Source organism: Pseudomonas sp. GZJR-8, from assembly GCF_002916705.1.
GTDB lineage: Bacteria > Pseudomonadota > Gammaproteobacteria > Pseudomonadales > Pseudomonadaceae > Aquipseudomonas > Aquipseudomonas synxantha_A.
The window spans coordinates 1-726,597 of the sequence record NZ_JXSI01000001.1 but is presented as its reverse complement, the minus strand read 5'-3'; the positions used below and the strand labels follow the sequence as shown (position 1 = coordinate 726,597).

The following is a 726,597-nucleotide window of genomic DNA, read 5'->3' as shown; positions in this document are numbered from 1 at the left end:
CAGCCACTATCACTACGACGAGCAAAACCGCCTACACGCCCACGCCGTTACGCAGCAGGAAAACTACCTTTACCAGCGCCAGTACGACTACGACAAATCCGGCAACCTCACCCGCCTGCTCGATACCCGCAAAGGCCAGCACGACTATCGCTACGACCCGCTTAACCGGCTAACCCGCGCCGATCATTCCCAAGACGTCCAGGAGCGCTTCGCCCACGACCCGGCGGGCAACCTGCTGATGCAAGACCGTCCCGGCCCGGACATCGTTGCCGGCAATCGCCTGATGATCCAGGGCGACCGCCATTACGACTACGACGCCTTCGGCAACCTGATCCGCGAACGGCGCGGCAAGGGCCATCAACTCGTTACTGAGTACCGCTACGACTGCCAGCATCGGTTAATAAGCATCACAAAACCGAACGGCGAAACCGCTAGTTATCGCTATGACCCGTTTGGGCGACGTGTCAGCAAAACCGTGGATGGCGAGACCACCGAGTTTTTCTGGCAAGGCGACAAGCTGATTGCCGAGCACCACGCAGAACGCCATCGCAGCTACATCTATGAGCCCGACAGCTTCCGCCCATTAACACTGCTGGAAGGTTTCGGCCCAAAAGAGACCAAGCCCTACCACTACCAACTCGACCACCTCGGCACACCGCAAGAACTCACCACGCCTGAAGGCGAAATCGTCTGGTCCGCCCACTACCGCGCCTACGGCCAGATCGCCCGGCTCGACGTAGGCAAAATCGACAATCCGCTGCGTTTCCAGGGGCAGTATTTTGACCAGGAAAGCGGGCTGCACTACAACCGCCATCGTTACTACAATCCGGATATTGGTCGTTACCTGACACCGGATCCGGTGAAGTTGGCGGGTGGGATCAACGCGTACCAGTACGTGCCCAATCCTACGGGTTGGGTGGATCCCCTTGGACTAAATGCTAGCTGCACTGGCTCAGTAAAGAAAAACCCAACCTGCGCTATACCTGTTGAACCTGAAGTACCTAATATATCTCGTAAAGGAGCGTTCCGCGAAGCAAAAAGAGACGCCAATATACCGATGGCACAACAACCTGATGTAATTACCGCCCCGAGGTCTGGCATAAAGAAACAATACAGCATTGTGAAAATGTCAGATATAAACGAAAAAGCAATTTTAGATAGCTCGGGAAAACCTATTCACACGAGGGTCTACCAATATACGAGGGCTGATGGATCCAAGGTGTTAATACAAGACCATTCAGCCGGGCATAAATTCGGCGCTCCAAACGGAGTGGGCAATCAAGGCGCTCACTTCAATCTGCGTCCATTTGATACACCGCGAACCGGCAGCGTTCCGGGAACAAAAGACCATTACGTATTCAAGGATAAAAAATGAAACACTGGAACGATCTTGACGGGACTATATTTTTTAACAAAGTGTTTAGCCAACCAATTGAAATCGGCAAAGCTTACATTCATTCACTGGGCATAGAAAATGACCAACCCTCTTTTGGAATAGGTTTTGACATACCAGACTTCCCTGATGTGTTGCCTGAAAAATGGAAGAACAAAGGATATAACACGTGCAGAATTGCACTGAGCTGTTCCGAAATCAGCAACTTAAAAATAGTAAATCTCCCGCGCAGGGAGATTTTCAGAATAAATATAAAGCGAGAAAACGGGTACTTTTTTCTCACCGCAAACTCAAAAAACGCTTCTATTGAACTCAAAGCCAAGTGGCTCTCCATGGAAGGGCCGACAGTTTATATAAATAGCCCCGAACCAGGAGACTATGACTGGGCAGACAATACTCTATAAAAATCAAAAACGTGATTTACGCAACCGTTCCTATGAATGCTATAGCGAACGTCAATTCGCCGACCCGGCCCACCCCACCTAAACTCTGTCCAAGTTGTTCCAACGGACAAAGGACTCACGATCATGGGCAAACGTCACCCCAATCTCCCCGCCTGGCAATGGCGTCATTACCCACAAAACCATCAGCACCCGACCAACCTGGCGTTGCACCTGATTGCCGTGCCGCTGTTTATCGTCGGTTTCCTGCTGATCGTTTCAGGGGTGTTCAGCCTGAGCCTGGCCAGCTTGGCTATCGGTGTGGTCGGCATCGTGGCGGGCCTGGCGTTGCAGCGTCACGGCCACAGCCTGGAAGCCCAGGCCAGTGAGCCGTTCAGCGACCGTAAAGATGCGGTGCAACGCCTTGTTGTCGAGCAGTTCGTGACCTTCCCGCGCTTTGTGTTGAGCGGTGGCTGGTGGCGTGCCTGGCGGCAACGTCACCACCACTGAAGGGGCTTAGGCGAACACCACCACGGTCTGGCGGCTGAGGGCGATCAACTCGCCGGTCGGGCTCCACAGCGCAGCGGCCGCATGGCCGTAGCCGTCGCGGGCATGTTCGATGTTGACGTGGTATTGGCACCAATCGAGGGTGGTCAGGTCTTGCAGCGGCTGGATGAACTCGATGGTCCAGGTCAGGGTGCTGCCTGGCGCAGGCTTTTTCAGGTGTGGCAGCAGGGCCGGCGGCCAGGCGTCGACCAGGGCGAGGATATGCGCCTCGGTCAGTGGCTCTTCTTTCACATCCCCGCGCAACCGTACCCAACCGCCCATGTCGCGGGATTTGTTACCGGTGAACGGCAGGCCGCCGACACTCCAGCGCATCGCCAGATGGCGCATGAATTCAGGGGTGACGCCCTTGATGTAGGGCAACTCCTGACATTCATCCCAATGTTTGAATACCGGCGGAGCTTCGCTCGCCACGTCAATTTCCGATGCTCGAGACGCGCCAAAACTGGCCTGGACCAGGGTCGCCACTTCGCCGTTCTGCAACACGCGGCCGAGCAACTGGCTGACGGCCTTGCCTTCGCGCAACACTTCGACTTGATAACTGGCGGGCACATCCGGCGCGACCGGGCCGACAAAGGTGATGGCCAGGGAGCGCAAGGGGCGATCCGCCGGCACCTGCGCGCGCAGGGCCTCATATTGCAGGGCGGCGACCAGGCCGCCAAAGGTGGCACGGCCCTGAGCCCATTCGGCAGGAATGGTGACGTCCAACGGGTTGCTTCGGGCAGCGTCGAGCAAATCACTAAAGCGCATGGCGACCTCACATCAAGAAAATCGATGGGGAATCTTAACCATCGAGACGGACCGGCACACCGCCCATTCCGGCCAAAAGCCGGACCGCGTTAAAAACAATCGGCGCTGAGTTTGTCCAGCACACGGTCAGCCTGCCCTTGAGCCTTGAGCATGGTGCGCTGCCAGATGGCAACGCAGGGTTGCAGATCCGCCTGCTGCCCGGCCTGGGCCAGCCACTGCCAGCAGTCATGCCAGTCGCCCAGGGCGCTTTGGGCTTTCTTCAATCGCGACATGGCGTTGGGGGATAGCTTGTCCAGTTCGGGGTAAGCCTCGGCGGCGTAACGCACGCGCTTGATCAGCAACCGCAGGCGGTGGCGATCATGCTCGGGATCCTTCAGGGCTTCATCGAGTTTCTGCCATTGCTTGGCCAGGCGTTTCTCGATGCGCGGGCGCAGGCCTTTGAGCAGTTTCTGGTGCTGGGAGGCGCGAATAAAGCGTGGGAATGCATCCAGAATCAGTAACAGGTGCGCCAGTTCCGGGCTTTGCGCCACATGGCGATAGGCCTCGGGTTGCAGGCGCAGGCGCCGATCAGCCGCCTCGTGATAACCGTGCTGATGCAGATACGCCGCCAGGACCTCGCGGTCACGCAGCGGCGTGGTCAATTGGCCAACCGTACTGGCGGCCAATTCAAGCTGTTCCACACCGGGCAGCCCGCGTAAAGGCCGCAACAAGCTGCGCAAGCGCCGCACGGTGGTGCGCAAATCATGCAGGGCTTCATCGTCAGTGACGGCGGCGAGGCGAGCCTGGCAGCTCAGTAACCCTACTTCCAGGCCTATGACCTGGGCGACTAACTGATTGACCAGCGCTGACATCCTGCCCTCACTTTCCAATGAATAATCCTACTCGCCGCTACAGGTCAACGCCCGGCGCGAGACTCACGAATATAGAACCGCGCCTTCTGGGCTTTGTTGGAGCACCCTTCAAACGCTTCAAACTGCTGCTGGGTCTTGGCGCCAGTCAATAGCGACAGAGCCTTGGAGTAGCTCACGGTGCCAGCAAAACCTTCAGCCTTGGCCAGATCGAGTTCTTTCCAGGCGGCATCCAATTGGGAACCGCAGCTGTCGCGGTAGGCCGTCTTGCCGGCACAGCCGACCAAGGCCAGCACGATCACAGGCACACACATCCAGGCTTTCATTGATGACACCTCAAAATAAGCAAAATCATTCGTAGCCTGTAGACGTTGCCCACAGGGAAAAGTGCCTTGTCCCTAGCCTGAAATCGGTCGTACCTATTGCCAGAGCATACCCGAGCGCAAAGGTTATCCTCTAAAAATAACCGAAGATTGAAGCCGCCCCCCGGATGGGTGCATTGTGGGCACCTGTTTTGCGAAGGACTGGGACATGAAAAAACGTGTTGCCTTAGTGCTGGGCTCCGGGGGAGCCAGGGGCTACGCCCATATCGGGGTGATCGAAGAAATCGAACGACGCGGCTATGACATCGCCTGTATCGCCGGCTGTTCGATGGGCGCGGTGGTCGGCGGTATCTATGCCGCAGGCAAGCTGGACGAATATCGAAACTGGATCGAAAGCCTGGACTACCTCGACGTATTGCGCCTGGTAGATGTGAGCTTTCGGCTGGGTGCGATTCGTGGCGAAAAAGTTTTCGGGCAGATTCGCAAAATCGTCGGCGAGATCAATATCGAAGAGCTGCGCATCCCCTACACCGCCGTGGCCACCGACCTTACCAACCAACAGGAAATCTGGTTTCAGGAAGGCTGCCTGCACCAGGCCATGCGCGCATCGGCGGCGATCCCAAGCCTGTTCACCCCGGTGATGCAAGGCAATCGGATGCTGGTGGACGGCGGTCTGCTCAACCCCCTGCCTATCGTGCCGGTGGTGTCGAGCCACTGTGACTTGATCATCGCGGTCAACCTCAACGCCACCAACCAGAAGCACTATCGGCTGCCGGTGATCCAGCGCCCGCCGGCGTTCAAGAGCCGCTTCAACAGCCTGGCCAAATCACTCGGATCGCACCTGCCATTTCGCCGTAAACAGGCCGAGCAGTTGATGAAGCTCGAACAGGAAGCCTTGCAGGCCCAGGCAGCAGAGATCAACCCGTGGCTGGAGTCGGCTGAACCCGAATCCCAGCAACCCGCTGCCGCGCCGGAAAAAGCCGGCGCACCGAAGTCGGCGACCGGCTCGTTCATCATCGATAACGTCGGGCCTGCGTCGCTGCTGGACCTGATCAACCAGAGTTTCGAGGTGATGCAAACCTCATTGGCGCAGTACAAGATCGCAGGCTACCCGCCAGATGTGCTGATCAACGTGCCGAAGCGAGTGTGCCGGTTCTTCGAGTTCTACAAGGCGCCGGAGCTGATCGCCTTGGGGCGGGAGATCGCCAGTGATACGTTGGATCGGTATGAGAGTGAGCAGAGTTGAGCGCGTGGGTGTTGCTGATGGCCTCATCGCGGGCAAGCCCCACATTTTAATCTGTGAATACACTCAAAATGTGGGAGGGGGCTTGCTCCCTCCCACAAAAACTCAAGCATTCAGCAACCGATACCCCACCCCCGCCTCGGTCACGATAAACCGTGGCTGCGTCGGGTCATCCGCCAGTTTCTGGCGCAGGTGCCCCACCACGATACGCAGGTAATGGCTGTCTTCGGTGTGGGTCGGGCCCCAGATGTCCTTGAGCAATTGCTGCTGGGTAATCACCCGCCCCGGATGCCGGGCCAGTTGCGCCAGCACTGCATACTCCTTGCGGGTCAGCGCCACTTCGGCACCGTCCAGCAGCACGCGGCGATAAGCCAGGTCCACCGTCAGCGGGCCGAAATTCAAGGCGGCTTCCTGGGCCTCTCCCGCCGGTGCCTGACGCAACAACGCACGCACCCGAGCGAGGAATTCCTGGATGCCGAAGGGCTTGGTCACGTAGTCATTGGCGCCACCGTCAAGAGCCTCGACTTTCTGGCCTTCACTGGCCCGCACCGACAGCACCAGCACCGGTACCGTCGACCACTCGCGAAACTCGCGCAGCACCTGCTGGCCGTCCATGTCGGGCAGCCCCAGGTCGAGCACCAGCAGGTCCGGTTTGTTCAGGGCCGCTTGCGCCAGGCCTTCGTTGCCGGTGCCGGCCTCGATCACCTTATAGCCCTGGGAGGCCAGGCTGATGCGCAGGAATTTGCGGATCTGCGGTTCGTCATCTATGACGAGAATCGTCGCGGTCTGGCTCATGGTGTCCGTCAAAATTCGTTAAAGAATCACCCCATTCAGGAGCCATTCAAAGGTCAGTGTCCAAGCCAGGTTGAGATTGTAGCGGCAGAAACAACGTGATGCAGGTACCCCGCCCATCAATGCCATCGGCCACGCTGATATGCCCACCATGCGCACCGACCATGCCCTGACAGATCGCCAGGCCAAGGCCGGTGCCCTGCCCGCCCCGATCACCGCGGGCAGCGGTATAGAACATGTCGAAAATCTTCGCACGCTCCTCCTCGGGAATCCCCGGCCCTTCATCCGCCACGGCAAAAAACAACTGCTCATCCTGCACGCCAGCGCGCAACTGCAAGCGACCCTGGGGCGGCGAAAATCGGGCGGCGTTTTCCAGCACATTGACCAACGCCTGTTCGATCAACGCCGCATGCACATACAACAAGGGCAGTTCCGACGGCACCTCGGTGCTCACTTGCAATGGCGCCAGCACCGCGCGCAAACGCCCGAGGGCACTGCCGACGATATCACCGGGCGACACCCAATCGCGCGCCAGTTTCAGCGCGCCGTGGCCCAGCCGCGTCATGTCCAGCAGGTTCTGGATATAGCGGTCCAGGCGCTCGGCCTCATCACGGGTGCCTTCAAGCAATTCGCGACGATCCTCCATGGGAATGGCTTCGCCGAGGGCCAGCAGGCTATCGATACTGCCGCGCATGGAGGTCAACGGCGTGCGCAAATCGTGGGACACCGACGCCAGCAAGGCGCTGCGCAGTTGTTCGGTTTCACCGTGCAGACGCGCCGACTCCAACTCTTGCCCCAACTGCGCCCGCGCCAGCGCCTGGGCCAGTGGCTGGCTCAAGGCAGTGAGCAAACGTCGGCGTTGCCCGCTCAACTCCAGGCCCGGTTTGGCGCTGACACCGAGCAAGCCCAGCGGCCCCTCTTCACCCGACAACGGCCACCACCACCAACGTCCGAACGGCAAGGTGCCGGTGCCCATACCGGCAGGCTGATCATGCTGCCAGGCCCAATCGGCGGCAGCGCGTTCGGCTTCGGTGAGGGTCAGCGGGCCACCGGTCTCGACCGTCCAGCCGCCCTGACCGTCGCGATTGACCAGACACAAGTCAAGATCGCGCCAGCCTTGCAGATGGTGGGCGGCGGCGCTGATCACGGCTTGGCGATCGGTGGCCGCCGTGAGCTTGCGCGACAGGTCGAGCAGCTCGCTGGTTTCTTCCTGGGTATCGCGCAACGCCTGCAGCTGGCGGCGCTGGCGCGCGGCGAGGTTGCCGGTCAGGGCTGCCATCAGCAGGAAGAACAGCAGGGTCAGCACATCCTCTTCGCGCTGAATGGCGAAAGAAAAGTTCGGCGGGATAAACAGAAAATCGTAGGTCATGAACGACAGCGCCGCGCATACCAGCGACGGCCCCAGGCTGCTGCGCACCGCCACCAGCAATACGGCAGCGAGAAACACCAGCGAGATATTCGGCAGCGGCAACACACTGGACACGGCCCAAGCCACGGCCGCAGCAACCACCGTGGCAACCACCGCCAAAGCGTAATCGAACCACACCAACCCGCGCACATCCGGCAAGCGTGGCGGCGCCGGTATGTCATCGCTGTCGAGGACATTGATTTCCAGGCCACGGGCATTGCGCAACAGCCGCGCCGCCAAGCCACCACCGAACAAGCGCCGGCGCCAGCGCATCCGCGACTGCCCCACCAGCAACAAGCTGGCACGGCGTTCGGCGGCGTGCTGGATCAGGGTCTTGGCGACCTCCCCGGCCCGCAGTAACACCACTTCGCCGCCCAACCGCTCCGCCAGTTGCTGGGCGTTCTGCAGACGCAGGCGCGATTGCTCATCCCGCGCTCGGCCGTTGTCGACGTGCACCAGGCTCCAAGGCAAATGCCGACGCTGGGCCACGCGACTGGCATGACGCACCAGGCGTTCGGCTTGCGCATCGCCATCCACGCCCACCAGCAAACGCCCACGTACCGCCGGCGCGGCCTGTCCGAGTTGGCGATAGCCCTGGGCCAGATCATCGTCGACGTGGGCGGCGGCGGTTTGCATCGCCAGTTCGCGCAGGGCCATGAGGTTGGTCTGGGTGAAAAACGCATCGATAGCCGCACGCGCCTGTTCGGGCACATACACCTTGCCGTCACGCAGGCGTTCGAGCAGTTCGCGCGATGGCAGGTCGATCAGCAACAGTTCGTCGGCCTCTTGCAGCACCCAGTCCGGCAGGGTTTCGCGCACTTGCACGCCGGTGATGCCACGCACCTGATCATTGAGGCTTTCCAGGTGCTGGACGTTGACCGTGGTGAACACATTGATACCGGCCGCGAGCAATTCCTGAATATCTTGCCAGCGCTTTTCATGACGGCTGCCGGGAGCGTTGCTGTGGGCCAGTTCGTCTACCAGCACCAGCTTGGGCTTGGCGGCGAGCAGGCCGTCGAGGTCCATTTCTTCGAGCATCACGCCGCGGTATTCGCTGCGCAACAGCGGTTGTTGCGGCAGGCCGCTGAGCAAGGCTTCGGTCTCGGCGCGGCCGTGGGTTTCGACCACCCCGGCAATCAGCCGTACGCCCTGACGCAGTTGGGTGTGGGCCGCCTGGAGCATGGCGTAGGTCTTGCCCACGCCAGGCGCGGCGCCGAGGAAGACCTTGAGCCGGCCACGGCCAGCCCGGGGCAGATCGGCTAACAGGGCATCGGCGCGGCCGGAGTCGCTCATACGGGTTCCTTCAGACAGGTATTTTCAGGTCAATGAAGATCAACTGTGGGAGGGAGCAAGCCCCCTCCCACAGGGGTTCAGAGTTTTTCCAGGGCCATGTTGAGGGCCAGGACGTTTACCACCGGCGGCCCTACCAACGGGCTTTCGATGTGCTCATCCATCAACCGCTGCAAGGTCGCCACCGGCACATTGCGCGCTGCCGCCACTCGCGCCAGTTGATAGGCAATCGCCTGCGGTGGCAAGTGTGGATCAAGGCCGCTGCCGGAGGTCGTCAGCGAGGCCAGTGGCACCGGGCCCTGGCCAGGCACTGATTGTTTGCCGGCATCCTCGACTACGCGGGTCGCCAAGGCCGGATTGCTGGGGCCCAGGTTGCTGGCACTGCTGGACACCGTCGCAAAGGCTCCTGCTGACGGGCGTGGATGAAACCAGCGGTCGCCGGTAAAGTCCTGGGCGATCAGGCTGGAGCCGCGCACCTTGCCGCTGGCGTCGTGCACCAGGCTGCCATTGGCCTGATCGGGGAAGGCCACTTGCGCCACGCCCGTGACCACCAGCGGGTAGGCGACGCCGGTGATCAGGGTCATGAGTACCAGCAGACTCAGGGCGGGGCGGATGATGTTTGTCATAGTCAAATCCTCAATAAATCAGACAGGTCAAACCAGGTGCAGCGCCGTCAGCAGCATGTCGATGGCTTTGATACCCACGAACGGCACCAAGAGCCCGCCCAGGCCGTAAATCAGCAGGTTGCGTCGCAGCAAGGCCGCCGCACTCGCCGCTTGCACCCGTACACCGCGCAGCGCCAGGGGAATCAGCACCACGATAATCAAGGCGTTAAACACAATGGCCGAGAGGATCGCGCTCTGCGGGCTCTGCAAGTGCATGATGTTGAGCACGCCCAGTTGCGGGTAGATCGAGGCAAACAGCGCCGGCAGGATTGCGAAGTACTTGGCCACGTCGTTGGCGATGGAAAAGGTCGTCAACGCGCCACGGGTTACCAGCAATTCCTTGCCGATCTGCACCACGTCCAGCAGCTTGGTCGGGTCGCTGTCGAGGTCGACCATGTTGGCCGCTTCGCGCGCGGCCTGGGTGCCGTCGTTCATGGCCATACCGACGTCAGCCTGAGCCAGCGCCGGGGCGTCGTTGGCGCCGTCGCCGCACATGGCAACCAGGCGACCATCGTTTTGTTCATGGCGAATACGCGCGAGTTTCTTCTCTGGCGTGGCTTCGGCCAGCACGTCATCCACCCCGGCTTCAGCGGCAATCGCGGCGGCGGTCAGAGGGTTGTCGCCAGTGACCATCACGGTGCGAATCCCCAACTTGCGCAACTCGGCAAACCGCTCGCGGATGCCGGGCTTGACCACGTCCTTGAGATGGATCGCACCGAGCAATTTGCCATCGGCGCAGACCAGCAATGGGGTGCCGCCGCTTTGGGCGATCTTGTCGATTTCCCGCGACAGCGCAGGTAAAAGCTCGCTGCGTTGCTGGCCGATAAACGCCAGCAGCGAATCCACGGCGCCTTTGCGGAACACGCGGCCCTGATAGTCGACACCCGACAATCGGGTCTCGGCGCTGAAGGGTACGGCGGTCAATTCATCCAGGCTTGGCTCGGCCTGCGGGTGCAAGGCACGCAGGTATTCAACGATGGATTTGCCTTCCGCCGTGTCATCGGCCAGGGATGCCAGCAGCGCGCCTTCAGCCAATTCCCGACCACTGACGCCAGGCGCCGCGACCACGGCCGAGCAACGACGGTTACCAAAAGTAATGGTGCCGGTCTTGTCCAGCAGCAACACATGCACGTCCCCCGCCGCTTCCACGGCGCGACCGGACTTGGCAATCACATTGAGACGCACCAGGCGATCCATGCCGGCAATCCCGATGGCGGACAACAAGCCGCCAATGGTGGTGGGAATCAGCGTCACCAGCAGTGCGACCAGGAACACCAGAGGCAGGCTGCCATTGGCAAAATGCGCGAACGGCTGCAAGGTCACCACTACCAGCAGGAAGATCAGGGTCAGGCCGATCAGCAGGATATCCAGCGCGACTTCGTTGGGGGTTTTCTGGCGTTTGGCGCCTTCCACCAACGCAATCATGCGATCCAGTGTGGACTCACCCGGGTTGGCGGTGATGCGAATCAGCAGCCAGTCCGACACCAGCCGTGTGTTGCCGGTAACGGCCGAGCGGTCACCGCCGGACTCGCGGATGACCGGGGCGGATTCGCCGGTGATCGCCGCTTCGTTGACCGCCGCAATACCTTCGACGACCTCGCCGTCACCGGGGATCATTTCCCCCGCGGCAACACGTACCACATCGCCCTTGCGCAGGCTGGTGGCCGGCACCACCTTGAAGCTGCCATCGGCCTCCTGGCGCCGGGCGCTCAAACCTTCGCTGCCGGCCTTGAGGCTGTCTGCGCGGGCCTTGCCGCGGCCTTCGGCAAGGGCTTCGGCGAAGTTGGCGAACAGCACGGTGAACCACAGCCACACGGCGATTTGCACCGCAACAAAGGTGGGCACGGTGGTATCGGGCACAAAGCACAATACGGTGGTGAGGATGGCGGTCAGTTCGACCACCAGCATCACCGGCGAGCGTTGCAGTTGGCGTGGGTCGAGCTTGACGAAAGCCTGGACCAGCGCCGGGCGCCAGAGCGCCGAGATGGCGGTTTTGGCAGGCTCCTGGGTTTTGACCGGGGCCGCGTTTTTTGCAGGCATATTCATTTTCATGTCCCTTTAGAAGCCCATGCTCAGATGTTCAGCGATAGGCCCAAGCGCCAGCGTCGGCAGGAAAGTCAGGCCGCCCACCAGCAAAATGGTCACGGTCAACAAGGTCACGAACAGCGGGCCATGGGTGGGGAAGCTGTTCTGGCCAATCGGTGCGGCCTTCTTCATCGCCAGGCTGCCGGCCAGAGCCAGCACCGGGAGGATGTAGCCAAAGCGGCCGATCAACATGCCCAGGCCGAGCATCAGGTTATGGAACGCGGTGTTGGCACCGAGGCCGGCAAACGCCGAACCGTTGTTGGCACTGGCCGAGGTGTAGGCGTAAAGCAACTGACTGAAGCCGTGGGGGCCAGGGTTACTGATCGCGCCCGCCGGGCCCGGCAGGCTGGCGGCGATGGCACTCAACACCAGCACGCCGACCGGCATGACCAGCAGGGTCACCACCAGCAATTGCACTTCCTTGGCCTGGAGTTTCTTGCCCAGATATTCCGGCGTGCGGCCGATCATCAGGCCGGCGAGGAACACCGCGATCAGTACGTTAAGCAGCATGCCGTACATGCCAGCACCGACGCCGCCAAAGATCACTTCGCCAACCATCATGTTGACCAATGCCACCATCCCACTCAGCGGGCTGAGGCTGTCCTGCATACCGTTGACCGAGCCGTTGGATGCCGCGGTAGTGGTCACCGACCACAGCACGGTGCCGGTGGTACCGAAGCGTGTTTCCTTGCCCTCCAGCGGTGCGGTTTGCTCCACGGCCGGGTTGTTCAAGGTCGGATTGGGCTGGTATTCGGACCACAGCGACGTCGCGCCGCCGATCAGGAACAGCGCCAGCATACACGCGAGGATCGCCCGGCTCTGACGCAGGTCTTTGACGTAGTGGCCGAAAGTAAATACCAACGCCACCGGGATCAGAATGATCGAGGCCACTTCGAACAGGTTGGCCCAGGCTGTCGGGTCTTCGAACGGATGCGCCGAGTTCACCCCGAAGAAGCCGCCGCCATTGGTGCCCAGTTGCTTGATCGCAATCTGGCTGGCCGCCGGGCCCAAGGGAATCACTTGGTCCACGCCCTGCAGCGTGACGGCGTCAACATAGTGGGCGAAGGTTTGTGGCACGCCCTGCCACACCAGGAACAGTGCGAGCACCAGGCACAACGGCAGCAGGCCGTAGAGGGTGGCGCGCGTCATGTCGACCCAGAAGTTGCCCAAGGTCTGGGCAGATTTGCGCCCGATCCCACGGCACAAGGCGACCAGGACGGCGAGACCGGTCGCCGCACTGACGAAGTTCTGCACAGTGAGGCCGGCCATCTGGCTGAGATAACTTAGGGACGTCTCACCGCTGTAGTTCTGCCAGTTGGTATTGGTCATGAAACTGACGGCGGTGTTGAACGCCAGGGTCCATTCCTGGCCCGGCAACTTCTGCGGGTTCAGTGGGAGGGAGCCCTGGAATAACAGGATCGAGAACAACAACAAGAAGCCCGCCAGGTTGAACGCGAGCAAGGCCAGCATGTATTTCTGCCAGCTCTGTTCCTGCTGCGCGTCCACGCCCGAAAGGCGATAACAGACCTTTTCGACAGGCCCCAACACCGGCGTCAACCACGTGCGCTGGCCTTCCATCACCTTGTAGTAGAACCGCCCCAAAAACGGCGCCGGCACCAGTACCACGGCAAAGAAGGCGATGATCAGCCAATAGTCATAACTGTGCATAGCCGCTCCTAGTTCCGATCCGCGCGTAACAGCGCAACCAGCAGATAAATGAACAGCGCCACGGCCAATAGCAGTGACACTCCGTCCAGAACGCTCATGGAAATTTCCCCGTCTTGCGGCGATTGCCGCGTGTGGGGGCATTGTCCCTAGGAGGGGTGTAAAGGAACGAGAGCAAGGCGTTGGGTGAGGCGTAAAGATGGCGTAAAGAGTGGGTTTATCCGGGGTTTACAGGGGGCCTTATGGGGTAACCATCCAAAGGTGCCAGGTTAATGATCGCGAGCAAATCGCGCCTTGCACTGCCACCTTTTGACCCACTGAGTGATTACAGAGGCGTGAACAAGTCGGAAACTCCTCCTAGCACCGCGGCCACGTTGGGATTTACCTGCGACTCTTTAAGCACTGACACTTGATACTCAGGTAAGCCCGATTCACCGTCGAAGTGCGACAGCATTGCCTTGCTCTGGCCTTTTCTCAAGGTCATTTCCAGGGCCGCTTTCATTTGCGTCTCGTCGGTGAATATCGCAAGACCATAGTTAGGGTCAAAATAGAACCATGTCTTGTTCCCATTGAGATCAACCACAACACGGGCCATCAAGCCATGGTCTGGGGTGCTGATTAACAAAGTTTTCGTTTCGCGGCTACTGGCCAAATCGGAAATGATACCGGTGGAGGGAACCTGTTTAAGTTCACCGGGTTGAAGGTATTTAGTTTCGATTTTTTCCTGAAGCCGGCTCAGCTTACTACGGAAGGTAGCGACTTGAGTGGCGCGCAGTTGTTCGGCATCGGCTTTCGCCGGGTCCAGTTTTCGCAACTCTGCAATGTCCTCGCCCGGAGGCACGGGGCGCATCGCCTGACTTAGATTTTCAAGAAAAATTTCGTGTTTGCCCTGCTTGAGGGCTTCCGCCATCAGCGTAGACAGCGCCGCGCACTCCCCCTCCGACAACAAGTCAACTCGACTGAGGTACAACCCTTGAGGAATACCCTTGATCACTATAGGCGGGCGGGCGTCTGTTAATCCAATGTCTTCGCTGAAACGTTTGAAGTTTCTCTTGCTCGCCTGTTCTCTTATCTTTTCCATATGCCTGACCAAGTAACCAATTTGTTCAGGTGTGCGTTCGGGTGCGATAGCCAGCTCTGCCACCTGATCGAGAGTCAATTTTTCCGTCAACTTGTCTAGCCCTGCCGGCTGCCCTGCGCGATACCCTCTCGCATAGCCGTCTTTGTCAGTGAGGGCCGCTTTAAGATGGGCCATCTTGAACCTGTCGGGCAGTTCTTGGAGATCTGCAATTCGTTTTGCCAGACTACCGAGTTGGCCCGGCGTACGGCGCTGGGCTACCGCAAGGCGTTTTAACTGATCGATGGTCATCGCTGGAGAGTAGCCATAGACGGCTTCTGGGTTTAACTCTCTCCACCCCTTTGAGTACGTGGCGAGGTCTTTACTCTTTGCATCGGCTATAACGTTATTGTAGTCAGTGCGAAAGTTTTTGTTGGGCGGCACAGGAGGTGCCAATGTGTTTGTTATTCTTTCCCACGACAGGTAATCAGAGAATCCTTTGATTTCCCCTTTGATTGCACCTTGTTCGGGCTTGAAACCCTTCGCGGTACCATATGGGCGACCGCTGATGGGGTCATAGAGACCCCACTTACCATTCTGGAAGACCGCAGATCCATGTAGGGTCTGCTCGCCAACCTTGAATGTACCGTTGGCTACCGCGTCATAACGCTTACTGAGGTTGATGAGTTCCGGCCGGCCTAATGTGCTCTTGACGAACCGGAAGTTGTTAATGACGTGGCCAGCGCCCTGGGTGACCACTTTCGCCCCCCCCACAATCAAGTCACCAACACCGGCTAGCGGATTGAGCTCGGATAGAAGGCTTGTGCCCATTATTTTGGTGACCTTGAGCACCTTTTTCAGTGCGCTCCCCCCTTTAGCCAGCACTTTCGCTGCTTTGGCAGCAGCACCGACACCAGCGGTGATAAAACCAAAAATATCAAATGCAACATCGGTGATTCCTTCACTGTAGTTACCGTCTATAAAGTTGACAATTGCCGATCGAAAGGGAATAAAGTCGAGAAGAAAATTCCCTATCACTTTCTCCTGTTCCGCCCCCTGTTCGGACCGCGTCGCCCCCATAGCGGCTTTCCGAATGGCAGGGTTATCGAAGTCCAGTGCCTTAACAATCGAGTCAGCAATATGGTTGGCTCGTTCGTCGGTGAACAGGTACGGTGCAGACGGTGCGGAGGCTCTTGGCTGATCAAGAATGTGTCGTTTGATATCATCAGCATGTCTCACGCCAAACGGTAATATAGCCGCTAGCGTATTACTGCCATCGACCCATTTACTTAAATCTTGATCGGGGAAAAACTCCTCGGTTTTAGTAACCTCGTTCTGAATGTACTCAGGATCACGCGGCACCTCAATATTGCCAAGGTTTTTGATCAGACCTTTTTCCGTATCGAACTCATAGTTACTGGTGGTGCCGTTGCGTTTAGCGGTTACTATTACCTTGGAACTGGTATGAAACAACGTATTACCCAACGTTCCGATTTTATAGCTTTTCTCTTGATAATATTGGATTTCGCCAAAGCTGAGATTTTTTTTATCTTCCGGTGGCAAGTTGGTAAGGGCGTTCATAATAGACAGCTTTTTGACTGCCTTATGGTTGGCTGTTACCGTTGAAAATGCCTCATCAAAATCTTTTTGAATACTAAATTCCGGACTCTTAGTAAAAGCAGTAAACCTCGCAAGATCAATGCCATCGCCTTCTTTAATAATTTTCCAGCGTTCATCCATTGCATTCCCTTCCATGACGATATCCAGCATGGAATAAGAAATGCCAGGAGCGTAGGACGCGTAGGGCGAAGTTTTGGCGAATTTAGGCTCCTCGAACGCTACGTTTTCCCCAAACGTCTTCTTGAGTAACGCCAGGGCGATCTCTCGACGGCTTGGCAGGGGCGTATCCAGTAAAGCCGAAGCTTTTTCGAGTTCTGTTTGCTGATGGTTGAAAGCCGCTTGCGCTTTGTTGATGTCGTCCTGGGTGTAAAGCGCATCCTGTTTTCCGTTGAGAATGTTATTGGCCACAGCCCAATTGAGCAGTATCGCCGTTTGCGCAGGCTTGGGAGCCGCGTCTCGGGCGTCGGCGGCGATCATCACTTCAGCGTAGGTCATATGGGCGACGCTGCCGGGTGACTGGGCTTCGATGGCGGCGACCGCAATGCACAGAGTCGCCCACGCCACACTGCCGTAGACCACACTGTCGGGGACATCTTTGACCAGTAATTGCGGCGCTGCCCGCATCAGCAACAGGTACGCCCCCGCCTTGGCCATCGCCGATGATGCACGGCCGGTTTCAATCAGGTGCCGGCTCAGGCCTTCGATGATGGCTGAGAGGGGCTGGCCCCAATATTTTTTATCGGTCAGGTCGAAACCGGCTACCCAATTTCGATGCGCCCTGGTGAGAGACTCCGGGTCCAGCGCCAGATTCATGAGTGCCAGCGTATAGTCATTGACGCTGATGTCCGTGGAGACGCCACCCAAATTGGTTTGCATCTCTAGTCCCAGCGCATGCCCTTGCGGGGAGCCCACGAGGGCCTCCAGCATCGTCACTGGATCCTGCAATACGTCCTGAGAGTGCGGTTGACGCGTGTTCAAGTAGTCCAGCAGCCCCATCTGCGTGCTGACCTTATAGTCACTGGCGACGGCCCGCACCGTCTGCTGCTCGCGGGCAGTCATAGGAATCGGCCAGGACAGGCCGCCCCCGAAATTGCCTAACGGGTGCTGCTGGGCCCTTGCAATTGCCGTTTGTGCCAGGGAAAGCAGCTCGTCCAGGGTCTTGGGCAGGGGCAAGTCATTTTCGTTGATGAATGCCTCCAGACTGATCGATTTACCGGGTTCGCGGACAGATGACTGGTAATGAGCAGAGTCCGGGGCAATTCTCATCGGCGTACTTTTCAAGAGGGCCGATATGTCCTGCGCCGTGGCATTTTCCGGTAGCGCCTGGCCGGCCTGATTAAGCTGTTGTGCCAAATACTGCCAGTTGCTGCGATTCGCTGTCCGTTGCCGCATCACCTGGAGATTGTCCTGCTCGCTCAAACGCTCCAGCAGCCACTCATTGCGTGCCCGCAGAACGTTATCGGCGCTGAAATGTGGCGCCAGAGCAGACGCCTGATCCAAGTCCCTGAGCGTTTGCGATCGTTGCCAAGGGTCCGTGCTCGCTACACCGCTATCGTCGTCGAATAGCGCTTGCAGCTCGGTGTTTACCTGCTGCTGGCGTTCGAGCAGCTGCGGTACGCCTGCGGCAATGACGTCGGTGGTGAGTGGAATAAGGGTTTGGCTCAGCTCGTTTTCCCAACCAGGCTTGAGGCTTTGCTCGACCGAAATCGGCAAACTCTGCTTGGCCTGTTGCGCGGCATAAGCGTTGTTGCTGAGGCGCTGGCGCCAGGCTTGCAGGGCTTTGGCCGGGCTGTCGAACACCTCGTAGCCATCGCGGGGGGTATAAAGCACCGTGAGGCCGCGTTGCTCGCTGGGCGATAGTGCCCTGTTGGTGTCCGAGTTATTGAACGGGCGCTGTGTCGACGAACCGTCACTACTCGTGATCAGGAAGGCGCCTGCCATCAACGTACCGTCGGGCTTTGGCGTATCGAGCTTGAGCGGATACACCCCAGGCCGCTCTCCATCCTGCATGGCACTTTCCCGCGCCTCCAGAGTGGGGTATTCAATCGCTTTGTCGATCAGCGCCTTGGCGGCCGGGAGCATTGTGCCTTCTTCTACCTGAAGCGCTGCAAGGGTAGACAACATCTGCCGTTGAATACGCAGTAACTCGCCTTGCCGTGCCTCAGGGTTCGCTTCGCCAGAGCGTGGCTCCGTCCAGAATCGGGCAAGGCTCGAGGGCAGCTCTTTTTCGATGGTTTGGGCAATCGACAACAGGCTACCGGCAGCGTCCAGTTGTTTATCGCGTTCGGCCGGCGCGTCCCCCAGATAAAAACCGCAGTCTGTGGTGGCGGGGCTTGTGGAGGCGTCCGAGCCACCGAGCCCCTTGGAGGTCTTGAGCGCGTTAAAGAGTGCCGCAGTGGCAGGCTCTACAGAGAGCAATGTGCGCTGCCCCTGCTCATCAGTGTGATAGCGATGAAAATAGAGTTTAGTGGCGTCCAGCGGCGTCTGTTTGTAGAGCGCCTCAGCGAGTTGCTGTTCGATGACGCTCGAAAGGGTTGGCTGCTGGCCCGTCAGTGCGTGGATTTGCTGATTCAGCGCCCGAAATTGGTGAAGCAACTGCAGGTGTTTTTCGCTGATTTGCCGGCCGTTTTTCAAGCCTGCCGGGGTCACGCTGATGGGGGCAATGCCCTTCACATGAGGAATCGTTGATGGCTCATTTGCCGGCGATAGGGCATTGGCCTCGGGCAATAGAACGCTGTGCGAGGGGGGCAGATCCCGGCGCGCATGAAGACCAGTCACAGCTGAAGTCATTTCGGCTTTCTCGGATGTATTAACCCATGCGTCCCTGACGATTATTCATGTAACACTCTTCCTGAATGGGCACCGCATAGTGAAAACTGAGCAGGGAACAGTTCCGACAAGGTCGATCAGTAATAGTAAGTAAGCGTAAATGGACCGCCTCCAACAGCCCGTTGATTGCAACCATGTCATGGGCCAAGACATGCACCACCGTCAGGTCATGGCGGATAAACCGACCGGGCTGGCGCACATATCTGGTGCGCACCGGAAAACTTCAAACACAAAACCATCCTCCAAGCGACACTGGCGCCGCTTTACGACGTATCCCCATGGCATGGCACGCCTGCTGCAACACGCTGAACCATTTCCAACGGTTCAGGGAGCGCAGCACAATGAACACACAACTCAAACCCACCTTAGGCACCCTGCATCTCTGGGGCATCGCCGTGGGGCTGGTGATTTCCGGCGAGTACTTTGGCTGGAGCTACGGCTGGGGCGTGGCCGGCACCTTAGGCTTTCTGGTCACTTCGTTGATGGTCGCCGCGATGTACACCTGCTTCATCTTCAGTTTTACCGAGCTGACTACCGCCATTCCCCATGCCGGAGGCCCCTTTGCCTACAGCCGTCGCGCCTTTGGTGAAAAAGGCGGCTTGATTGCCGGGCTGGCTACCTTGATCGAATTCGTCTTCGCCCCGCCCGCAATTGCCCTGGCCATCGGCGCCTACCTGAACGTGCAATTCCCGGCACTTGATCCCAAGCACGCCGCCGTCGGCGCTTATATCGTGTTCATGGGCCTGAACATCCTCGGGGTCAAACTTGCCGCGACCTTTGAGCTGGTGGTGTGCGTACTCGCCGTCGCCGAACTGCTGGTGTTCATGGGCGTGGTCGCCCCGGCGTTCAGCTTCAGCAACTTCGCCCTCAACGGCTGGGCCGGTTCCGACACCTTCGGCGCGCTGGCGATTGCCGGGATGTTTGCCGCTATTCCCTTCGCCATCTGGTTCTTCCTCGCCATCGAAGGTGCCGCCATGGCCGCCGAAGAAGCCAAGGACCCCAAACGCACGATTCCAAAAGCCTACATCAGCGGCATCCTCACCCTGGTGTTCCTGGCCATGGGCGTAATGTTCTTCGCCGGTGGCGTAGGCGACTGGCGCACCTTGTCGAACATCAACGACCCACTGCCCCAGGCGATGAAAACCGTAGTCGGCGAAAGCTCCGGCTGGTTGCACATGCTGGTGTGGATTGGCCTGTTTGGGTTGGTGGCGAGCTTCCACGGCATCATCCTCGGCTACTCGCGCCAGTTCTTCGCCCTGGCCCGCGCCGGTTACCTGCCGCCCTTCCTGGCCAAACTGTCGCGTTTTCAGACACCCCATCGAGCAATTATTGCCGGCGGCCTGGTCGGCATCGCGGCCATCTACAGCGACGGCCTGATCAACCTGGGCGGCATGACCCTGACCGCCGCCATGATCACCATGGCGGTGTTCGGTGCCATCGTCATGTACATCATGAGCATGCTCAGCCTGTTCAAACTGCGTAAGACCGAGCCCCTGCTGGAACGCACCTTTCGCGCACCGGGCTACCCCATCGTGCCGGGTATTGCACTGGTACTGGCAGTGGTGTGCCTGGTGGCGATGGCCTGGTTCAACGCCCTGATCGGGCTGATCTTCCTGGGCTTTATGCTGGCAGGCTTCATCTATTTCCAACTGACCGCGCAAGACCGCGCCGACGCCCCGACAGATGCGATGTTGACGGGACTATAGCGCCCGCGAGGCAGAACGGGCCTACACTGAACTACTCAGAAAGCCCGTGACTCAAAGCAGTCATTACCGTGGGAAACTTTCCCACGGACATCTGCCTCAAGGAGAGCCTTATGCCGTGGTATGCGTGGTTGATTATGGTAGTCGCAATCGGGTCGATCGTCGGAGGGCTGATGATGCTGCGCGACAGCGCCAACAAAGTCGAACTCACCGACGAACAACGTAAACGCGTGGCCGAGCGCAATGCGCAGGCGGATGCCAAGGATGCGCAGGATCGCTGAACCTTGAGTTACTCCCAATCCGCCTTGGCGATATGCAAACCGTGCTGCCCCTTGTAGGCAGCACGTTCCGGCTGGCTCCAGCCATTGAGCAACTCATCCTCCAACCGGTAGATCTCCACCCCCAACGGACGACACACCGTCAGCGGATCCTGCGCATCCGGCCCCCACATCGGTAGCGATAAATCCCCGCCAGGGCACGTCGACAACGCACACAGCAAATCAATCTCGGCAAAAAACTCCAGGTAATCACCCTTCTGCGCCGGACAGGCTTTCATAAAGTACATGTCATCGTGATTGAGGCCCGTGCACTGGAAAATATTCAACACGTCATGCACGTCGAATTCCGTCAGCCCATGGGGCAATACCGCACGGGTCAGGTTCGAGTGGCAATGGTGATGAAAGTCCTCCCCAGTCAGCATCCGGTTCACATAGGGATCGCAGCGCGTACCGAGCAAATCGTGCAAGCGTCCGCCGTATTCATCGATGCCGTAACTGGCGAGGCTGTCGTCGGTGATGGTCACCAGTGGCCGTAGAAAAGGCAGGTTCGACCACAAGCGATCATGGGTGCTGACATGGGCACCCTGAAGCTGCCGAGTGCGCGCAGCCCACAAACGCTCGCGCGGGTCATTGGCGTTCCATACGTTGAAGTCCCCCACCTGCGGGCCCACCGGCGTGGTCACACGGAACACATGCCCGGCCGGCACTTTCCATGCCCTGCCCGTACGGATAGGTACCTCGAACTGTTCGATCAACGTGCGCTGGGTTTTCTGATCACGAATGCGCTCATAGAACGCCGTATCCACCTGCAATGCTGAGCCTTTGCTGACTTGGTACGCGGCCGGATAGTCTTTATACATGGGGCAATCCTCCATCAAGGGTGATCAAACAAGGCCAGGGAAAGATGTTCCGAATCATCCAGGTACAGGCTCATCGCCTCGCTGGCGGCCTGGGTTTGGTTGCGGGTTAACAGCGTGTATATCTCATGGTCGCGCTCCAGCCAGGGTAACTGGAAACTCTGCTCATCCGGCGCGGCGCAAAACACCAGGCGCAGCTGGGCGATCACCTGGGCAAAAAACTCGTCGAACAGTGGGCTGTCCATCAACGCGACGATCTGTTGGTGGAAAACAAGACTGTGGGTAGCCACCGCTCGCCAATCTTCGCGCTCCCGGGCCAGGGTGGTGGCGTCGATAGCGTTTTGCATGCGGCCTGATTGAGTGTCCGTCAGCGGGCCGCTTTGGGCTATGGCCTGCAATTGCAGGGTGCGGCGGACTACGAAGAGGTCACGTACTTCTGCCCGCTGCAGGCGCCGAACCATTACGCCCTTATTGCGGACATAGCGGGTAAGCCCTTCTTGGCCCAAGCGATGCAGCGCCTCACGGATAGTATTGCGCGAGGCGTTGTAGCCCTTGACTAAGTCGGCCTCGACGAGCGACACACCCGGCAGCAGCCGCCCGCCGATAATGTCGGCGCGTAATTCCAGGGCGATTTGGTCGGCTAAAGACAAGCTGGACGTCATGTACACCTCAAGATTGTTGAACAATCGTTGAGTTGAATGTAATCACGTTTCATGCCAACGCGGCCTGAGAGTAAATAGACGCAGCTTTGATAAAGGAAAGGCCGGTCAATGACCGGCCTTCTGGGGCTATCTTCGCATCTTCAATTAATAACCAATCTGTCGCGATTCTTCTCCAGCAGTGCTTTACCGATGCCTTTTACTTCCAGTAACTCATCCACCGCCGTGAACGGACCGTTGCTTTCGCGATACGCAACGATTGCCTTCGCCTTGGAAGCGCCGATACCGAACAGGTCGCGGCGCAGGGTTTCGGCATCGGCGGCGTTGAGGTTGACCTTGGTGGATTGCTCGATCTTGGTCATTTGGGTGGAGATTGGGCTTGAAGCTTCCGGCTTGATGGAGGGCGCAGCAGTAGTGGCGACGGAGAGGCTAGTGAGGAAGGCGAAGATGAGGGATGAAATGTAGAGATTTTGCATTGGTGACGCTCCATGACATCGGTAAGAGAAAAGCAGCTTTCCGAAGCTGCATTTCTACATTAGGCGATAGATGGAGGGTGTCAAAAATGGGGGTATTGCAAGGTATGAAAGAGTTCGGCTTTTTGTGTACAGGCCAGTAAACGCTTGCCGTCAAGCAACGGTGGATGCCGACGATCGCTCGATAAATCTTCGCACAGAATCGCAAATTGAAGTCGCGAGCGGTGCCTGGAATATCCAACCACTTTCCTAATGACCATCGATAATATCAAGGTCCGCAGCAAACTCGGCGGCCCCGGCATTACCGATGGACAGTAGGCGGAACAAAGAGGCCGATGCAGTAGCACCGCACACTTCATATCACAGCGTTTGTTTTTTCCGAGTAGGCAACCGTGGGGGCGTTGGTCTGCTCCACTCGTTTCTTGCGCATAAACCTTTTCTCTACATGAACAAAAGTAATGGTCGACAAGGCGACGATGATTGGAATGGTCACGAAATTTGCCACCCAAAAAGTTACTTTATCAAGAGCAGCAAGATCAAAAAATACAGACAGGAGCTTGAAGGATAAAAACAGTACCGGCAAGTGGAGCAGGTAAACACTGTAGCTGATATCACTGAGCCTGTTCAGGAACTGGTAATGCAAGAAGTACGGATTTGAAATTGTAATACATATGAAGAATATTGTTGCCAGAGCGAATCTCAACGCTCCGTAGCCGGGGACATCAACCAGCCCGCACACCCAAACAAATATACCCACTGCAATTAACATGGAAAAGAATTTAACCAGTTTATTCGTGATATTTTTTTTATGAACAACCGCTGCCATCATGCCTGACAGAAAGTAGGCCCAACACACCACGGCAGAGGTGCCCAGGTCAATGGCAGCAATCAGTATCGCCACCGTCAGGATAATGGACCTATAGCGCGACCTGTAAAAAATTGCCACCATTGGCAGCACTGCATAAAAACGCCATTCATGAACCAACGTCCATGTCACGGAACTCAGAGGCACAAGCGATACGCCGCCAATTTTCATTGGGTTATCTATGAAATTAAACGTTACCAGACCAGCGATAGTGGTAATAGACTCTTTATCCAGGAAATCAAACCCTGCAAAAGAAATCGCAATAATAAATACCAAGAACGATGCCAGATAGTAAAGCGGAGCCACTCTCCTGATTCTGGCTACGAAAAAATCACCCCAATCTATATGCTTGCTCTTCATGACTTTGTCAAAGAAAAGAAAACCCGTTATGCAGAAAAAAATCTGCACACCAAAAGATCCAAGGTTCGGGTAAATTTGTCCCCACGCAGAAAAAACTGTATTTTTCACACCCAAATTTATTAGTACAAACGGCGCATGATTAATAAAAACAAATATAGCCGCAAGACCACGCAGGCCATTGATGAATTTATATTCATGCTGAACTTCTGCACTTTCTATTTTCGACCTGAATATCGACGAAAAAGTAATGAACATCAATATTATCAATAGCGTAAGTGCAATTACTTCAAGTGAATATTCGGTTTTCATTTAGAAAAATTACTCATGCAATGCCTTCCTGCTTTGGGCTATGTTGAAAAAGCTCCATGGATGATCAAGCCGCGGGCTCTGCCCGGCCGCTTATCACGAGGCAGCGCTCAATGAAAATGCCATCGTGCAGCGCCCCAAGCGGATTGTATTCCGTAAGCGGTGTGCAGGGGAAGAAAATGTAGAGCGCGAACGCTCCGTAAAAAGGGCGAGGTTATGCCAAAAAACGCTCTAAATGCACCTCGTGACAGACAATGAAGCTGATAGCTGAGTATTTCAACGTGTCGGCAAAAAAAGCCTTCTGATCAATAGATGTTGATTGACGTGAGTGCGCTGTAATTAATTAAATTATTTAACAGACCGAATGTTTTTAAAGCATAGATAACAGCACCGGTGTACTGTTATCTTCCTCCAAGACCTTACATTATGGCTCCAGCCGCCTTTGTTGATAAGACCAGTCTACAATTTCACCATCGGGGGCATAGCCGCTAACAGTTTCGCGCAATAATTGACGCACTTTACTGTAGTCATGGCTTTCAATAGCACATAACAACTCGGACAACCTCGGTTTCAATACGCTCCACGATAAATAATCTTCGTTTGCACTCATGATCATTGGATGTTGTGTGGCATCGACATTATCACCGATGAGTAATTCCTCGTAGAGTTTTTCTCCGGGCCGAAGCCCTGTAAACTCGATGGCGATATCGCCCAGCGGTTTTTTATCTGAGCGAACACTCAGGCCAGACAGATGAATCATTTTCTCTGCCAATTCCGTGATTTTAACTGGCTCCCCCATATCCAATACAAAAACATCTCCTCCCTGGCCCATTGAGCCTGCCTGGATAACAAGTTGAGCCGCCTCAGGGATGGTCATGAAATATCGAGTGATTTTCGGGTGGGTCACTGTTATCGGCCCACCTGATTTGATCTGCTTGTGAAATAGAGGAATGACGGAACCAGAAGAACCCAGAACATTTCCAAACCGAACCATTGTGAAGCGTGTACGATTTTGAGGGGTAGCAGCACCGTTGAAGAGAGCTGGTTGTAGCTCACGGCTGAGCGCCTGCAACGTCATCTCAGCGAGCCGCTTGGTGCTTCCCATTACATTGGTAGGGCGAACCGCCTTATCAGTCGAAATAAGTACGAAATTAGCAACATTCGAAATAATGGCCGCTTGAGCGGTATTTAACGTACCAATAACATTATTCAGAAAACCTTCCGCAATATTATGCTCTACCATCGGCACATGCTTATAAGCGGCCGCATGATAGACGGTATTTACATGCCAGGTTTTCATCACATCAACCAATTTATCCTGGTGACGTATTGAGCCCAGGATCGGCAGCAATTTTACCGCCAATGAATCCCTGAGTATGCGTGCCTCCAGTTCAGACATAATGCTGTATAAATTGTACTCACTGTGCTCAAAGAGAATCAGGGTGGTAGGTTGCAGTTCAAGGATCTGGCGACACAGTTCAGATCCAATCGACCCACCAGCGCCGGTAACCAGCACCACATGGCCCTGTATGCAATGCTCCAACAGATCTTCTTGGGCGGGTACAGGATCGCGCCCCAACAGGTCGGCAATATCCACTTCTTGAATATCATCAACTTTGACACGACCGCTGGCCAAGTCCATGAAGCCCGGGACACTACGCACATGTAAAGGAAAACCTTCCAGAAATCCGAGGATTTCCCGACGACGCCCGCGCGTCGATGAAGGTATCGCCAATAAAATTTCTTGAGCCCCTGTGGCATCGATCATACGCTGGATATGTTTGGGCTTATAAACCTGCAGCCCCGAGATTACCCGATCCGAAATAGTGGAATCATCGTCAATGAACGCAACGGGTCTCATCAAGCGGCCCATGCGTAATGCCGCGACGAGCTGATTTCCAGCAGATCCGGCACCGTAGATAGCTACACGCGGCAAACCATCGTCACGGTTGGTGAAAGGCACATGTTGAGCAGCGGTAAACCAATCTCCCAGGAAGAATTGGCGCAGCGCTAATCTCAAGCCCCCAATCATGATCAGGCTGAGCCACCAATAGTTGAAGATGATCGAACGCGGAATTACATTCTGGTGATTACTATACCAATAAACGACCACACCAATAATTAGCGAAGACAGGCTGACGGCTTTGACGATAGCAATTAACGCATCATTTCCGAAATAGCGCAAAACCGCCCGATACATACCAAAATGTATAAACAGCGGGATAGTCACGATCGGCGCGGTCAAAAAAAGCCAGGTGTGCAGCATAAACGGATTGATCATTTCATCGAGACCTATCCGCACGACAAAAGCCAACCAAAGCGCAAACCAAACTAAGAAGACGTCAGTAATCACCTGCAAAATACGTTTATACCTGCGCGGGAGGCTTAATAAGCGCGATCTCAGTGAGTTCATATATTTCTAAACCTCTCGCAGTTCTAACAATCTAAAATCTAAATAGACGCACATCACGATTACGCTCTCGCCACTCCGAACCCTAACAACATTACTCTTTAACCCCGGCCTTGAATTTCAGAGCCAGAACAACGAGTGGAACATAGGCGATCGACATACCGACAGCACCATCAATTCTGTCAAATGCAACAAGCCATGCAATCGGTGCGAGCCAAACCAGGTTTATCAAGATTACGCACAGTGTGACAGGGACGTGGGCATTAAAGCGCCGTGAGGCGTATTGATAAGCGTGACTGCGATGTGCCTCATACACTTTTTCGCCGCGTAGTAGCCTGCGCATCAAGGTAAATGTCGCGTCAACGATAAATACTCCTAATAAGATCAGCCAGACCCATAGCAGCGTAGAGGAAAAAGAAGCCGCTTTAAGAGAAATAATGGCCAGCGTGATTCCCAGGAAGCCGCTGCCCGCGTCGCCCATGAAAATTCGTGCTTTTGGAAAATTCCAGTAGAAAAAGCCTGCCGTTGCCAACGCTAAATAAATAGGCGGCCATAACAACTCCTCATACCCCAACATCCAATAGATGAGAGCGGCAGAAGAGCACGCACAGATGGCTTCAGCACTTGCCAAGCCGTCAATACCATCCATGAAGTTGTAAAGATTCAACATCCACACTGCATACAAAACGGCTAACGCCCCGCCAATCCAGCCTAGGTTGACGTGTAATCCGAAAATCGTGACAGACGGTAGCCCGCCGATCCAATACACCGCCCATATCGCAGAGAGAAAATGTCCTAACAGGCGCCAGCGTGCAGGAATATGCCCGTGGTCATCCAGGAAACCTAACGCGGCTACCGTTATACCCGCCAGGAACGATGCAAGGAAAAAGGCGTTATCGATCAAATCAAAGGAACGCATCAACCCCAGGGATATCAGAAATCCCAGCACAATTGCCAGTCCACCACCACGAGGGGTCGGTACAGAGTGTGAACTTCTGCTGTTAGGAATATCCAATACATTGCGCTGGAGCGCATACCGACGCAATAATCCTGTGAAAAAAATGGAACTCGCTATTGAAATAATCGCTATCCAGAACGCCATCTGCCTATCCCTACCTGCAATAATTTCGAAGTGAATCAATTTAATAAACGGAACTTTCGGCCTGTTTCGACCAAAGCATTACTGGCTTCTTTTGCAGGAACCCAATTCAATAATGTTTGAGCTTTGGCAGCATCCACAACCAATGACCTACACAACTGCGTATATAACGATCGCTTCCCGAGTGCGCTGGCGACCAAACGTATTACAGTGTCAGGAAGGCTGAACAATTTTTCTTTTCGCTCCATGCCCGAGGCGAGAAGTTTGATAATTTCACCAATGGAAAAATCATCTCCGTCAGAAATTAAAAATAGTTCGTTTGCAGCCAAAGGGTGCTCAATACACAGCTCAACGAAATCCACCAGATTATCCAGCGCTATCATGCTGCGCTTGTTTTTCACGGCGGCGAAGGGTAACGGCAATCCAGACGCTATCAGCTTCAGGAGACGATTAAAATTACCTGGCGCTTCAGCGGCATACACTAAAGGAGGCCGGATAACTGTCAACTCCATCGCCTCTGCAGCAAGTAACTCTGCTAGCTTTTGCTCTGCTTTTAATTTCGAGCGGGCATATTCTGCATGCGGCCGGGGCTCATCGCTCTCAGTAAAACCACACTTATCCGTCTCCGCACCATTTACGCCAATAGAGCTAATGAATATAAACCGACGGACACCTGCTTTTATCGATTGCTTTGCTAAATTAACGGCACCTTCGACATTTATTCGTTCAAACTCCGTAACTGGATCTTCGCTCCCCGCATTCAACACATGCGCGCGCGCGGCCAGATGGATAACGGTATCAACGCCTTGCAGGGCACGATCCCAGTCAGTATTACCGTCTACCTCACCGGTCGAAAACATCTGGATATCAGATGGCACATCAGTAGAGGGCCTGCGGGAAGAGCCGACAACTGAGTATTTGGCTAAACTGATGAGGTGCCCGGATAACGCCCGCCCAATAAAGCCATTCGCACCAGTAATAAGGATTTTCATTTAGTCCTGTCTAACACTTTCTGGTAAATTTTCAGAATTTTATCCAACATAATATCGAAAGTAAAATTTGTGCGATATCTGTATTGACCTGAAATGCCTTGTTTTTTTCGAAGCTCAGCGGATTTAATCAATTGCGTCAATGCGTCGATCAGCCCTTGCTGATCCCCACGCTCTACCACGAAACCGTTATCACCATTCGCAACCAGCTCGGACACCCCTCCGACGTTAGAGGCGATGACTGCAAGCCCACTGCGCATAGCTTCCAATATAGTCAGCGGCAGTCCTTCCCAGTCAGAAATCAAGACGAAAATGTCAGATCGTGAAAGCCTGATCGGAACGTCATCACAAGCCCCGGAAAACACCACCTTCTCGCCAATTCCCAGCTGTGCTGCCAATTTCCGGGCGTTCGCAAGTGAAGGGCCGTCGCCCACCAATTCAAGCTCCCAGTTTTTGGCTTCCACTTTTGCAAGCGCTTCCAATAGGAATTTTTGGTTTTTGGGTACTTCGAACCTTGCAACCATGATCAAGCGTATTTGATCAGACTCGGTAAAGCCGACGCGATTGGAACAGACCTCGGGCATACCATTGTGGATGGTCAGAACAGTATCTTCATCGCCCACTTTGGCCTTCAAGGCAAGTTGCCTGTCAAACTCGGAAACCGTAAGGATCTGGTCTGAGAAACGAGCCATTACCCTCTCAATATTACGGTACACGAAACGACGCTTCTCAGACACGCCCTCCGTAAAAGCCCAACCATGTGCCGTAAAGATCGCTGGTAAACCAAGACTCTTAGCGGCCAGCCTGCCGAGGATGCCAGCCTTGGAGGAGTGCAAGTGGACGAGATCGGGTTTTAGCTTGGAAAGCATCGCTCTCAATTCAAAGAAGGCGCGAATATCCTTTCCAGGACTGATTTCACGAACGAGATATTTCAATGAATAGCACGACAGCCCCAGATCCCGCGCTCGAGAGTTAAAGACGCCCTCGCCACCCACGAGGATATCAACGCTATGACCTGCTTTAGATGAGCCCAAAGCCAAATCAAGGAGATGCACGCTGGCGCCACCTATAACATCCGAACGAGTTATGACATAAACAATTTTCACACTACGCACCTTTTCAAATAACTTGCCAAAGCCCAACTTACCGGGTCCAGAGATTGGCTATTTCTCATCGAGATGATCACACTAAAAACCGCTCGAGGATTGCTGATAACCAAGATCCTCAGGCCTTGGGCTGGGCATATAACTCCTCCCACCTACCAATCACAGACTCCATGGAAAAGTTATCAAGTACTCTTGATCTTGCCGAAGTGACGAGTGACTTTTTTTGCTCTGGAAGTAGATCAAGTGCCGAGTTGATAGCTTGACGTAGCGCCTCAGGATTGAATGGTTCAACAAGATAGCCGCTATCCCCCAGCACCTCCTTCACCCCTCCGCAGTCTGTGGCAACCACTAACGTTTCGCACGACATCGCTTCAGCGACAACTAGCCCAAAGCCTTCCCATGCAGAAGACAAAATATAGATATCCGCAGCACTGTAGAATGACGGAACGTCGTCGCGCCGCCCGAAAAAACTTATCTTTTCGCTCAGGTTGGCTTTGTTAGCATATAGCGCAAGATCAGCAGCCAAGGGGCCGTCGCCTACTATCCACAGACGTACATTGTCGTGGTCTTGTGAAACCAGCGTGAATGCATCTAATAGACAGGGATAGTTTTTGGCTTCAACCAGACGGCCGACTGCCAAGAGAACTTTAATAGAAGGATCCACAGACTCTCTGGCACGAACTTGATTTCGCACCGACTCATCAAATACAAAACGCTCCGTATCTATACCGTTGGGTACAAATACCATACGCCCGACAGGCGAAGCGCCTTTCGCAATAAGTATATCAACCGCTTCCTGACTTACATTCGTTGTGAGATCCGCCAAAAAATCAGTCAGACGGTAAGCCAGCATTTTCAGCTTACCTCCTTCATTTGAACTATGTGCCGTACAAATCAGCTTGGGAATTCTTACAACTGAACGAACCATTCTGGCTATTAAATTCGCATGTACCATGTGGCTGTGCAATACATCCGGCTCAAATCGCTTGATTAATTTGACCAGATTACTAATTGCACGCACCATCGCGAAGATGGTTTTATTGCCGTTTAGAGCCACCACCGTTACATCGGGCTCCTCTGGAAGCACATCCGCGTCGCCCGTCAAATAAGCAATCACGACGTTATGTCCTCGTGCGCTCATCCGGTCAGCCAGATTTACGACTTGCTTCTCGGCCCCACCCATACCCAACCCAGTGATAAAATATAATATATTCATCGAGGCCGCCCTAGAAGCATATACAAAATGCACTGCACGGACCTGATTAAATTCTTCAACTTATAATATACTGTTTTTTCACGCAAAAATTGCGACCAGTAATAAGTAAAGAACCCTTTGGGATTAGCTCTTAAATGGCGTGAAAAGTTACGACTGTATCCATCTTCCAGGTAATCGCAGAGGTAAATTATTTTTCGTGTAAAAAAGATGATATCGCCCGCATCCCCCAATTTATTCCAGATATATAATTCCGGAACAAATTTTTCGTTCTTGAATATGGGAAACGGAAAAGCTGACATCACGTCAGTTCTAAATATGTAAGCCAAGTCACCCTTGAATAACTTGCCTGCTTCCGTCGGCGTCGAGATAAAGCTCTGCTCGACCGTGCTTAAGTCATTACCAAGCAGCTCACCGCTGAAATACGCCTTTCGATAGCACAAGCCCACTGTCTTATCAGTCGCCGTGGCGATTGAGGTAGTTATCGTTTCAACGGCGTCAGGCACCAGTGCATCATCGCTGTCGACTATAAAGATCCAGTTTGTTTTCGCAGCTGCTACCCCGCTATTGATAGCTGCGTGCTTTCCAGCATTACTTTGTCGCACCGCTGTCAGCGTGAAGCCTAGGTCTTTCTTTTTTAACTCTTCAATGAAATTCTGAGTTTCATCTGAGCTGCCGTCGTCTATCAGCACCCACTCAAACTCTTTTGAGCTTTGTTCAAGCAAGCTCTTGAGTAGCCTAGGGAGAGTACTGTAACGATTATATGTCGCTGTTAAAATTGTTATCACTCAGTGCGCCCCTCAAGATAAGTGACCGGCTTATATCGGTAAGACAATACAAGAAACGTCACGCACAACATGACTTCCGCCAAAATAAACCCAAGCACGATACCATTGACGTAATAGTTAATCGACAACAGACTTGCCAGAAGTATCGACACTACCGAGAACAAAAGCATTGCAGAGCTCGCAACTTTGTCCATACCGCGAGGTATAAGCATGCACAAACCCAATGCTTGATTAGTCATTCTAAAGGGGATTATCCATACAAAAATCTGCAAGGTCGTCGTCGCCTGCTCGAAATCAGCCCCCAATAGTTTGTTTATCAGGAACCCACCAGCTACGGAAATGGAAAATGCACTTACGCACCCCAGTAAGAACATCAACCCGACAATGATCCAGGAGAGCCTTGATGCTGATTTTGCAGAGGAAAGATACTGTCTATTCAAATACGGAAAAAACCCAATGAGGACTGGATTTATAAAACCCACAAATCCTCTTATGATTTTTTCAGCTGGGACATATCCTGAAACGGCGATTTTTCCGCAGAGCAGTCCTACAAGAGCAGGCCCAGCGCTAAGCAGAATATTGTTTGAGCTCTTATAGATGAAAACGTGAAACCCTTTGCAAATCTGAAGCCATCCACCTGACAAGCTGAACCGAACGCGGCATCCATTTCGGTAGCACAAATAATTTCCTAGCAATGTATTTGCCAATGCAAATGTGGCTAAAATCGATAACGCCACCAATGCGTCACTTGGGTCGTGAACAAAAACAAATAAGCATACAAGGCTTGCGACCCGCAGACCTACTTCTAAAAAGACCACAAGCGCAATTTTCTCAAGCCCTTGAAAAAACCAAAACGGGCTAAACCCAAAAGCTATAAAGTACAGAAAACCCAAGCCTATTACTTCAAGCTCGAAGGTCTGTGAATTGATAAACATATAAAAACACAGTACCGCGATGCTTATAACCGATGAAATTATCAGCTTCGCGGACAGCACCTCACCAAAGACCCTAGACAGTACCGTCACATCAGTCTTCGCCAAAGAGACTTGTCTGGCAGCACTCAACGAAAAGCCGTATTCAACAACGAGTGAAGACAGTAAAGCAATTGATTGGACCAGTACGACCTTGCCGTATTCCTGTACACCCAATGAGCGCGCCAGTACCGGAATCTCCAGAATAGGCACCAAATAACCAAAGAGCTGTACAACAAAAAGCAGGCTCATATTTTTAAATACGGTAAACACGTTATCGCCCTATCTGCTTGTCATACATAACATTCACCACTCCGGCATTGTCATACTTGTAAATACGAGACAGCCAGGACACCATCAGAATCCAATAGCCCCACTCTGACATCTCAGTACTTAGCGGGTGAAAGAGCATAATAAAAATATAACAAAGAACGCCCAACACTGCGGCAAACTTAAAGAATATATTGTTATTTAAATCAGAACCGTCCACCAGCGACAACAAGAAAAACACAAACGGCATTAGCATTAAAAATAAAAGTGCCAACTCACCCAGTACACCCACATCACCCAGCATGCCCAAATACACATTATGGATAACAATATTTTCCCCATCCACCACGCTAAATGAACTGCCGAATCCGCACCCGAATGGAAAGCACTTTTGGACGTTTGATATTCCATCCTGTATCATCGCCGATCTAACTGGATCACCCTCAAACAAACGATTCAAGACCAACAATGAATCATGATTCGTCAGGTCAATACTTGAAGAGAGCAGCACACAAACCCCCGCGATCAAGCAAAGTATTGCGACCAGCAGCGTTCTGACAGGGAAAATCAAAAAGCGCAAAAGAAAAAAGGAACATACAACGATCGCAAACCATAGAAAACCGGTGCGACTGGAGTCCGCCAACAATATATACACCGACGCCATTAAAATAAGGCCAGCAAAAAGTGCATTTTTAATACGCGTCGTGAGTAACATTGCAATAATGTAGGGCGCAAAGAAAGCACACACTTTCCACATCACCCCTGGGTAGGCAAATTCACTGCCTTGCCGACCGTCACCCAATTGAATATAGAGGTCGGTAAAAAAGAATTTCGACAGCATAAATACAACAAGACTCACCACAATCGAAATCGAAGCAATCTTATAAAAGTCGTTCAACTCCAGCAAACCCGAACAGCTATATATCACGAGAAACAATATATAAATAGCTATGAATTTGACACCTTGATAAGCGGTATAGATATCCGAATTAATTACTCCGGAGATCATAAAAGCTAGTGTCATCAACGTAAAACCGAGGGTAATAGAGCTTACTTCTGGCGACAACTTCACTCTGCCGCCGCTACCATAAATCCCAAATACTAGTACTCCACCCCACAGCAACCAGTAGTTAAGCGAACCAATAATATTCCTAGTGTCACCCAAGGTCACGAGTACGCTGGCTGCCAGCACGGCCAGGAAGGCGTAACGCTTATTAGTTTTCATATCGACCTCAGAATACGCTCAGTTGAAGCATGCGCCGGTTGCCAATCGAGCCATTCTCAGGTACCGATTAGATGAAGGGGACCACTAGAGCAAGCCATAGGCCCGACAGCGAGTAAAAACAATTTTACACTGCAATCGAGGCTTCTATCTAGGATCTTCTGCTGGGTCAAGGCTAAGAAAACCAACACTACAACAGATGGCAATTTGCCTCTAGGATAAAGGGTCGCGATTTTTACGCTTGCCCCCGCGATCGAAACCCATCCTATATTGTATAATTGAAGAACTTGCTAAAGATCCGGCTCGCGCAATGCGTGCTTTATTATCCGGAAGAAAGCGATTGCAAACCCAACAACAAGACCAAGCAGTAATCCACCGATTATCAGCAAGGGACGATTCGGGCTTATCGGGGAAGTTGGCTCTAGTGCTTCTTTATCAATGGCCACCAGCTTAAGATTACTCATATCCTTATTCACACTCAGCAATCGTGCTTTCTCTGCGCGTAATGGCTGCACATCTGTCAGAAACAATTCATCCTTCACGCGACTCTTCAACACCTCAATCTCTCTATTGGACTCCAACAACTTTAATTCTTTGGCAATTTGAGAGATCCGTCGCTCAGTGAAGTCATTAGACTTTCGCTGTAGCAAGACTGCGCGCTCAGCTTCAAGCGCATTGACACCCATGAAATACAATGGAATCTGCTGATTGTTAATTTCCGTTCTCATGCTGACAGAACCGGAATGTGCATCATCACCCACGGAGGTAGGTGAAGCAGGCATCATAATATTCAGTTTCTTGGCAATTGTTATGGCCTCATTAAGCTCGGCAATTCGATTCGAATTTAAGCTATGAAGCTGCGTCCGCAGCCCTTGAAGCTCGTCTTGTAGCTGAGCTCGGCGAATTCTATCTGACTCGGAAAGGGATGCAATTCGTGCTTCTTTCCACGTGTCATAGTTTGAGCGGGCTGCGGCCAACCTGCCGTCGATCTCCTTTAAACGGTTATTGATAATAACCGTCAAGTCGGCCGATATATGATCACGCTCATTCGCTATTGCATACTCTACAAAACCATTGAGTATTGAAACACCATCAATTCCCTTTGGGTAGGTCAACTCAAGTTTCAAATAAGAACTAAGCGAATCAGCTTTATCTTTATCGGACAACATCAAACTTATAGATTTTTTATTGAACTCTTCGAACGTCTGCTGAAGATTACGTCCAGGGCGCACAAACCCCTCAAAGAGCTTTTGATTGGATCTAAAAAAACCCATGCGAATCTCGTATGACTCTAAGGCCATACCTACCCTTACCAATGCTTCACCAGGAGGTAAAACGTAAACTTCCGAGCGGTTAAGCGCATCCAATTCATTAATCGCAGCAGGCCTAAGCACACTGCTCACCTTGTATTCTGGCGTGACCGAAAATGCATAAATCGCAAAAACTGAAGAAATCAGTGCGCCCACTGAAAAAATAATGATTTTTTGACGCCAGAGGCTTGTTACAAGCGCTAACGAGTCAAATTTTTTATGCTGGGGGATGAGAACGGAGCGTAAGCTACTACTCACAACAAAAACCTGCCTTCAAAGAGAAACTGCGGGCTCGTTATGCAAAACAGATTGTGTATTTTCTTATTTTAATTGGATTATCGTCAAAACCCTGCGTCTCTGCCGAATTTCGAGCGCACAAAATGCCTGTTATCGAGAACAGATTCCATTTTGCCATCTCTCAGACATTTTACAAGTCTTGACATGTATGTAGGGCGATTCTGAGTTTTCCAAGGAACTATCGCAATCTACGGGCTGCGCCAATAGGCACCCGCAGCGATTCATAATCCTTGAAGGGCATGAGATTTCTGACAAGCGGTCACGATCACCGCTTATCCAATCCCTGCCTAAGACAATCAAGCAATCGACTTATTCTGACGCCTACGCAGAAACACTCCCAACACTGGACCAATCAACATCCCAACAATCAAAGCCACCACCACAAACACCGCCACCGGCATCTGCGCAGTACTCCACCCCAGGAACGACAGCGCCACACCCTGCTGGTTCTCCAGCACAAATGCCAAGACCACCAACGCCGCAAGCACTGCAATCAATACCGCAACAACGCGCTTAACCCCACGCATACCCTTCTCCTTCCCCAAAAACACTCAGACGCCTTCTTCCTCTTCTTCGTTCACCCGATCACGCAATTCCTTGCCCGGTTTGAAGTGGGGTACGAATTTGCCATCGAGGCTGACGGATTGGCCGGTTTTTGGGTTGCGGCCTACGCGCGGTGCGCGGTAGTGCAGTGAGAAACTGCCGAAGCCACGGATTTCGATGCGGTCTCCGGTGGCGAGGCATTGGGACATTTGCTCAAGCATGGTCTTGATAGCCAGCTCCACATCCTTGGATGAGAGCAGCCCTTGATGGGTGACAATTCGTTCGATCAACTCCGACTTCGTCATATTTTTCCCTTCTTTTTCAAGCAGCTAGGAAAAGCGCTTCGAAGGTTTTAGCATGACTTGATGAATTTGAACAGCCCATGTGTAAACTTATCTGCCGACCGCATAAACGCCTTCAGCCACCCTACTGTTACTCATTTACAGATAACCAACATCGTCCGCGTCACTGCGCCGGCCGGGTTCCAGCCGAACAGGTAGTCACCCTCTTTATCCTCTGCATCACTGGAGCGAGTGATGACTTTGTAGCCCTGCATCTTGCACTCACGGGCAGCACGCTTCTCGCACTTCTCCCATTTATTACCCAAGCCGGAACAGTCGATCTCGATGCCACTGACACCTCGCTTGGCGTGCGTCTTGGCGCTGGTGGAGGAGCAGCCGGCAAGCACTGCCAATGCAAGTATTACGATAATCCTGTTCATTCAAACCCTTATTGAGTCAGCAACGCGAAATAGCCGTTTCAAAGACTATAGTCAGTTCTGACATTGGGCTGAACGCCTTCGTTCGATGCAGTTGCTTCATCAAATTTCAGGCGCAAAAAAGGGCGACCGAAGTCGCCCTTTTTCAACAGCTTTACAGAACTTAGTTCTGCTTGGCCATTGCCTGGCGCAGCAGTGCCGCCATGGTGGTGTCAGCAGCAGCTTCCGGAGCAGCTTCTTTCAAGCTCTGGATAGCTTCTTTCTCTTCCACTTCGTCTTTCGACTTGATGGAGAGTTGGATCACGCGGCTCTTGCGATCAACGCTGATGATCTTGGCTTCTACTTCCTGGCCTTCTTTCAGAACGTTGCGCGCGTCTTCAACGCGGTCACGGCTGATTTCGGAGGCTTTCAGAGTCGCTTCGATATCGTCGGCCAGAGTGATGATGGCGCCTTTAGCGTCAACTTCTTTCACAGTGCCTTTAACGATGGCGCCTTTGTCGTTCTCTTGAACGTACTCGGAGAACGGATCGCTTTCCAGTTGTTTGATACCCAGGGAGATGCGCTCGCGCTCTGGGTCAACCGACAGGATAACGGTGTCCAGCTCGTCGCCCTTCTTGAAACGACGAACAGCTTCTTCGCCAACTTCGTTCCAGGAGATGTCGGACAGGTGAACCAGGCCGTCGATGCCGCCGTCCAGACCAATGAAGATACCGAAATCGGTGATCGACTTGATGGTGCCGGAGATTTTATCGCCCTTGTTGAACTGGCCAGAGAAATCTTCCCATGGGTTAGATTTGCACTGCTTGATGCCCAGGGAGATACGACGACGCTCTTCGTCGATGTCCAGAACCATGACTTCCACTTCGTCGCCGACTTGTACGACTTTCGAAGGGTGGATGTTCTTGTTGGTCCAGTCCATCTCGGAAACGTGTACCAGGCCTTCCACGCCTTCTTCCAGCTCTGCGAAGCAGCCGTAGTCGGTCAGGTTGGTAACACGCGCGGTTACGCGAGTGCTTTCTGGGTAACGAGCCTTGATAGCAACCCATGGATCTTCGCCCAGCTGCTTCAAGCCCAGGGAAACGCGGTTACGCTCACGATCGTATTTCAGAACCTTGACATCGATCTCGTCGCCAACGTTGACGATTTCGGAAGGATGCTTGATACGCTTCCAAGCCATGTCGGTAATGTGCAGCAGGCCATCGACGCCACCCAGATCGACGAATGCGCCGTAATCGGTGAGGTTCTTGACGATACCTTTGACTTGTTGGCCTTCCTGCAGGGATTCCAGCAGAGCTTCACGCTCGGCGGAGTTCTCTGCTTCCAGCACGCTGCGACGGGAAACGACAACGTTGTTGCGCTTCTGGTCGAGCTTGATGACTTTGAATTCGAGTTCTTTGCCTTCCAGGTGCGTGGTGTCGCGCACAGGACGAACGTCGACCAAAGAACCTGGCAGGAACGCACGGATGCCGTTAACGTCGACAGTGAAGCCGCCTTTAACCTTACCGTTGATAACGCCCTTGACCACTTCTTCAGCTGCGAAGGCTGCTTCGAGAACAATCCAGCATTCAGCGCGCTTGGCTTTTTCACGGGACAGCTTGGTTTCACCGAAACCGTCTTCAACCGAGTCCAGAGCAACGTGAACTTCGTCACCGACATTGATAGTCAGGTCACCAGCATCGTTGTAGAACTGTTCCAGCGGGATCAGAGCTTCAGACTTCAGACCAGCGTGAACGGTTACCCAGCGAGCTTGGTAATCGATATCAACGATAACACCGGTGATGATGGAGCCTGCCTGAAGGTTCAGGGTTTTTAGGCTTTCTTCAAAGAGTTCCGCAAAGCTTTCGCTCATTTTAATTCCTGTTGATAAGGGCGAAGAATACGCCCATCTCCACACCCCAGACGGTGTGGGTCAGTTTCAGTTAAAAGAAGCCACCGCAGGACTATGACTGGTCCCCTGCGGCCTTCTTGATCACCCGGCGATATCGCGAATGGCGATTTCACTCATGATGCGTTCCAGCACCTGCTCGATGGACAACTCCGTGGAATCCAGCTGTATGGCGTCAGCCGCCGGCTTGAGCGGGGCTACCGCACGCTGGGTATCACGCTCATCGCGTGCACGGATCTCATCTAGCAGACTCGACAGACTAACACCTTCGACTTTGCCCTTCAACTGCAAGTAGCGGCGGCGCGCTCGCTCCTCGGCGCTGGCCGTGAGGAATATCTTCAACGGCGCCTCGGGAAACACCACCGTGCCCATGTCGCGGCCGTCAGCCACCAGGCCCGGCGGCTCCTGGAACGCACGCTGGCGCTGCAGCAAAGCCTCACGAACCGCCGGCAAAGCAGCCACTTGGGAGGCGCCGGCACCGATGCTCTCGGTACGAATCACATCACTGACTTCGTCGCCTTCCAGAATGATGCGCTGCAGTTGACCGTCGGTCGCCGCGATGAACTGCACGTCCAGATGGGCGGCAATTTTCGTCAGTAACTCTTCGTTGGTCAGGTCGACGCCATGGTTGCGCGCAGCGAATGCCAGCAGGCGGTACAGCGCGCCGGAATCGAGCAGGCACCAGCCCAGGCGCTTGGCCAGGATGCCGGCGATGGTGCCTTTGCCCGAGCCGCTTGGCCCGTCGATGGTAATCACCGGTGCTTTGATATTCACAATTGAGCCTCTTGGGCAACACGAATGCCGACGTGGGCACACAGTGTAAGAAAGTTCGGAAAAGACGTAGCAACATTGGCGCAGTCACGAATACGAATCGGCGCCGCTGCCTGCAGGGAGGCCACGCTGAACGCCATGGCAATGCGGTGATCGCCATGGGCATGCACTTCGCCACCGCCTATCGGGCCACCGTCAATGATAATCCCATCAGGCGTGGGTTGGCACTTCACACCCAGGGCCAGCAGACCGTCGGCCATAACCTGGATACGGTCCGATTCCTTGAGCCGCAGCTCCTCGGCACCGCGTAATACGGTGCGCCCCTCGGCGCAGGCAGCGGCGACAAACAATACGGGAAACTCATCGATCGCCAACGGCACCAACGCCGCTGGAATCTCGATACCCTTCAAGACAGCTGCCCGGACACGCAAGTCCGCAACAGGCTCGCCACCTACCTCACGCGGATTTTCAAGGCTGATATCAGCCCCCATCAGCCGCAGGATATCGATCACGCCGGTGCGGGTAGGATTGACGCCGACATGCTCAAGCAGCAACTCCGAACCCTGGGCAATCGAGGCCGCCACCAGAAAAAACGCCGCAGACGAAATATCCCCAGGCACTTCAATGTGGGCAGCCGTCAACCGATGACCTGACTCCACCGACGCCGTCGCGCCCTCCACCGCCACCGGATAACCAAAGCCACGCAACATGCGCTCGGTATGATCGCGGGTCGGCGCAGGCTCGGTGACTGCGGTTTTACCTTGTGCATACAGACCAGCCAGCAACAGGCAGGATTTAACCTGCGCACTGGCCATCGGCAACGCGTAAGTCAGGCCCTTGAGCGTCTGCCCACCACGAATGGTCAGCGGCGGACGCCCTTCAGGACCGGTCTCGATCACCGCGCCCATTTCCCGCAGCGGCTTGGCCACGCGACTCATCGGGCGCCTGGACAGCGATGCATCACCGGTCAGGACGCTATCGAAGCTTTGCGCCGCAAGCAGACCCGCCAACAGGCGCATTGATGTACCGGAGTTACCGAGGTAGATCGGTCCTGGCGCTGCCTTCAAGCCGTGCAGGCCAACCCCATGAATAGTCACTCGCCCATGGTGCGGGCCCTCGATCACCACGCCCATGTCGCGAAACGCCTGCAAGGTCGCCAGGGCATCTTCGCCTTCAAGGAAACCGTCGACCTCCGTTACGCCGTCAGCCAATGAACCCAGCATGATCGATCGATGGGAGATCGACTTGTCACCTGGCACCCGAATGCATCCGCTCAAGCGGCCACCCGGATTGGCGATAAAAGTCAGCTCATCGGCGTTCACTGCAGTTTCCATATAGGCCCGGCGCGCCAGGATCTTGCTGAAATGCTCTCGCGCCATCCGCGCCCGGGTGAACACACCCAGTAACTGATGGCCATCACCCGCATCCACCGCATCGCGCAAGGCGTCGAGGTCACTGCGGAACGTGTCCAGGGTGCGCAACACCGCTTCGCGATTGGCGAGAAAGATGTCATGCCACATCACCGGGTCACTGCCGGCAATCCGCGTGAAATCGCGAAAACCACCGGCGGCGTAACGGAAAATCTCGAGGTTTTCGTTGCGCTTGGCCAACGAATCCACCAAGCCGAATGCCAGCAGATGGGGAAGATGGCTGGTCGCGGCCAACACTTCATCGTGGCGCTCGACCTGCATATGCTCCACATCCGCGCCCAGCTCGCGCCAGAGCCGATCCACCACGGCCAACGCCGCCGGATCAGTCTGCGCCAGCGGCGTCAGGATCACCTTATGCCGACGGAACAACTGCGCATTGGACGCTTCCACCCCGCTCTGCTCGGAACCGGCAATCGGATGGCCCGGCACAAAGCGCGGCGGCATAGCGCCAAACGCCAATTGTGCCGCGCGCACCACATTGCCTTTGGCGCTGCCGACGTCCGTGAGGATCGCCTGCCCCAGGTCCATGCCAGCCAATACGGCGAGCAATTTCTCCATGGCCAGGATCGGCACCGCAAGCTGGATCACGTCCGCGCCCTGGCAAGCGATTGCCAGGTCCGCTTCACAGCGATCCACGACACCCAACTCCACCGCCAGCTTGCGCGATTGCGGGTCAAGGTCCACGCCGACTACTTCGCCACACAGCCCGCTGTCCCGCAGGCCCTTGGCGAACGAACCACCGATCAACCCCAGGCCGACCACCACCAGGCGACCGATCATAGGCACAGCAGGTTGCAATGCAGTGACATCAACCACGGGCCAGAACCTTGGCCAACGCCTCCAGGAAGCGGCTGTTCTCGGCCGGCAAACCAATGGTGATACGCAGGTGGTTCGGCATACCGTAGTTGGCCACCGGACGCACGATCACGCCTTCGCGCAACAAGCCCTGAAATACCGGTGCAGCCTCTTGGCCGAGGTCGACGCAGATGAAGTTGCCCTTGGACGGAATCCAGCCCAGGCCCAACTCGCGAAAGCCGTCCTGCAACTGCAACATGCCGCTTTCGTTAAGGCGGCGCCCTTCTTCCAGGTATTGGGCATCCTTCACCGCCGCACACGCAGCCGCCAGGGCCAGGCTGTTGACGTTGAACGGTTGGCGTACGCGGTTCAGCACATCGGCCACTACCGCTGTGGACAGGCCGTAGCCAACCCGCAACGACGCCAGGCCATAAGCCTTGGAGAAGGTGCGCGACACCAGCAGGTTCGGGTAGGCCGCGAGGAAATCCAGGCCATCGGGCAGGTCGCCGCCTTCGGCGTACTCGATGTAGGCTTCGTCCAGCACAACCAGCACATGCTCCGGCACGTTCTGCAGGAACTCGTTCAGGGCCTGCGCATCGAACCAGGTGCCGGTCGGGTTGTTCGGGTTAGCGATAAACACCACGCGGGTTTGCGCATCGATCGCTGCCAGCATCGCCGGCAGGTCGTGGCCCCAGTTCTTGGCAGGAATGACGCGCGCATCAGCCCCTACGGCCTGGGTCACGATCGGGTAGACCGCGAATGCATGCTCACTGAACACCGCATTCAAACCGGGCGCCAGGTAGGCACGCCCGACCAGTTCAAGAATGTCGTTGGATCCATTGCCCAGGGTCACCTGATTGAGCTCGACCCGGCATTTTTCTGCCAGCAGGGACTTGAGGGCAAAGCCATTGCCGTCGGGATAACGGGTCAGCTCGGCAAGCTCCTCCCGAATCGCCGCCAATACTTTGGGGCTCGGACCCAGCGGGTTTTCGTTACTCGCCAGCTTGACGATCCTGGACGGGTCCAGATTCAACTCACGGGCCAGTTCGTCCACAGGCTTGCCTGGAACGTAAGGCGAGAGTTGTTGCACGCCCGGCTGAGCCAGGGCGAGGAAGTTGCCACTCATGTCAAAGCCTCACAAAACCGCTTTCGGGTAGGAGCCCAGCACTTTGAGTGCCACGGCTTCCTGACTGATCTTCTCCAGCACGCCCTTGACCAGCGGGTCGCGGTGGTGGCCGATGAAGTCGATAAAGAACACGTAGGTCCATTTACCGCTGCGCGAAGGACGAGTCTCGATGCGCGTCAGGTCAATCCCGTTGTCGTGGAATGGCACGAGCAGCTCATGCAACGCGCCGGGCTTGTTGCTCATGGAAACGATGATCGAAGTCTTGTCGTCGCCGGTTGGCGGCACTTCCTGGCTGCCGATCATCAAGAAGCGCGTGGAGTTGTCCGGGCGGTCCTCGATTTTCTCGGCCAAGCGTGTCAGCCCGTAGAGGCCCGCAGCCATATCGCCGGCAATCGCCGCCGAGTTCCACTCACCCTTGACCCGCTTGGCCGCTTCGGCGTTGCTGGACACCGCCACGCGCTCGACATTCGGGTAATGGGCGTCCAGCCACTTGCGGCACTGGGCCAGGGACTGAGCGTGAGAGTAGATACGGCTGATGCTGTCGGTCTTGGTGTTCTCGCCCACCAGCAGGTGGTGGTGAATACGCAACTCGACTTCGCCACAGATCACCATGTCGTGCTCGAGGAAGCTGTCCAGCGTGTGGTTGACCGCGCCTTCAGTGGAGTTTTCCACCGGCACCACGCCAAAATTCACCGCGCCGGCCGCCACTTCGCGGAACACTTCGTCGATGGCCGCCATCGGCTTGCTGATCACCGCGTGGCCGAAGTGCTTCATGGCCGCCGCCTGGGTGAAAGTGCCTTCGGGGCCCAGGTAGGCCACTTTCAGCGGCTGCTCAAGGGCAAGGCACGAAGACATGATTTCACGGAACAACCGCGCCATCTCCTCATTGCCCAGCGGCCCCTTGTTGCGCTCCATCACGCGCTTTAGCACCTGGGCTTCGCGCTCAGGCCGGTAGAACACCGGCACTTCGCCTTCCGCCAGGGACGCCATTTTCACCCGAGCCACTTCCTGGGCGCAGCGCGCGCGCTCACTGATCAGCTCCAGGACTTTCTCGTCCAGGCTGTCAATGCGTACGCGCAGGGCTTTGAGTTCTTGCTCAGACATTAGCCGTGTTCCTTTTCGAACTCTGCCATGTAGGCAACCAGCGCGTTGATGGCGTGGATGTCGACAGCGTTATAAATGGAGGCGCGCATACCACCGACCGAGCGGTGGCCCTTGAGGTTCAGCAAGCCACGCTCGTCGGCGCCGGCCAGAAACGGCTTGTCCAGACGATCATCGGCCAGGCGGAACGGCACGTTCATCCACGAGCGGTCGGTAAGGTTGATCGGGTTGCTGTACAGGCCGCTGGCGTCGATGAAGTCGTACAGGGTGCGCTTCTTCTCTTCGTTGCGCTTGCCCATCGCAGCCACACCGCCCTGCTCCTTGAGCCATTCGAAGACCAGGCCGGACAGGTACCAGGCAAACGCCGGCGGGGTGTTGTACATCGAGCCGTTATCGGCCGCGACCTTGTAGTTGAGCATGGTCGGGCACAGCGAACGGGCGCGGCCGAGCAGGTCTTCGCGGATGATATTGACCAGGATGCCGCTCGGGCCGATGTTCTTTTGCGCACCGGCGTAGATCATGCCGTACCGGGACACGTCGATCGGGCGCGAGAGGATGTCCGAGGACATGTCGCACACCAGCGGAACGTCACCGACTTCAGGCACCCAATCAAATTCCAGGCCACCGATGGTTTCGTTCGCGACGTAGTGAACGTAGGCCGCGTCCTTCGTCAGCTTCCACTCGTTCTGACCTGGAATGGCGAAGTAGTCGTAGGGCTTGGCGGTACCGGCCACATTGACGTGACCGTAGCGCGAGGCTTCTTCAATGGCTTTCTGCCCCCAGATACCGGTGTCGATATAGTCGGCAGTGCCCTCTTCGGGCAACAGGTTCAGTGGGATCTGAGCGAACTGCTGGCTCGCGCCGCCTTGCAGGAACAACACTTTGTAGTCGGAGGGGATGTCCAGCAAGTCGCGCAAGTCCTGCTCGGCCTTGGTGGCGATGGACACGAACTCATCGCTGCGATGGCTCATTTCCATCACGGAGAGGCCTTTTCCATGCCAGTCGAGGAGTTCACCCTGCGCACGCTGCAGGACTGCTTCAGGAAGCGCCGCGGGACCGGCACAGAAGTTATAGGCTCTCTTGCTCACATCCAATCTCACTCTGATCTGGTGGGGCTGCAATCATGTTCGGCAACACCCTTTTTCTGAAGCCAACCCATGTGGGAGCTGGCTTGCCTGCGATACAGGCACCTCGGTAGTTCCAGTGATACCGCGGTGATGCTATCGCAGGCAAGCCAGCTCCCACATGGACCGCGTCCAGGCAAAGGACGTGTATTTTTCAAAGGGGACAAACAACAAGGGGGCGAATCTTCATCCGCCCCCTGTGTGTCCGCTTATTCCTGCGGTTCTTCTTCGTCTGCGGCAGCATCGAGGGTTGGCTCGTCGACGTTGTCATCGCCGGCTGCGATCACCTCGCCGTCGAACTCCTCGCCTTCCAGCTCTTCACCTTCAACTTCCGAAGGCTCCTGCACACGCTCCAGGCCGACCAGTTTTTCATCCTTGGCCAGCTTGATCAGGGTCACGCCCTGGGTATTACGGCCCAGGCTCGACACTTCAGCCACACGGGTACGCACCAGGGTGCCCTGGTCGGAAATCAGCATGATCTCCTCGCCATCAAGCACCTGTACCGCGCCAACCAGGCGGCCGTTGCGGTCGTTGCTGACCATGGCGATCACGCCCTGGCCGCCACGCTTGTACTCCGGGAACTCGCTGATGGCAGTGCGCTTGCCATAGCCACGCTCGGAAGCGGTGAGGATCTGGCTGCCTTCTTCCGGGATCAGCATCGAAATCAGCTTCTGCCCTTCCGGCAGGCGCATACCACGTACACCGCGGGCGGTACGGCCCATCGCGCGCACGTCGGATTCCTTGAAGCGCGTAACCTTGCCGCCATCGGAGAACAGCATGACTTCGCGCTCACCATCGGTAATGGCGGCGGAAATCAGTACGTCACCTTCATCCAGCTCCAGGGCGATCAGGCCCACGCTGCGTTGACGGCTGAAGGATTCCAGCGGGGTCTTCTTCACGGTGCCCTTGGCGGTAGCCATGAAGATGAAGTGACCTTCGGTGTATTCCTCGACCGGCAGCATGGTGGTGATGTATTCATCACTGTCCAGCGGCAGCAGGTTGACCAATGGGCGACCACGGGCAGCACGGGAAGCTTCCGGGATTTCGTAGGTTTTGAGCCAGTACACCTTGCCCTTGCTGGAGAACAGCAGCAGCGTGGTGTGGCTGTTGGCGACCAGCAGGTGAGCGATGTAGTCCTCATCCTTGACGCCGGTAGCCGATTTACCTTTACCGCCACGACGCTGGGCCTGATACGCAGCCAACGGCTGGGTCTTGGCATAGCCACCGTGGGAGATGGTCACGACGCGCTCTTCTTCCGGGATCATGTCACCCAGGGTCAGGTCCAGGCGCGCATCGAGGATTTCGGTGCGGCGCACGTCGCCGTACTCGGCGCGGATCACTTCCAGTTCTTCGCGGATCACTTCCATCAGGCGCACGGCGCTGCTGAGGATGCGGATCAACTCGCCGATCTGGTTGAGGATCTCCTGGTACTCGGCCAACAGCTTCTCGTGCTCAAGACCGGTCAGGCGGTGCAGGCGCAGTTCCAGGATGGCCTGGGCCTGCTCCGGCGACAGGAAGTACTTGCCTTCGCGCAGGCCGTATTGCGGGTCCAGGGTTTCCGGACGGCAAGAATCGGCGCCTGCGCGCTCAACCATGGCCACCACGGCACTGGATTCCCAAGGCGTGCTGATCAACGCTTCCTTGGCTTCCGACGGGGTTGGCGAGGCCTTGATCAGGGCGATCACCGGGTCGATGTTCGACAACGCAACGGCCTGGCCTTCCAGGATGTGGCCGCGCTCGCGAGCCTTGCGCAGTTCGAACACGGTACGGCGGGTGACCACTTCGCGACGGTGACGTACGAAGGCTTCCAGCAGGTCCTTGAGGTTCAGGATGCGTGGGCGGCCGTCGATCAGTGCAACCACGTTGATACCAAACACGCTTTGCAGCTGGGTCTGGGCGTAGAGGTTATTGAGGATCACCTCAGGCACTTCGCCACGACGCAGCTCGATCACCACACGCATACCGTCTTTGTCGGACTCGTCGCGCAGCTCGGTGATGCCTTCGAGCTTCTTCTCTTTAACCAGCTCGGCGATCTTCTCGATCAGACGCGCCTTGTTCAACTGGTAAGGAAGTTCGGTGATGACGATCTGCTGGCGGCCACCGACCTTGTCGATGTCTTCGATCATCGAGCGGGCACGCATGTAAATGCGCCCGCGACCGGTGCGGTAGGCTTCGATGATGCCGGCGCGACCGTTGATGATCGCAGCGGTCGGGAAGTCCGGGCCCGGGATGTATTGCATCAGCTCATCGACAGTCAGCTCTGGGTTGTCGATAAGGGCCAGGCAACCGTCGATGACTTCACCGAGGTTGTGCGGCGGGATATTGGTGGCCATGCCCACGGCGATACCGCTGGAACCGTTGACCAGCAGGTTGGGGATCTTGGTGGGCATGACAGCCGGGATCATTTCGGTGCCGTCGTAGTTCGGCACCCAGTCCACGGTTTCTTTGTGCAGGTCAGCCAGCAGCTCGTGCGCCAGCTTGGTCATGCGCACTTCGGTGTATCGCATGGCCGCAGCGTTGTCGCCGTCGACCGAACCGAAGTTGCCCTGGCCGTCTACCAGCAGGTAGCGCAGGGAAAACGGCTGGGCCATCCGAACGATGGTGTCGTACACCGCAGTGTCGCCGTGAGGGTGATACTTACCGATCACGTCACCGACAACACGGGCAGATTTCTTGTACGGCTTGTTCCAGTCGTTACCCAGCTCGCTCATCGCGAACAGCACACGCCGGTGCACGGGCTTCAAGCCATCGCGCGCATCAGGCAGTGCCCGACCGACAATTACGCTCATCGCGTAGTCGAGGTAGGACTGTTTCAGCTCGTCTTCGATATTGACCGGGAGGATTTCTTTGGCCAGTTCGCCCATGAGAAGCCTGATTCCTTTTTCGGGTGAAACCTCGTCACATCCATTCGGGACGAACGAAGCTCGCCGCTGCCGGCACGGTGCCTGACAACGACTTACGACAAATCAACGAGTTATGACACGGATCTGCGCGTTATGAGCAACCCCTCGGGGCAGCCCTGGAAACCGCCGGATGTTATCACAATCGCCGCCACGCACCTATCCCCCTGATGCGCATGGAGGCTAGTAATTTGACGGATGACAGGCTTGAAGGGGACGAGAGGGGCTCAGAGGTGGGGTGATGCTGTTTTTTGAGGATGGATCCGAGGGTTTTATTGACTTTCGGGCCCAATCGGGGGCAAGCCCCCTCCCACACTTGAATTGTGAACACAGTCAAAATGTGGGAGGGGGCTTGCCCCCGATTGCTATTTCACAGACACCACTGTCCTCAATGCAGCCGCTTACGGCACATCAACCTGGCCAATTTGGCAGTATCCGGCCGCTCGACCACGCCTTTCTCAGTCACGATCACATCAATCAGGTCGGCCGGGGTCACATCAAATACCGGATTAAACGCATCCACCTCCAGGCGCTGCCCCATGACGTCCAGCAGCTCAGCGGGATCGCGCGCCTCCAGTGCAACATCATCGCCAGTAGCCATCATCAAATCGAGCGTCGAACTCGACGCCACCACCATAAAGCGCACGCCATGGTGCATGGCACAGACGGCCAGCTGATAAGTGCCGATCTTGCTGATCACGTCGCCATTGGCGGCAATACAGTCAGCACCGACCACCACCCAGGTCACGCCTTTGGTCTTGAGGATATGCGCCCCGGCGGAGTCGGCATTCACCGTCACCGGGATGCCCTCGCCCGCCAACTCCCACGCCGTCAGGCGCGAGCCTTGCAGCCATGGACGGGTTTCGTTGACATAGACCTGCTCGACCAGCCCCTCCAGGAACGCCGCGCGAATCACGCCGTGGGCCGTGCCGACACCGCCCGTGGCCAATGCACCGGCGTTGCCATGGGTGAGGATCGCCTGGGCGTTGCCCTGGTGCTTGCGAATCCGCTCCATACCCAACTGGGCCATGACCACATTGGCCTCCCGGTCGCTTTCATGGATCACAATGGCCTGGGCTTCCAGCACGGCAACCGGGTCGGCGTGCTGCTTGAGGCGGTCCAGGCAGTCGCGCATATTCTTGAGTGCCCAGAACAGATTCGACCCGGTCGGGCGGCTATCGGCCAGCAGCGCGTAGTCTTCTTCCCACGCTGCCTGCCAGTCGCCACCCCCGGCAATGCGCTCACGGGCAGCCAGCACCAGGCCATAGGCGGCACTGATGCCGATGGCTACTGAGCCCCGCACCACCATCGAACGAATGGCCTCGGCCACCGCCGCGACGGTATGGCAGGCCACCCAGCTCTCCCGGGACGGCAACACGCGCTGATCGAGCAGGTACAGCGCGCCGTCACGCCAATCGATGGCCTTCACTTTCTCTGCAGCCAACAGTCGGTCGCGCATCCCTTACCCCGCACTCATGAACAAAAGCCGCGGATTATAGCGATCCGCCAGCCAGGACGCTCGGGTATACTTCGCCCTTCTTTTATAGCTGCCTGGGAAGAAGCCTGCGATGACCTCCACTGCCGCCCCGCTCGACGTGTTGCTCTTGCCGACCTGGCTGGTACCGGTCGAACCTGCCGGCGTGGTGCTCAAAGAGCATGGTCTGGGCATCCGCGATGGGCGCATTGCCTTTATCGGCCCACGGGCCGCCGCATTGAAGCTGGCGGCCAATGAGGTGCGCGAACTGCCCGGCATGTTGCTCAGCCCCGGCTTGATCAACGCCCACGGCCATGCGGCAATGAGCCTGTTCCGTGGCTTGGCCGATGACCTGCCGTTGATGACCTGGCTGGAAAAACACATCTGGCCGGCCGAAGCCAAATGGGTCGATGAAGCCTTTGTGCGCGACGGCACCAACCTGGCCATCGCCGAACAGATCAAGGGCGGCATCACCTGCTTCTCCGACATGTACTTCTTCCCCAAGGTCGCCAGCGATTGCGTGCACAATAGCGGTATGCGCGCGCAGATCGCCATGCCGATCCTCGACTTCCCGATTCCCGGCGCCAGCACTGCCGACGAGGCGCTTCGCCAGGGCATCGAGCTGTTCGGCGACCTCAAGCACCACCCGCGCATCAAGATCACCTTCGGCCCTCACGCGCCCTACACCGTGTGCGACGCCAACCTGGAAAAGATCCGGGTGATCGCTGAAGAGCTGGACGCCGCGATCCATATGCATGTGCATGAAACCGCCTTTGAAGTACAACAAGCCGTGGAGCAGACCGGAGAGCGGCCATTGGCGCGCCTGGGTCGCCTCGGCTTGCTCGGGCCGCGCTTCCAGGCCGTTCACATGACCCAAATCAGCGAAGAAGACTTGGCTTTGCTGGTAGAAAGCAACACCAGCGTCATCCATTGCCCGGAATCGAACCTGAAACTGGCCAGCGGCTTTTGCCCGGTTGAGCGCTTGTGGCAGGCTGGGGTCAATGTGGCCATCGGCACCGACGGCGCCGCCAGCAACAATGACCTGGACCTGCTGGGCGAAACCCGTACCGCCGCGATGCTGGCCAAGGCCGTCGCCGGCTCGGCCACCGCCCTGGACGCCCACCGTGCCCTGCGCATGGCAACGCTCAACGGTGCACGGGCCATGGGCCTGGAAAGCGAGATTGGCTCGCTGGAAGTCGGCAAGGCCGCAGATATAGTCGCCTTCGATCTGTCGGGGCTGGCGCAACAACCGATCTACGATCCGGTCTCACAGCTTATATATGCCACCGGACGCGATTGCGTGAAACACCTTTGGGTCGCCGGCAAGCTATTGCTCGACGACCGGCAATTGACCCGCATGGATGAACAACAGTTGACCGCCACGGCCATTGCCTGGGGCCAACGCATCAGCGGGCACAGCGAATAACGAAGGCGCTGAGCCCATGCGCTCGGCACCCACTCACCGATTTTTCAGATTTAGAGGATTCATCATGAGCAACGTCGACCACGCAGAAATCGCCAAATTCGAAGCCCTCGCCCACCGCTGGTGGGACCGCGAGAGCGAGTTCAAACCCCTGCACGACATCAACCCGCTGCGGGTCAACTGGATTGACGAGCGCGTCAACCTGGCCGGCAAGAAGGTGCTGGACGTGGGTTGCGGCGGCGGCATCCTCAGCGAAGCCATGGCTCAACGCGGCGCGACCGTGATGGGTATCGACATGGGCGAAGCGCCATTGGCCGTGGCGCAGTTGCACCAGCTCGAATCCGGCGTGAGCGTGGAATACCGCCAGATCACCGCCGAAGCCCTGGCCGAGGAAATGCCCGAGCAGTTCGACGTGGTGACCTGCCTTGAGATGCTGGAACACGTGCCGGACCCATCCTCGGTCATCCGTGCGTGCTTCCGTATGGTCAAGCCGGGCGGCCAGGTGTTCTTCTCCACCATCAACCGCAACCCCAAGGCTTACCTGTTCGCGATCATTGGCGCCGAATACATCATGAAGCTGCTGCCGCGTGGCACCCATGACTTCAAGAAATTCATCCGCCCCTCCGAGCTGGGTGCGTGGAGCCGTCAGGCCGGGCTGACCGTCAAGGACATCATCGGCCTGACCTACAACCCGCTGACCAAGCACTACAAGCTGGCCAGCGATGTTGACGTCAACTACATGATCCAGACCCTGCGCGAGGAGTAAGCCTGTGAAGTTGCGAGCGGTTCTCTTCGACATGGACGGTACCCTGCTGGATACCGCGCCGGACTTTATCGCCATCTGCCAGGCCATGCGCGCCGACCGCGGCCTGAAACCGATCAACCCGCAGCACATCCGCGATGAAATCTCCGGCGGTGCGCGGGCGATGGTTGCCGTGACCTTTTCGATGGATCCTGAATCGCCAGGCTTTGAAAAGCTGCGCCAGGAATTCCTCGATCGCTACCTCAAGGGCTGCGCGGTGCACAGCAAACTGTTCGACGGCATGGCCGAGTTGCTGGAAGACATCGAGAAGGCCAAGCTGATCTGGGGTGTGGTCACCAACAAGCCCGTGCGCTTTGCCGAACCGATCATGCAGCAACTGGGCCTGGCCGAGCGCTCGGCCGTGCTGATCTGCCCGGACCACGTGAAGAACAGCAAGCCGGACCCGGAGCCCATGATCCTGGCGTGCAAGCTGCTCGACCTGGACCCGGCCAGTGTGCTGTTCGTGGGCGATGACCTGCGTGATATCGAGTCCGGCCGCGACGCCGGTACGCGCACGGCGGCGGTCACCTATGGCTATATCCACCCGGATGACAACCCGCGTCACTGGGGCGCGGATGTGGTGGTGGATCACCCGCTGGAATTGCGCAAGGTGCTGGATAACGCGCTGTGCAGTTGCTGATGGCTCCCACACTCTAATGACCCATGAAGATTAAAAAATGTGGGAGGGGGCTTGCTCCCGATAGCTGTGGGTCAGTCAGTAAATGCAGTGACTGACACACTGCTATCGGGAGCAAGCCCCCTCCCACATTGGATTTTCAATGCACTCAAAATTGGTATTACCTACTGAATTTTGTCGAGGCTATTTATGTTTGATTATTCTGCCCCTCCAGAACTGCTCAAAGGCCGGGTCATCCTGGTCACCGGCGCCGGCCGCGGGATTGGCGCAGCAGCGGCAAAGACCTATGCCGCCCATGGCGCCACCGTGCTGTTGCTGGGCAAGACCGAAGCCAACCTGGCCCAGGTATATGACGAGATCGAAGCGGCCGGCCAGCCGCAACCGGTGGTGATCCCGTTCAACCTGGAGACCGCCCTGCCCCATCAATACGATGAGCTGGCAGCGATGATCGAAAAAGAATTCGGCCGCCTCGACGGCCTGTTGCACAACGCCTCGATCATCGGCCCACGCACGCCCATCGAGCAGTTGTCCGGCGAGAATTTCATGCGCGTGATGCATGTAAACGTCAACGCGATGTTCATGCTGACCAGCACCTTGCTGCCGCTGCTCAAGCTGTCCCAGGATGCATCGGTGGTGTTCACCTCCAGCAGCGTCGGGCGCAAGGGGCGGGCGTACTGGGGGGCTTATGGTGTATCGAAGTTTGCTACCGAAGGCTTGATGCAAACCCTGGCCGATGAGCTGGAAGATGTAGCGGCAGTGCGCGCCAACAGCATCAACCCGGGCGGTACACGCACGAGTATGCGGGCCCAGGCGTATCCCGGTGAGAATCCGATGGAAAGGCCGGCGCCGGAAGACATCATGCCGGTGTACCTGTACCTGATGGGGCCGGACAGTGCTGGCATCAATGGGCAGGCGTTTGATGCGCAGTAAGCCCTGACACCCCGCAAAAAAATGTGGGAGCTGGCTTGCCTGCGATAGCATCACTGCGGTGTAACTGAAGCACCAAGGTGTCTGCATCGCAGGCAAGCCAGCTCCCACACTGCTTTGTGGTGTAGTCAAAAACTCAGTTTTTGACTACTTCTTCAAGGGTGAAACGGCCCAGCGGGTTCTGCAGGAAGTTGCTCACATTCTTGCGTGAAATATTGATGTACGGGCTGTAGTACAGGTCAATCCAGTTCACATCCTGTTTCGCCAGTTTCTGCAACTCGACATACATCTGCTCACGCTTGGTCGGGTCTGCCTCGACTCGCGCCGCAGCTACCAGCGCCTTGACCTTGTCGTTCTTGTAGCGGGTCATGTAGTTCTGGTTGGTGTCGTGGCCCAGCACGAAGGTGGTCTTCTGGTCCGGGTCGAGGATATCGTTGGTCCAGTACATCACCGAAATATCGTACTCACCGTCCACCAGCATCTGCCAGCTTTGGGTCGGGTCAACCTTTTGCAGGTTGGCGGTCACACCGACCTTGGCCAACTGGTCCTTGATGATCACCGCAATCTGCTCGTCGGCCTCGTTGCCGGCGTTGACCACGTAGTTGAGCTTCAAGTCCTTGGCACCAGCCTCCTCCAGCAGTTTCCTGGCCTCAGTCGGGTCATAAGGACGTTGCAGGTTGTTGGCGTAGTGGTACAGCGAGCCTTTGGGAATGTAGGAATACGCCACGGTGCCTTGACCGTAAGTAGCGGTTTTCACCAGCGATTGTTTGTCGATGGCCATGTCCAATGCCTGGCGCACCTGCGGCTTGGCGAGCAAGCCGTGCTCGTGGTTGATCAACAAGTGATCTTCACGGGTAGACGGGTCGGCGTGGATCACCACGTTCTTGTCTTTCTTCAGCTCTTCGACCCGCGAGAACGGTACGAAGATCGCCGTGTCGAGTTCGTTGTTCTGCACCATGCGCATACGGGTGTTGTCGTCGGTCACCGACACCCACTCCACGCCGTCGAGGCTGACGTTATTGGCCTGCCAGAAATTCGGGTTCTTCTTCAGGATCACCCGGTCGCCCTTGCGCCACTCTTCCACGGTAAACGCGCCGGACGTCACCGGGTTTTCCGAGTAGGCGTCTTCGCCCATCGTGGTCATGGCTTTTTCCGACAGGATCGACACCGTCGGCGACGCCAATTGCGAGAGGAAGGCCACCGCCGGGGTTTTCAGAGTGACCACCAGGGTCTTCGCATCGCTGGCCTTGGCGGTGTTGATCAGGCTGAACGGATCGCTCCACAACGACGCCTTGTTGTCGCGGATGCGCAACAGGCTGAACGCCGCGTCGGCCGCGGTGATCTTTGATCCGTCGGAGAACTTCGCTTCACGCAGTTTGAAGGTGTAGGTCAAGCCATCCTCGGATATCTCCCAGCTCTCGGCCAGGCCCGGTTCCATCTTGGTGCCCAGGTTATCCACGCGCACCAGGGTGTCGTAGACGTTGGCAAATACCCAGGTGTCGCGGTTTTGTGCGCTTTTGATCGGGTCGAAGGTGGTGCTGTCTTCACGGCAGCCGATGGTGAGGACACCAGCGGCCTGGGCCAGTCCTGCGGTCAGCGACCAGGCGGTCAGCGTAGCGGCGGCGAGCAACTTCAAGTGGCGCGATTGCATATCACAACTCCTTGTTAATGAATGGCAGAGGTCAAGGCAAAGGTTCTTCAAGCACGCAACTGTACCGATGCTCGTGCAGGAAATGGGTCGGCGGCAACACCGCGGAACACACGGCTCGCGCATACCGGCAACGCGGGTGAAACGCACAGCCTGTAGGCAGATTCAGTGGGCTTGGTGGCTCACCCGGCAAGGGGTGCGCGGGCAATGGCCGATGCGGGTCAATCTCGGGAATCGCCTCGATCAACGCCGCCGTATACGGATGACGCGGCGTGGTGAACACCGCCTCCACCGGCCCTTCTTCGACGATCTTGCCCAGGTACATCACCGCCACGCGGTCGCACAGGCGCCGCACGATGGCCAGGTCATGGGCGATAAACAGGATCGCCAGGTTCATGCGTTGTTGCAGTTCCAGCAGCAAGTTGATGATCTGGCCCTGGATCGACACATCCAGCGCGGCCACGCATTCATCGGCAATGATCAGGCGCGGCTCCACCGCCAGTGCCCGGGCGATACCCACGCGCTGGCATTGGCCGCCGCTGAGGGAGCCCGGTTTGCGCCCGGCCAACTCGGGGCGCAGGCCCACCAACTCCAGCAGCTCATTGACGCGTGCCGGGATCTGCTCCACAGCCACCTTGCGCTGCACGCGCAACACCTCGGCGAGGGTTTCGCCAATACTGTGCCGGGGGTTCAGCGCGGCGTACGGGTCCTGGAAAATCATCGCGGTTTCATGGCGCAGGCGGGCGATGTCGATGGCGCTGCCGTGCGCCATATCGATACCGTCAAACAGCACCTGGCCGGCGCTGATCGGGTTGAGGTGCAAAATCGCCCGGCCCAGGGTGCTCTTGCCGCTGCCGGACTCGCCCACCAAGCCGAGGGTTTCACCGGCGGCAAGGTTCAGCGACACCCCGTTCACCGCCCTCACCCACTGCTTGTTCAGGCCGAGCAGGCCACTGCCGGACGCGGCAAAGCGCACCTCCAGGTCCTTGATCTGCAACAGGCTCATGGGCGACCTCCCAGTGGATAGTGACAGGCCACGCGTGCGCCTTGGGGCAACAGCTCGGTGCATAAGGCCCCGGCCTGCGGGCAACGCGGATTAAAGCGGCAACCGTCAGGCAAGGCATCGAGCAACGGCGGCTGGCCAGGGATGGTGCGCAACAAGGCATGACCGCTGCTGTGGGCCGGCTGGCAGTCGATCAGCCCAGCGGTATAGGGATGTTGCGGCCGCGCCAGCAGTTCGTATTTGCTGCCGTGCTCGCACAGGCGCCCGGCGTACATCACCGCGATGGAATCGCAGGTTTGCGCGACCACGCCCAGGTCATGGGTGATCATGATGATCGACAGGCCACGCTGGTCGCGCAGGTCGAGCAACAGGCGCAGGATTTGCGCCTGCACCGTCACATCCAGGGCCGTGGTCGGCTCGTCGGCAATCAGCACTTTCGGGTTGCAGCCCAGTGCCACGGCGATCATCGCGCGCTGGCGCATACCGCCGGAAAACTCATGGGGATAGTTGTCGACCCGCGCCTGCGGGTCAGGAATCCCGACCTGGCGCAGCACCTCGATAGCCTGCAAGCGGGCGTCCTTTTTCGACGCACCTTGATGCAGGCGGATGCCCTCGGCGATCTGCTCGCCGATGCGCATCAGCGGATCCAGGTGGCTGCTGGGGTTCTGGAAGATCATGCCCAGTTGCCCGCCACGCACGGCGCGCATACCGGCGTCATCCAGTTGCAGCAGGTCCTGGCCGGCCAGGCGTACGGCGCCGCCTTGCACACGCAGGCTGGGCGATGGCAGCAGGCGCATCAAGCCGCGGCAGGCCATGGTCTTGCCCGACCCGCTCTCACCCACCAGGCCGAGAATCTCACCTTCGGCCAGGTCGAAGGACACGCGATCCACCAAGGTGACATCACGCCCGCTGTTGTTGGCGATCACGCTGAGGTCGCGCACGTGCAGCAGGCTCACGAGCGGTCCCCCAACACTTGCGCGACACCGTCGGCCAACAGGCTGAAGCCCATGGCCAGGGTCACAACGGCCAACCCCGGGAAGGTGCAGATCCACCAGGCCGTGGTGATAAAGGCTTGCCCCTCGGCCACCATCGTCCCCCATTCCGCGGTAGGCGGTTGCACGCCCAGGCCCAGGTAACTCACGGCGGCGCCGTTGAGCAGCACCAGCACCGCGTCGGACATGGAAAACACGATGGAGCCAAACAGGGCATTGGGCAGCAAATGCCGGAACAGAATGCGCCCATGGCCAAACCCCAGGCTCTTGGCGGCCAGGGCAAACTCGCTTTCCTTGAGCACCAGGATCTGCGAGCGAATCAACCGCGCATACGACACCCAGCCCACCAGTGCCATGGCGATATAAAAGCTCTGCAAGCCAGGCCCCAGAATGGCCATGATCGCCAGCATCAGCACCAGGAACGGGAACGCCAGCACCACATCGATCACGCGCATACAGAAACTGTCGAAACGCCCACCCACATAACCGGACACCGCGCCGACGAAAGTGCCGATGATGAACGGGAAAATCACCCCGACAATCGCCAGTTGCAGGTCGATGCGCGCGCCCCAGATCACCCGCGATAACACATCCCGGCCGTAATTGTCGGTACCCAGCGGATGGGCAAGGCTGGGCGCCAGCAAACTCATGTCGGTGTTTTGCGCGATGGGGTCAAACGGTGCGATCCACGGCGCAAACAGCGCCAGGGCCAGCCACGTCAACAGGATCAGCAGGCCCCAGGCGGCGGTCAGGCGGCCATTGCGAAAGCCAAAGCGCAGGCGCAAGCGCCAGGGTGCAATCAGTGGGCGGCTGCTCATTGCATCTTCACCCGAGGGTCGAGCGCTACCGTCACTACGTCGGCGACGAAGTTGACCACCACCGTGGCGCAGGCCAGCACCATCGCCACGCCCTGCACCACCATGTAGTCACGGGTGAAAATACCGCGCACCAGCAATTGGCCGATGCCCGGAATCGCAAACAGGCTTTCGATGACCACCGTACCGCTGATCAGCCAGCCGATGTTGACCGCCAGCAGGTTGACGGCCGGCACCAGCGAGTTGGGCAGTACATGCCGACGAAACACCGCAGCCTCGGACAAGCCTCGGGCCCGGGCGGCGGTGACATGATCGGCCTGCAGCTCCATCAACATACTCGCCCGCAGGTTGCGCACCAGCACCGCCGACAGCGCCAGGGCGATGGTCAGGCACGGCAACACCATATGGTGGGCCTTGTCCAGCCAGGTCCGCCCATAGCCAGACACCGGGAACAGGCCCCATTGCACGCTCAGCAGCAGGATCAGCATCAAGCCCAGCCAGAATGCCGGCATCCCCAGGCCGACCGTGGTGAAAACGCGGATCAGGTTGTCCGCCCAACCGCCTTTGTGGCGCGCCGCTACTGTCGCCAGCGGCACCGCGATCAGCAACGCCAGGGCCACGCTGCCCAGCACCAGCACCAGCGTCGGCTCGATGCGGGTAACGATCAGTTTCAGCGCGTCGACCTTGTACAGCAGCGATTGGCCGAGGTCGCCCTTGAGCAGGTTTTTCAGGAAGTAGAAATATTGCAGCCACAAGGGCTGGTCGAGGCCGAACTGGGCACGGATTTTCAGCAGCGCATCCGGCGTACTGCGCGAGCCAAGCAAAGCCCGCGCTGGGTCGCCGGGGATCGAGCGCACCAACACAAAAGTGATCAGGCTGATGCCAAACAGCACCGGCAGCAGTTGCAACGGCCGGGACAGGACAAAACGGTAACGCGTCAGGTTCATCCGTCAGCCTCGGTTGCGAGCGAGAAAGTCCAGCAGCACCGGGAAGTACGCTTGAGGTTCCTCATAAAACGGCATATGGCTGCTATTGGGGAATACGTGCAGTTCGGCGTGTGTGGCGGCCAGCTTCATGCGCATGGCGCAGGCGGGGGTCAGTTCGTCGTGCTGGCCGGTAGTGATCAGGATCGGCATCCTGAATTCAGCCATCTCCTTGAGGCGGTTCCAGTCCTTGAGATTGCCGATATAAAGGAACTCGTTGGGGCCCTGCATGGTTGCGTAGGGCCCCATGTTCCAGTCGCCCAGGGAGCGTTTGAGCGGCTCCGGCCACTCGTCGAGGCGGCACACATGGCGGTAGTTGAGCAAGGTGATGGCGGCCTGGTATTGCGGGTGGTCGAGGGTGCCCATGGCTTCGTGGCGTTGCATCATGGCCACGGTTTCGCTGCCCAGGGCGCCTCGCAGGCGTTCGAGTTCCTGGGACAGATGGGGAATGTCGCCGACGGTATTTTCCAGGATCAGGCTTTTCAGCGCATCGGGATAATGGATGGCGTATTCGATACCGAGCCAACCGCCCCAGGAATGCCCGAGCAAATGCACGCGGCCCAGGCCCAGGGCTTGGCGCACGGTCTCGACTTCTTCGACATAACGGCGGATTTCCCACAGCGCAACATCGGTCGGTCTGGCTGATGCGCCCGTGCCAAGCTGGTCGAATGCAACCACTCGCAGGTTATGCGCTTTGAGCCAGCCATGAGCGTCACGCAGATAGTCACACGGCAGGCCTGGGCCGCCGTTGAGACACAGCAGCACTTCATCGCCTTCGCCAAAGCTGTAGACCACGAGGTTATGGCCGTCGACTTGTACGTTGTACTGCTGGTCGGGGGCAATTTCACGCCACATGCATACATTCCTTGTGTTGTATCGGCCTGGCGGGTAGCGGCCGTTTATCAGGTCAACACTACCGAGGATACCGTGCGTCCATAACCTAGTATTTCCTATAGGTTTGGCCTGGCTGTCCTTCGCCGGGGCGTGGCATTCTACTTGCAGCAAGTCGAGATTCAAATGAATTCGGGAGCAGAACGGATGCTGGCCAAGCTGACCGCCTTCAATAATCGCCTCATGCCGGGCAGGAGCCTGGATGAACAGATGGACAATACGTTTATTCTCGCCCAACAACTGGGCTTCGATGCGCTGGTGTACGACTACACGCCGGTGCCCATCGACCTCAATGGCACGCTGATTACCCCCTCGGTGTTGCAACTGCGCAACACACCGCCCGACTGGCACGCCTTATGGTGCAGCGAAGGGTTTTACCAGATCGACCCGGTGCAGCACCTGGCGTTGAGCACGGTATCGCCGTTTGTCTGGTCCTATGAAGCGAAAACCGAGACCGCCCTGCAAAAAATCATCGACCCGTGCCACGCCCCCGTTTCCTCGTACCTGCACGAACGTGAACTGACCTGCGGCGTCAGCGTGCCCATTCACTTGCCCCGTGGTGGCTTCGCATCGCTGACCGGCCTGCGCACCGGCAAGGCGCGCACGGTGTTGAAGGACGCACAGCACACATTGGCCGACTTCAGCCTGATCACCCATGCCCTGCAGGAAGCGGCTTACCCGTTGTTCAGCAAGGAACTGCGCGCCTACCCGCACATCCACCTGACCAAGCGCGAACGCGAATGCCTGAAATGGGCCGCCGATGGGCTGACCGCCGCCGAAATCGCCACCAAACTGAGCCGCTCCCTGGCAGTTGTCACCCTGCACCTAGCCTCGGCCATGCACAAACTGGGGGCCAAGAACCGCGTCCAAGCGGTGGTGCGGGCCACGCATTACCGCTTGCTGGAAGGTTGAGTTTTCGCAAAAACCTAGCTGTTTTGCTAGTTACCTAAACTTTTTGTTCAGATTATCGTAACCCTGATCATTTTTTTCAGAGGGTACGAAATGGAATTCATCGAAAAAGTTCGCGAAGGCTTCGCACCCTTTGGCGCCTACCAGACCTGGTATCGCGTCACCGGTGACCTGGGCACGGGCCGCACGCCGCTGGTGATCATCCATGGCGGCCCGGGCTGCACCCACGATTACGTCGATGCCTTCAAGGATGTCGCCGCCAGCGGCCACGCGGTGATCCACTATGACCAACTGGGCAACGGTCGCTCCACGCACCTGCCCCACAAAGATCCTTCGTTCTGGACCATCGGTCTGTTCCTCGACGAGTTGAACAACCTGCTGGACCACCTGCAGATCAGCGAGAACTACGCGATCCTCGGTCAATCCTGGGGCGGTATGCTGGGCAGCGAACACGCGATCTTGCAGCCCAAGGGCCTGCGCGCGTTTATCCCCGCCAACTCACCGACCTGTATGCGCACCTGGGTCAGCGAAGCCAATCGCCTGCGTAAACTGCTGCCCGAAGGTGTGCACGAAACCCTGCTCAAACATGAACAGGCCGGCACTTATCAAGACCCGGAATACCTGGCGGCCTCGCGGATTTTCTATGACCAGCACGTGTGCCGGGTCAACCCATGGCCCGAGGAAGTGGCGCGCACCTTCGCCCAGGTCGACGCAGACCCGACGGTGTACCACGCCATGAGCGGCCCGACTGAATTCCACGTGATCGGCAGCTTGAAGGACTGGAACGTGATTGGCCGCCTGGACGCGATCAAGGTGCCGACCCTGGTGATTTCCGGTAGGCATGACGAAGCCACACCGCTGGTGGTCAAGCCGTTTCTGGATGAGATAGCAGACGTGCGCTGGGCACTGTTTGAAGACTCCAGCCACATGCCCCATGTGGAAGAACGCCAGGCGTGCATGGGGACCGTGGTGAAGTTTTTGGATGAGGTGTGTTCAATGCCGCACAAAGCCCGCAAGGCTGGCTAGATTCCAATGTGGGAGGGGGCTTGCTCCCGATGACGGTGTATCAGTCAATATCTTCAGTGGCTGACACACTGCTATCGGGAGCAAGCCCCCTCCCACATTTTTAGACCTCTGTGGTTTCGGGTTTTGCGGCTTTCTTCGAGGTATCCGCTACCAGAGGAATCTCCTTACCCTCTGCATCAAACAACTTCCCGCCCCGGTAATAATCCCCATCACGCAGCGCGGCCACGTCGCGAAAGCACAGGCTGCGCTCAGTCCCCGCCACAAACACTGACTGCTGGTCCGAGTTACCCGCGGTGAAGTGGTTGAACGCCAGGTTCAGCAAGATCGCCATGATTGCCGACGAACTGATGCCCGAGTGGAAGATGGTCGCGAACCAGCTCGGGAACTGATCGTAAAAGCTCGGCGCGGCGATGGGGATCATGCCAAAGCCGATGGACGTGGCAACGATGATCAGGTTCATGTTGTTGCGGTAATCCACCTTGGACAGCGTACGAATGCCACTGGCCGCGACCGTGCCGAACAACACGATCCCCGCGCCACCCAGCACCGAGGTGGGCACCGCCGCGATCACCCGCCCCATAAAGGGCAACAGGCCCAGCACCACCAGGAACACCCCGCCGGTGGCCACCACAAAGCGGCTCTTCACACCGGTCACCGCCACAAGGCCGACATTCTGGGCGAACGCGCTTTGGGTGAACGAACCAAAGATCGGCGCGAACATACTCGACAGCATGTCGGCGCGCAGGCCATTGCCCAGGCGCTTGGAGTCAACCTTGGTGTCGATGATCTCGCCCACTGCGAGGATGTCCGCCGAAGTTTCCACCAGCGTCACCATCACCACGATGCACATGGAAATGATCGCGGCCACATGAAAGGTCGGCATACCAAAGTGGAAAGGTGTAGGAAAGCCAAACATCGGCCCTTGCGTGACGCTGGAGAAGTCAGCCATGCCAAGCAGTACGGCGATTACTGTGCCGATCACCATTGCCAGCAGGATCGACAAACGCGAGATCGTGGCGCTACCGATTTTGCTCAATAGCAGCACCAGCACCAGAGTCAGGGCCGCGAGGCCGACATTCGACATGCTGCCGAAATCCGCCGCACGGCTGTTGCCGCCCATGGCCCAGCGCGCAGCCACTGGCATCAGCGTCAGACCGATAGTAGTGATCACGATGCCGGTCACCAGTGGCGGAAAAAATTTGGTAATGCGTGAAAACACCGGGGTGATCAACAGGCCGATCAACGACGCGGCCATCACCGCACCGAGAATTGCCGGAATACCTCCCGCACCGTCGCTGCCGACAATCGCCACCATGGTCGCCACACCCGCGAACGACACGCCCTGCACCAGTGGCAACTGACAGCCGAAGAACGGCAGGCCAAGGGTTTGCAGCAACGTGGCCAAGCCACCGGCAAATAACGACGCGGCAATCAACAGACCAATATCCGCCGGCGACAACCCGGCGGCCTGGCCGACGATCAACGGCACGGCGACGATGCCGCCGTACATGGTGAGTACATGCTGCAGGCCGTAAGCCATGTTGGCGGCAACGCCCAGATTTTCATCTTCGGGCCGCTGCGGTGACGCCTTCGGGATAGTCATGGTGAGGGGTTCTCTGTTTTTGTTGTGCGCTCACTGTATGCAATATTCAGACTGTATGTCCATAGAGTTGTATACAATCAATCGAACAAGATACCCTCCCGCGGCGTTACAAAAATAATCCGGCCGTCATGAGCCAGAACGCCAAAGGACAAAAATAATGAAAAAGGCACTACAGGGCGCAACCGTTGCATTGACCCTTCTGGGCGGTGGTGAGGCTGTCGCGGTGGAATGGATGAACAACAGCGTAGGATTTCGCTACGGCCAGCACTTCACCAATCCGAACAACCCCGACGATTTCAGCAAGCGCATCTACAGCTTCACCCACGCCAGCGGCTACCGCTACGGCAGCAACTTCCTCAACCTCGATGTGTTTCTGTCCGATAGCCGTGACCCACGCAAGGGTACCGACCATGGCGGCAGCGAGGTGTATGCCGTGTACCGGCACCAGCTGTATGCCTCGCGCGTGTTCGATCTGCCGCCGGGCACCGGGTTGATCAAGGATTACGCCCTGACCCTGGGTTTCGACGCCAACCGCAACAACAACTTCGCCTCAGCCAAAAAGCGCGCGCTGGTGATCGGCCCGACCTTGAAGTTCAACACCGTCGGCGTGCTGGACCTGAGCCTGATGTACTACAAGGAAAAGAACCACACCGGCATTCCCGGCGCGCAAGAGTCGAATCACACCTTCGACGACACCTACATGCTTAACCTGACGTGGATGCGCCCGTTCGAGGTCGGCAACCACGCGGCGAAATTCCAGGGGTTTATCAATTACGTCGGGGAGAAAGGCGAGGACTATCATGGCCGCGATACCGCGCCGGAAGGGCTGATGCGTACTGCGCTGATGGTGGCGCTGCGGCCGGGTAAAAGCGTCAAGCCGAACCTGTACCTGGGGGTGGGCTATGAATACTGGCATAACAAGTTCGGCGTGGATGGTGGCCGTGGCAGCCGCACCTCAACGCCGACGCTGAACATGGAAGTCACGTTCTAACTGAAGAAACGCAAAAAAATGTGGGAGCTGGCTTGCCTGCGATAGCGGTGTATCAGTGCCAGATGGGCTAACTGACAGACCGCTATCGCAGGCAAGCCAGCTCCCACAGTTTGATCGTATTGTCAGCTCAGGCGCTGGCCAGTTCGGAAGTATTGCGCTTCGGCCGCGCCAGCCAATACCCCAACACCGCCAACGGCGCCGTCGCCAACATCACAATCACTGTGATCATCAGCGGTTGCTCGATCATCGACGACACCAACAAGCTGGCCAGGAAGCACAGGCCCAGTTGCAGGGTGTTTTGCAGGGCCGCGGCCTTGCCGGAGTTTTCGGCAAATGGCATCAGCGCATTCGCCACCACGATCGGGTAGCTGGCGCCGTTGCACAGCGCCATCAGGCAGAACGGAATCAGCAAGGTGGTCAGGGTCGGCACGCTCAAGGTGGCCACCAGGTACAACGCCACCATACTCAGGCAATAGGCGCCCAGCAACCACGGCAACAGGGTTTTGCCCGCCAGGTGCTGCAAGGCGCTGCGGCAACTGTAGCCGCCAACGAGAAACGCCAGGGTCGGCAGTACGTAGCTCAGGCCGATGTCATTCGGGCTGTAACCCATGCCGCCGAGGATGAACGGCGAGGCCGTGAGCCATGCGAAGAAGCTGGCCGAACAGGCGGCGAAAATCATCACGTTGCCGGTAAACACCCGCGAGGTGAGCAACTGTCCATACCCCAGACGCGTGGGTCCGCCCTTGTGCTCCACACGCTTGGGCAGGCTACGCAGGAACAAGGTCGGCAACAGCAGCAATAGTGACACCACCAGCAACACGCCGAAGATCGCCTGCCAGCCAAAGTGATTCAACACCATGGCACCCAACAACGGTGCAAGGGCCGGCGACAGCGACATCAACGGCATGATGCTGGCGAAGACGCGATGGGCCTTGTCGGCCGGGTAGCGATCAATCACCAATGCCTGCCAGCTCACGGCCGCGGCACACACACCAATCGCCTGTATAAAGCGCAGCGCCAGCAGTTGCGGGGTGGTCTCGACCCAGAACATGCCCAGGCAACCGAGCACAAACAGACTCAAGCCCGCGAGCAGAATGGGCTTGCGCCCCAGGCGGTCCGAGAGCGGCCCCCACACCAACTGCCCCACCGCAAAGCCGGCGAGAAAAATGCTCAAGCTGGCGCCCACCGCGCCAGCACCAATATTCAACTGCTCGCCCATGGCGCCAAACGCCGGCAAGTACATGTCCATGGCGAGATAGCCGAGCATACTCAGCCCCGCCAGATACCAGGTAAAACCAAAAGAATTTTTCATCGAAGCCTTGTAAAAACTGCCATCAAACTATTTGCTGACTGGCACCCATTATGAAGCTGACAAAATCTGTGTGAAGCGATAATAATTGGACACTCTCATCAATAAATTTGAAGGCAGCCCACATGTGGTCGGAATATTCTCTGGATGTGGTCGACGCCGTCGCCCGTCACGGCAGCTTCAGCGCCGCCGCCCAGGAACTGCACCGCGTACCGTCGGCCATCAGTTACACCGTACGCCAACTTGAAGAATGGCTGGCCGTGCCCTTGTTTGTGCGCCGGCATCGCGACGTGGAACTGACCCCCGCAGGCCGCCTGTTTATCGACGAAGCCCGCAGCGTGATGAAGAAAATGCTCGGCACCCGACGCTTGTGCCAGCAGGTGGCCAATGGCTGGAGCGGCCAGTTGAAGGTGGCGGTGGACTCCATCGTCAAACCCCAGCGCTGCCGCCAATTGGTGCTGGACTTCTATCGGCAGTTTCCCGAGGTGGAACTGCTGCTCGAATACGAGGTGTACAACGGTGTATGGGATGCGCTGGCCGATGAGCGCACCGACATCGTGATCGGCGCCACCAGCGCAGTGCCGGTGGCCAGTCACTTCAGCTTCCGTGACATGGGCCTGTTGAACTGGCTGTGTGTGGTCAGTGCCCGGCACCCCTTGGCGGCGGTGGAAGGCTTGCTCAGTGATGACCAATTGCGCCCTTTCGCCTCACTGTGCATGACTGACACCTCGCGCAATCTGCCCAAGCGTGACACCTGGACCCTGGATAACCAGCGCCGCCTGGTGGTGCCCAACTGGGCTTCGGCCCTGGATTGCCTACGCGATGGGCTGTGTGTAGGGATGGCGCCGGCCCATCAGGTATTGCCATGGATCGAGCGCGGCGAGTTGGTGGCGCTGCAATTGAGCCGGCCCTTTCCAGCCAGCCCATCATGCGTGGCGTGGGCGCAGAGCAAGCTTTCGCCGGCCATGGCGTGGTTGCTGGAATACCTGGGAGATACCGAAACCATGAACCAGGAATGGCTGAATGGCCCCTCCCTCTGAACCCCACACAGAACCACTGTGGGAGGGGGCTTGCTCCCGATAGCGGTGTATCAGTCAATATTTCCAGTGGCTGACACACTGCTATCGGGAGCAAGCCCCCCCTCCCACACTTTGATTGCGTTTTCAATCCAGCAATCGGGTGATGGTCCGTACGATCATCTCGGCTTCCTTGGCATCCAACGTCAGCGGCGGCAACAGGCGAATGATCTTGCCCCGTGTGACGTTGATCAGCAGCCCGTGCTCCTGGGCGGCACGTTGGGCCAGGTCGCGATAAGGGCTGGCCAGCTCAATCCCGATCATCAAGCCTTTGCCACGAATTGCCCGGACGTGCGGGTGCCCATCCAGCTCCATGCGCAAGCGCGCCAGCAAGTGTTCGCCCTGGTGTGCGGCGTTTTGCAACAAGCCTTGCTCATGAATGATATCCAGCACGGTGCAACCGACACGGCACGCCAGCGGGTTGCCACCAAAGGTGCTGCCATGACTGCCTGGGGTGAACAGCTCGGCGACGGCGGCGCGGGCCAGGCAGGCGCCGATGGGCACGCCATTGCCCAGGCCTTTGGCCAGCGTCATCACGTCTGGCACGATGCCTTCGTGCTGGAAGGCAAACCAGGTGCCGGTGCGCCCGATGCCGGTCTGGATTTCGTCGAGCATCATCAGCCAGCCGTGGCGCGTGCAGTGGTCGCGCAAGGCTTTGAGATAACCCACTGGCGCCACCACCACACCACTTTCACCCTGGATCGGCTCAAGCAGCACAGCTGCGATGCGCGTGCCGAACTGCGCAGTGATCACCTCCAAAGCCTGCATATCGCCAAAGCCTACCTTGATGAAATCCCCCGGCAGGCGCTGAAAGCCCAGGCGCACCGACGGCCCGTCGCTGGCGGCCATGGTGCCCAGCGTGCGGCCGTGAAAGGCGTTCTCCATCACCACCACCAACGGTTGTTCAATGCCTTTTTTCCAGCCATGCAAGCGCGCCAGTTTCAGCGCTGTCTCGTTGGCCTCGGCGCCGGAGTTGTTGAAGAACGCGCGATCGAGCCCGGACAGCTGCGCCAGGCGTTGGGCCAGACGTTGTTGCCAGTCGATGCTGTAGAGGTTGGACGTGTGCAGCAGCAAACCGGCTTGTTCGCTGATAGCTGCCACCAGCCTGGGGTGGGAATGGCCGACATTGGTCACCGCCACGCCGGCGACAGCGTCCAGGTATTCGCGGCCCTGCTGGTCCCAGAGGCGCGTGCCCAGGCCACGGGTGAAGCTCAGGGCCAAGGGTTGGTAGGTGCTCATCAGGCAGGCGGCGGTCATGGTTGCGGCTCCAGTGCATCGTTGCGGTGATGGAAGTATCGTTAACCACCTGCGCTGGATAAACTGCGAATATCTGCAATGACTTTAAACCAGGGCTTGATAATGGATCTGTTCCAGGCAATGTCGGTGTACGTGAAAGTGGTCGAAACCGGCAGCATGACTGCCGCCGCGCAAGAATGCGGGATGTCGACCACCATGGTGGGCAACCATCTGCGGGCGCTGGAGCAACGGCTGGGCGTGAGCTTGCTCAAACGCACCACGCGTAAGCAGAACCTGACCGAATTTGGCGGCCAATATTATCAGCGCTGCCTGGAAGTGCTGGGGCTGGTGGCGGACTCCGAACTGCTGGCCGAGCAAATCCACAGCGAAGCTCCTAAGGGCAGCCTGCGCATCACAGCGCCTCCCGTGTTCGGCACCGAACGCCTGGTGCCGGCCTTGAGCGAATTTTCCCAGCGCTACCCGCTTATCGACCTGTACGTGGTGCTGGGCAATGAACGCATGGACCTGGTCGACAGTGGCTTCGACGTAGCGATCCGTCTCGGTGAACTGGGGACCTCCAGCCTGATCGCCCGGCCTATGCAGCCCTATACGCTCACCCTCTGCGCATCGCCTGCCTACCTGGCGCGACGCGGCACGCCGCAGACCCCGCAGGACCTGCAACAACATGACTGCCTGGCATTCGCCTACCCTGCGAACGACAACTGGCGTGACACCGACAAACTGTGGCGCATGAGCGAGGATGGCAGCGAGGTGGAGGTTCCGGTGGCGGGGTCATTGACCATCAACAGCTCGCAAGGCTTGCGCCAGGCGGCCGTCAACGGCATGGGCATCACGATGCTGGCCGACGCCTTGGTGCAACCGGACCTGGAGAGCGGCAAGCTGGTGGCCCTGTTAACCACGTATAAATTGCCCAGCCGCCCGATGCACCTGCTGTATCGCCATGACCGTTACCGCCTGCCCAAGCTGCGGGCATTCGTCGATTTCGTCATGGAAAAGTGGGCACATTAAAGGCCACGCCCAACGCCCGCAAACGCGCGGCGGTACGCTCGGCCGATACATGATGAATGCCCTGCCAACCCAAGGCGATAGCGGCCTCGGTGTTGCCGGCGACATCGTCAATAAACACCACTTCATTCGGTTTTATGTCCGGCAGGTGAGCGCGGATCTGATCAAGGCTGGCGTGGTAGATAGCAGGATCAGGCTTGATCAATTCCAACTCGCCGGACACGACGATGTTTCGAAAGAGTTGCAGGAACGGATAGTGGGCCCGGGCGTAGGGGAAGGTCTCCGCCGACCAGTTAGTAAGCCCGAACAACGGCATATCGGCCTCGTGCAACGCCTTGAGAATCGCCACGCCGTCGGCTAACTCACCGCGCAGCATCTCGTGCCAGCGCTCGTAGTAAGCCTGGATCAAGGGTTCGTGATCGGGATGCAGGTCAATCAGGGTGCGGGTGGCTTCGGCCAGGGTACGACCGGCATCTTGCTCGGTGTTCCAGGCCTGGGTGCAGATGTTGTCGAGGAACCACTGCCGCTCCGCCTCATCGGCGATCAGCTTGCGGTACAGGTGCTGCGGGCTCCAGTCGAACAGGACACCGCCGAAATCAAAAACTACTGCACGAATCGTCATCAGATCCTCCGTTGGCGTGGCTTGATAGCAGCTGGAGTCTGGCAGATCTGGAAGAGAGAGGCGCGCGTCGGGGCGTAAGAAGTGTCTGAAAAGACTCGGATCAAATGTGGGAGGGGGCTTGCTCCCGATAGCAGGGTGTCAGCCACTGAAGATAGTGACTGATACACCGCCATCAAGCCCCCTCCCACATTTTGGTCTGGATCAGACCTTAAGCTTGGATCAGGCCGTTGATTTTGACGGTCGGGTTCACATCCGCGTCGTAATCCACGCCGTCAACTTCAAAGCCGAACAAGCGCAGGAACTCGGCCTTGTAGCCGGCAAAGTCGCTGATCTCATTGACGTTGTCGTCGGTAACCTGGTTCCACAACGCAGCCACGGCGTCCTGGACCTTCGGTTCCAGCTCGGCCAGGTCGGCGCGCAGGCGGCCATCGGCGTCGAGCTTAGGTTCTTTACCGTACAGGCTGTCCTTGAACAGGCCGTAGACTTGCTCGATGCAGCCTTCGTGGGTGCCCTGCTCTTTCATCACCTTGAACAGCAACGACAGGTACAGCGGCATGATCGGGATCGCCGAGCTGGCCTGGGTCACCACGGCCTTGAGCACAGACACGCGGGCGTCGCCCTTGAGCGCCGCCAGGTTTTCGCGCAGGGTCAGGACTTTCTTGTCCAGGTCTTTCTTGGCTTCGCCGATGGAGCCGTTCCAGTAGATGTCCTGGGTCAGCTTCTCACCGAGGTAGGTGAAGGCGGTGGTCTTGGCGCCTTCGGCCAACACATCGGCGTCACGCAGGGCATCGATCCACAGCTGCCAGTCTTCGCCGCCCATGACCTTCACGGTGCCGTCGATTTCTTCCTGGGTTGCAGGCTCAAGAGTGGTGTCTACCACTACGCCCTTGTCGGTGTTGATACCGCGCAGGGTCACGGCCTTGCCGATTGGCTTGAGGGTGGAGTTGTGCACCACGCCTTGCGGGTCGGTACGGCGCGGCGCGGCCAGGCTGTAGACCACCAGGTCGATCTTGCCCAGGTCTTTCTTGATGGTGTCGATGGTCAGGCGCTTGATCTCGTCGGAAAACGCGTCGCCGTTGATGCTCTTGGCGTACAGGCCTTTTTCCACGGCAAACTTCTCGAATGCCGCGCTGTTGTACCAGCCGGCGGAGCTCAGCTTGCCTTCTTCGCCTTCTTTCTCAAAAAACACGCCCAGGGTGTCGGCGCCACAGCCAAACGCAGCACTGATGCGCGCGGCCAGGCCGTAACCGGTGGAGGCGCCGAGGACCAGCACCTTCTTGGGGCCGCCTTCGATGACGCCATTCTTGGTTACGTAGTCGATCTGCTCTTTGACGTTCGCTTCACAGCCAACAGGGTGGGCGGTCACACAGATAAAGCCACGAACCCGCGGTTTGATGATCATAAAAATTTCTGCCTCTTCCAAGGTGCCGAAGGCCAATGGTGGCCATTCAACTTCAATCGTACCGGTCTATGACGTCCAAAAAACCGAAGCGTCACGATAGTCGCAAATCTTCTGTTCTCAAAATTCAATCCACAAAACGTCGAAGCCTGCACGGCAACGGTTACAAATTGTGCAGCGGCTTCACAATTTCACCCTATTTAAAAACGCCTGCCGGCGCCAGAAACCCCTATGATGACGATATTGTTTCAATATGTTTCGGCCTTGGAGCCTCGTTTCATGAGCAAAAATGCTGTCGGCAAAAAGCTGGTGTCCCTGGCGTGGGTTCTCGGCGTTCTGCTGTTGATCTATTGTTTCCCGCGCAGTTGCCTGGTGTTTCTGCTGTTGGTGGTGTGCTGCGGCGTTTATGACTTCCTGCGCAACGGCCTCTACGACCGCGACACCATCAAGAAATACTTCATCGGCAACGGTCGCAATACCTGGGTGCTGGCACCGTTCAACACCCTGCTCGATCTGCTGAGCAGCCGCAACCGCCATGTCTATACGATGCAAGACCTGCCACCGGCCTGGCGCGAAGACCTGCAACAGGTGATCGACGACGCCATGGCCCGCAAGGATGAAATCATCGGTTACCTGGACGAACGCATGGCCGAGAAGAAACGCGGCATGTTGTTTTTCCAGTGGTACGGCCGCCCCATCGAGACCACGCTGGATATCCCGCAACTGCGCAAGAAATTGCCATTCGTGAAGACCATCGGTGTCTCGGTATTCAACGAGAACCGTTCCACGTCCTTTCACTTCGGCCCCCTGCGCATGATGTTCCGCGTGCTCTACAACATGGCCCCGGCGCCCCACCACGAAGGCGTGTATATCCAGGTAGGCAAGCACAAGCACTACTGGCACGACGACCCGCTGTTTATCTTCGATGACACGCTGATGCATGCGTCCTTCAACAAAAACGACGCCAAGCGCTACTGCCTGTTCATCGACATCGTGCGCCCGACCTTGCTGCCGTCAGTGCTCAACGCCGTGATCGCAGGCTTTGCCGGGCTGGTCTTTACCCTGCGTCGGGTTTTCTACAAAAACTGGAAGCTGATTCAGTAAGTTCTGCGGCATGATGGTGCTGGACGGTATTTGCGCTGGGCCTTGCGCCTGAGGTAAATAACCGTCTCGTGCGACCTTAATTGGCGCTCACCATTCTCAAGCCATCGCCCCGAAACGGGCGCGGTGGCTGTGCTTTCAAGGAATCAGAATGCTCCAACGTCAAGTCATCAATGCCTCCGTCAGCCCCAAGGGCAGCCTCGAAACCCTGTCCCAACGTGAAGTGCAGCAACTGAGTGAAGCCGGCACCGGCAGCATCTACACCCTGTTCCGCCAATGCGCCTTGGCCATCCTCAACACCGGCGCGCATATCGACAACGCCAAGACCATCCTCGACGCCTACAAAGACTTTGAAGTGCGTATTCACCAGCAGGACCGCGGCGTACGCCTGGAACTGCTCAACGCCCCGGCCGATGCCTTTGTCGATGGCGAGATGATCGCCAGCACCCGCGAGATGCTGTTCAGCGCCTTGCGTGACATCGTCTACACCGAGAACGAGCTGGACAGCCAGCGCATCGACCTGAGCAACTCCCAAGGCATCACCGACTACGTGTTCCACCTGCTGCGCAACGCCCGCACGCTGCGCCCGGGTGTGGAGCCCAAGATCGTGGTGTGTTGGGGCGGCCACTCGATCAACACCGAAGAATACAAATACACCAAGAAAGTCGGGCACGAACTGGGCCTGCGCAGCCTCGATGTGTGCACCGGCTGCGGCCCCGGCGTAATGAAAGGCCCGATGAAGGGCGCGACCATTTCCCACGCCAAGCAACGCATCACCGGCGGGCGTTACCTGGGCCTGACCGAGCCTGGGATCATCGCCGCCGAAGCACCGAACCCCATCGTCAATGAGCTGGTGATTTTGCCGGACATCGAAAAACGCCTGGAAGCCTTCGTGCGCGTCGGCCACGGCATCATCATCTTCCCCGGCGGTGCCGGCACGGCAGAAGAGTTTTTGTACCTGCTGGGCATCCTGATGCACCCCGACAACCGCGACGTGCCGTTCCCGGTGGTGTTGACCGGGCCCAAACACGCCGCGCCTTACCTGGAACAGCTGCACGCGTTCGTCGGCGCCACCCTCGGCGAAGCGGCGCAGCAGCATTACCAGATCATCATCGACGACCCCGCCGAAGTGGCGCGCCAGATGACGGCCGGCCTCAAGGCAGTGAAGCAGTTCCGCCGCGAGCGTAACGACGCGTTTCACTTCAACTGGCTGCTGAAGATCGACGAAGGCTTCCAGCGCCCGTTCGATCCTACCCACGAAAACATGGCCAGCCTGCAACTGAGCCACGCGCTGCCGCCCCATGAACTGGCAGCCAACCTGCGCCGGGCGTTCTCGGGGATTGTGGCGGGTAACGTCAAGGACAAGGGCATCCGCCTGATCGAAGAGAACGGCCCGTATGAGATCCACGGCGACCCGGCGATCATGAAACCGCTGGATGAATTATTGAAGGCGTTCGTGGCCCAGCACCGCATGAAACTGCCGGGCGGCGCGGCGTATGTGCCGTGCTATCGCGTGGTGCAGTGAGGTAGCGGCGGTAGGTCATAGTTTGTATCTGTTTGGGGCGTAGCCAACGGTGTGAGGATCGAGCATTCGGACTAGGGTTTTACTACCGACTGACTCACACCTGCGAGCGACCTATGGACCAACGGATATTGTCCTCTGTCATTCCTTACCCTAAGGTAAGGAATATCACGATGGAGATCTTCACTATGGCTACCGCCACGCTCACTTCAAAAGGGCAAATCACCATCCCTGTCCAGGTCAGGACAGCCCTGGGCCTGGAAACAGGCGACCGGGTGGAATTCGTCGAATTGGAAGACGGCAAGTTTTCCATGATCGCCGCCAGCAAAACCGTCAAGGACCTCAAGGGATTGATCCGCAAACCCGCTCACACCGTGTCTATCGAAGACATGAACCGAGCCATCGCGGCCCAGGGAGCAACCGCTGGATGATCGGCCTGGATACCAACGTGCTGGTGCGTTATGTGACCCAGGACGACCCGGTTCAATCAGCTAAAGCATCCCAACTGATCGAATCGCTCACCGCCGCCTCACCCGGTTTTGTCAGCCTGGTGACGCTTACGGAGCTGGTGTGGGTGTTGCAGTCCTGCTACCAGTCGACCAAAAGCGACGTGGTGACGGTGCTGGAAACCTTGCTGTACACACGGGAACTGACCGTCGAGCACGCCGATATCATCTGGCAGGCCCTGCGCAGGTTCACCGCAAGCAAAGCGGACTTTGCCGACTGCCTGATCGAACGCTGTGGCCACGCGGCCGGTTGCGAGTACACCGCAACGTTTGATCTGAACGCGGCCAAGGCAGCGGGGATGAAACGGATCGGCTAGGCCGGCTTTTTTGTAGGAGCGAGCAAGCTCGCTCCAATGGGAGAAAGCGTTGGGTTAGCGAACCCAGCCGCCGATCTGCCAGTGGTAGCCATCATTACGCTGCACCCAGTGCGGGTGTACATAACGATAGCCCTGACGCACTGGTTCCCAATGGCCATGCACTGCCACATAACGCCCGCCTTCCCAACGCCAATAACCGCGTGACCAGATATAACCTTCGCGCACCGCAGGCTCCACTTCGATCACCTGCACCGGCGGCGGTTGCGGCGCCACCACATCAACGTACTCGTGTTGTACCGGCCTGCGCTCATGCACAACACGCTCCTGCACACACCCGGAAGCGGCGACCACCATGGCGGCCAATGCTGCATAACGTAGCAACATACAAAACCCTCGGGCGCGAACGCCCAACACCTGCACTGGTAAAAATCCCCCCTTGTTTCAGCCACGCTCCTGCTTGGCCCTGGGTACTTTTTAACAGGCGGTGTCTGTCGGGTTGCTGAACCTGCCAGCCTCAGTAAGTACAGGCGACAGTCGGTCGCTTCAGGCGCACCAGCACCAACCCCGCCACGACCACGGCAATACCCGCGTAGGTCGATGCGTGGATCACATCGCCAAACATCAACGCCGCCCACACCAACGTCACCGGCGGCTCCAGGTACACCAGCGCCGCCACATGGGTGGCCGTCATCACCCGTAGCAGCATCCACAGGCTCAAATAGGCGAGGAAGGTGGAGAACACCGTCAGCCACACAATCGAAATCAGTACGTTGGTGTCATGGGGAATACTCAGGGTGTCGGTGTAGATCACGGCCGCGGTAAAACCTATCAAGGTCAACAGCGACTGGATAAACAGCGGCAATACCAACCCGCTGTCCTGGGTCTGCACCGAACGACGCTCGTACAAGGTCGCCAGTGTCAGCCCAAGTGCCGACACCAGAGGCAAGAGATACATGACCAACCCGACACCCTGCCCGCCACCACCATACTGCCCGGCAATCACAATCGACACACCGACAAAGCCGATCATCAACCCCAACCACTGCCAGCCGCCACTGCGCTCGGACGCCATGCCTGTCGACAATGCCGCTGTCATCAACGGCTGTAACGCCGCAATGATCGCCGCGATCCCGGGCGGTAGACCGTTCTGGATCGCCACGTAGAGGCAACTCAAATATAGGAACTGCGACAGGAACCCGACAACTGCGTGATGACGAATCTGCTGCCAGGAAACCCTCAGCAACCGTCTGTTCAAAAACACTGCCAGGCATAACGAAACCAACAAAAAACGCCAGAACAAAAGGTTGAAGGCTCCAGCACTCTGCGCGCCTAACTTGGCACCTATAAAGCCGGAACTCCAGGATAGGACAAAGACGACCTGAAGCAGTAACAACCGCGTGTAGCCGATACGAGCCGTCATCGTGCCCCCTGCAACTGCAACGGCACGAGTTCGCCAAACGTGATGGGGTCAATCCCCAAACGCCGATATTGCTCGCTGGCGGATCGCACCAGGTCACGCTTGAGCTGGAACCACGGCTTGATGGTACGCAGCACGCCATCGTCGGATGCCAAGTGCCAGAACTTATTGACATCCGCCTGACTGTAAGGACAGTGAAACGACAACACCAACGACATGCGCCGGCCTTGAGTGAGTGGGCGCACGCCATGAAACACTCGACTGCCGTAGATATACACCGCATCGCCACTGGCTTTCACACCACAGCTTCGCACGTTGTCATTGAGGCTTGCGACATCAAAGCGCTCCACAGGGCCCTCAAAATAAACGAACTCTCCACCTTCATACTCGCTGGGCTCAGACAGCACTATGTTCAGCACAAAGCTGGTTCCATCGGTATGCCACATACCGATCTGTGCCCTATCGTGCTGAGCCTGGGGCGGGTAGAAGTAATTGACCTGGGAACGGGCGCGCAAGAAAGGGTGCGGAACCAGCGGCACACCTGCAATTTTTGACACCGCCAGCAGGAACGCCCGACTGTCCATCATCTCCCGGATAAGTGTCGATGACCGCGTTGCCGCACGGGTACGGTTAGAGATAATCCAGTCGCTGGTGCTGGACCCCGCCTCCAACTGATAACACGCTCGCCTCAACTCGGCGATGCCCTGCTCATTGAACAGCCCCGAGACCTGAGCCACTGCCGTCAACTGCTCGGGCTGGGCAATTACTAGTGGCGACCTCATGTACCCCAGGTTCGCTAAGCTGCGATGACCTGTGAGGCATGGGCCATCACTGCACAAATAACTGTCACTCCAGTGTTGCAACGTGTCGAGCAGGGCCCCGGGATGCTTACATCGGGATGCGGGAACCAGTGATGCTTGCAGGGCTGACTTCAGGCGTGCAGCCCCTTGTGCGAATACGGGTAGCTCACTTTGCTGTTTCATCGTGACTTCCTCTCTCAATTGGCTATACCGTGATCCATTCGGTACTCCGATAACTGGTAGAGAACGCTGCCGTCACCGCTGCAATACTCACCAATGACGCGACATCCACCGTAATCCTGACGCACGCGGCTAAATTGCTCGCGGGTGTACTTCAAGCACACATTGGTCAACAAATAACCTTCATCTTTACCGCTGAGAACAGGAAGCAAGGTTGCCGCCACGCGATACCGATCATCATCGACTTCAATGTCTGAAACGATGACTTCATGATTGCTGCCGACCTTGTCAAAACCGAGCTTCAAACCCACCAGCTCAGAAAAGCGAGTCATGCAGTGATGCCGATAAAAGCGATGAATATGCGCATCATCATCCGGGATGGACAGCTGCATTTCTGACAAGACATAGGTCCGTGTCCCACCTATTTTGCGAATGATTTGGCCGATCGTTTCAGGCAGTTCATTTCCCTCCTGAAACCCCAGCATCGTGACTAATGTCACGTCCTGCCCACATTCAATATCGTCCCGGCACAACGCGCGGAAATCAGTGGCCAAATAACGAAAGTTCTCAGGCGCTGCCAGCAGTGGTTCCACCGCTCGACGCATTACGTCATGTGAGGCCCGGTTGATATCAACCGCCGTGTAATGTACAGCTCCCACCCCGTTCTCAAGCAGATGATGAAGCAGCACGGACGTCTTGATCGGCTCTGGTCCCAATTCGACGTAATGCAAACGGTCTTGACCTACCAGACCGACCAAATCATCCGCCACGGCGCGTAAAATCTCACTTAATGCTCCATTGCCGCAGGGTGCCGCACAGAGGTCAACTCGGTTCACACCCTCCAAATTCAACGAGGTCATCAAACCAAGGATTTCTTCACTGACCTGTCGATCTCGATCCTTGAGATCGGTAGATGTCGATGCGTACTTTTCGGCATTTTCAATCGTCCAGATCTGGACGTCATAACCGTGGTTGTTTTTCAGCGATGACGCTACCAACTCATTGATATCCATATATGGGCTCCTTTTTCTTATTGTCAGGCGCGAAAGCACATACGAACCTGTTTGACCCAAAGCCTAATCAGCATGCATGATTTTGTATATTTGAATAACCTGCACCACTAATCCTCAAAAGAAGAATCATGAGCAAGCAACTCAATATCGATCTGCTGCGAACCTTCCATGCGGTCGCCCGCTTCCGTCGCTTCAATGAAGCAGCGAGCCATGTGCATCGGAGCGCTTCGACCGTTACGACGCAGATTCAAAAGCTGGAAGACTTAGTCGGCCAACGCCTGTTCAGCCGGAGTAACCAAGGTGTTGAGCTGACGATGTATGGCAAGAAACTACTCAGCGAAACCACCGACTTTCTCAAGAGCCACGACCGCTTACTGGCCTCCTTAACCCCCCAGCGCATGCAAGGAAGGATTCGCCTGGGGCTTCCCGATTCTTATGCGCCGGCTTTCATGCGCGATTTCCTGCCGCAGCTTATCGCTGACAATCCCTTGCTTGAGTTGGAAATAGAAGCCAGATCCAGTGGCGAACTGTTCACCATGTTCAGCCGGGAACAGATTGATTTGGCATTGGTCGTCAGTGCTCAGCCCTTGGAGCAGGGAGAACAGTTGGGTTCGATACAGCCTGTATGGGTTGTTTCCGACCAATTCAAAACACCGGAACAGGCGCCGCTACCTATCGCCGTGCAATTAACCGGATGCCCCTATCGAGCCTCGGCGATACGGGCGTTGAAAGAGCATGGCGCCTACTATCGAGTCCTGCTGGAAAGTGCCAGTTCTACTGCGGTAGAAACCGCCGTGATCTGCGGATTGGCCGTTGGCCTGATTGAAGAAAGCCGAATAACCGCTGGGCTGACCCAAAATATCCCCGGCGTTCAACTGCCTGAATTGCCGCGCCACCACATCTACTTGTTGTCCGATAGCGCAAACCATCTGGCGCTTCATCTGCATGAGCAACTCAAGAAGGGATTCACCCTCTGAATGCCCACAAAAAAGCCCGCTGACCGTCACCGGTTCAGCGGGCTTTTTCGTGGGTGTTGCTTACAGCGCCAGGTCAGACGCCGGCTTGCTTGGCTCAGCCGCAGGCTTGGCAGCCTCGGTAGCCTGTGGAGCAGCCAGTTGCGGGATAGCTGGCGGTGGTGTCAGTTGCAGCACACCGGCAGTGTAGGCCCATTCCTTGGCAACAGCTTCAGGGCTGTCGTTCAGCTTGGTGCCGTAGCTTGGCACGATCTGGTGCAGTTTCTCCTGCCAGGCCGGGCTTGCTACCTTGTCCTTGAAGACTTTTTGCAGCACGGTCAGCATGATCGGAGCCGCGGTGGACGCGCCTGGCGATGCACCCAACAGGCCGGCAATGCTGTTGTCGGCAGAGCTGACTACTTCGGTGCCCAGCTTCAGCACGCCGCCCAGCTCTTCGTCACGCTTGATGATCTGCACGCGCTGGCCGGCTTGCCACAGGCGCCAGTCGGACTGCTTGGCGTTCGGGAAGTACTCTTGCAGCGCCTTGAAGCGGTCGTCATCGGACAGCATCAGTTGGCCGGCGAGGTACTCGACCAGTGGGTATTCACGAATACCGACTTTGGTCATGGGCCAGATGTTGTGGGTGGTGGTGCTGGTCAGCAGGTCCAGGTACGAGCCTTCTTTCAGGAACTTGGTCGAGAAGGTCGCGAATGGGCCGAACAGAATCACACGCTTGCCATCCAGCACGCGGGTGTCCAGGTGCGGAACCGACATCGGTGGCGAACCTACCGAAGCCTTGCCGTAGGCCTTGGCCAGGTGCTGTTCGGCAACGGTTGGGTTCTCGGTGACCAGGAACGAACCACCGACCGGGAAGCCAGCGTATTCCTTGGCTTCCGGAATGCCCGACTTCTGCAGCAGGTGCAAGGCACCGCCGCCGGCGCCGATGAACACGAACTTGGCGTCGGTTTCAGTTTTGGTGCCGTCTTTGAGGTTTTTGTAGCTCACACGCCACGAACCGTCGTCGTTGCGAGTGATGTCCTGCACTTCGCTCGACAGCTTCAAGTCAAACTTCGGCGTGGTTTGCAGGTGAGCGACGAACTGGCGGGTGATCTCGCCGAAGTTCACGTCGGTACCGATCGGGCTCCAGGTGGCCGCGATTTTCTGGCTCGGGTCACGCCCTTCCATCATCAGCGGAACCCACTTGGCGATCTGCGCCGGGTCTTCGGAGTACTGCATGCCGGCGAACAGCGGGCTGGCCTTCAGGGCTTCGTAGCGCTTTTTCAGGAACTTGATGTTGTCATCGCCCCACACAAAGCTCATGTGCGGTGTGGAGTTGATGAACGAACGCGGGTTCTTCAACACGCCCTGCTGAACCTGCCAGGACCAGAACTGACGGGAAATCTGGAACGCTTCGTTGATCTCGACAGCTTTCGGGATCTCAACGTTGCCGTTCTTGTCTTCCGGGGTGTAGTTCAGCTCAGCCAGGGCCGAGTGACCGGTACCGGCGTTGTTCCAGCCGTTGGAGCTTTCTTCGGCTACGCCATCGAGGCGCTCGACCATCTCCATCGACCAGTCTGGTTCCAGCTCATTGAGCCAGACACCCAGGGTCGCACTCATGATGCCGCCGCCGATCAGCAGCACATCGACTTTCTTTGCCTCTTCCGCGTGAACGGACGTGATCCCCATCGACAAAGCCAGCCCCAGCAGGGCAGTGTTTACTTTTTTAAACATCAGTAGCACCTATGATAAAACGCCATCCGCCCTACCGCCCCCGATCATGAGTAACCCTCGTTCACGCTACGTCAGGCAACGTACCGCGGGGTCTGCACATTCACATGAAGGCTGCAGGGTGGGCACACAAGGCCGATGGATCGACCTCACTGTTATGTCCCTTCTGCGCTGACTTCTTATCGTTATTGGCTTCAGCTACCTGGGCGACAGCCAACCGCTGGGACGTATACGGGTGTACGCACCAGGGAAAGACTAGACCAAGACGGCGCGCAGAATATCACGCTAAACAGCGTTTATGCGCCGTTTGGCCAATTGACAGGCCTAAATCGCGGGTTTTAATGCGCCGGTGTCAAGCCTGACAGCCGCGACCTGCGGTCACAGGCCCGGAACTCTCACGCAAATGGCGGTTCTAGACACCTTCGCCGTTGCCTGCGTAGCATCGGCAGCTGTCCTTCGTGCACACCTTTCACACAGAGTTACCCATGACTACCCAGCAAACACCCGGGCACGTACTGCCCGCGCGCAGCGCCGCGAAAATGGAAGCGGCCATGGCCGTAGGCGCCTTCGCGATCGGCACCGGCGAATTCGCCATCATGGGCCTGATGCCCGACATCGCCCAGAACCTGGGCCTGAGCGAACCGCAAGTCGGCCACGCCATCAGCGCCTACGCCCTGGGCGTGATGGTCGGCGCCCCACTGCTGGCCATCCTCGGCGCCAAGCTGCTGCGCAAACACATGCTGCTGTTGCTGATGGGCCTGTACGCCCTGGGCAACTTCGCCACCGCCTTCACCCCCACCTTCGGCTCGCTGGTGGCCTTCCGCTTTATCAGCGGCCTGCCCCACGGCGCCTACTTCGGCATCGCCGCCGTGGTCGCCTCCAGCATGGTGCCCACCGACAAACGTGCCGGCGCCGTAGCCCGCGTGATGATGGGCCTGACCCTGGCCATGCTGCTCGGCAACCCCATCGCCACCTTCCTCGGCCAACACCTGGGCTGGCGCTCGGCGTTCGCCCTGGTCAGCGTGATCGCCCTGCTCACCATCGCCCTGGTCTGGCAATTCGTGCCCCACCGCCACGACGAACAACGCAGCGACCCGCGCAAGGAACTGCGCGCCTTCACCAAACCCCAGGTCTGGATGGCCCTGTCCATCGGTGCAATTGGCTTTGCCGGGATGTTCTGCGTATTCAGCTACCTGGCGCCGACCATGCTCGAAGTGACCAAAGTCTCGCCACAGTGGATTCCGTTTGGCCTCGCCGCCTTTGGCGTCGGCGGGATTATCGGCAACATTGCCGGTGGCAAGCTGTTTGATCGCATGCAGTTTCGAGCCGTAGGCTTGATATTGGTGTGGTCGATGGCCGTGCTGCTGTTCTTCCCCTTAGCCGCCTCGTCGCTATGGGGCGTGCTGCTGAGCATGGGGTTGGTTGGCACTATGGTTGCGCTGGCAGCACCGTTGCAGATTCGCCTGATGGACATTGCCCACGAAGCGCCAAGCCTGGCGGCAGCGTCCAACCATGCCGCGTTCAACCTGGCTAATGCGCTGGGCCCGTGGTTTGGCGGTATGGCCATCACTGCCGGCCTCGGCTGGACCAGCACCGGCTACATCGGCGCCGCGACAGCCCTGGTAGGCCTGGGCCTCTACCTGATAGCTCGGCGTATGAAAGGCGGCCACTAACGCCACAAGTTTTGCGCCGATCATAGATCCAATGTGGGAGGGGGCTTGCCCCCGATAGCAATGGGCCAGTCAACACACCACTGACTGACCCCCTCCTTCAATCATCATGCAACAACCCCGAACCATACTCCCCATAACTACTCCCCAGCCCACTGCCGCCAAAATTCATCTTGGCGGCTTTGCCGGGGCTGTGGTCCCCAAACGCCTGGCATCCACCAGAAAAGCACGGGTCACTATTCACAGCTGGTGAAGATGAACAAGCACTCAACATCAACGTGCCGGTGATCATCACGACTTTGACGAGATTCGAGATCATGATTTTTCAACTCCCTGTGGGCTGGAGGCGCTGGGGTCCTCTCTTGCAGGCAATCGTAGGCCTCAAAGGCGCAGGGAATTATGAAACTTTGCTGGGGGACAGCATGAGTTCAAGTTGCCGCCCTGGTTAAGGCGGCAGGGATGGTTGTCAGGCTTTGACTGAGGCAGTCACAGGCGCAACTTGCTCCTGGGCTCGATCAACCAGCAGCGAGCTCAACTCGATTAACTGCTGAATGCCTAGGGCGATGGCGCGCTGGGAATCGTCGAGGTTGAACGCCAAAGTGGCGGCCATTTCGTTGGCGGCTGCGAGGTTTTCGGCGGCGTTAGCCAGGAGGGTTTCAGGGTCGAGGATTGGGTTTACGAGGAATAGGTTGTTGCTTGGGTGTTCTGCGGGCGCAGCGTCGTCGGATGGGGGCAAGTGATGATGGATTGCTCGGTGGGCTGCGGCTAGAAGCTTGGGATCGGCGGACGATACGGTTTGATCAAGAGAGAAACTGCGTGTGTTGTTGTGCATGGGCGAAGCTCCAAATGTTCACGGGAGTTAAAAACGCCTTAGCAATACGGACTTCCACCTCCGGCCACTGGGTTTGAAGTGACGTGAGGAGGTTAGCTATGGGTGGCCTGAGGGGCAAGCCGAGAAAGGTGTGGGAAATCTCCTAGAAAAGTGGGCCTGCGCTAAAAAATTTCTGGGCTTTATTTATAGATATCAAATTGATATCATTAGATCTATGTACCCTCAATGGATTTGATGTATGTCGATCGACATGGAACCCAAAATAAAAATAAGCCCTCTGCTAACCCCTATGGATATTGAAGCAGATAAAAACATAGAGAAATGGCTTGTACATATAAACAGACTCCTAAACAGATCAAAACACAAAATAGGAACAGCGATAAGCAACAAGATTTTGCAAATAAGCAAATACAATCTTATACCAACCATTTTAAGCTCAGTTATATTTAGCTATCTAGCACTAAACGACGACTTAAAAGCATCTGTACGTCGACTAACACCAGCACCAGCAAGAGCAGCAATCATCGAAAACTTTAGCGTAGCTAGCATCACGCTCGTTCTAGCTGTGTCTGCGATAGTTATGGCAACGTGGATTCTTTGCTCAAACAGCATGAGTGACATAATCTTAAAGCGACAAAATAAAAGATTAACACAAGAAATAGAAAACCTTCGACGCCAGCACGACAGCAAAATAATTGATTGCACCGATTTGTTTAGCAAGTTTATCTACTCAACCTATAGAAAACTAAAATATGGCGTAACAGAGCGAATCAGCTTATACGTATTAGAACTTGACCACTTCCGGTGCGTTGGTAGACACTCCGATAACGAGAAGCACACGGAGTTCCCCAAAAAAATGTATGCTAAGGAGTCAGGTTTAATTGGACATGCTTGGACACTAGGGAAAGCCACTGTAACTGGCCTTCCAGATCCACTCATCAATATAGAAAACTGGGTAGCGGCAAACGCAAAAGCCGGAAAAATCTCAGATACTACCCTGCGCGCTATAGGCATGAAAAGCCGTTCATTACATTGCGTTCGAGTTAAGAACAGCAAAAGCGCCTCAGTAGCGATCATAGTTTTTGAGTCTACCAATACCGACCTACCGAATATAGCAACCATTGATGCAGATTTTGGAAAAAATGAATCAAGGACAATCGCCAATCTTTTAGACGCACTTAGACCGCACATGGTTAGTCTCGAGATCGCCAAGAAGGCAGGGTTCTAATATGAAAAACACTCTAATTGAAATAATTAATTACATAATAGCAAAACACCAACCATCCAAAAAAATATCACTCTCAAGACTAATAAAAACAATCTATCTCGCCGACTGGAAGGAATCAATAACAAATAAAAAACAAATTACCAACATAGAGTGGTTCTTTAACCTTAACGGCCCTTACAACTCGTTAATACTGAAAGAGTCAGAAAAAGAAAAGAGCATAAAGATAACCACCACACTAACTGAACGCGGAAAAAAACTAACAACCTTAGAAACAACTGAAGAAAAGAAAAATCATCTAGACGCCGAAACCATAAAAATACTCGACTTTGTAATAGAAGCCACAAAAAACAAAAAACACAATGACCTAGTAAAACTAGTAGCTTCAACGTACCCCGTAATTTCAAGTGAAAAATTTCATACACTCAACCTTATAAAGAAAGCCGAGGAGTACAAAGAGTACTTGGACAATACAGAAGCCCCTTAACAAACAACAACATTGACGTTAGAGATATAGCAAACGGGGACGGCAAACGGGGACAGGTTTATTTATCCGCCGCTGAAAAAAGCCAATCACCAGTCAACAAAAAGCCGTCTCAATCGGCGGCTTATTCTTAAGAATGATTTTTAACGACTAATCCGTCAGTTCATCTGGTATATGCGTATTGAGCCAATCGGCCAAAGCGGCGTTCATCCACGTTTCCCAGCCCGTCCAGAAGCCTTGAATCGCTCCAGCATGTCAGCATCAAAACGAAAATGACGTGCTCTTTAGTGGCTACTGACTTTGGCCGGGGGGGATCGACTGCAGATCCTTGGCGTATCCCACACACGGCAACGCCCTCGTTCGAAGTGGTAATGCGCGCAAAACTTGCCTCTCCGACACCCAAGATCCGTTCCTGATAAACTGCGCCCCCTCCGCCTCGCTGACTCAGATCCCCCATGCCCCTACAAACCGCCCCACTCTCCCGCCGCTTCTCCGTCGCCCCCATGATGGACTGGACCGACCGCCACTGCCGGTTCTTCCTGCGCCTGCTCTCCAAACACGCCCTGCTCTACACCGAGATGGTTACCACCGGCGCTATCCTCCACGGCGATCACGACCGTTTCCTGCGCCACAACGAAGCCGAGCACCCGCTGGCGCTGCAATTGGGCGGCAGTGTCCCAGCCGATCTGGCCGCCTGCGCCCGCATGGCCGAGGCCGCCGGTTACGATGAAGTGAACCTGAACGTCGGTTGCCCCAGCGACCGGGTGCAGAACAACATGATCGGCGCGATCCTCATGGCGCACCCTGCCCTGGTGGCGGACTGTGTAAAGGCGATGCGCGATGCGGTGTCGATCCCCGTGACGGTGAAGCATCGTATCGGCATCAATGGCCGGGACAGTTATGCCGAGCTGTGTGATTTCGTCGGGACGGTGAAAGACGCGGGTTGCACCAGTTTTACCGTGCATGCGCGGATTGCGATTCTGGAGGGGTTGTCGCCCAAGGAGAACCGTGACATTCCACCCTTGCGTTATGACGTGGCGGCGCAGTTGAAGCGGGATTTTCCGGAGTTGGAGATTAATCTCAACGGTGGGATCAAGACGTTGGAGCAGTGCCAGGAGCATTTGCAGACGTTTGATGGGGTGATGTTGGGGCGGGAGGCTTATCACAATCCGTATTTGCTGGCCGAGGTGGATCAACAGCTGTTTGGCAGCACTGCGCCTGTCATCACCCGCGCCGAGGCGCTGGCACAGTTGCGCCCGTATATAGCCGAGCACTTGGCAACAGGTGGCTCGATGCATCACATCACGCGCCATGTTCTGGGGCTGGGAACCGGTTTCCCGGGGGCGCGTAAGTTTCGGCAATTGTTGTCGGTGGATATTCATAAGGCGGTGGATCCGTTGGCGTTGCTGGATCAGGCGGGGGAGTTGTTGGAGGGGCGGTGACGGGTTGGGTGTCAGTGGGGGTATTTGGGGCTGACAGGCTGCTTTCGCGAGCAAGCCCGCTCCCACAGTTTTGAGCGATGCGTGTCAGGTGAATATCAGTGGCTGCACTGGCGTCATCGCAGGCAAGCCAGCTCCCACAGTTTTGAGCGATGTGTGTCAGGTGAATGTCAGTGGCTGGACTGGCGTCATCGCAGGCAAGCCAGCTCCCACAGTTTGACTGATGGGGGTCAGGTGAATGTCAGTGGCTGGGCTGGCGTCATGCAGGCAAGCCGGCTCTCACAGTTTGATTGGGGTGGTTATCGGGCAGTTGGGTTGAACCTGCCAACGATTTTGCCCTCCTATTAAGCACCACGGCCGGTAATTCAAACGGCCGTTTCCAGGTTATTGCCCTCGCAAACGACCTAACGCATTTGCGCCCTTGAGCGCTTGCCAGCGCTCGGGTAATGTCATCAGACCCACAGGACAGAGCACGCCCATGACTTCCAAGCTGGAACAACTCAAGCAATTCACCACTGTCGTAGCCGATACCGGCGATTTTTCCACCCTCGCCAAGCTCAAGCCACAAGACGCGACCACCAACCCTTCCCTGCTGCTCAAGGCTGCGTCGATCCCGGGCTATGCCAAGCTGCTGGATGAGTGTGTGCAAGACTGCAACGGCGACGTGGGCCTGGCCAGTGACCGCTTTGCGGTGGCGGTGGGTCAAGAAATTCTCAAAGTAGTGCCGGGCCGTATTTCCACTGAGGTGGATGCGCGCCTGTCGTTCGACGAGGCCGCGATTCTCAAGCGTGCGCACCGTCTGATCGACCTGTACGACAAAGCCGGCGTTGGTCGTGACCGCGTGCTGATCAAGATCGCTTCTACCTGGGAAGGCATCCGTGCCGCCGAGAAGCTGGAAAAAGAAGGCATCCAGACCAACCTGACGCTGCTGTTCTCCTTCGCGCAGGCCGTGGCTTGTGCCGAAGCGGGTGTGTTTCTGATTTCGCCGTTCGTGGGCCGTATCTACGATTGGTACAAGAAGGCCAATGGCAACGATTACACCGGTTCCGATGATCCGGGCGTGCAGTCGGTGACGCGCATCTACAACTACTACAAGGCCAACGGCTACAAGACGGTGGTGATGGGTGCGAGCTTCCGTAACCTCAGCCAGATCGAAGAGCTGGCCGGGTGTGACCGCCTGACCATCAGCCCGGACCTGTTGGAGAAGCTGGCAGCCGATGAAGGCAAGCTGGAGCGCAAGTTGGCGCCAGGCCATGCCGGTGAGGCCAGTGTGCATATGACTGAAGCGCAGTTCCGTTGGGAGTCCAACGAGGATGCGATGGCGACTGAGAAGCTGGCAGAGGGTATTCGCCAGTTTGCTCGGGATCAGGAGAAGCTGGAGGCGTTGTTGTCGGCCAAGCTGTAAGGGCAGATAGCAGCAGAAAGGGCGGCACCTGTGAGGGTGCCGCCCTTTTTTGTGTACCAGTTTCAAGTCGATCGCAGGTCAATTGTGGGAGGGGGCTTGCTCCCGATAGCGGAGTGCCAGTCACTGGATTTGTTGACTGATCCACCGCTATCGGGAGCAAGCCCCCTCCCACATGGGCATGTGTTTCGACAGGGAAGCCGTCAGTGGCGCTCTAGGGCGTTGACCAGGTCGTGGAAGGCTTCGCGGTTGGACTCGTTGAGGCCCATGAGGATCTTGTGCGCTTCCAGCACCTTGACCCGCACGATTTCTTCGGACTGGTCTTGCGACGGCAGGTCGGTGAGGCATTCCGGGCAGGGAATTGGGCGGTCAACGATGTTGAACACCTGGTCAAAGCCCATCGACTGCAATAGACGGGTGATGTCTTCGTGGGTGGTGACCACAGTCGGCAACAGGCCGACCTTCTGCCGCGACAGAATGGACAGCTTGGCCAACAGCCCCAGGGTGGTGCTGTCGATGCTGCGGGTTTCGGTCAGGTCGATCACGATCGCCGAGAAGTTCAGCGCTGTGAAGATCCGCTCAATCGTCGCATCCAGGGCCGAACACAAGGTCAGGCGCACTTCACCGACAAACTTCAGGACGAAGGTCCCGTCTTGCTCGGCGAATTGGATTCTTCCGGTACTCATCAAAGATTCCTGCTCAACACCAATAGGGCGATATCATCCGGCATCTCCCCTAGCGTGGCCAATCCAAAAACCTGCCGCAGGCCATCCAGGCTGCCGCCCGCCGACTTGACCTTTTGGGGCAAGGCGGCTTCTTTCTCTTTGAGTGTAGGCTCTGGAAGAAGGTCCAGGATGCCATCGGACATCAGCGTCAGGCTGAAGATCGGCGGCAGTTCCAGGATGTGGTCTTCGTAGGTGGCTTCATTGAACAAGCCCACCGGCAGGCCACGCCCTTCCAGGTAGCGCACACTGTCAGGAGTGTACAAAACAGGCATCGGCAGGTGACCGCCAATGCTGTAGGTCAAAAGACCGGTTTCTTCGTCGATCACGCCGCCGACCATCGTCACGTGCTTGCCCAGCTTGCAGCTGATCAGGCCCCGGTTGATGTGGCCCAGCACCTCGGAAGGGGTGAACTCCGGCAAGGTGCCATTGCGCTTGGACTCGAACAACAGCCGCGTGGTCATGAACTTCAACAACACGGTCACAAAGGCAGAAGAAGCGCCGTGGCCGGAAACGTCGGCCAGGTAGAACGCCACGCGTCGCTCATCCACACGGAAATAATCGACAAAATCACCCGACAGGTACAACGACGGGATGATCTGGTGGGCAAACTTGAACTCGTCGATGCTCCAGGGGCTCACCGGCAGCATGTTCATCTGCACCTGGCGACCGGCGTTCTGGTCTTCCTGGAGCAGATTCAGGCTGGCTTCGAGCTCGCGGTTGGCGGTCTCGAGCTTTTCGCGGTAGCGCTGGTTTTCCAGGAGCAGGCGGGCACGGTCCAGGGCGCGGCGCACCGAGTGCTCCAGCACGGCCAGGTCTTCCAGGGGCTTGATCAGGTAATCGGCAGCGCCCAGGCGCAGGGCTTCGACAGCGTCGTTCATGACACCGGCACCGGACACGACAATCACCGGCGTTTGCGGGGCAAGCTCGGTCACCTGGCGAATCAGCTCCAGGCCGCCCATCTGGGGCATGCGCAGGTCGCAGATCACAAGGTCGGGCTTGTCGCGCTCGAATACCTGGAGACCCTGTTGGCCATTACTGGCCTGCAGGACGCTGAAGCCACTGTCTTCCAAGTAGGCCGCGAGGCTCGCGCGCACTACTTCGTCGTCATCGATTATCAGCAGCGTGGCACTGGTTTTTTGCATGTGGGCAAACGGCGCCAGAATTAGGTTGGCGTAGGCGGCTCGGCAATGGCCGGGCTCACGTACTGGATTCGCTTTCTAGCCTCTCTGTCCTACAAAGCATTGGGATTTCGCCCATGCACAACGGTAAAGCAGAGGTGCCCTTCTAAGGCGCAGACGGTACTCCCATCCGTGAGGGGTTTCAAGCTCATGGCGATGGTCGCCGGGCGTCTTTACCCTGCAAATCACCGGGAGTTATAAGAACCGCTTGGACCACAACACAAAGTAAGGTTGGAGCACACATAAAAAAGGCGACCTTCAGAAGGTCGCCTTGGTTTATTTCAGGAAGTTACAGCTTAAAAGTCGTCGACTACCTTGCCATCCTTGACCTTGAACTCACGGTTCTGCAGGTAGGCGTTACGGATAAAGGTGTACTTGTCGCCGCTGATCAGCTTCTCGCTGTCGAGCAGGCTGGCGCGCACGTCAACGACGTTGAGGCCGAAGGTGCTGTTACGCCAGCCGATGTCGTTCATGTAGCGGTACGGCTGGGTGTAGCTGTCGACGTACTTGGACGGCGCATCACGCAAGGTGCTTGGGCCCAGCAATGGGATCATCACGTAGGGGCCGCTGCCGACGCCCCAGTAGCCGAGGGTCTGGCCGAAGTCTTCGTCGCTGCGCTGCAGCCCCATTTTGGTGCCGACATCGATAAAGCCCAGCACGCCAAAGGTGGTGTTGACCAACAGGCGAGCGGTGTCGACGCCTGCATTGTGCGGCTTGAGTTGCAGCACGTTGTTGGCCAGGTTGCCGACATCGCCGATGTTACGGAAGAAGTTGTGAACGCCGTCCTGCACAAACTGCGGGGTGACGAACTGATAGCCCTGGGCGATCGGCTTGAGGGCGTAGGTATCAACGGTGTCGTTGAAGGTGAAGATCGGGCGGTTGACGCTTTCCCATGGATCATCTTCCGACGCGGCTTGAGCGGCAAACGGTGCCAATAGGATGGTGGCACACACCGATAGCTGAGCGAAGTAGTGGCTCCAGCGCATAGCTTTTGCTCCTTGAATGGTCTGTCATGGGCGCTATGCCCTGAATAAGGCCGTCAGTATATGACGGAAGTGTGTGTTTAGGCAGCTACCAGGATCCTGTCTCACGAAAAATGCACAAAATTCCTACAAACACTGTCAGTGTCATGGCCTTGTCATGCCACCCCGATAGTGTTGCTGCTATTTCAGGGACGTTCAGATGCCACACGCCGAGATTGCCATCGCCACAGCCTCCTCGTTGACCGCCGTGCTATTTGGCCTGAGTGGCTGCCTGGTGGATTTCGGTTCCCTGGCGCGTACCGACTCGCCCTGCCCCGGCTGCGTGGCTACACCCGGCGCCTTGAAAAGCCTGCGTAGCCTGAAAGAACAAGGCGTGCCCTGCGCCTGGCTGGATGAACTGCCCCCATCGGTGACCGCGCCCCTTTCCGACAGCCTGCCGAGCTGGATCAAGGCCGCCTCGCCCTCCTCCATCCGCTGGCCCGCGCCCCACGCCTGCTGGCAAGCCTTGATGGAGTTGAACATTGAGCGCCTGGAAGGCTGCGTGCTGGTCAGCGGCGAGCCGCGCCTGCTGCAATCGGGCTTGAATGCCGGGTTGTGGACTATCGGCCTGGCCTCCTGTGGCTCGCTCTGCGGCCTGTCACCCGAGCAATGGCAGGCACTGACCGCGCAACAACGCGAATACAAGCGCGGCAAGGCGACGGTAGCGCTCTATGGCCTGGGCGTGCACTCGGTGATCGACCACCTGGGCGAGTTGGGCAGTTGCCTGGCGGACATCAGCCTGCGCCGGCTCAAAGGCGAGAAGCCCTGATCAAGATCATGCACAGTTGGCCGCAGTGGATTAATCTAGAGGCCAGCCCGTAGACCTTTCCCGGCGCGCCGCGGTCTATGCCAGTGACTATCGATAAAAGGAAAGAACGTCATGCCTGATCGCAAAAAGCTGGAAGAACAGGTCGAGATTCTGCGTGGGCAGTTGGAACAGGACCCGCCGCTGTCGGAAGAAAAACGTGAAGCGCTGGAAGCCCTGATTGCCAAGTTTGAATTACAACTCGAACTTGAACCGGCGACTCAGACGCCCAGTATTTCCGACGATGTGAATCAAGCGGCCATAGAGTTCGACGCTGAACACCCGGTCATTTCCGGGACATTGCGCAATATCATGATCACCCTGGGCAATATCGGCATCTAACCCGAACACAGGCCCAGCAAAAAACCAAAATGTGGGAGGGGGCTTGCTCCCGATAGCAGAAGTTCAGACACAGATGCTGTGACTGACACGCCGCTATCGGGAGCAAGCCCCCTCCCACATTTAGTTTTGTGTGCAGGCTTACTGGCGCGCCAGGCGCACGTTCAGGAACTGGGTATTTTCAGTACTGCGATACGGGTTGATATCCAACCCACCCCGGCGCACATAGCGCGCATACACGGTCAACTTCTCCGGCTTGAGCAAGCGCTGCAAGTCCAGGAAGATCCGCTCCACGCACTGCTCATGGAAGTCCGAGTGCTGGCGAAAGCTGACGATATATTCCAGCAGGCTGGCGTGATCCAGCGCCGCGCCACGGTACTCCACCACCACACTGCCCCAATCCGGCTGGCTGGTCACCGGGCAGTTGGATTTGAGCAAGTGGCTGTGCACGCTCTCCTCCACCACACGCGAGTCATCGCAACGCAGCAGCTCCGGGCGCGGGTGCTCGTAGCTGCTGACATTGATATCCAGGCCGTCAATGCACGCACCCGGCAACGCCATCACACCTTCGGCCTCGATGTCGGCCAGGCTGCGGATGCGCACGGTCACCGGCTTGCCGGCAGCGGCGCTGAGGTCAGTGCGCAAGGTAGCTTCAAGGCTTTGCGTATCGGCAAACGCAGTCTGGTTCAGCGAGTTGAGGTACAACTTGAACGACTTGGACTCGATGATGTTCGGCGAGTCCGCCGGAATGCTGAACTCACCGATGGCCACCACCGGCTTGCCCGATGGCAGCAACCAGGACAATTCAAAGCAGTTCCAGAAATCCACGCCCTTGTACGGCAGGGTGTCGGCGCTCAGGCCCAGTTCGGCCCACTTGGCGGCACGCGGAATCGGGAACAGCAACGAAGGCGTATAGGTAGAGATGTATTCACTGGACTTGCCCAGCGGCGAATGTTCGGCTGCGGGATGCATGGCGGAAACCTGGCTAAATAAACCGCGCCAGTCTACCAGCCTTTGCCCCCTGCCTTAACAAACGCCTCACTCAACGGTCAGCTTGCCGACCATGCCCGCCTGATAATGGCCGGGAAGGTTGCAAGCGAACTCCAGGCCAGTGGCCTTGGTGAAGGTCCACGTCAGTTCGGCCGTCTTGCCCGGCTCCACCAACACACTGTTGGGATCGTCATGCTTCATGCCGCCCATATCGCCGTGGCCCATGGCGCTGTGGTCCATCTTGCCCATACCGGTGGCGGTGAGCATGCCGCTGGCTTGCATCTGCAGCATCTCTTTCTGGTGAGCGGCATGCATCGCCGCGTCGCCCAGGTTGAATTCGTGGAGCAACCGGCCTTTGTTGACCAGTACAAACCGCACGGTTTCACCGGCTTTTACGTCCAGGCTCTTGGGCTCGAAGGCAATGTCCCGCAGGGTGACTTCCACGGTACGCGTGGCCTTGGCTGCCGGAGCCGGCTGGCCGAACGCGTAACCATGAGCCGCATCCGCCAGCGCATTGAAGCTAAGCGCCAATAAGCAGCCCGCCATTAACAGGGATGTACGCAACGCCATTTCTCACGCTCCAAAAATAGGTGACCAGCTTGGGCCGCACTTTAAGATAGCCTCGCTGCCAGCCAGCTGACTGCTAGATTACAACTTTGTCAGCTTGCGCCCATACCCTTGCGCCCACGGTATAAAGGCCCGCGCTTACCCCTTGCCAAGAGCCCAACATGAAACTGCTGATCGTCGAAGACCAACCCAAAACCGGCCACTATCTGCGTCAAGGCTTGGCCGAGGCTGGCTTTACCACCGAACTGGTGGCCGACGGCACGACCGGCCAGCACCTGGCGCTGAGCGGGGATTATGACTTGTTGATCCTCGATGTGATGCTTCCGGGCCGCGACGGCTGGCAGATCCTGCAGGCGGTGCGCAGTGCCGGCCTGGACATGCCGGTGCTGTTCCTCACCGCTCGCGATGCGGTGGAGGACCGCGTACATGGCCTGGAACTGGGCGCCGACGACTACCTGGTCAAGCCCTTCGCCTTTTCCGAACTGCTGGCCCGGGTGCGCACTTTGTTACGCCGTGGCAGCAGCACACCGCAGGAAACCACCCTGCAACTGGCCGACCTGCGCCTGGACCTGATCCGTCGCCGCGTCGAGCGCGACGGCCAGCGCATCGACCTCACCGCCAAGGAGTTTGCCCTGCTGGAAATGCTGCTGCGTCGCCAGGGCGAGGTGCTGCCCAAGACGCTGATCGCGTCCCAGGTGTGGGACATGAATTTCGACAGCGACACCAACATTATCGAAGTGGCGATCCGCCGCCTGCGCCTGAAAGTCGACGATAACTTCCCCAACAAACTGATCCACACCGTGCGCGGCATGGGTTACGTGCTGGAGGAGCGCTTCACGTGATCAAGCGCCTGTCCCTGACCAGCCGCCTGGCGCTGCTGTTTGCCGCCTGCACCGCGGTGGTCTCGTTGATCGCCGGCGTACTGTTCAATCGCGCCAGCGAAGCGCACTTCGTCGAGCTGGACCAGCAACTGCTCGACAGCAAGCTGGTGGCCCTGCGCAGTGCCTTGCAGGGTGTCGACTCACGTGAAGCCTTCGCCCTGCGCGGCCCGCAATTGCGCGCCGAGCTGGATCACCAGCCCGACTTCACCGTGCGCATCACGGCGGCCGGCCAGCGCTGGGTGGACGGTGCGCCGAACCTCAATGTGCCCGCCGCCCCGGGCCTGCACAGCCTGCAAAACGCAGGCACCGACTACCGTGTGTACAACGCGCCGTTGACGCCCGGCCAACCCGGTTCGCCACAGCTGAGCCTGATACTCGACATCACCCACCACCAGCACTTCCTGGAGCATATGCAACGCTTGATCTGGCTGACCGTCGGCCTCTCCGCGCTGGCTACCGCCCTGCTCGGCGCATGGGCCGCACGCAGTGGGTTGCGACCGTTGCGGCGCATGGGCGAGGTGGCCGCCAGCGTATCCGCCCACTCCCTGACCCAACGCCTGCCCCAGGCGCAAATGCCGGTGGAGCTGGCGGAACTGGCTCAGGCCTTCAATGCCATGCTGGGGCGCCTGGACGACGCGTTCCAGCGCCTGTCGGCGTTCTCCGCCGATATCGCCCACGAGCTGCGCACGCCGCTCTCCAACCTGCTGACCCAGACCCAGGTCATCCTCACTCAACCGCGCCCGCTGGAGGACTACCGCGAGGCACTGCACAGCAACCTCGAAGAGTTGCAATGGATGGCGCAACTGGTCAACGACATGCTGTACCTGGCCAAGGCCGACCACGGCTTGCTGATGCCCAACCGTGAAGCCCTGAATCTGGGCGATGAGGTCGACGCACTGTTGGAGTTTTTTACCCTGCTGGCAGAGGATGCGCAGGTCACGCTGGTACGCGAAGGCAGCGCCCATACGCTGGGCGATCGCGGCATGTTGCGCCGGGCCCTGTCGAACTTGCTGGATAACGCGCTGCGGTTTACTCCACCAGGCGGTGAAGTGCGGGTGCGGATAGAGAGTGGCGTGACACTGACAGTTGAGAACACCGGGGAAGGTATTCCTGCGCAGCTGTTGCCGCGGCTGTTTGACCGGTTCTACCGAGCCGACCCGTCAAGGCGGCCAGGCAGCAGTGAACATGCGGGGCTGGGGTTGGCGATTACCCAGTCGATTGTGCGGGCGCATGGGGGGAGGATTTATTGTGAGTCGCAGGCGGGCTGGACCAGGTTTGTGATTGAGTTGCCCAAGGGAGATTGATGCAAGCTGGGCCGGCCCTATCGGGAGCAAGCCCCCTCCCACATTTTGACCTCATTGTTCCTGTATAAACGCGGTCCAGTGTGGAAGGGGGCTTGCCCCCGATAGCGGTCTAAGACCTTACGAATATCTCAAGGCATGCGCCGGCTCAATCTTCGCCGCCCGGTACGCCGGGTAAATCGTCGCCAAAAAGCTCAACACAAACCCCGCCGAGCAAATCAGCAACACATCCCCACCTTGCAGCTCCGAAGGCAGGTTGCTGACAAAATACACATCCGAACTAAAGATATGCTGCCCGCTCACCCGCTCCAGCCAACCTACCAGTTCGCTCACGTTCAGCGCTGCAATTACCCCCAGCACGCCGCCGATCAAGGTGCCGACCACGCCGATCACCGTGCCCTGCACCATGAAGATCGCCATGATCTGCCGAGGCGTGGCGCCGATGGTGCGCAGGATCGCGATGTCCGCGCCCTTGTCGTTCACCACCATGATCAACGTGGCGATGATGTTGAACGCAGCGACTGCGACGATCATCAGCAACAACAGACCGATCATGGTCTTTTCCATCTTCATCGCGCTGAACAGGCTGCCCTGGGTGTGGGTCCAGTCATCCGGCTTGTAAGCCGCGCCGAGGCTGGCAGCGATATCCGCCGAGACTTTGGGCGCTGCGTACAAGTCCTTCACCGCCAGGCGCACGCTTTGCACCTGGTTGGGCTGCCAATGCTGGATTTCTGCCGCGTCGGCCATGTGGATCAGGGCCATGGAGCCATCCAGCTCGGCGCCGACCTTGAAGATGCCCACCACGTTCAACCGCTGCATACGCGGGGTGATGCCACCCGGGGCGCTGCTGAGTTCCGGGACGATCAGGGTCAGCTTGTCGCCCACGTTCAGGCGAAAGCGCCGCGCGGTGATATCACCGACCACCACGCCGAACTCACCGGGTTTGAGGTCGTCCAGTTTGCCGCGCACGATGTGCTGGGTCACGATCGACACCTTGCCTTCCTGGGCCGGGTCGACGCCGCTGATCTCGATCGGCTGCATGGCGCCCTTGTAGGAGAACATGCCGTCCATCTGTGTGAACGGTACCGCAGCTGTAACTTGCGGATTCTTCATCGCGGCAGCCGCCACCGGTTGCCAGTCATCAATCGGCTTTACGCCGACGATGGTGGCGTGGGGCACCATGCCGAGGATGCGCGAGCTCATTTCGCGCTGGAAGCCGTTCATCACAGACAGCACCACGATCATGGCCAATACGCCCAGGGCGAGGCCGATCATCGAGGTCATCGAGATAAACGAGACAAAACGGTTACGGCGCTTGGCGCGGGTATAGCGCGTGCCGATGAAAATGGATAACGGTCTGAACATTCGCGTACACCGCCTGAAAAAATGAAAAAGCCCGACGCCAGGCGCCAGGCTTGAAACAGGTCAGATGGCGACCAGGTGACCTTCCTGCAGGTGCAACACGCGGTCCATCTGCCGGGCCATGCTCATGTCATGGGTCACCACCAGGAACGCGGTGCGCATCTGGGTGCTCAGTTCCAGCATCAAGTCCTTGATGCCCTGGGCGGTGTGGGAGTCGAGGTTGCCGGTCGGCTCGTCGAGCATCACCAGGCCCGGGTTGTTCACCAGGGCGCGGGCAATCGCCACACGCTGGCGCTCACCGCCGGAGAGTTCGGCCGGCTTGTGCTCCAGGCGATGGCCGAGGCCGACGCGTTCCAGCAAGGCGGTGGCACGTTGGCGCGCCTCCGGGATCGCGGTCTTGCCGATCAACAGCGGCATGCACACGTTTTCCAGGGCGGTGAATTCCGGCAGCAGGTGGTGGAACTGGTACACAAAGCCCAGCGAGCGGTTACGCAGTTGGCCTCGAGCCTTTTCATTCAACGCCGACAGTTCTTCGCCGGCCAGCCATACGCTGCCCTGGGACGGCGTATCGAGGCCGCCCAACAGGTTCAGCAAGGTGCTTTTGCCGGAGCCGGAACTGCCGACGATCGCCACGCGTTCGCCCGGATGCAGCTCCAGTTGCAGGTTCGACAGCACGACCACCGATTCCGGGCCTTCCTCGTAGGATTTGCCCAGGTTGCGGCAGCTCAGGATTGCTTTTTCACTCATGCCCGATTCACTCATAACGTAATGCCTGTGCTGGCTGGGTACGTGCCGCGCGCCAGGCTGGATACAGGGTGGCAAGGAAGCTCAGGACCAACGCGGCGCCGCCCACCATCAGCACGTCCTGGGTTTGCACCTGGGACGGCAAGTAGTCGATGAAGTAGACGTCAGCGTTGAGAAACTTGTGGCCGATCACTTTTTCAAGCAAGGCGATGGCGGCGCTGACGTTCAGCGCGGCCAGAATGCCCACCGCGGTACCGATCAGGGTGCCGACCACGCCAATCACGGTGCCCTGCACCATGAAGATCGCCATGATCTGCCCCGGCGTGGCGCCCAGGGTACGCAGGATGGCGATATCGCCCTTCTTGTCGTTCACTACCATCACCAGCGTGGAAATGATGTTGAACGCAGCCACGGCGACGATCAGCAGCAACAGCAGGCCGATCATGGCTTTCTCCATGCGGATGGCCTGGTAGAGGTTGCCGTGGGTACGGGTCCAGTCGCGGGCGTAATACTCGGATTCACCCAAGTGCTGGGCAATTTCCCAGGCGCCGCGCGGGGCGTCGAACAGGTCGTTGAACTTCAGCCGCAGGCCCTGCACCTGGTCCGGCTGCCAGCGATGCAGGCGGGCCAGGTCGGTAAGGTTGGTCAGGCCGATGTAACCGTCGATCTCGCCGGCGCCGACGTGGAAGGTACCCACCACGGTAAAGCGCTTCATGCGCGGGAACATGCCCGCCGGGGTCACGGTGACTTCCGGAGCGACGAAGGTCAGCTTGTCGCCAACGCCCACACCGAGCTTGGCCGCGGCCTTGTCACCGATAACGATGCCGAAACTGCCAGGGGCCAGGTCGTCGAGCTTACCTTGCTGCATGAACTTGTCGATGATCGAGACGTTGCGTTCCTGGGCCGGGTCGATGGCATTGAGCAGGATCTTCTGCACCTTGCCGTCGTTGGTCAGCAACCCCTGCATCTGGGTAAACGGCGCGACCGCCACCACCTTGGGGTTCTGCTTGACCTTGGCGGCCAGGCTTTGCCAGTCGTTGATGGGCGCATCGCCCTCGATGGTCGCGTGGGGCACCATGCCCAGCACGCGGGTACGCATCTCATGATCGAAGCCGTTCATCACCGACAGCACCACGATCATCACGACCACGCCCAGGGCGAGACCGATCATCGAGGTCAAGGAAATGAACGACACAAAATGATTGCGACGCTTTGCACGGGTATAACGCGTGCCGATAAATACGAAGAGAGGTCTGAACATGTCGGGGCTTGTTCGGAGGAAAAGAAGACGTCCCGGTGGCGGGGTCTGGTAAGCAGCTTTACACTCAGACCATTACCGTTACCTGGGGTTCGCCATGTCGACATTAGATGAAGAAGAGCGCCGCGAATACTACCGTATCGACGACATGATCGCACTTCAAATCAGCACATTGTCTGGCCCCGACGCGGCGAGCAAGGAAGTGTTGCTGGATGATTCGCCGCTGTTCAATCTGCTCAGCGAACTGCACCTGAGCGAATTCGAAGCCCAGCACCTGCTGCGTCAGATCAGCGAGAAAGATCGCAGCCTGGCGGCCTTCCTCAAAGTACAAAACAAGCGCCTGGATCTGCTCAGCCAAGTCATGGCCCGCGGCCTGCTGGCTGAAGTGGGCGCGCCGCAACCGGTGATTCTTTCCGAAGGCGGCATCGACTTCCGGCACCCTACCCCGCTGGCCCCCGATACCCATCTGGCAGTCAAGCTGGTGCTGATGCCCCAAGCGCTCGGCCTGTTACTGCGCGCACGGGTAACCCATTGCGATCCCCAGGGCGAGGGCTTTGATGTGGGCACGGAATTCGAATCCATGACCGATGCCCAACGCCAACTGCTGGCGCGCTACATCCTGCAAAAGCAGGCGCAGGAACGCCGTCTGGCGCGAGAGCAAAGCGACGACCTCTGAATACCTATTCATTCCGCCAGCGATCCTGGCGCAAAGGAGCAACTGTGACCCTGATCTACGGCCATCGCGGTGCCAAAGGCGAAGCACCGGAAAATACCCTGACCAGTTTTCAGGAATGCCTCAAGCACGGCGTACGTCGTTGCGAACTGGACCTGCACCTGTCCATGGACGGCGAGCTGATGGTCATCCATGACCCGACCCTCAAGCGCACCGCCGACCGGCGCGGCAAGGTGGTCGAGTACTCGGCGGCTGATCTGGTGAAGATGGACGCGCGCAAAGGCGGCCCGGGTTGGGTCAGCCCGTGCCCGATCCCACGCCTGGAGGAGCTGTTCGAAAAGTGCGACTTCGATCACTGGCAACTGGAAGTCAAAAGCGCTTCACGCACTCGCGCTGCAACCACCGTGCTGGCAATTCGTGAGATGGCCGTACGCTTTGGCCTGATGGACAAGGTTACGGTGACCTCAAGCTCTCGGGAGGTGTTGAAAGCCGCGGTAGAACTCACTCCGGACCTGTCACGCGGCCTGGTGGCCGAATACGCCTGGCTCGACCCGTTGAAAGTCGCGCAGAACTACGGCTGTGAGTACCTGGCATTGAACTGGACGTTATGCACCCCTGAGCGCCTGGAGAAAGCCCAGCGCCAGGGTTTGCATGTATCCGTGTGGACGGTCAACGAACCTGCGCTGATGCGCAGGCTCGCCGACTTCGGCGTAGATAGCCTGATTACAGACTTTCCCGGTTTGGCCACTGCCACTCTCGGGAATTACTGAAATCGGTCTCCCCGGCCGGCTCAGGCCACCGGCCGGAGCCGCTCAAAAAAGCCGGTTGAGGCCGTCGTAGGCAGCTACCCGATAGGCTTCGGCCATGGTCGGGTAGTTGAAGGTGGTGTTGACGAAATACTTGAGGGTGTTGAGATCACCCGGCTGGTTCATGATCGCCTGGCCAATGTGCACGATCTCCGACGCCTGGTAGCCAAAGCAATGCACGCCGAGTACTTCCAGGGTCTCGCGGTGGAACAGGATTTTCAGCATGCCTTGCGGCTCACCGGCAATCTGCGCACGCGCCATGCTCTTGAAGAACGCCTTGCCCACTTCGTAAGGCACCTTGGCCTTGGTCAGTTCGTGCTCGTTCTTGCCGATGGAGCTGATCTCGGGAATCGTGTAGATCCCGGTCGGCACATCATTCACGTAGCGCCAGCTGCCATTGTCGACGATGCTGCCGGCGGCCGAACGGCCCTGGTCATGGGCGGCACTGGCCAGGCTTGGCCAGCCGATCACGTCACCGGCACCGTAGATATTGGTTACGCAGGTGCGGTAGTTCTCGTCCACCTCGATCTGGCCACGGCTGTTGACCTTGACCCCAATATTTTCCATACCCAGCTTGTCGGTGTTGCCGGTACGGCCATTGCACCACAGCAAGGCGTCGGCCTTGATCTTCTTGCCGGACTTGAGGTGCAGGATCACGCCGTTGTCCAGGCCTTCGACCCGTTCGTACTCTTCGTTGTGGCGCACGGTGATGTTGTTGTTGCTGAAGTGGTAGCTCAACGCCTGGGAAATTTCCGAGTCGAGGAAGCTGAGCAACTGGTCGCGGTTATCCACCAGTTCCACCAATACACCCAGGCCGCTGAAGATCGAGGCGTATTCACAGCCGATTACGCCAGCGCCGTAGATGATCAGCTTGCGCGGGGTGTGGCCCAGGCTGAGGATGGTGTCGCTATCGTAGATACGCGGGTGGTGGAAATCGATGTCCGCCGGGCGATACGGGCGCGAACCGGTGGCGATGATGATGTGCTTGGCCACCAGCTTCTCGACCACGCCATTGGCGCAGACCACTTCGACGGTTTGCTCGTCGGCGAAGCTGCCGGTGCCGAAGAACAGGTCGACGCGGTTACGGGCGTAGTAGCCGGTACGCGAAGCGACTTGCTTGGAGATGACTTTTTCGGCGCTTTTCAACACGTCCGGGAACGAGAACCAGCGCGGCTCGCCAATGGCCCGGAACATCGGGTTGGTGTTGAACTGCATGATCTGGCGCACGGAGTGACGCAACGCCTTGGACGGGATGGTACCCAGGTGAGTGCAGTTACCGCCGACCTGACGACGGCTATCGACCATCGCCACCTTGCGCCCTGCTTTGGCAGCGTTCATCGCCGCACCTTCTCCAGCCGGGCCGGAACCCAGTACCACCACGTCGTAGTTGTAGACAGCCATGCGTACTCCTCAGAACAGGCCAGGCGTACGGTTGGACGCCGGGCTAAATCATGCCGCGGCCAGCGGTCATGAAGGACAATTTGGCTCAAGTGTGTGAACCGGGGCACAGTCTATAGAAGGCCGAGCGCCGCGAACATTAACCCTTGGTCGCGTCGTAGGCCAGTGTTGCCATACTACAGGACGCAAATCAGCGCCGAATTGAGGGTGAGCCTTATGCGACAACTATTTTTTTGTTTAATGCTGATAGTGTCGCTCACGACGCACGCGAACGATGCGAAGCGGCTCAAGCAGGCAAGCTTCCCCGCACAGGTCGAGGGGCTGGCCCTGAAAAACCAGGCGGTGTTCAACTATCTTTGGGCGGATGTGTATGCGGCGGCGCTGTATGCACCGGCTGACCTCGCTGCAAAGCAAGCCTGGGAGCAACAGAAGGCTGTGCGCCTGGCGTTGTATTACTTTCGCGACATTGACCGCGATGATGTAATCAAGGCGGCCACGGTAACCCTGGAACGCCAGCAAGCCAATGCTCGATTAAAGCCGCAGTTGGATCAGTTGCACGCCAGCTTTCGCAACGTCCGCAGCGGTGATCGTTATGCCCTGGATTTTCGTCCGGGCCGTGGGTTGAAGCTGGAGATCAATGAGCAGGTGGTGTTCAGCAGTCGTGATGAGGAACTGGCGCGGGCCTACCTGGGCATCTGGCTGGCGCCCAAAGGGCTGTCTGATGAGTTGCGCGACAAGTTGCTGAATTGATGTGTCGGCTGTAGCACCGCCATCGGGGGCAAGCCCCCTCCCACAGTTGACCGAGGCCACCCTGAAGGAATACGACCCAATGTGGGAGGGGGCTTGCCCCCGATGAGGCCCTCCAGGCGACACAAAATCCACAGCCATAAAAAAGCCCCGAACCAGTCGGGGCTTTCTCATTCAGCCCAAAGGCTTAGCGCGGGAACGCAGGCGGGTTGACCCCAGCCATGTCTTCCATCACGCGAACCACTTGGCAGCTGTAGCCAAACTCGTTGTCGTACCACACGTACAGCACAACACGGTTGTCCTGGGTGATGGTCGCTTCAGCGTCCACCACACCGGCGTGGCGCGAGCCAACGAAGTCGGTGGAGACCACTTCCTGCGAGTTGACGAAGTCGATCTGCTTGTGCAGGTCGGAGTGCAGCGCCATGTAGCGCAGGTACTCGTTCATCTCTTCGCGGGTGGCGGCTTTCTCAAGGTTGAGGTTGAGAATGGCCATCGACACGTTCGGCGTCGGTACACGGATCGCGTTACCGGTCAGCTTGCCGGCCAGCTCAGGCAGGGCCTTGGCAGCAGCGGTGGCAGCACCGGTCTCGGTGATCACCATGTTCAACGCGGCGCTACGACCACGGCGATCGCCCTTGTGGAAGTTGTCGATCAGGTTCTGGTCGTTGGTGTACGAGTGAACGGTTTCAACGTGGCCGTTGACGATACCGAACTTGTCATTCACAGCTTTGAGCACCGGCACGATGGCGTTGGTGGTGCAGGAAGCGGCGGACACGATCTTGTCGTCAGCGGTGATTTCAGCGTGGTTGATGCCGTGCACGATGTTCTTGAGCTTGCCTTTGCCAGGCGCGGTCAACACGACACGGTCGATACCCGGGCAAGCCAGGTGCTGGCCCAGGCCCTCGGCATCACGCCATACGCCGGTGTTGTCCACCAGCAGGGCGTCCTGGATGCCGTACTGGGTGTAATCCACCTCGGTCGGGTTCTTCGCGTAGATCACCTGGATCAGGTTACCGTTGGCGGTGATGGTGTTGTTTTCTTCGTCAATGGTGATGGTGCCATTGAACGAGCCGTGTACCGAGTCGCGACGCAGCAGGCTGGCGCGTTTGGTCAGGTCGTTCTCGGCGCCTTTGCGCACCACGATGGCACGCAGGCGAAGGCCGTCGCCGCCACCGGTTTTCTCGATCAGGATGCGCGCCAGCAGGCGGCCGATACGGCCGAAGCCGTACAGCACCACGTCGGTGCCCTTGCGGGCCGCGGCGTTTTGCTGGCCAACCACATCGGCCATTTCTTCACGCACGAACTGCTCGGCACTGCGGCCGGCGCCTTCCTTGCGGAATTTGTAGGCCAACTTGCCCAGGTCTACCGAGGCCGCGCCGAGCTTGAGCTCGCTCATGGCTTTAAGCAGTGGGAATGTTTCGTGGACGGAGAGTTCGCTGTCGTCGGCGGAGCGATGGCGCGCAAAGCGGTGAGCTTTGAGAATCGCGATGACAGACTGGTTGATCAGGCTGCGGCCATAGATCGAGCTCACCACATTGTTATTGCGGTACAGCTGGCCGATAAGCGGAATCATCGCTTCTGCGAGTGCTTCACGGTCGATCCATTCACCAAGACACTGGTCGGGCTTCTGAGTCACGGGAACCTTCCACATGTAGGGGCAGAAAAAAGGGGCTACATTATGTCGCCCGACTGGCCGTTGAGCAATGCGCGAGGGGCAACAAAAAGCCCTTGCAAGAAAATACCTCCGCGCTACAGCCCAGTAAATACGGGGGTTCCAGAAGGCCACTAGTCCAGCACCATCGCCGACTTGTCCGTAACACTCCTAAACATTCGCGCATTTTGGCACTACATATTGAGTCAAAACCGGTCATTGTTTGTCTTAGCCACTACATTTCCTACAAACCGTAATAGGCACAGTCAGCAACTGACAGGCGGCACCTGGGGCCGTTACAATTACCGACTTTGTCGCAACGCTTGGAGCTCAACCTTCCGTGCCCGTTCTGCGTCTACCGCTTCTCCCTGCCGCGGCAGGTAAACAGCACTGGGGCAACCTGCCCGGTGCCGCCCTGAGCCTGGCCATTGCCGAGGCTGCCAGCGCAGCCAAGCGCTTTACCCTGCTGCTTACCGCCGACAGCCAAAGTGCCGAACGGCTGGAGCAGGAGCTGAGCTTCTTCGCCCCGGATTTGCCGGTGCTGCATTTTCCCGACTGGGAAACCCTGCCTTACGACCTGTTCTCGCCGCACCAGGACATCATCTCCCAGCGCATCGCCAGCCTGTACCGCTTGCCGGAACTGGCCCACGGCGTGCTGGTGGTGCCGATCACCACGGCGCTGCACCGCCTGGCGCCGACCAAGTTCCTGCTCGGCAGCAGCCTGGTGCTGGATATCGGCCAGAAGCTCGACGTAGAACAGATGCGCACGCGCCTGGAAGCCAGCGGCTACCGCTGCGTCGACACGGTGTACGAGCACGGTGAGTTCGCAGTGCGCGGCGCCCTGATCGACCTGTTCCCGATGGGCAGCAAGTTGCCGTATCGCATCGACCTGTTCGATGACGAAATCGAGACCTTGCGCACCTTTGATCCGGAAAACCAGCGCTCCATCGACAAGGTCGACTCGATCAAGCTGCTGCCGGCGCGGGAGTTCCCGCTGCAAAAAGACGCGGTCACCCGCTTCAAGGCGCGCTTTCGTGAGCGCTTTGACGTGGATTTCCGTCGCTGCCCAATCTTCCAGGACTTAAGCAGCGGGATTACCCCAGCGGGTATCGAGTACTACCTGCCATTGTTCTTCGACGAAACCTCCACCCTCTTCGACTACCTGCCCCAGGACACCCAGGTGTTCTCGCTGCCAGGCATCGAGCAGGCGGCGGAAAACTTCTGGAACGACGTGCGCAACCGCTATGAAGAGCGCCGCGTCGATCCGTCCCGGCCTTTATTGCCGCCCGCCGAACTGTTCCTGCCGGTAGAAGACTGCTTCGCCCGCTTGAAAAACTGGCCGCGCGTGGTCGCCAGCCAACAAGATGTAGACGCCGGCAGTGGTCGGGAACGCTTCCCCGCGGGAACCCTGCCCGACCTGGCGATCCAGGCCAAAGCCGCGCAACCGTTGGAAGCGCTGTCCAACTTCCTCGGTGACTTCCCTGGCCGCGTGCTGTTTACCGCCGAGTCCGCCGGGCGCCGCGAAGTGCTGCTGGAGCTGTTGGAACGCTTGAAACTGCGGCCCAAGACCGTCGACAGCTGGCCGGATTTTGTAAATAGCAAAGAGCGCCTGGCGATCACCATCGCCCCCTTGGACGAAGGCTTGTTGCTGGACGACCCGGCCCTCGCACTGATCGCCGAGAGCCCGCTTTTCGGCCAGCGCGTGATGCAACGCCGTCGCCGGGAAAAACGCGCAGACGCCAACAATGACGCAGTGATCAAGAACCTCACCGAACTGCGCGAAGGCGCCCCGGTGGTGCACATCGACCACGGTGTCGGCCGCTACCTGGGCTTGCAGACCCTGGAGATCGACAACCAGGCCGCCGAATTCCTCACCATGGAATACGCCGAGGGCGCCAAGCTCTACGTGCCGGTGGCCAGCCTGCACCTGATCGCCCGTTACACCGGTAGCGACGACGCTTTGGCACCGTTGCATCGCCTGGGCTCCGAGACCTGGCAGAAAGCCAAGCGCAAGGCCGCCGAACAGGTTCGCGACGTGGCCGCAGAATTGCTCGACATCTATGCCCGCCGTGCCGCCCGCGAAGGTTACGCGTTCGCTGACCCGAAAGCCGACTACGCCACCTTCAGTGCCGGCTTCGCCTTCGAAGAAACTCCGGACCAGCAAACCACCATCGAGGCGGTGCGCGCCGACATGCTCGCGCCCAAGCCGATGGACCGCCTGGTGTGTGGCGACGTGGGCTTCGGCAAAACTGAAGTGGCCATGCGCGCTGCCTTTATTGCAGTGCACGGCGGTCGCCAGGTGGCGATCCTGGTGCCGACTACCCTGCTCGCCCAGCAGCACTACAACAGCTTCCGCGACCGCTTTGCCGACTGGCCAGTGACCGTGGAGGTGATGAGCCGCTTCAAGTCCGCCAAGGAAGTGAATGCCGCCGTTGCCGACCTGGCCGAGGGCAAGATCGATATCGTCATCGGCACCCACAAGTTGCTGTCGGACGATGTGAAGATCAAGAACCTGGGCCTGGTGATCATCGACGAAGAGCACCGCTTTGGCGTGCGCCAGAAAGAACAGCTCAAGGCCCTGCGCAGCGAAGTCGACATCCTTACCCTCACCGCTACGCCGATTCCGCGCACGCTGAACATGGCCGTTTCAGGTATGCGCGACCTGTCGATCATCGCTACGCCACCGGCGCGCCGCCTGTCGGTGCGCACTTTCGTGATGGAGCAGAACAAGAGCACGGTCAAGGAAGCCCTGCTGCGTGAACTGCTGCGCGGCGGCCAGGTGTATTACCTGCATAACGATGTGAAGACCATCGAGAAATGCGCCGCCGACCTCGCCGAACTGGTGCCGGAAGCCCGTATCGCCATTGGCCACGGGCAGATGCGCGAGCGCGAACTCGAACAGGTAATGAGCGACTTCTACCACAAGCGCTTCAACGTGCTGATCGCCTCGACCATCATCGAGACCGGCATCGACGTGCCCAGCGCCAACACCATCATCATCGAGCGCGCCGACAAGTTCGGCCTGGCGCAGCTGCACCAACTGCGCGGCCGCGTCGGGCGCAGTCACCACCAGGCCTACGCCTATCTGCTCACGCCGCCACGCCAACAGATCACTTCCGATGCGGAAAAACGCCTGGAAGCGATCGCCAACACCCAGGACCTCGGCGCCGGTTTTGTGCTGGCCACCAACGACCTGGAAATCCGTGGCGCCGGCGAACTGCTGGGCGATGGCCAGAGCGGGCAGATCCAGGCGGTCGGCTTCACCCTGTATATGGAGATGCTCGAACGCGCAGTGAAAGCCATCCGCAAGGGCGAGCAACCGAATCTCGATCAACCCCTGGGCGGCGGCCCGGAGATCAACCTGCGCTTGCCGGCATTGATTCCCGAAGACTACCTGCCGGATGTGCATGCGCGGCTGATCCTCTACAAGCGCATCGCCTCGGCCACCGACGAAGAGGGCCTCAAGGACCTGCAAGTAGAGATGATCGACCGCTTCGGCCTGCTGCCCGAACCGACCAAGAACCTGGTGCGCCTGACCCTGCTCAAGTTGCAGGCCGAGCAGTTGGGGATCAAGAAGGTCGACGCCGGGCCGCAAGGTGGGCGTATCGAATTCGAAGCGCAGACGCCGGTCGACCCGTTGGTGCTGATCAAGCTGATCCAGGGCCAGCCCAACCGCTACAAGTTCGAAGGGGCTACGCTGTTCAAGTTCATGGTGCCGATGGAACGTGCCGAAGAACGCTTCAATACCCTGGAGGCGCTGTTTGAGCGCCTCATCCCGAAATCCGCTTGAAGGACGCCGCCATGCGCTTGTTCCGCATTCTGAGCCTGTTGTTGGTGGTACTCGCGCCTTCGGCATTTGCCGACAGCCCGTACCAGGTGGAAATGATCCTGGTGCGCCAGAATGCCGAGCCGGTGATCAACAGCCGCGCCGCGCCGGAAAACTGGGATGAAGGTGCACCGCGCCTGGGCGAGCGGCTGAGCCCGCCGCGCCTGGGCAACATCGTGGAAAAATTGCGCGCCGACTCCAACTACACCGTGCTCGCGCACAAGGCCTGGGAACAGAACCTGGGCGAGCAGCCGGTGAAGATCGCGATCACCGACGGCCAGGAGCAATTCGGCCAGTTCCCTATCGAAGGCGTGCTGAGCCTGCAACTGGGTCGTTTCACCGACATCGATGCCGACTTCTGGATCAACCAGTTCGACGGCAACGGCAGCGTGATCGCCAGTGAACACCTGGCGCAGAAAGACGTACGCACCAAGAACAACCAGCTTAATTACCTGGACGGCGGCAACCTGGCGTTGCTGATCAAGATCACCTCGCTGACCGCCAAGCCGCCCAGCGCACCGCCGCCCGACATGCAGGACTGATCCAGCGCCATGCCCCTCACTTCGCCTCTGACCAAACCCCTGGCCCCTTCGTGGGCCAATCGCTTCAAAGAGCAGAGCCTGGAGCGCGGGCGGCGTTACGCACTGGAAAATCGCGTGCGTATCGTCGAGTGCGGTGACAGCACCATTACCGCCAGTTGCGAAGGCTCCGGCGGTAACGTCTATCGGCAAACCATCTCGTTGCGTGAGTCGGCCAAGGGCCTGCTGATCCTGGTGGATAGCCGCTGTACCTGCCCGGTGCACACCAACTGCAAACACATCGCGGCGGTGCTGCTCAAGGTCCAGGAAACCCTGGCCTACCCGGCGGCGACCCAGGATGCGCAACTGCTGGAAAAACTCCAGGCCGTGCTGGATAACCGCGTGGTCCTGCCGCAGGTGGTCATGGAGGATGTGCGGCCCGTGCCACGCCTGTGGCTGGCGAGCGTCGAGTTCAGCGCGTTCGAACCGCGCAACGGCAAGATGCAGCGCTATATCCAGCACCGTGCGGCACTGTCGTTCAACTACCTGGGCAATTACGTCAGTGGGCAAAAGAACGCCGATATCATCGTGCGCCAGGACACCCAAAGCCTGCGAATCAAGCGCCACCCCGAGCTGGAACAAGCCTGTCGCGAACAGCTGCGTCTGCTGGGTTTCAAGATCGCTACGCGCCAAAGCAAGGCCTTGCCTGAAAGCGCCGGCGAGCTGTTCGAGATGGTCAATGACAGCGCCTGGCTTAACTTCACGCTCAACTCATCGCCCACGCTGCGGGCCGAGGGCTGGGAGCTGCAAATCGATGAAGACTTCGGTTTCGACCTGAGCCCGGTGGACGACTGGTACGCCAGCGTCGATGAAGCGCCGGAGCGTGACTGGTTCGACCTGGAGTTGGGCATCATCGTCAATGGCGAACGGTTGAGCCTGCTGCCGATCCTGTTGAACCTGATGCGCTCCCACACCGAGATCCTCAACCCGGAAAAACTCGCAAGGCGCCGCGATGATGAACTGATCCTGGTGAATATCCCCGGGCTGCCCAACGGCCACGGCCCGCTGCAAGTGGCGCTGCCCTACGGGCGCTTGAAGCCGGTGCTGGCGACTCTCGGCGAGTTCTACCTGCAAGAAACCGGCACCACGACGTTGCGCCTGGCCAAGGCCGACGCGATCAGGCTCAACCCGCTGGAAGACCTGCCGTTGCAATGGGAGGGTGGCGAGAAGATTCGCAACTTCGCCCAACGTCTGCGGGACATCAAGGACTTCACCTGCGTGGCGCCCGAGGGCCTGAACGCAACCTTGCGCCCCTATCAACTGGAAGGCTTGAGCTGGATGCAGTCACTGCGCCAGTTGGAAGTGGGCGGGATTCTCGCGGACGACATGGGCCTGGGCAAAACCCTGCAAACCCTGGCGCATATTCTCACCGAGAAAATCGCCGGGCGCCTTGATCGGCCCGGCATGGTCGTGATGCCCACCAGCCTGATTCCGAACTGGCTCGACGAAGCAGCGCACTTCACCCCGCAACTGCGGGTGCAGGCGCTGTACGGCGCAGGGCGCAAGAAACACTTCGCCAACCTGCACGACTACGACCTGCTGCTGACCACCTATGCCCTGCTGCCCAAGGACATCGACACGCTCGCTGCCCTGCCCTTGCATGTATTGATCCTGGATGAAGCGCAGTACATCAAGAACCCGTCCAGCAAGGCCGCCCAGGCCGCACGCGAGCTGAATGCCCGCCAGCGCCTGTGCCTGAGCGGCACGCCATTGGAAAACCACTTGGGCGAGCTGTGGTCGCTGTTCCACTTCCTGTTGCCGGGTTGGCTGGGCGATGTGAAGAGCTTCAACCGTGATTACCGCGTGCCGATTGAAAAGCGTGCCAGCGAGGTGCGATTGCAGCACCTCAACGGTCGGATCAAACCCTTCCTGCTACGCCGCACCAAGGAACAAGTGGCAACCGAACTGCCACCCAAGACCGAAATTATCCACTGGGTCGACCTCAACGAGGCCCAGCGCGACGTGTACGAAACCATGCGCCTGGCCATGGATAAAAAGGTCCGCGACGAGATCACCCGCAAGGGCGTGGCCCGCAGCCAGATCATCATCCTTGAAGCGCTGCTCAAACTGCGCCAGGTGTGCTGCGACCTGCGCCTGGTCAACGACGCCACTCTGCCCGCCCGTGGCAGCAGCTCGGGCAAGCTCGACAGCCTGATGGACATGCTCGACGAGCTGTTTGCCGAAGGTCGCAGGATTCTGCTGTTCTCGCAGTTCACTTCGATGCTGAGCCTTATCGAAATCGAACTGAAAAAACGCGGGATTGCCTACGCACTGCTGACCGGCCAGACCCGTGACCGACGTACACCGGTGAAGGATTTCCAGAGCGGCAAGTTGCAGATTTTTTTGATCAGCTTGAAGGCCGGTGGCGTGGGTTTGAACCTGACCGAAGCCGACACGGTGATTCACTACGACCCGTGGTGGAACCCGGCCACGGAAAACCAGGCCACCGACCGCGCGTATCGCATCGGGCAGGAAAAACCGGTGTTCGTGTACAAGATGATTGCCCGAGGCACGGTGGAGGAGAAAATCCAGCACCTGCAGAAGGAGAAATCCGACTTGGCGGCGGGCGTGCTGGATGGGCGGACCACGGGGGATTGGCAGTTGGGTAATGAGGATATCGAGGCGCTCTTCGCACCACTGCCTAATAAGCAAGAGAAGCGCTGACTGTTAGATCGCTATCGCAGGCAAGCCAGCTCCCACACTTGAATGTATTCACAAATCAAAATGTGGGAGCTGGCTTGCCTGCGATGGCCGCGCTTCGGTTTTCAGCCGATCAACTGCGCATCGCGCAACGCAGTAAGCGCTGTCAGCCAACGCGGGTCCTGCTTATAGTCCGTTGAGGCAACCGCCTGCCCACGCATACGCGCTATCCGCGCCGATGGCGTGACCTTCATCCGCTGTGCTGCACTCAGCGCCAACTCGGCCGCCGCACGGTCATTGCACACCAAGCCCATGTCACAACCAGCGGTCAACGCCGCTTCGATACGGCTGGCCGCATCACCGACCACGTGGGCGCCCGCCATGGACAGGTCATCGCTGAAGATCACCCCGTCGAACTGCAACTCACCGCGCAGGATGTCCTGCAACCAGCGACGCGAAAAACCAGCAGGCTGGGCATCAACCTGCGGGTAAATGACGTGCGCCGGCATCACGGCGGCCAATTGCTTACTCAAGCGTGCGAAAGGCACCAGGTCATTGGCACGAATCTGTTCCAGGCTGCGTTCGTCATTGGGAATCGCGACGTGGGAATCGGCCTCGGCCCAACCGTGCCCGGGGAAGTGCTTGCCGGTGGCGGCCATACCGGCGCTGTTCATGCCGCGAATAAAGGCACCGGCCAGTACGGCGGCGCGCTCGGGGTCGCCTTCGAAGGAGCGAGTGCCGACCACGGCGCTGCGTTGGTAATCCAGGTCCAGCACTGGGGCGAAACTCAGGTCGAGACCCACGGCCAGTACTTCGGTGGCCATGATCCAGCCGCACTGTTCTGCCAGGTATTCAGCGTTGGGGTTATCGGCCAGCGCGCGCATGGCTGGCAGGCGCACAAAGCCCTGGCGCAGGCGCTGTACGCGCCCGCCTTCCTGGTCGACCGCCAGCAGCAGGTCCGGGCGCACCGCACGGATCGCCGCACTCAGCTCGCGAACCTGGCGTGGATGCTCGATATTGCGCGCAAAAATAATCAGGCCGCCCACTTCCGGTTGGCGCAACAGGTGACGATCCTCGGCCGTCAGCCAGGTACCGGCAACGTCGACCATCAAAGAACCTTGCAGGGCAGCAGTCATAAACCTTCCTTAAATAACGCACACAACCCGTCGTGCTGACCAGGCACGGTCAGCACGACGGGTTGCGGATAAATAGCTGAAATCGGCATGGCGGCTAGCTTAGCGGATGCTAGCGGCCACGCACACCCAGGGGCGATCAAACCTTGGCAGCGACCGGTGCAGTTTTGCTGCGTGGGCGCAATTGGGCGGCAGCCATGGTCGAGTCGGTGACGCCGGTCTCGGCGCGCATACCCGCAGCGAGGAACGGCACCATCAGGCGCATCACCTGTTCGATCGAGGTGTTCACGCCGAAATCGGTCTCGGCTATCGCTCGCAACGCCTTGATCCCGGACATGCTGAACGCCGCAGCGCCGAGCATGAAATGCACGCGCCAGAACAGTTCGATAGGCGGAATACGTGGGGCCGCCTCGTTGACCAGCAACATATAGCGGCGGAATACTTTGCCGTACATGTCTTCCAGGTAACGACGCAGGTGGCCTTGGCTCTGGCTGAACGCCAGGCCCAGCAGGCGCATGAAGATCGACAGGTCATTACCACTGCGAGGTTGCACGACCAACGCCTGCTCTACAAGAATTTCCAGCAGCTCTTCCAGGCTTGGCTTGTGATCAGCCTTGGCCTGGCGGCGCTCCAACTCACGGTCGAGGCTGGCACAGAATGGCCCCAGGAAGCGGGAAAACACCGCTTGGATCAGGGCTTTTTTCGAGCCGAAATGATAGTTCACGGCAGCGAGGTTGACCCCAGCCTTGCTGGTGATCAGCCGCAATGAGGTTTCAGCAAATCCTTTTTCCGCGAACAATTGCTCGGCAGCATCGAGAATGCGTTCAACGGTTTCCGACTGGGCCATGGCTACTCCGCCTGACAAACACTTGTTTGAAACATACGTTTCAGAGTGTGTCTTGTCAAGCCTGCGGGTTCGCTTTCCGGCCGGGCAGTCACCCCTTTCATCGCTATTTAATCACATCCCTTTCGCCGTGTAGGCAACACCCTATCTACGTTGTAGGAAGGGTGACGCATGACCGTCCAGCGGAGTCGCGCAAAAGGATGATTGCCAAGCGCAGTTCACTGTATATAATCCCAGTCACTGTATAAAAAGACAGAGCGATCAACATGCTAAAACTGACGCCACGCCAAGCCGAGATTCTGGCCTTCATCAAGCGCTGCCTCGATGACAACGGTTACCCGCCTACCCGTGCGGAGATTGCCCTGGAACTGGGATTCAAGTCCCCGAATGCCGCGGAAGAACACCTCAAGGCGCTCGCTCGCAAAGGCGCGATCGAGATGACTCCAGGGGCTTCACGCGGTATCCGCATCCCTGGCTTTGAAGCCAAGGCCGACGAATCGACACTACCGATCATCGGCCGCGTCGCTGCCGGTGCGCCGATCCTGGCGCAGCAGCACGTCGAGGAATCCTGCAACATCAACCCGACCTTCTTCCATCCTCGCGCCGACTATCTGTTGCGTGTGCACGGCATGAGCATGAAGGACGTAGGCATCTTCGATGGCGACCTGCTCGCCGTGCATACCACCCGTGAAGCCCGCAATGGCCAGATCGTCGTCGCCCGTATCGGTGATGAGGTCACGGTCAAACGCTTCAAGCGTGAAGGCAGCAAGGTCTGGCTACTGGCCGAGAACCCTGAGTTCGCCCCGATTGAAGTCAACCTGAAAGATCAGGACCTGGTGATCGAAGGCTTGAGTGTCGGCGTCATTCGCCGCTAAAGGAGGCATCATGCAGCTCGTGCACACCCCACAACACACACAACTGTCGCTGTTCGAGGCCTTTATGGCCCAACCCCTTGCGCCCATCCTCAAGGAAACGGTCGAAGCCCCCTGGGGCGGTGAACCTGAGGCGTTCAGTGAATTGTCGTTGCGCGGTGCGGCCGAAAGCTGCCTGAACCTGCTGGCGCCAATTCTGCGCGAATTGAGCGAAGACCAGGACGCACGCTGGCTGACGCTGATCGCCCCGCCCGCCAGCCTGACCCAGGCCTGGCTGCGGGACGCCGGCCTCAACCGCGAGCGCATCCTGCTGTTGCAGCCACGGGGAGCGCAGAGCGCCCAGCAGTTGACCTGTGAGGCCTTGCGTCTAGGCCGCAGTCATACGGTGGTGAGCTGGTTGAATCCGTTGAATGCGAGCGCCAAGCAGCAACTCATCAGTGCCGCACGTACGGGCGACGCTCAGAGTTTGAATATTCGTTTGGGATAAAACTACAGCTTGGCTTGCAGTGATCGGGCTTGGAAGCCCTTTTAGCACAAGACTTCAGTGAAGTACGCGCGGGCCGTCGTCCTTCTCCGGTTCGCCTTCAGCCAGGCGACCTGCCATCTGCACGCCCACGCTCAACATGGCTTTAGCCACTTCCACGTGCTGGCCCTGCAGGAACACTTTGGCATCTTCGGAAAAATCCAGAATAACCAGAGAACCTTCGTCCTCAGCCCGGCGCAGTTCGATTCGGCCATCAGGCAGTTCAACAATTTCCAGAAAGGACGTTGGCATAAAAGTCTGTTCTCCACGAAAGGCCGCGATTATATCAGTCATCCACCCAGCCTCGCAGAGGAACCGGGCAGGTTTCTTTACGGCTTGATGAATGGTGCCCGGCGAGCGCCTACCTTCAGCACTCGTTCAACCCCTCACGAAAACGCAGCGCCATCTTTTTCAGCTCCTGGCGCCAGCCTTCCAACTCTTCGCGTCCCAAGGGCTTGGGCTCATCCTGTTCCAACGCCACGGCAACGATCAGCGGCTGGGTGACATCGCCCTTGGGCACATGGGGAATACGTGGTGGATGGAACATATCGGCATGGGCCTTGAGCAGCCGTGCCACCCAACTGTCAGGGCTCTGGGCCATTTCCACCAGCTCGGCCAACTCAGGGATCGCCATCGAATCGAGCACTTCACGATTCATGATCATTTCTGCACGGGGGGCACCTGCCTGGGGCAAGCGGTAGAACCCTGCAACTTCATGGCATAGCCCCAGCAACGCGCCATAGAGATGAAACAAGGCCGCTTCGCGCCCCGCCTGCACCAGCGCGATGGCATTCATCTCCTTCCCTTCCTCTGCACGGCCAAGGGCGTCCAGGGATAAACCCGCGAAGTAAATTTTCTGATTGGTACGGGTATAGAGTTCGTTGGCCATGACGGCAATCTCCACAACGAATAGGCGTGATGCTGGCTGAACAGTGTCACGGATCAGCCGAACGTACTGCAAGTGCAAATGTGGGAGGGGGCTTGCTCCCGATGGCGGTGGGTCAGTTACAGATGTATCAACTGACACTCCCTCATCGGGGGCAAGCCCCCTCCCACATTTGGATCTTCAGCGCATCCGACGGATCAAGCGCCCTGGCGCTTGTCCTCGACCTTCCACTTGCCGCCGTCGTAGAACGCTTTCCAGCCAGTAGGCTTGCCGTCCACTTCGGTCTGCACGTACTGCTCCTTGGTCTTGCGGCTGTAGCGGATTACGGCTGGGCGACCATCCGGGTCCTTCTTCGGCGCTTCACACAGGAAGTGGTACTTCGGATCGATCTCGTCCTTGTGCGGCACGATCTCCATCACCAGCGGCGCACGGGTCTCGCGGTTTTTCGGGAACTGGCTGGCAGCCAGGAACAGCCCCGAAGCACCGTCACGCAGGATGTAGGTGTCGTTGACCTTTTCGCACTTGAGCTCCGGCATCTTCACCGGATCCATCTTCGGCGGCGCCGCATCACCGCTTTTGAGCAGTTTGCGCGTGTTCTTGCAGGTAGGATTGGTGCAGCCGAAGAACTTGCCGAAACGGCCGGTCTTGAGCTGCATCTCGCTGCCGCACTTATCGCATTCCAGGCTCGGACCTTCATAGCCTTTGATGCGGTAGGTGCCCTCTTCGATCTCGTAGCCATTGCAATCGGGGTTGTTACCGCAGATGTGCAACTTGTGCTTCTCGTCCAGCAGGTAGGCGTCCATCGCCGTGCTGCAGATCGGGCAGCGGTGCTTGCCACGCAGCACCAGCGACTCGGATTCACCCTCGTCATCAGCCGCGATTTCATCGCCCGGCACCAGGTTGACGGTCGCCTTGCAGCGCTCTTTGGGCGGCAGGCTGTAGCCTGAGCAACCGAGGAACACGCCCGTGGAGGCGGTACGAATCTGCATTGGTCGACCGCAGGTGGTGCACGGAATATCCGTCATCACCGGCTGGTTGGCGCGCATACCGCTCTCAGGGTTCTCGGCTACTTCGAGTTTTTTCTTGAAGTCGCCGTAGAACTCATCCAGCACGTTTTTCCAGTCGCGTTCGCCCTGGGCCACGTCATCGAGATTCTCTTCCATGCCGGCGGTGAAGCCGTAGTCCATCAGGTTGGAGAAGCTCTCGGACAGGCGCTCGGTAACGATATCGCCCATCTTTTCCGAATAGAAACGACGGTTGTGCAGCGCGACGTAGCCACGGTCCTGGATGGTAGAAATGATCGCTGCATAGGTCGACGGGCGACCGATACCGCGCTTTTCCATCTCTTTCACCAGGCTGGCTTCGGAATAACGCGCCGGTGGCTTGGTGAAGTGCTGGGATGGGTCGAGCTTGATCAGCTTCAACGTATCGCCCTGGGCCATGTCCGGCAGCACGTCGTCATCGCCAGGCTTGGCGATTTGCGGCATGACACGGGTGTAGCCGTCGAACTTGAGGATACGGCCCTTGGCGCGCAGCTCGAAGTCGCCAGCGCCCACACTGACAGTGGTAGACAGGTATTGCGCCGGCAGCATCTGGCAGGCCAGGAACTGGCGCCAGATCAGCTCGTAGAGGCGCTCAGCGTCACGCTCCATGCCGCTCAGCTTGGCGGGCGTGGTGTTGGCGTCGGAAGGACGAATCGCTTCGTGAGCCTCTTGTGCGCCTTCCTTGCTGCTGTAGACGTTCGGCTTCTCCGGCAGATAGGTCTTGCCGAACTCGCTTTCAATATACGTGCGCGCCATCGCCACCGCGTCTTGCGACAGGTTGGTGGAGTCGGTACGCATGTAGGTGATGTAACCGGCTTCATACAGACGCTGGGCCATCATCATGGTCTTCTTCACCCCGAAGCCCAAGCGGTTGCTCGCGGCCTGTTGCAGGGTAGAAGTGATAAACGGCGCCGACGGCTTGCTGCTGGTCGGTTTGTCTTCGCGCTTGACGATGCTGTAGCTGGAGGCCTTGAGCTTCTCCAGCGCGGCCATGGCCTGGGCTTCGTTCAGCGGCTTGAAGGCCTCGCCTTTCTCGCGGGCCACTTCAAAGCGCACGTTGGCGCCCTTGGCGGTGCCCAGGTCAGCGTGGACTTCCCAATACTCTTCGGGGTTGAACGCACGAATCTCACGCTCACGCTCCACCACCAGCTTCACCGCAACCGATTGCACACGGCCGGCGGACAAACCACGGGCAATTTTCGCCCACAGCAGTGGCGAGACCATGTAGCCCACGACGCGGTCGAGGAAGCGACGGGCCTGCTGGGCGTTGACGCGGTCAATATCCAGCTCGCCCGGCTTGGAGAAGGCTTCCTGGATGGCTTTCTTGGTGATTTCGTTGAACACCACACGCTTGTAGCGGCTGTCATCACCGCCGATGGCTTCGCGCAGGTGCCAGGCAATGGCTTCTCCTTCGCGGTCCAAGTCCGTCGCGAGATAGATGGTGTCAGCATCCTTGGCGAGCCGGCGCAGCTCTTCGATGACCTTTTCCTTGCCCGGAAGGATTTCGTACTTGGCCTTCCAGCCATGGTCCGGGTCCACACCCATGCGCGAGACCAGCTGCTTGCGCGCTTTCTCTTTAGGGCTGAGCACCGGACCTTCGCCCGCAGCCGCCTTGCCGCGCTTGGCGGCAGGCTCCTTGCTGGCGCTAGCCGAACCGCTGGTGGGCAGGTCTCGGATATGGCCGATACTCGACTTCACCACGTACTCGTTGCCCAAGTACTTGTTGATGGTCTTGGCCTTAGCCGGGGATTCCACAATGACCAGCGATTTGCCCATGGATCGGAAAATTCCTGAATTCGAGAAGTGAAAGGCAGTTGGCGCCTGTCGCGGCAACGCTATATATAGTGGCAACAAGGTGAGGTCAAGCGCAGCATTCTGCGCGACCTGCCGTTATTGCCCTTTAAAAAGACTGGGTTCGGCCTGGACCAAAGCAAAGCGCGGGACCTGCTCGCCGTCAACTTCAACGGTCTCCAGGAACATGCTCAAGGGACGCACCCAAAAGCCGTATTCGCCATACAGTGCTTGGTAAAACACCACTTCTTCTTCGGTTTCGGAGTGCCGTGCCACGCTGAAAACGCGGTACTGCGGCCCCTTATAATGTTGGTAGAGCCCTGGTTCAACTTTCATGCTCTGCCCCTCGTACAAAATTTGTTGAAAAAAAATATTAAAAAGTTCCAAAAAACAAAAACCGGGGCACTTGGCCCCGGCTTCCGTCAACCGAACGTTTAGACGCGTTCGAAGACGGTGGAGATGCCTTGGCCGAGACCAATGCACATGGTAGCAACCCCGAGGTTGCCGCCATTTTGCTTCATCACGTTAAGCAAAGTGCCGGAGATACGTGCACCGGAGCAACCGAATGGGTGGCCCAGGGCAATCGCACCGCCGTGCAGGTTAACCTTCTCGTTCATCTTGTCGAGTACTTTCAAATCTTTCAGCACTGGCAGGGCCTGTGCGGCGAAAGCTTCGTTGAGCTCGAAGAAGTCGATATCGGAGATGGAAAGGCCCGCGCGCTTCAAGGCTTTTTGTGTGGCCGGTACTGGACCATAGCCCATGATCGCCGGGTCCACACCTGCTACCGCCATCGAACGGATCACGGCCAGCGGCTGGATACCCAGGTCCTGGGCACGCTGCGCCGACATCACGATCATGCACGAAGCACCGTCGGTGATCTGCGACGACGTACCGGCTGTCACGGTGCCGCCCTTTGGATTGAACGCAGGCTTCAACGCCGCGAGGCTTTCCAGGGTGGTGTCCGGACGAATGGTTTCGTCGTAGTCGAACAGTTTCAGGAAACCGTTCTCGTCGTAGCCGTTCATCGGGATGATCTCATCCTTGAACTTGCCTTCCACGGTCGCCTTGTGGGCGAGCTGGTGGGAACGCAGGCCGAACGCGTCCTGGGCTTCGCGAGTGATGCCGTGCATCTTGCCGAGCATTTCTGCGGTCAGACCCATCATGCCCGAGGCTTTCGCTGCGTACAGCGACATGTGCGGGTTGGGATCGACGCCGTGCATCATGCTGACGTGGCCCATGTGCTCCACGCCGCCGACCACGAATACATCACCGTTGCCGGTCATGATCGCTTGCGCAGCGGTGTGTAGCGCGCTCATCGACGAGCCACACAGGCGGCTGACGGTCTGGCCCGCTGCGGTGTGCGGGATCTGAGTCATCAACGACGCCATGCGCGCGATGTTCCAGCCCTGCTCCAGAGTCTGGTTAACGCAGCCCCAGATCACGTCTTCGACTTCGTTCGGGTCAACCTTGACGTTACGTTCCAGCAGCTTGCTGATCAGGTGCGCCGACATGTCTTCAGCGCGGGTGTTGCGGTGCATGCCGCCCTTGGAGCGGCCCATCGGAGTACGACCGAAGTCGACAATCACGACGTCTCTTGGATTCAAGCTCATAAATATTCTCGCTCTAGTCGATTGGGCGCTTAACCGAAGAAGCTCTGGCCATTCTTGGCCATTTCACGCAGCTTCGCGGTCGGGTGGTACAGCGGGCCCAAATCAGCGTATTTGTCAGCCAGGGCAACGAACTCGGCCACACCGATCGAATCGATGTAGCGCAGTGCACCACCACGGAATGGAGGGAAACCAATACCGTACACCAGGCCCATATCGGCTTCGGCGGCGGTTTCGACGATGCCGTCTTCCAGGCAACGCACGGTTTCCAGGCACAGGGCGATCATCATCCAGTTGATGATGTCCTCGTCCGACACCTCACGCTGTTCGTAGATGACCGGAGCGAGCACTTCGTGCACCGACGGGTCGGCGACTTTCTTCTGCTTGCCCTTCTTGTCGGCCTCGTAGGCGTAGAAGCCCTTGCCGTTCTTCTGGCCCAGGCGCTTGGCCTCGTACAGCGCGTCGATCGCCGAGCGGCGGTCGTCTTTCATGCGGTCCGGGAAGCCCTCAGCCATAACGTCGCGGCCGTGGTGGCCGGTGTCGATGCCGACCACGTCCATCAGGTACGCCGGGCCCATGGGCCAGCCGAATTTCTCCATGACCTTGTCGATGCGCACGAAGTCCACACCGGCACTGACCAACTTGGCGAAACCGCCGAAGTAGGGGAACAGCACGCGGTTGACCAAAAAGCCCGGGCAGTCGTTGACCACGATCGGGTTCTTGCCCATTTTCTTGGCGTAGGCAACGGTGGTGGCAACGGCCAGCTCGCTGGACTTCTCGCCACGGATCACTTCCACCAGCGGCATCATGTGCACCGGGTTGAAGAAGTGCATGCCGACGAAGTTTTCCGGACGCTTGAGGGCCTTGGCCAGCAGCGAAATGGAAATTGTCGAGGTGTTGGAGGCCAGGATGGTGTCATCTTTGACCTGAGCTTCCACTTCAGCCAATACCGCCTGCTTGACCTTCGGGTTCTCGACAACCGCTTCGACCACCAGGTCGACGTGGCCGAAATCGCCGTAGGACAGCGTAGGACGAATGCCGTTAAGCACTTCAGCCATTTTTGCAGCGGTCATGCGACCTTTATCAACGCGGCCCACCAGCAGCTTGGCGGCTTCGGCCAGGCCCTGCTCGATACCGTGTTCGTTGATGTCTTTCATCAGGATCGGCGTGCCTTTGGACGCCGACTGATAGGCGATACCGCCGCCCATGATACCGGCGCCGAGTACGGCAGCCTGTTTCACGTCCTTGGCAATTTCGTCGTAGGCCTTGGCCTTTTTCTTCAGTTCCTGATCGTTCAGGAACAGGCCGATCAGGCTCTGGGCCGCCGAGGTTTTCGCCAGTTTGACGAAGCCTGCCGCTTCCACTTCCAGGGCTTTGTCACGACCGAAGTTCGCGGCCTTCTGGATGGTCTTGATCGCTTCAACCGGGGCCGGGTAGTTCGGACCGGCCTGGCCTGCCACGAAACCTTTGGCGGTTTCGAACGACATCATCTGTTCGATAGCGTTGAGCTTGAGTTTTTCCAGCTTCGGCTGACGCTTGGCCTTGTAGTCAAATTCGCCGCTGATGGCGCCCTTGATCAGGTTCAGCGCGGCTTCGGCCAGTTTGTCCGGAGCCACCACTGCGTCGACGGCACCGACCTTCAGTGCGTCCTCGGCCTTGTTTTCCTTACCGGCGGCGATCCATTCGATCGCATTGTCGGCACCGATCAGGCGCGGCAGGCGCACGGTACCGCCGAAGCCCGGGTAGATGCCCAGTTTGACTTCCGGCAGGCCGATCTTGGCGGTCGCGGACATGACACGGAAATCCGCTGCCAGGCACATTTCCAGGCCGCCACCCAACGCAATGCCATTGATCGCGGCAACGGTCGGCACGTTGAGGTCTTCGAAATCGCTGAAGATCTTGTTGGCTTCGAGGTTGCCAGCCACCAGCTCGGCATCGGGCAGCTTGAAGTTGTCGACGAATTCGGTGATGTCAGCGCCGACGATAAACACGTCCTTGCCGCTGGAGACGATCACGCCCTTGACCGAAGCATCTGCTTTGATGGTGTCTACGGCCTGACGCAGTTCGTTCAGGGTTAGACGGTTGAACTTGTTGACGGACTCACCCTTGAGGTCGAATTTCAATTCGACGATGCCACTTTCAAGAGCCTTAACCGTGATGGCTTTACCTTCGTAAATCATCAACTGATCTCCACGATATGGAAGCTGAACAGTACACACCGGACGCTGGTCGCTGGTTTGACATTGACAGTTGCATCAATGCTCACGCCAATCAGCCAGGCACACCCGCCAGTGCGATAGTCGGGGTTATGTATGAGCTGCCTGTAGGACAAACGCTCAATTCATACGCCCGTTTGATTTGGGTACGCCACCTTCATCCAATTCCGAGCAATTGTCAATCGCTCCAAAGGCTAGGAAAAACGCGACTTTCCAGTCATTTCAGAACCCGGACCACAGGCAGGCAACCCGTCAATATTCAAATATTCACAAGATCAATAATAGAAAAGATGTGGGAAGCGGCTGTACAGAAAGGGATATACGGCTAGGCTAGCGGGAACTTGCAGATTTACCGGCCTGCCTGGCCACCTCCAGCCCGATGATGAAGTCGGGCTTTTTATTGCCCGGCCTCTGTAGGAGTGTCAGGCCAAGGCCCTGAGCAACGCATCAATATCCTTCAACACACTCATGTCGCCCTTCTCGCCCCAGTACAAGGCGATCATCTGCTTGTCGGCCTCGACCTTGTAGACGTTCGCCGGTAGCGTTGCAAAATACGGCAACAACTTTTCATCCACACACCCTTCGCGCCATTGATTGACCCACACACCCGGCTCCAGCTGCCAGTAACTCCAGATAGCCCGCGTGCTCCCACGCCGCGGTCGACAGTACTGCGCACAAGGGCTCGGCGGCTCTTGCTTGAGCCAGTGCGGCCATTCCTGGGGCGCCAACTGCATGGCCAGGCCGATGCGGCGTGCCTCCATGCGCAGGGCCATGCGCCCGCTCTGCCCACGCGACGGGCGCAGCCAGGCCAGGGGGCTTAAAACCACCGCAAGGATTGACACCACTATCCACACCGTCATATGTGTACTCCCGAATTTCTAGATGAGCGGATTTGACCTGACGCAACCCCATCCGCTTGAAAGCAGCCATACTGAACTTATTGCAGTCCCTTGGAGGAACGCCTCATGCCCTACAAACATATTCTGGTCGCTGTCGATCTGACCGAAGAGTGCGATCCGGTGATCAAGCGCGCGCAGGAATCCGCATTGGCCAATGGCGCCATACTGTCGCTGGTGCATATCGTCGAGCCCATGGCCATGGCCTTTGGCGGTGACGTACCGATGGACCTTTCCCAGTTGCAGCAACAACAATTCGACCAGGCCAAGGAGCGCCTGGACCGTTTGATTCTCAAATACCCGCACCTGAAAAAGGAAGACTGCCACCTGACATACGGCCAACCGCGTCAGGAAATCCACCACTTGGCCAAGGAAAAGGCCTGTGACCTGATCGTGGTCGGCAGCCACGGCCGTCATGGCCTGGCACTGTTGCTGGGCTCCACCGCCAATGATGTATTGCACGGCGCGCCTTGCGATGTACTGGCCGTCAAACTGGCAAAGAGCTCGTAAGACCGATGAAGGTCTAATATGGGAGCTGACTTGCCTGCGATAGCAGCCTGTCAGTTGATGCATCAGGTGGCTGTTACACCGCTATCGCAGGCAAGCCAGCTCCCACAGTTGAATCGCATTTCATATTAAAAAGCCCGGCGCTCATAGAAGAGTGCCGGGCTTTTTTATTGCGGTGCAATCACTCAGGCATCCAGCTCGGCCCAACGCTCAACCAACGCTTCCAGCTCCTGGTTCAACGTCTCCAGGGAAGCGATGACCGCAGCGGTTTCTGCCGCCGGGCGCAGGTAGAAACCGGCGTCAGCCATTTGCGCTTCTACCGCGGCAATCTGCTGTTCCTTGGCGTCGATCTCACCCGGCAAGGCTTCCAGCTCACGCTGCAGCTTGTAGCTGAGTTTCTTCTTGGCCGCGGGTGCAGCTTCCTGGGCCGGTGCAGCCTCTTGCACAGGAGTCACCACCGCCGAGGTCAGGTCGGCCTTGCCGGACTTGCTCTCGGTCACGCCCAGCAGACGTGGCGAACCACCCTGACGCAACCAGTCCTGGTAACCACCGACGTATTCGCGCACCTTGCCTTCACCTTCAAAGACCAGGGTGCTGGTGACCACGTTGTCGAGGAATTCCCGGTCGTGGCTGACCATCAGCACAGTGCCGTTGAACGTCAGCAGCACTTCTTCGAGCAACTCGAGGGTTTCCACATCGAGGTCGTTGGTCGGTTCGTCGAGCACCAGCAGATTGGCCGGTTTGCTGAACAGCTTGGCCAGCAGCAAACGCGCGCGCTCACCACCAGACAGGGCCTTGACCGGCGTACGCGCACGTTGCGGGCTGAACAGGAAGTCGCCCAGGTAGCTGAGTACGTGGCGGCTCTGGCCGTCGATGTCGATAAAGTCGCGACCTTCGGCGACGTTGTCGATCACGGTCTTTTCCAGGTCCAACTGGTGGCGCAACTGGTCAAAGTAGGCCACGTCGATGCGTGTGCCCTCTTCCACCTTGCCGCTGGTCGGCTGCAGACCGCTGAGCATCAGCTTGAGCAAGGTGGTCTTGCCGGTGCCGTTGGCGCCCAGCAGGCCGATACGGTCGCCGCGTTGCAGGACCATGGAGAAGTCCTTGATCAGGAACGGGCCGTCCGGGTGATGGAAGCTGACATTCTCCAGCACCATTACCTGCTTGCCCGACTTGTCGGCGGTGTCCAGCTGGATATTGGCCTTGCCGGTACGCTCGCGGCGCTCACTGCGCTCCACGCGCAAGGCTTTCAAGGCACGTACGCGGCCTTCGTTACGGGTGCGACGGGCCTTGATGCCCTGGCGGATCCAGACTTCTTCCTGGGCCAGCTTTTTGTCAAACAGCGCGTTGGCGGTTTCTTCGGCAGCCAAGGCGGCTTCCTTGTGCACCAGGAAGCTGGCGTAGTCGCCGTTCCAGTCGATCAGGCCGCCACGGTCCAGCTCGAGGATGCGCGTGGCCAGGCTCTGCAGGAAAGCACGGTCGTGCGTGATAAACAGCACGGCGCCCTGGAAGTCCTTGATGGCTTCTTCAAGCCAGGCGATGGCGCCGATGTCCAGGTGGTTGGTCGGTTCGTCGAGCAGCAGCAGGTCCGGCTCGGACACCAGGGCCTGGGCCAGCAGCACACGGCGACGCCAGCCCCCGGACAATTCGGCGAGGGTCTTGTCGGCCGGCAGTTGCAGGCGGCTCAGGGTGCTGTCCACCAGTTGCTGCAAGCGCCAGCCGTCACGGGCTTCGAGGTCTTGCTGGACGTGCATCAGCTTGTCCAAGTCTTCCTCGGTGACGCAGTTCTGCGCCAGGTGATGGTATTGCGCGAGCAACTCGCCGACGCCGTCCAGGCCTTCGGCAACCACGTCGAACACTGTCCGTCCGTCGGCCACCGGCAATTCTTGCGGCAATTCGCCGATCTTGAGGCCCGGGGCACGCCAGACAGAGCCGTCATCAGGCTTCTGGTCGCCTTTTACCAGCTTCATCATGCTGGACTTGCCGGTGCCGTTGCGGCCGATGATGCACACCCGCTCACCACGGGCGATCTGCCAGGACACCTTGTCCAACAACGGCATGGCGCCGAAAGCAAGGGACACATCGCTGAATTTGAGCAGGGTCATACGCTTCTCCAAAAACTGGGCGCGCATTCTACCTGACTTGAGGGTGGGATGCGGTCGGCATTTTCTCTATTGACACGTTCTGTAGGACATTTCCAGCGAACTTGAACGAACCAGACGGCAAAGCTTTCGCGGGCCGCTGGCAAAAGGCTAAGCTAGAGGCAATCAGTGTCGGCAGTGCCGGTGCTAGTCGTGATTTCTCTGCACGGACGTCTCATGCGCAGTCGCCTTTTCAACTTTTTATCTTGTCTGCTTCTTTCCGCCACTGCCGTTCAAACCGCCCAGGCGGTGGACCTCACCACCCAACGTCAGTATTACGATCAAGCCAAACGCGCCCTGGCCAAGGGCGACAGCGGCCCGTACATGCAATACAGCCAGGCCCTGGCCGACTACCCGCTCACGCCGTACCTGGCGTATGACGAGCTGACTGCACGCCTGAAAACCGCGAGCAACGAGGAAATCGAACAGTTCCTCGCCAAACACGGCGACCTGCCCCAGGCCAACTGGATGAAACTGCGTTGGCTGCGCTGGCTGGCCGAGCGTGGCGATTGGCAGACCTTTGAAAAGTACTACGACACCAAGCTCAATTTCGTCGAGCTGGACTGCCTGCATGGCCAGTACCAGCTCAGCCACAATCTGAAGGCTGAAGGCTACAAGACCGCCGAAAAGTTGTGGATGACCGGCAAATCCCAGCCCGCCGCCTGTGACGCCACCTTCGGCCAATGGGCCGCTGCCGGCCAACTGACCGAACAGAAGATTTGGGACCGCACCAAGCTCGCCGCCGAAGCCCGCAATTACGCGCTGGCCAACAGCCTGGTGAAGACCCTGCCAACCCTCGGCGTCCAAGGCCGCCTGATGGTGGATGTGGCGCAAAAGCCTGACATGCTCAGCGATCCGTCACGCTTCCTGCCGGCCACCGAGGCGATGTCTGACGCCGTCGGCCTGGGCCTGCGCCGCCTGGCCCGCCAGGATCCGGACAAGGCCATGGCCCTGCTCGACGGCTACGCCAGCAGCATGCACTTCTCCCGTGACGAAAAGGTGTCGATTGCCCGCGAGATTGGCCTGACCCTGGCCAAGCGCTTCGACCCACGTGCGCTGGACGTGATGACCAAGTACGACCCGGAACTGCGCGACAACACCGTGTCCGAATGGCGCCTGCGCCTCCTGTTGCGCCTGGCACGCTGGGAAGATGCCTACCAGTTGACCCGCAAACTCCCGCAAGACCTGGCCACCACCAACCGCTGGCGCTACTGGCAGGCCCGCAGCCTGGAACTGGCCGAGCCGAAAAACCCGCAGGCCCTGGTGCTGTACAAAAACGTGGCCAAGGAACGGGACTTCTACGGCTTCCTCGCCGCTGACCGTTCCAAATCCCCTTACCAGTTGAACAACAAACCGCTGGTGATGAGCCAGGCGTTGGTCAACAAGGTGCGCAATACTCCTGGGGTGCGCCGTGCGCTGGAGTTCTACGCCCGTGGCCAGATCGTGGACGGTCGCCGCGAGTGGTACCACGTCAGCCGGCACTTCAACCGTGACGAAATGGTCGCCCAGGCCAAGTTGGCCTACGACATGAAGTGGTACTTCCCGGCGATCCGTACCATCAGCCAGGCGCAGTACTGGGACGACCTGGACATCCGCTTCCCGATGGCGCACCGCGATACCCTGGTGCGCGAAGCCAAGGTGCGCGGCCTGCATTCAAGCTGGATATTTGCCATCACGCGTCAGGAAAGCGCGTTTATGGACGACGCCCGCTCCGGCGTGGGCGCCAGCGGCTTGATGCAACTGATGCCCGGCACCGCCAAGGAAACCGCACGCAAATTCAGCATCCCCCTGGCCTCCCCGGCCCAGGTGCTGGACCCGGATAAAAATATCCAGCTCGGCGCCGCCTACCTGAGCCAGGTGCACAGCCAGTTCAACGGCAACCGTGTGCTCGCTTCCGCCGCCTACAACGCCGGCCCCGGCCGCGTGCGCCAATGGCTGCGCGGTGCAGACCACCTGAGCTTCGATGTGTGGGTTGAAAGCATCCCGTTCGACGAAACCCGCCAGTATGTGCAGAACGTGCTGTCTTATTCGGTGATCTACGGGCAGAAGCTCAATTCGCCGCAGCCGCTGGTGGATTGGCATGAGCGATACTTCGACGACCAGTAAGGCACTGAACCTGCTTCCAATGTGGGAGGGGGCTTGCTCCCGATAGCGGTGGGTCAGCAACAAAACTGCTGATTGACACTCTGCTATCGGGAGCAAGCCCCCTCTCACATTGGCATTTCTGCAATGCTTATGGCGCTAGTGATCTGCGCTGAACTGCAGCGCCGCCAACCGCGCATACAGTGGATTGCTCGCAATCAACTCCTGGTGCGTGCCCACCGCCACCAGTTTGCCCTGATCCATCACCGCTATTCGATCGGCATTCTTGACGGTCGCCAGACGGTGAGCGATCACCAGCGTGGTTCTTCCTTGCATCAATTGCGGCAGCGCTTGCTGGATCAGGTGCTCACTCTGCGCGTCGAGGGCGCTGGTGGCTTCGTCCAGCAGCAGGATCGGCGCGTCGACCAACAAGGCGCGGGCGATGGCCAGGCGTTGGCGCTGGCCGCCAGAGAGGCCCATGCCACCGTCGCCGAGGTGGGTCTGGTAGCCGTCGGGCATCTGCAGGATGAAATCGTGGGCGTGGGCGATACGCGCAGCGGCTTCGACCTGGGCCATGGTGGCGGACGGGTTGCCGTAGCGAATGTTGTCCTCGACGCTGCCGAAAAACAGCGCCGGGCTCTGGGACACCAGTGCAAAGTGGCGACGCAGGTCCAGGGGGTCCAGCTCGGTCAGCGGGCGGCCTTCGAGCAGGATGCGCCCTTGCTGGGGATCGTAGAAGCGCAGCAGCAGGTCGAAGATTGTCGATTTACCCGCGCCTGATGGGCCTACCAGCGCCAGGGTTTCGCCGGGATTGATGGTCAGGTTCAAGCCATCAATGGCGTAACTGTCCGGCCGTGAGGGGTAGCAAAAGCGCAGATCTTGCAGCTCCATGCGGCCACTGACCCGCTGCGGCAAGCGTTCGCTGCCATCGGCCGGCGCCTGGATGTCGTTGCTCGACTGCAACAGCTCACCGATACGCTCGGCCGCACCGGCAGCGCGCTGCAACTCGCCGAGCACTTCGCTCAGAGTGCCAACCGCACTGCCGACTATCAGGCTATAGAACACAAACGCCGCCAGCTCACCGCCGGAAATGCGCCCGCTGATCACGTCCATGCCACCTACCCATAGCATCACGCCCACGGCGCCGAGCACCAGCATGATCACCAGGGTTATCAGCCAGGAGCGTTGCAGGATGCGTTTACGTGCGGTGGTGAACGCGTCCTCCACGGTAACAGCGAAACGCTGTTCGTCCTGCACCTGGTGGTTGTAGGCCTGCACCGTTTTGATCTGGCCCAAGGTCTCGGCGACATAGCTACCGACGTCGGCAATACGATCCTGGCTCAGACGCGACAGGCTGCGCACCCGGCGCCCGAAGATCAGGATCGGCGCCAGTACCAGCGGCAGCGCCACCACCACGATGCTGGTGAGCTTGGGGTTGGTGATGAACAGCAACACGATGCCGCCGATGACCATCAGGGCGTTGCGCAGGAACAGCGACAGCGATGAGCCGATCACCGATTGCAGCAACGTGGTATCGGTGGTCAGCCGCGACTGGATCTCCGAGCTGCGGTTGTTCTCATAGAAGCCTGGGTGCAGGTAGATCAAGTGATTGAACACTTGCCGGCGAATATCGGCCACCACGCGCTCGCCAATCCACGACACCAGGTAAAACCGCGTGAACGTACCCACAGCCAGGCCCAGTACCAGCACCATGAACAAGCCGATGGACTGGTTGAGCAAGTGCGGTGACTGGGTCATGAAACCCTGGTCGACCAGAAGGCGAATGCCCTGCCCCATGGACAAGGTGATGCCGGCGGTGACGATCAGCGCCAGCAAGGCGCCCAGGGCCTGCCAGCGGTAGGGCGCAATAAAGCGGCTGGCCAGGCGGATCGCACGGCGTTGACGGGTTGAGAGCATGGAAGGCACCACCAATGAGGAATCTGTACTTCAACATTGGGGGAACTTGCGCAAATAACAATGAGTCAGGTTAATTATGCCCGCCGATACAGGCCGCTAGAGGCTATCGGTCTAAGACTCATCTGGAAATATGTACCGGTTTCTGGTGGACTGGGTGTTCGAACCGATGAGCGTGCAAGGAGTTGTAACAGCGCGTTCATGCGGGGGATTTAAGATAGGTACACAACCTGATGAGGAGACAGGCCATGACCTTGCAAGATAGCAGCAACGCCAAGATTGAAGTGATCCGCCAGCAGCAGGTGTTGCCTTGCTCGTATATCGATGCCAAGGGCCACGAAGTGCAGATTACCGAAGAGATGATCCAGCAAGCCTGCAGCGAGCTGGAACAGCGACTGGTCAAACCTGCCCAGCAAGGCTGAAGTGCCCACGCTCTTTCAAACCCGGCCCAGGTGGCCGGGTTTTTTATGGGTGTTTACAGCGTTTCAGCGCCCAGAGCCGAAACGATAGCCGACAGCGCCGTCGACTCGCCCTTGATGCGCACTTTCAGGCCATCTATCTCACGGCGCTGCGGGTAGTGCTTGCGCAGCAAATCGAAGGACTGGCGCTGCTCCTGCACGGTCCCCACCAGGCTGCGACGAAAATCTGCATCATCACGGCGCGGGTCGTACACGCTGCGGCACAGGGCCGCCAGTGCCCAGGCCGGATCGGTCGAAGCGTTCAGGTGGACTTCGTCCAGCCACGGTGCCGGCAATAAATCACTGAGCTGAACAGTCGGCTCCTGGCCCAGGTGCGCGCAGAACGCCTGGTAGATCTGCGCGGTGCCGCGCTGCTTGCCATCGAGGCTGTAGCCGGCGATATGCGGCGTGGCCAGCACGCACAGGTCAGCCAGGTCGACGTCCACTTGCGGCTCGCCTTCCCACACATCCAGCACCGCTTGCAGGTCTTCACGGGCCTGCAGCACCTCGCGCAGCGCGGCGTTGTCCACCACCGCGCCACGGCTGGCGTTGATCAGCCAGGTGCCGGGCTTGAGTTGCCCCAGGCGCTGGCGGTCGAATAAATGCCAGGTGGCGCCATTGCCGGACTTGATCAGCGGCGTGTGCAAGCTGATCACATCGCACTGCTCGATGATCTGTTGCAGGCTGACGTAGTCGCTGTCCTCGGCGATCTGGCGCGGCGGGTCGCACACCAGCACGTTCCAACCCAGGCCCTTGAGGACCTTGACCAGCCGCCCGCCCACCTCACCGGCACCGACGACACCGTAGGTGCGCGAGCCCAACTCGACGCCTTCGATTTCGGCCAGGGTGTGCAAGCTGCCGAGTACGTAATCCACAACCCCCCGCGCATTGCAGCCAGGCGCGCTGGCCCACTGGATCCCTGCCCGCTTGAAAAAGTCCAGGTCCAGATGGTCGGTGCCGATGGTGCAGGTGCCGACAAAGCGTACGTTGCTGCCTTCGAGCAGGGCACGGTTGACGTTGGTCACCGAGCGCACCAGCAGCACGTCGGCCTGCTCGACGGTAGCGCGGTCGATGGACCGCCCAGGCACGCGGCGAATCTCGCCAAACCCCTGGAAAAAGTCATCAAGCAGCGGAATATTTTCGTCGGCAACAATCAGCATGGCAGGCTCCTTTGGCGGATCAGCAGTGTACAGGCATGGGATTCAACTAACACAACAGATCCCTGTGGGGCTGCATTACAAATCAGCAACACAGGTTTTTTCCTGACCACTGCGTCAAAGCGTAGAATCCGCCGTCCTTGCGACTGCTTTTTTATTGGACACCTGTACGTGAACACTGCCACCGCTACCCTTTCCCGCCCAGCCCGCATCAGCCGGGAAGTGCGCGGCCTGCTGACGCTGGCCTTGCCGATCATGATCGGCCAATTGGCAACTACTGCGATGAGTTTTGTCGATGCGGTGATGGCCGGGCGTGTCAGCCCCCAGGACCTTGCGGCGGTCGGCCTGGGTAACTCGATCTGGATCCCGGTGTACCTGCTGATGACCGGCACCTTGCTGGCCACCACGCCGAAAGTGGCCGAGCGCTATGGCGCGGGCAAACTCACCGAGATCGGGCCGTTGGTGCGCCAATCGTTGTGGTTGGCCGTGGTGGTCGGCCTCTGCGGTGCGGTGCTGTTGCTGTGTGCCGAGCCCATCCTGCATGCGATGAAGGTCGAGCCAGACCTGATCGAGCCGTCCATGGGTTACCTGCATGGCATCGCCGCGGGGATGCCGGCAATTGCGCTGTATTACGTGCTGCGCTGCTTCAGTGATGGCCTGGGCCGTACGCGGCCGAGCATGGTCATGGGCCTGTGCGGTCTGGCGCTGAATATTCCGCTGAACTACATCTTCATCTACGGCCACTTCGGCGTACCGGCCATGGGCGGCGTGGGTTGCGGCTGGGCCACGGCCATTGCGATGTGGGTGATGATGCTCGGCCTGGCTGGCTGGACGCGCTGGGGCCCGGTGTACCAGAGCAGCGAACTGTTCAAGCGCTTTGACTGGCCGAAATGGGCGGTGATCAAGCGCATCCTGGGCATCGGCCTGCCGATTGGCGTAGCGATCTTCGCCGAGTCGAGCATATTCGCGATGATTGCCCTGTTGCTTGGCAGCCTGGGCGCCACCGTGGTTTCCGGCCATCAGATCGCGTTGAATGTCAGTTCTTTGGTATTCATGATCCCCTACTCCCTGAGTATGGCCGTGACCGTGCGCGTCGGCCAGGCCCTGGGGCGTGGCGAACCGCGTGAAGCGCGCTTCGCCGCCGGGGTCGGCATGGGCACTGCACTGGCCTATGCGTGCCTGTCGTGCAGCCTGATGCTGGTGTTTCGTGAGCAGATCGCGGCGATCTACACGCCCGACCCGGTGGTCATCCACCTGGCGTCGATGCTGATTGTGTTCTCGGCGCTGTTCCAGTTCTCCGACTCGATTCAGGTCACTGCCGCCGGTGCTTTGCGCGGCTACCAGGACACCCGGGTGACCATGGTGCTGACCTTGTTCGCCTATTGGGGCGTGGGGCTGCCGGTGGGTTATGCCCTAGGGCTGACCGACTGGCTCGGCGAACCCAGCGGCCCAAGCGGTTTATGGCAAGGGCTGATCGTGGGTTTGAGCTGTGCGGCGGGGATGTTGCTGGTGCGCCTGGCGCGCAGTGCACGCCGGCGCATTCGTGCCGAAAAGGCGCTGGCTTAATCGGCTTTCTTGCGGATCCAGTACAGGTAGGTGCCAGCATCTTCCTGTTGATCCACCAGTTCGTGGTCAAGAAACACGCAGAATTTGGGAATATCACGACGGGTCGACGGGTCGGTGGCGATCACCTTGAGCAAGCCGCCCGCCGGCAGGTCACGGATGTGCTGGTGCAGCATCATCACCGGCTCCGGGCAGTTGAGGCCGGTGGCGTCGAGGGTGCCGTCTACGGGTAAATCAACACTCATACTTCACTCCTGAAACAGGCCCGCTCTTATGTGGGAGTGGGCTTGCCCGCGATGACGTGGGCACATTCAACATAGATTTTGACTGTTATACCGCTTTCGCAGGTAAGCCAGCTCCCACAATTAATATCAGCGGCTTTTGGATTTCTTTACGTCCACCAGACGGCGCAGGTGACATGTCACTTCTTCGCGGTCGTGGTACAGCTGCTTGCAACCGATTTCCACCCGTATGCCACGCGCCTTGAAGCCCTCTTCGATGCGTTCGAGCAGGCGCTTCACTTCGGCGTAACGCTGCTTCATCGGCAACTTCAGGTTGACCACCGCCTCACGGCAATGCCCCTCGCCGATCCAGGTTTCCAGCAGCGCCGCGTTGCGCGCAGGCTTCTCGACGATATCGCAGACCATCCAGTCCACCGGCTGCTTGGGCACGAAGGTGAAGCCATCAGCCATCAAGTGTTGCACCAGGCCGGTGTCCATCAGGCTTTCGGCCATGGGGCCGTTGTCGATGGCGGTGACCAGCATGCCACGGTTGACCAGTTGCCAGGTCCAACCGCCCGGCGCTGCGCCGAGGTCGACGCCGGTCATATCACCGTGCAGGCGCTCGTCCCACTGGTCACGGGGGATAAAGTGATGCCAGGCCTCTTCCAGCTTCAAGGTCGAGCGGCTGGGCGCGTCACGCGGGAACTTGAGGCGCGGGATGCCCATCGGCCACATTGCCGAGTTGTTCGACTCGGCCAGCCCCATGAACACTTCGCGGCCGCTCTTGAAGGTCAGTAACAGGCGCGGCTTGCTCGGGTCGTCCACCAGCTTGCCGGCGCCCAGCAGGGCTTTGCGCAGGTGCACTTCGAATTTTTTGCAAAAGTTGGAGAGTTCCTTGCCGTCATTGGTGTCGACCATTTCCAACCACAGGCTGCCGCACACCGGAAAGTCGCGCAGGTGGGTAAGGATCACACTGATGCGGTCGGTTTCCGGCAGGTCGATAAACACCCCGCGCGCCCACTGCCTTGGGAAGATCAGCTCGGCGAAGCGCTGGCCGTGCATCAAGCGCTGGGCGCCGTCTTCTTCCGTGCAGACAAATTCGGCGCAGGCGCTGCCGGTCTTGGCCTTGGCGTAGCCGGACACGTTCAGGCGCGCGGCGTGTTCCGCGATCTCGGAACAGACTTCGCCTTCAAAACCCGGGCGGCAGTGCATAAAAAGGGTGTTCATCTACTCTCCTGGTGAATCAACTGACCTTGCGCTATCGCAATGCCTGTCATGAAAACGCGCGCATGATAGCCGAGTTCGGAACCTTGGGCTCGGCGATAGAGTCCAGTTATTAGCCTGCTAATGAAAACAGCGCTAACGTGTTAGCTCTGTTCGTCCCGTCAGGTCCGTGGCCGTGCGGACCATAAGGAGTCATGTAATGTCATCCCTTGATAGCCTGAGAACCCTTAAGACACTGCAAATAGACAGCAAGACCTACCACTACTTCAGCCTGCCCGAAGCCGCCAAGAGCCTGGGTGATCTGGACAAGCTGCCGATGTCGCTCAAGGTACTGCTGGAAAACCTGCTGCGCTGGGAAGATGCCAAGACCGTCACCGGCACCGACCTCAAAGCCATCGCCGCCTGGCTCAAAGAGCGCCAGTCGGACCGCGAGATCCAGTATCGCCCCGCCCGCGTGCTGATGCAGGACTTTACCGGGGTGCCCGCGGTGGTCGACCTGGCCGCCATGCGCGCCGCCGTGGCCAAGGCCGGCGGTGACCCGCAGCGCATCAACCCGCTGTCGCCGGTGGACCTGGTGATCGACCACTCGGTGATGGTCGACAAGTTTGGTACCACCAGCGCCTTTGAGCAGAACGTCGACATCGAAATGCAGCGCAACGGCGAACGCTACGCCTTCCTGCGCTGGGGCCAGAGCGCCTTTGACAACTTCAGCGTCGTGCCACCTGGCACCGGCATCTGTCACCAGGTGAACCTGGAATACCTGGGCCGCACCGTGTGGACCAAGGAAGAAGACGGCCGCACGTACGCCTTCCCCGACACCCTGGTCGGCACCGACTCCCATACCACCATGATCAACGGCCTCGGCGTACTCGGCTGGGGCGTGGGTGGGATCGAAGCCGAAGCGGCCATGCTCGGCCAGCCGGTGTCGATGCTGATTCCGGAGGTCATCGGCTTCAAGCTCACCGGCAAGCTCAAGGAAGGCATCACCGCCACCGACCTGGTGCTCACCGTTACACAAATGCTGCGCAAGAAAGGCGTAGTGGGCAAGTTCGTCGAGTTCTACGGCGACGGCCTGGCCGACCTGCCCCTGGCCGACCGCGCCACCATCGCCAACATGGCGCCGGAGTACGGCGCTACCTGTGGCTTTTTCCCAGTGGATGAGGTGACGCTGGACTACCTGCGCCTGTCCGGCCGCCCGGCTGAGACGGTCAAACTGGTGGAGGCCTACACCAAGGCCCAGGGCCTGTGGCGCAACGCCGGCCAGGAACCGGTGTTCACCGACACCCTGGCCCTGGACATGGGCAGCGTCGAAGCCAGCCTCGCCGGGCCCAAGCGCCCCCAAGACCGGGTATCCCTGCCGAATGTCGGCCAAGCGTTCAGCGACTTCCTCGACCTGCAATTCAAACCCACCAGCAAGGAAGAAGGCCGCCTGGAAAGTGAAGGCGGTGGCGGCGTGGCCGTGGGCAACGCCGATCTGGTCGGTGAGGCCGATTATGAATACGAAGGCAACACCTATCGCCTGAAAAACGGCGCGGTGGTGATCGCCGCCATCACCTCCTGCACCAACACCTCCAACCCCAGCGTAATGATGGCGGCCGGGTTGGTGGCGAAAAAGGCCGTGGAAAAGGGCCTGACCCGCAAACCTTGGGTCAAGACCTCGCTGGCCCCAGGCTCCAAGGTGGTCACCGACTATTACAAGGCCGCGGGCCTCACCCAGTACCTCGACAAGCTCGGTTTTGACCTGGTGGGCTACGGCTGCACCACCTGTATCGGTAACTCCGGGCCGTTGCCCGAGCCTATCGAAAAAGCCATCCAGAAGGCCGACCTCGCTGTGGCCTCGGTGCTGTCGGGTAACCGCAACTTCGAAGGGCGCGTGCACCCGCTGGTGAAAACCAACTGGCTGGCTTCGCCGCCCCTGGTAGTCGCCTATGCGTTGGCCGGCACTGTGCGCATCGACATCAGCAGCGAGCCGCTGGGTAACGATCAGAACGGAAACCCGGTGTACCTGAAGGACATATGGCCCAGCAGCCAGGAGATCGCCGACGCGGTGGCCCAGGTCAGCACCAGCATGTTCCACAAGGAATACGCCGAGGTGTTCGCCGGTGACGAGCAATGGCAGGCGATTGAAGTGCCGCAGGCAGCGACCTACGTGTGGCAAAAGGACTCCACCTACATCCAGCACCCACCGTTCTTCGATGACATTGCCGGCCCGCTGCCGGTGATCAAGGACGTCAAGGGCGCCAACATCCTGGCCCTGCTCGGTGATTCGGTGACCACCGACCACATCTCCCCTGCCGGCAATATCAAGACCGACAGCCCGGCCGGACGCTACCTGCGCGAGCAAGGGGTGGAACCGCGTGACTTCAACTCCTACGGCTCGCGCCGGGGCAACCATGAAGTGATGATGCGTGGCACCTTTGCCAACATCCGTATCCGCAATGAAATGCTGGGCGGCGAGGAAGGCGGCAATACGCTGTATATCCCCACCGGCGAGAAGATGGCGATCTACGATGCGTCGATGAAGTACCAGGCCTCAGGCACGCCGCTGGTGGTGATTGCCGGCCAGGAATACGGCACCGGTTCCAGCCGCGACTGGGCGGCCAAGGGTACCAACCTGCTGGGGGTCAAGGCGGTGATCGCCGAGAGTTTCGAGCGTATCCACCGCTCCAACCTGGTGGGCATGGGCGTATTGCCGTTACAGTTCAAGCTGGACCAGAACCGCAAGACGCTCAAGCTCACCGGCAAGGAGAAGATCGACATCCTCGGGCTGACCGATGCCGAGGTCGAACCGCGCATGAACCTGACGTTGGTGATCACTCGGGAAGATGGCAGCAGCGAGAAGGTTGAGGTGCTGTGCCGGATTGATACCTTGAATGAAGTGGAGTACTTCAAAGCGGGTGGGATCTTGCACTACGTATTGCGGCAGTTGATCGCGTCATAAGCAACACTGCAAACCAATGTGGGAGGGGGCTTGCTCCCGATGGCGGTGTATCAGCTAGGCATTTGCTGACTGATCCACTGCTATCGGGAGCAAGCCCCCTCCCACATTTGGCTGCATTTCAAGTCAAGAAATCACAATCAGCCGAACAACCACTTCCACAACAGCACCAACACCACCACCGCCAGCACCGGCCGCGCAATGCGGTACGCCTTGGGATGCTTGCGCTTCCACTGCTTGACCTGGCCACTGAACTTGTCGCTGAAGGTCTTGCTCCAGGCATAGGCCTGGTTGATGCCGCCCACGCGTTCGTCGTCAAGGTTCTGCGGCGCAGTAGCACGGCCCAGTTGCTTGCTGACCCAGCGGTTGACGCGGGTCATCACACGGTTGCTCAACGGCCGTTCGATGTCGCAGAACAGGATCACGCGGGTCTGCTCGGTTTCGTTCTTCACCCAGTGCACGTAGGTTTCGTCGAACATCACGTCTTCACCGTCGCGCCAGGCGTAGACCTGGCCGTCGACGAAGATGCGGCAGTCGTCAGAGTTCGGCGTGGACAGCCCCAGGTGATAACGCAACGAACCGGCGAAGGGGTCGCGGTGCGGGTTCAGGTGGCTGCCGCCCGGCAACAGCGCGAACATCGCGCCCTTGACGTTGGGGATGCTGCTGACCAGGGCCACGGTTTTGGGGCACAGGGCCTCGGCCGATGGCAGGGGTTTGTCGTACCACTTGAGGTAGAAGCGCTTCCAGCCTTTCTTGAAGAACGAACCGAAACCGGCGTCGTTGTTCTTTTCGGCGGCGCGGATGTAGCCCTCGTCGAACAGGTGCATGGCCTCTTCGCGAATCACTTCCCAGTTGTCCTTGAGCACGTCCAGTTCCGGGAACTTGCTGCGGTCCAGGTACGGCTTGGACGGCACCGCAGAAAACAGGTACATCAAGGCGTTATACGGGGCGAACAGCGCCGAATGGTTGACGAACTGGCGCAGCATCGGCAAACGGGCCTTGCCACGCAGGTGCACATACAGCGTGCTGCCGATAAACAGCAGCAACACCGACAGTTTGGCGGCCAAAGAAAAGGTCATGCAGCAACTCCTGGAAATAAGCGCCTGGCCGGCAAACTTGCGTCAACGGGAAACCAGACGTAACAGCCGGCCATGATAAACACTTGAGCCATTATGCAGAAGGCCCACGCCGACCGGATGACTTACATCAACCTTGTGAGACCGCTTTGAAGATCAGGCCTGGGTTTCCTGGTCGGTAAACACATCGCTGAACAACATGCTCGACAGGTAGCGCTCGCCGGAGTCCGGCAAAATCACCACGATGGTCTTGCCTTGCATTTCCGGCTTCTCGGCCAGGCGTACTGCCACAGCCATGGCGGCCCCGCAGGAGATACCGCACAAGATACCCTCTTCCTGCATCAGGCGCAGGGCCATGGCCTTGGACTCTTCGTCGGTCGCCAACTCCACGCGGTCGACCATCGACAGATCAAGGTTTTTTGGCACAAACCCGGCGCCGATACCCTGGATCTTGTGGGGGCTGGGCTTGATTTCTTCCCCCGCCAAGGCCTGGGTGATCACCGGGGAAACCATGGGTTCCACGGCCACCGACAGGATCGGCTTGCCCGCAGTGTTCTTGATATAGCGTGACACCCCGGTGATGGTGCCGCCGGTCCCCACGCCCGCCACCAGCACATCAACGGCGCCGTCGGTGTCGTTCCAGATTTCCGGGCCGGTGGTTTTCTCGTGGATCGCAGGGTTGGCCGGGTTTTCGAACTGGGCCGGCATAAAGTAGGTGGTCGGGTCGCCGGCGAGGATTTCACCGGCCTTTTCGATGGCGCCCTTCATGCCCTTGGCCGGCTCGGTCAGCACCAGCTCGGCGCCCAGGGCCTTGAGCACTTTGCGGCGCTCAAGGCTCATGGACGCCGGCATGGTCAGCAGCAATTTATAGCCACGGGCCGCCGCGACAAACGCCAGGCCGATACCGGTATTGCCGGAAGTCGGCTCGACAATGGTCATGCCTGGCTTGAGCTTGCCGCTGCTTTCGGCATCCCAGATCATGCTTGCGCCAATGCGGCACTTCACTGAATAACTCGGGTTACGCCCTTCGATCTTGGCCAGAATCGTCACGCCACGCGGTGCGATGCGGTTGATCTGAACCAGGGGCGTGTTACCGATGGAATGCGCGTTGTCTGCAAAGATACGGCTCATGAGGGATCCTGTTGGCGACTTTGAAGAAGGTCCCAAGGGTATGCCTCGTTCTCCAGGGCGTCCAGACGGGGGAACGTTGCGTTCATCAGAACAGTCAATCTCCTACAAGCAAGGAGAACTGCCCCATGAAACGTCGTTACAGTTGGCCGTTAGGGACAATCGCCGCTCTGGTGCTGGTCCTGATTGCCTTGAATATCGCGCTGCCCTACCTGGTGCGCAATTACCTGAACGAGAAACTCGCCAACATGGGCGATTACCGCGGCGAAATCGCCGATGTGGACCTGGCCCTGTGGCGCGGCGCCTACCGGATCAACGGCTTGCAAATCGTCAAGGTGGACGGCAAGGTCCCGGTGCCGTTCGTGAAGGCGCCGCTGATCGAGTTCGCCGTGAGCTGGCATTCACTCTGGTACGACCACGCCGTCGTGGCCGAGGGGCATTTTGTGCGTCCGCAGATCAACTTCGTCGATGGCGGTGCCAACAAGCAGGCGTCCCAGACGGGTAAAGGCACCGACTGGCAGGAACAACTGCGCAAGTTGCTGCCGATCACCCTCAATGAAGTGCGCATCGAAGACGGCGAGATTGCCTTCCATAACTTCAGCTCCAAGCCCCGGGTCAATATCAACGCCACTGGGGTCAACGCCAGCTTCTACAACCTGACCAATGTGGTGGATGTCAAAGGCAAGCGCGACGCCCGCTTCGAAGGCAAGGCACTGCTGCAAGGCCAGGCGCCGCTGGAGGCCAATGCCACCTTTGATCCGCTGAGCGATTTCGAAGAATTCGAGTTCCGCTTCCGCGCCCGCGACCTGCAACTCAAGCGCATGAACGACTTTGCATCGGCCTATGGCAAGTTCGACTTCAAGGCCGGCACGGGCGACGTGGTGATCGAAGCCCAGGCTGAAAATGGCCGACTCACCGGCTACATCAAGCCGCTGCTGCGTGACGTAGAGGTGTTTGACTGGCAACAAGATGTTGAAAACAAGGACAAGAATATCTTCCGCTCAATCTGGGAGGCCGTGGTCGGAGCCAGCGAGACGGTGCTGAAAAACCAGCGCAAAAACCAGTTCGCCACCCGTGTGGAGCTCAGCGGTAGCGTGCACCAGCAGAATGTCAGTGCGTTTTCTGCGGTGATCGCAATTCTGCGCAATGGGTTTATCCAGGCGTTCAATGCCCGGTATGAACAACCCAAGCCATCGGCGGATTGAGCCTGACCCGCCATTCAGAGACTGAATGCCCCGTCTGCGTTCACAGTCGCCGGGGCTGCGGGGTATAGTCGGGGCATTGATGAATCCGAGGAATGACCGATGAAGTTCGAAGGCACCCAGGCCTATGTGGCTACCGATGACCTGAAACTGGCCGTCAACGCCGCCATCACCCTGGAGCGGCCATTGCTGGTCAAGGGCGAACCGGGCACTGGCAAGACCATGCTTGCCGAGCAACTGGCCGAATCCTTCGGTGCCAAGTTGATCACCTGGCACATCAAGTCCACCACCAAGGCGCATCAGGGCCTCTACGAGTACGACGCAGTGAGCCGCCTGCGCGACTCGCAGCTGGGCGTGGACAAGGTCCACGATGTGCGCAATTACCTGAAAAAGGGCAAGCTCTGGGAAGCCTTCGAGTCCGAGGAGCGGGTGATCCTGCTGATCGACGAAATCGACAAGGCCGACATCGAGTTCCCCAACGACCTGTTGCAGGAACTCGACAAAATGGAGTTCTACGTCTACGAAATCGACGAGACCATCAAGGCCAAGAAGCGCCCGATCATCATCATTACCTCCAACAACGAAAAAGAGCTGCCGGATGCATTCCTGCGCCGCTGCTTCTTCCACTACATCGCCTTCCCCGACCGCACCACCCTGCAAAAAATCGTGGATGTGCACTACCCGGACATCAAGAAAGACCTGGTCAGCGAAGCGCTGGACGTGTTCTTCGATGTGCGTAAGGTTCCGGGCCTGAAGAAGAAGCCTTCCACGTCCGAACTGGTCGACTGGCTCAAGCTGCTGATGGCCGACAATATTGGCGAAGCGGTACTGCGCGAGCGTGACCCGACCAAGGCCATCCCACCGCTGGCCGGCGCTTTGGTGAAAAACGAGCAGGATGTGCAATTGCTGGAACGGCTGGCGTTCATGAGCCGCCGCGGTAATCGCTGATGCTGCTCAACCTGTTCAATGAAATGCGTGCGGCCAAGGTGCCGGTGTCGGTGCGCGAGCTGCTGGACCTGATCAACGCGCTGAAACAGCGCGTGACCTTCGCTGACATGGACGAGTTCTACTACTTGGCCCGAGCGATACTGGTCAAGGACGAGCGGCATTTCGACAAGTTCGACCGTGCCTTCGGTGCCTATTTCAATGGCCTGGAAAAACTCGATGACCATTTGCAGGCGCTGATCCCCGAAGAGTGGCTGCGCAAGGAATTCGAACGTTCCCTGAGCGAAGAAGAACGCGCGCAGATCCAGTCCCTCGGCGGCCTCGACAAGCTGATCGAGGAATTCAAGAAGCGCCTGGAAGAACAGAAAGAACGCCATGCCGGCGGCAACAAATGGATCGGCACCGGCGGCACCAGCCCGTTCGGTTCCGGTGGCTACAACCCCGAAGGCATTCGTGTCGGTGACGCCGGCAAGCGCCAGGGCAAGGCGGTGAAAGTCTGGGATCAGCGCGAGTACAAAAACCTCGACGATCAGGTGGAACTGGGCACGCGCAACATCAAGATCGCCCTGCGCCGCCTGCGCAAGTTTGCACGTCAGGGTGCGGCCGAAGAGCTGGATATCGACGGCACCATCGACCACACCGCACGCGATGCCGGGCTGCTGAATATCCAGATGCGCCCCGAGCGGCGCAACACCATCAAGCTGTTGTTGCTGTTCGACATTGGTGGTTCGATGGATGCCCACGTGAAAATCTGCGAAGAGCTGTTCTCGGCGTGCAAGACCGAGTTCAAGCACCTGGAGTACTTCTACTTCCATAACTTTGTGTACGAGTCAGTGTGGAAGAACAACCAGCGTCGCACTTCGGAGCGCACGTCCACCCAGGACCTGCTGCACAAGTACGGCGCCGACTACAAAGTGATCTTCATCGGCGATGCGGCCATGGCGCCCTATGAAATCACCCAGGCCGGCGGCAGCGTCGAGCACTGGAACGAGGAGCCGGGGTATGTGTGGATGCAGCGCTTCATGGCCAAGTACAAGAAGCTGATCTGGATTAACCCCTACCCGAAAGATACCTGGGGCTATACGGCCTCGACGGGGATTGTGCGGGAGTTGGTGGAGGACCAGATGTACCCGCTGACGCTGCGCGGGCTGGAAGAAGGTATGCGTTTTCTCTCGAAATAGGCGGTGTTTTGACCGGCCTCATCGCAGGCAAGCCAGCTCCCACATGTTGACTGCATTTCAAGGTTGGAATGCATTCCTCTGTGGGAGCTGGCTTGCCTGCGATGCTTTTAGCGATCGGCAAACCGCTGCAAAAACTTGGTGTGCTGCCGATGCGCCGCCTCCTGCACCGCCGGTGCCAACCGCACCTTCTCCCCCGGCAAACACTGCGCCAGCCGCGCCAAGGATAGAGGCGTCAACGCGCCCAACCGCGGATAACCGCCGATAGTCTGCCGGTCATTGAGCAACACAATCGGCTGCCCATCCGGGGGCACCTGGATCGCGCCCAACGGAATCCCTTCGGAAATCAACGACGGCCCTTGGTACTGCAACGGCGTGCCGAGCAAGCGCATACCCATGCGGTCGGCGCGGCTGTCCAGCGCCCATTCGGTGTTGAAGGCGTCGAATAAACTCTGCCCGCTGAACTGGCCGATCTGCGCACCGATAATCACGTCCAGTGAGGCACCGGATTGCAACTCCGGCTTGGCCAGCACCTTCATTGCACCGCCCGTTCCGGAATACGCCAAGTGCCCGCCTTCAGCCAATGCCTTGCCGAAACCGTCCACCCCGCCCAACGCTTCGCGCACGACCGTGGCACAACTGCCAAGTACAGCCGGGGCATCGAACCCACCGGGCGCCGCCAGATAAGCGCGTGCCCCATTGAACGGCTGGGTGAAGCGCAGTCGCTGGCCCTTTTGCAGGATAAAACTGCGACCGGGGCTTATGGCGCGCTCATCGATATAGGCGCCCAGGTCTGCACCGGCCAGTGCCAGCAGGCAATAATCCTCGGCCTGCACGGTGAAACCACCCAGGGTGATCTCCACCACCGGCGCATCCAGGGCATTGCCCAAGAGCCAGTTAGCCCAGGACATCGACACCCAGTCCAGTGCGCCGCCCTGGGTTACACCCAGGTGGCGCACGCCAAAACGCCCGGCGTCCTGCAACAGGCACAGCGGCGTGCTGGCCTCGATCATCAAGCGGCTCATGCCAGCGCCTCCAACGGCGTGTCATCGCCACCCAGGTTGACGAATTCGGTGTGGCTGACCGGGGCGAAGCGCACCGTGTCGCCGGGCTGCATCAGGCTGTAGCCGTCGCGCTCACGGTCGAAGAGTTTGGCCGGGGTGCGGCCGATCAGGTTCCAGCCGCCCGGGGACACCACCGGGTACGCAGCAGTTTGCCGTTCGGCAATGCCGACGCTGCCAGCGGCCACGCGTTTGCGCGGCGTGTTGAGGCGCGGTGTGGCGAGGCTTTCATCCACCAGGCCCATAAAAGCAAAACCCGGCGCGAAACCAAGGGCGAACACCTGGTATTCATGGGCGCTGTGGCGGCGGATCACGTCCTCTACCGTCAGCCCGCTGCGCTGGGACAACAGGGTCAACTCCGGGCCGACGCTCAGGTCGTACCACACCGGCAGCACGTGGCACTGGCCGCTGCCCTGGGCCTGGGGTTGCAGGTCCGTGAGCGCAAGGTCGATCAGCTCCCGAGCCTGTGTCGGGGTCAGCTCCCTGAGGTCGTAATGCACCATCAAGGTGGTGTAGGACGGCACCAGATCCACCAGCGCCGTGCCGAACTCTGCGCGCAAACGCTGCGTGGCAGCGAGCATCCACGGCATGTTGGCCTCGGCAATCACCTCAAACAGACGCACCATCAGGCAGTCGATGGCCACCACTTCAATGCGTGGCTTCATGCTGTATGCAACGCTTGGCGGATACGCTGCACCGCGGCCACCGAGCTGGCGTTGTCGCCATGCACGCACAAGGTATCGGCCTGCAAGGCCAACGGGCTGCCGTCGCTGGCGACCAATGCCGCGCCACGGGAAATGGTCAGGGCCTGCTGCACGATAGTGTCGCTGTCGTGGTGCACCGCGCCGGGCAACTGGCGGGAAACCAGATGGCCCTTGCTGTCGTAGGCGCGATCGGCAAAGGCTTCGAACCACAGGGTCACACCGTATTCGTCACCCACAGCTTGGGCGGCGCTGTTGTCACGGGTAGCCAGCAGCATCAGCGGCAGGTCGCCGTAGGCGGCCACGGCCTGGATCACCGCACGCAACTGCGCGGGGTTGGCCATCATGTCGTTGTACATCGCACCGTGGGGTTTCACGTAGCTGACGCGCCCGCCCTGGACCCGGCAGATGCCGTCCAGCGCACCGATCTGGTAATGCAACAGATCCTGGATTTCCTGCGGCGTGTAGTTCATTGACCGTCGGCCAAAGCCTTGCAGGTCTTGATAGGCCGGGTGAGCGCCCACTTGCACGCCATGCTTGAACGCCAGGCTGACGGTCTTGCGCATGATGCTCGGGTCGCCGGCATGGAAGCCGCAGGCCACGTTGGCGCAATCAATGAACGGCATGACTTCGGCGTCCAGACCCATGGTCCAGTTGCCAAAGCTTTCGCCAATGTCGCAGTTCAGTAGCAGGCGGCTCACGGTGGTCGCTCCTGTAAGTTTTGTTTTTTTGTAGTGTGGGATTTATTACACAGAACTCGCAACTTGTCCTGGCCCCCCAACGACGCTTATCGTGGAACGGCTCGATTTTTGGCGCTTGCCCGGTGCGACGTCCAACTAATAAAAACCGATCCATGCATAAGAAAAAGTTGATCCCATGAATTTGAAGTTCCTCGAAACCTTCGTCTGGGTGGCCAAGCTCAAGAGCTTTCGCCTGACTGCCGAGAAGCTGTTCACCACCCAGGCCTCTATTTCCAGCCGCATCGCCGTGCTTGAAAGCGAGCTGGGGGTGAAGCTGTTCCTGCGTGACTCCCGGGGCGTGAGCCTGACCCCGGAAGGCTTGAAGGTGCTCGATTATGCCGAGCAAATGATGGTGACCATGCAGGGTTTGAAACAGTCCCTGGAGACCACCAGCAGCAAGGTCGGACGCATTCGGATCGGCGCGATGGACACGGTGATCCACACCTGGCTCAGCCCGCTGGTGGCAGAACTGATGAAGCTGTTCCCGCTGGTGGAAATCGAGCTGGTCGCCGATACCGCGCTGAACCTCAGCGATCAGTTGCAAAAAGGTTTTCTCGACCTGATCCTGCAAACTGACCTGCTGCGCCTGGAAACCGTGCGCAGCCTGGAACTGGCCAGCCATCCCATGGCCTGGATCGTCGCCAGCCACTCGATTTACAACCGTGACTACGCCTCCCTCGCCGAACTGGCTCAGGAGCGCATCATCACCTACTCGAAAAACTCCCACCCGCATCAGGACGTGCTGAGTCTGATGCAGGCCAACGGCGTGGCCGCGCCCAGAATGAACTGTGTGAACTCGGTGTCGGCGATTACGCGATTATTGCGTGACGGCTTCGGCATCGGTGCCCTGCCGCCGGTGCTGGTCAGTGAAGAGCTGGCGCGGGGGGAATTAGTGATGCTGCCGATGGCACAGCGCCTGCCGAACTTGCAGGTGGTGGTGTCATGGCGTGTGGGGGTGGAGTTGGTGGAGGAGATTGTGGGGTTGTGCCAGAAGGTGGTGGCAAGGTATGCCGAGGAAGTCGGTGCAGAACGCATGCAACTGCATAAACCCGATTAAAACTGTGGGAGCTGGCTTGCCTGCGATAGCGGTGGGCCAACGCGCACATCTGTGACTGGACCACCGCTATCGCAGGCAAGCCAGCTCCCACATTGGACCGAGTCGGCCCTGACTTATAGGCCCTTCAAGTCCCGCTCTTCGATCGGCCGGCTCTGGCGCAAGCGCCGGCCACCCAGCACTACCCAGTCGATCAGGCGATACAGGCACTCGATGCCGAACGACAACAGCATCGCCCCGCCCAAGCCCCAGCCCATGGCTTCGGGCGTCAGCAGAATCTGGTAGCTGTAGCCATTCCAGGTTTCCAGGCGGATATCCGGGTCGGCGGCTACAGCCACTTGCAGGGCGCGGATGTACCACGGGCCTTGCATGGCCTGGAATTGCTTGTCCAACTCAAGCTGGCGATCAAGCATCGCGCCCAGGCTGCTGGCGTCGCTCTGGAAAACCGGGTCATCGCTGGCGCGGTAATGCGCCACCAGCGCTTGCATGTCCCCGTTGAAGAACTGCTGCGCGGTCGACTCAAAGCCGCGCAAGCCAGTCTGCGCCTCGATCAGGTGGGCTTCGACGCGCTTGGCGTAATCGTTGATAAACCCCGGCACTTGCACGCCGACCAACAAGCCAATGGCAAACAGCACCAACCGCAGATAGCTGAGCAACATGGTCGATTCCTTATTCGGTAACGCCCTGGCTGACGCATTCACCGCGTCGCCACAGGCTCCATTGGCCCGGTTCATAGCGGGTCCAGTTTTCGTTGTCGGTCAAAGGCTCGGTGGCGATGACGGTTACCACGTCATTGGGCGTCGTTTCGGCCTGAAAATCGACGATCACGTCGACATCTTTCAAGCGTGCGGGGCCAAACGGCGCGCGCCGGGTAATCTGCGCCAGTTTGGTCGAGCAGTAGCAAAACAGCCAGTCGCCGTCGCTGAGCAAGCAGTTGAACACGCCCTTGCTGCGGTATTCGGCGCAGGCGGCGATCAGGTCCGGCAGCACTTGCTCGATGTCCACAGGCTCAGGGAAGGCTTCGCGCACGCGGTTGAGCAGGTCACAGAAGGCCGCTTCGCTGTCGGTATCGCCGACCGGGCGGTAAAACGTGGCGCGCGGGTGGAAGTCGGCCAACTGGCCGTTATGGGCAAAACACCAGTTGCGGCCCCACAGCTCACGCACGAACGGATGGGTATTGGCCAGGCTGACCTTGCCCACATTGGCCTGGCGGATATGGCCGATCACCACTTCGCTCTTGATCGGATAGCGCTGCACCAACAGCGCCACTTCAGACTCACTGCTCGCGGCCGGGTCCTGGAACAGGCGCAGGCCACGGCCTTCATAGAAGGCGATGCCCCAACCGTCGCGGTGCGGGCCGGTACGCCCACCGCGCTGCATCAGCCCGGTAAAGCTGAACACGATATCGGTGGGGACGTTGGCACTCATGCCCAATAATTCACACATGCCAGGGCTCTCGCTGCAGGGGCAGTCTACGTTTAAAGGCGCGGCTCGACCCGCATACCACCAGCAGGCGCCGGGCGACGGAACGGTTCGTCGTCTTCCGGCTCGGCGGCCAAGGCGGCATCTGCAGCAGCCTTGCGCTCACGGCGAGCGCTGGCCGCGCGTTCGATGGGCCAGCGGATCAGCACAAACACGATGTACAGGGCAAACACGATCATCGTGTACATGAACAGATCGGAGATCGCCCGCCAGGCGTTGTTGCCGACCTTGAGCACCAGGTCCAGGGCGGTAATGGCCACGGCCGGCGCAAACTGGGTCTTGACCGGGTCGACGATGGTCGGGCTCAGTAACAGCACCGCCATCAGCAATTGCAGCGGCTCGCGCAGCCAGCGCCAGACCCAGCGGGTCATGCGCCACCACACTAACAGGCAGCCCAAAGCGGCGAAGGCGTAGAGGCCCCAAGCGGTCAGATAGTCGTTCTCGGTCATGGTGTCCATGGCAAGGCAGGCAAAGAGGCGGCTATGATAACGGCTTTTGCGTGTCGCGGCTGCAATGCCGGCCACCGTCCGCCAGATAGGGAATTATCCATGCCTATTTCCACCGCTCCGATTGCCCGCAAGGCCCCAGGCGCAGACCCCTACGCCTGGCTGCAGGAGCGCGACACCCCTGAAGTGCTCGATTACCTCAAGGCGGAAAACGCCTGGCAGGAAGCCCAACTCGCCGACCAGCAGGCTTTGCGCGAAACGCTGTTCGAAGAGATCAAGGGCCGCATCCTCGAAACCGATCTGTCCCTGCCCTCCCCCTGGGGCCCGTACCTGTACTACACCCGCACCACCGCCGGTGACGAATACGCACGCCACTATCGCTGCCGCCGCCCGGCCGATGACAGCAACCAGGTGGACGAGAGCAGCGAAGAACTGCTGCTGGACCCGAACGTCTTGGCCAATGGCGGCTTTTTCTCCCTCGGCGCGTTCAGCATCAGCCCCGACCACCAGCGCCTGGCCTACAGCCTCGACACCAGCGGTGAAGAGATCTACACCCTGTACGTGAAGGAATTGGCCACCGACAAGGTCAGCGAACTGGCGTTCGACAACTGCGACGGCAGCATGACCTGGGCCAATGACAGCTTGACGCTGTTCTTCGGCGAACTCGACGACACCCATCGCCCGCACAAGCTGTATCGCTACCGTCTGGACGGTACGGCGGCGCAGGAAGTGTTCCACGAGCCCGATGGCCGTTTCTTCCTGCACTGCTACCGTTCCAGCTCCGAGCGCCAACTGCTGCTGGCTCTGGGCAGCAAGACCACCAGTGAGATCTGGGCACTGGATGCCGATCAGCCGCACCTGGCCTTCACCTGCCTGGCGCCGCGCGTCGAGGACCACGAATACGATGTCGACCACGGCAAGCGTAACGGCGAGTGGACCTGGTTTATTCGCAGCAACCGCGACGGCATCAACTACGCGCTCTACCTCGCCGCCGATACCGGTACGCCGCCTACCGAGGCCGACTGGCAGAACCTGATCCCTCACAGCGACGAAGTCATGCTCGACGGCGTGAGCCTGAACGCCAGCGCCATGACATTGAGCCTGCGCATCGGCGGCCTGCCGGTCATCGAGGTGCACCCCGAGGGTGTACCGGCTTATCGCGTGGAATTACCCGACGCCGCCTACAGCCTCTACGTACAAAACAGCCTGGAATTTCCAAGCGACAACATCCGCCTACGCTATGAGGCCCTGAACCGTCCCGCCCAGGTGCGTCAGCTAGAGCTGGCAAGCGGCGCGCAGGTGGTGCTCAAGGAAACCCCGGTACTCGGCACATTCAACGCCGACGACTACGTCAGCCAGCGCCTGTGGGCCACCTCTGCCGACGGCACCCAAGTGCCCATCAGCCTGGTGGTCAAGCGTGATCAACTGGGTAAACCCACCCCGCTGTATCTGTACGGCTACGGTGCCTACGGCTCAAGCCTGGACCCATGGTTCTCCCACGCACGCCTGAGCTTGCTGGACCGAGGGGTCGCGTTTGCCATCGCCCATGTGCGCGGCGGCGGTGAGCTGGGTGAAGCCTGGTACCGCAACGGCAAGCAGGAACACAAACAGAATACCTTCAGCGATTTTATCGCCTGCGCCGAACACCTGATCACCGAGGGGCTGACCACTTCCAGGCAACTGGCGATCAGTGGCGGCAGTGCCGGCGGCCTGTTGATTGGCGCGGTGCTCAACCAGCGCCCGGAACTGTTCCAGGCGGCGATTGCCGAAGTGCCGTTTGTCGATGTGCTCAACACCATGCTCGATCCGGAGCTACCGCTGACCATCACCGAGTACGACGAATGGGGCAACCCCGAGGAACCCGAAGTGTATGCGCGCATCAAGGCTTACGCGCCATACGAAAACGTCAGCGCCCAGGCGTACCCGGCCATGCTGGTGATTGCCGGCTACAACGACAGCCGCGTGCAGTATTGGGAGGCCGCCAAGTGGGTGGCCAAGCTGCGCGATACCGCCACTTCAGACAACCTGTTACTGCTCAAGACCGAGCTGGGCGCCGGCCATGGCGGCATGAGCGGGCGCTACCAGGGATTGCGTGACGTAGCGCTCGAATATGCGTTTGTGTTCAAGGCGCTCGGGCTGATCTAAGCACTTGATGGAGCGGTCCTGTCTGAACGCGGGACCGCCTTGACTGTTTTAACCGCCGGGCGTCTTCGGCTTGCTGTCGTTCTGCTGCAAGCCGGGGACAGTCTGGTCCTTGGGCGGCGTGGGCAACACGATGGGCACCAACGGTGGCGTACCGTTCGTCTTGGGCGTGGCGGGCGGGCTGACTTGAGGGTACAACGTCGGGGTCGGCGTGCCCGGCGCGCCTGGGGTTGGTGCGGGCGCGACCGGTACGGTTTGCAACTCCTGAGCCTGCGCCGCAGCGGATATGAGCGCGCTCAATACAATGACCGTTAGAATGCTGCACTTCATCGATGGCTCCATGGCCTGACCGGAATGCCTTAAGGCTACTCCCAACTGCGCAAGAATGCCCTTCCCAATGAGATTTCCATGAAACGTTTCGTTCTGCTGGACACTACTCCGATCCCCGACAACGGCGGCGCCTTGTGCCTGTTCGAGTACGGCGAGGACTTCGTCATCAAGATCCAGGGCGGTGACGGCGGCCAGTTGATGAACACGCGCATGCACGGTTCCGAAGACGCCCTGGCGGAGATTCCCTGCCGCAAGGTCGCCGGTCGCCCGAACTCACGCGTGCTGATCGGCGGCTTGGGCATGGGCTTTACCTTGGCCGCAGCACTCAAGCATTTGGGCAAGACTGCCGAAGTGGTGGTGGCCGAACTGGTGCCGGGCGTCGTGGAATGGAACCGTGGGCCACTGGGAGAAAAATCCGGGTGCCCCTTGCAGGACCCGCGCACGGTGATTCGTCTGGAAGATGTGGCCAAGGTGCTACAGGCCGAGCCCCAGGGCTTCGACGCGATCATGCTTGACGTCGACAACGGTCCCGAGGGGCTTACGCAAAAGGCCAACAGCTGGCTGTATTCCGCCGGTGGCCTGGCCGCCTGCGCCAAAGCCCTGCGGCCCAAGGGCGTGCTCGCCGTGTGGTCGGCCAGTGCCGATAAGCTGTTCAGCGACAAACTGCGCAAGGCCGGCTTCAAGGCTGAAGAGGTTCAGGTGTTCGCCCATGGCAATAAAGGCACGCGGCATACCATCTGGATTGCAGAAAAGCTCAAGGGCTGAATCACCATCGGTCAAATGTGGGAGGGGGCTTGCTCCCGATAGTGGTGTGTCAGCTTGCCTATCCTTAACAGACACACTGCTATCGGGAGCAAGCCCCCTCCCACATTTGGTACTGCTTCAGTCTCTGGATTTGCGGTAATCGATCACGTACGGCACTTTCTTGTCGAAGGTCTTTTCCAACTCCTTTTGATCCAGCTGGGTCATACCACCCAACTGCCGGGCAGTGAAACCGCTGTCGCCGACCATTGCCCCCGGCGCCAGGCTGACCATGCGCTTGGCGACAGCCTCGATGGCACCCTTGTAGCCGCCCTTCTTGTTCAGGTTGTACTGGCCCAGATCAATCTGCGTGCGCAGCCAGTTGCCCCAGTAGAACTCGAGAAATTCCGGCGCAATCGCACCCTCGTTTGGCTTGCCGTACGCGGCCTTGCGGGTGAAATACACCAGGCTGCGGAACGTGTCGTCCTGCAGGTTCTTGAAGCCCAGGTGCGCCGGCAGTTGCTCCGCTGGTAACGCCTGGCCCCGGTTGTCCTTGAGCCAGACCTTGCGGGCCGCTTCCATCCGCTGCCAGAACGTGGCGAGGTTGGGGCTGGAACTGAAGTCGTCGGTGACCTTGACCCACATTTTCAAGCGCGGGCCAGCGCCGGGCGTTTCCCACAAGGTAGTGAAACTGTGATGACCATCGGTCAGGTAAAGCTGGCCGCCGGGGCCCACCACCACGGTTTTCATATCCTGCGGGTAGGTGCCGACCGGGTGCTTGCAGGTAAAGCTGTCGGGCCTTAGCAGCTCGGCGTTTTTCGGCACCTGGTCAGCCTCGCCCTGGCCGTTGGTTTCGCAGTATTCATCGAAAGCCTTGGCCGGCTTGTCGGCGAACAGCCCGAGGCTGTAGTAGATCTGGTCGAAACCCACCACGGCCTGGGTGGGGTGCAATTGCTCCAGGGCCACCTCGATCACCTGCCCGGGCTGCGGCGTAGAGAACGCCTGGGCCTGAGCGGTAACCACACAGAGCACAAGCCCGAGAGTCCATGAATACAGACGCATAAATTTCAAATCCTTATCAGTCAGTGAAGCAATCCCTAGGGGTGATTTTCAGCGTAAGCGGCTAGAATCAACCTTATCCGTGACCCACCAAATAGCCAGGAGCCATGATGAGCTCGACCAACCCGCCCTCCCACACCGCCAAGCTGGACCGCATCCTCGCCGATGCCCAGCGCGACCGCGAAATGGGCTACCGCGACAAAGCCTTGAAGATGTACCCCCACGTGTGCGGCCGCTGCGCCCGTGAATTCGCCGGCAAGCGTTTGAGTGAACTGACCGTACACCACCGCAACCATAATCATGATGACAATCCCCAGGACGGCTCCAACTGGGAATTGCTGTGCCTGTACTGCCACGACAACGAACACTCGCGCTACACCGACCAGCAGTATTTCGGCGAAGGCTCCACCAGCAGCCCGAGCATTGCCAAGGCGACGCACAATCCGTTTGCGGCGCTGGCGGGGTTGATGAAGAAAGACGACTGAAGATCGTCCTTGTCTGTACTGGCCTCATCGCAGGCAAGCCAGCTCCCACATTTGGAATGCATTCCCCTGTGGGAGCCGGGCTTGCCCGCGATGACGATCGCCCAAGCACTGCATACCCCCAGGCCGTATAATCGCCGTTTTTCTCCAAGGCACCCTTCCCCGTGGGCAATAAACGCTACAGCTGCATCGGTCTGTATAACCCAAAATCCCCCGAAAACGTCGGCTCGGTGATGCGTGCCGCCGGTTGCTACGGCGTGGCCTCGGTGTTCTACACCGGCGTGCGCTACGAGCGCGCCCGGGACTTCATCACCGACACCAAGAAGGTCCACCACGACATTCCGCTGATCGGCATCGACGACCTGAAGAAGATCCTGCCCCTGGGCTGCATCCCGGTTGCCGTGGAACTGGTGGAAGGCGCACGCCCGCTGCCTGAATACACCCACCCCGACCGCGCGCTGTATATCTTCGGCCCCGAGGACGGTTCCCTGGACAAGGAGATCCGCGACTGGTGCGAAGATGTGGTGTACATCCCCACCACGGGCTGCATGAACCTGGCGGCCACCGTCAATGTGGTGCTCTACGACCGCCTGGCCAAGGGCAACAACACCCGTTCGGGCCCCAAGTACTGATTCTGCGGGAACATCCGGCACCTGCGTGCAGTCAGCTAGTAACACTAGCCCTTGTTGGAGACAGATCATGAGCGACAGCAAAATTTTGCAACCTATCATCGAAGCCACACCGTTGAAGCCTCAGCCTACCCAGAATGTGCATGGCTGGGAGCGCATCGGCTCAGTGGCGGGCGGCGTGATGATGGTCGGCAAAGGCCTGCGCCGCGGCGGGATTTTCGGGCTGATCCAGGTGGCGATTGGCGGCGTGGCACTGGCCCGTGGCTTTACCGGGCACAGTTCGCTCAAAGACAAGCTGGAGCAGGGTCGCCAGGAAATGAACAGCGTGCGCACGAAGATCGAGCGGGCCGGGGAAGAATTGAAGAATTTGAAGACCAAGGCGGAAGTGGCGGCTGAGAAGGCTGTAAAACCCAAAGCCTGACCTAAGTCTTGGACATGCTGGAGATTCAAAATGTGGGAGGGGGCTTGCCCCCTCCCACATTTTGAATTGCACAGGGCTTGGGATCAGCGCAGCAGCTTGCTATCCAGTACCACCGACGATTCGCCGATTACGCTTTCAGCCAACTGAACGAACTCTTTGGTGTTGATGCTGTTCACCCGCATCACCGCCTGCGCCAGATCATCCAGGGAGCGCTTGTTGTGGGTTTTCACGCGGATCTCGCGGTCCAGGTCCTGCAACACCAGTACTGCCCGCGCTACACCAGCGCTGCCGATTTGCTCGCCCCTCAGCGTGGTGACCGCCTTGCTTTCTTTGGCCAGGCGCGCCTGGATCGCCGCATAACGCTCATCGGTGAGGCCCCCCGCACGTCGCACCAGTTCAATCGCGTAATACTCCCCCAGGCCCTCGCTGATCCAGTCACTGCTGTCGTGGTCGTTGAAGCGCCCGATGGCCTGCACCACCTCGCGCAGCAACGGGCTGCCGCCATTTTCGCTGACCAGTGGCGTACGGCTGTTAAGGTAGATCGAATCGTGCGACGCCCAGGCTCCGCGGCGCATCGGGTCACTCGCGCCGACGATCAACAATTTGGCGGGATGGCGTGGGAACGCAGCGTCCACCTGCGGCCAGACGAACGTCAGCAGCGTCAGCACGTCCATGCGGCGCATGCCCTGCCCCTTTGGCGAGGCCACGGTGATCTCGGTTTCACCCAGGCGCAGGCGACGGCTGCCGAGGTTACCGGCGAGCATCCAGCCGGTGGGGCGATCGAACAGGCGGGACACGTTGTCGATGCGGAATTTGTTTTTGCCAATGCGCGGCCAGGCAGTTTCGACGCTCTTCCAGCCCGCGGGCAGTTCGAACATCAGGCGCGAGACCAATTCAATGCCATCTTGCTGGTCCAGGCGCGCAGCCGGCACCAGGTCTTCACCGCGCAATAATGCCCAATTGGGCGTGGCCCGTGTGTCAAAGGTGCCCGGCTTGCGCGCGTGGGTCAGACGCACGCGGTAGGTCAGGCTGGCCTTGTCGGCGCTGGGCTGCCACACACCACGGCTGCCCGTGACTTGCCATTGGCCGTCGGCCTTGAAGTCGCTGTAATCACCACTGCGGCCCAGGTCAAAGTCCAGGCTGCGCACCGCCGAGCCTTGGGACAGGCTGACGCGCACCTCGGCCTGCTCGCTCTGGGGCAGCAGCTTGACGTGATAATCCAGGTCAACCTTCTTAGCGCACCAGCCCGGCCCGCTCAGCGCCAGCAATACCAGGGCCGCTGCCAACTTGGCTGCCACCTTCATACACACTCCTTTGTTCAGCCTGCACGGAAGATCAGGTAATCCTCCCAGTCGTCCTCGGGCACGCTGCCTTCGCTGAGCATGCGCCCGGACTGGGAAATGCGTTCATGGTGCACGGCGTCGCGATCGCCGCAGACCAGGTGGTGCCAGAGCGGCAAATCCTTGCGCTCGCTGACCAGACGATAGCCGCAGGTTGGCGGCAGCCATTTGAACTGGTCGGCCTGGCCGGGCGTGAGCTGGATACAGTCCGGCACCGAAGCGCGGCGATTGGGGTAATCGGTGCACTGGCAGGTTTTCAGGTCGAGCAGTTTGCAGGCGATACGCGTGTAATAGACGCTGTTGTCGTCTTCATCCTCAAGCTTTTGCAGACAGCACAGGCCGCAGCCGTCGCACAACGACTCCCACTCCTCCTGGTCGAGGTGCTCAAGGGTTTTGCGTATCCAGAAAGGTTCGACTTTGGCGGCCATGGCTCTACATCAGTATCAGAAGGTGAAAAGGCCGCCAGTCTAGTGCCCAAGCCCGTTACGGCCAAGCGCTTACGACTGACGGTGTTGCAAGACTTGTCAGGCCTGGGTTGGCGCAGTAGTTTTGAACCCCGGCTTTTTTCATCAGGATCTGTCCATGAGCGATAACCCACGCGTTGCCGATTACCCGATCCATACCCAATTCACCGAACGCTGGTCGCCCCGCGCCTTTACAGGCGAAAGCATCCCGCAAGAGACGTTGCTGAGTTTCTTCGAAGCCGCACGCTGGGCACCCTCGGCGTACAACTCGCAGCCGTGGCGGTTTCTCTACGCCCGCCGGGACACGCCGGACTGGGAGCGTTTCCTGGGCCTGCTGAATGAATTCAACCGCAATTGGGCGCAGCATGCGTCGGCCCTGGTCATCATCGCGTCGAAAACCGACTTCATCGCCCCCGGCGCTACAGAAGAAACCCCGGCGCTGTGGCACACCTTCGACACCGGCTCGGCCTGGGGCCACCTGGCGCTGCAAGCCAGCCTCAGCGGCTGGCACACCCACGGCATGGCCGGTTTCGATCAGGAGCTGACCCGCAAAGAGCTGAAGATTCCCCAAGGCTATGCGCTGCACGCGGCCGTAGCGGTGGGTAAGCTGGGTGACAAGTCGAACCTGCCGCAATACCTGCAAGGCCGTGAAGCGCCGAGCCCACGCAAGCCGTTGACTGAACTGGTGTCTGAGGGCGACTTCAGCCTGTAAGCCTAGTGCAACTCCAATGTGGGAGGGAGCAAGCCCCCTCCCACATTTTAGATTGATGCATGGCCAAGGATCAGTAGCCCCGGTCGAAGTCCACTTCGCCGCGCAGCGCTCGCTTGGCCTGGTAGGCGCGCACGTTTTGCACAAACAACGCCACCATCATCGACGGCGAGGTCGGTGCCGAGCTGTGCCCAGTCAACAGCAAACCCCACGCAGTCCAGAACGGGTGGCGTTGCGGCAACGGCTCCTGACGGCACACGTCGATCACCGCGCCGGCCAGATGCCCTTCTTTCAGGGCCTCGACCAGGTCGGCATCCACCACCGCCACGCCGCGCCCGACGTTGATAAACAGCGCCGTCGACTTGAATTGCTTGAACAACGCCGCGTTGTACACGTCATGGGTGTCCGGGGTATTGGGCAGCAGGTTGATCACGTAATCGACCTCGCCCACCAAGCGGCCCAACTGATCGAGCCCGGCCACTTCAATGAAGGGTGCCTGTTCCCGCGCCGTACTGGCGATGCCGTACAGCTTGACGCCAAAGGGCACCAGGAAATCAGCCACGCTTTTGCCAATATCACCCGTGCCGACAATCAGCGCCTTGCGCCCCGCCAGGCTCTGGCCCATGCGGTTGTCCCACTTGCGCTCGACCTGGCTGACCAGGCGCGCCAGCACTTCGCGCTCATGGCCCAGCATATAGGTGAGGACAAACTCGGCCATGACCTGGCCAAAGATGCCGACTGCACGGGTGAGGCGATAGTCGCGGGGCAAGCCATCGGCCAGCAGCGGCGTGATACCGGCCCAGGTCGATTGCAACCACTGCGGTTGATGGCCCTGGCGCAGCAGCGTCGCCAGCAGATCGGGCTGGCCCAGCCACACCGGGCAATCGGCGGCCAGGCGCGAGAGTTCGGCCGAGTCACCGCTGGTCAGCACGTCAAGGTCCGGGGCGGCCTCCTTGAGCAGTTGGGCGTAGAGCGGGTGATCCTGTTCAGCAATCAGAACACGCATGGTTCAAACCTTTCAAAAACAATGCAGACGGCCGCCCGCATCCTTACGGCCACCGTCGTCTAATACGATTCCATTTAAAGCCTGTGCCCTGACACGGGCACTGATCGATCACATCGGGTCGTTGCGGCGCAGCAACTCTTCGGGCAAGTGCTCGATGTACTCGTCTTCGGCCGGCGGCATTTGCAGGTGGTAGCCCTGTTTGTCGAGGTTTTCCAGCACCACGGTGATGTCTTCGCGCGACAGCTTGCGCTCCGGCGTCAGCACCATGTCAAACGCGTGATGCGCCTTGCCGAAGGCCTCCATCAACGGCTCGGGCACGCGCTCGAGGGCATCGCTTTTGAGCACGTAGAGGTACATGCCGTCTTTTTTCTTGCTGCGGTAGATGGAACAAATACGTTTCAAGGCTGTTCTCCGGCATTGGCCAGGCTGTCGAGCAGCGCCTGGCCCATCAACTCGCGGCGCCAGCCACGCAGCGAGTCTGGCAATTGGTAAGGCCCATCGGGGTAGCCACTTTTGACCAGGGCTTCGAGGGTTTTCTTGCGCAGCATCAGTTCCGGCGCCATCTCCAGGCGCTCGGCGAACGTCTGGCCCAGGGCGCGCAGTTGCTTGATCAGCGCGGCGGCATCCACCGGCAACGGTTCGGCCACGGCGGGAGGCCATTGGTCCATCGGCACGCTACCGGCGCGTTTGATCAGGTCCAGCAGGAACTGGCCGTCCTGACGCACGGTACGCGGGTGCATGTCTTCGATCTTGCCCAGCGCTGCCAGGTTATCCGGCTGGGATTTGGCCAACGGCCAGAGCGAATGCTCGCGGATGATGCGGTTGCGCGGCAGGTCCCGGGCGCGGGCCTGCTGTTCGCGCCAGGCGCACAATTCACGCAGCACGGCAAGTTGGGCACGGGACAGTTTCCACGCCAGCTTGGCATCGCGGTACACCTCGAAAGGGTCGATTTCGCGGCGCAGGTTGGCCACCAGTTCGGCACCGTCTTCCAGGACCCAGGCGTACTTGTCATCCGATAGCTGCGGGCGCAGGCGAATATAGACCTCGGCCAGGTGCACCGCGTCTTCAGCGGCGTAGCTGACCTGCGTCTCGGACAATGGCCGCTGCAGCCAGTCCGAACGGGTTTCGCCCTTGGGCAGCTCGATATCCAGCACGGCTTGCACCAGGCGCGAATAGCCCATGGAAAAGCCGAGGTTGAGGTAAGCCGCGGCCAACTGGGTGTCGAACAACGGTGCCGGCAGGCTGCCGGTCAGGCGCAACAGCACTTCCAGGTCTTCGCTGCAGGCGTGCACCACCTTGATCACCGCCGGGTTCTCCAGCAAAGCGGCCAAGGGTTGCCAGTTGTCGATGGTCAGGGGGTCGATCAGGTAAGCGCGTACGCCATCACCGATCTGGATCAGCCCGGCAATAGGGTAAAAGGTGTCGACCCGCATGAATTCGGTGTCGAGGGCGACGAATGGCAACTGCTGCCATTGGGCGCAATGCTGGCCGAGGCTATCGTTGTCGCAGATCCAGTGAATATCGATGGCCACACGGCTCTCCCTTGAAGAATGGCGCGCAGTATATATCGCGAAAGGGGCTTGCGAGCATCCGTAGTGCACACACCATCATGAAAACTCCGACAGGAGATGAAGAATAGTCCGACATATGGGAGTTATCCTCTCTTACGCAGGACGTACACACACCACAGTTTGGAGCCCGGCAGGAACTCCTGGTAATTCAGAACCTTGAAGCCCGCCTGACGAAACTCATCCTCTACCGGAGTACCCGCGCTTACGGAAACAATCACCGTGTCGCGGCTGACGCGGTGAAACTCGCGCAACAACATTAATCGCACATCGCTGCTGGGCACATGGCGAAACAACTCCAGGCAGAAAATACAGTCCACCGCGTTCGCCGAAAGGCCAATCGAAAACGCCGAGCCCTGGAAGGTTTTGACACGTTTTAGCAACGTGCCCGGGTGATGGGTGCGCGCGTGGTCGAGCATGGCCTGGGAGTTGTCAGAGGCGAGGATCACCCGGTTGACGTGCTCGGCCAGCACCGGCCAGAAGCGCCCCGAACCACAGGCCAGGTCAAGGATAAGCCCTGGCTCACCCGCGACCTTCAGCGCATGGCGTACCAGCCGCGCATCCCGCCACGCGGCCAAGCGCTGCAACAGCCTTGGCGGACGCGGATCACCGCACACCCTGGCATGCTCACGGTCACAGCGCTCGGTGAATTCAGTCTCGATGGGGGATGGAGGTTGTGGCGACATCACGGGCTCATGTGGGTAAAACGGTAGTGAACGACCTTGATTCCCAGCTTAACCACTGCAACGTGAAAAAAAGGTCGAAAGCCGCCACCGTAAACTCCGTCACGCCTGATGCAGGTACCAGCGCCAATCCTGCTCGCCGACCTCGCCCATGAACTGGCGATATTCGGCACGTTTGACTGCCAGGTAAACACCAAGGAATTCACTGCCAAACGCATCCTTTGCCCATCGTGAAGCCTCAAGCGCACGCAGGGTGGTCAGCCAGTCAGTGGGCAACAGTTCCTTGGCCTGGGCATAACCGTTTCCTTCCACCGGGGCGCCAGGGTCGCGTTGCTCGCGAATGCCGCGATGGATGCCGGCCAGGATCGCGGCGGCCGCCAGATAAGGGTTGGCATCGGCGCCGCAGATGCGGTGCTCGATATGCCGGGAACTGGCCGGGCCACCGGGCACGCGCAGGCTGACGGTGCGGTTGTCCACGCCCCAGGTGGCAGCCAGGGGTGCATAGCTGTTGGTTTGGAAACGCCGATAGGAGTTGGCGTTGGGGCAGAACATCAGCAGCGAATCGAGCAACGTACTCAGCATCCCGCCCACCGCCTGGCGCAGCAGTGGCGTGCCATCAGCCGCCTCGCTGGCGAACAGGTTATTGCCCTGGGCATCGGCCAGGCTGACGTGCATATGCATACCGGTGCCGGCCAGGTCGTCGAACGGCTTGGCCATAAAACATGCGGCCATTCCATGCTTGTGGGCCACGCCCTTGACCAGGCGTTTGTAGCGCACCGCTTCGTCCATCGCCTGTAAAGCATCAGTGCGATGTTCAAGGGTAATTTCCACCTGGCCCGGGGCGTACTCGGAGATGGCCGTTCGCGCCGGGATACCTTGCAGCTTGCAGGCGCTATAAAGGTCGGCGAGAAACGGCTCGATCTGCTCCAGTTCGCGCAGGCCGTAGACCTGGGTCGAACGCGGGCGATTGCCGTCCATATCCCGCGCCGGTTGCGGACGACCGTTGCCGTCGGGCTTCTGGTCGAGCAGGTAGAACTCCAGCTCTGCCGCCATCACTGGGTAATAGCCATCGGCTTTGAGTGCATCGATGACCTTGGCGAGCAAATGCCGAGGGTCGGCCACGGTAGCGGGCAAGCCTTGTGTGGGGTGCATGCTGACTTGCACCGCCGCGGTGGGGATCAAACGCCAGGGCATACGCTGCAAACTGCCACTGATCGGGTAGGCGCGGCAGTCGATATCGCCGACTTCCCACACCAGCCCTGAGTTTTCTACGTCATCGCCATTGATGGTCAGGCCGAGAATGGTGCTGGGCAGTGGCCGACCGGTTTCGTACACCGCCAGCAGTTCGTCGCGGTGCAGCAGCTTGCCGCGGGATACGCCGTTGTTGTCGAGGATAAACAGCTCGAACATCTCAATATCGGGGTTCTGCTCAAGGAAGGTTCGGGCTTCGTGCAGGCGGGCAAAGACACTCATGGCAATTCTCATACGTTTGGGTCGGGCAGATGCAGATGGGCACAGGTGCACGTCATCCGTGGGGGTGGATCAACGTAGAAAAGAGGTGTCTGGCGGGCGCGCGTGTCGACAATGGAACAAGGCCCAGAACGCAAGTGCAGAAGGCAGTGTCGCGGCGTGAGTGTCGGGGCAACCGTCCATGCGCGGATCACAGAAATAGAGAACCCCGAGCGTCACACGCCTGGATAGGCGGTTAAATTCAGGCTTGATGGAGTTTGGGTACAGTTTGGCTAAACATTCCCCACGCCTTGCCACCCTGCCCGGCGCTGGAAATAATGGGCGCCCCGACCGTGCCCCAAGGACTCGCCCCCATGAAAGCTCCTCTGGCCCTCTGTGTGCTGGCAAGCCTGGTAAACATCGCCCAGGCCGACACTGTCCCGTCACGTCTTGACGAGGTGATCCAGCGCGGCACCCTGACCGTTTGCACAACGGGCGACTATAAGCCCTACACCTCATTGCGCGCCGATGGCCATTATGAAGGTATCGACATTGCCATGGCCGAGTCCCTGGCCAAGAGCCTCAACACCACGATCAAGTGGGTGCCCACCACGTGGAAAACCCTGATGCCGGACTTCCTCGCCCAACGGTGCGACATCGCCGTGGGTGGGATTTCGGTGTCGTTGGAGCGGCAGAAAAAGGCGTTCTTCAGCCAATCGCTGGGGGTTGACGGCAAGATCCCACTGGTGCGCTGCGCCGATGTGCAGCGCTACCAAACGGTTGAGCAGATCAACCAGCCACAGGTGCGGGTGATCGAGCCGGCAGGTGGCACCAATGAAGTGTTTGCCCGTGCCCACCTGGGCCAGACGCAGATTCGCCTGCATGACAATGTGACGATTTTTGATGAGCTGCTGGCGGGCAAGGCCGATGTGATGATTACCGATGCCAGCGAGGCGCGGTATCAGCAGAAGCTCAAGCCGGGGTTGTGTGCGGTCAATCCTGAGCGGCCGATGCAGTACAGTGAAAAAGCCTTCCTGCTACCTCGCGATGATGTGGCCTGGAAGAGTTATGTGGATCAGTGGTTGCACTTGAGCGTGGCGACGGGTGTGTATGGGGGGGTTGTCAGCCAGTGGTTGGCTGCGCCTTGAATTTGCTGCCATGACGGCCTGTCTGGCACACCGAGATCTAAATGTGGGAGGGGGCTTGCTCTCGATATAGGTGGATCAGCCAAAAAATTGTTAACTGACACTCCGCTATCGGGAGCAAGCCCCCTCCCACATCAGCTCGACGAACGCCCTGCACGCGGCGCTGCGGTAGGCGCCCTTGCGGCTCAATAGTGCGGCAGTACGCTGCGGCAGCGGTGGGTCGATGGTCACGGCGTGCAGCCCCGTCTGCGCCTCGGCCAGTGCTTGGGGCAGGACGGTTGCCAGTGACGTGTTGCGGACTATTTCGATGATTGCGCTGATGGAGTTGGCTTCCATGGCGATAAATGGTTTCACACCTTGCCCGCGGCAGTAGTCATCTATATGGCGGCGGGTAGCGAAGCTCGTGTTCAGCAGCACCAGGGGTTGTTCCAGCCAAACGAGTCGGCTCAATTGGGGATGGCTGGCACTGACCACTACGCTCAGCTGTTCGACGAACAGCCCCTCGCACTCAATGTCCGGCCCATGTTCGCCGGTAAATCCGATACCGATATCCAGCAGGTCTTCGCCCAGTGCAGCTTCGATACGGTCCTGGGTCAACTCCTCGACGCTGAGGGTGATGCCCGGGTACAGCGTATTGAATCGCGCCAGCAACGGGCCGATCAGGTAGGCGGTGAAGGTCGGCGTCATGGCCAGGCGCAAATGCCCGCGGCTGAGGTCCTGCACATCGTGTATGGCGCGGCTGCCGGCCTGCAGGTCCTGCAAGGCCAGCCGGGCAAAGCGCACATAGGCTCGCCCCGCATCGGTCAGGCTGATACTGCGCCCGGAGCGGTCGAGCAGCGGCGCGCCGAGGCTTTCTTCCAGCTGTTTGATCTGTTGTGAGAGGGTCGGCTGCGATACATGCAGCGCTTCGGCGGCGCGGGTGAAGTTGCGATGCTCGGCAACGGCGAGCAAGTAACGGATATGACGCAGCAGCATCGACAGCGCTCCAGCTATAGGCATGACTTATAGACAGCATCATAAACCGGTCTTGGACGCTATAGCCGAAAACTTCCATCCTTGCCCCATCAGCGACGCAAGGAGAACCACCATGCAGCATCTCATCGATGGCTTCCGCAAATTTCAACGTGAAGCCTTTTCCCAACGCAGCGACGTGTTCAAGCACCTGGCGACCACACAGAACCCCGGCACCTTGTTCGTGTCCTGCTCCGACAGCCGTGTCGTGCCGGAGCTTCTGACCCAGCAGGAACCCGGCGATCTGTTCGTGATCCGCAATGCCGGCAACATCGTGCCGTCCTACGGCCCCGAGCCGGGTGGTGTGTCGGCCACGGTCGAATATGCGGTGGCGGTACTCGGGGTCAGCGACATTGTGATTTGCGGGCATTCGGACTGCGGCGCCATGACTGCCATTTCCACCTGCAAGTGCCTGGACCATCTGCCGGCCGTGGCCAACTGGTTGCGTCATGCCGAGTCGGCCAAGGTGATCAATGCATCCCGTACGCATGTCTCGGACGCTGCGCGCCTGGATTCATTGGTGCGTGAAAACGTGGTCGCCCAACTGGCTAATCTCAAGACTCACCCCAGCGTTGCGCTGGCCCTGGAACAAGGCCGGATGAACCTGCATGGCTGGGTGTATGACATCGAAACCGGTGGCATCGACGCGCTGGACGGTCGCACCGGACGCTTCGTCTCTTTGCTCGACCATCCAACCACCCGCGCCCACGCTGCCTGAACCTTAACCACCCAAGAGGACATCACCATGTTGCAATCCCAATTCGCCCAAACCCCACGCCTGGCCCTGGCCGATACCGTTATCGACCTCAAGGCACGCAAGAATCTGTCATGGCAGGACCTCACCGATGGCACCGGCCTGAGCCTGGCGTTCGTCACCGCCGCCCTGCTCGGCCAGCACCCACTGCCCAAGGAGGCGGCCGACATCGTGTGCGACAAACTCGGCCTCGACCAGGACGCCAGCCGCCTGCTGCAAAGCGTCCCACTGCGCGGCAGTTTCCCCAGCGGTGTGCCGACCGATCCGACGATGTACCGCTTCTACGAAATGCTGCAGGTCTACGGCTCTACCTTGAAGGCCTTGGTGCATGAGCAATTCGGCGACGGCATCATCAGCGCCATCAACTTCAAGCTGGATATCAAGAAAGTCGAAGACCCGGACGGCGGCTCCCGTGCGGTCATCACCCTGGACGGCAAATACCTGCCCACTAAACCCTTCTGATTTGCCGCCAACCGTCTACGCTCTTGGCACACCAACAAGAACGAGGGACGGTAAATGAAGAGACTGCTCCGATTCACCTGGCTGCTGCTGTTGTGTTGCAGCCAGGTGCATGCCGCCACGGCACAGGAAGCGGATGCCCAAGCCGCCAAGGCCCTGCTGGAAAAGGCCTTGGCGTACTACCACAAGCAAGGTGACAAGGCGTTCGCCGCCTTCAGCCGTCAGGGCGAATTCATCGACCAGGACCGTTATGTGTTTGTGGTCAATACCCAAGGCGTACTGTTGGCCAGTGGCGGGCCCTCCTCCGCGCTGATCGGTCGCGACGTGTCCGAGGTACTCGGGCCCGACCTGCAAGCCTCGTTCAAACAAGCCTTGAGCGAGCCGGAAGGCCAGGGTATCCAGCAGGCTGACTATCGCTGGCAGAACTGGAACGACGGCAAGGTCGAACATAAGCATGTGTTTTATCAGCGGGTGGGCGAACGCATCCTGGCGGTCGGTTATTACTTGCCGCGCGCCACGCCAGAACAGGCACGGGCGCTGCGCAACAAGGCGGTGGAAGCGCTGGTCAAGGATGAAACCGGCACGCTCAAGGCGATCAACTCCTTGCAGGGCGGCTTCTTGCAAGATGATCTGTACGTGTTCGTGGTAGACCTGAACACGCGACGCTACGTCGCCCACGGCACCAACCTGCGCCTGATCAACACCGACTTTGCCAAGATCAAGGACCCGGATGGCAAACCGGTGGGTGTGCCGATCCTCAAGATGATGGCCGAGCAGGACCAGGGCGAATACAAATACCGCTGGAAAAACCCGGTGACGGGTAAGGTCGAGAACAAGCACGCTTATGTGCGCAAAAGCGGGCATTTCATGGTTGCGGTGGGGTATTACAGCCCCTGATCTGACTTGAAATGCAATCAAACTGTGGGAGCAAGTCGAATCGTCGCGCCGCCCCTCCCACATTTGGTTTCCTACATTCAGTTGGACCTAGCGGGCTTTGTCTTCCCGACCACGCAGCACCCGGTTCGGCATCACGATCGCAGCCGCCAACCCCAGCAGCGACACCGCTGCACTCACCATCAGCAAATGCCGGAACGTCACCGCCAACTCCCCGCGCAACGCATCCTGCGCCGGGCCGGGTGCGGCGTTGAGGCCGTCAAGCAGCACGTTGCCAGAACTGCCTTCGGCCACCAGTGCGGCGCTCGTCAAATGGGCGAAACTGGAGTCGTGCAACAGCGCCAGCAGCAACGCCGACATGCAAGCCACCCCCACTGCCCCGCCCAGGGAGCGGAACAGGTTGGTGGTGCTGGTGGCCACACCGATATCCCGTTGCTCTACCGAGTTCTGCGTACCCACCAACGAGGTCGGGAACTGCATACCGGCGGCAATGCCGCACAACAGCATGAATACGCTGGTGAGCACCACCGCCTGGGGCGCGCTGTAGGCCATGCCGAGAATCGCCAGCGGGCTCAACACTGCGCCACTGAGGATCATCGGTTTATAGCGGCCAGTCACCGACGTCATGCGCCCGGCAAAATACGCGCCCATCGGCAAGCCCATCGCCAAGGGCAGCAAGTGCAGGGCCGCACTGTCGGCACCGGCGCCGGTCACGGTCTGGTAACGCAGGGGCATCAGCACGGTCAGGGAAATCGCCTGGAAGCTGGTGACAAAAATCGTGCACCAACACAACACCGCATTGCGGTTGGCAAACAAGTGCATGGGCAGCAGCGGTTCGCGCGCGCGGCGTTCGTGCCACACAAACACGCTCAACGCCAACAGTGCGCAGGCCAACAACCCCAGCACTTGATCGTCACGCCACGAATGGCCCTGGCCGATTTCGGTGATGCCCAGCAACAAGGCGGTGAGGCCGATGATCATCAGCACCGTGCCGAGGTAATCGATGATCGGCTTGCGCTGCGGCACCGGCAGCCCCACCAGAGTGCGATGGGCCACGTACCAGGCGCCGGCACCCAGCGGCAGGTTGATCAAAAACACCCAGCGCCACGACAGGTACTCGGTCATATAACCGCCCAGCACCGGCCCCGCCACGCTGGCCACCGCGTACATGCTGCTGAAATACCCCTGATAACGTCCCCGTTCGCGGGGAGGAATAATGTCGCCAATGATTGCCTGGCTCACTGAAATCATCCCGCCGGCACCGATGCCCTGGAGAATCCGCGCCAGCACCAATTGCTCCATGCTTTGCGCCATGCCACAAAACAGCGACGCCAGGGTAAACACGCCCATGCCGATCAGCATCATGGGCCGACGCCCATACAGATCGCCAAGCTTGCCGTAGATCGGCACCGCCACGGTCATCGCCACCATATAGCCGGAAATCACCCAGGCCAGCAGGTTGACGTCATGAAACTGCGCGGAAATGGCCGGCATGGACACCGCCACAATGGTCTGGTCCAGGGCGCCGAGGAAGATCGCCATCATCAGCGCAGCAAGAATACTGCGCACGGCGGGAACGGTTGGGGCGGGCTGATTGAGGTGAGTCACGGCAGAACCTTCGAACAAGGCCCGCAGGACAAGATCGCCCGCGGGAATGCTCAATACGATAGCAGGCTATTCGATAGGCTCGTAAGCAAGCCCGACGTAATTTTCTGCAATGGTTTTGCGCCCGGCATCCGAGTGGATGAAATAGTCCAGCTCACTCTCGGCAATGCGCTGGCTGAAGGCGTCCGCCTGGGGAAACTCATGCAGCATCGAGGTCATCCACCAGGAAAACCGCTCGGCTTTCCATACCCGGCGCAGGCAGATAGCCGAGTACTTTTGCAGCAAGTCCAGGCGTCCTTCGCGGTACACCTTGAGCAAGATCCGGAACAACGTGCTCACGTCACTGGCCGCCAGGTTCAACCCCTTGGCGCCGGTGGGCGGGACAATATGCGCGGCATCGCCAAGCAGGAACAGGCGCCCGTACTGCATGGGTTCCACCACGAAGCTGCGCAGCGGCGCGATACTTTTTTCAATCGATGGGCCGGTCACCAACTGCTGCGCCAATGAACCGGGCAAGCGGGTTTTCAGCTCATCCCAGAAACGCTCATCCGACCAATCCTCCACAGCCTCGTCCTGCGGCACTTGCAGGTAATAACGGCTGCGCGTCGGTGAGCGCATGCTGCACAGGGCAAAACCCCGTGGGTGTTTGGCATACACCAGCTCGGCGTGTACCGGCGGCGTATCGGCGAGCACCCCCAGCCAACCGAAGGGATAGACCCGCTCGAATACCTTCAACGCCTGCGCCGGAATCGACTGGCGGGCGACGCCATGGAAGCCATCGCAACCGGCGATGTAATCGCACTCCAGGCGATAGGCTTGGCCTTTGTGATTGAACGTCAGCCAGGGTCGATCACTTTTCAGATCATGGGGCTGTACGTCGCACGCCTCGTACAGCGTGGTAGCGCCGGCGGCTGCGCGGGCGGCCATCAGGTCGCGGGTGACTTCGGTCTGGCCGTAGATCATCACCGATTGGCCACCGGTCAATGCCTTGAGATCGATTGGGATAAGTTGGTCATTAAGGGCAATGTCAAAACCTGTGTGCACCAACCCTTCAACATCCATGCGTTGGCTCACCCCGGCTTCGCGCAACAGGTCGACCATGCCCTGCTCCAACACTCCGGCACGGATGCGCCCCTGCACGTAATCGGAGCTCTGGCGCTCTAGAACAAGGGTTTGAATACCAGCGTTGTGCAGCAGCTGGCCGAGCAGCAATCCAGACGGACCGGCGCCAATAATGGCGACTTGGGTTTTCAGGGTTTTCATTATTTTTATGGCCTTCACGCTTTACCCGAACGTATCGAGTGAAAGAGTTGTCAGTGGAATTGTGGCTGACATTTTTCACTTGAGCGAACCGCATAAGAAGGTGAAAACTGCGTCAAAGCCTGCGCTTTTCGCCAATCGGGGCGATTACCGAACCATTATCCTGAGTATCGGATTGAAACCATGACCAAAACCGCGATTCCGGTCTTCAAGCTTTACGGGGAAAGCCAGCAGTGGCCGACGCCCGATTTGTTGCACTGCGAAACCATTTCCCGGCGCAGTCGGGAATACCAGTGGGAAATCCAGCCCCACCGGCACGCGGATCTGTGCCAACTGCTGTATGTGCACAAAGGCCAGGCACAACTGGAAATCGAAGGCCAGCGCACCACCCTCAATGAAGCGAGCCTGCAAGTGCTGCCGCCACTGTGCGTGCATGGCTTTCGTTTTTCCGAAGATGTGCAGGGTTATGTGGTGACCCTTTCGGCGCCGCTGGTCAGCCATTTGCAGGCGCAATTGGGCGACACCGTCGATGGCCTGCAAACCCTCGGCAGTTATCCTGCGGGCAAGGACAGCGACTACTTGAACAACCTGTTCGTGCGCTTGCAGGACGAATACGCCGATGATCAACCGGCACGGGACATGATGTTGCACGCCTTGGTCAGCGTGCTGCTGGTGTGGGTCAGCCGCCAGGCGATCCAGCGCCGTCATCCACGCGCCCCACGTGGTCGTGAGTATTTTCGGCGTTTCACCCAACTGGTCGAACAGCATTACCGTGAGCACCCCAAGATTGAAGATTTGGCCCACAAGCTGGGCATCTCGGTCTCACACTTGAACGGGACTTGTCGGGAATTGGGCGGGCAACCGGCATTGCAGATCATGCATGACCGCCAATTGCTGGAAGCCAAGCGCTTGTTGACCTACACCAGCATGACCATCAATGAGATGTCCGAGGTGCTGGGCTTTTCCGACCCGACCAACTTCTCGCGACTGTTTCGCCGCAGGGTCGGGTTTTCACCCAAGGCGTTTCGCGAGCAATTGAAGGCCGAGCAGCCTACCTGAGCGCGCTGAAGCTGCCGGTGCGCGGCACGCATTGGTCCTGATGGCAACTGATGGCGAACGCCGCCGGTTGCATGCGCGTTTGTTCGACGCGATAGGCGGCTGTCCCGTACAACGCAGTCGCCAATGCACAGAGGGTGAAAATCGTCAGGTATTTTCTGGTTTTGATACTCATGGCACAGACCTCTGAACGGATCTACACGGTGCTGTTTAAAGCATAGGTCAGTCAGCGCAAGTTGCCATGATTGGCTGCCATTCAGCGCGTTTATATCGCCTCAGAGGCCGACGTCCCACGCGGGCGCCTCCGGAAACCGCAGCACCAGAAAATCCAGCAGGCTGCGCAGTGCCGAGGGCATGTGCTTGCGCGAAGCGTACACCGCATAGATGTTCATCTGACGAGGCTCTGCTGCAGGCAGCAAGCGCACCAGTTCACCACTGCGGATCAGGTCACCGGCCTGATAACTGGGGAGCATCGCCACCCCTGCCCCGGCCAGGGTTATACGCAATAACGTGCTGGCCTCGTTGGCGGTGATATTGCCGTGCACCGGCACCGACACGTGTTCGCCCTGCTCTTCGAAATGCCACAGGCTCTTGCCGAAATAGGAGTGGGTCAGGCAGTTGTGCCGGGCCAGGTCTTCGACTTTCTGCGGCGCCGGATGCTCACGCAGATAGGCCGGTGTGGCACACACCACCGAGCGGCACACAGTCAAGCGCCGGGCGATCAGGTTCGGGTCCAGGTCATTGCTGGTGCGGATCGCCAGGTCGATGCGCTCATCCACCAGGTTCACCGTGCGGTCGAGCATCTGCAAGTCCACCGTCACCAGCGGGTAGCGCTTGACGTACTCGGCAATGGCCGCGCCCAACTGCGCCTGGCCGAACGAGGTACTGACGCTCAGGCGCAACAAGCCCCGAGGCGCGTCATCGGGCTCGCTGACGGCGGCCTGCATATCGGCGCACAGCTCCAGCAATTGCCGGCAGCGCGGCAGGGTTTCGCTCCCGGCAGCAGTGAGGCTGAGCTTGCGCGTGGTGCGGTGCAGCAGGCGCGCGCCGACCCAATCCTCCAGCTCAGCCAGGTAACGCGAGACCACCGGGCGCGACAGGTCCAGATGATCGGCGGCGGCAGACTGGCTGCCCAGGTCCACCACGGTGACAAACACGCGCATTGCTTGAAGACGATCCATGATCTGCCCGATTTCAGAAACAAACTATGTCCAAGCATCGCATTTTTTGTGGTGTTTTATGCAACTAAGCTCTACCCACCCCTTACCAATGGCAGGAGCTGCCCGATGTTCTCGACCTTCAAACGCTTGACCCTGGCCACTGCCGCCCTGGCGTTCGCCGCCCACGCCGCAGCCGCTGAGCTGAAACTGGACGTGTACAACCCAGGCGAAGCGGCGATCTTTCCCGTCAGCTCGGTGCTGGTCAGCGGTGCCAAAGACGCGATCCTGGTGGACGCCCAATTCGGCAAAGGCCAGGCCGAGCAATTGGTGCAGAAGATCCGCGCCAGCGGCAAGCACCTGACCACCATCTACATCAGCCATGGCGACCCGGACTACTACTTCGGCCTCGACACCCTGACCGCCGCCTTCCCCGACGCCAAGGTGCTGGCGCCGCAACCGGTGGTCGACCATATCAACGCCACCGTCGCCGGCAAGCTGGAATATTGGGGCCCGAAAATGGGCGCCGACAAACCGACCAAGACGATTGTGCCGCAAGTGTTGCAAGGCCACAGCCTGACCCTTGAAGGGCAACAGCTTGAAGTGGTCGGCCTGGACGGTCCGCAGCCGGATCGCAGCTTTGTGTGGATCCCGTCGATCAAGGCTGTAGTCGGTGGCGTGGTTGTCGCCGAAAACATTCACCTGTGGATGGCTGACACTCAGGGCGCGCAATCTCATAAAGACTGGTTGAGCACCCTTGAGCGTATTGAAGGCTTGAAGCCAAAAACAGTGATCCCTGGTCACTACCTGGGCACCCCATCGCTGGCCTCGGTGAAATTCACCGCCGACTACATCCAGGCCTTCGACATCGAAACCGCCAAGGCCAAGGATTCCGCCGCCCTGATTGCGGCCATGAAACAGCGTTACCCCACCCTCGCCGACGAAAGCTCGCTGGAATTGAGCGCCAAAGTCGCCAAGGGCGAAATGAAGTGGTGATCGGCTTTAAACCCTAACCCTGATGGAGAACGTCATGAGCAAAATCGCAATCATTGGTGCCACCGGCCGTGCCGGTAGCCAACTGCTGGAAGAAGCCCTGCGCCGCGGGCATACCGTCACCGCCATCGCTCGCAACACCGACAAGCTGGGCGTACGCCCGGGCGTCACGGTCAAGCAGGTGGATGCCCTGGACGCCGATGCCCTGCAACACGCTATCAGCGGCAGCGACGTGGTGATCAGCGCCGCGCACTTTGCCACCTTGCCCGCCAGCGCCGTGATCGGCCCGGTGAAAAAGGCCGGGGTCAAACGCCTGCTGGTGGTGGGGGGTGCAGGTTCGTTGCTGCTACCGGACGGCAGTCGCGTCATCGATAGCCCGGGGTTCCCGGCGGAGTACAAGGCCGAAGCCAGTGCCGGGGCTGATTTTCTGGAAACGCTGCGCCAGGAAACGGAATTGGATTGGACGTTCCTCTCGCCATCGGCGCTGTTCGACGGGACCGAGCGCACCGGCAAATTCCGCCTGGGCCAGGATGACCTGTTGGTGAGCAGTGACGGTAACAGCTCGATCAGCTTTGCCGACTACGCCATCGCCATGATCGACGAGGTTGAAACACCCAAGCACTCGCGTAAGCGCTTCACCGTTGGCTACTGACACCACGCGGTAAAAATGTGGGAGGGGGCAAGCCCCTCCTACATTTGCGCCTGGCTGGTCAGCCAATCCATCAGGGCCAACAACCCGGCAGAAGGCACTGTCTGCGGCGGATACACCAGGAAGTAGCCCATGCCCGTCGGCACCCGCAGTTCAAACGGCATCACCAGGCGCCCCGCCTTCAGGTCCTCGCCAATCAGCGCACGATCACCGATCGCCACGCCCGAGCCTTGTGCCGCCACCGTCATCGCCAGGTCCAGCGTTTCGAAATGATGCCCCTGGCTCAGACTGCTCAGGCGCGTACCCGCCGCTTTTAACCACAATGCCCAATCCCGCTGATCCCGTGTGGGGTGCAGCAGCACCTGGTGTTGCAGATCCGCTGGCGTGTGCAAGTTGTCCAGCAAGGCCGGCGCACAGACCGGTGTGAGTTGTTCATCGAACAAATGCCGAGCCTCCTCGGACTGCTCGCCGATGGGCGCATAGATCACCGCCGCATCAAATGGCTCGCGACGAAAATCCACGGTGTAGGCCACGGTGGTGGTCAGTTCCACCGGTACATCCGGGCGCTCCCTTTGCCATTGCAGCACGCGTGGCAGTAGCCAGCGCATCACACAGGTGGACGCCTTGAGCTGCAAAACCTCGCGGCGACTGCCGATTTGCTCCACGGCCTCACCGATCACGCCGAACACCTGCTGCACCCGCAGCGCCCACTCGCGACCTTCCTCGGTCAGGCTCAAGCCCCGCGCCTGGCGCACAAACAACCCATAGCCCAAATGCCGTTCCAACCCCGCGATCTGGCGGCTCACCGCCCCCTGGGTGATGTGCAGTTGCTCGGCGGCGCGGGTGAAGTTGCAGCATTGGGCCGTGACCCAGAAGGTGTGCAATGCGGGCAACGGTGGAAGGCGTTTCATTAGGGCGCAGCCATGACGTGAGGACATGGCGAGTATGACTTTTTATCGATTGTTGCCGCTACCGGCCAGCCGGTCCAATAGCGCCTTCAATCCATAACAAGAGCGACCGGCATGGCAACCTGCGGCGAAGTATTGGTCCACCTCCTGAAAGGCTACGGTGTCGATCATGTGTTCGGCATCCCCGGTGTGCATACCGTGGAGCTGTACCGTGGTTTGGCGCGCTCCGGCATCCGTCACGTCACCCCGCGCCACGAACAGGGCGCCGGGTTTATGGCCGACGGCTACGCGCGCACCTGCGGCAAGCCTGGTGTGTGTTTCATCATTACCGGCCCGGGCATGACCAATATCACCACGGCCATGGGCCAGGCCTATGCCGATTCGATCCCGATGCTGGTGATTTCCAGTGTGCAGGCGCGCAGCCAGTTGGGCGGCGGGCGTGGCAAGTTGCATGAGTTGCCGAATCAGAGCGCACTGGTGGCCGGCGTGGCGGCGTTTTCCCATACCTTAATGTCGGCCCACGAGTTGCCCGGCGTGCTGGCGCGGGCGTTTGCACTGTTTCAGGCCGGGCGGCCGCGCCCGGTGCATATCGAGATTCCGTTGGATGTGCTGGTGGAGAATGCCGACGCTCTGCTGGGCAGCCAGCCGGTCAGCGTGGCCCGCGCAGGAGCGGCACCGGCGGCGATCGAGCACATGAGCCGCTTGCTCGCCACCGCCCAACGCCCGCTGATTCTGGCCGGTGGCGGCGCCATCGATGCGGCGCCCGAGTTGACACGCCTGGCCGAAACCCTCGGCGCGCCCGTGGCCCTGACCATCAATGCCAAAGGCCTGCTGCCTGCCGCACACTCGTTGTTGATCGGCTCGACCCAGACCCTGGCGGCCACCCGCGCACTGGTCGCCGAGGCCGATGTGGTACTGGCCATCGGCACGGAACTGGCGGAAACCGATTACGACGTGACCTTCGCCGGCGGCTTCAAGATTCCCGGTACGCTGCTACGCATCGATATCGACCCGGACCAGACCGTACGCAACTACCCACCCGAGGTGGCCCTGGTGGCCGACGCGAAAATCGCCGCCCGGGCGCTGCTCACCGAACTGGACCGCCAGCCACTGGCGCCGCGCAATACCGATTGGGGCGCAGTTCGCGCCGCACGTTTGTGGGCCGAGCTGGAGCCCACTTGGGACGCTGCCACCCGTGCACACACGCGGCTTCTCAACACCGTATTGGAAGAACTGCCCGGCGCCGTGCTGGTGGGCGACTCCACCCAACCGGTGTACAGCGCCAACCTGACCCTGAACCTCGACCGACCACGTCACTGGTTCAATTCATCCACCGGCTACGGCACCCTGGGCTATGCCCTACCCGCCGCCATCGGCGCCTGGCTGGCGCGTGGCGATGAGCAACCGGTGGTGTGCCTGATCGGCGACGGCGGCCTGCAGTTCACCCTGCCGGAACTGGCCAGCGCCGTGGAAGCCCGCACACCGGTGATCGTGCTGTTGTGGAATAACCAGGGCTATGAGGAGATCAAGAAATACATGCTCAATCGGGCCATCGAGCCTGTGGGTGTGGACATTTACACCCCGGACTTTATTGGCGTGGCCAAGGCCCTGGGCTGCGCGGCAGAGAGCATCGAAGGCATCGAGAATCTGCGCTCGGCACTGCGCGCCGCAGCTGATCGCCAGGGGCCGACGCTGATTGAAATCGACCAAGGGCGGTGGGAGTCGACCAAGCCTGGAACTCGCTCTATGTGACTCTGGTTTTCCCTTGTGAGAGGGGCGATCTGTCAGTTATCCGCAATTTTTAGATAGCCCCAGCGACTTTCTGATTTGCCCCACTTGCCCCTGCATGGCCTGATTCGCCCTTGTTCGATCAAGGCAGGCCCATGGAAAACGTTCACGCAAAACCCACCACCGCCGTATGGCTGATGATCAGCGTGGTGCTGGTCGCCCTTAACCTGCGACCATCGATGGCGGCTGTGGGGCCGTTGTTATCGTCGATTCGCGTGGATGTGCCGTTGAGTTTCAGCAGCGCCGCGTTACTGACCATGTTGCCGGTCATGGCCATGGGCCTGGCGATGTTTGTTGGCATGGGCCTGGCCAAGCGCCTGGGCGAACATCGCAGCATTATGCTGTCGCTGCTGGTGATTGGGCTGGCGACCTTATCGCGGCTGTTGCTGGATTCGGCGCTGGAGCTGATCGTCAGCGCGATTGCCGCAGGGGTCGGCATCGCGCTGATTCAGGCGTTGATGCCGACGCTGATCAAGTCGCGATTCAGCGCTGACGTTTCGCTGTTCATGGGCCTGTATGTGACTGCGATCATGGGCGGCGCTGCGCTGGCGGCATCACTCTCACCCTTGGTGCAAGTGCGCACCGGCAGCTGGCGCATCGGCCTGGCGATCTGGGCGGTACTGGCGCTGTTGGCGCTGGTGTTCTGGTATGCCCAGCGTTCGGCTCTGCCACCCTTGCCTCAAGCAGAATCGAGCATTCGGGAATCATTTTTCAGCAATCGCCGCGCCTGGTTGCTGGCGATCTTTTTTGGCCTGGGCACGGCGTCCTATACCTGTGTATTGGCGTGGCTGGCGCCGTACTACGTCGAACAGGGCTGGAGCGAGCAGAATGCCGGCTTGCTGCTGGGCTTGCTGACCGCCATGGAGGTGATCTCCGGCCTGGTCACTCCGGCCATCGCCAACCGACGCCAGGATAAACGCGGCGTGATCGCGGTGCTGCTGGTGCTGATCATCCTCGGGTTCTGCGGCCTGATCCTCAGCCCGCAACACTGGAGCCTGCTATGGCCTTGCCTGCTCGGCCTGGGTATCGGCGGGTTGTTTCCCATGAGCCTGATTGTGTCCCTCGACCATCTCGACAACCCACGGCGCGCCGGTAGCCTTACCGCATTTGTACAGGGCATAGGTTACCTGATTGCCGGCGTGTCGCCCTTGATTGCCGGAGTGATCCGCGATCAATTGGGCAGCTTTGAAGGGGCCTGGTGGTCGCTGACCGCGGTGACTGTGGTGATGCTGCTGATGGTCCTGCGCTTCAACCCCCGGCATTACGTACGACATATCCGCTGACGTCGTATTACAAACAGTATTTGTCCCACGCGAAACATTGAATAGTCCTACAGAGCTTTCTATTGGTACGAGCGTTCCGTTAACATTTTGCCCAGTCTTGTACTGAGTTCGGTACAAAGGGTTTACGGACGAAACCGATGCTAAACAGTAACTCGCTCAGAAAGCTCGATATGCAGGATTTGATGGTGTTTATCGCCGTCTACGACCAGAGCAGCGTTACTGATGTGTCCGAAACGCTGTTCGTCAGCCAGTCCACGGTGAGCTACAGCCTGAAGAAGTTGCGCACCAGCTTTGAGGATGAGCTGTTTATCAACACACGGGCCGGTATGCGTCCGACGTACAAGGCCACCACCATGTACGGGCATGTGCAGAAGATCCTGGAAAGCATCAACCTGTGTCACGCCGGTGGCCAGGCCTTTGACCCAACCCAACAGGCGGTGACCTTCAATGTGTGCGCCCCGGAATACTTCGAGCAACTGATCCTGCCACGGCTGTTGAAGCACTTCGACCATGCCGACCTGCCGGTGATCGTCAATGTGCAGAAGCTGGAAACCGACATTCCCGTCGATGACCTGCGTGAAGGCCGCCTCGACCTGGTGATCTGCTTCGGCCCGCACTTTCATCGCACCCATAAAGACTTCAAAACCCAGATGCTGTTGGAGGATGACCTGGTTTGCGTGTTCGACCAGCGCTCGGCACCCAGGGAGCCGGCGTTCAGCCTGCAATCTTTCGTCGAGCGGCGTCACATATTCCCCACGCCATGGTCCTCCGACACCAACATGATCGACGGCTGGCTCGCACGTCAGGCGCGCAAGCGCCAGGTGATCGCGCGGGCCAACAGCTACAGCGCAGCGTTGAAGATGATTACCGGCACCGACTTCATCGTCACCCTGCCGCGTCGCGTGCAAAAGTTGCTGGCGCCGGCACCGGGGTTCGGTGTGTGCGAAGCACCCAACGGTTTGCCGGGGTTCACCCTGGATATGCATTGGAAGGAAACCAATGGGCAAGACAGCGCCAATAGCTGGTTTCGTGAGCAAGTGGTGAGGGTGTGTGAGGAACAGCTGCAAGCGGCAAGTTGAAGGCGCCAAGCCGTCTCTACAGTTGCTTTTAGCTTGGAGCCGGGAGCTTGTCACTCATGAACGCCTCCAGCCGCGAACGCATCCAGCGCTCCGCCGGGTCGGTGTCGACGTGGCTGAGCCAGACCATCGACAAATCCAGGGTCGGGGTCTGGAAGGGAAACGGCTCGCAGTACAAATTGCCGCCGGCGGCCATGGCTTGGGCAGTGTAATCCGGCAGGCTGGCGATCATGTCGGTGCCGGCGAGCAACGCCGGCAGCGAACTGTATTGCGGCACCGACAGCACCACATGGCGCTTGCGGCCCACCTCCGCCAGCCACTCATCGGCAAACCCGGCCACGTTGGCAGTGTGGGACACCAGCACATGGGGCCGTGCGCAATATTCATCGAGGGTCAGCGGCGTGTCCGAGGCATCGGCGCGCAGCAGGCAGGGGCGGATATGCCGCAACAGCTTGCGCTTGGCATTTGCCGGCAGGCCGCGGGTCTGGGTGATGCCGACGGTGATATCACCCGACGCCAGCAAGTCGGGAATGCGCCAGTAATCCACGTGCTGCACCACGAACACCACCTGCGGCGCCTCCTGGCGCAAGGCGCGCAGCAACGGCGGCAGCAGGCCGAACTCGACGTCATCGGACAGGCCGATGCGAAAGGTCATGGTACTGATGGATGGATCAAAGTCATGGGTCAGGCTCAGGGCCGATGACAAGGAATCCAGGGCCGGCGACAGGTGCTGGATGATTTCCTCGGCACGGGCCGTGGGCTCCATGCGATGGCCGACACGAATGAACAACGGGTCGTTGAACAAGGTGCGCAGGCGGTTGAGGGCCGAACTGATGGTGGGCTGGCCGAGAAACAGCTTCTCCGCCACCCGCGTCACATTGCGCTCAAGCATCAGCGCTTCGAAGACCACCATCAGGTTGATGTCGGCCTTGCGTAGTTCATTGCGATTCATCGGCGCCCACCCCTCTCCCCAAGACAAGCCGCAGTTTAGAAAGGCCACGGGGCTGCGTCTATGTGCGCACTGCTCATCAGGCGGTTTGGGGACTATAAATCAGCGCTTGAGGGTTATGTAAGCCTCACAGAACAACTGTGGGAACGGCCTATCCCACTCCCACAGTTGGATTGTATTGGACTTGAAGTCAGGGTTTCAGCGGGCGCTCCTGGTCCCGTTCGGAAAGCTCCGTGCCGTCGTCGGGGTGCTTCCAGGTTTGCGGTTTTTCTTCCTCTGGCTGCCGCCGATGATGATCACGTTCTGGCTCATTGTGCTGCTGGTGTTCGTTGCCCATAGCCACCTCCCATCCGTAAGAATTGGACACAAGCTCAAGCATAGAACAGGTCTGAAAAATCGGATGGCCGTTTTGACTGATAACCAAAACACATCAATGCATCCATATTTGTCACTTATCATTTCTAAATGTGTCAGCCACTATCCCCAGTCTTAAGCGAAACAAGCACTTTAAAAAGAACGCTGGAGACACAAAATCATGACTAGCCCTTCCCGGCCCGCCCCTGCCAGCTCGAAAGTAGGCGCTGTACTGCGCGTTACTTCGGGCAACTTCCTTGAACAGTTCGACTTCTTTCTGTTCGGGTTCTACGCGACCTATATCGCCGCCGCGTTCTTCCCGGCCGCTAATGAGTTTGCGTCATTAATGATGACCTTCGCCGTGTTCGGCGCGGGCTTCCTGATGCGACCACTGGGTGCAATCATTCTGGGTGCCTATATCGATGACGTGGGCCGTCGCAAAGGCTTGATCGTGACCTTGTCGATCATGGCCAGCGGCACGCTGTTGATCGTGCTGGTGCCCAGTTATCACACCATTGGCCTATGGGCGCCGCTGCTGGTGCTGCTGGGCCGCCTGCTGCAAGGTTTCTCGGCCGGTGCGGAATTGGGCGGTGTCTCGGTTTACCTGTCTGAAATGGCTACGCCGGGCCGCAAAGGGTTCTACACCAGCTGGCAGTCGGGCAGCCAGCAGATCTCCATCGTGGTCGCCGCAGCGCTGGGCTATGGCTTGAACGTGTGGATGGAACCGGCAGTGGTGGCCGATTGGGGCTGGCGTATTCCATTTGCCGTAGGTTGCGTGATCATTCCGTTTATCTTTGTGCTGCGTCGCAACCTGCAGGAAACCGAAGAGTTCGCCAACCGCAAGCATCGCCCGACCATGCGTGAAGTGATGGCGACCCTGGTGAAGAACTGGACCGTAGTCATCGGCGGCATGTTGATGGTGGCCATGACCACCACCGCGTTCTACCTGATCACCGTGTACGCACCGACCTTCGGCAAGACCGTGCTGCAACTGAGCACTTCCGATGCCCTGCTGGTGACCTTGCTGGTGGCGGTGTCGAACTTTTTCTGGCTGCCGATCGGCGGCATCCTCAGTGATCGCTTCGGCCGCAAACCGGTACTGATCGCCATGACCGTGCTGACTGTTCTTACTGCTTATCCAGCGCTGTCCTACGTGGTCAACGCGCCAAGCTTTGCGCACATGCTGGAAACCCTGTTGTGGTTCTCCTTCCTCTACGGCCTGTACAACGGCGCGATGATCCCGGCGCTGACCGAAATCATGCCGGTGGAAGTGCGCGTGGCAGGCTTCTCCCTGGCTTACAGCCTGGCGACTGCGGTCTTCGGTGGCTTCACGCCGGCGATTTCCACCTGGTTCATCCACATCACTGAAGACAAGGCATCCCCCGCTTACTGGATGATGTTCGCCGCACTGTGTGCGCTGTGTTCAACCCTGGCGTTGTATCGCCACGCCAATACCCGTGGCCAGGTCATGCAGGAGGCCGTGCAATGAAGCCTTTATTCAAATCCCTCACTGCCGTCGTCCTCGGCGCCCTGGCGCTGACGGCCCAGGCCGAAGAGCTCAAGGTGATGACCTCTGGTGGTTTCACCGCCGCCTATAAACTGCTTGGCCCGCAATACGCCAAGCAAAGCGGTGACACCCTCGACACCATTCTCGGCCCGTCCATGGGCAAGGCGCCGGAAGCGATTCCCAACCGCCTGGCCCGCGGCGAGCACGCCGACGTGGTGATCATGGTCGGCTACGCCCTGGATGAGCTGATCAAGCAAGGCAAGGTCGACCCCGCGTCCCGCGTGGAACTGGCCGATTCGCGCATTGGCCTGGTGGTGAAGGAAGGCGCGCAAAAACCTGCGATCAATACCGACGCCGAACTCAAGGCCGTGCTGAGCAAAGCCAAATCCGTGGCGTACTCGGACAGCGCCAGCGGTGTGTACGTCGAGAAAGAGTTGTTCAAGAAACTCGGTATGCCGGCCAAAGGCACCATGATCGAACGCGTGCCGGTGGGCGAGCAGGTGGCCAAGGGTGACTACGAAGTGGGCTTGCAACAGGTGGCTGAATTGTTGCCGGTCAAGGGTGTGACGTTTGTCGGCAAAATCCCGGAAGACGTGCAATCGGTGACACGCTTTGCGGCGGGAATTCCGGTCAATGCCGAACACCCCGACGAGGCCAAGGCGCTGCTGCAGTTCATGGCCTCGCCGCAAGCTCAACCGGTGGTGCAATCCACCGGCCTGGACTCGGTGTCACGCTGACCGAAACGGCATCTCCCGCACCAATCGTTCCAACTCCAGCGCCGCGGGCGGCAATGTCCGCCCGCGGCGCTTGATCAAGCCCACATTGCGCATCACCTGCGGCTCTACCAGCGGCACACTCACCAGAATCGGGTGCTCGCACGCCGGCATCGCAATCGACGGCACCATCGCCACGCCCAGCCCCGCTTCCACCAGCCCGATCATCGTGGTCACGTGGTGGGTCTCGCAGATACTCGGCTTTTTCACCCGCACGCCACGCAGCGCCTGGTCGAGCAGGAAGCGGTTGCCCGAGGTTTTGTCCACGCTGATGTAGTCGTGTTCATAGGCCTCGGTCCAGGTCACGCTCTCACGCGTGGCCAACGGATGGTCACGCCGACAGGCAAGCACATAACGCTCCTGCAGCAACAGCTCGAACTCGACCTCGTCGGCCAGGCTACCGCTGAAGCTCACGCCGAAATCCGCTTCACCGCTTGCCACCGCATTGCTCACTTCACCAGCACTGGCATCGAGCACCCGCAGGCGAATCTTCGGATACAGCTTGTGGAATTCGGAGATCACGTGGGGCATGAAGTAATACGCGGTAGACGGCACACAGGCGATGGTGACGTTGCCCATGCGTGTGGACGCGACGTTGCTGATGCCCATCAAGGCGATGTCGAGATCGTCGAGCATTCGCTCCACCTGGGGCAAGAAGGCACGACCGACCATGGTCAGACTGACCCGCCGTGTGGTGCGTTCGAACAGCTTTACATCCAGGGCGGATTCAAGCTTCTCGATGCGTCGGCTGAGGGCCGGCTGCGAGATACGGATGGCCTCGGCGGCGCCACGGAAACTGCCCTTGTCTACCACGGCGCGGAAGGCTTGGAGATCGTTGAGGTCGAAATTGATGATCACGGGAGGCAGGCCAGAGTGGTCGGGGTGACGAGCATTATCGTATGGGAGCCGATGCGATGCCATGCGAGCCGGGGCGGCTATATCGAGATAATCCTGTTACAGATATCAAGTCATACATTTCAGCAGCTTATCGGCCACCTGCGGCCACGCGATCGCCAAAACGGGTCAATACTTGCGGCCTGACCCACACAACTGGAGACGCAGCAACTTATGCAAACCTACCCCTTCTGGATGGACGACGAGACGCCGGAGATCGGCATCGATCAGTTGCTTCTTGCATCGCGCCAATGGTCAAGTAGGATTGAATCCTACTCACTTCTGGCGGACATCCCAATGCGCTCAACCCAGCAAATGAGCATCACCTTGCCCCTTGAAATGGCGGCCCTGGTCAAAGCCAAGGTGGCTGCCGGCGAATATGCCAGCGAAAGCGAAGTGATTCGCGACGGATTGCGGGTGCTGCTGGCACGTGACCGTGCCATGGAAGATTGGCTGAGGGACGAAGTCATCCCGGCAGCGACCGCTCTTGAGGCACAACCTGAGCTCGGGTTATCTGCAGAACAGGTTCGCGAGCATATGGCAGCCAGGCGTCAGCGCAAAGGCATCGGGAACGCGTGAGCTACTCGGTGGTTTTTTCGCCTGAAGTCCTGACGCAACTCAATGCCCTTGAGGATTACATCTGCGATGCCGGCTCCCCCTTGGTAGCGACGCGCTTTATCGACAATCTCGTCAGCCACTGTGAAAGCCTCGCCCTGTTCCCCTTGCGTAGCACGCGCCGTGACGACCTGCTTACAGGCTTGCGCATCACGCACTATCGTCGCAGCACCATCATCGCGTTCAGGGTGAGGCCTGATTGCGAAACGGTGTCGATAGTGGGGGTATTTTATGGCGGGCAAAACTACACGGCGCTGTTCCAGGGTGAGGGGAACGACTGCTTATTGATAGATGAAAAGCCTGCTGAAAACTGATCGGCAGGCTTTTAGCACTTAATCGACTGATAGTTTCTCCCACGCCGCTGGCGCACTGAAAAACGCCTGCGCGTTACTGTCCAGCGTCTCCAGGTGATAACCCCCTTCCTGCACGATCAAGCACGGCAACCCCAGCCCTCGAATGCACTGCCCCAGCCGCGCAAAGCCTTCCCGCGTCACCGCGACCTTGCTTTGCGGGTCCAGCTCGTAAATATCGAAGCCCAGTGACAACACCAGCACATCCGCCGAGAAGTCCTTCACCGCTGCCAGGGCCAGTTCCAGCTTTTCGAAAAACAGCGCTTCGCTGGCACCGTGGGGCATGGGCAGGTTGAGGTTGAACCCTGAGCCTGGGCCATCGCCTTTTTCGTCGGCAAAGCCCGCCACCCCAGGATAGAAGTTGGTCGGATCGCCATGGATCGACGTGTAGAGCACGTCATCGCGCTGGTAGAAAATCTCCTGGATGCCTTGGCCGTGGTGCATGTCGGTATCGAGCACCGCGACGCGCTGGAAGCCTTTGCGTAACGCTTGCGCAGCCACCGCCGCATTATTGATGTAACAGAAACCACCCGCCGCATCGAAGCGGGCGTGATGACCCGGTGGTCGGCACAAGGCGTAGGCGGCAGGTGCGCCTTCGAGGATCGCCTTGGCAGCGGCAACGGCGCTTTGGGCTGACCAATACGCCGAGCGCCAGGTCAGTTCACCGATCGGGCAACTGCCATCAGCCAGGTAACGTGCCGCCTGGGCCAGAATGCCGCGCAGGGCATTGGGCTCGCGTACGAAGATGTTGGACATGACTTCGTCGCCCCAGTCTTCGGGGATTTCCTTCCAACGCTGGTGAGCTTCTTGAAGAAAATCCAGATATGCCGCGCCGTGCACGGCGAGCAGCGGTTCCATACCGTAGTCGCTTGGTTGCTGGATATCAAAGCCCAGGGTTTGCGCAGCCAGCAGCAGGTTGCGCGCACGCTCGGGGACCTCCTGTGGCGTGCGCATCTGGCCACGAGAATAGTAGCTGCGTGGGTGATGCAGCAGTTGTTCGGGATGGAAAAACGTATTCATAGGATGCTCCTGGATAAACACAGAACCTGTGGGAGCTGGCTTGCCTGCGATTGCGCACGGTCAGAGCACAATGTACTGCCTGCTTCACCGCTATCGCAGGCAAGCCAGCTCCCACATGGGCACGGCGTCAGCCTTTAGAAATGAACCTGGCCGGCGCGTTTCAACACGGCGTTGAGCAATACATCGGTGCCCTGGCGCACGTCTTCAGGCAAGACATCTTCGGCTTCGTTGTGGCTCAGGCCACCGACACAGGGGATGAAGATCATCGCAGTCGGGCAATAGCGCGCCAAGTGGATAGCATCGTGGCCGGCACCGCTGATGATGGTCTGCTGGCTGTAGCCCAGAGCGTCCACCGACGCTTGTACGCAGGCCACGCACTCAGCATCGAACGGCGTGGCCGGGCTGATCCAGTGCGGTGTGATAGTCACGCTGAGGCCACGGTTGTCGGCAATCGCCTGCAGGCGTGCGCGCACTTGCTGCTCCATGGCGTCGATATCGGCGTCGCGGTGATGGCGCAGATCGACAGTGAAGTCGAGTACACCGGGAATGGTGTTGCGCGACGACTTGGCGATGCTCAACTCACCCACCGTAGTCAGGCCATGCGGGGTAAAATCGGCAGCGAGGTTTTCCAGGGCCTGGATCATTTTTGCGGCGCCGTACAACGCATCTTTGCGCAGCGCCATCGGCGTGGTGCCCGCATGGGCAGCCATGCCTTCGACCCGCACATCGAGCCAGCGAATCGCCTGGCCGCCGGTCACCACGCCGATACTGTTGGCGTTGTCTTCCAGGATCGGGCCTTGCTCGATATGCGCTTCGAAATACGCATCCACTGCCCCACCCAATGCACGCTCGCCGTTATAACCGGTGGTGCGCAACGCCTCGGCCACGCTGACGCCATCACCGTCGGTGGTCGCCAGCGCCTTGTCCAGCGCGAGGGCGCCGGTGAAGACCGCCGAGCCCAGCATCGCCGGGGTGAAACGCGCGCCTTCTTCGTTGGTCCACACCGCAATTTCCAGGGGTTTGCGCGTCTGGATGCCGTGGTCGTCGAGGCTGCGGATCACCTCCAGGCCAGCCAATACGCCGTACACGCCATCGAAGCGCCCGCCTTCGGGCTGGGTATCGAGATGGCTGCCGATCATCACCGGCGCGGCCTCATTGTCGGTACCCGCACGACGGGCGAACAGGTTGCCGATGACATCCACGCTAAACGTCAGGCCAGCCGCTGTACACCAGTGACTGAACAGCTCGCGACCGGCCTTGTCTTCGGCGCTCAACGCCAGGCGGCAGCTGCCACCGCGTGCAGTCGCGCCGATCTCGGCCATGGCCATCAAGCTATGCCACAGGCGCTCGCCATTGATCTTCAACATTGCTGACTTCCTCAACTGTGTGCCATTTCCAGGCGGTGAGCCGTGGCGTGGCGGCGGGACAAGGCCAGGACGCACACCAACGAGACCGCCGCGATCACGCTGTAAAACACTGCCATCGGCCACCATTGGCCCAGGTATTGATGGGCCAGCCAGGTGCCGATCAATGGTGTCAGGCCACCCGCCAGCGCACCGCAGACCTGGTAAGCCAGGGAAATTGCGGTGTAGCGCACGCGGGTTTCAAACAGACCGCTGACAAAGCCTGCGATGACGGCATAGAACGACGCCATGCACACCACCGCCAGGGCAATGCCGAGGATGATCAAGGGCGCCTGGCCGCTGCTGACCAGCACAAACATGGGGTACGGCGACGCCATTGCCAGTACGCACATGGCGCACAGGAACCGTGTAGCGCCGACCTTCTCTGCCACCCAGGCGGCCAGTGGCTGAACGCAGAACTGGATAATGGCGACGAAGAACAGGCATTCCAGAATCAGCGAGCGCGGCAGGTTCAGTTGCTGAGTGCTGTAGGCAATCATGAAGGTGTTGGTGAAATACACGCCGGCAATCCCCAATGTGTTGGCGCCAATGCACAACAACAGTGGACGCCAAGCGGTCTTCAGCACTTCCAGCACGGGGGCTTGGTCCTTCTTGATCGCCCGAGCTTTTTCCGCCTGGGCCTTGTCTTCGAGGAACTCCGGCGACTCATTTACACCCAGGCGAATCGCCAGGCCGACGACCAACAGCAAGGCACTGGCCAGGAACGGCAGGCGCCAGCCCCAACTGAGCAGGTCTTCTTCCGGTAAGCGGGTCACCGCACTGAACGCCAGCAGGGAAAGAATCAAACCGGCCGGGCTGCCCAATTGCGCGAAGGATGCAAAGAAGTTACGCCGCCCCTTTGGCGCATGTTCTCCGGCCATCAACACCGCCCCGCCCCACTCACCGCCGACCGCAATGCCTTGCACCACTCGCAGCAGTATCAGCAGCACCGGTGCCGCGGCGCCGATCTGTGCATAGGTCGGCAACAGGCCGATGCACACCGTGACCACGCCCATCATGACGAGGGTAATCACCAGGGATTTCTTGCGGCCGATGCGGTCGCCGATATGGCCAAACACAATGCCGCCCAACGGCCGCGCAAAAAAGCCCACGGCGAAGGTGCCGAACGCAGCCATGGTGCTGAACAATTTATCGTCGGAGGGGAAAAACAGCTGACCGAACACCAGCGCCGCAGCGGTGGCATAGATGTAAAAGTCGTACCACTCGATCATGGTGCCGATAAAAGCGGCGGCCGCGGCACGGCGAGGCTGCGGCGAAGCGGAAGGCTTCATGGGGCTGGCTCCTTTGGTTATTTTTTTGGCAGGAGATGGTCGAACCGGTGCGCTCTGATGGCGCTTGTTGAGCCCGATTTTTCAGCCTGGGGGTATGATTAGTCAATTTTCTATTTATTATCTTGATTATAAATACTGCTTATTATCGAGCGTCACCATGCCCGAATCCCGCCGCGATATTCACCCCCTGCTCAACGACCGCCTGGACTGGAACCTGCTGCGTACCTTCCGCGTGATCGGCCAGGAGCTGAGCATCAGCCGCGCCGCCGCGCGCCTGCACCTGACGCAGCCGGCCATCAGCCAGGCGCTCAAGCGCCTGGAGGAACAGCTGGATTGCCAGCTCATCCTGCGCCGTGGCCCGCGCTTCGTGCTCACCGAGGCAGGTGAACAGATTTTCGCGATTGCCGGCGAGATGTACGGCCAGGTTTCGCAAATGAGCAACGCCCTGCAAAAGCCCGGCGATGAAGTGATCGGCAAAGTGCGCTTGCTGATGATCAGCCGGATTAATTCCGACACTTTCGATGACTTTCTCGCCAGCTTTCATCGCGAACATCCGCGGGTCGATCTGGAAGTCGAAGTGATGCGCAGCTCCGACATCGTCGCCGCCTTGCTGGAAAAAACCGCGACCCTGGGGTTGAGCCTCAATCGTCGGCCTCAGCCGCGCCTGGAACAGCACCTGTTTCTGCGTCAGCGCTACGCGTTCTTTTGCGGAAAACATCACCCATTGTTCGGGCGCACAAACCTGGCCGAGGGGGATTTGCAGTCGGAAAACTTCGTGAGTTTTACCAGCGACCAGATTGGCGGGATGCTCTCGCCGCTGACGATTTTCCGTGATCAGCAAGGCTTCGGTGGGCGGATCGTGGCGTCATCCTCCAGCCTGGAAGAAGTGCGGCGTTTGGTGATTGCCGGGTTTGGTTTGGGTTGCTTACCGACTCATGTGGTGGCGGACGATGTGAAAAACGGGCTGCTGTGGCGGTTGCCGCCGGATGAGGGGATTGCGGATGTGGATATTCACCTGTTGTGGAATCGCGAGCAGAAGATGAGTCGGGCGGAGGGGGTGTTTATTGAGTGTCTTATGGGGCGGTTGGCCGACGTATAATTGGCCACATCCTGCGTGTCAAAAAGCAGTTACAACTCACTGGATGCACGTCGAAGCACGCACGGCTAGGATTGCAGTCAACTAAGCCAATGGCGTACATTAGCGATGATTTTCATAGAGACGTCAGTCTTCACCCGTCGCGTTAAAGAATTGATCGACGAGGATGCCTACACGGCTCTTCAGAACGTGTTGGTAGTCAACCCTTCTGCTGGCGATGTAATCGAGGGTACGGGTGGAGTTCGCAAGATACGAGTAGCAGCCAAGGGCCATGGCAAACGAGGCGGGGCGCGGGTGATCTATTACCACTTCGTCTAGGCATCACAGATTGTTCTACTGATGATCTATCCCAAAAATGAACAGCAGGACTTGACTGCCGACGAGCGCAAGTCACTGAAGGCTGCGATTGAGCACTGGAGATAGCTATGAGCAGATTTTTTGATGAATTGATGGAAAGCGTTCAAGAGATGAACGAGATCCTGCGCGGAGAACGCGAACCTTCTCGTGAATTCCATGTTGATTCAATGCGAGTCAAAGAGATCCGTAAGGCGACAGGGCTGACCCAGGCTAAATTCGCAGCGCTGATTGATGTGCAACTTGGCACATTACGTAACTGGGAGCAGGGTCGTCGTGAACCTACCGGACCAGCAAAGGCATTGTTGAAAGCTATCCATAATGACCCAGTCCATGTACTGAATGCGTTGGCTAGCTAAAATAAGACTCCACTGCTGCGCCTTAAACATCGTCATAACCGGAAAAGCTCGGAGCTGACTCAGCGACGGGCTTTTTCGTTTGTACGGCAGATTTAAGGCTCTTTAAAATCTCACATCGATACCACTGATGATTACTATCGAAACGAGCGCCTGAACGATTGCCGCCACTGATTCCTATAATCGCTCCAAATTCCCTCCTCGCCTGGCTTCAGGCGACATTCCTCCCGGAACCCAATCCCATGCCAAGCGCGAGCCAGGCCCCTAGCGGGCTTCCCGAACATAATCAACAAAGCGTCAAACAGCAGTGGCTGGCGATTCTTTCGGTCGCCGTGGGTGCCTTCGCCCTGGTGACCAGTGAATTCCTGCCGGTGGGCGTACTCAACGACGTCGCCAGCGACCTGGGCATCAGTGCCGGTCACGCCGGATTGATGGTCACATTGCCCGGCATCATGGCCGCCCTCGCCGCGCCGTTTCTGTCGGTCAGCATTGGCGCCATGGACCGTCGCTATCTGCTGATTGGCCTGACACTGGTGATGATCATCGCCAACTCGGTGGTGGCCTTCGCCACCGATTTCAGCCTGCTGCTGTTCGGCCGCGTATTGCTCGGCATCAGCATCGGCGGCTTCTGGGCCACGGCCATTGCCCTCAGCGGGCGGCTGGCGCCCAAAGGCGTTGGGGTTGCGAAAGCCACCTCGATCATCATGATGGGCGTGACCCTGGCCACCGTTCTGGGCGTGCCTGTGGGTACCTGGCTCAGCGGCCTGATGGGCTGGCGCATGACCTTCCTGGTTACTGCGTTGGTGGGCATTCCGGTGCTGCTGGCGCAGATCTTCCTGCTACCGCGACTGACCCCGGAAAAGGCCATTGAGATTCGTGACTTGCCCGCGTTGTTTATCAACCCACAGGCGCGAGTCGGCTTGATCGCTGTATTGCTGATCGGCCTGGCGCACTTTGCTGCGTATACCTATGTCGCGCCCTTCTTTAAAAACAGCTCCGGCTTTGACGGCCCGACAATTGGTTCATTGCTGCTGCTCTATGGCGTAGCCGGGGTAATGGGCAATGTTTTTGCCGGTTTCGCCGCTAACCGCAGTGTGCGTCACACCCTGCTGCTGGTTGCACTGATGATTGGCACCAGCACAGCACTGTTCCCCTACTTCGCCACCGGCCTTTCCGGCGCCTCGATGCTGATCGCACTCTGGGGTTTCGCCTTCGGCGCCTTCCCAGCCTGCGCCAGTATCTGGATGTTTGTGGTGGCGCCCAAGGATGTAGAGCGCGGCATGCCACTGTTTGTGGCGCTGTTTCAGGTGATCATCGCCCTGGGTTCGTTCTTTGGCGGACGCATCGTCGACCAGCTGGGCAGCTCGGTGTTGTTGAGCCTGGCCACGGTGTTGGTAGGGTTCGGGTTTGCGACCGTGCTGGTGTTGGGGCGCAAGGTCAGTAATAACCTGGTGGCACAGCCTGCCTGACCGGGTTGTATGCGCAAAAAAGCCTGCTGAGCGTTGAGTTCAGCAGGCTTTTTTCGTTTCAGGGAGCAGGTATTTATTTGGCCGTGGGGAAATCACGCTCGAGTACGGCGTCCACCAAGGCTTGCGCGTTCTCGATCAATTGAGCCAGGGCCATGATCACGGGCGACTGCGTGCTGTGTGGATCTTCGGCGCATTGGTAGGCGGTTTGAAGGGCGGATGAGAGGATTTCGGTGGCGTTGGTGAGGGCTTCTTCGGTGCCGACATCTGCACCTACATGGAAGATTTTCCGAGGGGAAAATTCGGAGTCAGAATCGAGATTGCTCATTGTGTAGCTCCTGTATGCAATGGGAGCTGCCACATCCCGCTGTCAAACAGAATCAGGTGGCAGCTATGCGCGGGTTGACAGACCGGTATACAGGACCCGGCGCACCCGAAGATGCCCCACGCACAGCCGCCATAAAACGACGTCACAGCAGAAAAGCCTGTAATCGCATGGAGGTCGTACACCTGTAAATCAGTCTGTCAAAACCGGTCGCCATGAGGGCGACGGCGAAAGGTTAGCGCCCTGCCCCAGCCAACGCAACCCTGCTGGGAAACTGTCGACCCGGCACAACGTAAGCACCTGTTTCGGAAAAGCTTGGTAACCAGAATTCCCGCCAGGAAGCTTGTGTGCATAAGCCTGCGAGCTAGTCTCAAAAAGGTCGCCGCCGTGGCGACATACTGTCAAGGATGCTGATATGCCAACGAGATATCGCGATGCGGTCACAGGTGAATACGTAACCGAGCAAGAGGCGAAGAAAAGACCAAGGGAAACGGTGAAGGAAACCGATAAAAAGCGCCCGGCAAAGCCGACGGCCAAGAAGTAGGATCAACAGATGAGAGCGACTGCCGTATGTCCAGACAGACTTGCCAATGAAACCCGATTGCCCCAATGTAATGACCAACGTCATTACACAAGGAGCTATCCCTTGGCATCTATCAACATCCGTATCGATGACGACCTGAAAGCTCGCGCCTACCTTGAGTTGGAGAAACTCGGTGTCACCCCTTCCGAACTGATACGTCAGGCGTTGCAATATGTTGCCGAACGCGGCCAGTTGCCATTTAAGCCTGTCCTCATGACTGAAGAGGATGAAGCCTTGATGGCGACCGTACGTGAGCGCCTTGCGTCGCCTCAACGCGTGAGGGTTTCTTTGGATGACCTATAGCCTTGATTTTGATGCGCGTGCATTGAAGGAATGGCAGAAACTCGGCGACACCCTCCGTCAGCAACTCAAGAAGAAGCTGATGGAAATCCTGAACAACCCACGTATTGAGGCTAACCGCCTACATGGCCTGCCTGACTGCTACAAGATCAAACTGCGTAGTAGCCGGTACAGGCTGGTCTATCAAGTGATAGATCAGGAAGTGACCGTGTTCGTGGTCGCTATTGATAAACGTGAACGAGATCAGGCTTATCGCAAAGCGTCTGAGCGCCTTGATCAGCGCTAGGCAGGACTGGAAAAAATCACTGAAGCAGTCGTAGATAAAGGCTGGAAACGAAAAAGCCCCGCAGCTTATTCAGCTACGGGGCTTTCTCTATGTAATGGCGGAGAGATAGGGATTCGAACCCTAGGTACCGGTGAAGGTACAACGGATTTCGAATCCGTCCCATTCGGCCACTCTGGCATCTCTCCAACGGCGCGCATCATAACAGCATGATTGATGGATGCAAAGCGCCGAAGCGATTTTTTTCCGTGCTATCAGATGCTTGCGTCGATTACAGCGGTACGCCGAGACGATTGGCGACTTCTTCGTAGGCTTCGATCACGTCACCGAGGCCCTGGCGGAAGCGGTCTTTGTCCATCTTTTTCTTGGTGTCCTTGTCCCACAGGCGGCAGCCGTCCGGGCTGAATTCGTCGCCCAGGACGATGGAGCCGTCGTGGAATACGCCGAACTCCAGCTTGAAGTCCACCAGCAACAGGCCTGCGTCGTCGAACAGCTTGGTCAGCACGTCGTTGACCTTGAGGGACAACTCCTTCATGCGCGCCAGTTGTTCAGCGGTGCCCCAGCCGAACGCCACAACGTGGGATTCGTTGATGAACGGGTCGCCCTTGGCGTCGTCCTTCAGGAACAGTTCAAACGTGTAAGGGTTGAGCTTGAGGCCCTCTTCCACGCCCAGGCGCTTGACCAGGCTGCCGGCGGCGTAGTTACGCACGACGCATTCCACCGGGATCATGTCGAGCTTCTTGACCAGGCACTCGTTGTCGCCCAGCAGTTTGTCGAATTGGGTCGGGATACCGGCCGCTTCGAGCTTCTGCATGATGAAGGCGTTGAACTTGTTGTTCACCATGCCCTTGCGATCAAGCTGTTCGATGCGCTTGCCGTCGAACGCCGAGGTGTCGTTGCGAAACAGCAGGATCAGGCGGTTGGCGTCGTCGGTCTTGTACACCGACTTGGCTTTGCCGCGGTAGAGTTCTTCACGTTTTTCCATGATGGGCTCCGCTTTGAGTAAGGTGGGCTAGGCGATGTGTCGCCAATCGAGCCCTGAATCTTGATCGGCCAGTTGCAGCCAGTCCGGGTCGCACCCGAGGGTGTCGACAAAACATTGCCGGGCAAGCGTCGGCAGGTTGTTCTTGCTGCTGAGGTGAGCCAGGACCAGGTGTTGCAGGTCTTGCCAGCCCAACTCATACACCAGGTACGCCGCCTGGTGATTGTTCAAATGTCCCAGCTCGCCGCCCACCCGCTGCTTGAGAAAGTAAGGGTAGTGACCGCGCGCCAGCAGATCCCTGCAGTGGTTGGACTCGATCATCAAGGCATCGAGGTCCCGGTAACCGTCCAGCACCCTGGCGCAGTAGGAACCCAGGTCGGTCAGCACGCCAAAACGCCGCTGGCCGTCACTGAATACGTATTGCGTAGGCTCCTGGGCATCGTGGGCAACCGCGATGACATTGATGCTCAAGGCACCGATTTGCAGTTGCTCGCCACCGGCCAGAAAACCTGCCGGCTCGATGGGTTTGCGCATCCCGCGCAGCGTGCCGCGACTCAAGTACACCGGCAGATTGTAGCGCCGAGACAGTAAACCCACGCCATGCACGTGGTCGGCATGTTCGTGGGTGACCAGAATTGCGCTCAACTGCGTGGGGTGAACCCCGAGGCGCAGCAGGCGTCGCTCGGTTTCTCTTAACGAGAAACCACAATCGACCAGCACATACGTGTCATCGTGGGCGACCAGCGTACCGTTCCCTTGGCTACCGCTGCCGAGAACGGCAAAGCGCACCGAATCAGCCCAGGTTGTCTTGAATCACGCCCAACACTTTGCGCGCTGTTTCAGCTGGCGCGACGGTGTTGATGTTCTTCTCGACGGTGACTTGCACGCTTTCGCCAACCTTGCTCAAACGAACCTGATAACGCTCGGCACGGGTTTCGATCTCTTCCTTGGTCGGCGCGCTGCCGAACAGTTTGCCGAAGAAACCTGGCTCGTCGTCTTTCTTCTCGGCCTTTTCAGCCACGTTGATGTAGTACAGGCCCAGGCTGCGGTTGATGTCTTCAACGCGCCAAGGGCCTTGCTCCAACGCACGGCCAACACTGGCCCAGGCACGGTCGAGGTCTTCACCCAGGTTGAGCACCACGTTACCGCTGCCGTCTTCGGTGAGGCTGACGCGGTTAGGGGTGTCGTAGTCACGGGCGGCGAGCAGGGAAACGGAACCGCCCTTCTCGGAGATACGGCTCATGCTGGCGAGCATCTCGTCGACCAGCGCGGCATCGACGCCGGTGTTGACCGAACGCGGGGTGAAATCGACGTTGGCCGTGCTGCCGGCAGGGCGCTCGGCGCTGACCACATAGACTTCACTGGTATTGCGCTGCACGCCTGGCTCGATGCGCACACGCACACGGGCCTCGCTTTCGGCGGCTACACCGCCGGCCAGCAGGCGCTGAGCCATGTTGGCGGACAACTCGCGGCCTTGCTGCCACGCCGTGGTGAACTCACCGGTTTGCGGGCGTTGCTGGTCGAGACGGAAACCGTTGTCCTGGAAGAACTGCACTGCCACCGGCCAGACTTCGGCAGGTGGGCGCTGAGCCACGATCCAGCGGTTGTCGCCACTTTTCTGCAGGCTGTAGTCGCTGGCATCGGCCACTGCCGTGATCGGCTGCGGGCGTGGTACTACGTACTCGCCCTTGACGGTGTCGTCGGCAACGTTGCGTGGGATCGGCAACAAGGGGTCAAGACGCTTGGCGACATTGACATCAGGCGGCAATTGCATCGGTTTGGTTGCTTGCGCTTCCAGGTAATCGCTGCCGCGGTCACGGAAGTAGCCTTCCGGGCCCCATACCCAACCGCAGCCACTGGTGCTGGAGATAATCAAGGCAAGTGCGGAAAGTCCGGCCAATCGCTTCATGCGTAGTGCTTCCTCAATTAAACCAGGACGCCGGACTGGCGCAGGGCCTGTCGCAGCGGTTCGTGACAGGCTTCGCTGAGCCGGGTGAGCGGCAGACGGATACCGTCCGGCATCAGGCCCATCTCAGTCAGCGCCCATTTCACGGGAATAGGATTGGATTCGATAAACAGTGTCTTGTTGAGCGGCATCAGCTTCTCGTGGATCGCACGGGCCGTCGCGGCATCGCCGGCGATAGCGGCGGCGCACATTTGGCTCATGGCACGCGGAGCCACGTTGGCGGTCACGGAGATGTTGCCCTTGCCACCCAGCAGGATCAATTCGACAGCGGTGGCGTCGTCACCGGAATACACCAGGAAGTCACTGCTCACGCCGGCCAGGATGTCCTTGGCGCGCTGCAGGTCGCCAGTGGCTTCCTTGATACCGATGATGTTCGGCACGGTGGACAGGCGGATCACGGTCTCGGCCTTCATATCGCACGCGGTACGACCCGGTACGTTATAGAGGATCTGCGGGATCTGGACGGCTTCGGCGATGGCTTTGAAGTGCTGGTACAAGCCTTCCTGGGTCGGCTTGTTGTAGTACGGGGTCACCAGCAGGCACGCATCGGCGCCGGCTTTCTTGGCGTTGCGGGTCAGCTCGATCGCTTCGCGCGTGGAGTTGGCACCCGTTCCGGCGATCACGGCGATGCGGCCCGCAACGCGCTTGACCACGAACTCGATCACCTGGATGTGTTCTTCCACATCGAGGGTGGCCGATTCACCTGTGGTGCCGACCGCCACGATGGCGTTGGTGCCCTCTTGCAGGTGGAAGTCCACCAGTTTGCCCAGGCTGTCCCAGTCGAGACGACCTTGTGCATCCATGGGTGTGACCAGTGCCACCATACTGCCCGCAATCATGCAACCGCTCCTGCCGGAAAAAGAGAGCCGTAATGGTACTGGCGCCAAGATGCTTGTACAAGCGAAGTACCGCGTGAGGATGCGTTCTGGAGCAACTAAACGTCGGGCAATGCCATCATTGGGCCAAAGCACCGCTTCAAGCCGGCCGATCACGCAATGAAAACGCCACCTCCTAGCCCTTGGCGACGCTTTTCGCTACCCTTGATCCTTTGATCGATACGGCCCACACAGTATTGACCGCTCATCGCTTTAGGAAGGCTGCATGTCCACCCCCACAGTTCGCGAACAATTCCTTGTTATCAGTGCCCTCGGCGCCAACCCCATGGAGCTGACCAACGTCCTGTGCCGCGCCAGCCATGAGAACCGCTGCGCGGTGGTGACCTCGCGCCTGACTCGCCACGGCGAGTGCAGCGCGCTGGTCTTGCAGATTTCCGGCTCCTGGGACGCATTGGCGCGCCTGGAAACCGGCCTGCCGGGCCTGGCCAAAAAGCACGACTTCACCGTCAATGTGGTGCGCAGCGCCGCCCTGGAAAATCGCCCACAGGCCTTGCCTTATGTGGCGTACGTCAGCTCGGCCTACCGCTCGGACATCGTCAACGAGTTGTGCCAGTTCTTCATCGACCACAACGTCGAGCTGGAAAACCTGACCTGCGACACCTATCAGGCACCTCAAACCGGCGGCACCATGCTCAACGCCACGTTCACCGTTACCCTGCCGGCCGGCGTACAGATCAGCTGGTTGCGCGACCAGTTCCTGGATTTTGCCGATGCCCTGAACCTCGACGCGCTGATCGAGCCATGGCGCCCACAGAACCCAATGTAAGGAAAGACTCATGCCGGTAGCCATCGACAAACCCGTCGCAGACTTCGAAGCCCAGGCCACCAGCGGCCAGACTTTCAGCCTCGCAGCTCTCAAGGGCAAGCAAGTGGTGATCTACTTCTACCCCAAGGACAGCACCCCGGGCTGCACCACTGAAGGCCAGGGCTTTCGTGACCAGTACGCAGCTTTCCAGGCCGCCAACACTGAAGTGTTTGGTGTGTCGCGTGACAGCGTGAAGTCCCACGAGAACTTCAAGGCCAAGCAGGAGTTTCCTTTCGAGCTGATCAGCGACAAGGACGAAGCGGTCTGCCAGCTGTTTGATGTGATCAAGCTCAAGAAGCTGTACGGCAAGGAATACCTGGGCGTAGATCGCAGCACCTTTCTGATCGACAGCGAAGGCGTGCTGCGTCAGGAATGGCGTGGCGTGAAAGTGCCGGGGCATGTGGATGCCGTGTTGGCGGCAGCGCAGGCGCTGAACAAGGCCTGATTGTGCGTCGATAAGGCCGTCAGGCCTTGCGCAACCAATACCGGTACACACCCTCGGCTTCTTCTTCATGCTCCAGGGTGTGGCCGGCGAGTTTGGCAAAGGTGCGGAAGTCACGCTGGGAGCCAGCGTCGGTGGCGGTCACCTTGAGCACCGCACCGCCGGCCATTTTATTGAGTTCCAGCTTGGCCTTGAGCAAGGGCAACGGGCAGTTGAGGCCGCTGGCATCGAGTTCGGCGTCAAAGGCTAAAGCGTCGGTCATGGTGTTACTCCAGGCAAACATTCGGGCTGCTTAGAATATCTGGTCCCAAGCGCAGTGTCCGGCTACAGTAAGCTCTTTGTCGAAAGGCTTTGTGCATGACTTTTTTGCGCCCTACCCTGCTGACGCTGGCCTGCCTGCTGGCCTCCCCGGCCTTCGCTGACGAGCTGCCGTCACTTGGTGACGCCAGTTCTGCCATTGTCTCGCCCCAACAGGAATATCAACTGGGCCGCGCCTGGCTGGCCTATTTGCGCGGTCAGGTGTCGCAGCTTAACGACCCGCAACTCAAGGACTACGTAGAAACCAGCGTGTACAAGCTGGTGGAAACCAGCCAGGTCAACGATCGGCGCCTGGAATTCATCCTGATCAACAGCCCGCAGCTCAACGCCTTTGCGGCACCCGGCGGGATCATTGGGGTGAACGGCGGCTTGTTCCTCAATGCCCAGACCGAAGGTGAATACGCGTCGGTACTGGCCCACGAACTGGCGCACTTGTCCCAGCGTCACTTTGCCAGGGGCGTGGAAGCCCAGTCACGCATGCAACTGCCAATGATGGCGGCGCTGCTTGGCGGCATTATTGCCGCCGCCGCGGGTGCCGGCGATGCGGGTATCGCCGCAATTGCCGGCTCACAAGCGGCTGCGATCCAGGAGCAGCGTCGGTTCTCCCGGCAGAACGAACAAGAGGCAGACCGCATCGGCATCCTCAACCTGGAGAAAGCCGGCTACGACCCGCGGTCGATGCCCACCATGTTCGAACGCCTGATGCGTCAGTACCGCTTCGATGCCAAGCCACCGGAGTTCCTGTTGACGCACCCAGTGACCGAATCGCGTATTGCCGACACCCGCAACCGCGCCGAGCAGGCCAAACTCGGCGGCAAGGAAGACAGCCTGCGCTATCAACTGATTCGCGCACGCGTGCAGTTGAAATACGAAGACACGCCTGGCCTGGCTGCCAAGCGCTTCCAGGCGCAGTTGGACGACAACCCCAAAAACGATGTAGCGCGTTATGGCCTCGCCATTGCGCAGATCAAGGGAGTCCAACTCAAGGAAGCACGGGAAAGCCTGGCACCGCTGCTGGCCAAGGCGCCCAACGACATCACCTACAACCTGGCGCAGATCGAGTTGGACATTACCAACAACCGCATGGCGGATGCCCAGCAACGGACTGACCGTATGCTCACCCAGTACCCCAGCAACTATCCGCTGAACCAGGTGCGGGTAGACCTGCTGCTTAAGCAGAACCGCACCGCCGATGCCGAAAAGGCGCTGGATGGCTTGCTCAAGTCACGCCCCGACGATCCGGACGTGTGGTATCAGGTGGCCGAAACACGCGGCCTGTCCGGCAACATCATCGGCCTGCATCAGGCCCGCGCCGAATACTTCGCACTGGTGGGGGACTTCCAGCAGGCCATCCAGCAACTGGACTTTGCCAAGCGCCGCGCCGGCAGTAATTTCCCACTGTCCTCACGTATCGACGCACGTCAGCGTGAGCTGATCGAACAGGAACGCCTGGTGAAAGGGATGATGAGCTAAACCCGTCACCCACAAAAAAGCCCCGCTGCCGTTAACCGGCAGCGGGGCTTTTTGTTTCTATTGCAATGCAGGCTTGACGATTACTCGGCCAACTTGAAGGTAATGAAGCTGGCACGACCTTGACGCAGTACGCGCATCGACACCGAACGGTTTTTCGGCAACGCCTTGGCGATGTCGGTGAACTCCTTGGTGGTGTTGATCGCCTGATTGTTCAGGTGAGTGATCACGTCGCCCGGCTGCAGGCCGATCAGGGCGGCTGGGCCGTCCTGGACTTCCTTGATCACCACACCGCTTTGCAGGTCAAACGTCTTCTTCTGCTCGGGGGTCAGTTCAACCACGGCGATGCCCAGGCGGTTACTGCTGCGCTCTGCACCCGGCTTGGCATTACCCAGGGCATCCAGCGTCGCGCCTTCTTCCGGGATCGCACCGACGGTCAGCTCCACGTTCTGGCGCTTGCCGTCACGAATCACTTCCAGTTTGGCTTTGCCGCCGGCCTTGAGCGCGCCGACCAGATGAGGCAGGTCCGCCGACATGACGATGGGTTGGCCGTTCATGCTCAGAATCACGTCGCCGACTTTCAGGCCGCCTTTGGCCGCTGGACCATTGTCCTGGATTTGCGCAACCAGAGCACCGGCCGGCTTGTCGAGGCCGAAGGATTCAGCCAGGTCTTTGTTGACTTCCTGGATCACTACGCCCAACCAGCCACGGCTGACTTTGCCACCGCTTTTGAGCTGATTGGAGACGTCCATGGCCACGTCGATCGGGATCGCGAAAGACACGCCCATGAAACCACCGGAACGGGTGTAGATCTGTGAGTTGATGCCTACAACTTCGCCAGCCAGGTTGAACAATGGCCCCCCAGAGTTGCCCGGGTTGATCGGCACGTCGGTCTGGATAAACGGTACGTAGTTTTCATTCGGCAGGCTGCGGCCGATAGCACTGACGATACCCTGGGTGACGGTATGGTCAAAGCCGAACGGCGAACCGATCGCGACGACCCATTGGCCGGCCTTCAAGTCCTGGGATTTGCCCAGCTTGAGAACCGGCAGGTCCTTGCCATCGATTTTAAGCAAGGCTACGTCGGAACGCGGGTCGGTACCGATCAGCTTGGCCTTGAGCTCACTGCGATCAGCCAGGCGCACGAGGATTTCGTCGGCATCGGCAATCACGTGGTTGTTGGTCAGAATATAGCCGTCAGGCGAAATGATGAAGCCGGACCCCAGGGATTGGGCTTCGCGCTGACCACCGCCACCACGAGGGGTGCGCGGTTGCGGCATACCGCGCTCGAAGAACTCGCGCAGCATGGGCGGCAAGCCTTCCAGGTCGGGCATCTGCTGGTTCGAAACTTTGCGATCCGGCAGTTTCTGGGTGGTACTGATATTCACCACCGCCGGTGAGGCTTGCTCTACCAGTTGGGTGAAGTCAGGCAGCTCAACTGCTTGCGCAGGTAAGGCCTGACCCAGTACCAGCACTGTGGCGACTATGGATAGGTAAGACTTCAAACGTGGTATCGACATACAGCTCCCGTTACGACGAGCAGGGTTAAGCGACAGGGTCCAATAAACGCCGAATGCGGCAAACGACATTTTTGTTCCGCGAACAAAACAAGGCCAGAGCCAACAAACCCTGACCTATAAAAAACATGGGAAGTTTTTGCAAGTGAAAATGCTGATCCAGAAATTTCATACGATCGGCCCTCAACCTAACTTGAGCACAGATTGAAAGGTCAGGATGAACATAGAATTAACAATCTCACGGCCTGACAGCGGTATTTTCACCGCGTACCGACAGCGCGATACGCTCAGCAGTGCCGACGGGGATCTCCCCTACTACGGTGACCATCATCTCACCGTCAACCGTATTCAAACGCCGAGAAACCGCCACCGTCGGGCCGATTTGAGCGCGGGTTTCATTCATGTCGGCGCCCTTGGCGGACTCAAGAAATACAGAAAAGCGTGCGAGCCCATCATCATACATCAGGCTATCGACGGTCGATTTCGTTTGGCTGTCTTTGCGCGTGGTGCTGCTGACCTGCTGGAAACCAGGCGGCAGCCAATCCAGATGCCACGCCTGGGAGGCAGGCATGTCAGAGGCTTTGTCGGTGGAAGCAGCAACAGGCTTGCATTCGCTGCCAGGCTGTAAGTCATGCTCGGCAGGAATGACCGAGGTATCCAGGCGCGCATACTGAAAGCGCTCCAGCAACTGCCCCTGATCATTGAGCAGCAGGGATTTGAGCGGCAGAGCCGTCTCACGATCCAAGTGCAATTCAAAGCCGTAGCGGTAGTGATCTCGCGGGCTGATTGACACAATCACAGCATGACGACCGGCCACGCGGGATTTGCCAATGACGGCAAGTTCATAGAATTGAGTGAGTTTTTTTGAATCGAGAGCACGCGAAGGTGCATCAGAAGAAGTAACCAACCCAGCACTCAGAGCGCCACTGACGCAGTGCGTCCGGCCATCCAACCGTACAGTTTCCTGAGGCGAGCCGTCCAGTTGCAGCAACCGCTCACGGACATGACCGTCCTGCACACGGTGCCAGATAGCGTGGGTAGAAAAACTGCCATTACGTTCGTAAACAAACGTACCTTCAAAGCTTTGCTGCTGCTCTGCACGCCCAAGTCGAGTCAGCCAGTCTTGGGCTTCATCGGCATGGGCGGACTGTGCAATCCAACTACTGAGCAAAAGCGCAAGGAGCGGTATGGCGCGCATAGAGCTCCCTAACGGATCAGCGGTTTTCCTGACTGGCTGCGCGAGCGTATGGCAGAGCGCTTTCGGTGCCTTTAGCGGCCGATTCCTGTGCGTGCTGACGCAGGTAGCCTGGTAGACGCTGATCTTGCCAGCCGGATTGCCCTTGAAGCACACCATTGGCCATCGGACCTGTGGTATCAGAGCTTTCCTTGTAGCCTGCCAGTACAGCCGGGCCTTTGACTTGCGGACCTGCCATGACGGGCTGCTGAGTTTGCTGGGCCAGTTCGGCACCGGCAATTTCGTCCTGGTTGTACAGGCGAACACCAGCCAGTACGGCGACGGTCACCGAGGCAGCCACTGCCAGTCGACCCAGGCTACGCCACGGGCCACGAGCAGCTTTGGCCGGAACGGCTTCATCAGCCAGCGCGGCAGAAACGGCCGCAGCAATATCCAGACGAGGGATTAAAAGATCCTTGTGCATCACCGCCCGAGCGACTTGGTAACGAGACCAGGTATCACGGGTTTCGGCATCATCAAATGCGTTAAGCACTCGACGAAGTTCCAGTTCATCCGCTTCGTTATCCATCACTGCGGACAGCGATTCCTGCAGGGCATCACGACTCATGGCGGTTCCTCTCTTGGCTGTCGCCGCTGTCTTTAGTTTTCCTGCAACAATGGTTGCAAGGCTTTGTCGATGGCTTCCCGGGCCCGGAAAATCCGTGACCTTACAGTCCCCACCGGACATTGCATGACGCTCGCAATGTCTTCGTAACTCAGACCATCGAATTCACGTAAAGTTAATGCCGTACGCAAATCTTCTGGCAGTTGCTGAATTGTTCGATGGACGGTGCCTTCGATCTCGTCGCGCAGCAATGCACGCTCCGGCGACTCGAGATCTTTGAGGCCGTGATCACCATCGTAAAATTCAGCATCTTCTGAACTGACATCACTGTCTGGTGGGCGGCGGCCGCGAGACACCAGATAGTTCTTCGCCGTGTTAATGGCGATGCGATATAGCCACGTATAAAACGCACTATCACCGCGGAAATTTCCAAGTGCACGGTACGCCTTGATAAAGGCTTCCTGTGCAACGTCCTGCGCTTCATGGGTGTCGTGCACAAACCGCACGATCAACCCGAGAATTTTGTGCTGGTATTTCAGCACTAGCAGATCAAATGCTCGCTTGTCGCCGCGTTGTACGCGCTCGACCAGCTGCTGATCCTCTTCCTGGGTTAGCATGAACACTCCTCGTTGTACTTGAAGGAGGCTTGCATAACTAAACGATCAGGCTTGCAAACATAGACTCGGGCTTTTCGCAAAAGTTCTCCCCCTTCAAGCAAGTTTCCGGCATGCACTGATTTGGCACACACGAAAAACGCAGCCCGGGCGGGGCCGGCTGCGCGAATAATCTTGTCGCCGGTTTCGTGACGCGTCCAATGCTCCCGACGGGCCAATAAACTCAACGTTTTCCCAGCTTTCGGGCAACCTGCTATTGAGTCGGGGCCCATGCAAAAAGTTCCCGTCCCGCCAACCGGCTGTTTCCCAAAGCTGCGCAGCATAATCTCACAATGCCACGAATGCGTGGCTATTGTGCCGCTCCACCCCTCTATATACTAGTGGCCCGTGTGACCCTTTGATTCGCCGATCCAGGCGTCCTGTTTGCGCCGCTCCTTCGGATCGCTTTTTGCGGAATCCTTCCAATGAGCCAACAGTTTCAACACGATGTGCTGGTGATCGGCAGCGGCGCAGCCGGCTTGAGCCTTGCCCTGACCCTACCCAGCCACCTGCGCATTGCGGTTTTGAGCAAAGGCGACCTGGCCAACGGCTCGACATTCTGGGCCCAGGGCGGTGTCGCGGCGGTACTGGACGACACCGATACGGTGCAATCGCATGTCGAAGACACCCTTAACGCTGGCGGCGGCCTGTGCAATGAAGAGGCCGTGCGCTTCACCGTCGAGCACAGCCGGGAAGCCATCCAATGGCTGATCGACCAAGGTGTGCCCTTCACCCGTGATGAACATGCCGGCAGCGACGACGGCGGCTTTGAGTTCCACCTGACACGCGAAGGCGGCCACAGCCATCGCCGTATCATTCACGCCGCCGACGCCACGGGTGCCGCGATTTTCAAGACCCTGCTCGACCAGGCTCGCCAACGGCCCAACATCCAATTGCTGGAGCAACGCGTCGCCGTCGACCTGATCACCGAAAAACGCCTGGGCCTTGCGGGCGAGCGCTGCCTCGGCGCCTACGTACTCAATCGTACCAGCGGCGAAGTCGATACCTACGGGGCGCGCTTCACTATTCTTGCTTCGGGCGGGGCCGCGAAGGTCTATCTCTATACCAGCAACCCCGACGGTGCTTGTGGCGACGGCATTGCCATGGCCTGGCGATCGGGCTGCCGGGTGGCCAACCTGGAGTTCAATCAGTTCCACCCCACCTGCCTGTACCACCCGCAAGCCAAGAGCTTCCTGATCACCGAAGCCCTGCGCGGCGAAGGTGCGCACTTGAAGCTGCCCAATGGCGAGCGCTTCATGCAGCGCTTCGACCCACGCGCCGAGCTGGCACCGCGCGACATTGTCGCCCGCGCCATCGACCACGAGATGAAGCGTCTGGGTATCGATTGCGTATATCTGGACATCAGCCACAAGCCCGAAGCGTTTATCAAGACCCACTTCCCGACCGTCTATGAACGCTGCCTGACGTTCAATATCGATATCACCAAAGGCCCGATCCCGGTAGTGCCGGCTGCGCACTACACCTGCGGCGGCGTGATGGTTGACCAGCACGGGCGCACCGACGTGCCCGGCCTCTACGCCATCGGTGAAACCAGCTTTACCGGTCTGCACGGCGCCAACCGCATGGCCAGCAATTCGCTGCTCGAGTGCTTCGTGTACGCTCGCTCGGCAGCAGCGGATATCCTTGAACAACTGCCGCGCATCAAGGTTCCAGCCGCCCTGCCCCGCTGGGACGCCAGCCAGGTCACCGATTCGGACGAAGACGTGATCATCGCGCACAACTGGGACGAGTTGCGGCGTTTCATGTGGGACTACGTGGGCATTGTGCGCACCAACAAGCGCCTGCAACGGGCGCAGCACCGGGTACGTTTGCTGTTGGACGAGATCGACGAGTTCTACAGCAACTATAAAGTCAGCCGCGACCTGATCGAATTACGCAACCTGGCGCAAGTGGCCGAGTTGATGATCCGCTCAGCCATGGAGCGCAAGGAAAGCCGGGGCCTGCATTACACCCTCGATTATCCGCAGATGTTGCCCGAAGCCCGCGACACTATTCTGGTGCCAACCACCTACGGCGGCTGAACTTCAGGCGTACCCGCAGGCGCCGATGCACATCGGCGGCCTGCGCGTCCTTGGGCACACAGACCGCGCGTACTCGCCGCTCACCCTGCACGCGATAACGCAACACCACGATCAACGGTAACGCCAGGCTGTCGGGGCGAAGTTGCACGGCGTGCCAGCCGCGCGCAGAGCTCCATAACTGCCAGCCATCTTCGTCGCGGCGCAGGCCACGAATCGACGAACGGTGAGTAAGCAGAACATGGCGCGGTAGCACCCACGCACAGTGTGCCAGGCATAACAGGATGCCGAGGCTCGAATAAGGCAGGTTCAAAACCAGCAGGCTGCCCAGTGCGATCAGCAGGGCAAGCAGATACGCCGCCAGCAACCGCCGCGAGGTCTGCCAGCGGCATTCAAAACGATTACTTGGGCTGGACACGATCCAGGATCATCCGAACCATGCGCTGCAGCTCTGGATCTTCAGATTCAGCACGCTCCATGAACCAGCCGAACATGTCCTGATCTTCACAGGTCAGCAACCTGACGTAGAGGTCGCGGTCCACCTGATCGAGCGTCGCGTACACCTCTTTGGTGAAAGGCACCAGCAATACATCCAGCTCCAGCATGCCACGACGGCTGTGCCAGTAGAGGCGATTGATTTCTACATCTTCGACCATGGAGCCCTCCTCAAATAGAGCGCAAGTATACAGGCCCGGCGACACCGGAACAGTCGGCTTTGGTCGCCCGCGACGAAACTATGCATTTGCCGGACGCCCCTCTATGATGCACCCATGACTTTTTAACCTGCGATGACCCATGGCTGACTCTGCTTTCTTCTGCCCCCTGTCCCACGAAGGCGTTCTCGCCGTCCGCGGTTCTGATGCTGCCAAATTCCTGCAAGGCCAGCTGACCTGCAACCTCAATTACCTGAGTGATACCCAGGCCAGCCTGGGCGCGCGCTGTACGCAAAAAGGCCGGATGCAGTCCAGCTTCCGCATCCTGCTGCAAGGTGACGGCGTACTCCTGGCCATGGCCACGGAGCTGCTCGAACCGCAGTTGGCAGACCTGAAGAAATACGCGGTGTTCTCCAAATCCAAACTTACCGACGAAAGCGCCGCTTGGGTGCGCTTCGGATTGGCGAACGCAGACGCGTCCCTGGCCGCCCTTGGCCTGACGCTACCCGCCGAAACCGACAGCGTGGTGCGCACCGACACCTTGATCGCTATTCGCGTGTCCCCTGGCCGTGCCGAACTCTGGGTGCCCACCGAACAAGCCGACACCGTGCGCAACCAACTGGCCGCACAATTGCCACAGGCTGAGTTGAATGCCTGGCTACTTGGCCAGATTCGCGCGGGTATCGGCCAGGTAATGGCGCAGACCCGCGAACTGTTCATCCCGCAGATGCTCAACCTGCAAGCCGTGGGCGGCGTCAGTTTCAAGAAAGGCTGCTACACCGGCCAGGAAATCGTCGCGCGCATGCAATACCTGGGCAAACTCAAGCGGCGCCTGTATCGACTGAGCCTTGAAGCCACGCAATTACCCGAGCCCGGCACGCCGTTGTTTTCCCCAGACCATAACAGCGCGGTTGGCGAGGTCGTGATCGCGGCAAAAGCTGACCAGTCGATTGAACTTCTCGCTGTGCTGCAAGCCGAAGCTGCCGAGAGTGGCGACGTGCGTACAGGCAGCCTGGAAGGGCCCGGCCTGCAGCTGCTTGATCTGCCTTACCAACTGGACCGTGATCGCGAGATCCAGCGTTAATCGCCATACCTTTTGCAGCACCCTAGAGAGCATGAATGAACAAGCTGGCGGAAAAAGTCCAACAGGCGTTGGTGACGGCCATCGACAACGATGACCTGGTTCTGCCGACATTGCCGGAGGTGGCCCTGAAAATTCGCCAGGCCGCCGAAGACCCTGAGATCAGTATCAGCCACTTGAGCAAGGTGATCAGTCGCGACACCGCCCTGTCGGCGCGCCTGATCAAGGTGGTCAACAGCCCGCTGTTACGGGCGAGCCAGGAAGTCACCGACCTGCACACGGCCATCACGCGGCTGGGCACCAACTACAGCAGCAACCTGGCCATCGGCCTGGTGATGGAGCAGATTTTTCACGCCCGCTCCGAAGTGGTCGCACAGAAAATGCGCGATGTGTGGTGCCGTAGCCTGGAAGTCGCCGGCGTCAGCTATGCCTTGTGTCGCCGGCATAGTCACCTCAAGGCCGACCAGGCGGCCCTCGGCGGGTTGGTGCATCAGATCGGCGTGCTGCCGATCCTCACCTACGCCGAAGACCACTACGAGCTGCTTTCCGACCCGGTCAGCCTCAACCACGTCATCGAAAGTATTCATCCGTTACTGGGCGACAAACTGCTGAGTGGCTGGGACTTCCCCGAAATGCTGGCGAAACTGCCGGGCCAGTACCTGAACCTGGAACGCAACTCTGCCACACTCGACTATGTGGATCTGGTGCAGATCGCCGTGCTCTACTGCCATCACAACACCGATCATCCGCTGGCGAAAGTCGACATTACCAGCGTGCCTGCGATGAAAAAGCTGCGAATTGATCTCTACAGCGAGAAATCGCGCACCGAACTGGATGAAGCACGGTCGATGTTCTACTGATCAACCGGCGATAAAACTCACGCGCACTTTCAACCCAGCCAACTCGCCATCATGCAGGCTGATCTGCGCCAGGTGCGCACGGCAGATCTCCCCGACAATTGCCAGCCCCAAGCCCGACCCCATGCCCTGCTGGCTACGGCGATAAAAGCGCTCGAATACCCGGTCCCGCTCATCCAACGGGATGCCCGGGCCATCATCCTCAACCTCCAGCACCGCCGGCGCGGTCACGCGCAAAATCACATTGCCGCCAGGTGGCGTATGGGCCATAGCGTTGTCCACCAGATTGCTCAGCAGCTCATTCAACAGCGTCGGTTCACCGCGCAACCAGACCGGCTCGTCCGCCTCCAGTGCCAGGGCCACCCCGCGTGCGTGAGCCAGCGGCGCCATGGCCATGCCCAGTTCGCGCGCCAACTGGCTGAGGTCGAGCAACTGCGCGCCTCCTTCAGCAATGGCTCGGGCACCGTTTTCGATACGGGCCAGGGACAACAATTGATTAGCCAGATGGGTCAGGCGGTCGGTGCCCTGGGCAGCGCTTTCCAGGGTGCTGTGCCAGGTGGACGGCTCCTGGGCACGCAAGCCCAGTTCCAGGCGAGCCTTGAGCGCCGCCAAGGGCGTACGCAGTTCGTGGGCTGCATCGGCAATAAACTGGGCCTGGCGCTCGAACTGGCCGCGCAGACGTTCGGTGAAATGGTTGAGGGAGCGCACCAGCGGGCCGAACTCATCCTGAACTTCCACCAATGGCAGCGGCCGCAAATCATCGGGTTGGCGTTCTTCCACCGCTGTACGCAGGCGTTCGAGCGGACGCAGTGCAGCGCTCACCGCAAACCACACCAGCAGCAACGCGCCGATGGCCAGCATCCCCAGGCGCAGCAACGTGTCGGCCATCAAGCTGCGGGCCATGGCAACGCGTGCTTCGTCGGTCTCCGCGACACGAATCTCGGCCATCCCATTCATGTTCGGCTCGGAAACGGCCTTGAGCAGGCTCACCACTCGCACGTGCTGGCCCTGGTACATGGCGTTGTAGAAGCGCGCCAAGGCCGGGTAATCGTCGGTGCGGGGAGTGCCGGGCGGCGGGCCTGGGAGGTTTTCGTAACCGGAAATCAGCTTCTGATGGATATCGTTGACCTGATAATAGATGCGCCCGGCACTGTCGTAGGCGAAAGTGTCGAGGGCCACATACGGCACATTGGCGCTGAGGGTGCCGTCCACCTGGGTCAAGCCTGCGGCAATGGTGCGCGCCGAAGCCAACAGCGTGCGGTCATAGGCCGTGTCGGCGGCTTCGCGCCCGTTCCAGTAGGCGCTCATGCCGCTGGCGAGCATCAACAGCACCAGCAACAGCGCCAGGTTCCACAGCAAGCGCCAGCGCAGACTGCTGGGCTTATGCATCGCGGGCTTCCAGCAAGTAGCCCAGGCCGCGGAACGTCACGATGGCGATGGGCTGGCCGTCGAGCTTCTTGCGCAGGCGGTGCACGTAGATTTCGATGGCATCGGGGCTGGCCTCCTCGTCCAGGCCGAAAACCTGAGAGGCCAATTGCTCTTTGCTCATCACGCGGCCCGGTCGGGCGATCAAGGCTTCGAGTACGGCTTGTTCGCGGGAGGTCAACGTCATCAATTCACCGCCAACCGTGAAGCGTCGTGTGTCCAGGTCGTATACCAGCACCCCGCACGTCTGCTGGCGCTCCCCGCCCAATACACTGCGGCGCAGCAGCGCCTTGACCCGCGCTTCCAGCTCTGTCAGTTCGAACGGCTTGGCGAGGTAGTCGTCGGCGCCCAGGTTCAGGCCGTGCACGCGGTCTTTGACATCACTGCGTGCCGTCAGCATCAGCACCGGCAGGTTTTTCCCTCGGGCCCGCAAGCGCGCCAGCACCTCGAAACCATCCATGCGCGGCAGGCCCACATCGAGGATCGCCGCCGCGTATTCCTCGCTGCCCAAGGCCAGGTCCGCGGCCACACCATCGTGCAGCACGTCGACGGTCAGACCCATGCCCTTGAGCGCTTGCGCAACACTTTCGGCAAGTTGCAGATGGTCTTCAACCAGGAGGACACGCATGGATTTCTACCTCATGAGGAGTGGTCGGCGCGGCGTTTTATTGGCCCGCTGGCCGGCGAGTTTACAGGCGCAACCTGCCCTGTGAAGCCCGAAAACATTGAAAGACAATTGAAAGGTTAGTGAAAGCTTCGCCCTTTAGCATCCAGCTACGGTGGTTTCTGCCCGCCGAGCTGCCTCACCCGTAGCGCCCGAAAAACGCCTCGAAGCGTTTTCGCCAAAAATAAGAACAATAACGGAGTCCATCACGATGCTGTCGACACAGCCCCAGGCTTGCACGCCTGTTCGTTCTTGCCGTCTGAGCCACACCGCTCTCGCCAGTGCTTGCGCCCTCGCCGGCTTTTCGCCGCTAAGCCAGGCTGCCTTCTTCGAAGACAGTACCGCGACCCTGGAAACCCGCAACATGTACTTCAACCGCGACTTTCGCGACGGTACCCGTGCGCAGCAATCCAAACGCGACGAATGGGCCCAGGGTTTCATGCTCAACCTGCAATCGGGCTACACCGACGGCACTGTCGGTTTTGGCGTGGATGCGCTGGGTATGCTCGGCATCAAGCTCGACTCCAGCCCCGACCGCACCGGCACCGGCCTGCTGCCGACCCACGACGACGGCCGTGCCGCCAATGAGTACTCCAAGCTGGGCCTGACCGGCAAAGTGAAAATCTCCGCCACCGAGCTGAAGATCGGCGCGCTGATACCCGAATTGCCAATCCTCAAGCCCAACGACGGTCGCATCCTGCCGCAGACCTTCAACGGTGGCCTGCTGACGTCCAAGGAATTCAAGAACCTTGTGTTCACTGGTGGCCGCCTGGATAAGGCCAAGGACCGCGACGACACCAATTACGAAGATATTGCGCTCAATAACAAGAACAGCCGCTTCCTCAGTGGCGCCACCGGCAAGCACTTCAACTTCGGCGGCGTGGACTACAAGTTCGCCGACAAAATCACCGGCAGCTATCACTTCGCCCAACTCGATGACGTGTACCGCCAGCATTTCCTCGGCCTGGTCGCCGCGCGCCCGATGGGCCCCGGCACGTTTGCCGCCGACCTGCGCATGGCCATCAGTGACGACACCGGTAGCGCCCGCGGCGGCAATATCGACAACACATCCCTCAACGGCCTGTTCAGCTATGCCCTCAATGGCCATAAGCTCAGCGCCGGCTACCAGCACATGTCCGGCGACAGCGCCTTTCCGTATGTGGATGGCAGCGACCCGTACCTGGTCAACTTCGTACAGATCAACGACTTTGCCGGCGCCGAAGAACGCTCCTGGCAGGCACGCTACGACTACGACTTCGCCAAGCTGGGGATTCCAGGCCTGAGTTTCATGAGCCGTTACCTGTCGGGCGACAACATCAAGCTCAAGAACGGCCAAACGGGCAAAGAGTGGGAGCGCAACAGCGAGATCAAGTACGTGGTGCAAAGCGGCACGTTCAAGGATGTGGCCGTGCGCCTGCGTAACGCGACCTATCGCTCCAACTATTCAGCCCGTGATGCGGATGAAATGCGTTTGCTGGTCAGCTATAGCATTGCCCTTTGGTAAATGTGCGTTGGTACTAAAACCTTATAACAACAACGATGGAGATAACCATGAACCCTTCAGTGCGTAAATTTGCCCTCGCCGCCGGCTGCCTGCTGTTCGCCGGCCAACTGCTGGCCGCTGACGAACCCAAGCGCCCGGAATGCATCGCCCCGGCCTCACCTGGCGGCGGTTTCGACCTGACCTGCAAGCTGGCGCAAAGCGCGCTGGTCAACCAGAAGCTGCTGAGCAAGCCGATGCGCGTGACCTACATGCCCGGCGGCGTTGGCGCGGTGGCCTACAACGCAGTGGTTGCCCAGCGCCCTGCGGACGCAGGCACTTTGGTGGCCTGGTCCAGTGGTTCGCTGCTGAACCTGGCCCAGGGCAAGTTCGGTCGCTTTGATGAAAGCGCCGTGCGCTGGCTGGCGGCGGTAGGCACCAGCTACGGTGCCATCGCAGTGAAAAACGATTCGCCCTACAAGACCCTCGACGATCTCGTAAAAGCCTTGAAGAAAGATCCGGGCAGCGTAGTGATAGGTTCCGGCGGCACCGTCGGCAGCCAGGACTGGATGCAAACCGCGCTGATCGCCAAGGCTGCCGGGATCAACCCGCGTGAACTGCGTTATGTGGCCCTTGAAGGCGGCGGTGAAATCGCTACCGCCCTGCTCGGCGGTCATATCCAGGTGGGTAGTACCGACATCTCCGACTCCATGCCGCACATCCTCAGCGGTGACATGCGCCTGTTGGCGGTGTTCTCCGAGAAACGCCTGGACGAGCCGGAAATGAAAGACATCCCCACTGCCAAGGAGCAAGGCTACGACATCGTCTGGCCGGTGGTGCGCGGTTTCTACCTTGGGCCAAAAGTCAGCGATGCCGACTATGCCTGGTGGAAAGACGCGTTCGACAAACTGCTGGCATCCGAGGACTTCGCCAAGCTGCGTGACCAACGCGAGCTGTTCCCGTTCGCCATGACCGGCCAGGAGCTGGACACCTACGTGAAGAAACAGGTGGCTGACTACAAAGTGCTGGCCAAAGAGTTCGGCCTGATCCAGTAAACGCCCGTCATTTGTGTAATGCCCCCGTAGGAGCGAGCTTGCTCGCGAAGAACCCAAGGACATCCACGTGCGTCCAGACAGCACGCGTTATCGTTGAAGTTTTTCGCGAGCAAGCTCGCTTCTACAAGAGGGGCCTTGGAGTTTTCTATGCTCTTACAACGCATTTTCGCTGCAGCGCTGTTGCTGGCCTGCGCCGGCCTGGCCCTGATGGCCTGGCCGTATCAGGCGGCGTTTTCCTACGAGCCGGTCGGCCCACGTGCCTACCCGCTGCTGATGCTCGGGCTGATGAGCCTGGCGCTGATCTACATGCTGTTTCGCCCGCAACCGACCAGGCACACCGAAGAAGAACCGGCGCTGGACCGCGAAACCCTGATCAAGATCGGCCTTTGCGTCGCGCTGTTGCTCGTGTTCGCCGCCACCTTCGAATCCCTGGGGTTCATTCTCAGCAGCATGTTGATCGGCATTCCAATGGCGCGCCTGTATGGCGGCCGCTGGATGCCCAGCGTGGTGATCGTCGGCCTGATGGCTATCGGCTTGTACCTGCTGTTCGATAAAGCCATGGATGTGCCGTTGCCCCTCGGCCTGCTCGACGTTCTGGAGAACTGATATGGATACTTTTGGCTATTTGGGCCAGGGTTTCGGCGTCGCGCTGAGCCCGTACAACCTGGTGACCGCGCTGTGCGGCACTTTGATCGGCACCGTGGTGGGCCTGCTGCCGGGCCTGGGCCCGATCAACGGCGTGGCGCTGTTGATCCCCATCGCATTCGCCCTGGGCCTGCCGCCGGAGTCAGCGTTGATCCTGCTCGCAGCGGTGTACCTGGGTTGCGAATACGGCGGCCGCATCAGCTCGATCCTGCTCAACATCCCGGGCGAAGCGTCCACCGTGATGACTACCCTCGACGGTTACCCGATGGCCCGCAAAGGCCTGGCTGGCGTAGCACTGTCGTTGTCGGCATGGAGTTCGTTCATCGGTGCGTTTATCGCTACCTGCGGCATGGTGCTGTTTGCCCCGCTGCTGGCCAAATGGGCGATTGCCTTCGGCCCGGCGGAATATTTCGTACTGATGGTGTTCGCGATTGTGTGCCTGGGCGGCATGGCCGGTGACAAGCCGCTGAAGACCTTCGTGGCGGCGCTGATCGGGCTGTTCCTCTCGGCAGTGGGCATCGACGCCAACAGCGGCGTGTATCGCTTTACCGGAGATAACATCCACCTCACCGATGGCATCCAGTTTGTGGTGCTGGTGCTGGGCCTGTTCTCCATCAGCGAGATCCTGTTGCTGCTGGAAAAAACTCACCGTGGTCAGGAAGCGGTCAAGGCCACCGGACGCATGATGTTCAACCTGAAGGAAGCGGGTGCGGTGTTCGTGGTTAACATCCGCTGCGGCTTGCTCGGTTTCATCATGGGCGTGTTGCCGGGTGCCGGTGCAACACTGGCTTCGGCCGTTGCCTACATGACCGAAAAACGCATGGCCGGTGCCAGCGGCAAGTTCGGCCAGGGCGATATGCGCGGCCTGGCGGCACCGGAAACCGCCATTGGGGCGTCCGCCTGTGGCGCGTTGGTGCCGATGCTAACGCTCGGCGTGCCAGGTTCGGGCACCACTGCGGTGATGATCGGCGCCCTGTCGCTGTACAACATCACCCCAGGCCCGCTGCTGTTTCAACAGCAACCCGACATCGTCTGGGGCCTGATCGCATCGTTGTTCATTGCCAACATCATGCTGGTGATCCTCAACATCCCGATGATCCGTATCTTCACCCGTATCCTCGCCGTGCCGAACTGGGCACTGGTGCCGGTGATCGCGATCATTACCGCGATTGGTGTGTATGCGGTGCATGCCACCACCTTCGACCTGTTCCTGATGGTCGGCATCGGCATCTTCGGCTACATCCTGCGCAAGCTGGATTTCCCGCTGTCGCCGGTATTGCTCGGTTTTATCCTCGGCGGCCTGATGGAGCAGAACCTGCGCCGTGCGTTGTCGATTTCCAACGGTGCGCTGGAGATCCTGTGGTCGAGCCCGATCACCTTCGGTGTATGGGTACTGACCGCCATCATGCTGCTCGTGCCATTGCTGCGTATCTGGCGCAAGCGCTCCTTGCAGCGCCGTGCCGTAGCCGATGTCTGAAGTCACCTTCAAACATTGGTGGGGAACACCGCTGGTCGGCCTGGCCGGCGGTTACCTGGCCAGCCTCGTCGGCTGGCCTTTGCCGTATATGGTCGGCGCGTTGCTGGCGATCATCCTGGTGCGCTGCCTCACGCCGTGGCAGTTGGCAGAGATTCCCGGCGGGCGCAAATGCGGCCAATGGGTGGTGGGCATCGGCATCGGCCTGCACTTCACGCCCGTGGTGATCGAACAGGTGATGAGCCACTTCGGCCTGATCTTCTTCGGGGCGCTGGTCACCAGTTTGTCGAGCGTGGTGGGTGTGTGGCTGATGCGCCGCAGCGGTGAAGACCGCGCCACGGCGTTTTTCTCCAGTATGCCGGGCGGCTCCGGGGAGATGGTCAACCTGGGCGCCCGCAATGGTGCGGTACTCAGCCGGGTGGCGGCAGGGCAAAGCCTGCGTGTGCTGGTGGTGGTGTTGTGTGTGCCGGCGATCTTCAAGTATTTGCTGGGCGGCGGTGCACCGCAGTTTCACCCGGCGCCTGTGGACTGGGCCTGGCTGGCCCTGCTGTTCCCGGTAGGTGCGCTGGTGGCCTGGGGCTGGCAGCGTTTGCGCCAACCCAATCCCTGGCTGTTCGGGCCGTTGCTGGTGAGCGCCATCGCCAGTGTGACGTGGGACTTGCACATCGGCCTACCCGACGGCGGCAGCCAGATCGGCCAATGGTTGATCGGCAGCGGTTTGGGCTGCCACTTCAATCGGCAGTTCTTCCGTAGCGCTCCGGCGTTCATGGGCCGCACCTTGATTGGCACCGCCTTGACCATGGCGCTCGCCACGTTGGCAGCGGTAGGGTTGAGTGCGCTGACGCACCTGGACCTGCGCTCACTGACGTTGGGCATGATGCCTGGCGGCATTGCCGAGATGAGCCTGACGGCAGAGACCCTGCAATTGTCGGTGCCGTTGGTGACAGCAATGCAGGTGATGCGTCTGCTGTTTGTGCTGTTTTTGGCAGAGCCGTTGTTCAGGCACTGGAACCGCCAATCTTAACTCTGGAAGTGGCCCCTCAGGGGCCACGACCGTTTGTCTGAACTGGCACTCTTCACAGCTAGCCAAGCTCACCTTATCAGGTGTTCCATGGCGCGACTTCCCTTTGAGGAGCGCAATCGTGGTGACCCCAACCGAAACAACGCTCGAAAACGAGAATGAAGAGCCCGCCGCAATCGTCAATACGATTACCGTCCATGGTTCCCCCAATCGCCTTGTACTCAATGGGGATGGAACGCGTCTGTATGTCGCAAGCTCCACATTGCCACAAGGCATTACTGTCATCGACACAGCGAACTTTAGCGTCGTCAGGACCATCACCAATGTGGGATCCCCCATTTGGCTGTCCATGCACCCCACGGCCCCGCGCCTTTACGCCAGCGATAACAGCCAGGCCAGCAATACGCCGATCACAGTGATAGACACCTTGACCGATACCGTCAGTGACCAGATCAGGGGGTTTACTGCCATCAATGGGTTGGCCTTGAATTCTACCGGAGCACGCTTGTACGTCGCCGACCACGCCGCATCGGAAGTGGTGGTGATCGATACCGCCAATCATCAGCGAATCGCCACCACCCCAGTGCGTTACCCTCGAGAGATAGCGATAGCACCGGCAACGCCCGTTTACACCTTGCCTCGGATTTGGATGGGTGGACCAGCATCCACCTGGGGACCAACAGGGTTGTGACCCAAACCAATACCGTTGCCGGTCAACCTACCTCCATTGCTCATGCTCGCTTCAACGCACGTGTCTACATCACCTACCAGGACCGTGGTGAGGTCTATATCGGCAATACCTCCGCCGCACAGGTCAGTACCATACTGGACGGTTTGCTAGGCCCCTATCAGGTGGCATTTCATACGATGCTCGAATTCGCCTACATCACGGAAACCGATGGCGATCGCGTGAGTATCCTCCACACCCGCACACAAACCGTAACGGACACCCTCACAGGCTTCAACAAACCGCGGGGTATCGTCGTGACACCCAACGGCCGAACCGCCTACGTGGCCAATATTGGCAATAGCACAGTGTCGCAAGTCCGTCTGTAGCCATGGTCGTCCGTTTCAGAGTGGCGGCAGCCGCCACTCGATCGGGGCCTCGCCATTCTGTTCAAGAAACTTGTTAGCCCGGCTGAAATGCCCGCAGCCCAGAAACCCGCGATACGCCGACAACGGCGACGGATGCACCGACGTCAGCACCAGATGCTTGGTGGCATCGATCAGCTTCTGCTTGCTTTGAGCATGAGCGCCCCACAGCAGGAACACCAGGTGCGGCTGATGCTCGCTGACTACCTCGATAATCCGATCGGTGAAGAACTGCCAGCCCTTGCCCGCATGGGCGTTGGCGTTGGCGCGCTCCACGGTCATGGTGGTGTTGAGCATCAGCACGCCCTGATCGGCCCAGCTTTGCAGGTAGCCGTGGTTGGGGATGTCGATGTTCAGGTCGCGCTTGAGCTCTTTATAGATATTGACCAGCGACGGCGGCGCCGGCACCCCCGGTTGTACCGAAAAGCACAGGCCATGGGCCTGGCCGGGACCGTGGTAGGGGTCCTGGCCGAGGATCACGACCTTGACCTTGTCCAGGGGCGTTGAATTGAGAGCGTTGAAAATCAACGGACCGGGCGGGTAGATCTCTTTGCCGGCGGCATGTTCCTGGCGCAGGAATTCGCGCAACTGGGCCATGTAGGACTTCTCGAACTCATCGCGCAAGGCGTGTTTCCAGCTGGGTTCGAGTTTGATACGGTCGCCATCGGTCATAGTTGAATTGTCTTGTAAAAAAGAATGAGGCGAACCCTAGGAAAGCCGACCCCGCTTGTCAATTGATCTGACACACCACCGGCACTTTCCCACGAAGGGATCATACTCATCCTTCACCTTCTCGATTGAGGTCACAATGAACCTGCACTTCGAAGAACTGGCCGGCAACGGCGGTGCGCGCATAGGCATCGCCAGCCTGGACGCTCAAAAATCCCTCAACGCCCTCTCCCTGCCCATGATTCTGGCGTTGGCAGAACGCCTGGATGCCTGGGCCAACGACCCGCAAATCGCCTGTGTGTTGTTGCGCGGCAACGGGCCAAAAGCCTTTTGCGCTGGGGGTGAAGTGCGCAGCCTGGCTCAGGAGTGCCGTGAACAACCCGGCGAAGTACCGGCCCTGGCCGCGCAGTTTTTTGCTGCCGAATATCGCCTCGACTACCGCTTGCATACCTACCCCAAGCCGCTGATTTGCTGGGGCCACAGCTATGTATTGGGCGGTGGCATGGGTTTGTTGCAAAGTGCCTCGGTACGTATTGTTACGCCGAGCAGTCGCCTGGCCATGCCCGAGATCAGCATCGGGTTGTACCCGGATGTAGGTGCCAGCTGGTTTCTGTCTCGCCTGCCGGGCAAGCTCGGTTTGTTCCTGGGCCTTACCGGTGCTCATGTCAACGGCCGCGATGCCCTGGAACTGGGCCTGGCTGACCGCTTCCTGCGTGATGACCAGCAAGACGAGCTGCTTGACGGTTTGCTGCAACTGAACTGGCAGGAACAGGCCGCAATGCAGCTCAACAGTTTGCTCAAGGCCCTTGCCCAGGAAGCGGTCGGCCACCAACCCGAAGCGCAATGGTTGCCGCGCCGTGGGCTGATCGACGAATGGCTGGATGTGGGTGATATACGGTGTGCCTGGCGTGCATTGAGCCTGTTGCGTGATCACAGCGATCCGCTCTTGGCCCGCGCGGGTAAAACCCTCAGTGAAGGCTGCCCGCTGACGGCACACCTGGTGTGGGAGCAGATTCAGCGTGCCCGTCATCTATCCCTGGCACAGGTGTTTCAGATGGAGTACACCATGAGCCTCAATTGCTGCCGTCATCCAGAGTTCGCCGAAGGTGTTCGAGCACGCCTGATCGACAAGGACCAGACACCTCATTGGCATTGGCCGGATATCAATACCCTTCCGGAAGCGGTGGTGCACGCGCATTTCAGCAAGGCATGGGAAGGTAGGAATCCTCTGGCGGATTTATCTGACTACTGACAGGTCCGTTCGCTTGTCGTTGACGTTGAAAGCGCAGTTGTCCGGCTGGCTGTCCGTGCAGGTATATACCGGCAGTGTGAACGCGCCGGGCCGCAGTTCCCAATACAAGGTGCTGGTCAATGACATGTTGATAATTTTACTGTCCTTGTAGGGCCTCAGCGCTACAACCCCGTCCCAACCGGTGCGGTAGATGCACTTATCCATGTAGCCGTTTTCCCTCTGCTCGTCCTCACCCGGTATGAAGACCGCGCCGATGAATCCGTCGATAAGGCCCCGATACTTGACCTTCGGGCTTTGCCACCGCAGGCCGTTGTCCTCGGCTCGATAATGCCCGTCGACATACGAGACCTGCGCCGGGTAAGGACAGCCTTGCTCCGCTCTGGCCGATGCAACGATGCAGCTCGTCAGCAGGAGCACGCAAATAAGTTGTTTGAACATAGGGATTCCATCTGCTCAGTTTCACCACGCAAAGCGCAGGGCTTTTCGCTAGTGAAATACAGCTATCGCCTCAAAGATAGCTGTTAAATCTGACAGTACGGACATACGGTACCTATAAAAAACGGCGCTTGATGCGCCGCTTGTTTTTCAAGATATTTAACGATGACCGCCGCGGCCACCTCCGTGATCGGAACCACGCCCATGCCCGCCGTTGCCCCAGCGATTACCCCACCCTTGATTGGAGTAAGGTCGGTAACCCGCCCTTGGGTAATAACGCGGTGCCGGCTGGTAATAACGCGGCGCCGAGTAATAGCGAGGTTGTGGTGCATAGTAGCGAGGCGCTGGGGTGTAATAACTGCGCCCATAGGGAGAATAACGCGGGCCGCCGTAATAATAGGCGGGCGCCGGTGCGGTATAGACTTCGGAGCGATAGTAAGTGGCGCCTCCATCGTAGTAGGGCACACAAGCTGACAAGGTCAGGCCGAGCAAAGCGATAAGCAGCAGTCGTCTATACATGGCGGCCTCCTGGACCGCGGAAGAGCTCCTCCAGCGACGCTGGAGAGCGGCATTCAGCCTTCACTGAATGACGAAATATCTGACATCAAAAACCGAATCTGGTGCGCCTTTGACACAGTTTGAAATACCTGTTTCGGACGAACTGAACGCCTCATTGCAGTGCGACGGCGCACCAGCACAACGCACGTCAGCGCACCAGCCAACCACCACCTCGCTGCAACCCCTTGCCCTAGAGGCCCATCCATCACTTGGCACGACTCTCGCTTTAGCAAGCCTGTGCAGGATTCATCACAGGTTCGCGGCACCACAATTTGCAATGGCCGACTAGGGTTCCGGCTCGCTTGAAAAGCGAGTGGCTGGTCCGAGAGTTGGCGACCTCCAGTTGAGGTTACACGGCGGGATAAAAGCCCGGGAGACAAGCCACCGTTCACGGTGCCGCGTTGCTCCTGCTCGCCCATATTCAACTGGAGAAGCCACATGCCCACAATCCGTTTACCCACCCTGCTCACCGCCGCCTTCGCCGCCGTGCTGAGCTTTCAAACCCAAGCAGCTGCCAAAGACCACTTCAGTGTGTGCTGGACTATCTATGCCGGCTGGATGCCGTGGGAGTACGCCGGCAGCCAAGGCATCCTCGACAAGTGGGCCAATAAGTACGGCATCAAGATCGATATGGTGCAGCTCAATGACTATGTCGAGTCCATCAACCAATACACCGCCGGCCAGTTCGACGGCTGCACCATGACCAACATGGACGCCCTGACCATTCCCGCCGCAGGTGGTGTGGACAGCACAGCGCTGGTGGTCAGCGACTTTTCCAACGGCAATGATGGCGTGGTGATCAAGGGCACCGGCAAGACCGTGGCCGACCTCAAGGGCATGAACGTCAACCTGGTGGAACTCTCGGTGTCCCACTACCTGCTCGCCCGCGCCCTGGAATCCGCTGATCTGACCGAAAAAGACCTCAAAGTAGTCAACACCTCCGACGCCGACATCGCCGCGGCCTTCAACACCGACCAGGTGCAAGCCGTGACCACCTGGAACCCGATGCTCTCCGAGATCAAGGCCAAACCGGGCGTCACCCAAGTGTTCGACTCCAGCAAAGTGCCCGGCGAAATCATGGACATGATGGTGGTCAACACCCAAACCCTCAAAGACAACCCGGCCCTGGGCAGAGCGCTGACCGGCGCGTGGTTTGAAGTGGTCGCGCTGATGAACGCCAAAAACGCTGCCAGCACCGCGGCGCTTGAACATATGGCCAAGGCCTCCGGCACCGACCTCAAGGGTTTCCAGGCGCAACTGGACACCACCAAGCTGTTCGCGACGCCCAAGGAAGCCCTGGCGTTCGTCATCAGCGCGCAACTGCCCGCCACCCTGCGCAAGGTCGCCGAGTTCTCGTTTGAACACGGCCTGCTCGGCGAAGGGGCCAAGGACGCCAGCGCCGTGGGTATGAGCTTCGCCAATGGCGTAACCAGCGGCGACACCGCCAACCTCAAGCTGCATTTCGACCCCAGCTACGTGCAGATGGCCGCCGACGGCGCGCTGTAAGAGGACCCGGCCATGCGCCTGATCAACCGTCACCCGGAACGCTCCAGCCGCCTGCTGTTGGTGCTGCTGCCGTTCGCCCTGCTGCTGTTCGCCTACTTCGTGGGCTCGGCCGAGCGGCTGGCAGAAAACCCCAACGACAAGCTGCTGCCCAGCGCCGTGCAAATGGGCGACGCCATAAAACGTCTGGCGTTCAGCGCCGATACGCGTACCGGTGAATATGTGCTGTGGCAAGACAGCGCCTCCAGCCTGCGCCGCCTGGCGATCGGCTTAGGCATCAGCGCCCTCGCCGGCCTCTGCCTGGGCATCGCCGCCGGCACATTGCCGTTGTTTGGCGCGCCGTTGTCGCCACTGCTCACGGTGCTGTCGATGGTGCCGCCACTGGCGATCCTACCGATTCTGTTCATCGTGTTCGGGCTGGGGGAGTTGTCCAAAGTCATGCTGATCGTCATCGGCATCACCCCGGCACTGGCGCGTGATCTGGAACAGCGCGCGCGGGAAATCCCCGTCGAACTGCTGGTGAAAGCGCAGACTCTCGGCGCGTCCACCTGGACCTTGATGCTGCGTGTGGTGCTGCCGCAACTGCTGCCACGTCTGCTGATCTCGCTGCGGCTGATGCTCGGCTCGGCGTGGTTGTTCCTGATCGCCGCCGAAGCCATCGCCTCCACCGACGGCCTCGGCTACCGGATCTTCCTGGTGCGCCGCTACCTGGCGATGGACGTGATCTTGCCCTACGTGGTGTGGATCACCCTGCTCGCCTGGCTGATGGATTGGGGCCTCAAAACCCTCACACGGCGTGCGTTCCCCTGGTACGAAGGAGCGCGGCCATGAGTTTTATCAGCGTCAACAATGTGTGGCAGCGCTATGGCGAACAGGTGGTGCTGGAAGGGCTCAACCTGCACGTCAATGAGGGTGAATTTTGCACCCTGGTCGGCACGTCCGGCTGCGGCAAATCGACCTTCCTGCGTCTGTTGCTGGGCCAGGAAACCGCGAGCAAAGGCCAGATCCTGCTGGACGCCCAACCCCTTGCTGGCGAGCCGGATGCCAGCCGTGGCGTGGTGTTCCAGCGCTACTCGGTGTTCCCGCATTTGACTGTGCTGGACAACGTAGCGCTTGGCCTTGAGCTACCGCGCTCGCCGCTGCTGGGACGGCTGTTGGGCAAAGCCAAACAAGAAGCACGAGAACAGGCAGCCGCCCTGCTGCAAAAAGTCGGCCTCGGCCACGCACTGGACAAATACCCGGCGCAGCTCTCCGGCGGTATGCAGCAACGCCTGGCCATCGCCCAGGCCCTGATCATGAAACCCCGCGTATTGCTGCTGGACGAACCCTTCGGCGCCCTCGACCCGGGCATTCGCAAAGACATGCATCAGCTGTTGCTGGCGCTATGGCGCGAAACCCGGCTGACGGTGTTCATGGTCACCCACGACCTCAGCGAAGGTTTTAGCCTCGGCACGCGCTTGCTGGTGTTCGACAAGGTTCGTGTCGATCCCCACGCCCCCGGCGCCTATGGCGCGCGCATCACCTACGACATCCCTTTGAACAGCGAGCGCCGCAAAGCGCTGGCAGCCGAACTTGGAGCGACTTCCAAATGACCGATTACATTCAACTGTTCCCCCCCTTCGCCGAAGAAATGCTGCCCGGCGGCGGCCACCGCTCCTTTGTGCTCAAGCGCGGCCAACTGCTGCGCCTCACGGATATTCGCGGTGGCGCCAACGTCAGCCTGACCCTGCTCAATGCCAATGAAAAAACCGAGCGTCTGAACCTGCCCGACAGCCTCAAATGCCAACACACCGCCAAGCTCACCAGCGGCCACTGCCTGTACTCGGACATGGGCCGCGTACTGGCCGCCATCACCGCCGACACCTGTGGCTGGAGTGACAGCATCGGCGGCGTGCTGTGCGCCGCCGAGGTCGCTGAAAAGTACGGCCAGGGCCGTTATCAGGAGCTGCGCAACAGCTTCTTCCGCAACGGCACCGACAACCTGCTGGTGGAATTGGGCAAGTGGGGGTTGGGGCTTTCCGACCTGCTGATGACCCTCAACCTGTTCAGCCGGGTCAGCGTTGACGAAGGCGGCGGCCTGAAATTTGTGCCGGACAATTCCAGGGCGGGTGACTACATCGAACTCTACGCGCCGATGAACACACTGGTGGTGCTCACCGCGCTGCAACACCCGATGGACCCCAACCCGAACTACGCGCCGCAACCACTGAAACTTAGCTGGATGAATGCCGCCCCCAGCGTTGCCGAACACTGTCGCACTTCGCGCCCGGAAAACGAGCGCGGCTTTATCAACACCGACCGCCTGTTCGCCTGAGGAACTGCCATGTCTATCGCACTGAAACAACCCGAGGCAGCCGTGTACCGCGCCACCATCCCCGCTGGCGAGCCATGGCTGATGGAGGTCAAGGCCGGGCAGACCCTGCGCATCCTCGACCTGGAGGGCAACCAGGCCGTCGACACGCTGTTCTACAGCCGCAAAAACCCCAAGGAACGCTATGACGTGCAGCGCACCCTGCGGCGGCAAAACCGCGTGTACCTGAGCAGCGGCAGCGTGCTGTATTCCAACCTTGGCCAGCCGATGCTGACCATCGTCGATGACACCTGCGGGCGCCACGACACCCTCGGCGGTGCCTGTGCCCAAGAGAGCAACACCGTGCGCTACGCCCTGGAAAAACGCTACATGCACAGCTGCCGCGACAACTACCTGCGCGCCTGCGCCCACGACGGTCGGCTGGGTAAAGGTGACATCGGGCCGAACATCAATTTCTTCATGAATGTGCCGGTCACCGCCGACGGCGGGCTGACCTTTGAAGACGGCATTTCCGCGCCCGGCAAGTACGTCGACCTGCGTGCAGAGATGGACGTGATCGTGCTGATCTCCAACTGCCCGCAACTGAATAATCCATGCAATGGATACAACCCTACCCCTGCGGAGTTACTGGTATGGAACTGAAAATAAAACGCCTGCGTAAGTGGTTATTTGCCCTGTGCCAGTCCCGAGCCGGGCAATGCATCCGAAAACACTAGCGATCAACTGTGGGAGCTGGCTTGCCTGCGATAGCGGTCCATCAGCCAACCGATAAGCTGACTGCCCCACCGCCATCGCGGGCAAGCCCGGCTCCCACACTAACCCCATGCACTGCGGACGACCGCAGTGCTCCCTCACTTTGCGGGACGGCCCGCAGGGTTTTGCCATGTTCGAAAAACTCTTGATCGCCAACCGTGGCGCCATCGCCTGCCGCATCCTGCGCACCTTGCGCGAGCTGCAGGTCAAAGGCATCGCCGTATACGCCGAAGCCGATGCCGCCAGCCTGCATATCCAGCAAGCCGACGAAGCCTACAGCCTCGGCGAAGGCGCAGCGGCGGCCACCTACCTGGCTGTGGAAAAAATCCTCGCCACCGCCAAGGCCTGTGGCGCCAAGGCGATTCATCCTGGCTACGGTTTTCTCTCAGAGAACGCCGCCTTTGCCCAAGCCTGCGAAAATGCGGGGATAGCCTTCGTCGGTCCGACACCCGAACAGCTGCGCGTATTCGGCCTCAAGCACACCGCGCGGGCCTTGGCCAAACACCATCAAATTCCATTATTGGAAGGCACCGAGCTACTCGACAGCCTCGATACAGCGTTGCTGGCAGCCGAAACCGTGGGCTATCCGGTCATGCTCAAAAGCACCGCAGGCGGCGGTGGCATCGGCATGCGTGTGTGCCGCAATGCGACGGAGCTGAGCGAGTCCTTTGAAGCGGTCAAACGCCTGGGGCAAAACAACTTCAGCGACGCCGGTGTGTTTATCGAGAAATACATCGAGCACGCCCGCCACCTGGAAGTGCAGGTGTTCGGCGACGGTTTGGGCGAAGTCATCGCCCTTGGCGTGCGCGACTGTTCCGTGCAAAGGCGCAACCAGAAAGTCCTCGAAGAAACACCCGCGCCGAACCTGCCCGACGGCATGGCCGAAGCCTTGTGCACAGCGGCCATCACCCTGGCCAAGGCCGTCAACTACCGCAGCGCCGGCACCGTTGAATTCATCTTTGACAGCGCCGATGGCCGCTTCTACTTCCTCGAAGTGAACACGCGCCTGCAGGTAGAACACGGCGTCACAGAACAAGTCTGGGGCGTCGACCTGGTGCGCTGGATGGTGCAATTGGCGGCGGGTGAATTACCTGCGTTGAGCGAATTGAAACTGCACCCTCAGGGCCACGCGATTCAGGCGCGGCTGTATGCGGAAGATCCAGGCAAGGGTTTCCAGCCGAGCCCAGGCCTGTTAACCCGTGTGGATTTCCCGACGGCTGAAGGTTTGCGGATCGACACCTGGGTGCAAGCCGGTTGCGAAATCCCGCCCTACTTCGACCCAATGATCGCCAAGCTCATCACGTGGGCGCCGACCCGCGAACAGGCGCGTCTGGATCTACACCAGGCATTGAGCGACAGCCAGCTCTATGGCGTGGAAACCAACCGCGATTACCTGCGCCAAATCCTTTTGGCCACGCCGTTTGCCAGCGGCCGCCCGTGGACGCGTTGCCTGGAAGGCCTGGTCTACAGCGCCAGCACCTTCGAAGTACTGAGCGCCGGCACCCAAACCAGTGTGCAGGACTACCCCGGCCGCCTCGGCTACTGGGCCGTCGGCGTGCCGCCCTCAGGGCCGATGGACAGCCGCGCACTGCGCCAGGGCAATCGCCTGCTGGGCAATGACGACGATGCGGCGGCGCTGGAAATCACCATGAATGGGCCGCTGTTGCGCTTTAATTGCGCGGCGGTCGTCGCTGTTACCGGCGCAGCCATCACGCTGTTGCTGAATGACCAGCCAGTGCCGATGAACACTGCGTTGTGGGTTGAAGCAGGCTCAGTGTTGAGCCTTGGCAGCATCATAGGTGCCGGTGCGCGCAGCTATCTGTGCCTGCGCGGCGGGCTGCAAGTGCCGGATTACCTGGGCAGCAAAAGCACCTTCACCCTTGGTCAATTCGGCGGGCACGCCGGGCGCGCTTTACGCACTGGCGATGTGTTGCATTTGCTTCCACTGACAGACGCCGACGCCGGCCAGCAATTGATCTCTGAACCCCTGCCCGCGGTGCGCACGCTACGAGTGATTTATGGCCCGCACGGCGCGCCGGAATATTTTCTGCCTGAATACATCGACACCTTCTTCGCCACCCAATGGGAAGTGCACTTCAACTCCAGCCGCACCGGCGTGCGGTTGATCGGGCCGAAACCTTTGTGGGCGCGCACGGACGGTGGCGAAGCGGGGCTACATCCGTCGAATATCCATGACAACCCGTATGCCATCGGCGCGGTGGATTTCACCGGAGACATGCCGGTGATCCTGGGGCCGGATGGGCCGAGCCTGGGTGGGTTTGTGTGCCCGGTGACGGTGATCGAGGCGGACCTTTGGCAGTTGGGGCAACTCAAGGCGGGTGACAAGCTGCGGTTCGAACCGGTGAACCTCAAAACCGCCCGCGACCTCGCCTTGAAATGGGATCAATGTGGGAGCTGGCTTGCCTGCGATACAGACAAGGCGGTACCTCAGGCAGACCGCAATGATGCCATCGCGGGCAAGCCCGGCTCCCACATCGACCGTGTCCCACTTAAGATCGGGTCGCCTGTGGTGTTGGAGGTCGGTGAAGGCGACACCCGTCTCGTCGCCCGCCTCGCCGGTGACACCCATCTGCTGCTGGAAATCGGCGCCCCCGAGCTGGACCTGGTGCTGCGCTTTCGTGCCCACGCGCTGATGCAAGCCCTGGAAACTCTCGCCCTGCCAGGTGCTATCGACCTGACCCCAGGCATCCGTTCCCTGCAAATCCACTACCAACCCGAACAACTGCCGCTGGCGGACTTTCTGCCACTGATCACCACGCAATGGGCCGCCGTATGCGCCACCCCCAACCTGCAAGTGCCCTCGCGCATCGTGCACTTGCCGCTGTCGTGGGACGATCCGGCGTGCCAGTTGGCGATCGAAAAATACATGACCACCGTGCGCAAGGACGCGCCGTGGTGCCCGAGCAACCTTGAGTTCATCCGGCGCATCAACGACCTCGCCCACCTCGACGAAGTGCGCCACACGGTGTTCGATGCCAGCTACCTGGTGATGGGCCTGGGTGACGTCTACCTCGGCGCCCCGGTGGCAACGCCACTGGACCCGCGACACCGTCTGGTGACCACCAAATACAACCCGGCCCGCACCTGGACCGCCGAGAATTCGGTGGGCATTGGCGGCGCTTACTTGTGCGTGTACGGCATGGAAGGTCCAGGCGGTTATCAGTTTGTGGGGCGCACCTTGCAGATGTGGAACCGTTACCGGGAGGTCGCGGCGTTTGATGGCAAGCCGTGGCTGTTGCGGTTCTTTGACCAGATCCGTTTTTACCCGGTGACGGCTGATGAGTTGGTGCAGATCCGGCGCGATTTTCCGCTGGGGCGCTTTGAGTTGAGCATCGAGCACAGCCATTTGAATCTCGCGCAGTATCAGGATTTCCTCGCGCGCGAAGCCGCAAGCATTGGCGCGTTTCGTGAGCATCAGCAGCACGCCTTCAATGCCGAGCGTGAACGCTGGATCGCCAGCGGCCAGGCGCATTTCGACAGTGAAGAACTCGCGGCACCACAAGGTGCAGACACGCCGTTGCAGGCCAACCAAATCAGTGTCGACAGCCCTATCGCCGGCAACCTTTGGCAAGTCCAGGTGGCTGCAGGTGAGCAGGTTTCGGCTGGCGATGTGCTGGTGATTCTGGAGTCGATGAAAATGGAAATCCCGGTAGTGGCGCCGTTCGCCGGCACCGTGCGCGAGATCCCCGTACAACCCGGCAGCGGCATAGGCGCCGGGCAGCGGGTGGTGGTGCTCGAACGTGACTGACTCTTCTATTTCTACAGGCGGACAAGCCATGAACCTGCAACTGGACAACCTGCGCAATGCCTACCTGAGCGGCGACACCACGCCCCGTGAAGTGCTGCTGCACCTGCGCGAGAAAGCCGCGCACTTGAACCCCGATTATCACCTGTTTATCCACTTGCTTACGGAGGCGGAGCTGGAGCCGTACCTGGCCGCATTGGACGCGCGCGAACCGGCTGAGTTGCCGTTGTTCGGCGTGCCGTTTGCGATCAAAGACAACATTGACTTGGCTGGCATTCCTACCACCGCCGCGTGCCCGGCGTTCGCCTATGTGCCGCAGCGCAACGCGACCATTGTCGAGCAGTTGATCGCCTTGGGCGCGGTGCCAGTGGGCAAGACCAACCTCGACCAGTTCGCCACCGGGCTCAATGGCAGCCGCTCGCCGTATGGCGCGTGCCCCAACAGCGTGTTGCCGGAGTATCCGTCGGGCGGCTCCAGCGCCGGGTCGTCGCTGGCCGTAGCGTTAGGTGTCGCGAGTTTTGCCCTGGGCACCGACACTGCCGGTTCCGGACGGGTGCCGGCGGCGCTGAATAACCTCGTGGGGCTCAAGGCGAGCAAAGGCTTGATCTCCACAGCCGGCGTAGTGCCGGCGTGCCGCACGCTGGATTGCGTCACCACCTTTACCCGCACCGCGCGCGAGGCCGGCCAGTTACTGGCGCTGACCGCCAGGCTCGATCCGTTGGATGCGTACAGCCGAGCAAACCCGGCGTGGAATGATGCGTCTGCGTTTGGTGCACCCCGCGCATTTCGTTTTGGCGTGCCGCGCGAGCAGGACCTGGAGTACTTCGGTTGCGAGCAAGGCCCGCAGCTGTTTGCGCAGGCCATCGACCGCTTGACGGCGTTGGGTGGCGAGCCGGTGACGCTGGATCTGTCGCCGTTCCTTGAAGCCGCGCGCCTGCTCTACGAAGGGCCGTGGGTGGCCGAACGCTACAGCGTGGCCGGTGAACTGATGGAGCAGAACCCCGAGGCCGTGCTGCCAGTGATTCGTGCGGTTCTGGCTAAGGCGCCTGCGGTGAACGGCGTGCAGACCTTCCGTGCGCAGTACCGCCTGCAAGCCTTGAAAGCGCAGTGCGATGGCTTGCTTGAAGGCCTCGACTGCGTACTGACGCCGACCATCGGCCGCCCGGTGACGCTGGAAGAACTGCGCGCCGAACCGGTGCTGCGCAACGCCGAGCTGGGCTACTACACCAACTTCATGAACCTGCTGGATTACGCCGCCGTCGCCGTGCCCAGCGGCTTTATGCGCAACGGTTTGCCTTGGGGGGTGACGCTGTTTGGCCGAGCATTCACCGACCAATACCTGCTGGGCGTGGCGGATGCGTTGCAGCGCCAGCACGATACGTCGCTGCCTGTGCCTGTCGGCAGCGCAGGTCATGACTTCAGCCAGCTGGTGGTGTGCGGCGCGCACCTGCAGGGGCTGGCGCTTAACGGCCAATTAGTGCGGCGTGGCGCGCGCCTGCTGGAGCGCACCCACAGCTCGGCCGACTATCAGTTGTTCGCGCTGGCCGGTGGGCCGCCCTATCGCCCTGGCATGCTGCGGGTGAGTGAAGGCGGCGTGGCCATTGAGGTGGAAGTGTGGGAGCTGCCGAGCCGCGAATTGGGCTCATTTCTCACCGGTATCCCCGCACCCTTGGGCCTGGGCAAGGTGCAACTGGCCGACGGGCGTTGGGAAACCGGCTTCATCTGCGAGCCCTACGGCTTGACCGGCGCCGTGGACATCAGCCACTTCAACGGCTGGCGCGGCTACCTGCGCAGCTTGCAATAGTGGGACGGGGCTGTATCGTGCAGGGAATTGCGCGATACAGCCCGAACCGACATGACCTCACCCACCCTTTGCCCTGCCTGCGGTGCCCGCAACGACTGCACCCTGGCCGACCCACGCACCGCCGACCAAGCCTGTTGGTGCTACACCGTCACTATCGACCCGGCGGTGCTCGAAGCGCTGCCCGATGAACTGCGCAATAAGACCTGCCTGTGCCCACGCTGTGCGCAGGTAGATGCGCAATTGCGTGGGGCTGAACAGCCGTAATGCGCGTTGATCGTTTCCTCAGCAACCTGCCGCGTTTCAATCGTAAGCAAGTGCGTGTGCTGCTGGTTGAGCGACGGGTGACAGTCGATGGCGTGGCCGTCAGCGACCCCCACCATGAAGTGCGAGAATTCAGCCGCGTCTGTGTCGATGATGAGGTACTGCAAGCCGGCAAACCGGCGCGTTATTTCATGCTGCACAAACCCCAAGGTTGCGTGAGCGCTACCGCCGACCCGGTGCATCCCACCGTGCTTGATTGGCTGAGTGAACCGGACAAGCACGAGCTGCACATCGCCGGTCGTCTGGATTTCAACACCACTGGGCTGCTGCTGATCACCAACGACGGCCAATGGTCGCGGCGCCTGACCCAACCCCAGACCAAACTGCCCAAGGTTTACCTCGTTGAAACCGAGCAGGACATTGGTCCTGAGTATGCAGCCACCTTTGCCGCTGGCCTGTATTTCGCCTTTGAAGATCTCACCACTCAACCCGCCGAACTTGAGCTAATCGGCCCTAGGACCGCACGCCTGAGCATCATCGAAGGCCGCTACCACCAGGTGAAGCGCATGTTCGGGCACTTTGATAACAAAGTGATTGGCCTGCACCGTGAGCGGATGGGGCCTTTGGTGCTGGATAACGCCCTTGCACCGGGCCACTATCGGCCGCTGACTGACGACGAGATCCGACAGGTCTGACGACCGTTCAGCCGGTGATGGCAAAAAACCAGCTCGTCGCCTTGCGAGCTGGCGCCTGTGCTGCTTGAATCAAGACGTCAGCCAAATCATGACTGGCGAGTCGCCCATAACCTCCAAGAACACCTTGCCCAGCCCGCGCTTGATCTACGGGCGTCCCAGGCAAACCGCCCTTCATAACAATACCCGCCGGCCAGCCGTCATCGGACCGACATGGGCCCTCATTTCAAGGCGTATGCCTACCTGTCACAAAGCTCGTGCAGAGTGATCTGCGCGCACTACCCGCTTGCCAGGAGTCTTACGACATGAGGCCAGAAATCGCTGTGCTGGATATACAGGGTCAGTATCGGGTGTACACGGAGTTCTATCGCGCGGACGCGGCTGAAAAGACCATCGTCCTGGTCAACGGCTCCATGGCGACCACGGCGTCCTTTGCTCAAACCGTGAAAAGCCTGTACCCGCAATTCAATGTGGTTTTGTACGACCAGCCTTACGCCGGCCGTTCCAAAATCCATAACCGCCATGAGCAGATGCTGACAAAGGAAGTTGAGGGTCAGATTCTCCTGGAACTGCTCGATCACTTCGCCGCAGAGCATGTGCTGTCCTTTTCGTGGGGCGGTGCCGCCACGCTGGTCGCGCTTGCACACCGGCCTCGACGTGTGGAAAAAGCCGTGATCAGCTCATTCTCGCCAGTGATCAACGCACCGATGCGCGATTACCTTGAACGCGGTGTCGACTACCTCGGCAACCTCGACCGCGACCGCATCGGCCACCTGGTCAACAGCACCATCGGCAAGCATCTGCCGTCGCTGTTCAAGCGCTTCAACTACCGCCACGTCAGCAACCTGGCCGAGCACGAATATGGGCAGATGCACTTTCACATCAGCCACGTACTCAACAGCGACCGGCTGTGCTACCTCAGGGCGGCCAAACAGATCGACATTCCGGTGTTGTTCTTGAACGGCGAATGGGACGAATACACCAGCGCCGAGGATGCCAGGCTGTTTGGCCAGCATGTGGCCAAGAGCAGCTTCAGCACCATCCAGGCCACGGGGCACTTTCTGGATATGGAACACAAAGCGGCGTGCCGGGATAGCCGTGAGGCAGTGGTGGGCTTCTTGAAACCAGAGCGACAGGTGAGCCGGCTGCGCTATCACCAGGGGCAGACGCAGCATGCAGCTACCCTTTGAAATGGAGACTGGCGACGGCGAACAAGCGCCCTCGCCACACGCAACCCACACATTTTTCAAAGAAAAACTTCAAATTGCAGCGAACATCTGGTACAAAGTCAGCCGCTCTGAGCGGGTATAGTTTAGTGGCAAAACGAAAGCTTCCCAAGCTTTAGTTGAGGGTTCGATTCCCTCTACCCGCTCCACTTGAAAGTGGCACCTGCGTCAGGCTAAATCTGGCGAAGGATGCATAGAAACCGGTCCCTGGTGACCGGTTTTTTTATGCCTGGGATTTGAGATTCAAGAACGTTGTGCACTGACCCGTTCGGGTTTGACAGGCTTCCAGCCCACCAACGCGATCAACAGGGTCAGCAGTTGCAAACCGATGATCAGCCCCACACACCCGGCCCAGCCCCAGCGCTCCCAAATCAGCGCCGGCACGATAGCTCCGCAGCTACCGCCCAGGTAGTAACAGGTCAGGTAGACCCCCACTGCTCTTGCTTTGCTGTCGCCAGCGTTGGCGGTGATGAAGGCATTGGCAGCGGCTTGGGCGAGGAACACGCCGGTGGAGCTGAAGGCCAGGCCTACCACGATGCACCCCAGGGAAGGCACCAGGGTCAGGGCCGAACCACAAACGCCCAGCACCGCGGCGATGCTCAGCAGTTCTGCCTGTGGGCGGGCTTTGCTGAGGCGGCCGGCGATGGGTATCACGATCAGCGCCAACAGAAATACGGTGTACAGCGCTCCCAAGGCCGCAGGCCCGAGGTTGAAAGGCGGTAGGCCAAGGTACAAACCTGCGTAGGTGAAGGCGGCGACCTGTGAAAATAACACGCAAAAACCTACGGCATACGCAGCCATCAGCGGCGTGCGTAAAACACCTGACCAAGCCGCCTTGGCCAGCTTCGCCCGCGGGCGATTGGCGGGCAGCAGAAACTGGATAAAACCGCCGACCATCAAGCTCAACACGGCCAGCCACTCAAACGCTTCGCGCCAGCCCACGTACTCGGTCACCACTCCGGTGACGAACCGCCCGGCGAACCCACCCAGCACGGTACCCGCCACATACAGGCTGGTGACTTCAGTCACCGTGCCACCGCTCCAGCGATCGCCGATGTAAGCCACGCTCGTGGCAAACACTATGGGGATCAGCATGCCCTCGACAAAGCGCCAGACCAACACTCCGGCGAAGCTGTCAGCATAAGCCGTCATCAACGCCGGCCCCGCCAGCAACAGCGCCGCCAGGCTTATCACCGTGCGTTGCTCGAAGCGTCGGGTCAGGTGGCTGACAAATGGCGCAGTGATCGCCACCGCCAGCGTGGTCACGGTAATGCTCCAGCCGGCAGCCTTGGCGCTGATGTCGAACTGCGCCGCAAACACCTGCAGGATGCTCTGGGTGGCGTAGAGGTTGAGGAACGCCGCGCAGCCACACAGGAACAGGGCAAGGCGGGCACAATGCAGGCGCGGTTTCATGAAACCTCTCGTTTTATTTTGTGCGGCCTTTATAGAATGGCCGGCGTGCCTTTAACCAATACCGAATTCCGACCGATTGATACCCAAGGATCAGGATGCTCGACCTACGCAAGCTGCGTTACTTTCTGACGGTCGCTGAAGAACTGCACTTCGGCCGTGCGGCACTTCGCCTGCATCTGGCCCAACCGCCGCTGACTCGGCAGATTTCTGCGCTGGAGGCAGAGTTGGGGTTCAAGCTGTTTGACCGCACCAGCCGCACGGTCACCCTCACCGCTCAGGGACGTTCGTTCCTGCCCTATGCCCGCGGTGTGTTGGAGCAAGTAGAACTGGCGCAAGTGATCGCGCGTAAATTGGCCGCCGGCACTGCGGGCCAACTGGCACTGGGATATGCCAGTTCAATCGCGCTGTCGGACCTGTTCAGCCAGGCGATCCAGGCATTCGCCCAGCGCTTTCCCGATGTGCAGTTGACCCTGGTGGAATGCGCCTCCGGCAGCCTGGGCGCCCAGGTGGCGGACGGACGCCTGGATATCGGCTTGAGCCGCCTGATGCCGCAAAGCGCCGATGTCCAGGCGTTATCGCTGGGTGAGGAGCGGTTGGTGGCCGCCGTCTCCAGCGACAGCCCATTGGCCAGCCAAACGATGCTCGGCGTGGCGCAACTCAGCACTTATCCGCTGATTCTGTTTCCGGCCGATTACGGGTCTGGCTTGAACCAGTCCATCGAGCAACTTTACCGACACCACGGCCAGCCCCTGCGCCCTGGGCCGACCGGGCGACAGATCACTTCGATCATTGCCTTGGTGGCGGCCGGGCAAGGCGTTGCGCTGGTCCCGGAATGTACCCAGAGCTTGATGAACAAAGGCGTGACGTATCGACCGCTGCAGGAAGTGGACGCATGTGCGCAGTTATTGGTACTTACCCCGACATCAGGAAGAGGCGTATTAGTGGACGCATTTATTGGTGTACTTGAACAGGCATTACACATCCCGTAATACCGCGAAAAATCCCGCAATACGTCTCGGCGGCGCCATTCCAGCGCCGCCATACACTTCCTTCAACCGCTACCGAAATACCGGACATCGACCATCGGTAGGTAGAGTGTTGATAATTTTTTTTCAGTAGTTATAGTCACCACCAACACACACCACAAGGAGGTGATGTGGATAGCCGCTATTTGATAGGTAACATCGTTGCAGACGGTTGGTATCTGGTGCGCATCAGGGGCAGTCATCATCACTTCAAGCACCGGACAAAGCCCGGTCTGGTCACGATTCCTCATCCAAAAAAGGACCTGCTGGATAAAACCGCCAAGAGCATTTTGAAACAGGCTCTGCTGAGTTAACCGTCCCTGGAGGGCAACACACATGCTTTATCCCATCGCAATTTCAACGGGCGACGAGGACCACGCCTGGGGCGTGGAAGTCCCGGATATTCCCGGGTGCTATTCCGCCGGCGATGACCTGGACGACGCCATGGCCATGGCCCGCGAAGCCATCGAGGGGCACTTCGAGATCCTTGCAGAAGATGGCGCGCCGATTCCCAGCGCGCAGAAAGTCACCTTGCACGCCGCCAACCCACAGTACGCAGGCTGCACCTGGGCGGTGGTAGACATCGACGTCACCAAGTACCTGGGCAAGGCGCAAAAACTCAACATCACCCTGCCGGGGTATCTGTTGAATCGCATCGATGACTACGTACTGAATCACCCGGAAGAAAAAAGCCGCTCGGGGTTTCTGGCGTCCGCGGCACTCAAGGTATTGCAACAGGATCGATAATCGCGGCGAAGCAACACCGAAGGGTTTACCGCAACGTTCAACTGACAAGAATTTGACCGCAAGAAACGTAGTTTCCAGGCCCGCTGGCGGAAATAGAGTAGCGTCATCCCCATTAAACGCCTGTTCGAGGAGCACGCTCATGACTTACCAATTCAAGCTCATGCCTTCCCCTGTCGGTGAACTGACCCTGGTGGCGCGCAACGGCAAACTGAGCGCCATTTTATGGGAAGTGGAACGCGCGAACCGTGTGCGCCTGGGTGAATTGGTCGAGGCCAATGACAGCCCGGTATTGCTGGAAACCCAACGCCAGTTAACGGAATACTTTGCCGGATCGCGCAATCGGTTTGAGCTGGAGCTGGATTTCGCCGGTACCGATTTTCAGAAACAGGTTTGGCGGGCTCTGCTGACAATTCCCTTCGGCGAAACGCGCAGCTACAGCCAGATTGCCCAACAGATCGGCAACCCCAAGGCTGTACGCGCAGTCGGTGCGGCGAATGGGCGTAATCCGATCTCGATTGTCGCCCCCTGCCACCGGGTGATTGGCGCATCAGGCGGGCTGACCGGATTTGCCGGGGGGTTGCAGGCCAAGCAGTATTTGCTGGCGCTGGAAGGCGCAGGTCAGGCAGAGCTGGCGCTCTGACTTTGGCGGCGACTGAACTGCTTGCCGAGATATTTGTTAAAAGAAATTTCAGAGAACTGCCGTGGTCAATTATTCATCACCTCTTCACACAGGAAACGGTAATGAAATTCTCCACGGTCTCGCAAACCCTGTCCCGCTGGGCAGGCAGCCCCCGAACCTTCTACACAGCCGTCGCACTGATCCTGATATGGAGCCTGAGCGGACCCTATTTCCACTACAACGACACCTGGCAACTGATCATCAATACCTCGACGACCATTATCACGTTCCTGATGGTGTTCCTGATCCAGAACACGCAAAACCGCGACAACGATATCCTGCATATCAAGATTGATGAGCTGCTGCGCGTATCCAAGGATGCCCAGAATGCCGTTCTCAGCCTCGATGGCCTGGACCGCAAGGAACTGGAAAAGCTGCGCCAGGAATACCGCGACATTGGCAACACCAGCAGCCTGAGTTTGAACAACGGTTGCGCTGACAACGCTGCGCCGACCAAGACAGACCTGAACCAGGCATAAAAAAACGGCGGTTGGGTAGGCCCCAACCGCCGATTTCATTTCACGCTACGGTCTCAACCGTCGCCTTGGTGACCCTTGCCATAGGTTGACGCCAGGGCACGGGCTTTTTGCAGACGCTCTTCGAGCTTGGGCAGCGTCTCATCCACCAGCGCTTTTATCTCCGGCACATCCGACGCGGCACCTTCTTTCTTGAACAGGGCGATGGCGTCTTCGTTTTCCTTGACCTGCTGTGCGGTATAGGCAGCGTCAAAGGAGTCGCCATCCTTGAGTTCAGGCATCAGGGTTTCGGCTTTATCGACGATCTTTTCCCGTGGCGCGACCGGCAAATCGAGCTTCTTGGCAATGGCTGCCAAGTGCTGGTTGGCCAGGGTGCGCTCGTTGATGACCTCAATGGTGTAGTCCTTGATCTCTTGGGACGAGGTCTTGGCGTGGGCCATGCGACTGGTTTCGATATCGGCCATACCTTTGGCCGAAGCCTGCTCGATAAATTCAGCAGGCGACTGGGCGAAAGCATTGCTGGCGCCGAGGCCCAGCAGCATCGCGAAACTGGCGGTGCGTAACCGGATAGCCATGCGGCTCATGATGGGTTCCTCCAGAGCAAAAATAGGTACGGGGATCTACACCCGCCCTGGATTCGAATTTTCAGAGCCGCAAAGGTTTAGAAAAAACTTGTCAGTGCGACGAACGGTTGTCGTCATTTCATGCAGGCTTGCTTGCGAACAAGCCCGGCAATGCATGCGCCAGGGCATTAATGGCAAAGCCGATGAACATCACGCCGCAGAGCTTGGTGATCAGGATTTCATGGCGTTGATACACCGTACGTACTCGTTGGGCGCCGACCACGCCGATCAAAATCCCATAGGCCAACAGGCCGCCAACAAAGCTCAGGAAGATCAGCGACGGCAGCATCGACCACGTCAACAACTCGGCACGGCTGGACAGCAATGCGGTGAAAGTCGCCACGGCAACCGGATAGGCTTTGGGGTTGGTCAAGCCGAACACAATGCCATGCCAGAACGGGTGCCGCGCGGCGCCCTGGGGGGCATCGCCGTTGCGGCGCTGGGTACGGATCGCACGCCAGCCGAGCCAGAACAGATACACACCGCTGAGTACGCCCAATACATCAAACGCACTGCTGCCCACTTCTCGCGCACCGACGATGGCAATCAGCGCAGTACTGCACCACACCACATCACCGAGCAAATGCCCGCACAAAAAACCCGCTCCGGCACGTCGGCCACGCGCAGCACCGATGCCGAACACGGCCAAAACACCTGGGCCAGGTGTAATACCGTAGATAAAACCCGAAGCAAGGACGGCGAGCAGCAAGGATGGGGTCATGAATAGACGCTCTGAGGGACTCTTAAAGGTGATTGATTCTGCATGTTTCACTGCGGTGGGTAAAACTTCATTCCTGCGTAAGGCTTGGCGCGACAAGCTTGCAGGCGCGAGGCCAGATCGCCGACATGAACCTCCAGCTTGTGGCCGTCGGGATCGAGGAAATAAAACGACGCGCCTTCGCTGCGGTTGTCACGCCACTCCTGCACGCCGGCGGCCCGCAGGCGTTCGACCAATGCGGTGAAATCAGCAGCATCGACGGTGAAGGCATAGTGGGTGTAATCCATTGCCGCAGTGGTCGAGCGCACCGGATCCAGCGACAGGCACAGCCAAAGCCCGGGCAAGGAAAGGTAAGCACCATTGTCCCAAGTGGCATCGAGTTGAACACGCAGCAGATCGTGATAAAAACTGACGCTGCGCGGCACGTCGGTGACGGCCAGGGTCAGGTGGTTGAAGCCGGTTAGCATTTAGGTTTTCTCTTATTATCGGTGACCATCGGACAATACACCGCACACCCGCCCAATCAACCACTGCAACCCAGAATCACCACCCCGCCGCACATGCCAGGCGAGCTCAAAAGCAAACGAGGGAATATGAAACGGCGGTGGCACGGTCAGCAAATGTTGATGGTCGATATTCAGTAAACCCCGGGACGACACCGTCAAAATCAGATCCGTGCCCTCGATCAACTGAGGCGCCACGCCCCAGTGTGGCAGGCTGATTGCCACATGCCGCCGTTCACGTATCGCAGCCAGTGCCCGTTCGATTTCCGGCGTACCGCTGCCGCGCATCTCCAACAGTACATGTGGGCGTGACAGGTAAGTCGGCAGGTCCAGCGCACCGCTGGGTGCAAGGCTGTGGCGGTCGACCAGGCAGGTGTAATGCTCTTCGAACAATGGCGTCGTACACAGTTCGGCGGGCATGTCGGGGAATACGCCCGCCGCCAGGTCGAGATCGCCATTGAGCACGCCGTCAACCATACCTTCGCGGCTGGCCTGGATGATCTGCAGGTCGATGCCCGGCGCTTCGCTGCGCAGGACGCGGACCAATCCAGGTAGGAGGATCGCTGCGCTGTAGTCTGACATCGCCACGCGAAAGCGGCGCTTGGCCGAGGTGGGGTCAAAACGATTCGGCGCCAATAATGCCTGCACCTGGCCCAGCGCTTCGGCCAATGGCGCTGCCAACTCCAGAGCCCGAGCCGTGGGCACCAGCGCGCCGCCCTGACGCACCAACAGCGGGTCGCCAAGCATATCGCGCAGCCGGGCCAACGCGTGGCTCACCGCCGGCTGGCTCAGGTGCAGGCGCTCGGCGGCGCGGGTCACGTGTTGCTCGCTGAGCAAGGCGTCGAGGATCACCAGCAGGTTAAGGTCGATGCGGCGTAGATCATTCATCAGCTGCATGGTCTGTATAAGAACTTGGAATTTAAATCTGCGCGACGAATAGCCTAGAGTCCAGCGAAACTTCTGGGAGCATGGAGATGAGCGTGTTGCATTGGATGGGTTTGTTAGCGCTGGCGGTGATCGCCGGAGCCGTGGTGCCGTTTCAAAGTGCAATCAACGCTAATCTTGGGCGCGGCCTCGGCCATCCATTGTGGGCCACGTTGGCGTCGTTGCTGGTAAGTATCATCGTGCTGCTGCCAGTGATTATCGCTTTGCGTCTGCCCTTGCCGAGCCTGACGTTTATCACCAAGGCTCCGTTGTGGACGTGGGCCGGTGGCGCCTTCGGTGTCTGTTTTATTTCACTGGCGTTGATGCTGCTGCCCAAACTCGGTGCCTCAGGGTTTATTGCGTTGGCGATGGCCGGTCAGATTCTAGCGTCGTTGCTGCTCGACCATTTCGGCCTGTTCGGCCTGGTGCAACGCCAACTGACAACGCCGCGGGTGTTGGGCGCGTTGCTGTTGATCGGCGGCGTGGCATTGATCCAGTTCAGTGGCGCTCAGCCGCCAGGCGATTGATCTGGGCCTGCTCTACCACCGGCTGCGGCGCGCCCAGGCTCGCGGCCTGTAACATTGCCCGGCCGACGGTCTCGGTGCTCACCACCCAAGCCGGTTTTACCCGCCGCACAAACGAAAGCACCGGCCCCAGTAGGCTATAGAAAGCTTGATACAAGGGCGTCTTTGAGCGCACGCCGTGCAACGGCTGAATGATCCCCGGACGGAACAGGTACACCGCCTTGAACGGCAGGCGCAGCAAGGCGTTTTCCGTCTTGCCCTTGACCCGCGCCCACATCAATTGGCCCGTCTCGGAACTGTCCGTGCCGGCGCCGGAAACGTAGATAAAGGTCATCTGCGGATTAAGCCGCGCCAGGGTACTGGCAGCTACCAGGGTGAGGTCATAGGTGAGGTGGGTATACCGGGCTTCGTTCATGCCCGCCGACGAGACACCGAGGCAGAAGAAACACGCATCAAACCCTTGCAGCAGGTTCTCCAGGGGCTGGAAGTCGAGCATGTCGCTGTGCAGCACCTGGTGCAGCTTGCTGTGTTGCTGGGTCAGGGGCGTACGGCCGACGGCGACCACTTCCTGCACATCCGCCGCCAGCAGGCACTCGCGCAGCACGCCTTGGCCGACCATGCCGGTGGCGCCGAATAACAGAACTCTCATTAGGTAACCTCAGCGGCACGCCGCAAGCTTGCTCAAGTAGAACGCGTTGAGCGTGTAGCTTAACGCCTGCCGCCTGAGGCTGCCCTATCAAAACGCGCTACGAAATATCTCCTCAATCTGACGCTGATCCGCCCGACGTGGGTTGGTCAGCCCGCACGCGTCCTTCAGCGCGTTGGCGGCCAGCACTGGGATGTCCTGCAACTTGGCACCCAGCTCACGCAGGCCGGTGGGGATTTCCACGTCCTGGGACAACCGACGGATTGCCGCAATGGCGGCCTGGGCGCCCTCCTCCACGGTGATGCCCTTGATGTCCGCGCCGAGGGCGCGGGCCACGTCGCTCAGGCGCTTGGCACTGACGCTGGCATTGAAGCTTTGTACGTGGGGCAGGAGCACGGCGTTGCAGACGCCATGGGGCAAGTCGTACAGACCGCCCAGTTGGTGAGCCATGGCATGCACAAATCCCAGGGACGCGTTGTTGAATGCCATGCCGGCGAGGAACTGCGCGTAAGCCATATTTTCCCGTGCGGCCATGTCGTTGCCGTCGCGCACCGCAAGGCGCAGGTTGGCACTGATCAGCTCGATGGCCTTGATCGCACAGGCGTCGGTGATCGGTGTGGCGGCGGTGGACACGTAGGCTTCGATGGCGTGGGTCAGCGCATCCATCCCCGTGGCGGCGGTGAGGCCCTTGGGCATACCGACCATCAGCGCCGGGTCGTTGACCGATAGCAGCGGCGTGACGTTGCGATCGACGATGGCCATTTTCACGTGACGGGTTTCGTCGGTGATGATGCAAAACCGCGTCATCTCGCTGGCGGTGCCGGCGGTGGTGTTGATGGCGACCAGTGGCAGTTGCGGCTTGCTCGACTGGTCGACACCTTCATAGTCGCCGATGCGTCCACCGTTGGTGGCGCACAAGGCGATGCCCTTGGCGCAGTCATGGGGCGAGCCGCCGCCCAGGGACACCACGAAATCGCAGGCCGTCTGTTGCAACAGCGCCAGCCCCTTCTCGACGTTTTCCACCGTGGGGTTGGGCTTGGCGCCGTCGTAGATCACCGAGTCGATATCCTGCATCGCCAGCTTCTCGGCGATCATGCTGGCCACGCCAGCCTTGGCCAGGCCGGTGTCGGTAACGATCAAGGCTTTACGAAAGCCGTAGGCGCGAATGGCGGTCATGGCTTCGTCGAGGCAGTCGCTGCCCATGATGTTGACGGCGGGGATGAAGAATGTGCTGCTCATGGTCGATCCTCAGAGGCTTTATGCCGACAGAATCCACCGGTACCGCATGGCACATCTTGATCAGGATCAACTTCAGCTCGTGATAAAGTCACCCTCCAGCCGATTTCGAGTAGACCCGCCGCAATGAAGGATTTCCAGGATATTGACGCCCACCTTGAAGACTGGAGCGCCCTGCGCGACGCCATCGACTTCAACGGGATTCTGATCGGCAACGGCGCCAGCCGCACGATATGGGAAGACTTTGCCTACGACTCGCTGTTTGAAAACGCCCGCACCGTTGAAGAAAAACCCCTGAGCCAATCCGAACTCAGCGTGTTCGATGCCCTGCAAACCCGCAGTTTCGAGCAAGCCCTGGGCGCCTTGAAAACCACCAGCCGGGTCAACAAGGCCCTGGCGGTCAGTTCGGCGGCGCCGCGTAATCGCTATTACGCGATCAAGGAAGCGTTGATCAACACCATTCACACCGTACACATCCCCTGGCGCCTGGTGCAGCCATCGACCCTGGCAACGATCAACAATGAGTTGGCACGCTACGCCACCGTCTTCACCAGCAACTACGATTTGCTCAACTACTGGGCAATCCTGCACACGCCCGGGATCGACGACCTGTTCCGCAGCGCCGATTCAAGCTTCGACCTGTGCAATACCCACACCGACACCACGCGCATTCTCTACCTGCACGGCGGCCTGCATCTGGTGCGCAACCTTGACGGCACAGCGCGCAAACTGCCGTCCACCGACAGCACCTTGCTCAGCAGTTTCGCGATCAACAACACGATCAAGACGCTGGACGATGTGCCGCTGTTCGTCAGTGAAGGCAAGGTGGAAGAAAAGCTCAAGAGCATTCGCAGTTCGGATTATCTGTCGTTCTGTTATGAGCAGTTGCTGAGCCATGAAGGCGCGTTGTGCATTTTCGGCCATGACTTGGGGCCGCAGGATAAACACCTGGCGGATGCGATTCGCCAGGCCGGTATCACCACCCTGGCGATCTCGGTGTCGGGGCGCACTGATGGCTTTATTCGTCAGCAGAAGCAGCGGTATTCGCAGCTGTTTGAAGGGACAGGAGCGCAGCTTGAATTCTTCGCGGCGCGCACGCATCCGCTGGGTAATCCGGCGCTTTCAGTCCCGGTCGAACACTGAGCAAAATGTGGGAGCGGGCTTGCTCGCGAATGTGGTGGGTCAGTCAACATTTTCAGTGACTGACACTGCGCTTTCGCGAGCAAGCCCGCTCCCACATTTGATTGCATTTCAAATCGGGATCAGCGTCATTCCTCAGCGCTGTGCACCACCACCAGCAACTGCGCCTGCACCTCTCCCACCGAGCGAATCCGGTGGGGTTTCTGCGCATTGAAATGCAGCGCATCGCCGCGCTTCAACAGCACCCGCTCGCTCATGAAATCCACTTCCACCTGGCCTTCATGCACGAACAAAAACTCTTCCCCCAAATGCTCCTTGAAGGTCTTGTCGGTAAACTCCGCCGGCGGGTAGATGATGAACGGCAACAGGCTGCGCTCGCTCACCTGATGGGCAAGTACCGCATAACCCGGTGACGTGTCGGGCCGTTCATGGCTGCGCACCAGGCTGTAGCTGTCGAGGCTGACGTTGCCTTCGCTGAACAGCTCTTCGACTTTCACGTTCAGCGCCTTGGCCAGTTTCAGCGCAGCAGCAATGGACGGTGTGTTGAGCCCACGCTCCACTTTCGACAGGTAACTCTTGGTCATCCCGGATTTTTCGGCCAGGGCCTCCAGGGTTACGCCAAGTTTTTTTCTCAGTAATTTCAAACGGATAGACATTTGCTGCGGTTAATCCATGCAGAAAGCGATGAGCCGTGCTTGCTAATGACACAAGGTGTCATATAGCATCTTTAGTGTCATTTGCAGTCACCCAACGACCTTGCGAGCAGCGGGCGAGCAGCAAATCCGACGTCCATTGAACTACCCAAAGGACACCGATATGGCCAAGACATTAGCACTCCCAAAAGACCAACTGGTCAAGCAAGCCCTGAGCCAGATGCAAAACAGCCTGGCAGATAATACGTGGACCGAGCGCCAAAAGCTGGCGCTGACTTGCCGAATTCTGTTCGAACACGGCCACGACTCCGGCCTGGCCGGGCAAATTACCGCACGCGGGCCTGCGCCTGGCACCTACTACACTCAGCAACTGGGCCTGGGTTTTGACGAAATCACCGCCAGCAACCTGCTGCTGGTCAACGAAGACCTGGAAGTGCTCGAAGGTCATGGCATCCCCAACCCGGCCAACCGCTTTCACACCTGGGTGTACCGCGGGCGCCCGGATGTAAACTGCATCATCCATACACACCCCACGCACATTGCTGCGCTGTCGATGCTGGAAGTGCCGTTGCAGGTGTCGCATATGGACCTCTGCCCGCTGTATGAAGATTGCGCGTTCCTGGAGGCCTGGCCCGGCGTGCCGGTGGGCAATGAAGAGGGGGAAATAATCACCACGGCGCTGGGCGACAAGCGCGCCATCCTGCTCTCGCACCACGGCCAGTTGTCCACCGGGGCCAGCATCGAAGAAGCCTGTGTCATCGCGCAGTTGATCGAGCGGGCGGCCAAGTTGCAGTTGCTGGCGATGTCCGCGGGCACCGTCAAGCCGATCCTGCCAGAGCTGGGGCGCGAGGCCCACGACTGGATTTCCAAGCCCAAGCGCCACGGCGCTGCGTTCAATTACTACGCGCGGCAGAATCTGCGTAAACATGCCGATTGCCTGAACTGATCGCCCCCTTTTTCGACCGGAGTTTTCCCATGTCCAATCCAACTATTCACGGCATCATCGGCTACACCATCACCCCGTTCAGTGCTGATGGCCAGCGTGTTGACTTCGATGCACTCGGGCGTTCTATCGAGCGCTTGATCGACAGCGGCATCCACGCCATCGCGCCGCTGGGCAGCACCGGCGAAGGCGCTTACCTGAGCGATGCCGAGTGGGACGAAGTCAGTGCCTACAGCATCGAGAAAGTCGCCAAACGCGTACCGACCATTGTCAGCGTGTCCGACCTGACCACCGCCAAGGCCGTTCGCCGTGCGCGCTATGCCGAGGCGCACGGTGCCGATGTGGTCATGGTGCTGCCCGCCTCATACTGGAAACTCAGCGAAGCGCAAATCCTCGCCCACTACGCCGCAATCGGCGACAGCATCGGCGTGCCGATCATGCTCTACAACAACCCGGCCACCAGCGGTACCGACATGTCGGTGGAGTTGATCCTGCGCATCCTCAAGCAGGTCGACAACGTGACCATGGTCAAGGAGAGCACGGGCGACATCCAGCGCATGCACCAGTTAAAACTGGAGAGTGACGTGCCGTTCTACAACGGCTGCAACCCGCTGGCCCTGGAAGCTTTCGCGGCCGGTGCCAAAGGCTGGTGCACCGCGGCGCCGAACCTGATCCCCCAACTCAACCTGGACCTGTATCAGGCAGTGCTGGCCAATGACTTGAATAAAGCACGAGAGCTGTTCTACCGGCAGTTGCCGTTGCTGCAATTCATCCTCAAGGGCGGGTTGCCGACGACGATCAAGGCCGGGTTACGCCTGACCGGGCTGGAGGTGGGGGATCCAAGGTTGCCGGTGTTCCCGTTGGGTGAGGCGGGGATCGAGCAACTCAAAACACTTCTGAAATAAACTCAGGGCCTGTGTGGGAGGGGGCTTGCTCCCTCCCACAGTTGAATTGAGTACAGCCTTTAAATAGAGACAAATAGCAATAATTCTCGATATCATTCACGACCTTTCCACCTCGTGCTTCGTCAAGAAGGATATCCATGTCTCGTCCCAAGCCCGACCCGTCGTCGGCCGATGCCTGTCGCGGGTTTTATGCAGATATTCTGTATTTCCTGCGTAAACGCACGGACAACGCCAGCGACGCGGCGGACATGACTCAGGATGTCTTTACCCAGTGGCTGGGCTACCGCGACCGAGCCAAGGTCGAGCAGCCCCGGGCGTTTCTGTTTCAGATGGCGCGCAATCTGTTGCGCGATCACTGGCGCAAACAGAAGGTACGGCACACCGCCCATCCCGATCACGCCGAAATGGATACCGAGCCGGTCACCGACGAACAGCACGACCCCATGGCCGCCGCCCTGCGCCTGCAACGCCTGGAACAGTTGAAAGAAGTCCTCGCCGAACTCTCGCCCCGCCGGCGAGAAGCCCTTATGCTGCACCGCTTCGAAGGCTTGAGCCAGGCACAGATCGCCGAACGCATGGGCATTTCGACCAGCATGGTAGAAAAGCACATTGCCTTGGCCCTGCTGCATTGCAAGCGACGCCTTCAATCCGACCCCGGCACGGAGCAGCCAGAATGAACCGCCTGAGCGACATCGACGCCCTGGACAGCCAAGAGAGCGACTCCATCGACGCCCAGGCCGCCAGTTGGTTTGCACGCAACCGCAACGCTGCCAGCCGTGCCGACCACAAAGCCTTTGCCGCCTGGCAGGCGGTGCCAGCCCATGCGCGTGCCTATGCCGAATTCGAACAGCTGTGGGCCGACCTGGCCCAGTTGCAACAACTGAACAAACCGCTGCCGCTGGCCAAACGCAAACGCCCCCTCTGGCGCCCAGCCCTTGCGGTGGCCGCTGCCGTGCTGTGCGCCGTGTTGGCGACCCACATCGGCGCGCCCCGCGAGCTGTATCACACCCAGGTCGCCGCTCATGCCAAAGGTATGCGTACCTTGAACCTGCCCGATGGCAGCACCCTGTACGTGAATGCCAACACCCGCATCCGCGTGGACTTCAGCGCCCATCAACGTGTCGTGCATCTGGACAAAGGCCAGCTGTATATCGAAGTGGCGGCCGACAAGGAGCGGCCACTCTACGTGCAAGCCGGCGAGTCGATCATACGGGTGGTGGGCACTGGTTTTGACGTGCGCCGCGGCCAGCAGCAACTGGTGGTGAGCGTTGCCCATGGCCAGGTGGCGTTCGAGCCGGACAGCAAAAGCCCCACCACCCTGCTCGGCGCCCGGCAACGTGCCGCTTACAGCTACGCCAAAGGCACCCTGCAACAACAAACCCTCAGCGCTGAAGAAGTGGCCGATTGGCGCAGCGGGCATTTATCGTTTCGCAATCGCGAACTGGCCAGCCTGATCGACGAGCTGAGCCTGTACCGTCCCCAGGCGCCGTTGCAGGTCAGCAAGGCCGTGGCGCAACTCAAGGTGTCGGGCAACCTGGATGTGAATGACCCCGATGCCCTGCTCAACGCCTTGCCCGCCCTGTTGCCGGTAAAAACCGTGGTCTTGGCCGATGGCAGTGTGAAAATCGAGCCGAGCAAATAGCCTGCATACTGTCCACATGAGAATATTTTGCATTCGCATGTGTGGTTTTTTTGGTCTGCCCCGTCTTCCTCCTGTCCGTGTTTGATACGCACACCTTTTTGGCTATTTAGCCGCTCCGGGGGATTTCATGTTTCGCGCGCCTTGCCACGCTTCGCACCTGTTTCTTCGACCCACGCTCCTGGCCACGTGCCTGGCCTTCAGCCTCAACGCCCAGGCCGAGTCGTTAACCCTGCACCTGCCGGCCCAGTCACTGGCCACGTCCCTGAGCCAGGTGGCACAGCAGGCGAAAATCCAGCTGCTGTTCGATGAAAGCCTGCTCAAAAACCTGAAAGCGCCGGCGCTCGACGGTGACTACACCGCGGAAGTAGCGATTCGCTCCCTGCTGAAAAACGGCGAGTTCACCCTGATCAAGGTCGGCAGCACCTACGTAGTGCGCCCCGATGAGGGCAAGGCCACCAGCAGCGCCGCGATCCAGCTGGACACGCTGAGCGTGATCGGCACCGGCAACGAAGTGAACGCCAGCACCGTCAGCCGCTCCACCCTGACCCAGGCCGATATCGACCGCTACCAGTCCAATAACATTCACAGCCTGTTGCAGACCCTGCCCGGCGTCAGCCAGGGCGGCTCGCTCAAACCTGGCGGGCAGACCATCAACATCCGTGGTTTCGGCGATGCCGAAGACGTGCCGTTGACCGTGGACGGCGCCACCAAGACCGGCTTTGAGCGCTACCAGCAAGGCACAGTGTTTATCGAACCCGAGCTGATCAAGCGCATCGAAGTGGAAAAAGGCCCCAACTCGCCGTTCACCGGCAATGGCGGCTTCGGCGGCACCGTCAACATGATCACCAAGGACGCCCCGGACCTGCTCCAGGACGGTCGCAACAGCGGCGCGATGCTCAAATACGGCTACTCCAGCAATGACCATGAACAGGTCTACAGCGGTGCCGTGTATGGCCGCACCGACGATGGCCGTTTCGACGCCCTGGCCTACCTGACCCAACGCGACGGCGGCGATATGAAGGTGGCCGCCAAGTTGCCCAACGACAACAACGAGTACCCGATCAACCCCCAGCGCTTGCCCAACAGCGCGCAGGATGTGGACGGCAAGTTGTTCAAGGTCAACGCGTACTTCACCGATGAGCAGAGTGTCGGCCTGTCGTACTCGCGTTCTCACAGCAACCGCTGGACACCGTTTTCCGCCGCGAGCTACCCGACGCCGCCTACCCAGTTCAACATCGACCGCTACGGCTACGAAGGGGCCTTGAAGCGCTTCCTCGCGCACCGCGATACGGTCGATACCACCTGGTCGGGCAAGTATCACTACCAGCCGCTGGATAACCCGCTGGTGGACCTCACCGTCAAATATTCCCAGTCCAATACCGAACAGACCGACGAGCGTGACGCCACCGCGTTTTTCCAACTGGCTACCGGCGGGCGCAAGATGGACACCGCCTACACCGACAAAAACCTCGACATCCGCAACGTCAGCCTGTTCGACACCGGCCCCTTGCAGCATGCGGTGACCGTCGGCGGGCAGATCCGCAAGCACATCCGCGAAACCGAAATGTGGATGCCCGGCACCACCTACAACACGCCGCGCTACAACTATGGGCACTTCCAGCCGGGCTTCATGCCCCAAGGTAAGGTCGATACCAACAGCTTCTTTATCCAGGACGCGGTCACCCTGGGCGACGTGACGATCACGCCGTCGCTGCGCTATGACCACGTGCGCAATCGCGGCGAGGGCAACGATGCGCCCTACTACAACAACCCCGACCCCGCGGTTGGCCACGATTACAGCGACCGCACCTACACCGGCTGGTCGCCACGCCTGGCGCTGTTCTGGACCGTGACGCCGAATGTGGGGTTGTTCGCCAACTGGAGCCAGACCTGGCGCGCCCCGGTGATCGACGAACAATATGAAGTACAGGGCCTGGGCAGCCGCACCGCGACCAGCGTGGACCTGGACCCGGAGCGCATCACCTCGATCACCCTGGGCAACATCACCAACTTCGACAACCTGTTGGTCCAGGACGATAACCTGCAACTGCGCACTACCCTGTTCCACAACAAGATCGAAGACGAAATCTTCAAGGCCACCGGCGTGGGCTGCCAGAACCAGGCCATCAACGGCGGCAGCATCTCCTCAGCGTGCCCACCGGGGCCGATGTCCAACTATCGCAATATCGGTGGCATGACCATCAAGGGTGTCGAACTCGAATCGATCTATAACTCCACCTACCTATTTGGTTCGGTATCGTTTGCCTATGCCAAGGGCCAGCACCAGGGCGCCTACACCAACCCGTGGGGCCCGGATGTGGCGGCACGGGATATCCCACCGACCAAATGGGTGCTGGTACTGGGCACCAACATCCCGGCCTGGGATGCCCAGGTGGGCTGGATGGGTCAATTCATCGGCGCTACCGACCGCTTGCCCAGCGACAAATACTCCGGTGGCCCGGGCTCCGGCGTGGGTGATTTGTTCTTCGACCAGTACGGCAACAAGCGTTACAACACCCAAGGCCTGTTCGCCAAATGGAAACCGCAGCAGGCTTACCTCAAAGGCACCGAGGTGAACTTCACGGTGGACAACCTGTTCAACGAAAACTTCCGCCCGGCGTTGAGCGGCGACCGCGCCTATACCAAGGGGCGCGATGCGAAGATCAGCGTGACGCGGTTCTTCTGACCACACACGCATTCCAAATGTGGGAGCTGGCTTGCCTGCGATAGCCGTGGTACAGCCACCATCGTCATCGTAGGCAAGCCAGCGCCCACAGGGAACGCGCTCACTTCAGGCCAGGTAGCCATCCCCGCGCAACAGGGTTTCCAGGCAGTGCTCAGTGATGTGGTAGAACGCCTTGAGCTCCTGGATTTTCACCAGCAACTGCGCGTTGTCCAAAGGCTGCGCACGCTTGACCGCAAGAATCATCTTGTTCTTGTTGGTGTGCTCCAGCGAGATGAACTCGAACACCTTGGTCTCGTAGCCACAGGCTTCCAGGAACAACGCACGCAAGCTGTCGGTGACCATTTCTGCCTGCTGGCCCAGGTGCAGGCCGTATTGCAGCATCGGCTTGAGCAGCGCCGGGCTCTGGATCTGCAGGCGGATCTGCTTGTGGCAGCATGGCGAGCACATGATGATCGACGCGCCGGAGCGGATGCCGGTATGGATCGCGTAATCGGTGGCGATGTCGCAGGCATGCAGGGCGATCATCACGTCCAGCTCGCTCGGCGCCACACTGCGTACGTCCCCGCACTTGAACACCAGCCCCGGGTGCTCCAGGCGCGCGGCAGCACTGTTGCACAGGGTGACCATGTCTTGGCGCAATTCAACACCGGTAACCTCGCCCTCGGCCTTGAGGGTATTGCGCAGGTAATCATGGATGGCGAAGGTCAGGTAGCCCTTGCCCGAGCCAAAATCGGCAACGCGCACCGGTTGGTCGAGTTTCAACGGCGACGACGTCAGCGCATGGCTGAACACTTCGATGAACTTGTTGATCTGCTTCCACTTGCGCGACATCGATGGAATCAGTGCCTGCCTGGCATCGGTCACCCCAAGATCGGCGAGAAACGGCCGGCTCAGGTCGAGGTAGCGGTTCTTCTCACGGTTATGCTCGGCCGACGGTGCTTCGCGCAGTTGTTGCGGTTTGCTTTTGAACAGCGAGCTTTTGTTCTTCTTGCTGTATTCCAGCTGGGCTTCGTCAGTCAGCGACAGCAAGTGCGCGTTCTTGAATGACGCAGGCAACAGCTCGGCAATCACCGCCACGCCGTCGGCCGAGGGGAAATTCTTGGTGATGTCGCGGGTCTTGTAGCGGTACACGAAGGACAGGCACGGCTGGTCTTTGACGGTGACCGGCTTGATGATCAGCCGTTGCAACTCGGCTTCCTCACCGACGTACTTGGCCAGCACCAGCTTGATAAAGGCGTTTTGCGCAAGGCTTGCGCTCAGCAATTGGATGAACTGGGCGTGATGATCCGGCGCAGGGTTGGCGGGTTGAGCGGTGACGGACATGAACAAAAACGCCTCGGGCAAAGAATGCCGGGCATTTTAGGGGGGATAGGGGTTCAGGGCACGGGGTTATTTGATCAACGGTCAGTTCCAGCAGCCACAGTAGATCCAAATGTGGGAGGGGGCTTGCCCCCGATATAGGTGGATCAGCCAACAGATTCATTGACTGGTGCACCGCCATCGGGAGCAAGCCCCCTCCCACATTTGCAACTGAGTTGGCCGGGTTATTCGAGTACCACCAGGCGATTGGGTAGCTCATTGCGCGTTTGCGTCACTGGCACATGCACCTTGAGCAACTCGCCGCACGCCTCGATGCACGCAATAAACCCGGCCAGCGTCTGCCCCTGTTTCACCTGCTGGGTGAACGTCTTGACGATGGCGTCCCAACTGCTGTCATCCAGGCGTTTGGAAATGCCGTCATCGACGAGGATCTCCACGTAGCGTTCCGCCTCGCTGACAAATATCAGCACGCCAGTGCTGCCCAACGTGTGATGCAGGTTCTGCTCCAGAAACTGCCGACGCGCCAGGTTAGAGGCGCGCCAGTGGCGTACGGAGCGAGGAATCAGGCGGGTGGTGACCTTGGGCAAGCGAAACACCAGGCACAACACAATAAACGTCGCCCATTGCGCCAACAGCAAGGTGTACATGGTCAGGTAGCCCGACAAATAATGCACCACGCCCGGTACCACCAACGCGATCAGGCTGGCCCACAGCAACGGGATGTAGGCGTAGTCGTCGGCACGCGCCGCCAGCACGGTCACCAGCTCTGCGTCGGTGTTTTTTTCGACCCGGGCAATTGCTTCGGCGACTTGGCGCTGCTCATGTTCAGTCAGTAATGCCATGGTTGTAGATGCTCTTTTCTCGTTATTGTCATTACCAGCCGCCCGAAGCCCCGCCACCGCCGAAGCCACCACCGCCGCCACGGAAACCACCGCCACCGCCGCCCCCACCACCACCGCGGCCGCTGCTGCTGAGAATGGCCAGCAGGATAGCGCCTACCGGCAAGCCCATGCGATTGCACAGCCACAACACGCCGATCAGCAGAATAAACAGGCCGATGGAAAAACCGGGGTTATCCTTGGCGAAATTCGCATCCGCCACATGGGCGGGCACCGCCAGGGGCTCACCGCCCACCACCTGGATCATCGCCGCCACGCCGTCGCTGATGCCCTGGCTGAAATTGCCGGTCTTGAACTTGGGCAGGATCACCTGGTTGATGATCACCCAGGACTGCGCATCCGTCAGCACGCCTTCCAGGCCGTAACCGACTTCGATGCGCAATTGGCGCTCATCACGGGCAACGATCAACAGCGCGCCGTTGTCCTTGCCCTTCTGGCCGATGCCCCATGCGCGCCCCAATTGATAACCGTAGTCTTCAATCGGGACGCCCTGCAGGTCGGGCACGGTGACCACCACAAGCTGGTCACCGGAGGTCTGCTCCAGCGCCTGCAGCTGTTGAGTGAGCTGCTGGCGCGTTGCCGGGTCGATCATCTGGGCGTTGTCCACCACCCGCCCGGTCAGTGCCGGGAAGGTCAGGGCCGCCTGGGCCATGCCCATGCAGGCCAGTAGCCAGAATGCCAGGCCTATCCGTAATAAACGCATCGACACCTCAAGGCAGCGTTATTTGAATTTCACCTGCGGCGCCTTGTCGGCATCGGCGCTGGTGGCTTCAAACGTGGCGCGAATCGGCAAATCGCTGTACATCACGCTGTGCCACAGACGGCCCGGGAAAGTACGGATTTCGGTGTTGTACGCCTGCACAGTCTGGATGAAATCACGACGGGCCACGGCGATACGGTTCTCGGTGCCTTCAAGCTGGGATTGCAAGGCCAGGAAGTTCTGGTTGGCCTTGAGGTCCGGGTAACGCTCGGACACCACCATCAAACGGCTGAGTGCGCCGCTCAAGCCATCCTGGGCTTGCTGGAACTGCTTGAGTTTTTCCGGGTTGTCCAGGGTGCTGGCATCCACCTGGATCGAGGTGGCCTTGGCCCGCGCTTCGATCACGGCGGTGAGGGTCTCCTGTTCGTGGGCGGCATAGGCCTTCACCGTTTCCACCAGGTTGGGGATCAGGTCGGCGCGGCGTTGATACTGGTTCTGCACCTGGCCCCAGGCCGCCTTGGCCTGTTCGTCCAGGGTCGGGATGTTATTGATGCCGCAACCGCTCAGTACGGTGCTGATCAATAGCAAAGCCGCGGCCTTGAAGCCCCAACGGTAAGTCTGTGCTGCTTGCATGGTGTTTCTCCTGCCCAATCTTGATGGAATTTGACGACTAACCCTATAAACCACGCGCTTGGGGCATAATCCGCCACCACTGGAATGCATCGAGCCAATCAGCTACAAAGATGCCCAGCGCGAAAAAGAGTTCAGAGTGTGCTGCATTTATCTGAACAACACCCGAACAACAATAGACGTTCCCCACATTTTGGCCGACAGCATGCGTTTAATGCTGCGCAGTAGCCGAAAAAGGATATTCATGAAAAAGCTGTGTTTGCTCGGCCTTGTTGCCACGCTGGCCACCCACCCCGTCTGGGCAGAAACAAAGCCTGCTGCGCTTAAAGACAAGGACGCCTTCGTCAGCGACCTGCTCAAGCAAATGACCCTGGACGAAAAGATCGGCCAATTGCGCCTGATCAGCATCGGCCCGGAAATGCCCCGCGAGATGATCCGCAAGGAAATCGCCGCTGGCCGCATCGGTGGCACCTTCAACTCCATCACCCGCCCGGAAAACCGTCCGATGCAGGACGCGGCCATGCGCAGTCGCTTGAAGATCCCGATGTTCTTCGCCTATGACGTGATCCACGGCCACCGCACCATTTTCCCTATCAGCCTGGCCCTGGCCTCCAGCTGGGACATGGACGCCATCGGCCGCTCCGGGCGTATCGCCGCCCAGGAAGCCGCTGCCGACAGCCTCGACATCACCTTCGCGCCGATGGTCGATATCTCCCGCGACCCGCGCTGGGGCCGTACCTCCGAAGGTTTCGGCGAAGACACCTACCTGGTCTCGCGGATTGCCGAAGTCATGGTCAAGGCGTTCCAGGGCGCAAGCCCGGCGAATGCCGACAGCCTGATGGCCAGCGTCAAGCACTTCGCCCTGTATGGCGCGGTGGAAGGCGGGCGCGACTACAACGTGGTCGACATGAGCCCGGTCAAGATGTACCAGGACTACCTGCCGCCCTACCACGCGGCGATCAAGGCCGGTTCCGGCGGCGTGATGGTCGCGTTGAACTCGATCAACGGCGTGCCCGCCACCGCCAACACCTGGCTGATGAACGACCTGCTGCGCAAGGACTGGGGCTTCAAGGGCCTGACCGTCAGCGACCACGGCGCGATCTTCGAGCTGATCAAGCACGGCGTGGCCAAGGACGGGCGCGAAGCCGCCAAGCTGGCGATCAAGGCCGGCATCGACATGAGCATGAACGACTCGCTGTACGGCAAGGAATTGCCCGGCCTGCTCAAGTCCGGCGAGATCGAACAGAGCGACATCGACAATGCCGTGCGCGAAGTGCTCGGCGCCAAGTACGACATGGGCCTGTTCAAGGACCCGTACCTGCGCATCGGCAAGGCCGAGGATGACCCGGTCGACACCTATGCCGACAGCCGCCTGCACCGCGCCGAGGCCCGCGACATTGCGCGCCGTAGCCTGGTGTTGCTGAAAAACCACAACGACACCCTGCCGCTGAAAAAATCCGCGACCATCGCCCTGGTCGGCCCGCTGGCCAAGGCGCCGATCGACATGATGGGCAGTTGGGCGGCTGCCGGCCGACCTGCGCAATCAGTGACCCTGCTCGACGGCATGAACGCCGTGATCGGCGAAAAGGGCAAAGTGATCTATGCCCGCGGTGCCAACATCACCGGCGACAAGGCGGTGCTCGACTACCTCAACTTCCTCAACTTCGATGCTCCGGAAGTGGTGGATGACCCACGCCCTGCCCAAGTATTGATCGACGAAGCGGTGAAAGCGGCGAAGAACGCCGACGTCATCGTCGCGGCCGTGGGCGAATCCCGTGGCATGTCCCACGAGTCGTCGAGCCGTACCGACCTGAACATCCCGCAAAGCCAGCGCGACCTGATCAAGGCCCTCAAGGCGACCGGCAAGCCGTTGGTGCTGGTGCTGATGAACGGCCGCCCGCTGTCGATTCTCGAAGAGAACCAACAGGCTGACGCGATCCTGGAAACCTGGTTCGCAGGTACCGAAGGCGGCAACGCCATCGCCGACGTGCTGTTCGGGGACTACAACCCGTCGGGCAAGCTGCCGATCACCTTCCCGCGTTCGGTAGGGCAGATTCCCACCTACTACAACCACCTGACCATTGGCCGGCCGTTCACCCCAGGCAAGCCGGGCAACTACACCTCGCAGTACTTCGATGACACCACAGGTCCCCTGTTTCCCTTTGGCTATGGCCTGAGCTACACCCAGTTCAGCCTGTCGGACATGGCACTGTCGTCCACCACCCTGAACAAGACCGGCAAGCTCGACGCCAGCGTCACCGTGAAGAACACCGGCAAGGTCGATGGCGAAACCGTGGTGCAGTTGTATATCCAGGATGTGGCCGGCTCGATGATCCGCCCGATCAAGGAGCTGAAGAACTTCCAGAAGGTCATGCTCAAGGCCGGCGAAGCGCGCACGCTGCATTTCACCATCACCGAGGACGACTTGAAGTTCTACAACGCCCAGCTCAAGTTCGCGGCGGAACCGGGTGAGTTCAATGTGCAGATCGGGCTGGATTCCCAGGATGTGCAGCAGCAGACCTTTGAACTGCTCTAACGCCTGACGCGGTCAAAAATGTGGGAGGGGGCTTGCTCCCGATAGCAGTGGGTCAGTCAATGAATCTGTTAACTGAAACACCGCCATCGGGAGCAAGCCCCCTCCCACATTTGACCTCATTGTTCTTGTTAGCCGCGCCGGTCGAGCAGATTGACCACCAACCGATCAATCCACCCCCACACCCGCTGCTTCACCCGCTTCCACAACGGCCGCGCCTTCCAGGCCTCCAGGCTCACCACCTGGCTTTGGGCAAAATCCGCTTCGAAACTGCCCACCACCGCCGCCGTCAATCCCGGGTCCAACGCTTCGAGGTTGGCTTCCAGGTTGAAGCGCAAATTCCAGTGGTCGAAATTGCACGAGCCAATGCTGACCCAATCGTCCACCAGCACCATCTTCAGGTGCAAAAAGCACGGCTGGTATTCAAAAATCTGCACGCCTGCACGCAGCAGACGCGGGTAATAACGATGGCCGGCGTAGCGTACTGACGGGTGATCGGTACGGGGCCCGGTGAGCAGCAAACGCACATCCACCCCGCGCCCTGCCGCCCGGCGCAAGGCACGACGCACGCTCCAGGTCGGCAGAAAATAGGGAGTCGCCAGCCAGATACGCCCTTTGCTGCTGTTCAACGCGCGAATCAACGACTGCAGGATATCGCGGTGCTGACGAGCGTCGGCGTACGCCACGCGACCAAGCCCAGGGCCCGTCGCTGGCACTTTCGGCAAGCGCGGCAAACCGAAATGGGTCGCCGGTTTCCATTCACGGCGCGCGGCGTTAGCGTGCCATTGCCGGTCGAACAGGGCCTGCCAGTCCAGTACCAGCGGGCCGCTGATCTGCACCATCACTTCATGCCAATCGGCGCTGTCTTGCCCCGGCGTCCAGAACTCATCGGTGACGCCCGTACCACCGACCACGGCAACGCGCTGGTCGATCAGCAGCAGCTTGCGGTGGTCGCGATACAGGTTGCGCATCCAGCGCCGCCAATTCAGGCGGTTGTAAAAACGCAGCTCCACGCCGGCGTCGGTCAAACGCTTGCGCAGCCCAAGGGTAAACGCCAGGCTGCCGTAGTCATCGAACAAGCAGCGCACCTGCACCCCACGTTCGGCGGCCAGCACCAGCGCCTGCACCATCGCGTCGGCACAGGCGCCGGCTTCGACCAGATACAGCTCAAGATCCACCTGCTGCTCGGCCCGGGCGATGCCCACCAGCATCTGCGGGAAGAAACTCGGCCCGTCGATCAGCAGTTCGAATTGATTGGCGCTGCGCCACGGGAACACTGCGCCACTCATGTCAGCGCGCCGTGAAGATCAGTACCGCACCCACCGGCACCGACAAACTGATCGACTTGAGCCCCGCCGCCTTGCGCAACGCCGCCACACCCGGCGCCAGATCGAAGTCCTCGGCGTGCAACACCACAGGCTCCAGGGTCACCACCTGGAAACGTCGCTCATCCAGGCGCGTGGCAAGCAATTCGGCGCTGTAGGTCTGGGTCTTGCCGTGCAGGGTGACGCTCAGCGGCAGGCGCAACTCCAGTTGCGCGCCGGACGCCAGGTCGTTGATCGGTTGCAGATTGATCTGTGCGCTGATCAATGCGTCGGGAAAGGCCTTGATCTGGAACAGCTCTTTGCGCATGCGCTCATCGCGCAGCGGGATGCCGCTGTTGATCGACTCCATCTCCACTTGCAACTGCGCCGCGCCTTTGGCGTCGACCTTGCCATGCAGCACCAGGAAGCGGTGGACTTCTGCAATCTCGGTGTTTTTGGTGGTGACGAAAGACAGGCGCGAGGATTCGTTATCCAGGTACCAATCGGCGTGGGCAGGCACGGTGGCGCAGGTCAGCAGGGCGAAGACCAGAGGTTTGACATTGAACATAAAGACTCATGGGGCAAAAAACCTGGGCGAACATTAAGCGCAATCTCACGAACGGCGCAAATCCATTGTGGGAGCTGGCTTGCCTGCGATGGCGGTGTGCCAGGCGAGAAATGGTTGACTGATACATCGCCATCGCAGGCAAGCCAGCTCCCACAGGGTTTTGCGGTGTTTTTAATCCAGCGTTCGCTGAACTTCGCACACCGCCTGTTCAAGGCTGGCCATATGCAAATTCAACACCCGCTCCACCGGCGCCTGATGCATGGGCCAATGCAACGCCATGCTCCCCACCAACCGACCATTGGCGCGCACCGGCAACGCCACCGCCCGAATCAGGAACGGCAAACGCACCGGGTATTCCCAATAGCCCTCGGTACGCTGGCCGAACCCCTGGTGCTGGGTTTGCTCGCAAGCATGGCTTTGCTCATCGGCGGCCACACGATCGCGACACGCCAGCCGCTGCACTTCATCAAGGGGCAACTGCGTCAGGCATGCCTTGCCCATCGCCGAGTGAAACAGGCTGGCGTACTGACCGACGATCTGGCAGTTGTTCGGGTAGAGCTTGCGCAACACGCCGGGAATCGCGCTTTCCATGACTTCCAGGCGCTCGCCGTCGAAACACGACAAGTCCACCACCAACCCCGTGCGCTCGCTGAGCTCCAATAACCAGGGCGCCGCGCTTTCCACCACCTGGCGCTTGAAGCGTTGCTGGGTATCACCGAACAAACGCCGAGCGCGCAGGCGGTAACGCCGATCGCTCAGGCCGCGGTAGACCCAGCCCTGATCCTGCAAGGTCAGTAACATGCGCGACACCGTGGCCTTGGGCAGCCGCGTAAGGTAGTGCAGTTCTTCCAGCCCAAGGGCCTGGTGCTCGCCCAGCAACTCGACGATTGCCAGTGCGCGCTCAACCGAGCGTACCGTGCCTGTCTCCATGTTCGATCTCCCTGTTGCCGGTGGATGATCTGTTTTACACAGCAAGATACAGGCCCGGTCGCAGGTCAGGTGGTGGTGGCAATGCACGCCGGCGGCCGGCGCTGCACCCATTGAGTCAGCTGTTCATGGGCAAATGCCAGTTGCAGCACGGCTCGGTCGGCCTGGGCCGGGCCGATGACTTGCAGGCCCATGGGCAGCCCTTGGGGGTTGAAGCCCACCGGGATGCTCATGCTCGGCAAACCGGCGAGTGTCGGGCCGATCACCACTTCCATCCAGCGGTGATAGGTGTCCATTTCGCGCCCGCCAACGAGGCGTGGCCAAGGCTGTTGTGCATCGAAAGGGAACACTTGGGCGGTGGGCAACAGCAGAAAATCGTAACGTTCAAACAACTTGGCCAGGGCCCGATACCACTCGCTGCGATCCACCGACGCCTGGTACACCTGCTGGGCACTCAGGCCCTGGCCGCCCTCCACTTCCCATTGCGCTTCGGGCTTGAGCAATGCGCGTTTTCGCGGGTTGGCGTAGGCCGCGCCGAGGTTGCCGTGCACCAGCCAATGGCGGTGTACCAGCCAGCAACGCCACAGGCGCGCCAGGGAAAAGTCCGGCTGGCAGCTTTGCACCTCGCAGCCCAGCGTGGCGAAATCATCGAGTGCCGCCTCGCACAGGCTCAGCACGCCGTCTTGCATCGGCAGATAACCGTTGTAGTCACCCAGCCAACCCAGGCGCGTGCCTTTGAAGTCGCGCTGTAACGACTGGCCCAGCATCGCGGGATCGTCCTGGGATGACAAGGGCACACGGGGGTCGTAACCGGCCTGGATGCTCAGCAGCCGCGCTACATCCGTGACACTGCGCCCCATCGGGCCTTCGGTGCCCAGTTGCTGCACAAACAGCTCCGGCATCGGCCCGTGGGGCACGCGGCCCTGGGACGGGCGCAAGCCGAACACGTTATTGAACGCCGCCGGGTTGCGCAGCGAGCCCATCATGTCGCTGCCATCGGCCACCGGCAACATCCGCAACGCGAGGGCCACCGCTGCCCCGCCGCTGCTGCCGCCGGCCGTCAGGCGTGGGTCATAGGCATTGCCGGTGGTGCCGAACAGCGTGTTGTAGGTGTGGGACCCCAGGCCAAACTCCGGCACGTTGGTCTTGCCGATGATGATCGCGCCACTGGCGCGCACCCGCGCCACGCTGATGGCGTCTTCGCTGGGCACGTGCTCGGCAAACAACGGTGAGCCCAAGGTGGTACGCAAACCTTGGGTCGCCGCCAGATCTTTGATGGCCTGGGGCATGCCATGCATCCAACCGCGGGATTGACCCTGGTACAGCTCACGGTCGCAGGCCCTAGCCTCGGCCAGCACAACCTCGCTGTCGCGCAACGACACCAGCGCATTCACACGGGGGTTGAAACGCTGGATCTGCGCCAGGTACGCCTGCATCACCTCTTCGCACGATACCTGCCGCCCATGGATCGCCTGCGACAGTTGCGTGGCATCCCAATCGACAATACTCAAGGCTTCACCTCTCTGGAAAACGGCAGCGGTTTGCTCGCTCGTGGTGCCTCGCGCATGCAATAAGTGCCGAGCAGCGTCAGCACGCACGCGAACAATACGTAGAACGACGGCGCCACCGGCGTGCCCAGCACCTTGCTCAGCCAAGTGACGATCAACGGCGCAAAACCGCCGAACACCATCACCGCCACGTTATAGGCCACCGACACGCCGGTCGAGCGCACCTCGATGGGAAACTGTTCAGCCAACGCCGTCGGCGCCGGGCCGAAGAACCCGCCAATGGCCGTGCACAGCATTACCTGCATCACCAGCAAGCGCTCGATGGACGGCGCGGCAGCCACCCATACATACAACGGGTAGACCATCACGAAGAACGCCAGGGTGAAGGCCATCAACACCGGTCGCCGCCCCAAACGATCCGAGAGCAGGCCGGACAACGGAATCACCACGGTCATCAGCGCCACCGCAAACATCTGCACCATCAGCACCTGGTCCAACGGCAGGCCGAGATTCTTGTGGGCGAAGGTCGGCATGTTCACCAACACCACATAGAACGACACCGTCGCCCCGCACGCCAGGCCCATGGACACCAGGATGCTGCGCCGATGCTCACGCAGCACCTGCATCAGGCTCGGTGCCGGGCCGGTGGCGTTTTTACGCGCCTGGATAAACTCTTCCGGGTCCTCCATGTGCCGCCGGATCCACAACCCCACCGGGCCGATCAGCAAGCCCAGCACAAACGGCAGGCGCCAGCCCCACAGGTCGAGGGTTTCGGGGGAGAAGAAGTGCGTGACCAGCGCCACCATCGCCGCACCACCAAACACCGCCAGGCACTGTCCCACCAATTGCCAGGAACCATACAAGCCCTTGCGATGGGCCGGTGCGCTCTCCACCAGAAACGCCGTGGCACTCGCGTATTCACCGCCGGTGGCAAATCCCTGAAGCATCCGCGCCACCACAATCAGCAACGGCGCGCCCATACCGATGGCGGCGTAGTTGGGGGCGAAGCCGATCAGCGCGATGGACACGGTCATCAGCCGGATAATCAACTGCATCGCGGCTTTGCGGCCTTTGCGGTCGGCGTAGATACCCAACAGGATCCCGCCCACCGGCCGCATGAAAAAGCCCACGCCAAAGGTGGCCAGGGCCATCAGCAGCGAAGCGTATTCATCCTCCGACGGGAAAAACTGCCGGGCGATGATGCTGGCGAGAAAGCCGTAGACGATGAAGTCATACCATTCCAGTGCATTGCCGATCACGGCGGCCACCACTTGGCGGGTGCGCGAGACGCCTGGTTTTAAAGTCTGCATGAGGAGCACTCCATTCAACCGATAAGGGAAAGGGTCCAGCGGCAGAAAAAAGTGCGGTCGTCAGGCAGGCTTGAGCCAGCTCTCGGCCAACGCGCCCCAATAGGCGGCGCCGGTCAGCAGGATGTCGTCGTTGAAGTCATAGCCGGGGTTATGCACCATCGGCCGCGACACGCCGTTGCCGATAAACAGGTAACTGCCGGGGCAGCGTTGCAGCATCCAGGCGAAGTCTTCACTGCCCATCAGCGTGCGAGTGTTGCCGTCCACCGCATCGGCGCCGAGCAAGGCCACACCGACCTGGCGAGCGAATTCGGTTTCTTCGCCATGGTTGACCAGCACCGGGTAGGCCGGACGGTGCTCGATCTGCACGGTGCAGCCGAAGCTGGCGGCCTGGGTGTTGATGATCGCGTTGACCCGCTCCAGCATCTGTTCGCGCACCTTGGGGTTGAGTGCACGCAGGCTCAGGCGCAGCAAGGCTTGCTGGGGAATCACGTTGGCGGCCTGGCCGGCTTGCAGCGCACCGACCGTAACCACGGCGGCTTCCTGGGTATCGATATTGCGCGCTACTACCGTCTGCAAGGCCATGACCATACTCGCCGCCGCCACCAGTGGATCGACCGTCAGATGCGGCATGGAACCGTGGCCGCCGACGCCTTCAAGGGTGACAGTGAGCAAGTCCTGGGACGCCATCATCGGGCCAACTCTTAATCCCAAATGCCCCGCCGGCAAGCCCGGCATATTGTGCATGCCGAACAGGCCGTCACACGGGAAGCGCTCCAGCAAACCATCCGCCAACATCGCCTCGGCACCGCCCTGGCCTTCTTCGGCGGGTTGAAAAATCAGATTCAGGGTGCCGTCGAATTGCCGGGTCGCCGCCAGGTAGCGGGCAGCGCCGAGCAGCATGGTGGTGTGGCCGTCATGCCCGCAGGCGTGCATGCAACCGGCGTGCTGGCTGGTGTAGGCCGCACCGGTATTTTCGATGATGGGCAAGGCGTCCATATCGGCACGAATACCCAGCGTGCGCGAACTGCTGCCATTGCGCAGCACGCCGACCACACCGGTTTTGCCAATGCCGGTATGCACCTCATACCCCCAATCCCGCAGGGACTGCGCGACCAGCGCTGAGGTGCGGTTCTCTTCAAAGCCGAGTTCGGGATGGGCGTGGATATCGTGGCGCACAGCGTGCAAGTCGCTGGCGACATCGCTGAGCCAATCCAGAATGTGCTGGTGTGGGCGCATGGTGATTCTCCTCACAGGCGGGTGGTCCCGTTCTTGTTAGCGACACATCGACAGCTAAGCGCGATGTGGGGCTGAGGACAATCAAAGGTGGTTCCACCCTGTGGAACCTCAGGGCCGGTTCTTTTTCCGAGAACCCACGCAGATAATCTAAATGTGGGAGCTGGCTTGCCTGCGATGACGGCGGCACAGGCACCAGTGATGTTGGCTGACCTGACGCTATCGCAGGCAAGCCAGCTCCCACAGGGGAATTTGGGTGTGTCAGGGGTTGAGGCGGCAGCCTTGGCGGTTGCCCAACCACCGTGCCGTATGCGTACGCCCCAACCCACTCGCCGTCACTTCACTGCGCTCCGGCGTGTCGATCAACGCACTGGTCGGCACGTACTGCTTCACATACCCACGGCAATACTGCGCCGGGTTGTTCTCCACATACCGACACGAGCAATACTCCTTGGCCGTGTACGCCGCGATGATGTCGGGGAAGGCTTGCAGGTTGACGCGCTCGTGCCATACCCAACCCAATAGGGCCAGCAACAGCAGTAGCAGCAGGCTGGTAAATGGCCGACGACGAATCATGACCGCACCGCCGCCAGCACGCGCTTGAGCAGTTCGTTGTGGCGGTAGCTGCCATCGCGGTCATCGCCGTAGCGCACGATCACCAAGTGCTCGTCGGGCAGTACAAACAGTGCCTGGCCCCAGTGCCCCAGCGCAGCGAAGGTGTCGGTCGGCGCGTCGGGCCAGGGTTGGGGCGTACCCTTGTTGAGCCACCAGTGGCCGCCCGGTACCGCTTCATCCTGGCCGGCTTTGTATTTGTCGAAAGGCCGCCGATTGAAAGCCACCCACTCTTTGGGCAGCAACTGTTGCTCACCCCAGCGCCCATCCCGTGCCATCAGCAGCCCGACCCGCGCCAGATCGCGAGCAGTGAGGTAGGCGTAGGACGAGGCAACAAAGGTTTCGTCGGCATCGGTTTCCCACGTCGCGTTGCGAATGCCCAATGGCTTGAACAGCGCATCCCACGGATAGCTCATGTACGCCTGGTGGCCGAGCATCCCTTTAAGCGCAGCGGACAGAATATTGCTGTCGCCACTGGAATAACGGAACGCCTGGCCGGGCTCGGAGGCGGCTTCGGTATCGGCGGCAAATTGCGCCATATCGTCACGCCCACGGGTATAGAGCATCGCCACAACAGAAGACTTCAACGGGGCGTATTCATAGTCCTCCTGCCAATCCAGCCCCGAAGCCCAATGGAGCAAGTCGGCCATGCTCACCTTGGGGTGCTGCTTCATTGGCGGGTAAAAACGTGCGGCCGGGTCGGTGAGCTTGAAACGGTTTTCGCCGTAGGCCACGCCGAGCACAGTGGCCATCAGGCTTTTGCTCACCGACCAGGTCAGGTGCGGCGTGCTGGCGGTGGTTGGCGCGGCGTAGCGTTCGTAGATGATTTCGCCGTCACGAATGACCAGCAGCGCGTCGGTACGAATGCCTTTGCGGGTGGTGTCGTCACGGGTTGGGAAAGCATAGGCGTTCAGGGCATCGACAGCAGGACCTTCAAGTGACGTGCCCGTGGCCCATTCTTTTTCGGGCCAGGTTTCAGCGCGGACGGTAGCGGTGACTAAAAGCACAATAACGCACAGCAGGCCTCGGACCATGGGCACGAACTCAACGGGGCATTCAAGCCCGCGAGCCTAGCGCAGGCCAATGACAGATTTGCTACACGGGGGCTGTCACCCAACCGTCACCGTAAGTTCATGGAGATGACACCGAGGCTACATAGCCTGACTTTGGACAACAAAGTCGACTGGCCGCAACCTGGCCGGCACCCGGAGACTCGCTATGACTCAGATCGCCCGCATCAGCGACAAAGGCAATGAACGCCGTCTGCAAGCCGAACGCCTGGTGGGCGCCAAGGCCTTGCAGGAAGCCCAGGCCCTGCGGTTCAACGTGTTCAGCGGCGAGTTCAACGCCAAGCTGAAAGGCGCGGAACTGGGCCTGGACATGGATGACTATGATGTTCACTGCAGCCACATCGGCGTGCGGGACTTGAACAGCGGTCGACTCGTCGCCACCACCCGTCTGCTCGACCACCAGGCCGCCAGCACTTTGGGCCGGTTCTACAGCGAAGAAGAATTCAGCCTGCATGGCTTGCTGCACTTGCAAGGCCCGATCCTGGAAATCGGTCGCACCTGCGTCGACCCGGCTTACCGCAACGGCGGCACCATCGCGGTGCTCTGGGGCGAACTGGCCGAAGTGCTCAACCAGGGCAGCTACAGCTACCTGATGGGCTGCGCGAGCATCCCGATGCACGATGGCGGCATTCAGGCCCACGCAATCATGCAGCGCTTGCGCGAGCGCTACCTGTGCAACGAACACCTGCGCGCCGAGCCGAAAAAGCCACTGCCGGCCCTGGACTTGCCGTCCAACGTCATCGCCGAAATGCCACCGCTGCTCAAAGCTTATATGCGCCTGGGCGCGAAGATCTGCGGCGAGCCGTGCTGGGATGAAGACTTCCAGGTGGCCGATGTGTTCATCCTGCTCAAGCGCGATGAGTTGTGCCCGCGCTACGCGCGCCACTTCAAGGCGGCGATGTGATGAACCGCCTGCGCATCTACGGGCGCATCGCCCGCGTGCTGTTGGTGGTGGCGCTGGGCTTGAGCATGGCCAGTGTGTTTGGCCTGTTCGAACGTCTGGGCGTGGCCAATTCGATGGTGCGGCGCCAGCGTTGGTCGCGGTTCTTTATGGCGCGGTTGAGCAACGCCCTGCCCTTTCGCGTAACGGTGCACGGCGAGTTGCCGCAAGCGCCGATGCTGTGGGTGAGCAATCACGTGTCCTGGACCGACATTCCACTGCTGGGCATGGTCACGCCGCTGTCGTTTTTGTCCAAGGCCGAAGTCCGCACCTGGCCGGTAGCCGGCTGGCTGGCGGCCAAGGCCGGCAGTCTGTTCATTCGTCGTGGCGCGGGTGACAGCCAGTTGATCCGCAAACAGATGACCCGCCATCTGGAGCAACAGCACCCGCTGCTGATGTTCCCCGAGGGCACCACTACCGACGGGCGCAGCTTGCGTACGTTTCACGGGCGTTTGCTGGCCAGTGCAATCGATGCGGATGTGTCGCTGCAACCGGTGGCGATTCGTTATCTGCGTGACGGTGGGGTTGATCCGCTGGCGCCGTTCATTGGCGATGACGATTTGCTCTCGCACTTGATGCGCTTGTTTTCCAACGACCAGGGCGATGTGCAGATTCATCTGCTCAAGCCGATTGCCTGCGCCGGGCAGGAACGCGCGGCACTGGCGTATCAGGCGCAGCAGGCGGTGCAAAAGGCGTTGTTTGGCCCGGTGCCGGAAGCTGAGCAAGTGGCTGCTCGACCTGCGTTCGCGGCATAAAGCGGGCACAGTCATATGTGGGAGGGGGCTTGCTCCCGATAGCAGTTGTTCAGTCAACATAGACAGTGACTGACACACCGCAATCGGGAGCAAGCCCCCTCCCACATTTAGACATCGGTGGTCAGTTGGATCTGTGCAAATCTCTGCAATTGGGGATAGAACACCCGGAAATCTTCACTTAACGGCTTATAAAGCTCGCGCAACTCGTGCATCGCAAATCCGAGTGCCTGCGGGTCAGTCAGCCGCCGCGAAATTCCACGCAGCACCTGCTCCATCACCGCGAACTCGCGATACGAACCCAGCCAGTCATCCGCCGCCATATACGGCGCAATCTGCGCCAGCCGCCCCGGTAACTCAGGTTCTGCCGCCAGCACGCGATACACCTGCGAGGTAAAACGCTCCAGGGGCTGCTCGGCATACAACGCCCAATCCCGCGCCAGGCAATGGTCAAAAAATACATCGAGCACGATCCCGGCATAGCGCCTGCGGGTAAGGCTGAAGCGCGACAACGCCTCGCCCACCAACGGGTGGCTATCGGTAAACCGGTCAATCGAACGGTGCAACTGGATCGCTGCTTCGATTTGCGGGCTGAACTGGCCCTGCAGGCGGCCTTTGACGAAGTCGCCATACAGGCTGCCCAGCAGTTGCGCAGGAAGTTGGCCGCCCAGGTGCAGATGTGCGAGATAATTCATGGCGCGCAGTCTATCACTGCCGCACTCATATCGTTATAACCCGATATACCGATTCGCTTTGGCCTCAGATCAAAATCATATTGGTATATCGAGATATGACGATTTAAAGTTCGCCTCATCGCGATATAACGCTTTACGACACCGAGCACCCTGCCATGTCCATCGACCTCGACGAAATAATAAAAGCCCTGGCGCACCCAGTACGACGAGACATCCTCACCTGGCTCAAAGACCCGAAAGTGCAATTCCCCGAGCAACTGCACAACCACGAATACGGCATCTGCGCCGGGCAGATCGACCAGCGCTGCGGCCTGTCCCAGTCGACCGTGTCGGCGCACCTTGCGACCTTGCAACGGGCGGGATTGATCAGCAGCCAGAAGGCCGGGCAATGGCACTTTTTCAAACGCAATGAGGAGACGATCCAAGCCTTTCTCACGGCGCTCATAACCGAACTCAGCGCACCGCAATAACCAAGGAAACGCAAATGCCCCTCTCGCTCCTCATACTGGCCCTGAGTGCCTTCGCCATCGGCACCACCGAGTTCGTCATCATGGGGCTGCTGCCCGATGTCGCGGCGGACCTGGGTGTGTCGATTCCCGGCGCCGGCTGGCTGGTCACCGGCTACGCCTTGGGCGTGGCCATCGGCGCGCCCTTCATGGCACTGGCCACCGCCAGGCTGCCACGCAAGGCCGCTCTGGTAGCGTTGATGGGCATCTTTATTGTCGGCAACCTCCTCTGCGCCTTGGCCAGTGACTACAACGTGCTGATGTTTGCCCGCGTCGTCACGGCGCTGTGCCACGGTGCCTTCTTCGGGATCGGTTCCGTGGTGGCGGCCAACCTGGTGCCGGCCAATAAACGCGCTTCTGCGGTGGCCTTGATGTTCACCGGTTTGACCCTGGCCAACGTGCTCGGCGTGCCGTTGGGCACTGCACTGGGTCAGGAAGCTGGCTGGCGCTCGACCTTTTGGGCAGTGACCGTGATTGGCGTGATCGCCTTGATCGGCCTGATCCGCTTCCTGCCGGCCAAGCGTGACGAAGAAAAACTCGACATGCGCGCCGAACTCGCTGCCCTCAAAGGCGCGGGTATCTGGTTGTCGCTGAGCATGACGGCGCTGTTCGCCGCCTCCATGTTCACCCTCTTTACCTACGTAGCCCCGCTGCTGGGCGATGTAACCGGCGTGTCGCCCAAAGGCGTGACCTGGACCCTGCTGTTGATCGGCCTGGGCCTCACGGTGGGCAACATCATCGGCGGCAAGCTGGCGGACAAACGCCTGGCGGCCACCCTGATCGGCGTGTTCATCAGCATGGCGGTGGTTTCCACGGTGTTGAGCTGGACCAGCGTTGCACTGATACCGACCGAAATCACCCTGTTCCTATGGGCCACCGCCTCGTTTGCCGCCGTACCAGCGCTGCAGATCAACGTGGTGACCTTCGGCAAGGCCGCCCCCAACCTGGTGTCCACCCTGAACATCGGCGCCTTCAACATCGGTAACGCCCTCGGCGCCTGGGTCGGTGGCAGCGTGATTGCCCACGGCTTCGGCCTGACCAGCGTGCCCCTGGCCGCAGCAGCACTGGCGATTCTCGCGCTGCTGGTGACCCTGATTACCTTCCGCCAGAGCGGCGATGCCGACCTGGCCCCCGCGACCAACTGATCAACTTAAAGACAAAGGTGTTTTCCCATGACGACTATTTTCGATCCAATCACACTGGGCGACCTGGAACTGTCGAACCGCATCATCATGGCGCCACTGACCCGCTGCCGTGCCGATGCCGGCCGCGTGCCCAACGCGCTGATGGCCGAGTATTACGTGCAGCGCGCATCCGCCGGGCTGATCCTCAGCGAAGCCACCTCCGTGACGCCCATGGGCGTGGGCTACCCGGACACGCCGGGCATCTGGTCCAACGACCAGGTGCGCGGCTGGGCCAACATCACCAAGGCTGTGCATGGCGCGGGCGGCAAGATCTTCCTGCAACTGTGGCATGTGGGTCGCATCTCCCATGAGTCCTACCTGAACGGCGAAACCCCGGTGGCGCCAAGCGCGATCCAGCCTAAAGGCCACGTCAGCCTGGTGCGCCCACTGGCCGACTACCCTACCCCGCGCGCCCTGGAAACCGCTGAAATCGCCGACGTCGTCGACGCTTACCGCGTGGGCGCCGAAAACGCCAAGGCCGCAGGCTTTGACGGCGTGGAAATCCACGGCGCCAACGGCTACCTGCTCGACCAGTTCCTGCAAAGCAGCACCAACCAGCGCACCGACCAATACGGCGGTTCCCTGGAAAACCGTGCGCGCCTGCTGCTGGAAGTGACCGACGCCGCCATCGAAGTCTGGGGCGCCGGCCGCGTGGGCGTGCATCTGGCACCGCGTGGCGATGCGCACGACATGGGCGACGCCAATCTGGCCGAAACCTTCACCTACGTCGCCAGCGAACTGGGCAAGCGTGGCATCGCCTTCATCTGCTCCCGTGAAAAAGAAGGCGCGGACAGCCTCGGCCCACAACTGAAAAAAGCCTTCGGCGGCGTCTACATCGCCAACGAACGTTTCACCAAAGACAGCGCCAACGCCTGGCTGGCGGCGGGCAAAGCGGATGCGGTGGCCTTCGGTATTCCTTTCATCGCCAACCCGGACCTGCCGGCGCGCTTGAAGGCGGATGCAGCGCTGAATGAGCCGCACCCGGAAACCTTCTATGGCAAAGGCCCGGTGGGTTATATCGACTATCCGACGCTGCCGATCTAACCTGATCCGCAAAACCAATGTGGGAGGGGGCTTGCCCCCGATAGCAGTGCTTCAGTCAACACATCAGTGACTGATACACCGCAATCGGGGGCAAGCCCCCTCCCACATTTGCCTGTTTGTAGCGCCTGCGGAAACATTGCTTCACAGAACGGCAACAATATCGCTACAAAATACTTAGCCGGCTACCTATCAACGGCCCGCCAGCCCGTATATAACGTCACCCCACAAATCAGGCAGAAGGACGATTGACGATCCTTAGGCTTTACTGTTGACACAACTGGTCGCAATTACGCATTTTGTCTCAATTGCGCAGGCTGGGGCTCAGGCGCAGCATGTCCAGCCCTATATCAGCCCAGCGCTCGGCGTCCTGATGCAATTGAAAACTGTCAGGCACCAGCAGCCACTGGCCGATCAAGCCGTGGATAAAGGCATGAATACACACAGCGCCGCGGGTGGTATCCAGCGTGGCTGGAAGTTGCCCGCGATGGACCGCGTTACGCAACGTCAAGCCGATGCGCAGGTTGCACTCAAGGGTGTGGGTCTGGCGTTGGCGGCGCATGTCACACATTTCATCGGTGAACTCGCACTTATGAAACAGAATCTCGTTGATGCGCCGGGTTTTCGGGTCCAGGGCCACTTCATGGTAGAGATGAATCAGCAGCTTGCGCATACAGCCCAGCGGGTCGGCTTCGTCCTCGCTTTCACTGGCCCGCGCCAGTTCGTCCAGGGGCTCGTGCAACGTGTCGAGCAGTGCCTGAAGCAAGTCGGACTTGTTGCTGAAGTGCCAGTAGATAGCCCCGCGCGTCACCCCTGCCAGCGTGGCGATGTCCGCCAGGGTGGTCCGCGCGACGCCGCGCTCATAAAAGGCTTGCTCGGCGGCTTGGAGAATCTGGCTGCGCGTTTCCTGAGCTTCCTCTTTGGTGCGACGAACCATGGCAGTAAAACCTCAATCGGGACACTGTGGATGGTACTTGACCATCATCTGAATAATTATGGGACGACGCCGTCATGGGCACCGAACGTACTAGAATCGAGGCTTGCGGCAGTGCTTTGTCAACAATGCGCCAAGCCTGTCAAGAGTTTACAAACAACCATGAACGTAAGTATATTGCGTAGCAAGCTACTTATCCACTCACGGCTTGTTTTTTACCCTTCCACACTTCTTGTGCGCACTCTGCGCGCCTGACCCGAGGATCTTCATGCAACTTAAGCCAGCTGTTACCGCTCTGGTCACTGCCGTCGCCCTGGCATCGCTGCTCAGCGGATGTAAAAAGGAAGAAGCGGCACCGCCCGCTCAAACCCCTCAGGTCGGCGTGGTCACCATTCAACCGCAAGCCTATACCCTGACCACCGAGCTGCCAGGCCGCACCACGGCCTTTCGCATCGCGGAAGTGCGGCCTCAGGTCAACGGCATCATTCTCAAGCGCCTGTTCAAGGAAGGCGCCGACGTGAAGGAAGGGCAACAGCTCTACCAGATCGACCCGTCGGTGTATGAGGCCACGCTGAAAAGCGCACAAGCCAGCCTGTCCCAGACCAAGTCCATCAGCGACCGCTACAAGCAGTTGGTCGATGAACAGGCCGTCAGCCGTCAGGAATACGACACCGCCGTCGCCAACCGCATGACCGCCGAAGCAAACGTTCAAACCGCCCAGATCAACGTGCGCTACACCAAAGTGTTTGCACCGATCTCCGGGCGCATTGGTCGTTCTTCGGTGACCGAAGGCGCGCTGGTCAGCAATGGCCAGGCCGATGCCATGGCCGTGATTCAGCAACTGGACCCGATCTACGTCGACGTTACGCAGTCCTCGGCTGAAATGCTGAAACTGCGCCGCGACCTGGAAAGCGGCCAGCTGGAGAAGGCCGGCGAAAACGCCGCCAAGGTCAAGCTGACCCTGGAAGACGGCACGCCTTACGCCCAGGACGGCAAGCTGGAATTCTCCGAAGTGTCGGTCGACCAGACCACCGGTTCCGTGACCCTGCGTGCCGTGTTCCCCAACCCTGACCACGTGCTGCTGCCGGGCATGTTCGTGCACGCCCAGTTGCTGGCCGGCGTGAACAGCAAGGCCATCCTGGCTCCGCAGCAAGGCGTGACCCGTGACCTGCGCGGCATTCCGACGGCGCTGATCGTGAACAAGGACAACAAGGTCGAGCAACGCGAACTGGTTGCCAACCGTACCGCGGGTGCCTACTGGCTGGTGGAAAAAGGCCTCAATGCCGGTGACCGCGTCATCACCGAAGGCTTGCAATACGTCAAGCCGGGCGCCGAGGTGAAGGTCACGGAAGCTGCCAACGCTAAACCCGCCGGTACTGCTGCAGCACCTGCTGCCGCTGCTGGTCAAGGGGAGTAATCCATGTCGAAATTTTTTATCGACCGCCCCATTTTCGCCTGGGTAATTGCCCTGGTGATCATGCTGGTCGGGGCACTCTCGATCCTGAAGTTGCCCATCAACCAATACCCGGCCATTGCGCCAACGGCCATTGATATCCAGGTGACCTACCCAGGCGCTTCCGCACAAACCGTGCAGGACACCGTGGTGCAGGTCATCGAGCAACAGCTCAACGGTATCGACAACCTGCGTTATGTCTCCTCGGACAGTAACTCCGACGGCAGCATGACCATCACCGTGACGTTCAACCAGGGTACCAACCCGGATATCGCCCAGGTTCAGGTACAGAACAAGCTGAACCTGGCCACCCCGCTGCTGCCGCAAGAAGTGCAGCAACAGGGTATCCGCGTGACCAAGTCGGTGAAGAACTTCCTGATGGTGATCGGTCTGGTGTCGGAAGACGGCAGCATGACCAAGGACGACCTCTCCAACTACATCGTGTCCAACATCCAGGACCCGATCTCCCGTACCGCGGGGGTGGGTGACTTCCAGGTGTTCGGTTCGCAGTACGCCATGCGTATCTGGCTCGACCCGGCCAAACTGAACAATTACCAGCTCACGCCAGTGGACGTCAGCAATGCCATCAAGGCCCAGAACGTGCAGGTGGCCACCGGCCAACTGGGCGGCCTGCCTGCGCTGCCCGGCACCCAACTGAACGCCACCATCATCGGCAAGACGCGCCTGCAAAGCACAGAGGAATTCGCCAAGATCCTGATGAAGGTGAACACCGACGGCTCCCAAGTTCGCCTAGGTGACGTCGCGCGTATCGAACTGGGCGGCCAGAACTACAGCATCAGTGCGCAATTCAACGGCAAGCCGGCCTCGGGTATGGCAATCAAGCTGGCGGCCGGTGCCAACGCACTGGACACCGGCAAGGCCATCCGCGAAACAGTGAAGTCTCTGGAACCGTTCTTCCCGCCAGGCATGAAGGCGGTGGTGCCCTATGACACTACGCCGGTAGTGACCGAGTCGATCTCCGGCGTGGTTCACACCCTGGTCGAAGCGATCGTGCTGGTGTTCCTGGTGATGTTCCTGTTCCTGCAGAACTTCCGCGCCACCATCATCACCACCATGACCGTACCGGTGGTATTGCTGGGTACCTTCGGGATCCTGGCGGCGTGCGGCTTCACCATCAATACCCTGACCATGTTCGGCATGATCCTGGCCATCGGCTTGCTGGTGGACGATGCCATCGTCGTGGTGGAAAACGTCGAACGGGTCATGGCCGAGGAGCACCTGTCGCCCAAGGAAGCGACGATCAAGTCCATGGGCCAGATCCAGGGCGCCCTGGTGGGTATTGCCCTGGTACTGTCGGCGGTATTGCTGCCGATGGCGTTCTTCGGTGGCTCCACCGGTGTGATCTACCGCCAGTTCTCCATCACCATTGTTTCGGCGATGGCGTTGTCGGTACTGGTTGCCCTGATCTTCACCCCGGCCTTGTGCGCCACCATGCTCAAGCCGATCGATCCGGAAAAGCACGGCCAGCCCAAGCGCGGCTTCTTTGGCTGGTTCAACCGCACCTTCGACAGCGGCGTACTCAAGTACGAGCGCGGCGTGGGCAACATGATCAAGCACAAGATCCCGGCGTTTCTGGTGTATGTGCTGATTCTGGCCGGCATGATCTGGATGTTCACCCGTATTCCAAGCGCGTTCCTGCCAGAGGAAGACCAGGGTGTGATCTTCGCCCAGGTGCAGACACCGGTAGGCGCTTCGGCTGAGCGCACGCAAAAAGTCGTCGATGACATGCGCGCCTTCCTGCTGAACGACAAGGAAGGTGAGCCTGGCGAAGGCAAGTCGGTGAACTCGGTGTTTACCGTAAACGGCTTCAACTTCGCCGGCCGTGGCCAGAGCTCGGGCCTTGCGTTCGTGATGCTCAAGCCGTGGGACGAGCGTGACTCGACCCAATCGGTATTCGAAGTGGCCAAGCGTGCCCAGGGTTACTTCTTCGGGGCCTTCAAGGACGCCATGGTATTTGCCATCGTGCCGCCTTCGGTGCTGGAATTGGGTAACGCCACCGGTTTCGACGTGTTCCTGCAAGACCAGGGTGGCGTGGGCCACGACAAGCTGATGGCTGCCCGTAACCAGTTCCTCGGTGCGGCGGCGCAAAGCAAGGTGCTGGCGGGCGTACGTCCCAACGGCGTGAACGATGAACCGCAGTACGAGCTGACCGTCGACGACGAGAAAGCCAGTGCCCAGGGCATCAGCCTTGCCGATATCCAGCAGACCCTGGCCATTGCCTTGGGTGGCAGCTACATCAACGACTTCATCGACCGTGGTCGTGTGAAGAAGGTGTATGTGCAAGGTGACGCCGCCAGCCGCATGTCGCCGGAAGACCTGGACAAATGGTACGTACGCAGCGGCGACGGAAAAATGGTGCCGCTGTCGGCCATCTCGTCAGGCCAGTGGATCTACGGTTCGCCCAAGCTTTCGCGATACAACGGTGTAGCGGCGATGGAAATCCTCGGTACCCCGGCACCAGGCTACAGTACCGGTGATGCGATGGCCGAAGTCGAACGCATTGCCAAAGAACTGCCGGCCGGTGTCGGCTATGCCTGGACAGGCCTGTCGTACGAAGAACGCCTGTCCGGCTCCCAGGCGCCAGCCCTGTACGCATTGTCGCTGCTGGTGGTGTTCCTGTGCCTGGCGGCACTGTACGAAAGCTGGTCGATCCCGATCGCGGTGATTCTGGTTGTGCCACTGGGTGTGATCGGTGCACTGATCGCTACCAGTATGCGGGGCTTGTCCAACGACGTGTTCTTCCAGGTGGGCTTGCTGGTGACGGTGGGCCTGGCGGCGAAAAACGCCATCCTGATCGTGGAATTCGCCAAAGAGCTGCACGAGCAAGGCAAAGGCATCGTCGAGGCGGCTATCGAAGCGTCCCGGATGCGTCTGCGCCCGATCATCATGACGTCCATGGCGTTCGTGCTCGGCGTACTGCCGCTGGCGATTTCCAGCGGTGCCGGCTCAGGCAGCCAGCACGCGATCGGTACCGGCGTGATCGGCGGTATGATCACCGCCACTGTGCTTGCCATTTTCTGGGTGCCACTGTTCTACGCAACCGTGTCCTCGGCCGGCGAACGCAAAAAGAAAGACACTACTGAAACTCCTAAAGAGGCTGGCCAATGAGCAAGTCGCTACTTTCCCTAGCCGTCACGGCATTCGTGCTCAGTGGCTGCTCGCTGATACCTGACTATCAGCGCCCCGATGCGCCGGTGGCTGCACAGTTCCCGCAGGGGCCGGCGTATTCGTCGGCCCAGGCGCCGAACCAGGCCGCTGCCGAGCAGGGCTGGAAGCAGTTTTTCCATGACCCTGCCCTGCAACAGCTGATCCAGACCGCATTGGTGAACAACCGTGACCTGCGTGTCGCGGCCCTGAACATCGACGCCTATGCAGCGCAGTACCAGATCCAGCGTGCCGACCTGTTCCCGGCGGTATCGGCCACCGGTAACGGCAGCCGTTCGCGCACCCCGGCCAAGCTGTCACAGACCGGCGAATCGTCTATCGCCAGCCAGTACTCGGCGGGCCTGGGGATCAGCTCTTATGAGCTGGACCTGTTCGGTCGCGTGCGCAGCCTGAGTGAAGAAGCGCTGCAGAAGTACTTCGCCACTGAAGAAGCGCGGCGCAGTACCCAGATCAGCCTGGTGGCCAGCGTGGCCAATGCCTACCTGACCTGGCAGGCCGACAAGGAACTGCTCAAGCTGACCCAGGACACCCTGGGTGCGTTCGAGCAGAGCTTCAAGCTCACCTCGCGCAGCAACGAAGTCGGCGTGGCGTCGGCGCTGGACCTCAGCCAGGCACGCACCTCGGTGGAAAACGCCCGGGTGCAACTGGCACGTTATACGCGCCAGGTGGCTCAGGACGAAAACAGCCTGACCCTGTTGCTGGGCACCGGCCTGCCGGCGAATATCGCCAGCAAGCCGCTGTCCGATGACCTGCTCAGCGAAGTGCCTGCCGGCTTGCCGTCAGACCTGCTGCAACGTCGTCCCGACATTGTGCAGGCCGAGTACAACCTCAAGGCTGCCAATGCCAATATCGGCGCGGCCCGTGCGGCGTTCTTCCCGAGCATCAGCCTGACGGCCAGTGCCGGTACCGCCAGCCCAACACTGGGCGGCCTGTTCAAAGGCGGTTCGGGTACCTGGGCGTTTGCCCCGCAGATCAACATCCCGATCTTCAACGCCGGTAGCCTGCGCGCAAGCCTGGACTACTCGAAGATCCAGAAAGAGATCAACGTGGCCAACTACGAGAAAGCCATCCAGACCGGCTTCCAGGAAGTCTCCGACGGCCTCGCTGCGCGTCAGACCTACAAGCAGCAACTGGATGCCCAACGTGGCTTCGTCGAGGCTAACCAGGATTACTACCGCCTGGCCGAGCGTCGCTACCGCATTGGTGTCGACAGCAACCTGACTTTCCTCGACGCCCAGCGCCAACTGTTCAGTGCCCAGCAATCGCTGATCACCGACCGCCTGGCGCAGCTGACCAGCGAGGTCAACCTGTACAAGGCCCTCGGCGGTGGCTGGAATGAGCAGACCGCCAAGAACGAGCCGTTGAAAGAACAAGCACCGCCGTTGAAGTTGTTCTGATAGCGCGTGTGTAAGAAAACCGCTTCCCTTACCGGAAGCGGTTTTTTTATGCCTGGTTTTTTACCTCGCCAACTTGCGTTCGATCACCGCCCACAACCCGCCCTCCCCCACTTTCATCGCCCCCATACCGCCGCGCACCATGGCCGCCACCTGCATAAACCCAATAACAACAGGTCCAACACCATGAGCACTTTTCACCCGCGCCAGCTGTTGCTGGCTGCCGCTGTCGGCAGTCTTGCCGTTCCTGCAATCGCCGAAGAACACGGTTTTCTTGAAGATGCCAGCGCCAACCTCAACCTGCGTAACTTCTTCTTCAACCGCAATTACACCAACCCGACCAAGGCCCAGGGTGGCGCGCAGGAGTGGACGCAGAGTTTCATCCTCGACGCCAAGTCCGGCTTTACCCAAGGCACCGTGGGTTTTGGTGTGGATGTGCTGGGCCTGTACTCGCTCAAGCTTGATGGCGGGCGCGGCACGGGCGGCACCCAGTTGCTGCCGCTGGACCATGATGGCCGTCCGGCGGATGAGTTCGGGCGCCTGGGCGTGGCGTTCAAGGCGCGGTTTTCCAAGACAGAGCTGAAGGTAGGCGAATGGATGCCGGTGCTGCCGATCTTGCGTTCCGACGACGGCCGCTCCCTGCCGCAGACCCTGCGCGGCGGGCAGATCACCTCGAAGGAAATCGACGGCCTGACCCTGTATGGCGGCCAGTTCCGCGCCAACAGCCCGCGTGACGACGGCAGCATGAGCGACATGTCGATGTTCGGCAAAACCGCCTTCACTTCCGACCGTTTCAATTTCCAAGGTGCCGAGTACGCATTCAACGACAAGCGCACCCAGGTCGGCGTATGGAATGCCCAGCTCAAGGACATCTACAGCCAGCAGTATCTCAACCTGATCCACAGCCAGCCTGTCGGCGCCTGGACCCTCGGCGCCAACCTCGGGTTCTTCTACGGCAAGGACGATGGCAGCGCCCGCGCAGGTAACCTGGACAACAAAACCTGGTCCGGCTTGCTTTCTGCCAGGTACGGCGGCAATACCTTCTACGTTGGCCTGCAAAAACTCACCGGCAACAGCGCCTGGATGCGCGTCAACGGCACCAGTGGCGGCACCCTGGCCAACGACAGCTATAACTCCAGCTACGACAACGCCGAGGAAAAATCCTGGCAAGTGCGCCACGACTACAACTTTGCCGCCCTGGGCATTCCTGGCCTGACCCTGATGAACCGCTATATCAGCGGCAGCAACGTGCACACCGGCACTATCACCGACGGCAAGGAGTGGGGCCGCGAAAGTGAAGTGGGCTACACCGTGCAGAGCGGCGGCCTGAAAAACCTCACGGTGCGCTGGCGTAATTCGAGCATGCGCCGCGACTACAGCAACAACGAATTCGACGAAAACCGGTTGATCGTCAGCTACCCCATCAGTCTGCTGTAAACCGGCGCCGGACTTGCTGTATGGTGCGCGCCTGCCGCTGCTGATCCCCCCAGCAGCGGCCTTTATCGAGCCTGCGTACCTGATGAAACCCTTTGCCGCAGCGAGCGTAGTGTTTGCCTTGGCCCTGAGCCTGAGTGGCTGCATCGGCGCGCCCATTGCCCTGACACCGGCAACCCAGCAACGCTTGCAAGCCCAGGCGCCGATCCGCTTTCTGCTGACCTTCGATGACGGCCCCAGCGCCTCGGGCTACAACAACCCGAGCCGTTCGGTCGTGGCGGATCTGGCGAATAACCCGGTATTGCCGGGGATCAAGGCGGTGTTCTTCTTGCAGACCGAAGCGGCCCGCTCCGGCGGTAGCTCTCGAGGGCGCAAGACCATGGAACGTGAATTCGCCGCTGGCCATGTACTGGCCTTCCACACGGCGACGGCGTTTCATACCAATCACCGCTGGCTGAACGATGCAGAGCTGGAATACACCCTCACCGAAGGTGCGACAGACATTGCCGCCATCACCGGCACGCCGCCCGTGCTGGTACGCCCTCCGTTCTGGAACTACGACCGCCGTACCTTCGCCGCCTACCAGCGGCATGGCATGCACGTACTGCTGACGGACCTCAGTGCCAATGACGGCAAGATCTGGGGCTTCAACGCCAGCCCGCGCCGGCGGGCCAATTTGTATCGGCAGCTGTCGGTCGTGCGTGAGCGCATCGCGCTGGGTGAACTGCCGATGGTGGAAGGCGTGATACCGGTGGTAGTGACCTTCCATGACATCAACCGCTACACCGCCCGGCATATGCAGGAATACATGCAGATCCTGATGGACAGCGCGCGAATCAACGGAGTGAAGACTGCTTCCGAGCCGTTCTACACCGACACCGCCATGCTGGAACGCGCAGCACTGGCACGTACCGTGAAGGATGTGAATGAAGAGGTCCATTTGCCGGGTGTATGGAACTGGATATGGGATGCGGACTCACACTGAAAGCTACAAACAATTACAACAGTAAGATATTTAAGTCAGACAGGTAGTCCCATCCTGCCCCACCACGCCCACCTTATTAACCACCCACTGACCATAAGCCCTTTGAATACGTAGGAAAGTGAAACAAGTGGCGTTGGAACTCAGTACTCCTTCCCGCCCACTATCGGATCAGTAGTTCGCAAGACTTACCGCGCACTGCCCAACCTTCTCACACTTCCCAACCTTTAAAAGGACTTAGTCATGTTGACAACTCCCTTACAGAACAACTATTCGCACAGCCTTTACAGCCCTAACGAAAAATCCATTCACCGCGATAAAAAACACTCAGACTCCCTCCACCCGCTGCACCGTAAAGAAAATAACTTTCTACCGGCGAACACCGCCAAACCTGCGCGCTTCGCGAAGGATCAGGTTGCTACCTCGCTGGCCGGCCAGCGTGTTAACTCCGCGATGGATAAACCCGCCAATTCCGCAGCTACGGCTCCAGCACAACAGCCCATCGAATCAAGCCCCATCACCGAAGTGCCACGCGCCCTCACCAGTACCCCGACCACTCACACGTACGATAACGGTAACGTCAAGATCACCTCGGCAACGGCTCATGAAGGCAGTTTTCACGGCGTTCCCATGCTGCGCAACAAAGTCACCATCGAAACCGGTAATAGTGCAGACAACGTTCACCTCAAGAGTCTTCCGGACATTGGGGTCGTCGCAGAAATAAACGGCAGGCGATACCTGTTACCGGTTCAGAATGCTGGCGGCATGACCGAGACCGTGGAAATAAAAACCAGGGGTGGCGATGACCACGTCACGATTGCAGACGACATCTGGTTCCAAACCACTGTGAGTCTTAACGACAACCACGCGGTTTCCGGGACCAATGGGTATACCTCCGCCCCCGAGTCAGTGGGCGTGAAAACATTCTCGCAACCCGGAATCATCGCCATTGCACCTCACCTGCAAAAAGGCGCCGAGTTCAAACATGACGAGACCACATTCAAGTTCTCGCCAAACGCCAACCCAAGGCAGTTCGGCGACGGCGTCATGCAAATAACCGCCGGCAGCGGCAATGACACTATTCGTATCAGCGCAGCAGAAGACAATTCATTGTTAGCTGAAGTGAATGGGCAACAATTCCTCCTGCCTATTAAAAACGATCCAGCAGGTGGTTCCAGGCTGTTCATTCAAGCCGGAGACGGAGACGATAAAGTCACCATCGACTCTAATGTAAAGAACTATGCCTTTATCAACATGGGCGAGGGTAAAGCAGGCACTTTGTACAGTGGCGGCGGGTTCGTTTCGGGTGAAGAAGAGCCCAATTTGAGGCAGCGCTATACCACGCAAAACTACAAACCTGTCGGGACCAGTGCCTGAACCCCACGCTGGCGTAATCTCATGAATACTGCCCGCCCGATGATCACGGGCGGGTCTTCTCGCCAATTACGCGCGCGATTCAACCCCGAGCTCATCCCACACCGACTCGGCCAAGTGAAACGTCGCATTCGCCGCCGGTATTCCGCAATAGATCGCACTCTGCATCAGCACTTCCTTGATCTCGGCGCGGGTCACACCATTGCTGGCGGCCGCACGCAGGTGCAGCTTGAGCTCTTCACTGCGGTTCATGCCGATCAACATGGCGATGGTGATCAGGCTGCGGGTATGCCGAGGCAGCCCGGGGCGCGTCCAGATATCGCCCCAGGCATGGCGCGTGATCATTTCCTGGAACTCGCTGTTGAACTCGGTGAGGGCATTAAGGCTGCGGTCGACATGAGCATCGCCCAGCACTTCGCGGCGCACCTGCAGGCCATCGGCGTAACGTTGTTTCTCGTCCACAAAACGCTCCTCAGCGAGCCAGCAGAAAGTTGATCACGCGGTCGCTGAAGGCAGCGCCGGCTTGCACGTTGGACAGGTGCGCCGCATAGAACTCGGCGTATTCGGCGCGCTGCACATGGTGCTGGATAAAGTGGCTGCCAGCCGGCGGTGTCACCGCATCTTCAGTGCCGGCAATCACCAGGGTCGGCACCTTGATCAACGACAGTTGCTCACGAAAATCCGCGTCGCGCACGGCGCCGCAATTGGCGGCGTAGCCCTCGGGCGATGTGGCCGCGAGCATGTCGGTGATCTGCTTGGCCTGGTGCGGGTTGGCCGCAGCGAAATCCGCGGTAAACCAGCGCGCAATCGAAGCATCGCGTAGCGCCACCATCGCAGCGGCGCCGTCACGCAGGACCATTTCGATGCGCGGGTTCCAAACCTCAGGCGTGCCGATCTTGGCGGCGGTATTGCACACCACCAGACGCCGCAAACGCTCGCCGGCGTGGATGCCCAGCCATTGGCCGATCAATCCGCCCATGGACAGGCCGCAAAAATGCGCGCGCTGGATATCCAGCGCATCCAGCAACGCAAGCACGTCTCGCCCCAGTTGTTCGATGCTGTACGGCCCCTCGGTGACCAGGGATTTGCCGTGACCGCGGGTATCGAAACGCAACACGCGAAAATGCTCGGTGAACGCCGGAATCTGCACGTCCCACATATGCAGGTCGGTGCCCAGGGAGTTGGACAGTACCAGTACCGGTGCATCCACGGGCCCGTCCAATTGGTAATGCAATTCGCCCTCGGCGAGTTGTACAAAAGCCACAGCGGTCTCCTCAGGCAGTCAAAGCAAAGTGTTCAGTCACGGCACGCGTGACCCAGGTCTGGGCTTGGCCCAGGTAATGAGCCGGGTCGAGCAGCCGGTCCAGTTCAGCCGCTGACAACTCGGCAGTCACCTGGGACTCATCCGCCAGCACGGCGCGCAAGTGACGCTGCTCGGCCATGGCGCGTTTGCAGCATTGCTCCAGCAGGTGGTGTGCGGTATCGCGGCCCAGGCGTTGGGCAAGCACGATGCTGACTGCTTCAGCCAACACCAGGCCCTGGGTCAGGTCGAGATTCTGCGCCATGCGCGCGGTATCGACCTCCAGCCCTTCACTCACCAGCAGCGCCTGTTGCAAGGCGCCGGACACCAGGCGGCAAATCTCTGGCAAGGTTTCCCATTCGGCGTGCCACAGGCCCAGGCTGCGTTCGTGCTCCTGGGGCATGGCGCTGAACATGGTCGCCACCAGGCCCGGCAAGCGGGTGGCAGCGCTGATCAATACGGCGGCGCCTACGGGGTTGCGTTTGTGCGGCATGGTCGATGAACCGCCCTTGCCCGGCGCGGCGGGCTCAAACACCTCTGCCGCCTCGGTTTGCATCAACAGGCTGATATCGCGCCCCAGTTTGCCGAGGCTGCCGGCGATCAGACCGAGCACGCTGGCAAATTCCACCAGGCGATCGCGCTGGGTGTGCCAGGGCTGCTCCGGCAAGCCCAGTTGCAACTCGGCGGCCAAGGCTTCGGCAACAGGCATGGCGTGTTCGCCGAGCGCAGCCAAGGTGCCGGACGCACCGCCAAATTGCACGACAAACAGGCGCGGTTTCAATTCGGCAAGGCGCTGACGACTGCGTGTCACGGCGCCCAGCCAACCGGCGATTTTCATGCCCAGGGTGACCGGTGTCGCGTGCTGCAGCCAGGTGCGGCCAGCCAACGGCACGGCGGCGTGGCGCTGCGCCTGGGCAGCCAGCACGTCCCCCAGGCGCGCCAAATCCGCCTCGATCAGCACCAGCGCCTGACGCACTTGCAGCACCAGGCCGGTGTCCATCACATCTTGACTGGTCGCGCCCAGATGCACATAACGCTCGGCGTCGGCATCTTCGCTGGCGATCAACTTACCCAGCGCCTTCACCACTGGAATCGCGGAATTACCCGCCGTGGCAATGGCCGCGCCAAGCGCATCGACGTCATACAGCGAAGCCAGGCACGCCTGGGCAATCGGCGCGACGGCAGCCTGGGGAATCAACCCGACCCGAGCCTGGGCCCGGGCCAGCGCCGCCTCGAAATCCAGCATGCCCTGCAAGCGTCCCTGGTCACAGAACACTTCGGCCATGCTGGCGGCGGTGAAGTAAGCGTCGAACAGTTGATTGCTCGTGCGCAGCGTCATAACTCATCCCTTACAAATCGTGATGCAGGTACGCCGCCTGTTTAGGCAGGCGCAAGCTGAACAGGAAGGCCACCGCCATCATCGCAGTGACGTACCAATAGAAGGTGTTTTCCATGCCGATGGATTTCAGGCTCAGTGCGACCACTTCCGCCGAACCGCCAAACACCGCGTTAGCCACGGCATATGCCAGGCCCACACCCAAGGCACGCACCTGGGGCGGGAACATCTCGGCTTTGACCAGGCCGCTGATGGAGGTGTAGAAGCTGACAATCGCCAAGGCCAGGGTGATCAGTACAAACGCCAGGAACGGGCTGGTCACGGTTTTCAAGGTCAACAGGATCGGCACAGTGAACAAGGTGCCAAGGCCGGCGAACCAGAGCATGGAATTACGTCGCCCGATCTTGTCGGCCAACATGCCGAACAGCGGCTGCATGCACATGTACAGAAACAGCGCGCCGGTCATGATGTAGCTGGACGTCTTGGCGTGCATACCGACAGTGTTAACCAGGTACTTCTGCATGTAAGTGGTGAACGTGTAGAAAATCAGCGAGCCGCCAGCGGTGTAGCCCAGCACAGTGATGAAGGCTTTGCCGTGGTCACGGAACAGCGCGACGATGCTGCCGGCGTCCTTGTCCTGACGCATTTCCTTGCTGGTTGTTTCTTTCAGGGTGCGACGCAGCAGCAGGGAGATCACCGCGGCGATGGCGCCGATTACAAACGGAATGCGCCAGCCCCAGGCACGCAGTTCTTCTTCGGTGAGGATCTGTTGCAGGATCACCACCACCAGCACCGCCAGCAACTGGCCGCCGATCAGGGTCACGTACTGGAACGAAGCGAAGAAACCGCGCTGGCCCTTGAGCGCAACTTCACTCATGTAGGTCGCCGTGGTGCCGTATTCGCCACCCACCGACAAGCCCTGGAACAGCCGCGCCACCAGCAGCAGCGCCGGGGCCCAGGCACCGATGTCGTTGTAGGTGGGCAGGAAGGCGATGACCAGGGAACCGGCGCACATCATCAGCACCGAGATCATCATCGAGTTCTTGCGCCCGTGCTTGTCGGCCACCCGGCCAAACAGCCAGCCGCCGATCGGCCGCATCAGGAACCCGGCGGCGAACACACCGGCGGTGTTGAGCAGTTGCACCGTGGGGTCGTCCGAGGGGAAAAACGCCGGGGCAAAATAGATTGCGCAGAAGGCGTAGACGTAGAAGTCGAACCATTCGACCAGGTTGCCGGAGGAAGCCCCGACAATCGCAAAAATCCGTTTGCGGCGTTCTTCTCCGGTGTAGTGACTCGTTGTTGTTGTCATGGTTTTTTACTCAGTGGGAACGGTTATAGCCTAGACATACTTTGCAACAACCATGTTCCGCAAGCAGACTTTTGGGTATGTAGTGACTGGGAGGGCCTCATCGGGAGCAAGTCGAATCGTCGCACCGCCCCCGATGAGGCCCTACAGCCAACTCAGTAATCGAAGAACACCGTTTCCTTGTCTGTCCCCTGCAAAATCACATTCCACTGATACACACCCTGCGCATCCGGCTTGGCAATCAAGGTGCTACGACGCTCAGCCGGTACACACGCCAACAGCGGGTCATCGCCGTTGAGCGCCTCACCGTCAAAATAAATCCGCGTGAGCAAGTGCTTTACCAACCCCCGGGCAAACACCAGTACCACCAGATGCGGCGCCTGGGTCGTGCCTTTCAATCCCGGCACACTGCCTGGCTTGATGGTGGTAAAGCGGAACCGCCCTTCAGCATCCACCGGCACCCGGCCAAAACCTTCAAAGTGCGGATCGACCGCCTTGTCCTGTTCATCCTCAGGGTGGTCATATTTACCGGCAGCATTGGCCTGCCAGACTTCCAGCATGGCGTCGTTGACGACATCACCGTTGCCGTCCACTACCTGGCCGCTGATCGCCACGCGCTCGCCGAGTGTGGCGGCTACAGTCATGTCTTCGCGGTTCAGCCAGGTCAGGCCAATGTGGTAATACGGCCCGACGGTGTGGGACGTGGTCGCGTTGAGTGTCATCTCATTTCTCCATCGGCGTAGCGTCGCGGCCGCGCAGGACGATGTCCCAGCGGTAACCGAGGGCGTAGGAAGGGACGGTTTTTTCCAGGTCGAAACGCGCGATCAGGCGTTCCTTGGCGCGGGTATCCGGCACGCAGTTGTAGATCGGGTCGTATTCGAGCAAAGGGTCGCCAGGGAAATACATCTGCGTCACCAAGCGCGTCAGCACACTGGGGCCGAACAGCGAAAAGTGGATATGCGCCGGGCGCCATGCATTGTGATGGTTGCCCCACGGGTAGGCGCCGGGCTTGATGGTTTGGAACTGGTACCAGCCATCGGCGTCGGTAACGGTACGCCCGGTGCCGGTGAAGTTCGGGTCCAGCGGCGCGTCGTGCAGGTCACGCTTGTGGTTGTAGCGCCCGGCCGCGTTGGCCTGCCAGATCTCCACGAGAATGCCCGGCACCGGCAAGCCATTCTCGTCCAGCACACGGCCATGAATGATGATGCGCTCGCCTTGAGGCTCGCCTTTATGCTGGGCGGTCAGGTCGTTGTCCTTGTCATTGATGCGCTCGGCGCCGATCGTCGGGCCGGTGATTTCCGACAAGGAATGGGGCAGGAACACCAACGGCTGGGACGGCGAACGCAGGTTCGTCGACTGATACGCCGGGTGCAGGTAATCAGGTTGAGTGCCCGCTTGCGGGCGCCGGTAACCAGGCTTGTCACTCATGGAGCAATCCTCTTTTATTAGACGCGTTCAATCGCCAGGGCCAGGCCTTGGCCGACGCCCACGCACATGGTCGCCAGGCCTTTGCTGCCGCCGGTTTTTTCCAACTGGTGCAGGGCCGTCAACACCAGCCGTGCACCGCTCATGCCCAGGGGATGGCCCAGCGCAATGGCGCCGCCGTTCGGGTTGACCTGGGGTGCGTCGTCGGCAATACCCAGCTCGCGCAGCACCGCCAGACCCTGGCTGGCGAAGGCTTCGTTAAGCTCGATCACGTCGAAGTCGGTGACCGCCAACCCCAGGCGTTCCACCAGCTTGCGCACCGCCGGCACCGGGCCGATACCCATTACGCGCGGTGCGACACCGGCACTGGCCATGCCCAGCACCCGGGCGCGCGCGGTGAGGCCGTGTTTCTTGACGGCGTCGGCGGATGCCAGAATCAGCGCGGCGGCACCGTCATTGACCCCCGAGGCATTGCCGGCGGTGACGGTCTTGTCCGGGCCGTTGACCGGCTTGAGTTTGGCCAGGGCTTGCAGGCTGGTGTCACGCGGGTGTTCGTCGTGTTCCACCAGGGTTTCGCCTTTTTTATGGGCAACCCGTACCGGCACTATTTCCTCGGCGAAGAAACCGGCGGCTTGCGCAGCGGCGGTCCGCTGCTGGCTGCGCAAGGCGAAAGCATCCTGGTCGGCGCGGGAAACCTGGTAGTCGTCGGCGACGTTATCGGCGGTCTGCGGCATGGCATCCACGCCGTACTGGGCCTTCATCAACGGATTGATGAAACGCCAGCCGATGGTGGTGTCTTCCAGCTTCATGCTGCGCGAAAACGCAGCATCGGCCTTGCCCATCACGAACGGAGCACGGGACATCGACTCGACGCCGCCAGCAATCGCCAGCTCCATTTCGCCACTGGCAATAGCGCGAAAGGCCGTGCCGATGGCATCCATGCCCGAGGCGCACAGACGGTTGAGGGTCACGCCCGGAATGCTCTCCGGCAGCCCCGCCAGCAACAGTGCCATGCGCGCCACGTTACGATTGTCTTCGCCGGCCTGGTTGGCACAGCCCAAAAAGACTTCGTCCACCGCGTCCCAGTCCACCGACGGGTTGCGCTCGATCAGGGCCTTGATCGGCAGCGCCGCCAGGTCATCGGCACGCACCGTGGACAGCCCACCGCCGAAACGACCGATAGGTGTGCGAATGGCATCACAGATAAATACCTCGCGCATCAGGCTTCTCCCGGTGCTTGGCCATGGGCGGCGGCGGTGCGGGCTTCAAGCTCGCGCAGCGCGGTCAGTTCTGTCTCGGTCGGTTCTGCCGTGGTGCTGACCTGCTCGGCAAAGCGAATCGCCCAGCCGGTGGCAGCGACCACTTGCTCGCGGGTCACGCCGGGGTGCAGCGCGGTGACCACGAACTCATGGCTGCCCTCCTCCGGTTCCATGATGCACAGGTCGGTAATGATGCCGACGGGGCCGGCACCGGGCAGGCCAAGACGCTTGCGTGAGTCGCCACCTTCGCCGTGACCGACGGAGGTGATGAAGTCCAGTTTGTCGACAAACGAACGGGACGACTGTTTAAGGATGATCAGCACGCTCTTGGCGGAACCGGCGATCTCCGGCGCCCCACCGGCACCCGGCAAACGCACTTTGGGCTGGTGATAATCACCGACCACGGTGGTGTTGATATTGCCGAAACGGTCGACCTGGGCCGCACCGAGAAAGCCCACGTCAATGCGCCCGCCCTGCAGCCAATAGCGAAAGATCTCACCGGTGGGCACCACAGTGTCGGCGGTCTCGGCCAACTCGCCATCGCCGATTGACAGCGGCAACACGCTGGGCTTGGCGCCAATCGGGCCGGACTCGTAGATCAGCACTACATCGGGTGAGGACGTCAGCCGCGCCAGGTTGGCGGCCTTGGACGGCAGGCCGATACCGACGAAGCACACTGAACCGTTCTTCAAGCGGCGTGCAGCGGCTACGGTCATCATTTCATTGGTGGAGTAGGTCATTACTTGGCCTCCTGCGCGGTGGCCAGCCTGGCCTGGAACTCGCTGAAATCAGCAGTGCCGTGGATGAATTCATCAATCCAGGCGGTAAAGGTCCCACGGTCGCGAGCAATCGGATCCCACGCCTGGTAGAAGCGGTTATCCCGCTCGTTGTAGCCATGAGCGTAGGAAGGATGTGCGCCACCCGGCACATGGCACACCGCGGTCAGTGCCCAGGTCGGCAACACGCAACTGTTCATCGGCGCATTGAGGTCATCGACGATTTCTTCCACGGTGACAATGCAACGCTGAGCCGCCAGGGCCGCTTCCTTCTGTACCCCGAGAATGCCCCAGAGCAACACGTTGCCCTTGCGATCGGCTTTCTGCGCGTGAATCACGGTGACATCCGGACGTACCGACGGCACCGCCGCCAGCACTTCGCCGGTGAATGGGCACGTGACGGTCTTGATCAGCGGGTTGACCTTGGGCAAGTCGGAACCAGCGTAGGCACGCAGCACCGCGAACGGCAGGCCCGAGGCACCGGCGACGTAGGCATTGGCCAAGTCGGCGTGGCTGTGTTCTTCGATCTCCAGCGGTTGCGGCCATTGCTTCTCCACCGCGTCGCGCAAACGATGCAGGGAGCCCACGCCCGGGTTGCCGCCCCAGGAAAAAATCAACTTGCGCGCGCAGCCAGCACCGATCAATTGGTCGTAGATCAGGTCGGGCGTCATACGCACCAGCGTCAGGTCTTTCTTACCCTGACGAATGATTTCATGACCTGCGGCCGTTGGGATCAGGTGGGTAAAACCTTCGAGAGCGACGGTATCGCCGTCGTTCACAAAGCGCTTGACCGCATCACGCAGGGTGAGGATTTCAGCCATGGGGTTGGGCTCCCGGTGTTGATCGAAAAAGGCGCTGAGGTGGCGCCGAAGTGCTTGAAGATTAAGCCGGGGAAATGGGCCGAACAATCCGATAATCGACTCAGCGTTCGATTATCGAACAGATTGTTGTCTAGCTAATCGTCTAAGCGAACGCAATTCAAATGTGGGAGGGGGCTTGCTCCCGATAGCGGTGGATCAGCCAACAAATTTTTTGACTGACACCCCGCAATCGGGAGCAAGCCCCCTCCCACATTTGAGTCCCATCAAGGCTTAAGTGGCGTCGGCGTGGCTGACCATGCCTTTGATCAACACCGCAGCCGTCGCCAGTGCCGCCGGAATCACCAGTGCCGTGAGCACCTGCTCGAAATTCCAGCCCAGGCCCAGCAAGGTGGCGCCCATCCACGCACCCAGGATCGCGCCGAAGCGGCCAATGCCAAGCATCCACGACACACCGGTGGCACGCCCCTGGGTAGGGTAAAAACGTGCGGCCAGAGACGGCATCGCTGACTGCGCACCGTTGACGCACATCCCGGCGATCAGCACTAACGTTGCCAATAAAGTGATATTGCCAAGGCTTTGCCCTACCGCGTAGGCAAACACCCCGGCCAGCAGGTAGAAAGTCCCGATCACTTTGTGCGGGTTGAACCGATCCATTGCCCAGCCCACGCCCACTGCGCTCAACACCCCGCCTAACTGGAACAACGCGCCGATAAATGCCGCCTGCTCCATGCTGGCGCCACTGTCGCGCATCAAGGTGGGCAGCCAACTGGTCAGCAGGTAAACAATCACCAGGCCCATGAAGTAAGTGAGCCACAGCAGCAAGGTGCCGGCGCTGTAGGTGCCCGAGAAAATCACCGCGAACACGTTGCGAGCCTTGACGGTTGCTTGCTCCGGCACGCTGAAGCTGCCGGCCTGGGCCACGATATTGGGCTCAATGGGTGCCAGGGCCTTGCGTACCTTGTCGGTACCGCGATTACGCACTACCAGGTAACGCGCCGACTCCGGCAGCCACACCAACAGCACCCCCGCGAGGATCAATGGCAGGATGCCGCCGATCAGCAACAAGCTGTGCCAGCCAAACGCCGGGATCAACTTGGCCGAGATAAACCCACCACCGGCCATGCCCAGGTTGAAACCGCAAAACATGCTGGTGACCAACAACGACTTATGACGCTCGGGGGTGTATTCGGAGAGCAAGGTCGTGGCATTGGGCATACCCGCGCCCAGACCCAGCCCGGTCAGAAAGCGCAGCACCAGCAACTGGTCGACATTGGTGCTGTAGGCCGAGGCCAGGCTGAACGCGCCAAATACCAGTACCGCGCCGACCAACACGACTTTGCGGCCAAAGCGGTCGGCCAGCGGGCCGGACCCGAGTGCGCCGAACACCATGCCGATCAACGCGGCGCTCATCACCGGGCCAAGGCTGGCGCGGTCGATGCCCCAGTCCTGGGACAGGGCCGGCGCAATAAAACCCATCGCCGCCGTATCGAGGCCGTCAAGAAAGACAATCAGGAAACACAGGATCACCACGCGCCACTGGTAGCGTGACAATGGCTGGGTGTTGATGAAGGACTGCACGTCCAGGGTGGTACCGACAGAAGGCTGATTCATTATTTTTATTCCACACCGATGGCGGGCCGATGACCTCAGGTCATCATTATTGTTAGGCGGCGCTTTGAAGCGCTGCCGCACATTAATAAGCCAGGGGAAACACCGTCAATCGAGCCGACCGGGATCTGTGCGGTCACCGAACAGCTTAGGCAAACAGTTGCGCGCTCAACTCACGGCTGGCGGTGAGCATACTCGGCAGAAAACGCTGTTCCAGCTCGCTGCGGCTGACGCGCCCGGCATGGGTGCTGACGTTCAGTGCGGCCAACACCTGGCCGGATGCGTCATACACCGGCACCGCGATGGAACGCAGGCCCTGCTCCAATTCCTGATCGACGATGCACCAGCCTTGCTGACGTACCTGTTGCAAGCATTCGAACAAGGCTTGGGGAGTCGTGAGCGTGCGGCTGGTCTTGGTTTGCAGGTCTGCGTGGTCGAGGTAATCCTGCAGCGAGGCATCATCCAGGGCCGCCAGGAGGATGCGCCCCATGGACGTGCAATAGGCCGGCAGCCGACCGCCGACTGAAAGGTCCACGGAAATCAGGCGCTGAGTCGTGGCCGAACGTGCGATGTAGAGAATATCGTCGCCTTCAAGGGTGGCCATGTTGCAGGCTTCATGGAGCTGCTCGCTCATGCGGTCCAGATAAGGTTGGGCCGAGACGGCCAACGGTGTGGACGACAAATAGGCATGACCGAGCGTCAGCACTTTAGGCAATAGCGAGTAGGTACGCCCGTCCGTGGTGGCGTAGCCGAGTTTGATCAAGGTATGCAGGCAACGGCGCACAGCGGCGCGGGGGATTTCCGTGCGGTGGCTGATCTGGGCGATGGTCAGGTGACGCTTGCGCTCCTGGAACGCTTGCACCACGGCCAGGCCACGGGCCAGGGACGTCATGAAGTCCGGATCACCGGTGAACGCCTGGATGCGCTTGGCCGGTGAAGCCACGATCGGCGGCGCCACTGATGCGAAGGAGTTGCGCAATTGATCGTTCATTTCCAGGGTCCTGTCTCTTGTTCTTACCACGGGAGGGTTGGCCGCTATTACAAGCCGTGCCGATCGCGATGCACAAGCCAGCGCCAGCAACATTGGGCGATTATCGGACGATCATGCGATTATCGCAATTTGTCAGGCTAGGGCAGCCGCCGCCGCGGCCAAGTTTCAGATTTGCCTGATGACCTGGGAAGTGCGCAGATTTACGCTTTTATTTAGAACAGGTGGCGACAATATGATGACGCTGTTCACAAATAGTGATGCCCCCCCATAACACGCTCGCCTGCACCGTTGACGCTTTTTAACTTTATGATGATAGTGTTATTCAAATGCGCCGCTATAATGCAACCTGTGCAGAGGTCGGCCCGGTATCACTATCGGGATGGGAGCTCGCCAGGCGCTGGAGGACGTAAGCCGCGCCGGCCACAAGTAGCCGCTTAAAAGAACTGCCCTCAGGCCTGCTTTTCAACTTGAACGGTTTTCTACTGTTTTATTTGGAATCGCCCGAGGACGACTGTTGAAGCGCGACACTGCGCAATCAATAAACTTCACACAATTAGGTAATACTGTGACGAAAGATGAACTGCGCGCCGAACTTGAGCGCCAGGAGCAACGTTACAAGGACGTCTACGGCGGGGAAGTCACCACCTACGCCGCGCAACCTGAGCCGGAACGCAAGCCATGGCGCAAACGCGCCAGCCTGCTGGATCAGGCATTTGCCCAGGAAATCCAGAAGATCGAACAGGAACTCAAAACCGAAGAGCCATAAGCGCTTCGGTGCGAGTAGGCGGGGCCCTGCTGTCTCTGCCGGTCCACCACCGGCAGGGAGCCCCTCGCGTCAGCGCCCGTTGGTCAGTCACCTACAGCCGCGCACGAAATTTCATACAAATGTTTCAGGCATGACGTTTTCATGACAAATGCCGGCCTTTTGCGGCCTGCGCTTTATAAATCAAAGACTTGCCAAAGCCCCGAAAACCCTGGGATGCGTCCGTTTTGCCCGGGCTTGTGCGACGAAGATTGTTACCGATGAGCAGTCAATGCATCGATTACCGATGTTTTCTGGCATAATCGCGCCCCCTTACGACCGGGTCAGAAAACCTTCATGATCGATTTATTCAGCGGACTGGATGCTTGGGTTCTAGTGAGCCTGCTGCTCGCCCTGGCCTTTGTCCTCGCCTTCGAGTTCATCAATGGCTTTCATGACACCGCTAACGCGGTGGCCACAGTCATCTATACCAAAGCCATGCCGCCACACCTGGCAGTGTTCTTCTCCGGGGTCTTCAATTTCCTCGGCGTGTTGCTCGGTGGTGTCGGTGTCGCCTACGCCATCGTGCATTTGCTGCCGGTGGAGTTGCTGATCAATGTGAACACCGGCCATGGCCTGGCGATGGTCTTCTCGTTATTGGCGGCGGCGATCACCTGGAACCTGGGCACCTGGTACTTCGGTATTCCCGCCTCCAGCTCCCACACCCTGATCGGCTCGATCCTCGGTGTCGGCCTGGCTAACGCCCTGATCAACGACATCCCCCTGGCTGACGGTGTGAACTGGCAGAAGGCCGTGGATATCGGTGCGTCCCTGGTGTTCTCGCCGATGGCCGGCTTCCTGGTCGCAGCCCTGGTGCTGATCGGCCTGAAGTGGTGGCGCCCGCTGTCGAAGATGCACAAGACCCCGGATCAGCGCCGCAAGCTCGACGACAAGAAGCACCCGCCGTTCTGGAACCGCCTGGTCTTGGTGATCTCGGCCATGGCCGTGAGCTTCGTGCACGGCTCCAACGATGGCCAGAAAGGCATCGGCCTGATCATGCTGGTGCTGATCGGTATCGTGCCGGCGCAGTTCGTATTGGACCTGGGCAGCACCACCTACCAGATCGAGCGTACCCGTGACGCAACCCTGCACCTGAACCAGTTCTACCAGCGCAACCACGAGACCCTCGGCGAGTTCCTGGCCCTGGGCAAAAGCGTGAAGGATGATCTGCCGGGCAAATTCCGCTGCAACCCGCAGCAGACCGAGCCGACGATCAACGCGCTGCTGGGCACCCTCAAGGGCGTCTCGGACTACCACTCGCTGACCGCAGATCATCGCATCGAAGTGCGTCGCTACCTGCTCTGCCTGGACGACACCGCGAAGAAAGTCGGCAAACTGCCTGGGCTGGATTCCCGTGAGAAATCCGACCTCGACAAGCTGCGCAAAGACCTGACAGCCACCACCGAGTACGCCCCGTTCTGGGTGATCCTCGCGGTTGCACTGGCCCTGGGCCTGGGCACCATGGTGGGTTGGAAGCGCGTGGTACTGACCATTGGCGAGAAGATCGGCAAGCAGGGCATGACCTATGCCCAGGGCATGTCGGCGCAGATCACCACCGCAACCATGATCGGCTTTGCCAACATCTTCGCCCTGCCGGTGTCCACCACTCACGTGCTGTCTTCCGGTGTGGCGGGTACCATGGTTGCCAACAAGAGCGGCCTGCAAGGCGGTACCGTCAAGACCATCCTGATGGCCTGGGTATTGACCTTGCCGGCAACCGTCGGCCTGTCGGCCGGTTTGTTCTGGTTGGCGTCCAAGGCATTGGGTAACTGATAGCCAGCCGGCAATAGAAAAGGTGCGATCCGCGAGGGTCGCACCTTTTTTTATAGCTGGGTTTTGCACTGCCAATCAAAATAATCGGCCAAAAAAAAGGGCGACCGAAGTCGCCCAAAATGCCTTGCGTGCCCATGTAACCCGGAAAGACTTAAGGTTTTTTACGCTTGTTCGCGTCCTTCCAGATAAAAAATCCAAACCCTACAAAAAACAGCACCATGAGGCTGACAGTCAGCACTCCGGCAAAAACCACATTATCGAAAAACATGACCGGCCTCCTGCACGTGCCCTGTTGCGATAGGGCTAAGTTAATGGAGAAGACGCAGCGGGAAATTGACCGGGATCAATGTCGCCCGTAACGGGGCGTAAAGAAGGGTAATAACTGACCTGCATCAACAGATGCAGGCTGTTTCAACGCTTTTTCGGTTTGTTCTTCGACTTCTTCTTGGGTTTGCCCAAGGGCATGGCTTGTTCAAAGGCTTGGCGCACTTCATTCAAGCGTTTGTCATTGAGGTCGTGCACGCGCTTGGCGCGTTCGGCATTCAGGTCGATCAGCTTGTCGTCATCACTCATGGCTTGGCTTACGTCGTGGCGGGAATGGCGCAATAATGCGGCCTGCCCCGCCCGACGGCAAATCAGCGGGCGACAAAATGCAGGTCATCGACCAAAATCGGCACTTTCCCCCTTACCCAGGAGGCGCCATCCGGTGGCCTTGCACAACGACCTTCCACCGCTGTTGGCCCTGCGCGCCTTCGAGGCCGTGGCGCGGCACTTGAGCTTTATCAAGGCAGCGGGCGAATTGTCGGTGACCCAAAGTGCGCTGAGCCACCAGGTGCATAAGCTTGAACAGCATTTGGGCAAGCCGCTGTTTATCCGGCGTACCCGTGCGATTGATCTGACCTTGGCCGGGCAACATTACTACGACCAAATCCGCCCAGCCCTGGACGCCATCGCTACTGCGACACGCAGCCAACGGGGTGTACCCAGCACCAGCGTGTTGCGCATCGGCGTACTGGCGTCTTTCGCCACGCTATGGCTGGCACCGCGTCTGGCCGAGTTTCTGCAGCGCTACCCGCATATCCAGGTGGAGTTGCTGCCCGCGATTCAACTGGCCAATGTCGGCACGGCCGAAGTTGACCTGGCCATCCGTTACGGCAAGGGCGATTGGCCCGACGTGCAGGCCACGCGCCTGATGGCCGAAACCTTGTCACCCGTGTGCAGCCCCGCGTTCAAGGCCAGCCAGGTAACCAAAGGCCCCCTACTGATGGCGACCTCGCACCGTCCTTTCGAGTGGACGGATTGGGCCGCCCATTACCAGGTCAACCTCGATCACCACCCCAGGGTGATGCTGCATGACTACAACATCGTGGTCGAGGCTACCGTGGCCGGCCAAGGTATCGCCATGGGCCGCCATCGCCTGATCGAACGCAGGCTCCAGGACGGCAGCCTGGTGGAAGCTTTTGACTGGCCGCCCTATCACAGCGAAATCGGCTATTGGCTGATCGCTCCCCAGGGCCCACTCGGCGAACCAGCCGAATGCTTCAGCCAGTGGTTGAAGCACCTGTGTGCGGATGGGTGAGTTTTTTCGATACGTCGATTGAGATCTATCCGTTTGTCGTCCATCGCAACAGCCAACATGCTCAAACCTCCTGAACCCAGAGGTTTTCAGCATGACCGATTCCATTCGCCAACGCGTACACACACTCGGCCTGACACTGCCCACACCCAGTCAACCGGCTGCCAATTACATCAACCATCTCGTCAGCCAACACCAGCTGTTCATTTCCGGGCAAATTCCCATGCTCGATGGCAAACCTGCCTACATAGGCCGGCTGGGCGATTCCCTCAGCGATGAAGAAGGCGCCCAGGCGGCGGAACTGGCGGCGCTGGGCCTGCTGGGGCAATTGAGCGATGCGCTGGGCGATGACCTGTCGCGCGTGGTGCGCACCCTGCGTCTGGGCGTCTTCATCGCCAGCAGCGCTGATTTCCAGCGCCAGAGCGTGGTCGCCAATGGCGCCTCGAACCTGCTGGTCAACGCCCTCGGCGACAAAGGCCGGCACGTACGCACCGCCGTAGGCGTCAGCAGCTTGCCGGCTGGCGTCGCCGTGGAGGTGGATGCCATTTTCGAGCTGCAGCCATGAGCCCGCTGGACGTCCAACAACTGCGGGAGGCCACGCCCGGTTGCCAGTCGGGCCTTGTGCACTTCAACCATGCCGGGGCGTCCTTGCCCAGCCAGGCGACGCTGGACGCCATCATCGAACAGTTGCAACACGAAGCCCGCAACGGCCCGATGGAAGCCGGCGAACAGGGCGCCGTGCTGGTGGAAAACGCCCGCCGCGCCGCCGGGCAACTGCTCAATGCACCGCCCTCCTCGATTGCCTTCGCCAGCAGTGGCTCAACGGCCTGGAGCATGGCGTTCCAGGCCCTGGGGCCTTGGCGGCCGGGCGACCGCATCCTGGTGGGGCGCCATGAATGGGGCGGCAACCTGGCGAGCATGGAGTTGGCCGTGCAAGCGGGCGCGCGCGTGGAAGTTATCCCCTGTGATGCCACCGGCGCGGTTTGCCCGGTAGCACTGGAAGCGATGCTCGACGCCCACGTGAAGCTGATCGACCTTGCCTGGCTGCCGGCCAACGGCGGCCTGATCAACCCGGCCCAGGCCATCGGCGAAGTGGCTCGTCGTCACGCCATCCCCTACTTTATCGACGCAGGCCAAGCCGTCGGCCAATTACCGGTGGATGTGCAAGCGTTGCAGTGTGACGTGCTCAAATCCGCCGGCCGCAAACACCTGCGCGGCCCGCGCGGTACTGCACTGCTGTATGTCAGGCCGGATTTTCTTGGGCAACTGAACCCGGCCCAACGCGACGTGTTTTCGGCGCCCTGGACCGCCAACGGCTTTGACCTGCGCAACGACGCCCGGCGCTTCGAAACCAGCGAAGTGTCCGTCGCCCTGCTGGCGGGCTTGGGCAATGCATTGCAAGAGATCAATCGACTGGGGGTCGAGCGGGTGTGGGAAAGGATCTCGCAGACCAGCGCCCGAATCCGCGAAGCGCTGCATCAGATACCTGGGATTAGCCTGCATGACCTGGGCAGTAAACATTCGGGCTTGATCGCTTTCAACCTGGCCGGCTGGGATAGCTTTGAACTCAAGCGGCGCTTGGGGTTAAAGCGCATCAACATCGGTGCCAACGGCGTGGCCTATACGCCGCTGGATATGCAAGCACGTGGGTTGCGCAGTATTGCGCGCCTCTCCGTCAGCCCACTCAACACCGATGACGATATCGAACTGTTGATCAAGGCCCTGCATGAATTGAGCGCTTAAACCTCGATGTCCACCCACAAGCCCTGGCGCGGCGCATCTTCGATCAGCGGCGCGACGGGCACCGTGTTGTCGGCATTGAGCAAGTCACCGGGGATAGGCAAATGCTGCTCGACGTCATCGTCGGCTTCTCGCCGACGCTTGTGCTGCTCCTGCTGACGACGCTGCTCTTCGCGCAACAGAAAGGTCGATTGCTCGGCATCGCCTTTTTTCAGGTCGATCGTGCTCTCGCTGGAGCCCGGTTGAACGGGCACCACCGGCGGAATATCCGGCTTCTGGCGTGCCGGATCGAGTTGCGACGTGACCGGCACAACACTGACGGGCAGCATGGGTGGCAGCATGATAGTTATTCTCCTGATCAACAGGCTGTCGGCGGGTTGCAGGGCGACTTGAGCACAGGCTCGCCAAGCTGTGACTCAGTCGACACTCGCAAGTGCCCGCCACCCGTCGATTCAGCACTCTGCCCGCCGGCCAAACGGAGTAGTTTTTGTCAGAGTCCTTGGGCGCAAGGGCTTGTTCCGTTAAGATAGTCGGCTTTTTCACGGCGGGAGTCAGGCAGCATGGCGCAGCAGTATCAACCGGGGCAACGCTGGATTAGTGACAGCGAAGCAGAGCTGGGGTTAGGCACCGTTCTGGCACAGGACGGGCGCTTGTTGACCGTGCTCTATCCGGCCACTGGCGACACCCGCCAGTATGCGCTACGGAATGCGCCGCTCACTCGCGTGAGGTTTTCGCCGGGTGACACCATCACCCATTTCGAAGGCTGGAAAATGACCGTACAGGAAGTCGACGACGTCGACGGCCTGCTGGTCTACCACGGCCTCAATGGGCAGAACGAGCAGGTCACCCTGCCGGAAACCCAACTGTCCAACTTCATCCAGTTCCGCCTGGCCAGCGACCGTCTGTTCGCCGGGCAGATCGACCCGCTGGCGTGGTTCTCGCTGCGCTACCACACGCTGGAACACACCAGCCGCCAGTTGCAGTCCTCGTTGTGGGGCCTGGGTGGCGTGCGTGCACAACCTATTGCGCACCAACTGCACATCGCCCGTGAAGTCGCTGACCGTATCGCGCCGCGGGTCTTGCTGGCTGACGAAGTGGGCCTGGGCAAGACCATCGAAGCGGGCCTTGTGATCCATCGCCAACTGCTCTCGGGCCGCGCCAGCCGTGTGCTGATCCTGGTCCCGGAAAACCTGCAGCACCAGTGGCTGGTGGAAATGCGCCGCCGTTTCAACCTGCAGGTCGCGCTGTTCGACGAAGAACGCTTTATCGAAAGCGATGCCACCAACCCGTTCGAAGACACCCAGCTTGCACTCGTTGCGCTGGAATGGCTGGTGGACGACGAGAAAGCCCAGGACGCGCTGTTCGCCGCTGGCTGGGATTTGCTGGTGGTCGACGAAGCGCACCACCTGGTGTGGCATGAAGACAAGGCCAGCGCCGAATACTCGCTGGTCGAACAACTGGCTGAAGTGATCCCAGGCGTGCTTTTGCTCACCGCCACCCCGGAACAACTGGGCCAGGACAGTCACTTTGCGCGCCTGCGCCTGCTGGACCCGAACCGTTTCCACGACCTGCAAGCCTTCCGCGCCGAGAGCGAAAACTATCGCCCGGTGGCCGAAGCCGTGCAGGAGCTGCTCGACAAGGGCCGCCTGTCTCCGGCCGCGCACAAGACCATCCAGGGTTTCCTCGGTAACGAAGGCGAAGCCCTGCTCAGCGCCGTCAACGATGGCGACAGCGAAGCCAGTGCGCGCCTGGTGCGTGAACTGCTCGACCGCCACGGCACCGGTCGCGTGCTGTTCCGCAACACCCGCGCTGCCGTGCAAGGCTTCCCCGAGCGCAAGCTGCACGCCTACCCGCTGCCGAACCCGGATGAGTACCTCGAACTGCCGTTGGGCGAACACGCCGAGCTGTACCCGGAAGTCAGTTTCCAGGCGCAGCCGGATATCGAGGAAGAAAACCGCTGGTGGCGTTTCGACCCGCGTGTCGAGTGGCTGATCGATCAGCTGAAAATGCTCAAGCGCACCAAGGTCCTGGTGATCTGCGCCCACGCCGAAACCGCCATGGACCTGGAAGACGCCTTGCGCGTGCGCTCCGGCATCCCGGCCACGGTGTTCCACGAGGGCATGAACATCCTCGAGCGTGACCGCGCCGCCGCCTACTTTGCCGATGAAGAGTTCGGCGCCCAGGTGCTGATCTGCTCGGAAATCGGCAGTGAAGGCCGCAACTTCCAATTCTCCCACCACCTGGTGCTGTTCGACCTGCCGTCCCACCCCGACCTGCTGGAACAGCGTATCGGTCGTCTGGACCGGATCGGCCAGAAACACGTGATCGAACTGCACGTACCGTACCTGGAAACCAGCCCGCAACAGCGCTTGTTCCAGTGGTACCACGAAGCGCTCAACGCCTTCCTCAACACCTGCCCGACCGGCAACGCCTTGCAGCATCAGTTCGGCCCGCGCCTGCTGCCATTGCTCGAAGCCGCCGACGACGGCGAGTGGCAAGCCCTGATCGACGAAGCCCGTGCCGAGCGCGAGCGCCTGGAACAAGAGCTGCACACCGGTCGTGACCGCCTGCTGGAACTCAACTCCGGCGGCGCCGGTGAAGGCGATGCGCTGGTCGAGGACATCCTTGAGCAAGACGACCAGTTCGCCCTGCCGATCTATATGGAAACCCTGTTCGACGCCTTCGGCATCGACAGCGAAGACCATTCGGAAAACGCGCTGATCTTGAAACCCAGCGAAAAAATGCTCGACGCCAGCTTCCCCCTGGGTGACGACGAAGGTGTAACCATCACCTACGACCGTAACCAGGCGCTGTCGCGTGAAGACATGCAGTTCATCACCTGGGAACACCCGATGGTGCAAGGCGGCATGGACCTGGTGCTGTCCGGTTCCATGGGCAACACCGCCGTGGCGCTGATCAAGAACAAGGCGCTCAAGCCGGGCACCGTGCTGCTGGAACTGCTCTATGTCAGCGAAGTGGTTGCCCCGCGCTCGCTGCAACTGGGCCGTTACCTGCCACCAGCGGCTTTGCGTTGCCTGCTGGACGCCAATGGCAATGACCTGTCCGGTCGGGTGTCGTTCGTGACCTTGAATGACCAGCTCGAAAGCGTGCCACGGGCCAGTGCCAACAAGTTCGTGCAGGCCCAGCGCGATCAGCTCACGCCGCGCATCAATGCCGGTGAAGAGAAAATCGCCCCGCGTCACGCCGAGCGTGTGGCCGAAGCCAAGCGCCGCCTGGCCGCAGACACCGACGAAGAACTGGCGCGCCTGACCGCGTTGCAAGCGGTCAACCCCACCGTGCGTGACAGCGAGCTGGTTGCCTTGCGCAATCAACGCGAGCAAGGCCTGGCCATGCTCGACAAGGCTGCGCTGCGACTGGAAGCGATTCGGGTGTTGGTGGCGGGCTGATCATTCGCTGTCAGTAGAAGGCCCGCGCAATGCGGGCCTTTTTTATTTGCCTTCAGGGCCTCATCGGGGCATGGGTATCTACACAACTTCAGTTCGCAGCCCCTACGGTAACCACGATGCAAAGCGAGCCGCTCTTGATCTGCATTTGATCTTGATCTTAGGCGCCCCGTTAAACCACGCTGGCCGGAATTCGACAGGGATTTGGGGGGTAAACCGGCAGGGATGCCGGTTTAGCCGCCCCGCGCCATGGATGGCGCGTGGCGGCGCCCCCCCAAATCCATGGCGGATTACGGGCACACCGAGCCCAGGCGAGGTGCCGAGTGGTGGGGCAAGAGCCTTTTTGGTTACTTTTGGGGCTCTTTTCCAAAAGTGACCCGCTGTAAAAGCGGAACCAATAGCAGCCGTTACCGCAGGAATGGATATGTACTCGGTCTCAAGCTGTAGCGGCAGCCGTCGGCACCTCAACCGCACTCAACCCATCCTTCATGCGCTTGGCATCACGCACAAAACTGCGCGAGGCCTGAAACAGAAACAGCATGGTCAAGAACAGCGCCACCGGAATCAGGTACATGGCGTCATGCAACCCCACGGCTTTATACGCCTCAGTCATTTGCTCTGCCCCGGCCGCATACATTGCCGAATGGGCAAAGTGATCGGACAGCGCCCCGACCACCACCGGCCCCATGCCACCGCCGAGCAAATACAGGCCTGCAAAGAATAGCGCCATGGCCGTAGCGCGCAGGCGCGGTTCGACCACGTCCTGGATCGCGGTATACACGCAGGTATAGAAATTGTAGGCAAACAGCCAGCCCACGCTGAACAGCGCGACAAACACGCCAATCTCGATACGCCCGGCATGCAAGGCCCAGGCAGTAGTCACCGTGGATATGATCAAGCTGCACGCGGCAAACAGCAGACGGCCGTTGGCGACCCGCTGATGGATCTTGTCGGCAATCCAGCCACCCAGGGTCAACCCCACCAGGCCGGTCAAGCCGACGATCACACCGGTGGCGACGGCCGCGTCCTGCAACGGCAGGAGGAAATAGCGTTGCAGCATCGGCACCAGGAACGAGTTGCACGCATACGTGGCAAAGTTAAAGCACAGTCCGGCCAGCACCAGCCACAGGAAGGTCGGCACCGCCAGTACGCGGCGGATCGGGCGGTCGACACGCTCCTGGGACACTTGCACGGTTTCCGCTGCGCCGCGTTTAGGCTCTTTGATATAGAACATGAACACCGCCAGGATCATTCCGGGCACGGCGGCGATAAAGAATGGGGCACGCCAGCTATCAAACGCCTTGACCATCGCGCCAATGGTGAAAAACGCCAGCAGCAGCCCCAACGGCAGGCCAAGCATGAAAATCCCCATGGCCCGCGCGCGGCGGTGGGCGGGGAACAGGTCGCCGATCAATGAATTGGCGGCCGGCGCATAGCTGGCTTCCCCGATGCCGATGCCCATGCGCACCAGCAGGAAGGTCCAGAAACTCCCGACCATGCCATTGACCGCCGTCAGCCCGCTCCATGCGAACAGGCCCCAGCCCATCAATTTGCTGCGCGAGCCGGTGTCGGCCAGTCGCCCGAGCGGCAGCCCGGCAATGGCGTAGACGATGGTAAAGGCGGTGCCGATGATACCGAGCTGAAAATCGCTCAGGTGCCATTCCATGCGGATCGGCTCGATGATGATCGCGGGGATGGTGCGATCGAAAAAGTTGAACAGATTGGCCAGGAACAGCAGGAACAGAATGCGCCAGGCATTCGCCGCTTGGGTCGAGTTCTGCATGGGTCCGTCTCTTTTATTGTTATGAGCGCTACGATGCCCGATGCATCCTGCCCGGTACCTGCAACATAGTCAGCTGAGGCGGGGTTGTCTGTAATGATTCGTAAAGCTGATAGGGCATGATTTCACCCGGTAACACGGGGATTTGTCCCACAAAAATATAAGTGCGCGCCCCCCTTCCCAACGGCCATGGCACGGATAGAATGGCGAGCCTTCCTGTAACACCCCCAACCTACTTTCTTATTGATGACGCCCATGTCCGAAGCCAGTCCGTGTCTGAATTGCGGTGCCTGCTGTTCACACTTTCGCGTGTCTTTCTTTTGGGGTGAGTGCGCCTCATCCGGGGGCACGGTGCCCGATGATCTGGTGGTGCAGATCAACCCGACCCGGGTGGCAATGATCGGCACCGATCAAAAGCCTGCGCGCTGTTGCAGCCTTGAGGGCGAAGTGGGCAAAAGCACCAGTTGCTCGATCTATGCACAACGTTCGAGCCCGTGTCGCGAGTTCGATGCTTCCTGGAGCCAGGGTGTGCAGAACGTTGATTGCGATGCTGCCCGTGCTGCCTTCGGCCTGGCCCCTTTGCAAGCTCCGCCGTTTGAACTGGACCTGCCCATCAGCGCTTAGCACCAAACGCTATGCACAGCATGACAAATTAATTGAGATCAAAATGCCATTACCCATGGCAAATCCCATGAGGCTTCTATACTCGACATGGTAGGTCATCGCCTCTGGCAGTGACGTGGCTCTATGACGGGATACGCTATGGAATGGCTGGGCCAGTATTTTTTCACCGACCTTCCAGACAGCGGGCATTTATTGCTCAATTGCAGTCATAACCCCTTTCTGGTGCTACTGGCGTACCTGGTTGCCTGCGCAGCGGGGTTCGGCACCCTGGACATGGCCGAACGCGTCGGCCATGTAGAAGACCCCACCGCCCGCCGCCACTGGCGCTGGCTGGGTGCGGGCTGCCTGGCGGGCGGGATCTGGTCGACCCATTTCATCAGTATGCTGGCCTTCCAGGCCCCAATCGCCATTCATTACGAATTGCTCACGACGTTTGCCTCGCTGTTGATCGCCCTGATCGCCTCGCTGTTCGCCATGAAAACCCTCAGTCATGCCCATCTGCGTTTGCACCAATACCTGCTGGCTTCGGTATGGATGGGGCTGGGCATCGCGCTGATGCATTACGTGGGCATGGCGGCGATGCGCTCCCAGGCGCAGGTGTACTTTGAATCGCGGTTGTTCATGGCCTCGGTGGCGATTGCCATCGTTGCCAGCCTGGCGGCGTTGCTGCTGTCCAGTTACCTGCGCAACGGTGCCGGGGTGTTTCACCAACTGCTCAAGTACGCCGCCAGCCTGGTTCTTGGCGCGGGGATCCTGAGCATGCACTTCACCGGCATGGCGGCCATGCAAATGTTGGTACCCAGCGGCGCGGACCTGTCATTGCCGGTGGACAACAATCCGATTCAACTGGGCCTGTCGGTGGCGGTGATTACCCTCTTGGTGATCGGCAGCGGTGTCAGCGCAGCCCTGGCAGACAAAAAACTGCAGCACAAGGAACGTGACCTGCGACGCGTCAACGCGCTGCTCAGCGAACTCGATCAGGCCCGTGCCTCACTGCAACAAGTGGCCCATTTTGACGCGTTGACCAACCTGCTCAACCGCCGTGGTTTCAATCAGATCTTCGCGGAGAAAGTTGCAGAAAAAACCCGAAGCCAAGGCATGATGGCGGTGATTTTCCTCGACATTGACCACTTCAAGCGTATCAATGACAGCCTCGGCCATGACGCTGGCGACCAGTTGCTCACGGTGCTGGCGGGGTGTATCAAAGGCTCGATACGTAGCCGTGAGGATGTGGTCGCACGGTTTGGCGGCGATGAGTTCTGCATCCTGATCAATATCCATCACCGCGACGAAGCGCGGCACATGGCCCAGCGCATCATGCAGAAAATGAAAGAACCCATCGAACTGGCCGGCCGCCGCATGGTGATGACTACCAGCATCGGTATCAGCCTGTTCCCCGACGATGGCCACACCTGCGAAGAACTGCTGAAGACCGCCGACCTGGCGCTGTACCAATCCAAGGACACCGGGCGCAACAGCCTGAACTTCTTCAGTTCCAACCTGAAAACCCGCGCCTCCCTGGAACTGCAACTGGAAGAGGAGCTTCGTGCCGCATTGCGCGCACGCGCCGAACTGGTGTTGTTCTATCAACCGATCTTCGACATGAAACTGGGCAAGGTCACGCGCCTTGAGGCACTGGTGCGCTGGCAACACCCCCAGCATGGGTTGCTGGCCCCGGACCGGTTTATCGGGATCGCCGAGAACAATGGGCTGATCGCCGAGTTGGACCACTGGGTATTGCGCCAGGCCTGTCACGACCTGAGCCTGTTGTCTGACCGGGGCTACACCGAGCTGACCATGGCCGTGAACTGCTCGGCCCTGAACCTGGCGCGGGACGAGCTGGCCGATGAAATCGAAGACGCCCTGCGCTTTGCCGGCGTGGCGGCCAACCGCCTGGAACTGGAAGTCACCGAAAATGCGCTGATGGGCAATATCAGCAGCACCCTGGCGCTGTTGCGGCAAATCCGCGCCCTGGGGGTCTCCCTGGCGATCGATGATTTCGGCACCGGCTACTCATCCCTGGCCTATCTCAAGCGCCTGCCGCTTAACACCTTGAAGATTGATCGCTCGTTTATCCAGGACATCCCCAAATCCACCGCAGACAGCGAAATCGTCCAGGCGATTATCGGCATGGCCCACACCCTGCACTTGCAGGTGGTGACCGAAGGCGTGGAAACCCAGGCGCAGTTTGAGCTATTGCTCAAGCACGACTGTGACTTCATCCAGGGTTACCTGCTCAGCCCGGCGGTGCCGTTCAACGACATCATCGGTGTGATGCAAGGCATTGCGATGCGCAATCCGCTCTACCCCTTCAGCGTGGAAGGCAATAAAGAGGCCGCTGCCCCCAAAGAACCCGCCGCAGGCCGTATCGGCCCGCCGGCCATCGTCAGGCCAATTCGCTGACGCCGAAGCTTTGGCCTTAGCCATCATTGCTTCTCGCGCCTTGCCCTGCACAACAGCAGACCCGGCGCGGCGGGGAAACTAATTGAGAACGCCCCCAGACCTGCGACGTCTTGTCGCCCCATGAGCAGCGCCCGCTGACCATCCCCCCGACTGGAAGATGATTCATCTCGTATCTGTTTGACCCTCGCGGCATCAAGACCAAACAATCGCGCCGTTATTCAGGAGAGAGAAGCGTCCAACTTTATAATGAACAGTTGAGGAGGCTGTACCCCGTGCCGATTGTGCTGAACCCCTCCGACCAAATTTATCAGTTTGTTCTCTCTCAGCGCTGAACTGACGAGTTCGCTCCTGTTAGTGAAGCTGAAGTAACCTTGAGGTACGCCGAATCTCTCCACCCGTCCTGTGATGAAAGGCTCTGTCACGTCCACGGGATGCAGACAATACAGCGTATCGTCCCCGACCCGCCTGAACAAAAGCGCAGTACCGTCTGCTGTCGAATCAAGAAACTCAGCACGTGCGACCCTGCTCATGACTTCGACCATAAGCGCCCGGAGTGTGACCGGTCCCTGGCGAGTGACGGCTTGATGGTAATAAGGATGAAAACTGTCAGGCTCGAAATCCAAGCGGCGCCAGACTGTTGGTTGAGTCCCCTTATGAGCTCGCCCGATAGGCAATCTGCGATTCGCGCCTCTCGTAGGGCGAGTCAACCCGAGCAGTGACAGAGGGTCACTTACTTGCGATTGGCCCGTGCGCCATACACGTAGCATGTCCACGAACTTGAAATCCTTCTGGTAGAGATTGAACACAGCCCTGGCAACTTGAGTTTGGCTGGTAGATGTCATTTCTGGAAACGCGTCCTGAACGTAAGCAGCAATTGTCTTTTCAAAAGGCCGCCGCTCCAGGACGTGCCAGGCCTTCGTACTGGGGTTGTAGGTTGCGATCATAGGCTGTTCGCCAGGATTGTTTCGCAACATCAACTCGAAACTATCAAAATCGTTATACGAAATGTTCGGGTTTCGAACACCGACTATCTTGTCGTACCAGCGCACATCAAAGGTGGTCCGATAAAAACGATCATCTAACTTAATGAAGGTACCTTCAACCTGAGACCAACCTGCCCCCTCCGTGAAAACGGGTTTGTACTCAAAAACATCGTAGGTGTCCTGCACTTGTTTCAACAACCCGGCTTGAATTTGCTGGCCCCAGGATTTCCACTGGCGGGTCACAATGACACTCGGACGCGCCACAGGCATGGCAACAGGAACCGAGTACGCTGCTTGATCAATACCTTGCAACCGTAGCCTGACCTGATCAAGGGTCGTTACCGAATTAAGGTACTGACGAAACTCAGGGGGAATATCCCGTAAACCGATGGCGTTCCACTGCGACGAGCCGTCTCCCAAACGCCGGACGAAACGAAGTTCCATAGCCCTTTCACGGCCCGCGGGGAAATCAAATGAATCCAGCACCCTGGCAGCCTGCTGCGCATCCAGGTCGGGGTAGAGCCTGGTCAGGTCATCACGCGCCATGCGCGAGTAAAAGCCGCCTCTCAAACCATACTCAGGCGAGCGTATGACCCACTCATTCAAAGTGTTCTGAGCAAGGGGCGGCAGGTGATACTGATATTCAGCCGTTTGACGAGGCCTTTGCAGGCGCCAGGTGCCGGTCCCCGAGGTTTCATCAAAGGTGACCTTGTACCAGTGGTCCTTCTCCTTGAGAAAATGCTGCCCTGGCGTCGAGCCTTTTCCCGGGCGGGTGTAGATCCCTTTGCTTTCCCATCCGGACAGAGGAGTCACATCTTTCGGCGCAGCCTTGAGGGCCATGCTGTGGGGTAATCGCGGGCGTACAGGCGGGGTGAGACGTATCGGAGCAAAGCCCACGGCGCCATCAACCAAGGCTCCGACTGCATACGTGAAAGCCCTCACAAACTCATGTGCCGCTCCGACAGAGTCATCATTTTGCAACGCATCCAGGGCAGCACTCAGCGACATTGCGCTGCGCACCAAGCCGATGACAAAGGTGATTTTGATCGGAAAAACCGCCAGTGCCAATTCCACCAGCCCTTCAACAACGGTCCAGACGCTACGTACATTCGACTCATGGGTGCTGGTGGTCTTGCGATCCGCGTGGGCGATGGCGGCACGAGCTTCGACGTCATAAGACCACTCGAGAAAGTTCAGACTGATGGGCGATAACGAGACCTCGCTGCGAAAAATCCCCCTTTTGAACGTGTTGCGCAGCCTCGGTAACGCATCACCGTCCATTCTTTCAAACAGGTATTCACGCCATGCCTCATCATTGATGAATTGCTCAAGCAGTTGCATCATGCCGGTGAATTCACGAAATGCCCGACCGTCTTTGGCTCGCGGGGTGTAAAGCACCACAGTGTAGATCTTTGGGTTTCTCGAGATGAAAGCCAACACGCCCCTTACGAGAATGTCACGTACATAGAGCGCCGCCACCACGGCGTTATAACCCTCGACCATTGCCCGCTGACCGTTGTCGGTGGGTTGATCGAGCACGCTTTTAACCAACAGATAACCACGATCTTGCGGGTGCGTTAAATAATCCTTGGCGATCTTGGCCTCAATGGCATCGACCCTGAGCTGTTTGTGCATCACATTGACGAAGTCCTGCTTGAGTAAACGAGCCTCGCTGGATGTCAGTAAACGCGTCTTGAGAAACTCAATGTAGGAGCCGCCGATATCCACGTCACGCACCAGGTCCTTGACTTGCTGGGTGGTCAACTGCGTATAGGGTTCGCCGTAGAGGCTCAAGCGGGACTTGGTTACGAACACCTCATCAAGGTAATCGACATTGACCAACGCTAACTCGGCCAGGCTCTTTATTTGAGTGGAATAGTGGGACTGGCCGGTTTGCGGGTTAGGCCTGGCACCGGGGAAATAGATGCCCGGCGCAGGGTTTGGCCGACGAATAGTGACCTTGATATCGGAGGGGTCCGTGTTGATGCCATATTGGTCCTCCAGCGCCTGCGTCAATTTTTCATTGCTATAGCCCAGTAATGCCTGGTCGTCACCAAACTGTAAAACCGAGGGCACGCCTTCCCCCGTATCGGTACGTTGCAGTTCACGCAAGTAGTCGCGCACCGCCGTCGCCCAGGCCTCTTTATCTGTTTCTGATGCGGTGCTTAAAAATTGATCGAGCTCAGCCTTGGAGCGCTTTGTTTCACGAGCAAGCAGAACATCACTTACGCCGAAGAGCCGCTGCATGTCCGTAGCCAAATTCAAGCTGGCCGGCAATTGGCTGAAGTCGTCGTCTACCCCCCGTTGCTGATAACGGCTTACCTCGAATGCGAAGTCTTCGATCAGCTTTTCGTATTGCGACGCTACACTGGTGCTGAAGACCGATTCGAAAATTTCCTCATAGGCAAAGCACCCCGTGGCGCAGGCTGTGTCACGCTGGGTTGTTGCAGGTTCACAATCTTTGTTTGCCAGCAGTGTAAACAGGCTATCGAACTCGTAGTCGGTGTTTAAACGACGATGCAGCTCCTGATCCAGAAGCGCCAACGAAGGGAATGCCTCCAGCCCTCGATTGGGTGTGAACAACACCACAATGCCCACGCTGGCACCGGGCTCGACACGGCGAGCGACAGGGGTCGCGGGTGAGGTGTTGTTAGCTGATGGCGGATCAGACGGGTCCCGGGACGTCAGCACCAACGCCCCATGCAAGGGCATGTCCGCAGTTGTGCCCTTCAGCGCCAGGGAGTAGCCGACAGGCCGGTGGGGTCTTGTTTGTCGCGCCACAGCATCGGGATACGCCACAAACGCCTCAACCAGCAGCAAGCCATTAGAGTTCAGCGTTCCGTCCCCCCTGAGCAACGTCGCTTCCAGGCTGATTTGCAAACTGCGCGCTAAACCCACGTATTGCTTGTGCGAGCGCGGGTTTGCTGTGGTCACTGCCTTATTCCAGAACGCGTCCAGGCAAGTTTTGTAGGTGGTCTTCAGTGAACCGGCAAGATCATCCAGGAAAGCGTCAAATGCCGCTGGGGTAAGCGACGATGGCAACCCCCGGTCGGCCGCCTCGTCTCGATCGAAGGTAAAGCGTGTACGGCGATTGGCATACGCGGCGGGTTGATTATCGACAACTCGCCTCACCACGGCATCCATCAAGCTGGGGAGTAGCCGGGTCGGCTGATCGGAATCCTGCTCGACCGCCGCGTCACTCGAATCGCTTTTAATGAACACCCGAGAGGCGTCCAAAGGCTTGGCGGTCGAGGGGAATATGGCATTCACTCGCTCGTTTACAAACGATGAAAAGCTCGGCCGCGCACGCAGAACCTGAAGCTTTTTATCGATGCCTTCGAGTTGATTCCGGTAGTGCGCCTTGTAGTCATTATCCTGCGTAGCCCAAAGGCTTGCAGAGGGGGTGGAAGACAAACGTGATGCCAGTTGCATAGTTGAGCCCTTGCTGAAAATTGAATAGTTCAGGGCTCAAAATTACGTTGCTGTCAGCTCGAGTAGGCATCACATACTTACGACGGCGATTCAGTTGTACTCAGTAACAATTAAACTGAGCTGGCGACAGTCACACAACTGTGCCCATGACGTTAACGTCACCCTTACGTGTGACGTTTCTCTACGGCAAAGAGCCATCACGCTACTCGGCTACACACTTTATCTGTCGCCAATGGGCGCCCCAACTCGGTGCTCGCCCTTAGGGCAACGCCCTTTCCTGGATCAGAATCCAAGGCGAGACCACCACCGCCCACAGGCTTGGATCACGCTCCACCAAGTCCAATGCCCGCGTTGCAGACACTTCGCCAAGGCTCCCTGAAGCCAGCCAGGCGGCGACTTTATCACGGTTGTCTTCAGCCATTCCCTCGGCCGCTTCGATCAAATCCAGTCCGGCATCGACCCACAATAGGGCACCCTTGGCGAAGAACGGCTCAAGCTCCTTCCAGGAAATTTCAGCGGTTTCACCGAGCAGCTTGGCATAGAGGGTGCTAGGTTCTTGCGTCATGGGAGTTCACCTGAGTAAAAAATCGGCGCAATCATAGCCTTCTGACTCAGGCAGAAAAACCCAGTAGCAAATGAGGTAGCGATTGAAAGGGCCGGGAAAGCCAGGGAACACCTTGAAAACGGGTGTAAGCCCGCCGCAATTCTGTCTTTTTCTTTCATTTAAGCGACACGCTCAGGTTTTGCCCCCCGTTGCCAGCTTTTCAATTGATCAACCGGCGCTCTACACTGTACCGGTACAGTTGCCAGGGCAATACCGGGGGGATATCCGCGATATCTGATCCGGTTCTGCAGCTCACAAGGCCGCTAGAACTATAAAAAATACAACAGTAAGAGTGGAGCACTATGAATAAGGCTACTAAGCAGATTTCCAAACTGTTTGCCGCTATGGTCCTGGCTGGGGTTGCCGGCCATTCGTTCGCAGCCGACACCATCAAGATCGGCATCGCCGGTCCCAAGACCGGTCCGGTAACGCAATACGGCGACATGCAATTCATGGGTGCCAAGCAAGCCATCAAGGACATCAACGCCAAGGGCGGCGTGGATGGCAAAATGCTTGAAGCCAAGGAATACGACGACGCTTGCGATCCAAAACAAGCGGTCGCCGTAGCCAACAAAGTGGTCAATGACGGTGTCAAGTTCGTAGTCGGCCACCTCTGCTCCAGCTCCACTCAGCCAGCGTCGGATATTTATGAAGACGAAGGCGTCATCATGATTACCCCGGCTGCCACCAGCCCTGAAATCACTTCCCGTGGCTACAAGCTGATTTTCCGCACCATTGGTCTGGACAGCGCACAAGGCCCGGCAGCCGGCAACTACATCGCCGACCACGTGAAACCGAAAATCGTTGCGGTACTGCACGACAAACAGCAGTACGGTGAAGGCATCGCTACCGCCGTGAAAAAGACCCTCGAAGAAAAAGGCACCAAGGTTGCCGTCTTCGAAGGCTTGAACGCCGGCGACAAGGACTTCTCCTCGATCATCCAGAAACTCAAGCAAGCCAACGTCGACTTCGTCTACTACGGCGGCTACCACCCTGAGCTGGGCCTGATCCTGCGCCAGGCCAAGGAAAAAGGCCTGAACGCCAAGTTCATGGGCCCAGAAGGTGTCGGCAACGACTCCATCTCGCAAATCGCCCAGGGCGCTTCCGAAGGCCTGCTGGTGACCCTGCCGAAATCCTTCGACACCGACCCTGCCAACAAAGCCATCGTTGAAGAGTTCACCAAGAACAAGCAGGACCCAACCGGTCCGTTCGTGTTCCCGGCGTACTCCGCGGTTGAAGTCATCGCCGGCGGTATCGCTGCCGCGAAGAGCGAAGACACCGCCAAAGTGGCTGAAGCCATCCACGCCGGCACCTTCAAGACCCCTACCGGCGACCTGAGCTTCGACGCCAAGGGCGACCTGAAGGACTTCAAGTTCGTGGTCTACGAATGGCACTTCGGTAAACCAAAAACCGAAGTTTCCCCTCAGTAAGCCAGGCGTTACTGGTCAACAAGCCCACTGTGCAAGCAGTGGGCTTTGTTTTACGAGGTTTATGGGCCATGTCACCCGCGATCCGGGCGCTGGCTCACCTGAAAATCTTAAAACCGTCACCAGCGGTTCGCTGGCAAACGCTTCGTGCAACCTGGTCACAGAACAGGGCACCGAGCCGGAAATGACTCCACCAGTGAAATGCGTATCGGGTTTTTAGGAGCGCTGTAATGCCTGAGATCTATCATTTTTTCCAACAGCTGGTTAATGGCCTGACCATTGGCAGCACCTATGCCTTGATAGCCATTGGCTACACAATGGTTTACGGCATCATTGGAATGATCAACTTCGCCCATGGCGAGGTATACATGATTGGTTCCTATGTGGCCTTCATCGCCCTTGCCGGGCTGGCCATGATGGGGATCCACTCCCTGCCGCTGTTGATGACCGCTGCGTTCCTGGCATCGATCATCGTGACCAGTGCCTATGGCTACAGTATCGAGCGGGTTGCCTACCGTCCCTTGCGTGGCAGCAACCGTTTGATCCCGCTGATTTCCGCCATCGGCATGTCGATTTTCCTGCAGAACACCGTATTGCTGTCCCAGGACTCCAAGGACAAGTCCATTCCCAACCTGATCCCGGGGAGCATCTCCTTCGGCCCAGGTGGTGCACAAGAAGTGCTGATTTCGTACATGCAGATTCTGGTTTTCGTGGTAACCCTGGTGGCCATGCTGGGCCTGACACTGTTCATTTCCCGCTCCCGTCTGGGGCGCGCCTGCCGGGCCTGCGCCGAAGACATCAAGATGGCCAACCTGCTGGGCATCAACACCAACAACATCATCGCCCTGACCTTCGTCATTGGTGCTGCGCTGGCGGCCGTGGCGGCCGTGTTGCTGAGCATGCAATACGGCGTGATCAACCCCAACGCCGGTTTCCTGGTGGGCCTCAAGGCCTTTACCGCAGCGGTATTGGGCGGCATCGGCAGCATTCCGGGCGCCATGCTCGGCGGGCTGGTGCTGGGTGTGGCCGAAGCCTTTGGCGCCGATATCTTCGGCGACCAGTACAAGGACGTCGTAGCGTTCGGCCTGTTGGTTCTGGTGCTGTTGTTCCGTCCGACCGGCATCCTGGGCCGTCCGGAGGTTGAGAAAGTATGAGCAGATATCTTAAATCGGCGTTTTTCAGCGCCTTGCTGGTATGGGCCGTGGCCTTCCCGGTACTCGGCCTCAAGCTGAGCATTGTCGGCATCAACCTGGAAGTGCATGGCACCGGGCCCGTGACCCTGACCGTCATCGCCTTGTGTTCGGTGCTGATGTTTCTGCGCGTGCTGTTCACCCAGCAGGTCGGTGCCTTGTTCAAGGGCAACCGTGCTCCGTTGGTGTCGCCCAAGGTCAGCCAATTCCTGACCCTGCCGCGCACCCAGCGCTACATCATCATCGGCCTGATTATCGCCGCGCTGATCTGGCCGTTCTTCGGCTCACGCGGTGCGGTCGACATTGCGACGCTGATCCTGATCTACGTGTTGCTGGGCCTGGGCCTGAACATCGTGGTGGGCCTGGCCGGCCTGCTCGACCTTGGTTACGTGGGCTTTTACGCCGTGGGTGCCTACACCTACGCGCTGCTCTCGCACTACCTGGGTTGGAGCTTCTGGATCTGCCTGCCGCTGGCCGGCATGGCGGCCGCTACGTTCGGCTTCCTGCTGGGCTTCCCGGTGCTGCGCCTGCGCGGTGACTACCTGGCCATCGTGACCCTGGGCTTCGGTGAGATCATCCGCCTGTTCCTGCGTAACCTCACCGATATCACCGGTGGGCCCAACGGTATCAGCAGCATTCCCAAGCCAACGTTCTTCGGGCTGTCGTTCGACCGCACCGCCGCTGAAGGTATGCAGACCTTCCACGAGTACTTCGGGATCGCCTACAACCCGGTCAGCAAAGTGGTGTTCCTGTACCTGGTGGCGCTGCTATTGGCGTTGGCGGCACTGTTCGTGATCAACCGTTTGCTGCGCATGCCCATCGGCCGTGCGTGGGAAGCGTTGCGCGAAGATGAAATCGCCTGCCGTGCCCTGGGCCTGAACCCGACCATCATCAAGCTTTCCGCGTTCACCCTGGGCGCCGCGTTCGCCGGTTTCGCCGGCAGCTTCTTCGCTGCGCGCCAGGGCCTGGTTACCCCGGAGTCGTTCACCTTTATCGAGTCGGCGATCATTCTCGCCATCGTGGTATTGGGTGGCATGGGCTCGCAACTGGGCGTGATCCTGGCGGCGATCGTGATGATCCTGCTGCCGGAAATGATGCGTGAGTTCAGCGAATACCGCATGTTGATGTTCGGCGCCATGATGGTGCTGATGATGATCTGGCGCCCTCAAGGCCTGCTGCCCATGCAACGTCCACACATGGAGCTGCGCAAATGAGCCGCGAGATCCTGAAAGTTGAAAACTTGAGCATGCGCTTCGGCGGCTTGCTGGCGGTCAATGGCGTGGCCCTGACCGTGAAAGAGAAACAGGTCGTGGCGCTGATCGGCCCCAACGGTGCCGGCAAGACCACGGTGTTCAACTGCCTCACCGGCTTCTACAAGCCGAGCGGCGGCAGCATCCTGCTGGACGGCCAACCGATCCAGGGCCTGGCGGGTCACGAGATCGCTCGCAAGGGCGTGGTGCGTACCTTCCAGAACGTGCGGTTGTTCAAGGACATGACCGCAGTCGAGAATCTGTTGATCGCCCAGCATCGTCACTTGAACACCAACTTCTTCGCGGGCCTGTTCAAGACCCCGGCGTTCCGCAAGAGCGAGCGCGAGGCCATGGAATACGCGGCGTACTGGCTGGACAAGGTCAACCTGACCGAGTTTGCCAACCGCCCGGCAGGCACCCTCGCCTACGGCCAGCAGCGTCGCCTGGAAATCGCCCGTTGCATGATGACCCGCCCGCGGATCCTCATGCTCGACGAACCTGCCGCGGGCCTGAACCCCAAGGAAACCGAAGACCTCAAGGCGCTGATCAGCGTGCTGCGTGAGGAAAACAACGCCACGGTGCTGTTGATCGAACACGACATGAAACTGGTCATGAGCATTTCCGACCATATTGTGGTGATCAACCAGGGCACGCCGCTGGCCGACGGCACGCCGGAGCAGATCCGCGACAATCCTGAAGTGATCAAAGCCTATCTGGGGGAAGCGTAAAATGTTGCAGTTCGAAAACGTTTCCACGTTCTACGGCAAGATCCAGGCCCTGCACGACGTCAATGTCGAAGTGCGCCTGGGTGAGATCGTCACCCTGATCGGCGCCAACGGTGCCGGCAAATCGACCTTGCTGATGACCCTGTGCGGTTCGCCGCAAGCCTACAGCGGCAGCATCCGCTACATGGGTGAAGAGCTGGTGGGCAGGCACTGCGCCGAAATCATGCGCAAGAGCATTGCCGTGGTACCGGAAGGCCGCCGCGTGTTCTCGCGCCTGACCGTGGAAGAGAACCTGGCCATGGGCGGGTTCTTTACCGACAAGGGCGACTACCAGGAACAGATGGACAAGGTGCTGCACCTGTTCCCCCGCCTCAAGGAACGCTTCAGCCAGCGCGGCGGCACCATGTCGGGCGGCGAGCAGCAAATGCTCGCCATCGGCCGGGCGCTGATGAGCAAGCCCAAGCTGTTGCTGCTGGACGAGCCCTCCCTGGGCCTGGCACCGATCATCATCCAGCAGATCTTCGATATCATCGAACAGCTGCGCAAGGACGGGGTGACGGTGTTTTTGGTGGAGCAAAACGCCAACCAGGCATTGAAAATCGCTGACCGGGCCTATGTGCTGGAAAACGGCCGAGTGGTGATGCAGGGCACTGGCGAGCAACTGCTGACGGACCCGAAGGTGCGAGAGGCATATCTGGGAGGTTAAGACCCGGTTACTGAGTAAACTGGATCTAAATGTGGGAGGGGGCTTGCCCCCCGATAACGGTATATCAGTCACATGTCCTGTGCCTGACACACTGTCATCGGGAGCAAGCCCCCTCCCACATTTTGTTTTGCGTAACTTGAAAAAAATTCGACTGGTTTTGTAACGAACTCAATCCCCCTCTCTCTAGTGGTGCAAGCAGGCAATCAAGCCTGCGCATTCGACCACTGCTGGAGACACACCATGACCACCAAACTGTCCGCCGCCACCCTCGTCCTCGCCCTGGGTTCGGCCCTGAGCCTGTCTGCCCTGAGCACCACTGCCCACGCAGCCGATGACATGCAGAAATGCTTCGGCGTGGCTGAAGCCGGCAAGAACGATTGCGCCGCAGGCGCCGGCACCTCTTGCGCCGGCACATCCAAAACCAAGGACCAGGCCAATGCCTGGAAGCTGGTCCCCGCCGGTACCTGCACCAAGACCCCAAGCACCACCTCGCCGACCGGCTTCGGCCAGGAAACCGAATTCACTGCCAAATCCTGAAACCTTGTGCAGCCTGAGTACTGATGATGACGCCTACATCCCCTTACACGGTCTCACCGACTCAGGTGCCCGGCCTGCCCTTGCGGGCCGGGCTGGGGTTGAAGACCGAGCACTTTACCCAAGTGCTTGAGACCGGCCCTGATATCGGTTTTTTTGAAGTACACGCCGAAAACTACATGGTGGCCGGTGGCCCGTTTCATCACTACCTGGGATTGATCCGTGAGCAGTACCCGCTGTCGTTGCACGGCGTGGGCCTGTCCATCGGCGGCGAAGGTGCCCTGGATCGCGAACACTTGGCACGCTTGGCGACGTTGATCGAGCGCTATCAACCCCAGTCTTTTTCCGAACACCTGGCCTGGTCCAGCCACGGCCCGGTGTTTCTCAACGACTTGCTGCCGCTGGCTTACGACGCCACCACCCTGAGCCGAGTGTGCGCACATGTTGACCAGGTGCAGAGCACACTCAAGCGGCCGATGCTGCTGGAGAATCCCTCGACCTACCTGCAGTTCCAGCGCTCTACCCTGGATGAAACCGACTTCATCAGCGAGGTCATCCGCCGTACCGGTTGCGGCCTGCTGCTCGACGTCAACAACGTCTACGTATCCTGCATCAATCACCAGCGCGATCCATCGGCCTACATCGACGCCCTGCCCTTGCACGCAGTGGGGGAGATTCATCTGGCCGGCTTTGCCGAAGACACAGACAGCCTGGGCGACCGCCTGCTGATCGATGACCACGGCGCGCCTATCGATAACGCCGTGTGGCAACTGTACGAGCACGTGCTGGCGCGGATCGGTCCGGTAGCTACGTTGATCGAGCGGGATAACCAGGTGCCGCCCTTCAGCGTATTGCAGGCCGAAGCCCGGCAGGCTGAAAGCTATTTGTCGCAGGTGGCCCGATGAGCCTTCAACAGGCATTCGCCCACGCGCTGCTGACGCCGGACGCAACCTGCCCCGAGGAGGTGTTCAGCAGCAACGGGGCCGACCCGGCGAGTCGCTTCGCGGTGTATCGCAATAATGTCCACAGCGCGTTGATAAATGCGCTCGTCGCCGCCTATCCGGTGACGCGGCAACTGGTTGGCGATGAGTTTTTCCACGCCATGGCCAGCCTGTATGTCCAGGCTCACCCGCCCACCAGCCCTTTGATCAGCGAATACGGCAGCACGTTGGCAGCGTTTATCCAGCGCTTCGAACCGGCCTCAAGCGTGCCATACCTGGCAGATATCGCTCGGCTGGAGCGCCTGCGGGTTCGGGCTTATCACGCGGCGGATCGCCAGGCACTGGATCAGCACAGCGTGCTCCAGCAACTGCAAGGCTGCGCGCAGCTGGGGCAATTGCGGGTGCGACTGCATCCATCCCTCGAAACATTGGAATCTCCCTACGCGATCGTGTCGGTTTGGGCTGCGCACCAGACCGACGGGGTTATCGCCACCTTGAACCCATGGTACGCCCAAGGCGCGCTGGTCCTGCGCCACGGGTTGGCGGTCAAGGTGTTCGCCATCGACAGCGGCTCGGTGACGTTTATCAACCGCCTCAACCAAGGCGCCGGGCTGGAGTTGGCCATCGCTGACGCCCTTGAAGCCTCAGCCGAATTCGACTTGCACCAATGTCTCACGCTGCTGATCAGCCACGACGCCATTACTCATTTGCATCTGCCACCCAAGGTATCGCCATGAACACTCCCGCTCCGTGCCTGATAAAGCGAACCGTCGCACTGTTTGAAAAAATCCCCTACAGCCTGATCGCGTTTATTGCGCGCTTCTCCATTGCCGCAGTGTTCTGGAAATCCGGGCAGACCAAGGTCGAAGGCTTTGCCATTGACGTGATCAGCGGCACATTCCAAGTCGGTGAACCCAAGCTCGCCGCCTCGACACTCTGGTTGTTTCGCAGCGAATATCAGTTGCCCCTGGTGCCGCCGGAGGTGGCCGCGTACCTGGCAACCTTTGCCGAGCACTTTTTCCCGGTATTGATCCTGCTGGGGTTTGCCACACGCTTCTCGGCCCTGGCCCTGATCGGCATGACCTTGACCATTCAGTTGTTCGTCTACCCTGACGCCTACCCCACGCACGGCACCTGGCTCGCGCTGTTGTTGCTGTTGCTCGCCAAGGGGCCAGGCCGCTTGTCCATCGACCACCTGATGGCCCGTCGCTTGCGTTAAAGCCGATCCAGCGCCTCGCCGCTGCGCCGGAACCAATCCACCAGGTAATCGGCCAGCACCTGGGTGCGTCTCGGCAGGCCACCCTGGTAGGGATGAACCAGGTACATCGGCATTCGGCGTGTCTGATAGTCGCGCAGGATCCAGCGCAATCGCCCATCGGCCAACTCCGTCGGCAACACGTAGGACGGCAGGCGGGCGATACCGGCGCCCACCAGGGCGGCTTTTTTCAGCAGGTTGTAATGGTTGGAGGCAAACGTGCCGCTCACCCGCACTCGCAGTAATTCATGCTGCTGGTGATACAACCACTCCTCACGACCGCTGTAGTGACTGTTGAGCAAGCAGCTGTGCGTCGACAGGTCCGCCGGGGTCAGCGGTTCGCCATGCTGCTCCAGATACGCCGGGCTGGCGCAGGTCACCTCGTGCCAGGCCAGCAGAGGCTTGGCGACCAGGCGTTCATTTTCGATGGCAGCCGCGCGCACGCCCAAGTCAAAGCCATCGCGCGCCAAGTCTCGGTAGCTGTTGTTAAGCTCCAGCTCGATCTGCACCTGCGGATATTGCCGGGAAAACTCCAGCAACAAGCCATCGAAGAAGGTTTCGCCCAGCGATACCGGAACGGTCATACGCACAGGGCCGGCCAAATCATCCTTGAGCCGCGCCAACGCCTGCCGCGCGCGTTCTACCTGTACCACCAGCGCTTGTGCCTGGGGCAGCAACGCCGCGCCGGCCGCGGTGAGGCTGAGCTTGCGGGTGGTGCGGTGCAACAGCACCACGGCAAACTGCGCTTCCAACTGGCTGATGCGCTTGGACAATTGCCCTTTGCTGCAGCCCAGCTGTTCGGCCGCCACGGTGAAACTGCCCGCTTCGATCAGCACAGCAAAGGCTGCCAGATCATCCATTTCGCTCATTGATTGTTTCCATTTGAAAACCAAAGGTTGCCTATTAGCGCGTTTATTCGCCTGAAAAGCCACACTAGACTGGACCTTCAGTTAACCCCCTGGAGGAACAGCACGATGAAAATCCTATTGATTGGTGCCAGCGGCACCATAGGTTCAGCGGTCAAGGCAGAGTTGGCGCAACGCCACGAAGTGATCAGCATCGGCCGTACCAGCGGCGACTTCCAGGTGGACATCAGCGATAGCGCCTCGATACGCAGGCTGTTCGAGCAGACCGGCAAGTTCGACGCTCTGATCTGCGCCGCAGGCAGTGTGAACTTCGTGGCACTGGGAGAGATGAGCGACAGCGATTTCGAACTGGGCCTGCGTGACAAGCTGATGGGCCAGGTCAACCTGCTGCTGATCGGACGCGAATACGCCAATGACGGTGCCTCGTTTACGTTCACCAGCGGCATTCTCAACCGCGACCCGATCCGTACCGGTGCCTCGGCCGCGCTGGTCAACGGCGCGCTGGATGCCTTTGTCAAAGCCGCGGCGATCGAGTTGCCACGGGGCTTGCGTGTCAATTCGGTGAGCCCGACAGTGCTGCTGGAAGCCATGGGCAGCTACGCTCCATACTTTCGTGGGTACAAACCGGTGCCTGGTGCAGATGTGGCGTTGGCCTACTCGAAGAGTGTCGAGGGCTTGCAGACAGGGCAGACCTTTATCGTGGGCTGACCTGCCAAAGAAGGTTCTCGGTACCTGCCACCTTTAGTGCAGGTACCGAGTTGCCCATTCCGCAGCCAAGTCTTTGGGCACGGCTACTCTTAAGCTGCCCCCCATAATCCCTTGAACGTGGCTGGTGTATAAACGGCGACCATCGATATAAAGCGTCATCTGCTTTCCGTAGGTCAGCGTGGTAATGGCTGTGGTACGCGCCTTGGCCTCTTCGCTTAACGTAATGCTGGCCGATACGGTATCCGCATTCAGATTGTGGATACTCTTGAGTTCAAGCGAGATCTCGGTGAAGTCATTAGCCGACGAATACTCCAACCTCGCGGCGTCCTCAGCAAACACCGAAACGCTGGCAAACAGCAGTCCATATGCGCTCCATTTATTTGTCATCGCAACGCTCCCAGGCAAAGTCATCAACCCTTGCATACCGCCCCCGTCCTTGCATCAGTAAAGGCTTAAAGGCTGACGTATGCCGCAGGTATTGGTTTCGAGCTGTTTACAGACTTGTGGTGCGACGCGAGGCTGCGTAACGTGGCGGCACTTGTTTTGGAGACCCGATCAATGCGCGCCGCTCGTACTCTTGCACTGCTTGCCCTGCTGCCCCTGTTCACCGCTTGCCAGATGTTCGAGAGCGAGCCGGCCAAACCGTCTACTGCCGGGCTGACCCGTATGCAGGGTGAGTTGACCGCTGTGGAGGGCAAATTGTTGTTCCAACCGTGCGGCGACAAACGCAACTATGTGGTCAACGACACCGGCGGCACCAGCATCCTGCAGGAAGCCGCGTCCCTGGCCGGCCAGCAAGGCGCGTTGTTTGCCGACCTGCGCGGCAAGTTTTCCGGGGTTGCCAGCGGCACCCAGGGTTCGCTCGACCTGCAACAACTCTATCGCGTAGAGCGCTCGACCTCAGCCTGCGACGATCCGGACTTCAAGCGCATGATCCTGCGCGCCAACGGCCATAAGCCGGCCTGGGCAATGAATGTCACAGCCAAGGGCATGGTGCTGGAACGCGAAGGCCAGCCACCGCTGGCGGTGCCCTACGCCGAAGAACAACTGGGCGATGGGCGCTTCAACCTGATGACCGAAGCCAATAACCAGCACATCGAACTGTGGGTGGCGCCCCAGCGCTGCGTCGACAGCGTGAGCGGCAGCCTGCAACACATGAGCGCCGAGTTGCGGGTGAACGGCCAGGTGCAGCGTGGCTGCGCGGCGTTTGGCGGCTCCCGGGACGACTGATTGTGCCTTGGGCTGTTTTAACCTGACGGAAAACCACCTTTGGGGCTTATAATCGCCGGTTTGCAAAACAGCCGGCCTCCTTGCCCGCCGCCTACCGGATCCTGTCATGTTACGAATCACCGAACTCAAGCTGCCCATCGACCATCCCGAAGAAGACCTGCGGCCTGCCATCGTGCAGCGCCTGGGCATCGCCAGTGATGACCTGCTCGATTTCACCCTGTTCAAACGCAGCTACGACGCCCGTAAAAAGTCGTCGGAGCTGTGCTTCATCTACACCGTCGACCTGAACGTCAAGGGCGAACCCGCCCTGCTGCTCAAGTTTGCCGATGACCGCAACGTCAATCCCGCGCCGGATGTCAGCTACAAGGTCGTGGGCCAGGCGCCGGCAGGCTTGGTTGAACGGCCGATCGTGGTGGGTTTTGGCCCCTGCGGGATCTTCGCCGGGCTGCTGCTGGCGCAGATGGGCTTCAAGCCGATCATCCTCGAACGCGGCAAGGAAGTGCGCCAACGCACCAAGGACACCTGGGGCCTGTGGCGTAAAAGCGTGCTCAACCCCGAGTCCAACGTGCAGTTCGGTGAAGGCGGTGCCGGGACCTTCTCCGACGGCAAGCTGTACAGCCAGATCAAGGACCCGAAATTCCACGGCCGCAAAGTGCTGCACGAGTTCGTCAAGGCCGGTGCACCGGAAGAGATCCTCTATGTCAGCAAGCCGCATATCGGCACTTTCCGCCTGACCGGCGTGGTAGAGAACATGCGCGAGCAAATCATCGCCCTGGGCGGTGAAGTGCGCTTTGAACAACGGGTCACTGATGTGTTGATCGAAGACGGGCAGTTGAACGGCGTGGTCATCGACGGCGGCGAGCAGATCCTTTCCAGGCACGTGATTCTTGCCCTGGGCCACAGCGCCCGTGACACCTTCCGTATGCTCCATGATCGCGGCGTGTACATGGAGGCCAAGCCGTTCTCGGTGGGTTTCCGTATCGAACACCCGCAGTCGCTGATCGACGCCGCACGCCTGGGCAAATACGCAGGCCATCCGAAACTGGGCGCAGCGGACTACAAGCTGGTGCACCACGCCAAGAATGGTCGCTCGGTCTACAGTTTCTGCATGTGCCCTGGCGGTACCGTGGTGGCTGCGACCTCAGAACCGAACCGCGTCGTGACAAACGGCATGAGTCAGTATTCGCGTAATGAACGCAACGCCAACTCCGGCATCGTGGTCGGCATCACCCCCGAGGTGGATTACCCGGGCGGCCCGCTGGCCGGTATCGAATTGCAGGAGCGCCTGGAGTCCCACGCCTATATCCTCGGCGGCAGCAACTACGAGGCACCGGCGCAACTGGTGGGGGACTTTATCGCCGGCAAACCGTCCACTGCCATCGGCAGTGTGGAGCCGTCCTACAAGCCCGGCGTGTCAATGGGCGACCTGGCCCTGGCCTTGCCGGACTTCGCCATCGAAGCCATCCGCGAAGCGTTGCCGGCGTTCGAAAAGCAGATCAAAGGCTATTCGCTGCACGATGCAGTGTTGACCGGCATCGAGACTCGCACTTCGTCACCCTTGCGCATTACCCGCGATGAGTCGATGCAGAGCCTGAATGTAAAAGGCCTGTTCCCAGCCGGGGAAGGCGCCGGTTATGCCGGCGGGATTCTGTCGGCGGGTGTTGACGGGATTCGGATTGCCGAGGCGTTGGCGCGGGATATGCTCGGCATCGAGGCCTGAGCACAGCGCAATACAAAGTGGGAGGGGGCTTGCTCCCGATAGCAGTGGTTCAGTCACAGTATTTTTGACTGACACACCGCAATCGGGAGCAAGCCCCCTCCCACATTTTGATTTGCGCCGGGTCAGATATTGGCGCGCAGGATCGTTTCGGGCAGCGACTCGCCCTGCTCGACACTCGCAGCCACCGCCGCGATCAAGCTCTCCAGCTCATACCCCTGCCCCGCCAACCACGCCTGATCGTAATAGGTCGTGGCATAACGCTCGCCACCATCACACAAGATCGCTACGATCGAGCCTGATTCTTCCGCCGCTTTCATCTGGTGCGCTGCCACCAACGCGCCGATCAGGTTGGTCCCGCTGGAACCGCCGACCCGTCGTCCCAAACGCCCAGCCAGGTAATGCATGGCCGCCAATGACAAGGCGTCTGGCACCTTGACCATCGCATCAATCACCGCTGGCAGAAACGACGCCTCGACACGCGGGCGACCAATCCCTTCGATTCGCGAACCACACTCCAGGCGCAGGCTGGCGTCGCCGCTCTGGTAGAAGTCGAAAAACACCGAGCGCTCGGCATCGGCACACAGCACGCGGGTGCAATGCTGGCGATAACGTACGTAGCGGCCCAGTGTCGCGGTGGTGCCGCCAGTGCCGGGGCTGGAAATCAACCAACTGGGCTCCGGGTGCTGCTCGAAGCGCATCTGCTGGAAGATCGATTCGGCAATGTTGTTGTTTGCGCGCCAGTCGGTAGCACGCTCGGCGTAGGTGAACTGGTCCATGAAGTGACCACCACTTTCCTGGGCCAGGCGTTCGGATTCGGCGTAGATCTGCGTCGGGTCCTGAACCAGATGGCTCTTGCCACCGTAAAAGGCGATCTGGGCGATCTTTTCCTGGGAGGTGGTGGCCGGCATGACGGCAATGAACGGCAACCCCAACAGGCGAGCGAAGTAGGCTTCAGAGATGGCTGTGGAACCGCTGGACGCTTCGATCACCGGGGCGCCCGGCTTGAGCCATCCATTGCACAGCGCGTACAAAAACAGCGAGCGAGCCAGCCGGTGTTTCAGGCTGCCTGTGGGGTGGCTGGATTCGTCCTTGAAGTACAACTCGATGCCGGGCAACCCAGGTAACGGCAACGGGATCAGGTGGGTGTCGGCGCTCCGCTGGAAGTCCGCTTCAATGATGCGAATGGCTTCGCGGGCCCAGGTACGGTGGTCGCTCATGGTGGACTCTCTAAGGTTTTCAGCCTGAATCTTAAGATGTTTCGTACACCTCACACAGATACAGTACCGACTCAATTTGACACACAACTGCTAGTCTTTTACGCATCTACAACCCGACTCATCTCTTATAACAAATAAGAATATAACTTTTGTTTTAACAACTAACTGTACGGGTTAGGGTACCCACCTATTGAACCTCAAATGGAGAGCATCCCTTGCCTCTGCGTAGCACTTTTACTCGTTTCTTCCAGCTGGAAGCCGCCAGTGGTCTGTTGTTGATCGCCGCTGCCGCTTTGGCGCTGATCATCAACAACTCACCGTTGTCGCACCTGTACAACGCGTTTCTCGATACACCTGTGGTTGCCCAGGTCGGCGCGTTGAAAATCGCCAAGCCGGCACTGCTGTGGATAAACGACGGCCTGATGGCTCTGTTTTTCCTGCTGATCGGCCTGGAGGTCAAACGCGAACTGCTCGATGGTCACCTCTCCAAGCCTTCCCAGGTTGTGCTGCCCGGCGCAGCGGCCATCGGCGGCATGGTGGTGCCGGCGCTGATCTACTGGGCGCTGAACAAGGACAACCCGGCCGCCCTCGCCGGCTGGGCGATCCCGATGGCCACGGATATCGCGTTCGCTCTGGGCGTGCTGGCACTGCTGGGCAAGCGCGTACCGGTGTCGCTGAAGTTGTTCCTGATGACCCTGGCAATCATTGATGACCTCGGCGCCATCATCGTCATCGCGCTGTTCTATTCCGCTGACTTGTCCGGCGCGTCCCTGGCGGGCGCGGGGGCTTGCTTGATTGCCTTGATTGCGATGAATCGCCTGGGCGTGATCAAGCTTGGGCCTTACCTGATCATCGGCCTGATCCTGTGGGTGTGCGTACTCAAGAGCGGTGTGCATGCCACACTGGCCGGTGTGACCCTGGCATTCTGCATTCCACTGCGTACCCGGAATGCCGAAACCTCACCGCTGCTGACCCTGGAGCACGCCCTGCACCCGTGGGTGGCCTACGCCATCCTGCCGTTGTTCGCGTTCGCCAATGCCGGGGTTTCCCTCACCGGCGTGAGCCTGGAGAGCTTCACCCATTCCGTGCCCATGGGCATCGCCGCCGGCCTGTTGATCGGCAAGACCATCGGTGTGTTCGGCCTCACTTGGCTGGCGATCAAGACTGGTATCGCGTCCCTGCCCAGCGGCGCCAACTGGGGTCAGGTTCTTGGCGTGGCTGTTCTGTGCGGTATCGGCTTCACCATGAGCCTGTTTGTCGGCTCCCTGGCGTTTGTGCCGGGTGCCAGCGAGTTTGCCGGTGAAGACCGCATGGGGATTCTGACCGGATCGATCCTGGCAGCCTTTATCGGGTATGCGGTGACGGCGATGGCGAGTCGCAAAAAAGCCTGAGCCCCTGGGAAAGCAGCATAAAAAAACCCCAACCGGTCACCCGGTTGGGGTTTTCTTTGCCCGATTACTTACCGCTTAGCGAGTAACGCGGCTGGTACCGTCAACGGTCATGATGCGTACGCGGTCACCGATGCGGAAGATTTCATTTTCCTGCACGGCTTGTACGTAGGCGCGCATGCTGCCGTCGTCTTCGCGCACGGTGATTTCCACGCCCTGGGTGCGGGTCAGGCCTTCTTCGGTGGCCGAGCCCAGCAGGCCGCCCGCGACCGCGCCGATTACAGCGGTGACGATGCTGCCACGGCCGCCACCGATGGCGCTGCCGCCAACACCACCGATGACTGCGCCAGCAGCGCCGCCGATTGGGGTCTTGGTGCCTTCGATTTTCACCGGACGCAGGGATTCGATGGTACCCATGCGCACGGTCTGAACGCGACGCGCCTCATCACGGGAGTACGAGTCGCCGGTCAGACTCGAGGCGCAGCCACCCAACAGCAATGACAGGGTGGTAAAGCAGGCAACTAGTAAAACGGACTTACGCATAGCATCAACTCCAAAGGACAGGTATTCATTAAACGCTGTGGCTTGGCGCCTGTCACGGCAAGCCGGGCAGAAAATTGCTTTCATTCAGCCTGAGTACAGACTGCCAGCACCAGAAAACACGACCAACGGTAGCCTAACTGTGGTGCGCAACGGTGCCATCAGCTGCTTGATCATTGTAGCCGCACAATCAAAAGCGCCGAAGTCTCCAGAATAGAGACGTCGGCGCAATGGGCATGATTCAGGCGGGATGACGAAAGGTGACGCTCAGGGCGCCAGACGCTCGCGGATCCATTGAGCGTCTTGTACACGATAGTTGAGACGATCATGCAGGCGGCTGGCGCGGCCCTGCCAGAACTCGATGCGCTCGGGCAGCAAACGGTACCCACCCCAATGCTCGGGGCAATCGGGCTGGGTATCGCTGAAACGCTGTTCGGTGGCCTTGAGCAGATCGTGCAGCTCTTCACGGTCACGAATGACCCTGCTCTGCGGGGATGCCCAGGCGCCGAGGCGGCTGCCCAACGGGCGCACCTGGTAATAGGCATCCGACTCTTCAGGGGTGACCTTGACCACGCGCCCTTCAATACGCACCTGGCGTTCCAGGGTCGGCCAGAAGAACGTCATGGCCGCAAACGGCCGCGCCGCAAGTTGCTCACCCTTGGCGCTCTGGTAGTTGGTGAAGAAGGTAAAGCCCTGTGCATCCAGGCCCTTGAGCAACAGGATGCGACAGTGCGGGCGACCGTCCTGGTCGACCGTCGCCAGGGTCATGGCATTGGCCTCCACCGGCGGCTGTTCGGTTTTCACCGCGTCGCCAAACCATTGGTGGAACAACGCAAACGGCTCGCCGGGGGCCTGGGCCTCGCTCAAACCGTCCCGTGTGTAGTCACGGCGCATATCAGCCAGTGCCTGGGTCATGCGGCTTTATCCTTATGGTTCAACGGCTCAGTTTTTCGCCTGGTCGTTCGAAGCGGGTGCAGCAGCCTTGGCTTTGGTTGCAGCCGGCTTCTTCGCAGCAGGTTTGGCCGCGGCCTTTTTAGCCGCTGGCTTGGCGGCCGCTTTCTTGGCCGGAGCCTTCTTGGCTGGTGCTTTTGCCGCTGGTGCCGGGGCTGGAGCATTCTGCACGGCAACCATTTCAGCAACCGGTGGCGTCTTGCCCGAATTGTACTGGCTCAGCAGTGCAAGCATCGTTGTACGCTGAGTGAACATGATTTCCATGCGACGATTCAGCGCACGCCCCTGGTTGCTGTCGTTGGCGGCACGCGGCATAAGGTCGCCCATGCCACGCAGCATCAAGCGGTCCTGCTTCAAACCACTGAGGCTGAAGATCGAAGCAATCGACTGCGCACGCTCCTTGCTCAACGCCTGGCTCGCAGGAGCGCTGCCGGTGGCATCGACGTGGCCCAGAACCAGTACGGCGGTCTTGGGATCAGCCTCAACGGCCTTGGCCACACGAGTGAACGGGCCCAAAGTCACCGGCAGCAGCATCGCCGGACGCTTCGGGTTGTAGGAACCGTCTACCGGGGCAATCACGACCAGCACGTTGTCGCGACGCTCCAGTTGCAGCGAACTGCCCTTGATGGCCTCGCGCAGGCGTGGCTCGTAGTCGTCCAGCCAGGCTTGGGTGATTTTCGGGTCAGGCATTGGCACATTGGTCACGTCGACCTTGGCCAACGGCTTTGGCTTGCTTTCGAACGGCCACCACCAGCGGGGTTCGGCGTCGGTCTTGGCGACGACAGGTGCCGCGTCCGAAGTCGGGGTTGCGGCCTTCAGGTCGGCTTTCAGGTCGGCCTTGGCATCGGCGGCTTTTTCTTCGGCACTCTTGGTGGAGAACGGCCACCAGCTGTAGCCGGTATCAGCCTTGGCGGGCGAAGCAGGTGCAGCAGCAGCGGCGACAGGTTCAACAGGCTTGGCGCCGGCAGCTGGTTTGGCATCCGGCTTGGCGTCGGTTTGGGTCACTGCGTCCTTGGTCGCAGCCTTGTCCGATCCAAATGACCACCAATGCCCACCTTCGGCATCATTTTGTGGAGTTTGTGCGCAACCTGTAATAGTGAGGCACAGCGCCAGTGCCAAGGACTTGTTCGATAACATGAGATATCCACAAAATGAGAAAAAACCAGGGGGCCTGATGACCCGTTAAACAGACGCTTAAAGAACATTCAAGTTACAACATGTCGTTCAGCATCTTTTTATACTTGCCTTTGTAACAAAAAATTGTGAAACAGCAAGGGGTTTATAGACAACCGGCCAATATTCCGACCAACTTCTGCGCACGCGGGTCCATAAGTACGTAAGGGCCCAGGGTATTAGTCACAAAACCGAACGCTACATCATGTTCAGGGTCGGCAAAACCCACTGAGCCCCCTGCGCCGGGATGCCCGAAAGCACGTGGCCCGAGGCCGAACGTGGCATTGGGCAGCTGCGGTTGATCCAACATGCAGCCCAGGCCGAAACGGGTTTGGGTCAATAAGGTTTTATCCGGCCCAATACTGTGTTCACGGGTCAATTGTTCGAGCATGTCGCTTTCCAGCAAACTACCGTCCAACAAACCGCTATAAAACCCGGCCAGGCTGCGCGCATTACCGTGACCATTTGCCGCGGGCTGCTGCATGCGTCGCCATTCGGGCTTATTAGTACTGGTCAGAATAGACGGTGGATTGGCAAATGCCCGTGTGGTCATCGCCGCCGGTTCGCGCATCATTACTTGAAGTAACCGTTGCGCGGCCTCATCCCCCATATTGCCCTTGCTGCGCGCTATATGGGCCACCCGATAAAACTCTGCATCCGCCAGGCCAACGTGGAAGTCCAGCCCCAGCGGCCGTGCGACCCGTGCCACGATCGACTCACCCGGCCCGCGCCCATCGGCGCGGCGCAACAGTTCGCCGACCAGCCAGCCGTAGGTAATCGCCTCGTAGCCATGACCCTCGCCTGGTGTCCACCAAGGCGCCTCGGCCGCCAGGGTGTCGACCATCAGTTGCCAGTCATACAGGGCTTCGGTAGGCAGCATTTCGCGGATGGCCGGCAGCCCGGCCTGGTGGCAGAGCAACTGGCGCAATGTGATCGCCTCCTTGCCCGCCGCCGCGAATTCCGGCCAGTAGTCAGCCACCGGTGCATCAAGCTTGAGCTTGCCCTCGGCCACCAGTTGCAAGGCAGTGACAGCCGTGAAGGTCTTGGTGCAGGAGAACAGGTTGACGATGGTATCACTGTGCCAGGCTTCGGCTCCGTCCTTGTCGGCAGTACCGGCCCACAGATCGACGACGGTTTGCCCGCTTACCTGGATGCACAGCCCGGCACCACGCTCCTGGGGATCATCGAACAATGCGGCAAAGGCTTCGCGTACCGCTTCGAACTGCAGCTCGTAATGACCCTGAATCTGCACCTGATTCCCCTCGCAAAGCACCATGAAAAGTGGCCGCCATTCTTTCAGCCATTGTGGGTTTTGTGAACCCGTCAACGACGAATCAATGACCGTTGCCGGAGTGCCCACCGGCATGTCCAGCGCCCTGCCCTGCGCCTTTGCCGCCCTGCCCCTGCCTGGCGCCTTCACTTTCACGCGCCGTGCGGGTCGCCTTGGCTTTTTGCGCCTCACGGCCCAACTGGTCGACCGCCGCAAGGTTGCTCTTGCGCACACTGTCAACGAAGCCCTGGAAAGGTACATCGGTGATGCCGACAAGGCCGAAATGGCCATTTTCGCCATCCAGCAGACGCCCGGTGACCGGCTGGTCCAGGTACTGGAACCAGTGCACGCCAACAATCGACGGCTCGGCCATGGCCTGCTTGAGGAACGTGGCGTACGCCGTACCGCGATCTTCTTCGCGGGCCAATTGCGTCACGCCGCCCCAGAACGGGCCACGGTCGGCCGAGCCGAAGTTGAATTCGGTGATCAACACCGGTTTGTCCAACGCACGCAGGGCGGCGAAGTCATAACCGTCCTGGGGTTTTAGGGTGTACATGTTGAAGCTCAACACATCGCAATACTGCGCGCACGACGCCACTGCTTCCGGGGTGCTCACGGCAAAACGGCCGCCCAGCAACAGTTGATTCGGCGCGTGCCACTTCAGCGAGTCGGAAATGGTCTTGAAGTAAGCGTCGGCGAAGGTCTTCTGGAAGTACTTGAAGTCAGCTTCGATTTCCGGGTGTTCAGGGCTGGGCATCGGTGGTTCGAAGCCTGGGTCTTCCATCAGTTCCCAACCCGCCAGTTGAATGCCCCAGGCTTTGGACAGACCTTCTTCGTTGCGATATTTGTCACGCAGCTGCTTGAGGAAAGCGCGCTTGGCCGGAACATCGGTGGTCATGCGCAGGGTGCCGTAAGCCAAGGCGTAGCGGGATTTTGCATCGTCGCCAGGACCGGCCCAGGCCAGTTCGTTGTCGGCAAAAAAGCCGATCAACCACGGATCGTCGCGGTGATCACGAGCGGCGATGGCCACGGCGCGTTCGGTGGCCATCGCGAAACGTGGATCGAACGGATCGGGCATACCGCCCCACCAGTCGGTGCCGGTGCTGATGCTCGCGTAGTCACCCACAATCGACAGCGGCAGGGTATAAGGCACGCGGTCGGCAGTGGCCAGGTCCTCGTCGCTCCAGTTGCCCACGGTATTGAAACCCCAGGCTTGCAGACGGTCCAGGGTGTGCGTCACCCAGCGCTTCTGGTCCAAACCCTCGCCGCCGTAAGTGCGCTGCAGGTTGGCGCCATAAAAGTCATACCAACGCCCCGAACCAAAGCCGCGACCTTCGCCGGCACCGTTGCCGGTGCGGTTATCGCTGCTGCCGTAGTACTTGTCGAAGGGTTCGCCGGCCTTGGGCAACGCCGCGAACATCCACTCACGCCCTGCCACGTAGGTCTGGCTGTTGTCCGCAGCCACGGTGTTGACCCCCAGTGAATAGAACGGATGACCTTCAGGCGTCACCAGATACCAGCGGCCGTCGCGCTTCTCTGTGCGGAAAAAGCCGCTGGAATCGAACGCCGGGCCTTTGTTCCAGCCGCCGTATTGGTCCAGGGAGGATTTGTCTCGCTCAGCCAACCAGGTTTTGAGCTGCTGCTGCTCTTTGGCAGCCGACGCCTTGAGCTGCTCGTCGCTGCTGACCTTTTCCGGCCAGCGCGCCCGGGTGGATTGGCCAAAAGCATCGACCAATTCGCTGTAGGCGGCCTTCGTTACCGGCTCGCTGTCCTGCACGCCAAAGCGCTCCAGCAGGATGCTTTGGGCGGCATTGGGCTTGATCATCGACAGGGTCACCGACACCACCTGGCTGCGGTCGATTTCGCCGGCACTGCCGGCCAGCAATACGCGCTGGCCATCCACGGTCATCGGCATCGGCGGACCAGCCTTCATGCCCTGGCTCAGTGGCGAGTTGGCTTGTAATGGTACCAGCAGGGTCTGCGCAGGCCCGGCCGGCAAGTCGATGCGGCTGACCAGGGTCTTGCCGTCGGCGCTCTGCACCTTGACGTAGAGGGTCAGTGCCCAGTTCATCGCGCTCTGGATACGCAGGCTCATGGCGCTCGATTGCGACCAGTCCCACACACCGGATTGCGGGCTGAGCACCAGGCTTGGCTCGGCCGCCGGGTTGAAGGTGATACGGCGCAGCACCTCGCCTTCGGGAGTTTGTTCGGCGTTGTATTGGGGCAGGCTGGCGTCCTGAGTCGCCACCTTGACCACATCGGCAGGCCGGACGAAGTTGAACAGCGTTTGTTGCCCGGCAGGCGCGGCCATCAACGGCGCAGCGAACAGCAAGGCAAAAAGAGCGGGCAGCGTGCGAATCATACGAACAAGGTTCTCCCAAACGGCCGGTGAATGGCCTGGTGATAGTGATGAGATAGACCACAAAGTGGGCGAATTCGCCCACGGAGGTTTAAGAAATTTCGCGCCTGAACGGCGGCAACGCATTGAGGATAGCTTTGCCATAGCGTTGGGTGACCAGGCGGCGGTCAAGCAAGGTGATGGTGCCGCGGTCTTGCTCGGTGCGCAGCAAGCGCCCGCAGGCCTGCACCAGCTTCAATGAGGCATCCGGCACCGAGATTTCCATGAACGGGTTGCCGCCACGGGCTTCGATCCATTCGGCCAGTGCGGCCTCGACCGGATCATCGGGCACCGAGAACGGGATCTTGGCGATCACCACGTGTTCGCAATAAGCGCCAGGCAAGTCCACGCCCTCGGCAAAACTTGCCAGGCCGAACAATACGCTGGAATCACCGCCGTCGACCCGCGCCTTGTGCTTGTTCAGGGTTTCCTGCTTGGACAGGTTGCCCTGGATAAACACCTGTTTGCGCCAGTCGCGATCGAGGCCATCGAACACGTCCTGCATCTGTTTGCGCGACGAGAACAGCACCAGGGTGCCGCGCGAACCTTCCACCAGTGACGGCAGATCGCGAATGATCGCCGCCGTGTGGGCCGCCGCATCCCGAGGGTCAGCCTTGAGGTCCGGTACGCGCAGCACACCGGCATCGGCATGATGAAACGGGCTCGGTACCACAGCGGTAACGGCCTTTTTCGGCAAACCGGCGCGCATACGGAAGCGATCAAAGGTGCCCAGGGCGGTCAGCGTGGCCGACGTCACCAGGCAGCCGTAGGCCACGTTCCACAGGTTGCGACGCAGCATTTCAGCGGCGAGGATCGGGCTGGCGTTGACCTCGATATCAAACAGCGCACCGCTTTCCGACAGGGTAAGCCAACGGGCCATGGGCGGGTTGTCTTCCGGATCTTCCACGGTGAACGCGGTCCACAGCTCCCAGTTGCCCTGTGAGCGGGACAACAGGCTGCCGAACAGCGGGTACCATTCCTCGGCCTGGTTGCTGGCAATGCCGATATTGACCTCGCCGTCCATGCCTTCCTTGAGCAAATCCGTAAGGCGGGTGAACAAGTCGGTCAGGCGTGAAAAGCCTTTCTTCAGCTCGATGCCCATTTCGCGCATGTGCTCGGGGATCATGCCGCCGACAAAACGGTGGCGCGGGCGCTCACGGCCCTCGACGTCTTCGCCGGGCTTGAAGTCGGCCACCTGTTCGCAGGCGCTGAACATGAATTGCTGTTGGGTCTTGATCTCCCGCGCCAGCTCCGGCACCTGCTCGATCAGCTTGCCCAGGTCGCCGGGCAGCGGATGCTGGGCCAGCAACTTGGTGAGGTTCTTGGCAGTGGTTTCCAGCCAGTCGGCAGTGGAACGCAGGCGCGTGTAATGGGCGAAGTGGCCGATGGCTTTATCCGGCAGGTGGTGGCCTTCGTCGAACACATAAAGCGTGTCGCGTGGATCGGGCAGCACCGCGCCGCCGCCCAGTGCCAGGTCGGCCAGCACCATGTCGTGGTTGGTGACGATGACATCCACCTTGCCCATGCCTTCGCGGGCCTTGTAGAAGGCGCACTGGCCGAAATTGGGGCAATGGCGATTGGTGCACTGGCTGTGGTCGGTGGTCAGGCGCGCCCAGTCGGAGTCTTCCAGGGCGGTGGGCCAGCTGTCGCGGTCGCCGTCCCATTTGTTGCCGGCCAGTTTCTCGATCATGCTGGTAAACAGCTTCTGGCTGGCCTCGTCGACCTCGATCTTGAAGCCTTCTTCTTCGAACAGCGACGCGGTGGCGGTTTGCGCATGGCCTTCCTGCAGCAACACGTCGAGCTTGGACAGGCACATGTAGCGGCCACGGCCCTTGGCCAGGGCGAAGGTAAAGCTCAAGCCGCTGTTGCGCATCAGGTCGGGCAAGTCTTTGTAGACAATCTGCTCTTGCAGGGCGACGGTGGCGGTGGCGATTACCAGGCGCTTGCCGGCGGCCTTGGCGGTGGGGATCGCGGCCAGGCTGTAGGCCACAGTCTTGCCAGTACCGGTGCCGGCCTCGACGGCCACAACCGCAGGTTCGCCCTCGCGGCGACCTTCGTCATCGGTGTCGATATCCCCGAGGACTTTCGCCACTTCGGCGATCATCAGGCGTTGGCCGTAGCGCGGTTTCAAGCTCTTGGCTTCGAGAAAACGCGAATAGGCGCCCTGGATCGTGGTTTTGAGTTCAGTGCTGATCATGGATAGTCGGGCGCAAAAAACGCTGGATAAATTTTCAGTGGTTCGGATCGGCCGCTATCATACCCCGCTAATTAATCCCGCGCAGAACGGAGTACCACAATGACCGCGTTTAGCCTCGCTTACACCCTGCATGTACTGGCCGCCCTGATTTGGGTCGGCGGTATGTTTTTCGCCTGGATGATCCTGCGACCCGCCGCCATGGCGGCCCTTGAGGGCCCTGCCCGGCTCAAGTTGTGGGCAAATGTGTTTCAACGTTTTTTTGTGTGGGTGTGGGTCGCGGTCGTGATTTTGCCGATCAGCGGCGTTGGTTTGCTGCAACTGCGCTTCAACGGTTTTGAAACTGCACCGCGCTATGTGCAGGTGATGATGGGGTTGTATCTGGTGATGACCGCGCTGTTTATCCGCATCCAGGCGTTGAAGTTTCCTGAACTGAAGGCCGCGGTGGCGGCTGAGGATTGGCCGGCGGGCGCGGCTGCGTTGGGGCAGATTCGCAAGTTGGTGGGGGTTAATTTGATTGTGGGGTTGGTGGTGGTGGCGATTGCTTCGGCCCGGCCGATGTTCTGAGGCGAGGCTTGCATCGCCATCGGGGTGTGGATATCTACACAACTACAGTTCGCCGTACCCAACGGTAACCACGATGCGAAGCGAGCCGCTCTTGATCTTGATCTGCTTTTGATCTTAAGCGCCCCGTCAAACCACGCTGGCCGGAATTCGACAGGGATTTGGGGGGTAAACCGGCAGGGATGCCGGTTTAGCCGCCCCGCGCCATGGATGGCGCGTGGCGGCGGCCCCCCAAATACCTGGCGGATTACGGGCACACCGAGCCTGAGCGAGGTGCCGAGTGGTGGGGCAAGAGCGCTTTGGTTACTTTCGCCTGGGCCGGCATTCCGGCTTTTCGAAAGTGACCCGCCGTAAGGGCGGAACCAATAGCAGCCGTTACCCAAACAACGGATATGTACTCGGTCTGATCCAGCATCCTGGTCGGCCCTAAGGCCGCCATCGGGGGCAAGTCGGAACAGTCGACTCAGAGCCGCTGAATGGTCACCGCCCCCGCAGGCCCAGCCGGCCCCGGCTGCCCTTCAAGCCCAGGCCTGCCCTTGTCGCCGCCATCGGCGCGGTACACCAGGCAGCCCTTGGACTGCCCACCCTTGCCAGGTTTACCCGCCACGCCAGGCAACCCACCGGCACCGCCGTCCACCCAGACCTTGATTTGCTCAATAGGGAAGTCCTGCGGCAATTCCAGGCGTACCTGTGCGCCGGCGGCGCCCGGCAGGCCGTCACCGCCGTTGTCACCGTTAAACCCGCGCCCGGCCGAACCCCAGGTGCAGCCTGGGTCCACGCCGTTGGCGCCATCCAGGCCCGCGTAACCTTGGGCACCGGCACCGCCGCGGGCGTCTACCGACAACGCTTCAGCAGTGAGGGAATTGATCCGCAAGGTCAGGTCACGCCCAGCCTTGGCAGGTTTTTCATGGGTGCCGGGGGCGCCGCGGGACGTGATCTGGCTACCCTGCTCCAGTTGCGCCTGGCGCACTTGCATTTGCAGCGCGCTAGCGCCGGGAACAATGGTGATGCGTGCGTCACGCCCCAGGTGCAACTCATCCACAGTGACCTGACTGATAGTGGCCGGAATCAGCAAAGTGCCATAGTCCGCCACGTCCAGGCGCTCAAGCTGCAACACGCTGGTACTGCTGGGCAGGCGCATCAACGAGTTGGTTTCGACACTGACGCTCTGGGCCAGGGCAATGGGGCTGACCAACAGGGCCAACAGAAAAACCTTACGCATCATGGGGCTCCTGAGTACTTTCAAATTTTTCTTTGAGCGCACAGTAACGACTTCTACCGGCGATTTGCCAGTGAAGGATCAAAAAACTTCCGCAGGTACGGTACAAGCCGCCGTGGCCTTGACCGCAATGTCCTAGGCTCGCACGCCCAGCCGCGCTAGTCTCTACCGTCCTGATGTGAGGATCTGCAATGACCGCTGGAATTTCTTCCCGTACACCCCAGCAAGCCCTGGCTGCCCTGCTTGAATTGCACCAGCCCAAACGCCTGCTGTTATTGGGCGCCAGCCAGTTTCCGGCGCTGGAGGCGTTTAAAACCGCGCACCCGGATGTGAACGTCTGTGTCGCCGCACCTGGGCCACTGCCTGCCGAACTGGCAGCGCAGCGTTTTGATTTGGCGCTGGTAGTCGATTGCCTTGAACACTTGCCCAAGCCTCAAGGTCTGACGCTTCTGGGCGGCATTCGAAACCTCAATGCCAGCCGGATCGCGGTGCTGGTCGACCTGCGCGCCTGCGAATGGAAGGACACAGACTTCTTTTCCCTGGCCCTGCAAGCCGGCGAGCGATTCCAGCGCGATGAGCAAGTTCTGACGCTGTTTACCTATGATCTGCTTGACTATAAACAAGTGCCCGACTGGCTCAACGCACGCTTCTGGGCCAACCCGGAGAATTTTGGAAAGTATTGGTGGTAACCCGATGAGTACATCCATTTGCCCGTGCGGCAGCGGCAATCTGCTGGATGCCTGCTGCGGCCATTATCACGCCGGCCACCCGGCGCCCTGTGCCAGTGCGTTGATGCGCTCGCGCTACAGCGCCTATGTGATGGGCCTGGTCGATTACCTGGTGGCCACCACCCTGCCCGCGCAACAGGCCGGTCTGGACCGCGACGCCATCGCCGCCTGGAGTGCGCAGAGCACCTGGCTGGGCCTTGAGGTGGAAAGCTCCGAGGTCTTCGGCGGCCAGCCGGAACACGCATTCGTCACCTTTACTGCGCGCTGGCATGACAGCACCGGCGAACATAGCCACCGCGAGCAGTCTTCTTTCGTACAGAATGAGGGGCGCTGGTACTTCATAGACCCGACGGTGGAACTGAAGGCCGGGCGTAATGACCCGTGCCTGTGCGGCAGTGGGCAGAAGTTCAAGAAGTGCTGTTCCAGCTACCTTTAATTCACTCACAGGGATAACGCCATGCTTCGGATTTATAGCTTGATGCTGGCGTTAACCCTGGGCCTGACCGGCTGCGCCTCGTGGTTCGAAGATGACTCGCCGCCGCCTCACGTATCGCTGGTGAAGGTCGAAGTCGTGCGCGCCAAGCTGCTGGAGCAGAAATTCAAACTCTACTTTCGCGTGGACAACCGCGACGATGCCGACTTGACCGTGCGCGGCCTGATCTACAAGGTCACCCTTGGCGATCTGGTGTTGACCGAAGGCGAATCCAATGAATGGCTGACCGTGCCGCCGCGCGGTCATAAAGTCTTCCGGGTCTCGGTACGTACCAACCTCTGGCCACGCGTACGCGATGTGGTGCAGATGCTGAAAAATCCCGAGCGCCCCGTGCCCTATCGCCTGGAGGGCGAGCTGAAAACCGGATTATTCATCGGTAATGACGTGCAGGTGGCTCACAATGGCGAGATAATCCCCGGCGATTTTATTCCGGAGCAACATCGATGACTCAGCAACCCCATGTCCATGGTCCTGACTGCAACCACGATCACGATCACCATGATCACGACCACGGCCATGTCCACGGGCCGAACTGCGGCCACGCTCACCAGGAACCGGTGCGCAACGCCTTGAAGGATGTTGGCCGCAACGATCCGTGCCCGTGCGGCAGCGAGAAGAAATTCAAGAAGTGCCATGGCGCATAAGCCGCACTGATGATCAAAATGTGGGAGGGGGCTTTCTCCCTCCTACATTGATTTGCACATAGCTTGAGCACTCACGCAATTACACAACTCCCGCTTGCGTCGTTTCGCCGCGCTCACTAACGTAGCGCCTTTACTGACGCTACCCCCCGCAGGAGCTTTGCCATGGCCTCGCCAGCCCTCTTACACTTTCTTCCCCGGTTCGGCGTTGCCGCGGCAGTGGCCAGTGCCTTGGGCCTGGCGGGTTGCCAGCTCCAGAACACCCAGGACACCCTGCCACCCGTGGCTGGCGTACAGCCAATCAAGGGCCTGGCACAGAATGTATCGATACGCCGCAATGCCCAAGGCATGCCGCTGATCGAAAGCAACACCTTCCACGACGCGCTGTTCAGCCTTGGTTATGTGCACGCCAGCGACCGCATTACCCAGATGGTCACCTTGCGCCTGCTGGCACAGGGCCGCCTGGCGGAAATGTCCGGGCCGCAAGTGCTGGATGTCGACCGTTTCATGCGTGCGGTCAACCTCAAGAAAAGCGCGGGCGAGCTGTACAACGCCTCGTCGCCGCGCCTCAAGCGCTTCTTTGAAGTGTATGCCCGGGGCGTCAATGCCTACCTGTTCCGCTATCGCGACAAGCTGCCGGCGGACCTGGCCCAAAGCGGTTACACACCCGAATACTGGAAGCCGGAAGACTCGGCGCTGCTGTTCTGCCTGCTCAATTTCAGCGAGTCGAGCAACCTGCAGGAAGAGATTTCGTCCTTGGTGCTGGCGCAAAAGGTCGGCGTCGACAAACTCGCCTGGCTCATCCCAAGCGCGCCGGACGAAGCCGTGCCGCTGGCCGAGGCCGACAAGCTCAAGGGCGTGAACCTGGGGCAGATCAGCGGCCTCGCCGCCCTGGACACGGTAAGCCAGCAGTTGAGCGGCCTCAACACGCTCGGGGTCACCACCTCAAGCAACTGGGCCATCGCCCCGCAACGCAGCCGCAGCGGCAAAAGCCTGCTGGCCAGCGATATCGCCGCTACGCCACAAGCCCCGTCGCCATGGAGCTACGTGCAGATTCGCGCGCCTAAATATCAGGCCGTGGGTGCTTCGATCGCTGGCCTGCCGACCCTGCTATCCGGTTTCAACGGCAAGGTGGCGTGGAGCATGAGCGCGGTCAAGGGCGACACCCAGGACCTGTTCCTGGAGAAGGTCAAGCGCCAGGGCAACGCGTTGTACTACGAGAACAACGGCAAATGGCTGCCGGCTGGCGTGCGCAACGAAACCTTCTTTATCAAGGGCCAGCGCTCGATTCGCGAAACGGTGTACGAAACCCGTCACGGCGCGCTGCTCAATAGCAGCCAGGCCCTCACCAGCGGTCTTGGCCTGGCCCTGCAGACTGCCGACTTCAAGGAAGACAAGAGCCTGGACGCGCTCTTCGACCTGTCCCGTGCGCAAAACGCCGGCAAGGCCTCGGACGCCACTCGCGAGATTCGCGCCATCGCGTTGAACATGATCTTTGCCGACGCCAGCAATATCGGCTGGCAAGTCACCGGTCGCTTCCCCAACCGCCGCGAGGGCGAGGGCCTGTTGCCATCGCCGGGTTGGGACACGCGCTTTGACTGGGACGGTTATGCCGATGCGATGCTGCACCCCTACGACCAGGACCCGGCCCAGGGCTGGATCGGCACGGCCAACCAGCGCACCGCACCGCGTGGCTACGGGATGCAGTTGTCCAACTCCTGGGACGCACCGGAGCGCAGCGAACGTCTGGCGCAATTGGCCGGTGCCGGCAAGCATGACAGCCGCAGCCTGATTGCCATGCAATACGACCAGACCACGACCTTCGCCGCCAAGCTCAAGAGCATGTTCCAGGCCCCGGGCATGGCCCAGCCGCTCAAACAGGCAATCGACGCCCTGCCGCCAGCGGAGCGCGCCAAGGCTCGCGAAGCACTGGAGCGCCTGATGGCATTCGATGGTCGCCTTGCGCCAACCTCGGCTGACGCGGCGATCTACGAGCTGTTCCTGCAGGAAAGCGCCAGGCAGATTTTCCTCGACAAACTCGGCCCGCAAGGCAGCGCCAGCTGGAAAGCCTTTGTCAGCAACGCCAGCCTGTCCTACTCAGCCATCGCCGACCACCTGCTGGGCCGCGAAGACAGCCCGTTCTGGGATGACACGCGGACCGCGCAAAAAGAAGACAAACCGGCGATCCTGGCCCGCACGCTTGCCGCCGCTATCACTGCCGGTGACAGCCAACTGGGTGCCGATCACAAAGCCTGGCAGTGGGGCAAGCTGCACAGCACCACCTGGAAAAACACCAGTGGCCAGGTGATTCGCGGTCCCTTCGCCAGTGGTGGCGACCACAACACCTTGAACCCGGCGCCGTATAACTGGGGTGAGGATTTCAACACCACCCAGGTATCGGCGCTGCGCATGATCATCGACTTCGGCCTGGCCGAACCCATGCTGGGCCAGGGCGGTATCGGCCAGTCCGGCAACCCGGCCAGTCCGAACTATGCCAACGGCATCGACCCGGCGCTCAAGGCGCAATACCTGAGCTTCCCGATGCAGCCGCAGAACTTTGAAAAGGTGTATGGCAAGATCAGGTTGACCCTGACGCCCGGCAAGTAACCCGGTTTCCCAGCAGAAACCGAATCCAAATGTGGGAGGGGGCTTGCTCCCGATAGCGGTGTGACAGTCAACACATTCGTTGACTGAACTCTGCTATCGGGAGCAAGCCCCCTCCCACATTTGGATCCCATGCATTCAGATAGAACTTCTACACCCAGCCCCGCCTCATAACTAACAAGCCCATCTCCCCGGTCACCCCATGGACCTCGTCATCGCCCGCCCCGAAGGCCTCTATTGCCCTGCGGGTGATTTCTATATCGACCCCTGGCGCCCGGTGGAGCGCGCCGTGATCACCCACGCCCACGGCGATCATGCGCGCACCGGCAACCAACATTACCTGGCCGCGGCACCCGGCGAAGGTATCCTGCGCTGGCGCCTGGGCCAGGACATCAACCTGCAAACCCTGGCCTATGGCGAGCAGTTGGTGCATCACGGTGTTACCTTGAGTTTCCATCCAGCCGGTCACGTGCTCGGTTCGGCTCAGGTGCGCCTGGAATATCAGGGTGAAGTCTGGGTCGCGTCCGGCGACTATAAGGTCGAACCCGATGGCACCTGCGCGCCTTTCGAGCCGGTGCGTTGCCACACCTTTATCACCGAATCCACTTTTGGCCTGCCGATCTACCGATGGCAGCCCCAAGCGCAGATCTTTGCCGGGATCAATGACTGGTGGCAGGCCAATATCGCCACTGGCAAGGCCAGCGTGCTGTTCTGCTATTCCTTCGGCAAGGCCCAGCGCATTCTGCATGGCCTCGACGCCAGCATCGGTCCGATCCTCAGCCATGGCGCCGTCGAGCCGTTGAACCGGGTCTACCGCGAGGCCGGCATCTACATTCCCGAAACCCTGTATGCCGGGGATTTCAAGAAGACCGACCCGTTGCTGCGCCAAGCCTTGATCATCGCCCCGCCCTCCGCCGGCGGCAGCACCTGGATGCGCCGTTTTGGCGACTACAGCGACGCCTTCGCCAGCGGCTGGATGCGCCTGCGCGGTACACGGCGCCGGCGTGGGGTGGATCGCGGCTTTGTACTGTCAGACCATGCCGATTGGCCCGGGCTGTTGTGGGCCATCGAACAAACCGGTGCCGAACGGGTGATGGTTACCCACGGTTCGGTCGGCGTACTGGTACGCCACCTGCGAGAAAAGGGCCTGGACGCCCAGGGCTTCAGCACCGAATACGGTGATGACGAAGAAGAGGCCACGGCATGAAAGCCTTCGCCGAGCTGTACGCCAACCTTGACGCCACCACCTCCAGCAATGCCAAGCTCGCAGCCCTGCAAGCCTACTTTCTGCAAGCGCCGCCGGAAGATGCGGCATGGGCGGTGTACTTCCTCTCCGGAGGGCGACCACGGCAACTGGTGCCCACACGCTTGCTCAGGGATATGGCGACTGAGGCGGCGAGCATCGAGCCGTGGCTGTTCGAAGAGAGCTACCAGTCCGTAGGCGACCTGGCCGAAACCATCTCCCTGCTGCTCCCCGAATCGACCTACAGCTCTGAAGACGGGCTTGCCGTGTGGCTGGAAGAAAAACTGCTGCCGCTGCGCGGTCTATCGCCCATGGACCTTGCCGCGCGCCTGCCGGCGCTATGGGCGCAACTGGATCAACCGAGCCTGATGGTGTGCATCAAGTTGATCACCGGCAGCTTTCGCGTCGGCGTCTCCAAACTGCTGGTTACCCGCGCTCTTGCCGCCATGGCCAATCTGGATAGCAAGCGCGTGGCGCAGCGGTTGGTGGGCTATACCGACCTGTCTAACCTTCCTACAGCCGAGGGTTATCTCAAGCTGATCGCTGCCGAATCATCCGACGAACATGCACAACGCGGCGGGCAGCCGTATCCGTTTTTTCTCGCCCACGGGCTGGCGCAACCCGTCGAGCAATTCGACAGCCTGCTCGGCCCCCCCGCCGACTGGCAGGTGGAATGGAAGTTCGATGGCATCCGTGCGCAGTTGGTCAAGCGCGAGGGGCGCCTGTGGATCTGGTCACGAGGCGAAGAGTTGGTGACCGAGCGTTTCCCCGAGCTTCACAGCCTGGTCAGTGGCCTGCCCGACGGCACGGTGATCGATGGCGAAATCGTGGTGTGGAAAGACGCGGTGCAACCCTTTGCGCTGCTGCAACAGCGGATCGGTCGCAAAACCCTGAGTAAAAAGGTGCTTGAGGATGCGCCCGTCGCCGTGCTCGCTTACGACCTGCTGGAGTATCAGGGCGACGACTGGCGCAACCACATCCAGGCCGAGCGCCGCACGCAATTGGAACAGGTGATCGCTGTGTGCAACCAACCGGTGCTGTTGCCTTCGCCGCTGATCGAGGGGCCAACCTGGGCAGCGCTGGCGACCCAACGCGAAGCCTCTCGCAGCCTTGGTGTTGAAGGCATGATGCTCAAGGATCGCAAGGGCCTGTACGGTGTGGGCCGCACCAAGGACATGGGCCTGTGGTTCAAATGGAAGGTCGACCCCTTCAGCGTCGACGCCGTGTTGATCTACGCCCAGCGCGGCCATGGCCGGCGCGCCAGCCTGTACAGCGACTACACCTTCGCGGTATGGGACGGCCCGCCGGGCAGCGAGCGCACGTTGGTGCCGTTCGCCAAGGCCTATTCCGGGCTGACCGACGAGGAAATGCGCAAGGTCGATGCGATTGTGCGCAAAACCACCGTGGAGAAGTTCGGCCCGGTCAGCAGCGTGACGCCAAGCATGGTGTTTGAATTGGGGTTTGAGGGTATCGCCCTGTCCAAGCGGCATAAGAGCGGGATTGCGGTGCGGTTTCCGCGCATGTTGCGCTGGCGTCAGGACAAGACGGTGGAAGAGGCTGACAACCTCGCCACACTGCAAGACCTACTGACTTGACATAAACCCCTGTGGGAGGGGCTTGCTCCCTCCCACATTGGGATCCCCACAGACCTGCAATGGTGCACTCACTTTCAGATGCCCATTTTCGGGCATCTCCTACACTCAGCCTTGCCTTATCCCACCCTTTAAAAAGCCCGTCCGGAACTATGGTGCAGAAATTGCTACTTGTGCTGCGTCTGACACCGTTCAGTAACAGTCCTAAACGCGCCACAAGCGCTTATCTTGGTTTCCAGGGAATACATAATGAAAAAAGCATTGCTGACCCTTTCTGCACTGGCTCTGTGCATGGCCGCTGGTGTCGCTACCGCCAAGGAATACAAGGAATTGCGTTTTGGTGTCGACCCGTCCTACGCACCGTTCGAATCCAAAGCCGCCGACGGCAGCCTGGTGGGCTTCGATATCGACCTGGGCAATGCGATCTGCGCGGAGCTGAAGGTCAAGTGCAAGTGGGTTGAAAGTGACTTCGACGGCATGATCCCAGGCCTTAAGGCCAACAAGTTCGATGGCGTGATTTCGTCCATGACCGTAACGCCGGTGCGCGAAAAGGCAATCGACTTCTCCACCGAGCTGTTCTCCGGCCCTACGTCGCTGGTGTTCAAGAAAGGGGCTGGCTACTCGACACCTGAGTCCCTCAAGGGCAAGTCCGTGGGCTACGAGCAAGGCACCATCCAGGAAGCCTACGCCAAGGCCGTGCTGGACAAAGCCGGGGTAACCACCAAGGCCTACGCCAACCAGGATCAGGTGTATGCCGACCTGACCTCCGGCCGCCTCGACGCGTCGGTGCAGGACATGCTGCAAGCCGAACTGGGCTTTCTCAAGTCGCCGGCTGGCGCCGGTTATGAAGTCAGCGCCGCCATCGACGACCCGTTGCTGCCGTCGAAAACCGCTGTCGGTATCAAAAAAGGTAACACTGAACTGAAGGCGCTTTTGGATAAAGGTATCAAAGCGTTACACGATGATGGCACCTACGCCACCATCCAGAAGAAACACTTTGGCGATTTGAACCTGTACAGCGGCAAATAATGCCTGGAGCGCCCCTCCCTGCAGGGGCGCTTTTCTATCGCCATAGGTCCTGATTTATGTTCGAAGAACTGTTGCAAACCCTCGGGTTGAGCGCGCTCAGCTTGAAGGGTTTCGGCCCGCTGTTGCTGCAAGGCACCTGGATGACCATCAAGTTGTCGGTGCTGTCCCTGGCCGTCAGCGTACTGCTGGGCCTGCTCGGCGCCAGCGCCAAACTGTCCAGCCTGCCGTTCCTGCGCATTCCCGCCCAGCTCTACACCACGCTGATTCGCGGGGTGCCCGACCTGGTGCTGATGCTGCTGATTTTCTACAGCCTGCAAACCTGGCTCAGCAGCTTTACCGACTTCATGGAATGGGAATATATCGAGATCGACCCGTTCAGCGCCGGGGTGATCACCCTGGGCTTTATCTACGGTGCCTATTTCACCGAAACGTTTCGCGGCGCTATCCTCGCCGTGCCCCGCGGCCAACTGGAAGCCGCCACTGCTTACGGGCTCAAGCGCGGGCAGCGGTTTCGCTACGTGACCTTCCCGCAGATGATGCGCTTCGCCCTGCCGGGCATCGGCAATAACTGGATGGTGATGCTCAAGGCCACCGCGCTGGTATCGATCATCGGCCTGGCAGACTTGGTGAAAGCCGCCCAGGATGCGGGCAAAAGTACCTATCAACTGTTCTACTTCCTGGTACTCGCCGCGCTGATCTACCTGTTGATCACCAGCGCCTCCAACTTTGTCTTGCGCCGTCTGGAACGTCGCTACTCCGCCGGCGCCCGGGAGGCAGTGCGATGATCGAGCTATTGCAGGAATACTGGCGCCCCTTCCTTTATAGCGACGGCCAGCACATCACCGGCCTTGCCATGACGATGTGGTTGCTGACGGCTGCACTGGTCATCGGCTTTCTGGTGTCGATCCCGCTGTCCATCGCCCGCGTCTCGCGCAAGCGCCTGGTACGTTGGCCGGTGCAGTTCTACACCTACCTGTTTCGCGGTACGCCGCTCTATATCCAGTTGCTGATCTGCTACACCGGTATCTACAGCATTGCCGCCGTACGCGAACAACCGCTGCTGGATGCGTTTTTTCGCGACGCGATGAACTGCACCATCCTGGCCTTCGCGCTCAACACTTGCGCCTACACCACGGAGATTTTCGCCGGGGCGATCCGCAGCATGGCGCATGGCGAAGTCGAGGCGGCCAAGGCTTACGGCCTCAGCGGCTGGAAGTTGTACGCCTACGTGATCATGCCGTCAGCGCTGCGCCGTGCGTTGCCCTACTACAGCAACGAAGTGATCCTGATGCTGCACTCGACCACGGTGGCGTTTACCGCAACGATCCCGGACATCCTCAAAGTGGCACGGGACGCCAACTCCGCCACCTTCATGACCTTTCAATCATTTGGCATCGCCGCGTTGATCTACCTGGCGGTGACCTTTGCCCTGGTCGGCCTGTTCCGCCTGGCGGAGCGCCGCTGGCTGGCCTTTCTCGGGCCGAGCCACTAAGGAGCCTTCATGCGCCATCAGCGACATGACCTGATCGCGCCGGTGCCCGGCACGGCGCGGCAGATCCACAGTTTTCACTTCGGCCCGCAGCAGGCCGCAGGCAAGGTCTACATCCAGTCGTCGCTGCACGCCGATGAATTGCCGGGCATGTTGGTGGCCTGGCATTTGAAAGTACGCCTGGCGGAGTTGGCCGCGGCCGGGCGCTTGCGTAGCGAAATCGTGCTGGTGCCGGTCGCCAACCCGGTGGGCCTCGAACAAGTGTTGATGGACATCCCCTTGGGCCGCTATGAACTGGAAAGCGGGCAGAACTTCAATCGCCTGTTCGTCGACCTTGGCGAAGAGGTCGGCAACCAGGTCGAAGAGCTGCTGGGCGATGATCCCCAGCACAATGCCCGCTTGATCCGCAGCGCATTGTCCAGCGCCCTGGCCGCGCACACCGCCCAGACCCAACTGCAATCCCAACGCCTGGTACTGCAACGCCTGGCCTGTGATGCCGACATGGTACTCGACCTGCATTGCGACTTCGAAGCCGTGGCGCACCTGTACACCACACCTGAAGCCTGGCCACAGGTAGAGCCATTGGCGCGGTACCTCGGCTCCGAGGCCAACCTGCTGGCCACCGACTCCGGCGGACAGTCCTTTGATGAGTGTTTCACCCTGGTGTGGTGGCAGTTGCAGCAACGTTTCGGCGAGCGCTTCCCGATTCCCATGGGCAGTTTTTCGGTGACCGTCGAACTGCGCGGCCAGGGCGATGTAAACCATGGTCTTGCCGCGCTGGACTGCCAGGCCATCATCGATTACCTGATCCACTTCGGCGCCATTACCGGCGATGTGACGCCCCTGCCCGCCTTGGCTTACCCGGCCACGCCATTGGCGGGTGTGGAGCCCGTCACCAGCCCGGTCGGCGGCTTGCTGGTGTTCAGTGCCTTGCCGGGTCAATACCTGGAGGCCGGGCAACTGCTCGCCGAAATCATCGATCCCATTACCGACCGCGTAACGCCGGTGCGCTGCGAGCACGCCGGCCTGCTGTACGCCCGTTCGCTGCGACGCATGGCCACTGCCGGGATGGTCATCGGCCATATCGCCGGCACGCAGGCCTACCGCAGCGGCTATCTACTTTCGCCTTGAGGATGCACGCCCCATGTACAAACTGACCGTTGAAGGCCTGCATAAAAGCTATGGCGACAATGAAGTGCTCAAAGGTGTTTCGCTCAAGGCCAGGACCGGTGACGTGATCAGCCTGATCGGCGCCAGCGGCTCCGGCAAGAGCACGTTCCTGCGCTGTATCAACTTCCTGGAAACCCCCAACGATGGCGCCATGACCCTGGACGGCCAGGCGATCCGCATGGTCAGCGACCGCCACGGTATGCGCGTGGCCGACGACGCCGAGCTGCAACGCTTGCGCACACGGCTGGCGATGGTGTTCCAGCACTTCAACCTGTGGAGCCATATGAGCGTGCTGGAAAACATCACCATGGCCCCGCGCCGCGTGCTGGGGTGCAGCAAGAAAGACGCCGAAGACCGCGCCCGCCGCTATCTGGACAAGGTCGGGCTGCCGGCACGTGTAGCCGATCAGTACCCGGCGTTCCTGTCTGGCGGCCAGCAACAGCGGGTAGCCATCGCCCGCGCCCTGGCGATGGAGCCTGAGGTGATGCTGTTCGATGAACCCACCTCGGCCCTCGACCCGGAACTGGTGGGTGAAGTGTTGAAGGTGATCCAGGGCCTGGCCGAGGAAGGCCGCACCATGATCATGGTGACTCACGAGATGAGCTTTGCGCGCAAGGTCTCAAGCCAGGTGCTGTTCCTGCACAAGGGCCTGGTGGAAGAGCAAGGCACCCCCGAGGATGTGCTGGGCAATCCGAAAAGCGAGCGCCTGCAGCAGTTTCTAAGTGGCAATTTGAAGTAAACCTTTGTGACGCCTGGAGGGTCTCTGCAATAGAGCCTCCAGAGCGTCCGCTGCCGCATGGCAAAAAACCCCGATTTCGCCAAACAATGGTTTGCCGCCAAAGGTTGGAAACCGTTCGCCTTTCAGAAACATGTATGGGCAGCGGTCAAGGCTGGCCAGTCAGGGCTGCTGCATGCCAGTACCGGTGCAGGTAAAACCTATGCCTTGTGGTTCGCCGCCCTCAACCGTTTCGCCATCACCCGCCCGCCCGCTACCGGCAAGCGCAAGCCACCCGCTGAACCATTGACGGTGCTGTGGATCACGCCGATGCGTGCCTTGGCTGCCGATTCCGCACGTGCCCTGCAGGCACCCTTGGACGCCCTGCAAATTCCCTGGAGCGTGGGCCTGCGTACCGGCGACACCAGCAGCAGCGAGCGCGCACGCCAGACCCGCCGCCAACCCACCGCTCTGGTCACCACCCCGGAAAGCCTGACGCTGATGCTCGCACGGGCCGACAGTGAGACGAGCCTGGCGCACCTGCGCATGGTGATCGTGGATGAATGGCACGAGCTGATCGGCAATAAGCGCGGCGTGCAGTTGCAACTGGCGCTGGCGCGCTTGCGGCGCTGGCATCCTGAGTTGATGGTGTGGGGCATTTCCGCGACGCTGGGTAATCAGGCCCACGCTTTGGAGGTTCTGGTCCCACAGGGCGGTGGGATCAATGTACAGGGGCAGACGGCCAAGGCACTGCAGGTCGACACCTTGCTGCCCCCCGTCACCGAGCGCTTTCCCTGGGCCGGGCATATCGGCTTGAAGATGTTGCCGCAAGTGGTCGCAGAGGTAGAGGCCAGCAGCAGTTGCCTGGTCTTTACCAACACCCGGGCGCAATCGGAGATCTGGTATCAGGCGATTCTCGATGCCCGCCCGGACTGGGCCGGATTGATTGCCCTGCACCACGGCTCGTTATCGCGGGAGACCCGGGATTGGGTGGAGCGAGCATTGAAAGATGGGCAGCTCAAGGCGGTGGTGTGCACCTCCAGCCTCGACTTGGGTGTGGACTTCCTGCCGGTGGAGCGAGTGTTGCAGATCGGCTCCGCGAAAGGTGTGGCGCGGCTGATGCAACGCGCCGGGCGCTCCGGCCATGCACCGGGTCGGCCGTCACGGGTGACGCTGGTGCCGACCCATAGCCTGGAGCTGGTGGAGGCGGCTGCCGCCCAGGATGCAATTGCGCAGCGGCGCATCGAAGCGCGGGAATCGCCACACAAGCCGCTGGATGTGCTCGTGCAACACTTGGTCAGCATGGCCCTGGGGGGTGGGTTTACCCCGGATGCGCTGCTGGCGGAAGTGCGCGGCGCCTGGGCCTATCGCGATCTCACCGAAGCGGATTGGGCCTGGGCCCTGGGGTTTGTACGCCATGGTGGCCTGTCACTTACCGCCTATCCGGATTACCGCCGTGTTGAGCCCGATGAGCATGGCATCTGGCGTGTCCCGGATGCCCGCCTGGCACGCCGTCACCGCATGAGCGTCGGTACCATCGTCAGTGATGCCAGTATCCAGTTGAAATTCTGGAGCAAGGGTGGCGGCGGCAAGAACCTGGGCAGTGTCGAAGAGGGCTTTATTGCGCGGCTCAAGCCGGGGGATGGGTTTCTGTTCGCCGGGCGTTTGCTGGAATTGGTGCGCGTGGAAAACATGACCGCCTACGTGCGCCGCAGCAGCGCGAAAAAAGCCGCGGTGCCACGCTGGAATGGCGGGCGTATGCCGCTTTCCAATGAACTGGCCCAGGCGGTGGTCGAACGTTTTGATGCGGCGGCGCATGGGCACTTCGACGGCCCGGAGATGCAGGCGGTACAACCGTTGTTGCACACCCAACTGCGCTGGTCTGGCCTGCCGACGCGCGACAACCTGCTCGCCGAAACCCTGCAATCACGAGAAGGCTGGCACCTGTTTCTGTACCCCTTCGCCGGCCGTCAGGTACACCTGGGCTTGGCGAGCTTATTGGCGTGGCGGGTCAGTCAGCAGCAGCCGGTGACCTTCTCCATAGCCGTGAATGATTATGGCCTGGAACTGTTGAGCGCCACGCCAGTGAACTGGTCGTTGTTGTTGAATACGGCGTTGCTGAGCCCACAGCGCTTGCTGGAGGATGTGGCCGCCAGCCTTAACGCAGGAGAACTGGCCCTGCGCCGCTTTCGCGAAATCGCGCGGATCGCCGGGCTGGTGTTCGCCGGGTATCCCGGTGCGCCGAAAAGCACGCGGCAGGTGCAGGCTTCCAGCGGATTATTCTTTGAAGTGTTCAAGCAATATGACCCGCAGAACCTGCTGCTGGCCCAGGCAGGGGAAGAAGTCTTGCGCGATGAGTTGGATATTCGTCGGCTGGAAGAGACATTAAGTCATCTATCGGCACTGAAACTGGACGTGCATACGATTCAGCGGCCCACGCCCCTGGCCTTCCCGCTGTTGGTGGAACGGATGCGCGAAAGCATGAGTTCGGAGAAGTTGTCGGAGCGCATCGCACGGATGGTCAAGGACCTGGAAAAAGTCGCCGACAAAGGAAAAGCTTGATGCATTGTGCACTGACGCTTGCAGGCGAAGAACTGTGGTTATTGGCGGACAAGGCCGTGTACTGGCCCGCTCGTCAGTGCCTGCTTATTGCCGATGCGCACTTTGGCAAAGCATCGGCCTATCGCAGCCTGGGACAACCTGTACCCCAGGGCACCACCACGACGAATCTGGAACGCCTGGACAGGCTGTTGTCGGCACTGCCGTGCGCGCAGTTGATCTTTCTCGGTGACTTCCTGCATGGCCCAGGTTCTCACGCCAGCGGCACCCTCAGCGCGATCCGGGCCTGGCGTGAACGTAACGGTGCCCTAGCGATAACCCTGATTCGCGGCAATCACGATAAACGGGCAGGCGACCCGCCTGCTGACCTGAGGATCGAGGTGGTGCCAGAGCCACTGCTGATGGGCCCTTTCGCCCTGCAACATGAGCCTGACGCCCATGCCAGCCACCACGTATTGGCGGGGCATGTGCATCCGGTGTACCACTTGCGCGGCAAGGGCCGCGAGCGCTTGCGCTTGCCGTGCTTCCAGATCGGCGAACGGGTCAGCCTGCTGCCGGCGTTTGGCGCCTTTACGGGGGGCTATGCCGTGCAGCAGGGTGATGAGCACCGAATCTTTGTCATCGGCGAACACAAGGTTTGGCCCATCAGTAAGTGACTGATTGGCCGTCCAGGTATCAGGCGACAGGCGCGGGTGGTGGCTCGTCTGGCAGGGTCGGCTCACCGGGCTCGGTAGGCTGGGGGTAATCGGGCTCGGGCTGGCCTGGAATGCCGCCCGCATGGGCAGGGTTAGCCATCAGGGACCAGGCCAGAACACCAATCTGGTTGGGTTCAAGCCGGGCGAGTTCTGCGCTGATTCGCGGGTCGATCTTCATAAGGTACTCCTCAAGCGTGGCCCGACGCGTTTTGCACGCGCCGAGGCAGTACACCTGAATAGAGTCACTTTGTGCAGACTAATTCCCTTTAACCGTAGGAGCTTTCGATCAAGCGCGTGGGAGAGTGACGCCACGTTGGCCCTGGTACTTGCCGGCGCGGTCTTTGTAGGACACTTCACAAGCCTCGTCGGACTGCAGGAACAGCATCTGTGCCACGCCCTCATTGGCATAGATCTTTGCCGGCAAGGTGGTGGTGTTGGAGAACTCCAGGGTCACATGACCTTCCCACTCCGGCTCAAGCGGGGTGACGTTGACGATAATTCCGCAACGAGCGTAAGTGCTTTTACCCAGGCAGATGGTCAATACGTCGCGGGGAATGCGGAAGAATTCCACGGTACGCGCCAGGGCGAAGGAGTTGGGCGGGATGATGCACACGTCGCTCTTGACGTCGACGAAGCTTTTTTCATCGAAGTTCTTCGGATCGACAATCGCCGAATTGATGTTGGTGAACACCTTGAATTCATCGGCGCAACGCACGTCATAGCCATAGCTGGAGACCCCGTACGAAATCACCCGCTCATCACCTTCGCCACGAATCTGGCGCTCGACGAACGGCTCGATCATGCCGTGTTCCTGCGCCATGCGGCGAATCCACTTGTCCGATTTGATGCTCATGGCGGTGTCCTGAATAGCGAGGTGGAAAAATCTGTGGGCCATCTTACCGGGGCCAGCCTTGGGGTTCAAAGGCCGCAAGGGTTTTCTTGATCAAAGCCCTGCCCGCTATAAGCCTCAGCCAACGCGGCCGGGGCCGGGATTGCCGTCAGGGATGGCTGTAAATACCACCGCCAGTCACGAAAATAGAGAAACCTTCGGAAATACCATTGGCACGTTCCGGAAAAAGGGTTAAGGTGGCGCCACTGTGCTGCTTGTGTCACTGAGAATCTCTACACGATATGTTGAATTTCGATCCAACCATCTCCAAGAATTTTTCCTGCTCTTTGCACTCAGTCTCGGCCAGGGCTTTTCCTGAGTCGCAGTTAACTTTGTCCAAGGAGTTACACCATGTCTAATCGCCAAACTGGTACCGTTAAGTGGTTCAACGATGAAAAAGGCTTCGGCTTCATCACTCCACAATCCGGTGACGACCTGTTCGTTCACTTCAAAGCTATCCAATCCGACGGCTTCAAAAGCCTGAAAGAAGGCCAACAGGTTTCTTTCATCGCTACCCGCGGTCAGAAAGGCATGCAAGCTGAAGAAGTTCAAGTTATCTAACTTGTACTGACTCAGTCGAAAAACCCCGCCCTTAAAAGCGGGGTTTTTTTATGCCTGGATTTTGAGAGAGGCCTGAACAAAAGCCGGGCATAAAAAATGTGGGAGGGGGGGCGTACCCCCTCCCACATCCAAGCTTTCAAGCGGCGTCGCTTACTGGAACAACGACTCACTCGACAAGCCATTCTTCTCAAGGATCTCACGCAAGCGCTTGAGGCCCTCCACCTGGATCTGCCGCACCCGCTCACGGGTCAGGCCAATCTCCAGGCCTACATCTTCCAGGGTGCTGCTCTCGTGACCACGCAGGCCGAAGCGGCGAATCACCACCTCACGCTGCTTGTCCGTAAGCTCTGATAGCCACTGGTCAATACTTTGGGAAAGATCATCGTCCTGCAACAGCTCGCAGGGATCGGTCGGGCGATCATCCGTCAGGGTGTCCAGCAGGGTTTTATCCGAATCCGGCCCCAGCGAGACATCGACCGACGATACACGCTCGTTAAGGCCCAGCATGCGCTTGACCTCCCCTACCGGTTTTTCCAGCAGGTTGGCGATCTCTTCAGGCGAAGGTTCATGATCGAGTTTTTGCGTCAGCTCACGCGCCGCCCGCAGGTAGACGTTGAGCTCCTTGACCACATGGATCGGCAGCCGGATCGTGCGGGTCTGATTCATGATCGCCCGTTCGATGGTCTGGCGAATCCACCAGGTGGCATACGTCGAGAAGCGGAAGCCCCGCTCGGGGTCGAACTTCTCCACCGCCCGAATCAAGCCCAGGTTGCCCTCTTCGATCAAGTCCAGCAGCGACAGCCCACGATTGACGTAGCGTCGGGCGATTTTCACCACCAGGCGCAGGTTGCTTTCAATCATGCGTTTGCGCCCAGCCGGATCGCCCTTCTGCGACAAGCGCGCAAAATGGACTTCTTCTTCGGGAGTGAGCAGAGGGGAAAATCCGATTTCATTGAGGTACAACTGAGTCGCATCGAGCGCCCGGGTGTAGTCAATGTACTTGTGTTGCTTTAACGCGGAGGCGTTCCTGGATTTGGTACGAACTGAAGGTGGTGCCGCTCCTTCATTATCTGACATCGGATCCGTATCGATGCCGGCCTCCATAAGGAGAACCTCATCGTCGATGTCAAACTCCGGCGCTTCTTTACTGAGAGCCATTGTTATAGTCCTTTGGTGAGTTCGACCTCAAGCTCAAGCGACGCCTTTATCCTTGGCAACGCTGGAGCCTGTTCCTTCTACGTGAGGGAACAGGCTGTGCAACACATCAACGACGGGGCAGGAATTGCAGCGGATCTACAGGCTTCCCTTGGCGGCGAATCTCAAAGTGCAGTTTCACCCGGTCTGTGCCCGTTGAACCCATTTCGGCAATTGTCTGTCCGACTTTGACCTGCTGCCCCTCCCGAACCAACAGCCTGCGGTTATGACCGTAGGCACTGACGTAGGTATCGCTGTGTTTGATGATGACCAGCTCGCCGTAGCCCCGTAGACCACTCCCGGCGTACACCACTGTCCCATCAGACGCAGCTAAAACAGGCTGTCCCAAATCCCCGGCGATATCAATGCCTTTATTCAAACTACCGTTTGAAGAGAATTTTCCAATCAGTACGCCATTTGAAGGCCATCCCCAGCCGGTCGGCGCCGGCCCTGCAGGTGGCAACGGCGCGGGTGCGGGCTTGCTTGCAACGCTAGGCGAAGCACTGCCTGCAGGCCGGGTGATGACGGTGGTTTTGCTCGAAGACGATGGCGAAGATCCCGACTTTGTCACAACTGCCGTAGCCGCCGAACCTGTGCGGCCATCGAAACGAATGGTCTGCCCTGGATGAATGGTGTAGGGCACGGGAATGTTGTTACGAGCGGCCAGCGCCTTGTAGTCCCAGCCATAACGGAAGGCAATGGAGAACAGCGTGTCGCCTTTGCGCACCACATACTGGCCCGTGGTCACCGTGGGCCGCTGCGGTGCTGCGTTGGTGCGGTCAACGACACGCGCACCGCCCGATGGCGTGCTCGAGCAGGCGGCCAATAAGGAACTCAAGACAAGGCCAAGCACCAGTCGCTGAAAGCTTGTTTTACTCATTCGCTGCGCAGGACCTGTGAGACTCACCCGCCGCTCCCTTTGTGGTGGCTGAACGTTAACGCCTGGATCAGGCTTGAAATATGACGCAAGTATAACTGGGCATTGGCTTTTTACTGGCACCCGACTGAAACGAAAAATTCATCTTGTTCAATTGCGGCTGCCAAGCCTGTTGATTCAATAGACCCCGGCGTAAGACACATCCTCGCCAGCAGAATTCACTGCCAGGGAATAAATGCTCAGGCCAAGGGGCCATTCAACAGCGGCACGAAGCGCACCGCGCCCAGCACGTGCCGGGAAAAACCTTCTTCCTCGCGGATAATAAGCATCAACTGTTGCACTTCGCCGGAGCCCACCGGGATGACCAGCCGCCCGCCCGGCGCCAACTGATCCAACAGAGCTTGAGGCACATCGGTGGCCACGGCGGTGACAATAATGCCGTTGTACGGCGCCAGCGCCGGCCAGCCTTCCCAGCCATCGCCCCAGCGAAACACCACGTTGCGCAGGTTCAGTTCTACCAGGCGCTCCTTGGCACGGTCCTGCAGCACCTTGATGCGCTCTACCGAAAACACTCGCTCTACCAACTGTGACAGCACAGCTGTCTGGTAACCGGAGCCGGTGCCAATCTCCAGCACCTTGTCCAGGGGCCCGGCCGCCAGCAACAGCTCGCTCATGCGCGCAACCATGTAGGGCTGGGAGATGGTCTGGTTGTGGCCGATAGGCAACGCCGTGTCTTCATAGGCGCGGTGCGCCAGGGCCTCATCGACAAACAGGTGCCGCGGCGTACGCCGAATCACTTCCAGCACCTGGGCGTTGGACAAGCCTTCTTCGTACAGACGCTGGATCAACCGCTCCCGGGTGCGCTGGGAAGTCATCCCGATGCCACGGCGCAACAAGTCGTCTTGTTCACGAGCCATCAACGCAGTCCCTCCAGCCAGCCATCGAGGCCACTGAAGGCATCACTGAAGGTGCGATCCAATTGCAACGGGGTAATTGACACATAGCCTTGCATCACCGCATGAAAATCCGTGCCTTCCCCGCCATCCTCGGCATCACCGGCCGCGGCGATCCAATAGCCTTCCTTGCCGCGCGGGTCGACCACCTTCAGGGGCGCCGCCGCGCGCGCGCGATGGCCCAGGCGCGTCAGCTGGATACCGCGGATACGGTCGAGGGGCAGATTGGGAATATTCACGTTGAGTACCGTACGCGGCGGCAGGTCCAGAGACTCATGGGCCTGCACCAGCTTGCGCGCGAAATACGCCGCGGTCGCCAGGTTATCCAGTTGCCGCGAAGCAAAGGAAAAGGCGAACGCGGTGCGCCCCAGGAAGCGCCCTTCAAGGGCCGCCGCCACGGTGCCGGAATACAGCACGTCATCACCCAGGTTGGCGCCCAGGTTGATTCCCGACACCACCAGGTCCGGCTCATGCTCCAGCAAACTGTTGATTGCCAGGTGCACGCAGTCGGTGGGGGTGCCGTTTACGCTGATAAAGCCATTGGCCAGAACCTGCGGGTGCAGCGGACGGTCGAGCGTCAGCGAACTGCTGGCGCCGCTCTTGTCCTGGTCGGGGGCAACCACCACGCACTCGGCGTAATCCTGCAGCGCAGCATAGAGCGCGGCAAGACCGGGTGCGGTGGCACCGTCATCGTTTGATATCAGAATACGCATGGGCTGTCCGTCTGCCCCACCGGCACCAGATCAACAAGCTCGCGCACCAAGACAGTGGCGAAGCATCCGGCCGGCAGGACGAATTCCAATTGCAGAATGTCAGGCCCGGGATAATGCCACGTCAACCCGCCAATGGGCAGTCGCAGAATGCGACGTTCCTGGCTCATTCCTGCATTCACCAGCCAATCACGTAGGTCGGATTCGCTGGCAGCGACAGATTGTTCCAGATCATGCGTAAGACCTTTCGCCGGCGAGTCGCCTTCGCCCCATTGTGGGCCAGTCGGGTGCAAGTCCAGGATCGCCAGGCGCGGGTCGCTGCATTCAGCCTCCCCGGCAGGGAAAAAGCTGCGACTGTCGGTAAAGGCCAGCAGGTCACCCACCTGGGCGCGCTGCCAGGAACCGTCGGCGACACGCGCTGCCAGCACTTTGTTGAACAAGTAGCTACGAGCGGTGGACAGCAACCGCGAACGCACGTTGCGTTGCTCCGGCAGAGCCTTGCGAGCAGCCCATTCACGGGCATCCACCACGTTGCCACCGTTGTGGCCAAAGCGCTGGGCGCCGAAATAATTGGGAATGCCATGCCGGGCAATCAACTGCAAACGCGCGTCGATGGCGGCGGTATCGCCGGCCAGTTGGGTCAGACGCAAGGTAAAGCCGTTGGCCGAATGCGCACCACGTTGCAACTTGCGCTTGTGGCGGGTGGTTTTCAGGATCTTGAGGGTGTCGTTTTCCGCACCGCTCAGGTCCGGGTCGGCCTTGCCGGGCAACTGTACGCTGAACCATTGGCGGGTCAGGGCCTGACGGTCCTTGAGCCCGGCATAGCTGACGGTGCGCAGCGGCACACCGGCGGCCTTGGCGATACGCCGTGCGGCCTCTTCAGTATTCAAGCCGCGCTTTTCCACCCACAGCCACAGGTGCTCACCGTCACCAGTCAACGGAATGTCCAGCACCTCATCAACCTGGAAGTCTTCTGCCGTCGCCTTCAGCACCGCGCTGCCCAAGGCCTCGCCGTAGGCCCGCGGGCCCAGCAGTTGCAAATCGTTCATGCGCGCAGCAACAAGGCAACGGAGTGCACGGCGATGCCCTCTTCACGACCGGTAAATCCGAGCTTTTCGGTGGTGGTGGCTTTCACGTTGACTTGATCCAGTTCAATTTGCAGGTCTGCGGCAATCAGCGCACGCATCGCTTCGATATGGGGGGCCATCTTGGGCGCCTGGGCCACGATGGTGTTGTCGACGTTGCCGACCTTCCAGCCCTTGGCATGGATCAACCCGACCACATGGCGCAGCAACACACGACTGTCCGCACCTTTGAAGGTCGGATCGGTGTCCGGAAAGTGCTTGCCGATATCGCCCAATGCCGCCGCGCCGAGCAAGGCATCGCTCAAGGCATGCAAGACAACGTCGCCGTCGGAATGAGCCAGCAACCCATGGTGGTGTGCGATGCGCACACCGCCCAAGGTGATAAAATCGCCCTCAGCGAAACGGTGCACATCGTAGCCGTGGCCAATACGCATAAAAAAACGCCCCGATTTAATTCAGGGCGTGATTCTACCTACTTTTGCCTCACATTAACCGAGCAAAGCACGACCATGATGGCGCAAATGGTCTTCGATGAAGCTGGCGATGAAAAAGTAGCTGTGGTCGTAGCCAGGTTGCAGGCGCAGTTCCAACGGATGGTTGGCCGCCTTGGCCGCTTGCTGCAGGGCCTCGGGCTTGAGCTGAACCGCAAGGAAATCGTCACGATCGCCCTGGTCCACCAGTAGCGGCAGTTTTTCCGAGGCTTCGCTGATCAGCACGCAGGCATCCCATTCACGCCACTTGGAACGCTCTTCGCCCAGGTAACGGGAAAAAGCTTTCTGGCCCCAGGGGCAGTCCATCGGATTGTTGATTGGCGAAAACGCCGACACCGATTGGTAGCGTCCCGGGTTACGCAGCGCGCATACCAATGCGCCATGTCCGCCCATGGAGTGACCGCTGATGCCGCGTTTAGCCGACGCAGGGAAATGCGCCTCCACCAAGGCCGGCAACTCCTGCACTACGTAGTCATGCATCCGATAGTGCTGGGCCCAGGGCTCCTGCGTGGCGTTCAGATAGAAACCAGCGCCGAGGCCGAAGTCCCAGGCGTTGTCCGGATCGTCCGGTACACCGGGGCCGCGCGGGCTGGTGTCCGGTGCGACGATAATCAAACCCAGCTCGGCGGCCATGCGCTGGGCGCCAGCCTTCTGCATGAAGTTCTCATCGGTGCAGGTCAAGCCGGACAGCCAGTACAGTACCGGCAACTTACCGCCCTGCTCTGCTTGCGGCGGCAGATAGACGGCGAAGGTCATGTCGCAACCGAGCACATCGGAATGATGCTTGTAGCGTTTATGCCAGCCGCCGAAGCTCTTCTGGCATGACAGGTTTTCCAGACTCATGGCCGACCTCAGAAGTGAATGACGGTACGAATGCTCTTGCCTTCATGCATCAGGTCAAACGCTTTGTTGATATCTTCAAGGCCCATGGTGTGGGTGATGAAGGTGTCCAGCGGGATCTCACCGGTCTGGGCCATTTCCACGTAGCTTGGCAGCTCTGTGCGCCCACGCACGCCACCGAATGCCGAACCGCGCCAGACGCGCCCGGTGACCAGTTGGAACGGACGCGTAGCGATTTCCTGGCCGGCACCGGCCACGCCGATGATCACCGACTCGCCCCAGCCTTTATGGCAGCACTCAAGCGCCGCACGCATCAGTTGCACATTGCCGATGCACTCGAAGGAAAAGTCCACGCCGCCGTCGGTCAAATCGACAATCACGTCCTGGATTGGGCGGTCGTAATCTTTCGGGTTAATGCAGTCGGTAGCCCCCAGTTGCTTGGCGATTTCGAACTTGGCCGGGTTGATGTCGATGGCAATGATGCGACCGGCCTTGGCCTTGACCGCGCCGATCACGGCCGACAGGCCGATACCGCCCAGCCCGAAGATAGCCACGGTGTCGCCCGGTTTGACCTTGGCGGTGTTGAGCACCGCGCCGATGCCTGTGGTGACGCCGCAACCAAGCAGGCAGACTTTTTCCAGCGGAGCTTCCTTAGGAATCTTGGCCACGGAGATTTCCGGCAACACGGTGTACTCGGAGAACGTCGACGTGCCCATGTAGTGGAAAATCGGCTGGCCCTTGTAGGAAAAGCGCGTAGTGCCATCCGGCATCAGGCCTTTGCCTTGGGTAGAACGGATGGCCTGGCACAGGTTGGTCTTGCCCGACAGGCAGAATTTGCACTTGCCGCATTCCGGGGTGTACAGCGGGATCACATGATCGCCGACAGCGACTGAAGTTACGCCCTCGCCGATGGCTTCGACCACTGCGCCGCCTTCGTGACCCAGGATCGACGGAAAAATGCCTTCCGGGTCCGCACCCGACAACGTATAGGCATCGGTGTGGCACACGCCGGAGGCAACCACCCGCAACAGCACCTCGCCAGCCTTGGGCATGGCGACGTCCACTTCCACGATCTCAAGGGGCTTCTTGGCTTCGAAGGCTACGGCGGCGCGGGACTTGATCATCCGGGTTTCTCCAGGGGGTTAAAAATTGATTGCAGCAGTGTAAAACATGGCTGCCTGATTAATAATCCAGGCGAAAGCAAAACTTTATTGCTGTACAGGGATAATGACCATGCTGGAAAACCGCTGGGAAGGCATCGACGAATTCGTCGCAGTGGCCGAGTGCAGCCAATTCACGGCGGCGGCAGAGCGCCTGGGAGTATCGTCGTCCCATATAAGCCGCCAGGTGGCACGCCTGGAGGAGCGGTTGCAAACGCGCCTGTTGTATCGCAGTACACGCAAGGTGACGCTGACCGAAGCGGGTCAGACGTTTCTGCAGCATTGCCAGCGTTTGCAGGATGGTCGCGAAGAAGCCCTGCGGGCAGTAGGCGACCTCACCAGCGAACCCAAGGGCATGTTGCGCATGACCTGCGCAGTGGCCTATGGCGAGCGCTTTATCGTGCCACTGGTGACCCGGTTCATGGCGCTCTATCCGCAACTGCGGGTGGATATCGAACTGAGCAACCGTCAATTGGATCTGGTGCACGAGGGCCTGGATTTGGCCATCCGCCTGGGTCGCCTGCAAGACTCGCGCATGGTCGCCAGCCGCCTGGCACCGCGGTGCATGTACCTGTGCGCCTCCCCTTCCTACCTGGAACGCTATGGTCGGCCACATAGCTTGTCGGAACTGAGTCGGCATAACTGCCTGATCGGCAGCTCGGATATCTGGCAACTGGCCCAGGACGGGCGGGAATTTTCCCAAAGGGTTCAGGGAAACTGGCGCTGTAACAGTGGGCAGGCGGTGCTGGATGCGGCGCTGCAAGGTGTAGGGCTGTGTCAGCTGCCGGATTATTACGTGCTGGAGCATTTGCACAGTGGTGCGCTGGTGTCGTTGCTGGAGGCGCATCAGCCACCGAATACGGCGGTGTGGGCGCTGTACCCGCAGCAGCGGCATTTGTCGCCGAAGGTCAGGAAGCTGGTGGACTTTCTCAAAGAAGGCTTGGGTGACAATTCGGTCTATCGAACATAAACAGCTACCGTTCGTGCATTGCCTGGACACCGGTTAATAACCGCTTTCATTAGAAAACCAGGCAAGCCCATGACGTCCAACACTCGGCAACTCCAGCATATCAATCATTTTGTCCGAAAGGTTCTGGCCGACTTTCCGGTGCCCAGCGCAATCGCAGCCCAATTGCTTTGCGAGCATCTACAACCATTCACTCAGGAACAACTGGACCCGGATACTACGTTCCTGACCACTCTGGAATACAACCTCGACAATCCCAATGCACCCTACACTGCAGTGATCGTCCAATCCATGAGCCTGACCGAGGCCATGATCTGCAATGCGCCCCATGCCCCTGGCGGCATGATCAACAACACGGGCTTTTCCACTATCGCGCCGTACTTCAATATCGTCGATGAACTGCCGCGCCTGATGGATAACCGCATACCGCAAATGTTCAACGAAGAGTTCATCACTTCCGGCTGGATCCCGCCCAGACGGTATGAGGCGCTTTACCGGCAAAGCGAACCTCAGGTCTACGACCCGACCACCCAACTGGAGATCGCGCCAGCCGTTCTCAGAAAGGTGATTGACTCAAGCAACTTTGAACAAACCTATGACAAGGCCATCACCCAATTCTGGGGGGAGCATCGGGACAATTACACCACCCTGATGCGCATTGCCTTCGCCAAGGCTTACCTCAATCAGTACGAAGAATTCACGCTCACCGAAGCAGAACGGCAACTGGCCGCACGAGCGGCAGGTATCGGCGTCGACAGGGACGCCAGCAACCTGACCCTTGAAGATTTTCAGGCGCCCTACTCACCGGATAAAAACTTATCCGTGCGCGTGCTGCGCATTCATCAGTTCGACGCCACCGACATTCTTACGATTACCGACACCCAGAGCCAGATCACCCTGCTGTACGTCCCCGGCAACTCCTCCCCCATCCATGGTTTCAACAGCCCAACGGACATGCGCAATGCGCTGGTAAAAGTGGCCAAGGACCCGACCCAGCGCAAAGCGCTGACCAACCACTTTGAACCCGACTCGATTGACTCCGGCCTGATCTACTGTGGTGTCGAGGAAGCATTGATCGGTATGGCGATGTACCCGGAATCTTCCAGCCCCGCCGGTTTTTTCAATAGCTTGTTGCGCAACGGTTATTGGGACCCCGAGCAATACATTAATAACCCAATGTATCCGGCGCTCAGAAGCAACCCATTTGCGTTTATCGCACGACAGATCCGCAGTCGGATTGCAAAATTGGCAGCCAAAACCGTTGTCTCGCCCTTGGACACATTCAAAGCCGACACCCTCGACGCCTTGGATAAAGCCTGCCTGCTGGCGATCCCCGTGGCGCTGACCATGGGCACCGCGTTGCTGGCGGAGTTTTGTTTCATTACCTCAGGTTTGACTGGCATGGCGATCGGCGCCGATGACGTGCTCAAGGACAAACCCCACGCCGTTGAGCGCATGGTGTTCGGCGCCCTGAACGCGCTCCCGGTGGTTATCCACGGCATCAGCAAAGGCGCGAGCAGTCTCGAGGCGTTACGCCCCGTGCTTGGCCCGGCTACGCGGGCAGAGGAGGGCCAGATCAACGTCAAGGTGATCACTCAGGCCTCCGCCCAAACCGAGACTCGCCCCCTGGTCGCTGCAACATCTCCCAGCGGCTTGCAGACCGTCAAGATTCAGGGCGAGACCTTCCTGACCTACAAAAGCCCGAATGACTGGGGTTCTTTTGAGCTGTTCGTGAATAATCCAGAAGCCCCCGAGAAGATTCAAGCCACGGGTCTCTACGCTATTCAGAGCTCCGACCTGCAATGGCGACGTGCCGGATTGACCGGAGGGGGGGCATTTCGCAATGCCTGGCAACGGGTTTACAAACTGTTCGATAGCACCCAGCAGTTGAGTTTCTTCAGCGCCTACCAGATGCCAGCGCCCGTGCGCGAGACCGTCGTGCAGATGCTCACCGACACCAGCTCATTTTCGGAAGATTTCGAACCCTTCGGAATGGATGCACAGTCGATCAGCAACGCCCGGAGACTGTTCTTTGAGAAAAGGAGCCAATTAAACCAGGATTCGGCGATCTTCTTTCACCACCTGCCCTACTCGCCCCTGCAGCCGGTCCTCCCCCGCTTGAGCTTGAACGAATCACAGCAAAGCATTATCGAGAAACTGCTACGTGCCAGTGACGGCCTCGTGATCGGCGAAAGCCACAGCGCCGAATCGAGCAAAGCCTTTCTGATCGACAACATGCAGATACTCGCCAGCCAAGGTGTCAAACGCATCTACTTCGAACATCTGCTGACGGATGTGCATATTCCGATGCTGAAGGCTTTTTACCGGTCGAAGAACGCCCCTATGGCCGAGGCGCTGACAAACTTCCTGAACGGGATCTACCCATTGCCCCGAAACCACTATTACTCATTCACAAACGTCGTGACCAAAGCCCGAGAGGCCGGAATCAAGATCCAGCCGATCGACTGCACCGTGAGCTACATACTTCGCGATATGCGCGACAGTGCGGGAACCCTGCGCCAGCGGATGATGAACTATTACGCTACCGAGGTGATTCAGTGGATCCAGACCTCCAAGCGCCAACCCGGTAAATGGGTCGCACTGGTGGGCGATACCCATACCAATACGTTCAAGGACATCCCTGGGCTGGCCGAACTCACCGGCAGCATCGGCCTGCGGATAGAAGATAGGATGGGCACCCACCCGTTGGGCATCGAAGTCGATCCGGGGCGCACCGCCAGCCTGGGCCTGAACAAAGGGGAAGGCACGGTCAAAGCCAACCTGGTCTTGCGCGTTGATCCTGCCGCGTTGCAGCACTCAATGGAATCACAGCCCGGCCCTTCGCACAGTCGAGTGGTGAAGTCGGCCCAGGCACTGCTGACACGGCCAGGCCAATTCATGCTCACCGAGGCCACCCACATTGACTATCGGTCCCGACGCGGGGACCTGCGCAGTTTCAGGATCAACAGCCAGGAAGGCCGGAACTCCATCAACGTGGTCGGCTGGCCTATTGATGAGAAGCCATTCGACAGCATTGAGGCATTGGTGAGCGAGCTGAAAACCCTGCCCGGGTTGGAGCAAGTCTACGGCTGAGGGTCAGGACGCCTGATAAGCCCGGCGCTGACGCAGCCATTCAAGGTCTTCGGGGCGGGTGACCTTGATATTGTCCGCACGCCCTTCGACCAGCCGCGGCGCCTGGCCGGACCATTCCATGGCCGACGCTTCGTCGGTGATCACGGCGTCCGCCACCAGGCTGTCGGCCAAGGCGCGGTGCAAGGCCCCCAGGCGGAACATCTGCGGCGTATAAGCCTGCCAGATCAGGCTGCGGTCAACGGTTTCCACCACGCGGCCATGCTTGTCGACGCGCTTGAGCGTGTCGCGAGCCGGCACCGCCAGCAGACCGCCCACCGGGTCATCCGCCAGTTCAGCCAAGAGTTTGTCAAGGTCATCACGGCTCAAGTTAGGCCGCGCCGCGTCATGCACCAGCACCCAGTCATCATCACTGGCACCCAGGGCATTAAGGTGCAGCAGTGCATTAAGCACCGAGCCCGAGCGTTCCGAGCCACCGTCCGCACGCTGGATGCGCGGGTCTGTGGCGCACGCCAGGGTGGGCCAATAAGGATCATCAACAGCAAGACTGACCACCAGGCCCTTGAGCGAGGGGTGGTCGAGAAAACAGCCGAGGCTGTGTTCGAGAATAGTGCGCCCGCCCAATTGCAGGTATTGCTTGGGACGGTCCGCGGCCATACGGGCACCGACGCCCGCGGCAGGAATCACGGCCCAGAAGGCCGGTAGATCGTTATTCATTGGGCCAACTGGTAGAGGGTCTCGCCCTCCTTGACCATGCCCAACTCATGGCGAGCCCGCTCTTCAACGGTCTCCGTACCTTTTTTCAGCTCAAGCACTTCGGCGTCCAGGACACGGTTGCGCTCCAGCAGGCGTTCGTTTTCGGCACGCTGGTCGGCAATTTGCTGGGTCAGCTCTTCCACCTGCGCAAAGCTGCCATTACCGACCCATAGGCGGTACTGCAGGCCAGCCAGCAACAAGAGCAAGACGAGGAACAACCAATTGGGACTGCGCATCGAAATCCGGATATCCAGTGAAAAAAGACAGTCATGCAAACCTTTTGCAGCAACTGATAGCACAAAGCCTGGAAAAACCAGGCTTGCGCTTGTCAGTCAGCAGATTAGCGCCGAAATTCACACTTTCGTGAAATTTCTGACGCAACCCGCCGACTTTTTACCATTTACTGCTTAGCCGCGAAACTCGCCGCGACCGTTGTACTTGGCTTTACCTGCCAATTGCTCTTCGATGCGCAGCAATTGGTTGTACTTGGAAACGCGATCGGAACGGCACAGGGAGCCGGTCTTGATCTGGCCCGCCGAAGTGCCCACGGCCAGGTCGGCAATGGTGGAATCTTCGGTTTCGCCGGAGCGGTGGGAGATCACGGCGGTGTAGCCCGCAGCCTTGGCCATCTGGATGGCTTCCAGGGTTTCGGTCAAGGTGCCGATCTGGTTGAACTTGATCAGGATCGAGTTGGCGATCTTCTTGTCGATGCCTTCTTTAAGGATCTTGGTGTTGGTCACGAACAAGTCGTCGCCCACCAGCTGGATTTTCTCGCCGATCTTGTCGGTGAGGATTTTCCAGCCATCCCAATCGGACTCGTCCAGGCCGTCTTCGATCGAGATGATCGGGTAGCGCTGGGTCAGGCCCTTCAGGTATTCAGCGAAACCTTCTGAGTTGAACACCTGGCCTTCGCCGGACAGGTTGTACTTGCCATCCTCAAAGAATTCGCTGGCCGCACAGTCAAGGGCCAGGGTCACGTCGGTGCCCAGTTTGTAGCCGGCGTTGGCCACGGCTTCGGAGATCACTTTCAGTGCATCTTCGTTGGAGGCCAGGTTCGGTGCGAAACCACCTTCGTCACCCACAGCGGTGCTCAGGCCACGGGCCTTCAGTACAGCCTTGAGGTGATGGAAAATCTCGGTGCCCATGCGCAGGCCTTCGGAGAAGGACTTGGCGCCCACCGGCTGCACCATGAATTCCTGGATGTCGACGTTGTTATCCGCGTGCTCGCCACCGTTGATGATGTTCATCATCGGTACCGGCATCGAGTAGACGCCCGGGGTGCCGTTCAGGTTGGCGATGTGCGCGTACAACGGCAGGTCCTGGTCCTGAGCTGCTGCCTTGGCGGCAGCCAGGGACACGGCGAGGATTGCATTGGCGCCGAGGCTGCCTTTGTTTTCAGTGCCGTCGAGCTTGATCATCGCGTGGTCCAGGGCTTTCTGGTCCAGCGGGTCCTTGCCCAGCAACAGGTCACGAATCGGACCGTTGATGTTGGCTACAGCCTTGAGTACACCCTTGCCCAGGTAACGGCTCTTGTCGCCATCACGCAGTTCCAGCGCTTCGCGCGAACCGGTGGAAGCACCGGACGGCGCGCAGGCGCTGCCGATGATGCCGTTATCGAGAAGCACGTCGGCTTCGACGGTGGGGTTGCCACGGGAGTCGAGAACTTCACGACCTTTGATGTCGACGATTTTTGCCATTGTTGTAAACACTCCAAAGTTGACGAAAACGACGCAGCTGAAGGAAATCTTTTGACCGACCGCAAGGGTGGAACAACGGGGCAGGCTTGCAGACGACAAGGCTCAGGCCCAAGGGCCTGAGCATTTAGCGTGGGAAATTCTACCGGAGAAATGGCAGTTACGCGGTCTCTACCGTCGGAAAACTCTTGACCAGCTCGTCCAACTGCTTGAGTTGGGCCAGGAATGGCTCCAGCTTGTCCAGGCGCAGGGCGCATGGGCCGTCGCACTTGGCGTTGTCCGGGTCCGGGTGGGCTTCAAGGAACAGGCCCGCCAGCGACTGGCTCATGCCCGCCTTGGCCAGGTCGGTGACCTGGGCACGTCGACCGCCGGCGGAGTCCGAACGACCACCGGGCATTTGCAGCGCGTGGGTCACGTCGAAGAACACCGGGTATTCGAACTGTTTCATGATGCCGAAACCGAGCATGTCCACCACGAGGTTGTTGTAGCCGAAGCTCGAACCACGCTCGCAAAGGATCAACTGGTCGTTACCCGCTTCCACGCACTTGCTCAGGATGTGTTTCATCTCCTGAGGGGCGAGGAACTGGGCTTTCTTGATGTTGATCACAGCGCCGGTCTTGGCCATGGCGACCACGAGGTCGGTCTGGCGCGACAGGAAGGCCGGCAACTGGATGATGTCGCACACCTCGGCGACCACGGCAGCCTGCTCAGGCTCGTGGACGTCGGTGATGATCGGCACGCCGAAGGCTTGCTTGATGTCCTGGAAGATCCGCATGCCTTCTTCAAGGCCCGGGCCGCGATAGGAGGTCACGGAAGAACGGTTGGCCTTGTCGAAACTGGCCTTGAACACGTATGGGATGCCCAGCTTCTGGGTAACCCGCACGTATTCTTCACAGACCTGCATCGCCATGTCGCGGCTTTCCAGCACGTTCATGCCGCCGAACAGCACCATGGGCTTGTCGTTGGCAATCTCGATATCGCCTACGCGAATGATCTTCTGGGCCATCAGGGTTACGCCTTCTTCTGATGTTGCGTCAGTGCTGCTTTGACGAAACCGCTGAACAACGGGTGACCGTCGCGCGGCGTCGAGGTGAACTCCGGGTGGAACTGGCAGGCCACGAACCACGGATGATCCGGCGCTTCGACCACTTCAACCAGCTTGCCGTCACCGGAGCGACCGGAAATCTTCAGGCCAGCCTCTTTGATCTGCGGCAGCAGATTGTTGTTCACTTCATAGCGGTGACGGTGACGCTCGACGATTACGTCCTTGCCGTAGCAGTCGTGTACCAGCGAGCCGGCTTCCAGCAAGCAGTCCTGCGCACCAAGGCGCATGGTGCCGCCCAGGTCGGACGTTTCGGTACGGGTTTCAACGGCGCCGGTGGCGTCTTCCCACTCGGTGATCAGGCCGACGACCGGGTGGCCGCTGCTGTGATCGAACTCGGTGGAGTTGGCGTCTTTCCAGCCCAGCACGTTACGGGCGAACTCGATAACGGCCACTTGCATGCCCAGGCAGATACCCAGGTAGGGCACCTTGTTCTCGCGAGCGTATTGCACCGCGGTGATCTTGCCTTCCACGCCACGCAGGCCGAAACCGCCCGGCACGAGAATCGCGTCAACGCCTTCGAGCAGCGCAGTGCCCTGGTTCTCGATATCTTCGGAATCGATGTAGCGCAGGTTGACCTTGGTACGGTTGCTGATGCCGGCGTGGCTCATCGCTTCAATCAGCGACTTGTACGCGTCCAGCAGCTCCATGTACTTGCCGACCATGGCGATGGTGACTTCATGCTCAGGGTTGAGCTTGGCGTCGACCACGGCTTCCCACTCGGACAGGTCCGCGCCATTGCACTGCAGGCCGAAACGCTCGACCACAAAATCATCCAGCCCCTGCGAATGCAGGATGCCCGGGATCTTGTAGATGGTGTCGGCGTCTTCCAGCGCGATCACCGCACGCTCTTCAACGTTGGTGAATTGCGCAATCTTGCGGCGCGAGGAAATGTCGATCGGGTGATCGGAACGGCAAACCAGTACGTCCGGTTGCAGGCCGATGGAACGCAGCTCCTTGACCGAGTGCTGGGTAGGCTTGGTTTTGGTTTCGCCGGCGGTGGCGATGTACGGCACCAGTGTCAGGTGCATCAGCATCGCGCGCTTGGCGCCGACTTCGAAACGCAGCTGGCGGATGGCTTCAAGGAACGGTTGGGATTCGATGTCGCCCACGGTGCCACCGATCTCGACCATGGCCACGTCGGCATCGCCTGCACCCTTGATGATGCGGCGCTTGATTTCGTCGGTGATGTGCGGGATCACCTGGATGGTTGCACCCAGGTAGTCACCACGGCGCTCTTTGCGCAGCACGTGCTCGTAGACACGGCCAGTGGTGAAGTTGTTGTTCTGGGTCATGGTCGTGCGGATGAACCGCTCGTAGTGGCCCAGGTCCAGGTCGGTCTCGGCGCCGTCGTGAGTGACGAACACTTCACCGTGCTGGAACGGGCTCATGGTGCCCGGGTCGACGTTGATGTACGGGTCCAGCTTGAGCATGGTGACTTTAAGCCCCCGCGCCTCCAGGATGGCCGCCAATGAAGCGGAGGCAATGCCTTTCCCCAATGAAGAAACAACACCGCCCGTGACGAATATGTAGCGCGTCATGAAAAACCCTAGAAGTCTGCGTTAAAGCGGTCCGAGCCGCCGGGGAAAGCGAAGGAAGGCCGAAGCCCCCGATCACCTGCATTAATCACAGTGCACCTTTCAAAAAAACCGCCGCGTTGTGACAGACCAGCAAGGAAACACCGGTACGTTGATCGCTACACATTTTTTGGAATCGCCCAGCAAAGACTGCTTGGTAATCGGCAACTGCTGCGATTCAGTCGAATCCACAGAAGTTGTATCAAGAAGGGAGCGTAGTCTACCGGAAAGGCGCTATCAGCTCAAACCTTGATCGCAGGTCTGTGGCAACCAATGTAATTGCCAGTCATCCAGCGGACTGGCCCTCAGCCCCGCAAGCGTTGGTACAGCCAGCAATTGCTCGCCCCGATAGACCAGCGGCAATCTGCCACGGACGAAGCCCGGCATACCACTTTCATTCAACAGGCGCTTGAGATCACGCCGGCCTCGACCTGGCACTTCGACGATTTCGCCACCCTGGCGATAACGAATCGACAAGGGTCCCTCGGGAGCCTTGCCGGCAAACATCAGTTGGCCGTTCCCGGGTAACTCTAGTGGATTTCGCGGATCGGGCCAGCTCACCGACACGTCGGAAAATTCCGACCACGTGGAAGGCAGCCACCAAATGCGTTCGCCGCAACGATGAAGCTGACCGTCGGCCAGGCGCCATAACGGCTGTGCGTCCCCCTTGGCATCGCGCAGGGCGTACCAACTGGCCCAGTGGTCACTGTCGGGCAGACGAGTCAGGGGATTCAGCCAATGACGCAAGGCATTGCGCTGGCGCGCATCGGAAAGATCGCGCAACGGAGCAAGGACCAAGGAAGGCAAAGGCAACCAGGGAAACGCTGAAGGCTGATCCGCAGCGATCAGGTCCATGTGCGCCAGCTCATCGAGCAGGCCCTGGGCTTCACTCAGGTGCTCGGCAGTGCGCGCCAGGCTTGATACTGCCTGAGGCCAGCGCTGCGTCAGCGTTGGAAAGACCTGGTGACGCAGGTAATTGCGCGAGAACCGTGGATCGGCGTTCGAAGGGTCTTCAATCCACTTCAATTGGTGTTCGTGGGCGTAGGCTTCCAATGCTCCCCGGGAAACCGCCAGCAATGGCCGCACCAAGTGCCCCGTCGCCAACGGGCGACGCTCGGGCATTGCCGCCAACCCACGCACTCCGGCTCCGCGTAACAGGCGGAACAGCAGGGTCTCCGCTTGATCGTCGCGATGCTGGGCGGTGAGCAGCACCTCCCCTGCCCCGATCACCTCGGTAAACGCCTGGTAACGTGCGTTACGCGCGGCACGCTCCAGGCTGGCACCGGGTTGCACCTGCACACGCAAGACCTGCAAAGGTATGCCCAGGCTGTCACATAACGCTTGGCAATGACTGGGCCAAGCGTCAGCGGCCGCTTGCAGCCCATGATGGACATGCACAGCGCTGATGGGCGGCAGGGTTTCGGTGTTTGCCAGGGAAGCCAGAAGGTGCAGCAGGACGGTGGAATCGAGGCCACCGGAGAATGCAATGCGCCAGGCCGGAGCATTGCGCCAGGGGGCCAGGGTTTTCAGGAGTCTGGCGGGTAGAGCCGGTTTCATCAGATGTCCCCGCCGCAAATCTGGAATACATAAGCCGAGCATACACAAAGCAAATGTGGGAGGGGGCTTGCTCCCGATTGCTGAGTGTCAGTCACTGCATCTGGTGACTGATCCACCGCTATCGGGAGCAAGCCCCCTCCCACATTGAGTTACGGCGTCGACTTTAGAGACCGTAGCTCATAAGGCGCTCGTAACGACGGGCCAGCAGCGCTTCGTTATCCAGCTTCTTGAGCATCGCCAGTTGCGAGCCCAGTTCAGCACGGATGGTCGCGGCAGCCGCGGCCGGGTCACGGTGGGCGCCGCCCAGTGGCTCGGCGATCACTTTGTCCACGATACCCAGGCCCTTGAGGCGATCGGCGGTGATGCCCATGGCTTCAGCCGCATCCGGCGCCTTCTCTGCGGTTTTCCACAGGATCGAGGCGCAACCTTCCGGCGAAATCACCGCGTAGGTCGAATATTGCAGCATGTTCAACTGATCGCACACGCCAATGGCCAGCGCACCGCCGGAACCACCTTCACCGATCACAGTGGCGATGATCGGGGTTTTCAGGCGAGCCATGACGCGCAGGTTCCAGGCAATCGCTTCACTCTGGTTGCGCTCTTCGGCATCGATACCCGGGTATGCGCCCGGAGTGTCGATGAAGGTCAGGATCGGCATCTTGAAGCGCTCGGCCATTTCCATCAGGCGGCAAGCCTTGCGGTAGCCTTCCGGACGCGGCATACCGAAGTTGCGACGGACTTTCTCGCGCACTTCACGGCCTTTCTGATGGCCGATCACCATTACCGGCTGGTCGTCCAGGCGAGCGATACCGCCCACAATGGCCGCGTCGTCGGAGAAGTGGCGGTCGCCGTGCAGCTCATCGAACTCGGTGAAGATGTGTTCGATGTAGTCCAGGGTGTACGGACGGCGCGGGTGGCGAGCCAGGCGCGCGATCTGCCAACTGGTCAGCTTGCCGAAGATGTCTTCGGTGAGCGTGCTGCTTTTGTCTTGCAGGCGAGCGATTTCGTCGCCGATATTCAGCGAATTGTCATTGCCGACCAGGCGCAGCTCTTCGATCTTGGCTTGCAGGTCAGCGATCGGCTGTTCGAAATCAAGAAAATTCGGGTTCATAAGCGTCCGTCTTGGGTCGACGGCCAAGGAGTGCCTGGCCAGCCGGTTGTCTATTCGCGCCCTACCTTAAGGGAGAGGCGCGTTTAGGTCGAGATTAAATGTTCAGCCGAGGTCAGGGGTACTGACCGTCAACGGTATTGGAGGAAGACGTTGTCTCGCCCGAACTGGTCACGCAAAGCTTGAATCAAGCCATCAGCCGGATCAATCCGCCACGTCTCACCAAACTGCAACATGGCCTTGGCGTCGCTGCCGGTGTACTCCATGGTTACCGGGCACGCGCCGCGGTGGCGCTTGAGCAGGTCACCCAACCAGCGTAGCTGATCGCCCTTGAGCGCTTCGGTCTTGACCTTCAAGCGCAGGCTTTCGGCCAGGTTGGTGCGCGCATCTTCCATGCTCATCACCCGTTTGATACGCAGGCGCAGGCCACCGGAGAAGTCATCATTGCTGACCTCCCCTTCCACCACCACCATGGCGTCGGTCTGCAAAAGTGACTGGGCGGAGTGGAACGCGTCGGCAAACAGTGACGCTTCGATCCGGCCCGAGCGGTCATCCAGGGTGATGAAACCCATTTTGTCGCCCTTTTTATTTTTCATCACCCGCAGGGCGATGATCATGCCGGCGACGGTCTGGGTATCCCGCGCGGGCTTGAGGTCGATAATGCGCTGGCGGGCGAAACGGCGGATTTCGCCTTCGTACTCGTCAATCGGGTGGCCGGTGAGGTACAGGCCCAAGGTGTCTTTCTCACCTTTGAGGCGTTCCTTGAGGGTCAGCTCCTTGGCCTTGCGATGATTGGCGTAGACATCCGCATCCTCTTCGACGAACAGCCCGCCAAACAGGTCGGCGTGGCCGCTGTCATGGGTGCGGGCAGTCTGTTCGGCAGCCTTGATCGCCTCTTCCATGGCGGTGAGCAGCACCGCACGGTTACGGTCGATATTGGCCTGGTAAGCCTTCGGCTCATCATGGAAATACGGGCCGAGACGGTCGAGCGCGCCGCTGCGGATCAAGCCATCAAGGGTACGCTTGTTGATGCGTTTGAGGTCAACACGCGCGCAGAAGTCGAACAGGTCCTTGAATGGCCCATCCTGACGCGCTTCGGTGATGGCCTCCACCGGGCCTTCGCCCACGCCCTTGATCGCGCCGAGGCCATAGATGATGCGACCTTCGTCATTCACCGTGAACTTGAACTCAGAGGCGTTCACGTCCGGCGCATCCAGGCGCAGCTTCATGGTGCGCACTTCCTCGATCAAGGTCACGACCTTGTCGGTGTTGTGCATATCGGCCGACAGTACCGCAGCCATGAACGGCGCCGGGTAGTGGGCTTTCAGCCAGGCGGTCTGGTACGACACCAGGCCATAGGCGGCGGAGTGGGATTTGTTGAAACCATAACCGGCGAATTTTTCTACCAGGTCGAAGATGTTACCGGCCAGGTCGGCGTCGATGTTGTTGGTGGCGCAACCTTCAATGAAACCGCCGCGCTGCTTGGCCATTTCCTCGGGTTTCTTTTTACCCATTGCGCGACGCAGCATGTCCGCACCACCGAGGGTGTAGCCGGCCATTACCTGGGCGATCTGCATCACCTGTTCCTGATACAGGATGATGCCGTACGTCGGCGCCAATACAGGCTTGAGGCCCTCGTATTGATAGTCGGAGTGCGGGTAAGCCAGCTCGGCGCGACCGTGCTTGCGGTTGATGAAGTCATCCACCATGCCCGATTGCAGCGGGCCCGGACGGAACAGCGCCACCAGTGCGATCAAGTCTTCCAGGCAGTCGGGCTTGAGCTTTTTGATCAGCTCTTTCATGCCCCGGGATTCAAGCTGGAACACCGCCGTGGTTTCGGCCTTTTGCAGCAGGCTGTAGGTCGGTTTGTCGTCCAGCGGGATAAACGCGATATCCAGCGGTTCTTCGCCGACCTTGGCGCGGTCGCGGTTGATGGTCTTGAGTGCCCAGTCGATGATCGTCAGGGTACGCAGGCCGAGGAAGTCGAACTTCACCAGGCCGGCCGCCTCCACGTCATCCTTGTCGAACTGGGTGACCAGGCCGTCGCCTTCTTCATCGCAGTAGATCGGTGAAAAGTCGGTGAGCTTGGTCGGCGCGATGACCACACCACCGGCGTGTTTACCGACGTTACGCACCACGCCTTCGAGCTTGCGCGCCATGTCCCAGATTTCGGCGGCTTCTTCATCGACCTTGATAAAGTCGCGCAGGATTTCTTCCTGCTCGTAGGCTTTTTCCAGGGTCATGCCGACTTCGAACGGGATCATCTTCGACAGGCGGTCGGCCAGGCCGTAGGACTTGCCCTGCACCCGCGCCACGTCGCGAATTACCGCTTTCGCCGCCATGGAACCGAAGGTGATGATCTGACTTACCGCGTTGCGGCCGTATTTCTCGGCCACGTATTCAATCACGCGGTCACGACCATCCATGCAGAAATCGACGTCGAAGTCGGGCATCGACACCCGTTCCGGGTTCAGGAACCGTTCGAACAGCAGGTCATATTCCAGCGGGTCAAGGTCGGTAATCTTCTGAACATAGGCCACCAGCGAGCCAGCACCTGACCCCCGGCCGGGACCTACCGGTACGCCGTTGTTTTTGGCCCACTGGATAAAGTCCATTACGATCAGGAAGTAGCCGGGGAATCCCATCTGGATGATGATATCCAGCTCGAAATTCAGCCGATCAACGTAGACCTGGCGCTTGGCTTCGTAGTCTTCAGTGGTGTCCTTGGGCAGCAGAACGCTGAGGCGTTCTTCCAGGCCATCGAACGACACTTTGCGAAAGTATTCGTCGATGGTCATGCCATCGGGTATCGGAAAGTTGGGCAAAAAGTGCTTGCCCAGTTTCACTTCAATGTTGCAGCGCTTGGCGATCTCGACGGAGTTTTCCAGGGCCTCGGGCAAATCGCTGAACAGCTGCGCCATTTCATCGGCGCTTTTGAGGTATTGCTCTTCGCTGTAATTCTTCGAGCGGCGCGGGTCATCCAGGGCCCGGCCTTCGCCGATGCACACGCGGGTTTCATGGGCCTCGAAATCTTCTTTCTTGATAAACCGCACATCGTTGGTCGCCACCAGCGGAGCACCCAGCTTATCGGCCAGGGCTACGGCAGCATGCAGATGTTCTTCATCGTTGGGGCGGTTGGTACGCTGGACTTCCAGGTAGAAACGGTCCGGGAATACCTGCATCCACTCACGTGCCAGCACCTCGGCTTCCTGGGGATTACCGCCCAGCAACGCGATACCGATCTCGCCCTCTTTAGCCGCCGAGAGCATGATCAGGCCTTCGCTGGCTTCGGCCACCCACTCGCGCTCGATGATGATCGAGCCGTTGCGCTGGCCGTCGATAAAGCCACGGGAAATCAGCTCGGTGAGATTGCGATAACCCACGCCGTTCATCGCCAGCAGGCTGATGCGGCTCAGTGGGTTATCCGGGTCCTTGTTGGACAGCCACAGGTCGGCGCCACAGATCGGCTTGATGCCGGCGCCCATGGCGTTCTTGTAGAACTTGACCAGGGAACACATGTTGTTCTGATCGGTTACCGCCACCGCAGGCATATTCATGCCCACCAGGGTTTTGACCAGTGGTTTGATCCGTACCAGGCCGTCGACCAGGGAGTACTCAGTGTGCAGGCGCAGGTGAACGAATGAAGCCGGCATAGTGATCCTGTCTTGATACATGAAAACAACAAGGCCCGGATTGTACCGGGCCTTGGTAAAAACATCAGCCTTGCTGCTAAACCTCGATCAGACTTTCGCGGGCCTCATAAGCCAGGCGTACCGGGGCAAACGAGCGGCGATGGATCGGGGTCGGGCCCAGCCGAGCTAGAGCTTCCAGATGAACGGGCGTCGGGTAGCCTTTATGGCCGCCAATCCCGTAGCCGGGGTAGATCAATTCGAACGCAGCCATTTCACGGTCACGGCTGACCTTGGCCAGGATCGAGGCGGCGGCAATGGCTGGAACCTTGCTATCGCCCTTGACCACCGCTTCCGACGGCATCGCAAGCTTCGGGCAACGGTTGCCATCGATCATCGCCATTTTCGGGGTGATATGCAGCCCTTCAACAGCACGCTGCATGGCTAACATGGTTGCATGGAGGATATTAAGTTTGTCGATTTCCTCGACTTCAGCGCGAGCGATATGCCAACTCAGGGCCTTTTCACAGATCTCGTCATAGAGCTTTTCGCGACGGGCCTCGGTAAGCTTTTTCGAATCATTGAGGCCCAGGATCGGGCGGTTCGGATCTAGGATTACCGCCGCCGTGACCACTGCGCCACACAGCGGGCCGCGTCCTACTTCGTCAACACCGGCCACCAGTTCGTGAGCTTGGGCAACCAGGCTGAAATCCAGCCCCATTTGCGTGGTCATAAGGCTTCCTGTTTATGGCCGATCAAGGTCAACACGGCGTCGGCCGCCTGGTTCGAGGCATCACGACGCAACGTGCGATGAATGTCGTCGAAACCACGGGTCTGCTCTTCGCCGCCGTCAATCAAGGGCAGTAGGGTCTGCGCAAGCGCTTCAGGCGTTGCATCGTCCTGCAACAACTCTGGCACCAGCAGGCGCTGGGCCAGCAGGTTGGGCAGGGAGATATAAGGGCTCTTGACCATGCGCTTGAGAATCCAGAAGGTCAGCGGCGCCAGGCGATAGGCTACAACCATTGGCCGCTTGTACAGCAAGGCTTCAAGGGTGGCAGTGCCCGACGCAATCAACACCGCATCGCAGGCTGCCAGAGCCAGATGGGACTGGCCGTCAAGCAGGGTCAGCGGCAGGTTGCGACCTTCCAGCAGGGTCTCGATCTGTGCGCGGCGTTGCGGGCTGGCACACGGCAGCACGAAGCGAACCCCCGGCTTTTGTGCCTGCAGACGTTCGGCGGCATCAAAAAACAGCGCACCCAGACGCCCTACCTCTCCGCCACGACTGCCCGGCATCAACGCCACCAACGGGCCGTCGGGCAAACCCAGCTCGGCACGCGCGGCAGCACGATCGGCTTGCAACGGAATGGCATCGGCCAGGGTATGGCCGACAAACCGCACCGGTACGCCCTTCTCTTCGTAGAACCTGGCTTCGAACGGCAACAGGGTCAACATCAGGTCGCAGCCTTCGCGGATCTTCAACACGCGCTTCTGCCGCCACGCCCATACGGATGGGCTGACGTAGTGCACGGTCTTGATCCCGGCCTGACGCAATTTTAGTTCGATATTGAGGGTGAAATCCGGTGCATCGATGCCGATAAAGACGTCAGGCTTTTCATCGATCAGCGTCTTGATCAACAGCTTGCGGCGAGCGAGCAGCTCACGCAGGCGTCCCAACACCTCCACCAACCCCATGACCGACAGCCGCTCCATGGGGAAGTAGGAGGCAAGCCCTTCGGCCTGCATCAGCGGCCCACCCACACCGATAAACTCCACCGCAGGATGCTGGGCCTTGAGGGCTCGCATCAGGCCAGCACCCAGAATATCGCCGGACGCTTCACCGGCCACGAGTGCAATACGCAGATTGGCCATGATCAGCGAGTGATGCCGCGAGTCGACGCCTGGATCGAGTCACGGAACACCGCGACTTCCGGAAACAGGGTTGCCGGCTCGGTCAGTTCGGTCAGCGCCTGCTCAACCGTCAGCCCCTGACGGTAAACCGTCTTGTAGGCACGGCGCAGAGCGTGGATCGCCTCTTCGCTGAAACCACGGCGGCGCATGCCTTCGAAGTTCATGCTGCGAGCCTCGGCAGGGTTGCCGAACACCGTCACGAATGCAGGCACATCCTTGCCAATGGCGGTGCCCATGCCGGAAAAGCTGTGGGCGCCGATATGGCAGTACTGATGCACCAGGGTGAAACCGGACAGGATCGCCCAGTCGTCAACGTGCACATGGCCTGCCAACGCAGTGTTGTTGACCAGGATGCAATGGTTGCCGATCACGCTGTCATGGCCGATGTGCGCATAGGCCATGACCAGGTTGTGATCACCCAAAGTGGTTTCAGCGCGATCCTGTACGGTGCCGCGGTGAATGGTGACGCCTTCACGGATGATGTTGTGGTCACCGATTACCAGGCGTGTTTCTTCACCCTTGTACTTCATGTCCGGGGTGTCTTCGCCTACCGAGGAAAACTGGTAGATACGATTGTGTTTGCCAATACGGGTTGGACCTTTAAGGATCACGTGTGGCCCGATGACAGTCCCCTCGCCGATTTCCACACCTGCGCCGACGATCGACCAAGGGCCGACCTCAACGTCGGCGGCCAGTACGGCCGACGGATCGATGATTGCGCGAGGGTCAATCAAACTCATAGTTTGCGTTCCGCACAGATGATCTCGGCAGAGCACACCGGCTTGCCATCTACCGAGGCCTGGCATTCGAACTTCCAGATCTGGCGCTTGCAGCTGATGAACCTGGCTTCCAGGATCAACTGGTCACCCGGGGTGACCGGGTTGCGAAAACGCAGCTTGTCGGAGCCCACGAAATAGTAAAGCGTGCCGTCGGCAGGCTTGAGGTCGAGCATTTTGAAACCAAGGATACCGGCAGCCTGGGCCATCGCTTCGATGATCAACACGCCCGGCATGATGGGATGCGCTGGGAAGTGACCGTTGAAGAATGGTTCGTTGATGCTGACATTCTTGTAGGCACGAATGCGCTTTTCCTCGACATTGAGGTCCACTACGCGGTCCACCAGCAGGAACGGGTAACGGTGAGGCAGGTATTCGCGAATCTCGTTGATGTCCATCATTTCGGGGGGAAGCCTGTAATAAAGATTGGGGGCGGGCGAACTAAGCGCACGCCCCGCTAGCAAATCAAGGAGGCAGTCTAGCGGCTGTGCACACTTGATATGGAAATGGTATCAGCCTTCAGATGAAGCATTACCGCCAGGGGTCACGTCCCCAACACGCTTTTCCAGCTGTTTGATACGTCGTGCCATGTCGTCGATCTTCCTCAAACGCGCCGCACTCTTGCGCCATTCAGCCGCAGGTTGCATGGCGGTACCGGAAGAATAGGCCCCCGGCTCGGTAATCGAGTGAGTCACCATGGTCATGCCGGTGATAAAGACGTTGTCGCAAATATCGATATGCCCCACCAGCCCGACGCCGCCGGCGAGCATGCAATGCTTGCCGATTTTGGTGCTGCCGGAAATACCCACGCACGCAGCCATGGCGGTGTGATCGCCAATCTGCACGTTGTGGGCGATCTGGATCTGGTTGTCGAGCTTCACGCCGTTACCGATCACCGTATCGGCCAAAGCCCCGCGATCCACCGCAGTGTTTACACCGATCTCCACATCGTCGCCGATCAATACGCCGCCGACCTGGGCAATCTTGTGCCAGACACCTTTGGCGTTGGCAAAGCCAAAGCCTTCGCCGCCGATAACAGCGCCGGACTGAATGACCACACGCTGACCAATACGCACATCGTGGTAGAGGGTTACACGTGGGGCCAGCCAACCATTGGCACCGATTTCACAGCGTGCGCCGATAAAGCAGTGGGCGCCCACGGTGACACCTGCACCAATACGCGCCCCGCTCTCGATCACTGCAAACGCACCGATGCTGGCCGCAGGGTCAACCTGGGCATCATCGGCAATTACCGCAGATGGGTGAATGCCACCGGCCGCTTTCGGCTTGGGATCGAACAGGTGCGACGCCTTGGCGTACGACAGGTACGGGTCGGCCACCACCAGCGCATCCCCGATAAACCCTTCAGCGTCAGCGGCCTTCAGCAACACGGCTGCGGCCTGGCAATCAACCAGGTATTTACGGTATTGGGGATTTGCGAGGAAGCTCAACTGAGCTGGGCCAGCCTCCTGCAAGGTGGCTAGCCCAGTGATTTCTTTCTCCGGGGAGCCACGCAAGGTGGCTCCCAGGAACTCGGCCAACTCGCCGAGTTTGATAGTCGCGGTCATGGCTTACTTCAGCTGGTTCATGCGCTCGATCACCTGACGGGTGATGTCGTATTGAGGCTTGACGTCAATCACGGCGCCGCGCTCGAACACCAGGTCAAAGGCACCCTTCTTGATGACTTCTTCTACGGCGCTGTCGAGCTTGGGCTTGAGCTGCTTGAGCATTTCACGGTCGGCAACAGCCTTGGCTTCGTTCAGCTCCTTGGACTGGAACTGGTAGTCACGGGCCTTTTGCTTGAATTCAAGCTCCAGACGCTCGCGCTCGCCTTGCTGCATCTTGTCGCCACCGGCTACCAGACGATCCTGGATGCCCTTGGCGCTGCTTTCCAAGGTTTTGAGCTTGGTCAACTGCGGACCGAATTTTTTCTCGGCATCCACGGCGTACTTCTTGGCCGCGTCGGATTCCAGCAGAGCCATCTGATAGTTCAGGACGGCGATTTTCATTTCGGCGAAGGCCGGGGTGGTTACCAGCACAGTGGCCAGCAGGACCAATTGAGTCAACTTACGCACGATGTACTCCTACAGAATCCGTTGTCGTTATCTTGGGTCAGACGCTTAGAACGTCTGGCCGAGGGAGAATTGGAAAATCTGGGTTTCAGCGTTATCCGGTTTCTTGATCGGCATGGCCAGAGCAAAGCTCAACGGGCCCAGCGCAGTCACCCAGGTCACACCCACACCCACGGAGCTCGCCAGGTTGCTGAGGCTCACGTCGTTGCACTGGGTGTTGGACTTCAGACCGCTTGGGTTCTTGATCTGCTCGCACTTGGAGTCGAACACGTTACCCACGTCCCAGAAGACCGAAGTCCGCAGGGAACGCTGGTCCTTGACGAACGGCAGCGGGAACAGGATTTCGGCACCACCCTGGATCAGCACGTTACCACCGAACGGCAGCGGGTCGTTGTCATCATCGCGGCGAGTACCGACGTTACCGGTTTGGTCAACACCGCGGCTTGGGGTACCACGTGGGCCCAGAGTGCTGTCCTTGAAGCCACGCACCGAGTTGAAACCACCTGCGTAGTAGTTCTCGTAGAACGGCAAGCCATCGGTCGAACCATAACCGTCGCCATAGCCCAGCTCTGTGTGCAGGCGCATGGTGTAGTTATCGCTCAACGGCTGGAACAACTGGCCGCGGTAGTCGAGCTTGAAGAACGACAGGTCGCTGCCCGGTGTGGTGACTTCCGCAGTCAGGCTCTGGGAATGACCACGGGTTGCCAGCACACCTTTGTTCAAGGTCGACTCGGACCAGCCGGCAGATGCCTTGAAGTTCAGGAACTTGTCACCTTCACGACGAGTGAAGTCGAAGATCTCGTCCACGGTATATACACCGGTCTTGATCTCGTCCTGTTGCGCGGTGATGCCGAAGGTCAGGCGCGAGGTTTCGCTGATCGGGTAACCGATGTTTGCGCCCACACCCAGGCTGTCGATCGCATAGCTTGCAACGTCGACGTCGAGGTCTTTGTAGTCGGTGGTGCGGTAGAAGGCGTTATAGCCCAGGCTCACACCGTCAGCTGTCCAGTAGGGGTCGACATAACCGAAGTTATAGCGGCTCTGGTATTCGCTTCGGGTCAGGCCGATGGAAACCTTGTTACCGGTACCGAGGAAGTTGTTCTGGGTGATCGAGCCACCCAGGATCAGGCCGGCGCTCTGTGCGAAACCGACGCTGGCGGTGATCGAGCCCGAAGCTTGCTCTTCAACGGCGTAGTTCACGTCAACCTGGTCATCCACACCCGGTACGGCCGGGGTTTCGACGTTGACTTCCTTGAAGAAGCCCAGACGCTCAAGACGGGTCTTGGACTGGTCGATCAGGTAGGTCGAAGCCCAGCCACCTTCCATCTGACGCATTTCACGACGCAGCACTTCGTCCGCAGACTTGGTGTTGCCACGGAAGTTGATGCGGTTTACGTAGGCGCGCTTGCCAGGATCGACGACGAAGGTGATGTCTACCGTGTGATCTTCATCATTCGGGGTCGGCACGCCGTTGACGTTGGCGAAGGTATAGCCTTCGTTACCCAGGCGGCGAGTGATCAGTTCGGAGGTAGTGGTCATCAGCTTGCGCGAGAACACCTGATCCTTCTGCACCAGCAGCAGGGACTTGACCTGGTCCTCAGGGACTTTCAGGTCGCCGCTGAGCTTGACGTCACGAACCTTGTACTTCTCGCCTTCGTTGACGTTCACGGTGATATAGACGTGCTTCTTGTCCGGGGTGATGGACACCTGGGTCGAAGCGATGTCCATGTTGATGTAGCCACGGTCCAGGTAGTAGGAGCGCAGGCGTTCAAGGTCACCGGAAAGTTTTTCACGGGCGTATTTGTCATCGTTCTTGAAGAACGACAGCCAGTTGGTGGTCTTGAGCTCGAACAGGTCGATCAGGTCGTCATCAGCGAATTTGGTGTTGCCCACCACGTTGATGTGCTGAATGGCCGCGACGGTACCTTCGTTGATGTTGACCTTGAGGCCCACACGGTTACGAGGCTGCGGGATCACTTCGGTTTCCACGGTCGCGGAGTAGCGGCCCTGGGCAACGTACTGGCGTTGCAGTTCGTTACGCACACCCTCAAGGGTCGCGCGCTGGAAGATCTCGCCTTCGGCCAGGCCGGATTGCTTCAGGCCCTTCATCAGGTCTTCAGTGGAGATGGCCTTGTTACCTTCGATCGCGATACTCGCAACGGAAGGTCGTTCGACGACCGTGATGACCAGGACGTTGCCTTCGCGACCCAGTTGGATATCTTGAAAGAACCCGGTTTTGAACAGCGCACGAGTGGATTCCACCAGGCGACGATCATCCGCCTGTTCCCCGACGTTCAACGGCAAGGCACCAAAGACGCTACCCGCGGAAACCCGCTGGAGGCCGTTGACGCGAATATCGGAGATGGTGAAGGACTCGGCGTGAACTTCGGCGATCATCAATACGGTGAGAACCGCAGTTAGCAGCAGACGTTTCATGAAGTCCTTTCTTATTCCAACTGGCAATAAACAAACTGCCGCAAAATGCGGCAGATTCGCAATTCAGCGAAGCGTTACAGTCGTCCCAGATCGTTGACCAGAGCTAACAACATCACCCCGACCACCAAACTGATACCGATCTGTATCCCCCAACCCTGCACCCGATCCGACAAGGGGCGACCACGCACCCACTCGACCAGATAAAACAGCAGATGCCCCCCATCCAATACTGGAATGGGCAGCAAATTCAGAACCCCAAGGCTAATACTCAGATAAGCCAGGAAATTCAGGAAATCCGCGACACCCGACTGGGCAGAAGCGCCCGCCACTTTAGCAATGGTTATCGGTCCACTCAAGTTTTTTACCGAGAGCTCACCGAACAACATTTTCTTGAGGGATTCGAGGGTCAGTACGCTCATGGTCCATGTGCGTTTCGCACCCTCGCCAATCGCGGCCAAAGGCCCGAAGCTGACCTCTCGAACCATCGATGGCGGCCATTCGACACCTTTGACCCCGGCACCCAGGTAACCCCCGGCCGCCTTGGCCTCCCCGCGAACCGACAAGGTCACGGGAACGTCGATTTGAGCACCCTCGCGCTCAACTTTCAGCACAATTCTGGTATCAGGACGCACACGTACCAGGTCGACCACTTGCTGCCAGTCACCCAGCGCCTGGCCATCGAGGGCCAGCAGGCGATCACCGGTTTTCAGGCCTGCGGCCTGGGCCGGACCTTTCGGATCCAGCTCAGCCAGTACCGGCGGCAAGGCCGGACGCCAAGGACGAATCCCCAGGGATTTGATCGGATCAGGCTCATCGGCGCCCTTGAGCCAGTGGTCCAGAGCCAACGCCCGCGGGGTTTCGGCACTGGAATCCTGGTCACGCACCACCACATTGACGGTGCCACTTTCACCCAGGCGGCGCACCAACTGCAAATTGACCGCGCCCCAACCGGTGGTCGGCTCGCCATCAATGGAAACAATTTCCTGCCCTGCCACCAAGCCGGCCCTGGACGCGATGCTGTCCGCCTCGACTGCACCGATGACCGGGCGCACCTGCTGGCTGCCCATCATGGCCAGAACCCAGAAGAACACCATTGCCAACAGGAAGTTGGCGATCGGGCCCGCTGCAACAATTGCGATACGCTGACGAACGGTCTTGCGATTGAAAGACTGATCCAATTGATCAGCCGGCACTTCACCTTCGCGCTCATCGAGCATCTTGACGTAGCCACCCAACGGGATAGCGGCAATCACGAACTCGGTGCCACGACGATCATGCCAGCGCAACAATGGCATGCCGAAACCAACGGAAAAGCGCAATACCTTGACGCCGCAACGACGCGCCACCCAGAAGTGGCCGAATTCGTGGAAGGTAACCAGCACACCCAGAGCAACCAGGGTGCCGACAATCATGTAGAGCGCACTCATCTAATTTCTCCGCATTTCAATCCGATGCCTGAAGGCTCAAACGCGCCCACCCTAACGTGTGTCGCGATCCAGCCATTGCTGGGCCAAGGCTCGGGCCTTGGTATCAGCCTCAAATACCGCTCCCAGGTCATTTACAGCCACGACTGGCTCAAGATTCAGGACGTCCTCGATGATACTCGCGATCTGCGGAAAGCGGATGCGCCGTTCGAGAAACGCCGCCACGGCCACTTCATTGGCCGCATTGAGCATGGCCGGCGCGCTGTTACCCGCCTCGGCCGCTTGCCGCGCCAGGCGCAGGCACGGAAAACGCTGCTCGTCCGGGGCTTCGAAGTCCAGGCGCGCAATCGCAAACAGATCCAGGGGCGCCACGCCGGAATCGATCCGCTCCGGCCAGGCCAAGGCATTGGCGATCGGCGTGCGCATATCCGGGTTGCCCAACTGCGCCAACACCGAACCGTCCACGTAATCGACCAGGGAGTGGATCACGCTTTGCGGGTGAATCACCACCTCGACCTGATCAGGCCGTGCATCGAACAACCAGCACGCCTCGATCAGCTCCAGGCCTTTGTTCATCATGCTCGCCGAATCCACGGAAATCTTGCGCCCCATGGACCAGTTCGGATGAGCGCAGGCCTGATCGGGAGACACATGCTCAAGCTCAGCCAGCGGAGTCTGCCGAAAGGGACCACCGGACGCCGTCAGCAGAATCCGACGCACACCGACCTGGCTCAAGCCGCGGGCGAAATCCCCGGGCATGCACTGGAAGATTGCGTTGTGCTCGCTGTCCAGCGGCAGCAGGACCGCCCCACTCTTGCGCACGGCTTGCATGAAGAGTGCGCCAGACATGACCAGGGCTTCTTTATTGGCCAGCAGAATTTTCTTGCCGGCATCGACTGCCGCCAGGGTAGGACGCAACCCCGCCGCGCCGACAATCGCCGCCACCACGGTATCCACATCGGCGTCGGCCGCCACCTGGCACAACCCCGCTTCCCCGACCAGCACCTGGGTGGTCAACCCCGCAGCCCGCAGATCATCCTGCAGCCCACGGGCCGCCGCGGCCTCAGGCACTACAGCAAAGCGCGGTGAGTGGCGCACGCACAAGGCCAGCAATTCGCGCAAACGCGTGAAGCCGGTCAGGGCGAAAACCTGGTAACGATCCGGGTGACGAGCGATGACATCCAGGGTACTCAGCCCGACGGAACCGGTCGCGCCCAGTACGGTAACCTGCTGCAGGCCGCTCACGAAGCGATCATCCACAGCAACACCGCGAAGATCGGCAGCGCGGCAGTGAGGCTGTCGATGCGGTCCAGCACGCCACCATGACCCGGCAGCAGGTTACTGCTGTCCTTGATCCCGGCCTGGCGCTTGAACATGCTCTCGGTGAGGTCACCCACCACCGAGATAAACACGACGATAGCGGTGCCCAGCAAGGCCAGTAGAACCTCTTTCACCGACCAGTCACGCACCAAACCGACCACCAGCGTGATCAGTAGCGTCAAGGCCAGGCCACCGTATACGCCTTCCCAGCTCTTGCCCGGGCTGACGGCCGGAGCCAGCTTGCGCTTGCCAAATGCGCGACCAGAGAAGTAGGCGCCGATATCGGCCCCCCACACCAGCACCATCACGGCCAGGATCAATTCATTACCGATAGGGTAGCGCTTGATTTCCACCAGCCCTTGCCAGGCCGGTAGCAGGATCAGCAATCCGATCACCAGCTTGCAGGCCACGCTGGACCATTGACCGCTGGTGCGTGGGTAAGTCAGCACCAGGAATGTTGCCAACGCCCACCACAGCACCGCCGCCCCCAATACCCAGGGTGCGATGTCCGGCAGGATATACATCAGGAACAACAACACCGCGACCACTGCGGCGTACGCCACGCGCGGCAACTGGTTGCCGAAGCCTGCCAGGCGCGCCCATTCCCAGGCACCCAGGCTCACGACCAGGCCGATAAACAGCGCAAAGCCGGAGCCTTCAAGCAGGAAAAAACCGCACAAGGCAATCGGCAGCAGGATCAGCGCCGTGATGATTCGTTGTTTAAGCATTTAAACCCGGGCTCCAGCTTCGATCTGCTCGCTCGTTTTACCGAAACGACGCTGACGGGAAGCGAAATCGGCCAGCGCATTGCGCATGGCATCGTGTTTGAAGTCCGGCCAGAACAGGTCGGAGAAGTACAACTCGGTATAGGCTAGCTGCCACAACAGGAAATTGCTGATGCGATGCTCGCCACCGGTACGGATACACAAGTCCGGCAACGGCAGGTCGCCGGTCACCAGGCAGGTTTGCAACAGTTCGGGCGTGATGTCGTCGGGGCGCAGATGGCCGGCCTGCACTTCGCGGGCAAGCCGTTGCGCAGCCTGGGCGATATCCCACTGGCCGCCGTAATTGGCTGCGATCTGCAGCACAAAACGATTACTGCCTGCGGTGATAGCCTCGGCTTCGCGCATGGCCACTTGCAGTTCCGGGTGGAACCGCGAGCGATCACCAATGATGCGCAGACTGATGTTGTTGTCATTGAGGCGCTTGGCCTCACGACGCAGCGCCTTGAAAAACAGGTCCATCAAGGCACTGACTTCGTCGGCGGGCCGCTGCCAGTTCTCACTGGAAAAGGCGAACAAGGTCAACACTTCGACCTTGGCCTCGGCGCACACCTCAATCACCGCCCTTACCGCGTCAACACCCGCTTTATGCCCGGCAACACCCGGCATAAAGCGTTTTTTCGCCCAGCGATTATTCCCATCCATGATGATCGCGACATGGCGCGGCACCACGGAGGGCACAGTCTGCTTGGTCTTTTCCATAAAGGCGTCCTGACCCCTTATACGGCCATCAGGTCCTTTTCTTTTTCTTCGGTAGCCTGGGTGATCTTGGCTTCGGCGTCCTTGGTCAACTTGTCGATATCAGCAACGGCACGACGCTCTTCGTCTTCGCTGATTTCCTTGTCCTTGACCAGCTTCTTCAGGTCACCCAACGCATCGCGACGGATGTTACGCACGGCAACGCGCGCATCTTCAGCGGCACTGCGCGCCTGCTTGGTGAAGCCCTTGCGGGTTTCTTCGGTCAAAGCTGGCATGGAGATCAACAACAACTCGCCGAGGTTGGTCGGGTTGAGGTTCAGACCGGCGCTCTGGATCGCCTTGTCGACTGCCGCGAGCATGTTGCGCTCGAAGGCCACGACTTGCAGGGTGCGCGAGTCCTTCACGGTCACGTTGGCCACGCCGCTGAGCGGGGTGTCGGAACCGTAGTAAGGCACCATCACGCTGCCCAGGATGCTCGGGTGCGCCTTGCCGGTACGGATCTGACCAAATGCATGGCTCAGGGATTCCAGGGATTTCTGCATACGCGCCTGGGCGTCTTTCTTGATTTCATTGATCATTGTTGGCCTTCCTCGATCAGAGTCCCTTCCGCGCCGCCGTGTACGATATTCAGCAGGGCGCCGGGCTTGTTCATGTTAAATACGCGCAGCGGCATCTTGTGGTCGCGGCACAGGCAGATAGCAGTCAGGTCCATCACACCCAGCTTGCGATCCAGCACTTCATCGTAGGTCAGATGATCGAACTTCTCGGCATGCGGGTCTTTGAATGGGTCTGCAGTGTATACGCCATCTACCTTGGTGGCTTTGAGCACCACGTCGGCATCGATTTCGATAGCGCGCAGGCACGCCGCCGAATCCGTGGTGAAGAACGGGTTGCCTGTGCCAGCGGCAAAGATCACCACTTCCTTGGAGTTCAGGTGGCGCATGGCTTTGCGGCGATCGTAGTGATCGGTCACGCCAACCATGGAGATAGCCGACATCACGATGGCCGAGATATTGGCACGCTCCAGGGCGTCGCGCATGGCCAGGGCGTTCATCACAGTGGCCAGCATGCCCATGTGGTCGCCAGTGACCCGATCCATACCGGCCGCACTCAGTGCCGCGCCGCGGAACAGATTGCCGCCGCCGATCACCAGGCCGACCTGCACACCGATACCGACCAATTGGCCGACTTCCAGCGCCATGCGGTCAAGCACCTTGGGGTCGATCCCGAACTCTTCCGAGCCCATCAGGGCCTCGCCGCTGAGCTTGAGTAGAATGCGTTTATAGCGAGCCTGATAACCACTGCCCTGCTGAGCCATTGCGAATCTCTCCTGCGGCGTATTTTTTAAAAATTCTTGGCGAGCCGTTTACGGCTTGCGTTCACTCTAGCTGGACGCTGTCACAGCGCCATCGGAACACGGCTTTGTAAGCCAGTTCCGAGAGGAAACCAAATAAAATTGGCCTTCCCATTTGAAAAGAGGCTGCGCGCGTGAGCGGGCAGCCTCTTTCGGCGACAGTTTGGGACTGTCTTATTGCTTGGCGGCAGCCAGCTGGGCAGCAACTTCTTCAGCGAAGTTGTCGACCGGCTTCTCGATGCCTTCGCCTACTTTGAAGTAAGTGAAGGAAACGATTTCAGCACCGGCTTTCTTGGCCAGTTCGCCAACCTTGATTTCAGGGTTCTTGACGAACGCCTGCTCAACCAGGCTTGCTTCGGCCAGGAACTTGCTGATACGGCCTTTGACCATGTTCTCAACAATGTTTTCTGGCTTGCCTTTGATTTTTTCTTCGTTCAGCTGCAGGAACACAGCTTTTTCGCGCTCGATCGCTTCGGCAGACACTTCCGAAGGCAGCAGGAACTCAGGGTTGCTTGCAGCAACGTGCATAGCGATGTCTTTGGCCAGCTCAATGTCGCCGCCTTTCAGAACAACTGCTACACCGATTTTGTTGCCGTGCAGGTAACCACCAACAACATCACCTTCAACGCGAACCAGGCGACGGATGTTGACGTTTTCGCCAACCTTGCCGACCAGTACCAGACGAGCTGCTTCTTGAGCTTCGATCAGAGGCTCAACAGTGGTCAGCTTGTCAGCGAAGGCTTTTTCGACGCTGGCAGCAACGAATGCCTTGAAGTCATCCTGCAGAGCCAGGAAGTCGGTCTGCGAGTTGACTTCCAGCAGAACGGCGGATTTGCCGTCTTCTTTCAGGGCGATAGCGCCTTCAGCAGCGACGTTGCCTGCTTTCTTGGCAGCCTTGATGGCGCCGGAAGCACGCATGTCATCAATGGCTTTTTCGATGTCGCCGCCGGCCTTGGTCAAGGCCTTTTTGCAATCCATCATGCCTTCGCCGGTACGCTCACGCAGTTCTTTAACCAACGCTGCAGTAATCTCTGCCATTTCAAAATCCTCTTGGATAGGTTTTCAACCATTCCACCCGATCAAACGGGCGATCAATTCTTCCCGAATTTCCGTTGTAGGCCGCTGCACGTTACAAATGATGTAGCTGCGCTGCCGACAAATGGTTTTCGAGGTGGCAAAAAGGGGGCCAAGCCCCCTTTTTGCTTACTGAGTCAACGCCAGGGCGTCAGTTACTCAGCGGCAGCTACCGGAGCTTCTTCAACGAACTGCTCGGTACCGCCAGCAACGTGGTTGCGACCACGGATTACAGCGTCAGCCATCGAACCCATGTACAGCTGGATAGCGCGGATTGCGTCATCGTTGCCTGGGATGATGTAGTCAACGCCTTCCGGGCTGCTGTTGGTATCGACTACGCCGATAACCGGGATGCCCAGCTTGTTGGCTTCGGTGATCGCGATGCGCTCGTGATCAACGTCGATAACGAACAGTGCGTCAGGCAGACCGCCCATGTCCTTGATACCACCCAGGGAACGATCGAGCTTTTCCAGGTCACGGGAGCGCATCAGCGCTTCTTTCTTGGTCAGCTTGGCGAAAGTACCGTCTTCGGCTTGCACTTCAAGGTCACGCAGACGCTTGATGGAAGCACGGATGGTTTTGAAGTTGGTCAGCATGCCGCCCAACCAGCGGTGATCGACGTACGGCGAACCGCAACGTGCTGCTTCTTCAGCAACGATCTTGCCAGCGGAACGCTTGGTGCCGACGAACAGGATCTTGTTTTTGCCCTGGGCCAGACGCTCTACGAAAGTCAGAGCTTCGTTGAACATTGGCAGGGTTTTTTCAAGGTTGATAATGTGAATCTTGTTACGCGCGCCGAAAATGTATTTACCCATTTTCGGGTTCCAGTAACGGGTCTGGTGACCGAAGTGCACACCGGCCTTCAGCATATCGCGCATGTTGACTTGGGACATGATAGTTCCTTAATAAGTCGGGTTTGGCCTCCACGTATCCCAATGACCAACCAGCGGCATCAAGGCCTCCGGCACCCAGGTCATCGTGTCGACACGTGTGTGGATTTAAGCTTTTCGGGGTATCCCCGGAAAGCGGCGCATTTTATACCACAGCAAGGGCGAAAACGAAACCCGCAATCACACCTGACCGCAGCGATCTGTGCGCAAGCCGTTGAATAGAGCGGATTTACCCCCACCCTATAGATAGAAGCGATCGTCAGGGGCTCATGGTTTACCGCCCGCGTCTGTTAGAATCGCGTTTTTTGTGGCTTGTGCGAATTCAGCAACCTTTTGTCGCACGCCCGTAAACCGTATTGATTTCAGCGCGTCGCGCTAGAGAGAGCCTGTATGACCGTTAGTTTGAAAACCGCCGAAGACATCGCCGGCATGCGCATCGCCGGCAAACTGGCCGCTGACGTGCTGGAAATGATTGCAGAGCATGTAAAGCCGGGCGTCACCACCGAAACCCTGAACCAGATCTGCCACGACTATATCGTCAATGTGCAAAAGGCCATCCCTGCGCCGCTGAACTACAAAGGCTTCCCCAAGTCGATCTGCACCTCGGTCAACCATGTGGTGTGCCACGGCATTCCCGGTGACAAGCCGTTGAAGGACGGCGACACCCTGAACATCGACGTCACCGTGATCAAGGACCGCTACTTCGGCGACACCAGCCGCATGTTCCACGTCGGCAACGTGCCGGTCTGGGCCGAGCGCCTGTCCCAGGTGACCCAGGAATGCATGTACAAGGCCATCGAAATCGTCAAGCCAGGCTGCCGCCTGGGTGACATCGGTGAAGTGATCCAGAAGCACGCCGAAAAGAACGGCTTCTCGGTGGTGCGCGAATTCTGCGGCCACGGCATCGGCACGGTGTTCCACGAAGAACCACAGATCCTGCACTACGGCCGCGCCGGCACCGGCATGGAACTCAAGGCAGGCATGACCTTTACCATCGAGCCGATGATCAACCAAGGCAAGGCCGATACCAAGGTGCTGGGCGACGGCTGGACCGCTATCACCAAGGACCGCAAGCTCTCGGCCCAGTGGGAACACACGCTGCTGGTCACCGAAACCGGCTACGAGATCTTCACGTTGCGCGCAGACGACACCATTCCTCGCGTTTCGGCGTGAGGGTTGCTTCGGTTTTCCAGCTTCAACCGTGTGACTGACTCAATAGATAGATAGGAAAGCCGACCGATGCCCCAGGTGGATCCCGAACTCTTCGACCGTGGCCAGTTCCAGGCCGAGCTGGCATTGAAGGCGAGCCCCATCGCCGCCTTCAAGAAAGCCATCCGCCAGGCGCGCGAGGTGCTCGACGCGCGTTTTCGCAGTGGTCGGGACATCAGACGACTGATCGAGGACCGCGCCTGGTTCGTCGATAACATCCTGCAGAAAGCCTGGGAACAGTTCAGCTGGAGTGCAGACGCCGATATCGCCCTGGTGGCGGTCGGCGGCTACGGTCGCGGCGAACTGCACCCCTACTCCGACATCGACCTGTTGATCCTGCTGGACAGCGCCGACCACGAAACCTTTCGTGATTCCATCGAGCGTTTTCTGACATTGCTGTGGGACATCGGCCTGGAAGTCGGCCAGAGCGTGCGCTCGGTGGATGAATGCGCCGAAGAGGCCCGTGCTGACTTGACGGTGGTCACCAACCTGATGGAAAGCCGCACCATCTGCGGCCCCGAGCGCCTGCGCCAGCGCATGCTCGAAGTCACCAGCACCGCACACATGTGGCCGAGCAAGGATTTCTTCCTGGCCAAGCGCGCCGAACAGAAGGCGCGGCACCACAAGTACAACGACACCGAATACAACCTGGAACCCAACGTCAAAGGGTCCCCGGGCGGGCTGCGGGATATCCAGACGATTTTGTGGGTGGCGCGCCGCCAATACGGCACGCTGAACCTGCGCGCCCTGGCTGGCGAAGGCTTCCTGGTGGAGAGCGAAAACACCCTGCTGGCCTCGTCCCAGGAGTTCCTGTGGAAGGTGCGCTACGCCCTGCACATGCTCGCCGGGCGCTCCGAGGACCGCCTGCTGTTCGATCACCAACGCTCCATCGCCACCCTGCTGGGCTTTGAGGGCGAAGACGCGAAGACCAGCATCGAAAGCTTCATGCAACAGTACTACCGGGTGGTCATGAGCATTGCCCAGCTCAGCGACCTGATCATCCAGCACTTCGAGGAGGTGATCCTGGCCCCCGAAGACGAAGCGCCGCCGCAGCCGATCAATGCGCGCTTCCAACTGCATGACGGTTATATCGAAGCACGTAACGACAACGTGTTCCGCCGCACCCCGTTCGCCATGCTGGAAATCTTCGTGCTGATGGCCCAGCAGCCGGACATCAAAGGCGTGCGCGCCGATACTATCCGTTTGCTGCGGGAAAACCGTCACCTGATCGACGACGAATTTCGCAACGACATCCGCAATACCAGCCTGTTTATCGAACTGTTCAAGTGCCGCATCGGCATCCACCGCAACCTGCGGCGCATGAACCGCTACGGCATTCTCGGGCGCTACCTGCCGGAGTTCGGCTTTATCGTCGGGCAAATGCAGCACGACCTGTTCCACATCTACACCGTCGATGCCCACACCCTGAACCTGATCAAGCACCTGCGTAAGTTGCAGTACACCCAGGTGTCAGAGAAATTCCCACTGGCCAGTAAACTGATGGCCAAGCTGCCCAAGCCTGAGCTGATCTACTTGGCGGGCCTGTATCACGACATCGGCAAGGGTCGCCATGGCGATCACTCGGAAATCGGTGCAGTGGACGCCGAAGCCTTCTGCCAGCGTCACCAGTTACCCCTGTGGGACAGCCGTCTGATCGTCTGGCTGGTGCAAAACCACCTGGTGATGTCGACCACTGCCCAGCGCAAGGATTTGTCCGATCCACAGGTAATCCACGATTTCGCAGGAATCGTCGGCGATGAAACCCGTCTCGACTATCTTTATGTGCTGACCGTCTCCGACATCAACGCCACCAACCCCACGTTGTGGAACTCCTGGCGCGCCAGCCTGTTGCGCCAGCTGTACACCGAGACCAAGCGCGCCCTGCGCCGCGGCCTGGAGAACCCGGTGGACCGCGAAGAGCAGATCCGCCGCACCCAAAGTGCGGCCCTGGATATTCTGGTACGCGGTGGTAACGACCCGGACGACGTCGAACAGCTCTGGTCGCAACTGGGCGACGACTATTTCCTGCGCCACACCGCCGGCGACGTGGCCTGGCACAGCGATGCGATCCTGCAGCAGCCGGCCGACGGTGGCCCGCTGGTATTGATCAAGGAAACCACCCAGCGCGAATTCGAAGGCGGCACGCAGATCTTCATCTACGCGCCGGACCAGCACGACTTTTTCGCCGTGACCGTGGCCGCCATGGACCAGCTCAACCTGAACATCCATGACGCTCGGGTCATCACCTCCAGCAGCCAGTTCACCCTCGACACCTACATCGTGCTCGACACCGACGGCGACTCTATTGGCGATAACCCGGCGCGGGTGAAAAAGATCCGCGAAGGCCTCACCGAAGCCCTGCGCAACCCGGACGATTACCCAACCATCATCCAACGCCGGGTACCACGCCAGCTCAAGCATTTTGCCTTTGCGCCCCAGGTGACCATTTCCAACGACGCGCAGCGACCGGTGACGGTGCTGGAACTCAGCGCGCCGGATCGCCCAGGCCTGCTGGCGCGCATCGGCGGGATTTTCCTGGAGTTCGACCTGTCGTTGCAGAACGCCAAGATTGCGACCCTCGGCGAACGGGTGGAAGACGTGTTCTTCATCACCGACGCTGATAACCAGCCGCTGTCCGACCCTGAGCTGTGTCGCCGCCTGCAGGATGCGATCGTGGAACAATTGAGCGTGACCCAGGAACCCGGCGTTGAGCTGACCCGACTGACTATTTGAATTCTTAACTTTGTGAACACGAGTCATGTGGGAGCTGGCTTGCCTGCGATGCAGACACCTCGGTCCGTCAGGTCGACCGCAGTGATGCCATCGCAGGCAAGCCAGCTCCCACAGGGGCCGCGCTCACCGTGATAGAGGCTTATATGAACAACGCCCTTAACCAGTTGCAGCCCTACCCTTTCGAGAAACTGCGCGCCCTGCTCGGCAGCGTGACGCCGAACCCGGACAAACGCCCGATTGCACTGTCCATCGGCGAACCCAAGCACAAGTCCCCGACCTTTGTCGCCGAGGCGCTGAGCAACAACCTCGACCAGATGGCGGTGTACCCCACCACGCTGGGCACCCCTGCCCTGCGTGAAGCCATCGGCGCCTGGTGCGAACGCCGCTTCAATGTGCCCAAGGGCTGGTTGGACCCGGCGCGTAACATCCTGCCGGTCAACGGCACCCGTGAAGCCCTGTTCGCCTTCACCCAGACCGTGGTTAACCGTGGCGACGATGCGCTGGTGGTTAGCCCCAACCCGTTTTACCAAATCTACGAAGGCGCCGCGTTCCTGGCCGGGGCCAAGCCGCATTACCTGCCGTGCCTGGATAGCAATGGCTTCAACCCGGACTTCGACGCCGTCTCCCCCGACATCTGGAAACGTTGCCAAATCCTGTTCCTGTGCTCCCCAGGCAACCCGACCGGCGCGCTGATTCCCGTCGACACACTGAAAAAACTCATCGCCCTGGCCGACGAATACGACTTCGTGATCGCCGCCGACGAATGCTACAGCGAGCTGTACTTCGACGAACAAACCCCGCCGCCGGGCCTGCTCAGTGCCTGCGTCGAGCTGGGGCGCCAGGACTTCAAGCGTTGCGTGGTATTCCACAGCCTGTCCAAGCGTTCCAATCTGCCGGGCCTGCGTTCGGGCTTCGTGGCCGGCGACGCCGACATCCTCAAGGCCTTTTTGCTGTACCGCACCTACCATGGTTGCGCGATGCCGGTGCAAACCCAGCTAGCCAGCATCGCTGCCTGGCAGGACGAAGCCCATGTACTGGCCAACCGTGACCTGTACCGCGAAAAGTTCGATGCGGTGCTGGCGATCCTCAAACCGGTGCTGGATGTACAAAGCCCGGACGGCGGCTTCTATCTGTGGCCGAAGGTGAACGGTGACGACGCGGACTTCTGCCGCGATCTGTTTGTGGAAGAACATGTGACGGTAGTACCGGGCTCTTACCTGTCCCGCGAAGTCGACGGTTTCAACCCAGGCGCAGGGCGTGTGCGCCTGGCATTGGTTGCGCCATTGGCCGAATGTGTCGAAGCGGCTGAGCGGATTCGCGATTTCATACAGCGCCGCGTTTGAGTTTCAAGCCGCTCCCACACCGTGGGAGCGGCCATTACCGATGTATCTTGCAACCCATCAATGGGAACAAAGCCTGTTAAATGCTCCACCCACGTTCATCTGGTACACACGCTCAGGTGAACGACATGCCCCCCACCATCCCAACCCGTCCCGTTTCTCCTCACTCCGTGAGCGCACCTCACAGTAGAGCCAAACGCGGCGTCGCCATGCCGGACAAACTATGGCCTCAACATTCAGTGCTGACCATCTCGCGACTGAACATGACACAGGAACAAAAGGATCTGGTACAGCACAACATCAATAAATGGGCGCCGCACACTAACCTCTACTTGAAATTTATTGACAGCCCTAACGGTGACATACGCATTACTGCAGACAATAACAGTCACGCCGGATGGTCAAGCGTGGGAACCGATGCAAAAAACGTCCCCCTCTCCAAACCGACCATGAGTATTGGCTTCAAAGATTCACCGGACAGCATTGCCGCGACGGTTCAACACGAATTCGGCCACGCCCTGGGTTTGAAGCATGAGCACCAGCATCCGGATCGCACACTGGACCTGAATAGACAGAATATCTATGACGAGTACGAGTCGCGTAGGCAATTCAGCTATGAGGCCGATAACAATATCATCAGGACTTTTTCACGCCCCCAGGTAACAGCCTCTGCAAACTATGATGACAAATCTATCATGCACTATGGCTTTCCTGCTTCAAGACTCAACAGTGGTCCCCCCATCCCGCGCAACTTCAAACTGTCTGAAGACGATAAAAAGTTCATGCAGTCGCTCTATCCAGAAGATAAAACTCTCTTGGGCAAACTGCTCAATTCAAGCATCCGGGCAATGATCAGTTCCAGCCCTACTCAACACTTCCCAAGTTCGCTTCACTCATATCCAGATCCGCCAATACCTCGCGCAGTACATCGTCGCCAATCTGATGCTGGCGACTCAAACGGTAGAGCTCCAGGCGCTGCGCACGTAGCGCCTTGAGCCTCAGCCTGCGCTCCAGTTGATCCATTTGCAGCGCCAGTGCCTGAGCCTCGGCCGAGTCATTGAATACGTCCAACTGATGACGATACTCCGCCATCAGCCGCGCCTTGAGCTCGGTGGCCAATGCAGCCTGAGCGGCATCCGGCGTTTCGGCTTCGACGGGTTCTTCGACCTCCAACGCATGGATCGCCGCCACGGCGGTCTTTTTCCAGGCCTCGCGCACTTCGTTGTGGCGCTTCTCATCCGGACTTTTCTCCACGCCACGCAACAGCAACGGCAGGGCAATGCAAGCGGCGACCAGCGATAGCAGGATGACCCCGGCGGCGATAAAGATCAGCAGGTCACGCTCAGGGAAATCCTGGCCCGGCGCCAGCAGCAAGGGCACCGACATGACACCCGCCAACGTCACCGCACCGCGGACACCGCCGACGGTCAGCAACCAGCAGGAGCGCGCCGTCGGCACCAGGGTCAGCGCGCTTTTGCCACGCAGCCTGCGCAGCAACCCCGACAGCCGCCAGATGCTCTGCACCCAGATAAACCGCAGCACCACCAGCACCAGAAAGATCGCCACCACGTCCAGGCAGCGGTACAACAGGGTGGGCCACAGGGTGGTTTCGTGGCTGACCACAGCCTTGATGATGTCCGGCAGTTGCAGGCCGAGCAGCAGGAAAATCAGGCCATTGAAGGCAAACTCCAGCAGCGACCAGACGCTGCGGTTGAGCAACCGCGTACTGGTCTGGCGCGGCAGCAGGTCGAGCCAGCTCTGCATCATGCCCGCCGCCACCGCCGACAAAATGCCCGAAGCGCCCAGACGCTCAGCCAACACGTAGGCAGCAAAGGGCAACAACAGCATGAACACCACATGGGTCGCGGGGTCATCCCAGCCCCGTGCAATCATCCACGCGCGCAGACGGCCGACCAGCCAGCTCAACGCCACCCCGACCGCCAAGCCGCCCACGGCGACCAATACAAAGGTCAGGCTGGCATCCGCCAGGGAAAACACCCCGGTCAACGCCGCCGCCAGGGCAAACTTGAAGGTCACCAGGCCTGACGCGTCATTCATCAGCGCCTCGCCTTGAAGCATGTGCATCAGCGGTTTAGGCAAGCGATTCTGAGAAATGGCCGACACCGCCACGGCATCCGTCGGGGATAAAACCGCCGCAAGGGCAAAGGCCACCGGCAAGGGGATCGAGGGCAGCAACCAATGAATGAAGTAGCCGGCGCCGACCACGGTAAACAGCACCAGGCCCACCGCCAATGTCAGAATCGGGCCACGCAGGCGCCACAATTCGCGCTTGGGCATGCGCCAGCCATCGGAAAACAACAGCGGCGGCAGAAACAGAAACAGGAACAGCTCCGGGTCCAACGCCACATGCAGCCCCAATGTGGGCCAGGCCAGCAAGGCACCGGCGGCAATCTGTAGCAAGGGCAACGGTAGCGGGATGATGCGTCCGACCAGACGCGAAAAGCTGACCAGCATCAGCAGGATAAGAACGGTGTAGGCGGTTTGCATAACGCGGGTTTCCAGGACAATCGACTTGCAACGACACATCAGGCAACAACTGGCCGTTGAAGTGCCATATTACCCCGCTATGTTACTCGCCTAAGCCGCGCACCGGCTTTTGCACAAAAGTCGCAGGATGCTGACGAGCGGCGCCGAAACCGGCTGGTCGTGGCATAATCCGTGATCTTTCATTTTTCATTGGTCCAAAGGGGGGCAATTCCTTGACCGCTTCAAGCAAAACCCTGCACCTTTTCGGCATCAAAGCCTGCGACACCATGAAAAAGGCGCGCACCTGGCTCGATGAGCACGCGCTGAGCTACGAGTTCCATGACTACAAAACGGCCGGTATCGACCGTGAACACTTGACCCAATGGTGCAACGAGCACGGTTGGCAGGTGGTTTTGAACCGTGCGGGCACCACCTTTCGCAAACTCGAAGACGAACGCAAAGCCGATCTCGATCAGTCGAAAGCCATTGAATTGATGCTCGCACAACCCTCGATGATCAAGCGCCCAGTGCTCGATCTCGGTGACAGAACCCTGATTGGCTTCAAGCCAGATAGTTATTCGGCGGCCCTCAAGTAGGCCAGCCTTCCATTTTTGTAGAGGTAACAGCATGTCCAATTCCCTGTTCAGCCTGGGCTTCGGCGTCGGCACTCAGAACCGCCAAGGCGCTTGGCTGGAAGTGTTTTACGCACAACCGTTGCTCAACCCGTCGGCCGAGATCGTTGCCGCCATTGCGCCGATCCTGGGTTACACCGAGGGCAACCAGGCGATCACGTTCACCATCAGCCAAGCGCTGCAACTGGCAGATGCACTCAAGAACGTCGACGCCACCCAAGCCGCGTTGCTGAATCGCCTGGCTGAAAGCCACACTCCACTGGTTGCCACACTGCTGGCCGAAGACGCCGCGCTGACCTCCACGCCAGAGGCCTACCTCAAGCTGCACTTGCTGTCCCATCGCCTGGTCAAGCCTCACGGCCTGAACCTGACCGGCGTGTTCCCGCAGTTGCCGAACGTGGCCTGGACCAGCCAGGGCGCCATCGACATCGCCGAACTTGCCGAGCGCCAGCTCGAAGCGCGTCTGCGTGGCGAGCTGCTGGAAGTGTTCTCGGTGGACAAGTTCCCGAAAATGACCGACTACGTGGTACCGGCCGGCGTGCGCATCGCTGACGCTGCGCGTATCCGCCTGGGCGCCTACGTGGGCGAAGGCACTACCGTGATGCACGAAGGCTTCGTCAACTTCAACGCCGGCACCGAAGGCCCAGGCATGATCGAAGGCCGTGTATCGGCAGGCGTGTTCGTCGGCAAGGGTTCGGACCTGGGCGGCGGCTGCTCTACCATGGGCACCCTGTCGGGCGGCGGCAATATCGTGATCAAGGTGGGCGAAGGCTGCCTGATTGGCGCCAACGCCGGCACCGGTATCCCGTTGGGCGACCGCAACACCGTGGAGTCGGGCCTGTACATCACCGCCGGCACCAAGGTTGCGCTGCTTGACGAGCAGAACCAGTTGGTCAAGGTGGTCAAGGCGCGCGAGTTGGCCGGTCAACCGGACCTGCTGTTCCGCCGCAATTCCGAGACCGGTGCCGTGGAGTGCAAAACCCACAAATCGGCCATCGAACTGAACGAAGCGCTGCACGCTCACAACTAAGCAGCCACTCGATGCCACTAGCGGGCCGCACCTTCGGGTGCGGCTCGCTTATACGAGTCTTGATCACCATGCTTGTGCCCTCCCCCTGGCGCGCCGATTTCCCGGCGATCGCCACCCTGCAAAGGCAAGACCAGACCTATCTGGACAGCGCCGCCACCGCCCAAAAACCCCAGACCCTGCTGGATGCCATCAGCCATTACTACGCCAATGGCGCAGCCAATGTGCACCGCGCCCAGCATTTGCCGGGGGCCCATGCGACCCAAGCCTTTGAGGACAGTCGCAGCAAGGTCGCGCAGTGGTTGAATGCGGGCGACAGCGGGCAGGTCGTATTCACCCACGGCGCTACCTCTGCGCTGAACCTCTTGGCCTATGGCCTTGAGCACCTATTCAATGCGGGCGATGAGATAGCCATCAGCGCCCTGGAACACCACGCCAACCTGTTGCCCTGGCAGCAATTGGCCAAACGGCGTGCGCTGACGCTGGTGGTATTGCCCCTGGACGATGACGGCGTGATCGATCTGCAAGCCGCCGCATCATTGATCGGCCCGCGCACGCGCCTGCTGGCGGTGAGCCAGTTGTCCAACGTGCTGGGCACCTGGCAGCCGCTGGAAGCGCTACTGACGCTGGCCCAGGCAAACGGTGCCCTGACTGTTGTGGATGGCGCCCAAGGCATCGTGCATGGTCGCCACGACGTACAGGCCCTGGGCTGCGATTTCTACGTATTTTCCAGCCACAAGCTCTACGGCCCGGACGGCATCGGCGTGCTGTTCGGTCGCAACGCTGCCCTGCATCACCTGCGCCACTGGCAGTTTGGCGGCGAGATGGTGCAGCAGGCAGATTATCAAGGCGCCAGCTTCCGCCCTGCCCCACTAGGGTTCGAAGCCGGCACGCCGCCCATTGCCGGCGTGATCGGCCTGGGTGCCACCCTGGATTACCTGAGCTCACTGGATCAGCACGCCGTGACCGCCCATGAAGCGGCACTGCACGACTATTTGCTGCGCGGGCTGAAAGCACGCAATGGCGTGCGCGTACTGGGATCACCGCAAGCAGCGCTGGTGAGCTTTGTGGTGGACGGTGTGCATAACGCCGACCTGGCTCACCTGTTGACCGAGCAAGGCATCGCCGTGCGCGCCGGGCATCACTGTGCAATGCCACTGCTCAAGGCCATGCACTTATCCGGCGCCATTCGAGTGTCCCTGGCGCTGTACAACGACTCCGATGACCTGGAGCGCTTCTTTGAAGCGTTGGACCAGGCGCTGGATATGTTGCGATGAGCTTGCCAGTGGACGCGATGGCTGCGCTGCAGGCATTCCAGGCTGTCGGCGGTTGGGAGCAGCGCGCGCGGATGCTGATGCAATGGGGCGAGCGACTGCCCGCGTTGGCGGATGATGAAAAGGTCGACGCCAACCTGGTGCAAGGCTGTGAAAGCCTGGTGTGGTTGGTGGGGCATTTGCAGGACGGCCATTGGCAGTTTGCTGCCAGCAGCGAGGCGCGAATGATTCGCGGGTTGGTGGCGCTGTTGCTGGCGCGGGTCAATGGGTTGTCGGCTGATGAACTGCAAGCGGTGGATTTGCCGGGTTGGTTTGCACAACTGGGCCTGTCCCGGCAGCTGTCACCATCGCGCACCAACGGCTTGAATGCAGTCCTGCAACGTATGCGCGAACTAAGCCATACACACAACTGAATGTGGGAGGGGGCTTGCTCCCGATGGCGGCGTATCAGCCACCAGATCTATCAATCTGACACTCCAACTTGATAGCAACCGACGGTAACCACGATGCGAAGCGAGCCGCTCTTGATCTCGATCTTAGGCGCCCCGTTAAACCACGCTGGCCGGAATTCGACAGGGATTTGGGGGGTAAACCGGCAGGGATGCCGGTTTAGCCGCCCCGCGCCATGGATGGCGCGTGGCGGCGGCCCCCAAAATCCATGGCGGATTGCGGGCACACCGAGCCTAAGCGAGGTGCCGAGTGGTGGGGCAAGAGCCCTTTTGGTTACTTTTGGCTGGGCCGGCATTCCGGGCTCTTTTCCAAAAGTGACCCGCTGTAAAAGCGGAACCAATAGCGGCCGTTACCTAAATAACGGATATGTACTCGGTCTAATCCAACATCCTGGTCGGCCCTGAGGCCGCCATCGGGAGCAAGCCCCCTCCCACATTTTGAACGGTGTGAAACTCTGAGACTCAGAGGGGCTTGACCCGCTCCGAAGGTCTGCGCACCCCAGCCACAATCTTGTCCACCGCCTTGGTCGCCGCCACCATCCCGAAGGTAGCCGTCACCATCATCACCGCGCCAAACCCGCCCGCGCAGTCCAACTTTACGCCGTCGCCAACAAAACTCTTCTGCAAACAGATGCTGCCATCCGGCTTGGGGTAGCGCAGCTGCTCGGTGGAAAACACGCAGGGCACACTGTAATGGCGAGTCACTGTGCGCGAGAAACCGTAGTCCCGCCGCAGTGTGGAGCGCACCTTCGAGGCCAGCGGGTCATTGAAGGTGCGGTTCAGGTCGCACACCTGGATCAGCGTCGGGTCAATCTGCCCGCCAGCGCCGCCGGTGGTGATGATCTGGATCTTGCGGCGCTTGCACCAGGCAATCAGCGCCGCCTTGGCGTTGACGGCGTCGATGCAGTCGATCACGCAGTCGATATTCGGGGTGATGTACTCCGCCATGGTGTCGCGGGTGACGAAATCCGCCACGGCATGCACGGTGCAATCCGGGTTGATGCCTCGCAGGCGCTCGGCCATCACTTCGACCTTGGGCTTGCCCACGGTGCTGTCCAGGGCGTGCAACTGGCGGTTGCTGTTACTCACGCAGACATCGTCCAGGTCAAACAGCGAAATCTCGCCCACCCCGCAACGGGCGATCGCTTCCGCCGCCCAGGAGCCCACGCCGCCGACGCCGACAATCGCCACATGGGCCGCTTTCAAGCGTTCCAGCCCTTCGATGCCGTACAAGCGGGCGACGCCTGCAAACCGCGGATCTTCTGTACTCATGATCATTACCCCAAAAACCGGCGCGCATTATGGACTACAGCGCGACAAGTTCGAAGCTTCCAGCTACAAGTAAAGAACTTAGGTGGACTTTCGCAGACTAACGTCCGGCTTTTCTCTGTCTGCTATACGCTCAGGGAAAGGCCGGTGTAGGATGCGCGCCGTTCGGCGTAGGCCGACACCTCTTTTCGTTCCGCACCTTTTGGAACCCGACATAACCATGGCATCGCGTAAATTTGGACTCAACCTGGTGATCGTGCTGGCCATCGCCGCGCTGTTCACCGGTTTCTGGGCGCTGATCAACCGCCCAGTCACCGCTCCCAACTGGCCTGAACAGATCTCCGGGTTTTCCTACTCGCCGTTCCAGCAAGGCCAGTACCCGCAGAAGAATCAGTTTCCGACTGAAGAGCAGATGCGTCAGGACCTTGCGATCATGAGCAAGCTGACAGACAACATCCGTACCTACTCGGTCGATGGCTCCCTGGGCGAAATCCCCAAGCTGGCCGAAGAGTTCGGACTGCGCGTGACCCTGGGGATCTGGATCAGCCCGGACCTTGAACGCAACGAGCGTGAAATCCAGCGTGCCATCGAGATCGCCAATAACTCGCGCAGTGTCGTGCGCGTGGTGGTCGGCAACGAAGCCTTGTTCCGTGACGAAATCACCCCTGAAGCGCTGATTGTGTTGCTGGACCGCGTGCGCGCTGCCGTGAAAGTGCCGGTGACCACTTCCGAGCAATGGCACATCTGGGAAAAGAACCCGCAACTGGCCAAGCACGTCGACCTGATCGCCGCGCACATCCTGCCGTTCTGGGAGTACATCCCGATGGACAAGGCCGGCCAGTACGTACTCGACCGTGCCAAGGATCTGAAGAAAGCCTTCCCGAAAAAGCCGCTGCTGCTGTCGGAAGTTGGCTGGCCGAGTAACGGCCGTATGCGCGGTGGTAATGAATCGTCGCCGGCTGACCAGGCCATTTACCTGCGCACCCTGGTAAACAAGCTTAACCGCCAGGGTTACAACTACTTCGTGATCGAGGCCTTCGATCAGCCGTGGAAAGTCAGTGACGAAGGCTCGGCAGGTGCTTACTGGGGCGTGTTCAACGCCGCGCGCCAGCAGAAATTCAATTTTGAAGGCCCGGTCGTTGCTATCCCGCAATGGCGGGTGCTGGCCATCGGCTCGGTGGTGCTTGCACTGCTGTCCCTGACCCTGTTGATGATCGACGGCTCGGCGCTGCGCCAGCGGGGCCGGACCTTCCTGACCTTTATTGCGTTTCTGTGCGGGTCGGTACTGGTATGGATCGGCTACGACTACAGCCAGCAATACAGCACCTGGTTCAGCCTGATAGTCGGCGTGTTGCTGGCCCTCGGTGCTCTCGGCGTATTTATCGTGTTGCTGACCGAAGCCCACGAACTGGCGGAAGCGGTATGGACCCACAAGCGCCGGCGTGAATTCCTGCCGGTAGAAGGCGATTCGGACTACCGTCCGAAAGTGTCGATCCACGTGCCGTGCTACAACGAGCCTCCGGAGATGGTCAAACAGACCCTCGACGCCCTGGCTGCCCTCGACTATCCGGACTACGAAGTCCTGATCATCGACAACAACACCAAGGACCCGGCGGTATGGGAACCGGTGCGCGACTACTGCGAAACCCTGGGCCCGCGCTTCAAGTTTTTCCACGTCGCACCCCTGGCTGGTTTCAAGGGGGGCGCGTTGAATTATCTGATCCCGCACACCGCCAAGGATGCCGAAGTGATCGCGGTGATCGACTCGGACTACTGCGTGTCACCCAACTGGCTCAAGCACATGGTGCCGCACTTCGCCGATCCGAAAATCGCCGTGGTGCAGTCGCCCCAGGATTACCGCGACCAGAACGAAAGCACCTTCAAGAAGCTCTGCTACGCCGAATACAAAGGCTTCTTCCATATCGGCATGGTTACCCGCAACGACCGTGACGCGATCATCCAGCACGGCACCATGACCATGACCCGTCGCTCGGTGCTTGAGGAACTGGGCTGGGCCGACTGGTGCATCTGTGAAGACGCCGAACTGGGCCTGCGCGTGTTCGAGAAAGGCTTGTCGGCAGCGTACTACCACGACAGCTACGGCAAGGGCCTGATGCCAGATACCTTTATCGACTTCAAGAAACAGCGTTTCCGCTGGGCCTACGGCGCGATCCAGATTATCAAGCGTCACACCGCCAGCCTGATACGTGGCAAAGACACCGAATTGACTCGCGGCCAGCGCTACCACTTCCTCGCGGGCTGGTTGCCGTGGGTAGCGGATGGCATGAACATCTTCTTTACCGTCGGCGCGCTGTTGTGGTCGGCGGCGATGATCATCGTGCCGACACGGGTCGACCCGCCGTTGCTGATTTTCGCAATCCCGCCGTTGGCGTTGTTCGTGTTCAAGGTCGGCAAGATCATCTTCCTCTACCGTCGTGCCGTAGGGGTGAACTTGAAAGATGCGTTCTGCGCGGCCCTGGCCGGGTTGGCGTTGTCCCATACCATCGCCAAGGCGGTGTTGTATGGCTTCTTCACCACCAGCATTCCGTTCTTTCGCACGCCGAAAAACGCGGACAACCATGGCTTCTGGGTAGCGATCTCTGAAGCCCGCGAAGAAATGTTCATCATGCTGCTGCTGTGGGGCGCCGCGCTGGGGATCTACCTGGTGCAGGGCCTGCCAAGCAATGACATTCGCTTCTGGGTCGTGATGTTGCTGGTGCAGTCGCTGCCCTACGTGGCTGCGCTGATCATGGCGTTCTTGTCGTCGCTGCCGAAACCGGCGCCGAAGGCTGAGCCCGCCACGGCTGTGTAAAAACTTGCGCAATGCACTAAACGGCGGCCTCTGGCCGCCGTTTTGCTATAAGATAACGGCCCTTTTGTGAGACTTGGCCTGGCCCAATTCTATGTGGGGGCTGGCTTGCCTGCGATGCAGACGCCGCGGTCTGACAGGCACACCGCAGTGATGCTATCGCAGGCAAGCCAGCTCCCACATTGGAATTGCGTCGCTCCAGGCTCGATATTTCCACATTCGTCCTGCGCCCATCACACGCTTTCCGGAGTTTCCCCATGACGGCCCATGCCGACCTTTCGCCGACCCTTCAACTGGCCATCGACCTGATCCGTCGCCCCTCGGTCACGCCGATCGATGCCGATTGCCAGAAGCTGATGATGCAGCGCCTGGGCGACGCCGGTTTTGCGCTTGAACCGATGCGTATCGAAGACGTAGACAATTTCTGGGCCACCCACGGCAAGCACGAAGGCCCGGTGCTGTGCTTCGCCGGCCATACCGACGTGGTGCCGACCGGCCCGGTGCAGGCCTGGCAGAACGACCCATTCGACGCCTTGATCGATGAAAACGGCATGCTTTGCGGCCGTGGCGCGGCAGACATGAAAGGCAGCCTGGCGGCGATGCTGGTGGCGGCGGAACGCTTTGTCACCGACTACCCGGACCACAAGGGCTCGGTCGCCTTCCTGATCACCAGCGACGAAGAAGGCCCGGCGCATCACGGCACCAAGGCCGTAATCGAACGCCTGGCTGCACGTAAGGAACGCCTGGACTGGTGCATCGTCGGCGAACCGTCGAGCACCACCCTGGTGGGCGATGTGGTCAAGAACGGCCGTCGTGGCTCCCTCGGTGCCACCTTGACCGTACGCGGCGTACAGGGCCACGTGGCTTACCCGCACCTGGCGAAGAACCCGATCCACCTGGCTGCAGCGGCTCTGGCCGAGTTGGCTGCCGAGCATTGGGATGACGGCAACGCCTTCTTCCCGCCGACCAGCTTCCAGATTTCCAACCTCAACTCCGGCACCGGCGCCACCAACGTGATCCCCGGCGACCTGACGGCGGTGTTCAACTTCCGCTTCTCGACCGAATCCACCGTCGAGGGCCTGCAACAGCGGGTCGCGGCCATCCTGGATAAACATGGCCTGGACTGGCATGTGGATTGGGCGCTGTCGGGCCTGCCGTTCCTCACCGAGCCGGGTGCGCTGCTGGATGCAGTATCTGCCAGTATCAAGGCGATCACCGGGCGTGAGACCAAGGCGTCCACCAGCGGCGGTACTTCCGATGGGCGCTTTATCGCCACGCTGGGCACCCAGGTGGTCGAGCTGGGCCCGGTCAACGCGACCATCCACCAGGTCAACGAACGCATCCTGGCCAGCGACCTCGATGTGCTGACCGAAATCTATTACCAGACCCTGATCAAGTTGCTCGCCTGATGCTTGCCTGCCCCATTTGCAGCGCACCGCTCAACGCGGTGGACAATGGCGTGGCGTGCCCGGTCGGGCACCGTTTCGACCGTGCGCGCCAGGGCTACCTGAACCTGTTGCCGGTGCAGCACAAGAACAGCCGCGACCCGGGCGACAACCTGGCCATGGTCGAGGCACGCCGTGACTTCCTCAACGCCGGGCACTACGCCCCGGTGGCCAAGCGCCTGGCCGAGCTGGCCGCCGAGCGCGCACCGCAGCGCTGGGTCGACATCGGCTGTGGCGAGGGTTACTACACCGCGCAAATTGCCGAGGCGCTGCCCGACGCTGATGGCTATGCCCTGGATATATCCAAGGAAGCGGTCAAGCGCGCGTGCAAACGCAACCCGGCGCTGACCTGGTTGATCGCCAGCATGGCCCGAGTACCCTTGGCCGATGCCAGCTGCCAGTTCCTCGCGAGCGTGTTCAGCCCGTTGGACTGGCAAGAAGCCAAGCGCCTGCTCAGCCCCGGCGGCGGCTTGATGAAGGTCGGCCCGACCAGCGGCCACTTGATGGAACTGCGCGAGCGCCTGTACGACGAAGTGCGCGAGTACACCGATGATAAACACCTGGCCCTGGTGCCGAAGGGCATGAGCCTGGCGCACAGTGAAACCCTTGAGTTCTCCCTGAGCCTGGCCGAGCCTGCCGACCGCGCCAACCTGCTGGCCATGACGCCTCATGGCTGGCGGGCGAGTGCCGAGCGCCGCGCCGAAGTGATCGAGGCGGCCGAGCCGCTGCAGGTCACGGTGTCGATGCGCTACGATTATTTCGTGCTTCAATAGCTGACTTTACAAATATCCGCGAATGGATTTTCGAATCCCGCAACGAGGAACATCCATGCGCCAACCCGATATCGAGATTTACCTGAAAGACGCCGACGTCGATCACAAGGCCATCGCCGCCTGGCTGGGCGCCGCCCTGGGCCCTTGCTCCGACTGGGTCCAGAGAGGCCAGACCTACAAGTGCAAGGCCGGCAGCGTGCCAGTTACCTGGCTACCCAAGGCTGTAGGCAAATGGAACAGCCTGTACCTGGAAAGCGACCAGACCCCGTGGGACGACGACATCGCCTGCGCCCGCGCCGCGTTTGCCGCATTGAATGTTGAAGTGCGCTGCGCACCGGGGACGTGGGTTGAGGAAGAAGGCGAGGAAAGTGCCGATACCTGGATTCGCATCAGCGTAGACGGTGAAGAGCAGATCACCTGGAAGACCACCTGATCCTGATCTGTAAACCCAATCAAAAGTGTGGGAGGGGGCTTGCTCCCGATGGCAGAGTATCAGTCACTGAATACATTGACTGATACTCTGCCATCGGGAGCAAGCCCCCTCCCACATTGGTTCAGTGCTGAACTTACAAACCGACCACATCCTCTGCCTGCAAGCCCTTCTCCCCCGTGACCACGGCGTATTCCACCTGCTGGCCTTCGGCCAACGAGCGGTGGCCTTCACCGCGAATGGCGCGGTAGTGCACAAACACGTCCTTGCCGTCTTCACGCTGGATAAAGCCGTAGCCCTTTGCATCGTTGAACCACTTCACATTGCCGGTTTCGCGCGTTGCCATCTGTTCACTCCCACTGGTTTTTTATTGTTGAGTCGCACGTATTGAACTGCCGAGTATAAGACAGGCTCAAAAACCATCAACTCAAGTTTACATCGCTGCTTTTTTGCCGATTTTCGGTGAATACGGCACACTACCTGCCCGAGCATCTGCTCGGTTTTTTCCACTTGAAGCAGTTCGCCTATGACCCGCTCCCCGTTCCGCCGTCTGGTGTTTGGCACCTTGCGCCGACTGTTGTACCTCTGGGTTCGCTCGGAGACGATCAACCAGTCGTCCCTCACCCTTAACCTGGACCGCAGCCGGCCGGTTTTCTACGTCCTGCAATCACCCTCCCTCACCGAGTTGGCGGTGGTCGATGCCGAGTGCACCAAGGCCGGCCTGCCGCGCCCGGTGCTGCCGGTGTCGGTAGGCCCATTGATGGAGCCCGCGGCGTTCTTCTATCTCACGCCGGATCCGGATTGGCTCGGCCGCCAGGACAAACGCGGTGCACCGCCCACCCTGACACGCCTGGTCAATACCCTCACCGAGCACGCCGAAGAGAATGCACAAATCATTCCCGTCAGCGTGTTCTGGGGCCAGTCTCCTGCAAGCGAGTCCAGCCCGTGGAAACTGCTGTTTGCCGACAGTTGGGCGGTGACCGGGCGTCTGCGCCGGTTGCTGAGCATCCTGATCCTGGGGCGCAAGACCCGCGTGCAATTCTCCGCGCCAATCAACCTGCGTGAATTGATCGAGCACAATAAAGGTCACGAACGCACCGTGCGCATGGCCCAGCGCATCCTGCGCGTGCACTTTCGTAACCTGAAGACGGCAGTGATCGGTCCCGACCTGTCTCACCGCCGTAACCTGGTGAAGGGGCTGGTGAATATGCCGCTGGTGCGCCAGGCCATTTTTGATGAAGCCGAACGAGAAAAAATCTCTGCGGAAAAAGCCAAGGCCCTGGCGCTGCGCTACGGCAACGAGATTGCCTCGGACTACACCTACACCGCGATCCGTTTTCTGGAAGTGGTGCTGAGCTGGTTCTGGAACAAGATCTACGACGGTATCAAGGTCAATAACATCGAAGGCGTGCAGAAGGTGGCCCAAGGCTACGAGGTGATCTATGTGCCTTGCCACCGCAGCCACATCGACTACCTGCTGCTGTCGTACCTGCTGTTCAAGAACGGCCTGACCCCGCCGCACATCGCGGCCGGTATCAACCTCAACATGCCAGTGATCGGCAGCCTGCTGCGCCGTGGCGGTGCGTTCTTCATGCGCCGCACCTTCAAGGGCAACCCGCTGTACACCTCGGTGTTCAATGAATACCTGCACACCCTGTTCACCAAGGGGTTCCCGGTGGAGTACTTCGTCGAAGGCGGCCGCTCGCGCACGGGGCGTATGCTGCAACCGAAAACCGGGATGCTGGCGATTACCCTGCGCAGCTTCCTGCGCTCCTCGCGTATGCCGATCGTGTTCGTGCCGGTGTATATCGGCTATGAACGCGTGCTCGAAGGCCGCACCTACCTCGGCGAATTGCGTGGCGCGAGCAAGAAGAAAGAGTCGATCTTCGATATTTTCAAAGTGGTCGGCGCCCTCAAGCAGCGCTTCGGCCAGGTCGCGGTCAACTTCGGTGAGCCGATCAAGCTGGCCGAATTCCTCGACGCCGAGCAACCGGACTGGCGCGCCCAGGAACTGGGCCCGAACTACAAGCCGGCGTGGCTCAACGAAACCACCAACCGCCTTGGCGAGCAGGTGGCGCGGCACTTGAACGAAGCCGCGGCGATCAACCCGGTGAACCTGGTGGCCCTGGCCCTGCTGTCGACCACACGCCTGGCCCTGGATGAACAAGCCATGGCGCGCCAGCTCGACCTGTACCTGGCGCTGCTGCGTCGCGTTCCCTACTCGCCCCACACGACCTTGCCGGAGGGCGATGGCCTGGCGCTGATCAAGCACGTCAAGGACATGAAGCTGCTGTCGGAACAAAGCGACGCCTTGGGCAAGATTGTCTACCTGGACGAACAGAACGCCGTCCTGATGACCTACTACCGCAACAACGTGCTGCATATCTTCGCCCTGCCGGCGTTGCTGGCGAGCTTCTTCCAGAGCAGCTCGCGGATGAGCCGCGAACAGATCCTGCGCTACACCCGTGCGCTCTACCCGTACCTGCAATCGGAGCTGTTTATCCGCTGGTCGCTGGAAGAGTTGGACACCGTGGTCGACCAGTGGCTGGACGCGTTTGTCGAACAAGGCCTGCTGCGCTTCGAAAACGCTGTGTACCTGCGCCCGGCGCCGAGTTCGCGACAATTTGTGCTGTTGACGCTGTTGTCCAAGAGCATCGCCCAGACCCTGCAACGGTTCTACATGGCGATATCGCTGCTGCTCAACAGCGGCCAGAACAGCATCAGCGCCGAAGAACTGGAAGACCTGTGCACGATCATGGCCCAGCGCCTATCAATCCTGCACGGTCTCAACGCCCCGGAGTTCTTCGATAAGAGTCTTTTCCGACATTTTATTCAGACGTTGCTGGAGCAAGATGTGCTGCGTCGCGATGAAGCCGGCAAGCTGGGCTATCACGACCTGCTCGGCGAACTGGCCGAAGGCGCCGCCAAACGCGTGCTGCCGGCCGATATTCGCCTGTCGATCCGCCAGGTGGCCTTGCACCGCGTAGATGGCGCAGCCGAAGCGCTGGCGCAAGCAGAAGCAGTCACACCTGAACAAAGCCGTTAGATTGAATGAGGCGCCGGGCGGATTCCGGCGCCGTTGAAAAGGAGCTGCACCATGAAAAAGATCATTCTCCTGGGCCTGACCGCCCTGCTCGGAGCCTGCCAATCAATGACCCCAACCCCGAAAGCCAGCCTCGACGGCGAAGTGTTCTATCTGCAACGTATTGCCCTGCCGCCTGCTGCCACCTTGAGCGTCAGCCTGCAAGATGTGTCCCTCATGGACGCCCCGGCCGTGACCCTCGCCGAACAGAAAGGCCCGGTCAAAGGCCAGGTGCCGTTGCCGTTTCACCTGAGCTACGACCCGGCCCAGGTCAAGCCAGGCCATACTTACTCGGTCAGCGCTCGCATCGAATTGGATGGCAAGCTACTGTTCATCACTACAGAGCGGCACGCCGTGCAACTCAATGGCCAGGATCCACAGCCGCTGCGTCTGCGGGTTGATGCGGTCGCACACTGATCAATTCACGTCATAAGGAAGCGCCCATGCTCCGCAAATCTCTTCGCCTCACCGCCCTGTGTGCCGGCTTGCTGTTCGGTGCCAACGCCATGGCCCTCGACCTTGGCAGCCTGTCCCAGGGCGACGCCAGCGGCGGCCTGAAGGATGCCTTGACCCAAGGTGCGCAGATTGCCGTCAAACAACTGGGCAAGCCCGGTGGTTTCAGCAACAACCCGGAAGTAAAAATCGGCCTGCCAGGCAAGCTCGGCAAAGTCGCCGACAAGCTGAAAATGTTCGGCATGGGTGACCAGGTCACACAGCTGGAAACCAGCATGAACGCAGCGGCTGAAACCGCCGTGACCCAGGCCCAGCCGATTCTGGTCAATGCGGTGAAAAACATGAGCGTGACCGACGCCAAGGGCATTCTCAGCGGTGGTCAGGACTCTGCCACCCAATACCTGAACAAAAGCAGCCGAGAGGAAATCCGCGCCAAGTTCCTGCCCATCGTCAAGGCCGCTACCGACAAGGTCGGCGTGGCTCAGCAGTACAACGCCCTGGCCGGCAAGGCCGCGGCCTTCGGCGCCGTGGATGCCAAGAGCGCCAACGTCGAAAACTACGTGACCGAGCAAGCGCTGGATGGTTTGTTCAAGATGATTGCGCAGCAGGAAGAGACGATTCGCAAGAATCCGGCGGCGGCTGCCACCAGTTTGGCAAAGAAGGTGTTTGGAGCGCTGTAACCCCGCACTACGACCCTACTGCGCCAAGGCCGCTGGTAACGGGCCTTGGCGCAGTTGTTTCAGGTCAAGCCTGTCACGGGTTTAACGAAACAGCGGATACAAAGGTCTGCTGGGTGATTGATACCCGTTGACCGGTTGTTGATGCAGGTATGACGGGTTGTGATACCTGGTGGGTTGGGCATAGCTAAAATGCGGGCGGTGGTAATGACCTGAACTGCCATGATGAGGTCTATACGGTTGGGTAACCGCGAAATCATTTCGCGGCGCATGATTACCCAGCAAGGCCCCGAGAAAAGCCCCTTTGAAAGCCGCAATCGCATTAAAGAACGACATGTAAAACTCCATGAACTCAATGAAAAGGCCTGGCCGCCACATGGCAGTGCCAAGTCCTCTGCCTGTCCGTCAGGCATTGCCTGAGTGGAGTTACAAGGGCAAGCGTTCCATCTGAGCGACTGCGTGTTTGCATCGGTATGTAAATACTGCCCGGTGGGAATCAGGGGATGGCCAGGCACCGGCCTGGCAGAGAAACCCGCAAAAAACACATGTACGGGAAACAGCAAACACCTCGCTACGCTACCTCCTTCCTGACTCTGAACCACGCCGCGTACAACGCCGGCAAAAACAACAGCGTCAACGCCGTCGCCACAATCAACCCGCCCATGATCGCCACAGCCATGGGCCCGAAAAACACGCTGCGCGACAGTGGGATCATCGCCAGCACCGCCGCCAGGGCCGTCAGCACAATCGGACGAAAGCGTCGCACGGTCGCTTCGATAATCGCCTGCCACGGCGCCAGTCCGGCCTTGATGTCCTGCTCGATCTGGTCCACCAGAATGACCGAGTTTCGCATGATCATTCCCGACAACGCGATCGTGCCAAGCATGGCGACGAAGCCAAAGGGTTGGCGGAATACCAGCAGGAACAAGGTCACACCGATCAGGCCGAGGGGGGCAGTCAGAAAAACCATCGCCGTGCGTGAGAAACTGCGCAATTGCAGCATCAGCAAAGTCAGCACCACCACGATGAACAGCGGCACGCCGGCCTTCACCGAGTTTTGCCCGCGAGCAGAGTCTTCGACGGTGCCACCCACTTCCAACAGGTAACCGTCCGGCAGTTCGGCACGCACACCTGTGAGCGTCGGCAGGATCTGCTGCACCAAGGTCGCCGGTTGTTCCTTGCCGTAGATATCGGCACGCACGGTCACGGTCGGCAGGCGGTTGCGGTGCCAGATGATGCCTTCTTCGAAACCGTATTCGAGAGTGGCGATCTGCGACAGCGCCACGCTTTTACCATTGTCAGTGGGTACGGCAAGGCTCGGCAGCAGCGACAACTCGGTGCGTTCATGGACGGTACCGCGCAGGAGGATCTCGATCAATTCGTTGTCCTCCCGGTATTGGCTGACGCTGGAACCGGTCAGGGAACTCTGCAGGAATTTCGACAGGTTGGCAGTACTCACGCCAAGGGCGCGCGCCCGGTCCTGGTCGATATTCAGATACACGATTTTGCTCGGCTCTTCCCAGTCCAGATGCACGTTAACCACGTGGGTGTTTTCGCGCACCTTGGCCGCCACTTTGCGGGCCAGGGCGCGGACCTCTTCGATGTGTTCGCCGGTCACGCGAAACTGCACCGGATAGCCCACGGGCGGGCCATTCTCCAGGCGAGTGACCCGCGAGCGCAGCTCGGGGAACTGCTCGTTGAGCGTTTCAATCAGCCAGGTGCGCAGGCTTTCACGCTCCTCGATGGTGTTGGCCAACACCACGAACTGCGCGAAGCTGGCGGCCGGCAGTTGCTGGTCCAGCGGCAGGTAGAACCGCGGCGAGCCGGTGCCCACGTAGGCCACATAGTTTTCGATACCCGCGTGCGCCTTGAGCAATACCTCCAGACGCTTGACCTGCTCGGCGGTGTTGCTCAGGGAGGCGCCTTCGGCCAGTTTCAGGTCGACCATCAGTTCCAGGCGCCCGGAAGCAGGGAAGAACTGCTGCGGTACAAAGCGGAACAACGCGACCGAGCCGATAAACAACAGCAGGGTCAACACGATGACCGTCTTGCGCCGACGTATACACCACTCCACCAAACGTCTTACACGCTGGTAGAAAGGCGTGCCGTAGGGATCCGGGCCGTCGGTGCCGTGCTTGGCCGCGTGAATTTTCGCCAGGTCCGGCAGCAGCTTTTCCCCGAGATACGGTACAAAGACCACGGCAGCCACCCAGGAGGCCAATAAGGCAATGGTCACCACCTGGAAGATCGAGCGGGTGTATTCACCGGTGCTCGACTGCGCAGTGGCAATCGGCAAAAAACCCGCCGCCGTGATCAAGGTACCGGTGAGCATGGGGAATGCTGTGCTGGTCCAGGCGAAGCTCGCAGCCTTGAGCCGGTCGTAGCCCTGCTCCATTTTGATCGCCATCATTTCCACAGCGATGATCGCGTCATCCACCAGCAAACCCAGGGCCAGCACCAGAGCGCCAAGGGAAATCTTGTGCAGGCCGATGCCCAGGTAATACATGCTGGCAAATGTCATCGCCAGTACCAGCGGGATCGCCAGGGCGACCACCATGCCGGTGCGCACACCGAGGGAGAAAAAACTCACCAGCAATACAATGGCCAATGCCTCGGCGAGCACCTGGACGAATTCGCCGACGCTGGTCTTCACCGCTGCCGGTTGGTCCGACACCTTGCGCAGCTCCATGCCCGCAGGAAGGTTCTTTTGCAGGCGTGCGAATTCACTCTCAAGAGCTTTGCCCAGTACCAGAATATCCCCACCGTCGCGCATGGCCACGGCCAGGCCGATGGCGTCCGCGCCCATATAACGCATGCGCGGTGCCGGTGGGTCGTTGAAGCCCCGATGGATATCGGCCACGTCTCCGATACGAAAGGTGCGATCGCCCACTCGAATCGGGAAGTCGCGAATCTGCTCCACGGTTTTGAAGTTGCCCGACACGCGCAACTGCACACGCTCGCTCGGGGTTTCAAAAAAGCCGGCGGTCGATACGGCATTTTGTTCCTGCAACGCCTGCTGTACTGCGGCCAACGGCAAACCCAGGGTGGCAAGCTTGAGGTTGGACAGTTCGATCCAGATCTTCTCGTCCTGCAGGCCAAGCAACTCGACCTTGCCCACGTCCGGCACCCGTTGCAGCTGAATCTGGATGCGGTCGGCGTAGTCCTTGAGCACCGCATAGTCAAAACCATCGCCGGTCAGGGCGTAGATATTGCCGAAGGTGGTGCCGAACTCGTCGTTGAAAAATGGCCCCTGGATATCCGGTGGCAAGGTTTGGCGGATGTCGCTGATTTTCTTGCGCACCTGGTACCACAACTCAGGAATTTGCGCCGAACGCATCGAGTCGCGGGCGATGAAAGTGACCTGGGATTCGCCAGGGCGCGAGAAAGACACAATGCGCTCGTACTCACCGGTCTCCATCAATTTTTTCTCGATGCGTTCGGTAACTTGGCGCGACACCTCCTGGGCCGTGGCGCCGGGCCAGTTGGTCTTGATCACCATGGCCTTGAAGGTAAAGGGCGGGTCCTCGCTTTGCCCCAGCTTGGTGTAGGACAAGGTGCCGACCACGGCCAGCAGGATCATCAAAAACAGTACGATCTGGCGATTACGCAGCGCCCATTCGGAAAGATTGAAACCCATCGGGATTACTCCTTGGCCGCCAGATTCACGACACGGTTGGAGCGATCCACAGGGCGCACTTGCTGGCCCTCATGCAGCACATGCACGCCTGCGGCGACCACCCAGTCGGTGGGAGCCAAGCCTTCGAGCACCGGCACGTTTTTTTCACCGAACGCACCAATGCGCACCGTCGTACGCTCAAGGGTGTTGTCCGGCTTTACCCGCCAGACGAAGGACGCGCCGTTCTCTGCGCTGAGGGCAGACAGCGGTACCGAGAGCGCAATGACGCCGTCGGTTTGTATGAATACGCGCGCGCTCTGGCCCAGTTCGGCAGGGACTTTACCGCCGGTGAAGGCTACACGGGCGGCGAAGGTGCGGGATTTCGGGTCGGCTGCGGGTGACAGTTCACGGATGCGTCCGGCGAAGCGCTGTTCGGGCTGGCTCCACAACTCTACCGACACCGGCTGGCCGACCTTGAAGCGGCCGAAGCCTTGCTCGGGCAGGCTGATCAGCACTTCGCGCTCACCATCGGTGGCCAGGGTAAACACGGTCTGGCCCGCCGAGACCACTTGGCCGACTTCGACAGCACGCTTGGCGACCACGCCGTCCTGGGGCGCGCGCAGCACAGCATAGCCGGCCTGGTTGCTCGACACGTCGAACTCGGCCTTGATCTGCTTCAGGCGCGCTTCACCTGCTCGGTAGAGGTTTTCGGCGTTGTCGTACTGCGAGCGGCTGACCATCTGACGGTCCATCAGGGTCTTGTAGCGATCGCGCTCAGCGCGCACCAGGTTCAGATTGGCCTCAGCGCCGGCCACTTGGGCACGGCTGGCTTCCAGTTGCAGGCGCACATCCTGGGGGTCAAGTTCAGCCAGTGGCTGGTTGGCCTTGACCCGCTCGCCCTCTTCCACCAGCCGCTTGCTGACTTTGCCGCCGATGCGAAAGGCCAGGTCCGGCTCATAACGGGCACGTACTTCACCGGGGTAGCTGTCCATTGCCTGTGCCGAGGGCTGCGGTTGCACCACCATGGCGGGGCGGACGGTGGCCTGGGTCGCTTCTTCATGGCCGCAGGCGGCCAATAAAAAGACCAGGCTGACAGGCAAAGCAAGGGGCAGGAACGCGCTGCGCATGCTGAAGGACCTTTCGCAAATGGAGCTTGGAATAATTATACTGGCCGGTATGTTATTAATACCAAACTCGCCAGTCCAGTATTAAAGGTGAAAATGTCCGACAATCCTGTGAACACCGCCAGCCCCGGGCGTCCCAAGGACATGGCAAAACGCCAGGCAATCCTCGAAGCCGCGAAATCCCTGTTCCTGGGCAATGGCTACGCGAACACCAGCATGGATGCCGTCGCGCTTGCGGCGGGCGTCTCGAAACTCACCGTCTACAGCCACTTCACCGATAAAGAGACGTTGTTCACCGCGGCGGTAGTGGCCAAATGTGAAGAGCAATTGCCGGTGATGTATTTCGAGCTCCCCGAAGGCATGCCCGTAGAGACGGTATTGCTGAACATCGCACGGGGCTTTCATCGGCTGATCAACAGCGAGGAGTCGGTGAACCTGCATCGCCTGATGATGACCACCGGCAATCAGGACGTGAAGCTCTCGCGGATCTTCTTCGAAGCCGGCCCCATGCGCATGTTGCAAGGCATGGAGCGCCTGCTCGGCAAGATCGACCAGAGCGGTGCCTTACACATCGACAACCCCTTCAAAGCGGCGGAGCACTTCTTTTGCCTGCTCAAGGGCACGGCGAACTTTCGCCTGTTGTACGGCTGCGGCGGGCAACTGAGCGCAGAAGAGGCAGAAGAGCATGTGCAGGACGTGGTGAAGTTGTTTATGCGGGCCTATCGCAGCCCGGTCTCGACAACAGCGTAGGGTGCAGCAACCGGCCGTAACCATCGGGAGCAAGCCCCCTCCCATATTTGGATCTCGCAGCATCACGAATATGAGTGCTGTTGCTTGCAGCTTATGGCTTGAGCGCTTTCTTGGGATAAATGTCGTAGCGACTGGACTTGCCATCCAAAGCATGACTCGGCTTGGGCCCGTCAATGCACGGCGCCTTGCGCGGGCGCTTGACCACCACACGGTGGCTGGCCAAAGCCAGGGCGGCAGCGAGCAAGGCCGGTGCATCCGGATCATCGCCCACCAACGGTCGAAACAGGCGCATTTCCTTCTTCACCAGGGCGGTTTTCTCACGGTGTGGAAACATCGGGTCCAGGTAGATCACCTGGGGCGGCTCGCCCTCCCAATTGAGCATCACATCGATGGAGTTGCCCTTGAGCAGCTTCATGCGCGCCACAATCGGTGCCACTTCAAAATCCTGCGCAGCGCGTGCCAGGCCGTCTTCGAGCAAGGCACCGATCAACGGCTGGCGTTCGATCAGGCTCATCTCGCACCCCAGGCTGGCCAATACGAACGCGTCCTTGCCCAACCCGGCCGTGGCGTCCAGCACCTTGGGCCGTACGCCTTGGGCGATGCCCACGGCCTTGGCGATCATTTGCCCACTGCCACCGCCATATAAACGCCGATGTGCCGCGCCGCCTTCGACAAAGTCGACCCGCACCGGCCCCGGCGCATCGGGCCCAAGCTGCTGCAATTGCAGGCCCTGCTCGCCCACTTGCAGGGAAAAATCCGCATCCGCCACCTGTAAAGGCAAGCCCAGCAGCGAAGCCCACTGCTCGGCGCAGGCCTGGAAACTGTCGGCCAACGCCTCGACCTGGATGCGGCTGGCCGCTGGTTGTTCGTTCATCAATCGCTACGCTCAAAAATATTAAGGATCGGCAAACAGCGGCCGATAAAAACAGCAGTCAGGTATTTTGCCAGAGCTGAGCGTCGACCGAGAAAAATGTCAGACATTCTTCCCCTAACCATCGGTGTACTGCCGACCCACAACCACTACGGCCTGCGCAATACTCAAGCGCTGGCCGGGGTGAGTCATGTGTGGCAGGACTTCTTCGCCCGGGCGCTGGCCGAACAGCTCGGTGAAACGCCGCAGGCACTGGCCGCCAAGGCGCCTGCACCTGCCGACCCTTCGGTCGAACCCGGCGAAGGCGCCGACATGCTCTCGCAGATCCTCACCCAGCGTGAGTGTGACGTGAAAGACACCGAGATCGCCCCGCCTGAGCCGCTGTTCCTGCCGATTGCCGAATTCGAAACCGAGTTGCTGCCACCGGCGCCGATACCCTTCCCGGAAGAAGAACTCGTCGCCCAGCAGCGCCAGCAGGACTTCGACAGCGGTTGGGTCCGCCCGATTGTGCTGAACGCCGGCCAACCACTACCAGAGCCCGGCCCGGCCCCCGAGCCACGCACACTGCACTTGCCGATTGCCGAGTTCGAACTGGACCTGTTGCCACCGGCTGCCGAGCCATACCCCGAAGAAGAATTGATGGCGCAACAGAAGGCGCTGGATTTCGACTACTACTGGGCGCGCCCACTGGTGACCCACAACCTGCGCCTGGCCGCTTAAGCCTCAGCGACACACCCACCATCGCCCCATATCCAGGTGAAAATGGTTGCGGTGAGCAGCGTTGTAATCCGGGCTCAGCACCACGTTGAAATCATCACAGGCACCATCGCGCACCAAGCGCAGGAAACGCGCACTGTCGCCCTCCCCCGGCCAATCCTTCAACACGCTGATGCTGCGCCCGTCCGCCAGACGAAAACCGGAGATATCCAAGGCATTGGCCGAGGCATGTTGGCTCAGGCGCCCGTCGGCACGGTTGTAAACATTACGGCAGGCAAAGCTGCCCAAATGCTCGACCCGACTCACCGCCTGGCCGAACACTGCCTGGGCCGCCGGTTGCAGGCTGTGACGCTCGAACAACGCGAACGCCACAGCCAGGGGGCAACTGGCCAGAAAGCTGCTGCTCAGAGCCACCTCAGCGCCCTGCACACGCAGGACATTGCGCAACGGGCACGCCGCATCGGCAGCGGTATCCGCCTGACGGCTGACCCGCAGGCCGGAGGTTTTCAAGACTTGGTCACACAGCGCCGGATCATCCTGCAAACGGCTGAGCTTGTAGCGCGTGAGCAGGTTGGGACTGGCGCGCACATCCAGGGGTGCCCAGGGGTTCCACTCAGCCGGCATCGGCACCCAGCCACGCCAGACGCCCAGCGCGAAAGCGCCCGCCAGCAGCAACAGCAGGCCCAGCACTTTTATCGAACCCACGGCTCAATCCTTGAAAAATCGGATGTCTAGGGGGCGTTCTCAATTAGTTTCCCCGCCGGGGAAACTAATTGAGAACGCCCCCTAGAGTAACCCCAGTTGCTGCGCAACGGGCTCTCGATGCAGGGTGGGCAGCGGGGGCAGGCCGGGCAGGCGCGCCATCAGCTGTGCATGAAAGCGCAACGCCAGTTGTGCCGCGAGGCGGTTGTCCGAGGTGTGCAGGAAAATGTACGGCGTGCGCCCCTCTTCGATCCAACTGGCGATCTTTTCCACCCATGGGATCAGGAACGGGTCATTGGCCTCCAGCTCCGGATGCCCGATGAAGCGCACCTGGGGAAACCGGGTCAGCGCCGCCGGGCGCGGTGGCACCCTGGGCTTTTTGGATTGGGCGTGCAGCACTGCCGCCGAGGTTGACGTACAACTGAACAGGGCGCGAGGGTCGAGGCAGATGCGCTCGACGCCACGATCGCGCAACAGGCGGTTGAGCATACGCTCGGCGTCTCCCTTGGCGAAGAACTGCTCGTGCCGGACTTCCACGGCCAATGGACGATCAATGCCATCGAGGAAACCGGCCAGTTCGGCCAGGCGCTGCGGGGTAAACGCTTTAGAGAGCTGCAGCCACAGCGGTGAAACGCGCTCACCCAAAGGGCTCATCAAACTGACAAAACTCTCTGCCGCAGGCAATTGCTCGCGCAAGTCACCCGCATGGCTGATATCCCCTGGGAATTTGGCGGTGAAGCGAAAGTCAGCCGGCATGATCTCGGCCCAGCGCTGCACGGTAGCGGCCGAAGGTCGAGCATAAAACGTGGTATTGCCTTCAACCGCATTGAAGACTTGAGAATAGAGCCCGAGGTAATCGCTGGAACGCGCCTCCACCGGGTACAGGTACTCACGCCAGGCGTTTTCACTCCAGGACGGGCAACCAATGTAATAAGGCAAACCCATCAGATATGAATGTCGAGACCCAGCACTTCCATATCCCATTCGACAAAGCCGGCGGTGATCAGGTAACTGGCCAGGGCGGTGGCAACGCTTTTGCTCATGGAGCGGGGGAAGACCATGTCTTGCTGGCGGGCAGGAACGCCGCTGATACGTGCGCTCCCGGCCCCCTTGGCGCTGGAGGGCGAATCAGCGTGGACTTCAATGAAGTCCGGCGAATCCTCCACGGACTCGTCTACCGTCACGTTCGCCTTGCGTGGCTTACGTTTGAGAGGGTAGGACTGTGAGGAGAAGCCGTCTATACGCATACATGCAGACTCGGTATCAATGATGGCAATTTAGCGGCACTTTCCGTAGTGCGCAAATGCTCTGGTGATAACTAGAACACATAATTTGTAAAAGGTTTAAAAACCGCGGCAAATTCTGACGATTGGCGAAATTTGCCACCGAATGCCCACATTTTTGGCGTCAAATAATTCCGCGCTCGGCCTTTGTCTGCGCTACTTTATCGCGAAGGTAAACCGGTGCCGCTTGATCCGCCGGGACCGCCTCACCGCGTTCGAATGCAAAACGTGCCAACGCCAGCAGATCTTCAGCATGAGGCAACATTGCAGCGTCCTGCCCTACCAAATGCACGTCGATGCGTTCGCCATAACCCCAGCCGGTGCCGGCACCGAACCACTCACCGCTGGCATCAGCCGGCAACCCTGCCGCTTCTGGCGGCTGCACTGCCTCCACGCCCACCAGACGCATTTCACCGGCAGTTTCGCGGTAGCAGCCCCAATAGACTTCATCCATCCGCGCATCAATCGCCGCGGCCACTTGCGTGGAGCCATGTTCGCGCAGTGCGCGCTGGGCCAGCACGGCAAGGTTGGACACCGGTAACACCGGACGCTCCAACGCAAACGCCAGGCCCTGCACCACGCCAATGGCAATGCGCACACCAGTAAAGGCACCGGGGCCGCGACCAAAGGCGATGGCATCCACGGCAGCCAGGGTGATACCGGCGTCTTCGAGCAACTGCTTGATCATCGGCAGCAACTTCTGCGCGTGCAGGCGCGGGATCACCTCGTAGTGGCTCGTTACCTTGCCATCGTGCAGCAAGGCAACGGAGCAAGCTTCAGTCGCGGTGTCCAGGGCCAGCAGGGTGCTCATCGGTGTGGGTGTCCAAATCGGGAAAAAAGTGCGCCAGTATAAACAACAACGGCCCGCAAGCGGGCCGTTGTACGCAAAGCTGATGGCGGGATCAGCTCAGTGCTTGCATCACCTTGGCGGTAATGGCTTCTACCGAACCCACGCCAGGGATATGGCTGTACTTCGGCTTGCCTTGGGCCGCGGACAACTTCTGGTAGAAGTCCACCAGTGGCTTGGTCTGGGAGTGATAGACCGACAGGCGATGACGCACGGTTTCTTCGGTGTCGTCTTTACGCTGCACCAGGTCTTCACCGGTGACATCGTCCTTGCCTGCCACTTTTGGCGGGTTGTAGACGATGTGGTAAACGCGGCCCGAGCCTTCGTGAACGCGACGACCGGCAATACGCTGGACGATTTCTTCGTCTTCTACGGCGATTTCAACCACCGCATCCAACTCAACACCCGCCTTCACCAAGGCTTCAGCCTGGGGAATGGTGCGAGGGAAACCGTCGAACAGGAAGCCGTTCTTGCAATCTTCCTGGCTGATGCGTTCCTTGACCAGGTTGATGATCAGATCATCGGAGACCAGGCCGCCGCTGTCCATCACGCTCTTGGCGATCAGGCCCAGCTCGGTGCCGGCTTTGACAGCAGCACGCAGCATGTCGCCGGTGGAGATTTGTGGAATGCCGAATTTTTCAGTGATGAACTTTGCCTGAGTACCTTTACCGGCCCCGGGAGCTCCCAGCAGAATGACGCGCATCGATGTGCTCCTCAATTTTTTATAGAGATGACGCTCGGATTCGCCGCGTGGGGCCAATCTCGTAAAAATATGGTTCCAGGCCGATCAAACGGCCAAAGGCTGATCAAGATACACAGCGGGCCCTCACCATACAAGCCGCCAAAAGTAGGAGAAACCCGCACCCGGCATACGTCAGCGACAGGGTGTGCCTGAGCGCAACCCGCCTCCTCAAACAACGACCGCCCTTTTCAGGACGGTCGTCGTGGTTGATCCGCAAGCCGTTGAGAACACGCAAGAAACCTCAACCGGTGTTGCGCAAACCGGCGGCAATACCGGCCACGGACACCAGCAGCGCCTGTTCCAGAGGGCTGTCTTGCGCCGCCTCTTGCCGACGGGACCGCGCCAGCAACTCGGCCTGCAACAGGTGCAACGGGTCGAGGTAGGTGTTGCGCAGGCGGATGAACTCCAAGGTGTCAGGGCTATGGGCCAGCAACTGCGACTGGCCGGTCAAGCCAAGCACCACATTACAGGCCTGCGACAATAGGTCGCGTAAATGCGCACCCAATGGCAGCAGGTCTGGCTGCACCAGGCGCTCATCATAAAGACGGGCGATATCGGCATCGGCCTTGGCCAGCACCATTTCCAGCATGTCGATGCGCGTGCGGAAAAACGGCCACTGTTCACGCATCTGCGCCAGCAACTCACCTTCCCCCCGCTCCAGCGCCTTGCTCAATGCCGCCTCCCAGCCGAGCCAGGCAGGCAGCATCAGGCGCGTCTGGGTCCAGCCGAAGATCCACGGGATCGCGCGCAAGCTTTCAATCCCACCTGCGCGACGCTTGGCCGGGCGGCTGCCCAGGGGCAAACGGCCCAACTCCTGCTCCGGCGTGGACTGGCGAAAATACTCGACGAACTGCGGATTTTCCCGCACCACGGCGCGGTAAGCGCTGACACCGTCTGCCGCCAATTCGTCCATCAAGTGACGCCAGGCAGGCTCCGGTGGTGGCGGCGGCAGCAGTGTCGCTTCCAGCACGGCGGCCAGGTAGAGGTTGAGGTTCTGCTCGGCGATATCCGGCAGGCCGAATTTGAAGCGGATCATCTCGCCTTGTTCCGTGGTGCGGAAACGCCCTGCCACCGAGCCCGGCGGCTGCGACAGGATCGCCGCGTGGGCCGGGCCGCCGCCACGACCAACGGTGCCACCACGACCATGGAACAACAGCAGTTCCACCTGCTGTTCGCGGCAGATATCGACCAGACGCTCCTGCGCCCGGTATTGCGCCCAGGCGGCGGCGGTAGTGCCTGCGTCCTTGGCCGAGTCGGAGTAGCCGATCATCACTTCCTGCGGGCCCTGCAAGCGCGCGCGGTAACCCGGCAGTTGCAGCAGGCGCTCCATCACCGGCCCGGCGTTGTCCAGGTCGGCCAGGGTCTCGAACAACGGCACTACGCGCATCGGCCGTTGTACGCCCGACTCTTTGAGCAGCAGTTGCACCGCCAGCACATCCGACGCGGCGCCCGCCATGGAGATGACATACGAACCTAATGACGCCGCCGGTGCGGCGGCGATTTCCTTGCAGGTATTCAATACCTCGGCAGTGTCCGCCGAGGGTTTGAAGTAACCCGGCAGCAATGGCCGCCGATTGGTCAGTTCCTGGGTCAGGAAGCTGATACGCGCATCCTCATCCCAGTCCTCATAACGCCCCAGGCCCAGGTAATCGGTGATTTCGGTCATGGCCGCCGAGTGACGGCTGGAGTCCTGACGCACATCCAGGCGCACCAGGAACAGCCCGAAGGTCACCGCACGGCGCAAGCAGTCGAGCAGCGGCCCATCGGCGATCACGCCCATACCGCATTCATGCAGGGACTGGTAGCACAACTCCAGTGGGTCCAGCAGGTCGCGGTTGTTCTGCAACACTTCGGCAGGCGCCGGGGTGCTGGCCGTCAACGAAGCGTGAGCCCACTGGCGCGTGGCACGCAGGCGTTCGCGCAGTTGCTTGAGCAAGGCGCGATAGGGTTCGACGCTGTCGCCGACCTTGGCTTGCAACGCCGGGCTAGCCTGTTGCATCGACAGCTCGGAGGCCAGCTGATCGATGTCGCGCAAGTACAAATCCGCTGCCATCCAGCGCGCCAACAACAGCACCTCGCGGGTAACCGGCGCGGTGACATTGGGGTTGCCGTCACGATCGCCGCCCATCCACGAGGCAAAGCGAATCGGCGCAGCCTCCAGGGGCAGGCGCAAGCCGGTAGCAGCGTGCAGGGCCTGGTCAGCCTTGCGCAGGTAATTGGGAATGGCGTGCCACAGCGAATGTTCGATCACCGCAAAGCCCCACTTGGCTTCGTCCACCGGGGTGGGCCGGATGCGGCGAATTTCTTCGGTGTGCCAGGCTTCGGCGATCAGCCGTTGCAAGCGTTCGCGGATCTGCTCGCGTTCGGCGCTGGTGAGGTCACGGTGGTCCTGAAGGGCCAGTTGCGCGGCGATGGCATCGTATTTCTGGATCAGGGTACGGCGAGCCACTTCGGTGGGGTGGGCGGTGAGCACCAGCTCGATCTCCAACCGTGCCAACTGCCGGGCCAGGGATTCATGGCTGTGCCCTTCGCTTTTCAGGCGCGCCAGCAACTCCGGCAACACCCGGGACTCAAAAGGCGCTGGTTGCGATTCATCGCGCCGATGAATCAGTTGATATTGTTCGGCAATGTTGGCCAGGTTGAGGAACTGGTTAAAGGCCCGGGCAACAGGCAGCAACTCGTCCTCTTGCAACTGATTCAAGCTGGCACTCAGTTCGTCGCCGGCCGCCTTGTCCGAGACGGCGCCGCGGCGGTCAGCCTTGGCGCCTTTGCGGATTTGCTCGATCTTGTCGAGAAAGTCATCGCCGTACTGCTCTCGAATGGTGTTGCCCAACAGTTCACCCAGCAGGTGAACATCCTCACGCAAGCGTGCATCGATATCACTCATCAGCCAATCTCCAGCCAGAAATCCGGGACGCGCAGGTGTTCCAGAGTGCCGTCGGCGTCGGTTTCTGACAAGGCCGAACGCAAACGACTTTAAACCTTGTGGCTTAAAGCTAGTCTCAAGCATGAGCCGTCGCGTTATTCACGCAGGCGGCTGGTCACTCATCACCGCCTGCCAACGCAGGCTTATTGAGGTAGCCATGAAAATTCGAGAACTGGCCCAGCATTGGGAAGAAACCGCCAAGGGTCGCCTGACCAAGACTGAGTACGCGATTCATCTGGATGTGGAATCTGCCGCAAGGCTGGCCGCCATTGCCGAGATGTACCCCAAGCGCCACGTCGAAGAACTGCTCGGCGAGCTGATCGGCGCCGCCCTTGAAGAGCTGGAAGAAAGCTTTCCCTATATCAAGGGCGACCAAGTGATTGCCACCGATGAAGAGGGGGACCCGCTGTATGAAGACGTGGGGCTCACACCCCGGTTTCTGACGTTGTCCCGCCGCTATTTACATGATTTGTCCGCCAGCGCTGACGAACAGAAACACTTAAAAACATTTTATTGACGTCAATCTAACCCAGGTATTCCGGGCTTTTTACAGGCTCGGAGTACCGTTTCGCGCTGCGAAAGTTCCATCTTTTGAACACTGACCACTCAGTCAGATATTTTTTCAGGCAATTCGCCATATCCGCTGAACTTTTGAAAAAAGCCTCAGGTCACAGCCAGTAGCCATCACTTGTGGAACGGTCGTTTGAACTGGCCTCATGAGCTTTACCGCCGGGCCCGCAACCGATACGCCACGATGGATTTTGATGTTTTTCAGGAGTTATCCAATGGAGTTGAAGACGATGAACACCAGCACCGCCAAATCCTCGTTTAACCACCTGCGCGGGCTCAAATTGGCCGCGCTGGCAATCGGCACCAGCTTCGTTCTGGCAGGCTGCGCCGGCAACCCTCCAACCGAGCAGTACGCCGTGACCCAATCGGCCGTTAACAGCGCCGTGAGCGCTGGCGGTACCGAGTTTGCAGCCGTGGAAATGAAGTCGGCTCAGGACAAGCTCAAAGAAGCTGAAATCGCGATGCACGACAAGAACTACGAGAAAGCTCGTCAGCTGGCTGAACAAGCCGAATGGGACGCCCGCGTCGCCGAGCGTAAAGCCCAGGCTGCCAAGGCTCAACAGGCTGTGAAGGATTCCCAGAAGGCTGTTGAAGAACTGCGTAAGGAAGGCATGCGCCCAGCTGCAATCATGCAGAAGTAAGCAACTGCCCCTTGATTGCATCGCACCTGATATCGAATTGAAAGGACGACACGACTATGCGTAAACAATTGATGATCCCTGCCCTGCTAGCGATGAGCGTTGCCTTGGCGGCCTGCTCCACCCCGCCGAACGCGAACCTGGAAAATGCACGGACTAACTTCTCGGCCCTGCAAACCAACCCGCAAGCCACCAAACTGGCAGCCCTGGAAACCAAAGACGCCAGCGAATGGCTGGACAAGGCTGACAAGGCATACCGCGACAACGAAGACGAGAAGAAAGTCGACCAACTCGCTTACCTGACCAACCAGCGTGTTGAAGTTGCCAAGGACACCATCGTCCTGCGCGAATCCGAAGCCAAGCTGAAAAATGCCGGCGACGAACGTGCCCGCGCCCTGCTGGACGCCCGCGACGCGCAAATCAAGCAACTGCAAAACAGCTTGAACGCCAAGCAAACCGATCGCGGCACCCTGGTGACTTTCGGTGACGTACTGTTCGCCACCAACAAGTCCGACCTGAAATCCAGCGGCCTGGTGAACATCACCAAGCTGGCGCAGTTCCTGCGCGATAACCCGGATCGTAAAGTGATCGTTGAAGGCTACACCGACAGCACGGGTTCCGACTCGTACAACCAGAGCCTGTCGGAGCGTCGCGCAGCTTCCGTGCAACGTGCACTGGCTCAACAAGGCGTGGATATTTCGCGCATCGTGACCCAGGGCTACGGCAAGGAATATCCAGTTGCCGACAACGGCAGCGTTTCGGGCCGTGCCATGAACCGTCGCGTTGAAGTGACCATCTCCAACGACAACCAGCCAGTCAAGCCACGGTCTTCCGTTGCTAACTGATTGATTGTTGCCGGATAAAAAAACCCACCTCGCGGTGGGTTTTTTTTGGCTAGGAAAAATTGATTGGGCGATCTGTGTCTTCATCAGGCGGTTTTATCATGCCGGGGTCTTTGCAACCCTGCGCCGAACTGCCTGCCGACTTGTTACGCGCCTGCTCCAGCGCATCTTGTCGTTCTAACGCCTGATGCGCCCTGACCATCGCCAGCATATTGCGTATCGCATCAATATTTATCACCACCGTCCCAGCCCCGCTGTAAAGAACTCACACCACCGTTTGTGGCGGTTTACGCAATTCAGTTCCAGGCGACTTCTTGAGGAGATACTGTGGTGGCACCGGCACGCCGTGGGCCGGCCACACTCATGCCCCCCCCAAATCACTGGCAGGCTTTCAAAGGCAGGGGATTAAAACGCGATAGAGCCCGGGCTGTCGCCGCCGCCCACCTGAATCCGGCCTTGGCCAGATGTGCCACCTGGGTCTTTTGCCTCCAGGGCGGCTCTTTCTTCCAACAACTTCTTCAGCTTTTCGAGCAGTTCTTCAAGGCTCTCCCCGCCTCCAGCCCCCTGGGCCCCGCCCGAACCCTGCGAACCTTCGCCGCGCTTGGCTTGAATTTTATCCCGGATGTCCTGAATTAGCTGATCCAGGCCCTGCGAGGGTGCCTCGGAGCCAACTGAATAGCCCGCGCCAACTGAAAGTGAACCGCCGATACCGTCCATAAACTCGTACTCCAGATTAGTTAATACAATGCACTGATCAGACAAGCTGATCAGTCCACGATCTGTGGCAAGCGAGTACAGATGGTTCCAGGCTATATAGATTCGGACAGACCTCGCCTGACTAATCAGGAGACTTGAAGGACGTTTTCATACAACGGTGGTGTTAGGACTCACTGCTGCAGTTGCGGAGTTTCCTGCCCCATGCAACGCACGGCCTGCTTCTTGTTGTTCACCAGCACGCCGCTCAAGCCTTTTTGCTCGGTATCAAACATCACCAACACGCCGTCAACGCACTGCGCCACCTGCGCGGCAGGGGTCAGGGAAATTTTGTAATCCTCCCCCGGCACGGTTTTGAGCATGGTGAAGTCGCTGAGCAGCAACGCGTCTTGCGGCTTGGCGAAGTGCAGGTAGCCGTAATACCACAAGCACCCAACGGTACCGATGATAGTGCCGATGCCGGTGAGGATCAGCGGGATCATGTTGCGTTCTTCACTCATTGCGGGCTCTCTGATGAATCAACTTTAGGAATTGGATAATTCGGAATCTCGCCCAGCCGGCGCAGGCCGTTGAAGTGCTGCGGGTCGTCCAGGTAACGCAGCATGACGGTTTGCCAGGTCTTGTCGGCAAACGTCTGCACATGGCCGCCACGGGTCAGTTGCAACACCCTTGGCGCAGGGGCCACTTGATACAGGCGGATGCCATTGGCCACTGGCACGATGGGATCATCCAGGCTGTGGAACAACAGTTTTGGCACACCGGTCAGTTGGGGCATGGCATTGATTGCACTGTCGGCGTCGGGCACCAGCCACGACAGGGGCACCTGCAACGGCCAGGTTAACCAGGACGTGCTCAGGGCGAATTGTCCTACGTCACGATAACTGGCGGGTACGCCATCCAGTATCAGCGCCTTGAGCTGGGGTTGACGCGCCGGATGGGCCGCCAGGTAATGCACCGCCAGCGCGCCGCCCAGGCTTTGGCCGAGCACAATCAACGGTTGCCCCTGGGTTTCAGGAGCTTTGTCGAGCCAGCTGAATGCTGCGTCTATATCCTGATAGATCGCCGGCAAGGACGGTTTGCCTTGCGAAAGCCCATAGCCGCGATAATCGAGCAACAGCACTTGATAGCCTTGCTCCGGCAACCACCAACTGCCGCCCAGGTGCCAGGCGAGATTACCGCCGTTGCCGTGCAGGTGCAGCACCGTTCCCTTCAGAGGTACGCCGGGTTTAGCCGGCAACCACCAGGCGTGGAGCTTGAGGCCGTCAGCAGTGGTGATAGTGACGTCGCGGTATTGCAGGCGGGCTTTTTCCGGCGTGAAGGGCAGGCCAGGCTCGGGATAGAACAGCAAGGAGCTGCAGCCGTTCAATGTGAGTAGCAGGCATAAAATGCCGAGGATTCTCATCCGTTGAAACCTCGTAGGTGAGTTGAAACCTGAAGTCTTGTGAAGATCCAATGGTGGGAGGGGGCAAGCCCCCTCCCACACGGTGACCCGGTTGCTTCAATGAAATACCTAAAGGATATTGGAGTAATCCGCCTCGATCCGATCCAGGCTCAAGTGGTTGAGGAAGTTGGAAAAACACATCCACGCCGCCAGCGCGTTCATATCGCGAAACTGCTCCGGCAGGTACTTGGGCGGTACCACCAGCCCCTCGTCTACCAGTTGGCGCAGGGTGCGCATGTCTTCCAGGGTGGTCTTGCCACAGAACAGCAGCGGCACTTGTTCCAACTTGCCTTTGCGCACGGCGAGCTGGATGTAGTTGTAGACCATGATAAAGCCCTTGAGGTAGGACAAATCCTTGGTAAACGGCAGACCGGTCGGCACTGAACCACGGAACACCCGGCTGGCGTTGCCATAGCTTTCGGCCATTTCAAAGCCTTGCTCACGGAAGAACTCGAACACCTGCAGGAAGTCGGCGCCCTCCTCCACCATATGGATGGCGCGGGTACGGTTGGTCAATTTACGCAAGCGGCTGGGATAGGAGGCAAACGTGATGATTTCCATCAGGATCGCCAGGCCCTCCTGGGTCACGGTGGACGACGGCGGACCCTTGGACAGGAACGTGCAGATTGGCTGGTTCTGGCCATTGAGCGTGGTGCCCACATGCACCAGCCCTTCATGCACTTCCAGGGCGCGCACGTCGCGGTCGTTGAACATCGCGTCGGCGCGGATCTTGATATAGTCGGCGCCCGCCGCCGCATCCGCGACGATACCGTCGGACTCGAACACGCGGATGGTCTCTTCTGCCTCGCCAAACACCTTGTTCAGACGCGTTTGCAGCAGGCTCACCGCATCCTTGGCGGTGAGGGTCTTGGCTTCGTCCTTCAGATCGCCCCGGCCATCGATATTGTTCAGGTAGTCCGACAGCATCAGCCCCAGGTCTGCCAGGGTCGGGTCGCCGGCGTGGAACGCATCGGAGGCAGCGCCGTACAGTTCCTGGGATATCAGGCCAAAGTCCTCGGTGCCGCGCGCTTCAAGCATACGCACCACCATGCGGTATTCGCGGCACATGCGCCGCATGATCTGCCCCACCGGGCTGAACTGGCCCAGGCGGCGGGTGATGTCGCGCTCGATGTTCTGGAACTCCAGCTTCACCGCACTGGAATCGAAAGACAGGGGCCGGTTCAGGTAGTAATCGCGGTCCACGGCAGGCATGGCTTTGCCCTTGGCCTTGAGGAATCCCTGACGGATGTTCTCGTCCCACTTTACTGCGTCGAGAACCCGGATCGGTGTCTGCGCCAGCACAATGCGATCGGACAAGCTGCGTATCGTCTGCTGGTAATCGTCCACCCGGTGTTTTCCTCTTTAAACGTTGAGCGTTGTCAGGCTTTGCTCGAATGCTGTCAGACCGAGGCCAATACCAGGTGCATGTAACGCTTGAGGATTTCAAGCATCTCTTCACCGGTCAGAGGCTCTGCGCCGCCCAACAGGCCCTGATATTCCATCCGACTGATGATAGCCGTCAACACCTTGGCATCCTGCTGCGGCTCACGGGAGCCCAACACTTGAAAAAACTGCCCGGTGCCCTGCAACAGAATCTGTTGATGGGAGCGCACCAGTTCAGCCAGTCGCGGGTTCAGCAGGGCCTCCTGTCGAAACGCCTGCTCGGCCATCAGGTATTCGCGGCGGTTGGTCAGTTGGCGCAGCACGTAATCGGCGGTCAGCCGGGCAATGTCATCGGCCAGTTGCGCGCGCGACTGCGGGCTGCCATCGCCATAGGCAACCATCTCGCGCAACAAGCCCTCGTTACGCACCCACAGTTTGCCCATGAAGGCCGCGCTACGCTCGACGTATTGGGCGAAGGTGTCGGTGAGCAGGTCATCGATATCCTTGAAATAGTAGGTGGTGGCCGACAACGGCACACCCGCCTCCGCCGCGACGGCTCGATGGCGTACGGCACGCACCCCTTCGCGCACCACGATGCGCATGGCCGCATCGAGAATGTCCTGGCGGCGTTGTTCGCTGCCGCGGCGGCTGGCCTTGCGGCCCTGGTACTGAACGCTTTCAGCCACGGCAGCAGCAATGCCGGCGGCACCTTCTTGAGCCATTACGCGGTTCACCACACTTCTTCCTTTAAAAGTGACACTGGAATACGCCACATAAAAAAGCCGCCTTATAAAAGGCGGCTTCGGATTTCGCAACGGTTACGCTTGTGGCCGCATGTGCGGGAACAGGATCACATCGCGGATCGATGGCGAGTTGGTCAACAACATCACCAGCCGGTCGATGCCGATGCCTTCACCGGCAGTCGGCGGCATGCCGTATTCCAGGGCACGTACGAAGTCGGCGTCGTAGTGCATGGCTTCGTCATCACCGGCGTCCTTGTCGGCCACCTGAGCCATGAAGCGCTCGGCCTGATCTTCCGCGTCGTTAAGCTCGGAGTAGGCGTTGGCGATTTCGCGGCCGCCGATGAACAGTTCGAAACGGTCAGTGACGTTCGGGTTGTCGTCGTTGCGACGCGCCAGCGGCGACACTTCGAACGGGTACTGGGTAATGAAGTGTGGCTGCTCCAGCTTGTGCTCGACCAGCTCTTCGAAAATCATCACCTGCAATTTGCCCAGGCCTTCAAAGCCCAACACCTTGGCGCCGGCTTTCTTGGCGATGGCGCGAGCCTTGTCGATGTCGTTCAGATCGTCAGCGGTCAGCTCAGGGTTATACTTGAGGATCGAGTCGAACACCGACAGACGCACGAACGGCTCGCCGAAGTGGAACACCTTGTCGCCGTACGGCACGTCGGTAGTCCCCAGAACAAGCTGCGCCAGTTCACGGAACAGTTCTTCGGTCAGGTCCATGTTGTCTTCGTAGTCGGCGTAGGCCTGGTAGAACTCCAACATGGTGAATTCAGGGTTGTGACGGGTCGAGACGCCTTCGTTACGGAAGTTGCGGTTGATCTCGAACACCTTCTCAAACCCGCCGACCACCAGACGCTTGAGGTACAGCTCCGGCGCGATACGCAGGAACATTTCCATGTCCAGCGCGTTGTGGTGGGTTTCAAATGGCTTGGCTGCGGCACCACCGGGGATGGTTTGCAGCATCGGCGTTTCCACTTCCAGGAAGTCACGCTGCATCAGGAAGCTGCGGATGTGGGCAATGACTTGCGAACGCACACGGAAGGTCTGGCGCACGTCTTCGTTGACGATCAAGTCAACGTAACGCTGGCGATAGCGCTGCTCGGTGTCGGTCAGGCCGTGGTGCTTGTCCGGCAGAGGGCGCAAGGACTTGGTCAGCAGGCGCACGCTGGTCATTTCGACGTACAGGTCGCCCTTGCCGGAACGGGCCAGGGTGCCTTCTGCGGCGATGATGTCACCCATGTCCCAGGTTTTCACCGAGGCCAGGGTTTCTTCCGAGAGGGTTTTACGGTTGACGTAAACCTGGATACGCCCGGTCATGTCCTGAATCACCATGAACGAGCCACGGTTGAGCATGATGCGACCTGCCACCTTGACCGGGATCGCCGCTTCTGCCAGCTCTTCCTTGGTCTTGTCCGCGTACTGTTTCTGCAAGGCATCGCAGTAGTTGTCGCGGCGGAAGTCGTTGGGGAAGGCGTTACCCTTGGCGCGCTCGGCAGCAAGCTTTTCCTTGCGCAGGGCGATCAGGGAGTTTTCTTCCTGTTGCAGGGCTTGCGGGTCGAGTTGTTGGTCGCTCATGTCTTTTGAAATTCCATCACAGGTACGTTTTCCCCAGCCTTCGGCTGGGGATCGCGAGCAAGCTCGCTCCTACAGGGGTGTTACAGGCCGGATTTCAGGCTGGCTTCCAGGTATTCGTCGATATCACCGTCGAGTACCTTGTCGCAGTCGCTGCGTTCGATGTTGGTGCGCAGATCCTTGATCCGCGACGCATCGAGTACATACGAACGGATCTGGTGACCCCAGCCGATATCCGACTTGGTGTCTTCCAGCGCCTGGGAAGCGGCGTTGCGCTTCTGCATTTCCTGCTCGTACAACTTGGCCCGCAGCATTTTCATGGCGGTATCCTTGTTGGCGTGCTGGGAACGTTCGTTCTGGCAACTGACCACGGTGTTGGTCGGTACGTGGGTAATACGTACGGCCGAGTCAGTGGTGTTTACGTGCTGACCACCGGCACCGGAGGAACGGTAGGTGTCGATGCGCAGGTCGGCTGGGTTGATCTCGATTTCCACCTTGTCGTCGATCTCTGGCGAGACGAAAACGGCGGAGAACGAAGTGTGACGACGGTTGCCGGAGTCGAACGGGCTCTTGCGCACCAGGCGGTGCACACCGATTTCGGTACGCAGCCAGCCAAAGGCGTATTCACCCTTGATATGCACGGTCGCGCCCTTGATACCGGCGACTTCACCGGCGGACAGTTCCATGATGGTCGCGTCGAAACCGCGCTTGTCGGCCCAGCGCAGGTACATGCGCAGCAGGATGTTGGCCCAGTCTTGGGCCTCGGTGCCGCCGGAACCGGCCTGGATGTCCAGGTAGGCGTTGTTCGGGTCCATTTCATGGCTGAACATGCGGCGGAATTCGAGCTTGGCGAGGTTTTCCTCGAGACGGGCCAGCTCGGCGACGACATCGCCCACTGCGCCTTCATCATTTTCTTCGACAGCCATGTCCAGCAGGTCACGGCAATCGGCCAGACCGGTGTTCAGCTCGTCGAGGGTGTCGACGATCTGCGCCAGCGCAGCGCGCTCGCGCCCCAGTTCCTGGGCGTATTCAGGTTTGTTCCAGACACTCGGATCTTCAAGCTCGCGGTTGACCTCGGTCAGACGCTCATGCTTTTGATCGTAGTCAAAGATACCCCCGAATAGTTTCGGAGCGCTCGGACAGGTCCTTGATGGTGTTAAGGATCGGGTTGATTTCCATGGCGGGCAGCACTCGTTGGCGAACTTTTGAAAGCCGGCGAGTATAACGGCAAACGGCTGGGAACGGCAGCCCGCTTGGCCGATTCTGCCAAGGCGGCGCTTCCTCTCCTCACGCTAGCTTCGCTAACAGATGCGCGACCACCAAAGCGTTTCCTGCGGGAGGGCGATACCCCGCGTTAGAAAAACCACACCTACTACTCGCTCAAAAATGACCGTTCATCTGTTTATACAAATAATCTGAACATCAAAATCAGAGCCCGCCTAAAAGAGCACAATCCAACCCACCCTAACAAAAACAAACAATTAGGTTTCTAGCCAAATCGCCCCAAGACTCAAGTCACAAATATACAAGAATATAAATACATCAGTTTCAGACCCGTCTTACAAATACTCCTACAGACATAAAATCAAATCAAAACGCCATCAGTTTTTTATTCCTTCCCGCTCAAATAAGTTCGATCAAAGCGACTGAGCTTTTTTCAGGACGTACAAACTTTCAAACTCGATCACTCTCATAAAAACGGAGAGACCCTATGGCCCAGCAAGGGTGGCAACCAGGACAACCTTTAGAACTCAAGCCCACGATAATTACCGCCGGGAGACGAAACACTTATTGGGGTGGTGAAGGCGGAGGCTACGCAGGAAGTGGAGATGGCTGGGGCCTTCAAGAAGGGCCTCGTCGAGGTGAAGGAGACCGTAGCCGCTTCAAGCAGTTTGACTTCCCTAGCACCACCGCTGATTTCATTGGAGAGCAACAGTACAATCAATCCTTGATTGACGCAGAGTACAGCGCACGGTTCGCAACGCTAACGACTGAAACTGAACGCGAACTCGCAGAGAAACAGCAAGCCGCGAAAGCTTCACAGCCTCTCACAGAGACAGCCTCAGCCATTCTCGATCAAAAAATCGCACTTGAAATCATCGACGCAAAAAAAACCAAATACACCAATACTGCGCCACTCATCTATGGGCTCTATGATCAAAGCCCTTTTTATCTGATGGAAAACTTAACCTATACAAAACTACGTGAAACGCTTGCATCCTCTGACCCGATAAAAAATTTGGGCGATACGTACACACTTTACGACAACGTTTGGAGAGCCGCGCAAGAACTCAAGGCTCTCTCGCTCTCCATAGACATTCTGGCTAAAAAACTTTCAGGGTTGGCAAAGGCCCGGCAAACGCTGGAGGCCAATTTAGCCGAACATGATCCTGGCTGGGCAAATTTACACAATGAGTATCTGAAGGCCATTGACGATGAGTTGGAAATTCAGGTGCAGTTGCTGCCGGAATATTTGCAGGTGGAACTCGCCTCTCTTGCCGGTTCTGTCGTTGGATTGACACCCGACCAGACCCTCATGCTTTACAAAAACACGCTGGACAAAATGATCGAAGAAACGATGGCTGCGATCAAACCTATTGACCCACCGTTAGCCATAAACCGGAACGGGTTGATGATTTACTATCCCGCAGCCAACCCACGGGTTACACCGCCACTGAGCAAACCCGAGCTTGAGGGACTGAAACAGCTTATTTATCTGCAGCAGAACACCGCTCTTGGGGTGAGATGGCTCAGCCACCATGATTTTGTGCTGAAGTCAGAGTCCGCGCGGTTTCTTGCCAACGCCTCCAATGCAATCAGCGACCTCGCAGGACGTGCGCAGCAGGTAGCCACGGCCCAGGCGCGTATTGAAGCGGTACGAGTAACCAATACCTATCGACTGTCGGGCACCGCTGCTGCGACTCAAGCGATAGTCATGACCTCAGTCGGGACTATCGCTACAGCAGAAGGCATTACCATCACGCTGCAAGCTGCTATTCGGTCAGCAGTGGCCGCATTGACGGAGTTGGTCGCAAGTACCGCGAGTGGCTTAATGGTCGGTGTTTCAGCGTTGGTCTATTCCCCCAAACTCGCAAATGGAGAACTTCCAGAGCGTTATGCGCTTGGTACACCGATCTCAACCTTGGTACCAGACCTCAACGAGTCGACGATAACCTCGGCAGTCAACGGCACAATCGACCTGCCGGTTCGAATGAGTTCGAAGACGGCTACCGATGGGCGGTCAGAAGTATTCGTGGTCACTGCCGACGGTACAAGCGTGCCTTCCAAGGTCAAGGTGGTTGCTGCGACCTATGATCCTGGGCAGAAGGTATACACCGTCACGACAAGTGACATTCCACCAAGAACGTTGATCTGGACACCTATCGTTGCCCCTGGGGATAGCTCAACAACGCTGCCCGTTGATCAACCTGAACCGCCTGTCTATGCGGGAGCTACCGTAACTCCCGTTGAAGGAAGGATTGACAGTTTTCCGGCCGCTGCTGAGGCGGGATTTGACGACTTCATCACTGTCTTCCCGGTCAACTCTGGCTTACCTCCCATCTATGTGTTTTTCAGGGATCGACGGGAAGACCCAGGAGTTGTGACAGGCAACGGGCAATCTATAACCGGCTCCTGGCTAGGAGCGGCCTCACAAGGGGAAGGCTCCCCTATACCTTCGCAAATTGCCGACAAGCTTAAAGGTCAGGAGTTTAAAAACTTCAGAGCATTTCGCGAAGCCTTCTGGAAATCTATTGCGAACGACTCGGAACTGGCGAATCAGTTCAACCGTCAAAACCTACAAAGAATACTTAACGGCAAAGCCCCATATACAAGCGAATTAGAGCATGCAGGAAAATCTGGTAAATTCGAGCTCCACCATAAGATATTCATCTCCAAAGGCGGAGACGTTTTCGACATAGACAACATCTACATAGTCACGCCAAAACTCCACAAACAAATTCATGGTAAAGGTAATTAGGATGAAAACTTCAATTTCCGAGTACACAGAAACCGAATTTTTAAACTTCGTAATCTCTCTTTGTGAGGCGAGTGCTCGTACTGAGGAAGAAGATGACGAAATGCTATTAGAGTTCACGCGCCTTACAGAACATCCTGACGGATCAGATCTCGTCTATTATCCGAGAGATGACAGAGAAGACAGCCCTGAAGGCATCGTAAAAGAAGTCAAAGAATGGCGCGCCGCTAATGGTAAGCCTGGCTTTAAAGAGGGGTAACGCCCCGGCAAACTCCGTCATCGGCTAGGCATTGATGGCGGAGTTCTTGTTTCAACCTTTCTTCATTCGCACTCAACTCACAAGCTTTGAAATTCCAGGTGTAGGATGGGCATAGATTCCTCACCTGGAGTTACGCTGGTCCCAACTCACTCAATCCCCACCTGATTGCGCCCATTATGCTTGGCCGTATACAGCCCCTTGTCCGCCGCCATGATCAACTGCCGGCAGTCCGTACCCTAGATCGGCGTCAACGTCGACAGCCCAATACTGATGGTCAGGCTGGCACCTTCAGCCGGGGCTGATGCTCCAAAACTTCACAAGCGTATTCACGGCAAAGGTAATTAAGATGAAAACCTCAATTTCCGAGTACACAGAAAGCGAATTTTTAAGCTTTGTAATCTCTCTTTGTGACAGCAGCGTTCGCACCGAAGAAGAAGACATTGAAATGGTTTTCGAGTTTGAACGCCTGACGGAGCACCCGGACGGAGCAGATCTAATCTACTACCCAAGAGATGGCAGAGAGGACAGCCCAGAAGGCATTGTAAAAGAGGTCAAAGAGTGGCGGGCGAATAATGGCAAGCCTGGATTCAGAATAGAATAACGCCGTCCTGCCCCCTGCCATCGGCTCTACAACGATGGCAGATTTCTTAGCTCAAAAACTTTCATATGTAATCAATTCGGATGAGTACGAAACTCATGAGTGCAAGGGGGAAGTCCCCCTCTCACATTGGAATTGGCCTCTAATTACTCGATACCAACCTGATTACGCCCATTATGCTTGGCCGTATACAGCCCCTTGTCCGCCGCCATGATCAACTGCCGGCAGTCCGTGCCCTGCACCGGCGTCAAGGTCGACAGGCCAATGCTGATGGTCAGGCTCGCCCCTTCTGCCGGGGCAATGTGCGGGATTTTCAGGGCCGCCACCGCCATACGCAGTTTTTCTGCCACCAGGCGCGCACCGCCCGGCGAGGTGTTGGGCAGGACCAGGGCAAATTCTTCTCCGCCGTAGCGCGCCGGCAAGTCCGAAGGGCGGCTGCTGGCGTCGCGGATAGCGGCGGCGACTTTGCGCAAGGCTTCATCGCCTTCGACGTGGCCGAAGCTGTCGTTGTAGGTCTTGAAGAAGTCCACGTCGATCATCAGCAGCGACAGTTGGGTCTGGTCGCGCATGGCACGGCGCCACTCCAGTTCCAGGTATTCGTCGAAGTGGCGGCGGTTGGACAGCCCGGTCAGGCCGTCGGAGTTCATCAGGCGTTGCAGCACCAGGTTGGTATCCAGCAACTGTTGCTGGCTGACCCGTAGCGCACGGTAGGCCGCGTCGCGCTGCAACAGGGTCATGTAGGACCGCGAGTGATAGCGGATACGCGCCACCAGTTCGATGTTGTCGGGCAGCTTGACCAGGTAATCGTTGGCGCCGGCCGCGAAGGCCGCACTCTTGATCAGCGGGTCTTCCTTGGTGGACAGCACGATGATCGGGATATTCGCGGTCGCCGGGTGATTGCGGTATTCACGCACCAAGGTCAGGCCGTCGAGGCCGGGCATCACCAGATCTTGCAGGATCACCGTCGGCTTGATGCGGATCGCCTGGGCAATCGCCTGGTGCGGGTCGGCGCAAAAGTGGAAGTCGATGTTTTCTTCATGGGCCAGGCCGCGCCGCACGGCTTCGCCGATCATGGCCTGATCGTCGACCAGCAGCACCATGGCGGCGTTCTCATCGGTCTTGAAGTCGTCGAGTTGTAAATCATTCATGTGCAGTCACCTGAATTACTACCTGCAAGCCAGCACGGCGGGAGATTTTCGATCATTTTGCAAAGACCTCCAGCAATCGGGGCGCAATTCTATCCAGTGGGCGAATTTCAACAGCAGCATCAATCGCCGCCGCCGCTTTGGGCATGCCGTACACCGCCGAGCTCTGCTGATCCTGGGCGATGGTCAAATATCCTTGTTCGCGCATCAGCTTGAGGCCTTGAGCCCCGTCGCGCCCCATGCCGGTCAGTAGTACGCCGACGGCGTCACCGGTCCAGTAACTGGCGACGCTTTCGAAAAACACGTCGATGGAGGGCCGGTAAATCTCGTTCACCGGCTCTGCGGTATAGGCTAGCGTGCCATTTTTCAACAAGCGAATATGGTGGTTGGTGCCGGCCAGCAATACCACGCCGGCCTGGGGCGGCTCGCCCTCACAGGCCAGGCGCACGGGCAGGCCGGAGGCGCTGCTCAGCCACTCGGCCATGCCGGCGGCGAAGACCTGGTCCACATGCTGCACCAGCACGATGGCGGCGGGAAAATCCCGCGGCAGGCCCTTGAGCAGAACCTCGAGGGCCGCCGGGCCACCCGCTGAAGAACCAATGGCCACCAGCCGTTGACGCTTGCCGGTGACCCGTTGCGGTGGGGGTTCGGCACGCACGCGCGTGCCGCGCTGGCCGATCAACCAACCGATATTGAGGATCTTGCGCAATAGCGGTGCCGCCGCATCCTTGGGGTTGCCTACGCCCAGCGCCGGGGTATCCACCACATCCAGCGCTCCGTGGCCCATGGCTTCGAATACGCGGCTGACGTTGGCCTGGCGGTCGACAGTGACGATCACGATAGGGCAAGGCGTGTCGGCCATGATCTGCCGGGTAGCCTCCACCCCATCCATCACCGGCATGATCAGGTCCATCAGGATCAGGTCCGGGGTCAGCTCGGCACAGCGCCGCACCGCTTCAAGGCCATTGCTGGCCACCCACACCACCTCGTGGGCGGGCTCAAAGCTCAAGGCGCGGCGCAAGGCCTCTATCGCCAGGGGCATATCATTGACGATCGCAATCCTCATGCCCGGGCGCCTCCAATCAGTTCAACCACGGCGTCGAGCAAGGCGTCGTCATGGAAACTGGCTTTGGCTAAATAATAGTCGGCGCCCGCGTCGAGTCCACGACGTCGGTCTTCTTCACGATCCTTGTAGGAAACCACCATCACCGGCAACGATTGCAGGCGACTGTCACGACGCAAAAGTGTGACCAATTCAATACCGTCCATGCGAGGCATATCAATATCAGTGATAAGCAGGTCGAAGTCCTCGGAGCGCAATGCGTTCCAGCCATCCATGCCATCGACCGCAACAGCGACTTCATAACCACGATTGAGTAATAATTTGCGTTGCAGCTCGCGTACGGTCAGCGAGTCGTCTACCACCAGCACGCGCTTGCGCGGTGCTTCGGTGGCCTGCTGGCTGCGCCGGGCGATACGTTCCAGGCGGCCGGTGTTGAGCAATTTATCCACCGAACGCAACATGTCTTCGACATCGACGATCAACACCACCGAGCCGTCATCGAGCAAGGCCCCTGCGGAAATATCCTGGACCTTGCCCAGACGATCATCCAGCGGCAACACCACCAGGGTGCGTTCACCGATAAAGCGCTCCACGGCAATCCCGTACACGGCATCGCGCTCGCGGATCACCACGACTTTCAGGGTTTGCGAAGGACTCTGCCCCGGTGGGCGCTGCAGCAACTGGCTGGCGGCAACCAGGCCCACATGCCGGCCCTCGTGCCAGAAATGCTGGCGGCCTTCCAGTTGCACAATTTCGTCGGGAGCCAGGTCACACATGCGTTCAATGTGGGCCAGGGGGAAGGCATAGGCTTCTTCGCCCACGTCCACCACCAGGCTGCGCACCACCGACAAGGTCAACGGCACTTCCAGATGGAAGCGACTGCCCTGCCCCGCCGTCTGCTCCAGTACCACCGCGCCACGCAGTTGGCGAACCATGTGCTGCACCGCATCCAGGCCAACGCCACGACCGGACACCTCGGTGACCTTGTCGCGCAAGCTGAACCCCGGCAGGAACAGGAACGTCAGCAATTCCTCTTCGCTCAGGCGCAGGGCAGTTTCCACCGGCGACAGATTACGTTCGACAATGGTGCCGCGCAGCCGCTCCAGGTCGACACCGTTGCCGTCGTCGCTCAATTCCAGTACCAGCAACCCGGCTTGATGGGACGCACGCAGGCGGATCAGGCCTTCCGCCGGTTTGCCTGCCAGCAGCCGCTGCTCGGGCGTTTCGATGCCGTGGTCGACAGCATTGCGCAGTAAATGAGTGAGCGGTGCTTCAAGTTTTTCCAGGACGTCTCGATCGACCTGGGTCTTTTCGCCTTCGATTTCCAGGCGCACTTGCTTGCCCAGGCTGCGACCGAGGTCACGCACCATGCGCACCTGCCCCGCCAGCACGTCGGCAAACGGTCGCATGCGGCAGGCCAGCGCGGTGTCGTATAGCACCTGGGCGCGCTGGCCTGCCTGCCAGGCGTACTCGTCAAGTTCCGCGTTTTTATCCGCCAGCAGTGCCTGAGCTTCGCTCAACAAGCGGCGGGTATCGGCCAGGGCTTCCTGAGTCTCAAGATTCAAATCCAGGTGCTTGAGGTGACCGTCCAGGGTATCGAGGGCGCGCAGGCTGTTGCTTTGAATGCGCTTGAGGCGTTGCATACTGGCCAGGTGAGGCTTGAGCCGCTGGGTTTCCACCAGGGACTTGCTCGACAGGTCCAACAGGCTGTTCAAGCGCTCGGCGGTGACCCGCAGCACGCGCTCGCCACCCTCGGTGATGCGCTTGTTCTGACGCGGTGGCTCACTGCTGACGGGCGGTGCAACCTCTGGCTCTTGCGGCAATGCTTCAACGATAGGCGCCGGAGCAGGCTCGGGCTCAGCTTTTGGCGCAGGCGTAGCGGGTGGCTGCGCCGGGTCAAGCAGACGCTCCATCAACGCCACGTACGCCTGGATATCCAACGGCCCCACGCTGTTGCCTGGCGTGGCGATACGCATCAGCAGGTCAGTGCCTTGCAACAACGCATCGATATGTTCCGGTTGCAGGTACAGACGACCTTCCTGGGCGCTGACCAGGCAGTCCTCCATGACGTGGGCCACGCTGACCCCGGCATCCACGCCAACAATCCGCGCCGCTCCCTTGAGCGAATGTGCGGCGCGCATACAGGCTTCAAGTTGATCCGCCTGGGTTGGGTTGCGCTCCAGGGCCAGCAGGCCGGCGCTCAAGACCTGGGTTTGCGCATCGGCCTCCAGGCTGAACAGCTCCAACAGCGAGGCATCACGCATCTGATCGGGGGTCATGCGAGGCTCCGGGTCACGGCGGACAACAATTGCGTTTCGTCCAGCCAGCGCAGGCTGCGGCCTTTGAACTGCAACACACCTTGGGTATAGCGTGCGCTGGCCTGGGTACCGGAGGCCGAAGCCGCGTTCAAGGTGCGCTCATCGATGGCATGAATGCCATCCACCTCATCCACCGGCACGACGATCGGACCGTCCTGGGCGGCAATGATCAACATGCGCGGCATGATCCGCCCGCCACTGGGCACGCTGCTGGTGCTGTCCAGGCCCAGCAGTTCCACCAGCGACAGGCATGCCACCAGCGCACCCCGCACGTTGGCCACTCCCAGCAGCGCACGGGAACGCTGGTGCGGCAAGGAGTGGATCGGTTGCAATGGCGCCACTTCCACCAGGCAGCGGGTGGCGATACCGAGCCATTCTTCACCGAGGCGGAACATCAACAGCGAACGGGTGACCACCTCGCTACCCGCTTCGGCGGCGGCCTGCGGGCGCTGATCATCCTGCTGCAGGGCGTAGCGGTCGAGCAGGCGCGTGGCGGCGGCGGAATACACCGAGCAGTTGCGGCAGTGAATATGCTCGTCCAGCAGTGGGCAGGACCTGTCGCCATGAATGCCGATACGGTTCCAGCAGTCATCGATGGCTTGGGTATCGGTCAGCGTCAGGTCCAGGCCTGCAGTGTCGAGCGCGTCAGGGCTGTTCATCGTTCGGACTCACTGTGTGCTCGCTCGCTACGAGCGGCGCGGGCTTGTAGCCGGCGCGCTCCCGCACTGTCGCCCTGGGACTCGAGCAACGCAGCCAGATGCATCAAGGCCTGCGAATGCTGCGGTTCCAGGTACAAGGCTTTTCGGTAATATCCCTGGGCTTCCAAGGCGCTGCCCGCCACATCGCTGAGCAACCCCAACCAGTAGAACACCTGGGCAACCGGCGGGTGGCTGCTTAAATAACGCTCACAGGCGGCCCGGGCCTCGGCACTTTTGCCTTCATTGGCCAGGGTCGCGATCTGGCCGAGCAAATCCCCTGCGTCGGTGTGGGGCACCTTGACCGGCGGCACCTGAGTGCTGACCGTGCTGAACGGACGCGGCTTGAGTGGTATCGGTGCTGCACTGCGCTGCGGTGCTGGCGCAGGCATCGGCACGAATACCGGCGGCGGGGTCTGCTCTATGTGTCGACTGAAGGCAAAGGATTGCGGCACGCCAATCGAACGCATGCCATGGCGCCCCAGCAGGCTGCCCTCGGCCGGGCCGATAAACAGCACACCGTCCACATGAGTCAGTTCCTTGAGCACATCAAAGACTTGCTTCTGGGTCGGCTGGTCGAAGTAGATCAATAGGTTGCGGCAGAACACAAAATCGTAGGTCGGCTCGTTGGCCAGCAGTGTCGGGTCGAGCAAGTTGCCCACTTGCAGACGCACTTGCTCGCGCACCCGGTCGGCGATGCGGTAACCGCCCGTTTCTTCTGTGAAGTGGCGGTCGCGAAATTCGAGATCGGCCCCGCGAAACGAGTTCTTGCCGTACACACCGCGCCGGGCACGTTCCACCGACAGCGGGCTGACGTCCATCCCCTGAACCTTGAACTGATGGGGCGCCAGGCCCGCATCCAACAAGGCCATGGCAATCGAATAGGGCTCTTCGCCAGTCGAACACGGCAGGCTGAGGATGCGCAGCGCGCGCATCTGCTTGATCTCGGCCAGGCGCAGCAGGGCCAGGCGAGCCAAGGTCGCGAAGGATTCGGGATAGCGGAAAAACCAGGTCTCGGGAACGATCACCGCTTCGATCAGTGCCTGCTGCTCGTCGTGGGAATGTTGCAGGAGCTGCCAGTAGGCCTCCGTCGACTGCGCCTGGGAGGCTTGGCAGCGCTGGCGCACCGCACGCTCGATGATCGCCTCGCCCACCGAGGCAACGTCCAGGCCGATGCGTTCTTTCAAGAACGCCGAAAAACGCGGGTCACTGCTCATAGGCTCAACTCGGCGCAAAACAACAAGGCGCGTACTTCAGCGCTCAGCAGCTCGGCAATGCCAATCCACTGCATCAAGCCCTGTGCATCCTCGCGTACCGGCCCCAGGTAGGGCGCCTGCTGGTTGTCCACGCCATAAGGCTGGAACTCGGCGGGGTCGCAACGCAGGGTATCGGTGGCCTGCTCCAGGATCAGCCCCAGCCCACGCGCTTCACTCCAGGGTTGCGGCTGGTAGTTGACCAGCACCAGCCGCGTGCTGGTGCGAGCCTGGGCCGGGGTGCCGAACGTCAGGGCACTGACATCGATTACCGGCACCAGCGCGCCGCGATGCGCAAAGATACCCGCCACCCACAGTGGTGCATGGGCGATGGGTTTGAGCGGCAGGCGCGGCAGCACCTCCGCCACTTCGGTGGCCTTGAGGGCAAAGCGTTCGTTGCCGATGCGAAACACCAGGAACAACGCCGTTTTCGCTGCCGGGACGGCGACGCGTTTAGCCGCGAGATCGCTCATCAGACTTTGAAACGCGACACGCCACTGCGCAGACCCACCGCGACCTGGCTCAGCTCATCAATGGCAAAGCTGGCCTGACGCAGGGATTCGACGGTCTGGCTGCTGGCATCGCCCAATTGCACCAGCGCGTGGTTGATCTGTTCGGCGCCGGTGGCCTGGGCCTGCATGCCTTCGTTGACCATCAACACCCGCGGCGCTAGGGCCTGTACCTGGTGGATGATCTGCGACAGTTGCTCGCCCACTTGCTGCACTTCGAACATACCCCGGCGGACTTCCTCGGAGAACTTGTCCATGCCCATCACGCCCGCCGACACCGCTGACTGGATCTCACGCACCATTTGCTCGATGTCGTAGGTTGCCACGGCAGTCTGGTCGGCCAGGCGGCGCACTTCGGTGGCCACCACGGCAAAGCCGCGACCGTACTCACCAGCTTTCTCCGCCTCGATGGCGGCATTGAGAGACAACAGATTGGTCTGGTCAGCCACCTTGACGATGGTCACCACCACCTGGTTGATGTTGCCGGCCTTCTCATTGAGGATCGCCAGCTTGGCGTTGACCAGGTCGGCGGCGCCCATCACCGAGTGCATGGTCTCTTCCATGCGTGCCAGGCCCTGCTGGCCGGAACCGGCGGCCACCGAGGCCTGGTCGGCGGCGGTGGACACTTCGGTCATGGTACGCACCAGGTCCTTGGACGTGGCCGCAATCTCGCGGGAGGTGGCGCCGATTTCCGTGGTGGTGGCTGCGGTTTCCGTGGCGGTGGCCTGTTGCTGCTTGGAGGTCGCGGCGATCTCGGTGACCGAGGTGGTGACCTGCACCGACGAACGCTGCGCCTGGGACACCAGGGCAGTCAGCTCGGTCATCATGTCGTTGAAGCCGGTTTCGACCGCGTTGAATTCGTCTTTGCGCTCCAGGTTCAGGCGCTTGCTCAGGTCGCCGGTACGCATGACTTCGAGGATCTGCACGATACGCTGCATCGGCGCCATGATCGCGCGCATCAGCAACAGGCCGCACAGCGCCGCGGCGAGAATCGCCAGCAGCAGCGAGATGCCCATGCTGACCTTTGCCGCTGCTACGGCATCATCGATGGCAGCGGTGGCATTGTCGGCGACCTGTTTGTTCTCATTGATGATGTCGTTGAGCTTCATGCGGCCTGCGGTCCAGGCGGGGGTCAGTTGCTCGTTGAACAGCCTCAGCGCCTCGGCCGGGTTGTTGCTCTGATGAGCCGCCAGGACTTGGGCAAGAATGGCGTTGTAGTTCTGGTGCAGTTTTTCGAAGGCATCGAATTCGGTGCGATCCTGGGTGATATTGATCGTGCCCGCGTAACTGGCCATGTGCTGCTCAAGCCGCGCTTCGAATGACTTGTAGTCCTGCTTGTCTTCATCGGAAATGCCCTGGTTTTCGTGGATCCCGACCAGTTCCTGGGTTTGCAGGTAGCTGTCGACCCAGGCACTGCGGATCATCGAACTGAAAAACACGCCGGGCACGGCGTCGTCGCGCACGGAGTTTTCGCTGGCTTCGATCTTGAGCAAGCGCGAATAGGAGAGCACCACCATCAGCAGCATGATGGCGATAATTACCGCAAAGCTCGCCAAAATCCTTTGGCGCAGGGTCCAGTTCTTCACAGTAATTCCTCGCAGGGGCATTCAAATGGAGGGGAGTATAGCTGAGCGGATGCTCGGGTTTATCAACGCTTTTGAGGGGGGATCCACAGAATGCGTAAGTGGGATGGGTGGTACGTGTGCCTAGGGAGATCCAACTGATGGGCCGCAGTTCAAATGTGGGAGGGGGGCTTGCTCCCGATGGCGGTCTTGTAGTCGACCGGGATCTTGGATCAGACCGAGTACATATCCATTGCTGCGGTAACGGTTGCTATTGGTTCCGCTTTTACAGCGGGTCACTTTTGGAAAAGAGCCCGGAATGCCGGCCCAGCCAAAAGTAACCAAAGGGCTCTTGCCCCACCACTCGGCACCTCGCTTAGGCTCGGTGTGCCCGTAATCCGCCATGGATTTGGGAGGCCGCCGCCACGCGCCGTCCATGGCGCGGGGCGGCTAAACCGGCATCCCTGCCGGTTTACCCCCCAAATCCCTGTCGAATTCCGGCCAGCGTGGTTTGACGGGGCGCCTAAGATCAAGATCAAAAGCAGATCAAGAGCGGCTCGCTTCGCATCGTGGTTAGCGGGGCAGAGCTGCGTCGATAGCCTTACTTATGCGTTGAGCCGCACTTGCTTTTCCAACTCCAGCTTTAAGCCGGGTTCAAGTTTCAGTTGGCGGGCCAGTTCATCCAGGTAGGCTTTTTCCATGAAATTTTCCTCATCCACCAGCATTACGCTGGCGATGTACATTTCGGCGGCCATTTCCGGGGTGCTGGCGGCGCGGGCGACGTCGGTGGGGTCCAGGGGCTTGTTGAGTTCAGCGTGCAGCCAGTGTTGCAGTTCCTGGTCGTTGTCCAGCTTGGTGAATTCGCCTTCGATCAACGCGCGCTCGCGGTCATCCACATGGCCGTCTGCCTTTGCGGCGGCCACCAGTGCCTTGAGAATGCCCTGGCTGTGTTGTTCAACCTGGGCCGGAGGCAGGCGGTCGATGGTTTGTGGTTCGCCTTGGGGGGCGCTGGCTTGCTGGGCTTGCCAGTTGCCGTAGGCTTTATAGGCAATCACACCCAATGCGGCCAGGCCGCCGTAGGTCAGGGCCTTGCCGCCGAATTTGCGCGCTTTTTTGTTGCCCAGCAGCAAGCCCATGGCTCCGGCCGCCAGGGCGCCGCCACCGGCACCGCCGAGCATGCTGCCCAGCCCGCTACCGCCGAGTAAACCGCCAAGGGCGCTTTTGTCGCTGGATTTGCGTTGGCCGCCAGCCTTGTTTTGCAACATATCCTGGCCAGACTTGAGCAACTGATCGAGCAATCCGCGGGTATTCATTCGTAGCCTCCAGACACTTGGGTTCATAGGACCAATAGGCCCCCAGCGTAAGACGAAGTGCCAAAAAGCCGCGATCTAGAGTGCTTCCAGATGTAACGCGGGTATTCGACCAGGAAATGTCTTGTTGCATATGCAGCGCCATCATCCCGCCATCAATCAATTTGCCTTGTTCATCGAACCGCTTAAGCTATCCGGCGTCTGTTTATTGTCCGTTGCGTTTGGCCGAAGGCATGTCCGAACCGTTATTTCTGATCCGCTACGTGCCAGGAACGGCGCGGGATTTGCTCACGACAGGTTGTCTCTATGCACCGCAGGAATTTGCTCAAAGCATCCATGGCCATTGCGGCTTACACCGGTTTGTCGGCCAGCGGCCTGCTGGCCGCGCAGGCTTGGGCCGGGAACCGTGCCGCCGACGGCAAAGCCGTGGCGTTCGATTTCGAAGCGCTCAAGGCGCAAGCCAAGCAACTGGCCACCCGTGGCTATCAAGACACTAAGCAGGTGCTGCCGCCAACCCTGGCCACCATGACCCCGCAGAATTTCAACGCCATTGGCTACGACGGTAACCATTCGTTGTGGAAAGAGTTGAACGGCCAACTGGACGTGCAATTCTTCCATGTCGGCATGGGCTTCAAGACGCCGGTGCGCATGCACAGTGTCGACCCCAAGACCCGCGAGGCTCGCGAAGTTCATTTCCGCCCTTCACTGTTCAACTATGAAAAAACCACGGTGGACACCCAGCAACTGACCGGCGACCTGGGTTTTTCCGGCTTCAAGCTGTTCAAGGCGCCGGAGCTGGACCGCCATGACGTGCTGTCGTTTCTCGGCGCCAGCTACTTTCGCGCGGTTGACTCCACCGGCCAATATGGCCTGTCGGCCCGCGGCCTGGCGATTGATACCTACGCGAAAAAACGCGAGGAATTCCCCGACTTCACGCAGTTCTGGTTCGAAACTCCGGACAAGAATGCCACCCGCTTTGTGGTCTACGCCCTGCTTGACTCGCCAAGCGCCACCGGCGCCTACCGCTTCGATATCGACTGCCAGGCCAACCAGGTGGTGATGGCAATCGACGCGCACATCAATGCACGCACCGCCATCGAACAATTGGGCATCGCCCCCATGACCAGCATGTTCAGCTGCGGCACCCATGAGCGGCGCATGTGCGACACCATCCACCCGCAAATCCACGATTCGGACCGCCTGGCCATGTGGCGCGGCAATGGCGAGTGGATCTGCCGCCCGCTGAACAACCCGGCCAAGCTGCAATTCAACGCGTTCGCCGACACCGACCCCAAAGGCTTCGGCCTGGTGCAGACCGACCATGAGTTCGCCAGCTACCAGGACACCGTCGACTGGTACAGCAAGCGCCCAAGCCTGTGGGTTGAACCGACCACCGCGTGGGGCGAAGGCTCGATCGACCTGCTGGAGATCCCCACCACCGGCGAAACCCTGGACAATATCGTCGCCTTCTGGACCCCGAAAAAGCCCGTGACCGCGGGTGATTCGCTCAACTATGGCTACAAGTTGTACTGGAGCGCACTGCCACCGGTGAGCACGCCGCTGGCGCAGGTCGACGCGACCCGGTCAGGCATGGGTGGTTTTACCGAAGGCTGGGCACCCGGCGAGCATTACCCGAAGGTGTGGGCGCGGCGTTTCGCCGTAGACTTCAAAGGCGGCGGGCTGGATCGCCTGCCAGCGGGCACCGGCATCGAGCCGGTGGTGACCTGCTCCCATGGTGAGGTGAAGGATTTCAGCGTGCTGGTGCTGGATAACATCAAGGGCTATCGCATTCTGTTCGACTGGTACCCCACCAGCGACAGTGTGGAGCCGGTGGAGCTGCGCCTGTTTATTCGCACCCAAGACCGCACCCTGAGCGAAACCTGGCTGTATCAGTACTTCCCGCCCGCACCGGAGCAGCGCAAGTACACCTGAAATTAACCGCCTGATCATTCCCACGTCGCAGCGTGGGAATGATCGCAGGTGGCTTAGAACCGCGATACGCTTTTCATCGCGCCAATCAGATACCGCATCGCCACCTGATCACTCTCGGTCAGCGCCCGGTACTGGGCCAGCAACTCCATTTCATCCGAACTCAACCTTCGACCCCGCAATGACATCCGGCGGCTCAGAAAAGACGCCATCGCACCCGCTACGCCATAGGATTTGGCCATGGACCACTACTCCTGATATCAGTCAAATACTCCTGGTGCCCATTTCCAAACTCCCCCCGAAGCACAACGCTTTCGTGGTCAAGCAGCCTACCTCCCTGGGCTAGGAACCAGGCTTACCCTAAGCTTAGAAACTATCTTGTGGCACGTGGGATTTTTTTAGAGTATTCACTTAAAAAAATGGCCTCGGTAATAAAACCCTACAGCGCTTGCTTACGCCGTGGTCGATACAGGACGCGAGTTCTGGCAACCGCAAGAAAAAACCCACCGTATCAGGGTGGGTTCGACCTAACTGTGCGCGGGATCAATCGCGCAGATCCGACTCATGAATCGGCTGGTCCCGATGGGTTGCCCGCTGGTACTGCGCCGGCCAGATAGCCTTGCGCCCGCCCAGGTCATCGTCGGCATGCAGCGGCCAGTACGGGTCGCGCAGCAGTTCACGGGCCAGGAAGATGATGTCGGCCTGGCAGGTGCGCAGGATGTGCTCGGCCTGGGCCGGTTCGGTAATCATGCCAACCGTGCCGGTGGCGATGCCCGACTCCTTGCGCACGCGCTCGGCGAAGCGCGTCTGGTAGCCAGGGCCGGTGGGGATCTCGGCATTGGCGGCGGTGCCCCCGGAGGACACATCGATCAGGTCAACACCCAAGTCTTTCAGGCGGCGCGCCAATTCCACGGTTTCATCCGGGTTCCATCCGTCTTCGACCCAGTCGGTAGCCGATACCCGCACAAACAGTGGCAACTCCTGAGGCCAGGCCGCACGTACGGCCTTGGTCACCTCCAGCACCAGGCGAATGCGGTTTTCGAACGAGCCGCCGTAGTGGTCCTGACGCTGGTTGCTTATGGGCGAGAGAAACTGGTGCAGCAGGTAGCCATGGGCAGCATGGATTTCCACCACTTCAAAACCTGCGGTCAAGGCACGCTTGGCGGCAGCGACAAAGTCGGCGATTACTTGCTGGATCTGCCCTTCGTCCAATTGCTTGGGCTGGGTGTGATTGGGGTCGAAGGCAATCGGCGAAGGGCCCACCGGCACCCACCCGCCCTCCTCCGGCTTGACGCTGCCATGCTTGCCGATCCAGGGCCGATGGGTGCTGGCCTTGCGCCCGGCATGGGCCAGTTGAATACCCGCCACCGCGCCCTGGGCCGCGATAAAGCGCGTGATACGCCGCAGCGGCTCGATCTGGGCGTCGTTCCACAGGCCCAGGTCCTGGGCGGTGATACGCCCATCAGCCGTCACGGCGGTGGCTTCGGTGAAAATCAGCCCCGCGCCCCCCACGGCTCGGCTGCCGAGATGCACCAGGTGCCAGTCATTGGCCAGGCCGTCGTCGCTGGAGTATTGGCACATCGGCGAGACCGCGATGCGGTTGAGCAGGGTCAATTGGCGCAGGGTATAGGGTTCGAGCAGCTGACTCATGGCGCACCTCTTCTGGGTTCTATGGGCACTGTTCAACAGTGTTTAGAGCCTAGTCGACAACCACCGATTGCACAGGGTTCAGAAAGGAAAGCGGGAGCCGATTGCCGGCTCCCGTTATGCAGCGCCTTACATTTCGACCTGGGTGCCCAGCTCGATCACACGGTTTACCGGCAGCTTGAAGAAGCGCAGGTTACCGTTGGCGTTCTTCAACATGAAGGCGAACAAGGTTTCGCGCCAGCGCGCCATGCCCTTGATGCGCGAGGCGATCACGGTCTCGCGGCTGAGGAAATAGGTGGTGCGCATCGGGCTGAAATCCAGATCATCCAGATGGCACAGTTTCAGCGCTTCGGGCACGTCCGGCTCATCGGTGAACCCGAAATGCAGGATCACGCGAAAGAAGCCTTCGCCGTAGGAGTCCACCTCGAAACGCCGTGCGGCAGGCACCCGTGGAATGTCTTCGTAGACCACCGTCAGCAGCACCACCTGCTCATGCAGCACCTGGTTGTGCAGCAGGTTATGCAACAGCGCGTGGGGCACCGCATCCGGGCGCGCGGTCAGGAACACCGCCGTGCCCTGCACGCGATGAGGCGGCTGCACGCGGATGCTGCTGATAAAAATCGGCAATGGCAGCCCACCCTCGTCGAGGCGCTCGACCAGCAATTGCTTGCCGCGCTTCCAGGTGGTCATCAACACGAACAACACAATCCCCGCCAGTACCGGGAACGCGCCGCCCTGGATCACCTTGGGCACGTTGGCGGCGAAAAACAGACCGTCCACCAGCAAGCAGCAGAGCAACACCGGCACCGCCAGCACCGGCGGCCACTTCCACAGCAACAGCATGACCGCCGACACCAGGATGGTGGTCATCAGCATGGTGCCGGTCACCGCTACGCCGTAGGCCGACGCCAGGGCACCGGAAGATTCGAAGCCCAGCACCAGCAGGATCACGCCCACCATCAACGACCAGTTCACGGCGCCGATGTAGATCTGGCCTTGCTCGGCACTCGAAGTGTGCTGGATGTGCATACGCGGGATGTAACCCAACTGGATCGCCTGGCGGGTCAACGAGAACGCACCGGAAATGACTGCCTGGGACGCGATTACGGTCGCCAGGGTGGACAAACCCACCAGCGGGATCAGCGCCCAGCTCGGTGCCAGCAGGTAAAACGGGTTGCGCGCAGCCTCCGGATCGCCCAGCAGCATCGCGCCCTGGCCGAAATAGTTGAGCACCAGCGCCGGCAGCACCAGGATGAACCAGGCACGGGCGATGGGCTTGCGCCCGAAGTGGCCCATGTCGGCGTACAACGCTTCGGCGCCGGTCAAGGCCAGCACCACCGCGCCAAGAATCGCCACGCCGATGCCGGGGTGAACCATAAAGAAGCGCACGCCCCATGCAGGGTTCAGCGCATTCAATACTTCAGGCTGCTGCAGAATGCCGTACACCCCGAGACCGCCCAGCACCAGGAACCAGGTGACCATCACCGGACCGAACAGCTTGCCGATACGATCGGTGCCGTGTTTCTGGATCAGAAACAGCGCCACCAGCACGATCAACGCAATGGGCACCACCCATTTTTCCAGGCCGTCGAACGCCAGCTCCAGGCCTTCAATGGCCGACAATACCGAAATCGCCGGGGTGATCATGCTGTCGCCATAAAAGAGCGCCGCGCCACACAGGCCGCACACCACCAGGAAACTGCGCAATTTAGCGCGCTCCCCAGCAGCCCTCCGCGCCAACGCGGTGAGAGCCATGATGCCGCCCTCGCCCTGGTTGTCGGCACGTAGCACGAACAACATGTACTTGATCGACACCACCCAGATCAGCGACCAGAAGATCAGCGCCAGAATCCCCAAGACGCCGTCATGGTTGACCTGCACCCCATAACCACCGTTGAACACCTCTTTAAGGGTGTAGAGCGGGCTGGTCCCGATATCGCCATAAACCACCCCGACCGCTGCCACCAGCATGCCAATCGGCTTGGCGTTTGAATGCTCGGCACCTGCTGCCTGACTACTTGCCTGACCCATCAACCACTCCTGCCCTTTGACCCAAGGTCTATTATAAACAGCACGACTAAGCTGACCCTAGCATGCGCTGTTTTACTTCTCGAAACAGACGTTTTATTGACCCAAGGGCATTACCCGTGCGCAACGGCGCGAAGCATAGCGCAGCACTCGTCGCATTTCGCTGTTCCAGTAGCTGAGACGTCGCTTTATGTAGTCAGCAATGACTGAGGCGGCATTTTGGCGCCTTTTTGCCTGCATTGATGACATCGCGGCCAACCGTATATGTTGGCCCGGCTCAGCAGGGTTGCCTCAGAAACTACTTGATCAGCTTGGCCGATCAATAAATTACGATCCGGCATGTCACCTTCAGTCCATATAAAAACTCAATCATCGCCCTGTCTCTTTTAAGGTACATTGCTCATGTACGAAGTGAAACATGTGCTGTCAGTCAATGGCGTGGATATCTACCAAGCTTGGCTAGACACCGTGCAAGACACACGTTCAAAAGCAAGAATCACTGCCAGAGTGGACCGCGCTTCGTTGGGTCACTTTGGCGTTACCGAGCCAGTAGGTGATGGAGTCTTTGAGATGAAGCTCGACTTCGGGCCTGGATTTCGCGTCTATTACGCAATCCAGGATCGAAAAATTGTGTTTCTGCTAGGCGGAGGCTCAAAGGCCAGACAGCAAAACGACATCAATCAGGCCAAGGCTCTCTGGACGTCTTATAAGGGGCAGCAAAAATGACCAGTCGGACTCGCTCTCATGAAGATAGCGTTCTTGAAATGCTCCAAGACGACGAGGCGTTTGCTCTCGAGTATCTCTCTGTAGCTCTTGAGGAAATCGATGAAGCGGGTGGTGAGGACGCCTTCCTTGTTGCTGTCCGCCGAGTCGCGGAAGCCCGTGGCGGAATGCTTAGCTTGTCGCAAAACACAGGGCTCAATAGGGCTAATCTCTACAGGTCCATCGCTGTGGGCGGCGATCCAAAGCTCTCCACCCTCCTGAAAGTACTTCAGGCATTAGGTGTGGGCATGTCTAAAGTCGTCTCGCACCGTACAGAACAAGACGTACGCGCTTGAAAGCGTTGTAAGCACTCTGCGAATTATCCAGCGCAGCACTCGTCGCATTTCCCTGCATAAAGCTGGTCAAGTGCGCTGCCCGCCGATAGAATTGCGCACTTTTTGATCAGAGGCGCACCAAGCGCCCATCCGTTGCCTTGTCGTGCACGACCGGCAGCGTCATTCAATACCGAGGTTAGACATGTCCACCACCATCGCAAAAGCCAACCCCAAGGTTGGCTTTGTTTCCCTGGGTTGCCCGAAGGCTCTGGTCGACTCCGAGCGCATCCTCACGCAACTGCGTATGGAAGGCTATGACGTCGTGTCCACTTACCAGGACGCCGATGTGGTGGTGGTCAACACCTGCGGCTTCATCGACTCGGCCAAGGCGGAGTCGCTGGAAGTGATCGGCGAAGCCATCAAGGAAAACGGCAAGGTCATCGTGACCGGCTGCATGGGCGTGGAAGAAGGCAATATCCGTAACGTGCACCCGAGTGTGCTGGCGGTGACCGGCCCGCAGCAGTACGAGCAGGTGGTCAACGCCGTGCACGAAGTGGTGCCGCCACGCCAGGACCACAACCCGCTGATCGACCTGGTGCCGCCCCAAGGTATCAAACTGACCCCACGCCACTACGCGTACCTGAAGATATCCGAGGGCTGTAACCACAGCTGCAGCTTCTGCATCATCCCGTCGATGCGCGGCAAACTGGTAAGCCGCCCGGTGGGTGATGTGCTTGACGAGGCCCAGCGCCTGGTCAAATCCGGCGTCAAGGAGCTGCTGGTGATCTCCCAGGACACCAGCGCCTACGGCGTCGACGTGAAATACCGCACTGGCTTCTGGAACGGCGCGCCGGTGAAAACCCGCATGACCGAACTCTGCGAAGCCCTCAGCAGCCTGGGCGTATGGGTGCGCCTGCACTACGTTTACCCGTACCCGCACGTGGACGAGCTGATCCCGTTGATGGCCGCCGGCAAGATCCTGCCGTACCTGGACATCCCGTTCCAACACGCCAGCCCCAAAGTGCTCAAGGCAATGAAACGCCCGGCGTTCGAAGACAAGACCCTGGCGCGTATCAAGAACTGGCGCGAGATCTGCCCGGAGCTGATCATCCGCTCCACCTTCATCGTCGGCTTCCCCGGCGAGACCGAAGAAGACTTCCAGTACCTGCTCGACTGGCTGACCGAAGCGCAGCTGGACCGCGTCGGCTGCTTCCAGTACTCGCCGGTGGAAGGCGCTCCGGCCAACCTGCTGGACCTGGCCGTGGTGCCGGACGACGTCAAGCAAGATCGTTGGGAGCGCTTCATGGCGCACCAGCAGGCGATCAGCTCGGCGCGTCTGCAACTGCGCATCGGCAAGGAAATCGAAGTGCTGATCGACGAAGTCGACGAGCAAGGCGCCGTTGGCCGCTGCTTCTTCGATGCGCCGGAAATCGACGGCAACGTGTTTATTGACGATGCCAGCGGCTTGAAGCCGGGCGACAAGGTCTGGTGCACCGTGACCGACGCCGACGAGTACGACTTGTGGGCTGAAAAGCGCGACTGAAGCGTGTTTGCGTAATATTTTGAAAAAGCCCCGCCTCTGACAAGATGCGGGGCTTTTTTAGGTCTATCGTTTTGCTCATCAGCGCAAATAACGCCAAGAGGCAGCGGTCATGCGACAGCATTCGGTCATCTATACGCCTAAATCCAGCGACTACCCGCGCCTGGCGCAGATCTGGGAAGCCTCAGTACGCGCCACCCACGACTTCCTGCCGGACAGCTATATCGACCGGTTGAAAAACCTGGTGCTGACCCGCTACCTGGATGCGGTGATGCTGATCTGCACCAAGGACTCGCGCCAGCGCATCACCGGGTTCGCCGGGGTGGTGGCCGGCAAGGTGGAAATGCTGTTTATCGACCCGCAACACCGTGGCCAGGGCCTGGGCCGGCAATTGCTGGGCTATGCCATCGAACACCTGAACGCCGAGGAACTGGACGTCAACGAGCAGAACCCCCAGGCGCTGGGCTTTTACCTCAAGCAGGGCTTCGAGGTGATCGGACGCACGGAGCATGATGGCCTTGGGCAGCCTTACCCGTTGCTGCATATGCGTTTGCGCCAGCTGCAACAACAGGCGCGCCAGGGCTAAATGAAATGGGCTCGGGATTAACCGGCGCCAGGCAGGTACAATAGCCGCCCCCTTTTGTTACGGCCCTTGTCATGACTGACCCCATACGCCTCTCCAAACGCCTTATCGAACTGGTCGGTTGCTCCCGTCGGGAGGCTGAGCTGTTTATCGAAGGCGGCTGGGTCTCGGTGGACGGCGAAGTGATCGACGAGCCGCAGTTCAAGGTCACAACCGAAAAAGTCGAGCTGGACCCAGAGGCCAAAGCCACCCCGCCAGAGCCGGTGACCATTCTGTTGCACGCGCCGGCAGGCATGGACGCTGAAACCGCCATGGCCACGATCAGCGCCGAGACCTTGTCTGAAGAACACCGCTTCAGCAAGCGCCCGCTCAAGGGACATTTCCTGCGCCTGACCGCCAGCGCCGACTTGCAAGCCAAGGCCAGCGGCTTGCTGGTGTTCACCCAGGACTGGAAGATTCTGCGCAAGTTGACCGCCGACGCCGCCAAGATCGAGCAGGAATACGTAGTAGAAGTCGAAGGCGACATGGTTGCCCACGGCCTCAACCGCCTGAACCACGGCCTGACCTACAAAGGTAAGGAACTGCCCGCTGTGAAAGCCAGCTGGCAGAACGAAAACCGCCTGCGCTTTGCGATGAAAAACCCGCAACCCGGCGTTATCGCGCTGTTCTGCGAAGCTGTTGGCCTGAAAGTCATCGCCATCCGCCGTATCCGCATCGGCGGCGTGTCCATTGGCAAGGTGCCAGTGGGCCAATGGCGCTACCTGTCCGGCAAAGAGAAGTTCTAAGCCGTTCCCCTTTTCCCGACACCGCCTGATTGGGCGGCGTCATCAGTTCAATAGCAGGATTGCTCACCATGATTCACAACGACGTACTGCGCAGCGTGCGCTACATGCTCGACATCAGCGACAACAAGATGGTCGAGATCATCAAGCTCGGCGGCATGGACGTGACCAAGGAAGACCTGCTGACCTACCTCAAGAAAGATGAGGAAGAAGGCTTCGTGTTCTGCCCGGATGAAGTCATGGCTCACTTCCTCGATGGCTTGGTCATCTTCAAGCGCGGCAAGGACGAAAGCCGTCCACCGCAGCCGATCGAAACGCCGGTGACCAACAACATCATCCTGAAAAAGCTGCGCGTGGCCTTCGAACTGAAGGAAGACGACATGCATGCCATCCTCAAGGCAGCGGAGTTCCCGGTGTCCAAGCCAGAGCTGAGCGCGCTGTTCCGCAAGTTCGGCCATACCAACTACCGCACCTGTGGTGATCAGTTGCTGCGTAACTTCCTCAAGGGCCTGACCTTGCGGGTCCGTGCCTAAGCCATGAGTTACCAGGTCTCGCCCGTCGGTTTCGTACGCTCCTGCTTCAAGGAGAAGTTCGCCATCCCGCGCCAACCGCAACTGGCACCGGCTGCCCGTGGCGTGCTGGAGTTGGTGGCGCCGTTCGACCAGGGCGAGGCGGTGCAGGGGCTGGAACAGGTCAGCCATGTGTGGTTGCTGTTCCTGTTTCATCAGGCCCTAGAAGACAAGCCACGCCTGAAAGTGCGCCCGCCACGCCTGGGCGGCAATACGTCCATGGGCGTGTTTGCCACCCGTGCCACCCACCGACCTAATGGCATTGGCCAATCGGTGGTCAAGCTGGACAAGGTGGAACCGGGGCGACTGTGGATTTCCGGGATCGACTTGCTCGATGGCACGCCGGTGCTGGATATCAAGCCATATGTGCCCTATGCCGACATTGTCGACAGCGCTACCAACACCATTGCCAGCAGCGCGCCGCAACTGATTGCGGTGCAGTGGCTGAAGACGGCGCTGCAACAGGCGCAAGGCCACGCTCAACGCCTCGGCGAGCCGTTGGTGGAACTGATTGAGCAGTGTTTGGCGCAGGATCCGCGGCCGGCGTATCAGGTTCCTACGTCGGAACGGGAATACGGTGCGCAATTCTGGGATGTGGATGTGCGCTGGCACTACCCGGAACCCGGGATGATTTGTGTGCTGGAAGTGGTTCCCGCCGGATAAACCGGAGACCGAATGTGGGAGGGGGCTTGCTCCCGATAGCAGTGGGTCAGTCACAAGATGCAGTGACTGACACTCCGCCATCGGGGGCAAGCCCCCTCCCACATTTTGATCTGCTTACTGACGCTGTATTACTTCTCGACGAACGCACGCTCGATCAGGTAATCGCCCGGCTCACGCATCCGTGGCGAAACCTTCAGGCCGAAGCTGTTCAGCACTTCGCTGGTCTCATCCAACATGCTTGGGCTGCCGCACAGCATGGCGCGGTCGTCTTCGGGGTTGATCGGTGGCAGGCCGATGTCGCTGAACAGCTTGCCACTGCGCATCAGGTCGGTCAGGCGGCCTTCGTTTTCGAACGGCTCGCGGGTCACGGTCGGGTAGTAGATCAACTTGTCACGCAGGGCCTCGCCGAAGAATTCGTTCTGCGGCAGGTGCTCGGTGATGAATTCGCGGTAGGCGACTTCGTTGACGTAGCGCACGCCGTGGCACAGGATGACTTTTTCGAAACGCTCGTAGGTCTCCGGGTCCTGGATCACGCTCATGAACGGCGCGAGGCCAGTGCCGGTGCTGAGCAGGTACAGGTGTTTGCCCGGCTTCAAATCGTCAAGCACCAGGGTGCCCGTCGGTTTTTTGCTGATGATGATCTCGTCGCCTTCCTTCAAGTGCTGCAATTGGGAAGTCAGCGGGCCATCCGGCACCTTGATGCTGAAGAATTCCAGATGCTCTTCCCAGTTCGGGCTGGCAATCGAGTAAGCGCGCATGAGCGGGCGGCCGTTGGGCTGTTGCAGGCCGATCATCACGAACTGACCGTTCTCGAAGCGCAGGCCCGGATCGCGGGTGCACTTGAAGCTGAACAGAGTGTCGTTCCAGTGATGAACACTGAGGACACGCTCGTGGTTCATGTTGCTCATGTACGGGGGACTCCTGGAAATGGGTCTGCGCCAAAGGTAAGGATGCGCAATTGCACAGCATTCTAATGGCGGCGACAATATCTGTTAACTGGATTATTAAGATAAGGGTTATCGGTTATATCGATATGCGATTTACTCTCCGTCAACTGCAAGTTTTCGTCGCCGTCGCCCAGCAGGAAAGCGTCTCGCGCGCTGCTGGCCTTCTGGCCTTATCTCAATCCGCCGCCAGCACGTCGATTACCGAGCTGGAGCGTCAATCCAGCTGCCAATTGTTCGACCGCGCCGGCAAACGCCTGAGTCTCAACGCCCTCGGTCACCAGCTATTGCCCCAGGCGGTTGCACTGCTGGACCAGGCCAAAGAGATCGAGGACCTGCTCAACGGCAAGTCCGGCTTCGGCTCCTTGGCGGTCGGCGCGACCCTGACTATCGGCAATTACTTGGCGACGCTGCTGATTGGCAGCTTTATGCAGCAGCATCCCGAAAGCCAGGTGAAACTCCATGTGCAGAACACTGCACATATCGTGCATCAGGTAGCGCACTACGAAATTGACCTGGGTCTAATCGAAGGTGACTGCAGCCATCCGGACATCGAGGTGCAAACCTGGGTAGAAGACGAGCTCGTGGTGTTTTGTGCGCCCCAGCATCATCTGGCCAAACGTGGCGTGGCCAGCATGGATGAGTTGACCCACGAGGCGTGGATCTTGCGCGAACAAGGCTCGGGCACGCGCCTGACGTTTGACCAGGCCATGCGCCATCATCGCAGCGCGCTGAATATCCGTCTGGAACTGGAACACACCGAGGCGATCAAGCGGGCAGTGGAGTCGGGGTTGGGGATCGGCTGCATTTCGCGGCTGGCGCTGCGCGACGCGTTCCGCCGCGGCAGCCTGGTACCGGTGGAAACCCCGGATCTGGACCTGGCCCGGCAGTTCTACTTCATCTGGCATAAGCAGAAATACCAGACCTCGGCGATGCGCGAGTTTCTCGAACTGTGCCGCGCTTTCACCGCCGGGGTGCAGCGCAGCGACGAGATCGTACTGCCGAGTATTGCCTGATCGTTAGATCAGGATCACCGCCCACACCAGGGTGATCATGGTCAGTGCCACAAATTGCGCGGCGCTGCCCATGTCCTTGGCGTTCTTCGACAGCGGATGGCGGTCCAGGGAAATACGGTCAATGGCCGCTTCTACCGCAGAGTTGAGTAATTCGACAATCAACGCCAGCAGGCACACCGCAATCAGCAGTGCTCGCTCGACCCGGCTGACCTGCAGGAAAAAGCTCAAAGGGATCAGGATGACGTTCAACAACACCAACTGACGGAACGCCGCCTCGCCGGTGAAAGCTGCGCGCAGACCATCCAGGGAATAGCCCCCTGCATTGAAGATACGTTTGATACCGGTTTGACCCTTGAAAGGCGACATAGATGTAGGCAACTGAACCAAAGAAGTGGGGAAGCTAGATCACGCAAAGTCAAAAAAGCGTGAAGCGGCTGTAACTTAATGTTGCGAGATTGACTCAAGTTGTTGCAAGAGCAACGCCGCCTGGGTCCGGGTACGCACTCCCAGCTTACGGAAAATCGCCGTTACATGGGCCTTGATGGTCGCTTCCGACACGCTCAATTCGTAGGCAATCTGCTTGTTCAGCAAACCCTCGCAGACCATGGTCAGCACCCGAAACTGCTGGGGTGTGAGACTGGCCAGGCCATCACGGGCGGCCTTGGCTTCGTCGGACACGTTGATTTGTTCAAACGCCTGGGGCGGCCAGGACACATCGCCGTCCAATACCGCGCGCACGGCTTTCTGGATATCTTCCATCGCGCTGGACTTGGGAATGAAGCCACTGGCGCCAAACTCCTTGGAGCGCACCACCACGTCGGCTTCCTCCTGGGCCGAGACCATCACCACGGGGATCTGCGGGTATTGCCCGCGCAGCAGCACCAGCCCGGAAAAGCCGTAGGCACCGGGCATGTTCAGGTCAAGCAGCACCAGGTCCCAGTCGGATTTTTCGGTGAGGCGAGCTTCCAGTTCGGCGATGCTGGCCACTTCGACCAGGCGAACATCAGGGCCAAGCCCCAGGGTGACTGCCTGATGCAGAGCGCTGCGAAACAGCGGATGGTCATCGGCTATCAGGATTTCGTATGTGGCCATTGGTTAAATGATCCTGTTTTTTATGGCAGCCCTGATGGTTCAGGGCTCACCAATACACAAGGCGACGGCCTGGCAGCTATCGCCACAGGGCCTGCTCAACGTCAAAAGCACTTGAAACGACGTCAGGCATTCACGGTTGCGCCCCAATCGGCGCCCAGCATGACCAGCGTAGCCTGGAGGGTCAAGCACTACGCCCGCGGGCATTTTAGCGGGTTGCAGGTTTACGGTGCCATCATGCAAACGTCGTCTGGTTATACCGCCGGGATGTAGGGTGCAAGGCGAGTATGCACAGCGTCCATCGGGTCCAGCGGCATTTGGAACTTGGCAGCCAGGTAATGGGTGCTGAATACATCGAGATAGGCATCCAACACTTCGCTGGCGGCCACGTCTTCGGCCAACTCCAGACAAAGTGCCGCCACCTCGGCGGTGCAGAAATGGTCATCACGCTTGGAACGCCGCAGTTTGTAGCGTGACAACTGCTCTGGCGCCAGGCTCAGTACCGGCAAGTGCTCCAAGTAGGGGCTTTTGCGAAACATCTTGCGCGCTTCGCTCCAGGTGCCGTCCAGCAAGATAAACAGCGGGCGCTTGCCCTCCTCCATGCGCACTTCACTGACCACCCGTTCTGGTGCCACGAATTCACCGGGGAAGACAATATATGGCTGCCACTGCGGATCGGCCAACAATCTGAGCAAATCGGGGTCGACTTCGGTGCGCGACCATGCGAATGCAGTGGTGTCGTGTATGACATCAGCGATCAGCCAACCCGTGTTGCTGGGTTTCATCGGCTCAACGTCATGCATCAACAGGCACATGGCCGACTTGGCTTGTACCTGGGGCCGCCAGGCACATAAGCAGTACTCGGGAATTACCCGACAGCCGGGGCAACGCTCGGCTCGGGAACCACGATTAAGAAACGGCCTGACGGCACGCGCCAGACGCTGAGCACGCAAACGGGAAACGGCGTGGCTCATCGGGCACGCGGCGAAGAAAAGGGAATCGGCACGGAAGAAACTCGTGAAAAGCAGAAGTCCCGCAGTTTACCAGCGATACGCCTGGCTGTAGTGGCAAGGGCTCACCTATAATTGCGCGCCACTGAACGCACAGCGCAGTGGCTGGTCTATGCACCAGTAACCGAATCAGGAGAGTTTCATGCTGCGTTCCATGCTGCGCCTTGTTGCCCCATCCCTCGCCATAGCGTTGGTCTTGCCTATGGGCGCCCACGCGGCCTCGCTGCTGGAGGCTCAAATGAACAGGAAACTGCAAAGCGTCGCGGCCGAAAGCAACAAGGACCTGCCCCGGGAAATTGATGAAAAGACCCTGGAAGTGGCCTACACCGTTGAAGGTATGCAGCTGATTGATCACCTCAGCGTTCAGCCTGATCGTGCCGAACAGATGCGTGCCAACCCCAAGGCTGTGTATTTCCAGCTCGGCCGCAGCGTCTGCACCAACCCAGGCTACCGCGAGCTGATGGCCAAGGGCGCAGTGATGCGCTATGAAATCACCGAGAACAAAAGCAACCGCCCTGTGGCATCGGTCAAGTTCGTTGAAGCGGATTGCCCGGCACCGGCTGCGGCGAAGAAGAAAAAGTAAGCACGATTTGACCGTCGCGCGCTGCTGTCCAGCGGCGCGCACTCCCCCGCTCCAGCTCCTGCCAACGACTAAACTACGCGATGAGTAACCAATAAGCGGTTGCCAGCCAAGGGTTTTTCGGCCCATGATCAAGCCATCCCATACGCCCGCCCACAGCTACTTCAATGCTGTTCTGTAACACTTTCAGGGCATAAGCGGCCTGCCCTCCTGTGGCGTGCAACGACACATGCAGTGTCGTGGCCCCGACGACGCTCTCGTCGACTATCCAGGCCCTGTAAAGAAGGAGAAGTTGAATGCCTTATGAATCCAATGATCAGTTGCTTCGTCATTTTGAAGAAAACGGGACCGACCTCACGCAGCAGGTCGACGCGCAAATCCAGTTGATCGCCCCCAACAGCCCGAATATCCCCCTTTATCGCGACATGATCCTTACCGTTCTGCGCATGGCCCAGGACGACCGGGATCGCTGGAATGCCAAGATCACCCTGCGCGCCATTCGTGAATTGGACCATGCATTTCGCGTACTCGAACAATTCAAGGACCGGCGCAAGGTGACGGTGTTCGGCTCGGCACGTACACCTGTGGAAAGCCCACTGTATGCACTGGCCCGAGAAGTGGGTGCAGCATTGGCGCGCTCCGACCTGATGGTGATCACCGGCGGTGGCGGCGGCATCATGGCGGCAGCCCACGAAGGCGCAGGCCTGGCGCACAGCCTGGGGTTCAATATCACGTTACCCTTTGAACAGCACGCCAACCCCACCATCGATGGCACCGAAAACCTGCTGTCATTCCACTTCTTCTTTACCCGCAAGCTGTTCTTCGTCAAGGAAGCTGACGCGCTGGTGTTGTGCCCAGGCGGTTTCGGCACCCTGGACGAGGCTCTGGAAGTACTGACCCTGATCCAGACTGGCAAGAGCCCGCTGGTGCCAGTCGTGTTGCTGGATGCGCCGGGCGGTGGGTTCTGGCAAGGCGCCCTGGACTTTATCCGCAGCCAGTTGGAAGCCAACCGCTACATTCTGCCCACCGACCTCAAGCTGATACGCCTGGTCTACAGCGCCGAAGAAGCAGTGGATGAAATCAACCAGTTCTATGCCAACTTCCACTCCACTCGTTGGTTGAAACGCGAGTTTGTGGTGCGCATGAACCATCCTCTCAGTGAGCGTGCTCTGGCCCATTTGCAGCAAGAATTTGCCAGCCTGCGGCTCAGTGGCGAGTTTCAACAGCTCGCCTATACAGGCGAAGACCATGACGAACCAAGGTTCAGTCACTTGACCCGCCTGATGTTCAACTTCAATGGCCGCGACCAGGGGCGACTGCGTGAATTGGTGGATTACATCAACCTGCCGGAAAACTGGGCACAGGCCCAAGGCAAGACGCAGCAACGTGTGACGTCACTGCCGGCGTAGTTTTTTGCAGGCGAAAAAAAAGGCCCACTATTTTCATAGTGGGCCTTTTCGTTTTGGGGCGTTCAGTCGTCCATATCGCGGCCGCTCAACAAGCGGCTGATCATGTCCATCGAAAACCCGCGATAGCTCAGAAAGCGCCCTTGCTTCGCACGCTCCCTGACGTCAATCGGAAGGTGCCCCGCAAACTTGCGGCGCCAAGTGTCTTCCAACTGCGACTGCCAGTTGATACCGCACTCACGCAGGGCAAGGTCGATATCGGCACGTTGCAGACCACGCTGGCTCAGCTCTTCACGAATCCGCGCAGGGCCGTAACCGGAGCGCGCTCGGTAGGACACAAAACTTTCAAGGTAACGGGCTTCCGACAACAGCCCTTCTTCTGTCAAACGGTCGAGGGCTGTTTCGATCATCTCAGGCTCTGCGCCGCGCTGACGCAATTTACGCGTCAGCTCGACTCGGCCATGCTCGCGGCGAGCGAGCAGGTCCATTGCAGTGCGCCGAACGGCGACGAGTGTATCCAGTACAACAGTCATCGTTTGCTTCAGATGTCAGTATCGGCTTCTTCCATCTCGTCAACCGGCTCGCGGTTAGCGGCAGCTTTCACGTCCGGCGCCGGGGTCAGCAGCTTGTCGCGAATCTGCTTCTCAAGCGTGGCAGCGATATCCGGGTTGTCCGCCAGGAACTTGGCCGAGTTGGCCTTGCCCTGACCGATCTTGCTGCCGTTGTAGGCATACCAGGCACCGGACTTTTCGACGAAACCGTGCAGTACACCCAGGTCGATCATCTCGCCGTTCAGGTAGATACCCTTGCCGTAGAGAATCTGGAACTCAGCCTGACGGAATGGCGGGGCCACTTTGTTCTTCACAACCTTGACGCGAGTTTCGCTACCGACAACCTCGTCACCTTCCTTCACCGCGCCAGTACGGCGGATATCCAGACGGACCGAAGCGTAGAACTTCAGCGCGTTACCACCGGTGGTGGTTTCCGGGCTGCCGAACATCACGCCGATCTTCATGCGGATCTGGTTGATGAAGATCACCAGGCAGTTGGCGTTTTTGATGTTACCGGTGATTTTACGCAGCGCCTGGGACATCAGGCGGGCTTGCAGGCCCACGTGCATGTCACCCATTTCGCCTTCGATTTCAGCCTTGGGTACCAGGGCAGCCACGGAGTCGACCACGATCACGTCGATGGCGTTGGAGCGCACCAGCATGTCGGTGATTTCCAGGGCTTGCTCGCCGGTGTCCGGCTGGGAAACCAGCAGGTCATCGACGTTGACGCCCAGCTTGCCGGCGTACTCAGGATCCAGGGCGTGCTCGGCGTCGACGAACGCGCAGGTGGCGCCCATCTTTTGTGCCTGGGCAATCACCGACAGGGTCAGGGTGGTCTTACCGGAAGATTCAGGACCGTAGATTTCAACGATACGGCCTTTTGGCAGGCCGCCAATGCCGAGCGCGATGTCCAGACCCAGAGAGCCAGTGGAAATAGCCGGGATCGCCTGACGGTCGTGATCGCCCATACGCATTACGGCACCCTTGCCGAATTGACGTTCGATCTGACCCAGGGCCGCAGCCAAGGCTTTCTTCTTGTTGTCGTCCATTAAAGTCCTCACGTAATCAATAAGGCCTGACGGCCAACACCTGTATAAGTAGACAGTATTGTTCCACAAAGATCGGTGATCGCCTACCCCTGTTTCTCGATTTCTGCTGCAGCTCGTCGCAACAAGCCCTCCAGTGCGGCTTTTACCGTTTGTCGGCGCACCTCGTCGCGGTTGCCGGGGAAGTGCGCAAGCTCGGCTGTCACCTCGTCGCCCACTGCAAAGGCCAGCCAAACGGTGCCCACCGGCTTGTCTGGCGAGCCACCATCGGGGCCGGCCACACCGCTGACCGCCACGGCAAAGCGCGCCAGGCTTTTTTCCTGCGCGCCGCGGGCCATCGCCTCCACCACTTCCTGGCTGACGGCGCCTACTTTGGAGAAGAGTTTTTCCGGCACGTTCAACTGCCGGGTCTTCTGGCGATTGGAATAGGTGACATAGCCCGCCTCGAACCAGGCCGAACTGCCCGGGATCCGCGTGATGGCTTCGGCAATGCCGCCGCCGGTACAGGACTCGGCAGTGGTGACGTGGGCACTGAGCACCTGCAAACGGCGACCCAGTTCAGCGGCCAGTTGAGTGATTTCCTTCACGGTCGTCTCCAGGAGTGGGCGGGGGTTCGCCTACCCTACAGGAGCCTATCGGCCATGCAAGATACAGAGTGCATCAAGAGGCTAACGCGCGACGGCCTGCACATAGGCCTGGCAAGCGCGCAAGGCGATCAGGGCGCTGTCGCCGTCGTCGGTGATGCGGATAATTCGCTGAGCATGCGCCGGGTCAAGTCGGGCTCGCGGGGCTGCATGAACCAGGCTGCCGGCGGTGGTGGAGGCAGGCACTGTACAGCCAGTGGCGGCGCTGTCGAGAAGGACTGACAGCCGCACATCAGCAGTGGCCAGGCGATCGCGCAGAGCCGCTTGGTTACGCTGGGCATCGTTCAATTCCTGAATGTGTTGGTGGTCGCTAGTCGAGAGCTGTTGTTCAAGGGCCAGGCGCTTGGTCTGTTCGGCCTGTTGCTGGCGAAGGATTGCCTGGCTTTGTTGGCTGAGCGCTTGCGCGTGGACCACCGATTGCAGCTCCAACTGCGCCCTGTATCGCCACGCCTGCACCTGCCAAACAAGCGCCATGAGCAGGCACACACCCACCAAGCGAAACGCACCTAGGAAACGCATAGCACCGCCTTCGCCCGCGCCCACAACTGCAAACGGTCGTCCAGACCGTTGAGCCCACCGTTGATGCGCCGGGTGATGGTGGTGAACTGGTCTTTGTCGGCGAGCTCGTTGAGGCCGTTGCTTTGCCAGAACCAGGCGGCGGATTCGCAGGCCCATTGCGGTTGTTCCAGCAGTTGCGGCTGGAGCAGCAGGCGATCATCGCCGAACAGGGCCTGGCTGCACGCAAGGTAATTACGACGGCCGGTTATCTGGATCAGCCCTCTGCCACGATACTTTTGTCCATCTGCGTCCGCTTCGGGGGTGTTGCCCAGGCGCGCCGCCAAGACGCCGGTGTCGTATTTGCTCAGGTATTGATCACTGCCCAGCTCGCGCACGTAGTGCAGCTCACCGGACTCGTGACCGATTTGAGCGAGGAAGGCTGCGGCGCGTTGGGGAGTGTTGATTTGCCGATTCAGCATTGCCAAGTTGAGTGAGGATATGAAAACGCCCGCTAGAGAGCGGGCGCGTGGGAAGACTTGCTGAAGTTGCGCGAGCGTCATGGGATGACCTTGCCACGGGCCACCGCCCTGGCCGCCAGAATCTCTGCGGGTACGGGCGTGTTCTCTTCAAGAAACCGCAAACTGTACCAGTCGGTAGACGCCAGATAAGCGAGGGCCTCACGCGAGTCCGCCTGTGCCTGGAGGTCTTGGGGCGTCTGGTTTTTTTCAAGTTTCGACAAATCAAACATCGCTCAAGTCCTCCGCGGGTTTGGCTAAGTGAGTGGGCAGATCAATCGGCTCGACCGGAAAGGGAACCGGCCCGGCCGATACCTGGAGCCTGCCGTTCTGCCACATGTAAGCTGGCGCATCCGCGTTGACGGCCAGCTTCAAGGTCAATTCGATCTCGCCATTACGACGGCTGACGGGCCCTGCGAACAATTCATGCCCGATGGCGGACATCGGCAGGGTCATCCCGTCAGGGATCAGCGAGAGGTCAATCCTCTGGTCATTCAGGATCAATATTTCACCTTCGACAAAGGCTGTCGTGGGAGTCGCGGTGCCAAGAGGCCGAAAAGGAACATGGTGAATAATCATGCGTGCCATCTCCCGATTGCCGTCACTGTCACGATATTGTTCAGCGTCCGGTCAGACATAAAAAAGTAGGAACCACTATTGCCGTAGCACCTGGCCGACATGTCCCAGTCAATCGACGGGTAAATGTTAGGGAACACCGCCACAGGCGTATCCGCGAAAGCCGCCAGCCATGCAACGTTGCGCGTGACACCAGCGGTGTAGCCGGTGAAGCGCTGCTGACAGATTTGCAAACCGCCGGCAAAGCGGAAGTACCAATTATCAAGCGAACCACCGCGCTCGATGAGCCCCGAATTAATCGGCAGGGCACCCGAAGGGCCAGCGTTGAGTACCCCGGAAATCGCGTTGCCGTTATGAAGAATGCTGCGCCAGTTGGGCGCAGCCGCGCCTGGGTTGACACTGAACTGGCGGAAGTGAATACCGTCCCCCGATACCGCCATCGACAACTGCGCACGCCATTGCGGGTCATGGCCCCACGCCTGGGACAGCACACTGATCGCACCAAAGCCCGGCACACCGTCGGGGTGCAGGTAGTAGCTGTACAGGCCGGTATTGGCTTTGTTGGGCGAAGCGGTTTGCGCCGCCGATAGTCCCATCAATTCTCCCGGCGTCGCGCCTGGCGCAGTCCCCAGAGCGAAAACCGAGGTATTGATTTCGGCGCGCCACGGCGTCCACTGGCCATCAGCCCGTCGACCACGGGTGAAAACCGACTCATCCAGCATGGCTTTCGCGGTTTGCCAGATATAGCCACCCGAGTTGGCAATCTGCAGGATCTGCACATAAGGATTGGGGAGGTTGGCGCCCCCATTACCAAACTGAAACAACCCACTGACACGCGGCAGTTCGTTGGCATCGTCGGTGGGCTGTTTCGAAATGGGCTCGGCACCCCAGCCCGCATGACCCATCATTGACACCCGCCCTGGGGTGAAGTCGTCGCTGCCGCTCACCACGTTTTGAGTGGCTGCAGTGCCCAACTGAGCCTGGCGGGCGAACAGCTCCTGGGTCATTGCGTTGATCTTGATACTGGCGCTGCGCGGTGTGTCACCGCCGACGCCAGTGGGTGCCGCACCAATATTGATTTCCTGTCGTGCCATGTGGACTCTCCATAGTCATTTCAATAAAAAGCCCGCACAAAGGCGGGCACCGGAAACGCCAGTCAACTATTCAAAAAACTGGCACGACCACCGGAGCCGAATCAGCGATTTCACAATGCAAAGAGACGGCCCCCACCAACTCGTAGGGTTGCCCATCTTTTTGCAATTTAACGGTCATGATTTTTCGGGAGTACGTGACAACTGCCGAAACCTCTTTCTCACCCACTCCCATGCTGTAGCCCCACCCACTTCCTTCAGGCGCCAGCGGGATAAGACCCAACGTACCGCGCACTTCATAGACACCTTGAGCCTTTCGCTTGGAGGTGACTTTTTGATTGCTGAACGGCACAACCGTGCAGGCGCCCTCGGCCCCGCTTAGTTCAATGACTGCTCTCATTTTCAAATCGCCTTTATCGAGCCATCAGCCTGTTTTGCGCAGTTGGCCGTGTTCAGAGTGGTGATGACATTCAGCGCGCCCATGTTCATGCCGCTGGTAGGCGGTGCGATGTCCGCTTCTGTGATCCAGTTCGATGCAAAGGCGGCAGGCACTTCAAGGGTGCCAGTCTGAATTGAGTACATCGCAAACCGGGGCAGGTAGACCACGCCGGGAAAACCGATGTAAATCGACATCAGGCCGGTCTCTGGACGGCGGTACACGCTGACTTTCAAAGCGGATCCGCTTTGCACGCTGCCGATGGCCGGGGATGCTGCATTCAACAGCGCAACGCCGGAACTGAACGCGCCCTGGTAGTAGTACCAGGACAGGTCGAGCGTAAACGGCGACGTGTAACCGTTTATGCAGCCCACACAACGAATCAACGGCGACTCGCTCTCGGTATAGGGGATGGTGGTGTGGATGGTCAGCGAGGAAACCAGCGAACCACTGGCCCTCCCCGCCTCCGTAGTGTTCTGCCCCAGCAGGCGCTCACCATCGGCCTGGAAGGCACGCGACTTGAGACCCAGCCGTTGCTGGGTGGAAGCCAGGCCCGGGCCGTCGGTGAGGACTTTTTGCCAGGGTTGCCAAACACCCACAACCTCCACACGAACCCACCTCGAAGCGTCGTTGACGACGAAGTACTCTTGCATGGTATAGCCGGCGCCGGCCTCATTGACGGTCAACCAACCGTTTTGGCCTGTGGGGGTATGCAAGCCGGATATTGAATAATAGGTGCCCGCTTTGCGCACACCATCAAGGTCTGCTTCCGGGAGGGGATTGTAGGCACCCACGCCGAAGTCGCCCACGCGAACGACTCGGCCTGGAGTATGGTCATCGGCGCTTGTCGTCAATATGCCGGAAGCCGCCGAGCCAAGTGCATCCATCCGGCTATATAGCTCTTGAGTCATTGCGTTGATTTTAAAGTTAGCGCTACGCGGAGTATCACCCCCTACGCCGCTGGGGCGCGTACCGAGATCAATTTCTTGTCGTGACATCCTTCACCTCCAAATTGAAAATCCATTTCAAGCTCAGCAATATCCTTATCTTGTTATCTCTCGTAGTCATATCCCGCTTACGTCTACTACGAGGTAGCTGTAGGCTTCAGCTCGATAATTAAACTCTTTCACCTGATGCTGCTTGGTATAACCAAAATAATAATAATATTTGACCTTGAAATTTATTTTACCTGGGCCGTGAGTGAAGAAGTTGGTGCTCGCATACTCATTAATCCTAAAGTTCCCACCGCCACCTGTAAATTGCGTGGTGCGCCAACTTCGCCCACATCGGCCTCCAAACACAACTGCATATTTCTTGCCTGCTTCATAATTATGATCGCCGACCACCGCCTCAAAATTATCCGTTCCGACCAATACGTCTCTTACAATTAACTGAGGCGTCGTCGCGTCATACACCAACTCGCCATGGTCATTGAATATCTGCATGCCAAAGGCACCTCCCGCAGACACGCCCGGCCGGAAACGATATACATCCAAGTTGACGATCGTTGAACCATCCGTGACGTAACGCTGGATGTAACCGCCGCCACTGCGCGATACATTCGCCAGGCACACTGAGTGAGCTTCATTCTGGGCGCGTACAGCCACAATTTCCTCGGCATCCGGTATCCAGACATCCAAGTACTGCCCCCACGCCGGGTTACTGCTGGTGGCAGTACTCACCTGAGTTGTCTTACTCACAAAACCGTAGGTTTTAAAGTTTTGATCAAGGAGGACACTACGGTCATCGTTTAAAACTTGAAAGCCAATAGCCATCATGAAATACCGTACGTAATAAGCCCTGGATTGACAGAGGCACTCCACATCAAGGTGTTCTGCGAAATACGGCATTGGGGCCCATCAGTAACATTGATGCCGGCCTCAAGTGTGACCATATACCAAGGACGACCTTGGGCAAATGCATCGACCACCAACGAACCTGCTCCCGTGCCGCTGCTTATTCTGCCAATGACCCGGGCAAGCCGAGTATTTACATCGACCAGCACTCCGCCCTGTGCATTGAACGCTTGAAATCCTGCTGCCATAGCCTCTCTCCTGTTGATGGGTTGGTGATTAACCCCAGATCCCGAATCGAACACGCAATACCTGGTTAGCATCAAACACTTGAACCAATTGATTGCTGATGGTCATCCGGCCACCGCCCCCTACCCCGTTAAGTTCCAACCCCCCCGCCTTGTCAAGCTTCCAACCACGGACACCCGGCTGATAATCATTGGACTGAATAACCTGACCAATTTTGGCGTTAGTGATCGTGCCGTTCTGAATGAATGCACTATCGATAAACGTCTCAGTCCCCCTGACTGCGAAGGGCGTTGTCGGCTTACCCGGGGTATTTTCGTTATAAATCGCAAACTGATCCGCCGAAATCAGAAACTGACTTTGCAACCCACCTGGACCATTCTCGATGCCCAACCCAATACCGGCGAACTTATAACCACCACCCGCAGCAACTTGCATCCGCACTGACCAATTCGCCGCCAACTTCCCATTGGTATCCGCAATCGCCGAGGCATTGGTCTGGATACTCACTGACTGTTGGTTAACTTTGGTCTGTACCGTTTCAATGCTTTGGGCCAGCGTTTTATCCGCAGTGGCCAAGGTCGTCAGTCGCGTATCGATCGATGCCGAGTTGTTATTGACCTTTGCATCCAGCTGCGTAACCCGCTGGCCAAGGGCTTCATCTCGGGAGGCAGAAGCGCTGTCTACGTTGGTGATACTGGCCTGGTTCTGACTGACCCTTGCATCCAGCCGCGTAACCCGCTGGGCAAGGGCTTCATCCCGGGAAGCAGAAGCGCTGTCTACGGTGGTAATACTGGCTCGGTTCTGATTGACCCTCACCTCCAACGCATCCGTCTTCATTGCCTGGGCAATATCACCCTCGGCAATCGCCGACATCACCGACCAAGTGCCAGCCATGGAAACGTCATCGCCCGCGAATGAGGTTTGCTCGTCACCTGCCATCTTCGGGTTGACCTGGGCATACACCCCGTCGGTTTTCTGGGCAGTACTGGTGACCTTGCCGTCCACCGTCTCAATCGCCGTTTTGTTCTGCTGGATCTGCAACGCCAGTGCATTGCTGGTTTGCACCAGGGAGCCAATGTCCAGCCAATAAGCCGCGTTAGGCGGTGGGCTGTTAGCCGGTACTGCCTGGATAGCCTGGTAAAGATGACTCTCCTGGCGTACAAACTCGCCACTGGCATATGCCCTGGCCGCGTCGTACAGCAACGCATCCGTGACTTGATCAACCAGTGCTTGCAGTTCTTTACGGGTATTGTCCAATCGGTCGTTGACCGAACCCGAGCCAGATCCATCAATCAACTCGATACGGTCGAGCAAGTGCTTGCCCAGTTCCGTCTCGCTGATTTGCCCTGCGATCAGATCCAGAATCGGCGACGCATCCGAACTCGCTTGCCCGTTGACGCCCGACCCGCTTGGAAACCACGGCCCGATATTGCCCGTGCGATCCACCAACCGTGCCCAGAAAAACAACGACGTCCCCGCCGCCAGCCCCATCATGGTCAAATCGGTCTGCGGATAGGCGTAATCCCCCAGCTTGGTTGCCATCGCCAAATCAGCGGTTTTCCCGTACCAGATCTCCGTGCGCTGCAAATCCGCTGTGCTCACCCCCTGCGGAATCTGCCATTTGACCTTGATCGCAAACACCAACGACTCCGTCGTCAGCGCTGCCACGGTCGGCGGCAATGTGGTCTTGCCGTTAAGTACAGTCTCTACAGACTCGCTATACAGAGAGCCGATATCCAGCGCGTTGATCGCCCGCACCTTGGCCACATAACGCCCGGCATAAATGCCGGACACCTCGATAGAACTGCCGCCCGTGCGGCCAGCGTAGACCCACTCACCGTCGTTCTTGCGCCAGTAAGCCTCATAGGCAATGGCATTGGCCGCCCGCTGCCATTCGATGGTCATGACATTGACCGCGCTGCCTTGCTCGACGAAATGGTCATTGCTGACCGTTACCCCGGTAGGTGCTGCTTGCACGCTCGGCGGGATCACGGTGATCGGCGGACTGTCGATTTTGGCGCCGTTGTCGATGGCGGCAAATTTGCTCGGTACGTGCTTGACCGCGCTGAGGCTGTATTTGATTTCGTCATCCGAAAAGTCTTCGGAAATCGACAACACGCGAAACTGTTGCAAAGCCAGGGTCGCCGAATCGATAGCCCAGATCGATTGGGCCGGCGGGGGTTCGTCGAGCCTGGTTTGCAGCACTACCAACTGCTCATCCGCACCTGCTGCGCTGACGGACTTGACCGCTCGGGACACCGCCTTGCCGTTGGGCATTACCAGGGTGATGGTGTCGCCGGCAGTGGCGGTGACTTCGGCATCCAGGGTCAGGCTGTCGAGTGTGGCAGCACGCAGGCGCCCGCCAATGCGGCGGCCGGCGCGGTCGTTGTCGGCCACGCGGATGATCTGGCCGGGCCGCGCCAGGGTGCCGTCCAGGCCGACCGAGAAGGTCACGCTTTCGGTTTCCAGGCGGTTGGTCAGCAACGCCCATTTGCCGATGCGCTGGGCTTGCGCCTGGGAGGTACAACCGGTGGCACTGATTTCGGTTTGCTGGATGCCGTAGCGCGCGATGCCTTCGGCGTCGTCGACGTACTGCACCCTCTGGCGATAGAAATCCGTCGGGTCATTCCAGCTGACCAGGGCGACGGTGTAGCGGGTCTTTTTCGCCGAGCCGCCGTAGATGAATTGGCCGCCGATGACGTTGGCGTTGGAGTAGGTGTAGACCGGGTCCTCCGGCATATCCGCCACCGCCATCACCGAACCCGCGCCCCAGTAGGACATGCCACGGAAGGTGGTCGCCAGGTCTTGCAGCACCTTCAAGGCGTCGGCGCGCACCGAAAGGTACAGGTTGCAGGTGAAGCGCGGTTCGGTGCCGCCCTTGCCGTCGGACACCGGCTGGTCGCAGTACTGGCCGATGCGGTACAGCTCCCATTTGTCCACTTGGCCGGCGTTGAGCAGGTGGCCCAGGCCATAGCGTTGGTGCAACAGCAGATCGTAGTAAATCCATGCCGGATTGTCGGTCCAGGCGGATTTGAACGTGCCGTCCCACACGCCGCTGTAAACACGGGTTTGCGGGTCGTAGTTACTCGGCACCTTGATGATTCGCCCACGCAGTTCGAAAGAGCGCGAGGGGATCGACTGGAATTGCGCGGCATCGAATTGCAGACCGATCAACGCCGAGCCCGGGTAGCGCAGCTTGGCATCAATCACCTCGGTGGAAGACTCCACGGTGGTGGTATCGGCAATCGCGCCACTGGTGGAGTTCGGTGTGATCCGCCGCACGCGCAGGGCCCAACCCACTTTGGCAGGGGGCAAGTCAACGCGGTGGGAACGTTCGTACTTGGTGGTGGTTTTACCGCTGAACGCGGCGGCCAGCACCTCTGTAAACGCACCGCCGTCGGTAGACAGGTCAATGGCGTACTGCACGGTATAACCGTTGGTGTCGCCGTTGCTGGTGTTGGTCTGCGACAGCCGCGTAACCGCCAGGCGTATCCGCACTGCCGACAATTGCAGGTTGGAGTAGGACTTGGTCCAGGGCTGATCGCTGCGCAGCTCGATGGACACCGGGCTTTCGTTTTCCACTGCCGGGAAGCCGGGGATATGTGACTGGTCCTGGCTGCCATTGCGGGTGTCGAGGGTCACGCCACTGAAGTTGAGGCTGCCATCGGCGTTGGCCAGCGGGGTCTCGTCGAGAAACACCGAGCGCTTATCGTTTTTCAAACCGACAATCTCGCCTTCGCTGACGAGATCGAGGATACGGGCATAGGCCGTACTTTGCAGGCTGTCTGGCGCCTCCACGGAGGGACGGGGCTTGGACGCGCCGCCTTTGCTGCCAGCGAGAGTGAGGTCAGTCATGGCTTTCCTTCAGGCGAAATAAAGCCCGCACTCGGCGGGCTGGTTGAAGAGCAGGAACGTTAGAGTTGATCCTGGGTGTAGATCCCAGCGCTGATCACCGAGCTGCCGACGATCAGTTGGCCGTAAAGCAGGCCTACCGGGTTGCCCTGGGCGCTGGTGTTGACCGGTCCGTTGAAGCTGTAGCTGGCGCGGTTGTTGGGGCCATCTTGCGCCGCCAGGCCCTTGGGCACGGGTGACAGCATTTGCATTACCCCGCCCATTACCATGGAGGCGCCCATCATGATCAGGCTCGAACCAAACGGTGCGCCGGCACCAAAGGTGCCGCCCGTGATAATTGCGCCAACAACGATCAACACCGCACCGACAATGGTCTGCAGGGCGCCTGCGCGCTTGCTGCCGATCAGCACTGGCGCCAGGCGGATGTCGTCATTGCCGACAGGGGCACCGAGGCGCTCCTGGGGAATGTTTTGCTTGCCCATGAACACCGAATAGGTCAGCCCGTTGTCTTTGGATTCCATCAGGAAACGTTCAAAGCCAGGCAGGAGGATGCTCAGGGCCCGGATGGCTTCTGAAACGCTGCTGACCGCCAATCGATGCACTCTGCCAAAGCGCGCACCCAGCACGCCGTACAAGCGAACCGTGCGCACCTTTTCAGTGGCGGCTTGTTGTATGGCTGGCACGCACGTTGGGGAATCGGGAGTCACCGCAATCTTCCTCATAGTTGGTCCTGTGCATAAATGCCTGCGCTGATTACCGCGCTGCCTACCGTCAACTGACCATAAAGCAGGCCCACCGGGCTGCCTTGAATGCTTGTATTGACCGGCCCATTGAAGCTGTAACTCGCACGGTTTTCCGGACGGTCCATGGTGCCCAGGCCTTTGGCCATGGGTGACATCAACTGCGCGACGCCACCCATGGCCATGGAAATCCCCATGCTCGCGGCGAAGGTCCAACCGGTGGTGGATGAAGCGCCGATCAAGGCAGAGGAACTGCCCGAGGCCAGACCGCCAGAGAAGTACGACGCAGCCACAATCAGCGCCACACCAATAATGGTTTGCATCGACCCTGCGCGCTTGCTGCCCATCAGCACCGGTGCGATACGGATATCCGCAGCGCCTGGAGGTGCCTTGAGGCGATCCTGGCCAATGTTGTCGCGGCCCAGGAAAATCGAATACGTCACGCCCCGGTCCTTGGACTCCATCAAGAAACGCTCGAACCCCGGCACCAGAATGCACAGCGCATGGATCGCTTCCGAAGCATTGCTCACCGCCAGCCGATGCACACGCCCGAAGCTCGCGCCCAGGCTGCCGTAGAGGCGCACCGTCCTGACTTTTTCATGATGCATGGCATCCTCCAGGCGAATGATCCGCCGATGTGGTTAGTGTTTGGCCCGCAGGCCATGTCGCCAATAGCTGACCGTCACCTCGCCCCAATAGCCGCCGTAGGTATCGCGCTTGCTGTCGCGACCATACAGGTGGTGCAGGATGGAACCTGGGGCCGGGTAATGCTCGGGTTCGCTTTGCAGCACGCCGTCGGCCAGGTAGATCGCGGCATGGTTGGGCACTGGCGACCGGATCTGCATCAGCACGATATCGCCCTGTTGCAGTTGGCTGACCTGCACGAAACCGGCGGCCGGCAGGTTGTCCAGGTAGAGGTTGCCGCCCTTGTCCCACCAACCGTCTTCACGCTGATAGTCGCCAAGCTCGATGCCCAGCTCGCGGCGGTAGTAGTCGAGGATGATGCTCAGGCAGTCATGCACGCCGTGGGCGAAGGCACGACCGATCAGGGGCGCCTGGTAGCCGTTTGGCGTGCAACTGGCCCATTCACCGGTACGCACCTGTCCGTCGTCGTCGGTGCGTACCTCAACAATGTGCCAGGGCAACCCGGAGGCTTCGCACGCCACGCGGTCTGCTTCACTGGGTGTCGCCGGACAATCCGGATGGCTGTGCACCACCGCGAGAATCTCGCCGCGCTCTTCGGCGCCAGCGTAGTCCTCGGGTGCCAGGCGAAAGTGTTCGCTGGGTGTGCTCGCCGTATTTCGACACGGCACATACACACGCTTGCGCCCTTCACGAATCAGCAGGCCGCAGCACTCATGGGGATACGCGGCCACGGCGTGCCGGGCAATCGCCGCCAGATTGGTCTTGTTCATGCTCAGCTCCGCAATAGTCCGGCTGCCGGGAATGAGCCGTAGGGAAGTGGGTTGTTCTCGCCGAAACGCAGCTTGCAGCTGGTCAGCCGCCCACCGCATTTATCCTTGGCCGCGTCGGTGACAATCACGTCATTGGCATCCGCCACCGGGCCGCCGTTGTAGCCGCAATAGGGGCCGCGATAACCGCCGCAGCTGAGCCACCAACATACGTTCGCAACGATCTGTCGACGGGGCAGTTGCACGCCGTTGAAGTCCAGCGCGCTGGCCAGTTCGAACTTCACCGTCTCACTGCTTTCGGCAACCTTGCGCTCGACGTACCAGATGTCTGGCGGCAGTTCCTCTTCCGGGTCAGCTTCGGGCTGGCCGTCGAGGTACTTGGCCAAAGTCCGATGGCGGATCAGGCGCGCGCCTACCAGGTCTTCGAAATACAGCACCAGCGCCGTGATGAAACCGCCGACGTTGCCTACGGCCAGTGTCGGCGTCGGTTGGGTGCCCTGCCCCGACATTTCGAAGCCCTCGGCCTGGATCGGCCAGGGTGAATATTCGTGGCCCTGCCAGAAGATCGATGACTCCTGAGGGTAACCGTGAAATCGGTACAACTCGGCACCCAGGGGGGTGGCATCGAGCTCGAAAAGCTCCACCCAGGCCCCGGGCTCCAGGGTCTGGATATCTGCAGTGATGGACATATGATTCTCCGGGCAAAGAAAACCCCGCACTACGGCGGGGTGGAGGCGGCGCTAGGGGTGGAAGGCTTGCTCGAACGTTGCCGTCAGGGAGTAGAGCCCGGCGCCCATGGGCGTTGGCTGGTAACCCTTGCAGCGATACAACGCAGGCGCTGCCAGTGGTGCGGTCCAGTTGAACGCCTTGGCGCCGGCATGGCGATCAAGGAAAGCAACGATCGCTTTGATGCGCGCTTCATCACCCACGAACGTCAGTGGCCAGGACTGGGTCTTGTTGTTGATCCCGTCCGCTGCCGTTTGCTGGTAGCCATCGCCGAATTTGGCCGTCTTAAGACGAAACTCGACGCTGCCGACGGGCTCCACCTTGGGCACCCATGTGAAAGTTTCTGTGCTCATGTTTTCTCCAGGCGTAAGCCGTTGATGATCAGCGGCCGTTGATGGCCGACCAGATTTGCCCGCCCGGCTTGAGGTCACGGGCGATCTGTTCGGCAGCACCCTGGCGGGCGGAACCGGCATAGGCGCGGGCGACGTTCTGGGCGTTGGTGTCGGTGCCTGAGCCCTGGCCGTCGGCAACGTTGATGGTTTGCTGGATCACCACCTGGTTGCTGCTGGTGCTGCCTGATTGACCGCCGCCCAGTGCGCGCACGCCCAGGGAGCCGTCGGAGCCACGGCTCAGAGGCATGATGGCTTCGGGGCCGGCTTCGCCGAAGAGGGCCATGGGGGCCAGGGTTGGGCCTGAGGCGACGGAATTGGTGAAGGTGCCGCCGTTGGCGAAGGCTTGAACACCGTAGTTCCAGGCGCTCCCTTTCGCGTTGTAATGAATACCCGCCGTGTTGAGCTGGGGGTTAAAGGTGTAGCTGTTAGCACCGACACTGGTGGTTGTCGGAGCGGGCGTGCTGCTGCCCAACCAGGCGCCCACTGCCGAACTGGCCAGCCCGAACAACGAACTCAGCGCACTGGATGCCGCGGTCTTCGCCGCCATCGTGGCCATGTCCTTGAGCACTGACGTGGCGAAATCCGAAAAATTGAATTTGCCCGTGGTTGCGAACGTCAGCACCGCCTGGTCCATCTTCTCGAAAGCACTGGTAAACACTGCCTTCGATTGTTCGGCCGCTGTGCCTGCCTTGTTCGAATACTCATCGAACGCACTGTTAGCACCCTGGCGCCAGTCATCAAGCAACTGCGTCATTTCGGCGAAGTTGCTCTTTACCTGCCGAGCCTTTGCATCGTCCAGAAATGCCATCGCCGCATCGTCACCCGAAGGCGTCGGTACAGCCTCTGCGTACGGCCCACCCACTGGAAACTTCAGCCCCGCCCGCTCGGTGTAACTGGACTGCGCATCCAGCGCGCCAACAAAATCATTCTGCGCACCCTGGCTCTGCTTGAGCACTTGCACCAGTTGCGCATTTTTCTGGATAAATTTTTCCGCCGCATCCGTGGCCGGGTCATAGGCCCTTTGAAAGCCCTTGAACTGGCCGGACGTGACCTGTAGCGCAGCTGCGGCAGAGGCGCTGACCTTTTTACTGGCGTCCTCGATCTTCTGCTGCATCTCGCGCATGCTGTTTTCGGTAATCCGTGACGCCTTCGCCAGGGCCTGCTCCAGGCTGCCGAGGTTGAGCGTCAGATTACCCTGGGAAGCAGTTGCCATAGGTTTCTCCGGGTCATGGATAAAACCCGTCGAAACGGGTTTCAAGGAAAGTGGCGTCGTCCTTAACGCCACTCGTTCATCGCACGTTCAAGCGACACACCCCGGCGCAGCTCGTGGGGCATGAAGTCAATCATCTCGGCCGTGCCGCCGCCCAGCCGGTGGGTCTGCAGCGCCACCAACGCGCTGCCCGCCTCCAGCCGCCTACCGGCGTGCAGGGAGCCATATCGGTCGATATAGCGTCCCCAGGCCAGGGCTTCGTGGTAGGTCATGCGTTCCTTGGCTTCGGCGATCGTGCGGCCGCCCACTCCGTTCAGCACCAGTTCGTGCCAGAACTCATCGGCGGCCGTCAGCTCTTTGCGCCACCACCCTGGGTGCCATTGACCTCATTGACTGCATTGAGGATCACAAACCCCAATGACGGCTCAAGACCGAACGCATCGTCGTAACTCAGGGCTTCATCACCCTCGGCCCCCAACGACACTGAGGCCGCGAGGTAGCTGGCGTTGCGGCTCTGTGCCGACTCGCCCTGGCTGAACAGACGTTCGATCACACCGAACGACTGGCGACGGATGTGCACCGTGAATGTGTCAGTCACTTGCTTGCCGGTTTTGCTGTCCAGGTGCGTCCAGCTGATGTCTTTCTTCACCGGCTGGGCATCGACGATGCCGCCCTTGGCTTTCAGTTGTTTGAGGTTCATGGCGTCTCTCAGACTTTCTTGATCCAGGCGCTGGCGCCGGTGCGTTGGATGGTGACGGTGGTGGTCACGACTGCGTTCAGTGCGAAGTTGAACGGGAAGTCCGAGACGTAGCCGTCGAATGTGAACCAGGTGCGGGTTGCCGGCAGCTCAAAGCCATCGCCCTTGGCGTTGACGGTTGGCAGCACGTCCTTGCCGTCGGACCAGCCCACCGCCCACTTCACGCCGGTATCGCCCTTGGCCTCGGAGAGCTGGTGCAGGCGGATATGGCTGGCGTTGGTCGGGTCGGCGTTCAGGCCCAGGCTCGCCGTGCCAGGGGTACGCAAACCTTTCTTGTAGCTGCGCTCTTCGGCATTGAGGCTGGTGTCTTCAATCTGCTCGGCCGGGGCACCGCCCGGTTCGAACGAAGTGGCGTGCTCGACTTCCAGCACGGTGTAGGGCCCGGTGCCGGAGACCGGCGGGACGAGGGCAAAAATCTGGGTACCTTGGGTAAGAATCGACATCGAATGTTCTCCATGAACAATAAAAAACCCGCGAAGGCGGGCTGTGGGGTGCAACGGCTGTGTTGCTGCGTGCAAGGCAGGTCGAGACGGGATCAGGGGGCCGGTTTGCCATCCAGATAAGGCGGCGCATTCGGGTCCGGCTCTCGGCTCTTGATCAGGTCGACCAACGCCTGGTTGCTCTGGGCCAACAGTCGAATGGCCGCGTTGAGCGCCACCTGGCCATCGGTCTGGGTTTGCAGGGCGGCGATCAAGCGGTTGATCGCGGCCAATTCTTCGTCGTTCATAGGCATCTTGGTTCCTGTATCGCTTCAGGTCGGTAATGGGGAGCTTCAACGGCGCGCAGTAGTGACGATCAAGACGCCAGTCCACTGGCCATGATCGAGCTGCGATATCCCGTCGCCGGGTCGCCAACGTGGGTCACTTGAGTAATCGACCAGCGCCCCTGCATATACGAAGGCCAGGTTTCATCCAGCACCAGCAAGCCTTCGGCAGCGAGCAAAGGGTTACCGGGGCAATCGATCTGCAGCTTCAAACCTTCACGGCCCACCCGGCGCAGTTCGCCTTCGGCCACGGCGCGGGCTTCGGCTTCGTTCTGGCAGCGCTGGCGCACGGTCTTGAACGGGGCAATCCCGACCTGGACCATGCGCTGCTTGCCAGCCCCGGAATCCCACCAGCTGACGCGGCTGCCCATGTACTTGGAGCGCGATTTTTCGTCGAGCTTGGCGGTGATAAAGGCCTGGTCTCCCGGGCGGTTGTCGTGTGTCACAGACAGCTTCACTTCGGGCAGCAACTGGCCGGTAAGGGACTTGGCCTGCCCCGCTTCGGCCAGCACGTAAAGCTCGTTAAACGGCTTGGTGACCGCGTTGTAACGCTTGGCCAGGCGGGTGATGAAGGCCATGTCGCTTTCGTTGGACTGGTCGATGTGCGCAATCGCAATGCCGTCCAGTGTCGGTGCCACTCGCGGTGAAAAACCATGGCGGCTGACCACTTGGCGAAACAATGCCCCCAAGGTAGTCGGCCCATGGCTGGCGGAGCGGCGCTGGCGATAGCCGCTTTTATCCGCCTCGCTGAAGGGCGCGGCGGTCGCCACGATCATCAGGCGCATCGGAAACAACACTGGGGTGCGTTGGGTGACAACAAACTCGCCTTTTTCCACCAAGCCGGTTTCCTGGTAACCGACGCGCAGGCCAATCTTGCCACTGAGGCTGGGCAAGCCCTCCAACCCTTCTATATTAAGGGTCAGTTCCAGGCGGTCAGTCTGGATACCCGCGGCGTCGGTGTGGCTCCAGTGCATCAGGCGTTGATTGAGCAGCGCCGCGTTGGCGCCGTAGAACTCTACGATCGGGGTAAATCCCTGTGCCATGCAGCCTCCTTAATCCCAGGCCAGAACGGGCCGTACAGCAGCCGGCCGGGCTTGCATCTCAGGCACGACCACCCATACGCCTGCCGGCAGTACCGGGCCGTATTCAGCCAGTTCAGGGTTCAAGCGCCAGAGGGTTTCTTCCGCCGCGTCATCGCAACGCCCCAGTTCGCGGTAGAGCAGCAGGTTGACCGAATCACCGGCAATACTTCGCACTCTACGCATTGACGTACTCCTCCAGCTCAAGGGTCCAGGTCATGACCATGGCAGTGCCGTCATCGATCACATTGCTTTGGGCTTCCACCACCGAATTGATCCGCCACAGGCCCCAGTTACGGCCGATACCGTCGACCAGCGGCAACGGCGCCCGCGCATTTTGCAGAGCGCGCAATTCGTCCAGGCGCTGCATGCCAACGGCGTACATGGCCGTGCCGCTGAAGGTGAGTTTTTCCAGCTTCTGGCCGCTCTGACGCGACTGCGGCTTGCTGGCAATAATCGCCAGGTCACTCCAGCCGCCGTCGCTGTTGCGGGCCAGTGTGGAATAGGCGAACCCTCGGGATAAGCCAAAAATAAAGTCGCCCAGCACCATTTGTTGTCGCATCAATCACCTCCTGAAGGATCGGCCAGTGCCGCGTTGCGCCGGATGCCCAGGGAATCGGTGACCATCGGCACGCATTGAAACTGCAGGGCCTGGATCACCTGATTGACCACTTGCTGGGCGTCCGCCGGATTAACGCCGGTGATCTGGATGCTCGGTGAGAGCGTGACCTGGACGTTGTCCGTTCGCGCGCTGTTGAGCTCTTTACTCAGCGCGTTCGGCGCAGGTAGACGATCGCCTGAACCGAACAACTTGTCCCCAAGCCAACTGCCGGCTTCGCTGCCGAGCAAGCCACCGATGGCGCCACCGACTGCGGTGCCAATGCCAGGGAAAACCAGCGTGCCGAGCGCGGCGCCGGCGGATGCTCCCGCCCAGGCGCCGCCAGCAGTGCTAAGGCCAGCACCGACGGCCTTGGCGTCGCCATTGCGTACGCCCTGGATCACATCCACGGCGGTGTCGACATACTTCAGCGGGCCAAGGCGGCGTACGGCGGACGATTCAAGCTTTGCGAGCGTCCCCGACAGTCCAGGGGCCAAAACCTTGGGCCCACCCTGTGCTGCGACTCGGTCTGCCGAAGCGGCTGCGTAAGAGGTCAATGAGTTGCCGGAAATACTGCGTGTAGTCTCGCTCACCCGTTTGCTGTCGAACGCTAGCTGCGGCTGGCCCATGATATTGACTGGCGGCGCAGCAGGGGCTGGCGTGACAGTAGGCTGCGATTTGAGATCCGTCCGCCTTCTGACCTCTGGGATTTTGACCTCGCGCGATTTTATTTGACGGGCCTTGTTACGCTTGCCGCGCGGCCTCCTGGGATTATCTTTGGGGCGTGCCTTCTCTTCTTTCCTGGCGGTCTCACCGACACTCTCTGGCAACTGTGCGGCAGCGCTATCAAGCGGGCCGCGAATCTGCGCAGGCACTGCTCCGGTGCAGCAACAGTCCTTGCCTTTTTCAGCGCCCTTGCCGTTATCGTCCTTGAGCCACTTGGCACCCTTCGGATACCTGGCAGCCACCGCATCAATCGCCTTGCCTGAAAGACGGTCTTTGGCTTTATCCCACAAACCGGTGAACACTTCCTTGCCGACGAACTTGACGGCATCCGTGGCCAGTTCAACACTTTTTTCCCCCCAGGACGGGGTAGCAGACGCAGGCTTGTCCTGCTTGCTTTCTGCGACTCCCGCGCGGACCTCTGCCGTCTTGGTTGCCAGCGAATTGGCGCTAATGAACAGCGTGCTGGTGAGCGTTTCCAGTGTTTCGCGCAACCGAATTTGCTCTTGGGCCAGAGCGTTGATGTCCACACTGACGGTGATCAGCGCCGAGGTCAGCTCCGGCAGCGGTTGCGGTTGCGGTTGGGGCTGGGGCTGGGGCTGGGGCTGGGGTTGCAGCTGGAGTTGCGGCTGCGGCTGCGGCAACAATAACGGCGACGATTGTGGCACCGATTCAAGGCTGACAGGCGCGGCGAGGTCTGCGGAAAACGGCGCCAGCACATTGCCCATTTCCGCATCGCCAAGCAGCCAACGCTTGTCCTCCTGAACGAGCCTGGTCCCAAATTGAGTCTCTTGCATCCCGCTTACTCCTGTTTAACGCCAAGGCGAGTGATCGCTATGTCGTAGCGGCGCAATGCTTTTCCGGCGTCCCAGTCGAGGATCTCCGCCTCATTGACCGAGTAGATCAGCGGCACCACATCGAGGATTACTTCGATGTCGCGCTGCGAAAGAAGTCCGCCGGTTGATTTAAAAAATCGTCGATACGCTCCTGCAGTTCCGTCCAGTCGGGCACGGTCAAGCCGGCCAGGTCAGGGATCATCAGGCCGGTGCAATGGGCGGTGATGAACTCGGCGCGCTCTTTGTTGGTGGCGAGTTTTTTCATCACCTTGGTGGCGCGCAGGGCGGGCATTTCCAGGGGCAGTTCGGTCAGGGTTCGGCCGGCTGCGTTCAGGGGCAATAGCAACTGGACGGGTTGGTCGTGGGGTGTCGCTTCATCCGCATTCAGGAAGAACGACGTCGGGCGCGTCGACATCTCGTGTACGTACTGGGCAATGCTCACGTAGTCAGGGCGCTTGAGCTGGTCGAGCTCTTTTTCCGACAGGCCAGTGGCGAGTTTCGCCAGTTCGAAAAACTGATCGTCCTCGTCATCACCGGCCCGGGCCAGCGCGTCTTTTTGCGCGGCGTAGAACAACGGTTTTAGCTGAACCTGCTGGATCGTCTCGCCGGTGTCGGCGGTGATCGGAGCCAGCAGGATGTGCAACGGTGGCATCCAGGCCATGGGGCAATTCCTTGTAGAGCGGTATTGAAAAGCACGGGAATCCCAATCTGAGCGCGGTCTCTGTGGGAGCTGGCTTGCCTGCGATAGCATCAACTCGGTGCTCCAGACGCACCGAGTCGCCTGCATCGCGGGCAAGCCCGGCTCCCACATTGACCGTGCCCGCTTCGATTGCAGTTATCCTTACGGCATCAGCACGGCGCGGCGCGCATCGCCCAGAATGTCGACGCCGTTGAGCACGAACTTCTGGGTGCGCACGTCGATGTCGATCACCGAAACGCCATTTTCCAGACGGTTGTAGGTACGGCAGGACAGTTCCAGCGTGGTGGTAGCCTTGTCGCCCATTTTCAGCTTCGCCTCCTCCAGGGATTTGAGCTTGCCGCCGACGGTGTGGTAGGTGAAGTAGGTCTTCCCGTCCTGGTCCTGGCCGGCTTCACGCACGTTCAGCAGGATGTCGTCGCCCATGCGCACGCCCAGGGCCAGCATGATTTCCGGACCGGCACCTTGCAGCACCAGCTTGGCATTGAGCACCTTGCCGCTCTTGGCCATTTCCTCGGCGATAAAGCGACCGCCGGACATGGGCTCCATGTCGAACTCGATCTTCGGCGGGGTGAACTCTTCCACGGTTGCGGACAACGGCAGGCCTTGAAGGGTGGCCGCAATGGCCTGTCTGACTCGGTTGGTAAACATTAGAGAACGTCCTCCAGGAACTGCTCGATGATTTCATCGCGGGCGTTGAGTTGATAAACCATGTGTTCGTTCGGCGCGTAGCGGCCGTAGTCGATAACGATGAACCAGGTGCCGTTCTTGTACTTCTCGACGCTGTTCAATTCCGGGTGCAGGTATACGCTGCCGCCAGGGATGGTCTCGTCGGCCACCAGGGTTTGCAGCCAGTCGTTGATGCGCTTGACCTCCTGGTCCATGAAGGACTTGGTGAGGTTCTTGGCCATGGCTTTCTGGCCGGCCTTGACCAGCTTGCGGCTGATAGCATCTTCCAGGCCGACGTAGCTGATGAACTTGCCGGTGATGGAGCGGTTACCCAGCAGCGAGAAACCGCCAAGGATGGTGCGGGCGTAGTAGCTCACGCCGTAGCGGTTGAGCAGGTCGCCTTCGGTGGAGGTATCGAGGATGTTGTACTCGACCACGCGGGAAACGTCTTCGGCGAAGGTCACCTGGTTGCCCGGGCTTTCCCACTGTTTGACCTTGGCCAGTGCGGCGATGGCCAACGAGGATGGCGACAGGAATACGTTTTTCTTCGCGGCCTTGGAGTACACCGACGGCATGTTGTGCACCAGCAGGCAACGGTCGAAACCGAGGTCAGCCCCGCCCAGCTCGCCACTGTAGGTCACTTGGTCGGCGACCGAAGCGTCTTTGCCATCCAGTACCACACGGGCCTTGATGCGCTTGCCGAAGGAGGCAAACTCACCGGCCACGGCCTTGGTGCCGGTAAAGCCTGGAGCGCCGATGATGGTCAGGTCTTCAGGCACGCTGCTCAGGGCCGCCAGGCCCAGCTTGCGGCCGGTGACCGGGTCGTTGCCGCCGATCACATTGTTGATCGTATCGGCCGGGGTGGCGCCTTCTTCGACGATGACCACATAGACCGGCACCTTGACCACTTTGAGGATCTGGTACACCGCCTGGAACAAGGTGCCCGACTCGGTGCCGGTAGGGTCCAGCAGCGCCTGGGTGGTGAAGCTGTTGATACGGAACGGGGCGTTTTTCGGGATCGATGCGTGGGCGTTGGGGGCAGTGCCGACCAAGCCAATCACGTTATCGCCAAGGCCACCCATGGCCTCGGGTGATTCGGTGGCATTCACAGTGATGCCGTTGTGCTCGAAGTTCAAAACCTCAGCCATGATTATTCAGCCTTCTTGGGGGTGGAGTTGAGGACGCTGGTCAGTTCCAGGCGGCCAGCGGTGCGCAGGGCGGATGCTTCGACGTCCAGCAGTTCCAGTTCTTCGCCGGCGGTAGACCAATGGCCGTTACCGATGGGGAATGGGATGAGGACGGTGTAGGTTTGGCGGGTGGGCATGGGTGAAAAATCTCCGGGTGGAAAATACAAAAGCCCCTGTTGAGGAGGGGCTTTGGGGAGGCGAAAAAAAACCGCTTTCGCGGTTATCAGTTATTTCAGGAAATCTGGTTTGGATGGCCAGAGCACTGCATCAGGGTTTTCTCCCTGATCTGGAATATCACGCAGTTTTTGACGATACTCAGCGAACAAGAGCTTATGGGTGTCGAGCATCGGATAGTCTGGCATTGCTGCATAATCACTCGCCGACAAGTCTTGATCCCTTGCCTTACGAATCATTTCCCACTTGATAATCGGATGAAGTTCAGCAGGTATAAATAGTGGTTTCATATTCTCTCCTCAGCCTAGGGCCAACATCGTTCCCCAATCACCTGGGTTGGTTACAACGCCTGTGCATGCCCCTGCGAGCATCACCTCAACAACGCCAGTTGACGAGGTGCGCATCGGGTGCAGATGGTAATAAGTTCCAAACAACTCTGTAGGAGAAATAACACTGGAGCACCAGCGCCATTTGCCTTTTTCAACGCCATTACTCCATGCTCCAGACACGTTCCCCTCCAAAAGACGTACGAAGGCACCAACGGTAAGGTAGGAGTTCTGCGGTACTGCACCAGAGCCATTCGCGAGCGCCATATCGACAGTGTAAGGGAACGCGAGCCAAGGACTAGCGTCTGACACCGACCACTTCATTTGCCACAGATGTACCAACGTGCGCCAATAGTCGCTGGCCCTGATTTCAAAATTTGGATATTGCTCACGCACATCTGCCTGCACCTGAAGCAAGAAATCCACATCAGCTTGCGGGCGTCCGGCCGCTTGAGAGGCAGTGGTGATAGTTCGCAGCTTAGTCGGCGTCACTTCAGCGTGAATCCCCCAATTTTCAATCAGTGTTCCATCGGCATTCGGGGACAAATTGAAGTTCTTGGTGACCGCCAATCTTGGGAGTCTATTTTTCAACTCCGACAATTGAGCGTCGTACGCCTGGCGGGCATCGACTATCGCCTTGTCAATTTCTCCGACTTTTCCGGTAATGACGTTAGTCAAGTTATTTGCCGCGCTTACAACGGCAGCAAGTTGCTGTTCGGTACTCAAATGAATGCTCCTAAACGCCTGGATAGCGTCATGTAAAATAAATTGAAAACGCTCTATTTTCTTTCGACTTCCATCACTCGAAATAGAACCCCTACACCGCGTGCCATATTGTCTATGCTCGCAGCTGATAAGGCCGCAATTTCATCAGTCAATAGCACATTCAAATTGTCGCTACCCACCACAATCGTCACGCTATCCGTCGGCAACGGCGAAACATCCAACGTAAACTTCTGCAGCACCCGAGCCGCCGCTGCTTTATATGTCAGCAACTTCCCCGCCACGGAATACACCGCCAGCAAAGTCCCGCTTGCGAGGTAAAAACCGAACTCGCCAATCTCATACTCGCCGTCGCCATCAAACAGCGCGGCCATCCTGAGTTGGCGCTCGCCCAGGTCTTCGTAATCGACGATGGCCACCCGTTGGCGCTCGTCACGCAAGGCCACTTCCGTGCCGTCGGGGTTGTAGCGGCTGGTGCCGGCGCCGATGTGGGTAATTTCGCCTTTGAGGCCCTGGTTCTTTGCCTGCAGCACTTCATCCAAACCTTTGGAAGTGAAGCGCACCAGGCGCGTGATTTCATCTGTCATGGCTGCGCCCTGAGGTCGTAGTCGTTAATGGTGTAGTGCTGGGCAACCCCGGCACTGTTAAGCCGAGCAACCAGCGCCAATTCCGGCAACGCGCCGTTTAGATAAAACTCGCCGTCGCTTAAAGGGGCGTCGAGCACTTGCGTGAATGCAAGCTGACCTTCGGTTTCATGCACGATGGTGATCGTCGCCTGATCGCGCTCACTTTTGGCCGCATTGATACGCCGGATCAGCCGGTTGTGATCGCCGCTGGACCAACTGCGCCCGATGATCGCCTGTACGTCGAAGGTGTAAGGCACACCCAAGGGGCGCTGCTGATACCAGGCGCTGATGTTGGGAGTGAAGCCCAATGACTCCACCGCATGACTCAGCGCCTTGGGCGTACCGGCCTGGCGCTGGATTTGCCAGGACAAGGCCACGGTCAGGCGCTTTTCCGCCTCGCTGGCCTCGGCATCCCATTCGCTGACGCCGCGGTCGGCGGCCAGGTACGGGAGGAATTCGCTGGGGGTTTGAAGTGGGTTCATCAGCGCTGGAAACGGCGGCGTGACGCGCTCAAGCAATGTGCCGAAGCCCAGGTCCAGGGCCTTTTCCAGCGGTGAACTGTTGGCCGGCAACAGACTCGCGTTGGGTTCACTCATAGCGTGCGCACCTCCACCTCGACACCCGTGCAATACGGGGCCTGGAACGCGGTGCTGACAATCGGCGCCAGCGGTTCCAGGATCTGCAGTTGCGTAGCACCGGCGCTGTGGATGGCGTAGTCGATCCAGCTGGGGTCGACCCGCCCTTCCAGCCGATGGCAGGACTCTGCGTAGTCTTGCAGCAGTTTCTGCGCCGCCACTTGGGTCAGCCCCGAGTCCGGGCCGGCGTTGATCTTGGCCACCACGCGAATTTTGTAGGGTTGAATTTGAGCACCCTGGACGGTGACAAGATCGGTTTCCGGCCTTACATCCGGCCGTGCGAAATGTCGACGTACACCGTCAAGCAAGTCCGCAGACGGCGTGCCGTCGCCCTCGCGGGAAAGCACAGTGACCATGACTTCACCCGGTGCGGTGCGTCGGGCGTTGCCATCCTTGACCTGGGCTGCATAGCCACCCGGATCGAAGGTGTAGATGACGCTCACCACTCCCGGCGTCGCGCTTTGCACTTTCACCGCCGGGCGCTCGCCAAGGGTGAACACTTCGCGGCGATACTGCATCCGCGAGCCGGCCGCCGGAGCATGGGGCGCCAGGTAGTAACGCAGGCGAGCGTCGTCGTCGCTTTCCAGGGTGGGCGGCACGGGCGGGAACGCCGCCGGGTCGCCAGAGTCGAGCACTTGGCGCTCCAGGCCCATATCGGCCAGGCGCGCATCCAGGTTGCTGCCGGTGGCCCACCACGCCAGCATCTGCTTGATGCGGGCGTTGTATTTGCGCTCGTGGGTTTGCAGACGCACGCAAAACGCTTCCAGGGCCAGGGTCAGCAGTTCGCTTTCATTGTCGAGACTGACTTTGAGTTTGGCCGCGCTTTGCGGAGCTCGGCTGTCAACGTAGTCGATGACAAACGCCTTGAACTCGGCGAGCAACGGTTCGAACTCATCCACCTTGATAATGGTCGGTTCCGCCAGTTGGTTCTGGCCGGGGATCAACATGCTCATGTCACGACCTCGAAGGATTGTTGGCGGTTTTTCCAGGTGCCGGCAAACCGCAGTAACAGGCCGGCGCCTTGGCGGGTGGCGACGATGACCTGGGGGTCAAAATCGTCGATGCCGTTGTGGGTGTTGTAGAACGCCTGGGCGGCATGGCTCTGGGCGAGAATCAGCAGGTCGTCGCCGAGGTTTTGCCCGAGCAGCTGCGGGATCAGCGAGCCATACAACGGACGCTTTTGCCGGGTGCCCACGGGGGTGGTCAGCGCTCGGGTGGCGCGCTGCACAAATTGCAGCCAGTCATCGACGGCTGCGCCGGTGTTCCTCTCGATTCCGAGCATGGGATGTCCTTATCGGGGGCTGATGACGCGTCCTTGATGGTCCACCACCGGGCCGCTGAAGTGCGCGCCGCCGGCATCCAGCAACAGGCTGGTGTCGCCGATTTGCAAAGTGATGCTCTGGGCATTCATGGTCAGGCTGGCAGCGCCGACTTTAATGTCGACCTGTTCACGGGAGCCGCTGACGATGGTTGGGCCGTTGACCCAGTTGAAGGTATGGCTGGCGTCGTCGTAGTCGCTTTGGGTGCCGTCTTGATGGCGACGCCTGGTCAGCGTCGCAACGCTGGAGACCGGCGGAAAGCGATCACTGTTGAGGCCGAACAGCGCCACTGACTGCATGCCGCCCTCCCCGCCACCGTAGTTAAGCAACAGGCATTGCTCGCCCACCGTTGGAATGCGGGTTTCCGTTTGCGCACCGGCGCTGGGGTTGAAAAAACGGATCGCCGGGGTCAGCAAATCACCGTGGCTGACCTTGCAAGTGTTGCTGGCCGCATCGACCTGCTGGCAAATGCCAATCCGGCAGAAGCTTTCAGCGCGGCGGTAAAGGTCTTCGAGTTGGGTCTCCATCTCTGCCAGGCGTTCGACGATCGGTCCCAATTGCATGCGTAACAGCGCGTCGAACATGGGCTACTCCGCCAGTGGTTTGTATTGGGCTGGGTCGTCGATGTTGGAGACGTCCCAGGTGCAGGCAAACAGCGGCTGGCCTGTAGGATCTTCAAGTAACGGCGGCCCCAGATAGAGGGTTTGAGTGAAGGAAACCGTCCAGGTGTCGTAGTCCGCGTCAAGGGTGCTGCGCACAGCCGGAGCGGCGACGATATTTGCGGGCAAATCGCACTGTGCCTGGGGCAGGTCCCAACGGTTATCCAGCACAAGGTCCATGAGTTGGCTGGCCAGGTCGCAGGCATCGAACGGCAATGCCCCGGGGGCGACCATGGCCCTGAGTGAAATGCTCAGCACGTGAGCCTTGCGCCCTTCGCGAGAGCGAATGCCCGGGCCATTGCCTTCGACTGTGACCTGCACACCGGTTTTTTCAGTGTCGCCCTGGAAGTCCTGATGACTGCCGACCTTGAGGTCCGGGAAGGCTGCATGCAGCGCAGCGCCCACGGCCTGGGGCAGTTGGGATGGCTTTTCGATAAGCGTCATTTTATGTAGCGTCCTTGCAACGATTACTGCGGGTCCTGGCGGGAGCCTTGGTTGATCCCGATGCGCTTGGCCGCCCACCGCTCATAAAGGCCGATAGCCACGTCGGCACCGGCCATGGCGGTCAGGCAACCAATGGCGCCGGCGGTCCAGATCGACATCCCCGCTGCGTAGCACAGCATCAGAGCCGAAACCCCGCAGACCATGCACGCCCCGGAACGCAGGGCCAGGCGTCGGATCAGCGACCAACCGCGAGCCCCTTCCTTATCGGCGCGCCACATCTCGCCGGATACGCCACCGATCACGGCCAATACGATGACCAGCCAGATAGGCATTTCCGCTAACGCTTGCTGTTCATTTGTCATGTCACGCCTCCTGGCTGAGCATTTAATAATCCATATTTCATTTACAGATGCTTCGATAGGTAGGCATTCCAAAAAGCCCGGTTGCCCGGGCTTTTCAGTAATGCTGTCCTCGGACTTTCGGCGCTACTGGCGCGGTACGGTCCTTTCCTCGATGTTTTTCCGACCACGATCCCTGTCTGCCGGATAACTGCTTCTGGTGCTTTACGCTGCACACCCGGGTCAGTTGCCAACCCTCTGAACCGTCAAGGCCGGCTCATCGCTGCCTGTTTTTGAAGCGTTGAAACTAAAGAGCGTCGGCATCCTTGCCGGTGTTGCCTGGCATCCCTGCCATCGCTTCGATGGCGTCCTTGCCGATGTTGCGTGCCTTCCTTGTCTTCCTTGGCAGCATCCTTGCCACCTCCACCAGGCCTTGTTGGCTGGCTTGAGATGGAGAATATGCATGTATGCATATACAGTCAATGCATCAATGCATTTATTTTTGCTATGGAAATGCACAAATGCATTTAAGGCCTTGCCAGCATGGGGTTTGCCGGTTTTTTCGGGGCGAAAAAAAACCCGCTCATGGGCGGGTTTCGTCTTACGCGAGGGGGTTAGCGGGCGTACATGCCCCACCAGAAAACATGACCGAGGATGCTGATCTGCTCATCCTGGATATCCTGGAAGCTGTAGTCCTCATCCGGATGCTCATCACGGTTGAAACTGCGCAGGCGAATCCCGGAAGGCAGGCGGTAGAGCTGTTTAACTCGCAGCTGGCCGTTGTGATTGATGGCATACAGATCACCATCGACGATATCGCCAATGCCGCTTTTACCGGCGTTCACGCCAACCGTGGCGCCGTCGCGCAGTACCGGCAACATGCTGTTGCCGCGTACCGTCACGCACTTGGCCTGGTCGAACTGCACGCCGTTATGCCGCAGACTGCGCTTGCCGAACCGCAAGCTGGCCTTCTCGCTTTCCTCGATGACGAATCTTCCTGATCCAGCAGCCAATTCAACCTCGCGCAGAAAGGGGATCGACACCTCGTCATCATTGACGGGGGTGTCGTCGTCCCACAGGCTTATGTCCTTGAGTTCCGAATGCATCGGGTCGCGCCCGTCATCGCGCAAGGCTCCAACCGCAGCGCGCCCGCGCAGTTGGTCGGTGCTCACGCGAAAATACTCGGCGATACGGGAGATGTGTTTATCCGACGGATCAACGATCTTGCCGCTGAGGATTCGGGACAGTGTGGATTGAGGCACGCCGGTGCGTCGGTGAAGCTCCGTGGGGGAGATCCGGTCGCGGTCCAGCAGCTCTCTTAAGACGATAGAAACATTGCGTTTTTGCATAACGCGGATAGTGACGGGAGTTTTTGAGGTTGGCAAATGCTAATTTGCATATTTATGCATTAAACATCCAATTGTGTTTAGCCTGAAACAAAATACTGTATATCCAAACAGTTAAATCCTCACTATTATTCCAAGCGCCTGAGGTAAGACGCGGCAAATGAACAGCCTCCCTTGCTTATCGACAATTCAGGGGCTATGTATAAAACTCGTCAATCACCTAGCCAGCAACGACGGAGGTGCTCATGGCTTATTCAGCGCTAGCTGTTGCTAACGCCTTCATTGAACGCGCGAAGGAAGGCAAGGTTTCGGGCCTGACCCCGATGAAGCTGCAGAAACTGCTGTTCTATACACAGTCCTGGCATTTGCGCGAGCGAGACCAGCCCCTGATGGATGACCACTTCGCCCGCTGGCAATATGGCCCGGTCATTCCGTCGCTTTACCATGAGCTGAAATCCTACGGTAATCGCCCGGTGACCTCGCTGCTCAGCAACCTGAAGCCCGACGCCGAAGACATTGTCTTCGTTACACCGAGGGTTCCGGAGAGCGATACCTATACCCATCGTTTGATTGACCGGATCATTAACAAATACGGCAAATGGTCCGGCACCCAACTGTCCAACCTGTCCCACGAGGACGGCACAGCCTGGGCCCTCAAGGGCGCCGACGGCTCCGCCATAGACTGGGAAGACATGGCAGCACTCATTCACCCAAAGAGCCGTATCCGTGAGTGAAGAACTCGACAACCTGGAACTCACCCTGCCCCCCGTGGCAGGGCCTGACCAGGACTCCCAGGCCGGTGGCGAGCAAGCCATAGGCACCGACGATGAAAGAAGCCAGAACCTCAAAGACCAGAAAGCCGAGCGGCAACTGCGCAAGAAGTATGCGGGGCGTGCGTTTTGGTTTGCTGCCTGCGGCGTGATCTTCTGGGCGGTCCTGCTGGTGTGGAATGGCTGGTCGACGTATTACTCGGGTAAAGCGCCGTTCTCGGACAATGTATTGATTGCCATCACTACGGCGACTTCAATCAACTTGTTTGCGGCGTTTCTTGGGGTGATCAGAGGGTTATTTCCGGCCAGTGGGCGTAGATCCAAATAGCTTGGTCGTATTCACGATCTGCATCCTGCATTGAGATATGAAAAGTCAGCTCATCATCTTCCAGGCACTGACCGGATTGTTTAACGCTGCTGCAATGCCTGATTAAACCGCTAACCTGTGGCGAGGGAGCTTCTTGAGGCGACGCCGCTTTCGCGTTTTACCTGGCCGTTTGCGACCTGCGAAGGGCCGACCTCGCGTGTTAACCTTGCCTCCATCGCAAAAAATGCTGGGCCAAGCGCCCCCTTTGCCCCATCACTTTCAACGAATTTGCCTACTACCCAATGAGTAAAAACACTTCAGACCTGTCCTCCCACACCCCGATGATGCAGCAGTACTGGCGCCTGAAAAACCAGCACCCTGATCAGTTGATGTTCTATCGCATGGGCGACTTCTACGAGATCTTCTACGAAGACGCGAAGAAGGCCGCCAAGCTGCTGGACATTACCCTGACCGCGCGCGGGCAGTCGGCGGGGCAGTCGATTCCGATGTGTGGCATTCCTTATCACTCGTTGGAAGGCTACCTGGTCAAGCTGGTGAAGCTGGGCGAATCGGTGGTGATCTGTGAGCAGATCGGCGACCCGGCTACCAGTAAAGGGCCGGTGGAACGTCAAGTGGTGCGCATTATTACGCCGGGTACGGTGAGTGATGAAGCGTTGCTGGATGAGCGTCGCGATAACCTGATCGCTGCGGTGTTGGGCGATGAGCGTCTGTTCGGCCTGTCGGTGCTGGATATCACCAGCGGCAACTTCAGCGTGCTGGAGATCAAGGGCTGGGAGAACCTGCTGGCGGAGCTGGAGCGTATCAACCCGGTGGAGTTGTTGATCCCGGATGATTGGCCCAAGGACTTACCGGCGGAGAAACGTCGTGGGACCAAGCGTCGTGCGCCGTGGGATTTCGAGCGTGATTCGGCGCTGAAAAGTCTGTGCCAGCAGTTCTCGGTGCAGGACCTTAAAGGCTTTGGCTGTGAAACGCTGACCCTGGCCATCGGCGCTGCTGGCTGCCTGCTCAGCTACGCGAAGGAAACCCAGCGCACCGCCCTGCCCCACTTGCGCAGCCTGCGTCATGAACGCCTGGACGATACCGTGGTGCTCGATGGCGCCAGCCGTCGCAACCTGGAATTGGATACTAACCTGGCCGGCGGGCGCGATAACACCCTGCAATCGGTGGTCGACCGCTGCCAGACCGCGATGGGCAGTCGCTTGCTGACTCGTTGGCTGAACCGTCCGCTGCGGGACTTGACCGTGCTGCAAGCGCGTCAAACCTCTATTACCTGCCTGCTCGATGGCTATCGCTTTGAAAAGCTGCAGCCGCAACTCAAAGAAATCGGTGATATCGAGCGTATCCTGGCGCGGATCGGCCTGCGCAATGCACGACCCCGCGACCTGGCGCGCCTTCGTGATGCCTTGAGCGCCCTGCCGCAGTTGCAACTGGCAATGACTGAGTTGGATACGCCTCACTTGCAACAGCTGGCGGTGACTGCCGGCACTTACCCGGACCTCGCGGCGCTGCTGGAAAAAGCCATCATCGACAACCCGCCCGCGATCATCCGTGATGGCGGCGTGTTGAAAACCGGCTACGACAGCGAGCTGGATGAGCTGCAGTCCCTGAGCGAAAACGCCGGCCAGTTCCTGATCGACCTGGAAGCCCGCGAAAAAGCCCGCACCGGTCTGGCTAACCTGAAGGTGGGCTACAACCGCGTGCATGGCTACTTTATTGAGTTGCCGAGCAAGCAAGCGGAGTCGGCGCCTATCGATTATCAACGCCGCCAGACGCTCAAGGGTGCCGAGCGTTTTATCACCCCAGAGCTCAAGGAGTTCGAAGACAAGGCGCTGTCAGCCAAAAGCCGCGCCCTGGCCCGGGAAAAGATGCTTTACGAAGCCTTGCTCGAGGATTTGATCAGCCGTTTGGCGCCATTGCAGGACACTGCGGCCGCCCTGGCGGAGCTGGATGTACTGAGCAACCTCGCCGAACGAGCGCTGAACCTTGACCTGAACTGCCCACGGTTTGTCAGCGAGCCATGCATGCGCATTGTGCAAGGTCGCCACCCGGTGGTGGAGCAGGTATTGACCACGCCGTTCGTCGCCAACGACCTGTCGCTGGACGACGATACCCGCATGTTGGTGATCACCGGTCCGAACATGGGTGGTAAATCCACCTATATGCGCCAGACCGCGTTGATTGTGTTGTTGGCCCATATCGGCAGTTTTGTGCCGGCGGCCAGTTGCGAGCTGTCCCTGGTGGACCGCATCTTCACGCGGATCGGCTCCAGTGATGACCTGGCGGGTGGCCGTTCGACCTTTATGGTGGAAATGAGCGAGACCGCCAACATCCTGCACAACGCTACCGAGCGCAGTCTCGTGCTGATGGACGAAGTGGGTCGCGGCACCAGCACCTTCGACGGCCTGTCCCTGGCTTGGGCGGCGGCCGAACGCCTGGCGCATTTGCGCGCTTATACACTGTTTGCCACGCACTACTTCGAACTCACGGTGTTGCCGGAAAGCGAGCCACTGGTGGCCAACGTGCATCTCAATGCCACCGAGCACAATGAGCGCATCGTGTTCCTGCACCATGTGCTGCCAGGGCCGGCGAGCCAGAGCTATGGCTTGGCCGTAGCACAGTTGGCCGGCGTGCCGAATGACGTGATTACTCGCGCCCGCGAACACCTCAGCCGCCTGGAAACCACAGCCCTGCCCCATGAAACCGTGGTCGCCAGCCCTGCCAAGGCCAGCAAGAAACCCGCCGCGCCGCACCAGAGCGATATGTTCGCCAGCCTGCCCCATCCGGTGCTGGATGAGTTGGCAAAGCTTGATCTGGATGACTTGACGCCGCGTAAAGCGCTCGAAATGTTATATGCACTGAAGACTCGGATATAACGCAGACGCTTGCAAGCTGATAGAATCTCGCGCGGTTTGGGATGCTGCGGGCTTTTAGCCTGGTCCGCAGACTATCGCTCTCAAACCTCGCGAACCCCACCACAAGGGGTTTCGCTGCCGCCGCCTGAGGAGAAAATTAGAAATGACCTTCGTCGTCACCGACAACTGCATCAAGTGCAAGTACACCGACTGCGTAGAAGTGTGTCCGGTGGACTGCTTCTACGAAGGCCCGAACTTCCTGGTTATTCACCCGGATGAGTGCATCGACTGCGCCCTGTGTGAACCAGAATGCCCGGCCGTCGCGATTTTCTCCGAGGACGAAGTGCCTGCGGAGATGCAGGAGTTTATTCAGCTGAACGTCGAGTTGGCGGAAATCTGGCCGAATATCACCGAGCGCAAAGACCCGATGCCCGATGCAGCGGAGTGGGATGGCAAAAAAGGTAAGATTGCAGACCTCGAACGCTGATAGCGTCGCCGCCCCCAAAAGGCCCCTTGCGGGCCTTTTTGCGTTTCTGATGGAAGCGTTTTTACTTTTCTACAGGCGAAAAAAGGGGCGGTATGACCCGCCCACATTTTTTCCCTAGTCCCTGTATTCCTTTTCATCATCCTGATGAATCGCATCCTGCGACGTTCCTTCAAACCATCGTTCCTTGATGGCTGTGTCAATCCGTGGACACAGGGCTGATGTTAGAGGGTTCGAAGATAAGTTCAACGCGACCCGGTTCGATCGACTGGCACGCTCTGACACCTAAACACAGATAAATAAGTCTTGTTTTTCAATGAGATGAAAAAAGTCTCAAAAAAATCGAGACGTCCATGCACGATAAAAAAACCGATCGCTTACGCAAAGGTAAGCAAATGCTTACACGCACAATTGCGGAAAAGGGCAATAAGCCTCATTGCCCCCACCGCTTACTGTTGAAAGGCATCAGTCGTCACTGACAGTAATGGTCGGCATCGCCGGCGCAGCAGCTTCCTGCAAGACAATTCTCGCGCCGACATGCCGGGCCAGTTCCTGGTAGATCATCGCGACCTGCCCGTCCGGTTCGGACGCCACGGTTGGTTTGCCGCCATCTGCCTGTTCACGAATGCCCATCGCCAGCGGCAACGAAGCGAGCAGCTCGACACCGTATTGGGTCGCGAGCTTTTCGCCCCCACCTTCACCGAACAGATGCTCGGCGTGACCACAGTTGGAGCAGATGTGCACCGCCATGTTTTCCACGACGCCGAGCACCGGGATATTGACCTTGCGGAACATCTCGACGCCTTTCCTGGCGTCCAGCAGCGCGAGGTCCTGAGGCGTGGTGACGATCACCGCACCGGCCACCGGCACTTTTTGCGCCAGGGTCAGCTGGATGTCGCCGGTGCCTGGCGGCATGTCGATCACCAGGTAATCGAGGTCGCCCCAGGCGGTCTGTGTGACCAATTGCAGCAACGCCCCGGAAACCATCGGCCCGCGCCAGACCATCGGCGTGTTGTCATCGGTAAGAAAGGCCATGGACATCACTTCCACACCGAGCGACTCGATGGGTACAAACCATTTCTGATCCTTGACCTTCGGCCGCGTGCCTTCGGCGATGCCGAACATCACGCCTTGGCTTGGGCCGTAGATATCGGCGTCGAGAATCCCCACCCGCGCGCCTTCGCGGGCCAGGGCCAGGGCCAGGTTGGCCGCGGTGGTGGATTTGCCCACGCCACCCTTGCCGGAGGCCACCGCCACCACGTTCTTGACGTTGGCCAGGCCCGGGATCTGCGCCTGGGCCTTGTGCGGGGCGATCACGCATTGGATATCGACCTTGGCCGAACCCACGCCGTCGATGCCCTCAATGGCCATTTGGAGCATCTGCGCCCAGCCGCGTTTGAACAAGCCTGCGGCATAGCCCAGTTGCATCTGTACCGACACCTGGTCGCCCTGGACCTCGATGCTGCGCACACAACCGGCACTGACCGGGTCCTGGTTCAAATAAGGGTCGGTGTACTGGCGAAGAACGGCTTCCACCGCTGCGCGATTGACGGCGCTCATGGGCTACTCCCGAAAAAAGACTGACTGAAACAGGCGGCTATCCTAACCGTTCCGGCGGTTGAACGGCACGCTTTCGAGGTTCCGGAAGATTCTGAAACAGCGTCACGGGGTGAAATAAATTTCCCGGCGCTTTATAGTGGCCGACCTCCGTTTCATCAAGTAGCCGAGCCCCATGTCCGAGCCACGCAAGATCCTCGTCACCAGCGCCCTGCCCTATGCCAATGGTTCCATCCATCTTGGCCATATGCTTGAGTACATCCAGACCGATATGTGGGTGCGCTTCCAGAAGCATCGCGGCAATCAATGCATTTATGTCTGCGCGGACGACGCCCACGGTTCGGCCATCATGTTGCGCGCCGAAAAGGAAGGTATCACCCCGGAACAACTGATCGCCAACGTGCAGGCTGAACACAGCGCCGACTTTGCCGAGTTCCTGGTGGACTTCGACAACTTCCATTCGACCCACTCCGACGAAAACCGCGAGTTGTCGAGCCAGATCTACCTGCGGTTGAAGGAAGCCGGGCACATCGACCAACGTTCGGTGACCCAGTATTTCGACCCGGAAAAGAAGATGTTCCTGGCCGACCGCTTCATCAAGGGCACCTGCCCCAAATGCGGCACCGAAGACCAGTACGGCGACAACTGCGAAAAATGCGGCGCGACCTACGCACCGACCGACCTGAAGGATCCCAAGTCGGCGATCTCCGGTGCCACTCCGGTGCTCAAGGACTCGCAGCACTTCTTCTTCAAGCTCCCGGATTTCCAGCAAATGCTGCAAACCTGGACGCGCAGCGGTACCTTGCAGGACGCCGTGGCCAACAAACTCTCCGAATGGCTCGACAGTGGCCTGCAGCAGTGGGACATCTCCCGCGACGCGCCATACTTCGGCTTCGAGATCCCGGGCGAGCCGGGCAAGTACTTCTATGTATGGCTGGACGCGCCGATCGGCTACATGGCCAGCTTCAAGAACCTGTGCGACCGCACCCCGGAGCTGGACTTCGACGCGTTCTGGGGCAAGGACTCCACTGCCGAGCTGTACCACTTCATCGGCAAGGACATCGTCAACTTCCACGCGCTGTTCTGGCCGGCGATGCTTGAAGGCTCGGGCTACCGCAAGCCGACCGGCATTGCCGTGCACGGCTACCTGACGGTGAACGGGCAGAAAATGTCCAAGTCCCGTGGCACCTTTATCAAGGCGCGCACCTACCTGGACCACCTGTCGCCTGAATACCTGCGCTACTACTACGCATCCAAGCTGGGCCGGGGTGTCGACGACCTGGACCTGAACCTGGAAGACTTCGTACAGAAGGTCAACTCGGATCTGGTGGGTAAAGTCGTCAACATCGCCAGCCGTTGCGCCGGTTTTATCCACAAGGGCAACGCCGGTGTACTGGTAGCCGAGAACGCCGCACCGGAACTGACCGACGCCTTCCTGGCCGCCGCACCAAGCATCGCCGACGCCTATGAGGCCCGCGACTTCGCCCGCGCCATGCGCGAAATCATGAGCCTGGCCGACCGTGCCAACGCCTGGATCGCCGACAAAGCCCCGTGGTCGCTGAACAAGCAGGAAGGCAAGGAAGCTGAGGTTCAGGCTATCTGCGCCACCGGCGTCAATCTGTTCCGCCAGTTGGTGATCTTCCTCAAGCCGGTGCTGCCATTGCTGGCCGCCGATGCCGAGGCGTTCCTGAATGTGGCGCCGCTGACCTGGAACGATCACGCCACCTTGCTCGGTAATCATCAGTTGAACGCGTTCAAGCCCTTGATGACCCGCATTGACCCGGTGAAAGTCCAGGCCATGACCGATGCTTCGAAGGAAGACCTGGTCGCCAGCCAGACCGATACCGGCCAATCTGCGCCTGCGGGCAATGGCGAACTGGCCAAGGACCCGATTTCTCCGGAAATCGATTTCGACGCCTTTGCCGCCGTGGACCTGCGCGTAGCACTGATTATCAAGGCCGAAGCCGTGGAGGGTGCCGACAAGTTGCTGCGCCTGACATTGGATATCGGTGACGAACAGCGCAACGTGTTCTCCGGGATCAAGAGCGCTTACCCGGACCCGTCCAAGCTCGATGGGCGCCTGACCATGATGATCGCCAACCTCAAGCCACGGAAAATGAAGTTTGGCATTTCCGAAGGCATGGTGATGGCGGCGGGCCCTGGCGGCGAAGAAATCTACCTGCTGAGCCCCGACAGCGGCGCCAAGCCGGGCCAACGCATCAAGTAATTCCTGCAAAATGCCCCGCTGTTGCCACGGCGGGGCTTTTCAGCTTGCCCACCTCCCTGGGCCGGGCGTCAACGCTATGATCACAGCATGAACCTCATTCAACGTATCGACGCGCTGCTGCCGCAGACTCAATGCGGCAAGTGCGGGCACCCGGGTTGCAAGCCTTATGCAGAAGGCATCGCCAGGGGCGAGGCCATCAACAAGTGCCCGCCCGGTGGGCAGGAAACTATCGCCGGGCTTGCGCAACTGCTACACCTGCCAGTGCTGGACCTGGACACCAGCCGCGGGGAAGCGCCCGCGCAGATTGCCTATATCCGTGAGGCCGAATGCATCGGTTGTACCAAATGCATCCAGGCTTGCCCGGTGGACGCCATTGTGGGCGCCGCCAAGCTGATGCACACCGTGATTACCGACGAGTGCACCGGTTGCGACCTCTGTGTCGCCCCCTGCCCCGTCGACTGTATCGAGATGCGTGCGCTCGCTGACGTACTGCCTATCGTGGGCGGCTTGGCAGGCACCGATGACGAGCGGCGTGAACGCGACCTCAAACGTGATCGGGCGCGACGGCGTTTCGAACAACGCAACGCCCGCCTGCAACGTGAGGAAGCCTGCAAGCTCGCCGAACGCCTGACACGGGCCAAACGCGCAGCTGCGGTGGAAACGACACAGGTCAATAATCATCAGGCCGCTCAGGACGCCGCGATCAAGCAGGCCAAAATCAGCGTCACCATGAGTCGCGCTCAATTGCACAAATCGTTGAAGGCGTTTGGGCATCCCCCTACCTTTGAGCAACAGTCGCAATTGATTATGCTGCAACGGCAGTTCGAGGCTTGCGAACAGGCGCTTGCCGCGCTGGAGGCCAACAGTGCGCCGCCGACAACGCCCCCCAAGAGCGCCGACCTCAAGCGTGCAAAAATCCAACTGGCCATGCGCCGAGCCGAGTTGAAAAAGGCCCAGGCCGAGCAGGCTGGCGAGCAGCAACTGGCAGCCTTGAGCGCTGCGTTGAACGCCGCCGAGCAGACGCTGCAGGATGCCGAGGCCAACACCGACGCCTGAACCTGCGCTTTGCATTGCTAACATCACGTCGACCGCCAGCAAGGAAACGTCCGCCCCTATGAATGCCGCAAAACGCCTGGAAATCTTCCGCAGGTTTCATGAAGACAATCCGGAACCGAAAACCGAACTGGCCTACTCCTCCCCTTTCGAATTACTGATTGCGGTGATCCTGTCAGCCCAATCCACGGACGTCGGTGTCAACAAGGCCACGGCGAAGCTGTATCCCGTGGCCAATACCCCGGCCGCGATTTACGCCCTGGGTGTGGAAGGTTTGTCCGAGTACATCAAGACCATCGGCCTGTATAACAGCAAGGCCAAGAATGTGATCGAAACGTGCCGCCTGCTGGTAGAGCTGCATGGTGGTGAAGTCCCGAAAACGCGCGAAGCCCTGGAAGCCTTGCCAGGGGTGGGCCGCAAAACGGCCAACGTGGTACTCAATACCGCATTCCGGCAGTTGACCATGGCTGTGGATACGCACATCTTCCGGGTCAGTAACCGAACCGGCATTGCGCGGGGCAAAAATGTGGTCGAGGTGGAAAAGCAACTGATGAAGTTCGTGCCCAAGCCGTATTTGCTCGACTCCCATCATTGGCTGATCCTGCATGGGCGCTACGTTTGCCAGGCTCGCAAGCCCCGCTGCGGCAGCTGTCGCATCGAAGATCTGTGTGAATACAAGGACAAGACGTCCGACGATTGAGCGACCATTGATTTTTTTGATCAGTCGATTGAAAAAATCTTTTTTACCCGTTCGCAGATTATCGCTATAAGGAGCCCCAATGGCAGTCTTAGCCCGGAGTTAATCTTATGAGCGCTGGCAAAGAACAACTGGAAGTGGAAGACGACCTCGCTGAGTCGGATGAGGACGCGGTAGAGACACCTGTAGAGGTAGCCAAGACCAATTTGAGCAAACGTCGCACTATCGACAATCTTCTGGAAGAGCGACGCTTGCAAAAACAGCTGGCCGATTACGACTTCGATCTGTGATCGATGCGTGAACGACCGGAAGCCTCCCTGACGGAGGCTTTTTTCTGCCGGATACACGGGTTTTGAGCGGTGCAACGTCCTCCTACACCAAGCCGTTGCGCTGGGCCAACTCGATCAGGTCCACAAGGGAGCGGGCATTGAGCTTGAGTAGCAGGCGAGTCTTGTAGGTACTGACGGTTTTGTTACTGAGGAACATGCCGTCGGCAATCTCCTTGTTGGTTTTGCCACGTGCCAGTTGCTGCAGCACCATCATCTCTCGCCCCGACAAGCGTTCAACCATTTCAGCTTCGCTGGCGTTGCCCATGGTTGAACGCACTGAATTGAGCGCCTGGTTCGGGAAGTAGCTGTAGCCGGAGAGCACCGCCTTGATGGCGCTCAACAACTCGGTAAGATCCTGCTGCTTGCAGACATAGCCGGCCGCCCCTGCCTGCATGCAGCGCATGGAAAAATGGCCAGGGGCCTGGGACGTCAGCACCAGCACCTTGAACGATATGGCTTGCTTGGTTGAAGCCAACCGGCAAATCACCTCCAGGCCGTCGAGCTTGGGGATTCCGATATCCAGTATCACAATATCCGGCATGTGTTCCCGTGCAAGTTGCAACGCATCGACACCGTTATCGGTCTCGGCAACGACCTCATAACCATGACGCTCCATTAGCATGCGCACAGCAAGACGAATGACGGGATGATCATCCACGATCAGCACTTTATTCATGAGAAAGTCCAATTTCGCTGTTCGAATTATTTAGAGCAAACACAATAGCCTAGTCGATTACTAGTTGGCATAGCATTCCACCCCGAGCAACGGCAGGGAGAGACCCAACCCACAGGAAGATAGGAATTAGCCTACAAAAAATCGCAAACTTAGATGTATAGGGCTTTATGGATGCTTTCAGACTTTTCTCGACGCGCACATATTTTGAGTGAAATGTCCTTGGCATAAGCCTATGAAGGTAAACGCACCGCACAAGACTTTCAGGAAATACCCCTTGCCTGGAGCCTGGCTGCACGCAGAACGACAAGGAAAGCCCGTCTGTATTAGTTCCATTTAACATATTTATAGATTTCCATAATTCCTACAGAAAATTCAACGAATAACCTCGCTATTGCAGTTACATGAGTGAATTTTCTGTCAGACATAGTTCCTCAGCAGATGTAAAAAATCATTCAGCGTTAAAAACAAAACGCAAAAAAGTAAAACAACCAGTAAAGTTTCAGAAAAAACACACTCAAGCACCCGCTAAACACTGATAAACATCATTGCCCTATTTATGTTCATCCAATAATAAACAAGCAAAAAAAATGGCCCCTTGGATAAGGGGCCATTTTTCACAACCGAGGCAACACTCAGAACAACGAGCGCCCCTTGTTGGCAGCAATCCGCATACGCAGGGCGTTCAGCTTGATGAAGCCCGCCGCATCCGCCTGGTTATAGGCGCCACCGTCTTCTTCAAACGTCGCAATGTTGGAGTCGAACAGCGACTCATCGGATTTACGACCCGTGACGATCACGTTGCCCTTGTAGAGTTTCAGGCGCACAACGCCGTTCACGTGGGCCTGGGAGGCGTCGATCATCTGTTGCAGCATCAGACGCTCAGGGCTCCACCAGTAACCGGTGTAGATCAGGCTGGCGTACTTGGGCATCAGCTCGTCTTTAAGGTGGGCGACTTCACGGTCCAGGGTGATGGATTCGATGGCACGGTGAGCACGCAGCATGATGGTGCCGCCCGGGGTTTCATAGCAGCCGCGGGACTTCATGCCCACATAGCGGTTCTCGACGATGTCGAGACGGCCGATACCATGCTGGCCACCGATACGGTTGAGGGTCGCCAGCACGGTGGCCGGAGACATTTCAACGCCGTCCAACGCGACGATGTCGCCGTTGCGGTAAGTCAGTTCCAGATACTGTGGCTTGTCTGGAGCGTTCTCCGGGGAGACGGTCCATTTCCACATGTCTTCTTCGTGCTCGGTCCAGGTGTCTTCCAGCACGCCGCCCTCATAGGAGATGTGCAGCAGGTTGGCGTCCATCGAGTACGGCGACTTCTTCTTGCCATGACGCTCGATCGGGATCGCGTGCTTTTCAGCGTAATCCATCAGCTTTTCACGGGAGAGCAGGTCCCATTCACGCCAAGGGGCGATCACTTTTACCCCTGGCTTGAGTGCATAGGCACCCAGTTCGAAACGCACCTGGTCGTTGCCCTTGCCAGTGGCGCCGTGGGAAATGGCATCAGCGCCGGTTTCGTTGGCGATCTCGATCAGACGTTTGGCGATCAGCGGACGTGCGATGGAGGTACCCAGCAGGTACTCACCTTCGTAGACAGTGTTGGCGCGAAACATCGGGAATACGAAATCGCGGACGAACTCTTCGCGCAGGTCGTCAATGTAGATCTCTTTCACGCCCATGGCTTGCGCCTTGGCACGTGCAGGTTCGACCTCTTCGCCCTGACCCAGGTCAGCGGTGAAGGTCACCACCTCACAGTTATAAGTATCCTGCAGCCACTTGAGGATCACCGAAGTGTCCAGGCCGCCGGAATACGCGAGAACGACCTTGTTTACGTCGGCCATGCCATCACTCCACGGGGTTGTACGGAAAGGCAACGATTCTACCGATCAAAACCGCGAAATTACAGGGGCGCGACAGCAAATGAAGATAAAGCGACAGATTATGTCGAGTGGGCGACCGATGGTCGCACCTACGAGGTAGCCGCCGGGTTGCTCGGTACCGTGGCTTGGGATGCCGGTTTCTCGGGGGCAGCGACCCGCTCAAGCTGGATATTCACACGGCGGTTGCGGGCGCGGTTGGCGGCACTGGTGTTGGGTGCCAGAGGGTAGCTCTCGCCGTGGAAACGCAGGGTGATCTGCGATTCCTGAATGCCATTGGCCTTGAAGTAATCCATCACCGCCAGGGCGCGGCGGCGCGAGACGTCGCGATTGGTCAGGCGATTGCCACTGTTATCCGAGTGGCCGTTCAACTCGACATGATTGACGGTAGGGTCGGCCTTCATGAACGCAAGAATCACAGACAGCTTCTTCCTGGCGGCAGCGTCCAGCTCAATGCCGCCACCGGGGAATCCGACTTCAGTCTGCTTGACCTGATCGTAATTCATGGGCAACAGCTTGGCAGTGCACGACTGATAGTCGCTGTAAGCCTTGCTGAACCTCACCGGCAGCAGACGCACCTCCGAGTACCCGCCCTCGCGCGCGTAATGCCGTACGGTCGGGCTGCGCCCCTCAAGCAATCCAGTGAACAGGCGCCCGGCCTGGGCCTGGGAGCTATTGAACAGTACGTCGCCACTGCCGACACGTACCGCCCCGAGGTTGATATCGCCTCGGCCCGGCTGCCAGGGCGCAGCGGCGGCCAACAAGGTTGCCGAGCCTGCGCCAAACGCACCGTTGTAGGCTTTCAGGCGAAACGTCGCCTGCTCGCCGGCCCGGCGCACGAACTCCCCGGAACCAAAGTCGGTGATCGGCTGCGTCAGGCGGCACTCGAACTGGTCGCCCTCTACCTTCCACTCAATATTCTCCAGACGGGTCTGGAACGTGAGGGCCATAGCGGGCAGGCTGGCGAACACACTGAGCAGGGCTAGATAATGCTGGCGCACGGGAGGCTCCACTGGTTTCTACAACACTTCAAAGCGTCATACATCGTTAGGGCATACCCGGGGATATCGGTCGCATCCGGCAAAACTTGATAGCGAGTGCCTGCAAGAGTCTTTTCCGGTAGCATTCCCACCAGATTGACCCGCCTGGAATCCCCAATGTCCGACCGCCTGACCCTGCTGCGTCCCGACGACTGGCATATTCATCTTCGCGATGGTGCTGCGTTACCCCAAACCGTGGCCGATGTGGCGCGCACGTTTGGCCGTGCCATCATCATGCCTAACCTGGTACCTCCGGTGCGCAATGCCGCAGAAGCCGACGCCTATCGCCAGCGTATTCTCGCTGCACGACCGGCCGGCAGCCGCTTTGAACCGTTGATGGTGCTCTACCTGACCGACCGCACCCAGCCTGAAGAGATTCGCCAGGCTAAGGCTAGCGGCTTCGTACACGCTGCCAAGCTCTATCCGGCCGGCGCGACCACCAACTCTGATTCCGGCGTGACCAGTATCGACAAGATCCTGCCGGCGATCGAAGCCATGGCCGAAGTTGGTATGCCGTTGCTGATCCATGGGGAAGTGACCCGTGGCGATGTGGACGTGTTCGATCGCGAGAAAATCTTTATCGACGAACACATGCGTCGTGTGGTCGAGTTGTTCCCGACTTTAAAGGTAGTGTTCGAGCACATCACCACCGCCGATGCCGTGCAGTTCGTCACCGAAGCTTCGGCTAACGTTGGCGCGACCATCACCGCTCACCACCTGCTCTACAACCGCAACCACATGTTGGTGGGCGGAATTCGGCCGCACTTCTATTGCCTGCCGATCCTCAAGCGCAACACTCACCAGGTGGCACTGCTGGATGCCGCCACCAGCGGCAGCCCGAAGTTCTTCCTGGGCACCGACTCGGCGCCCCACGCCCAGCACGCCAAGGAAGCCGCATGCGGTTGTGCCGGATGCTACACGGCGTTTGCCGCCATCGAGCTGTATGCCGAAGCATTCGAAAAGCGCAATGCCCTGGACAAACTCGAAGGTTTTGCCAGCCTCAATGGTCCGCGTTTCTACGGCCTGCCGGCGAATACCGACCGCATTACCCTGGTCCGTGAAGATTGGACCGCCCCCGCCAGCCTGCCGTTTGGCGAGCTGACCGTTATCCCGCTGCGCGCCGGTGAAACACTGCGCTGGCGCCTGCTGGAGGAAAGCAAGTGAGTGAAGACCATTACGATGACGAACAAGAGCACAGTGGCGGCGGCTCGCGCCACCCGATGGCCGAGCGTTTTCGCGGTTATCTGCCGGTTGTCATCGACGTAGAAACCGGTGGCTTCAACTGCGCCACCGACGCCCTGCTGGAAATTGCCGCAACCACCATCGGCATGGACGAACAGGGTTTCGTGTTCCCGGAACACACCCACTTCTTCCGTGTCGAGCCGTTCGAAGGCGCCAATATCGAAGCCGCGGCCCTGGAGTTCACCGGGATCAAGCTCGACCACCCGCTGCGCATGGCCGTCAGTGAAGAAGCAGCACTGACCGATATCTTCCGTGGCGTGCGCAAGGCGCTGAAGGCCAATGGCTGCAAACGCGCGATCCTGGTCGGCCATAACAGCAGCTTCGACCTGGGCTTCCTGAATGCCGCCGTGGCGCGCCTGGACATGAAGCGCAACCCGTTTCACCCGTTCTCAAGCTTCGACACTGCCACCCTTGCAGGCCTGGCGTATGGCCAGACCGTACTGGCCAAAGCCTGCCAGGCAGCGGGTATCGACTTTGATGGTCGTGAAGCCCACTCGGCGCGCTACGACACCGAAAAGACCGCCGACCTGTTCTGTGGCATCGTCAACCGCTGGAAACAGATGGGTGGCTGGGAAGACTTCAACGACTGAGCCTGCACCGCCCCTCCCATAAAAAAACCGGCCTTTTCAGGCCGGTTTTTTTGTACCTCGACGCAGGCTTACAGCTTGCCGGCGTTCTCGGTCAGGTAAGCGGCAACGCCTTCTGGCGAAGCGTTCATGCCTTTGTCGCCTTTTTTCCAGTTGGCAGGGCAGACTTCACCGTGCTCTTCGTGGAATTGCAGGGCGTCAACCAGGCGGATCAGCTCTTCCATGTTACGGCCCAGCGGCAGGTCGTTGATGATCTGCGAACGCACGACGCCCTTGTCGTCGATCAGGAACGCGCCACGGAAAGCGACGCCGCCTTCAGACTCAACGTCGTAGGCCTTGGCGATGTCGTGCTTCATGTCGGCAGCCATGGTGTATTTGACTTTGCCGATGCCGCCGTCGTTGATGGCGGTGTTGCGCCAGGCGTTGTGGGTGAAATGGGAGTCGATGGACACGGCAACCACTTCTACGTTGCGCGCCTTGAAATCGTCCATGCGGTGGTCCAGGGCGATCAGCTCCGAAGGGCAGACGAAAGTGAAGTCCAGCGGGTAGAAGAATACCAGGCCGTATTTGCCTTTGATGGCTTCAGACAGTTTGAAGCTGTCTACGATTTCGCCATTGCCGAGGACGGCTGGAACGTCAAAATCCGGGGCTTGTTTACCGACGAGTACGCTCATTGGATATCTCCTGATATAGGGGGTGACGATTGAAGTAAAAGGACCGGTCGAGTCTGCCTGTGGAAGCAGACAGAAATATGACGCAATCACGCTTCGTGAAGACCGACCATCATACACCGAAAAAACCGTTCGTCAGCGCACGGGCAATTCCTCTCGGATTGCTGCTGAAACTATTTTGACAATCATTCTCGTTAACATTAAGATCCATCGCACTTAAGCCATAAACCCGCGACGGTTCTCACTTATGTATGTCTGCCTCTGCACTGGCGTCACCGACGGACAAATCCGCGAAGCGATCTACGAAGGTTGCTGCAGCTACAAAGAAGTGCGTGAAACCACGGGCGTTGCCAGCCAGTGCGGCAAATGCGCCTGCCTCGCCAAGCAAGTGGTACGGGAAACCCTGACGCAGCTGCAAACAGCCCAGGCCGCGATCCCCTACTCGACAGAATTTACACACGCCTGATAGACATGTTTTAAAGAGCCGGACCTTGTGTCCGGTTTTTTTATGCCTGTAATTCAATTAGTTAGCGCCAAGACGCGGAACACAAACATTCTTATTCCGATTAATTTTCATTTATTATTCAATAACTTAGGTTTGACACTGGGATTTTCACCGCTCAGACTCCCCCTTATACACAGCTATTACAGGGCAGGACCCCAGTCATGAAAGGCGACATCTCAGTCATCCAGCAACTCAACAAAATCCTTGCCAATGAACTGGTCGCGATCAATCAGTACTTCCTGCATGCGCGCATGTACGACGATTGGGGCCTGGAAAAGCTCGGCAAGCGTGAATACAAAGAATCGATCAAGGCCATGAAGGACGCCGACGCGCTGATCAAGCGCATCCTGTTCCTGGAAGGTCTGCCGAACGTGCAGGACCTGGGCAAGCTGAACATCGGCGAGCACACTCAGGAAATGATCGGCAGTGACCTGGGCTTTGAGCGCAAAAGCCACAGCGACATCAAGGCAGCGATTGCCCACTGTGAGACCAAAGGCGATTTCGGCAGCCGTGAGCTGCTGGAAGACATCCTGGAAGACCAGGAAGAGCATATCGACTGGCTGGAAACCCAGTTGGGCCTGATAGACAAGGTCAGCCTGGAGAACTACCTGCAATCGCAGATGGGTGAATAACCCCTACATACAAAAAAGCCCCGCTCTCGTCAGAGAAGCGGGGCTTTTTATTGCAGGTCAATCAAGCTTCAGTCTTGGCTGCCGCTTTTTCCGCTGCGTCTTTGATCAGCGCTTGCAGCGAACCATCGGCTGCCATTTCAGTGATGATATCGCTGCCGCCAACCAGCTCACCGGCTACCCACAGTTGCGGGAAAGTCGGCCAGTTAGCGTATTTAGGCAGGTTGGCGCGAATTTCCGGATTCTGCAGGATATCCACGTAGGCGAACTTCTCGCCACACGCCATGATGGCCTGGGAGGCTTTTGCGGAAAAACCGCACTGAGGAGCGTTAGGCGCGCCCTTCATGTAGAGCAGAATGGTGTTGTTGGCAATCTGGTCTTTGATCGTTTCGATGATATCCATGGAACACCTCGGCTGGAACTTTGCGACTCACAGGTCGGCACGGTGGCGCATTGTAACGCAAAATCCCAGCGCAGTGCTCGGGCACCTCACGCAGCCGCCACTTGCACCGGCACCCCATTGAGCGCCGCATTACCCGATAACTCATCCAGTTGCCGCTCGTCGGTCAAGTCATTCGCACTCGCACCCGGCTGGCCGCTTGCGATGCTCATCTGCACGCCCGGACGATCATGGCCCCAACCGTGAGGCAGGCTGACCACACCCGGCATCATGTCCGTGCTGGCCACGACTTCCACTTCGATCATGCCGATGCGCGAACTCACTCGCACTCGCTGGCCATCGCTCAACTGCCGACTGGCCAGATCGTCGGGGTGCATCAACAGTTGATGGCGCGGCTTGCCCTTCACCAGCCGGTGATAGTTATGCATCCACGAATTATTGCTGCGCACATGACGGCGACCAATCAGCAGCAGTTCGTCCACCGCAGGCACCGGTTGCGCGGCAAAACGCGACAGGTCCGCCAGGATCACCGGCGGTGCCGCCTGCACCTTGCCATCGGCGGTTTTCAGCCGCGCGCCCAGGTTTGGCTGGAGCGGGCCCAGGTCTACGCCGTGGGGGTGATCGGCCAGCATCGCCACCGACAGCTTATGTACAGACGCATCACCATAAGTGCCGGCGCGCAGCCCGAAATCGAACATTTGCGCGGGCGGCATTGTGGGTTTGAGTGACACGCCGGTCTGCGCCGCAAAGGCTTTGGCCAAGCCGACGAAAATTTCCCAATCGTGCAGCGCGCCTGCGGGTTTTGGCAGGATCGCGCGGTTGAAGCGCGTGACGTTGCGCACCGCGAACATGTTGAAGGTGGTGTCGTAGTGGTCATTTTCCAATGCCGATGTGGACGGCAGGATCAGGTCGGCATAACGCGTGGTTTCGTTGATGTAGAGATCGACACTGACCATGAACTCCAACCCATCCAGCGCCTGCTTCAGTTGACGGCCATTGGGCGTCGACAGGACCGGGTTGCCGGCCACCGTCACCAGGGCACGGATTTGCCCTTCACCTTCGGTGAGCATTTCTTCGGCCAAGGCTGACACCGGCAGTTCCCCGCCGTACTCGGGACGCCCGGACACACGGCTCTGCCAGCGATTGAAATGCCCGCCGCCAGTCGACGCCACCAGGTCCACCGCTGGTGTGGTGCACAACGCACCTCCCACCCGATCCAGGTTGCCGGTCACCAGGTTGATCAACTGCACCAGCCAATGACACAACGTGCCGAACGCCTGGGTCGAGACGCCCATGCGTCCGTAGCACACCGCTTTATCGGCGGCCGCAAAATCTCGCGCCAATTGACGGATCTGCTCGGCAGGCACTGCACATTGGCGGCTCATGGCCTCGGCGCTAAAGTTGGCGATCTCCCGGCGTACGTCGTCCAGGCCTTCAACCGGCAAATGGCTGGCGCGGGTCAGCCCTTCAGCAAACAGGGTGTTGAGCACCCCGAACAACAACGCCGCATCACCGCCGGGGCGTACGAACAAATGCTGATCGGCAATCGCCGCCGTCTCGCTGCGTCGAGGGTCGACCACCACCACTTTACCGCCCCGTGCCTGGATGGCTTTGAGGCGTTTCTCCACATCGGGCACGGTCATGATGCTGCCATTGGACGCCAGCGGGTTGCCACCCAGAATCAGCATGAAGTCGGTGTGGTCGATGTCCGGGATCGGCAGCAGCAAGCCATGGCCGTACATCAGGTGACTGGTCAGATGGTGGGGCAACTGGTCGACGGAGGTTGCAGAGAACCGGTTGCGCGTCTTCAAAAGGCCAAGAAAATAATTGCTGTGCGTCATCAGCCCATAGTTGTGCACGCTGGGGTTGCCTTGGTAAACCGCCACCGCGTTCTGGCCATGCCGGGCCTGGATACCCGCAAGGCGTTCGGCTACAAGCGCAAAGGCACTTTCCCATGAGATCGGCTGCCATTCGTTACCAACCCGCAGCATGGGCTGGTGGAGGCGGTCCGGGTCATTCTGGATATCCTGCAGCGCTACCGCCTTGGGGCAGATGTGTCCGCGGCTGAAGCTGTCCAGGGGGTCGCCCTTGATCGAGGTGATCGCCAGGCGACCGTCTTCGGCTTGAGTCGTTTCCAGGGTCAGGCCGCAGATGGCTTCGCACAGGTGGCAGGCACGGTGATGGAGAGTCTTGGTCATGGCCAGTCTCTTTATAAGGGCTTTGGCCAACTATGGCCCGCGACCGCCCAGGGCGCCAGCAACCTTCGCGCTGTGAATCGACGGGCATAGGCAAAGGCATGGCTAACCATGAGCAAATGTTTCAGAAGCCTCCCGCGCACCGACTAAAACCGACACAACCTGGCCTGGGCCCGCCCCCGCGCATTGCAAAAGGTCTCGGCGCCAGTGTACAAATGGCCCGCTGCTGTCAGGAAATCGTCTTCAAACGCGCGTCAGCGCCCTGCTTGAACACTCTTAAAAACCGTAGCCCTATTGGTAAGACGCGACATTTAATGTCAATATCGCGCCTTCCCCTATTTCGTCGCCCCGTGCGGCTTTCGCCGCAGGTCTCGCCCGTTGTCACAATAAACAAGGCTTTGAGTATCTGCGGTCTGTTGCAAAAAGGTAGTTAATGATGAGCGCAAGGCACTTTCTCTCCCTGATGGATTGCACGCCCGAAGAGCTGGTCAGCGTGATCCGTCGAGGCATTGAGCTTAAAGACCTGCGTAACCGCGGCGTACTGTTTGAGCCCTTGAAAAACCGTGTACTGGGGATGATCTTCGAGAAGTCTTCGACTCGTACACGCCTGTCTTTCGAAGCCGGCATGATCCAGCTGGGTGGCCAGGCGATCTTCCTGTCCCCGCGTGATACCCAACTGGGCCGTGGCGAGCCGATCAGCGATTGCGCCATCGTTATGTCGCGGATGCTCGATGCCGTAATGATCCGTACCTTCGCCCACAGCACCCTGACCGAATTTGCCGCCAACTCGCGCGTGCCGGTGATCAACGGGCTGTCCGACGACCTGCACCCCTGCCAGTTGCTGGCCGACATGCAAACCTTCCTCGAACACCGCGGTTCGATCCAGGGCAAGACCGTGGCCTGGATCGGTGACGGCAACAACATGTGCAACAGCTATATAGAAGCGGCGATCCAGTTCGACTTCCACCTGCGTATCGCTTGCCCTGAAGGCTACGAGCCGAGCGCCGAGTTCATGGCCAAGGCCGATGGCCGCGTGCAGTTGCTGCGTGATCCGAAGGATGCGGTGGTCGGCGCACACCTGGTCAGCACCGACGTCTGGACCTCTATGGGCCAGGAAGACGAAACGGCCAGGCGCCTGGCCCAGTTCGCACCTTTCCAGGTGACACGTGCCCTGCTCGATACCGCAGCGCCGGACGTACTGTTCATGCACTGCCTGCCTGCTCACCGAGGTGAGGAAATCAGCCTCGACCTGCTCGATGACCCACGCTCTGTCGCCTGGGACCAGGCCGAAAACCGCCTGCATGCGCAAAAAGCCTTGCTCGAGTTTCTCGTCCCACCGTCGTACCACCACGCATGAGCCAGCCATTACTGCTGAACCTGCGCAATCTGGCATGCGGCTATCAAGATCAACGGGTGGTGCAGAACCTCAACCTGCACCTCAATGCCGGCGACATCGGTTGCCTGCTTGGCTCGTCCGGTTGCGGCAAGACCACCACCTTGCGCGCCATTGCCGGCTTTGAACCGGTACACGAAGGCGAAATCAGCTTGGCGGGCGAAGTCATCTCCAGTGCAGGTTTTACCCTGGCACCGGAGAAACGGCGTATTGGCATGGTGTTCCAGGACTACGCACTGTTCCCGCATTTGAGCGTGGCAGACAACATCGTCTTTGGTATTCGCAAACATCCGCAAAAGGATCGTGTGGTCGCCGAGCTGCTGGAACTGGTCAACCTCAAGAATCTGGGCAAGCGCTTCCCTCATGAGCTTTCCGGTGGCCAGCAACAACGCGTCGCCCTCGCCCGCGCCCTGGCGCCAGAGCCGCAACTGTTGCTATTGGATGAACCCTTTTCCAACCTCGATGGCGAATTGCGCCGCAAGCTCAGCCATGAAGTGCGCGACATCCTCAAGGCACGCGGCACCAGTGCGATCCTGGTGACCCACGACCAGGAAGAAGCCTTCGCGGTCAGCGACCATGTCGGCGTGTTCAAGGAAGGTCGTCTGGAGCAATGGGACACGCCCTACAACCTTTACCACGAACCGCAGACGCCCTATGTCGCCAGCTTTATCGGGCAGGGTTACTTCATTCGAGGTCGCTTGAACTCACCGGAGTCAGTGAGCACCGAACTGGGAGACCTGCGCGGCAATCGCGCCTATACCTGGCCCACAGGTGGCGCGGTGGATGTATTGCTACGCCCGGACGACATCGTCTACGCACCGGACAGCGCATTGAAAGCCCGGATCGTCGGCAAGACGTTCCAGGGCGCCTCGACCTTGTACCGGTTGCAACTGCCAACGGGCGCTCAGCTGGAATCGATTTTCCCCAGCCATGTTGATCAACAGGTGGGGACGGACGTGGGGATTCGAGTGGCGGCCGAGCATCTGGTGCTGTTCCAGGCGTAAGCGGTTATACATGTGGGAGTGGGCAAGCCCCCTCCCCCATTAGATCTCCACACGGCTGATCATCAGGCCCGGCCGATGGCCGCGAATTTGGCTTGGGTATGTTCAGCCAGCACCGCGGCGGGCAATTCCACCTCCAGCCCTCGCCTCCCGGCACTGACAAAAATCGTTGCAAAGGGTTGCGCAGTTTCGTCGATAAACGTGCGCAAGCGCTTCTTCTGCCCCAGCGGGCTGATACCGCCCAACAGATAGCCAGTAGACCGCTGCGCTGCCGCCGGGTCTGCCATTTCGACCTTTTTTACGCCAGCCGCATGGGCAAGCGCCTTCAAGTCCAAACTTCCGACGACCGGCACCACCGCCACCAACAATTCGCCCTTCTCGCTGCTCGCCAATAACGTCTTGAACACCTGCGCCGGGTCGAGGCCCAATTTCTCCGCAGCTTCCAGACCATACGACGCCGCCTTGGGGTCATGTTCATAACTGTGAATGCGATGTTCGGCGCGAACTTTTTTCAACAAATCCAGTGCGGGCGTCATGGCGTCTCCGGCAGGGAAAACAGGTGCCCAATTCTAGGCCAAGCGCCGGCAAAACGCTCTAGTCCAAGCACTGCTGGGTCACAAGCTCGGTATAAAGGGCGTGATCATTCACCAGACCAATAGTTCGAAAGTGACCAATGGTTCACTTTCGACCTTTGACAGCGGTCATTCTTGTCTATATTTTTTCGTTTCCGAATACTGTAGGAATAGTCCATCAGTGCTCCAGCAGTAAGCCGCGACTAAGGATGGGGATCCTCGTCACGGTGAAAATCGCGCAACCGCCCGTTGAGGCAGTGCGCCAGACAAGAACAACAACTGAGGTTTTCCATGACAACTGCTCTTCAACAGCCTTCACTCTCGAGCCAATGCATGGCCGAGTTCCTGGGCACTGCGCTGCTGATCTTCTTCGGTACCGGTTGCGTCGCTGCGCTCAAGGTCGCGGGTGCGAGCTTTGGGTTATGGGAAATCAGCATCATCTGGGGGATCGGTGTCAGCATGGCGATCTACCTGAGTGCCGGTATATCCGGGGCTCACCTCAACCCGGCGGTAAGTATCGCCCTGTGCCTTTTTGCCGACTTCGAAAAACGCAAACTGCCCTTCTATATTCTCGCCCAGGTCGCCGGCGCATTCTGCTCCGCCGCACTGGTGTACACGCTCTACAGCAATCTTTTTTTCGATTACGAACAAACCCACCAGATGGTCCGTGGCTCCCAGGCCAGCCTGGAACTGGCGTCGGTGTTCTCCACCTACCCCCATGCATTGCTGAGCACGGCCCAGGCATTCCTGGTGGAAATGGTCATCACCGCAATATTGATGGGCGTGATCATGGCCCTCACCGACGACAACAACGGCCTGCCTCGCGGCCCGCTGGCCCCGCTGCTGATCGGTTTATTGATCGCCGTGATTGGTAGCGCCATGGGCCCGCTGACCGGCTTTGCGATGAACCCGGCACGGGACTTCGGGCCCAAGCTGATGACCTTTTTCGCCGGTTGGGGTGAAATGGCCTTTACTGGCGGTCGCGATATTCCTTACTTCCTGGTACCGATATTCGCCCCGATTGTCGGTGCTTGCCTCGGTGCTGCCGCCTATCGCGGGCTGATCGCTCGCCACCTGCCGAGCGCAGCACCTGCTATAGCTGAAACACCTGACACGGCTGTCGACGGCAAGACTCGTATTTCCTGAAAGCGCCAGCCTGGTCCCCTGCCCTTCACGGCCCAGGCTGATTTCTGACTTCCTTATTTCGTTCAAGGCAATTGACATGACCGACCTTCAGAATAAGAACTACATCATTGCCCTCGATCAGGGCACCACCAGTTCGCGGGCGATCATCTTCGATCGCGACGCCAACGTGGTGTGCACCGCGCAACGTGAATTCGTCCAACACTACCCGCAGGCCGGCTGGGTTGAGCATGACCCGATGGAAATCTTCGCCACCCAAAGCGCGGTGATGGTAGAGGCGCTGGCCCAGGCCGGTTTGCACCATGATCAGGTTGCCGCCATCGGTATCACCAACCAGCGTGAAACCACCGTGGTCTGGGATAAAATCACCGGTCGCCCGATCTACAACGCCATCGTCTGGCAGTGCCGACGCAGCACCGAAATTTGCCAGCAACTCAAGCGAGACGGCCATGAGCAGTACATCAGCGACACTACCGGTCTGGTTACCGACCCGTACTTCTCCGGCACCAAGCTCAAGTGGATCCTCGACAACGTCGAAGGCAGCCGCGAACGTGCGCGCAATGGCGAGCTGTTGTTCGGCACCGTCGACAGCTGGCTGATCTGGAAATTTACCGGCGGCAAGACCCACGTCACCGACTACACCAACGCGTCGCGCACCATGCTCTTTAACATCCACACGCTGGAGTGGGATGCGAAGATGCTGGAGATTCTCGACATCCCGCGGGAAATGCTCCCCGAAGTGAAGTCGTCCTCCGAAATCTACGGCCGCACCAAAAGTGGCATCGCCATTGGCGGTATTGCCGGTGACCAACAGGCCGCGCTATTCGGCCAGATGTGCGTCGAAGCCGGCCAGGCCAAGAACACCTATGGCACCGGTTGCTTCCTGCTGATGAACACCGGCGACAAGGCGGTGAAATCCAAGCACGGCATGCTCACCACCATCGCCTGCGGCCCCCGCGGTGAAGTGGCTTACGCTCTGGAAGGCGCGGTATTCAATGGTGGTTCCACTGTGCAATGGCTGCGTGACGAACTGAAAATCATCAACGACGCCCACGACACCGAATACTTCGCCGGCAAGGTCAAGGACAGCAACGGCGTGTATCTGGTACCCGCCTTTACCGGTCTGGGCGCACCGTACTGGGACCCGTATGCCCGTGGCGCGCTGTTCGGCCTGACACGAGGCGTACGCGTGGACCACATCATTCGTGCGGCGCTGGAGTCGATTGCCTACCAGACCCGCGACGTACTCGACGCCATGCAACAGGACTCGGGCGAACGCCTCAAGGCCCTGCGCGTGGACGGTGGTGCGGTCGCCAACAACTTCCTGATGCAATTTCAGGCCGACATCCTCGGCACTCAGGTCGAACGCCCACAAATGCGCGAGACTACTGCCCTCGGCGCCGCCTACCTGGCTGGCCTGGCGTGTGGCTTCTGGGGCAGCCTGGAGGAGTTGCGTGGCAAGGCGGTGATCGAGCGCGAGTTCGAACCACAGCTGGATGAAGCAGCCAAAGAGAAACTCTACGCCGGCTGGCAAAAAGCGGTGAGCCGCACCCGTGACTGGGAACCGCACGAAGGCGCTGAATAAGGTTGTAACTGGCAGGGAGCGGATTCCTGCGTCATCATGGGCCACTTTTGTATGGCAGCCCAAAGGACGCCCCATGAATCTGCCTCCCCGCCAACAACAAATCCTCGAACTGGTCCGCGAACGCGGCTACGTCAGTATCGAGGAAATGGCGCAGCTATTCGTTGTCACCCCGCAAACCATCCGCCGCGATATCAACCAACTGGCGGACGCCAATCTGCTGCGCCGCTACCACGGCGGCGCGGCCTATGACTCCAGTGTCGAGAACACCGCGTACGCCATGCGGGCCGATCAGATGCGTGACGAGAAGCAACGCATCGGCGAAGCGATCGCCGCTCAGATTCCCGATCATGCCTCGCTGTTCATCAACATCGGCACCACCACCGAATCCATCGCTCGTGCGCTGCTCAATCACAGCCACCTGAAAATCATCACCAATAACCTCAACGTCGCCACCATGCTCAGTGCCAAGGACGACTTCGATGTGTTGCTGACCGGCGGCAACGTGCGCCGCGATGGCGGCGTGGTGGGCCAGGCCAGTGTCGATTTCATCAATCAGTTCAAGGTCGACTTTGCCCTGGTAGGTATCAGCGGGATCGACGAGGACGGCAGCCTGCTGGACTTCGATTACCAGGAGGTGCGGGTTTCCCAGGCCATCATCGCCAATGCGCGGCAGGTGATCCTGGCGGCGGACTCCAGCAAATTCGGGCGCAATGCAATGATTCGCCTGGGGCCCATCAGCCTGGTGGATTGCCTGGTGACTGACCAGCAGCCGGTGCCCGCATTGGTGCAAGTGTTAAATGAGCATAAGGTGCGGCTCGAGGTCGTGTAGCGCCTGCACTGCCGCCATCGGGAGCAAGCCCCCTCCCACATTTTGAGCTGTGAACACATACCAAAGTGGGAGGGGGCTTGCTCCCGATGGCGATCTATCCAGCACTCAACCTCTTGAGTCCTCCCTCAACTCATGTTCACAATTCTTCCTTTTCCCACCCTTCGATGAGTTTTTTCAATCGAAGTCAGCTGGCTGTGCCTGCATTTATCAGCTACCATTTTCGCAAATGAACATTAATGTTCGAATTCCAAGACTAAAAGATCGCGAGGCTAGCCGATGAACCCTTCCACCTTGCCTGCTCCACCGCTTGCCGAAGTCTATGACGTTGCCGTAATTGGCGGCGGGATCAACGGCGTCGGCATTGCAGCAGACGCAGCCGGGCGCGGTTTGTCGGTATTCCTTTGCGAAAAGGATGACTTGGCCAGCCACACGTCTTCGGCCAGCAGCAAGCTGATCCACGGTGGCCTGCGTTATCTGGAACATTACGAATTCCGCCTGGTGCGGGAAGCCCTCGCCGAGCGTGAAGTACTGCTGGCCAAGGCCCCGCACATCGTCAAGCAAATGCGCTTCGTACTGCCACACCGCCCGCACCTGCGCCCGGCGTGGATGATTCGTGCCGGTCTGTTCCTTTATGACCACTTGGGCAAGCGCGAAAAGCTGGCAGGTTCCAAAAGCCTCAAGTTCGGCGCCGACAGCCCGCTCAAAAGCGAAATCACCGAGGGCTTTGAATACTCCGACTGCTGGGTCGACGACGCCCGCCTGGTGGTACTCAACGCCATGGCTGCCCGCGAAAAAGGCGCGCACATCCACACGCAGACCCGTTGCGTCAGCGCCAAGCGCAGCAACGGCATGTGGGAAATGAACATGGAACGTGCCGACGGCAGCCTGTTCTCGATCCGCGCACGCGCGCTGGTGAATGCCGCCGGCCCGTGGGTAGCCAAATTCATCAGGGACGACCTGAAGCTGGATTCGCCTTACGGCATCCGCTTGATCCAGGGCAGCCACCTGATCGTGCCAAGACTGTACGAGGGCGCCCACGCGCATATCCTGCAGAACGAAGACCAACGCATCGTCTTCACCATTCCGTACCTGAACCACCTGACCATCATCGGCACCACCGACCGCGAATACACGGGCGACCCGGCTAAAGTAGCGATTACCGAAGGTGAAACCGACTACATGCTCAAAGTGGTCAACGCGCACTTCAAGAAGCAGCTGAGCCGCGAGGATATCGTCCACACGTATTCCGGCGTGCGCCCACTGTGCAATGACGAGTCGGACAACCCATCGGCCATTACGCGTGACTACACCCTGTCGCTGTCCGGCGGCTCCGGCGAAGCGCCGATCCTGTCGGTATTCGGCGGCAAGCTGACCACCTATCGCAAGCTGGCCGAATCGGCCATGGCCCAACTGGCGCCGTACTTTACCCAGATGCGCCCAAGCTGGACCGCCACCGCCAGCCTGCCCGGCGGCGAAAACATGAGCACGCCTGAAGCGCTGGCCGAAGCCATCCGCAACAAGTTCGACTGGGTGCCGAGCGAGATCGCCCGTCGCTGGTCCACCACTTATGGCAGCCGCACCTGGCGCCTATTGGAAGGCGTGCAATCGCTGGCCGACCTCGGTGACCACCTGGGTGGCGGCCTGTATACCCGCGAAGTCGACTACCTGTGCGCCGAAGAGTGGGTGACCCAACCGCAGGACGTGCTGTGGCGCCGTACCAAGCTTGGCCTGTTCACCACACCTCAGGAGCAGGAAAACCTGCAGCGTTACCTGTCCAAGGTCGAGCAGAGCCGCAGCAAGATCGAAGCGGCCTGACCGCCCAATTGTAGGAGCGAGCTTGCTCGCGAAAAACCTGAGAGCGCCGCGTTTATTCAGCATAAACGCGGCGTTTTTGCGTTTTTCGCGAGCAAGCTCGCCCCTACGGACTATTCGGTTTTCCGAACACACCCCTCCACCCTATTCGGTTTGCCGGACCGCCGCCTGAAAATATCGCCGAAACAAAAAGTTAATCTCCATATAAATCATGTAGTTACCCTTTTATTTTCGGTATGGCACGACTCATGCTCTACACTCTCTGACGATTACCTGAGGCGCCTTAGGAGCCGTCACGGGCATTCGCTATACAAGAGAGCCGTTCACCTGGCTTCATAAAAAAAACAAATGTCGAGGAAGTATTGATGCGTATCGTTCCCCATATCCTGGGCGCAGCTATCGCTGCTGCTCTGATCAGCACTCCAGTTTTTGCCGCAGAACTCACCGGCACGCTGAAGAAAATCAACGACTCCGGCACCATCACTCTCGCTCACCGCGACAGCTCTATTCCGTTTTCCTACATTGCGGATGGTTCGGGCAAACCCGTGGGCTACTCCCACGACATTCAGTTGGCCGTCGTTGAACAACTGAAAAAAGACCTGAACAAACCCGACCTGAAAGCCAAATACAACCTGGTGACCTCGCAAACCCGTATCCCGTTGATCCAGAACGGCACCGCGGATCTGGAGTGCGGCTCCACCACCAACAACGCCGAACGCGCCCAGCAAGTCGACTTCACCGTCAACATCTTCGAAATCGGCACCCGCCTGCTGGTCAAGAAAGACAAGGAAGGCAAGCCGTCCTACGCTGACTTTGCCGACCTCAAAGGCAAGAACGTCGTGACCACCGCCGGCACCACGTCCGAGCGCATCATCAAGGCGATGAACGCCGACAAGCAGATGGGCATGAACGTTATCTCCGCCAAAGACCACGGCGAATCCTTCCAGATGCTCGAAAGCGGCCGTGCCGTTGCGTTCATGATGGACGACGCGCTGCTGGCCGGTGAAGAAGCCAAGGCCAAGAAGCCGGATGACTGGGTTATCACCGGCACTCCGCAGTCCTTCGAAGCCTATGCTTGCATGGTTCGCAAAGGCGACCCGGACTTCAAGAAAGCCGTGGATGACGCCATTGTCGCCCTGTACAAGTCCGGCGAGATCAACAAGATCTACGCCAAATGGTTCGAAAGCCCAATCCCACCGAAGGGCCTGAACCTGAACTTCCCGATGAGCGACAAGGTCAAGGAGCTGATCGCCAACCCAAGCGACAAACCAGCGCCAGAAGTAAAAATCTGATACCTGACTAAGCTTATCTCCTGAGGGAGCCAACCCTCCCTCAGGCGTCTGTAATTACCTGCTAGCTTCAACTTGGAACACTCGACCTGGCGGTTTTCGAGCCGATCGCGTGTGCCTGGCATTCATTGTCGGGCGGAAAAGGATCTTCCCAAGCGGGTGCTTGTACATCGATCGATCTCGAGGGGAGACCCTAATGAATTACAACTGGGACTGGGGCGTGTTCTTCAAGTCCACCGGCGTGGGCAGCGAGACTTATCTCGACTGGTACCTCTCCGGGCTGGGCTGGACCATCGCCATCGCCATCGTGGCATGGATTATCGCCTTGCTGCTGGGCTCCATTCTGGGGGTCATGCGCACGGTGCCAAACCGCCTCGTGTCGGGCATTGCGACCTGCTACGTAGAACTGTTTCGTAACGTGCCGCTGCTGGTTCAGCTGTTCATCTGGTACTTCCTGGTACCGGACATGCTGCCGCAAAACCTGCAGGACTGGTACAAACAAGACCTGAACCCGACCACCTCGGCCTACCTGAGCGTTGTGGTGTGCCTGGGCCTGTTCACCGCCGCCCGTGTGTGTGAGCAAGTACGTACAGGCATCCAGGCGCTGCCACGTGGCCAGGAATCCGCCGCGCGCGCCATGGGCTTCAAGCTGCCGCAGATCTACTGGAACGTGCTGCTGCCCCAGGCGTATCGCATCATCATTCCACCGCTTACCTCCGAATTCCTCAACGTGTTCAAGAACTCCTCCGTGGCGTCCTTGATCGGCTTGATGGAACTGCTGGCGCAAACCAAACAGACCGCCGAGTTTTCGGCCAACCTGTTTGAAGCCTTCACCCTGGCCACGCTGATCTACTTCACCCTGAACATGAGCCTGATGCTGCTGATGCGCGTAGTGGAGAAGAAAGTCGCAGTGCCCGGCCTGATCTCCGTGGGGGGTAAATAATGGACTTCGATTTCAGCGGCATCATCCCCGCCATCCCGGGCCTGTGGAACGGCATGGTCATGACCTTGAAGCTGATGGTCATGGGCGTGGTCGGCGGCATCATCATCGGGACCATCCTGGCCCTGATGCGCTTGTCGTCCAATAAACTGCTGTCGCGTGTGGCCGGCGCCTATGTGAACTACTTCCGCTCGATCCCGCTGCTGCTGGTGATCACCTGGTTCTACCTGGCGGTGCCGTTCGTACTGCGCTGGATCACCGGCGAAGACACGCCGATCGGTGCGTTCACTTCCTGCGTCGTGGCATTCATGATGTTCGAGGCTGCGTACTTCTGCGAAATCGTGCGGGCCGGCGTGCAGTCGATCCCCAAGGGCCAGATGGCAGCGGCACAAGCGATGGGCATGACCTACGGCCAGACCATGCGCCTGATCATCCTGCCCCAGGCGTTCCGCAAGATGACGCCGTTGCTGCTGCAACAGTCGATCATCCTGTTCCAGGACACCTCCCTGGTCTACACCGTGGGCCTGGTGGACTTCCTCAACTCCGCCCGCTCCAACGGCGACATCATCGGCCGCTCCAATGAGTTCCTGATCTTTGCCGGTGTCGTCTACTTCATCATCAGCTTTTCCGCCTCGCTGCTGGTCAAGCGTCTGCAAAAAAGGTTTGCCGTATGATCTCTATCAAGAACATCAACAAGTGGTATGGCGACTTCCAGGTGCTGACCGATTGCAGCACCGAGGTTAAAAAAGGCGAAGTGATCGTGGTGTGCGGGCCCTCCGGCTCGGGCAAGTCCACCCTGATCAAGTGCGTCAACGCGCTGGAACCGTTCCAGAAGGGCGACATTGTGGTCGATGGCACCTCCATCGCCGACCCGAAGACCAACCTGCCAAAACTGCGTTCACGCGTTGGCATGGTGTTCCAGCACTTCGAGCTGTTCCCGCACCTGACTATCACTGAAAACCTGACCATCGCGCAGATCAAGGTGCTGGGCCGCAGCAAGGAAGAAGCCACCAAGAAGGGCCTGCAACTGCTCGACCGCGTGGGCTTGTCGGCACACGCCCACAAGCACCCTGGCCAGCTCTCCGGCGGCCAGCAGCAACGTGTGGCGATTGCCCGCGCCCTGGCCATGGACCCGATCGTCATGCTGTTCGACGAGCCGACCTCGGCGCTGGACCCGGAAATGGTCAACGAAGTGCTCGACGTGATGGTGCAACTGGCCCATGAAGGCATGACCATGATGTGCGTGACCCACGAAATGGGCTTCGCCCGCAAAGTGGCCGACCGCGTGATCTTCATGGACGCCGGCAAGATCATCGAAGACTGCCCGAAAGAAGAGTTCTTCGGCGACATCAGCGCACGCTCCGAACGTGCGCAGCACTTCCTTGAGAAAATCCTGCAGCACTAAGTACTAAACAGCTCCCACTGTAGGAATATGGCCAATGTGGGAGGGGGCTTGCCCCCGATAGCGGTGGATCAGTGACAGATGTATCGACTGACACACTGCTATCGGGGGCAAGCCCCCTCCCACACTGGATCGCACAGGCTGGCAGCTCTGGTTGACCCAAGGCATCTGTGATGAAATGCGACCCCAATCAATATCGCGCCGCGCCGCCATCACTTGCCGTGAAGCCTCGTCTGATACGCCAACTGTTCCTTCCGCCGTTGATCATCGCCCTGATGATCGGCCTGGGTTATATCGGCTTTTGGGTCAGCGAGTACTATGGCATCCGCACCCTCAGCGACAACGGCGAACGCCAGTTGGAGTTGCACGCCCGCACCGTCGAAAGTGAACTGAGCAAATACACCTATCTGCCCAGCCTGCTGGAGCTGGAGTCCAGCGTGTCGCAATTGCTGGCCGAGCCGAACCAGGAAACCCGCAAAACGGTCAACGAATACCTTGAGGGCCTGAATCGTCGCAGTCGCAGCCGAGCCATCTATGTGATGGACACCACCGGCCGCGTGCTGGCCACCAGTAACTGGCGCGATGCCGACAGTTACCAGGGTGAGGACCTGTCTTTTCGCGCCTATTTCCAGAATGCCGTACGCGGCCAGCCCGGCCGTTTCTACGGTATCGGCAGCACCAACGGCGAACCCGGCTATTACCTGGCCCATGGCCTGGAAGAGCACGGCAAGATCATCGGCGTCGCCGTGGTCAAGGTGCGCCTCGAAGCCCTCGAAGAACGCTGGCAGCGCGCCCGTCTCGAGGCGTTCGTGAGCGACGAGAATGGCATCATCATTCTGTCCAGTGACCCGGCGCGCCGCCTCAAGGCTGTACGCCCGCTGAGCGATGACACCAAGGATCGCCTGGCCCACAGCCTGCAATATTACTGGGCGACGCTCAATGAACTGCAACCCCTGGCCCGCGAGCGCCTGAACGAAGGCACCGAGAAACTGACCTTCCCGGCCAATTCGGAAGTGGTCAACGACCAGCACGCCGTCAGCTACCTGGCGCAAACCCGACCGCTCAACGACACGCCGTGGAATTTCACCCTGCTCACCCCGCTCAATGATCTGCGCCGTGCCGCGATCAATCAGGGCATCCTGGTGGCAGTTGCCTTCGGCCTTGTCGCCTTCCTGCTGATTGCCTGGAACGAGCGACGCAAGGTCATCGCCACCCGCCTCGCCGCTCGGGAAGCCCTGCAGGAAGCCAACAGCCAACTGGAGCGGCGGATCGCCGAACGCACCGCCGACCTGCGCGCCAGTAACGAACGGCTCAAGGGCCAGATCCGCGAACGGCGCCAGGCCGAAGAGACCCTGCGCCGCGCCCAGGACGAACTGGTGCAGGCCGGCAAACTCGCCGCCATCGGCCAGATGTCCACCAGCATCGCCCACGAGTTGAACCAGCCGCTGGCCGCGCTGCGCACCCTGTCCGGCAATACCGTGCGCTTCCTTGAGCGCGGCGCCCTGGACACCGCCAGCACCAACCTCAAGACCATCAACGAACTGATCGACCGCATGGGCCGTATCACCGCCAGCCTGCGCTCGTTCGCCCGGCGCGGCGATGACCAGGGCGAAGCCAGCCTGGGCAAGGCCGTGGACGCTGCGTTCCAGGTGCTGGGCGCACGCCTGGACGGTTTGCCACTGACCTTGCACCGCGACTTCGCACCCGCCCAGTTGCAGATCGACCAGACACGCCTGGAACAGATTCTGGTCAACCTGATCGGTAATGCTCTGGACGCGATGCAGACGCAACCGGCGCCGCAATTGTGGTTGGAGGGCCAGAGTACCGAGGGCAAATACCGCCTGCTGGTACGCGACAATGGTCACGGCATCGCCCCTGAGGCACGCAAGCATTTGTTCGAACCCTTCTTCACCACCAAGCCCGGCGAACAAGGCCTGGGCCTGGGCCTGACCCTGTCCGCGAGCCTCGCAGCCGCGACCGGTGGCAGCCTGGCCGTGGAACACCCGGCCGGTGGTGGTACTGCCTTTGTCCTTAACCTGCCGCTGGCGGGCGCTAAAAAAGTTGAGTCGACATGAATACTGATCCCCAAGAACTGACCGTGCTGATCGTCGAAGATGATCCCCACGTGCTGCTCGGTTGCCAACAGGCCCTGGCGCTGGAAGACATCCACAGCGTCGGCGTGGGCAGCGCCGAAGAAGCGCTCAAACGTATCGGCGAAAACTTTGCCGGCATCGTCATCAGCGATATTCGCCTGCCGGGCATCGATGGTCTGGAGCTGCTGACCCGCCTCAAGGCGTTGGATAAAAGCCTGCCGGTGGTCCTGATTACCGGGCATGGCGATATTTCCATGGCCGTCGGCGCCATGCGCAACGGCGCCTACGATTTCATGGAAAAACCCTTCTCTCCCGAGCGCCTGGTCGATGTTGCCCGTCGCGCCCTGGAGCAGCGTGGGCTGGCGCGAGAGGTCTGGTCACTGCGCCGCCAGTTGGCCGAGCGTGATTCGCTGGAAGGCCGCATCATTGGCCGCTCGCCAGCGATGCAGAACCTGCGCGAGCTGATCGCCAACGTCGCCGACACGTCGGCCAACGTGCTGATCGAAGGTGAGACTGGCACTGGCAAGGAGCTGGTTGCCCGTTGCCTGCATGATTTCAGCCGACGCCACTCCCATCAGTTCGTCGCCTTGAACTGCGGGGGCCTGCCGGAAAACCTGTTCGAAAGCGAAATTTTCGGCCACGAGGCCAATGCCTTCACCGGCGCCGGCAAACGCCGCATCGGCAAGATCGAACACGCCCACCAAGGCACGCTGTTCCTCGATGAAGTGGAAAGTATGCCGATCAACCTGCAGATCAAACTGCTGCGGGTGCTGCAGGAACGCACCCTGGAGCGCCTGGGTTCGAACCAGAGCGTGGCAGTGGATTGCCGGGTAATCGCTGCCACCAAGTCCGACCTCGACGAACTGAGCCGCGCCAACCAGTTCCGCAGCGACCTGTACTACCGCCTCAACGTGGTCACCCTGGAACTGCCGCCTTTGCGCGAGCGGCGCGAAGACATCCTGCAACTGTTCGAACACTTCCTGCAGCAATCGTCGCTGCGCTTCGACCGGGCGGTGCCGGAGCTGGACAACCAGACCTTGTCGAGCCTGATGAGCCACGACTGGCCGGGCAACGTGCGTGAACTGCGCAACGTCGCCGAACGTTTTGCCCTGGGGCTGCCCGCCTTCAAGAAAAGCGGCGCCAGCAGCGGCAACCATGGCCTGGCCTTTACCGAAGCGGTAGAAGCCTTTGAGCGCAACCTGCTGGTGGACGCCCTGCAGCGTAGCGGCGGCAACCTGACCCAGGCCAGCCAGGAATTGGGCATGGCCAAGACCACGCTGTTCGACAAGGTCAAGAAATACGGGTTGAGCCACTGATGGATCTGTTCTTGAAGGCCGCACTTGGCGCGGCGGTGGTGCTGATCCTGGCGGCACTGGCCAAGACCAAAAACTATTACATCGCAGGCTTGGTGCCACTGTTTCCGACCTTCGCGCTGATCGCCCACTACATCGTCGGCAAAGGGCGTTCGGTGGAGGATTTGAAGACCACCATCGTGTTCGGGATGTGGTCGATCATTCCGTACTTTGTGTACCTGGCAACCTTGTATGTGATGGTCGATCGGATGCGGCTGGAAGCGTCCCTGGCAGTGGCCGCCGTGGCCTGGTTGATGGCCGCCTCGATCCTTGTCAGCATCTGGGTTCGCCTCCACTCCTGACTCAACTCGGTAAGAAATGTGGGAGGGGGCTTGCTCCCGATAGCGGTGGATCAGGGAAATATGTACTGACTGACACACCGTTATCGGGAGCAAGCCCCCTCCCACATTTTTTAGCTACGCAGCATCAGCGGACTATTTTGTCGACCTGAATGCCCAGTTTCTTCAGTCGATACCAGAAACTGCGTTCGGAAATGCCGATCCGCTGCGCCGCCGCGGCCTGCACCCCGTTGCTCTCCTGCAACGCCGCCAGAATGTAGGCTTTCTCCACCTCGGCCAGCGCCGCATCCAGATCCTGCGGCACGCCCGGGCCGTCGCTGAGGATCGCCGTCACATCGCCCTCGCTCGGTTTTGAAGCAAACAGATAACCCGGCAAATCAATATCCTCGATCACCGGCGACGCTGCCACGATGGTCGCGCGCTCCACGCAGTTTTGCAGCTCGCGGATATTGCCCGGCCAGTGATACGCCGCCATCGCCTGCAATGCCTCGGGGCTGAAGCCGGTAATGCGCTTACCGGCGGTGGCGCTCAAGGTCTGGGCGAAATGCCGGGCCAGGGGCGCGATATCTTCCACGCGCTCACGCAGGGCCGGCAATGGAATCGGGAAGACGTTGAGGCGGTAGTAGAGGTCTTCGCGAAACTCTTTGTTCGCCACTGCGTCCAGCAGGTTCTTGTTGGTGGCGGCAATGACCCGCACATCCACCTTGCGCTCGCGTGGGTCACCCACCGGCTCGATGACCCGCTCTTGCAAGGCGCGCAAAATCTTGGCCTGCAACGCCAGGGGCATGTCCCCCACTTCATCGAGGAACAGCGTGCCCTTGTCGGCCTGCATGAAGCGCCCTACCCGGTCGGCCACGGCGCCGGTGAAGGCGCCTTTGCGATGGCCGAACATCTCGCTTTCCAGCAAACCTTCGGGAATCGCCGCGCAGTTGACAGCCACAAAGGGTTTGTCGGCGCGGCTGCCATGCTTGTGGATGGCGCGGGCGACCATTTCCTTGCCGGTGCCGCTTTCGCCGGTCAGCAGGATGGTTGCGCTGCTGTCACGCACCGAATCCACGGCTTGCAGCACCTTGCGAAACGCCGGGCTGTCGCCCACCAGGCTGTCGAACTGCGCATGTTCATCCAGCTCGGCGCGCATCCGCGCGTTATCGCGCATGATGTCGCGAAATTGCAGGGCCTTGGCCACGGTGATGTCCAGCTCGTCGATATCGAACGGCTTGGCGATGTAGTCATAGGCACCGTTGCGCATCGACTGCACGGCATTTTTTACCGTGCTGTAGGCGGTCATCACAATCACCGGCACCTGTGGATAGCGCACCTTGATCTCGGCCAGCAATGCCGGCCCGTCCATGCCCGGCATACGCCAGTCGCTGATCACCAGGTCGATGTCCTCCTCGCCCAGCACCTTGAGCGCATGCAGGCCGTTGCCCGCGCTGAACACCTGGATACCGTTCTGGCTCAGGGCCTGGGTCAGCAAATCACAGAGCTTGGGCTCGTCGTCCACCACCAATACGTTATGCGTCATGCCCGTCCTCATCCTCGCCGTCGTCTTCACCGTTAGCCGGAATGTACAGGCTGAAGGTGGCGCCGGCATCTTTCTCACTGGCGCATTCGATGCTGCCGTCGTGACTTTCCATGATCGAATAGACTTTGGCCAGGCCCAGTCCGGTGCCCGATGCCTTGGTGGTGACAAACGGCGTGAAGATACGCTCGACCATATCCGCCGGGATACCCTGGCCCGTATCGGCGATGCTGATCACCGTGTTGTCGCCCACGTTGCGGATGCCCAGGGTCAGGCGCCCGCCTTCGGGCATCGCGTCGATGGCGTTGAGTATCAGATTGAGGCAAGCCTGCTTGAGCTGCTTGGCATCGGCATAGATCGTGGCGTCGGGCGCCTGATCGTCAATCTGTGCATCAATATTGTGAGTGCTCAGCTCCGGGCCGCAGAAACCGAGGATTTCTTCCACCAGGGCACGTGCCGGCTGCAGCACGCGTATCGGTGGATTGGGCTTGGCGAAATCGAGGAACTCGGTAATCAGCTCGTTGATGCGGCTGACCTCGCTGATGACGTACTCCAGGTGACGCTTATCGGTTTCCGCGAGGTCGGCCCGCCGGTGCAACAATTGGGTGGCGGTCTTGATGATGCCCAGCGGGTTGCGGATTTCATGGGCCAGGCCCATGGCGACTTCACCCAGGGCATGCAGCCGATCACGCCGACGCAGTTGGGCTTCCAGGTGGTGCAGTTCGCCGAGGCGCTCGGTCATGTGGTTGAAGGTGCTGCTCAACTGCGCCAGTTCATCACCGCCACTGACCACCACGCGATGCGCGTAACTACCGGAAATCACCGCGTTCACACCTTGGGACAAGTCGCGCAGCGGTTTGGTCAGGCGCTGCGACACCAGCACCCCGGCCGCCAGTGACAGCGCCGAGCTGAGCAGGAAGATCAGAACGAACAGGTTGCTCTGGTTCACCAGCCCTACCAGGCTGGTGTGACGCAACAGGCCGCTGAATATAACGCCTTGCAGTTCGCCGGCATCATTGAAGATCGGCCAGTACAAACCGCTGTACTGGTTAGTGAATTGCTCGCTGGGCTGCTTGGTGCTGCGCAGCGCGGCCTCGACGTTCTTCGGGATGCGCGAAGGGTGATTCTCGAAACGCTGGGTGGAAAATATCTCGGAAAAACCCGCCGGGTTGGCCAGGTACAAACGCAGGTCCAGGGAGTGCACATCGGCCACGCTGGTGAGGAAACTGCTGTCCAGGTAGGTCGCCACCAACAACAGGTAATCAACGCCATCGCGGCTGGTCTCGAAGGTTGACACCACCAGCCCCGTGCTCACCCCCGCGACTTGCACGGTCTGTAGCACGGCATTGCTGGTCAGGTTGATCTGCCTGACGATGTCATCGGCGGCTGTGCTGAACACCACTTTGTGGTCGCTGGTGCGAATCAGCGCGACCACGTCGATATCGGTGGCATCGGCAATGTCGGCGGTCAGCCGGTCATGCTTGGCCGCCTGTTTGGACGACGGTGGGCTGGTATAGCGCAAGAACAGCTTGGCCATGCGCGCGTTGTCATGAAGGATGTCACCGATCTCATCCTTGACGATCTTGGTCGATTCTTGCAGCCAGATACGCACGTTGCTGTCGAAAATCTGCGACAGCGTGGTGGCGGCCAGCTCAGCGGCAATCATGGTCGGAATAACGCTGACCAGCCAGAACGCCAGCACCAGCTTGCGCTGGACGCTCCAACGCGAAATGGCAAAGGGGCGGGCTTTCTGGCGGGTCTTGGTGATCATCAGGTTTCGCTTATCGCAGCAGCCATGGCAGGGTCGGAACGATCCGGTCGAATAAACAGTTTTACAAGCTTGAGCAGGCCGTTGACCAGCCGGTTGCGGTGGCGGAAGAACAGGCTGTTGCCCTCGAACTCGCACCCCAGCCGCAGTTTACTGGCATACCCGGCCTGGCCGCACTCGTACACCGGGATATTGTGCTCAATACAATAGTCGACATTGGTCAGCCAACTGCGAAAGTACAGGTTGTACTCACGGCTGAATTCGATGTCGTGGCCAAAGAACTTATCCACCAGCCGCTGCTCATCCAGCAGGATCAGGTTGAACGCCACCAGGCGTTCGTCCACCCAGTAAAGAACACAGACCGCCCGTTCGTGAAGGTGTTCAAGCACGCCGGTGAAGTAAGCGGCAGGCAGGCGCTCGAACTGTAGATCTGCGCGCGCAAGCGTGGCCTCGTACAGGCGCATGATCTGGGGCAGCACATCATCGACGTTGTGCCGCCACTCGATGCGCGGCCCGGGTGCCCGTAGCTTGCGACGCAGGTCCTTGCGCGTGGATTTGCCCAGCGAGCCCAGGTACGCATCCACCGACCCATAGGGCAACGGCAACACCCCGGTCGGCAAGCTCGGCATGGTCTGAAAGCCGGCCGCACGACAACTGTCGGCCCAATGCGGGTCGTTGGTCGGCGCGTCCTTGACCGCCACCAGCCCAATACCGAAATGGTCGGCATCCCGACGCGCAGCCGCCAGTAACTGGCGCAACAACAACGCGCGGCGGGCCTCGGGCACATGGCTGGCGACCCCCGCATCACAACGCTCAGCCACCGGCGAACCAATGGCGTACAGCGCCAATTGCAAAGCCTGCGGCCACAGGCGAGCCAGGCGTTCGGTCACGCGCTTGCCCGCCCCCGACACCGTGGTGTCTAGGCGATAATGGGTAATGAACGCAGCAGCCACAGCCACTAACGTTTCATCTTCGTAGACCGCCAGGTAACGCCACTGAAAATCATCGATAGCGGCGTTTTCTACAGCCAGGTAATAGTCCCAATCCTCCAGGGCACCGGGAAAACAATCATTCCAGGCATCGCGCTGGATCGCCCGGATGGTCGGGAAGGCTTGGGTGGTTATCACAGATTGCCCTTATTTCTATGGCGAACGCCGATCAAATGTGAGAGCTGGCCTCGGTGCGTCAGGCAGACCGCAGTGATGCCATGGCTGGCAAGCCAGCGCCCACCTTGACCGGCGTTGACCTGAAGGCTGTGTGCTGCTCGACAAACTCGGCACTCAACTCGATCACCCGTCGGTATTGCAGGTCGACCGTGATCATGTGGTAGCAGTTATCCAGCAAAATCTTGGTCACCGGGCCGCCGAGGTGGCGTTCCACGTAGTCGGCGTTCCAGCGGCTGGTGATGTCGTCTTCGATCGAATGCAGCACCAGCGCCGGCACCTTGATGTCGGGCATGCGCTTTTTGACCACCGCGTTCATGCGGTGCAATTCGCGCACGGTAATGCCTTCCATGGTCAGTAAACCGGCCTCGCTGCTTTCGCCTTCCTTCATCTGTCGCTCGACGATGGCCCGCAGGCGCTCATTCTTGATGCCGTAGGGCGGCTTTTCTTCGAAGCTGCAAACGTGCACGCCGAATGGAATCTTCATCAGCAACGGCGTGAGGAACGCCAGCTTGTTGATGCTCCAGCCGTCGTACTTCAGGGTGGTGGAGTACATCAGCAGCCCGGCGACCTGGCCTGGGTGTTCGGCGGCCACATACATGGACATCACCGCGCCCATGGACAAGCCGCCGACAAACACCTGCCCGTGGCGTTGCTTGACCTGCAGGAAGGTCTTGCGTACGCCTTCGTACCAGTCACGCCAGCCGGTAGCCTGCAAGTCGCTGTTATCGCCGCAGTGCCCGGCCAACGTGGGCACATACACCGTGCAATTGCCTGTCTTGGCCAGGCCCTTGGCGACCTGGCGCAACTCGGTCGGTGTGCCGGTCAGGCCGTGGATCAACAGGATCCCGACCGGACCTTCACCGAGAACGAAGCCGGCGGTACCTTCACCGAGGTCGATCCCTTGCGCATTCACCGATTGGTCGCTCGCACCAGTAGTTGCTCAAGCAGCTTGAGACCCAATTCGATTTCCGGGTAGCTGATTTCCAGGGACGGTGCCAGGGTGATCACGTTCTTGTAGTAACCGCCCACGTCGAGGATCAGACCCAGCTTCTGGCCGTCCACCACCATGTCGCCTTTCATGCCTTCCTCGACCATGTAGTCCAGGGTCGCCTTGTCTGGGGTGAAGCCGTCCGGGCCGCAGATTTCGCAGCGCAGCGCCAGGCCCAGGCCGTCGACATCGCCGATGATCGGGAAGCGTTTTTGCAGGTCCTGCAAGCCTTCCAGGAAGAACTTGCCCTTGGCCATGACCATCGCGCCGTAATCGACTTCGTTGGTCATCTTGAACATTTCCAGGCCGACGGCGGTGCCCAACGGGTTGGAGGCGAAGGTGGAGTGAGTCGAACCTGGCGGGAACACCTTCGGGTTGATCAACTCTTCACGGGCCCAGATACCGCCCAATGGGTTGAGGCCATTGGTCAGGGCCTTGCCGAACACGATCACGTCCGGCTGCACATCGAAGTGCTCGATCGACCAGAGCTTGCCGGTGCGGTAGAAGCCCATCTGGATTTCGTCGGACACCATCAGGATGCCGTGCTGGTCCAGGACGTGCTTGAGCTCGCGGTAGAAGTTCATCGGTGGGATCACGTAGCCGCCGGTGCCCTGGATCGGCTCGACATAGAAAGCTGCGTATTCGCACTGGTTGGTTTTGGGGTCCCAGACGCCGTTGTATTCGGTCTCGAACAAACGGGCGAACTGCTGCACGCAATGGCTGCCATATTCTTCCTTGGTCATGCCCTTCGGGCCACGGAAGTGGTAAGGGAATGGGATGAAGTTGGCGCGTTCACCAAAGTGGCCGTAGCGACGACGATAGCGGAAGCTGGAGGTGATCGACGAGGCGCCGAGGGTGCGGCCGTGGTAGCCGCCTTCAAAGGCGAACATCAGGCTTTTGCCGTTGCTGGCGTTGCGTACCACCTTCAACGAGTCTTCGATGGACTGCGAACCGCCGACGTTGAAGTGCACGCGGCCGTCGAGACCGAACTTCTTCTTGGCATCGACCGCGATCATTTCCGAGAGCTCGATCTTGCCTTTGTGCAGGTACTGGCTGGCAATTTGCGGCAGGGTGTCGATCTGTTGTTTCAGCGCATTGTTCAGACGCGGGTTGGCGTAGCCGAAGTTGACCGCCGAGTACCACATTTGCAGGTCGAGGTAAGCCTGGTCTTCGGTGTCCCACACGTAGGAGCCTTCGCAACGGCTGAAAATACGCGGAGGCTCGATGTAGTGAACGGTGTCGCCGTAGGAGCAATACTTGGCTTCTTTATCCAGAAGGATCTGGTCTTCGGCGGTAGCGATACGGATATCAGACATGATGGAAGAGTTCCTGAGTGTCAGAAGAGGTGTTGAAGGTGGTGGCGTTGGCGGCGATGCCTTGGGGCAGCTTGGCCAGCAGTGCGGTCACTTGCGCAAAGGTGTCGAAGCGCGCGTGAGGAATCTGGTTGGCGACGCAGTACTCGGCGAGGCTGCCCTTGGCGAACACGAAGTCGGCGGTGGAAGCCACGCACATGTCGGACTTGCCGTCACCGATCACCAGTACGCGCTTGTTGCGCGGGGTGGATTTGCACTTGCAGTTGCCGGAAGCGGCGCGGCAAGCATCGCTGGCGTAGGGGAAGTCGATACGCCAGCTGTTCTGGTCGACCTGGCGCAGGCGGTTGGCGAGGATCGGCAACAAAGTCACGTAATTGCGCGACAGGATGCGCGCGATGCCCTGCTCGATGCCGTCGCTGACCACCTCGATAGAGGCGCCCAGGTCCATGACGTGATCAACGAAATCCGGGAAGTCCGGGTCGATCTCGACGCTGTCGAAATACGCCAGCAGTTCGCTTGGGGTGGCCTTGATCAGCGCCAGTTGGCGGCTCAGGCATTCGCGTGAACCGATATGCCCGTCCAGCCATTGCTGTTCAATGGTTTCCCACTCGGGGCCGGCGAAGCGTTGGAGGACGTTGTCGATGACATCCGTGGGGGTAATGGTCCCATCGAAGTCACACACGATATGCCAGTGGATCATCTACCTGTACCTGAGAGAGCGCGCTGTATGCGCTTGCAACAGGGATAGAGCAGGGAGTGTGCCAACTAGTCAAAACCCAGTGGGGCTGGGGGTTTGCCGGCAGAGTCGCAGTGATAGGCGTGCTGCAAGCTACAATTTTTGTAGCTTGCTACAAACAACATGAGTGCTTGCGCAGGCGCGAGGGTTTGCGCGTTCATGCGCGCCTGTCACCTCAGGAACGTACACCATGACCAACATCACTTCTGCCGTATTCGCAGGTTTGCTCGGCCTATGGGGCTGCTCCAGTGCCGCCTGGGCAGACGGCATCAGCGGCGACGTGGGCGCGGGCCTGAGCTATCAGCCCCATGACCCCACCGGCAGCCGCTACGAAACCCGGCCCGTGCCCTACCTGGACCTGGATTGGGGCGACGTCAGCCTGAGCACCGACGACGGCTTGACCTGGAGCGCGCTGAACACCCACGGCATCACCGCCGGCCCCTATATCAATTACCTGGCAGGGCGTACCTCCAACGGTGAGTTGCAGGGCTTGCGCAATGTGTCGGACATGGCTGAGGTCGGCGGTTTCATCCAGTACGCCCCGGCCAACTTCTGGCGGGTCTACGCGCAACTGGGCCAGGCCGTGGGCGGCGGGCATTCCCAGAGCGGCACCCTGGGTAAGATCGGCGGCGAACTGGGCTACCCGTTGGGCGGCGGGATTATCGGCAGCAGTGGGCTGGTGGCGCATTTTGCCGATGCACGCCAGGCCAATACCTTCTTTGGCGTAGACAACAACGAAGCCGCCGCCACCGGCTTTCGGCCCTACAACGCCAGCGGCGGCTTCCAGAACGTGACGTTGAGCCAAAGCTTCGCCTTTCCCCTGGCGCCCCACTGGTCGCTGCTGACCAGCGCAAGCTGGGTGCATCTGGTTGGCTCGGCGGCCCGAAGCAGCATCGTCAAGCAGGCCGGCGAGGTGAATCAGGGGCAGGTGCAGACGGCGATCAGCTACACCTTCGATTAGAACCCGATGCAGTTCTGCCTTAGGTAAGCACATCCAAATGTGGGAGGGGCAAGTCGCATCGTCGCACCGCCCCTCCCACATTTTGCCTGTGTTTCGCAGCAGAATTTTCAGTGCTCTTCGCCCTCAGCCAAAAGCGCGATACCACCGATAATCACCCCCACCCCCACCCAATGCAACAGGCTGATGTGCTCACCCAACCCCAACCACGACCCCAGCAGCACCGCCACAAACACCAGTGAACTCAGGGGAAACGCCAGCGACAAACTGCTGCGCCGCAAGATCAGCATCCACACAAAAAACGCCCCCAGGTAACTGGCAATCGCCGCCAGGATCCCCGGGTTACGCGCCACGTCGGCCAGCCACTGCCAAGTGAAATCCATCTGCCCCAATTGATCACCGGCCACCTTGGTAAACAATTGCCCGGCGCTTTCGGTGGCAATCAGCAGCGCCCACAGCATCAGGGTGCCCAGGCGCCCATGTAACCAACCGCTATCGACTGTCTGCGTCGTCATGCCTGGCTCCCCGCAATCGCTACCAACATCACACCCAAAGTAATCACCAGCGTGCCCAACCAACGCCTTGGGCTGACCCTTTCCTTGAGCACCACCCTGCCCGCCAGAACCACCAGGCAATAGGCCAAAGCCGCCAACGGAAACAGCAGACTCAATGGCGCACGGGACAGGGCTTCGAGCCAGACGAAAAACTCGATGACATAGGCGCCCACACCGGCCCAGAGCAACGGTGCATTGAACACCTGGCCCCAGAATGCGCGCAGGCTGAACCCGCCATCGAGTTGCGGTAAGCGGTCCACGCCCAGTTTGAAACACAGCTGGCCAATCACATCGAGAACAATGGAAAACGCCAGCAGCAACACCACGGTCAGGGTCACGGGAACAGCTCCTCAAACAGGTTGATCAAGGCCTCATTGGTCGCGGCATTGCGCTGCAAATCTTGCACGCTCCAGCGCTGCGGCGGCGGCTGGTCGGACTTGGCTTCCCAGCGCTTGAACGCGTTGCTGAACACCGGCGTGGCGAACTCACCGCACACGTCGATGCCAATGATGCGTTTGTGCGCCGCCAACGCCCGCAGGGCCTGGAGCAGATGGGTCAGGCGCATACCGCCCTGATCCCAATTGGTGGCGGCGTCTTCGCTGGCCAGCACATCCTTGTCGATGGTGATCCAGATCGCTTCGGTGGGCAGGCTGGCGATCATCTGGTCGAGGAATTTCGCCCAATCGAGCTCTGCCAGGTTGCGCCAGTGCAGGTGGTTTTCCTGCTGCTGGTGACCCGCTCCATCACCGACCCGACCCCAGACCTTCGACGGCGGGTGCTGCCAGGGAAACAGCTGCAATTGCCCGCGCTTGAGCGCGCCAAGGTTGCCGCCACGCAGTTGTGGGTTATGCAGGTCATCGCTGCACGGGCCGAGGGTGACGATGCGCTTGATCGCCGGCATCTTCAGTGCGCGGTTGACCCAAGAACCACAGTGGCGCTTGGGCGCAAAGCGTACCCAGTCGGGGTGGTTGTCGAAGTGGATCAGGCTGACGGGCTCTTTCAAATCAGCCAAAAAGGCCGGCGTAAGGTGGTGATAGTCACCGGAGCCGACAAACAGGATTTCCGGGCGCGCATCCCTGGGCCGAGGCCGTTGGGCCAGGCGTTCGGTGAATCGTTTCCAGGTTTTTTCTGTGGACCACAGGCGCAGTTTCGGCCCCAGATCGAGCAGGTCCAGACGCGTGGCCCGGCCGTTGGCCAACCGTCGGGCAATGGGTGCCTGGCCGGTAAGGCTGTGGTCGAGGTCAAGTATGTTCAAGGTAGTGTTTCACCCCTAATGGCAGCGCCCAACCGCAGGCCGGCCGGGCTTTAGGGGGGTAATGCAAGGGATGGGCCAGCGTTTGGATGAGCGCCGTTTTTGAAAACAATGAGTATCAAGTGTGGGAGCTGGCAAGCCAGCTCCCACATTAGAGCGGCGTCAGGATCGCGCTTCGGCAATGATCTGGCGAATCGCGCCCACAAAGGCTTCAGCCGGCTGGCCGCCGCTGACAGCGTACTGGTCGTTGAACACAATGGTCGGCACCGAGGTCACTCCGCGGGTGATCCACAGTTTTTCCTGCTCGCGCACTTCGGCGGCATATTCATCAGAGGCGAGAATTTCGGCGGCGCGCTTCAAGTCCAGGCCGACGCTTTCGGCAATGATCGCCAGGGTCGCGTGGTCGGACGGGTCCTGGCCATCGCTGAAGTACGCCTTGAAGAGTGCTTCCTTGAGGTTGTACTGCAAGCCTTCCAACCCGGCCCAATGCAACAGGCGATGCGCATCGAAGGTGTTGTAGATGCGGCTCTGGCCGTCGGTGCGAAAAGCGAAGCCCAACGCTGCGCCCATGTCGCGGATGCGCGCACGGTTGGCCTGGGATTCTTCGGCGGTGGAGCCGTATTTTTCAGTGATGTGCTCGACGATGTTCTGACCTTCGGCGGGCATGTTCGGGTTCAGCTCGAACGGCTGGAAATGAATCTCGGCCTGCACCTCGGCACCAAGCTGGTCGAGGGCTTCGGTCAGGCCGCGCAGGCCGATGATGCACCAGGGGCAGGACACGTCGCTGACGAAATCGATTTTCAGGGGAGTACTCATGGTAGACAACCTCGCTGGCTTGAATGCGCCGCAAAGGTTGCACGATACACCAACTTCACAACACCTTCGAAGGCTCGCCCAAGTCGATCTGCGCCCAGTGCGCGGTATCTTCACGATGAGCCTGCAGGTAGGGCAACACCGCCGCCAGCAACGGCGCCTTGAACGCTTCCTGGAAACGGTGGGCCAGGCCGGGTATCAGTTTCAACTGGCTACCCTGAATATGCGCGGCCAGGTGCACGCCGTGCATCACCGGCAACAACGGATCGGCCGTGCCATGCACCACCAGGGTCGGCACGCGCAGTTGGTTGAGCAACGGCACGCGGCTCGGTTCGGCAAGGATCGCCATGATCTGACGCTTCACGCCTTCCGGGTTAAACGCGCGGTCGTAGGACTGCGCCGCCTGATGCAGCAACGCTTGACGATCATCCTTCACATTCGGGCTGCCCAGCGCCGCAAGCAAATCGGCTTGCTGCTCCAGGGCCACCTCACGATTGGGCGCGCTGCGCCGTGACAATAATTGCACCAGCGCCGCGTTCGGGGCGGGCAGGCCCTCGGCGCCGGAGCTGGTCATGATCAACGTGAGGCTTTCCACCCGCTGCGGCGCCATTGCCGCCAGGTGCTGGGCGATCATGCCGCCCATGCTTGCGCCAAGGACATGGAATTGCTGCACCTGCAACGCATCCATCAAGCCCAGCGCGTCGTCGGCCATGTCGGTCAATGTATACGGCGCAGCCACCGGCAAACCGAGCTTGTAGCGCAGCACCTCGAAGGTCAGGTTGGCACTGGCCGGCGCTTGCCGCCAGGTGGACAGGCCGACGTCACGGTTGTCGTAACGGATCACCCGAAACCCTTGCTCGCACAGGGCGACCACCACTTCATCCGGCCAATGGATCAACTGCCCACCCAGGCCCATCACCAGCAGCAACGCAGGGTCCGACGCCCGCCCGATACTTTGGTAGGCGATGCTCACCTGTTCCAGGTCGACGGTTTGGGTCGGGACATTGACATCACATCGAGAAGCCGCAAAGGACGGCAGGCCGAATAGCAGAGCGGCCAGTAAAAGCAACACACGCATGAAAAACACCGAAACGCAGAACCCCAGTAGAGCGCGAGTCTGATGAAGTTTGTTCAAGCGCGCTGCCACAGTTGCGTGACAATTTGATGAATGACGCCGAGCGGTCATCGGCCTCTAACTATGTAGGCCACAACCTTCCTCTTGCTCAACGTTAATGAGGCTCTCTTTTTTCGTGAGCACCGTCCCCTTTGGGTCGCCAGCGAATAAAGCTTGTTCACTTCAGCACAGTCCGCAACGTAGCGGCCTGTGCGCTCCAACGCCCTACTTCAAGGATTGAAACCATGACCCACACTACAGGCCCCACCGATTTCGGCGTCTGGTCTCCACTGCCGCTACCGAGCATTGACGAAGACCTGTTGGTCGACGCCACCCAACGCTGGCAAGACTGCCGCCGCGATATGCTCACGCTGATGGCCGGCATTCCGACGGTTCGCAGTTCGATCAACCGCCTGCTCCAAACCGATCTGCAACTGGACGGCGAGCGCGTGATGCTGCAATTCCCCGCTACCGAACAACGCGGCCGCAGCCTGATCAGCCTGACCGATGCCTGCCTCTACCTGCAACAACACCCAAACCTGGACACGACGCAAATACCGGAATGCAACCTGCTTTACCTGCCGGCGCAACCGCCCCTGGCGCAACACACCGTTGCCCAACTGCTCGATGAGCTTAAAACCCTGGATCTGGAGCAAGCGATCGAGGACAACTGGTTGCGCTATTGGCGCACGGAGCGGGCCCCCAATACGCCTCTGACCTGCCTCAACCGGGCGATCGAACTCTACCGGATCCACTTCGAAGCCAGTGGTGAACACTTGCTGGCCGAAAAAAAGATCCATCCCGAAGTGCTCACACCGTTGTTCTCGCTGATCAACCCGGTAGCGCCCACGGCCGACGCGCCAAAATTCTGCGTCGAGCAGCTGTTGCTCAAGCGCACCGGGGCCAATGCCATCGCGCTGCCCGGCGCCTGGGTCCTGACCCTGGATACAGAACAACCGGTCAGCCAACTGGTGTACCTGCCGACACAGGCGCCTGCCTGGCATACCTTTAGCCGGCGCCTGGACCTGGAACGTTGGTTGCTCGACCGGCAAATCACATTGTTCGCAGCCAGCGACATCGATCCCCTGGCCAGTATCGAGTACAAGATCAACAACAACCCGCTGGAAGCCGGCCTCAACCTTTGGCTCAAGCAGTTGGCCAACCAGCAATACCAGGACGCGATCAAGCCGTTGGCCCACGTCAAGATCCACAATGCCTACCAGGCCAGCCAGCATATTGACCAACGCGATGTTCAGCGCCGGGCCCAGGCACTCTTTGCGCAAGCGCCCGACCAACCGGGGACGACCGTCGATGCACAGGTCGACAGTAACCTGCCACAGTTCGGCCTGCTGCATAACGGCATACAGGCCAGCCAACGCAAGGTCCTGATACGACAGCACCGCCGCGCCCTGGAAAAACTGTTCGGCAGCAACACGCCGACGAGCCCAGTCTGGCAATCGTTCAAACAGCAACTGGACAACCTGAAAGTGCAGCAACGCGCCGCTGAAGACGCGGCACGCGCCATGCTGAACCGTAGACACTTGGATTTCGCCGCACTCAACACCCACTACTCCGCGCTCTACCAGGCGCGCCTGCAGGGGCTGCGGATCGAGGCGAACATTCAGCGGGCCCTGGACCAGATCACCGAAGCCGAACTGCTACAGATCACCAGTGCCCTGGATACGCCTGAGCCTGACGTCATGACGTTGGTGTTGTCGGTCAAGCGGCCCGGCGATCTCCAGCCGACACACACCGAACTCAACGGGCCGCTGGTCTTGCTTCCCCCCCAGGACCCGCAAACCCCAACCACCGGCAGCGGCACGCATTTCGTCTACTGGCCCGGTAACGACGGCGGCTTGCAACGCTTCGCCTCCCGACAGGCGCTGGAAGAAGCTTTGTTCGCCATCCATCCCCAAGATGAGGTACTGGCCCTGCAGTTCAAGCCATTGGCCCAAGATCCCTTCGAGTACAGCCTGAGCAGTCAACAAACCGCCTTCGAAGAAAAAGCCGCGAGACTGCGCCAAACCTGGTCCGCCCCGGAAGACGCCGCAACGCTAGCCGGTGAGTTGGAAAGACTGCGTGCACAAACGCTGCCGAGCTTGCTGATCCCGGATAACGCGGCACGCGAGGCCGCGTACCTGCAACTCATCGAGCAGTACAATGCCCAGGTGCTGGCCAACGACATGCAACCGTGGATGCGCCTACAGTCCACAGAAAAACACGAAACCCTAAAGAAACTGCTGAGCGCCTATATCCCCGCGCTGACCCGTTCACAGGCCTTGTTTGGACGCTCGCTGCCAGCACGTGACGTGTTTGTCAGCCAACAGCTGGATGCACGCTTGCGCAAGGATTTCGGCATTAAAAAAGGTTTTACCCTGGAGCTGGAGCTGCCCGACTCGGTGGCGCAAAAGCGCGATATCGTTGCCGGTGCCGCGCCGGGCTCGCCAATCAAAATGATCGATGTCCCCAGCGCTAAACGCAGCAAGATGCCCCTGGATACCCTGGCCTTACTCAACATCGGCTCTGATATAAGTCTGCGCCTGGGGTTCGTGAGCGTCGAAGTGACGGCCGATGATCCCCTCGAAGGCAACACCCTGAAGGCGGGTGTCACCAGCCACTATCTGGCGGCCATGGTCAAGGACCTCAATCTGGCGCAACGCTATGAAACGCGGATTATCAGGGCCTTCGATGGTTCACCGGAGGAGTCTACATTCCAAAAACAGTACCGCCGCGAATGCCTGGTCGAACCCCTGCGTCTGATGCTCAAGGCCCAAGGCCTGCTGGCGGTCATGCAAAACCATATCAACAGCGACGAACTGAGTACCCTCAATACAGCGATCGATGCCGATACCCAGAGCGCCTGGGATGTCGATGGCAAGCGCATCCGCCTGTTGCCGGCCCACCTGAGCATAGGCGGCAAGGACACAAACCAGGAAAGCCCGATCACACTATCGGGTATCACATTCATTGAGGAACAGAACAGCGGGAGCATCGTGCTCTACCTACCCGACGCCCCCGACCAACGCTACCTGCGCGGTTATGCCAGCCTTGAAAAGGCGCGCCTTGCTCTGTTTGAACTGTGCCGGCTCGACAGCATGTTGGAGTATGTCGCGGGCCGTGCAATCAAGGGGGACGTACGGGCACACATCAGCCGCATCGGCCAGGCCATCGACAAAGACCAAAACTCGATGATCCAGTCAGGCTTTGCTTGGCCGGCCACCACTTCGCTGGCTGTCCATCAGTTGAATGCCCATAGGGGCCGCCTGCTCGAAGCCCATCGTAATGACTCACGCTCCAACGATGATCTGGCCAATGAGAGGTACCATCTTCAAAGCGCCAAGGTGTTCAACGGCATCAAAATTGCCCTGAGTATTGTCCCGGTGGTTGGCACCGCCGTATCCCTGGTAGACGCTCGCATCAGCCTACATCAGGCGGTTGCTGCGTTCCGGCGCGGTGATATCGACGATGGCATCGACCTGCTGGCCTCGGTGTTCGAAAGCCTGTTGTATGCGGCCATGGATGCCCTGGCCATGGCCGCGGTGCCCAGCGCACGCGCCAGCACCGCCCGCCAACTGACCGCAGCACGCCAAGGCAAACAGGCGCCAAGCCCAAGCTTCTGGCGATCCTTGAAACGCCGCCAGGGCACCACCACTCGCCAGCGCTTCGCTGGCTTCGAACACCCCGCCCCCCTTGCAAGCGGCAGCCTGCAACCGGTGTTGACCGGGCCCTATCGCCACACCTTGCGCCATAACGTGTCCGGCGATTACTTCATCTTCAGTGAAGGGCGTTATTACAGAGTCAGGTACGACGCCGGCACCGGAGAAATGCGCCTGATTGCCAGAAACAGGTACGACAGTGTGGTCGTTGAGCTGGACCCTGCCCTGCAATGGGACACTTACGGAGCGCTGCATGGTGGTCGCAACACCGTTTATGGCGGTGGCAGCCGGCGCAGAGGGCGTGGGGAAGCCCAGCCGGGCAGCGTTCCACCGGCGGTCAATCGGCAACTCCCGGCACCCGCGCTGGAGGTCAATACGCAGCGCGCTACGCTCGGTAACGATGTGACAACCCAATACAACAACCTTAAGACCCAAGTCGATGCCAGCACCGCAAAGTTAAGAAAATACGCAAGCGACTATCCAACCCCCTCAACCACGTCCACTCAAAGAACAACAGACAGCAAAGCCCTGGATGTCGACCTGGCCAGGGACATCGAAAGCGCCAAGAAGATGTATACGTCGCTCGAACTGGCCCAGCAACAGCAAGTCCGCCTACCCGACTTCAACTATGCAGCAGAACTGAGTAAAACAGCCCACATTGTGTCGGACCGACTCAATCACCTGATTCACCATGCCAGCAACCGTTCCGTGGCGTCACTTGACCGATCCATCGCGATCACCCAGCAACTGGATAACCTGTCTCCAGCCTCCCCCATCACTCAAACACTGCTCAATGAAGTGAGGCAATGCCGCCTGAACATACTTGATGATCTTAACGTGATAGAGCGCTCGATGAAGGACATGGGCACCTGGAGCAAACGCATTACCGCCAGAGCGGCGCGCACAGAGGTCGCGGCCAACCTGGCTCATTGGAAGCAGAAATTTACCGACCTGCGCATTACCAGTATGCGCAGCGGCCAACTGTTGCACCCCATCACCCGCCGACAGCAAACCGTGGGCATTGACTGGATCTACCAGGAAACTGCGGTGAATCAGGCCAGGCACAACGTCAGCCGCGCTCTAACCGCGCACATGACCCTACCCGAAGCCAATATCAGCCGGGTCGAACGCAATCGAATATTGCAGAACTGCATCAAGGTCTATGAAGAATTCTCACGTGATCTGAGTGCCTGGAACGAGAGGTCACCAGATCATTTCGATCCGAACTTTTTCCAACTCATGCAAAAAGACCTTGACCGCTTGATTCGAAAAGCCGAACGGGCCATCAAGAAACCCGCCTCCGAGCCCAATCCAAACGCTACTCGGAAGGCCTTTGAAACCGAGGATGGGCAACTATTGATAGGCACCGAAAAACCCGCCGGGCAACAATCACCGCGACAATTCATCATCAGCGACGCCGACGGCAATCCCACTGAGGTATGGGATAGGGTTGGCGACAGCAACACCTACCGTTTGAACCCGACCCAGAGCCAACCTGCCGCCGCCCCGCCTGCGCTGCCCACCGACCGCCGCGCCACGCTTGCGGATGCCCGTACCCGCCTGGACGCAGTGGATGCTTTTGAAAAGCAGGTGCGAGGGTACAAAACCATGGAGCCGATCAACCTCGAACACAGGCTGGTCACCGAAGCCAAACAACTCAGGATTCGCGCCAACAACGTGCAAAGCCTGGACGCGGGCAACCCGATTGTCGATCAATTACGCACTCGTGCAACTGCGCTTGAACAGGCAGGCGAAGCCTTACGGATCCAACGCAGCCTGGAAAGCCCAACGCCGACTGAAGGCTACCTGGACTATCTGGCCGGTAAAGGCCGAGTGGTGATTCGAAAAATCGGCGCGCGTAAAAAGCTCAGGGACAAACGCCCTGACGGCAAAGACGACTACCTGCAGGAATACGAGATCTACGACTCGAACCGGCAGGCTAAGGCTGACCAACCGATCTGGTACGCGCACTTTCACTATGACGCGCTGCAGTCCTCGTTCGACAGTTTCCCCAAGGCGCATTTAAAGCGCTTTGAACAACGCTACCTGGGAATGAAATGGCAAGCCGCAGCAGAGGGACTGGCATTTGCAGACACTAAAATCTGGCGTGGGTCTATCGAAAAGCCCTTCGCCAGAATGCACTTCCAGGCGCTGAAGTAAGCCCAATAGGTGGGCGGCCAACATGAAGAGCTTTCAATGAATTATCATTGTGCGCAAATACTATTCATGGAGGCGACAGTGCTGGAAATCCGTCATCTAAAAACACTGCATGCCCTGCGTGAAGCCGACAGCCTGGTAGAGGCAGCCGAGCGCCTGCACCTGACACAGTCCGCCTTGTCCCACCAGTTCAAGGAACTGGAAGAGCGCCTGGGCATGCCACTGTTCGCGCGCAAGACCAAGCCTGTGCGCTTCACCAGCGCAGGTCTGCGTCTGCTGCAACTGGCGGACGCCACCCTGCCCTTGCTGCGTGGCGCCGAACGCGACATCGCACGGCTGGCAGGCGGCACCGCCGGGCGCCTGCACATGGCCATCGAATGCCACAGCTGCTTCCAGTGGCTGATGCCGACTATCGACCAGTTCCGCGATGCGTGGCCGGAGGTCGAGCTCGACCTGGCCTCCGGCTTTGCCTTCGCCCCCCTGCCGGCCCTGGCCCGTGGCGACCTGGACCTGGTGGTGACTTCCGACCCGCTGGAGCTGCCGGGTATCACCTATGTGCCGCTGTTCACCTACGAAGCCATGTTGGCCGTGGCCAACCAGCACCCGCTGGCGAACAAGTCATACATCGTGCCGGAAGATCTACTGACGGAAACCCTGATCACCTACCCGGTGGAAAGAGACCGCCTGGACATCTTCACCCGCTTCCTAGAACCGGCCGACGTGGAACCCGCCCTGGTACGCACCTCGGAGCTGACGGTGATGATGATGCAACTGGTGGCCAGCGGCCGAGGCGTCTGCGGTATGCCCCACTGGGCGCTGCATGAGTACAGCTCACGCGGGTATGTGAAGGCCAAGCGCCTGGGCGAGAAAGGTCTGTTCGCCACGCTGTACGCGGGCATTCGGGCGGACATGCTGGATGCGCCGTACATGCGCGACTTCTTGCTGACGGCCAAGGACACGTCGTTTTCCACCCTGGATGGGGTCAGCGCAGTGCGTTAAGCGACTTCGCAGCCGCCAACGGTAACCACGATGCGAAGCGAGCCGCTCTTGATCCTGATCTGCTTTTGATCTGCTTTTGATCTTGATCTTAAGCGCCCCGTCAAACCACGCTGGCCGTAATCCGCCATGGATTTGGGGGGTAAACCGGCAGGGATGCCGGTTTAGCCGCCCCGCGCCATGGATGGCGCGTGGCGGCGGCCCCCCAAATCCATGGCGGATTACGGGCACACCGAGCCTGAGCGAGGTGCCGAGTGGTGGGGCAAGAGCCCTTTTGGTTACTTTTGGCTGGGCCGGCATTCCGGGCTCTTTTCCAAAAGTGACCCGCTGTAAAAGCGGAACCAATAGCAGCCGTTACCCAAATAACGGATATGTACTCAGTCTGATCCAGCATCCCAACCAACCCTGAGGCCGCCATCGGGGGCAAGTCGAACCGTCGCACCGCCCCTCCCACATTGGATATCACTGATCTTTTAACTCACGCCACATGTGGATTTTGTCGAAATACTCCTCACCTACCCGCACCGCCAACGGCTCCAAGCCGTACTGAATGAAGCCGCAACGCTGGTACAGCGCAAACGCTGCCTCATTCCCGGCAGTGACAGTCAGTTGGATCAGTTCCAGCCGCGGGTGCCTACGGGCCTCCTCCAGCGCGGCCTCTACCAGTTGCCGGCCCAAGCCTCGCTGTTGATAAGCCGCGCTCACATACATGCCGAATAATGTCGCCTTGTGCCACGCCTTCTCCCGCGGTTCGAACGCCAGGCCGACGATACCCGCCAATTGGTCGCCCTCGAATGCGCCAAGCAGGTGATCCAGCGCGCTGCTCACGCGTTTTTCCCACCAGCTGAGGGGCATCGCGGCGCGCTCGGCAACACTGGAGGTAAACGCCTGGGGATAAGCGCCATAAGCCTCAAGCATCAACGCCCGATACGCCAGGGCATCGCTAGCCTGCAGCGGGCGAATCATCATGCGCTGAGCAAGGAAGCACGATAATGCGGCAGGATGAACTCACGCGTCAGCGGCGCCAACTCCAGGCCACCGTCGCCCATGGGGTCGATCCAGCATATTTCTTCTATTTCAGCCGCCGGTTCGACCGCCACGTCGATATGCAGCTGGTACATATCGGCCTGAACCATAAAACCCGGCTCGTTTGCGGCCCGGCTCGAGAATTGGCCGAGGTACACGGCTTCTTGCGGATTGATGTGCAGGTTCAGCTCTTCGTGCAGCTCACGAGCCAACGCCTGGAGCGGGGTTTCGTCAGCGTCGATCTTGCCGCCAGGCTGCATGAAGGCCCGGGTGCCGCGCTTGCGTACCAGCAGGGTTTGGCCGTCTTTATCGATCAGGACGGCGGCGGCGATGCGGATAGTTGAATGGCTCATGAAGGAATCGAGGTCTCGTCCGGTTGTTTGATGAATATGCTGTATTTGGCACCCTCCATGGCTTCGAAGGCAATCAGCTTGTCTACCAGCGGCAGGTTCAACACCTTGCCGGCGTTGAGCAGCAACATGCCGTTGTCGGCATTGAGGTTGCGGGCCAGCACCATCCCGGCTTCAAGTTCGCGGGTAGTGAGGACTTTGACCGTGGGGTCGCCCAGGGTCACGTCACTGAGGAAAGTCGCGCAGGCCAGCACAAAGTCTTCCACCAGCGTCGGGTCATACAAACGCCCGGCGTATTTGCGGATATACAGCAGCGCTTCGTCGCTGTTCAGGTGCCGCTCCAGGATCAAGCCCTTTTGCAGCTCGATGAAATCCACCGCCAGCTTCAACAACCGCGCCCCCGCCGGAATGGCCTCGCCCTTGAGGTGGTCGGGAAACCCCGAGCCGTCCCACCGTTCCTGGTGATGACGAATGATCCGCGCTGCATCCTTCATCGGCTCCAGGGTCATCAACAGTGATTCGCTTTGCGTCGGGTACTCGCGATACTGCGCGCGGTCGGTGCTGTGCAGCTTGTCCGCCGGCGACACCATCATGCTGTCGCTCCAGCTCAGCTTGCCGATGTTGTACAGCGCGGCGGCCATGGTCAGGTCGCGGGTGCTGGCTTCGTCCAGGGACTGGGCGGCACAGCACACGCGGATCAGCTCGATCAACGCGCGGTTGGTCTGCTTGTTCTTGGGCAAGCGCAGGTTGGCCAACAGCGAAAACACTTCAGTGCCGGTCACGTAGCTGCGCTTGAGCTCGTCATAGGCCAGGTCGAGCATATCGGCGGTCTGCTGCAACTCGGCGGTGCGCGCGGTCACGCGTTTTTCCAGGGTGGCGTTGAGCGCTTTGAGCTGCTCGTTCTGCTCGCGGGTCAGGTGTTGGAGCCGCTGGTGTTCGAGGCACTGCTGCAGCACCAGTATCAGCTCTGCGTCATTCCAGGGCTTGCTGATGTAGCGGTGGATCTGCCCATCATTGATTGCCTTGATGATGGTGTCATGGTCTGCGTAACCGGTGAGCAGGATGCGGCCGGTGGCGGGATACAGGCGGTGAACCTGCGCCAGAAGCGTGGCCCCGTCCATACCGGGCATACGCGCATCGCTCATCACCAAATCCACGGGCCGACTGGCCATGATCTCCAGCGCCTGGGTGCCGCTGGTGGCCAATAACACCTCGTAAGGCTGGCCGCGCAGCAAGCGGCGCAGGCTATTGAGGATCGATTCTTCATCGTCAACCAGCAAAACGGCAGACTTCGTAGCGAGTTGTTCATCCATGGTGACTCTGCCTTCAAATTGAACGAAGTTAAGCTAGATTGACGCGGGGGCGTGCCGTACCGGCTCCCGGCGCACAGCGCTGTTGATTTGACGCCAAGTGGCCGTCGATATCAAGGAGTTCGACTATGCTGTCACTGCCAGTTGGCACCGAGCTACGCAGTCCAGCCAGGGAAGGAATCGCTATGCAATCAAATCTTTTGCCTAGGCCAGACGCGCCATGAACACCCAAGGTGAACGGGCCAACCGTCGCATCCTCATCGTCGATGACACCGCCTCGATCCATCAGGACTTTCGCAAGATCCTCTGCGCCGATGAAGACGGCAAGCCCTCCCTCGACACCCTGGAGTCGACCCTGTTCGGTACCACTGCACCGTTGCGCCAAGCGTTCGAGCTGGATTCCGCCTACCAGGGTCAGGAAGCGCTGGCGCTGGTGAACAAGGCGCTGGCGGACAACGCCCCCTACGCCATGGTGTTTATCGACATGCGCATGCCGCCCGGCTGGGACGGGCTGCAAACCATCGAACAGCTATGGAACGTCGACCCCAACCTGCAAATCGCCCTGTGCACCGCCTACTCCGACTATTCCTTTGAGGCCATCGAAGCGCGACTGAAATACAGCGATCAGTTGCTGATCCTGAAAAAACCTTTCGACCCCTTGGAAATCCGCCAGATGGCCAGCGCACTGACCTGGAAATGGCAACTGGCCCAGGACGTGGCCCACAAGGTGCTCGGCCTGGAACGCATCATTGAAGAACGCGTGCAGGAACTGCTCAAGGTCTCGCACCTGTTGCAATACGATGCCCTCACCGAGTTGCCCAACAGCACGTTACTCGGCGACCGGCTGACCCAGGCCATCGCCCTGGGCCGGCGGCATGACTCGCAACTGGCGGTGATGTTTATCGGGCTGGACCGCTTCAAACGCATCAACAACGCCCTCGGCTATCCGGTGGGCGATGAAGTGCTGCAGCACGTCAGTCGCAGCCTGGTGGCGACGGTACGCGCTTCGGATTCAACGTTTCGCTACGGCGCCGATGAGTTCGTGATCCTGCTCAACGATATCCAGCACCCTCAGCAAACCCAACACATTGCGCAAAAACTGCTCAGCGCCGTCAGCGCAACGCGTCATATTGCGGGGCACGACCTGAACGTCACCGCAAGCCTGGGTATCAGCATTTACCCCAATGACAGTACCAATGCGGTGCAACTGATCAAGCACGCCGAAACCGCCATGCGCACCAGCAAGGAACGTGGCCCCAACGACTTCAGCTTTTACACCGAAGACATGAACCGCCGCGCCCAGCACCAGCAAAACCTGGAGAGCGCGATGCGCCAGGCCCTGGAACGCCATGAGTTCGTCCTGCATTACCAACCCAAGCTGGATCTGGCGTCCGGGAGGATCGTCGGCGCCGAGGCGTTGACCCGCTGGTTTGAACCGCAGTCAGGCTGGATCAGCCCGGCGCAGTTCATTCCGGTGGCCGAAGACAGCGGGCTGATCGTGCGCCTGACCCAGTGGGTGTTGCGCCAGGCCTGCGAGCAAGCCCAAGCCTGGCGGGATCTGGGCCTGGCGCCGCTGCGCATGTCGGTGAACATCTCGGCGATCGACTTTCGCCAACGGGACTTCGTCGACAACCTGGCCGCCATCCTCAAGCAAACCGGCCTGCCGCCCGCCCAGCTGGAGCTGGAAATCACCGAAAGCGTACTGATGCAGAATGTCGACGAGACCGTAGACACCCTGCGCAGAATCAAGGCCATGGGCGTGCGTCTGGCGCTGGACGATTTCGGCACCGGCTATTCGAGTCTGAGCTACCTGCGGCGCTTTCCCATCGATGTGCTGAAAATAGACCAGTCCTTCGTGCGCGGCCTCAGCGTAAATAACCAGGACGAACAACTGATCAGCGCTATCATCGGCATGGGCAAGAGCCTGGAGCTGAACATCATTGCCGAAGGCGTGGAAACCGTCGAGCAACTCAATTTCCTCAAGGCCCACAAGTGTGAAGAGGGCCAGGGTTTTCTCTTCAGCAAGGCGTTGCCCCCCAAGGATTTCGTGCAGTTGCTGCAAGCGGGTTGCGCGACACTGATGCCCCATCCATAGCCCTAGGCCTGCAAGGAGTGCTCGCTTGAGCAACGTTTCAACTACCCGATTCAGCCTTGTGCTCGCGTTGGGCCTGTGCACCGGCGCAGTACTCGCGGCCGCACCGCTGGACGAAGCCCTAAAGCCGTTGCCGAGTGTTCCCCTACAGGATCCGGCCAAGGTTGAGCTGGGCCGTCGGCTGTTCAATGATCCGCGCTTATCGGCCAATAACAGCTTGTCCTGCGCCAGCTGCCATCACCTGGAAACCGGCGGCGCCGACAACAAACCTTTCTCCCTTGGCCTGGATGGCAAGCCGGTGCCACTCAATACGCCCACCGTGTTCAACGCCAGCCTGAACTTCAAGCAGTTCTGGAATGGCCGGGTCGACACCCTTCAAGCGCAGATCGAGCACGCGGTCATCAGCCCGGTGGAAATGGGCAGCGACTGGAAAGCTGTGGAATACAACCTGTCCGCCTACCCTGATTACCAGCGCGCCTTCGCGCAGGTGTATGCCGATGGCGTCAGTGCCGCCAACGTGCAGGATGCGCTGGCGAGTTACGAGCGCACGCTGCTGACGCCCAACTCGCGGTTCGACCAGTACCTGCTGGGCAACACCGAGATACTGACGATCAAGGAAAAATACGGCTACCAGCGTTTCAAGGAGTACGGCTGTATTGCCTGCCATCAGGGCGTGAATATCGGCGGCAATATGTTGCAGAAATTCGGCGTGATGGACGATTACTTCAAGGCACGAGGCAACCCGGTCGAATCGGACCTGGGCCGCTACCTGCTGACCGGCGATGAAGAGGACCGCCACGTGTTCAAGGTGCCCAGCCTGCGCAATGTGGCCGTCACCGCACCTTACTTCCACGACGCCTCGGCCAAGACGCTTGAAGAGGCGGTTGACGTGATGTTCAAGTATCAGTTGGGGCGCAATCCTTCTCAGGAAGACAAGGAGCTGATTATCCAGTTTCTCAGAACCTTGACCGGCGAATGGGCGGGCAAGCCGCTATGAGACGTTTCTCGCGCCGTCGTGCCAGCCAGATGCTGTTGGGCCTGATAGCCTTGTTATTGGCCTCTACACTGGTGTTTTTGTACCTCAAATCTTCCCGCGACCAAACAGCCACTTATACCCAGTCCCGGGACCTGATCCGCCAGCTTCAGCAACTCAATGCCCAATGGGACAGTGAAGTGCTCAAGGCCCGGATCGCGATTACCCACAACTACGATCCGCTGGTCACGCCCCTCTCGGACATGACCCGTATCTGGTCTGAACTACAAGGCCGCGACACCTACCACAACCCTGCCGACCTGCCGAGTTGGCAAGCCAGCCAGGCAGCGTATGTGGCCGCCATCCAGGAAAAAGCCCGACTGGTGGATCAGTTCAAGTCCCACAACGCCGTGTTGCGCAACTCGCTGGCGTTTTTGCCGACCGCCGAAGACGACATTCAAGCCCAATTCAACCAGATTGACGATCAAGGCCGGCTGCAACTGCAAGGCGTGGCCACCGACACTTACGACCTGCTGCTCAGCAGCCTGGAGTTTGCCCAGGTCACCAGCGATGAACGCGCCGCCGATATCCTGGTGGGCCTGGGCAAACTGGCGATCAACAAACAGAGCCTGCCCAGTGAGTTCCAGGCGCCGGTGGAGATCCTCAGCAACCATATTTCGCTGATCCTGCGCGAGCAGCCGCTGGTCAACAGCCTCCTCGAACGCATTGCCGCCGTGCCGGTGGCCGAGCGCCTCGATGACCTGACCACCCACCTCAATCAGGACCAGCAGACCGCGGACCTCGTTGACCATCAATATCATCGCTACCTGCTGATCTTCTCGACGCTGCTGGTGGTGCTGTTGCTCTACCTGGCGGTGCGTCTGCTGCGCAGTTTCGCCGAGATCAACCGCGTCAATCGCGCCTTGCAATCGGCCAACGAAACCCTGGAGCAACGGGTGGAACGGCGCACCCAACAACTCAAGGATGCCCAGAGCGAACTGCTGGACAGCGCCCGCCAGGCAGGCATGGCAGAGATCGCCACCAACGTGCTGCACAACGTCGGCAACGTGCTCAACAGCGTGAATATTTCTGCCGAGCTGGTCAGCCGTAAACTGCGCGGCAGCAAAGCGCTGGGCCTGGGCAAAGCGATGCAATTGATCAACGCACACCAGGGCGACCTGGGCACCTTTCTCACCGAAGATGCAAAGGGCAAATTGCTGCCCGGCTACCTCAACCAACTGGTGGAAGCGATCGCCGTGGAGCAACAGGGCATGAGCGATGAGCTGGCGCAACTGAGCAAAAGCATCGATCACATCAAGGACATCGTCTCGACCCAGCAATCCTATGCCGGCGCCGCCACATTGCTGGAGCCGATCAATATCGGCGCCTTGATGGACGATGCCCTGCGCATGAACGCCGGCGCGCTGAGCCGTCACCACGTCACTGTGGTCAAGGAATACGCACAGGTACCGCAGATCCTCGGCGACAAGCATCGCCTGCTGCTGATCATGGTCAACCTGATCAGCAACGCCAAGTACGCCATGTCCAACCTTTCCGAGAGGCCACGGCAAATCACGCTGAAGGTCGAGGCCCAGGGTGAAGATACCTTGAAGATCAGTGTGAAGGACGATGGCGAAGGCATACCCCCCGAGAACATGACACGGATCTTCACCCATGGTTTTACCACGCGCAAAGAAGGCCATGGCTTCGGCCTGCACAGCTGCGCCCTGGCCGCGGTGCAAATGCACGGCCAGCTCAGTGCTCACAGCGACGGGCCGGGCCTCGGCGCGGTATTCACCTTGACCATTCCCCTGACCCTTGCCGGAAGCAGCTCATGAACCAACCTCCCAACCGGCGCGTCCTGCTGATCGATGACACACCGTCCATTCATGAGGATTTTCGCAAGATCCTGATGCCGGATACTGCGCCCAACCAGGCGCTGGATGACATGGAGTCGGCACTGTTTGGTGACGCGGCCAAGCCCCAGGCACAGGCGTTCGAACTGCATTCGGCCTATGGCGGCGAAGAGGGTCTGGGCTTGCTCACCAGCGCCATGGCGCAGCAGCGTCCTTATGCACTGGCGTTCGTTGATATGCGCATGCCCCAAGGCTGGGACGGCGCGAAGACGATCGAGGCGTTATGGCAGGTCGCACCCGAGTTGCAAGTGGTGGTATGCACCGCGTACTCGGATTACTCCTGGGAAGACCTGCTGTTGCGCCTGCAGGCCCATGACCGTTTGCTGATCCTGAAAAAACCGTTCGACAATATTGAAGTGCAACAGATGGCCAATACCCTGGCTAATAAATGGGACATGGCCCGGCGTGCGTCGCTGCAAACATCTCTGCTGGAACAACTGGTTGAAGAACGCACCCAGGCGCTGCAATTGGAAATCAACGAGCGCAAGCATCTGGAAAGCCAACTGGTGCAGTCGGAAAAGCTCGCCTCCCTTGGGCAGCTCGCCGCCGGCGTCGCCCATGAAATCAACAACCCGGTGGGGTTTATTTCCTCCAACCTCAGCACGCTCGACAGCTACTTCACGCAGCTGCAACAGATGCTCGACGCCTATCAACGCAGCGAGGAACACCTCGCGGCGCCAGAACAGCGGGATCAGCTAAAGGTTTTGCGCACCGACCTGGAACTGGATTTCCTCAAGGAAGACATACCGATCCTGATCCGCGAATCCAAGGAAGGGATTGGCCGTGTCGTGCAGATCGTCAAAGACCTGAAGAACTTCTCACGCGTGGATAACGACCAGACCTGGCAACTGGCTGACCTGCAGCAAGGCATCGATTCGACCCTGAACATCGTCGCCAGCGAACTCAAGTACAAGGCCGACGTGGTCAAGCACTACACGCCCCTGCCGGACATCGAATGCCTGGCCTCGCAGCTCAATCAGGTAGTGATGAACCTGGTGATCAATGCGGCCCAGGCCATGGGGCCCCAGCGTGGCACCATTACCATCAGCAACGGCGTGGAAGGCGAGAATATCTGGCTGGAAGTGGCCGATAACGGCTGCGGAATTGCCCCTGAAAGCTTACAGAAGATTTTCGACCCGTTCTTTACCACCAAGCCTGTGGGCGAAGGGACTGGACTGGGATTGTCACTGTCCTACGGCATCATCAAGAAACACGGCGGGGATATCTCCGTCAGCAGCGAGCTGGGCAGGGGCACGACATTTCGCGTGGTGTTGCCGATTCGCCAGAAGGCGGCGTAGGGCACGCCGCCGAATCATCCTCACGCGTCGGCTTTCGGGGTCGACCCAAACGAGGCAAAGCGCTTGTTGAAGCCGGCAATGCGGCCTTCGGCTTGGGTCTTGCGCTGTTGGCCGGTGTAGACCGGGTGCGAAGCACTTGAAACATCCAACGGGATATAGGGATAGGTGTTGCCGTCGCTGTGTGTGTGGGTGCGGTCGCTGTCGGCAGTGGAGCCGATGAGGAAGTACACGTCGGCGGCGGTGTCGTGGAACAGTACGGTGCGGTAGTCGGGGTGGATACCAGCTTTCATGAGGCCTCCGGGGCGTTTGGGTGCATTAGACATGTTATACAGTAACACTAAAAACACCTACAAACGAGAACCGATTGCAATAATACCAGCAGGAAAAGTTCTAGCCGTTTCCTGGAGGTCCCTTTCCAGGAAATCGAGCTAATCCATGATTGAGCTCATCGGTTCAAACCAATCCGACTCAACTGCCGGTCGCCCCGAGTTTTGACTTAACCAAATCAGGCGTGGCTTCGTTGTGCTTCACTGCGTTGACATAGCCTTAAACGACCCCCACCAAATTCCCCCTCGCAGCACTGAAAAGTGCCTGGTCAAAACCATCAGCCCGAGTTTTATCGAACCCCTTCTTGGCCCCCTTCACAGCCTCCGCCAACCCCGCATTTGAGTCGCTGATGCCCAGGAGAATATTGCTCAGCCCCGGGATAAACCAGGTTCTCTTGCCGATCTTACCGGAAACATGCTGCAGGTTATCTTTGTTGGCGCCGCCCTGGGTGACATGGCGGTCGTTGGTACTGTCCAAGCGGTGATGGTGCCGTAGGGCTGAATAACCTTGCTCCGTAAAGTCCTTCCACATGCCTGCCGGCGTGCCGTGCCGCGCATCACCGCTACGGGTGATGCCTTCAAGGTCGCCATTGTCATGGGCTTTGCCTCGGTGTTCGCCTGTAGTCGATAAAGACGTATCGATATAGTTAAGCACCCGCGCAGCGTTGAATGCGGCATCCGCTCGTGACTCAGGGTCTTTATTGTTGCTCGTCCAATCACCCAGAAGTTTGTAAGCCAATGGACGATTAATATCTTTTTGATGGCCGAGGTTTTTGAGGATCGGATTGTCGTTGATGATTTCGTCCGCAGTGCGGGTATCACCCGGTGGACGGCCAGTGGAGATTTCCGGCTTGCGACTCACATTCCGCTCAGGTTTCTCGATACCTTCCATTCGTTGATGTTCTTGGGCGACTTGCTCTCGTTGGGAGCCGGTTAATTGGCTTTTATCCCAGTTGGGAATGATCGGGATATAAATCGAGGCATGATGAGTATTGTTCGATGCCGATATCGATATAGACATAGGTAAGTCTCTCGCTCTGTTGTTATACATTCCTTCTGATTAACAGCGTCCTTAGTCTTACATTCGATGAATGGTGATTGGGCAGTCATAAGTTCCTCTATGAGGCTGATAGCTTTTTTTGTCTGGACTGATGCATAGACGCACAAATACGCGACTGAGCGATCAATCCTTGTCCGTGCTTAATCCAGAGGTGCAGAATGGGTGATCGACCTGAAGAGTCCGAACCCAAGGAAACCGTATGAGCCTGTCCTTGTTAAGCCGCTACGCCTTCTTTGCTGTGTGCGTCATTTTCACCCTCGCCAGCCTGCCCTTTATCGAACACGAATGGTTGTGGCCCATTACTCTGGTCACCGGCATCCTCAGCCTGATCGGCATTTTCGACCTGCTGCAAAGCCCCCACGCGGTGCGCCGCAACTACCCGATCCTGGGCAATATCCGTTACCTGGTGGAAGGCATCCGCCCGGAAATCCGCCAATACCTGCTCGAATCCGACAGCGACGCCCTGCCCTTCTCTCGGGCCCAGCGTTCGCTGGTGTATTCGCGCGCCAAGAACGAAACCGCAGACAAGCCCTTCGGCACCTTGATCGATGTATACCAGTCGGGCTTCGAATTTATCGGCCACTCCATGCGCCCGGCACCGTTGAGCGACCCCAGCGCATTTCGCGTGATGGTCGGCGGCCCGCAGTGCACACAACCGTACTCGGCGTCGGTGTTCAACATCTCGGCCATGAGCTTCGGCTCGCTGAGCGCCAACGCAATTCGCGCGCTCAACCAAGGCGCCAAGCTCGGCAACTTTGCCCACGACACCGGTGAAGGCAGCATCAGCCCCTACCACCGTGAAAACGGTGGCGACCTGACCTGGGAACTGGGCAGCGGCTACTTCGGCTGCCGCACCAGCGACGGCCGTTTCGACCCGGAGCGCTTCGCCACGCAGGCGCAAAACCCGCAGGTGCGCATGATTGAAATCAAGATGAGCCAGGGTGCCAAGCCCGGCCATGGCGGGATCCTGCCCAAGCACAAGGTCACCCAGGAAATCGCCGACACCCGCGGCATCATGATGGGCGAAGACTGCATCTCGCCGTCACGCCACAGTGCGTTTTCCACGCCCATCGAACTGATGCACTTCATCGCCCAATTGCGTGAACTGTCCGGCGGCAAACCCGTGGGTTTCAAGTTCTGTCTGGGCCACCCGTGGGAATTCATGGGCATCGCCAAGGCCATGCTCGAAACCGGCATCCTCCCCGACTTTATCGTGGTCGATGGCAAGGAAGGTGGCACCGGCGCAGCCCCCGTGGAGTTCACCGACCATATCGGCGTGCCGCTGCGTGAGGGTTTGCTGTTTGTGCACAACACCCTGGTGGGCCTGAACCTGCGCGACAAAATCAAACTCGGCGCCAGCGGCAAGATTGTCAGTGCGTTCGATATTGCCAGCGTCCTGGCCATCGGCGCCGACTGGGCCAACTCGGCACGTGGCTTCATGTTCGCCATTGGCTGCATCCAGTCCCAGTCATGCCACACCAACAAATGCCCGACCGGCGTGGCCACGCAAGACCCACTGCGCCAACGTGCCTTGGTCGTGCCGGACAAGGCCCAGCGTGTGTTCAACTTCCACCGCAACACGCTGCACGCCCTGGCCGAAATGCTTGCCGCCGCGGGCCTGGATCATCCGTCGCAGTTGTCGGCCAAGCACTTGGTGCGACGCATGTCGGCAACAGAGATCAAACTGTTCTCGCAGCTGCATGTGTTCTTGAAGCCCGGCGAATTGCTCACGGGAGACGTGAACGGCGAGTTCTATTCGCGCATGTGGCAGATGGCGCGAGCAGACAGTTTTGAGCCCCATGAAACCGCTGCTGCCTGAAGGACGCCTACCATGTTGAAAGTCATCGCTGAAGACTTTATCAAGCCCGAGCACCTGGAAACCGTGCGCCCGTGGTACGCCGAACTGGTGGAAAAAACCCGCCAGGAACCGCTGTGCGTTGCCTACGATCTGTTTGTCGATCAAAAAGACCCAGGGCATTTTATCTTTATCGAACAATGGCCTGATCAGGCGGCGCTGGATGCGCACTGCCAGACCGAGCACTTCAAACGGTTGGTGCCGCAGATCAACGCGTATCAGGCCAAGCCGTGCCGGGTTTTGCTGATGGCCCCTGTCTGAAAACAGCCCCGCACTGTCAACTCTGACAGTAGATGATCCTGCTCGGATGCAAAATACTTGAAGGCATACACCCTGCCCATGGACGGCGCAACCATGCCTTTAAGTTTAGCCTCATTACTACTCGTCTCCCTCCCGCTAGTGGCCGTAGCCCAGAATGATCCGGTCGAGGACCTACTAGCGAAAATGAGCCTTGAAGAAAAAATCGGCCAGCTCAGCCAACTCAGTATCCAGAGCACGCCTACCGGCCCCGTCATTGATCAAGGCGAACAGACGCAGATGCCAGTGGCCCTCGTGGGCTCGGTACTGGGGGCCAGCAGCGCGCAAGCTACCCGTCAGTTGCAGGAGCAGGTGGTTAACGGTTCCCGGCTGCATATCCCCTTGTTATTCGCTTATGACGTCGTGCACGGTTTTCGTACAGTGTTCCCGGTCCCCCTGGCGCTAGCCTCAGCCTGGGACCCGGACTTGGCCCAACGAACCGCTCGCGTGGCGGCCGTTGAGGCCACCGCCAGTGGCGTGCATTGGACCTTTGCGCCCATGGTCGATATTAGCCGTGACCCGCGTTGGGGCCGCGTGGTGGAAGGTGCTGGCGAAGATCCGTTCCTTGGCTCTGCATTGGCCGCCGCACTTGTGCACGGGTTCCAGGGTGCAGGTGCACCTGACATCTCATCCATGCTCGCTACGGCAAAACACTTTGTCGCCTACGGGGCTGCCGAAGGCGGTCGAGACTACAACGTCACCGATCTGTCGGAGCGGACACTGAGAGAGGTTTACTTGCCTCCCTTCCAGGCAGCCGTCGCGGCCGGGGTCGATGCAATCATGCCGTCGTTCAACGAGCTGGCCGGCGTTCCCATGCACAGCCATACCGCCCTGCTGACCGGTCTGTTGCGCAAGCAGTGGGGGTTCGCCGGCTTGCTGGTCAGTGATTTCAATGCTGTCTGGGAACTGGGGCCACAAGGTATCGCCGGCACGCCAGCCGACACCGCACGACTAGCGTTCAATGCCGGGGTGGATATCGAGATGGCCAGTCAATCCTATCGCCTGCACCTGCCGACACTGGTGCGCAACGGCCAGGTGTCGCGTAAAAACCTGGATGACGCTGTGCGTCGCGTCCTCAAAGCCAAGCAGCGTCTGGGACTGTTCGATGATCCCTACCGGTACAGCGACGAAGCCCGCGAGCAGGCCAGCCAGCTAACGCCACAGCACCGTGCCCTGGCTCGAGAATCGGCACAGAAATCTATCGTCTTACTAAAAAACAACGACGCGCTGCTGCCGCTCTCCAAACAACCGGGCAAGGTCCTGGTGGTCGGCAGCCTCGCTTCGGACGCCAGCGCCACCATCGGCCCTTGGGCCGGGGCTGCCAACCCCGAAGACTCCGTCACGGTCTTGCAAGGCCTGCGCAATGCGGTAGCCCCTGGCACCGAGATTACTTACCTGCCCGGCGCTTCGCCCGTCAGCCCGCACCTCCAGGACATCACGCGGGTCGAAACAATCGCGCGTGACAGCGACCTGATAATCGCCGTACTCGGAGAAACCGCAGAACAGAGCGGCGAAGCCCATAGCCGCGCCGAACTCGGTCTACCGGGCGGGCAAAATGCGCTACTAAACTCATTACTGGACACAGGGAAACCCTTGGTCATCGTCCTCATGAACGGCCGCCCCCTAGTGCTCGATGCTTCAGTGCAACAAGCCCATGCATTGCTCGAAACCTGGTTTTTGGGCAGCGAAACCGGAAATGCCGTGGCCGATGTGCTGTTTGGTGACGTCAACCCCAGCGGCAAGCTGCCAATGACCTTCCCTCGCCATGTGGGGCAGATACCCATTTACTACGCGCATAAAAATACAGGCCGCCCACCCAGCGGTGATGGCAGTTACGCATCCGCCTATATCGATGTGCCCTGGACACCGCTCTATCCATTTGGCTTCGGCCTGAGCTACACCTCGTTCAGCTACTCCTCCCCTCGCCTTAGTCACACTCGACTGGCGTCCACACAAACGCTGGGGGTTGAGGTCACCGTCACCGGCAAACGGGCAGGCGATGAAATCGTCCAGTTATACCTGCGCGATGACGTTGCCAGCGTCACCCGCCCAGTGCGCCGACTACGGGGTTTTCGCAAAATTCATTTGGCACCGGGCGAAAGTCGCAGCGTCAGTTTCTCCCTGGGCCAACAGGACTTTGCCTTGCTCGACGAGCATTTTTCACCGAAGGTCGAAGCTGGCGGTTTTACCGTCTTCGTCGGGCCGGATTCGACTACTGCCAACCAGGCGAATTTTGAGGTGAGCGATACGCGTCAGTTGCCTATCCGAGGCCAATCAGTCCCACCGGCGGAGCCAAACTGAATATGCCCACAGGTTGTTTCCTTACCCTCTCATCACTCACCGACAGCGCTCTTGGGACTGTGCTTGCTCGCCACTACAAATCACATAGAGAGCAAGCACATTATCTCCGGCAGCCTTACTCCAGAGGAGGCGCCAATCTGCAGGAATACGAGCTGCATCTGATTCAAATGCATGGTCAAAAGCCAACCACCATACTCGTTGCGCGCTCTTCAATGTTTGCAGGTTATCGAGATAAATTTCATCACTAAACTTCATTAAGGGCGCGTGAAAATCATTAAAGCCAGGACGGCCTGAGCGACCTTCCTTGAGCGGTGGCGTGTAAAACAGTACCGTTACTGACTTCCCGCTATAATATTCAGCGGCATAAAACAGGTAGACATCGCTTGCGACTAAGATGTCACCAGCGGCGACACCACTATTAAAATCTGCCATTAGTTCAGCTACCCTATTATCCGCCACACGCGAGGGGTTATTCATCGTATGAAAACCATTATAATTATTCCTCAACCCTGCAATTTCCAAACAAACACACATCCCTAAAACCACAGAAAAGACTAATTTATTTTTTATTCCCACTAGAGCAATAGCGATAACCATCGGCAACATCAGCGCAGCAAAAAACAGGTAGCGCTCAACAAATAGTGGGGTCCACAAAGATATTCCAATTGCCCCCAACAAGGTCGAAAACAGACATAGCACCATCAATAGACCAAATTTATGATGACTGCTATCCCCTCGCACGACCACTCCCCCCAAAAAAACTATGATTATCGGCAACAACCAATAAACTAATGAACTATACGTCAACCCATCATTCAGGGTGATAAATCGCCAGAACGCAGACGGCAGACTATAAACCGTCACCGGTTGAATCCAGCCCAGCGTTCCCTTGGCGATATGTTTCGTTAATGAGGGTACCCACGGCATGTAAAGCAATACGATCGCTATATTCGCCATCCACCAATCGAGGCGAAAAACGTAGCGCTGTCCTCCAAAAATACGGCAGCGTACTAGAAGGAGATATAACCAGTGGGACCCGACACAAAATATGGAAAAATAATGAGTATAAAATGCGGCCACTACGGCCAATACATAAACAATCAAATAACGTGCTCGCTCTGGATTACGCACCCAGTAAACCAAGGCCAGCGTGGCACTCGTCAGCTCCACGCCCAACAGACTATACATCCGGACGTCCTGACTATAACGTACAGCTATTGGCAAAAGTGCTAATAACAAACCGGCAACAATTGCGGCTCGCCCATTAGAAACCAAGCGCACCAACCAGATCCCCAACGCTACATTCAAGACCCCTAATGAAGCACTTAGACCACGCATCCAGACCAACTCATCCCCCCCCACCAACATGATCCATCCATGCAAGATCAAATGATAAAGTGGCGGATGAACGTCAAATCCGCTCAACAACCAAATATCCGACAACGAGCATGTAGCCAAAATCAAGCTAAACCCTTCATCTGACCAAATAGAGGCGTCCGTAAGATGATAAAACCGAACCAACCCAGCGACACACAGAACCGTAAACAGAAGCAATGCCCTGTACGTTATATTGCCTACATATTGCACACTCGCACTAGCGGATTTCATGGTTCCTTTCCCGTTGCACTGACGCATCCTGAAAGTTCAAACTGCGCACGGTATTTTTGACCACATACCGCGGCCGATGCTTCGCCTCTATATAAATCCGCCCTATATATTCCCCCAATATCCCAATCCCAATCAGTTGCACCCCGCCCAAAAACAAAATCGCAGTCATCAACGACGGATACCCCGGCACGTCATTGCCAAACAACACCTTGTCCACAATCAAAAACCCGGCATACACCATCGCCAATAACGAAATTGCGCCGCCGATATAACTCCACAACCGCAACGGCAAGGTACTGAACGAGGTAATCCCGTCCAGCGCCAGGTTCCACAGTTTCCAGCCGTTGAACTTGCTCTGCCCCGCAGCTCTGGGAGCACGATCGTATTCAACGATGGCCACCGTGAACCCCGCCCACGACAGCACGCCTTTCATGAACAGTTGCTGTTCCGGCAGCGCCTTGATCACGTCCACGACCTTGCGGTCCATCAACCGGAAGTCACCGACGTTTTCTTCGATATGGGTATAGGCGATAAGGTTGAGCAAACGGTAGAACAGCGACGCGGCGTTACGCTTGAGGTAACCGTCGCTGGAGCGGTCGCGCCGTTTGGCCAGCACCATATCGGCGCCCTGCTGCCACTCGGCGATCAGCCGTGGGACGACGTCCACCGGGTCCTGCAGGTCCACATCCATCGGTACCACCGCGTCGCCCGTGGCGTATTCCAGCCCGGCGAACAAGGCAGCTTCCTTACCGAAATTGCGTGAGAAGTTGATCAGCATCACGTCGTGATCAACCAACGCCAGCGTCTCGGCGGCTTCGGCAGTACCGTCGGTGCTGCCATCGTTGATAAATACGATTTCAACGGTGTGGGCCTGCAACGACGGTTCTTGCCGAACCGCACGGTAGAAATCGGCCACCGTCTGTTCCTCGTTGAACACCGGTACCACCAACGAGATCTTCATTGGCCACGCTCGCGAAACACCACCCACCGTGACAGCAGAAAACCGCACAGCAAGCTGACCAGTGAAAACACCAGCACAGTGATAAGCCCTGGCATGTGCAGATGATCACCCAACCAACCTACCCCCAGGCTTAGCACTCCCATGCACGTCATGAACAGCAGGTAGCGGCCCAGGGAAACCGGCATGTCAAAGGTGAACAAGGCATTCACATAAAACGAGAAGGATGCCGCCACACAGAATGCCAGAAGATTGCTCAGCGCCTGGCTGAACTCAAACCCTGCCCGCAGCATAAAAAACAACTGCCAATGGATCACCGTATTGGCGACACCGATCACTGTGTAACGAGTGAAACCTTTCCATAGCCGGGCCATACCGTCGTCCTTTGCGGTTGCGTGTTAGCAAGCCACGGCGCGCCTTTTGCGTCTACTGTCAAGGTTGACAGGTGCCCTTATCTACAACTGAGACATTCAGTAATATCCAACCTTTGCAATTGCTTACAAATACCGCCAACCTGCGCCCGCTCGACGTGCCGCGTACGACAACGCGCGCGCTCACCTATCGTCATTCAACTACTTGTTCAAGAGCCCGCTGCCATGCTGAACGGACGCGACCCGCGCATCGATTTTTTTCGGGGCCTGGCGTTGATCTTCATTTTCTGGGATCACGTCCCCCACAACCCTCTTGGCCTGATCACTCTGCGCAACTTCGGCTTCAGCGACGCGGCGGAGGTCTTCGTGTTTCTCGCCGGGTTCGCCTCGGTGCTGGCCTACGGCAAGGTCATGCAGCGAGAAGGTTATTGGATGGCCTGCCTGAAAATCCTGCGCCGCACCTGGGTGTTGTATGTGGTGCATATTTTCCTGCTGGCCATGCTGATGGGTATCGTGTTCTTCGCCAACAACCATGTAGAAACCCGCGACCTGGTGGCGGAGATGGGCCTGACGCACTTCGTCACCCACCCGCAACAGGCACTGACCGACGAACTGCTGTTGCGCTTCAAGCCCAACCTGATGGATCCGTTGCCGTTGTACATCGTCTTGCTGGCTGGTTTGTCCGTGGTGCTGCCGCTGATGGTGCGCGCGCCCTGGGCCGTGGTGAGTGTCTCGCTGGTGGTATACCTGATGGCGCCGTGGATGGGCTGGAACCTGCGCGCCATTGCCGATGGCGTGTGGTATTTCAACCCTGTTACCTGGCAATTGCTGTTTGTGCTGGGGGGCGCCGCGGCGATTTACAGCCAGCGGCCCAGCGCGCCCGAGACACGCCCCTTACAGCGCCAGCCGCTGTTCGTCGCGGCGGCGCTGTATGTGGTGGTAGCCGGCGTGATCACGCTGTCGTGGCTCTGGCCTGAAATCCATGATGCGGTGATGCCCACCACGCTCAGCAACCTGCTGTACCCCATCAGCAAGACCAACCTGTCACCGGTGCGTCTCGTGCACTTTCTGGCGCTGGCCTATGTCACCGCCAAGCTGTTACCAAACCCGCAATGGACGCAAAACCGTCTGGCTGAACGGATTTGCCAGATGGGCCGTTATTCCCTGGAAGTGTTCTGCCTGGGCGTGGTGCTGGCGCCACTGGCGGACATGCTCAATGCCCAGGCGGATGACGCCGTGTTCATTCAACTACTCACCGCCTTGCTCGGCGTGGTGCTGATGTCAGCCCTCGCGGCCTGGATGGAGTTCAACAAACACCTCAACCAGACGCCACGGCCCTTGAAGCGAGACAAGCCAAATAGTTAATGCCCGCCTCGCTGCGCAGGAGCAAACGGCCCGGGCGATGACCTGACGTTTTAGTCATAAGCCAACAGGTTTCTCTTTTCGACGCCCCAATTGTGCAATCAGGTAGGCGACGGAGTCGGCGTTGTTAAGTACCGTAAGGATGCGTTTAAGCGGATCGGTACGGAAAACTCGCCGGGCATCGACGAGGGTCTGGGTGCCTGTGACGCTGAGCAGCCTGTCAAGCACATGCTGTGTTGACGTGCCCTGGGTAGGGTCTGATTTGAGGCCGGTTGCAACATCGACAACCTGGAACAACTCATGGGTCGGAGTATTGAGCGACAGTCTTGAAATATGGCGCTTTTCCAGGGCTGCTTTTGTGTTACTGCCCTCAGGGGTTTGCGGATCAATCAGGTCCTCAAACGGATGGCCTGAATGCACGTAAGCCAAGTCCAACGTCGCACAGACATGATGAGTGACTTCGTGAATGAGGGTGGTCGCACGGGCGTGGGCGCTGACATAGAACGGCTTGGTCAACAAATGACTGTATTTCAGACCCGGGTTGAAAAACGTCTCGGTCAAGTACACCAGTTGAAGGGGGTCGGGGACAATCGTAAAGGCCATCAACGTGTGTCCACCCTGAGGAGCCGGCAACCGCGATCGGCCAATGACAAATCGCGTTGAGTCCGAGGAGGTCAGTGAGGGCTCCATCAACGCAGTGCAGACCGTATCGACGATCTCCTGAATTTTTTCAAGGTGTTCGACCTCGAGCGTCTGCAAGCCGAAAAACGTTTTGATCTGCTTGACCAGCTCAGGGGCAGCAAGGGGAGTTTGTGTGATCAGGCGCAAATTTTCCTGGGCGTTCTTTGCATAAAACGTCGCCAAGGCAAGTGCATCGATGATAAGCCAGGATTCCCGAGCGTAAAGCGCTCGTATCTCGCGCATCCCGCTGGCCAATACATTCATACTCGAGCGCGCAAATGGCTCGGAGTAGAAGCGATTAAGCAATCGCGCAATTGTCCGTCGCCCCGTCAGCACTGGGCCAGCGCTACTGAGCATCCACTGTTGTCGAGGGTTGCGCTGTACCTCAGGACCGACTTCGCCATCACCGATGATGCGCCAACCCTGGCCATGCTTGATGACTTCGAACACCTTCCCTGCCACCGCCGCGTAGTAATGGTTGGAGGTCGATCGATAAAGGTTGAGTGAGGTGTCTTTGATCAGGCTGGCCAAGCTCGGCTCAAGGACTTCGAAACGCTGGAGCCGGGTGCGGGAAGCAGCGGTAATGTCCAGCGCGGGCCAGGACACCACAGAGGTCGCAGGTGTGGAAGGCGGCGGGATTGGCTCGGGTGCCGGGGGCATGCCGCCCTCTGATACGGGAGGCATGGAATCGCTCAAACCGGCCAGCGCGGCGACACCTCCGATGAAATGACCCAGTGCCTCATGCCATTGGTGGCTTTGCAGCTCCTCGGCAGAAGCCTTGAACAGTTTATAGCTCTGCCAGACCACCAGGGGGTAGGCCAGTTTGCCGGCAAAAAATACAGTGGCCGCCTGCACGCCCTCAGAGAACACGGCCTTGGCCGTATCCCAGGCAGTGCCTGCATCAGCGGCTTTTTGGCAGCCCAACAGCGTTGTCAGCAGCTCGACATTGTCGGTGAACAGCTGTTTGAACAGCGGCGTGTTGATGGGGTTGCTTGCCAGCTGCAGGGTGGTGCTGGCCAGGGGTTGCTCCAGTGCGCTTGTCAGTGCCGCTTGGTCAACGGTCGAGACCCCCAGCCGAACCCATCGCTGTAAGGCGCCGGCGGCTGTCAACTCAGCACGGAGTGCGGCCTCAACGGTATATTCCTTGAGGGTGTAGCCTGGACTATAGGGGGCATAAAGGATTTGAGGCCCCTCGTCACCGGAGGCGGAGCCGATCAAATAAGCCCCGGGAATCTTGATGGTTTTCTTCCCGTCATCCACCAGCAGTTCCAGAGGGCGGATCATGGCGTTGGCATTCACTACTGTCGCACGGGCGATCGCATCGGGCATATCCATGATCTGTTGAATGAGCCCGAAGGCCGTTGGTGAAAGCTGGTCTTGCAACCTCATGCCGTGAGCGTATTGCATCAATTGCCACGGCAGTTGCTTGGCGAATCGCGTATAGCGTTGCTCGAAGCCCGGGCTGGCAGGGCCCAGGAAGGACTTGATGTATGTTTGGTAAGCCACGTTGATGTTCAACGCCTGTATCCGCGTTTTCAGCGTCTGCGCATCCAGGGTGGATGGCAACGGCGTTGTACCGGTGCTGGCGAAGAGGGGCACCTCATCCTTCCAGTACGACTGATGACTCAAGGCATAGTCCAGCAGCGACTGGTTGCGGGCAGGTGTACTGCCCTGCGCCGGTAGCCCGACTTCGACTTCATCAGGTGTGACGCTGTCCTGAACGTCAAGGTCCTTGAGTAACGTGCTGAGTTTCTTGAGCGTGAACTGAGCCAGTGAGTCGACCCCGTGCAGGTAATCCCGATGGTCGGTGACGTTGTTTCGATACTGCTCCAGCAATTCGACGTACAGCTGTTGATCCACAGCATGGGCTTTGCCCAACCATTGCAAACCCTGTTGCTGGATCATGGCCTGGACCATGTCCTTGGCACGCTGCACGTTGGTGGGCGCCAGGCTTTGTGTGGCTTGAACCTGCCAGAGCTTACGCAACTGATCGACCGATAGCTGCATGGACAGGATTTGCGCCAGTTCACGGTCTTTTTGTTGAGCGTAGGTTCGTTGCAAGTGCTCAACGAGGTTGTCTTCGATCAGTTCAAGGGAACTGAATGCATAGCTCGGTTGTGCCTCCCAGTCCGGTGGCGCCAGGTTCGCCAGGAAAGCCTGTCGCTCGTTCGGGATTGCCAGGCGTCGATCCATCTCTGCTTTGAAGTCCTTCAATGAGCAGAAGCTTTCCAGGCCCAACGCGGGCGTCCACAGCAGCGTGCGGCCCGAATATCGAAGATCAAGCCCGCCGCGCTCGGTCAGCACGAAACAGTTATTGAGTACCAGCGGGGTATTCTGCCCAGTCGGTACGACCTGCAAAGAAAACGCATCAGGGCGGAACCCATTGACGCCAGGGCGTAAGTCTCTGGCGTAAATACCTAACACGGTCAAAAGCACTTCGTAGTCGAGGGGCAATAAAGCGTTGTTCCAAAGCCTGACTTGCACTTCCCCTGTCAAGCCCATCTCCATTGCCTTTCTCAGCAAGGGCTGCATGTTGGGGGACACGCTGTGGGTTCTACGCAGGTACTGTTTAAACCCACCGACTGCACTGTTGATCAGCGTATTGAACGTAGCGGCGTCCATACCTGAGACCTTGGTGGCGGGTTTGCCAGGAGGGGTTGAATAGACGTGAGTGTTAAGCGGATCGATGAGTGGACCCACTTCGCCACATAAGCGCGCCAGAAAATAGTCGACCATACTGCTCGATGAGAGCAGTTGAGGTTTGTCAGTGCCATTTGAAGGGTTGCTGTATTGGCGTACCGAGAGGCACGCGGCCTGCAACTCTTGCTGCTTGATAGCGTACAGTTTGGTATTGAGATAGGTGATAACGGAACGCTCCAGCGAGGGGCGAAACGATAGGTGTTGTTCGATTTCGGCAGTGACGTTTTCGAGTAAATGCACCGTTGTGCGCATTGCAGCAAGCGTTGGTGGAATCCTGGGTTCAGTCACCGTCGCCGTCCAGGTCTCTGTCAACTGGGTACTCCAACGCCCCATGGGTTCGAAGGTCAGTAATGTTGGATCAATCATTCCACGTACATCCAGCACATGATCAACCAGGGCATCGAGGTCCATCGTGCCCTGGCTCAGGCGATACTGATCGAGGGCGTATTCAAGGTTGCGACCTTGTTTTTCAATGATGCCCTCCATGATGCGTTGGAAAATACCCCCGGTGATGGGGCCTTTGGTGACTTCGCAGGCCAGCAGGTCGACTTCGTTATAGCGTTCCGGCCTGGACAGATGCTTTCTCCAGGCATCGGCATGCTGCCGGGGGTTGAGACTATCGAGAAGGTGGGTTTTCAGGGCGCTCAGATCGGTAAACGATCGCAGGCCCTGGAGGGGGGTATAGAGCAGCCAGGGCGAGCCATTGTCGCTTTTGTTACTACTGATGATAAGTGTGCCTGCCAGCTCGGCGGGGGTCTGTCCGGGCTCACTCAGCAGTGCCTTTTCAACATCGATCGCAGGAGCAAGCGTTGTCGCAGGCAGCGCAGCCTTGAGCGGCAAGGCCTGTAGTTGCAGACGCTGCTCAACCGTAATCGTAGTTTGCTGTTGTTGCTCCAGCGCCACCGTGAAAAAGGCATTGGCCATGGCGTTGGTAAAAAGTTGTAGCCGTGAGAACCCAGCGGCGGCCGGCAGCGTCCAAAATGTCTTGGGCTGTTGCTTCATATATGCTTTCAAGCCCTGGGCCAATCCCTGGACTGATACGTCCCAACGCAACTGATCATCAGCTTCCTGAGTAGGCTGCTGGGGGTTGTGGTAGCGCCGGGTTTCACCCACAGGCCAGCCATTGGCGACAAAATACCTAAGGACAGTTTCGCTCAAGGAGCGGGTGGTCGTGTGTCGGGACGTTGGCGAATCAGAATTGCCTGATTCGCTGGATGCGTCGATGACATAACTCTGCACTTGGATTTGGCGCTGATCGCCCCCCGTAAAAGACTGCGCCAACTTAGAGGAAATGTATTCATCCAGCAGAGAAGTGAAACTGGGCAGCTTGAGCAGCTCCTCGCGCATCAAACGAGCATTTTCGAGCAGGTTATTGGAGAGGGTCGCATGTTGTGCTTCGAAGACAGCGCCAGCCACGGTATGTTCGGTAATCGTCAGGGTTGCAGTAGGCGTCAGGGTGACTTGCTGGGAGATGGAAAGGTAATCAAGCAACGCTTGGCGCTGCGACGAGTCTTTGAGCCACGACTTCAGTTGCGTCTTGAGGATTTCATGGCTTTCCAGCTTTTCCAGACCACGAGCGGGTGTATAGAGAACAACCCCGCCTTCTGGGGCGGGGCTCATGACGAATGCACCCGCCAATTCAATAGCCGGTTGACCAAGCACATTCAGTTGCAGGGTTTGGACGTGCATCGGCGCTTTGTGCGCCCGCCGCAAAGCATCGGTGGCCAGATAGACCGAGTCGAACCAGTCAAGGTCCTTGAGGGTAAAGTTGCGTGAGCGTTGGCGCTCGCTTAGCTGCGTGCGATCTGTTTGGGTTTCGCTGAAAAAATACGGTGGGGTGTCAGTGCTCATCGAGTGCTCTCCGTGCCGGATTGGCTGCTGAAGATCACTCTGGCGTTTCAAGTTTCAGCCGAGGGGCTACATATGCACCAGCGCTTCATGCCCCGGTGGAATGCCCGACACATCCCACGCCGTCCCCCCGAAAAAGCGCAAGTGCGCTCGACAGCGTACCGGTATCGCCCTCAGTAATGAACGCGTCTCGGAAGGCTTTCCCGGTCTCCGGGTTGAACAGGCCATCACGCTCAAACCGTTCAAAAGCCTGGCGGGCCAAGACACCAGACCACTTGTAGGAATACATCTTGGCCCCATAGCTACCCATCGGTTGTTCGAAACTGTTGATCGGGCGGGTGCCATCAGGCCACTGCAAATGCCCGATTTCACTGTTGGCATGGGTGAAAACCTCATGAGGTGTACGCCCGTCGCCGTAGGTACGGTGCAGCTCAAAGTCGACGAGACCCGTGAGCAAAATACTGGCGGTTTCCTGACTGGTCTGGGTGTGAGCAAATCGGCTCATTTGAGTGGCCATATCGTCAGGCAAGGGATCTCCTGTCTGGAAATGGCCGGATAGCCAGACCAGGAACGACGCAGTAAAGCAGAATTGCTCCAGCACCTGGCCGAAAAACTCCGTCGTATCATGGCCTAATTGGCCCATACCGGAAATCGCCCGGTAGGGGGCGGCGGTCAACAGGTGCTGCAGGCAGTGGCCGAATTCATGCAATAAGACCCTCAATTGCAAGTGATCCAGCAAGCAAGGCTGGGTCGCTGTCGGTCGCGGCAACTGGCTGCGCAGCACGGCTATAGGCCGTTGTGGACGCCCCTCGGCGGTCATCCGGTGATTGCGCAAACCTGAGGCGGCGCCAATCTCGCCGCCCGCCATGCGGCGATAAGGGTCAATGAACAAATACCCAATGGGCTCGGCGTACTCCCTGAGTTCGAATACCCGCACATCCGGGTGCCAGGTATCGACGGTGGTTTGTTCAATCAGCTCAACGCCGAACAGCGTTTTGGTGAACGCGCACAAGCGTTGCAGCACCGTTTCCAGTGGGAAGTATTTGCGCACGGCGTCTTGGGAGACACCCGCCACGTCCTGGCGAATCTTTTCCGCATAATAGTTGTAATCCCAGGGTTCGAGCGCATCGATTCCACGTTGCGCGGCATAGCGTTGCAGTTGTTGTGCCTCATGGGCAAATGTCGTGCGTGCCCGATCAATCTGCTGATAAAGAAATGCAGTGACCTCATCGGTCGTCTGCGCCATTTGCTCCACCAACGCCAGTTCGGCAAAGTTGTCATAGCCGAGCAATTGTGCTTTCTGGTGACGGCTGTCGAGCAACACTGTCAGAACCGGTTCATTGTCGGTGGCAATGTCGTCGCGACCGGTGCTCACGGCACGGCTGTAGTAAGCCACCATCATTTCCTGGCGCAAGGCTCGATGGTCGGCGTAGCTCATCACCTCCTGAAAGGACTGCTCGGAAAGGGTTAATAACCAGCCATCCAGGCCTGCGTCCCGAGCCGCAGCCTCCATGCGTGCCAGGGTCGCGCCAGGCAACCCACTGAGCATCGCCTTATCTTGAATGTGCTTACGCCATGCGTCGCCGGAGTCTTTCACACGCTGCAGGAACTCTTGGCTGAACTCCTCGATTTGCAGGTTCAACGTTTTGAGCCGTCGTTGATTCTCAGGCGAAAGATCAAGACCCGCCAACTGGTACTTGCGCAGTATTTTATGCAATGCACTGTGGCGCTGTTGATTGAAAAGGGCTGCGGGCGGGCTATCGGCAAGTTGTCGGTGAAGCTGGTACAGATCATTGTTCGCGGCCAGCTCGGCGCAATACTGCCTTGCAAGCTCATAACTGCGATGTGATGCCAGCTTCCATGTCGGCCCCTGGGGAACGGAGTCAAGCAACTCAATGATTTTGAGAAAGCCGTCCAGGCGTGCCTCCAGCTCTTCCACTGCTTGCACCAGGTCGTCCCACGTGGGGAATAACGACTGGCTGGCAATGATCGTGGCGGTGGTGTTGCGGCTATCAGCGATGATTTGCTCAATGGCGGGAACCAAGTGTTCTGCTCTGATGGCAGAGAACGGTGGCAAGTCGTAGGGCAGTAGCAGAGGGTTTCTTTCAGGCATGAAGTCACTCTTCAAAGGTTGCTGTCGAAGCAGCCAGCCTAGGGAATGAATTATCGTTGGAGGGGTAGATAGATAAGGGCAAAGCGATAACGCGCGTAACCGGATGCCCCGCGTTATACACAGCCACAGTGCTCGCGATATCAGGCCCCAGGGGCGGCAGGCACCTCACCGCAAATAGAGGATCGTGCAGAGAATACGGCGGTCAAAAGCCCCACCCCGCGGTAGAGCGGGGTGGGGCTTTTTGTCACAAGACACACATCAGGACGCGGAACGCACCGTCCCTTGAGCGACGGTCTTTGGCTGCAACCTGAACACGTAGAACAGCACGGTCAACACCACCAGGAACACCGGGCCCACATACAGTGCCACACGGGTATCGGGGAAGTACGCCATCAGCCCCACCACCATCACCAGGAACGCCAGCGCCAGGTAGGAACTGACCGGGTACAACCACATGCGGTACTTGAGGCCAGCCGCTTCGGCCGGGCTCAGGCTTTTGCGGAACTTGAGCTGGGCCAGCAGGATCATCAGCCAGGTCCAGATCGCGCCGAACGTGGCAATGGAAGTGACCCACACAAAGACTTTTTCCGGGACCATGTAATTGAGCAGCACACCCAGCAACAGTACGAAGATCGACAACAGCAACGCCTTGCGCGGTACGCCGTTGCTCGACGTGGTGCCGAAGGTGGCAGGTGCCTGGCCGTTCTGCGCCAGGCTGTAGAGCATACGCCCGGTGCTGAAGATGCCGCCGTTGCAGGACGACAGCGCGGCGGTGATCACCACGAAGTTGATGATGCCCGCAGCGGTCTTGATACCCAGACGCTCGAAGGTCATCACGAATGGGCTGCCCTGGGTGCCGATTTCATTCCATGGGTAGATCGACAGGATCACAAACAACGCCCCCACGTAGAACAGCAGGATGCGCCAGAACACCGAGCCGATGGCACTGGGAATGGTCTTCTGCGGGTTCTTCGCTTCACCAGCGGTCAGGCCGATCATCTCCACGCCCAGGTAGGCGAACATCACCATCTGCAAGGACATCAACACTCCCGTGATGCCATTGGGCATAAAGCCGCCGTGGGCCCACAGGTTGGAAATGCCCAGCGCCACGCCGTCATTGCCAAAACCAAACGCGATGATGCCGACGCCGCCGATGACCATGGCAATGATGGTGACGATCTTGATCAGCGCGAACCAGAACTCGAACTCACCGAACGCCTTGACCGCGATCAGGTTGATCGTGCCCATGCTGATCAACGCCGCCAGGGCCCAGATCCAACGTGGGGTGTCGGGAAACCAGACGCCCATGTACACGGCCACGGCGGTGATTTCCGCCACGCAGGTCACCAGCCACAGGAACCAATAGTTCCAGCCGGTGAGAAAGCCCGCCAAGGGGCCGAGATAGTCTTGGGCGTAACGACTGAACGAGCCGGCGACAGGGTTGTGCACCGCCATTTCGCCGAGGGCGCGCATGATCACCAGGATCGCCAGGCCGCCAATGATGTACGAGAGCATGATCGCCGGGCCGGCCATTTCAATGGCCTTGGCCGAACCAAGGAACAGGCCGACACCGATACAGGCGCCAAGGGCCATCAGGCGAATATGCCGCTCACCGAGTTCGCGTTTGAGCGGGCCGCCTTGAGCGGTCTCGCCATGGGGCAGTGGGTTGCCGACTGGCATAAAGGTACAACCTCATTTTGTTATTGGATTGTCCGTCGAGTTTGCGGGGTGCAGGCCGGTAAGCCTGTGCCCTTGTCGAAACCGGGGCCGCCTCATGGACGGACCCTTCTTGCCGGGCAAGATCAGCGGGCCGTGCAGTATAAAAACCTCGACACAGGGCCTTTCACTATAAAACACGCCAATTTCAGCGGTACCTCGCGGGAAAAAGCCGGTTTATGGAGGGGCATTAGCTGATCCCGCGTGAAAGGCCACGGGGCGAAACGGCGGCGAGTATTGCACAGCCAGGGTGCATCGTCATGCCCCTACCATCGCCCAATGGTCACTGCGAGGGGCTCTATCTCAAGGCTTTCACGCCATAGCGATACAAACCATGGAAAAAGGCGAAAGGTCCCGGTGAAGACTGCGCCCGCAACCGGCACGCTCTGTCATTACCTTCAACGAGACTTCATGGATGACTGAATTGACCACCCGGCATGAGCAGCCGACTCCATCCCAGCGTCAGGACGGCGATCGGCAAATGCTGGACACCCTAATTGCACACCTCAAGACCGAACCCTACGCTGCCGCAGACTCACTCCCGGTGCCGACCCACTGTGCACTCGGCTGCTGGCTTGTGCTCTATCGCCAAGCCCTCGGCCACCCCTCTTTCGTGGCCTGGGCCGGGCAGCGGCGTTTCAACCCGATGGAAGTGAACGTGCGCAACGGCACTCTGTATGCCAACGGTGCCACCTTCACCTATGAGGACGCCAGCGGCTGGCAGCAGCTCGCGCCGCCCATTCGGGCCATCGCCCTGATCATCGACCCGGATGCCATCGGCCTGGCCTACCCTGCCGCAAACCTGTCACTGAGCGCCCGTCAGGTGCTGCGGTTCCACGGCTACCCCCAACCGACTACGCTTGCCCAACGCGGCGTGCTGATTGACGCACTGGGTAGGACCGAACCTGCGCTCGCGGACGCGTTCGAGCGACTGAATCAGGATCTGCACGCGGCAGCCAATGCACTGCATGCACAGATCATCGAAGACGACCTGAACGAACACACATTCAACCTGTTGAGTGTGTACCGCTGCCGTTTCCCCCTGGCTGGCGGCTCGTTCTGGGCCGTGACCATGCAGACCGCCGCAACGTTACTCGGGGAGATCACTGAGCATCCGCAGTTTCTCGCCTTGACTCGCCCCGATGCACTGACCCAAGGCCTGTACGAATTTGACCACCAGCAACACTCGATCAGAGGCGCCGGCCCCTGGGGTCAACGGGTAGACATCAGCCATGAACAACTGTCGCAGCTGCCGCTGGGCGATCGCCTTGAACGCTTGCAAGCCTGCGCTGCGGCCATGAACCTGTTCGTCCATCAGGACGGCCAATTCAGCCTCGCACAGTTGCTCAGCTTGCACGACCTGCCGTTGCCGGATAATCGCGAGGCGGCCTGGGAGCTGATGGAACAACTGCAGCGCAGCGAACCGGTGACGGTGCCGCCCGTGAGTGATCTGGCGCATTCCGACGTCGCCTTGCGCCAGTATCGACAACGCCTCGAAACCACCCGGCTCGCTAGCCCCCAGCAGGGCAATTACTGGGAAGCCTTGGGTATGCCACTACCGGGTGCGCTGACCCTTTCAACCGAACAACGCGCCAAGGTGATCCATATCAGCGCCACGTTTGTCCCACAACCCAGCTCCGGTTTGTTCAACCTGCTGGCTGCCGATCTGCCGCCCGGGCCACCGGATGAACAACTGCAACAACTGCTTGCCGCTCCCCGTGCGCAGAAGCTGGCCGATTCGTTGCTCGGCGCCGTGGGCTGGTTTGGACACGCCCCCGGTGAAACGACCAGCAACGCCAGTCGAGACACATTGGTCCTTGCCGCGCTGATCCTCAGTCTCGACCCGCAGGCCGCACAAGCGCGATACACCCTCGCCGGCCTGAACCTGAACCACAGCGATTACCATGGGCATCGTTATGCAGACCTGCGCCGCTCACTTGAGCTGCACCTGATTGCGGCTGGTGTTGCTACTCCCCAAACCACGGGGTTGGCCGCACACCTGTTGCTGGCGGGTGTCGCACCGGAGTTTTTGGTGCAAGGCATCCCTGATTCGCTGTACTTCATGACTTCCCACGCCTGGATGCTGTTCAAACAAGGCGTGATGCTGGCAGAAGAGCTCGCCTGCGGGTCAACACGACAGCTGGCGTTCAGCGACATCATCGCGCTTGCCATCCAGGAGCCGGCGACGGACCAGGAACGCTTGTGGCGCGAGCATTACGCCACCGCCACTCTGATCGACTGGGCAATCGTCCACGGCGAACTGCGACCTGCACAGACCTATCGAACCGATGAACTCGACGCCATCAAAGAACGCCTGAAGGCCCGTATAAAGACTTTGCACGACGCAGCCGAAACCTTGCGCAGCAGGCTCATCACGCGCCGCAGCCTGGCCTTGAGGGACCTTAAACGCGTCTTCCCCAACCACCGCTGGCTGAAGAAAAAATGCCTGCAAGAAGGACAAGGCCCCTTTCGGCTCCCCTCCTACAGACCGACCACGGGCGTAAAGCTTCAGTCGTTGGCGGATCTGCATATGGGCGGCCACCTGCAACCCATTGACGATAAATGGCGCTCAACCGACCCCGAACTCGACCTCGCCCTGCTGAAAAAAAACTTTGGCCAGTTGCGCGATGTCAACGCGCTGTTCAGCGAGGCCGCTGGTGCTTACACGCAAAGACTCAAGGAGGCGTTTATCCGAGCGATCAGTTACCTGCTGTCGCAGTTACCACTGGCCGACCGCAAGCGCTTGCACGAGGGGGCGGTACAACTGCTCGTGGTGAGGCAAGCAGCCAGCAAGCCGCAGATCGAGGAAGGGCCCGGAGAGAAAATGGCCCGTACCGGCCGGTTCGGCTTCATCCTGCGTAGTACGGCAGTCAACACCGTCCATGACTACGAACTGTTTCCCCTGCTCAATCAAGTGCAACAAAACACCCGCCTTCCCGCCATCCTGGAACTGGGAGGCCGCCCGCTCAAAGTCACCACCGGTTCCCCCCACAGCACACGACCGATCGCGTATTTGCATGAGGGCAGTCGCCTGGCCATTGATGAGGATGCCTACTTCAAAGGCACCCCACCCACATCTGGAAGGTATTGCACCGTTATCGTGGATCAACTCTGGCATTTCGAGGGGCTCCCGGCCATTGCTAGTCCGCTGGTGTTCGACTCGCCAAGAAACCTCACATTGGCGAGCACCATCGTCAATCACCACTTTTTCATCGATATCGATACCTGGGTGGCCCAGGCCAAAGGCTTGACCACCCTTGAAGAGCGAAAAAAAAACAGCGAGCAGTTGTTAGAGGCGCTGCTGGGCTTCATACCCTTCTGGACCTGCGGCCATGACCTCGCCTCCGGGGAAATCAAACGCGTGCTCGATGGCACACTGGGCTGTTTCTTCGACATGCTTGGCCTGATCATGCCGACCAAAGGCTTCATTACCAGCGGCTGGGGCCGCCTGATCAAGCCCGCACCGGCCTACTTGAAACTGCTGCAACTGACCAGACTCAGCGCCACCTTTATCAATGAGTTGCTCAACCCACTGGAGGCGGTGCCATCGTTGGTGCGCCTGACGGCCTATGGCCTGGCCAGGTTAAACCACTCAGGCCAGCGGGCACTGGCGGGCGCACTGCGTCATGCCCAGCAACGTCTGGCCCATGGGACGCCGATGGATTACGCCCGGCTGATCAACCGCGCCGACGTCAGGCCTGGCGTTCTGATGCACCCTGAGGGGCTGACGCCTCTGTTGGCGATCAGGCGCGCCAACGCCTGGCATGCCTTTGACCCCTTCAGTGCAAGGCCGTACGGTCCCGCGCTGGAAGGTTTGCAACTGGACACCACGATGGCCGTCACACCGGTCAGCTTCGCCGACGGCTACAAGGTGCTCGTTGTAGAGCCCTTTTTTGACACGGCGCCCCTGCTCATTCAACGCGCCGACGCGACCGACTTGTTGGACCAAGGCCGCGTCTGGCGTTTGTCCCATAAACACCCCAGCCAGCTGGACGAACTCACCTCAGAGGCCCATGCCAAGCTCACCGACCACTTCGACTCGGTCTGCCCCGTCGGCAGAGCAAAGCGCAGCCCGGGGGTGCCCCTCATCTGTTTCACCAAAAGGCTGTACGCCTTTAAGGATTCGATTCATAAACGTCGAGTCCAGGCGCTCGACCATATTCGCATCCAGCCGGCGCCGATGATCGGCGGCAACAAACGCCAGTTGGTTTATTACCGAAACGTGCATGATGTCACCCCGGACTTCGACGGCTTCGAGCTGACCCCTCACCCCCAACCTTCAGCGTTGATCTACCAACAGCAGGTCAGCGGCAGGCGCATTGACAGCGAGCCGCAGTTCGGCTTGCCCGAAGACGACCTGGACAACCTGCTCACCCGTAAAACCCAAGTCGTTGAAATCGATGGGCTGGTGAACCTCATCAATGACCGCAGAACCCTTCGGGCGCTGGAGATCACCCTACCCAACACGACAACACCTTACTGGGTGGCCGAGCCCGATGTGGGTGTTTTTTACCGGACAAACGCAACGCCCAGCGGCGCCTACACCTTGCAATTCCAGCAATTGGATTTCAGCCAAGGCGGCGACGATACAGCGCTGATCAGGGCCTACTGCGACACCAAAATGCAGTTCTTGCAAGCCGGCGGGATGATTCCCGACCAACCGCTGGTCACACTGCCGACCCTCGAAGTCCTGTACCGACAGTTGAGCAAGCACGGGTTTTTGCCGAAAAAAATCGAAAATATCCGCAAAAAGGCCAGCACCCTGAGGGTCATCAAGCAGCGGGAACTGCTGCTTAACGCCTCGGACGAGGGAAGGCGCCTGGATATCAATGTGGTCTCGCGGCCGGTGCAACTGGACATCTGGCCACCCAGCTCCGCCACGGGTAGCCCGCTCAATAAATACCTCGCAGAGCAAGCCAACGTCAGCACCCAGGCGGTGGTGGATAGAACCGGCCTGAGATCAAACAACGTCGTCGGGGCGACCCCGGCTGAAATCCTGCGACTGCAAGAAGCTGAACCCGTTGTGATGTGGGAATACAGCAAGATCGGCCACCCGAACTACACCGAGGTCATTCTCAAGACCGGTGCGGGCAATTGTGACCAGATGGCCCATGTGGCGTGTGAAATGATCCGAACCAATGGTGGCGTCGCTCACGTGTGGTACTGCCGGGGTCATACCTTTGTGGTGGTGGGTACGGTCCCTTCGGGCTTGACCCAGACTCTGGATTTCCAGGGTGCCGACTGGGCGAACCTGTCTATCTGCGACCCCTGGGCATCCATTACGTGTCCGGCGCAGGACTATATACGGCAACTGAAGATAAAAATGACCGTCTGGTACCTGGAGGACAAGATGGTGTTTTTCCATGATGGCGTGAGCCGTCGCTGGGCACCGGCCAATGACCCGACCTGGCTGAACATACTGGAGACCAGCATTAAATATCCGATGCCATGAACACATTTTTCCCCCAACCGGCTACCCGCGACTAAGCTTCAGGCAAGTCCGATCAATCTGCGTGCAGGGGTCAATCGACTATGGGCGCACTGTGGCAAACCGAATCAAGCAAGGCTGCGAAACTACAAGGCAGTCCGGACCCAGCGCCTTTACCTAAAAATAAACCCCAGCCCCGTTATGTACGGCGGCTGTTCTGGTTGATCGTGCTGATGGCGCTGGTGGCCTTGGGGTTTGCCGCCACCAAAGAGATGCGCACGTCACGCCTGCAGGCCCAGGAACTCAGCCGCCTGGCCCGTACCCTCACCTACCAGGTACAACCCGGCCCCAGCGATGCCATCGCCTATCCCGGTGCCGGCCCTTTCGACCGGCGCCTGGGTTACAGCGACCTCGGCACCTTCCTGCCGCGCTTGCTCAAACGCGGCTATGTAATCGAGGCCCAGGCACGCTTTTCGCCCCAATTGATGGACTACAGCACCAAGGGCCTGTTCGTGCCCTACACGGAAAAGATCCAGGCCGGGCTGTCCATCACCGATTGCCGAGCCGTGCCGCTCTACCAGTACAAGTACCCGCAACAGTTGTATGAGAGCTTCGACGCCATTCCGCCTCTGGTGATCAGCAGCCTGCTGTTCATTGAAAACCGCGACTTGCTCGACCCCAGTCAACCCCAGGCCAACCCTGCCGTTGACTGGCCGCGCTTTGCCAACGCCGCGTGGTCGCAAGTGGCAAAGGCGCTGCATCTGCCGGGACAGAGTGCTGGCGGCAGCACCTTGGCCACGCAGCTGGAAAAATACCGCCACTCTCCGGATGGCCTGACCGTGTCGGGCACCGAGAAACTGCGACAGATGTTTTCTGCCGCCGTGCGGGCCTATCGCAATGGGCCACAAACCTTACCAGCGCGGCAGAATATCCTGCGTGACTACCTCAACAGCGTGCCGCTGTCGGCAGTGCCCGGCCATGGCGAAGTGCACGGCTTGGCCGAGGGGCTGCGAGTGTGGTACGGCGCCGACTTCAACCAGGTCAACCAGGCGCTGGTCGGCCCGGTGAATAGCGAGCAAGGTCTGGCCCTGCGTCAGGTGTTGTCGTTGATCATTGCCCAGCGCCGCCCTTCTCACTACCTGGCCAAAGGTCGGGAAGAGCTGGCCCAACTCACCGACAGCCATCTGCGGCTGCTGGCCCACAACGGTGTGATTGCCCCTGCGCTGTTGCAGGCAGCGCTGACGTCCAAGGTCAGTTATCGCGACTGGGTGCAACAACCTACAATGCAACCCATCGAGACGACCAAAGGCATCAGCATGGCCCGCGCTCGCCTCGCCGCCCTGCTCGACCGCCCGCTGTACGATCTGGACCGCCTCGATCTCTCGGCCACCAGCACTCTGCAAGCACCGTTGCAGGCCCAGGTCAGCGATTACCTCAAACGCCTCGCCGAGCCGGACTACGCACGCCAGGTCGGCCTGCTCGGCGATCGCCTGCTGAGCCCAACCAGTACCGCGCAAGTACGTTACAGCTTCACCCTGTTCGAGCTGACACCGGACGGCTCACGGGTACGTGTACAAACCGACAATACCGACCAGCCCTTCGATATCAACGAAGGCAGCAAACTCGAGCTAGGCTCCACGGCCAAGCTGCGAGTGCTGACCACCTACCTGCAAATCATCACCGAGCTGCACGACAAGTACGCCACCCAAACGAGCGCCGCACTGAAGAAAGTCGACATCGCCGAACAGGACCGCATCAGCCGCTGGGCCGTCGACTATCTGATCCAGACACCGGATAAATCCTTGGCCAACATGCTCGCCGCCGCCCTCGACCGCACTTACTCGGCCAGCCCCAACGAAGGTTTTTTCACCGGCGGCGGTATGCATCGCTTCCACAATTTTCGCAACGAAGACAACGGCCGCAGCCCGACCCTGCGCGACGCCCTGCGCGAGTCGATCAACCTGCCGTTCATTCGCCTGATGCGTGACCTGGTGCGTTTCAGCACCTATGCGGGCGCCAACAACAGCGCCGAGTTGCTCAAGGACGACAGTGACCCGCGCCGCCAGGAATACCTTGCCGACTTCGCCGACCGCGAGGGTACGACGTTCCTGCGCAAGTTCTGGAAGAAGTACCAGAAGAAAGACACCCAGGACCGCCTCGACACCTTTCTCGACGGCCTGCGCCCCACGCCGATCCGCCTGGCCGCCGTGCACCGTTACTTGTTGCCCAACGCCAGCCAGGGCAGCTTCGACCTGTTCGTGCGTGCGCACCTGAACGGCATCAAAACCAATGAGAAACTCACCGATGAGCGCCTGCAAAATCTCTACAAAGCTTACGGCCCCGGCAACTATGACCTGCCCGACCAGGGCTATATCGCCAAGGTGCACCCTCTGGACCTGTGGCTGATGGGCTACCTGCTCAATCATCCCGAGACAACCTTCAGTGAGGTGGTCAAAGCCAGCCAGTTCGAGCGCCAGGAGGTCTACAGCTGGCTGTTCAAGAGCCGTCATCAGAGCGCCCGCGACAGTCGTATCCGGACCATGCTCGAGGTCGAAGCCTTCCTCGATATTCATCAGCGCTGGCAGGCGGTGGGCTATCCGTTCGACCATCTGGTGCCCTCCCTGGCCACGGCCATCGGCAGCTCCGGCGATCGCCCGGCGGCGCTCGCGGAATTGATGGGGATCATCCTCAACGATGGCGTGCGTGCGCGAGTGGTGCGTATCGACAGCCTGCACTTTGCCGCTGATACACCCTATGAAACCCAAGTGATCAACGACCCCGCCGAAGGCAAACGGGTGATGCCGCTCGAAGTGGCGCGAGCACTGCGCGGGGCATTGTCCCAAGTGGTGGATGCCGGTACGGCCAAACGCGTGGCCGGCAGTTTCAAGCTGGACGACGGTACACCGCTGGCCATGGGCGGCAAGACCGGCACCGGTGACAACCGTATCGAAGCCATCGGCGCCGGCGGCCGGGTACTCAGTTCCAAGGCGATCAACCGCACTGCCACCTTTGTGTTCTATATCGGTGACCGGCACTTCGGCACGCTCACTGCCTTCGTCCCAGGCAGTTCGGCCCAAACCTTCAAGTTCACCTCGGCGCTGCCCGTGCAGGTGCTCAAAGGCATGGCGCCAATTCTGCTGCCGTACCTAAACCCAGGCAGCCACACGCTGTGCCAGCCCGTGGTCAGTACACACTGATAGGCAACGATAGACAATTACTGCCAGGACAGCCCCGGCGCAGGCCAGTCTGAGGGCCCGATTGACTACACCCAAAAACCACCATGACCGCGACTGCTTCCTCTGCCCCCGAAGATAAAGGCCAACACTACTCACTCATCCGAGACGCGCTCCCCAACTGGGTCAAAACGCTGTCGACGTCACGCGCCAGCGCCTTGAAGTCCAGCCGCAAAACTATTGCGCCCTGGTATAAAAGTGCCTCGCCCCACCAGCATCAATTATTGAAAACCGCGATTGCCGAACATTGGCAAACCCAAACCCTTGTCGACCAGAAACTCGCCGCGGTCACCGACCTCAAAGGCTTTGCCGAGCCGTTGTTGAAAGCCGCGCTGAAACAGCAATACAACCTCGACGTCGATGTCCGCAGCACTTGCCTGCGGCTCTATGCCCCAGCCAACCAGGCATGGTGGGTCGGAAATTTTAGCGGTGGTGTGCAAAGCCGCACGGTGTCGCTGCTGGACGCGGCACTGCACAACTTTGCCGACAGCGAGGCGTTTACCGCCGATTCGCAATTCATCACCCAGCCCGACGCCCGGGGCCATTTCGATGTCATCCCTCTGAAAGCCCGGCTGTCGATCCAGCAGTTCAAAACGCTGGTTCGCGGCCTGGACATCGGCGCCCAGTACCAACAGCACCTTGAGAACTATCTCGGCCGCACCGCCCCGGTGGTCGAAGGCGTGCTGCGAGCCCGGGTGATGCTCAATCAGCAGGCCGCCCTCAAGGTGGCTGCGCGCATGGCATTAATCAGGGGCGATATCCAGGCGTTGGATCATGCGTTGATCACAGGCTTGGTCAGGGGCCAGCAAAACCTCACGCTCGACGGCAAGGCCGCGCACTGTCATGACCTGAGCCTGATGGATGCCACCTTGACCGGCGTGGTACTGATTGCCGCCGACCTGGAAGTCAGTCGCCAGGCATCGCCCGTGATCGCCTATATCCCGAATGACCCGCAGCACCCACTCAAACGCTATGCCTCGACGGTGGAGTTCATGCAGGCACTGACCGGGCAACTGCGGCAAACCGACTACCAGCAATTCTTCAGCCGGTTTGTCGAGCATCAGTACCAGGGGCATTTTTTCAACCAGTTGGGCACGCGTTTGAGCCAGGTGAAATGGCATCAACACGCGCCCGGCGATCCACAGCCGACCTGGCGTGAAACACCCCGCGACAACCCCAACCTGCAGTTCAGCGTGACGCGTGTACGCACGCCACTGTGGGAGCACCTGTATCAGCAAAGTCTCAATAAAATCCTCAACGATGCCCGTGAACTGGCGATCGCAACCGCCTACGCCGACCGCATGGCACGTTGGGCCTGGTGGGACAATCTAGAAAAAGTCCTCTCGGACATTCTCAACGCGGCGCTATTAGTGGTGACCCCCTTCGTTCCGTTTTTGGGCGAATTGATGCTGGCCTATACCGCTTACCAACTCGCCGACGAGGTGTTCGAAGGATTGTTGGATTGGGCCGAAGGCCAGGGCATAGAGGCCATTGAACATGTGGCAGGGGTGACGGAGAACGTGGTGCAACTGATCGCGTTCGGCGCCGCCGGGCAACTGGCCCATCTTAAGCTGTCCCCCTTTGTCGAGGGTTTGAAGCCTGTGATGCTGGCTGACGGCAAAACCCGTTTATGGAATGCGGACTTGAGCCCCTATGAACAAGAAGCCGTAACCCTGGCCCCCGGTTCGAAACCCGATGCCCATGGGTTTCACTCGCACGCAGGCAAAAAAATCCTGCGCCTGGAGAACAAGCACTACGAGGTCAGCCAGGAACCCGACACCGGCCGGCACCGGATCATCCACCCACAACGCCCGCACGCCTATCGTCCCGAGGTGGTGCTTAACGGTCAGGGGGCTGTGGTGCTGGAGGGCGAAGAACCCAGGGCCTGGGACGACTCACAACTGCTCCAGCGCCTGAGCCCCATCACCGCCACCTGGCCACCTGCACGCCTGCAACAGTTATACGATATCAGTGGTACCGAACCCGGCGCGTTGAGGCATATGTACGCCGAAAACCAGGCCCCGCCGCCGCTATTGACCGATACCCTGAATCGCTTGGAACTGCGGCAGCAGATCGACGCTCTCAGCGAACCCTCCGCCGACAACGGTGAAGCCGCCTATTGGTCCGCCGACATGGTAACGCGAATGCCTGGCTGGCCGGCCGATAAAGCCGTCGCGGTGTTCGAAGCCGCCGACCTGAGCGGCGAGCCGATGCACCATGGCGCAATGCAGGCAACTCAGGAATCGACGCTGGCCATCAGCCGTGAAGCGTTATTGGCAGGCCGGCTAATCCCACGAGTCGTAGACTTTCTGGACACAACCGAGCTTACCGCTCTACTCGACAAGCCCTTGCCCGCCGACAATGACGCGCGGGTGCAAACCCTGCGTGAACAGCTGAGCCGTTACATAACCACACGCAAGGAGGACATCTTCGAGCACCTGTACGGTTTCAAACGCCAGTCAAAAAGCGCCCACGGGTTACTGCTGCAACGCCAGTTCCCCGAGCTGCCCGACACCCTGACCCAAGTGATACTGAACCAGGCCCGCCCGGCGGAAGTGCAGTTGATGAATGACGAGAAGCGTTTGCCGCTACGGCTCAAGCATCAGGCCCGGGAATTACAGTTCGAAGCGCGAACCACCCACGCCTACGAAGGTTTCTACCCGGGCAACGCGCCCACACCCGATACCGAACGGCTGCTGCTCAACGCGCTGAGAATCCACAGTGACGCGTTCGCCAACCTGCGCCTGAGCATCCGCGAGCAAGTGCCGAACGGGCAACTGCGTTGCCATGTCGGTCCGGACGAGGCAGCGACCGAGACGCTGCTGGTACGCACAGCACCAGGGCGATATGCAGTTCACAAAGCCGGCGTCGAGAATACCTGGGACCTGTATGAAGCCGTGCTGCAAGCCGTCCCCCCTGGCACCCTGGGTTTTGCGCCGGGTGATGGCGAGGCGTTGCGCCAGTGGCTCACACGCACCTTGCAACCACCCGCCGAACGCCGCACCGTGTTGGCCGAACCGCCGGTCTTCACAGTCGCCCCCCTGGAGACCCAACATCTGCTGCAAAAGCCAATGTTCAGCGCCCTGCGCCGTAGGCTGGGGCGCGCCAGCGTAGACGAGCGCCTCAAGTCGCTTTATCCGACGCTTTGCGAAGAAGATGAATTGGACCAAGCCAGCAGCGATCCGCACATAGCCCTGCTACGCCAAACCTTTCCCGAGCTGCCGCTGAGCAGCGCCAACGCCTTGCTCAAACAGGCATGGCCTGAAGAATTAAACGCAATGACGGACGAACAGCGCCTGCCCTTGCGCCTCAAGGGCCTGGCTCGAGAACTGTCCTTCGACAACAAGGCCTGCCGTGCAGTCGAAGGGCTTTACCCTCCCCTACAACCGTCAGCGCAAAGCGAACGGTTGGTACTCAATACCCTGCGCTTGCATAGCGACTCATTCAGCGGCCTGAAAATCGATATACGTGACAACAGCCCCACTGGGTCCCTGCGCTGTAGCGTCGGTGAACACGATGCACCCCAGGTGCGTACCCTGGTGCGTAACGCTCAAGGGGCTTATGAAGTATTCGATGCCGAGCCCAAGTCGCTGAATCACACAGCCGATCTGTACGAGTCTGTGCTCTGGACCCTGGCGCAGGTTCCGCAGCGCACCCCGCCCTATGCCGTCGGCGAAGGTGAACGGTTCAGGCAATGGGTGATCGAGCACAATCAGACACCGTCCGAGCGACGCCAGGCGTTGGCCGAACCGCCTGTGAGCAGGCAGCCCGCCCCAGAGGTCGAGGTACTTCTGGGTGGAGGCGCATCGTGCAAAATGAGCCGCACCGACAGCTACGACATGCAACCAAAAACCATTGAGGAGCGCATCAAACAGCTACTTCCCGCCATGAGCAGAGAGGGTATTCGACGCTTATCAAACACGCTGGGAACAATTGAAGGCGAGCAAACGCTGACGCAAATGGAGGCACAAAAACAGCAGTTATTCCATCAGCTCGATACCTACATCAAAGGCCCGACCCGCTGGGAAGGCACGCCATTGGAGTCAGAAGCACGCAAGCGTCGGGCCGTAGTAGCCATCCGTCTTTACGACGGCTGGAGCAATGGCCTGACTGTTCACCTGGACGAGAGTTTCGAACACCGAGGTGGCATCGCCCTCGATTTATTCAACACCAACATGCCCGATGAGCTACCTACCCTAAGCGTGCCGCTGAACCACATCAGCGACGTGGACCTGCGCGGTTGCGATTTTACAGACAGTCACGCCGCCTTCCTGAACAACTTCCCGCATCTGCGCGACCTCGACCTGAGCCATAACCGTATCACCCAGTTACCCGAGACTCTCGGCAACCTCAAACGCCTGCGGCGATTACACTTGGAAAAAAATGCTCTGGTGCTGGATGACTCGGCCATTGCCACGCTCAAACGCCTCAAGCGCCTCAAACAACTTGAGATGGCCGGCAACCCATTGGGGCAACCGCCGGATATCAGCCAGATGCCAAACTTGACCTTGCTGAACCTGCGCGACACACACATCAAGGATTGGCCTGCCGGGCTGGTGGGACAATCCCGGCCACGGGGGTTCCAATTGGACCTGAGCGAGAACCCGATCACCCAGTTACCCCATGTGGCGCCAGGCTCGGATGATGCCGACATCATCGCTCGTACACGCCTGGACCAGGGCAAGCTCACCTCGGACTTTCAAGACTTGCTCGCCGAATACCGCGAGTCCGTGGGGTTGGACCCGCTGCGCTTCTACGCCCCCAAAGGCGAGAGCACGCCCTGGCTCACCTACATCAAGACTGAAGAGGTTGAACGCCACCGGCAACTCTGGGATGAGATTGAAAAAGAGCCGGGCTCCCAGGGCTTGTTTGAAGTGATCAAGTCCCTTGAGGAGCCGGATGCGTTTCAAGCCGAGGAGGACCGCTTGGCCTACCAGAGCAATCACCCTGAACTGAGCCAGAGAGTCTGGCGCCTGCTCAGAGCAGTGGAAGCCGACAGCGAATTACGCGACCGCGTGTTCAAGGATACCCGCTACCCTGGATTGTGCCCCGATGCGGGCGCGCTGATCTTTCAGAAACTGGGCATCGAAGTACTCGCCAGCGAAGCCTATCGGACCAGCACATCGCCACAGGAACTGGAGGCCAGGCTGGTGGTACTGGCCCGTGGAGCCGCGCGCGATGCTTACATGGGCAAAGCTATTGGTGAAGATATCGCCCAGCGCCTCAAACCCAAAGAACAGGGGGGGAAGGGGCAGCGGCTATGGTCGCAGGTCGTCGACGGCGAGCATGGAGAGGTCGATGAGGCCGGCATTCATCTGGCCTATCGCAGCACACTGGCAGATCGACTGGACCTACCGTGGTTATCTACCCATATGACCTATCGTACCCTGGCTGACGTGACACCCGAACAGATCGAGAAAGTTGCCAACGCAGTCGCCAGGCTTGAAGAAGGTGACGGGTTGGTGAATCAGATGCTGCTGGACAACGGCTGGGAGCGTTACCTTGAGCAGCACAACCCCACCGCCAAATGGAACAATGACACCGCCTTCGACCTGAAATATGCTCAACTCGACGAACTGCAAGCGCTGCAACAGCAATACGCAGACTCGCAAGACCTGCCCGAGGCCGATCAGGAACCCCGGCGGGAAAAACTGCGCAGCTTGGCACAGGCGCTGGAGCTGGACGAAAGCAGCGTGTTATCCGGTGATCCCATGAGCTCAACCCTGTTCGATACGACACTCAACGAGTTGGGCTACCGTCACACACAGTGGCTGCGGGACCTGACCCGCGAGGCGTTGAACCGCGCGGGGCTCCGCAGGAACCGGACTTGATCAAGGCGCCGGAAAATCAAACAACAGGTGCACCGTGCCGTAATACTCGCCGCCCTTGTAACCGTCCGCCGGTTCGATGGCGGCAATTTCCAGCTCGGCGCGGCGGCCGGCACGTGCCTCGTCGGCGCTGAGGACCAGGGTCGAATCCAGCGTCAGCGGCACCCGGTTGAACAACACCTGCAGTTCGATACGGTTGCGGCCACTCAACAGGTAAGGCGTATCCCCCAGGCGCGCGGCCACCCCGCCATTTATGTTCTTCACGTCGAAGTTCTTGCGCAGGCGTCCCAGCCGGGCAGTCGCCAGGTCCCAGGCCAGCACCTGGTCCTGCCCCATCCAGTCGGGCTCGGAGGGCAGCACATAGGCTTCATGGATCGGGATGGTCACCGACACATCAAACGTGTGGCGCTCCTGGAACGCCAGCGCCCGTTCGCCCATCAGCACAGGCGCCATCAGTACCGCCAGTACCGTTAGTTGCTTGAACATAGTCATCACCCGTTACTGCTGACCGACATCGGTTTTTTGTTGCGGCCTTCGATCATCTGGAAGTTGAACTGGCGCTCCGGCTTTTTCTCGAGCACCAACTGGCGACCGGGCAGGATGTGGTGCTTGGTGGTGGCCTCACAGTCGGTCTTTTTCGCCACCGAACAATCGCGGAACTCATCGAGCACCACCACGCTGTTGCCCGCATTACGCAGGGTGTACTGGCTGCTGGTCTCGCTGATTTGCGTATCGAAACGGGTGTCCTTGGGCCTGACGAAAAACACCGTGCCGTAGCCCGCCATGACATTGACCCCGGCCGCCAGCGCGTCTTTGTACTCGGCACGCTCTTGATCGGTCACGGCAAAGTCATCTTCCTTTTCCGGTACCACCGGGATGAAGCGCACACGAAAGTAACGCTCGGTGTCGCGTTCGCCCATGTACAGCAACCGTGTGCCCTGACGCCCACCGGCCGGTACGATCAGGCGCGCCGGGCTGGCCATCAGGCCGTCGCGATTGGTGGTGCTGCCTTTGGCGTCGGTCATCGACGCGACGGGCACTTCCCGGGACGTGCCGTCGGCGTTGTAGACGATCTCCAGCACATTGACCTTGATAAACGCGGTACTGGTGCCGCCGTTGTAGACCCGCTTGAGGTAAGAGCTGCGGTCGCCGTCCAGATAGTCATAGACCACCCCAACGTTGATCGCCGGCCCCGCATAAGCGCCCAACGACATCAGGAACAGCCCCACCGCTAACACTGCATGTTTCATGTTTGATTACGCCTTATAGATTGAACCCAGCCAACGGCTGATATACGGCCAGTGCCCACTCAGACTTCTGAATCCCAGATCACCGTGACCACGCCCGAATAGGTGCTGCCCGGATGCTCGAGCATGTCTTTGACGTCGCCGCTTTCGACTTCAAAGTGCAGTTTTCCGGAGCGGTTGTTCACATAAAACACCGGCTGGAACAGCTCGGTGCCCACGCCATCCAGGCGCAGGGGCAGCTTGTTGACGGCTTGCCCGGCCTGGTCCTGCATGCCAAATGGCAGGCTGACAGCCACCTGCAACGGCACCTGGTCCCCCGCGCCGTTGCGCAAGCCACAGGTGTTGCCCACCGCAATGCTGCATTCGAGCTGCATCTTGAAACGCCCACTGGCGGAAATGACGAAGGTCTGGTCACGGAACAACCGCGCTGGCTGGCGCCCACGGTTGAGCCAGGCTTGCCAACCGCCTTCGGGTAGCAACTCGATACGGTTGCCGCCCGGCGGGAGATCAACCTTGAGCTCGTGCTCCACCGACAATTGAAAATTGAAAGTCAGGGCGCTTTCAGTCGACGCCATCACGTCACCGAAATCAAAATCCCCGCCCGGCCCGATGCTGTAAGTCAGGGAGCCCCGGTATTCGCCGCTGGCCATGCCTAGCGGGTTAGGGGTTTTGAGTTCGTAGCCGTACTCCAAGTGGTTGTAGGCCAAGCGCGGAAAAGTGGTGCCCGGGTTTACCGTACAAGCCCCCACGCCCTCCGGGACGATCCAGAAAAACAGTGCGAAATTGGCGGATGCCGCCAAGTAGTTAACCCCCTGGCAGGGAGGCGCACCGTACGTCCATAGGTAGCTCCAACCGGTCCCTCCGTTGGCCCACCCGCTGACGCCAGGAGGGCGCGGCACATCCCAACGTGTACCAATACCCGCAATGCGCATTTGAACGGTTTCAACCTCACCCGTCCCGACATGGGTCACCTGCACATCACGCCAAGATGAAGGCACTTTGAAATAGGCGCCTTTTCGCGGATCTTCATGGTTGGCCTCGATCGGCTCTACCGAGTTTGCCCTGAATGCCGGATCACGAATACTGAAGGTATTCAGCGCCTCACACCTGGCTGGTACGTGCCACGCACACACGCCACTGTGGGGCGTGGTGTTCTGAAACTTGTTGACCATCGGGTTCGACGGGTCAGGACGAAACACCGCCGTGATGTTTTGCACCAGCGCATGCGCAGGCAGGCTCATGCTGACCAGCGCCAGCGCGAACGCACACTGCTTCAAGCCTGTTCTTGTTGCGTTTTTCACGTTCATAAAAATCCAGTCCATGCCATCAACCAGCGGTTTCGGCGTTGTGGGTCGCTTCTGCGAGCGTGTCCTTGGTGCAGCGCAAATCGCCGATCATCAACACGTCACTTTCATTCGGTGCGTTAGCAGGATCCAGGCGGAACTGACAGAGCAACTGGTTTTGGTAGCGCACTTGCAAGGTGGGTGCGCTGGAACTCATTTCCATCGAGAAGAACCCGTCCACTTCGCTGACTCCACGGCTGGCATGGTTGATCACGTGATGGCCCTTGAGCGGTGCACCACGTTCATCCAACAAGCGGCCGAGCACGGTGACGGTTTTCATCACGGTGATTTTCCGGTAGTCCACGCCGCCTTTGTTCAGGTGATAGCTGGCGCGGGTCGGCTGGATATTGGCGGCTGGCGGGTGATTGCCTTCAAAATCGAAGCTCACGCTGCTGCTCTTGTAGGCCGAGACCGGCACGTAGTTGCGCCCGGGCCGCAAGATGGCGCCGCCACCGCCCAAGTCGTCGGCGCGCAGAGCGATTTCATCGAGGTCGGTTTCCACGTCGATGATCATCCCGGCACCGTTACCCTGGTATTGGCTGCTCAGCAGCATCTTGCCGGCACCGGCGACAAAGGTGCTGTTGAGGTTCAAACCGCCACTCAGGTCGCCATTGAAGGAGCTGCGCTGCACAAAGCCGTCGCCACTGAACGCGTCTGTAATGAAGCTGGCCATGCCCGACAGGCCGACACCATAGGTATCGGTGATCGCTGTCGCCGAGACGCTTTGCAGCGCGTGGTCGGTGAGGTCCTGGCGCAGGGTCACCGAAGCGTTATTGTCGCGCCCGCCATCACGGGCGGTGCGGGTGCCGATGCTGCCGGAAATCTGCCGGCCATCGCGGCCCAGGTTCATGCTGACGCTCACGTCCACGCCGCGATTGCGCGCATCGTTGGTGCCAGCGCTACCGGGCCGATCGAACACCGAGAAGCGCCAGTTGGCATCGCTGCCGAACAGGTTGTCGTGGCGGCTCCAGCCCAGGTCCAACCCCGCGCCCTCGATATTGCCCTCACTGTGGGACAGGCGCATGTTCAGGGTGTTTTTCGCGTCGAGGCGGTGGTTGACCGACAACGCGGTGTTGCTGGCCTCACCCACGAAGGTATTGCGGCGCAGACGCGTACCGTCCGGCAGTGTTTCGTAGGTGTCACGCGTGTCTAGCCAGCTGCGGTTATGGCTGAACACCAGGTTGGTTGAGCCCAAGGTGTAGAGCCCTTGCAGGTCCATGCCGGTGCCATGTTCCTGGGTCTGGTACAGGTTGGCATAGACGCTGGTGTTGTTGGCCACCGTCCAGTCCATCGACCCGCCGTACTGGAGTTGCTCGCGCACCTGGCGGGCCGACAGGCCAAGGATCACGCGCGGGTGTACCAGATAGTTGAGCGACGCACCGGCCGTCATTGCACCCGAAGCCTGTTCGTCCCAGTTGCTGAACAACTTGGTCTCGCGCCCGGCGAACAGGTTGTAGCGCCAGCGGTCTTCCGCGTTGCGCCAGTTGCTGGGCTTGTACACCAGCTCCTGGGTGGTGCTGGTGGTGAGGCCGTCTTCCACCAGGCGCACTTCCACTTCATAGATGCCGCCGGGCAGTGGCCGTGTATCGAGGGTTTGCAGGCCCGCCGCTACCGCCTGGGTATTGATCAGCAAGCCGTTGCGGTAGATCTCCACCGCCGCTTGACGGTTGGCGGTAACGTAGATCGGATACACGCTGGGCTTGGAATTGTTAATGGCCAGGCTGTCGGAGCTGCCGTACATCAGACCCAACGCCGTATCGGGGCTGGCGCCGAAGCTGCGCAGTTGACGGGTCAGGCCGTCGGAATTGGGGGTGAAGTGACCCAGGCGGAAAAATTGCCCTTCGAGTTCGCGCTGGGTGTACAGCTCGTGAATCGCGTGGCGCATGGGTTCGTTGTCGCCACTCTGACGCGCCAGTTGCAGGTTGAATACCTGGCTCCAGTTACCCACGCTGGAACTGGCTTGCAAGCCATAGCGACCGCCCAGGCTGTCTTCCTGGCTGCCGTTGAGGTTGAGCTGGTTGTTAATGATCAGCCCCAGGCTGCCGCCTTCGGGCTGGTCATAGAAACGCGGAATGTCGTCACTGCGTTCGACGTCCTGGGTGAGGATCGACAACTGGGAGTTTTCCAGGTTGTAGAACGCCGAGATCATTTTTTCCGGGCAGGCCTGGGTGCAGGCGCCCAGGGCCACGCTTTTTTCCAACACGGCTTGCCAGGTATCACGGGTAGCGGCCGGGACTTTGCTGTCGCCGGTGTCGGTAAATTCGAGCAAGGTCACGCGATCATCCCGTGACAGCACAATCAGAGCCTCGCCCAGCGGTTGCTGGTCAAGGTCCACACGCACCGCCAACGGCACGTCGAAAAAGTGATCACTGAAACCTGCGGGCAGACCTTGGGCCTGGGTAATCAAGCTGCCAGGGGTTGCAGCGCCGGAGGCAGCGGGTGCAGCCAGCGCACTCGTACACATCAACAGCGCAAGCGCAACCGCGATAGGCGTCATCGGAAACATGAACGGATACCCTGAATGCCAAGAGATAAAAAAATCAGGTCGGCGGACAGAGAAGGGAATCAGCCGACCTGCAAGTGAATGCCCGTGATTAACAGGCACTCATTGGCATCACAGGGCTGGCAGTACGGCGTCGAATACCACCGGAATGGTGGTGGTGTAGGCACCGCGCTGAGTCGCCGTAGGCTTGGCGGCAGCGATGCGCATTTCCGCACCCACGCCTGGGGTGGAGTCGGCTTCGTTGACCACTTCCTGTGGCGTGCCGGTGAGGGTCACCCCGTTGAGGGTGGTGGTAACCGGGATGTTCTGCGCGGCATCACCGTTGAACAGCACCGCCGGGCCACCTTCGATGTAGGCGGCAACCGAACCGTTGGTGTTCTTGATGTCGTAGATGGCGCTCAGGGGAGCCAATTCACCGCTGACCAGGTTGTAGGTCATGGTCTCGTCACGGCCCCAGTTCGGATCACGCGGCTGGGCGTGGAACACGGTGGTCGGGATGTTTGCCTTGAGGTTGACGGTGTGGCTGGCTTCACCGGCAGCGATAGCGGTTACCGAGGAAGACAGCGCCAGAACAGCCAGGGGAACAGCAACAGCAAACTTCTTGAACATGGTCAATACCTGTAGTTGACAACATTGATTGGTTCATTGCCAAGGAGATCCCCAACAACGAATTACATTGCCGATTAGTTGGAACAAACAATGCCAAACAATGATCAATCGAAACTATAGGCAGGTATGCAGGCGCATTCCAAAATGAGCGTAGCCCTTGTAAACAGCGGTTGAGCGAAAAAGATGGCATTTCGCCAAAACTTTAAAATTATCCGTAGGAAACAGGCTACACACTTAAAAACACGATAAAGAAGTTACTGTAAGACACAGACCACACCAACTCAAAAGCATCTCCACAACCACGGGCCAGATAAGAATTCGAGTCATGACTCTAATTAAAGTTATAACTCTATAAATAGAAAAGATCCAATCGGACTTGTTTCACTTATGACCGAAACCCGTGCCTACCCCGTTGACCGTTGGTCGCCAAGGACTACCATTTCAGCAAAGATATATCTTAAGTTATATCTAAACCTGTTCAGAGGACTTGCGCATGAAACACGAGCATCGCGGCGAATTTGAAAAACGCGGCGGCCGCGGCCCACGGGTATTCGCCCCCGGCGACCTGAAGCTGCTGCTGTTGTCATTGATCGCCGAGCAACCTTGCCATGGCTACGACCTGATCCGCCGCATCGAGAGCCTGTTCGACGGCGCCTACAGCCCCAGTCCCGGCGTGATCTACCCCACCCTGACCTTTCTTGAAGAGAGCGAGCTGATCAGCGGCGACGCCGATGGTGGAAAAAAACGCTACACAATCACCGACGCCGGTCGTCTCTTCTTAAGCGAACAAGCCGTTGCCCTGGATGGCGTGCGCATGCGCCTGGATGTCAGCAAGCGCTCGCTGCGTGGCCACGACCGCCCACCCCAGATCCATGAGGCGGTGCACAACCTGCGCCACGCCTTGCATTCGCACAACGGGCACTGGAGCCCGGAAGAAATCATTCGTGTCGCGGCGCTGCTCAATCGCACCGCTCAAGCCATTGCCGACGGGACAGACCAATGAACACACAAGCCATTCATCGCGTGACCCACGAAATCAAACGCCGCCGCCTGGAAGTTCTGCGGGTGGTGGACATCACCCCGCGCATGCGCCGCATCACACTGGGCGGGCCTGAGCTGGAGGGCTTTATCAGCCTGGGCAGCGACGATCACATCAAGCTGCTGTTCCCGCAGAACGCCGCCGAGCAAGCAGCGCTTGAAAGCCCGACGTTCGCCATCAAGGGCGACGGCCCGCAACCGGCCATGCGCGACTACACGCCACGGCGCTACGACCTGGAAACCGGCGAGCTGGATATCGACTTCGTGCTGCATGGCGATGGCCCTGCGTCCACCTGGGCCGAGCAGGCGCAGGTCGGGCAGCACCTGTATATCGGTGGGCCACGGGGCTCGATGATCGTGCCGGACATTTTCGACAGCTACCTGCTGATCGGCGACGAAACGGCCCTGCCCGCCATTGCGCGGCGTCTGGAGGAGTTGCCCGCTGGGCGCAAGGTGCTTGCGGTGATTGAAATCGCCGATGCGGCGGAGCAACAGACGCTGCAAAGTGCGGCCGATGTGGAGGTGATCTGGGCGCTGCGTGGCCACGATGACCTGCTTGAGGTGGTACAAAACCTGACGCTGCCCGACGGCACGCTGTACAGCTTCGTGGCTACCGAAACCAGGTTGTCGCGCCAAGTACGGCGGGTGTTGCTGGACACCCACAAAGTCAATGAGGAATACCTCAAGGCCGTGGGTTACTGGCGCGCCGACGGCAGCCCGCAAGAGTGAGTCAGGGCCGGGGCTTGATGAATTTATCCAGCCCCACCATCACCAACGCTATCGCCACAAACCCCGCAAGAATCCCCCCGGCATTCACAAACACTTGTGGATAACCGAGGCGGTCCACATCGATGAACGGGTACTGATATTGCCCAAGCAAATGCCCACGCATCAGCACATACGCGAAGTACATCAATGGGTAAATCACCCAGGCGCCGATGTGCTTGAGGCGCAAAAAACCCTTGGGCACACAGCGCCACCAATAAATCAGAAACAGCAACGGCATCACGTCGTGCAGCAATTCATCGGCGATAAATTGAAAGCCTTCAGGGCTCCACAAATGCCGCAGCAGCAGGTTGTAGGCCAGGCTTACCACCACAATGCTCACGGCGACTCCACTGCTGATGTGAGGTGCCAGGAAAAACCGTTTGCCGGCTGACTCCCGGTTGACCCAGGCATAGCTCAACACCACCACCACCAGGGTGTTGGTCAACACGGTGAAGAAACTGAAAAAACTCACCAGCCCACCCAGCAGGCTGGCTTCAATGGACCAGCGTGAATAAAGGATCAGGTACTGCTGGATCGCCAACCCCACCCAGCCGGCAAGCGCCGCCGTCGCGACAAAACGCTTCATGGGTTCAGTCCAGCGGGCGTTTGGTGCGCATCAGCTTGACGTACAACCCTTCGACTTTTTCCCGCGCCCAAGGCGTCTTGCGCAGGAAGGTCAGGCTCGACTTGATGCTCGGGTCGCTCTTGAAGCAGCGGATATCAATACGTTCGGCCAAGCCGCTCCATTCGTAATGCTCCACCAGGGTGGTGAGCACGTGTTGCAGGGTCACGCCGTGGAGCGGGTCGTTGCTTGTCGCGGTCATGCCGGGCCTTTTGCAAAAAGAGGAAACACAGCCGCGCACCTTAGCCGACGAGGCGTGCAGGTGGAAGCATCGCATTGAATATAGCCCGCCAGGAAAAGTTCCCCTTCCAGACGAAAAAAGAGATGTTATATTGTAACTATATCTATCAGACGTTTTGCCTAGGAATATCCGATGTCCCTGCCTTCTCTCTGGCGCTTGTCCCCTCTCGCCGCCGCCTTGTTGATCAGCTCACAAGCCTATGCCCTGGAACTGCCCCCCCAAGTCGTCACTGGCAACCCGCTGGGTAGCGAACAATTGGCCTCGCCCACCACTGTGCTGGAAGGTGATGAGCTGACCCTGCAACAAAAAGGCAGCCTCGGCGAAACCCTGAACAAGCAGCCCGGGGTGTCATCGTCGTATTTCGGCCCAGGCGCCAGCCGCCCGATCATTCGCGGCCAGGATGGCGACCGTATTCGCATCCTGCGCAACGGCGTGGGGGCGCTGGATGCGTCGTCGCTGTCCTATGACCACGCGGTGCCGCTGGACCCGATCAATGTCGACCGTATCGAAATCGTGCGCGGCCCCGCAGCACTGCTGTACGGCGGCAGTGCCATCGGTGGCGTGGTCAACACCTTCGACAACCGCATCCCCACCGCGGCCATCGAAGGCATCCACGGTGCGGGGGAACTGCGCTACGGCGGCGCCGACACCACCCGCAGCAGCGCGGGCAAGCTGGAGGCCGGCAACGGCACATTCGCCTTGCACCTGGACGCCAATGCGCGGGAATTCAATGACCTGAAAATCCCCGGTTATGCGCGCAGCCGCCACGCGCCGGAGAGCGAAAACGGCCCCGGCAAAAACGGCCGCCTGGGTAACAGCAACGGGCGTCAGGACGGCGGTGCGGTGGGTGGTTCCTACACCTGGGATGATGGTTACGCGGGCCTGTCCTACAGCAACTACGACAGTAATTATGGCTCCCCCGCCGAGCAGGATGTACGCATCCGCATGAAGCAGGATCATTACGCCTTTGCCTCCGAAATCCGCAACCTGCAGGGCCCGTTTACCTCGGTGAAGATCGACGCGGGCTACACCGAGTATCAGCACCGCGAAATTGAAGGCGGCGAAACCGGCACCACCTTCAAGAACAAAGGCTATGAAGCCCGAGTGGAGGCGCGTCACCAGCCCATCGGCCCGTTCGACGGCGTGGTCGGCGCCCAAGTGACCCGCAATGAATTTTCGGCCCTGGGTGAGGAAGCGTTCGTACCGCAGACCGATACCAACGCTGGCGCCCTGTTTATCCTGGAAGAGATGCAAGCCACCGAGCGCTTGAAACTCAGCCTGGGTGCGCGCCTTGAGCACACCAACGTCGACCCGGATGGCAAGGGCAATGCGCGCTTTGCCACTGCGGATAAATCCAACGACTTCACCGCAGGCAGCCTGTCGTCGGGTGCGGTCTACACGCTTACGCCCACCTGGTCGGTGGCTGCGACGCTGGGCTACACCGAGCGCGCCCCGACCTTCTACGAGCTGTATGCCAACGGTGCCCACGTCGCCACCGGCACCTATGAATTGGGCGACGCCAACCTGTCGAAAGAAAAAGCCGTGTCCAGCGACCTGGCCCTGCGTTTTGACAATGGCACCCATAAGGGCAGCTTTGGCGTGTTCTACAGCCGCTTCTCCAACTACATCGGTTTGCTCGGCACTGGCCGCACTTTGAACGACGAGGGTGAAGAGGATGCTGGCGGTATTCCGGAGTACGGCTACTCCGGCGTACGTGCGCGTTTCGCCGGTTTCGAAGCCCAGGATCACTGGAAGCTCGGCGAAGGCGCCTACGGCAAGTTCGCGCTGGAACTGTCGGGCGACTACACCCGCGCCACCAACCTGGACAGCGGCGAAGCCTTGCCGCGCATTGCGCCCCTGCGTTTGAACAGCGGCTTGCTGTGGGAACTGGATCGCTGGCAGGCACGTATCGATGTGGAACATGCTGCGGGCCAAGGGCACGTGCCGGATAACGAGAGCGGCACCGATGGCTACACCACTTTGGGAGCAAGCGCGGGGTATCGCTTCAACGTCGGTGGCAGCCAATGGCTGGCGTTCGTCAACGGTGAAAACCTGACCAACCAGACTGTGCGCTACGCCAGCTCGATCCTGCGCGACATCGCACCGGCACCGGGGCGCAGTGTGCAGTTCGGCATCCGCACCACCTTCTGACCAACACCGAAAACCCTTTGTGGGAGCAAGCCCCCTCCCACATTATTAGCCAGCGACTATCTGTCACTGTTACCAAAACTGAAATGATGCATCTTGCGATTCACCCTTTCTCAAAACGCCCCGCCGCATTATCCTTCGCAACAATCTGAAACGCTTCACCTCCCGGTCGCCCCATTTGCCGAATCTCTTCCTGCTAAAAGACAGCGCTGTCTTGAATCGACCAGCGCCGGGGGATTTATTGCCCGCCTGTGGATAACCGAGTTATCCACAGAAAAAACCAAAAATAACGATGAACCAAGCCCGAGCCGAATCGTCATCTACAGTGAGTGAAGCACGGGGTTACATAATTCCAACGTAACGGAGAAACACACTATGAGCACTGATGGTGCCTCAAGCCCAAGCCGCCTGTTGCCCAGGCTGCTGGGGGTCTTGCTGCTGATCATGGGGCTGGCCTTGCTGGCCGGCGGTGTCAAGCTGAGTATGCTTGGCGGGTCGCTGTACTACCTGCTGGCCGGTATCGGCATTGCCCTGACTGGCGTGTTGCTGCTGGCTACCCGCCGCGCTGCACTGGGCCTGTATGCACTGGTGTTGTTCGCCAGCACCGTGTGGGCCCTGTGGGAAGTGGGCCTGGACTGGTGGCAGCTGGTGCCGCGCCTGGCCCTGCTGTTCGCCCTGGGCATCGTCATGCTGCTGCCGTGGTTTCGCCGGCCATTGCTGCGTGGCCAAGCCGCGCCGTTGGGCACTGGCGCGCTGAGCGTGGCCGTGGTGCTGGCGGGCGCAACCGCCCTGGCCAGCCAGTTCACCAACCCAGGTGAAATGGTCAAGACCGGCCAACTGGACCGCGACGCGGTACCCGGCATGGCCAGCGCCGCACCCTCCCAAGCCGATGGCGACTGGAACTCCTATGGCCGTTCGGCCTTCGGTGACCGTTACTCGCCACTGGCACAGATCACTCCGGAAAACGCCCACAAACTGGTGCCGGCGTGGACCTATCGCACCGGCGATATCCCGGGCCCGAACGATCCGGGTGAAACCACCGCGGAAAACACCCCGCTGAAAGTCAACGGCATGCTCTACGTGTGCACGCCGCACAGCCAGGTGATCGCGCTGGACCCGGACACCGGCAAGGAAATCTGGCGCTTCGATCCGAAGATCAGCAGCCAGGGCGCCGAGAATTTCAAGGGTTGGGCGCACATGACCTGCCGTGGCGTGTCGTATCACGATGACGCCGCCTACGCTTCCGAACAGAGCCCGACTGGCAGCGCTAGCCCGGCTGCGGCACCGACTGCCTGCCCGAAACGCATCTTCGTGCCGACTGCCGACACCCGTCTGATCGCCCTGAACGCCGACACCGGCAAGATGTGTGAAGACTTCGGTGACAAAGGCCAAGTCGACCTGCGCGCCAACATCGGTAGCTTCGCCCCAGGCGGCTACTACTCCACTTCGCCACCGGCCGTGACCAAGAACCTGGTGGTGATCGGCGGTCATGTGACCGATAACGTTTCCATCGACGAGCCTAGCGGTGTGATCCGCGCGTTCGACGTGCACACCGGCAAGCTGGTGTGGAACTGGGACAGCGGCAACCCGGACGACACCACCCCGTTGGCCGAGGGCAAGACCTACACCCGCAACTCCCCGAACATGTGGTCCATGTTCGCCGTGGATGAAAAACTCGGCATGTTGTACCTGCCGATGGGCAACCAGATGCCCGACCAGTACGGCGGCGACCGTACCGATGATTCCGAGAAATACGCAGCGGGCCTGACCGCTCTGGACATCGACACCGGCCACGTGAAGTGGACCTTCCAGTTCACCCACCATGACCTGTGGGACATGGACGTGGGCGGCCAGCCTTCGCTGATCGACATCAAGACTGCTGACGGCGTCAAGCAAGCGGTGATGGCATCGACCAAGCAAGGCAGCATCTACGTGCTGGATCGCAGCAACGGTCAGCCAGTGGTTCCGATCAACGAAATCCCTGTACCGCAAGGCGCAGTGGCTGGTGATCGCACCTCCCCGACCCAACCCAAGTCCGACCTGAACTTCATGCCGCCGCCCCTCAAGGAGCGTGACATGTGGGGCGTGACGCCGTTCGACCAACTGATCTGCCGGATCGACTTCAAGTCGATGCGCTACGACGGCCCGTTCACCCCGCCGTCGCTGCAAGGCTCGATCGTGTACCCAGGCAACTTCGGCGTGTTCGACTGGGGCGGCATCTCGGTTGACCCGGTGCGTCAGATCGCGTTCGTGAACCCAAGCTACATGGCGTTCAAATCGAAACTGATCCCGGCAGCCGACATCGCCAAGCAAGGCCCACGCGTCAGCGAAACCGAAGGCGTACAGCCGAACAAAGGCGCGCCGTACGGTGTGATCCTTGAAGCACTGCTGTCGCCGATGGGCCTGCCGTGCCAGGCGCCAGCGTGGGGCTACGTGGCAGCGGTCGACCTGACCAACCACCAGACCATCTGGATGCACAAGAACGGCACCGTGCGTGACAGCTCGCCGGTCCCGATCCCGCTGACCATGGGCGTGCCTAGCCTGGGCGGTACGTTCACCACCGCCGGTGGCGTCGCGTTCCTCAGCGGCACCCTGGACCAGTACCTGCGTGCCTATGACGTGAAAAACGGCAAGCAACTGTGGGAAGGCCGCCTGCCAGCAGGCGCGCAAACCACCCCGATGACCTACACCGGCAAGGACGGCAAGCAATACGTGCTGGTCATGGCCGGCGGTCACGGCTCCCTGGGCACCAAGCAGGGTGACTATGTGATGGCGTTCAAACTGCCGGATTAAGCAGCACCGGCGATAAAAGCAAAGGCGGCTACCTCACAGTAGCCGCCTTTTTTTATATCCGTGTCCTGTACATCAGCCACAGGATGCTAGCGGGTATGGCAAATATCTATCCAAACCTGTCATGGTTGACAGGTTTTAACTGCGCAAAAATGATTTAGCCTCCCGCTCGAGATTGCTTTAGCTCGCGCACCGCTTACGCAATACCTGGGCGCACGGATGAAATTTTAAATGGAGCTTTTCACTATGACGGACCATAGCGCTGTACAACCAAACCTTTGTATCTCGACAAAAATCCTGGAACTGGAACAACTCGACAGTCCAAGTTTAAGAAAGCTGATCAGCGGGCAAGTGCTTGCCATTCGAGTGCCCGACTTCGCCAACGAAAAAACCAGCGCACGGCTGATTCAGAGCATCAGCGAAACCGCCACGCTGGAACAATACAGCCACGAAACCTACGAGGGCGGGCACGTCGTACAGCACTTCTATGGCGTGCATCGCTGGGGCACGCCGTTCAATTCCACCTATGGCAAGGTTGCGGGCAGTGATGCCCAACGCAAGTATTACGCTGACGCTGCCCATATGCGCAGCCTGATCGACCGTATTTGCGCCCCGCAACAACCGCCCATTCAAGACTTGATGGAGCAGTTCCAGAGCATTTGGCCGCAAGGCGCACAAGCCGCTGCATTCCAGGGCCAACCGATGTTCTGCGGGATTATCCGCGCCATGTTTCCCGAGACGGCGCACCTCTCGGAAACGGTTCCCCATGTTGATTGCCTGCCCCTGTCGATCGCGGAACTGGAACACCAATTCAGCGCCAATATTTATCTGGAAACGCCGCCATCAGGCGGAGAGTTGATCATCTGGGATACCGAGGCCTTTGCCTATGCCGAGGTCAAGCGTTTCGAAGGTGCCCAGCTACCCGAGGAGCGCTTGCAAAAGCCGTTGCGTATCCAGCCGCGCAAGAACGAATTGGTGATCATCAATACTCGCCGTCCCCATGCCATTTGCGGATTCGAATCGGGCAAACGTATCAGCATGCAGTCGTTTATCGGCTATACCGCTGGCAAACCGTTTTATTTCTGGTGCTGATACTTTTAACCCTCTTGCAAATGGACATCTTTTTATGACCCCCGAAGAATTCCGTCGCCATGGCTACGCCATGATCGACCTGATCGCAGACTATCGAGAAAACATCGAGCAACGCGGCGTGCAGCCCACCACGGTGCCCGGCGAAATCAAGGCCGCCCTGCCAGCGAGCCCGCCTGACAGCGCCGAACCGTTCGAACAGATCATGGACGATGTCGAAAAGCTGATCATGCCCGGGCTGCTGCATTGGCAGCATCCGAGTTTTTTCGGCTTCTTCCCTTCCAACGTGGAGCTGTCTTCGGTGCTGGGCGATTGCCTGAGCACTGGCCTGGGTGTGGTGGGCTTGTCCTGGCAATCCAGCCCGGCCCTCACCGAAATCGAAGAAGTGACCACCGATTGGCTGCGCGACATGCTCGGCCTGAGCAGCGCCTGGAGCGGCGTGATCCAGGACTCCGCGTCCACCTCCACCCTGGTGGCCCTCATCAGCGCCAGGGAGCGCAGCTCCGATTACGCGCTGATGCATGACGGCCTGCAAAACAGCGGCGCACCCCTGATCGTCTACACCTCGGCCCACGCCCATAGCTCGGTCAACAAGGCGGCGATCCTGGCCGGATTCGGCCAGAACCATATCCGCACCATCGCCACCGACCAACACAATGCAATGTCGCCCCAGGCATTGGCGCACGCCATCGAACAGGACCTGGCCGCCGGCAATCGCCCCTGCGTAGTAATTGCTACCACCGGGACCACAGCCGCCATGGCGATCGACCCTCTGGATGCGATTGGCGACCTGACACAACGCCACGGTGTGTGGCTGCATGTGGACTCGGCGATGGCCGGCGCTGCGATGATCCTGCCGGAATGCCGGGCACTGTGGCAGGGCATCGAAAAAGCCGACTCCCTGGTGCTCAACCCGCACAAATGGCTGGGCGCGGCCTTCGATTGCTCGGTGTACTTCGTGCGCGACCCCGAGCATTTGATTCGCATCATGACCACCAACCCGAGCTACTTGCAGTCCAGTGCCGACGGCCAGGTCAGAAACTACCGCGACTGGCGGATTTCATTGGGCAGCCGCTTCCGCGCCCTGAAGCTGTGGTTTCTGATACGCGAACAAGGCGTCAGCGGCTTGCAGGCACGGCTGAGGCGCGACCTGGCCAATGCACGCTGGCTGGCTGAACAGATCGAAAGCAGCGCGCAATGGAAACTGGTGGCCGCGCCAGCCCTGCAAACCCTGTGTATTCGCCATGAACCGCCAGGGCTGAACGGCGAGGCGCTGGATCAGCACACGCGGGCCTGGGCAGAAAAACTCAACCAGTCCGGTCATGCCTATGTCACCCCCGCCCTCCTCGAAGAGCGCTGGATGGTGCGGGTGTCCATCGGTGCATTGGGCACCGAGCGCCAGCATGTCGAACGGTTATGGACGCGGCTGCAAAGCCTGGTCGCTGAAACGCTGCCAAAGTAGCTCCCTCGCCACGGTTTAATGCTCGTCTGCTGTGTCTAAACAGACACCCGCGCACGGCGCATCCAGCGCTCGAACGCCATGGCATTCAGTGGCCGGCTGATCAGGTAGCCCTGGGCCGTGTCGCACTGCCAGTGCTTGAGCAGGGTGAGGCTGTGCTCGAACTCCACCCCCTCGGCCACGACCTTGAGGCCCAGGTTGTGGCTCATCTCGATGGTGGAGCGCACGATCACGCCGTCGCCGCTGGTGCTGTCGAGGTTGCGTATGAACGACTGGTCAATCTTCAACTCCTGTACCGGCAGGCGCTGCAACTGCGCCAGTGATGAGTAACCGGTACCGAAGTCGTCCACCGACAGGCTGATGCCGCAGCCGCGCAGTTGTTCCAGCACGCTGAGGGCTTGCTGTGGATTGTGCATGATGGCGCTTTCGGTGATTTCGAAAAGCAAATGCTCGGAGCTCACCTCGTATTGGATCAATAGCGCAGTGACGCGAATGGCCAAGTCGTCATCGACCAGGTCGTTCACCGAGATATTCACCGACAGTTGAATCACCAGGCCACGCAGCGCCCATTCGGCAATCTGGCGGATGGCCTCTTCAATCACCCATAAGGTCAGGGGCCCCATGCTGCCGGTGCGTTCGGCCAGGGGAATGAATTCTGTGGGCGACACTTGCCCAAGGGTCGGGTGTTGCCAACGCAACAAGGCTTCCGCCTGGCCCACATGGCCGTGCTTGAGGTCAAGCTTGGGCTGATAGCACAGGAACAACTCGCCTTCGACCACCGCCCGGCGCAGATCGCGGATCAGGGTAATCTGGCGTTGGTGAGCGAGGTCGCGATCAGGCTGGTAGATCTGCAAATGCCCCGGCATGGTGGCCGCGTCATGCCGAGCGATGGCGGCGCGGTTGATCAGTTCCTCGACCTGCTGACCGTCTGCGGGATACGCGGCAATACCGATGCTCACTTCATGACGCACTTCATCGTTACCGATGCGCTGGGGTTCGGTCAGCAGCCCGTACACGCGGTCGGCACGGGCGACGGCGGAGTCGATTTCGGTGTTTTCCAGCAACAGCAGAAACTCACTGCCGGCAATGCGCGCGGCGGTGTCGCTGGCCAGCAGACTCATGGACAGGCAGCGGCTGGCTTCGCACAACATTTCTTCCACACCCTGGGGGCCGAAGCCTTCGTTGATGACCCGATAGTTTTCAATCCCCAGGTACAGCAACACCACCGGCCGCCGCGCACTGATCGCACTGCCCAGACGCTCCATGGCCAGGGCGCGATTGGGCAGGCCGGTGAGCGCATCATGCAAAGCGTTATGGGCCAACTGTCGTTCGCGCACGGCGATGCCGCTTTGCATGGCATTGAAAGCGCGGGCCAAGAGGCCGAACTCATCGTGGCTGCGCACCCGCACCGGCGTGTGGTAGTCACCGGCGCCGATCCGCTCAGCGGCCCGCACCAATGCATTGAGCGGGCGTGATACACGCCGCGCAAGAAATAACGCCGCCCCCAGCGAGACCAACAGCACCGCCACGGCAATCACCAGAAACTGCCGGTCCAGCGGTGCGAAGGATTCCAGGGCGTGGTCCAGCGGGCTTTGCAGCAACACGCGCACTTCATCGCCTTCGCCGCTATTGGCCAAGGGCAACACCTGGCTGAGCACGCGCTGGCCATGGAACCCTTGGACCCGCGCCTGCGGATCGATTGACGTACCCAGCAGCAGGTCGATAACGCTCGGGCGCAAACTGCCCGGCTGGGTCGTGAAGAGCTGGCCGACATGGCCGCCTTGTACGCTGAGAAACGACACCTCAAGGTTGCTCATGGAGCGCAACTCATGGGCAAATTGCGTATCCATGGGAAAGCCCATGATCACTCGGGCGATGGGCGCGGGTTCAAGGACTTCCTTCTGCACCAGCAAGTAGGGGCGCCCAGCCATGGCGACGATCAGCATTTGCTGGCCGCTGCGGCGCGCGCTGCGCAATGCATTGGCATAAGGGAACGCCTCCCCTTGCGTCATCGCCAGCAAGGTACTGACCATGACCCTGTCATCCAGGCCCAACACGAACACTTCGCTGGAATTGACCCCCGTACCGTGGCGTCCCAGGGCCTCCAGGATCGGCACAGTTGCGCCACCGGCCACGGCCTGCTTGAACGGGCCATCGATGGTGAGCCAGTCCAACCCATATTGCAGGCGGCGGCCGCGCAGGTCCAACAAGCGCTCGAACACCTGCCGCCCTGTGTCCAACTGCACCTGGGCCTGGTTCTCCACGGCGCGGGTAGTAGCGGCCTTGACGGCGAAATACGTGGCCGCCACGACCACCAGCAACAACAGCGCCAGTACTCCGGCAATCCGGGTTTGAAAGGTGTGACGCCACTGCAATGCCGCACCCGCCGGCCGCGCTCGGCGTTCTGTGCGGTGCGTTGCGTCTCTCATATGCATCCCTGCCGGTTGCTGAGCTGGCGTCAAAAAAACGTCCATCCTTAAAGAGAATTTTGTTTAGGCTAGATTAGCTTGGACAAGGCATAAGTAAACCCAATAAATACGGCACCGTTAGCGTCATATTATTGACTAAGGCACTGAGGCAGCGTCATTTTGGTAATTTCATGCAATATGTTGCTATCTCACCCCCACCATTGAAACCACCGCTCCCCCGCCCCATCTAACCTGCATACTCCCTTATGCAGGTGCCCCATGAGCGACCAGCAAGACGTCCCTGATTACGACCTCAACGATTACGCCGACCCCGAAAACGCAGAAACCTCCTCGTCCAACACCGGCCTGGCGCTTCCTGGGCAGAACCTGCCGGACAAGGTCTATATCATCCCGATCCACAACCGGCCGTTTTTCCCGGCGCAAGTGCTGCCGGTGATCGTCAATGAAGAGCCGTGGGCCGAGACCCTGGAGCTGGTGAGCAAATCCGACCACCACTCCCTTGCCCTGTTTTTCATGGACACGCCGCCAGAAGACCCACGGCACTTCGACACCTCGGCCCTGCCGCTGTACGGCACCCTGGTCAAGGTGCACCACGCCAGCCGCGAGAACGGCAAGCTGCAATTCGTGGCCCAGGGCCTGACCCGTGTGCGCATCAAGACCTGGCTCAAGCACCATCGCCCACCGTACCTGGTGGAGGTCGAATACCCGCATCAGCCCAGCGAGCCCACCGACGAGGTCAAGGCCTACGGCATGGCGTTGATCAATGCGATCAAGGAACTGCTGCCGCTCAACCCGCTGTACAGCGAAGAGTTGAAGAACTACCTCAACCGCTTCAGCCCCAACGACCCGTCGCCGCTCACCGACTTCGCCGCCGCCCTCACCTCGGCGACAGGTAATGAGCTGCAGGAAGTGCTGGACTGCGTACCCATGCTCAAGCGCATGGAAAAAGTGCTGCCGATGCTGCGCAAAGAGGTCGAAGTGGCGCGGCTGCAAAAAGAACTGTCTGCCGAAGTGAACCGCAAGATCGGCGAGCACCAGCGCGAATTCTTCCTCAAGGAACAGCTCAAGGTCATCCAGCAAGAGCTGGGCCTCACCAAGGACGACCGCAGTGCGGACGTCGAGCAGTTCGAGCAGCGCCTGGAAGGCAAGGTGCTGCCGGCCCAGGCGAAAAAACGCATTGATGAAGAATTGAACAAACTGTCGATCCTTGAGACGGGCTCGCCGGAATACGCCGTCACGCGCAACTACCTGGACTGGGCTACCTCGGTGCCGTGGGGCGTATACGGCGCGGATAAGCTCGACCTCAAACACGCGCGCAAGGTGCTGGACAAGCACCATGCGGGCCTGGATGACATCAAGAGTCGCATCCTTGAATTCCTTGCGGTGGGCGCCTATAAAGGCGAAGTCGCCGGTTCCATCGTGCTGCTGGTAGGCCCGCCGGGCGTGGGCAAGACCAGCGTGGGCAAATCCATTGCCGAGTCCCTGGGCCGACCGTTCTACCGTTTCAGCGTCGGCGGTATGCGCGATGAGGCCGAGATCAAGGGCCATCGCCGCACCTACATCGGCGCCCTGCCCGGCAAGCTGGTGCAGGCACTGAAAGACGTGGAAGTCATGAACCCGGTGATCATGCTCGACGAGATCGACAAGATGGGCCAGAGCTTCCAGGGCGACCCGGCATCGGCGCTGCTGGAAACCCTGGACCCGGAGCAGAACGTCGAATTCCTCGACCACTACCTGGACCTGCGCCTGGACCTGTCCAAAGTGCTGTTCGTGTGCACTGCCAACACCCTGGACTCGATTCCGGGCCCGTTGCTGGACCGCATGGAAGTGATTCGCCTGTCGGGCTATATCACCGAAGAAAAAGTCGCCATCGCCAAGCGCCACCTGTGGCCCAAACAGTTGGAAAAAGCCGGCGTCGCGAAAAACAGCCTGACCATCAGCGACGGCGCGCTGCGTGCGTTGATCGACGGTTATGCGCGGGAAGCCGGGGTGCGTCAGCTGGAGAAGCAACTGGGCAAACTGGTGCGCAAGGCGGTGGTCAAGCTGCTGGATGAGCCCGACAGCGTGATCAAGATCGGCAACAAGGACCTGGAAAGCTCCCTGGGGATGCCGGTATTCCGTAACGAGCAGGTGCTGTCCGGCACCGGCGTGATCACCGGCCTGGCCTGGACCAGCATGGGCGGCGCCACATTGCCGATTGAAGCAACGCGTATCCACACGCTCAATCGCGGCTTCAAGCTCACCGGGCAGTTGGGTGAAGTGATGAAGGAATCCGCCGAAATCGCCTACAGCTACATCAGCTCGAACCTGAAGTCGTTTGGCGGTGATCCGAAGTTCTTCGACGAAGCCTTCGTTCACTTGCACGTGCCGGAAGGCGCCACGCCGAAAGACGGCCCAAGTGCGGGTGTGACCATGGCCAGTGCGCTGCTGTCGCTGGCACGCAACCAGCCGCCAAAGAAAGGCGTGGCCATGACCGGCGAACTGACCTTGACCGGGCATGTGCTGCCGATTGGCGGGGTGCGTGAAAAGGTGATTGCAGCGCGGCGCCAGAAGATCCACGAACTGATCCTGCCGGAGCCCAACCGTGGCAGCTTTGAAGAGTTGCCGGAGTACCTGAAGGAAGGCATGACCGTGCACTTCGCCAGGCGCTTTGCGGATGTGGCGAAGGTGCTGTTCTGATAGAGCTCTAGCGCCTGAACCGGCCTCATCGGGGGCAAGCCCCCTCCCACAGGGAACCGGCGTCGTGAATGACAACGCGGTCAAATGTGGGAGGGGGCTTGCCCCCGATGGCGTGAGTGGCCGCGACACATACCCTGCTTGTCACACCCTGCCTCATCTTCGGTTATGCTCGCCCTTCGTCGTGTATAAACGGAGCCTCCATGACCGCTGCCCGCCTGCTTCTCCCCTTGAGCCTTGCCCTGTTGGCCGCGTGCGCCAGTGCACCGAAGCAAAACGTTACCGTGGACAACCAGAGCGCCTGCCCGCTCCAGCTTAAAACCAATCAGAACCTGATCCTCACCTTGCCCAGCAATCCCACCACCGGCTACCGCTGGGCCATCCAGGACTCCGCTGGCGGTGTTCTGCGCGCATTGAGCCCCGAGGTCTATAGCAGCGCCGAATCCGGTGTGATCGGCGGCGGTGGTCAATCGACCTGGCGCTTCCAGGCATTCGCCCCAGGGCAAGGCCGTTTGCGCCTGACCTCCCAGCAACCCTGGGAGCCGGAAGCCGAACCTGTCGAAACCTTTGACTGCGCCATTACGGTGAACTGATATGCCCTGGCTGATCCTTGCCTTGATGGGCGCCGGTACTTTTATCTACGGCCTGGCGACTCACGCGACGCTGCTGTGCCTGCTGGTCAAGCCACTGCCGGTTCTGGCGCTGCTGGGTTGGCTGCATGACGCACCGCCTACCGACTATCGACGCTGGATCAGCCTGGGGTTGATTTTTTCCGTGGTGGGCGACGTATTGCTCGCCTGGCCGGGGGACCTGTTTATCTTTGGCCTGGGCGCATTTCTGTTTGCGCATCTGGCTTACCTCAAAGCCTATTTCAGCGACTGTCGGCGCCTGGCAATAGTACCGCTGGTGCTGGCCCTGGCTGTCGGGGCGATCCTGCTGGGCATCCTGATCTCCCACGGTTTAGGCGAGTTGCTGATACCGGTGGTGGTTTACGCGCTGGTGATCAGCGCCATGCTCTGGCGTGCATTGGCAAGGTTGGGCAGCGCGGTACCGCAACGCTCGGCACTGCTGGCGGCAGCGGGTGCGGTGTCGTTTGTGTTTTCCGATACGTTGATCGGTATCAACCGGTTTGTATTGGCCTTCGATGCGGCGCCCTATTTGTTGATCGCCACTTATTGGCTCGGGCAATGGGGCATCACCGCCTCAGCTTTCCATCAGACAACCCGCGCATCCGACGACCAACTTGGCTAAAATGCCGGCCTTTCCCCCTCGTCGCCGGAACAACCGTGAGCAAAGAACCCGATCGCCTATTCGCCCAGCCCCTGCCCCAGGTGCCGGACTTCGCCTTTAACGAGGATGTGGTGCGGGTGTTCCCGGACATGATCAAACGCTCGGTACCGGGCTACCCGACCATCGTCGAGAACCTCGGCGTGCTGGCCGCGCAATTTGCCCAGCCGGGTAGCGTGCTGTATGACCTGGGCTCGTCCCTGGGTGCCGTGACCCAAGCCCTGCGTCGCCATGTGCGCACCGATGGCTGCCGGGTGATCGCGGTGGACAACTCGGCGGCGATGGTCGAACGTTGCCGCGAATACCTCAACGGCCAGGACTCGATGTTCCAGGAGTTGCTGCCGGTCGAGGTGATCGAGGGCGATATTCTCGCGTTGCAATTTGAGCCTGCATCGGTGGTAGCGCTGAACTTCACCCTGCAATTTATCGCCCCTGACGAACGTTTGGCGTTGCTCGGGCGTATCCGCCAATCGCTGCTGCCGGGCGGGGCGTTGATCCTTTCGGAAAAGCTGCGCTTTAACGATGTTGAAGAACACGCACTGCTGACCGACCTGCATATCGCGTTCAAACGCGCCAACGGCTACAGCGAACTGGAAATCGCCCAGAAGCGCAGCGCCATCGAAAACGTCATGAAACCCGACAGCCTCGAAGAACACCGCGAACGCCTGCTGGCGGCCGGGTTCTCGAAAGTCGTGCCGTGGTTCCAGTGTCTTAACTTTGCCTCGTTGATTGCCTTGCCATGATTGATTTATCCCCCCTCGCCCGCCATCTGGTCGGCACTCCTTTGGCCGTTTGGGCCCAGGGCCTGCAAGCGCAGCTCGACAGCAAGATGGAAAAAGGTCACGGCGACCTCGAGCGTTGGCAGAGTGCTTTGGACGCACTGCCGAAGATCCAGCCCAACGAAGTCGACCTGTTGAACGGTCTGGTGCTGGACACCGATTGCGACGACGAAACCCGCGCCCGGATGCACTCGGCACTGATGGGGCTGAGCCCATGGCGCAAAGGCCCGTTCCACCTGTTCGGCGTGCATGTGGACACCGAATGGCGTTCGGACTGGAAGTGGTCGCGGGTTGCGCCGCACTTGAACTTGAAGGGCAAACGCATCCTCGATGTGGGCTGCGGCAACGGTTACTACATGTGGCGAATGCTCGGCGCGGGCGCCGACAGTGTGATTGGCGTGGACCCCAACTGGCTGTTCTTCTGCCAGTTCCAGGCAGTGCAACGTTATCTGTCTGAGCCCAAAGCCTGGCACCTGCCGTTCCCGTTCGAAGACTTGCCGGCGAACCTGGAAGGCTTCGACACGGTGTTCTCCATGGGCGTGTTCTACCATCGCCGCTCGCCGATCGAGCACTTGCTGGCGCTCAAAGACACCCTGGTCAAGGGCGGCGAGCTGGTCCTGGAAACCCTGGTGGTGGAAGGCGATCAGCAGCAGGTGCTGGTGCCGGAAGACCGTTATGCACAGATGCGTAACGTGTGGTTCCTGCCCTCGGTGCCGGCGTTGATGTTGTGGCTGCGCCGTGCCGGGTTCAGTGAGGTGAGGTGCGTGGATGTGAGCGTGACCACGGTTGAGGAACAGCGTGGAACAGAGTGGATGAAATATCAGTCGCTCAGTGACTTCCTCGACCCCGAAGATCACAGCAAGACCATCGAAGGGCTGCCGGCGCCGATGCGGGCGGTGATCATCGCCAAAAAGTAACCCCGATCTCCCTGAAGAAACACAGGGCCAAATGTGGGAGGGGGCTTGCTCCCGATAGCGGTGTATCAGCCATAAATGTGGTGGCTGACACTCTGCTATCGGGAGCAAGCCCCCTCCCACATTTTTTGTTCTCAGTGTTCTTTAGAGTGGTGGTTTAGCTCGGCGAGCCTTGAAGAACTCGCTCAACACCGTGCCGCACTCCTCGGCCAGCACGCCGCCTTCAAACAGTACCTTATGGTTGAGAAAGCCCTGGGTAAAAAACTGCCCCTGGCTCTGCACAATCCCGGCCTTGGGCTCCAGTGCGCCATACACCACCCTTGCGATGCGTGAATGCACGATCAACCCGGCGCACATGCTGCACGGTTCCAGGGTCACATACAGCGTGCTGCCCACCAGGCGATAGTTGCTGATGGCTTGCGCAGCGGCGCGGATCGCGACCATTTCGGCATGGGCGCTGGGGTCGTTGCCGCTGATCGGGCAATTGAAACCGCGGCCGATGATTGCACCATCCTGCACCAGCACCGCGCCCACCGGCACTTCGCCCAGTGCGGCGCCTTGGGCGGCCAGGGCGAGGGCTTCGCGCATAAAGTCCTGGTCGCGGCTGCGGTCGATAATCGCGCCGGGGCGAATCTGGCGCATCACGCCACCTCGATAGCGGCCATCAGGCCGGTTTCCATATGGTCGATCACGTGGCAATGGAACATCCACACTCCCGGGTTATCCGCCACCAGCGCCACACGGGCGCGTTCGTTCTTGCCCAGCAGGTAGGTGTCGGTGAAATACGGGATGACCTTGTGGCGGTTCGACGCAATCACCTTGAAGCTCATGCCATGCAGGTGGATCGGGTGCTGGTACTGGGTCATGTTCTTCAATTCAAAGATGTAGCTCTTGCCCTTTTCAAGCCTGGCAATCGGGCGGTCGGCACAGGTCTTGTCGGTGATGTCCCAGGCCTGGCCGTTGATCTGCCATAGGCTGGGTGGCTTACCGTTTTCGACATTGACCGACACCGAACCGACCCATTCGAAATTGAAGTTGAGTTTCTCGGCATTGGCCAGGTCCGGCTCGGCAACCGGGTTGGCCGGCAATGCCGGTGGCCACTGGGTAGGCGCATCGGTGTTGGTCACCGAACGGAAGGTGCCCAGGCGCACCGGGCCGTTGCGGATCGACAATTCTTCACCCGCCGGCGGGGCCTTGATTGCCAGGCAGATGCGCATCCCTGGGCCCAGCCAGTATTCCTTGCCCAGCGGGCGCGGCTCGATGGGGTTGCCGTCCAACGCGTAGATCTGCGCTTCGACGCCGGGGATGTTGAGGCGATAGGTCAGGGCGTTGTCGAGGTTGAGCAAGCGCACGCGAGTGATTTGCCCAGCGGGCAGGTCGATGACCGCCTGGGGCACGCCGTTGATGGTGGAGAGGCGCCCTGCAGTGCCGCCCCGCGCCGCTTCACGGGGGATACTGAACTCGACAAACGCACCTTCTTCGTCGATGTGCCAGTTCTTCAGGCTCAAGGTACGTTCGTATTTGAAACCGGTGGGTTCGCGCTCTTCCACAATCAATGGGCCGACCAGGCCACGGCCAAGTTCTTCGCTGCTGCTTACGTGGGGGTGATACCAGTAACTGCCGGCATCGGGCACGCGAAATTGGTAGTCGAAATATTCCCCAGGCAGCACCGGCAATTGCGAAACGTAGGGCACGCCGTCCATTTCCAGCGGCAGGCGGATGCCGTGCCAGTGGATGGTAGTGGCGACCGGCAGGTGATTGATGAAACGTACCCGCAGCCATTCGCCCTGGCGCACGCGCAACTCGGTGCCAGGCGCCGAAGAGCCGAATGCCCAGGCTTGGGTCTTGTGCCCCGGTACCAGTTCCACGTCCAGGGGCGCGGCAATCAGTTGGTAGTCGCTTCCTGCGTTGGCATCGGCGACCTTGCCCAGCCAGTAACGATAGGCGCCACCGGCGCCCACACCGACGACTGCCAGGCCGGCAAGGCCACCGAGGATCTGTCGACGGGAAAACGATTGGGACACAGCAACCTCACGTATCTGCCGCAGGCCAAGGCCCGCAAAGGGCAGATACGATACACCTGCGTCGCCTAAACAGTAAGGCTTCGCATTGCCGCATGGCGCAATTGTGGATGTCGATAAAGATCAACATGTGGGAGGGGGCTTGCTCCCGATGGCGGTGGGTCAGCTAAAAACATGCTGACTGACACACTGCTATCGGGAGCAAGCCCCCTCCCACATTGTGAACTTCATTGTGGCTTATATTGTGTTTGCTCAGGTCCTGGCAGCCGCCAGAATCAAGGCTTTCATCTCGGCAACCGCACCCTTGAAACCGACGAACAGCGCATGGGCCACCAGTGCATGGCCGATGTTCAGCTCGTTGATGCCCTTGATCGCCGCCACAGCTTCGACGTTGTGGTAGTGCAACCCATGGCCGGCATTGACGATCAAGCCTTCGTTGAGCCCGCAGTTCACGCCGTCGATGATGCGTTGCAGCTCGTCGGCCACTTCGGTCGGGGTGGTGGCGTCGGCGTAACGGCCAGTGTGCAATTCGATGGCCGGGGCACCGACCCGGCGCGAGGCTTCGATCTGGCGCTCGTCGGCGTCAATGAACAACGAGACTTCACTGCCGATCTTCGACAGGCGCTCCACCGCGGCCTTGATCCGCGCTTCCTGGCCAGCGACGTCGAGGCCGCCCTCGGTGGTCAGCTCCTGGCGGGTTTCGGGCACCAGGCAGATATGCGCCGGGCGAATGCGCTCGGCAAACGCCATCATTTCTTCGGTGACGCCCATTTCGAAGTTCATGCGCGTTTGCAGCACGTCCTTGAGCAGCAGCACATCACGCTCCTGGATGTGGCGGCGGTCTTCGCGCAGGTGCACGGTAATGCCGTCGGCGCCCGCTTCTTCGGCGTCCAGCGCGGCCTTGACCGGGTCAGGGTAACGGGTGCCCCGGGCCTGGCGCAGGGTGGCGACGTGGTCGATGTTGACGCCAAGAAGAATGCGATTGCTGGTGGTCACGGAAGCGCTCCTGAAAAGGGAAAGAATCGGTGCACAGCATACACGGGGATGTCAGGGCTTTCGAAACAACTCGCGACTGACCAGCGGTCGCCCGCCCAGGTGCACGGCAAGGGCCTGGCGCATCAGGCGCTTGGCGGCGGACAAGGCGCCCGGCGCGCTCCAGTCCGCGTCGCTCATGGCCAGCAGTTCGCTGCCCTGGAACAGCCCCGGCTGCAACAGGTACACGCGCTCAAGGCCCGCATCCACTTGCAGGCGGTACATGCCGTCGGCGGCGACGGGATCGCCGTGCAGGTCGTTGTGCAATTCAAAGCCATAGCCCAGGTCGTCGAGCAAGCGCCATTCGAAGGCGCGCAGCAGCGGTTCCAGGGGGCGCCCTTCAGCCAGGGCCAGCAGCGTCGCGGCGTAGTGATCGAAGACTGCCGGGTGCGGGTCTTCGGCGGGTAACAGCCGGATCAGCAGTTCATTGAGGTAAAGGCCGCTGAACAGTGCATCGCCGTTAAGCCAGGCAGAGGTGCCGACGCTTTCCAGGCGGCCGACGTTTTTCAACTCGCCCTTACCGCGAAACTCCACATCCAGGGCCACGAAGGGCCGCGCCAACGTACCTGCCTTGCCCCGTGCGCTGCGCAGCACCGCACGCAGGCGGCCTTGAGGCGTGAGGAAGTCCACCAGCGCGCTGGTCTCGCGGTAGGCGCGGCTGTGCAGCACGTAGGCGAGTTGGCTGGGAGGTGGGGATTGAGACATGGGAACTCACTGCTGGAATGCAATTTTTAAAACCACACAACCTAATGTGGGAGGGGGCTTGCTCCCGATGGCGGTGGGTCAGTTAAACAAATAAGTGACTGACCCTCCGCTATCGGGAGCAAGCCCCCTCCCACATTTTTTCAGACCTGCGGTGTTCTTAAAGGTCGCCATAGCCCAGTGAGCGCAACGCACGCTCATCATCTGACCAGCCACCCTTAACCTTCACCCACAGGTTAAGCATGATCTTGGAGTCGAACAGCAGCTCCATGTCCTTGCGCGCTTCGGTGCCGATGCGCTTGATGCGCTCGCCTTTGTCGCCAATGATGATTTTCTTCTGGCCGTCACGCTCGACGAGGATCAGCGCATGGATATGCAAGGTCTTGCCCTGCTGCTTGAACTCTTCGATCTCGACGGTGATCTGGTACGGCAGCTCGGCACCCATCTGGCGCATGATTTTCTCGCGTACCAGCTCGGCGGCGAGGAAGCGGCTGCTGCGGTCGGTGATCTGGTCTTCCGGGAAGAAATGCTCGTTTTCCGGCAGGTAACCGGCGATCACGCGCTCCAGGGCTTCGAGGTTGTGCCCGTGCTGGGCCGAGATCGGCATGATCTGGGCGTTCGGCAGTTGTTCCTGCAACCAGGTCAGGTGCGGCATCAGCTCGGCTTTGTCTTCGATGCGGTCGGTCTTGTTCAACGCGACGATCAAGGGGCCGGTGACGTACTGCACACGCTCGAGAACCATCTGGTCTTCGTCGGTCCACTTGGTGCGGTCGACCACGAAGATCACCACGTCGACGTCTTTCAACGCCGCCGAAGCGGTCTTGTTCATGTAGCGGTTCAGGGCTTTCTCACCGCCTTTGTGCATGCCCGGGGTATCGACATACACCGCTTGCACGTTGCCTTCAGTCTTGATGCCCAGCATGTTGTGGCGAGTGGTCTGGGGCTTGCGCGAAGTGATCGCGAGCTTCTGGCCGAGGATGTGGTTGAGCAGCGTGGACTTGCCCACGTTCGGGCGGCCGACGATGGCAACATAGCCACAGCGTGTTGCGGTTGAATCAGTCATGGCCATTCTCCACGCCCAGGGCAATCAGTGCTGCAGCGGCCGCTACCTGTTCGGCAATGCGACGGCTCACACCCTGACCTCGGCTTTTTTCGTTCAATAAGGTGATTTCACACTCCACGAAGAACACGCGGCAATGGGGCTCACCCTGGATATCCACCACTTCGTAGCGTGGCAGTTCGCAACCGCGGGACTGCAGGTATTCCTGCAGGCGGGTCTTGGGATCTTTGTTGGTGTCGACCAGCGTCAGGCTTTCGATTTCAGAAGCCAGCCAGGCGACCACGCGCTCCTTGGCCGTCTCCATCCCTGCATCGAGGTAGATCGCGCCGATCAAGGCTTCCAGGGCATCGGCCAGAATCGATTCGCGACGGAAACCGCCGCTTTTCAACTCACCGGACCCCAACCGCAGGTACTCGCCCAGGCCGAAACCTCGGGCCAGCACGGCCAGGGTCTCGCCTTTCACAAGGCGCGCCCGCAGGCGCGAAAGCTGGCCTTCGCGCGCTTGAGGAAAACGCTCGAACAGCGCCTCACCGGCGGCAAAATTGAGGATGGCATCACCGAGGAATTCCAGGCGCTCGTTATTGCGCCCTGCAAAGCTGCGGTGTGTGAGGGCAAGGACCATCAATTCGGGGTCCTTGAAGGTGTAGCCGAGCTGGCGCTCGAGACGACTTAGAGAAACGGTCACGGTTTATCCATATCTAGTTGGTGGCACCGGCGGCCATCGACGATTGACGCAGTGTTCAAATTCACATCCTGATTGGTGCTGCATGGGGCCGGACGATTAATTGTCCAAACCCCAGAAAAGCATTCGGCGCTGTGTTCACAGCGCCGCCTGTATTACTTGATCAGCCCGACCCGCGAGAAGTTCGGCAGGTGGCTGAGCTTGGGTTCCGGCCAACTCATCCAGACCGCGAAGGCTTTGCCGACGATGTTCTCGTCGGGCACCATGCCCAGCAGGTCCTTGGGAATATTGGGGTCATCCCAGTAACGGCTGTCATTGGAGTTGTCGCGGTTGTCGCCCATCATGAAGTAGTGCCCGGCGGGTACTTTCCACTGGCCATCAGGCATTGCGCGGTAGCGGCTCATTTCCTTGCGGATCTCGTGCTCTACCGCACCGAGTTTTTCCTGGTACAGCTCGGCGCTGCCCAGGGTGTTCGGCTCGGCGCCCAGCAGCTTCTCGGCCACCGATTCACCGTTGATGAACAGGCGCTTGTCGCTGGTGTAGCGCACCACGTCGCCCGGCAGGCCGACTACACGCTTGATGTAGTTGACGTTAGGGTCGCTCGGGTAGCGGAATACCATCACATCGCCGCGCTGCGGGTCACCAACCTCGATGACTTTCTTGTCGATCACCGGCAAGCGGATCCCGTAGGAAAACTTGTTCACCAGGATAAAGTCGCCCACGTCCAGGGTCGGCTTCATCGACCCGGAAGGGATCTGGAACGGCTCCACCAGGAACGAACGCAGCACCAGCACGATGAACAACACCGGGAAGAACGACTTGCCGTATTCAACCAGCAAGGGCTCTTTGTTCAGCTTCTCGATCACCACCGCATCGGGCTGGCTGACGCTGCCCTGATAGGAAGCAATGGCCGACCGCCGACGCGGGGCGAAGAACACCAGATCGAGCAACGCCAGGAGGCCGCAAACGGCGACGGCGATAACCAGCAACAGCGGGAAATTTAGTGACATAGGACCTAACTATCCAACCTGAGCACCGCAAGGAAGGCTTCTTGTGGAACTTCCACGTTACCTACTTGCTTCATGCGTTTTTTACCGGCCTTTTGCTTCTCAAGCAGCTTGCGCTTACGGCTTACGTCACCGCCGTAGCATTTGGCCAGTACGTTCTTTCTGAGAGCCTTGACGGAAGTCCGTGCAATGATCTGCCCGCCAATGGCGGCCTGGATCGCAACGTCGAACATCTGGCGCGGAATCAGTTCTTTCATCTTCTCGGTCAGTTGGCGACCTTTGTAGTGCGCGTTGTCCTTGTGCACGATCAGTGCCAAGGCATCTACCTTGTCGCCGTTGATCAGCACATCCAGTTTCACCAGATTAGCCGATTGGTAACGATCGAAATGGTAATCCAGCGAAGCATAGCCGCGACTGGTGGATTTGAGACGGTCGAAGAAGTCCAGGACCACTTCGTTCATCGGCATATCGTAGGTCACTTGCACCTGGGTACCGAGGAACAGCATGTCGCGCTGTACGCCACGCTTCTCGATACACAGGGTGATGACGTTGCCCAGGTGCTCCTGCGGGACCAGGATATTGGCCCGCACGATTGGCTCACGCATGTCTTCGATGGCCGACAGATCCGGAAGCTTGGACGGGTTGTCGACGTAAATCGTTTCACCGGTTTTGAGCAACAGCTCGAAAATAACGGTCGGCGCCGTGGTGATCAGGTCCAGGTCGTACTCGCGCTCAAGACGCTCCTGGATGATTTCCATGTGCAGCATGCCCAGAAACCCGCAGCGGAAGCCGAAGCCCAGGGCGTCGGAGCTTTCCGGGGTGTACTGCAACGACGAGTCGTTGAGGGTCAGCTTTTGCAGCGCTTCGCGAAAATCCTCGAAGTCGTCGGAGCTGACCGGGAACAGGCCGGCGTAGACCTGTGGCTGGATACGCTTGAAGCCGGGCAGTACGTCGACGTCGGGCGTGGAGCTCAGGGTCAGGGTGTCACCCACCGGTGCACCGTGGATGTCCTTGATACCGGCGATGATGAAGCCTACTTCACCGGCTTTCAGATCAGTGGTGGCGGTGTGCTTGGGGTTGAATACACCGACGCTGTCCACCAGGTGGATCTTGCCGGTGGACTTGACCAGGATCTTGTCGCCCTTCTTCACACGGCCATGGCGCACGCGGACCAGGGAGACAACGCCCAGGTAGTTGTCGAACCAGGAGTCAATGATCAACGCTTGCAGCGGATCTTCGTAGTTGCCGGTCGGCGCGGGAATGGTGTGCACCAGGCGCTCGAGTACTTCGTCGACACCCAGGCCGGTCTTGGCGCTGCAGGTGACGGCGTCGGTGGCGTCGATGCCGATGATCTTCTCGATCTCTTCCTTGACACGCTCAGGCTCGGCCTGGGGCAGGTCGATCTTGTTGAGCACGGGCATGACTTCCAGGCCCTGCTCGATCGCGGTGTAGCAGTTGGCAACCGACTGCGCCTCGACGCCCTGGCCGGCGTCGACTACCAGCAAGGCACCTTCACAGGCCGCAAGCGAACGGCTGACTTCATAGGTGAAGTCGACGTGGCCCGGGGTGTCAATGAAGTTCAGCTGGTAGGTGATGCCGTCTTTGGCCTTGTAATACAGAGTAACGCTGTGGGCCTTGATGGTGATCCCGCGTTCGCGTTCGAGGTCCATGGAGTCCAGTACCTGGGCTTCCATTTCACGCTCGGCAAGGCCGCCGCACATCTGGATGAATCGATCGGCCAGCGTCGACTTGCCATGGTCAATGTGGGCGATGATGGAGAAATTGCGGATATGACTCAAATCACTCACGGATCAACACTCAAAAAGGCTGCAGGCAGATTGCCCGCTGAAAAATAGCCGGGAATTGTACCTGATGCTCAGGCCAGACGTCATCTTTGCTGACCAGAACAAAAATGCCCCACTCACGAGAGCGGGGCATTTTTTGTGCATAAGCGCAGCTTCAACCGGCCCGACGCAGCAGCCAGAACCCGGCCACGGCGCAGATGGCCGTCGGCACCAGCACCGCAAACAGCGGCGAGAAACCGAACACCAGGCTCGACGGCCCGAGCAGATCCTGGGCGATGCGGAAGGTAAAGCCCACCAGCACGCCGGTAAATACCCGCTGGCCCAGGGTTACGGAGCGCAACGGCCCGAAGATGAAGGAGATCGCCATCAACACCAACGCGGCGGTTACCACCGGCTGCAGGACTTTCACCCAGAACGCCAGCCAGTAGCGGCCGTTGTTCAGGCCCTGGTCCTTGAGGTAATGGATGTAGCTCCACAACCCCGAGATCGGCAGCGCTTCGGGGACCATCACCACGGTGTTGAGCAGTTCCGGCTTCAGGGCGATATCCCACTGCTCGGTCGGTGCATTGACCACTTCAGTGCTGGCCTTGGTGCCCTGGCCCACATTGCGGAAGTAGGTGGTGGTGACGTCGCTCAGTTGCCATTGCTCGGCATTGTATTGCGCGCGCTTGGCGAAGCTGGAGGACAGCATGTGCCGCTCTTTATCGAAGGTATAGCGCGTGACACCGATCAACAGGCCGCCTGGCTGCACGGCGTTGATGTGGATGAACTCATCACCCTGGCGGTGCCACAGGCCGTGCTTGGCGCTTTGCGCATCGCCCGAGCCCTGGGCCAGGGCGCGATTGGCCTGGGCGGTGGCTTCGGCCGGGGGCGCGACGTATTCACCGATCAGCACGCTGCACGCCATCAGCAGCAGCATCGGCTTCATCACCGCCCAGACGATACGACCAATGGAAACGCCGGCGGCGCGCATGATGGTCAGCTCGCTGTTGCTGGCCAGGGTGCCCAGGCCGATCAGGCAACCGATCAGCGCCGCCATCGGCATCATGTCGTAGAGGCGGCGCGGCGCAGTCAGTGCCACGTAGCTCAGTACATCCGTGACCGTGTAGGTGTCGGTGACGTTGCCCACTTCATCAATGAAGGCGAACAGCAAGGCCAGGCCAAGAATGATGCCCAGTACCGCCAGGATGGCGATCAGTACGCTGCTGCCAATGTAGCGATCAAGCTTAGCCACGGGCCAACTCCTTCAGGCCACGACGGCTCTTCATTTTCAAACGGATAGGTTCCCAATAGAGCAGCCCCAGGCCGATCAACAGGAAAACCCCGTGCACCCACCACAGGCCAAGGGCTGGCGGCAACTTGCCTTTCTCGAGGGAGCCACGGGCGGAAATCAGGATGGTCAGGTAGGCCATGTACAGCAGGATCGCCGGCAGCAGCTTGAGGAAACGCCCCTGGCGCGGGTTGACGCGCGACAGCGGCACGGCCATCAAGGTTACGATAAACACCAGCAGCGGCAAGGACAAACGCCATTGCAGCTCGGCAATGGAGCGCAGTTCCTGGCTGCCGAACAGCGATGCAGTCGGCAGTGCGTCGCGGTCGGTGACCTCGCCGCTGATCTCAGGCTTGGGCAGCATGACGCCATAAGTGTCGTACTTGATCGCCCGGTAGTCCGCCAGACCAGGGCTGCCGTCGTAGCGGTAGCCATTTTCCAGGATCAGGTAGCGGTTGCCGTCGGGGCGTATTTCCTGGCGCCCGCTATCGGCCACCAGAATAGTAATGCCACGGTCTTTCTGGTTCTGGCCGAGGTTTTTCTGGGAAATGAACACGCCACCGAGGTTGGAGCGGTCATCGGTCATGGTTTCGGTATAGGTGACCCGCGAACCGTCACTGAGCGCCTGGAAGCGCCCGGGCTCGAGGGTATCGAACTCGGTCATCGCATCCTGCTTGTTCAACAGCAGCTGGAACTGCATGGCGCCCTGGGGCGCCAGGCTCATGCTCAACCAGGCCACCACCAGGGCAACGCCGGCGGCCGGCACCATGGTCATGGCCAGCAAACGTTGCTGGCTCATGCCGGTGGCCGACAGCACGGTCATTTCACTCTCAAGGTACAAGCGGCCATAGGCCAACAATATGCCGAGAAACAGGCCAAGGGGCAGGATCAGCTGCAGCATCCCGGGCATCCGGTAGCCCATGATCAAGAACAACGACCCCGGATCCAGGGCGCCTGCGGCGGCTTGAGCCAGGAACTTGACGAAACGACCACTCATGATGATGACCAGCAACACCGCACTCACGGCACTCAGGGTCAACAGGACTTCGCGGGACAGATAACGGAAGACGATCAAACCAGACACTCCAGGGTTGTCAGGCTAAGGCGGCCAAACAAGCAAGCATACCGAGACGACCCGTTTATCACGGATCGGCTAAAAAGATGGCGCATTATCCTGTGATTGACCGCGCCTGTCACGGAGCTTACTCATGCGCACGCACAAAGCGTGCGCCAAGGGTTGTCAGGCTCCGCCGGCGAGGTTCAAACTGCGGCCTTTGTCCGCTGGCGGTTTACCAAGCTGCCGAGCTTCAAGCCTGAGTACAAACTCCAGGCTCACAGACCTTGATAAGGGACCCGAACATGGAATTGGTTGTAAAAAGCGTTAGCCCCGAAACGTTGAAAACCGCCACCCTCGTGGTCGCTGTCGGCGAAGGCCGCACACTCGGCGTCGCCGCCAAGCAACTGGACGAACTGAGCGGCGGCGCGATCAGCGCGATCCTCAAGCGCGGCGACCTGGCCGGCAAAGTCGGCCAGAGCCTGCTGCTGCAGAGCCTGCCCAACCTCAAGGCCGAGCGCGTATTGCTGGTGGGCGTGGGCAAGGACGCCGAACTGGGCGACCGTCCATTGCGCAAGATCATCAGCGGCATCCTTACCACCCTCAAGGGCCTGGGCGGCAGCGATGCGGCACTGGCCCTCGACGAAATCGTGATCAAGGGCCGTGACAGCTACGGCAAGACCCGCCTGCTGGCCGAGTCGCTGCTGGACGGCGGCTATATTTTCGACCAGTTCAAGAGCCAGAAGGCCGAACCCCGCGCCCTGAAGAAAATCACCCTGCTGACCATCAAGGCTGCCCAGGCTGAAGTTCAGCGCGCCGTGACCCACGCCCAGGCCATCGCCAACGGCATGTCGTTCACCCGCGACCTGGGCAACCTGCCGCCGAACATCTGCCACCCGACATTCCTGGGCGAACAGGCCAAAGCATTGGGCAAAGAGTTCAAGGGCTTGAAGGTTGAAGTGCTGGATGAAAAGAAGATCAAGGACCTGGGCATGGGCTCGTTCTATGCCGTAGGCCAGGGCAGCGACCAGCCGCCACGCCTGATCGTGATGCAATACAACGGCGGCAAGAAATCCGAGAAGCCCTACGCCCTGGTGGGTAAAGGCATCACCTTCGACACCGGCGGCATCAGCCTCAAGCCGGGCGCGGGCATGGATGAGATGAAATACGACATGGGCGGCGCGGCCAGCGTGTTCGGTACCCTTCGTGCCGTGCTGGAACTCAAGCTGCCGATCAACCTGGTGTGCATCCTGGCCTGTGCCGAGAACATGCCGAGCGGCGGCGCGGCCCGCCCGGGCGATATCGTCACGACCATGAGCGGCCAGACCGTGGAAATCCTCAACACCGACGCCGAAGGCCGCCTGGTGCTGTGCGACGCCCTGACCTACGCCGAGCGCTTCAAGCCCCAGGCCGTGATCGACATCGCCACCCTGACCGGCGCGTGCATCGTTGCCTTGGGCTCGCACACCTCGGGCCTGCTGGGCAACAACGACGAACTGATCGAGCAACTGCTCAGCGCCGGCAAGGCTGCCGACGACCGCGCCTGGCAACTGCCGCTGTTCGATGAGTACCAGGAACAACTGGACAGTCCGTTCGCCGACATCGCCAACATCGGTGGCCCGAAAGCCGGCACTATTACGGCGGCCTGCTTCCTGTCGCGCTTTGCCAAGAACTTCAACTGGGCCCACCTGGACATCGCCGGCACCGCCTGGACCAGCGGCGGCAAGGACAAGGGCGCAACCGGCCGTCCGGTGCCACTGTTGACCCAATACCTGCTGGATCGCGCCAAGGCCTGAAACTGAAGATGCCGGGGCGACCATCCCGCCGCCCCGGTCTCAGGAACCGCAATGACCCAAGTCGACTTCTATATATTGCCCAGCGCCGATCCCCTCGCGCGCCTGGACTTTGCCTGCAAGCTCACCGAAAAAGCCTGGCGCATGGGCCACCGCATCTACCTGCATTGCAGCGATGCCGCCCAACGCGATGAGCTGGATGCCCGCCTGTGGCGCTTCAAGGGCGAAAGCTTCGTGCCCCACGGCCCCGCCGAATCCGAACCTGAAAGCCTGGTAGTCCTGGGTGTGGGCGACAGTTGCGGCGATCACCATGACCTGCTGGTCAACCTGGACCTGAAAGTACCGGCCTTTGCCAAGGCTTTTGCCCGCGTGGCGGAAGTGGTGGTGGAAGACCCGGCTATTCGTCAGGCCGCGCGGGAGAGTTTCCGTTTCTATCGCGAACAGGGCTATTCTCTGCAGGATCATCGGCTACAACGACTTTAGAGCACACGATGGACACTCCCAACCCGCTGAAAAAAGACGACCACCTGCTGGACGACCTGGAGTCGATCCGTCAGTTGCTGGGTGATGACAACCTGCAACCGCCGCTGCTGACCGAAACGGCCGATGGCGAGGTACAGATCCCGCTGCTGTTCGACATGGTCAGCGGCAAGCCTGCCGCGCCGGAACCTGTGGTTGCAGAACCCGCTCCCGCCGCAGAAAAAGCCCCCGATGCCCTGCTCCTGCACTTGGACAATGAACTGCGCGCCGCCGCGCAATTGATCATGCAGGATGTGATTGACGACTTTGCGCCGCATATTGAAGCCGAGATCAAGCGTCGGATGGATGCGCGGATGGAGCGGTTGCTCAGCCAGTACCAGTCCTAAACGACACTGATATTTCCTGTGGGAGGGGGCTTGCTCCCGATAGCGTTGTATCAGCCGATGATTCGGTGGCTGACACTCAGCAATCGGGAGCAAGCCCCCTCCCACATTAGTTTTGCATCAGCCTTAAGTCCGTCTTCAACTCGCCCTCCTCGTCCTCCCCCGTTATACTTGCCGGCTTTCCTGAATAAATGCCAACTAGGGTCCCGCCGCGCATGGATAAGACCTACCAGCCCCACGCTATCGAAACTTCCTGGTACAACACCTGGGAGTCCGAGAACTATTTCGCCCCACAAGGTGCGGGCGACTCGTACACCATCATGATCCCGCCACCGAACGTCACTGGCAGCCTGCACATGGGCCATGGCTTCAACAATGCGATCATGGATGCGTTGATCCGTTTCCGCCGTATGCAGGGTCGCGACACCCTGTGGCAGCCGGGCACCGACCACGCTGGTATCGCCACGCAGATGCTGGTGGAACGCCAACTGGAAGCCACCGGCCAGAACCGTCACGACCTGGGCCGCGAGAAATTCCTGGAGAAAGTCTGGGAATGGAAAGATCAGTCCGGCGGCAATATCAGCCGTCAGATCCGTCGCCTGGGCTCCTCCGTGGATTGGAGCCGCGAGCGCTTCACCATGGACGACGGCCTGTCGGAAGCCGTGAAGGAAGCCTTCGTGCGCCTGCACGAAGACGGCCTGATCTACCGCGGCAAGCGCCTGGTCAACTGGGACACCAAGTTGCACACGGCCATTTCCGACCTTGAAGTGGAAAACCACGACGAGAAAGGCTTCCTGTGGAACCTCAAGTACCCGCTGGCCGATGGCGCCAAGACAGCTGAAGGCAACGACTACCTGATCGTCGCCACCACTCGTCCGGAAACCATGCTCGGCGATGCCGCCGTGGCCGTTAACCCGAACGACGAGCGCTACCAGGCGCTGATCGGCAAGTTCGTCGAACTGCCGTTGGTTGGCCGCCGCATCCCGATCATTGCGGACGACTATTGCGATCCTGAATTCGGCACCGGCTGCGTGAAAATCACCCCGGCCCACGATTTCAACGACTATGAAGTCGGCAAGCGCCACAACCTGCCGCTGCTGAACATCTTCGACAAGAATGCCGCCGTATTGCCGGCCTGCCAGGTATTCAACCTGGACGGCTCGTTGAACGACAGCATCGACGGCAAGATTCCGGCCGAATATGCCGGCCTGGACCGTTTTGAAGCGCGCAAGCAGATCGTTGCCGCCTTCGACGCCGCCGGCTTGCTGGTCAGCGTCGACGACCACGGCCTGAAAGTACCGAAGGGCGACCGCTCCGGCACCGTGATCGAACCGTGGCTGACCGACCAATGGTACGTGTCCACCAAGCCGCTGGCAGAGCCTGCCATCGCCGCCGTGGAAGATGGCCGCATCCAGTTCGTGCCTAAACAGTACGAAAACATGTACTTCTCATGGATGCGCGACATCCAGGATTGGTGCATCAGCCGTCAGCTGTGGTGGGGCCATCGTATTCCGGCCTGGTATGACGAGTCGGGCAAGGTCTATGTAGGCCGCGACGAAGCCGAAGTGCGTGCCAAGCACAACCTCGGCGCCGACATCGCGCTGCAACAGGACAACGACGTACTGGACACCTGGTTCAGCTCGGGCCTGTGGACGTTCTCCACCCTGGGTTGGCCGCAGCAGACCGAATTCCTGAAGAAATTCCACTCCACCGACGTGCTGGTCACCGGCTTCGATATCATTTTCTTCTGGGTTGCCCGGATGATCATGCTCACCATGCATTTGGTGAAAAACGAAGACGGCACCCCGCAGGTACCGTTCAAGACCGTGTACGTACACGGCCTGGTACGCGACGGCCAGGGCCAGAAGATGTCCAAGTCCAAGGGCAACGTCCTGGACCCGCTGGACATCATCGACGGCATCGACCTGGAAACCCTGGTGCAGAAACGCACCTCGGGCCTGATGCAGCCAAAACTGGCGAAAAAGATCGAGAAGCAGACCCGCGACGAATTCGCCGACGGCATCGCCAGCTACGGCACCGACGCCCTGCGCTTCACCTTCTGCTCGCTGGCCTCTACCGGTCGCGACATCAAGTTCGACATGGGCCGCGTCGAAGGCTATCGCAACTTCTGCAACAAGATCTGGAACGCCGCGCGCTACGTGCTGGATAAAGGCGAAGACTGCGGCCAGAACGGCGAAGCCTATGAGCTGAGCCTGGCTGATCGCTGGATCATCTCGCAGTTGCAGCGCACCGAAGCCGAAGTGACCCGCCAGCTCGACCAGTTCCGTTTCGACCTGGCTGCACAGGCGCTGTACGAGTTCATCTGGAACCAATACTGCGACTGGTACCTGGAACTGTCCAAGCCGGTGCTGTGGGACGAAAACGCCCCGGTCGAACGCCAGCGCGGCACTCGCCGCACCCTGGTGCGCGTACTGGAAGTGGCATTGCGCCTGGCGCATCCGTTCATGCCGTTCATCACCGAAGAAATCTGGCAGCGCCTGGCGCCGCTGGCCGGTATCGAAGGCAAGACCATCATGCTGCAACCTTGGCCAGTGGCCAATGAAGCGCGCATCGATGAGGCCGCCGAAAGCGATATCGAATGGCTCAAGACCCTGATGCTCGGCACGCGCAACATCCGCGCCGAGATGAACATCGGGCCGGGCAAGCCATTGGCCGTGTTCGTCAAGAACGCCAGTGCCGAAGATCAGCGCCGTCTCGGCGAGAACGACGCGTTGCTCAAGAAGCTGGCCAAGCTGGAGTCGATCACCGTATTGGCTGCCGATGCCGAAGCGCCGCTGTCCGCCACTGCATTGGTGGGCGACATGGAAGTGCTGGTACCGATGGCCGGCCTGATCGACAAGGGCGCCGAACTGGCCCGTCTCGACAAGGAAATCGCCCGCCTGCAAGGCGAAGTGCAACGCGTGGGCGGTAAGCTGTCCAACGCGGCATTCGTCGACAAGGCGCCGGCGGAGGTGATCGAGAAAGAACGCGCCAAGTTGGCCGAAGCTGAACAGGCTTTGGGCAAACTGGCCGAGCAACATGCGCGGATTTCCAGCCTGTAAGGCTTGAGTCGCGTAAAGAAAGAGACCTTCGGGTCTCTTTTTTTTGCCTCTGTGGGAGGGGGCTTGCTCCCGATAGCGGTGTATCAGTCTCAATATTTTTGACTGTCACACCGCTATCGGGAGCAAGCCCCCTCCCACATTTGACCGGGTTGAGCTCAGGATGTGTGACAATGGCCGCCACTTTGAGCCAACACCAGAATCATCATGACCGCCCCCACTACGCCTAAACCTTCGCGCAAGAAGCCTAAATCCGCTACCCCGGCCAAGCCCGTGGTACCGCGCAAAGAGGCCACTCTGCACCCGCGCAACCGCCACACGGGCCGTTACGACTTCCCGGCGCTGATCAAGACCACGCCGGAACTGGCGAAATTCGTGATCATCAACCCCTATGGCAAGGAAAGCATCGACTTCGCCAGCCCGGACGCGGTGCGGGTGTTCAACCGGGCGTTGCTCAAGTCGTTCTATGGCATCCAGCATTGGGACATCCCGGCCGATTACCTGTGCCCGCCGGTACCGGGACGTGCCGACTATGTGCACTTCCTCGCCGACCTGCTGGCCAGCGTCAACGACGGCAAGATCCCGCGTGGCTCGATCGTCAAGGTGCTGGATATCGGCATGGGCGCCAACTGCGTCTACCCGCTGATTGGCTACATGGAGTACCGCTGGAACTTCCTGGGCTCGGAGGTCGACCCTATCGCCGTGAGCGCCGCCAAGGCCATCGTGCAGTCCAACGACCTGAGCAAGGTTATCCAACTGCGCCAGCAGGCCAACCCCAAGCAGATCCTGCTGGGTTTGCTGGAACCCGGTGAGCGCTTTGACCTGACCATGTGCAACCCGCCGTTCCATGCATCCATGGATGAAGCCACCAAGGGCAGCGAGCGCAAGTGGCGCGCCCTGGGCAAGGCGGATCCGAAACGCAAGTTGCCGGTACTCAACTTTGGCGGCCAATCGGCTGAACTGTGGTGTGAAGGCGGCGAAGCACGCTTTGTGACGCAGTTGATCGCCGAGAGCGCGCATTTTGCCCACAAGGTGTTGTGGTTCAGCACCCTGGTATCAAAAGCGTCCAACTTGCCTGCGATCGAAACCGCGCTGAAAAAAGCCGGCGTGCTGGAAAGCCAGGTGGTAGAGATGTCTCAGGGGCAGAAGCAGAGCCGGTTTGTGGCCTGGACGTTCCAGACCAAGAATGAGCAGCAGATCTGGCGCCAGCGCTGGGTGCGCGACTAACCTTTCATCACAATAAAACCGCAGGCAACAAAAAACCGTGCCCGGATCACTCCGAAGCACGGTTTTTTTTACTGCGTCTTACTTGTTAACAGCGTCGGTCAGGCCTTTAGCCACAACCAGCTTGATAACTTTCTTGGCAGCGATTTCGATGGCAGCGCCAGTCGAAGGGTTACGGCCAGTACGGGCAGGACGCTCGGTTACTTTCAGCTTGCCAATGCCTGGCAGAGTGATTTCGCCGCCATTTTCCAGCTGATCAGCAACGATCTGGCCCAGTTGGTCCAGAGCAGCGCGCGCGGTGGTTTTAGGCGCGTCGATAGCTTCAGCGATATCAGCGATCAGTTGGTCTTTAGTCAAAGCCATTGTGGTGTTCCTTCCCTATCAAATTCATATGGATTGCAGAGTGCAGTGTCAGCCGTCGAGCCCGACCGTCATGGCCTGGCATCCCCGGCTATAACCACGGAGATCGGGGTTATAGATGCTTGAAACGGGGATTGGTTCGACCTGACAAATGCTGAATGCACGCTTAACGCCGAGACTTGGCGTAAGACGGGGCAAAACTAGCACAGAGACGGGGAAATATCCGCCTCAACATACCCATTTGGTCAGCTTTATCGCTCTAAACCGTGAAAAAAAGGCATATGGGCAGTCGGAGAGCATCCAAAATGCCCTTCGGGGCACGTCACGGCCAATGGGTGCGGTACACTGGGCGACTTTTCGGGGAGGCCGCCCCCTCCCCCTTCAACCAGCCGAGAAGCCTATGCCGATCCGTCATTGCATCGTCCACCTGATCGACAAAAAACCCGACGGCACCCCCGCAGTGCTCCATGCCCGCGACTCCGAACTGTCCGAGTCGGCCGCCATCGAGAACATGCTTGCCGACCTCAACGAGAGCTACAACGCCAAACAAGGCAAGGCCTGGGGTTTCTTCCATGCCGAGTCCGGCGCGCACCCGTTCAGCGGCTGGTTGAAGGAATACTTTGACGGTGGCCAGGACTTCACCACCTTCAGCCGCACTGCGGTGGAACACCTGCAGAAGCTGATGGAGGAGTCCAACCTCTCCACCGGCGGCCATGTGCTGTTTGCCCATTACCAACAAGGCATGACCGACTACCTGGCCATCGCCCTGCTGCACCACAGCGAAGGCGTGGCAGTCACCGACGAGCTGGACGTGACGCCCTCGCGCCACCTGGACCTGGGCCAGTTGCACCTGGCGGCGCGCATCAACGTCTCCGAGTGGCAGAACAACAAGCAGTCCAAGCAATACATCTCCTTTATCAAGGGCAAGAACGGCAAGAAAGTCTCGGAGTACTTCCGCGACTTTATCGGTTGCCAGGAAGGCGTCGACGGCCCGGGCGAAACCCGCACCCTGCTCAAGGCGTTCAGTGACTTCGTTGAAAGCGAAGACCTGCCTGACGAATCCGCCCGCGAAAAGACCAAGACTCTGGTGGACTACGCCAGCAGCCAGGCCAAGCTCGGCGAACCCATGGGCCTGGAAGAACTCTCCGGCCTGATCGATGAAGATCGGCCAAAAGCGTTCTACGACCATATCCGCAACAAGGATTACGGCCTGTCGCCGGAGATTCCGGCCGACAAACGCACCCTCAACCAGTTCCGCCGCTTCACCGGGCGCGCCGAGGGCTTGTCCATCAGCTTTGAAGCGCACCTGCTGGGCGACAAGATCGAATACGACGAAGCCGCCGGCACCTTGATCATCAAGGGCCTGCCGACCCAACTGACCGATCAGCTCAAGCGCCGTAATTGATGCTGGGCGGGGTTTTAAAGAAAGTCCTGCTGGTGTTGCTGGTGGTAGTCGCGATCCAGAACTGGGGCAAGATCGAGCGGGTGTTCAACCCGTCCCAGGTGGTGCCGGAGCAGGTACGCGCCTCGGCGCGTGTGGTGCTCTATGCCACCGAGTGGTGTGGGTACTGCAAGCAGATCCGGCGTTTTCTGGACCAGAAGGGTATCCCGTACCAGGCCGTCGATATCGAGAAGGATGCCCAGGCGCGCAAGGCGTATGAAGCACTGGGCGGGGGTGGGATTCCGTTTGTGGATGTGAACGGGACTTTGATTCGCGACTACAACCCGGATGCGATCATGGCGGCGCTGAAGTAACCTGATTCCTGAAACACCGTGGATCAAATGTGGGAGGGGGCTTGCTCCCGATAGCAGTGTGCCAATCAATGAAAATGATGACTGATTCACCGCTATCGGGAGCAAGCCCCCTCCCACATTTGGTTTTGTGGTGGTCTTAGAAGTTGGCCTCTAGAGACACCATCGCTGTACGCTCCTCGCCCACGTTGTAATACGCCGTACTCGCCCCCAACCCGTTGACCGGCGCCGAGTTGAACGCCACGGTACGCGCCGAACTCAAGTATTCCTTGTCGAAGACATTGAGCATCGACAGGCGCAGGGTTGCCGACTTGATGACCCTCTTGTCCACCGGCAAGTAAATACCGGCATTGAGGTCAAACACCGTACGGCCTTCGATCTTCTCCTTGTTGGTCAAATCACCATAGAAGCTGCCGACATACTTGCCCGCGACGTTGCCGTAGAACCGCGAGTCGTCGTACCCGAACACCAGGTTGAACATGTTTTCCGGCACGTTGGCCAGTTGCTTGCCCGAGGTTGGCAGCAGCACATTCTTACTGAGCAGGTCGTCCTTCTGCTCGGACTGGGTGTAGGTGTACGAGGCGTAGTAGTTGAAGTTGTGCGGCAACAAGCCACTCCACTCCAGCTCCAGGCCCTTGTTATCGACGCTGCCGACGTTAAGCACCATGTAGTCACCGCTGGCGTCGGTGGTCGACACCTGGCGATCCTTGAAACTGATATAGAACAAGGTCGCACTCAACGCCATGTCGTCTTCGGTGTAGCGCCAGCCCAGTTCCTGGTTCCAGCTCAATTCGGACTTGAGGCTGACGGAGTCGCCCTTGTTGTACAGCACGTAGTTGGGAGGCGTGCGCATATTGCGGGTGACGTTGTAGAACGCCTGGTTGCTTTCATCGACCTGGTACTTGGCGCTGAAGTTGGGCAGGAACTGATGGTAACGGGTGTTACGTTTTTCCGCTTTGTCGTAGAGGCTGCCGAGATTGTTGCCGTCGCGCTCGACGTATTGGTAGGCCAGGCCCGCGACAAAACTCAGGTCCGGCGTGGCTTGCCAGTTGTCCTGTACCCAGAGTTTCTGCGCCGGGGTAACGGTGTAATAGTGGCGGCCTTGTACAGTGGCGCCATTCTTGTCGACCACCTGCCCGCCGCTGTTGTAATCGCCCCACACATCATCGGGTGCGCCCTCGCCGTTGATCCCGATAAATGGCTGGGTCTGGCGCTGGCGTGCGCGTTCATACCAGTAGCCGTAGTCCAGACTGTGCGCTTCGTTGATGTCCCACTTCATTTTGGCCGTGACGCCCGGGCGCCAGGTCTCGGTCCATGAAGGGCGATAATAGTTGGCCGATTGCAGGTTACTCAGGTCGTAGTTGCCGGCCTTGTCAGACTTTGGCCCCAGGTTGGAGGCGGTCTGGCCGCTGAAGCTGCCGCCGTTGGACCAGTAGTAGTACGGCGTGACTGTCAGCGACAGGTTGTCTTGCAATTGCCAGCGCTGGGTCAGCGTGGCGTTTACGCTTTCGAAGGGGTTGCGGTTGAGCTTGTAGGACGCAGACAACAGACCTGCCTTGTACACCGGGCTTTCGGCGTAGTCCTTGCGCCGCCCCTGCGTGTCAAACTGTGATTTGCTCAGGCTGTTGTAGTTGTAGTTTTCCTGTTTGTTGTACTTGACCGTGGCCAGTGTGGAATTGCCGTTGTCACCTTCGAACAAGCTGCTCCACTCGATCTTGTCGCTGCGCAGAGTGCCCTTGCCGCGCCACTTGTCGCCTTCCAGGTGCGACGCCGAGACCCAGGTTTTCAGGCCGCCAAAATCGCCGGTATTAGCCCGCACAAACGTCTTGCGCAGGGCGTTGGCACCTACGATCTGCTTGGCGAATACCCCGGCATCCTTGGTCGGCCGGACAGTGATCATGCCGATGTTGCCGCCGCTGGAGCCAATGTGCGGGCCGTCTGCCTCGGAAGAGCCTTGGGTGGCGAACACTTCGGCGAGGTTTTCCGGGTCACCCAGCTGGTTGGAATACACGCTGTAGTTGCCCGAGTCGTTGATCGGCACGCCGTCGACCGAAACCCCGACCTGGTCCGAACTCATGCCGCGCATGGTGAAGGTGGTGCCGCTGGTGCCGCTGGCGTCATCACTGGAAACGTTGATGCCCGGGGTGTACTTGAGCTTGTCGATGGCGTTGGCGGTGCCCGACATTTCATCCATGGCTTCTTTGGTGACCGTGGAACGCGCCTTGGCACTTTCTTCGCGGATCATATGGCCGTTGCCCAGGGTCTGCTTGCCGGTAACGTTCACCGACCCCACATCCTGTGTGTCATCGGCCAGAACCAGCGGCGCAAAGCCGCCCAGGCCCGATGCCATAAGCAGGGCATAAAGAGTGTTGTAGTTCACGTGTAGATCCCTTACTGACATTGTTGTGTTGTATGGGGCAGAGGTGCTCTTCCTGACCACTTGTTCAGGAACCCAGGGATGATCCACGGCACGTGTAACCGTTTGGTGACAGGTTTTGGCGATTGCGATGAAGGTTTGGTGAAGCGCGCCTAGCGCAACACGATCATGCGCCCCAGCAGCGAGTGTTGTTCAAAGCCGAGCACCGCTTGCAGCGCATTCAACACCGCCTGCGGATCCTTGCTTGGAAAGCTGCCGCTGACGCGCCTGGCGCCCATCTCATCGTTAAGCAACACGATGCGGCCCGGGTAATAACGGCTCAGGTCCTTGACCACATCCGCCAGCGGCGCCTTGTAGTAATTGAGCCAGCCGTCACGCCAGGCCAGGCGTGACTGGCTGTCGACAGCGTGCAGGGTGTCGGCTACGCCGTCGGCATAGGCCACTTGCTGACCTGCAGCCAGTACCTGTTGCAGGCCCTGTTTGGATGGCGTCACGCCAACCCGTCCGGATAACACCGTGACCTCTGCCCCGGCAGGTTGCAGGCGCACTTCAAACTGGGTGCCCAGCACCCGCGCTTCACCACCGCCTGCCTCCACCACGAAAGGCTGGCCCGTGTGGGTCACACTGAAAAATCCCGCACCGCGACGCAGTTGGATATGCCGCTCGCCATGGCTGAAATCCACGGCAATCGCGCTGTCGGCATCGAGGGTGACCTGGGATTGATCTGCCAGGGTAAAGGTCTTCACCTCCCCCGCCGCCGTCACGTAATCGGCACCTAACTCATCAACCCAGCGCGACGGCTGCCAACCGGCGCCCATCGCCACCATCAACAGCAGGCTTGCGGCCATCGCCAGGGCGCCGGACCAACGCACCCCACGTGAATGCTTGGAGGTGTTGATCTTATTGAGGTAGCCCTGCAAGGCCAGCGCATCCTCATCAGCCAGCTGGCGTGCCGGCACTTCGCTCAACTCCCACAGCACCTGGGCCTGGGCGTAGGCCTCGACATGCGCGGGATCAGCGCGCAGCCAGCGGCTGAAAGTAGCCTGGTCGCCGCTGCTGGGCTGGTCATGCAACAGGCTCAGCCAGGCCAGCGCGGCCTGTTCCTGGGCGGGTGTGGGCGTAACGTTCACGGTGCTTTCCCTGGCGTGCGTGGAGGCGGCGGTTCGCGAAGGCTGGCCTTGCAGGCTTCGAGGGCGCGCATCATATGTTTTTCCACGGCGCTTTGGGACAGCCCCATGGCCTTGGCGATCTCCGCGTATTTGCGACCGTGGATGCGGTTGAGCAGGAAAATCTGCCGGGTGCGCTCGGGCAAGCTGCGCAAGGCGGCTTCGACATGGCGCAGATCATTGCCGGCCTCCAGCGCCGCCTGGGGTTCGCACCGCTGGTTATCTTGTTGCTCCGGCAACCAGCCTTCATTGCTGCGCACTCGGGCGCCTTCAGTGCGCAAATGGTCAATGGCGATATTGCCCGCGCAGCGCAGCAAGTAGGTACTGAGCTCTTCGACCTGCACCAGGGGGCGGCGCCAGAAACGCAGGAACAAATCCTGCACCAGGTCGGCCGCGGTGGCGCGGCAACCGACGCGGCGGCTGACCAGTGCCTCCATCTGCGAGCGCTGGGACAAAAATACCTGCAGGAAATGCGCACGCCCACCGGCCGCATCTGTGTGCGGGCTGTCCTGGGGTTCCGGCGGTGGACTGATCATCATGGCAGGCTCAGGACAGGGCGAATGCCGTAACAGGGCTGGCCAGCAGGCTCAGGCCCGCCAGGATCAAGGCCAGCCTTGGGCGATAAGGCAGCAGCAACACCAGCAGCAAGGCGCTGAGCATCAACACCGCGCACCACTGCACCAGGCCCTGGCTCCAACCGGCGGCAAGCACCGCGGGCCAGATCGCGACAATCAGCAGCAACCAACCGCCCACGCGCAGCCCCAGGCGCCGAGTGGGCGTGGGTTTGCTGTGCAGCAGCTCGCCGTGGTGACGGTCTGTGGACAGGCATAGCGCAGTAAACCCGGCGTAGCACATCAGTAGCGCGAGCAGCATCAGCTGGCCTCCTGCTTGAGCGTCAGGCCACGTGCACGCGCTGCCTTGGGTTGCGACGCCGTGCGATGGTGCATCTTCCAGGCCGCCCAGGCGAGAAACGCGCCACTGGCCAGGCAGGTCAGGTCGAAGCCGGCCATGGCCCAGTCGCCATTGACCAGAGAAACGCCCAAATGCTGCGAGGTGGTGCTGGCGTTAAGCAGTGGGACCGCCGCAAACAGCAACGCGCCGAAGCTCAGTTGCTCGACCCAACCCTGGCGACCGCGACGCAACATGGCGTGCAACAGGCTCAGGCCCCAGGCGATAAAGAACGCTTGTACTTCCCAGTCGGAACGCTCGGCGAAACTCACCGGCAACAGTCGGTTGGCCCAGAAAAACGCAGCGATGGCGATCATCAGCCCGGACATGCTGGCAATGTTCAACACTTCCACCAACCGCAGTTCAAACGGCATCACCGAAGTTTTGGCATGCTTGAGCTGGCGCTTGCCGAGCCAGATCACCAGCCCCGTGCCAATCATCGCGGTGCCCGCCAGGCCGCAGATAAAGTACAACCAACGCAGCACGGGACCGGCAAAATGGCCCATGTGCAAACCATAGAAACTGCCACCAATCACCGCAGGCAAAGACGGCTCGCCACTGGCCCGCAACAGCTCGCCAGTGGTGCCGTTGAACGACAGGGTATTGCCAAAGGCGTGCACCACGCTGTCGGAGCCGGCGCGAAACACATTCACCGAGGCGTTGACATCGCCAGGGTTATTGACCGCCAGCCGCCCCACATGGCCGCCCGCCCACTGCTCGCGCGCCTGCTGGTACATCGGCAGTAACGGCAGCAACTGACCGGGCTGGCCGAGGGCCGGCGCATTGTTGGTAGCGGGGAACAACTCATCGAAGAACGCCCGGCTGTCGTCGCCATAGGACGCCATGATAGGCGCGGGCATGACCATGTTCATGAAAATCACCAGGCTGCTGTAGGTGATCATCAGGTGAAACGGCAGCACCAGCACGCCCACCGCGTTGTGCCCGTCGAGCCAGGAGCGCTGACCTTTGCGCGGGCGGAAAGTGAAGAAGTCCTTGAAGATTTTCTTGTGGGTGATGATGCCGGTGATCAGCGCGACCAACATCACCATGGCGGCGATGGTCGACAGCCAGCGGCCCCACGGGTAAGGCATCTGCAGCTGGAAGTGGAACCGATAGAAGAACTCGCCGCCCTTGCTGTCGCGGGCCTGGACGGGTTGGCCGCTGACCGGGTCGAGGGTTTTCTGGATGAAGGTGCCGCGCTTGCCGGGCTCGACCTTGTCTTGCCACATCACAGACAGGCCGGGATCACGATGGGTAGGCAAGGTAATGAACCAGCGTGCGGCCGTGGGCGCCTGTTGTTGCAGATAATTCTGGGCTACGGCAAGGCTACGCCCGTCGTCCAGGGGATGGGCCTGGACTTCGGGCTGCATCCAGTGGGTAATTTCGTCTTTGAAATAGGCCAGGGTGCCGGTCAGGAAAATCGCAAACAGCAGCCAGCCGAAGATCAATCCGGCCCAGGTATGCAGCCAGGCCATGGCCTGGCGAAAGCCGTCTTTCATGTGCGCGCCACCCAGAAACCAACGCCGGCCAACGTGGCGAACAGCGCACTTGGCACCATCACCCCGGCCCAGGCGCGCCAGGCCGTGCGGCAAGCAAAACACCAGAGCACCGCCAACAGGTAGAACACAAACGAACTCATCATGCCGGTGACCACCGCATCGGCGCGGGAAGTGGGCAACCAGAGCGCCAGGCAGATGGCGGCCAGGGAGGCCATCAAGTAACCACCGATCACAGCCGCCAGCACCCGCGAGGTGACGGCGAGGCGATAGGAAATGGGCAATGCGGTTTTGCTTTTCATGCGGCAGGCGCCAAGTTCATCAACGCGCAATATTAATGATAAATATTCTCATAAGCAAAAGAGAACGGATGAATCACCTGCCCTGGCCGATTGCCGAAGCTCGTTACCCGCCCTACAATGCGAACAATTCTTGTTCTCTAAGGCATATCAATGCTTGTGGAGTGATCGCGTTGCAGCCGTCCAACACCGTCGAAGTTTTGTATAACGACCATCACCACTGGCTCACCGGCTGGTTGCGACGCAAGCTCGGCTGCCCGGAAAACGCGGCCGACCTGGCCCAGGACACCTTTATTCGCGTGCTCAGCGCACGGGATACCCCGACACTGATCGAGCCCCGCGCCTTCCTCACCACCGTGGCCAAGCGCGTGCTGTGCAACTTCTATCGCCGCCAGGACCTGGAGCGCGCCTACCTCGATGCTTTGGCGCAAATGCCCGAGCACGTGGCGCCATCGGAAGAAGACCGCGCAATCATTCTGCAAACCCTGCTGGAGCTGGACCAACTGCTCGACGGCCTGCCCAGGCTGGTTAAACGCGCGTTCCTGCTGGCCCAGCTCGACGGCCTGACCTACGCGCAAATCAGCGCAGAACTGGGCATTTCCATCGCCACGGTCAAACGCCACCTGACCAAAGCCGCCATGCGCTGCTACTTCGCCCTATGAACGTGTCCAGCCAAGTCGCCGAACAAGCCGTGCACTGGCTGCTGGAAATGCAGCAAGGCGCGCTCAACCCTCGCCAGCAAGCGGCCTGGCAACAATGGCTGAACGCCCACAGCGAGCACCAGCGTGCGTGGGAGCAGATTCAGCAGGTCAATCAGCGCTTGCGCGGGATGCCCTCGCCCCTGGCGCACGCTGCGTTGAATGCACCGCGCTCCAGCAGCCGACGCCAGGCGCTGAAGTTGCTGTTGATCCTGGGCGCTGGCTCGGCAGCGGCCTGGAGCCTGCGTCAGCAACATATTCTGCCGCCGCTGAGCGCCGACTATCGCAGCCCGGTTGGCCAGCGCCGTACGGTGCAATTGGCCGACGGCAGCCAGTTGCAGCTCAACACCGGCAGCGCGGTGGATGTACATTTCGACGGTCGGCAGCGCCTGGTACGCCTGCTCGAAGGGGAAATCCTGCTCACCTCCCGTGCCGGTGATACGCCGTTGCGCGTGCTGACCGGCCAGGGCCTGCTCAGCAGCCAGGCGGCGCGCTTGAATGTGCGCCAGTTCAACGACCACACCCAATTGGCGGTGCTGGCCGGCCAGGTCGAGGTGATGCCCAACAACTACAGCGGCTTGCCGCTGAGCGTCGATGCCGCACGCCAGGTCAATTTCACCCGCAAAGGCTGGGACACCCCACGCGCCACCGACGCCAACAGCGGCGCCTGGGCCGACGGTATGTTGGTGGCTGCACACATGCGCCTTGAAGACTTCTTGAATGAACTGGGGCGTTATCGTCGCGGCCAGCTCAATTGTGACCCGCAGGTGGCAAACCTTTTGCTGTCCGGCAGCTACCCGCTGGATAACAGCGAACGCATCCTGGACCTGCTGGAAATCAGCCTGCCGGTGAAAGTTCGGCGCTTTACCCGCTATTGGGTGACCGTGCAGGCCCGAGCCTGAATTTATTTTGCATGTGTGTGAGCTGTTTTCCGCACCTGGCGTGACAGAGAAGGAAAGCCACCTTGATCCTTCCTTCTCAGGACCACCTTCATGCCCCAGCAACCGACGCTTCTTGCCCGCACCTTGCGCCAACTCCTACTGGGCGCCAGCCTCAGCCTGACCGTGCTGCCTGCGGTGATGGCCGCCGACGCCAAGGCGTACCACATCGCGCCGACCACCCTGGAGGCGGCCCTGAACCAATTTGGTCGCCAAGCCGGTGTGCTGGTGTCGTTCGGTTCTGATGTGACGGCTGGTATGCAAAGCCATGGCCTGTCGGGCAATTACAGCGCGGCCGAGGGCCTGAGCAAACTGCTGGAGGGCACCGGCCTGCAAGCCCGGGCCGAGGGCGACAACGCCTTCAGCCTGCAACCGGCTGGCGCCCCCGCCACCCTCGAACTGCAAACCTCCAACGTGGTCGGCGACTGGCTCGGTGACGCGGCGCAAACCAACGTGTTCGAACACCCCGGCGCCCGTGATGTGATCCGCCGCGAGGAGTTCGAACGCCAAGGTGCAACCCAAGCCCGCGACGTGCTCAACCGCATTCCCGGCGTCAACGCCCCGGAAAACAACGGCACCGGCAGCCATGACATGGCGCTGAACTTCGGCATTCGCGGGCTCAACCCGCGCCTGGCATCGCGCTCCACGGTGCTGATGGATGGCATCCCGGTGCCCTTCGCGCCCTATGGCCAGCCGCAGTTGTCCTTTGCGCCGATCAGCATGGGCAACATGGACGCGGTAGACGTGGTCCGTGGCGGCGGTGCGGTGCGTTATGGCCCGCAAAACGTCGGCGGCATCGTCAACTTCGTGACCCGCGCCATCCCGGATGCGCCCACGGTCAAGGGCGGCTTGCAGACCGAGACCAGCCCGTCTTCCAGCCACGACGGCTTCAAGACCACCGGCAACCTGCTGGCCGGCGGCACTGCTGACAACGGCTTGGGCGGCGCGATCCTGTACTCCGGCACCCGGGGTGGCGACTGGCGCGAAAACAGCAACACGCGCATCGACGACCTGATCCTCAAGGGCAAATACCAACTGGACGACGCCAACAGCTTCAACGCCATGGCGCAGTACTACGAAGGCCAGGCCGACATGCCCGGAGGCTTGAACGTCAAGGATTACAAGGCCGATCCGTATCAGTCCACCCGCCCGTACGACAAATTCTGGGGCCGCCGTACGATGTTCAACGTCGGCTATCGCTACGAGCAGGACCGCCGCGAATTCACGGTCAACAGTTTCTTCACCAAGACCCTGCGCAGCGGTTACCTGGACCAGGGCAGCTTCCTGTCGCTGTCGCCACGCGAATACTGGGTACGCGGCCTGGAAACCCGCTTCGCCCAGGGCTTCGACCTTGGCCCGACCAGCCATGAAGTGGGTGTCGGCTATCGCTATATCAATGAAGCCGGCCACGAGTTGCGCTACCGCACGCCGATTGCCGCCAACCAGCAAATCCCCACCACCAACAGTCGCAACGACCGCGACACCCGTGGCGGCACTGAAGCCAACGCGTTCTTTATCGACGACCGCATTGATATCGGCAAGTGGACCATCACACCGGGCGTGCGCTACGAGATGATCGAGTCCCAGCAGACCAACAACCTCAGCAACGTCAAATACAAAGGCGACTACAACACCGCACTGCCGGCACTGAACGTGCTCTATCACCTCACCGACGACTGGAACCTCTACGCCAACACCGAAGGCTCGTTCGGCAGCGTGCAGTACAGCCAGATGCCCAACCGCGTGAACAGCGGCGAAGTAAAACCGGAAAAAGCCCGCACCTGGGAACTCGGCACGCGATACGACAATGGCAGCCTGCGCGCAGAAATCGGCGCGTTCCTGATCAACTTCGACAACCAGTACGACAGCAACCAGACCAACGACACGGTGATCGCCCGCGGTGAAACCCGTCACCAGGGCATTGAGTCGAGCATCAACTATGCGCTCGACGGCCTGAGCCCGGCGCTGGCGGGTTTCGATGTGTATGCCACTTATGCCTATGTCGACGCGACCATTCGCGAAGACGGCCCGAACAAAGGCAACCGCGTGCCCTTCTCGTCCAAGCACAAAGGCACCCTCGGCGTGGGTTACACCGAAGGCCCGTGGAAGCTGAATGTGGACAGCAGCTACCAGAGCAGCCAATTCGCCGACAATGCCAACACCCAGGCCGAAAGCGCCGACGGTGCCAATGGGCGCATCCCCGGCTACATGCTGTTCAGCAGCCGCGCGGCCTATGACTTCGGCCCGCAATTGTCGGATTTGAATGTGGCGGTGGGGGTGAAGAACATCTTCAACAAGCAGTACTACACCCGCTCGTTTGACGACAACAACAAGGGCAAGTATGTGGGTGAGCCGCGTACGGTGTATGTGCAAACCTCTATCGCGTTCTGACCCAAATCTGCAGAACAACACAGAACCTACTGTGGGAGGGGGCTTGCTCCCGATGGCGGTGTGTCAGTCGGTACATTTGCCACTGATACACCGCCATCGGGAGCAAGCCCCCTCCCACATTGGACCTAACCAACTTCAGCTGCCCGCCAGGCAACTGGGCGTGGCCGCCACCAACGCATCGATGGCACACCGTGTCTTGGCCGGCATATGCACCGCCGTCGGCCAGACCACATGGATCGGCGCAGGCTGTTCGCGATAGCTGGGCAGCACCGCTTCCAATTGCCCCCGCAGCGCATAGTGAGCTATCAACCAACTCGGCAACCAGGCCAGGCCCACGCCCGCGATGGCGGCATCGGCTAGCGCCTGGAGGTCGTCCACTATCAGGGGCGAAGCCAGACGCGAGCGATGCGTGGTGTTGCTGCGATACGCAATGCCGCGATGAGCGGCCAGGTCTTCGATACGTTCAATGGCGCCCTTGCGCTGCAGATACGCCGGCGAGGCTGCCAGCCCCATGGCCTGCTGGCCCAGGCGACGGGCACTCAGGCGGTCGGTGTCCGGCAACGGGCCGATGCGTACGGCCATGTCGAAGCCTTCTTGCGCCAAATCGATCATGCGGTCGGAGAAGCAAATCTCGATTTCAAGTTCAGGGTAACTCTCCATCAAGCCCCACAAGGCCGGTGCCGCATAGTGGTGCCCGAACGCCAGCGGCACACTGACCCTCAGCCGTCCCCGTGGTTGTTGCCGACCACTTTCGAGCACCGATTCGGCCGCTTCCAGTTCGGCCAATGCGCGCAGGCAATGTTCGTAGTACGCCTGCCCGTCCTCGGTCAACCGCTGGCGGCGCGTGGAGCGCTGCAACAGGCACGTGCCCAGCCGCGCCTCCAGACGCGCCAAGCCTTTACCGACGGCCGAGCGTGTAAGGTTCAGGCGCTCGGCGGCGTCGGTCAGGTTGCCGCTCTCGACGATTTGCAAAAACAGCTCAACGCCATCAAAACGCGGGGTAGCCATGCGTCAATTGTCGCCTTTGATTCCCATATCAATGGAAAACTTATCACGAATAAAGAATCCGGTTCCCGAGAGAATAGAGCCCTCCCCTATTTGAAAGGAACTCGTCATGCCGTCCGCCGCAGCTGCATCGGCCCTCAACCCGCCGAGCACCGCCAGAAATGCCCTGGCCCTCACCGCCGTTTGCCTGGTGGCCCTCATGTTCGGCCTGGAAATCTCCAGCGTGCCGGTGATCCTGCCGACGCTGGAACAGGAATTGGGCACCGGCTTTCAAGACGCCCAATGGATCATGAATGCCTACACCCTGGCCTGCACCAGCGTGCTGATGGCGGCAGGCACGCTGGCGGATCGTTTCGGTAGGCGGCGCGTGCTGGTGCTGTGTCTGTGGGTGTTCGCCCTGGCCTCGCTGGCGTGTGGCCTGGCCAACGATGCGCCGACACTGATCGTGGCGCGGTTCATCCAGGGCATTGGCGCCGGCGCGATGATGATTTGCCAGTTTGCCATCTTGTCCCACCAGTTCCGCGAACCGGCGGCGCGGGCGCGAGCGTTCGCGATATGGGGCGTAATTGCTGGCGTGGGCCTGGGTTTCGGGCCGATGATCGGGGCAGTGATACTGGCCGTCGCGGACTGGCGCTGGGTGTTCCTGGTGCATGTACCACTGACCCTGTTTACCTTGGCGCTGCTGCACATCAGCGTGCAGGAATCCCGTGACCCGGCCAGCCATCGCCTCGACATTACCGGCATGTTGACCATGACGCTGGCGGTGTTTGCGCTGGTCTACTTCATCACCCAGGGCAGCGAGAACGGCTTCGGCACCCCGGTGATGCTCGGCTGGGCCGGCCTGTCGGTCTTCGGACTGCTGCTGTTTATCTTGATCGAACGGCGCAGCGCCCATCCGATGTTCGACTTCTCGGTGTTCCGCATCCAACGTTTCAACGGCGCCTTGATGGGCTCAATCGGCATGAACTTCAGCTTCTGGCCGTTCATGATCTACTTGCCACTGTATTTCCAGGCGGGCCTGGGTTACGACACGCTGACCACCGGCGCCGCACTGCTCGCGTATACCTTGCCCACTTTGTTGGTACCGCCATTGGCCGAACGCCTGGCCCTGCGCTTTGGCGCCGAACGCATCATCCCCCTGGGCCTGGGGACGATGGGCGCAGGTTTTTTGGGCATGGCCGCGGTTAATTACGCCGAACAGCCCAGCACAGCACTGGTGCTGCTCAGTTGCGCGATCGCCGGCATTGGGCTGGCGCTGACCAATTCGCCGACCACCAATACCACTACCGGCGCCGTCTCGACTGACCGCGCAGGCATGGCCTCGGGCATCGACTTCAGCGCACGGCTGATCACCCTGGCGCTCAACATCGCATTGATGGGGCTGGTGCTGTTGCTCGGAATCAGCCATCACCTGGCCAATGTATTGCCGACCAGCACGGCGGCGGATTGGGCAACCCTCAGCCAGCATATTGCGGCGGGCAAGCTGAACGCGCCTGGCCTCACAAGCCTGGAGGCACAGACGGCCCTGCGTAGCGGTGCTGGTTGGGCCATGCTGTTTGCGGGCTTGGGCGCTTGCGGACTGGCCGCTCTGAGCCGGTATTTCTTCCAGCGACGGTGTTGAACGAAAACGGGCCTGCATATGCAGGCCCGTTTTCAGTGGGGGTTTAAAAAACGGTCAGCCGTTGATTGCAGCGTTTTCGTTTTCCAGGAATTCCTCTTCAAGCGCGTCTTCATTCACTTTGTTGATTGGCTGGGTTTTCGCGGCAGCGCGGGGCTTGCCTTGCAGTTTGCCAAACAGGTGTTCCAACGCATGGTCCAACTTGGTGGCGGCGCCATCGATCGCTTGTTCCAGCGTATCGGCTTTATGGCACACGGAAACCGGTTGATGGCCCTTTGGCCGTGCTTCCAGGCGGCAACTTAAATCGTGGGGACCGGGCTTGTCGCCGTTCTCATCCCGCAGGTAGACCTCAACGCGGGTCAGGTCTTCTTCGTAACGTTCGAGCGTGCTCTCAATGGTAGTACGTACCCACTCCTCCAGTCGGATGCTGCTTTCAATATGGTTATCGCTATTGACTTGGATTTGCATAGTTCTTCCCTTATTTCAGCTAGCTCGCCAGAGATCACAAACTGCAACACCGGGGTGGTGAAACCATGACCTCCTGATTACACAATTGAGCACCTGCTGAAACAATTCAACCCCTTTGCAAAGATAAATCCTACATTACAAATTAACCCTGACGACGGGCAAAAACGCTGGTAGGGTGGGGAGTTAGTTACAACTTCTTACGTTCTGTTTTCCTCACAATTGCCCCTCTCCCAACGGGTGCAAACCGCGAAAAATCCCTGCTTCCTCCACCAGCCAGTCGTGCACCGCGCGCACGCCGGGGTGGCTCAATGCACCTGGCGCATACAGCAGCACATAGCGCTTATGGTTGGGCACGGCCAGGCCAAACGGCACAATCAGGGTGCCGCGCTCCAGTTCATCATTGAGCAACGTGCGCCGCGCAATCGCTACCCCCATGCCGGCAATGGCGGCTTCGATGGTCAGGTGGTTGCGGTTGAAGGTATGCCCGCGCCGCACGTCGGCACCGTGGTGGCCGATGGCATTCAGGTAGAACTCCCACTCGGCATATTCATAACTCCCACGCCAGGCAGTGATGTCGTGCAGCAGCGGAAAATGCGCCAGATCGGCCGGGCCATGCAACGGCGGCCGTCCACGTAGAAGGCTGGGGGCGCACACCGGGAATATCTGCTCGTCCAGCAGGGCTGTGGATAACAAGCCGGGGTAGCTGCCATCGTTGAGGTCGATGGCCAGGTCGAAGTCGCCTTCATGCAGGGCGATGCTGCTGTCTTCGGCGACCATGCGCAGTTGGATGTCGGGAAAGCGCTGCTGCAAACGTGGCAGGCGCGGGGTCAGCCATTTGCCGAGAAACGAGGGGATCGAGCGCAGGCGCAGGGTGCCGCTGATCATCCCGGCATCCAAGCGCTGCAATTCCGCATCAATGCTGCCATAAGCCTCGCCGACCACCGCCGCCAGGCGCTGCCCCTCGGCGCTGAGTTCAACGCCACGGGCGCGCCGATGAAACAGCCGAAAGCCCAGGCGCTCCTCCAACTGGCGAATCTGCTGGCTCACCGCCCCCGGTGTGATGTGCAGTTCTTCGGCGCAGCGGGTGAACGACAGATGCCGTGCAGCGCAAGAAAACACATGCAGCCACACATAGGTCTGGCCGTGAAGGGGGCGGGTCATAGCGTTTAGTCCTGCTAAAGGGTGTCTTAGGATAATTCGTTGGTCAGTGCCGATCCAGAGGCTCAGTATCGCGCCAATTCCGCCTGCTCTACAAAACATGGCAGCGATTTCTACTCCATTGCTTGTAAGGCTTTAGCATGGCTATCAGTGTTTTCGATTTATTCAAGGTGGGCATTGGCCCCTCCAGCTCCCATACCGTCGGCCCGATGCGCGCTGCCGCGACGTTCGCCCAGGCCCTGACCGATCAGCATTTGCTCAGCCAAACCCGCCGCGTTGAAGTGCGTCTGTACGGCTCGCTGTCCGCCACCGGCGTAGGCCATGCCACTGATCGCGCCTGTGTGATGGGCTTGATGGGCGAATGGCCGGACCGCGTCGACCCCACCTCGATCAATGCGCGTATCCAGCAACTGCGTGAGTCGGGTCAATTGCTGTTGGCCGGCTCCCAGGCAATCGCTTTCAACTGGCAAACCGACCTGTTGCTGCTGGATGAAAGCCTGCCTTACCACCCCAACGCCATGTCCCTGCACGCCTATGGCGACAACGGCCCTCTGAGCGAGCAGACCTATTACTCGGTAGGCGGTGGTTTCATCATCGAAGCCGCGGAGGCCGCCTCGGGCATTGCGCCGACCAGCGACGTGCAATTGCCCTACGACTTTTCCAGTGCCGTGGAACTGCTGGCGTTGTGCAACAAGCATGGCTTGCGGGTTTCCGAACTGATGATGGCCAACGAACGTGCGTGGCGCAGCGACGAAGAGATCCGTAGTGGCCTGCTGCACATCTGGTCGGTGATGCGCGAATGCGTGGAACAGGGCCTGCGCGATGAAGGCATCCTGCCCGGCGGCCTGGACGTACCGCGCAGGGCGGCGAAACTGCACCGCAGCCTGCTGGAAATCGGCAAACCCAATGTGATCACTTCAACCTTGTCGGCGATGGAATGGGTCAACCTGTTCGCCCTCGCCGTCAACGAAGAAAACGCCGCCGGCGGGCGCATGGTCACTGCCCCGACCAATGGCGCGGCCGGCATCATCCCGGCGGTGCTGCATTACTACATGAAATTCAACGCCGACGCGTCTGACGATGATGTGGTCAATTTCTTCCTGGCCGCCGCCGCCGTCGGCATCCTCTGCAAGAAAAACGCCTCGATCTCCGGCGCCGAAGTCGGCTGCCAGGGCGAAGTGGGCTCGGCCTGCGCCATGGCCGCCGCCGGCCTGGCCGATATTCTCGGCGCCACCCCCGAGCAACTGGAAAACGCCGCCGAAATCGGCCTGGAACATAACCTCGGCCTGACCTGCGACCCGGTCGGCGGCCTGGTGCAGGTGCCGTGCATCGAGCGTAATGCCATTGCCGCGGTCAAGGCGATCAACGCCACGCAAATGGCCCTGCGCGGTGACGGCAAGCACTTCATTTCCCTCGACCGGGTAATCCGCACCATGCGCGATACCGGCGCCGATATGCATGACAAATACAAAGAAACTTCACGGGGCGGCCTGGCGGTCAGCTGGGTGGAGTGCTGATCGGAGCACTGCTACCCGCCCCAACGTGAGCCCGCGCAAAAATAATAACGAGGCAATACCGATGACTGATGTACGTACACCTGCTGCCGAAAATCCCGCTCTGGACAACACCGTTACCACCGGCTGGACCAAACACGACACCACCTGGATGCTCGGCCTCTACGGCACCGCCATCGGCGCCGGTACCCTGTTCCTGCCGATCAACGCAGGCGTCGGCGGGTTCTGGCCGCTGATCGTGCTGGCGCTGCTGGCTTTTCCGATGACTTTCTTCGCCCACCGTGGGCTGACGCGCTTTGTGTTGTCGGGCAAATCCGGCGACATCACCGAAGTGGTCGAGGAACACTTTGGTGTCGGCGCCGGCAAGCTGATCACCCTGCTCTACTTCTTTGCGATCTTCCCGATCCTGCTGGTGTACAGCGTGGCACTGACCAACACATTGGGCAGTTTCATGGAGCACCAACTGCACATGACCCCACCGCCCCGTGCGATCTTGTCCCTGGTGCTGATCCTCGGCCTGATGGCCATCGTGCGTTGTGGCCAGGGTGTGATCGTCAAGGCCATGAGTGTGCTGGTGTACCCTTTCGTTGCTGCGCTGTTGCTGCTGGCTGTCAGCCTGATCCCCAACTGGAATGGCGCGTTCTTCGCCTCCGCCAGCGAAGGCATGCCGCTGCCGCTGTTCTTCAAGACGCTGTGGCTGGCGATCCCGGTGATGGTGTTCTCGTTCAACCACTCACCGATCATCTCCGCTTTCGCCGTGGACCAGAAGCGCGTCTACGGCGCCCAGGCCGAGCGCAAAAGCAGCGGCATCCTCGCCACCGCCCACGCCATGATGGTATTGACGGTGATGTTCTTCTGCTTCAGTTGCGTACTGGCGCTGTCACCTGCTGACCTGGCCGCCGCCAAGGCGCAGAACATCTCGATCCTGTCGTACCTGGCCAACCACTTCCAGACCCCAGTAATCGCCTACGCCGCGCCGCTGATCGCGCTGGTGGCGATTACCAAATCGTTCCTGGGCCACTACATCGGCGCCAGCGGAGGCTTCCAGGGCTTGATCGTCAAATCCCTGCGCGGGCGCAACCGCTCGATGTCGGCGAAATGGCTGGAACGCTCCACCGCGCTGTTCATGGTGCTGACCTGCTGGGCCGTGGCCACCTTCAACCCAAGCATCCTGGGCATGATCGAAACCATGGGCGGGCCGATCATCGCGTGCCTGCTGTTCCTGATGCCGATGTACGCGATTCGCCGCGTGCCATCTTTGCGCCAGTATTCAGGTCAGGTATCGAATGTGTTTGTGGTGGTCATCGGGCTGATTGCGCTGTCTGCGATCGTTTTTTCCGTGATGCCCTGAAATAGCTCACTGACCTCAAGCACAACGCAGATCAAATGTGTGAGGGGGCTTGCCCCCGATAGCGGTGTATCAGCCAATAAATACTCGGCTCAAAGACTGCTATCGGGGGCAAGCCCCCTCCCACTTTGAGCTTCCAGCGCCTGTACGGCACGGCCCTTGCTGTAGAGCTATTGAGGAAAACGGAATTTGGCCGATGGTCAGGCAATGCGAACTAATCCTGACACCGGCCGTCAATGACTGCATGTTCTTATCAGGCGGTAACGCACCATGGACAATCCTTTTCAGATCATCACCGACACCTTCACCCCCCAATACCGCGTCAATCTGAGCATCCAACGGTTGGACGGCAGCATCATGCTCACCCTCTCGGACGAGACCGGCGTGGTGGCCAAGCGCATGATCAGCGCCGAACAGCGCAACGACCCGCAGCGCCTCAAGCGCCTGGTGCAAAGCATCCAGTTCGGCATCGCCATCGAACAGGGTCATAGCGCCGTGGAAATCCTGGAGCTGATGACGGACGGCGACAGCCACAAACTCCTGCAGCGACCGCCCGCCCGTACCCTGCCCTTCAGCGTGGGGCTTTAAAGCTCGCCCTTCTCGGTCTCAAGGCTCGCTTCGCCCTTGCGGCGCGGGCTCTCGACCTTCACCGAAGGGAACGCCGACGACGCATAGCGCACCACCAGGATCGCGAACGCCAACAACAGAATTCCGCCGCACAGGTAGATGATGCCTACATCCGGCGGGTTGTGGTGCGACACGTTGGAGATCAGCAAACGCGTGAGCGCGGTGATTGCCACATAGATCAGGAAGCGTACCGGCATGTGGTTGGTCTTGAAGTAAATCCCGACCATTGCGCCCAGTTCCAGGTAGATGAACAGCAGCAAGATGTCATCGATCTTGATGTGCCCATTTTCCAGCATCCCCAAAAACTCCATCACCGCTGCCCAGGCTGTCACCGCACCAATGGCAAACAACGCCAGGTAGTGAAACGACTCGACAAACAGATTGCCCAGGGACTCGGCCAGCCCGTGGACTTGCTGGCGCAGCCTTTCGGCCCAGTTGATTTTCACGATGATGCTTCCTTAGGTCGGTTCGACCGGATAATGCGGGTTGGACGTGACGGTTGTTCTGTATGCAGAAACAAGGCCATAGGCAGGATAGTGAGATGGTGGCGGGCTGACATTAGGCACTTAATCAATCATTGTGGCGAGGGAGCTTGCTCCCGCTGGGGTGCGCAGCGTCCCCATTTCCCAGCTACATTAAAAACCTACTATCCAAACCCTGTCGTTTGGCTTATCCTTTTCGCTGTATATAAATACAGTAGTCGCAAAAGACAACTATCGTGAAGGCATGTGAGGTGGTGAATGGCCGTCGAAGTGGTATACCGCAGCAGCCGAGATCTGGAGCGTTTGTTCATGGATAAAGCCGAAGCTGACCGTCATGACAAGATGCTTGAACTCGCTGAGTTGCTGGCAGAGGTGTTGCAAAAAGCCGTGCCGTCGTTGAGCGAGCAGCAGGTGGAAGAAGCCGGGATCTACATGGCGAAGAACCGCGATGTATTTGCCAAGGCGTTCAAGAGCCAACCGGACGCGCTGTCCGAGCTGTTGAACCCGGCGGCAGAGTAAAGCCCGAATTGAACAGGCCCTGAATCATGTATTCAGGGCCTTTTTAATGCCCGGCCTATTTGTACAGCAGGCGTTCGGCCAGCTCATCGGCGATCCGTGCGGGGGAGCGCTTTTCGGCCTGGGCGTGGGCGAAGATTTCGGTCAGGCGCGTGCCAATGTTCGACAGGTGCGCGGTGATGCCGGGCAGGTCGGTGCCGGCGTGTTTGAGGGCGACGTAGATCAGGCCGCCGGAGTTGATCACGTAGTCCGGGGCATAGAGGATGCCGCGGCCTTCCAACTGGTCGGCGATGTCCAGGTTGGTCAGTTGTGCGCTGGCCGAACCTGCCACGGCAGCGCACCGCAACTGGCCGACGCTGTTACGGTTGAATACGGCGCCGACGCCGCAGGGCGCGAGGATGTCGCAGGGTGTGCTGAGCAAGGCATCGTTGGCAATCGGGTGGGCGCCCAGTTGCTCCATGGCCAGTTGCACCTTGCCGTGGTCGATGTCGCTGACCAGCAGTTCTGCACCCGCGGCGTGCAGTTGCTCGGCCAGGGCATAACCGACGTTGCCCAGGCCCTGCACCGCTACGCGCAGGCCCTCAAGGTTGTCGCTGCCCAGGCGCGCCATGGCGGTGGTGCGGATGCCGGTAAATACACCCATGGCGGCATGGGGCGCAGGGTCGCCGGCGGCGGTGGTGCTGGTGACGAAGCGGGTGTGTTGGGCGATGCAATCCATGTCGGCGACCGAGGTGCCGCTGTCGATCGAGGTAATGAAACGGCCATCGAGTTTTTCGATACAGCGGCCAAACGCCTCGAATAGCGCGGCGCGGCTCTCCACGTGCACAGGGCGGATGATGACCGCCGTGCCGCCGCCCACCGCCAGCCCGGCCAAGGCAGCCTTGTAGCTCATGCCTTGGGCCAGGCGCGCGGCATCGGCCACGGCACTGTCATCGTTGGGGTAAGCCAGGTAGCGACAGCCGCCCAAGGCAGGCCCCAGGCGACTGTTGTGGATGGCGATGATCGCTTTCAGCCCGGTCACCGGGTCGACGCTCAGGTGCAGCGATTCAAGGCGGGTGCTGTGCATGAGCGCAAACATCAATGAGCTCCCGAATCACTTTTGGTTGTGGACAAAGTATAGGCTCGCGGCAGAAAACTGCTGGATTGCACTGGAATAAGCCGCGCTGTTTCGTAAGATCCAGGACATAAGCACGCAGGATATTTTTCAAGATACTGGACGAAATTTCCTGGCAAGGCTAAAACGGGGCATCCGCCGGAGAACGCGATGAATCCCCGCACAGCCTTTTTCGCCTGCCTGGACCGTTCACCCCCTGCGCTGTTTGAAGCCGCGCTGTGGATGGCTGCCGAACACGATGCCAGCGTACAGCCGTTGCTGATCCTGCAAGAGCTGCGCGTACTGCAACAGCAGGTCAGCCTGGGCATGCCCCTGTTGCCGGCCGATGAACTCGGCCAGCCGCTGCTGCGGCGCCTGAATGACCTGGGGTTTGCCCAGGATGATCACACCCCGTTGCGCCCCGCCGCCGCGCTGCTGGACAAAGTGCTGCTGCGAAAACGCGGGCAACCCTTGGCCATGGGCCTGATCGCACTGGAAATGGCACGGCGCCTGGATATCCCCATGGTCGGGGTAAATTTCCCCGGCCACTTCCTGCTACGCGTACCCGGTGCCGACCACCTGCTGGACCCGTGCGGCGGTCGACGCCTGTACCCCAACGACTGTCGCGAACTGCTGCACCGCCAATACGGGCCAAAACTCAACTTGCACGCCGACCACCTGCACACCGCCGAGCCTAGGGCGATCCTGCAGCGGCTGTCACGTAACCTGCGCCAACTGCACCTCGCCAACGACGATCCCCTGGCTGCCCTGGTGGACGCCGAGCGCGTACTGGAACTGGGCAATGCCAGCGCCGCCGACTACCTTGCCCGCGCCAGCCTGTACCAGCGACTGGATTGCCCGAGCGCCGAGCGCTTTGACCTGGAACACGCATTGATGCTCAGTGATGACCCGATCCAGCGCCTGCGCCTGACCGAGCGGTTGGGGCACCTGCCGCCCAATTCAGTGGTGCATTGACCTAGGGGGCGTTCTCAATTAGTTTCCCCGCCGCGTTGTCGCCTTAAAGCGGGCCAGGCAAGGCGCAGGCCGCAGGGAATGGTTGTTCCCTTTCCAAGGCCTGCAACGCAGGCTGGCCCGCTTTAAGGCACAACCCGAAGGGCCGGGCCTGCTGTTGTGCAGGGCTGCGTTGCTCGAAGCTTATTTGGAATGACCAAACCACGCTTCTCGCGCCTTGCCCTGCACAACAGCAGACCCGGCGCGACGGGGAAACTAATTGAGAACGCCCCCTAGGTGCGATTGAGAATATCGCCAGGCACTGGCGTTTTTAGCGTAGTGGAGCCCGGCGCCCGCACCTGAATAATCAACAGCGCCGCAATCACCGCCGGAATCGCACAAAAGAAGAAAATCTGCTCCACCGGTATATGCATCGCCAGCAACATACTGCCGAACAGCGGCCCCAGGATTGATCCAAAACGCCCTACCCCCAACGCCCAGCCTGTGCCGGTGGCGCGCACCTGCGCCGGGTAGAAATTGCTCGCAAAGGCATTGAGGGTCAGTTGCCCGCCGATGATGCAGAACCCGGCGGCGAACACGCAGGCCACCAGGTAACGTGGATTGTCGTGGTTCAAGCCCAGCAGGATGGTGCACAGCGCAGCCGCCGCCAGCACGCCGGACAACAGTCGCACCTTGCTTTTCAGGCGGTCGGCAAACCAGGCCATGAGGATGGCGCCCAAGGTGCCGGCAAACAGGAACATGGACGTGACCAGGTTGGCTTCGTTCAGCGCCAGGCCGCTTTCGAGCAACAGCGATGGCAACCAGCTGATCATGAAATACAGCAAAATCAGGCTGACAAAAAAAGTCGCCCAGATCAGCAGCGTCGGGCGCGCGTAGCCGTTGCGAAACAGCTCCACCACCGTCAGTTTGCTGCCTTGTTCCTGCAGGTTTTCAGCTTCGGTCGCGGGCGGCGGTTGCCAGTCGGGCAGCATCCGCGCCGTGACTTTGCGCAAACGCAGATACGGCGGTGCATCGCGCAACAGGCGTGGCAAGGATTCGGGCAACAGCCACACCAGGAACGGGAACAGCAGCAACGGCGTTACCCCACCAGCCAGGAACACCGCCTGCCAACCAAAGCTGTCGATAAACCCGGCCGCCACAAAGCCGCCTGCCGCGCCGCCGAACGAAAAGCCGCAGGCCGCCAGGGTCACCATCAAGGTGCGCATGCGCGGCGGCGAATATTCAGACATCAATGCCATGGCACTGGGCATTGCGCCCCCCATGCCGATGCCGCAGATAAACCGCGCCGCCATCAGTGTGGTGAGGGAATTGGCAAACACCATCAGTACGGTCAGGCTGGCGTAGATCAGCACACAGGCCAACAGGATGCGCCGCACGCCGAAACGATCCGCCAGCGGTGTCACCAGCAGCGAGCCGAGGGTCAACCCGAGCAGGTTGGCGCTGAACACCGGCCCAAACGCAGCTTTTTCCAGGCCCCAATCCTGAGCCAGCGCCGGCACTACATAGCCCAGCACCTGGGCGTCGTAGCCATCGGTGACCAGCAGCAACGCCAGCAACACGAGAATCAACCACTGGTAGCGCGACACCGGACGGGCGTCGAGTGCCGCGCGAAAGCTGGCAATCTGATTGTGCATCGCAAGGTACCTTTATTTTTTATTAGGTTGGCACGATCAAATGTGGGAGGGGCGGTGCGACGATTCGACTTGCTCCCTCCCACAGGGTTCTACGGTGTGTCAGGTTGATTGGCGGGGTGGGCCTGCACGAAGGCCGGATGTTGGGCCGCCAACGCCGCCACTCGCCCTATGCGCGAGTACGCCGCCAAGGGCACCTTGAAACGCTCGGCCGCGTACAACTGCGGGATCAGAAACGTATCGGCCAAGCCCGGCTGCTCGCCAAAGCAAAACCCTGTGTCGCCAATCAACTGCTCCACCGCGCCCAGGCCCTGGCTGATCCAGTGCCCGATCCACTCCAGCAACTGCGCCTCATCGTGCCCCCACTTGCGCAACAGGTTCTGCGTGCTGGAGTTGTGCAGCGGGTGGATATCGCAGGCGATGATCGACGCTACCGCCCGCTCATGGGCGCGCGCTACCGGGTCTTTGGAGAGCAACGGCACCTGTGGATAACGCTCCTCCAAGTATTCGATGATCGCCTGTGACTGGATCAACGTCTCCCCTTGATCAGTACGCAACGCCGGTACACGTCCTTGAGGGTTGATCGCCAGGTACTCGGGCTGGTGATTGGCGCCGCCTGCCGGGACCAGCAGGTTGACTGGCAGCGCGGTGAAATCCAGGCCCTTGAGCGCCAGGGCAATACGTACCCGATACGACGCGGTGGAACGGTAGTAAGTATAGAGTTCCATGACCCTGCCCTCTTAACGTGCCGCAACCACAGTACCGCGGCATTCACCGAAGCCGATGCTGGCAAAACCTTCGCGGCGGCAACGGCCACGCAGGATGATTTCGTCGCCGTCTTCAAGGAATTTACGTACCTCGCCCGAGGCCAATTCAATCGGTTTCTTGCCGCCTTCGGTAATTTCCAACAGGCTGCCGAACTGCCCCGGCTGCGGCCCGGACAAGGTGCCTGAACCAAACAGGTCGCCGGCCTGCAACTGGCAACCGTTGACGCTGTGGTGCGCAACCATTTGCGCCACTGTCCAGTACATATGCTCGGTATTGCTCAAGGTCAGGCGATGGGCGGGCAGGTTCTGCTCGCGCATTGAGGCGGTGGTGAGCAGCACTTCCAGCTCGATATCAAAGGCGCCCGCGTTCTGATCACGTTTATCCAGCAGATACGGCAGCGGTTGCGGGTCGCCCTCGGGCCGCGCCGGTTGCGCTTTGCGAAAGGGCTCCAGCGCTTCGGCGGTCACCACCCATGGCGAAATACTGGTGATAAAGCTTTTCGACAGGAACGGGCCCAGCGGCTGGTATTCCCAGGCCTGGATATCTCGCGCCGACCAGTCGTTGAGCAGGCAGAAACCGGCGATATGCTCGGCCGCATCGCCGATGGCAATCGCTTCGCCCATGGCATTGCCCTGGCCGATCCAGATGCCCAGCTCCAGTTCGTAGTCCAGGCGTGCGCAGGGGCCGAACGTCGGTTCGGACTGGCCGGCCGGCAGTGTCTGGCCTTTGGGGCGCCGGACCTGCGTGCCCGACGGGCGAATGGTCGACGCACGGCCGTGGTAACCAATCGGCACGTACTTGTAGTTGGGCAACAGGGGGTTATCCGGGCGAAACAGTTTGCCGACGTTCTGCGCGTGCTCGATGCCGACGTAGAAGTCGGTGTAGTCATTGATCTTCGCCGGCAATTGCATCTGGCAATCGGCGGCGTGGTGCAGCACCTGCGCTTCGCGCTGTTGCAGCTGGCTGCCTTCGACCAGCAGCTCCAGCAGGCGCTCGCGTAACGCCACGCGTGGCCCACGGCCAAGTTCAAAAAAAGCGTTCAATTGGCCACCCGCTGTTGCCTCAACGGCACGGCGGGCATCACCGTCAAATTCATCCAGCGCGGCGTGCAGGTCGAGGACCATATCGCCGATCGCCACGCCACAGCGCGGGGCCGAGCCGTTGATACTGAACACGCCCAGGGGCAGGTTCTGCAGGGGGAAATCCGCGTGACCGTTGGCCGAGGCCACCCAGCTGCGGGTCTGCGTTGGTTGCGTCATGGGCTATCTCCGATTCGGGTTGAAGGTGGCGGGCAGTGAGGCCCAGCACGCGTCGTAAGCAGGTTGCAGCTGCGGGCACTCCAGAGCGAACTGGGTCGGGCGCAGCACTTGGCTGGTCTCGAACATGAAGGCCATGGTGTTATCGATCTTGTGCGGCGCCAGGTCCGCATTGATGGCCTTGGTGCAGGTCTCGCCATCCGGGCCATGGGCGCTCATGCAGCTGTGCAGCGACGCGCCGCCGGGCAGGAAGCCTTCGGCCTTGGCATCGTAGGCGCCCTGGATCAGGCCCATGTATTCGTTCATCAGGTTGCGATGGAACCATGGCGGACGGAAGGTATTCTCGGCCACCATCCAGCGCGGCGGGAAGATCACGAAGTCGAGGTTGGCCAGGCCATGCACGCTGGTAGGTGAGGTCAGCACGGTGAAGATCGACGGATCCGGATGATCGAAACTCACCGTACCGATAGTGTTGAAACGACGCAGGTCGTATTTGTACGGTACGTTGTTGCCGTGCCAGGCGACCACGTTGAGTGGTGAATGGTCCAACTCGCAGGCCCACAGTTCACCAAGGAATTTCTGTACCAGCGTGGTCGGTTGCTTGAGGTCTTCGTAGCGGGCCACTGGCGTGAGGAAGTCACGCGGGTTGGCCAGGCCATTACTGCCGATGGGGCCCAGGTCGGGCAGGCGCAGCGGGGCGCCGTGGTTCTCGGCAACATAACCGCGTGCGTGTGCATCCAGCAGTTCGATACGGAATTTGAGGCCACGGGGCAGCACGACAATTTCCAGCGGCTCGACGTCCAGCGCGCCCAGTTCGGTGGCGATGCGCAGGCGGCCCTGCTCCGGCACGATCAGCAGTTCGCCGTCGGCATTGAAGAACACGCGCTCCATGGAACGATTGGCGCGGTAGGTGTAGATGCTGATGCCCGAAGGTTTTTCCGACCCCGAGTTGGCCACCATGCCGACCAGTCCATCGATAAAGTCCGTCGGCTCACTCGGAATATCCAGCGGGTTCCAGCGCAGACGATTGGGCGTCACTGCGCCCAAGGGTCCACCGGCCAATTGCTGCGCAAGCTTGATGAACGCCGGGTGATTGGCCGACGGCTGGATGCGGTACAGCCAGGTGCGCCGGGCTTCGCTGCGCGACATGGTGAAGGCCGTGCCGGAAAACAGTTCGGTATACAGCCCGTAGGGGGCCTTCTGCGGCGAGTTCTGGCCGACGGGCAATGCGCCAGGCAAGGCTTCGCTGGCGAATTCGTTGCCGAAACCCGAAAGGTATTCGAGGGTCATGGATCATCCTCTGGGGGTCAGTTGTATTTATCGTAATCCAGTTACGCATAACGTAATTTGATCACTGTTGACCGTCAAGCTATAAAGACGCCCATTCATCTTTCGGATTCTCGCCCTTCCATGGAAAAGCCCCGCGACACCGGTAAACAGAAAGTCCGTTCGGCGGAAGTCGGCACCGATATTCTCAAGGCTCTGGCCGAATTGTCCCCGGCCACCTCGCTGTCACGTCTGGCCGAACATGTGCAGATGCCGGCGAGCAAGGTCCACCGCTATTTGCAGGCGCTGATTGCCTCCGGATTTGCCGAGCAGAACACCGCCACCAACCATTACGGCCTGGGCCGGGAGGCGTTGCGCGTGGGGCTGGCGGCGCTGGGCAGCATGGATGTGTTGAAAGTCGGCGCCATGCCCCTGGCCGAGCTGCGCGATGAATTGAATGAAACCTGCTTTCTGGCGGTGTGGGGCAACCAGGGCGCGACCGTGGTGCAGATCGAGCCGGCAGTGCGCGCCGTTACCGTTGTGACGCAGTTGGGCTCAGTGCTGCCGCTGCTCAGTTCGTCCACCGGGCTGGTGTTCAGCGCTTACCTGCCGTCACGGGAAACGGTGGAACTGCGCGAACGCGAGGTTCAAGCCGGCACCGCTCATACCTTGGCAGACGATCAGGCCTATGCCAGCGTGTGCGAACAAATCCGCAGCCGTGGCCTGCACTTTGTGCATGGCCTGCTGATGCCCGGCGTGGATGCGTTGTCGGCACCGGTGTTCAATGCGGTCGGGCAAGTGGCGGCAGTGATGACCGTAGTCGGCCCGACCTCACTGTTCCATGCCGATGAAGATGGCCCGGCGGCGCAGCACCTGCTGGCGGCGACCCGGGCCGTGAGTTGGCGCATGGGCTATCAGCCCTGAATCAATCGTCGTTGCGAGACAGCGCCACTGCCACGCGATCCTCCAACGCCTTGACCTGCGCGCCGGCCACCACGTAGTTGTTGGTCAGCATCGCGAACACCAGCTTGCGCCCGCCGGCGTCGGTGATGTAACCACTCAATGACGACACGCCGCCCATGGAGCCGGTCTTGGCGTGCAGGTTGTTCTGCGCCTGCGTGTCGCGCAGACGGTAGCGCAGGCTGCCGCCGGTCATGCGGTCGGTGTTGCCGGCAATCGGCAGCGCGTTGTACCAGGCGTCGAACCACGGCTGTTTGCTGGCGACCAGTAGCAGGTCGGTGAGGGTTTGCGACGACACCAGATTGCGCCGCGAGAGGCCGGAGCCATCGACCTGACTGAACGTGCTGGTGTCCAGCCCCTGACGCTTGAGAAACCCGGCCACTGCCACGGCGCCCGCCGCTGCCGTGCCGCTATTGGCGGTCTGGCGGCCCATGGCCTTGAGCAAGGCTTCGGACATGTTGTTGTTCGAAAGCTTGAGCAGCGGCACGATCAGCTCCTGCAACGGTGCCGATTGGTGCTCGGCCAGCACCGTCACTGCAGCCGGGCTTGCCCCACCCATCACTCGACGCCCCAATACGGTGATGCCCTGTTGCGCCAAGGCTTGTTCGAATAGATTCGCGACCAGTTGCGTCGGCTCCCAGACGCTGACCAATTGCTGGCTCTGCCGCCCCGGCGCCACTGCACCGCTGAGCTGCAACAGGTTGGTGCCATGGCGACGGTTGATCCCATAGCTGTTGCCTGGCCCACTGATGGCGCGGTTGCTCAGTTGCAGGTAATCGGTGGGCGGAAAAATCTCGACACTTACCGGCGAGCCGGCCCGCAGCGCAGCCTTCGCGGTGACCAGTACGCTGCCTGCATCGAAATCCGAATTAGGCGACACGGTCAGCGCTGAAATCTGCGCGCCGTAGTAGGTGGTTTCGTCATCGTGAGACCAGTCGACACCCAGCCGCTCAGCGTCGAACCAGGTGTCATCGAACACCAGGTCGCCCTGCACCTGGCGCACGCCCTGGCTGGCCAACTGCGCGGCCAGGGCCTGGTAATCGGCAAACTGAACGGTCGGGTCGCCGAGGCCACGCAGGTACAGGTTGCCGGTCAAACGGTCGCCCTGGCGTATGCCATTGCTCAGCAGTTGGGTGGCGAAGCGGTATTGCGGCCCCAGCACGTCCATGGCCGCGGCTGTGGTCAACAGCTTGAGGTTGGACGCGGGCACCAACCGGGTGCGCGGGTTTTGCTGATACAGCGTGGAGCCCGTGCGGGCGTCACGTACCATCAGCGAGACCGTAGCGCCTTGCAGCGCCGGATCGCTCAACAGTTTATCCAGGGTTGCCGGCGTGGAAGTTTGGGAGACGCTGGCGCAGCCGCCCAGTAAAAAACTCAAACCGACCAGCAGGGTGCCGGTGCGTAACCATTTTACAAAGTGCATCGTTGCGTTTTCCATAAGCATGCAATGGCGGCAACGCTAACAGCTCGCTATCAATGTGGCGACCGCTTTCCTGTGGGAGCTGGCTTGCCTGCGATGCAGACAACTCGGTGTATCAGGCAAACCCAGTCGATGCCATCGCAGGCAAGCCAGCTCCCACAGATAAATGAATCAGAAGGTCAAGGTGCTGGATACCGACACCTGCCGCGCATCGCCCATGGACACAAACTGCGTATTCACCGATGAGGTGTAGTAAGTACGATCGAACAGGTTCTTCACATTGAGCTGGAACTTGACCTTCTGCCCTTCAAGCCGGGTGTCATAGCTGGCGAACACATCGGCCACGGTGTAGCTGGGCAGTTCGAAACTGTTGGCCGCGTCCCCTGCCCGCTCGCCGACATAACGCGCCCCGGCGCCGACACGCAGTTGATCGCCGCCCAGGACACTGCCGAAGTCATACACCGCCGACAACGAGCCGGTGCTTTTTGCCACATTCTGCAGGCGATTGCCTTTGAGCTTAGGGTCTTCGGTAACCTCGGCATCGGTGTAAGCATAGCTGCCAATCAGGCTCCATTTATCCGTCAGCTGGCCGCTGGCATCCAGCTCCAGACCGCGAGAGCGCACCTTGCCGGCCACGCTGTACTCCGAGGTCAGGCCCTCGCCTACCTGCACCAACACGTTGCGTTTATCGATCGTGAACAGCGCGGCACTGGCGGTGATGCGCCCCGGCAGGTCGAACTTGGTACCCAGCTCCCAGGCTTTGGATTCTTCCGGCTGCAAACTGCCATTCAACACGGTTTTATTGGCCAGCGGCGCGATGGTGGAGTTGGGTTTGAACGACTCGGTATAACTGCCGTAGAACGACAATTGATCAGTGTAGCGATACACCAGCCCGGCCCGTGGTACCCACTTCTGGCCATTGCCGTCGGTGTTGGCGGTGAACGGCACGCCTTTGCCGGCGTATTGATCGTACATCTGGTAGCGCGCACCGCCGACCAGGATCCATTGATCGTTGAGGTGGATGGCATCCTGGAAGAACAGCGAATCGCTGCGCAGCAGATCGGTCTGGTTGCTGTCCGGCGCGCTGACTTTGGAACCGGCGACTTCATTGCCGTATACCGGGTTGTTGTAATCGAAGGTGCCCCGCGGCGCCTGGCGGATCAGGTCGGCACGGTAGATCTTGCGGTACTCATCGTCCAGGCCGAACACCAGATCGTGCTGCATACCTGCAACATCGACCCTGCCTTCGAGGCTGGCGGTGGCGAAGCGGTCGGTGGTCAACGCGCCCTGGGTACCGTCCATGTTACGGGTCAGGGTGCCGTTGGTGTTGACCTTGACCACGCGCACCTGGCTGGCGTCATAGGTTTCGCGATTCCAGCTGTAGCCGAAGTGAGCTTTCCAGTCGTCGTTCAGATCATGATCGACGGTCAGGCGGTACAGATCGGAGCGACCTTCCATGTTGTTGAACGGTTCATCCAGACGCCGGGTGGCGGGGATGTTCAGCGGGTGGTTGGTCTTGGGATCGATGGCGGTGCCACGGTCGAACGGCGCGAGAAATTCGCGGTGTTCATAGGCCAGCACCACTTGGGTGGTATCGCCGTACCAGGCCAGGGACGGCGCCACCAGGGTCTCGCGATGGGTGCCGTAGTTACGCCAGTAATCTTCGTCTTCATGATCGACAATCAGGCGATAAGCCAGGCCGCTGTCGCCGAGGGGGCCGGTGGTGTCGAGGTTGCCGCCGCTGCCGTTCTTGCCGCTGCCGAAGGTCGAGCCGCGCGCGGTCAGGGAGGTGGACTGCATCAGCTCAGGCTTTTTGCTGACGATATTGACCACGCCGCCCGGGTCCTGGATGCCATACAACAGCGAGGATGGGCCCTTGAGCACTTCAATACGCTCGGCGGTAGCGTTCATGGCACGGCCCTGCACCACCGGCATACCGTCCTTCATGATCGAGCCGTTACGGTTGTCGCCAAAACCACGCAACATCACCGCGTCCTGAGTACTGCCGAGGGTGTTGGACTGGGTGATGCCGCTGATATTGCCCAGGGCGTCATCCAGGTTGCGCGGTTGCTGGTCGCGCAGCACCTGGGCCGGCACCACGTTGACGGTTTGCGGGGTTTCCAGCAGCAATCCATGGGAGCGCATCACCGAACTGGTGGGCGGCGGCTGATAGCTGGTGCTGTCCTGCGTCGGGTTGGCCGCGCTGATGGTGGTGGCGCCAAGGTTGACCGCGCCGTCGCTGGGCAGCGGCTCCAGGGCCAGGGTGCGGGCGTCGATCTGGCGGAAGGTGAAACCTGTATTGCTCAGCAGACGTTGCAGGGCCTGGGTCGCGCTCATCTGCCCACTGAGCGCCGGGGCATTGAGGCCATAAGGCGCTTCATCAGTGTAGATCACACTGATGCCTGTGACCCGGCTGAACTCGCTCAGGGCCTGTGGCAGTGGTTTGGCTGCCAGGGCAAAATTGAACTGGGCGCTTTGCTGCTCCTGCGCACGCGCAACGCTCAAAGGCAGCAACGCCAGCCCTGACACCGCCAAGACCGAGGCTCCCAGCCACTGTTTTACCCAACCACCCGCCGTTGACTTCATGCTGTGAGAACCCGTGTAGAAAACGCTGTTAATGCGAATAGATCGCAGTTTCATGCACTACACGGATGGGCCGGGGATTTACCTCACATGAATCAGTAAATAATTTCGATCATTGCTTGCCACTCGTCGCGAGACACTCCTTGGCACTCTTCTTCAGCTTCTTGATCAGCCGCTCCTGGCGCAACGCCTCACCCTTGCTCGCGCATTGTTCGGTGTACACCAACGCCACCGCCGGGCTGGACAAGAAAAACCGCGCGCCCTTGCCGCTTTGGTGGCAGGCAAAGCGGCGCACCGGGTCATTGCTGATGCCGCAATACAACGAGCCATTGGCGGCACGCACCAGGTAGACGAACCAGGGTTTGGGTTCTACAGGATCAGTCACAGGGCAATTTCGGCAAACCAGAGGAGCGCCAATCTTATCAACGACCGGCCTGGAATGCCTTCAAGCCTTTAAGCGCCTGGGCCCGCACCGCATTTTTCAGCGCCGGCGACCAGCCCAACAGCAGCCCTTTCAAGCCCAGCGCCTGGCGCGACCATCGCCACAGGTCGAAGTGATCGTGGTGCTCGCAGATCTTGCCGTCGCGAAACACAAAGCGCGCACCGATGTCGTTAACCACCGTATTGCCCGTGGCACTGAACAGGTACGTCGCCACCCAGTGCGCGCTGCCTGTGCTGTCATCACTGCGCACGTGGTCGAAGGTCAGGGAGAAATCCTTTGCCCGCGTGGTGAGCATTCGCCACATATCCCCCGCGTCGCGCCCGCGCAACTCGCCGAAGGCCGGGTCGCTGAACACCACGTCTTCGGTGTAGCAGGCGGCCATGGCTTCGGCATCCAGGCGCTGGAAGGCACTGTAGAACGCGGTGATCAGGGCGTTATGGGCATCACTCATGGGCAGGCTCCGCAGGTGTCGAAAGAATAAGCGCACGATAGGCTGCCCAGACCGCGCTGGCTACTGACATTCGCCAGGCAAATGCATGATCCTACGGCACCATCCCTGTGCTGCGAGCGTAGGCGAACAGGTCTACATCGGTGGAGATACTCAGCCGCTGCATAGCCGTGCTTTTCTGCTTACTGATGGTAGAGATACTGCGGTTGACCTGTGCCGCAATCTGGCTGACGGTCATGCCGCTGGCCAACATGCGCACCACCTCGCGCTCCTTGCAGGACAATTGCGGCACCTGGGACTGATCGCCCGTACCCGCCTCTACCATTTGCATCCGCAGGGATTCACTGGCGAACGTCTGGCCGGCACACACAGCCTTGATCGCCTGGGGCAGCTCCTTGGCCGAAGCACTTTTGGCCACCACGGCCTTGGCACCATGGGCGAAGGAAGCACGCAGGGTGGCGACGCTGGCGAACATGGTCACCAGAATCACCGGCAACTGCGGATATTGGCGGTGCAACAGGCTCAACAGCCCGTAGCCGTCGGCCTGCTGGCCGCCTGGCATGGCAAAGTCTGTGACGAGCACGTCACACGGGGTTGTCCTCAACAGTTCGAGCAACTGATCGGGGCCGTCGGCTTCCGCGACCACTTTGCACCGGCCATGCGCCTCAATCACGACTTTCTGCCCGATACGCACAATAGGGTGATCGTCAGCAATAATTACTCGAAGCATAGATTCCCACGAATGATGGCAAACTGAATCCGCGCAAAATACCCCCGCTGGCGCTCATCAACAACCGCTAACAAAGTGCTGCTGGCAGCCACGCTCAATGTTCAGTAGCTCACACTTTTTTGCCTACAAAACAATAAGAAAATACCTACAGCAAAGACAAGATCAACGGATTGCAAAACGCTCTGCGCCAACACTACCTCTCAGACTTCAGAGAGGTACTCGAGATAGACGAACAAGCGCGCCAGGAACAACTCCAATTGCACCTTGTGCGCAGCAACACCCTGGGACTGGACCTGTTCGATCAGCTTCACGGCGCTGGCTTCAAGGCCAGTACCGCCCAAAAACACCAGGCTGCCCACCAATCGATGGAGGCGCTCAGCCGTCAGTGACGAGTTCAACGTCAAGCAGGCATGGCGCAACACGCGGTGGTCTTCCCAAGCCTCGAACAACAGGGTTTCCAACAATTGATCGACGATACGCTCGCTGCCAAACATGGCGACCAACGTGGCACGGGTTGGCCAGCCGGCGAGCGGCGCAACAGCCTTCTGGACGACATACGCGTCATCCACGCCCGGCAGCCAGCGTGCCAAAACGGCGTGCAGCTGTTCAAGGGTCAATGGCTTGAGCAGCCAGGCATCCATACCGGCGTCGCGGCAACGCTGGGGGCTGTCGTTTTGCAGGTTGGCGGTCAAGGCAATGATCGGCACTCGCCTCTGCCCGTTGTCGCACTCATGCTGGCGAATAGCGCGAGCCATGCTGTAGCCGTCCATGAACGGCATCTGGCAATCACTGATCACCAAGTCGAAGGGCCGGCTGGCAAAGGCCGCCAGCCCGACGTACCCATCGTCGGCCAATTCGTATCCCAACCCCAGTTTCTGCAGCAAACAACCCAGCAACAGGCGGTAGGCTGAATGGTCTTCCACCACCAGCACGCTCAACTGCTGCCAATGAAGCGGGGGGGCACCTTGCGGCTTCAATTTGCGGTTCGCTCCTGCTGTTGAACCTACCAGCGAACCCATCAGTACCTCTATCGTGACTATTGATCCGGCAGTAATCTCCGGCACTGGTGCAATAGCCCTCGAGACCTCTCATGTAGCAAATACCCGTTCAGGGGATACCTATAATCTTTTGAGCCTGACCGAGTCGATACAACAACTACGAAAAGCACCACCGCCCCCCTCTCCCGGCACGTCCTTCGTCCCCCCGCCAATGTCGTATTAGTTGTATTTCCCCCGCGCGCCCCCCTCGCTAGATTGTGCCCACCCCAAAGAGGGACGACTTGCCACTCCCCGGCAAGCGCAAAAAAATCGAGATCGCCTCCAGGCAACCACCCGCCCACACACGACCGGGCGTTGCCCTGGCGCGCCTCAATCTGCCAGCTTGTAATGGAACAATTTGAAATGAAGACCTCTGTATCCCTACTGAGCAGTGCCCTGCTGCTCGCTATAACGTCATCCGCTTTCGCCGCCAGCAGCGTCGACCTGACTGTCAAAGGGTTGATCACGCCCAGCGCCTGCACACCCAACCTGCCGGGTGACGTCGATCTTGGAAAAATCGCCGCAAAAGATCTGAATCAAGACAGCTATACGCCGCTTGAGAAAAAGACCCTGCAACTGAGCGTCAATTGCGACGCGGCGACGCTGTTTGCAATCCATCCCGTCGACAATCGAGCCGGTTCCGCCGCGTCCGGCGTCGCCTTTGGCCTGGGCTTGATCAACGAAACCCAGAAGCTCGGCCTGTATCAGTTGACGTTCAGCAACCCCGTCACTGAAACACCATCCACCCTGATTGCAATGTACAACTCCGAGGGCCGATGGACAGACCTCCTTACGGATGAGGTCATTGCCCCCAACGATCTGGTGGCGCTGGGCAGCCGCGGTGAGAACGGTTGGGCCCCCCACCCGATCAAAGACGCGCTCATGGACATGACGCTGCACACCTTGATTGCACCTGCAAGAAACCTGACCTTGACTAGCGAAGTGGCAATCGACGGCTCCGCGACCTTTGAAGTGAAGTACCTGTAAATGGACGTTTCCCAGATGAAGCCCCGCCTGCCCCTGTTGAGCGGCGCGCTGTTGCTCACCATGACGTCATCCGCTTTCGCTGCCAGCTCCGTGGACCTGACCGTCAAGGGCTTGATCACACCGAGTGCCTGCACCCCGAACCTGCCAGGGGCTGTGGACTATGGAAAAGTCGCAGCAAAAGATCTGAACCTCGACAGCCATACCTGGCTTGAGGACCAGACATTACAACTGAGCGTGAATTGCGAGGCGGCGACGCTGTTTGCCATCAAGCCCATCGACAACCGAGCCGGCTCCTCAACGTTTGGCGCCTACGGCCTGGGTGTAGCCAACGGCACAGAAAAGCTCGGCGGGTACCAACTGATGTTCAGTAACCCCGTCGCCGAAACACCTTCGACCTTGCTCTACCAGTACGAACAGCGCCCCTGGGCGCCGCTCTATCCGGAGGACCCGCTGCAAGACGATATGTTGGTGGCCCTGGGCAGCCGTGCCGATTCCGGCTGGGCCCCGCACCCCGTGCAGAACGCGCTCATGGACATCACCGTGCACACCGCCATTGCACCCGCCAACGGCTTGAGCCTGGCCAACGAAGTGGCGCTGGACGGCTCCGCAACTTTTGAAGTTCTGTACCTGTAACCCATCAGCTTCGTACTAAGGAAGGTTCAAACGATGACTTACTTAAGAGCCACGCCCCTGGCCGTCCTATTGTTGACCATCTCACCTCTCACACTGGCCGCCAGCAGCCTGGACCTCACCGTCAAAGGCATCATCACGCCAAGTGCCTGCGCGCCAGAGGTCTCCGGCGGTGGCAATGTCGACTTCGGCAAGGTGTCGGTCAAGGATCTCAATAGCGATACCTACACCGACCTGCCCCGAGAAACCATGCTCTTGAGCGTGCATTGCGAAGGGCCGACGTTTTTTACCCTGAACACCATCGACAACCGTGCCGGCACCACCGCCAGCCACTTCAGCTGGCACGGCCTGGGCATGACCCCCAACGACGAAAAAGTCGGTGATGCCGGGCTTGGCCTCTACCAGCCGGTGGCCGACGACGTGCCGGTACGCACCATCGTCTCAAGGGATGGCGGCGCAACCTGGATGCCCTCCGTGATGCTCAGCCACACCGTGCTGACAGCGGTCGCCAACAACGACGGCGTGGTACCGATTGCGATCCAGAAGCTGGAGGCCGAGATCCGCCTGATCACTCACATCGCGCCCGCCAGCAACCTGACACTGACCGACGATGTGCCTATCGACGGTCACGCCACCGTGCAAGTCAATTACCTCTAAGGATAAGGAGACCCGATGAATATTCGATTGACCACGCTGGCCGCCAGCGTACTTCTGCTCTGCTCAACCACTGCCTTCGCTGCCTCCAGCGTCGACCTGACCGTCAAGGGGCTGATCGTGCCCAGCGCCTGTATACCCACCCTTTCCAGTGGTGGTGTGATCGACCATGGCAAGATTTCCGCAAAAGACCTGAACCCGGATCGCAACACGGTAATCGGCAAACACACCCTGAGCTTGACAGTCAATTGCGACGCTGCGATTCAGTTTGCCTTGCACTCGATTGATAACCGTGCGGCCTCCGGTTCCTATGCGAGCTACGGCTTGGGCTTTATCAACGACACCCAGCGGCTTGGCGGATACAACTTGACGTTGGCCAACACCGTCGCCGAAGAAGGCGTAGTGGTACAGCCCATTGCCTCGCCTGACCAAGGTAATACCTGGTACGGCGAGAAATTTTGGGACCCCAACCTGTACATGTCGGTAGCGTCGATGGACGACGACACCCAGCCACTGCCAGTCAAAGACTTACGCGCCGACCTGGAGGTGCAGACCTTTATCTTTCGCGCCGACGGCCTGGACCTGAGCAATGAGGTCAACATCGACGGTTCCGCCACCCTCGAAGTGAAGTACCTGTAATCCATGGCCGCCCATCCCTTGAACACCGCCGGGCATGGGCTGCGCCTACCTGTGCCGATACTGCACACAGTGACCCGTTGCGTGGCGGTGCTGCTCTGCCTGGCCACCTTAGTCGATACCCACGCAGCCTCGACCGTCGACCTCACGGTAACCGGCCGGGTGACACCGGATGCCTGCCACATCGAGCTGATGAATGACGGCATCATCGATGCATGACAAGATCCCCGCACATAGCCTCAACGTAGACGAGTTCACCGTGCTGCCCAGCCAGCTACTCGAACTGCATGTGCTCTGCGCCAGGCCCATGCTGTTTGCCTTGGTAGGCATCGACAATCGCGCCGATTCCTCGCTGGCCCCCGGCTTTTTCTACGGACTGGGCAGAAACATACACGCCCCCGAGGAGCGTCTCGGCTCCGTAGCGTTGTCCTATCGCAACGTAGTGGGCGATGCGCAGCCCATGCAGGTATTGGCCTCCACCAACAACGGGGAAACCTGGTCACCGGACCCCAACGCCTATCCAAGATCCTATATGGCCTTTGCACCGCTGGGCGACCGTCAACCGGACTTCATCAGCCAACTGACCGCGGAGCTTCAGGTGGTCACCGCCATCAATTTTTCGCAGTACCTGACGCTGGACCAGGAAGTCCCTCTCGACGGCTCCATCGTCCTGGATTTGCGCTACCTCTGACCGATGCCTTTGGGCCTAATGGAAAACCCGTCATGACGACGACATTCTCAAACACCGCTGTCGGCCTTATCGCCCTGCTGCTGATACTCGGCAATCAAGTCAAAGCCGACGGGATGGTACCGGACACCTCTGTGGTGATCGTGTTCGAAGCCGAAGGCGAAGCGGCAGTGTCGGTGACCAACACCGACAGCCAACTCGCGCTGCTGCATGTGACCTTGCAGGATATTCCGGAAGACACCGAGCCGCTGCTGGTGGTGACACCGCCGCTGTCACGGGTCGAGGCGTCTAAATCCCAGTTGGTGCGCTTCATCCTGCAAAACCGAAAGCCGTTGCTCACCCAACGGCTTAAACGCGCCGTGTTCGAAGGCATGCCCCAAGGCCGTGCCGCGACCGCCGCCGGGCATGCCCGCGTGGGCGTGACCGTGCGCCAGAACTTGCCGGTGATCGTGCATCCCAGAGGCCTTGCCCCCAACCGCACGCCTTGGACCGACCTGACCTGGACCTTGCGCGACGGCCAGTTGCAAGTGCGTAACGACACGCCCTATGTAGTGCGCCTGGCGCAGGAACTGCTGCTGTTGCCCGGCAACGGCAGGGCGATGCTGCCGCGCACTTACGTGCTGCCCGGCGAAGCCTTGAGCGTGCCGGCCAGCGGCGGGCAGGCCAACACGGTCAGGTTGCAGCCGGCCACTGTGTACGGCTTTGCGGTGAAAGCCTACGACGCACCGATCACCCTCTGACTGAAAACCGCAGGCGTCGCCCCCCTGACCGCCGCCTGAATAACGAAGTGACGGCTCATTGACCGTCACCAGAACGCCTGGGCACACCGGGCCCGCGCGTTCACTACTCGAGTACCTTGCGTGAAAACAGTATTGAGTTACCGTGACGGCGAAGCCGTGCCCGACATCCCTGCCAGCTCGACCTTGCCGCTGGTGTTGCTGCTGTGCGCGCTGATGCCCGCCAAGGCATGGGCCGAAAACTCCAGCGCCTCCAGCTTCGACGCCCAGACCTTGCATCAACGCGGCATTGATCCACAGCTGGCCAGCCTGCTGCTGGCAGCACCGCGCTTCGCCACCGGGCAACACACGGTCAATCTGCGGGTCAATGGTCAGCGACGCGGCCGGCTGGATGTGACCTTCGATCAGCAAGGCAACCCGTGCTTCGACCGCGCATTGCTGGACGCCGCCAACCTGGTGATCCCGAATGAAACGGCAGGTTGTCACGATTTTCTTGCGCAATATCCGCAAACCCTGGTTGAACCGGACCCGGCGACGCTGACGGTGTCACTGGTGGTACCCACCGAGGCGCTGCGACCCATACAACAGGATATCTCGGGGTACGAAACCGGCGGGTTTGCCGGGCTGCTCAACTACGACCTCAGTGGTTTCTACAACCGCTTCGGCGATGACGCCAGCCGCTTTGGCTCGGCCAACACCGAGGTGGGGTTCAATGCCGGCGATTGGATCGTGCGCAGCCGCCAAGTACAGACCTGGCAGGATGGCCTGTCACGCAGCACCCACTTGCAAGCCTATGCCCAGCGCACCTTCGCCAGCCACCAGGCGGTGCTGCAGGCTGGGCAAATCAACCTGTATAACCCGGTACTGTCCGGCGCGCAGATTACTGGGGTGCAGGTGCTTACCGAGCAAGCCCTTCAAGAACAGGGCCAGGGTGCGCTGATCCAGGGCATTGCCAACAGCCCTGCCCAGGTGGAGGTACGACAGAACGGTGCGTTGATTCACTCCACCGTCGTGCCCGCAGGCCCCTTTACCCTGCCCGATGTACGTCGCTTGAATACGCGCTCGGACGTCGAGGTCACGGTCAAGGAAAGCGCCGGGGGTGAGCGGCGCTTCACCGTACCGGCGGCCATGCTCGGCCTTGGGTTGCCAGCACCGGGTTACTCCGTGGCCGCGGGCCGGGTGCGGAATGTGGGCGACGCCAAAGGCGAGGATCCGTGGGTGGTCAGTGGCGGCTGGACCGGTGCGCTGCACCCGCAGTTGACCTTGGGCACTGGTGTACTGGCAGCCAGCGAATACCGCTCGGTGGGCGCCAGCCTGGGCTGGTTGCCGTGGGTGGACAGCCAGATCCAACTGTCCACACAGCTGTCCAACACCCAGGCGTGGGAAAAGGTTTCGGGCGTACAGACCGACCTTTCCTGGTCCCAGCGCCTGGGCGAGCAGTGGTCGATCAGCGCCGCCAATTCCTGGCGCAGCATCGGCTATCGCGAACTTGAAGAAAGCACGTATGAGCGTGATGACAGCAACCGCGACGCCCGTTATCGCGACCAACAAAGCCTCAACCTGGGCTGGTCGCATCCGCTGCTGGGTGCGTTCAGCGCCGGGGTTGCGCGCTCGGCCAACTTCGCTGGCGACAGCAGCAGCCGTGCGCTGGCCTCTTGGGGCACGAGCATCGGCGCTGTGTCACTGTCGGCCAGTGCCGAGTGGCAAATGGGCGGTAGCCAGCAACAGGACAACGCGGTGTACCTCAATATCAGCGTGCCGTTGGGCGAAAGTCGCCGGCTACGTAGCTGGGTGCGCAATTCCGGCGGTGAGAACCGCACCGGCCTGGGCCTCACCGAACAGATCGACGACCAACTCAGCTATCGCGTCAGCGCCGAACACGACAGCAGCGACCATCAAGTGGAAACCACGCTGGGCGTCTCGGTACTGCCGCGTTACAGCCAGCTCGATTTCAGCTACAGCCGCGCTGATGCCGAACGCTCCAGTTATCAAGGCGGCGCTCGCGGCGGTGTGGTGATACATGGCGACGGTGTGACTTTTTCACCCTACCCGGTGCGCGACACCTTTGCCCTGGTGTCGGTCGGCGATATGAGTGGCATCAAGCTCAGTACCCCCAGCGGCGCGGTGTGGACCGACTGGCAAGGCCAGGCCGTGGTGCCGCAAGTCGCCGCCTACGGGCGCAGCCCAGTGGAAGTGCAGACACGTTCACTGCCGCGCAATGCCGACATCAACAATGGCCTGGCGATGATCTCGGCCGGACGCGGCGCCGTTGACCGAGTCGAATTTGGCATCAGCTTGACCCGTCGCATATTGCTCACCGTCAGCACCGACCAGGGTACACCTCTGCCTGCCGGAGCCTCAGTCAGCAGCGCCAGCGGCGAGTTCGTCACCTTGGTGCAGGACGCCAGCCAGGTGTTTCTACCCAACGTGCTGGACCAATCGACGCTGTGGATAACCACACCCGATGGCGGTCGATGCGAATTGCGTTACTCCCTGCCGGAAAAAGCCGACCCCACGGTGTACTTCGAAACTGCTCCCGCGCGTTGCCACGCGCCTTGAGGATCCCCGTCATGCCCTTCGCAACATGTATGCGCCAACTGTGCCTGTGGTTATTGATCGGCGGGGCCGGCACCGCCCACGCCTTGGAAGAATGCCAACTGAATGTCAGCGAATCCCTGATCGATTTCGGCTTGATGAGCCGCCTGGCACAAAGCGACAGTGCGCTGGAGCGCTTGCTTGGCGAGCGGCGCCTGAGCGTGACCATCAACTGTCCGCAAGCGCAAGATTTAAGCCTGTTCTATCGCGCACTGGCCGCTAGCCCGCAGCGCCTGCAATTTACCCCGCATGGCAGCTATGCCATCGAAGCCGGCAACGCCGTGCTCGATGGTCGCGCCGTAGAGTTGGGGCTGCTACCTGCTGCGGGCCAGGCGCCCGTGGCCAATGGCGCGGTGCTGGAATGGCGTTCCGGCCATGGCATCGCGCCGGTCGCACACGGTGCGGTGCTCAGGGGCAACACCCTGTCGTTGCAACTGACGCTGCGCGCCTGGGCCGACCCCGCTGCCACTCAAGTGCGCGACAACACCACCTGGGAAGTTTCCGGGATGTTGTACAGCGCACAAAACGGACGCTACCGGGAACTGACCGTGCGCGCGCACTTTGCGCCCATCGCCTGCCTGCCGACATTATCCGATCAGGGCGTAGTGGACTACGGCACCCTGTACGCCAAAGACCTAAACGCCACCACTGAAACACCGCTGCCCATTCGCACACTGCGCCTGAGTGTGACCTGCGATGCGCCGATCCGCTTTGCTCTGCGCATGAAAGACAACCGCGACGGTTCGGCCACGGGCGGTACCGATGAAACCGCTTATGGATTGGACCTGGATGCCAGTCGCAACAAAATCGGGCGATTTTACCTGACTATCGACCCGGCCGAATTCAGCGCCGACACCTTGCCCGCGCTGTACCGCACCGACTCCACCAGCAACGGCGTGGCGTGGAGCAGTTCCACCGCGCGGCAAATCCCCATGGCCGCCAACAGCCTGCTGGGGTTTACCGACACGACGGGCGTCACCACCGGCCCGGTGGCCATCCAGACCCTGACCGGCACGATGCGTCTCAAGTCTTACCTTGCCCCCATGCAAAGCCTGGATCTTCGCGAGGTGGTGCATATCAATGGTTCCGGCACTATCGAAATCGTCTACCCCTGACCCGTCACTGTGAGGAACTCGTCCCGTGAAAACCCGCCTCTTTACCAGTCTGTTGCTGTTGACCAGCACGCCCTCTGTGCTAGCCGCCTCGGCGGTGGACCTGAGTGTCAAAGGCTTGATCACTCCCTCCGCCTGCTTGCCGCAGTTCCCCGGCGGCGCCCTGATTGACTACGGCAAGATTGCCCAACAGGACTTGCACCTGGCGACCGCCACGCGCCTGCCCGTCAAGACCCTGACCGTCGGCATCGCCTGCACGGGCACGGTTCGCTTTGCCCTGCGCATGCGCGACAACCGCGACGGCTCGGCCATGGTCGACAGCGAGATTTACTACGGCCTGGGGTTCGATATCAGCGGCAATCGCCTGGGGGTCTACTCCATGACCTTCGACCCACGACAGACCCAGGCCGGCAACATTGCGCAGATCTACGGCACCGAGTCCACTACCGGGGGCCTGGCGTGGCGCACGTCCAACCTCAACCCCATCGACATCGGCTCCAGGAGCTACCTGGGCTTTACCGATGTGGAGGGCAGTGTCAGCGGGCCCGCGGCCATCGGTTTAATGCTGAGCACCGTCACCGTGCAGACGGTGATCAATGCTCGACAAAACCTGGACCTGAGCGTGGAAACCCCGCTCGATGGTTCGGCCACTCTGGAAGTGGTTTACCTCTAGAGCTTCTCGCTGGTGACCTGTACGTAGCGCGCACGACCGGCGCCCAGACCCGCGACAATCGCGCCCAGGCCGATCACCGCGAAGATCCAGCCGATAGCCGCCCAGCCGCCGGTCCAGTCATGCACCAGGCCAACCGCAAACGGGCCCATTGACGCCAGGGTGTAACCGATACCCTGGGCCATGCTCGACAGGTTGGCGGCGACGTGAGCGTCACGCGAGCGCAGCACGATCAAAGTCAGCGCCAGGCTGAAGGTGCCGCCCTGCCCCAGGCCGAGCAGAATTGCCCAGCCCCATAAACCGTCCAGCGGCGCATACAGGCAACCGAACAGGCCACCGAGGGTCAGCAGCATCACCACTACAATCGCCAGGCGCTGGTCCTTGCCTCGGGTGGCCAACCACGGTGCGGCCAGGGAACTGAGCAGTTGCACGATGATGGAGCCTGAGAGCGCCAACCCGGCTTCGGTAGCACTCAGGCCACGTCCGATCAGGATTGACGGCAACCAGCCAAACACAATGTAGGCCAGGGACGATTGCAGGCCCATGTACAAAGTCACCTGCCAGGCGAGCGGGTCACGCAGCAAGCCTCTGACCCGGTAAGCCACCTGACGGGCACCGTGCTTTTGCCCCACTTGTGGCAACCAGAACAAGGCCGCCAGCAACGCCGGAATAACCCAGAACCCCAGACCGATGGCCCAGCTGTCTGCGAAATATTGGCTCAGGGGCACCGTGGCTCCCGCAGCCAACGCAGCCCCTAGACACAACGCCATGGTGTAGACGCCGGTCATGGCGCCCGCCTGCCTGGCAAAATCGCGCTTGACGATGCCCGGCAGCAACACGCCAATGATGCCAATACTCGCACCGGCAATCAGGCTGCCGGCGAACAGCCCCACTTCACCGAACGAACTGCGCAGGATAATCCCCGCGGCCAGGGTCAGCAGAATGCCCAGCACCACGCGCTCGGCGCCAAAACGTCTGGCCAGGATCGGCGCAGTGGGCGCGAACAGGCCCAGGCACAAGACCGGCAAAGTGGTCAGCAACCCGGCCTTGGCCGCAGATAACCCAAGGCTGCTGGAGACTTCAGCCAGCAGTGGCGACATGCTCGACAGCGCCGGCCGCAGGTTCAACGCCACCAGTACCAGGCCCAGCAGCAGGAGCCACGGGCGAACCACCCGCGGATGGGCCTGCTGAACGGCCTCGTCATCGGCTTCGGCGTCGATCAACAGTTCTTCGAGTTCAGTCGTACGTTTGGCTTCAAGGTTCATTGATCAACTGCCGGCAGAGGGATTTGGCACGTTCGGGGTCTTGATTTTCTACCGCGTCGAGCAAGGCGATATGCAGGTCGAATACAGCCTGGCGATGCGTTGAGATGTTCAGGGCCTGACGTAACTGGGCGCCGACGAGGCTATTCGCAGTTGCCTGCAAAGGCAACGCACCAGAGTGCCTGGGTAGCAAAAGAAGCAGCAGAGTGGCTATGCCAAGGTATTTGCGCGGTCTCACTCATATCGTCAACACGAAGCCAGAGGCGCTCGCGGCTCCCTGGCCGACAAACAATAAACCCGGCACCAGGCCGGGTTTATGTGTTCAACCATCGATCAATGCAGTATCTGGCTCAAGAACAACTTGGTCCGGTCATTCTGCGGGTTGTCGAAGAAGTCATTCGGCGCCGCCTGCTCCACAATCTCGCCCTTGTCCATGAAGATCACGCGGTTGGCCACGGTGCGCGCAAAGCCCATTTCGTGAGTCACGCACAACATGGTCATGCCGTCTTCGGCCAGGCCAATCATGGTGTCCAGAACCTCTTTCACCATTTCCGGGTCGAGTGCCGAGGTCGGCTCGTCGAACAGCATGATTTTCGGTTTCATGCACAAGGCACGGGCGATGGCCACACGCTGTTGCTGGCCGCCGGACAGTTGCCCCGGAAACTTGTGGGCCTGCTCTGGAATGCGTACACGTTCAAGGTAGTGCATGGCAATTTCCTCGGCCTTGCGCTTGGGCATCTTGCGCACCCACATCGGCGCCAGCGTGCAGTTTTGCAGGATGGTCAGGTGTGGGAACAGATTGAAGTGCTGGAACACCATGCCCACTTCACGGCGGATCGCTTCGATCTGCTTGAGGTCGTTGGTCAACTCCACGCCATCGACCACGATGCGGCCTTGCTGGTGCTCTTCCAGGCGGTTGAGGCAGCGAATGGTGGTGGACTTGCCCGAGCCCGACGGCCCGCACAGCACAATACGCTCGCCCTGCTTGACGTTGAGATTGATGTCTTTCAACACGTGGAACTGGCCGTACCACTTGTTGACGCCCTGCATCTGAATAATGCCTTCAGGGCTCACCGGCTGTTTGATTGCTTGGCTCATTAAAACAACTCCTAACGCTTGTGGCCGGTGTCGAGCTTGCGTTCCAGATGCATGGAATAGCGCGACATACCAAAACAGAAAATCCAGAAAACCAGGGCGGCAAACACGTAGCCTTCAGTGGCCATGCCCAGCCATTTGGGGTCGGCGGCGGCTTGCTTGACGCTGTTGAGCAGGTCGAACAGGCCAATGATGATCACAAGGCTGGTGTCCTTGAACAGTGCGATGAACGTATTGACGATGCCCGGTATCACCATCTTCAAGGCTTGCGGCAAGATCACCAGGCCCATGCTGCGCCAGTAACCCAGGCCCATCGCCGCAGCCGCTTCGTATTGCCCCTTGGGGATCGCCTGCAAGCCACCGCGCACCACTTCAGCCACATAGGCCGACTGAAACAGAATCACGCCGATCAGGGCACGCAACAGCTTGTCGAAGTTCATGCCCTCGGGCAGAAACAACGGCAACATTACCGATGACATGAACAGCACCGTGATCAACGGCACGCCGCGCCAGAACTCGATGAAGGTCACGCAAACCACCCGGATCGCCGGCATGTTCGAGCGCCGCCCCAACGCCAGTACAATGCCCAACGGCAAGGCGCCGGCGATACCCACCGTGGCAATCACCAGGGTCAGCATCAAGCCGCCCCATTGGCTGGTCGCCACATTGCTCAGGCCGAACACGCCGCCATGCAGCAAGCAGTAGGCGATAATCGGGTACAGCAGCAAAAAGCCCAGGCCGTAGATCGCCTTGCGTGGAAAACGCGAGATGAACAACGGCGCCACGCCAATGATGGCCAGCCATACCGTCATGTCCACGCGCCAGCGCAGGTCCACGGGGTAATAGCCATACATGAACTGCCCGAAGCGCTGCTGGATGAACACCCAGCAGGCGCCCTCTTTGGTGCAATCGGCGCGCGTGGTGCCGACCCAGTTGGCGTCCAGAATCGCCCAATGCAGGATCGGCGGCACCACCAGGTACACCAGGTAGATCGCCAGCAAAGTCAGCAGCGTGTTAAGCCAGCTTGAGAACAGATTGGCGCGCATCCAGGCCACCGGCCCGAAGACTTTGTCCGGGGGTGGCATATCAGGTTTGAACGTATGCGTAGTCATGGGCGTTTCCTCACCGCTCGATCAGCGCAATGCGCTTGTTGTACCAGTTCATCAGCAGGGAAATGCTGATGCTGATCGCCAGGTACACGCTCATGGTGATGGCAATGACTTCGATGGCCTGGCCGGTCTGATTGAGCACCGTGCCGGCAAACAGCGAAACCATTTCCGGATAACCGATACCAGCGGCCAACGAGGAGTTTTTCGCCAGGTTCAGGTATTGGCTGGTCAACGGGGGAATGATCACGCGCAAGGCTTGCGGGATGATGACCTTGCGTAGCGTAGGCCCCGGGCGCAGGCCCAGCGAGCGTGCCGCTTCAGTCTGGCCATGGCTGACGGACTTGATGCCCGAACGCACGATCTCCGCAATGAAGGCCGCCGTGTACACGGTCAGGGCCAGGGTCAATGCCAGCAGTTCCGGAATCAGTACCCAGCCGCCGACGAAGTTGAAGCCGGCAAGCCTGGGCATTTCCCAATGCAGCGGTGCGCCGAAGGTCAACCCGCACAACGTCGGGATAACAATCAATAGCACCAGGCCCGTCCAGAATTTATGGAACGGTACGCCTGTCGCTTCAAAGCGCTTGTTGGCCCAGCGGGTCATCAGCACGATAGCCACGATAGCGACCACCACACTGGCGACAAACGGCCAGAACCCATCGGCCGCCAGCGCCGCCGGCATGTTCAGGCCACGGCTGCTGACGAAGAACATGTCACCAAAGTTATGGCTGTTGCGCGGCCCCGGCATGGTCAGGAACACCGCGAAATACCAGAACAGAATCTGCAGCAGCGGCGGAATGTTGCGGAAGACTTCAACATAGACCGTCGCCAGCTTGTTGATCATCCAGTTGGGCGACAGGCGCGCCACGCCGATGATGAAACCGAGCAGGGTTGCCAGCACCACACCAATGACGGTCACCAGCAAGGTATTGAGCAAGCCGATCACAAACACCCGGGCGTAGCTGTCCGATTCGGTGTAGTCGATCAAATGCTGCGCGATGCCAAAGCCGGCACTGCGCTCAAGAAAGTCGAAGCCGGAGGTGATGCCCCGGTGTTGCAGGTTGGTCTGGGTGTTGTGAAACAGGTACCAGCCCAGCGAGACCACCGCCACAATGGTGATGATCTGGAAGAGCCACGCGCGCACTTTGGGATCGCTGAAGCTGAGCTTCTGCTTGGGTGCGCCGATGAGATTTTGCATGGAATGCCCCGCAAGGAATGGAACAGAACATCACCCGGCGGTTGGCCCACCGGGTGATAGAACCATCAGCGATCAGCGCACAGGAGGTGCGTACTGGATACCGCCGTTGTTCCACAGCGCGTTCAGGCCACGGTCGATTTCCAGCGGGGTGCTCTTGCCCAGGTTGCGCTCGAACATTTCGCCGTAGTTACCCACTTGCTTGACGATCTGTACGACCCAATCCTTCTTCACTTTCAGGTCTTTGCCGTATTCGCCGTCGGCACCGAGCAGACGCGCAACGTCGGGGTTCTTGGTGGACTTGGCCTCAGCTTCAACGTTCTTCGACGTCACACCGGCCTCTTCGGCGTTGAGCATGGCGTAGCCCACCCAGCGCACGATGGCCAGCCACTCGTCGTCACCGTTACGCACCACCGGACCCAGTGGCTCCTTGGAAATGGTTTCCGGCAGCACCACATAGTCTTTCGGCGCAGCCAGCTTGCTGCGCTGGGCGAACAGTTGCGACTTGTCGGAAGTCAGCACGTCGCAACGCCCGGATTCCAGCGACTTGGCGCTTTCATCAGACGTGTCGAAGGTGATCGGGGTGTACTTGAGGTTGTTGGCGCGGAAGTAGTCGGAAACGTTCAGCTCAGTGGTAGTACCCGCCTGGATGCAGATGGTTGCACCGTCCAGTTCCTTGGCACTTTTCACGCCGAGCTTGTTGTTGACCAGAAAGCCGATGCCGTCGTAGTAGGTGATGAAGCCCGGGAATTTCAGGCCCATGCCCGCATCGCGGGAACTGGTCATGGTGGTGTTGCGCGACAGGATGTCGACTTCGCCCGATTGCAGCGCGGTGAAACGCTCCTTGGCGTTCAACTGGCTGAACTTGACCTTGGTGGCGTCACCAAAAACCGCAGCGGCCACGGCACGGCAGTAGTCAGCGTCAATCCCGAGGATCTTGCCGCTGGCATCCGGCACCGAGAAACCCGGCAAGCCGTCACTTACGCCGCATTGCACAAAGCCTTTTTTCTGCACGGCATCCAGGGTGGCACCCGCCTGGGCTAAACCACTGACACCCAGTACAGCCGCCGCTGTGACGATGGCCAGGGTGGACTTCAATACCTTCATTACATACCTCCAGTTGCTCTTGTTGTGTCCAAGCTCCAACCTCAGCGCACCCTTATGAGGCGATATCGACCCGTGTTGGCTTTTTTTGGGGTCAAGCAGCATGAGGTTTTTGCGGTAATTCCAGTTGCTTTCCCACCGGCGGCAGTCACTGATAGTGTTACCGCCCTAGGAGAGTTCTGACATCCACCTACACATAGCAAGGCGCGTACCAGAGTGCTGGCCGAGTCGCTGCCCGTCCTGTTCAGTGGTAAAAGATTCAACCTTGCGACATTCTCTTAACAGATCAACCTGTCGCGCACCGTCCCGACGCCCCCAATCCAAGCGTGCGCACATATATGGAGCAGACATGACCGACCCCTTGATTCTTCAGCCCGCCAAGCCCGCAGACGCCTGCGTTATCTGGTTGCATGGCCTGGGTGCCGATCGCTACGACTTCCTGCCGGTGGCCGAGGCGCTGCAGGAAAGCTTGCTGACCACCCGCTTCGTTTTGCCCCAGGCGCCGATGCGCCCGGTGACCATCAACGGCGGTTATGAGATGCCGAGCTGGTACGACATCAAGGCCATGAGCCCGGCACGTTCGATCAGCCTGGAAGAACTGGAAACCTCGGCCAACATGGTCACGGATTTGATCGAGGCACAAAAGAGAACCGGAATAGACGCTTCGCGAATTTTTCTCGCGGGTTTCTCCCAGGGTGGCGCAGTGGTTTTCCACACGGCGTTCAAACACTGGGAAGGTCCATTGGGTGGCGTAATTGCCCTCTCCACGTATGCACCGACCTTTGACGATGAGCTGGAGTTGTCCGCCAGCCAGCAACGCATTCCCGCCCTCTGCCTGCATGGCCAGTACGACGACGTCGTCCAGAACGCCATGGGTCGTAGCGCCTACGAGCATTTAAAGAGCCGTGGTGTCACCGTGACATGGCAGGAATACCCAATGGGCCACGAAGTGTTACCCGAAGAGATACGCGATATCGGCACCTGGCTGGCTGAACGCCTGCGCTGAAACCCGCGTTTATGTAGCCGTATGACAGACGCACTACGCCGCGCCCGATTCTTGCATTACACTGGCCGGCGTACATTCCTTAACCAATTAATGAGATGACCGTGCTCAAAGCACTCAAGAAGATGTTCGGCAAAAGCGAGGCTGAGCCGCTCGCGCCTGTTCCCAGTGCTCCTGCCCCCAAGCCCGGCAACCGCAATGACGGTCCACAGCCTGGCCGGACCGCGCCTGCCGCCTCACCGAAAAAACCCACGGTGACGCCGCCTGAACAGGTAACGCCTGCCGAGGCCGCCCCAGCACCTGCGGCCAAACCTCGTCGCGAACGCGCGCCCAAGCCGCCGGTAACGCCGTGGAAACTCGAAGACTTCGTCGTCGAGCCCCAGGAAGGCAAAACCCGCTTCCACGACTTCAAGCTGGCCCCGGAACTGATGCACGCCATCCAGGACCTGGGCTTCCCGTACTGCACGCCGATCCAGGCGCAGGTGCTGGGCTTCACCCTGGCGGGCAAAGACGCCATCGGCCGTGCCCAGACCGGCACCGGCAAGACCGCCGCATTCCTGATCTCGATCATCACCCAGTTGCTGCAGACGCCGCCGCCCAAGGAACGCTACATGGGTGAACCGCGCGCCCTGATCATCGCCCCGACCCGCGAGCTGGTGGTGCAGATCGCCAAGGACGCCGCCGACCTGACCAAGTACACCGGTCTCAACGTGATGACCTTTGTCGGCGGCATGGACTTCGACAAGCAGCTCAAGCACCTCGAAGCCCGTCACTGCGACATCCTGGTCGCCACTCCAGGCCGCCTGCTGGACTTCAACCAGCGCGGCGACGTGCATCTGGATATGGTCGAAGTAATGGTGCTGGACGAAGCCGACCGGATGCTCGACATGGGCTTTATCCCGCAAGTACGCCAGATCATTCGCCAGACCCCGCCGAAAACCGAGCGCCAGACCCTGCTGTTCTCCGCAACCTTCACCGAAGACGTGATGAACCTCGCCAAGCAGTGGACCACCGACCCGTCCATCGTCGAGATCGAGGCGCTGAACGTCGCCAGCGAAAACGTCGAGCAACACATCTACGCCGTGGCCGGTGCCGACAAGTACAAGCTGCTCTACAACCTGGTCAACGACAATGGCTGGGAACGCGTGATGGTCTTTGCCAACCGCAAGGACGAAGTGCGCCGCATCGAAGAACGCCTTGTGCGCGACGGCGTCAATGCTGCGCAACTGTCGGGCGACGTGCCGCAGCACAAGCGCATCAAGACCCTGGAAGGCTTCCGCGAAGGCAAGATCCGCGTGTTGGTGGCTACCGATGTAGCCGGTCGCGGTATTCATATCGACGGCATCAGCCACGTGATCAACTTCACCTTGCCGGAAGTGCCGGACGACTATGTGCACCGCATCGGGCGTACCGGTCGCGCGGGCGCGGCGGGTGTGTCGATCAGCTTTGCCGGGGAGGATGACTCGTATCAGTTGCCGTCAATCGAGACGCTGCTGGGGCGCAAGATCAGCTGTGAGACACCGCCGACGCACTTGCTGCGAGCTGTAGAACGCAAACGGCCGTAAGGTGGAACCAATGCCAGTCATCGAGCCTGACTGGCATTTTTTATGCGCCCACTGTCTTGTCCTGATCAGTCACTATCGCCCAGGTCACTCCAGACAGGCTGACGAATACGCATAGTCTCTTTTCGAAATTCCCCATAGAACTGAAAACTGCTCCCCGGCATGTCTGCCAGCCCCAGGCTTATGGGGCGCGGCTGTGGCTGCTGCTGGCGCTGTGACTGCTCGTCGTCGGCCGATGGCTGAGCTTGCAGGCTCTTGATTCGCGCATCCAAGCCACGACCGAAGTTAGTCCATCTGAGTACCGAGCGGGCACCGCCGAAAAGTTGACTGGCAGTGGTTATCTTGGCGGGGACAGCGAGCGAGTAAGACAACCCCGTCGCGTTTTTGCCTGCCGCAACGAGCCCGCTGCCGAGGGGGCTGGAGAAGAATCCAATGGTCTTTTCAGATGACCTGCCCGCTGCGGCTGCAAAAGCTTTAGCCCCCAATGTGACAGAAAGGCCGACACTGGCAACAACGCCAACACTGGAGAACCCGAAAGACGCCCATCCAAGGTTCTTGATGTGCTGCGAACGATCCCACCCCATTTGCTTGTCGACGGCCTCGATACTCAGCCCTGTAATCCCCAGCGTGCCGCCTACCGAGCTAGAGCCCGTAGCGATGACGCCCAGAATATTTGCCGCCTTTACCCCCCCTTTAGCGAGCGCCGCCGCCATCCCGACCACTGCAACCTTGAACGCCACCACCGATAAGGCCAGCGCAACCCCGGTCAGCACCCAAGCCAGCCACTTTGGAAAAAGCCCACTCGGGTCGATGAGGTTGATCGGGTTACCAGCGCAGTAGGCGTAGCTGTTAATCCCACCCTCATCAAAAGGCGCCAATGGATCAGCCGAAAGAAATACCATCAAGCGCGGGTCATAGGCACGCGCGCCCAAATGGTAAAGGCCGACCGCCGCATCCAGACGCTCGCCGTTAAACGCCGGCAGTTGCAGATCCGCCATCGATCGCACATTGCCGTCCTGCGGCACAACCTGGCCCTCGCCATACGGAGCGTAATGACGCTGTACAGGCGCTTGCCCAGGCGCCACCACGCCGCGCACGGTACCGGCACCGTCATTCAGATGCAGCTGCGGCCCCTCGACGCCGCCGGTACGCGCCTGCACTTGGCCCCCGACATTGAAATAACGCAGTTTTCTACTGCCCTGCACCAACCTATCCAGATGATCCCCCGCATAGACCATGGCCACCGGTGATTCATTGTCACGGGTCGCCACGACTTGTCGAGACTCGGCATCGTACTGGTAGCTGCACTGCAGGGAACCTTCCTGCACGCAGGTCAACTGGTCATAGCCGTTGTAGGTGTACGTTCGCCCTGCTGGCCCCCCGGTCAAATTACCCGCCGCATCATACGTCAGGGCATCATCCTGCAACGGGTTGGAGTGGGTCACACGGGTCAGGCGCGTGGGGTCTGCGTCGGTGAAAAACCGCTCGCTGATGTCCTGCGTGCCGTCAGCGAAAGTTGTCACGACGCCTGTGATGTTATCCAGGCTGTCGAAGCTGAATTGCTGCCCAACGATGTCGCGCCCCAACCAATCCCGGGGATGTTCACGCCCCTCGCAGCCATAATCCTTGAGCCGCAGGAAGGCGTCATAGGTAAAGGTCTCCCCCATCACCAATTCAGAGGCTGCGTCACGCACAATGCGACTGGCCAGCAGGCTGTTGGGATGATAAGTGCTGCTCATGACGTGTAGCAGCACGCCATTGTGCAAAAAGCGCCGCTGCGCCTCCCGCCCCAAGGTGTCGTAACTCACCTGTGTGACCACCTCAGTATCGGCGTAGCGAGTGGTCAGTACATCTGGTCGCGCAAACATGTCATAGCGCTGTTCAATGACTACCGTCCCAGCAGTCATCGTGCAAACCCTGCCCAGGGAGTCATATTCAAAGTCGCTACGCTGCCCATCATCCGTGGTGTGTTGCAACATACGCCCGCCGATTGAATAACCATACTGCGTGGTCTGCGGCCTACCGAGGACCGTCTGTATCTCTTTTTCCGGGTAGCCGTTCACATCATGGAATAACTCATGTTTGAGCGCGCCGCTTTCTGAATAGGTCGGCTGACCACTGACCGGATCATGCCGGTACTGCCTATCCGTGTGCCCCGCCATTTTGACCGTGCCTGGTGTGCTCAACTGCTTGTCGTAGGTCCATTGCTGACGGTGCCCACTGCCCGAGACCACGGCGACAGGTTCGGTCCAGTTTGTCTCATAGTGCCAAGTGGTGGCGGGTGCCGTGCCCCTGGACTGCGCAGTCAAACGCCCCAGGCTGTCGTAGGTGCGCGATCCCACCTGCTTGCCATCGATATTGATTGAACTGGGCAGCGACTCGCTGGTTCCATGCGCATAGGCCACCGTGCGCAGCCGCGCAGGGCTGCCATCCGAGGGCGTGTGGAGGGTGGTCAACACGCGGTCGAACAGGTCATAGGTGTAAACGGTGCGATGCTTGTCCACGTCCACCCGTGACAGGCAGCGCCCCAGGCCGTCATAGAGGGATGACTCCACTTCAGTGACCTGCCCCAAGGCGTCCACCCGGTTTACCAGGAACGGCTGATGATGGGCATTCAGATAGGTTTCCAGGAGCTCGCCGCCCTCGACCCCCGTTACACGCAGGTGCAGCCTTGGGTCATATTCATCGATCGCCACGCTGCCATCGGCACGGCTTACACGGCAGGCGTTGCCCCACGCGTTATAAGCGTAGCCGGTGGTCAATACACGCTCGCCATCCGGCAGATAATCAATATGAGTCCGTTCCACCGTTTGCCCAAGGGCATCGTAGCGCCAGGTCCCGAGGGGCTGCTCCTTTGCGCCATTCTCCAGTAACAATGCCTCGGCAACTGGCCTTCCCGCCCCGTCGAAGTAAGTGACGGTACTGCGGCCTTGCGCATCAGTCATCACCAAATGAGCGCGTTTCCCTGACGCTGCATAGTGATAAACAAAACAACGGCTGGCCTCCTGCGGCTCACCTGGCGAGGCTGTCTGCGCCGTCAATCGTCCTGCGACATCGTATGCGGTGACCAGCGTTGTCCCTCCGTCCCGGCTCATCAACAGTAAGCGCCTGTCGACCAGAGAGTGCGTGCGCACTGACTCCAGCCAGTGGCCCTCACGCCCCAATAGCCGGCGAGTTTCGCTCAGCGTGTCGCCGGTGACGGTGTAATCGTAATTGCTGACTAATTGCAGGCCATCAATGGTAGACGTGGTGCTTTTCAACCGGCCAACCAGCTCGGCTGGCGTGTCGTAGTAGGTTTGCTGTGTGCTGAATACACCAGCCTGAGTGACCGACTCCTGCACGACAAAGTAGCTGCTACCCATATGTGGCACACGGGTATGGGTGTACTCGGTGAGTCGGGCGGCAGGCGTGCCTTCCGCGGGGATAAGGCGCTCTTGCTTGACGTAACGCTGAAACAAATCATGAGGGTCGGCCGGGCATTTACCCGCCTCGCCTTTGATCGGGTAATAGCTGTATTCAATGCGAACCCCGGAAGCCTCAGTACGGCTTAGCTCGTTACCGTAGTCGTCAGTCTCACTCTCGAGCTTGACCACCCGTTCCGCACCACCCGCCACCAACGCGTAACACGTGGTGAGAATTTTTGGCAGCTGGAGGTTGGGAGGCTGGTCCGGGAAGAGCCCTGGGCTCACGTTATATTCAATGGTCCTGGTAGTCAGGGTGCCTTCGCGCAGGACCTGTTCCTCGGCCAGCAGGTGGAATTTGTTGTAGGTGGTACGCGTAACGCTCAGCGGTGCCTCATGGGTTGTGTTATCGATGCGGGTCTCTTCCGTCCAATAGTCATACTTACTGCCTATCAGGTACAGGTTGTCTTCGCCCTCACGAAAACCGCCTGAAAAGGGATAGCCAGTGAAATTCCTGCTTGGGCTGTAACTATAGGTACGTGACATGCCGGGCTGGCCGGCAGCGGGTGTATGGACCCAACTGGTGACGCGAGGGATGTATTGACCATTGGCATACTGATGGCCGTTTTCGGCGTAGTTGATCAACTCGTCGCCACCCATCGGTGAGCGCACCCGACGGATAGCAATCATGCCGTTGCGAAAGGCTTGTCCGTACTCCAATACATAGCCTGCGCCGGGAGGAGATTCGCGACTGTCATAAGGAGCGGTGAAACCGGTCAGCCGAGCGTTCGATTGGGTGAAGGTGATACGCGCATAACGTCCTCCGTCGACTCGCGTATCACTACGTACCAAGCGCCCATTGGAATAGGTCAACAACAGCAGCACTTGCTGATCATGATCCAGAATACGCTCAAGAGAACCACCCGGCGCGTACTCCCATTTCAGACGCTCACCGTTTTCAAACTGGATAGCATCAATACGATAGGACGTGGTGCTGCCCGTACGCTTCAATATCTCGACGGTACCGTCCTTGTAAATCACATGAAGCGTCGTGGCATCGGGCCGCTGGACCACCAGGTCGGCAAGCTTGCGATCCTTGATCACCAGTGTTCCGCCCGCAGAGGGCAGGCTCTGGGTTTTGAATTGCTCGCCGGTAAGCAGCGTGAGCATAGAACGAGCGCTATCAAACTCGGTATTGCTGATCCGCCAGCCAGTCCCATAAACACCCGACTCGGTGTTCATCATGGAGAATGACAGCGCGATCGTTCTACTGACCTCCAGCGGGCCTTGCGGGTATAAGGTGGCCAACTCAATTCGACAACCGTATTGGCCGGTGCGTGGGTCTACTCCGCCTCCGAAGTAAGAGCGGAAATTAAAGGCTTGAGAGTAAACATCCATATCTGACTCCGATACTTAACGTAGAATCCAGAATGAGAGAAACCAAAAACCCACAACACTCTAAACATCCGTCAAACCAAGCTTATCTCCGTCATATAACTGCTCAATTCTAAAAACATGTTCGCATCCGTAATTATCCCACAAGCGCCAAACACTATTATTATCTCTGCTACCGGTTATATTATATTCCCCACAAAAACGAACAGCTCGCATTATTGTCGATCGCCGATTGAACCTGACAGAGCCGCCGGATGGATTGGGATGTCCGCTAAAAACATCCCCTATCAAAACTGAAGCATTAACAGTATCTTTATTAATCACCACTCCGCCCTTTGTAAATGAACTTTGCTTGTTTCTTGTAAAATAGGAGGTGCGAAAATTCCATCCTTCAGCAGGAATTGACGCAGGGGAGTCAAGACCTCTATTTACAAGAAATCGCAAACCCGCCGGGGGTGTCCAATAATAAACATCGACATCACACAGATTATCACTATAAGCATCATTATCGACATACTCGACAAGCTGGCTCGTTGACAACGCATAGGGTAGTGTTGCGCGAATCGTTACATACGAGTCAAATGCAACATCACCATCACTGTAGTTAGTCGTGTAAGTCACACCACTTATCTCGATAGACGCCATGAATCTGCGCTCGTCGATGGGCACACTCGGATCCACACGTAAATAGCGATCTACGATCTCGACTTGTCGCTGAGCGTGCCCGGTCACGGCTTCTGTTTTTTGATCCGGCCTTACCTCATCGATACGTGTACGCCAGAGACCCGTATCGTAAATGTTTTTCTCCTTATCACAGCTCCAACCTTCTGGAAGCGGCTCATTGACATTTGGCGAGTAGAGCGTAACGGTCAAGCCATTACGCTCCGCTTCCGAAAGCCTGACAGGCAGCCAATACCCATCGGTTTGTCGCTGTTCAATAGCAACCTCAACAACCACCTTGCATTGATGACGACTATTGGCATACAGCTCATCGGTAAAAGTCCCGCCACCGGGCAACATGATTTTAAAATGAGTGACCCTCAGCGTCCGAACGATCTCACCGGTCAATTTAAAAAATGGAACGCCAGGCAGGTTCATTGAATCTATCTGTTTCACTAAAAACTTTTGCTCATTGCCATAGTTATCCAATACCCGCCAAAAACTCTTGGTGTCGCGACTCGCAGGCACCAGCGCAGACTTCAACCTGATCGCACGCAGCACAGTCGGTCTTTTGTTAAACGGTATCAAGGGGTTGGGCGATGGCGCAGGAAGCCCTGCATCAATCTCATGCAGATGAAGTGTCGAGTCCAACTCGTCCTTATTTATAAATGTTCCCACCCTACTCGAAGAAGTGTTATCAAGAGGTGAATGCCACGATAAAACGCTCTGAAAATCCTTACCCTCCCCAGGCAAACTCAGCGGATTATCAAAGCCCATGTTTTTTACCACCCACAAGCCGCCTGGAGGTGTCCAGTAGTAAACATCCACCGACGTGCGATAAGGCGGTGCACTGGAGTAGGCAAGATAATCTACATAGAGATCCATATCGTCTGCATCCCAGCTCATGGGACGGACCGGGCTAAGGGTGACAAAAGACTCAAGAGCAGCTTCATCTCTGAAGCTGTAAGTTGTGTAAATACAACTTTCAATCGTCACACACGCCATAAATACTGCTGGCCCGATGGGTGCGCCCGGGTCGCAACGCAAGTAGCGCTTGATAGGAGCTTCTGAGGAACGCTCAACACGCTCTACCAAGTCGTTGATCGGTTCCTGCTGCTGTGATTTGTCCCGCCAAAGTCCAAGAGTGAATTGATTTTTTTCTACATCGCAGCTCCACCCGGGAGCGAGCGTTTGATTGCCATGTTCTGACCATTCAACAAGGGTGACACTGGCGCGCTCCTCATCAGTTAAGCGCACACGGACCCACTCGTCGCCAGCGCCACTGACTTCTTTAATAACGTCAATGAGGACTTCACACTGATGGCGTCCGTTGGCATAGAGCCCATTCGCCGCCTCCGTATTGGCAGGACGACTGATGCTGAACCTCGACAAACGGCACTTGCTTGGTTGCGCGACCATGTCCCACCCCTTCATTAAGTTAGCCCTGATACCATCAGAACCTGCAGAGGGGGGCGAAACAACTGTCAGATCTGACAGTTCGATAGATCCATTTTTAATATCACTGTCGGTTAGTGGCCCTGTATAAGCTATGGCTTCCAGCGATCCGCCGCCGCATGATCACTGTGCCGCCCTTCCACCCAACGCGGGCCGTCCGGGGTATTTTCCTTCTTCCAAAACGGCGCCCGCGTCTTCAGGTAATCCATCACAAACGCACACGCATCAAAGGCCGCCTGCCGATGCGCACTGGCCGCAGCGACAAACACAATCGGCTCTCCCGGCTCCAGCGTGCCGATGCGATGCAGCACCTCCAACTTGAGCAACGGCCAACGCTGCTCGGCTTCCAAGACGATCTTGGTCAGGGCTTTTTCGGTCATGCCGGGGTAGTGTTCAAGAAACATCCCCGACACCTCGCGCCCGTCATTGAAGTCACGCACATAACCGACAAAACTCACCACCGCGCCTACGCCCACATTGGCCGCGTGCATGGCGTTGACTTCGGCGCCCGGATCAAAGGCTTCGACCTGCACACGAATGGTCATGCTCAGCCTCCGGTTACGGGCGGGAAAAATGCGACTTCGTCACCCGCTTGCACCGGTTCATCAAGGCCGCACAGTTCTTCATTGCGTGCGCACATCAGGCTGCTCTCGTTGAGCACTGCAAACTCCGGGTCAGCGGCCAGCGCCAGGCGCACAGCATCGACGGTAGCGAAATCACCCTCCATCTCCAGAGAGTCAAAGCCTACCGCTTCGGCGTAACGGGCAAAAAACAGCACGTTGATACTCATACCGGGTCCGCCTTGAAATGCCCGCTTTTACCGCCAAGCTTTTCCAGCAGGCGAATGCTTTCGATGGTCATGCCACGGTCCACGGCCTTGCACATGTCGTAGATCGTCAGTGCCGCGACGCTGGCGGCAGTCAATGCCTCCATCTCCACGCCGGTCTGGCCTGAGAGTTTGCAGCGCGCCAGGATATGCACGGCATCCACGCCATCGGCGCGCAGTTCGACCTTGACCCCGGTGAGCATCAGCGGGTGGCACAGGGGGATCAAGTCACTGGTTTTTTTCGCCGCCTGGATCCCGGCAATGCGGGCCACCGCAAATACGTCGCCCTTGGGGTGGGCGCCGTCGACAATCATTGTCAGGGTTTCGGGCAACATGCGCACCCGCGCTTCGGCCACGGCCTCACGGAACGTCACGGCTTTGTCGGTGACGTCGACCATATGGGCACGACCTTGGGAATCGAGATGAGTCAGCACAGCAATACTCCTGATCAGGAGCAGCGATTGTAAACCTGTGGGTCAAATTTGCGCAGGGCTGTTTATTCCATAGATGACTGTGGCGCGGGAGCAAGCTCCCTCGCCACAGGACACCGCTGCCGGGTTAGAAACGGAAGGTAAACCCGGCGTTGATCCCGTTGTTGTTACCGCGATTGGACAGCAAGCCGCTGTAGTTCAGCGACACCAGGGTGTCTTTGGTCAAGGCCATTTCCGCACTGGCCTTGATCACCGCGCCGTCCCGGGCGACGGGTACGCTATTAACGGCAAAAGCAGTGTCGCTGCCGGCAAACTTCAGCGAGGCTTCGCGATCGGTATCACCGAACTGATGCTCCCAACCCAGCTCACCGCGCAACGTCACTGCCGAGGTGGAGCTGAGCGGCAACTGCGTATGCGCACGCAGGCCCACCGTAGATAGCGTCGCGTCCTGGCTTTGCTTGCTGGCGTGCAAAGCAGCGGCGCCGCCTTTTTCCTTGAACGAGTCGCTCTGGTAGTTCAGGTACGTGAGGTTGGCGAAGGGTTCGAATGGGTTCCATTGGGTGTAGCCGATCTCGGCAAACACTTGGTCGGTGCGCGCATTGTAATCGGCCTTGGCATAGTCCGACTGGTTGGCGTAAGCAACCCGCCGCGAAGTATCCAGACGGTGCCAGGTGGTAGCGCCGCCCAGGCGTAAGGCGATCGCCTCGAAGCGCTTACCGCCATACACCGACAGGTGATAGTTGTCGCTGTCCGCCGAAGCAGACTGGCCATTGAGGTGGCTCTGGGTATAACCGGTCGCCGCCCCCACGCGCCAGCCGTCGCTGACCTCGGTATCCAGCCCCAGCAACACCCCACTGGTGGACGAAGAGTAGCCACTGGCGTTGTTGTCACCGCTGACGTTATTGCGCCCACCGAGCAGCTGCACCCAGCCGCCGTTGTCACGGCTATCGATCTGCGCGCTGGAATCCAGTGCCTGGGCCTGTTGCAGACGAGCATTGACCGCTTCGCGAAGGTATCGACTGTCGGCCATTTGCGCTGCCGCAACATCAGAATGCAGCTGCCCCGACAATTGCTTGAATGCATCCCGAGCCTGAGCAGCGGAATCGGAAGCCAACAGGCTTTCGTAAACCGGGCTGCTGGCGCCCAGCTTCTCGGCCGCCGTCGCCACAGCCCGTTCGTTGCGGGTTTGCGCGACGCTGGCGAAGGTGGTCTGGTTGCGCGCTATCGCCAGGGTCAGTTGGTTCGGTTGGTAAGCGAGTTGCGTGCCGATGAACAGGTAGTTGGGCGCGAACGCCGCAAACTGGCCATTGATACCCTGGCTGGCGCTGAGGATGTTGAACTGCTGGCCCAGCAAGCTACGCGCCTCAGTGGCGGACAGCAGGTTGGGGCTGTTCTCCAGGGACACGTTCACCACACCGCCATTGAGGGTCGCCACGCCGCTGCTCTGGATCTGGTCGCTGCGGCCATTGGCCCCCACTTCAACGGCATACACCGAGCCAGGGTTGAAGGTCACGTCGCCGGTACGCAGCGTGCCAATCGAATGCCCCGGCGCCACGCGCCCGCCATTGTTGACGGTCAAGGCGCCCACCGTGCCGGTGCCGGCCAGGGTGCCGCCCAAGGTGGTCACCACGCCATTGTCCGCATTACGCGTGCCCACGGCACTGCCATCCACCGTCACGGCAGAGGTCAACGCACCGTCCACCGACAATTTGCCACCGCGCACCCAGGTGCTGCCTGAATAGGTGTTCTGGCCTTCCAACACCAACTCGCCGTCACCGGACTTGACCAGGCTACCGACGTAGGTGGTGCCGGTGAGCAGGTCCTGGCCACGGGTGAGCGTCGCCTGCTCCCGTGCATGACCGATCTCGTATTCGAACTGATCATCGGCCGAGGCATTGGTGGGCAGGCCATTGAGCCAGCCCTTCTGCTGCTTGGTCGCCGCCCAGGTGGCCTGCTCGGCAGCGTCTTCCACACGGCGGGCGCGAATGGCTTCATCGGAAATCGGGTTGGCCCAGATATCGCGGGTACCGGTAGGCAAGGCCACCGCCACGGCGCCAAGGAACTGCCCCGGCCCTTGCATCGCTTTTTGCAGATTGGGCAGGCCCCATCCGCTGACCACACCCGGCACTTGCGGCGTTCCCGGCGCGGCATCATGCACCGGTTGCAGGTTGTCGTAGGTGCGCCCTCCCGTCAGCTCGCCCACGGGCGTGTCCGCACCGTCCGGCGCCTGCAGGCTGGAGGTGGTGAGCAACACATCCCGCGCCTGGCTGGCGGTCATGTAGGGAAAGCGCTGGATCACCAAGGCCAAGGCTCCGGAAACGCTCGGCGCCGCCGCGGAGGTACCATTGGCATTCGGGATGATTTCGCCCTCAGGCCCGGCAGACGGGATGCCCGATACGCCCATTACACACCACCACTTCGAGGTGCCGCAGCGGTTGTAGACCTGGGCGCTGGTCTCGTCGTAGCCGGTGATCGCGAGGAACTTGCCTTCGATATCCGGCTTGAAAAATGGCAGGTTGGCGTTGGTGTCCGGGTTGGCACCGTGGCTGTCGTTGCCCGCCGAGATGATCTGGATAAAGGTGTTCTGGCGGGCCGCGTCGGCCATGGCGTCCATCCAGGTTTTGTGCCCGGCGTGGGCCTTGTCCCAGAACGGGCGATAGGCGGCGGTCATGTCACGCAGGTTTTGCGCGGCGCTGTCGCCGACATTGCCAAAGTGGTTCTCCACGTCATCGCGCGAGCTTTGCCCCCAGCTCTGGTTGACGATCGACACGTTCTTCGCCGCCAGGGCGTTGTAGCTGGCCATGAACGCGTTGTAGTCGAGGTCGTTGGAGCCTTGGTACCGATCGTTGTCGCTGCCGCCGGTGTTGGCGACAAAGATATTCGCATCGAAGGCAATGCCGTGCATACCGGTGCCGTTGCGATTGGCGCCGAGCACACCGGACATTTCCGTCCCGTGGCCATCGTTGAACGCCGGGTCATATTCCCCGGAGATATTGAAATGCTCACCCTGCTTGAACTCGCCGCTGGGCACTTCAAGACGGTAACGCGGATGGGTGGCGTAGTACTCGCCAGTGGATGTCACCGCCTGTACCCGGTCCTGGCCCAGGGCATTCTTGCCCTGAAACTCGAAGTGCCTGGTTAGGATGCCCGAGTCGAGCACGCCGACATTCACACCCTTGCCGGTGATGCCCAGGGCATAGGCGTAATACGCGTTGGTACGGTCCAGGCCAGAGTTGACCTGGGCTTCCGGGGTTTTCCAGGTTTGCGCGTTGGCGCTCCAGTCACGGGTTGCGCCAGCCCAGGATTGCCCGGCGTTCAGTTGCGCGTTGAGGTTGCTGCTCACGCCCGGCTCTACGTAGGTATAGGGCTTGGCAGCCGGCAGGTTGGCGATGATCGCCTTGGAGAAATCGAGAATATTGGTGGTGTAGCGACCATTGTTGCTGAACAGCCGGCTGCGGTAGTAATCCAGGCGCGAGGTGTAGTCCAGCGGTCGCCGGGTATCGCCGAGCATGGCGCCGATGGTGAGGTTTTCCGGTTGCAGCTCGTAGTTTTGCTTGAGGGCCGAATCGAACTTGCCGGACTGGGCGGCGAAGTCCTTGGCCGCCAGGTCGACGATATCCGCGTAGGCAAACCGCAGGTTCTTGTACACCTCAGTGTCGGGGCCGAACGAGGCGACGGCTTTGCGAAATGCCGACTCCAGTACCTGGGAGGTGTAGGGATTGTCGTCCGCCCAGGCCAATGAGCCCTGGCCCAGCCAGAGGGCCAGACCGAGCGCGATAGGTGTCAGGGGTATCTGCTTGAAACGAGTGGCGTGCTTGCGTTGCGACAAAGTGAAGCCATTACCTGCTACGTCCATTTTCCTTTCCCTTTGGATATGTGCGTCATCAATGAGCGATGTATCGGGCTTTTGTAATAGGCAGGGTCACGGTGAAAACCTTAAGGCCGGTCTTCTAAACATTCGTCGAATCAAGGAGGTGGTGTTCCGACGGGGTCACGCAATGTTCTTATTTTTACCGCGGAAAAATGTAACAAAATAATTACAAAAACCACAAGCACCCAGGGCGCGTTATCGCAGGCAAATGTCGCACACAACAAAAACCCCGGATTTCGTGAAAAATCCGGGGTGATTCATAGCATTTAGCCACTTATTGGATTACGGGTAGTTACAGGTGGGACTCGGCGTACTCGGCCAAGATCGAACGAGGCACCCCTTGCAGCGCGATATGCACGCCGTTGGGGAAGTCTTTGAAACGTTCCGTCAGGTAGGTCAGCCCGGAGCTGGTCGCGGACAGGTAAGGGGTGTCGATCTGTGCCAGGTTGCCCAGGCACACCACTTTGGAACCGGCGCCGGCACGGGTGATGATGGTTTTCATCTGGTGCGGGGTAAGGTTCTGGCATTCATCGATCAGGATCAGGCTCTGCTGGAAGCTGCGACCTCGGATGTAGTTGAGGGATTTGAACTGCAACGGCACTTTGCTGAGGATGTAATCGACACTGCCATGGGTGTTTTCGTCATCCATGTGCAAGGCTTCGAGGTTGTCGGTGATCGCCCCCAGCCACGGCTCCATTTTTTCCGCTTCGGTGCCGGGCAAAAAGCCGATTTCCTGGTCCAGGCCCTGCACGCTGCGCGTGGCGATGATGCGGCGGTAGCGCTTGGTCACCATGGTCTGTTCGATGGCAGCGGCCAGGGCGAGGATGGTTTTGCCCGAGCCTGCGGCGCCGGTCAGGTTGACCAAGTGGATGTCCGGGTCGAGCAGCGCGTACAGCGCCAGGCTTTGGTAGATATCACGCGGTTTCAGGCCCCAGGCTTCCTGGTGCAACAGGGGTTCCTGATGCAGGTCGAGAATCAGCAGCTTGTCGACCTGGATCTCTTTGATCCAGCCCACGAAGCCTTGTTCGTCGACGATGAATTCATTGATATGCACGGCCGGCAGGTTGTCGATCAGCTGTACCTGGTGCCAGGTGCGGCCATGGTCCTGACGGGTCTCGACCTTGCTGACACGGTCCCAGAACGAACCGGTCATCATGTGATAACCCCGCGACAGCATCGACACGTCGTCGACTAGCTGGTCGGTGCTGTAGTCCTCGGCAGCGATCCCACACGCTCGTGCCTTGAGGCGCATATTGATGTCTTTGGTCACCAGCACTACGCGCAGGTCCTTGTCGCGAGCGTGCAGGTCGATCAATTGGTTGATGATTTTGTTGTCGTTCAGGTTTTCCGGCAGCAGGCTGTTGGGCTCGCTGCGCTTGCTCATCAGGATCGACAGCAAGCCCTTGGGCCCGCTTTTGCCACGCTGGATCGGCACACCGACCTCAACGTCCTCGGGCGAGGCTTCGCCCAGGGTCTTGTCGATCAGACGGATGGCCTGGCGGCATTCGGCGGCGACGCTGTGGTGGCCGCTTTTGAGTTTGTCGAGCTCCTCAAGCACGATCATCGGGATGGCGACGTGGTGTTCTTCGAAGTTAAGCAGTGCGTTTGGATCGTGGATCAATACGTTGGTATCAAGCACGTAAAGGATTGGCTGGTCGGAAGAAGGGGTACGTCCATGATCATCCATACTCGGTCACCTTTGTGGGAGCCAGTCGACGCAATACCTGGGCGGTGCTGCGCCTCGATTCGACCACCGACCACACCTGAGTGACGTCAAGTGCAGTGCCCACATGAGGAGTCTTGGAAGACGCCACCTGTGTTGCAGGGTTCGGCGGTCTGACTTCGTAATACCGCAAAACCCATGACAGGAAAAAGCACTTTGACGCTTTTTTGAAGTTTATTTTTCAGGATGACGAATAGCACTAGCCGAGTGCCAGCCACCCCGTTAAAGTCGGAAGTCCGCCTGCATCGAAATGTCGCAGCAAATCACCCCAGAAATGCCTCATCCCCAACGGGGCCGGGGATTTTCAGCGAAATGCCTCGCGACACTCCTGCCAACCCAAACCACTCTGCGCCGTTGCCTGCAACACTATCGGTATTGCCACCCGCGCCTTGTCCTGGGTGTCGTGAAACGCAATTACGCCTTTGCGCCACAGCAGCATCAGCGTCAGCACCCGCTGCGCCGATTCCTCGGCCTTGAGTTTGCCCGGATCGTCCTGGGAGTCGATGTCCCACAACGCCACCTGCAAACCCTGCTGCTGGAAGAACCCCTGGCTGTCCGCACGACGCTGCCCATAAGGCGGTCGGAACAGCGGCACATAGTTTTCCGGCATCAGGTTCTGTACCAGCGCGGCACTGCGGGTGATGGAGCTTTGCCAGTCGACCCAATGGCTATGGGAACGGTATTGCCAACCCTGGATACCTACGCACTGCCCTTGGTACAGCGCCTGCACATCCGCGACAGAACTGCGCTCCACACGGCTTTGCAAACTGCTGCCGAGGGCGAAGAACGTGGCGTTCATCTTCTGCTTGCGCAGGTAGTCGGTGAGCCAGTCGGTATTACCGCCCACCAACGCCGGGCCGCCGTCGAAGGTCAGCAGGAACATGCGATCGTTGAGCTCGTCGCCATTGCGCTCATGGTCGCCGAAACGCGCCACTTCGCTGCTGATCTGCGGGAACAGCGCAGCCTTGCGCAGCAACTCATCCAGGTAGCGCTCATGAAAGTGCCGGCTGGGTGCGGCCCAGCCTATATAGAACGAGTTGTCACTGACCTCGAACTTGCCGGCCTGCTCGCGCAGGTCGTCCATGTTTTCCACCAGGTAGCAGAACGAAGCATCTTCCTCGCAGCTTTGCTGGGCGAAGCTGTAGTTCTCCAACAGCCGTTGCCAGAGCTGGCGGCGCAGGTCGTCGATGGCCGCCAGGTTGATGATCTTCAGCCCCAGGCGTTGCTTGAGCGCGCTTTCGTCCAAGGCTTCGCTGGCCAGCAGGCCGTGGGCAAACATCAGGATTTCTGCCCGCGAAGCCACATCGAACAGCGCCGGGCTGCTGAGTTTTTCCGGCCAGGTGCTACGGTCTAGGCTGGCGACATCCACCGGCGCCGCTTGGGCGGTGACGCACAGCAGGCAAGCCGACAATAAAAGCGCTAATCGCACACGGGGTCTTCCTTTCCAGAGTTACCGCCCATCATAGCGGATCGCATCTATCGCCATCATAGGTGGAGTCCAAACGCCCCAACCCCTAGAATCTCGCCCACGATTCCAGGAGCCAACTTCATGCTGATGGTGATTTCCCCCGCCAAAACCCTCGATTTCGAGTCCAAGCCGGTCACTGCGCGCTTTACCCAACCGCAATACCTGGACCATTCCCAGGAGCTGATAGAACAGCTGCGCGAACTGAGTCCGGCGCAAATCAGCGAATTGATGCACGTCTCCGACAAGATCGGTGGCCTCAACGCCGCCCGCTTCGGCAGTTGGACACCAGCCTTTACTCCGGCCAACGCCAAGCAGGCGCTGCTGGCTTTCAAGGGCGACGTGTATACCGGCCTGAACGCCGAGACCTTCAGCGATGCCGATTTCAGCTATGCCCAGGACCACCTGCGTATGCTCTCAGGCCTGTACGGCCTGCTGCGCCCGCTGGACCTGATGATGCCGTATCGCCTGGAGATGGGCACCAAGCTGGCCAACGCCCGGGGCAAGGACCTTTACGCGTTCTGGGGCACCCGCATCAGCGAATGGTTGAATGAGGCCCTGGCCGCACAAGGCGACGATGTGCTGCTCAACCTGGCGTCCAATGAGTACTTCTCGGCGGTCAAGCGCACGGCCCTGAACGCGCGGATCATCAACACCGAGTTCAAGGACCTGAAGAACGGCCAGTACAAGATCATCAGCTTCTACGCGAAAAAGGCCCGGGGCATGATGAGCCGCTTTGTGATTGAAGAACGCATCAACGATCCGGCCAAGCTCAAGCAGTTCGATGTGCAGGGCTATCGCTTCAATGCGGAGCAGTCCAAGCCGGATAACCTGGTGTTTTTGCGCGATCACGCACCGGAGTAAGGCTGCACAGACACTGCGGATCAAATGTGGGAGCAAGCCCCCCTCCCACATTTTTTTTGTATTCCAAACCATAAATCGTCATTTATTTGGCGCCAGAAAAACATCCAGACATAACCCTAACGATTTATTCACTCGACACTCGTCGGTTTTTTTCGTAGTGGCACCACTTTTTTTAATCAGTAGTGGCACAAAACTATCTACGCGTACCAACTCCCCATAACTACTGGCCTAAATAGCAAGTGCTATCACTATAGTGCCAGTGCCATCTTTTCTAATATTTCAAGAAATTTCCGGAAACAGGATGAGCGGCCAGGAACTTCGTCCTGATGCACCGCTCATACCACCGGTAACGAAATTCTCTGCTTACGTAAGAGATGACTTACATAACGACCAACGGAAGTAGCCAAGTTGTCATAAAACACTTTGGTTCTATGGTCATAACATCAACTGATCGAGTTAAGGGTGGCGATAAGTACGCATTGCTATCCCCCGCAGGCCAAGGCAGCGCTGACCTAAATGAGCCCGTGCACACACACAAGGCATTGATAAAAAAGGCATTTTGCCTTCATCAAAACCTTGCCGCACCGGCGCCGGAGCCTTCCTCCAAGGAAGCACGGCTGCATTTCAGGGCAAGCCCCAATAATAAGGCCTCGTTGCGCACAACTTGAGTGCAATAGTTAGTCACTCGTTATTCAACATGCCTGCACGCGGTAAGTCGGCGTCTATTCGCCTAACTTTCGCGGCATCAGTGACGCTTGCAAACATGAACTCCGGCCATTTAATGGCATGAATTAAACAAAGAGGTAATTGCGATGCGCATCAGCATATTTGGTTTGGGTTACGTTGGCGCCGTGTGTGCCGGTTGCCTGTCTGCCCGTGGCCACGAAGTGGTCGGCGTAGACATCTCCAAGGAAAAGATCGACCTGATCAATGCGGGTAAATCGCCGATTGTTGAGCCGGGTCTGGGGGAGCTGTTGAGCCAGGGTATCCAGACCGGCCGACTGCGTGGCACTACCAACTTCGCCGAGGCGATTCGCGATACCGACCTGTCGATGATTTGCGTCGGCACGCCCAGCAAGAAGAACGGCGACCTGGAACTGAACTACATCGAGTCGGTATGCCGCGAGATCGGTTTTGTCCTGCGTGACAAGACCACCCGCCACACCATCGTGGTGCGCAGCACCGTCCTCCCGGGCACTGTCGCCAACGTAGTGATTCCAATCCTCGAAGACTGCTCCGGCAAGAAAGCCGGCGTCGACTTCGGCGTTGCGGTCAACCCGGAATTCCTGCGTGAGTCCACCGCCATTGCCGACTACGACCTGCCCCCGATGACCGTCATCGGCGAGTTCGATAAAGCTTCCGGCGATGTCCTGCAATCGCTGTACGAAGAACTCGACGCGCCGATCATCCGCAAGGACATCGCTGTCGCCGAAATGATCAAGTACACCTGCAACGTGTGGCACGCCACCAAGGTCACCTTCGCCAACGAGATCGGCAACATCGCCAAGGCCGTCGGCGTCGATGGTCGTGAAGTGATGGAAGTGGTCTGCCAGGACAAGACCCTCAACCTGTCCCAGTACTATATGCGCCCAGGCTTCGCTTTCGGCGGTTCGTGCCTGCCAAAAGACGTGCGTGCCCTGACCTACCGCGCCGGTTCCCTGGACGTGGAAGCACCACTGCTCAACTCGCTGATGCGCAGCAACGAGTCCCAGGTACAGAACGCCTTCGACATCGTTTCCAGCCACGACAAGCGCAAAGTCGCCCTGCTGGGCCTGAGCTTCAAGGCCGGTACCGATGACCTGCGTGAAAGCCCATTGGTAGAACTGGCGGAAATGCTGATCGGCAAGGGCTACGACCTGAGCATCTACGACAGCAACGTCGAGTACGCCCGTGTGCACGGCGCGAACAAGGACTACATCGAAGGCAAGATCCCGCACGTATCGTCCCTGCTCAACTCGGATTTCGATGATGTGATCAACAACTCCGACGTGATCATCCTCGGTAACCGTGACGAGAAGTTCCGTGCCCTGGCGCATAACGCTCCGGAAGGCAAGCAAGTGGTCGACCTGGTGGGCTTCATGTCCAAGGCCACCAGCGTGAGTGGCCGTACTGAAGGTATTTGCTGGTAACAGCAACGGCAAGTTTCAGGCTGCCAGTGGCTTACCCCAGCACTTGCAGCCTGAAGCCTCCTCCCCTTCCGGATGACGCTTATGTCCAAGTTAAAACATGTATTTCTGCAATCGGCCGGCTGGCTGTTATTCCTCAGCCTGTTGATGGGGCTCGCCCTGCTGTTGCCGGCGAGTACCTTCGATTCGCAATCGAAGAATTTTATTTTCCTGATTGGCGCCGTGGGTATCTGGCGCTACTCGATGGGTGCGACGCATTTCTTTCGCGGCATGCTGTTTCTCTACGTGGTGTACCCGCACCTGCGCCGCAAAGTGCGCAAGCTGGGCAAGGCCGCCGACCCGTCCCACGTGTTCCTGATGGTCACCAGTTTTCGTATCGATGCGCTGACCACCGCCCAGGTGTACAGCTCGGTGATTCGCGAAGCCATCGAATGCGGCTTCCCCACCACCGTGGTCTGCTCGCTGGTGGAAATGTCCGATGAGCTGCTGGTGAAAAGCCTCTGGGAAAAGATGAACCCGCCGGCTCACGTCAAGCTCGACTTCGTGCGCATCGCCGGTACCGGCAAGCGTGACGGTTTGGCCTTCGGTTTTCGCGCCATCTCGCGCCACCTGCCGGATGACCGTGCCGTGGTAGCTGTGATCGATGGCGACACCGTGCTCGCCGAAGGCGTGGTCCGCAAGACCGTCCCCTGGTTCCAGCTGTTCGGCAATGTCGGTGGCCTGACCACCAACGAATTCTGCGAAGTGCGCGGCGGCTACATCATGAGCGAGTGGCACAAGCTGCGCTTCGCCCAGCGCCACATCAACATGTGCTCCATGGCTCTGTCCAAGCGCGTGCTGACCATGACCGGGCGCATGTCGGTGTTCCGCGCCAGCGTAGTGACTGACCCGGGCTTTATCGCCGACGTGGAAAGCGACTCGCTGCAACACTGGCGCCTGGGGCGCTTCAAGTTCCTCACCGGCGATGACAAGTCCAGCTGGTTCAGCCTGATGCGCCTGGGCTACGACACCTTCTACGTACCGGACGCCGCGATCAACACCGTGGAACACCCGCCGGAAAAGAGCTTTATCAAAGCCAGCCGCAAACTGATGTTCCGCTGGTACGGCAACAACCTGCGCCAGAACTCCCGTGCCCTCGGGCTGGGCGTGCGTCGCCTCGGCCTGTTCACCAGCGTGGTGCTGTTCGACCAGCGCGTGTCGATGTGGACCTCCCTGCTCGGCCTGACCGTGGCGATGATCGCCACGTTCAAGTATGGCGGCGCGTTCATCCTCGCGTACCTGCTGTGGATCGGTATCACCCGCCTGATCCTGACCCTGTTGCTGTCGTGCTCGGGCCACAAGATCGGCCCGGCCTACCCGCTGATTCTCTATTACAACCAGATCATGGGCGCGTTGGTGAAGATCTACGTGTTCTTCCGCCTTGATCAACAGTCCTGGACCCGCCAGGACACCAAACTGACCCGCGATTTGGCCAGCTTTCAACGTTGGTTCAACACCTGGTCGTCTCGGACCATGACCTTCTCCGCCGGCAGCATCTTCGTTGCCGTGTTGCTGATGATGGTCTGACCCTGCCAAGCCTGAATTAACTAGGAAATCGAATACTATGAACAGCCAAGTAAACGCCAACGTTGTCCACGAATCCGAAGCCCAGCGCCAGCACGCCCGGGTCAAAATCCCGGCCAAGCTGCGCTTCTTCAACAGCGACCGCACGCCAACTGAAGCACGCGTGATCGACCTGTCCGCCGGTGGCCTGGCCTTTACCGCCACCCAGCCGCTCACCGTCGGCCAAGTGCACAAGGGCCGCCTGCAGTTCGTGATCGATAACCTCGGCCTGGCCATGGACGTGGAGCTGCAAATCCGCTCCTACGACCGCCAGACCGGCCGCACCGGCTGCCAGTTCCAGAACCTCGATGCCCAGGATATTTCCACCCTGCGCCACCTGATCACCTCGCACTTGTCCGGCGACATTGTGACCATGGGCGACGTGCTGGCGACGCTGCAACGCGACAACTTCACCAAGGCGCGCAAGGTCAAGGACGGCGGCAGTGGCATGACCGCGTTCGGTCGCCTGCGTGCGGTGACGTTCAGCCTGGCGATTTTCCTGGTTGGCCTGGCCGCCTTCGGTTTTGTCTTCAAATCGCTGTACGGCATGTACTTCGTCAGCCACGCCCAGGCCGGCCTTGTGAGCGTACCGGGCATGAACGTGACCATGCCGCGTGACGGCACCGTGCAGAGCCTGCTCAAAGGTGACTCGGTAGCGGCCAAGGGCGCGCCACTGGCGACGTTCAGCACCAGTATGCTCGACGTGCTCAAGGGCCACCTGGACGAAGACCAACTGCAACCGGCCAAGGTTGAAGAGCTGTTCGGCAAGCAAATGACCGGCACCCTCACCTCGCCATGCGATTGCGTGGTCGCCCAGCAACTGGTCGCCGACGGCCAGTACGCCAGCAAGGGCGATGTGATCTTCCAACTGGTGCCGCGTGGCAGCCAGGCTAACGTCGAAGCCCGCTTCACCTACCGCCAGTTTGGCGATGTGCGTCCAGGTACGCCGGTGAGCTTCCAGGTCGCCGACGAAGAACAGGTTCGCACCGGCACCATCGTCAGCAGCACCAGCCTGAACAGCGCCGACCTGTCCTCTGACATCCGTGTGCAGATCAAGCCCGACGCACCGCTGGACAGCACCTATGCCGGTCGCCCGGTGGAAGTCACCAGTGACCGTGGCCCATCGCTGAACTGGCTGATCGACAAAGCCATGGCTCACGGTCTGTAAGCGAGGACATGCCTGTGAACCCTATTCCAACAACACCGCTGACCTCTGTGGGAGCCGGGCTTGCCCGCGATGCAGGCGACTCGGTGCATCAGTTGCGCCGCAGCGATGCCATCGCAGGCACGCCAGCTCCCACACAGAGCAGATTTCACTTGGCCTCTGCGTACTGCGCGCTGGCACTGGCCGTGAGCCTGGCCGGTTGCGCCGGCCTGCCCGACCAACGCCTGGCCAATGAAGCGCTGAAACGCGGCGACACCGTCACCGCGCAGCAGAATTACCAGCAACTGGCAGACCTGGGCTACAGCGAGGCCCAGGTGGGCCTGGCCGATATCCAGGTAGGCACCCGCGATCCGGCGCAAATCAAGCAGGCCGAAGCCACTTACCGTGCAGCGGCAGACACCTCGCCGCGTGCCCAGGCACGCCTGGGTCGCCTGCTGGCGGCCAAGCCTGGCGCCACTGAGGCCGAGCACCATGAAGCCGAAAGCCTGCTGAAAAAAGCCTTCGCCAATGGCGAAGGCAACACCCTGATCCCGCTGGCGATGCTGTACCTGCAATACCCGCACAGCTTCCCCAACGTGAATGCCCAGCAGCAGATCAGCAAATGGCAAGCGGCCGGTTACCCGGAAGCCGGCCTGGCCCAGGTGCTGCTGTATCGCACCCAAGACACTTACGACCAGCACCTGGATGATATCGAGCGCATCTGCAAGGCCGCGTTGAACACCACCGATATCTGCTATGTCGAGCTGGCCACGGTCTACCAGAAAAAAGCCCAGCCAGAACAACAGGCCGAACTGCTCAAGCAAATGGAAGCCGGCTACAGCCGTGGCACAGTCACCGCCCAGCGCGTCGACAGCGTCGCCCGCGTACTCGGTGATGCCAGCCTCGGCACGCCGGACGAAAAAACCGCTCAGGCATTGCTTGAAAAAATCGCCCCCGGCTACCCGGCGTCCTGGGTCAGCCTGGCGCAGCTGCTCTACGACTTCCCCGAACTGGGCGATGTCGAGCAGATGATGAAGTACCTGGACAACGGCCGCGCCGCCGACCAGCCGCGCGCCGAATTGCTGCTGGGCAAGCTCTACTACGAAGGCAAGTGGGTGCCAGCCGACGCCAAGGCCGCCGAGGCGCATTTCGAAAAAGCCGTGGGCCGTGAAGTGGCCGCCGATTACTACCTCGGCCAGATCTACCGCCGTGGCTACCTGGGCAAGGTCTACCCGCAAAAGGCCCTGGACCACTTGCTGACCGCTGCGCGCAACGGCCAGAACAGCGCCGACTTTGCCATTGCCCAACTGTTTTCCCAAGGCAAGGGCACCAAGCCCGACCCATTGAACGCCTATGTCTTCAGCCAGTTGGCCAAGGCCCAGGACACGCCAGAGGCCAATGACCTGGCCACCCAGCTCGAAGCGCCGTTGACCCCTGAGCAACGCGCCGAGGGCCAACGCCTGGTGCAACAGGAACTGGCCGCCCGCGGCACCCTGGCCCAAAGCACGCTGCAACTGCACGCCCTGCAAGAAGAAGACGGCGAGGAATCCCTATGAAGCTCAACCCATTCGTCAAGGCCGGTATCGGCCTGTCCTTCGCCCTGCTGTGGTCGTGCCCGACCCTGGCCGCGCTGACCGAAGCCAAGAACTTCGGCCTGGAAGTCAAAGCCACCGCGCAGTCCGAAGACGACCGCGACCTGGGCACCCAGAAAGGCGGCGACGTCAACGGTATCGGCCTTGACCTGCGCCCCTGGATCTACGGCGAAAGCGGCGCGTGGAGCGCCTATGCCATGGGCCAGGCGGTCGTGTCCAGCGACATCATCGAGACCGACACCCTGCAACAGTCGGCCGATGACACCACCGAACAATCGAGCAACGACGACCGCAAGGCCAAGAAAAACTACCTGGCCCTGCGCGAGTTCTGGGTCGGCTACAGCGGCTTCACGCCCTACCCCGGCGAGATCCTCAAGTTCGGTCGCCAGCGCCTGCGCAATGACGACGGCCAATGGCGCGACACCAACATCGAAGCGCTGAACTGGACCTTCGATACCACCTTGCTCAAGGCCAATGTCGGCGCCGCCGAACGTTTCAGCGAATACCGCACCGACCTCAAGGAACTCTCGCCGGTCGACAAAGACCGCCAGCACTTCTACGCCGACGCCGCCTACCAGTGGACGCCGGGCCAGTGGATCGGCCTGCGCGGCCACCACACTCATGACGACGGCAAGCTCGATTACGCCGAACCGGGTGTGGCCAGTGACCCGTTGGACAAGCGCGAAAACGGCGACCTGACCTGGCTCGGCATCGAAGCCAACAGCGATGCTTATAACTGGCGCAATACCAACACCGTCAACTACTGGGCCAGCATCACCGGTATGCGCGGGGACCGCGACAAGGTCAACGCCTTGAACGCCGACGGCACGCGCCCCACCAGCGCCAAGCGCAGCGATGACCTCAGCGGCTGGGCCACCGACATCGGTGTGCGCCTGCGCCTTGACCCGCAGTGGCAAGTGGGTGCGGCCTATTCCCGTGCCAGCGCCGAATACGAACAGAACGGCCTGCAAAGCAACCGTTCGAACTGGACCGGCACCCAGTCCCGCGTACACCGCTTCGGTGAAGCGTTTCGCGGCGAGATGAACAACATGCAGTCCATGAGCCTGTTCGGTTCCTGGCAGCTGCGCGAGGACTACGACGCCAGCCTGGTGTACCACAAGTTCTGGCGCGTGGACGGCAACAAGCCGGTGGGCAGCAACGGTATCGATGCGGTGCAGAACAACACCGATGACGTCACCGGCGCGATCCTCTCCAGCACCTCCCTGCCGCTGGAAGATGGCAAGAAGGACCTCGGCCAGGAGATGGACCTGGTGGTCACCAAGTACTTCAAGAAAGGCTTGCTGCCCGCCGCGCTGAGCCAGTCGATCGACGAGCCATCGGCCCTGGTGCGCTTGCGTGCCGGCGTGTTCAAGCCGGGCGACGCCTATGGCAGCCAGGTCGACTCCTACATGCACCGCGCGTTTGTCGACGTGGTCTGGAAATTCTGATGGGAGCCTGCGCCATGAATGCTCAAAGCCTACTCGTCGCGGCAATGCTGATGGCCAGCGCCACAGCGTTTGCCGATACGGCGGCCAAGGCGCCGATCATCGCCAAGGAACTGCAACAGGCCAAGACCTACACCATTTCCAGCCCGCCCACCGCGCCGCTGGAAATGGCCAAGCCGGCGCTGCCCGATCTGTCGGGCTACACCGCTGCGGCGATGGAAAAGAAGATCATCAAGACCAAGGCGGGCAAGATCAGCATCCGCCGCATGATGCAGGAAGACGCGCTCAAGGACTTTATCGGTGGCGATAACAAGATGGCCGAGTGGGTGGTGCGCCAGCATGGCATTCCTCAGGCAATCTTTGTCGACGACGGCTACATGAACCTCAAGGACCTGCTGGGCAAGGTGCCAAAGCAGTACTTCAGCGAGACTTCGCCGGGAGTGTTCCTGGCCAAGCTACCGATTGTGGTGGGCCGCAAAGGCATCCTCGATATCGACAAGAACACCCAGGAATTGCGCCTGTCCCAGCAAGCCGGCTCGTTTTTGATCAACGACGGCCAGTTGTTCGTACGTGACACCAAGGTCACCGGCTGGGATGAAAAAACCAACGGCCCTGCCCTGTTCAAGTCGCCCAAGGAATTCCGCCCGTTCCTGCTGGCCTGGGGCGGCACTGAGACCTATATCTCCAAGACCAAGATGGCCAGCTTCGGCTACGCCAACAGTAAGTCCTACGGGGTGAGTATTTCCCAGTACACGCCGAACATGGCCAAGGTGCTCAAGCGTCCTGAGCCGACCGGTTGGATCATCGACTCCGAGTTCTCGGACATGTGGTACGGCTTCTACTGCTACGAGACCACGGGCTTTGTGATCAAAGGCAATACCTACAAAGACAACATCGTCTACGGCATTGACCCCCATGACCGTTCCCACGGCCTGATCATCGCCGACAACACCGTATACGGCACCAAGAAGAAGCACGGCATCATCATTTCCCGGGAAGTGAACGACAGCTTCATCTTCAATAACCGCAGCTACGACAACAAGCTCTCGGGCCTGGTGATCGACCGTAACAGCGTCAACAACCTGATCGCCGACAACGAGATCTACCGCAACCACACCGACGGCATCACCCTCTATGAGAGCGGTGACAACCTGCTGTGGGGCAACAAGGTGATCAGCAACCGTCGCCACGGTATCCGCGTGCGTAACAGCGTGAACATCAAGCTCTACGAAAATACCTCGATGGCCAACGGCCTGACCGGCGTGTACGGCCACATCAAGGACTTGACCGACACCGACCGCGACATCGCCCTCGACCCATTCGATGCCAAGGTCTCGCTGATCGTGGTGGGTGGTGAACTGGCGGGTAACGGCAGCGGGCCGCTGTCCATCGATTCGCCGTTGAGTATCGAGTTGTATCGCGTGTCGATGCTGGCGCCGACCAAATCCAGCGGCATCAGCTTCTCCGGCATTCTGGGCGATCGCCAGGAAGAAATTCTCGACCTGCTGGTTCGCCAGCAGAAAGCCGTGCTGATCGACCCCGTCGAACGCCAGACCGAATTGCAGGACTGAGGATGACCCTTATGCACCCACACATGATCAAACTGCTGAGCCTCTCGGGTCTGACCCTCGGCCTGCTGGCGGCCAGCCAGGGCGTGCGCGCCGATGAAGTGAAAGCACCGACCTTCACCGCCGAACCATGCTGCAGCCTGTGCCCGGCCGCCCATGACGCGAAGAACTACACCACGCGCTACCAGCAGAACTTCACCACCCTGGTACAAGCCCAGGGCGACTGGCTGTTCCGTACCCAGGAAGACCTGCGCACCGAATTCGACACCACCCCGGCCGGCTACAAACGCATGCAACAGTTGCACGATGCGTTCAAGGCCAAGGGCGTGGAACTGGTGGTGGTCTACCAGCCGACCCGTGGCCTGGTAAACCGCAACAAGCTCAACCCTGAAGAAAAAGCCAAGTTCGACTTCGACAAGGCGCTGACCAACTACAAGACCATGCTCGGGCGTTTCGCCAAGATGGGCTACGTGGTGCCGGACCTGTCGCCGCTGACCAACGAGCAGTTGCCGGACGAGCTGCCGGCTCACGACTTCTACTTCCGCGGCGACCAGCACTGGACCCCCTACGGCGCCCAGCGCACGGCGAAGATCGTCGCCGCCAAGGTCAAGCAGATGCCGGAGTACGCCGAGATTCCCAAGCGCGAATTCGAGACCAAGCGCTCGGGCCGCATGGGCAAGACCGGCACCCTGCACAACATGGCCGGGCAACTGTGCGGCACCAGCTATGCGATCCAGTACATGGACCAGTTCACCACCGAACCCAAGGGCGAGGCCGGCGACGGTGACCTGTTCAGTGATTCGGGCAACCCGCAGATCACCCTGGTGGGCACCAGCCACAGCGGCAAGAACTACAACTTCGCCGGTTTCCTCGAAGAAGAAATCGGGGCCGACATCCTCAACGTCGCCTTCCCCGGCGGTGGCCTGGAAGGCTCGATGTTGCAGTACCTGGGCAGCGACGAGTTCCAGAAGACCCCACCGAAGATCCTGATCTGGGAATTCTCGCCGCTGTACCGTCTCGACCAGGAAACCATCTACCGCCAGATGATGGCGCTGCTGGACAACGGTTGCGAAGGCAAGCCTGCACAGATGTCCGCCAGCACCACCCTCAAACCCGGCAAGAACGAACTGATGGTCAACAGCGCGAACAAAGACCTGCGCAACGCCAACCATCAGGTCGATATCCGCTTCGCCGATCCATCGGTAAAAACCTTGCAAGCCACCCTCTGGTACATGAACGGTCGCCACGAGGACATCAAGATCGAGAAACCCGAGACATCCGATACAGACGGGCGTTTCGCCTTTGAACTGCGCACCGATGAAGACTGGGCCTCGCAGAACTTGCTGGCCGTGGAAGTACAGGGCCCGGAAAAGGGTGCTGCCGCGCAGAAAGTCGAAGCGAAAATTTGCACACGCAACGTATTCCCAAGCGGTGGTCAACAGACCGCTTCAACTGGGCAATGAGGTTACTTATGCAGAAGCTATTGATTCCATCGTTACTGGGCCTGGCGATCTTCGCCGGGGCAGCCAACGCCGCCGCGCCGCTGCGCCCGCCCCAGGGCTATTTCGCACCGATCGAAGCGTTCAAGACCGGCGACTTCAAGGAAAACTGCGACACCATGCCGACGCCCTACACCGGGCCGTTGCAGTTTCGCAGCAAGTACGAAGGTTCGGACAAGGCGCGCTCCACGCTGAACGTGCAGTCGGAAAAAGCCTTCCGCGATAGCACCGCCGACATCACCAAGCTGGAAAAAGACACCAGCAAACGGGTGATGCAGTTCATGCGCGACGGTCGCCCGCAGCAGCTCGAATGCACCCTGAACTGGCTGGTCTCGTGGGCCAAGGCCGACGCACTGATGTCCAAGGACTTCAACCACACCGGCAAGTCCATGCGCAAATGGGCACTGGGCAGCATGGCTTCGGCCTATGTACGCCTGAAGTTCTCCGAATCTCACCCGCTGGCCAACCATCAGCAGGAGTCGCAACTGATCGAAGCCTGGTTCAACAAGCTGGCCGATCAGGTGGTGAGCGACTGGGACAACCTGCCCCTGGAAAAAACCAACAACCACTCTTACTGGGCCGCCTGGTCGGTGATGGCGACCTCCATCGCCACCAACCGTCGCGACCTGTTTGACTGGGCCGTGAAGGAATACAAGGTCGGTGTGAACCAGGTCGATGACCAAGGCTTCCTGCCGAACGAATTGAAGCGTCAGCAACGCGCCTTGTCGTACCACAACTACGCCCTGCCGCCGCTGTCGATGATCGCCAGTTTTGCCCTGGTCAACGGTGTGGACCTGCGCCAGGAAAACAACAGCGCGCTCAAGCGCCTGGGCGACAAAGTGCTGGCCGGGGTGAAAGATCCGGACATCTTCGAACAGAAGAACGGTAAAGAGCAGGACATGAAGGACTTGAAGCAGGACATGAAATTCGCCTGGCTTGAACCCTTCTGCACCCTCTACACCTGCGCGCCGGATGTGATCGAGCGCAAGCACGGGATGCAACCCTTCAAGACGTTCCGCCTGGGTGGCGACCTGACCAAGGTGTACGACCCGGCGCACGAAAAAGGCAACAAAGGCAGCTGATACATAGCTCCCGGTTGGACTCGGTCCAACTGTGGGAGCTGGCTTGCCTGCGATAGGGGTCTGACATTCAACATTGATGTCGACTGATACACCGCCATCGCAGGCAAGCCAGCTCCCACCGTTAACCCGGTTCCTTCAGTGAAATTGCAATACAACCTCCTCCGAAATCGTGGGGGGGTTTGGGGGGGCTCTGGCCCTTGACTGTTGGTTAAACATGGAGAGATCGGGATGGTTTTCTCGTCCAATGTGTTCCTGTTTCTGTTCTTGCCGATCTTTCTCGGCTTGTACTACTTGAGCGGGCAACGCTATCGCAATCTGCTGCTGCTGATTGCCAGCTACGTGTTCTACGCCTGGTGGCGAGTGGACTTCCTGGCGCTGTTCGCCGCCGTCACGCTGTGGAATTACTGGATCGGCCTCAAGGTCGGTGCCGCCGGCGTGCGCACCAAGCCGGCGCAGCGCTGGCTGCTGCTCGGCGTGGCGGTCGACCTGTGCATCCTCGGCTACTTCAAGTACGCCAACTTCGGCGTCGACAGCATCAATGTAATGATGAAGTCAGCGGGCCTGGAGCCGTTCATTCTCACCCACGTGCTGTTGCCGATCGGGATCTCGTTCTACATCTTCGAGTCCATCAGCTACATCATCGACGTGTACCGTGGCGATACCCCGGCGACCCGCAACCTGATCGACTTCGCGGCGTTCGTGGCAATCTTCCCGCACCTGATCGCCGGCCCCGTGCTACGTTTTCGCGACCTGGCCGACCAGTTCAACAACCGCACCCACACCCTCGACAAGTTCTCCGAGGGTTGCACGCGGTTCATGCAGGGTTTCATCAAGAAGGTATTTATTGCCGACACCCTGGCGGTGGTGGCCGACCATTGCTTCGCCCTGCAAAATCCCACCACCGGTGACGCCTGGCTCGGCGCGCTGGCCTACACCGCGCAGCTGTACTTCGATTTCTCCGGCTACAGCGACATGGCCATCGGCCTGGGCTTGATGATGGGTTTCCGCTTCATGGAAAACTTCAAGCAGCCATACATCAGCCAGTCGATCACCGAGTTCTGGCGGCGCTGGCACATCAGCCTCTCTACCTGGCTGCGTGATTACCTGTACATCACCCTGGGCGGCAACCGCAAAGGCACGCTGACCACCTACCGCAATCTGTTCCTGACCATGCTGCTCGGTGGCCTGTGGCACGGCGCCAACATCACCTACATCGTGTGGGGCGCCTGGCACGGCATGTGGCTGGCGATTGAAAAAGCCATCGGCCTCAATACTGCGCCGCGCAGCTTCAACGTGTTGCGCTGGGCCTTCACCTTCCTGCTGGTGGTGATGGGCTGGGTGATCTTCCGCGCCGAAAACCTGCACGTCGCAGGCCGCATGTACGGTGCGATGTTCAGCTTCAGCGAATGGTCGCTGTCGGAACTCAACCGCGCCAACCTTACCGGCCTGCAAGTGGCAACGTTGGTCGTGGCCTACGCAACCCTGGCGTTCTTCGGCCTGCGCGATTTCTACACCAACCGCCCAGCCGACAAGACCAAGCCGGCCGATCCGAGCCTGATCAAGGCGGTACCGGGCGACAACCCAGGCAGCATTCACGAGCCCGGTTTCAGCGTGGGCCGTGACGCCGCTGTGCAACCGGCCTACTGGACCGCTGACTGGCCACGCTACGCCATGCGCGCTGCGGTGCTGCTGCTGTTCGTGGCGTCGATCCTGAAACTGTCGGCGCAGAGTTTCTCGCCGTTCCTTTACTTCCAATTCTGAGGGAGCCGACCATGACCCGTTCATTACGCGTCCTCTATATCGGCCTGTTCCTGGTGCTGCTGCTGGCACTGGGGGCGTGGTCACTGCGCAGCTTCTTTGGCTTCAGCACCAACGCTGATGCCACGGTGCTTAACGGTCGCTGGACCAAAGCCGTCGAGACTCACTATGACGAGGAGTTCCCGATCAAGCGCCTGGGCACCAACCTGTGGGCTGCGCTGGACTACAAGCTGTTCAATGAAGGTCGCCCTGGCGTAGTGCTGGGCCGCGACCACTGGCTGTACAGCGACGAGGAGTTCAATCCCGCCGTCAACGAAGACCAGAACCTTGAAGGCAATTACGCACTGGTCGAAGGCGTGCGCCAGAAACTCAAGGCCCAAGGCATCCAACTGGTGATGGCGATTGTGCCGGCCAAGGTGCGCCTGTACCCGGAACACCTGGGTGAGGTGAAGCCGGCGAGCATCCACGCCAACTTGTACCAGGACTTCCACGCCCGGGTCGCCGCCGACAACATCCCGGCTCCCGACCTGCTCGGCCCGCTGCAACAGGCCAAGCTGGGTGGCAAGCAGGTGTTCCTGCGTACAGACACTCACTGGACTCCGGACGGTGCGGAAATCGCCGCCAAGCAACTGGCCAAGGCGATTGCCGACAAGACCCCGCTGAGTGGCGAGCCGCAGCGTTTTGTCACCGAGGCCGAAAAGATCGAGCCACACAAAGGCGACCTGCGTCTGTTCCTGCCCCTGGACCCGCTGTTCGAAAACCTGATGCCGCCTAAAGAGCCGCTGGAAAAACGCGTCACGCACCTGGCCGAAGAAAAAGGTGACGACGCGCTGTTCAGCGACAGCGAAACCCCGGTGGCCCTGGTGGGCACCAGCTACAGCGCCAACCCCAACTGGAACTTCGTGGGCGCGCTCAAGCAAGCCTTGCACAGCGACGTGGTCAGCTACGCCGAAGACGGCCACGGCCCGATCCTGCCGATGCTCAGCTACCTCAAAAGTGACGACTTCAAGAACAACCCGCCCCAGCTGCTGATCTGGGAATTCCCCGAACGCTATCTGCCCGTGAATAACGAAATCGGTGACGCCGACCCAGCGTGGGTTGCGCAGCTTAAACAAGCCGGTTCGCGCCAACAGAACATGGCAATCAACACTAAATCCGAGACGCCCGACCGGGCGCAAAACTGAAAGAGAGGTAACTCACATGACTTTCACTACTACTCCTCGTCGTCTCGCCAAGACCCTGGCTATCGCTGCCGGCCTGAGCTTCGTATCAATGTCCGCCTTTGCCGGTGGTGACGCCGCCCTCTACGGCCCGACCGCGCCGAAGGGCTCCAGCTTCGTGCGCATCTACAACGCCAGCAACCAGGAAGTCAGCGCCACCGTCGGCGCCACCAACCTCAGCGACGTTGCACCGTTGGCCAGCAGCGACTTCAGCTTCATGCCGGGCGGTGACTACAGCGCCAAGGTCGGCAGCCAGACCGTACCGGTCAAACTCGCCGCCGACCACTACTACACCCTGGTCAACAGCGGCAGCGGCCAACCGCAGTTGATCGAAGAACCGCCGTTCAAGAACAAGCAGAAATCCCTGGTACGCGTGCAGAACCTCAGCGACAAGGCCCTGAGCCTGAAAACTGCCGACGGCAAGACCGATGTGGTCAAGTCGGTGGCCGCCAAGGGCCGTGGCGAACGTGAAATCAACCCGGTGAAAGTGAGCCTGGCGCTGTATGACGGTGACAAGAAGGTCGGCGATGTGAAGCCGGTGGCCCTGGAGCGTGGTGAGGCAGCGGTGCTGTACGTCACCGGTTCCGGTTCGAGCCTGTCGCCAGTCTGGGTCAAGCGCCCAGTGTCGACCCGCTGATTATTTCCCTGAGTTGACACGTCCCCTTGTGGGAGCTGGCTTGCCTGCGATGGCGGTCTTGTAGACGCCATCGCAGGCAAGCCAGCTCCCACACTGACCGGTTTTCAACTCAGGACCGAGACAAAAACAAGAGTGAAACGACAAACCTTCGTAGCTCTGACCCAAACTGATTCAAGGAGAAACACCCATGATCCCAGTAATCCTTTCCGGTGGTAGCGGCTCACGTCTTTGGCCGCTTTCGCGTAAACAGTTCCCCAAGCAGTTCCTGGCCCTGACCGGCGAACACACGCTGTTCCAGCAAACCCTGGAGCGCCTGGTGTTCGAAGGCATGGACTCCCCTATCGTGGTCTGCAACAAGGACCACCGCTTCATCGTCAACGAGCAACTGAGCGCACGTAAGCTTGAATGCCAACGCATCCTGATGGAGCCCTTTGGCCGCAACACCGCACCGGCCGTGGCCCTGACCGCGATGATGCTGGTCAACGAAGGCCGTGACGAGCTGATGCTGGTGCTGCCCGCCGACCACGTGATCGACGACCAGAAAGCCCTGCAACGTGCCTTGGCCCTGGCCACCGTAGCCGCCGAGCGTGGCGAGATGGTGCTGTTCGGCGTACCGGCGACCCGTCCGGAAACCGGTTACGGCTACATCAAGTCCACCAACGACTCGCTGCTGCCCGAAGGTGTGAGCCGCGTGCAGCAGTTCGTGGAAAAACCCGATGAAAAGCGCGCCATCGAGTTCGTCAAAAGCGGTGGTTACTTCTGGAACAGCGGTATGTTCCTGTTCCGCGCCAGCCGCTTCCTCGAAGAGCTGAAAAAGCACGATCCGGACATCTACGACACCTGCGTACTGACCCTGGAGCGCAGCGAGCAGACCCACGACACCGTGACCTTCGACGACGCCACCTTTGCCTGCTGCCCGGACAATTCCATCGACTACGCAGTGATGGAAAAAACCCAGCGTGCCTGCGTGGTGCCATTGAGCGCCGGCTGGAGCGACGTGGGTTGCTGGGCCTCGCTGTGGGCGGTCAATGATAAAGACGCCAACGGCAACGTGAGCAAAGGCGACGTGGTGATCCAGGACAGCCGCAACTGCATGGTGCATGGCAACGGCAAACTGGTATCGGTGATCGGCCTGGACAACATCGTGGTGGTGGAAACCAAGGACGCGATGATGATTGCCCACAAGGACAAGGTCCAGGGCGTCAAGCAGATGGTCAACACGCTCAACGAGCAAGGCCGTAGCGAAACCCAGAACCACTGCGAAGTCTACCGTCCGTGGGGCTCCTACGACTCGGTGGACATGGGCGGCCGCTTCCAGGTCAAGCACATCTCGGTCAAGCCGGGCGCGTGCCTGTCGCTGCAGATGCACCACCACCGCGCCGAACACTGGATTGTGGTCAGCGGCACCGCGGAAGTCACCTGTGACGACAACGTGTTCCTGCTCTGCGAGAACCAGTCCACCTACATCCCGATCGCCTCAGTGCACCGCCTGCGCAATCCGGGCAAGATCCCGTTGGAGATCATCGAAGTGCAATCGGGCAGCTATCTGGGTGAGGACGATATCGAGCGCTTCGAAGATATCTACGGGCGCTCGACACCGGTTGAACGAGGTGTTTCGGTGAAAACTATCGCGCAATAAAACAGTCGTACAAGAAGCCCTCACCCAACCCATTGCGTCCCCTATCCGCAGTGGGTTGGGTGGGGGCTTTTTGTTTGGGCCTTTGTGGTCAATTTAAAGCCATCATGGGCCCTTACCCAATACCGGCCAACGCCATGGGCTTATATTTTAATCGGCGTTTTCCCATGAGAAATAACGCGATTGACCATTACACGGTCAGGACCAGCTGGGTACTGCAAAGGAATTGCAAACTTCGTCTCCACATAAAAAATATGTGGGTTATGAGAGCTTTGGATAACGTTCAACCCCGACGTATTGATTTCATAGTAGTGCGACATTTTATCCAACGCATTTTGATATTTACGCTTCCCAAAGATGGTTTCGGAAATCTTTTTGGTCGGCATATCTCCTGGCGCCAAGTCCGTAAAGTAATGCCTGCCTTTACCTTGGGGCAGACGTTGACCATCAAAATCTGACGCTGAAGAAGTCAGGGCTTTCTCACCCATGATTTCGTGATGAGGATTTTTCCCGGTGTAGTGATAAAAAACATTCTGACCTTTTACCGGTGGATCCAGCAGCGCCTTTAAACCGTCAGGGACGCCCTCCACTCTAGGTTGCTTATTGGCCGGTTGAGCACTTGTCGCGTTATTCGTGTCGACGTTGCCTGAAAAGCTGCCTTGGTCCAACGGACGCTTGTTCGGCCGGGATGTCCCCGTAGCAGTGGGAACCCCGCCCGGCAATCGGCTCAATCGCCACTCACCGTTACCCGCAGACCCCAGAAATGCTTGAACCCTATAGAGCTTCGACGTCGTCAATGGCGCCTGAGGATCCACGATAGCGACCCGCCCGTCACGTGCGTGGAAGGCCGAATCAATCTGATACACCTTGTTGACCCCGGTACTGTCGGTATAGCGCACGTAAAAATTATCGCCCACGTTATAGGTACCGTCCGGCCTCAAAATGCGGCCTTTGATGACATCTTCCGACACGGAGAAGGCGCTCAGATCAAGGTTTGGACTCGTGCCGGCCGTTGGTGCTCTGGCGATGACTGGAGGGGCTGGCGGCACCACCGGGCTTTTGAACACCGGCCGCAACGGCACGGCATTCACATTGGGAATACCAGAGGCGGCCATCGTGAAATCCGAGTAGACCGCACGCATCGCGCCCGGACTTTTGAGCAGCCGCGGCAAGATTCGAGCATTGGCGCGCAAGGCCGTCACGCCAGCCTTTCCTAAGCGAACCCCCATGGAGATGCCTTTTCCGAGCACTGGCAACAAGTCGAGGAAGATGGAGGCCACCTCAATGCCGAACTGAACCTTGTTGATTCTCGATTGATACGCAACCTCTGCGCTGCTGACGCTTTGGTGGTCCGCGTGATCGATGAGCAACTTCACTTTCTGCTTGTACAGCTCATCCTGAAAATTGCCATCGAAGGGTTTGAGTGTCACCGGAGCGCTCGTCAATTTGAGTGCAGTGACGAGCGCATCCAGCGTGCGCAATGGGCTCTTCGTCGGATCGAATGCGCGCTCCTTGATCGCCTCGCCAGCTTTAACCACGTCGTTTTTATCGACCGGCGACGTTCTGCTCCCGGTGTAGAGCCTCCACTCCTTTTTCTCCATCAACGCGTTCAGGGCATTCACATCCGCCAATTCGCGAAAACACACGCCGTCGGGCGCATTCGGCGTGCACAGTACAAGCGAGGCGTCTGTGTCATTGCCAACCACCATCGCGCCCTGAACCGGCAACCCACGCTGAATAAGGGCACTGGTGACAATTTTTTTCCCATCCACCAGAGGCCGGTCAGCCGGGTCCGGGTAGTCAAGAACAGCCGCGACCCACTGCGCTCCTCGTTTGGTACTGGTGTCTTGGGTAGCGTCTATGTTGTAGGTATTGGGGTTGAGTGCTGCGAGAAAAGCCTCTTTATCCAGCATGTCGCTCAGGTGGGTTTTCCACGCTTTGCGGACGTCGCCGGCAGCACCCGACTCGGCATCCGTGGCCAACTCCTGTTTAAGCAGCTCGGTATAGGCGCCTCCCACATCGGCAGTGTTGACCAACGCTTTGAGCTGCTCGGTATCCAGGATGACCTGCTTGCCATCGTCGCCCAGCAGAGGGTTGCCGTGAGTATCGGTCAGCGGCAGTTCGAAGGTGGACCGGCTGAAGTGGCCGTGCTGGACGGCTGGAAACTCACTGGGGTTTTTCAGCGCCAGATCAGTCAGCGATACGCGGTGCTGCTTGACGGTGAGCGTATGACTGCTGCTTTGCCCGCCAGAGTGAGGATTGGACCTGGTTTTCACCCGCACCATCAGCTTGTCCGCATCGACCTGCGCAGCGGGGAACTGCCGTTTGATCGCTTCGTTCATCCGATCGCGGGAAAAGCTACCCAGAGAAGGAAGAGTTGCCAGCGATGACGCCAGCGCATTTGCACTGCGGTCCTCGGAGTGTTCCAGGTAATCAAACAACGCTTCCTGGGCCGGGCTCAGGTTTTTCAGCCACTCGGGGGCCAGCTTGTCAGCCAGTTGTTCATCTCGCGCCGCCATGGCGTTTTCGCCACTGAGCAGGTACGACCAGTCAGCGGCATCATCCATGCGCTTGAGTGCTCCCGGCTCTGTCGATACCCGGGCGAGATTCGCAACGACTTCCTCCTGCTGACGCTTGAGCATCCAGGGGATGCCCTCGGCCAGCACATCCCCCGTCAAGGGTTCGGCGCTCAACATCACATCGTCGCCAGAAGGCGATTCCGACTTGTTTTGTAACGACAACGGCAGTGTTTGCAACAGTAGGTCCGCGTCGGCGCCCCCCTCATCAAGGCGCGCTGCAATCGCCTGGCGCGCCAGGGCTGGCGTCGCAAACTGCTCGAACCCCTCACCCGGGGTGTACAGCACGACCGGCCCATTAGTCTCATCGAGTGCCAAGGTCCGGCCTTTGGTCCAGACGGGGGGCGTGGCCCCGGAACCGTCGGTGCTGGTGATTAGGAAGCAGCCCGCCATCAAGGCTCCCCGCTCGCTACCGTCATCAACGGTAAGCGGGTAGACACCAGGGCGTGCGCCATTGGGGAAGACAGCTTCCCGTTCAGCCAGCGTGGGGTATTGCAGTGCTGCGTCGATCAACCGCTTGCTCGCCGCGCTCAGTGTTCCATCGCTCACGCGCAATGCCGCCAGCGTCGACAGTTGTTGCTTGTGCAAGGTCAACAACTGGTCTTGAGGGGCCTGCAGAACCTGAGGGTCTTTCAACGTCGGGCGGGGGGTTGTCCAGAAGGTTTGAAGGGCCATCGGAAACTGCGTGACCATGCGCTGGGCAATCGTATCCAGTGTCAACTGTGGCGTGACGAGGGTGCCCGGGCTAGTGTCCGTGTCCGGGGTAAAAATGCCGGACTGTTCAACATCGTCAACGACGGGCTGCTGGCCAGGATTGGCCAGCAAGGTCGCAACCTTCCTGTTCAAGGCGTCCAGCACCGGCTCGGACGACAGTGTTTTGATAGAGCCATCGTCCTGCTCGACCCAGCGCTTGAAGACCAGGTCTTGTGGCTTCAGGGTCGACATGTACGGAAACATTTGGTCCACTTGCTGGCGCAGGAAGTCCTGGAAGCTCGGTTGCTCACCGTGCAAACGCTGCATGTCGCGGGACTGAAGGGCGTGTTGGGTGACAAACGCCTCCTGATTGGTAACCTTGAATTGCTGCATGAGCCGTGGGTATTCCACCCCGACCGGGGGTATGCCGGCCGAGGTGGGAAGAGGAATACCGTCCGGCGCGTAGGTCAATACCGGTGGCAGGTGAACAGGGGGTTGCACAGATGTTTCAACGGCAATATCGGTTTGGGTGGCCAATGCGTTTGGGGCAACAACGCTTTGTGGGGGGGAAAGGTGGGTCGAGTTTTCGGTCGCTGCAAACATGAAATAAACCTTACATAGAAGAGTTGAACGTCGCCGCTACCTCCCTGTAGGTCGTCAGATAAGTGGACGTTCAATGCGCTCCGGTTCCTGTCCCGAATGTAAGCTCAAGTAGCAGAACGCTGTGAGCTCTGCTGAAAATGCAAGAGCAAGTACCAGGGCACTGTACGGTCCTATTGATTGAAGTGAAAAACACCTGCCTGGCGTACAGCCCCTTCCCCTCGAACATGCGCTGGAACATGCCAGTCATGTACTGGGCACCGCTCGAGTCCTCACCCTGGCTGCTCAGGACCTATACACCGAACACCAGAGCTACCTGAATTGGGCCAACTTGCAATTAGCCGAAACCGGCTTGGCCTTGGTCGAGGCCCACATCGAAGGTTTGCAGGTGGACGCTGCTGCTCAGTAAGTAAGTCATCGGGAGCAAGCCCCCTCCCACATTTGAATGTGTTCACAAATCAAAGGTGGGAGGGGGCTTGCTCCCGATGAGGCCCGCACGGCCACCACAGCACTCAAGTTAACCAATCCCACCTACGCTTAAGTTAGGATGCTCGTTCCCCATTCGAGGTGGTCTCCATGTTCTTCGGCGTTCTCCTGATCATTACCTGGCTGATCCTGCTGCTGCGTTACCCGGCCAAGGCGCTGCCGGTTTCGCTGGCGGCTGCCGTCGGCCTGGGTTTCGTCGCCGTCTGGGTGGTGTGGCTGGACAACCGCGAAGCCGCGCAACTGGCACGCCTTGAGTTGCGCATCAGCTATGCCCCGCAGGACTGCCCGGCCGACCGCCCACTGAAATTGACCCTGAACAACGGCAACGACGTGCCGTTGACCGAACTGCGCTGGCGCGTGGCCGCCTACGCGCCGGGCGACACGGTCAACCTGGCCGACAATGTCTACGCCGCCCCACGCTATCGCGGCCCCGGCGAGTTGCAGGCCGGGGCCACCTGGGATGATTGCCTGCCCACACCGCCACTGCGCCCCGGCTATCGCCCGCAAACCCTGGAATTTCGCGCCGAGCACCTGCAAGGCAGTTTCTCGGACTGACAAAGGAATGATGCATGCCCAACGTACTGATCACCGGTTGCTCCAGCGGCATCGGCCGCGCCCTCGCCGACGCGTTCAAAGCCGCAGGCTTCAACGTGTGGGCCAGCGCCCGCCAGCCAGATGACGTCGCCGCCCTCGCTACCGCTGGCTTCAATGCCGTGCAGTTGGACGTCAATGACAGCGCCGCCTTGCAACGCTTGGCCGAACAAATGGGCGAACTGAATGTGCTGGTCAACAACGCGGGCTACGGCGCCATGGGCCCGTTGCTCGATGGCGGCACCGAGGCGATGCGACGCCAATTCGAAACCAATGTGTTTTCCATCGTTGGCGTCACCCAGGCACTGTTTCCCGCGTTGCGCCGCAGCAAAGGACTGGTGGTGAATATCGGCAGCGTTTCCGGGGTATTGGTGACGCCGTTCGCCGGCGCCTACTGCGCATCCAAAGCCGCTGTCCATGCCTTGAGCGATGCCCTGCGCATGGAACTGGCACCGTTTGACGTGCGGGTGATGGAAGTGCAGCCCGGTGCGATCAATACCCATTTTGCGAAGAATGCCGGGGCCCAGGCCGAATTATTGATCAACGAAACATCGCCCTGGTGGCCGTTGCGCGAAGGCATTCGGGCGCGCAGCCAGGCCTCCCAGGACAAGCCAACCCCAGCCACTGAATTTGCGGCGGATGTGCTCAAGGCCGTGCAGCAAGCGCAGCCACCGCGTCTGCTAAGGTCGGGCAATGGCAGCCGGGCGTTGCCATTGATGGCGGCGCTGTTGCCCAAGGGGTTGCTGGAGAAGGTGTTGAAGAAGCGCTTTGGGTTGGGCGGTAAACTCTAACCCTTCATAAAATCAATAAACGCCCGCACCTTAAGCGGCAAATGCCGGGTATCCGGATACATCGCGTAGACCCCTTGGGGCGCGAAGCGATAGTCCGCCAATACACGCACCAGCCGTCCCGCCTCCAAATCCTCCTGCACAAGCCACTGTGGCAAGATCGCCACACCGTGGCCACGCACCGCAAACGCCTGGAGCACCGCCGCACTGTCGGCCACCAAGGCGGCCGGACCTGCGCGGTATTGATGCCCATCGCCGGCAGGGTCGGTCACGCTCAACTCCGTCAAACGGCCATGGCCCAGCCTGGGCACCTGCTCCAACTCCTCCAGGGTCTGAACGCCCGCAAACGCTGGCGCCGCGACGGCGAACACTTCAAACGTCGACAACTGCACCGCCCGATGATTGGAGTCCAGCAAGCGCCCCAGGCGAATAGCCACGTCAAAACGCTCGGAGATCAAATCGGCGTGGGTGGAGGATGTGGATAAGTGGATATTCAGGTCCGGGTGCAGGCGGCGAAAGGTTTCCACCGCCGGGGCGACCACGGCCAGGGCATACTCGACGGTGGTGGTGATGCGCAGCGTGCCTTTGAGCTGCGCATGTTCGGAACGGGCCTCTTCCACCGCCAGGCGCGCCTCTTCGAGCATTCGTGTGCAGCGCAGGTAGAAACGTTCGCCGGCATCGGTGAGCGCCAGCTGACGAGTGTTGCGGGTCAGCAGGGTGACGCCCAGCTCCGCCTCCAGGCGCTTGAGGTTGAAGCTGACCACGGCGCGGGTCTGGCCGAGCAGATCCGCGGCGGCCGTGAGCGAGCCGGCCTCGACCACGGCCTTGAAGGTGTCGAATCGATCCAGGCTGACCATGGCCACGCCCTCCGTTTGTCAAAATATTTTTGACAAACTAACAGGCAAACCGACGTATCCCAAACCCTGCTTGCCGCCTACCCTGCGCGCTTCATTCGCAGGATCGCGTTCATGACCTACCGCTCGAAAATTGCCTGGATCTTTCTACTGGGTTTTGCCCTGGACCTGGTGAACATGTTTGTCGCCACCGTCGCCTACCCGGACATCGCCCGCGAACTGCACGCCTCGGTCACGCAACTGGCGTGGATCAGCAATGCCTACATGCTCGGGCTGACGGTGATCATTCCCTTGAGTGTGTGGCTGGCGGCGCTCATGGGCGAGCGCACCCTGATCGCCACCAGCCTGCTGCTGTTTGCCGGGGCATCGGTGATGGTCGGCCAGGCCGGCTCCATCGACGCGTTGATTGGCTGGCGCGCTGTGCAGGGGCTCGGCGGCGGCTTGTTGATTCCGGTGGGGCAAGCCATGGCTTACCGACACTTTCCCGCGGCCGAGCGCAGCCAGTTGACGGCGCGGGTCATGTCGGTGGCATTGCTGGTACCGGCATTGTCTCCGGCGCTGGGTGGGGTAATTGTCGACAGCCTGTCCTGGCGCTGGATTTTCTACGCCAACCTGCCTCTGGCGCTGGTGACCCTGCTGCTGGCGCTGCTGTGGATAAAACCCGATGTGCCTTCCACCGTACGCCCGCCCCTGGACCTGGGCAGTATGTTCAAACAAGCCGCCAGCCCGATGCTGCGTGTGGCAATGCTGGTTTACCTGTGTATTCCGGGGATATTTATCGGCACCAGCCTGATCGCCATCCTCTACGTGCGTGACCTGGGGTATGACGCCACCCAGACCGGCGTGCTCATGTTGCCGTGGGCACTGGCCTCGGCAGTGGCGATTTACTTGAGCAAAAAACTCTTCAATCGCTGCGGCCCGAAACCTTTGCTGCTGGCGGGCATGGTGCTGCAATGCGGCGGCATCCTGTTGCTCAACGAGCCGGCGCTGATCATTGCGGCCTACGTCTTGATGGGCCTGGGCGGCAGCTTGTGCAGCAGCACCGCGCAAACCCTGGCCTTTCTGGATATTCCCGCCGAGCGCATGGGCCACGCCAGCGCGTTGTGGAACATGAACCGGCAAGTGAGCTTCTGCGTCGGCGCCGCCTTGCTCAGTGCAGTACTGTCGACCTTGGATTCCTTCGCCATAACCTTCACGATAGCGGCAGCTCTGACCCTGTTGCCGCTTTTCGCAGTGTTGCGCCTGGATGCCTCCAGGATACGCACGCTGCTTCACCCTTGCAGCGAGCCCAAGCATGATTGACTACAGCGATTTTTTTGAGGAAGTGATCCAGACTCACGTCGAGATCGAACAATGGTTTGCCGGGGTTGCACCTGAGGGCACGCTGGAAAACCTGCTGGCACGCTTCTCACCGGAGTTCAGCATGGTCGCGCCGGCCACCGGCACCCGGGTCAACAGGGCCGGGGTTAATGCATTGTTCACGCGCCTGGGAGGGATGCGGCCGGGGTTGAAAATCACCTTGAGTGAAATGACCGGGATTGATCGTCATGCGCGGGGAGCCACGGTGACGTATCGCGAGCATCAGGTGGATGACAGTGGCACCCAGACAGATCGCCGCGCCACGGTGGTGTTCGAGAAGCAGGCCAGTGGTGCGCTGCTTTGGCGGCACTTGCATGAGACGTTTATCAAAGCTTAACGCGGGCCTGAATGTGGGAGAGGGCTTGCCCCCGATGAGCATAGGTATCTACACAACTTTGTAGTCGCCAATGGTAACCACGATGCGAAGCGAGCCGCTCTTGCTCTTGATCTGCTTTTGATCTTAGGCGCCCCGTTAAACCACGCTGGCCGGAATTCGA

The 726,597-nt window shown here is 59.6% G+C and carries 650 protein-coding genes, 2 tRNA genes, 5 pseudogenes and 1 riboswitch; of the genes and pseudogenes, 290 read left to right on the top strand and 367 right to left on the bottom strand.

The genetic code is table 11. From position 1 onward, the window contains the following. From TK42_RS03320 to TK42_RS03310, 3 genes are all read left to right on the top strand, one after another. A partial coding sequence (locus TK42_RS03320; protein WP_177464407.1) for an RHS repeat-associated core domain-containing protein occupies nucleotides 1–1,375 on the top strand: 1,375 nt, incomplete at its 5' end. Beyond that, nucleotides 1,372–1,797, top strand: coding sequence for an Imm50 family immunity protein (locus TK42_RS03315; protein ID WP_103733589.1), 426 nt, complete (start codon nucleotides 1,372–1,374; stop codon nucleotides 1,795–1,797). The genes TK42_RS03320 and TK42_RS03315, both read left to right, overlap by 4 nt. Nucleotides 1,798–1,920: 123 nt before the next feature. Continuing rightward, the gene (locus TK42_RS03310; RefSeq protein ID WP_005786360.1) at nucleotides 1,921–2,283 is read left to right on the top strand and encodes an Mpo1-like protein; all 363 of its coding nucleotides are present in this window, start codon (nucleotides 1,921–1,923) and stop codon (nucleotides 2,281–2,283) included. A gap of 6 nt (nucleotides 2,284–2,289) precedes the next feature. On the opposite strand, the gene TK42_RS03305 is transcribed toward TK42_RS03310, so the two are convergent. The 3 genes from TK42_RS03305 to TK42_RS03295 all read right to left on the bottom strand — a co-directional run bounded on the left by TK42_RS03305 (nucleotide 2,290) and on the right by TK42_RS03295 (nucleotide 4,261). After that, entirely contained in the window at nucleotides 2,290–3,087 is a 798-nt protein-coding gene (locus tag TK42_RS03305) for an acyl-CoA thioesterase II (RefSeq protein WP_032877154.1), read from the bottom strand. A gap of 89 nt (nucleotides 3,088–3,176) precedes the next feature. After that, nucleotides 3,177–3,938 (bottom strand): CHAD domain-containing protein, encoded by a 762-nt coding sequence (locus tag TK42_RS03300; protein ID WP_005786356.1) that lies wholly within the window; start codon nucleotides 3,936–3,938, stop codon nucleotides 3,177–3,179. 44 nt (nucleotides 3,939–3,982) lie between these two features. Beyond that, complete coding sequence (locus tag TK42_RS03295; RefSeq protein WP_103733588.1) at nucleotides 3,983–4,261, bottom strand: hypothetical protein; 279 nt, start codon at nucleotides 4,259–4,261, stop codon at nucleotides 3,983–3,985. A gap of 205 nt (nucleotides 4,262–4,466) precedes the next feature. Here TK42_RS03295 and TK42_RS03290 point away from each other — a divergent pair, with 205 nt between their 5' ends. Continuing rightward, complete coding sequence (locus tag TK42_RS03290; RefSeq protein ID WP_005786353.1) at nucleotides 4,467–5,504, top strand: patatin-like phospholipase family protein; 1,038 nt, start codon at nucleotides 4,467–4,469, stop codon at nucleotides 5,502–5,504. A 102-nt stretch (nucleotides 5,505–5,606) separates the two neighbouring features. On the opposite strand, the gene TK42_RS03285 is transcribed toward TK42_RS03290, so the two are convergent. The 7 genes from TK42_RS03285 to TK42_RS03255 form a co-directional block, all read right to left on the bottom strand. Continuing rightward, a complete protein-coding gene (locus tag TK42_RS03285) occupies nucleotides 5,607–6,296 on the bottom strand; it encodes a response regulator (RefSeq protein ID WP_078820683.1) in 690 nt (229 codons plus the stop codon). 46 nt (nucleotides 6,297–6,342) lie between these two features. Further along, nucleotides 6,343–8,994, bottom strand: a complete 2,652-nt coding sequence (locus tag TK42_RS03280) for a sensor histidine kinase KdpD (RefSeq protein WP_103733587.1) — start codon at nucleotides 8,992–8,994, stop codon at nucleotides 6,343–6,345. Nucleotides 8,995–9,071: 77 nt separating this feature from the next. Then, nucleotides 9,072–9,617, bottom strand: a complete 546-nt coding sequence (kdpC, locus tag TK42_RS03275; protein WP_103733586.1) for a potassium-transporting ATPase subunit KdpC — start codon at nucleotides 9,615–9,617, stop codon at nucleotides 9,072–9,074. Between the two features lie 27 nt (nucleotides 9,618–9,644). After that, nucleotides 9,645–11,702: a potassium-transporting ATPase subunit KdpB gene (kdpB, locus tag TK42_RS03270; protein ID WP_177464404.1), complete on the bottom strand. Its 2,058-nt coding sequence runs from the start codon at nucleotides 11,700–11,702 to the stop codon at nucleotides 9,645–9,647. Nucleotides 11,703–11,714: 12 nt separating this feature from the next. Further along, nucleotides 11,715–13,409 (bottom strand): potassium-transporting ATPase subunit KdpA, encoded by a 1,695-nt coding sequence (gene kdpA / locus TK42_RS03265; protein ID WP_103733585.1) that lies wholly within the window; start codon nucleotides 13,407–13,409, stop codon nucleotides 11,715–11,717. Nucleotides 13,410–13,417: 8 nt separating this feature from the next. Next, nucleotides 13,418–13,507 (bottom strand): K(+)-transporting ATPase subunit F, encoded by a 90-nt coding sequence (gene kdpF / locus TK42_RS03260; RefSeq protein ID WP_003218754.1) that lies wholly within the window; start codon nucleotides 13,505–13,507, stop codon nucleotides 13,418–13,420. Between the two features lie 224 nt (nucleotides 13,508–13,731). Further along, entirely contained in the window at nucleotides 13,732–18,873 is a 5,142-nt protein-coding gene (locus TK42_RS03255) for a hypothetical protein (RefSeq protein WP_256584514.1), read from the bottom strand. A 380-nt stretch (nucleotides 18,874–19,253) separates the two neighbouring features. Between TK42_RS03255 and eat the strand changes: the two genes are divergently transcribed. Together eat and TK42_RS03245 are read left to right on the top strand one after the other, a co-directional pair. Next, nucleotides 19,254–20,618: an ethanolamine permease gene (gene eat, locus TK42_RS03250; RefSeq protein WP_103733584.1), complete on the top strand. Its 1,365-nt coding sequence runs from the start codon at nucleotides 19,254–19,256 to the stop codon at nucleotides 20,616–20,618. Nucleotides 20,619–20,728: 110 nt separating this feature from the next. Further along, a complete protein-coding gene (locus TK42_RS03245; protein WP_003172675.1) occupies nucleotides 20,729–20,896 on the top strand; it encodes a DUF2897 family protein in 168 nt (55 codons plus the stop codon). 8 nt (nucleotides 20,897–20,904) lie between these two features. Here the strand turns inward: TK42_RS03245 and TK42_RS03240 are convergent, their stop codons facing one another. From TK42_RS03240 to mtnA, 24 genes are all read right to left on the bottom strand, one after another. After that, nucleotides 20,905–21,753, bottom strand: coding sequence for a DUF1989 domain-containing protein (locus TK42_RS03240; RefSeq protein WP_032877162.1), 849 nt, complete (start codon nucleotides 21,751–21,753; stop codon nucleotides 20,905–20,907). A 14-nt stretch (nucleotides 21,754–21,767) separates the two neighbouring features. Beyond that, nucleotides 21,768–22,412, bottom strand: coding sequence for a GntR family transcriptional regulator (locus tag TK42_RS03235; RefSeq protein ID WP_103733583.1), 645 nt, complete (start codon nucleotides 22,410–22,412; stop codon nucleotides 21,768–21,770). A 140-nt stretch (nucleotides 22,413–22,552) separates the two neighbouring features. Further along, nucleotides 22,553–22,885, bottom strand: a complete 333-nt coding sequence (locus TK42_RS03230; protein ID WP_103733582.1) for a ComEA family DNA-binding protein — start codon at nucleotides 22,883–22,885, stop codon at nucleotides 22,553–22,555. Nucleotides 22,886–23,237: 352 nt separating this feature from the next. Continuing rightward, on the bottom strand, nucleotides 23,238–24,416 hold the full coding sequence (locus TK42_RS03225) for an acyltransferase (RefSeq protein ID WP_103733581.1): 1,179 nt from the start codon (nucleotides 24,414–24,416) through the stop codon (nucleotides 23,238–23,240). Nucleotides 24,417–24,837: 421 nt separating this feature from the next. Next, the gene (locus TK42_RS03220) at nucleotides 24,838–26,826 is read right to left on the bottom strand and encodes a nucleoside-diphosphate sugar epimerase/dehydratase (RefSeq protein WP_103733580.1); all 1,989 of its coding nucleotides are present in this window, start codon (nucleotides 26,824–26,826) and stop codon (nucleotides 24,838–24,840) included. 91 nt (nucleotides 26,827–26,917) lie between these two features. Beyond that, a complete protein-coding gene (locus TK42_RS03215) occupies nucleotides 26,918–27,925 on the bottom strand; it encodes a glycosyltransferase family 4 protein (RefSeq protein ID WP_103733579.1) in 1,008 nt (335 codons plus the stop codon). A gap of 35 nt (nucleotides 27,926–27,960) precedes the next feature. Continuing rightward, nucleotides 27,961–28,914, bottom strand: coding sequence for an NAD-dependent epimerase/dehydratase family protein (locus tag TK42_RS03210; RefSeq protein WP_103733578.1), 954 nt, complete (start codon nucleotides 28,912–28,914; stop codon nucleotides 27,961–27,963). Next, nucleotides 28,911–30,017 carry a glycosyltransferase family 4 protein gene (locus TK42_RS03205; RefSeq protein WP_256584513.1) on the bottom strand — a complete coding sequence of 369 codons (1,107 nt, stop codon included), beginning with the start codon at nucleotides 30,015–30,017 and terminating at the stop codon, nucleotides 28,911–28,913. The genes TK42_RS03210 and TK42_RS03205 overlap by 4 nt, the downstream gene beginning before the upstream one ends. 118 nt (nucleotides 30,018–30,135) lie before the next feature. Continuing rightward, nucleotides 30,136–31,233 carry a glycosyltransferase gene (locus TK42_RS03200; protein ID WP_103733576.1) on the bottom strand — a complete coding sequence of 366 codons (1,098 nt, stop codon included), beginning with the start codon at nucleotides 31,231–31,233 and terminating at the stop codon, nucleotides 30,136–30,138. After that, nucleotides 31,230–32,018, bottom strand: a complete 789-nt coding sequence (locus TK42_RS03195; RefSeq protein ID WP_103733575.1) for a glycosyltransferase family 2 protein — start codon at nucleotides 32,016–32,018, stop codon at nucleotides 31,230–31,232. Before TK42_RS03195 ends, TK42_RS03200 begins: the two co-directional genes overlap by 4 nt. Further along, a complete protein-coding gene (locus TK42_RS03190; RefSeq protein ID WP_103733574.1) occupies nucleotides 32,015–33,262 on the bottom strand; it encodes an oligosaccharide flippase family protein in 1,248 nt (415 codons plus the stop codon). The genes TK42_RS03195 and TK42_RS03190 overlap by 4 nt, the downstream gene beginning before the upstream one ends. Before the next feature lies 1 nt (nucleotide 33,263). Beyond that, nucleotides 33,264–34,484: a hypothetical protein gene (locus tag TK42_RS03185; protein ID WP_078820666.1), complete on the bottom strand. Its 1,221-nt coding sequence runs from the start codon at nucleotides 34,482–34,484 to the stop codon at nucleotides 33,264–33,266. Between the two features lie 287 nt (nucleotides 34,485–34,771). Continuing rightward, nucleotides 34,772–36,049 carry a chain-length determining protein gene (locus TK42_RS03180; protein ID WP_103733573.1) on the bottom strand — a complete coding sequence of 426 codons (1,278 nt, stop codon included), beginning with the start codon at nucleotides 36,047–36,049 and terminating at the stop codon, nucleotides 34,772–34,774. Nucleotides 36,050–36,384: 335 nt separating this feature from the next. Then, a complete protein-coding gene (locus TK42_RS03175; protein ID WP_078820664.1) occupies nucleotides 36,385–36,615 on the bottom strand; it encodes a LapA family protein in 231 nt (76 codons plus the stop codon). 24 nt (nucleotides 36,616–36,639) lie between these two features. Beyond that, entirely contained in the window at nucleotides 36,640–36,936 is a 297-nt protein-coding gene (gene ihfB / locus TK42_RS03170) for an integration host factor subunit beta (protein WP_003189779.1), read from the bottom strand. A gap of 131 nt (nucleotides 36,937–37,067) precedes the next feature. Next, nucleotides 37,068–37,352 (bottom strand): hypothetical protein, encoded by a 285-nt coding sequence (locus TK42_RS03165; protein ID WP_103733572.1) that lies wholly within the window; start codon nucleotides 37,350–37,352, stop codon nucleotides 37,068–37,070. A gap of 160 nt (nucleotides 37,353–37,512) precedes the next feature. Beyond that, nucleotides 37,513–39,198: a 30S ribosomal protein S1 gene (gene rpsA / locus TK42_RS03160; protein WP_005786304.1), complete on the bottom strand. Its 1,686-nt coding sequence runs from the start codon at nucleotides 39,196–39,198 to the stop codon at nucleotides 37,513–37,515. A gap of 120 nt (nucleotides 39,199–39,318) precedes the next feature. Next, nucleotides 39,319–40,008, bottom strand: coding sequence for a (d)CMP kinase (cmk, locus tag TK42_RS03155; RefSeq protein ID WP_103733571.1), 690 nt, complete (start codon nucleotides 40,006–40,008; stop codon nucleotides 39,319–39,321). Further along, entirely contained in the window at nucleotides 40,005–42,215 is a 2,211-nt protein-coding gene (locus tag TK42_RS03150; RefSeq protein WP_248134484.1) for a bifunctional prephenate dehydrogenase/3-phosphoshikimate 1-carboxyvinyltransferase, read from the bottom strand. The genes cmk and TK42_RS03150 overlap by 4 nt, the downstream gene beginning before the upstream one ends. A 28-nt stretch (nucleotides 42,216–42,243) precedes the next feature. Further along, nucleotides 42,244–43,356: a histidinol-phosphate transaminase gene (gene hisC / locus TK42_RS03145; protein WP_032877176.1), complete on the bottom strand. Its 1,113-nt coding sequence runs from the start codon at nucleotides 43,354–43,356 to the stop codon at nucleotides 42,244–42,246. A gap of 9 nt (nucleotides 43,357–43,365) precedes the next feature. After that, nucleotides 43,366–44,460 carry a prephenate dehydratase gene (gene pheA, locus TK42_RS03140; RefSeq protein WP_003172650.1) on the bottom strand — a complete coding sequence of 365 codons (1,095 nt, stop codon included), beginning with the start codon at nucleotides 44,458–44,460 and terminating at the stop codon, nucleotides 43,366–43,368. Further along, entirely contained in the window at nucleotides 44,460–45,545 is a 1,086-nt protein-coding gene (gene serC, locus TK42_RS03135) for a 3-phosphoserine/phosphohydroxythreonine transaminase (protein ID WP_032877177.1), read from the bottom strand. Before serC ends, pheA begins: the two co-directional genes overlap by 1 nt. Nucleotides 45,546–45,790: 245 nt before the next feature. Beyond that, on the bottom strand, nucleotides 45,791–48,445 hold the full coding sequence (gene gyrA / locus TK42_RS03130) for a DNA gyrase subunit A (protein WP_005786294.1): 2,655 nt from the start codon (nucleotides 48,443–48,445) through the stop codon (nucleotides 45,791–45,793). 424 nt (nucleotides 48,446–48,869) lie between these two features. Then, nucleotides 48,870–49,940 (bottom strand): S-methyl-5-thioribose-1-phosphate isomerase, encoded by a 1,071-nt coding sequence (gene mtnA / locus TK42_RS03125; RefSeq protein WP_103733569.1) that lies wholly within the window; start codon nucleotides 49,938–49,940, stop codon nucleotides 48,870–48,872. A 109-nt stretch (nucleotides 49,941–50,049) separates the two neighbouring features. On the opposite strand from mtnA, the gene TK42_RS03120 reads away from it, so the two are divergent. From TK42_RS03120 to TK42_RS03105, 4 genes are all read left to right on the top strand, one after another. After that, entirely contained in the window at nucleotides 50,050–51,381 is a 1,332-nt protein-coding gene (locus TK42_RS03120; RefSeq protein WP_103733568.1) for a TRZ/ATZ family hydrolase, read from the top strand. A gap of 64 nt (nucleotides 51,382–51,445) precedes the next feature. Continuing rightward, nucleotides 51,446–52,144, top strand: a complete 699-nt coding sequence (gene ubiG / locus TK42_RS03115; protein ID WP_003172645.1) for a bifunctional 2-polyprenyl-6-hydroxyphenol methylase/3-demethylubiquinol 3-O-methyltransferase UbiG — start codon at nucleotides 51,446–51,448, stop codon at nucleotides 52,142–52,144. Between the two features lie 4 nt (nucleotides 52,145–52,148). After that, nucleotides 52,149–52,820, top strand: a complete 672-nt coding sequence (gene mupP, locus TK42_RS03110; protein ID WP_103733567.1) for an N-acetylmuramic acid 6-phosphate phosphatase MupP — start codon at nucleotides 52,149–52,151, stop codon at nucleotides 52,818–52,820. A 186-nt stretch (nucleotides 52,821–53,006) separates the two neighbouring features. Continuing rightward, nucleotides 53,007–53,747, top strand: coding sequence for a YciK family oxidoreductase (locus tag TK42_RS03105; protein WP_103733566.1), 741 nt, complete (start codon nucleotides 53,007–53,009; stop codon nucleotides 53,745–53,747). 133 nt (nucleotides 53,748–53,880) lie between these two features. Here the strand turns inward: TK42_RS03105 and TK42_RS03100 are convergent, their stop codons facing one another. From TK42_RS03100 to TK42_RS03075, 6 genes are read right to left on the bottom strand one after another with little or no spacing between them, the layout of a single operon-like run. Further along, nucleotides 53,881–55,395, bottom strand: a complete 1,515-nt coding sequence (locus TK42_RS03100) for an ABC transporter substrate-binding protein (RefSeq protein WP_103733565.1) — start codon at nucleotides 55,393–55,395, stop codon at nucleotides 53,881–53,883. A gap of 31 nt (nucleotides 55,396–55,426) precedes the next feature. Then, nucleotides 55,427–56,398 (bottom strand): ABC transporter ATP-binding protein, encoded by a 972-nt coding sequence (locus TK42_RS03095; protein ID WP_032877183.1) that lies wholly within the window; start codon nucleotides 56,396–56,398, stop codon nucleotides 55,427–55,429. After that, nucleotides 56,395–57,351, bottom strand: coding sequence for an ABC transporter ATP-binding protein (locus TK42_RS03090; protein WP_103733564.1), 957 nt, complete (start codon nucleotides 57,349–57,351; stop codon nucleotides 56,395–56,397). Before TK42_RS03090 ends, TK42_RS03095 begins: the two co-directional genes overlap by 4 nt. After that, nucleotides 57,348–58,205: an ABC transporter permease gene (locus TK42_RS03085; RefSeq protein ID WP_103733563.1), complete on the bottom strand. Its 858-nt coding sequence runs from the start codon at nucleotides 58,203–58,205 to the stop codon at nucleotides 57,348–57,350. Before TK42_RS03085 ends, TK42_RS03090 begins: the two co-directional genes overlap by 4 nt. Then, nucleotides 58,202–59,149, bottom strand: a complete 948-nt coding sequence (locus TK42_RS03080; protein ID WP_103733562.1) for an ABC transporter permease — start codon at nucleotides 59,147–59,149, stop codon at nucleotides 58,202–58,204. Before TK42_RS03080 ends, TK42_RS03085 begins: the two co-directional genes overlap by 4 nt. Nucleotides 59,150–59,152: 3 nt before the next feature. After that, nucleotides 59,153–60,040, bottom strand: a complete 888-nt coding sequence (locus tag TK42_RS03075) for a proline iminopeptidase-family hydrolase (protein WP_032877186.1) — start codon at nucleotides 60,038–60,040, stop codon at nucleotides 59,153–59,155. 183 nt (nucleotides 60,041–60,223) lie between these two features. Here TK42_RS03075 and TK42_RS03070 point away from each other — a divergent pair, with 183 nt between their 5' ends. Both TK42_RS03070 and TK42_RS03065 read left to right on the top strand, forming a co-directional pair. Continuing rightward, entirely contained in the window at nucleotides 60,224–60,988 is a 765-nt protein-coding gene (locus tag TK42_RS03070; RefSeq protein WP_005786276.1) for a LuxR family transcriptional regulator, read from the top strand. A 90-nt stretch (nucleotides 60,989–61,078) separates the two neighbouring features. Beyond that, on the top strand, nucleotides 61,079–62,011 hold the full coding sequence (locus TK42_RS03065; protein ID WP_103733561.1) for a proline iminopeptidase-family hydrolase: 933 nt from the start codon (nucleotides 61,079–61,081) through the stop codon (nucleotides 62,009–62,011). Nucleotides 62,012–62,111: 100 nt separating this feature from the next. Here TK42_RS03065 and TK42_RS03060 read toward each other — a convergent pair whose 3' ends face one another. Then, the gene (locus tag TK42_RS03060; protein WP_032877188.1) at nucleotides 62,112–63,614 is read right to left on the bottom strand and encodes a nucleobase:cation symporter-2 family protein; all 1,503 of its coding nucleotides are present in this window, start codon (nucleotides 63,612–63,614) and stop codon (nucleotides 62,112–62,114) included. A gap of 157 nt (nucleotides 63,615–63,771) precedes the next feature. Between TK42_RS03060 and TK42_RS03055 the strand changes: the two genes are divergently transcribed. After that, the gene (locus TK42_RS03055) at nucleotides 63,772–64,605 is read left to right on the top strand and encodes a nucleoside-binding outer membrane protein (RefSeq protein ID WP_032877189.1); all 834 of its coding nucleotides are present in this window, start codon (nucleotides 63,772–63,774) and stop codon (nucleotides 64,603–64,605) included. Nucleotides 64,606–64,732: 127 nt separating this feature from the next. On the opposite strand, the gene punC is transcribed toward TK42_RS03055, so the two are convergent. Continuing rightward, on the bottom strand, nucleotides 64,733–65,917 hold the full coding sequence (gene punC, locus TK42_RS03050; RefSeq protein WP_005786270.1) for a purine nucleoside transporter PunC: 1,185 nt from the start codon (nucleotides 65,915–65,917) through the stop codon (nucleotides 64,733–64,735). 122 nt (nucleotides 65,918–66,039) lie between these two features. On the opposite strand from punC, the gene punR reads away from it, so the two are divergent. Continuing rightward, nucleotides 66,040–66,954, top strand: a complete 915-nt coding sequence (punR, locus tag TK42_RS03045) for a DNA-binding transcriptional activator PunR (protein ID WP_032877190.1) — start codon at nucleotides 66,040–66,042, stop codon at nucleotides 66,952–66,954. 123 nt (nucleotides 66,955–67,077) lie between these two features. On the opposite strand, the gene TK42_RS03040 is transcribed toward punR, so the two are convergent. Continuing rightward, nucleotides 67,078–68,247 (bottom strand): aspartate aminotransferase family protein, encoded by a 1,170-nt coding sequence (locus TK42_RS03040; protein ID WP_103733560.1) that lies wholly within the window; start codon nucleotides 68,245–68,247, stop codon nucleotides 67,078–67,080. A gap of 102 nt (nucleotides 68,248–68,349) precedes the next feature. Here TK42_RS03040 and TK42_RS03035 point away from each other — a divergent pair, with 102 nt between their 5' ends. Beyond that, nucleotides 68,350–69,255: a LysR family transcriptional regulator gene (locus tag TK42_RS03035; protein ID WP_032877192.1), complete on the top strand. Its 906-nt coding sequence runs from the start codon at nucleotides 68,350–68,352 to the stop codon at nucleotides 69,253–69,255. On the opposite strand, the gene TK42_RS03030 is transcribed toward TK42_RS03035, so the two are convergent. Together TK42_RS03030 and fabV are read right to left on the bottom strand one after the other, a co-directional pair. Then, entirely contained in the window at nucleotides 69,233–69,874 is a 642-nt protein-coding gene (locus tag TK42_RS03030) for an HAD family phosphatase (protein WP_103733559.1), read from the bottom strand. The genes TK42_RS03035 and TK42_RS03030 overlap by 23 nt on opposite strands. Before the next feature lie 208 nt (nucleotides 69,875–70,082). Then, complete coding sequence (gene fabV / locus TK42_RS03025; protein WP_032881058.1) at nucleotides 70,083–71,276, bottom strand: enoyl-ACP reductase FabV; 1,194 nt, start codon at nucleotides 71,274–71,276, stop codon at nucleotides 70,083–70,085. Nucleotides 71,277–71,552: 276 nt separating this feature from the next. Here fabV and TK42_RS03020 point away from each other — a divergent pair, with 276 nt between their 5' ends. The 4 genes from TK42_RS03020 to TK42_RS03005 all read left to right on the top strand — a co-directional run bounded on the left by TK42_RS03020 (nucleotide 71,553) and on the right by TK42_RS03005 (nucleotide 74,719). Further along, nucleotides 71,553–72,377 (top strand): aspartyl/asparaginyl beta-hydroxylase domain-containing protein, encoded by an 825-nt coding sequence (locus TK42_RS03020; protein WP_103733558.1) that lies wholly within the window; start codon nucleotides 71,553–71,555, stop codon nucleotides 72,375–72,377. Nucleotides 72,378–72,525: 148 nt separating this feature from the next. Next, nucleotides 72,526–73,899 carry a nucleotide 5'-monophosphate nucleosidase PpnN gene (gene ppnN / locus TK42_RS03015; RefSeq protein WP_032877195.1) on the top strand — a complete coding sequence of 458 codons (1,374 nt, stop codon included), beginning with the start codon at nucleotides 72,526–72,528 and terminating at the stop codon, nucleotides 73,897–73,899. Between the two features lie 170 nt (nucleotides 73,900–74,069). Next, entirely contained in the window at nucleotides 74,070–74,327 is a 258-nt protein-coding gene (locus tag TK42_RS03010; protein WP_078820648.1) for an AbrB/MazE/SpoVT family DNA-binding domain-containing protein, read from the top strand. After that, nucleotides 74,324–74,719 carry a PIN domain-containing protein gene (locus TK42_RS03005; protein WP_103733557.1) on the top strand — a complete coding sequence of 132 codons (396 nt, stop codon included), beginning with the start codon at nucleotides 74,324–74,326 and terminating at the stop codon, nucleotides 74,717–74,719. The genes TK42_RS03010 and TK42_RS03005 overlap by 4 nt, the downstream gene beginning before the upstream one ends. Nucleotides 74,720–74,773: 54 nt before the next feature. On the opposite strand, the gene TK42_RS03000 is transcribed toward TK42_RS03005, so the two are convergent. The 4 genes from TK42_RS03000 to TK42_RS02985 form a co-directional block, all read right to left on the bottom strand. Continuing rightward, the gene (locus tag TK42_RS03000) at nucleotides 74,774–75,103 is read right to left on the bottom strand and encodes a YXWGXW repeat-containing protein (RefSeq protein ID WP_005786252.1); all 330 of its coding nucleotides are present in this window, start codon (nucleotides 75,101–75,103) and stop codon (nucleotides 74,774–74,776) included. 130 nt (nucleotides 75,104–75,233) lie between these two features. Further along, entirely contained in the window at nucleotides 75,234–76,139 is a 906-nt protein-coding gene (locus TK42_RS02995; protein ID WP_103733556.1) for a DMT family transporter, read from the bottom strand. Continuing rightward, the gene (locus TK42_RS02990) at nucleotides 76,136–76,918 is read right to left on the bottom strand and encodes a 2OG-Fe(II) oxygenase family protein (RefSeq protein WP_248128202.1); all 783 of its coding nucleotides are present in this window, start codon (nucleotides 76,916–76,918) and stop codon (nucleotides 76,136–76,138) included. Before TK42_RS02990 ends, TK42_RS02995 begins: the two co-directional genes overlap by 4 nt. A gap of 215 nt (nucleotides 76,919–77,133) precedes the next feature. Continuing rightward, on the bottom strand, nucleotides 77,134–78,129 hold the full coding sequence (locus TK42_RS02985; protein ID WP_103733554.1) for a hypothetical protein: 996 nt from the start codon (nucleotides 78,127–78,129) through the stop codon (nucleotides 77,134–77,136). A 128-nt stretch (nucleotides 78,130–78,257) separates the two neighbouring features. On the opposite strand from TK42_RS02985, the gene TK42_RS02980 reads away from it, so the two are divergent. Then, nucleotides 78,258–79,106, top strand: a complete 849-nt coding sequence (locus tag TK42_RS02980) for a LysR family transcriptional regulator (protein ID WP_103733553.1) — start codon at nucleotides 78,258–78,260, stop codon at nucleotides 79,104–79,106. Between the two features lie 60 nt (nucleotides 79,107–79,166). Here TK42_RS02980 and mqo read toward each other — a convergent pair whose 3' ends face one another. Continuing rightward, complete coding sequence (gene mqo, locus TK42_RS02975) at nucleotides 79,167–80,813, bottom strand: malate dehydrogenase (quinone) (RefSeq protein WP_103733552.1); 1,647 nt, start codon at nucleotides 80,811–80,813, stop codon at nucleotides 79,167–79,169. Between the two features lie 482 nt (nucleotides 80,814–81,295). On the opposite strand from mqo, the gene TK42_RS02970 reads away from it, so the two are divergent. Continuing rightward, nucleotides 81,296–82,483 (top strand): MFS transporter, encoded by a 1,188-nt coding sequence (locus TK42_RS02970; RefSeq protein ID WP_103733551.1) that lies wholly within the window; start codon nucleotides 81,296–81,298, stop codon nucleotides 82,481–82,483. A 97-nt stretch (nucleotides 82,484–82,580) separates the two neighbouring features. On the opposite strand, the gene TK42_RS02965 is transcribed toward TK42_RS02970, so the two are convergent. Continuing rightward, nucleotides 82,581–82,799, bottom strand: coding sequence for a hypothetical protein (locus TK42_RS02965; RefSeq protein WP_080889019.1), 219 nt, complete (start codon nucleotides 82,797–82,799; stop codon nucleotides 82,581–82,583). 147 nt (nucleotides 82,800–82,946) lie between these two features. Next, a complete protein-coding gene (locus TK42_RS02960; RefSeq protein ID WP_103733550.1) occupies nucleotides 82,947–83,312 on the bottom strand; it encodes a DUF6124 family protein in 366 nt (121 codons plus the stop codon). A gap of 238 nt (nucleotides 83,313–83,550) precedes the next feature. Between TK42_RS02960 and TK42_RS02955 the strand changes: the two genes are divergently transcribed. The 4 genes from TK42_RS02955 to tal all read left to right on the top strand — a co-directional run bounded on the left by TK42_RS02955 (nucleotide 83,551) and on the right by tal (nucleotide 87,865). After that, entirely contained in the window at nucleotides 83,551–84,540 is a 990-nt protein-coding gene (locus TK42_RS02955; protein ID WP_103733549.1) for a hypothetical protein, read from the top strand. A 1-nt stretch (nucleotide 84,541) separates the two neighbouring features. Next, the gene (locus TK42_RS02950; protein ID WP_103733548.1) at nucleotides 84,542–85,024 is read left to right on the top strand and encodes a type II toxin-antitoxin system antitoxin SocA domain-containing protein; all 483 of its coding nucleotides are present in this window, start codon (nucleotides 84,542–84,544) and stop codon (nucleotides 85,022–85,024) included. A 452-nt stretch (nucleotides 85,025–85,476) separates the two neighbouring features. After that, the gene (dusA, locus tag TK42_RS02945) at nucleotides 85,477–86,463 is read left to right on the top strand and encodes a tRNA dihydrouridine(20/20a) synthase DusA (RefSeq protein ID WP_103733547.1); all 987 of its coding nucleotides are present in this window, start codon (nucleotides 85,477–85,479) and stop codon (nucleotides 86,461–86,463) included. 475 nt (nucleotides 86,464–86,938) lie between these two features. Further along, nucleotides 86,939–87,865: a transaldolase gene (gene tal / locus TK42_RS02940; protein WP_103733546.1), complete on the top strand. Its 927-nt coding sequence runs from the start codon at nucleotides 86,939–86,941 to the stop codon at nucleotides 87,863–87,865. A 200-nt stretch (nucleotides 87,866–88,065) separates the two neighbouring features. Here tal and rssC read toward each other — a convergent pair whose 3' ends face one another. The 3 genes from rssC to TK42_RS02920 all read right to left on the bottom strand — a co-directional run bounded on the left by rssC (nucleotide 88,066) and on the right by TK42_RS02920 (nucleotide 90,751). Beyond that, nucleotides 88,066–88,548: an anti-sigma factor antagonist RssC gene (gene rssC, locus TK42_RS02935; RefSeq protein ID WP_010212025.1), complete on the bottom strand. Its 483-nt coding sequence runs from the start codon at nucleotides 88,546–88,548 to the stop codon at nucleotides 88,066–88,068. After that, complete coding sequence (rssB, locus tag TK42_RS02930; protein WP_103733545.1) at nucleotides 88,548–89,729, bottom strand: two-component system response regulator RssB; 1,182 nt, start codon at nucleotides 89,727–89,729, stop codon at nucleotides 88,548–88,550. The genes rssC and rssB overlap by 1 nt, the downstream gene beginning before the upstream one ends. A 332-nt stretch (nucleotides 89,730–90,061) precedes the next feature. Continuing rightward, nucleotides 90,062–90,751, bottom strand: coding sequence for a VacJ family lipoprotein (locus TK42_RS02920; RefSeq protein ID WP_005786208.1), 690 nt, complete (start codon nucleotides 90,749–90,751; stop codon nucleotides 90,062–90,064). 196 nt (nucleotides 90,752–90,947) lie between these two features. Between TK42_RS02920 and TK42_RS02915 the strand changes: the two genes are divergently transcribed. Both TK42_RS02915 and TK42_RS02910 read left to right on the top strand, forming a co-directional pair. After that, the gene (locus TK42_RS02915) at nucleotides 90,948–91,556 is read left to right on the top strand and encodes a phosphatase (protein ID WP_103733544.1); all 609 of its coding nucleotides are present in this window, start codon (nucleotides 90,948–90,950) and stop codon (nucleotides 91,554–91,556) included. 111 nt (nucleotides 91,557–91,667) lie between these two features. After that, nucleotides 91,668–91,934, top strand: a complete 267-nt coding sequence (locus TK42_RS02910) for a DUF4404 family protein (protein WP_103733543.1) — start codon at nucleotides 91,668–91,670, stop codon at nucleotides 91,932–91,934. 138 nt (nucleotides 91,935–92,072) lie between these two features. Here the strand turns inward: TK42_RS02910 and queF are convergent, their stop codons facing one another. Further along, a complete protein-coding gene (gene queF / locus TK42_RS02905; protein ID WP_032877206.1) occupies nucleotides 92,073–92,903 on the bottom strand; it encodes an NADPH-dependent 7-cyano-7-deazaguanine reductase QueF in 831 nt (276 codons plus the stop codon). 66 nt (nucleotides 92,904–92,969) lie between these two features. Beyond that, nucleotides 92,970–93,467, bottom strand: coding sequence for a plastocyanin/azurin family copper-binding protein (locus tag TK42_RS02900; protein WP_371920235.1), 498 nt, complete (start codon nucleotides 93,465–93,467; stop codon nucleotides 92,970–92,972). Nucleotides 93,468–93,649: 182 nt separating this feature from the next. Between TK42_RS02900 and TK42_RS02895 the strand changes: the two genes are divergently transcribed. Continuing rightward, the gene (locus tag TK42_RS02895; protein WP_005786195.1) at nucleotides 93,650–94,330 is read left to right on the top strand and encodes a heavy metal response regulator transcription factor; all 681 of its coding nucleotides are present in this window, start codon (nucleotides 93,650–93,652) and stop codon (nucleotides 94,328–94,330) included. Continuing rightward, entirely contained in the window at nucleotides 94,327–95,673 is a 1,347-nt protein-coding gene (locus TK42_RS02890; RefSeq protein ID WP_103733541.1) for a heavy metal sensor histidine kinase, read from the top strand. Before TK42_RS02895 ends, TK42_RS02890 begins: the two co-directional genes overlap by 4 nt. Nucleotides 95,674–95,790: 117 nt before the next feature. Here the strand turns inward: TK42_RS02890 and TK42_RS02885 are convergent, their stop codons facing one another. Genes TK42_RS02885 through TK42_RS02875 form a run of 3 tightly spaced genes read right to left on the bottom strand, consistent with a single transcriptional unit; the run spans nucleotide 95,791 to nucleotide 99,037 of the window. Beyond that, nucleotides 95,791–97,035 (bottom strand): lipoprotein-releasing ABC transporter permease subunit, encoded by a 1,245-nt coding sequence (locus TK42_RS02885; protein ID WP_005786190.1) that lies wholly within the window; start codon nucleotides 97,033–97,035, stop codon nucleotides 95,791–95,793. Nucleotides 97,036–97,095: 60 nt separating this feature from the next. Then, nucleotides 97,096–97,779: a lipoprotein-releasing ABC transporter ATP-binding protein LolD gene (gene lolD, locus TK42_RS02880; protein WP_019818240.1), complete on the bottom strand. Its 684-nt coding sequence runs from the start codon at nucleotides 97,777–97,779 to the stop codon at nucleotides 97,096–97,098. 7 nt (nucleotides 97,780–97,786) lie between these two features. Beyond that, a complete protein-coding gene (locus TK42_RS02875; protein WP_032877209.1) occupies nucleotides 97,787–99,037 on the bottom strand; it encodes a lipoprotein-releasing ABC transporter permease subunit in 1,251 nt (416 codons plus the stop codon). Nucleotides 99,038–99,131: 94 nt separating this feature from the next. Between TK42_RS02875 and TK42_RS02870 the strand changes: the two genes are divergently transcribed. Beyond that, complete coding sequence (locus TK42_RS02870) at nucleotides 99,132–99,710, top strand: PilZ domain-containing protein (RefSeq protein WP_078820629.1); 579 nt, start codon at nucleotides 99,132–99,134, stop codon at nucleotides 99,708–99,710. Nucleotides 99,711–99,754: 44 nt separating this feature from the next. Next, nucleotides 99,755–100,477, top strand: coding sequence for a glycerophosphodiester phosphodiesterase family protein (locus TK42_RS02865; RefSeq protein ID WP_003172585.1), 723 nt, complete (start codon nucleotides 99,755–99,757; stop codon nucleotides 100,475–100,477). 42 nt (nucleotides 100,478–100,519) lie between these two features. On the opposite strand, the gene sthA is transcribed toward TK42_RS02865, so the two are convergent. Further along, nucleotides 100,520–101,914, bottom strand: coding sequence for a Si-specific NAD(P)(+) transhydrogenase (sthA, locus tag TK42_RS02860; RefSeq protein ID WP_043047489.1), 1,395 nt, complete (start codon nucleotides 101,912–101,914; stop codon nucleotides 100,520–100,522). A gap of 213 nt (nucleotides 101,915–102,127) precedes the next feature. On the opposite strand from sthA, the gene TK42_RS02855 reads away from it, so the two are divergent. Next, nucleotides 102,128–102,661 (top strand): chalcone isomerase family protein, encoded by a 534-nt coding sequence (locus tag TK42_RS02855; protein ID WP_078820627.1) that lies wholly within the window; start codon nucleotides 102,128–102,130, stop codon nucleotides 102,659–102,661. Nucleotides 102,662–102,845: 184 nt separating this feature from the next. On the opposite strand, the gene TK42_RS02850 is transcribed toward TK42_RS02855, so the two are convergent. Then, nucleotides 102,846–104,309: a glyceraldehyde-3-phosphate dehydrogenase gene (locus TK42_RS02850; protein WP_032803369.1), complete on the bottom strand. Its 1,464-nt coding sequence runs from the start codon at nucleotides 104,307–104,309 to the stop codon at nucleotides 102,846–102,848. 340 nt (nucleotides 104,310–104,649) lie between these two features. Between TK42_RS02850 and mfd the strand changes: the two genes are divergently transcribed. Genes mfd through TK42_RS02835 form a run of 3 tightly spaced genes read left to right on the top strand, consistent with a single transcriptional unit; the run spans nucleotide 104,650 to nucleotide 111,377 of the window. Continuing rightward, the gene (gene mfd, locus TK42_RS02845) at nucleotides 104,650–108,099 is read left to right on the top strand and encodes a transcription-repair coupling factor (RefSeq protein WP_103733540.1); all 3,450 of its coding nucleotides are present in this window, start codon (nucleotides 104,650–104,652) and stop codon (nucleotides 108,097–108,099) included. An 11-nt stretch (nucleotides 108,100–108,110) separates the two neighbouring features. Beyond that, complete coding sequence (locus tag TK42_RS02840) at nucleotides 108,111–108,677, top strand: CsiV family protein (protein ID WP_103733539.1); 567 nt, start codon at nucleotides 108,111–108,113, stop codon at nucleotides 108,675–108,677. 9 nt (nucleotides 108,678–108,686) lie between these two features. Next, nucleotides 108,687–111,377: a DEAD/DEAH box helicase gene (locus tag TK42_RS02835; RefSeq protein ID WP_103733538.1), complete on the top strand. Its 2,691-nt coding sequence runs from the start codon at nucleotides 108,687–108,689 to the stop codon at nucleotides 111,375–111,377. Between the two features lie 101 nt (nucleotides 111,378–111,478). Here the strand turns inward: TK42_RS02835 and nagZ are convergent, their stop codons facing one another. Further along, a complete protein-coding gene (gene nagZ, locus TK42_RS02830) occupies nucleotides 111,479–112,489 on the bottom strand; it encodes a beta-N-acetylhexosaminidase (protein WP_032877216.1) in 1,011 nt (336 codons plus the stop codon). Between the two features lie 136 nt (nucleotides 112,490–112,625). Further along, on the bottom strand, nucleotides 112,626–113,333 hold the full coding sequence (locus tag TK42_RS02825; protein ID WP_005786171.1) for a TetR/AcrR family transcriptional regulator: 708 nt from the start codon (nucleotides 113,331–113,333) through the stop codon (nucleotides 112,626–112,628). A gap of 263 nt (nucleotides 113,334–113,596) precedes the next feature. On the opposite strand from TK42_RS02825, the gene lexA reads away from it, so the two are divergent. Beyond that, a complete protein-coding gene (lexA, locus tag TK42_RS02820) occupies nucleotides 113,597–114,205 on the top strand; it encodes a transcriptional repressor LexA (RefSeq protein ID WP_003172575.1) in 609 nt (202 codons plus the stop codon). A 10-nt stretch (nucleotides 114,206–114,215) separates the two neighbouring features. Further along, nucleotides 114,216–114,689, top strand: a complete 474-nt coding sequence (gene sulA / locus TK42_RS02815) for an SOS-induced cell division inhibitor SulA (RefSeq protein WP_005786162.1) — start codon at nucleotides 114,216–114,218, stop codon at nucleotides 114,687–114,689. Nucleotides 114,690–114,743: 54 nt separating this feature from the next. Here sulA and TK42_RS02810 read toward each other — a convergent pair whose 3' ends face one another. The 7 genes from TK42_RS02810 to TK42_RS02780 all read right to left on the bottom strand — a co-directional run bounded on the left by TK42_RS02810 (nucleotide 114,744) and on the right by TK42_RS02780 (nucleotide 123,128). Next, nucleotides 114,744–114,977: a hypothetical protein gene (locus tag TK42_RS02810; RefSeq protein WP_005786160.1), complete on the bottom strand. Its 234-nt coding sequence runs from the start codon at nucleotides 114,975–114,977 to the stop codon at nucleotides 114,744–114,746. Between the two features lie 115 nt (nucleotides 114,978–115,092). Then, nucleotides 115,093–115,614 carry a DUF6586 family protein gene (locus TK42_RS02805; RefSeq protein ID WP_103733537.1) on the bottom strand — a complete coding sequence of 174 codons (522 nt, stop codon included), beginning with the start codon at nucleotides 115,612–115,614 and terminating at the stop codon, nucleotides 115,093–115,095. Nucleotides 115,615–115,808: 194 nt separating this feature from the next. Beyond that, entirely contained in the window at nucleotides 115,809–118,430 is a 2,622-nt protein-coding gene (topA, locus tag TK42_RS02800) for a type I DNA topoisomerase (RefSeq protein ID WP_005786156.1), read from the bottom strand. Nucleotides 118,431–118,544: 114 nt separating this feature from the next. Then, the gene (locus tag TK42_RS02795; protein ID WP_032803813.1) at nucleotides 118,545–118,781 is read right to left on the bottom strand and encodes a DUF1653 domain-containing protein; all 237 of its coding nucleotides are present in this window, start codon (nucleotides 118,779–118,781) and stop codon (nucleotides 118,545–118,547) included. Nucleotides 118,782–118,879: 98 nt separating this feature from the next. Continuing rightward, on the bottom strand, nucleotides 118,880–120,055 hold the full coding sequence (gene fadA / locus TK42_RS02790) for an acetyl-CoA C-acyltransferase FadA (RefSeq protein ID WP_005786153.1): 1,176 nt from the start codon (nucleotides 120,053–120,055) through the stop codon (nucleotides 118,880–118,882). Between the two features lie 29 nt (nucleotides 120,056–120,084). Continuing rightward, on the bottom strand, nucleotides 120,085–122,232 hold the full coding sequence (gene fadB, locus TK42_RS02785; RefSeq protein ID WP_005786151.1) for a fatty acid oxidation complex subunit alpha FadB: 2,148 nt from the start codon (nucleotides 122,230–122,232) through the stop codon (nucleotides 120,085–120,087). A 458-nt stretch (nucleotides 122,233–122,690) separates the two neighbouring features. Further along, nucleotides 122,691–123,128, bottom strand: coding sequence for a hypothetical protein (locus TK42_RS02780; RefSeq protein WP_103733536.1), 438 nt, complete (start codon nucleotides 123,126–123,128; stop codon nucleotides 122,691–122,693). Nucleotides 123,129–123,233: 105 nt separating this feature from the next. Here TK42_RS02780 and TK42_RS02775 point away from each other — a divergent pair, with 105 nt between their 5' ends. Continuing rightward, entirely contained in the window at nucleotides 123,234–123,674 is a 441-nt protein-coding gene (locus TK42_RS02775) for a universal stress protein (protein ID WP_005786147.1), read from the top strand. Nucleotides 123,675–123,856: 182 nt separating this feature from the next. Here TK42_RS02775 and TK42_RS02770 read toward each other — a convergent pair whose 3' ends face one another. Further along, nucleotides 123,857–125,776 carry an ATP-binding cassette domain-containing protein gene (locus tag TK42_RS02770; RefSeq protein WP_005786146.1) on the bottom strand — a complete coding sequence of 640 codons (1,920 nt, stop codon included), beginning with the start codon at nucleotides 125,774–125,776 and terminating at the stop codon, nucleotides 123,857–123,859. 213 nt (nucleotides 125,777–125,989) lie between these two features. Here TK42_RS02770 and TK42_RS02765 point away from each other — a divergent pair, with 213 nt between their 5' ends. Continuing rightward, nucleotides 125,990–127,918, top strand: a complete 1,929-nt coding sequence (locus TK42_RS02765; protein ID WP_005786144.1) for a transglycosylase SLT domain-containing protein — start codon at nucleotides 125,990–125,992, stop codon at nucleotides 127,916–127,918. Between the two features lie 135 nt (nucleotides 127,919–128,053). Here the strand turns inward: TK42_RS02765 and TK42_RS02760 are convergent, their stop codons facing one another. Further along, nucleotides 128,054–129,820 (bottom strand): ABC transporter transmembrane domain-containing protein, encoded by a 1,767-nt coding sequence (locus tag TK42_RS02760; RefSeq protein WP_177464415.1) that lies wholly within the window; start codon nucleotides 129,818–129,820, stop codon nucleotides 128,054–128,056. Between the two features lie 236 nt (nucleotides 129,821–130,056). On the opposite strand from TK42_RS02760, the gene TK42_RS26940 reads away from it, so the two are divergent. Further along, complete coding sequence (locus tag TK42_RS26940) at nucleotides 130,057–130,230, top strand: PA1571 family protein (RefSeq protein ID WP_005786139.1); 174 nt, start codon at nucleotides 130,057–130,059, stop codon at nucleotides 130,228–130,230. 53 nt (nucleotides 130,231–130,283) lie between these two features. On the opposite strand, the gene pdxB is transcribed toward TK42_RS26940, so the two are convergent. Next, nucleotides 130,284–131,426, bottom strand: coding sequence for a 4-phosphoerythronate dehydrogenase PdxB (gene pdxB / locus TK42_RS02755; RefSeq protein WP_103733534.1), 1,143 nt, complete (start codon nucleotides 131,424–131,426; stop codon nucleotides 130,284–130,286). A gap of 168 nt (nucleotides 131,427–131,594) precedes the next feature. Here pdxB and TK42_RS02750 point away from each other — a divergent pair, with 168 nt between their 5' ends. Further along, nucleotides 131,595–132,989, top strand: coding sequence for an MATE family efflux transporter (locus tag TK42_RS02750; RefSeq protein WP_103733533.1), 1,395 nt, complete (start codon nucleotides 131,595–131,597; stop codon nucleotides 132,987–132,989). Here the strand turns inward: TK42_RS02750 and tusA are convergent. Then, entirely contained in the window at nucleotides 132,986–133,231 is a 246-nt protein-coding gene (gene tusA / locus TK42_RS02745) for a sulfurtransferase TusA (RefSeq protein WP_032877224.1), read from the bottom strand. The genes TK42_RS02750 and tusA overlap by 4 nt on opposite strands. A gap of 126 nt (nucleotides 133,232–133,357) precedes the next feature. Continuing rightward, nucleotides 133,358–134,434: a 23S rRNA (cytidine(2498)-2'-O)-methyltransferase RlmM gene (gene rlmM / locus TK42_RS02740; protein ID WP_078820619.1), complete on the bottom strand. Its 1,077-nt coding sequence runs from the start codon at nucleotides 134,432–134,434 to the stop codon at nucleotides 133,358–133,360. Nucleotides 134,435–134,630: 196 nt separating this feature from the next. Between rlmM and acnA the strand changes: the two genes are divergently transcribed. Then, nucleotides 134,631–137,372: an aconitate hydratase AcnA gene (gene acnA / locus TK42_RS02735; RefSeq protein ID WP_103733532.1), complete on the top strand. Its 2,742-nt coding sequence runs from the start codon at nucleotides 134,631–134,633 to the stop codon at nucleotides 137,370–137,372. A gap of 137 nt (nucleotides 137,373–137,509) precedes the next feature. Here the strand turns inward: acnA and TK42_RS02730 are convergent, their stop codons facing one another. Then, a complete protein-coding gene (locus TK42_RS02730; protein ID WP_032877227.1) occupies nucleotides 137,510–138,448 on the bottom strand; it encodes an aspartyl/asparaginyl beta-hydroxylase domain-containing protein in 939 nt (312 codons plus the stop codon). A 153-nt stretch (nucleotides 138,449–138,601) separates the two neighbouring features. Continuing rightward, nucleotides 138,602–139,576, bottom strand: coding sequence for a cysteine synthase A (cysK, locus tag TK42_RS02725; protein ID WP_103733531.1), 975 nt, complete (start codon nucleotides 139,574–139,576; stop codon nucleotides 138,602–138,604). A 125-nt stretch (nucleotides 139,577–139,701) separates the two neighbouring features. Between cysK and TK42_RS02720 the strand changes: the two genes are divergently transcribed. The 3 genes from TK42_RS02720 (at nucleotide 139,702) to TK42_RS02710 (ending at nucleotide 142,901) form a co-directional block, all read left to right on the top strand. Continuing rightward, nucleotides 139,702–140,778, top strand: a complete 1,077-nt coding sequence (locus TK42_RS02720; RefSeq protein ID WP_043046513.1) for a DUF748 domain-containing protein — start codon at nucleotides 139,702–139,704, stop codon at nucleotides 140,776–140,778. A 99-nt stretch (nucleotides 140,779–140,877) separates the two neighbouring features. Beyond that, a complete protein-coding gene (locus TK42_RS02715; protein ID WP_003210690.1) occupies nucleotides 140,878–141,723 on the top strand; it encodes a MoxR family ATPase in 846 nt (281 codons plus the stop codon). After that, complete coding sequence (locus TK42_RS02710) at nucleotides 141,723–142,901, top strand: VWA domain-containing protein (RefSeq protein WP_078820616.1); 1,179 nt, start codon at nucleotides 141,723–141,725, stop codon at nucleotides 142,899–142,901. Before TK42_RS02715 ends, TK42_RS02710 begins: the two co-directional genes overlap by 1 nt. Nucleotides 142,902–143,008: 107 nt before the next feature. On the opposite strand, the gene TK42_RS02705 is transcribed toward TK42_RS02710, so the two are convergent. The 3 genes from TK42_RS02705 to TK42_RS02695 are packed head-to-tail and all read right to left on the bottom strand — an operon-like array spanning nucleotide 143,009 to nucleotide 145,361. Next, entirely contained in the window at nucleotides 143,009–143,923 is a 915-nt protein-coding gene (locus TK42_RS02705) for a biotin-dependent carboxyltransferase family protein (protein WP_078820615.1), read from the bottom strand. Then, entirely contained in the window at nucleotides 143,920–144,624 is a 705-nt protein-coding gene (gene pxpB / locus TK42_RS02700) for a 5-oxoprolinase subunit PxpB (RefSeq protein WP_103733530.1), read from the bottom strand. Before pxpB ends, TK42_RS02705 begins: the two co-directional genes overlap by 4 nt. Further along, complete coding sequence (locus tag TK42_RS02695) at nucleotides 144,621–145,361, bottom strand: 5-oxoprolinase subunit PxpA (RefSeq protein ID WP_032877232.1); 741 nt, start codon at nucleotides 145,359–145,361, stop codon at nucleotides 144,621–144,623. The genes pxpB and TK42_RS02695 overlap by 4 nt, the downstream gene beginning before the upstream one ends. A gap of 175 nt (nucleotides 145,362–145,536) precedes the next feature. Between TK42_RS02695 and TK42_RS02690 the strand changes: the two genes are divergently transcribed. Continuing rightward, nucleotides 145,537–146,457, top strand: coding sequence for a LysR family transcriptional regulator (locus tag TK42_RS02690; RefSeq protein ID WP_005786115.1), 921 nt, complete (start codon nucleotides 145,537–145,539; stop codon nucleotides 146,455–146,457). A gap of 113 nt (nucleotides 146,458–146,570) precedes the next feature. Here TK42_RS02690 and TK42_RS02685 read toward each other — a convergent pair whose 3' ends face one another. The 3 genes from TK42_RS02685 to TK42_RS02675 are packed head-to-tail and all read right to left on the bottom strand — an operon-like array spanning nucleotide 146,571 to nucleotide 148,460. Further along, nucleotides 146,571–147,113, bottom strand: a complete 543-nt coding sequence (locus TK42_RS02685) for a DUF2937 family protein (protein WP_005786113.1) — start codon at nucleotides 147,111–147,113, stop codon at nucleotides 146,571–146,573. Nucleotides 147,114–147,123: 10 nt separating this feature from the next. Further along, nucleotides 147,124–147,900: a class II glutamine amidotransferase gene (locus TK42_RS02680; RefSeq protein ID WP_032877233.1), complete on the bottom strand. Its 777-nt coding sequence runs from the start codon at nucleotides 147,898–147,900 to the stop codon at nucleotides 147,124–147,126. A gap of 32 nt (nucleotides 147,901–147,932) precedes the next feature. Further along, a complete protein-coding gene (locus tag TK42_RS02675) occupies nucleotides 147,933–148,460 on the bottom strand; it encodes an MFS transporter (protein WP_103733529.1) in 528 nt (175 codons plus the stop codon). Between the two features lie 24 nt (nucleotides 148,461–148,484). On the opposite strand from TK42_RS02675, the gene TK42_RS02670 reads away from it, so the two are divergent. After that, nucleotides 148,485–150,527 carry a S9 family peptidase gene (locus tag TK42_RS02670; RefSeq protein WP_078820612.1) on the top strand — a complete coding sequence of 681 codons (2,043 nt, stop codon included), beginning with the start codon at nucleotides 148,485–148,487 and terminating at the stop codon, nucleotides 150,525–150,527. Between the two features lie 48 nt (nucleotides 150,528–150,575). On the opposite strand, the gene TK42_RS02665 is transcribed toward TK42_RS02670, so the two are convergent. Further along, nucleotides 150,576–150,854, bottom strand: a complete 279-nt coding sequence (locus TK42_RS02665; protein WP_005786107.1) for a hypothetical protein — start codon at nucleotides 150,852–150,854, stop codon at nucleotides 150,576–150,578. A 78-nt stretch (nucleotides 150,855–150,932) separates the two neighbouring features. On the opposite strand from TK42_RS02665, the gene TK42_RS02660 reads away from it, so the two are divergent. Then, nucleotides 150,933–151,619, top strand: a complete 687-nt coding sequence (locus TK42_RS02660) for a spermidine synthase (protein ID WP_032877236.1) — start codon at nucleotides 150,933–150,935, stop codon at nucleotides 151,617–151,619. A 117-nt stretch (nucleotides 151,620–151,736) separates the two neighbouring features. Here the strand turns inward: TK42_RS02660 and TK42_RS02655 are convergent, their stop codons facing one another. Next, complete coding sequence (locus TK42_RS02655; RefSeq protein ID WP_103733528.1) at nucleotides 151,737–152,657, bottom strand: ParB/Srx family N-terminal domain-containing protein; 921 nt, start codon at nucleotides 152,655–152,657, stop codon at nucleotides 151,737–151,739. Between the two features lie 107 nt (nucleotides 152,658–152,764). Between TK42_RS02655 and TK42_RS02650 the strand changes: the two genes are divergently transcribed. The 3 genes from TK42_RS02650 (at nucleotide 152,765) to TK42_RS02640 (ending at nucleotide 154,186) form a co-directional block, all read left to right on the top strand. Further along, nucleotides 152,765–153,139, top strand: coding sequence for a YajD family HNH nuclease (locus TK42_RS02650; RefSeq protein ID WP_005786102.1), 375 nt, complete (start codon nucleotides 152,765–152,767; stop codon nucleotides 153,137–153,139). A gap of 161 nt (nucleotides 153,140–153,300) precedes the next feature. Further along, entirely contained in the window at nucleotides 153,301–153,768 is a 468-nt protein-coding gene (locus TK42_RS02645) for an RNA methyltransferase (protein ID WP_003189607.1), read from the top strand. Between the two features lie 67 nt (nucleotides 153,769–153,835). After that, nucleotides 153,836–154,186 carry a DUF2892 domain-containing protein gene (locus TK42_RS02640; RefSeq protein ID WP_032877238.1) on the top strand — a complete coding sequence of 117 codons (351 nt, stop codon included), beginning with the start codon at nucleotides 153,836–153,838 and terminating at the stop codon, nucleotides 154,184–154,186. Nucleotides 154,187–154,269: 83 nt separating this feature from the next. Here the strand turns inward: TK42_RS02640 and TK42_RS02635 are convergent, their stop codons facing one another. Further along, nucleotides 154,270–155,490, bottom strand: coding sequence for a hypothetical protein (locus TK42_RS02635; RefSeq protein WP_103733527.1), 1,221 nt, complete (start codon nucleotides 155,488–155,490; stop codon nucleotides 154,270–154,272). Nucleotides 155,491–155,504: 14 nt separating this feature from the next. Next, entirely contained in the window at nucleotides 155,505–155,954 is a 450-nt protein-coding gene (locus TK42_RS02630) for a YcgN family cysteine cluster protein (protein WP_003172524.1), read from the bottom strand. Nucleotides 155,955–156,108: 154 nt separating this feature from the next. On the opposite strand from TK42_RS02630, the gene TK42_RS02625 reads away from it, so the two are divergent. Continuing rightward, nucleotides 156,109–156,702, top strand: a complete 594-nt coding sequence (locus tag TK42_RS02625) for a nitroreductase family protein (protein WP_078820608.1) — start codon at nucleotides 156,109–156,111, stop codon at nucleotides 156,700–156,702. 70 nt (nucleotides 156,703–156,772) lie between these two features. Here the strand turns inward: TK42_RS02625 and TK42_RS02620 are convergent, their stop codons facing one another. From TK42_RS02620 to TK42_RS02600, 5 genes are all read right to left on the bottom strand, one after another. Further along, a complete protein-coding gene (locus TK42_RS02620; RefSeq protein WP_103733526.1) occupies nucleotides 156,773–157,705 on the bottom strand; it encodes a D-2-hydroxyacid dehydrogenase in 933 nt (310 codons plus the stop codon). A 108-nt stretch (nucleotides 157,706–157,813) separates the two neighbouring features. Beyond that, nucleotides 157,814–158,107: a YcgL domain-containing protein gene (locus tag TK42_RS02615; RefSeq protein ID WP_014717482.1), complete on the bottom strand. Its 294-nt coding sequence runs from the start codon at nucleotides 158,105–158,107 to the stop codon at nucleotides 157,814–157,816. After that, the gene (gene rnd, locus TK42_RS02610; RefSeq protein WP_032877242.1) at nucleotides 158,104–159,237 is read right to left on the bottom strand and encodes a ribonuclease D; all 1,134 of its coding nucleotides are present in this window, start codon (nucleotides 159,235–159,237) and stop codon (nucleotides 158,104–158,106) included. The genes TK42_RS02615 and rnd overlap by 4 nt, the downstream gene beginning before the upstream one ends. Nucleotides 159,238–159,359: 122 nt before the next feature. Then, complete coding sequence (locus TK42_RS02605) at nucleotides 159,360–159,959, bottom strand: class I SAM-dependent methyltransferase (protein ID WP_005786086.1); 600 nt, start codon at nucleotides 159,957–159,959, stop codon at nucleotides 159,360–159,362. Nucleotides 159,960–160,058: 99 nt separating this feature from the next. Beyond that, on the bottom strand, nucleotides 160,059–161,429 hold the full coding sequence (locus TK42_RS02600) for a glutamine synthetase family protein (protein WP_103733525.1): 1,371 nt from the start codon (nucleotides 161,427–161,429) through the stop codon (nucleotides 160,059–160,061). A gap of 350 nt (nucleotides 161,430–161,779) precedes the next feature. On the opposite strand from TK42_RS02600, the gene TK42_RS02595 reads away from it, so the two are divergent. Then, nucleotides 161,780–162,553: a transporter substrate-binding domain-containing protein gene (locus tag TK42_RS02595; protein ID WP_078820605.1), complete on the top strand. Its 774-nt coding sequence runs from the start codon at nucleotides 161,780–161,782 to the stop codon at nucleotides 162,551–162,553. A gap of 105 nt (nucleotides 162,554–162,658) precedes the next feature. Here TK42_RS02595 and cynR read toward each other — a convergent pair whose 3' ends face one another. Then, the gene (cynR, locus tag TK42_RS02590) at nucleotides 162,659–163,525 is read right to left on the bottom strand and encodes a transcriptional regulator CynR (RefSeq protein ID WP_103733524.1); all 867 of its coding nucleotides are present in this window, start codon (nucleotides 163,523–163,525) and stop codon (nucleotides 162,659–162,661) included. A gap of 112 nt (nucleotides 163,526–163,637) precedes the next feature. Between cynR and TK42_RS02585 the strand changes: the two genes are divergently transcribed. Genes TK42_RS02585 through TK42_RS02575 form a run of 3 tightly spaced genes read left to right on the top strand, consistent with a single transcriptional unit; the run spans nucleotide 163,638 to nucleotide 165,671 of the window. Then, nucleotides 163,638–164,279, top strand: a complete 642-nt coding sequence (locus TK42_RS02585; protein ID WP_103733523.1) for a carbonic anhydrase — start codon at nucleotides 163,638–163,640, stop codon at nucleotides 164,277–164,279. Between the two features lie 27 nt (nucleotides 164,280–164,306). Next, complete coding sequence (gene cynS / locus TK42_RS02580; RefSeq protein ID WP_005786081.1) at nucleotides 164,307–164,777, top strand: cyanase; 471 nt, start codon at nucleotides 164,307–164,309, stop codon at nucleotides 164,775–164,777. A 54-nt stretch (nucleotides 164,778–164,831) separates the two neighbouring features. After that, on the top strand, nucleotides 164,832–165,671 hold the full coding sequence (locus TK42_RS02575) for a cache domain-containing protein (RefSeq protein WP_032877246.1): 840 nt from the start codon (nucleotides 164,832–164,834) through the stop codon (nucleotides 165,669–165,671). Between the two features lie 87 nt (nucleotides 165,672–165,758). On the opposite strand, the gene TK42_RS02570 is transcribed toward TK42_RS02575, so the two are convergent. Both TK42_RS02570 and pobA read right to left on the bottom strand, forming a co-directional pair. After that, nucleotides 165,759–167,276: an MDR family MFS transporter gene (locus TK42_RS02570; RefSeq protein ID WP_103733599.1), complete on the bottom strand. Its 1,518-nt coding sequence runs from the start codon at nucleotides 167,274–167,276 to the stop codon at nucleotides 165,759–165,761. 66 nt (nucleotides 167,277–167,342) lie between these two features. Beyond that, nucleotides 167,343–168,527 (bottom strand): 4-hydroxybenzoate 3-monooxygenase, encoded by a 1,185-nt coding sequence (pobA, locus tag TK42_RS02565; RefSeq protein WP_371920234.1) that lies wholly within the window; start codon nucleotides 168,525–168,527, stop codon nucleotides 167,343–167,345. Nucleotides 168,528–168,716: 189 nt separating this feature from the next. Here pobA and TK42_RS02560 point away from each other — a divergent pair, with 189 nt between their 5' ends. After that, the gene (locus TK42_RS02560; protein WP_005786075.1) at nucleotides 168,717–169,592 is read left to right on the top strand and encodes a helix-turn-helix domain-containing protein; all 876 of its coding nucleotides are present in this window, start codon (nucleotides 168,717–168,719) and stop codon (nucleotides 169,590–169,592) included. Here TK42_RS02560 and TK42_RS02555 read toward each other — a convergent pair. Continuing rightward, nucleotides 169,585–169,764: a hypothetical protein gene (locus tag TK42_RS02555; protein ID WP_003189580.1), complete on the bottom strand. Its 180-nt coding sequence runs from the start codon at nucleotides 169,762–169,764 to the stop codon at nucleotides 169,585–169,587. The two genes, TK42_RS02560 and TK42_RS02555, sit on opposite strands and share 8 nt — an antisense overlap. Before the next feature lie 100 nt (nucleotides 169,765–169,864). Beyond that, complete coding sequence (locus TK42_RS02550) at nucleotides 169,865–170,770, bottom strand: LysR family transcriptional regulator (RefSeq protein ID WP_005786071.1); 906 nt, start codon at nucleotides 170,768–170,770, stop codon at nucleotides 169,865–169,867. 105 nt (nucleotides 170,771–170,875) lie between these two features. Here TK42_RS02550 and TK42_RS02545 point away from each other — a divergent pair, with 105 nt between their 5' ends. Both TK42_RS02545 and TK42_RS02540 read left to right on the top strand, forming a co-directional pair. After that, nucleotides 170,876–171,742 (top strand): MBL fold metallo-hydrolase, encoded by an 867-nt coding sequence (locus TK42_RS02545; protein ID WP_032877249.1) that lies wholly within the window; start codon nucleotides 170,876–170,878, stop codon nucleotides 171,740–171,742. 34 nt (nucleotides 171,743–171,776) lie between these two features. Beyond that, nucleotides 171,777–172,391 carry an NAD(P)-dependent oxidoreductase gene (locus tag TK42_RS02540; protein WP_078820600.1) on the top strand — a complete coding sequence of 205 codons (615 nt, stop codon included), beginning with the start codon at nucleotides 171,777–171,779 and terminating at the stop codon, nucleotides 172,389–172,391. A gap of 38 nt (nucleotides 172,392–172,429) precedes the next feature. Here the strand turns inward: TK42_RS02540 and TK42_RS02535 are convergent, their stop codons facing one another. Continuing rightward, nucleotides 172,430–173,299 carry a LysR substrate-binding domain-containing protein gene (locus tag TK42_RS02535; protein ID WP_103733521.1) on the bottom strand — a complete coding sequence of 290 codons (870 nt, stop codon included), beginning with the start codon at nucleotides 173,297–173,299 and terminating at the stop codon, nucleotides 172,430–172,432. A 111-nt stretch (nucleotides 173,300–173,410) separates the two neighbouring features. On the opposite strand from TK42_RS02535, the gene TK42_RS02530 reads away from it, so the two are divergent. The 3 genes from TK42_RS02530 (at nucleotide 173,411) to TK42_RS02520 (ending at nucleotide 177,446) form a co-directional block, all read left to right on the top strand. Next, nucleotides 173,411–175,048: a 5-guanidino-2-oxopentanoate decarboxylase gene (locus TK42_RS02530; RefSeq protein ID WP_103733520.1), complete on the top strand. Its 1,638-nt coding sequence runs from the start codon at nucleotides 173,411–173,413 to the stop codon at nucleotides 175,046–175,048. A 131-nt stretch (nucleotides 175,049–175,179) separates the two neighbouring features. Continuing rightward, nucleotides 175,180–176,367 carry a cyanate transporter gene (locus TK42_RS02525; RefSeq protein WP_103733519.1) on the top strand — a complete coding sequence of 396 codons (1,188 nt, stop codon included), beginning with the start codon at nucleotides 175,180–175,182 and terminating at the stop codon, nucleotides 176,365–176,367. A 137-nt stretch (nucleotides 176,368–176,504) separates the two neighbouring features. Beyond that, nucleotides 176,505–177,446: a LysR family transcriptional regulator gene (locus TK42_RS02520; protein ID WP_032877254.1), complete on the top strand. Its 942-nt coding sequence runs from the start codon at nucleotides 176,505–176,507 to the stop codon at nucleotides 177,444–177,446. A 28-nt stretch (nucleotides 177,447–177,474) separates the two neighbouring features. On the opposite strand, the gene TK42_RS02515 is transcribed toward TK42_RS02520, so the two are convergent. Together TK42_RS02515 and TK42_RS26935 are read right to left on the bottom strand one after the other, a co-directional pair. Beyond that, the gene (locus TK42_RS02515) at nucleotides 177,475–178,395 is read right to left on the bottom strand and encodes a LysR substrate-binding domain-containing protein (protein ID WP_032877255.1); all 921 of its coding nucleotides are present in this window, start codon (nucleotides 178,393–178,395) and stop codon (nucleotides 177,475–177,477) included. Between the two features lie 187 nt (nucleotides 178,396–178,582). Beyond that, nucleotides 178,583–178,729 carry a hypothetical protein gene (locus TK42_RS26935; RefSeq protein WP_164699504.1) on the bottom strand — a complete coding sequence of 49 codons (147 nt, stop codon included), beginning with the start codon at nucleotides 178,727–178,729 and terminating at the stop codon, nucleotides 178,583–178,585. Between the two features lie 198 nt (nucleotides 178,730–178,927). Between TK42_RS26935 and TK42_RS02510 the strand changes: the two genes are divergently transcribed. Both TK42_RS02510 and TK42_RS02505 read left to right on the top strand, forming a co-directional pair. Then, nucleotides 178,928–180,235, top strand: coding sequence for an MFS transporter (locus TK42_RS02510; protein ID WP_032877256.1), 1,308 nt, complete (start codon nucleotides 178,928–178,930; stop codon nucleotides 180,233–180,235). Then, complete coding sequence (locus TK42_RS02505; protein ID WP_005786057.1) at nucleotides 180,232–180,990, top strand: substrate-binding domain-containing protein; 759 nt, start codon at nucleotides 180,232–180,234, stop codon at nucleotides 180,988–180,990. The genes TK42_RS02510 and TK42_RS02505 overlap by 4 nt, the downstream gene beginning before the upstream one ends. Here TK42_RS02505 and TK42_RS02500 read toward each other — a convergent pair. After that, nucleotides 180,982–181,884 (bottom strand): LysR family transcriptional regulator, encoded by a 903-nt coding sequence (locus TK42_RS02500; protein ID WP_057701145.1) that lies wholly within the window; start codon nucleotides 181,882–181,884, stop codon nucleotides 180,982–180,984. The genes TK42_RS02505 and TK42_RS02500 overlap by 9 nt on opposite strands. Before the next feature lie 210 nt (nucleotides 181,885–182,094). Between TK42_RS02500 and TK42_RS02495 the strand changes: the two genes are divergently transcribed. Both TK42_RS02495 and TK42_RS02490 read left to right on the top strand, forming a co-directional pair. Then, the gene (locus TK42_RS02495) at nucleotides 182,095–182,499 is read left to right on the top strand and encodes a type II toxin-antitoxin system ParD family antitoxin (RefSeq protein ID WP_078820595.1); all 405 of its coding nucleotides are present in this window, start codon (nucleotides 182,095–182,097) and stop codon (nucleotides 182,497–182,499) included. Continuing rightward, the gene (locus TK42_RS02490; protein ID WP_103733518.1) at nucleotides 182,496–182,849 is read left to right on the top strand and encodes a type II toxin-antitoxin system RelE/ParE family toxin; all 354 of its coding nucleotides are present in this window, start codon (nucleotides 182,496–182,498) and stop codon (nucleotides 182,847–182,849) included. Before TK42_RS02495 ends, TK42_RS02490 begins: the two co-directional genes overlap by 4 nt. A gap of 18 nt (nucleotides 182,850–182,867) precedes the next feature. Here TK42_RS02490 and TK42_RS02485 read toward each other — a convergent pair whose 3' ends face one another. From TK42_RS02485 to TK42_RS02475, 3 genes are all read right to left on the bottom strand, one after another. Further along, on the bottom strand, nucleotides 182,868–183,905 hold the full coding sequence (locus TK42_RS02485; protein ID WP_103733517.1) for a histone deacetylase family protein: 1,038 nt from the start codon (nucleotides 183,903–183,905) through the stop codon (nucleotides 182,868–182,870). Between the two features lie 134 nt (nucleotides 183,906–184,039). Continuing rightward, a complete protein-coding gene (locus tag TK42_RS02480; RefSeq protein WP_103733516.1) occupies nucleotides 184,040–185,272 on the bottom strand; it encodes a Zn-dependent hydrolase in 1,233 nt (410 codons plus the stop codon). 11 nt (nucleotides 185,273–185,283) lie between these two features. Beyond that, entirely contained in the window at nucleotides 185,284–186,600 is a 1,317-nt protein-coding gene (locus tag TK42_RS02475; RefSeq protein ID WP_103733515.1) for an MFS transporter, read from the bottom strand. A gap of 157 nt (nucleotides 186,601–186,757) precedes the next feature. Here TK42_RS02475 and TK42_RS02470 point away from each other — a divergent pair, with 157 nt between their 5' ends. The 4 genes and pseudogenes from TK42_RS02470 to TK42_RS02455 all read left to right on the top strand — a co-directional run bounded on the left by TK42_RS02470 (nucleotide 186,758) and on the right by TK42_RS02455 (nucleotide 189,875). Continuing rightward, nucleotides 186,758–187,699 (top strand): LysR family transcriptional regulator, encoded by a 942-nt coding sequence (locus TK42_RS02470; RefSeq protein ID WP_103733514.1) that lies wholly within the window; start codon nucleotides 186,758–186,760, stop codon nucleotides 187,697–187,699. A 105-nt stretch (nucleotides 187,700–187,804) separates the two neighbouring features. Further along, nucleotides 187,805–188,119 (top strand): annotated as a pseudogene (locus TK42_RS27080) (type II toxin-antitoxin system RelE/ParE family toxin). 2 nt (nucleotides 188,120–188,121) lie between these two features. Next, nucleotides 188,122–188,409: a NadS family protein gene (gene nadS, locus TK42_RS02460; protein ID WP_003189536.1), complete on the top strand. Its 288-nt coding sequence runs from the start codon at nucleotides 188,122–188,124 to the stop codon at nucleotides 188,407–188,409. A gap of 239 nt (nucleotides 188,410–188,648) precedes the next feature. Beyond that, a complete protein-coding gene (locus TK42_RS02455; protein WP_078820589.1) occupies nucleotides 188,649–189,875 on the top strand; it encodes an MFS transporter in 1,227 nt (408 codons plus the stop codon). A 73-nt stretch (nucleotides 189,876–189,948) separates the two neighbouring features. On the opposite strand, the gene TK42_RS02450 is transcribed toward TK42_RS02455, so the two are convergent. Beyond that, a complete protein-coding gene (locus TK42_RS02450) occupies nucleotides 189,949–190,200 on the bottom strand; it encodes a DUF6124 family protein (RefSeq protein ID WP_103733513.1) in 252 nt (83 codons plus the stop codon). Nucleotides 190,201–190,843: 643 nt separating this feature from the next. On the opposite strand from TK42_RS02450, the gene TK42_RS02440 reads away from it, so the two are divergent. Together TK42_RS02440 and TK42_RS02435 are read left to right on the top strand one after the other, a co-directional pair. Continuing rightward, nucleotides 190,844–191,083, top strand: coding sequence for a type II toxin-antitoxin system RelB/DinJ family antitoxin (locus TK42_RS02440; RefSeq protein ID WP_014717442.1), 240 nt, complete (start codon nucleotides 190,844–190,846; stop codon nucleotides 191,081–191,083). Then, the gene (locus TK42_RS02435) at nucleotides 191,073–191,366 is read left to right on the top strand and encodes a type II toxin-antitoxin system RelE/ParE family toxin (protein WP_103733512.1); all 294 of its coding nucleotides are present in this window, start codon (nucleotides 191,073–191,075) and stop codon (nucleotides 191,364–191,366) included. Before TK42_RS02440 ends, TK42_RS02435 begins: the two co-directional genes overlap by 11 nt. Nucleotides 191,367–191,461: 95 nt before the next feature. On the opposite strand, the gene TK42_RS02430 is transcribed toward TK42_RS02435, so the two are convergent. The 5 genes from TK42_RS02430 to dapA all read right to left on the bottom strand — a co-directional run bounded on the left by TK42_RS02430 (nucleotide 191,462) and on the right by dapA (nucleotide 195,150). After that, nucleotides 191,462–191,551: transfer RNA gene (locus TK42_RS02430), tRNA-Ser, on the bottom strand. Nucleotides 191,552–191,634: 83 nt separating this feature from the next. After that, nucleotides 191,635–192,348: a phosphoribosylaminoimidazolesuccinocarboxamide synthase gene (gene purC / locus TK42_RS02425; protein ID WP_005786030.1), complete on the bottom strand. Its 714-nt coding sequence runs from the start codon at nucleotides 192,346–192,348 to the stop codon at nucleotides 191,635–191,637. 27 nt (nucleotides 192,349–192,375) lie between these two features. After that, nucleotides 192,376–193,134, bottom strand: coding sequence for an MBL fold metallo-hydrolase (locus tag TK42_RS02420; RefSeq protein WP_005786028.1), 759 nt, complete (start codon nucleotides 193,132–193,134; stop codon nucleotides 192,376–192,378). 4 nt (nucleotides 193,135–193,138) lie between these two features. Beyond that, the gene (gene bamC / locus TK42_RS02415) at nucleotides 193,139–194,254 is read right to left on the bottom strand and encodes an outer membrane protein assembly factor BamC (RefSeq protein ID WP_078820545.1); all 1,116 of its coding nucleotides are present in this window, start codon (nucleotides 194,252–194,254) and stop codon (nucleotides 193,139–193,141) included. A 17-nt stretch (nucleotides 194,255–194,271) separates the two neighbouring features. Continuing rightward, nucleotides 194,272–195,150, bottom strand: a complete 879-nt coding sequence (gene dapA, locus TK42_RS02410; protein WP_032877264.1) for a 4-hydroxy-tetrahydrodipicolinate synthase — start codon at nucleotides 195,148–195,150, stop codon at nucleotides 194,272–194,274. A gap of 262 nt (nucleotides 195,151–195,412) precedes the next feature. Here dapA and TK42_RS02405 point away from each other — a divergent pair, with 262 nt between their 5' ends. Next, nucleotides 195,413–195,973 (top strand): glycine cleavage system protein R, encoded by a 561-nt coding sequence (locus tag TK42_RS02405; RefSeq protein ID WP_003189463.1) that lies wholly within the window; start codon nucleotides 195,413–195,415, stop codon nucleotides 195,971–195,973. 10 nt (nucleotides 195,974–195,983) lie between these two features. Further along, nucleotides 195,984–196,457: a peroxiredoxin gene (locus TK42_RS02400; protein ID WP_005786022.1), complete on the top strand. Its 474-nt coding sequence runs from the start codon at nucleotides 195,984–195,986 to the stop codon at nucleotides 196,455–196,457. Between the two features lie 19 nt (nucleotides 196,458–196,476). On the opposite strand, the gene TK42_RS02395 is transcribed toward TK42_RS02400, so the two are convergent. Further along, entirely contained in the window at nucleotides 196,477–196,716 is a 240-nt protein-coding gene (locus TK42_RS02395) for a sulfurtransferase TusA family protein (protein ID WP_103733511.1), read from the bottom strand. A 95-nt stretch (nucleotides 196,717–196,811) separates the two neighbouring features. Between TK42_RS02395 and TK42_RS02390 the strand changes: the two genes are divergently transcribed. After that, nucleotides 196,812–198,245, top strand: coding sequence for a M48 family metalloprotease (locus TK42_RS02390; RefSeq protein ID WP_032877266.1), 1,434 nt, complete (start codon nucleotides 196,812–196,814; stop codon nucleotides 198,243–198,245). An 80-nt stretch (nucleotides 198,246–198,325) separates the two neighbouring features. Here TK42_RS02390 and TK42_RS02385 read toward each other — a convergent pair whose 3' ends face one another. The 4 genes from TK42_RS02385 to rpoE all read right to left on the bottom strand — a co-directional run bounded on the left by TK42_RS02385 (nucleotide 198,326) and on the right by rpoE (nucleotide 202,175). Then, nucleotides 198,326–199,762 carry a DegQ family serine endoprotease gene (locus tag TK42_RS02385; RefSeq protein ID WP_103733510.1) on the bottom strand — a complete coding sequence of 479 codons (1,437 nt, stop codon included), beginning with the start codon at nucleotides 199,760–199,762 and terminating at the stop codon, nucleotides 198,326–198,328. 235 nt (nucleotides 199,763–199,997) lie between these two features. Then, entirely contained in the window at nucleotides 199,998–200,957 is a 960-nt protein-coding gene (locus tag TK42_RS02380) for a MucB/RseB C-terminal domain-containing protein (RefSeq protein WP_103733509.1), read from the bottom strand. Nucleotides 200,958–200,973: 16 nt separating this feature from the next. Next, on the bottom strand, nucleotides 200,974–201,561 hold the full coding sequence (locus tag TK42_RS02375; RefSeq protein ID WP_005786011.1) for a sigma-E factor negative regulatory protein: 588 nt from the start codon (nucleotides 201,559–201,561) through the stop codon (nucleotides 200,974–200,976). Nucleotides 201,562–201,593: 32 nt separating this feature from the next. Next, nucleotides 201,594–202,175 (bottom strand): RNA polymerase sigma factor RpoE, encoded by a 582-nt coding sequence (gene rpoE / locus TK42_RS02370; protein ID WP_003172477.1) that lies wholly within the window; start codon nucleotides 202,173–202,175, stop codon nucleotides 201,594–201,596. A gap of 461 nt (nucleotides 202,176–202,636) precedes the next feature. On the opposite strand from rpoE, the gene nadB reads away from it, so the two are divergent. Then, nucleotides 202,637–204,253: an L-aspartate oxidase gene (gene nadB / locus TK42_RS02365; RefSeq protein ID WP_078820542.1), complete on the top strand. Its 1,617-nt coding sequence runs from the start codon at nucleotides 202,637–202,639 to the stop codon at nucleotides 204,251–204,253. Here the strand turns inward: nadB and TK42_RS02360 are convergent. Both TK42_RS02360 and TK42_RS02355 read right to left on the bottom strand, forming a co-directional pair. Then, complete coding sequence (locus TK42_RS02360) at nucleotides 204,222–204,668, bottom strand: protein YgfX (RefSeq protein ID WP_032877269.1); 447 nt, start codon at nucleotides 204,666–204,668, stop codon at nucleotides 204,222–204,224. The genes nadB and TK42_RS02360 overlap by 32 nt on opposite strands. Continuing rightward, nucleotides 204,652–204,906 (bottom strand): succinate dehydrogenase assembly factor 2, encoded by a 255-nt coding sequence (locus tag TK42_RS02355; protein WP_032877270.1) that lies wholly within the window; start codon nucleotides 204,904–204,906, stop codon nucleotides 204,652–204,654. Before TK42_RS02355 ends, TK42_RS02360 begins: the two co-directional genes overlap by 17 nt. Nucleotides 204,907–205,045: 139 nt before the next feature. On the opposite strand from TK42_RS02355, the gene TK42_RS02350 reads away from it, so the two are divergent. Together TK42_RS02350 and TK42_RS02345 are read left to right on the top strand one after the other, a co-directional pair. Then, nucleotides 205,046–205,987 carry a folate-binding protein YgfZ gene (locus tag TK42_RS02350; RefSeq protein WP_032877271.1) on the top strand — a complete coding sequence of 314 codons (942 nt, stop codon included), beginning with the start codon at nucleotides 205,046–205,048 and terminating at the stop codon, nucleotides 205,985–205,987. Nucleotides 205,988–206,022: 35 nt separating this feature from the next. Next, nucleotides 206,023–206,844, top strand: coding sequence for an HDOD domain-containing protein (locus TK42_RS02345; protein WP_032877272.1), 822 nt, complete (start codon nucleotides 206,023–206,025; stop codon nucleotides 206,842–206,844). Here TK42_RS02345 and TK42_RS02340 read toward each other — a convergent pair whose 3' ends face one another. Further along, on the bottom strand, nucleotides 206,845–208,230 hold the full coding sequence (locus TK42_RS02340) for a sensor histidine kinase (protein WP_078820540.1): 1,386 nt from the start codon (nucleotides 208,228–208,230) through the stop codon (nucleotides 206,845–206,847). Beyond that, the gene (locus TK42_RS02335) at nucleotides 208,223–208,894 is read right to left on the bottom strand and encodes a response regulator (protein WP_005785982.1); all 672 of its coding nucleotides are present in this window, start codon (nucleotides 208,892–208,894) and stop codon (nucleotides 208,223–208,225) included. The genes TK42_RS02340 and TK42_RS02335 overlap by 8 nt, the downstream gene beginning before the upstream one ends. A 247-nt stretch (nucleotides 208,895–209,141) precedes the next feature. On the opposite strand from TK42_RS02335, the gene TK42_RS02330 reads away from it, so the two are divergent. From TK42_RS02330 to TK42_RS02300, 7 genes are all read left to right on the top strand, one after another. Further along, complete coding sequence (locus TK42_RS02330) at nucleotides 209,142–210,434, top strand: OprD family porin (protein ID WP_032877274.1); 1,293 nt, start codon at nucleotides 209,142–209,144, stop codon at nucleotides 210,432–210,434. A 47-nt stretch (nucleotides 210,435–210,481) separates the two neighbouring features. Continuing rightward, entirely contained in the window at nucleotides 210,482–211,465 is a 984-nt protein-coding gene (locus TK42_RS02325; protein WP_103733508.1) for a tripartite tricarboxylate transporter substrate binding protein, read from the top strand. 147 nt (nucleotides 211,466–211,612) lie between these two features. Then, on the top strand, nucleotides 211,613–212,071 hold the full coding sequence (locus TK42_RS02320) for a tripartite tricarboxylate transporter TctB family protein (RefSeq protein ID WP_005785979.1): 459 nt from the start codon (nucleotides 211,613–211,615) through the stop codon (nucleotides 212,069–212,071). Between the two features lies 1 nt (nucleotide 212,072). Beyond that, on the top strand, nucleotides 212,073–213,587 hold the full coding sequence (locus TK42_RS02315) for a tripartite tricarboxylate transporter permease (RefSeq protein WP_032877276.1): 1,515 nt from the start codon (nucleotides 212,073–212,075) through the stop codon (nucleotides 213,585–213,587). Beyond that, nucleotides 213,580–214,608 carry an AbrB family transcriptional regulator gene (locus TK42_RS02310; RefSeq protein WP_078820536.1) on the top strand — a complete coding sequence of 343 codons (1,029 nt, stop codon included), beginning with the start codon at nucleotides 213,580–213,582 and terminating at the stop codon, nucleotides 214,606–214,608. Before TK42_RS02315 ends, TK42_RS02310 begins: the two co-directional genes overlap by 8 nt. Nucleotides 214,609–214,726: 118 nt before the next feature. After that, nucleotides 214,727–215,296 (top strand): YncE family protein, encoded by a 570-nt coding sequence (locus TK42_RS02305; RefSeq protein WP_103733507.1) that lies wholly within the window; start codon nucleotides 214,727–214,729, stop codon nucleotides 215,294–215,296. Further along, nucleotides 215,293–215,661 carry a YncE family protein gene (locus TK42_RS02300; protein ID WP_103733506.1) on the top strand — a complete coding sequence of 123 codons (369 nt, stop codon included), beginning with the start codon at nucleotides 215,293–215,295 and terminating at the stop codon, nucleotides 215,659–215,661. The genes TK42_RS02305 and TK42_RS02300 overlap by 4 nt, the downstream gene beginning before the upstream one ends. A gap of 15 nt (nucleotides 215,662–215,676) precedes the next feature. On the opposite strand, the gene ung is transcribed toward TK42_RS02300, so the two are convergent. Beyond that, nucleotides 215,677–216,369, bottom strand: coding sequence for a uracil-DNA glycosylase (gene ung, locus TK42_RS02295; RefSeq protein WP_032877279.1), 693 nt, complete (start codon nucleotides 216,367–216,369; stop codon nucleotides 215,677–215,679). A 136-nt stretch (nucleotides 216,370–216,505) separates the two neighbouring features. Between ung and TK42_RS02290 the strand changes: the two genes are divergently transcribed. After that, nucleotides 216,506–217,618 carry an enoyl-CoA hydratase/isomerase family protein gene (locus TK42_RS02290; protein ID WP_103733505.1) on the top strand — a complete coding sequence of 371 codons (1,113 nt, stop codon included), beginning with the start codon at nucleotides 216,506–216,508 and terminating at the stop codon, nucleotides 217,616–217,618. Here the strand turns inward: TK42_RS02290 and TK42_RS02285 are convergent. Both TK42_RS02285 and TK42_RS02280 read right to left on the bottom strand, forming a co-directional pair. Continuing rightward, nucleotides 217,604–218,056, bottom strand: a complete 453-nt coding sequence (locus TK42_RS02285) for a DUF3757 domain-containing protein (protein ID WP_032877281.1) — start codon at nucleotides 218,054–218,056, stop codon at nucleotides 217,604–217,606. The genes TK42_RS02290 and TK42_RS02285 overlap by 15 nt on opposite strands. A 156-nt stretch (nucleotides 218,057–218,212) precedes the next feature. Continuing rightward, nucleotides 218,213–218,572 carry a hypothetical protein gene (locus TK42_RS02280; protein ID WP_081883289.1) on the bottom strand — a complete coding sequence of 120 codons (360 nt, stop codon included), beginning with the start codon at nucleotides 218,570–218,572 and terminating at the stop codon, nucleotides 218,213–218,215. 313 nt (nucleotides 218,573–218,885) lie between these two features. Beyond that, nucleotides 218,886–218,989: riboswitch (guanidine-I (ykkC/yxkD leader) on the top strand. A 60-nt stretch (nucleotides 218,990–219,049) separates the two neighbouring features. On the opposite strand from TK42_RS02280, the gene TK42_RS02270 reads away from it, so the two are divergent. From TK42_RS02270 to TK42_RS02220, 11 genes are all read left to right on the top strand, one after another. Beyond that, nucleotides 219,050–220,117, top strand: coding sequence for a putative urea ABC transporter substrate-binding protein (locus TK42_RS02270; RefSeq protein WP_103733504.1), 1,068 nt, complete (start codon nucleotides 219,050–219,052; stop codon nucleotides 220,115–220,117). Between the two features lie 12 nt (nucleotides 220,118–220,129). Beyond that, nucleotides 220,130–220,945: an ABC transporter permease gene (locus TK42_RS02265; protein ID WP_103733503.1), complete on the top strand. Its 816-nt coding sequence runs from the start codon at nucleotides 220,130–220,132 to the stop codon at nucleotides 220,943–220,945. Further along, nucleotides 220,942–221,706 (top strand): ABC transporter ATP-binding protein, encoded by a 765-nt coding sequence (locus TK42_RS02260; protein ID WP_103733502.1) that lies wholly within the window; start codon nucleotides 220,942–220,944, stop codon nucleotides 221,704–221,706. The genes TK42_RS02265 and TK42_RS02260 overlap by 4 nt, the downstream gene beginning before the upstream one ends. Next, nucleotides 221,703–222,428 carry an urea amidolyase associated protein UAAP1 gene (locus TK42_RS02255; RefSeq protein ID WP_103733501.1) on the top strand — a complete coding sequence of 242 codons (726 nt, stop codon included), beginning with the start codon at nucleotides 221,703–221,705 and terminating at the stop codon, nucleotides 222,426–222,428. The genes TK42_RS02260 and TK42_RS02255 overlap by 4 nt, the downstream gene beginning before the upstream one ends. A gap of 9 nt (nucleotides 222,429–222,437) precedes the next feature. Continuing rightward, nucleotides 222,438–223,067, top strand: a complete 630-nt coding sequence (locus TK42_RS02250; protein WP_103733500.1) for an urea amidolyase associated protein UAAP2 — start codon at nucleotides 222,438–222,440, stop codon at nucleotides 223,065–223,067. A gap of 241 nt (nucleotides 223,068–223,308) precedes the next feature. Beyond that, nucleotides 223,309–226,947 (top strand): urea carboxylase, encoded by a 3,639-nt coding sequence (gene uca, locus TK42_RS02245; RefSeq protein ID WP_103733499.1) that lies wholly within the window; start codon nucleotides 223,309–223,311, stop codon nucleotides 226,945–226,947. A gap of 28 nt (nucleotides 226,948–226,975) precedes the next feature. Beyond that, entirely contained in the window at nucleotides 226,976–228,748 is a 1,773-nt protein-coding gene (atzF, locus tag TK42_RS02240) for an allophanate hydrolase (RefSeq protein WP_103733498.1), read from the top strand. 51 nt (nucleotides 228,749–228,799) lie between these two features. Then, complete coding sequence (locus TK42_RS02235) at nucleotides 228,800–229,012, top strand: cysteine-rich CWC family protein (protein ID WP_103733497.1); 213 nt, start codon at nucleotides 228,800–228,802, stop codon at nucleotides 229,010–229,012. After that, a complete protein-coding gene (locus TK42_RS02230; RefSeq protein ID WP_103733496.1) occupies nucleotides 229,012–229,704 on the top strand; it encodes a pseudouridine synthase in 693 nt (230 codons plus the stop codon). The genes TK42_RS02235 and TK42_RS02230 overlap by 1 nt, the downstream gene beginning before the upstream one ends. 302 nt (nucleotides 229,705–230,006) lie before the next feature. Further along, a complete protein-coding gene (locus tag TK42_RS02225; protein WP_078820531.1) occupies nucleotides 230,007–230,891 on the top strand; it encodes an alpha/beta fold hydrolase in 885 nt (294 codons plus the stop codon). A gap of 111 nt (nucleotides 230,892–231,002) precedes the next feature. Then, a tRNA-Gly gene (locus TK42_RS02220) sits at nucleotides 231,003–231,076 on the top strand. Nucleotides 231,077–231,170: 94 nt separating this feature from the next. Here the strand turns inward: TK42_RS02220 and TK42_RS02215 are convergent. Then, complete coding sequence (locus tag TK42_RS02215; protein ID WP_078820530.1) at nucleotides 231,171–232,340, bottom strand: MFS transporter; 1,170 nt, start codon at nucleotides 232,338–232,340, stop codon at nucleotides 231,171–231,173. Between the two features lie 95 nt (nucleotides 232,341–232,435). Between TK42_RS02215 and TK42_RS02210 the strand changes: the two genes are divergently transcribed. The 5 genes from TK42_RS02210 (at nucleotide 232,436) to TK42_RS02190 (ending at nucleotide 235,270) form a co-directional block, all read left to right on the top strand. Further along, nucleotides 232,436–233,329, top strand: a complete 894-nt coding sequence (locus TK42_RS02210; RefSeq protein ID WP_103733495.1) for a LysR family transcriptional regulator — start codon at nucleotides 232,436–232,438, stop codon at nucleotides 233,327–233,329. 167 nt (nucleotides 233,330–233,496) lie between these two features. Further along, entirely contained in the window at nucleotides 233,497–233,679 is a 183-nt protein-coding gene (locus TK42_RS02205; protein WP_078820528.1) for a type II toxin-antitoxin system HicA family toxin, read from the top strand. A gap of 22 nt (nucleotides 233,680–233,701) precedes the next feature. Continuing rightward, entirely contained in the window at nucleotides 233,702–234,112 is a 411-nt protein-coding gene (locus TK42_RS02200; RefSeq protein ID WP_032877288.1) for a type II toxin-antitoxin system HicB family antitoxin, read from the top strand. Between the two features lie 139 nt (nucleotides 234,113–234,251). Then, nucleotides 234,252–234,752, top strand: a complete 501-nt coding sequence (locus tag TK42_RS02195; RefSeq protein WP_032877289.1) for a methylated-DNA--[protein]-cysteine S-methyltransferase — start codon at nucleotides 234,252–234,254, stop codon at nucleotides 234,750–234,752. Between the two features lie 101 nt (nucleotides 234,753–234,853). After that, on the top strand, nucleotides 234,854–235,270 hold the full coding sequence (locus TK42_RS02190; RefSeq protein ID WP_103733494.1) for a low affinity iron permease family protein: 417 nt from the start codon (nucleotides 234,854–234,856) through the stop codon (nucleotides 235,268–235,270). Nucleotides 235,271–235,323: 53 nt separating this feature from the next. Here the strand turns inward: TK42_RS02190 and TK42_RS02185 are convergent, their stop codons facing one another. The 4 genes from TK42_RS02185 to TK42_RS02170 form a co-directional block, all read right to left on the bottom strand. Next, entirely contained in the window at nucleotides 235,324–235,851 is a 528-nt protein-coding gene (locus TK42_RS02185) for a DUF4142 domain-containing protein (RefSeq protein WP_005785958.1), read from the bottom strand. Between the two features lie 118 nt (nucleotides 235,852–235,969). After that, nucleotides 235,970–236,611: a LysE family translocator gene (locus tag TK42_RS02180; protein WP_032877291.1), complete on the bottom strand. Its 642-nt coding sequence runs from the start codon at nucleotides 236,609–236,611 to the stop codon at nucleotides 235,970–235,972. Between the two features lie 47 nt (nucleotides 236,612–236,658). Then, nucleotides 236,659–237,075: a fosfomycin resistance glutathione transferase gene (gene fos, locus TK42_RS02175; RefSeq protein WP_005785954.1), complete on the bottom strand. Its 417-nt coding sequence runs from the start codon at nucleotides 237,073–237,075 to the stop codon at nucleotides 236,659–236,661. A gap of 15 nt (nucleotides 237,076–237,090) precedes the next feature. Next, nucleotides 237,091–238,008 (bottom strand): LysR substrate-binding domain-containing protein, encoded by a 918-nt coding sequence (locus tag TK42_RS02170; RefSeq protein ID WP_177464402.1) that lies wholly within the window; start codon nucleotides 238,006–238,008, stop codon nucleotides 237,091–237,093. 77 nt (nucleotides 238,009–238,085) lie between these two features. Here TK42_RS02170 and TK42_RS02165 point away from each other — a divergent pair, with 77 nt between their 5' ends. Beyond that, nucleotides 238,086–238,562, top strand: a complete 477-nt coding sequence (locus TK42_RS02165; RefSeq protein ID WP_078820525.1) for a DMT family transporter — start codon at nucleotides 238,086–238,088, stop codon at nucleotides 238,560–238,562. Here TK42_RS02165 and TK42_RS02160 read toward each other — a convergent pair. Then, nucleotides 238,534–239,208, bottom strand: coding sequence for an NAD(P)H-binding protein (locus TK42_RS02160; RefSeq protein WP_103733493.1), 675 nt, complete (start codon nucleotides 239,206–239,208; stop codon nucleotides 238,534–238,536). The genes TK42_RS02165 and TK42_RS02160 overlap by 29 nt on opposite strands. Before the next feature lie 87 nt (nucleotides 239,209–239,295). Next, a complete protein-coding gene (yiaY, locus tag TK42_RS02155) occupies nucleotides 239,296–240,444 on the bottom strand; it encodes an L-threonine dehydrogenase (RefSeq protein ID WP_103733492.1) in 1,149 nt (382 codons plus the stop codon). A gap of 123 nt (nucleotides 240,445–240,567) precedes the next feature. On the opposite strand from yiaY, the gene TK42_RS02150 reads away from it, so the two are divergent. Further along, the gene (locus TK42_RS02150) at nucleotides 240,568–241,584 is read left to right on the top strand and encodes a DUF4917 family protein (RefSeq protein ID WP_103733491.1); all 1,017 of its coding nucleotides are present in this window, start codon (nucleotides 240,568–240,570) and stop codon (nucleotides 241,582–241,584) included. Nucleotides 241,585–241,709: 125 nt separating this feature from the next. Here TK42_RS02150 and TK42_RS02140 read toward each other — a convergent pair whose 3' ends face one another. Then, entirely contained in the window at nucleotides 241,710–242,237 is a 528-nt protein-coding gene (locus TK42_RS02140; protein ID WP_032877297.1) for a helix-turn-helix domain-containing protein, read from the bottom strand. Between the two features lie 160 nt (nucleotides 242,238–242,397). Here TK42_RS02140 and TK42_RS02135 point away from each other — a divergent pair, with 160 nt between their 5' ends. From TK42_RS02135 to TK42_RS02115, 5 genes are all read left to right on the top strand, one after another. Then, entirely contained in the window at nucleotides 242,398–243,180 is a 783-nt protein-coding gene (locus TK42_RS02135; protein ID WP_005785944.1) for an aldolase, read from the top strand. 29 nt (nucleotides 243,181–243,209) lie between these two features. Then, a complete protein-coding gene (locus TK42_RS02130) occupies nucleotides 243,210–244,082 on the top strand; it encodes a dihydrodipicolinate synthase family protein (protein WP_078820521.1) in 873 nt (290 codons plus the stop codon). 137 nt (nucleotides 244,083–244,219) lie between these two features. Then, the gene (locus tag TK42_RS02125; protein ID WP_032877298.1) at nucleotides 244,220–244,759 is read left to right on the top strand and encodes an RNA polymerase sigma factor; all 540 of its coding nucleotides are present in this window, start codon (nucleotides 244,220–244,222) and stop codon (nucleotides 244,757–244,759) included. Next, nucleotides 244,756–245,724 (top strand): FecR domain-containing protein, encoded by a 969-nt coding sequence (locus TK42_RS02120; protein ID WP_103733490.1) that lies wholly within the window; start codon nucleotides 244,756–244,758, stop codon nucleotides 245,722–245,724. The genes TK42_RS02125 and TK42_RS02120 overlap by 4 nt, the downstream gene beginning before the upstream one ends. Before the next feature lie 127 nt (nucleotides 245,725–245,851). Continuing rightward, nucleotides 245,852–248,410, top strand: coding sequence for a TonB-dependent receptor (locus TK42_RS02115; RefSeq protein ID WP_103733489.1), 2,559 nt, complete (start codon nucleotides 245,852–245,854; stop codon nucleotides 248,408–248,410). Nucleotides 248,411–248,515: 105 nt separating this feature from the next. On the opposite strand, the gene TK42_RS02110 is transcribed toward TK42_RS02115, so the two are convergent. From TK42_RS02110 to TK42_RS02095, 4 genes are all read right to left on the bottom strand, one after another. Beyond that, nucleotides 248,516–249,733, bottom strand: coding sequence for an SAM-dependent methyltransferase (locus tag TK42_RS02110; protein ID WP_032877301.1), 1,218 nt, complete (start codon nucleotides 249,731–249,733; stop codon nucleotides 248,516–248,518). 221 nt (nucleotides 249,734–249,954) lie between these two features. Continuing rightward, entirely contained in the window at nucleotides 249,955–250,572 is a 618-nt protein-coding gene (locus TK42_RS02105; protein WP_005785935.1) for a TPM domain-containing protein, read from the bottom strand. 31 nt (nucleotides 250,573–250,603) lie between these two features. Then, nucleotides 250,604–251,332 (bottom strand): YgcG family protein, encoded by a 729-nt coding sequence (locus TK42_RS27260; RefSeq protein ID WP_032877302.1) that lies wholly within the window; start codon nucleotides 251,330–251,332, stop codon nucleotides 250,604–250,606. A gap of 18 nt (nucleotides 251,333–251,350) precedes the next feature. Continuing rightward, entirely contained in the window at nucleotides 251,351–251,962 is a 612-nt protein-coding gene (locus TK42_RS02095; protein ID WP_032877303.1) for a LemA family protein, read from the bottom strand. Between the two features lie 241 nt (nucleotides 251,963–252,203). Between TK42_RS02095 and bglX the strand changes: the two genes are divergently transcribed. After that, on the top strand, nucleotides 252,204–254,495 hold the full coding sequence (gene bglX / locus TK42_RS02090; RefSeq protein ID WP_032877304.1) for a beta-glucosidase BglX: 2,292 nt from the start codon (nucleotides 252,204–252,206) through the stop codon (nucleotides 254,493–254,495). 128 nt (nucleotides 254,496–254,623) lie between these two features. On the opposite strand, the gene TK42_RS02085 is transcribed toward bglX, so the two are convergent. From TK42_RS02085 to TK42_RS02045, 8 genes are all read right to left on the bottom strand, one after another. After that, on the bottom strand, nucleotides 254,624–255,781 hold the full coding sequence (locus TK42_RS02085) for a phosphatidylserine/phosphatidylglycerophosphate/cardiolipin synthase family protein (RefSeq protein ID WP_005785930.1): 1,158 nt from the start codon (nucleotides 255,779–255,781) through the stop codon (nucleotides 254,624–254,626). Nucleotide 255,782: 1 nt separating this feature from the next. Continuing rightward, nucleotides 255,783–256,364, bottom strand: coding sequence for a YceI family protein (locus TK42_RS02080; protein WP_103733488.1), 582 nt, complete (start codon nucleotides 256,362–256,364; stop codon nucleotides 255,783–255,785). A gap of 171 nt (nucleotides 256,365–256,535) precedes the next feature. Beyond that, nucleotides 256,536–257,294, bottom strand: coding sequence for a helix-turn-helix domain-containing protein (locus TK42_RS02075; protein ID WP_005785926.1), 759 nt, complete (start codon nucleotides 257,292–257,294; stop codon nucleotides 256,536–256,538). A gap of 65 nt (nucleotides 257,295–257,359) precedes the next feature. After that, the gene (locus tag TK42_RS02070) at nucleotides 257,360–258,802 is read right to left on the bottom strand and encodes an amidase (RefSeq protein ID WP_032877306.1); all 1,443 of its coding nucleotides are present in this window, start codon (nucleotides 258,800–258,802) and stop codon (nucleotides 257,360–257,362) included. Further along, a complete protein-coding gene (locus TK42_RS02065; protein WP_103733487.1) occupies nucleotides 258,799–260,109 on the bottom strand; it encodes a citrate-proton symporter in 1,311 nt (436 codons plus the stop codon). Before TK42_RS02065 ends, TK42_RS02070 begins: the two co-directional genes overlap by 4 nt. 60 nt (nucleotides 260,110–260,169) lie before the next feature. Further along, entirely contained in the window at nucleotides 260,170–261,345 is a 1,176-nt protein-coding gene (locus TK42_RS02060) for a M20 aminoacylase family protein (protein WP_103733486.1), read from the bottom strand. Nucleotides 261,346–261,603: 258 nt separating this feature from the next. Further along, on the bottom strand, nucleotides 261,604–261,918 hold the full coding sequence (locus tag TK42_RS02050) for an amidase (RefSeq protein WP_103733485.1): 315 nt from the start codon (nucleotides 261,916–261,918) through the stop codon (nucleotides 261,604–261,606). Beyond that, nucleotides 261,915–262,988, bottom strand: a complete 1,074-nt coding sequence (locus TK42_RS02045; protein WP_103733484.1) for a serine hydrolase — start codon at nucleotides 262,986–262,988, stop codon at nucleotides 261,915–261,917. Before TK42_RS02045 ends, TK42_RS02050 begins: the two co-directional genes overlap by 4 nt. Nucleotides 262,989–263,172: 184 nt before the next feature. Here TK42_RS02045 and olsB point away from each other — a divergent pair, with 184 nt between their 5' ends. Then, nucleotides 263,173–263,928 carry an L-ornithine N(alpha)-acyltransferase gene (gene olsB / locus TK42_RS02040; protein ID WP_005785912.1) on the top strand — a complete coding sequence of 252 codons (756 nt, stop codon included), beginning with the start codon at nucleotides 263,173–263,175 and terminating at the stop codon, nucleotides 263,926–263,928. After that, complete coding sequence (locus TK42_RS02035) at nucleotides 263,928–264,719, top strand: lysophospholipid acyltransferase family protein (RefSeq protein ID WP_032877310.1); 792 nt, start codon at nucleotides 263,928–263,930, stop codon at nucleotides 264,717–264,719. Before olsB ends, TK42_RS02035 begins: the two co-directional genes overlap by 1 nt. 107 nt (nucleotides 264,720–264,826) lie before the next feature. Here the strand turns inward: TK42_RS02035 and TK42_RS02030 are convergent, their stop codons facing one another. Continuing rightward, the gene (locus tag TK42_RS02030; RefSeq protein ID WP_032877311.1) at nucleotides 264,827–265,411 is read right to left on the bottom strand and encodes an ACP phosphodiesterase; all 585 of its coding nucleotides are present in this window, start codon (nucleotides 265,409–265,411) and stop codon (nucleotides 264,827–264,829) included. Nucleotides 265,412–265,566: 155 nt separating this feature from the next. Between TK42_RS02030 and TK42_RS02025 the strand changes: the two genes are divergently transcribed. The 3 genes from TK42_RS02025 to TK42_RS02015 are packed head-to-tail and all read left to right on the top strand — an operon-like array spanning nucleotide 265,567 to nucleotide 268,145. After that, nucleotides 265,567–265,881, top strand: coding sequence for a helix-turn-helix transcriptional regulator (locus tag TK42_RS02025; RefSeq protein ID WP_032877312.1), 315 nt, complete (start codon nucleotides 265,567–265,569; stop codon nucleotides 265,879–265,881). 14 nt (nucleotides 265,882–265,895) lie between these two features. Beyond that, nucleotides 265,896–267,062, top strand: a complete 1,167-nt coding sequence (locus TK42_RS02020) for an MFS transporter (protein WP_005785906.1) — start codon at nucleotides 265,896–265,898, stop codon at nucleotides 267,060–267,062. A 27-nt stretch (nucleotides 267,063–267,089) separates the two neighbouring features. Then, nucleotides 267,090–268,145, top strand: a complete 1,056-nt coding sequence (locus TK42_RS02015; protein ID WP_103733483.1) for an alkene reductase — start codon at nucleotides 267,090–267,092, stop codon at nucleotides 268,143–268,145. A 301-nt stretch (nucleotides 268,146–268,446) separates the two neighbouring features. Here the strand turns inward: TK42_RS02015 and TK42_RS02010 are convergent, their stop codons facing one another. Next, nucleotides 268,447–269,079 carry a TetR family transcriptional regulator gene (locus TK42_RS02010; RefSeq protein WP_005785903.1) on the bottom strand — a complete coding sequence of 211 codons (633 nt, stop codon included), beginning with the start codon at nucleotides 269,077–269,079 and terminating at the stop codon, nucleotides 268,447–268,449. A 265-nt stretch (nucleotides 269,080–269,344) separates the two neighbouring features. Between TK42_RS02010 and TK42_RS02005 the strand changes: the two genes are divergently transcribed. From TK42_RS02005 to TK42_RS01980, 6 genes are all read left to right on the top strand, one after another. Further along, nucleotides 269,345–270,493 (top strand): efflux RND transporter periplasmic adaptor subunit, encoded by a 1,149-nt coding sequence (locus TK42_RS02005; RefSeq protein WP_103733482.1) that lies wholly within the window; start codon nucleotides 269,345–269,347, stop codon nucleotides 270,491–270,493. A 3-nt stretch (nucleotides 270,494–270,496) separates the two neighbouring features. Then, on the top strand, nucleotides 270,497–273,658 hold the full coding sequence (locus TK42_RS02000; protein ID WP_032877315.1) for an efflux RND transporter permease subunit: 3,162 nt from the start codon (nucleotides 270,497–270,499) through the stop codon (nucleotides 273,656–273,658). Continuing rightward, nucleotides 273,655–275,112 carry an AdeC/AdeK/OprM family multidrug efflux complex outer membrane factor gene (gene adeC, locus TK42_RS01995; protein WP_032877316.1) on the top strand — a complete coding sequence of 486 codons (1,458 nt, stop codon included), beginning with the start codon at nucleotides 273,655–273,657 and terminating at the stop codon, nucleotides 275,110–275,112. Before TK42_RS02000 ends, adeC begins: the two co-directional genes overlap by 4 nt. A 183-nt stretch (nucleotides 275,113–275,295) precedes the next feature. Beyond that, a complete protein-coding gene (locus TK42_RS01990) occupies nucleotides 275,296–276,546 on the top strand; it encodes an OprD family porin (RefSeq protein WP_032877317.1) in 1,251 nt (416 codons plus the stop codon). A gap of 82 nt (nucleotides 276,547–276,628) precedes the next feature. Continuing rightward, a complete protein-coding gene (locus TK42_RS01985; RefSeq protein WP_032881064.1) occupies nucleotides 276,629–277,528 on the top strand; it encodes a polysaccharide deacetylase family protein in 900 nt (299 codons plus the stop codon). Nucleotides 277,529–277,768: 240 nt separating this feature from the next. Next, a complete protein-coding gene (locus TK42_RS01980; protein WP_103733481.1) occupies nucleotides 277,769–278,902 on the top strand; it encodes a hypothetical protein in 1,134 nt (377 codons plus the stop codon). A 66-nt stretch (nucleotides 278,903–278,968) separates the two neighbouring features. Here the strand turns inward: TK42_RS01980 and pcaC are convergent, their stop codons facing one another. From pcaC to pcaR, 11 genes are all read right to left on the bottom strand, one after another. Continuing rightward, nucleotides 278,969–279,361 carry a 4-carboxymuconolactone decarboxylase gene (gene pcaC, locus TK42_RS01975; RefSeq protein WP_005785883.1) on the bottom strand — a complete coding sequence of 131 codons (393 nt, stop codon included), beginning with the start codon at nucleotides 279,359–279,361 and terminating at the stop codon, nucleotides 278,969–278,971. A gap of 10 nt (nucleotides 279,362–279,371) precedes the next feature. Beyond that, nucleotides 279,372–280,163, bottom strand: a complete 792-nt coding sequence (gene pcaD / locus TK42_RS01970; protein ID WP_032877319.1) for a 3-oxoadipate enol-lactonase — start codon at nucleotides 280,161–280,163, stop codon at nucleotides 279,372–279,374. A 10-nt stretch (nucleotides 280,164–280,173) separates the two neighbouring features. Further along, nucleotides 280,174–281,538 (bottom strand): 3-carboxy-cis,cis-muconate cycloisomerase, encoded by a 1,365-nt coding sequence (locus TK42_RS01965; protein ID WP_103733480.1) that lies wholly within the window; start codon nucleotides 281,536–281,538, stop codon nucleotides 280,174–280,176. Between the two features lie 10 nt (nucleotides 281,539–281,548). Next, on the bottom strand, nucleotides 281,549–282,844 hold the full coding sequence (locus tag TK42_RS01960) for an MFS family transporter (protein WP_032877321.1): 1,296 nt from the start codon (nucleotides 282,842–282,844) through the stop codon (nucleotides 281,549–281,551). A gap of 152 nt (nucleotides 282,845–282,996) precedes the next feature. Beyond that, nucleotides 282,997–283,563, bottom strand: coding sequence for a protocatechuate 3,4-dioxygenase subunit alpha (pcaG, locus tag TK42_RS01955; protein WP_032877322.1), 567 nt, complete (start codon nucleotides 283,561–283,563; stop codon nucleotides 282,997–282,999). Nucleotide 283,564: 1 nt separating this feature from the next. Then, a complete protein-coding gene (gene pcaH, locus TK42_RS01950; RefSeq protein WP_103733479.1) occupies nucleotides 283,565–284,269 on the bottom strand; it encodes a protocatechuate 3,4-dioxygenase subunit beta in 705 nt (234 codons plus the stop codon). Nucleotides 284,270–284,286: 17 nt separating this feature from the next. Beyond that, nucleotides 284,287–285,489 carry a 3-oxoadipyl-CoA thiolase gene (gene pcaF / locus TK42_RS01945; RefSeq protein ID WP_177464409.1) on the bottom strand — a complete coding sequence of 401 codons (1,203 nt, stop codon included), beginning with the start codon at nucleotides 285,487–285,489 and terminating at the stop codon, nucleotides 284,287–284,289. Beyond that, nucleotides 285,486–286,265 carry a CoA-transferase subunit beta gene (locus tag TK42_RS01940; RefSeq protein ID WP_103733477.1) on the bottom strand — a complete coding sequence of 260 codons (780 nt, stop codon included), beginning with the start codon at nucleotides 286,263–286,265 and terminating at the stop codon, nucleotides 285,486–285,488. Before TK42_RS01940 ends, pcaF begins: the two co-directional genes overlap by 4 nt. Continuing rightward, nucleotides 286,265–287,122 carry a CoA transferase subunit A gene (locus TK42_RS01935; protein ID WP_103733476.1) on the bottom strand — a complete coding sequence of 286 codons (858 nt, stop codon included), beginning with the start codon at nucleotides 287,120–287,122 and terminating at the stop codon, nucleotides 286,265–286,267. Before TK42_RS01935 ends, TK42_RS01940 begins: the two co-directional genes overlap by 1 nt. Before the next feature lie 270 nt (nucleotides 287,123–287,392). Further along, nucleotides 287,393–288,733, bottom strand: coding sequence for an MFS transporter (locus TK42_RS01930; protein ID WP_103733475.1), 1,341 nt, complete (start codon nucleotides 288,731–288,733; stop codon nucleotides 287,393–287,395). Nucleotides 288,734–288,878: 145 nt separating this feature from the next. Further along, nucleotides 288,879–289,721, bottom strand: coding sequence for a pca regulon transcriptional regulator PcaR (gene pcaR, locus TK42_RS01925; RefSeq protein WP_032877325.1), 843 nt, complete (start codon nucleotides 289,719–289,721; stop codon nucleotides 288,879–288,881). A gap of 565 nt (nucleotides 289,722–290,286) precedes the next feature. Between pcaR and TK42_RS01920 the strand changes: the two genes are divergently transcribed. Beyond that, complete coding sequence (locus TK42_RS01920) at nucleotides 290,287–290,487, top strand: hypothetical protein (RefSeq protein WP_003189295.1); 201 nt, start codon at nucleotides 290,287–290,289, stop codon at nucleotides 290,485–290,487. Between the two features lie 333 nt (nucleotides 290,488–290,820). Then, entirely contained in the window at nucleotides 290,821–292,296 is a 1,476-nt protein-coding gene (locus TK42_RS01915) for an inorganic phosphate transporter (RefSeq protein ID WP_003189291.1), read from the top strand. 151 nt (nucleotides 292,297–292,447) lie between these two features. Here TK42_RS01915 and ccoM read toward each other — a convergent pair whose 3' ends face one another. Further along, a complete protein-coding gene (gene ccoM / locus TK42_RS27255) occupies nucleotides 292,448–292,564 on the bottom strand; it encodes a cytochrome c oxidase subunit CcoM (RefSeq protein ID WP_019817835.1) in 117 nt (38 codons plus the stop codon). Nucleotides 292,565–292,707: 143 nt separating this feature from the next. Continuing rightward, nucleotides 292,708–292,869 carry a hypothetical protein gene (locus tag TK42_RS26930; protein WP_005785860.1) on the bottom strand — a complete coding sequence of 54 codons (162 nt, stop codon included), beginning with the start codon at nucleotides 292,867–292,869 and terminating at the stop codon, nucleotides 292,708–292,710. A 133-nt stretch (nucleotides 292,870–293,002) separates the two neighbouring features. Between TK42_RS26930 and TK42_RS01910 the strand changes: the two genes are divergently transcribed. From TK42_RS01910 to TK42_RS01900, 3 genes are all read left to right on the top strand, one after another. After that, the gene (locus TK42_RS01910; protein WP_103733474.1) at nucleotides 293,003–293,875 is read left to right on the top strand and encodes a LysR substrate-binding domain-containing protein; all 873 of its coding nucleotides are present in this window, start codon (nucleotides 293,003–293,005) and stop codon (nucleotides 293,873–293,875) included. Between the two features lie 91 nt (nucleotides 293,876–293,966). Next, complete coding sequence (locus tag TK42_RS01905; RefSeq protein WP_032877327.1) at nucleotides 293,967–294,437, top strand: RidA family protein; 471 nt, start codon at nucleotides 293,967–293,969, stop codon at nucleotides 294,435–294,437. Continuing rightward, on the top strand, nucleotides 294,434–295,615 hold the full coding sequence (locus TK42_RS01900) for an aminotransferase class V-fold PLP-dependent enzyme (RefSeq protein ID WP_103733473.1): 1,182 nt from the start codon (nucleotides 294,434–294,436) through the stop codon (nucleotides 295,613–295,615). The genes TK42_RS01905 and TK42_RS01900 overlap by 4 nt, the downstream gene beginning before the upstream one ends. On the opposite strand, the gene TK42_RS01895 is transcribed toward TK42_RS01900, so the two are convergent. Next, nucleotides 295,612–295,953, bottom strand: a complete 342-nt coding sequence (locus TK42_RS01895) for a hypothetical protein (protein ID WP_005785853.1) — start codon at nucleotides 295,951–295,953, stop codon at nucleotides 295,612–295,614. The genes TK42_RS01900 and TK42_RS01895 overlap by 4 nt on opposite strands. 219 nt (nucleotides 295,954–296,172) lie before the next feature. Between TK42_RS01895 and rapA the strand changes: the two genes are divergently transcribed. Then, nucleotides 296,173–299,019 carry an RNA polymerase-associated protein RapA gene (gene rapA / locus TK42_RS01890; protein ID WP_032877330.1) on the top strand — a complete coding sequence of 949 codons (2,847 nt, stop codon included), beginning with the start codon at nucleotides 296,173–296,175 and terminating at the stop codon, nucleotides 299,017–299,019. 433 nt (nucleotides 299,020–299,452) lie between these two features. On the opposite strand, the gene TK42_RS01880 is transcribed toward rapA, so the two are convergent. Continuing rightward, nucleotides 299,453–300,799, bottom strand: a complete 1,347-nt coding sequence (locus tag TK42_RS01880) for an MFS transporter (RefSeq protein ID WP_103733472.1) — start codon at nucleotides 300,797–300,799, stop codon at nucleotides 299,453–299,455. A 252-nt stretch (nucleotides 300,800–301,051) separates the two neighbouring features. Here TK42_RS01880 and TK42_RS01875 point away from each other — a divergent pair, with 252 nt between their 5' ends. Both TK42_RS01875 and TK42_RS01870 read left to right on the top strand, forming a co-directional pair. Then, nucleotides 301,052–301,420 carry a YkgJ family cysteine cluster protein gene (locus TK42_RS01875; RefSeq protein WP_032803342.1) on the top strand — a complete coding sequence of 123 codons (369 nt, stop codon included), beginning with the start codon at nucleotides 301,052–301,054 and terminating at the stop codon, nucleotides 301,418–301,420. 138 nt (nucleotides 301,421–301,558) lie between these two features. Further along, a complete protein-coding gene (locus tag TK42_RS01870; protein ID WP_103733471.1) occupies nucleotides 301,559–303,823 on the top strand; it encodes a bifunctional diguanylate cyclase/phosphodiesterase in 2,265 nt (754 codons plus the stop codon). Nucleotides 303,824–304,041: 218 nt separating this feature from the next. Here TK42_RS01870 and TK42_RS01865 read toward each other — a convergent pair whose 3' ends face one another. After that, the gene (locus TK42_RS01865) at nucleotides 304,042–308,238 is read right to left on the bottom strand and encodes a dermonecrotic toxin domain-containing protein (protein ID WP_146097859.1); all 4,197 of its coding nucleotides are present in this window, start codon (nucleotides 308,236–308,238) and stop codon (nucleotides 304,042–304,044) included. 259 nt (nucleotides 308,239–308,497) lie between these two features. Then, a complete protein-coding gene (locus TK42_RS01860; protein ID WP_103733469.1) occupies nucleotides 308,498–308,803 on the bottom strand; it encodes a DUF2288 domain-containing protein in 306 nt (101 codons plus the stop codon). 341 nt (nucleotides 308,804–309,144) lie between these two features. Here TK42_RS01860 and TK42_RS01855 point away from each other — a divergent pair, with 341 nt between their 5' ends. From TK42_RS01855 to TK42_RS01815, 9 genes are all read left to right on the top strand, one after another. Then, the gene (locus TK42_RS01855; RefSeq protein ID WP_032877333.1) at nucleotides 309,145–310,272 is read left to right on the top strand and encodes a branched-chain amino acid ABC transporter substrate-binding protein; all 1,128 of its coding nucleotides are present in this window, start codon (nucleotides 309,145–309,147) and stop codon (nucleotides 310,270–310,272) included. A gap of 227 nt (nucleotides 310,273–310,499) precedes the next feature. Beyond that, the gene (livH, locus tag TK42_RS01850; protein WP_003193535.1) at nucleotides 310,500–311,423 is read left to right on the top strand and encodes a high-affinity branched-chain amino acid ABC transporter permease LivH; all 924 of its coding nucleotides are present in this window, start codon (nucleotides 310,500–310,502) and stop codon (nucleotides 311,421–311,423) included. Next, nucleotides 311,420–312,673 (top strand): high-affinity branched-chain amino acid ABC transporter permease LivM, encoded by a 1,254-nt coding sequence (locus TK42_RS01845; protein WP_032877334.1) that lies wholly within the window; start codon nucleotides 311,420–311,422, stop codon nucleotides 312,671–312,673. Before livH ends, TK42_RS01845 begins: the two co-directional genes overlap by 4 nt. After that, nucleotides 312,670–313,437 carry a high-affinity branched-chain amino acid ABC transporter ATP-binding protein LivG gene (gene livG, locus TK42_RS01840; protein ID WP_005785832.1) on the top strand — a complete coding sequence of 256 codons (768 nt, stop codon included), beginning with the start codon at nucleotides 312,670–312,672 and terminating at the stop codon, nucleotides 313,435–313,437. Before TK42_RS01845 ends, livG begins: the two co-directional genes overlap by 4 nt. 1 nt (nucleotide 313,438) lies before the next feature. Then, nucleotides 313,439–314,140 (top strand): ABC transporter ATP-binding protein, encoded by a 702-nt coding sequence (locus TK42_RS01835; protein ID WP_103733468.1) that lies wholly within the window; start codon nucleotides 313,439–313,441, stop codon nucleotides 314,138–314,140. A gap of 240 nt (nucleotides 314,141–314,380) precedes the next feature. Beyond that, complete coding sequence (locus TK42_RS01830) at nucleotides 314,381–314,677, top strand: DUF2282 domain-containing protein (RefSeq protein WP_032877335.1); 297 nt, start codon at nucleotides 314,381–314,383, stop codon at nucleotides 314,675–314,677. 23 nt (nucleotides 314,678–314,700) lie between these two features. Further along, entirely contained in the window at nucleotides 314,701–315,579 is an 879-nt protein-coding gene (locus tag TK42_RS01825; protein WP_103733467.1) for a DUF692 domain-containing protein, read from the top strand. After that, complete coding sequence (locus TK42_RS01820; RefSeq protein ID WP_103733466.1) at nucleotides 315,576–316,352, top strand: DUF2063 domain-containing protein; 777 nt, start codon at nucleotides 315,576–315,578, stop codon at nucleotides 316,350–316,352. Before TK42_RS01825 ends, TK42_RS01820 begins: the two co-directional genes overlap by 4 nt. Next, nucleotides 316,349–316,834, top strand: coding sequence for a DoxX family protein (locus TK42_RS01815; protein WP_103733465.1), 486 nt, complete (start codon nucleotides 316,349–316,351; stop codon nucleotides 316,832–316,834). The genes TK42_RS01820 and TK42_RS01815 overlap by 4 nt, the downstream gene beginning before the upstream one ends. Here TK42_RS01815 and TK42_RS01810 read toward each other — a convergent pair. Then, nucleotides 316,831–317,739, bottom strand: coding sequence for a LysR family transcriptional regulator (locus TK42_RS01810; protein WP_032877339.1), 909 nt, complete (start codon nucleotides 317,737–317,739; stop codon nucleotides 316,831–316,833). The genes TK42_RS01815 and TK42_RS01810 overlap by 4 nt on opposite strands. Before the next feature lie 105 nt (nucleotides 317,740–317,844). Here TK42_RS01810 and TK42_RS01805 point away from each other — a divergent pair, with 105 nt between their 5' ends. Next, nucleotides 317,845–318,444 carry a short chain dehydrogenase gene (locus TK42_RS01805; RefSeq protein ID WP_078820490.1) on the top strand — a complete coding sequence of 200 codons (600 nt, stop codon included), beginning with the start codon at nucleotides 317,845–317,847 and terminating at the stop codon, nucleotides 318,442–318,444. Between the two features lie 33 nt (nucleotides 318,445–318,477). Here the strand turns inward: TK42_RS01805 and TK42_RS01800 are convergent, their stop codons facing one another. Beyond that, nucleotides 318,478–318,867, bottom strand: coding sequence for a hypothetical protein (locus tag TK42_RS01800; protein ID WP_050549332.1), 390 nt, complete (start codon nucleotides 318,865–318,867; stop codon nucleotides 318,478–318,480). A gap of 135 nt (nucleotides 318,868–319,002) precedes the next feature. Between TK42_RS01800 and TK42_RS01795 the strand changes: the two genes are divergently transcribed. Both TK42_RS01795 and TK42_RS01790 read left to right on the top strand, forming a co-directional pair. Further along, nucleotides 319,003–319,674 carry a COG3650 family protein gene (locus TK42_RS01795; RefSeq protein WP_103733464.1) on the top strand — a complete coding sequence of 224 codons (672 nt, stop codon included), beginning with the start codon at nucleotides 319,003–319,005 and terminating at the stop codon, nucleotides 319,672–319,674. 106 nt (nucleotides 319,675–319,780) lie between these two features. Further along, nucleotides 319,781–321,394 carry an NAD(P)/FAD-dependent oxidoreductase gene (locus tag TK42_RS01790; RefSeq protein ID WP_103733463.1) on the top strand — a complete coding sequence of 538 codons (1,614 nt, stop codon included), beginning with the start codon at nucleotides 319,781–319,783 and terminating at the stop codon, nucleotides 321,392–321,394. A 122-nt stretch (nucleotides 321,395–321,516) separates the two neighbouring features. Here the strand turns inward: TK42_RS01790 and TK42_RS01785 are convergent, their stop codons facing one another. Next, entirely contained in the window at nucleotides 321,517–322,611 is a 1,095-nt protein-coding gene (locus tag TK42_RS01785; protein WP_103733462.1) for a PLP-dependent cysteine synthase family protein, read from the bottom strand. Between the two features lie 215 nt (nucleotides 322,612–322,826). On the opposite strand from TK42_RS01785, the gene nhaA reads away from it, so the two are divergent. Further along, nucleotides 322,827–324,002: a Na+/H+ antiporter NhaA gene (gene nhaA / locus TK42_RS01780; protein ID WP_005785813.1), complete on the top strand. Its 1,176-nt coding sequence runs from the start codon at nucleotides 322,827–322,829 to the stop codon at nucleotides 324,000–324,002. A gap of 75 nt (nucleotides 324,003–324,077) precedes the next feature. On the opposite strand, the gene TK42_RS01775 is transcribed toward nhaA, so the two are convergent. The 6 genes from TK42_RS01775 to dinG form a co-directional block, all read right to left on the bottom strand. Then, nucleotides 324,078–324,542: a glycine zipper 2TM domain-containing protein gene (locus TK42_RS01775; RefSeq protein ID WP_003189251.1), complete on the bottom strand. Its 465-nt coding sequence runs from the start codon at nucleotides 324,540–324,542 to the stop codon at nucleotides 324,078–324,080. Nucleotides 324,543–324,806: 264 nt separating this feature from the next. Then, nucleotides 324,807–325,454 carry a pyridoxamine 5'-phosphate oxidase gene (gene pdxH / locus TK42_RS01770; RefSeq protein WP_032877344.1) on the bottom strand — a complete coding sequence of 216 codons (648 nt, stop codon included), beginning with the start codon at nucleotides 325,452–325,454 and terminating at the stop codon, nucleotides 324,807–324,809. Nucleotides 325,455–325,481: 27 nt separating this feature from the next. Then, the gene (locus tag TK42_RS01765; RefSeq protein WP_005785808.1) at nucleotides 325,482–326,627 is read right to left on the bottom strand and encodes an OmpA family protein; all 1,146 of its coding nucleotides are present in this window, start codon (nucleotides 326,625–326,627) and stop codon (nucleotides 325,482–325,484) included. Between the two features lie 142 nt (nucleotides 326,628–326,769). Next, entirely contained in the window at nucleotides 326,770–327,915 is a 1,146-nt protein-coding gene (locus tag TK42_RS01760; RefSeq protein WP_103733597.1) for a serine hydrolase domain-containing protein, read from the bottom strand. 82 nt (nucleotides 327,916–327,997) lie between these two features. Beyond that, nucleotides 327,998–330,295 carry a beta-galactosidase gene (locus TK42_RS01755; protein WP_103733461.1) on the bottom strand — a complete coding sequence of 766 codons (2,298 nt, stop codon included), beginning with the start codon at nucleotides 330,293–330,295 and terminating at the stop codon, nucleotides 327,998–328,000. An 88-nt stretch (nucleotides 330,296–330,383) separates the two neighbouring features. Then, nucleotides 330,384–332,528, bottom strand: a complete 2,145-nt coding sequence (gene dinG, locus TK42_RS01750) for an ATP-dependent DNA helicase DinG (RefSeq protein WP_005785803.1) — start codon at nucleotides 332,526–332,528, stop codon at nucleotides 330,384–330,386. A gap of 99 nt (nucleotides 332,529–332,627) precedes the next feature. On the opposite strand from dinG, the gene TK42_RS01745 reads away from it, so the two are divergent. Then, a complete protein-coding gene (locus TK42_RS01745) occupies nucleotides 332,628–333,092 on the top strand; it encodes a CopD family protein (RefSeq protein WP_032877347.1) in 465 nt (154 codons plus the stop codon). A gap of 460 nt (nucleotides 333,093–333,552) precedes the next feature. On the opposite strand, the gene TK42_RS01740 is transcribed toward TK42_RS01745, so the two are convergent. Next, nucleotides 333,553–334,311 carry a collagen-like protein gene (locus TK42_RS01740; protein ID WP_078820485.1) on the bottom strand — a complete coding sequence of 253 codons (759 nt, stop codon included), beginning with the start codon at nucleotides 334,309–334,311 and terminating at the stop codon, nucleotides 333,553–333,555. Nucleotides 334,312–334,499: 188 nt separating this feature from the next. On the opposite strand from TK42_RS01740, the gene TK42_RS01735 reads away from it, so the two are divergent. From TK42_RS01735 to pdeM, 14 genes are all read left to right on the top strand, one after another. Then, on the top strand, nucleotides 334,500–334,997 hold the full coding sequence (locus TK42_RS01735) for a DUF6231 family protein (protein ID WP_032877349.1): 498 nt from the start codon (nucleotides 334,500–334,502) through the stop codon (nucleotides 334,995–334,997). A 4-nt stretch (nucleotides 334,998–335,001) separates the two neighbouring features. Continuing rightward, a complete protein-coding gene (locus TK42_RS01730; RefSeq protein WP_032877350.1) occupies nucleotides 335,002–335,472 on the top strand; it encodes a YchJ family protein in 471 nt (156 codons plus the stop codon). Nucleotides 335,473–335,493: 21 nt separating this feature from the next. Next, complete coding sequence (locus TK42_RS01725; RefSeq protein WP_005785795.1) at nucleotides 335,494–335,976, top strand: LEA type 2 family protein; 483 nt, start codon at nucleotides 335,494–335,496, stop codon at nucleotides 335,974–335,976. Next, nucleotides 335,973–336,173, top strand: coding sequence for an SEC-C metal-binding domain-containing protein (locus tag TK42_RS01720; RefSeq protein ID WP_003189235.1), 201 nt, complete (start codon nucleotides 335,973–335,975; stop codon nucleotides 336,171–336,173). Before TK42_RS01725 ends, TK42_RS01720 begins: the two co-directional genes overlap by 4 nt. A 162-nt stretch (nucleotides 336,174–336,335) precedes the next feature. Then, on the top strand, nucleotides 336,336–338,777 hold the full coding sequence (locus TK42_RS01715) for a penicillin acylase family protein (protein ID WP_103733460.1): 2,442 nt from the start codon (nucleotides 336,336–336,338) through the stop codon (nucleotides 338,775–338,777). A gap of 199 nt (nucleotides 338,778–338,976) precedes the next feature. Beyond that, entirely contained in the window at nucleotides 338,977–339,981 is a 1,005-nt protein-coding gene (locus tag TK42_RS01710) for a ligase-associated DNA damage response exonuclease (protein ID WP_032877352.1), read from the top strand. Beyond that, nucleotides 339,978–341,612, top strand: coding sequence for an ATP-dependent DNA ligase (locus TK42_RS01705; protein ID WP_103733459.1), 1,635 nt, complete (start codon nucleotides 339,978–339,980; stop codon nucleotides 341,610–341,612). The genes TK42_RS01710 and TK42_RS01705 overlap by 4 nt, the downstream gene beginning before the upstream one ends. A 246-nt stretch (nucleotides 341,613–341,858) precedes the next feature. Further along, on the top strand, nucleotides 341,859–342,638 hold the full coding sequence (locus TK42_RS01700; RefSeq protein ID WP_005785784.1) for a transporter substrate-binding domain-containing protein: 780 nt from the start codon (nucleotides 341,859–341,861) through the stop codon (nucleotides 342,636–342,638). A 56-nt stretch (nucleotides 342,639–342,694) separates the two neighbouring features. After that, on the top strand, nucleotides 342,695–343,423 hold the full coding sequence (locus TK42_RS01695) for an ABC transporter permease (protein ID WP_005785781.1): 729 nt from the start codon (nucleotides 342,695–342,697) through the stop codon (nucleotides 343,421–343,423). Beyond that, entirely contained in the window at nucleotides 343,420–344,130 is a 711-nt protein-coding gene (locus tag TK42_RS01690; protein ID WP_032877354.1) for an ABC transporter permease, read from the top strand. Before TK42_RS01695 ends, TK42_RS01690 begins: the two co-directional genes overlap by 4 nt. 9 nt (nucleotides 344,131–344,139) lie before the next feature. Further along, nucleotides 344,140–345,258: a succinylglutamate desuccinylase/aspartoacylase family protein gene (locus TK42_RS01685; RefSeq protein WP_032877355.1), complete on the top strand. Its 1,119-nt coding sequence runs from the start codon at nucleotides 344,140–344,142 to the stop codon at nucleotides 345,256–345,258. 13 nt (nucleotides 345,259–345,271) lie between these two features. Further along, nucleotides 345,272–346,036, top strand: a complete 765-nt coding sequence (locus TK42_RS01680) for an ABC transporter ATP-binding protein (RefSeq protein WP_005785775.1) — start codon at nucleotides 345,272–345,274, stop codon at nucleotides 346,034–346,036. A gap of 57 nt (nucleotides 346,037–346,093) precedes the next feature. Further along, nucleotides 346,094–348,574, top strand: coding sequence for a ligase-associated DNA damage response DEXH box helicase (locus TK42_RS01675; RefSeq protein ID WP_103733458.1), 2,481 nt, complete (start codon nucleotides 346,094–346,096; stop codon nucleotides 348,572–348,574). After that, nucleotides 348,574–349,227, top strand: a complete 654-nt coding sequence (pdeM, locus tag TK42_RS01670; protein WP_103733457.1) for a ligase-associated DNA damage response endonuclease PdeM — start codon at nucleotides 348,574–348,576, stop codon at nucleotides 349,225–349,227. The genes TK42_RS01675 and pdeM overlap by 1 nt, the downstream gene beginning before the upstream one ends. A 19-nt stretch (nucleotides 349,228–349,246) precedes the next feature. Here the strand turns inward: pdeM and TK42_RS01665 are convergent, their stop codons facing one another. Together TK42_RS01665 and dcd are read right to left on the bottom strand one after the other, a co-directional pair. Continuing rightward, the gene (locus TK42_RS01665) at nucleotides 349,247–349,444 is read right to left on the bottom strand and encodes a hypothetical protein (RefSeq protein ID WP_005785769.1); all 198 of its coding nucleotides are present in this window, start codon (nucleotides 349,442–349,444) and stop codon (nucleotides 349,247–349,249) included. A 108-nt stretch (nucleotides 349,445–349,552) separates the two neighbouring features. Further along, nucleotides 349,553–350,119, bottom strand: a complete 567-nt coding sequence (gene dcd, locus TK42_RS01660; protein ID WP_003189215.1) for a dCTP deaminase — start codon at nucleotides 350,117–350,119, stop codon at nucleotides 349,553–349,555. Between the two features lie 387 nt (nucleotides 350,120–350,506). Here dcd and TK42_RS01655 point away from each other — a divergent pair, with 387 nt between their 5' ends. After that, entirely contained in the window at nucleotides 350,507–350,716 is a 210-nt protein-coding gene (locus tag TK42_RS01655) for a cold-shock protein (RefSeq protein ID WP_002554837.1), read from the top strand. Nucleotides 350,717–350,866: 150 nt separating this feature from the next. Here the strand turns inward: TK42_RS01655 and rpoS are convergent, their stop codons facing one another. The 8 genes from rpoS to TK42_RS01615 form a co-directional block, all read right to left on the bottom strand. Further along, complete coding sequence (gene rpoS / locus TK42_RS01650; RefSeq protein ID WP_032877359.1) at nucleotides 350,867–351,874, bottom strand: RNA polymerase sigma factor RpoS; 1,008 nt, start codon at nucleotides 351,872–351,874, stop codon at nucleotides 350,867–350,869. A 106-nt stretch (nucleotides 351,875–351,980) separates the two neighbouring features. Beyond that, nucleotides 351,981–352,817: a peptidoglycan DD-metalloendopeptidase family protein gene (locus tag TK42_RS01645; protein ID WP_032877360.1), complete on the bottom strand. Its 837-nt coding sequence runs from the start codon at nucleotides 352,815–352,817 to the stop codon at nucleotides 351,981–351,983. A gap of 209 nt (nucleotides 352,818–353,026) precedes the next feature. After that, complete coding sequence (locus TK42_RS01640) at nucleotides 353,027–353,662, bottom strand: protein-L-isoaspartate(D-aspartate) O-methyltransferase (RefSeq protein ID WP_010176736.1); 636 nt, start codon at nucleotides 353,660–353,662, stop codon at nucleotides 353,027–353,029. A 41-nt stretch (nucleotides 353,663–353,703) separates the two neighbouring features. Continuing rightward, nucleotides 353,704–354,453 (bottom strand): 5'/3'-nucleotidase SurE, encoded by a 750-nt coding sequence (gene surE, locus TK42_RS01635; RefSeq protein WP_005785760.1) that lies wholly within the window; start codon nucleotides 354,451–354,453, stop codon nucleotides 353,704–353,706. Then, nucleotides 354,441–355,499: a tRNA pseudouridine(13) synthase TruD gene (gene truD, locus TK42_RS01630; protein ID WP_032877362.1), complete on the bottom strand. Its 1,059-nt coding sequence runs from the start codon at nucleotides 355,497–355,499 to the stop codon at nucleotides 354,441–354,443. The genes surE and truD overlap by 13 nt, the downstream gene beginning before the upstream one ends. After that, on the bottom strand, nucleotides 355,496–355,969 hold the full coding sequence (gene ispF / locus TK42_RS01625) for a 2-C-methyl-D-erythritol 2,4-cyclodiphosphate synthase (protein ID WP_032877363.1): 474 nt from the start codon (nucleotides 355,967–355,969) through the stop codon (nucleotides 355,496–355,498). The genes truD and ispF overlap by 4 nt, the downstream gene beginning before the upstream one ends. 54 nt (nucleotides 355,970–356,023) lie before the next feature. After that, the gene (gene fghA, locus TK42_RS01620; RefSeq protein ID WP_032877364.1) at nucleotides 356,024–356,869 is read right to left on the bottom strand and encodes an S-formylglutathione hydrolase; all 846 of its coding nucleotides are present in this window, start codon (nucleotides 356,867–356,869) and stop codon (nucleotides 356,024–356,026) included. Nucleotides 356,870–356,877: 8 nt separating this feature from the next. Further along, on the bottom strand, nucleotides 356,878–357,990 hold the full coding sequence (locus tag TK42_RS01615) for an S-(hydroxymethyl)glutathione dehydrogenase/class III alcohol dehydrogenase (RefSeq protein WP_005785751.1): 1,113 nt from the start codon (nucleotides 357,988–357,990) through the stop codon (nucleotides 356,878–356,880). Between the two features lie 109 nt (nucleotides 357,991–358,099). On the opposite strand from TK42_RS01615, the gene TK42_RS01610 reads away from it, so the two are divergent. Together TK42_RS01610 and TK42_RS01605 are read left to right on the top strand one after the other, a co-directional pair. Further along, the gene (locus TK42_RS01610) at nucleotides 358,100–358,996 is read left to right on the top strand and encodes a LysR substrate-binding domain-containing protein (protein WP_103733456.1); all 897 of its coding nucleotides are present in this window, start codon (nucleotides 358,100–358,102) and stop codon (nucleotides 358,994–358,996) included. Nucleotides 358,997–359,065: 69 nt separating this feature from the next. Continuing rightward, nucleotides 359,066–362,086, top strand: a complete 3,021-nt coding sequence (locus TK42_RS01605) for a membrane-targeted effector domain-containing toxin (protein WP_103733455.1) — start codon at nucleotides 359,066–359,068, stop codon at nucleotides 362,084–362,086. Nucleotides 362,087–362,089: 3 nt separating this feature from the next. On the opposite strand, the gene ispD is transcribed toward TK42_RS01605, so the two are convergent. From ispD to rpsB, 23 genes are all read right to left on the bottom strand, one after another. After that, complete coding sequence (gene ispD, locus TK42_RS01600) at nucleotides 362,090–362,800, bottom strand: 2-C-methyl-D-erythritol 4-phosphate cytidylyltransferase (protein WP_005785745.1); 711 nt, start codon at nucleotides 362,798–362,800, stop codon at nucleotides 362,090–362,092. Further along, nucleotides 362,797–363,075 (bottom strand): cell division protein FtsB, encoded by a 279-nt coding sequence (gene ftsB / locus TK42_RS01595; protein ID WP_003189195.1) that lies wholly within the window; start codon nucleotides 363,073–363,075, stop codon nucleotides 362,797–362,799. The genes ispD and ftsB overlap by 4 nt, the downstream gene beginning before the upstream one ends. A gap of 171 nt (nucleotides 363,076–363,246) precedes the next feature. Then, nucleotides 363,247–364,536, bottom strand: coding sequence for a phosphopyruvate hydratase (gene eno / locus TK42_RS01590; RefSeq protein WP_032877366.1), 1,290 nt, complete (start codon nucleotides 364,534–364,536; stop codon nucleotides 363,247–363,249). 157 nt (nucleotides 364,537–364,693) lie between these two features. After that, nucleotides 364,694–365,539: a 3-deoxy-8-phosphooctulonate synthase gene (kdsA, locus tag TK42_RS01585; protein ID WP_003189190.1), complete on the bottom strand. Its 846-nt coding sequence runs from the start codon at nucleotides 365,537–365,539 to the stop codon at nucleotides 364,694–364,696. A 5-nt stretch (nucleotides 365,540–365,544) separates the two neighbouring features. Then, the gene (locus tag TK42_RS01580; protein ID WP_005785740.1) at nucleotides 365,545–367,176 is read right to left on the bottom strand and encodes a CTP synthase; all 1,632 of its coding nucleotides are present in this window, start codon (nucleotides 367,174–367,176) and stop codon (nucleotides 365,545–365,547) included. A 273-nt stretch (nucleotides 367,177–367,449) separates the two neighbouring features. Then, nucleotides 367,450–368,769, bottom strand: a complete 1,320-nt coding sequence (tilS, locus tag TK42_RS01575; RefSeq protein WP_103733454.1) for a tRNA lysidine(34) synthetase TilS — start codon at nucleotides 368,767–368,769, stop codon at nucleotides 367,450–367,452. Between the two features lie 163 nt (nucleotides 368,770–368,932). Beyond that, nucleotides 368,933–369,880 carry an acetyl-CoA carboxylase carboxyltransferase subunit alpha gene (locus tag TK42_RS01570; RefSeq protein ID WP_003189182.1) on the bottom strand — a complete coding sequence of 316 codons (948 nt, stop codon included), beginning with the start codon at nucleotides 369,878–369,880 and terminating at the stop codon, nucleotides 368,933–368,935. Nucleotides 369,881–370,008: 128 nt separating this feature from the next. Then, a complete protein-coding gene (gene dnaE / locus TK42_RS01565) occupies nucleotides 370,009–373,530 on the bottom strand; it encodes a DNA polymerase III subunit alpha (RefSeq protein WP_032877369.1) in 3,522 nt (1,173 codons plus the stop codon). Nucleotides 373,531–373,606: 76 nt separating this feature from the next. Then, the gene (gene rnhB / locus TK42_RS01560; protein WP_032877370.1) at nucleotides 373,607–374,239 is read right to left on the bottom strand and encodes a ribonuclease HII; all 633 of its coding nucleotides are present in this window, start codon (nucleotides 374,237–374,239) and stop codon (nucleotides 373,607–373,609) included. After that, entirely contained in the window at nucleotides 374,236–375,375 is a 1,140-nt protein-coding gene (lpxB, locus tag TK42_RS01555; protein ID WP_032877371.1) for a lipid-A-disaccharide synthase, read from the bottom strand. Before lpxB ends, rnhB begins: the two co-directional genes overlap by 4 nt. A gap of 2 nt (nucleotides 375,376–375,377) precedes the next feature. Further along, a complete protein-coding gene (gene lpxA, locus TK42_RS01550; RefSeq protein ID WP_005785728.1) occupies nucleotides 375,378–376,154 on the bottom strand; it encodes an acyl-ACP--UDP-N-acetylglucosamine O-acyltransferase in 777 nt (258 codons plus the stop codon). Next, entirely contained in the window at nucleotides 376,151–376,591 is a 441-nt protein-coding gene (fabZ, locus tag TK42_RS01545) for a 3-hydroxyacyl-ACP dehydratase FabZ (RefSeq protein ID WP_005785726.1), read from the bottom strand. The genes lpxA and fabZ overlap by 4 nt, the downstream gene beginning before the upstream one ends. Before the next feature lie 111 nt (nucleotides 376,592–376,702). Beyond that, nucleotides 376,703–377,758 (bottom strand): UDP-3-O-(3-hydroxymyristoyl)glucosamine N-acyltransferase, encoded by a 1,056-nt coding sequence (gene lpxD / locus TK42_RS01540; RefSeq protein ID WP_005785724.1) that lies wholly within the window; start codon nucleotides 377,756–377,758, stop codon nucleotides 376,703–376,705. Nucleotides 377,759–377,761: 3 nt separating this feature from the next. Then, the gene (locus tag TK42_RS01535) at nucleotides 377,762–378,265 is read right to left on the bottom strand and encodes an OmpH family outer membrane protein (RefSeq protein WP_003172279.1); all 504 of its coding nucleotides are present in this window, start codon (nucleotides 378,263–378,265) and stop codon (nucleotides 377,762–377,764) included. 45 nt (nucleotides 378,266–378,310) lie between these two features. Next, nucleotides 378,311–380,698, bottom strand: coding sequence for an outer membrane protein assembly factor BamA (bamA, locus tag TK42_RS01530; RefSeq protein ID WP_078820469.1), 2,388 nt, complete (start codon nucleotides 380,696–380,698; stop codon nucleotides 378,311–378,313). A gap of 74 nt (nucleotides 380,699–380,772) precedes the next feature. Continuing rightward, on the bottom strand, nucleotides 380,773–382,125 hold the full coding sequence (gene rseP / locus TK42_RS01525; protein WP_103733453.1) for a sigma E protease regulator RseP: 1,353 nt from the start codon (nucleotides 382,123–382,125) through the stop codon (nucleotides 380,773–380,775). Between the two features lie 51 nt (nucleotides 382,126–382,176). Continuing rightward, nucleotides 382,177–383,367 carry a 1-deoxy-D-xylulose-5-phosphate reductoisomerase gene (ispC, locus tag TK42_RS01520; protein ID WP_005785718.1) on the bottom strand — a complete coding sequence of 397 codons (1,191 nt, stop codon included), beginning with the start codon at nucleotides 383,365–383,367 and terminating at the stop codon, nucleotides 382,177–382,179. Next, nucleotides 383,364–384,170, bottom strand: a complete 807-nt coding sequence (locus TK42_RS01515; RefSeq protein WP_032877374.1) for a phosphatidate cytidylyltransferase — start codon at nucleotides 384,168–384,170, stop codon at nucleotides 383,364–383,366. The genes ispC and TK42_RS01515 overlap by 4 nt, the downstream gene beginning before the upstream one ends. Next, on the bottom strand, nucleotides 384,171–384,926 hold the full coding sequence (gene uppS, locus TK42_RS01510; RefSeq protein WP_032877375.1) for a polyprenyl diphosphate synthase: 756 nt from the start codon (nucleotides 384,924–384,926) through the stop codon (nucleotides 384,171–384,173). Between the two features lie 17 nt (nucleotides 384,927–384,943). Further along, the gene (gene frr / locus TK42_RS01505; RefSeq protein ID WP_032877376.1) at nucleotides 384,944–385,501 is read right to left on the bottom strand and encodes a ribosome recycling factor; all 558 of its coding nucleotides are present in this window, start codon (nucleotides 385,499–385,501) and stop codon (nucleotides 384,944–384,946) included. Next, entirely contained in the window at nucleotides 385,498–386,241 is a 744-nt protein-coding gene (gene pyrH, locus TK42_RS01500) for a UMP kinase (RefSeq protein ID WP_003189161.1), read from the bottom strand. The genes frr and pyrH overlap by 4 nt, the downstream gene beginning before the upstream one ends. Before the next feature lie 210 nt (nucleotides 386,242–386,451). After that, complete coding sequence (gene tsf / locus TK42_RS01495) at nucleotides 386,452–387,315, bottom strand: translation elongation factor Ts (protein ID WP_103733452.1); 864 nt, start codon at nucleotides 387,313–387,315, stop codon at nucleotides 386,452–386,454. Between the two features lie 191 nt (nucleotides 387,316–387,506). After that, nucleotides 387,507–388,244, bottom strand: a complete 738-nt coding sequence (gene rpsB / locus TK42_RS01490) for a 30S ribosomal protein S2 (protein WP_003189158.1) — start codon at nucleotides 388,242–388,244, stop codon at nucleotides 387,507–387,509. A gap of 387 nt (nucleotides 388,245–388,631) precedes the next feature. Here rpsB and map point away from each other — a divergent pair, with 387 nt between their 5' ends. The 4 genes and pseudogenes from map to TK42_RS27065 form a co-directional block, all read left to right on the top strand. Then, nucleotides 388,632–389,414 carry a type I methionyl aminopeptidase gene (map, locus tag TK42_RS01485; protein ID WP_032877377.1) on the top strand — a complete coding sequence of 261 codons (783 nt, stop codon included), beginning with the start codon at nucleotides 388,632–388,634 and terminating at the stop codon, nucleotides 389,412–389,414. A 66-nt stretch (nucleotides 389,415–389,480) separates the two neighbouring features. Beyond that, on the top strand, nucleotides 389,481–392,183 hold the full coding sequence (locus TK42_RS01480; RefSeq protein ID WP_032877378.1) for a [protein-PII] uridylyltransferase: 2,703 nt from the start codon (nucleotides 389,481–389,483) through the stop codon (nucleotides 392,181–392,183). A 143-nt stretch (nucleotides 392,184–392,326) separates the two neighbouring features. After that, complete coding sequence (gene dapC, locus TK42_RS01475) at nucleotides 392,327–393,526, top strand: succinyldiaminopimelate transaminase (protein ID WP_103733451.1); 1,200 nt, start codon at nucleotides 392,327–392,329, stop codon at nucleotides 393,524–393,526. 80 nt (nucleotides 393,527–393,606) lie between these two features. Then, nucleotides 393,607–394,224, top strand: a pseudogene (locus TK42_RS27065) (M12 family metallopeptidase); the annotation flags it as partial. A 163-nt stretch (nucleotides 394,225–394,387) separates the two neighbouring features. Here the strand turns inward: TK42_RS27065 and TK42_RS01465 are convergent. Continuing rightward, nucleotides 394,388–396,031: a Na+/H+ antiporter gene (locus TK42_RS01465; RefSeq protein ID WP_103733449.1), complete on the bottom strand. Its 1,644-nt coding sequence runs from the start codon at nucleotides 396,029–396,031 to the stop codon at nucleotides 394,388–394,390. A gap of 266 nt (nucleotides 396,032–396,297) precedes the next feature. Here TK42_RS01465 and TK42_RS01460 point away from each other — a divergent pair, with 266 nt between their 5' ends. The 4 genes from TK42_RS01460 (at nucleotide 396,298) to TK42_RS01445 (ending at nucleotide 399,356) form a co-directional block, all read left to right on the top strand. Continuing rightward, nucleotides 396,298–396,606 carry an arsenate reductase gene (locus tag TK42_RS01460; protein ID WP_241092152.1) on the top strand — a complete coding sequence of 103 codons (309 nt, stop codon included), beginning with the start codon at nucleotides 396,298–396,300 and terminating at the stop codon, nucleotides 396,604–396,606. A 31-nt stretch (nucleotides 396,607–396,637) separates the two neighbouring features. Beyond that, nucleotides 396,638–397,672, top strand: coding sequence for a 2,3,4,5-tetrahydropyridine-2,6-dicarboxylate N-succinyltransferase (dapD, locus tag TK42_RS01455; RefSeq protein WP_103733448.1), 1,035 nt, complete (start codon nucleotides 396,638–396,640; stop codon nucleotides 397,670–397,672). Between the two features lie 68 nt (nucleotides 397,673–397,740). Then, a complete protein-coding gene (locus tag TK42_RS01450; RefSeq protein ID WP_103733447.1) occupies nucleotides 397,741–398,946 on the top strand; it encodes an aminotransferase class V-fold PLP-dependent enzyme in 1,206 nt (401 codons plus the stop codon). Further along, nucleotides 398,943–399,356: a SufE family protein gene (locus tag TK42_RS01445; protein WP_103733446.1), complete on the top strand. Its 414-nt coding sequence runs from the start codon at nucleotides 398,943–398,945 to the stop codon at nucleotides 399,354–399,356. Before TK42_RS01450 ends, TK42_RS01445 begins: the two co-directional genes overlap by 4 nt. A gap of 498 nt (nucleotides 399,357–399,854) precedes the next feature. On the opposite strand, the gene tcdA is transcribed toward TK42_RS01445, so the two are convergent. Continuing rightward, the gene (gene tcdA / locus TK42_RS01440) at nucleotides 399,855–400,664 is read right to left on the bottom strand and encodes a tRNA cyclic N6-threonylcarbamoyladenosine(37) synthase TcdA (RefSeq protein ID WP_371920232.1); all 810 of its coding nucleotides are present in this window, start codon (nucleotides 400,662–400,664) and stop codon (nucleotides 399,855–399,857) included. A 217-nt stretch (nucleotides 400,665–400,881) separates the two neighbouring features. Between tcdA and TK42_RS01435 the strand changes: the two genes are divergently transcribed. The 4 genes from TK42_RS01435 to TK42_RS01415 all read left to right on the top strand — a co-directional run bounded on the left by TK42_RS01435 (nucleotide 400,882) and on the right by TK42_RS01415 (nucleotide 406,121). Further along, a complete protein-coding gene (locus TK42_RS01435) occupies nucleotides 400,882–403,473 on the top strand; it encodes a glycosyltransferase (RefSeq protein WP_005785555.1) in 2,592 nt (863 codons plus the stop codon). A gap of 254 nt (nucleotides 403,474–403,727) precedes the next feature. Beyond that, entirely contained in the window at nucleotides 403,728–404,879 is a 1,152-nt protein-coding gene (gene dapE, locus TK42_RS01425; RefSeq protein WP_005785553.1) for a succinyl-diaminopimelate desuccinylase, read from the top strand. Continuing rightward, the gene (locus TK42_RS01420; protein ID WP_103733445.1) at nucleotides 404,879–405,688 is read left to right on the top strand and encodes a putative RNA methyltransferase; all 810 of its coding nucleotides are present in this window, start codon (nucleotides 404,879–404,881) and stop codon (nucleotides 405,686–405,688) included. The genes dapE and TK42_RS01420 overlap by 1 nt, the downstream gene beginning before the upstream one ends. Nucleotides 405,689–405,743: 55 nt before the next feature. Continuing rightward, a complete protein-coding gene (locus tag TK42_RS01415; protein ID WP_032877463.1) occupies nucleotides 405,744–406,121 on the top strand; it encodes a hypothetical protein in 378 nt (125 codons plus the stop codon). Between the two features lie 133 nt (nucleotides 406,122–406,254). Here the strand turns inward: TK42_RS01415 and TK42_RS01410 are convergent, their stop codons facing one another. Beyond that, nucleotides 406,255–406,464: a cold-shock protein gene (locus TK42_RS01410; RefSeq protein WP_003219353.1), complete on the bottom strand. Its 210-nt coding sequence runs from the start codon at nucleotides 406,462–406,464 to the stop codon at nucleotides 406,255–406,257. Nucleotides 406,465–406,644: 180 nt separating this feature from the next. Here TK42_RS01410 and plsB point away from each other — a divergent pair, with 180 nt between their 5' ends. Genes plsB through TK42_RS01395 form a run of 3 tightly spaced genes read left to right on the top strand, consistent with a single transcriptional unit; the run spans nucleotide 406,645 to nucleotide 410,333 of the window. Continuing rightward, nucleotides 406,645–409,164 carry a glycerol-3-phosphate 1-O-acyltransferase PlsB gene (gene plsB, locus TK42_RS01405; RefSeq protein WP_032877465.1) on the top strand — a complete coding sequence of 840 codons (2,520 nt, stop codon included), beginning with the start codon at nucleotides 406,645–406,647 and terminating at the stop codon, nucleotides 409,162–409,164. Between the two features lie 51 nt (nucleotides 409,165–409,215). Next, on the top strand, nucleotides 409,216–409,617 hold the full coding sequence (locus TK42_RS01400; protein ID WP_032877466.1) for a YbaY family lipoprotein: 402 nt from the start codon (nucleotides 409,216–409,218) through the stop codon (nucleotides 409,615–409,617). A gap of 26 nt (nucleotides 409,618–409,643) precedes the next feature. Beyond that, nucleotides 409,644–410,333, top strand: a complete 690-nt coding sequence (locus TK42_RS01395) for a DUF4197 domain-containing protein (RefSeq protein ID WP_005785540.1) — start codon at nucleotides 409,644–409,646, stop codon at nucleotides 410,331–410,333. A gap of 568 nt (nucleotides 410,334–410,901) precedes the next feature. Here TK42_RS01395 and TK42_RS01385 read toward each other — a convergent pair. Both TK42_RS01385 and TK42_RS01380 read right to left on the bottom strand, forming a co-directional pair. Next, a complete protein-coding gene (locus tag TK42_RS01385) occupies nucleotides 410,902–413,967 on the bottom strand; it encodes an efflux RND transporter permease subunit (RefSeq protein WP_103733444.1) in 3,066 nt (1,021 codons plus the stop codon). Nucleotides 413,968–413,972: 5 nt separating this feature from the next. Continuing rightward, nucleotides 413,973–415,073: an efflux RND transporter periplasmic adaptor subunit gene (locus TK42_RS01380; RefSeq protein WP_032877470.1), complete on the bottom strand. Its 1,101-nt coding sequence runs from the start codon at nucleotides 415,071–415,073 to the stop codon at nucleotides 413,973–413,975. A gap of 93 nt (nucleotides 415,074–415,166) precedes the next feature. On the opposite strand from TK42_RS01380, the gene TK42_RS01375 reads away from it, so the two are divergent. Beyond that, complete coding sequence (locus TK42_RS01375; protein ID WP_032877471.1) at nucleotides 415,167–415,820, top strand: TetR/AcrR family transcriptional regulator; 654 nt, start codon at nucleotides 415,167–415,169, stop codon at nucleotides 415,818–415,820. A 91-nt stretch (nucleotides 415,821–415,911) separates the two neighbouring features. Here the strand turns inward: TK42_RS01375 and TK42_RS01370 are convergent, their stop codons facing one another. Then, complete coding sequence (locus tag TK42_RS01370; RefSeq protein ID WP_032877472.1) at nucleotides 415,912–416,694, bottom strand: class I SAM-dependent methyltransferase; 783 nt, start codon at nucleotides 416,692–416,694, stop codon at nucleotides 415,912–415,914. A 96-nt stretch (nucleotides 416,695–416,790) separates the two neighbouring features. On the opposite strand from TK42_RS01370, the gene TK42_RS01365 reads away from it, so the two are divergent. After that, complete coding sequence (locus TK42_RS01365; RefSeq protein WP_032877474.1) at nucleotides 416,791–417,411, top strand: hypothetical protein; 621 nt, start codon at nucleotides 416,791–416,793, stop codon at nucleotides 417,409–417,411. A gap of 3 nt (nucleotides 417,412–417,414) precedes the next feature. Here the strand turns inward: TK42_RS01365 and TK42_RS01360 are convergent, their stop codons facing one another. The 6 genes from TK42_RS01360 to ppc all read right to left on the bottom strand — a co-directional run bounded on the left by TK42_RS01360 (nucleotide 417,415) and on the right by ppc (nucleotide 423,869). Next, the gene (locus TK42_RS01360; protein WP_032877475.1) at nucleotides 417,415–418,113 is read right to left on the bottom strand and encodes an extensin family protein; all 699 of its coding nucleotides are present in this window, start codon (nucleotides 418,111–418,113) and stop codon (nucleotides 417,415–417,417) included. A gap of 81 nt (nucleotides 418,114–418,194) precedes the next feature. Continuing rightward, nucleotides 418,195–419,055: a DUF72 domain-containing protein gene (locus TK42_RS01355; RefSeq protein WP_103733443.1), complete on the bottom strand. Its 861-nt coding sequence runs from the start codon at nucleotides 419,053–419,055 to the stop codon at nucleotides 418,195–418,197. Next, the gene (locus TK42_RS01350; protein WP_103733442.1) at nucleotides 419,055–419,357 is read right to left on the bottom strand and encodes a hypothetical protein; all 303 of its coding nucleotides are present in this window, start codon (nucleotides 419,355–419,357) and stop codon (nucleotides 419,055–419,057) included. The genes TK42_RS01355 and TK42_RS01350 overlap by 1 nt, the downstream gene beginning before the upstream one ends. Before the next feature lie 160 nt (nucleotides 419,358–419,517). Then, complete coding sequence (gene tsaB, locus TK42_RS01345) at nucleotides 419,518–420,204, bottom strand: tRNA (adenosine(37)-N6)-threonylcarbamoyltransferase complex dimerization subunit type 1 TsaB (protein WP_103733441.1); 687 nt, start codon at nucleotides 420,202–420,204, stop codon at nucleotides 419,518–419,520. Nucleotides 420,205–420,295: 91 nt separating this feature from the next. Next, nucleotides 420,296–420,943, bottom strand: a complete 648-nt coding sequence (adk, locus tag TK42_RS01340; RefSeq protein WP_005785523.1) for an adenylate kinase — start codon at nucleotides 420,941–420,943, stop codon at nucleotides 420,296–420,298. A 280-nt stretch (nucleotides 420,944–421,223) separates the two neighbouring features. Beyond that, a complete protein-coding gene (ppc, locus tag TK42_RS01335) occupies nucleotides 421,224–423,869 on the bottom strand; it encodes a phosphoenolpyruvate carboxylase (RefSeq protein WP_103733440.1) in 2,646 nt (881 codons plus the stop codon). 196 nt (nucleotides 423,870–424,065) lie between these two features. Between ppc and TK42_RS01330 the strand changes: the two genes are divergently transcribed. The 3 genes from TK42_RS01330 to TK42_RS01320 all read left to right on the top strand — a co-directional run bounded on the left by TK42_RS01330 (nucleotide 424,066) and on the right by TK42_RS01320 (nucleotide 425,961). Next, nucleotides 424,066–424,425 carry a pilin assembly protein gene (locus TK42_RS01330; RefSeq protein ID WP_103733439.1) on the top strand — a complete coding sequence of 120 codons (360 nt, stop codon included), beginning with the start codon at nucleotides 424,066–424,068 and terminating at the stop codon, nucleotides 424,423–424,425. A 268-nt stretch (nucleotides 424,426–424,693) separates the two neighbouring features. Next, nucleotides 424,694–425,119: a DUF4398 domain-containing protein gene (locus tag TK42_RS01325; protein ID WP_005785519.1), complete on the top strand. Its 426-nt coding sequence runs from the start codon at nucleotides 424,694–424,696 to the stop codon at nucleotides 425,117–425,119. Between the two features lie 56 nt (nucleotides 425,120–425,175). Next, nucleotides 425,176–425,961, top strand: coding sequence for an OmpA family protein (locus tag TK42_RS01320; protein ID WP_005785517.1), 786 nt, complete (start codon nucleotides 425,176–425,178; stop codon nucleotides 425,959–425,961). Between the two features lie 402 nt (nucleotides 425,962–426,363). Here TK42_RS01320 and TK42_RS01310 read toward each other — a convergent pair whose 3' ends face one another. From TK42_RS01310 to prfB, 7 genes are all read right to left on the bottom strand, one after another. After that, the gene (locus TK42_RS01310) at nucleotides 426,364–426,720 is read right to left on the bottom strand and encodes a hypothetical protein (protein WP_177464400.1); all 357 of its coding nucleotides are present in this window, start codon (nucleotides 426,718–426,720) and stop codon (nucleotides 426,364–426,366) included. Between the two features lie 125 nt (nucleotides 426,721–426,845). After that, nucleotides 426,846–427,172: a hypothetical protein gene (locus tag TK42_RS01305; RefSeq protein ID WP_017529735.1), complete on the bottom strand. Its 327-nt coding sequence runs from the start codon at nucleotides 427,170–427,172 to the stop codon at nucleotides 426,846–426,848. Next, the gene (locus tag TK42_RS01300) at nucleotides 427,169–428,074 is read right to left on the bottom strand and encodes an alpha/beta hydrolase (protein WP_032877483.1); all 906 of its coding nucleotides are present in this window, start codon (nucleotides 428,072–428,074) and stop codon (nucleotides 427,169–427,171) included. Before TK42_RS01300 ends, TK42_RS01305 begins: the two co-directional genes overlap by 4 nt. Before the next feature lie 108 nt (nucleotides 428,075–428,182). Beyond that, a complete protein-coding gene (locus TK42_RS01295; RefSeq protein ID WP_005785511.1) occupies nucleotides 428,183–429,460 on the bottom strand; it encodes a flavohemoglobin expression-modulating QEGLA motif protein in 1,278 nt (425 codons plus the stop codon). A 53-nt stretch (nucleotides 429,461–429,513) separates the two neighbouring features. Further along, on the bottom strand, nucleotides 429,514–430,230 hold the full coding sequence (locus TK42_RS01290; protein ID WP_078820451.1) for a TetR/AcrR family transcriptional regulator: 717 nt from the start codon (nucleotides 430,228–430,230) through the stop codon (nucleotides 429,514–429,516). Between the two features lie 84 nt (nucleotides 430,231–430,314). Next, entirely contained in the window at nucleotides 430,315–431,817 is a 1,503-nt protein-coding gene (gene lysS, locus TK42_RS01285) for a lysine--tRNA ligase (RefSeq protein ID WP_005785507.1), read from the bottom strand. An 80-nt stretch (nucleotides 431,818–431,897) separates the two neighbouring features. Beyond that, nucleotides 431,898–432,993 (bottom strand): peptide chain release factor 2 gene (gene prfB / locus TK42_RS01280; RefSeq protein WP_098465888.1). Its coding sequence is split into 2 segments (ribosomal slippage): nucleotides 431,898–432,920 and nucleotides 432,922–432,993, totalling 1,095 coding nucleotides; the frame shifts between segments, so codons are not numbered across the junction. Between the two features lie 532 nt (nucleotides 432,994–433,525). Between prfB and TK42_RS01275 the strand changes: the two genes are divergently transcribed. Together TK42_RS01275 and TK42_RS01270 are read left to right on the top strand one after the other, a co-directional pair. Continuing rightward, a complete protein-coding gene (locus TK42_RS01275) occupies nucleotides 433,526–435,793 on the top strand; it encodes an S-type pyocin domain-containing protein (protein WP_103733438.1) in 2,268 nt (755 codons plus the stop codon). Nucleotide 435,794: 1 nt separating this feature from the next. After that, a complete protein-coding gene (locus TK42_RS01270; protein ID WP_103733437.1) occupies nucleotides 435,795–436,049 on the top strand; it encodes a bacteriocin immunity protein in 255 nt (84 codons plus the stop codon). Between the two features lie 146 nt (nucleotides 436,050–436,195). Here the strand turns inward: TK42_RS01270 and TK42_RS01265 are convergent. Then, nucleotides 436,196–436,351 (bottom strand): annotated as a pseudogene (locus TK42_RS01265) (diguanylate cyclase domain-containing protein); the annotation flags it as partial. A 44-nt stretch (nucleotides 436,352–436,395) separates the two neighbouring features. Here TK42_RS01265 and TK42_RS01260 point away from each other — a divergent pair. Next, nucleotides 436,396–436,650, top strand: a complete 255-nt coding sequence (locus tag TK42_RS01260; RefSeq protein WP_103733596.1) for a bacteriocin immunity protein — start codon at nucleotides 436,396–436,398, stop codon at nucleotides 436,648–436,650. A 143-nt stretch (nucleotides 436,651–436,793) separates the two neighbouring features. Here TK42_RS01260 and TK42_RS01255 read toward each other — a convergent pair whose 3' ends face one another. From TK42_RS01255 to TK42_RS01210, 8 genes are all read right to left on the bottom strand, one after another. Beyond that, on the bottom strand, nucleotides 436,794–437,795 hold the full coding sequence (locus TK42_RS01255; RefSeq protein ID WP_032877485.1) for a PleD family two-component system response regulator: 1,002 nt from the start codon (nucleotides 437,793–437,795) through the stop codon (nucleotides 436,794–436,796). Between the two features lie 52 nt (nucleotides 437,796–437,847). Then, nucleotides 437,848–438,858 (bottom strand): chemotaxis response regulator protein-glutamate methylesterase, encoded by a 1,011-nt coding sequence (locus TK42_RS01250; protein ID WP_078820447.1) that lies wholly within the window; start codon nucleotides 438,856–438,858, stop codon nucleotides 437,848–437,850. After that, a complete protein-coding gene (locus tag TK42_RS01245) occupies nucleotides 438,855–441,134 on the bottom strand; it encodes a hybrid sensor histidine kinase/response regulator (protein ID WP_103733436.1) in 2,280 nt (759 codons plus the stop codon). Before TK42_RS01245 ends, TK42_RS01250 begins: the two co-directional genes overlap by 4 nt. Then, a complete protein-coding gene (locus TK42_RS01240) occupies nucleotides 441,131–441,832 on the bottom strand; it encodes a chemotaxis protein CheW (protein ID WP_032877488.1) in 702 nt (233 codons plus the stop codon). The genes TK42_RS01245 and TK42_RS01240 overlap by 4 nt, the downstream gene beginning before the upstream one ends. Next, nucleotides 441,829–443,085, bottom strand: a complete 1,257-nt coding sequence (locus TK42_RS01235) for a protein-glutamate O-methyltransferase CheR (protein WP_032877489.1) — start codon at nucleotides 443,083–443,085, stop codon at nucleotides 441,829–441,831. The genes TK42_RS01240 and TK42_RS01235 overlap by 4 nt, the downstream gene beginning before the upstream one ends. Further along, nucleotides 443,082–443,594 carry a chemotaxis protein CheW gene (locus tag TK42_RS01230; RefSeq protein WP_005785488.1) on the bottom strand — a complete coding sequence of 171 codons (513 nt, stop codon included), beginning with the start codon at nucleotides 443,592–443,594 and terminating at the stop codon, nucleotides 443,082–443,084. The genes TK42_RS01235 and TK42_RS01230 overlap by 4 nt, the downstream gene beginning before the upstream one ends. Next, nucleotides 443,594–445,216 (bottom strand): methyl-accepting chemotaxis protein, encoded by a 1,623-nt coding sequence (locus tag TK42_RS01225; protein ID WP_103733435.1) that lies wholly within the window; start codon nucleotides 445,214–445,216, stop codon nucleotides 443,594–443,596. The genes TK42_RS01230 and TK42_RS01225 overlap by 1 nt, the downstream gene beginning before the upstream one ends. A gap of 581 nt (nucleotides 445,217–445,797) precedes the next feature. Then, a complete protein-coding gene (locus tag TK42_RS01210) occupies nucleotides 445,798–446,505 on the bottom strand; it encodes a tellurite resistance TerB family protein (RefSeq protein ID WP_103733432.1) in 708 nt (235 codons plus the stop codon). Between the two features lie 303 nt (nucleotides 446,506–446,808). Between TK42_RS01210 and TK42_RS01205 the strand changes: the two genes are divergently transcribed. Continuing rightward, a complete protein-coding gene (locus tag TK42_RS01205) occupies nucleotides 446,809–448,434 on the top strand; it encodes a glucan biosynthesis protein D (protein WP_103733431.1) in 1,626 nt (541 codons plus the stop codon). Between the two features lie 53 nt (nucleotides 448,435–448,487). On the opposite strand, the gene TK42_RS01200 is transcribed toward TK42_RS01205, so the two are convergent. From TK42_RS01200 to TK42_RS01190, 3 genes are all read right to left on the bottom strand, one after another. Then, complete coding sequence (locus TK42_RS01200) at nucleotides 448,488–448,673, bottom strand: hypothetical protein (protein ID WP_005785481.1); 186 nt, start codon at nucleotides 448,671–448,673, stop codon at nucleotides 448,488–448,490. A 301-nt stretch (nucleotides 448,674–448,974) separates the two neighbouring features. Then, a complete protein-coding gene (locus TK42_RS01195; protein WP_005785478.1) occupies nucleotides 448,975–450,081 on the bottom strand; it encodes an NADH:flavin oxidoreductase/NADH oxidase in 1,107 nt (368 codons plus the stop codon). A 126-nt stretch (nucleotides 450,082–450,207) separates the two neighbouring features. Next, on the bottom strand, nucleotides 450,208–452,109 hold the full coding sequence (locus TK42_RS01190; RefSeq protein ID WP_005785476.1) for a potassium transporter Kup: 1,902 nt from the start codon (nucleotides 452,107–452,109) through the stop codon (nucleotides 450,208–450,210). Nucleotides 452,110–452,508: 399 nt separating this feature from the next. Between TK42_RS01190 and TK42_RS01185 the strand changes: the two genes are divergently transcribed. The 7 genes from TK42_RS01185 (at nucleotide 452,509) to tsaA (ending at nucleotide 457,280) form a co-directional block, all read left to right on the top strand. Next, nucleotides 452,509–452,832, top strand: coding sequence for a type II toxin-antitoxin system RelE/ParE family toxin (locus tag TK42_RS01185; protein WP_032877494.1), 324 nt, complete (start codon nucleotides 452,509–452,511; stop codon nucleotides 452,830–452,832). Beyond that, entirely contained in the window at nucleotides 452,829–453,164 is a 336-nt protein-coding gene (locus TK42_RS01180) for an addiction module antidote protein (protein WP_032877495.1), read from the top strand. Before TK42_RS01185 ends, TK42_RS01180 begins: the two co-directional genes overlap by 4 nt. 181 nt (nucleotides 453,165–453,345) lie before the next feature. Continuing rightward, nucleotides 453,346–454,686 carry a 30S ribosomal protein S12 methylthiotransferase RimO gene (rimO, locus tag TK42_RS01175; protein WP_003231334.1) on the top strand — a complete coding sequence of 447 codons (1,341 nt, stop codon included), beginning with the start codon at nucleotides 453,346–453,348 and terminating at the stop codon, nucleotides 454,684–454,686. A gap of 109 nt (nucleotides 454,687–454,795) precedes the next feature. Then, entirely contained in the window at nucleotides 454,796–455,269 is a 474-nt protein-coding gene (locus tag TK42_RS01170) for a GNAT family N-acetyltransferase (RefSeq protein WP_078820442.1), read from the top strand. Between the two features lie 71 nt (nucleotides 455,270–455,340). Continuing rightward, nucleotides 455,341–456,051 carry an rRNA pseudouridine synthase gene (locus TK42_RS01165; RefSeq protein WP_005785471.1) on the top strand — a complete coding sequence of 237 codons (711 nt, stop codon included), beginning with the start codon at nucleotides 455,341–455,343 and terminating at the stop codon, nucleotides 456,049–456,051. 68 nt (nucleotides 456,052–456,119) lie between these two features. Further along, nucleotides 456,120–456,581 (top strand): DUF1456 family protein, encoded by a 462-nt coding sequence (locus TK42_RS01160; RefSeq protein WP_005785469.1) that lies wholly within the window; start codon nucleotides 456,120–456,122, stop codon nucleotides 456,579–456,581. Nucleotides 456,582–456,584: 3 nt separating this feature from the next. Beyond that, nucleotides 456,585–457,280: a tRNA (N6-threonylcarbamoyladenosine(37)-N6)-methyltransferase TrmO gene (gene tsaA, locus TK42_RS01155; protein ID WP_103733430.1), complete on the top strand. Its 696-nt coding sequence runs from the start codon at nucleotides 456,585–456,587 to the stop codon at nucleotides 457,278–457,280. Between the two features lie 128 nt (nucleotides 457,281–457,408). Here the strand turns inward: tsaA and fpr are convergent, their stop codons facing one another. Then, nucleotides 457,409–458,188 carry a ferredoxin-NADP reductase gene (fpr, locus tag TK42_RS01150; RefSeq protein ID WP_003189055.1) on the bottom strand — a complete coding sequence of 260 codons (780 nt, stop codon included), beginning with the start codon at nucleotides 458,186–458,188 and terminating at the stop codon, nucleotides 457,409–457,411. Between the two features lie 125 nt (nucleotides 458,189–458,313). Between fpr and TK42_RS01145 the strand changes: the two genes are divergently transcribed. Continuing rightward, nucleotides 458,314–459,240, top strand: a complete 927-nt coding sequence (locus tag TK42_RS01145; RefSeq protein ID WP_010212678.1) for a LysR family transcriptional regulator — start codon at nucleotides 458,314–458,316, stop codon at nucleotides 459,238–459,240. Between the two features lie 3 nt (nucleotides 459,241–459,243). Here TK42_RS01145 and TK42_RS01140 read toward each other — a convergent pair whose 3' ends face one another. From TK42_RS01140 to TK42_RS01130, 3 genes are all read right to left on the bottom strand, one after another. After that, the gene (locus TK42_RS01140; protein WP_003189051.1) at nucleotides 459,244–459,606 is read right to left on the bottom strand and encodes a diacylglycerol kinase; all 363 of its coding nucleotides are present in this window, start codon (nucleotides 459,604–459,606) and stop codon (nucleotides 459,244–459,246) included. A gap of 75 nt (nucleotides 459,607–459,681) precedes the next feature. After that, nucleotides 459,682–460,332 carry a response regulator transcription factor ErdR gene (gene erdR / locus TK42_RS01135; RefSeq protein ID WP_032877498.1) on the bottom strand — a complete coding sequence of 217 codons (651 nt, stop codon included), beginning with the start codon at nucleotides 460,330–460,332 and terminating at the stop codon, nucleotides 459,682–459,684. Nucleotides 460,333–460,583: 251 nt separating this feature from the next. Beyond that, nucleotides 460,584–461,303 carry a tRNA-uridine aminocarboxypropyltransferase gene (locus TK42_RS01130; RefSeq protein WP_032877499.1) on the bottom strand — a complete coding sequence of 240 codons (720 nt, stop codon included), beginning with the start codon at nucleotides 461,301–461,303 and terminating at the stop codon, nucleotides 460,584–460,586. A 178-nt stretch (nucleotides 461,304–461,481) separates the two neighbouring features. Between TK42_RS01130 and TK42_RS01125 the strand changes: the two genes are divergently transcribed. Both TK42_RS01125 and TK42_RS01120 read left to right on the top strand, forming a co-directional pair. Next, nucleotides 461,482–461,922: a PA3611 family quorum-sensing-regulated virulence factor gene (locus tag TK42_RS01125; RefSeq protein ID WP_103733429.1), complete on the top strand. Its 441-nt coding sequence runs from the start codon at nucleotides 461,482–461,484 to the stop codon at nucleotides 461,920–461,922. A 293-nt stretch (nucleotides 461,923–462,215) separates the two neighbouring features. Next, nucleotides 462,216–463,328 (top strand): TIGR00730 family Rossman fold protein, encoded by a 1,113-nt coding sequence (locus tag TK42_RS01120; RefSeq protein WP_032877501.1) that lies wholly within the window; start codon nucleotides 462,216–462,218, stop codon nucleotides 463,326–463,328. Between the two features lie 62 nt (nucleotides 463,329–463,390). On the opposite strand, the gene recX is transcribed toward TK42_RS01120, so the two are convergent. From recX to TK42_RS00925, 41 genes are all read right to left on the bottom strand, one after another. Further along, complete coding sequence (recX, locus tag TK42_RS01115) at nucleotides 463,391–463,858, bottom strand: recombination regulator RecX (protein WP_103733428.1); 468 nt, start codon at nucleotides 463,856–463,858, stop codon at nucleotides 463,391–463,393. Between the two features lie 8 nt (nucleotides 463,859–463,866). Continuing rightward, entirely contained in the window at nucleotides 463,867–464,925 is a 1,059-nt protein-coding gene (gene recA, locus TK42_RS01110; RefSeq protein WP_005785454.1) for a recombinase RecA, read from the bottom strand. Nucleotides 464,926–465,008: 83 nt separating this feature from the next. Continuing rightward, the gene (locus tag TK42_RS01105) at nucleotides 465,009–465,509 is read right to left on the bottom strand and encodes a CinA family protein (protein WP_005785452.1); all 501 of its coding nucleotides are present in this window, start codon (nucleotides 465,507–465,509) and stop codon (nucleotides 465,009–465,011) included. Between the two features lie 81 nt (nucleotides 465,510–465,590). Then, a complete protein-coding gene (locus TK42_RS01100; RefSeq protein ID WP_103733427.1) occupies nucleotides 465,591–466,085 on the bottom strand; it encodes a lysis system i-spanin subunit Rz in 495 nt (164 codons plus the stop codon). After that, entirely contained in the window at nucleotides 466,073–466,624 is a 552-nt protein-coding gene (locus TK42_RS01095; protein ID WP_103733426.1) for a glycoside hydrolase family 19 protein, read from the bottom strand. Before TK42_RS01095 ends, TK42_RS01100 begins: the two co-directional genes overlap by 13 nt. Further along, on the bottom strand, nucleotides 466,621–466,812 hold the full coding sequence (locus tag TK42_RS01090; RefSeq protein WP_103733425.1) for a hypothetical protein: 192 nt from the start codon (nucleotides 466,810–466,812) through the stop codon (nucleotides 466,621–466,623). The genes TK42_RS01095 and TK42_RS01090 overlap by 4 nt, the downstream gene beginning before the upstream one ends. Further along, nucleotides 466,805–467,158 (bottom strand): hypothetical protein, encoded by a 354-nt coding sequence (locus tag TK42_RS01085; RefSeq protein WP_103733424.1) that lies wholly within the window; start codon nucleotides 467,156–467,158, stop codon nucleotides 466,805–466,807. The genes TK42_RS01090 and TK42_RS01085 overlap by 8 nt, the downstream gene beginning before the upstream one ends. Then, complete coding sequence (locus TK42_RS01080; protein ID WP_005785442.1) at nucleotides 467,155–468,249, bottom strand: hypothetical protein; 1,095 nt, start codon at nucleotides 468,247–468,249, stop codon at nucleotides 467,155–467,157. The genes TK42_RS01085 and TK42_RS01080 overlap by 4 nt, the downstream gene beginning before the upstream one ends. A gap of 70 nt (nucleotides 468,250–468,319) precedes the next feature. Continuing rightward, nucleotides 468,320–468,646 (bottom strand): hypothetical protein, encoded by a 327-nt coding sequence (locus TK42_RS01075; RefSeq protein WP_103733423.1) that lies wholly within the window; start codon nucleotides 468,644–468,646, stop codon nucleotides 468,320–468,322. A 2-nt stretch (nucleotides 468,647–468,648) separates the two neighbouring features. Then, nucleotides 468,649–469,680 carry a pyocin knob domain-containing protein gene (locus TK42_RS01070; RefSeq protein WP_146097857.1) on the bottom strand — a complete coding sequence of 344 codons (1,032 nt, stop codon included), beginning with the start codon at nucleotides 469,678–469,680 and terminating at the stop codon, nucleotides 468,649–468,651. Between the two features lie 66 nt (nucleotides 469,681–469,746). Continuing rightward, nucleotides 469,747–470,457, bottom strand: coding sequence for a hypothetical protein (locus TK42_RS01065; RefSeq protein ID WP_146097856.1), 711 nt, complete (start codon nucleotides 470,455–470,457; stop codon nucleotides 469,747–469,749). Further along, entirely contained in the window at nucleotides 470,457–470,726 is a 270-nt protein-coding gene (locus tag TK42_RS26745) for a hypothetical protein (protein WP_146097855.1), read from the bottom strand. Before TK42_RS26745 ends, TK42_RS01065 begins: the two co-directional genes overlap by 1 nt. Before the next feature lie 28 nt (nucleotides 470,727–470,754). Next, nucleotides 470,755–474,579: a phage tail protein gene (locus TK42_RS01060; RefSeq protein ID WP_103733421.1), complete on the bottom strand. Its 3,825-nt coding sequence runs from the start codon at nucleotides 474,577–474,579 to the stop codon at nucleotides 470,755–470,757. Nucleotides 474,580–474,638: 59 nt separating this feature from the next. Further along, nucleotides 474,639–475,298, bottom strand: a complete 660-nt coding sequence (locus TK42_RS01055; protein WP_228309406.1) for a tail assembly protein — start codon at nucleotides 475,296–475,298, stop codon at nucleotides 474,639–474,641. Next, a complete protein-coding gene (locus TK42_RS01050; protein WP_005785432.1) occupies nucleotides 475,295–475,924 on the bottom strand; it encodes a tail assembly protein in 630 nt (209 codons plus the stop codon). The genes TK42_RS01055 and TK42_RS01050 overlap by 4 nt, the downstream gene beginning before the upstream one ends. Before the next feature lie 33 nt (nucleotides 475,925–475,957). Beyond that, nucleotides 475,958–476,731, bottom strand: a complete 774-nt coding sequence (locus tag TK42_RS01045; protein WP_005785430.1) for a C40 family peptidase — start codon at nucleotides 476,729–476,731, stop codon at nucleotides 475,958–475,960. Between the two features lie 2 nt (nucleotides 476,732–476,733). Continuing rightward, the gene (locus TK42_RS01040; protein WP_057021849.1) at nucleotides 476,734–477,417 is read right to left on the bottom strand and encodes a phage minor tail protein L; all 684 of its coding nucleotides are present in this window, start codon (nucleotides 477,415–477,417) and stop codon (nucleotides 476,734–476,736) included. 51 nt (nucleotides 477,418–477,468) lie between these two features. Next, nucleotides 477,469–477,807 carry a phage tail protein gene (locus tag TK42_RS01035; RefSeq protein ID WP_005785426.1) on the bottom strand — a complete coding sequence of 113 codons (339 nt, stop codon included), beginning with the start codon at nucleotides 477,805–477,807 and terminating at the stop codon, nucleotides 477,469–477,471. Between the two features lie 28 nt (nucleotides 477,808–477,835). Next, nucleotides 477,836–479,059, bottom strand: a complete 1,224-nt coding sequence (locus tag TK42_RS01030) for a phage tail tape measure C-terminal domain-containing protein (protein WP_103733420.1) — start codon at nucleotides 479,057–479,059, stop codon at nucleotides 477,836–477,838. A gap of 62 nt (nucleotides 479,060–479,121) precedes the next feature. Next, complete coding sequence (locus TK42_RS01025; protein ID WP_032803291.1) at nucleotides 479,122–479,376, bottom strand: hypothetical protein; 255 nt, start codon at nucleotides 479,374–479,376, stop codon at nucleotides 479,122–479,124. Between the two features lie 29 nt (nucleotides 479,377–479,405). Beyond that, a complete protein-coding gene (locus TK42_RS01020) occupies nucleotides 479,406–479,756 on the bottom strand; it encodes a phage tail assembly chaperone family protein, TAC (protein WP_005785418.1) in 351 nt (116 codons plus the stop codon). A gap of 8 nt (nucleotides 479,757–479,764) precedes the next feature. Then, on the bottom strand, nucleotides 479,765–480,256 hold the full coding sequence (locus tag TK42_RS01015) for a phage tail tube protein (protein WP_005785416.1): 492 nt from the start codon (nucleotides 480,254–480,256) through the stop codon (nucleotides 479,765–479,767). 92 nt (nucleotides 480,257–480,348) lie between these two features. Then, complete coding sequence (locus tag TK42_RS01010) at nucleotides 480,349–480,546, bottom strand: hypothetical protein (protein WP_228391189.1); 198 nt, start codon at nucleotides 480,544–480,546, stop codon at nucleotides 480,349–480,351. Nucleotides 480,547–480,608: 62 nt separating this feature from the next. After that, the gene (locus TK42_RS01005; RefSeq protein WP_103733419.1) at nucleotides 480,609–481,619 is read right to left on the bottom strand and encodes a contractile injection system protein, VgrG/Pvc8 family; all 1,011 of its coding nucleotides are present in this window, start codon (nucleotides 481,617–481,619) and stop codon (nucleotides 480,609–480,611) included. 9 nt (nucleotides 481,620–481,628) lie between these two features. Next, nucleotides 481,629–481,841: a tail protein X gene (locus TK42_RS01000; protein WP_005785409.1), complete on the bottom strand. Its 213-nt coding sequence runs from the start codon at nucleotides 481,839–481,841 to the stop codon at nucleotides 481,629–481,631. Further along, entirely contained in the window at nucleotides 481,834–482,217 is a 384-nt protein-coding gene (locus TK42_RS00995) for a phage tail protein (protein ID WP_005785407.1), read from the bottom strand. The genes TK42_RS01000 and TK42_RS00995 overlap by 8 nt, the downstream gene beginning before the upstream one ends. After that, the gene (locus TK42_RS00990; RefSeq protein ID WP_103733418.1) at nucleotides 482,217–483,773 is read right to left on the bottom strand and encodes a tail tape measure protein; all 1,557 of its coding nucleotides are present in this window, start codon (nucleotides 483,771–483,773) and stop codon (nucleotides 482,217–482,219) included. The genes TK42_RS00995 and TK42_RS00990 overlap by 1 nt, the downstream gene beginning before the upstream one ends. A gap of 127 nt (nucleotides 483,774–483,900) precedes the next feature. Continuing rightward, a complete protein-coding gene (locus tag TK42_RS00985) occupies nucleotides 483,901–484,473 on the bottom strand; it encodes a phage tail assembly protein (RefSeq protein ID WP_103733594.1) in 573 nt (190 codons plus the stop codon). 180 nt (nucleotides 484,474–484,653) lie between these two features. Beyond that, complete coding sequence (locus tag TK42_RS00980) at nucleotides 484,654–485,160, bottom strand: phage major tail tube protein (RefSeq protein WP_005785401.1); 507 nt, start codon at nucleotides 485,158–485,160, stop codon at nucleotides 484,654–484,656. Further along, a complete protein-coding gene (locus TK42_RS00975; RefSeq protein WP_032877508.1) occupies nucleotides 485,160–486,326 on the bottom strand; it encodes a tail protein in 1,167 nt (388 codons plus the stop codon). The genes TK42_RS00980 and TK42_RS00975 overlap by 1 nt, the downstream gene beginning before the upstream one ends. A gap of 2 nt (nucleotides 486,327–486,328) precedes the next feature. Beyond that, nucleotides 486,329–486,502 carry a hypothetical protein gene (locus TK42_RS26925; RefSeq protein WP_003189022.1) on the bottom strand — a complete coding sequence of 58 codons (174 nt, stop codon included), beginning with the start codon at nucleotides 486,500–486,502 and terminating at the stop codon, nucleotides 486,329–486,331. 90 nt (nucleotides 486,503–486,592) lie between these two features. Continuing rightward, complete coding sequence (locus tag TK42_RS00970) at nucleotides 486,593–486,829, bottom strand: tail fiber assembly protein (protein ID WP_005785396.1); 237 nt, start codon at nucleotides 486,827–486,829, stop codon at nucleotides 486,593–486,595. Nucleotides 486,830–486,838: 9 nt separating this feature from the next. Further along, nucleotides 486,839–487,591 carry a hypothetical protein gene (locus tag TK42_RS00965; RefSeq protein WP_005785395.1) on the bottom strand — a complete coding sequence of 251 codons (753 nt, stop codon included), beginning with the start codon at nucleotides 487,589–487,591 and terminating at the stop codon, nucleotides 486,839–486,841. A 53-nt stretch (nucleotides 487,592–487,644) separates the two neighbouring features. Further along, on the bottom strand, nucleotides 487,645–488,175 hold the full coding sequence (locus tag TK42_RS00960) for a hypothetical protein (protein WP_103733417.1): 531 nt from the start codon (nucleotides 488,173–488,175) through the stop codon (nucleotides 487,645–487,647). Then, nucleotides 488,172–488,810: a phage tail protein I gene (locus TK42_RS00955; protein ID WP_103733416.1), complete on the bottom strand. Its 639-nt coding sequence runs from the start codon at nucleotides 488,808–488,810 to the stop codon at nucleotides 488,172–488,174. Before TK42_RS00955 ends, TK42_RS00960 begins: the two co-directional genes overlap by 4 nt. Then, nucleotides 488,807–489,802 carry a baseplate J/gp47 family protein gene (locus TK42_RS00950; protein WP_103733415.1) on the bottom strand — a complete coding sequence of 332 codons (996 nt, stop codon included), beginning with the start codon at nucleotides 489,800–489,802 and terminating at the stop codon, nucleotides 488,807–488,809. The genes TK42_RS00955 and TK42_RS00950 overlap by 4 nt, the downstream gene beginning before the upstream one ends. Beyond that, complete coding sequence (locus TK42_RS00945) at nucleotides 489,799–490,131, bottom strand: phage baseplate protein (RefSeq protein ID WP_043048848.1); 333 nt, start codon at nucleotides 490,129–490,131, stop codon at nucleotides 489,799–489,801. Before TK42_RS00945 ends, TK42_RS00950 begins: the two co-directional genes overlap by 4 nt. Nucleotides 490,132–490,140: 9 nt before the next feature. Beyond that, nucleotides 490,141–490,752 carry a phage baseplate assembly protein V gene (locus TK42_RS00940; RefSeq protein ID WP_103733414.1) on the bottom strand — a complete coding sequence of 204 codons (612 nt, stop codon included), beginning with the start codon at nucleotides 490,750–490,752 and terminating at the stop codon, nucleotides 490,141–490,143. 3 nt (nucleotides 490,753–490,755) lie between these two features. Further along, entirely contained in the window at nucleotides 490,756–491,271 is a 516-nt protein-coding gene (locus TK42_RS00935) for a hypothetical protein (protein WP_078820417.1), read from the bottom strand. A 23-nt stretch (nucleotides 491,272–491,294) separates the two neighbouring features. Further along, nucleotides 491,295–491,633, bottom strand: a complete 339-nt coding sequence (locus tag TK42_RS00930) for a phage holin family protein (protein ID WP_005785384.1) — start codon at nucleotides 491,631–491,633, stop codon at nucleotides 491,295–491,297. 590 nt (nucleotides 491,634–492,223) lie between these two features. Beyond that, the gene (locus tag TK42_RS00925; protein WP_177327421.1) at nucleotides 492,224–492,967 is read right to left on the bottom strand and encodes an XRE family transcriptional regulator; all 744 of its coding nucleotides are present in this window, start codon (nucleotides 492,965–492,967) and stop codon (nucleotides 492,224–492,226) included. A gap of 233 nt (nucleotides 492,968–493,200) precedes the next feature. On the opposite strand from TK42_RS00925, the gene TK42_RS00920 reads away from it, so the two are divergent. The 4 genes from TK42_RS00920 (at nucleotide 493,201) to fdxA (ending at nucleotide 497,392) form a co-directional block, all read left to right on the top strand. After that, on the top strand, nucleotides 493,201–493,689 hold the full coding sequence (locus TK42_RS00920) for a Panacea domain-containing protein (protein ID WP_032877518.1): 489 nt from the start codon (nucleotides 493,201–493,203) through the stop codon (nucleotides 493,687–493,689). Next, the gene (locus TK42_RS00915) at nucleotides 493,682–494,053 is read left to right on the top strand and encodes a hypothetical protein (RefSeq protein WP_032877520.1); all 372 of its coding nucleotides are present in this window, start codon (nucleotides 493,682–493,684) and stop codon (nucleotides 494,051–494,053) included. Before TK42_RS00920 ends, TK42_RS00915 begins: the two co-directional genes overlap by 8 nt. Nucleotides 494,054–494,334: 281 nt before the next feature. Further along, a complete protein-coding gene (gene mutS / locus TK42_RS00910; protein WP_032877521.1) occupies nucleotides 494,335–496,926 on the top strand; it encodes a DNA mismatch repair protein MutS in 2,592 nt (863 codons plus the stop codon). Nucleotides 496,927–497,068: 142 nt separating this feature from the next. Then, nucleotides 497,069–497,392 carry a ferredoxin FdxA gene (gene fdxA / locus TK42_RS00905; protein ID WP_003208688.1) on the top strand — a complete coding sequence of 108 codons (324 nt, stop codon included), beginning with the start codon at nucleotides 497,069–497,071 and terminating at the stop codon, nucleotides 497,390–497,392. A gap of 462 nt (nucleotides 497,393–497,854) precedes the next feature. Here fdxA and apbC read toward each other — a convergent pair whose 3' ends face one another. Next, nucleotides 497,855–498,949 (bottom strand): iron-sulfur cluster carrier protein ApbC, encoded by a 1,095-nt coding sequence (gene apbC, locus TK42_RS00900; RefSeq protein ID WP_032877523.1) that lies wholly within the window; start codon nucleotides 498,947–498,949, stop codon nucleotides 497,855–497,857. Nucleotides 498,950–499,121: 172 nt separating this feature from the next. Here apbC and metG point away from each other — a divergent pair, with 172 nt between their 5' ends. The 4 genes from metG to TK42_RS00880 all read left to right on the top strand — a co-directional run bounded on the left by metG (nucleotide 499,122) and on the right by TK42_RS00880 (nucleotide 503,213). Continuing rightward, nucleotides 499,122–501,173, top strand: coding sequence for a methionine--tRNA ligase (metG, locus tag TK42_RS00895; RefSeq protein WP_103733413.1), 2,052 nt, complete (start codon nucleotides 499,122–499,124; stop codon nucleotides 501,171–501,173). 87 nt (nucleotides 501,174–501,260) lie between these two features. Continuing rightward, nucleotides 501,261–502,229: an electron transport complex subunit RsxB gene (gene rsxB, locus TK42_RS00890; RefSeq protein ID WP_032877526.1), complete on the top strand. Its 969-nt coding sequence runs from the start codon at nucleotides 501,261–501,263 to the stop codon at nucleotides 502,227–502,229. A 58-nt stretch (nucleotides 502,230–502,287) separates the two neighbouring features. Beyond that, nucleotides 502,288–502,926: an endonuclease III gene (nth, locus tag TK42_RS00885; protein ID WP_032877527.1), complete on the top strand. Its 639-nt coding sequence runs from the start codon at nucleotides 502,288–502,290 to the stop codon at nucleotides 502,924–502,926. A gap of 107 nt (nucleotides 502,927–503,033) precedes the next feature. Beyond that, the gene (locus TK42_RS00880; RefSeq protein WP_005785279.1) at nucleotides 503,034–503,213 is read left to right on the top strand and encodes a PA3496 family putative envelope integrity protein; all 180 of its coding nucleotides are present in this window, start codon (nucleotides 503,034–503,036) and stop codon (nucleotides 503,211–503,213) included. Between the two features lie 82 nt (nucleotides 503,214–503,295). Here the strand turns inward: TK42_RS00880 and TK42_RS00875 are convergent, their stop codons facing one another. From TK42_RS00875 to TK42_RS00865, 3 genes are all read right to left on the bottom strand, one after another. Then, nucleotides 503,296–503,928, bottom strand: coding sequence for a response regulator transcription factor (locus TK42_RS00875; protein WP_005785278.1), 633 nt, complete (start codon nucleotides 503,926–503,928; stop codon nucleotides 503,296–503,298). Nucleotides 503,929–504,560: 632 nt separating this feature from the next. After that, a complete protein-coding gene (locus TK42_RS00870) occupies nucleotides 504,561–505,778 on the bottom strand; it encodes an argininosuccinate synthase (RefSeq protein ID WP_005785276.1) in 1,218 nt (405 codons plus the stop codon). A gap of 128 nt (nucleotides 505,779–505,906) precedes the next feature. Then, nucleotides 505,907–506,815 carry an OmpA family protein gene (locus tag TK42_RS00865; protein ID WP_032877528.1) on the bottom strand — a complete coding sequence of 303 codons (909 nt, stop codon included), beginning with the start codon at nucleotides 506,813–506,815 and terminating at the stop codon, nucleotides 505,907–505,909. Nucleotides 506,816–506,971: 156 nt separating this feature from the next. Between TK42_RS00865 and pyrC the strand changes: the two genes are divergently transcribed. Next, nucleotides 506,972–508,018: a dihydroorotase gene (gene pyrC / locus TK42_RS00860; protein WP_103733412.1), complete on the top strand. Its 1,047-nt coding sequence runs from the start codon at nucleotides 506,972–506,974 to the stop codon at nucleotides 508,016–508,018. Then, nucleotides 508,015–508,686, top strand: coding sequence for a ribonuclease T (gene rnt / locus TK42_RS00855; RefSeq protein WP_005785271.1), 672 nt, complete (start codon nucleotides 508,015–508,017; stop codon nucleotides 508,684–508,686). The genes pyrC and rnt overlap by 4 nt, the downstream gene beginning before the upstream one ends. A gap of 68 nt (nucleotides 508,687–508,754) precedes the next feature. On the opposite strand, the gene TK42_RS00850 is transcribed toward rnt, so the two are convergent. Beyond that, nucleotides 508,755–509,357 (bottom strand): peroxiredoxin, encoded by a 603-nt coding sequence (locus TK42_RS00850; RefSeq protein ID WP_003172097.1) that lies wholly within the window; start codon nucleotides 509,355–509,357, stop codon nucleotides 508,755–508,757. Between the two features lie 244 nt (nucleotides 509,358–509,601). Between TK42_RS00850 and TK42_RS00845 the strand changes: the two genes are divergently transcribed. Then, complete coding sequence (locus TK42_RS00845) at nucleotides 509,602–509,820, top strand: bacterioferritin-associated ferredoxin (RefSeq protein WP_005785268.1); 219 nt, start codon at nucleotides 509,602–509,604, stop codon at nucleotides 509,818–509,820. 200 nt (nucleotides 509,821–510,020) lie between these two features. Beyond that, the gene (gene bfr / locus TK42_RS00840; RefSeq protein ID WP_005785266.1) at nucleotides 510,021–510,491 is read left to right on the top strand and encodes a bacterioferritin; all 471 of its coding nucleotides are present in this window, start codon (nucleotides 510,021–510,023) and stop codon (nucleotides 510,489–510,491) included. A 61-nt stretch (nucleotides 510,492–510,552) separates the two neighbouring features. Here the strand turns inward: bfr and grxD are convergent, their stop codons facing one another. Together grxD and TK42_RS00830 are read right to left on the bottom strand one after the other, a co-directional pair. Continuing rightward, on the bottom strand, nucleotides 510,553–510,891 hold the full coding sequence (gene grxD / locus TK42_RS00835) for a Grx4 family monothiol glutaredoxin (RefSeq protein WP_005785264.1): 339 nt from the start codon (nucleotides 510,889–510,891) through the stop codon (nucleotides 510,553–510,555). An 86-nt stretch (nucleotides 510,892–510,977) separates the two neighbouring features. Next, nucleotides 510,978–513,086 (bottom strand): molybdopterin oxidoreductase family protein, encoded by a 2,109-nt coding sequence (locus tag TK42_RS00830; RefSeq protein ID WP_103733411.1) that lies wholly within the window; start codon nucleotides 513,084–513,086, stop codon nucleotides 510,978–510,980. Nucleotides 513,087–513,519: 433 nt separating this feature from the next. On the opposite strand from TK42_RS00830, the gene argF reads away from it, so the two are divergent. Then, the gene (argF, locus tag TK42_RS00820; RefSeq protein WP_103733410.1) at nucleotides 513,520–514,440 is read left to right on the top strand and encodes an ornithine carbamoyltransferase; all 921 of its coding nucleotides are present in this window, start codon (nucleotides 513,520–513,522) and stop codon (nucleotides 514,438–514,440) included. Beyond that, a complete protein-coding gene (locus tag TK42_RS00815) occupies nucleotides 514,437–515,480 on the top strand; it encodes an ABC transporter ATP-binding protein (RefSeq protein ID WP_078820412.1) in 1,044 nt (347 codons plus the stop codon). The genes argF and TK42_RS00815 overlap by 4 nt, the downstream gene beginning before the upstream one ends. A 62-nt stretch (nucleotides 515,481–515,542) precedes the next feature. Here the strand turns inward: TK42_RS00815 and ybaK are convergent, their stop codons facing one another. After that, entirely contained in the window at nucleotides 515,543–516,013 is a 471-nt protein-coding gene (gene ybaK, locus TK42_RS00810; RefSeq protein ID WP_005785257.1) for a Cys-tRNA(Pro) deacylase, read from the bottom strand. Nucleotides 516,014–516,340: 327 nt separating this feature from the next. On the opposite strand from ybaK, the gene TK42_RS00805 reads away from it, so the two are divergent. From TK42_RS00805 to TK42_RS00755, 11 genes are all read left to right on the top strand, one after another. Beyond that, the gene (locus TK42_RS00805) at nucleotides 516,341–517,195 is read left to right on the top strand and encodes an MIP/aquaporin family protein (protein WP_032877537.1); all 855 of its coding nucleotides are present in this window, start codon (nucleotides 516,341–516,343) and stop codon (nucleotides 517,193–517,195) included. 76 nt (nucleotides 517,196–517,271) lie between these two features. Next, the gene (gene glpK, locus TK42_RS00800) at nucleotides 517,272–518,777 is read left to right on the top strand and encodes a glycerol kinase GlpK (RefSeq protein ID WP_005785253.1); all 1,506 of its coding nucleotides are present in this window, start codon (nucleotides 517,272–517,274) and stop codon (nucleotides 518,775–518,777) included. Nucleotides 518,778–518,850: 73 nt separating this feature from the next. Continuing rightward, nucleotides 518,851–519,606, top strand: coding sequence for a DeoR/GlpR family transcriptional regulator (locus tag TK42_RS00795; RefSeq protein ID WP_003188962.1), 756 nt, complete (start codon nucleotides 518,851–518,853; stop codon nucleotides 519,604–519,606). A 276-nt stretch (nucleotides 519,607–519,882) separates the two neighbouring features. Continuing rightward, entirely contained in the window at nucleotides 519,883–521,421 is a 1,539-nt protein-coding gene (gene glpD, locus TK42_RS00790; protein WP_103733409.1) for a glycerol-3-phosphate dehydrogenase, read from the top strand. A gap of 362 nt (nucleotides 521,422–521,783) precedes the next feature. Next, nucleotides 521,784–522,710, top strand: coding sequence for a glutamate/aspartate ABC transporter substrate-binding protein (locus tag TK42_RS00785; RefSeq protein ID WP_005785249.1), 927 nt, complete (start codon nucleotides 521,784–521,786; stop codon nucleotides 522,708–522,710). A gap of 193 nt (nucleotides 522,711–522,903) precedes the next feature. After that, nucleotides 522,904–523,650 carry an amino acid ABC transporter permease gene (locus TK42_RS00780; RefSeq protein WP_003188956.1) on the top strand — a complete coding sequence of 249 codons (747 nt, stop codon included), beginning with the start codon at nucleotides 522,904–522,906 and terminating at the stop codon, nucleotides 523,648–523,650. Continuing rightward, a complete protein-coding gene (locus tag TK42_RS00775; RefSeq protein ID WP_003188954.1) occupies nucleotides 523,650–524,321 on the top strand; it encodes an amino acid ABC transporter permease in 672 nt (223 codons plus the stop codon). Before TK42_RS00780 ends, TK42_RS00775 begins: the two co-directional genes overlap by 1 nt. Further along, nucleotides 524,318–525,052: an amino acid ABC transporter ATP-binding protein gene (locus TK42_RS00770; RefSeq protein ID WP_003188952.1), complete on the top strand. Its 735-nt coding sequence runs from the start codon at nucleotides 524,318–524,320 to the stop codon at nucleotides 525,050–525,052. Before TK42_RS00775 ends, TK42_RS00770 begins: the two co-directional genes overlap by 4 nt. A gap of 170 nt (nucleotides 525,053–525,222) precedes the next feature. Further along, nucleotides 525,223–527,124 (top strand): sensor histidine kinase, encoded by a 1,902-nt coding sequence (locus TK42_RS00765; protein ID WP_103733408.1) that lies wholly within the window; start codon nucleotides 525,223–525,225, stop codon nucleotides 527,122–527,124. Continuing rightward, the gene (locus TK42_RS00760) at nucleotides 527,121–528,458 is read left to right on the top strand and encodes a sigma-54 dependent transcriptional regulator (RefSeq protein ID WP_032877540.1); all 1,338 of its coding nucleotides are present in this window, start codon (nucleotides 527,121–527,123) and stop codon (nucleotides 528,456–528,458) included. The genes TK42_RS00765 and TK42_RS00760 overlap by 4 nt, the downstream gene beginning before the upstream one ends. Further along, nucleotides 528,458–528,796 (top strand): GlpM family protein, encoded by a 339-nt coding sequence (locus TK42_RS00755; protein WP_034118321.1) that lies wholly within the window; start codon nucleotides 528,458–528,460, stop codon nucleotides 528,794–528,796. Before TK42_RS00760 ends, TK42_RS00755 begins: the two co-directional genes overlap by 1 nt. 124 nt (nucleotides 528,797–528,920) lie before the next feature. Here the strand turns inward: TK42_RS00755 and TK42_RS00750 are convergent, their stop codons facing one another. The 6 genes from TK42_RS00750 to TK42_RS00725 are packed head-to-tail and all read right to left on the bottom strand — an operon-like array spanning nucleotide 528,921 to nucleotide 536,250. Then, nucleotides 528,921–530,318 carry a sigma-54 dependent transcriptional regulator gene (locus TK42_RS00750; RefSeq protein WP_005785239.1) on the bottom strand — a complete coding sequence of 466 codons (1,398 nt, stop codon included), beginning with the start codon at nucleotides 530,316–530,318 and terminating at the stop codon, nucleotides 528,921–528,923. Continuing rightward, nucleotides 530,308–532,086 (bottom strand): HAMP domain-containing sensor histidine kinase, encoded by a 1,779-nt coding sequence (locus TK42_RS00745; RefSeq protein ID WP_078820407.1) that lies wholly within the window; start codon nucleotides 532,084–532,086, stop codon nucleotides 530,308–530,310. Before TK42_RS00745 ends, TK42_RS00750 begins: the two co-directional genes overlap by 11 nt. Continuing rightward, entirely contained in the window at nucleotides 532,086–533,210 is a 1,125-nt protein-coding gene (locus TK42_RS00740) for a GNAT family N-acetyltransferase (protein ID WP_032877545.1), read from the bottom strand. Before TK42_RS00740 ends, TK42_RS00745 begins: the two co-directional genes overlap by 1 nt. A gap of 58 nt (nucleotides 533,211–533,268) precedes the next feature. Then, nucleotides 533,269–534,162 carry a carboxylesterase gene (locus tag TK42_RS00735; RefSeq protein WP_005785233.1) on the bottom strand — a complete coding sequence of 298 codons (894 nt, stop codon included), beginning with the start codon at nucleotides 534,160–534,162 and terminating at the stop codon, nucleotides 533,269–533,271. Beyond that, nucleotides 534,159–535,553 carry an aspartate aminotransferase family protein gene (locus TK42_RS00730; RefSeq protein ID WP_005785231.1) on the bottom strand — a complete coding sequence of 465 codons (1,395 nt, stop codon included), beginning with the start codon at nucleotides 535,551–535,553 and terminating at the stop codon, nucleotides 534,159–534,161. Before TK42_RS00730 ends, TK42_RS00735 begins: the two co-directional genes overlap by 4 nt. Continuing rightward, nucleotides 535,546–536,250 (bottom strand): MtnX-like HAD-IB family phosphatase, encoded by a 705-nt coding sequence (locus TK42_RS00725; RefSeq protein WP_032877547.1) that lies wholly within the window; start codon nucleotides 536,248–536,250, stop codon nucleotides 535,546–535,548. The genes TK42_RS00730 and TK42_RS00725 overlap by 8 nt, the downstream gene beginning before the upstream one ends. A 226-nt stretch (nucleotides 536,251–536,476) precedes the next feature. Between TK42_RS00725 and TK42_RS00720 the strand changes: the two genes are divergently transcribed. Beyond that, the gene (locus tag TK42_RS00720) at nucleotides 536,477–537,247 is read left to right on the top strand and encodes a MipA/OmpV family protein (protein ID WP_005785228.1); all 771 of its coding nucleotides are present in this window, start codon (nucleotides 536,477–536,479) and stop codon (nucleotides 537,245–537,247) included. A gap of 107 nt (nucleotides 537,248–537,354) precedes the next feature. Here the strand turns inward: TK42_RS00720 and TK42_RS00715 are convergent, their stop codons facing one another. The 5 genes from TK42_RS00715 to TK42_RS00695 all read right to left on the bottom strand — a co-directional run bounded on the left by TK42_RS00715 (nucleotide 537,355) and on the right by TK42_RS00695 (nucleotide 540,941). Beyond that, complete coding sequence (locus tag TK42_RS00715) at nucleotides 537,355–537,759, bottom strand: EamA family transporter (RefSeq protein ID WP_103733407.1); 405 nt, start codon at nucleotides 537,757–537,759, stop codon at nucleotides 537,355–537,357. Next, nucleotides 537,756–538,136 carry an EamA family transporter gene (locus TK42_RS00710; protein ID WP_032877549.1) on the bottom strand — a complete coding sequence of 127 codons (381 nt, stop codon included), beginning with the start codon at nucleotides 538,134–538,136 and terminating at the stop codon, nucleotides 537,756–537,758. The genes TK42_RS00715 and TK42_RS00710 overlap by 4 nt, the downstream gene beginning before the upstream one ends. Beyond that, a complete protein-coding gene (locus TK42_RS00705) occupies nucleotides 538,133–539,053 on the bottom strand; it encodes an arginase family protein (RefSeq protein ID WP_103733406.1) in 921 nt (306 codons plus the stop codon). The genes TK42_RS00710 and TK42_RS00705 overlap by 4 nt, the downstream gene beginning before the upstream one ends. 159 nt (nucleotides 539,054–539,212) lie before the next feature. Next, nucleotides 539,213–539,866 carry a DsbA family oxidoreductase gene (locus TK42_RS00700; protein WP_032877552.1) on the bottom strand — a complete coding sequence of 218 codons (654 nt, stop codon included), beginning with the start codon at nucleotides 539,864–539,866 and terminating at the stop codon, nucleotides 539,213–539,215. 55 nt (nucleotides 539,867–539,921) lie between these two features. After that, nucleotides 539,922–540,941 (bottom strand): alpha/beta fold hydrolase, encoded by a 1,020-nt coding sequence (locus TK42_RS00695; RefSeq protein ID WP_103733405.1) that lies wholly within the window; start codon nucleotides 540,939–540,941, stop codon nucleotides 539,922–539,924. 281 nt (nucleotides 540,942–541,222) lie between these two features. Here TK42_RS00695 and TK42_RS00690 point away from each other — a divergent pair, with 281 nt between their 5' ends. Further along, nucleotides 541,223–546,793, top strand: a complete 5,571-nt coding sequence (locus TK42_RS00690; RefSeq protein WP_103733404.1) for a dermonecrotic toxin domain-containing protein — start codon at nucleotides 541,223–541,225, stop codon at nucleotides 546,791–546,793. 78 nt (nucleotides 546,794–546,871) lie between these two features. Further along, a complete protein-coding gene (metR, locus tag TK42_RS00685; protein WP_005785216.1) occupies nucleotides 546,872–547,789 on the top strand; it encodes a transcriptional regulator MetR in 918 nt (305 codons plus the stop codon). 459 nt (nucleotides 547,790–548,248) lie between these two features. On the opposite strand, the gene TK42_RS00680 is transcribed toward metR, so the two are convergent. The 3 genes from TK42_RS00680 to TK42_RS00670 are packed head-to-tail and all read right to left on the bottom strand — an operon-like array spanning nucleotide 548,249 to nucleotide 550,475. After that, entirely contained in the window at nucleotides 548,249–548,755 is a 507-nt protein-coding gene (locus TK42_RS00680; RefSeq protein ID WP_032877554.1) for a GNAT family N-acetyltransferase, read from the bottom strand. Continuing rightward, nucleotides 548,752–549,165, bottom strand: a complete 414-nt coding sequence (locus TK42_RS00675) for an NUDIX domain-containing protein (protein WP_005785212.1) — start codon at nucleotides 549,163–549,165, stop codon at nucleotides 548,752–548,754. Before TK42_RS00675 ends, TK42_RS00680 begins: the two co-directional genes overlap by 4 nt. Next, nucleotides 549,162–550,475, bottom strand: coding sequence for an HD domain-containing phosphohydrolase (locus tag TK42_RS00670; protein ID WP_103733403.1), 1,314 nt, complete (start codon nucleotides 550,473–550,475; stop codon nucleotides 549,162–549,164). Before TK42_RS00670 ends, TK42_RS00675 begins: the two co-directional genes overlap by 4 nt. 217 nt (nucleotides 550,476–550,692) lie before the next feature. On the opposite strand from TK42_RS00670, the gene TK42_RS00665 reads away from it, so the two are divergent. Genes TK42_RS00665 through TK42_RS00650 form a run of 4 tightly spaced genes read left to right on the top strand, consistent with a single transcriptional unit; the run spans nucleotide 550,693 to nucleotide 556,751 of the window. Continuing rightward, on the top strand, nucleotides 550,693–552,567 hold the full coding sequence (locus TK42_RS00665) for a bifunctional diguanylate cyclase/phosphodiesterase (protein ID WP_103733402.1): 1,875 nt from the start codon (nucleotides 550,693–550,695) through the stop codon (nucleotides 552,565–552,567). A 25-nt stretch (nucleotides 552,568–552,592) separates the two neighbouring features. After that, a complete protein-coding gene (locus tag TK42_RS00660) occupies nucleotides 552,593–553,561 on the top strand; it encodes a cytochrome-c peroxidase (RefSeq protein ID WP_103733401.1) in 969 nt (322 codons plus the stop codon). Then, a complete protein-coding gene (locus TK42_RS00655; protein ID WP_103733593.1) occupies nucleotides 553,558–555,375 on the top strand; it encodes a DAHL domain-containing protein in 1,818 nt (605 codons plus the stop codon). Before TK42_RS00660 ends, TK42_RS00655 begins: the two co-directional genes overlap by 4 nt. Beyond that, a complete protein-coding gene (locus tag TK42_RS00650) occupies nucleotides 555,372–556,751 on the top strand; it encodes an ATP-binding protein (RefSeq protein ID WP_032877560.1) in 1,380 nt (459 codons plus the stop codon). The genes TK42_RS00655 and TK42_RS00650 overlap by 4 nt, the downstream gene beginning before the upstream one ends. Nucleotides 556,752–556,771: 20 nt before the next feature. Here the strand turns inward: TK42_RS00650 and TK42_RS00645 are convergent, their stop codons facing one another. Further along, nucleotides 556,772–557,041, bottom strand: coding sequence for a type B 50S ribosomal protein L31 (locus tag TK42_RS00645; RefSeq protein WP_078820386.1), 270 nt, complete (start codon nucleotides 557,039–557,041; stop codon nucleotides 556,772–556,774). A gap of 256 nt (nucleotides 557,042–557,297) precedes the next feature. Further along, on the bottom strand, nucleotides 557,298–558,098 hold the full coding sequence (locus tag TK42_RS00640; protein ID WP_146097854.1) for a hypothetical protein: 801 nt from the start codon (nucleotides 558,096–558,098) through the stop codon (nucleotides 557,298–557,300). A 238-nt stretch (nucleotides 558,099–558,336) separates the two neighbouring features. Between TK42_RS00640 and TK42_RS00635 the strand changes: the two genes are divergently transcribed. The 3 genes from TK42_RS00635 to TK42_RS00625 all read left to right on the top strand — a co-directional run bounded on the left by TK42_RS00635 (nucleotide 558,337) and on the right by TK42_RS00625 (nucleotide 562,590). Further along, a complete protein-coding gene (locus tag TK42_RS00635) occupies nucleotides 558,337–559,956 on the top strand; it encodes an FMN-binding glutamate synthase family protein (protein ID WP_078820385.1) in 1,620 nt (539 codons plus the stop codon). A 12-nt stretch (nucleotides 559,957–559,968) separates the two neighbouring features. Continuing rightward, the gene (locus tag TK42_RS00630; protein ID WP_032877566.1) at nucleotides 559,969–560,253 is read left to right on the top strand and encodes a putative quinol monooxygenase; all 285 of its coding nucleotides are present in this window, start codon (nucleotides 559,969–559,971) and stop codon (nucleotides 560,251–560,253) included. A gap of 78 nt (nucleotides 560,254–560,331) precedes the next feature. After that, entirely contained in the window at nucleotides 560,332–562,590 is a 2,259-nt protein-coding gene (locus TK42_RS00625) for a glycoside hydrolase family 3 N-terminal domain-containing protein (RefSeq protein ID WP_371920233.1), read from the top strand. Between the two features lie 36 nt (nucleotides 562,591–562,626). Here the strand turns inward: TK42_RS00625 and TK42_RS00620 are convergent, their stop codons facing one another. From TK42_RS00620 to TK42_RS00610, 3 genes are read right to left on the bottom strand one after another with little or no spacing between them, the layout of a single operon-like run. After that, on the bottom strand, nucleotides 562,627–564,198 hold the full coding sequence (locus TK42_RS00620) for a glycosyltransferase family 39 protein (protein WP_158254337.1): 1,572 nt from the start codon (nucleotides 564,196–564,198) through the stop codon (nucleotides 562,627–562,629). Continuing rightward, nucleotides 564,185–565,159 carry a glycosyltransferase family 2 protein gene (locus TK42_RS00615; RefSeq protein WP_103733398.1) on the bottom strand — a complete coding sequence of 325 codons (975 nt, stop codon included), beginning with the start codon at nucleotides 565,157–565,159 and terminating at the stop codon, nucleotides 564,185–564,187. The genes TK42_RS00620 and TK42_RS00615 overlap by 14 nt, the downstream gene beginning before the upstream one ends. After that, nucleotides 565,156–565,530 carry a GtrA family protein gene (locus TK42_RS00610; RefSeq protein ID WP_103733397.1) on the bottom strand — a complete coding sequence of 125 codons (375 nt, stop codon included), beginning with the start codon at nucleotides 565,528–565,530 and terminating at the stop codon, nucleotides 565,156–565,158. The genes TK42_RS00615 and TK42_RS00610 overlap by 4 nt, the downstream gene beginning before the upstream one ends. A 222-nt stretch (nucleotides 565,531–565,752) precedes the next feature. Between TK42_RS00610 and TK42_RS00605 the strand changes: the two genes are divergently transcribed. Then, the gene (locus TK42_RS00605; protein ID WP_032877573.1) at nucleotides 565,753–566,892 is read left to right on the top strand and encodes an OpgC domain-containing protein; all 1,140 of its coding nucleotides are present in this window, start codon (nucleotides 565,753–565,755) and stop codon (nucleotides 566,890–566,892) included. 54 nt (nucleotides 566,893–566,946) lie between these two features. Here the strand turns inward: TK42_RS00605 and TK42_RS00600 are convergent, their stop codons facing one another. The 3 genes from TK42_RS00600 to TK42_RS00590 form a co-directional block, all read right to left on the bottom strand. After that, the gene (locus tag TK42_RS00600; protein WP_103733396.1) at nucleotides 566,947–572,121 is read right to left on the bottom strand and encodes a dermonecrotic toxin domain-containing protein; all 5,175 of its coding nucleotides are present in this window, start codon (nucleotides 572,119–572,121) and stop codon (nucleotides 566,947–566,949) included. Between the two features lie 85 nt (nucleotides 572,122–572,206). After that, a complete protein-coding gene (locus TK42_RS00595; protein WP_103733395.1) occupies nucleotides 572,207–574,231 on the bottom strand; it encodes a M3 family metallopeptidase in 2,025 nt (674 codons plus the stop codon). A gap of 258 nt (nucleotides 574,232–574,489) precedes the next feature. Then, the gene (locus TK42_RS00590) at nucleotides 574,490–575,911 is read right to left on the bottom strand and encodes an amino acid permease (RefSeq protein ID WP_078820379.1); all 1,422 of its coding nucleotides are present in this window, start codon (nucleotides 575,909–575,911) and stop codon (nucleotides 574,490–574,492) included. A gap of 451 nt (nucleotides 575,912–576,362) precedes the next feature. Between TK42_RS00590 and TK42_RS00585 the strand changes: the two genes are divergently transcribed. The 3 genes from TK42_RS00585 (at nucleotide 576,363) to TK42_RS27060 (ending at nucleotide 590,439) form a co-directional block, all read left to right on the top strand. Then, nucleotides 576,363–581,399 carry a hypothetical protein gene (locus tag TK42_RS00585; protein ID WP_103733394.1) on the top strand — a complete coding sequence of 1,679 codons (5,037 nt, stop codon included), beginning with the start codon at nucleotides 576,363–576,365 and terminating at the stop codon, nucleotides 581,397–581,399. A gap of 80 nt (nucleotides 581,400–581,479) precedes the next feature. Next, nucleotides 581,480–584,572, top strand: coding sequence for a transglycosylase domain-containing protein (locus TK42_RS00580; RefSeq protein ID WP_103733393.1), 3,093 nt, complete (start codon nucleotides 581,480–581,482; stop codon nucleotides 584,570–584,572). Between the two features lie 83 nt (nucleotides 584,573–584,655). After that, complete coding sequence (locus TK42_RS27060) at nucleotides 584,656–590,439, top strand: dermonecrotic toxin domain-containing protein (RefSeq protein ID WP_256584512.1); 5,784 nt, start codon at nucleotides 584,656–584,658, stop codon at nucleotides 590,437–590,439. Here TK42_RS27060 and TK42_RS00570 read toward each other — a convergent pair whose 3' ends face one another. From TK42_RS00570 to TK42_RS00550, 5 genes are all read right to left on the bottom strand, one after another. After that, a complete protein-coding gene (locus TK42_RS00570; RefSeq protein WP_032881089.1) occupies nucleotides 590,440–590,922 on the bottom strand; it encodes a CS1 type fimbrial major subunit in 483 nt (160 codons plus the stop codon). A 5-nt stretch (nucleotides 590,923–590,927) separates the two neighbouring features. Beyond that, a complete protein-coding gene (locus TK42_RS00565) occupies nucleotides 590,928–591,686 on the bottom strand; it encodes a pilus assembly protein (protein WP_032877587.1) in 759 nt (252 codons plus the stop codon). A gap of 59 nt (nucleotides 591,687–591,745) precedes the next feature. Further along, nucleotides 591,746–592,990: a hypothetical protein gene (locus tag TK42_RS00560; RefSeq protein WP_256584511.1), complete on the bottom strand. Its 1,245-nt coding sequence runs from the start codon at nucleotides 592,988–592,990 to the stop codon at nucleotides 591,746–591,748. Nucleotides 592,991–593,009: 19 nt separating this feature from the next. Next, entirely contained in the window at nucleotides 593,010–595,532 is a 2,523-nt protein-coding gene (locus tag TK42_RS00555; RefSeq protein ID WP_103733391.1) for a CS1-pili formation C-terminal domain-containing protein, read from the bottom strand. 108 nt (nucleotides 595,533–595,640) lie between these two features. After that, nucleotides 595,641–596,138: a CS1 type fimbrial major subunit gene (locus tag TK42_RS00550; protein WP_032877593.1), complete on the bottom strand. Its 498-nt coding sequence runs from the start codon at nucleotides 596,136–596,138 to the stop codon at nucleotides 595,641–595,643. A 493-nt stretch (nucleotides 596,139–596,631) separates the two neighbouring features. On the opposite strand from TK42_RS00550, the gene TK42_RS00545 reads away from it, so the two are divergent. Together TK42_RS00545 and TK42_RS00540 are read left to right on the top strand one after the other, a co-directional pair. Continuing rightward, complete coding sequence (locus tag TK42_RS00545) at nucleotides 596,632–597,141, top strand: PadR family transcriptional regulator (protein WP_005785185.1); 510 nt, start codon at nucleotides 596,632–596,634, stop codon at nucleotides 597,139–597,141. After that, nucleotides 597,138–597,905 (top strand): siderophore-interacting protein, encoded by a 768-nt coding sequence (locus TK42_RS00540; RefSeq protein ID WP_103733390.1) that lies wholly within the window; start codon nucleotides 597,138–597,140, stop codon nucleotides 597,903–597,905. The genes TK42_RS00545 and TK42_RS00540 overlap by 4 nt, the downstream gene beginning before the upstream one ends. Before the next feature lies 1 nt (nucleotide 597,906). On the opposite strand, the gene TK42_RS00535 is transcribed toward TK42_RS00540, so the two are convergent. Both TK42_RS00535 and TK42_RS00530 read right to left on the bottom strand, forming a co-directional pair. Further along, the gene (locus tag TK42_RS00535; RefSeq protein WP_032877598.1) at nucleotides 597,907–598,530 is read right to left on the bottom strand and encodes a Pr6Pr family membrane protein; all 624 of its coding nucleotides are present in this window, start codon (nucleotides 598,528–598,530) and stop codon (nucleotides 597,907–597,909) included. A gap of 4 nt (nucleotides 598,531–598,534) precedes the next feature. Beyond that, nucleotides 598,535–598,768 carry a VF530 family DNA-binding protein gene (locus TK42_RS00530; protein WP_003188882.1) on the bottom strand — a complete coding sequence of 78 codons (234 nt, stop codon included), beginning with the start codon at nucleotides 598,766–598,768 and terminating at the stop codon, nucleotides 598,535–598,537. Between the two features lie 171 nt (nucleotides 598,769–598,939). Here TK42_RS00530 and TK42_RS00525 point away from each other — a divergent pair, with 171 nt between their 5' ends. From TK42_RS00525 to TK42_RS00510, 4 genes are all read left to right on the top strand, one after another. Further along, on the top strand, nucleotides 598,940–600,958 hold the full coding sequence (locus TK42_RS00525) for a TonB-dependent receptor (protein WP_103733389.1): 2,019 nt from the start codon (nucleotides 598,940–598,942) through the stop codon (nucleotides 600,956–600,958). A 372-nt stretch (nucleotides 600,959–601,330) separates the two neighbouring features. Further along, entirely contained in the window at nucleotides 601,331–603,748 is a 2,418-nt protein-coding gene (locus TK42_RS00520; RefSeq protein WP_005785177.1) for a glucose/quinate/shikimate family membrane-bound PQQ-dependent dehydrogenase, read from the top strand. 348 nt (nucleotides 603,749–604,096) lie between these two features. Further along, the gene (locus TK42_RS00515; RefSeq protein ID WP_248128080.1) at nucleotides 604,097–604,837 is read left to right on the top strand and encodes a 2OG-Fe(II) oxygenase; all 741 of its coding nucleotides are present in this window, start codon (nucleotides 604,097–604,099) and stop codon (nucleotides 604,835–604,837) included. Nucleotides 604,838–604,871: 34 nt separating this feature from the next. Continuing rightward, nucleotides 604,872–606,296 carry a pyridoxal-dependent decarboxylase gene (locus TK42_RS00510; protein WP_103733388.1) on the top strand — a complete coding sequence of 475 codons (1,425 nt, stop codon included), beginning with the start codon at nucleotides 604,872–604,874 and terminating at the stop codon, nucleotides 606,294–606,296. 35 nt (nucleotides 606,297–606,331) lie between these two features. Here the strand turns inward: TK42_RS00510 and TK42_RS00505 are convergent, their stop codons facing one another. After that, entirely contained in the window at nucleotides 606,332–608,668 is a 2,337-nt protein-coding gene (locus tag TK42_RS00505; protein ID WP_103733387.1) for a bifunctional diguanylate cyclase/phosphodiesterase, read from the bottom strand. A 312-nt stretch (nucleotides 608,669–608,980) separates the two neighbouring features. Between TK42_RS00505 and lon the strand changes: the two genes are divergently transcribed. The 5 genes from lon (at nucleotide 608,981) to cmoB (ending at nucleotide 614,381) form a co-directional block, all read left to right on the top strand. After that, nucleotides 608,981–611,401: an endopeptidase La gene (gene lon, locus TK42_RS00500; RefSeq protein WP_103733386.1), complete on the top strand. Its 2,421-nt coding sequence runs from the start codon at nucleotides 608,981–608,983 to the stop codon at nucleotides 611,399–611,401. A gap of 200 nt (nucleotides 611,402–611,601) precedes the next feature. Next, nucleotides 611,602–611,991 carry a protease inhibitor I42 family protein gene (locus TK42_RS00495; RefSeq protein WP_032877611.1) on the top strand — a complete coding sequence of 130 codons (390 nt, stop codon included), beginning with the start codon at nucleotides 611,602–611,604 and terminating at the stop codon, nucleotides 611,989–611,991. A 1-nt stretch (nucleotide 611,992) separates the two neighbouring features. Beyond that, nucleotides 611,993–612,649, top strand: coding sequence for a lysoplasmalogenase (locus TK42_RS00490; RefSeq protein ID WP_103733385.1), 657 nt, complete (start codon nucleotides 611,993–611,995; stop codon nucleotides 612,647–612,649). A 35-nt stretch (nucleotides 612,650–612,684) separates the two neighbouring features. Then, nucleotides 612,685–613,428 carry a carboxy-S-adenosyl-L-methionine synthase CmoA gene (gene cmoA, locus TK42_RS00485; protein WP_032877613.1) on the top strand — a complete coding sequence of 248 codons (744 nt, stop codon included), beginning with the start codon at nucleotides 612,685–612,687 and terminating at the stop codon, nucleotides 613,426–613,428. Further along, a complete protein-coding gene (cmoB, locus tag TK42_RS00480) occupies nucleotides 613,425–614,381 on the top strand; it encodes a tRNA 5-methoxyuridine(34)/uridine 5-oxyacetic acid(34) synthase CmoB (protein WP_103733384.1) in 957 nt (318 codons plus the stop codon). The genes cmoA and cmoB overlap by 4 nt, the downstream gene beginning before the upstream one ends. Nucleotides 614,382–614,522: 141 nt before the next feature. Here the strand turns inward: cmoB and tadA are convergent, their stop codons facing one another. The 10 genes from tadA to lptF form a co-directional block, all read right to left on the bottom strand. Next, nucleotides 614,523–615,020, bottom strand: a complete 498-nt coding sequence (gene tadA, locus TK42_RS00475; protein ID WP_103733383.1) for a tRNA adenosine(34) deaminase TadA — start codon at nucleotides 615,018–615,020, stop codon at nucleotides 614,523–614,525. Next, on the bottom strand, nucleotides 615,020–616,402 hold the full coding sequence (locus TK42_RS00470) for a multicopper oxidase family protein (RefSeq protein ID WP_103733382.1): 1,383 nt from the start codon (nucleotides 616,400–616,402) through the stop codon (nucleotides 615,020–615,022). Before TK42_RS00470 ends, tadA begins: the two co-directional genes overlap by 1 nt. Nucleotides 616,403–616,651: 249 nt before the next feature. Next, complete coding sequence (gene pdxJ / locus TK42_RS00465) at nucleotides 616,652–617,395, bottom strand: pyridoxine 5'-phosphate synthase (protein WP_032877617.1); 744 nt, start codon at nucleotides 617,393–617,395, stop codon at nucleotides 616,652–616,654. A gap of 51 nt (nucleotides 617,396–617,446) precedes the next feature. Continuing rightward, nucleotides 617,447–618,136, bottom strand: a complete 690-nt coding sequence (gene recO / locus TK42_RS00460; protein WP_005785148.1) for a DNA repair protein RecO — start codon at nucleotides 618,134–618,136, stop codon at nucleotides 617,447–617,449. Nucleotides 618,137–618,293: 157 nt separating this feature from the next. Continuing rightward, nucleotides 618,294–619,196: a GTPase Era gene (gene era / locus TK42_RS00455; protein WP_005785147.1), complete on the bottom strand. Its 903-nt coding sequence runs from the start codon at nucleotides 619,194–619,196 to the stop codon at nucleotides 618,294–618,296. Further along, on the bottom strand, nucleotides 619,189–619,878 hold the full coding sequence (gene rnc, locus TK42_RS00450) for a ribonuclease III (protein ID WP_005785145.1): 690 nt from the start codon (nucleotides 619,876–619,878) through the stop codon (nucleotides 619,189–619,191). Before rnc ends, era begins: the two co-directional genes overlap by 8 nt. A gap of 152 nt (nucleotides 619,879–620,030) precedes the next feature. Beyond that, nucleotides 620,031–620,885: a signal peptidase I gene (gene lepB, locus TK42_RS00445; protein WP_032877618.1), complete on the bottom strand. Its 855-nt coding sequence runs from the start codon at nucleotides 620,883–620,885 to the stop codon at nucleotides 620,031–620,033. 5 nt (nucleotides 620,886–620,890) lie between these two features. Continuing rightward, complete coding sequence (lepA, locus tag TK42_RS00440; protein WP_032877619.1) at nucleotides 620,891–622,690, bottom strand: translation elongation factor 4; 1,800 nt, start codon at nucleotides 622,688–622,690, stop codon at nucleotides 620,891–620,893. Between the two features lie 151 nt (nucleotides 622,691–622,841). Then, complete coding sequence (lptG, locus tag TK42_RS00435; protein ID WP_032877620.1) at nucleotides 622,842–623,921, bottom strand: LPS export ABC transporter permease LptG; 1,080 nt, start codon at nucleotides 623,919–623,921, stop codon at nucleotides 622,842–622,844. Beyond that, nucleotides 623,914–625,032 carry an LPS export ABC transporter permease LptF gene (lptF, locus tag TK42_RS00430; RefSeq protein WP_032877621.1) on the bottom strand — a complete coding sequence of 373 codons (1,119 nt, stop codon included), beginning with the start codon at nucleotides 625,030–625,032 and terminating at the stop codon, nucleotides 623,914–623,916. Before lptF ends, lptG begins: the two co-directional genes overlap by 8 nt. Nucleotides 625,033–625,316: 284 nt before the next feature. Here lptF and TK42_RS00425 point away from each other — a divergent pair, with 284 nt between their 5' ends. From TK42_RS00425 to rlmF, 5 genes are all read left to right on the top strand, one after another. Next, nucleotides 625,317–626,807 (top strand): leucyl aminopeptidase, encoded by a 1,491-nt coding sequence (locus tag TK42_RS00425; protein ID WP_032877622.1) that lies wholly within the window; start codon nucleotides 625,317–625,319, stop codon nucleotides 626,805–626,807. Between the two features lie 51 nt (nucleotides 626,808–626,858). Continuing rightward, nucleotides 626,859–627,287 carry a DNA polymerase III subunit chi gene (locus TK42_RS00420; RefSeq protein WP_005785137.1) on the top strand — a complete coding sequence of 143 codons (429 nt, stop codon included), beginning with the start codon at nucleotides 626,859–626,861 and terminating at the stop codon, nucleotides 627,285–627,287. A gap of 8 nt (nucleotides 627,288–627,295) precedes the next feature. Beyond that, nucleotides 627,296–627,670, top strand: coding sequence for a hypothetical protein (locus tag TK42_RS00415; RefSeq protein WP_005785135.1), 375 nt, complete (start codon nucleotides 627,296–627,298; stop codon nucleotides 627,668–627,670). A gap of 212 nt (nucleotides 627,671–627,882) precedes the next feature. Next, nucleotides 627,883–630,729, top strand: coding sequence for a valine--tRNA ligase (locus tag TK42_RS00410; protein ID WP_032877623.1), 2,847 nt, complete (start codon nucleotides 627,883–627,885; stop codon nucleotides 630,727–630,729). A gap of 204 nt (nucleotides 630,730–630,933) precedes the next feature. Then, nucleotides 630,934–631,953, top strand: a complete 1,020-nt coding sequence (rlmF, locus tag TK42_RS00405) for a 23S rRNA (adenine(1618)-N(6))-methyltransferase RlmF (protein ID WP_103733381.1) — start codon at nucleotides 630,934–630,936, stop codon at nucleotides 631,951–631,953. 78 nt (nucleotides 631,954–632,031) lie between these two features. Here the strand turns inward: rlmF and TK42_RS00400 are convergent, their stop codons facing one another. Continuing rightward, the gene (locus TK42_RS00400; RefSeq protein ID WP_005785131.1) at nucleotides 632,032–632,313 is read right to left on the bottom strand and encodes an HU family DNA-binding protein; all 282 of its coding nucleotides are present in this window, start codon (nucleotides 632,311–632,313) and stop codon (nucleotides 632,032–632,034) included. 397 nt (nucleotides 632,314–632,710) lie between these two features. Between TK42_RS00400 and yejK the strand changes: the two genes are divergently transcribed. Together yejK and TK42_RS00390 are read left to right on the top strand one after the other, a co-directional pair. Next, nucleotides 632,711–633,715: a nucleoid-associated protein YejK gene (gene yejK / locus TK42_RS00395; RefSeq protein WP_003171997.1), complete on the top strand. Its 1,005-nt coding sequence runs from the start codon at nucleotides 632,711–632,713 to the stop codon at nucleotides 633,713–633,715. Beyond that, on the top strand, nucleotides 633,715–634,065 hold the full coding sequence (locus TK42_RS00390) for a glutaredoxin family protein (RefSeq protein ID WP_032877625.1): 351 nt from the start codon (nucleotides 633,715–633,717) through the stop codon (nucleotides 634,063–634,065). The genes yejK and TK42_RS00390 overlap by 1 nt, the downstream gene beginning before the upstream one ends. A 136-nt stretch (nucleotides 634,066–634,201) precedes the next feature. Here the strand turns inward: TK42_RS00390 and TK42_RS00385 are convergent, their stop codons facing one another. From TK42_RS00385 to TK42_RS00360, 6 genes are all read right to left on the bottom strand, one after another. Then, nucleotides 634,202–636,442 (bottom strand): TonB-dependent receptor, encoded by a 2,241-nt coding sequence (locus tag TK42_RS00385; protein ID WP_103733380.1) that lies wholly within the window; start codon nucleotides 636,440–636,442, stop codon nucleotides 634,202–634,204. Between the two features lie 149 nt (nucleotides 636,443–636,591). Beyond that, a complete protein-coding gene (locus TK42_RS00380) occupies nucleotides 636,592–637,569 on the bottom strand; it encodes a FecR family protein (protein ID WP_078820358.1) in 978 nt (325 codons plus the stop codon). After that, nucleotides 637,566–638,144 (bottom strand): RNA polymerase sigma factor, encoded by a 579-nt coding sequence (locus TK42_RS00375; RefSeq protein ID WP_032877628.1) that lies wholly within the window; start codon nucleotides 638,142–638,144, stop codon nucleotides 637,566–637,568. The genes TK42_RS00380 and TK42_RS00375 overlap by 4 nt, the downstream gene beginning before the upstream one ends. Before the next feature lie 7 nt (nucleotides 638,145–638,151). Next, complete coding sequence (locus tag TK42_RS00370; protein WP_032877629.1) at nucleotides 638,152–638,478, bottom strand: DUF3325 domain-containing protein; 327 nt, start codon at nucleotides 638,476–638,478, stop codon at nucleotides 638,152–638,154. Beyond that, nucleotides 638,478–640,052, bottom strand: a complete 1,575-nt coding sequence (locus TK42_RS00365; protein WP_103733379.1) for a PepSY domain-containing protein — start codon at nucleotides 640,050–640,052, stop codon at nucleotides 638,478–638,480. The genes TK42_RS00370 and TK42_RS00365 overlap by 1 nt, the downstream gene beginning before the upstream one ends. Further along, entirely contained in the window at nucleotides 640,049–640,351 is a 303-nt protein-coding gene (locus TK42_RS00360) for a DUF3649 domain-containing protein (RefSeq protein ID WP_032877631.1), read from the bottom strand. Before TK42_RS00360 ends, TK42_RS00365 begins: the two co-directional genes overlap by 4 nt. Nucleotides 640,352–640,521: 170 nt before the next feature. Between TK42_RS00360 and TK42_RS00355 the strand changes: the two genes are divergently transcribed. The 3 genes from TK42_RS00355 (at nucleotide 640,522) to fecA (ending at nucleotide 644,375) form a co-directional block, all read left to right on the top strand. Beyond that, nucleotides 640,522–641,010 carry a sigma-70 family RNA polymerase sigma factor gene (locus TK42_RS00355; protein WP_103733591.1) on the top strand — a complete coding sequence of 163 codons (489 nt, stop codon included), beginning with the start codon at nucleotides 640,522–640,524 and terminating at the stop codon, nucleotides 641,008–641,010. Then, nucleotides 641,007–641,948, top strand: coding sequence for a FecR domain-containing protein (locus tag TK42_RS00350; RefSeq protein WP_103733378.1), 942 nt, complete (start codon nucleotides 641,007–641,009; stop codon nucleotides 641,946–641,948). The genes TK42_RS00355 and TK42_RS00350 overlap by 4 nt, the downstream gene beginning before the upstream one ends. A gap of 90 nt (nucleotides 641,949–642,038) precedes the next feature. Continuing rightward, entirely contained in the window at nucleotides 642,039–644,375 is a 2,337-nt protein-coding gene (gene fecA / locus TK42_RS00345) for a TonB-dependent Fe(3+) dicitrate receptor FecA (RefSeq protein ID WP_103733377.1), read from the top strand. Between the two features lie 135 nt (nucleotides 644,376–644,510). Here the strand turns inward: fecA and TK42_RS00340 are convergent, their stop codons facing one another. Beyond that, a complete protein-coding gene (locus TK42_RS00340; RefSeq protein WP_032877634.1) occupies nucleotides 644,511–645,383 on the bottom strand; it encodes a LysR family transcriptional regulator in 873 nt (290 codons plus the stop codon). Between the two features lie 106 nt (nucleotides 645,384–645,489). Here TK42_RS00340 and TK42_RS00335 point away from each other — a divergent pair, with 106 nt between their 5' ends. Next, the gene (locus TK42_RS00335) at nucleotides 645,490–647,001 is read left to right on the top strand and encodes an MFS transporter (protein ID WP_103733376.1); all 1,512 of its coding nucleotides are present in this window, start codon (nucleotides 645,490–645,492) and stop codon (nucleotides 646,999–647,001) included. Nucleotides 647,002–647,055: 54 nt separating this feature from the next. On the opposite strand, the gene TK42_RS00330 is transcribed toward TK42_RS00335, so the two are convergent. After that, nucleotides 647,056–647,466, bottom strand: a complete 411-nt coding sequence (locus TK42_RS00330) for an HPF/RaiA family ribosome-associated protein (protein WP_032877636.1) — start codon at nucleotides 647,464–647,466, stop codon at nucleotides 647,056–647,058. Between the two features lie 213 nt (nucleotides 647,467–647,679). Beyond that, nucleotides 647,680–648,627, bottom strand: a complete 948-nt coding sequence (locus TK42_RS00325; protein ID WP_005785109.1) for a LysR substrate-binding domain-containing protein — start codon at nucleotides 648,625–648,627, stop codon at nucleotides 647,680–647,682. A 137-nt stretch (nucleotides 648,628–648,764) separates the two neighbouring features. Between TK42_RS00325 and TK42_RS00320 the strand changes: the two genes are divergently transcribed. From TK42_RS00320 to TK42_RS00310, 3 genes are all read left to right on the top strand, one after another. Then, entirely contained in the window at nucleotides 648,765–650,141 is a 1,377-nt protein-coding gene (locus tag TK42_RS00320; protein ID WP_103733375.1) for an L-serine ammonia-lyase, read from the top strand. 61 nt (nucleotides 650,142–650,202) lie between these two features. After that, a complete protein-coding gene (locus tag TK42_RS00315; RefSeq protein ID WP_103733374.1) occupies nucleotides 650,203–651,489 on the top strand; it encodes a serine/threonine transporter in 1,287 nt (428 codons plus the stop codon). 267 nt (nucleotides 651,490–651,756) lie between these two features. Then, nucleotides 651,757–652,074, top strand: coding sequence for a DUF3509 domain-containing protein (locus tag TK42_RS00310; RefSeq protein ID WP_032877639.1), 318 nt, complete (start codon nucleotides 651,757–651,759; stop codon nucleotides 652,072–652,074). Here the strand turns inward: TK42_RS00310 and TK42_RS00305 are convergent. Continuing rightward, a complete protein-coding gene (locus TK42_RS00305; RefSeq protein ID WP_003188808.1) occupies nucleotides 652,071–652,559 on the bottom strand; it encodes a phosphate-starvation-inducible protein PsiE in 489 nt (162 codons plus the stop codon). The two genes, TK42_RS00310 and TK42_RS00305, sit on opposite strands and share 4 nt — an antisense overlap. A gap of 294 nt (nucleotides 652,560–652,853) precedes the next feature. On the opposite strand from TK42_RS00305, the gene TK42_RS00300 reads away from it, so the two are divergent. Beyond that, the gene (locus TK42_RS00300; protein ID WP_003188807.1) at nucleotides 652,854–653,114 is read left to right on the top strand and encodes a YebG family protein; all 261 of its coding nucleotides are present in this window, start codon (nucleotides 652,854–652,856) and stop codon (nucleotides 653,112–653,114) included. 55 nt (nucleotides 653,115–653,169) lie between these two features. Here TK42_RS00300 and TK42_RS00295 read toward each other — a convergent pair whose 3' ends face one another. Continuing rightward, a complete protein-coding gene (locus TK42_RS00295) occupies nucleotides 653,170–654,189 on the bottom strand; it encodes a Glu/Leu/Phe/Val dehydrogenase dimerization domain-containing protein (protein ID WP_103733373.1) in 1,020 nt (339 codons plus the stop codon). A gap of 186 nt (nucleotides 654,190–654,375) precedes the next feature. On the opposite strand from TK42_RS00295, the gene TK42_RS00290 reads away from it, so the two are divergent. Beyond that, a complete protein-coding gene (locus TK42_RS00290) occupies nucleotides 654,376–655,179 on the top strand; it encodes a SirB1 family protein (protein ID WP_103733372.1) in 804 nt (267 codons plus the stop codon). A 269-nt stretch (nucleotides 655,180–655,448) separates the two neighbouring features. On the opposite strand, the gene TK42_RS00285 is transcribed toward TK42_RS00290, so the two are convergent. The 4 genes from TK42_RS00285 to hmgA form a co-directional block, all read right to left on the bottom strand. After that, nucleotides 655,449–656,810, bottom strand: coding sequence for an aromatic acid/H+ symport family MFS transporter (locus tag TK42_RS00285; protein ID WP_103733371.1), 1,362 nt, complete (start codon nucleotides 656,808–656,810; stop codon nucleotides 655,449–655,451). Nucleotides 656,811–656,899: 89 nt separating this feature from the next. Continuing rightward, nucleotides 656,900–657,535, bottom strand: a complete 636-nt coding sequence (gene maiA, locus TK42_RS00280) for a maleylacetoacetate isomerase (protein ID WP_103733370.1) — start codon at nucleotides 657,533–657,535, stop codon at nucleotides 656,900–656,902. 12 nt (nucleotides 657,536–657,547) lie between these two features. Next, nucleotides 657,548–658,834, bottom strand: a complete 1,287-nt coding sequence (gene fahA / locus TK42_RS00275) for a fumarylacetoacetase (RefSeq protein ID WP_103733369.1) — start codon at nucleotides 658,832–658,834, stop codon at nucleotides 657,548–657,550. Between the two features lie 3 nt (nucleotides 658,835–658,837). After that, nucleotides 658,838–660,121 carry a homogentisate 1,2-dioxygenase gene (gene hmgA / locus TK42_RS00270; RefSeq protein WP_103733368.1) on the bottom strand — a complete coding sequence of 428 codons (1,284 nt, stop codon included), beginning with the start codon at nucleotides 660,119–660,121 and terminating at the stop codon, nucleotides 658,838–658,840. A 120-nt stretch (nucleotides 660,122–660,241) separates the two neighbouring features. Here hmgA and TK42_RS00265 point away from each other — a divergent pair, with 120 nt between their 5' ends. Continuing rightward, nucleotides 660,242–661,021: an IclR family transcriptional regulator gene (locus TK42_RS00265; protein WP_032877646.1), complete on the top strand. Its 780-nt coding sequence runs from the start codon at nucleotides 660,242–660,244 to the stop codon at nucleotides 661,019–661,021. A 1-nt stretch (nucleotide 661,022) separates the two neighbouring features. On the opposite strand, the gene dacB is transcribed toward TK42_RS00265, so the two are convergent. The 6 genes from dacB to TK42_RS00235 form a co-directional block, all read right to left on the bottom strand. Beyond that, a complete protein-coding gene (gene dacB, locus TK42_RS00260) occupies nucleotides 661,023–662,480 on the bottom strand; it encodes a D-alanyl-D-alanine carboxypeptidase/D-alanyl-D-alanine-endopeptidase (protein WP_103733367.1) in 1,458 nt (485 codons plus the stop codon). 168 nt (nucleotides 662,481–662,648) lie between these two features. Continuing rightward, nucleotides 662,649–665,063 carry a TonB-dependent receptor gene (locus TK42_RS00255; RefSeq protein ID WP_103733366.1) on the bottom strand — a complete coding sequence of 805 codons (2,415 nt, stop codon included), beginning with the start codon at nucleotides 665,061–665,063 and terminating at the stop codon, nucleotides 662,649–662,651. A gap of 109 nt (nucleotides 665,064–665,172) precedes the next feature. Continuing rightward, the gene (locus TK42_RS00250) at nucleotides 665,173–665,445 is read right to left on the bottom strand and encodes a GIY-YIG nuclease family protein (RefSeq protein ID WP_032877650.1); all 273 of its coding nucleotides are present in this window, start codon (nucleotides 665,443–665,445) and stop codon (nucleotides 665,173–665,175) included. Between the two features lie 37 nt (nucleotides 665,446–665,482). Then, complete coding sequence (locus TK42_RS00245; protein ID WP_032877651.1) at nucleotides 665,483–665,953, bottom strand: nuclear transport factor 2 family protein; 471 nt, start codon at nucleotides 665,951–665,953, stop codon at nucleotides 665,483–665,485. A gap of 91 nt (nucleotides 665,954–666,044) precedes the next feature. Further along, complete coding sequence (locus tag TK42_RS00240; protein WP_032877653.1) at nucleotides 666,045–666,680, bottom strand: response regulator transcription factor; 636 nt, start codon at nucleotides 666,678–666,680, stop codon at nucleotides 666,045–666,047. 200 nt (nucleotides 666,681–666,880) lie between these two features. Further along, nucleotides 666,881–667,699 carry a response regulator gene (locus TK42_RS00235; protein WP_103733365.1) on the bottom strand — a complete coding sequence of 273 codons (819 nt, stop codon included), beginning with the start codon at nucleotides 667,697–667,699 and terminating at the stop codon, nucleotides 666,881–666,883. A gap of 381 nt (nucleotides 667,700–668,080) precedes the next feature. On the opposite strand from TK42_RS00235, the gene TK42_RS00230 reads away from it, so the two are divergent. The 9 genes and pseudogenes from TK42_RS00230 (at nucleotide 668,081) to TK42_RS00190 (ending at nucleotide 676,429) form a co-directional block, all read left to right on the top strand. Continuing rightward, the gene (locus TK42_RS00230; RefSeq protein ID WP_103733364.1) at nucleotides 668,081–668,704 is read left to right on the top strand and encodes a DUF1120 domain-containing protein; all 624 of its coding nucleotides are present in this window, start codon (nucleotides 668,081–668,083) and stop codon (nucleotides 668,702–668,704) included. Nucleotides 668,705–668,719: 15 nt separating this feature from the next. Further along, the gene (locus tag TK42_RS00225) at nucleotides 668,720–669,337 is read left to right on the top strand and encodes a DUF1120 domain-containing protein (RefSeq protein WP_103733363.1); all 618 of its coding nucleotides are present in this window, start codon (nucleotides 668,720–668,722) and stop codon (nucleotides 669,335–669,337) included. Between the two features lie 33 nt (nucleotides 669,338–669,370). Then, nucleotides 669,371–669,991: a DUF1120 domain-containing protein gene (locus tag TK42_RS00220; protein WP_032877657.1), complete on the top strand. Its 621-nt coding sequence runs from the start codon at nucleotides 669,371–669,373 to the stop codon at nucleotides 669,989–669,991. Nucleotides 669,992–670,006: 15 nt separating this feature from the next. Then, nucleotides 670,007–670,627, top strand: a complete 621-nt coding sequence (locus TK42_RS00215) for a DUF1120 domain-containing protein (protein ID WP_103733362.1) — start codon at nucleotides 670,007–670,009, stop codon at nucleotides 670,625–670,627. Between the two features lie 3 nt (nucleotides 670,628–670,630). Then, nucleotides 670,631–671,315 (top strand): annotated as a pseudogene (locus TK42_RS00210) (DUF1120 domain-containing protein). Between the two features lie 32 nt (nucleotides 671,316–671,347). Next, nucleotides 671,348–672,052 carry a fimbria/pilus chaperone family protein gene (locus TK42_RS00205; RefSeq protein ID WP_032877660.1) on the top strand — a complete coding sequence of 235 codons (705 nt, stop codon included), beginning with the start codon at nucleotides 671,348–671,350 and terminating at the stop codon, nucleotides 672,050–672,052. Between the two features lie 132 nt (nucleotides 672,053–672,184). Then, nucleotides 672,185–674,608, top strand: coding sequence for a fimbria/pilus outer membrane usher protein (locus TK42_RS00200; RefSeq protein ID WP_103733361.1), 2,424 nt, complete (start codon nucleotides 672,185–672,187; stop codon nucleotides 674,606–674,608). Between the two features lie 11 nt (nucleotides 674,609–674,619). Further along, nucleotides 674,620–675,759, top strand: a complete 1,140-nt coding sequence (locus TK42_RS00195) for a DUF1120 domain-containing protein (protein WP_177327400.1) — start codon at nucleotides 674,620–674,622, stop codon at nucleotides 675,757–675,759. A 25-nt stretch (nucleotides 675,760–675,784) separates the two neighbouring features. After that, a complete protein-coding gene (locus TK42_RS00190; RefSeq protein WP_103733360.1) occupies nucleotides 675,785–676,429 on the top strand; it encodes a DUF1120 domain-containing protein in 645 nt (214 codons plus the stop codon). Here TK42_RS00190 and TK42_RS00185 read toward each other — a convergent pair. The 6 genes and pseudogenes from TK42_RS00185 to TK42_RS00160 all read right to left on the bottom strand — a co-directional run bounded on the left by TK42_RS00185 (nucleotide 676,426) and on the right by TK42_RS00160 (nucleotide 682,191). Continuing rightward, the gene (locus TK42_RS00185; protein WP_103733359.1) at nucleotides 676,426–677,691 is read right to left on the bottom strand and encodes a CynX/NimT family MFS transporter; all 1,266 of its coding nucleotides are present in this window, start codon (nucleotides 677,689–677,691) and stop codon (nucleotides 676,426–676,428) included. The genes TK42_RS00190 and TK42_RS00185 overlap by 4 nt on opposite strands. Then, nucleotides 677,681–677,836 (bottom strand): annotated as a pseudogene (locus tag TK42_RS00180) (GntR family transcriptional regulator); the annotation flags it as partial. The gene TK42_RS00185 and the pseudogene TK42_RS00180, both read right to left, overlap by 11 nt. 185 nt (nucleotides 677,837–678,021) lie before the next feature. Then, on the bottom strand, nucleotides 678,022–678,786 hold the full coding sequence (locus TK42_RS00175) for an amino acid ABC transporter ATP-binding protein (protein WP_005785051.1): 765 nt from the start codon (nucleotides 678,784–678,786) through the stop codon (nucleotides 678,022–678,024). Nucleotides 678,787–678,797: 11 nt separating this feature from the next. After that, entirely contained in the window at nucleotides 678,798–679,895 is a 1,098-nt protein-coding gene (locus TK42_RS00170) for an amino acid ABC transporter permease (protein WP_032877666.1), read from the bottom strand. Between the two features lie 10 nt (nucleotides 679,896–679,905). Further along, nucleotides 679,906–681,087: an amino acid ABC transporter permease gene (locus TK42_RS00165; protein WP_103733358.1), complete on the bottom strand. Its 1,182-nt coding sequence runs from the start codon at nucleotides 681,085–681,087 to the stop codon at nucleotides 679,906–679,908. A gap of 72 nt (nucleotides 681,088–681,159) precedes the next feature. Beyond that, nucleotides 681,160–682,191 carry an amino acid ABC transporter substrate-binding protein gene (locus TK42_RS00160; protein WP_032877669.1) on the bottom strand — a complete coding sequence of 344 codons (1,032 nt, stop codon included), beginning with the start codon at nucleotides 682,189–682,191 and terminating at the stop codon, nucleotides 681,160–681,162. Nucleotides 682,192–682,537: 346 nt separating this feature from the next. On the opposite strand from TK42_RS00160, the gene TK42_RS00155 reads away from it, so the two are divergent. Both TK42_RS00155 and rhlB read left to right on the top strand, forming a co-directional pair. After that, a complete protein-coding gene (locus TK42_RS00155; protein ID WP_078820336.1) occupies nucleotides 682,538–683,194 on the top strand; it encodes an alpha/beta hydrolase in 657 nt (218 codons plus the stop codon). Between the two features lie 95 nt (nucleotides 683,195–683,289). Then, nucleotides 683,290–684,756 carry an ATP-dependent RNA helicase RhlB gene (gene rhlB / locus TK42_RS00150; protein WP_103733357.1) on the top strand — a complete coding sequence of 489 codons (1,467 nt, stop codon included), beginning with the start codon at nucleotides 683,290–683,292 and terminating at the stop codon, nucleotides 684,754–684,756. Nucleotides 684,757–684,821: 65 nt separating this feature from the next. Here the strand turns inward: rhlB and TK42_RS00145 are convergent, their stop codons facing one another. From TK42_RS00145 to TK42_RS00110, 8 genes are all read right to left on the bottom strand, one after another. Continuing rightward, nucleotides 684,822–689,552 (bottom strand): RHS repeat-associated core domain-containing protein, encoded by a 4,731-nt coding sequence (locus tag TK42_RS00145; protein ID WP_103733356.1) that lies wholly within the window; start codon nucleotides 689,550–689,552, stop codon nucleotides 684,822–684,824. A gap of 60 nt (nucleotides 689,553–689,612) precedes the next feature. Beyond that, nucleotides 689,613–691,628, bottom strand: coding sequence for a hypothetical protein (locus TK42_RS00140; RefSeq protein WP_103733355.1), 2,016 nt, complete (start codon nucleotides 691,626–691,628; stop codon nucleotides 689,613–689,615). Between the two features lie 128 nt (nucleotides 691,629–691,756). Beyond that, nucleotides 691,757–692,209 (bottom strand): molybdopterin synthase catalytic subunit MoaE, encoded by a 453-nt coding sequence (gene moaE, locus TK42_RS00135; RefSeq protein WP_032877675.1) that lies wholly within the window; start codon nucleotides 692,207–692,209, stop codon nucleotides 691,757–691,759. 2 nt (nucleotides 692,210–692,211) lie between these two features. Further along, nucleotides 692,212–692,454: a molybdopterin converting factor subunit 1 gene (moaD, locus tag TK42_RS00130; RefSeq protein ID WP_032877676.1), complete on the bottom strand. Its 243-nt coding sequence runs from the start codon at nucleotides 692,452–692,454 to the stop codon at nucleotides 692,212–692,214. Then, nucleotides 692,451–692,924: a cyclic pyranopterin monophosphate synthase MoaC gene (gene moaC, locus TK42_RS00125; RefSeq protein ID WP_032877677.1), complete on the bottom strand. Its 474-nt coding sequence runs from the start codon at nucleotides 692,922–692,924 to the stop codon at nucleotides 692,451–692,453. Before moaC ends, moaD begins: the two co-directional genes overlap by 4 nt. A gap of 124 nt (nucleotides 692,925–693,048) precedes the next feature. Then, a complete protein-coding gene (locus TK42_RS00120; RefSeq protein ID WP_103733354.1) occupies nucleotides 693,049–696,777 on the bottom strand; it encodes an autotransporter domain-containing protein in 3,729 nt (1,242 codons plus the stop codon). 307 nt (nucleotides 696,778–697,084) lie between these two features. Continuing rightward, nucleotides 697,085–698,479, bottom strand: a complete 1,395-nt coding sequence (locus tag TK42_RS00115; protein ID WP_032877681.1) for a PhoH family protein — start codon at nucleotides 698,477–698,479, stop codon at nucleotides 697,085–697,087. A gap of 340 nt (nucleotides 698,480–698,819) precedes the next feature. Beyond that, complete coding sequence (locus tag TK42_RS00110) at nucleotides 698,820–699,944, bottom strand: polysaccharide deacetylase family protein (protein WP_078820329.1); 1,125 nt, start codon at nucleotides 699,942–699,944, stop codon at nucleotides 698,820–698,822. A gap of 120 nt (nucleotides 699,945–700,064) precedes the next feature. Here TK42_RS00110 and yaaA point away from each other — a divergent pair, with 120 nt between their 5' ends. From yaaA to TK42_RS00040, 13 genes are all read left to right on the top strand, one after another. Continuing rightward, nucleotides 700,065–700,844: a peroxide stress protein YaaA gene (yaaA, locus tag TK42_RS00105; protein WP_005785021.1), complete on the top strand. Its 780-nt coding sequence runs from the start codon at nucleotides 700,065–700,067 to the stop codon at nucleotides 700,842–700,844. A gap of 812 nt (nucleotides 700,845–701,656) precedes the next feature. Beyond that, nucleotides 701,657–702,973 (top strand): nucleotide sugar dehydrogenase, encoded by a 1,317-nt coding sequence (locus TK42_RS00100; RefSeq protein WP_014717010.1) that lies wholly within the window; start codon nucleotides 701,657–701,659, stop codon nucleotides 702,971–702,973. Between the two features lie 81 nt (nucleotides 702,974–703,054). Continuing rightward, nucleotides 703,055–704,536, top strand: a complete 1,482-nt coding sequence (alg8, locus tag TK42_RS00095) for a mannuronan synthase (RefSeq protein ID WP_164699511.1) — start codon at nucleotides 703,055–703,057, stop codon at nucleotides 704,534–704,536. 37 nt (nucleotides 704,537–704,573) lie between these two features. Then, nucleotides 704,574–705,740 (top strand): alginate biosynthesis protein Alg44, encoded by a 1,167-nt coding sequence (locus TK42_RS00085; RefSeq protein WP_005785015.1) that lies wholly within the window; start codon nucleotides 704,574–704,576, stop codon nucleotides 705,738–705,740. Between the two features lie 110 nt (nucleotides 705,741–705,850). Further along, nucleotides 705,851–707,272: an alginate biosynthesis TPR repeat lipoprotein AlgK gene (gene algK, locus TK42_RS00080; RefSeq protein ID WP_103733590.1), complete on the top strand. Its 1,422-nt coding sequence runs from the start codon at nucleotides 705,851–705,853 to the stop codon at nucleotides 707,270–707,272. Continuing rightward, nucleotides 707,269–708,756 (top strand): alginate export family protein, encoded by a 1,488-nt coding sequence (locus TK42_RS00075; RefSeq protein ID WP_032877688.1) that lies wholly within the window; start codon nucleotides 707,269–707,271, stop codon nucleotides 708,754–708,756. The genes algK and TK42_RS00075 overlap by 4 nt, the downstream gene beginning before the upstream one ends. Beyond that, on the top strand, nucleotides 708,756–710,324 hold the full coding sequence (gene algG / locus TK42_RS00070; protein ID WP_005785009.1) for a mannuronan 5-epimerase AlgG: 1,569 nt from the start codon (nucleotides 708,756–708,758) through the stop codon (nucleotides 710,322–710,324). Before TK42_RS00075 ends, algG begins: the two co-directional genes overlap by 1 nt. A gap of 11 nt (nucleotides 710,325–710,335) precedes the next feature. Continuing rightward, on the top strand, nucleotides 710,336–711,784 hold the full coding sequence (locus TK42_RS00065; protein ID WP_032881093.1) for an alginate O-acetyltransferase: 1,449 nt from the start codon (nucleotides 710,336–710,338) through the stop codon (nucleotides 711,782–711,784). An 8-nt stretch (nucleotides 711,785–711,792) separates the two neighbouring features. Further along, complete coding sequence (locus TK42_RS00060) at nucleotides 711,793–712,902, top strand: mannuronate-specific alginate lyase (RefSeq protein ID WP_103733353.1); 1,110 nt, start codon at nucleotides 711,793–711,795, stop codon at nucleotides 712,900–712,902. A 228-nt stretch (nucleotides 712,903–713,130) separates the two neighbouring features. Beyond that, entirely contained in the window at nucleotides 713,131–714,663 is a 1,533-nt protein-coding gene (locus TK42_RS00055; RefSeq protein ID WP_032877692.1) for an MBOAT family protein, read from the top strand. Between the two features lie 11 nt (nucleotides 714,664–714,674). Continuing rightward, a complete protein-coding gene (locus TK42_RS00050; RefSeq protein WP_103733352.1) occupies nucleotides 714,675–715,844 on the top strand; it encodes an alginate O-acetyltransferase in 1,170 nt (389 codons plus the stop codon). A 16-nt stretch (nucleotides 715,845–715,860) separates the two neighbouring features. Beyond that, the gene (locus TK42_RS00045; protein WP_005785001.1) at nucleotides 715,861–716,517 is read left to right on the top strand and encodes an alginate O-acetyltransferase AlgF; all 657 of its coding nucleotides are present in this window, start codon (nucleotides 715,861–715,863) and stop codon (nucleotides 716,515–716,517) included. A gap of 187 nt (nucleotides 716,518–716,704) precedes the next feature. Next, nucleotides 716,705–718,156 (top strand): mannose-1-phosphate guanylyltransferase/mannose-6-phosphate isomerase, encoded by a 1,452-nt coding sequence (locus tag TK42_RS00040; RefSeq protein ID WP_032877695.1) that lies wholly within the window; start codon nucleotides 716,705–716,707, stop codon nucleotides 718,154–718,156. A gap of 140 nt (nucleotides 718,157–718,296) precedes the next feature. On the opposite strand, the gene TK42_RS00035 is transcribed toward TK42_RS00040, so the two are convergent. Further along, a complete protein-coding gene (locus TK42_RS00035; RefSeq protein ID WP_103733351.1) occupies nucleotides 718,297–722,025 on the bottom strand; it encodes a dermonecrotic toxin domain-containing protein in 3,729 nt (1,242 codons plus the stop codon). A gap of 193 nt (nucleotides 722,026–722,218) precedes the next feature. Between TK42_RS00035 and TK42_RS00030 the strand changes: the two genes are divergently transcribed. From TK42_RS00030 to TK42_RS00020, 3 genes are all read left to right on the top strand, one after another. Next, nucleotides 722,219–722,431, top strand: a complete 213-nt coding sequence (locus tag TK42_RS00030) for a DUF3077 domain-containing protein (protein WP_256584515.1) — start codon at nucleotides 722,219–722,221, stop codon at nucleotides 722,429–722,431. Between the two features lie 167 nt (nucleotides 722,432–722,598). Further along, complete coding sequence (locus TK42_RS00025) at nucleotides 722,599–723,063, top strand: hypothetical protein (protein ID WP_005784995.1); 465 nt, start codon at nucleotides 722,599–722,601, stop codon at nucleotides 723,061–723,063. Nucleotides 723,064–723,077: 14 nt separating this feature from the next. Further along, nucleotides 723,078–723,890: an SDR family oxidoreductase gene (locus TK42_RS00020; RefSeq protein WP_103733350.1), complete on the top strand. Its 813-nt coding sequence runs from the start codon at nucleotides 723,078–723,080 to the stop codon at nucleotides 723,888–723,890. Here the strand turns inward: TK42_RS00020 and TK42_RS00015 are convergent. Further along, nucleotides 723,887–724,744, bottom strand: a complete 858-nt coding sequence (locus tag TK42_RS00015; RefSeq protein WP_103733349.1) for a LysR family transcriptional regulator — start codon at nucleotides 724,742–724,744, stop codon at nucleotides 723,887–723,889. The two genes, TK42_RS00020 and TK42_RS00015, sit on opposite strands and share 4 nt — an antisense overlap. A gap of 111 nt (nucleotides 724,745–724,855) precedes the next feature. Here TK42_RS00015 and TK42_RS00010 point away from each other — a divergent pair, with 111 nt between their 5' ends. Beyond that, the gene (locus TK42_RS00010; RefSeq protein ID WP_103733348.1) at nucleotides 724,856–726,043 is read left to right on the top strand and encodes an MFS transporter; all 1,188 of its coding nucleotides are present in this window, start codon (nucleotides 724,856–724,858) and stop codon (nucleotides 726,041–726,043) included. Then, the gene (locus TK42_RS00005) at nucleotides 726,036–726,437 is read left to right on the top strand and encodes a nuclear transport factor 2 family protein (RefSeq protein ID WP_103733347.1); all 402 of its coding nucleotides are present in this window, start codon (nucleotides 726,036–726,038) and stop codon (nucleotides 726,435–726,437) included. Before TK42_RS00010 ends, TK42_RS00005 begins: the two co-directional genes overlap by 8 nt. The last annotated feature ends 160 nt before the right edge of the window (nucleotides 726,438–726,597 follow it).

What these genes read in the sequence shown, in the direction of transcription:
- TK42_RS03315 (WP_103733589.1), top strand. Translation starts at nt 1,372, where the DNA reads ATGAAACACTGGAACGATCTTGACGGGACTATATTTTTTAACAAAGTG.
- TK42_RS03310 (WP_005786360.1), top strand. Translation starts at nt 1,921, where the DNA reads ATGGGCAAACGTCACCCCAATCTCCCCGCCTGGCAATGGCGTCATTAC.
- TK42_RS03305 (WP_032877154.1), bottom strand. Translation starts at nt 3,087, where the DNA reads ATGCGCTTTAGTGATTTGCTCGACGCTGCCCGAAGCAACCCGTTGGAC.
- TK42_RS03300 (WP_005786356.1), bottom strand. Translation starts at nt 3,938, where the DNA reads ATGTCAGCGCTGGTCAATCAGTTAGTCGCCCAGGTCATAGGCCTGGAA.
- TK42_RS03295 (WP_103733588.1), bottom strand. Translation starts at nt 4,261, where the DNA reads ATGAAAGCCTGGATGTGTGTGCCTGTGATCGTGCTGGCCTTGGTCGGC.
- TK42_RS03290 (WP_005786353.1), top strand. Translation starts at nt 4,467, where the DNA reads ATGAAAAAACGTGTTGCCTTAGTGCTGGGCTCCGGGGGAGCCAGGGGC.
- TK42_RS03285 (WP_078820683.1), bottom strand. Translation starts at nt 6,296, where the DNA reads ATGAGCCAGACCGCGACGATTCTCGTCATAGATGACGAACCGCAGATC.
- TK42_RS03280 (WP_103733587.1), bottom strand. Translation starts at nt 8,994, where the DNA reads ATGAGCGACTCCGGCCGCGCCGATGCCCTGTTAGCCGATCTGCCCCGG.
- kdpC (WP_103733586.1), bottom strand. Translation starts at nt 9,617, where the DNA reads ATGACAAACATCATCCGCCCCGCCCTGAGTCTGCTGGTACTCATGACC.
- kdpB (WP_177464404.1), bottom strand. Translation starts at nt 11,702, where the DNA reads ATGAATATGCCTGCAAAAAACGCGGCCCCGGTCAAAACCCAGGAGCCT.
- kdpA (WP_103733585.1), bottom strand. Translation starts at nt 13,409, where the DNA reads ATGCACAGTTATGACTATTGGCTGATCATCGCCTTCTTTGCCGTGGTA.
- kdpF (WP_003218754.1), bottom strand. Translation starts at nt 13,507, where the DNA reads ATGAGCGTTCTGGACGGAGTGTCACTGCTATTGGCCGTGGCGCTGTTC.
- TK42_RS03255 (WP_256584514.1), bottom strand. Translation starts at nt 18,873, where the DNA reads ATGACTTCAGCTGTGACTGGTCTTCATGCGCGCCGGGATCTGCCCCCC.
- eat (WP_103733584.1), top strand. Translation starts at nt 19,254, where the DNA reads ATGAACACACAACTCAAACCCACCTTAGGCACCCTGCATCTCTGGGGC.
- TK42_RS03245 (WP_003172675.1), top strand. Translation starts at nt 20,729, where the DNA reads ATGCCGTGGTATGCGTGGTTGATTATGGTAGTCGCAATCGGGTCGATC.
- TK42_RS03240 (WP_032877162.1), bottom strand. Translation starts at nt 21,753, where the DNA reads ATGTATAAAGACTATCCGGCCGCGTACCAAGTCAGCAAAGGCTCAGCA.
- TK42_RS03235 (WP_103733583.1), bottom strand. Translation starts at nt 22,412, where the DNA reads ATGACGTCCAGCTTGTCTTTAGCCGACCAAATCGCCCTGGAATTACGC.
- TK42_RS03230 (WP_103733582.1), bottom strand. Translation starts at nt 22,885, where the DNA reads ATGCAAAATCTCTACATTTCATCCCTCATCTTCGCCTTCCTCACTAGC.
- TK42_RS03225 (WP_103733581.1), bottom strand. Translation starts at nt 24,416, where the DNA reads ATGAAAACCGAATATTCACTTGAAGTAATTGCACTTACGCTATTGATA.
- TK42_RS03220 (WP_103733580.1), bottom strand. Translation starts at nt 26,826, where the DNA reads ATGAACTCACTGAGATCGCGCTTATTAAGCCTCCCGCGCAGGTATAAA.
- TK42_RS03215 (WP_103733579.1), bottom strand. Translation starts at nt 27,925, where the DNA reads ATGGCGTTCTGGATAGCGATTATTTCAATAGCGAGTTCCATTTTTTTC.
- TK42_RS03210 (WP_103733578.1), bottom strand. Translation starts at nt 28,914, where the DNA reads ATGAAAATCCTTATTACTGGTGCGAATGGCTTTATTGGGCGGGCGTTA.
- TK42_RS03200 (WP_103733576.1), bottom strand. Translation starts at nt 31,233, where the DNA reads ATGAATATATTATATTTTATCACTGGGTTGGGTATGGGTGGGGCCGAG.
- TK42_RS03185 (WP_078820666.1), bottom strand. Translation starts at nt 34,484, where the DNA reads ATGAAAACTAATAAGCGTTACGCCTTCCTGGCCGTGCTGGCAGCCAGC.
- TK42_RS03175 (WP_078820664.1), bottom strand. Translation starts at nt 36,615, where the DNA reads ATGCGTGGGGTTAAGCGCGTTGTTGCGGTATTGATTGCAGTGCTTGCG.
- ihfB (WP_003189779.1), bottom strand. Translation starts at nt 36,936, where the DNA reads ATGACGAAGTCGGAGTTGATCGAACGAATTGTCACCCATCAAGGGCTG.
- TK42_RS03165 (WP_103733572.1), bottom strand. Translation starts at nt 37,352, where the DNA reads ATGAACAGGATTATCGTAATACTTGCATTGGCAGTGCTTGCCGGCTGC.
- rpsA (WP_005786304.1), bottom strand. Translation starts at nt 39,198, where the DNA reads ATGAGCGAAAGCTTTGCGGAACTCTTTGAAGAAAGCCTAAAAACCCTG.
- TK42_RS03150 (WP_248134484.1), bottom strand. Translation starts at nt 42,215, where the DNA reads ATGATCGGTCGCCTGGTGGTGGTCGGCCTGGGGTTGATCGGTGGTTCG.
- hisC (WP_032877176.1), bottom strand. Translation starts at nt 43,356, where the DNA reads ATGAGTGGCAACTTCCTCGCCCTGGCTCAGCCGGGCGTGCAACAACTC.
- pheA (WP_003172650.1), bottom strand. Translation starts at nt 44,460, where the DNA reads ATGTCTGAGCAAGAACTCAAAGCCCTGCGCGTACGCATTGACAGCCTG.
- gyrA (WP_005786294.1), bottom strand. Translation starts at nt 48,445, where the DNA reads ATGGGCGAACTGGCCAAAGAAATCCTCCCGGTCAATATCGAAGACGAG.
- mtnA (WP_103733569.1), bottom strand. Translation starts at nt 49,940, where the DNA reads ATGCGCGACCGACTGTTGGCTGCAGAGAAAGTGAAGGCCATCGATTGG.
- TK42_RS03120 (WP_103733568.1), top strand. Translation starts at nt 50,050, where the DNA reads ATGACCTCCACTGCCGCCCCGCTCGACGTGTTGCTCTTGCCGACCTGG.
- ubiG (WP_003172645.1), top strand. Translation starts at nt 51,446, where the DNA reads ATGAGCAACGTCGACCACGCAGAAATCGCCAAATTCGAAGCCCTCGCC.
- TK42_RS03105 (WP_103733566.1), top strand. Translation starts at nt 53,007, where the DNA reads ATGTTTGATTATTCTGCCCCTCCAGAACTGCTCAAAGGCCGGGTCATC.
- TK42_RS03100 (WP_103733565.1), bottom strand. Translation starts at nt 55,395, where the DNA reads ATGCAATCGCGCCACTTGAAGTTGCTCGCCGCCGCTACGCTGACCGCC.
- TK42_RS03095 (WP_032877183.1), bottom strand. Translation starts at nt 56,398, where the DNA reads ATGAGCCTGTTGCAGATCAAGGACCTGGAGGTGCGCTTTGCCGCGTCC.
- TK42_RS03085 (WP_103733563.1), bottom strand. Translation starts at nt 58,205, where the DNA reads ATGAGCAGCCGCCCACTGATTGCACCCTGGCGCTTGCGCCTGCGCTTT.
- TK42_RS03080 (WP_103733562.1), bottom strand. Translation starts at nt 59,149, where the DNA reads ATGAACCTGACGCGTTACCGTTTTGTCCTGTCCCGGCCGTTGCAACTG.
- TK42_RS03075 (WP_032877186.1), bottom strand. Translation starts at nt 60,040, where the DNA reads ATGTGGCGTGAAATTGCCCCCGACCAGCAGTACAACGTACAAGTCGAC.
- TK42_RS03070 (WP_005786276.1), top strand. Translation starts at nt 60,224, where the DNA reads ATGCTGGCCAAGCTGACCGCCTTCAATAATCGCCTCATGCCGGGCAGG.
- TK42_RS03065 (WP_103733561.1), top strand. Translation starts at nt 61,079, where the DNA reads ATGGAATTCATCGAAAAAGTTCGCGAAGGCTTCGCACCCTTTGGCGCC.
- TK42_RS03060 (WP_032877188.1), bottom strand. Translation starts at nt 63,614, where the DNA reads ATGACTATCCCGAAGGCGTCACCGCAGCGGCCCGAAGATGAAAATCTG.
- TK42_RS03055 (WP_032877189.1), top strand. Translation starts at nt 63,772, where the DNA reads ATGAAAAAGGCACTACAGGGCGCAACCGTTGCATTGACCCTTCTGGGC.
- punC (WP_005786270.1), bottom strand. Translation starts at nt 65,917, where the DNA reads ATGAAAAATTCTTTTGGTTTTACCTGGTATCTGGCGGGGCTGAGTATG.
- punR (WP_032877190.1), top strand. Translation starts at nt 66,040, where the DNA reads ATGTGGTCGGAATATTCTCTGGATGTGGTCGACGCCGTCGCCCGTCAC.
- TK42_RS03040 (WP_103733560.1), bottom strand. Translation starts at nt 68,247, where the DNA reads ATGACCGCCGCCTGCCTGATGAGCACCTACCAACCCTTGGCCCTGAGC.
- TK42_RS03035 (WP_032877192.1), top strand. Translation starts at nt 68,350, where the DNA reads ATGGATCTGTTCCAGGCAATGTCGGTGTACGTGAAAGTGGTCGAAACC.
- TK42_RS03030 (WP_103733559.1), bottom strand. Translation starts at nt 69,874, where the DNA reads ATGACGATTCGTGCAGTAGTTTTTGATTTCGGCGGTGTCCTGTTCGAC.
- fabV (WP_032881058.1), bottom strand. Translation starts at nt 71,276, where the DNA reads ATGATCATCAAACCGCGGGTTCGTGGCTTTATCTGTGTGACCGCCCAC.
- TK42_RS03020 (WP_103733558.1), top strand. Translation starts at nt 71,553, where the DNA reads ATGAGCAAAAATGCTGTCGGCAAAAAGCTGGTGTCCCTGGCGTGGGTT.
- ppnN (WP_032877195.1), top strand. Translation starts at nt 72,526, where the DNA reads ATGCTCCAACGTCAAGTCATCAATGCCTCCGTCAGCCCCAAGGGCAGC.
- TK42_RS03010 (WP_078820648.1), top strand. Translation starts at nt 74,070, where the DNA reads ATGGAGATCTTCACTATGGCTACCGCCACGCTCACTTCAAAAGGGCAA.
- TK42_RS03005 (WP_103733557.1), top strand. Translation starts at nt 74,324, where the DNA reads ATGATCGGCCTGGATACCAACGTGCTGGTGCGTTATGTGACCCAGGAC.
- TK42_RS03000 (WP_005786252.1), bottom strand. Translation starts at nt 75,103, where the DNA reads ATGTTGCTACGTTATGCAGCATTGGCCGCCATGGTGGTCGCCGCTTCC.
- TK42_RS02995 (WP_103733556.1), bottom strand. Translation starts at nt 76,139, where the DNA reads ATGACGGCTCGTATCGGCTACACGCGGTTGTTACTGCTTCAGGTCGTC.
- TK42_RS02990 (WP_248128202.1), bottom strand. Translation starts at nt 76,918, where the DNA reads ATGAGGTCGCCACTAGTAATTGCCCAGCCCGAGCAGTTGACGGCAGTG.
- TK42_RS02985 (WP_103733554.1), bottom strand. Translation starts at nt 78,129, where the DNA reads ATGGATATCAATGAGTTGGTAGCGTCATCGCTGAAAAACAACCACGGT.
- TK42_RS02980 (WP_103733553.1), top strand. Translation starts at nt 78,258, where the DNA reads ATGAGCAAGCAACTCAATATCGATCTGCTGCGAACCTTCCATGCGGTC.
- mqo (WP_103733552.1), bottom strand. Translation starts at nt 80,813, where the DNA reads ATGTTTAAAAAAGTAAACACTGCCCTGCTGGGGCTGGCTTTGTCGATG.
- TK42_RS02970 (WP_103733551.1), top strand. Translation starts at nt 81,296, where the DNA reads ATGACTACCCAGCAAACACCCGGGCACGTACTGCCCGCGCGCAGCGCC.
- TK42_RS02965 (WP_080889019.1), bottom strand. Translation starts at nt 82,799, where the DNA reads ATGATCTCGAATCTCGTCAAAGTCGTGATGATCACCGGCACGTTGATG.
- TK42_RS02960 (WP_103733550.1), bottom strand. Translation starts at nt 83,312, where the DNA reads ATGCACAACAACACACGCAGTTTCTCTCTTGATCAAACCGTATCGTCC.
- TK42_RS02955 (WP_103733549.1), top strand. Translation starts at nt 83,551, where the DNA reads ATGTCGATCGACATGGAACCCAAAATAAAAATAAGCCCTCTGCTAACC.
- TK42_RS02950 (WP_103733548.1), top strand. Translation starts at nt 84,542, where the DNA reads ATGAAAAACACTCTAATTGAAATAATTAATTACATAATAGCAAAACAC.
- dusA (WP_103733547.1), top strand. Translation starts at nt 85,477, where the DNA reads ATGCCCCTACAAACCGCCCCACTCTCCCGCCGCTTCTCCGTCGCCCCC.
- tal (WP_103733546.1), top strand. Translation starts at nt 86,939, where the DNA reads ATGACTTCCAAGCTGGAACAACTCAAGCAATTCACCACTGTCGTAGCC.
- rssC (WP_010212025.1), bottom strand. Translation starts at nt 88,548, where the DNA reads ATGAGTACCGGAAGAATCCAATTCGCCGAGCAAGACGGGACCTTCGTC.
- rssB (WP_103733545.1), bottom strand. Translation starts at nt 89,729, where the DNA reads ATGCAAAAAACCAGTGCCACGCTGCTGATAATCGATGACGACGAAGTA.
- TK42_RS02920 (WP_005786208.1), bottom strand. Translation starts at nt 90,751, where the DNA reads ATGCGCTGGAGCCACTACTTCGCTCAGCTATCGGTGTGTGCCACCATC.
- TK42_RS02915 (WP_103733544.1), top strand. Translation starts at nt 90,948, where the DNA reads ATGCCACACGCCGAGATTGCCATCGCCACAGCCTCCTCGTTGACCGCC.
- TK42_RS02910 (WP_103733543.1), top strand. Translation starts at nt 91,668, where the DNA reads ATGCCTGATCGCAAAAAGCTGGAAGAACAGGTCGAGATTCTGCGTGGG.
- queF (WP_032877206.1), bottom strand. Translation starts at nt 92,903, where the DNA reads ATGCATCCCGCAGCCGAACATTCGCCGCTGGGCAAGTCCAGTGAATAC.
- TK42_RS02900 (WP_371920235.1), bottom strand. Translation starts at nt 93,467, where the DNA reads ATGGCGGGCTGCTTATTGGCGCTTAGCTTCAATGCGCTGGCGGATGCG.
- TK42_RS02895 (WP_005786195.1), top strand. Translation starts at nt 93,650, where the DNA reads ATGAAACTGCTGATCGTCGAAGACCAACCCAAAACCGGCCACTATCTG.
- TK42_RS02885 (WP_005786190.1), bottom strand. Translation starts at nt 97,035, where the DNA reads ATGTTCAGACCGTTATCCATTTTCATCGGCACGCGCTATACCCGCGCC.
- lolD (WP_019818240.1), bottom strand. Translation starts at nt 97,779, where the DNA reads ATGAGTGAAAAAGCAATCCTGAGCTGCCGCAACCTGGGCAAATCCTAC.
- TK42_RS02875 (WP_032877209.1), bottom strand. Translation starts at nt 99,037, where the DNA reads ATGTTCAGACCTCTCTTCGTATTTATCGGCACGCGTTATACCCGTGCA.
- TK42_RS02870 (WP_078820629.1), top strand. Translation starts at nt 99,132, where the DNA reads ATGTCGACATTAGATGAAGAAGAGCGCCGCGAATACTACCGTATCGAC.
- sthA (WP_043047489.1), bottom strand. Translation starts at nt 101,914, where the DNA reads ATGGCTGTCTACAACTACGACGTGGTGGTACTGGGTTCCGGCCCGGCT.
- TK42_RS02855 (WP_078820627.1), top strand. Translation starts at nt 102,128, where the DNA reads ATGCGACAACTATTTTTTTGTTTAATGCTGATAGTGTCGCTCACGACG.
- TK42_RS02850 (WP_032803369.1), bottom strand. Translation starts at nt 104,309, where the DNA reads ATGTGGAAGGTTCCCGTGACTCAGAAGCCCGACCAGTGTCTTGGTGAA.
- TK42_RS02840 (WP_103733539.1), top strand. Translation starts at nt 108,111, where the DNA reads ATGCGCTTGTTCCGCATTCTGAGCCTGTTGTTGGTGGTACTCGCGCCT.
- TK42_RS02835 (WP_103733538.1), top strand. Translation starts at nt 108,687, where the DNA reads ATGCCCCTCACTTCGCCTCTGACCAAACCCCTGGCCCCTTCGTGGGCC.
- nagZ (WP_032877216.1), bottom strand. Translation starts at nt 112,489, where the DNA reads ATGACTGCTGCCCTGCAAGGTTCTTTGATGGTCGACGTTGCCGGTACC.
- TK42_RS02825 (WP_005786171.1), bottom strand. Translation starts at nt 113,333, where the DNA reads ATGGCCCAGTCGGAAACCGTTGAACGCATTCTCGATGCTGCCGAGCAA.
- lexA (WP_003172575.1), top strand. Translation starts at nt 113,597, where the DNA reads ATGCTAAAACTGACGCCACGCCAAGCCGAGATTCTGGCCTTCATCAAG.
- sulA (WP_005786162.1), top strand. Translation starts at nt 114,216, where the DNA reads ATGCAGCTCGTGCACACCCCACAACACACACAACTGTCGCTGTTCGAG.
- TK42_RS02810 (WP_005786160.1), bottom strand. Translation starts at nt 114,977, where the DNA reads ATGCCAACGTCCTTTCTGGAAATTGTTGAACTGCCTGATGGCCGAATC.
- TK42_RS02805 (WP_103733537.1), bottom strand. Translation starts at nt 115,614, where the DNA reads ATGGCCAACGAACTCTATACCCGTACCAATCAGAAAATTTACTTCGCG.
- topA (WP_005786156.1), bottom strand. Translation starts at nt 118,430, where the DNA reads ATGGGCAAATCGCTGGTCATTGTGGAATCCCCGGCTAAGGCCAAGACC.
- TK42_RS02795 (WP_032803813.1), bottom strand. Translation starts at nt 118,781, where the DNA reads ATGAAAGTTGAACCAGGGCTCTACCAACATTATAAGGGGCCGCAGTAC.
- fadA (WP_005786153.1), bottom strand. Translation starts at nt 120,055, where the DNA reads ATGAGCTTGAATCCAAGAGACGTCGTGATTGTCGACTTCGGTCGTACT.
- fadB (WP_005786151.1), bottom strand. Translation starts at nt 122,232, where the DNA reads ATGATTTACGAAGGTAAAGCCATCACGGTTAAGGCTCTTGAAAGTGGC.
- TK42_RS02780 (WP_103733536.1), bottom strand. Translation starts at nt 123,128, where the DNA reads ATGACGGTGTGGATAGTGGTGTCAATCCTTGCGGTGGTTTTAAGCCCC.
- TK42_RS02775 (WP_005786147.1), top strand. Translation starts at nt 123,234, where the DNA reads ATGCCCTACAAACATATTCTGGTCGCTGTCGATCTGACCGAAGAGTGC.
- TK42_RS02770 (WP_005786146.1), bottom strand. Translation starts at nt 125,776, where the DNA reads ATGACCCTGCTCAAATTCAGCGATGTGTCCCTTGCTTTCGGCGCCATG.
- TK42_RS02765 (WP_005786144.1), top strand. Translation starts at nt 125,990, where the DNA reads ATGCGCAGTCGCCTTTTCAACTTTTTATCTTGTCTGCTTCTTTCCGCC.
- TK42_RS26940 (WP_005786139.1), top strand. Translation starts at nt 130,057, where the DNA reads ATGACCTTGCAAGATAGCAGCAACGCCAAGATTGAAGTGATCCGCCAG.
- pdxB (WP_103733534.1), bottom strand. Translation starts at nt 131,426, where the DNA reads ATGCTGATTGTTGCCGACGAAAATATTCCGCTGCTTGATGACTTTTTC.
- tusA (WP_032877224.1), bottom strand. Translation starts at nt 133,231, where the DNA reads ATGAGTGTTGATTTACCCGTAGACGGCACCCTCGACGCCACCGGCCTC.
- rlmM (WP_078820619.1), bottom strand. Translation starts at nt 134,434, where the DNA reads ATGAACACCCTTTTTATGCACTGCCGCCCGGGTTTTGAAGGCGAAGTC.
- acnA (WP_103733532.1), top strand. Translation starts at nt 134,631, where the DNA reads ATGTCATCCCTTGATAGCCTGAGAACCCTTAAGACACTGCAAATAGAC.
- TK42_RS02730 (WP_032877227.1), bottom strand. Translation starts at nt 138,448, where the DNA reads ATGACCTTTTCTTTGGCCGCCAAACTGTCGGTGTTGCTGCTGTTTATC.
- cysK (WP_103733531.1), bottom strand. Translation starts at nt 139,576, where the DNA reads ATGAGCCGTATCTTTGCAGACAACGCGCATTCCATCGGTAACACGCCC.
- TK42_RS02720 (WP_043046513.1), top strand. Translation starts at nt 139,702, where the DNA reads ATGAAACGTCGTTACAGTTGGCCGTTAGGGACAATCGCCGCTCTGGTG.
- TK42_RS02715 (WP_003210690.1), top strand. Translation starts at nt 140,878, where the DNA reads ATGAAGTTCGAAGGCACCCAGGCCTATGTGGCTACCGATGACCTGAAA.
- TK42_RS02710 (WP_078820616.1), top strand. Translation starts at nt 141,723, where the DNA reads ATGCTGCTCAACCTGTTCAATGAAATGCGTGCGGCCAAGGTGCCGGTG.
- TK42_RS02705 (WP_078820615.1), bottom strand. Translation starts at nt 143,923, where the DNA reads ATGAGCCGCTTGATGATCGAGGCCAGCACGCCGCTGTGCCTGTTGCAG.
- pxpB (WP_103733530.1), bottom strand. Translation starts at nt 144,624, where the DNA reads ATGAAGCCACGCATTGAAGTGGTGGCCATCGACTGCCTGATGGTGCGT.
- TK42_RS02690 (WP_005786115.1), top strand. Translation starts at nt 145,537, where the DNA reads ATGAATTTGAAGTTCCTCGAAACCTTCGTCTGGGTGGCCAAGCTCAAG.
- TK42_RS02685 (WP_005786113.1), bottom strand. Translation starts at nt 147,113, where the DNA reads ATGTTGCTCAGCTATCTGCGGTTGGTGCTGTTTGCCATTGGCTTGTTG.
- TK42_RS02680 (WP_032877233.1), bottom strand. Translation starts at nt 147,900, where the DNA reads ATGTGTGAATTATTGGGCATGAGTGCCAACGTCCCCACCGATATCGTG.
- TK42_RS02670 (WP_078820612.1), top strand. Translation starts at nt 148,485, where the DNA reads ATGCCTATTTCCACCGCTCCGATTGCCCGCAAGGCCCCAGGCGCAGAC.
- TK42_RS02665 (WP_005786107.1), bottom strand. Translation starts at nt 150,854, where the DNA reads ATGAAGTGCAGCATTCTAACGGTCATTGTATTGAGCGCGCTCATATCC.
- TK42_RS02660 (WP_032877236.1), top strand. Translation starts at nt 150,933, where the DNA reads ATGAAACGTTTCGTTCTGCTGGACACTACTCCGATCCCCGACAACGGC.
- TK42_RS02655 (WP_103733528.1), bottom strand. Translation starts at nt 152,657, where the DNA reads ATGCGTCTGTATTCATGGACTCTCGGGCTTGTGCTCTGTGTGGTTACC.
- TK42_RS02650 (WP_005786102.1), top strand. Translation starts at nt 152,765, where the DNA reads ATGAGCTCGACCAACCCGCCCTCCCACACCGCCAAGCTGGACCGCATC.
- TK42_RS02640 (WP_032877238.1), top strand. Translation starts at nt 153,836, where the DNA reads ATGAGCGACAGCAAAATTTTGCAACCTATCATCGAAGCCACACCGTTG.
- TK42_RS02635 (WP_103733527.1), bottom strand. Translation starts at nt 155,490, where the DNA reads ATGAAGGTGGCAGCCAAGTTGGCAGCGGCCCTGGTATTGCTGGCGCTG.
- TK42_RS02630 (WP_003172524.1), bottom strand. Translation starts at nt 155,954, where the DNA reads ATGGCCGCCAAAGTCGAACCTTTCTGGATACGCAAAACCCTTGAGCAC.
- TK42_RS02625 (WP_078820608.1), top strand. Translation starts at nt 156,109, where the DNA reads ATGAGCGATAACCCACGCGTTGCCGATTACCCGATCCATACCCAATTC.
- TK42_RS02620 (WP_103733526.1), bottom strand. Translation starts at nt 157,705, where the DNA reads ATGCGTGTTCTGATTGCTGAACAGGATCACCCGCTCTACGCCCAACTG.
- TK42_RS02605 (WP_005786086.1), bottom strand. Translation starts at nt 159,959, where the DNA reads ATGTCGCCACAACCTCCATCCCCCATCGAGACTGAATTCACCGAGCGC.
- TK42_RS02600 (WP_103733525.1), bottom strand. Translation starts at nt 161,429, where the DNA reads ATGAGTGTCTTTGCCCGCCTGCACGAAGCCCGAACCTTCCTTGAGCAG.
- TK42_RS02595 (WP_078820605.1), top strand. Translation starts at nt 161,780, where the DNA reads ATGAAAGCTCCTCTGGCCCTCTGTGTGCTGGCAAGCCTGGTAAACATC.
- cynR (WP_103733524.1), bottom strand. Translation starts at nt 163,525, where the DNA reads ATGCTGCTGCGTCATATCCGTTACTTGCTCGCCGTTGCCGAGCATCGC.
- TK42_RS02585 (WP_103733523.1), top strand. Translation starts at nt 163,638, where the DNA reads ATGCAGCATCTCATCGATGGCTTCCGCAAATTTCAACGTGAAGCCTTT.
- cynS (WP_005786081.1), top strand. Translation starts at nt 164,307, where the DNA reads ATGTTGCAATCCCAATTCGCCCAAACCCCACGCCTGGCCCTGGCCGAT.
- TK42_RS02575 (WP_032877246.1), top strand. Translation starts at nt 164,832, where the DNA reads ATGAAGAGACTGCTCCGATTCACCTGGCTGCTGCTGTTGTGTTGCAGC.
- TK42_RS02560 (WP_005786075.1), top strand. Translation starts at nt 168,717, where the DNA reads ATGACCAAAACCGCGATTCCGGTCTTCAAGCTTTACGGGGAAAGCCAG.
- TK42_RS02555 (WP_003189580.1), bottom strand. Translation starts at nt 169,764, where the DNA reads ATGAGTATCAAAACCAGAAAATACCTGACGATTTTCACCCTCTGTGCA.
- TK42_RS02550 (WP_005786071.1), bottom strand. Translation starts at nt 170,770, where the DNA reads ATGGATCGTCTTCAAGCAATGCGCGTGTTTGTCACCGTGGTGGACCTG.
- TK42_RS02545 (WP_032877249.1), top strand. Translation starts at nt 170,876, where the DNA reads ATGTTCTCGACCTTCAAACGCTTGACCCTGGCCACTGCCGCCCTGGCG.
- TK42_RS02540 (WP_078820600.1), top strand. Translation starts at nt 171,777, where the DNA reads ATGAGCAAAATCGCAATCATTGGTGCCACCGGCCGTGCCGGTAGCCAA.
- TK42_RS02535 (WP_103733521.1), bottom strand. Translation starts at nt 173,299, where the DNA reads ATGAAACGCCTTCCACCGTTGCCCGCATTGCACACCTTCTGGGTCACG.
- TK42_RS02530 (WP_103733520.1), top strand. Translation starts at nt 173,411, where the DNA reads ATGGCAACCTGCGGCGAAGTATTGGTCCACCTCCTGAAAGGCTACGGT.
- TK42_RS02525 (WP_103733519.1), top strand. Translation starts at nt 175,180, where the DNA reads ATGGAAAACGTTCACGCAAAACCCACCACCGCCGTATGGCTGATGATC.
- TK42_RS02520 (WP_032877254.1), top strand. Translation starts at nt 176,505, where the DNA reads ATGCTAAACAGTAACTCGCTCAGAAAGCTCGATATGCAGGATTTGATG.
- TK42_RS02515 (WP_032877255.1), bottom strand. Translation starts at nt 178,395, where the DNA reads ATGAATCGCAATGAACTACGCAAGGCCGACATCAACCTGATGGTGGTC.
- TK42_RS26935 (WP_164699504.1), bottom strand. Translation starts at nt 178,729, where the DNA reads ATGGGCAACGAACACCAGCAGCACAATGAGCCAGAACGTGATCATCAT.
- TK42_RS02510 (WP_032877256.1), top strand. Translation starts at nt 178,928, where the DNA reads ATGACTAGCCCTTCCCGGCCCGCCCCTGCCAGCTCGAAAGTAGGCGCT.
- TK42_RS02505 (WP_005786057.1), top strand. Translation starts at nt 180,232, where the DNA reads ATGAAGCCTTTATTCAAATCCCTCACTGCCGTCGTCCTCGGCGCCCTG.
- TK42_RS02495 (WP_078820595.1), top strand. Translation starts at nt 182,095, where the DNA reads ATGCAAACCTACCCCTTCTGGATGGACGACGAGACGCCGGAGATCGGC.
- TK42_RS02485 (WP_103733517.1), bottom strand. Translation starts at nt 183,905, where the DNA reads ATGAATACGTTTTTCCATCCCGAACAACTGCTGCATCACCCACGCAGC.
- TK42_RS02480 (WP_103733516.1), bottom strand. Translation starts at nt 185,272, where the DNA reads ATGTTGAAGATCAATGGCGAGCGCCTGTGGCATAGCTTGATGGCCATG.
- TK42_RS02475 (WP_103733515.1), bottom strand. Translation starts at nt 186,600, where the DNA reads ATGAAGCCTTCCGCTTCGCCGCAGCCTCGCCGTGCCGCGGCCGCCGCT.
- TK42_RS02470 (WP_103733514.1), top strand. Translation starts at nt 186,758, where the DNA reads ATGCCCGAATCCCGCCGCGATATTCACCCCCTGCTCAACGACCGCCTG.
- nadS (WP_003189536.1), top strand. Translation starts at nt 188,122, where the DNA reads ATGAGCAGATTTTTTGATGAATTGATGGAAAGCGTTCAAGAGATGAAC.
- TK42_RS02455 (WP_078820589.1), top strand. Translation starts at nt 188,649, where the DNA reads ATGCCAAGCGCGAGCCAGGCCCCTAGCGGGCTTCCCGAACATAATCAA.
- TK42_RS02450 (WP_103733513.1), bottom strand. Translation starts at nt 190,200, where the DNA reads ATGAGCAATCTCGATTCTGACTCCGAATTTTCCCCTCGGAAAATCTTC.
- TK42_RS02435 (WP_103733512.1), top strand. Translation starts at nt 191,073, where the DNA reads ATGACCTATAGCCTTGATTTTGATGCGCGTGCATTGAAGGAATGGCAG.
- purC (WP_005786030.1), bottom strand. Translation starts at nt 192,348, where the DNA reads ATGGAAAAACGTGAAGAACTCTACCGCGGCAAAGCCAAGTCGGTGTAC.
- bamC (WP_078820545.1), bottom strand. Translation starts at nt 194,254, where the DNA reads ATGAAGCGATTGGCCGGACTTTCCGCACTTGCCTTGATTATCTCCAGC.
- dapA (WP_032877264.1), bottom strand. Translation starts at nt 195,150, where the DNA reads ATGATTGCGGGCAGTATGGTGGCACTGGTCACACCCATGGATGCACAA.
- TK42_RS02405 (WP_003189463.1), top strand. Translation starts at nt 195,413, where the DNA reads ATGTCCACCCCCACAGTTCGCGAACAATTCCTTGTTATCAGTGCCCTC.
- TK42_RS02400 (WP_005786022.1), top strand. Translation starts at nt 195,984, where the DNA reads ATGCCGGTAGCCATCGACAAACCCGTCGCAGACTTCGAAGCCCAGGCC.
- TK42_RS02395 (WP_103733511.1), bottom strand. Translation starts at nt 196,716, where the DNA reads ATGACCGACGCTTTAGCCTTTGACGCCGAACTCGATGCCAGCGGCCTC.
- TK42_RS02390 (WP_032877266.1), top strand. Translation starts at nt 196,812, where the DNA reads ATGACTTTTTTGCGCCCTACCCTGCTGACGCTGGCCTGCCTGCTGGCC.
- TK42_RS02385 (WP_103733510.1), bottom strand. Translation starts at nt 199,762, where the DNA reads ATGTCGATACCACGTTTGAAGTCTTACCTATCCATAGTCGCCACAGTG.
- TK42_RS02380 (WP_103733509.1), bottom strand. Translation starts at nt 200,957, where the DNA reads ATGCGCGCCATACCGCTCCTTGCGCTTTTGCTCAGTAGTTGGATTGCA.
- TK42_RS02375 (WP_005786011.1), bottom strand. Translation starts at nt 201,561, where the DNA reads ATGAGTCGTGATGCCCTGCAGGAATCGCTGTCCGCAGTGATGGATAAC.
- rpoE (WP_003172477.1), bottom strand. Translation starts at nt 202,175, where the DNA reads ATGCTAACCCAGGAAGAGGATCAGCAGCTGGTCGAGCGCGTACAACGC.
- nadB (WP_078820542.1), top strand. Translation starts at nt 202,637, where the DNA reads ATGAGCCAACAGTTTCAACACGATGTGCTGGTGATCGGCAGCGGCGCA.
- TK42_RS02355 (WP_032877270.1), bottom strand. Translation starts at nt 204,906, where the DNA reads ATGGTCGAAGATGTAGAAATCAATCGCCTCTACTGGCACAGCCGTCGT.
- TK42_RS02350 (WP_032877271.1), top strand. Translation starts at nt 205,046, where the DNA reads ATGGCTGACTCTGCTTTCTTCTGCCCCCTGTCCCACGAAGGCGTTCTC.
- TK42_RS02345 (WP_032877272.1), top strand. Translation starts at nt 206,023, where the DNA reads ATGAACAAGCTGGCGGAAAAAGTCCAACAGGCGTTGGTGACGGCCATC.
- TK42_RS02340 (WP_078820540.1), bottom strand. Translation starts at nt 208,230, where the DNA reads ATGCATAAGCCCAGCAGTCTGCGCTGGCGCTTGCTGTGGAACCTGGCG.
- TK42_RS02335 (WP_005785982.1), bottom strand. Translation starts at nt 208,894, where the DNA reads ATGCGTGTCCTCCTGGTTGAAGACCATCTGCAACTTGCCGAAAGTGTT.
- TK42_RS02330 (WP_032877274.1), top strand. Translation starts at nt 209,142, where the DNA reads ATGCTGTCGACACAGCCCCAGGCTTGCACGCCTGTTCGTTCTTGCCGT.
- TK42_RS02325 (WP_103733508.1), top strand. Translation starts at nt 210,482, where the DNA reads ATGAACCCTTCAGTGCGTAAATTTGCCCTCGCCGCCGGCTGCCTGCTG.
- TK42_RS02320 (WP_005785979.1), top strand. Translation starts at nt 211,613, where the DNA reads ATGCTCTTACAACGCATTTTCGCTGCAGCGCTGTTGCTGGCCTGCGCC.
- TK42_RS02315 (WP_032877276.1), top strand. Translation starts at nt 212,073, where the DNA reads ATGGATACTTTTGGCTATTTGGGCCAGGGTTTCGGCGTCGCGCTGAGC.
- TK42_RS02310 (WP_078820536.1), top strand. Translation starts at nt 213,580, where the DNA reads ATGTCTGAAGTCACCTTCAAACATTGGTGGGGAACACCGCTGGTCGGC.
- ung (WP_032877279.1), bottom strand. Translation starts at nt 216,369, where the DNA reads ATGACCGATGGCGACCGTATCAAACTCGAACCCAGCTGGAAACACGCC.
- TK42_RS02290 (WP_103733505.1), top strand. Translation starts at nt 216,506, where the DNA reads ATGAACCTGCACTTCGAAGAACTGGCCGGCAACGGCGGTGCGCGCATA.
- TK42_RS02285 (WP_032877281.1), bottom strand. Translation starts at nt 218,056, where the DNA reads ATGTTCAAACAACTTATTTGCGTGCTCCTGCTGACGAGCTGCATCGTT.
- TK42_RS02280 (WP_081883289.1), bottom strand. Translation starts at nt 218,572, where the DNA reads ATGTATAGACGACTGCTGCTTATCGCTTTGCTCGGCCTGACCTTGTCA.
- TK42_RS02270 (WP_103733504.1), top strand. Translation starts at nt 219,050, where the DNA reads ATGCCCACAATCCGTTTACCCACCCTGCTCACCGCCGCCTTCGCCGCC.
- TK42_RS02265 (WP_103733503.1), top strand. Translation starts at nt 220,130, where the DNA reads ATGCGCCTGATCAACCGTCACCCGGAACGCTCCAGCCGCCTGCTGTTG.
- TK42_RS02260 (WP_103733502.1), top strand. Translation starts at nt 220,942, where the DNA reads ATGAGTTTTATCAGCGTCAACAATGTGTGGCAGCGCTATGGCGAACAG.
- TK42_RS02255 (WP_103733501.1), top strand. Translation starts at nt 221,703, where the DNA reads ATGACCGATTACATTCAACTGTTCCCCCCCTTCGCCGAAGAAATGCTG.
- TK42_RS02250 (WP_103733500.1), top strand. Translation starts at nt 222,438, where the DNA reads ATGTCTATCGCACTGAAACAACCCGAGGCAGCCGTGTACCGCGCCACC.
- uca (WP_103733499.1), top strand. Translation starts at nt 223,309, where the DNA reads ATGTTCGAAAAACTCTTGATCGCCAACCGTGGCGCCATCGCCTGCCGC.
- atzF (WP_103733498.1), top strand. Translation starts at nt 226,976, where the DNA reads ATGAACCTGCAACTGGACAACCTGCGCAATGCCTACCTGAGCGGCGAC.
- TK42_RS02235 (WP_103733497.1), top strand. Translation starts at nt 228,800, where the DNA reads ATGACCTCACCCACCCTTTGCCCTGCCTGCGGTGCCCGCAACGACTGC.
- TK42_RS02230 (WP_103733496.1), top strand. Translation starts at nt 229,012, where the DNA reads ATGCGCGTTGATCGTTTCCTCAGCAACCTGCCGCGTTTCAATCGTAAG.
- TK42_RS02225 (WP_078820531.1), top strand. Translation starts at nt 230,007, where the DNA reads ATGAGGCCAGAAATCGCTGTGCTGGATATACAGGGTCAGTATCGGGTG.
- TK42_RS02215 (WP_078820530.1), bottom strand. Translation starts at nt 232,340, where the DNA reads ATGAAACCGCGCCTGCATTGTGCCCGCCTTGCCCTGTTCCTGTGTGGC.
- TK42_RS02210 (WP_103733495.1), top strand. Translation starts at nt 232,436, where the DNA reads ATGCTCGACCTACGCAAGCTGCGTTACTTTCTGACGGTCGCTGAAGAA.
- TK42_RS02200 (WP_032877288.1), top strand. Translation starts at nt 233,702, where the DNA reads ATGCTTTATCCCATCGCAATTTCAACGGGCGACGAGGACCACGCCTGG.
- TK42_RS02195 (WP_032877289.1), top strand. Translation starts at nt 234,252, where the DNA reads ATGACTTACCAATTCAAGCTCATGCCTTCCCCTGTCGGTGAACTGACC.
- TK42_RS02190 (WP_103733494.1), top strand. Translation starts at nt 234,854, where the DNA reads ATGAAATTCTCCACGGTCTCGCAAACCCTGTCCCGCTGGGCAGGCAGC.
- TK42_RS02185 (WP_005785958.1), bottom strand. Translation starts at nt 235,851, where the DNA reads ATGAGCCGCATGGCTATCCGGTTACGCACCGCCAGTTTCGCGATGCTG.
- TK42_RS02180 (WP_032877291.1), bottom strand. Translation starts at nt 236,611, where the DNA reads ATGACCCCATCCTTGCTGCTCGCCGTCCTTGCTTCGGGTTTTATCTAC.
- fos (WP_005785954.1), bottom strand. Translation starts at nt 237,075, where the DNA reads ATGCTAACCGGCTTCAACCACCTGACCCTGGCCGTCACCGACGTGCCG.
- TK42_RS02170 (WP_177464402.1), bottom strand. Translation starts at nt 238,008, where the DNA reads ATGCAGCTGATGAATGATCTACGCCGCATCGACCTTAACCTGCTGGTG.
- TK42_RS02165 (WP_078820525.1), top strand. Translation starts at nt 238,086, where the DNA reads ATGAGCGTGTTGCATTGGATGGGTTTGTTAGCGCTGGCGGTGATCGCC.
- TK42_RS02160 (WP_103733493.1), bottom strand. Translation starts at nt 239,208, where the DNA reads ATGAGAGTTCTGTTATTCGGCGCCACCGGCATGGTCGGCCAAGGCGTG.
- yiaY (WP_103733492.1), bottom strand. Translation starts at nt 240,444, where the DNA reads ATGAGCAGCACATTCTTCATCCCCGCCGTCAACATCATGGGCAGCGAC.
- TK42_RS02150 (WP_103733491.1), top strand. Translation starts at nt 240,568, where the DNA reads ATGAAGGATTTCCAGGATATTGACGCCCACCTTGAAGACTGGAGCGCC.
- TK42_RS02140 (WP_032877297.1), bottom strand. Translation starts at nt 242,237, where the DNA reads ATGTCTATCCGTTTGAAATTACTGAGAAAAAAACTTGGCGTAACCCTG.
- TK42_RS02135 (WP_005785944.1), top strand. Translation starts at nt 242,398, where the DNA reads ATGGCCAAGACATTAGCACTCCCAAAAGACCAACTGGTCAAGCAAGCC.
- TK42_RS02130 (WP_078820521.1), top strand. Translation starts at nt 243,210, where the DNA reads ATGTCCAATCCAACTATTCACGGCATCATCGGCTACACCATCACCCCG.
- TK42_RS02125 (WP_032877298.1), top strand. Translation starts at nt 244,220, where the DNA reads ATGTCTCGTCCCAAGCCCGACCCGTCGTCGGCCGATGCCTGTCGCGGG.
- TK42_RS02120 (WP_103733490.1), top strand. Translation starts at nt 244,756, where the DNA reads ATGAACCGCCTGAGCGACATCGACGCCCTGGACAGCCAAGAGAGCGAC.
- TK42_RS02115 (WP_103733489.1), top strand. Translation starts at nt 245,852, where the DNA reads ATGTTTCGCGCGCCTTGCCACGCTTCGCACCTGTTTCTTCGACCCACG.
- TK42_RS02110 (WP_032877301.1), bottom strand. Translation starts at nt 249,733, where the DNA reads ATGTCCGTCACCGCTCAACCCGCCAACCCTGCGCCGGATCATCACGCC.
- TK42_RS02105 (WP_005785935.1), bottom strand. Translation starts at nt 250,572, where the DNA reads ATGGCATTACTGACTGAACATGAGCAGCGCCAAGTCGCCGAAGCAATT.
- TK42_RS27260 (WP_032877302.1), bottom strand. Translation starts at nt 251,332, where the DNA reads ATGCGTTTATTACGGATAGGCCTGGCATTCTGGCTACTGGCCTGCATG.
- TK42_RS02095 (WP_032877303.1), bottom strand. Translation starts at nt 251,962, where the DNA reads ATGCAAGCAGCACAGACTTACCGTTGGGGCTTCAAGGCCGCGGCTTTG.
- bglX (WP_032877304.1), top strand. Translation starts at nt 252,204, where the DNA reads ATGAAAAAGCTGTGTTTGCTCGGCCTTGTTGCCACGCTGGCCACCCAC.
- TK42_RS02085 (WP_005785930.1), bottom strand. Translation starts at nt 255,781, where the DNA reads ATGAGTGGCGCAGTGTTCCCGTGGCGCAGCGCCAATCAATTCGAACTG.
- TK42_RS02080 (WP_103733488.1), bottom strand. Translation starts at nt 256,364, where the DNA reads ATGTTCAATGTCAAACCTCTGGTCTTCGCCCTGCTGACCTGCGCCACC.
- TK42_RS02075 (WP_005785926.1), bottom strand. Translation starts at nt 257,294, where the DNA reads ATGGAGACAGGCACGGTACGCTCGGTTGAGCGCGCACTGGCAATCGTC.
- TK42_RS02065 (WP_103733487.1), bottom strand. Translation starts at nt 260,109, where the DNA reads ATGCAGACTTTAAAACCAGGCGTCTCGCGCACCCGCCAAGTGGTGGCC.
- TK42_RS02060 (WP_103733486.1), bottom strand. Translation starts at nt 261,345, where the DNA reads ATGCGCCCACACCAGCACATTCTGGATTGGCTCAGCGATGTCGCCAGC.
- TK42_RS02050 (WP_103733485.1), bottom strand. Translation starts at nt 261,918, where the DNA reads ATGATTCGTCGTCGGCCATTTACCAGCCTGCTGCTACTGCTGTTGCTG.
- TK42_RS02045 (WP_103733484.1), bottom strand. Translation starts at nt 262,988, where the DNA reads ATGGTCCGAGGCCTGCTGTGCGTTATTGTGCTTTTAGTCACCGCTACC.
- olsB (WP_005785912.1), top strand. Translation starts at nt 263,173, where the DNA reads ATGACTCAGATCGCCCGCATCAGCGACAAAGGCAATGAACGCCGTCTG.
- TK42_RS02035 (WP_032877310.1), top strand. Translation starts at nt 263,928, where the DNA reads ATGAACCGCCTGCGCATCTACGGGCGCATCGCCCGCGTGCTGTTGGTG.
- TK42_RS02030 (WP_032877311.1), bottom strand. Translation starts at nt 265,411, where the DNA reads ATGAATTATCTCGCACATCTGCACCTGGGCGGCCAACTTCCTGCGCAA.
- TK42_RS02025 (WP_032877312.1), top strand. Translation starts at nt 265,567, where the DNA reads ATGTCCATCGACCTCGACGAAATAATAAAAGCCCTGGCGCACCCAGTA.
- TK42_RS02020 (WP_005785906.1), top strand. Translation starts at nt 265,896, where the DNA reads ATGCCCCTCTCGCTCCTCATACTGGCCCTGAGTGCCTTCGCCATCGGC.
- TK42_RS02015 (WP_103733483.1), top strand. Translation starts at nt 267,090, where the DNA reads ATGACGACTATTTTCGATCCAATCACACTGGGCGACCTGGAACTGTCG.
- TK42_RS02010 (WP_005785903.1), bottom strand. Translation starts at nt 269,079, where the DNA reads ATGGTTCGTCGCACCAAAGAGGAAGCTCAGGAAACGCGCAGCCAGATT.
- TK42_RS02005 (WP_103733482.1), top strand. Translation starts at nt 269,345, where the DNA reads ATGCAACTTAAGCCAGCTGTTACCGCTCTGGTCACTGCCGTCGCCCTG.
- TK42_RS02000 (WP_032877315.1), top strand. Translation starts at nt 270,497, where the DNA reads ATGTCGAAATTTTTTATCGACCGCCCCATTTTCGCCTGGGTAATTGCC.
- adeC (WP_032877316.1), top strand. Translation starts at nt 273,655, where the DNA reads ATGAGCAAGTCGCTACTTTCCCTAGCCGTCACGGCATTCGTGCTCAGT.
- TK42_RS01990 (WP_032877317.1), top strand. Translation starts at nt 275,296, where the DNA reads ATGAGCACTTTTCACCCGCGCCAGCTGTTGCTGGCTGCCGCTGTCGGC.
- TK42_RS01985 (WP_032881064.1), top strand. Translation starts at nt 276,629, where the DNA reads ATGAAACCCTTTGCCGCAGCGAGCGTAGTGTTTGCCTTGGCCCTGAGC.
- TK42_RS01980 (WP_103733481.1), top strand. Translation starts at nt 277,769, where the DNA reads ATGTTGACAACTCCCTTACAGAACAACTATTCGCACAGCCTTTACAGC.
- TK42_RS01965 (WP_103733480.1), bottom strand. Translation starts at nt 281,538, where the DNA reads ATGACGCTGCGCACGAGCAATCAACTGTTCGACGCTTACTTCACCGCC.
- TK42_RS01960 (WP_032877321.1), bottom strand. Translation starts at nt 282,844, where the DNA reads ATGACAACAACAACGAGTCACTACACCGGAGAAGAACGCCGCAAACGG.
- pcaG (WP_032877322.1), bottom strand. Translation starts at nt 283,563, where the DNA reads ATGACACTCAACGCGACCACGTCCCACACCGTCGGGCCGTATTACCAC.
- pcaH (WP_103733479.1), bottom strand. Translation starts at nt 284,269, where the DNA reads ATGAGTGACAAGCCTGGTTACCGGCGCCCGCAAGCGGGCACTCAACCT.
- TK42_RS01940 (WP_103733477.1), bottom strand. Translation starts at nt 286,265, where the DNA reads ATGACCTACTCCACCAATGAAATGATGACCGTAGCCGCTGCACGCCGC.
- TK42_RS01935 (WP_103733476.1), bottom strand. Translation starts at nt 287,122, where the DNA reads ATGGCTGAAATCCTCACCCTGCGTGATGCGGTCAAGCGCTTTGTGAAC.
- TK42_RS01930 (WP_103733475.1), bottom strand. Translation starts at nt 288,733, where the DNA reads ATGAATCAGCCTTCTGTCGGTACCACCCTGGACGTGCAGTCCTTCATC.
- pcaR (WP_032877325.1), bottom strand. Translation starts at nt 289,721, where the DNA reads ATGAACGATCAATTGCGCAACTCCTTCGCATCAGTGGCGCCGCCGATC.
- TK42_RS01915 (WP_003189291.1), top strand. Translation starts at nt 290,821, where the DNA reads ATGATCGATTTATTCAGCGGACTGGATGCTTGGGTTCTAGTGAGCCTG.
- ccoM (WP_019817835.1), bottom strand. Translation starts at nt 292,564, where the DNA reads ATGTTTTTCGATAATGTGGTTTTTGCCGGAGTGCTGACTGTCAGCCTC.
- TK42_RS26930 (WP_005785860.1), bottom strand. Translation starts at nt 292,869, where the DNA reads ATGAGTGATGACGACAAGCTGATCGACCTGAATGCCGAACGCGCCAAG.
- TK42_RS01905 (WP_032877327.1), top strand. Translation starts at nt 293,967, where the DNA reads ATGACCGATTCCATTCGCCAACGCGTACACACACTCGGCCTGACACTG.
- TK42_RS01900 (WP_103733473.1), top strand. Translation starts at nt 294,434, where the DNA reads ATGAGCCCGCTGGACGTCCAACAACTGCGGGAGGCCACGCCCGGTTGC.
- TK42_RS01895 (WP_005785853.1), bottom strand. Translation starts at nt 295,953, where the DNA reads ATGCTGCCACCCATGCTGCCCGTCAGTGTTGTGCCGGTCACGTCGCAA.
- rapA (WP_032877330.1), top strand. Translation starts at nt 296,173, where the DNA reads ATGGCGCAGCAGTATCAACCGGGGCAACGCTGGATTAGTGACAGCGAA.
- TK42_RS01880 (WP_103733472.1), bottom strand. Translation starts at nt 300,799, where the DNA reads ATGCAGAACTCGACCCAAGCGGCGAATGCCTGGCGCATTCTGTTCCTG.
- TK42_RS01875 (WP_032803342.1), top strand. Translation starts at nt 301,052, where the DNA reads ATGTCCGAAGCCAGTCCGTGTCTGAATTGCGGTGCCTGCTGTTCACAC.
- TK42_RS01870 (WP_103733471.1), top strand. Translation starts at nt 301,559, where the DNA reads ATGGAATGGCTGGGCCAGTATTTTTTCACCGACCTTCCAGACAGCGGG.
- TK42_RS01865 (WP_146097859.1), bottom strand. Translation starts at nt 308,238, where the DNA reads ATGCAACTGGCATCACGTTTGTCTTCCACCCCCTCTGCAAGCCTTTGG.
- TK42_RS01860 (WP_103733469.1), bottom strand. Translation starts at nt 308,803, where the DNA reads ATGACGCAAGAACCTAGCACCCTCTATGCCAAGCTGCTCGGTGAAACC.
- TK42_RS01855 (WP_032877333.1), top strand. Translation starts at nt 309,145, where the DNA reads ATGAATAAGGCTACTAAGCAGATTTCCAAACTGTTTGCCGCTATGGTC.
- livH (WP_003193535.1), top strand. Translation starts at nt 310,500, where the DNA reads ATGCCTGAGATCTATCATTTTTTCCAACAGCTGGTTAATGGCCTGACC.
- TK42_RS01845 (WP_032877334.1), top strand. Translation starts at nt 311,420, where the DNA reads ATGAGCAGATATCTTAAATCGGCGTTTTTCAGCGCCTTGCTGGTATGG.
- livG (WP_005785832.1), top strand. Translation starts at nt 312,670, where the DNA reads ATGAGCCGCGAGATCCTGAAAGTTGAAAACTTGAGCATGCGCTTCGGC.
- TK42_RS01835 (WP_103733468.1), top strand. Translation starts at nt 313,439, where the DNA reads ATGTTGCAGTTCGAAAACGTTTCCACGTTCTACGGCAAGATCCAGGCC.
- TK42_RS01830 (WP_032877335.1), top strand. Translation starts at nt 314,381, where the DNA reads ATGACCACCAAACTGTCCGCCGCCACCCTCGTCCTCGCCCTGGGTTCG.
- TK42_RS01825 (WP_103733467.1), top strand. Translation starts at nt 314,701, where the DNA reads ATGATGACGCCTACATCCCCTTACACGGTCTCACCGACTCAGGTGCCC.
- TK42_RS01820 (WP_103733466.1), top strand. Translation starts at nt 315,576, where the DNA reads ATGAGCCTTCAACAGGCATTCGCCCACGCGCTGCTGACGCCGGACGCA.
- TK42_RS01815 (WP_103733465.1), top strand. Translation starts at nt 316,349, where the DNA reads ATGAACACTCCCGCTCCGTGCCTGATAAAGCGAACCGTCGCACTGTTT.
- TK42_RS01810 (WP_032877339.1), bottom strand. Translation starts at nt 317,739, where the DNA reads ATGAGCGAAATGGATGATCTGGCAGCCTTTGCTGTGCTGATCGAAGCG.
- TK42_RS01805 (WP_078820490.1), top strand. Translation starts at nt 317,845, where the DNA reads ATGAAAATCCTATTGATTGGTGCCAGCGGCACCATAGGTTCAGCGGTC.
- TK42_RS01800 (WP_050549332.1), bottom strand. Translation starts at nt 318,867, where the DNA reads ATGCAAGGGTTGATGACTTTGCCTGGGAGCGTTGCGATGACAAATAAA.
- TK42_RS01795 (WP_103733464.1), top strand. Translation starts at nt 319,003, where the DNA reads ATGCGCGCCGCTCGTACTCTTGCACTGCTTGCCCTGCTGCCCCTGTTC.
- TK42_RS01790 (WP_103733463.1), top strand. Translation starts at nt 319,781, where the DNA reads ATGTTACGAATCACCGAACTCAAGCTGCCCATCGACCATCCCGAAGAA.
- TK42_RS01785 (WP_103733462.1), bottom strand. Translation starts at nt 322,611, where the DNA reads ATGAGCGACCACCGTACCTGGGCCCGCGAAGCCATTCGCATCATTGAA.
- TK42_RS01775 (WP_003189251.1), bottom strand. Translation starts at nt 324,542, where the DNA reads ATGCGTAAGTCCGTTTTACTAGTTGCCTGCTTTACCACCCTGTCATTG.
- pdxH (WP_032877344.1), bottom strand. Translation starts at nt 325,454, where the DNA reads ATGACCCAGGCACTGGCTGATATGCGCCGTGACTACACACGGGACGGT.
- TK42_RS01765 (WP_005785808.1), bottom strand. Translation starts at nt 326,627, where the DNA reads ATGTTATCGAACAAGTCCTTGGCACTGGCGCTGTGCCTCACTATTACA.
- TK42_RS01755 (WP_103733461.1), bottom strand. Translation starts at nt 330,295, where the DNA reads ATGATTCGCACGCTGCCCGCTCTTTTTGCCTTGCTGTTCGCTGCGCCG.
- dinG (WP_005785803.1), bottom strand. Translation starts at nt 332,528, where the DNA reads ATGATCAGCACTGAACTCAAAACCACGATCCAGGGCGCCTATTCGCGT.
- TK42_RS01745 (WP_032877347.1), top strand. Translation starts at nt 332,628, where the DNA reads ATGACCGCGTTTAGCCTCGCTTACACCCTGCATGTACTGGCCGCCCTG.
- TK42_RS01740 (WP_078820485.1), bottom strand. Translation starts at nt 334,311, where the DNA reads ATGCGTAAGGTTTTTCTGTTGGCCCTGTTGGTCAGCCCCATTGCCCTG.
- TK42_RS01735 (WP_032877349.1), top strand. Translation starts at nt 334,500, where the DNA reads ATGACCGCTGGAATTTCTTCCCGTACACCCCAGCAAGCCCTGGCTGCC.
- TK42_RS01730 (WP_032877350.1), top strand. Translation starts at nt 335,002, where the DNA reads ATGAGTACATCCATTTGCCCGTGCGGCAGCGGCAATCTGCTGGATGCC.
- TK42_RS01725 (WP_005785795.1), top strand. Translation starts at nt 335,494, where the DNA reads ATGCTTCGGATTTATAGCTTGATGCTGGCGTTAACCCTGGGCCTGACC.
- TK42_RS01720 (WP_003189235.1), top strand. Translation starts at nt 335,973, where the DNA reads ATGACTCAGCAACCCCATGTCCATGGTCCTGACTGCAACCACGATCAC.
- TK42_RS01715 (WP_103733460.1), top strand. Translation starts at nt 336,336, where the DNA reads ATGGCCTCGCCAGCCCTCTTACACTTTCTTCCCCGGTTCGGCGTTGCC.
- TK42_RS01710 (WP_032877352.1), top strand. Translation starts at nt 338,977, where the DNA reads ATGGACCTCGTCATCGCCCGCCCCGAAGGCCTCTATTGCCCTGCGGGT.
- TK42_RS01705 (WP_103733459.1), top strand. Translation starts at nt 339,978, where the DNA reads ATGAAAGCCTTCGCCGAGCTGTACGCCAACCTTGACGCCACCACCTCC.
- TK42_RS01700 (WP_005785784.1), top strand. Translation starts at nt 341,859, where the DNA reads ATGAAAAAAGCATTGCTGACCCTTTCTGCACTGGCTCTGTGCATGGCC.
- TK42_RS01695 (WP_005785781.1), top strand. Translation starts at nt 342,695, where the DNA reads ATGTTCGAAGAACTGTTGCAAACCCTCGGGTTGAGCGCGCTCAGCTTG.
- TK42_RS01690 (WP_032877354.1), top strand. Translation starts at nt 343,420, where the DNA reads ATGATCGAGCTATTGCAGGAATACTGGCGCCCCTTCCTTTATAGCGAC.
- TK42_RS01685 (WP_032877355.1), top strand. Translation starts at nt 344,140, where the DNA reads ATGCGCCATCAGCGACATGACCTGATCGCGCCGGTGCCCGGCACGGCG.
- TK42_RS01680 (WP_005785775.1), top strand. Translation starts at nt 345,272, where the DNA reads ATGTACAAACTGACCGTTGAAGGCCTGCATAAAAGCTATGGCGACAAT.
- TK42_RS01675 (WP_103733458.1), top strand. Translation starts at nt 346,094, where the DNA reads ATGGCAAAAAACCCCGATTTCGCCAAACAATGGTTTGCCGCCAAAGGT.
- pdeM (WP_103733457.1), top strand. Translation starts at nt 348,574, where the DNA reads ATGCATTGTGCACTGACGCTTGCAGGCGAAGAACTGTGGTTATTGGCG.
- TK42_RS01665 (WP_005785769.1), bottom strand. Translation starts at nt 349,444, where the DNA reads ATGAAGATCGACCCGCGAATCAGCGCAGAACTCGCCCGGCTTGAACCC.
- dcd (WP_003189215.1), bottom strand. Translation starts at nt 350,119, where the DNA reads ATGAGCATCAAATCGGACAAGTGGATTCGCCGCATGGCGCAGGAACAC.
- TK42_RS01655 (WP_002554837.1), top strand. Translation starts at nt 350,507, where the DNA reads ATGTCTAATCGCCAAACTGGTACCGTTAAGTGGTTCAACGATGAAAAA.
- rpoS (WP_032877359.1), bottom strand. Translation starts at nt 351,874, where the DNA reads ATGGCTCTCAGTAAAGAAGCGCCGGAGTTTGACATCGACGATGAGGTT.
- TK42_RS01640 (WP_010176736.1), bottom strand. Translation starts at nt 353,662, where the DNA reads ATGACTTCCCAGCGCACCCGGGAGCGGTTGATCCAGCGTCTGTACGAA.
- surE (WP_005785760.1), bottom strand. Translation starts at nt 354,453, where the DNA reads ATGCGTATTCTGATATCAAACGATGACGGTGCCACCGCACCCGGTCTT.
- truD (WP_032877362.1), bottom strand. Translation starts at nt 355,499, where the DNA reads ATGAACGATTTGCAACTGCTGGGCCCGCGGGCCTACGGCGAGGCCTTG.
- ispF (WP_032877363.1), bottom strand. Translation starts at nt 355,969, where the DNA reads ATGCGTATTGGCCACGGCTACGATGTGCACCGTTTCGCTGAGGGCGAT.
- fghA (WP_032877364.1), bottom strand. Translation starts at nt 356,869, where the DNA reads ATGAGTCTGGAAAACCTGTCATGCCAGAAGAGCTTCGGCGGCTGGCAT.
- TK42_RS01615 (WP_005785751.1), bottom strand. Translation starts at nt 357,990, where the DNA reads ATGATCAAGTCCCGCGCCGCCGTAGCCTTCGAAGCCAAGAAGCCCCTT.
- TK42_RS01610 (WP_103733456.1), top strand. Translation starts at nt 358,100, where the DNA reads ATGCTGGAAAACCGCTGGGAAGGCATCGACGAATTCGTCGCAGTGGCC.
- TK42_RS01605 (WP_103733455.1), top strand. Translation starts at nt 359,066, where the DNA reads ATGACGTCCAACACTCGGCAACTCCAGCATATCAATCATTTTGTCCGA.
- ispD (WP_005785745.1), bottom strand. Translation starts at nt 362,800, where the DNA reads ATGAATAACGATCTACCGGCCTTCTGGGCCGTGATTCCTGCCGCGGGC.
- ftsB (WP_003189195.1), bottom strand. Translation starts at nt 363,075, where the DNA reads ATGCGCAGTCCCAATTGGTTGTTCCTCGTCTTGCTCTTGTTGCTGGCT.
- eno (WP_032877366.1), bottom strand. Translation starts at nt 364,536, where the DNA reads ATGGCAAAAATCGTCGACATCAAAGGTCGTGAAGTTCTCGACTCCCGT.
- kdsA (WP_003189190.1), bottom strand. Translation starts at nt 365,539, where the DNA reads ATGGCCCAGAAGATCATTCGCGTAGGCGATATCGAGATTGCCAACGAC.
- TK42_RS01580 (WP_005785740.1), bottom strand. Translation starts at nt 367,176, where the DNA reads ATGACGCGCTACATATTCGTCACGGGCGGTGTTGTTTCTTCATTGGGG.
- tilS (WP_103733454.1), bottom strand. Translation starts at nt 368,769, where the DNA reads ATGAAACCGGCTCTACCCGCCAGACTCCTGAAAACCCTGGCCCCCTGG.
- TK42_RS01570 (WP_003189182.1), bottom strand. Translation starts at nt 369,880, where the DNA reads ATGAACCCGAATTTTCTTGATTTCGAACAGCCGATCGCTGACCTGCAA.
- dnaE (WP_032877369.1), bottom strand. Translation starts at nt 373,530, where the DNA reads ATGCCGGCTTCATTCGTTCACCTGCGCCTGCACACTGAGTACTCCCTG.
- rnhB (WP_032877370.1), bottom strand. Translation starts at nt 374,239, where the DNA reads ATGACCACGCAAATGGGGCTGGATTTCAGCCTGGTTGCCCAAGCTCAC.
- lpxB (WP_032877371.1), bottom strand. Translation starts at nt 375,375, where the DNA reads ATGGCCAATCTGCGTATTGCACTCGTGGCCGGTGAAGCGTCCGGCGAT.
- lpxA (WP_005785728.1), bottom strand. Translation starts at nt 376,154, where the DNA reads ATGAGTTTGATTGACCCTCGCGCAATCATCGATCCGTCGGCCGTACTG.
- fabZ (WP_005785726.1), bottom strand. Translation starts at nt 376,591, where the DNA reads ATGATGGACATCAACGAGATTCGCGAATACCTGCCTCACCGTTACCCG.
- lpxD (WP_005785724.1), bottom strand. Translation starts at nt 377,758, where the DNA reads ATGACCGCGACTATCAAACTCGGCGAGTTGGCCGAGTTCCTGGGAGCC.
- bamA (WP_078820469.1), bottom strand. Translation starts at nt 380,698, where the DNA reads ATGAAACGTCTGCTGCTAACTGCGGTTCTCACCGTATTGATGATCGCC.
- rseP (WP_103733453.1), bottom strand. Translation starts at nt 382,125, where the DNA reads ATGAGTGCGCTCTACATGATTGTCGGCACCCTGGTTGCTCTGGGTGTG.
- TK42_RS01515 (WP_032877374.1), bottom strand. Translation starts at nt 384,170, where the DNA reads ATGCTTAAACAACGAATCATCACGGCGCTGATCCTGCTGCCGATTGCC.
- uppS (WP_032877375.1), bottom strand. Translation starts at nt 384,926, where the DNA reads ATGGAAAAGACCAAGCAGACTGTGCCCTCCGTGGTGCCGCGCCATGTC.
- frr (WP_032877376.1), bottom strand. Translation starts at nt 385,501, where the DNA reads ATGATCAATGAAATCAAGAAAGACGCCCAGGCGCGTATGCAGAAATCC.
- pyrH (WP_003189161.1), bottom strand. Translation starts at nt 386,241, where the DNA reads ATGGCTCAGCAGGGCAGTGGTTATCAGGCTCGCTATAAACGCATTCTA.
- tsf (WP_103733452.1), bottom strand. Translation starts at nt 387,315, where the DNA reads ATGGCAGAGATTACTGCAGCGTTGGTTAAAGAACTGCGTGAGCGTACC.
- rpsB (WP_003189158.1), bottom strand. Translation starts at nt 388,244, where the DNA reads ATGTCCCAAGTCAACATGCGCGATATGCTGAAGGCCGGTGTGCACTTC.
- map (WP_032877377.1), top strand. Translation starts at nt 388,632, where the DNA reads ATGACCGTTAGTTTGAAAACCGCCGAAGACATCGCCGGCATGCGCATC.
- TK42_RS01480 (WP_032877378.1), top strand. Translation starts at nt 389,481, where the DNA reads ATGCCCCAGGTGGATCCCGAACTCTTCGACCGTGGCCAGTTCCAGGCC.
- dapC (WP_103733451.1), top strand. Translation starts at nt 392,327, where the DNA reads ATGAACAACGCCCTTAACCAGTTGCAGCCCTACCCTTTCGAGAAACTG.
- TK42_RS01465 (WP_103733449.1), bottom strand. Translation starts at nt 396,031, where the DNA reads ATGCAAACCGCCTACACCGTTCTTATCCTGCTGATGCTGGTCAGCTTT.
- TK42_RS01460 (WP_241092152.1), top strand. Translation starts at nt 396,298, where the DNA reads ATGAAAAAGGCGCGCACCTGGCTCGATGAGCACGCGCTGAGCTACGAG.
- dapD (WP_103733448.1), top strand. Translation starts at nt 396,638, where the DNA reads ATGTCCAATTCCCTGTTCAGCCTGGGCTTCGGCGTCGGCACTCAGAAC.
- TK42_RS01450 (WP_103733447.1), top strand. Translation starts at nt 397,741, where the DNA reads ATGCTTGTGCCCTCCCCCTGGCGCGCCGATTTCCCGGCGATCGCCACC.
- TK42_RS01445 (WP_103733446.1), top strand. Translation starts at nt 398,943, where the DNA reads ATGAGCTTGCCAGTGGACGCGATGGCTGCGCTGCAGGCATTCCAGGCT.
- tcdA (WP_371920232.1), bottom strand. Translation starts at nt 400,664, where the DNA reads ATGAGTACAGAAGATCCGCGGTTTGCAGGCGTCGCCCGCTTGTACGGC.
- TK42_RS01435 (WP_005785555.1), top strand. Translation starts at nt 400,882, where the DNA reads ATGGCATCGCGTAAATTTGGACTCAACCTGGTGATCGTGCTGGCCATC.
- dapE (WP_005785553.1), top strand. Translation starts at nt 403,728, where the DNA reads ATGACGGCCCATGCCGACCTTTCGCCGACCCTTCAACTGGCCATCGAC.
- TK42_RS01420 (WP_103733445.1), top strand. Translation starts at nt 404,879, where the DNA reads ATGCTTGCCTGCCCCATTTGCAGCGCACCGCTCAACGCGGTGGACAAT.
- TK42_RS01415 (WP_032877463.1), top strand. Translation starts at nt 405,744, where the DNA reads ATGCGCCAACCCGATATCGAGATTTACCTGAAAGACGCCGACGTCGAT.
- TK42_RS01410 (WP_003219353.1), bottom strand. Translation starts at nt 406,464, where the DNA reads ATGGCAACGCGCGAAACCGGCAATGTGAAGTGGTTCAACGATGCAAAG.
- plsB (WP_032877465.1), top strand. Translation starts at nt 406,645, where the DNA reads ATGACCCGCTCCCCGTTCCGCCGTCTGGTGTTTGGCACCTTGCGCCGA.
- TK42_RS01400 (WP_032877466.1), top strand. Translation starts at nt 409,216, where the DNA reads ATGAAAAAGATCATTCTCCTGGGCCTGACCGCCCTGCTCGGAGCCTGC.
- TK42_RS01395 (WP_005785540.1), top strand. Translation starts at nt 409,644, where the DNA reads ATGCTCCGCAAATCTCTTCGCCTCACCGCCCTGTGTGCCGGCTTGCTG.
- TK42_RS01385 (WP_103733444.1), bottom strand. Translation starts at nt 413,967, where the DNA reads ATGGGTTTCAATCTTTCCGAATGGGCGCTGCGTAATCGCCAGATCGTA.
- TK42_RS01380 (WP_032877470.1), bottom strand. Translation starts at nt 415,073, where the DNA reads ATGCGCAGCGCGTTCCTGCCCCTTGCTTTGCCTGTCAGCCTGGTCTTT.
- TK42_RS01375 (WP_032877471.1), top strand. Translation starts at nt 415,167, where the DNA reads ATGTCCGACAATCCTGTGAACACCGCCAGCCCCGGGCGTCCCAAGGAC.
- TK42_RS01370 (WP_032877472.1), bottom strand. Translation starts at nt 416,694, where the DNA reads ATGAACGAACAACCAGCGGCCAGCCGCATCCAGGTCGAGGCGTTGGCC.
- TK42_RS01365 (WP_032877474.1), top strand. Translation starts at nt 416,791, where the DNA reads ATGTCAGACATTCTTCCCCTAACCATCGGTGTACTGCCGACCCACAAC.
- TK42_RS01355 (WP_103733443.1), bottom strand. Translation starts at nt 419,055, where the DNA reads ATGGGTTTGCCTTATTACATTGGTTGCCCGTCCTGGAGTGAAAACGCC.
- TK42_RS01350 (WP_103733442.1), bottom strand. Translation starts at nt 419,357, where the DNA reads ATGCGTATAGACGGCTTCTCCTCACAGTCCTACCCTCTCAAACGTAAG.
- tsaB (WP_103733441.1), bottom strand. Translation starts at nt 420,204, where the DNA reads ATGAGCACCCTGCTGGCCCTGGACACCGCGACTGAAGCTTGCTCCGTT.
- adk (WP_005785523.1), bottom strand. Translation starts at nt 420,943, where the DNA reads ATGCGCGTCATTCTGCTGGGAGCTCCCGGGGCCGGTAAAGGTACTCAG.
- ppc (WP_103733440.1), bottom strand. Translation starts at nt 423,869, where the DNA reads ATGAGTGATATCGATGCACGCTTGCGTGAGGATGTTCACCTGCTGGGT.
- TK42_RS01330 (WP_103733439.1), top strand. Translation starts at nt 424,066, where the DNA reads ATGAAAATTCGAGAACTGGCCCAGCATTGGGAAGAAACCGCCAAGGGT.
- TK42_RS01325 (WP_005785519.1), top strand. Translation starts at nt 424,694, where the DNA reads ATGGAGTTGAAGACGATGAACACCAGCACCGCCAAATCCTCGTTTAAC.
- TK42_RS01320 (WP_005785517.1), top strand. Translation starts at nt 425,176, where the DNA reads ATGCGTAAACAATTGATGATCCCTGCCCTGCTAGCGATGAGCGTTGCC.
- TK42_RS01305 (WP_017529735.1), bottom strand. Translation starts at nt 427,172, where the DNA reads ATGAGTGAAGAACGCAACATGATCCCGCTGATCCTCACCGGCATCGGC.
- TK42_RS01300 (WP_032877483.1), bottom strand. Translation starts at nt 428,074, where the DNA reads ATGAGAATCCTCGGCATTTTATGCCTGCTACTCACATTGAACGGCTGC.
- lysS (WP_005785507.1), bottom strand. Translation starts at nt 431,817, where the DNA reads ATGAGCGACCAACAACTCGACCCGCAAGCCCTGCAACAGGAAGAAAAC.
- TK42_RS01275 (WP_103733438.1), top strand. Translation starts at nt 433,526, where the DNA reads ATGGCCCAGCAAGGGTGGCAACCAGGACAACCTTTAGAACTCAAGCCC.
- TK42_RS01270 (WP_103733437.1), top strand. Translation starts at nt 435,795, where the DNA reads ATGAAAACTTCAATTTCCGAGTACACAGAAACCGAATTTTTAAACTTC.
- TK42_RS01260 (WP_103733596.1), top strand. Translation starts at nt 436,396, where the DNA reads ATGAAAACCTCAATTTCCGAGTACACAGAAAGCGAATTTTTAAGCTTT.
- TK42_RS01255 (WP_032877485.1), bottom strand. Translation starts at nt 437,795, where the DNA reads ATGAATGATTTACAACTCGACGACTTCAAGACCGATGAGAACGCCGCC.
- TK42_RS01250 (WP_078820447.1), bottom strand. Translation starts at nt 438,858, where the DNA reads ATGAGGATTGCGATCGTCAATGATATGCCCCTGGCGATAGAGGCCTTG.
- TK42_RS01245 (WP_103733436.1), bottom strand. Translation starts at nt 441,134, where the DNA reads ATGACCCCCGATCAGATGCGTGATGCCTCGCTGTTGGAGCTGTTCAGC.
- TK42_RS01240 (WP_032877488.1), bottom strand. Translation starts at nt 441,832, where the DNA reads ATGAACAGCCCTGACGCGCTCGACACTGCAGGCCTGGACCTGACGCTG.
- TK42_RS01235 (WP_032877489.1), bottom strand. Translation starts at nt 443,085, where the DNA reads ATGAGCAGTGACCCGCGTTTTTCGGCGTTCTTGAAAGAACGCATCGGC.
- TK42_RS01230 (WP_005785488.1), bottom strand. Translation starts at nt 443,594, where the DNA reads ATGAGCGATCTCGCGGCTAAACGCGTCGCCGTCCCGGCAGCGAAAACG.
- TK42_RS01210 (WP_103733432.1), bottom strand. Translation starts at nt 446,505, where the DNA reads ATGAATACCCGCGGATTGCTCGATCAGTTGCTCAAGTCTGGCCAGGAT.
- TK42_RS01205 (WP_103733431.1), top strand. Translation starts at nt 446,809, where the DNA reads ATGCACCGCAGGAATTTGCTCAAAGCATCCATGGCCATTGCGGCTTAC.
- TK42_RS01200 (WP_005785481.1), bottom strand. Translation starts at nt 448,673, where the DNA reads ATGGCCAAATCCTATGGCGTAGCGGGTGCGATGGCGTCTTTTCTGAGC.
- TK42_RS01195 (WP_005785478.1), bottom strand. Translation starts at nt 450,081, where the DNA reads ATGAGTCAGCTGCTCGAACCCTATACCCTGCGCCAATTGACCCTGCTC.
- TK42_RS01190 (WP_005785476.1), bottom strand. Translation starts at nt 452,109, where the DNA reads ATGGGTCAGGCAAGTAGTCAGGCAGCAGGTGCCGAGCATTCAAACGCC.
- TK42_RS01185 (WP_032877494.1), top strand. Translation starts at nt 452,509, where the DNA reads ATGTACGAAGTGAAACATGTGCTGTCAGTCAATGGCGTGGATATCTAC.
- TK42_RS01180 (WP_032877495.1), top strand. Translation starts at nt 452,829, where the DNA reads ATGACCAGTCGGACTCGCTCTCATGAAGATAGCGTTCTTGAAATGCTC.
- rimO (WP_003231334.1), top strand. Translation starts at nt 453,346, where the DNA reads ATGTCCACCACCATCGCAAAAGCCAACCCCAAGGTTGGCTTTGTTTCC.
- TK42_RS01170 (WP_078820442.1), top strand. Translation starts at nt 454,796, where the DNA reads ATGCGACAGCATTCGGTCATCTATACGCCTAAATCCAGCGACTACCCG.
- TK42_RS01165 (WP_005785471.1), top strand. Translation starts at nt 455,341, where the DNA reads ATGACTGACCCCATACGCCTCTCCAAACGCCTTATCGAACTGGTCGGT.
- TK42_RS01160 (WP_005785469.1), top strand. Translation starts at nt 456,120, where the DNA reads ATGATTCACAACGACGTACTGCGCAGCGTGCGCTACATGCTCGACATC.
- tsaA (WP_103733430.1), top strand. Translation starts at nt 456,585, where the DNA reads ATGAGTTACCAGGTCTCGCCCGTCGGTTTCGTACGCTCCTGCTTCAAG.
- fpr (WP_003189055.1), bottom strand. Translation starts at nt 458,188, where the DNA reads ATGAGCAACATGAACCACGAGCGTGTCCTCAGTGTTCATCACTGGAAC.
- TK42_RS01145 (WP_010212678.1), top strand. Translation starts at nt 458,314, where the DNA reads ATGCGATTTACTCTCCGTCAACTGCAAGTTTTCGTCGCCGTCGCCCAG.
- TK42_RS01140 (WP_003189051.1), bottom strand. Translation starts at nt 459,606, where the DNA reads ATGTCGCCTTTCAAGGGTCAAACCGGTATCAAACGTATCTTCAATGCA.
- erdR (WP_032877498.1), bottom strand. Translation starts at nt 460,332, where the DNA reads ATGGCCACATACGAAATCCTGATAGCCGATGACCATCCGCTGTTTCGC.
- TK42_RS01130 (WP_032877499.1), bottom strand. Translation starts at nt 461,303, where the DNA reads ATGAGCCACGCCGTTTCCCGTTTGCGTGCTCAGCGTCTGGCGCGTGCC.
- TK42_RS01125 (WP_103733429.1), top strand. Translation starts at nt 461,482, where the DNA reads ATGCTGCGTTCCATGCTGCGCCTTGTTGCCCCATCCCTCGCCATAGCG.
- TK42_RS01120 (WP_032877501.1), top strand. Translation starts at nt 462,216, where the DNA reads ATGCCTTATGAATCCAATGATCAGTTGCTTCGTCATTTTGAAGAAAAC.
- recX (WP_103733428.1), bottom strand. Translation starts at nt 463,858, where the DNA reads ATGACTGTTGTACTGGATACACTCGTCGCCGTTCGGCGCACTGCAATG.
- recA (WP_005785454.1), bottom strand. Translation starts at nt 464,925, where the DNA reads ATGGACGACAACAAGAAGAAAGCCTTGGCTGCGGCCCTGGGTCAGATC.
- TK42_RS01100 (WP_103733427.1), bottom strand. Translation starts at nt 466,085, where the DNA reads ATGCGTTTCCTAGGTGCGTTTCGCTTGGTGGGTGTGTGCCTGCTCATG.
- TK42_RS01095 (WP_103733426.1), bottom strand. Translation starts at nt 466,624, where the DNA reads ATGACGCTCGCGCAACTTCAGCAAGTCTTCCCACGCGCCCGCTCTCTA.
- TK42_RS01090 (WP_103733425.1), bottom strand. Translation starts at nt 466,812, where the DNA reads ATGTTTGATTTGTCGAAACTTGAAAAAAACCAGACGCCCCAAGACCTC.
- TK42_RS01085 (WP_103733424.1), bottom strand. Translation starts at nt 467,158, where the DNA reads ATGATTATTCACCATGTTCCTTTTCGGCCTCTTGGCACCGCGACTCCC.
- TK42_RS01080 (WP_005785442.1), bottom strand. Translation starts at nt 468,249, where the DNA reads ATGGCACGACAGGAAATCAATATTGGTGCGGCACCCACTGGCGTCGGC.
- TK42_RS01075 (WP_103733423.1), bottom strand. Translation starts at nt 468,646, where the DNA reads ATGAGAGCAGTCATTGAACTAAGCGGGGCCGAGGGCGCCTGCACGGTT.
- TK42_RS01070 (WP_146097857.1), bottom strand. Translation starts at nt 469,680, where the DNA reads ATGTCACGACAAGAAATTGATCTCGGTACGCGCCCCAGCGGCGTAGGG.
- TK42_RS01065 (WP_146097856.1), bottom strand. Translation starts at nt 470,457, where the DNA reads ATGGCTATTGGCTTTCAAGTTTTAAACGATGACCGTAGTGTCCTCCTT.
- TK42_RS26745 (WP_146097855.1), bottom strand. Translation starts at nt 470,726, where the DNA reads ATGGCAGCAGGATTTCAAGCGTTCAATGCACAGGGCGGAGTGCTGGTC.
- TK42_RS01060 (WP_103733421.1), bottom strand. Translation starts at nt 474,579, where the DNA reads ATGACTGACCTCACTCTCGCTGGCAGCAAAGGCGGCGCGTCCAAGCCC.
- TK42_RS01055 (WP_228309406.1), bottom strand. Translation starts at nt 475,298, where the DNA reads ATGAGGAAGATTGCGGTGACTCCCGATTCCCCAACGTGCGTGCCAGCC.
- TK42_RS01050 (WP_005785432.1), bottom strand. Translation starts at nt 475,924, where the DNA reads ATGCATCATGAAAAAGTCAGGACGGTGCGCCTCTACGGCAGCCTGGGC.
- TK42_RS01045 (WP_005785430.1), bottom strand. Translation starts at nt 476,731, where the DNA reads ATGAACAAGACCAATCTGGCGGCGATTGCCCGGCACGCCGTGGCCGCG.
- TK42_RS01040 (WP_057021849.1), bottom strand. Translation starts at nt 477,417, where the DNA reads ATGTCCATCACTGCAGATATCCAGACCCTGGAGCCCGGGGCCTGGGTG.
- TK42_RS01035 (WP_005785426.1), bottom strand. Translation starts at nt 477,807, where the DNA reads ATGAGCACAGAAACTTTCACATGGGTGCCCAAGGTGGAGCCCGTCGGC.
- TK42_RS01030 (WP_103733420.1), bottom strand. Translation starts at nt 479,059, where the DNA reads ATGGCAACTGCTTCCCAGGGTAATCTGACGCTCAACCTCGGCAGCCTG.
- TK42_RS01020 (WP_005785418.1), bottom strand. Translation starts at nt 479,756, where the DNA reads ATGAACCTCAAACAACTGAAAGCCAAGGGCGGCATCGTCGATGCCCAG.
- TK42_RS01015 (WP_005785416.1), bottom strand. Translation starts at nt 480,256, where the DNA reads ATGTCGATTCTTACCCAAGGTACCCAGATTTTTGCCCTCGTCCCGCCG.
- TK42_RS01010 (WP_228391189.1), bottom strand. Translation starts at nt 480,546, where the DNA reads ATGCCTATGAACGACGAAGAATTGGCCGCGATCAACCGCTTGATCGCC.
- TK42_RS01005 (WP_103733419.1), bottom strand. Translation starts at nt 481,619, where the DNA reads ATGGCACAGGGATTTACCCCGATCGTAGAGTTCTACGGCGCCAACGCG.
- TK42_RS01000 (WP_005785409.1), bottom strand. Translation starts at nt 481,841, where the DNA reads ATGCGTAGAGTGCGAAGTATTGCCGGTGATTCGGTCAACCTGCTGCTC.
- TK42_RS00995 (WP_005785407.1), bottom strand. Translation starts at nt 482,217, where the DNA reads ATGCGACAACAAATGGTGCTGGGCGACTTTATTTTTGGCTTATCCCGA.
- TK42_RS00990 (WP_103733418.1), bottom strand. Translation starts at nt 483,773, where the DNA reads ATGCAAGAGACTCAATTTGGGACCAGGCTCGTTCAGGAGGACAAGCGT.
- TK42_RS00985 (WP_103733594.1), bottom strand. Translation starts at nt 484,473, where the DNA reads ATGGCCTGGATGCCACCGTTGCACATCCTGCTGGCTCCGATCACCGCC.
- TK42_RS00980 (WP_005785401.1), bottom strand. Translation starts at nt 485,160, where the DNA reads ATGTTTACCAACCGAGTCAGACAGGCCATTGCGGCCACCCTTCAAGGC.
- TK42_RS00975 (WP_032877508.1), bottom strand. Translation starts at nt 486,326, where the DNA reads ATGGCTGAGGTTTTGAACTTCGAGCACAACGGCATCACTGTGAATGCC.
- TK42_RS26925 (WP_003189022.1), bottom strand. Translation starts at nt 486,502, where the DNA reads ATGCCCACCCGCCAAACCTACACCGTCCTCATCCCATTCCCCATCGGT.
- TK42_RS00970 (WP_005785396.1), bottom strand. Translation starts at nt 486,829, where the DNA reads ATGAAACCACTATTTATACCTGCTGAACTTCATCCGATTATCAAGTGG.
- TK42_RS00960 (WP_103733417.1), bottom strand. Translation starts at nt 488,175, where the DNA reads ATGACAGATGAAATCACGCGCCTGGTGCGCTTCACTTCCAAAGGTTTG.
- TK42_RS00955 (WP_103733416.1), bottom strand. Translation starts at nt 488,810, where the DNA reads ATGAGTGAACCCAACGCGAGTCTGTTGCCGGCCAACAGTTCACCGCTG.
- TK42_RS00950 (WP_103733415.1), bottom strand. Translation starts at nt 489,802, where the DNA reads ATGAGCATGTTGATCCCCGGCCAGAACCAACTGGCGGAACCGACCATT.
- TK42_RS00945 (WP_043048848.1), bottom strand. Translation starts at nt 490,131, where the DNA reads ATGCTCGGAATCGAGAGGAACACCGGCGCAGCCGTCGATGACTGGCTG.
- TK42_RS00940 (WP_103733414.1), bottom strand. Translation starts at nt 490,752, where the DNA reads ATGTTCGACGCGCTGTTACGCATGCAATTGGGACCGATCGTCGAACGC.
- TK42_RS00935 (WP_078820417.1), bottom strand. Translation starts at nt 491,271, where the DNA reads ATGACGCTTATCGAAAAGCCATCCCAACTGCCCCAGGCCGTGGGCGCT.
- TK42_RS00930 (WP_005785384.1), bottom strand. Translation starts at nt 491,633, where the DNA reads ATGACAAATGAACAGCAAGCGTTAGCGGAAATGCCTATCTGGCTGGTC.
- TK42_RS00920 (WP_032877518.1), top strand. Translation starts at nt 493,201, where the DNA reads ATGGCTTATTCAGCGCTAGCTGTTGCTAACGCCTTCATTGAACGCGCG.
- mutS (WP_032877521.1), top strand. Translation starts at nt 494,335, where the DNA reads ATGAGTAAAAACACTTCAGACCTGTCCTCCCACACCCCGATGATGCAG.
- fdxA (WP_003208688.1), top strand. Translation starts at nt 497,069, where the DNA reads ATGACCTTCGTCGTCACCGACAACTGCATCAAGTGCAAGTACACCGAC.
- apbC (WP_032877523.1), bottom strand. Translation starts at nt 498,949, where the DNA reads ATGAGCGCCGTCAATCGCGCAGCGGTGGAAGCCGTTCTTCGCCAGTAC.
- metG (WP_103733413.1), top strand. Translation starts at nt 499,122, where the DNA reads ATGTCCGAGCCACGCAAGATCCTCGTCACCAGCGCCCTGCCCTATGCC.
- rsxB (WP_032877526.1), top strand. Translation starts at nt 501,261, where the DNA reads ATGAACCTCATTCAACGTATCGACGCGCTGCTGCCGCAGACTCAATGC.
- nth (WP_032877527.1), top strand. Translation starts at nt 502,288, where the DNA reads ATGAATGCCGCAAAACGCCTGGAAATCTTCCGCAGGTTTCATGAAGAC.
- TK42_RS00880 (WP_005785279.1), top strand. Translation starts at nt 503,034, where the DNA reads ATGAGCGCTGGCAAAGAACAACTGGAAGTGGAAGACGACCTCGCTGAG.
- TK42_RS00875 (WP_005785278.1), bottom strand. Translation starts at nt 503,928, where the DNA reads ATGAATAAAGTGCTGATCGTGGATGATCATCCCGTCATTCGTCTTGCT.
- TK42_RS00870 (WP_005785276.1), bottom strand. Translation starts at nt 505,778, where the DNA reads ATGGCCGACGTAAACAAGGTCGTTCTCGCGTATTCCGGCGGCCTGGAC.
- pyrC (WP_103733412.1), top strand. Translation starts at nt 506,972, where the DNA reads ATGTCCGACCGCCTGACCCTGCTGCGTCCCGACGACTGGCATATTCAT.
- TK42_RS00850 (WP_003172097.1), bottom strand. Translation starts at nt 509,357, where the DNA reads ATGAGCGTACTCGTCGGTAAACAAGCCCCGGATTTTGACGTTCCAGCC.
- TK42_RS00845 (WP_005785268.1), top strand. Translation starts at nt 509,602, where the DNA reads ATGTATGTCTGCCTCTGCACTGGCGTCACCGACGGACAAATCCGCGAA.
- bfr (WP_005785266.1), top strand. Translation starts at nt 510,021, where the DNA reads ATGAAAGGCGACATCTCAGTCATCCAGCAACTCAACAAAATCCTTGCC.
- grxD (WP_005785264.1), bottom strand. Translation starts at nt 510,891, where the DNA reads ATGGATATCATCGAAACGATCAAAGACCAGATTGCCAACAACACCATT.
- TK42_RS00830 (WP_103733411.1), bottom strand. Translation starts at nt 513,086, where the DNA reads ATGACCAAGACTCTCCATCACCGTGCCTGCCACCTGTGCGAAGCCATC.
- argF (WP_103733410.1), top strand. Translation starts at nt 513,520, where the DNA reads ATGAGCGCAAGGCACTTTCTCTCCCTGATGGATTGCACGCCCGAAGAG.
- TK42_RS00815 (WP_078820412.1), top strand. Translation starts at nt 514,437, where the DNA reads ATGAGCCAGCCATTACTGCTGAACCTGCGCAATCTGGCATGCGGCTAT.
- ybaK (WP_005785257.1), bottom strand. Translation starts at nt 516,013, where the DNA reads ATGACGCCCGCACTGGATTTGTTGAAAAAAGTTCGCGCCGAACATCGC.
- TK42_RS00805 (WP_032877537.1), top strand. Translation starts at nt 516,341, where the DNA reads ATGACAACTGCTCTTCAACAGCCTTCACTCTCGAGCCAATGCATGGCC.
- glpK (WP_005785253.1), top strand. Translation starts at nt 517,272, where the DNA reads ATGACCGACCTTCAGAATAAGAACTACATCATTGCCCTCGATCAGGGC.
- TK42_RS00795 (WP_003188962.1), top strand. Translation starts at nt 518,851, where the DNA reads ATGAATCTGCCTCCCCGCCAACAACAAATCCTCGAACTGGTCCGCGAA.
- glpD (WP_103733409.1), top strand. Translation starts at nt 519,883, where the DNA reads ATGAACCCTTCCACCTTGCCTGCTCCACCGCTTGCCGAAGTCTATGAC.
- TK42_RS00785 (WP_005785249.1), top strand. Translation starts at nt 521,784, where the DNA reads ATGCGTATCGTTCCCCATATCCTGGGCGCAGCTATCGCTGCTGCTCTG.
- TK42_RS00780 (WP_003188956.1), top strand. Translation starts at nt 522,904, where the DNA reads ATGAATTACAACTGGGACTGGGGCGTGTTCTTCAAGTCCACCGGCGTG.
- TK42_RS00775 (WP_003188954.1), top strand. Translation starts at nt 523,650, where the DNA reads ATGGACTTCGATTTCAGCGGCATCATCCCCGCCATCCCGGGCCTGTGG.
- TK42_RS00770 (WP_003188952.1), top strand. Translation starts at nt 524,318, where the DNA reads ATGATCTCTATCAAGAACATCAACAAGTGGTATGGCGACTTCCAGGTG.
- TK42_RS00765 (WP_103733408.1), top strand. Translation starts at nt 525,223, where the DNA reads ATGAAATGCGACCCCAATCAATATCGCGCCGCGCCGCCATCACTTGCC.
- TK42_RS00760 (WP_032877540.1), top strand. Translation starts at nt 527,121, where the DNA reads ATGAATACTGATCCCCAAGAACTGACCGTGCTGATCGTCGAAGATGAT.
- TK42_RS00755 (WP_034118321.1), top strand. Translation starts at nt 528,458, where the DNA reads ATGGATCTGTTCTTGAAGGCCGCACTTGGCGCGGCGGTGGTGCTGATC.
- TK42_RS00750 (WP_005785239.1), bottom strand. Translation starts at nt 530,318, where the DNA reads ATGACGCATAACGTATTGGTGGTGGACGACGAGCCCAAGCTCTGTGAT.
- TK42_RS00745 (WP_078820407.1), bottom strand. Translation starts at nt 532,086, where the DNA reads ATGATCACCAAGACCCGCCAGAAAGCCCGCCCCTTTGCCATTTCGCGT.
- TK42_RS00730 (WP_005785231.1), bottom strand. Translation starts at nt 535,553, where the DNA reads ATGTCTGATATCCGTATCGCTACCGCCGAAGACCAGATCCTTCTGGAT.
- TK42_RS00725 (WP_032877547.1), bottom strand. Translation starts at nt 536,250, where the DNA reads ATGATCCACTGGCATATCGTGTGTGACTTCGATGGGACCATTACCCCC.
- TK42_RS00720 (WP_005785228.1), top strand. Translation starts at nt 536,477, where the DNA reads ATGACCAACATCACTTCTGCCGTATTCGCAGGTTTGCTCGGCCTATGG.
- TK42_RS00715 (WP_103733407.1), bottom strand. Translation starts at nt 537,759, where the DNA reads ATGACGACGCAGACAGTCGATAGCGGTTGGTTACATGGGCGCCTGGGC.
- TK42_RS00700 (WP_032877552.1), bottom strand. Translation starts at nt 539,866, where the DNA reads ATGAGTACTCCCCTGAAAATCGATTTCGTCAGCGACGTGTCCTGCCCC.
- TK42_RS00695 (WP_103733405.1), bottom strand. Translation starts at nt 540,941, where the DNA reads ATGCGTGTGTTGCTTTTACTGGCCGCTCTGCTATTCGGCCTGCCGTCC.
- TK42_RS00690 (WP_103733404.1), top strand. Translation starts at nt 541,223, where the DNA reads ATGACCCACACTACAGGCCCCACCGATTTCGGCGTCTGGTCTCCACTG.
- TK42_RS00680 (WP_032877554.1), bottom strand. Translation starts at nt 548,755, where the DNA reads ATGATGATTCGCCCGCTGCAGGCTAGCGATGCCCTGGCGTATCGGGCG.
- TK42_RS00675 (WP_005785212.1), bottom strand. Translation starts at nt 549,165, where the DNA reads ATGAGCCATTCAACTATCCGCATCGCCGCCGCCGTCCTGATCGATAAA.
- TK42_RS00670 (WP_103733403.1), bottom strand. Translation starts at nt 550,475, where the DNA reads ATGGATGAACAACTCGCTACGAAGTCTGCCGTTTTGCTGGTTGACGAT.
- TK42_RS00665 (WP_103733402.1), top strand. Translation starts at nt 550,693, where the DNA reads ATGAACACCCAAGGTGAACGGGCCAACCGTCGCATCCTCATCGTCGAT.
- TK42_RS00655 (WP_103733593.1), top strand. Translation starts at nt 553,558, where the DNA reads ATGAGACGTTTCTCGCGCCGTCGTGCCAGCCAGATGCTGTTGGGCCTG.
- TK42_RS00650 (WP_032877560.1), top strand. Translation starts at nt 555,372, where the DNA reads ATGAACCAACCTCCCAACCGGCGCGTCCTGCTGATCGATGACACACCG.
- TK42_RS00645 (WP_078820386.1), bottom strand. Translation starts at nt 557,041, where the DNA reads ATGAAAGCTGGTATCCACCCCGACTACCGCACCGTACTGTTCCACGAC.
- TK42_RS00640 (WP_146097854.1), bottom strand. Translation starts at nt 558,098, where the DNA reads ATGTCTATATCGATATCGGCATCGAACAATACTCATCATGCCTCGATT.
- TK42_RS00635 (WP_078820385.1), top strand. Translation starts at nt 558,337, where the DNA reads ATGAGCCTGTCCTTGTTAAGCCGCTACGCCTTCTTTGCTGTGTGCGTC.
- TK42_RS00630 (WP_032877566.1), top strand. Translation starts at nt 559,969, where the DNA reads ATGTTGAAAGTCATCGCTGAAGACTTTATCAAGCCCGAGCACCTGGAA.
- TK42_RS00625 (WP_371920233.1), top strand. Translation starts at nt 560,332, where the DNA reads ATGGACGGCGCAACCATGCCTTTAAGTTTAGCCTCATTACTACTCGTC.
- TK42_RS00620 (WP_158254337.1), bottom strand. Translation starts at nt 564,198, where the DNA reads ATGAAATCCGCTAGTGCGAGTGTGCAATATGTAGGCAATATAACGTAC.
- TK42_RS00615 (WP_103733398.1), bottom strand. Translation starts at nt 565,159, where the DNA reads ATGAAGATCTCGTTGGTGGTACCGGTGTTCAACGAGGAACAGACGGTG.
- TK42_RS00610 (WP_103733397.1), bottom strand. Translation starts at nt 565,530, where the DNA reads ATGGCCCGGCTATGGAAAGGTTTCACTCGTTACACAGTGATCGGTGTC.
- TK42_RS00605 (WP_032877573.1), top strand. Translation starts at nt 565,753, where the DNA reads ATGCTGAACGGACGCGACCCGCGCATCGATTTTTTTCGGGGCCTGGCG.
- TK42_RS00600 (WP_103733396.1), bottom strand. Translation starts at nt 572,121, where the DNA reads ATGAGCACTGACACCCCACCGTATTTTTTCAGCGAAACCCAAACAGAT.
- TK42_RS00595 (WP_103733395.1), bottom strand. Translation starts at nt 574,231, where the DNA reads ATGCCTGAAAGAAACCCTCTGCTACTGCCCTACGACTTGCCACCGTTC.
- TK42_RS00590 (WP_078820379.1), bottom strand. Translation starts at nt 575,911, where the DNA reads ATGCCAGTCGGCAACCCACTGCCCCATGGCGAGACCGCTCAAGGCGGC.
- TK42_RS00585 (WP_103733394.1), top strand. Translation starts at nt 576,363, where the DNA reads ATGACTGAATTGACCACCCGGCATGAGCAGCCGACTCCATCCCAGCGT.
- TK42_RS00580 (WP_103733393.1), top strand. Translation starts at nt 581,480, where the DNA reads ATGGGCGCACTGTGGCAAACCGAATCAAGCAAGGCTGCGAAACTACAA.
- TK42_RS27060 (WP_256584512.1), top strand. Translation starts at nt 584,656, where the DNA reads ATGACCGCGACTGCTTCCTCTGCCCCCGAAGATAAAGGCCAACACTAC.
- TK42_RS00570 (WP_032881089.1), bottom strand. Translation starts at nt 590,922, where the DNA reads ATGTTCAAGCAACTAACGGTACTGGCGGTACTGATGGCGCCTGTGCTG.
- TK42_RS00565 (WP_032877587.1), bottom strand. Translation starts at nt 591,686, where the DNA reads ATGAAACATGCAGTGTTAGCGGTGGGGCTGTTCCTGATGTCGTTGGGC.
- TK42_RS00560 (WP_256584511.1), bottom strand. Translation starts at nt 592,990, where the DNA reads ATGAACGTGAAAAACGCAACAAGAACAGGCTTGAAGCAGTGTGCGTTC.
- TK42_RS00555 (WP_103733391.1), bottom strand. Translation starts at nt 595,532, where the DNA reads ATGTTTCCGATGACGCCTATCGCGGTTGCGCTTGCGCTGTTGATGTGT.
- TK42_RS00550 (WP_032877593.1), bottom strand. Translation starts at nt 596,138, where the DNA reads ATGTTCAAGAAGTTTGCTGTTGCTGTTCCCCTGGCTGTTCTGGCGCTG.
- TK42_RS00545 (WP_005785185.1), top strand. Translation starts at nt 596,632, where the DNA reads ATGAAACACGAGCATCGCGGCGAATTTGAAAAACGCGGCGGCCGCGGC.
- TK42_RS00540 (WP_103733390.1), top strand. Translation starts at nt 597,138, where the DNA reads ATGAACACACAAGCCATTCATCGCGTGACCCACGAAATCAAACGCCGC.
- TK42_RS00535 (WP_032877598.1), bottom strand. Translation starts at nt 598,530, where the DNA reads ATGAAGCGTTTTGTCGCGACGGCGGCGCTTGCCGGCTGGGTGGGGTTG.
- TK42_RS00530 (WP_003188882.1), bottom strand. Translation starts at nt 598,768, where the DNA reads ATGACCGCGACAAGCAACGACCCGCTCCACGGCGTGACCCTGCAACAC.
- TK42_RS00525 (WP_103733389.1), top strand. Translation starts at nt 598,940, where the DNA reads ATGTCCCTGCCTTCTCTCTGGCGCTTGTCCCCTCTCGCCGCCGCCTTG.
- TK42_RS00520 (WP_005785177.1), top strand. Translation starts at nt 601,331, where the DNA reads ATGAGCACTGATGGTGCCTCAAGCCCAAGCCGCCTGTTGCCCAGGCTG.
- TK42_RS00510 (WP_103733388.1), top strand. Translation starts at nt 604,872, where the DNA reads ATGACCCCCGAAGAATTCCGTCGCCATGGCTACGCCATGATCGACCTG.
- lon (WP_103733386.1), top strand. Translation starts at nt 608,981, where the DNA reads ATGAGCGACCAGCAAGACGTCCCTGATTACGACCTCAACGATTACGCC.
- TK42_RS00495 (WP_032877611.1), top strand. Translation starts at nt 611,602, where the DNA reads ATGACCGCTGCCCGCCTGCTTCTCCCCTTGAGCCTTGCCCTGTTGGCC.
- TK42_RS00490 (WP_103733385.1), top strand. Translation starts at nt 611,993, where the DNA reads ATGCCCTGGCTGATCCTTGCCTTGATGGGCGCCGGTACTTTTATCTAC.
- cmoB (WP_103733384.1), top strand. Translation starts at nt 613,425, where the DNA reads ATGATTGATTTATCCCCCCTCGCCCGCCATCTGGTCGGCACTCCTTTG.
- tadA (WP_103733383.1), bottom strand. Translation starts at nt 615,020, where the DNA reads ATGCGCCAGATTCGCCCCGGCGCGATTATCGACCGCAGCCGCGACCAG.
- recO (WP_005785148.1), bottom strand. Translation starts at nt 618,136, where the DNA reads ATGTCTCAATCCCCACCTCCCAGCCAACTCGCCTACGTGCTGCACAGC.
- era (WP_005785147.1), bottom strand. Translation starts at nt 619,196, where the DNA reads ATGACTGATTCAACCGCAACACGCTGTGGCTATGTTGCCATCGTCGGC.
- lepB (WP_032877618.1), bottom strand. Translation starts at nt 620,885, where the DNA reads ATGTCACTAAATTTCCCGCTGTTGCTGGTTATCGCCGTCGCCGTTTGC.
- TK42_RS00425 (WP_032877622.1), top strand. Translation starts at nt 625,317, where the DNA reads ATGGAATTGGTTGTAAAAAGCGTTAGCCCCGAAACGTTGAAAACCGCC.
- TK42_RS00420 (WP_005785137.1), top strand. Translation starts at nt 626,859, where the DNA reads ATGACCCAAGTCGACTTCTATATATTGCCCAGCGCCGATCCCCTCGCG.
- TK42_RS00415 (WP_005785135.1), top strand. Translation starts at nt 627,296, where the DNA reads ATGGACACTCCCAACCCGCTGAAAAAAGACGACCACCTGCTGGACGAC.
- TK42_RS00410 (WP_032877623.1), top strand. Translation starts at nt 627,883, where the DNA reads ATGGATAAGACCTACCAGCCCCACGCTATCGAAACTTCCTGGTACAAC.
- rlmF (WP_103733381.1), top strand. Translation starts at nt 630,934, where the DNA reads ATGACCGCCCCCACTACGCCTAAACCTTCGCGCAAGAAGCCTAAATCC.
- TK42_RS00400 (WP_005785131.1), bottom strand. Translation starts at nt 632,313, where the DNA reads ATGGCTTTGACTAAAGACCAACTGATCGCTGATATCGCTGAAGCTATC.
- yejK (WP_003171997.1), top strand. Translation starts at nt 632,711, where the DNA reads ATGCCGATCCGTCATTGCATCGTCCACCTGATCGACAAAAAACCCGAC.
- TK42_RS00390 (WP_032877625.1), top strand. Translation starts at nt 633,715, where the DNA reads ATGCTGGGCGGGGTTTTAAAGAAAGTCCTGCTGGTGTTGCTGGTGGTA.
- TK42_RS00375 (WP_032877628.1), bottom strand. Translation starts at nt 638,144, where the DNA reads ATGATGATCAGTCCACCGCCGGAACCCCAGGACAGCCCGCACACAGAT.
- TK42_RS00370 (WP_032877629.1), bottom strand. Translation starts at nt 638,478, where the DNA reads ATGCTGCTCGCGCTACTGATGTGCTACGCCGGGTTTACTGCGCTATGC.
- TK42_RS00365 (WP_103733379.1), bottom strand. Translation starts at nt 640,052, where the DNA reads ATGAAAGACGGCTTTCGCCAGGCCATGGCCTGGCTGCATACCTGGGCC.
- TK42_RS00360 (WP_032877631.1), bottom strand. Translation starts at nt 640,351, where the DNA reads ATGAAAAGCAAAACCGCATTGCCCATTTCCTATCGCCTCGCCGTCACC.
- TK42_RS00350 (WP_103733378.1), top strand. Translation starts at nt 641,007, where the DNA reads ATGAACGTGTCCAGCCAAGTCGCCGAACAAGCCGTGCACTGGCTGCTG.
- fecA (WP_103733377.1), top strand. Translation starts at nt 642,039, where the DNA reads ATGCCCCAGCAACCGACGCTTCTTGCCCGCACCTTGCGCCAACTCCTA.
- TK42_RS00340 (WP_032877634.1), bottom strand. Translation starts at nt 645,383, where the DNA reads ATGGCTACCCCGCGTTTTGATGGCGTTGAGCTGTTTTTGCAAATCGTC.
- TK42_RS00335 (WP_103733376.1), top strand. Translation starts at nt 645,490, where the DNA reads ATGCCGTCCGCCGCAGCTGCATCGGCCCTCAACCCGCCGAGCACCGCC.
- TK42_RS00330 (WP_032877636.1), bottom strand. Translation starts at nt 647,466, where the DNA reads ATGCAAATCCAAGTCAATAGCGATAACCATATTGAAAGCAGCATCCGA.
- TK42_RS00325 (WP_005785109.1), bottom strand. Translation starts at nt 648,627, where the DNA reads ATGACCCGCCCCCTTCACGGCCAGACCTATGTGTGGCTGCATGTGTTT.
- TK42_RS00320 (WP_103733375.1), top strand. Translation starts at nt 648,765, where the DNA reads ATGGCTATCAGTGTTTTCGATTTATTCAAGGTGGGCATTGGCCCCTCC.
- TK42_RS00315 (WP_103733374.1), top strand. Translation starts at nt 650,203, where the DNA reads ATGACTGATGTACGTACACCTGCTGCCGAAAATCCCGCTCTGGACAAC.
- TK42_RS00310 (WP_032877639.1), top strand. Translation starts at nt 651,757, where the DNA reads ATGGACAATCCTTTTCAGATCATCACCGACACCTTCACCCCCCAATAC.
- TK42_RS00300 (WP_003188807.1), top strand. Translation starts at nt 652,854, where the DNA reads ATGGCCGTCGAAGTGGTATACCGCAGCAGCCGAGATCTGGAGCGTTTG.
- TK42_RS00295 (WP_103733373.1), bottom strand. Translation starts at nt 654,189, where the DNA reads ATGTTTGCGCTCATGCACAGCACCCGCCTTGAATCGCTGCACCTGAGC.
- TK42_RS00290 (WP_103733372.1), top strand. Translation starts at nt 654,376, where the DNA reads ATGAATCCCCGCACAGCCTTTTTCGCCTGCCTGGACCGTTCACCCCCT.
- TK42_RS00285 (WP_103733371.1), bottom strand. Translation starts at nt 656,810, where the DNA reads ATGCACAATCAGATTGCCAGCTTTCGCGCGGCACTCGACGCCCGTCCG.
- maiA (WP_103733370.1), bottom strand. Translation starts at nt 657,535, where the DNA reads ATGGAACTCTATACTTACTACCGTTCCACCGCGTCGTATCGGGTACGT.
- fahA (WP_103733369.1), bottom strand. Translation starts at nt 658,834, where the DNA reads ATGACGCAACCAACGCAGACCCGCAGCTGGGTGGCCTCGGCCAACGGT.
- hmgA (WP_103733368.1), bottom strand. Translation starts at nt 660,121, where the DNA reads ATGACCCTCGAATACCTTTCGGGTTTCGGCAACGAATTCGCCAGCGAA.
- TK42_RS00265 (WP_032877646.1), top strand. Translation starts at nt 660,242, where the DNA reads ATGGAAAAGCCCCGCGACACCGGTAAACAGAAAGTCCGTTCGGCGGAA.
- dacB (WP_103733367.1), bottom strand. Translation starts at nt 662,480, where the DNA reads ATGCACTTTGTAAAATGGTTACGCACCGGCACCCTGCTGGTCGGTTTG.
- TK42_RS00255 (WP_103733366.1), bottom strand. Translation starts at nt 665,063, where the DNA reads ATGAAGTCAACGGCGGGTGGTTGGGTAAAACAGTGGCTGGGAGCCTCG.
- TK42_RS00245 (WP_032877651.1), bottom strand. Translation starts at nt 665,953, where the DNA reads ATGAGTGATGCCCATAACGCCCTGATCACCGCGTTCTACAGTGCCTTC.
- TK42_RS00240 (WP_032877653.1), bottom strand. Translation starts at nt 666,680, where the DNA reads ATGCTTCGAGTAATTATTGCTGACGATCACCCTATTGTGCGTATCGGG.
- TK42_RS00235 (WP_103733365.1), bottom strand. Translation starts at nt 667,699, where the DNA reads ATGGGTTCGCTGGTAGGTTCAACAGCAGGAGCGAACCGCAAATTGAAG.
- TK42_RS00230 (WP_103733364.1), top strand. Translation starts at nt 668,081, where the DNA reads ATGAAGACCTCTGTATCCCTACTGAGCAGTGCCCTGCTGCTCGCTATA.
- TK42_RS00225 (WP_103733363.1), top strand. Translation starts at nt 668,720, where the DNA reads ATGAAGCCCCGCCTGCCCCTGTTGAGCGGCGCGCTGTTGCTCACCATG.
- TK42_RS00220 (WP_032877657.1), top strand. Translation starts at nt 669,371, where the DNA reads ATGACTTACTTAAGAGCCACGCCCCTGGCCGTCCTATTGTTGACCATC.
- TK42_RS00215 (WP_103733362.1), top strand. Translation starts at nt 670,007, where the DNA reads ATGAATATTCGATTGACCACGCTGGCCGCCAGCGTACTTCTGCTCTGC.
- TK42_RS00205 (WP_032877660.1), top strand. Translation starts at nt 671,348, where the DNA reads ATGACGACGACATTCTCAAACACCGCTGTCGGCCTTATCGCCCTGCTG.
- TK42_RS00195 (WP_177327400.1), top strand. Translation starts at nt 674,620, where the DNA reads ATGCCCTTCGCAACATGTATGCGCCAACTGTGCCTGTGGTTATTGATC.
- TK42_RS00185 (WP_103733359.1), bottom strand. Translation starts at nt 677,691, where the DNA reads ATGAACCTTGAAGCCAAACGTACGACTGAACTCGAAGAACTGTTGATC.
- TK42_RS00175 (WP_005785051.1), bottom strand. Translation starts at nt 678,786, where the DNA reads ATGAGCCAAGCAATCAAACAGCCGGTGAGCCCTGAAGGCATTATTCAG.
- TK42_RS00170 (WP_032877666.1), bottom strand. Translation starts at nt 679,895, where the DNA reads ATGACTACGCATACGTTCAAACCTGATATGCCACCCCCGGACAAAGTC.
- TK42_RS00165 (WP_103733358.1), bottom strand. Translation starts at nt 681,087, where the DNA reads ATGCAAAATCTCATCGGCGCACCCAAGCAGAAGCTCAGCTTCAGCGAT.
- TK42_RS00160 (WP_032877669.1), bottom strand. Translation starts at nt 682,191, where the DNA reads ATGAAGGTATTGAAGTCCACCCTGGCCATCGTCACAGCGGCGGCTGTA.
- TK42_RS00155 (WP_078820336.1), top strand. Translation starts at nt 682,538, where the DNA reads ATGACCGACCCCTTGATTCTTCAGCCCGCCAAGCCCGCAGACGCCTGC.
- rhlB (WP_103733357.1), top strand. Translation starts at nt 683,290, where the DNA reads ATGACCGTGCTCAAAGCACTCAAGAAGATGTTCGGCAAAAGCGAGGCT.
- TK42_RS00145 (WP_103733356.1), bottom strand. Translation starts at nt 689,552, where the DNA reads ATGGATGTTTACTCTCAAGCCTTTAATTTCCGCTCTTACTTCGGAGGC.
- TK42_RS00140 (WP_103733355.1), bottom strand. Translation starts at nt 691,628, where the DNA reads ATGGTCGCGCAACCAAGCAAGTGCCGTTTGTCGAGGTTCAGCATCAGT.
- moaE (WP_032877675.1), bottom strand. Translation starts at nt 692,209, where the DNA reads ATGACCATTCGTGTGCAGGTCGAAGCCTTTGATCCGGGCGCCGAAGTC.
- moaD (WP_032877676.1), bottom strand. Translation starts at nt 692,454, where the DNA reads ATGAGTATCAACGTGCTGTTTTTTGCCCGTTACGCCGAAGCGGTAGGC.
- TK42_RS00120 (WP_103733354.1), bottom strand. Translation starts at nt 696,777, where the DNA reads ATGGACGTAGCAGGTAATGGCTTCACTTTGTCGCAACGCAAGCACGCC.
- TK42_RS00115 (WP_032877681.1), bottom strand. Translation starts at nt 698,479, where the DNA reads ATGGATGATCATGGACGTACCCCTTCTTCCGACCAGCCAATCCTTTAC.
- yaaA (WP_005785021.1), top strand. Translation starts at nt 700,065, where the DNA reads ATGCTGATGGTGATTTCCCCCGCCAAAACCCTCGATTTCGAGTCCAAG.
- TK42_RS00100 (WP_014717010.1), top strand. Translation starts at nt 701,657, where the DNA reads ATGCGCATCAGCATATTTGGTTTGGGTTACGTTGGCGCCGTGTGTGCC.
- alg8 (WP_164699511.1), top strand. Translation starts at nt 703,055, where the DNA reads ATGTCCAAGTTAAAACATGTATTTCTGCAATCGGCCGGCTGGCTGTTA.
- TK42_RS00085 (WP_005785015.1), top strand. Translation starts at nt 704,574, where the DNA reads ATGAACAGCCAAGTAAACGCCAACGTTGTCCACGAATCCGAAGCCCAG.
- TK42_RS00075 (WP_032877688.1), top strand. Translation starts at nt 707,269, where the DNA reads ATGAAGCTCAACCCATTCGTCAAGGCCGGTATCGGCCTGTCCTTCGCC.
- algG (WP_005785009.1), top strand. Translation starts at nt 708,756, where the DNA reads ATGGGAGCCTGCGCCATGAATGCTCAAAGCCTACTCGTCGCGGCAATG.
- TK42_RS00065 (WP_032881093.1), top strand. Translation starts at nt 710,336, where the DNA reads ATGCACCCACACATGATCAAACTGCTGAGCCTCTCGGGTCTGACCCTC.
- TK42_RS00060 (WP_103733353.1), top strand. Translation starts at nt 711,793, where the DNA reads ATGCAGAAGCTATTGATTCCATCGTTACTGGGCCTGGCGATCTTCGCC.
- TK42_RS00055 (WP_032877692.1), top strand. Translation starts at nt 713,131, where the DNA reads ATGGTTTTCTCGTCCAATGTGTTCCTGTTTCTGTTCTTGCCGATCTTT.
- TK42_RS00050 (WP_103733352.1), top strand. Translation starts at nt 714,675, where the DNA reads ATGACCCGTTCATTACGCGTCCTCTATATCGGCCTGTTCCTGGTGCTG.
- TK42_RS00045 (WP_005785001.1), top strand. Translation starts at nt 715,861, where the DNA reads ATGACTTTCACTACTACTCCTCGTCGTCTCGCCAAGACCCTGGCTATC.
- TK42_RS00040 (WP_032877695.1), top strand. Translation starts at nt 716,705, where the DNA reads ATGATCCCAGTAATCCTTTCCGGTGGTAGCGGCTCACGTCTTTGGCCG.
- TK42_RS00035 (WP_103733351.1), bottom strand. Translation starts at nt 722,025, where the DNA reads ATGTTTGCAGCGACCGAAAACTCGACCCACCTTTCCCCCCCACAAAGC.
- TK42_RS00025 (WP_005784995.1), top strand. Translation starts at nt 722,599, where the DNA reads ATGTTCTTCGGCGTTCTCCTGATCATTACCTGGCTGATCCTGCTGCTG.
- TK42_RS00020 (WP_103733350.1), top strand. Translation starts at nt 723,078, where the DNA reads ATGCCCAACGTACTGATCACCGGTTGCTCCAGCGGCATCGGCCGCGCC.
- TK42_RS00015 (WP_103733349.1), bottom strand. Translation starts at nt 724,744, where the DNA reads ATGGTCAGCCTGGATCGATTCGACACCTTCAAGGCCGTGGTCGAGGCC.
- TK42_RS00010 (WP_103733348.1), top strand. Translation starts at nt 724,856, where the DNA reads ATGACCTACCGCTCGAAAATTGCCTGGATCTTTCTACTGGGTTTTGCC.
- TK42_RS00005 (WP_103733347.1), top strand. Translation starts at nt 726,036, where the DNA reads ATGATTGACTACAGCGATTTTTTTGAGGAAGTGATCCAGACTCACGTC.